The organism is Ralstonia sp. UNC404CL21Col, from assembly GCF_000620465.1.
Classification (GTDB): domain Bacteria; phylum Pseudomonadota; class Gammaproteobacteria; order Burkholderiales; family Burkholderiaceae; genus Ralstonia; species Ralstonia flatus.
Genome location: NZ_JIBE01000003.1, coordinates 454,685 through 1,359,106, shown reverse-complemented (window position 1 = coordinate 1,359,106; position 904,422 = coordinate 454,685). Strand labels below are relative to the sequence as shown.

Sequence of the window (904,422 nt, the reverse complement as noted above, 5' to 3'; positions counted from 1 at the left end):
GTTGCATCCAGCAGCGCACGGCCTGTCGTGCACTCCAACCGTGGCGCCCACTATCGCTGGCCAGGCTGATTGACGCGCATTGCCGATGCGAAGCTGGTGCGCTCCGTGTCGCGCAAGGGTTACTAACCTGACAATGCGGCATGCGAAGGATGCTTCGGCCGGCTCAAAACCGAACTGTTCTATCCTCGGAACTGGCAGTCCACAACCATCGAGCAGTTCATCCAGGCTCTGGACGCCTATATCCGCTGTAACAAAAAAAAAAGCGGATCAAGATTTCACTGGGCTCTCTGAGCCAGTCGAGTACCGCAGGAGCCTTGGAATCTTTGCGTAACCAGTTCAAGATTTCTGCCGCGCCCCCCAACAGCAAGGCACGGCGGGGCAGCCGATTGTAAGGGTCACGAGTTCAGGTGACCCTGGCGATTTTCTTTTCTTCGTCGGTCTCGGGCGATTTGAGGAAATGCACGGTCATTGCCTTCGGGACGCGCACCGTTGGGTTGGCGAAGTACTCGACCACCATCCGCGTGAAGTCGTCGAGCGACATGATGGCGCCGTACTCGTGTACGAACCGTCGATAGTCGGCTTCGATCTGGGCGGAGTAGCACATGCCCCGCTCCCGTCGGTGCTACTTCGTTGAGCCGTTCGAAGTTGTGGCGGCCACGATGCCCAGCCCAATGTAGATGACCCCCGTCACATATTTTCCAACGCTGCGCGTCCTGCGAGTGTTGGCGACCATCTTTCCAATCTTGCTGGCCGCTGCGGCGTAAAGGATGTCGCTGAGGCCGCCGATCACGATCAGGATGACGCCCAGAGAGAAGATTTGAAGGGGAATGTTTCGAGAGGCGGGGTCAACAAACTGGGGCAGGAAAGCGGCGATGAAAAGGGCAGTCTTTGGGTTCAGCAAATTGACGAGGAACCCCTTCTTGATGGATTCGCCCAGGCCGAGAGAGGTTTGACGAACGGCATCGGTATCGGTGACCGTTTTGGTGATCGACTTGACCCCCAAATAGATGAGGTAAGAGGCCCCGAGCAATTTGGTCACGCCTAAAAGGGTTGGTGACGCCATCAGCAGCGCGGTGATGCCTACTGCGGCAAAGGACACATGAACGAGTGTTCCCAGCATGATGCCGAAGCACGACGCAAGACCAAACTTGAAGCCCTGGCTGGCGCTTGCCGTCGACACATAGATGGTGTTGGGCCCGGGTATGGCGACAACCAGCGCCACCGTTAGCAAAAAGTAGGGCAAGACGGAAAAGTTAATCATTGCAGGGCTCCTATGGCGCGGCCGCGCGTCTTTATCACGCCGGCGTTCAGTTGCTGAGTTCTCGGGATTTGTGGGCGGTGTTAGGCATTGAAGCATAGACATGTGCAGCATTGCACCCGGTCTCCGCTCTAGGGAGCTGCTATACCGACATCCGAGGCATAAATAGATATGCTTGCGCACTCTGGCGCAAACCTGTCTCAACTGCGCCAAGGCGCAGGACTGAAGGCCTGTTTCGCGGCTTCAAGAAATACGCGTTGACGGATCGTTAGTCCTTGTCGCGTAGGTGTCAGCGCCATAACCGGGGCGGGCTCAAGGTGCCACGCCGGAAGTACCTTGACCAGTTTTCCCTCTGCGATGAGCCGTGCGCAATCCCATTCCGATCGCGCTACGACGCCGAGGCCGTTGACTGCCCAGTCCCTTACTACAGTGCCGTCGTTCGACGACAGCGCGCTGTTCAACCGAACCGTCACCGCTTTGCTTAGGCGTTTGCCCGCCGCATCGTGTTGAGTGAAGCGCAGGCGAGTCACGTCTTCGTCGTTCTCTCGCAATGTCAGATAGTCGTACCGTGTCAGTTCCGATGGATGCTTGAGCTTAGACAGACTGCGCGCCAGCGCAGGGCTAGCACAAAGAATACGGTCGTTGGGGGCCAGGAAGTGTCCCACCCAGGATGACCCCTTGACGTGCCCGATGGATACGACGGCATCGGCCCCGGACGCTGCTGCAAGCGGGCTTTCGACCAGGATCAGGGAGATCGCGAGGTTGGGATGCGAGCGGTGTAAGTCACGGACCAGCGGACCAATGTATTCGCGACCGAATCCGAACGGTGCCACGACGCGCAAATGGCCACTGACGCCGCTGGACTCTCCGGACACGCGTGACGGAATGGATTCGATCCTCTCGAGGATATCGATTGCCTCCTGAACAAGACGCTGGCCTTCATCCGTCAACGAAATGCCTCTCGCGGCCCGCGTGGCGAGGCGTAATGCCATGCGCTCTTCGATCCGCTGAAGGCGCACTGTGACCGCTGGCGGCGTCAGGTCCAGCAACCTCGCGGCCGCGGCAAGCGATTGTGACACTCCCAACGCGCGAAGCAACTGCATGTCTTCTAGTTGTAGCATTAAGACCTTATTAATGAAGTATTCATTGGATATTAAACACGACAAAAAGAAATTTTTCTATAGTTTGGCGCATGAGCTTGGCAGCAGCGCCCCATATCCAAGGCCCGGGGCGGCTTGGGGGCTGCAGTTCGACGGTTTTCAGGCGCGCCGCAAGTTAGCGACGGTCCCTCTACCTCTAGGGTTTCCATGGATCAGCAAGACACTGGCGCTCAAGCGCGTCGGACAGTAAATCCTTCCGGAATGGCATCTCCCGGCGGCCACTACAGCCATGTTTCGATTGCCAATGGGCTGGTGTTCGTGTCGGGCCAACTGCCGATCGACGCAGCGGGTACAAAGCTCACGGACAAGCCGTTTGAGGTCCAGGTTGAGCAGGTGCTGTCAAATTTGGCGGCTGCACTCTCAGGTGCCGGCAGCGATGTAACGAAGCTCGTCCAAGTCCGTGTCTATATCGTCGATATCGGGCAATGGGCGACCTTCAACGAGATTTACGCACGCTGGGCCGGCGATACCAGGCCCGCTCGCGCAGTCGTGCCGGTTCCGGCACTCCACTTCGGTCTGCAAGTAGAGGTCGAAGCCATCGCATTGGCATAGAAATTCTGGCTCGATCCACGCCCCGCGTATAGCGGCTGCGCTGACTGGCGAGGCATAACATGGGTAGGCTCAATGAAACAGGAATGCTTTGTAAGGGCACCTTCTTCCGCGACGACTCTTCGATATCGAGTGTTCGCACGGTCCGATATACCTGCGGCCCATGCGCTTTCAAAGGCGTTCGGCTGGGCACATAGGCCGGAAGATTGGCAATTTTCTGCAGACCGGGCGACAGGCGTCGTCGCGGAAGAAGGTGGTGTTGTCGTTGGTACAGCGTTGTGCTGGAAGTTCGGAACGGACCGCGCGTCTATCGGCAACGTCATCGTGTCCCCAAACCACCATGGCAGAGGCATTGGCCGCAAGTTGGTGGAGATGCTCCTCGGAGAGTTGGGATCACGAGAAGTTTTTTTGCATGCGACACAGGCGGGCCGACCACTCTACGAAAAGTTGGGTTTCACCGAGTGCGGTTCGCTGGAGCAGTATCAGGGGACCGTCGTCAATGCGACGCCTGTCGTTTTGCCCGACGGTGAGCGGATTCGGCTGGCAACGCCTGAGGACTTCCCTCATCTTGCCGACATGGCTTCACGCGCCTCCGGCCTGGAGCGCCGTGCGATTTTGTGCGCCTTGTTCAAGCTTGGGGACAGCGTAGTACTCCAACGTGGTGGAGAGATTATTGGATTCTCGGTGCTCCGCCGCTTTGGCCGGGGCTACGTCATTGGCCCCGTGGTCGCGCCGCATTCGAGTGAAGACGTTCGCGCCATGGCACTGATCAGTCATTGGCTTGCGGGACAAGCAGGGGAATTCATTCGTATCGACGTCCCTTCCGGAGCTACTTTTGGGGGCTGGCTCAGCGAACAAGGATTGAACCGAGTCGATGTTGTTCCAAAGATGGTCCGCAACGCGCCTGCCGATGCAACTAGTGGCCTACCCGATCGGGCTGGCCGGTATTACGCGGTTATCAGTCAAGCTATGTTTTAGGCTGGGTCCAATGAATCGTTGCGGGACACGGCTGCCGGTTATTGCGACGAGTTCTTTCCGCTTGCGTGCTTGAGGCTTGTGATGCATCTCCGTTCTTACTGGCTTGATACGTCGGAGTCGTTCGTTAGCCATTCCACTGAGCTACCAAGCGGGAACTGCGATGTGGTTGTGGTCGGTGGCGGTATCACAGGCACGGCGGCCGCGCTGGCGCTCAGCAAAAAAGGCGCACGCGTCGTTGTGTGCGAGGCGGGAACCGTAGGACAGGCCGCATCAGGGCGCAATGGTGGCATGTGCAACAACGGCTTCGCGCAGGACTACGCTTCGCTGTCGCAGCGTATTGGCACGGAGCTAGCCAACCGGTTGTATGTGGCGTTCGACGCGGGTGTCGACACGGTCGAGCGTCTGGTCAGGGAGGAATCGATTGATTGCGATTTCGCCCGCCACGGAAAGATCAAGCTCGCCGCCAAGCCAGAGCACTTCGACAAGCTCGCACGAAGCCAGGCGTTGCTGGCCGCGAGCGTTGACCCCGACACACGCATTGTGACGAAGGCCGAGCTTCGAGATGAGATCGGCTCAGACCGTTATCACGGCGGACTGATTTTCGAGAAGAGTGCCGGAATGCATGTCGGTCGCTACGTGCGAGGTCTTGCCAACGCCGCGCAAGCGCGCGGGGCACACGTTCTCGAGCATACGCCGGTCCTGGCTTTAGAAAAGACGTCAGGCACCGCATACGTGGTGCGCACCCCGCGCGGGCAAATTCGGGCGCAACAGGTATTGCTGGCCAGCGGGGTTTCTCAAGTCGGGCCATTCGGTTGGATTCGACGCCGGATTGTGCCTGTCGGCGCCTTCATCATCGTCACGGAGCCTCTGCCGTATGACCGACTGGCCCGGTTGATGCCGGCCCGGCGCATGGCAACCGACACCAAGAATTTCGTCAACTTCTTTCGTGTCACGCCCGACCATCGGCTGCTGTTTGGTGGCCGCGCGCGGTTCGCAACATCCAATCCGACGTCGGACGAGAAGAGCGGTCTGATCCTGCGCCAGCAGATGGCCACGGTGTTTCCCGAACTGGCCCGTGTGCGCATCGACTACTGCTGGGGCGGCATGGTCGATATGACGGCCAACCGGCTGCCGCGCGCTGGTCAGCGGGAAGGCGTGTACTACTCGATGGGATATAGCGGCCACGGCACCCACATGGCCACGCTGATGGGCACGCTGATGGCTGAAATCATGGAAGGACGTGCCGATCTGAATCCATGGAAGGACTTTGAGTGGCCTGCCATCCCTGGCCACTTTGGCAAGCCGTGGTTTTTGCCGTTCGTTGGCGCGTGGTACCGACTTATGGACACACTGAGATGAGTTCACCTGTACGTCACCTGGCGCAAGCCGGAAGGTTGGATCGGTTCTTTATTGGCGGCGAATGGGTTGTGCCGCAGGGCACTGATCGAATTGCTGTCATCTCGCCGTCTACCGAAACGGCGCTCTGCGAGATTCCGCTCGGCAGCGCGCATGATGTCGATCGGGCGGTGCACGCCGCCCGCATCGCGTTCCAGACGTGGTCGGCGACCTCGCCGCAGGCGCGCGCAGCGCTACTGAACAACGTTCATGCCTTGCTGCTGGAGCGGGCCGAACTGTTCGCCACAGCGCTCGCAGCGGAAATGGGTGCACCGATCAGCTACGCGCGCGCCGCGCACGTGCCGTTGGCGGCGGAACATATCAGGGTGGCGCGCGACAACCTCGCGAGTTATCCGTTCCGGACCCAGCGCGGAACCACAGCGATCACGCGCGAACCCATTGGCGTGTGCGGACTTATTACGCCCTGGAACTGGCCGATCTATCAGATCACGGCTAAGGTCGGCCCAGCATTGGCCGCCGGCTGTACCGTCGTCCTGAAGCCGAGTGAGCTGTCGCCACTGAGCGCCTTGCTTTTCGCAGAGGTCATCGCGGATGCTGGCATTCCTGCCGGCGTTTTTAACCTCGTGAGTGGCAGCGGCGCGGAAGTCGGCGCATCACTCGCTTCGCACCCTGAAGTCGACATGGTGTCGATCACAGGTTCGACGCGCGCTGGCGTGCTGGTCGCACAGGCCGCCGCGCCGACCGTCAAGCGAGTGGCGCAGGAGTTGGGCGGCAAATCACCCAACATTGTGCTGCCTGATGCCGATCTGCCGCGTGCCGTCTCAATGGGCGTGGCCGGGGCGTTCCGGAACATGGGGCAGTCTTGCAGTGCGCCGACCCGCATGATCGTGCCGCGCGCAGCCTTGCAACAGGTAGAGGCGCTGGCTGTTGCAGCAACGGAGCATATAGTCGTCGGAGACCCGTTCACCCAAGCCACGACGCATGGTCCGCTCGCCAATCGTGCCCAGTTTGACCGTGTGCAGCACATGATCGAAGCGGGCATCGACGAGCAGGCAAAGCTACTCACGGGCGGCCCGGGCAGGCCATCGGGATTCGGCGCGGGCTTCTATGCGCGACCTACGATCTTCTCCGAAGTTCGCACCGATATGACGATCGCCCAGCAGGAGATCTTTGGGCCCGTTCTTGCCATCCTTCCTTACGACACGGTCGAAGAAGCCATCACCATTGCGAACGACACGGTCTACGGACTGGGTGCGCATGTCCAAGGCACGGACAAGGAGGTGATGCGTGCAGTAGCCGCGCGCATCCGGTCGGGGCAGGTGCATCTGAACTATCCGGCGTGGGATCCGCAGGCGCCGTTCGGCGGCTACAAGCAATCGGGCAACGGCCGCGAGTATGGCGTCGAGGGCATGGAAGAGTACATGGAAGTCAAGTCGATCCTCGGCTTCTACGATTAGAACAGCGGCCACGCCTGACGCTGTGATGGCGCAGACGTGAAGCAGCTTGCATGACACAGGTGTTGAGATTGGAAACCCCTACAACCCTTGAGCCATTACTACGACAGCATCATTCGCACTGGGCGAAACTGCGACGCGACCTGCATGCCCATCCCGAGCTGCGCTTTGAAGAGCACCGAACGGCGGATGTCGTCGCGCGTGAGCTTGAGGATATCGGCTATAAGGTTGTGCGGGGCCTGGGTGGCACGGGCGTGGTAGCGAGCCTGCCGGGCGCTACACCGGAACGAGGAATCGTCCTGCGGGCAGATCTGGATGCGTTGCCCATTCGCGAGGCCAATGCCTTTGCTCATGCATCCGTCCAGGAAGGTGTCATGCATGCCTGCGGGCATGACGGCCATACCGTGATGTTGCTGGGGGCGGCTCGTATCCTGAAGGAAATGCGACAACTGCCCGGCACGGTTCATTTTGTGTTTCAGCCCGGAGAAGAAGGCGGCGCAGGCGCGCGGAAGATGATCGACGACGGGCTGTTCGAGCGATGCCCGACGGAAGCGGTCTTCGGCATGCACAATTGGCCTGGCTTGCCGGCCGGACAATTCGGATTGCGCACGGGCCCCATCATGGCCGCTGGCTCGCGATTCAGAATCACCGTCACGGGCAAGGGCGCCCACGCTGCACAACCGCACCTTGGCCTCGACCCAATACCGTTGGCGTGTTCCATGGTGCTGCAATGTCAGACCATCGCTGCGCGACACAAGGATCCTGCAGATCCGGCCGTCATCTCGGTCTGCATGTTCAACGCGGGCGACACGGACAACGTCATACCAAGCTGCGCCGAGTTGCGGGGCACGATTCGCACGCTGTCGTCGGACTTGCTGCAACGGCTGCAACGTGACATCGAGCAGATGTGCAATGGGCTGGCCGCTGCCTATGGTGCGCAGGTCGAAGTCACGTTCTTCCAGTACTACCCCGCCACCATCAACACGGCGACTGAGACAGCGCTTTGCGAGGCGGCCATACGCGAGACGTTTGGCGGGGCACGCCTGCACCGGGACGTGCCGCCCAACATGACGTCCGAAGACTTCGGTTTCATGCTCGAGGAGCGGCCTGGCACATACGTGCTGATCGGCAATGCCTCGACAGGATGCGCTGCGCCGGGTCTGCATCACCCGCAATACGACTTCAACGACGACATCATTCCTGCCGGTGTGCTGTATTGGGTTGCTCTGGCGCAGCGTTACTTCGGCACGCCGGGGCACCAAGGACTGCGCGAGGAATAGCGAAGGAAAACGTCCGTTCGCGACAGGACTGCTATGCACCGAAGCCCAGGTGCCCGGTGTCGCAAAAATTCGCCCGTGAAGGGGCATGCGTTTCCAGCAGGTCCCCTAGGGTATTTACAAAACCAATGCACCACATAGGAGGAACAACATGACCAGAGCAATCGTGCTGCACCGTGCCGGAGGCGCGCCTTTTTCCACGTCCTTCCACAAGGCAGCCTTTGGCGAAAATGACCCGTTCGCGCAGCAGCGCGAAATCGCGTGGAGCGGTGCCGATTCGATGGTCGTTGGCCGTATCGACTTTGTGGGCGAGCTGGATGTACAGAGCTTTCCTCACATTGAAACGATTGTTGTCGTAGAGGGGGAGCTGACGCTTGAGGTGGCTGGTGGTACCTCGCTGGTACTCGGTCCGCAAGGCGGGGCAGTCATCGGCGCAGGTACGGCGCTGCGCGTCAAGGCGCAGTCGCCTGCGCAGTTCGTATTCTGTGCGGCCGCCAGCAAGGGGCCAGCGCTGCCCGGTCTTTTTCCGCTTCGCGTCGATGCGGATTTCAAGCCGTCTTCGTCGCTACCAGCGGAGGTACTGCTTGGTTCCGCGCCGCAATGCCGCAGCGACAATGTCTTCACCGATGAGGGTATGGAGTACCGTGCGGGTACGTGGGATTCGACGCCGTACCATCGGATCATTCGTCCACATCGTCAGAACGAGTTCATGCAACTTCTTGCCGGTGGTGTGCGGTTTGCCTCGCCTGACGGCAGCGTTCTGTCGCTGAGCGCTGGCGACGCGCTGTTCGTGCCGCAAGGTGCAGCGATCGGGTGGGAAAGCAGCGATCGCGTGGCCAAGTTCTACGTGACACAGAACGTCCAGGCCTTAATCGAGCGAGCATAATCATGTCCCCTCCGCTGTGCTTCATAGAGTCTTCCCCTACGCTGCCGACAGCCGCAGATGTGGTCGTGATCGGCGGGGGCATCATCGGCGTCTTTGCTGCCTACTACATGGCCAAGCGAGGAGTCTCAGTCGCCTTGGTCGAAAAGGGACGCATCGGCGCCGAGCAGTCGAGTCGCAACTGGGGCTGGTGCCGGCAACAAAACCGCGATGCTCGCGAGTTGCCTCTGGCAAGCAAGAGTCTTGATCTGTGGGAACAGTTCTCCATCGAGTCTGGCGAAGACGCCGGGTTTCATCGCTGCGGGCTCCTGTATCTCAGCAACGATGACGACGAGTTGGCACGTTGGGCGAGTTGGGGTGAGTTTGCAAAGACCGCAGGCGTGACAACATACATGCTCGACGGCCGGCAGGCTGCTGAAAGGGGGCGAGCGACCGGCAAGTCCTGGAAAGGCGGGGTCTTCTCGCCTACCGACGGAACAGCCGACCCGGGGAAGGCTGCGCCCGCTGTGGCAACGGCACTCATGAAGCTCGGCGGCAGCGTCAATCAGCAGTGTGCGGCCCGTGGCATCGAACTGCAGGGCGGGCACGTTAGCGGGGTGGTTACGGAAGCGGGGGTCATCAAGACCAAAACCGTTGTGCTTGCAGGTGGCGCCTGGGCGTCGGCGTTCTGCCGGCAACTCGGTGTCCGTTTCCCTCAGGCATCGATTCGCCAGTCCATCCTGAGCGTATCTCCTGTGGACGATCCCTTACCGGACGCGCTGTTTACAGCGGGGATATCCGTTACACGCAGGAACGATGGCCGCTATGCCCTCGCCATCAGCGGCCGCGCGCGCGTGGACGTGACGCCGCAGTTTTTGCGGTTTGCACCCCAGTTCGTGCCGATGTTTGCCAAGCGGTGGCGGAGCCTTCTGCCCGGTGGGCTGGAAGGCGTCCGCGGCGGGCACGAGACGCTGAAGCGATGGCGGCTTGATGCGCCGACACCCATGGAGCAGGTGCGGATTCTTGATCCGAAGCCCGATCCGGCCACGATCCGGGAAACGCACCGGCGCGCTGTCAAGCTGCTACCCCAGCTTCGCGATGCGAAGGTCACTCATGCCTGGGCCGGTTTCGTCGATAGCACGCCCGATGGTGTTCCAGGCATTGGTGAAGTCCCCGGTATCCCGGGGTTGATTTTGGCAGCCGGATTCTCCGGTCACGGTTTTGGCATCGGTCCTGGCGCGGGTCACTTGGTTGCCGATCTTGCCACCGGTGCGAATCCGATCGTCGACCCGCGGCCGTATCAGCCCTCCAGATTCGGCAAATCCGCTTGGGGAAAGGTCGCCGATTTCTAAGCGATGCTTGCGCATTGAGCGCAGGCGTCATTCCGCAATAAAGGTACCCAGCGGTGAGCTTTCTCCCTCACCGTTGACGCCTCCAATTAGCGGCAGGATGTGCGGCTGGGTCTCGCGACTCGTCGTTCCTTCGCCGATGAGAGGCAAGTTCACGATTGATTGTTGAGGAACCCATGAGCGATTTTCGCAGTGACACCGTCACCCTGCCCACTCCTGCTATGAAGCAGGCAATGATGGAAGCGCCGCTCGGTGACGACGTAGTAGGGGAGGATCCGACTGTCAACCTCCTACAGGAAACTGCTGCTGCGATGCTTGGCTTCGAAGCGGCACTGTTCGCGCCCAGCGGCACGCAAACTAACCTGATCGCGATGATGACGCATTGCCAACGCGGCGACGAAGCCATCGTAGGCCAGCAGTGGCATACCAATCGCTGGGAAGCCGGCGGTATGGCGGTGCTCGGCTCCATTCAGCCGCAGCCACTGGAGCACCAGCCCGACGGCACCATCGCCCTGCACGACATCGAAGCCGCCATCAAGCCTGACGACCCGCATTTCGCTCGCACGCGCCTCGTCGTGGTTGAAAACACGTTTGGCGGCAGAGTACTGCCCATGCAGTACATGCACGACGTCGCTGCCTTGACGAAGCGTCACGGATTGCGCTCGCACATCGATGGGGCACGTCTCTGCAACGCCGCGGTGGCGCTCGCCGATGGCGGCGATCCGCTGCAGCGTGCGCGTGAACTCTGCGAAGGTTTCGACTCGGTATCGCTGTGCCTCTCAAAGGGACTCGGTGCGCCGGTGGGATCGCTGCTGCTGGGCTCGCACGATTTCGTCCGCCAGGCGACGCGCGTTCGCAAGATGCTGGGCGGCTCCATGCGTCAGGCCGGATTGCTCGCCGCAGCTGGCTTGCACGCGCTGCAGCACCACGTGCATCGCTTGGCCGACGACCATGCCAATGCGGCCATGCTGTCGCGCGGGCTGGCCCAAGCTGCAGAGGGCAATGCTCGATTGCGCGGCCGCTTCAGGGCGCATCCGGCGCAAACCAATATCCTGTTCACCGACATCGATCCGACTATCGCTGACGACTTTTTTGCTCATCTTGAAGCAAGCGACATCAAGGTGAAAAGCGGTGTCTATCGTGGTGAAGAAGGCGCCATGCGCCGCATCCGCTGGGTCACACACCTCGATGTGAGCAGCGCAGATGTCGAGCGCGCTATCAAGGCGACTGCATCGTTCTGATTGCGTCGCCAACATGGTTCCATCGGAAATAAACCGATGGAGCCAGGCATCTTCTCAAGTGGAGCAGAGCACCGCATCCGCTTGCCTGCGAATACAAAAAGGAAGCGCCGCCCTCTCGGCCTTTGTGCGAGAGGGCGGCGCAACGATCATGCCGATGCGTGGCTGTCAGAAGCGCGTGCGCATCCCCACTCCTACACCTGTCCGGTTGTTTGCCCCGCCAAACGTTCCCAGAGGACTGTTCGGGTCGGCGATGGACGCAGCGCTCAGCCGGCTGCAGTCCGCCTCAACATACACATCCGTGCGTTTGGACAAGCTGTACATCGCCACCAGGTAACCCGTCTGCACGATGCCCGAATTGCCCTGCGCCACGCCCTCAACGTTGTCACGCATGTACGTGGCGATGAACCGCATCGCAGGTGTTGCCTGATACGTCACGCCCACCGCACCGAGCCGATCGTGGCGACGCGACGTTTGCGTGTTGGCACCCAAGACGGTATTGGCATTGCTGCCAATGCTGGTGTTGGCAAGCGGCGTTGAGGTTCCGCCCGCACCGATGGCAAAGCCGGCATCACGGCGCGAGTCGATGTAGTAACCGTGCAGCGTGATGTTGCCGAACGTATACTTCGCACCGGCCGTCCAGAGCACCAGGTCATTGCCGTTCGCGTCACGAGACTGTTGGCCAGCGCCACCGATCTTCAGACCGCCAACGTCGTACGTTGCCGCCAACTGCATCGTCCGGCCGCGACTCGCGTTGCCCGCTTGCTCCCCAAGCGAGTATTGCCCGTTCACCTTGAAGCCACCCCACTGGTTCGAGTAGTCCAGCGTGTTGTCATAACGCAGACCGGTCAGTCCGCTCTCCCAGCTATCTTCCGAATAGTTGCCAACGCCGATCGGGTCCACATCGCTGACGAACGAGTAGGTCGCGCCGTATTGCCGCCCGAGCTTGAGGGTGCCCACGGTGCTGTTGGAAAGACCAACCCAGGCCTGTCGGCCAAACAACTGACCTTGTTGACCGCTCTTGCCCGTATCGCTGGCGAAGCCGCTTTCGAGCGTGAAAATGGCCTTGTTTCCGGAGCCGAGGTCTTCGGCGCCGCGCAGGCCCCATCGCGGTCCATTGAAGGCGCCGTCGCTCAGCGCGATCTGGCTCCTTGGCCCGTTCGCGCTAGGCTGGTTGGTCGTGTAACGAATGGAAGTGTCGATGACCCCATAAAGCGTGACGGAGCTCTGCGCCAGGCTGCTCCCGGCGGCGCAAAGCAGCGTCGATGCAATTGCACACTGCGTGATTCTCATTTTGTGGCCCTTAATAGTTGTGGAATACAACTGGAAAGCGTGGCCCCTTTTTGTGGAGGCTCTGATTTCAGGGTGCGTGCTGGCCGGGATGTCGCCCGGGCATGGAGACACACAACCTCGAGGAGAACGAAATGCAGGGTCGCGGCTGATTGAAATCAGCCGAAAGCTGATGTGCTGCTTGCCTACCGGCAACGTCCGCCGGCAATGGCTTCAGCCACCGGCGGATGGGCGAGGGCGTTTAGCGTAGGGACGTGACGTTGCGTGATGAGTGCCCCGTATCTGCCGGGCAACCGATGGTCGATGCTTGACCGACACATCGGCATCACGCAGTCACACCTTCGATATTGAAGATCGTATTGATCTGGGCTGACAGACGGCGATCGACAAACGCTTCCTGAAACAGGGCGCTGCCCACAGTGAAACCCCACGTGTTTGCTTGGATCATGGCCTTCACGCGGGCTTCGCGGTCGATACTGCCTGCGGCAATGACCGGTACGCCGACCGCCTGAACAACACGCTTGGTCAGTTCGGCCGGATCGCCTTCACCAGCAAAGCGATATGCGAGCAGGTCCAGGCCGTGTACGCCGGGCATTGATGCAATGCGGCGAGCGTCCTCGACGATCTCGTCCATCGTGCCGTGGAGCACGGTGGGATGGCCAACCGTGTGGCCGGCGAACGGAAAGTACTGAATTGCCGACCCGCGCAGCAGCGACAGCCCGTCTTCGACGTGCCGCCCACCCAGCAGGTAGTCCACGCCGATCTCGAGTGCGGCAGTAATCGATTCCAGCTCCGCCTCGCGGCTGGTTGCGACGACTTCCAGCATGACTTTGCGGCCATCCGCGCGGATTCGCTGCGCGAGTTCCTTCAGCGCAGTGATGGGCAAGCCGACGTCCTTGAAGCCAACGTAGTGTAGGGGGCTGTCGCGCAGGTTGTCGTACGTGGCAATCGCGTCGCTGACGGTTGCGTCGTTTTCGGTCAGCATCAGGATGAAGTGGGACACATCAGGCTCCGGTAGAAAAAGTGTGGCCCGCTTGCGGGCGAACGAACTGGTGAGCGGTGCGCAAGGCAAGTTGCAGGCTGGCCGGGTCGGCAATGCCCTTTCCTGCTATATCGAAAGCTGTGCCATGGTCTGGGCTCGTGCGCACGAAGGGCAGACCGACAGTGATGTTCACGCCGTCCTCGACACCTGCAAGCTTGACGGGAATCAGACCCTGGTCGTGATACTGCGCAACCACGATGTCGAAGCGCCCACGGCTGGCGTTCATGAATACGGTGTCGCCGGGCCACGGCCCGCTGGCATCAATGCCTTCGGCTTGTGCGAGCCGGATCGCGGGGGCGATGATGTCGAGGTCTTCGCGGCCGAACAGGCCGCCTTCGCCCGCATGCGGATTCAATCCGGCGACCGCCACGCGTGGGCGTTCGATACCGAGATCGCGCATGGCTCGGTGTGCGAGACGGATGATGCGCAGTTCACTCTCGACCGACAGTTTTGCGATGGCGTCCAGCATTGAGCAGTGGACCGTCACGAGGATCGTGCGCAGCGTCGGATTGACGAGCATCATTGCGTAATCGCGGGTGCCCGACAGGTCCGCCAGCATTTCGGTGTGTCCGGGATACGGCACGTGTGCCGCCCCAAGTGCTTCCTTGTGAATTGGGGCCGTACAGATGCCTGCGATGTCGCCCCGGACTGCCAGCTCGATGGCCATACGGATAGCATCGAATGCGGCCTGTCCTGCAGCGGCACTGACCTCGCCAACGGCAAGGTTCTCTGGCAGCGCGGCTGAGCCAGGCACCTGCAAGACTTCCAGCACGCCGGGCTCTGGTGCGACCTCTGCTACCGAATTGACCTCGCGTATGGTGAGTTGGACGTCAAGTGCGGCGGCCTGTCGGCGTAACACACCTGCATCGCCGATCACGAATGAGGGCTGCTCAACGCAGAGCGCCGCATTGGCAAACGTCTTGACGATGATTTCCGGCCCGATGCCGGCCGCATCGCCCATCGTGACGGCGATCAGTTTCTGCTTCATGACTTTGTCCCGGCCAGTAAGTGGATGCAGGTCAGCAGGGCTTCGTCGTCTCCGAAGCCCCCTGCCTTTGTGATCATGGGGAATGTGCGGTGAGCGGTTTGGACCAGGGCTAGGGGCACCCCAGGCATGACCTCGCGGCACACGTGCAACGATACGGCCGGCAACGCATCGATAATGCGGCGCGCGGTTTCGCCGCCGGTTACGACGAGCCCGTCGCATTGACCGCTGGTAATGCCATCCGCTACTTGCTGTACCAGCTCACGCAATGCAGCCTGTGGCGGAGTGCCGATAGGCAGACGGGCTTCGCTGGTTGTAAGCACGTGGACTTTGCACGCTGTTCGCGCGACGGCGAGTTGCCTGCGTGACCGCGGATTCATGCTTCCGACGACGAGCCACGGATGGCGTGCCGACGGCACATCTGACGCTCCTGCGGAGCTGCCGCTGTTGCGGCGATCGGCCGGTGTCCATCGCGAGTTGGGGAGGACGCGGGCAAGCCCGCGCAGCAAGCCTGTTGAACCGGCGAGGAGCACATCAGGTGCTCCCGCGAATCGAGCAACGATCGCATCCAGTTCCGCTTCAGTACGCGCATCCACGACCACAGCGTCATGCACGTCCAGCAGCGCCCGAGCATGCGCTGCGTCACGCGCGATCTGCACGTTGACGCCGTGCTCCCGGAACAGCGCAGGAATGCTGGACTCGCGTACCGGCAGGGTGGGATCACGCCCGAATGCGGTTTCGTGGACGGGCACACCGTCCACCAGCACCCGTCCTGCTTCGAGCGTGCGTCCAGCGGAGGGGAAGGCGGGCGCGAGCAGCAGCTTGCGCCTGCCGGAAGCGGCAAGTGCATTCACGCAGTCATGTGCCACCCGGCCCCGCAGCGTCGAGTCGAATTGCAGCGTCAGCACCTCGGCATCGCGCCATGCCGTTGCTGCGCGCGTGATGCTGTCGTGGTCGCTCGAAAGAGGTGATTCGCGCGAATCGGTGTCAAGACTGACGACCTCCGCACTATCGCAGCCGTCCGGTCGGACGAGGACTGCGGTGTTCCAGCCCCGCTCGGCAAAGCAAGCTGTTCCGTCCAGCGCGCTGGTGAAGTCGTCGGTAATGATGCGGATGCGCATGGCGATCCCGTGTTATCTTTGGTTCATCAATTCTGACGATTTACACAGAATTTTTAAGAACCAAAACCGGAACAATTTGGCGCGTTTATGGTTGCAAATCGCTCGTCGAGACAGCCGCTGCCTGCGCTGGTCGCCCTCGAACTGGATCGGGTTTCCGGTGGGCCTGTTTCCCGCCAGATTGCACGGCAACTGCGCGAAAAGATCGCCAGCCATGTGGTGCCGGCCGGCACCCGGCTACCCCCGAGCCGCGACCTCGCGACCCAGTTGACGGTGGCCCGCAACTGCGTTGTCGATGCATACGACGAACTAATCGCCGAGGGCATCCTGGAGGGGCGCGGACGTCACGGCACCTTCGTTGCGACAAGCGTGTCTTCTCTCCCTGCCACGGCGGTACAGCCGGCTTCGACTCCCCTACTGCTGGCACGAATAGGCGAGGTCCTGCGGGGGGAGCCTGAAGGGCCGGAGGGTTCCGGACATGACTGGCGGCCTGGACAGGCCAACGCGCGGACCCTGCCGCTTGAGGTATGGCGCAACGCCTGCCGTGAAGCCGGGCGCCATTTGCCGCCCCAGAGTTATGGCGATCCGCGCGGAGAACCGGGGCTCAGACGCGCGATCGCGGAATGGCTGGGCGAACACCGGTCCGTCAGCGTTGGGGCGGAACAGATTATCGTGACGCATGGCACAGGTCATGCCCTGCAGCTTGCGGCGCAGGCACTTCTCAAGCCGGGTGACCTGTGCGCGACTGAGGATCCGGGTTACGCCGGTTCGACTTCGGCCTTCCTTCGCTGCGGTGCATCGCTGCGCTACGTGCCAGTGGATGCTGAAGGCGTTCTGGTTGAGAGGATTGCGGGAGATGGCGCCGTGCCTGTCCTTGCCCACGTAACACCGGCGCATCAGTACCCGATGGGAGGGCGGCTGTCGGGGCCGAGGCGCAGAGCGCTCGTCGAACTTGCGCGCGCGCACCGGATGCTCATCCTGGAGAACGAATACGACTGCGAGTTCCATTACGCAGGAACAAACCATCCACCGATTTTCAGCCATGCGCCGGAAAGCACACTGTTGCTGAACACATTCGCCAAGGCGGTCAGCCCCTCGCTACGGCTGGGCTTCATCGTCGCGCCTCCCGCTGCCGCAGCAGCGCTGGCTGGGCTTGTCGAACGGGAGCGTGCACATGTGTCGTGGCCGGTGCAGAAGGTCGTTGAAACCCTGCTGGTGTCTGGAGAGCTAGATCGACACCTGCGCAGGGTGCGGCGGCACTATGGGGACATGCGGAATGCCATACGCGAGCGGCTGGCGCCCTACGCCGACGTGGTGACATTGGCTGGCGACGAGGGCGGGCTGCACGTGGTCATCTCGGGCCGAAACCCTGCGTGGGATCAGGACTTGCGAGCCGCATTGCGCTCCCATGGTGTCGTCTTCAATGATGTTCGGGATTTCACCGCGCGTAGGTCAGACCCCGGCGGCTTTCTGCTTGGATACGGGCATATGGATAGCCAGGCACTGACGCAGTCGCTGGACGTGCTCGAGGCGTGCATCCAGGGAATTGCACCCCTCAGACGTCGGCCGCGATGAGCACACCCGGCTCTTCATTCGAGATTGCCCTGGCACAGGTACTTGATCGACAGGTAATCATCGAGGCCGTACTTCGACCCTTCACGCCCGTAGCCGGACTCTTTCACACCGCCGAAGGGTGCCGCTTCGCTCGAAAGCACACCTTCGTTGATGCCGACCAGCCCCGCTTCCAGCAGACGAGCAATACGCTCTATACGGCGGAGATCCTGGCTGTAGAAATAGGTTGCCAGCCCGAACGGTGTGTCGTTGGCGGCGTGGATTGCCTGCGCTTCGTCATCGAAGCGGAACAGCGGAACCACCGGGCCGAAGGTTTCCTCGCAGCTCAACCGCATATTGGGCGTGGCGTCTGCTAGCACGGTGGGCGCGTAGTAGTTCTTGCCAAGCTCTGGTAACCGCTTGCCACCAGTGAGTACCCGGGCGCCGTGGTCTATTGCGTCCTTGACATGACTTTCGATCTTCTCGACGGCGCGCGCATTGATCATGGGCCCGATGAGTGCATTCGGATCAGTTGCTGGCGCAACCTTCAGCGCGGCAACGCGCGTTGCGAGGAGGTCGGCAAACTTCTCGTAGACCGGCGCTTGTACATAGACGCGATTGGGCGATACGCATGTCTGACCGCCGTTGCGGAACTTGGCCGCCATGAGCCCCGTCACCGCAGCTTCGAGGTCGGCATCCTCGAACACGATAAAAGGTGCATTGCCTCCCAGCTCGAGCGACAGCTTTTTTAACGTGCCAGCTGACTCCTGCGCGAGATATTTGCCCACCGGCGTCGAGCCGGTGAACGTGATCTTGCGTACGCGGCCGTCGTCCAACCACGCTTTGACCGAGCCGACTGCGTTGTCGCGCGACGCGCTGATGAGATTCAACACACCAGCAGGAACGCCGGCTTCGTGCGCCAGGAGCACCAACGCCAGCGCAGTGAGGGGAGTGTCTTCCGCGGGCTTGCCGACCACGGTGCAGCCGGCCGCGAGTGCCGGCGCGATCTTGCGCGCGATCATCGCGAGCGGAAAGTTCCACGGCGTGATTGCCGCGACAATCCCCACCGGCTCCTTGATGGCTGTCATGCGTTTGCCGCGCTGCTGCTGGGGGATGACGTCGCCGTAGATGCGCGTGGCCTCATCAGCGAACCAAGCGACGTAGGATGCACCGTACATGACCTCACCGCGACCTTCTGCGAGCGGTTTACCCTGCTCTAGCGAGATGAGCCGAGCCAGCGAATCAGTGTGCTCGAGGATGAGGGCGTACCAGCGACGCAAAACAGTGGCACGGTCCTTCGGCAAGGTATCTCGCCAGCCAGGGAAGGCGCGCGCGGCGGCGTCAGTTGCGGCGCGGGCATCATCGGGGCCGCTGTCCGCGACTTCTGTGATGACCTTGCCCGTTGCGGGATCGGTCACGGGAAAGCGCTTGCCGCTCGCTGCAGGAACCCACTGGCCGTCGATGAAATTATCGGCACGAATCAGATCGCGCAGTGAATATGATTTTGTCATGGGATCAACGTTGGTTTCGTGTCAAAAAAGGAGATGAACAGCGGTGAAGACACAACACACGGAAGAAATGCTCCGGATCGTGTGCGTGGAGTAGTGTCGATTCGCGGGGGAAATGCAGATCCATTAGGCGCGAAAGCCAGAATCGCAAGGCTGCCGCTCGGAGCACGGCAGGCAAGTGGCGATGCTCCTGTGGAGTCAACGGCCGAACCACTTCGTAAGCCTTGACGAAGGCGTTGGCCGCCGCCGGCAGCAGTGCTCCAGATGGATGATCGATGCACCAGTCGTTTAGACACACTGCTACGTCGAAGATGAATGTGTCGGTTCCAGCAAAGTAGAAATCAAAGAAACCCGACAGCGTCTGTGCGCCAGCTTTGTCGTTCGACTTAGATCCATCGGCGAACAACACGTTGTCGCGAAACAAGTCGCCGTGGACTGGGCCACGAGGCAAGTTCTGGTACAGGTGATCGTTGGCCAGGGTCTGCTGGAACCGCAACTCGTCAAGGAGCGTTTCGCGTTTGCTGCCGTCGAGAAACGGCAGGATCTGATCTGCGGCGTGAAACCACCAACCGTAGCCGCGCGTTGGGAACTGCTCCAGCCCAAAATCCCGACCAGCCAAGTGCATGCGTGCAAGCATTGCTCCGACTTGCGCGCAATGGTGCGGCGTCGGTGCCGGGCAATGCTGTCCCTCCAGCCTCGTCACAAGGCAAGCCGGTTTCCCGTTCAGTCTGAAGACAATCTGCCCGTTGCGATCGGTTTTGGGCTCCGGAACGGGTATTCCCTTTCCAGCTAGGTGGAGCATTAGCTTCAGGTAGAACGACAGTTCATCTTCGCGCAGCCGCTCGAAGAGGGTCAGCACGAATTCGCCAGCGGTGGTGGTAACGAAATAGTTGGTGTTTTCGATTCCGCTTGGTATGCCGCGCAGTGAGGTCAGCTTTCCCGGTGTCAGCGACGCGATGAAGCCGGCCGCTTGGTCCTCGGAGACAGGCGTAAACACAGCCATGATGAGTCTCCCTGCACGCTCAGGAATTGCAGTGCTGGGCGATGTATGCCATCACCTTGTCAGCGGAGGGCTCGATCACCCGGCAGCGCCGCGGGCGCTGCTCCAGGTCAGCCACCGAAGCAGGGCGCGGGGCATCCTGCCCCGTCGCTTGGCGCACGATCTCGTCAAACTTGAGCGGCAGCGCAGTCTCCAGCACGATGGTGCGAGTGCCGGGGCGCAGGTGCTCGCGCGCGACCTTGACGCCATCCGCGGTGTGCGGGTCGATCATCATGCGATGGCGTTCCCATGTATCGGAAATTATCTGCAACCGGTCTGCGTGAGTGCTCTTGCCTGAGACAAAGCCATAGCTGGCGATCTGGGCAAACGCGTGTTCCTCAAGCGTGAACCGGCCGTACCGTGGAAGCTCCGTACCAAACATCTGCGCCACGCGCTGCGCATCGCGGCCAAGCAGGTCGAAGACAAAACGCTCGAAGTTCGATGCCTTCGAGATATCCATCGACGGGCTGGAGGTAATCATGGTCTCGCGGCTGGTGCGCACACGGTACCGACCCGTCTTGAAGAACTCATTGAGAACATCGTTCTCATTGGTTGCCAGTACCAGGTTCTCGATCGGCAGCCCCATCATGCGGGCGACATGGCCGGCGCAGATGTTGCCGAAGTTGCCCGACGGAACGCAGAACGAGACGCGCTCGCTATTGTCAGTCGTCGCTTGGAAGTAGCCAGCGAAGTAATAAACCACCTGGGCCAGCAAACGTGCCCAGTTGATGGAGTTGACCGTGCCGATGCTGTATTGCCGCTTGAAACCCAGGTCAGCGGAGACAGCCTTGACGATGTCCTGACACGTGTCAAAGCTGCCTTCAACGGCAAGGTTGTGGATGTTTTCGTCCTGCAGGCTGAACATCTGTGCCTGCTGGAATGGACTCATGCGGCCATGCGGGCTCAACATGAAGACCTGGACATTCCGCTTGCCTCGCATGGCGTATTCTGCCGCACTGCCGGTATCGCCCGATGTGGCGCCAAGGATATTGAGCTGTAATCCCCTGCGCTCCAACTCCACTTCGAACAGATTGCCCAGGAGCTGCATGGCCATGTCCTTGAAGGCGAATGTGGGGCCATTGGACAGGTTGAGCAAACTGATCGAATCGTCGAGCTTTCTCAGTAGGGTAATCTGCGTCGATCCGAAGATTTCCGGCGTGTAGGTGTTCGCAATGATGGTGCGAAGCGCATCGGCAGGAATGTCGTCGATATACAGCGAGAGAATCTCGAACGCGAGCTCGGCGTACGATAGGCCGCGCCAGCGACGTAACGTAGCGTCATCGATCTTGGGATAGGCCGTGGGCACATACAGACCGCCGTCGGGCGCGAGTCCTTCCAGCAAAATCTCTGAGAACCGACGGTCGACACTGCCGCCCCGGGTCGAGACATATCTCATAAAAACACTCCTGCTCATGACTTTGAATGAGGTGGTACCCGTTCACAGCGGAACACCGTAGTCCATCGGTTGCGCCGCGCGACCGCGTCCGCTTTGCGGACCTCGACCTTGGGCAGTGCAGCGGACGCGAGGTGCGAGCTTCCGCTCAGACCACGCGCAGCAACATTGCTGTCACATCATTTCCGGGACTTTGACGGTGGTGCCGTCACTGAAACGGCCCAAGCGATACGGTGATATGTCCATCATGGGCTGTGCGCCCGTCACCATGTCTGCGACAAGCTCGCCGGCCGCCGGGCCCAACGCAAAGCCGTGGCCGCTGAATCCAGTCGCGACGTAGAACCCGGGAACTTGGGCGACATCAGAGATGATGGGAATGAGGTCCGGCGTCGTGTCGATTGCGCCGGCCCACGCGTGCACCACCTGCAGATCGGCCAACTGCGGAATCGCTCGTTTGACGTTCTCGAGGGCAACTTTGACGAAGTCGAGATCGGGGCGCGGGTCGAGCACACGGCACCGTTCGAATGGCGACACCTGATCGAATTGCCAGCTTGCCCCGGCCTCTGGACCTTCAAACCAGGGCGTTGAGAATCGGTACTTGAGTTTCTTTCCGATATCGTTTCGATAATTGCGGTAGTACCTCAAGGCGTGCTTCACACCAAGCGGGGCAAGGTCGATGCGCCCGAAACCAGGAACTGCCAACGTGTATGCACCGTCCAGGCGGCGGCGAAGCGCGAACCCGGGGCCGCTGAAGCAGCCGTTGATGGCGGCAGGAGCGACGGACGTACGCATCACGGTGCCTACGACATTGACCGCCGGGAGGTCAATGCCGTGACGGTTGCAAAAACGTGAACTCCACGCGCCGCCGGCGCAGACCACTGTGCTCGCTTTGATCAGGCCGCGCTCAGTCCACACACCACTCACGCGTCCAGCGCTGAACTCGAGGCCACGTACAGCGCAATTCTGGTAGAGCAGGGCGCCACGGCGCTTCGCGCCCTCCGCCAAGGCAGGTGCTGCGCGCGAAGGCTCAGCGCACCCATCGTCAGGAGACCAGACGCCCCCAGCATATTGTGGACCCCCAGCAGGGACACGACTGTTCACCTCCGCCGAAGTGAGCACGTGGCTGATGAACCCGATGTCGCGAGCACGCTTGCACCACGCCTCCCACCGGGCGATGCTCTTCGCGTCATTGGAGGCATACAGAATGCCGTCACGGCGAAAGCCCAGGTCGATCTGGAGTTCATCGCGCAATTCGCTCCAACGTCGAACGCTGCGCATGGCAAGCGGCAGTTCGAAGATGTCGCGGTTCTGCTGGCGGACCCAGCCCCAATTGCGCCCGGACTGCTCCGCGCCAACAATGCCTTTGTCGAGCAGAGCCACAGATACACCGCGCCGTGCTAATTCATAGGCCGCGGATGTCCCGATGATTCCCGCCCCAATCACGACAACATCCGCTTCACCCACAAATCCCGGCGTGTCGTATACCTCTTCAACTCTGAGCATTTCAAACTTCCATTGTTGGCTCGGAAAACAACCAAGACAGACTTAATAACCGCGGGACGTATCAACGACGCCCACCAATGCTTCTTTGGCGAAATGCCTTCGAAGGCTGGTCGCCACGAAGTCCGCACTGCCTTCGGCATCCGTAACGCTCGCGACGTGGGGCGTCAGAATGATTTTCGGGTGCGACCAAAACGGGTGATTAGCGGGCAGCGGTTCGGTAGACGTGACGTCCAGGATGGCGCAACGCAGCTTGTTCGATGCCAGGGCTCCAAGGAGATCTTTCTCAACTAGATGGCCTCCGCGGCCAACGTTGATCAAGCAGGAGTCGTTGGGCAGTGCGTCGAATGTCCTCGTATTGAGGATGCCGCGAGTATCTTCAGTTAGTGGGAGGAGGCAAACGAGGATGTCGGTCTGAGAGAGAAACCGCGCTAGTTCATCAGACCCGGTAAATGTTGTGACGCCTTCAATCTGCTTCGAAGAGCGGCTCCATCCGTGAAGCGTGAAGCCGAAGGGCTTCAGACTCTCGAGCAGTCCTGTTCCCAAGACGCCAAGGCCCATGACTCCAACCCTCCGATCCTTCGCCGCAACGGTGGGCAACTGCTTCCAAGCGCCAGCACGCTGAAGATCGAGGTAAGCAGGCAAATTCCGGTGTGCCGCCAATACAGCCAGCGTAGCGTATTCGTTCATCCCGGCCGCCAGACCTGGTTCGGTCATGCGCAATAGCTTCACACCTGGCGGAAGAAGGTTAAGGTCGATCTGATCTACACCTGCGCCGACGGAGAACACCAATTCAAGGTTTGGGAAAGCTTCACCCAGATCCGGCGGCGGAACCCAGCAGGCGATGTATTTGATTTCCGACGGATCGCCTACGTCTGGCCAAACACGGAAATCAAGGCTCGGGAACTCGCTCCGCAGGCGCTTGCGCCAAACCTCGCCCCGGCGAGTGTCAGACTTAAACAGGAATGCCATTGACGGACGCTCGCGTATTACGATGCGGGTTTCGCTCGACCTCGCCGCGCAGTAGGCGTTGGCGGATGATCCAAGTGAGGTTCCCAGCATCGAGTTCATTTTGGTCGTTCATGATTCTTTCTGGCGTATGCATCCCACAATCATGAATGGCTTCTTTAGCGTTCCGGTTTGCTACGCCCAGTGCTCGGAACGCCTTACCAGCCGTAGAAGCGTGGCCAGGTCTGTACGGTGCCGTCAGCGTCGACAGCTTGATAGGCGGGATGCTGCGCTCCTGTTGCACACGCATGGTTAGGCAGGATTCGCAGACGCGTTCCGATAGGAAGCCGTTGCTCGATCTCGTGGTCCGGTACGCCTGACCGTGAAATGATGCCGTGCTCCTGGTTCGCTGCACTCATCACGTACCCGTCCAGAACCTCGCCGCTCTCGCGGCAGACGATGCCGTAGCCGAAATCGTGTTTTTGGTTCTGTGTGCCGCGGTCGCGGCTCATTGCCATCCAGCCCGCGTCGACAATGGCCCAGCCTTTCTCTCTCTGGTGTCCGATCACGGTTGTCAGTACGCTCAACGCGATCTCCGAGATGTCATTGATGCCCACGTTGTGCATGACGAGATCGAACATGACGTAGACGCCCGCGCGAACTTCCGTGACGCCTTCCAGATGCTCGGCGGTCAGCGCAGTCGGCGTTGACCCGATGCTTACGGTCTCACACGGAAGCCCAGCGGAGCGCAGGCGTTCGGCCGCACGTACGCAGCCAGAGCGCTCCTGTTCGGCCACACGGACCAATGCATCGTGTGTGTCGTAGTCGTAGCTGGAGCCTGCATGCGCGAGCACGCCGCCCAGATGCATGCCGCCGTCAGCCAGCGTTCTTCCAACATCCAGCAGCACGTTGTCGTCAGGCGCGATGCCCGAGCGATGCCCGTCTACGTCGATCTCGATCCAAACCTCGAATCGTTCCTGGTGTTCGTTGCCAAAGGCAACGATGGCTTCGGCGCAGGCGATGCTGTCGGCGACGATCTTGAGGTCGCAGCCTTGTTGCCTGAGCGCCAATGCTTGCGGCAGCTTGGCCGGAGCCATGCCGACCGCATAGACGATGTCACGGGTTCCGCTTGCGAAGAACTGCTCGGCTTCCTTCAGCGTAGAGACCGTGATACCGCGAGCGCCTGCGGCAACCTGCGCCTTCACCACTTGTTCGCATTTCGTTGTCTTGACGTGCGGCCGAAACGTGACGCCAAGCGCGTTCATGCGGCGCTGCATCCGATCAATGTTGCGGTTCATGCGGGCGACATCGATTAATGCGGCCGGCGTGTTCAACGACTCCAAATTCATCTGCGGCTCCTTGCGGCACTTTGCGCGACCGGCCTTTTGTACCGTTCTTGCGCTTGAGGAAGCGCCACTATAGGAGTGAGCCGCGAACTTGTGCTTAATGGCCGATAAATTGATCGTTAAGCGCTATCGAATGCCTGGGCAACTTAATGGGTGACGCCCTTGAGCGCACCTGGCCGGTAAGGACGAATGCACCGACGCCGCGCCAAGTCAGACCGTATGCAGCTGATGCTGTCGTTATGGGTTCGCCGGGCTCAAAGCTGCTCCCGGATTGCCGCCGCAGGCGCTCTTGCTATCGGCAAGAGCGCTCACCATGCGGACTCCATTGCATTGATAGCCTGAGCATTAACTAGAATTTAACGAACAATTTATTGGATGTTAAGCACCAGAAAAACATTCTTCTCTATAGTTTGCCGCATGAGGTTATGCGACTTCGCTGCGTTCGAGTCTGGTGGAGGGCATTGCAGGCGGAGTAAAGATGATGAGAGCTTTGCGGTGTCGAAGAAGTTGTGATCGTCGTGGTTCTTCGGGCAGGGCTGTCTTCATGATGCGAACTACCGTCGACTGCCGGCGATGTGTTTCGCCGCTTTCTACAACCGATCCGGTTTGCACTTGTTTTGTTGTTGAGCAGGGCTGCTGTTGCCTGCTGATTCCCATCGCGGTTGGGGCTGATCAAGCATCGCCTGTGTGCTTTTTCCCGCGATTGTCTGAAGAACTTTCGTTAAGGATCTGTCATGTATCTCTATACGTCGCAACGGGGTGCCGGTACGCATGAAGGTTTCGCTAGGCGCATTCTTGTCACTGCTGCCGTTGCTCTCTCAATGGCTCTTGGCGCGAGCCATGTACGGGCAGACACCGTCAAGATTTCTGCGGGAACGACGCCTTCCAGTATCCCGAATGCATTTCTTGATCTGAAGACGCACGAAATACAGGGCGTCATGCCTGATGTGATCCGGGAAATCGGCAAGCGCGAAGGGTTCGACGTTTCTTTTAACGTCATCCCATTTTCGGCACTGATCCAGTCAGTGGTCTCGGACAAGATCGACCTTATCGTGGCCGGCATGACGCCCACACCCAAGCGGGCAGAAGTGATTGACTTCTCCCAACCCGTGGCGCAGTTCGGAAAAGGGATCATCGTCAACGCAACCGACAAGAACACCTATCGGACGATCGACGATCTGAAGGGCACCGTCGTGGGTGCGGGCGCTGGCGAAGAGACCTCGGACGAACTCGTCAAGCTCGGCATCTTTAAGGAAGTCAAGCTCTACAACAACGGCGCGGATATGGCTCGCGACGTTGCACTGGGCCGCATTACGGCAGCGTTCAACGACTACCCGGTCCTAAAGGCTCAGGAGGCCGCAGGACGATTGGATGGAGTTCGCGTCGTGGACGGTTTTCAGCCGCTGCGAAGGGTGCCGATTGCATTCGGTGTGAAGAAAGGGAACACCGCCTTGCTGTCCAAGATTAACAGCGGACTAGGCAAGATCAAGGCTGACGGCACGCTCGACAAGATACTCAAAAAGTGGAACTTCGGGGATTGAACGGGAGTGCCACGTGATGTATCGCAGGCACTTTTTTTTCTTGATGAGTGCGGGCCATCTTGAGTCGGTGGCCCGGCAGGGGAGGCGCGCAGATTAGTACGTGGGAGCTTTGGAGGCAGGCGAGTTGCAGAACGTGCGGGCGAGGGAGCGAGGTGGTCGATCCCGGTCACTCCGGCGCATGTTTTGAGCCGCTATGAATAGAACTATTATTAGAAGGTAGATCATGCGTTGGAGTGACGTAGTTGAATTTGTCCCGATATTGCTCAAAGGAGCAGGGATTAGCGTTTTCATCACGATCAGCTGTTTGCTGCTGAGTACGGCGCTGGGCCTCGTGTGGGCGCTTCTGAAGATGTCACGGTTTGCTGCGGTCCGGCGTGCTGTCGCAACGTTGATCAACGTTGTACGCGGCTTGCCGATGATCGTGCTTCTCTTCTATATCTATTTTGTTTTCCCGGATATTCACCTGCGGCTCGACGCCCTCGAGGCGAGCATCGTGGGCCTTGCGTTCGGCTATTCGACATACGTTGCCGAGATCATTCGATCGGGCATCGAGTCTGTCGACCCAGGTCAATACGAGGCGGCGCAATCGCTCGGAATGGGAAAGGTCAAGACGATGACGCGCGTCATCCTGCCCCAGGCCATCAAGGTTGCATTGCCACCGTATAGCAACACGTTGGTTTCCATGCTTAAGGATTCCTCTCTTGCATCCACCATTACCGTTGCGGAAATGACGCGCGAAGGTTCACTCATTGCCGCTGCGACTTTCCAGAATCTGACCGTCTACACGCTTGTGGCCATTGGCTATCTGGCATTGAGTCTCCCATTGATGGGATTGACCAGGCATCTCGAGAGACGCTTTGGAAAACACAAGGTGAAGTGAGGTTGTCATGATCGAAATTAAAGATCTGCATAAGAGCTTTGGCGGCGTGCGCGTGCTCAACGGTATTTCGCTGAATGTTCAGCAAGGCGAGGTGGTGTGCCTGATCGGCGCCTCTGGCTCGGGAAAGTCCACGCTTCTTCGATGTATCAACGCTCTCGAGTCGTACGACTCGGGGGAGATCAAGCTGCTCGATCAGCTCGTGGAACAGCGGTGCCGAAACATCAATCAGCTTCGTACCCAGGTCGGTATGGTGTTTCAGCGGTTTAATCTTTTCCCGCACCGGACGGCCCTGGAAAACGTGATGGAAGGCCCCGTGCACGTCAAACGAGAACCGCCCGATCAGGCGCGCACCGAGGCTATTGCCCTGCTCCATAAGGTCGGACTCGGCGAAAAGACGCATGCATATCCGCACCAGCTTTCGGGTGGGCAGCAACAGCGAGTCGCGATTGCCCGTTCGTTGGCAATGAAGCCGAAAGCCATTCTGTTCGATGAGCCAACTTCGGCACTCGATCCGGAACTCGTGGGCGAGGTGCTGAGCGTGATGCGCACGCTTGCGCGCGAAGGCATGACGATGCTGGTCGTCACGCATGAGATGGGCTTTGCCCGTGAAGTCGCAGATCGAGTGTGTTTCTTGCATGCGGGACGCATCATCGAGGAGGGCTGTGCGAAGGAGGTCCTCAGTGCCCCACGCGAGGCGCGGACGCGGGAGTTTCTGCGCCACGTGCTAACGCACCGTGTTGACGGCTCCGACCCGCTCACCGGCGGAGCAGGGGCGGTGGCATGACGCAACGATGCGGGCGTCCGGTGAAGGTGCGCCGATAAGAAGAGGGTTGGCCCTGATTTGGTGGGGCCTTTTTTTTGCAACAGCAGCGCAATCTCGCAAAGCGATTCAATTGACGCGGCCGTCCCGTGAAGGTCGGTGCCCCAGCGCGGACTTTGGATAGCGCTTCTACATGCGCGTCCGTACTCCTCACCCGGAACCGGTTCGCTGCATTCTGAGGTGGACTCGAATGCTCGCCACACACACCGCATAGGCAATACGATGCTGTCATCCATCCGCGCACGGGTCGTCTGCGCTTGCGTTTCGCTTGTAGCGTTCTCCGTCGTCTCAACCACCGTAGCGAACTACACGACTGCAAAGGCAAGTGCAGAAGCGGCAATCGACCACGATCTCACCACCTACGCCGACGACCATGCCAAAGCGATCGGCGATTGGATCGCTGCGAAGACTCTCATGGTGTCATCGCTGCAGGACGCTGTGCTGACAACGAACCCCGACCCCATGCTGAAGCAGATCGCCGTTGCAGGTGGGTTCTTTGACGTAGGCGTCGGCTACCCTGATCGCACAGCAAAATTCACTGACTGGCCAAACATTCCGGCGAGCTACGATCCAACCAGCCGCCCCTGGTACAAGGGAGCCGCGCAGGCCGGTAAATCTGTAGCCATTCCGTACGTGAGCACCAGCGGGCAATTGCTGGTTGCGCTAGCCGTTCCCGTGATACGCGATGGCGTTTTGAAGGCGGTGCTGGTGGGCGATGTGGCATTGGACAGCGTCGTTGAAAACGTCAAGTCGATTCATCCGACGCCGGCGAGTTTTGGTGTGCTGGTTGACCAAAGCGGCCGCGTGATCGCGCATCCCGATCCAAAGTTGCGATTTAAACCCGTTGCCGACATTGCGCCCGATTTTGCCAAGGTCGCCACGACATCGGGCAGTACAGGCAAGGTGCCGATGGAGCTAACGGTAGACGGCAAGGCCAAGCTCATGCGCGCGCAGGCCGTCGCGGGTACCGACTGGCATGTTGTGGTCAGCCTCGACAAATCAGAGGCCACGGCTGGAATCCGTTCGCTATTGACCGCTTCGCTTATATCCCTGTTCATCATCGTAGGTATCGCGACCGTCGTCTGCTTCGCTATCACCACGACGGTGTTTCGCCGCCTTGCTGAGGTCTGTCATGCAATGGCGGCGATCGGGTCGGGCACCGGCGACTTGACACAGCGCTTGCCGGAAGGCGGCAGGGATGAGGTGGCAGACATTGCGCGCTCTTTCAACCAATTCGTAGCTAAGCTGCAGAAGGTGATGTTGGAGATTCGTGGTGCGAGTGAATTGGTACATGCCGCCGCAAACGAGATTGCAGCGGCAAGTCTCGATCTGTCTTCCCGCACTGAATCGGCAGCGGCGAGCCTGCAACAGACGGCCGCATCCATGGACGAGATTTCTGGCACGGTCGTTCAGTCAGGCGCAGCTGCTCGCGAGGCCGATGCCCGATCGGTGACGGCGACGCAGACTGCATCGCAAGGCGGCGAAGCGATGTCGAACGTGATCGGCACAATGACAACGATTGAGGAGGCATCCGACCGAATCGGCACGATCATCGGCGTGATCGATGGCATTGCCTTCCAGACGAACATTCTCGCCTTGAACGCCGCTGTCGAAGCCGCGCGTGCCGGGGAGCAAGGTCGCGGTTTTGCAGTCGTTGCGCAGGAGGTCCGCGGCCTAGCGCACCGGAGCGCTCAAGCAGCGCGCGAAATTAAGCAGTTGGTGGAGTCTACTGTTGCAAGCGTCGCGGCCGGTGCTGCCCAAGTGCACCAAGCGGGCGACACGATGAGCGAGATCGTGACCAATGTCGCCCAGGTTCAATCAATCGTCTCGGATATCGCCCGTTCAGCAACGGAGCAGATGGCAGGCATCCAAGAAGTCAACCGTGCTGTTGCGCAGCTCGACGAGATGGTGCAGCAGAACGCTGCGCTTGTAGAAGAGTCTGCGGCCGCATCAAGCGCCTTACAAAACCAGGCTGATGCATTGGTATCGGCGATTGGGCAATTCAAAATTGACTAGTGGTCGCCCTCTGTCGGCACGAGTTGAAGGTATGGCGAGAAATGGCGCGCATTCGGCCGAACAGGCCAAGCGCATGTTGATTTGCACGAAATCCTGACCCAGCGGGGCAAGATTCGGTGCAAATCAACAACATGGGGCATACCGCCCCCAACAGTTCCTCGCCAATTCTGGCCACCGGCTCGAAAGCCATGAGTTGAGCTATTTCTGTTTCGCTGACCCATGGACGAAATCCCGTCGTGATGTCAATCCAGCATCCCGCATTGAGCCTGTACTGCAAAGCTGGTTTGCTTTGCGGTGTCGTTGGCGGGTGGTATCCATAGCCAGAAGCCTAGGCTTGCTGCTATGTGTGCGCTGCGATGATCAGTTGCGCCTCGCCGGCCAGCTTCGGAAACTGTCTATGCCCTAGCCCAGCTCGCGTAGCCATGCTGGTCAATGATAAGCGTCGTCCTTCGTTGATAAGCTCACTAGCTGCCCAATGCAGTTGCCGACGCGGAAGATCGCGATTGGCTACATCGATTGCATGTCGCAGCCGAGGGTATTGTCGAACTACAACTTCGACTTGGTGCAGTGACAGATCGGTCAGACCAGCGAGTCGCCTGCAGTCAATCGTTGGGGACGCCCCTCACGGGTCCCATCCTAGTTCATATGTGGATGAGAGGATCTTCGGGTAGTCTCGATTAACCGTCAGCTCTCTGAGGAAGCTTCTAGCATGATTTCGATTCCATTCAGGTACGCCCGCAGTCAGTGCTCGCAAGCTCATCTCGGCTAGAGGGGGTGAGATACCCGTCCTTGGCGACTCAGCGATACCAATCCTGGTACTGGATGAGGTGGATAGAATCGGCGCAGGTGACCAATGGCTTAGAGGGTGGACAAGCAACTGATCGACGATTAGCTCAACTTGATGGCACTCGGTTGCCGTGGCCATCCGACCAGAGGTGGGGCAAACATGTTTGTAACGCCCCACCGTGGATTGGGTCGAAACTGGTGCTTCAGGACAAACTTGCGTAATTATGGTGTCCGGCGTAACGCATTGATTCCGCTGCATTTCGTAGGGCAGACATAATTGCAACTAATCAACAGAAAAGGCCGTCCTTCGGGACGGCCTTTTTTCGTGGTGTGCGCTTCGCCAGACAAGCATTCGCTCCACCGTTGCCTCAAGTATACCGCGGCCCCCGGGGCTTGCGGGAAGCCCCGGCGGCCGCAGTAGCATCGCCACCCATCTTGAAACCGACCGAAAGGAGGGTGAGACATGCGTGTGATGCCATCGACGTTTGGAGCGCAGGGCAGGGCCGTGGTGATGCAAGCCGGAGGTGCGAAATGAGCGGGCATGCCGTGGTGATTGCCGGCGGTGGGCCGACGGGGCTCATGCTCGCGGCCGAGCTGGCCCTGGCCGGCATTGACGTCGCCATTGTCGAGCGCCGCGCTAACCAGGATGTGGTGGGTGTGCGTGCCCTGGGCTTGCACGCACGGTCGATCGAGGTGCTCGACCAGCGTGGCGTGGCCGAGCGGTTTGTCTCGCAGGGCAAGACCTATCCGGTCGTGCACTTCGGCGAGAACCCGCTGGACATCAGCGACTTCCCGACCCGGCACAACTATGTGCTCGGTCTGTGGCAGCACCACACCGAGCGCATCCTCGCGCAGTGGGTCGGCGAGCTGGGCGTGCCGTTCTATCGCGCGCGTCAAGTCACCGGCTTCTCGCAAGACGGCAGCGGCGTCGACGTCACGCTGTCCGACGGCGAGGTGCTGCGGGCGCAATACCTCGTGGGCTGCGATGGCGGCCGTAGCGCTGTCCGCAAGGCCGCCGGCATTGAGTTTGCAGGCTGGGACGCCACGACCAGCTGGCTCATCGCCGAGGTACACACCACGCAGCCGCCGCCCCCCTTTGGCTTCAAATACGACGCCATCGGCCGGCACGCTGTCGCGCCCATGGAAGATGGCAAGTGCGTCCGCGTGGTGCTGACCGAGCGACAACTCGGCACCGACAGTGCGCCCACGCTGGCCGACCTGAGCGAGGCGCTGATCGCCGTCTATGGCACCGACTTTGGTGCGCATCGGCCGAACTGGATCTCGCGGTTTTCCGATATGGCCCGCCAGGCCGTGGCCTACCGCGACAAACGTGTGCTCCTGGCAGGCGACGCCGCGCACGTGCATCCGCCCATGGGCGGGCAGGGCCTGAACATGGGCATGCAGGATGCCGTGAACCTGGGTTGGAAGCTGGCCGCCGTCATCAAACGGACGGCGCCCGAAAGCCTGCTCGACAGCTATCACGCCGAGCGCCATCCGGTGGCCGCGCGTACGTTGCGCAATACGCTGGCGCAGGTGGTGCTGCTTCGCCAGGACGAGCGGTCCAAGGCGCTGAGCGAGATCACCTCGGAGCTGTTTCGCATGGATGAACCGCGCCGGCGCCTGGTCGGGATGGTCTCGGCGCTCGATGTGCGCTACGACTTTGGCGAAGGGCATCCGCTGCTTGGCCGCCGCATGCCCGATCACGATCTGGACACCGCCGAGGGCCCGGTGCGCGTTTTCCAGCTGTTGCACGCGGCGGGCGCGGTGCTGATCAACTTCGGCCCGGCGGATGCCATCGACATCGCGCCATGGGCCGATCGCGTGCGGCGGGTGGACGCCCGCTACGCAGGCGCCTGGACGCTGCCCGTGGTGGGCACGGTGCCCGCGCCGTCCGCTGTGCTGGTCCGCCCGGACGGCCACGTGGCGTGGGTCGGTGACGGAACGACCGAGGGGCTGCAGGCGGCGTTGCAGCGGTGGTTCGGCACGGCGACGGCCTGACGCCGCCCGCCGGCAGAGACAGCCGGGTGGAGGGCGGCGTCTATCCAGGTGTTTGAAGCGGCCGGAGGGGCAACGGTGGCCGGTATGCTGCATGGCATCGGAATCACCGTCCCTCTGGAGTCCTGGCATGTTCAACGTCCTCAGCAAGATCGTCCTGCTCGCCGTGTATGGCCTCGCGCTGGCCAGCTATGCCACGCCCCTGCCGCTGTCGGCCGACGCCATCGGCTGGCTGCGCATCGTGGCGCTGGTGCTGCTGGCCGCCCACCTGCTGGAAGTGGTGCTGTGCTTTCGCAAGGTGGCGCTGCACAAGGGCCCGTTGTTCGACAGCGTGCTGCTGACGTTGCTGTTCGGTTTTCTGCACTGGAAGCCGCTGGCGGACGCCGCGCGGCAAGCTCGCTGATTGCTGCTGATCGCCGCTGATTCCGACTGACCGGCCCTACTAGCCGCAACGGCGGGGCAGACCTACTCTAGTTCCAGTCGTCCCTGGATTGACCAGTTGGGACTCCTTGCTGCAACGCGGCATCGATCATGGACAGAGTGGAACGAACGGCGTTTGTCTTTGCCGGTGGCGGCAGCCTCGGCGCCATCGAGGCCGGCATGCTGCGCGAGCTGGTGGCGTCCGGTGTGGTGCCCGACATGGTGGTGGGCGCTTCGGCTGGCGCCATCAACGCTGCCTTTTTTGCGTGCAATCCGCATGCGGCCGGCACGGCTCAGCTGGAGGCACTGTGGCGCAGCGTGCGGCGCGCCGACGTGATGCCGTGGTCCTGGCGCGCAATGTTCAGCATGCTGGGCATCCTGGGCGGCCGACGTGAGCACCTCGTCGATGCGTCCGGCCTGCAGCGCCTGCTGGCGCGGCATTTTGCGCAGACCCTGCTGGAGGCGGCCACGCTGCCGTTGCATGTGGTGGCCACCGACATGCGCACCGGCGCCGAGGTGGTGCTATCGTCTGGCGCCATCGTGCCGGCCGTGCTGGCCAGCGCCGCCATTCCAGGCGTGTTTCCGCCCGTGCGTATTGGCGACCGGCTCTTGATCGACGGTGGCGTCGCCAACAACACGCCGATCTCCGCGGCCATCCGGCTGGGCGCCACACGCGTCGTCGTACTGCCGGCAGGGTTTGCGTGTGCGGACCGCCGTGCCCCGCGCAGCGCCATCGAGCACGCGCTGAACGCCTTGTCGCTGCTGGTCGCGCGTCAGCTTGTGCAAGACCTGGAGCGATGGGCCGGGCAGGTGCCCATTACCGTCGTGCCGCCGCTGTGCCCGCTCGACGTGTCGCCCTACGACTACGCCCGCTGCGGCGAATTGATCGACCGCGCCGCTGCCGCCACGGCGGCATGGCTCGCAGCCGATGGTCTGGCGGCTACTGGCATCCCGGGCGCGCTGCGTGAGCACGACCACAGCGAAGATCACCCCAACTGCAACGCAGACCTCCACGGCGTGCACGCGGCTTGATGCGGCAGGGTGCGATTTTCTGTCCGGCGTTGAAACTGAATCTGCGCCGCGCGTCTGTTTCGCCTAGCGTTGCGCGCCCATGATGCGGCTATCCAATTCACTGGAATGTCCGCCATGAAAGCCGTTGCCTACTACCAAAGCCTGCCCATCGACCGCCCCGAGGCGCTGGTCGACCTGACCCTGCCCGAACCCACGCCAGGCCCGCGCGACTTGCTTGTGGAAGTGCGTGCCATCTCCGTCAACCCGGTCGATGTGAAGGTGCGCGCCGGCATGCCGCCGGTGGATGGTCATCCCCGCGTGCTGGGCTGGGATGCTGCCGGCGTGGTGCGCGCTGTCGGCGCCGAGGTGTCGCTCTTCAAGCCGGGCGATGCGGTGTGGTATGCCGGTGCCCTGCAGCGCCCGGGCACTAACAGCGAGCTGCATGTCGTGGACGAACGCGTGGTCGGCGCGATGCCCGCCACGCTCGGGTTTGCGCAGGCAGCGGCGCTGCCGCTCACCGCCATCACCGCCTGGGAATTGCTCTTCGACCGGCTGCAGGTGCCGGAATCTGCGGCGCCCAGCGGCAAGACGTTGTTGATCGTCGGTGCGGCAGGCGGTGTGGGGTCGGTGCTTGTACAGCTCGCCCGCCGGTTGACGGGCCTGACCGTGATCGGCACCGCCTCGCGCCCGGAGACGGCCGCCTGGGTGCGCGAGCTGGGCGCCCACCATGTGATCAACCATGCGCAGCCGCTGGCCGCGGAACTGCATCGCATTGGTGTGCCGGCGGTGGATTACGTCGCCAGCCTGAACCAGACCGAACACCACTTCGAGCAGATCGTCGAGGCGCTCAAGCCGCAAGGCCGCCTCGCGTTGATCGACGACCCCGCGCAGCTCGACGTGCGCAAGCTCAAGGCGAAGAGCCTGTCGCTGCACTGGGAGTTCATGTACACGCGCTCCATGTTCAGCACGGACGACCAGATCGAGCAGCACCGCCTGCTCAACCGCGTGGCCGCGCTCATCGACGAAGGCACGTTGCGTTCCACCATGAACGAGCACTTCGGCACGATCAATGCCGCCAACCTCAAGCGCGCGCATGCCTTGATCGAAAGCAATCAGGCGCGCGGCAAGATCGTGCTGGAAGGGTTTTGATTCAGGCGTCCGCCAGATAACCGGCAATGCGGTCTTGCAGGAAGTCGCGCAGCCGCATCAACGTGGGCGACAGCGTGAGGCGGTGCGTGCAGATCAAATGCAGCGGCGCCGCCTCGCCGTGCCAGTCGGTGAGCGCGGCTTGCAGCCGGCCGGCGCGCAGATCGGCCAAGACGTCCAGCCGCGACTTGTAAGCGATGCCATGCCCCGCAACGGCCCAGCGGCGCACGAGTTCGCCGTCGTCGGCAATGCGGTTGCCGGTGACGCGCACAACGTGCGCCTGACCGTCGCCGCTCGCACCGTGAAAGGTCCACTGGTCGTGCGTGGTGTCGGACAGGGCCAGCAACAAGCAATTGTGCTGACGCAGATCGTCCGGTGTCTTCGGCACGCCGTGGCGCGCAAAGTAGGCCGGCGCCGCGCACAGCACGCGGCGGTTGTCGGGCGCCAGCGGCAGCGCCACGAGGGACGAGTCCTCGGGCTCGCCATAGCGCACCGCGACATCGACGCGCTGCCGGAACATGTCGACCAGCCGGTCGCCGATGCGCACCTGAAGCGCCACCGCTGGGTGCTCGGTGAGGAAGTCGTCGAGCCAGCCGGTGAGCACGTTGCGGCCGAGGTCTGACGGGATCGACAGCGACACATCGCCGCCGATGGCTTGCCGCCCCAGCGCGAGCGCGTCCTGCCCGGCCTGCAGATCCGCCAGCGCACGGCGCGCATGTTGCAGGTAGCGCTCGCCTTCCTGCGTGAGCGCCAGGCTGCGCGTGGACCGCGCCAGCAGCCGCACGCCGAGTTCCGCCTCCAACCGCTTGATGGCCGCGCTTGCTGCCGCGGGGGCAATGTTCAATACACGCGCAGCCGCCGACAGGCTGCCGTTGTCCACGGCCAGCACGAGGATGGTGAGGTCGTCCAGGCGGATCATGGCGTGTGGTGTCGAGTGCGAAGGCGTCGAAGGATGGACGGCATCTTACCGAGCGCCTAGCCGGCGCGCACGGTGGCCCAATCCAGTCCGAACCGTGCGAGGTATTTGCGCAGCCGGTCGGCGTCATTCACCTTGGCCTTCTCGGTGCGCGACACGTCGAAGAGCCGGCGCCCGGCGTCCGACAGCGATGCCGATCCGCGGCACACGGCAATCACGTTTTCCAGCTGCATGCGGTCGAACAGGTCGATCGATGCCGCCGCGTCGCCGATCAAGTTGGCAAGGCGGTCGCCTTTGCCTGCCGGATCCGGTTCGGCCCACGTGCGTTGCAGACGGGCGATTTCGTCTGCGACATCGGCTTCGGTAATGCGTCCGCCCTCGGCCAGCGTTGCCAGCCGCGTGACGCTGGCCGACAGCTCGCGGAAGTTGCCCGTCCAGCGCGCCTGCGGCGAAGTGACGAACTTCAGATAGATGCGGCGCGCCTCGGTATGGAAGCGCACTTGCTCACCGTGCTCGCGTGCAAAACGGGCGAGTTCGAAATCGAGGTTCGGTTCCAGATCTTCGGGGCGATCGGCCAGGCCCGGCAGGTCGAAGGTCCACAGATTGATCCGCGCGTATAAGTCTTCGCGAAAGCGCCCCTCGGCCACCCACTGCCGCAGGTCGCGCACGGTGCCCGCGATGAGCTGGAAATCGCTTTCGACTTCGCGGTCGCTGCCGAACGGCAGGAAGCGCTTCTCTTCGATGGCCTTGAGCAGCATGGCTTGTTCGTCCAGGCCCAGTTCGCCAATCTCATCGAGAAACAGCAGGCCGCCATCCGCGCTGCGCAGCAGGCCCGCGCGTTCGGTCTGCGCGCCGGTGAAGGCGCCTTTCACGTGGCCGAAGAGCGCCGACATGGCGCTGTCGCCGCGCAGCGTGGCGCAGTTCACTTCGACAAAACGGCCTGCCAGCTGGTGCCGCGCTTTCTTCATCTCGTACACCCGGCGCGCGAGGAACGACTTGCCGGCGCCTGTCGGCCCGAACAGCAGCATCGGCGACTTGGAACGCGAAGCCACGCGCTCGATCTGCTCGATCATCCGGTTGAACGCCGGGTTGCGCGTGGCAATGCCGGACTTCAGCAGCGATACCGTGTCTTCGCGCTCGCGCGCAAAACGCGTGGCGATCTTGTCGTAGCGCGAGAGGTCCAGGTCGATGACGCTGTAGCTGCCGGACGTGTTGCCGAGTTCCTTCTTGCGCGGCGGCGCGGTCTGGATCAGCTGAGCCGGCAGATACCGCGCCTCGGCCAGCAGGAACCAGCAGATCTGCGCGACGTGCGTGCCGGTGGTGATGTGGATGAGGTAGTCCTCGGCCTCGGTGTCGAAGGCATAGCTGCGGGTGAAGTCGTGCAGCGTGCTGTAGACCTCTTCAAAGTCCCACGGGTCGCGCAGCGTGACTTCCACGCTGCGCACCTCGGTCTCGGGCGATACGGAGGCGATGTCCGCGCGCAGCCGTTCGAACAGGCCGCGGCTGCGGGCGTCGTGCAGCAGCTCCAGGCGGTGGATGACGAGGTCGTCCTGCTGGCACAGGCCGACGGTCGGCCGCCACCGTTCCCAGCGCTGCGCGCCCTTGCCCACGTAGTCGAGCGTGGTACCGACGAAACCGATGGCGACGTTTTTGCGCATCCCGCGTGTTTATCTAAAAAGATAAACCAATATATCAATAGATCGATATTTCGGGAAGTTTAGCGTGCCTGCATCTGCGTTGGATGCTTGTAAATCCAATGAAATCAAGGGGTTGCAAAGTTGGTCGCTCCATGGGAAGTGACCTGGCATACCCATTGCACTAGAGGATGTGTCCAACTCAGCAGGAGCGCAGCATGATCAGCGGTAAACAGAAGCGCGCCGCCATCATGGCGCGGCGCCACGAGCGGCGAGAACAGGCAAAGATTGCCTGCCTGCGGGCACCAGCGCCGGTGTCACCTCCACCTCCGCCTCCACCGCGAGGCAGCTTGCCGGTGGATGTGTCGCAACTGGCGCCGCACAACAGCTGGGGATCCGGTCTGCCCCGCTTCGCACAACACGGTTACTACGTCGATCAGTGGTACGCCTGCGTCGATTGCGGAAAGCACGAGGTCTGGACCGCCGCACAGCAGAAATGGTGGTATGAAACCGCCAAGGGCTATATCGACTCGATCGCCATCCGCTGCAAACCGTGCCGAGTGGCGCGACGCAGCGGCCGCACGATCAGCAAGAAGAACAACGACAACAACAAAGGAAGCAACGCATCATGAGCAGCTACAACACCCTCCACGTCGACAACGGCGCCGACATCAAGCTGTGGACCAACGGCGTGCCGGTAGAAGACGACGCCCGCAAGCAGTTGATGAACACGGCCAAGATGCCGTTCATCTTCAAGCACCTGGCGGTGATGCCGGACGTGCACCTGGGTAAGGGTTCGACCATCGGCAGCGTGATCCCCACGCAGGGCGCGATCATCCCGGCGGCCGTCGGCGTGGATATCGGCTGCGGCATGATGGCCGCGCGTACGACGCTCACGGCGGCCGATTTGCCGGACAACCTGCACGGTCTGCGCAGCGCCATTGAAGCGGCGGTGCCGCACGGCCGTACGCCGGGCCCGCGCGACAAGGGGGCCTGGAGCACGCCGCCGGAAACCGTGGATGCCATGTGGGGTGAACTGGCCGGTGGCTTCAAGCGCATCACCGACAAGTACCCGAAGTTGAAGAACACCAACAACTACAAGCACCTGGGAACGCTCGGTACGGGCAATCACTTCATCGAGGTCTGCCTGGATGAGGCGCAGCGCGTCTGGTTCATGCTGCACTCCGGTTCGCGCGGCGTGGGTAACGCCATCGGCAACCTGTTCATCGAACTGGCGCAGGCCGATATGCGACAGCACATCGCCAACCTGCCGGACCGCGACCTGGCGTACTTCGAAGAAGGCAGCGAGCACTTCAACGATTACGTTGAAGCCGTCGGTTGGGCGCAGGACTACGCGCGCCGCAACCGCGCCACGATGATGCAGAACGTGATTGCGGCCGCGCGCAAGGTCATCGCCAAGCCGTTTGCGGCCGACGTGGAAGCGGTGAACTGTCACCACAACTATGTGCAGCGTGAAACCCACTTCGGCCGCGAGGTGCTGGTGACGCGCAAGGGCGCCGTGTCGGCGCAGAAGGGGCAGCTTGGGATCATCCCGGGTTCGATGGGCGCAAAGAGCTTCATCGTACGCGGGCTCGGTAACGAAGACGCGTTCTGTTCGTGCAGCCACGGCGCAGGCCGCACCATGAGCCGCACGCAGGCCAAGAAGCGCTTTACGGTCGATGACCAGATCCGCGCCACGGCCCACGTGGAGTGCCGCAAGGACGCCGACGTGATCGACGAGATCCCGATGGCCTACAAGGACATCGACCACGTGATGGCCGCGCAGGCGGATCTGGTGGAGATCGTCCACACGCTGCGCCAGGTGGTGTGTGTGAAGGGTTAAGGCGAGCAAATATGCTGGAGAGCTTGGAAAACGATGAGATCGATGAGCTGCGGCAGCGCTTGAGTCAACGGGGGTGCGTGTTCGAGTTCACTCTCTGTCTTGCGGATGAGCACGAAGTGGTGGATTACGAGGTCCATCGTCATGCTCTTACGGTTCTGTTCGATCAAATCAACCGGCGACTGCAGAAGGAGAGGGCGGATTTGACTGCACAAGAGCCTGGCTTCGCGACGCTTCCATGGTTCGAGCTGGAAGTGCAGGTGGAGAAGGCGTATCCGCGGAGGTTGACTGCCATCGAGTCACGGGCACTGACGGAGCCGGGAGGAGTCCTGGAGGGAGCCTTCTTGAATCCGCCCCACGGTACGTCTTTGAGCGAGAAGGATTTTCGCGAGTGGCTAGAGGTGCTGCAGCTATTGCCAGACACAGAGTTGGAGGTCTTCGATTGGGTGGGTGATCCAAACGAAGAACCGCAACGAAGCAGTTGGAGTAACTACTTTGCCGATGGCCGGGAATGGTGGGGTGTTTGGTGCTTGACCGCATTCAATCCCGTACGTCGTACGCTGTGCGTGATGATTGCGAGCAGCACCGATTGAGCTGGGTTGCACAGCAAATGCAGCTCAGCGCTGTACCTGGCTCGAACATGGACAACAAGAACAACGAATCGCTATGACTTTCATCTATTCCCACCCCGTCTCGGACGAAATCCGCGAACGCGTGCTGGCGGAGCTGACGCACATCGAACAGCAGCACGATGTGCGTGTGCTCTTCGCATGCGAATCCGGCAGTCGTGGCTGGGGCTTTGCCTCGCCTGACAGCGACTACGACGTGCGCTTCGTCTACGTGCATCAGCCAGAGTGGTACTTGCGCGTTGAGCCGCAGCGCGACGTGATCGAACTGCCCATCAGCGACGAGCTGGACATCTCTGGCTGGGAGCTGCGCAAGGCGCTGCAACTGATGCACCGTTCCAACCCGACGCTGTTGGAGTGGCTGGCTTCCCCCGTGGTGTATCGCCAGGACGCGGCGCTTGCCGCCCGCATGCGCACGCTGGCCCCGACATTCTTTTCCGAGCGCAAGGGGCGTTGGCACTATGTGTCGATGGCGGCGAAGAACTTTCGCGGCTATCTGCAGGGCGAGACCGTGCGCATGAAGAAGTACCTGTACGTGTTGCGTCCGCTGCTCGCCGCACAGTGGATCGACGAAGGGCGGGGCATCCCGCCGATGCGTTTTGCCGATCTGGCCGACATGACGGTGAAAGATGCCGCGTTGCGTGACGAGATCAACCAACTGTTGGCGATCAAGATGGAGTCGGGCGAAGCCGAATATGGCGCACGCTTTCCGCGCATTCATGCCTTCATCGAACACGCGTTGGCGCAGGAAGAGGTGCCCACAGATTTCCGCCAAGCCACGGGCAACCCGGCCGCGCTGGATGCGTTTCTGCACGACACTGTGTTGACGCGCTCGCCCTGTACGACCTGACGCGCATTCCATGATGGGGTGCGCAGACCAACAAGAAGACAACAAGAAGAACAAACCATGAACACCCTATTACAACGACACGCACGGCACGCACAACGCGCGCAGGCCGATTGCATCGAACTGGACGGCGCACAAGGTGAAGGGGGCGGGCAGATCCTGCGCACGGCGCTCACGCTGTCCATGCTGACCGGCACGCCATTCCGGATCGAGAACATCCGCGCCAAGCGTTCGAAGCCGGGCTTGCTGCGCCAGCATCTGACGGCGGTGCAGGCTGCCGTGCAGATCAGCGGTGCGACGGTAGAGGGCGCAGAAGCAGGCTCGCAGACGCTGCGGTTTGCGCCGGGTGCCATCCGTGGCGGCGATTACCGCTTCGCCATCGGCACGGCCGGCAGTTGCACGCTCGTGTTGCAGACGATCCTCCCAGCGCTCTGGTTTGCCGACGCGCCGAGCACCGTGTCGGTCAGCGGCGGCACGCACAACCGCGCCGCACCGCCGGTCGATTTCCTCATCCGGGCATGGCTGCCGCTGGTGGCGCGCATGGGCGTGACGCAGACGCTCGCGCTCAAGCGCCACGGCTTCTATCCGGCGGGCGGCGGCGAGGTAGTCGCGACGGTAACGCCGTGCACGGGTGTGTTGACGCCGCTACACCTGACGGAGCGCGGTGCGCAACGGGCCCTGCGTGCCGAAGGCATCGTTGCCGGCGTGCGCGGCAGCGTGGCGCGGCGCGAGCTGGACACGTTGACGCGCCTCGTACCGGGCGTCGAAGGCACGGTCCGGGACCTCGGCAACGCGGAGGGCCCCGGCAATGCGCTCGTGCTCGACATCGAGCATGAGCACGTGACCGAAGTCTTCACGGGCTTTGGCGAGCGTGGCGTGACGGCGGAGACGATCGGCAAGGAAGTCGCCGGTGCCGCGCAGCGCTACCTGCAAAGCTCGGCAGCCGTCGACGAATACCTCGCCGATCAGTTGGTGCTGCCGATGGCGCTCGCAGGCGCCGGTGCTTTCACGGTGGTCACGGCGTCATCGCACCTGCTGACCAACATCGGCGTGATCGAGAAGTTCCTGCCGGTGGAGGTGGCGGTGCGCCCGCTGGAATCCGGCGCCGTGCACGTCGAGGTGGCCTGACTGCACCCACGCCACTTCCGTGTCACTCCTTGTCCTTGTGCACCGGGAACAGCGCCGACAGCACCTGCCGTGCTGTCCCGCGCAGCACGCCGCTCGCGTCCGGGTCGCCGTACGCCAGGGCCGTCGCAAAGTTGCGGGCCTGCTGCAGCGTGACGTGTGGCGGCAGCGGCGGCACATCGGGGTCGGTCTTTACTTCCAGCACCACGGGGCGGTCTGCGTCGAGCGCTTCATCCCACGCGCCGGCCAGCTGGTCGGGGTTGTCGACGTAGATGCCCTTCAGGCCGATCAACTCGGCAAAGCGGTGATACGGCACGTCCGGGATGTCCTGTGACGCCGGGAATTTCGGGTCGCCTTCCATCACGCGCTGCTCCCAGGTGACTTCGTTCAGATCCTGATTGTTGAGCACCATGCAGATCCACTTGGGAGACTTCCACCGCTTCCAGTATTTCGACACGGTGATGAGTTCCGCCATGTTGTTCATCTGCATGGCGCCGTCGCCCACGAGTGCGATGACAGGGCGATCGGGATGCGCAAACTTGGCGGCAATCGCGTAGGGCACCGCCGCCCCCATCGATGCCAAGCCGCCCGAGAGCGAGCCCATCATGCCGGGCTTGAACTTGAGATCGCGCGCATACCAGTTGGCGCAGGTGCCGGAATCGCTGGTGACGATCACGTTGCTCGGCAGCTTCGGTGACAACTCCCAGAACACGCGCTGCGGGTTGACGGGGTAGGCCGGCTGCAGCGCGCGGTCTTCCAGCGTCTTCCACCAGCTTTCATTCCAACGGGCAATGCGGTCCGGCCAGTAGCGATCGGTCTTGCGCTGCAGCAGCGGCAGCAGCGCACGCAGCGTCTGCGCACTGTCGCCCACGAGGTTGACCTCCATCGGATAGCGCAGCCCCAGCATGCCGGGGTCGAGGTCGATCTGCACACCGCGCGCTTGGCCTTCCTTGGGGAGAAATTCCGCATAGGGGAAGCCGGAGCCGACCATCAACAGCGTGTCGCAGTGGCTCATCAGCTCCCAGCTCGGCTCGGTGCCCAGCAAGCCGATGGCGCCTGTCACATAGGGCAACTCGTCGGGCAGGACGGCCTTGCCGAGCAGCGCCTTGGCCACGCCCGCCCCCAGCGTTTCCGCCACGGCCGCCACTTCTGCGCTGGCCCCGAGTGCGCCCGCGCCGACAAGCATCGCCACCCTGCGGCCGCTGTTGAGGATGTCCGCCGCGCGTTCCAGATCGGCCGCTTGCGGGATCACGCTTGGCGCGCTGTAGCCCACGCCCGAATGCACCGTGCCATGCGCGCGCGGCGGCTCGGTGTAGGGCATTTCCTGCAGATCGTTTGGCAGCACGAGCGCCGTCACCCGGCGCTGCCCGATGGCGATGCGCACCGCGCGATCCAGCAGATGCCGCACCTGCGCCGGCATGCTGGCCTGGTGGACAAACGCGCCGGCCACGTCACGGAACATCGCCGCCAGATCCACCTCCTGCTGGTAATGCCCGCCGACCGCCGTGCGGGCCTGCTGGCCGGTAATCGCCAGCACCGGCATGTGGTCGAGCCGCGCGTCGTACAGCCCCGTGATGAGGTGCGTGGCACCCGGCCCGGACGTCGCCATGCACACCCCTAGCTCGCCCGTGAACTTGGCGTGCGCCGAGGCCATGAAGGCGGCCATTTCTTCATGCCGCACCTGCACGAACTCGATCTTGCCGCCCGCGCGCTGCAGGGCCCCGAACATGCCGTTGATGCCATCGCCGGGGTAGCCAAAGATGCGCCGCACACCCCAGTCATACAGGCGCGCGACGAGGAAATCGGAGACGGTGGCTCGCATGGTGTCGGTCCGGTATCGGGTGATGGGGCGTCAGCTGGCGGTCTCGGCGAGCAATGCTTCCTTGCGCGCGGTCATGGGTTCCTGCAGCGGGGTGAGGTCCACGTGCTGGCGGATGAGCTTGGGAAAGAGTTCGGTCTCTTCCTCTTCAACGTGGTGCGAGACGTACTCGGCCAGCACGGTGAACTTGGCCGCAAACAGATCGTCGCCCGCCTGCATGCCGCTCAGCTGCTCGATCAGGTCCTTCGCGGTGGCGTGCTCGACCACGGCTTCGTCGACAAGGTCTTTGAATGCTTCGCCGCCGTTGTCGCGCACGAACGGGTAGAACACCTCTTCTTCAAGCTGCGTATGGACGGTCAACTTTTCACACGCTTCGCGCACGATTTGCTCGCCGGCGGCTTTGTCTTTTTCCTGCTGGAACGCCTTGAACAGTTTCTTCACCTCGCGGTGATCGTCCAGCAGCATCGACAGCACGGCGCGTTGCGCCACAGGGATTTCAGCTTTGTTCATGGGGCTCTCCGGTACGGGGTTGTTGTTTGAGTCCGCCAAACCGTCGAGCAAGCGGCATGCCGCACGCGCGCCGTTGCGGGCGATGTGCCGCAGGCAAGCTTCGTGCTGACACAGGTGGTTACGTGCGACAGACGCCGCGCAGATGCGTGGCCGCCGCACATCATCCTGAACGTCAACCGATTGATGGGAGGTAACTGCTATGCAAACCACGACAACGGGCACCACGCTGGGCACCGGTACGGCCACCGGTGTGGGAACCACCGCTGGCGTACGCATGCGCATCATCGGGCGTGCCGACTCCGATTCGGCGGGTCCGGGCCCGGAACTGATGGCCGCAGATACGCTGGAGGGCGACCGCGTCGTCAACCTCAATGGAGAGGACCTCGGCAAGATCACCGACATCATGCTCGACGTGCAGCGCGGCCGGATCGCCTATGCGGTGATGTCGGTGGGCGGCTTCCTGGGCATCGGCGACAAGCTGTTTGCCGTGCCGTGGAGCGCCATGTCGCTCGACGTTGACCGCAAGTGCTTCGTGCTCGACGCCAACAAGGACCGCCTTGAGGCAGCGCCGGGTTTCGACAAGGACAGCTGGCCCACGATGGCCGATCCGACCTGGGCGCAGTCCGTGCACGAGTACTACGGCTCGCGTCCGTACTGGGAAGAGTATTGAGCGCGCCCAGGCACGCTGTTCGCTTGCGTGTCCTCAACCACGCTTGAACCAGGAGGGCGCCATGGAGAAAGGTAAGAAAGAGAAGCATCCGCACGCAGAAAAGCGTGAGGAACTGGTGGAAAAGGCCGTGGAAGACACCTTCCCGGCCAGTGACCCGCCCGCCACGGGTGGCATCACACGCGTTGTCGAAAAGGACAAGAGCGGCAACGCACACCAGGACAAGCGCACCCACAACGGCAAGCACCGGTAGCTGTTAGCCGGCACTGCCGCGCCCGCATCGCCTTCGGCATGCGGGCTTTTTTTGATGCGTGCGGGCTAGCGGTGCGCGAGGATGTTGATCACGTTGCCGAACGGATCGCGCACATAAAAGCGGCGCACGCCCCACGGCTCATCGACGAGCGGGTAGACGATCTCCAGGCCCAACGAGACGGCCCGCGCATGCACGGCATCCACATCGTCCACCTCTACCGACAGCGCGGGCACCGGTGTACCGTTTCCACCTTCGCTGGCGATGCTGATTTGCGGCGCCATCGTGTTGGCCGTATCGGCAAAGGTGACGATCCAGCCGTGGTCCATCACTGCTTCCAGGTCGAGTAGTTCGGCATAGAACGCGCGGGCACGTGCCGGATCGGCAGCATGCAGGTTCGGGACGATGCGTCGGACAGCCATGCGGGGCTCCTTTTCGCCTATGCGGTGCCGGCATTTTAGTCATGGCTGTGACGCCCTGTTGGCATGCGCACGCGGCGCACATCACGTAAAGTGGCGGGCACTCGAACTACAGAGACACGCACGCCATGGAATTCCTGCAATCGCTGCTGGCACCCCGCCTGCAAAACGTTGAAACCTCCGCCATCCGCGAGTTGTTCAAGGTGCTCGGCAAGCCGGGCCTGATCTCGTTTGCCGGCGGTTTTCCGGACGCCGCCTTGTTTGACGTGGAAGGCCTGAAGGCCGCCGCCGACAGCGCACTCACCACCGACGCCGCCCGCGCGCTGCAATACGGCGCAACCGAGGGCTTCGAGCCGCTGCGTGAGGCCATCGTCACGCTGATGAAGTCGCGCGGCGCCAACGTTGCCAACACCGACATCCTCGTCACCACCGGTTCGCAGCAAGGGCTGGATCTGCTGGGCAAGGTGCTGATCGGCGAGGGCGACACGGTGCTGACCGAGGCGCCCACCTTCCTCGCCGCCATTCAGGCGTTCAAGCTGTACGGCGCCAAGGTGGCCGGCGTGCCGACCGATGGCGACGGCCTGGATGTCGACGCGCTGGAAAAGGTGCTTGCCACTGCGCATCCCAAATTCCTCTACGTGATTCCCAACTTCGGCAACCCGAGCGGCGCGCTGATGAGCCTGGAGCGTCGCAAGCGCCTGCTGGATGTAGCCGTGCGCCACAACCTGCTGATCGTGGAAGACGACCCGTACGGCGATCTGTATTTCGACGCGCCCCCGCCGCCGTCGCTGTACGCGCTGTCGCAACAGACGGAGGGCGCACAGGGGCGGGTGATCTACCTGGGCAGCCTGTCGAAGGTGGTAGCGCCGGGGCTGCGCGTGGGTTGGATGATCGCCTCGCAGCCGGTGCTGGGCAACGCGGTGATGGTCAAGCAGTTTGCCGATGCGCACACCTCCACGTTTGCGCAGGCCACGGCCGCTGCCTACCTGCGCAGCAATCGCCTGGACACCGTGCTGCCGCGCACGCGTGCGGCCTATGCCGAACGCGCCCACGCCATGGCCAACGGCCTGCGTGCGCTGTTGCCCGACACTGAACTGACCTTCAACCGCCCGCGCGGCGGCATGTTCCTGTGGTGCACCTTGCCGGGCCGCAATGCCGGCGATGTGGCCAAGGTGGCCATCGAGCGCGGTGTGGCGTTCGTGCCGGGCGCGGCGTTCTACCCGGTCGACCCGGATCGCTCGACGCTGCGTCTGTCGTACGCCACCTCGTCGCTGGCGCAGGTGGAAGAGGGTGTGCGCAAGCTCGCCCATGCCATCGGCGAGTTCAAGCTGGCCTGACCTCGCCAGGGCAGGCCGCGGTGGCACAGGCACACACCGACGCGCAGCAAGACCCCGCGCTGCTGCGCCGCCTGCTGCGCGCCAAAGACCGCATGGACGCCGCCTCGCACGAGGCATGGCCCGTCAAGCGGCTGGCCGAGGTGAGCGGCGTGTCGGCGGCGCATTTTGCGCGTTCGTTCAAACAGGCCTTCGGCATTCCGCCGCACCGCTACCTGCTCACGCGCCGCATTGAGCAGGCCACCACCCTGCTGCGCGACACCGACCTGCCCATCATCGAAATCGCCTACGCCACGGGCTGGGAAAGCCTCGGCACCTTCGGCCGCATCTTTCGCGACATCACCGGGCAGAGCCCGAGTGCGCTTCGCCGTCACGCACAGGCCACCGCACCGCAGCAACAACTCGACCGCGTGCCCGCCTGTGTGCTGAAGGCGGCGCAGCGGCCCGACCTCGTCACAGCAGTTTCGGAGAAGCGCCGCCAGCTGGCAGAGGGTACAAATCCGTCACCCACCAACAACAAGGAGCGGTGATGAGCCAAGGGATCAATGTCGTCGGGCTGTATGTGGATGATCAGGACGCGGCGCTGGCGTTCTATGTCGACAAGCTCGGGTTTCGCGTGCACACCGACGTGCGCAACGGCCCGTATCGGTGGCTGACGGTGCAGCATCCGGAGCAGCCGTCGTTTCAGCTCGGCCTGTTCCAGCCGGGCCCGCCCATTCACGACGAAGCCACCGCGCAGACCTTGCGCGCCATGGTGGCCAAGGGCGCGATGCCGCCGCTGGTGCTGACCGTCGCCGATTGCCGCGCCGCCTATGCGCAACTGCGCGAGCGCGGCGTGGAGTTCACGCAAGAGCCGATCGACCGCTTCGGCAGCGTCGACGCCGGCTTTCGTGACCCGGCCGGCAACGGCTGGAAGATGATCCAGGCCGCCGGAGGTGCCCAGTGAGCGCCCGCCACGCAATCCGCCAGTTTCACCGCTGGGTGTCGATGGCGTTCACGCTCACGGTCATCGCCAACTTTGTCGCCCTGGGGCTGGGCAAGGGTGCGCAGCCGCCGGCGTGGATCACCTACGCGCCGCTGCTGCCGCTGGCGCTGCTGCTGTTCACGGGGCTCTATATGTTCGCGCTGCCGTACCGGGATCGGCGTGGCGCGCGGCGCTCGACCGGCGAGCGGGACACGCCCACCGCGGCAGTCGGAGTGCGGCACGTGAGGCTCTGAGGCCCGATTGCGGGGCTCAGACAGTCGAGCGTGAGTGTCCGAGGCGCGTCCACCAGGCTCAACACCCGGAACATGACCGTTCGAGGTCGAAAAAATCGGGCTCAGAGGGCCGAGCGCGAGGGGTCGGAGGCCGGACGCCGAGCCTCTGAGGCTCAAGCGCCGACCTCAAAGCCCGGAGCGTGCGTGTTTGAGGTCGAAAATGTCGACCTCGAAGCGTGGCGCACGAGGGTTTGAGGGTCGAACGCCGGGGTCCAAGGTCGGAACGCGAGGGTTTGAGGCTCGATCGCCGCAGTCCAAGCTCGGAGCGCAAGGGTTTGACGTCCGTGCGTCGGGCTCCGGACCCAGCGCGTCGCGTTCCGCGCTCCGGCGTTCAGTGTGCGACCGACGTGGCTGCAGGTTCATCGGCCAGCGCCGCCTCATGTCGGCCGCCCCTGCGCCACAACACCACCGCCACCACATGGCACGCGGCGGCTGCCCACCCCAGCATGCCGGGTCCGCCATGCGCCAGGGCCAGGGCGCCAACGCTCGACCCCAGCGCGATCCCCACGTACACGGCCGACGCATGCAGCGACAGCGTGATCGGTGACACATCGGGCGCGAGGCGGATCAAGCGCGTCGCCTGCGCCGGGCCGAAGCCCCAGCCGGCCATGCCCCACAGCACGACCGCGCCGATGGCGACCGCGCCGGCCACCGTGCCGTGCAGCACTTGCGCTGACAGCGACAGCACCGAGAACGCCAGCACGATGCCCGCGCTGCTGACCGCCAGCACGCGTGCCACACCGGCGCGGTCGGTCATGTGGCCGCCCAGGCCCGTGCCGAGCGCCGCAAAGCTGCCGACCAGGAACAGCACGATGCCCACGTGCTGCGGCGCGAAGCCCAACCCCTGCACAAAGAACGGGGCGACGTAGGTGTAGAACGTAAAGCCGCCTGCGGCCCACAGCGTGGACACCGCCAGCGCGCCCAGCATGCCGGGCCGGCGCGCCACGGAGAGGCGCTGCGCCAGCGTGGTCACGCTGTGCGGCAGCGCACGCGGCAGGCCGAAGGCCAAGCCCGCCGTGGCCAGTGCCGACAGCACACCGCATGCGATGAACGTGGAGCGCCAGTCGCCCTGCGCCGCAATCCATGCGCCCAGCGGCACGCCGAGCGCCACTGCCACCGTGCCGCCGCCCGTGATGATGGCCAGCGCCGAGCCGCTGCGCGAGGCGGGCACCAGCGAGGTCGCCACCGCATTGGCCGTCGGCAGAAACACGCCGGCCGCCAGCGCCAGCAGCACGCGCGCCGCCATCAACTGCCCAAAGCCGTGCGCGGTGGCCGCCAGCAGGTTGCCTGCCGCAAAGATGGCCAGCGCGCCGATCAGCACGCGTCGCCGGTCGACATTGCCGAGCAGCGCCGCCATCACCGGCGAGCCCACGGCATACGTGACGGCAAACACGGTAACGAGCTGCCCCGCCGCCGGCACGCTCACACCCAGGTCTGCGGCGAGCACCGGCAGCAGGCCGGCGATCATGAAACCTTCAGTGCCGATGGCGAACGCGCCCAGGCACAACCACCACAGCGACGCCGGCATGGTCGGCTCCTGTCAGAAAACGAATGTGGAATGGAGGCGGAGCGCGGAGGCTCCGCGAGAATCAGCGCGCGGCGGTGCTGGCGGTCTGGCCGAACAACACGCTGCGCTCGTCGTCGGAGATGTCTTCGCGGCGGCGCGAGTAGGCGCGTTCCACCCCGGCATAGGCGCGCTGCGTGGCCGGCCGTGCGCCAACGGCTTCGAACCAGCGCTGCAGGTGCGGGAAGTCGTTCAGGTCCTGACCATGCCCGGCGTGCGGGACGATCCACGGATAGGCCGCGATATCGGCGATGGTGTAGTCGTTGCCGGCGATGTATGGGCGATCGGCTAGGCGGCGGTCGAGCACGCCGTACAGGCGGTTGGTCTCTTTGGTGTAGCGATCAATGGCGTAGGGCACGCGCTCGGGCGCATACACGTTGAAGTGGCCGATCTGCCCGGCCATCGGGCCCAGGCCGCCCACCTGCCAGAACAGCCACTTGAGTACTTCCATGCGGCCGTGCAGGTCGGTGGGCATCAGCTGGCCGGTCTTCTCGGCCAGGTAAAGCAGCATGGCGCCCGATTCGAACAGCACCACCGGCTCGGTCCCCTCGGCCGGGTCGTGATCGACCATGGCCGGGATCTTGTTGTTGGGCGAGATGGCCAGGAACTCGGGCTTGAACTGGTCACCCCGGCTGATATCGACGGGGATGACGCGGTGCGGCAAGCCGGTTTCGGCAAAGAACAGCGCCATCTTCAGGCCGTTGGGCGTGGCGCAGTAGTAGAGGTCGATCATGGCGGGGCCCTCGTGTTCTGTCATGTTGGTGGACAGAGTAGGCGCGCGAGTGGCCTTTTGTAATGTCCAGAAACTGGAATTTTCAGGTGACCACTCAGTGCCCGTGCGCTTGTGCCGGTTCGGCTGTCTCGCAGGAGCGTGCGTACCCCTCCCACGCCGCCGTGCCGCACAGCACGCCCGTCGCCAGCGCAGATACCGCCAGCGCCGGCCATTCGCCAGCCACCATCCAGGCGCCGCCCAGCGCCACCAGACCAACCACATGCGCTGGGCGCAACCGGCCGAAGATCGCCCACTTGAACAGCAGGTTGCCCAGCAGGTACAGCGCCGCGCTGCCCAGCACTGCCAGGGCCGTCCCCGCATGCGGGTGGCCCACCGGATGCGCCAGCACGAACTCATCGGCCACCGCCCCGACGATGATGCCGGCCACCAGCACCACGTGGATGTAGGTGTAGGCCAGCCGTGCAAGCCGGCCAGGATCGGCCGAATGCGACATGGTGTGTGCGCCGCGCTCGGCAATCGTGTCGAAGTACAGCCACCACATCGCCAGGCTGCCGATGAACGACAGCGCCATCGCCGCGATGTTCTGAGCGGTCCAGTCGAGCCCGGCAAACGTGGAGCCCGTGACGAGCACCGATTCGCCCAGCGCGATGATGATGAACAGCGAGCAGCGCTCGGCCATGTGGCCGCCTTCCACGTTCCAGTCGTTGGTGGTGGAGCGGCCCAGGCCCGGCGTGTAGAAGCCCATCGACGGCCCGACCCATTCGATGGCGAGCGCGACGATCCAGCAGGCCCAGCGCACGGAACCGTCCGACAGCCCGCCCGCCAGCCACAGCACCGCAGAGATGCCGAGCCACGTGGCGATGCGCTGGAAGTTGCGCCGCATGGGCAGCGCCTCGCCGCGCACGGCCCACAGGAAGAACACCGTGCGCCCGAACTGCATGAACACATAGGCCAGCGCAAACGCCAGCCCGCGCGAGCCGAACGCCTGCGGCAGCGACGCCGAGAGCAGCAGCCCGCCCGTCATCAGCACGAGCATCAGCATGCGGATGGCGAGCTTGTCCGGGTCGAGCCAGTTCGTCACCCACGACGTGAAGATCCACACCCACCACACCGCCAGCATCAGCAGCAGCGCCTGCGCGCCGCCTTGCAGCGTGAAGTTGCCGATCAGCAGGTGCGAGAGCTGCGTCACCGCAAACACGAACACCAGATCGAAGAACAGCTCGATGTTGGTGACGCGGTGGTGGCCGTGGGCCCCTTCGGGCGAGGGGCGGAGGTAACTGCGGGGCATCGGGTGTCCTCGGTGCGGCCTCGTGAACGGCGATCAGGCCGACTGCATGCCGAGCGTGAGCGTGCCTGCGCCCACCATCACCGCACCGCCCGTGTAGCCGAAGCGGCGCTGCGCGGCCACGCTGGTCAGACGCTTGGCGAGCAGCTTGGCGGCCAGCGCGTACATCGATGCGTTGGCGGCGGCCAGGATGACGAAGGTCGGCAGCAGGATCACGCTCTGCGACAGGAAGGTCTGCTCGGCCGACATGAACTGCGGCACGAAGGCGACGAAAAAGACGATGCTCTTGGGGTTCAGCGCGGTGACCGTCCAGGCGGAAAGGAAGCGGCGGCCGGCGGACTTCTGCTGCACCGGGATGCTGGCTTCCGGCGCATCGTCGCGCAGGCGGCGGGCGCTCAGGATGGACTTGATGCCCAGATAGACGAGGTATGAACCGCCGATGAGCTTGAGCGCCGTGAAGGCCGCCGCCGATGCGGCCAGCAGGGCGCCCGCACCGGCAAGGGACACGGCCATGGCGGTGGTGTCGCCTGCCGCCACGCCGGCAACGGTGCTCCACGCCGAGCGCCCACGGTTGGCCAGCGAATCACCAATCACCAAAAGGATGGTCGGGCCGGGGATGAGCAGGATGATGATGCTGGCGCCGATGAAGGCCAGCCAGGTTTGGAGGGTCATGGGGTGGCTCGCTGTGTTGTTGGGTGAGGGGAGACAGTTATCCATGAAAAAAATGAGGCGTCAAATGGGGGGGGGGTTGTTTTTGGTTTTTGGGTTGGTGGTCCGCCTTCCTTTCGTACCCTGCCGGGCACGACTCACTTTTCTTTGTCTTGCCAAAGAAAAGTAAGCAAAAGAAAGGCGCGCCCGAGATGGCGACTTCCCCTTGGATTTGTGTCGCGGGGAGGGAGGGGAGGCAAACTCGCTGCGCTCAGACAGCCTCCCCTCTTTTTCCTCCCCGCAACAAAAATCCAAGGCGCCATCAAGGGCTCAACGTCAAAAGAGAAAGGCCAACCCATCGCGCGGTTGGCCTTGTCGTTTGGGCCTGCGCATAGATGGTTTGGCCTTTGTCTTTCCTGCCCTTGATGGCGCCTTGAATTTTCGTAAGCGGGCGGAAAAAAGGTGGGGAACTGTCTGAGCGCAGCGAGTTTTCCCCACCTCCGCCCGGTTACGCAAATTCAAGGAATCTTTCGCCATCTCGGGCGCGCCTTTCTTTTGCTTACTTTTCTTTGGCAAGACAAAGAAAAGTGAGTCGTGCCCGGCAGGGTACGAAAGGGAGATGGACCACCAAGGCAAAAACCAAAACCCAAACCAAAAAATCAACACTCCACAATATTCACCGCCAACCCCCCCCGCGCCGTCTCCTTGTACTTGGTCTTCATATCCGCCCCCGTCTCGCGCATCGTCTTGATCACGGAGTCGAGCGACACATAATGCGTGCCATCCCCCCGCAACGCCATGCGCGCCGCATTCACCGCCTTCACCGACGCCATCGCATTGCGCTCAATACACGGAATCTGCACGAGCCCGCCAACCGGGTCGCACGTGAGCCCCAGGTTGTGCTCCATGCCGATCTCCGCTGCGTTTTCGACCTGCGCAGGCGTGCCGCCCAGCACCGCTGCCAGCGCACCCGCCGCCATCGAACACGCCACGCCGACTTCCCCCTGGCAGCCGACTTCCGCGCCCGAGATCGACGCGTTCATCTTGTAAAGCATGCCGATCGCGCCGGCGGTGAGCAGGAAATCCACGATGCCGTTGTCGTTCGCGGCAGGCACGAAGCGGTCGTAGTAATGCATCACGGCCGGGATGATGCCGGCTGCGCCATTGGTCGGCGCCGTGACGACGCGCCCGCCCGCGGCGTTTTCTTCGTTCACGGCAATCGCATACAGGTTCACCCAGTCGATGACCGACAGCGGATCGGACAGCGTGCGTTCGGCCTGCACCGTGAGCCGTGAATACAGCTCCGCCGCGCGGCGACGCACGTGGAACGGGCCCGGCAGTTCGCCCTCGGTGCGGCAGCCGCGCGCCACGCACGCCTGCATCACGTGCCAGATGTTGAGCAAGCCGGCGCGCACTTCGGCTTCGGTGCGCCACGTCAATTCGTTTTCGAGCATCAGGCGGGCGATGGACTTGCCCGTCGATTCGCACATCGCCAGCAATTCCTTGCCGCTGCGGAACGGATGCGGCAACTGGTCGTGCGCGGCCAGCACTTGCGTATTCGGCGCACCGGCCGTGACGACAAAGCCGCCGCCCACCGACAGGTAGCGCGCCTCGCGCAGCCGCTCGCCGGCCGCATCGAAGGCGTGGAACTTCATGCCGTTCGGGTGCTCGGCCATCGCCTCGCGGCGATAGAAGGCGATGTGCTCCTTCTCGGTAAAGCGCACCGCGTGACGGCCCAGCAGCGACAGCGACTGCGAGGCGCGCAGCGCCGCCAGCTTGTCTTCGATGGTGTCCGGGTCGATGGTGTCCGGCGCCTCGCCCATCAGGCCGAGGATGACGCCGCGATCGGTGCCGTGGCCCTTGCCGGTGGCGCCGAGCGAGCCATACAGCTCGACGCGCACGCTGGCGACTTGCGACATTAGGCCGTCGGCTTCGAGGCCGGAGGCGAACATCAGCGCGGCGCGCATCGGCCCGACGGTGTGCGAGCTGGACGGGCCGATGCCGATCTTGAAGAGGTCGAAAACAGAAACAGCCATGGGGTAAGGCTCCGGGGGGCGTTTTGCAAAAGGGGCGAGTCGGCTTGTGGCCGCCCGCGCTCGGGTTGTTCAGATGCAAACGGCCGCCCCGTGGTGCGAGGCGGCCGCCTGAGGCGCGGCGCGATGGCAATCGCGCTGGGTCGCCGGCTTTAGTCCTGTGCGTACTCGCTCATCGGCACGCAGGCGCAGAACAGGTTGCGGTCGCCGTAGACGTTGTCGGCGCGGCCAACCGGCGGCCAGTACTTGCGTGCGCGCAGCGATGCCACCGGGTAGGCGGCCTGCTCACGCGTGTACTTGTGCGACCAGTCATCGGCCATCACCACGGCTGCGGTGTGTGGCGCGTGCTTGAGCGGGTTGTCTTCGCGGTCGAATTCGCCCGAGATCACCTTGTCGACTTCGCCGCGGATGGCGATCATCGCGTCGATGAAGCGGTCGAGTTCCACCTTCGGCTCGCTTTCGGTCGGCTCGATCATCAGCGTGCCCGGCACCGGGAAGCTCATCGTCGGTGCGTGGAAGCCGAAGTCCATCAGGCGCTTGGCGATGTCTTCGTTGCTGATGCCCGATTCCTTCTGCAGCGGACGGATGTCGAGAATGCACTCGTGGGCCACCAGGCCGTGCGCGCCCGTGTACAGCACCGGGTAGTACGGCGCGAGACGCTTGGCCACGTAGTTGGCCGACAGGATGGCCGTCTCGGTGGCGGCGGTCAGGCCCGCGGCGCCCATCATCGCGATGTACATCCACGAGATCGGCAGGATCGACGCCGAGCCGAACGCCGACGCCGACACATTGCCGATGTTCTGGCTGGCATCTTCACCGGACGCCGCGCGCCCCGGGAGGAACGGCGCGAGGTGCGCACCCACGGCCACCGGACCAACGCCCGGGCCGCCGCCGCCATGCGGAATGCAGAACGTCTTGTGCAGGTTCAGGTGCGAGACGTCGCCGCCGAAGTGGCCCGGCGCGGCGGTGCCGACCATGGCGTTCATGTTGGCGCCGTCCACGTAGACCTGGCCGCCGTGGCTGTGCACGATTTCGCAGACGCGCTTCACGCCTTCCTCGAACACGCCGTGCGTGGAGGGGTAGGTGATCATGATCGCCGCGAGGTTCTTGCTGTGCTCGGCGGCCTTCTTTTCCAGATCGGCCAGATCGACGTTGCCGCGCTCATCGCAGGCCACGACGACCACCTGCATGCCGGCCATCTGCGCCGATGCGGGGTTCGTACCGTGTGCCGACGACGGGATCAGGCACACGTTGCGGTGCGCTTCGCCACGGCTGGCGTGGTAGGCGTGGATGATCAGCAGACCGGCGTATTCGCCCTGCGAGCCGGCATTCGGCTGCAGGCTCACGGCGGCGTAGCCGGTGGCGGCGCAGAGCATCTGCTCGAGCTGGTCGATCATCTCGCGGTAGCCGACGGTCTGGTCGGCCGGTGCGAACGGATGGATGTTCGAAAACTCGGGCCACGTCACCGGCAGCATTTCTGCGGTGGCGTTGAGCTTCATGGTGCACGAGCCCAGCGGGATCATCGTGCGGTCCAGCGCGAGATCCTTGTCGGCGAGACTGCGCAGGTAGCGCAGCATTTCATGTTCGGAGTGGTGCGCGTTGAACACCGGATGCGTCAGGTACGCGCTCTGGCGGATGAGCGAGGCAGGATACGCATCGGCGACGCCCGCTTCGGTCTGGTCGAAGTCCGGTGCGGCGGCGTGGGCGGCATGCGCGAAGACTTCCCACAGCGCCACGACATCGGCGCGCGTGACGGTCTCGTCCAGCGAGATGCCCAGTCGCGCGTCGTCGATCTGGCGCAGGTTGATGCCGTGCGCCTGCGCAGCGATGTGCAGGTTGGCGGTGCGCGGGCCGGTGGCAACGGTCAGCGTGTCGAAGAAGGCGTCGGCTTCCAGCGTGTAGCCGATCGCGCGGAGGCCGGCGGCCAGCGTGGCGGTCAGGCGGTGCACGCGCTGGGCGATGCGCTTCAGGCCTTGCGGGCCGTGATAGACGGCGTACATCGACGCCATCACGCCCAGCAGCACCTGCGCGGTACAGATGTTCGAGGTGGCCTTCTCGCGGCGGATGTGCTGCTCGCGCGTTTGCAGCGCGAGGCGGTAGGCCGGGTTGCCTTGCGCATCGATCGTCACGCCGACCAGTCGGCCGGGCATCGAGCGCTTGAACGCATCGCGCACGGCCATGTAGCCGGCGTGCGGGCCGCCGAAACCGAACGGCACACCAAAGCGCTGCGTGTTGCCGATCACGACGTCGGCGCCCCATTCGCCCGGCGCGGCCAGCAGCGTGAGCGCCAGCAGGTCGGCGGCGGCCACGACCAGACCGCCGGCGGCGTGCACGGCATCGGTCAGCGCCTGGTACGTCGCCAGATCGCCCAGCAGCGCACCGTTGGCGCCCGGGTATTGCAGCAGCACACCGAACGCGTCGTGCTTGGCAGCGTCGGCGGCAGGGCCGGTCACCACTTGCACGCCGATCGGCTCAGCGCGCGTGCGTACGACTTCCAGCGTTTGCGGCAGCACGTCGTCGGCCACGAAGAACACGGTCGACTTCGACTTGCCAATGCGCTGCAGCAGCGTCATGGCTTCAGCCGCGGCGGTCGCTTCGTCCAGCATCGACGCATTGGCGATGTCCATCGCCGTCAGGTCGATCACCATCTGCTGGAAATTCAGCATCGCTTCCAGACGGCCCTGCGAGATTTCCGGCTGATACGGAGTGTAGGCCGTGTACCAGGCGGGGTTTTCGAGGATGTTGCGCAGGATGACGCCCGGCGTGTGCGTGCCGTAGTAGCCCTGGCCGATCAGGCTCTTGACCACGCGGTTCTGCCCGGCGATGCCGCGCAGCTTGGCGAGCGCCGCTTCTTCGGTCAGCGGCTGCGTGAATTCGCCCAGCGGCATGCCGTCCTGGCGGCGGATGGCCGGCGGGATCACGGCGTCGATCAGCGCGGCGCGGCTGGTGTAGCCCAGCGTGCCGAGCATGGCGGTCTGCTCGTCGGCAGACGGGCCGATGTGGCGGTGCGCGAAGGCGTCGCGCGCCTCCAGGTCAGCCAACGTCGGGCGTTCGGCGGCAAGCGCCGAGGAAGCGGGGTGCGGAGCGTTCATGGCAAGGGCTCGAAATTCAGGCGATGCAAGCAATGGCCGATGCGCGGCGCAGGTCAGGGCGCGCGCACCGGCCGGAGGACCGGCTTAGCCGATCTTGGCTTCGTAATCAGCAGCCGACATCAGGGCGTTCACATCGTCGGCGTTGGTCGGCTTGATCTTGAACAGCCACGCCTCGTAGGCGCCTGCGTTCACGGATTCCGGCGCGCCGGCGGCATCGGCGTTGTTGGCGACGATTTCGCCGGCCACCGGGGCGAAGATGTCGGAAGCGGCCTTGACCGACTCCACCACGGCAATCGCTTCGTCCTTGGCGACGGCGCGGCCGGCTTCCGGCAGCTCCAGGAAGACGATGTCGCCGAGCTGTTCCTGCGCGAAGTCGGTAATGCCGATGGTCAGCGTGCCGTCGGCTTCAACGCGGATCCACTCGTCGTGTTCGGTGTACTTCAGATCGGCGGGGACGTTGCTCATGAAAGGTTTCTCCGGAAGATGAGTATTTGGGAATGCAGATTCGGTGTTCAGCTGACCAGCGCCTTGCCATTGCGCACGAACGGCAGTTTAACCACAGTCGCGGTCAACTTGCGGTCGCGAATTTCGACCTGTACGTCGGTGCCGATGGCCACGTCCTTGGGCAGGCGCGCCAGCGCGATGGAGAGCGACAGGCTCGGGCTGAACGTGCCGCTGGTGATCTCGCCGTCACCGGCGGTGGTGATGACCTTCTGGTGGGCGCGCAGCACGCCGCCCTTGTCGCGCAGGATCAGGCCGACGAACTGTTCGCGCTGGCCGCCGGCCTGCAGCGCGGCCTTGCCGTTGAAGTCGCGTTCGCTTTGCAGATCGACCGTCCAGGCGAGGCCGGCGTCGAGCGGCGAAACGTGCTCGTCCATGTCCTGGCCGTAGAGGTTCATGCCGGCTTCCAGGCGCAGCGTGTCGCGCGCGCCGAGGCCTGCCGGACGCACGCCGGCCTGCAGCAGGCGCTCCCAGACGCCCGCAATCTGCGCGGCCGGCACCACCAGTTCGAAACCGTCTTCACCGGTGTAGCCGGTGCGGGCCACCATGATCTCGCCCACGTTTTCCACGGTGACGAAGCCGGCGTTGAACGGCTTGAGCGCGTCGCCCACGGCCTGCGTGCCGGGCAGCGCGGCGTAGGTCTTGGCACGCGCGTTCGGGCCCTGCACGGCCAGGATGCCCAGCGGCTCGGCGCCTGCGTTGTTGTCGGAGCGGCGCGGCGTGATGGTCACGTCGGTGCCGGCGGCGGCGTTCTGCGCGACGATCCACTCCAGGTCCGTCGGGGCGGTGCCGGCGTTGACCACCAGGCGGAACCAGTCTTCGCGGAAGAAGTAGACGATCAGGTCGTCGATCACGCCGCCCTTGGGGTTCAGCATGCAGCTGTAGAGCGCCTTGCCGGGCGTCTGGAGCTTGTCGACGTTGTTGGCGAGCAGCCCACGCAGGAAATCGCGCACGCGCGCGCCGGTGAGGTCGACCACGCACATGTGCGAGACGTCGAAGACGCCTGCGTCCTGGCGCACGGCGTGGTGCTCTTCGATTTGGGAGCCGTAGTTGACGGGCATGTCCCAGCCGCCAAAGTCGACCATGCGGGCGCCCAGCGAGCGGTGGATGGCATTGAGCGGCGTGTGTTGGAGCGTCATGGAATCTCTCGGCTGAGTGCGCCGCCGTGGCCTGGGCGCGGCGCATGGATCGGGAACCAGAAAAGCAAAAAGGCCATCCGCGCAGCCTGATGCCTCATGGTGACGCCATGAAGATCTACAAGCTGCGCAGATGGCCCCTCTGTCCTTGGTACCTGAGAGATTGCGAAGCGGTGCGCATAGCGGTGCGCGCCGTTCGTGAGCCCCTTCGGTGGGCGCCCGCAGTGGTCGTGCGGCGCCAGCTCTCCAGAGTGCGGTCGGACGCATGTCCGCCGATCCGCCCGGTCCTGGATGCCTGAGAGTTTTCGGGTGCTACCCCTTCGGCGGCGCCTTGCCGTGTACGGCGGGCACGCTCTCCCGGATGGATGGGCGGAATTTACGGAAGGGGGATGGGATTGTCAATTGGGGTGGACTTGGCGGTTTCGGGTTGGGGGGGGAGGGCTGGATTTTTTGTGCTTGTGGTCCGTCCTCGTTTCGTTCCCTGCCGGGACCGACTTACTTTTCTTTGTCTTGCCAAAGAAAAGTAAGCAAAAGAAAGGCGCGCCCGAGATGGCGAAAGACTCCTTGAATTTATGTCGCAGGGAGGGGAAGGGAAAAACTCGCTTCGCTCAGACAGTTTCCCTTCCTTTTTCCTCCCTGCAACAGAAATTCAAGGCGCCATCTAGGGCAGGAACGTCAAAGGCCAAAGACAACGGCCACACCGTCGGGGCGCTGGCGGGAGCGCCTTGTGGTGTGGCCGGAGTGCGGGTGTGGCTGGTCTTGCTTTGACTTACTTGCCGATTTGGCGGCTGACCTGGTTTTCCTGCTGGTTCAGCGTGCGCTGTTCCTGTTTGGTGATGTGCCCACCGTTTTGGGCTGCCATGTCGCGCTCTTCCTGGCGAATCTGGCGGTCTTCCTTGTGCAGCTGGCGCGCCTGGCTCTTGGTGATTTCGCCTTCCTTCACTTCGTTGTGGATGCGCTTGTTCTGGTTGGCGAGGCGGTGGTTGACCTCGGCGCGGCGCGGGTGGTCCTTTTGCCATTGCGTCTGGGCGAAGGCGCCGGTGGTGGCAGACAGGGCGACGGCGCTGATGGCCAGGGCTTTGACGATGCGGTTCATGGTGCGTTCTCCGGTGGGCGGCCGACCGATTCAGCCGCTGTCCTGCCCATAACGGCGTGCCGCGCGGGGTCGCTTACGCCGTTCGTGTAACGGTGCGTAAGCGGTGTAACGCCCCTGCGAAAAGCGAGGGGCGCAAACGCGTGCGGTGCGGTATTGGGCACCTCCGCAGGCGCCCCGGCAACAGGCCTTTCGTCGGCTCAATCGATGCAAAGGCGCCGTGCTACCATCGCCCTCCGCTGTCGTTCCCGCCTGCTTTTTCTTCCGCCTGCTCCCATGTCTTCCGGTCTCGCCCACGGGCTCAATGCTGCCCAATCCGAAGGTGTGCATTACCTCGACGGCCCGTGCCTGGTGCTGGCCGGTGCGGGCTCGGGCAAGACGCGCGTGATCACGCAGAAGATCGCGCACCTGATCCTCGACAAGGGCTTCGAGCCCAAGCACATCGCCGCCGTTACGTTTACCAACAAGGCGGCCAAGGAAATGCAGGAGCGCGTGGCCAAGCTGATGGACGGCAAGACGCGCGAAGACGGCAAGCGCATTCCCATCAAGCAGTTGACGGTCTGTACGTTTCACTCGCTCGGCGTGCAGATCCTGCGGGCGGAAGCCGAGCATGTCGGCCTCAAGCCACGTTTCTCGATCATGGATTCCGACGATTGCTTCGGGATGATCCAGGAGCAGCTGGCGACCACCGACAAGCAGTTGATTCGCCGCGTGCAGAGCACGATCTCGCTGTGGAAGAACGGTCTCGTCGATCCGGACACCGCGATTGCCGAGGCGCTCGCCAACAACAACGTCGACGACCATCAGGCCGCGCTCGTCTACCGCAACTACGTGGCGACGCTGCATGCGTATCAGGCGGTGGATTTTGACGACCTGATCCGCATTCCCGCTGAGCTGTTCGCGCGCAATGAAGACGTGCGCCTGAAGTGGCAGAACCGCCTGCGCTACTTCCTCGTCGATGAATATCAGGACACCAACGCCTGCCAGTATCAGCTGCTGAAGCTGCTGGCGGGCGGCTCGCACCTGCGTGCGCCGGCCTTCACGGCCGTGGGCGACGACGACCAGGCCATCTACGGCTGGCGCGGCGCCACGCTCGACAACCTCAAGCTGCTGCAGACCGATTTTCCGAACCTGAAGGTGATCAAGCTGGAGCAGAACTACCGCTCCACGGTGCGCATCCTGAACGCCGCCAACGCGGTCATCGCGCAGAACCCGAAGCTGTTCGAGAAGACGCTGTGGAGCGAGCACGGCATGGGCGACCCCATCAACGTGACCAGCGCCAATGACGAAGAGCACGAAGCCGAGAGCGTCGTCTTCAAGCTGTCCGCCCACAAGTTCGAGCGTCGTGCGCAGTTTCGCGATTACGCGATCCTGTATCGCGGCAACTTCCAGGCGCGCCTGTTCGAGCAGATCCTGCGGCGCGAACGCATTCCGTATGTGCTCTCGGGCGGCCAGAGCTTTTTCGACAAGGCCGAGATCAAGGATCTGTGCGCCTATCTGCGGCTGATTGCCAATGCGGATGACGACCCCGCGTTCATCCGCGCCATCACCACGCCCAAGCGGGGCGTGGGCAATGCGACGCTGGAAGTGCTGGGCGCATTCGCGGGGCAGGCCAAGGTGTCGCTGTTCGAGGCGGCAATGATGGGCGGCATCGAAGCGCAACTCGCGCCGCGCCAACTGGAGCCGCTGCGGGTGTTCTGCGAATTCATCGTGCGGCTCTCGGACCGCGCCGCCAAGGAGCCCGCCGCCACGCTGCTCGACGAGATGATGGAAGGCATCCACTACGAGGCCTACCTGTACGACACCTACGACGAGCGCCAGGCGCAGAACAAGTGGACCAACGTGCTGGAGTTCCTCGACTGGCTCAAGCGCAAGGGCACCAAGCCGGAGAAGGATGACGACGAAGGTGACGACAAAGAGGCCACCGGTTTCGACAACGCGGATGGCCTGATGGACGCCGGTAAAAACCTGCTGGAACTCACGCAGACCATCGCGCTGATCAGCATGCTCGAAGGCAAGGAAGAGGATCCGGATGCGGTGCGCCTGTCAACGCTGCACGCGAGCAAGGGGCTGGAGTATCCGCACGTGTTTCTGGTGGGCGTGGAAGAGGGCATCCTGCCGCACTGCCGCGAAGACGACGATCTGACGGACGAGAAGATCGAAGAAGAGCGGCGGTTGATGTATGTGGGCATCACGCGGGCGCAGCGCAGCCTGCATATCAGCTGGTGCAAGAAACGCAAGCGGGCGCGGGAGACGGTGGTGTGTGAGCCGTCGCGCTATATCGCTGAGATGAAGCTTGGGGAGGATGCCGGGCCGACGCCTGAGGACACGATGCCGGCGATGTCGCCGAAGGATCGGTTGGGGGCGTTGAAGGGGTTGTTGGCGGCTAAGAAGACTGTGGTTTCGTGATTGGGTTTTTGGTTTTTGCGTTGGTGGTCCATCTCCCTTTCGTTCCCTGCCGGGACCGACTCACTTTTCTTTGTCTTGCCAAAGAAAAGTAAGCAAAAGAAAGGCGCGCCCGAGATGGCGACCCATCCCTTGAATTTGTGTGACCGTGCGGGGAAGGAGGCAAACTCGCTGCGCTCAGACAGCCTCCTTCCTTGATCCGCCCGCTCACAAAAATTCAAGGCGCCATCAAGGGCCTAACGTCAAAAGAAAAAGGCCAACCCATCGTGCGGTTGGCCTTTGTCGTTTGGGCTGGCGCCCCGAAGGTGTGGCTTTGTCCTTTGACTTTTCCTGCCCTAGATGGCGCCTTGAATTTCTGTTGCAGGGAGGAAAAAGGAAGGGAAACTGTCTGAGCGCAGCGAGTTTTTCCCTTCCCCTCCCTGCGACATAAATTCAAGGAGTCTTTCGCCATCTCGGGCGCGCCTTTCTTTGCTTACTTTCTTTGGGCAAGACCAAAGAAAGTGAGTCAGCCCCGGCAGGGGATGAAACAAGGGATGCACCAACAGCAAAAACCAAAAACCAAAAACCAAAAACCAAAAACCAAAAACCAAAAACCAAAACCCCCAAAACACCCGTCGAAGGCCATCCCTGTTGTGCCGCCGTGACGCCCCGCGTGCCGCACACAACGCTTTGAAACACGCATTGACCGACGTTGACACACATCAACCCGACACTCACCTCGCGGTTTTAGGATGACCTATCGCCCCCACTAGAACCGCCCCATGTTTCCGTTCGCCAAGCCGGCAGATCCTCCGTCCGCCGCCAACGACAGCGCTTTCCGCTGGTCGGCTCCCCAGGTGCGCGCGCTCGCGCAGCGTTTTGATACGCACGGCCCGCGCTATACCTCGTATCCAACGGCTGACCGCTTTCACAACCAGTTTGGTAACGCCGATTACCTCGACGCCTTGCACCGCCGCGCCGCGATCGCGCCTGCGCTGCATGCGCCGCTGTCGCTGTACATGCACCTGCCGTTCTGCGCGAACCTTTGCTACTACTGCGGCTGCAACAAGGTCGTCACGAAGGACCGCTCGCGCAGTGCACGTTATGTTGAAACGCTCGCGCGTGAGATGGCCATGGTGGCCAACCAGATCGGCCCACTGCGCCGCGTGACGCAATTGCACTGGGGCGGCGGCACGCCCACGTTTCTCGCGCACGACGAGATGCGTGCCGTGATGGCCGCGACGCGCGAGCATTTTGCGCTGACGGGCGACGCCGAAATCTCCGTCGAACTCGACCCGCGCCACGCCGACGACGCCACGCTCCAAGTCCTGGCCGAGATCGGCTTCAATCGCGCAAGCCTCGGCATTCAAGACTTCGACCCCGAGGTGCAGCGCGCTGTGCATCGCACGCAGAGCGTGGAAGAGACGCGCCGCGTGGTCGACACCGCGCGCCGGCTGGGCTTCGAGTCGATCAGCTTCGACCTGATCTACGGCTTGCCGCATCAACGCACCGAGACCTTCAACGCCACGCTCGATCGCGTGCTGGAGATGGCGCCCGACCGGCTGTCCGTCTACAGCTACGCGCATCTGCCGCACCTGTTCAAGCAGCAACGCCGCATCGATCTGCTCGCGCTGCCGACCGCCGACGAAAAACTCGATTTGCTGGCGATGACGGTGGAGCGCCTCGTCGCCGAGGGTTATGTCTACATCGGTATGGACCACTTCGCTCGGCCTGACGATGCGCTTGCCATCGCGCAGCGTGAAGGGCGGCTGCAGCGCAATTTCCAGGGCTATTCGACGCACGCCGATTGCGACATGCTGGCGTTTGGGGTGTCCGCCATCAGCCGCGTGGGCGATGTGTATGCGCAGAACGAAAAGGATCTCGACGCGTACTACGCCCGCATCGATGCCGGCGAACTGGCCGTGCTGCGCGGCATGTCGCTCACGCCGGACGACCATGTGCGCCGCGCGCTGATCGGCGAGCTGATGTGCGGATTTGAACTGAACATGCGCACCTTCGGCGCGCGCCACGGGCTGGACTTCAAGCGCAGTTTTGCGGACGAGCTGCGGGCGCTGGCGCCGCTGGAGGAAGCCGGGCTGGTGAGGGTGGGGGACGAACGCATCGTCATCACGCCGCAAGGGCGGCTGCTCGTGCGCCGCATCGCGATGGTCTTCGATTCGCACCTGCGCGAGGCCGGCACGGAGCGCGCGGTGGAAGCCGGGGGCAAGCCCGTCGGCTTCGTTCCGCGCTACTCCAAGGTGGTCTGACGCAGCGTCAGGCCGTCGCGGCTTCGAACTGCTCGGCGCGCGTTTCGGTCTGGGCGGTTGCCACGGTCTGCGGCCAGATTTCCGCCAGGCGCAGCAGGTTGGTCGAACCGGCCTGGCCGAACGGCATGCCCGCCGTGATGGCGATCTGGTCGCCCGACACGGCAAAGCCTTCACGCGCGGCGGCCCGGCACGCTGCGTCCACCATCTCGTCGACATTGCTCACATCGGGGCTGACCGTGCTGTGCACGCCCCACGCGATGGCCAGCCGGCGCGCCGTGTCCAGGCGCGGCGTGATGCTGACGATGGGCGCCAGTGGCCGCTCGCGTGCGGCGCGCAGGCTCGTCTTGCCGCTGGACGTGTAGGTGACGGTGGCCACTGCGCCCAGGATGTGCGTCACGTCGCGCAAGGCCGCGCAGATGGCGTCCTGGCGCGTGGGCAGCGGCGGTTGATGTTGCGCGTCGATCAGGTTGCGGTAGAGCGGGTCGCGTTCGGTCTCGGCAATGATGCGGTTCATGATGCTGACCGCCGCCACCGGGTGCTTGCCGCTGGCCGACTCGGCCGACAGCATCACGGCATCGGTGCCGTCGTACACGGCGCTGGCCACGTCGGAGGCTTCGGCGCGTGTCGGCACCGGCGCTTCGATCATCGATTCCAGCATCTGCGTGGCCACGACCACCGGCTTGCCGTGCTGGCGCGCCATGCGCAGGATGCGCTTCTGCACACCGGGCACGCGCTCGGGCGGCAGCTCCACACCCAGATCGCCGCGCGCCACCATCAGCGCGTCGGAGGCCTGCACGATGTCTTCCAGGTGCAGCAGCGCGGCGGGCTTTTCGATCTTCGAGAGCAGCCCAGCGCGGTCGCCAATGATCTCGCGTGCGGCGATCACGTCTTCGGCGCGCTGCACGAACGACAGCGCAATCCAGTCCACGCCCAATGACAGCGCGAAGTCCAGATCGCGCAGGTCTTTCTCGGTGAGCGCAGGGATGGGGATCACGGCGTCCGGCACGTTCACGCCCTTGCGGTCCGACAGCGGGCCGCCATCGACCACGCGCGTGACGATGGCCGTCGGGTCGGCGGCTTCCACGGCCAGGCGGATCTTGCCGTCGTCCAGCAACAGCGACTGGCCAGGCGCGGTAGCGGCGTACAGCTCCGGATGCGGCAGATGCACGCGCGTGACATCGCCTGGCGTCGGGTCACGGTCGAGCACAAAGCGATCCCCGTTCTTGAGCACGACGCGGCCGTCGGCGAACGTGCCGATGCGCAGCTTCGGACCTTGCATGTCAGCGAGGATGCCGATCGGGCGGCCGGTCTCGGCCTCCACCGCGCGCACGGTGTCGTAGCGCTTGCGGTGGTCTTCGTGCGAGCCGTGGCTGAAGTTCAGGCGGAAGACGTCCGCGCCGGCGTCGAAGAGGGCGCGGATGGTGTCTTTGTCGCTGCTGGCGGGGCCTAGGGTGGCGAGGATTTTGGTGTTGCGGAAGCGGCGCACTTTGTTGCTCCGGGTGGGGTTGTTTATTTGCTTGGTTGGGCCTTGGTGGTCCACTCCCTTTTCACCCCCTGCCGGGGGCGACTCACTTTCTTTGTCTTGCCAAAGAAAGTGAGCAAAGAAAGGCGCGCCCGAGATGGCGACCCCTTCCTTGAATTTGTGTAACCGGGCGGGGAAGGAGGCAAACTCGCTGCGCTCAAACAGCCTCCTTCCTTTTTCCGCCCGCTTACACAAATTCAAGGCGCCATCTAGGGCAGGGTACGGCCACACAATCTGTGTGCTGACCTAGGTGGCTCTTGTTTGTTGCGGTGTTGCTCGCTTTGCTTCGCGTTGTGCTGCCGATTCCTGCTGCACTCGTGACCGATGGTTTGGCCGTTGACTTTGTTGCCCTAGATGGCGCCTTGAATTTCTGTTGCAGGGAGGAAAAAGAGGGGAGGCCTGTCTGAGCGAAGCGAGTTTGCCTCCCCTCCCTCCCTGCGACATAAATTCAAGGAGTCTTTCGCCATCTCGGGCGCGCATTTCTTTGCTTACTTTCTTTGGGCAAGACCAAAGAAAGTGAGTCAGCCCCGGCAGGGGATGAAACAAGGGATGGACCACAAACATCAATCCATCCCTCGCCCAACCTCAAGCAGTAATCAAAATCGCCCGAAAATCATTCACATTAGTCCGCGTAGGCCCAGTCACAATCAAATCGCCCAACGCATCAAAAAACCCATACCCATCGTTGTTGTCGAGCAGCTGCTTCGGCTTCAACCCAAGCGCTTCAGCACGCGCCAGGCTATCCGGTGTCAGGATCGCTCCAGCGTTGTCTTCCGAGCCATCGATGCCATCGGTATCGCAAGCAATCGCATGCACACCCGGCAAACCATCCAACGCCACGCCCAGCGCCAGCAGGAACTCGGCATTGCGCCCGCCGCGCCCATTACCACGCACGGTCACCGTGGTTTCACCACCCGACAGAATCACGCACGGCTTGGTGAACGGCTGATTGCGCGCCACGATCTGCCGCACGATGCCGGCATGCACTTCGGCCACATCGCGCGCCTCGCCTTCAATGCTGTCCGACAGGATGTGCGCCTCGTAACCGAGCGCGCGTGCCTGCGCGGCAGCCGCTTCCAGCGCGTGCTGGGCCGTCGCGATGACGTGGCTGCGATGGCCTTCGAAACGTGCATCGCCGGGCTTGGGCGTTTCACCGGCACCGGTTTCCAGATGACGGCGCACCGCTTCGGGCACGTCGATGCCGTATTTGTCGATCACGGCCAGCGCATCTGCGCAGGTGGTGGCGTCGGGCAACGTCGGGCCGCTGGCGATGAGCGTCGGGTCGTCGCCGGGAATATCGGAGATCAGCAGCGTCTCGACGCGTGCAGGTGCGCACGCCAGCGCCAGACGCCCGCCCTTGATGGACGAGAGGTGCTTGCGCACGCAGTTCATCTCGCCGATGCTGGCGCCGCTTTTGAGCAGCGCGCGGTTGACGGACTGCTTGTCGGCCAGCGTCAGACCTTCGGCCGGAGCGGCCAGCAGGGCCGAGCCACCGCCCGAGATCAGGCACAGGACAAGGTCGTCTTCTGTCAGACCTTCGAGCAGGCCGACCATGCGTTGCGCAGCGTGTTGGCCCGCTGCATCGGGCACGGGGTGCGAGGCTTCAACCACTTCAATGCGGCCTTGTGTGCCGGGCGCGCGGCCATGTTCGTAACGCGTGACGACCAAGCCAGACAGCTCGCCCTTCCAGTGCTGCTCCACCGCCTCTGCCATCGCGGCTGCGCCCTTGCCGGCGCCGATGACGATGGTGCGGCCACGCGGCGGTTCGGGCAGGAATGCCGGCAAGCATTGCGCCGCGCTGACCGCAGCCACCGCGGTATCAAACAGGCCGTGCAGCAACGCGCGCGGCGACGGATTGGGCAAGGCAGCGCGCAGGGCGGCCTGGGCAGACTGGTCGTGGTGCATGGCAGAAAGCGGGGAGACAGCAAAAAGAACTGCCGCCGCCCGAAGGCTGCGACAGTGCACACAACTTAGGCAATATCGTGATTCGACATGATCTCGATCGCGCGGCACAGTGCCGAGTGGTCTTGCTTGCCCATGCCGTTGGCGGCGCAGGTGTTGAACAGCTCCTGCGCGGTGGCCGTGTTCGGCAGGGCCACGCCCAGCGTCTTGGCGCCCTGCAGGGCCAGGTTCAAGTCCTTCTGGTGCAGCTCGATGCGGAAGCCCGGGTCGAACGTACGCTTGACCATGCGCTCGCCGTGCACTTCAAGAATGCGCGAGGCCGCGAAGCCGCCCATCAGCGCCTGACGCACCTTCGCCGGGTCCGCGCCCGCCTTCGATGCGAACAGCAGCGCTTCCGACACGGCCTGGATGTTCAGCGCCACGATGATCTGGTTGGCCACCTTGGTGGTCTGGCCGTCGCCGTTGCCGCCGACCAGCGTGATGTTCTTGCCCATCAAGTTGAACAGCGGAGCAACGCGGTCGAACGCAGCCTGCTCACCGCCCACCATGATCGTCAGCGATGCAGCCTTCGCGCCCACTTCGCCACCCGACACCGGAGCGTCCAGGTATTGCGCGCCGGTCTTGTTGATGCGCGATGCGAAGTCCTTCGTCGCGATCGGCGAGATCGAGCTCATGTCGACGACGATCTTGCCGGCAGCAGCGTCCTTGCCTGCGTCCTTCAGCGCCTTGGCGACGCCCTTCTCGCTGAACAGCACGGCTTCAACGTGCGGGGTGTCCGGCACCATGATGAAGATAATGTCGGCGCGCTTGGCGACTTCTTCCGCGCTCGTGCAGACCGTCACGCCAGCTTCCACCAGTGCGGCGGGGGCCGGGTTGACGTCGTGCACGAACAGCGTGTGGCCTGCGGCGCGCAGGTGACCTGCCATGGGGGCGCCCATGATGCCGAGGCCGATGAAACCGAGGTTGAGGGTGGTTGCCATGGTGAGGGATCTCCTTGGTTTGGATGTTGGTGGTTGTTGGTTTGGACCTTGGTGGTCCACTCCCTTTTCACCCCCTGCCGGGGGCGACTCACTTTCTTTGTCTTGCCAAAGAAAGTAAGCAAAGAAAGGCGCGCCCGAGATGGCGACCCCTTCCTTGAATTTGTGTAACCGGGCGGGGAAGGAGGCACACTCGCTGCGCTCAAACAGCCTCCTTCCGTTTTCCGCCCGCTTACACAAATTCAAGGCGCCATCTAGGGCAAGGTACGGCCACACAATCTGTGTGCTGACCTAGGTGGCTCTTGTTTGTTGCTGTGTTGCTCGCTCTGCTTCGCGTTGTGTTGCTGGTTCCTGCTGCAGTCGTGTTCCGATGGTTTGGCCGTTGGAGCCCTAGATGGCGCCTTGAATTTCTGTTGCAGAGAGGAAAAAGAGGGCAGGCCTGTCTGAGCGAAGCGAGTTGCCTGCACTCCCTCTCTGCGACATAAATTCAAGGAATCTTTCGCCATCTCGGGCGCGCCTTTCTTTTGCTTACTTTTCTTTGGCAAGACAAAGAAAAGTGAGTCAGCCCCGGCAGGGGATGAAACAAGGGATGCACCACCGGAGCAAAACCAAACCGAACAAAATCTCAAGCAACGTTGTGAGCCGCCCGCCAGCCAAGACCTTCCACAGTCCCAGCCTTAGGCTTGTACTCACAACCAATCCAGCCTTGGTAGCCAATCTCATCCAACCAACGGAACAGGAACTGATAGTTGATTTCCCCAGTCCCCGGCTCATTGCGCCCAGGGTTATCCGCCAGCTGCACATGCTTGATCTTGTCCAGATGGCGCTTCAGCGTGCTAGCCACTTCGCCTTCCATCCGCTGCATGTGATAGATGTCGTACTGCACGTACAGGTTGGACGCGTCCACGTCGTTGATCAGGTCCAGCGCCTGCTGCGTGCGGTTCAGGTAAAAGCCCGGAATATCGAACGTGTTGATCGGCTCGATCAGCAGATCAATCTTCTCGGCCTTCAGTGCCTTCGCCGCAAACTTCAGGTTCTCCACCAGCGTCTTGCGCGCAGCGTCTTCGCTCACGCCTTCGGGGCGAATGCCCACCAGGCAGTTGAGCTGTTTCACGCCGAGCACCTTGGCGTATTTGATGGCTTCGCCCACGCCGTCTTGAAACTCGCTCACGCGGTCCGGCAGGATGGCGATACCGCGCTCGCCGCCGTCCCAGTTGCCGGCGGGCAGGTTGTGCAGGACCAGGTCCAGCTGGAAGCGGTTCAGGCGATCGGCAATCTGGTCGGCATGAAACGCGTAGGGAAACAGGAACTCCACCCCGCGAAAGCCCGCACGCGCGGCGGCTTCGAAGCGGTCGAGGAAGGCCTGCTCGTTGAACAGCATGGTCAGGTTGGCTGCCAGCTTGGTCATGGTTTCTCCTTGTATCGGACGGTGAGGGAATGGCGCGCCGTCTTTATGCGGTGACGCCTTCGGCTTCCGTGAGGGTGTCTTCCAGGTCGAGCACTTCTTCAAACTCGACCACGTTGTCGATCTCCGTACCCATCGCGATGTTGGTCACGCGCTCGAGAATCACTTCCACCATCACCGGCACCGAGAACTCCGCCATCAGCAGGCGAGCCTGCGCAAAGGCGGGTTCGATGTCTTCGGGCTTGAACACGCGGATCGCCTTGCAACCCAGGCCTTCCACCACCTTCACGTGGTCGACGCCGTAGCCGTTCAGCTCGGGTGCGTTGACGTTGTCGAAGGCGAGCTGGACGCAGTAGTCCATCTCGAAGTTGCGCTGCGCCTGGCGGATCAGGCCCAGGTACGAGTTGTTCACCACCACATGGATGTACGGCACCTTGAACTGCGCGGCCACCGCCATCTCTTCGATCATGAACTGGAAGTCGTAGTCACCCGAGATGGCCACCACGTCGCTGTTGGGCGAGGCCACCTTCACGCCGATGGCGGCGGGAATCGTCCAGCCCAGCGGGCCTGCCTGGCCGCAGTTGATCCAGTGGCGCGGCTGGTTGACCGACAGGAACTGCGCAGCGGCGATCTGCGACAGGCCGATCGTGCTCACGTAACGCACGTCGCGCGGGAAGTACTGGTTCATCTCGCGGTACACGCGCTGCGGCTTGATGGGCACGTTGTCGAAGTCGGAGCGACGCAGCATCGTGCGCTTGCGCTTCTGCACGTCGGCGTTCCAGCTCTTGCGGCACGGCAGCTTGCCGGCGGCCTTCAGCTCGCGGGCGACTTCAATGAACTTCTCCAGCGCCGCCTTGGCGTCCGAGACGATGCCCAGGTCCGGACCGAACACGCGGCCGATCTGGGTCGGTTCGATATCGACGTGCACGAACTTGCGGCCCTTGGTGTAGACGTCGACGCTGCCGGTGTGGCGGTTGGCCCAGCGGTTGCCGATGCCGAACACGAAGTCCGACGCCAGCAGCGTGGCGTTGCCGTAGCGGTGCGACGTTTGCAGGCCGACCATGCCGGCGTTGAGCGGGTGGTCGTCGGCCAGCACGCCCCAGCCCATCAGGGTCGGGACGACGGGCACATTCACCAGCTCGGCAAACTCGACCATCAGCTTGGCCGCATCGGCGTTGATCACGCCGCCGCCGCACACCAGCAGCGGGCGCTCGGCTTGGCACAGCATCTCGATGGCGCGCTCGGCCTGCGCACGCGTTGCCGCGGGCTTGTAGACCGGCAGCGGGCTATACGTGTCGGGATCGAATTCGATCTCGGCGACTTGCACGTCGAACGGCAGGTCGATCAGCACCGGGCCCGGGCGGCCCGAGCGCATCAGGTGGAACGCCTGCTGGAACACGCGCGGGACCAGCGCCGGCTCACGCACGGTGACGGCCCACTTCGTGACCGGCTTGGCGATCGACTCGATGTCGACGGCCTGGAAATCTTCCTTGTACAGGCGTGCGCGTGGCGCCTGGCCGGTGATGCAGAGGATGGGAATCGAATCTGCCCAGGCCGAGTACAGGCCGGTGATCATGTCGGTGCCGGCAGGGCCCGACGTGCCGATGCACACGCCGATGTTGCCCGGCTCGGCACGGGTGTAGCCCTCGGCCATATGCGAGGCGCCTTCAACGTGGCGCGCCAGCACGTGGTCGATGCTGCCAGCCTTGCGCAACGCCGAATACAACGGGTTGATAGCGGCACCGGGCACGCCGAAGGCCGTGGTGATGCCCTCTTTTTCCATCACCGCAACTGCGGCATCAATCGCTCTCATCTTCGGCATGGGTGTCTCCAGGAAGGGGAAGGTGGGAATACGTTGGAGCTGATCCTATTCCCGCATGCCGATATGGATAAACGCAGATTTCGTCAGTTGATTGCTAACTCTGCATATCGAATCGTTTTGCGTGCTGCACCAATCGTGCGGCCATCAAGAAGCTGAGAAACCGCACCATGAAGCGGTTTTCACGTGATTTGGTGCAGCGCAAAATATCGACGTGAGGCGTGTGCATCGATCACATCGTCCTTCGCCATTTTTGCCATTCGTCACAAGTGATATGCGCCAGAAAGCCGCAATCCGGGTACGGAATGCTCACTAAAATGGTCAGACATTGCGAACTGGAATGATGGAATGGACAAGCTCAAGCAGATCGAGGCGTTCATCGCCGTGGTGGAACACGGCAGCATGGCCGCCGCCGCGCTCACGCAGGACGTGACGCCCGTCATGATCGGCCGCCGCATCAACGCGCTGGAGGCCCGGCTGGGCGTGAAGCTGCTGCACCGGTCGACCCGCCGCATTGCGGTGACGGAGCAGGGCGCGGTCTTCATGGAACAGTGCAAGAAGGCACTGGGCGAGCTGGACCGCGCGGAGCTGCTCGTTGCCGAAGGCCGCCACAAGGCGACCGGCCACCTGATCGTCTCGGCGCCCGCAGCGTTCGGCCGCAAGCACGTCGCGCCGCATGCACCGGACTTTCTGCGTGCCAACCCCGACGTGCGCATCTCGTTCAACCTGACCGACCGCGTGGTCGACCTCGTGCGCGAAGGCTACGACGTGGGCATCCGCATTGGCGGCGCGATCGATCCGAACTTCGTGGCGATTCGCCTGGCGTCGAACAAGCGCGTGGTGTGCGGCACGCCTGCGTACTTCGCTAAGCACGGCGTGCCGCGCACGCTCGACGACCTCGCGCGCCACAACTGCCTCGCCTTCAACCTGCAGGGCGGTCAGCAGCGCGGCTGGTATTTCCAGCAGAACGGCAAGGCCGTCACCGTGAAGGTGAACGGCAACCTCGACTGCAACGACGGTGAACTGCTGCACCGCTGGATGGGCGAAGGCCTGGGCCTGGGCTGGCGCTCAACGTGGGAGATCCAGCCTGAGCTGGAATCCGGCGCGCTGATGACGGTGCTGGACGACTACGCGCTGCCCGACTACGACATCCTTGCCGTGTACCCGCAGCAGCGGCCGGTGCCGGCGAAGATCCGGTTCTTTATCGAGCACCTGAAGTCGGTGTATGGGCAGGCGGGGTATTGGTCGCGCACGCGTTAGTTGAGCGTGCGGAAATGGATGGCGGTTCCTAAACTGGTCATCAGACGCATCGCGACTGGCGCGCTCAATGCCGGAGACTGAAGATGCTACGCAGAACTGCAGTTGTCGGCGCGCTCATGCTCAGCAGCTCGGCCCTCGCGTGCGATCTGACCGGGCTTGAGCACCCGCTGGTGTTCTCGCCCGGCGAGTCTGCGCTGCCGACCGCCGAAATCCTGAAACTGGCCGAATGGGATTCGCAGCTCAAAGACGATTTTCGCAACGGCGGCAAGTACCGGGTGCGCTTGCAGGAGGCGACAGAGCCCGCTCCTGACCCAGAGCTGGCCGTGCTGCGTCTCAGAAGCCTGCAGGCCGTGCTGGGCGCCGTCGGTATCGAGGGCGACAAAGTCGAGTCGTCCGAAGCCGACACGCATCTACGTGCCGCGGAACGCGAGGGTGTCGCCCCAAAAATGCCGACAGCCGCGTACGTCGTTTTTCAACCGGACTGCCAGAACCCATGTTGCCTGGGCTCCGCGCCCGCCGCTCCGCTCGCTCCCCAGCGATAGGCGCTAGGTAATTGCCACACGCCCCTGCGTCAAATCCCGCAACGCGACCCGCGCCGCCGCCTCGTCCGTCACGGGCAGCCGCACCGCGAGCGTCACGCCCGCATCGTACGCAGCATCGAGGAGCGTGTAGCCGCCATCGTCGATCCAGCGGCGGATGCGCGCCTCATCGGCGTAATCGGTGGAGAGGGTAAGCGTGGCGCTGGCGATGCGCTCCACGCGTTCGGCCTGCATGAGCGCGGTGGCGATGGCGTCCGTGTAGGCGCGCACGAGGCCGCCCGCGCCGAGCTTGACGCCGCCGAAGTAACGCACCACGGCGCCCAGCGTGCCGTCCAAGTCGTGATGGCGCAGCACCTCCAGAATGGGGCGGCCCGCCGTGCCGGAGGGTTCCCCGTCGTCGGACATGCCGGACTGGCCGCCCGCCAGAAGCGCCCAGCAGACGTGCGTGGCAGCGGGGTGCTCGGCGCGCAGGCGTGCAATGACGTCCATGGCGGCCGCCCGGTCTTCCACCGGCACGGCCAATCCGATAAAGCGGCTTTTCTTGATTTCCAGCTCGGCCGAAACCGGCGCGCGAAGCGTATACGTCGGCACGCGCGGGTCAGGCGAGGAGGGCGGCTACGAGATCCGTCGCGCGGCCGCCCGGCGATTCAAACTTGAGCGACGCCTCGGTGTGCGCCATGTGCTCTTCCATCAGGGCGATGGCGCCGTCCACGTCGCCGCGCTTGGCGGCATCCAGCAGGGCCGTGTGCTCTTCCGACGAGCGCACGGCGTCGTAGGTCGACTGGTACATCATCGTGATGACCGAACTGCGCGCGGAAAGCTCGTACAGCATCTCCTTGAGCACGCTGTTGCCGACCACGTCGGCCATCAGAAGGTGGAAGTCGGCCATCAGGCGATTGCGGCGCGGCACGTCCGACAGGTCGCCGCTGGCTGCCACCTTGTGCTCTTCGGCCAGGTGCTTCTCCAGCCGCTTGTAATCGGCGGGCGTCGCTTTGGCGATGAACTCGCGCACCAGCGCAACCTCGAGCACGCGGCGCACTGCAAAGACCTCGCGCGCCTCGGTCTCGTCGGGTTTGGCGACGAACGCGCCGCGATCCGGCTCCATGCGGATCAGCTTGTCCTTGGCCAGCATCAGCAGCGCCGCGCGAATCTTGGTGCGGCTGACGTGGTAGACCCGCGCCAGCGCCTCTTCGCGCAGCTTGGTGCCCGGCGGCAGCCGATGCGCGACGATCGCCTGGGCGATGTCGTCGGCAATGCCTTCGGAGGAGATGTCGGCGGCGGTGGTTTCAGTCATGGCGCCGATTTTACCGCCGTCCGACAACAGCGCCGCTTCAGGCATGCGGCAGCGTATGGGCTGCAGGTGCCGCCACGCCAAGGCCGTGCGGAATCGCTTCGCCTTCCTCCGTGATGTCGATCTTGCCGTCGAGCACCGCATTGGCGCGCACGCGGTCGATGTCTTTCTCCCACGCGGCGATGACGACCGTGGCGACGCAGTTGCCGATCAGGTTGCCCAGCGCACGGGCAATGCCGATGAACCAGTCGACGGAGAGCACCAGCACCAGGCCGATCGCCGGAATGGCCGGAATGACCGACAGCGTGGCCGCCAGAATCACGATGGCCGAACCCGGAATGCCGTGCGCGCCCTTGGAGGTGACGAGCGCCACGCCCAGGATCAGCAGCAGATCCTGCAGCGCCAGCGGCGTGTTGGTCGCCTGCGCGATGAACACGGCGGCCAGCGTCAGGTAGATCGAAAACGCATCGAGGTTGAACGAGTAGCCCGTCGGGATGACGAGGCCCACCACCGAGCGCTTGATGCCCATCTTCTCCAGCTTGTTCATGATGGACGGCAGCACCGCGTCGGACGATGCCGTGCCCAGCACCACCAGCAGTTCGGCGCGCAGGAAGCGGATCAGCTTGAAGATGTTGAAGCCCGCCACGCGCAGGATGGTCCCGAGCACCACAAACACGAACAACGCCACGGCTGCATAGAACAGCAGCACCAGGAAGCCAAGCTGCTTGAGCGAGCCCGCGCCGTACTTGCCGACCGTGAACGCCACCGCGCCCAGCACGCCCAGCGGCGCCAGGCGGATGATCACGGCCATCATGCGGAACAGCACATGCGAGAGCTGATCGATCAGGTTGACCAGCGGCTTGGTCCGCTCACCCAGCAGCGACAGCGAGCAACCGAACAGGATCGACACCAGCAGCACCTGCAGGATGTCGCCCTTCACAAAGCCGCTGACAAACGTATCGGGAATGAGCTTGAGGAAGAACGCCGCAACGCCGGTCGATTCCACCTGCTTGGCGGTGGTCATGTACGACGCCATGGCCGCCGGATCGAGCGATTTCGGATCCACATTCATGCCGTGGCCCGGCCCGAACACATAGGCCAGCGCAATGCCCAGCGCCAGTGCGATCGTCGTGACGATCTCGAAGTAGATGACGGCCTTGCCGCCCACGCGCCCGACCTTCTTCAGCTCGCCGGCACCGCAGATCCCAACCACCACCACCGAGAAGACGATCGGCGCGATCAGCATCTTGATCAGCTTCAGAAAACCATCACCGAGCGGCTGCAGCTTCTGCGCAAATTCGGGCGCCCAGATGCCCAGCGCGATGCCCACCGCCAGGGCAATCAAAACCTGCCCGAACAACGGGCGCGTAAAGCGTTGCATGGTGAATCCTCCTTTGGATTACTGGTGTCTCAAGCCCCGCTCAATCGTCTGATTTGGTGTGCTGCGATTGTCGTCAGGGCTTTGTTTCGCTCACTGCAGTGCAACAAATTGTCGCGATGAATTGTTGAGCGTTGACGGCATCATAGGCGATCCAATTTTTGTATGCAATTTTTGAATTCACATGCTAGGATCGACCCATGCAGTCCCGCGAAGCCTTGTGCTTCCGCCATTTACGCTGCACTTCCGGCGTTCCCATCGCCAGAGTTTCGAGTGTTCTGACTCGCCGTTTTTGTTCGATGGGCTGGCCGTATAACATCCAGAGACAAACACCAAGGAGTTCCACATGGCGATGCCTACGCTCGATCCGAACGCGCCGGATTTCACGCGCCGATATCCGAACCTGGCGGACCGCCGCCTCGGCGCAGAGGCCACGTTCGCGACCGACGAATTCTTCGCGCCGAAAGACCGCATGCTCAACCCGGAGCCGGCGGTGTTCATTCCGGGCAAGTACGACGACCACGGCAAGTGGATGGATGGCTGGGAAACGCGCCGTCGCCGCAACGGCGGCTATGACCACTGCATCGTCCGCCTGGCCCGCCCGGGCGTCGTGAAGGGCGTCGATATCGACACGAGCCACTTCACCGGCAACTTTCCGCCGGCCGCCTCCATTGAAGCCGCCTATCTGCCGGATGGCGAGCCGACCGAGGCCACGCTGTGGACTGAAATCGTTCCGTCGACCACGCTGCAAGGCAACAGCCACGCCTACGTGGCCGTGACGAGCCCGCAAGCCTTCACGCACCTGCGCCTGAACATCTTCCCGGACGGCGGCATCGCGCGTTTGCGCGTGTACGGCCAGCCGCAAGTCGACTGGAAGGGCGCGGACCGCACCAAGCTGTTCGACCTGGCCGCCATGGAAAACGGCGCCTATGTGGTCGAAGCCAACAACGAACACTTCGGACCGGCCTCGCGCATGCTGATGCCGGGCCGTGGCGTGAACATGGGCGACGGCTGGGAAACGCGCCGCCGCCGCGAGCCGGGCAACGACTGGTGCGTGATCGCCCTGGCCAACCCGGGCCGCATCCGCAAGATCGAAGTCGACACCGCGCACTTCAAGGGCAACTTTGCTGACCGCGTTTCCATCCAGGCCGCGCGCGTGGTGGGCGGCACCGACAGCTCGCTGAAGACGCAAGCGATGTTCTGGCAAACGCTGCTGCCCGAGCAGAAGCTGCAGATGGATCTGCAGCACTACTACGAAGCGGAAATCGCCGACCTCGGCATCGTCACGCACGTGCGCTTCAACATGTTCCCGGACGGCGGCGTGTCGCGTCTGCGCCTGTGGGGGGTACTCGAATGAGCCAAGAGACCGCCGCACGCATTGCGCTGACCATCGAGCCGCTCACGCGCGAAGCCTTCGCGCCGTTCGGCGATGTGATCGAGCTGGAAGGGGCCAAGCAATTCCCCATCAACCAGGGCACGACCATCCGCTTTCATGACCTCGCCAACGTCGATGTGGGTGAGGGCGGCCGGGCGCTGATCAGCCTGTTCCGTGGCCAGCCGCGTACCCTGCCGTTCGAGGTGAAGATGCTGGAGCGCCACCCGCGTGGCAGCCAGGCCTTCATCCCGCAGAACGACAAGCCGTATCTGGTGGTCGTGGCCCCGGCCGGCGAGCTGGATCCGTCGAAGTTGCGCGCGTTTGTCTCGCGCGGCTGGCAAGGCGTGAACTACGCGCGCGGCGTGTGGCACCACCCGCTGCTGGCCCTGGGCGAGGTGAGCGATTTCATCGTCGTCGACCGTGGTGGCGAAGGCCACAACTGCGACGAGCAAGACCTGGCCGAATCGGTGTGGTTGACCGCCGAGGCCATGCAAGCCGCGCTGTAAGCATCGCGTCACCCGTGCCGATCCTGAGCCCCCGCACAAACGGGGGCTCAGTCACTTTCAATCTCCGTCCCACCACCGTCAGCGAGACATCGACATGACCCAGGCCCAACTCGCCACCCCCGGCATCGATGCGGACATCCGCGCATTTGTCGACGCTGCGCATGCGCAGCAGATTGATTTCCTGCGCGAGCTGGTGAAAGTGCCGTCGGACAACCCGTCCGGCGATTGCGCCCCGCATGCCGCGCGCGCCAAGGCGCTGCTGGAGGCGCTGGGCCTGACGGTGGAGGCGCACGCCGTGCCGCAGGCGCAGGTGCGTGCCGCCGGCATGGTCAGCGCCACCAACCTCATCGTGCGGCACACCTTCGGGAGCGGCGGCCCCACGGTCGCCATGAACGCGCACGGCGACGTCGTCCCGCCTGGCCTTGGCTGGACGCACGACCCATACGGCGGCGAGATCGTCGAGACCGAACACGGCCCGACCATGTTCGGCCGCGGCGTGGCGGTGTCCAAGTCCGACTTCGCCACCTACACGTGGGCGCTGCTTGCGCTGATCGAAGCGGAAAAGCGCGGCGCCAAGCTCAACGGCACGGTCGAACTGCACTTCACATACGACGAAGAAACCGGCGGCGACATCGGCCCCAAGTGGCTGCTGGATCAAGGCTTGAGCAAGCCCGATTACGCCATCTCCGCCGGCTTTGCGTACGGCATCACCTCGGCGCACAACGGCTGCCTGCACGTGCAGGTGACGGTGCGCGGCAGGCAGGCCCACGCCGCCATGCCGCACACGGGCATCGACGCCATCGAAGCGGCCACGCATATCCTGCGGGCGGTGTATGCCTATCGCGCAGAACTGGCTACGCGCAAATCCGCCGTAACGGGCATCGACCACGCAACGCTCAACGTCGGGTTGATCCAGGGCGGCATCAACACCAACGTCGTGCCTGATCTGGTGACGTTCCGCGTGGACCGCCGGATGATTCCTGAAGAAGCCGGGCGCGATGCCGAAGGCGAACTGCGTGCGGTGGTCGAGCGTGCGGCGGCAGAACGGCCGGGGATCGAGGTTTCGGTGGAACGCATTCTGTTGGCCGAGCCGCTTGCCGAACTGCCGGGCGTGGACGCGCTGATTGGCGCATTGCGACGGAATGCGTTGGCGGTGTTTGGGGGCGATGTGCCGGTGCATGGCGTGCCGCTGTATACCGATGCGCGGCATTACACGGCGCATGGTGTGCCGACGGTTCTGTATGGCGCGGGCCCGCGGACGTTGATGGAGGCGCGGGGGCACAACACGGATGAGAACCTGCGGTTGAATGATCTGCGGGGCGCGACTGTGGTGGTGGGGTGTGCTGTGGGGGAGTTGTTGGGCGGGTGATTTGGGGGTGTTTTGGTTTTTGCCTTGGTGGTCCATCCCTGTTTCGTTCCCTGCCGGGACCGACTTACTTTTCTTTGTCTTGCCAAAGAAAAGTAAGCAAAAGAAAGGCGCGCCCGAGATGGCGACTTCCCCTTGGATTTGTGTCGCGGGGAGGGAGGGGAGGCAAACTCGCTGCGCTCAGACAGCCTCCCCTCTTTTTCCTCCCCGCAACAAAAATCCAAGGCGCCATCAAGGGCTCAACGTCAAAAGAGAAAGGCCAACCCATCGCGCGGTTGGCCTTGTCGTTTGGGCTTGCGTTGAGATGGTTTGGCCTTTGACTTTCCTGCCCTTGATGGCGCCTTGAATTTTCGTAAGCGGGCGGAAAAAAGGTGGGGAACTGTCTGAGCGAAGCGAGTTTTCCCCACCTCCGCCCGGTTACGCAAATTCAAGGGATGGGTCGCCATCTCGGGCGCGCATTTCTTTGCTTACTTTCTTTGGGCAAGACCAAAGAAAGTGAGTCAGCCCCGGCAGGGGATGAAACAAGGGATGGACCACCAAGGCAAAAAACAACCCCAAAAAAACTACCCATGCCTCCGCGCCGCCAACCCCACCCCACTCACCAACAAAACCCCCGCCACCACCTCCAACCCATGCGGCAACCGACCCTCATAAACAAACCCATACACCAACGCAAACACCGTCTCAAACACGATCAACTGCCCCGACAGCGTCAACGGCAACTTGCGGCTGGCTGCATTCCACAGGCTGTTCCCGAGCACAGACGCCCCCAGCGCCACGCCCATATTCACCAGCCAGAACATCGCCCACGCCGATGCGGGCTGCGCAGACGCCGTTGCCATGCCGGGCAGCAAGAACGCCGGCACGGCCAGCGCCAGTGACAGCACCCCGGTCGCGACGCCCGTCAACAGCGACCATTCGCGGCTCGTGAACTGCGGCCGCACACGCAGGTACCGCGCATTGCACACCGCATACACGGTCCAGCAGGCCAGCGCGCCCGCTGCCATTAACAGCCCGATGAAATAGGTTCTGCCGCCGGCATCCGAATGCACGTGGGGCGCATCGAGGTAAATGCACACCACGCCGGCCACGGCCATCAGCAGCGGCACGGCAAGTTGCCGCAACGGCAGGCTGCCGCGTTCGGCCGCGCCGGCCAGGGTGACCGTCACGGGCAACAGCCCGACGATGAGCGACACCGGCGCCACGCCCGCGCGCTGTACGCCACCTGCCACGCACAGGTAGTACAGGATGTTGCCGGGCAGCGATAACAGCAGCAGCGCCGCCCAGTCGCGCCGATTCGTCTTGCGCCACAGCGTGCGCCACACCGGCAGGGCCAGCGCGAGCGAGAGCACGCCGTACAGCACGTACCGCGCGGCCGACAGCGCCAGCGGTGAAAACTGCGGCAGCATTTTCGGCGCGACGAAGATGACGCCCCACAGCGCGCCGGCCGCGACGCCGTAGCCGATGCCCGTGAGGTGGTCGCGCCGCGCGTCGTGCTGACCGTGATGCAGCTGCGTTGCAGTGGAGGTGTCGCCAACAGCCATGGAGCGCCTGTCCGAAAAAGATCATTCGAACCGGCACTCTGCGCGTGCGCGTGCCGCGTGTCTTGGCGAAGACGGCTGCGCTTTGGCAAAAACGGAAAAGGGCCCGGGCTAGCGGCGCACCGCGGCGGGCGTGATGCCGTGCGCGGCCTTGAGGTGGCGCGTGAGGGCGCTTTGGTCGTAGTAGCCGGTGCGTGCGGCAACTTCGGCGATGGGCAGGGCGGTGGTTTCCAGCAGCGTCAATGCATGCCGCAGCCGCACCTGGGCGAGATGCGCATGCAGCGTGGTGCCGTAGGCGGCACGGAACAGCGTGGCGAGGCGACGCGCACTGACGCCCGCTTCTGCGGCCAGCGCATCGACGGTGAGCGGCTCCGCGTAGCGGTGCTCGATGGCGTGCCATGCGCGCTCGGCACGCGCATCGGGGCGTGCGCGGATCTGCGTGGATTGATTGGCCGGATGCGCGGCCAGCGTTGCCAGCGCGAGTGACGACCACGCATTGGCCAGCACCGTGTCGACGATGGGGGCGTCCTGCAGCCATGTCGCCAGTGCGCGCAGGCCGGGCGTGAGCGGAAAGAACACGCGGTCGGCCAGGCCGCCCAGGCTGGGGGCGTCCACGGTTTGGCCGGGGATGTCGAAGACGATGAAGCGGTTGGCGCCGGTGGCTTCAAACGCATGCGTGGCGCCCGCCGGGATGAGCGCGGCGTGGTGCGTGTCGACACGGCCGCCGCGGCCGTCGACGTCCATCTCGAGGATGCCGCGTGCGGGCATCACGACTTGCATGAAGTCGTGCGAGTGCGGCGGCGCGGCGAGGCCGTAAGTGCGGAAGTCCAACATGGTGCCGCCGAGAATAGCACCGGCACTCGCCCAAAAAAATACCCGGCCACAGATCGTCTGCGCCGGGTCTCGGAACTTTCACGGAAAGAGGTTCCGTGAGAAGAGGAACAGGCGCATCGTGCGCCGCTTGCATGACAGCGGCATGACGGCAGCATGTCAGTTGCGCCTGCGCCCTCATTCCTCCTGGATCGTCACCTTGTTCGGATAGAACGCCAGATAGCCGGCCACTTCGCGTGCGACGGGCTTGGGCTGTTCGTACGTCCAGACGGCGTTGTCGGCGCGCACATCGCCGGCCACGATCGTGTAGTACGACGCATCGGCCTTGTACGGGCAATGGGTGTGATGCTGGGTGCGCTCCAGCAAGTTCATCTGCACGTCGTCGCGCGGGATGTACTGCACCGGCGGGTACGACGCCTCGCGCAGCGTGCGCGCCAGGTGCGTGCTGGCGATGGTGAAGCCGTTGAGCGTCACGGTTACGCGGCGCGGGTTCGACTCGACGGTGATCGGGTGATTCGGATCGATATCGGGCATGCGGCACTCCTGCAGTTGGGCGAGGGAAGACGCTTTCACTGTAGCAAGCGCCGCGCGCGCCTTCCCCTGACTGGCGGTTCCTGCTTACCAGTGCGTTTCCGATTCCGGCGTGGACGAGACGCGGTGGATGGCCAGGTCGGCGCCCATGAATTCGGCCTCGCGGTCCAGCCGCAGCCCGACGAGCTTGCGCAGCGTGCCGTACACCACCGTGCCGCCGATCAGCGCAATGGCGATGCCGCCGGCCGTGCCCGCCACCTGCGCCCAGAACGACACGCCGCCCAGGCCGCCGAGCGCCTTCAAACCGAAGATGCCGGCCGCGATGCCGCCCCACGCGCCGCACAGGCCATGCAGCGGCCACACGCCCAGCACGTCGTCGATGCGCCAGACGTTCTGCACGCGCGTAAACATCCACACAAACAGCACGCCTGCAATGCCGCCGACGGCCAGTGCGCCGAGCGGGTGCATCACGTCGGAGCCGGCGCACACGGCCACCAGGCCGGCCAGCGGCCCGTTGTACGAAAAGCCCGGGTCGTTCTTGCCCATCCACCACGCGGTGAGCGTGCCGCCCACCATCGCCATCAGCGAGTTGATGGCAACCAGGCCGCTCATCTTGTCGAGCGTCTGCGCGCTCATCACGTTGAAGCCGAACCAGCCGACCGCCAGCACCCAGGCGCCGGCCGCCAGGAACGGGATGTTCGACGGCGGATGCGCGGCGATGCGGCCGTCGTCCTTGTAGCGGCCGTGGCGCGCGCCCAGCAGCAGCACCGCCGGCAGCGCGATCCAGCCGCCCACTGCATGCACGACCACCGAGCCGGCAAAGTCGTGGAACTCCGCGCCTGTCACGCTCTGCAGCCAGTGCTGGATGCCGAAGCGCTGGTTCCAGGCGATGCCCTCGAAGAACGGGTAGACAAAGCCCACCAGCACGAAGGTCGCCGCCAGTTGCGGCTCGAAGCGCGAACGCTCTGCAATGCCGCCGGAGATGATGGCCGGGATGGCGGCCGCGAAGGTCAGCAGGAAGAAGAACTTCACCAGCTCGTAGCCGTTCTGCTGGGCGAGCACGTCGGCGCCGGTAAAGAAATTGACCCCGTACGCGATCGAATAGCCGATGAAGAAGTACGCGATGGTCGACACGGCAAAGTCGACCAGGATCTTGACCAGTGCATTGACCTGGTTCTTCTTGCGGACGGTGCCCAGCTCAAGGAACGCGAAGCCGGCATGCATGGCCAGCACCATGATCGCGCCCAGCAGGATGAAGAGCGCGTCGCCCCCGGTTTTGATGGAGTTCATTGCGGTTGTCGTGCGGGTTGAGGGTCAGCGCCATCCGGGTGCAGCGTGTGCCCACAAATGACGCAAAAAGCGCCGACAGATGCAAAAGTTGTTCCAACGGTGTGCAAAAAGGGGACATGGCGCACCAGGGCCGTGCGAAGGACATCGCCTTCGCGCTGCTCGCTGAGAGTGGCCCGAAATCGGTGCGTGTCCGCTTTGAATTGGTGCGGTTGGAGGGTGAGATGCGCCGTCGTGGTGCGTACGGCGTGGGCGGCGTTACGGCTTGGCGCCTGACACGCTGAACGATGTCGCCACGCCGTTCCACAGCGGCTCGTACCGCAGCCGCACGGCGCTGGCCTGCTCGGGCGACGTGGCGGGGGACTGCATGTGCAGCATCAGCAGCGCGCCATCGGTCGGCACCATGAAGACGCGGCCGACCAGCGTGTTGCCGGTGGCACGCGGGAAGTGCGGCCCGGGCGATTCGCCGATGTAGCTGGCCCACACGCCGGTGCGCCCACCGAACGATTGCGTGCCCCAGCCCAGCAGCCGGCAGGGGCCAGCCACCGCTTGCTTGACGGCATCGCGCATCCAGCGCGGTTCGCGATTGTCGGGAACGGCTTCAAGGTCGCCTTCGGTGGGGCGCACGATCAGTTCCATGCGCGAGAGCCCCGAGCCGCCCTGGTTGGCCCACGCGCCGATCGCCACGCGCGCCGGGTCGGGTTTGCGCGGCGGCGTGGGCGGCACGCGTTCCCACGAGAACGGCAGCCGCAGGTTGACGCTCGCGCCGCGCGCGTTCGGCCAGTCAGACAACGTCACGGCCTGCGTAAAGCGGCTGCTCAGCTCTTCGGCGGGCCGGTCGTCGTAGACCACCGCCAGCAGCGTTTGCAGCGTCGCACGGTCCTGGCTGCCTTGCGCGCGCGCCACCACGCGTTCGGCCAGCGAGTGGGCGGTCTGCGGCGTCTGCGTGGAAACGCCCACGCTCGGCTGGTGGAGGTCGAGTGCGCGCTCGATCAGCAGTTGGCGCTCGTCGTCGGAGAGCGGAATGCCGGCGATCAGGCGGCGTGTGCGGGCCAGCGCCTGCGGGAAGGTGTTGTCGAACTGGGTACGGGCGCGGATCAGCTCTTCACGCTGGCCGGGAAAGCGCTGGATGGCGCGGTCGAGCGCCTGCGATTGCACCGTCAGGAAGCCAAGCACGCTGATCAGCCCCGGGATGGCGCCGGGTGTGTAGTCCCACGCCAGGGCGTGGCCGGACCACGCCAGCAAGGCAATCAGACACCAGCGCATCGTCGTTGCGCGGCTTGGCATTGGAAGTTCCCCCTGTGGCCGGACCCGTTTCCGACCAAAATCCGACTCTAACGATTTGTATCGATTGTGTGCAAGCTGGGTGTTGCACCGAGATCGGACCGTTCTGGTCGTCTGCGATTTGCGCAAACCGGCCCGGGTGGCGACGTGCCTATTTGAGCGGAGGGCTCAACAGGCCAACGCCCGTGCGCCCCGTTGACGACCGCGCCAACCCCGAAAATACTGTCTGTTCGACCCGCCGACCGGCACGCGTCGCCTTGTGCGCCGTACAACACATCCAGCGCCGGCGCCCCACTTATCGAAGGTGGAGACATGACCGATCTTTCCGCTGTCCGCGCGGCCGATCCCACGCCTGCCAGCGCAGTCGCGCCGGTGCGCAACAAGGTGCGCTTCGTGACGGCCGCATCGTTGTTCGATGGGCATGACGCGTCGATCAACATCATGCGGCGCATCCTGCAGTCGATGGGCTGCGAGGTGATCCACCTCGGGCACAACCGCTCGGTGGACGAGGTGGTGAACGCGGCGCTGCAGGAAGACGTGCAGGGCATTGCCGTGTCCAGCTACCAGGGCGGCCACGTCGAATACTTCAAGTACATGATCGACGCACTGCGCGCACGCGGCGGCGAGCACATCCAGGTGTTCGGCGGCGGTGGCGGGGTGATCGTGCCGACGGAGATCCGCGAGTTGCAGGACTACGGCGTCGCGCGCATCTACAGCCCCGAAGACGGCCAGCGCATGGGCCTGGCCGGCATGATTGCCGACATGGTGCAGCGCTGCGACATCGATCTTTCCGTCTATGCGCCCACCACGCTGGAGCCCGTTTCCATCGGCGACCGCCGCGCCCTGGCGCAATTGATCACCGCACTGGAATCGGGCCGCATCGATCCGGCATTGCGCGACGCCGTACGCGCGGCTGCGGCAGCCACGCCGACGCCGGTGGTTGGCATTACCGGCACGGGCGGCGCAGGCAAGTCGTCGCTCACCGATGAGCTGATCCGCCGCTTCCGCCTTGACCAGCGAGACACGCTGCGCATCGCCGTCATCTCGATCGACCCATCGCGGCGCAAGTCGGGCGGCGCCCTGCTGGGCGACCGCATTCGCATGAACGCGATCAACCATCCGAACATCTTCGTGCGCTCGCTGGCGACGCGCGAAGCGAGCCGCGAGATCTCCGACGCGCTGCCCGACGTGATTGCCGCCTGCCGCGCGGGCGGGTTCGATCTCGTCATCGTCGAGACCTCCGGCATCGGGCAGGGCGACGCGGCGATCGTGCCGCATGTCGATCTGTCGCTGTATGTGATGACGCCCGAGTTTGGCGCCGCCAGCCAGCTGGAGAAGATCGACATGCTCGACTTTGCCGATCTGGTGGCGATCAACAAGTTCGACCGCAAGGGCGCGCAGGACGCCTGGCGCGACGTCGCCAAGCAGGTGCAGCGCAACCGCGAGCAATGGCTCGCCCGCCCCGAAGACATGCCGGTGTTCGGCACGCAGGCCTCGCACTTCAACGACGACGGCGTGACGGCGCTGTATCACGCGCTGGCCGATCGACTGACCGAGCGGGGCATGGCGCTGGCTGAACGCACGCTGCCGCGCCCGGCCGGCAAATGCTCCACCAGCCACGACGCCATCGTGCCGCCCGCGCGCGTGCGCTATTTGGCGGAGCTGGCCGATACCGTGCGCGGCTACCACCGCCGCGTCGACGCGCAAAGCCGCCTCGCACGCGAGCGCCAGCAACTGCGTGCCAGCCACCGCATGCTGGAGCAAGCGGGCGCCACGGTGCAGACGCTGTCCGCGCTCGACAAGCAGGCGGCCGAGCGCGACGCACAGCTCGGCGCCGCCGAGCGCAAGCTGCTCGCCATGTGGCCGGACCTGCGCCGCGCGTATTCCGGCGACGAATACGTCGTCAAGATTCGCGACAAGGAAATCCGCACGCAGCTCACGCACACCACGCTCTCGGGCACCACCATCCGCAAGGTCGTGCTGCCGCCCTATGAAGACGACGGCGAAGTGCTGCGCTGGCTGATGCGCGAAAACGTGCCGGGCAGCTTTCCGTACACCGCCGGCGTGTTCGCCTTCAAGCGCGAGAACGAAGACCCGACGCGCATGTTCGCGGGCGAGGGCGATGCCTTCCGCACCAATCGTCGCTTCAAGCTCGTCTCGGAAGGCATGGAGGCCAAGCGGCTCTCCACCGCGTTCGACTCCGTCACGCTCTACGGCGAAGACCCGGCGCTGCGCCCGGACATCTACGGCAAGGTCGGCAACTCCGGTGTGTCCATCGCCACGCTCGACGACATGGAGGTGCTGTACGACGGTTTTGACCTGACCAGCCCCGCCACGTCGGTGTCCATGACGATCAACGGGCCCGCGCCGACGATCCTGGCGATGTTCATGAATACCGCCATCGACCAGAACCTCGCCCGGTTCCGCGCTGACAACCAGCGCGAGCCGACGCAGGACGAAGAGGCAAAGATTCGCGCGTGGGTGCTGCAGAACGTGCGCGGCACGGTGCAGGCCGACATCCTGAAGGAAGACCAGGGGCAGAACACCTGCATCTTTTCGACCGAGTTTTCGCTCAAGGTGATGGGCGATATCCAGGAATATTTCGTGCACCACCAGGTGCGCAATTTCTACTCGGTGTCGATCTCTGGCTACCACATTGCCGAGGCGGGCGCGAACCCGATCTCGCAACTCGCCTTCACGCTCGCCAACGGTTTCACGTATGTGGAGGCGTATCTCGCGCGCGGCATGCACATCGATGACTTTGCGCCGAACCTGTCGTTCTTCTTCTCCAACGGCATGGACCCGGAATACAGCGTGCTCGGCCGCGTCGCGCGTCGCATCTGGGCGGTGACGCTGCGAGACAAGTACGGCGCGAACGAGCGCAGCCAGAAGCTGAAGTACCACGTGCAGACGTCGGGCCGGTCATTGCACGCGCAGGAGATTGCCTTCAACGATATCCGCACGACGCTGCAGGCGCTGATCGCCATCTACGACAACTGCAACAGCCTGCACACGAATGCCTACGACGAGGCGATCACCACGCCGACAGCCGAGTCGGTGCGGCGTGCGCTGGCCATCCAACTCATCATCAACCGCGAGTGGGGCCTCGCCAAGTGCGAGAACCCGAACCAGGGCAGCTTCGTCATCGATGAACTGACGGACCTTGTGGAAGAAGCCGTGCTGCAGGAGTTCGAGCGCATTGCCGAGCGCGGCGGGGTGCTCGGCGCGATGGAAACCGGCTACCAGCGCGGCAAGATCCAGGAGGAGTCGATGCTGTATGAGCAGCGCAAGCACGATGGCTCGCTGCCGATCATCGGTGTGAATACGTTCCGCAACCCCGACGCCGAGAGTGTGGTGCCGCCGCACATCGAACTGGCACGGTCCAGCGAGGAAGAGAAGCAGAGCCAACTCGCGCGCCTGGAAGCGTTTCATGCGCGGCATGCCCGGGAAGCGCCCGCCATGCTGCAGCGCCTGCAGCGCGCGGTGATTGACGATCAGAACGTGTTTGCCGTGCTGATGGATGCGGTGCGCGTCTGCTCGCTCGGGCAGATCACGCATGCGCTGTTCGAGGTGGGCGGGCAGTACCGGCGCAACATGTAGCCCGCACCCCGTTCAAGCGTGCGTGGCGGGCGCAATCCATGCCGGCAGCGCGCCATGCCCGCCGCGCGGCGCGTGCCAGACCTGGCGCGCGGCTGCGGTCACGCTGTCGATGAGCGGTACGGGAACGTGGGCTTGCAGCTTCTGCGCGAGGCCCGCCAGCCCGGCGCCGCCCAGCACGATCGCGTCCACGGGCTGGCGCCGCAGGACGGTCGTGCAGGCGCCGATCAAGATCTGTTCTGCCGCATCCGGCGCGGCGTATAGCGCGGCCCCGTCGAGTTCGACGGTATGGATGTCGCGCACGGTGTGGCCGCCCTCCAGCGTGGGCAGCAAACGCTCCAGGATCGGGCCCCACGCGTGGCCGCCCGTGATGACCGCGCAACTGCCGTAGGTTGCCGCTTCCATCAACGCGGCTTCCGCCAAGCCGGTGACGGGGCACGGCGCCACCTCGCGCAGCGCGAAGAGCCCCGGGTCGCCAAAGCAGCCGATGATGGCGGCGTCGATGGCTGGCTGCTCCGCCCGCGTCCATGCGTCGAGCGCGGCGTGCGCGGCCACCGCGTAGCCGACTTCGGTGGCGATGTACGGCGCGCCAAATCGGGCGGTGACGGATTCCACAACAACATCGCTGGGCAATGCGGCCTGCACGAAGCGTGTGATGGTCTGTGTGAGCGCGCTTGTGGTGTTCGGGTTGATCAACAGCAGCCGGCGCGGGCTGGAGGATTCGGTAGCGATGGTCATTGGCACGCGTTCAGTCGACACGCCCGGCGCTTTGGCGGCGGCGCAGTCGAACAATGGCCAGCATCGTCAGCCCCATCACGACGAACGACACCACGGTGGTGAGCGTGCCCAGCGCGTAGATGGACGGCGTCGTGACGGTGGTGGTCAAGCCTTGCAGCTCGAGCGGCAGCGTGTTGACATCGCCGATGGCCTGCGAGGTGCGCGCGATCTCGTCCCAGCTCAGCGTGAAACCGAACATGCCCACGCCGATGAGCGACGGCGCAATCAGCGGCAGCACGACGTGGCGGAAGGTCTGCCACGGCGTGGCGCCCAGGTCGCGCGCGGCTTCTTCGTAGGCCGGGTTGAAGCGGTTGAAGACGGCGAACATGATGAGCAGGCCGAACGGGAGCGTCCACGTGAGGTGCGCACCGAGGGCGGAGGTCCACAGGCCCAGCGACGATCCGAAGCTGTCGGCCTGATCGCTCATGCCCATCGCGGTGAGCAGCGCCTTGAGGCCCGTGTCGATGAGCCGGAACTGCAGGCCGATGCCGAGCGACACCACGATGGACGGCATGATCAGGCTGGCCACCGTCACATAGAACAGCACACCGCCGCCGCGCAGCCGCTTGCGAAACGCCAGCGCGGCCAGCAGCGAGAGCCCCATGGTCAGGGCCATCACGACCGCGCCGAGCGCCAGCGAGCGCCGGAACGCCGCGCCGATATCCACCACGCCCAGCCCGTCGGCTAGCTGGCGATACCAGTGCAGCGACAGCCCGTTCATCGGGAACGTCAACCCGCCGTCCGGGCCCTGGAAGCTGAGTGCGAAGATCGTCAGCATCGGCCCGTACAGGAACAGCACAAACAGCGCGAAGAGGCACGCCAGCGGCCAGAAGCCGGGGGCGCGTGGTTCACGAAAGCGCGCTTGCATGTCAAAGCTCCTTGCGGATGTCGACCACGCGGGTCAGGCCCCAGATGATCATCAGCACCGTCAGCAGCAGCACCACGGCATTGGCGGCTGCCAGCGGAAATTGCAGGTACGACGTCTGCACCTGGATCATCTTGCCGACCGAGGCAATCTGCTGGCCGCCCATCACGCCGACGGTGACGAAATCGCCCATCACGATGGTCAGGATGAAGATGGAGCCGATCAGGATGCCGCTGCGCGACAGCGGCACGATCACATGCCAGAGCGTCTGCCACGCGGTGGCGCCCGCATCGCGCGCGGCTTCGAGCAACGCGCGGTCGATACGCATCATCGAATTGAAGATCGGCACGATCATGAACATGGTGTAGAGGTGCACATAGGCAAGCACAACCGAAAAGTTCGAATACAGCAGCCAGTCCTGCGGCTGGTCGATCAGGTGCATGGCCTGCAGCGTCTGGTTGACGAGGCCGTTGCGGCCCAGCAGCGGAATCCAAGAAATCATGCGGATCACGTTGGACGTCCAGAACGGCACCGTGCAGATCACGAACAGCAGCGTCTGCACGGCAGCCGAGCGCACGTGGAACGCGAGGAAGTACGCCAGCGCAAAACCCAGCACCAGCGTGAGCGCCCAGGTGCCCAGCGCAAAGCGCAGCGTCGACAGATACGTCGACGCGGTCACGCACAGATCGCCGTATTCATTGAGGTGGCCGCAGCCTTCCCACAGCTTGGCGTAGTTGCGCAAGGTGAAGGTCGGCAGCAGCGCGTACTCGTTGAAATCCCAGAAGCTGACCATCGCGACCAGCCCGAGCGGGATGAGGAAGAACACCACGAACACCGCCGCAAACGGCAGCGCCTGCAAGCCCGGACCGACCGGGCGCCGGGCGGCAGCGGGTGCGTCGTTGGCCGGCGCCGACGCTGCCGACGGTTCTGACGATGTGGACGGTGCGGTGGTCGTCATGATCAGGCGGCGACGAACTCGTTCCACTTGCGGACCATGTACTCGTTCTCGTCCATGACCGCGTTCCAGCAGGCGATGCCGCCCATGCGCTGTTCGTAGCTGCCGCCGTCGCGCACGCTGCCGGCCTTGGCAAGCACATCGCCGTGCGGGCTCTTGATGTCCTTGGCGGCGGGCTTGCCTTCCATCCAGTAGGCCCACTCGTACGGCTCCATCTTGGCCTTGGCCGTGTCGAGCACGGCGCTGTAGTAGCCCTGGCGATTCAGGTAGGCACCGGCCCAGCCGTCGAGGAACCAGTTGATGAATTCATACGCCGCATCGAGCTTCTTGCCCGACACCGTCTTCGGAATGCCAAAGCCGGCAGCCCACGCGCGATAGCCTTCCTTCAGCGGCTGGAACGTGCAGTCGATGCCCTTGCTGCGCACGGCCGTCACCGCCGGGCTCCACATCGACTGGATCACCACCTCGCCCGAGGACATCAGGTTCACGCTTTCGTTGAAGTCCTTCCACAGCGCGCGGAACTGGCCGGCCTTCTTGGCTTCGATCAGCGTCTTGATGGTCAGGTCGATTTCGGCGCGGGTCATGTTGCCCTTGTCGGCGTACTTGTGCAGGCCCTTGGCTTCCACCACCATCGCCGCGTCCATGATGCCGATCGACGGAATGTTCAGGATCGACGCGCGCCCCTTGAACTCGGGGTTCAGCAGCTCGGCCCATGAGTTGATGGGGCGCTTGATGAGGTCGGGGCGAATGCCCAGCGTGTCGGCGTTGTACACGGTCGGGATCAGCGTCATGAACTGCGTGGGCGAGGTCGCGAACGTGGTCGCATTGGCGCCCGGCAGGTACATGACCTTCTTGGGCGCGGTGCCCTGGTCGCCCACCTTCTTGCCGGCCACCTCGCCTTTGGTGAACAGCGACGTGATCTTGTCGGCGTTCTTGATGCGCCGCGCGTCGATGCCCAGCAGGTTGCCGGTCGGCACGATCTTCTTGAGCGAGAAATACTCCGTGTCGATCAGGTCGAAGCTGCTCGGCGCGGTCACGGCGCGCTTGGTGATCTCATCGGTGGTGACGGCCACGTATTGCACGCGGATGCCCGTATCGGCTTCAAATTTTTCGGCGATCAGCTTGTCCTGGTTGACCGCCGTGCCGAGGTAGCGCAGCGTCAGCTTTTCTTGCGCGTGGATCGCGGGTACGACGCCGGTGGCCAGGATGGCGGCCATGCCCTTGAGTGCGGTGCGGCGGCCGGCCTTGAAGTCGTTGGAATCGTCAGACATGTTGCAACCCCTGATGTGAAGGTGAAGGCAGCGCCTGAAGCCGTCAGGCGGCGGATTGGAATGTCGGGTCTCGGGTGTCAGGCGGCGGAGCCGGCCGGCAGACGGTGCGCCTGCGCGGCATCCCACGAAGCCCAGATGGGTTGATGCAGCGTCAAGCGCGCGATGGCGGCGTCGGTCTCGGGCAGGCTCACCGTTACGCGTTGCGAGGGCGAGAGCGCCACGCCTTCCACGCTCACCAGCACGTGCGTGCCCTGGTATTCGATGTCGCAGATGCGGCCGTGCAGGCGGGGGCGGTCCCCGGCGGTGGCCTCATCGGCGTGCAGGGCCATGCGATCGATGCGCACCGCCACGGGCCCATGCGCGTCTTCCAGCAGGTTGTGTCCGCCGATGAAGGTCGCAACAAACGCGCTGGCCGGCTGGTTGTAGATCTCGCGCGGGCTGCCCGCCTGTTCGATGCGGCCGTGGTTCATCACCACCATCTGGTCGGCCAGCGCCATCGCTTCTTCCTGCGAGTGCGTGACATGCACGAACGTCAACCCCAGCTCCTGCTGCCAGCGCCGCAGCTCGGCACGCATCTGCGTGCGCAGGAACGGGTCCAGCGCAGAGAGGGGTTCGTCCAGCAGCAGCACGCGCGGCTCCATGATCAGCGCACGTGCCAGCGCCACGCGTTGCTGCTGGCCGCCCGACAACTCGCCCGGCCGGCGCTGCGCCAGGTGGCCCATCGCCACGCGTTCGAGCAACGCCTGCGCGCGTTGGCGGCGCTCGCGTGTGTTGATGCCGCGCATCTTCAGGCTGAAGGCCACGTTGTCGAGCGCGCTCAAATGCGGAAACAGCGCGTAGCTCTGGAACATCATGGCCGTGCCGCGCGACGCCGCGGGCAGGTTGGTGATGTTGCGGTGGCCCAGCAGGATGTCGCCGTCGCTCACATGCTCGTGGCCGGCAATCATGCGCAGCGTTGACGATTTGCCGCAGCCCGACGGGCCCAGCAGGCAGCAGTAGCTGCCGGCGGGCACGCGCAGGTTGATGGCATCGACCGCCACGGCGTCTTGCGCGTAACGCTTGGTCAGCGCAACGAGTTCGAGGGAGTCGGCAGCGGGAGCAGCGACGGCAGCGGGAGCGGTGGGGGCGCGGGTCATGTCGGGTTGGTGCAATAGGTGTGCCTGTCTGCGCGCGGCAAATTCGCGGCGTGCGCGCCGGGCATGCGTCGTTCTGGTGCGTGTGGCCGCATCTGCGGGCAGCCGCGCCACATACCGGGGCAGGCGGCGCGGCCGGCTTCGCGCGGGTCAGAAGGTGTGACGCACGCCCAGCGCCACCGAGGTCTGGCTCGTGCCCGGCACACCGCCGCCGATGGCGCCCGACGTGGTGTTGACCAGCGCTTCCGTCGCGCTCGACGAGTTCTTCAGATACGCCACGTTGGCCACCAGCGTGGTGCGCTTCGACAGGCTGTAGAGGCCCAGCAGCCGGTAGACCATCGAGCTGTTCGACAGCGTCGTGTTACGGCGGTACAGCACATCGGCCGAGCCGGTAAAGGCCGTGGTGAAGGCGTAGTCGACGCCGCCTTCCACCGCGTACGCCTTGCGCGCCGACATGCTGGGAATCGACTGGAACGCGCCCGCGCCGCCCACATCGGCGCGCGCCGCGCCCAGCCGCAGCTTGGTCGCCCCAAGCGTGTAGCTGCCGCCCACGGTGATCAGCTTGTAGAGCGAGCCGGTGCCGCTGCCATCGCGCTCCTGGTCGTAGCTGGCGGCCAGGTACAGCGGGCCGGCGCTATAGCGCCCCGCCAGGTTGAACAGCGAACCCTGCGAGATCGAGCCGGCGGCTTCGCCAAAGCCGTACATCGCGCCGAACTGCGCGCCGCCCAGGTCGGGCGACACGTACTTGACCGTGTTGTTGTAGATCTCGCTGACGGCGTCGAACTCGCTGAACTTGAAGATTGAGCCCGAGTTGTAGCCGCCCTTGAAGACGCTGCCCACCAGCCAGTCGTCGTTGAAGTTCCATTGCTTGCCGGCCGTGAGCGTGCCCGACGACGAACTCAGCCCGACATACGAATTGCGCGAGAACAGCGTCCCGTTGGACGACATGCGCCCGTTGCTCGGGTTGAAACCCGCCTGCAGGTTGAACAGCGCCTTCAGGCCGCCACCGAGGTCTTCCTTGCCGCTCAGGCCGAAGTTGGACACACCGAGAATGCTGTCCGACACGCCGGTCAGGCTTTGCGAGCCGTTGCCGGCATGGTTGGTCCAGCTCACGCCGGTATCGATGACGCCCGACAGCGTCACGCTCGACTGCGCCGCAGCGACGCCAGACAGCCCGAATGCCAGGGCGGCAGCGCCCAGCTTGGTGGTGGTGCTCATGACAGGTGATCCCCCTAAATGAATTGGCGCGACCGCGTGGCCGCCCCTGGCATTGCGTTCTATGTTGAGTACAAGCTTCGTTTGGATTGTGCACAATCACGGATGTCATCTATGCAGTAACCGTGCCATGCAAAATCGCGGGTTTTCGCATGCTTCTGGTGCAAAACCGCGTGGGAGGCGGGGAGATTTCTTGAGAATGGCGCACCAAGGTCGTCCGCATTGGCATCAGGGTTGTGCACAATCCAAGCGCGGTTTGCTCGATTAGAATGGCGAGATGCCAGCGCCTACGACCCCTCCGATCTCCCAGCCCCGCCGTAACAACGCCGAAATCGACGCCCGCATTTCCGATGCGGTGTACGAGGCGATCCTTGAGCAGAAGCTGCCGCCGGGCACGCGCCTGGTCGAGGCGCAGCTATGCAAGGCCTTTGGAATTACGCGGGGGACATTGCGCCGGGTGCTGGTCAAGCTGGCGCATGAGGGCGTGGTCGAACTGCAGCCCAATCGCGGCGCGACCATCGCCGTGCACGACGCGGCGGAAGCGCGACAGGTCTTTGGGGCGCGGCTGATTCTGGAAACCGGCTCGGTGCGGGAACTGGCCCAGCACGCCACCGCGGCGCAACTCGCCGAATTGCGCGCGCTGGCCGCTGCAGAACATGCCAGCCGGGAATCCGGCAACTGGCGCGAGTGGATCCGCCTGTCGGGCGATTTCCACATCCAGCTTGCCGAGGCCAACGGCAACCCCATCATCACGGCGATGCTGCGCACGCTGGTGGCGCGCACCTCGCTGCTGATCGGGCTTTATGAGTCTCCCGCACGGCCGAGCTGCGGCCACGACGAACACCTGGCCATTCTCGATGCGGTGGAGCGCCGCGAGGGCGAGCGTGCCGCGCGGCTGATGGGCGAACACCTGGGTGAATACATCGCTGCGCTGGAGCTGGAGCCCCGGCAGGTGGAGTCGATCGATTTCTCGACGCTCTTCCGCCGCGTCAAGCTCTGACCGCGCGGTGGCCTAGCGTTGCAGGATCGCCAGGGCCACGAGAATGCCCACGGGCGGCAACACGCACCAGAACGATAGCGTCGCAAACGCGAGCGCCCCCAGCACCGCCCCGATGGCAAAGCCGGCAAGCGGCGGCACCATCTTGCGCAACCGCGTGCGCGCAACGTCCTTCTGCGTAGCGCCTGGCGATAGCAGCTCCACCACGTCGATCACGATCTGCGTGGTGTTGCCCGTCATGATCGTCGTGGGGGCGTGTTCCGACAGCACGATGCGCGCCTTGGCGTTCTGCACGCCCATCGCCGCGACGCCGATCAGCCCGACAACGATGGTGGCCGGTGCATCGGGCGACTGAATCGGCAGCGCCAGCAGGCCCGCCGCCATGAAGGCCAGCAGCAGAACGGCCTGCACAAGCAGCAGCGGGCGCAGCGGCGCCACACCGCGCCGCGCGAGCGCCGTCACGGCGAGTTTGGTCGCCGCCACGGCCACCACGAACATCGGCAGCGCCAGCAGCTTGGCGAGCACGCCTTGGCCGGAGCCCGCCAGTTCCAGGCCGATCATCACGAAGTTGCCGGTGACATGCGCGGTGAACAGTCCGAACAACGCCGCAAAGCCGACCACATCCACGTAGCCCGCGACGAACGCCAGCAGCGTTCCCTGTGCGATCAGGAAACGCGCTGACGCCGGTGCGGCCGTTGCCGCCGTCGCCGCTTCAGAAGGCAAAGCACGAACACCCGAAGGCGCCCCAGAAGCCGCGGAAGTCGGTGGTCGGCACATTGGCCGTGCGCGCTTTCTGGTGAGCGTGGCCGTGCACCGAACACGAACCGACGCACTGATGCACCTGCTGCTGCATGGGCGCAGCCGGCCGCCAGTGCCCCGGCACGCGCGCCACGGGCGACCACTCCGGCAGCACCGGAATCGGCGGCGGGCCGAATTCGGCAAACTCCGCGGCGCCGTAGACGATGCGGCCGCCCACCACCGTCAGCACCGATTCGATGGTCTTGATATCGGCCTCGGGCACGCTGAAGAAATCCGCCGACAACGCCGCCAGATCAGCGAGTTGCCCGACCTTGATCTGCCCCTTGTTGCCCTGGTCTGCCGAGAACCAGGCGCTGCCGTGCGTGTACAGCTCGAGCGCCACCTCGCGCGGCAGCCCTTCCGGATACAGCGCCATGCCGCCCACGGTGCGCCCGCTCGCCAGCCAGTACAGCGACGTCCACGGGTTGTAGCTCGACACGCGCGTGGCGTCGGTGCCGGCGCCCACGGGCACGCCTTCGGCCAGCATGCGCTTGATGGGCGGCGTCTGTTCGGCAGCGGCTGCGCCGTAGCGGTCGACAAAGTATTCGCCCTGGAAGGCCATGCGGTCCTGGATGGCGATGCCGCCCCCGAGTGCGCGCACGCGCTCGATGTTCTTTGGCGAAATCGTCTCCGCATGGTCGAAGAACCACGGCAGGCCGTTGAAGGGAATGTCGCGGTTCACGCGCTCGAACACATCGAGCATGCGGGAGATCGATTCGTCGTAAGTGGCGTGCAGCCGGAACGGCCAGCGCTGCGCGACGAGGTGGCGCACCACGGTTTCCAGCTCCTGCTCCATCGTCTCGGGCAGGTCGGGGGGCGGTTGCAGGAAGTCTTCGAAATCAGCGGCGGAGAAGACCAGCATCTCGCCCGCGCCGTTGTGGCGGAAGAAGTCGTCGCCCTGGCGGTATTGCACGCTGCCGGTCCAGTTCTTGAAATCCGCCAGCTCTTCTTTCGGTTTCTGCGTGAAGAGGTTGTAGGCGATGCGGATGGTGAGCTGGTTCTGCGCCGACAGCTCGCGGATGACCTCGTAGTCTTCCGGGTAGTTCTGGAAGCCGCCGCCCGCGTCGATGGCGCTCGTCACGCCCAGGCGGTTCAGCTCGCGCATGAACTGGCGCGTGGAGTTGACCTGGTATTCGGGCGGCAGCTTCGGCCCCTTGGCGAGCGTCGCGTACAGGATCATCGCGTTGGGCCTGGCGATCAGCATGCCGGTGGGCTCGCCGGATGCGTCCCGCTGGATCTCGCCGCCGGGCGGGTTCGGCGTGTCCTTGGTGTAGCCGACCTGGCGCAGCGCCGCGCGGTTGAGCAGCGCGCGGTCGTACAGGTGCAGCACGAACACGGGCGTATCGGGCGCGGCCTGGTTCAGCTCTTCGAGCGTGGGCATGCGGCGCTCGGCAAACTGGAATTCCGACCAGCCGCCCACCACGCGCACCCATTGCGGCGACGGCGTGCGCGCGGCCTGCTCCTTGAGCATGCGCATCGCGTCGGCCAGCGAGGGCACGCCTTCCCAGCGCAGCTCGAGGTTGTAGTTCAGCCCGCCCCGGATCAAGTGCAGGTGTGAATCGTTCAGGCCCGGAATGACGGTGCGCCCGCGCAGGTCGATGACCTGAGTCGTGGCACCACGCTGTGCCATCACGGTGGCATCGTCGCCCACGGCAACGAAGCGGCCGTCACGCACGGCAACGGCGCTGGCGGTGGGGCGTTCGCGGTCGACCGTGTGGATGCGGCCGTTGTGCAGGATGAGGTCGGCGGTCATTGCGTCAGTATTTGGGGAAAATCGAAAAGCGTCCGGGTCCGGCAATCAGGACGGTGGTGAAGATGATCAGCAGCATCCACCCGAACTGTCCATCGGCAAGCGACCAGTCCGGATGCACCACCAGCATGGCCACGAGCAACGTGGCGATGATGGGCAGACACGCCAGGCGCGTCAGCACGCCAAGCGCAATCAACAGCGGGCACAGCGTTTCCGACAGGATGGCGAGCAGCAGCGTGGGTGCGGCGCCCATGTGGAATGGGTCTTCAATGCGCGTCAGTTCCTGGCTGTAGTGCAGCACCTTGGGCAGCCCATGCACGGCGATCAGCAGGGCGCTGCCGGTGACGCGCAGGAACAGCAGGCCGGCATGCGGGGCAACATTCGCCGCGGTGCCGGCGGGGGCGGCAGCTTGCGAGGGTTCGAGCGAGAGGCGTGTCATGGCATCAGCTTGGATTGCGCGGCGCGGTGCTGCCGGATTCGCCGGTGGCGGCCAGGTCCGTGGGTGACGCCTGGGGCGGCGCTTGGCTGGGCACTTGAGGCGGCGCACCCGTGATCTTCGGTACGCATTCGTGGCGGAACCACGCCATGGTGATCGGCTCGCCGGCCAGCAGGCGCTGCGCGGCCGGCACGATCTGTTCGCCGATCAGCATGCCGAGCAGCCCGACCAGCGCGATCGCCGGTGGCGCCGGTGAGCGGACGTGCAGCAGTGCATAGATGACGCCAACCAGCATGCCGACGGCAATGGAGATGAGGTAGGGCTTCACGAGGAGGGCTCCAGGATGCCAAGGGGCGGCGCGCGCAAACGGCGCCGCCCGTGCCGATCAGGTGCTGAGGAAGGCCAGCAGGTCCGCGTTGACCTTGTCCGCCTCGGTCACGCACATGCCGTGCGAGCCGCCCGGATAGACCTTCAGCGTCCCGTTCTTCACCAGTTCCACGCCCAGCTTGGCCGAATTGTCGATCGGCACGATCTGGTCGTCGTCGCCATGCAGGAACAGCACCGGCACGTCGATCTTCTTCAGGTCTTCGGTGTAGTCGACCTCCGAGAATTCCTTGATGCACAGATACTGGCCGTGAATGCCGCCGGTCATGCCCTGCGCCCAGAAGGCGTCGATGGTGCCCTGCGAGACCTTCGCGCCCGGCCGGTTGAAGCCGAAGAACGGCGTCGCGAGATCGCGGTAGAACTGCGAGCGGTTCTCGGACACGCCCTTGCGGATGCCGTCGAACACGTCCATCGGCAAGCCGTTCGGGTTGGCTGCCGTCTTCAGCATGATGGGCGGCACCGCGCCGATCAGCACCGCCCGGGCCACGCGCTTGGTGCCGTGGCGGCCGATGTAGTGTGCGACTTCGCCGCCGCCGGTGGAATGGCCGACCAGCGTGGCGCCCTGGATGTCGAGCGCGTCGAGCAGCGCTGCCAGGTCGTCGGCATAGGTGTCCATGTCGTTACCCTGCGACGGCTGGTCGGAGCGGCCGTGGCCGCGCCGGTCATGCGCGATGACACGAAAGCCCTTCTGCACGAGGAACAGCATCTGTGCGTCCCACGCGTCGGCATTGAGCGGCCAGCCGTGCGAGAAGACGACGGGCTTGCCGCTGCCCCAGTCCTTGTAAAAGATGCGCGTACCGTCTTGGGTGGTAATCGTTTGCATGGGAATGAGAGAGAGGGTGGAGGCTGGTTGAATGGACGACGGGGCGACGCATGCGGTTGCACATGCGTCGCCCGGTCGGAACAGCGTCTTCTTTTATAGTCGGCGGCGCGATCAGTTGGCAGCCACGGCAGCCAGCGCCTCGTGCGGCGTCGCGGTGCGTTGCGGGGCCTTGTGCACCATCGTGTAGGCGTAGTCCACGCCCATGCCGTAGGCGCCGGAGTGCTCCTTCACCAGCTTCATGACGGCGTCGTACGTGTCGCGGTGGGCCCAGTCACGCTGCCATTCCAGCAGCACCTGTTGCCACGTCACGGGCACCACGCCGGCCTGGACCATGCGCTGCATGGCGTAGTCGTGCGCGTCCTTTGACGTACCACCCGAAGCGTCGGCCACCATGTAGATCTCGTAGTCGGCATCGTGCATGGCCGACAGCGCGAAGGTGCAGTTGCACACCTCCGTCCACAGGCCCGAGACGACCACCTTCTTGCGGTTGTTCTTTGCCAGGGCATCGCGCACCTTCTGGTCGTCCCAGGAGTTCATCGAGGTGCGTTCCAGCAGTGGCTGATCCGGAAACACATCGAGCAGCTCCGGATAGGTGTAGCCCGAAAAGCTCTGCGACTCGACGGTCGTAATGGTGGTGGGGATGTTGAAGATCTTCGCGGCCTTGGCAAGGCCAACGGTGTTGTTCTTCAGAACCTGACGATCGATCGACTGCACGCCGAAGGCCATTTGCGGCTGGTGGTCGATGAAGATCAATTGACAGTTCTGGGGGGTAAGGACTTCCAGCTTGGGATTCATGGCCGTATCCAGTTTCCGATGGGGAAATACAAGAGGGGATGCTGCAGACCTGTCGCCGCATCGGCGCGGCGCGATCAACGGCCCATCCATGATAGGAAGTTGCGTTCGGGGCGCAACGCCTCAATCGGCGAGTGCAGTTTTTGCGTTTGCCGAACAATCGTCGCGACGTTCGGAAACATTCAGTCGGTACCCTGGACCCGCGCGCCGGTCGCGGGATTCGGTCTTGAGATTCGGCGCGCCTGGCCGTCAGCGACGTCAGCGAATCCAGCCGCGCTCGAGCAAGGGCTTGTCCCAAGCCAGCTCGCCGGCGTGGTGGCTGGCCAGGCAATCGATGAGCGCGCACACCTTGACCGCCTGCCGCTGCGTCGCCGGATACACGGCCGAGAAATGCAGCGGTGTCAGGTCGTAATCGGCCAGCACGGGCACGAGGCGGCCAGCGACCAGGTCGTCGCTGATGACGAGCGTGGGCAGGCAGGCGATGCCGGCGCTGGTCAGGGCGTAGTCGCGCAGCAGATGCACGGAGTTGGAGCGCACCTGCTCGGGCAGGTCCATCGCGGGGAGCGTTTCGCCGTTGCGCGAGAACTCCCAGCGCTTGCGTGTCGGATAACCGGAATACAGCGCCAGCGAATGCTGCAGCAGGTCGGCCGGCTGCTGCGGCAGGCCGTACTCTTCCACGTACGCCGGCGTGGCGCAGAACATGCGCCGCAGCGTGAACAGGCGCCGCTCGATCAGCGAATCGTTGATGGGCGGAAAGATCTGGAACACCACGTCGAATCCCTCCGCAATGGGGTCGACCACGCTGTCGTCCACCACCACGTCGAGCTGGATATCGGGGTACTGCGCACCGAACCGGGCCAGCGGTTCGGCAAAGTGGCTGAGCGCGTATCCGGGCAGCATGCGGATGCGTAGCTTGCCGGCCGGCGTGGCGCGCAGGCCGCGCATCTGGTCGGTGAGATCCGTCAGCATGCAGACGGCTTCGGCGCATTGCTTGTAATAGGTCTCGCCCACTTCGGACAGGCGCACATGCCGCGTGCTGCGGTGAAACAACGGCGCTTCGATAAAGCGCTCCAGCTGCTGCACGCGATTGGTGACCACCGAGTTGGTCACGCCCAACTGGCGGGCGGCCTCGGCAAAGCTGCGCGTTTCTGCCACGCGCACGAAGGCTTCGATACTGAGAAAACGGTCCATTTGCAGCGTCCTGGCGCCTGAGGTGAAAGGGTGGCGCGACGCCGGCCATCATACGGCGAACCGGTGAAATGTGACGGGAGCGTCAGCAAGGCTTTTCCGCCCGTCGTCGCGTCGTTTATCCTCTGCAATCTGTTTCATCCCGTCTTCCGTTCCAATACCAAGCAATACCAAGCGAGGAGCAGTTCATGGCAATTCAAGTCGTCGGCATCGTCGGTGCCGGAACAATGGGTAACGGCATTGCGCAAGCGTGCGCCGTGGTCGGGCTGGATGTGGTGATGGTGGATATCAGCGATGCCGCCGTGCAGAAGGGCATTGCCACCGTGGCCGGCAGCCTGGATCGCCTCATCAAGAAGGAAAAGCTGACCGAAGCCGACAAGGCCGCAGCGCTCGCCCGCATTCAGGGCTCCACGTCGTACGACGACCTCAAGCGCGCCGACCTCGTCATCGAAGCCGCCACCGAGAACTTCGACCTGAAGGTGAAGATCCTCAAGCAGCTGGAGGCTGCGGCTGCACCGCACGCAATCGTGGCGTCGAACACGTCGTCCATCTCGATCACCAAGCTGGCCGCCGTGCTCCAGGATGCCAGCCGCTTCATCGGCATGCATTTCTTCAACCCAGTGCCGATGATGGCGCTGGTGGAAGTCATCCGCGGCCTGCAGACGAGCGATGCCACGCACACGGCGGTGGAAGCGCTGGCCAAGCAGCTCGGCAAGACGCCCATCACGGTCAAGAACAGCCCGGGCTTTGTCGTCAACCGGATCCTGTGTCCGATGATCAACGAGGCGTTCTGCGTGCTGGGCGAGGGTCTGGCTTCGCCGGAGGAGATCGACGAAGGCATGAAGCTCGGCTGCAATCACCCGATCGGGCCGCTGGCGCTGGCCGACATGATTGGCCTGGACACCATGCTGGCCGTGATGGAAGTGCTGTACACCGAATTCGGTGATCCGAAATACCGCCCCGCCATGCTGATGCGCGAAATGGTGGCCGCCGGCTACCTGGGCCGCAAGACCGGCCGCGGCGTGTACGACTATCGCAAGTGAGCCAATCCCACACCGCATCGGAGCCGTCCATGTCGATCTATACGTATCAGGTGCTGTGGGCTGACCTGGACGGCAACCAGCACCTCAAAAACACGCGCTACATCGACTACGCGTCGCACAGCCGGTTTCGTTTTCTGACCGAGCAGGGCTTTGGCCCGAAGGCCTTCGCGCAGCACAAGCTCGGGCCGGTGGTGTTTGAAGACCGCGTCAGCTACCGCAAGGAACTGCGCCTCATGGATGCCTTTACCGTGAGCGTGGAGACCGCCGGCCGCAACGAGCGCGGTTCGCGTTTCATCATGGTCAACCGCATCCGCAATGAAGCGGGCGACCTGTGTGCGGAAATCACCAGCATGTGCGCGTGGTTTGACCTTGCCGAGCGCAAAGTTGCCGCGCCACCGCCGGCGCTGTTCGCCGTGATGGAACGCACGCCCCGTACGGACGACTACCGGCTGCTGTAACGGCTGTCCGCCAACTGTCAGGCCGGATTCGCGCAAACTGTCTGCAAGTGTGCATGGAGACGGTGTGGCGGTGCGTTGAAGATGACGCATCGCCACACCGTTTTTTCTTCCCCAACACTTCGGACGCCACCATGTCGCGCTACGCCTTCCGCCTGCTCAACGTCTTTGCCGAATCCACCTTTGGCGGCAACCAGCTCGCCGTGTTTGAAGACGGGCGCGGCCTGGACGACGCCACCATGCAAGCCATCGGACGCCAGTTCAACCTGTCGGAGATCACCTTCATCTTTCCCGACGCGGCCGATGGCGCCACGGCGCGCTTCCGCATCTTCACGCCCGATTACGAGATGCCGTTTGCCGGCCACCCGTCGCTGGGGACCGCGCAGGTGGTGCGCGAACTGTATGGCCCCGGCAATGAGCTGACGTTGCGTTGCCAGTCGGGCATCGTGTCGCTGACGGCGCAGGACGACGGGTGGTCGCTGGTGCCGCCGCGCTCCGGTGCCCTGAGCACGCGCGAGGCGGACCCGGCCATCGCCGGCATGCTGGGCTTGGATGCCGATGCGCTGGCAGGCCCGCCGCTGTGGGTGGATGCCGGTATCGAACAGTTGATGGTGCCCGTCAAGACACGCGCTGACGTCGACCGCGCCCGCCCCGATCTGTCGGTGTTCGACGCGTGGCCGCGCAGCCGCAATGACGGGCGCAACGCGTACGTCTTCACCATGCCGAAGCCCGGCAGCAATGATCCGGTGGTGTCGCGCTTCTTCTTCGAATACGGCACCGGCATGCTCGAAGACCCGGGCACCGGCTCGGCGTGTGCCAACCTCGGCGGCTGGCTGCGCGCGACCGGCCATGCGTTGCCGGCCAGTTACCGCATCGAGCAGGGCGCTGCGGTGGGACGACCCTGCCACCTCACGCTGCGGGTGGATGCCGACGGCACCATCCACGTCGGTGGCCGCGTGATCGAAATCGGCCGCGGCACGTTGACGATTTAATCGGCGGCGCTCAACTGCTTGCAGAAGAACGTCGTCCCGCAGAACGCGCCGTCGGGCATCAGCGCGTAGTTAGGCACCACGCCCACGCGCTGCCAGCCGGCGCGTGCGTACAGCCGCTCGGCGTCGCCGCCCGTTACGGTGTCGAGCACGAGCACCGTCTTGCCCTCGGCGCGCGCCTCGTCTTCGATGGCCGCCATCAACCGCTGCGCCAAGCCTTGCCGGCGCGCGCGGCGGTGCACGAGCATCTTGGCGACGTCGGCGCGGTGCGGCTGGTTTTCCGGCTGCGCGAGCACCAGTTGCACGGTGCCGTGGATGGCGCCCGCCGCATCTTCGGCAATCAGCAGGGCGCGCTCGCCCCTGGCCACGCCGTCGGCCACACCGCGCCAGAATGCCCGCGCCTTGTCTTGCGACAGCGGCGCCATGAAGCTGACCGACGCGCCGCCCTCCACGCAATCGATCAGCACATCGGCCAAGGCATCGACGCACGCGCTTGCCTCGTTGGCGCCCACGCGGCGGATGGTCAGGGTGTCGGTCATCAGGGCCTCCAGTGGGCAGCGGATACGGTTGTGAGTGCGACGAGGTAGCGGGCCGGCCGCCGTGTGGGGTTGTGATAGACGATCGGGCAGTCCAGCCGCATGGTCAGGCAATCGCCTGCATTGAGGCGCCAGTGCGCGTCGCCCACGGTCATTTCCATCGTGCCTTCGATGATCCACACCTGCTGGTGGATTTCCGCATCGCGCGCGCCGGTGTCATAGGCGACGCGCTCGCCGGGCGGAAAGTGCACCTCCACGAGCTGCAGCGGCGAACGCGCTGCCGGCGACAGGTTGCGCCGCACGTAGCCCGAGGCGGGGTCGGTCCACTCCGGCTGCTCCGCCGCGCGCGATACGGGCGAGGGCTCCGCGGCCGGCGCCGCACCGTCTTCGAACAGCGAGGCCAGCGTCACGCCCAGCGCGGAGCTGAGCCGATCGAGCACCGCAGCGGTCGGGCTGCTCTGGCCGCGCTCGATCAGGGAGATGGCCGATCGGCTGACCTGGCTGCGTTCGGCCAGCGCGTCGAGCGAGAGCCCCTGGGCGTCGCGCAATTCGCGCAGGCGCTGGGCGATACGTTGATGGATGTCCATGCATTCCAGTTTAATGGAATTCTGCATCTAGTAAACTGGAATACGAGGCGACGAATGATTAGCCTTGCTGAGGGTAGTGCCTTGCGCAACCGTCGGCTGAATCTTGCGATTGCTGCTAGATTGCCCAGCCACGCAAATTTTTTTCGCCGTTTTCTAGACGATTGGTCTACAGGAGCTTGCCATGCCGCAACGTGAAGCCGTCAATCGCCGCATCGTTCTCGCCAGCCGCCCCAGCGGCACGCCTTCGCTCGACAACTTCCGCATCGAAGAGACTGCCGTGCCCACGCCGCAGGACGGCCAGGTGCTGCTGCGTACGCTGTACCTGTCGCTCGATCCTTACATGCGCAATCTGATGGATGAAGTCGGCCCCGGTTACGCGCCGCCGGTGGAGGTGGGCGCGCCCATGGTGGGCGGTACTGTCAGCCGCGTGGTGGCATCGCGGGACGCGCGGTTTCGCGAGGGCGATGTGGTGCTCGGCGCGGCTGGCTGGCAGGACTATGCCGTTGCGGGCGGCGACGAGTTGACCGCGCTGGGCGATATGCCGGAGCCATCGCTGGCGCTGGGCGGGCTTGGCATGCCGGCGTTTGCCGCGTACGTTGGGCTGCTCGACATTGGCGAGCCCAAGCCCGGCGAAACCGTGGTGGTGGCCGCGGCCACGGGCGCGGTCGGTGCGGTGGTCGGACAGATTGCCAAGCTCAAGGGCGCGCGCGTGGTCGGCATTGCCGGTGGCGCGGACAAATGCCGCTACGCCGTCGACACGCTCGGCTTTGACGCTTGCCTGGACCGCCGCCAACCCGACCTCGCGAAGAGGCTGGCCCAGGCCTGCCCCGACGGCATCGACGTGTACTTCGAAAACGTGGGTGGCGAGGTGTTCGACGCGGTGTTGCCGCTGCTGAACATCGGCGCGCGTGTGCCGGTGTGCGGTTTCATTTCGCACTACAACGACGAGGCCGCCGCCGGGCCAGACCGCCTGCCCAAGGTCACCGCGACCGTGCTGCAGAAGCGCGTGCGCATGCAGGGCTTCATCATCCTCGACCACTACGCCAGTCGCTACGACGCGTTCCAGCGCGACATGGCCGCGTGGGTGGCGGCCGGCAAGGTGAAGGTGCGCGAAGACCGCGTCGACGGGCTGGAAAACGCCCCGGCCGCGTTCCTCGGCCTGCTCGAAGGACGCAACTTCGGCAAGCTCGTGGTGCGCGTGGCCGAGGCGTGATCGTCCGGGCGTTGTCGGTTCGTTATTGGGCTGCGGCGTCGCGGCGCTGTAACGTGGGCGGCAGCCACGAGCCGTCGAGCGCGGCCTCCTTCGGCCACGTCAGCTGCATGCGCAGCACGAACGGGCCGGTGGGCGGCGGCAGCCAGTTGTTGCGCATGCCTTTGGGCGGCGCACGCTGGATCAGAATGTCGAGCGAGCCGTCGCGGTTCAGGCGCGGGTGGTCGGCTTCGCTCAGCATGTTGCGCAGGCTCGGGCGCTCCGCAGCGCTGCGCGGTTGCCCGCCGGCGGACAACGCGGCGATGGCCCAACCGGCGTTCTCGGGCGGAAGCTGGTTGCGCTCGAAATGCAGGACATAGCGGTGCGTGCTGTCCAGCGCCATGCCGTTGGTGTCGGTCTTGGCGGTCGCGACGAGCATGTCCTGTGGCAGGTCGGTGCCGCCGCCGTTCCACGCGACGATGGCGCGCTGCGCGTAGTCCAGCCCATAGGCGCCGACCATGCGCGGGATGAACCAGCCGTTTTGCGTGATGGGCGGCTGCTTCACGGCCAGCGAGAGGGTCTCCCGCGCCGCCGCCACGCCGCCATCCATGACCTTCAGATTGGCGGCGCTCACGGCCTTGGCGTCGAACGGCGCACCGGGCACGATGCCCAGGTCGCGCAGCGATTGCAGCATCGTCGAATCGGCCGCGTGCGGTGGATTGTCCTTCAGCAGCTCGGCAAAGCGCGTGAAGTAACTGTTCGCATCCAGTGCGGTGACGCGGCGGCGCGCGGCCTCCATGCTGACGTCGAGGTCGGTGGCCTTGTCGGCGTTCACCTTGGTTTCGGCTTCGGCCTCACGCAGCGACGTTTTGCCGAAGGCGTCCAGCGGGGTGATGCGGTAGCGGTCCTGCACCCGGCGTGCGCCGGCCACATCGCGCGCGCCGGCGACTTGCGTGCGGGCGACGACCCACACCAGGCTGGTCGGCGCTGCGATCTGCTTGACGCCGGCCGGCAGCGTGCCTTCCCAGCCCGGCGGCGTGAGGGCGTAGTGCGCGGCCCGCGACCCCGTGGTGCGGTTGCCGAGTGACTCGAACACATCGCTCCACCCGTCGTGCAGCGCCACCCAGATGTGGCGGCGCCCCGTGTCGGGCAGGCTCAGGACGACCGGGCCGTTACGCAAATCGACGAAGGCGCTGCTCGCGAGCACGTCTACGCGGGCGCGCACGCCGGTCGGCAGGGTTTCGTCTTCCAGCGTGCGCTGATGCATGAACGTGCCGGCGGGCGCCAGCGCGGACGTGGTCTGCGCCAGCGCGTCGGTCATCATCAACGGAAACGCGTAGACGTAGGCCGAGCGCACGAGCGCCTCGTTCGGCTGCGGCAGACGTTGTTCGATGGGAGCCGTGGTCGCGGTGTTCTGGGTAGAGCAACCGGTCAGGCCCAGGGTGATCGCCGAGGCCACCACGCTCAGCGCCACGGCCAGCTTGGTCAGCGGGCGCGCGGGCGCAGGGCAGTGCGTCATCTTGTTCTCCTTTGTCGTCGGTGCGCGCAACAGGAAAGCAGACGCCTGTCGGTCATCCCCCCAAGGATGCTTGCGCATACGGTTGCGCGGTGGCCGATCCTGCAGCCCCGCGCATGTCGTGTCATGAATCTTTGGAATGTAGAAGCGCCGCCAGCGCAAGTCAATTGAAGTGCAGCGGGGCACGCACGCATGGCTTGGCGCAGGCGCGTTTCACAGGCGCAGGTGCAGCGCGAGACGCAACTTTGCAGCGTCGTACTCGGCTTTCATGCGCGCCACGATTTCGGCGGCGGGCGGCAGATCGGCAATCTGCCCGACACCCTGGCCGGCTCCCCAGATGTCTTTCCAGGCCTTGGCGCGCGAACTGCCGTCGCCAAAATTCATCTTCGATTTGTCAGCTTCGGGCAGGGCCGCCGGGTCCAGGCCGGCCAGTTCGATGCTTTCGCGGATGTAGTTGCCGTGCACGCCGGTAAAGAGGTTGGTGTAGACAATGTCCGACGCGGCCGCGCGCACGATGGCTTGCTTGTAGCTTTCGGCCGCGTGGGCTTCCTGGCTGGCGATGAAGCGCGTGCCGATATAGGCAAGGTCGGCGCCCATGGCCTGCGCAGCGAGGATGGCATCGCCCGTGGCGATTGCGCCCGACAGCGCGATCGGCCCGTCGAAGATGCGCCGCACCTCGCCAACGAGCGCGAACGGCGAGAGCGTTCCGGCATGCCCGCCCGCGCCGGCGGCGACCAGAATCAGGCCGTCGACGCCGGCTTCCAACGCCTTTTCGGCATGGCGCAGATTGATCACGTCGTGCAGCACGATGCCGCCGTAGCTGTGCACGGCATCGAGGATTTCCTTGACCGGCGCACGCAGCGACGTGATGAAGATCGGCACCTTGTGCTTGACGCACGTGGCCACGTCCTGCTCCAGCCGCGCGTTTGAGTGGTGCACGATTTGATTGACGGCGATCGGCCCCACCACCTTGTCCGGATGCGCGGTGCGGTACGCCGCCAGTTCCGCGTTCATCTGCGTGAGCCAGTCGTCCAGCACCTCCGCCGGGCGCGCATTGAGCGCTGGAAACGCCCCGACGATGCCGGCCTTGCATTGCGCCAACACCAGTTCCGGATAGCTGACGATGAACATCGGTGACCCGATCACGGGCAGCGTCAGGTGCTGCAGTGCGGGCGGCAGATGCTTGGCGGCGGGCATGGCGTCTCCTGGTTTGGCAAACCGGCACAACAGGGCAGAGCATGTCGTTCGATTATAGGAACGATCCCACACCCCGCCGTGCGCGGTCCACCCACCGGGCTCAGACGTGGGCGTGCTGCGCGAGCAGTTCGATGAAGGTGCGGTTGAAGGCGGGCAGGTCATCGGGTTTGCGGCTGCTGACCCAGTTGCGGTCGGTCACCACCTCACGGTCGACCCACAGGCCGCCGGCATTGCGGATGTCGTCCTGCAGCGTCGGCCAGCTCGTCAGCGTGCGCCCTCGCACCAGTCCGGCAGACACCATCAGCCACGGCCCGTGGCAGATCACGGCGATGGGCTTTTGCGCGCGCTCGAACGCTTTCACGAATGCCTGTGCGGCCGGCACGACGCGCAGTGCGTCGGCGTTGAAGACGCCGCCGGGCAGCACCAGGCCGTCGAAGTCGTCTGCCTTGGCCTGGTCCAGCGTCAGGTCCACTTTGAACGTATCGCCCTTGTCGGCGTGGTTCAGGCCCGTCACGCTGGGGCCTTTCGGCGCAATGATGCTGACCGTGGCACCGGCGCCTTCCAGCGCCTGCTTGGGGCTGGCCAGCTCGGCCTGCTCGAACAGGTCGTCGACGAGAATGGCGATGCGCATGTCATGCAATGGGGTCATGGCGAACTCCTTGTCAGGGGAAATCAAAAGAAGAAAACGGCAGTGGAGGGTTCCGCAACGCGCGTGCCCGCTCTGCGCTAGCATGCGGAGCATTCGCCACGCATCACTTCAACCACGACCGATCACCGGAGACCCGCATGACCACGCCGCTTTCCATCGATGCCGCCACCGCTGCCGCAGATGCCGCGCTGTTTCCCGGCTTTCGTCCGTTCCGCCAGATGGCCAACGGGGTGGAGATCGCGGGGGTGATCGGCGGGAGCGGCCCGCCGCTGCTGTTGCTGCATGGCCATCCGCAAAGCCATGTGATCTGGCATAAGGTGGCGCGCGAGCTGGCGCACGATTACACGGTCGTTGCGACCGATCTGCGCGGCTATGGCGCCTCGTCCAAACCGGCCGGAAGCGCCCGGCATGCGGAATACAGCAAGCGCACCATGGCGCAGGACCAGGTGGAGGTGATGCGCGCGCTCGGTTTTGGCCGCTTCCGGCTGTGTGCGCATGACCGCGGGGCGCGGGTGGCGCATCGCCTGTGTGTCGATCATCCCCTCCACGTCGAGCGCGCCATGCTGCTCGACATCGCCCCCACGCTGGCGATGTACGAAAACACCGACATGGCGTTTGCGTCTGCCTACTGGCATTGGTTCTTCCTGATCCAGCCGTCGCCGTTTCCAGAGACGCTGATCAACGCCACGCCCGATTTCTACATCGGCAAACTGATGGGCCTGCGCCACGCGGGGCTGGAACCGTTCGCACCCGAAGCGATGGCGACCTACGCCGCTGCCATGCGCGAACCGGCGTGCGTGCACGCCATGTGCGAGGACTACCGTGCCGCCGCCACCATCGACCTCGAACATGATCGCGCCGACCGCGACGCAGGCAAGCGCGTGAGCGTGCCGCTGCGTGTGCTGTGGGGCGAGCACGGCGTGATCCAACGGTGCTTCAAGCCGCTGGAGTTGTGGAAAGCCGTGGCGGACGACGTGAGCGGCGGCACGGTGCCATGCGGGCATTACGTGCCGGAAGAGGCGCCGGAAGCGCTGCTCAAGGAGATGCGCGCGTACTTCGCCTGAGGCGGCCTGAGGCGGCTGTCTACGCTTCAGCCCATTCGCGCAGCAGGTTGTGATACGTCCCCGTCAGCGCAATGACGGACGAATCGTCCTGCCCCAGCAACCCCATCAGCCGCTGCAGTTCCGTATCCATCTGGAACAGCAGCGTGCGATGCGCATCGCTGCGCACCATGCTCTGCAGCCAGAAGAACGAGCACACGCGCGCACCGCGCGTCACCGGCGTCACGCGGTGCAGGCTGCTGCTGGGGTAGAGCACCATGTCGCCGGCTGCGAGCTTGACGCGGTGTTCGCCGAATGTGTCGTCGATGATGAGTTCGCCGCCGTCGTAGTCTTCGGGCTCGCTCAGGAACAGCGTGCAGGAGAGGTCGCTGCGGATACGGAAATCCGTGCCGCGCAGATGCCGCACGGCGTTGTCGACGTGGTTGCCGAAGGTCTGGCCGCCCGCGTAGCGGTTGAACAGCGGCGGAAAGACCTTGAGCGGCAACGCGGCCGAAAAGAACAGCGTATTGGCAGACAGCGCATCCTGAATCAAGGTGCCGACCTTGCGCGCAGCCGGCGAGCCTTCGGGCAGCTGCATGTTGTGCTTCACCTGGCCGGACTGCGCGCCGGCCGTGACCTTGCCGTCTACCCACTCGGCAGCGTCGATCGTGGCGCGGCAGTGCGCGACCTGTTCCTTCGTGAGGACGGCGGGAATCTTCAGCAACATGGCGATGGGGTGTTCAGCACGCAGGCCAGCGCACGCAGACGCGCATCGGGATGGCCGGCGAGAAAGTCATGCGCCTTCGCGAGGAAGGCGGGTGTGGCGGTGCGCGGCACGGCTTGCATCCAGGTGAGGGCCTCGTCCGGGCGGTTGGCGAGTGCGAGCAGGCGCGCTGCGTTGAACTGGCCGCGGAAGTCGCCGCCCTCTGCGGCACGCACATAGCAGCGCAGGGCCATCGCGGGATCGGCCTCGACCTCCCAGCCGTCTTCATAGAAGCCGCCCAGCACGTTGATCGACTTGGCGTGCCCTTGCGCGGCCGCGGCCTGAAAGAGCGCAAACGCGCGGGCGCGGTCCGCCGGGATGCCGCGCCCGAGTTGCAACTGCGTCGCGTAGTTGTACTGACCCCAGTCGAGGCCGGCATCGGCGGCGCGGGCGTACCAGTGCGTGGCGGTCTTGTCGCAGGCGGGCGTGCCCCAGCCGTGCTCATAGCAGCGGCCCAGCATGTTGGCGGCCATCGCGTGGCCAGACAGGGCGGCTGTTTTGAACCAGAACAGCGCTTCGCCGGGGTTGCGTTTAACACCGCGGCCATCGAGCAGCCATTGGCCGAAGATGGCCTGCGCTTCCGTGTGCCCGCGCTGGGCGGCTGCCGCCAGCCAGCGCGCGGCGCGGTCGGCGGGGCCGGTCAGCACGGCGTGGATGGCATCGACCACCGCCGCGTCGGCTGTGGCGGCGACAGCGGCTGTGGCGGTTGCAGCGTCAGCCGGCATCAGTAGCGGATGCCCAGCGTCAGGATGGCCGTGCGGCCCGGTGCCAGCGATGCGTAGTGCGATGCATACGCCTGGTTGAAGTACACCTTGTCGAACACGTTCTGCACATTCAGCTGCAGGGTGGTGTGCTTGTCGATGCGGTACGCGGCCATGGCGTCAAAGCGCCAGTAGGCCGGCACCCACTTCGGGTTGGCGGGGTTGGCGCTGCCCCACACCTTCGAGACGTAGTACGCGCCGCCGCCCAGGGTGAGTTTCGGCATCGGCTGATACGTCGTCCACAGGCTGAAGCTGTTCTTCGGCGTGTTGGGGAAGGCCGTACCGTTGGTGCCGCCAAAGGCTGCGCCCGCGCCGCCGTTGTTGCGCAGCTCGCTCTTCAGATACGTGTAACCGCCGAACACCTGCCAGCGGTTGGTCAGCGCGCCCGACCAGCCCAGCTCGAAGCCATCGACGCGCTTGTTGCCCGCCATGGCGGCGGTGCCGTCCTGCTGCACGATGCGGGCGTTGGTCGTCTCGATCCGGAAGATCGCGGCCGTCAGTGCCAGCTTGCTGTCGAGCACGTGCCACTTGGTGCCGAGTTCGTAGGCGCGGTTCTTTTCCGGAGCGAGCACGTCGCCGCGATTGCCCGAGCGGTCCGGCGTGAGCGCGCTGGTATCGGCGCCCTGGCCCGCCACCGACCCCGATGGTGTCGACGATGTGCCGTACGCCAGATAGATGCTGCCGTTCTGCGCAGGCTTGAACACCAGGCCGAGCTGATAGTTCAGCAGGTTGTCATCGCGCGAGAAGCTCGAACGCACGCCTTGCGCATTCGCCGACGTGGTGGCCGATGCCGAATAGCGATCAAAGCGCAGCCCGCCGTTGACTTGCCACCGCGGCGACAGCTCGATCGTGTCGAACACATACGCCGATTGCGTGCGTACGGTCGTCTCTGCCGGATTGTTGCTGAGCTTGATGCTGCCGGCCCATGGGTCGTTCGGGTTTGGGTTGAAGAGATCCGCGCAGTTGTAGCCGCCCGCCGCGCCGATGCCGTTGGGGCAGCGGTTGCTGCCGGTGGCCACGTTGTAGGTGTCGTTGCGGCTGCGCTCGCGCGAGAACTCCAGGCCCGCCGCGTAGCTGTGCTTGAGGCCGCCGGTGTCGAACTTGCCGGTCGCTTCCGTCTGGTTGGCAACGGTGTTGGCCACCGAATAGCGCGAATTGGTGCGGCGCCAGACCATGCCGTAATAGATGTTGCCCTGGCTGTCGTCGGGCTGCGTCCAGAGGGTGTCCTGGCTGGTGCGGGCGACGCGCGTGGTGTTGCGCAGCTTCAACGCGCTCGACACATCGTGCTCCAGCGTGAAGGTGCCCATGTCGGCGCGGTCGCGGCGGAAGTCGCGCGACAGGCCGTAATAGACATTGCGGTCGACATTCACGGGCGCGCCGTCGCCGGCGGCGAACAGCTGCAGGCGGCCGTCGGTGCGGCGGTTGAACGTGCCGTTGTTGTACGGGATGCCGGTGTCCGGCGTGTCGTTCGATTGCAGGTGGTAGTACGACAGCGTCGCCCGCGTGGGCGTGCCCAGCCCAAAGGCGATGGACGGTGCGATGCCCCAGCGGCTGAAGCTCGTCACGTCGCGGCCGGCAACGGCGGCGTCGTGCGCCATCGCGTTCAGGCGGAACGCCGCGTGTTCGCCGATCTGGTAATTGCCGTCAGCTGTGACACGTTTGTACGCCGCGTTGCCGACTGACAGCGTGCCCTCGGTGAAGTGCTCCAGCTTCGGCGTCTTTGTGACGATGTTGACCGCGCCGCCCGCCGCGCCGCGGCCTTCATACGCGCCCGACGGCCCCTTGATGACTTCCACCGATTCCACGTTGAACATCTCGCGCGATTGCGCACCGATGTCGCGCAGCCCGTCGAGGAAGGTGCTGGCCTGCGCGTCGTAGCCGCGGATGAACGGGCGATCGCCGACGGGGTTGCCGCCTTCGCCGGCGCCAAACGCGATGCCCGGCACCGTGCGCAGCGCCTCGGTGAGCGTGACGGAGCCGGTGCCCTGCAACACCTCTGCGGGGATCACCGTGACGGACTTGGGCGTATCGAGCAGCGGCGCGGTGAATTTGCCGCCCGAGGCCGCATCCGCCTTGAAGCCGTTGGTGCCGGTCACGGTCTGCTCGGGCAGGGTGGCGGATACGGCGTCTTTCTTCGTGTCGGCCAGCGCCGGCGCTGAAGCCACGGCGAAGCTCATTGCGCCGGTCAGGTAACCCACCACCGAATGTTCGGTGCGCTTGCGTTCGATCTGTGCTGCGGACATGACGTGGTGACACTCCCCTGAAAGTTTTCGTCGCATGTTTGTTGTAAATGAGAATTGTTATCGTTTACATGTGAACGAGTCAACGCTCCAGCTGGCGAATGGCTTACGGCCGCAATGGGATCGTCATATAAATCATGGGGTTACGGCGCTCCGGCCGTGCTGTAGAAAATTGTTGAGCGCTGCGACACGCGAACGCTTCCATTTTTTCAATCAAATGATTTAGTATTGCCGGGCAGGTTGTCCAACCGAATTCCCTTTCAAGGCGAGCGTCGCGTGAGCATGGACCCGGAACTCCTCATCGAGCGGCGCGGCCAAGCGCTGTGGCTGACCATTCAGCGCGAAGACCGCCGCAACGCGATCAACGCCGCCGTGCTGCAAGCGCTGACTGCCGCGCTGGCCGACGCCGGCCGTGACGCCGCCGTGCGCGCCGTGGTGCTGACCGGCGCCGGTACGCGCGCCTTCTGTGCGGGGGCCGATCTGCAAAGCGGCCAATCGTTCCGCTTCGACTATTCCGAGCCGCACCAGGCGCTTGCCGATCTGTTTCGCGCGGCGCGTCGCTGCACCGTGCCGCTCGTCGCCCGCGTGAACGGCGCGTGCATGGCGGGCGGCATGGGCTTGCTGGCGATGTGCGATCTGGCGGTGGCCAGCCGCCGCGCCACGTTCGGGCTCCCGGAAGTGAAAGTCGGTCTGTTTCCGGCGCAGGTGCTGGCCGTGCTGCAGCACCAGTTGCCACGTCGCGTGCTCAATGAACTCTGCCTGACGGGCGAACCGATGAACGCAGACCGCGCGCTCGCAGTCGGCCTCGTCAACGAAGTCGCCGAGCCTGAAGCGCTGGATGCAGTAGTCGACGCATTGCTCGCGCGGCTGGTCGACAAATCGCCGTCGGCCATCCGGCGCGGCCTGTACACGCTCAAGCACGTCGAGCAGCTCAGCTTCGAACAGGCCATGGCCTTTACCGAAAGCCAGATCGGCCTGTTTGCACTGACCGAAGACGCGCAGGAAGGCCAGGCCGCCTTTCGCGAAAAGCGCACGCCCAGCTGGACGGGCCGCTGACATGCGCAAGGACACCATTGCCATCGGCGGGGCCAGCGGTTTCTGGGGCGACAGCGTGACCGGGCCGCTGCAGCTGGTGGCCTCCGGCCGCATCGACTTCCTCGTTTTCGATTACCTGGCCGAGCTGACCATGTCGCTGCTGGCCAGCGCCCGCATGAAAAACCCCGAGTTGGGTTACGCCACCGACTTTGTGAGCGTGGCGATGCGCGCGGTGCTCAAGGATGCGCTGGCGCAGAACATCCGCATCATCGCCAACGCGGGCGGCGTGAATCCGCGCGGATGCGCAGCGGCGCTGCAAGCGTTGGCCGCTGAGCTGGGCGTCAGCGTGCGCATTGCCGTTGTGGAGGGCGACGACGTCACGCCGCTGCTGCCCACGCTGCGCGACGAAGGCGTGCGCGAGCTGCAAAGCGGCCGCCCCATGCCCGACAAGGTGGTCAGCGCGAATGCGTATCTCGGCGCATTGCCGATCAAGGCAGCGCTGGATGCCGGCGCGCAGGTTGTCATCACGGGGCGGTGCGTCGACAGCGCCGTCACGCTCGGCGCGTTGATGCACCACTTCGGCTGGGCGATCGACGACTACGATCGACTCGCTGCTGGCAGCCTCGCCGGACACATCCTTGAATGCGGCTGCCAAGGCGCGGGCGGCCTGCACACCGATTGGGAAGCCGTGCCCGACTGGGCGCACAGCGGCTATCCGATCGCTGAATGCCGGGCCGACGGCAGCTTCATCGTCACCAAGCCCGAGGGCACGGGCGGGCTGGTGACGCCCGCGACCGTGGGCGAACAGCTGCTCTACGAAATCGGCGACCCCGCGCGCTATGTGCTGCCCGACGTCGTTTGTGATTTCACACACGTGACGATGACGCAGGCCGGCGAGCATCGCGTCGAAGTGCGCGGCGCACGCGGTCGCGCGCCGACGCCCGATTACAAGGTGAGCGCAACGTATGCCGACGGCTATCGCGCGACGGGTCAGCTCACCGTTGTCGGCATCGATGCCGATCGCAAGGCGCGCCGCACAGCCGAGGCGATTCTGGAGCGCACGCGTGGCCTGTTCCGCCAGCTCGGCCTGCCGGACTACAGCGCAACGCATATCGAGACGCTGGGTTCGGCATATCTGTTCGGGCCGCATCAGCCGGACGCGCCCCGCTTTGAATCGGTGATGTGGCTGGCGGTGACGCATCCGAACAAGGAGGCGTTGGAGTTGTTCGCGCGCGAAATCGCCCCGGCCGGCACGTCGTGGGCGCCCGGCACGACCGGCGCCGGCGGGCGGCCAGGCGTGGTGCCGGCCATCAAGCAATACGCCTTCCTGATCGACAGGGCGCGCGTGCAGCCGCGCGTGACGTTGCTGGGCGGGGAAGGCTTCGACATCGCCGTGCCGACGGGTGGCGCTGCGCTGGAAGCATCCGCTGTTGCGCCGGCATCGGTTGCATGGCCGGCCGGTCCGACGCGGGACGTGCCGCTCGTCGAACTCGCCTACGCGCGCAGCGGCGACAAGGGCGACACCTCCAACATTGGCGTCATCGCGCGTCGGCCTGAAGACCTGCCATTGCTGCGCGCGCAGCTGACCGCAGAGGCCGTCGCCGCGTACCTCGCGCACGTCGTGAAGGGGCGTGTGACGCGCTACGACCTGCCCGGCATCCACGCCCTCCATTTTGTGTGCGAGCAGGCGCTGGGCGGCGGCGGCATGGCGTCGCTGCGCAACGACCCGCTCGGCAAGGGCATGGCGCAGGTGCTGCTGACGATGCCGGTGCGCGTGCCGGTCGACCCCATTTGAACGACGAGGCGATCATGTTCCCAGGCCTGCTGCCGTCTGCGCGTTTCGGCGCCGATCACGATACGTTTCGCGAAACCGTGCGCCGCTTTGTCGACAAGGCCGTGCTGCCGCACATCGATGCATGGGAAGAGGCCGAGACGTTTCCGCGCGCGCTGTATCGCGAGGCGGCCGGCCTTGGCTTGCTCGGCATCGGTTTCCCCGAGGAATACGGCGGCACGCCGGGCGACCTGTTCCTTGAACTGGCGATGATTGAAGAGCTGACGCGCGCGGCCAGCGGTGGCCTGCTCGCTTCGCTGTTCAGTCACACGATCGGCGCGCCGCCCATCGTTGCAGGCGGATCGGCCGAGCTGAAGGCGCGCGTGTTGCCGGCGATTCTGTCGGGCGAGAAGATCAGCGCGCTCGCCATCACCGAACCCTCGGGCGGCTCGGACGTCGCCAACCTCACCACGCGCGCGGTGCGCGACGGCGATCACTACATCGTCAACGGCAGCAAGATCTTCATCACCTCCGGCATGCGCGCCGATTACATCACCGTGGCGGTGCGTACCGGCGCGGCGGGGGCAGGTGGCATCTCCGTGCTGCTGGTGGAGGGCAATACGCCGGGCCTGACGCGCACGCCGCTCAAGAAGATGGGCTGGTGGTGCTCCGACACCGCGCAACTGCATTTCGATGATTGCCGCGTGCCGGTCGGCAACCTGCTTGGCGCAGAAAACCGCGGCTTCGAGCTGGTCATGCGCAACTTCAACCACGAACGCCTTGCGCTCGCGATGCAGGCCTACGGCCTGGCGCGCACGTGCCTGACCGAAGCCGTGGAATGGGCCGCCCAGCGCGAAACCTTCGGCAAGCGCCTCGTTCAGCATCAGGTGGCGCGCCAGAAACTGGTGGCGATGGCCACGCGCATCGAAGCCACGCGCGCCTTGCTTGAAGACCTGATGCGGCGCATGCAAGCCGGCGATGCGCCGGTCGCACAGCTGTGCATGCTGAAGAACTTCGCCACGCAGAGCCTGCAGTTCTGCGCCGACACGGCCGTGCAACTGCTCGGCGGCATGGGCTTCATGCGCGGCACGAAGTCGGAGCGCATCTATCGTGAAGTGAAGGTCTACATGATCGGCGGCGGCGCGGAGGAAGTCCTCAGCGACCTTGCCGCACGCCAGCTCGGCTGGGCCTAAGGGCCTAAGGACCCAACGCGCGCATTCAGCATTCAGGGAGAGAACCATGTATCGCTCAGTCTTTCGACCGGGGCTGTTCCAGGGCCAAGTGGCCGTGGTGACGGGCGGCGGCAGCGGCATCGGCCGGTGCACCGCGCATGAGCTGGCATCGCTGGGCGCGGCCGTTGCGCTGGTGGGGCGCAATGCGGAGAAGCTCGCGGCGGTGCGCACGGAGATCGTCGAAGCCGGCGGCACCGCGCACGCCTACGTCTGCAACATCCGCGACGAGGGCGCCGTGCAAGCGACCGTCGCGCACATCTACGGCGAACACGGCCGCATCGACGCGCTGGTCAACAACGCGGGCGGGCAGTTTCCGGCGCCGCTCAAGGACATTTCGGCCAAGGGCTGGGAAGCCGTCGTGCAGACAAACCTGACGGGCGGCTTCCTGATGGCGCGCGAATGCCTCAACCAGGCGATGCAGCAGCGCGGCGGCGCCATCGTCAACATCGTGGCGGACATGTGGGGCGGCATGCCGAACATGGGTCACTCCGGCGCCGCGCGGGCAGGCATGGTGAACTTGACGGAAACGGCCGCATTCGAGTGGGCGCAGTACGGCGTGCGTGTGAACGCGGTGGCGCCCGGCTACGTGGCGTCGTCGGGCATGGATGCGTATCCGCCGTGGATGGCCGAGACCATCCGCAGCATGCCGTCGACGGTGCCGCTCGGGCGCTTTGCCACCGAGGCGGAAGTGTCCTCGGCGATCGTGTATCTGCTCTCGGAAGCCGCGGCGTTCATCACCGGCACGACGCTGCGCGTGGACGGCGGCCGGCCGAACGTGCGGCCAGGTTCACCGATGCCGGCGCCGCGCCATGGCGCCGAGCCGTTCAACGGTTTTCACCTGGCCGTGACGCCGCACGTGCTGCAAGGCGAGGAGGACCGCAATGCCGGCGCTTGAATCGCGCATCGTGCCGCAGAGCGACGCGTATCGGCAGAACCATGCCGCGCTCGCAGAGCGCGTCGACCAGTTGCGCACGCTGGAGAACCGCACGCGCGACAAGTCCGAAGCCTCGCGCGCGCGCTTCGAGCAACGCGGGCAACTGTTGCCGCGCGACCGGCTGGGCCGCCTGCTCGACGCCGGTGCGCCGTTTCTCGAGCTGTCGACGCTGGCGGGCTTCTGCCTCGATCACACCGACCCCGCGCGCTCCATTCCTGGCGGCGGCTTCATTGCGGGCATCGGCTGGGTGAGCGGCGTGCGCGCGATGATCATCGTCGACGACGCGGGCATCGACGCCGGGGCCGTGCAGCCGATGGGCATCGAGAAGTTCCAGCGCGCGCAGGCCATTGCGCTGGAGCAGAAGCTGCCGTTCATCCACCTCGTCGAATCGGCCGGCGCCAACCTGCTGACGTATCGCGTGGAGACCTTCATCCACGGCGGCAGCGGTTTCTATTGGCTCGCGCGGCTGTCGGCGGCAGGCATTCCGGTGATCAGCGTGGTGCATGGGTCGAGCACGGCCGGCGGCGCCTACATGCCGGGCCTGTCGGACTACGTGGTGATGGTGCGCGACCGGGCGCGCGCGTTCCTCGCCGGGCCGCCGTTGCTGAAAGCGGCCACCGGAGAGATCGCCACCGAAGAGGAACTGGGCGGCGCGGAGATGCACGCCACCACTTCGGGCCTGGCCGAATACCTGGCCGAAGACGATGCCGACGCGCTGCGCATCGCGCGCGAAGTTGTTGCTGCGCTCGACTGGAACCGCGATGTGCCAGCGCCGGACAGGCCATACGCGCCGCCGCGCTTTGATGCGGAAGAACTGCTTGGCATTGCGCTGACCGATCATCGCAAACCGCTCGACATGCGTGAGGTGATTGCACGCATTGCCGATGGGTCGGACTTCCTGGAGTTCAAGCCTGACTACGGCCCCGGCACCGTCACCGGGCACGCGGCCGTCTGCGGCATGCGCGTTGGGGTCATCACGAACAACGGGCCGCTGGACCCGGCGGGCGCCACCAAGGTGGTGCACTTCATCCAGGCGTGCTGCCAGTCGGGCACGCCGCTGCTGTACCTGCAAAACACCACCGGCTTCATCGTCGGCAAGGCGTCGGAGCAGGCCGGCATGATCAAGCATGGCTCGAAGATGATCCAGGCCATGGCCAATGCCACCGTGCCGCGCATCACCGTGCATTGCGGTGCGTCGTTCGGGGCGGGCAACTACGGCATGTCGGGGCGCGGTTTCTTTCCGGATTTCTGCTTCAGCTGGCCCAACGCCAAGACGGCCGTGATGGGCGCAGAGCAGGCCGCCGGCACGATGGCGACGGTGATGGCCGCGAGCATGCAACGCAAGACCCAGACCGTCGACCACGACGCCATCGAAGCGATGCGTGCCAAGGTCATCGACACGTTCGAGCGGCAGTCCGACGCGTTCACCATTTCGGGCCGGCTGCTGGACGACGGCGTGATCGACCCGCGCGATACGCGCAAGGTGCTCGCCTGCGTGCTGTCTGTCTGCGACGAGGCGCGCAGGCGAACGCTGCATCCGATCCAGTTTGGCGTTGCGCGCCCGTAGCGCCATTCCGAAATCCATACACGAAACAGCCCAGCACACCAGGACAACGGAGCGAGACACCATGCACTTCACGCACGAACACCAGGAACTGCAGCGCAACCTGAAACGCTTCATCGACAGCGACATCAACCCATACGTGGATGAATGGGAAGCGGCCGAGATGTTTCCTGCCAAGCAGCTCTTCAAGAAGATGGGCGAGCTGGGTTTTCTCGGCATCGCCAAGCCCACCGAATTCGGCGGCCTCGGGCTCGACTATTCGTATGCGATGGCGATGGCCGAGACGCTCGGGCACATCCACTGCGGCGGCGTGCCGATGGCGATTGGCGTGCAGACCGACATGGCAACGCCCGCGCTCGCACGCTTCGGTTCGGACGAACTGCGCGCACAGTTTCTCGCCCCCGCCATCAGCGGCGATGCGGTGGCCTGCGTTGGCGTATCGGAGCCGAGCGCCGGCTCCGACGTGGCGAGCATCAAGACCACCGCGCGCAAGGACGGCGGCGACTACATCATCAACGGCAGCAAGATGTGGATCACCAACAGCCTGCAGGCCGACTGGATGTGCCTGCTGGCCAACACGTCCGATGACCCGGCCCACCGCAACAAGTCGCTCATCATCGTGCCGATGAACACGAAGGGCGTGTCGGTCGGCAAGAAGATCCGCAAGATCGGCATGAATTCGTCGGACACGGGCCTCATCTACTTTGACGACGTGCGTGTGCCGCAGCGCTACCGCATCGGCGAGGAAGGCAAGGGCTTCACGTACCAGATGCTGCAGTTCCAGGAAGAGCGCCTGTGGGCCGCGGCCAGCAGCCTGGCGACGATGACGATGTGCATCGAGACCACCGCCGAGTACGCACGCGAGCGCAAGCTCTTCGGCGCCAGCCTGCTCGACAACCAGTGGGTGCACTTCAAGCTGGCCGAGCTGAAGACGGAGGTGGAAGCGCTGCGCGCGCTCACGTATCGCGCCTGTGACCTGTACATCAACGGGCAGGACGTGACGGAGCTGGCATCGATGGCCAAGCTCAAGGCCGGGCGCCTCGCGCGCATCGTACCCGATGCCTGCCTGCAGTTCTGGGGCGGCATGGGCTTCACGTGGGACAACCCGGTCTCGCGCTATTACCGCGACGGGCGCCTGGGCTCGATTGGCGGCGGCGCAGACGAGGTGATGCTTGGCATCATCTGCAAATACATGAACACGCTGCCGGGCAAGAAGGGCTGAACGATGGCCGCCCCGCATGCCGCCTTCCGCTCGGTTCTCATCGCCAACCGGGGCGAGATCGCCTTGCGCATCATGCGCACGGCGCGTCGCCTTGGCATGCGCACCGTTGCCGTGTATTCCGACGCTGACCGCGATGCGCCGCATTGCCCCGCCGCCGATCTCGCGTTGCCGATTGGCGCATCGCAACCGCAGGCTTCGTACCTGAACATTGCGGCGTTGCTGGAGGCGGCGCGCAAGTCGGGCGCACAGGCGGTCCATCCAGGCTATGGCTTCCTGGCCGAGAGCGATGCCTTTGCCGGCGCATGCGCAGATGCCGGCCTCGTCTTCATCGGGCCGCCCGCAGATGCCATCCGCGCAATGGGCAACAAGGCCGGCGCCAAGCGTCTCATGGAAGCCGCCGGCGTGCCGTGCGTGCCGGGCTATCAAGGCGAAGATCAATCCGCCGAACGCATGGCGGAGGAAGCCGCACGGATTGGCTACCCGGTGATGATCAAGGCGGCCGCTGGCGGCGGTGGACGCGGCATGCGGCGCGTGGATCGGGCAGAGGAGTTTGCGGCGGCGCTGCAGTCTGCGCGCTCGGAAGCGGAGAACGCGTTTGGCTCGGGCGAGTTGATCCTTGAAAAGGCCATCGTCGAGCCGCGCCACATCGAGATTCAAGTCTTTGCCGATACGCACGGCAACGTGGTCCACCTCGGGGAGCGCGATTGCTCGGTGCAGCGCCGGCATCAGAAGGTGATTGAGGAATCGCCGTCACCGGCCGTATCGCCCGAACTGCGCGCGCGCATGGGCGCGGTGTCGGTGGCGGCGGCACGCGCCATCGGCTATGTGGGTGCGGGCACGCTGGAATTCCTGCTCGCCCCCGACGGCGCGTTCTACTTCATGGAGATGAACACGCGCCTGCAGGTCGAGCATGCGGTGACTGAAGCGATCGTCGGCGTCGATCTCGTCGAGTGGCAGTTGCGCGTGGCGCTGGGCGAGCCGCTGCCGCTTGCGCAAGACGCCATCGATGCACGCCGCGCGCAAGGCGGGCACGCCATCGAAGTGCGGCTGTGCGCAGAAGACCCGCAGCAGAATTTCCTGCCGCAGAGTGGCACCGTCGCCCGCTGGCGTGCGCCCGAAGAGGTGCGCACAGACCATGCGTTGGCCGACGGGCTCGTCGTCTCGCCGTACTACGACTCGATGCTCGCCAAGATCGTCGCGCACGGCACCGACCGCGCCGATGCGTGCCGACGTCTTGCGCGCGCCCTGGATGATTGCCTGCTGCTTGGGCTGCCGACCAACCGGGCGTTTCTGCGCGACTGCGTGGCGCATCCGGCGTTTCTTGCCGGCGATGTGTCGACGGCGTTCATCGACCGCCATTTCCCCGCGGCGACGCGGCAGGCGGCCGTACCCGATGCAGCGGTCTGCCAGGCGGCTGCCGTGCTGCTCACCCACTTGCGTGAAAACACCGCACGCCGCTATCCCGCAGAACTGCATGGGTGGGCCTGCAGCCGCACCTATCCCACGCTGTGCCGTTTCACGCTCGACGGCGAAGCGATCGACATGCGCGTGCGTGCGCTCGGTGCGCAGCAATGGGAACTGGTCTGGGACGGCGGTGCCACGCAGGTGGCGCTTGTCTCTGAGGGCGAGGGTCGCATCACGCTGGCGCTGGGCGACACGTTCCACGCGGTGGATTACGCCGTCACGGCGGGCACTTGCCACTTCGTGCTGAATGGCATCGAGCACACCGCCATCGATACCACCTACGCCAAGGCCGAGCGCAGCGGCGCGCAAACCGGCAGCGGCCGCATCAGCGCCCCGATGAACGGCCGCGTGGTTGCCGTGCACGTGGCCGAAGGGGAGGCCGTCAGCGCCGGTCAGGTGCTGCTGGTGGTGGAGGCGATGAAGATGGAGCACAGCATTGCCGCGCCGCTCGCAGGCGAGGTGAGGGGGCTGTTCACCCAGGTCGGGGCACAGGTTGCGCCCGGTGGGTTGCTGATGGAGATTGCCGCGGCCTGACGGCTCCATCGTTTCGTCATGCAATTCGTGCAGTTCGTGCGGTCCATGCGGTCCATGCAGTCCACAGGAGACGTCCCATGTCCGAAGCCACGCCAGACACCACGCTCGAAGCCAACCTGCTGAACCGGGTGGCGCTGGGCGATACGTTGCATCGCAGTGCACGCAAGTTCAGCGCGAAGGTCGCGCTGGTGGACGGCCCGCGCCGCATGACGCATGGCGAACTCAATGCAGACAGCAATCGCTATGCGCACGCGCTGCTTGCAAGCGGCCTCAGGCCCGGCGACAAGGTCGCGATGGTGTGCGGGAACTCGGCGCAGTTCCTGGTGGCCGCATACGGCATTCTCAAGGCGGGGCTGGTGTGGGTGCCGATCAACGCGATGCTCGGGCCGGAGGATGTGCGCTACATCCTCGAACATGCCGAGGCGCGGCACGTGGTGATCGACGCGGCGCTGTACCCGACGCTGCGCGACACGCTGGCGGCGCTGGGGCTGCCGGCGCACCAATGCTTCGGTGAACCGGTTGCCGACGGGCCGCAAACGGTCGAGCAAGCGTTGCAAGGCCACGCCGATACGCTGCCCGCCGTGGTCATCGACGACCGCGATCTCGCGCTCATCATGTACACCAGCGGCACGACCGGGCGGCCCAAGGGGGCCATGCATTCGCACCGTTCGGTGCATGCCGCGCTGATGTCCAACGTCGCCGGCCTGAATCTGAACGAGACCGATGTGTTCTCGTGCCTGCTGCCGATGTTCCACTGCGCGCAGTTTGCGACGGCCGCGTCCGCGATGATGGTGGGCGCCACGCTCGTCATCCAGCGCGGCTTTGATCCGGCAGCGCTGCTCGACGCGATTGCGAACGAGCGCATCACGCAACTGTTCGGCCTGCCGCTCATGTACGCCGCGCTGCTGCACCATCCGCTGCGTGCGCAGCGGGATCTCTCCAGCCTGCGCCTGTGCCTTTATGCGATGGCGCCGATGGCCAAGCCGCTGCTCGAACGCCTGATTGCCGAGGTGTGCCCGAACTTTGCCCTCGGCTCCGGGCAGACCGAGATTTTCCCGATGACGATGTACTTCGCGCCCGACCAGCAACTGCAGCGCACCGGCAACTATTGGGGCCAGCCGTGCATGGTGAACGAAGCAGCGGTGATGGACGATCAAGGCAATCTGCTCGGCCCGAACCAGTTGGGCGAGATCGTGCACCGCGGCCCCAACGTCATGCTCGGCTACTACAAGGACCCGCAGGCCACGGCCAACGCGCGCCGCTTCGGCTGGCACCACACGGGCGACCTCGGCATGTGGGATGCCGACGGCCAGCTTCAGTTCAAGGACCGCATCAAGGACATGATCAAGACCGGCGGCGAGAACGTGCCTTCGGTCAAGGTGGAAGAAGTGTTGCTACGGCACCCGGCCGTGGCGAATGCGGCAGTGGTCGGCTTGCCGCACGCGCACTGGGTGGAAGCGGTGGCGGCGTTTGTCTGCCTCAAGCCCGATGCACAGGCCGATGCCGCCGCGCTGCAGGCGCATTGTCGGGCGCATCTCGGCAGCTTCGAGGTGCCCAAGCACATTGCCGTGGTCGACAAGCTGCCCATGACGGCGACGGGCAAGATCCAGAAGCACGTGCTGCGCAGCGCCAACCAGACGCTGTTCGAGGGCGAGGCCCGCTAAGGAGCGCTAGGCCGCCGGCTGAGGCGGCGTACGCAGGATGAACAGCACCGCCTGATCGGCGAGTGCATCGATGCTGATGCCAGCGCCGGCCTGATACCACTGCGCCGTCCAGTTCAGCGCACCGAACATCAGCAGCCGATCGACGGGCGTCGGCTGGGCCCATTCGCCGGAGGCGCGCAGTCGATCGATCACGCGCGTCCAGATGTCTTCGTACCGATCCTTGAGCGCGATGATGCGTTCCTGCGCCTGTGCATCGAGCGAGCGCCATTCGTACAGCATCACCGGAATGAAATCCTGGTTCGGCGCGAGCAGCGTGTAGAGGTGTGCGCGCACGAGCTGCCGCATTGCCTCGCGCGGCGGCAGGTGGTCGATATCGATGGCTTCGATGTCGGCCAGCGCCACGGTCAGGCCGTGTTCGATCACCGCCTGCAGGATGTCCTGCTTGGTCTTGAAGTAGTAGAACCAGCTGCCTGCATGCACGCCCGTGGCGGCGGCAATGTCGCGCACCGTGGTGTTGCCGTAGCCCTTCTCGCGGAACAGCCTGGCCGATTGCTCGATCAGCGCGCGGCGCAAGCCCTCGTTGGCATCCTGTGCGGGGCGGCCGCGCTTGCGGCGCGGTGCTTCGGCTTCAGTGGCCGCTTCAGAGGCGCCTTCGGTGGCAGATTCGGGCGGGTTCGGTGTGGCGGGTGTCGGCATGCCCTGGGGAGGAGAAGAGGCGTCGCTGCATTGTAGCGGGGCATCGCCACCGCGCGGCACGTCAATCGCGGTTCAGGATGCGGTCGTGTTCGACGGTGGCGGCGCCCGCCTTGACCAGCGCCGCAATCGCGGCATCCAGCAATGTCTCCATCGATTGGCTCGCGAAGAAGCGCGCTTGCAAGTGCGGCATCAGCGTGGTCTGCGTGAACCACGCGAACAGCGCATCGTGCGACAGCGCCTGCTGCTCCAGCAGCTTGAACTTCACCAGCACGCGGATGGCGTGCAGCGCGTTGCGCTCGGGGTCTGCGCGCAGATAGGCCAGCCGTCCGAGCGAAGCGTCAATCGCCGCGTTGACGTCGGTGAACGGACGGCCGTGTCCGGGAATCACCACGCGCGCGTCGAGCTGCGCGATGCGCTCAAGAATGGCCTGCTGTTCGGCAAAACCGCTTTCGCCTTCCAGCTCGGGAAAGATCACGCCAAAGCCGCGTTCCCACAGGGCGTCGGCCGAGATCAGCACGCGCGTGTCGGGGTTGAAGAGGATGACCGCGTGCGGATCGTGCCCGGGTGCGCTGATGACCTGCCAGTCGAAGCCGCCCAGTCGCGCGGTCATGCCGTCCGCCAGGGCCGCGTCGGCATCGTTGTCAGGCAGCGTGAAGCGCGCGCATTCCTGGCCGGTGGGGCCGTAGCTGAGGGCGTCGGTATCCCAGCGGCGCACGTCGTCGATCTGCGCGGCGGGCACGCGCGTGTGGCTGCCGTAGATGGCCTGCAGCGCTGCGTTGCCGCCGCAGTGGTCGGAATGCAGGTGCGTGTTCAGCAGACGGCGCAGCGGCTTGCCTTGCAGCGCGTGCTGCACCAGCGCGACGGTTTGCGGGGCGTGCGTCAGATAGCCGGTGTCGACCAGCGCGCAACCACCGTGCGCTTCGTCATCGAAGAACAGGATGTTGTTGGACGACAGCCAGCCGCGCTCGAACACGCGCATCGAATCCGGAAGGGTGACGATGTCGTGTTCGGCCATGGTGATCAGCGGTCAGGCGCAGGGCGCGTCGTTAAGCCAGGCGCAGGCGCGCTCGGGCAAGGTTTTCCACACGGCCAGACGAGCCGCGTCGTTCATGGTCGACCACGCGGCAATTTCGTCGATCGTGCGCATGCAGCCGATGCACAAGCCGCGCGCGTCGTCCATCTTGCAGACGCTGATGCACGGCGACGACACCGGTTGCGCACGCTCCGCCTGCTGGCGGCTGTTGCGCAACTTGCCGAGCGACAGCTTCAGTTGCGCGCGGGTGCAGGCGTCCATGCTTGGGCGATCAGTCGCGCTGGGCAATGTCGGCCACGGGCGCGCCGGTCATCGCTTCGAGTTCGGCAGGCGTCAGGTTGAACACGGCATGCGGGTGGCCGGCCGCGGCCCACACGCTGTCGTATTGGAACAGGTCTTGGTCGAGCAGCATCACGGGCTTGACCGCATGGCCGACCGGACACACGCCGCCGATGGCGTAACCGGTCTTCTCGCGCACGAACTTCGCATCGGCCTTGGCGAGCGCACCCACGTGCGCGGAAACCTTTGCCTCGTCGACACGATTGGTGCCGCTGGCGATCACCAGCACCGGCACGTCGTCTTCTGCGCGGCGGAAGATGATCGACTTGGCGATCTCGGCCACGGAGCAGCCCAGGCCGGCAGCCGCCTCGGCGGAGGTCTTGCCGGTGGCCGGCAGCATCACGATGGCTTTTTCGTAGCCGAGCGTGCGAAGGTGGTCGGCCACGCGTTGGGCGGATTCAGGCAGGGGGGCGTTCGTATCGGTAGCGGTCATCGTCGTGTTTCTGGATGGGGTTTCAGATACAGGCCTGGGCGATCTGGTCCTGCAGCTTGAGCAGCAGCGCGCGGCCCGCACGGGAGGCTGTCGGGCGGCCGATGGCCTGCGAGATGAAGTCACCCGCAAGCACGACCTTGTCGAGGTCGATGCCGGTGCGGATGCCCAGGCCGTGCAGCAGGTACAGCACATCTTCGGTGGCGACGTTGCCGGTCGCGCCCTTGGCATACGGGCAGCCGCCCAGCCCCGCCACCGAGGCGTGGAAGATCGCGATGCCGACTTCCAAGCTGGCGAGGATGTTGGCCAGCGCCTGGCCGTACGTGTCGTGGAAATGGCCCGAGAGGCGGTCGATCGGGAACGTCGCCGCGGCGGCTTCCATCACGGTTTTCACCTTCCCGGCCGTGCCCACGCCGATGGTGTCGGCAATGTCGATCTCGTCGCAGCCCAGATCGGCCATGCGCTTGATGACATCCAACACCGACGACACCGGCACCTCGCCCTGATACGGGCAGCCCAGCGAACACGAGATCGACCCACGCACGCGAATGCCTGCACCCTTGGCGGCCTTGGCCACCGGCACAAAGCGTTCGATCGACTCCGCAATCGAGCAGTTGATGTTCTTCTGCGCAAAGGCCTCGCTGGCGGCGCTGAAGATCACGATCTCATCCGCGCCCGCTGCGGCCGCGCCCTCGAAGCCCTTCATGTTGGGCGTGAGCACGGAGTACAGCGTGCCCGGCCGGCGCTGGATGCGTGCCATCACGTCGGCGCCGTCGGCCATCTGCGGCACCCATTTGGGCGACACGAACGAGGCGGCTTCCACGTTGACGAAGCCGGCGTCGGACAGCCGGTTCACCAGCTCGACCTTGGTGTCCGTCGAGACCGGCGACTTCTCGTTCTGCAGACCATCGCGCGGGCCGACCTCGACCACCTTCACAAAATTCGGCATGCTCATCTCAGTACCCTCGTTGCAGATCGACGATGCCGGCAATCGGCTCGCCCGCTTCCAGCGCGCGGATCTTGCGCGCGATCTGGGCAATGCTGACCTCGCGCAGCGTCAGCGCCGAAATGTGCGGCGTGATGTGGATGCGCGGTTCGGTCCAGAACGGGTGGTCGGCAGGCAGCGGCTCGGTGCGGAACACGTCGAGCGCGGCCCCGGCCACATGCCCGCTACGCACGGCGGCCAGCAGGTCGTCTTCCACCACATGCTTGCCGCGTGCCACGTTGACGACGAACGCGCCCGGCGCGAGCTGTGCGAGCAGCTTTGCGTCGATCACGTTTTCGGTGTCGGCGGTCAGCGGCAGCACGTTCACCAGCACCCGCGTGCCGGCGAGAAAATCCGGCAGGGCATCGCTGCCCGCGCGGCAATCGACGCCATCGACGTGCTTGGCGGAGCGGCTCCAGCCGCGCACCGGAAAGCCGAAGCCTGCCAGCGTCTTGGCGATGTGCGTGCCCAGCACGCCCAGGCCAAGCACGCCGACGACGAATTCGTCGCGGTTGAACGGCTTGAGGAATCGCCACATCTTCGCTTGCTGCTGACGCTCGTATTCGTCGAGCCGGCGGAAGAAGCGCAGCACGGCGTGCGTGACGTACTCGCCCATCTGCGCGGCCATGCCGGCGTCGTCCAGCCGGACGATCGGCAGGCCTTCGGGAATGGCGTCGGGCGATTGCGCGCGCAGGCCCAGGATCGCATCGACGCCCGCACCGAGGTTGAACACCGCGCGCAGGTCGCGGCGATCGCGCAGCATGTCGGCGGGCGGTTGCCACACCACGGCGTAGTCAGCATCCTGCGCCGCACCTTGCTCCCACACCGATAGCCGCGCCTCGGGCAGTGCCTGCGCAAAACCATCGAGCCAGGGTTGGGGCTTGCCGTCGGGCGTGTAGATCTGGATGTGCATGTGGGGCGACTTCAGTGCGGGTGATTGACGTATACGTCAAGCAGTGTAGCAGGGGCCGCCAACGCGTGTGGCGGCCCCGCTTGGGCCTCGTCCGGGCGTCATACAGCCGTTATTCGGCCGGCTTGAACGCCAGCAGTTGCACGCCTTCCGTTACCTGATCGCCCACGCCATACAGCACGGATTCGACGACGCCGTCGGCCGGTGCGGTGAGCGTGTGCTCCATCTTCATGGCTTCCATGACGACCAGCGGCGCGCCCTTCGTGACGGTCTGCCCGGGCGCGGCCAGCACGGCGATGACCTTGCCGGGCATCGGCGCCGTCAGCTTGCCGCCTTCGTCATCGGCTTCGCCGGCATGGGCGAGGGGGTCGTGACGCTCGAGCGTCCAGTGCGCGCCACCGGTGAAGACGTGGAAGGCATCGCCATCGGCGTGCACCTGGCCGGTCGCCTTGTGCGTGCCGAGCGTGACGGTGAAGGTCTCGGCGTGGCGCTGCGAGGTGAAGGGCGCTTCGCTGCCGCCAGCTTTCAGCCGCGAGCCGTCGCGGCCGTAGACGAGCGTGGCGTCGATCGACTGATCGCCATGCGTGAAACGCAGCGTGCGCTCAGCAGCACCGTTCAGCCGCCAGCCGCTGCCGCGTGCCCACGGCGAATGCGGATCGCGCGTGTCGGTGCGCAGGCTGCGCGCCTCGCGGGCGAGCAATGCTGCCACGGCCAGCGCGATGGCGTCTTGCGGCACGTCCGGTGCGGCGGGGAACAGCGTGTCGTGATTGCGCGCGATCAGGCCGGTATCCAGATCGGCGGTCGCAAACGGCTTCGATGCAACAAGCCGGCGCAGGAACGCCACGTTGGACGACAGCCCCACCAGGTGGAAGCTGCCCAGCGCCTGCAGCATGCGCGCGAGCGCTTCGTCACGGTCGCGGCCCCAGACGATCAGCTTGGCGATCATCGGGTCGTAGTACGGGCTGATGGCGTCGCCTTCGCGCACGCCAGCGTCGATGCGCACGGCGGCGGGTTCGCCATTGGCTTGTGCGCCCACGGTGAACTCCACCGCTGCCGGCGTGCGCAGCACCTTCAGCGTACCGATCGAGGGCAGGAAATCGCGGTCGGGATTTTCAGCGTAGATGCGCGCTTCGAGCGCGTGACCGTGAATGTGCAGGTCGTCCTGCGTGCGCGGCAGCGGCTCGCCGGAGGCCACGCGCAATTGCCATTCGACGAGGTCTTCCCCGGTGATCATTTCAGTGACCGGGTGCTCGACCTGCAGGCGCGTGTTCATCTCCATGAAGTAGAACGTGCCGTCTTCGTCGACGATGAACTCGACCGTGCCGGCGCCCACGTAGCCCACGGCGCGCGCGGCAGCCACGGCGGCTTCGCCCATCGCGCGGCGGCGCTCCAGTGTCATGCCCGGGGCGGGCGCTTCTTCCAGCACCTTTTGGTGGCGGCGCTGCACGGAGCAATCGCGCTCGAACAGGTAGACGGCATTGCCGAGGCTGTCGGCGAAGACCTGGATTTCAATGTGGCGCGGGCGCGTGAGGTACTTCTCGATCAGCACGCGGTCATCGCCAAAGCTGGAGGAGGCTTCGCGTTTGACTGAGGCGAGCGACGCTTCAAACGCGTCGCCCGATTCCACCACGCGCATGCCCTTGCCGCCGCCGCCCGCGCTCGCCTTGATCAGCACCGGATAGCCGATGCGATCGGCCTGCGTGCGCAGGAAGGCCGCGTCCTGGTTGTCGCCGTGGTAGCCCGGGACGAGCGGCACGCCCGCCGTTTCCATCAGCGCCTTGGCCGCGCTCTTGCTGCCCATCGCTTCGATGGCCGAGGCCGGCGGGCCGACGAAGATGATGCCGGCGTCTGCGCAGGCTTTGGCGAAGGCTTCGTTTTCCGAGAGGAAGCCGTAGCCGGGATGGACGGCTTGCGCGCCCGTGGCGCGTGCGGCTTCGAGGATGCGGTCGGCGCGGAGGTAGCTGTCGCGGGCGGCGGGCTCACCGATGTGGATGGCTTCGTCGCAGGCCGCGACGTGGCGGGCGTTGGCGTCGGCATCGGAGTAGACCGCGACCGTGCGGATGCCGAGCTTGCGGCAGGTGGCGGCGACCCGGCAGGCGATTTCGCCTCGGTTGGCGATGAGGAGCTTGGTGATCATGGTGTTGTTACGTCTCCTGGTTTTGGTTTTGCACTTGTGGTGCATTCCTTGTTTCATCCCCTGCCGGGGCGGGCGGTATTGGTCCATCCCTGTTTCGTACCCTGCCGGGCACGACCTACTTTTCTTTGTCTTGCCAAAGAAAAGTAGGCAAAAGAAAGGCGCGCCCGAGATGGCGACCCCTTCCTTGAATTTGTGTAACCGGGCGGAGAGGGAGGCAAACTCGCTTCGCTCAGACAAGCCTCCCTCTTTTTTCCGCCCGCTTACACAAATTCAAGGCGCCATCTAGGGCAGGAACGTCAACGGCCAAACCGCTGGTGTGCATGCGCTGTCAGGCTCTTGCTTGTTGCTGTGTGATGCTTTGCTTCGCTCGCCGTCTCCAACTGGTTTTGCTTGCTTCGCTCCGCGTCTTGCCGCGTACCCACTACTGCGTTTGCGTCTCGATGGTGGGGCCGTTGATGCCCTAGATGGCGCCTTGAATTTCTGTTGCAGAGAGGAAAAAGAGAGGAGGCTGTCTGAGCGAAGCGAGTTTGCCTCCTCTCCCTCTCTGCGACATAAATTCAAGGAATCCTTCGCCATCTCGGGCGCGCCTTTCTTTGCTTACTTTCTTTGGCAAGACAAAGAAAGTGAGTCGGCCCCGGCAGGGGACGAAAGGGGAGCAGACCACCAACAAAAAACCAAGACCCACCCCCACAACAAAGCATCAGTCCGCAGGCGTAATGTCGATATGGCAATGCGACGAATGCGCCCCAGCATGCGCTTCATGGTGCATGTGATCCTGCACCTCCACCCGCATCCCCAACCGCGCCAGCAGCTTCCGATCCGCATCCGCCTCCGGGTTATCCGTCGTCAGCAGCTTCTCGCCATAGAAGATCGAGTTGGCGCCCGCCATGAAGCACAGCGCCTGCAGCGCATCGTCCATCGCTTCGCGGCCAGCGGAGAGGCGCACCATCGCCTTGGGCATCGTGATGCGCGCCACGGCAATCGTGCGCACGAAATCAAACGGGTCCAGTTCTTCGTTGCCCGCCAGCGGTGTGCCTTCCACCTTCACCAGGTTGTTGATGGGCACCGAGTCCGGATACGGCTCCATGTTCGCCAGCTCGGCGATCAGGCCTGCACGCTCGTGCACCGATTCCCCCAATCCGACGATGCCGCCGCAGCACACGTTGATGCCCGCTTCACGCACGTGTTCGAGCGTGTCGAGCCGGTCTTGATACGTGCGCGTGGTGATGATCTCGCCGTAGAACTCGGGCGCGGTGTCGAGGTTGTGGTTGTAGTAGTCCAGGCCCGCTTCCTTCAACTGCGCGGCCTGTTCCTGCTTGAGCATGCCGAGCGTCACGCAAGTCTCCAGCCCCATCGCCTTCACGCCGCGCACCATGTCGGCCACGGCGTCGAGTTGATGCGGCTTGGGGTTGCGCCACGCCGCGCCCATGCAGAAGCGGCTGGCGCCGTTTTGCTTGGCGCGCGATGCCGCTTCCAGCACTGCGTCGATCGGCATCAGCTTTTCAGCCTCGACACCCGTGTCGTAGCGCGCCGATTGCGGGCAGTACGAGCAGTCTTCGGGGCAGCCGCCGGTCTTGATGGACAGCAGCGTCGACAGCTGAACCGCATTCGCATCAAAGTTGGCGCGGTGCACCTGCTGCGCCTGGAACAGCAGGTCGTTGAACGGCAGCGCGAACAGCGCTTCGATGGCTTCGCGGCTCCAGCGGGCGTTGGGATTCTGCCCGGGCGTGGGCGGCACCTTGGCGGCGTTCGGCACGAAGTTCAGTGGAGTGGATTGCATGAGGACTTCCTTCAAGTGATGCGTGGTTTCGTTGTTATGCGGGTCAGGCCGGCAGCAGCCAGTTCGGCTTGCGCTTGCCCAGGAAACTTTGCACGCCTTCGCGGCCTTCTTCCGAGGCGCGGATGGCGGCGATGCGCTCGGCGGTATCCGCCAGCAAGGCGTCGTTGACAGCGGCGCCAGAGACTTCACGCACGAGGCGCTTGCTCTCGCGAACGGCATTCGGGCTGTTGGCGACGAGCGCGGCGGTAATGTCGCCCACCTTGGCGTCAAGGGCGTCTGCGCTCACCAGCTCATGCACGAGGCCCAGGCGATGCGCCTCTGCGGCGGAGAAACGCTCTGCGGTGATGAAGTAGCGGCGCGATGCCTGCTCGCCCAGCGCGCGGATCACGTATGGGCTGATGGTGGCCGGAATCAAGCCAAGCTTCGCTTCCGACAGGCAGAAGTTGGCCGTGTCGACAGCGACGACGATGTCGCACGCGGCGACCAGGCCGACGCCGCCGGCATACGTGTCGCCCTGCACGCGCGCGATCACGGGCTTGGGGCAGGTGTAGATGGCGCGCAGCATTTCTGCCAGGCGCAGGGCGTCGGCGCGGTTCTCGTCATCGGAGTAGCCCGCCATCTTCTTCATCCAGTTGAGGTCGGCGCCCGCGCAGAAGGCGGGCCCGTTGCCGGACAGGACGATGGCGCGCACGCTGGGCTCATCGGCCAGCGCGCGGAACGCACCGGTCAGCTCGGCGATGACGGTCTCGTTGAAGGCGTTGCGCACGTCAGGCCGATTCAGCGTGAGTGTGGCGACGGCGCCGTTCTGTGCGAAGGCGAGGGTCTCGAAAGTGTTCATTCCGGCTCCTTGTTGGTGTCGGACTTGGGGTCGTCGGCGCCGGAGGCCTCTGCGGCTGTGGGGCTGGCTGGGCCGACCGGACCGACAGGGCCTGCGGGCAAGCCCAGTTCGCGCAGGAAGGCGTCGACCTGCGGCAGCCAGATGCTCAACCCCGCGTGGCTGGCGAACATGCCGTGCGAGTCGCCCCTGAAGGTGCCGAAATCCACCAGCCGGCCTTTGCCGCCCGCACTCGTGTAGGCCGCGAACATCTTCTCGGGCATCGGCTTGGGCCAGTAGCTGTCGTTGTCGCCGTAGAACCAGAGCGACGGGTAGCGTGACTGGCGGCCGTACGTTTCAAAGGCGCGCACGAGATTGCCTTCCCAATCGACGCAGGTGTCGTTGCGCAGGCCACCGGCAAAGTTCACCAGCCCACGCACGCCGGGGTAGGCGATGGTACCGAAGGCCAGCGTGGTCAAACCGCCGTGCGACTGGCCCATGACGACGATGCGGTTGCGGTCCACGTACGGCTGCGCGGTCATGTAGTCGAGTGCGGCCACCACGTCTTCTGCCTGGATGATGCCGTTGGCTTCGACGTTGCAGCCGCTGCCGATATACGCGCCGCCGGATTTCGAAAACCCCTGCCGCATCGGGATGGCAACCACGTAGCCGCGTGCGACCAGCGCCGCCGCCTGCTCGCTGTAACGGGCACGCGATTGGAATGCCGCCTTGCCGCGCGCCTTGCCGTGATTGAGCACGATGAGCGGGAAGGGCCCGTCGCCGGCCGGCTTGTAGACGGTCGTCTCCAGCTTGACGGTGAAGATGCCCGCAGACTTGGGCACCTCAACGATGGTCTCGCTGATGCCCGGCGGCGCCGTTTCACTCGCATGCGCGGCGGCAAGCAGCAGCGCGCAGCCAACGGCTGCCAAGGCGCTGCGCCACGTTCGCGCGGTGTTGCTGTTCACTGCAGATCCCTGTTCGATGGGCGGCCCGCTTACATGCGGAACACGCCGAAGTTCATGTCGCCGATCGGTGCGTTCAGGCTGGCCGACAGCCCCAGGCCCAGCACGCTGCGCGTGTCGGCGGGGTCGATCACGCCGTCGTCCCACAGGCGTGCGCTGGCGTAGTACGGATGGCCCTGGCGCTCGTATTGGTCGCGGATCGGCGCCTTGAAGGCGGCTTCTTCATCCGCGCTCCACTGGCCGCCCTTGGCCTCGATGCCGTCGCGGCGCACGGTGGCGAGCACGCTGGCCGCTTGCTCCCCGCCCATCACCGAGATGCGCGCGTTCGGCCACATCCACAGGAAGCGCGGCGAATAGGCGCGGCCGCACATGCCGTAGTTGCCCGCGCCAAACGAGCCACCGATGATGACCGTGAACTTCGGCACCTGCGCCGTCGCCACCGCCGTCACCATCTTCGCGCCGTTCTTGGCGATGCCTTCGTTTTCGTACTTGCGGCCGACCATGAAGCCGGTGATGTTCTGCAGGAACACCAGCGGGATCTTGCGCTGGCAGCACAGCTCGATGAAGTGCGCGCCCTTGAGCGCCGCCTCCGAAAACAGGATGCCGTTGTTGGCGATGATGCCCACCGGGTAGCCCCAGATGCGCGCAAAGCCGCAGACGAGCGTCGTGCCGTAGCGCGCCTTGAATTCGTCAAAGGCGGAATCGTCGACGATGCGGGCAATGACTTCGCGCACGTCGAACGGCTTGCGCGTGTCGGTCGGGATCACGCCGTAGAGTTCTTCGGCCGCGTAGCGCGGCTCGACCGGCGCATGAATCTGCACCTGCTCGGGCTTGCGGCGGTTCAGGTGCGCGACGATGCTGCGGGCTTGCGCCAGCGCGTGCGAATCGTTGTTGGCGAAGTAATCCGCCACGCCGGAGAGGCGCGTGTGCACATCGGCGCCACCGAGGTCTTCTGCGCTCACCACTTCGCCGGTCGCGGCCTTCACCAGCGGCGGGCCGGCCAGGAAGATCGTGCCCTGTTCCTTGACGATGATCGACTCGTCGCTCATGGCCGGCACATAGGCGCCGCCCGCCGTGCACGAACCCATCACGACCGCAATCTGCGGAATGCCCTTCGACGACAGGTTGGCCTGGTTGTAGAAGATGCGGCCGAAGTGGTCGCGGTCGGGAAACACGTCGTCCTGGTTCGGCAGGTTGGCGCCGCCCGAATCGACCAGGTAGACGCAGGGCAAGTGGTTCTGCTCGGCAATCTCCTGCGCGCGCAGGTGCTTCTTCACCGTCATCGGGTAATACGTGCCGCCCTTGACCGTGGCGTCGTTGCAGACGATCACGCATTCCTGCCCCGAGATGCGGCCGATGCCGGTGATGATGCCGGCGCCCGGTGCGGCGTCGTCGTACATGCCGTACGCGGCCAGCTGCGAGAACTCCAGGAACGGCGTGCCGGGGTCGAGCAGTTGCTGCACGCGGTCGCGCGGCAGCAGTTTGCCGCGGGCGAGGTGCTTGGCGCGGGCGTCGTCACCGCCGCCCTGGGCGATGCGCGCCACCTTGTCGCGCAGGTCGGCGACGAGCGTGCGCATGGCATCGGCGTTGGCCTTGAAGTCTTCAGCGCGGGGGTTCAGCTTGGTCTCTAGCGTCGGCATGGCAGCAGTGCGGGAAGGTCGGTGCGGTTCAGTCGGGGAAGGTGCCGTCGACGTACAGCCAACGGCCTTCGGCGGATTCAGCGCCGCTGGCGTCCAGGCGGACGAAGCGGCTGGTTTCATGCAGGCGATGCGCGCGGCCGCCCACCTTGTAGCGGGCGACGAATTCCACCGTCGCGTGCGTGGCGTCTTGCGGCGTGTGGCGCTTGACGTCCAGGCCGAGCCAGCGCGTGGCGGCGGCGTCTGCTTCGCTGGTCTCCAGGTCGGTGGGGCAGGTGGATGGATGCCACGTGCGCCGCAGGTACGCCGTATCGCCCAGCACATAGGCGCTGTAGCGCGAGCGCATCAATTGTTCAGCGGTGACCGGCACGGCGTCGCCTGCGTGGAACGGGCCGCAGCAGCGCGCGTAGGCGCCGTTGCCGCACGGGCAAGCGTCGGCTGGGCCGATGGACCGGGTTTGTGCAGCAGGCATCAGGCCAGCAACTCCGGCAGCTCCGGCAGCTCGCGCATGTCGGTAAACGCGCGCGTTGCACCGGCGGCGATCAACGGGCCGGGCGCGTTGCGGCCGGCGTACGCCAGCACCGTCATGCCGGCAGCGTGCCCGGCAGTGACGCCGGTTGGGCTGTCCTCGATCACCAGGCAGCGCGACGGCGATACGCCAAGGCTGCTGGCGGCCAGCAGATACACATCGGGCGCGGGCTTGCTGCGCGCGACTTCGGTGGCCGAAAAGATGCGCACGTCGGTCGGCCGGAAATGCTCGATCAGCCCGGTGCGGTTGAGCTGCAGTTCAACCTTCATGCGATCCGCGCCGGAAGCCACGGCCATCGGCAGCCCGAGCCTGGACAGCACATCGATGGCGTGCCCGATATGCGGTACGGCTTCCACTTCGGCTTCGAGCAGCGCGTTGCGTCGCGCCTGGAACGTCGACAGCCAGTTCGGCGGCAGCGGTGCACCGCGCATCTCGGCAATCGCATCGAGTTCTTCGCGGATGGCCTTGCCCAGGAAGCGCTGGATGGAATCTTCCAGGCTGATGCTGATGCCAAGCTCGGTCAGCATCTCCCAGATCAGCCGGTTGACGATGGGTTCGCTGTCGACCAGCACGCCGTCGCAATCGAAGAGGATCGCGTCAAAGCGCGGGTGGTTCGAAACAGGGGAAGTCACTGCAGTCATGCCTGGTGCGTTGAGAGTTGAGACCGCCTACGCCAGCGCGCGGGCGATCAGGATTTTCTGGATATCGCTCGTGCCCTCGTAGATCTGGCACACGCGCACGTCGCGGTAGATGCGCTCCACCGGAAAGTCGCTGACGTAGCCGTAACCGCCGAAGACCTGGATGGCATCGGAGCAGACGCGCTCGGCCATCTCGCTGGCGTTGAGCTTGGCCATGGCGGCCTCTTTCAGGCACGGCAGGCCGGCATCTTTCAGGCTGGCCGCATGCCAGACCATCTGCCGCGCCACATCGACGCGCGTCGCCATCTCGGCCAGGCGGAACTGCACGGCCTGGTGCGCAAACAGCGGCTGGCCGAAGCTCTCGCGCTCCTTGGCGTACGCCAGCGCGGCTTCAAAGGCTGCACGCGCCATGCCCACGCTCTGCGCGGCAATGCCGATGCGCCCGCCTTCCAGCCCGGACAGCGCCATCTTGTAGCCGGCGCCTTCTTCACCCAGCAGGCAATCGGCGGCGATACGGCAGTCTTCGAACACGATCTGCGCCGTGTCGGACGAGTGCTGGCCGAGCTTGTCTTCGAGCCGCGCGACGATGTAGCCCGGCGTGTTGGTCGGCACCAGGAACGCGCTGATGCCGCGCTTGCCTGCGGCCTTGTCGGTCACGGCCATGACGATCGCCACGTCGGCATGCTTGCCGCTGGTGATGAACTGCTTCACGCCGTTGAGGACCCAGTGGTCGCCATCGCGCACGGCCGTGGTGCGCAGCGCCGATGCGTCGGAGCCGACGTGCGGCTCGGTCAGGCAGAACGCGCCCAGCATCTCGCCGCGCGCCAGCGGCACGAGCCACTGCTGCTTCTGCGCATCGTTCGCAAACGCCATCAGCATGCTGCAGACGGGGCAGTTGTTCACGCTGATGACGGTGGAGGTGCCGCCGTCGCCCGCGGCAATCTCTTCCAGGATCAGCGCCAGCGACAGGTAGTCGAGCCCCGCACCGCCGAGTTCTTCCGGCACGGCCACGCCATAGGCGCCCAGCTCGCCGAGCTGGCGGTGCACGTCTTTCGGGAACGTCGCATCGCGGTCCCATGCGGCAGCGTGCGGGGTGATCGCCTCGCGCACGAAGGTGCGGATGGCGTCGCGAATCATCTCTTGCTCTTGGGTCAGCAGCATTGTTTCGGCCTCACCATGCAATGACGCTGCCATCGTAGTTGCGGAAGCCGCCGTTGTCGGCGCGCGTGGCGCCGGCAATCACGCGGCGGATGCCGGCCACGCTTTCCTGCGGCGTGATGGCCGCGCCTGCACCGCCCATGTCGGTCTGCACCCAGCCCGGGTGGAAGGTCAGGCACGTGGCGTTCTTGGTATCGAGCGACACGGCGCGCAGCACGGCATTCACCGCGGCCTTGCTCGCGCGATACAGCCAGCCGCCGTTGCTCTCCATCTCGCCGATGCTGCCCATGCGGCTGGAGATGACGGCAAGCACGCCGCCGGCCTCATCCGCACCATTGCGTCCGGCTTCCACCATGGGCAGCACGGCGGGCAGCACGCTCATCGGGCCCCACACGTTGGTGTGCATCACGGCATCGAAATCCGCCTGGCTGACGGGCGTGGCGCCCTGCGTGCGCGGGCCGTAGATGCCCGCCACGTAGATCGCCACGTCCAGCGCTTCGCCGTCGAGCTTCCATGCAAGGCCCGCGACGGCGTTGGGGTCGGTGAGGTCGAGCACGTGCGTTTCCGCGCCCAACGCCTGCAGCGCCTGCGCGGCTTCCTGCGTGCGCACGGTGGCGATCACGCGCCAGCCATCCGCGCGGTACTGCGTGACGGTTTCCAGGCCGATGCCGCGCGACGCGCCCAGGATGAGCGCGGTGCGCGTGCGGCGCGATGTTGCGTTCGTCATGCGCGCGCCTTAGTAGAGTTCGATGCCGACAGCCGTGGCCTCGCCGCCGCCAATGCACAGGCTGGCCACGCCGCGCTTGCCGCCGCGGTGTCGCAGGGCGCCCAGCAGCGTCGCGATCACACGTGCGCCCGAGGCGCCGATCGGATGGCCCAGCGCGCACGCGCCGCCGTTCACGTTCACCTTCTCGTGCGGGATGCGCAGGTCGTGCATCGCGGCCATCGGCACCACGGCAAATGCCTCGTTGATCTCGAACAGGTCGACGTTGCCCGAGTTCCAATCGAGCTTCTTGAAGAGCTTGTCGATGGCCGTGACCGGCGCCGTGGTGAACCAGCCGGGTTCTTGCGCGTGCGTGGTGTGGCCGAGCATCACCGCCAGCGGCGTGATGCCCAGCTGCTTGGCAGTCGACTCCCGCATCATCACCAGCGCAGCCGCACCATCGTTGATCGACGAAGACGATGCGGCCGTCACCGTGCCGTCCTTCTTGAACGCGGGCTTGAGCGAGGGGATCTTGTCGACCTTGATGCGGCGCGGGCCTTCATCGGTGTCGATGACGCTATCGTCACCCTTGCCGGCTTTGCCCGACACGGTGACGGGCGTGATCTCCCAGCGGAACGCGCCGGATTCGGTCGCTTCCTGCGCGCGGCGCACGGACGTCATCGCGAAGTGGTCCTGGGCTTCGCGCGTGAAGCCGTACTTCTCGGCGCAGTCCTCACCGAAGGTGCCCATGGCGCGGCCCTTTTCATAGGCGTCTTCCAGGCCGTCGAGCATCATGTGGTCGTAGATCATGCCGTGGCCGATGCGATAGCCGCCACGGCCTTTCGGGATCAGGTACGGCGCATTGGTCATGCTTTCCATGCCGCCCGCAACCACCACGTCGACCGAGCCCGCGAGCAGCGCGTCATACGCATTCATGGCCGCGCGCATGCCCGAACCGCACATCTTGTTGACCGTGGTGCAGCCGACCGATAGCGGCAGGCCCGCGCCCAGTGCGGCCTGGCGTGCCGGTGCCTGCCCCTGGCCCGCAGGCAGCACGCAGCCCATGATGACTTCTTCGATCTGTTCCGGTTTCAAGCCCGCACGTTCGACCGCAGCGCGAATGGCAGCGGCGCCGAGTTGCGGGGCAGTGAGGCTGGCGAGTTCGCCCTGGAAGGCGCCCATCGGGGTACGGGCTGCTGAGGCGATGACGATGCGGTCGGACATTGCTGCAATCTCCTGGAACTGTGCTTGGGACATGTTCTGCACTTGTGGTGCAGGGGTTGTGTGTCTCTTGCTTGTTGGGTGGGCCTTGTTGGTCCATCTCCGTTTCGTCCCCTGCCGGGGCCGACTCACTTTCTTTGTCTTGCCAAAGAAAGTAAGCAAAGAAAGGCGCGCCCGAGATGGCGACCCCTTCCTTGAATTTGTGTAACCGGGCGGAGAAGGACCGAAACTCGGCCCTAAAGGGCCTCAAACAGCGGTCCTTCTCTTTTTCCGCCCGCTTACACAAATTCAAGGCGCCATCTAGGGCAGGGTACGGCCACACAATCTGTGTGCTGTCCTGGGTGGCTCTTGTTTGTTGCTGTGTTGCTCGCTCCGCTTTGCGTTGTGCTGCCGATTTCTACTGCACTCGTGGTCGACGGTTTGGCCGTTGACGTTACTGCCCTAGATGGCGCCTTGAATTTCTGTTGCAGAGAGGAAAAAGAGGGGAGGCTTTTTTGGGGGAGGGGGTTTGCCTGTCCTCCCTCTCTGCGACATAAATTCAAGGAATCTTTCGCCATCTCGGGCGCGCCTTTCTTTTGCTTACTTTTCTTTGGCAAGACAAAGAAAAGTGAGTCGTGCCCGGCAGGGTACGAAAGGGGGATGAACCACCAACATCAAATCCATCCCTCAAAAAAGCAAAAGCTCAAAACCCCACCGGACTAGGCACACTCCCTTCCTTCCCATAGTTCAACCAAGCATCAGCAAGCTGCGCATGCAGTTCCTCATTCGAACTCGCCGCCATCCCCAGATTGCGCAGCATCCCGTCCTTCACGCCATAGATCCAGCCATGAACCGTCAGCGGCTGCCCGCGATCCCACGCGTCCTGCACGATCGTCGTGAGGCACACGTTGTTGACCTGATGGATCACGTTCAGCTCGCACAGCCGGTCGTGCTGATCCTGCTCGCGGACCACCGTGCCCAGATACGTTTCATGCTGCTCGGCCACATCCCGCACGTGACGAATCCAGTTGTCAGCCAGGCCGAAGCGTTGCTTCGTCAGCGCGGCCTTCACGCCTGAACAGCCGTAGTGGCCCACCACGGTGATGTGCCGGATCTTCAGCACTTCCACCGCAAACTGCAGCACCGACAGGCAATTCAAGTCGGAGTGCACGACGACGTTGGCGATGTTGCGGTGGACGAAAACCTCGCCCGGCGGCAAGCCGATGATCTGGTTGGCCGGCACGCGCGAATCCGAGCAGCCGATCCACAGGTATTCCGGGTTCTGCTGGTTGGCCAGATTCGAGAAGAACGCCGGGTCTTCAGCGTTGACCCGCTCGACCCATTTGCGGTTGTTCTCGAACAGCTCTTTGATGCGATGTGGCATGGTTTCCCGTCGTGGTGAGAGGGTTAAGCGGCGGCGCGCTGCAGTGTCGCGTTGTCTTGCGCTGCGTTGTCGGGCGCGCTCGCGCCGTAGCGATTGACGAAGCGCTCCGCTGCGTCATACGCGTAGAAATCGTGCATCTGCCCGGAGAGCAGGCGCTCCTTGTATCCCTGCCACATGGACGCTTCGAAGAAGTCCGCGTGGTGTTTGAGGAAGGCTTCACGCACGCGCGGATCGCCCAGCAGAAACGTGCGGTACGTCTCCGGAAAAATGTCGTGCGGGCCGACGTTGTACCAGACCTCGCCGGACATTTCCTCTTCTTCCGTGCGTGGTTCGGGCACGGTGCGGACGTTGCAGTCGGTGAGGTATTCGATCTCGTCGTAGTCGTAGAAGACCACGCGGCCGTGGCGCGTCACGCCAAAGTTCTTGTACAGCATGTCGCCCGGGAAGATGTTCGCGGCGATGAGTTCCTTGATGGCGTTGCCGTATTCGATGATGCCGTGCTCGACCTGCGCATCGGTGCCTTCCTGCAGCCAGATGTTCAGCGGCGTCATGCGGCGCTCGATGTAGACGTGCCGGATGACGATCTCTTCGCTGCCGTCTTCGCTGCGCTGGTATTCGACCATCGACGGCGCGTGCTTCTCCAGCTCCTTGATGAGGTCGTCGTCAAAGCGCGAGAGCGGGAAGGACACGTCGGAATACTCCAGCGTATCCGCCATGCGCCCGACGCGGTCGTGGCGCTTCACCAACTGATACTTGCTCTTGATCAGCTCGCGCGTGGTTTCCTTGGGCGGCGGGAAGTAGTCCTTGATGACTTTGAACACGTACGGGTACGACGGCAGCGTGAACACCAGCATCACGAGGCCCTTGATGCCCGGCGCGATGATGAATTTGTCCGACGAATGCTGCAGGTGATGCAGGAAGTCGCGATAGAAGAGGTTCTTGCCCTGCTTCTGCAGGCCCAGCGAGGTGTAGATCTCGGCGCGCGGCTTGCGCGGCATGAGGTCACGCAGGAACGTCACGTAGGCGGACGGAATCTCCATGTCCACCATGAAATACGAGTGCGTGAACGAAAACAGGATCAGCAGCTGTTCCTGCCGCAGCAGCACCGTGTCGAGCGAAAGCTGGCCCGCGGCATTGCGCAGGATCGGCACGGCCAGCGGGAACGTCTTGTCGCCGTTGATCACGCGCCCGATGATGTACGCGGCCTTGTTGCGGAAGAACAGCGACGACAGCACGTGAATCTGGAAATTCGGCGCGATGCGGAAATCGCCGAAGTGCTCGCCTACCGCGCGCACCACGTAACCAATGTCGCGCTCCAGGTCTTCAAACGGTGCGTTGAGCTGGAAGTTGTGGACGATGCGCTCGAAGCAGGCGCCCAGGCCGTCGCGCGTGCCGGGGTAGTACGCGCGGTACGTCGGCTTGGTGGGCGACTCTTCGTTCTCGATGTACTCCGTCGAGATGGCTGGCCGCACGAAGATGAAATCGTTGTTGAAGTACGAACGGTGCAGGATGCGCGTGCACACCGAGTTGAAGAAGGTCTCGGCCAGTTCCGGCTGGTGATGGTTGGTCAGCAGGCCGATGTAGTGCAGCTTGATCTGGCGCCAGATCTCGTCGTCGATGTTCTCGGCGTCGTATTCGTCTTCCAGGATGACCGAGGCTTCACGCACGCGCTCGTCGTAGTAGGCGATGCGGTCGCGCTGCAGTTGCTGCAGGCCGGCCCAGTCCCCGGTCTCGAACGCCGTCTTGGCCTGCACGCTGACTTCGCGAAACAAGCGGTAGTGCTTGTCGAAGCCGTCGAGCATCGTGCGGGCGACGTCAAAGGCGATCTGCGACGAGAGAAGCTTGGGAAAATGGGACATGGCGTGTGCGCGGGGAGGGCAGGGAAGCGGCAAAACCAGCAAACCAGGCAGACCTAGATTGTAGGGTCTTCGGTACCGTGTTCGCGTCCTGAAACCGTTGCGCCTCCTTATCCGTTTGGCTGATGGCCCCGTGCCCCAGCCCCGCTTGCACTCGCCAGTTACATTGTCTCTGCGTACAGCTCGCGGCCGATCAGCATGCGGCGGATTTCCGACGTGCCGGCGCCAATCTCGTACAGCTTGGCGTCGCGCCACAGGCGGCCGACCGGGAATTCGTTGATGTAGCCGTTGCCGCCCAGGATCTGGATGGCTTCGCCGGCCATCCAGGTGGCCTTCTCGGCGGTGTAGAGGATCACGCCGGCGCAGTCCTTGCGCACCTGGCGCACGTGGTCGCGGCCAAGCGAGTCGAGGTTCTTGCCCACCGTGTACAAGTACGCACGGCACGCCTGCAGCGTGGTGTACATGTCGGCCATCTTGCCCTGGATGAGCTGGAATTCGCCGATGCTCTGGCCGAACTGCTTGCGATCGTGGATATACGGCGTGACCACGTCCATGCAGGCCTGCATGATGCCGATCGGGCCGCCGGAGAGCACCGCGCGCTCGTAATCCAGGCCGCTCATCAGCACCTTGGTGCCGCCGTTTTCCTGGCCGAGGATGTTCTCCACCGGCACTTCCACATTCTCGAACACCAGTTCGCCCGTGTGCGAGCCGCGCATGCCGAGCTTGTCCAGCTTCTGCGCCACCGAGAAGCCCTTCATGCCCTTCTCGACGATGAACGCCGTCATGCCGCGCGCGCCCAGTTCGGGCTCCGTCTTGGCGTAGACGACCAGCACGTCGCAGTCCGGTCCGTTGGTGATCCACATCTTGGTGCCGTTGAGCACGTAGCGGTCGCCTTTCAGCTCTGCGCGCAGCTTCATGCTGACGACGTCCGACCCGGCATTCGGCTCGCTCATGGCTAGCGCGCCCACCCATTCACCGGAAACCAGCTTGGGCAGGTATTTGGCCTTCTGGGCCGCCGTGCCGTTGCGGTGGATCTGGTTCACGCACAGGTTCGAGTGCGCGCCATACGACAGGCCCACCGACGCCGATGCGCGGCTGATCTCTTCCATGGCGATCATGTGCGCCAGGTAGCCCATGTTGGCGCCGCCGTACTCCTCGGCCACCGTGATGCCCAGCACGCCCAGCTCGCCCATCTTGCGCCACGCATCCATCGGGAACTGATCGGTGCGGTCGATTTCGCCGGCACGCGGTGCCAGCTCGCCTTGCGCCCAATCGCGCACGGCCGAACGCAGCATCTCGATGTCTTCGCCCAAGTCGAATTTCAGGCCGGGCAGATCAATCATGGTGGTCTCCTTGGGCGCGGTTCAAGCCGCGTTGTCTCGGGTAAGTGGTCTGGCGCTGTGCGGTGCACACCGCTTATGGCGGGCACACCGGTGCCGGGAGGGTGCTGCGAGGTGTTGCGTATTGTATTGACGTTTACGTAAACGTCAATGACTTGGCGATTACGTAGATTTGCGGATCAGGCGGCCTTGCGTCGCTTGGGCGGCTTGCCCGTTCCGGCCTGCGCATCCTCCAGCAGCCGGCGGCATTGGCGTTCGTGCTGGTCGATCTCGGCCAGTTGCGCGTTCAGGTCTTCCAACTGCTGCGTGAGCACCGCGCGATGCTGCGCGAGCGACGCCAGAAAGCGCTCCAGCTGCGGCACCGTATCGCGCGGCGATTCATACAGATCCAGGATCTCCTTGATCTCGCCCAGCGACAGACCGAGCCGCTTGCCGCGCAAGGTCAGCTTCAGGCGTGTGCGTTCGCCGGCCGAATACACGCGTCGACGCCCGCCCGGGCCCTGGCGGTCCGGGGCGAGCAGGCCCTGATCCTCATAGAAGCGGATGGCGCGCGGCGTGATGTCGAACTCGCGTGCAAGGTCGGTGATGGTAAAGCTTGCGTCGGCAAGCGCGCCGGCATCGCCCGATTCAAGATCGGCGGCAAGCGCGGCGGCGGCAGACGGAGTAGAGGCAGACATACGGCGGGAACGGAGTAACGACAGAGGTGTGATGACACATGCACGCCGGCCAGCGACATTAAGTTTTCGCTTAAGATGGAAGACCGGCGGCGAATTGACGTTTACGTTAGCGTCAATGTCGCCAAACCGCAATCGCAGAGACCGCCGCACAGCAGCTCAAGGCGGCGACCGAGACCACATTCCCATGAACGCGCTCGAACACCAACTCGACTATCCCTTTGGCGACACGCTTCCCGAAGGCGGCACGCGGTTTGAAGTCGCCCCCGGCGTCTACTGGCTGCGCATGCCGCTGCCGTTTGCGCTCGATCACATCAACCTCTGGCTGCTGCGTGATCGGCAGGACGGACAAGATGGCTGGACGATCATCGATTGCGGCATCAACCACGAAGCGATCCGCGGGTATTGGGAAAGCATTTTCACGAACCACCTGGACGGCCTGCCGGTGCTGCGCGTGCTGGTCACGCACTGCCATCCGGACCACGTTGGCCTGTCGAGCTGGCTGTGCGAAGGCGGCGATGAGAAACGCTGGAACGTGCGCCTGTGGATGAGCCTGGGCGACTACGCCTTCGCGCGCATGCTGGTGGGCGGCACCGGCGCATCGAACGCCGGCGGCGAATTTGCCGCGCGCCATTTCGAGCGCCACGGCTTGACGGACCCGACCTCCATCGAAGGCATCCGCAACCGCAAGGATTACTACAGCACGCTCGTGCCCGGCGTGCCCAGCCAATACCGCCGCCTGATGGACGGCAACGTCGTCGCCATCGGCCAGCACCAGTGGCGTGTCATTACCGGCTTCGGCCATGCACCCGAGCACGTCGCGCTCTACAGTGAAGATGCCAACGTGCTGATTTCCGGCGACATGGTCCTGCCGCGCATTTCCACCAACGTGAGCGTGTTCGATCTGGAGCCTGAAGCGGATTCGCTCACGCTGTATCTGGATTCGCTGGGCAAATACGAGCCGCTGCCGGCGGACGTGCTGATCCTGCCGTCGCACGGGCGGCCGTTCCGCGGGCTGCATACGCGCATCCGGCAGTTGCGCGACCACCATGCGGACCGGCTGGCCGAAACGTTGGCTGCGTGCAGAGCCGCGCCGCAATCGGCCCGCGACATCGTCAACGTCATCTTCAAACGCCAGTTCGATGTGCATCAGATGACCTTCGCGATGGGCGAGGCGCTTGCCCACCTGCATGCGCTGTGGCATCAAGGCGAACTGGTGCGCGAAACCGGCGCGGACGGTATCGTTCGATTCCACGCAGCTGCATAAACCCAACAACCCGTGCCTTTCAACGGAGCCGCCCATGGCTGACCAGCATGACGTTCTCGACGACAGCGCCGTCGTCTTGCCGTTTCCCGCGCAAACGCCGACTGCGCCGTATTACGCCGTGATCTTCGCTTCCACCCGCACCGAGGGCGACAACGGCTACGGCGCCATGGCTGACCGTATGGTGGAGCTGGCCCGCAGCATGCCGGGCTTTCTCGGCATCGAATCCGTACGCGATGAGCTGGCCGGCGACCAAGGGAGGCCGGGCATCACTGTGTCGTATTGGTCGTCGCTGGAAGCCATTCGCGAATGGAAGAACCAGAGCGACCACCTTGCCGCGCAGAAGCTGGGGCGCGAGCAGTGGTATGCGTCGTACCACCTGCGCATTGCCAAGGTGGAGTACGACTATGGGTTTGTGCGATAACGCATCGCTCCGACCAACAAAAAACCCGCCAATTGGCGGGTTCTTTTTTTGTGGGCCGCTGGAAGGTCTAACGCAACGTCTTCGCAAATTGCCCCAGGTACCGCACACCCTCGATCGCGCGGCTGCCGTACCACGACACCATCTCGCCATCGACGAGATAGACCGGCTTGCCGATCTGCTTTTCCAGCGCGTCGACATGCTCTTCGGTAAAGCTGTAAGGCTCGGTGGAGAGCAGCACGCAGTCGATGTTGCGCACGACGTCATCGCTCCAGCGGAACGTCGGGTAGCGCGTGTCGGGGCGGTTGGGGCGGGCGCAATCGCCGCTCTTGTCGGTGCCGCATTGCACGGGCGCCGGATCGTCGGGCCAGGTGTGGCAGTTCACGAGTTTGAGCATGCGCGAGATGTACGTATCGCGCGACACCGTCATCCACGGGTCTTGCCAGATGGCGTACAGCACGCGATGCGGCAGGAAGTGGCGGCCGCGCAGCGCCTCCAGCTCCTGCGTCAGCGCATCGGATAACTTTTGCGCCTGCGCTTCGCGGCGAAAGATGCCGCCGAGCAGCTGGTACAGCGCGAGATTGTCTTCGGGCGAGCAAGGATGCGTGACGATGATGTGCGGGATGAACTCGCGCAGCTTGTCGACGGTCGGGCGCGTGTTCTCGTCAATGTTGACGATGACGTGCGTGGGGGCCAGCTCGCGCAACTTGTCGAGTTTGACGGTCTTGGTGCCGCCAACCTTGGGCACGTTGCGCACCGCTTCGCGCGGGTGGATGCAGAAGCCGGTGCGGGCGACGAGCTGATCGCCCAGGTCGAGCGAGAACAGCAGATCGGTAATCGAAGGCACCAGGCTGGCGATGCGCGGTGCGGTGTCGACGGGGGCGTGGGCAAGCCCAGCCGCATCGGTGTAAGTCATGACGAAATCTCGGGGTTGCGGGGTTTGCGCCCGGCGCGCGCAAACGCAAAGTCATAGAGCCCGCGCGGCAGCACGTGCAGCAGCTTGGCAACGATGCCCATCGGCCAAGGCAGCACCGTGAAGCGCACGCCGCGACGGATCGCATTCACGGCTTTTTGCGCGAAGCGGTCCACCGGCATCAGGAAGGGCATCGGATACGGGTTGTGTTCGGTCATCGGCGTGCGGATGTAGCCGGGGGCGATCGTCACGACGCGCAAGCCCAACGGGCTGAACTCCACGCGCAGGCTCTCCATCAGTTTGATGACCGCCGATTTGGACGCGCTGTAGGCCGCCGCACCGGGCAGGCCGCGCACGCCCGCCACGCTGGCAACGCCGACCAGCGTGCCGCCGGGCCGCCCAGGTTTGGCGCGTGCCAGCATCGGCGTGACGAACGGCTGGAACGTGTTGAGCACGCCCATCCAGTTGGTGTCCATTACCGCTGCAAAGGCTTTCAGGTCGCCCGGTTCGCGCAAGTCCGTACCGACCGAGATGCCGGCGTTGGCGATCACCACGTCGGGCACGCCGACCGTGGCGATGAATGCGCTGGCCACGTCGCGCATCGATTCGGCGCTGCGCACGTCGGCGGCGTAGCAATGGCAGCGGCTCTGGATGCCGGCCGGCAGCGTCTGGACAAATTCGTGCAGCACGTCGACACGCCGCGCGACCAGCCCGATCGTGGCGCCTTGCGCTGCGTATTGACGTGCCAAGGCTTGGCCGATGCCGCTGGAAGCGCCGGTGATGAAGACGGTCTCGCTCATGTCGATGTCCTGTTGGTGTGAAGAAGGCCGACGCACAAAAAACGCCCGCACAGGGGCGGGCGTCGATGGCGGTGTCACGCCCGGGCGGATGCCCGGAAACGCGGCAACCGGTCACATCTTGCGGTTGCGCACCTGGTCGACGAGGTAGTCGAGCGTCTGGGCGGCGCCCACGTTGCTGCCGGCATCTGCCGGCGACGTGGTGTACTTGCCCTGCACAACGACGGTCGGCACGCCTTCGATCTTGTACTGATCGGCCAGTTGCGCGGCGCGTTTGGTATTGGCGTTCACACTGAACGAGTTGTAGGTGTCGCGGAACTGCTTCTCGTCGACGCCGTTGGCGGCCATGAACTTTGCAATGTCATCCAGTTCGGACATCGAGCGGTAGTTCTTGTGCAGCTGGTCGAACACGCGGTCATGCAGCGTCTTGCCGCTGGCGTCCTTGGCGTCGAGCTTGCCGAGCGCTTCCAGCGTGTAATAGATGCGCGTATGCGGTTCCAGCTTGGCATTGAAGGCCACCGGCACGCGCTTGATCACGACGTCCTTGCCTTGCTTGGCGACCCACGCCGTCCAGGTGTTTTCAAAGTCGTAGCAGTGCGGGCAGCCGTACCAGAAGAACTCGGTCACTTCGATCTTGCCTGCGGGCACGGGCTGCGGCGTTTGCAGCACTTTGTATTCCTTGCCGGCGGTGGGCGCGGCGTTGGCCGGCGCGGTCATCAGGAAGCCGGCGCCAGTGGCGAGGGCGATCAGGAAAGCAGCGAGTTTTTTCATGGTGAATGGACGACGAATTAGACGACGAACTGGACGAAGCGACGGAAAAACCAGCGAAATCCAGCGCAGAACCGACAGACGCCGCTGTCAGCGTCACTGAGACTCAGGTTTCTGACCGATCACAGCCCGCCGGGTTCACAGCGGGCTGCACGACTTGACGTTACTGGCGAGCGAAGCGAATGACCGACGATTCCACGCCGGTCGACTGCAGGCGGCCGCGCACGGCGGTCATCTCATCGAGCGAATTGAACGGCCCCAGGCGCACGCGATACATCGTGGTGCCGTTCACCTCGCGCTGCGTCACCTTGGCTTCAAAGCCCTGCATGGCCAGATTGCCCTTCTGGCGCTCGGCATCTTCGGACGATTTGTAAGCGCCCACTTGCAGGAAGTAGCCCGTCTTGGCGGCATCTTGGCGGGCGATCTCGGCAATCGGGTCCGTCACCGGCTTTTCGTTGGAGGCGGTGACCGGCGGCTTGGCCGGCTTGGCGGCGGGCGCGCTTGCCACCTGCGGGGCCGAGCCAGGCTGGGCCGGATGGATGGTGATGCCCGGCGGCGGATTGTTCTGATCCGGGGCCTGATCGACCGGCTTGGCCGGCACGCGGCTCCACAACGGCGCGTTCGGGTCAGCGGCCTGCGGTGCGCTGGCTTGCGGCGCGGGCTGCACCGGCGTCGGCAGCGTGTTGACCACGTTGCCCGCTTCGCTCGGCTTGGGCTGCGCGCCGCCACGCGACACGAAGGGTACCGGCGCCTTGGTGATGTACACCGCCACCACCACGGCGATCGCCAAACCGACGATCAAGCCCAGCACCAGACCCAGAAACGTGCCGCCCCGTTGCGAGCGGGCACGGGAAGATTGCGTATTGCGTGCCATGTCGATCCTTCTAGAAGCGCCCGATTATAAGAGCGCCGTGTGATGCCAAATCGTGCGCGTTTACATCTTTTGCGGCGCCGACACGCCGATTACCGCCAGCCCGTTGCGCAGCACCTGACGCGTGGCAGCCAGCAGCGCCAGGCGGGCACGCTTGACGGCCTCGTCGTCGACCAGCACGCGATCGGCGTTGTAGAACGCGTGGAAATCGCCTGCCAGGTCGCGCAGGTAGAAGGCCACGGCGTGCGGGGCCAGCTCGCGCGCGGCGTCGGCCAGCATGTCGGGGAATGCGGCCAGGCGTTGCACCAGCGCCGTCGCCTGCGGACTGACATCCGGCCCCGTCACGGCAGCCAGATCAGCGCTGGTGAGCGAGGCGGCGTCAACGCCGGCGCGCTCGAACACCGAGCAGATGCGCGCGTGGGCGTACTGCACGTAGTACACCGGGTTTTCGTCGCTTTGCTTGAGCGCCAGATCGACGTCGAAGACGAATTCGGTATCGGCCTTGCGCGACAGCAGGAAGAAGCGCACGGCGTCGCGGCCACGCGTGAAGCGCGCCGGCCAGTTCGGCTCGCCGGCTTCCACGCAGGCGCGGATGGTGTCGACGCCGGATTCCGATTCAGCGTCGCCGTTGGACCATTCGATCAGGTCGCGCACGGTCACGTACGAGCCGGCGCGCTTGGAGATCTTCACCTCGGCGCCGTCCTTCATCACCGTGACCATCTTGTGCAGGACGTAGTCGGGGTAGCCCTTCGGGATGCCGATGTTCAGGCCCTGCAGGCCGGCGCGCACGCGCGCGATGGTGCCGTGGTGGTCGCTGCCCTGCACGTTGATGACCTGCTTGAAGCCGCGGCCCCACTTGGTCGTGTGGTAGGCCACGTCGGGCACGAAATAGGTGTAGGCGCCGTCGGACTTGCGCATGACGCGGTCCTTGTCGTCGCCGTCGTCGGTCGTGCGCAGCCACAGCGCGCCTTCCTGCTCGTACGTCTTGCCGGCGGCAATGAGCGCGTCCACCGTCTGCTGCACCTTGCCTTCGGTGTAGAGCGACGATTCCAGGTAGTAACGATCGAACTTCACGCCAAAGGCCTGCAGGTCGATGTCCTGCTCGTTACGCAGATACGTCACCGCAAAGCGGCGGATGGCTTCGAGGTTTTCCACATCGCGCTCGCCCGTCACGGGTTCGCCATCGGAGGCGCGTACGGTCTTGCCTGCCAGGTAATCGGCGGCGATGTCGGCGATGTAGTCGCCGTTGTAGGCGGCTTCGGGCCAGTTGGCGTCGCCGGGCTTGTAGCCGCGTGCGCGGGCCTGGACGGAGACGGCGAGGTTATGGATCTGGACGCCGGCGTCGTTGTAATAGAACTCGCGGTGGACCTTGTGGCCTTGCCAATCGAGCAGACTCGCCAGCGCATCGCCCAGCGCGGCCTGACGGCCGTGGCCGACGTGCAGCGGACCGGTCGGATTGGCCGAGACGAATTCCACCAGCACTGGAGCGCCGTCATGCGTGTTGGCGGCGCCGTAGCGGTCGCCTTCGGCAAACACGGCGGCGATCACGTCGGCACGCGCGGCGGCAGACAGGCGCAGGTTGATGAAACCCGGGCCGGCGATTTCCACGGCAGCCACCAGACGCTGGCCGCGGGCATCGGCGCGGATGGCATCGGCGATCTTGCCGGCCAGCTCGCGCGGGTTGGTGCCCAGCGGCTTGGCGAGCTGCAGCGCGACGTTGCAGGCGATGTCGCCGTGCGCGGCCTGCTTGGGGCGCTCCAGGACGATCTCCGGTCGGGCTTGGCCCTCGGGCAGCAGGGAGCCGACGGCGTCGGACAACAGTTGGGCGATCGTCTGTTTGTGGGAGGGCAGCATAAAGAAACCATGACGCCGGCAGTGCTGAAATGGATTGAAATCCAGTTGTGGCGCCGCCAGTTGCGTTGTTCGGGGAAAAGTACGAAATTTTATCAGGTGAGCCGCGGTCTCAGACGTATCCGCCCCCAGTCGTGGCAATCCGTGGCCCACCCAACCAAGGGAAACGAAGAAATCATGATCACCTTTACTTCGCACGCTTCGCAAAAATTCTCGATGCAGAAGGATCTCGCCATGGTGCTCCTGGGCGTGATCGGCAAGACGCTGGGCGAGCGTGGTGTCATCACGCCCGAAGAAATGCCCCACGCCATCGATCGTCTGAAGCGTGCCATCAAGGATGACACCCACCAGGCGCATATCAAGGTGGCAGAGCTGTCAGCGTCCGAACTGGACGAAAACGGCGAGGAAGAGCCGCCGCACCTGGGGCAGCGTGCGTACCCGTTGCTGCACATGCTGGAAGAGTCGCTGGTCGAACAATCCAGCGTGCTCTGGGGCGTCTGAGCGCCGCACGGGCCAAAAAAATGCCCGGCCGCCAAACGGGGCGGTCCGGGCATCCGGCCACAGGGGCCGGGAGCGGGGGAGGGGGGCTGGCGCTGGCCGGTGTCTCGTCTTATTGGTCGTGGAGCATGTCGGACAGCTCGTCCGCGTGTTCTTCTTCCACGGCCAGAATCTGCTCCAGCACGCGCCGCGTGGTGGGGTCCCGGTCGCCGATGTAGCGGATCATCTCCAGGTAGCTGTCGATCGCGATCCGCTCGGCCACCAGGTTTTCCTTGATCATGTCGACCAGGTTGTCGGCTTCGACGTATTCGGAATGGCTGCGTGTGGACAGCCCTTCGGGATTGAAATTGGGCTCCCCGCCCAGTTGCACGATGCGAGCGGCGATGCTGTCGGCGTGTCCCTGTTCCTCGTTGGCGTGCACCAGGAATTCTGCGGCGATCGGTTCTGCGTTGATGCCCTTGGCCATGAAATGGTGGCGCCGGTAGCGCAGCACGCAGATCAACTCCGTCGCCAGCGCCTCATTCAGCAGCCGCAGCACGGTCTCCCGGTCGGCTTTGTAATCTTCGGTCACCGCACCTTCTTCAATGTGCTTGCGGGCACGTTCGCGCAAGGTCTTGATGTCGGTGAGGAAGCCGCTTTCCGAGGGGGCGGCGACGTTGGTCAGACTCATGTGGTTGCTCCTGCGGTGATTGGCGTAGAGGTTATTCGCGGGCGTCGCGACGGCCGCTGCCGGCCAGCGCCACGACCAGGCCGATCGCCGCGCCAATCGCCACGGCCACGCCTACCGACTTGAACGGTGCCGCGGTAATGGTTTCTTCCGTGCGGCCGAGTGCCCAATCCATGCGTTCGCGGGCCTGGTGGGCACGGTCATTGGCGGCGCGGCGCAACTGGTCGGCGCGCGCGTGCAGCGTGCGGCTGGCGCGGTCGGCCTCTGCGCTGCCTTCGTCGGTCAACGTGTGGATGGCGTTTTCAAGCGAGCGCAGCAGGCTCTGGACGTCTTCCACGGCCGGGCGGGAGGCGCTGCGGGCGTGGTCGACGGCGTCGCTGGCGCTGTCCATGACGCGGCGCGCGCGGTCGTTGACATCATCGATTCGACTGCGGACGCGATGGTTGGCAAAAAGTGACATGGTGAGGTTCCTCATCGTGGCGCCGCCGGGAGGCACACACCTGCGGCGCGGTTGTCTTGAGTGCGCTTCGACTTTTGCGAAAGCGGGCCGCGTGTCAACGGTTTAGCAAGACACGGGCCGCGCTTCAGCCGGGTGGTAGCGCTAATCGACGGCCTTGAAGACCGTGACGCCCAACACCAGAAACAGCACGAACAGCACTACGAAGATGAAGAACAGGACCTTGGCGATACTCGCTGCGCCTGCGGCAATGCCGGTAAAGCCCAGCACGCCGGCCACCAGGGAAATGATGGCGAAGATGAGTGCCCATTTCAGCATGTTGTCGTCTCCGGTTCGGATGGATGGATGCAGGGCACTGCGCATTTCGTGAAGCGGGCGCCCCGCGGAGTACTCCCACGCACATTGCGTGCCTGACCGGGGTGCGCCCCAAGTGTCGCCCGGGGCGCCCACGCGGTATCATCCGAAGTGCCAAAAAAACACAAACGCAACGCGCGCCGCGTCGGGCGGTTTGACGCGTTTCCTATGGGTCTGCATGCCATGCGGTCATCCTTGCGCTCCACTCTGCTGCTCGCCGGCGGCATTCTGCTGACGCTCGGGGTGCTGATTGCCTCGGAGACGGGCAACATCCGCCTGAGCCAGGGCTATCGGCAGGTGATTCAGTCGCAGCAGGCTGAAACCGCCATCAACGAACTGCTCGCCGAGCTGGTCAACGCCGAGGCCGGCCAGCGCGGCTTCCTGCTCACGGGCAAGGACGAATACCTCGATCCGTACAACAAGGCCATCCCGCACATCCATGCGTTGATGGCGGAAATTCGCGATCACTACGCCAACGATCCGGACGCGCTCAAGCTGTTCTCGGAGACGGCGCTGCAGGTCAGCCGCAAGCTCACCGAGATGGAACTCACGCTCATCTACGGCAAGCGGGATCTGGAAGTGGCGCTCGACCTTGTGCGCACCGATTTCGGCAAGGCGTCGATGGAAGCGGTGCGGCAGGGGCTGGATCGATTGCGTCAGCGTGAGATCGCCACCGTGGCGCGCAGTCTCGAGCACGCCGAGCGCGATCTGGCGCTCTCGCGCTACGGCATTGCGCTCATCACGGCGGTCAACATCATCCTGCTGGTGGTGCTGGGCATGCAGCACGCCAAGCGTCTTGCCGTGACGGAGCGCGAGCGGGACATGGCCGAAGAGGAAAGCCAGAAGCTCGACCGCATGGTGCGTGAGCGTACGCGGCAGTTGAGTGACCTCGCCGCGCACTTGCAGCGCGTGACCGAAGACGAGAAGACACGCCTGGCCCGCGAGTTGCACGACGAATTGGGCGCCATCCTCACCGCCACGAAGATGGATCTGCACTGGCTGCGTTCACGCATTCACGCCAGCGAGCCCGCTGTCAGTGAAAAAATTACGCGCGTGATGGCCCACGTGGATCAGGGCATCCAGATCAAGCGCCGCCTGATCGAAGACCTGCGCCCGACGATCCTGCTGAACCTGGGTCTGGTGGAGGCGCTCTCGCAATTGACCGAGGACGTCGGCACGCGCAACGGCTGGCATACCGAAGTGAGCCTGCCCGACGACATGCCCAAGCTGACCGACGATGCGGCCATCGCGCTGTATCGCATCGTGCAGGAATCGCTGACCAATGCATCGAAATACGCGCATGCGACCACGGTGTCGGTGGCGCTCGATGTGGGTGAAGAGGGTGTGCGCTTGCGCGTGCGCGACAACGGCCGCGGCTTTCCCGCCGACATCGAGCGGCGCCGCATGGTCGGCCATCACGGCCTGCTCGGGATGGAGCAGCGTGCCATTGCGCTGGGCGGCACGCTGGTCATCGATTCAATGCCGGGCGGAGGCGTGACGATCATCGTCGAGTTGCCTCCGAACGATGCCGTCTTCGATCGGAGTGCCGCCAATGAACCGTCGGGCATGCAGGCGCTGACGGGCGGCATTGCGCCCGCGCCGGGCCGCGGCGGCGCGACGGTGTAAGCCGCCCGCCCTGGCGCATCGCCCAAACAAAAAGCCCCGCGATTGGGGCTTTTTGTTTTTGATGCCGGCGTCGCTGGCGCTGGCGTTACATCTTCTGCTTGGCGTTGTCGGCCGAGTTCTCCAGCTTCTGACCACCGGTCTGGATGTCCTTGCCGGCGCCGGCCATGGTGTTGCAGCCGGCCAGGAACATACACGTCACTGCAAGTGCGGCACACAAGGTCTTCATCGAACGCTCCTTGGGGTGAGAAATGGCGTGGCGCGCGCGGCGCGACGGCAGATGCTGCGCGCGCGAAGAATCTCAGGGGTGGAAATGCTGCGCGGGCTGCGGGCGCGGGCGGCCGACGCCGGCGCGCTCTTCGATGACCTCGAACACCTTGTCCAGCTCGAGCGACTTGTCGAAGAAATAGTTGGCGCCGGCTTCAAAGCAGCGCTGCCGGTAGGTCGGCACTTGCGCGTGGTTGGTGTAGACGATACGCACGCTGGGCGATGCTTGATCGCGCAACGTTTGGAGGACCTTGAAGCCGTTGCCCTGCCGCAATTGCAAGTCGACGATCACGACGTCGTAGTTGCCTTGTTCGAGGAGGCGCAACGCCAAATCTTCGGTGTCTGCCCATTCGACCGTCGCCACGAAGGCGGAGGCCTTGAGGTATTCCAGCACCATGCCGCGAAGCACAGGGGAGTCCTCGATCAGGAGGACACGCAGGCCACGGGCGGAGAGGGTGACGGCTTGATCCAGCATGGGTTGATGTTAGCCAGCGGGTTGCCGAGGTGGTATCAGGCGTTGTCCTACATACCCGTTGGGTTTGCGGCGCGCCGAGGGTTTCGGGCGCCCACGGGGGCTTACTCGACCAACCCGTTCTTGATGGCGTAATAAGTCAGATCGGCATTGGATTTCATGCCCATCTTTTCCAGAATCCGCGTGCGGTACGTGCTGACCGTCTTGACGCTCAGGAACAGCTCTTCCGCGATGATCGATACCGACTGTCCGCGGGCCAGCTTGCAGAAGATCTGGAACTCGCGCTTGGACAGCGTCTGGTGCAGCGGCTGGTCGGTCGGCTTTTCCAGGCCGCCAATCAGCAGTTCGGCCACGGTCGGGCTGACATAGCGACGGCCTTGCGACACGGTACGGATGGCCTTGACCAGCTCGTCCGGCGCGCTTTCCTTGGTCAGATAGCCCGAGGCGCCTGCACGGATCAGGTTGATGGCGTACTGGTCTTCCGGGAAGGTCGACAGGATCAGCACCGGCAGATCCGGATGGCGCTGGCGAGCCAGCTTGAGGGTGTCGATGCCGTTGCGATCGGGCATGGAAATGTCGAGCACCACGACGTCAAAGGCGCCGGTGCGCAGCTGCTCCATCACCTCTTCCCCACTGGCCGCTTCCCCCGCGACTTCGATGTCCCGCTCTTCGGACAGAAACTGTCGAAGGCCGGCGCGGACGATCTCATGGTCGTCCGCAATCAGGACGCGAATCATGCTGCTCCTTATGAGCGCGCTGGGCGGGTTGCCCGACTCCGTGCGCTGCGCTTGTTGGTTCGATACGACAGCAATTGTATCGGACTGTTGCGCCAAAACGGGGCCCCTCTTGCTGGCGGTTTGAGAGGGTGTTGTCTGCGTTTCCATAAGAGACCTCGGGAATGTGCATGAATCGCAACATGTCGATGCCTCCCGTTCAGCAATCTACGTGCCTGACCCAGTAGGCCCAAAGAAAACGGGGCGGATGAATTCCGCCCCGGTGATGGCCACGCCACGCCGGCCTGGCCGGCGCGATGCCGTATTGCTTACTTCGTCTGTGTCGTGGCACCGGCGTTGGCGCCCGCATCGGCGCTCAGGCCGGCGGCGGTATCAGCCTTTGCGGCCTTGCCCGACTTCTCTGCCGATTTTTCGGTCTTGCTGACCGACTTGCCGACCTTGTCGGCGGTCTTGTCGACGCCGGCTTCCGTCTTGGCCTTGTGTTCGTGTGCGGCCTTGGCGCCGTGCTCAGCCTTGGTGTTCAGTTGGCTCTTGGCGGACTCGGTGTCCAGCTTGGCGCCGCCGTCCGACTTCGCATCGGCCTTCAGGCCCACGCCGGCGTTGCCTTGCGCCGGTGCCACGGCCGCGGTGCCGTTGGTTTGCAGCGATGCGCCGGCCGACGGGGTTTGCGCGTTGGCGTAAGCCGAAGCAGCAGCGATGGCGATGGCGGACAGGGAGATCAGCAGCTTGTTCATGGAGAGACTCCTTTCATTCTGAACGGCCACGCGAGGGATTCGTCGCGGCATCACTCTGTGTGTGTTGAGTGAATGGGTTCAGTCTATGGAGCCCTTCCGGTTACGACTGTTAGGGGGTGTAAGCCTTTGTAATGTAAGGATCGCCCCTCTTGAAACCCCGGAAAAGCCAACGCCAGCAAGGGTTTGCGGACGTAAGACACAGTGCGGATCACACCATGTCTTAAACGTCTTGTCACAGAATCAGAGATTTGGGGCGAGGGCGCGCTCCACGAAGGCGCGGTCTTCGCCGCTGCGGGCGATCATGTCGTCCACCTGATCCTGGCCGATCTTGCCGAGCGTGAAGTACGTGCTGTCCGGATGCGACAGGTAGAAGCCCGAGACGGACGCGGCGGGCGTCATCGCCAGCGCCTCGGTCAGGCCCATGCCGATCTCCTGCGCGTCGAGCACGCGGAACATGTCGCGCTTGACGGTGTGCTCCGGGCAGGCCGGATAGCCGGGCGCGGGGCGAATGCCTTTGTACTCTTCGCGGATGAGCGCGTCGTTGTCGAGCGTTTCATTCGGGGCATAGCCCCACAGGTCGCGCCGTACGCGGGCGTGCAGGCATTCGGCAAAGGCTTCGGCAAAGCGGTCGGCCAGCGCCTTGAGCATGATCGCGCTGTAGTCGTCGTTGTCGGCTTCAAAAGCGGCTTCACGCTTTTGCACCCCGATGCCGCCGGTCACGGCAAACAGGCCGATGTAGTCGGCAATGCCGGTGCTCTTGGGTGCGATGAAATCGGCCAGGCAGCGGTTCGGGCGCATCACGCCGTCGATGATCGGGCGCTCGCTCTGCTGGCGGATGTTGCGCCAGGTCAGCGCGACTTCCGAGCGCGATTCGTCGGTGTAGATTTCGATGTCGTCGTCGTTGACGGTATTGGCCGGCAACAGCGCGATCACGCCGTTGGCCGTGAGCCAGCGCCCGGCGATCAGACGCGCGAGCATGCTCTTGCCGTCGGAGAACACCTTGCGGGCCGATTCGCCGACAATCTCGTCGTTGAGGATGTCGGGGAATTTGCCGGCCAGGTCCCACGTCTGGAAGAACGGGCCCCAGTCGATGTACTGCGCGAGTTCGTTCAGGTCGTAGTTGCGGAACACGCGGCGGCCGATGAACTTCGGCTTGGGCGGCGTGTAGTTGCTCCAGTCGATCTTCGTCTTGTTGGCGCGCGCGGCGGCCAGCGACACCATCGGCGTGGCCTTCTTGTTGGCGTGCTGGGTGCGGATGCGGTCGTAGTCGGCGTGCAGTTCTTCCACGTAACGTGCGGCGCCTTCGTCCGACAGCAGGCTCGACGCCACGCTCACCGAGCGCGAAGCGTCCGGCACGTAAACCACCGGCCCTTCGTAATTCGGGGCGATCTTCACGGCGGTATGCACGCGGCTCGTCGTCGCGCCACCGATCAGCAGCGGAATCTTCTTCACGCGGAAGTATTCGTCGCGCTGCATTTCCGACGCGACGTAGGCCATTTCCTCGAGCGACGGCGTAATCAGGCCCGACAGGCCGATGATGTCCGCGCCTTCCACCTTCGCCTTGGCCAGGATGTCGTTACACGGGACCATCACGCCCATGTTCACGACCTCGAAGTTGTTGCACTGGAGCACGACGGTGACGATGTTCTTGCCGATGTCGTGCACGTCGCCCTTGACCGTGGCGATGACGATCTTGCCGCGCGAGCGCACGTCGCCGCCTGCCGCCGCAATCTGGCGCTTTTCTTCCTCGATGAACGGAATCAGGTGCGCCACCGCCTGCTTCATCACGCGGGCGGATTTCACCACCTGCGGCAGGAACATCTTCCCGGCGCCGAAGAGGTCGCCCACGATGTTCATGCCGTCCATCAGCGGGCCTTCGATGACCTGGATCGGACGGCCACCGGCGGCAAAGATCTTCTGGCGGACTTCTTCAGTGTCTTCGACCACGTAGTCGGTGATGCCGTGCACGAGCGCGTGGGCCAGCCGCTTTTCCACCGGCTCCTGGCGCCAGGCGAGGTTTTCTTCGCGCTTTGTGCCGCCGCCCTTGTAGCGGTCTGCGATTTCCAGCAGGCGGTCGGTGGCGTCGGGGCGGCGGTTGAGCACCACGTCTTCCACGCGCTCGCGCAGCTCGGGGTCGAGGTTCTCGTACACGCCGAGCTGCCCGGCGTTGACGATGCCCATGTCCATGCCGGCCTGAATCGCGTAGTACAGGAACACGGTGTGGATCGCCTCGCGCACCACGTCGTTGCCGCGGAACGAGAACGACACGTTCGACACGCCACCGCTCACCTTCGCGTACGGCAGGTTCTGCTTGATCCAGCGCGTGGCTTCGATGAAGTCCACCGCATAGTTGTTGTGTTCTTCGATCCCAGTGGCCACCGCAAAGATGTTCGGGTCGAAGATGATGTCTTCCGGCGCGAAGCCGACCTTGTTGACCAGGAAGTCGTAGCTGCGCTTGCAGATCTCGGTCTTGCGGGCAAACGTGTCGGCCTGGCCTTGCTCGTCAAACGCCATCACCACGGCGGCCGCGCCATAGCGCTTGATGAGCTTGGCGTGGTGCGCGAACTGTTCTTCGCCCTCCTTGAGCGAGATCGAGTTGACGATCGCCTTGCCCTGCACGCACTTCAAGCCCGCCTCGATCACGTCCCATTTGGACGAGTCGATCATGATCGGCACGCGCGCGATATCGGGCTCCGAGGCGATCAGATTCAGGAAGCGCACCATCGCCGCCTTGGAATCGAGCATCGCCTCGTCCATGTTGATGTCGATGACCTGTGCGCCGTTTTCGACCTGCTGGCGCGCCACGGCCAGCGCCTCGTCGAACTGGCTGTTCAGGATCATGCGCGCAAACGCCTTGGACCCGGTGACGTTGGTGCGCTCGCCGACGTTGACGAACAGCGTGCTCTCGCCGATGTTGAACGGCTCGAGGCCGGAAAGGCGCATGGGGTGGTCGGTCATGATGGTGCGGGTTCGGTCAGGCGGGGGCGTATTCGCCCAGCTTCAACAGGTTGCCGTGCGGGTCGATCACGTAGAGTTCTTTCATACCCCACGGACGCACCGCCGGCGGCGCGAGCGCGAGGCCGCGCGCGGTGAATTCTTCAAACAGCGCCTGCGTGCTCGGCACACGCAGGTAGCAGGAGGTGTTCTCGGCAATGCGTCGGTCGTCGCACAGCCAGAAATGGATTTCAGTGCCATCGCGCTGCACGATCAGGTAGTCGTCTGCGACGAGTGCCTGCGTGAACCCGAGCCGCTCCGTGTAGAAGCGGGCCGATTCCTGCAGGTCCAGCGAGGCCAGCACCGGGATCGTGCTGTCGATGCGCGCCGTCATGTCAGGCGGCTTCGAGATACTGGCCGGGCCAAGCGCGCGGCTTGCGGTTGGCCACGCGATCGGCAATCGCCTTGATGTGCTCAGGCGTGGTGCCGCAGCAACCGCCCACCAGATTCACCAGGCCGGCCGAGGCAAACTCGTCGACCAAGCTGGAAGTGACGTCAGGCGTTTCATCGAAGCCCGTGTCGCTCATCGGGTTGGGCAGGCCGGCGTTGGGGTAGCACGAGACGGCCGTATCGCAGATCTTCGCCAGCTCGGCGATGTACGGACGCATCAGCGCAGCACCCAGCGCGCAGTTCAAACCGAAGGTGATCGGCTTGGCGTGGCGCAGGCTGTTCCAGAACGCCTCGACGGTCTGGCCCGAGAGAATGCGCCCCGAGGCGTCGGTCACCGTGCCGGAGATCATCACGGGCACGCGCTCGCCGGTGTCCTCAAACAGCTGGTCGATGGCGAACAGCGCCGCCTTGGCGTTGAGCGTGTCGAAGATGGTCTCGACGAGGAATACGTCCGCGCCGCCTTCGAGCAGCGCCTTGCCCTGCTCGTAATACGCGTCCCGCAGTTGGTCGAAGCTGACGTTGCGGGCGCCCGGGTCGTTCACGTCGGGCGAGATGCTGGCGGTCTTGGGCGTGGGGCCAAAGGCGCCCGCCACGAAGCGCGGCTTGTCGGGCGTGCTGTATTTGTCGCAGGCTTCCCGTGCGAGGCGGGCGGCTACGACGTTCATCTCGTAAGCCAGCTCCGCCATCTTGTAGTCTTCCTGCGCGATGGTCGTTGCGCCGAAGGTGTTCGTTTCGATCAGGTCCGCGCCGGCGGCCAGGTACTGTTCGTGGATTTCGCGGATGACGTCAGGGCGGGTGAGCAGCAGCAGCTCGTTGTTACCCTTCACGTCGATCGGATGGTCGGCAAATCGGTCGCCGCGGTATTGCGCCTCATTCAGCTTGTAGCGCTGGATCATGGTGCCCATCGCGCCGTCCAGGATCAGGATGCGCTCGCGCAGCAGCGCGGGCAGGTTGGCGGCACGGGTGTAGGGCAGGGGCGCGGTCATGGGAGGGACTCCGGGGTGCGGCGGCCGCCGAATCTTCAGAACTTGCGGCCAAAAACGAATTTTACCAGTCGCATCAATGACTTGCCGCCGTTGTGGGCAATGGCGCTTCTATAATCGACATCACGCCAATTGCTCCGCTCTGACGCCCGCCATGCAACTGCTCGACCCCACAGACGCCCACGCGTTCCTGCAGCGTACGCCCGCCGCCCTCTTTATCGACTGCCGCAGCGAAATGGAACACCTTTTCGTGGGGCATCCAGCCGGCGCGCACCACGTCTCGTGGAACGACGGCCCGCACTGGGAGGTCAATCCGGAGTTCGTGCCGACCGTGCGCAAATTGGCTGGCCACGGCATCGAGCGCCCGGTCGTGCTGATCTGCCGGAGCGGCAATCGCTCCGCGGCGGCGGCGCACGCCCTGGAAGAAGCGGGGTTCCGCGATGTCTACGTCGTCCGCCACGGCTTCGAGGGCGATCTGGACGGCACGCGCCATCGCAACACGCTCAACGGCTGGCGTCATGCCGGTCTGCCCTGGGAGCAGTGCTAGAAACTAACTATCGGCCCGATAGTCGATCGACCCATGAAAAAACGCCCGGCAGCGCCATGCTCCGGGCGTTTTTTACGGATTGTTCTGGCGGGCGGTCTTGCCCGCGGATGCCTCAGTGCATCGTGACGGGTTGCGTCATTACTGTGTCGAATTTGCCGAGGAAATCGTCGACTTCTTCAACGGTCGGTTCGCTGGCGATGAGCTTTTTCACGTCCTCGCGGAAATGCTCAGCCAACTCGCCACCGAGGAAGATCTCACGTTTGAGGTTCTTGTCCACGATCTCGTAGCCGCCTGCTGCCAGCATGGCGTGTTGGCCGTCTACACCGAACTCAACAACACAGTAGTTGTCGCTGTTGTAGATCATTTGCATGGTGCACCTCCGAGGCGTCAATTGTCTTGCTGTTGTGGGGACTGCTCTACTGCTGCACCGGGTAGATGGGGCCCACCATCATGACTTCAAGGGCCGATCAACTCCCGCCTCATGATCGTTCTGCCCCATCTGTTCCTTGGGCTTCATGATCGGTCACAAAGTTCGCAAACGCGAGGCGAAATGTGTGACGTGCGTTGTGATCGCGTAACAAGACCTTTCCGGGCCTGCACCGAAAGGAGCAAGCGGCCTTCCGCCATTCGGCCAGTGGACGACGGGCGGTGTGCGGGGCGCTTGCAACTATCGGCAAGGCAAGCAGGCCTCATGGCGTGTCACACTGGCTTCCGCATCCCGCGTGCCCGAGGAACTCATCCAGATCGGCGAGAAAGGCCTCCTCCTGTTCGATAGGGGCCAGGTGCGCTGCATGCGGAATCACTTTCAAACGTGCGTCGGGAATGTGCGAGGCGATCTCGCGCGCTGCTTCTACAGGCGCGCCGGTGTCCTGCTCGCCGGTCATGACAAGCGTCGGGCAGGCGATGCGCGCCAGCGCGCTGCGCGTGTCGAGCGCCTTGATGGCCAGGCACGCGCCGACATAGCCGTGAGGCGGCGTAGCGCGCAGCAACGCCCGGATGCGTTCAACCACGTCGGGATGGGCTTCACGAAACGGCGTGGTCAGCCAACGCTGCATGGTGGGTTCGACAATGCCGCTCATGCCGTGCGCTTCGACCTGGCCGATGCGTTCGTCCCACATCGGATGCGCGGACACAGGCGTGTAGCACACGGTGTCACATAGCGTGAGAGAAAGCAGCCGCTGCGGGTGCCGCACGCCCAGAACCTGCCCGACCATGCCGCCCATCGACAGCCCAACGAAATGCGCCCGTTCAATCGACAGCGCATCGAGCAGACCGGCCACATCGTCCGCCATCTGGAACAGCGTGTAGGGGCCGTGCGGGGCGCTGGTCTGGCCGTGGCCGCGTGCGTCGTAGCGGAGCACGCGATAGCGGCCGGCCAGGCGTTGAGCGGCGCTGTCCCATAGTTGGTGATCGACGCCCAGCGCGTGCGCGAGCACGACCCATGGGCCGTCTGCGCCGTCGGTGCGGTAGTGGATGTCGATGTCGTTGGCGCGCACCGTGCCGGAATTGGAGAGCGCGTTGGCGTCCATGTCAGCCTCCTTCCTGGGACTGGTAGACCAGATCGAACTGCATGCCGTTGGGCTCGGTCTGGCGCAGGCGTACCGGCAGCCAGCCGTGATCGGGGGACAGCCAGATCTCCACGCGGCGCTTGTCGTCGGCGCGGCGCGGCAGCCGTATGAAGTGCTGCGCACGAATCGTGCCGTTCGGCGTGTCGACGCTTTCCTCGCCGACGTGCTGGACGCGGGCGACTTCCACGCTGTCGGTATCGGCGATCGGGAATTCCAGCGTGAGGCCGGGGCTGGCGATGCGCTCGGGCCCGCCGCGCGCCAAGCCAGTCAATTGCAGGAAGACGCTGAAGCGGTCTTGTGTGCCCTCCGGCAACGGCAACACGGTTGGCGTGCGCGAGAAAGTGACCGTCGATGCGCTCTGCGTGCCGGACGCCGGCCCCTGCTCAGTGGCGTAATGAAAAGTCGTGACGTCGGGCTGTCTACGGCCACGCACTTCTTCGTAGCGTGTGGGGGTCAAGCCATATGCGCCGACGGTGCCCGCGCTGCGAAAGGCGAGCGTGCCGAAGAACAGCGGCAACGGAATTTCCACGGCCAGCGTGTAAGTTTTGCCGTCGGTGGCCCAGCGGATCACACCGTCCTCGTTACGGACGCCGTTGACGTACGTGGCGTATCGCAGCGTGGCCGACGGCGGGAGCGAGAAGCCGTCACCGCCGGCCGCAGGCGGCCCGGCAGGGCCATCGCCGCTCAGATCCCGGACGACGCCGGTATCGCCCGAGGCTTGTGCGCCGGCGCTGGTGAACTCGGAAGGGTCCATGCTGGCGAGATCGGGCGCGGGCGCAGGTGTCGGCGCCGGCGTCGGTGCGGCCTGCGGGCGCGGATGCGGTGCCGGCCGCTGCCGGGGCGTCGTCGAGGGCCGGGGAGGCGCTGGCGGCTGCACCGGCTCCGGGTGCAGCAGCAGCGCGGGGATGATCTGCTCCGGTGCGGGCGGCCACGTCACCTGACGGCTGCGCGCAACCCACACGACGGCAATGACATGCAGCACAAGCACGGCCAACAGCACGACCCCGAGACGGCCAAGCCGATGGAAACGGCGCCTGCGCGATGGCACGCCGTTGGTACTCAGTTCGTCAGGATTGCGGGGCGTTGGGGGCAACGTATCCAAGGTCGGCGGAAAGCTGTTGTGCGGCCAGCCGCAAGCGCCGCTCCAGCGGGCTGCTCCAGGTGGTGTCGAAGGTGCTTTGTGCGCCCAATGCGATCAGCACGAGACACAGTTGGCCGTTGGCGTCGAATACCGGCAGCGACATCGCGTTGATGCCCGGGAGTACGCCGCCGTGGATGCGCGAGGCGCCGTGCAAGCGCACGTCGGCGCAGATGGCGTCGTAGGCTTCGAGCGTTTGCGGCAGCTCCGGGTTCTCGGCGTCGGCTGACTCGCCTTTGGCCGCAATGCGATCGAGTTCGCGCTGGACGAACGAGCGCGTCTGCGCGCGCGGCAAGTACGCGCCGAACACGCGGCCGGTGGCGGAGTTCAGCATCGGCATCACATCCCCCAGGCGCAGGCTGACCGTCACGGGATGGCTGGCTTCTTCCCAGTGGACGATGGCCGGGCCCTGGTTGCCCCAGACGGCCAGGCCGATGGTGTGATCGATCTCGTCGCGCAGCGCGGCGGCGGCGGGCCGGGCGCGGCGCATCGGATCTTGCCGGTTCAGGCTCACCAAGCCCATTTCCAGCGCGAACGGGCCGAGGTCGTAACGGCCTTCGGGCGTTTGCGTGACGAGCCCCAGCCGCGCAAAGCTCACCAGATAACGGTGCGCCTTGGCGGGGTTCATGGGCGCAGCCCGCGCCAGGTCGCGCAGCATCATCGGGCCGTTGGTGTGCGTGAGCACTTCCAGCAGCCGGAAGCCGACTTCGATGGACTGGATGCCCGAGCGCGCGGGCGCATCCAATTCGCCATCGGCATCGGGCTCCAGGTCGAGATCGGTGTCGGCGGGCAGCGGTGGCATGGTCAGGGGCAATGGATCGGTTCGGGCCAGTTTAGCCGATGCTCGGTGTACCATCCGCGCAGCCTTTCTCCATACAACGCACATGAAACTCGCCACCCTCAAGGATGGCTCGCGCGACGGGCAGCTGGCCGTGGTCTCGCGCGACCTGAAGACCGCTCACTTCGCCACGCACATCGCCGGCACGCTGCAGCGCGCGCTGGACGACTGGGCCTTCCACGCGCCGCAGCTGCAGGATCTGTACGACCAGCTCAATGCGGGCCGCGCACGCCACCCGTTTGCGTTCGACGCCGCCAACTGCATGGCGCCGCTGCCGCGCGCGTACCAGTGGGCCGATGGCTCGGCCTATGTGAACCACGTTGAACTGGTGCGCAAGGCGCGCGGCGCCGAGATGCCCCCCGAGTTCTGGACCGACCCGCTGATGTATCAAGGCGGCTCGGATGACCTGGCCGGCGCGCACGACCCCATCGTCTGCCGCAGCGAAGCGTTCGGCATCGATTTCGAAGCCGAAGTCGCTGTCATCACCGGCGACGTGCCGATGGGCACCGAGCCGGCCGCCGCCGCCGAGGGCATCCGCCTGATCATGCTGGCCAACGATGTGTCGCTGCGCAATCTGATTCCGGCTGAGTTGAACAAGGGTTTCGGCTTCTTCCAGAGCAAGCCGGCAACGGCGTTTTCACCCGTGGCCGTCACGCCCGATGAATTGGGCGAGGCCTGGCGCGAACGCAAGGTGCATCTGCCGATGACGGTGCGCTGGAACAACAAGAAGGTTGGCCAGCCCGAGTGCGGCACCGACATGGTGTTCGACTTCGGCCAGCTGATCGCGCATATCTGCAAGACGCGCAACGTGCGCGCGGGCAGCATCGTCGGCTCCGGCACGATCTCGAACGTGGACCGCAGCAAGGGGTACGCGTGCATCGCCGAAAAGCGCATGCTGGAAACCATCGAATCCGGCGCGCCCGTCACCGAATACATGCGCTACGGCGACACCGTGAAGATCGAGATGTTCGACGCCAACGGCGTGTCGATTTTCGGGGCGATCGATCAGGAAGTGGTTGCGCCGGGCACGCAGGCGTAAGGCTTTGCCTTATGCGGATTCGGGTGCCGTCCTCGGACGGCGCCCCCGCTTTGGCGCAGCGGCACCGGCCGTCAGCGCCTGCCCGTGATACCCGAGGCGCAGCGATAGCGTCCGCCCGGCCTCGCGCAGCAGCCGCGACGCAGGCCCCTCCAGGCTCGAATCGAACACGCTGGACAAGCCCAGCGCCGTGATCGCCCCCGCCAGCTTGCCCTGTGAATCCAGCACCGGCACGGCCACCGAATCGATGCCGTGGACCAATGTCCCGCCGATGCGCGCCACGCCTTCCTGCCGCACCGCCTGCCAGCGTGCGCGGCAGTTCAGCCAGTCGGTCAGGCCCGCCTTGCCGGCCCCCGGCCCGCGCAATTCACGGTCGATGAGCGAGACGATCTGGATTTCGGGCACCCACGCGGCGCACGCCTGCCCCGTGGCCGAATTCAACAGCGGCATGACCGAGCCCACCCGCACATTGACCGCCACCGGCCGGCCGCTGTCTTCCCAGCGCACGATGACGGGGCCGCGCGCGGTCCAGATCGACAGAAACACGCTTTCGTTCAGCCGCTCGGCCAGCTTGGGGAGCAGGTTGCTGCCTTCGCGCACGAAATCCACGTCGGACAGTGCCGACAGCCCCACCTGCAACGCCTGCGCGCCCAGCCGGTAGCGGGCGGAAGCGGGGTCCTGCTCGACAAAACCCATGCGTTCCAGCGACACCAGATAGCGGTGCACCTTTGCGCGCGGCATGCCCAGCTGCCGGCCGAGTTCGGAGACGGCGTGGGCGCCGCCGGCATGCGCCATCGCCGAAAGCACGCTCAGCGCGATCTCGGCGGACTGGATGCCGGCGCTGGTGCGTTCAGGCGTGGCGTCTTCTGCGGGCAGTTCGTCGGGCGATGTGTCGGGCGGCAGCGGGTCGTCGATCGGCATCTTGATGTCTCGGGTGTCGCTTTATAAGATACGCGTTACGTAAAAAGATACAACCGGCGAGGCGGCCTGCGCGCTGGAAAAGACCTCGAACCCCGGGAGACGCCATGAAGCTGTCGATCTTTTCCGTGCAGGACCATTACCCCGACCGGCCCCGCAGTCTGCCGCAACTCTACGCAGACGTCATCGCCCAGGCGCGCCACGCCGAAGCGCTCGGCTACGACACCTTCTGGGTGGCCGAGCATCACTTTCACGAGTACGGCGCCGTTCCCAACCCCGCAGTCTTTCTGTCGCATCTCGCCGCGCAGACACAGCGGCTGCGCCTCGGCACGGCCATCTCGATCCTGACTTTCCACCATCCGGCCACGGTGGCCGAGAACTACGCGATGGTCGATGCGCTTTCGGGCGGGCGGCTGTCACTGGGCGTGGGCTCCGGCTACCTCAAGCACGAGTTCGAAGGCTACGACGTCGACCCCGCCATCAAGCGCGAGCGCTTTGACGAAGCGCTGATGCTTGTCGAGCGCTTGCTCGCCGGCGAGCGCGTGCACCACGCGGGCCAGTTCCACACGCTGCGCGACGTGCGCCTCAACGTTCTGCCGGTGCAGACGCGTGTGCCGATCCACGTGGCAATCCTGCGTCGCGAGGCGGCGTATCACATTGGCCGGCAGGGCCGGCGCATGCTGTTCGTGCCGTATGCCTCGGTTGAAAGTTTTGAGGACATCCGCATGTTGATGGACGAATACCGCCGTGGTCTGGCTGAAGCAAACATTGCCGACACGCGCGGCATGGCGGCCGTCGCGCTGCACACGCATGTGGGCCCGACCGAAGCCGCCGTGCGTGCAACGGCCGCCGACGCATTCGACCTGTACGTCGCCACGCGGCTCTACGCGCGCCGCCAGACGTACGACGATGTGCTCGCCAGCGGCCTGTCGTTGTTCGGCACGCCCCACGCGGTGGCCGAGAAGCTCGCGCAGCTGTCCGACATGGGCGTCGATCACGTGATGGCGCTGCACAACTTCGGGTTGATGCCGCAATCGGCCGTGCTCGAATCGATGCGCGCGTTGGTGGAGGATGCGCTGCCGCGTGCCGGTATCACGGCGCTCGCTGCCTGAACTGCCGAGCCTGGGCGACTCCGCATCGCCAAACCGCCGCAAAACCGCTACGCTCTTTGCCAAACCACGGGAGGAGACCCCCAATGCAGCGACCGAAGTGGCGGCACGCAGGCGTACTGGCTGGTTTGGCTTTGTTGTCTTCCGCCGCGCTGGCGGACATCCGCATCGGGGTCACGGTGTCGGCCACCGGGCCGCAGGCGTCGCTGGGGCAGCCCGAGAAGAACGCCACCACGCTGTGGCCGCGCGAGATCGGCGGGGAGCGCGTCGACGTGATCGTGCTCGACGATGCGTCGGACACCACGCGCGCGGTCACCAACACGCGCAAGCTGATGAGCGAGTCGAACGTGGACGTCATTGTCGGCTCGTCCACGACGCCGAATACGCTGGCGATGATCGACGCGGCGGCCGAAGGCAAGACGCCGGTGATCTCACTGGCCTCATCCGCCCGGTTGATCGAGCCGATGGATGCCAAGCGGCGCTGGATCTTCAAGACGCCGCATTCCGACTCGCACATGGCGTCGCTGATTGCCGAGCACGCGGCAGCGCACGGCGTGAAGACCATCGCCTACATCGGCTTTGCCAACGCGCTGGGCGAGGCCTTTCTCGCGGAGGTCCAGCGCTTTGCCGATCTCAAGCACATCCGCATCACCGATACCGAGCGTTTTTCGCCCACCGACAACAGCGTGACCGCGCAGGTGCTGCATCTGCTGGCCAACAAGCCTGATGCGGTGGTGATTGGCGGCTCCGGCACGCCCGCTGCACTGCCGGCCCGCGCGCTGGCCGAGCGCGGTTACACCGGCAAGATTTACTTCAACCACGGCGTATCCAACAACGATTTCGTCAAGCTGTGCGGCAAGGACTGCGAAGGCGCCTACGTGCCGACCGGCCCCGTGATGGTCGCCGCCGAATTGCCCGACGCCAATCCGGCCAAGAAGCAGGCGCTGGATTTTGCCCGTCGTTACGAGGCGGCCTTTGGCAAGGGCAGCGTCTCGATCTTCGCCGCCTACACGGGCGACATCGGCTTGCTGTTGCAGCGCGCGGTGCCCGTGGCGCTCAAGCGTGCCAAGCCGGGCACGCCGGCCTTTCGCGAGGCGCTGCGCGACGCACTGGAGCAGGGGCGCGATCTGCCGACCAGCACCGGCGTGGTCAACATGAGCCCGCAAGACCACGTCGGCCTGGACCAGCGTGCCCGCGTGATGGCGCAGATCCGCCGCGGCCAATGGCATCTGGCCGATGCCCCGAAGTGACAGTGACAGTGACGGTGACGATGGCGCACATCCCGCGTTGCGCGCGCGATCTCATCCGCTATGCTTGATCCATTACCTCAGACGCCATGACTTCGCTCGCTCCCCGCTTTGCCCGCTACCAGGCGCTGACGCTCGTCCAGCACGGCCCGATCCTCGAAATCGTGATGGGCGCGGCGCAGTCGGCCAACCGCAAGCTGTCCACCGCCGATGCCGGCCTGCACCGCGAGCTGGCGGAAATCTGGCGCGATGTGTCCGCCGAGCCGTCGGTGCGCGTCGCGCTCATCCGCGGTGAGGGCAAGGGCTTTTCGGCCGGCGGCGATCTGCACCTCGTCGAGCAGATGGCCGACGACTTCGAGGTGCGCACGCGCGTCTGGCACGAGGCGCGCGACCTCGTCTACAACGTCATCAACTGCGACAAGCCGATTGTCAGCGCCATGCACGGCCCGGCCGTGGGGGCAGGGCTCGTCGCCGGGTTGCTGGCCGATATTTCGATCGCCGCGAAGGATGCCCGCATCGTCGACGGCCACACGCGCCTGGGCGTGGCGGCGGGCGACCATGCCGCGATTGTCTGGCCACTGTTGTGCGGCATGGCCAAGGCCAAGTATTACCTGCTGCTGTGCGAGTCCATGACGGGCGAGGAGGCCGAGCGCATCGGGCTGGTTTCGCTCGCCGTGCCCGAATCGGAACTCGTCAACCGCGCATTCGAAGTCGCGGAGCGCTTGGCGGCCGGTTCGCAGACGGCCATCCGCTGGACCAAGTACGCGCTGAACAACTGGTTGCGCATGGCGGGCCCGAGTTTTGATACGTCGCTGGCGCTTGAATTCATGGGTTTTGCGGGCCCCGACGTGCGCGAGGGCATTGCGAGCCTGCGCCACAAGCGTCCGCCCACGTTCGACGGCGCCTGATTGAAGATGACGACTCGCAAGCGCGCCCGACCCCCGACCGATTTGTAGGAGACACCATGTTCACCCAGATGCCCAATTTCGCCGAAGGCGGTTTCGATTTCCTGCGCAAGCTGTGGGGCGGCGGCTTTGCCGGCATGGCCGGTGGCGGCATGCCCAACATGGCGAGCTTTGCCGCGCCGCCGATGGATCTTGAGGAAATCGACAAGCGCATCCACGACCTGCGCGCCGTGGAAAGCTGGCTGCAACTGAACGCCAGCCTGCTGCGCACGGCAATCCAGGGCCTGGAGGTGCAGCGCGCCACGCTGGTGGCGTTGCAGACGTTCGGCTCTGCACTGTCGCCGGAGGCCATGAAATCTGCGTTCGACGGGCTGACGCCGGACGCGTCTTCGTCTTCATCTTCATCGTCTTCTGATGAGGCATCCAAACCTGCGTGGCCCCACACCGCCGCCACAGCCAAGCCGGCTGACGACGAACCGCCGCCCGAAGACGAGGACGAGGCGGAGGAAGACACGGACGACGATCAGGCTGAAGCCCGCGCCGAGAATGCCAAGGCCCAGGCCCAGGCCGCTGCGCAGGCGCAAGCAGCCGCCCGCGCCGCCGCGGCCGCGCTGGACCCGTCACCGTGGTGGAACATGCTGCAGCAGCAGTTCAACCAGATCGCGAGTTCCGCAGCGGCCGCCATGCCGATGCCCCAGAACCTGATGCCGGGCTTCCCTGGCGGCTTCCCCGGGTTTGGCGGCGCCCCGGGCGCGGAAGGTCTGGATGCCGCGCCGGAAGATATCGAAGGTACGCAGGCGAAGTCCAAGCCCGCAGCCGCCAAGCCGGCGCAGAAACCGGCCGCCAAGACGCCTGCTGGCAAGACGGCCAAGCCCTCCGCCAAGAAGGCCGCTGCCAAGAAAGCGCCCGCGAAATCTGCACCTCGCAAGCCCACCAACGACACGCCCTGATCGATGTCGACAGACTGCACTGCACTGTTGATGATGGGCGGCGGCGCGCGTGCCGCCTATCAGGTCGGTGTGCTGCGCGGCATCGCAGGATTGGCGCGCGAGTATGCGCCGGGTGTGGCGCGCACGCCGTTCGATGTCATTTGCGGGACTTCTGCGGGCGCGATCAACAGTCTCGGCCTCGCCCGCGGCGCGCAGGATTTCACGCTCGCCACCGAGGCGCTCACCCAGCTCTGGGGCAGCCTGCATGCCGATCGTGTGTATCGCACGGACGTCGGCCGCGTGGGCTCCAGCGGCGCCCGGTGGTTGACCGCGTTGGCGTTCGGCTGGATGACCGGCCGAACGCCGCGCGCGCTGTTCGACAATACGCCGCTGCGTGAATTGCTTGAATCGCAACACGACGGTCAGCAGGTGCAGGCCGCCTTCGACGCCGGAGCGCTACGCGCACTGGCCATCACCGCGCTGTCTTACACCACGGGGCGTCACGTCACGTTCTATCAATCGCCGCACGTGGTGCTGCCGTGGCGGCGGTCGCAGCGGATTGCGGTGTCGGATCAGATCGGCGTGTCGCACATGCTCGCGTCGTCGAGCATTCCGTTCATCTTCCCGGCCGAGCCGGTGCCCCTGGAAGGGAACGACGAATGGTTCGGCGACGGCACGATGCGGCAGATGTCGCCGTTGAGCCCGGCCATTCATCTGGGTGCGAATCGCATTCTGGTGGTGGGTGCGGCGTCTCGCACGCAGCCTGGCTGGTACGACACGGTACCGGCGTCCGGCTATCCGTCGCTGGCGCAGATTGCGGGGCAGGCGCTGGCGAGCATCTTTCTCGACGGGCTTTCAGCTGACATCGAGCGGCTGCAGCACGTCAACGCCATGGTGGCGCGCAACCCCGAAATTGCCGACGCGCGCGACGGCTGGCGCAAGATCGAAGTGCTGGTCATGGCGCCTTCCGAGCGCATCGAGCTGATTGCCTCCCGCCACGTGCAGCGCCTGCCGGGCACGGTCCGCGCACTCCTCAAGCCGCTGGGCGGCACCGAAGCGCGCGGCGCGGCATTCGCCAGCTATCTGCTTTTTGAGCCGGAGTTCACGCAGGAACTGATCGACCTGGGCGAGCGCGATGTGCAGGCGCGCCGCGACGAGCTGGCGGCGTTCCTGTACGGCGCGATTCCGGACACGATGCGCGCAGCCTGATCAGCGCGACGAGCGTGTCGATGGATCAGCCAGCAGCGCGTCGATGCGCTTGATCAGCGCCGGGTCGCTCGGCTCGACGCTGCTCGGGAACACCGCCGCCACGCGGCCGGTGCGGTCCAGCAGGTATTTGTGGAAGTTCCACTTGGGCGGCTGGCCCGTCTGCGTCGCCAGCCACGCATAGAGAGGCGACGCGCTCGCGCCTACCACCGGCGTCTTCGAGAACATCGGAAATTTCACGCCGTACGTGTTGTAGCAAAAGTCGGCGATCTGCTTGCTGTTGCCGGGTTCCTGCTGGAAGTCGTTGGACGGAAAGCCCAGCACCGTCAGCCCCTTGTCACGGTACTTTGCGTACAGCGCTTCGAGCCCTTCGTACTGATGCGTGTAGCCGCAATAGCTCGCGGTGTTGACGACCAGCACGACGCGGCCGGAGTACTGGCACAGGTCTTGTGGCGCGTCGTCCTGCAGGCGCTTGACGCGAAAATTCAGGCTGGCAGGGCATGCGCCTGCGGCCACCGGCCCTTGCACGGTCGGTGCAACGCCAGCCGTGGCGGCATGTCCCGTGCGGGGCAGCAGCAATGCAATGACGGCAATGGCAATCGCAATGACGATCATCAGCACATGGTGCCGGCGCAGCGCACCCGACGCGTGCAATTGCAGGCGCGGACGTCGCGCGGAAACGGTGGCGGGAAACAACATGGGCACTCTCCAAAAGCGGACGCTCAGCCGGCGAACCGGAGTTTGTCTTCAGTCTAGGGTATAACGCCCCGGGGTCGCACCGGTTGGAATGTGCGGTATGCGTTGCCTGTCATTCGGCACACGGATTGCAGCGCTTCCTATACTGAAACCTCGCCGGGCGTCGTCCGGTCCGACACAAAAGACGACAGCCCGCGTGCTGTCGATCACATCGCGGCCTACCGCGAGACGACGCGCGACGGCATCGCGCGTGAGGGGGTCGCCGGGCCACGTTGCAACCGTGGCTGCGGCAGGCCTGTTGTGATGAGGAAACGGGCAGACCAAGAACTTTGCTCCGGCAACCATGAAAAACGGGGGCTGGTCAAGCATGTCTGCTAGAATCCGCCTGCAAATTCAAAGGCTTACCATGCTCTATCCCGAATTGTTCAAGTCGTTGGAAGCGGTCCGCTGGAATATGGAAAAGGATATTCCGTGGGACACGTTCGATGCGTCGCTGCTGACCGACGCGCAAGCGCAGACCATCAAGATGAATGCCATCACCGAGTGGTCAGCCCTGCCGGCCACCGAGATGTTCCTGCGTGACAATCGTCACGACTCCGATTTTTCGGCGTTCATGAGCGTGTGGTTCTTTGAAGAGCAGAAGCATTCGCTGGTGCTGATGGAATATCTGCGCCGCTTCCGTCCGGATCTCGTGCCGACCGAAGAAGAGCTGCACAACGTGCGCTTCGAGTTCGATCCGGCCCCGCCGCTGGAAACGCTGATGCTGCACTTCTGCGGCGAAATCCGCCTGAACCACTGGTACCGCCGTGCCTCCGAATGGCACACCGAGCCGGTCATCAAGGCGATCTACAAGCATCTGTCGCAGGACGAAGCCCGCCACGGCGGCGCCTACCTGCGCTACATGAAGAAATACCTCGGCCAGTTTGGCGACAGCGCGCGCAGCGCATTCGCCAAGATCGGCGTGCTGATGGCCTCGGCACGTCGCACCGAAAAGCCGCTCCACCCGACCAACCTGCATGTCAACAAGGCGCTGTTCCCGCAAGACACGGTGCAGTCGCGCCTGCCGAACCCGGATTGGCTGGAGCACTGGCTGGACGAGCAGATCAAGTTCGACGCCGGCTGGGAAAAGAAGGTCATCGAGCGCATCCTGCACAACATGGGCCTGCTGTTCGAGCGCACTTTCGAGACCGTGCAAGACCTGAACCGCTATCGCAAGGAACTGAACGCACGTCTGCTCGGCTCGACCGAACAAGCTGCCTGATCCTTGCCACTGGCAGCCAGCGGCCCATCGATTCGATGGGCCGTTTTGTTTTCCACTCCGATTCCGCTTTTGCCATGACCGCTCGCCAGCCCGCACCCGCCTTTGAACAGAAGATCTGCGACGCCGCCGATGTGGAAGCCCGCGTGCGCGCCTTGCCGCGCCCCTTGGTCTTCACCAACGGCGTGTTCGACATCCTGCATCGCGGTCACGCCACGTATCTGGCGCAGGCGCGTGCGTTGGGCGCGTCGCTCGTGGTGGGGGTGAACACCGATGCCTCGGTGCGAATGCTGGGCAAGGGCGACGACCGCCCGCTCAACACACAGGACGATCGCCTGGCCGTGCTGGCTGCGCTGGAAGCGGTGAGTCTGGTGGTGTTGTTTGCCGAGCGCACGCCGGTCGAACTCATCAAGCGCGTGCGCCCTGACATCTACGTGAAAGGCGGCGACTACGACATCGATGCGCTCGAAGAAACGCGCGTGGTGCGTAGCTGGGGCGGCACGGCGCTGGCGATTCCGTTCGAGCACGATCGCTCGACGACGGCCCTGCTCAAGCGCGTGCGCGCGACGTCCTGAAGGGTTAGCGCGATGCCGTGACCGCCGCGCAAGCGTGCAGGTCTTCGGCGCCCAGGGTTTTCTTCAGCGCGGCCAGTTGGGCTGCGACGCCCGAAGCCGCATCGGCGGTGGTGGTCACGCGCAGCGACGTCTGCGAGCCAAGCCGGCGCGTTTGCGTGACCACGGCCGTGCGCACGTCCTTGGCGCGCAGTTCATCGAGGCGCTGCTGCGCGCGCTCCTTGTCGCGGAACAGGCCCAGCGACACCACAAACGTATTGCCTTCCTGCACGATGGCTGAATCCGCCACGTTGCGGCGCTTGAGTTCAGAGACCTTGCGCTCGGCATCGTCGCGCGTGTCGCGGGCCGGCATGTGGACCCACCAGCGGTTGTCTTCCTGACGCGTGATGCGCTCAACCTGCACGCCCGCCAGCTGCTTCAGCTGATCGATGCCCCGCGTGGCCTGTGCTTCGGTCAGGCCGCCCAGCTCGGTGCAACTGCCGCCGCTTTCAGCGGTGCCGGCAGTGGTCAGCGCCGCAGGCTCGATGTTGGCTTGCGAGCCCGATGCGGCTGGTGCGGCGCCAGCCGGCGACGATTTGGGTACGGTTGCGGCCGGTGCAGAAGCGGGTGCCGGCTCGAGAATGCGGATCTCTTCGGTGCGGATCTGGCGACGCATGCGATCAGGCTCGCGCTCGCTTTCGAACCACGCCTTGGACACTTCGGGCCCGAACACGCCGGTATTGGCCGCGAGCAGAACGCCGTTGACGAGCAGCAGGAGCAGCAGGGCGAGGCGAAGCGTCATGGTGCGAACGGACGTGGATTCGGATGGTGGCTCGGAATGCAGAAACACAGCAGCAACAACGGTAAAACGTCAGGCGAACACAGCAGCCCGGCTTGGTGAGACTAAGCCAGCGTCGCGGCGCCTTCCCGGCTCGCACGCGCCAGCACCTGCAGGCCGAGCAGCACGAGATTATCGTGCATCTGGAACGGCATGCGCAGATGCGGCCCCAGCGCAGCGCGCGCGCCGCCGCTCAGCACGCAGCGTGCCGGCCCGGGATGTTGCTTCTGTAGTGCCATCCACGTCTGCGCAATGGCGCCCGCCTGCGCGATGACGCAGCCCAGCGCGATGGCGTCTTGCGTGTTGTCGGCCCAGGGTGGTGCCACGACGTCGCCCGCACTCAGGTAGCTGACATCCACTTCGGGCAACTGCGCGGTGTTGCGGGACAGTGCGCGCATCATCAACGTGAGGCCGGGCAGGATCAGGCCGCCGGCAAACAGGCCGTCGGGCGTGACGATGTCCAGCGTGGTGGCGGTGCCGGCCGTCACGAGCAGAAGGGCGGTGTCGGGCCACAGATGGCGGGCGCCGACCGCGCCGACCCATCGGTCAGTGCCGAGTTGCGTCGGGTCGCGATATCCGTTGCGCAGGCCGGCGGTGGCGTCTTCCGATGCCGCAATGCGTACGCGTGCCCCGTCGAACACGCGGGCGATGCGGGCGGTGAGTGCATCGCGCAGTGCCGGGCCGGCCACCGCGCTGATCCACACCTCGGGTGGGGCAACGCCGGAGGCGTGGCAATCGCGCCAGTCTTCCACCAATTCTGCCAATCGATCGTGGGCGCGGGCGCCGGCATGCTGCCAGGGCGTGCCGCCGGGTTCTTCGGGCAGGGCGAGTTCGGCATCGGCGCCGCCGGCAATCCACGCCCATTTGATGCGCGTATTTCCTGCGTCGATCAGCAACAGCGGACGGGCGGGGGCGGCGTGCGCGGCCGAGACCTTCTGACGTGTCATGGCTGCTCCGCGTCTGCGCTGCGCAAGGAGACCTCGCCGCTGTGGACCCACTGCACACGTCCGCCCGATTCAATCGCGAGGCGGCCTTGCGCGTCGATGCCATGCGCCACGCCTTCGAGCACCACGGTGCCGTCCTGCCACAGGCGCACGCGTTCGCCGGCAAAGGCATCACGGGCGGCAAACGGCGCAACGAACGGCGCCAGGCCCTGCGCGCCGAAACGCTGTAGATGTTCCCCCAGCGACGTGAGCATCGCCGAAAACACGGCGTTCGGTTCGGGCGCATCCACCAGTTCTTCCACGCCCGACAGGCCTCGGCCCAGGGCGGTCTCCAGCACGCGCGGCCGTTCCAGGTTTAGGCCGATGCCGATGACGGCCCAGGTCTGGCCCGGCTCCTTTCGCACGGTCTCGACCAGGATGCCGGCCAGCTTGCGCCCGGCGATCTGCACATCGTTGGGCCATTTGAGGCCGAGCGCCTGTCCGCTGCCGCCCCGCGCTTCCGCGTATCCAGCCACGGCGTCGGCCACGGCCACACCCACGGCCAGGCTCAGGCCGCCGAGTTGCGCAGGCTCACCGGCAAAGGCGCAGGCGACGGAGAAGGTCAGGCCGTGGTCGCCGCTCCAGGGGCGCCCCTGACGGCCGCGTCCTGCCGTCTGGCGCTGCGCGGCCAGCACCCGCGCGCCGAGCAGCGGCGCCGTGCCGGCAGGGGCGGGAGCCGCCGTGTTGGCAGGCCATGCGGCATCACGCACCGCGGCCATCAGGTCTGCGCTGGTGGAGCCGGTGGCTTCGACCACGTCGACAGGCCAGCCGGCGGCCGGGCCGCTGGGCTGGATACGCTCGCGCGCAAGGCGCCATCGCGCGGAGGGTTCGGCAAGAGACATAGAAAAACGGGCGATCAGGTTCGCGCTGAGAATGCGCGCATTGTACGAGCGGCGTTGCAAACATGGGCCCGGCGCTTGCTTCAAGCGACGCAAAGGCCTCACAGTGTGGGAGCCAGTGTGACAGTGTTCGGCGGCGCGTTGGCTACAATTCGACCGATATCCGGCATCACCGCTTACGGAGAACCGTTTGATCACCTGCCGTACACCGCAGCTTGAGGTGCGCGTCGTCGATGGACGCTCCGTCGCCTTCCTCTCTGGCGACTGGACGACGCTTGCCCTGGCCGAACGCGCCGGCGTGCGCAGCGCGCGCCAGCAGATCCGCGCCGGGCTGGACAACGCCAACGCGTGGTGCCTGACCGAAGTCGGCCGTATCGACCACTTTGGCGCGCAGCTGCTCTGGCGTGCCTGGGGCAACCAGTGGCCCGAACACCTTGACGCCCGGCCCGACCAGCGCCGCATGATCGACCGCGTGGCCAAGCTCGACCCCGGCGGCTGGAAACAACGCCTGGCGCCGCGCATGAACCCGGTGGCGATCCTCGGCGCAGGCATGCTCGACTTCTTTGATCACGCCCGTGACGGCATCGCCATGGTGGGGCAGCTCGTGTTCGACTTCGGCAGGTTTCTGGCCGCGCCGCATCGCGGGCCGTGGCGCGAGATTTCCGCCAACATCTACAGCACGGGCTACAAGGCGCTGGGCATCACGGCGCTGGTCGGCTTCCTGATCGGCATCGTGCTGAGCTACCTGTCGGCCAACCAGCTGCGCGTATTCGGGGCCAGCATCTTCATCGTCAATATTCTCGGGATGGCCATCATCCGGGAGCTTGGGCCGGTGCTGGCCGCGATTCTGGTGGCCGGGCGTTCGGGCTCGGCCATCACGGCGCAGATCGGCGTGATGCGGGTGACCGAAGAGCTGGATGCGATGCGCGTGATGGGCATCTCGCACGGCTTCCGGCTGATCCTGCCCAAGGTGATTGCGTTGGCGATCGCCATGCCGCTGCTCGTGGCGTGGACCGATCTGCTTGCGCTGGCGGGCGGTATTCTCGCGGCCAAGTTCCAACTCGATATCAGCCCGACGTATTTCATCACCTCGTTGCCCGATGCGGTGCCGGTGGCCAATCTGTGGCTCGGCATCGGCAAGGGCGTGGTGTTTGGCATGCTGATCGCGCTGGTGGCGTGCCACTTTGGTCTGCGCATCCAGCCCAACACGCAGAGCCTCGGCGAGGGCACGACGACGTCCGTCGTGGTATCGATCACCATCGTCATCCTGGCGGACGCGGTGTTCGCCATCCTTTTCAAGGACATCGGGATATGACGCGACCCCGTCATCCGCATATCGAGCACGCCGGGGCCGCACCCGAGGCCATCACGCCCGCGCGCGAACGCGTGATCGAGGTGCGCAGTGTCACCAAGCGCTACGGCAAGGTGACGGTGCTCGACAACATCAACCTGGACGTTTTTCGCGGCGAGGTGCTTTCCATCGTGGGCGGTTCGGGCAGCGGCAAGACGACGCTGCTGCGCCAGGTGGTGGGGCTGGAGAAACCCACCTCGGGCACGATCCACATCTTTGGCGAGGAGTTGACCTGCCAGGTCGGCAACGATCTGCAGTCGATGCGCAATCGCTGGGGCATGCAGTTCCAGCACGGCGCGCTGTTCTCTGCGTTGTCCGTGATCGACAACGTGGCGTTGCCGATGCGCGAATTGCGCACGCTGCCCGACGCGTTCATCCAGCGCGTGGCGATGCTGAAGCTGCAGATGGTGGGGCTCAAATCCACCGATGCCGACAAGATGCCGTCGGACCTGTCGGGCGGGATGATCAAGCGCGTGGCGCTGGCGAGGGCGTTGTCGCTGGAGCCGGAGCTGGTGTTTCTGGACGAGCCGACGGCTGGGCTGGACCCGCGCGCGTCGGACGACTACGTCGCGCTCATCCGCGAGTTGCGCCAAGAATTGGGCCTGACCGTGGTGATGGTGACGCACGATCTCGACACGCTGGTGGCACTGTCCGACCGCATTGCCGTGCTGGCGGATCGCAAGGTGCTGGCGGCCAAACCGCTGGACCAGATCATTCAGATCGATCATCCCTTCATCAAGGAATATTTCCTCGGTGAACGGGGCAAACGGGCCCTCATGGCGCTGGGCCCGCAGATGACGGAGGCGGTGGCCGCGGCCTCGCTTTCGACGCAGGAGGATTGATGGAAAACAAAGCCCACGCATTCCTGGCCGGGCTGTTTACGATCGGGCTGGTCATCTTCATCGGACTGGCAGTCATGTGGTTCAACCGCGACCAGACGGTGCGTGTGCCCTACGAAGTGGTCACCCGTTCCACTGTCAACGGGCTGAACCCGCAGGCTTCCGTGAAGTACCGCGGCCTGGATGTCGGCAAGGTCGACAGCATCCGTTTTGACGATAAGGTGCCCGGGCAGATCGTCGTGCGCGTGCTGGTCGACAAGGATGCGCCCATCACCACCACGACGTATGGGCGTCTGGCGTACCAGGGCGTGACGGGCCTCGCCTATGTGCAGCTCGACGATCGCGGTTTCGACAACAGCAAGCGTGCGCCGAGCCCCACGCACCTGGCCACGTCGGAGAAGAACCCCGCGCGCATCCGCATGGAAGCCGGCTTCCTGGACGAACTCGACAAGCGCGGCGACCAGATGCTTTCCAAACTCGATCAGACGCTCAGTTCGCTGTCGATCATGTTTGACGACGAGCATCGCCAGCAGGTCACTGCGTCGCTGCAATCGTTCCAGAAGACGATGGACGCCTACAGCACGCTCGCACAGCAGGCTGAACCGACCATGCGCCGCCTGCCGCAGATTGCCGACAACCTCGATTCCACGCTGGTGGCCACGCGCAAGCTCACGCAGTCGCTGTCGGATCCGAAGGGGCCGTTGATGACGACGCTTTCCGGTGCCGGCACCGATCTGACGGCGGCAACGCAGTCGATGCAATCCGCCGCCAATGTGCTGACGTACGAAACGCTGCCGCAGCTCAATGGCTTTGCGCGTGAGGCCCGCCAGGCCGTGCGCGGCTTCGATCATGCCGTGACCGACTTCAACGCCCGGCCGCAAAGCGTGCTGTTTGGCCCCGCACCCGGCGCGCCCGGCCCCGGTGAAACGGGCTTTACCGCCCCCGCCGCCCGCGCTTCGGTCCAGCCCTGAGGAGATTCCATGCCGATGTTGTCTGCTGTGTTCCGCCGCGCCTTTGCGCTGCCTGCGCTGCCTGCGCTGATGGCGCTGTCGCTCCTGGCAGCCTGCTCGAGCGCACCCGTGGCGCCCGCTGCCCTGTATGACTTTGGGCTCGCGCCGGCCGCAAGCGCTGGCGCGCGCCTGCCCACCGCCCTGCGCGTGGCCGACGTGGCCGGCCCGGGCTGGATGGACGGCAACGCCATCTATTACCGCCTCGCCTATGCGCAAAGCCAGCGCACCGACGTCTACGCCAACAGCCGCTGGGTGGAATCGCCGGTGAGTCTGTTCGATGCCCGTTTGCGCAATGCGGCGGCGGGGCGCGGCCAGGTGATCGGCTATCCCACGCCGGAAGTGCCGAGCCTGCGCGTCGAGCTGGTCGATTTTTCACAGGTGTTTGACAGGCCGGACGCCAGCCGCGGCGTGGTGCGGTTGCGGGCGACGGTGTCGCTGGCGCGCGGTGTGATCGACCAGCGTGTGGTGCAGGCCGACGCGCCGGCGCCCAGCGCAGATGCAGCAGGTGGCGTGGCGGCGCTCACACAGGCGTCGGACAAGGCCATTAGCGAGGTGCTCGACTGGGTGGCGGGCCTGCCGCTCGCGGCCTCGCCGTCCTCCGCGCCCGCGAGGTCCGCGGCTGCCTCTGGGATGCCCCGGCGCTGAGACCTCGACTTCTCCACCGGACGGAGGAACCATCCGTGATGCGCGGCATCGGACGCTATCATGGGCGGCTTCTTCCGGGCACGTCCGCCCCTCCTTCTAGATTGCAGCTTCTCCGGTGACGGACTTCCACTCGCAACCCGCCGCGCCCACCTCGCATCGTCACTCGCCGCTTGCGCGCGCCGGGCTGGGCTGGTTCGTATTGCTGGTCGTCTACGCAAGTCTGTATCCGTTTGCCGGCTGGACGGACACCGGTGTGTCGCCGTTCGCCTTCCTGAGCGCGCCGCTGCCGCGCTACAACACCGGCTTCGACATGCTCACCAACGTGTGGGGCTACATGCCGCTGGGCATGCTGACGGTGCTGGCGCTGCATCCGCGCATCACCGGCTGGCGTGCGGCGTTGCTGGCGTTGCTGGCGGGGCTGCTGCTTTCCGGCGCGATGGAGGCGATCCAGACCTATCTGCCCACGCGCGTGTCCTCCAATGTCGATCTGGCCACGAACACGCTGGGCGCCTTGCTGGGCGGCATCGTCATGCTGCCGTTTTCAGCGCGGCTCATCGACCGGGGCGGGTTGCGCCGCCTGCGCCGCCGGTGGTTCGAGCCGCATGCGACCTTCGCCATCCTGCTGATGCTGGTGTGGCCGTTCGCGCAGATCTTTCCGCAGGAATTCCTCTTCAGTATGGGCGGGGTGATCCGCAGCATCCTGCTCGATCCATCGCCGGATGCGTTTGTGGTCAATCTCCTCAACGGCTGGTTTCCGGAGCTGTTCGACTGGCAGGACAAGCTGACGGCACATCCGGAAGCACTGCAGCGCCAGGAGCTGCTCGAAGCGCTCATCACCGCCTGCAGCTGGATCGGCACCGGGTTGCTGGCCAGCGTGGCCATGCGCCGCGGTGCGCCGATGCTGCGCCTGCTGGCGGCGCTGCTCGCCGGGGCGCTGCTGGTGAAGGCGGGGGCGACGGTGCTGCAGTTTCCGCTGGGCGGCGCGTGGGATTGGCTTTCGTCCGGCGCACGTTTCGGGTTGGTCGTCGGCTCGCTGGTGTTGGTGCTGCTGGTGCGGTTGCCGCGCTGGCTGCGCGGCGCGCTGGCCATGACGCTGCTGATTGCGCTGATCATTCTGTCCAACGTGCTGCCGCCGAGCCCGTATTCGTGGGTGTCGGCGCAGAGCTGGCGGCTCGGGCGCTTCGTCCATTTCAACAGCCTGTCGCAATGGATCGGCTGGCTGTGGCCGTTTCTCGGCCTGGGCTATCTGGCCTGGCGCGCCGAGCAGACGCAGCTACAGCGGCGCGCCGGACGTCAGGCGCGTTGAGCGCGCGCTGCGGCCGCTGCCGCACGCGGTGACGCTGCGCGGCGTACCGCAATCAGTGCCAGCAGTGCCCCGAGGTACATCGCCGTCATGGCGACAAAACCCGCGCGCCACCCGAATACACCCGTCCCCTCCAGCGCAGACGCGCGGTGATGCCGGCGCGCGCCGTCTTCACGTAACCGACATGAATCCTTTCTACCTTAGCGCCTGATGAGCTGACGGCGCGCGCTGCCCCGTCCTGCTCGCGAATGTCATCAGGAGGTCATCTGTGTCTGCCAGCCAAAACGCCGGCGCTCGCCGTCGATTGCCCGTGGTGTCTGCGCTCGCGTTGAGCGGTGGCGATGCGGCTGATCCTCATGTGCCTCCCGTGATCCACACCGTCGACTGACTGCGTTCGCTCGCGCTTAGTCTGGCGTTGCCCCGTGTTGTCCCCGCAACTCCCCCCCACCCCCAACCCCAAACACACAGACATCAGGACGAGAACATGACCTCCAACAGTCGCCGTGGTTTTCTCCGTTCCGCTGCCCAGTTGGCTGCTGCATCTGCAGCCATGGGCGCGGTGCCCGAAGGCATTCGCCAAGCGCTGGCGATTCCCGCCCATAACGCGCACCGCACGATCGAAGACGTGCAGCACATCGTGATCCTCATGCAGGAAAACCGCTCGTTCGACCATTACTTCGGCACGCTGCGTGGCGTGCGCGGGTATGGCGATACGCGCACCGTCACGCTGCCGACCGGCAAGAGCGTGTGGCATCAGCCGATGGCCGGTGGCGTGGGCGAAGTGCTGCCGTTCCGCCCGAGCGCGCCCGATCTGGGCCTGCAGTTCCTGCAAGACCTGCCGCACGGCTGGAACGACACGCACCTTGCCGTCAACGGCGGCCGTTACGATGGCTGGGTCCCGCACAAGGGCACCACGACGATGGCGTACCTGACGCGCCAGGACATTCCGTTCCACTACGCGCTGGCCGACGCCTTCACCATCTGCGACGCCTATCACTGCGCGACACCCACGTCGACCGATCCGAACCGCTACTACATGTGGACCGGCTACGTCGGCAACGACAACGTCGGCGGCGGCCCCGTGATCGACAACGCAGAAGCGGGCTACGGCTGGTCGACGTATCCGGAGGTGCTGGAGGCCGCCGGCATCTCGTGGAAGATCTACCAGGACATCGGCACGGGCCTGGACGCCGCGGGCTCCTGGGGCTGGACGAGCGACGCCTACATCGGCAACTACGGCGACAACTCGCTGCTGTACTTCAAGCAATACCAGAATGCACAGCCCGGCAGCCCGCTGTACGACAAGGCGCGCACCGGCACCAACGCAGCAGCCGGCGACGGCTACTTCGACATCCTCAAGCGCGACGTGCAGTACGGCACGTTGCCGCAGGTGTCGTGGATTGCCGCGCCGGAAGCGTTCTCCGAGCATCCGAACTGGCCGGCCAACTATGGCGCCTGGTACATCGACCAAGTCCTGCAGATCCTGACTTCGAACCCCGAGGTGTGGAGCAAGACCGCGGTGTTCATCACCTACGACGAGAACGACGGTTTCTTCGACCACCTCGTCCCGCCGTTTGCATCGTCGGGCAGCAATGGCCTGTCGACGGTCGACACCAGCGGCGAATACTTTCCGGGCAACAGCACGTACGGCGCCGGCAGCTACGGCCTGGGCCAGCGCGTGCCGATGCTCGTGGTGTCGCCGTGGTCCAAGGGCGGCTTCGTGTGCTCGGAAACGTTCGACCACACGTCGATCATCCGTTTCATCGAACAGCGCTTCAAGCGCACGCACAACGTGCGCTCGCCCAACATCTCGAAGTGGCGTCGCGCCGTCTGCGGCGATCTGACGTCGGCGTTCAACTTCGCCACGCCCAACGAGGTGGTGCCCGCGCTGCCGAGCACCACCGCCTATGTGCCGAAAGACAAGCTGCGCCACGCCAGCTACGTACCGCTGCCGCCGCTGGTGCAGGCCGTACCCAAGCAGGAAGCCGGCGGGCGCCCATCGCGTGCGCTGCCGTACGAACTGTTCGTGCGCGGCCGCCAGGACGAAGCCGCCGGCAAGTTCCAACTGGAATTCGTGAACACCGGGGACTTGGGCGCCGCCTTCCTCGTCTACACCACCGGCAGCACGGACGCACCGCGCACCTACACCGTCGAGGCAGGCAAGCGCCTGTCGGACAAGCTGGCCGTCAACGCTGGCGGCGCGTATGACTTCACGGTGCATGGCCCCAACGGCTTCCTGCGCCGCTTTGTCGGCAAGCTCACGCTGTCGGGCCTGCTGCGTCCGCATGGTCGCGCGTTGGAAGTGAAGGAAGGCTACGACGTAGCCAACGGCAACCTGCAACTGCGTCTCATCAACCACGGCCGCGCGCCTACCGTCTTCACCATCAAGAGCGCCTACACGGGCGAGAGCGTGCAACGTGAAGTGCGCGGCGGTGACGATGCGGCGGTGTACCTGGACCTGCGCAGCCAGCACGCCTGGTACGACATGACCGTCACGGCCAGCAGCGATGCCGGCTTTGAGCGTCGCCTTGCTGGCCACGTTGAGACCGGCCGTGTCAGCGCGTCCGATCCGGCGCTGAGCGCATAAGCGACACCCCAGCAAAACGGCCCGCTGGCGTGACTTGCCAGCGGGCCGTTTTTTTCCTTGCGACGCCCAGCGTCAGAGTTGTTTCGTGTACGTGCGTGCCTGGTACAGCGCCAGCGCGCTCAGCCCGACGATCACCACGATCGCCAGGACATCGGCAAACGGATAGCCCCAATACTGCGTCATTGCGTGGTCTCCTTCGATTCGAGGTCGAGCAGGCCGGTGTCGGCCATGCGCTGACGGCCAAACTCGGTGATGGCGTAGCGGAAGTGCATCTTGTTGGTGGCGTCGTCGAGCTGGTCTTCGGAGGTTTGCACCAGGCCTCCGGAGTACAGGTCTGAGAGGATGGCGCGAACGCTGCCGGTCCAGTACTCGTCTTCGGGTTTGCCGTATTCGATGCAGGTGCGATGGGCGATTTCGCTGTCCCACAGCATGTCGCTGCCCGCGAGCAGTTGCAGGACGTAGCCCTTCATGTGCAGTTTCATGCGTGCGTCTCCGTGGTTGCAGGTGCCGTGCCGCCGCGGATGACTTCCAGGTTTTCCGCGCTTTCCGACACCATCACGAAGCCGCCGAAGATCACCAGCGCCAGCCCGATCAGGAAATACCACTCCGGAAACTGCAGCGTGAAGATGGCTGTGAAGAGGGTGGCGAACATTGCGTAGAACGCGCCCAGCGCCTGCCCGCGTCCCACGCCGATCAACGGGAACGACTTGTACCAGGCGACTGCGCAGAACGAGAAGGTGAGGCCGCCCACGACCAGCCACAGCAGCGCCTTGCTGTGGACGATGCCCGAGGCAATCTCCGTCACGGGCACCGGCACATGCACGAACAGCGCGATGGCCGGCAGGATGAAAACGACCCAGTAGATGGCCTCGGCGGTGTAGCGGATGGAGACCCCGCAGTCGGGATCTGTCACGTCCATGGCGCGTCCGACGATCGCGCCTTCCAGGCCCCAGCCGATGGCGGCCATGGCGCCACCCAGGTAGCCGATCCACTGATGGCTGCCGCTGTGCGATTCGGCCATCAGTGCCGGCGCGTAGATCGCCACCCCGCCCAGGATGATGATGGCGATGCCCACCGCCGCCCGTGCGCTGATGCGCTCGTTGTACCAAAGCTTGGCCACCGTCGCGCCCACCACCGGATACAGCAGCCCGGCGACGGCCGCAAACACGGCGCCCACATAGCCCATCGCGAGATACGAGCCGAAGTTGGCCATCAGCCCGCCCACGACCGCCGCAATGAAGTACCAGCGCGAGATCTTGCGGAATTGGCCGAGGGTGCGGAAGTAATCCCCCAGCTTGCCGAGCGAGCCGAGCCACACCCACTGGAAGACCGTCACCATGACGCTGTGGAACGCCGTGATGACCGCTGCGCAGACCAGGAACACGCGCGGGTCGGAAAGGTCCATCGCGGCGAATGGGGATTCATGCCAGACGGCCGTGCCGGGCACGTACCAAGCGCCCCAGAGGATGGCGGCCCATAAGGCCCAGCGGTAACCCCACTGCAGTGTGCGTTGATGATGGGCCGCGCGGGCGGCGGAGGAAGAAGCCAAACCGATCTCCTTGTTCTGTACGCGTCAGTCCCGAAAACCTGGGTGACGCTTTAGTTACTGGAGGTTGATAAATTAACTATGAGTTTTCTAGAGTCTATGCCGGCCCTCCAGGCATGCCGGAAAAAGTCGCAAGGGTTGACGGGATTGTCAGAAGTTGACGTCTGTGACGTCGGGGTGTGCTGGGCTACGAGGCTACGAGGCCCCCGCCTCGGGCACGGTGTCGACCACGGTAATCAGATGCAGCGGTGCGTCCGTAGCCGGATCGCGCGCCAAGGACGTGGTGATCCGCACCGGTACGGCAGAGCCATCCCCGCGTACCAACTGCAGCGATAGCGCATACGTTGGTACCGTGCCGGCGAGCAACTCACCGTACTGGCGCAGGTGGCGAGCGAGGTCGTTGCGGTGCGTGAGGTCGAGCAGCGTCCGCTGCTGCAGCGCTGTTTCCGACTGGCCCAGCAGCGTGCAAAGCCACGGGTTGGCGCGCAGGCAGCGGCCTTCCAGGCTGACCTGCGCGATGCCGACGGGCACCTGTTCGAACAACGTCCGCAGCTTGGCTTCGCTGTCGCGGAAGGCAGCTTGGGCTTCCACTTCAGCGGTGATGTCCTGCGCCGCGCCGATCATCGTGGGCGTGGCGGCCGATGGGTCCTGCGCTTCGCCTTCTTCACGAAGATGGCGGTGGGAACCGTCGGGCAGGGTGATGGTGTATTCAACGCGATACGGCTGGCGCGATGCCACGGCGCGGTCCAGCACGGCCTGCACGCGGGCGCGATCTGCGGGAACGATGGCCTCCAGATAGCGCGCCATCGTCACGGGCGTGGATTGCGGCGCCCAGCCGAAGATGCGGTAAGCCTCGTCCGTCCATCGGCAGGCATCGGTGCCCGGTTCCCAGAGCCAGCTGCCGAGGTGGGCGATCTGCTGCGCCTTGGCCAGCAACGCCTCCGAATCGCGCAACGCGGCTTCGGCGGTGTGGCGCTCCGTGGTGTCCAGGCTCAGGCCGATCATCTTGACCGGGCGGTCCTGCGCATCACGCACGAGCGTTGCCCGCGAGACGATCCAGCGCACCACGTCCGGCGCCGGCGCAATGCGGAATTCATGCTCGTAGACGCCGCCCGCGCTGAGGTTCTGCGAGACCGCGGCCTGCACGCCGGGCACGTCTTCGGGAAGCACGCATTGCCAAAAATCGTCCAGCGTGCGGATCGGCCGGCCAAAGAGGCGGGCGGCATTCGGTGAATACGCGACCGCGTCCGTCAACAGGTTCCACTCCCACGTGACCACGCCGGAAATCTCCTGCGCGAAGGTCATGCGCGCCTCGCTTTCCATGATGGCGGCGATGTGCTTCTGGCGGCCTTCGCGGGCGCGGACGTCGGTGGTCAGGCTGGCTTCCAGATCGGCGAGGGCGCGATCGCCGTAGCGCAGCCACAGCCAATTCACGTTCAGGAAGCGGGCCAATGCCAGCAGGTTGGCGTATTCGATCTCGCCGCCACGCGTCCATTTGTGGACCGCCGAGGGGGATACGCGCAGCGCCGCCGCCACCTGCTTGAGCTGGATGCGGCCGCGTGTCAGCACGCCTTTGAGGCGGCCGGCAAAGCTGTCGTCATCGATGGGGCCGTCGGGCGGCGGAAGTGCTGCGGCGGTCATGGGGCAGATTTACTGGCAGTGATTCCCGAGAGTATAACGCGTTAAAAATAGTGAAAATTTATCGAAATTTGGCACCGTTAGGCCATAACGATTGGCCTGACGCAACTAATTTTTCCTAGACTAGTCCAAAATTCTCCAAAGGTAAATAAAAACACCAACAGTGAATTTATGGGTCGCCACGCCGAATGTCGTCTGCCAAGACGCTACGGTGTCGGCATTTCGGGCGCCGTCTCTTTGTGCGCCAGCCATTCACCAGGGGTACTGGATATGACGCAAGCTTCCCTTTCCACCGAATTCCATTCCGCCACGCTGGCACCCCGTCTTGATCTCTATATCGACGGCCAGTGGGTGCAGCCCGAGGGCGGCGTGTACCGCGACATCGTCGATCCCGCCACCGAAAACGTCCTGACGCAGGCGGCCGATGCCTCCGTGGCCGATGTGCAGCGCGCCATTGCCGCCGCCCGCCGCGCGTTTGACGAAGGGCCGTGGCGCCAGACGGGCACCCGCGATCGCGCTCGCCTGCTCAACCGCATTGCCGACGCCATCGACGCAGACGCCGAGAACCTCGCGACGCTCGAATCGCTCAACACCGGCAAGACGATCACCGAAAGCCGCTGGGACATGGACGGCATTGCCGCGACGTTCCGCTATTTCGCGGGGTTGGTTGCCACGGAATCCGGTCTCATCAACGAGGCGCCCGACACGGTCATCAGCCGCACGCTGCGCGAGCCGGTGGGCGTATGCGGCCTCATCACGCCGTGGAACTACCCGCTGCTGCAAGCCGCCTGGAAAATCGCGCCGGCACTGGGCGCGGGCAACACCGTCATCGTCAAGCCGAGCAACCTGACGCCGCTGACCACGCACCGCTTTGCCGAACTGCTGATCGAGGTTGGCGTGCCGGCGGGCGTGTTCAACCTTGTCACCGGTGCGGGCGAGGCCGGGGCCGAGCTGTCGCGCAATCTGGACGTGGATCTCGTTTCGTTCACCGGTGGGGCGGTTGCCGGCGCGGCGGTCATGAATGCGGCCATCGGCAACTTCAAGAAAGTCGCCCTGGAGCTGGGCGGCAAGAACCCGAACATCATCTTCGACGACGCAGATTTCGATGCCGCCGTCGACTACGCAGTCAATGCGGCGTTCTTCCACGCGGGCCAGGTGTGCTCGGCCGGATCGCGCCTGATGCTGCAAGACGGCATTCACGACCGCTTTGTCGATGCGCTGGTCGAGCGCGTCAAGCGCATCCGTATCGGCAACGGCTTTGCCGAAGGCACGGAGATGGGCCCGGTGCAATCCGCATTCCAGCGCCAGAAGATCATCAACATGATCCAGGCCGGCGTGCAGGAAGGTGCGGTGCTGCGCTGTGGCGGCAAGGCGCCGGAGGGCGAGGCGTTCGAGCGCGGCTTCTGGCTGGAGCCGACCGTGCTCGCCAATGTGCGCGACGACATGAAGATCGCCACCGAAGAAATCTTCGGCCCGGCGCTGACCGTTGAGCGCTTCTCCACCGAAGAAGAAGCGGTGCGCCGCGCCAACGCCACGCCGTTCGGCTTGGCGGGCGCGGTGTGGACGGCCGACCTGAACCGCGCCAACCGGGTGACCCGCGCACTGCGTTTCGGCACCGTGTGGGCCAACGACTATCACCCGTACTTCCCTGAGGCGCCGTGGGGCGGCTACAAGGCCAGCGGCATCGGCCGCGAACTGGGCCGGGGCGGTCTCGACGAGTACACCGAACTGAAGCACAGCTACATCAACCTCGCACCGCAGCCGATGGGCTGGTTCGGCGCCGGTGCTGAGTAAGAACGGAGGGCATGTTTTGACCACAAACACCGTACAGGAGTACGACTACATCATCGTGGGCGCGGGCTCGGCTGGTTGCACGCTGGCTGCGCGCCTGACCGAAGACGCGGACGTGACCGTGCTGCTGCTGGAAGCCGGCGGCCCCGACCACCGCTGGGATTTCCGCACGCAGATGCCGGCGGCGCTGGCGTATCCGCTGCAAGGCACCACGTACAACTGGGCCTACGAAACCGAGCCCGAGCCGCACATGAACAACCGCCGTATGGCGCAAGGCCGCGGCAAGGGGCTGGGCGGGTCGTCGCTCATCAATGGCATGTGTTTCATTCGCGGCAACGCGATGGATTACGAGCGCTGGGCGAGCGATTTCAACTTGCCCGACTGGACGTATGCCGACTGCCTGCCGTACTTCCGCAAATCGGAAACGTATGACAAGGGCGCCAACGACTGGCACGGCGATTCGGGCCCGCTGCAGGTCAGCACGCCCAAGCACGACAACAGCCTGCTGTTCCACGCCTTTATCGAAGCCGGTGAGCAAGCCGGTATTCCGGCCACGGACGACCTGAACGGCTATCGCCAGGAGGGCCTGGGCCCGATGGATCGCACCGTCACCGCCAAGGGCCGCCGCGCCAGCACATCGCTGTGCTATCTCGACGAGGCGCGCAAGCGGTCCACGCTGACGGTGCTGCCGCGCGTGCTGGCCGATCGCGTGATCTTCGATGGCACGCGTGCGGTCGGCGTCGAGGCGCTGATGGACGGCAACCGCGAAACATGGCGCGCGCGCCGCGAGGTGATCGTCGCCAGTGGCGCTATCGCTTCGCCGCAGTTGCTGCAGCGCTCGGGCGTCGGCAATGCCGACGAGCTGCGCGCCCTGGGCATCCACTCGGTGGCGCATCTGCCCGGTGTGGGCGAGAACCTGCAGGACCATCTGGAGATGTACATCCAGTACGAGTGCCTGCGCCCGGTGTCGATCTACGAAAACACGCTTTGGTACAACAAGCCGAAGGTCGGGCTGGAGTGGTACATGCACGGCACCGGCCCCGGCGCCAGCAACCACTTCGAGGCGGGTGGGTTCATCCGCAGCGATGACAGCTTCGAATGGCCGAACATCCAGTACCACTTCCTGCCGCTGGCCGTGAACTACGACGGCAGCAACCCGGTGAAGATGCATGGGTTCCAGTGCCACGTGGGTTCGATGCGTTCGCCGTCCACCGGTTACGTGAAGCTCGCCTCGCGCGATCCGCGTGACAAGCCCCGCATCCTCTTCAACTACATGGCGCATGACGTGGATTGGCGTGAATTCCGCGCCGGTGTACGCATCACGCGCGACATCATCGCGCAGCGTGCGTTCGACCAATACCGCGGTCGTGAGATCAGCCCGGGCCCGAGCGTACAGACCGACGCCGAGATCGACGCCTTCGTGCGGCAACACGCCGAGACTGCGCTGCATCCGTCCTGCACCTGCAAGATGGGTTCGGCCGACGATCCGATGGCCGTGGTCGACAACGAAGGCCGTGTGCATGGCTTGCAGGGTCTGCGCGTGGTGGATGCGTCGATCATGCCGCGCATCATCACCGGCAACCTCAACGCGCCGACGATCATGATGGCCGAGAAGATCGCCGACCGGATTCGCGGTGTGGCGCCGCTCGCCCGCTCCGATGCGGCGTTCTATGTGCACGGCAAATCGCCGCTGCAGGCGCCGGTCAAGCCGCTGGTTGCCAGTGAACTGGTGGCGGCCTGATGCGCTGGCGCAAGGTCACCGCAATGCTGGGCGGGGCGGCGGCGTGTGCAGCTGCGCTGCCGGCATTGGCGGACGAGGTGCCGGCGGGCGATGACAGACGCTGGTCGGCCAATGCATCGGTTGTCTCGCAATACGTGTCGCGCGGCCTGCGCCAGACATGGGGAAAACCTGCGCTCCAAGCGGGCGTCGACTACACATCGCCGAGCGGTTTTTATGCCGGCGTGTGGGGCTCGCAGGTCAGCGACCACGTCATCGCCGGTGCGCATGCCGAAATCGACACCTACCTCGGCTATGCCACCACCGTCGCGCACGGCGTCGAACTGACCACCGGGCTCTATCGCTACTGGTATCCCGGTGCCCGCTACGACAAGGCCGCTGGCGGCGGCCCCGCCACCGGCTACGACTACACGGAATGGATGGTCGGGGCCGGCTGGCGCGGCGTGTCGGTCAGGTTATGGACGACGCTGTCGAACTACTTCGGCTTCGATGGCAATTCGCTGGCGGACGGCATCGACCGCGGCAGCCGCGGCTCCACTTACGCCGAAGCCAACTGGGCCGTGCCCTTGCCGAACAACTTCACACTCGGGCTGCACGTCGGCCACGAGCATGTGCGCAACCACAGCGCATTCAGCTTTACCGATTACCGCGTTGAACTCTCCCGACCCATCAACAAGTTCGTGACGCTGTCTGCCGCTTTGACCGGCGCGGACGCATCCGCCTATGCCCACCAACTCTCCACCCGCAACGGCATGGATCGCATGACGCTCGGCCGACGCACCGTCGCCCTCAAGCTGACGGCGAGGTACTGAGCGGCGGGCGACGGCGTTTTACCTGCAACCCTTTCTCCACAACCTCTGCTTTCAAAGCACACACCATGGCCTCCCTGGGTTTTACCGACGTTGTCGGTCTGGTCGGCGTCGCCGCGTACGTCTCTGCACACTTTGGCGTGCAGGTCCTGCATAAGCCCCCGACCGGCGCATTTGCCGTTCGCCTCAATCTCCTTGGACCGATTTGCATCCTGATTTCGTTGATGGGCGCGTTCAATCTTGCGTCGTTCCTCACCCAGTTCTTCTGGCTGGCGTTGACGCTGATGGGCTGGTGGCGCAACAAGCAGGCGGGGCGGCCAGTGGCCGAGGTTCCGGGCGCACCGCGTCCGGGTCACCCGGCGCAGCAGTAGGTTCGCCGAGCACGACCAAAACCGCGTCCACGTACGCGGTTTTTTTTGGGGTCTCTTATTGCCTCTACCCCGCGAATATGGTTCACAGGCCACTTTATGCAGAACATGGCCTGTCCTAATTGTTGATTTTTGGAGAACAGTATTTTCTTGGATTGGACATTTATTCATCAAGGGCAACGATCTATTCTGATCTCAAGCGCAACGAACTGAGCGCAACCGAATATCCAGACAGATCAGGAGCCCATCATGAACACCCGTCTCGCAACCGCTTTCTCCCGCAATACGCTGCTGGCCCTGGTGGCCACGCTTTCCGCTTCCGCTGCGCTGCTGTCGGCCCAGCCGGCCGCTGCCGCGGTGCAAGGTCGCGCCGATCAGTACACGCAAGGCGCTGTCGCCAAGGCTGACCCCTACACGCAGGGTGCTGCCGCCAAGTACGACGTCTATACCCAAGGTGCGGACCGTCAAGCTGATACCTACGGCTATCTGTCGTGGAAGAACGATCGCTTCGATCCGTACACCCAAGGTGCCGTGGGCAAGGCTGACCCGTACACCGATGGCGCCATCGCCAAGGTCGATCCGTACACCGACGGCGCCGCTGCCAAGTACGACGTCTACACGCAGGGTGCCGATCGTCAGGCCGACACTTACGGCTATCTGTCGTGGAACGGCGATGCCTCGTATCCGAAGGACGCCGCTTCGCAAGCCTGATCGAGCCGCACCAAAGCAAAAGGGCCTTGGGTTCTACCCCAAGGCCCTTTTTGTTTCTGCGGCGTTCCAGCGGTAATTAGACCACGCCGGCTTCGTGTGCCTGCTGATCCGCGTGGTACGAACTGCGCACCATGGCGCCCACGGCCGCGTGCGTAAAGCCCATCTCGTACGCCTTCTCTTCGAACATCTTGAAGGTGTCCGGGTGCACATAGCGCAGCACCGGCAGATGGTGGCCCGACGGCGCCAGATACTGGCCGATGGTGAGCATGTCGATGTCGTGCTCGCGCATGTCGCGCATGACTTCCAGGATTTCCTCATCCGTCTCGCCCAGGCCGACCATCAGGCCGGACTTGGTTGGCACGTTCGGGTTGCGGGCCTTGAAGTCCTTCAGCAGCTTGAGCGAGTGTGCGTAGTCCGCACCCGGGCGCGCCTGCTTGTACAGGCGGGGCACCGTTTCGAGGTTGTGGTTCATCACGTCGGGCGGGCATTCCTGGAGGATGTCCAGCGCCTTCTCCAGGCGGCCGCGGAAGTCCGGCACCAGCACTTCGATGCGCGTGGCCGGCGACAGGGCGCGCGTGCGCGAGATGCAATCGACGTAATGCTGGGCGCCGCCGTCACGCAGGTCGTCGCGGTCGACGCTCGTGATGACGACGTAGTTGAGCTTGAGTTCGGCGATCGTCTTGGCCAGGTTTTCCGGCTCGTTCACGTCGAGCGGGTCCGGGCGGCCGTGCCCGACATCGCAGAAGGGGCAGCGGCGCGTGCACTTGTCGCCCATGATCATGAACGTGGCCGTGCCCTTGCCGAAGCACTCGCCGATGTTCGGGCAGCTGGCCTCTTCGCACACCGTCACGAGATTGTTGGCGCGCAGGATGTCCTTGATCTCGTAGAAGCGCGAGTTGCCGGTAGCGGCGCGCACGCGAATCCAGTCCGGCTTCTTGAGCTTCTCGGCCGGCACGATCTTGATGGGGATGCGGGCGGTCTTGTCGAGCGACTTCTGCTTGGCCGTCGCGTCGTACGGCTTGTTCGACGGGGTGGCAGGGGTGGCGACTTCAGTGGCGCCGGCGGCGGAATCGGTCATCGTGTTCTCCGCACGGGCTTGCGGCTCGTGCATTTCCGGGCGCTATGCGGTAGCGGCCTCGGCGGGGTGCGCTTGCGCGCGTTGCTGCAATTGGGCGACCAGCGCATCGGCCAGGCCGCGGGAAACGGTTTGCCAGTCGTTCGCATCGACGGCGCGTCCGGACGCATCACGGGCGCCGGCGGTCACCATATCGACGGTTTCCAGGCCGGCATAGCCACACGGGTTGATCTGCGTGAAGGGCGACAGGTCCATCGCCAGGTTCAGGCTCACGCCGTGGTAGCTACAGCCGTTGCGGATCTTCAGGCCCAGCGCGGCAATCTTGGCGCCAGCGTGCGGCCCGCTCGACAGGTAGATGCCGGGGGCGCCAGCCTTGCGTTCGGAGGCGACATTATACGTGGCGAGCGTCTCGATGACGGCCGCCTCGATCGCGTCGACCAGCGCTTTCACGAACAGCCCGCGGCGGCGTAAATCCAGCAAAAGGTAGGCAACGACTTGGCCGGGGCCGTGATAAGTGATCTGGCCGCCACGGTCGACTTTCACCAGGGGGATGTTGCCGGGGGCCAACAGATGTGCCGGATCGCCCGCCAGGCCGAGCGTGAACACCGGCGGGTGTTCGACCAGCCAGATCGTGTCGGGCGTATCGGGGCCCCGCTGTGCGGTAAAGGTCTGCATTTCGTCGAAGCAGGTGGCGTAGTCCTGCAGGCCGCGTTCGACGATGTCAATCGGAATCATGCCCGCGAGTGTAGCGCAGGGCCGCCGATGTCGCCGTGCGCCTTTGCCCGCTTTGGTTGCAGGGTCGGGCAAAAAAATGCCGGCGCGATGGGAGGCATCGGCGCCGGCATCGGCTTCTGCGGCAGAGGCCGCAAAAGGAGGCTTGAAACAGGTTTCCGGGCTCAGGCGGCCACGATGGGCGTGTCGGCGTGCTCGTTCCAGCCGAGCGCCGCGAGCGTGTGGCGCCAGCCGTTCGCGACGTGCCATGGCTTGCGCGGCATGTGGCCGTCGGTGGCTTCCACGGCCAGTGCGACCGGGCCGAGGGCTTTCGGGTCTACCGAGACGACGATTTCTTCGCCGCGCTTCACGGCAACGCTGCCGCCCGCGCGCAGCCATTCGTCGCCGGCTTTGTTCTCGTGTGTGATCCATACGTCGCGCCCGGAGGCTTCTTCGACGCGCACATTCTGGTTGGCCGGCATGCGCAGTGCCACCACCTCGCCGGGCTGCAGAGTGAATACAATTTTTGTTAGTACAGCTTTCATGATCGGCTCCTTCACGGCAGTGGGATGGGGCCTTGCCGTTGAAGGAAGTCTAGGCGCTTGGTTGCCTTGTACCAAACGATATATATTGCGTTTCTTGATAGCACAGCTCACATAAAAACCACGCCGTGCTACGAAAACCCGGAGGGAACGATGACCGAAATCCGCGAACCGATGCGCTTGCCGTCACTTGGCGCCTTGCGGGTGTTCGAGGCGGCGGCGCGCTATGAGAGTTTTTCGCGTGCAGCGACGGAGCTGTTCGTCACGCATGGGGCTGTCAGCCACCAGATGCGCACCCTGGAAGACGAGCTGGGCGTGCCGCTGTTCGAGCGGCGCGGCAAGCGCGTCATGCTCACGCACGCGGGCCGCGCCTATGCCGATCGCGTGCGCGAGGCGCTCGACCAGATCGCGCAGGCCACGCATCAACTGCGCGCCGGCAATCGTGACAACCGCTTGGCGATCAGCACGATGCCGTCGTTCGCGGCGCGGTGGCTGACGCCGCATATCGGCACCTTCATCGAGCGCCATCCCGAGTTGGAGGTGGAACTGTTCTCCAGCCCCGCGCTGGTCGACTTTGCGCGCGAAGAGATGGACGTGGCGCTGCGCATGGGTTCGGGCAACTATCCGGGCCTGTACGTGGAAAAACTGCTCGACGATGTGTTCTTCCCGATCTGCAGCCCGTCGTTCAACGGCGGCCGCCTGCCGCGCACGCCCGCCGAGATGGCCGGCATGACCCTGCTGCGCAGCGAGGGCGAGGCATGGAAACCGTGGTTCGATGCAGCCGGCCTTGAGGGGTTTGTGGAGCCGCGCGGCGGGCTGATGTTCCAGGATTCGTCGTTGCTGCTGCAGGCGGCGGCAGCGGGGCAGGGTATTGCGCTGATCCGCCCGACGCTGGCTTTCAATGATTTGCTGACCGGTCGTGTGGTGCGCCTGTCCGAGACGACGATCCCGTGTCCGTGGAACTACTACTTCGTCTGTCCGCACAGCGCCCTGCAGACGCCCAAGATGCAGGCGTTTCGCGCCTGGCTGCTGCCCGAGATTGCCGCGTTCAAGCTCAAGCTGGCGGGGCTGATGAACGACAACGCGGTGTGCCTGGGGCACGTCTCGAAGGGCTGAGGCCCGGGCATCCAAAAGCGCTCCGATAAACGCAAAACGCCCCGGCATGACCGGGGCGTTTTTGCTTGCAGCGGGGGCCGCAGAGGCGCGTTACAGCACGATTTTTACCATCGGATGACTGGTCAGTGCCTGGTACAGCGCATCGAGCTGTTCGCGGCTCGTCGCGCGCACGGTCACGGTCAGGCCCAGATAGTTGCCGCTCGAAGACGGACGTTTTTCCAGGCGCCCTTCGTGGAATTCGGGGTCGTGCAGACGGACGACTTCGACGATGGTCCGGGCAAAATCGTCATGCATCGGCCCCATCACCTTGATGGGGAAATCGCTCGGGTACTCGATGAGCGACTGTTCGGGCGGAATGTGGCCCGGCGGGGGAGTGTGGGAGGAGGTCATGTCGAAGTAAATGGGGACGATTACTTCTTTTTAAACCACAGCTTGACCGCGTCGATAGTGCGGCCGATAAAGCCGGCTTCCGGCACCGCTTCGAGTGCCACCACCGGGAATTCCGACACCACGGTCGAGCCGTCCATCACCTTGACCGTGCCCAGTTGCTGGCCCTGGGCGATCGGGGCGATCAGCGGGTCCTTGCGCTCCAGCACCGGCTTCAGGCGCGCACCTGCGCCCTTGGGCACGGTGATCCACTTGTCTTCCGCCACGCCGAGTTTCACGCTCTTGGCCTGGCCCTTGTAGACGTCGGGCGTCTGCAGCGCTTCCTTGGCCTGGTACAGCCGCACCGTATCGAAGAACTGATAGCCGTAATTCAGGACCTTCAGGCTTTCCTGCGTGCGGATGGCGTCGCTCTTGGTGCCGACGATGACCGACAGCAGGCGGCGGCTTGCACCCGGCACATCCGGCAGCGGGCGGTTGGCCGATGTGACGAGGCAGTAGCCGGCCGACTTGGTGTGGCCCGTCTTGCCGCCGTCGACGGTCGGATCAAGCCACAGCAGGCGGTTGCGGTTGGACTGCTTGATGTTGTTATAGGTGAAATCCTTCTGCGAGTAGAACTTGTAGTCCTGCGGGAAATCCTTGATCAGCGCCGCGGTCAGGATCGAAAGATCACGTGCGGTGGAGTAGTGATTCGGGTCGGGCAGGCCGGCGGCATTCATGAAGTGCGTGTTCTTCATGCCCAGGCGCTCGGCTTCGCGGTTCATCAGCATCACGAAGTTGGTCTCGGTGCCGCCCACCGCCTCGGCCAGCACGAGGGCCGCATCGTTGCCCGACTGGATGATCAGACCTTGCGTCAGTTCACGCAGCGAGACGGGCTTGCCGGCTTCCAGGAACATGCGCGATTCGTCGGTCTTGACGGTGCGCACGGTCTCGGTGGGCGTGATCATCTGGTCGTACTTGAGCTTGCCGTCGCGCACGGCTTCGAAGACCAGGTAGGCCGTCATCAGCTTGGTGAGCGACGCGGGCTCGATGCGCTCGTCCATGTTGGCACCGCCGAGCACTTGGCCACTGGTCACGTCGGTCAGCATCCACGAGCGGGCCGCGACTTGCGGGGCCGGCACCGGCTGCGCCATGGCGGGCAACGCGGTAGCAAGCACGGCGGCGGCTACGGCGGTCGCTGCGGCGGAATGGAAGGCGGAGGGCGTGAAATGGGCGAAGCGGGTCTGCATGTCGGGTCCTGCGGTCTGCTTGGAATTCAATGGCGCCGCCTGCCAGAAAAACGGGGGGAGGCGCGGCGCCCGGAAAGTCAACGGGTGGGTGTTACGGTTTTGGCGCCCAGGCGCCGGTAATGAGCTGCCGGATCAGATGCAGCTTGCGGTGGAAGAAATGATCGGCGCCGGGGATGACGATCACGGGCAGCTCCTGCGGGCGCGCCCAGTTGAGCACGTCGATGAGCGGCACGGTGTCGTCTTGTTCGCCGTGGATGATGATGGTGTCGGCCGGCACCGGTGCCACATCCCAGCGCGAGGTGGCGGTGCCCACCAGCGCCAGGCGCTCGGCGGGTGTGCCGGCTTCGTTCAGGCGGCGCGCCACCTGAGAGACGACAAAGCTGCCGAACGAGAAACCGCCCAGTGCCAGCGGCAGCGTGGCCACATCGGCGGACCATTCGGTCTGTGTCCGCATCCAGTCGAGCACGGCCAGCATGTCGTCCTGCTCGCCGATGCCGTTGTCGTGCGTGCCTTCGGTCTTGCCCACACCGCGAAAATTCAGGCGCACCGTCGCGTAGCCGAGGCCGACGAAGGTGCGTGCCAGCGTCTGCGCGACCTTGTTGTCCTTGGTGCCGCCGAACAGCGGATGCGGATGGCCGATCAGCGCCAGGCCGCGCGGTGCGCCGTCCGGCTGGTCGATCGACAGGTCGATCTGCCCGACGGGGCCGGGAATCAGGCGTTCTTCGGTATGAACGTTCATGGAAGCTGGAGAAACAGATGCGGTAAAGCGCAGGCTCACGCGTTGGCAGGGCGGTCGACCATCAACCGTTCAACGGGTTTGCCTTCGATCAGATGGCTCTGGATGATCTCGTCGATGTCTTCCTTGTCGACGAAGGTGTACCAGACGGCCTCGGGGTAGACCACCATGACCGGACCGAGTTCGCAGCGGTCCAGGCAGCCGGCCTTGTTGATCCGCACGCGGCCTTCACCGTTGATGCCGAGTTCCTTGCAGCGCTTCTTGGCGTATTCCTGCATGGCCTTGGCGCCAAAGTCGGCGCAGCAGCGCGAGCCGTCCTCGCGTTCGTTCAGGCAAAAGAAAACGTGGTGCTGGTAGTGGCTGCTCATGGGCGGACCGAGAAGGCTGGGAGGGCTGCGTGACGGTACGCGCGGCAGGACTCAGCAGACTTTCCTGGCGTCGCGCACATATGTGGATTTGCGTAACGAGCCGGCATTATACGACCCCGGTGTCGCGCGTCCTTCCAACACGCGGGCTCCGCGCAACGCGCGATGCTGCGTCGCAACACGTTTTCCGGATGTCTGGACGCCCCTCTGCGCGGATTCCGGGATTGACGACGGCTGGGGCGGGTGCCATCGTAGTCACACCAAGCTGGTACAAGGGCTGGCGGGCCGCAGGCAGTGGAAATACGTGTTGGCATAGCCCTTGCAATAACGACCGACCTGCTGCGGGAAACGCCGGACACATCAGCGTATCGAGGCAGGAGAGAGACCACACCAGGGCGGGTCGGACCGGGCGAGCAGTTGAGCGCACGGCCGGTCTGTGACACTCGAGGAAGACATGAAAAAACCGTTCTACAAAATCCTGTACGTACAGGTGCTGGCGGCGATCGTCATCGGCGTTCTGCTTGGCCATTACTCGCCCGCGCTCGCCGTCAAGATGAAGCCGCTGGGCGATGGCTTCATCCAACTGATCAAGATGGTGATCGGGCCGATCATCTTCTGTACCGTCGTCTCCGGCATTGCCGGCATGCGCGACATGAAGAAGGTGGGCCGCGTGGGCGGCAAGGCGCTGATCTACTTTGAGATCGTCTCGACCTTCGCGCTGGTGATCGGTCTGGCCGCGGGCCACATCTTCAACCCGGGCTCGGGCTTCAACGTCGATGTGAACACTATCGACGCCAAGGCCGTGGCCCAGTACGCCGCCAAGGCGCAGTCGGCCAGCACGGTCGACTTCCTGCTCAACATCATCCCGAGCACGGTGGTGGATGCCTTCGCCAAGGGCGACATCCTGCAGATCCTGCTGATCGCGCTGCTGTTCGGCGGTGCGCTGTCGGCAATGGGCGATCGTGCACAGATGGTGACGGATTTCATCGACCAGATCGCGCATGTGTTCTTCCGCATCGTGCACGTCATCACGCGCGTGGCCCCGCTCGGTGCCTTCGGCGCAATGGCCTTCACCATCGGCAAGTACGGCGTGGTGTCGCTGGTGCCGCTGCTCAAGCTGATCGGCACGTTCTACCTGACGGCCATCATCTTCGTGGTGGTGGTGCTGGGCATCATCGCGCGTCTGACGGGTTTCAACATCTTCCGCTTCGTTGCGTACATCAAGGAAGAACTGCTGATCGTGCTCGGCACCAGCTCGTCGGAATCGGCGCTGCCGCACCTGATGGAAAAGATGGAGAAGCTGGGCTGCTCGAAGTCGGTGGTGGGCCTGGTGGTTCCGACCGGTTATTCGTTCAACCTGGACGGCACCAACATCTACATGACGATGGCGGTGATCTTCATTTCGCAGGCGCTGAACATCGAGCTGACCTGGACGCAGCAACTGACCATCCTGGCCGTTGCCATGCTGACGTCGAAGGGCGCATCGGGCATCACCGGCGCGGGCTTCATCACGCTGGCTGCAACGCTGGCCGTCGTGCCGGATATTCCGGTGGCGGGCATGGTGCTGATTCTCGGTATCGACCGTTTCATGAGCGAGTGCCGTGCCCTGACCAACATCACCGGCAACGGCGTGGCCTGCGTGGTGATCTCGGCCTGGGAGCGTGAACTGGATCGCGCCAAGCTGGCGCGCGTGCTGTCGGGCGACCGCAGCGACGAGGGCGTGCCGGCCACCCCGGCAGCTTGACCTGTGGGTTCTGGCTGGCGCCTGCGGGCGCCGGCGCCTGAAAGCGCAAAGCGTATGATTGCGGGGCCTGTCCTTCCAGACGGCCCCGCTTCTTTTTTGGGATGCACTCCGTGAAGCACCTCGGCGACATGCCGACTGCCGGCACGGCGTTGGAAGGCACGGCATCACCCTCCGCCGCCCAGCTCCAGCCGATGTCCGATCCCGATTTCTCCCTGACCAGCGCCTCCGGCCCGCGACGCGGCTTCTGGTGGCTGGTGGCGCTCGGGCTCGTGGTGGTAATGACCGTGGTGTGCGCGACCACCTTTGTGGTGGCGTGGAACCGGGGCCTCGCACAGGCCCAGCAGGCCGCCGGCGGTCGGGTCGATCGCTATGCCGCCAACCTCAAGAGCACGCTCGACCGCTACGAATACCTGCCGGCGCTGGTGGCGCTGCATCCGTTCATCCACGATCTGCTTGCCAATCCGACGCCTGCCAATGTCGACCGGGCGAACCGCTATCTGCGGGAAGTCAACGATCGCGCGCACGCGACCGCCACCTATGTGATCGCCCCCAGCGGCAAGGCGCTGGCCGCATCGAACTACAACCAGCCTGACAGCTTCGTCGGCGCCGAATATCTGTTCCGGCCGTACTTCCAGCAGGCGGCAGAAGGCCACGTCGGGCGCTTTTACGGCATTGGCATCACGCGTGAAGAGCCGGGCTATTACATCTCGCAGCCCGTCATGCAGGACGGCCGCGTGATCGGCGTCACGGTCGTCAAGCTCAACCTCGAATGGTTCGGCCGCGCCAGCCACGACGCGTCGGAGCCGGTGATGGTGGCCGACGAGAACGGCGTGATTTTCCTGTCATCCGTGCCCGCGTGGCAGTACCGCACGGTGGAACCTCTCACGTCGAAACTGCAGGCGCAGCTGGAGGCGACGCGCCAGTATTACCGCAAGCAGATCACGCCGCTGCCGTTGCAGCCCGAGGCGCCGGCCTTCCTGCGATTGACCGGAAGGTTGCCGGAAGGCGCAGAGCTGATCCGCGTGGGCGAGCGCACGAACGCCACGCGCTATCTGCAGGTTTCGCGTGACCTGGTCGAGCCCGACTGGACGCTGATGTATCTCACGCCGGTGGAGCCCGTGATGGGCGCCGCGCGCAGCGCGACCGTGGCGGCGGCGTTTGCCTTCGCGTTTGCGTGCCTGCTGCTCTTCTATTGGCGCCAGCGCCGCCTGCGCATGATGGAGATGCTGCGTAGCCGCCGCCTGCTGGAAGCCGCATACGACCAGCTCGAACGCCGTGTGGAAGACCGCACGGCCGACCTGATGGCCACCAACGAACAACTGCAGCACGAGATCGTCGACCGCACGCGTGCCGAGGCCGAACTGCGCGCCACGCAGGACGAACTCGTGCAGGCCAGCAAGCTTGCCGCGCTGGGCCAGATGGCCGCCGGCATCACGCACGAACTGAACCAGCCGCTGGCCGCGTTGCGCACGTTCTCCGACAACACGCGCATCCTGCTCGAACGCGGCCAGCACGGCGCCGCCACCGATAACCTGCAGGCGATTGCCGACCTCACCGAACGCATGGGCAAGATCACCGCGCAGCTCAAGCTGTTCGCGGGCCGCTCACGGCGCAAGGTGGTCGATGTGCAGGTGCGTGTGGCGCTCGATCACACGCTCGCGCTGCTGCGCCCGCGCCTGGGGGACGTGTTGGTCGAACTGCACTGGCGCATCCCCGAGACAGAGGCAGTCGTTCGCGCGGATGAACTGAAGCTGGAGCAAGTGCTGATCAATCTGGTTGGCAATGCGCTCGACGCCATCAACGCCAATGAGCCGGTACGCGCCGGCCGCATCGACATTATCATCGGCCCGATCGAAGGAGCGCAGGCGCCGTCGAATCAGCTGTCCATTGCCGTGCGCGACAACGGCCCCGGCATTCCGCCCGACGCCATGCCGCATCTGTTCGAGCCGTTCTTCACCACCAAGGAAATCGGCCAGGGACTGGGCCTGGGGCTGGCGATTTCCACCAGCATTGCGCGGGACTTTGGCGGCTCGCTGTCGGCTGCAAACGTGCCGGGCGGCGGCGCGCAATTTACGCTGACGCTGGTACGCGCCGACGTCACCTCCGCGGCTTCCCTCTGATCCGTTTTTCACACAGACACGAACCATGTCCGAAGGCTTGACCGTTCTTTTCATCGAAGACGACCCGCCTGTGCGCCAGGCCACCGCGCAGAGCCTGGAACTGGCGGGCTTCAACGTGCAGGCGTTCGGCAGCGCCGAAGAGGCCGTCGGCAAGATCGACGCGAACTTCCCCGGCGTCGTGGTGAGCGATCTGCGCCTGCCGGGCGCGAGCGGCCTGGACGTGCTCGCCCACTGCCAGTCGTTTGGCACGGGGATTCCCGTGGTGCTCGTCACCGGCCATGGCGACATCACGATGGCCGTGCAGGCGATGCGCGAAGGCGCGTTCGACTTCATCGAGAAGCCGTTTCCCGCCGAGCGCCTGACCGAGACCGTGCGCCGCGCCGTCGAACGCCGCGCGCTGGAGCTGGAGAACCGCGCACTGCGCCGTGAACTGGCAGGCCCGGCGGCCGGCACGCGCATCATCGGGCGCTCGCCTGCGATGGGCGCCGTGCGCGCGCTGATCGAAAACGTTGCGACCACCGATGCGCCGGTGCTCATCAACGGCGAGACCGGCACGGGCAAGGAACTGGTGGCGCGCAGTCTGCACATGCTGTCGCCGCGTCACGACAAGCCATTCATTGCGTTGAACTGCGGCGCGGTGCCCGAACAGATTTTCGAGAGCGAGATGTTCGGCCACGAAGCCGGCGCATTCACCGGCGCGGGCAAGCGCCGCATCGGCAAGCTCGAGCACGCTTCGGGCGGCACGCTGTTCCTTGACGAGATTGAGAGCATGCCGATCGCGCTGCAGGTCAAGCTGCTGCGCGTGCTGCAGGAGGGCGCGCTGGAGCGGCTCGGCTCGAATGCCTCGGTGCGCATCGACGTGCGCATCGTCGCGGCCGCCAAGGGCGATATGGAGGCGCTGATCGAGGCGGGCGGTTTCCGGCGCGATCTGTATTACCGCCTGAACGTTGTTGCCATCGATCTGCCGCCGCTGCGTGAACGTCGCGAAGACATCATCCCGCTGTTCGAACATTTCCTGCTCGAAGCCGCCGTGCGCTATCAGCGGCCGCTGCCGATGCTCGCGGAGCGTCAGCGCCACGAGCTGATGCAGTCGAACTGGCCCGGCAATGTGCGCGAACTGCGCAACGCGGCCGATCGTCTGGTGCTTGGCGTGGGCCGCACGCCGGTCGTGTCGGATGCATCGGAAGACGGCATGCCGCTCAAGGAACGCGTCGAGCGTTACGAGCGCACGGTGATTGCCGAAACGCTGGCACGCACCGGCGGCTCGGTGCATCAGGCGGCGGACATTCTGCAGGTCGGCCGCGCCACGCTGTATGACAAGATCAAGCGATACGGCCTTTGACCCGGCACGCTCGCACGCAACACGCCCGGCATCGACCGGGCGTTTTCTTTTTCTTTTCGCGCTCAACCCAGAATCGGATGCGCATTCGCCACCGGATATCCGCGGTTATCCGTCGGAATCCGCTGCGTCTGAAACGCGATCAGAAGCGCCTGGAATTTGCCGTCGATTTCCACGATGACAGCACCGTCCTGCCGTATACCGTTTTCGCGAGAATGGTCCTTCACACCTGGCGTATGCACCACCGGATTGCCCTGGTTCATGTGCGTTTCGTGCAGCCCGTTGTGCTGCGGCTCGAACAGGAAGCCGAAGCCGTAGACCGTCACGTCGGTGCGTGGCGGCCAGCCTTTGCGGTCGTCGTCGCCGGAACTGCCGTGATAGACGTAGTCGATGGGCGCGGCGGTTCGGTCGAGGTTGAGCATGTCGTCAACGAGCGCGTTGATGTCGTTGTGCTCCGTCGCGGTATCCAGCGCGATCGGCCGCATGTTGGGGAAGTCGACCAGCCCGGCGTCGCGCACGTAATCCAGGCGCGGGAAGCCGCTCTCGTGCAGGCCGGGGGCCAGCGCGGCGAGGTCGGCGGTGATCGGCAGCTGCAGATCCGTCGTCCACTGATACAGCACGTGATAACCCGCGGCGCCGGCGCCCGGCATGCTCGAGTCGGATTTCACGTTGGCCAGCACCACGAATTCCGACCCGTCCGGCGCTTCCACCACGATCGCGTAATGCGGATTGCCGTTGTAGCCCTCCAGATACGGCACACCGAATTTCAGCTTGCCCTTGAACATGCAGTAGTGATTGACCATGCGCGCTCCATCGAACCCGGGATTGACGGACCGCCATTGCAGCAGGCCCGCGTGAACCTAGTGTGGAACGTGCGTTGCCCGGAAACAAAAACGCCCGGCATTCACCGGGCGTTTCGTTTGAATTGAGGCGTGGACGCTCAGGCCTGCTTGCCGAGCGTCTGCTTGAGCAGCGCGTCGAACGATGACCATTCCGGTTCGCCCACGTAGCGCTTGAGGATGTGGCCGTCGCGGTCGACCAGGAACGTGGTCGGCGTGAGCTGCACGTCGCCGAAGGCCTTGGCGGCCGAGCCATCGGCATCCATCGCGACCTTGAAGGGCAATTGGCGCGTCTGGCTGAAGTTCATCACATACATTGGCGCGTCGTAGCTCATCGCCACAGCCACGTACTCTAGCCCCTCGCCTTTGTACTTGTTGTACGTCTGGACCATGTTGGGCATTTCCTTGACGCAGGTCGCGCAACTCGTGGCCCAGAAATTGACGAGATAGACCTTGCCCTTCAGGTCTTGCGTCGAAAGTTTTTGCCCATCCAGCAGCGTGAAGGTCGCCGCCGGGACCTGCTGCGACGGCGAAAACGCACGCCAGCCGAACCAGCCGGCCACGGCCAGCACCAGCACGATCACGGGAAGCAGCCAGCGGCGCCCGCCTGAGGTGGCGCCAGATGCCGGGGCTGCGGAGGAAGTCAGGGTCGAGGCCATGTCGGCAACGGGATCCGGAAAGAAATCAGACGCCTATTGTAGGCCCGCCGTGCCCCCGCCGCATGTGCGTCGCGTCAATCCGTCCGCAGTGCGATTCAGGAATCACTTTCCGTTGCCGAGGGCGGCTTCGTACAGGATCAAATCCGCAGCCGAGAAGCAGCAAAAGGTGATCGTCTCCAGACGGCTGCCATGCTCGCGGGCGGCACGTACTGCAATCGGCGCGGCCAATTGCGGCGGAAAGCCATACACGCCGGTGCTGATGCACGGAAACGCGATGCTGCGTACCTCGTATTTGCACGCCAGTTCCAGGCTGTTGCGGTAACACGCGGCCAGCAGCGCCGCCTCGTCCTGCCGGCCGCCGCGCCAGATCGGCCCGACCGTGTGGATGACGTAGCGCGCCGGCAGCGCGAAGCCCGGCGTGAGTTTGGCTTCACCGGTCCGGCAGCCATGGAGTGCGCGGCACGCCTCCAGCAATTCCGGCCCCGCCGCGCGGTGGATCGCGCCATCGACACCGCCCCCGCCCAGCAGCGAGCTGTTCGCAGCGTTGACGATGGCATCGCACTCGAGCGTGGTGATGTCGCCGCGCAGGGCACGCAGCGTGACGGACGAGGATGGCATGGCGCGGTCCTTGACGGGGAAGACGAGGGCGGGCGTCTCTGCTCGATAATAGGCGGCTCAGAATCGGACCGAAAACGGACGGGAGGCGACGTGGCAGTCAAAGCGAGGGCAGGCTGGCGGATGGGGTTGGGCGCGTTGGCGTGCGCGCTGCTGATGGCCTGTTCGCCCAAGTACGACTGGCGCACGGTCCATTCCAACGAAGGCGCCTACGCCGTGGATTACCCCGCCAAGCCCACCGCGGAAGCGCGCCCCATCGTCATCAACGGCCAGCGCATGCCGATGACCATGCAGGCCGCCAGCGTCGACGGCACGCTCTTCGCCGTCGGTGTGGTGGAACTGCCGGCGGATGATCCGGTCTGGCGTCAGCGCGCGGTGGAGGCGCTGCGCACCGGCTTGTCCGCCAACCTGAAGGGCCCCGTGACCGCACGCGACATCGCCGTGCAAACCGCCGCGCAGCCGCCGTTGTCATTGCCGGCGGTGGAGTTGATTGCGCAGGGTGCGGGCGGAGACGATCCCGCGCCGCGCCGGCTGACCGCCCGCGTCGTCGCCACGGGCAAGCACGCCTACCAGGCCGTCGTGCTGGAATCGGGCGATGCCGCTCGCGACGCGCGCCAGCAGGAACAGGTCGACCAGTTCCTCTCCAGCTTCCACCCGTATTAGGCCCTGAGCAGGACAAGCACATCGGCCGCAGCCGGTGCACAATCGGCGTCTTCCGCTGTATCGCAACACGCTACACGCTACACGCTACACGTCCACCACATCACGGGGAACCATCATGACGTTGCAAGTCTGGCTGGCCTTTTTTCTGGCCGCCTGGGTGATCGCCATCTCGCCGGGGTCCGGCGCCATTCTTTGCATGAGCCACGGCCTGACGCACGGCGTGCGCCGCACGTCGGTCACGATTGCCGGGCTGGAACTGGGCATTGTCGTCATCCTGTTCATTGCCGGCGCGGGGCTGGGCGCGCTGTTGATTGCATCCGAGCACGCCTTCATGGCCATCAAGATCATCGGCGCGATGTACCTCATCTACCTGGGCATCGTGCAATGGCGCACGCCCATCCAGATCAACAAGCCGGCTGAGGGCGAGCCCGTGAAGGTTTCGGGCAGCGGGGCGCGCCGCCGGTTCCTGGTCGGGTTGCTGACCAACCTGACGAACCCGAAGGGCATCCTGTTCATGGTGGCCGTGCTGCCGCAGTTCATCGATCCGGCCAAGCCGCTGCTTTCGCAGCTCGGCATCCTGGCGGCGACGATGGTGTTCGTCGACCTGATCGTCATGCACGGTTATGCGCTGCTGGCCTCGCGGGCGCAGCGCCTGTTCCGCAACCCGCGCGCGCTGCGCTGGCAGAGCCGTTTCTTCGGCGGCATGCTGATGAGCATTGGTGCGGCGCTGTTCTTCGTGAAGCGGCAGACCAACTGAGCCTTATCGCGCCAGCGGGGCGGGCTGCGTGCCGAGCCCCGCGCGCGCAATCAGCAGCGCCCCCACCGGCGCCGCCGCAAACAGGAGGAACAGCCAGCGCGACGCCACCCCCAGATCGGGCGACGGGCCGGCCGTGCCCAGCGTATTGAGCACGACGCCGCCCAGCGCTGCCCCCAACGCGGTCGCCACCAACTGCACCGTTACGATCGATGCTGACGCGCGATCGTGGTCTTCCGCCGGCACCGCCGTCATGATGCGATTGGCCAGGTGCGGCCACGCCACGCCCACGCCCAGCCCCACCAGCGTCAGCGCGACGATGATGAGCCCGGTCATCCACGCATCGCCCGCGCCCGTCGGCACGAGCATCGCCAGCACCAGCAGGCCCAGTGCACACGCCCACGGCGCCGCTCCGATCACGCGCGTGGCGGACGATTCTCGCAGCGTGGCGCTCAGGATGGCACCGAGCGTCCAGCCCGCCGAGGCCGTCGCCGCGATGTAGCCGGCAATCAATGGGCTTTGCCCATGCAGCCGCTGCAGGAAGAGCGGCACGAAGATCTCCGTGCAAGTGACCGTCACGGCCAGCAAGGCGGATACGCCGTAGAGTGCCGCGAGCGTGGTGCGGCCCGTGTACGCATCGGCCGGCAGGATGCGGCGCGATGAGCGCATCTCGACGTGGCGGATGGCCAGCATCGTGGCCGCTGCGGCGATCATCCCGAGGGCGCCGAGCCACGGCGTAGCGCTGACGCTGCTCCACGATGCTGCGACCACGGCGACCGCCAGCAGCACGAGCTGGCGCCCCGGCACGGGCGTCGGTTGCTCGGCGTGCCCAGACGTTGGCTTGAGCACCACCACGGCAGCCGCAGCCGCCAGGCCGATCAGCGCCACCAGAGACCAGAACGCCAACCGCCACGTTGCATACTGCGCAAACACGCCGCCCACGGCCGGCCCCAGCAGCGTGGCAATGCCCCACATGCCAGACAGCAGCGCCAGCGCGCGCGGCCACAGCGGCTCCGGCAGCACGGTGCGCATCAGCACATACGGCGCCGACAGCAGCACGCCACCACCGAGCCCCTGCAGTACGCGGCCAATCAGGAGCACCGGCATGGTGGGCGCCAGCGCGCACAGCGCCGAGCCGCCGCCGAACACCGCCGCCCCCAGCAGGTAGGCGCCGCGCGGCCCCGCATGCTGGATCACCTGGGCAGCCACCCCCGCCCCCGTGATCGGCGCGACGATGAACAGCGTCGTGTTCCACGCATAGAAGGCCACGCCGCCGATATCGTCGACCACGCTCGGCAGGATGGTCGTGGTCAGGTAGAGATTGATGGCGTGCAACGCCACGCCGGCAGCCAGCACCAGCACGCGCAGCGCGTTGGCGCCGCGAAACAGGTCAAGCCAAGAGGCTTCGTCTGCGTTGATCGAGGTTGGACTCATCTTGCGCTCCAGCAAAGAGGTTCAGTGCCATCTCGAAGACGCGCGGTGGTGCCACGTTGTGACAGCCCGCTTGCATCCGCCGAATCCGTATCGCACTATCTTGGCGTCAAGATAAAAACGAGTTATCTCGACGTCAAGATAACCACCGCTGGAGGAAGGGAGAATGGACCGCGCTGCCCAAGCCGTCGAACAATGGAATCGCGAGCGCCCGGATTTGGACGTCAGCTCGATGCTGCTGCTCGGGCGCCTGGGCGAAGCGGCGCTCGTCATCGCGCGTGAACGGCTGAATCCGCTGTTTGCGGAGTACGGGCTGCAGCCCGGCGAGTTCGACGTGCTCGCCACCCTGCGCCGCAGCGGCGCCCCGTATGCGCTCACGCCCACCGCGCTGTACGACGCGGCGATGATGTCCTCGGGCGGCATGACCAATCGCATTGATCGCCTGCAGCAGGCCGGCTGGGTTGAGCGTCGCCCGAACCCCGAAGACGGGCGCGGCACGCTCGTCGCGCTCACCAAGGCGGGGTTTGCGCTCATCGATGAGGTTGTTGGCGCGCATGTGGCGAACCAGCGCGCCGTGCTTTCCGTGCTGACCGAGACGGAGCAGCGGCAGCTGGCAAAGCTGTTGGGGAAGCTGATCGAAGGGCAGCGTGTCGACGGAGGCTGATCCGTCCGGCTGCGTTAATCCGCCTTCACCCCGCGCCGATACTGGATGGCCTCGCCCACATGCGCGGCATCGATCTGCTCGTCACCCGCCAAGTCGGCAATCGTGCGTGCAAGTTTCAGCACGCGCGCATAGGCGCGGGCCGACCACGAAAAGCGCGTCATCGCGTGGCGAAGCAAGCCATCGGCCGCATCGGTGCGGCTGCAATGCAGATCGATTTCATGGCCGCCCAGCAAGGCGTTGCGCTTGCCTTGTCGTGCGAGCTGTCGCGCGTGCGCGGCAGCGACACGCTGGGCCACGTTGACCGTCGGCTCACCTGGCGGCCCGTCGAGCAGTTCTTCCTGCGAGGGCGTCGGCACCTCGATCTGCACGTCGATGCGATCAAGTAGCGGTCCGGAGATGCGCGCCTGGTAACGCTCCACCTGATCCGGCGTGCAGCGGCACGCCCGCAGCGGATGGCCGCGATAGCCGCACGGGCACGGGTTCATTGCCGCGATCAGTTGGAAGCTGGCCGGAAAGTCGGTCTGATGCGCCGCACGCGAGATGGTGATGTGGCCGGTTTCCAGCGGCTCGCGCAGGACTTCGAGCACGCGGCGTTCGAACTCGGGAAGTTCATCGAGGAAAAGCACGCCCTGATGCGCCAGCGAGATTTCGCCCGGCCTTGGCGTATTGCCCCCGCCCACCATCGCCACAGCCGACGCCGTGTGGTGTGGCGAGCGGAACGGGCGCACCTTCCAGCGTCGCGCATCGAAGCCCCGCGTGGTCAGGCTCATCACGGCGGCGGCGGAGAGCGCTTCGTCGTCGCTCATGTCCGGCAGCAAGCCCGGAAACCGCTGGGCGAGCATCGACTTGCCGGTTCCGGGCGGCCCGATCATCAGCATGGAGTGACCACCCGCGGCCGCAACTTCCAGCGCCCGCCGCGCCTGCGGCTGGCCGCGCACGTCAGCCAGGTCGGGATAGCGGATGTCCACGTCGACCGGCGCGGGCAGGGCCGGCGCGAGCTTGCGATCCGGCGCGCTCAGGTGGTCGCACACCTCGATGAGCGTGCGCGCGGGCAGGACTTTGGTGCCGCTGACGAGCGCAGCTTCAGCGGCGTTCTCGGCGGGCAGCACGAAAGCCCGCGCGAGCGGTGCGTCGCCATCGGCCGAAGCGGGGTTGCGCGACAGCGCATACGCCATCGCCAGCGCACCGCGAATCGGCCGCAGGTCGCCGGAGAGCGACAACTCGCCCGCAAACTCGTGCGCATCAAGATGCGTGTGCGGAATCTGCCGGCTCGCAGCGAGGATGCCCAGCGCGATAGCGAGGTCGAACCGGCCGGATTCTTTCGGAAGATCGGCCGGAGCGAGGTTGACGGTGATGCGCCGCGCCGGAAACTCGAAGCGGCTGTTCTGGATCGCTGCACGCACGCGATCCTTGCTCTCCTTCACCTCGGTATCGGGCAGGCCGACGATGGTGAACGAGGGAAGGCCATTCGCCAGATGAACTTCCACCGAGACGGCCGGCGCGTCGATGCCCGAGAGTGCGCGCGAACGCAGTACGGCAAGGCTCATTGCGCTGCCCTCCGGGAAAACTCACGAGCAAGACGGAGGGCGGGGCATCGGTGCATGGCGACAGAGCGTGACGGTTGCGGAACCCTCCACTGTGCCAGCCGCGTTGCGCTGCCATGGCCACCGGCATCCAAATTTGACGATCGCGCCGGCATGAGAAACGGACAAAAAAAAACCGGAGCACTCGGCTCCGGCTTTGTTGTCGGCAGATCAGTTCAGGGGAAGGCTGGCATGGCCGTGTCTTCGCCGCTGAAGTGGCCTTCGGGATGCGTCTTCTGCAGCAGCGCGCGAATCTCGCTTACGCGCGAGCGCGGCACATCGACCATCAGCAGGATCTGCCCATCCTCCACTGCCTGCTTGAACGGTTTCAGGCGGCTGTTCGGCACCGAACTGCCAATCATGCTGGAAGCCCACGCGCCAAACAGCGCTCCCACCACGGTGGTAATGCCGACCATCCCCCACTGCGGCCCCTCGCCGATGACGGGGAAGATGGCCGCCACGATGCCGGCCAGCACACCCGCACCGCCGCCGATCACCAAGCCGTTCTGCGTGGCGTGGACGATGTCGGAGGTCTGGAGGATGTTGGCTTCGTGCAGGCCGGTGAGATCGATGCCGGGCTTGGAGACGAAGTGGATGTGGCGCTCGGTGATGCGCGCCAGCAGGAGGTCATTCATCACGCGCCGGGCGCTGACGACGTCCGGCATCAGGAAGTAGAGGCGATGCTGCATGATCTTCTCCTCAAGCGCGGCTGCGCGTGCGTCTTAAGGACGTTCTAGATCAGTTCGCCAGCCGCAACAAGGCGGCACATCGATCTTTTCGCTGTGCGCCGCAGCAGGGGTGCGGCGGTCTGCACAGCGGCCCGGCCGATGCGCTGCCGGCGCAACACCGGGCGGGCGGTTTACTGATCTGCGGGGGCGGCAGACTTGAGCTGCGCTTCCAGGGCGGCAACGCGGGTTTCCAGTTCTTCCAGACGCGCACGGGTACGCGCCAGGACCTGCGATTGCACGTCGAATTCCTCGCGCGTGACCAGATCGAGCTTGGAGAAGCCCTGGGTCATCATCGCGCGGACGTTCTTCTCGATATCGGCTGCCGGCGAGTTGCGCAGCGCTTCGCTCACGCGGTTTTGGAAGTCGGAAAAGAGGTCGGTCGGTTTCATGTTGTTTGCTCCGTGGGTCGTGCTGTCTGCGCCAGGCCGGTGCATGCACCGTAACCGTGCGCGTGAATTGCTGTGTCGTGGTGCGAACGCCTGCCTCAGGCGCGTGGTTTCGGTGCTGCTGGCCGCGATGGTACCGGCTGAGCGTCGTGAACGGCACACCTTCCGTCAAATCTCGCTGCGATGCGGCATTGGCGTCGCCATACAAACGGGGACAGAACGGGCCGCCGCAGCTTCCGCGCCGGGCCCCGCGCGCAATCGCATCGGGCTGAAATCACTCTATCACATGGTTTTTATCGCGCCATGACGGCGTGGGCAGCCAAGGGTGAACCCGCTTGCGGCAACCGTTGGCGGGCTGCCGGCGATGTCCCGCGTGACCCGTCCCCAATTTCCTCTGCTTTTGCGGTGTGGCGCAGCCCGCGCCGTAACCGAAGACGGCCTCCAGTCCGGCGACAACGACATGGCATGACAGTTGCAGAACTGGTGCGATTTTTTTTCCATTCCGTTGCGACTGTCTAAAGGGGGAGAGCCGTTATGAAGAAGTTTGCGTACGCAGCCAGCCTGGTACTGCTGACCGGTGCCGTTGCCGGTGTCAGCCAATCCGCCATCGCGCAGTCCGCACCCGCGGCTGATGCACCCGCCGCCGCACCGGCGCCCGCGCCGGCCGCACTCACGGCCAACGTCACGCTGGCCAGCCAATACCGCTACCGCGGCATCATGCAGACCAACAACAAGCCGGCCATCCAGGGCGGTTTCGACTACGCCATTCCCGGCGGTGTGCTGCCTGAAGGCTTCTACGTCGGTAACTGGAACTCCTCGATCAGCTGGCTGAGCGATTCCAACTCGAACGTCTCCGCGCCGATCGAGATGGACTTCTACGCCGGCTACAAGACCGAGATCATCAAGGACGTGCCGATCGACGTGGGCGTGCTCCAGTACTACTACCCGGGCAGCTACCCCGACGGCTTCACGCGTCCGCACACCACCGAAGGCTATGCGCAGATCGGCTACGGCCCGGTCACGTTCAAGTATTCGCACGCGTTCTCGAACCTGTTCGGCACGCCCGATTCGCATCACAGCCAGTACTTCGACCTGTCGGGCAACTTCGACACCGGCTTCTGGGGCCTGACGCTGAACCTGCATGCCGGCTATCAGCAAGTGCCGCACCAGGCCGTGCGCGCCTCGTATGCCGACTGGAAGGTTGGCGTGACGAAAGACTTCGGCAACGGCTGGGCGGCATCGCTGGCCTACATCGATACGAATGCTGCGCGCGCGTTCTACACGAACACGCGCGGCAACTACATGGGCAAGGCAACGGCCCTGCTGTCGATCACCAAGACTTTCCAATAACGATGCGCGGCGGTGCTTCGGCGCCGCCGACCGAGGAGCAACCAGCATGAAACTCATCATGGCCATCATCAAGCCGTTCAAGCTCGACGAGGTCCGCGAGGCGCTGTCCGAAGTGGGTGTGTCGGGCATTACGGTCACGGAAGTCAAAGGCTTCGGACGCCAGAAAGGTCATACCGAGCTTTACCGCGGCGCGGAGTACATCGTCGACTTCCTGCCTAAAGTAAAGATCGAAGTGGCCGTGCCCGACGATGTGGTCGAGCGCGCTGTCGAGGCCATCGAAAAATCCGCCCGCACCGGCAAGATTGGCGACGGCAAGATTTTCGTGGCCGAGGTCGAACAAGTCATCCGCATCCGCACCGGTGAGACCGGCGGCGACGCCCTATAAGCCCCAATCCGCCAAGGAAGAGGTCAAAACATGAAAACCTGGTTCACACGATTCCTGACGGCTGGGGCCGTCGCTGCCGTGCTCGCAGGCGCCGTGATGTCGGCGCCGGCCGTTGCACAGGACAAGCCGGCGGCTGAAGCTTCGGCGCCGGTTGCCGCGACTGCCGCTTCCGAGCCGGCCGCTGCCGCACCGGCTGCCGCGGCCCCGGCTGCAGCGCCTGCCGCCGCAGCTGCTCCGGCTGCCGCTGCGCCCGCCGCCGCCGCTACGCCCGTCCCCAACAAGGGCGATACGGCGTGGCTGCTGGTCTCCACCGCCTTCGTCATCCTGATGACGCTGCCGGGCCTGGCGCTGTTCTACGGCGGCCTGGTGCGCAAGAAGAACATGCTGTCGGTGCTGATGCAATGTACCGGCATCTTCTCGCTCATCATCATCCTGTGGGCCATCTACGGCTACAGCTTCGCGTTCACCGAGGGCAACGCCTTCTTCGGCGGCCTGGATCGCCTGTTCCTGAAGGGCCTGACGCCGGATTCGGTGGCGGTCACCTTCAGCAAGGGCGTGGTGGTGCCGGAATATGCGTACTTCGCTTTCCAGGGTGCATTTGCGGCGATTACCTGCGCGCTGATCATCGGCGCTTTCGCCGAGCGTGCGAAGTTCTCGGCCGTGCTGCTGTTCGTGGTGCTGTGGTTCACCTTCAGCTACCTGCCGATCGCGCACATGGTCTGGTTCTGGCCGGGTCCGGATGGCTTCACGGATGCCAAGGCTGCTGAAGCGATGACGGCCAAGTCTGGCTGGCTGTTCCAGAAGGGCGCGCTGGACTTTGCCGGCGGCACCGTCGTGCACATCAACGCCGCTGTGGCCGGTCTGGTGGGCGCATTCCTGTTCGGCAAACGCATCGGCTTTGGCCGCGAGGCGCTCAAGCCGCACAGCCTGACGCTGACGATGGTCGGTGCCTCGCTGCTGTGGTTCGGCTGGTTCGGCTTCAACGCCGGTTCGGCCCTGGAAGCCAACGGCAGCGCCGCGCTGGCCTTCGTCAACACGCTGCTGGCGACCGCCGCTGCCGTGCTGTCGTGGAGCTTCGGTGAGTGGATCGGCAAGAGCAAGCCGTCGATGCTGGGTGCTGCGTCGGGCGCCGTGGCTGGCCTGGTTGCCATCACCCCGGCTGCCGGCTTTGTCGGCCCGATGGGCTCGATCGTGCTCGGTATCCTCGCCGGCCTGCTGTGCCTGTGGGGCGTGAACGGCCTCAAGCGCATGCTGGGCATGGACGACACGCTGGACGTGTTCGGCGTGCACGGCGTGGGCGGTATCCTCGGCGCGCTGCTGACGGGCGTGCTGGCGTCGCCGAGCCTCGGCGGCACCGGTATCTACGACTATGTCGCCAACAAGGTTGCCGATGACTACTCGATCGGTGGCCAGCTGTGGATCCAGTTCCAGGGCGTGGCGACCACGGTCATCTGGTCCGGAGTGGTGGCGTTCATCTCGTACAAGATCGTCGACGCGATCGTCGGCCTGCGCGTGCCGGAAGAAGAGGAGCGCGAGGGTCTGGACATCACGTCCCACGGCGAAACCGCCTACGAAGACTGATCGTCTGCCTCGTCCTGCAAAAGACCCGGCTCAGCGCCGGGTTTTTTGTTACGCCGCTTCTGAGCCGGGCGTCCTTAAGTCCGATGTTAAAAACGTTCAATTGCCTCTCGTTATGCGGACGCTTACATTGCAGACGTGGTTTCCTCCACCTGCAGAACGCTCCCCGTATCTGTCAGGCTATTCCCCAAGCGCGGCAGCCCCGCGCTTTTTTTTTGTCCGTCAGTTTGTGTGGCCTGCTGCACTGCCGCACTTTGCCTCTTGCGAATCCTCTTTCCTAACCGCATATCGATAGTCCGCTATCGTCTGCAAGCTATTGCCTGTTCCTCTACAATCGGAGTCGGCGATAAATAACATCAATAGGAAGGGTATGGTTCCGCACTTGATCACCGCGCTGAACGGGCCGCTGCTGGAGCTCGAGCAGAAGATTCTTGACGCCACGCCCGCCATCGAACGCTGGTTCCGCCTGGAGTGGCAGGAACACACGCCGCCGTTCTACTGTTCCGTCGATTTGCGCAACGCCGGCTTCAAGCTGGCTCCCGTCGACACGAACCTGTTCCCCGGCGGCTTCAACAACCTGGCGCCCGAGATGCTGCCCCTGGCTGTGCAGGCCGCCATGGCCGCCATCGAGAAGATCTGTCCGGACGCCAAGAACCTCCTGCTGATCCCGGAGCGCCACACGCGCAACATGTTCTATCTGCAGAACGTCGCGCGCCTGTCGCAGATCATGCGTCAAGCCGGCTTGAATGTGCGCCTGGGATCGCTCTCCGAGGACATCACCGAGCCGACGCCGATCGATTTGCCGGATGGGCAGCGCCTCGTCGTCGAGCCGATCAAGCGCATCGGCACCAAGGGCCGTCGCCTGGGCATGGAAGACTTCGATCCGTGCTCGATCCTGCTGAACAACGATCTGTCAGCCGGCGTGCCGCCCATCCTCGAGAACATCAACGAACAATATCTGCTGCCGCCGCTCCATGCCGGCTGGTCACAGCGTCGCAAGACCCACCACTTTGCCGCCTACGACGAAGTGGCCAAGAAGTTTGCCAAGCTGATCGACATCGACCCGTGGATGGTCAACCCGTACTTCACCAAGTGCAGCGGGCTGGACTTCCATGAGCGCGCCGGCGAGGAAGAACTCGCGCACGCGGTGGAGACGGTGCTCAAGAAGACCGCCAAGAAATACAAGGAATACGGCGTGAACGAGACCCCGTACGTGGTGGTCAAGGCCGACGCCGGCACCTATGGCATGGGCGTGATGACGGTGCGCGATCCTTCCGAGGTCAAGGGCCTCAACCGGAAGGAGCGCAACAAGATGAGCGTGGTCAAGGAGGGCCTGGAGGTCTCCGAAGTGATCGTGCAGGAAGGCGTGCACACCTTCGAGAAGATCAACGAGGCGGTGGCCGAGCCGGTCGTCTATATGATCGACCGCTATGTGGTGGGCGGTTTCTACCGGGTTCACACCGGCCGCGGCGTGGACGAAAATCTGAATGCGCCGGGCATGCATTTCGTGCCGCTGCCGTTTGCCTCGAATTCGTTGCCGGACAGCCATGCCAAGCCGGGCGCCGGCGAGCCGAACCGCTTCTACATGTACGGCGTCGTGGCGCGCTTGGCACTGCTGGCTGCATCGCTCGAGCTTGAGAAGACCGACCCGAACCCGCTGATCTGATCGGCCATAAAACGCTGTAGAAGGAACCGCCATGCGCATCCTGTTCATCGTCGATCCGCTGTCGACGTTCAAGACCTACAAGGATTCCACCTTCGCGATGATGCGCGAGGCGGCGGCGCGCGGCTATGCCATCTACACGTGCCTGCAGTCGCAGCTCACGCTGGCGAACAACGTCGTCGAAACCGTTGCCACGCCAATCGCCCTGACCGGCGACGAGCACGACTGGTACCGCGCCGGCGATGCGCGCCTGCTGCCGCTGACAGGCTTTGACGCGGTCCTGATGCGCAAGGACCCTCCGTTCGACATGGAGTACGTCACCAGCACGTGGCTGCTGGAGATTGCCGAGCGCCAGGGCGCGCGGGTCTTCAACAAGCCGCAGGCGATTCGCGACCATTCGGAGAAGCTCGCCATCGCGCAGTTCCGCGAGTTCACCGTGCCGACCATCGTGTCGCGCGATGCCAAGCGCCTGCGTGAATTCCACGCCGAGCAAGGCGACGTCATCTTCAAGCCGCTCGACGGCATGGGCGGCGCCGGTATCTTCCGCGTGGGCCCGGACGGCATGAATCTCGGCGCAGTGATCGAGTCGCTGACCGACAACGGCGCCCGCACGATCATGGCTCAGCAGTACATCCCTGCCATCCGTGAAGGCGACAAACGCATCCTGCTCATCGGCGGTTCGCCGGTGCCGCATTCGCTGGCGCGCGTGCCGATGGCCGGTGAGGTCCGCGGCAATCTGGCTGCCGGTGGTACGGGCAAGGCGCAGCCGCTGTCGGAGCGCGACCATGTGATTGCACATGCACTTGCGCCGGTGCTGTGGCAACGCGGTCTGCTGCTCGTCGGCCTGGATGTCATTGGGGATTACCTCACCGAGGTCAACGTTACGAGTCCCACGTGCTTCCAGGAAATCACGCAGCAGACGGGCTTCAACGTGGCGGGGATGTTCATCGACGCGCTGGAGCGTGCCGCAGGCAAGACAAGCGGGCTGGGACGCAAGCCCGCCTAAAAGGGCGGCGTGGCCCCTCCGCCGAGGGTCCTCCACAAGGGGGAGATTCGGGGTACAGGCCGGCAATCGCGTCAAATGGCCCTGATACAATCGGCGTTACACCGATTCGCTTTTCGATCATGGCAGGGATTCTGATCATCGCTCATGCGCCGCTGGCCAGCGCACTGCGCGATTGCGCTGCACACGTCTATTGCGGTCAGCCCGAACGGCTGGGCGCAATCGATGTCCTGCCTGATGCCGAGCCGGCCGCCGTGCTGGCGCAGGCGCGCGACAAGCTCGCCGAACTCATTGAAGCCAACGGCGCGCTGGTGCTCACCGACATCTTCGGGGCGACGCCCGCCAATATCGCCTCGCGCTTGGCCGATCCGGGCCGCGTGCGCGTGCTGGCCGGCGTGAACCTGCCGATGCTCGTGCGCGCCATCTGCTATCGCTCCGAAAAACTCGAACAACTTGCCGCCAAGGCCCTGGCCGGCGGCGCGCAAGGCGTACTGCAGGTCGGCTCGACAGCCGTTCAGAACCAGGTTGCCAACCATCCGGACAAATATGCTGCAGAGGGATATCACCATCATCAATAAGCTCGGGCTGCATGCCCGCGCCTCCGCCAAACTCACGCAGCTCGCCAGCAAGTTCGACAGCCAGATCAAGATGTCGCGCAACGGCCGTCAGGTCGACGCCAAGAGCATCATGGGCGTGATGATGCTGGCTGCGGGCATCGGCTCCACCGTCACGCTGGAGATCGACGGGCCCGACGAGCACGACGCCATGGATGGTCTCGTCGCGCTCATCAACGATCGCTTCGGCGAAGGCGAATAACCCGCTCGACACACTCCACTTCAACGCCGCTCCGGCCAGCGTCTATGCCTTTTACCCTGCACGGTATTCCGGTCTCGCGCGGCATCTCCATCGGCCGCGCCCACATGCTGGCGCGTGCGGCGCTCGATGTGTCGCATTACCTCGTCGATGAAGACAAGCTCGACGCCGAGGTCGAGCGCCTGCGCAATGCCCGCGCGACCGTGCGTGCCGAACTGGCCGCACTCAAGCGTGACCTGCCTACCGACGTGCCCGAAGAGATGGGCGCCTTCCTCGATGTGCACGCGATGATTCTGGACGACGCGTTGCTCTCACAGGTGCCCGAGACGCTGATTCGCCAGCGACGCTACAACGCAGAGTGGGCGCTCACAACGCAGCTTGAAGAACTGATCCGCCAGTTTGGCGAAATCGAAGACGAATACCTGCGCGAGCGCAAGGCCGACATCGAGCAGGTGGTCGAACGCATTCTGAAGGTGCTCGCCGGTGCGCCCGCGCTGGCGCCCGCGCCGGTGGCGGTCGGCTGCGATCCGGACGCCGGCATGATCGTCGTCGCGCACGATATTGCGCCGGCCGACATGCTGCAGTTCCGCGGTCAGACCTTCGCCGGCTTTGTGACGGATCTCGGCGGTCGTACTTCACATACCGCCATCGTGGCGCGCAGCCTCGACATTCCGGCCGCCGTGGGCGTACACAACGCGAGCACGCTGATTCGTCAGGACGACATCGTCGTCATCGACGGCGACAACGGCATCGTCATTGTCGATCCGAACACATCCATCCTCGAGGAATACCGCCATCGCCGCAGCGAAGGCGAGCTGCAGAAGAAGCGCCTCGAACGCCTGCGCCATACGCCCACCGTCACGCTCGACGGTACGCAGATTGACCTTCAGGCAAACATCGAAATGCCGGAAGACGCGGCCGCCGCCGTCAAAGCCGGCGCCGTGGGCGTGGGCCTGTTCCGCTCCGAATTCCTCTTCATGAACCGTCGTGGCGCGCTGCCCGACGAGGAAGAGCAGTTCCGCGCGTACCGCACCGCCGTTGAATCGATGATGGGCTTGCCCGTCACGATCCGCACCATCGACATCGGCGCCGACAAGCCGCTGGACATCCGCGACGACGTGTTCGAGACCGCGCCCAATCCGGCGCTGGGTTTGCGTGCGATTCGCTGGTCGCTGTCGGAACCGGCGATGTTCCTGACGCAGTTGCGCGCGCTGCTGCGGGCGTCCGCATTTGGGCCGACCAAGATTCTCGTGCCGATGTTGGCGCACGCCCGCGAAATCGACCAGACGCTGGAATTGCTGGCGCGCGCCAAGGCTTCGCTCGACGCCGACGGGCTGGCCTATGATCCGGGCATCAAAGTCGGCGCCATGATCGAGATTCCGGCTGCGGTGCTGATCCTGCCGGTGTTCCTGCGCCGCATGGATTTTCTCTCGATCGGCACGAATGACCTGATCCAATACACGCTCGCCATCGACCGCGCTGACAACGCGGTCGCGCATCTGTACGACCCGCTGCATCCGGCGGTGCTGCAATTGATCGCGCGCACCATCCGAGAGGCGCATCAGGCCGGCAAACCGGTGTCGGTGTGCGGCGAGATGGCGGGCGATGCCTCCATGACGCGCCTGCTGCTCGGCATGGGCCTCACCGAGTTTTCGATGCATCCGTCGCAGTTGCTGAGCGTCAAGCAGCAGATTCTGCGCGCGGACCGGCCGCGTCTGATGCGCGAGGCCGACCGCCTGCTGCATGCCTGCGAACCGGCCGAAATCGAAGAGGCGCTCGACGCGCTGGCGCGAGCCTGACACGCGGTTTTCTCAAGCGTCGGCTGCACCGGGTGTCGCGCCGACGCGTCGCCTCCGTTGGCGGAGTTCCTCCCTAAGTGATTGAAATTGCACGTCTTTCTCTATAAAGACGGCTCGCGCGCACCTGCATGACCCTCCGTGCGGAATGGGGTCGAACAAGAATTGTTCTCATTTCCATTCTCTGTTATTCTGGTTTTACAGCGCGTTCTGAGCGCTGCGGAGGAATCCCGTGTACGTCTGTATCTGCAACCAAGTGACCGACCGCGAAATCCATGGCGCCGCCCGTCTGGGCGTGTCGACAATGGACGAACTTGCCGAAACGCTCGGCGTGGGCACGTGCTGCGGACAATGCCGGGACTGCGCCAAGCAGGTGCTTGCCGAAGCGGTGAGCTGCATCCCCGTCGATCAAATCTTGGGCCGTGCCAGCACGCATGCCATAATCGAACGTCGCGACGAGCCCGTTGCCAATGATCAGGCCATTGCGCCCGGAGCGTTGGCTGCCTGATTCCCCGTTTTTTCCTGTCGCCGCGAATTGCCGCCCAGGCGTTGAGCCTCGGTGGCATTTGTTGCTTTCTGGTCAGGCACTGGGCTCGCCTTGAGCGGACGCGTGCGTGCGTCCATCACCGCAGTTGCACTTTGCTGGAGCCCCAAGAATGAAAGGCGATAAGAAGGTCATCCAATATCTGAACGCCCAGCTCAAGAACGAGCTGACCGCCATCAACCAGTACTTCCTCCACGCCCGCATGTACGGCCACTGGGGGCTCAAGCGCATTGGGGACCACGAATACAAGGAGTCGATCGGCGAGATGAAGCATGCCGATCGCCTGATCGAGCGCATCCTGATGCTCGACGGCCTGCCCAACCTGCAGGATCTCGGCAAGATCTTCATCGGCCAGGACACGAAAGAGATCATCGAGTGCGACTTGAAGCTGGAGCGCGCCGCACACGGCACCGTGGTCGAGGGCATCGCCTATTGCGAATCCGTGAAGGACTACGTCAGCCGCGAAATTCTGGTCGACATCCTGGACGACACCGAAGAGCACATCGACTGGCTGGAAACGCAGCTCGAGCTGATCGACAAGATCGGCATCCAGAACTACCTGCAATCGCAGATGGAGCCCGAGGGCGAGTAAGTCTCGTCAGGCGGCGAAAAAAAGAAGGAGGCCTCGGCCTCCTTTTTTGTTGCGCGGTTTCGGACCTCTCAGTGCGCTTCGCCACAGACCGGGCACGACGGCTGACGCGTGATGCGCATCGTCGTCCATTCCATCGAGAGGCCATCGAGCATCAGCAGGCGACCAGCAAGAGACTGGCCGACGCGCGCGATCAGCTTCAGCGCCTCGGCAGCCTGCACCGTACCCACCATGCCCACCAGCGGCGAGAACACGCCCATCGTTGCGCATGCGACGTCGGGTGCGGGCTCGTCAGGCGGGAACAGGCACGCGTAGCAGGGGCCGCCGGCGCGGCTGTCAAATACGCTGATCTGCCCGTCAAAACGGATGGCGGCGCCCGACACCAGCGGCACCCCAGCCCGCACGCAGGCAAGGTTGGTGGCCTGGCGGGTGCCGAAGTTATCGGAGCAGTCCAGCACCACGCTCACGCCTTGTAGGAGCGCGCCAATGGCGTCGGCATCGAGCCGGCGCTGTAAGGCATTCACGCGCACGTCCGCATTCAGTCGGGCAATGGCCGCCTGGGCCGATGCCACCTTCGGTTGTCCGACCGATTCCGTGGTGTGGATGATCTGGCGCTGCAGATTGGTCAAGTCCACTGTGTCGTCGTCGACGATGGTGAGCGTGCCCACGCCGGCCGCAGCCAGATAGGGCAGGGCCGCGGCGCCAAGCCCGCCCGCACCGATGACGAGTACATGGCTCTCAAGCAGGCGCGTTTGCCCTTCGATGCCGATTTCGTCGAGCAGGATATGGCGGGAGTACCGCAGCAGTTGATTGTCGTTCATGGCGGAACAATGAAAAAGGCCGTGCGGTGCACGGCCTCGTAAGTTTGCCAGTGTTTGCCGGCGGGTGTCTTAACGGGCGCCGGTCGGTTCCGGGGCAGGCTGCACGCCGCTCGCAGGAACATTGGGCTTCGGTGCGGCCGGCTCGGAAGCCGGCGCGGCCTTACCCTTGGGCAACTTGGCCGGGGCGCTGGATTCCTTGGCCGCCGGCGACTTCACCGCCTTGTCCGGCACCGCGGCCGCCGCAGCTTCCAGCACCGACTTCGAGCGCTTGACTGGCTGACCCTTCAAGTCGGCGATGGCCTGTTGCAGCATGAAGTCTTCGGCCGAACCGAACTCGATCGGCTTCTTGTTGCGCTCCTTCTCGCGTTGCTCGGGCGTCTTCTTGGCGTTTTCTTCTTCCAGGCGACGCAGCTCTTCAACGCGGCGCTTTTCGCGCTCGGTCATCTCGGCTTCTTCCGATTCCTGCTTGTTGTGCAGGTGGCGTTCGGTGTCGATCTCGCGCGTGATCAGCGCATCGTCCGGGTCGCCGTCCGGGTTCTGATCAACCGGAATATCCGGGCGGATGCCCTTGGCCTGGATCGATTTGCCCGACGGCGTGTAGTAGTACGCGATGGTCAGCTTGATGCCGGTGTCGTTCGACAGCGGACGCACCGTTTGCACCGAACCCTTGCCGAAAGTCGTCTTGCCCATCGTCTTGGCGCGGTGATGATCCTGCAGGGCGCCAGCCACGATCTCCGACGCCGACGCCGTGTAGGCGTTGGTCAGCACGATGATCGGCACGGTCTTGAACTCGGGGTCCAGGTTGGCCAGCGGATCGGAATCGAAGTTGCTCAAGCGGTAGTTGGCGAAGGTCGCCTTGTACGTGCGCTTTGCATCCGGCACCTGGCCGTTGGTCGACACCACCGTCACGTCCGGCGGCAGGAAGGCAGCCGACACGCCAACCGCCGCCTGCAGCACGCCGCCGCCGTTGTTGCGCAGATCCAGAATCAGGCCCTTGAGGTGGGCGTCCTGCTTGGCCAGGTCATTGAGCTTCTTGGCCAGGTCCGGCACGGTGCGTTCCTGGAAGCTGGTGATGCGCACCCAGGCGATGCCGTTGTCGAGCATCTTGGCCTTGACCGACTGCACCTGGATCTCGGCGCGGGTGATGGTCAGCGGGAATGTGCGCTCTTCCTTCTTGCGATAGATCGTGAGCGTGACCTTGGTGCCCGGCGCGCCGCGCATGCGCTTGACGGCTTGCTCGAGCGGCATGCCACGCACAGGTTTGTCGTCGATGCGGGTGATCAGGTCGCCCGGTTGCACGCCAGCGCGGAAGGCGGGGGTGTCTTCGATCGGGTTGATGACCTTGACCAGGCCTTCTTCCTGCGAGATCTCGATGCCCAGACCGGCAAAGCGGCCCTGGGTCCCTTCCTGCAGTTCCTGGAAGTCCTTCTTGTCCAGGTAGGCGGAATGCGGGTCGAGGCTGGCGACCATGCCCTTGATGGCTTCGGTCAGCAGCTTGTCGTCGTCCACCGGCTCGACATACTCGCGCTTGATCTGGCCAAAGATGTCCGCCATGAGCCTGAGCTTCTCCAGCGGAAGCGGCCCGACCGTCGCGTTTTGCGCGGTGGCGGAGAGCTGGAGCGTCGCTAGCACCCCGGTGACGAGGCCGATGGCGATCAAGCTGATGTTCTTGAGCGAAGTTCGCATGTGTCGAGCGTGGACGTGGGAACAGTAGATAAACATGGCCCGGGACGGCTCGCGCACATCCCGGGCTACAGGCTTCGACAGTATAAAGGCGTTGGAGTGCCGCAGCGCCCGTTACGGTTTATTTCGACTTGCCTTGGCTGGCCACCGCCGCGAGCGAGGCGGCAATCGCTTCCTGGTCGCCCAGGTAGTAATGGCGGATCGGCCTGAGGTCGGCGTCCAGCTCATACACAAGCGGCGTGCCGTTGGGAATGTTCAGACCGACGATGTCCGCGTCGGAAATGCCGTCCAGGTACTTCACCAGCGCGCGGATGCTGTTGCCGTGCGCGGCGATCACCACGCGCTTGCCGCTCTTGATGGCCGGTGCAATCGATTCTTCCCACAGCGGCATCACGCGTGCGACGGTGTCCTTCAGGCATTCGGTCAGGGGCACTTGCTCGCGCGTGAGGCCCGCATAACGCGGGTTGCCGAAGGCGTCGTTGTCGGCCCCGGGTTCGAGCGCGGGCGGCGGCGTGTCGTAGCTGCGGCGCCAGACGAGGACTTGCTCGTCGCCATACTGCGCGGCGGTTTCGGCCTTGTTCAGGCCCGACAGCGCGCCGTAGTGGCGCTCGTTCAGGCGCCATTCGTTGCGGGTCGGGATCCACATCAGGTCCATTTCATCCTGCACATGCCACAGCGTGCGGATCGCGCGCTTGAGCACCGAGGTGTAGGCCAGATCGAACGTGAAGCCGGCTTCGCGCAGCAGTTTGCCGCCTTGGCGGGCCTGGGCGACGCCCGTGTCGGTCAGGTCGACATCGACCCAGCCGGTGAAACGGTTCTCCAGATTCCACGTCGATTCGCCGTGGCGGATGAGGACGAGCTTATGCATGACTGCCATGATGAGAAGTGAGAAAACCTGCGCGCGGCTTGCTGGGCGACGTGTCGTACGTCATCGTGCGGCCGCCGAAACCAGCTATTTTATAATGCCGCGGGCTTTGGGCCCCCGAACCGTTCGGCTGATGTTCGCCCATTAGACTTGCCCGACTCATCCCAGGAAACCGATACCGTGAAGTTCTTCGCCGATTACAACAACCTCGCACTGCTCGCTGTCGCCATCGTTTCGGGTCTGCTGCTGCTCTGGGCGCCCATCCAGCGCCGGATCGCGGGCGGCGGTGGCGCCAAGGTGAGTGCCTCCGTGGCCACACAGCTCATCAACCGCCGCAACGCCGTGGTGGTGGATGTGCGCGAAAGCGGCGAATACGCCGCAGGGCATCTGCCGCAAGCGAAGCACGCGCCGCTCGGCGAGCTTGAGGGCAAGGCTTCGAGCCTTGCAAAGAACAAAGAGACCCCCATCATCCTCGTATGCCAGACCGGCCAGCGCGCTGGGCGGGCCCAAGCAGTCCTGAAGCAGGCCGGTTACAGTGAGGTGTATTCGCTCGAGGGCGGATTGGCCGCCTGGCAACAAGCCGGCCTTCCGGTTGTGAAATAAAGATACGAGGTTGAAGTTATGGCGCACGTGGTCATGTACAGCACCACCGTCTGCCCCTATTGCGTGGCAGCGGAACGACTCCTGAAGCAGCGCGGTGTCGAGCAGATCGAGAAGATCCTGATCGATCGCGAACCCGGCAAGCGCGAAGAGATGATGACGCGCACGAACCGCCGCACGGTCCCGCAGATTTATATCGACGAGCGCCACATCGGCGGCTTCGACGATCTGTCTGCGCTCGACCGCGAAGGTGGCTTGGTTCCGTTGCTGGCTGCCTGATCCGGCGGCTCTGTCTCGCGCCTGTGCACCGCACGAAAACGCCCGGCTTAGCCCGGGCGTTGTACTTTTGGGCCGGCGCCCATAGCGGGCACCATTGGGTCATGTACCATACGCGTCTTGCGCGGCGGACGCTTCCGCCAAGCACTGACCACATTCCATTTGAAGGCGAGTCATGAGCGACCAGCAACAGCAGCAACCGGGCCAGGATGGCCAGCCGTTCTTCAACATCCAGCGCGTCTATCTGAAGGACCTGTCGCTGGAACAACCGAACTCGCCGCACATCTTCCTCGAGCAGGAACAGCCGTCCGTCGAAGTGCAGGTCGATGTGGCCGCATCGCAGCTGGCCGAAGGCGTATTTGAAGTGACCGTCATCGGTACCGTGACGACCAAGGTGCAAGAGAAGGTCGCCTTCCTGGTGGAAGCCAAGCAAGCGGGCATCTTCGATATCCGCAACGTGCCTGCCGAGCAGATGGACCCGCTGCTGGGCATCGCCTGCCCGACCATCGTGTACCCGTACCTGCGCTCGAACATTGCCGACACCATCGGCCGTGCCGGCTTCCAGCCGATCCACCTGGCTGAGATCAACTTCCAGGCGCTGTACGAACAACGCCTGGCCGCTGCCATGGAGCAGCAAGGCCAAGCCGGCGGTGCTGGTCTGGTGATGCCGGACGGCTCGCAGGCCACCCACTAAGTACGAGGCGCACTGCGCCAAAGGCCCGCGCCAGCCGCACGCTTGCGCGGGCTTTTTTTTTGCCCGACCTGTTGCTCGACCTTTGCCTGACCGATGTTGAACACGCGCATGCGAATTTCCGTTTTGGGTGCCGGTGCCTGGGGCACTGCCCTGGCCAGCCACGCGGCGCAATCGCACGACGTCGTGCTGTGGGGGCGTGACGCGAATCTCGTCACGCAGATGGCCGCCACGCACATCAACGCGCCGTATTTGCCGGGCATGACGCTGCAGGCGTCGTTGCGTTTTTCTGCTGATTTGCAAGCCGCCCTCGATCATGCGGCCGGCGACGACGGGCTCGCCGTCATCGCTTCGCCTGTGGCCGGGCTGGCTGACCTGACCCGCACGATTGCCGCGCACGGCGGCGTGCGCAATGTGATCTGGCTATGCAAGGGTTTCGACCCCGAGACCAGCGCACTGCCGCATGCCATCGTCGCCGATGTGCTGAAGATGTCGGGCCGTACCGACCTTGCTGTCGGCGTGCTGTCGGGCCCGAGTTTCGCCAAGGAAGTCGCGCAGGGTCTGCCGTGCGCCATGACGGTCGCCTCCACTAGCGAGGCGCTGTGCAAGCTCACGCAGCGCGGTTTTCACCATCACGCGATGCGCGTGTACGCCAGCGATGACCTCGTCGGCGTGGAAGTCGGCGGTGCCGTGAAGAACGTGCTGGCCATCGCGACAGGCGCCGCGGACGGCCTGGGGCTGGGGTTGAACGCGCGTGCCGCACTGGTGACGCGCGGGCTGGCCGAGATGACGCGCCTCGGCTTGGCGCTCGGGGGGCGACCGGAAACCTTCATGGGGCTGACCGGCATGGGCGATCTGCTGTTGACCGCCACCGGCGACTTGTCACGCAATCGCACGGTCGGGATGCAGCTCGCGCAGGGCCGCCCGCTGGACGATATCCTCCACAGCCTGGGTCACGTTGCAGAGGGCGTGCGTTGTGCGCGGGCGGTGGCGGCGCTTGCGCGTGCCAAGGGCGTGGATATGCCGATTACCTTTACCGTCTGCGAAGTCCTGTTCGAAGGGCTTCCTGCTGCGAAAGCGGTCGAGCGTCTGCTGCAGCGCGACGCCAAATCCGAATCGGCACGCTAGCCAGGCCGCAATCAGCGGGCGCGTCTGGATCAGGCGCCGCCCGCGAACCCGTTCTGCCGCCACGCTTCGAACACCACCACGGCCACCGTGTTCGATAGATTCAGGCTCCGGTTGTCCGGCCGCATCGGCAGGCGAATCCGCTGCGAAGCGGGAAACCACTCGCGCCGCTCTTCCGACAACCCACGCGTTTCCGACCCGAACACGAACCAGTCGCCCGGCTGAAACGCCATGCTGGCAAACGGCGTCGAGCCGCGCGTCGTGAGCGCGAACATGCGCGCGGGATCGGGCTGCGCATCGCGCAGAAAGGCGTCCCAATCGGCATGCACGCGCATCGTCGCGTACTCGTGGTAATCGAGGCCGGCGCGGCGCATGCGGGCATCCTCGAGCGGAAAACCCAGCGGTTCAATCAGATGCAGTTGCGCGCCCGTGTTGGCGCACAGGCGGATCACATTGCCGGTATTGGGCGGGATTTCGGGTTCGACAAGGACGACGTTGAACATGACCGGGCGGCAGGAGGAATTTCGGCGGCGAGCTTATCCACATTGGGAAGGGTTGTCACCCCGCCACAGCTTGGCACAGTTGGCGCGACACAATGTCGCATAAGCACGTGATCAAGGCGTGCGCAAGGCGACCACGTTGGTGACGCGGGTCGCGCCGGCGCGTTTGAGTTGTGTGGCGATCTCGCCGAGAGTCGTGCCGGTGGTCATCACATCGTCGACGATGCCGATGTGACGCCCCGCGATGCGCGCCGGCTCGGCAACGACAAATGCGCCGTGGAGGTTGGCCAGCCGCTCGGCGCGATCCAGCGTGGCCTGTGCGACGTTATCGCGCACACGATGCAGGGCGCCGGCGTGGGCCGGAATGTCCAACCGGCGGGCGATCCGGCGGGCAATCTCCCACGCCTGGTTGTAGCCGCGCGAGCGCAACCGGGCGGGTGACAGCGGCACTGGCAGCAGCAGGTCGGGCAAGTCGCCGGGCGCCGCCGCCAGTGCGTTAGCCAATTGGTCTGCCAGCCAATCCGCCAGTGGCAATTGCGCCCGAAACTTCAATCCGGTCACCAGGTGATCGAGCGGCCAGGCGTAGTCGGCGATGACGACGGTCGCGTCAAAGTCGGGCGCGCCGGCCAAACACGCGCGGCAATGCCGGGCGACGTGCCGGGCGTCCAGTGCAATGGCGCATTGGACGCAGCGCCGCCGGTGCAGGTGCGGGGCCAGGTCGCCCGTGCAGCCGTTGCACACCAAGTCGCCCTGGACCGCGCCGCAAAGCGCGCAGGCGCACGGCAGCAAATGGCGCAGTCCGGCCCGAAACCATGCCGATAACGTGTGTTTGTGCATGCAAAAAGCCGCTATCCAAGCCGATTTGCGGCTTCTGCGCTATCAGACGGCGCCTCAAACTGCGGGCCGGTATACTTGGCGACCGCAGTGTCCCGCCCCGCCTTGTCGATGTCCGATCCCGTCCTTGCCCGCCCTGCCGCCTTGCGGCGCGCCTTCGATCGCCGCGCCGCACGTTTCGCCGACGTGGATTTCTTGCTGCGCGAAGTGGGCAGTCGCATGCAGGACCGGCTGTCCTACATCAAGGCCATGCCCGCTCGGGCCCTGGACCTGGGCTGCGGCTTGGGACAAGGCTTGGCGGTGCTGCGCGCGCAATATCCGGATGCGCAGATCTGCGGGGTGGACTGGTCGTCCGCCATGCTGGCGCAAGCGCAGAAACTCGATCCGCAACGCACCGACGCGGGGTGGCTCGGCAGGCTGCTGAAGAAGCGCCCGGTCTTTGATTTCGCCCAGGCGGATTTCCGAGCGCTGCCCTTTGCCGGCGCGTCGTTCGACCTGCTGTGGTCGAACCTGGCGCTGCACTGGGACCCGGCGCCGCACGCGATCTTTCCCGAATGGCACCGCATCACCACGGAAGGTGGTCTGCTGATGTTCAGCCTGTTCGGCCCCGACACCTTGCGCGAGCTGCGCAGTGCCCTAGCCGGCATCGACGCGGGCATCCATACGCTGCGCTTTGTCGACATGCATGACATTGGCGACATGCTGGTGCATAGCCGCTGGTCCACGCCTGTCATGGACATGGAGCAGATCACGATCACCTACGAAACGCCGCAGGCGTTGCTGGCCGATGTGCATTTGCTGGGTGGCATGGCCGGCTTGACGGACGACGCCGGCCGCAGTCTCGCGGGCGCCGGCCTGCACACGCCCCGCTGGCGCCAGCGACTATTCGACGCACTCGATGCGCAGCGCAATCCCGACGGTGTGATCCCGCTCACCTTCGAAATCGTTTACGGCCATGCCTGGAAGCTTGCGCCGACCCAGCGGCAGGCGCTGGACGACCAGGGACGGGCGATGATCCCGATCGATCAGATCGGTCGCAAACCGCGCGCCTGAAGCGCTTTTAATGCGGCAAGGGCATTGACTGCACCTTGTCAAGCCGGGACTTGCATAAAGGCGCTTTGCCTTGTTTGGGGTCAATCGCGGCCATATAATGCGCCAGTTTGTCGCAGCAGCAGTCCCCCAAAGGCCTATCCCGTTTTTGCCACGGGCGAACCGTTCGGGTATGCATCCGAGGCAGGAGTGGTTCAATGCACGACATTGAAACCGCGCTCCACCCAGCATGCGGCGCCTCCACCATCTCGGAATCGCCGCGCGAGAACTGGCTCATGAAGCGAAACTGCTCGCTTTCAACCCGCCAGATTGGCTGGTTCACCCCCTTGGTCGTCATTCCCCCGTTCGTCATCGCTTGGTTTTCTGCTTGGCAAGGCGCGTTTGGTGCTGCCTGATGCGGGGGCTGGAGGTCGCGATTCTCGGATGGGCATTGCTGTACTATGCCCGCCACGCCTCCGATTACGGGCACGTCTGGCTGGAGAAGATGGCGCGCTCGCAGTCCAGCAGGTGAGCGTCTGGCGGCGCAAGCTTGTGGACGAGCTTTCCCGGTGTTTGAGACACGGGCAACCAACCCAGGTCTCATGAGCCGCGCACCGGGGCAGAGTGGAATCTGTCAATTGGGTAGATAAAAAATGAAAATGTTGAATAAGACATTGGCAAGTTTGCTGGCGGCAGGCTCTCTCCTCGCCCTCAGTCAAACGGCCCTGGCAGTGGAAGACATGCCGGGCGGCCCCGCAGTGCGGCAGCTCAATCTCGCGCCCCCGGTCACCAAGATCGCTGCCGAGATCCATTGGCTGCACTGGATGATGCTGATCATCTGTATCGTGATCTTCATCGGTGTTTTCGGGGTGATGTTCTACTCCATTTTCAAGCACCGTAAGTCGGTCGGCCACAAGCCTGCGACGTTCCACGAAAGCACCACGGTTGAAATCATCTGGACCATCGTGCCGTTCCTGATCGTGATCGGGATGGCGCTGCCGGCTACCAAGGCCGTGGTCGCCATGAAGGACACCACCAATTCCGACCTCACCATCAAGGCCACCGGCTACCAGTGGAAGTGGGGTTACGACTACCTGAAGGGCGAAGGCGAGGGCATCTCGTTCCTCTCCACGCTGACCACGCCCCGCGACCAGATCAACAACCAGGCGCCCAAGAGCACCACGTACCTGATCGAAGTCGACAACGAGCTGGTCGTGCCGGTCAACCGCAAGGTGCGCATCGTCACGACCGCCAACGACGTGATCCACTCGTGGATGATCCCGGCGTTTGGCGTGAAGCAGGATGCGATTCCGGGCTTCGTGCGCGACGCATGGTTCAAGGCAGAGAAGGTCGGCGTCTATCGCGGCCAGTGCGCTGAACTGTGCGGCAAGGAACACGCCTTCATGCCGATCGTCGTGCGCGTGCTCTCGCAGGATGACTACACCAAGTGGGTCGACGGCAAGAAGAAGGAAATGGCCGCCAAGGCCGATGACCCGAACAAGACCTACACGCTGGACGAGCTGAAGTCGCGCGGCGAGAAGGTCTATACCGCCAACTGCGCGGTCTGCCACCAGCCGAACGGCAAGGGCGGAGGCCCGTTCCCGGCGCTGGATGGCTCGAAGATCGCCAATGGCCCGCTGGCCGACCACGTTGGCATCGTGCTGCACGGCAAGGGCGCCATGCCGCCCTGGGCTTCGGCGCTGAACGATGTCGAAATCGCTGCCGTCGTCACTTACGAGCGCAACAACTGGGGCAACCATACCGGTGACCTGCTGCAGCCGACGCAAGTGAAGGATGCGCGCGGCGGCAAGATGCCTGAAGGCGGGGCCGCCAAGACTGCTGCAACTGAATCCGCCGGTAAGGTGGCGTCCAAACAAGCGAATGCGGCCGAAGACCGCAACGCTGGCTGATTGATCGTCTGCGTGACGAACCGAACCTAGGAGTTCCTCGATGAGCACCGCTGTTACGCACCCGCAAGATCACGCGCACGGTCATGGAGACGACCACGCGCACGACCATCCGCACGGCTGGCGCCGTTGGCTGTTCGCGACCAACCATAAGGACATCGGTACGCTGTACCTGCTGTTCTCTTTCATGATGCTGCTCTCGGGCGGCACGCTGGCCCTGCTGATCCGCCTTGAGCTGTTCCAGCCCGGCCTGCAGTTCTTCCACCCGGAGCTGTTCAACCAGTTCACCACGCTGCACGGCCTGATCATGGTGTTCGGCGCCATCATGCCGGCCTTCGTGGGCTTCGCGAACTGGATGATCCCGCTGCAGGTGGGGGCCTCCGACATGGCCTTCGCGCGGATGAACAACTTCAGCTTCTGGCTGCTGCCGCCTGCGGCACTGCTGCTGGTGGGCTCGTTCTTCGCACCGGGCGGTGCCACGGCGGCCGGCTGGACGCTCTACGCGCCGCTGTCGGTCCAGATGGGCCCCGGCATGGACATGGCGATCTTCGCAGTCCACATCATGGGCGCATCTTCCATCATGGGCGCGATCAACATCATCGTGACCATCCTGAACATGCGCGCGCCCGGCATGACGCTGATGAAGATGCCGATGTTCTGCTGGACGTGGCTGATCACGGCGTACCTGCTGATCGCCGTGATGCCGGTGCTGGCAGGCGCGATCACCATGGTGCTGACCGACCGCCACTTCGGCACGAGCTTCTTCTCTGCAGCCGGCGGCGGCGACCCGGTGATGTACCAGCACATCTTCTGGTTCTTCGGGCACCCCGAGGTGTACATCATGATCTTGCCGGCGTTCGGTATCGTCAGCCAGATCGTGCCGGCCTTCGCGCGCAAGCCGCTGTTCGGCTACAGCTCGATGGTGTACGCCACCGCGTCGATCGCCATCCTGTCGTTCATCGTGTGGGCGCACCACATGTTCACGACGGGCATGCCTGTGACGGGCCAGCTGTTCTTCATGTACGCGACGATGCTGATCGCGGTGCCGACCGGCGTGAAGATCTTCAACTGGGTGGCCACGATGTGGCGCGGCTCGATGACGTTCGAGACGCCGATGCTGTTCGCGATCGGCTTCATCTTCGTGTTCACGGTGGGCGGCTTCACGGGCCTGATCCTGGCCGTAGCGCCGATCGACATCCAGCTGCAGGACACCTACTACGTGGTGGCGCACTTCCACTACGTTCTGGTGGCCGGTTCGCTGTTCGCGCTGTTCGCGGGCTTCTACTACTGGGGTCCGAAGTGGTCGGGCTACATGTACAGCGAAACGCGCGGCAAGATCCACTTCTGGGGTTCGATGATCACCTTCAACCTCACGTTCTTCCCGATGCACTTCCTGGGCCTGGCGGGCATGCCGCGCCGCTATGCGGATTACCCGCAGCAGTTCGCTGATTTCAACGCGATCGCGTCGATTGGCGCGCTGGGTTTCGGCCTGATGCAGGTGTATTTCTTCTTCTTCGTGGTGCTGCCGTCGTACCGTGGTGGCGAGAAGGCCGCCGACAAGCCGTGGGATGGCGCGGAAGGCCTGGAGTGGACCGTGCCCTCGCCGGCGCCGTTCCACACCTTTGAAGAACCGCCGCTCGTGAAGTAATGCAGGTGTCGCGGGGCAGGCGAGTGCCGGCCCCGCGGTCCTCCGGACAACGATGTCGAATCCAGAAAAAAGCCCAACGCCCGAGCAACGCGCAGCCAACCGTCGCCTGGGGGTCATCCTTGGCACGATCGCGTTGGTCTTCTTTCTGGGTGTGATTTTCAAGCGCGTGGTGTTCGGCGGCTAGCCGGGCAAGCGATGCGCTGGTCGCTGAACCGAGATTTCGCGAGACCTCTATGAGCCAGACACCGGCGCAGCCGGATCCGACCCAAAACGACAAAGCGCTGGAGCGCGGCCTGAACCGCTCGATGCTCGGCAAGCTGGCCGTCGTGGTCGTGATCATGTTTGGCTTCGGCTACGCGATGGTGCCGCTGTACAAGAAGATCTGCGAGATCACGAACATCAACGTGCTCAACACGCGTGATGAAGACGGCGGCGCGCTGCGCAACTCGCAGGTCGACAAGACCCGCACGATCACGGTGGAATTCGATTCGAACAGCCAAGGGCCGTTCCGCTTCCGCCCGGTCAAGAACAGCATGGATGTACACCCCGGCGAGATCAGCCAGATCGTCTACGAGGTGGTGAACAAGGAGGGGCGTACGGTGGAGGCGCAGGCCATCCCGAGTTACGCGCCCAAGCAGGCAACCGAGTTCTTCAAGAAGATCGAGTGTTTCTGTTTCAAGCAGCAGACGCTGACGGCCAACGAATCGCGCGAGATGCCGGTGGTGTTTGTGATTGATCCGGATCTTCCCAAGGACGTGAAGACGATCACCTTGTCCTACACTTTCTTTGAAATCCACGCGCCGTCGGTCATTGCGCCGGCGATGCCGAACAAGGGAACGTGAGGACATGGAAGAACTGAAGGAAGCGACCAAGCGACGCGCATCATTCGCACAGACGATGAAGGCGGTGTTCTGGTCCTTCTTCGGTGTGCGCAAAGGCCGCGATCACGACCGTGACATGGCGCAGTTGAATCCCGTCCACGTGATCATTGCGGGCGTTCTGGCGGCGGTCATGTTTGTCGTTGTGCTGTTGCTGATCGTGCGAGCTGTGGTCGGTTGACGGTTGAGAAGGTTGAGGAGACGGCTCTGCAGCGCGGGCCGGGCAACATCGAGTGGATTCTTAAAAAAATAGAGCTGGAGAAAAAGAGATGAGTGCGAATCGAGCGAACGCTCCGTACTACTTCGTGCCCGGACCGTCGCGGCATCCGATTACGGCAAGCCTCGGCCTGCTGATCGTGCTGCTGAGTTCTGCGGCATGGGTGAATGCGCAGCCCTGGGCCCCCTGGACATTCCTGGTCGGCCTGCTGTGGTTCCTCTTTGTGCTGCGCGCGTGGTTTGCCGACGCCATCTCCGAATCCGAGACGGGCAAGTACGGCGACCGCGTGGATGCCTCGTTCCGCTGGTCGATGAGCTGGTTCATCTTCTCGGAAGTGATGTTCTTCGCGGCGTTCTTCGGCGCGCTGTTCTATGCCCGCACGATCGCCATGCCGTGGCTGGGCGATCTGAACAACAAGCTGCTGTGGCCCGACTTCAACGCGATGTGGCCGAACGCGGGCCCGGCCGGCACGGTCTCGCCGTTCACGACGATGGGCCCATGGCCGATCCCGACGATCAACACGGCGCTGCTGCTGACCTCCGGGGTGACGCTCACCTGGGCGCACCATGCGCTGCGTGAGGGCAAGCGTGCCCAGGTCATCCAGGGCCTGCTGCTGACGATCCTTCTGGGCTTCACGTTCATGGGCTTCCAGGCGTTCGAATACATCCACGCCTATCACGAACTGAACCTGAAGCTGACCTCGGGCATCTACGGTTCGACATTCTTCCTGCTGACGGGCTTCCACGGCTTCCACGTGACCATGGGCGCGATCATGCTGTCGGTGGTGCTGGGGCGTGTGATCAAGGGCCACTTCACGCCGGAGCATCACTTCGCATTCGAAGGCGCTGCGTGGTACTGGCACTTTGTGGACGTGGTGTGGCTGGGCCTGTACGTGGTGGTGTACTGGCTGTAAGACAGCATCGGATTGGGGCGGCGCAGCGTCGCTCCATGACCTGGCCAACGGCCGGCGAAGACAATGCCGCAGACGGGACACCGCTGCGGCGTTTTCGCTTTTCTGGCCTGACTGATTTGACGTGGGCTATTGGCCGAAGCGGATGCCGGTACTGTGAATCCACCCCAGCCGGTTCGCGACGAGGATGAAGATGAACAGCGCGATCGAGAAACCGACGCGGAACATCAACGAGCGAACGGTGCGGTTGCTGTGGCCCTTGTCGCGCATCAGGAAGAACAGCGCGGAGGCAAGGCTGCCGAGGATCAGCAGAAACGCAATGGCAACAACGATGCGCATGGAGGGCTGCCGGTTGGGCAATGACAGGTTGGAAATGACTGCCGAGCATTATCGCACCGGGGCTGAGCGATGACCGTGCGCGTGCCGATGCGGCAGTGGTTTGCGCCTGTGCCGATGTTGGCCGGCGTGGCGCTGATCGCGCTGACGTGCTCCCTCGGGCGTTGGCAGCTTTCGCGTGCGCACGAGCGCATCGAGCGCCAGGCCCGCATCATGGCGCTGGAAAATGCACCCGCCCAGCGCATCACCGCGCAGCCCGTGACAGCAGAGTCGGTGATGTACCGGCCGGTGCTGCTGCGTGGAACGTTCGACGTGGCGCACACGGTGCTGCTTGAGAACCGTCCGCACGTCACCAACGACGTATCGCGCCCGGGTTTCGAGGTGCTCATTCCGCTGAGGCTGGAAGGCGCCGGCGGGCGCGCCGTGTTGGTCGACCGGGGCTGGTTGCCGCGCGATCCGGCCGACCGCACGCGCATTGCGCAGTACACCACGCCGGCGGGCGAAGTGCAGGTCGAGGGGATGGCGGTGCCGCATGCCAGCCGGGTCTTTAGTCTGGGCAGCAAGGACGGCGCTGATGAAGTCGGCCAGCGACTTAGGCAGAATATCGACCTCGACGCCTTCTCGCGCGAAATCGGCGTGCCGCTCCAACCGTTCGTGGTGCAGCAGCAATCCGACGTGGAGGACGGCCTGTTGCGCGATTGGCCGCGCGCAGACCTGGGCGCTGAGCGCAATTACGGCTACGCATTCCAATGGTTTGCGATGGCGGCGGCAGTGTTTGGGCTGATGGTCTTCTACAGCGTGCGGCGTTATCGCCGCTTGGTGGGCACCTCCGAGCCCGCCTGAACACGAACTCGCGTTGCGGCTTAGTGCCGCAGCGGAATGTATTGGGAATCACATGGTGAATCAGGAATCCGCACCCGGCGCGCCGGGCACACTCGGGGCGTCCGAAGACCCGCGCATCGACGCGCGCACGCGCCGGGGCCGCTGGATGATGCTGTTGCTGCTGCTGGTGTGTGCCTCTCCGGTGATCGCGTCGTACCTTGCGTATTACGTGTTCACCCCGGCCGGCGGCAAGGCGGCATACGGCGCGCTGGTCGATCCGCAGCGTCCCATTCCGAGCGGCCTGATGGTGCAGGACGAGCACGGCGCTGAAGTGCCGCTCGCCAGCCTCAAGGGCAAATGGCTGATGGTCTCGGTGGATGGCAGCGCCTGTGACGACAACTGCGCGCGCAAGCTGTTCACCATGCGCCAGCTGCGCATCGGCCAGGGCCCGGACCGCGACCGCATCGTCCCCGTCTGGCTGGTGACCGACCGCGGTGAAATCGACCCGCGCCTCATCAAGGCCTACAACGACGATTACGGTGCCGTGCGCTTCTTGCGCGCGCCCGACCTGCCGAAGAACTGGCTTGCCGACGGCAAGACGCCGCCGACGGATCACCTCTTCCTGATCGATCCGCTTGGCAACCTGATGATGCAGTTCCCGAAAGATCCGGACCCGAAGAAGGTGCGTGGAGACATGACGCGACTCTTGAAGTATTCGCGCATCGGATAAGCCATGCTGCTGCAACTTGCTTCCATCGGCATCCTGATCGCGCTGATCCCCCTGTGCTACGTGCTGGTCAAGGGGGATCGCAACAAGTACCGCAAGCTGGTGTGGATCACCGCTTTCCTCACGCTCGACCTGATCATGTTCGGCAGCTTCACGCGTCTGACGGATTCAGGCCTCGGTTGCCCGGATTGGCCGGGCTGCTACGGCACCTCCAACCCGTTCCACGCCCGTGACGACATCCATGCCGCACAGGCCGCCATGCCGAGTGGCCCGGTCACGTGGATGAAGGCGTGGATCGAGATGACGCACCGCTACTTCGCGCTCGCGCTGGGCGTGCTGATCATCACGCTGGTGGTGCTGGCGTGGGTCAAGCGCAAGGAGCTGAAGCAATCGCCTTGGTATGCGACGGCCGTGCTGGCGTTGGTATGTGTGCAGGGCGCCTTTGGCGCGTGGACGGTCACGCTCAAGCTGCAGCCGGCCATCGTGGTGACGCACTTGCTGCTCGGCATGTCGTTGCTGGCCGCGCTGATCTGGCTCGGCTGCAAGAACGACGTGCCGCGTGTGGTGGATGAGCGTGGTGCCTCGTTGCGCATGGCGGCGGCCATCGGGCTCGCGCTGCTCGTTGTGCAGATTGCGCTGGGCGGCTGGGTCAGCACGAACTACGCTGTGCTGGCCTGTACCGATTTCCCGCTGTGCAATGGCCAGTGGGTGCCGCCGATGGACTTTGCACACGGCTTCACGTTCTGGCGCCAACTTGGCAAGACTGCCGGCGGCGATTTCATTTCGCACGACGCGCTGGTCGCCATCCATTGGACGCACCGCGTGTTTGCGGTCGTCGTGCTGAGCTACCTGGCATGGCTCGGCGTGCGCGCACGTCGCATCGACGGCATTGGCCGTGTCGCGACGGTGCTGCTCGTCGTGCTGGCCGTGCAATTGGCGACCGGACTGTCGAACATCGTGCTGGGGTGGCCGCTGCTGGCCGCTGTGGCGCACAACGGCGGCGCGGCCGTGCTGCTGTTGTTGATGGTGCGTCTGCATTACCTGATCGGGCTCGCGCAAGCGCGGGCGCCGATGCCCGTGGCGGCTGCCGTCGTCTGAATGCCGTCTGAACGTTTTTTATGAATACCGTGGCAACCCCAACAACTTCCACTCAACTTCCTGGCTGGCGAACGACCGCATCGCAGTATGCGGCGCTGACCAAGCCGCGCGTCACGCAGCTTGCCGTGTTCTGCGCCGTGATCGGCATGTTCCTGGCCACGCCGGGCATGGTGCCGTGGCCGGTGCTGATCGGCGGGGCGGTTGGCATCTGGCTGTTCGCCGGTGCTGCCTTCGCCATCAACTGCCTGGTCGAGCGCAAGATCGACGCGATGATGCGTCGTACGGCCTGGCGCCCGTCGGCCAGCGGCGAGCTGGGCACGCGGCAGATCCTGGTGTTCTCGGTGGTGCTGGGCGGCGCAGGCATGTGGACGCTGCACGTGTTCGCCAACGACCTCACGATGTGGCTCACGTTCGCGACCTTCATCGGTTACGCGATCATCTACACGCTGCTGCTCAAGCCGGCCACACCGCAGAACATCGTGATCGGCGGTCTCTCGGGGGCGATGCCGCCGGCGCTGGGCTGGGCGGCCGTCGCCAACAGCGTGCCGGCCGAGGCGTGGATTCTGGTGCTGATCATCTTTACCTGGACGCCGCCGCACTTCTGGGCGCTCGCGCTATACCGCCGGGCCGACTACGCCAAGTCAGGTCTACCGATGCTGCCGATCACGCACGGCGAGAAATACACGCTGCTGCACATCCTGCTGTACACGCTCATCATGATTGCCGCGACCATCCTGCCGTTCGTCTACGGCATGAGCGGCTATATCTACCTGGCGACAGCGCTGGTGCTGGGCTTCGGCTTCCTCTCGTATGCGTGGCGCATGTACCGCAAGTATTCCGACGCGCTGGCGCAGAAGACTTTCCGCTACTCGATCATCTACCTGTCGATCCTGTTTGCCGCGCTGCTGGTCGACCACTACTTCAAGTTCGGCCCGGCGCTTACGCAAAGCGCGGCACTGTGACGCGCAAGGGCGCCAGCAGGCATGTGCCGTTGGCGCTACGCTAGTCGGTCCGCTTCCAACACGATGACCATGCTCTCTTTCCGACACCTCCGCGCCGCGCTGTTCGCCATGCTGGCCGTCGCCATGCTGGCGCTCGCGGCGTGCAGCGACAAGCCCGCCTTCAAGAACCTCGACATCACCGGATCCAAGAGCTTCGGCACCGATTTCTCGCTGACCGACCACACCGGCAAGCGCCGCACGCTCGAAGATTTCCGCGGCAAAGTCGTCGTCATGTTCTTCGGCTACACGCATTGCCCCGATGTCTGCCCGACCACGCTGGCTGAGCTGCGCGCCGTGATGGACACCCTCGGCAAAGACGCGGACCGGGTCCAGGTGCTGTTCGTCACCGTCGACCCGGAGCGCGATACGCAAGACCTGCTGGCCAAGTACGTGCCCGCGTTCGATCCGCGCTTCATCGGCCTGCGTCCGGCCAACGAGACTGAACTGAAGAAGGTCGCGTCCGACTTCAAGGTGTTCTACAGCAAGGTGCCGGGCAGCTCGCCCGACAACTACACCATGGATCACACCGCCGGCAGCTACATGTTCGATCCGAAGGGCAACCTGCGCCTGTTCATCAAGCACGGCCAGGGCCCGGAGCCGATCGCGCACGACATCAAGCAACTCCTGGCCGACTGATCTTCCGCCACTGCCCAAAGAAAGAGCCCGCCGATCTGGCGGGCTTTTCATTGCGAGGCGGGCAGCTTAGGCGAAGGCTTGCAGTGCACCCTTCATCTTCTTCATCGCGGCCGATTCGATCTGGCGAATGCGCTCGGCCGACACGCCAAACTCGTCTGCCAGTTCGTGCAGCGTCGAGCCGCCCGATCCGTCGTCGTTCACGTTCAGCCAGCGGGCCTCGATGATGCGGCGGCTGCGATCGTCAAGCTTGGCCAGGGCGGCTTCGATGCCCTCGCTTTGCATGCGGTCGTTGCTACGCGCTTCGATCACGCGAGTCGGCTCGTTGTGCGTATCGGCCAGGTAGGCGATCGGGGCGAACGACTCCTCGCCGTCGTCCATCTGGCCTTCCAGCGCAATGTCGCCGCCGGACAGCCGCGTTTCCATCTCGCGCACTTCCGTGCCCTTGACGTTGAGTTCGGCCGCCACGGCGTCGATTTCGTCCGACGTGAAAGTCGCCTGCGCATCCTGCTTGTGGCTGCGCAGGTTGAAGAACAGCTTGCGCTGCGCCTTGGTGGTGGCCACCTTGACCATGCGCCAGTTCTTCAGGATGTACTCGTGCATCTCGGCCTTGATCCAGTGCATCGCGTACGAGACGAGACGCACGCCCTGATCCGGGTCGAAGCGCTTGACGGCCTTCATCAGGCCGATGTTGCCTTCCTGGATCAGGTCGGCGTGCGGCAGACCGTAGCCCAGGTAGCCGCGTGCAATCGACACGACCAGGCGCAGGTGCGAGAGCACTAGGCGGCGGGCGGCATCGAGATTGTCGTTGTCGCGATATTCGCGGGCCAGGCGTTGTTCTTCTTCAGCCGACAGCATCGGCACACGGTTGACGCTCTGGATATAGGCGTCGATGTTGCCCAGGTTGCCGGGGAACGCCAGCGCCCATCCATTACCGGCGTTGCCGGACGGCTGGGTGGCGATTGCGGAAACGGTATTCACGGGGATGACTGCGTTCACTCAGGACTCCTGTCGAAATCCAGTGGAGGTTTGGACAGGCATCTTAGCACTCCGACCGGAAGAGTGCTAATAGGACATTTTTGCCTGCTTGATAGTTCCCGTAAATCAGAGAATTTGTCTTGATAGTGTGATGTTTGCGCCGCAGCAATATAGGCGGCGCACCCAGTCATAGACCGTCGCCGACGGCATCGGTTCTCGGCTAGGCCGCAGTGTTACGGCCGCGGGACTTGGCCCAATAAAGTGCGCGATCGGCTTCCCGTAGAGCGGCGTCGGGCTCACGGACCTCAGGGCCGGGGCACGCCACGCCGATGCTCGTGGTGACGTGCAGGATCGTGTCGCCGGGCAGGATGATGGGCGGGCGGATTGCGCCGACGATCTTCTGGGCGGTGTGCAGCGCATCATCCGGGGCGTCGATGGGATCCAGCAGGATGATGAATTCGTCACCTGCGAGGCGCGCGACGGTATCAGTGCGACGCACGGCGCGCTGGAGTCGGTGCGCGACCTCCACCAGCACGGCATCGCCGGCGGCGTGGCCGTAGGTGTCGTTGATGTGCTTGAAGTGGTCGACGTCCAGGTACAGCACGCCCAGCGGGGCGGGCAGCCGCTGACGGCGCTCCAGCGCGCCGCGCAGGCGCTCGTAGAGTTCGTAGCGGTTGGGCAGGCCGGTGAGGGCGTCAAAGCGCGCCATGCGCGAAAGCTCCATCTCGCTGCGCTTGGCTTCGGTCACGTCCTGCACAAAGGCATAGAAACCGCAACGGCCGTCCTGCGCTTCGCCGGCATCGGGGACGAGCTGGCCCCGGAAGTGTCGCGAGCGGCTGCGCAGACCGCTGGCAGACGGTTTTTCGTACCACGGCGCGGTGATCTCGAACTGGACCGACTCTCCTCGCTGCGCGCGCGCGAGATACGGCGCAAGGAGGGCGTACGTGCCGGGCGTGAAGACGTGTTCCGGCGTCTGGCCGCAGACGTCCTCTGGAGTGCGCTGCAGCCAACGTGCGTGCGTGACGTTGCAGAACGTGAAGACGCCGTCTGGGTTGATGTGCGAGACCAGCAGCGGCGCGTTGTCGAGCACCAGCTTGAGCGCGCGTTCACTGCGCGCCAGGGCCAGCTCGGCGGCGGTGCGGGCCGTCAGATCCTGCAGCACCGAGAAATAGCCCCGCAGCGTGCCGCGATCGTCGTAGTCAGGAAAGTAATGGCCGCTCAGGTAGCGGGGCACGCCCGTGCGCATCGACTGGATCTCGAACTGCACCGGGTACCCGGCCAGCACCTCGGTCATGTAGGGCAGCAGCGCGCGATAGTCCTCGGGGGCATAGATGTCGCGCACGTGGCGATCGAGCATCTCGTCTTCGCGGCGGCCGAAGGCTTCGAGCAGCGTACGGCTGGCAAAGCGGACGATGCCGTCGGGGTCGACGTAGCTCAGCTGCGCGGGCACGTTGTCGGCCACGAGGCGCAGTTGTTCGCGGCTGGCGCGCAGGGCGTCCCGGCGGCGCTCGAGGCTCTCGTTGGCGGTGCGCAGCGCACGTTCGGACGCGGCCAGCCGGTTGGCAAACGGACGCACTGTCAGGCGGATGACCAGCACGCTGCCGATCATCAGGCACAGCATGAAGGCGGCGAGTCGCTCAAACTGCACGCGCATCGGGGCGTACAGCTCGGCGCAGGCGATCTTGCTGATCAGCGCCAGGCCCGTGTGGCCGATCGGCGTGTAGCTGAACGAGGTCGGCATGCCGTGGATGTCCTGCCATTGGCCGTAGCCTGCCTCGCCGGCCAGCGCCAAGCGCGACGGCAGCGGCCGGCGGTCGAGCGTCAGCGCCGGCAGCTCGAACACGTACGCATCGAAGCGCTGCGGAAACGACATGGCGCGGCCGCGCGCATCCAAGCCCGCCATCGCCAGCGTTTCGGTCTTTCCGATGCCGCGTTCGGTGGCGTAGCGTGCGGTCATGTGGGCGAGCGGTTGCTCGGCGACCAGCCAGCCGATCTGCATGCCGTCTGCCATGACGGGCGTTTCCGTGCGCATGGCAAATCCGTGTACCCATTGCAGCGTGACGCGCTCGGGCGGGAGGCCGGCGTGCAGCGGAATCGACAGCTCAGGCTTAGGCGTCTGCGTGCCGAGACTGACGATGCCCTCGCCCGCCAGCGTACGCAGTTGCAGGTAGGAGTAGCCCTGTTCGCGATAGGCCTGCAGCGCGCTCTCGCTGCGCAGGCGCGCTGCGTTGTCGGCCGGATGCCGGAGCACTTCCTGGATGTGCGTGGCAGCGGCCACCAGCCGCGGGCTCTCCGCGCGCATGGCCAGCAGCTGATCGAACTCTTCTGCGTAGCTGGAGAGCGCCCGCGTCCGCGTGGTGCCGAACGTCTGGCTGACGCTGTCCACCTGGATGATGAACGCCGTGATGGTGGCGCCCAGGCCCGCCAGCACCACGCAGCCGCCGCTGATCCACACGATGGTGTCTTCCGGCGACAAGCGCAGGCGCAGCATGCCCGGCTGCCGGATCACCGCGAGGCACAGCACGCCCGTGACCACCAGCAGCGTGCAGATGGCGGCCACGTCCGAGGCGCGCCACACCAACCACGTCGGGTACAGATATTCGAGCGCCATGGCGCGGCCGAGCAGGTCGCCGGCGCAGAGCAGCATCGCCAGGCCGACCAGGCCCCAGAACCACCGCGCGCGGTGCGGTTTGCGCAACGTCGGCACAAGGCTCAGGGCCGTTGCCGATGCGGCCATCGCCAGCGCGTGGCTGGGGTGCATGCCGCCGATCCATCCGGTCACCCATTGGCGGTCAAGCCATGTGTGTACGGCGGGAAAATCCAGCCCGATCGGCCAACCCGTGATCATCTCGGCCATCCGCAGCGTGGACAGCACAGCCACCACGCCGCCGAGCCCCCGGGCCACCGGATCCGCCCAGCGCACATTCGGCCGCACCGTCCCGACCAGCAGCGCCGTCAGCCCCACGCCAAGCAGGGTCAGGTTGATGCCGGTAGCGAACACGATCAGCAGCCGATCGGTGCCGACCTTCACTGCCCACGGCCAATGCCGCAGCCAGCCGACCATCACGGTCAGCCCGACAAGGACGAGGAGAAAGCCGATGCCGCCGGCGATGGCGACAAGCGGCCGGCGAGGAACCATGCAGGTAATGCGTAAGCGGGGCGGTTTCTGGGCGGATGTCTTCTAACCGGAAGATCGGCGGAAAACCGCGCCGCTTGAGCGTTTCCACCTAAATGGGTGGGCAGAATTGTCATGTCTGCAATGTCGGGTGATCGCGGCGCCGGCCAATGCGATGCACGCGGCACTTTGTGTCAGCTCCCGTGGCGTCACGCAAGTTGGCTACACTGCCCAGACATTGCAGAAACCGTTACAGGAGCCGTCATGACGATCGTCGTCAGCAAGGACACCGAAGGCCTTTTCCGCCACAAGGTGACGTTCCCCGAAGGCGTCACTTATACCGATGTGCCCAAGCCGACAGGCGAAGGCAGCGCGCCCGACCCCCACGCCTACTTTGACGCGGCCCTGGCCAGCTGCAAGGCGCTGACCGTCACGCTGTATGCGCGCCAGCGCAAGTACCCGCTCGATTCCATCGACGTGGCCGTCGAGCACGACGGCACCCAGGAGCGCCAGGGCCGCTACAAGCTGCGCACGGTGCTGACCCTGCACGGCGACCTGAGCGACGAGCAGCGCGCCGACCTGCTGCGCGTGGCCGGTAAATGCCCCATTCACAAGCTGATGACGGAAGTCGAGATCAGCGTCGACACCGAGCTGGCCGAGCGCGCCTGAGGAGCTTTCCACCATGACGTCCATTCAGCACATCATTGGCCCGCACGTGCGGGATCTCGGCGGTTTCTCGGTCAAGCGCGTGCTGCCCTCGGCGGCGCGCCAGACGGTCGGGCCGTTCATCTTCTTCGACCACATGGGCCCCGTGGATTTCGCGCCGGGCGAGGGCATCGACGTGCGCCCGCACCCGCACATCGGGCTGGCCACCGTCACGTACCTGTTTGACGGCAGCATGGTCCATCGCGACAGCCTCGGCAGCGTGCAGACCATCACGCCCGGCGACGTGAATTGGATGACGGCCGGCAACGGCATCGTCCACTCCGAGCGTTCCTCGCCCGAGGGACGCGAAAAGGGCGCGCGCGTGCACGGCATTCAGACCTGGGTAGCGCTGCCGAAGGATCAGGAAAAGGTGGACGCCAGCTTCGCCCATCACGCCGCCGACACGCTGCCCAAGCTGGAATGCCCGGGCGTGCAGGGCGTTGTCATTGCGGGGGATGCCTTTGGGCTGACGTCGCCGGTGAAGGTGAGTTCGCGCACGCTGTATGTGGCGCTGGAACTGGCGGCCGGTGCATCGCTGGTGATTCCGCCCGAGCATGCAGACCGCGGCCTGTATCTGGTCGAGGGCGCTGTCACCATCGACGGCGAGGCGCTCGACCCGCACCACCTTGCCGTGCTGGAACCGGGCGGCGACGTGACGCTCACCGCGCAGGTGTCGTCGCGCGTGATGCTGCTGGGCGGTGACCCGACCGACGGCCACCGCCACATCTACTGGAACTTCGTCGCCAGCGACAAGGCCGACATTGAAGACGCCAAGCAGCGCTGGGAGGCCGACACCTTCGCCCACGTGCCGGGCGAGACGGAGCGCATCCCGCTGCCGTCCAAGTAAGACCGGCGATCGCTCAGGCAGCCTGCGCCGGTCGTGCACATCGCACGATCGCGCGGACCTGCTTGGCGATCGGCTCCGGCACCGGCTGCTTGCCGTCGAGCACCGCTTCAATCCACCGCGCCGTTGCCGCCACGTCCGTTCCCGCGGGCAGCTCAGGCGGTGCGTCGCTCGAACCTTCCACCGCTTCGATCACCGTTTCATGCGCGCCGTCGTGCAGCCACTCCACCGCACTGCCGCGCCGCGCATCGGCCACCGCCTCGCCCTCGGTGCCGCGTGCCAGCAGCACATTGGCCGGGTGGCGCAGAAAGTAATCGGTGAGCGTGTCGCGGTATTCCGGGTGCGTGTAGCTGACCAGCCGTAACGCCTCGTGCGGCGCGTGCCCGCCAATGGGCTGCAGCATCTTCACCACCGTGTGGGCCGAATTGCGCAGGCCGACGATCTCGCGCTTGTCCAGCAACGATGTCAGCTGGGGAGAGAGCACGTCGATTGGCACGAATGCCAGTCGATCGCGTTCCAGGCGCTGACGTGCGTCGTCCATGTGTTCGCAGACCGGCCAGCCGAGCGCTTCGAACAACGCCGCCGTGGTGATGCGGCCGTCGAAGCGGCGGATGCCATGCACCAGCACGGGCACACCTTCGCGCGCCAGCAGCTTGGCCAGCAGCGGCACGAGGTTCGGCTGGCGGCGGGCGCCGTTGTAGCTCGGGATGACGACCGGCAGCGCATGCTCTGGCGTGTCGGGCGCCGGCAGCGGCCGGCAATGCGCATGCGTGGCCTCCAGCATGCCGTCGAGTTCTTCCGGCGTCTCGCCCTTGATGCGATAGGCCATGAGGATGGCGCCGAGCTGCACGTCGGAGATGCGGCCTTCCAGCATGGCGGTGAAGAGCGCACGGGCGTCGTGCTTGACCAGGGCGCGGGCGCCGTCTGCGCCGCGGCCGATTTCCTTGATGAACCGGGCGGCGGGGAAGGGGCCGTTAGCGAAGGCGTCTTCAGTAGCGGTGGCGGGGAGGATGGGGGGAGCGGGCATCAGGAAGCTGGGCGGGTTTTTGTGTGGGTTTGATCATAGCGCTGGGGTTTGCGCTGGCGCTAGCGTGGGGCGTGGGGTGTTCTTTGTTGGTGGTGCATCTCTTGTTTCATCCCTTGCCGGGGCTGAGTCACTTTCTTTGTCTTGCCAAAGAAAGTAACCAAAGAAAGGCGCGCCCGAGATGGCGACCCCCTCCTTGGATTTTTGTCGCGGGGAGGGAGGGGAGCCAAACTCGCTGCGCTCAGACAAGGCTCCCCTCTTTATCCTCCCCGCAACAAAAATCCAAGGCGCCATCTAGGGCAGGAAAGTCAAAGGCCACACCGGCGCGGTGGGCCGGGCGTGGCGATGTGTCTGTCGTGCCTTGGCGCTTGGCGTCACGAACTGATCGCGGCGGGATCCATCCAGATGGCTTCCCAGATGTGGCCGTCCAGGTCGGCCAGGGCGCGGCCGTACATGAATCCCAGGTCCTGCTTGGGGTTGATGTCGGCTGTGCCGCCGCACTTCACGGCGGCATCGTTCATGTGGTCGACGGCGTCTTTGCTGTCGCAGGTGAGGGCGAGCATCACTTCGCTCGATCCGCTTTGCGGGAGCGGGCGGCTGGTGAACGTGTGCCACTTTGCGTGCGTGAGCAGCATCACGAAGATCGACTCGCTCCACACCATGCAGGCGGCGGTGTCGTCGGTAAATTGCGGGTTGTTCGTGAAGCCCAGGGCTTCGTAGAAGGCTTTGGATTTCGGCAGGTCTGCGACCGGCAGGTTGATGAAGATCGACTTGGTCATGACAGGTCTCCTTGGTTGAGGGCGAGCACCGCGCTTGCCTGACCGAACGATACGGGCGCGGACACCCTTGGCGCATTGACTATTGGTAAGACGCCATCCCGCTCATCCCACACCCAAGGCAATCGCTTTGCGCAGGCGGCTCAGGCTTTCCGGTGTGATGCCCAGCCAAGCGGCGATGTGATGCTGCTTCAGGCGCCTGTGCAGATCGGGCTCGCTGCTGATGAAGTTGCGATAGCGCTTCATCGCGCTGTCGTGGCGGAAGGCGATCTCGACTGGCTCTTTCTCGATGATCCAGTGGCGCTCCATGTAATGGATGTAGAACGCCGCGATATCCGGGAAGCGCGCCATCAACGACCGAAATGCCGCGAATTCGTACTCCAGGACACTGCAGTCTTCGATAGCGGTGATCGTAAATTGGCTCGGTTTGCCAAGCAGCGTCGCACTGACCGAGCCGGCAATCCGGCCCTCCGGAAAGAAGTACTTGATGACCATGTCCCCCTCCGGGCCGACATAGTGCTGGAAGAACAGGCCCTCCAGAACAAAGGCGAACCGCGTCGGCACGTCCCCCGCCACGACAAGCGACTCGTCTCTCCGGTACTGCCGCGGTTGAAGCAGAGCAGCCCACGCCCGCTCCGCCGCCTCCGAGATTTCCGCATAGGTCCGGACCTTCCTGAAGAACGCTTCGGTATCCACTCGATCACTCTCCTGGCTTGGCACAGCGAACCGCCCTGGAGAGAAACGCAGCAGGGCCAAAGCTCGCCCCGCATTTGTACCAGAAGGGTCGGCTGCCACCCAGCCAGGGAAAGCAACACCACATACGAAGCGTCCAGCGCCCCCAAGCAGGGAGCGAAGCGAACCGCCCACCCACAACCCACGCTTGAGCCCACGCCAACGCCCAAATCACGCCGGTTTGGCCGTTGAAGTTCCTGCCCTAGATGGCGCCTTGAATTTCTGGAAGCGGGCGGAAAAAGGAAGGAGGCCTGTCTGAGCGAAGCGAGTTTGCCTCCTTCCCCGCCCGGTTACAGAAATTCAAGGAGTGGGTCGCCATCTCGGGCGCGCCTTTCTTTGCTTACTTTCTTTGGCAGGACAAAGAAAGTGAGTCAGCCCCGGCAGGGGATGAAACAGGGGATGGACCACCAAGTCAAAACAACAAAACCATCCCCCAAGCAATCAGGCAGCCTCCGCCACCGGATGCCTTTGCTTCCGATAAAGAAAATCCAACACCGCCGTCCGGCAAGCGTGATAAGCCGCATCCTCCGCCAACGCCATCCGATCCCGCGGCCGCGGCAAATCCACCGTCAACACTTCGCCAATCGTCGCAGCCGGCCCATTCGTCATCATCACGATGCGATCCGCCAGCAGCACCGCTTCATCCACATCGTGGGTCACCATCACCACCGTGCTGCCGGTCGCCGCCACGATCTTCAGCAGCTCGTCCTGCAGATGGGCCCGCGTGAGCGCATCCAGCGCGCCAAACGGCTCATCCATCAGCAACACCTTCGGCTCCATGGACAACGCTCGCGCAATGCCCACGCGCTGCTTCATCCCGCCCGAGATTTCATGCGGATGCTTCTGCTCGGCATGCGACAAGCCCACCAGCGCCAGCGCCGCATGCGTGCGCTCACGCAGTTGCGCCTTGGTCTCGGTCTTGTCGAAGACCCGCTCGACGGCGAGATACACGTTGTCAAAGCACGTGAGCCACGGCAGCAGCGAGTGGTTCTGAAACACCACCGCGCGATCCGGCCCGGGCCCGGCAATCTCGCGCTCGGCGAGGATCAATCCACCCGTGGTCGGCCGCGTGAGGCCGGCAATGAGATTGAGCAACGTCGACTTACCGCACCCCGAGTGCCCGATGAGCGCGATGCACTCACCGCGCGCCACCGTCAGGTCGATGTCGCGCAGGGCGACGAACGGGCCGCGCTTGGTCTTGAACGTCTGCCCGACGTTTTCAATGCGCAGGAATTTGTCTGTCATGGCGCTCCCCCAATGTCCTCAAACCGCGTCGTACGAGAAGCGCCGCGCAATCGCCAGCAGCGCGTGCTCGAGCAGCAAGCCCACCACACCAATCACGAAGATGGCGATGACGATGTGCTCGACCTTCAGATTGTTCCACTCATCCCACAGCCAGAAGCCGATGCCGACACCGCCGGTCAGCATCTCCGCCGCTACGATCACCAGCCACGCCGTGCCGATCGACAGCCGCACGCCCGTCAGCATGTACGGCAGCACCGCCGGAAACAGTACGCGCGTGAACACTTTCCATTCAGACAGGTTCAGCACACGCGCCACGTTCAGGTAGTCCTGCGGCACGCGCGTCACGCCCACGGCGGTGTTGATGACCATCGGCCAGATCGAGCAGATGAAGATCGCCCAGATGGCCGCCGGGTTGGCCGACTTGAACAGCAGCAGCCCGATCGGCAGCCACGCCAGCGGCGACACCGGCCGCAGCAGGCTGATGATGGGCGAGGCCATCGCATTCAGAAACGCAAAGCGCCCGATGAGGAAGCCCGCAGGAATGCCGATGACCGCCGCCATGCCGAAGCCCGCGCCCACGCGCGCCAGCGATGCGAGCACGTTCCAACCCACGCCCTGGTCATTTGGGCCATTGCGATAGAACGGATCGGCAAACAGCGCGACCGCTGCTTTCCACGTCACCGCTGGTGTCGGCAATGCGGAGATGGCCGTGGCAATGCCCTGCCACGCCAGCACAAACAGAACCAAGCCCAGCACCGGCGGAAAGCCGCGCACCACGGCAGCGACAAACCAGTCGCGCGCAACGAACCGGCGACGTTCAGGGGCGGCGTCGGACTGCACGCCGGACAACGTTTTGACGAGCGTGTTCATGTCGGGCTCCATCGAGGTGAGGGACCGCAATCAGAAATTCGGAAGGCCGGAGGCGTCAGGCTTTCAGCTTGAAGCCGTCCGCATAGGCGGCGGGGTTCTTCGCATCCCACACCACGCCGTCGATCAGCTTGGCCGTGCGCATGTCGCTCTTGGGCAGCGGCGTGCCGGTGGCGGTTGCCGCCTGCTTGAAGATGTCGATGCGGTTGACCTGCTTGGCGACGGCCAGGTAATCCGGATGCGCCTTCAGCAACCCCCAGCGCTTGTGCTGCGTGAGGAACCACATGCCGTCCGACAGGTACGGGAAGTTGACTGCCCCATCGTGATAGAAGCGCATCGGGTCCGGGTCGTCCCAGGTCTTGCCCAGGCCGTTCGAGTAGCGCCCCAGCATGCGGTCGAGAATGATGTCCATGTCGGTGTTGACGTAGGACTTGGCGGCGATGGTCTCGGCCGTCTTGCGACGGTTTGATGCCGACGCATCGATGAACTTGCTTGCCTCCAGCACCGCGGCCGTGAGCGCACGCGCCGTGTTCGGATACTTCTGCACGAACTCTGCCGTGGTGCCCAGCACCTTCTCCGGGTGGTCTTTCCAGATGGCCTGTGTGGTCTCGGCGGTAAAGCCGATGTTGTCTGCGATCGCGCGGGCACCCCACGGCTCGCCCACGCAATAGCCATCCATGTTGCCCACGCGCATGTTTGCGACCATCTGCGGCGGCGGCACGGTGATCGCCTTCGCTTCCTGCAGCGGGTGGATGCCGTGCGCGGCCAGCCAGTAATACAGCCACATCGCATGCGTGCCGGTCGGGAAGGTCTGCGCGAACACATATTCGCGCTTGTCTTTCGCCATGACGGCCTTCAACGACGCGCCATCCTTGACGCCCGCGTCCTTGAGCTTGGACGACAGCGTGATCGCCTGGCCGTTGTTGTTGAGCGTCATCAGCACGGCCATGTCTTTCTTTGGGCCGCCAATGCCGAGCTGCACGCCATAGATCAGGCCGTACAGCACGTGCGCCGCATCCAGGTCGCCCGATACCAGCTTGTCGCGCACGCCCGCCCACGAGGCTTCTTTCGACGGCGTGATCTTGATGCCGTACTTCTTGTCGATGCCGAGCGTGGACGCCATGACCACCGAGGCGCAGTCCGTGAGGGGGATGAAGCCCACTTTCAGCTCCGTCTTCTCGGGCGCATCGGAACCGGCGGCCCAGGCCCCGGCACGCACCAGCGGATCGATCAATGCCACGGCACTGCCTCCTGCAATCGTCGCCGCGGCTTTCATGATGCTGCGGCGCTTCGGGTTGATCGGGTTGACGAGAGCGTCGGTCTTGTCTGGCGCGGCCATCCATGGCTCCAAAGAAAAAGCGTCCCGACGCGCGACCGCCGCCCATCCGGAAGAGGGGCGCGCTGCCGTGCATCGGGACGCCGTTGTCCCGTGCCGGTACCCACGTTGGCACCGGCTTCGCAGCGACACTTGCAAGGGGTATGCCAACTTTGAGCGATGCATGCTGGCGTTCCGAGTCCCGATCTTCGCGCGCCGAGCTTTTTTCTCGGCGTTCCGAGTTCAGAACTCGGCGCGTGAGGCTTTTAGCTCGGCGGTTGAGGCTCGGAACTCGGCGCGTGAGGCTTTTTGCTCGGCGGTTGAGGCTCGGAACTCGGCGCGCGAGGCTTTTAGCTCGGCGATTGAGGTTCGGAACTCGGCGCGCGAGGCTTTTAGCTCGGCGGTTGAGGCTCGGAACTCGGCGCGCGAGGCTTTTAGCTCGGCGATTGAGGTTCGGAACTCGGCGCGCGAGGCTTTTAGCTCGGCGATTGAGGTTCGGAACTCGGCGCGCGAGGCTTTTAGCTCGGCGGTTGAGGCTCGGAACTCGGCGCGTGAGGCTTTTAGCTCGGCGGTTGAGGTTCGGAACGCCACGTGTGGGGTTCGGAACGCCGCGCGCGACTGGTGCGTTTCCAGCGCCGGAGTTGTGCGACGCACCAAAACTGGGCGGTGGTCTGACCGCTCAACCGGCCATCACGTCGATCACGCGTTGGGCGGCTTCCACCAGTTTGATGTTGCGATCCATCGCCATCTTGCGCAGGCGCTTGAAGGCGTCGTCTTCCGACAGGTTCATCTGCTTCATCAGCAGGCCCTTGGCGCGCTCAAGCACCTTGCGCTCGGCGAGTTGCGTCTTGGCGGTGTCCAGCTCGGCCCGCAATTCACGCTCGTGTTCGAAGCGGGCATAGGCAACGTCCAGCACGGCCTTCACACGCGTGGGCTTGATGCCGTCGACGATGTAGGCGGTGATGCCGGCGGCAAACGCCGTCTTGATGCGCGTGGCGTCGTCGTTGTCGGTGAAGAGCACGATCGGGCGGGGCGCATGCTGCGTGGCCACGCAGACGTGCTCGATGGTGTCCCGCGCGGCCGATTCGGACGCAACGATCACCATGTCGGGCTGTGTCTCGGCAATGCGCTCGGGCAGCGTCAGGTCGGCGTCCGCCAGGCCGACGTCCACAAAGCCAGCCTCCGCCAGCCCGGCGCGAATCAGCTCGAGATTGATCTGTTCAGCGTCGAGCGGATCACGCACCAGCAGCACGCGCATGGGCGCTGCGGCGGGTGGGGCGGTGGGAATGGGCGGCTTCGTTTGCATGGTGCAAAGTGGGGCAGGGTGCACGCTGCTCATGCAAGAACCGCGCCGGCCCGGTGCGGGTGTATCCTCGCAAACTCGTCGGTCGCCGGGGGGCGGTGGCCGCAGTTTCCCACCTGTTCCAATCCGCTTAGTCAGAGGAGACCCGCATGACCGATTTCGTCGTCACCCCGCCCGCCGTCAATGGCATTCCCGTGCGTGGCGGGCAAGGCCAGTTTCCGGTGCGCCGTGTGTATTGCGTCGGCCGCAACTACGCCGCTCATGCACGCGAGATGGGTTCCGACCCCGACCGCGAACCGCCGTTCTTCTTCTGCAAGCCGGCCGACGCCGTGCGCTACATCGCAGACGGCGAGACCGGCCAGTTCGTCTACCCGACTGAAACGAAGGATTGCCACTACGAGATCGAACTCGTGGTCGCCATCGGCACGGGCGGGCGCGACATCGCCGTGGAAACGGCAGCCAACCATATCTACGGTTACGCCATCGGCCTGGACATGACGCGCCGCGACCTGCAGAACGCGGCAAAGAAGGGCGGCCGCCCCTGGGAGACCGGCAAGGCTTTCGACGGCTCGGCGCCCATCGGCCCGATCGTGCCGGCCAAGGATGTGGCGCATCCGGACAAGGGCGCCATCACGCTGTCGGTCAACGGCCGCGAACACCAGCGCGGTGACCTGTCGGACCTGATCTGGTCGGTGCCGGAAACCATTGCGTATCTGTCGCGCCTGTTCGAACTGCGCCCCGGCGACCTGATCTACACCGGCACGCCCGAAGGCGTCGGCCCGGTGGTCGTCGGCGACCTGATGGTCGGCAAGATCGACGGCGTGGGCGAACTGCACGTCAAGGTCATTTGATAGACGCGACAGAAGAGTCAGAAGCCATGTCGATCAAGCTGTACAACTACTTCCGCAGTTCGGCGTCGTTCCGTGTGCGCATCGCCCTGGAGATCAAGGGCCTGCCGTACGACTACGCGCCGGTGCACCTGCTCAAGGGCGAGCAACTGGCGCCCGACTTCGTCAAGCTGAACCCCGATGCGCTGGTGCCCGTGCTGTGCGACGGCAACGACGTGCTGAACCAGTCGTTGGCGATCGTCGAATACCTGGAAGAGACGCATCCCGAGCCCACGCTGCTGCCGGGCTCGCCCAGCAATCGCGCGCACATCCGCGCGATTGCCCTGGCGATTGCCTGCGAGATCCATCCGCTGAACAATCCGCGCGTGCTGAAGTATCTGAAGAACACGTTCAACGTGGAAGAAGAGGCGCGCAACGACTGGTATCGCCACTGGGTGAAGCTGGGGTTCGCGGCGTTGGAAACGCGGCTGTCACAGTCGCCGCTGACCGGCGCCTACTGTGTTGGCGACACGCCGACGCTGGCCGACGTGTGCCTCGTGCCGCAGGTGTTCAACGGCAAGCGGTTTGATGTGGCGGTGGAGGATTACCCCACGCTTGCGCGCATCTTTGAGCACTGTATGGCGCAGGAGGCGTTTCAGCGGGCGGCGCCTGGGGTGCAGCCGGATGCGGCGTGATTGAGATGTGGGGCGTCGCGGTGGCGGCGCCTTTTTTTTCCATCGGACATCCAACCCTAGGAACAAAAGTCGGTTCGCTAGTTGTTGATGGAGATGATCTTGATCGTCGGCTTACTTCGGCCTTGTTCCGTGATGCCGCTGATCCAAACCTGGCCGTTCCCGATCATGATGCCCCGGTAGCTCACGAACACATCCTCGAATCGTTGTGCTTCGATTGCGTCCTTCACGCGTTGGTTGAAGATCGACGGGTACTCCTTTCTAAATGCTGCCGGCGTCGCGATGGTGCTTGCTCGGTCTAGAGCATGGACGCGCAAGGGGTATTGGACGAGCCGACTGAGGGCATTCTTGTCATCGCGCTTGGTCGCGTCCTTCAAGCAGTCAAAGAATAGTTTTGCCTCGTCAAAGTCCAAGCCAGCTTGTTCATTCAATGCTCTACGAAACACATTTTCTGCCGAACGCGATCGAGTAGAGAGTGAGGTTTCAGCTTGATAGCTCGGCTTGCCGGTGAGCACGTGCTGGCAGTTGGCGTACGTTGTGCCGGGTGGCATTGCAGAAGACAGCGCTGTGATTGCTTGCAAATAGAGCAAGGGATGGGTGCGCAGAACCATAGCCATGTTTGGAGGGGCGTCGTCGTTTCCTTCTGTGCCGCCGCCCGTCTGTCGAAAAGTTGAAAGTCACCAATCGGCGGGTACGTTGGTGGGATCTCTGGACCATTCGGCGTACCCGACCGGCGACGTGCTCGTATGGATTCGGCGTAGCACGATGCGTTGAGATTGAATGGCGCTCTCCGCGTCATAACCGCTTCGATGTACGAGGCGACCTTTTACAGCGCTGGTGCCAATCGTGCCGGCAAACTCGAATAGATCTCGTCATGGGCGCCCTTGCGGACCTGAGCTTGGGCTGAACTCAGTGCCGGTCGACAACTTTGCCCGAAATCTGATGGCGCTTGTCGAAGGGATGATCTGAGCGTTATCGATGATGCCGCACGGCGTTTCGATCCCGGTCGACACGCACAGCTTTCCGAAGATCCGTTTCCCCTCACGGTAAAGATCAAGGCTATACCCCTCAGTATGTGGGTCGTCGGTACTCCCTACAGTGCGCTGGTTAGAGAAGGAACCAAGATGCTGAGTGATCGTCGGCGCTGCTGCTGAAGATGCGCCCATGAAAAAGATCGGGGCAAGTAGAAGCCAGCGCATTCAGAATCAATCCGTTGTCGACGACGTGGAGTGCTGCTCAGCCCCAGATCTGATACGGGCTAGCTGGATATCAAAATTCTGCCTGTCGATGATCCAGCCACGCCCCTTCTTGCACTGAATCTCGGTGTGGAGATAGACCTTCATGGCCACGCTGCGCAGTGGGGTGCATGTGTCGCCGGGCACCAAGGTGAACAAGACCCTGTCTTCGGTGTCCTCTTCTGAGGCATAGACGGAGGTACTTTGCTTCGCTGTCCACACTGCAGCTGCATGTTCTCTTGAGCATGCGGTGGCTACCAGGGCATTCAGTAGAAGCATTGGGACAGAGATCCTCATGGACTCTCCTTGGCGTAAAACCGTTTTTTCTTGACCCGCTTCCGCATTGAGGACAGCCAAGCTCGCTTATCTCTTGATAGGCATGTCGCCGTCAGAGCAGCACGGGTTGGGGCACGCAGGCAAGATCGAAATTTCGACTCGCCGTCCGTTTCCTACATCATCTGACCGGTAGACGCCGTAGTGTTCATCCACCGGCACTTGGTTGAAGTGTTGGGTTTTCAGGATGGACACGACGGCTTGTAAGCGTGCTTTTGCCAGCGCACGCGCGTTACGCTCATGGTCTTCTGCCCGCCCATCGACCTGAAGCACCTCTTGCGTCGGATACTTGATGCGCTGATCTACCAACCAATTCGCTAAGCGAAGTATTTCCGACGAAGATACCGCAGCGGAATCCGAAGAAAAGTACACATCAAAATTCTGACCTGGCATGCAGGCATACGTGACGCCGGCACTCAAGAGCAGAAACGCCGCCAGCGTATTTCTAATCTTCATAGATGACATAACCGGCGATGCTATCGGCGTTCTGAAGCGTGATCTCCGGGTTGGATTTCGCAAGGTCTCGGCACTTCCTCATGAAGTAAACAGCATCTCCGGTGTTCATGGTGTCGTGGAAGTGCGATACCTCATGTATTAGCGTAGATACCTGCGAGTCCATGCTGTAGGCGAAGTCTCGTAGCTCGCAGAAATCCAAATGAATGGCGATCGTATGCGTTGCCGTATCGGGTGCGCATACCTCTGCGACAACCCCGAGTTTTCTCTTTGAGTCTGAAACGCAGCCGACATGCGCCATGGCCGCCCCAGAATAGCGAACAAAATTGTTTGGAGTTAGCCCGGCGAGTATATGGCGTATGCGGGCAAGTCCACCGGCGAGATAGTCCCGCGTTACAACGTCGCTATTACCGAACCACTGAGCGACGCGAACCCGGGCGGCGGTAGACCATCCTGCTAATTCGGTTAGGCGCTTATCGATAAGCGACACAGCTTTGTCTCGTCGTTGCATGACCATCTGAGCGAACTCCGCGTTGCTCATGTTGGGGCAGATCAATTGGGGATCGTCTTCAAGCGTCGATTTCTGATCTGTCTCTTTGAGCGACGATGAGGGCAACGGCACCCGGTTATGGCCTCCCAGCGGCGCGGTGAAGGCTGATTTCGCACTCACCGAAACGGGCATTCCACTGCCAGCTCGATTCACCGCAACCCGAAACTTATCCGTCGAAGCAATGGCGCGAGGGGGATTGGCGCATTTGCAGAAGATCCACGCACCTTGAATGGCGAGCTGGCGACCGCTCGGAAGCCCGAACGCTGGGTAGGCATCATTGACGAGGTAGCCCACGGATTTGCAGGCTGGGCAAGTTGCCAGATCCCCTTCCGCAGCCACCTCTTTGCCGTGGAACCGCATCCTGCCGGTGGCAGTTATGACGCCACCCGTCGTAGTTAAGTCACCATGCCTAAGGCCGGGGCGCATGTCTTCCATGATCGGGCCCCTCAGATCAAGCTGTCGGTCGCCGGCTCCGGACGGTACGCCGGGTCAAGCAGGCCGATGATGGGCGCGCCCGCCGGTTCATCGAAAGTTAGGGCCGTGATTGGCGACGAAACAATGGTGTCGCCGTTGCTCAGTGGGCTGCCAATGATTGCAACGGGACGATCGTCGTCCATCATCGCCATGCCCGCGCCCGCGGTAATGGCAGCCACGCTGCCGTCTGGGTAGACAGCTTCATCGCCCACAAGCAGGAGCGTGTGCCCGCTATCTCCGATGCTGCTGGAGCCCTGAATGATCTCGCCGCCGTTGGCTGTCTTCGCGCCGTTGAACGCCGCAACGTAGACCTTGCCGGATGTGTCTTGCATCTGCCATCTCCACATGAGAGCACTTCGCTGAAGTGCTCCATTGGAGCAGCGCCATGCGCTGAATCTCAATCAGACGATTCCAATTCGGTGGGTACTTGAAATTAGCGTAGGGGGCATGCTGATCGGAGGGCTACTGGTTGAGCCTTAACGCATGTGATGTGCTGGTAAATGCGGAGCGCGATAAGTTCGACCGCAAATAGAAACGCCCTGAACAATTCAGGGCGTTTCTGTGCAACAAGGTTTCGCAGGACGTTATCCCAACAACGCATCCGCAAATTCGCGCGCGGAAAACGGCTGCAGATCCTCCACCTGCTCGCCCACGCCGATGAAGTACACCGGCACCGGACGCTGCCGCGCGATGGCGGCTAGGATGCCGCCCTTGGCCGTGCCATCCAGCTTGGTGACGATCAGGCCCGTGAGGCCGAGCGCTTCGTCAAACGCTTTGACTTGCGCGAGGGCGTTCTGCCCCGTGTTGCCGTCGATCACCAGCAGCGTTTCGTGCGGCGCCGTGGCCATCGCCTTGGCGGTCACGCGGCGCACCTTCTTGAGTTCTTCCATCAGGTGCAGCTGCGTCGGCAGACGGCCGGCGGTGTCCGCCATGACGATGTCGATGCCGCGTGCGCGCGCTGCGTTCACTGCATCGAAGATCACGGCGGCCGGGTCGCCCGATTCCTGCGCCACGACCGTGACGTTGTTGCGCTGACCCCAGATCACGAGTTGCTCGCGCGCGGCGGCGCGGAACGTGTCGCCCGCCGCCAGCAGCACCGATTGACCGTAGGTCTGGAAGTGCTTGCAGAGCTTGCCGATGCTGGTCGTCTTACCGGCGCCGTTCACGCCCGCGATCATGATCACCATCGGTTGCTCGCGGCCGAGCACCATGGTTTTTTCCAGCGGGTGCAGCAGTTCGACCAGCAGGTCGCGCAGGGCGGTCTTCACGCCTTCGGCCGTTTCGATGCGCTGTGCCTTGACGCGGCGGCGCAGTTCGCCCAGCAGGTATTCGGTGGCGTCGACACCGGCATCGGCCATGAGCAGCGCGGTTTCCAACTCTTCGAACAGCGCTTCGTCCACCTTCACGCCGACGAAGAGCGTGGTCAGGCCTTTGCTCGTCTTCGACAGTCCGGAGCGCAGGCGTGACATCCAGCCCTTGCGGGCCTGTTCGATCACGGCGGGCGTGGGCACGGTTTCGATGTCGTCGGCTTGCACGTCGAGCGCAGGCTGCTCGGCAGGTGCGTCAGGCACGGCAACGTGGGCCGGCGCCGCGACAGGTGCGGGCGCGGGAGCCGGTGCAGCGACGGGCTGGGGGGCTGCAACCGGTGCGGGTATGGGGGCGGGGGCGGCGCCAGGGATGGCAGCCGGGGCAGGCGCCTGCGCGGCTTCGGGTGCCGCTGCGGGCGTGGGTTCGGCGGCCGGTTGGGGCTCTGCCTTGCGCTTCTTCCAGAAACTAAACATCGTAAAAGGCAGTCTATTTCGCCGTTAGAATCAAGCGTCGAATTTTATCAGACAGCCCTTATGCGCTCTTCCATGCGAATCGTTTCAAACCGGGCTCGGTCGCGAGTCTGGCAATTGGCCGCGACGGCCCTGGCGGCGGGCCTGCTGGCCGGCCATGTTGGCGCGCAGGAGCTGGCCGCTGCACCGGGGCATCCGACCGCCACCATCACCGGTGGCAAGGTGGGCGCCAGCCAGTCCGACACGCACGAATACAAGCTGCCCAATGGGCTGCGGTTGATCGTCAAGGAAGACCACCGCGCCCCTACCGTGGCGCACATGGTGTGGTATCGCGCCGGCAGCATCGACGAGCACAACGGCACCACGGGTGTCGCCCACATGCTCGAACACATGATGTTCAAGGGTACCAAGGCAGTCGGCCCGGGCGAGTTCTCCCGCCGCGTGGCGGCCCTGGGCGGCCGTGAAAACGCCATGACCACGCGCGACTTCACGATGTACTTCCAGCAGATCGAGAAATCGCACCTGGCCGATGTGATGGGGCTCGAAGCCGATCGCATGGCCAATCTCCAGCTCACCGACAAGGAGTTCAAGCCGGAGATGAACGTGGTGAAGGAAGAGCGCCGCATGCGCATCGACGACTCCGCCCGTTCCACCGTGTATGAGCAGATGCTCGCCACGCTGTTCAATGCCGCGCCGTATCGCAACCCGACCATCGGCTGGCCGGGCGATCTCGACACGATGACGGTGCAGGACGCGCAGAACTGGTATCACGCCTGGTACACGCCCAACAACGTCACCGTGATCGTCGCGGGCGATGTGAAACCCGACGAAGTCTTTCGCCTTGCGCAGCGCACCTACGGCAAGCTCAAGCCGCATGCGCTGCCGCGTCGCTATGCGCAGGAAGAGCCCAAGCAGATCGGCGTCAAACGCATCTGGGTGAAGGCGCCGGCCGAAAACCCGTACGTTGTGCTGGCCTACAAGGTGCCGCGCCTGAGCGATGTGGAGAAAGACGTCGATCCGTATGCGCTGGAGGTCTTGTCCGCCGTGCTCGATGGCTATGACAACGCGCGCCTGTCCAGCCAACTCGTCAAGGGCGAAAAGCGCATCGCCGACGACGTCAATGCCGGCTACGACGGCCTGAACCGCGGCCCGTCGATCTTCCTGATGGACGGCACGCCTGCCGACGGCCACACCACCGCCGAGATCGAACAGGCGCTGCGCGCGCAGATCGAGCGCATCGCCAAGGAAGGCGTGACCGATGCAGAACTGAAGCGCGTGAAGGCACAGGTTGTGGCCGCGCAGATCTACAAGCGGGACTCGGTGTTCGGCCAGGGCATGGAGATCGGCATGAACGAGATGAGCGGCCTGTCGTGGCGCTCCATCGATCGCCAGCTCGAGAAGATCAAGGCCGTGACGTCGGCGCAGATCCAGCACGTGGCGCAGACCTACTTCAGCGAAGACAACCTCGTCGTCGCCACGCTGCTGCCGCAACCGATCGATCCCAACAAACCGGCGCGCAAGCCTGTTCCCGGCATGCGCGATGAAGGAGGGCTGCGTTGATGCGCGCCATGTCTCTGACCCTGAAGACGGCGCTGGTCGCCATTGTTGCAGCGGCGGCGCAGAGTGCCTTGGCCGCGCTGCCCATCGAACACTGGACGGCGCCGACCGGCGCACGCGTGTTCTTCGTGCCGAGCCCGTCGATTCCGATGCTCGATATCAATCTCGACGTGGATGCGGGTTCGCGTTATGAGCCGGCTGCCAAGGTGGGCCTCGCGTCGCTCACAGCGGGCATGCTCGACAAGGGCGTCGCGGCGCAGGGTAATGCGCCAGCGCGCGATGAAGCGGCGATTGCAGACGCGTTTGCCGATGTGGGCGCGAGCTTTGGCGGCGGTGCCGGTGGCGACCGCACGAGCCTGCGCCTGCGCACGCTGTCCGACCCCGTTGAGCGCGGCCCGGCCATCGCGCTGATGACGCAGATCATTTCGGCGCCGACCTTTCCCGATGCCGTGCTCGCACGCGACAAGCAGCGCCTGGTGGCTGCGATCCGCGAATCGTTGACCAAACCGTCGGTGCTGGCAGAGCGCGCATTCGGCAAGGCCATCTACGGCACGCATCCGTACGGGCAGACCGCTTCGCCGGAAACGGTGGAAAGCATCACGCGCGACGACATCGTGCGCTACTACCAGGCCAACTACACGGCCAAGCGCGCGGTGGTGACGCTGATCGGCGCGATCAGCCGCCAGGAAGCCGAGGCCATCGCCGAGCAAATTACGCGCGGCTTGCCCGCTGACGGCGCCACGCCGCCGGCGCTGCCTGACGTCAAGATGCCGCTGCCGAAGGCGGAGACGATCCGCATTCCGCACCCGGCGCAGCAGGCGACCATCATCCTGGGGCAACCGGGCATCGCGCGTGGCGACAAGGACTACTTCCCGCTGCTGGTCGGCAATTACGTGTTGGGCGGGGGCGGCTTCAGCGCGCGTCTGACCAATGAAGTGCGCGAGAAGCGCGGCCTGACGTACAGCATCGGCAGCTACTTCGCGCCTGCTGCACAGCCGGGTCCGTTCGAACTGGCGCTGCAGACGCGCAAGGACCAGACCGAGGAAGCGCTGGGCGTGGTGCGTGACACCGTCGCCAAGTTCGTCGCCGATGGCCCGACCGACGCGGAGCTGAAGGCGGCCAAGGACAACCTCGTCAACGGCTTCCCCCTGCGCCTGGACAGCAACCGCAAGCTGCTGGACAACGTGGCCAACATCGGCTGGTACAACCTGCCGCTCGACTACCTGGATACGTGGACGCAGCGCATCGCGGCTGTCACGCGTGAGCAGGTGCGCACGGCATTCCAGCGCGTGCTGCAACCGCAGGCCATGGCGACGATCGTAGTGGGCGGTCCGGAAAAAGCCGCCGCGAACTGACGTACCGCGTCTTGATCCGAAAAAACCGGCGGCATTTCCCGCCGGTTTTTGTTTGCGCTCGTTTTATGAGGCAACAGCCCCTAAAATCGCGCCCATGGCACCTCGTACCTCCAGCTCCAAAGGCCCCAAGGCCAAGACCGCCACGTCGCACGCGCGCGCACCGCAGCAGGTGCGCATCATCGGCGGGCAATACAAGCGCACGCCGCTTCCGGTGGTCGACGCAGACGGCCTTCGCCCGACCAGCGACCGCGTCCGCGAAACCGTCTTCAACTGGCTCGGTCAGGACCTGACCGGCTGGCGCTGCGCGGACATCTTTGCCGGCACCGGCGCGCTCGGCTTTGAGGCCGCTTCGCGCGGCGCCGCCCACGTGACGCTCATCGAAAACCACGCCCCGGCCGTGCGCGCGTTGCACGCCATCCGCGACAAGCTGGGCGCGCGCATGGTCGACATCGTCTCCGGCGACGCCTTTGCCTGGCTCGCTCGGCAGCCCGATGCTGCGCTCGATGCGGTGTTCATCGACCCGCCGTTTGCGCAGGACTGGACGCTGCGCGCGTTGGAAGCCGCGACGCGGGTGGTCAAGCCGGGAGGCGTGATCTACGTTGAAGCAGCGCAGCCGCTGGTGGATGTGAGTGCTGATTCACATGATGCCGAGCCGGCTGCCGGCCTCGCGTTGCCCGCCGATCTGGTGCTTCACAAACACCTGCGCGCCGGTGCGGTGCATGCACATTTGCTGCTGCGCAAAAACGGTTAAACTACGCCGCTCGCAACCGGTGCATGAGCATCGGGCGGCACCTGCAAGGCGGGTGCGCTCGGTCGATATCGGTGGCACAGGCGGCAGGCTCGGGACCTGCCGCGCTCGATAACGCAACGGCGTCCGAATGCAGTACCGGCGCGGCCATGTCCCACGCCGACGCTTGCGGATGCTCTTTTCCCCTTGGTGGAGGAACCATGGTGATCGCGGTTTATCCCGGCACTTTCGATCCGTTCACGCGCGGCCACGAAGACCTCGTGCGACGCGCATCCAACATCTTCGATGAGCTGATCGTCGGGGTGGCGCAGAGCCCGAACAAGCGGCCCTTTTTTGCGCTGGAAGAGCGCATCGAAATCGCCCGTGAAGTGCTCGGCCATTACCCCAACGTGCGGGTCGAGGGGTTTTCCGGTCTCTTGAAGGATTTCGTACGCAAGAACGGCGCACGCGTCATCGTGCGGGGCCTGCGTGCGGTGTCGGACTTTGAGTACGAATTCCAGATGGCCGGCATGAACCGCTATCTGCTGCCGGACGTGGAAACGATGTTCCTGACGCCGTCGGATCAATACCAGTTCATCTCCGGCACGTTCGTGCGCGAAATCGCCGTGCTGGGCGGTGACGTCAGCAAATTCGTGTTCCCGTCGGTCGAAAAATGGCTCAAGGAAAAGACCGGCAAGTCGGAAGGGTCAGGCAAATCGGAATAAAATGACGCTTTGGCGAGCGCTGGCTCGCCGGCCATTTCAAGGAAGGCATCATGGCGCTCATAATCACCGATGAGTGCATCAATTGCGACGTCTGCGAGCCTGAGTGCCCCAACGGCGCGATTTCGATGGGCCCGGAGATCTACGTGATCGACCCGGGCAAATGTACCGAATGCGTCGGCCACTTTGACGAGCCTCAGTGCCAGCAGGTCTGTCCGGTGGACTGTATCCCCAAGGACCCGGCCCATGAGGAAACGCACGAGCAGTTGATGCACAAGTACGTTCAACTCACCTCCGCACCACCACGCGCGGCGTGAGCACAAAAAAAGAGACGGCTTTGGCCGTCTCTTTGCATTGGTGCCTACCGTTTCGCTCGCAGTGCGCTTACTGGATCGGCAACAAATCTTCCGGCCCTTCGTACGCATAGCCGGGCTCGCAGACGATGCGGTAGTGTGGGTAATGCGGACGCGGGGGACGTGGCACGATCGGTGTGGGCGCCGCGGGCGCTTGCGCGAACGGCTTCGCGCCGTTGCCAGGTTGGCGCAGCGCGCCCGCTGCCGGCGCGGGAGGCTGGCTGATCACCGGCATCGGCGTCGGATAGGGCTGCGGGTAGGGCACCGGCCCCACGTAGACGCGATGGCAGTAGCGAACGCCTTCCTGCGCAACCACCACTTTTTGCCGTTGCTCGCGGCGCGCCTGTTCGGCCGCTTGCGCTGCGATCTGGGCCTGGCGGGCGTCTTCCGCCGCCTGCGCTTTGCGGCGCGCGGTTTCCATCTGCTGGACTTCGGCCGCCTCGGCGGTGGCGCGCTCGCGGGCGGCCTTCTGGTCGGCGGCCGTGGGCGTGTTGTCGATCATCGGTACGGGCTTCGCGCGCGTACCGCAGGGATGGTCGGAGTAGGTCGTCTGGCCATTCTCGCTGCAGCGGTACACCTGCGCGTGCGCCGGCAGGCTGAGGGCTGCCAAGCCGAGCGCCAGACCCGCCAGCACGGCGGCGCGTGAGGTCAGTATGGCGATCGGTGTCATGGCGGTGTCCTCTGTATTGGTGGATCAGCGTGCGGTATGCAGGCGCATCATGGCTTTTTCGGCGTTGCCGGCAATCAGCTCCGGCAGTGCATCCAGGCTCTGATCGATGGCGCGGTCGATGAGGTCCTGTTCTTCCTTGCGAGGCGCTTTGAGCACGAAGTTCGCGACGTCATGCTGGCCGGACGCAGGCGACCCCGGCGGCAGCAGGTTGCGCGGGTGGCCGATGCCCAGCCGCAGCCTCCAGAACTGTTGTGTGGTCAGATGCGCTGCAATGTCCTTCAGGCCGTTGTGGCCTCCGGAACCGCCACCGAGCTTGAGCTTGACCGTGCCGGGCGGCAAATCCAATTCGTCATGCACGACCAGGATTTCATCGGGCATCACCTTATAGAAGCGGGCCAGTGCGACGGTAGCCAGGCCGGAGCGGTTCATGAAGGTTTGCGGCTCGAGCAGCCACACCTCGTTGCCCCAGAGGTTGGCGCGCGCTGCATAGCCGTGAAAGCGCGTCTCGTTGCGCAGCGTCACGTTGCCCATGCGAGCGAGCTGGTCGACCAGCCAGAAGCCGGCGTTATGTCGTGTCGCCGCATATTCGGCGCCCGGATTGCCGAGGCCGACGATGAGTTTGATCATGCGATTGGTATCAGGTTGAGGTGCAGGGGGCGCCCCTTGATCGTACAAGCATAGCTGCTTTCCGCAGCCTGGAGGCGGTGCGGTCCGCGCCGCTCAGGCGGAAAAAAAGCCCGGCGAGACAGGCTCGGCGGGCTTTTTTTCGCTCGCACCGAAGTGCGAGGTGCGGCAACTTAGGCTGCCGGCTTGTCTTCGCCTGCAGCAGCAGCGCCTTCTTCGGCGGCAGCGGACTTCTCGCCAGCCGGCACGCTGATGTTGGCAACAGCCGGGTTCTCATCGCCACCGTGGGTGAGGATGGTCACGCCCTTCGGCAGCTTGAGGTCAGCGATGTGCAGGGTCTGGCCGATTTCCAGCGAACCCAGATCCACTTCGATGAACTCCGGCAGGTCGGCCGGCAGGCACGACACTTCAACGTCGTTCAGGATGTGGTTCACGATGCCGTGGCCCAGCTTCACGCCCGGCGCGGTTTCCTGGTTCAGGAAGTGCAGCGGCACCTTGACGTGGATCTTTTCCTTGGCCGACACGCGTTGGAAGTCGACGTGCAGAACCAGTTGCTTGAACGGGTGCAGTTGGAAGTCACGCAGCAGCGCCTTTTCCACCTTGCCTGCCACTTCGATGTCGAGGATCGACGAGTGGAAGGCTTCCTTCTTCAGCGCGTGGTACAGCGCGTTGTGATCGAGTTCGATCAACTTCGGGGTGGCTTCGCCGCCGTAGATGATGCCCGGGGTCTTGCCGGCGTTGCGCAGGCGGCGGCTCGCACCAGTGCCCTGAACGCTACGCTCGAAAGCGACAACTTTCATGATTGCTCCAAACGAAAAAGACGACTCGCGACCAAGCCGTCTGGTGAACGGGGCGCCATATTGCGCCCCGCAGACATCGCAGAAGTGCCGTCTAGTCGACGTTTTCTGCGGTAAAGCCTTGAATTATAACAGTAAGCCGCCCAGGTGCCGAATTATTCAGCAAACAGCGACATGATCGAGTCACCGCGCACGATGCGGGTGAAGGTCTCGGCCAGCAGCGGCGCGGTCGAGAGCTGGCGGATCTTGCCGCATTTGATCGCATCTTCGCGCAGCGGGATGGTGTCGGTCACGACGACTTCGTCCAGAGCCGAGTCTGCAATGCGGGCAGCTGCGCCGCCCGACAGCACCGGGTGCGTGCAATACGAGAACACTTGCTTGGCGCCGCGCTCCTTGAGCACCTGCGCGGCTTTGCACAGCGTGCCGCCGGTGTCGATCATGTCGTCCATGATCACGCAGTTGCGGCCGTCGACTTCACCGATGATGTTCATCACTTCGGCCACGTTGGCCTTCGGGCGACGCTTGTCGATGATCGCCAGGTCCACGCCGAGCTGCTTGGCGAGCGCACGTGCGCGCACCACGCCGCCGACGTCGGGCGATACCACCAGCAGGTCTTCGTAGTTCTTCTTGCGCAGGTCTTCGAGCAGGATCGGCGACGCGTAGATGTTGTCGACCGGGATATCGAAGAAGCCTTGGATTTGGTCAGCGTGGAGGTCCATCGTCAGCACGCGCTCGACGCCGGCGACTTCCAGCATGTTGGCCACGACCTTGGCCGTGATGGCCACACGCGCCGAACGGGGGCGACGATCCTGGCGGGCATAGCCGAAGTAGGGGATGGCGGCCGTGATGCGGCGGGCAGACGCGCGCTTGAGCGCATCGACCATCACCATCAATTCCATCAGGTTGTCGTTCGTCGGCGCGCAGGTGGATTGCAGGATGAACACGTGCTTGCCGCGCACGTTTTCCTGGATCTCGACCTGGACCTCACCATCGGAGAATCGGCCGACGAGGGCCTTGCCTAGCGGAATGCCTAGATGCTTGACGACAGCTTCTGCGAGTTTGGGGTTGGCATTGCCGGTAAAAACCATCAAGCCTTCGCTGCTCATCGGGGCACCTGTTTTGACTTCAGACGCGCCGGCTGGCTGAAGCCAACCGGGCTATTGCTGGGAACATAAGGAAGAAAATGGCAGGGGCGGAAGGATTCGAACCTACGCATGCCGGAATCAAAATCCGGTGCCTTAACCAGCTTGGCGACGCCCCTACACAACCGATCGGTTACTGCTTCCATTGCAGAAGCAATAACTGCAAACCTTACACAGCAAATCTTGCGAGCGGGTGATGCGACAGACCTGCCGCACACCAACCTTCCCATTCGGAAGGCACCTGATCCGCTACCGCTTGCGCCTGCTCAACGTTGTCGAACGGAGCAAATACGCAGGCGCCGGATCCGGTCATTCTTGCCAGAGGGCTGAACTGACGCAGCCAGACAAGTGCTCGGGCGATTTCGCCGTATTTCCTTTCCGCCACCGCTTGCAGGTCGTTGCGACCGTAAGCGAAAACAATTTGTTGGTCAGGAAAGTCCGTAATTATGGTGAGTGGCGTATCGCGTGTCAACCCTTCATCGGAAAAAATTGCAGGGGTGGGCACATGCACGCGTGGGTGGATCACCACGAAGGCCGCCGGCGGCAGCGCGACGGGCGTCAGTTCTTCGCCGATTCCTTCGGCGAAGGCGTTCTGGCCGAACACGAAGAAGGGCACGTCGGCACCGAGCTTCATGCCGATCGCCATCAGTTGCGTGCGCGGCAGATCAAGGCCCCAGAGACGATTGAGCGCAAGCAGCGTGGTGGCGGCATCAGAGGAGCCGCCGCCAATGCCACCGCCCATCGGCAGGCGTTTCTCGATGGCGATGTCGACGCCGTAGGTGCAGCCCGTTTCTGCTTGCAGCAGGCGCGCAGCGCGGATGATGAGGTCGTCATCGGCAGGCACGCCCGGGATATCCGTGGTGCGAACCAGGCGGCCGTCGGAGCGGCGCGCGAAATGCAGCGTGTCGCTCCAGTCGATCAATTGGAAGACGGTTTGCAGCAGGTGGTAGCCGTCAGGCCGGCGGCCGACCACGTGCAGGAAGAGGTTGAGCTTGGCGGGCGCGGGGCAGTCACGCAGCTCGACGGGGGCGGAGGACATGGCGAAGCGAGGCGTTACTGGTCGAGCACGAGTCGCACCGAGAGCGGGCCGTTGGCGCCGTGCTGACGATCGAGATCGAGCCGGCGGATGCTCGCCTTGGCGCCGTCGGCGTTGTTGCCGTTGTCGGCCCACGCGACGTAGCGGACGGTCCAGCCATTCTGCTCGATGGTTTCGGGGCGCGATTGCGCGTCGCGTGCCACGCGTGCCGGCGTGCCCGGAGCGGGGCGCGCGCGCAGCCAGTCGCGCAGGCCGGAAACCGGCAGCGAAAAGCCCAGCGCATCCTGCATCAGCGTGTCGACTTCGGGTGCGCGGCGCGGCGGCTGGTTCGGCAGTTCGAGCGTGGCGCCCTGGTTGCTCTGGCTGACGATGGCCAGCGTCTGGCCCAGCGGCGACATCAATTCAAGCTGCACGTCGGCGCCGCGTTCACGCCAGAGGAAACTGCCGACGGCGCTTTGCTCGGTGTTGTTCTGCGTGTAGCGGGCCGAGAAGCGCCCTTGATAACGCGTGATGGTGGCATCGGCGTCTTGCGTGCCGGCGAAGAGATCGTTGGCTGGCCGCAGGCTTGCGCACCCGCTGAACAGCACGCAGCCGGCGCCGAGCATCAGCGCGCCGAGCGCGCGCGTGAACCGCATCGCCATCAATTTGCGCTCACGGGAGCATTGGGCACCGGCTGGCCGAAGCGGCGCAGCGTGTCACGCAGGGTGGTGTCGTTTACGTCGAGCTTGGACGCTTCGGTCCAGATCTGACGCGCGTCGTCCTGCTTGCCCGATTGCCACAGCACCTCGCCCAGGTGCGCGCCGATTTCGGCTTGCGGCGCGGCTGTCCACGCCTTGCGCAGGATGTCGGTGGCGGCGGGCAGGTCGCCGCGACGGTATTTGACCCAGCCGAGGCTGTCGGCGATGTAGGGATCATCCGGTGCCAGCGACACGGCTTTCTCCAGCAGCTCCTGCGCTTCCTGCAGGCGCACGTTGCGGTCGGCCAGCGAGTAGCCGAGCGCGTTGTAGCCGATGGCCTGGGCGGGGCGCAGGTCGATCACCTTGCGCAGCAGCGTTTCCATGTTGTCGTAATGGCCGTCGTGCTCTTCGAGCATCGCCAGTTGGTACGAATATTCGACGTTGTCCGGGTCGCTCTGGAGCAGTTCGTTGACGCGGGCGCGGGCGCGGCCGTAAGCCTTGGCGTCCATCAGCATGCCGATTTCGGCCTGGCGGATACCGTCCATCAGCGCCTGGCGGCGCGGGCCGTCCGGCACGTCTTCGGAATCGGCGACGAGTTCGTCGAAGGTCTGTTGTGCCTCGTCGATGCGGCGCAGCTTGCCGAGCAACTGGCCACGCTTGATGCCGGCTGCCAGCGCGGTCTGGCCGTCGGCGTCGCCGTTGGCGGAACCGGTGATCTTGTCGACCCAGCCGAGCGCGCCGGCGTAGTCGCGCTTTTCTTCGGCCAGCTGGGCGAGGCCCTGATAGCCGGGCTCGGGGCTCAGCGTGGGCGACTTGGCGGTGGCGGCCACGTATTCCTTCAGGTAGCGCTCGGCGTCGTCGTACTGGCGCTGCTGCAGGTTCAACAGACCCAATGCAAGCGTGATGCGCGCATCGTTGGGCGCGATCTTCTTGAGCGTTTCGAATTCGGCGCGCGCCTTGTCCTGCTGATTGCGCACGAGGTACATGCGGGCGAGCGCCAGGTGGCCATCGATGGACGCGGGTGCGGCTTTCAGGAAGCTGCGCAGGCCGGCGATGGCGGCATCGGGGTCGCCGTCGGCACGCAGTTCGGCGGCGAGGATGGCGGCATCTTCATACCCGGGACGCAGCTTGAGCGCCGTGTCGAGTTCCGTCAGCGCGCCGGTGGTGTCCTTGGCGGCGACCTTGGCGCGGGCCAGGGCCAGATGCGTTTCGGGGCGCTGCATGTCATGCGAGGCGATGCGCTGCAGCGCGTCTACGGCGCCCACCGGATCGCTGCTCTTGGACATCTGCTGCTGCAATTGCAGCAGGGCATCGGCACGCTGGCCGGGCGAGACCTTGTTCAACTGCGCCTGCAGCATCGGTTCGACTTCCGACCACTGGCCCGTGGCCACCAGCAGGAGCTGCTGCACCTGGCGCGCCGGCATGGACGTTGGCGACAGTTCCACCCACAGGCGGGCGGCAGTCAGCGCCTGCGCGGGGGAGCGCGTCAGAAACGCGATCTCGGTGGCGCGCTGGGCAAAGCGGGGGTCGCGTGTGTCTTGCGCGAGCGCCAGGTAGGTGCGGTACGCCGGTTCAACCAGCCCGCGCTGCAGCGACACTTCCGATGCCAGCACGCGGTACATGATGTCTTCATTGAGCGCGACACGCGGCAGATCGGTGCGCTCCGAACTCAGCAGGCCGGTGCGCGGGCGCGAGCGTTCAATCTGGACGGCCGCGCGACCACCCGTGCCGCCTTCCTGTGCAGCTTGGGCGATCAGCGGAGCGGCGATGGTCGACTGCGACGACCATGCCGGCAGGCTCGTCAGCCCTCCCGCCACCAGCGCGGCCAGCAGGGCCGTTCTGCTGCGCGGGAATCGCCGCGGGCGTTGCGTCGCGGGCGAACGGGAGAGGGCGTGAGGCATGGTCTCGAAGCTCCGGATAGGGGTTCGGGGCATTGTAGCCTGACCGCTACAATCGCCCGCATCGTAAAAAAGGTTGGAGCAGCACATGGGATGGAGGTTCGATGCCTGAGTTGCCGGAGGTCGAGGTCACGCGTCTGGGTTTGCTACCGCATGTTACGGAGCGACGTATCGTGCGCGTCGTGGTACGCCACCACGGCTTGCGCTGGCCGATCGATCCGGCGCTGCCGGAGTTGCTCGCTGGCCTGACCGTCACGCGCCTGCTGCGCCGGGGCAAATACCTGCTCATCGAATGCGTGCCCGCGGTGGGGCAGTCCGGCCACCCCGCCGATACCGCAGGCGGCTGGCTGCTCATCCATCTTGGGATGACGGGTACCTTGCGCGTGCTGGAAACGCCCGTGCCGCCCGGCCCGCACGATCACGTCGATATCGAACTCGCCGACGCAACTGGCGTACCCATCACACTGCGCTATCGGGATCCGCGCCGCTTTGGTGCCGTGCTTTGGCATGCGGGCGACGAAGCCGGCCTGGCCGAACATCCGTTGCTCCGCAATCTCGGCATCGAGCCGTTCGACGCCCCATTCGACGGAGACTGGATGTTTGCCCGCACGCGCGGGCGCCGGGTCGCCATCAAGTCGGCGCTCTTGGCAGGCGACATCGTGGTCGGCGTGGGCAATATCTATTGTTCGGAAAGCCTGTTTCGCGCAGGAATCCGGCCCACCACCGCGGCGGGTCGCATCAGCCGGCCCCGCTATGCGGCACTGGCCGAGGCCATTCGCGCCACGCTCGCAGATGCCATCGCACGGGGCGGCAGCACGCTGCGTGACTTTGTCGGCTCGGACGGACAAAGCGGCTACTTCCAGCTCGATGCCTTCGTGTACGACCGCGCCGGTCTGCCGTGCCGGGTGTGCGGCACGCCGATCCGCCAGATCGTGCAGGGCCAGCGCTCGACGTTTTACTGTCCGACCTGTCAACGCTGATCGACCGCGTCGCGCCACCCGAAGCCGCTGGAAAAGGCCGTGCTGGAGCGATCTAGACGCCATTTCGCAAGGTTTTTGAAGTGGGGTGCGGGGCCTCCGATGGCATCCCGCAACACTTGTCTGCCCGGGCTGGAGAACCTTGCGGAAAGTTCGCCCGGAAGCCGGCGGTTCGCTGTATCGTTCCACCTAAATTTGTGCATTTCTGTGCCGTAATTGGGCGGTATCAGCGATGTCGAGGGGCGCGCGCATTTTTTTGGCGGTCGGGTCGCGCACACAAAATAAGACAGAACGATGAACAACACACTGAGCACACAGTTCGAGCAGTACAGCGCCTGGCGCGCTTCGGTACTGCAGTCGGTGGGGGAATTCCAGGACTGGCTGCAAGCGCAGGAGCTGTACGACGCCCAGGCCGACATGCGCGCGCAGCGCATCCGGGGCGTGCTGCGCAGCGACAAGCTCAAGGTCGCTTTCATTGCCGAGTTCTCTCGTGGCAAGAGCGAGCTGATCAACGCCATCTTCTTTGCGGACTTTGGCCGCCGCATCCTGCCGTCGTCGGCGGGCCGGACCACGATGTGTCCGACCGAGCTGATGTACGACGAAAGCTATCCGCCGTCGATCCGTCTGCTGCCGATCGAGACGCGCCTGCACGATGCGTCGACCGCTGACTTTCGCGATGCCGAAAGCCACTGGCTGTCGGTGCCGCTCGATCCGTCGTCGCCCGAGGGCATGCTGGAAGCGTTCCGCCACGTGGTGGAAACCGTGCGCGTGCCCAAGGAAGAAGCCGAGCAGCTTGGCCTCTATAACGACGCCGATCCCGACGCCGCGTTTTCGGTGGATGCCGCGGGCACGGTCGAGGTGTCGAAGTGGCGGCACGCGATCATCAATTTCCCGCATCCGATGCTCAAGCAGGGGCTGGTGATCCTGGATACGCCGGGCCTGAACGCCATCGGTACCGAGCCGGAACTGACGCTGCGCCTGATTCCGGATGCGCATGTCGTCGTGTTCGTGCTTGCAGCGGACGCCGGTGTGACCAAGAGCGACCTGGAACTGTGGCGCTCGCATGTGGGCGGTGGTCAGCGCAAGGGCTGCATCGCGGTGCTCAACAAGGTCGATGGCCTGTGGGATCCGCTCAAGTCTGAAGAAGAAGTCGAGAGCGAAGTCAGCCGCCAGATCATGACGACGGCGCAGGTGCTGGATATCGATGTCGAGCGCGTGTATCCGGTGTCGGCGCAGAAGGGCTTGCTGGCGAAGGTCAGCCACGATCACGAACTGCTGGCCAAGAGCCGGCTGCCGGAGCTGGAGTCGGTGCTGTCGGATCAGCTGATTCCGCAGCGTCGCGAGATCGTTACCGAGCAGGTTCAGCTGGCGGTGAAGGACATGGCCGCCGGTGCGCAGCAACTGCTGCAGATGCGCCGCCGTGACATCGTCGAGCAGCTGTTCGAACTGCGCGGCCTGCGTGGCAAGAACCACACGATGGTCAAGCACATGCTGATGCGCGTGCAAGGCGAGAAGGAAGAGTTCGAGCAGAGCATTGCCAAATTCCAGGCGCTGCGCACGGTGTTCGGCCGCCACAGCGCGGAGATCATTAAGAGCGTGCAGCTCAAGCAGATCCGTTCGACCATGCGCGAAGCGCGCGAGAAGATGAAGGAGCGCGTGTTCTCGCGCGGCCTGCGCGACGACATGGACAAGCTGTTCGGCCACCTGACCGGCCTGGTGCGCGACGCGGCCAACCGCATCGACCAACTGCACCAGATGGTTGACGGCATGTACAAGAAGTTCAACGCCGAGCACGGCTTCACGCTGTCGCCACCGCTGCGCTTTTTGGGCACGCGCTACGACGCCGATCTGAAAGAGACGCTGATGCTCGCGCACAACCACTTTGGCGCGTTCAGCTTCCTGACGCGTCCGAAACCGCAACTCGTGCACGGTGCATTCTCGACGGTGGCCAGCCGCGTGCTGGACACCTTCCAGGACATGAACCGCGACATCGAGATCTGGCTGAAGTCGGTCATGACGCCGCTCGAAGCGCAGGTGCGCGATCACCAGAAACAACTGCGCAAGCGTGTCGATTCGATCGAGCGCATTCACGAGGCCACCGATACGCTGGAAGCGCGCATCACCGAACTCGAAGCGCTGCTCAACACGCTCGATGAGCGCAGCGGCACGATCGCGCAGTACACCGATCGCATTCTCGCGGCCGGGACGATTCTGGAGCGGCAGTCGTTCGCAGCCTGACGCGCATCGTTCGTTACGGAGAAGGCGCCTGCGGGCGCTTTTTTCGTTCTGGTAGGATCGCCGCCAGCGCGCACGTTCCGTCCGCCGCTTTTCCATCACACGCATGACCGCCAGCCCCCGCCGCACGCGCCGCGTTGCTCAGCCCGTTCCCGTATTGCCGCCGCTTCCTGACGATTTCGCCACGCGCGTGATCGCCTGGCAGCAGCGTCATGGCCGTCACCATCTGCCGTGGCAGAACACCGGCGACGCGTATCGCACATGGCTCTCCGAGATCATGCTGCAGCAGACGCAAGTGAGTGCGGTGCTGGGCTACTACGCACGCTTCATCGAACGCTTCCCGACCGTGCAGGCGCTGGCCGCTGCCCCGGCAGACGACGTGATGGCTGCGTGGGCGGGCCTCGGCTATTACACGCGCGCACGCAACCTGCATCGCTGCGCGCAGATCGTGGTGGCGGAGCACGGCGGCATCTTCCCGCGTGATCCCGACGTATTGGCGACGCTGCCGGGCATCGGCCGGTCGACCGCGGCTGCCATCGCTGCGTTTTCGTATGGCGTGCGCGCGGCCATTCTCGATGGCAACGTCAAGCGCGTCTTCGCGCGTGTGTTCGGCATCGATGGCTTTCCTGGTGACAAGCGCGTCGAAGGCACCATGTGGCGCATCGCCGAAGCCGTACTGCCGCCGGCCGAGGGCATTCAACCGTACACGCAGGGTTTGATGGATCTCGGTGCCACGGTGTGCACGCGCGGCAAGCCCGCATGCCTGACTGGCGAGCGGCCTTGTCCGCTCGAATCGCTATGCGAAGCACGCAGTAGCGGTCGCGTGATGGAGCTGCCCGTGCCGCGCCCGCGCAAGGCGATCCCCGAGCGCGCCGCCACCCTTGTCATCGCGCTGCACGCCGACGCGGTGTTGCTGCAGCGTCGCCCGCAACGCGGTATCTGGGGCGGCTTGTGGTCGTTGCCGCTGGTGGGCGAGATGGACGACGCGCTCGATGCGCATCCGTTGGATGTGGGCACCGTGCGTGGTGCCGCCCAGGCCTATGGCGACGTCTCCACAGTGGAGATGGCCGGCGCGCTCACGCACACCTTCACGCACTTCCGTCTGCACATGCATCTGCTACGCGCGGAGATCGCTACACCCGCCGCGCTCGACGACAACTGGCGCTGGGTACCGCTGGCGAAACTCAATTCAGTGGGGTTGCCTGCGCCGGTGAAATTGGCGCTGGAGACGCTGGTACAGCCAAGCCTGATCTAACCACCCCGGGCAGGCCGGGCCGAGTTGGCATCACAGAATGTGATGCTGCTTCATGTAGCGATGGACGATCTCGATGCGCATGCCGGCGTCCATCAACTCCATCAACTTCTGTTTGGCCTTGAGCGGCACCGGCAGCAGTTCACACAGCCGATTTGCGACCCAGCTTGGGCTGTTCCATTCGTAGGGTTCGACCATCGGAACGTTGCCGTCTTCGCGTGAGCCGAGCGTCGTGATGATGCGGCGCAGGGCGCCCACGCAATCGTCGAAGAGTTCGCCCTTGCAGTCTTCCACGTCCGCGCCGATGGGTTCGACCGTGCCGCGCATGAGCCCGTTGGGCGTCGTCTCGAACGACAGCACCTTGAAGCGCTGCGTACCACGCACCTTGATCATCAGCAGGCCCAACTGCTCCATATCGCATTCGGTGATGTGGGCAATGCAGCCCACGTCGACCGGCACGGTCGGGTTGTCGGTGGTGCCGACTTCGTTGCCGCGCTCGATCAGGCAGACGCCGAACGGCGTCTTGTCGCGCAGGCACGTGCGCACCATGTCCATGTAGCGGGCTTCGAAAATGCGCAGCGGGAGAAGGCCGCCCGGAAACAGTACCGTGTGCAACGGAAACAGCGGCAACTCAGTGGGCAGCGGCGGCAGCGGCGAGAACGGTGAGAGAGCGATGTCTTCTTGCATGGACGAGCTTTTGGCAGGCGGCGGGCAAGACTTCCACGCGGCGCCGCGCAAGAAGCCGCATCCAAATCGGGCTGGCCGGCGCGCCTGGATGTATCGGGCGCGCGGTCAGCCGTCTACGGCCAATTCGCGGTGGCGGACCAACACATTACCATGGGCCCGGAAGTACGTGGCAAGCCGTTCCGCGATGTACACGGAACGATGCTGGCCACCCGTACAGCCGATCGCGACGGTCAGGTAGCTGCGGTTGTCGGCGATGAAACTCGGCAGCCACTTTTCCACGTAAGCGCGAATGTCTTCCGCCATCGCAAGCACCATCGGCTGGCTTTGCAGGAAATCGATGACGGGTTGATCGCGGCCCGTGAGCGGACGCAATTGCGTGTCGTAGTACGGGTTGGGCAGCGAACGCACATCGAAGACGAGATCGGCGTCGGTGGGCACGCCATGCTTGAAGCCGAACGATTCGAACATCAACGTGATGTCGTGCGGTTCGTCGCTGATGAATTCTTTGATGTATGCGCGCAGGGCGTTGGTGCGCAGCGTGCTGGTGTCGATGCGATGTGCCGGATCGGCGAGCGGGCTGAGCAGCTCGCGTTCCATCTCGATCGCTTCGATGAGCGAGGTGTCGAGGCCCTTGGCGGCGGCCTGTACGTTGGCGGCGGTATCGGGGCGGCCGTTACGGATCGACAGCGGATGCCGGCGGCGCGTCTCGGAATAGCGCTGCACCAGCGCGTTCGTGCTCGCCGTCAAAAACAGCATGCGCACGTCGTGTTCCTTGCGCAGCACGGTGACCGTCTCGGGCACCTTGCGCAGCGATTCACGGCTGCGGATGTCAGTGGCCACGCCCAGATGCGTATAACCCTGGTCCGCCAGATAGCGCGCCAGTTCGGGGATGAACTGCGCGGGCAGATTGTCGACGCAGTAGTAACCTGCGTCTTCGAGCACGTTCAGGGCGACCGATTTCCCTGAACCCGACATACCGGTGATGAGAATGATCCGCATGCCGCGAGGATAGCATCCCTGTGTTGCAAAGCAGCGACCAACAAAAAAGGCGACCGATCCGGCCGCCTTTTTCCGAGCGAGGTTAAGGGACTGCTCAGCCCTTCGAGAGGCACGCTTTCTGGGCGTTCTTGTACTCGTCGCCCTTCTTGCCCTTGTTGGCCTTGGAGCAGGCTGCCATCTTTTCCTGCTGCGTCATCGGCTTGGCGGCCGCAGCCGGTTTGTCCGACAGGCAGCCTTTCATGAAAGCCTTGCGCTCGTCGCCCTTCTTGCCGGCGGCGTCCATGTTGCATTGCTTCATCTTGTCTTGCTGCGAATTCTTGGCTGCCGGGGCGGCAGCAGGTGCGGCCGGCGCGGCTGCGGGTGCGCTGCCTTGGGCGAAAGCCTGGCCGGCCAGGAACGGGAGCGCCAGGGCGCAAGCGGCAATCAGTTGTTTCATCGTCGTATTCTCCTTGGTACCGTCAGAAGAGCGGGCGAAAACAAGCCGCCGCGCTCGCGATGAACGCCGCCGCGTTGTGTGCTCGGCGCATTCCCTCCCACAACGGGGCGGCCGCACGTCGGGTTGACGTTTCGCAGCGAAAACTAGGGTAAACCGGTCTGAATACGAAACTTTGTGGCGGCCTTGTTAAAGCAGACGGCCCTGGGGCGAGTGCGATGCGGCTTCTGCCTGCATGGCGGCGCGCTGGCGGTCCATGAAGTCGCGCAACGTATCAATGCCGCGCAGACGCAGGATGGTATTGCGCACGGCGGCTTCGACCAGCACGGCCAAGTTGCGGCCGGCCGCCACCTGGATCTTCACCATGTGGATCGGCAACCCGAGCACATCGAGGTATTGCGAATCGAGCGGCAGGCGTTCGAACTCGCCATCGTTGCGGCGCACGAGCTGCACGATCAGCTTGATCTTCATCTTCCGGCGCACTGCCGTTTCACCGAAGATCGTCTTGATGTCGAGCAGGCCCAGGCCGCGCACTTCCAGCAGGTTCTGCAGCAGCGGCGGGCAGCGACCTTCAATGAAGTCCGGACCCAGCCGCACGAAGTCGACTGCGTCGTCGGCAACGAGGCCGTGGCCGCGCGAGATCAGTTCCAGGCCCAACTCGCTCTTGCCCAGACCCGAATCGCCCATGATCAGGACGCCCATGCCGAGGATGTCGAGAAACACCCCGTGCATCGTCACGCGCGGTGCGGAGATGCGCGACAGGTACAAGCGCAGGTGATCGATGACGGCAGCCGAGGAAATCGGCGACGTGAACAGCGGCGTAGACGAACGCGTGCAGCGCAGCTCCAGGTCCGGGGGCGGATCCACACCATCGGCCACGACCAGGAAGGGCGGCTCCAGCAAGATCAGCTCGCCCATCTGTCGCTTGCGGTTTTCTTCCGACAGGCGCTGATAGTAGGTGATCTCGGGCTTGCCGAGCACCTGGATGCGATTCGGATGGATGAGGTTCAAGTGCCCGACCAAGTCCGCTGCGGAGGTCGCTTCCTTGGCGAAGTCCACGTCGAACGCGCGGTCCGCGCCCTCCAGGCCGGCGACCCACGACAGCTTCAGATCGGCTGCGTTGTCGTCAAAGATCGATTGGGCGATGACGCCGGTCAGTTCCATAGCAGGGCACGGTGGTGCCGACGGGGCATAGCGCGTTCGCAATCGGTTGCGCTTGCCCCCGATTGCGCTGCGATCAGGGCCGCCAGTCGGTCAGTAGCTGGTGAATCGCCTCGGGCGACGGCAGGGTGGCGAGGCCTTCGCGCATGTCACGGTCGGACAGCAGCTGGGCGATTTCAGACAGGATTTCCAGATGCTGCTGGGTGGCCTGTTCAGGCACCAGCAGGAAGATCAGTAGCGAGACCGGTTTGCCGTCGGGTGATTCAAAGGGCACCGGTTCGGACAGGCGCATGAAAGCGGCCAGCGGTTGCTTGAGCCCCTTGATGCGCCCGTGCGGGATCGCCACGCCGGCGCCCAGGCCTGTGGAGCCCAGCGATTCGCGCGCGAACAGGTTGTCGGTGACGACTGCGCGCGTCACGCCGTGGTTGTTCTCGAACAGCAGGCCGGCCTGTTCAAATACCCGCTTTTTGCTGGTTACGCTGACGTCGAGGGCAATGTTCCCGGGCGGCAGCAGTTTGGCCAAGCGATTCATGTGCAATGCGTGAAATGAGCGGCGTCCTTCTGCACCAAGATGGCGCGCGGACAATGGGGTCATTATAGACCACGTGCCGCGCGGCTTTGTGCGGCGCACCAGCGGTGCACCGCGCAGGGCAGAGAAGCGAATCCCCCAGGGCTGCGATCAGCCGGTGCCGGCACTGTGCGCCCGGCATCGACCCTGTTTTTGCCAGCATCGCGCCAAAAGCCGCGCCACGCCAGCATTCATACTTTCGTCAGATTTTAGCCCGACTTAAATCCGTTGCAATCGGATTCGTCACGAATGCACCACGGCATAAAAAAACCGCGCCAACTCGGGGCGCGGTTTTTGCGGTGCCGTCCTGCTATTGCTGCATCTGCACGGCCTGGAAGGCTTGGTGCTTCATGCTGTCGCGATCGTGCCCTTGCACGCGGTCCTTGTACTTGATCACTTGCCTGTCCAGTTTGTCGACGAGTAGGTCAATGGCCGCATAAAGATCTTCATGGTGTGATTCGACGAAGACGTCCTTACCTTTGAGGTGCAGGTTGATTTCCGCGTACTGACGCCGATCCTTCTCCTTGTGGTTATCGACCGATAGCAACACGCTGACGCCAATCACCTGATCGAAGTGCCTGATCACACGCTCCAGTTTCGTTTCCACGTACTCACGCAAAGCAGGCGTGATGTCCAGGTGGTGTCCACTGAGTTTGAAGTTCATAGCGGTTCTCCTTCTCAAGATGAGCCGCACCGGAACTGCCCGCGATGCGGCTATAAAGACTTGCGCAAATTCACTGCAGGGATCTTGAGGGCTTCGCGGTATTTGGCCACCGTCCGACGGGCCACCACGAATCCTTGTTCGCCTAACAGTTCGGCAATTCTGCTATCGGACAGAGGATTCTTCGGGTCTTCGGCTCCTACAAGTTGCTTGATGAGCGCGCGTATCGCGGTAGATGACGCGGCCCCGCCGGTTTCCGTCGATACATGGCTGCCGAAGAAGTACTTCAACTCGAACGTCCCCATCGGGGTCGCCATGTATTTGTTCGTTGTCACACGGGAGATCGTGGACTCGTGTAGACCCAGTGTATCGGCTATTTCCCGCAAAACCAAGGGGCGCATGGCGATTTCGCCGTGCGTGAAGAAGCTCTTTTGACGCTCGACAATCGCTTGCGAGACACGCAGGATCGTATCGAAGCGCTGCTGAATGTTCTTGATCAGCCAACGTGCTTCCTGCAGCTTCTGCTGCAGATTGGCGGCGCCTGATTCACCGCGACTGCTGCGCAGGATTTGCGCGTACATGTCGTTGATGCGCAGTCGCGGCATGACGTCGGGGTTCAGCTGCGCCATCCAGCCTGCGCTTGTCTTGCGCACGACCACGTCGGGCACCACGAAGTCCGCTTCGGCGCGACCGAACGCGTGACCCGGAAACGGCGCCAGTGAACGAATCAGCTCATGCGCGGCTTTGAGTGCAGGCTCATCGACCGAGAGTGCCTTCTTCAGGCGCGTGTAATCGCGCGCGGCAAGCAGTTCAAGATGCTGATTGACGATGATGAGTGCCAGCGCTTTCGCGGGCGAGTCGAGCCGATGCAGTTGCAATGACAGGCATTCGGCCGCCGAGCGTGCGCCGATGCCGGGCGGATCAAAGCTCTGCAGCATGCGCAGCGCGGCTTGCAGTTCGTCAAGTTCGACTTCGAGTTCGGCCGGCAGATCTGCGAGGATTTCGTCGAGCGTGCCCGAAAGATAACCTTCGTCGTCGAGCGACTCGATCAGGAAGATGACGAGACCCTTGTCGCGCATCGAGAGCTTGAGCGGCGCGAGTTGTTCCATGAGGAATTCGCGCAGGCTTTGCTCGGCTTCGCGCAATTGCAGTGGCGCGCGATCGTCTTCGTCGGATTGCGGCTTGCGGGCGAAGTCGTCTAGGCTCCAGTCGGAGCGGTCGGAGCCGTAATCGCTGTCGAAATCGGCGCCGCTGTCGTGGCCGTTCTCGTAGCTGTTGTCGGCGCTGTCGCTGTTGTCGCCACCGTTGGGTGCAGGCGAAGGCGATTCTGTGGGCAGGGGTGTGGCGCTGTTGCTTTGCAGCGCGCTCACGGAGCCGTCTGCGCCAATGCGCGCGGAAGTGTCGAGCCACTCGTTTTCCCGCTCCAGCAGCGGGTTTTCGGTCAGGGCTTGCTCAACTTCCTGCTGCAGTTCAATGGTCGACAGTTGCAGCAATCGAATTGATTGCTGCAACTGCGGCGTGAGCGCGAGGTGCTGAGAGAGGCGGAGCTGGAGCGACTGTTTCATGCGGGCTATTCTATGCCCAACACTTCGCCGATGGAACGGATTTTGCTTTAAGGTGCGGCTTTGCCACGTCCTTAAGGCGTAAGCGTGCAGCGCGGCTTACATCCGGAAGTTATCGCCCAGATAGACCTTGCGTACATCCTCGTTTTCGATGATCTGCTCCGGCATGCCCGCGGCGAGCACGGTGCCTTCGCTGATGATGTAGGCGTGATCGCAGATGCCCAGCGTTTCGCGCACGTTGTGATCGGTGATCAGCACGCCGATGTTGCGGTCTTTCAGGAAGCTGACGATGCGTTGGATTTCACCGACCGCGATCGGGTCGACGCCGGCAAACGGTTCATCGAGCAGGATGAAACGCGGCGACGAGGCGAGTGCGCGCGCGATTTCCACGCGGCGACGCTCACCGCCCGAGAGCGACAGCGCCGGGTTGTCGCGCAGGTGAGCGATCTGCAAGTCGTCGAGCAAGCCGTCGAGGCGGCGATTGACTTCGTCTTGCGACAGCTTCTTGCCGTTCTGCTCCTGCAGCTCGAGCACCGCGCGGATGTTTTCCTGCACGTTGAGCTTGCGGAACACCGACGCTTCCTGCGGCAAATACGACAGGCCCATGCGCGCCCGCTGATGGATCGGCAGGCGGCTGATGTGCTCGCCGTCGAGCACGATGTCGCCGGCGTCCAGCGCCACCAGGCCGACGATCATGTAGAACGAGGTCGTCTTACCCGCGCCGTTGGGGCCAAGCAGACCCACCACTTCGCCGCTTTTCACGTCGAGCGATACGTCCTTGACCACCGTGCGCGTGCCGTAGCGCTTCTTCAGATGGCGGACGACCAGCGTGCTGGAAGTCGTGGCCTGCGGCGCTGCAGTTTTCGGGGCGAGAGTGGTGGCGGACATAAGCGAAGCAGAAAAGACAGGCGATACGGATCAGGGCTTGGCGGCTGGGGCAGGTGCCGGCGCGGCAGGCGTGCTCGTGCGCGGCGCGAGAACGGCGCGCACGCGGCCCGACGGGTTGGCGGCGGTGGCGTTTTCAGCGCCGCCCGAGGCCGTGTAGAACTCCTTCTGGCCGTCGTATGTGATGACCGCGCCGCGGATCTCGTCGAGCTGCGTCGCGCCTTGCAGGCGCTCCATGCGGGCACGGGTGATCAGCTTGGAAATCTCTTGCTTGCCGTCGTATTCGATGCGCTCGCCCCAACCCTGAATGTACTCGTCGACGTTGTCGCGCTTCTGGCGAATGAAGGCGAGATTGCCGGGCTTGGAGGTGGCGACGGCGTAGTTGTAGCCCTCGGGGTCGGTCCGCAGATCGGCCTGGTCGGAGCGCAGCACCATGGTGCCCTTGGTCAGCACCACGTTGCCGGTCAGGTGATAGACCTGCTTCAGATCGTCGTAGCTGGCGTTGTCGGCTTCGAGCACGAGCGGCTTGTCGCGATCGGCGCGCTCGGCGTGCGCGGGCAGGGCCGGAAGCAGCAGCGCAGCGGCGATGGCGAGGCCGGCAGCACGGAGGGAATCAGTCATGGGGATCACGTCGGAGAAGGGCGCGGTCGGTGGGCGTTGTCAGGTGTCGGGGGCAGAGTTTACTGCTTCGGCGCCCCCAGCCCTTCGATTCGGCCGCGCACGTTGCCCAGCAATTGTACTTGGCGCGTCACGTTGTTGAAGATGAGGCCGTTGGCGTTCATGATCGACGGCCCGCGATGCAGCTCGACCGGCTTGTCGGTGCGCACGATGTCGTCGTTGAGCAGCACCTGGAAGTAGGTCGAGTCGGCCGTCATCAGTGGGTCCTGGCGGGCGTCGGGCCCTTGTGCGCGGATGACCTTGGCGTTGTTGTACAGATCGATGATGGAGCCGTCGCCGTTCATCTTGCCGAGATCCGCGCGGGCGGTGACCTGCGGCCGATCGGGCGCATAGACGCGCAGCGCCGGATAGGTGACGTCGTAGGTCAGGTCGTCCTCATAGTGATTCATGTGGACGCCGGTAAAGCGGTATTTGGTCGTGCCGGTCTCGTCGAGCGCCGTGGCCGAGATGCCGTCCATGGTGTAGTCGGGGATGTGGCGCTTGGGTTGCGTGGCGGCTTCGTCGGTTTGCGGTGTGTTGACCTGCACGAGCAGGAACGTGACGCCGCAGACGATCGCCATCAGCAGGATCGGCAGCCCGCGCAGCATGATCTGCAGCACGGAGGAGACGAGGCGTTGGGAGCGTTCGCTGGCCATGGAGTCAGGAAGGTTGCGGGGCGTGCAGCAGTTGCGCGAGCAGGGCGTCGTAGGCGCCTTGTGCCTTGAGGATCAGGTCGGCCACCTCGCGCACGGCGCCGCGTCCGCCCGTGGCTTGCGCGACATAGTGAGCGCGGCCGCGCAGTTCGACATGGGCCTGAGCGGGGCAGGCGGCAAAGCCCACCATCGTCATCACCGGCAGGTCGGGCCAGTCGTCGCCCATGTAGCCGGCGTCGGCCGCTTGAAGTTGCGTGGCGGCCAGCAGGTGGGCAAACGCCTCGCGCTTGTCGGCTACGCCTTGGTACAGATGTTCGATGCCGAGTTCCCCGGCGCGCCAGGCGACGATTTCGGATTGCCGCCCGGTAATGATGGCCGACGTGACACCGGCCTGTGCCAGCAGCTTGATGCCGTGGCCGTCGAGCGTGTCGAATGCCTTGCTGATTTCTCCCTCGGGCCCCACGAGCAGGCGGCCGTCGGTCAGCACGCCATCGACGTCGAACACCATCAGGCGCACGCGCGCGGCGCGTTCCATTGCCTGCGGAAAGCGTGCGTCGATGTTGCTGTGGACGCTGTCGGCGGGAAACAGGGCCGGAGTGATCATCAGCGGCGTGGGCGGTCAGATGACCTTGGCCCGCGTCAGGTCGTGGATGTGCAGCGCGCCCACCAGCAGGCCGGCGGCATCCACCACCAGCAACTGGTTGATCCGGTGCGTTTCCATGACTTCGACGGCTTCAACGGCGAGCTGGTCGGGACCGACCGAGCGCGGGTTGCGGTGCATGACCTCGTGGATGGGCACCGTGCGCCAGTCGCGCGGGGTTTCGAGCAGGCGGCGCAGGTCGCCGTCAGTGAACACGCCCACGGCATGGCCATCGGCATCGACCACGGCGGTCATCGCCATGCCCTTGCGGGTGATTTCCATCAGCGCTTGCGACAGCGGCGTGTCTTCATTCACGCGCGGGATGGCGTCGCCGGCGCGCATGACGTCACGCACGTGCGTCAGCAGCTTGCGGCCGAGCGATCCACCCGGATGCGAGCGGGCGAAATCTTCGGCACCGAAGCCACGCGCGTCGAGCACGGCCACGGCCAGCGCATCGCCCAGCGCAATCTGCGCGGTGGTGCTGGCGGTGGGCGCAAGGTTCAGCGGGCAGGCTTCGACATCGACGTGGGAGTTGAGCACCACGTCGGCGTGCTTGCCGAGCGAGGACTCCGGGTTGCCCGTGACGGCGATCAGCTTGGCGCCGAGCCGCTTGACGAGCGGCAGGATGACGTTCAGCTCCGAGACTTCGCCGGAATTGGAAAAGCCGATGAAAACGTCGTCGCGCGTGACCATGCCGAGGTCGCCATGGCTGGCTTCGGCGGGGTGCACGAAGAACGCCGGCGTGCCGGTCGAGGCGAGCGTCGCGGCAATCTTGCGCGCCACATGGCCCGATTTGCCCATGCCGGACACGACGACGCGCCCGGTGCAGCCGAGCACCATTTCGACCGCACGCGCAAAGTCGGCGGACACCTGGGTTTTGAGACCGAGGACGGCTTGCGCTTCGATGTCGAAGGTTTGCTGCGCCAGCGCAAGTGCTCGATCCGGATTGAAATTCGCTATCATGGCGGCGAAGTATAACAACGATTGACACTGTTCTCGGCCGCGGGTGGCGCGTCGGGGCTTGACTTGCGGGGAGTGGCGGAGCGGGCGCTCCGTTTTGCTGCGCCGCGGCAATCGGCTTTCAAATCACTTTTCTTCCCGTCGCCACGCCGTCATTTTTTGCTGTGCGGCGTCTCGCGTATCGCGTTCTTCGTTTATACCCTGGCATCGGTCTTGCAGCGCCTGCGTGCTCGTTTGTGCACGCACCGTCCTGATGCGCGGGTGCTGGCCCTCCTGTCCAACCCCTTTCGATCGGTTTTTCGCGTCGCATGCATTCGCCGCTGGAACTCACCCTTGTGTTGTTGGCCGCTGCCGTCATCGGCGTGGTGCTGTTCCGCATGCTGCAATTGCCGCCGATGCTGGCCTACCTCGTGGTGGGCGTGCTCATTGGGCCGAAGGCGACGGGGCTGGAGTCCGATTCTGCCCAGACGCGCTATCTGGCCGAGTTCGGGGTGGTGTTCCTGATGTTTTCGATCGGGCTGGAGTTCAACCTCTCCAAGCTTCGTTCGATGCGACGGCTGGTGCTGGGGCTCGGGGCGTCACAGGTGGTGCTGACCATGCTGCTGACGATTCCTGTGTCGATGCTGCTGTCGCACTGGTATCCGCTGTCGTGGCAGGCCGGGCTGGCGCTGGGCGGCGCGTTGGCGATGTCGTCCACGGCCATCGTCTCGAAGATGCTGGCCGAGCGCTTGCAGCTGGAAACCGAGCACGGCCGCAACATCATCAGCGTGCTGTTGTTCCAGGATCTGGCGGTGGTGCTGCTGCTGATCGTCATCCCGTCGCTGGGCAAGAACCCGACCGACCTAGCGCTGGCGCTTTCGGTGGCAGCCCTGAAGATCACCGTTGCGCTGGTGCTGATCCTGTTCCTGGGGCAGAAGCTCTTGTCGCGCTGGTTCCACCTGGTGGCGGCACGGCGCTCGCAAGAACTCTTCATGCTGAACCTGCTGCTGGTCACGCTGGGCATGGCCGCGCTGACGGAGCGGCTGGGCCTGTCGATGGCGCTGGGCGCGTTCCTGGCGGGCATGCTGGTGTCGGAAACACCGTACAAGCTGCAGGTGGAAGAAGACATCAAGCCCTTCCGCGACGTGCTGCTGGGGCTGTTCTTCGTGACGGTCGGCATGCTGCTGGACCCGCGCGTGGTCTTCGAGCATTGGGCGCTGGTGCTGGGCCTGGTCATGGCGCCGGTGCTGTTCAAGTTCGTGCTGATTGCGCTGCTGGCGCGGGCCTTCGGTTCCGGTGGCGGTGCGGCGATCCGTACGGCCCTGGGGCTGGCGCAGGCCGGTGAGTTCGGCTTCGTGCTGCTCAACCAGATTGACGGCATGAAGCTCATCGACCCGCTGCTCGGCCAGGCGATCCTGGCGGCGATGCTGCTGTCGATGCTGCTGGCGCCGTTCCTGATCCAGTACAGCGATGTGATCGCGATGCGGCTGTCGCGCACGGATTGGCTGATGCAGTCGCTGGCCATGACCAAGATCGCCGCGCAGAGCATCGCCACCGAGCGCCACGTCATCATCTGCGGCTACGGGCGAAGCGGCCAGAACCTGGCGCACATGGTGGAGCAGGAAGGCATCGGCTACGTCGCGCTGGATCTGGACCCCGACCGCGTGCGCGAGGCCGCAGCCGCGGGCGAGCATGTCGTCTATGGCGATGCGGCGCGGCGCGAGTCGCTGGTGGCCGCCGGTATCCACCGCGCAGCGGCGGTCGCCATTACCTACGCCGACACGGCGTCTGCATTGAAGGTGCTGCACCACGTGCAGGCCCTGGAGCCGACCCTGCCCGTGATCGTGCGCACCATCGACGATGCGGACCTCGACCGCCTGCAGCAAGCCGGCGCCACGGAGGTCGTCCCCGAGATCATCGAAGGGAGCCTGATGTTGGCCTCGCACGCGCTGGTGCTGCTGGGCGTGCCCTTGCGCCGCGTGGTGCGCCGTGCGCAGGAAATGCGCGACGCGCGCTACAGCCTGCTGCGCGGCTACTTCCACGGCCAGGATGACGAGGAAGACATGCTCGAGCGCGACGCCGTGCGTCTGCATTCGGTGCCGCTGGCCAAGGGGTCGCCCGCCATCGGCCACAAGCTCGGGACGATGGGGCTGGAGACCTTCAAGACGTCGGTCACGGCGATCCGGCGCCAGGGTATTCGTGCGCTCGATCCCGATCCGGACACCGTGCTGGAACTGGGCGATATCGTCGTGCTGCGCGGCACGCCCGAGGGGCTGCAGATGGCGGAGGAGCGGCTCTCGCCGCGTTGATGCGCGGGCTTACTTGACGAGCGCTTCGAGCAGCGGCCCCCGCGAGCGGCGCGGCGGCGGGGTATCGGCCAAGTTGGGCGGCAGGCCATCGAGCACCGCTGCGGCGTCGAGCGAACTGATCGACACCCGTGTATCGGCGGGAATGCGCCCGTCCTGCTGCAGCATCAGATAGCGCAGGCAGCAGACGCGCAGGAACGACGCGAAATTCGCCACCTCGCCGCGTCGCTCCAACAGCTCGTCATAGAGTTTGCTGATGAGCTGGTTGACCGTCAGGCCGTCGCGCTGGCCGATCTCTTCGAGCACCTCCCAGAACAGGCATTCCAGCCGCACGCTGGTCGCCACGCCGTGCAGGCGGAGCGAGCGCGCGAGGCTGTCGTACGAATGGGGATTGGCGCGGATGAAGATTTCGCACATGGCCGGGCTCCTGGAGTGCCCGGCGTGCGGGCAACCGAGTCAGTGTAGAACCCGCGTGCCCAGGACTTCAAGAAACTGCGCCAACCAGGCCGGATGTGCCGGCCACGCGGGCGCCGTGACGAGCTTGCCGTCGGTGTGCGCCTGGTCGACGGGGATGTCCTTGAACGTGCCGCCTGCGGCCGTGACTTCCGGGCCACATGCCGGATAGGCGGAACACGTCTTGCCTTCCAGCACGCCCGCCGCCGACAGCAACTGGGCACCGTGGCAGATCGCGGCGACGGGCTTGTCCGCCTGGAAGAAGTGACGCACGACCTCCAGCACGCGGGCAGTCAGCCGCAGGTATTCGGGCGCCCGACCCCCGGGCACGACGAGTGCGTCGTACGTGGCCGGGTCGACGTCGGCAAACGTGGCGTTGAGGGTGAAGCGATGGCCGGGTTTTTCGGAGTACGTCTGTGCGTCTTCGAAATCGTGGACGGCGGTCGCCACGGAATCGCCGGCGCGCTTGTCCGGGCAGACAGCGTGCACCGTGTGGCCGACCATCAGCAGCGCCTGGAAAGGCACCATGACCTCGTAGTCCTCGACGTAGTCGCCAACCAGCATCAGAATTTTCTTTGCCATCGCCGTGTCTCCTGTATGGTTGCGGTTTCCCCATTGTGGTTTGGCGCCAATCGGCCCGGGTGGTAGCCCATTACCGCAGACCACGTTTCCTGCTTTCCTGTTTTTGCCATGAGCCAAGTCCCTCATCACCAGGCGGCGCTGCTGACGCCGTCGTCCGTTCCCGCGTCCACCGAACTGGGCGATGTGTCGCGCTACCTGCGTGACCGGATCCGCACGGTGCCGGATTGGCCGCAGGCCGGGGTGATGTTTCGCGACATCACGCCGCTGCTGCAGGACCCAAAGAGCCTGCGCGTGCTGGTGGACGTGTTCGTCCATCGCTACATGGGGCAGGGGCTGAACCTGGTGGCGGGCATCGATGCGCGCGGGTTCATCCTCGGCTCGATCGTGGCGTACGAGCTGAACCTGGGCTTCGTGCCGATCCGCAAGAAAGGCAAGCTGCCGTTCAACACGGTGGCCGAGGAGTACATGCTCGAATACGGCAGCGCGACGGTGGAAATCCATGCCGATGCCTGCAAGCCCGGCGACCGCGTCTTGTTGATCGACGATCTCATCGCCACCGGCGGCACCATGATGGCCGGCAAGCGCCTGCTGGAGCGACTCGGCGCGACGGTGGTGGAGGGCGCCGCGATTGTCGACCTGCCCGAACTGGGCGGCTCGCAATTGCTGATCGAAGGCGGTCTGCCGCTCTTCACGGTCTGCCGCTTCGACGGTCACTGAGCGGCCGGCAACGACGTGGCGTGATGCGCTAGCCGCATACATTCATGTGACAAAAATATGACGTTCTACTGCCGCGCGCAGTAGCATGAGCCTTTCCATTTTCGGCGCACACCGGGAGACGTCGATGCCACACGTAGTGCTGTTTCTGCTGACCTCGATCGCGATCACCGTGATGCCGGGGCCGGACAACCTTCAGGTCATCGCGCGCGGTGCCAGCCAGGGTCGCAAGGCCGGGTTGTCGGCTGCGGCTGGCTTTGCGTCAGGGTGCCTCTTTCATACGACGCTGGCGGCGCTCGGGCTGGCCGCCGTGCTGCAGTCGTCCCCGGTGGCGTTCCAGGCGATTCGTTGGCTGGGCGCCGCGTACCTGATCTGGCTGGGCGTCCAGGCACTGCGCAGCAAGGGCGGCGTCGGCCTGAATCCTGCTGGACCGCAGGCGGCACCCGACCTGTGGCGCGTGTATCGCCAGAGCGTCTTCGCCAATCTGCTCAACCCGAAGGTGACGTTGTTCTTCGTGGTGTTCCTGCCGCAGTTTGTTGATGCGCAGGCGGGCCACGCAGCGCTGCAGATGTTGCTGCTGGGCGGCGTGTTCATGGCGCAGACCATCGTCGTGTTCAGCATCTACGGCTGGTGCGCGGCGGCGCTGGGCGGTTGGATGCGCCGCACGCCACGCGCGTCGCTGTGGCTCGACCGGGTGAGCGGCTGTATTTTCATCGGGCTGGGCCTGCGCGTGGCCCTGACCAAATAAGCAAGACAGAACGGCATCGATGATCACCCTGCTTAAGCTGCTTTCCGGCGTCGCCCTGTTGGTGTGGGGCACGCAGACCGTCAAGGTCGGCATGTTGCGCCTCTATGGCGCGGACTTGCGTCGCCTGCTGTCGCGCAGCGTCTCGAACCGGTTCTCTGCGCTGCTGGCCGGCATCGGCGTGACGTGCCTTGTGCAGAGCAGTAATGCGACGGCCACCATCGTCGGGGCGTTTGTTGCGCAGGGGCTGATGGGCGTGTCGTCGGCGCTGGCGATTTTGCTGGGCGCCAACGTGGGCACGGCCATCATGGCGCAGGTGTTTGCGCTGGACCTGTCGTGGCTGTCGCCGTTGCTGATCTTCTTTGGCGTGATCCTGCATCTGTCGCGCAAGGGCAGCGCGGTGGGGCACTTTGGGCGGGTGCTGATCGGCCTGGGGCTGATCATGATGGCGCTGGAGCTGATCTCGATCGCGTCGAGCCCGATGGTGGAAGCCAATGCGCTGCGCGTGCTGTTGGGTTCCATCTCGTCAGACACCGGTCTGAACATGCTGATTGGCGCGGTGCTCACGCTGCTGTGCTATTCGAGTCTGGCCGTCGTGCTGTTCTGCGCGACGCTGGCGGCATCGGCCGCGGTGTCGGTCAAGGTGGCCTTTGCGATTGTGCTGGGCGCAAACATCGGCAGTGCCGTGGCCGCGTTGGCGACCACACCGTCATCGAGCCAGGCCGCGCGCCGCGCAACACTGGGCAACTTGCTGTCGCGCATGCTGGGCGCGGCGCTGGCGCTGCCGTTCCTGGACACACTGGCAGCGTGGGCGCCGCACGCGGGCGTGGCGCCGCAGCACGTGGTCGTGGCGTTTCATGTTGTGTTCAACGTCGCGCTGGCGGTGCTGCTGATCGGCTTTACCGAAGCGATGGCGCGACTGTGCGCCCGCATCCTGCCGGGCGGTGCGCATATCGACGATCTGGTTGCGCCGCGCTATCTCGATCCCTCTGCGCTGGCTACGCCAACGTTGGCGCTGGGCAACGCGGCGCGCGAGGTGCTGCGCATCGGCGATCGCGTTGAACACATGCTCGACAACACCCTGCGCGTGCTCAAGACCAACGATGTGCGCCTGCTGCAGACCACCCGTGCGATCGACGACGAGGTCGATGCGCTCTACACCGCCATCAAGCTCTATCTCACGCAGCTGAGCCACGAAGCGCTGGACGCGCGCGAGGGCAAGCGCTGGGCCGACATCATTTCGCTGACCATCAACCTCGAGCACGCCGGCGACATTCTCGACCGCATGCTCCAGGACGTGCGCGAGAAGAAGATCGCACACAAGCTGGCCTTTTCCGAGGCCGGCATGGAAGAGCTGGAAGACATGCACGGGCGCCTGGTCACGAACCTCAAGCTGGCGCTGTCGGTGTTTCTCACGGGCGACCTGCGCAGCGCGCAGAAGCTGATGCTGGAAAAGGCGCACTTCCGCGATCTGGAGAAACGCTACTCGCGCAGTCACCTGACGCGGATCTCTGCGCAGACGGCCGAGAGCATCGAGACCAGTTCGCTGCATCTGGACATCATCAGCGATTTCAAGCGATTGAATTCGTTGTTCTGCGCAGCCGCGTATCCGGTCCTGGATGAGGCCGGCGCGTTGAATCGCAGTCGCATGAAGGATGCGGACGAGGTGGGCACCGAGGCGGCGCCTGCCGGCCACTGAGGGGCAGCGTCGCCCCAACAGAAAGCGCAGCCGAAGCTGCGCTTTTTTGTTGCCGAAAAGGAGGTCGCTTACTTCCGCTTCAGCAGCGGCGCGAGGTACTTGCCGGTAAAGCTCGCCTTGCTCTTGGCCACATCCTCGGGCGTGCCTTTGGCAATGATCTGTCCGCCGCCCGCGCCGCCTTCGGGGCCCAGGTCGAGCAGCCAGTCCGCCGTTTTGATCACGTCGAGGTTGTGCTCGATGATCACGATCGTATTGCCGTGGTCGCGCAGCTTGTAGATGACCTTCAGCAGCAGCTCGATATCGTGGAAGTGCAGGCCGGTGGTCGGCTCGTCCAGGATGTACAGGGTGCGGCCCGTGTCGCGTTTCGACAGCTCGAGCGACAGCTTCACGCGCTGCGCTTCACCGCCCGACAGCGTCGTCGCGGATTGCCCCAGGCGGATGTAGCCCAGGCCCACATCCAGCAGCGTCTGCAGCTTGCGGCGCACCACCGGCACCGGCGCAAAGAACTCGTGCGCCTGCTCCACCGTCATCTCCAGCACTTCGGTGATGTTCTTGCCCTTGTAGAGCACTTCCAGCGTTTCGCGGTTGTAGCGCTTGCCGTGGCACACGTCGCACGGCACGTACACGTCGGGCAGGAAGTGCATCTCGACCTTCAGCACGCCGTCGCCCTGGCATGCTTCGCAGCGGCCGCCCTTGACGTTGAACGAGAAGCGGCCCGGGTCATACCCGCGCTCCTTGGCCGACGGCACGCCGGCAAACAGCTCGCGGATCGGCGTGAACAGGCCCGTGTAGGTGGCCGGGTTCGAGCGCGGCGTGCGGCCAATCGGCGATTGGTCGACGTTGATGACCTTGTCGAAATGCTCGAGCCCGTCGATGCGATCGTGCGCTGCCGGCTCCGGCGTCGAGCCATACAGATGGCGCGCCACCGCGTGGTACAGCGTGTCGTTGATGAGCGTCGACTTGCCCGAGCCGGACACGCCCGTGATGCACGTCAGCAGCCCGATCGGAATATCGGCCGACACGTTCTTCAGGTTATTGCCGCTGGCGTTGATGATGCGCAGCCAGCGCTCCTCGTCCGGCGCTGTGCGCTGCTTGGGCACCTCGATGCGGCGCTTGCCCGACAAGTAGTCGCCCGTCAGCGACGCCGGCGATTGCTCGACCTGCTTGGGCGTGCCCTCGGCGATGATCTGACCCCCGTGCACGCCAGCGCCGGGGCCGATGTCCACCACATAGTCCGACGCGCGGATCATGTCTTCATCGTGCTCCACCACCAGCACCGAATTACCGAGATCGCGCAGGTGCTTGAGCGTGCCGATCAGCCGATCGTTGTCGCGTTGGTGCAGGCCGATGGATGGCTCGTCCAGCACGTACATCACGCCGGTCAGCCCCGAGCCGATCTGCGACGCCAACCGGATGCGCTGCGCCTCGCCGCCCGAAAGCGTATCGGCGCTGCGCTCCAGCGACAGGTAATCGAGCCCGACGTTGTTCAGGAAGTTCAGCCGCGCGGTGATTTCCTTGACGATCTTGTCGGCAATCTCGCGCTTGGCGCCGTGCATGTTCAGCGTCAGGAAATACGTGAGCGCATCGCGCAGCGGCCAGCCGTTGATTTCGTAGATGCCGCGCGCCTGGTCGGCCTCGCCGATCTTGACGAAGCGGGCCTCGCGGCGCAGGCGGGTGCCGTGGCACTCGGGGCAGGGCTGGTTGTTCTGGTACTTGGCCAGCTCCTCGCGCACGGCGATGGAGTCTGTCTCTTTGTAGCGCCGCTCCAGGTTGGGAATGATCCCCTCGAACGCGTGTTCGCGCACCGTGGTCTTGCCGCGCTCGTTGATGTATGTGAACGGAATCTGCTGCTTGCCCGAGCCGTGCAGCACGATCTGCTGGATTTCGGCCGGCAGGTCTTCAAACGCAACATCGATGTCGACGTCGTAGAACGCCGCCAGGCTCTGCAGCATCTGGAAATAGAACTGATTGCGGCGGTCCCAGCCCTTGATCGCACCCGAGGCCAGCGACAGATTCGGAAATGCCACCACGCGCTTCGGATCGAAGAACGTGATCTGGCCCAGGCCGTCGCAGTGCGGGCACGCGCCCATCGGGTTGTTGAACGAGAACAGCCGCGGCTCCAGCTCCTGCAGCGAATACGAGCAGATCGGGCAGGCGAACTTGGAGCTGAAGCCGTGCTCCTTGCCTGTATCCATCTCCAGCGCGATGGCGCGGCCATCGGCCAGGCGCAGCGCGGTTTCGAACGATTCGGCCAGACGCTGCTTGAGTTCCGGGTTGACCTTCACGCGGTCGACCACGACCTCGATCGAGTGCTTGTCGTTCTTCTTGAGCTTGGGCAGGTTGTCGACTTCGTAGACCTTGGCCTCGGCCTCGTGCGCCGTGCCGCCCCCCGAGCGGATGCGAAAGCGCACGAAACCCTGCGCCTGCATCGCCTCAAACAGGTCAACGTGCTCGCCCTTGCGGTTGGCCACCACGGGCGCCAGGATCATCAGCTTGGTGTCGGCCGGCAGCGCCAGCACGGCATCCACCATTTGCGACACGCTTTGCGCTTCGAGCGGCTGGCCGTGATCGGGGCAGTAAGGCGTACCGGCGCGCGCATACAGCAGGCGCAGGTAGTCGTGGATTTCGGTGACGGTGCCCACCGTCGAGCGCGGGTTGTGGCTGGTGGCCTTCTGCTCGATGGAAATGGCCGGCGACAGACCTTCGATCAGGTCGACGTCGGGCTTTTCCATCAGTTGCAGAAACTGCCGGGCATACGCCGACAGCGATTCCACGTAGCGCCGCTGCCCCTCCGCATACAGCGTGTCGAACGCGAGCGACGACTTGCCCGACCCCGAAAGCCCGGTGATCACGATCAGCTGGTTGCGCGGCAGATCGAGGTTGATGTTCTTCAGGTTGTGGGTACGGGCCCCACGAATCTTGATTTCGTCCATGTGCGGCTGAGTGCAGCTGAATGCGGCGTCGGGGTGCGGACCGCCTGCGGCAATCGGCGGAGGGGTGGAAAAGGGTAAGCCTGCTAATATACCGAACTTCGGTTTTGCTGGTATCTGCTCCCAGATGGGGCAATCTGCAGAGTCGTTCAAGTGTTCTTGTCGCCGCTTTTCTTCCGGGTTTTCGCGGCGGTTTCCGCACCATGTCTTCCGCTTCCCCATCCATGACTTCCGCCTCCGGCCGCATGAACGGCCTTGAGCTGCGTGCGGCCGCCTCGCTGGCCGGCATCTTCGCGCTGCGCATGTTGGGTTTGTTCATGATCATGCCGGTCTTCGCGGTGTTCGCGAAAACGCTGCCCGACGGCAACAACACTCAGCTCGTCGCTTTCGCCATCGGCGTGTACGGCCTCACGCAGGCGGTGCTCTATATCCCGTACGGCTGGCTGTCGGATCGCTTCGGACGCAAGCCCGTCATCGTGACGGGGCTGGTGATTTTTGCGGTGGGCAGCCTGGTGGCGGCGTTTTCGCACAGCGTCGCGGGCATCGCGGTGGGGCGGGCTATCCAGGGTGCGGGCGCGATCTCGTCGGCGGTGATCGCCTTCGTGGCCGACCTCACGCGCGAGGAGCATCGCACCAAGGCCATGGCCATGATCGGCGGCAGCATCGGCCTGTCGTTTGCCGTGGCCATCGTGAGTGCGCCGGTCATCTTCCGCTGGGTCGGTATGCCGGGCATGTTCACGGCGATTGGCGTGCTGGCCATCGTCGCCATCGGCGTGGTGCTGTGGGTGGTGCCCAACCCGCCGCGTCCGCCGGAGCATGTGAAAGCGCCGTTCCGAGAAGTCCTGCGCAACCCTGAACTGCTGCGCCTGAACTTTGGCGTGTTCGCCCTGCACGCCACGCAGACGGCGTTGTTCGTCGTGCTGCCGCATATGCTGGAAGCCGCCGGCCTGCCCGTCGATTCGCACTGGAAGATCTACCTGCCGGTGATGGGCGTGTCGTTCGTGCTGATGGTGCCGGCCATCATTGCCGCCGAGAAGCGCGGCAAGATGAAGGTGGTGCTGCTGTCTGCCGTGGCGCTGGTGATGGTGGCGCAGCTGGCACTGGGCGAAGTGAATCCGACGCTCGCCGCGCTGGCGATTGCGCTGCTCGTCTACTTCCTCGGCTTCAACGTGCTGGAGGCGTCGCAACCGTCGCTGGTGTCGAAGTACGCGCCGGGCGTGCGCAAGGGCGCGGCCATGGGCGTGTACAACACGACGCAGGCGCTGGGCCTGTTTGCGGGCGGTGCGGGCGGCGGCTGGATTCTGCTGCACGCGGGGCAGCATGCGGTATTTTTGACCTGTGCCGCACTGGCTTTTGCGTGGCTTATAATCGCCAGCCCCATGCAGATGCCGGCGTTGCGTCGGCACTAGGGTCGGCATTCAGCGCTACACTTTCAGTCGGCTTTTTTTCGTTAGCCCTTTACGGCGGCATCCCTTCAATTACCTTCGGAAACTCATCATGGCGTCCGTCAACAAAGTCATCATCGTCGGCAATCTCGGTGCCGATCCGGAAACGCGTTACATGCCCAGCGGCGACGCGGTCACCAACATCCGCGTGGCCACCACCGACCGCTACAAGGACAAGGCCAGCGGCGAAATGAAGGAAGCCACCGAGTGGCACCGCATCGCCTTCTTCGGCCGTCTGGCCGAAATTGCGGGCGAATACCTGAAGAAGGGTTCGTCGGTCTACATCGAAGGGCGCCTCAAGACCCGTCAATGGGAAAAGGACGGCCAGAAGCAATACAGCACCGAGATCGTCGCAGACCAGATGCAGATGCTCGGCGCCCGCGGTGGTGAGGGCGGCGGCAGCGGGGGTGGCGGTGGCGGCTACTCGCGTGGCGGTGAAGGCGGCGGTGGCGGTGGTTACGGCGGTGGTCGCAGCCAAGGTCAAGGCCAAGCCGGTGGCTACTCGCGCGGCGGCGAAGGCGGCGGCCAGGGCGGCGGTGCACGTCGTCAGCCGGCACCGTCGAATGGCTTCGAGGATATGGACGACGATATTCCGTTCTAATTTCCACCTCTATTGTTTTTGTAAAAAATTACTCACAAGCCCGCGTCCTGCGGGCTTGTGTACTTTTGTCTACGTCAGATTTACTTGAAATCTGGTGGTTTATTTGCCACCGTAGAGAACCGTTACGTTTGCAAGGGGCAGCCAATGTCCGAAGCGAGCGAGGTTCCACGCCAGCTGTTACGAACACGCATCGTAACTTTCGCGGATGGCGAGCGATTTCCGTTGCTGTTGGGGAAAGATGGTGTGCCCCATGCGATGGCCACGCTTTTCGTGACAACACAGATACGGAATGCAAGCAAGGCACCGAACACGATGCTCGCGGCCCTGGGTGCTATACGTGGCTTGCTGGTTTGGGCAGAAGTAAGGCATGTTGATCTGGAACAGCGTTTTCTGACTCGGCTATTCCTCACGGGAGCCGAGATCGAGTCGCTACGTGTCACGACCCAACTTCGACATGATGCTCGGGAATACTCGGTCGCTCATGCTGCAGTCATTCCCCCAACTTATCCCAAGGTCCCCGGGACGTCGCGAAGAACGGAGAGTGTGCGCGCCGTTAGCTCGAAGGCTAGCGGTACTGTTGGTCTGAGCACGCAGTACATCAAGCTTAGCTACATTGCTCAATACTTGCGGTGGCTTGGCAACCACCTCCTAGAGTCTTCACCACAGTCGGAGTCGACAGGCAAACGTACCTTCGAGCAGATGATCGGGTGCTTGCTTGGTAGTCGCCCGCAACCTCGTCGTCGCTGCCCTTCGCTGGCACGTCATGGACTGGATTCGGCAAGTCAGATGGCGCTGGCAGAGCTGATCAGGCCCACGGCTTCAATTAATCCTTTCTCTGAAACCGTTCAAAACAGGAATGCGTTGATTGTTCGTATTTTGGGCGAATTGGGTATCCGGGCAGGGGAGCTGTTGGCCTTAAAGGTGAGTGATTTTGATTTCCAATGCAATGAAGTGGTGATTGCTCGGCGCCATGGCGATCCTACGGATCCCCGTGCCAACCAACCTGTCGCGAAGACATTGGATCGTCGTCTGCCGGTTAGCGAGTCCCTCGCGCGGCAAATTTTTGAGTATGTACTCAACGAGCGACGTCACTATAGAGCAGCAAAGCGCCACGCATTTCTACTAGTTACGCATCGGCCGGGGCCATATTGTGGACAACCCCTTTCGGCGAAGGGGCTGGCAAAGATATTCGGGACCTTGCGTTGTGCCGACCCCGCACATCTTGCGTTTATATCGCCACATATTCTACGCCATACAGTTAATGATCGATTCTCAGAGTTGATGGATGCTCGGCGCATCAGGGATCCGAACGAGGAGAAAATGCGTTCCTATTTTATGGGTTGGAGAGAGGGGTCTGGCTCAGCAGCAACCTATATGCGGAGACACATCGAGGGTAAGGCGAGGGAGGCGGCTCTAAAGCTGCAAGAGGACATCCTTTGCGGAGAGGTTCGGCGTGGCGAGCATTAGTTCTCAAAAACCGAAGAACGCCAAATTTTTGATGGCTTCACGCGATGGCTACACCTTTGATCCTAGCGTTGATCGATGGAGGCTTTCGCGAGATGTCAGCGTTGGCCTTGATTTCATCTTCGGGCTGCTGCAGGAGCCCGCACGCAGCAGTTTTCGCAAAGTCCTTGAGTACTACGCGGTAACTGCCTCGGCAGCACACACAGCGAATATAGTTGGCCGATTCAAAGTGTTTGCTCATCACGCTAGCGGAGTGTTCCCGCTCAAGAGAGTTTTGCCAGAGCACATCTTGTCCTACCGGGCAACTCTAGATGAGGCGCACGAATGGCACTTGGGGGTAGTAAGAGGGTTACTAAGAACTTGGAATCGACTGGGATATCCCGGCGTCGACGACGACACAATTTCAGTTTTGAATGAAATTAAGCTGCGGGGGAACAAGAAAGGTGAGGCCGTGCGGCTTCGCTGTTCTCTCAGAGGTGCGCTGTCAGATCTCGAGTATGAGAGCGTCGCCGCCGGCGTGGTTAATGCCTTCGAAAAGAAAATAATTTGTTTGGCGGAGTTTGTTTTCGTTCTTCTCTTTCTTGCAACAGGGCGTCGACCTCAACAAATAGGAGATTTGAAGGCGGGTGATCTATTTCGCATTGATTCGTCTGATGGTGCGCGAAGCTACGTAATAAAAATTCCTCGAAGAAAGCAGAGAGGCCAGCTTTGGAGGGATGAATTTAAGCCTGTGGCACTCAATTCAGATATTGGTGATGCGCTGAGGCTTCTAATTGAGGAAAACAGAAGGCTGGTAGAGGGGCTGTTTCCAAACTGCGTGATGAATGAAGAGATTTCCGCTCTCATCCCTATTTTCCCAAGATGGCATCGGTTGGTGAGGAGTCGCACTTTGTCTGAGGCGGATTTCAACAGTTGCATGAGAAGAGATTTCTTCCACTTGGGGACGGAGGTGCTCAGGAAATGCCTTGTGACGATTGTTCAGACAGTGAATGTCATGTCCGAACGCACTGGTGGACAACTGAGGATTTTTCCAACGAGATTGAGAAGAACCTTTGCCACGAGGGCGGCGAGAGCGGGGTACGGCGAGTTGGTTATCGCGGAGCTTCTAGACCACAGCGATATCCAGAATGCCCGTGTCTACGTCGAGGACGTTCCGGAGCATGTAGACGCGATCAATGCAGCCGTAGCTTTGCAGCTCGCGCCACTTGCCCAAGCGTTCGCTGGAGTTTTGGTCGATTGTGAGAGCGATGCCATTCGTGGCAATACTATTGCGAGCCGAGTTCGAACCGATACAGGGAGCAGCTTGGGGACATGCGGGCACTATGGTTTTTGTGGTGCATTGGCCCCGATTGCTTGCTACACCTGCCGTCATTTCCAGCCGTGGGTGGATGGCCCTCATCGAGAGGTGCTTGATCTACTCCAGGAGGACAAGGAAAGAATCAGTGCGCTGGTGGAAGATGAGCAAATAAGCGCGATCAATGATCGCACCATGCTGGCGGTGGCTCAGGTCATCAGGCTGTGCGAGGCTCGGAGAGGGCAGTCGGGTGCTCGGAGGCGTCTTGGCTGAGATCATCTACTTCGCTCCCCGGCATACGCGTAACGTCGAAGCGAACTTGAGGGCGTTCATCAAGTACTGTCGCCACAGTATCGCAGTCTATGGGGGCGACCTGAATTGGGAGCAGAACTGTTGGCGAGGGACCGGTTTCACCTTCGGAAACATAGAGCACCGTGGACGTGTGCTGTGCTCAGAGTTGGTGATGCGGCAACCGTTCCTTGACTTCGCTAAGGCCTACTGTCGCTATCAAGAGGGACTCTACCCACGCTCTGGGGTGCGCAAGATTATCGCTCTGCGCTGCGTAGAAAGAGCACTTGTTATGAGGGGGAACGCACCGTCTGTCACGGATATCAGTGGCAGAGTGCTGGATCATGCGGTCACACTGGGACGCGAAGCATACTCCGCGGGCGTCGCTTACGCCGTAGGCCGGGAGCTTGCTCTGCTCGCATCCTTTCTAAGAGAGAAAGGACTGACAAAGGCACATTTGGATTGGAAGAATCCGGTTGCAAGGCCGAACAGTGTTGTTCGTACTGGAGCTGCAGCGAGACAGCGTCAACTTAGCAAATTGCCGAGCGACACGGTGCTAGAGGCCCTGGCCGCGATTTTTGCGTCGCGCCCGACGGAGGCTCGCGACATCTTCACCTCTTCTGTCGCAGCCATGTTGTTGTGCGCGCCTTGTCGGATATCGGAACTTCTATCGTTGCCAGCGGACTGCGAAGTGTGGGAAGCAAGACGAGATGGCAAACGCGCCTACGGCTGGCGATTTCAACCAGGAAAGGGTGGTGTATCGGGTATCAAGTGGATACCCAGCTCAATGGAGTCGCTTGCAATTGAGGCGATCGCGCGTGTGCGTCGAGTTACTGAAGATGCTCGTCGTTTGGCCGGTTGGCTGGAAGATGCGCCGCAGCTGTTCTATAGGCATTTAGATTGCCCGGCTGTCTCGGAAGAGACGCTGCTTGGCGCAGAAGAAATTGCTGCTGCGCTCGATCTCAGTGGTGACCGGCGTGTTGCGAAAGGTCAACTTAATGGAAGAGGGCTGTCGCAGAGCCCTTATAGCTACACCCTGTCGGATCTTAATCGGTGGGCACGTACCTATCTTCCCCGACAGTTTCCGTGGTTTGACGTTCGGCGAAGGTTGCGCTATCGCGACGCGCTTTTTGCTTTTCTCAGGGGGCAACTAAGAACCGATGTCATATTCCCATGCCCAGTGCGTCTCGAGCGCCCCACCGTGAACGTCTTCAACACAGACCTAAGGCGCAAAGCGGATGGCAAAGGAAAATCGATTTTCATGCGCCACGGTTGGGATGCATCACTGAAGGTGTCGTCCCACCAATTTCGACACTATTTGAATACACTGGCGCAGCGAGGGGGACTCAGCCAAGCAGAGCTGGCTCGTTGGTCAGGCCGAACAGACGTTCGGCAAAACCGCGCATACGATCACATGTCCGAATTTGAACTCGTGGACATGTTGCGATCGCGGGATCCTGCACTCTCTTTTGATCGACCGATGCAGGAAATTGCGCAGCGGCTTGCGGAGCGCATCCCTATGACACAGCAGGAGTTCAACGGACTGGCAGCGCCGACTGCTCACGTCACCGAATTCGGTTTCTGTGTCCATGATTTCGTCATGTCACCTTGCCAACGCTTTCGGGATTGCCTCAACTGTACGGAGCAGGTCTGTATCAAGGGGGACCAAAGGCTAGAGCGCCTCAAGCATCGTCTTGAGCAGGTATCGAACCTATGTAAACGAGCTTCAATCGAAATCGCAAACGGGACTGCGGGCGCCGACCGATGGTATGACATACATGCAAAGACCGAAACACGGTTGCGGCAGTTGATCGCGATTCTCGAGGAACCCTCAGTTCCCGACGGAACGATCGTACGGCTCCATGATCCGGACGAGTTCAGCCCCATTCGTAGAGCGCTCGGTGGCACTGTGCAGCCACGCGCAATCAAGTCATCAGCTAGGGCGCGGCCGGTTGGGGTAAGAAAGGAAATCGATCGTGGCTAGGCATCTGACCGACGATGACATCCTTAGGATTGTTCAGTTGCTGGACGGCTGGCAAGGGAAACTTACCTGGGATGCATTGAGTCAGGCATGCGCGCCGATCATCGGCTTATCTCCGACCAGGCAGACGCTCTATCACTGTGCTCGAGTGCAGCAAGCTTTTGCTGGCTGCAAAGAGAGGCTCAAGTCAGGTGTGTCGGAGAGCCTCGCCAGCCCAGGCTCAATTCGCATCGCTGCTGAGCGTATTGCGAGGCTCGAAAATGAAAACGCACGGCTTCGACGTGAGAACAGCGCACTGCTACAGCAGTTCGTTGTCTGGCAGTACAACGCCTATGCGATGGGTATCCTGGATCGTGACCTAAATCGCGCGCTGCCAAAGATAGACCGCGGTACGACCGAATAGATACATGAACGATCAACTTCGGCGAGCCCCGTGCGACTTTGCAAAGGGGCTGCCATCGCCAATGGCGTTCGACGTATGGTACGCCAGGATGTGGGCACAGCCTACGAAAGAGCAACTGGTGGGGCTAAGAGCCACTTGGTTGCGACGAGTCTTCGTCAAAGAGAGCTGCGATTGGAAGCTCAAATGCAGCAGCTACGCGCTCAATGCTATCCAGCGAGGCGTTACGCGCGCATCGCTCTACATGCGCCAAAAAAGAACGGTCCAGTCCGGATCGAAAAGACAACTCTTCTTGTGACCAACCGCGTTCCGCCCGCAGTCGCCGCATGTTGTCAGCCAACACCTGGCGAGGGTCCGGTCTGACGGGGCGAGGCGGGTGGATCGACATGCCCGCATAGTGCTAATACCAAACTTTGATGTCAGTGGGTTTTGAGTCACAATAGAGATTCTGTAACCTACTTCTTCGATATGAGCACTCGTCGCAAAGGGCGTAACGCTGTACGGAATGGAAGCAGACCTACCGAAGCAGAATTGCGAATTGCCACCGCTGCTGACCAAGTTTGTTTTCGTATGCCCACGCTTGGTTTCGACTTGAAGCTTGAACAGTCGGATGTGGTCGGAGCCGTCTTTGTCGAAGAGACAGAGAGCTTGGAGATATCTCTGCTGCGAGGAAGCGTGATAACTCTTCAGTGCACTTTGGACGACGCCATGATTCTTGCAGTCCGACTCTTACCTGAGGAAAGGGATGGCGATTTCCTGTATCAGTCAAAAGACGGAACACGGTACTGCGCTTGGGATGATTTGCGCTAGCTACCACCGTATGTAGGCAACGGAGATTCTAAGTTGATCCTGTTCCTGGACTACGACGGAGTTCTGCATCCGGACGCCGTATACCTAGTCCATGGGCGGCCAGTCTTGCGGGCCGACGGCGAGCTCTTTATGTGGACGCCTATACTCACAGCGACTTTGGAGCGGTGCCCCGACTTGCGGATTGTGCTATCGACGTCTTGGGTTCGTGTCTTGGGATTCAGCAGGGCGCGTGACTTTCTTCCCGATTCACTGCGACGGAGGGTTATCGGTGCGACTTGGCATTCCGCAATGGGGCGCCACCACGAAGGACATCACCGGCTAGACGACAACTGGTTTGTGAGGGCCTCGCGCTACGAGCAGATCAAGAGATACCTCTCTAGGACCTCATCTGATGTAGCGAGAGAATGGATCGCCATAGATGACGATGATGAGGGGTGGGATGAGTCAGATCGATATCACCTTGTGAGGACAAGCGGCTGGACCGGTCTCTCGAGCCCTGAGTCACAGCTTGATCTCCAGGCAAAACTCAACCAATAGAGGTTCACTAGGACGGACGAGAGGACTCACATCAGGTGTCGACACCTGGCTTAGAGTAAGCCGATTAGGGTTGGAGCGGTTTGGCACGTGTTCCGCTTTTTGCCTAGCCCACATGAGTAAAGCCCCGTTCGAAGCGGGGCTTCATTTTTTGGAGTGTCCGTACTTCGCTTGTGGTTTTTCATTACTCTGCGCAGCGAGATGAAGGTGATATCGATGGGAATGGCGGCCTGGAACGGCCAAAGCTCGTCGCTCACTCACGTGTCACAAAACATCTAAAAAAACCGCCAAGCTGAGGGGGTAATATTTTTACTCCCCCTCAAATTATCTGTTTAGGGGATGGAAAGAGAGGACAAATGGTCGCCTAATCTCTCGAAGAGCCTTTAGCCGATTGTTCTAGCGCAAGTGGCCTTGAATTATGGGCGCAAGACCGGCTTATAAGTTAACGTGAGTCGCCGTTACAGTGCAGTGTTGCAGGCTGGCTCGGTCTGCAACCGCCCGCTCCACTCTCGTAGCCTTAGCCGGCGTGGGAAATGTGTAAGCCAGTCGTCTCGACCACCACCCAAAAGACGAAAGGTGCATTCAGCATTCAGGATAGCCGTACGAACCGGGAAAATAATAGATGTGGCACGACATTGAGGCTGAGGTTGACCTACTCAACTTCGGTTTGATAGCGAACGCGGCAGCCAATCTGATAAAGGACGCGGGGGACACGCCGGTCACTATCGGAATATCCGGTGGCTGGGGGGCTGGAAAATCGACCCTCGTAAAACTTGTTCAGGCTCAGCTGGAACAAGGGACGAAGAATGAGGGAAAGAACCCGCCATACATCCTCATGGAGTTTAACGCGTGGCTTTACCAGGGCTACGAAGACGCGCGTCAGGCACTACTTCAAGCGGTTTCAGACCGCCTTGTCGAGGAAGCAACGAAACGGAAAACGTTTGTCGACAAAGCGGTGGATTTCGCCAAGCGTGTGAAGCTGCTCAAGCTTGGCCGAATCGTCGCGCCCGCGATTGCGCACGTCGCCGTGGGAACCGTCGCTGCGGGCCCTCTCGGGACGCTGTTCGGCGCAGTCAGCGGTTTGATACAAGGTTTCTCCGATGAAGAAAAACGTGCGGAAGGCCTGAACGCGGTTCGGGAAGCCTATGCCGAGCTCTCCCCTGAGCTGAAGGACATCATTGGGGACAAGACGGAAGCGTCCCTGCCGAAGGAAATTGAGGGCCTGCGTCGAGCATTTGCTGAGCTACTAGAAAAACTCGATGTTCGCCTTGTGGTGTTTGTAGATGACCTCGATCGGTGTCTACCCACGACCGCCATTGGAACATTGGAGGCGATGCGGCTGCTGCTTCACGTCAAGCGAACCGCCTTCTTGATAGCTGCGGATGAAAGCATGATTCGGGGGGCGGTCCGAGCTCATTTCAAAGGTGTCGACATTGAAGAAGGGCTTGTCACCAGCTACTTCGATAAGCTCATCCAAATTCCGTTGCGTGTTCCTCGCTTGGGCATCAACGAGGTCAAGGCTTACCTTGCGCTCCTTTTGACGGAACTTGCTGCACGAAAGGACCGGCTCTCCTCGCAAGTTCAGTCGAGTGGCCAAGCTTCGGTTCTTGCGCTGCTCAAGAAGTCGTGGGCAACGGGAATCTCGCGCGAGCTTCTCGACGAAGCCTTCAAGCCCGAGAAGGCGCGCGTGGCCAAAGAATTGGACATTGCTGACCAATTGGCGCCATTACTCGTTACCTCGGCTGAAATTGCGGGCAATCCTCGACTCATCAAGCGATTCCTCAACAATCTCATGATTCGGCAAACCATTGCCGAAGAGATGGGCATGCCGCTTGCCTTGGAAGAGCTTGTCAAGATTCAACTCTTCGAGCGCTGCGCATCGAGTGCCGCCTTCGAATTCCTAACCAAGGCGGTAGCCTCGGACGCAAACGGCAAGGCCGAGTTCTTGGACTCCGTTGAGACTGCGGCACAAAAGGCAGAGAAGTACGAACCGCCTCACGCGTCGTGGACCGGCCCGTTTTATGAGCAATGGGTCAAGCTGGCTCCACGCTTGGCAGACAAGGATCTGCGGCCAATCCTGCACCTGAGCCGCGACCGCAGCTTAGGCCTTGCCGCCTACGATGAGTTGTCCGCTGAAGCGAAGAAGGTCCTTGAGGCAACCATGGAGGCGACTGAGCTTTCGAAAATTTTGGTCCAACAGCTTACAGCCCTTGGGGAGGGAGACGTCTCACGAATTCTCAACCGAGCGATACGCAAGGCCCGAGAAAGTCAGTGGGAGCTCGACGACATCATTCGATGCCTCAATTGCACTGACGCCCATCCTTCTCTAGGGCTTCAACTTGCGCCGGCACTCTTCGAGGTTCCTGGAAACAAGCGCAACGTGGCGCTCCTCCCCCTGCTTAAATCGCGCGCCTGGGCCGGCGACCTATTGCGGGACTGGAAGGATGACCCTGAGACCGACGAAAAGTCGCGCCGTTACCTGCAGAAGAAGGGTTCTAAGTAATGGGTACTTCTACCTCCAGCACGGGACCGAACAGTGGAGTAAGCCTCGATCCGCCTTGGCTTGATGATGTTGTTGGCGACATTGGCAAGGGCAGCGCGATTTCCCCTGGTGACGGGGAGCCTCCGAATTCTCCCGCAGGCCCAACTGGCAATGCCCCGTCCGCTCGCTATGGGGAGGCTCGCCGAGAGTTCGGAAAGTTCGCCAAAACCGGGAACACGCAGCATCTTCGAAACGCGGTCGGGCACTACTCGCGTCGGGGTAGTGGTGGCGCGAGTGCCGCAGCCAGCCGCATGCGCGCATCGACCAGCGCTGGCGCTGCGTTGTTCTCATTTCTCAACGCTCTCAGCCAAGGGACGTCAGCCGAGGCTCGCCAATGGGTTGATGCCCTGCGCGCAACCAATCCTTCGGCGGAAGACGTGGTGGGCGCCATCGTGCGAGAGCTGGCCCCCCCGGGTGGCAGTGCAGACGAAGAATCGTTCCGTGATGCAATGGACTTTGCCTTGTCAGAGCTCATTAAGGACGACCCAGCCGTTGACCCGTTGAGCATGGGAATCGATGAAATCTGGGAGTTGATGAAAGGCTATCTGGCGACCGAGGCAGCCAACCGGCTTTGCTTTGACTTGGGCCCGATCTTCGAAAGCTCGCAGCTTGACCCAAGAACCGCGGTCATACGGGAAAGGGAGATGCGGCGCTTTCTCAAGAACGAAATTGGGGCGCATGTCGACTTGCTTCGAATTAATAGCGCCAATCCAACACGGTCGCAATTGGACGGCATTCTGCAGGAGTCATTGAAGATGACCTTCGAACTCTTCGAGACTGATCTATGACGAAGGTTTTCGGTGCACCCAAAGACCTGATTCCGGACTCCCGTCGGGCCGACACCACGTATGTCTCGATGTACGCACACGATGGACTACCTGACGTTAGCACCGTAGGGACATCCCTCATCGACGAAATTCGGCGAGCAGGTCTTGCCCCGGGTATATCCAGCTGGGACTTCCTATCGTTCGCACTTGCGGTCAACGCAGCCGACCATGCGGTAGAGCGAGGCGTCTCAGCCGACGGTTGGACCAGAATTATCGAGTTGGAAGTAGCCTTGTATGAGCCTCAGCCCTTCGAGCAGTTGAAGCGCGAAATCGAGCAGGCACTACGCTTCTTGACGGGCGACTTCTGGCACCTGCGCTTCATCGATGGTGGATACCCCCCACCGATTCCCCGACAACGCGTAGTGCACGATGCGGACTGCGTAGCCCTTTTGTCAGGTGGTCTCGACAGTCTGATTGGTGCACTGGACCTCACGGCTCAAGGGCGGCGCCCCCTCTTTGTTTCGCATATTGCGAAGGGCGATTCGGAGACCCAAGTGCTGTACGCGAACGCACTTGGAGCCGGAGAGCGTCATTTGCAATGGAACCAGAACATATGGTTGAAGCCGCAGCGAGACGGCGAGGGCTCCACACGGGGTCGATCCATCGTGTTTTTTGCTTTTGCGGCACTTGCTGCCCACAGCCACGCAACTGCGACCGATGCTGGATCTGTGGAGGTGTTCGTGCCGGAGAACGGTCTCATCAGCTTGAATGTGCCGTTGAACGCTGGCCGAGTAGGTAGCTTGAGCACGAAGACCACCCACCCGGTGTTCATGCAGCGTTTGCAAGCTCTCTGGACTCAACTCGGGATACCCGCGACCTTGCGGCTCCCATACGCTGCCCGTACCAAAGGGGAGATGATGGCTGAGTGCCTTGACCAAGCCCAATTGGCAGATCTGGCCGGCATGTCAACGAGCTGTGGCCGTTTCGCTGTGTTCGGACTGCGGCACTGTGGTCGGTGCGTGCCTTGCATGGTCCGCCGTTCAGCTTTTCTTCGGTCCGGCATCACCGATACCACTGCAATCTACGTTCACAACGATCTGAAAGCCGCGCAGCCGGATAAGGGACCGAACGACGTGGCCGCAGTCGCGACTGCTGTGGTGAAAGTCGATGACGATGGCATTCGTGCCTTCACTGCGGGGCAGTTTGCCTTTGCGGAGCCGTCTAGCCGCGTTGCGTTTGAGGGCGTGGTCGAGCGCGGACTGCAAGAATTGGGTGTCCTACTGCGCTCGCACGGTGTCCTGTGATTGACTTCCACTCACATCTTGACCTCTATCCCGACGGCCTAACACTGGCACACAAGGTCAATCGCCGCAACGAGTTTACCCTCGTCGTCACGACCAGCCCACGCGCCTTTCATGCAACCTCGCGAGTATTTTGTGGGTTGCGAAACATCCACGTTGGCCTTGGCCTTCATCCCGAAGTTGCGGAGGCAAAGGCTAGTGAGCTGGACGCTTTGGTTGCAGGAGTCAAGGACGCAAGATTTATCGGTGAAGTTGGACTCGATGGCTCACGAAGATTTCAAAAATCCATTGAGCTACAGGAGCACATTTTTCAAGCAGTCCTCGCTGAATGTGGTCGACAAGGCGGCAGAATCGTCAGTATCCACTCCCGCGGAGCTGTGCAGCGAACTATCGAAACGTTGGCTAGAGCACATGACGTAGGCTATCCAGTTCTGCACTGGTTTTCCGGAGGAGTCACCGAGCTTCGAATGGCCGCACGCCTCGGCTGCTGGTTCAGCGTCGGGCCTGCCATGCTCGCCGGTGAGAAGGGCCGCAGTTTATTGAGCCACATGCCATTGGACCGCGTCCTTCCGGAGACTGATGGACCATTTGCTACGGAGGGAGGCGTTCCCCTGAAACCCTGGGATGCGTGGAAAGTGTGCGCCACGCTTTCAGAGGTGTGGGCGCTGCCTCGCAGCGCTGTTGAAGAACAACTGAGAACCAATCTTAACCGTCTACTTGGCTGTCAAACCTGACGTGAAAGGGGTGGTTGACGGGATCTTCTGGCGTTGGTCGGATTCGATGTTAGAGTGATTCCGGCACCGTTTCGGGAGCGCGCTATGCCTTACAACAAAGGTCCGGACAGGCTTGGTGCTGCCTGGGCTGTTGATGTGCAGGCCCATTTGCCTGAGAGGCGCCTGGCGGAAGCAGGCCGCTTGATGGCTTGGGCGCGTGAGCGCAAAACCGGTGCCCCACGCTACATCCTTGAGCTCGACGAAAATCACCGTGGCGCCTACTGCGACTGCGAGTGTGTGAGTTGTGGCGGTGCGCTAATCGCCGTAAATGCCGCTCGCGAAACCTACTTGCGGCGGCCGCACTTCCGCCATACCGCTGGCACCGAAAAGCATTCGTGCCTTGTGCTGGCGGCGCGCGCTGCCTTTCTGGCAACACTAGGGAGCACAGGCTACCTGGACCTACCGAGCCGCCGGCGCACGGCGCGCATTACCGGCCTCTCTGGCAGTTTTTATGACGCATGGATTGATGCGCCGGCCGAGCGAGTGCACATCTCGTCTTGCTCGTTTTCAGATGAGGCCGCGGCGATCGTCACGCTCGACGATGGCCGGGAGCTGTACGTCGTTCTCGTAGGCGGCCACGCCGGCGGTACGGACGGTGTGCAGCATGCTGCGATCGAGGTGCGGGTCGACGATGTGGCGCTGGCTGCGATGAGTCCTGAGGAATTGCGCAACCGTACGCGACTGCTCGTGAGCAGGGCGCAGTGGTGTGGCCACTGGCAAGACAATGTCCTACTTGATTCTGCGATGAATCAAGCACGCGCGCGTGCTGCAGATGCATTCGACCTGGTTGACGGAGAGATTGGCTTGCACGACGCGGCAACGACACAAGAGATTCGTGAAACGCTGCTGCACAGGAAGGCCAAGGAGATCCTCGAGCGCGAAAAGCGTCTTATGGTTCCGCAGATGAGCGTGACCGAGCGCTCGCAGCAATGGCCGCAGGAAGCAACTACCTGCAAGTGCCGCGATGCGCAGGCGCTTGAGCTTCAGTCAGTCGCACTTGAACAGCGCATGGGTCGGATCATCCCGGATGTTACCGCCGTCACCCTGCCAGCTCTCGGATGGCCCGCCGAGAAGCTGCTTATCGAAATCACCGTGACGAACAGGATGGATGCTGTGCGCCTCGCGCGGATCCGCGAGACTAATCTTCCGACACTTGAGATCGACCTATCCCGCCTGGGTGGCAAGGTAACCGAGTCTGAGTTCACGCGGTTGATTGTCGACGAGGTAGCGGGAAAGCGGTGGCTGCATCATCCGGCAATCGAAGCGGAGCGCGGCCGCCTTCATGCCGAACGGACGACGGCTGGGCCGGCGCGTCCCGTTCCGGCACCGCGACGTGAACGCTCCTCTGGCAGTGTAACTGGCGAACGTCGCTATCCGTCGCAACGCTACACCGGGCGAGAGGAAACAGACTTATGGCTCAAAGGCGAGGCGCTCGAGCGGTGGAAAAGAGAGAACCCTGAGTCGGCAGCGATTTGGTTTCCTGAAAAGGACTAAGACCATAGCGGGAGAGGATCGCGGGTACCCGTCATTCACATTGTCGTGTGCTGATATTTCCTAGTTGCTCTTGCGAGCATCGGAACTCGGGGAATATGCTTCTCGCCGCGCGAGAATCAGAACGTTAATGGCTAGGGCGAAAGCATTCATGGACGAGAAAATCAACAATCAAATCCTCGCTGGTGATATCACCGCGCTGACCATTGACACGTCGATCTTCGAGAAGAATGGTCTCGCTCTGGAAAGTGGGCTGCTCGCTCAACTCGAGCAGTTTCGCGAAAGCGAGTTTGAACTCGTCATAGCGAACACGGTAGCTAACGAGGTGAAGCGGCATCTTGCAAAGAACGCGACGGATGCCACGAAGGCGCTACGCACTGCACTGACGCATACCGCCAAGCATAGAGCGTTGAGCTCTGAGCATCAGGAGGAACTGACAGCACTAAGCGCTCTCGCGATAGCGGATGATGATGTGCGCGCCCGGAAGCGGTTCGATGATTGGGCGCAGCGTGTGGGGGCAGAGGTCATTCTTGAGAATGAGTTTGCCTCGATTGGTGAGGTTATGCGCCGCTACGAGGCAGGTGAGCCGCCGTTCGCGGAAACTGGTGAGAAAAAGCAAGAATTTCCTGATGCAGTCGCGTTGTCGACCCTGGAAGGCTGGGCCGAGGATCGCGACACGCGAATTCTGGCCGTCGCACATGACAAGGACTGGCAACGCTACGGTGCCCAGTCAAAGCGCCTCGTTGTGGTCGACGATCTCGCTGCTGCACTGTCTACCATTCAAGGGCTGGGAGCGGCCCGCGAGCCCGCCGTACGCCTCGCTGCGCTGTTTGTAGCCGGAGATGCTGTAGGACTTCATGCTGCCGTACTCGAGGCCATACGGCATCAGGTGGACAAGTTCGAGTTTCGTGTCGAGGCCGACTCTCAGTTCGCCGTTGAGGAGGAGGGCGTTGAGGCAACAGTTGAGGATGTTAGCCTCGACATTCCCGATGCGACCGGTACCACGCTAGACACCATATCGCGCGACGGTGGGCAGGCCGTGATTAAGGTCGGTGGAGTCGCCATGTTGGGCGTCCACGTACACTTTAGTTTTGAAAAGTTTGACAGCGTTGATCGCGATTACATGAGCATGGGTAGCGCCACAATTCCTGTCGACGTCGAAATTGAGTTCGAGGCGCTGGTGACGGTCCAGATCGATGCTGATGGGTTGACGCTAGATAGCGTCGAACTGTTGCCGGTAACGCACCACATGTATTTCAACGATATCGAACCGGACTGGATGAGCGACCCCGATAACTACGACACTTACGATCGGGACTAAGGTAAGCCACGCCTTCGGATGATCTCTGTCGCCTTGCCCCGGAGACTGTGTGACCAAGGTATTGAGTTGCCGTGTAATCGGCAACGACAGAATGCCGGCGAAGGCCGAGTCGTGCCGAAAAACATGGCTGATCGGACACCGGCCAATGCTTGAGACCGTACTCAATGGTCCACCGCGATCGTCAGGCTTTATCGAACACGGCGTCGTGTTCCTCAAGCCAGGCGCGCTGTCGCCGCAGCTTCGCTAGCTGCAGTCTACCTCTACCCAATCGGGGCAGCCGTGCGATAGGGGAGTAGCACGCGTGCGTTCGGCGTGCAGGTCCAGCACAGATTTTCCGAATTCATCCATCACGAAATGCGGACCCCCATCTGTGCTGCCGCATGAAGTTCGCACGCGGTCTGTTCCACACTGATTTGCCCCGCAGTCGATTTCTTACTGGTGCGCACGCTCATCGCGTCGTCATGCAATTTAGGGGCGCCAGGAAGTAAATCCCCATTGCGCGATAGCACGGTGGTGACCGACGACGGGTTCTTGTCGAGTGTCAATGAGCCTTCACTCCCCCTGCTTGGAGGGACGCAGTTCGCTTGCTCTAATGCTAACTTGGACTCCTAGTGTCGCTTCAGCAGAGACACTCCGTGACCATGTGGGCATGGGTTCAGTCGAACTATCGAGGGGAGAATGTCGGACAAGACGTTGGAGCTCTTGTTACAAGAGCGCGAGATTAGAAAATTGCTGGATGAGCACCTGAGGATCACGGTTGAGAGGGTGGAGGCAATCGCCGGAAAAATCGAGAATCGCTCGGATGAGTCGCTCGCGGCGGTCGATCAAGCCAAGCAGGATCTGATTGAAGCGAAGGCGGCTATCGCAACGGAGTTGGCGAACGCGAAGAAGGACATTGGCGAACTGGCGGTCCAGCGTACGCTGTCTGTCTTCTCCGAAGCGCGAAACGTCGTGCTACTAGTTGGGGGGCTGGCAATTCCGTTGATCGTGGGGTCGGGATTCATCGGCTATAGCTCTTTGAAAAGTAGCTCGATAGCCTTCATCGATGCCAAAGTTCGAGAGTGGATGTCGGTTTCGATGCCGAATTCTCCGGTGAAGGAAACGCTGGAGAAGTTTCGCAATCGCGCCGTGGTAGACGCGCTCTCCATTCGACTAGCACGGCAAACGTACGATCGTCAGCCGATGTTCTCGCGTGTGGAGCTTTCGGCGGATGAAAAAAACAGACTCTGCCAAGTGATGCTGGACTTGGATACCAGCGATAGCACTTTCATGGATGCTGCACGATTGATTGAAGCGGCGAAGGGGATCGTCGCCGGGTACGACGACGACGTGCAACTGAAGGAAGTAATCAACACCGTGCTAGGGGATGGGAAGTACTCCCAGCGCAAGCGAGACATTATTTTTGAAACGCTGTGGCGTGAGAAAAGTCTGCTTAATGCAAGTCTGACTGTTCTCGACAAGTCGGACGTCCCCAATCCTTGGGCACTTTTTGCCTTCAAGAACGTCGCCCGTCACGCGCCTCGGAACGCAGAGCAGTATGCGGTCAAGATGTTAGGCAGCTCCAGTTTTGGGAACCAACGAGCGGCGGCGGATTTCTTGGCGATGCAGAAACCGCTGGACGCATCTCTTAGAAAATGGCTGGCTGACCTGCAAGCCAAGCAAAGCCCAGACTATCCGGTGATCGCCGCCTCCATTGCTACACAGATGGTGGCGTCCCGAAACAGTAGCTTCGTTTCCGCATCGGATTTGCCCAACCCGGCGTCAACTCCGGCGGTACAAGCAGCCGCTGCTTCTCTGCTCTACAACGCCATTCAGAGCGGGGCGAAGTTGAGATTGTCGAGGTTTGGTTCAGATCCGGAGGCTCTCTTGTGGGAGCGCACGATTGAAAACCAAACTCGAATGGCGCAGCTAGATCGACTCAGAGCCTACTTTGAGAACGAAGACTTGCTGACTGCTGTGTTGTCCAAGAACGTCGGCGACGTAGCAGCGCTTGCTAACGCGATCTCCGCACTGGAGGTGCCCGATGGGCAAAGTTATTTTGCGTCAATTCAATTGACCCTCTCGAACTCGGGTTGGCTTCAAGTTGAGGGTGGAACGCGGCTTGATGCGCGTGCTCTGGTGGGGACCATTCGATTGAGCAAGATATCAGATGGACTAATGGCGTTCTGGCGTACGCCGAGTGGTCAGTTTATATCGGGAAAGGTGTCGGCCGGTTCGAACCTTTCCGGCGCTCGGTTTACGTATCTTGCCGATCAAATCCGACTTGGCCAGTTGGAAATGCATAGCATGGAAAGAACGGAATTCTAGCGAGGTACGGGCTTCTGAGTTGGGGCGGTTAAGGCTGTCGAAATCTGCCTCTGTCTGTGTCGAAAGGCGGACCGTCCCAATAAGCTCGAGCCCAATCCGGTAGTGGAAACGTCCGCTATGTTTGGCAAAAATTCGCAGCGCTGCTATGCGTGGGAGAGTGCATGTACATCTCAGAAATTAAGATCGAGAATTTTCGCTTGTTCGGTTCTGGTGAGCATGCCTTTGCTCTCAGTCTCAAGCCAGGGCTGACCGCCCTTATCGGAGAAAACGACGCCGGGAAGACTGCATTGATTGACGCCATTCGGCTCGTTCTCGGCACAAGAGACCAGGAAATGTTGCGAGTCGATGCCACTGATTTCCACCAGTCAGTGGCAGGAGCCGGTCGAGCCGATCAGATCATCATCAGGCTACAGTTTCGCGACCTGACAGCAGCTGATCGAGGTGCTTTCGCCGAGTTTTTGACCTACGAAACTATCGACGGGAAGGTTGAGACAACGCTGATCATTACGTGGGTGGCGAAGCGCAATAACAATGAGAGCACCTCTAGGCGCCTGCTTGCACCGGAGTGGAGAACTGGTGCAAACGGTGACGGGCCAGTGCTCGACTTCGGCGCTCGATCGCTACTCACGGCAACGTATTTGCGACCGCTGCGTGACGCCGAGCGGGCGATGAGTGCTGGGCGTGGGTCGCGGCTGTCCCAAATTCTTCAACATACCAAGGAAATCAAAGGAAGCGGTGTTGGGTTCGACAGCGCAGCGAACCCCAACCCGGACCCTAAGACGCTGAGCATCCTAGGTCTTGGCGACTATGCCAGCTATCTTTTCGGGGAGAGCGACGGCATCAAGCAGGCGAGTAAGCGCCTCAACGACGAGTATCTCGAACCGCTGTCTTTTGCGAATGACTTGTTGAAGGCGAGCATCGGCGTGAATGGGTCGCGAGAAGATGCGATTCGTCTAAGACAGTTGCTCGAGAAGCTCGAACTGGTGCTAACCGGCGGAAAAAATGAGGGTAGTACGCACGGGCGCGGGCTCGGGTCCAACAACCTCCTCTTTATGGCCTGCGAGTTGCTATTGCTAGCAACGGAGAGTGATGGCTTCCCGCTATTGCTAATCGAGGAACCTGAAGCGCATCTCCACCCTCAACGTCAACTCCGCCTCATGTCGTTTCTTCAGGACCAGGTGGACAAGATTCGGCAGGATGGCCAGAAGATTCAGATCATCGTCTCGACACATAGCCCCAATTTGGCCTCAGAGCTGAGGCTCGATAACCTTGCCTTGATCAAAGGCGCGCGGGCATTTCCGCTGTGTGAGGGGCGAACGAAGTTAAGTAAGTCCGACTATCGCTTCCTCGAGCGGTTTCTTGATGTAACAAAAGCCAACCTTTTCTTCGCGCGCGCTGTACTAGTTGTCGAAGGCGACGCCGAGAGCATTCTGCTGCCCGTGCTGGCGAAGCTACTGGGCCGGGATTTCCATTTCTATGGGGTCTCGGTCGTCAATGTCGGTGGTGTCGGACTTGGTCGCTATGCTCGCATCTTTATGCGAGAGGAGCCTGAGACAGACGGCCTTGTGAACATTCCCGTTGCATGCGTCACCGACATGGACGTCATGCCGAACGATGCCCCTTGGATTGTCGGAAAGCTCAAGGAAGGTGAGGCGATACCCTCACGGCCACCATCGAAGCGGCAATGGCGTGTGAAGCAGGATTTCCCGGGGGACACGCTTGAGCAGCGGCGCGAGGAGCGTCGTGCAAAGGCGTCTGGCCAGCGGGTTGAAACGTTCGTCGCCAACGAATGGACGCTGGAGTTTGATCTCGCGTATTTTGGCTTAGAGAAGCTTGTGTGGGGCTCGGCCGCGCTCGCGCTCGGTGATGACGGCATACAAGCCGGTAGCCTGAAGCAAGCCGATGTGATCAACGCAGCAGAGACTGAGTTCAAGCTACTGGTTGATCAGAAGCTCGACAAGGCAACTCTAGCGTCGCATGTGTACGCCAAGTTCGAAATAGAAAAAGCGTCTAAGGCGATCGCTGCTCAGTATCTCGCAGAGAGTCTCGAGGCTCTGATGTCAGAGAAAAAAATGACATGTGATCAGCTACGCGATCGGCTGCCTCCCTATGTGATCGCTGCGATCGAGTATGTGACGGCACCGTTCGACGCAAATCTTGCTCCGGGAAAGAGCGGGGATGCCGGGGGAGCGCTGGGATGATTGACCCTCTGGCCAATTTTATACAGGAAGACGATGCCCGTTGGGCATCGCAGTTGATGGGCTTGGGGCCTGATGCCTTCAGCTCAGTGGAGGGAGACGATAGCCGCTTGCGAGCTATGTTGAGCCTCGAGACAGCGGATTTTGAGGCGTGCCCGGGAAGTGGTAAGACAACTCTGCTAGTGGCGAAGCTCGCGGTTCTCGCAAAGCGTTGGCCTTATCGTCAGCGCGGCATTTGCGTACTGTCCCATACCAATGCTGCACGCAACGAGATCGGGGAGCGGCTCAGCAACTCTGCGGCCGGGATTTCGTTGCTCCGCTACCCACATTTCGTTGGCACCATCCATTCCTTCGTGAATGAGTATCTCGCAATTCCCTGGCTGCGTTCCAAGGGCAATCCAGTGCAGATGATAGATACGCAAGTCGCGCTTTCGAGGCGGATGAAATCACTCGAGTGGAAATGGCGTTTCGTGTTAGAAAAGCGGCAGCTCAGCGAGTATGCGTTGATGTATGCGGCGACTGACTATACCGGCGGCGATAAGGGAAAGCTGGGCCGAGACTCAGACCTCTACAAGAGACTGGTCGAGGCGGCACGTAGCTCAAGCGAACAAGGCTACTTTTGTTTTGACGAGATGTTCGTTTGGGCGAATGAGCTGCTCGACAAACGGCCCGAAGTTGCGTACGACTTGCGCGCACGTTTCCCTCTTCTTTTCATTGACGAGGCACAAGACAATAGCGAGGAGCAATCGGCCTTGCTGCATCGAATCTTCTGTGCCGGCGACTCGCCTTCGCGCCGCCAGCGGTTCGGAGATTCGAATCAAGCCATCTACGCTCACAGTGGCCAGGAAGGTGCTGCAACGGATCGCTTCCCTTCTGGATCAAAACACGATATCCCGCGTAGCTACCGTTTTTGCCAGGCTATGGCGGACGAAGTCAAAGGCTTCGGCGTCGCGCCGCAAATGCTCATTGGCGCTGGACCTACAAGCACCAAGATTGCCGCTGGACCGAAGGCGCCAGTGCTCTTCCTCTTCGACGACGAATCAGTGCGCGAAGTGCTACCCCGCTATGGGGCGCATCTCGTCTCCTGTTTTGGTGAGCGGGACCTTGCCAATGGAACCTACGTCGCCGTTGCCGGTGTTCACGAACTTGACAAGGAAGATCCCATACCACGCGCGATGGGACACTACCAACCGAGCTATGACCCTGCGTGCGCGAAAAAGGAGTCGGCACCCGGTAGTCTCATCCAATATCTCGCAAGGGCGAGGGTCGGGATAGTCAAAGCCGGGAACACGCACGTGGCGGTTGATGCGTTGGCATCCGCTCTATTGGCGGTTAGCGATCTCCTTGGGAAGCCGCATCCTGGCTTTAATCACAGGTCAGCACACAGGAGATTGCTTGATGTTCTGCTTGATGCGTCCGCGCGTGAAGCGTATCTGAAGCTCGTTGATATGGTGATCACCGAGCAAGCAGCCTTTGACGCGGCAGCTTGGAACGCTAAGGTACTTCCGCTGGTGCATGCAGTTGTTGGGGGATTGAGCAATGACGCGGTGCTGACGGACGATGCTAAAGCCTTTCTTGAGTGGTCGCCCGCCACTATTAAGGAGGAGAGGGAGGATGTGCCCGGTTCTCCGACCAGCAATCATTTTGGTTACCCACGAGATGTGCCGAAAGTAGAGATCAGGCTTGGCTCCATCCACTCGGTGAAGGGGGAAACCCACACTGCGACGTTGGTGCTAGACAGCTTCTACCATAAACATCACTTGAGCGAACTGAAGCCGTGGCTGCTTGGGACACGGGTTGGCGGCTCCAGCGCAGGAAAGAACGGCAAGGTTGTAATGGAAGGTGTGCGCATGCTCGGTCGACTCAAACTCCACTACGTCGCGATGACTCGACCATCGCACCTACTTTGTCTTGCGATGCGAAAAGATGCTTTCGTGGAGGAAGAGCTCGGAATTCTGACGGCGCGAGGATGGCAGATCGTTGATTGCAGTGCACCGGCGGAGAATGGATAGGGCGGTCGTAGGGAAATGTGAGGTTTGCGCGCGAGTTGACGTGGAAATTTCCACAAAAATCTTTACATTTCTGTGGGGGTACGTACGGGCTACATGCCAGAGGTTCCCGTCACACAACGTTCTAGCTAAGGTGAGCCGTTGCCGCTAGTTCTTGAGAGGTGCTAAGAACCGTTTTAAGTCCCTCTCGGCACTCAACAAAAAACCCGGCAGTCCGCCAAGGACGCCGGGTTTTTTGTTGGCCTTCAGTCTGCAGGGTTGCAGCGTTCTAGTCGCTCTCGCAAGGCTTCTTGAAGAGATGCTTCACGCCGCATTTGGTCGCATGCGCCGCATTCTTCACGCCATGCCCAACCGTGCGCGCGGCATTGGCCGTCGCATGCCCGGCTTCCTTCGCGGCATGCCCGGTCTTGCGAGCGGCTTCCTTCGTGCCCTGCTTGATGTTTTCCTTGGTCTCGGACAAGTCGGCATGGGCGAGGGGACTGAGCAGCGCCAACAGCAGCGCAGGGATCAAAAGCAGAGGGCCTTTCACAGCGGAATCCTCACAAACAGGTTCATGCAACGGACGCGTCGAGCACCACGGCGGCGCGGCCGGTCAACAGGATGCGCGCGCCACTGCGCACGGTGAATCGGTACAGGACGTTGTTGCCGTCGCCGCCGATGCGTTCAGCTTCGACGTCGAGCGGTGCGTCGATGGTGTCGAGGCGCGGGACGTGGGCTTCAACGTTGCGCACGCTGGCAAGAAAGCCGGCGCGCGGGCGCGCTTGCGCAGCATCGCACAGGGCGCCATGCACGGCCATCGCCTGAGCGGCGTATTCGATGCCGCAGACGGCAGCCAGTTGACCGTGCGAGCGCAGCGGGTTGGCAGCGTCACGATGGCTCGTGGCGCTGCAATGGATGTGTGCTTCGTCCCAGGCGACAACGGTGTCGAGCAGACACATCGCGCCGCTGTGCGGAATGCGTGCCGCGATCCAGTTGCGGTCAAGCGGCGGAGCCGGCTGCGCGCTTGACGTCATGGCGTGCTGAAGGTGATGTCGACCTGCACGCGGGTCTCGGGCAAATACTCGAGCACCACGCGGCCTGCACGCCGTGCGGCCAACGCTTCCAGCAATGGCAGCGCGCGGGCTGCGGCGTTGCCGTGCCACAGGGTTTCCAGGCTAGTGTGTGCCAACGCCGTCGGGGGCGCGTCCGTCAGCGCGACGTCAATGCGCGCGAGCGTGCGCGGGCCGGCTTCGGGCGCGAGTACCAGCGCCACCGCAAACGTATCGGGCACGGGCCGCACCGCATTCAGCGGCTCCGGATAATCGCCGTCATAGGCGATCAGCAGCGTGGGTGTGGCGTCAATTGCGACCTGGCAAAGGCTGTCCAGCAGGCCGGCGGCAAAGCTGCCGTCGTACGCGCACAGCACGTTGGACGGCGCCATCGCGTGCGTGGCGATGCTCCAGTAGCCGGCCGGCGCGTTGTGCACGGAGTTGTGGAAGCGCGTGGGCGACAGTTTGCGATCGTCGCCTGCCAGGGTCTCGCAGATGGCGTTGCAGTTATGGCCGTCGCCGCCAGACGAGCTGAAGACCGTGGCCAGCGTGGCGGCATCGCGTCCGCTCGCTGCAACGGCTTCGTGGCCGACTGCCAGCGCGAGTTTGACTACCGGCCCCGTCCGACGACGTTCCACCGACGGCAGGCCGGCTGGCGGCGGCAATTCCGTCGGCGCGTGTGCGTAGGGTGCGCGGCCTGCGAGCACGTCAGCCGTGTGCGGCCAATCCTGCAGGCCGGGGCCCAGCACGCCGATGCTTTCGATGAAGACGCTCAGGCCGGTCATGACGACACCCCCACATCGCCTGCGCGGGCAAAGACCAGGCTGCAATTCGTGCCGCCAAAGCCAAACGCGTTGCTCAGTGCCGCGCGAACAGGCGCGTCGCGGCTGGTTGTCAGGTAGTTGACGTTCAACGCCGGGTCGGGCTGCGTGGTGTTGATGCCGGCGGGCAGAAATTGATGGCGTAGCGCCAGCGCTGTAATCACGGCTTCCAACGCTCCCGCCGCGCCCAGCGTGTGGCCGGTCGCGCCCTTGGTGGAACTGCACGCCGTGCCGTCGAACAGCGCCTGGATGGCCCGCGCCTCCGCAGCGTCATTGCTGGGCGTGCCGGTGCCGTGCAGGTTGATGTAGTCGATGTCCGTTGCGCTCAGGCCGCTGGTGGCGAGCGCTTGCGCCATGGCCGCGCGGGCGCCCAATCCTTCGGGATGCGGCGACGACATGTGATGCGCATCGCTCGATTCGCCAATGCCGAGCAGCAGGATGGCGCCGTCGTCCAGCGCGTCGTTGGCGGCGGGGGCGCGCTCCAGCAGCGCAAAGGCCGCTGCCTCGCCGATGGAGATACCGTCGCGCGCCGCGTCGTACGGCCGGCATGGTTGCCGCGACAGCAGCTCAAGCGAGTTGAAGCCGTACAGGGCGGTCAGGCACAGCGAATCGACGCCGCCGACCACCGCCGCATCGATGAGCCCCGCAGCCAGCATGCGCCGCGCCGAGGCAAAAACCTTGGCCCCCGACGAGCACGCCGACGAAATCACCATGGCCGGGCCGCTCAGCCCAAAGTACGCACGCACAAACGCGGCGGGCGAATAGATGTTGTGCGTCTGCGCGTAGTGAAAACTCCCCGGCAACGCGCCTGTTTGCGGATCGCGCTGCTGATAGGCGCGCTCGGTTTCGAGAATGCCCGACGTGCTGGTGCCGATGAATACGCCGACGCGCGCGGCGCCATGGCGCGCCTTGGCGGCTTCAACGCCTTCGGCAAAACCGTCCTGTGTGAGGCCGATCTGGGCGAGCCTGTTGTTGCGGCAATCGAAATCGGCCAGGTCTGCACGCACGGGCGCCGCGTCGGCCCCGGGCACTTCGCCGATCCAGGTGTCGAGATCAGCGCGCGGGAAGGTGCACGGCGTGAGGCCGCCACGTTGGCCGCGCAACGCGTCGAGCGTGGCGTCAAGGCCACGTCCGAGGCAGCTCGTGGCGGTGAAATGCGTGAGCAGGACGGGCTTCACGGGCAGGATGTCGCGGCGATGGTGGGGTGGGATGGTTCGGCAGACTGGCGCGCCGATTCTTAACAAATTTTATCAAATGGCCATTTGCGGACGCGTGCTCTGCGCCGGCTGGGCGGGAAGGGCAGCGCGCAACGTCGTCCACTGCAATTGCGCGCGGGCGGCGGCTTCCAGCATCTTCGGCAACACGGCCAGCAGCACAGGCGCCCCGTGTGCATCGCGCGCCGCGTGGCCGTCGTGCAGTAGCAGGATGTCCCGTGGGGCGAGACCGTGCAGCAGGCGATGGGCAATGGCTTCGGCGTTGCGCGAGCGGGTGTCGAAGCCGCGGCGCGTCCAGCTCGCCAGTTGCAGGCCAAGCCGACACAGCACGGGCTCCAGAAACGGATTGCGCAGGCCGGCCGGCGCGCGGAAGAACAGCGGGCGCGTGCCGGTGATCTGCGTGAGCGTGTCTTGCGCGGCAGCAATCTCGCGTCGCAACGCGCCCGGCCCCTGCAGCGAAAACGTATGCCGATGGCGCTGACTGTGGTTTTCCACCGCATGCCCGCGCGCGACGATGGCCTCGACGCAGCGCGGGTGCCGCTGCGCCAAGTCGCCGATGCAGAAGAAGGTGGCCTTGGCGCCGTATTGGTCAAGCATGTCCAGCACGCGCGGCGTGACATCGGGGTCAGGGCCGTCGTCGATGGTCAACGCGATCTGCTGACCCGCCGTGGCGGGCAGATGCGTCCAGTTCGGGCCGAGCCAGCGGCTGCGCGGCCACAGACCGCCGGCCATCAGCACGAGATGCGAAGCGATGACGCTGCCGCCCGCCCACGGCCACGTCGATGGATCGGCTGCGACGGCAACGGCCGCACCGGCGTGCAGTGCCAGGGCGCCGTTGATCAGGGGGCTCGGCTTCCAGCGGCGGGCTGTGCCAAGCGGTGAGGTGGTCGGTGCGTTCATGCGGCGGCGTGCTGATCGTGATGGGCGCGTGGCGCCAGGATGGCGGCAAACACCAGCGCAAGCATGGCGCCCGGGCCGACGGTCAGCCCGAAGGTTTCGAGCATCGGCACGCGGGAAAACGCCAGGAGGCCGAAGCCGGCCACCGTCGCCAGGTTGGCCACCAGCAGTGACACCAGCGTCTGCGGCGCAATGGCCTGCGTGCGTTGATTGAAGAACAGCGCGTAGTTCGAGCCCACGGCCACGATCAGCAGCATGCCGACCAGATGCAGGATGGTCAGCGGCACGCGTGCCACCGCAAAGCCGGCCGTCACCACCAGCACCGCCGCCACCAGGGGCGCCAACGCGCGGAGCGTCCGCTGCGGTGAGCGCAGCGCCACAAGCAGCAGCAACGCGATCGCCGCAAAACCCGCGAGCGAGAGGCGCAGGTCTTCCCGCACGTAATCCACGTACAGCCGATCGGCTTCGGCCTTCATGTCGACGAAGAGCGCGCCGGGCACGTTCGCTTGTGCGACGGCGGAGCGAATCGGGGCGGCGTCCAGGCTGGGACGATTTGTGGCGTTATTTGCAGTGGCCGGCGCGGCCGCTGGTGCACGCAGTGGCAGCATGGCGCTCCATTGCCCGGCGCGCTCGGTCAGCAGCGCGTCCACCGCCAATGCCATCGACGTGCCCTTCAGGTCTGCACGCCGCAAAAGGGGCTGCGTGCGTGCCGCCTCCACATCGGCGATGAACGGGGCGAAGAGATCGGGCTTCACGCGGATCGGCTGATCTTCAACGGCGCTGCGCATGCGGGCGGCCAGCGCATCGGCGGGGGGCAGGCTTGCAAGGCGCGCTTGCTGCGTGGCATCGCTCGGCAGATAACGCGCGGGATTTTCGAAGCCGGCGAGCACGCCGTTGTCCACCAGCGGCTGCAGTTGCGCGGCGATCTTCTCGGCGCCTTCCAGCGCGGCCTGTTCCGTTGCGGCCGGGATCACCACCAGATAGCGCACATCGGGTGCGCCCACGTCTGCGCGCAGGCTGGCGTCGAGCGCCTGGCTCTTTGCGGGGACGGGGCTCAGCGCGGCGAGTTCGCGGCTCCACAAGCCATCGCGATGCAGCGCAAGTGTCGTGCATGCACCGATGAGCACCGCCGCCAACAGCCAGCGCAGGCGCGGTGCGGCAGACGTCGCCCGCGCCAGCCACGCGCCCACGCGTGACACATCGCGCGTTGCCCCTTCTGCACCCCGCAGATGCGGCAGCACATAGCGCGTCACCAGCGCGGCCGTCACCAATCCGACGATTGAATACAGCCCCAGCTGCACCAGCCCCGGAAAGCCCGAGAACAGCATCGACGCAAAGCCGCACACCGAGGTCAGCACACCCAGGCGGATGGTCGGCCAGTACGTGGCAATCCATGCGCGCAGGCTGTCATTGGCGGTGGCGCCGCGCAAGCGGGCGGATTGCACAAACAGGTAGATCGAATAGTCGACCGCCTCGCCGATGAGCGTGGTGCCGAACCCGAGCGTGAGCCCATGCACCGCGCCGAACGTCAGGCTGACGGCCGCCACGCCCGCCGCCACACCCGACAGCACCGGCAGCAATCCCAGCGCCACGGTACGCGGCGAGCGGTACACCGTCAGCAGCAGTGCCACCACCAGCACGAGGCTGACGGCGGAAAGCCGCTCGACGTCGTGCTTGATGGTGTCGCGCGAATCGACGGAGAACACGCCCGGGCCCGTCATCACGATGCGCGTTGACGTCGCGTTCGGCACGGTGCGGGCGGCCGCCTCGAATGCGCGGCGCACGGTATCGATGGCCTGCGCCTGCGCATCGGTGTCGGAGCCGGCAGCCGTTGTCTGCACGACCAGGACGGCGCGCTGGCCATCGCGCGATGCCCACACGCCATGCATCGACGACGGTAGCGCCGTGTTGTCGAGCTGGCCGACGAGCGCCGCCACCTCGCCCGTCGGATCGCGCGGCAGCATGGTCTTGGCGACGAGCCCGGCCGATGAACTCAGCAGATCCAGACTTTCGCCCAGCGCCGCGTGCAGCCCTTCGGTGGAAAAGCGCTGTGGCGTGACCGCGGGGCTGAGCACATAGCGGTGGTCGAAGACGAACTGCCGGTCGCGCGCCTCGCTCACGGGCTCGCCGTTATTGACGGCACTGAACCGTGCGTCGGCACGCAGCGTGGCGGCCAGCTGCTTTGACAGCGTTGCGCGGGTGGCCGCGTCGCCGCCCTCAATGCCGACGAGGATGAGCCGCGACACCAGCCCCTCGCGCAACTGGTCGACCAGCACACGCTGCTCCGCACTCGGCGATCGCGGCAGGAACGCCGACAAGTCCGCCGTAAAGCGGGTACGCCCGATCACGACCGCGCACAGCAGCAGGCCGGTCAACCAGACCAGCACCGCAGGCCGACGCAGGGCGTGCAAGCGTTTCATGTGCGCGCCGTCCTCAGTTGCCGGGCACGCGTTGCAGGCGCATCAGCGAATGATCGCCGTCGGCCTGGCGGATGGCGACGCTGCGCAGTACATCGCGCGTGCCTTCCAGCGTGATGGTGCTGACGACCTTCTGCATGCGTGCGTCGAGCGGCGAAAGCGTGAGCGTCCAGTCATCGCCGTGGCCCGCGATGGCGACTTTGTAGATCGCCTCGAGCGCGTAGCGGTTACCCGCCAGCGTCGCGCGGATGCTCTCGATAAAGGCGCCCAGCTCGGGGTACTGCGACAGCGGCATCGTGAACTTGCGCTGATTGCGCTCCACGGTCAGCTTGTCGCCGTCAATCACGAGGTGCTCGGGCTTCGGCGCCAGGGTGCGCTTTTCCAGATGATCGGGCGCGACGAACACCAGCTCGCCAGAGGATTCGATGGGCTGCGCCGCGATTGAGAGCGTCTTTGTTTCCGTGAACGTCGCGCGTCCCGACTTGTTGCGTGCGAGCGTCGACATCAGTTGGTCGAGCGTCCAGGCGGTATCTGCGGCGTGGGCGGTCGCAGCCAACAGGCTGGCTGCGAGCATGGCCAGAAAGGCGCGGAGGAATAGGCGCGTTGCAGTCATGGCGTTGGGGTGGTCTGGCGCTCGGCGGGGGCGTGATCCTGCGCATCGGCTGTGTCGGCATCCTGCCAGAAGTCGAAGTAGTTGAACCAGTTGCAGGGCGCGACGCGGCAGTAGTGCTCAACGCGTTCCACATAGCGGGCGAGGGCGGCTTGCACGGCGGCGGCGCGATCTTCGCGGCGCACATCGGTGAAGTCCGCCAACGGATCGAAGTGTACGGCGTAGCGATTGCCACCGAGGTGCAGCCCCGTCATGAACAGCACGGGGCGCTTCAACATGGCCGCCATGTGCAACGGCCCCAGCGGAAACGCTGCAGGGCTGCCCAGAAAATCCATCTGCTGAACGGACGGCCCCGCATCGCGCAACAGCGTGCGATCGGCCAGCATGCCGACGAGGCGGTTGTCGTCCAGCGCTTCGCGCACTTGCAGCATGGCGTCTACGCGGCCCAGCGGAATGACCTCCGGCGCCGCCGCCGGGTTGATGGCGGCAACCGCAGCGTTGATGTTGCGTGCGTTCTCTTCGTACATGGCGACGGCCACGCGTAGGTCGGGCACTGTGCGGCCGAGCGCGCGCACCACCTCGAAGCTGCCCAGGTGCGCGCCCAGCAGGAACGCACCGCGCCCCTGCGCCAGCACGTCGTGCACGTGGTGCTGGCCCTGCAAATGGATGTCGAACAGATCGAAGCGACCGCTGATCAGGTAGATGCGGTCATGGATGGTCGTGGCGAAGGTGAACATGTGGCCGAACACCTCACGCAGCGTTGCGGGCCGGCCGAGTGCGCGTTGCAGATAGTCACGCGAAGCACGCCGCGCCGCAGGCGACGCCGCGACGAAATACACCGCAATCAGCCGCAACAGGACACGGCCGAACGGCCGCCCCAGCCGCAGCGACAGCCACGTCATCAGGCGCAGTAGCGCGAGGTTGCTGCGCTCCGGACGCTCGGCCCAGTCGGGGCGCTTCATGCGGCAACGCCCTCCGACGCGGATGCGGACAGCACGCCGCTGGCCACTTCACGCGCGCCTGCGCGGATGGTGAAGCGCACGGCATTGCTGGCTGTCGTCTCGAATGCGAGGTCGAGCCATTCCCCGGGTGCCGCAGGACTGAGAAACTTGGCCGAGCTGATTTTGCAGGCATCCAACGAGCGGCCCAGTGCCGCACCGATCGTGTGGAGCGCATGGTCGAGCAGCACCACGCCCGGGACGATCGGGTGACCGGGAAAGTGCCCCGGCAGCGCCGGGTGATCCGCAGCGATGGTGAAACGCATGGCGGGCTTGTCTGGGCTGCGATTCGAATGCTGTGCGACGAGCGCGGCCAGCACATCGCGGGGCAGTTTGCCGGTCTCGTTGCGTGGCAGCGCGTCCACCAGCAGCAGCGGGCGCGGCAGAAATGCTGCATCGATGCGGTCGTGCAGGGCGCGCAGCACGTCCGCCGCGCTCAGGCCCGGCGCCACAACCAGCGCCACGAGGCGCGTGACCGCCGCGCTGCCGTGCGCGTGCGGCGCCGCGGGCGCATCGTCCGGCATGTAGAAGACACCATCCTCCACGCCCGCAATCGCATTGAGCTGGTGGTTCAGATACGCCAGCGACGACCGCTTGCCGGCAATGTTGATCAGGTCAGCCTTGCGCCCGTGCAGCAGAAAATGTGTCTCGTCGATCAGCTCGATCACATCTCCCATCGGCACCGCGGCTTCGACGTGTCCGCCGTAGACCCACACCGTCGGGCCGTCGTCTTGCGGCGTGCCGGGGCGCGACTCCATGCGGACATCGGGGTACAGGTGCCACGCGGTTTCCTGCGCGGTGCGGCGCGTCGCAACCTGGCCGGTTTCGGTGCTGCCGTAAATCTCCAGGAGCGGCGCGGACAGGCGCGTCTCGGCCTCCCGCGCCAGCGCTTCCGACAGCGGCGCAGTCGCCGACAGCACGAGCGATGCGCTCGGCAACGCGGGCTCCGATGCCAACAGCGCCCGCAGATGCACCGGCGAGGTCACCAGCACGCGCGGCTGCGGTACGGCGTCCAGCGCCTCGCGAATGTCCGCCGGATAGAACGGCTGCCGGTTGCTGAACGCCAGGCCGCCTTGCAGCGCCAGCAGCACCGTCACCTCAAAGCCGTACATGTGCTGCGCCGGCACGGTGCCGACCAGCGTGAACGCGCGCCCGTCGCCCAGGCCGAGATGGTCGACGGCCGTGCGCATGCAGCGCACCAGCGCGCCCCACGTCTTGCGATGCGGCACTGGCGTGCCCGTCGAGCCGGACGTGAACAGCACCGCCATGATTTGCGAGGCGTCGATCTGCGGCACGTCGATGGGCGCGGTGTCGGCATCCAACGCATCGGGATAACGAAAGCCCGGCAGGTCGACGGGGCAGGCCGCCGCGTCGTGCAGGCAGAACACGTCCGGCGCGAATGCCGAAAGCTGCCGCACCATCTGCGGCGTCTGCATGGGCGGCAGCAGGCTGATCTTGCCGGCCACCAGCGTCGCGCACAGGCCGACGGCAAAGCGGTAACGGTCTGCGCAGGCATTGAATACGTGGGCGCCGGGCGGCAGCATTGGGGCCAGCGCCATCACATCGGCCAGGAACGCACGTGCAGAGACGGGCGCGCCGTCACGCCAGGCGAGCGTGCGGTCGAGTGTTGAATGGGAGACCAGCGGGTAAGTCGGCATGAAGTGAATCTTGGAGCGAGTGGGTTCAGCGGGGGCGCTCTGTGGCGATGGGCGCTGCGTGCCCGGATTGTTCCGATTGTCGATACGCGCGCACCGCATCGAACAGGCTGGAGCGCGGCTCGCCGCGCAGCACGATGCGGCGGCAGAGGTATTCCGCCACGAACATCACGCCCACCAACGGCAGCGAAAGATAGTTCGCAAACGTCGACCACGTGACGGTCGATGCCGTGGCAAACAGCAGCGTGGATACGGCGGCGGTCGCCAGGAAAAACAGGGTCCACGCCAGAGTGATGCGCCGCGAGTAACGCGCAATGCGCGGCGTCAGCGTGCCGTGCACCATGTGGGCAAAGCGCGTGCACAGCGGCTCGCGCCCCGCCGCCAGCGTGCGGCCGAACACGTAGGCCATCATCAGGTTGAAGCTTGCGTGTTCGAGATACAGCCCCCAGTCAAAATGCGCGGCCAGCGGTGCGCGCGCCATCCACAGTGCGCCGCACACGAGCAGCCAAAGCGGCAACAGCTTTGCACGATGCCGGGAACGCGTGGCCGCCACCAGCGCAATTGCCAACGGCGGCACCAGGGCCATCGCCAGGCCCAAGCCGTGCGCACCCGGCGTGGCCGCTGCGTAATGCGCGCCAACCTGATACGCCACCACGGCGCCCACGCCCGCAGCGCCGCGCGCAAAGGCGGTCAATCGGTGCATGGCAGAAGGCGTTGGAAGAGGCCGCGGTGCATTGTGGTCGTCGGGGGCGGGCAGTTTCCTCATAGGGCGGCCACATTCTAGGGCTCCAGGCGTGTCTCGCCCGCGCCGGGCGCCGCGTGTTTGTAACCGGATGTACGCGCCGGGCTGGCCCTGCTGTGCCGAGCCTTGCCGGTTTACGGCGCCACACCAGCCGTTGAATCGTTTGCGTCACTTCTGCACACGCCGCGATATGCAGTCTTTGTCACGGTTTCGCGCTATACGGGGTGTAACCCTTCGTCTAGAATCCGCGTAGCTTAAACGACCCCCTTCACAGGCTGGGCTGGACAAGGCAGGGGCTTCGCGCAAGGAAACGTCGTTGGCTCTGGCCGCAATCCCCGCTACATGCCGCCTGTGGTTGCAAGACCGATGAACGACCTGGAAAAAGAGCTCGCCGCGCTCATGATCGGCGAACTGAATCTCGAAGACATTCAACTCGATGCCCTGACGGCGGACACACCGCTGTATGGCGAGGGCTTTGGGCTCGACTCCATCGATATCCTCGAAGTTGCGCTGCTGATCTCCAAGAAATACGGCTTTGAGCTGCGCTCGGGCAATCCCGACAACCAGAAGATCTTCGCCTCGCTGGGCTCACTCGCAGCCTACGTGGCAGAGCACCGCACGCGATAGGCTCGCGCCCGCGCCCGACGCATTCCGCTTTCAACGTATCGCCGGACCGACGCCATGCCGATGACCGGCGCTTCCACCACGCATCTCGTTCTGATTCCGAGCTACAACCCGGGCCCCAAGGTTGACGACACCGTGCGCAGCGCGCGTGCGCAGTGGAACCCGGTCTGGGTGGTGGCCGACGGCAGCACCGACGGCAGCACCGAACGGCTGCAGGCCATGGCCGCGCAAGACCCGGGGCTGCGCGTGATCGTGCTGCCCCGCAATCGCGGCAAAGGCGTGGCCGTGCTGGCCGGGCTGGAAGCTGCTGCCGCGGCAGGCTTTTCCTACGTGCTGACCATGGACGCCGATGGCCAGCATCCCGCAGACCTCATCCCCGAGTTCATGGCCGCCTCGCAGGCTGCGCCCGACGCGATGATCCTCGGCCAACCGGTGTTCGACGCGTCGGCGCCGCAGGTGCGCGTGCAGGGTCGGCGCCTGTCCAACGGCTGCGCAGACATCGAAACGCTGTGGGCCGGCATTGGCGATACGTTGTTCGGCTTTCGCGTCTATCCGATTGCACCGCTGGCCGAGATCATGCGCCGGCAGGCATGGATGCGCGGTTTCGATTTCGATCCGGAAGCGGCGGTGCGCCTATGTTGGGCGGGCGTGCGCCCGATCCGGCTGGCGGCGCCGGTGCGCTACTTCCGCGCGCACGAGGGCGGCGTCTCGCATTTCCGGTATCTGCGCGACAACATCCTGCTGTTCGGGATGCATCTGCGCCTGACGGCGGAGGGCATGCTGCGGTTGCCGTCGATGATTGCACGGCGGGTGCAGCGCCGTTGGTAGCCCGTGGCGGGCTCGTTCAGACCGCTTCCGCGGTGGCCTTGGCCTGGTTCAGCAGGGTTTCGGCGGCGTGCCAGGCTTGCGACGCGACGGATGGATCGCCGATGGCGCGGGCGTCGGCCGTGGCGCCCGACAGCAGCATCACGTAGACCCCCGCAAGTTGCCGTGCCGTATTGGCGGGCACCACATCCTTGAGCAGCGTTTCCATCATGGCGAGCAGGTCGTCGCGGTAGCGCACCGCCACGTCGGTCACCTTGGGGCAGGTGGAGCCGAACTCCGCCAGCGCGCGTTCGAACAGGCAACCCGCAAACTCCGGGGTGCGGAACCACGCGCCGTACCAGTCGAAGATGCCCTTCAGGCGGGCGGTAGCGTCGGGCAGGGGGCTGAGCTTCTCGGCGATGCTGCCCATGACGTACGTATAGCGCTGCTCCAGCACTTCCTTGATCAGATCATCCTTACCGGAAAAGTGGCGGTACAGCGTCATACGGGCGACGCCGGACTCGTCGATGATCCAATCGACGCCTACGGGATGGAAGCCGTGCTGGGAAAACAGCTCGCCGGCCTTGTCCACCACCTGTTGGCGCTTGCTTGCGCGCATTGCCACCTCTCCTGTTTGCTGTGCCGCATCTTAGCACCGGCCTCTTTTTGCGGCCTGTGGATTTGGCCCGCGCGCCGTGCGCTGCAGAGTGTTGTTGCCGCGTCAGCTTTACGCTTTGGTAACACAACTGCACACGGTTCCGGCTAAAGTAGACCGATCTATATCATCAGCCCGCACATCCTACCGGAGCGGGGAAGAGAAAGCGTTGTGCAGCCGATGCGGCGGCGCCGGTTTTGCGAACGGGATCGCAAAAAACGACCGGCACCTGCCAGGCCGTCAACGGAGTTTCTCTCGATCAACAGCAACAATAAAAAAGGGGTCAGGCGAATGCGGAATCGTTTGCTGATGTTGGGGGTCGTGTCGATGCTGGCCGCGTGTGCCCAGCCGCAGCCGCCCAGCGATGTGGTGAGGGTGTGCGACGACCGCGGCTGTGCCGATCGGCCAAAGGCCCAGGTGGCGTTCGATCAGGCGAATATCCCCGACGAAGATCCACGCATCGTTGCCCTCAAGGAAGTTGCCAAGCGAGAACCCAAGGCTGCCTACGACCTGGGCCTGCGCTATTTCCGCGGCGACGGCGTCCGCCAGGACAGCTACCAGGCACTGAACTGGATGCGCGAGGCGGCCGAGCACGGCAACCTGCAGGCGCAGAAGGCCCTCGGCGCGTTCTACCTGTTCGGGCTGGAAGAGATGGGCTCCGACCCGCGCGAAGCTGAAAAATGGCTCTCGATTGCCGTGAGCCGCGGCGACAAGGAATCGAAGAAGCTGCTCGAGCAAGCCCGCGCCGCCAAGAAATCCGACGAAGACGACTACAAGTGGCGCGCGCAATGGCGCAGCACCTACTACGGCTATTGGTATTCGGGGTATCCGTACCTTGGCGTCTGGCGCCAGACGAGCTGGTACTGGTACTGAGCAGGCACCGCAGTCATCCGTTTCAAAGCGTTTCAAGGCAGTTCGGGGAGGGGGGAAAGCCTGTTGCACACCTCGCACGCCTGATCAAGGGGGGCTTATTGAGTCGCAGGACGCATAAGCCGAACATCGACTCAATGTGAGCCACACAACAATATGAACACCAATCTTCTCAGCCGCACTGCCAAGGCCGCAGGCGTAGCACTGATCACCGCTTCCCTGGCCGCCTGCGCTGGCGGCGGCGTCGTGACCCCGGGCGGACAAAACGCCGGCGTGAGCGGCGCTGCGGCCGGCGGCTCCAGCGTGGGCGCAGATCCGACGCTCGAGCGCTGCGCCTCGCCGCTGGGCACCATCGCCATGGACGACGGCCGCAACGCCGACTGGTACGGCCAGTTCGGCAGCGCCACCAAGGTGACGACGATCGATCCGCTGCTGCGCATGGCCGTGCAGCAATCGAACTGCTTCGTGATCACGTCGATCGGCAACCAGAAGACGGATGCACGCCTGTCGCGCATCACCGATCTGCAGCGCAACTCCGGCGAATACCGCGCCGGCTCCAAGCAGCAGAAGGGCCAGCGCGTGGCGGCTGACTACTACATGGAGCCGCAGATCATCATCAACGACTCGCCGATCGGCGGGGTGGCGGGTGCCGTGGGCGGCCTGCTCGGCAACAGCGCCATTGCCGCGCTGGCCGGCAGCGTGAAGTCGAAGGCTTCGGTCGTGACGCTGACCCTGTTCGACGTGCGCTCGGCCGTGCAGATCGCGGCCGCCGAAGGCAGCTCGACCGCGACGAACTACGGCGCCGTGCTGGCCGGTTTTGGCGGTGGTGTGGGCGGTGGCCTGGCAGGCTTCTCGGCGACGCCGGAAGGCAAGGCTACGGTGGTTGCCTTTATCGACGCGTGGAATAAGATGGTCGTCGCGCTGCGCAGCTACAAGGCGCAAGACGTCAAAGGCGGCCTGGGCCGCGGTGGTCAGCTCAAGGTCAACTGATCAGGATTGAACGGGGAAAGCACTGGGAGGGCGTTCAGCGCCCGGAAGTGCGAAAGCAAAAAGCCTGCGGCGGTTGCGTCGCAGGCTTTTTGTTTTTGAATCGGGCGGCGCTCAGCGCGCGTCTTTCGGCTTGTCACCCTTGGGCCAGTCCTTGGCGCGCGCGGCATAGTCGGGGCGGGGCTGCTGGGTAAAGAAGGCTGCCACGTCCACGGCCTCCTGCGCGGTCAGCGTGCCGCCTTGACCAAGCGGCATGTTGTGCTTCACGAAGGCCGCGGCGGTGTACATGCGCGCCATGCCTGCGCCCACATTGAACGAGTCCTTGCCCCACAGCGGCGGCATCAGGTAACCGCCTTGCGGGTTGGGCAGCCCCTGGCCCTCGACGCCATGGCAGGCGGCGCAGCGCTGGGCGTAGACGGCTTTGCCGTTGTCGCGGTTGGGCGCGAGCGCGGTGTCGATCTTTTCAAAGCCGCGCCCCGTCACGTTGGTGCCTACAGGTACACCGCTGGAGAGCCATTTCATGTAGGCGAGGATGGCGTTCATGTCTTCGCCGTCGAAGGCGATGGGCTTGCCGTTCATCGACCGCTGGAAGCAATCATTCACGCGCTGCTGCAGCGAGATGACTGCACCGCTGCGAGAGCGGTACTCCGGAAACGCGGCAGTCAGCCCCACCCATGGTGATGCGTAGGGCGTCGTGCCGCCATTGAGGTGGCAGCTCGTGCAGTTCAGGCCGTTGCCGACGTTGTGCGGCAGCTGGCGCTTGGTGTCGGTGAGGATCAGCTTGCCGCGCTTGATGGCGTCGCCCACAGGCCCGGCGGGGATGGTGGCTTCGTCTGGCACCGGCAGCGTCACCGGCGTTGTTTGTGCGAATGCGGATGTGCCGATGGCCAGCGCCAATGCGGCACCGAGTTTGCACAGCGTCATGTTGTCTCTCGTGGGGTTGGTTATCGGTTTATATGCGGTGGCGACTGGCTAGCGCTTGCGTTCCAGCACGCTAAAGACGGCCATGCCCGCCAGCATGGCGGCGACAAAGCCTACAGCCTTGGGCACGCCCGCGCCCAGCGCCACCAATGCCGGCCCGGGGCAGAAACCGGCCAGTCCCCAGCCGATGCCGAATACGGCGCTGCCCAGCACGAGCCGTGCGGTCACGCCCGTGGCTGACGGCAACTGGATCAGCGTGCCCAGCCACGAGCGGCCGCGCCGCCGCGCCACGAAGAAGGCGACCACGCCCACGGCAATCGCCCCCGCCATCACGAACGCCAGTGATGGGTCCCATTGACCGAACAGATCGAGAAAGCCGAGCACCTTGGCCGGATTGGCCATGCCCGACACGATGAGCCCCGCGCCAAACAGCAGGCCTGCAACGAGTGCGATCACGATGGCCATGTCAGCCTCCCACCACGTGGCGCACAACGAACACGGTGACGATGCCCGACGCCATGAACGTCAGCGTTGCCACCAGCGAGCGAACCGAGCCGCGCGACAACCCGCAGACGCCGTGGCCGCTCGTGCAGCCGCCTGCGTAGCGTGTGCCGATGCCGACCAGGAAACCTGCAGCCAGCACCTCGCCCCAGCCGGCGGCGATGTCCGGCACCACGGGGTGGCCAAGCCACGCCGCAATGAGCGGTGCCGCCACCAGGCCGATCAGAAACGCGACGCGCCAACCCATATCCCCCTGCGGGCGCTGCAGCAGGCCGCCAACGATGCCGCTGATGCCGGCAATGCGGCCGCTGCCCAGCACCAGCACGGCCGCCGCCAGCCCAATGACAAGGCCGCCAGCGAGCGCCGCGCCTGGAGTGAAGTGTGCGAAGTCAATCGACATGAAAAAACGGGAGAGGGGCAGAGAACAATCTAGATTCCAATAATATATAAATTTATAGATTGTTTGTCATGTGCCGAAACAAGCAAGCGCCAAGGTTGACCTTGGCGCGATGAAGGGAGCGCCTCAAAGCTGGATGATGTATCCCTCGCGCGGATGTGTGCGGCCCGCATGCAAGGCCGCAATGCGCGCCTGGGCGGCCGGCATGCCGTGCTCTTCGATCAGCGTGAGCCAGCCGTGCCGGGGTTCACGTACGTGGTCGATGAAGCGTCGCTGCGCGGCGTTGAACTTTTCGGTGACGACCGCGGGGCCCCAGTCTGCGTTGCGCTTGCGGATTTGTACGGGCGCGAAATAGAACTGCGGCGCGGGGCCTGGCAAGTCCGCGGCCTGGATGAAATCGGTGTTTTGCGCCGATCCCGCAAAGCAGTCGTAGACCAGCGCGCCGCCGAAGTGTTCGTGCACGCGCCTGCGCAAGTCCTCATCGCCGGAGAAGTCGACGTAGAGCGTGGGAACGTTGGTGGCGAGCGTGTCGAGTGTGTCGTACGTGACGCTGTTGTGGTAGCAGCCCAGGCCATCGACAAAGGCCCGGTTGCCGCCCGACGTGAGGGCGGTGAGCGTAATCCCCGGCGTGTCCTGCAGGCAGAACGCGGTGCCGTATGCCGTTTTGCTCGATGCGCTGGAAAACACCAGGCGCCGGGCACCGAAGAATGCGTTGTCCGCCAGAAAATCCGCCAGCATGAACGACGTGATGAACAGCGGACGATAGAGAATCTGGTAGTTCTCCAGCGCAGCGTCGTAAGCGGCGTCCTGCGACACGCGCGTGTATTGGTTGTAGGCGGAGACGAGCGCCTGTCGATGTGCCGCGCCATCGTAGAAGCCACGCGGCGTGACGCGTTCGGGCAGCATGCGCAGATGCGTGGCGATCGGGAAGTAGCCGTAGAAACGCTCGCCGACGTTGACCCCTTCTACGGTGGAGCTGACCACATCGGCAAAGCCCCACACGGGCATGTGGCCCCAGCCGTCGTGGCCGGTGGGGAAAAACGACCAGTACTGCATGGCATCGCCAAAGGCCGCGTAGGTGATGTTGTTCGTGGTGAGGGCAAAGCGGTCCAGGCGCAGCACGACTTCGCCGGGCGCCGCGGCCGGCGCGGTGTCAGCGGTTTCCAGGCGGCTTTCGTTTAGGGCATCCTTGCGCGTCAAGAGCCGCTGGTACGGGGCGTTCATGGTGTCTTCTCCATTCTTGGGATTGATGGCGGATGGCTTCACTCTATCGTCGGCCGGCGGGCGCCGGGTTCGGAAACGGGCAGGCCGAAAGCGCCCGCGCCAAACCGCTGAAGCGGCCGTCGCAGCGCCGCGCCAAGTTCACGGTGCAGGCCATCTACGAGGCATTTGTTCGGATTTGGCAGCGCGGCGGCGCACAAGCTGCGACCACGCGCGCGGTGGCACTGGAAGCCGGCTGCTCGGTCGGCACGCTGTACGAATATTTCCCGAACAAGGAGGCGCTGCTTTCGGGTTACGTGCGGCACACCATCGAAGTATTGCTGGCGCGCATCCAGAGCGAGGTGACCAACCGTGTCGACACCCCGTGGGCAGACCGCGTGCGTCATCTCGTGAGGCTCAGTTGCGGCGATCCGGCGCTCGATCCGCCGTACTTTGATCACGCCATGCTGATGCGCGAAGACCGCATCGCCGAACCCAAACACCACTCGCGCTTCTTCGATGAGTTGGGCGCCGCCTGGCGCCGGGCGCTGGACGCTTGCCCCGATCTGCCTGCCAAGCCAAGCGACGCGCTGGTACAAACGCTGCTACAGGCCATCTGGGGCGCACGTCGCTATCGCCTGTTGCTGCAGGACGGGCCGCTCCCGACCGAGGTGTGGATCGCCGAGATGGAACAGCTGTGCCTGCGCGCCCTGGGTGCCAGGCCGAATGCGGCTTGATGCGGCGCTATTTGGAGGCGGCGTTGCCTGATCGGAACACTCGAGCGAAGGCAGGGTGCGAACCGATTGTCTGGGCAGCGCATCCTCGCTAGGCTGGGACTTTGCGGCGGAGGGCTGCGCGATGAGCTGGCAGAACTGGGTTGTCTCGAGGATGGTGCGCAACCAGGTCAAGAAGCCGACCGAGCGGGAGCCCTTCGACCCCATCGCCACGCGCCTGCATGCCGAGAAGCGCAAGATGCCTTTGCCGGTGGAGCTGCCGCCGGATTGGCGCATCGTGCCGACGCTTGGGGCCCACGGCGATGGCCTCACCGGCGAATGGATCGAACCTGCCGATCCGGACCTGCATGACGACGCGCCCGTCGTGCTTTACCTGCATGGCGGCGGCTACTTTTTCTGCAGCCCGCGCACCCATCGCCCGATCACCATTGGCCTCGCCACGCATGCGCGGGCGCGTGTATGCGTGCCCGACTACCGGTTGGCACCCGAGCATCCGTTTCCAGCGCCGGTTGAAGATGCGCTGTTGACGTATCGCACGCTGCTGGCGCAAGGCGTGGCGCCATCGCGCATTGTCGTGGCGGGCGATTCCGCAGGCGGCGGACTGGCGTTGGCGTTGCTCGTGGCCTTGCGCGATGCGGCGGACCCGCTGCCGGCGGGCGCGGTGCTGTATTCGCCGTGGACCGATCTTGCCGCCACCGGCCAAAGCCTGATCGACAACGATGAATCCGACGTGATGTTTCGCGGCGCGTGGATGGCGCACGGTGCCGCGTTGTACCTCGGCGACTCGGGCGCACCGACGGACCATCCGCTCGCCTCGCCGCTGTATGCCGATTTCACGGGCTTGCCCACGCTGCACTGCTACGTCAGCACCAGCGAGGTGCTGCGCGACGACACCCTCCGAATGGCCGAGCGCGCGCGGGCGGCCGGGGTATCCGTTTCGGTAGAAATGGGGCGGCGGCTTCCGCACGTGTGGCCGATCTTCTATCCTTTCCTTCCAGAGGCGCGTGTAGCGCTCAAACGATCGGGCGAGCAGATCAGACGATTGGTTGCGGCCCGGCACGAGAACCGAGAACCGGTGGCACTGACGCCGGCATGACCCGACCGGCGCCCCTGCGCAGCCGCTTCGGGATGCGCAAACGGGGAGCCCAGCATGCGTCGGGTGGTGGTATTGGGTGTGGTGCTGGCCGTGGCGGCCGGTGCCTGGCAGTGGAGTCGGCTGCATCGGCTGAGGCTGGCCGATGTGCGCTTTGCGCCAATCGAGAACGTTGCTGCTGCAACGGGCGGCGCGGGCGCTCCTGTGCTCAATGCCAACAAATCGCACTGGCTCAAGGCGTGCGACCAGGCGCTGGGCCCGATGCGCGTAGAGGTGCGCGCCACCGAAACGCCGCTGTCCTTTTCCAACGACCGCTCGGTCGAGCAGCTCACCGCCGAGGCGCCGCCCTACGATCGCTCTGCGCGCGTGCTGGGCAAGACGTATGCGACGCTGGTGGCGCGCTTCGACGTGAACAGCCGCTACATGGCCATCGCCACGCAGCCGGCCACCACCTGCCTGCGGCCGTCCATTTCGGTGGAGCTGGTGCTGAACAATTTTCGGGTGACCGTCGCGCGCGAATTTGCGCCGGGCACTTGCGCGTACAACGCCATCCGCGAGCACGAATTGCGGCACGTCGCCGTGAACCGCGCGGTGCTGCCGCACGCCGCCGAGGTGATCCGCAAGGAAATCGAGAGCGAATACGGCGGCCGGCTTTACTTCGGAGATCCGGACCGCATTGCCGCCGATTTACAGGTGGCGCTGACCCGCCATTGGCTGCCGCGCGCGCAATCGCTGATCGAACTCGGCTTGCAGGCGCACGAGCAGATCGATACGCCGCGTGAGCAGGAGCGCATGAGCCGCGTGTGCAACGGCGAGGTGCAGGCCGTGTTGCAACAGCGCATGCGCAGCTAGCGCTGATCGGGCAGGTTCAGGCTGCCGGGCGGTGCGCGGCGCGGGCCTGCAGTTGGGCGACCGCTTCGTCGACGATGGCTTCAGGCGGCAGCGCGATGTCGACGATGACGGCGTCGGTCGGCTCTTCCAGCGCGTCGAACTGGCTGCGCAGGAGGCTCGGGTTGAAGAAGTGGTCTTTTCGTGCGGCAAGGCGGCCTTGCAGCAGATCGAAATCGCCCTTCAGATAGACGAATTCAGCGTTGCCGGCGGGACCGCGCAGTACGTCGCGGTAGCGCTGCTTCAGCGCGGAGCACGCCACCACCAGCGACTGCCCGTTGCTTGTCTTCTCGTCCATGTAGGCGCGGATCGATTCGAGCCAGGGTTTGCGGTCGTCGTCGTTCAGGGGAATGCCGGCGTGCATCTTGGCGCGGTTGGCCTCGGAGTGGAACTCGTCGCCGTCACGGAAAGCGCAGCCCAGCCGCTCGGCGATCTTCTGGCCCACCGTGGATTTGCCGCAACCCGAAACACCCATCACTACTACGATCATCGTCGATCCCTACGTGCAAGAAAGCCCAAAACATCAGGCCGGCATGTTAGCGCGTTGGCGAGGGCGGCCGCCGACTTTTGCTGCTGCAGCGCAGCAATTGTTCCGCGTCATTGTTCGTCCGAGAACGGATTGCCAAATGCGTCAAGCTGCGTCAAATTGCGATCGACGCAGTGGTTACAAATCATTCAGAACAAGGCCCCAAAAAGGCCAACGTTGATTGGAGGAGACATCCATGGCTGGTGAGGTTTTCGACGCGCGACCGCGCAACGGTGCGTCGTATGTGGTGGGCGATACGTCGGTGCCGCTGGCACACGTCACGGTCTCGGCGTTGCTGGCGGATACCGTGCGTCGCTGTCCCGACGACGAGGCGGTCGTATTCCGCGAGCAGAACGTGCGCTGGACGTGGCGCGCCTTTGCCGAGCAGGTCGATGCGCTGGCCGCCGGCCTGCACGCGCTGGGGCTCGAGCGGGGCGACCGCATCGGCATCTGGTCGCCCAACCGCGTCGAATGGGTGCTCACGCAGTTCGCGACGGCGCGCCTGGGGCTCATCCTCGTCAACATCAACCCTGCGTATCGGCTTTCAGAGCTGGAATACGCGCTCAACAAGGTCGGCTGTAAGGCCATCGTGGCGGCCGAAGCCTTCAAGACCTCGCGCTACCTGGAAATGCTGCAGACGCTCGCGCCCGAACTGGCGACCGCGCAGCCTGGAGCATTGAACGCGGCCAAGCTGCCGGCGCTGCGCTGGGTCATCCGGATGGGCGAAGCCAATACGCCGGGCATGCTCAACTTTGCCGAGGTGATTGCGCGCGGAAAAAGCGTACCCGTTGATGCGCTGGATGCCATCACGGCCACGCTGTCGCCCGACGACGCCATCAACATCCAGTTCACCAGCGGCACGACCGGCGCGCCCAAGGGCGCCACGCTCACGCACGTCAACGTCGTCAACAACGCGCGCTTCGTTGCCATGGCGATGAACCTGCGGGGCGGCGATCGGCTGTGCATTCCGGTGCCGCTGTATCACTGCTTCGGCATGGTCATGTCGGTGCTCACCTGCACGGCCACGGGCGCGTGCATGGTGTTTCCCGGCGAGGCGTTCGATCCGCTGGCCACGCTGCGCACGGTGGCGGAAGAGCGCTGCACGCAGCTGCACGGCGTGCCGACCATGTTCATCGCGCAGCTCGATCATCCGGACTTCAAGAGCTTTGACGTATCGACCTTGCGCGGCGGCATCATGGCCGGATCGCCGTGCCCCATCGAGGTGATGAAGCGCGTGGTGTCGGAGCTGAACCTGCGCGAAGTCACCATCGCGTATGGCATGACGGAAACGAGCCCCGTGTCCTTCCAGAGCGCCGTGACGGACCCGCTCGACAAGCGCGTGACCACGGTCGGCCGCATCCAGCCACATCTGCAGGTCAAGCTCGTGGACGGTGCGGGCGAGGTGGTGCCCGTGGGCGAAAAGGGCGAGCTGTGCACCAAGGGCTATTCGGTCATGCTCGGCTATTGGGACGACGAGGCCAAGACCGCCGACTCCATTGACGACGGCTGGATGCGCACGGGCGATCTGGCAACGTTCGATGCCGAGGGCTACTGCAACATCGTCGGCCGCGTGAAGGACATGCTGATCCGCGGTGGCGAGAACGTCTACCCGCGCGAGATTGAAGAATTCCTCTTCCGCCATCCGAAGGTGCAGGCCGTCAACGTGTTCGGCGTGCCCGACCCGAAGTACGGCGAGGAGGTCTGCGCGTGGATCGTCCTCAAGCCTGGCCAGCAAGCCACCGAAGAGGAAATTCGCACGTTCTGCCAGGGCCAGATCGCGCACTACAAAATTCCGCGCTACATCCGCTTTGTCACCGAGATGCCGATGACGGTCACGGGCAAGGTGCAGAAGTTCGTCATGCGCGATCGCATGATCGAAGAACTCAAGCTGACGGTGGCCGCCACGGCCTGAAGGAGCTTGCAGTTTCGCAGTTGAAATGCGAACCGGTTGCGCGCGGCTTTTCGTTGCCATGACGATGCTTGCCGCGCGCAATTTTGTTCGCCTGCCTGGGCAACCCCTGAGGTAAAAACCGAGACTCGTTTCCCGCATGCGTCTTGCCGATAGGGGGCGCTCGCAGTCAAGCGGCCGCGCAAGGCGTCAACCCTGCGGTGCGCACGACATCGAGGCGCGTCGCGCAACGCGACGTGCGCCACGGGATGCTCGCCCGCCGCGCCCCACCGCTCACGCAATGTGAGCGCCGATGCGCCGATGTATCACGGCTGAAACATCCAACCAATCGCTCGTCTCAAACAGCGCCGCCGTGCGCATGCCTGCGCGTGCTTTGCGTCTTGCCGCGAAGGTCATGCATGCCGTGGCGGCCATGCGCGCCAGGGCGGTGTATCAGCGCTGCAACCGAAGGCGCGCAAACCGGCCTCCAAAAGTTGCATGTCCCGACACGATTGCGTGGCTCGACGTGCGCTTGTGTACGAGCGTGCCGGTGAATCTTTTGCGTTTTCAAACGCTTAGAACAGCCGTGTAAAGCGTGCGCGGAAGGTGGCACCGATTATGCAAACGAGCCGCCCCGGGGTGGGTCATGTTGTTCCCACAGGCAGAGCGCGCCGGCCTGACTGGCTGCGTTTCCAGCCGTCCCTCTCACCTTTATGGAGTGCGTTATGAAGAAGACCTTACTGGCCACCGCGATCGCCATGGGATTGGGGGTCTCTGGCGTTGCATTGGCCGATATCGGGAATACGGCGTCCGGCGCGGGTGACAAGACCCAGACCAACACGTCGACCATCACCAGAACCAATACCAGCACAGACACGACAACGAGCACGGCAACGACCACAACCACCACGGCAACCGACAACTCGAATCAGCACAACAACCAAAGCCAGGGCAGCAACCGCGACAACAGCGGCTGGGCCAATGCCGATGGCTATGGCACCGCTGCAGCCAACAACGGCGGCACGGCAACGGCAACGTTCACCAACTCCTTCAACACAAGCAAGGCGATTGCGGTTTCCAAGCTGGACGGCACCGTCACCAACATCAGCGTGTCTGGCATCGGCAATGTCGCCACCAACAATGGCGGCACGGCGAATGGCGGCAGCGGCGGGCGTGGCGGATACGGCTACGGCGGCACAGGCTCTGGCGGTAATGGCGGCGCGGGCGGCGCGGGCGGCAGCGGCGGCGCTGGTGGCAGTTCGGGCAGCGTGACGCATGGCAGCGCAACCAACGGCGGGGCCGTGGCCGGTAACGGCGGCAACGGCGGAGCCGCCGGCGGCGATGCGGGCGGTGGCGGTAACGGCGGCAGCTCCGGCACGCTGTCCGCGAGCCTGGGCGCGGGCCTGGGCGGTGCAGCGGGCAGCACGAGCGCAGCGGGCGGTGGCGGCGGCGGGGCTGGCGGCACGTCCAGCGCCAGCGGCGGCGATGCGAACCGTCATCGCGGCAGCGGCTCGGCCACCGGCGGCGGCAGTGCCTCGGCAGGCGGGGCAGGCGGCGCCGGCGGCGCTACCACTAGCGGCACGTCGACGGCATCGGCCGGTGCAGGCACGGGCACGAGCGCTGCCACGGGCACGAGCACGGGCGGGGCCGGAGCTGCTGGCGGCGCAGCGACCAACGTGGCCGGCAACGGCGGCGCAGGCGGCAGCGCGACCAACGGCAGCGCAACCAACGGCGCGGCGTCGTCCACGGCCGGCAATGGCGCTGTGGGTGCAGTCGGTGCGGCCGGCGGCGCAGGCGGCGTTGGCAACGGCGGCGTCGGCAATGGCGCGGTGGGCGGCACGGGCGGCGCCGGCGGCACGGTCGTGGTGGATGCAGGCACGTTCAACATGTCCAACGCCATGACCAGCGTCGGGCAGTCTGCGGCAGGCGTGATGGTGGCGAACCAGAACAGCGGCTTCGCTTCCCTCATCCAGCAAAGCATCAACGTGCAGGCCAACCTGAATGTGGGCAAGTAGCCCGGTCTCGGGCACGAGCGGGGAAGTGCCGCGGCGCGTAGCGATGAAGCTTCGCGCATGACGGTGGATGGGGTCGGACTGCATCGGCGGTCCGGCCCGCAGTTGGAGCGTAGAGGAGACATTCGATGCGATCCGACAGAAGAAGAACCACAGCAGGATGGGCGGCATGGTGGCTGGCATGCGGCCTGGCAGTGTGGCCAGCGGCAGCAACGATGGCGTCGGACGATGTGCCGATCGCAGACGGTGCGCAGGTCGCCAACACGGAAGCGGCGCGTCCCCCGGTCGCCGCAGCCGTGTCGGTGCCTGGGTTCGGTCATGCGGTGGGCGCCGATCGGCTCGACAGCTATCGCGGCGGCACGCAGGATCTCTACCAGACCGTCAATGACGCGCGCCTGTCGGGCACTGTGAGCGACAACGCCGCCGTCAACGTGGCGACGGGGTCGAACATCGTGCGCGACGGCTCGTTTGCCAATGCCAGCGGGATCCCCACGGTCATCCAGAACAGCGGAGCGAACGTGCTGATCCAGAACGCCACCATCGTCAACGTGCAGTTCCGGCCTTGAGCTTGTGAAGGACGGAATGATGCATAAGACGTCGGGTGCGGTGCTGATGGCGCTGGCGTGCGGGCCTGCGTGGGCGGGCGCGATCGACATGCTCGGCACGGGCGGCGGCACCTATGCCGTGCCAGTGACGAGCATGAAGGCCGCGCGCTACCTGCGCACCGTCCACCAGCGTTTCGACTTCAGTTGCGGGTCGGCCGCGGTGGCGACGCTGCTCACGTATCAGTACGGCTACCCGGTGAGCGAGCAGACCGTGTTCCAGGCCATGTACGAGCATGGCAACCAGGAGAAGATCCGGCGAGAAGGCTTTTCGCTGCTCGACATCAAACGCTATCTGGCCTCTCTGGGCTTTGAGGCGGATGGTTTCGAGCAGCCGCTGGATGCATTGAAGGACGCCCACTTGCCGGCCATCGTGCTGTTGACCGAGAACGGCTATCACCACTTCGTGGTGGTCAAGGGCGTGCAGGAAGGGCGCGTGCTCGTGGGCGATCCGGCCATGGGCACGCGTGCGATTCCGCGTGCGAGCTTCGAGAGCATGTGGGACAACCATTTGCTGTTCGTCGTCCACAACCGCGAGGCGGGGGCGACGTTCAACGCTTCATCGGACTGGCGCGTGGCACCGCGTGCGCCGCTGGAGGAAGGCATGGACCGCAGCGGCCTGGGCAACATCGTCGTTCCCAAGCATGGTCCGTCCGACTTTTGAGCGTCGTTTGCGGGTGGCCATTCGCTGGTCGGGCAGGAGGGCATCATGAAGCGGTTTGGCAAGGTGGCGCGGGCTGCGGGATGTGCAGGATGGCTTGCGCTGGCTGCGGCCGGGCATGCGTATGCGGCCGGCGTGGACAGCATGGACAACAATCCGGTCCGTGCCTGGCACGCCGTGTCCGAAGACAAGCTCGACGACATGCGCGGCGGCTTCGATGTGCCCGCGCTTGCAGGGCTGCACATCTCGTTCGGCATCGACCGTGCGGTCTACATCAACGGCGATCTGGTGGCGAGCGCATCGGTCAACATCCCCGATGTGGCACGCATGACGGCCAGCCAGGCGCAGCAACTGGCCTCGGTGGTCAACACCGTCAACCTTGTGCAGAACGGGCCCAACAATGTCGCGCCGCCCGATGTGGCCGCCGGCGCGGCTGCAGCGGCCACGGTCATCCAGAACAGTCTGAACAACCAGACGCTGCAAGCCGTGACGACCATCAACGCAGCGGTCAACAGCCTGCCGCAGTTCCGTCAACTGAATCTTTCCAACGTGCTGCAAGGCGCGTTGGCCAACGTCGTCACCCTGCTGCACTGAGCTAGAACTGGATCGGCAGACGCAGCGTGACGGTCAGGTCCGGCGTGTCGCGCGTCAGGCCTGCGCCCACCGACAGGTTCAGCGTCATCTTGGGCGAGAGCCGGTACGAATAGCCGACCAGCAACGTGCCGAGAATGGTTCGCACCGAGCCCGGCACGCGCTGGCCGTTCTGCTTGGTCGGCGCGATGATGCTCTGGTCGTAGCCGATGGAGAACGACGCCTTCTCGTTCAGCGCCAACCCCATGCCGAAGTTCAGGCCGATGATGTCGCCGGCCTTCACGTCGCCCAGGAACTGCTTCGAGCCGTCCACCAGGTTCAGGCTGACATCCTTGCGCTCGAAGTTGTGCAGGTAGCTGATGCTGCCGAAGAACACGGCGGGGTCCGTCGGGAACAGCCACGTCAGCCCCGGCTGTACCGCAAAGAAGCCCGAGCCCGTCGGCTGCTGCAGCGGCAGGCCGGTGCCCGTGGTATTGCTCACGCAGCGCGTCACGCAATCGGTGGTGACTTCAAACGGATCCTTGCCGGTGCGCGTCTTGAAACGCAGCCAGCCGATGTAGAACGGCTTGTCGACACCGCCCGCATTGATCTGGTACCGCGCGGTCAACTCCACATCGCCGATGCCGCGGCCGTGCGAGCTGAAAGCGTTGTCCGTCGCTGTGCCGGTGAATAGTTCGCGGCTGACGGTGTCGCTCGCGCTGTAGACATAAGGCACGCGCGCTTCCAGTTCCCAGCGTCGTGCCAGGCCGTAGCGCACCGCCACCGTGCCGGTCAGCGTGGTGGTCTTCACCTGCCGCACGTCGATCAGCCCGATCAGCAGCGCAGGGATGATGGTGTAGCCCACCAGCGCCACGCGGTCCGACGACGAATACGCCATCTGCAATGACGGCTCGACGACCACCTTGCCCGGTGGTGTCAGCGCGCTGGGCTCGTCGAAGATCTGCGCGATGCGTGGCGGCCGGTCAGGCGGCTCCGGCGGTTTGCCGACTGGCGTGGTGCCGGGCTCGTCGTTCTGCGCAATTTGCGATGCATCGCCCGCCGCGCCGGGAGCACCGGCACCGCGCACGGTATCGAGTCGGCCCTCGCTCATGCCGAGCGCGCGCCGCATGCGCCGAAGATGCGCTTCCTGTTGCTGGATCGAGCGTTTGAGTTCCTGCAGGCGTGCCTGCGTATCGGCAAGCTCGCGCTGCAGCGCTTCCAGGCTGGGTGGCTTGTCGTCCACCGGCTCGTTGGTCTGTGCAAGGACCGGCCCGCCGCATAGCAGCAGGCATGCGCACGTAACCGCGTGGGTTGACCCCCCTTGCGGCTTCCATGGCGTTTTCGTCATGGCATGTCCCCCGTCGAGAGTGCCCGGCCCGCTTGCGCGGACGGACCCTTCACGATTCCCCCGGGTGGCGTACTGCGGATACCACTATAGGCGAGCGAACGTGAAACGACAGGGCGTTGGCGTCCACAAAATGGACGAGGGGCGCATGCCCGTTTGGCGGATCGCCCAGGCAAGAAAAAAGGCGCCCGAAGGCGCCTCGTGTGTCTTGCGCAGCGTCAGCGCTTACTGACGAGCGTTGCGCAGGTTATCCGGCCACGGCGTGTTGTAGTTTGTGCGGAACGGGTTGATGTCCAGCCCGCCGCGCCGCGTATAGCGCGCATAGACGGCCAGTTTGACCGGCCGGCACTGGCGCAGGATGTCCGTAAAGATCCGCTCCACGCATTGCTCGTGAAACTCGTTGTGCTCGCGGAACGAGATCAGATACTTGAGCAGCGCCTCCTGGTTGATCGGCGCACCCACGTAGCGGATCTGCACGCTGCCCCAGTCCGGCTGACCCGTCACCAGGCAGTTGGACTTCAGCAGGTGCGACACCAGCGTTTCTTCGACCGGGCTTTCTTCCTCGTCGGCATGCAGCAGCTCGGGCGTGGGCTGATAGACGTCCGTTTCGATGTCCAGCCGATCGAGCAGCAGGCCGTCGAGTTCGCCCATGCGTTGCCGGGCAAACTCTTCGTGCGTGACGATGCGGACCTGCACCGGCGCGCCGCACGCCTCCGACAGATCGTGGTGGATCAGCTGCTGCAGCGCTTCGTGCGATGCCACCTTCGTCTGGTTGAACGAATTCAGATACAGCTTGAACGACTTCGATTCAACGATGTTGGGCGAATCGGCCGGCACGATCACGGTGCCCAGCGCCACCTGCGGCTTGCCGCGCAGGTTCAGCCACGACAGCTCGTACAGGTTCCAGAGGTCCACGCCGAAGAAGGGCAGGGCCGTGCCGGCGGCCAGGCCGATTTCGTCGCGCTTGCCCTGGCGCGGAATCGGAAACAGCAGGCTCGGGTCGTATTCCGTCTTGTAGGCGGACGTCTTGCCCAGCGGCGAATGTTCGGGTTGGTTGCTCATCACAAAAACAGGCTGTAGACGGGGTTCTCGCTTTCGTCCCAATAGGTATAGCCCAGCGTTGCGAGGAACGCCTTGAACTCGCGCTTCTCGTTCTTCGGTACCTGGATGCCGACGAGGATGTTGCTCGAATCCGCGCCCTGATTACGGTAGTGGAACAGGCTGATGTTCCAGTTCGGGCTCATGCTCGAGAGGAACTTCATCAGCGCGCCCGGCCGCTCTGGAAACTCGAAGCGGTAGAGATGCTCGTTTTCCGCCAGCGGCGAGCGGCCGCCCACCATGTAGCGGATGTGCTGCTTGGCCAGTTCGTCGTTCGACAGGTCCAGCGTCGGGAAACCGTGCTTGCGGAAGTTCTCGGCAATCTTGTCGCCCTCTGCGCGCGACGCAATTTGCACGCCCACAAAGATATGCGCGGCGTCCTTGCTGGCAATGCGATAGTTGAACTCCGTCACGTTGCGCGACCAGCCGACCAGTTCGCAGAAGCGCTTGAAGCTGCCGCGCTCTTCGGGAATCGTCACGGCAAACACGGCTTCGCGCGCCTCGCCCACTTCGGCGCGCTCGGCCACGAAGCGCAGGCGGTCGAAGTTCATGTTCGCGCCGCTGGCCACGGCCACGAGCGATTCGTTCTTCAGCTTGTGCGTCTCGGCATACTGCTTGAGGCCGGCCAGCGCCAGCGCGCCCGACGGCTCCAGCAGGCTGCGCGTGTCCTGGAACACGTCCTTGAGCGCCGCGCAGATGGCATCCGTATCCACGGTGATGATCTCGTCGACGAGTTCGCGCGTGAGGCGGAACGTCTCCTTGCCGACCAGCTTGACCGCCGTGCCGTCCGCAAACAGGCCGACTTCCTTCAGTTCGACGCGCTTGCCGGCGGCCACCGAGCGCGCCATCGCGTCGGAATCCACGCTTTGCACGCCGATGACCTTGACGTCCGGCCGCACGGCCTTCACGTAGGCCGCAATGCCCGAGATCAGCCCGCCGCCGCCGATCGAGCAGAAGATCGCATGGATCGGCTGCGGATGCTGGCGCAGGATTTCCATGGCGATCGTGCCCTGGCCGGCAATCACTTCCGGGTCGTCGAACGGGTGGACGAAGGTGTAGCCGTGCTTCTCTTGCAGCTTGGCGGCGTGGTTGTAGGCGTCGGAATAGCTTTCACCGTGCAGCACGACCTCGACCCAATCGCCGCCGCGCGAGCGCACGCCGTCAATCTTCAACTGCGGCGTCGTCACCGGCATGCAGATCACGGCCTTGCATTCCATGCGCGCCGCACTGAACGCCACGCCCTGCGCGTGGTTGCCCGCCGATGCCGTAATCACCCCGCGCTTGCGCTCGGCCGGCGTGAGCGAGGCCATCTTGTTGTAGGCGCCGCGCAGCTTGAACGAGAACACCGGCTGGTCATCCTCGCGCTTGAGGTAGACGCGGTTGCCGGTGCGCGCCGACAGATTCGGCGCGAACTTCAGCTCGGTTTCCACCGCGACGTCATAGACCTTCGCAGTCAGGATTTTCTTGAGGTAATCGATGGCCATGGTGCGGACCGGGGTTGGACGTGAACAGAGCCCGTAAGCCTATCACGCGGCGCCTGGCCCGCCTTGCCGGACTGGCGTGCCGGTCGGTACACTGCCCCGGCCGTGTCCGGGCGGGCGCGGCGCATCATCGGCGAGAGGCCTCCATGAACACCCCGTCGTCTTCCTCCGAGCGTGCCGGACGCGCGCGCCGCGGCCGCAAAGTCTGGTCCGGAACGCAGCACGTCATCGCCTACGGCATGCCGCCGCTGGGCTGGCGCGACGTTTATCACCATGCGCTGGAGGTCAACTGGCCGACCTTCTTCGCGCTGCTGGCGACGATGTTCCTGGCCCTGAATGCGGTATTCGCGGGGCTGTATTCGCTCGGCGACGGCGCGATCGCGAATCAGTCGCCGCCCGGCTTCGTCGGGGCCTTCTTCTTCAGCGTCGAGACGCTGGCCACGGTCGGCTACGGCGACATGCACCCGCAAACGCTCTACGCCCACGTCATCGCCACGCTGGAGATCTTCATCGGCATGTCGGGCATCGCCATGGCGACGGGGTTGGTGTTTGCGCGGTTCTCACGCCCGCGCGCCAAGATCATGTTTGCCCGCAACGTTGTCGTACGGCCGCTCAACGGCAAGTCCACGCTGATGCTGCGCGCCGCCAATGCGCGCCAGAACGTCATCGCCGAGGCCACGGCCCGGCTGCGCCTGATGCAGGATGAGGTCTCGCCCGAGGGCTACTCGATCTACAAGATTCACGACCTGAAGCTGGAGCGCAGCGAGCACCCGATCTTCCTGCTGGGCTGGGTGATGATGCACGTCATCGACGAGACCAGCCCGCTGCATGGCGCCACCGCGGAGTCGCTCGCCGCGGGTGATGCCTTGCTGCTGCTGACCATCGAGGGCGCCGACGAGACCGCCGCGCAGACCGTGCAGGCCCGCTATTCCTGGCGGCACGACGAGATCCGCTGGAACTATCGCTATGCCGACCTCATCCGCGACGAGGGCGGCGTCACGTCGGTCGACTACGACAACTTCCACCTGATCCACCCGATCGAGACGCCCCCGCAGGCACAATGAGCGGCTTGTCCGATTCCAACGCGCAACCCCCGTGGCCCTGAACCTCGTCTGGCTCGCCTTCTTTCTCGTCGCCTTCGTCACCGCCTGCGTGCAGGTGGTGCAGGGCGACATGGAAGTCTTCTCGCGCATGTTGACCGGCATGTTCGATGCTGCCCGCACCGGCTTCGAAATCGCCATCGGCCTGACCGGCATGATGGCGTTGTGGCTGGGCATCATGCGCGTGGGCGAGCGCGCCGGCGTGGTCGATCTGTTCGCGCGGCTCGTGAACCCGGTGATGCGGCACTTGTTTCCCTCCGTGCCGGCCGGCCACCCCGCCAACGGCGCGATGATGATGAACGTGTCGGCCAACGTGCTCGGTCTGGACAACGCCGCCACGCCGCTCGGCCTGCAGGCCATGCGCGAACTGCAGCAGATCAATCCGCAGCCGCAGCGCGCCAGCGATGCGCAGCTGATGTTTGTGGTGCTCAACACCGCGGGGGTGACGCTGGTACCGACGTCCGTCATCGCCATCCGCCAGGCCATGGCCGTCAAGCAGGGGCTGGTGGGTTTCAACGCGGCGGACATTTTCCTGCCGACCTTGCTGTCCACGTTCATCGGCTTCTGCGCGGGTATTGCGGCGGTAGCGTGGTATCAGCGCATCAACCTGTTCAAGCCGGCGCTGCTAGCGTATTTCGGCGGCTTTGTCGCGGCGATGGGGCTGCTGTTTGCGTGGCTGCGCCAGTTTCCGCCGCAGCAGATGGCGGCGTGGATCGGCCTGATCGGCGCGGGCGCCATCCTCACCATCGTCGTGGCGTTCCTGGTCTGTGGGGCATTTCGTCGCATCAACGTGTACGAAACCTTCGTCGATGGCGCCAAGGACGGCTTTCAGGTCGCCATCGGCATCGTTCCGTACCTCGTCGCGGTGCTGGTGGGCATTGCCGTGTTTCGCGCGGCGGGGTGCATGGATGTCCTGATGCAGGGGCTTTCTGCGCTGTTCACGCACCTGGGCATCGATACGCGTTTTGTGCCGGCGCTGCCCGTGGGGCTGATGAAGACGTTGTCGGGCGCCGGCGCGCGCGGCCTGATGGTCGACGTGATGACCACTTACGGCGTCGATTCCTTCCAGGGCAAGCTGGCCGCCATCATCCAGGGCTCGACGGAGACGACGTTTTACGTGCTGGCCGTGTATTTCGGCAGCGTCGGCATCAAGGACACGCGTTACGCGCTGGCCTGCGGGTTGTGGGCCGACCTGATCGGGCTCGTCGGCGCCGTGCTTGTCGCCTACCTGTTCTTCGCCTGACCGGCTAGGGCGGCCCCCAAGCGACGCCGCGGCCGCCCGCCCTCTACAATCGATCGCATGGAACAGTGGATCGACACGCTTTTTGCCACGCTCGCCCTGCCCAAGGTCGGGCTGCCTGCCATCTTCGTCGTCAGTTTCATTTCGGCGACGCTCCTGCCGCTGGGCTCCGAGCCGGCGGTCTTTGCGTACATCAAGCTCAATCCGGATATGTTCTGGCCGGCCATCGTCGTGGCCACGCTCGGCAACACGCTGGGCGGCATGGTCGACTGGTGGATGGGCTATGCGGCCAAGCTGGCGCTGGTGCGCTACCACCTGGCGCGCCGTCGCCGGCAGCACAACGCCGAGCACGCCCAGCACGTGCCGCACCCCAAGCGCCACCGCGAGCCCCCGCTCGACAAGAAATACTTCCGCTGGATGCGCCGCATCGGCCCGGTGTCCCTGCTGGTGTCGTGGCTGCCCGGCATCGGCGACCCGCTCTGCACGCTGGCCGGCTGGCTGCGCCTGAAGTTCTGGCCCAGCGTCATGTACATGGCCATCGGCAAATTCCTGCGCTATCTGGCGATGACCGCGGCGCTCATGACCTTGCCCGACGGCTTCTGGCACGGCATCTTTGGCTGGATCAAGGCTGTAATGATCTGACGTTTGCGTGGCGTTGGGCGCACTCGCAGGCCTCCGCGCTTTTCGCAAGCCATTGAAAACGCGACGCTTTTCCCGCCCATATCAGCCGCAGGGATACCGTTGCTGCAACGCATCAACGGCGCACGTTGCAGTACAATCGCCCTTTAAAGACCGCGCGGCTCTTGTCCTCCTTGCCGCGACCTCCTCCCCAGCGGCACGCCATGAATGCCCCACTTCTGATCGACGCCAAACTCACGGCGCAGGACGCTGCGCCCCGGCTGCGCGAGATTCCCTACAACTACACCTCGTTCTCGGATCGGGAAATCGTCATCCGTCTGCTGGGCGAGTCTGCGTGGCAGATCCTGGACGAACTGCGCGCCGAGCGCCGCACCGGCCGATCGGCACGCATGCTGTACGAAGTGCTGGGCGACATCTGGGTGGTGCGTCGCAACCCGTATCTGCAGGACGACCTGCTCGACAACCCGAAGCGCCGGCAGATGCTGATCGACGCACTCAATCACCGCCTGGCGGAGATCGAGAAGCGCCGTGTGGCCGACCACGATTCGCATCACGACCCCGTGGGCGACGAGCGCGCCACCAAGGTCGAGCAACTGGTCGTGCATGCCCGCCGCGCCGTCAAGGCATTCCAGGAAGAGTTCGCCCAGGTGTATGACCTGCGCCGCCGCGCCCAGAAGGTGCTCGGCCGCGTGACCGCGAAGGACAACATCAAGTTCGACGGCCTGTCGCGCGTGTCGCACGTGACCGACGCCACCGACTGGCGTGTCGAATATCCGTTCGTCGTGCTCACGCCCGATACGGAAGAAGAGATCGCCGGTATCGTCAAGGGCTGCTTCGAGCTGGGTCTGACCATCATTCCGCGCGGAGGCGGTACCGGCTACACCGGCGGCGCGGTGCCGCTTACGCCGTTCTCGGCCGTCATCAATACGGAAAAGCTGGAGCGTCTGGATGCGGTCGAGATGACCGACCTGCCGGGCGTCGACCACCCCGTGGCGACCATCTATTCGGGCGCCGGCGTGGTGACGCGTCGCGTGGCGGATGCGGCGGACAAGGCCGGCCTCGTCTTCGCTGTGGACCCGACTTCGATCGACGCGTCGTGCATCGGCGGCAACGTCGCCATGAACGCGGGCGGCAAGAAGGCCGTGCTGTGGGGCACCGCGCTGGACAACCTCGCCTGGTGGCGCATGGTTGACCCGGACGGCAACTGGCTCGAAGTCCAGCGCCTGAATCACAACCTCGGCAAGATTCACGATGCGCCGGTCGTCACCTTCGAGCTGAAGTGGTTCGACGGCAATGCGCCGGTCGGCGCCAAGCTGCTGCGCACCGAGACGCTCACCATCGAAGGCCGCAAGTTCCGCAAGGAAGGCCTCGGCAAGGACGTCACCGACAAGTTCCTGGCCGGTCTGCCCGGCGTGCAGAAGGAAGGCTGCGACGGCATCATCACCAGCGCGCGCTGGATCCTGCACCGCATGCCGAAGTCGATCCGCACTGTGTGCCTGGAGTTCTTCGGCCAGGCGCGCGACGCAATCCCGAGCATCGTCGAGATCAAGGACTACCTCGACGCCGAGACCAAGAAGCCCGGCGGCGCGATCCTCGCGGGCCTGGAACACCTGGACGAGCGCTACCTGCGCGCGGTCGGCTACGCCACCAAGAGCAAGCGCAACGCGTTCCCGAAGATGGTGCTGATCGGCGACATTGTTGGCGACGACGATGACGCCGTGGCGCGCGCCACCTCGGAAGTGATCCGCCTGGCCAATGGCAAGAGCGGCGAAGGTTTCGTGGCCGTGAGCCCCGAGGCCCGCAAGAAGTTCTGGCTGGACCGCTCGCGCACGGCCGCGATTGCGAAGCACACCAACGCCTTCAAAATCAACGAAGACGTGGTGATCCCGCTCAATCGCATGGGCGAGTACACCGACGGCATCGAGCGCATCAACATCGAGCTGTCGATCAAGAGCAAGCTCAAGCTGACCGACGCGCTGCTCGATTTCTTTGCCGGCAGCAACCTGCCGCTGGGCCGCACCGACGACGCCAACGAAATCCCCAGCGCTGAACTGCTGGAAGACCGCGTGCAACAGGCGCAGCAACTGCTGCGTGCCACGCGCGCACGTTGGCAATATCTGCTGGACCATCTCGACACGCCGGTCACCACGGCGCGCGCGAGCCTCATCGGTCTGGGCCTGGGCTACCTTGCGCAGACCATCGACGACCGTCTGGTGAATCAGCCTGACGCCAACCTGTTCCACCTGCTGCAGGATCGGACGATCCGCGTGTCGTGGAAGGCGGAGATTCGCGCCGAGCTGCGCAAGATCTTCAACGGCGGCGAGTTCAAGCCGATCCTCGACGAGGCCCAGGCGATCCACAAGAAGGTGCTGCGCGGCCGCGTGTTCGTGGCGCTGCACATGCACGCCGGTGACGGCAACGTGCACACCAACATCCCCGTCAACTCGGATGACTACGACATGCTGCAGGACGCCCACAAGGCGGTGGCCCGCATCATGACGCTGGCGCGTTCGCTGGACGGTGTGATTTCGGGCGAGCACGGCATCGGCATCACCAAGCTGGAATTTCTGACCGACGAAGAGATCGCCGATTTCGCTGCCTACAAGCGCCGCGTCGATCCGAACGGCCGCTTCAACAAGGGCAAGCTGCTGCGCGACATCAACGACCCGCAAGGCTTGCCCGCTGATCTGCGCAACGCCTATACGCCGTCGTTCGGCCTGATGGGGCACGAGTCGATCATCATGCAGCAGAGCGACATCGGCGCCATTTCGGAGTCGATCAAGGACTGCCTGCGCTGCGGCAAGTGCAAGCCGGTGTGCGCCACGCACGTGCCGCGCGCGAACCTGCTGTACAGCCCGCGCAACAAGATCCTCGCTACGTCGCTGCTCATCGAGGCGTTCCTGTACGAAGAACAGACGCGCCGCGGCGTGTCGATCAAGCACTGGGAAGAGTTCGCCGATGTGGGCGACCACTGCACCGTGTGCCACAAGTGCGTGACGCCTTGCCCGGTCAAGATCGACTTCGGCGATGTGTCGATGAACATGCGCAACCTGCTGCGCAAGATGGGGCAGAAGAAATTCAACCCCGGCACCGCAGCAGCGATGTTCTACCTGAACGCGACCAACCCCGAGACGATCAACCTCACCCGCAAGGTGATGTTCGACTGGGGCTACAAGGCGCAGCGTCTGGGCAATGACATCCTGAAGAAGTTCGCCAAGAAGCAGACTGCTCATCCGCCCGCCACGGTGGGCAGGCCGCCGGTGCGCGAGCAGGTGATCCACTTCATCAACAAGAAGATGCCGGGCAACCTGCCCAAGAAGACGGCCCGCGCGTTGCTGGACATCGAGGACAACGAGATCGTCCCGATCATCCGCAACCCGAAGGTCACCACGCCGGATAGCGAGGCGGTCTTCTACTTCCCGGGTTGCGGCTCGGAGCGCCTGTTCTCGCAGGTGGGGCTGGCCACGCAGGCAATGCTGTGGCACGCCGGTGTGCAGACGGTGCTGCCGCCGGGCTACCTGTGCTGCGGTTATCCGCAGCGCGGCACGGGCCAGTTCGACAAGGCCGAGAAGATCGTCACCGACAACCGTGTGCTGTTCCACCGCGTGGCCAATACGCTCAATTACCTCGACATCAAGACGGTGGTGGTGAGCTGCGGCACGTGCTACGACCAGCTCGCGGGGTATGAATTCGACAAGATCTTCCCGGGCTGCCGGATCATCGACATTCACGAATACCTGCTGGAGAAGGGCGTGAAGATCGACGGTGTGCAAGGCACGCGGTACATGTACCACGACCCCTGCCACACCCCGATCAAGACGATGGACCCGACCAAGCTGGTCAACCAGTTGATGGGCGGCAACATCGGCGCCGATGGCCAGACCCGCGCGATCGAGAAGAACGACCGCTGCTGCGGTGAGTCGGGCACGCTGGCGATCTCGCGCCCCGACATTTCCACGCAGGTCCGCTTCCGCAAGGAAGAAGAGATGCAGAAGGGCGCCGACAAGCTGCGCAGTCTCGGCCAGACCAGCGGCCAGGGCGGCGAGGCGTTCAACGGCGACGTGAAGATCCTCACGAGCTGCCCGGCATGTCTGCAGGGCCTGTCGCGCTACACCGAAGATGTTTCGGTGCAGGCCGACTACATCGTGGTCGAGATGGCGCGTCACGTGCTCGGCGAAACCTGGCTGCAGGACTACGTCGCGCAGGCCAACGCCGGCGGCATCGAGCGGGTTCTCGTGTGACGACTGCGACGACCGGCGAGCGGGCGCCCGGCTGCGCGCTGTGCGAGACGGACGGCGGCGAGCCCGTCTGGCGCAATGGCCGCGCGCGCGTGGTGCTGGTCGAGCACGCGCGCTTTCCGGGCTTTTGCCGCGTCATCTGGAACGACCACGTGGCCGAGCAGACCGACTTGTCCGACGCAGATCGCCATTGGCTGATGGAGGTCGTCGCCCGTGTTGAGCGCGTGCTGCGCACCGAACTGGCGCCCGACAAGATCAATCTCGCCAGCTTCGGCAATTTTGTGCCGCATCTGCATTGGCACGTCATCCCGCGCTATCGGTGGGATACGCATTTTCCGGAAGCCGTGTGGGGCTCCGAGCAACGCGCGCCCGATACCGCGCGCATGGCCGAGATCACGGCCAAGTTGCCGGCGCTGTCGTACGCGCTGCAGGCCGCGCTTGCGGATGTCTGACCGGTAACCACCGGTAACGCATCCCCGCGGCCTGTGCGGAACCCACGTGGCGCATCGGCCGTCTGATTCTCTTTTCTGTCGTGACCAAGCCCTCGCCATGACGACACCGCGCACCGCCGCCACGCCCGATTCCCACAAGGATTCCATCTCCGAACTGACCGTCCACCATGGGCGGCTGAATCTCTCGGAAACCTGGCAACTGATTCGCCCGTACTGGTTTTCGGAAGATCGCCGCAAGGCCTGGGGGCTGCTTGCGCTGGTGATTGGCCTGAACCTGTTCTTGGTGTTCATGAACGTGCTGTTCACCGATTGGAACCGGCTCTTCTACAACGCGCTCGAGCAGAAAAACTACGGCGAGTTCTGGGCGCAGTTGCTGCGTTTCTCCTGGATTGCCGCACTGCTGATCATTGGCTCGATCCTGCGGCTGTACTACTCGATGATGCTACAGATGCGCTGGCGGACGTGGATCACCGGCAGCTTCCTCGATGACTGGCTCGGCAAGCAGGCGTTCTACCGCCTGGAGCAAACGCACAGCGCTGACAACCCCGACCAGCGGATTGCCGACGACCTGCGCACGTTTACCGATGCAACGCTCACCTTGGCGCTGGGTTTCCTGAATTCGGCTGTGACGCTGGTGTCGTTCTTCGGGATTCTGTGGGCAGTGTCGGGGCCGCTGGCGTTCAGCCTGGGTGGCCACGACTTTGTGATTCCCGGCTACATGGTGTGGTTTGCGCTGCTGTACTCGATCGTGGGCTCGGTCATCATCCACTTCGTGGGGCGGCCGCTGATCGGGCTGTCGTTCCAGCAGGAGCGGTACGAGGCGTACTTCCGTTTCCTGCTTGTGCGTGTGCGCGAGAACAGCGAGAGCATTGCCCTGTACCGGGGCGAGCCGACCGAGAAAGCCATCCTGCGCGGCCGCTTCGAGCGCATCCGCACCAACTGGAACCAGTTGATGGACTACACGCGGCGCCTGACCTTTGCCAGTTCCGGCTATGGGCAGTTCGCCATCATCTTCCCGTTTCTGGTGTCGGCGCCGCGCTACTTTGGCGGCACGCTGACGCTGGGCGGGATGATGCAGGTCGCCACCGCGTTCGGCCAGGTGCAGGACGCGATGTCGTGGTTTGTCACGAACTACCGCACGCTGGTGACCTGGAAAGCCTCCACCAACCGTCTGATCGAATTCCAGCGCGCCATCCGTGCAGCCGAGCGTGAAGAAGAGCACCGCGCCGGCGTCCGCGATGTCGAAGTCGAAACCGCGGCCGTACCCGCCATCGAAGCCCACGGTCTCGCGCTGAACCTGCCGAACCGCAAACCCGAAGACGTGCTGGTCGAGCCCTTCGATATGACGCTCGCACGCGGTGAGCGGGTGCTTGTCACCGGTCCGTCCGGCTGCGGCAAAAGCACGCTGGTGCGCGCCGTGGCCGGTATCTGGCCCTATGGCAGCGGCCGCATCGAAGTCCCGCAGGACGCCCGCGTGCTGTTCCTGCCGCAGCGCAGCTATCTGCCATCCGGCACGCTGGCTGACGCACTTTCGTATCCGGATTTGGCCACCCAATACACCGCGGAGCGTCTGACCCAGGTGCTGATCGCCTGTCGCTTGCCGGCGCTGGCCGGCCTCCTGGACGAGGTGAGCAACTGGAGCCTGCGCCTGTCGCCCGGCGAGCAGCAGCGCCTGGCTTTTGCCCGGGCTTTGCTGCAGCGCCCCGATTACCTCTTCCTCGACGAGGCCACCAGCGCACTCGACGAAGACACCGAAGCGTTCATGTACAGCCTGATGCTCGAATCGATGCCCGATGTGACCATCGTCAGCGTGGCGCACCGCAGCACCGTGGCACGATTCCACCATCGCCGCCTGCGCTACGTCCCCGAAGGCGACCCGTTGACTGCGGTAAGCTATCGGGTGGTGGAAGAGCCCGCGCATGTTGCGCTGGCAGCTTCCTGAAACACCGTTTTTCTGACTCGACGAGACGTTTTCATGGCCGGACTTTCCGCCGACACTCCGCACCCGACCGGCATCACCGTCCACACGCAATCGCGCGTGCTGGAGATCGCCTTTGCCGATGGCAAACAGTTCAGCCTGCCGTTCGAATATCTGCGCGTGCTGTCGCCGTCGGCTGAAGTGCAGGGGCACGGGCCCGGCCAGGAAGTGCTGCAGACCGGCAAGCGCGAGGTCGGCATCATCGGCGTCGAGCCGGTGGGCAATTACGCGATCCGGCCGCTGTTCTCCGACGGCCACGATTCCGGCATCTTCGACTGGGCCTACCTGTACCGCCTCGGCGTTGAGCAGGCCACGCTCTGGCAGGCGTATCTCGATCGCCTGGCCGCTGCTGGCGTCGACCGCGACGCCCCGATGGCAGAGAACGCTGGCCACGCCTGCGGCCACAGCCACTGATTCCCGATTCACTTTGCGGCGCCTGTGCGCTGCATCCGCATCCTTTTCTGTCATGAGCCAAACCCACTTCGGATTCCAGCAGGTTGATGAGCAGGAGAAGGCCGGCAAGGTCGCCGGCGTTTTCCATTCCGTCGCGAGCAAGTACGACGTGATGAACGACCTGATGTCCGGCGGCCTGCACCGCGTGTGGAAGATGTTCACCATCGCCCAGGCAGCGGTGCGCCCTGGCTACAAGGTGCTCGACATCGCCGGCGGCACGGGTGACCTGGCCAAGGCCTTCGCGCGCCAGGCCGGCCCCACCGGCGAGGTGTGGCTGACCGACATCAACGAGTCGATGCTGCGCGTCGGCCGTGATCGCCTGCTCGATGCCGGCGTGCTGACCCCCACCGCACTGTGCGACGCCGAGCACATTCCCTTTCCGAATGCTTACTTCGACGTGGTGACAGTGGCATTCGGCTTGCGCAACATGACGCACAAGGATCGCGCGCTTGCTGAAATGCGTCGCGTGGTGAAGCCAGGCGGGAAGGTCATGGTGCTGGAGTTCTCCAAGGTGTGGCAGCCGCTGGAGAAGGCCTACGACCTGTACTCGTTCAAGGTGCTGCCGTGGTTGGGCAGCAAAGTGGCGGGCGACCCCGAGAGCTACCGCTACCTGGCCGAGTCCATCCGCATGCACCCGGATCAGGAAACGCTCAAGCAGATGATGGAACAGGCCGGATTGGACTCGGTCGAATACTTCAATCTGACAGCGGGTGTCGTGGCTCTGCACGTCGGCCGTCGCCTTTAAGTGTTTCCGTCGTTCCGCCGGATGGGCGATGTAGCGCGCTGCGGCGATATGCCACGATCCTTCACATTGAATTTCGGCATTGACGTCTTCATCTAATGGCGTCACCTGCCACTGGAGAGAAGACAGCGATGAGTTTGCATTGGGGTGGAAAATTGATGGCGGGCGCGCTGGTCGCGACGCTCGCACTGGGCACGGCAATCGACGCCAACGCCAAGCGCATGGGTGGCAGCCGCAGCATCGGCAAGCAGTCGTCCACCGTGACGCAACGCCAACAGACGCCACCGGCCACGACGCCGTCGCCGACGCAGCAGGCCGCGCCTGCCGCACAACCTTCGCCGGCTGCTCCGGCGCCTGCCGCGCCTGCCGCAAAGCCAGGCCGTAACTGGGGTGGCATGCTCGGCGGCCTCGCTGCCGGTCTGGGCATCGGTTATCTGCTGTCGAAATTCGGTCTTGGCGCGGGCCTGGCCTCGTTGCTGTCCAACCTGATCCTGATCGCGCTCGTCGCCTTCGTGGTGATGTGGATCATCCGCAAGGTGCGCGGCAGCCGTCCGCAAGGTCCGGCCTACGCCACGGGTGGTCCGTCGCTGGGCGGCGACCGCGAGCCATACGTGCCGCAACCTGCCGCACCGGCTCCGCAGGCTTCTGCGCCGGCGGCCGCATCGCTCAACACCGGCAACACGTCGGGGCTGGGTGCAGGCGCCGCAACCGCTGCACAGTCGTGGAACCTGGGTGGTCCGGCCGCCTCGACCGCGCAGGCTGTCAACGCTCAACCGGCCGCGGCCGCGCCGCAGCAACCGTGGGGCGTGCCGGCAGATTTCGACACGCAAGCGTTCCTGCGCAACGCCAAGGTCTACTTCATCCGCCTGCAGGCCGCCTGGGATGCCGGCAATCTCAACGACATCCGCGAGTTCACCACGCCCGAGATGTTCGCCGAGATCAAGATGGACCTGGCTGACCGTGGCACTTCGCCCAACAAGACCGACGTGGTCTCGGTCGAAGCCGAAATGCTGGGTATCGAAACGCAGGCCGCCGAGTACCTTGCCAGCGTGCGCTTCTCGGGCATGATCCGCGAAGAAGCCAACGCGCCCGCCCAGCCGTTTGCCGAGGTTTGGAACCTGACCAAGCCGACGCAGGGGGCCGGCGGCTGGGTGTTGGCGGGTATTCAGCAGTTGCAGTGATGTCGTAACAACTTGAAGCGGCGCAGAACGGCCGTTTCAACATTCCCCGTAAAATAGGGCCCGACCGTCTGGTGCGGGCCCTTTTTGTTGCCCGCGGCTAGCCCGCTTCTTGCTGCTTTCCTGCTGTTTTTGCGCACCATCACCGCATGTCTTCGACAGCCACTTCGTCTCCATTTCCGCTTGTGCTGATGCAGCCGCTGCTGCTCGCGCTCAACCATCTGCTGCGCCAGGAGCCCTGGGCGCAGGAGACGCTGCGCCCGTTTGCGGGCCGCGTGGCGCGCTTTGACCTGGCGCCCATGTCGATGACGTTGCAGGTGGACGCCGCCGGCCTGGTGACCGCTCCCGACCCTGACGTGGAACCGGCCGTGACCGTTGTCGTGCCGCTTGCGGCCGCCGCTGCCGATTACGCCGCAGGCGGGCAGGCCGCCGTGCTGAAGCACGTGCGCATCGAGGGCGAGGCCGAGTTTGCCAACGTGCTGTCGACGCTGCTGCGCAACCTGCGCTGGGATGCCGCGGAAGACCTCTCGCGCGTGTTTGGCGATGTGATCGCGCAGCGCATGGTGAGCGGTGCGCAGGCTGCTCGCACCGAAGCCACGCGCGTGGGCCGTTTGCTGGCGGAATCGGTGGCGTCTTACCTGACCGATGAGCAACCGACGCTTGTGCGCCACGCGCGCCTTGCGCAGTTCGCCGCCGACGTGGCGGCGCTGCGAGATGCCGAAGCGCGTCTGGTCAAGCGGCTGGAGCGGCTCGAAAAACGCCCGCAGCCGGCGATCCGGAGCGCACGTCAGGGTGAATCGGCATGACGCGCTTCTTCCGGCTGGGCAAGATCGTTTTCGTCATCCTCTATTACGGGCTGGATCAGCTCGCCTTGTCGGGCTTCAAGAGCCGCCGCATTCGCGCGCTGGTCTGGCTGCTGACGCTGGGCCGCAAGCCGAAGCTGCCCCGCGGGGTGCGCCTGCGCCTGGCCCTGGAGCAGCTTGGGCCCATCTTCGTGAAGTTCGGGCAGGTGCTGTCGACGCGCCGCGATCTGCTGCCGCCCGATGTGGCCGACGAACTCGCCAAGCTGCAGGACCGCGTGCCGCCGTTCGATCCGAAGGTGGCGGCGGCCATCGTGGAGAAGTCGCTCGGCAAGCCGCTCTCGGCGCTGTTCCATCGTTTCGATCATCACCCCGTGGCGAGCGCGTCGATTGCCCAGGTGCATTTCGCCACGTTGCGCGGCGGCCCCTACGATGGTCGCGAGGTGGCCGTCAAGGTCTTGCGCCCGGGCATGCTGCCCGTGATCGACAGCGACCTCGCGCTCATGCGGGACCTCGCGACGTGGATGGAAAAGCTGTGGGCGGACGCCAAGCGCCTGAAGCCGCGGGAGGTCGTCGCCGAGTTCGATAAGTACCTGCACGACGAGCTGGACCTGATGCGCGAGGCGGCCAATGCCAGCCAGCTGCGCCGCAATTTTGCCAAGTCCGACCTGCTGCTGGTGCCCGAAGTGTTCTGGGATTGGTGCACGTCTGAAGTGTTCGTGATGGAGCGCATGCACGGCATGCGGATCTCGCACACCGAAGAGTTGCGCGCTGCCGGCGTCGACATGCACAAACTCGCGCGCGACGGTGTGGAGATCTTCTTCACGCAGGTCTTTCGCGACGGCTTTTTCCATGCCGACATGCACCCGGGCAACATTCTCGTGAGCGTGGCGCCCGAGACGCTGGGCCGTTATATCGCGCTGGATTTCGGCATCGTCGGGGCGCTGTCGGAGTTCGACAAGAATTACCTCGCGCAAAACTTCCTGGCGTTCTTCCAGCGCGACTACCACCGTGTGGCGGTGCTGCATATCGAGTCCGGCTGGGCGCCCGAAGAGACGCGCGTCGAAGAGCTGGAAGGCGCCATCCGCGCGTGCTGCGAGCCTTATTTCGATCGGCCGCTGGGTGAAATCTCGCTCGGCCTCGTGCTGATGCGGCTGTTCCAGACCTCGCGCCGCTTCAACGTGGAAGTGCAGCCGCAGCTGGTGCTGCTGCAGAAGACGTTGCTCAACGTGGAAGGTCTTGGCCGGCAGCTCGATCCGGATCTGGACTTGTGGAAGACGGCCAAGCCGTTCCTCGAACGCTGGATGCACGAGCAGATCGGCTGGCGCGGTTTTGTCGAGCGCCTGAAGGTCGAGGCGCCGCAATGGGCCAACAAGCTGCCGGACTTCCCGCGCCTGATGCACCAGATTCTGGATCGCCACTCCCGCGAGGACGGCAATGCGCAGACCGCGGCACTCACCGCGCTGCTTGCCGAGCAGAAGCGCACGAACCGGCTGCTCTCTGCCGCTTTGCTGTTCGTCGGCGGCTTCGCTGTCGGCATCATCGCGACGCATGTGCTGGCCTGGATGTCCCGCTACTGATCCGTATTGACCTGCTGAGCGCCATGGCCGAACCGCCCGTCTTCCAATCCCGCGACGCCGCCGATCCCGCCTTCTGGGACGAGCGCTTCACCCGCGAGCACACCCCGTGGGACGCGGCCGGTGTGCCCGTTGCCTTCCGGCAATTTTGCGAAGCGCAGCCTGCGCCGCTTTCCACGCTGATCCCCGGTTGCGGAAACGCTTACGAAGCCGGCTGGCTTGCCGAGCGCGGCTGGCCTGTCACGGCCATCGACTTTGCGCCGAGTGCCGTGGCGTCGGCCAAGGCCGTGCTGGGCGCGCACGGCGATGTGGTGCAACTGGCGGATTTTTTCCGCTTTTCGCCCCCTCGGCCGGTGCAATGGGTCTACGAACGCGCATTCCTTTGCGCAATGCCGCCCCGCCTTTGGCCTGACTACGCCGCGCAAGTGGGGAGGCTGCTCCCGCCGGGCGGGTTGCTGGCCGGCTTCTTTGCCGTGGTGGAAGGCCGCGAGGCGGTGCCCAAGGGGCCGCCGTTCGAGACCACGCAGCCCGAGCTGGATGCACTGCTGTTGCCGGCGTTCGAGCGCCTCGCCGATATCCCCATTGCCGAGGCGGATTCCATTCCGGTGTTCGCCGGGCGCGAACGCTGGCAAGTCTGGCGCCGCCGCGCCGACTGATCGTCGTCCGGGCCAGTGTTGGTGCGAAGCAACATGGGTCATGGTCAACGAAAAGCCTGCCGACGCCCGTTGCGGGCCGCTGCGCAAAAATCTGGCAAACAGGGCGGGATTCGTGGTGGCACCGATGCCCCGGCGCCCGGTCCCATCGCTATAATCCGGCCACTTTGCCCGGCGCCCCTGGGCCCGACGTCGGGTCGACATGGGGTTTTCCAGCTTCTTTCCGCGCTGCCATGCTGATCTGGTTTGTCATTGTTTACTGGGTGATTTCGGTCGGGATCGGCCTGTGGGCGGCACTGCGCGTGCGCAATACCGCCGATTTCGCCGTGGCTGGCCGCAGCCTGCCGTTCTACGTCGTGACCGCCACGGTGTTCGCCACCTGGTTCGGTTCCGAGGCGGTGCTCGGGATTCCCGCGGAATTTCTCAAGGATGGCCTGCACGGTGTGGTGGCCGATCCGTTCGGTTCGTCGCTGTGCCTGGTGTTGGTGGGTCTGTTCTTCGCCAAGCCGCTGTACCGGATGAACCTGCTCACCATTGGTGACTTCTATCGCAACCGCTTTGGCCGCGTGGCCGAAACGCTCACCACCCTGTGCATCGTCGTGTCCTACCTGGGCTGGGTGGCCGCGCAGATCAAGGCGCTGGGGCTGGTGTTCTACACCGTGTCTGACGGCGCGGTTTCTCAGGATCTCGGGATGATGATCGGCGCGGGCAGCGTGCTCGTCTACACGCTGTTCGGCGGCATGTGGTCGGTGGCGGTGACGGACTTCATCCAGATGATCATCATCGTGATCGGCATGCTCTACATCGGCTGGGAAGTGTCGGGGCAGGCCGGCGGCGTCGGCACGGTGGTGGCGCACGCGGCGGCTTCGGGCAAGTTCTCGTTTTGGCCGGCGTTCAATCCGATCGAAATCATTGGCTTCGTGACGGCCTGGATCACCATGATGCTCGGCTCGATCCCGCAGCAGGACGTGTTCCAGCGGGTGACGTCGTCGCGCACCGAGCGCATCGCCGGCACGGCTTCGGTGCTGGGCGGCGTGCTGTACTTCATGTTCGCGTTCGTGCCGATGTTCCTGGCGTATTCCGCCACGCTCATCGACCCGCAGATGGTGGCAAAGTACATCGATACAGATTCGCAGATGATTCTGCCGAACCTGGTGCTGCAGCATGCGCCGATCTTCGCGCAGGTGATGTTCTTCGGTGCGCTGCTTTCCGCCATCAAGAGCTGCGCGAGCGCAACGCTGCTGGCGCCCTCCGTGACGTTTGCTGAAAACGTGCTGCGTCCGTTGCTGCCCAACATGGACGACAAGCGTTTCCTGCGCGTGATGCAGGCCGTGGTGCTGACGTTCACGGTCTTGGTGACGCTGTTTGCGCTGAACTCGCATCTGTCGATCTTCCACATGGTCGAAAGCGCCTACAAGGTGACGCTGGTGGCGGCGTTTGTGCCGCTGGCCTTCGGCCTGTTCTGGAAGCGCGCGACGAAGCAGGGCGGTCTGCTGGCCATCATCTTCGGTCTGGCGGCGTGGATCTGGTGCGAGGTCTTCCTGTCGGGTGCGATGCTTCCGCCACAATTGGTTGGTCTCCTGGCCAGCTTTGGCGCCATGGTCCTGGGCTCGCTCGGCCCGCAGTGGATCGAGAACCGCGCGCCGACCACGAAGGCGGCTACGCAAGCCTGAGCGTCTTGTGAGGGCGTGCGCGGTGTGCCACTTTGTCGCGCATCACCATCGGTCGCCCCGAATCTGCGGTCGGGAATTCCCTCAAAAGGGTTTATAATTCAAGGCTTTGCGCGCCAGCACTTGTACGGCGCGCAGTTGCCCCAATCTTTCGTGAGCCTGTCGTGCGCGTTTCTCGCACCGCGTTCGCGGCCTGCGCGGGCAATCCATCGCTTTCTTGTCATTTGTTTGTTCCAGGGTGAGGACACCATGCCGATCTATGCTTATCGATGCGACGCCTGCGGCCACGCCAAAGATGTGCTGCAGAAGATGAGCGACGCCCCGCTGACGGATTGCCCCGCATGCGGCGCGCCGGCGTTCAAGAAGCAGCTCACTGCTGCCGGCTTCCAGCTCAAGGGTTCGGGCTGGTACGTGACGGACTTCCGTGGCGGCTCGGGTGGCGCATCGGTTGCCGGGGCCGGAACCGGTACGGCGGCCAAGGCAGATGCCGCAGCACCGGCCGCTGCTGCACCGGCCGCGTCGTCGGATAGTGCGTCGTCCAGCGCCAGCACCCCGGCGGCGTCCGGTGGTTGCGGCACGTCGTGCGCTTGCCACTGATCGCATCGCTCACCTTTCGGCCCATCGCCTCATGAAACAGAAAACCAGCGCACTCAAGACATGGTTCCTGACCGGTCTTCTGGTGCTTGTCCCACTCGCGATCACGCTGTGGGTGCTGTCGCTCATCATCGGCACGATGGACCAGAGTCTGGCGCTGCTGCCCTCCGCGTGGCAGCCGGATCAGCTGTTTGGCCGGCGCATTCCTGGCGTGGGCGCGATTCTCACGCTGGCGTTCATCCTGATCGTCGGCGTTCTGGCGCACAACTTCATCGGCCAGAAGCTGGTGCTGTGGTGGGAAGCGCTCGTGGGCCGCATTCCCGTGGTCGGCCCGATCTATTCGAGCGTGAAGCAGGTGTCGGACACGCTGCTGTCGTCCAACGGCAATGCATTCCGCAAGGCGCTGCTGGTGCAGTATCCGCGTGAAGGCTCCTGGACGATCGCCTTCCTGACCGGCCGCCCTGGCGGTGATGTCGAGAACCACCTGCAAGGCGAGTACGTCAGTGTGTACGTGCCGACCACGCCCAACCCGACGTCGGGTTTCTTCCTGATGATGCCCAAGGCCGACACCATCGAGCTGGACATGACGGTGGACGCGGCGCTCAAGTACATCGTGTCGATGGGTGTGGTGGCGCCTGAAGCGCTGCCGCGCCGCATGGACCCGCCTGATGCATCGCCAGAGATGGAGGACCGGTCGCCGGCAGTATCGCCGCGCGACCCCTCGAATCCGACCGCGCTGCCCGACGCTGGCGGCGCCGTATCAGCCCCTTGAGCCGGTAGCGCGAACCACCCTCCGGCCCTCACTCAACTTTCTTGCGCGACGCCCTGTTGGCGGCGCGCTTCGCGGAAAACCACAACATGCAAATGCGTACTCAATACTGCGGTCAGGTCACCGAACAACTGCTCGGCCAGAGCGTTACGCTGTCGGGCTGGGCCCATCGTCGTCGTGACCACGGTGGCGTGATCTTCATCGACCTGCGCGACCGTGAAGGCCTGGTGCAGGTCGTCTGCGACCCGGACCGCCCGGAGATGTTCAAGGTGGCCGAAGGCGTGCGCAACGAGTTCTGCCTGCAGGTGAAGGGCGTTGTGCGCGCCCGTCCGGAAGGCACTACCAACGCCAACCTGACCAGCGGCAAGGTCGAAGTGCTGTGCCATGAACTGACCGTGCTCAACGCCTCCGTCACGCCGCCGTTCCAGCTGGACGACGACAACCTGTCGGAAACCACGCGTCTGACGCACCGCGTGCTCGACCTGCGCCGCCCGCAGATGCAGTACAACCTGCGCCTGCGCTACAAGGTCGCGATGGAAGTGCGCAAGTACCTGGACGACAAGGGCTTCATCGACATCGAAACGCCGATGCTCACCAAGAGCACACCGGAAGGTGCACGCGACTACCTGGTGCCGTCGCGCGTGAACGCCGGCCAGTTCTTCGCGCTGCCGCAGTCGCCGCAGCTCTTCAAGCAGATGCTGATGGTGTCGGGCTTCGACCGTTACTACCAGATCACCAAGTGCTTCCGCGACGAAGACCTGCGTGCTGACCGCCAGCCCGAATTCACCCAGATCGACTGCGAAACGTCGTTCCTGAGCGAGCAGGAAATCCGCGACCTGTTTGAAGAAATGATCCGCACGGTGTTCAAGAACACCATGTCGGTCGAGCTGGATGCCAAGTTCCCGGTGATGGAGTTCCGCGAAGCGATGGCCCGTTTCGGCTCGGACAAGCCGGACCTGCGCGTCAAGCTGGAATTCACCGAGCTGACCGACGCCATGAAGGACGTCGACTTCAAGGTGTTCTCGGGCCCGGCCAACGCTGAAGGCGGCCGCGTGGTTGCACTGCGTGTGCCGGGCGGTGCTTCGCTGTCGCGCGGCGATATCGACGCGTACACGAAGTTCGTCGAAATCTACGGCGCCAAGGGCCTGGCCTGGATCAAGGTCAACGAAGTCGCCAAGGGCCGCGACGGCCTGCAATCGCCGATCGTGAAGAACCTGCACGACGCGGCCATCGCCGAGATCCTCAAGCGCAGCGGCGCACAGGATGGTGACATCCTGTTCTTCGGTGCCGACCGTGCCAAGGTGGTTAACGACGCGATGGGCGCGCTGCGCCTGAAGGTCGGCCATTCGGACTTCGCCAAGAGCACCGGTCTGTTCGAAGACGCCTGGAAGCCGCTGTGGGTGATCGACTTCCCGATGTTCGAGTACGACGAGGAAGACGCGCGCTGGGTGGCCATGCACCACCCGTTCACGAGCCCGAAGGACGAGCACCTGGAATACCTGGAAACCGACCCAGGCAAGTGCATCGCCAAGGCTTACGACATGGTGCTCAACGGCTGGGAAATCGGCGGCGGCTCGGTGCGGATCTACCGCGAAGAAGTACAGAGCAAGGTGTTCCGCGCGCTGAAGATCAACGATGAGGAAGCGCGTGCCAAGTTCGGCTTCCTGCTCGACGCACTGCAGTACGGCGCGCCCCCGCACGGCGGTATCGCGTTCGGCCTGGACCGCGTTGTCACGATGATGGCCGGTGCCGATTCGATCCGCGACGTGATCGCCTTCCCGAAGACGCAGCGTGCGCAGGATCTGCTGACGCAGGCACCGAGCCCGGTCGACGAAAAGCAATTGCGCGAGCTGCACATCCGCCTGCGCGCTGCCGAGGCAAAGGTTGCCGCACCGACGGCTGCCACTACCGCCTGAGCGCCCGCGCTGACGCTCCGCAACAAACCGCGCCGCCTGATTTAGGGCGGCGCGTTTTTTTTTGAGCGCCTTCCATTGGGAACATTGCGTGCTAAACCGGATCTTTCGTTTCTGTCACGTCGTGTGACAACGAAGGAGGAGTGTTTAGATGGACTACATCGACTTTGCGCGCACATGGGTCGTCGCCCACGCGGAGTTTCTGCTGACGTGGTTGATCGCCGCGCTGGTGGTGATAGTGCTGGCGTGGATCGAAATCCGCCGCGCCACCCGGCGCGCCGCCATGGCGATGACGGAGGCCGTGGCCACCACGGTGGCAGCGTGCGTGCCCGAAATTGCCGCGGCGGCGCAGAGCGCACATCCCGCCGCACCCGTATCGGCGGCGTCTGCCGGTTTGGCGGAGGCGATGCGCGCACTGGGCCACCTCGCGGCGGAGCGGATGCAATGGCTGCATGCGGTCGCCAACCTGCGTTTGCCCGACGCGGCACTCCCGCCAGCCGCACCGGGCGTGCCGGTGCATCCGCTCGTCTACGACACGCCGCGTCCGTTGGCCGAAGCCCACTTGGCGGCAGAACGCCGTTTTGCCGATCACGCGCGCGTTCTGCAGGCGGAACGCCGCGCCCTCCAAGCGCTGGAAACTGCCGAGCGTGAGGGCACCAGCGAATTGCATCGCATCGAGCGTGAGACCTCGGCCATTGTCGAGCGCTTCGACCAGGCCAACGCGCAATCCGAGCAGACCGATGTGCAGCGCTTTCTCATCCAGAAATTCAACACGCTTGGCAATCGCGAACGCGAGTTGACCGCGCAACTCGCTGCGCTGCGCCAACAACTCGCCGAGCGTACGGAAGCGTTGTGGGCGCAATCGCAACGCGCGGCCGACGACTATGCTGCGATGCTTGATCCGCTGCTGGCGGTGGCTCGCCGAGAGCTGGGTCACGAAACGGCGACCGACGAGACGGCACTGTGGCTCGCCCGCACCCGCGCCGGACAAGGGCCGTTGCGCGCGGCCTGATTGCTGTCGCGGCAGCGCAGCGAGCGTCACGGTGGCACGCTTCTGGCTGCGGTAAGCTATTGCCTTGCAGCGCGATCGCGCCGCCCATTGAAGCACGCACCCATGCCGCACAAGATTCCCGTCTCCGTTCTCGTCGTCATTCACACGCCCGATTTGCATGTGTTGGTGATGGAGCGGGCCGATCATCCGGGCTTTTGGCAATCCGTGACCGGCAGCTGCGACACACTCGACGAGCCCCTGGCCGATACGGCCCGCCGCGAGGCGCTGGAAGAAACCGGTATCGACGCGGCCCAGCATCATCTGATCGACTGGGGCCACCACATCGAATACGAAATCTACCCGCGCTGGCGCCATCGCTACGCGCCGGGTGTCACGCGCAACACGGAGCATTGGTTCGGCCTGCTGGTCAGCGGCAAGGTGCCGGTGCGGATGTCCCCGCGCGAGCATGTGCAGGCCGAATGGCTGCCCTACCAAGAGGCCGCCGCGCGGTGCTTCTCGCGCAGCAACGCCGAGGCCATTCTGCAGTTGCCCGAACGCCTTGCTGCCTATCACGCGCGTCAAGCGGCACTGACAAAGGACCAGGCCTGACATGCTCCGTTTGCGCGTTGCCACCTACAACATCCACAAGGGCGTGACCGGCATTGCGCGGCGCGTGCGCGTGCATGATGTGCGGCAGGGTCTGCACACCATGGACGCCGACATCGTCTTCCTGCAGGAGGTGCAGGACCGCAACGACCGCCTCGTCGCCGCAGAACTGTTCGACCCGAATTACACGCAGCTGCGCTATCTCGCGACGGACGTCTATCCGCACACGGTCTATGGCCGCAACGCCGTCTACGAGCACGGCCATCACGGCAATGCCATCCTGTCGCGGTTTCCGATCCTGCTGTCGGAAAATCTCGATATCTCCGACCACCGTTTCGAGCAGCGGGGCCTGCTGCACGCCGTGACCGATCTTGGTTTTGGCGAGGTGCATTTGCTGTGCGCGCACTTCGGCTTGTTTGCACGCAGCCGGCAGCGCCAAGCGGAGGCGCTCGTCGATCGCGTGCGTTCCGTCGTGCCACCCGATGCGCCGCTCGTGGTGGCGGGCGACTTCAACGATTGGAACAACCGCCTCGATCGCATGATTTGCCAGGCGCTGGGTGCGACCGAAGTGGCCGACAAGGCTGCCGATGCGCGCCCGGTCCGCACGTTCCCCAGCCATATGCCGTGGCTGCGGCTGGATCGCATCTATGTGCGCGGTTTCGATATCGAACGTGCGCACGCGCTGACCGGCCGCGAGTGGGCACAGCGCTCCGACCACGTGCCCTTGCTGGCTGAACTGGCGCATCCATGAAGGTCGCGCGCGATGCGGGCCCGCTGCGCTCCGAATGGCGGCGGGGTAAGCCCCTGCCGGGCAACGACGTCGACCTGCTGTGCGGTGGCGCCGAGTTCTTCCCCGCATTGATCGAAGCCATCGACGCCGCGCAACGCCGCGTCGCACTCGAAACCTACATCTACACCGACGACGTCACCGCCCACAGCGTGACGGAAGCGCTTGCCCGCGCGGCACAGCGCGGCGTGGATGTCCACCTGACCATTGACGGTTTTGGCACGGGCCTGCTGCCAGCCAACATCGCCGCGATGCTGGAAGCGGCGGGTGTGCGTCTGCGCATCTATCGTCCGTTGCGGGGTTTCCGCCTGCAACGCCGCCATTTGCGACGGCTGCATCGCAAGATCGCCGTCATTGATGACGATGTGGCGTTCGTGGGCGGCATCAACATCATCGACGACATGAACCACGCGCCGTTTAACGACACCGCGCTGGGGCCGCGCTACGACTTTGCCGTGCGAGTGCGCGGGCCCCTGGTCGCGCAGATTGCGCTGACGGTCGACCGGCTCTGGTGGCAGATGGGCGTACGTGCCGGCATGCGCGAGGTGGGCGTCACGGGCGTCGCCGCCGAGTTTCCGGTGATGACGGATACGCCGCGGCCCCGACATCGCGGAGCGTCGGGACGAGAAAGTGAGCGTGCGCCGGGCACCGTGTTGGCCTCGCTGGTGCTGCGCGACAACGTCCGCAACCGGCGTGCGATCGAACGCGAATATCTGCGCGCGCTGGGCGCAGCACGACAAGAGGTGATCATCGCCAATGCGTACTTCTTGCCGGGCGTGCGTTTCATGCGCGCACTGGCCGCATGCAGACGGCGCGGTGTGCGCGTGCGCCTGTTGCTGCAAGGGCAGGTCGAATACCGGCTGCAGCACTACGCGACACGTTCGCTGTATCACATGCTGCTGCGCGACAACGTCGAGATCCACGAATACACCGCCAGCTTCCTGCACGCCAAGGTGGCCGTGGTGGATGACCGCTGGGCGACGGTCGGCTCCAGCAACATCGACCCATTCAGCCTGTTGCTCGCACGTGAAGCGAACGTGGTGGTGTGGGACGCGACCGTGGCCAACGAACTGCGTGGCGCGTTGGAAGATGCCATCGCCCATCACGCACGCCGCGTGCTGGCCGACGCGCACGCCGCACGCCGCTGGTGGTCGCGCTTGGCGGATTGGTGCGCCTATCGCCTCGTGCGCCTTGGCGTGGTCATCAGCGGGCGCGCAGCACAGTACTAGCGGTAGCGCTACAGACCTACAAGACAAAACAAGACACAACAAGACGGAGGAGACATGCAAGTCATCACAGCGGATGCGGCCGCGCGCTTGGTGCAGCCACGGTGGACGGTGGCATGCGCAGGGTTTGTCGGCGCAGGCCATGCAGAGGCCGTCACGCACGCGCTGGAGCGCCGGTTTCTGACCACGGGCGAGCCGCGCGATCTGACGCTTGTCTACTCGGCCGGACAGGGCGATCGCGCCACGCGCGGCGTCAACCACTTCGGCAATCCCGGGATGACGCGCTGTGTTGTCGGTGGGCATTGGCGCTCCGCCACGCGGCTCGCGGACATGGCGCTCGCCGAGCAGTGCGATGCATTCAATTTGCCGCAGGGCGTGCTCACGCATCTGTACCGCGCCATCGCAGGCGGCAAGCCCGGTGTGCTGACGAAGATGGGTCTGCACACCTTCGTCGACCCACGCACGGAGCTTGACCCGCGCTACCACGGTGGCGCGATCAATCAGCGCGCCAAGGCAGCGCGTGCGGCCGGTCAGGCGTCGTGGGTTGAGTACGAGCGCTTTCGCGGCGAAGACTATCTCTTTTACCCGAGCTTCCCGCTGCACTGCGTCTTCCTGCGCGGCACCGCTGCCGACCCGCGCGGCAACATCAGCACGCACGAAGAAGCCTTTCATCACGAGCTGCTGGCCATGGCGCAGGCCGCCCGCAACTCGGGCGGCATCGTCATCGCGCAGGTGCGCCGGCTCGTTGATCGGCATGACAACCTGCAGGCGATCCACGTGCCGGGCATCCTCGTCGATTACGTGGTCGTTGCCGACGATGAAGCCGAACACCAGATGACCTTCGGGGAAGCGTTCAACCCGACCTACATTCGCCCCTGGCAAGGCGAGGCGATCCAGCTCAAGCAAGACGTCATCGAAGCGAGCGAGCCGCTGGAGGCGAATCAGCACGGCGCGCTCGACGCTCGCACGCTGGTGCAACGCCGCGCCGTGCTGGAACTGATCGCGCAGCAACCACGCGTCGTGAACCTCGGCGTGGGCATGCCCGCGGCCGTCGGCGCCCTCGCTGAACAGGAGGGCGCGCGCGGCTTCACTCTTACCGTGGAGGCAGGGCCGATTGGCGGCACCCCGGCAGATGGCCTCAGCTTTGGCGCGTCGGCCTATCCCGAAGCAGTCGTCGATCAACCCGCGCAGTTTGACTTCTACGAAGGTGGCGGCATCGATCTCGCCATCCTCGGCCTGGCAGAACTGGATGGGGCCGGCAACGTCAACGTCAGCCTGTTCGGCGAGGGCGGCGACACCATCGTCGCGGGCGTCGGCGGCTTCATCAACATCACGCAGAGCGCGCGTTCGGTCGTGTTCATGGGCACGCTCACCGCCGGCGGCCTGCAGGTCGAAGCCGAAGGCGGCAAGCTGCGCATCGTGCGCGAAGGACGGCTCAAGAAGATCGTGCCGGCTGTGTCGCACCTCACGTTCAACGGTGAATATGCGGCGCGATCAGGCATTCCCGTGCGCTATGTGACCGAGCGCGCCGTTTTTGAGATGCGCGACGATGGCCGCGGCGGCCGGCGCCTCACGCTCACGGAAATCGCGCCCGGCATCGATCTGCAGCGGGACGTATTGGATCAATGCGCCGCGGACGTTGCCGTGGCAGCCGACCTGCGTGAAATGGACGCGCGCATCTTTCGCCGCGGCGCCATGTATGCCGGCATCACGCCGGCCTAATTTTTCCGTCTGTTTATTTACTGATGGGTAGCACTAGAAAATCCGTCGGATATGCTGCGCCAGGCCCGTCTTATGGGTGCGGCGCACACCCCGCAAAGCCTTTGCTCTAAAGGGTTTACGGGATTCGCGCTGCGCCGCGCAAGGTGACGATTCAATGTCGCCATTTAGATGGCGCTTTCTAATAAAACACTTGCCGCTCAAAGGCCCCCTGTAAATAATTGAACGACCGTTCGATTTTGGGCTAGAGTGTTTGCGCAGGCTGGTTTACAGTCCTGCCCGGCACGCAAAAGGCGCCCTGCAGCAAGCCAATTTTCTCGCGTGTCACGCCCCAGAAAAGAACGGAGAGAAATCATCATGCGTCACCCGACCGCTCGTCTCGAATCGAATCACGCAGCAGCTACGCCGATGCGCAAGGGCGAGCTGACACGTGCAGCGATTCTCGATGCCGCGCTGGAACTGGCCTCGCGCGACGGACTGGAAGGATTGACGATCGGTGTGCTCGCGGAGCGCATGCAGATGAGCAAGAGCGGGGTGTTTGCACACTTCGGCTCGCGTGAGGATCTGCAGGTGGAAGTGGTTCGCGAGTATCACAAACGGTTCGAGCAGGAAGTCTTCTACCCGAGCTTGACGGAACCGCGCGGTCTGCCGCGCCTGTGGAGCATGGTGCGACGCTGGATGGAGCGCCGCATTCAAGAGGTGACCACGGGCTGCATCTATATCAGCGGCGCGGTGGAGTACGACGATCGTGCCGAAAGCCCGGTGCGCGACGAACTCGTCAAGAGCGTGACGATCTGGCGTGCAGCTTTGGCCCGCGCGATCGCACAGGCGAAGGAAGAAGGCCATCTGCGTGCAGAAGCGGACCCGCAATTGATGCTCTTCGAGATGTACAGCCTGGAGCTGGGTCTGCATCACGATGCGCGTTTCCTGCGGTTGCCGAACAGTGCCGAACTGGCCATGGTGGCGCTCAACAAACTCATTCAGTCTTACCGAACCTGACGCGGCATCGCACACCTAGCGGTCGCGCAGTACACACCAAGGAGTTGCAAGATGGGTCAATACACCGCACCGCTGCGTGACATGCAGTTTGTTCTCCACGAGCTTCTCGGCGTGGAGAACCACCTGAAGGAGATGCCGCAGCACGCGGAGATCGATGCCGACACCATCAACCAGGTGATCGAGGAAGCCGGCAAGTTCTGCTCCGAAGTCATCTTCCCGCTCAACCAGTCTGGCGATCGCGAAGGCTGCACGTACCACGGCGACGGCGTGGTGACCGCTCCGAAGGGCTTCAAGGAAGCGTATCGACAGTATGTCGAGGCCGGCTGGCCTTCGCTGGGCTGCGATCCGGAGTACGGCGGTCAGGGCCTGCCCATCCTGATCAACAACGCGCTGTACGAGATGCTGAACTCGGCCAACCAAGCCTGGACGATGTATCCGGGCCTGTCGCACGGCGCATACGAAGCCCTGCACGCACACGGCACCGACGAGCTCAAGCAGCGTTACCTGCCGAAGCTGGTGTCGGGCGTGTGGACCGGCACGATGTGTCTGACCGAGCCGCATTGCGGCACCGACCTGGGCATCCTGCGCACCAAGGCTGAGCCGCTGGCGGATGGCTCGTATGCCATCACCGGCACGAAGATCTTCATCTCGGCAGGCGAACACGACCTGGCCGAGAACATCATTCACCTGGTGCTGGCACGTCTGCCGGACGCGCCGGGCGGCACGAAGGGCATCTCGCTGTTCGTGGTGCCGAAGTTCATCCCCGATGCCAACGGCAACCCGGGCGAGCGCAACGGCGTGAAGTGCGGCTCCATCGAACACAAGATGGGCATCCACGGTAACGCCACCTGCGTGATCAACCTGGATGGCGCAAAGGGCTGGATGGTCGGCGAGCCCAACAAGGGCCTGAACGCCATGTTCGTGATGATGAACGCGGCGCGTCTGGGCGTCGGCATGCAGAGCCTGGGCCTGACCGAAGTCGCTTACCAAAACTCCGCTGCCTACGCCAAGGAACGCCTGCAGATGCGCAGCCTCTCGGGCCCGAAGGCACCGGACAAGCCGGCTGACCCGATCATCGTGCACCCGGACGTACGTCGCATGCTGCTGACCCAGCGTGCCTTTGCCGAAGGTGGCCGCGCATTCAGCTATTGGATCGCCCTCCAGATTGACCGCGAGCTGTCGCACGAAGACGAGTCCGTGCGCAAGGACGCGGCGGATCTGGTCGCGTTGCTCACCCCGATCGCCAAGGCCTTCCTGAGCGACAACGCATTCATCGCCACCAACGAAGGCATGCAGGTGTTCGGTGGCCACGGCTACATCGCCGAGTGGGGCATGGAGCAATACGTGCGCGACGCCCGCATCAACATGATCTACGAAGGCACGAACACCGTGCAGTCGCTGGACCTGTTGGGCCGCAAGATCCTGGGCGACATGGGCGCCAAGATGAAGAAGTTCGGCAAGCTGGTCCAGGACTTTGTGGAAGCCGAAGGCACCAACGAAGCCATGCAGGAATTCATCAACCCGCTGGCCGACATTGGCGACAAGGTCCAGAAGCTGACCATGGAAATCGGCATGAAGGCCATGGCCAACCCGGACGAAGTCGGCGCCGCCGCTGTGCCGTACCTGCGCGTGGTCGGCCACCTGGTGTTTTCGTACTTCTGGGCCCGCATGGCCAAGATCGCCCTGGAAAAGCAAGACAGCGGCGACTCCTTCTACAAGGTCAAGCTCGCAACGGCGCGCTTCTACTTTGCCAAGCTGCTGCCTGAGACGGCTTCGCAGATCCGCATGGCACGTGCCGGCGGCGCGACGCTGATGGCACTCGAAGCCGACCTGTTCTAAGGAAACCTGCCCACGATCCTACTGCGCGGTCCGATCTTGGCACTGCGATGCTCGCCGTACCCATGTACGGCTGCGCTTCTCCCGCCAACCTCGAACCGCTCGCTACGGATCGCGAGCAGGTTTCAACGCCTCTTTTTGTTGCTCCCGCTTGTGCGGGGGTGACGACTCCTCTTCTTTCCGCGAGGACACCATGACCCGCACTGAACTCCCCACCAGCGCGCAGCCGCAGGCCGGCCAGCGTTCCAACTTCCTCGTCCGGCGCGTTGCAGTGCTGGGCGCCGGCGTGATGGGTGCGCAGATTGCCGCGCACCTGATCAACGCCAAGGTTCCTGTCACGCTATTCGACCTGCCTGCCAAGGAAGGCCCGAAGAGCGGCATCGCGCTCAAGGCCATCGAAAACCTGAAGAAGCTGTCGCCGGCACCGCTCGGCATCAAGGATGACGCGAACCTCATCCAGGCTGCGAACTACGAAGACGACATCGAGAAGCTGCGCGACTGCGATCTCGTCATCGAAGCGATTGCCGAGCGCATGGACTGGAAGCACGATCTGTACAAGAAGGTCGCGCCGCACATTGCTGCGCACGCGATCTTCGCGTCGAACACGTCGGGTCTGTCGATCACCGAACTGTCGGACGGTTTTGACGCCGAGCTGAAGTCGCGCTTCTGCGGCGTGCACTTCTTCAACCCGCCGCGCTACATGCACCTGGTCGAGCTGATCCCGACTGCCCACACACGCGGCGACATTCTCGACAAGCTGGAAACGTTCCTCACCTCCGCACTCGGCAAGGGCGTCGTGCGCGCGAAGGACACGCCCAACTTCATCGCCAACCGCGTCGGCATCTTCTCGATCCTGGCGGTGTTTGCGGAGTCGGCCAAGTACGGCATTCCGTTTGACGTGGTGGATGATCTGACGGGCTCGAAGCTGGGCCGCGCCAAGTCGGCGACGTTCCGCACGGCGGACGTGGTGGGCCTGGACACGATGGCGCACGTCATCAAGACGATGCAGGACAACCTGAAGGACGATCCGTTCGCGCCGGTCTACGCCACGCCGCCCGTGCTGGCCAAGCTGGTGGAGGCGGGCGCCCTGGGCCAGAAGACTGGCGCCGGTTTCTACAAGAAGGAAGGCAAGGAAATCAAGGTGCTGGATCCGCAAAGCGGCCAGTACGGCCCGAGCGGCAAGAAGGCCGACGACATCGTTGTGCGCATCCTGAAGAAGGAGCCGGCCGAGCGTCTGAAGCTGCTGCGCGAATCGACCAACCCGCAGGCGCAATTCCTGTGGGCTGTGTTCCGCGATGTGTTCCATTACATCGCGGTGTACCTGGAGCAGATTGCCGATTCGGCTGCGGAAGTCGATCTGGCGATCCGCTGGGGCTTCGGCTGGAACAGCGGCCCGTTCGAAGACTGGCAAGAGGCCGGTTGGAAGCAGGTGGCCGAGTGGGTGAAGGAGGACATCGAAGCCGGCAAGGCGCTGTCGAACACAGCCCTGCCGCAGTGGGTGTTCTCCGGTCCGGTCGCAGACAACGGCGGTGTGCATTCGGCACAGGGTTCGTGGTCGGCCAAGCAGGGCACGTTCCTGCAACGCAGCACGCTGCCGGTGTACGGCCGCCAGGTGTTCCGTGCACCGATCAAGGGTGCGACCGCGGTGAACCCGCTCACGTATGGCAAGACGATCGAAGAGACCGACGCTGTGCGCATCTGGGTGGACGACGCGGCCGGCCAGGACGACGTGCTGATCGTCTCGTTCAAGAGCAAGATGAACACGATCGGACCGAGCGTCATCGACGGTCTGACGCGCGCGGTTGATCTGGCGGAAGCCGGCTACAAGGGTCTGGTGGTGTGGCAGCCGACGTCGCTCAAGCTGGGCGCACCGGGTGGTCCGTTCTCGGCCGGTGCAAACCTGGAAGAAGCCATGCCGGCCTTCATGATGGGGGGCGCCAAGGGCATCGAGCCGTTCGTCAAGAAGTTCCAGGACGGCATGATGCGCGTGAAGTACGCCGGCGTGCCGGTTGTGTCCGCCGCATCGGGCATCGCACTGGGCGGCGGCTGCGAGCTGCTGCTGCACTCGGCCAAGCGTGTGGCTGCGCTGGAAACGTACATCGGCCTGGTGGAAGTGGGCGTGGGCCTCGTGCCGGCAGGTGGTGGCCTGAAGGAGGCGGCTCTGGCGGCAGCCAAGGCTGCGCAGGCAGCCGGCAGCACGAACATCCTGCAGTTCCTGACCAACCGTTTCCAGGCGGCGGCCATGGCCAAGGTGTCCTCTTCCGCGCTGGACGCGCAGAAGATCGGCTACCTGCAACCGACCGACACCATTGTCTTCAACGTGCATGAGCTGCTGCACGTTGCACGCAACGAAGTGCGTGCGCTGTCCGATTCGGGCTATCGCGCGCCGCTGCGCCCGGTGGGCATTCCGGTGGCGGGCCGTTCGGGCATCGCCACGATCAAGGCGTCGCTGGTGAACATGCGTGACGGCGGGTTCATCTCGCAGCACGACTTCACGATCGCCTCGCGCATTGCAGAAACCGTGTGCGGCGGTGATGTCGAAGCGGGTGCGCTGGTGGACGAAGAATGGCTGCTGGCGCTGGAGCGCAAGGCCTTCGTGGATCTGCTCGGCAGCTCCAAGACCCAGGAACGCATCATGGGCATGCTGCAGACCGGCAAGCCGGTGCGCAACTAATTGCTGCGACGACAGAGAGACAGGAGTTTCATCATGACCAAGCAACTGCAAGACGCCTACATCGTCGCCGCGACGCGTTCCCCGATCGGCAAGGCGCCGAAGGGCACGCTCAAGAACCTGCGCCCGGACGACCTGCTGGCGACCATCCTCAAGAGCGCTGTCGCCCAGGTGCCCAACCTGGATCCGGCGCTGATCGAAGACGCCATCGTCGGCTGCGCGATTCCCGAAGCGCAGCAGGGCCTGAACGTGGCGCGTATCGGTGCGCTGCTGGCCGGCCTGCCCAACACCGTGGGCGGCGTCACCGTCAACCGCTTCTGCGCCTCGGGCCTGACCGCCGTGGCAATGGCTGCTGACCGCATCCGCGTGGGCGAATCCGACGTGATGATCGCCGCCGGTGTCGAATCGATGAGCATGGTGCCGATGATGGGCAACTCGCCGTCGATGTCGCCGGACATCTTCACGCGTGACGAGAATGTCGGCATCGCCTACGGCATGGGCCTGACCGCCGAGAAGGTCGCCCAGCAGTGGAAGATTTCGCGCGAGGCGCAGGATGCTTTCTCGCTCGCGTCGCATCAGAAGGCGCTCGCTGCGCAGCAAGCCGGCGAATTCAAGGACGAGATCACCCCGATCGAGATCATCGAGAAGTTCCCGAACCTGGGCACCGGGGCCATCGACATCAAGACCCGCACGATGTCGCTGGATGAAGGCCCGCGTGCCGATACGTCGGTCGAAGGCCTGGGCAAGCTGCGCGCCGTATTCGCCAACAAGGGCAGCGTGACGGCCGGCAACAGCTCGCAGACGTCGGACGGTTCGGGCGCGTTGATCCTGGTGTCGGAAAAGATCCTCAAGCAGTTCAACCTGGTGCCGCTGGCGCGCTTTGTGTCGTTTGCGGTGCGCGGTGTGCCGCCGGAAATCATGGGGATCGGTCCGAAGGAAGCGATTCCTGCCGCGCTGAAGGCCGGTGGCCTGACGCAGGATCAGATCGACTGGATCGAACTGAACGAGGCGTTTGCCGCGCAGTCGCTCGCCGTGATCCAGGACCTGGGCCTGGACACCAGCAAGATCAACCCGCTGGGCGGCGCGATCGCGCTGGGCCACCCGCTGGGCGCCACGGGTGCCATTCGTGCGGCCACGGTGGTGCACGGCCTGCGCCGTCGCAACCAGAAGTACGGCATGGTGACGATGTGCGTCGGCACCGGCATGGGCGCCGCGGGCATTTTCGAACGCATGTGACCCCACGTCAGGGGGAAGGATTAAGTTCTTCCCCCTGCTTGTAAATCGCCCGTCTCAGCACGCATGATTGCGCAGGCGCGCGCAGTACTACATCAACAAGCGCGCCGAAGAACGCAGCCGGCACCTGGCCGGCATCGCGACAGAAGCGGAACCATGATTCCGCGACAGAGGAGACACACCACCGGGTCACCGGCGGTGCACCAAGAGGAGGGCGCGCGATGGGCAACACTATCGGCGACACAATCGTATTGACCGACGCGGCATGCGACATGCCACGCTCGATGATCGATCAGCTGGGGTTGGGCGTGGTGCCGTTCCGCATTCGTGCGGGCGAATTGTTTGTTGAAGACCGCCGCGACGAGGCGGCGCTGCCGCAGCTCTATCGCAAGTACCTCGTCGACAAGCAGGATCACTATGCCGAATCGATTCCGCTGCTCGAACGCGAGATCGAAGACTTCCTGCTCAAGCACGTGGTCACGCAGCACGACCGCGCCTTGCTCCTGACGATTGCCAGCTCGCGCAGCCATTTCTACAGCCACGCCACCGGCGCGGTGGTGGGCACCACGGCCAAGAGCTTCAAGCCACGCAAGGATGCCGGCCGCTCAGGCCTGTTTGAGTTGACGGTGGTGGACACCGGCGCCATTGGCCCCGGCCAGGCGCTGATGGTGCACGAGGCCGCCCGCATGCTGCGCGAAGGCGCGGAGGTGCGCGACGTGGTGCACGTGATCGAAAACCGCCTGCGCGATGCCTCGCACGTCTACCTCGTCCCCGACGAGTTGCTGTACATGTACACGCGCGCCAAGCAGAAGGGCGAGAAGAGCATCACATGGAGCCGCTACATGATGGGCACGGCGTTCAACGTGCGTCCGCTCATCCATATGCATCGTGGCGAGACGGAAGCCATCGCCAAGGTGCGGGGCTCCGAGGAAGGCATTCGCCGCCTGCTTGCGCATACCGAAACCATGATCGCCGAGGAGCGTCTGGCCACGCCCGTGGTGGCGATCACGTATTCCGGTGCGCTCGACACCGTGCGGCGCATGGAGCCTGTGCAGGCGTTGATGCGAACCGCACAGGACCACGGCGTGGAAGTGCTGCTCGCGCCGATGAGCCTGACCGTGGCGTTGAACGTGGGCGCCAACGCGTTCTCCGTCGGTTATCTATCTGACTCGCCTGTGCCGATTTAGCGGCGCAGATTTCACCTGGAGTTTTCATGTCGATTCGTACCGAGACCGCAGACGGCGTCCTGACGCTCACGTTTGACCGCCTGGACCGCAAGAACGCCATCACGGCCGCGATGTATCAAACGTTGGCCGATGCCCTGGTGGCCGCCGAGACCGATCCCGCCATCCGCGTGATCGTGCTGGCCGGCCACGAGAGCGTATTCACGGCGGGCAACGATCTCGAAGACTTCATGAAGAATCCGCCCAAGGACGAAAGCGCCCCCGTGCACCAGTTCCTGAAGGCGATCAGCTCGGCGACCAAGCCGCTGATCGCTTCGGTGAGCGGCGCGGCGGTGGGTGTAGGCACGACGATGCTGCTGCATTGCGACCTCGTCTATGCGTCCGACACCGCCAAGCTGTCGATGCCGTTCGCGCAGCTGGGGCTCTGTCCGGAAGCCGCATCGAGCCTGTTGCTGCCGCAGCTGGCCGGCTATCACCGCGCGGCGGACAAGTTGCTCTTCGGCGAGCCGTTCGACGCGAACGAAGCGCGCGAGCTGGGCCTGGTCAATCGCGTGCTGCCCGCCGGGGAGCTGGAGGCTTTCGTGCGGACGCAGGCGCGCAAGCTGACGCTGCTGCCGCCCGCGTCGCTGCGCGCCACCAAGCGCCTGATGAAGGAGGGCGCTACGCCGCAGATCGCCGAGCGCATGTCGGTGGAAGGCAAGCAATTCGGCGAAATGCTGCGTGCTCCGGAAGCGCGCGAAGCGTTCACGGCGTTCTTCGAAAAGCGCCGCCCGGATTTCTCCAAGTTCAACTGAGCCAATCGTTCCCCTGCAAAAGAAAACCCGGCGCGAAGCCGGGTTTTGTTGGGCGTGGCCGTTCAGAGCGGCGGCAGCACGCGCGGCTTGCGGGTCTCGTCGGTCGCCACGTAGGTGAGGGTGGCTTCCGTCACCTTGACGGTGGCGTGCCGGCCGTTGGCGTGCATGCGTTGCGCATAGACCTCCACGTCCACGGTGATCGACGTACGGCCCGTCTTGACCACGTTGGCGTAGAAGCTCACCAGATCGCCCACGTACACCGGTTGCTTGAAGACGAACGAGTTGACGGCGATCGTGGCCACGCGGCCGTTGGCACGCACCACTGCAGGGATCGACCCGGCGATGTCCACCTGCGACATGATCCAGCCGCCAAACACATCGCCGTGGACGTTGGCGTCGGACGGCATCGGCATCACACGCACGGCGGGCTGCTTGTCGGCGGGCAGCGTGACGGTTTCAGTGGTGGCTTGGGTATCGGACATGATGATGCAGGGCAGCATTGAAGCGGAGGGAGGGCCCACCAGCGGGGCCAGGGCGCGCGCAGGTGATCGGTGGGAGAATACACAATCCGCCATTTTATTGCACCGCACATGCGTCGCTTTCCCGCCTCTTCCGAACCGCCTCCGCCGGGGGCTGCCCGCGGCGACTGGCGCACCATCAAGAGCCTGCTGCCGTATCTGATGGCCTACAAGTGGCGTGTGGCGCTGGCGCTGTCGTTCCTGATCGCAGCCAAGGTGGCAAACCTTGGGGTGCCGATGGTCATGAAACGGCTGATCGATTCCATGAACGTGTCGCCGTCCGACCCCCGCGCGCTGCTGGTTGTGCCGGTGGGCATCATCATCGGCTACGGGCTGCTGCGGCTGTCGACGTCGCTGTTTTCGGAGCTGCGCGAAATCCTGTTCGCGAAGGTCACGGAGAGTTCGGTGCGCACGCTCGCACTGCAGGTGTTCCGCCATCTGCATGCGCTGTCACTGCGTTTTCACCTTGAGCGCCAGACCGGCGGCATGAGCCGCGATATCGAACGCGGCACGCGCGGCATCCAGTCGCTCATCTCCTATTCGCTGTACAGCATCCTGCCGACGCTGGTGGAAGTCGGCCTTGTCATCACGTATTTCTTCGTGAAGTACGACGTGTGGTTCGCGCTCATCACGTTCTGCGCGCTGGTCAGCTACATCGTCTTTACGGTGACCGTGACGAACTGGCGCACGCACTTCCGTCGCAAGATGAACGAGCTGGATTCGCGCGCGAACCAGAAGGCGATCGATTCGCTGCTCAACTTCGAAACGGTCAAGTACTTCGGCAACGAAGACTACGAAGCGCGTCGCTACGACGAGAACCTGAAGCACTACCGCGCCGCGGCCATCCGCTCGCAGAACTCGTTGTCGGTGCTGAACTTCGGCCAGCAGTTCATCGTCGCTACGGCGCTCATCCTGATTCTGTATCGCGCCACGCAGGGTGTCGCGGCGGGGCACATGACGCTGGGCGACCTCGTGCTCGTCAACACGCTGATGCTGCAGATCTACATTCCGCTCAATTTCCTGGGCGTGATCTACCGCGAGCTGAAGCAGGCGGTGACCGACATGGACCGCATGTTCAACCTGCTGCAGACCAACCGCGAAGTGGCCGACAAGCCCGACGCCAAACCGCTGGCGGTGCACGCGGGCGAAGTGCGCTTCGCGCATGTCGACTTCGGCTACGAGGCCAATCGCCAGATCCTGTTCGATGTGGATTTCACGATTCCGGCTGGCACGACCACGGCGGTGGTGGGACAGAGCGGCTCGGGCAAGTCGACGCTGGCGCGCCTGCTGTTCCGCTTCTATGACGTGAAGTCCGGCGCCATCCAGATCGACGGACAGGACTTGCGCGATGTCACGCAATCCAGCGTGCGCGCCGCGATCGGCATCGTTCCGCAGGACACGGTGCTCTTCAACGACAGCATCTATTACAACATTGCCTACGGCCGCCCCGATGCAAGCCGCGAAGAGGTGATCGAAGCCGCCCGCGCGGCGCAGATCCACCATTTTGTCGAGTCGCTGCCGGACGGCTACGAGACGCAAGTCGGCGAGCGCGGCCTCAAACTCTCGGGCGGCGAAAAGCAGCGCGTGGCAATTGCGCGCACGCTGCTCAAGCGTCCGCCGATTCTCGTCTTCGATGAAGCGACATCGGCGCTGGACTCGCGCACCGAGCACGCCATCCAGGAAGAACTGATGCGCCTGGCGCAGAACCACACCACGCTGGTCATCGCACACCGCTTGTCGACCATCGTGCGTGCGCACCAGATTCTGGTGATGGAGCACGGTCGCATCATCGAGCGCGGCACGCATGAATCGCTGTTGCGCGCGGAAGGCCGCTACGCGCAAATGTGGCGCATGCAGGCGCGCGAGCCGGAGCGCGTGGCCGAAGAAACAGAAGAAGACGCCCGGGCAGGTTGAGGGGGAGACAACACGATGGAACTGAAATGGCTGGAAGACTTCATCAGCCTGGCCGAAACGCGCAGCTTTTCGCGCTCGGCCGAATTGCGGCACGTGACGCAGCCGGCGTTTTCGAGGCGCATTCAATCCCTTGAGGCGTGGCTCGGCAACGAACTGATCGACCGATCAAGCTACCCCACACGCCTCACGCCCGCCGGCGAAGTGTTCTACGAACAGGCGTTGGCGATGCTCGCCCAAGTGAGTGAGACGCGCGCGCTGATGCGCGGCCAGCGTCCTGCCAGCGCATCGACGATCGACTTTGCGGTGCCCCATACGCTGTCGCTGACGTTCTTCCCGGGGTGGCTCGCGCAGGTGGAAGAAAAGATCGGCAAGCTGCAATGCCGGCTGCGCGCGCTCAACGTGCACGATGCTGTGATGACGCTGGTGGAGGGCGGCTGCGATCTCGTGATGGTGTATCACCACGCGCGGCAGATGATCCAGCTCGACCCCACGCGCTACGACATGCTGGTGCTGGGCACCGAGCGGCTCTCGCCGTTTTCCAAGCCCGACGCGAGCGGGCGGCCGATTTATCGGCTCGTTCCGACCGCACGCAAGCCCATCGCCTACCTGAGCTATACGCCCAACGCCTTTCTCGGGCGCATGGTCGATGTGCTGCTGGAAAACTCGCCGGTGGCGCCGCTGCTCGACAAGTGCTACGAAACCGACATGGCGGAGGCGCTCAAGGTGATGGCGCTGGCGGGCCATGGCGTGGCCTTCCTGCCCGAGAGTGCGGTGCGCGAGGACGTCGCAGCCGGGCGCCTCGTGCGCGCGGAAGGCAAGGGCGGCGGCACGTTGTCGATCGAGATGGAAATCCGGCTTTACCGCGAGCACCCGCAGAGCGGCGCCCATGACCGTCGGCACCCCCAGTCCAAGCGCAAACGCGAGCTGATCGACACGTTATGGAGCGCGCTGGCGGACTGAACGGACTACCGTATTCGAGTAGAGGGTTATGCGCCAGATGCATAACCCGATGTAAAAACGGCATTGGATTTCGTTCTGGCCGGTCCCTAAGCTGGCGGGCATTTTGTGGGACTTGAAGGACCTTACCGAGGTCCAAAAAAGGAAGACAGCCATGTCCAATGTCGCATCTCCGTCGACACTCCAGCACGCCATCCCGTCCTATCTGCCGGCCGACAACCTCGGCCCGTGGGGCATCTATCTGCAGCAGGTCGACCGGGTCACCCCCTACCTCGGCTCGCTCGCACGTTGGGTTGAAACGCTCAAGCGCCCCAAGCGCGCGCTGATCGTCGACGTGCCCATCCAGATGGACGACGGCCGCATCGCCCACTTTGAGGGCTATCGCGTGCAGCACAACACGTCGCGCGGTCCGGGCAAGGGCGGCGTGCGTTTCCACCAGGACGTGACGCTGTCGGAAGTGATGGCGCTGTCGGCGTGGATGTCGGTGAAGAACGCGGCCGTGAACGTGCCGTACGGCGGTGCCAAGGGCGGTATCCGTGTCGATCCGCGCAAGCTGTCTTCCGGTGAACTCGAACGCCTGACCCGCCGCTACACCAGCGAGATCGGCATCATCATCGGGCCGAACAAGGACATTCCGGCTCCGGACGTGAACACCAACGCGCAGATCATGGCGTGGATGATGGACACGTACTCCATGAACGAAGGCTCCACCGCCACCGGCGTGGTGACCGGCAAGCCGATCGCGCTGGGCGGCAGCCTGGGCCGTCGCGAAGCCACGGGCCGCGGCGTGTTCGTGGTCGGCAGCGAAGCTGCGCGCAACCTTGGCATCGACGTCAAGGGCGCGCGCGTGGTGGTGCAGGGCTTCGGCAACGTCGGCAGCGTGGCCGCCAAGCTGTTCCACGACGCCGGCGCCAAGGTCATTGCCGTGCAAGACCACAAGGGCATCGTGTTCAACGGCAACGGCCTGGATGTCGACGCGCTGATCCAGCACGTCGACCACAACGGCAGCGTGGCCGGTTTTGCGGCAGAGACCGTCTCGCAAGACGATTTCTGGGCGCTGGACTGCGAATTCCTGATCCCGGCCGCGCTGGAAGGCCAGATCACCGTCAAGAACGCGCCCCATATCAAGGCAAAGATTGTCGTGGAAGGTGCAAACGGCCCCACGACGCCCGAGGCAGACGACATCCTGCGCGACCGAGGCATCCTGGTCTGCCCGGACGTGATCGCCAACGCCGGCGGCGTGACGGTCAGCTACTTCGAGTGGGTGCAGGATTTCTCGAGCTTCTTCTGGACCGAAGACGAGATCAACCAGCGCCTGGTACGGATCATGCAAGATGCCTTCCGTGGCGTCTGGCAAGTGGCGCAGGACAACAAGGTTACTCTGCGTACGGCGGCGTTCATCATCGCCTGTACGCGGATTCTGCAGGCCCGCCAAGAGCGCGGTCTGTACCCCTGATCGGCAACGCGCTGGTCAATACCGGCGCGGTGCTCCAACAGGGTGCCGCACCGGTCTATCGCGTTGCTGCCGATCAGGCGGCCATGCGCGACGGTTGAAGAAAGCCGGTGCTCATGGGACGAACCATAACGTTCCGGAGCGTCGCACCATGAGAAGGGCGATGGCAGCATCGTCGTCCTTCCCATCCTCAAGTCGGGTTCGTTAAGCGACAGAGAGCGCACATCGGGCGGGCTTTATTTCCCCTGGTTTTTCCTTAGCAATTGGCGGTCATTCCGCTCAAGCAACCGTGCCTGCGTGCCGATGTTGCAGAGCGTTGCCATGTCTGGCCCTGCGCGTCTTTTCCGGTTTTCCGGAAAAGCACAACGTAAGGTATCCGGTTGCTCGGAAAATGCGATTGCGGCAGGGTCCGCGCCAGAGGAAAAACTCCGTTGGATTCAACGATTTAGTGGCAACACCAATACTGTCACCAAACGTTTTTTGGTACAGTCCCGTCTTTCTCTTTCATGGTCAAAAGGAGACTTTCATGAACCTCGCCAAGCTGGCAACCGTGGTTGCAGCCGTTGGTGTCGCCGTTGGTACGTTCGGCAGCGCTGCCCACGCAGAAGAGCTGACTGGTACGCTCAAGAAGATCAAAGACACCGGCACCATCACGCTGGGCGTGCGCGATTCGTCGATTCCGTTCAGCTACAACGTCGGCGGTGTCCGCACGATCGGCTATTCGTACGACGTCGCCACCAAGATTGCCGAGGACGTGAAGAAGCAACTCGGCCTGAAGGATCTGAAGATCAACGAGATTCCGGTCACGTCGCAGAACCGCATCACGCTGCTGCAGAACGGCACCATCGATCTCGAGTGCGGCTCGACCACGAACAACCTCGAGCGCCAGAAGCAGGCATCGTTCACGAACACCATCTTCATCATCGGCACCCGCATCATGGTGAAGAAGGATTCGGGCATCAAGGACTGGGCTGACCTGAAGGGCAAGAACGTCGTGACCACCGCCGGTACGACGTCGGAACGCCTGCTGCGCAAGATGAACGACGAGAAGCAGCTCGGCATGAACATCATCAGCACGAAAGACCACGGCCAGTCGTTCCTGACGCTGGAATCGGGCCGCGCTGTCGCGTTCATGATGGACGACGCCCTGCTGTACGGCGAGCGCGCCAAGGCCAAGAACCCGGCCGACTGGGTGGTCGTTGCCAAGCCGCAATCGCGTGAATCCTACGGCTGCATGGTCCGCAAGGATGATGCTCCGTTCAAGGCACTGGCTGACAAGACCATTGCCGGCATGATGAAGGACGGCACGATCAACGCCGAATACAAGAAGTGGTTCGAGCAGCCGGTTCCGCCCAAGGGCGTGAACATGGAGTTCCCGCTGTCGGACGACATGAAGGCGCTGATCAAGAACCCGAACGACAAGGCTCTTGACTGATCGGCTCCCTCAACGGGCCTGATACAAGCGTCACCGAAACGGAAGGCAAAGGCCGGTTAACAGGTCTTCTCCCTTCCGTTTCTTTTTGAGGGAACCATCATGAATTACCACTGGAACTGGGGCGTCTTCTTCACGGAAGCCGCCCAGAATCAGACCTACCTGGACTGGCTGCTCGCGGGGTTGAAGACCACTGTCGTGCTCGGCCTGTCGTCCTGGATCATCGCGCTCGTCATCGGCTCCGTGCTCGGCGTGCTGCGAACGGTGCCGAACAAGTGGCTGTCGGGCCTTGCCGCAGCGTATGTGGAACTGTTCCGCAACATTCCGCTGATCGTGCAGCTGTTCATCTGGTATTTCGTCGTGCCTGAACTCGTGCCGGGCGGCGACTACATCAAGCAGATGAACCCCAATACGTCGATGTTCCTGTGCGCCATGCTGTGTCTCGGTACCTTTACCGCGGCGCGTGTGTGCGAACAGGTGCGTTCGGGTATCAACTCGCTGCCCCGCGGTCAACGCAATGCGGGCCTGGCGATGGGCTTCACGTTGGCGCAGACGTATCGCTATGTGATGCTGCCGATGTCGTTCCGCATCATCGTGCCGCCGCTCACGTCGGAGTTTCTGAACATCTTCAAGAACTCGGCCGTGGCGTCGACGATCGGTTTGCTGGAGCTGGCCGCACAAGGCCGCCAACTGGTGGACTACACCGCTCAGCCGTACGAATCGTTCATCGCCGTGACGCTGATGTACATGCTGATCAACCTGACCGTTATGGGCCTGATGCGCTGGGTGGAAGCACGTTCCCGGCTGCCTGGCTTCATCGGCGGCAAGTAATCGAGGCGAGGACTCTTCATGGCTTATCACTTCGATTTCTCGTCCATCAACGCCGACAACATGCGCGTGCTCGGCGAGGGCATGCTCCTTTCGCTCGAGATCACCGGCACGGCCATTCTGGTCGGCATCGTCTGGGGCACCCTGCTGGCGATGATGCGCCTGTCGGGCATCAAACCGCTGCAGTGGTTTGGGCAGGGGTACGTGAACCTCTTCCGTTCCATCCCGCTGGTGATGGTGCTGTTGTGGTTCTTCCTGATCGTGCCGCAGGTGCTGCAGAGAATCTTCAACCTGTCGCCGGCCACCGACATGCGCATGACGTCCGCGCTTGTCGCCTTTGCGCTGTTTGAAGCGGCGTATTACTCCGAGATCATCCGCGCCGGTATCCAGAGCGTGTCGCGCGGGCAGATGTTCGCGGCCTATGCGATGGGTATGACGTACGGCCAGGCCATGCGCCTGGTGATCCTGCCGCAGGCATTCCGCAACATGATTCCGCTGCTGCTCACGCAGGCCATCGTCCTGTTCCAGGATACGTCGCTGGTGTATGTGAGCGCGCTGTCGGACTTCTTTACGCAGGCATACAACATTGGTGAGCGCGACGGCCGTATCGTCGAGCTGCTGCTGTTTGCCGGCCTGTGCTATTTCGTGATCTGCTTCGGCGCCTCCGTGCTGGTGAAGCGACTTCAGAAGAAGGTGACCCAATGATCGAGATCAAGAACGTTTCCAAGTGGTACGGCAGCTTCCAGGTGCTGACCGACTGCACCACCAGCGTGAAGAAGAGCGAGGTGGTGGTGGTGTGCGGCCCGTCGGGTTCGGGCAAATCCACGCTCATCAAGACCGTGAACGCGCTCGAGCCGTTCCAGAAGGGCGAGATCCTCGTCGACGGCACCTCGGTGGGCGGCAAGGGCACCAACCTGCCGAAGCTGCGTTCGCGCGTGGGCATGGTGTTCCAGAACTTCGAGCTGTTCCCGCACCTGTCGATCACCGAGAACCTGACGATCGCACAGCAAAAGGTGCTGGGCCGGTCCAAGGAAGAGGCAACTGCCAAGGGCTTGAAGTACCTGGAGCGTGTGGGCCTGAAGGCGCACGCCGCCAAATACCCGGGCCAGCTGTCGGGTGGTCAGCAGCAGCGTGTGGCAATTGCCCGCGCGCTGTCGATGGACCCGATCTGCATGCTGTTCGACGAGCCGACCTCCGCGCTGGATCCGGAAATGGTCAACGAAGTGCTCGACGTGATGGTGGAACTGGCCAAGGAAGGCATGACCATGATGTGCGTGACCCACGAAATGGGCTTCGCCCGGAAGGTCGCCAACCGCGTCATCTTCATGGACCAAGGCCGCATCGTTGAAGACTGCGAGAAGGAAGAGTTCTTCGGCAACATCGACGCTCGTTCCGATCGCGCCAAGCAGTTCCTGTCGAAGATCCTGTCGCACTAAGCGACGTTTCCCGGCAATAAAAAGCCGCTCCGGGTGTAGTCCACTCGGAGCGGCTTTTTTTATGGGCGATGCGGCCTCAGGTGCAGGCGGTGTTCGCTGCGTTCGCGATCTGCACGGCTTCCGGAATCGGCACCTTGGTCGCCATCGTCGCCTGGCCCGATTCGAACATCAGCAGTTCGCCCGGCACGAATTGCGTCCAGACTTCGTTGTCGGTGAGCGGCGCGGTGGCGATGACGGCTACGCGATCGGCCGGCGTGGTGTATTTGGCGAAGTCGATCGTCATGTCGGCGTCGATCAAATGCGCCGTCGAGAACGGCCATTGCCGCACGATGTAATACAGCCGCGTGGAGCAATGGGCGAACTGCGCCTGCCCGTTGCACAGCAGGAAATTGAACACGCCGTAGCGGGTGATTTCCTTGGTGATATCGGACAGCGCGTAGAACAGCTCATTGAGCGGCGGCTGCGAACCCGGAAAGCGCTTGCGGAGTGCCTGCATGATGAAGCAGAAGGCGAGTTCGCTGTCGGTATCGCCCACGGGCTGGTAGACGCCCGAAAGGAACGGCGAGAAGTTCTTCAGATCGCCGTTGTGGGCAAAGATCCAGTGCCGGCCCCACAGCTCGCGCATGAAGGGGTGGCAGTTTTCCAGCCGCACCGTGCCTTGCGTCGCCTTGCGGATGTGCGAGATGACGTTCTTGGACTTGATCGGGTAGCGCTTGACCAGCTCCGCCACCGGCGAGGTGCCGGCCGACTGATTGTCGATGAACAGGCGGCACGCCTTGTCTTCGAAGAAGGCGACACCGAAGCCGTCGGCATGGTGGTCGGTTACGCCACCGCGCGCGGCGAACCCGGTGAACGAGAACGTCACATCGGTCGGTTCGGCGCAGTTCATGCCCAGCAGCTGGCACATGGTGGGGGAAAAGTCGGATGCAATAAAATAGACATTATCCAGCCGGCCGCCGGGGGTGCCAAGCGCCTTCGTCTTCACGGCGCCGCACTCGCCTGCAAGCCGTTGCGCACACGCTGCACGCCGCCCGTCGCGGTGCGTCCCAACTGCCTTAACCGGAAGCCCTTCCCATGAAGCTTGATCGCACCGCCGCCCGTGCCCTCCTGCTGGAGAGCTACGCCGCCGCCGTGGGCGCGGCCGACCCGCTGAAGATCGTCGCTGACTTCCTCCCCCCGCCGCATGCCGGGGGCAAGACGCTCGTGGTCGGCACCGGCAAGGCGGCTGCGTCGATGGCGCTGGCGGTCGAACAGGCCTATGCCGGCCGCGCACAGATCGAAGGCCTGGTCGTCACGCGTTATGCGCATGGCCTGCCGACCGAGCACATCCGGGTTATCGAAGCCGGACATCCGGTGCCAGACGAGGCGGGTGAGCAGGCCGCGCAGGAAATCCTGGATCGCGTCTGTGCGCTGACCGAGAGTGACCGCCTGATCGTGCTCGTTTCAGGTGGCGGCTCGAGCCTGCTGTCCCTGCCCGCCGAGGGCATCCCGATGGCCGACCTGAAAGCCGTGACGCGCGAGTTGCTGCGCTGCGGTGCGCCGATCACCGACATGAATATCGTGCGCAAGCATCTGTCGCGCATTCAGGGCGGGCGGCTTGCCGCCGCATCGCGCGCGCCGGTCACGACGCTCATCGTCTCGGACGTGGCGGGCGACGACCCGAGCGCCATTGCCAGCGGCCCGACCGTGCCGGATGCGAGCACCTACGCAGATGCACTGGCCATCCTCAAGCGCTGGGGCGCCCAGATACCCGATACCGTGCGCGCGCATCTCGAACGCGGCGCACGCGGCGAGATTGCCGAAACACCCAAGCCCGGCGACGCCTGCTTTACACGCGTGGCCAATCACGTTATCGCCACTGCGCAACAAAGCCTCCAAGCCGGCGCGCAGGTATTTGCGACGCGCGGCATCCGAACGGCCATCCTCGGCGATACGGTGACCGGCGAGGCGCGCGAGGTCGCCCAGGTATACGGCGCGCTGGCGCGGCAGGTCCGCCAGCACGGCACGCCGTTTGTGGCGCCGGTGGCGCTCATCTCCGGCGGCGAATGCACAGTGACGATTCCGCCAGGCTGGACCGGTGGCCGTGGCGGGCGCTGCGCTGAGTTCCTGCTCTCGCTCGGCGTCACGCTCGAAGACATGGGCAACGTCTATGCGCTCGCCGCCGATACAGACGGCATCGACGGATCGGAGGACAATGCGGGTGCGCTGCTCGACCCCGAATCCATCGCCCGGGCTGCGGTCAAGGGTGTCGGCGCCCGCGCCGCGCTCGACGCACACGACGCCTACGGTTTCTTTGCCGCCGCCGATGACCTGATCGTCACCGGCCCGACGCGCACCAATGTCAACGACTACCGCGTCATCCTCATTCTCTGATTCACGTTTTTGCTGACCGCTTCCGCACGCACCATGACCGACACTCTTACGATCGTCCGCCCCGATGACTGGCACCTGCACCTGCGCGACGGCGATGCGCTTGCCGATGTGGTGGGCGACACCGCGCGCCAGTTCGGCCGGGCGATCATCATGCCCAACCTCAAGCCGCCGGTGACGACCACCGCCCAGGCACGCGCCTACCGCGAGCGCATTCTCGCCGCGCTGCCGGCCGGCACGCAGTTTGAGCCGCTGATGACGCTGTACCTGACCGACAACACGTCGCCGGAAGTCATCCGCGAGGCCCGCGCCAGCGGTTTCATTCATGGCGTGAAGCTGTATCCGGCCGGCGCCACCACCAACAGCGATGCCGGCGTGACGGACCTGCGCCGCTGCGCCAAGACGCTCGAAGCCATGCAGGAAGTCGGCATGCCGCTGCTCGTGCACGGCGAGGTGACCGACCCGACCGTCGACATCTTCGATCGCGAGGCCGTCTTCATCGACACCGTGATGCTGCCGCTGCGCCGCGACTTCCCTGCGCTGAAGGTCGTGTTCGAGCACATCACCACCAAGCACGCGGCCGAATACGTGCGCGATGCGGAAGGCCCGGTCGGTGCGACCATCACCGCGCATCATCTGCTGTACAACCGCAACGCCCTGTTTGTCGGCGGCATCCGCCCGCATTACTACTGCCTGCCGGTGCTCAAGCGCGAAACACACCGCTTGGCGCTGGTGGCCGCGGCCACCTCGGGCCACCCGCGCTTCTTCCTCGGTACCGACAGCGCGCCGCACGCCAAGGGCGTCAAGGAACACGCCTGCGGTTGCGCCGGCTGCTACACCGCGCTGCACGCCATGGAGCTGTACGCCGAGGCCTTTGAAGACGCCAACGCACTCGACAAGCTCGAAGGTTTCGCGAGCCTCCACGGGCCGGATTTCTATGGCCTGCCGCGCAATGCTGGCACGCTGACGCTCACGCGCTCGCAATGGCAGCTTCCCGCCGAAGTCCCGTTCGGCGAGCAGACGCTGGTGCCGTTGCGCGGCGGCGAGATGCTGCGCTGGAAGTCTGTCTGAGTTGCTGGCCGCTGATCTCGGTGCGATCGACTGGGGCCATCCGGCGTTCGCACCGCTCGCTGCAATCGGCGCGCCGCTTGCAGACGCAATCTCACGGGGCGCCGATCTTCGCGACGCGCTGAACGCGCAGCCGGCGGCACAAGCCATCTGCACGTGCAGCGGTCATGCGCTGCGCTTCGTCCCGCAAGATGCACTGCCGGCCGGCGCCGCTTACGAAGCACACATCGCCGCCACCGGCGGGGTGCCGACGCGGGACAATCTCCACGACTTTTTCAACGCCCTGATCTGGCTGCATTGGCCGCGTGCGAAGGCAGCGCTCAACGCGCGCCAAGCGCGGGCGATTACGCAGGACGGGATTGGCGCGGCACGCGGCACCGTTCGCGATGCCGCCACGCTGTTCGACGAAAACGCCCTGATCTTCGTGCACACCGAAGACGCGCCGGAGCGCTGCCTGACCGCGTTCGACTGGCGCGGCCTGTTCGTTGAGGGCAGGGCAGCGTGGGGCGCCACGTGCGCGGTTCTGCCGTTCGGCCATGCAGTCTTGGAGAAGCTGGTCGCGCCTTACAAGTCGATCACTGCGCATGCGTGGCCGGTGCAGGTGGCCGCGTTGCCGGCGGACCACTCTTCGCTCGACGCTCTGCTGGCCGAGACGCTGCTGCACGCCGATCTCGCGCCGCACCATTTCCGCCCGTTGCCGGTCATGGGCATCCCGGGTTGGTGCGATGCCAACGAAGACGCCGGCTTCTATCTGGACACGACAGTCTTTCGCCCGGGCCGGCGGCGCGTCGTACCTGAACAGTGCTAGACTCGCGCCTCGCGAAGCGGACCAGACAACCGCTGCTTCCGCCGCCTCGTGCGAGCGGAAGGGGAGGAAAGTCCGGACTCCATAGAGCAGGGTGATGGCTAACGACCATCCACGGTGACGTGCGGAATAGGGCCACAGAGACGAGTCTTCGCCCAGGCTTCGGCCAGGGCGAAGGGTGAAACGCGGTAACCTCCACCCGGAGCAATCCCAAGTAAGCAGGCGATGAAGCGGCTCGCTGAGTCTGCGGGTAGGGAGCTTGAGCCGGCTGGCAACAGCCGGTCTAGAGGAATGGTTGTCACGCCGCTGGTTTCGGCCACGCGGCGCACAGAATCCGGCTTATCGGTCCGCTTCGCTTCTTATTCCGATGCCGTCGGCTGGTTGGCCAGGTCCACCAGTTCCAATGAGTGTGTGATCTCGGCCGTCTTGGCCAGCATGATCGACGCCGAGCAATACTTCTCGTGCGAGAGCTGCACGGCGCGCTCCACCGTTTCCCGCTTCAGGTTGCGCCCCGTCACCGTGAAGGTGAAGTGGATGCGCGTGAAGACCTTCGGGTCGGTGTCGGCGCGGTCGGCGTGCAGCTTGACGCTGCAGCCCTGTACGTCCTGGCGACCGCGTTTGAGGATCAGCACCACGTCATAAGCGGTGCAGCCGCCGGTGCCCAGCAAGACCATTTCCATCGGGCGCGGTGCCAGATTGCGGCCGCCGCCGTCTGGCGCGCCATCCATCGTGACGAGATGGCCGCTGCCGGTTTCCGCCAAAAACGCCATGCCGTCCGGGCCGGTCCAGCTCACTGTGCAGTCCATGTCCAATCCTTGTGCAGAACGTCGGCCAGCGCCGACGAAAAGCCACATTGTAGCCACCGGCCCGCGCCCGCGTTGCCATCCTAGGGTGAACGCGGCTTGACAGTGATACCCGCGTGAAAAGGTGCAACCCGCCTTTTCTGCACCCAAATCGCGCGAGAATTCGAGGGATGTCTCTAGCGCGCACCAGATCGGTGGATCTGAATTTTTCGCAAGGTATTGATTTTAAATGAAAATATCCGCTTATCGGTCATGCGATTCATATTCCGCATTACGAAATGCGATTTCGTAGTGCAAATTCCCTTGCGCGTGCCCCAGAACTGGGTATAATTTGCACCATTGGATCGGCTGATGCGGTGCAACCCACCAAGTCAACGATCAGCAGGTGTCTCCTCCACCCTCCTCCTTTGGTGGATTCAAACCCAAGCTTGATGGCTTGGGTTTTTTTTCGCCCCGTGGCCTCAGGCGCGCCATTTTTCTTGTGTCAAGGGGTCTCTGCGGGGTACAATCGAAATCTTTTCCGGATTGCCCGCGGAAAAGAAATCCAGAGAGCCCGCACCAACAAGCGGGAAGGCGGGCCGGCGATGACCTCGCATGAGGTTGCGCAGGCGTCCGCAAGACGATCCGTTCGTGAGCAGTCTGAACGCAAGTTCTCAGCACGATACGGGTCCACTCGGGCACTGACTCAATATTTGGAAAAATCATGAAGACCTTTTCCGCAAAGCCCCATGAGGTGAAGCGCGATTGGTACGTGATTGACGCGACGGACAAGGTCCTCGGGCGTGTCGCCAGCGAAGTGGCACACCGACTGCGCGGCAAGCACAAGCCCGAATTCACTCCGCACGTCGATACCGGCGATTTCATCATCGTTATCAACGCAGCCAAGCTGCGTGTGACGGGCGCCAAGACGACCGACAAGAAGTACTATCGCCACTCGGGTTACCCGGGCGGTATCTACGAAACGACGTTTGGCAAGATGCAGCAGCGTTTCCCGGGCCGCGCCCTGGAGAAGGCTGTGAAGGGCATGCTGCCGAAGGGTCCGCTGGGCTACGCGATGATCAAGAAGCTGAAGGTTTACGCCGAAGGCTCGCATCCGCACGAAGCTCAGCAGCCGAAAGCGCTGGAAATCTAAGGGGCCTAATCCATGATCGGAAACTGGAACTATGGCACAGGCCGCCGCAAGAGCGCTGTGGCACGTGTCTTCATCAAGTCCGGCAAGGGCGACATCATCGTCAACGGCAAGGCCATCAACGAGTACTTTGCTCGTGAAACCTCGCTGATGATCGTGCGTCAGCCGCTGGAACTGACCAACCACGCAGCTACGTTCGACATCAAGGTGAACGTGGTTGGCGGCGGTGAAACCGGCCAAGCCGGTGCCGTGCGTCACGGTATCACCCGCGCCCTGATCGACTACGATGCAACGCTCAAGCCCGCCCTGTCGAAGGCCGGTCTGGTGACGCGCGATGCACGGGAAGTCGAGCGTAAGAAGGTTGGTCTGCGCAAGGCCCGCCGCGCCAAGCAGTTCTCGAAGCGTTAATCTGCTTCCTGCTGCTTCAGCAAAGAACCACACCCTCGGGTGTGGTTTTTTGTTTTGGAGCGTTCGAACCAAACGGTGTGATGTTTTCAGCGCCTTGCTTACCCTTTGCAACAGCTCCGACATGTCGGCGGGACTACAATTCACATTTCGTTAGCGTTCAGTCCGTATGATGCAATCCGCTGTTTCTCCTAATCCGATTCTGATTCGCAACGCGAGTCAGGAGGCGGGCGCATGAAGGCGCGTCGCTTGTTGCGTCGCGCTTCCGTGCTTGCCCCGAACGTCACTGTACGTTCGCGCCTGCCTTGGCCCGTCACGGTGTTGCTGATTGCGGTGGTATTTGGGCTCGCGGCGGCTGCCGCGCTGTGGGCCTTTGAAGAAGGGCGCCGCCTGACTGGTCCGCACGATGCCGATTTGCGCGCCATGAACCGCGAGCTGACCGCCAAGTTGGCCGCCGTGCAGGCCGAGCGAGACAAGCTCGCTGCATCTGCCGGCACGGTGGATGCCCGTCTGGGTATCGCCGAAGGCGCCCAGGCGCAGATGGCCGAGCAACTCAAGGCGCTGGAGACTGAAAACGCACAGTTGAAGGAGGATCTGGCCTTCTTTGACAGTCTCTTGCCTGCGCCCACCAATTCCGCCGGGATTTACGTGCGCAGCTTCCGCATCGCACCGGACGAGGCGCAACCGACGCGCATGCGCTTCCGGGTTCTGCTGATGCAGGGCGGCGGCAAGGCCTTCGCACCGGTCTCAGAATTCGAGGGGCAATTGGCGCTCACGCTGAACGTGGTGCAAGGTGGCAAACCTGCTACGATCGATTTCCCGGGTTCAGCGGCCAGCGGATCACCCGCCGCCAGTGCCCGCGTCAAACTCACGCACTACCAGCGCCTCGAAGGCTGGGTGGACGTGCCTCCCGGTACCACGGTGCAATCGGTGATGGTGAAGGTGCTGCAGAACGGCAAGATCAAAGCGAGCCAGAGTTTTTCCATCTGACGGGCGCTGTCCTGTCGAGGATCCGTACACAGAGGAGTCGACGATGCTGTTTGGCAAAAAGAAAGGGCTGGCGATTGAAACGCTACTTGGCGCCCGCACCAAGCTGGAGGGGGATTTGCGCTTCTCGGGCGGTCTGCGGATCGACGGCGAGATCAAAGGCAACATCTACGGCGATCCGGACAAGCCGAGCATGTTGGTGATTACCGACAGCGCACGCGTGGAAGGTGAAGTCCACGTCGGGCACCTGATCTTGAACGGCACGGTGGTCGGCCCCGTGCATGTTGCGGAGTTGCTCGAGTTGCAGCCGAAGGCGCGCATCGAGGGCAACGTCCAATATGCGGCGCTGGAAATGCACCAGGGTGCCGTCGTCATGGGCACGCTGACGCACGCAGCGCCCGGCGATGTGAAGTTGCTGCCCAACCTCAAGCTGGCATCCAATCAGGATTGATCACATCCCGCGCTGGCCGTTGCTGGCGCACCGCACAATGCCCACTTGAAACGCGGGGCTTCGGCACGATTTGCAGCTTGCGCTTAAAATACAGGCAAGTTTCAGACGTTCCCACAGGAGATTTTCATGAACGCAGTCGCGCAGGCAGCCACGCCCGATGTGAACGAGGTTCCGGCTCCGCTGGTCTTTACCGACAGCGCTGCGGACAAGGTCAAGCAACTGATTGAAGAAGAAGGCAACCCGGAGTTGAAGCTGCGCGTGTTCGTGCAAGGCGGCGGGTGCTCGGGCTTCCAGTACGGCTTCACCTTTGACGAAGAGACCAACGAAGACGATACGACCATGACCAAGAATGGCGTGTCGCTCTTGATCGACTCGATGAGCTACCAGTACTTGGTGGGTGCCGAGATCGACTACAAGGAAGACATCAACGGCGCACAGTTCGTCATCAAGAACCCGAATGCGTCGACCACGTGTGGTTGCGGCTCGTCGTTCTCGGTCTGACGCCGCATCGCTGTAAAAGAAAAAGCGCACTTCGGTGCGCTTTTTTGTTGCCTGCAGGGGTGCTCAGGCCGCGTAGATCGCGCCGAGGATGCGGCCACCCGATGCGCCGGTCGCGGTGTGCAGGTTGCCGTGGGCGCGTAGCACGCACTGTCGCGCGAGCCAAGCGAAGGCCAATGCCTCGACCTGATGCGCGGGCACGCCGAAGTCATCGGTCGGCGCGACCCGCACGCGTGGCAATTGCTGCGCGATACGTGCCATCAGAGCGCCATTGCGAGCACCGCCGCCGCAGATCAACAGCGATTCCGCCTGTGGCGCATGGGCACGTACGGCATCGGTGATGGTGTCAGCGGTGAGTGCGAGCAGCGTGGCTTGAACATCTTCGGGGCGGGCGGCGCTCAACGCATCGCCGAGGGTTTGTTGCAGCCACGCCGGGTTGAACAGGTCGCGGCCGGTGCTTTTGGGCGGTGGCGCCGCAAAAAACGGCTCGGCCTTCAGACGCGTGAGCAGGGTTTCGTCGATGCGTCCGGTGCGGGCCCAGGCGCCGTCGGCGTCGTAGCGGGTGTCGCGGTGCGTATGGACCCAATAGTCCATCAGCGCGTTACCCGGGCCGCAATCGAAGCCGAGCACGGCGTCGCGCGTGTCCAAAGCCTGCGGCGGCAAGACGGTGAGATTGGCGATGCCGCCAATGTTGCACACCACGCGCCATGCATCCGGCAGACCGAACAGCGCGCGATGCACCGCCGGTACGAGCGGCGCCCCTTGGCCCCCGGCGGCGATGTCGCGGCTGCGGAAATCGGCAACGACGTCGATGCCGGTGCGTTCGGCCAACACCGCAGGGTGCTGGCTCTGGCGGGTGTAGCCGATGCCGTCATGCGCGCCGGGCTGATGACGGATCGTCTGTCCGTGCGCGCCGATGGCCTGCACGTCGCGCGCGACCAGGCCGGCGGCGACAAGCAGCTTGGCAACGCATTCGGCATAGACGTCGGCCAGCGCGTTGGCGGCCAGCGCTTCGCGATGGATTTCGTCGTGGCCGGCGTGTTGCAGGTCCAGAAAGCGCTGGCGGAGTTCGGGCGAGAAAGGCACGTAGGCGTCGGCGAGGACGACCGGGTGTTCGCCGGAAAAGTCCGCCAGCACGCCGTCGACGCCGTCCAGACTGGTGCCCGACATCAGGCCGATGTAGCGATCGGCGGGGAGTGCGGTGTGGTTGGGATGGCTCATGCGCGACAGCTTACCAGCGCAATGCCGGGCCAAATGGACACATCACGGTAAAATCGCGGGATTGCGCGGCCGGCACGCCTGAATCGATGTCGGTCATCGCGCACGCACCGTTTCCCTGATTGTTGATCCGTTCGCGCCGTTTTCCATGTGCGGCGCGGTGACCTTTCCTTTTGCCATGACTGCATCTGCCACTTCCGCCGCTTCCGACAACGCCACGCCGGGCAAACCCAAGTATCCGGTCACCCCGGAGGTGGCGCACGCGATGGAAGTGTCGCTGCGCGGCTGCGACGAACTGCTGATCGCGGCCGAGTGGGAGCAGAAGCTGGCCAAGAGCGCTGCCACCGGCGTACCGCTGCGCATCAAGCTGGGCCTGGACCCGACGGCGCCCGATATCCACATCGGCCACACCGTGGTGCTCAACAAGATGCGCCAGCTGCAGGATCTGGGGCATCAGGTGATTTTCCTGATCGGCGATTTCACCTCGACGATTGGCGACCCGTCCGGCCGCAACGCCACGCGCCCGCCGCTGACGCGCGAGCAGATCGAGGCCAACGCGCAGACGTACTACCGCCAGGCCAGCATGGTGCTGGACCCGAGCAAGACCGAGATCCGCTACAACAGCGAATGGTGCGACCCGCTGGGCGCGCGCGGCATTATCCAGCTCGCCGCCAAGTACACCGTCGCCCGCATGATGGAGCGCGACGATTTCACCAAGCGCTACAAGGCCGGCGTGCCGATCTCGGTGCACGAATTTCTCTACCCGCTGATGCAGGGCTACGACTCGGTCGCGCTCAAATCGGATCTGGAGCTGGGCGGCACCGACCAGAAGTTCAACTTGCTGGTCGGCCGCGAACTGCAGAAGGAATACGGCCAGGAGCCGCAGTGCATCCTGACGATGCCGCTGCTGGTGGGCATAGACGGCGTCGAGAAGATGTCCAAGTCCAAGGGCAACTACGTCGGCATCAGCGAGGCGCCGAACGAAATGTTCGGCAAGCTGATGAGCATTTCCGACGACCTGATGTGGACGTACTACACGCTGCTGTCATTCCGCCCGCTGGCCGAGATCGATCTGATGAAGCAAGAGATCGCCCTGGGCCGCAACCCGCGCGATTGCAAGGTGATGCTGGCGCAGGAGATCGTTGCCCGCTTCCACAGCCAGGCCGATGCCGAGCGCGCATTGGAAGATTTCAACCACCGCGCACGCGGCGGTGTGCCGGACGACATTCCGCAGATCGAGCTGTCGGGCGCACCACTGGGTATTGCACAACTGCTGAAGCAGGCTGGGCTCTGCCCGTCCACGTCGGACGCCAACCGCAACATCGAGCAGGGCGGCGTGAAGATCGACGGCACTGTCATCAGCGATAAGGCCCTGAAGATCGACGCCGGCACGTTCGTGATGCAGGTCGGCAAGCGTCGCTTTGCGCGCGTGGTGCTGAAGTGATCGGGCTGATCCAGCGTGTGTCCGAGGCGGCGGTCCGTGTGGACGGCCGCGTCGTCGGCGAGATCGGCCCGGGTTTGCTCGCACTGGTCTGTGCCGAACGCGGGGACACCGCCGCCGAGGCCGATCGTCTGCTCGAGAAGCTGCTGAACTATCGCGTGTTCTCCGACGCGCAAGGCAAGATGAACCTGCCCGTGCGCAACATCGACGGCAACGGGCAGGCGGGCGGATTGCTGGTCGTATCGCAGTTCACGCTGGCGGCCGATACCAAGTCCGGCACGCGGCCGAGTTTTACGCCTGCCGCCGCGCCGGAAGATGGCCGCCGCCTGTACGAACACTTCGTGGCGCGCGCGCGTGCCCAGCATCCCATCGTGGCGACGGGCGAGTTTGGCGCCGACATGAAGGTGTCGCTCGTCAACGATGGTCCGGTCACGTTCTGGCTGCAGATTGCGCCGCAAGCCGCTGCAGCTGTTGCCAAAACTGCCACGCCGGAAGCGGCCAAATCTGTCTGATCCGTCCAGGAACCCTGAGATGCCACGCGCCGCCGCCATCCCCCTGCCGATGCCGCAGATCACGCACATCGTGCTCATCCGCCACGGCGAGACCGACTGGAACCGTGAGCGCCGGCTGCAAGGCCAGCTCGACGTGCCGCTGAACACACAGGGGCTGGAGCAGGCTGCGCAGTTGGGCAAGGCACTCGCGCGCGAGCAGTTCGATGCGGTCTATGCGAGCGATCTGTCGCGCGCCAGGCAGACGGCGCAGGCGCTTGCAGATGAAGTGGGTGTGACGGTGCGGGATGACGCGGGCTTGCGCGAGCGCTGCTACGGCGAATTCGAAGGCCTGACGTACGCTGAAGTTGCCGCCCAGCATCCGGCGGAGTTTGATGCCTGGCAAAACCGCGTGCCGGAATTTGCGCCGCCCGGCGGCGAGACGCTCACTGCATTCCATGAACGCGCTGTCGAGACTGCGTTGCGCCTGATTCGCCGTCACCCCGGTGAGCGCATCGCGCTGGTCAGCCACGGCGGCGTGCTGGATTGCCTGTATCGCCACGCCAACGCCATGACGCTCACGGAGCCACGCCGGCATGAGCTGCGCAACGCGAGCATCAACCGGCTTTCATCCGACGGTCATCAGTTGACCGTGCTGCAGTGGGGCGATGTCGCGCACCTCGATTTGCTGGTGCTCGACGAGGTGGACCGCCGCGTTCCCTGAACGCGCTACACCTTCAGCCGGAACGGCGTGAAGTCGGTATCGCGGTCGTAGTAATCCTCGTTCTCGGCGCGCTTCAGGAACGCGACGACGCGGTAGGTGAGTGGCGTTGCGACGATTTCCCAGCCGGTCTTGAGGATGTACTGCGCGATGGCCACGCGCAGCACCTGTTCGTGCGGCCAGATGCCGTAGAAGGCGATCACGTAGAACAGCGACGAATCGACTGCCTCGCCCACCACCGTGGACCCGACGATGCGCGTCCACAGCCATTTCCCTTCCGTCGCGATCTTCATCTTCGCCAGCGTGTAGCTGTTGGCAAAGCTGCCGCACCAGAATGCGATGAGCGACCCCGCCACGATGCGCGGCGTGTTGCCGAACACGTCGTTCAGGCTCTTCTGATAACCGGCCATGAACGGCGCCACCGGTAGCGCTAGCACCACCAGCGACATGAAGGACGCGAAGATGAGCGCAGCAAAACCCGCCCACACCACGCGCCGGTCGCGTCCGTAGCCGTACACCTCGGTGAGGATGTCGCCAAAGATGTACGAGATCGGGAAGAACAGCACGCCCGCGCCAAACGTCACCGGCCCAATGATCGGCAGCGTGACCTGCGCCGCCTTGGCCGCACCGATCAGGTTCGAGCACAGCAGCACCGTGACGAAGGCGGCCATGACGAAGTCGTAGTAGCGGAAGTTGCGCGGCGGACTTTGGACGGTCATGGCGGCGGCTCGTCAGTTGTTGTTGTCGTCCCAGAGGTCCGGGACCGGGCCGCTCTTGGGTGCGCCCAGCCCGAAGTGCTGGTACGCAGAAGCCGTGGCCACCCGCCCGCGCGGCGTGCGCTGCAGGTAGCCCTGCTGGATCAGGTAGGGCTCAAGCACGTCTTCAATCGTGTCGCGCTCTTCGCCGATGGCTGCCGCCAGGTTGTCGATACCGACCGGCCCGCCGTTGAACTTGTGCAGGATCGCTTCGAGCAGCTTGCGATCCATCAGGTCGAAGCCGACGGCATCCACATCGAGCATCGCCAGCGCGGCATCGGCGACTTCGCGCGTGATGACGCCGTCGGCCTTGACCTCGGCGTAGTCGCGCACGCGGCGCAGCAGGCGGTTGGCGATACGCGGCGTGCCGCGCGAGCGCTTGGCGATTTCCAGCGCACCTTCGTCGACGATATGGGCGTTCAGCAGGCCCGACGAGCGCGTGACGATCTTCGCCAGTTCGGCCGGCGTATAGAACTCCAGCCGCGCGACGATCCCGAAGCGGTCGCGCAACGGGTTGGTCAGCATGCCGGCCCGCGTGGTGGCCCCCACCAGTGTGAACGGCTGCAGATCGAGCTTGACCGAGCGCGCCGCCGGGCCCTCGCCGATCATGATGTCGATCTGGTAGTCCTCCAGCGCCGGGTACAGGATTTCTTCCACCACGGGCGAGAGCCGATGAATCTCGTCGATGAAGAGGACGTCGTTGGCTTCGAGATTCGTCAGCAGCGCGGCCAGGTCGCCCGGGCGCTCCAGCACGGGGCCGGAAGTCTGGCGCAGGTTGACGCCCATTTCGCGCGCGATGATGTGCGCCAGCGTCGTCTTGCCGAGACCCGGCGGGCCGAACAGCAGCACATGGTCCAGCGCTTCGCTGCGGTTCTTGGCCGCGGTCATGAAGATGTCGAGCTGGCCGCGCACCTTTTCCTGGCCGACATATTCGTCGAGCAGCTTGGGGCGCAGCGCGCGCTCGAACGCCTCCTCGTTGGGGGAGGCGGGGGAGGCTGAGATGATGCGCTCAGCAGAGACAGCCTTGGCGGCGAGCTTGTCGGTTTCGATCATGACGGGCAGACGGCGCCGGGAAGGCGCGAGCAGGCCATTCTACCGTCTTGCCGCGCCGAGGCGTCAGCCCTTGGACAGCGCCTTGAGCGCCAGCTTGATCCCCTCGGATACGCCCGTGCCGGCCGGCACCTGCTTGATGGCGAACGCCGCTTCCTTGTCGGAATACCCCAGCGCCAGCAAGGCGTTGAGCACGTCGACCGCGTCGTCCGAGACGGCCGGGCCGCCCGGCACGGCACCGAGGTCGGCGCCCAGCTTGCCCTTGAGTTCGAGCAGCAGGCGCTCGGCCGTCTTCTTGCCGATCCCCGGGATGCGCGTCAGCCGCCCGGCTTCCTGCAGCGTGACGGCCTGCGCGAGTTCGGCTACCGACATACCCGACAGCACCGCCAGCGCAATGCGCGCGCCGATGCCGGAAATCTTGATGAGCTGGCGGAAGGTTTCACGCTCGGCGGCGGTGCCGAATCCGTAGAGCAGATGGGCGTCCTCACGCACGATCTGCTGGGTCAGCAGCACGACCTTTTCGCCGGTGGCGGGCAGGTTGTAGAACGTGCTCATCGGCACGTCGATCTCGTAGCCGACGCCGTGGCAATCGACCAGCAGGTGCGGCGGGTTCTTTTCGATCAGCGTCCCGGCGATGCGTCCGATCATGGGTGGGGTTCCTCCTCCAAAACGGGACGCAGTGTAGCCGAAACCTACCGCGCGGCCGATCCAGGGGCAGCCGCGCGCTACGGTTCCGATGCGCAACAACTAGCGCTTGAAGGTTGACACGGCTTGCCGTCCCACCGCCGGATCATCGGTAAAGAAGCCATCGACGCCCGCGCGCAGGAATGTCTGGATCTCCGCGATCGAGCCGTTGACGTTGCGCGTGTTATCGGCACCGCTGCGCAGCGACGGCGGCAGGAAGGTGTTCTCCGGGCGGAAGGTGTACGGATGAACGACCAGCCCAGCGTTGTGCGCGTTGCGGATCAAGTCGGTCGGATCGGTCAGCTTGCCGTTCGCGTCGAGGCCCATGATGCTGCTCTTGTCCGGGCCGACGCCGTTGGCGTACGCGGCGATGTCGCGCATGCCCTGGCTCGTCATCATGTCGCCGAAGGTGCGGCGGTCTTTGGCAACCACAAAGTCGTAGGGCTGTCGTGCGGATGTGCCCATCAGCTGCACGAGCTTCCAGTTCGGCTGGCTGTTGCCGATCTTGTTGCGGATCGCCTTGAGATTGGCCACCTCGAACGACTGGATGTAGACCGTCGTCCGGCTGGCCGTGAAGGCGTCGCGGCGCAGGCCGTCGATCAGCCTGTCTTCGAGCGGCAGACCGATCGACTGGAAGTACGTCGGATGTTTCGTCTCGGGATAGATGCCGATGTTGCGGCCGAGCCTGGCGGATTGGTCCCGGGCCAGCGCGATGATCTCGTCGAGCGTTGGGATGTCGAACTGGTCGTTGTAGGCGACGTTGTCGGGGCGGATGCTGGGGATGCGCTCGCGTGCGCGCAGCGTTTTCAATTCACCAAGCGTGAAGTCCTCGGTGAACCAGCCGGTGACGCTCTGGCCGTCGATCGTCTTGGTGGTCTTGCGGCCGGCAAATGCTGCCACGTCGGCCACGTTCGTCGTGCCGGAGATTTCGTTCTCGTGGCGCGCAACCAGCACGCCGTCTTTGGTGGAGACTAGATCCGGCTCGATGATGTCGGCGCCGTCGTCGATGGCTTTCTGGTAAGAGGCCAGCGTGTGCTCCGGCCGCAATGCGGAGGCACCGCGATGGCCGATCACCTGCACCGTGGCGATAGGCGTCGTGTTGCCACCGCCGTTGCCGCCACCGTGGTGGTATTCCAGCCGGCAGGCCGACAAGGCCAGGGAGGCACTCAAAACGAACGGGCTCAGCAGGATGAGACGGCACAGCATCGGAGGCTCCTGAAGACGGATATCCCGCATGGTAGTCGCCGTGTGTTCAAGCAGCTACCGGCCGTCTTTAAGAATCCTGTCAGCCGACGAGGCGCCCGCGTCGCACGCGTAGGCCCTTTTGCGTAAGCTGCGGCGCCAGCCCGGCCATGGCGGCCAGCGTTTCGCCGCCGTGCGCATGGCAGATCGCCACGCCCAGCGCGTCGGACGCATCGGCGCCCGGCTTGCCTTCGAGGTTGAGCAGGCGTACGACCATCTCCTGCACCTGGTCCTTGTTGGCGCGGCCGTAGCCGACCACCGCCTGCTTCAGTTGCAGCGCGGTGTATTCGAACACGGGCAGGTTGCCGCTCATCAGGCCGCAGATCACCGCGCCGCGGGCCTGGCCGAGCAGCAGCGTCGACTGCGGGTTGACGTTGACGAACACCTTTTCGATGGAAGCGCAGTCCGGCCGGTAGGTGCTCACCAGTTCGGAGACGCCGTCATATAGCGTCTTCAGACGGCTGGGCAGGTCGGCATTGCCGTTGCTCTTGATCGTGCCCGAGGCCACGTAGACGAGCTTGTGGCCGTGCCGTTCGAGCACGCCGAAGCCCGTGGTGCGAAGGCCGGGATCGATGCCGAGGATGCGCATGAAATGGAGCGGAGCAGAAAAGAAAAACGGGGCAGGCGCCAGTCTACGCCTTGCCCCGCTGATCGGTCGAACGACCGTGCCGATTAGTGGCGGAAGTGGCGGGTGCCGGTGAAGATCATCGCCACGTTGCGCTCGTCGGCGGCGGCGATCACTTCATCGTCGCGCACCGAGCCGCCCGGCTGGATCACGCACGAGGCGCCAGCGTCGACCACCACATCCAGGCCATCGCGGAACGGGAAGAACGCATCCGACGCCACAGCCGAACCGGCCAGCGTCAGGCCGGCGTTCTGCGCCTTGATGCTCGCGATCCGGGCCGAGTCCACACGGCTCATCTGGCCGGCGCCCACGCCTAGCGTCATGCCGCTGCCGCAGAACACGATGGCGTTCGACTTGACGAACTTGGCGACGCGCCAGGCGAACATCAGGTCGTCCATTTCCTTCGGGGTCGGGTGGCGCTTGGTCACCACGCGCAGCTCGCTCGGCTGCACGTTCTTGGCGTCCGGACTTTGCACCAGCAGGCCGCCGCCCACGCGCTTGAAGTCGTACGCATTTACGCCCTTGCCTAGCGGAATCTCCAGCACGCGCACGTTCTGCTTGGCGGCGAACACCGCCCGTGCGCCTTCCGAGAAGCCCGGGGCGATCAGCACTTCCACGAACTGCTTGGCCACCACCTGTGCAGCCGCTTCATCCAGCGGCACGTTGAAGGCGATGATGCCGCCGAAGGCCGAGGTCGAGTCGGTCTTGAAGGCCTTCTCATACGCTTCCTGCGCGGTGCCGCCAATGGCCACGCCGCAGGGGTTGGCGTGCTTGATGATGACGCACGCGGCGCCCTTGGCCGGGTCGAACGACTTCACGCATTCCCACGCGGCATCAGCGTCGGCGATGTTGTTGTACGACAGCTCCTTGCCTTGCAGTTGCGTGTAGTTGGCGAGCGCGCCGTCGACGGCCTTCAGGTCGCGGTAGAACGCGGCGGACTGGTGCGGGTTCTCGCCGTAACGCATCTCCTGCACCTTGTCGAAGGCCAGGTTCAGCGTTTGCGGATAGGCGCTGCGCGTGCTGTGCGACTTGTCGGCGCCGAGGCTCGTCAGGTAATTCGTGATGGCGCCGTCGTACTGCGCGGTGTGCGCGAACACCTTCTTGGCCAGCATGAAGTTGGTTTCGTAGCCGACCGTGTTGTTGTTGGCCTGCATTTCGGCCAGCACGGTGGCGTAGTCGGCCGGGTCAACGATGACCGTCACGTCGCGATGGTTCTTGGCCGCCGAGCGCAGCATGGTCGGGCCGCCGATGTCGATGTTCTCGATGGCGTCGGCCAGTGTGCATTCGTCCTTGGCCACCGTCTGCTGGAACGGGTACAGGTTCACCACCAGCAGGTCGATGGTCGGGATGCTGTGTTCGGACAGCGCGGCCATGTGCTCAGGCAGGTCGCGGCGGGCCAGGATGCCGCCGTGCACCTTGGGGTGCAGCGTCTTGACGCGGCCGTCGAGCATTTCCGGAAAGCCGGTGTAGTCCGCCACTTCCGTCACGGGCAGGCCGGACTCGGCGAGCAGCTTGGCGGTGCCGCCGGTGGAGAGGAGCTTGACGCCGCGCTCGTGCAGGGCACGGGCAAAGTCGACGATGCCGGTCTTGTCGGAAACGGAAAGCAGGGCTTGCTGGATCATGGTGGAAACGCCGGTGGGCGGGTGTGGCGCTGGGTTTGCCGAACTGGCAGGAGGCGCCGTCAGAAAGGAAATCGGTTCAAAGGCCGGCCCGCAACCTCAGATGAGGCCGTGCTGCTGCAACTTCTTGCGCAGCGTGTTGCGGTTGATGCCGAGGTAGTCGGCCGCCTGCGACTGGTTGTTGGAAGCCCATTCCATCACGGTTTCCAGCAGCGGCCGTTCAATGGCCTGCAGCACCATGTCGTAGACGTTGGACGGGTTCTCGCCGTCCAGGTCACGGTAATACGCATCCAGGCTGTCGCGGATGCAACGTTCGATCGGGTTGCGGCTCATGCGGCAAGCAGTTCCTTGTTGTTGTCGTTGTTGCCCGTCGTGGGGTGGTCGCCACCGGTCGCCTGGTCTTCGTAGACCAGACGGTCGGACAGCGCACGCTGCTCGTCGAAGAACGCATTGACAGCGGCCAGCTGGGCCGCGGTGTCCTCGATGGTGTTCATGCGGTGGCGGAACAGGTTGGCCCCCGCCAACCCGCGCGTGTACCAGGCGATGTGCTTGCGCGCGGTGCGCACGCCGGTGTATTCGCCATAGAACGCGTAGTGCTCTTCCAGATGCGCGTTCATGATGCCGCGAATCTCTTCCACTTCCGGCGCGGGCAGCAGCGTGCCGGTCTGCAGGAAGTGGGAAATCTCGCGGAACAGCCACGGGCGCCCCTGCGCCGCGCGGCCGATCATGATGGCGTCGGCGCCGGTCACGGCCAGCACGTGCTTGGCCTTGGCCGGCGTGGTGATATCGCCGTTGGCCACCACCGGAATGCGCACCGACGCCTTGACCGCGGCGATGGTGTCGTATTCCGCTTCACCGTGATACAGGTCGGCGCGCGTACGGCCGTGCACGGTCAGCATGCTGATGCCCGCGTCCTGTGCAATGCGCGCCACGCTTAATGCGTTGCGGTGTTCGCGGTCCCAACCGGTGCGGATTTTCAGCGTCACCGGCACGCGATCGCCAACTGCGCCGACCACGGCCTCGACAATGCGCTGGACCAGCGGCTCGTTCTGCAGCAGGGCAGAACCGGCAGCCACGTTGCACACCTTCTTGGCCGGGCAGCCCATGTTGATGTCGATGATCTGCGCGCCGCGATCGACGTTGTAGCGTGCGGCTTCGGCCATCATCATCGGCTCGGCGCCGGCAATCTGCACCGCAATCGGTTCGACCTCGCCCGTGTGGTTGGCGCGCCGCATGGTCTTCTCGCTCTTCCAGAGCTGCGCGTTGGACGCGACCATCTCGGACACCGCATAGCCCGCGCCCAGCCGCTTGCAGAGCTGGCGGAACGGGCGGTCCGTCACACCCGCCATGGGGGCGACGAACAGGTTGTTGCGAAGGGTATGCGGTCCGATCTGCAAGGCTGGCGAGGAAGAAGCGGCTGAAAGAAACGAAAAATCACCCCTTCCGCCCAGCGTCGGATGACGATCGGGCGGAGCGACGGGAGTGAAAAATGCGAGGACGGGATTTTACCGCCAAACCGCCGGATTGCCTAAATGTTGTGCACAAACTATGCGGCAGTGCGATCGGCGGCCAGGTTCTTGCCTTGGCTGGCGCTAGCGGAACCGTTGCAGGCCGTAAGGGCGGGCGTCGATGAAAGGCGTGCGCTCGCTGAGCAGATCGGCCATGAGTCGGGCGGTGCCGGGCGCGCCCGTCATGCCCAGATGGCCGTGCCCGAACGCGAAGAACACGTTGCGGTAGCGCTCCGAGCGGTCGATGACGGGCAGGCTGTCGGGCAACGAGGGGCGATGGCCCATCCATTGGCTGTCATCCGAGAATCTGAGGGCCGGGAAGAGCTGCTGGCCCTGTTGCATGAGGATGCGGGCGCGGCGGTAGTCGGGCGGCGCGTCCAACCCGCCGATCTCCACGGTGCCGGCAATGCGCAAGCCGCCTTCCATGGGCGTGGCGATGAACTTGCGCTCGCAATCCATGATCGGCCGGGAGGGCTGGATGGTAGGGGCGCGCAGCGTGGCGTGATAGCCGCGTTCGGTGTCTAGCGGAATGCGGATGCTGGTGAGTTTCGCGCCCAGCCGCATCGACCACGCGCCGGCGCACAGCACCAGTTTCGACACCGGCAGCGTGCCGCAATCGCTGTGCAGCCGCGTCGGGCCGCCGTAGTCGCTGCGGCCGAACTCCACGTCCAGCACCTTGCGGCGCAGGAAGGTGCCACCCGCGGCCATGAAGTTGGCTGCCAGCGTTTTGACGAGCCGTTCCGGGTTGATCGTGAAGCCGTTGTCGGGCAGCAGCAGACCGGACTGGATGTCGGCGGCCAGTGCAGGCTCCAGTTCGCGTGCTTCACCGCCGCTCAGGGCTTGCGAGCGCACGCCCGTCGCATCGCGAATGGATTGCGCCAGCACATCGCCCGACGAACGCGCCAGCGTGCGCCACACATACAAGTGGCCCGTCTGGCGGATCAGGTCGTCATATTGCGCGGCGTCGAGCAGGTTGCGATAGCCGGGGAAGGTCGCGCTGAAGAGACTCGCCAGCGGCTGCGCCGTCGCACGGGCCTGCGCTTCGTTGCCCGCAAGCACCCATTGCAGCAGCCACGGCAGCGCGCGCGGCAGATAGGGCCAGCGGACCGTCAGCGGGCCCATCGGATCGGCCAGCCATTTGGGCACCTGCTTCAGCATGCCCGGCAGCGCCATCGGCACGACCGACGCCACGCTCAGGCAGCCGGCGTTGCCGAACGAGCAGCCTTCGCCAATGCCCGCCTGATCGAGCAGCGTGACGTGGTGGCCCTCCCGCTGCAACTGCAGCGCACAGGCCGTGCCGACAATGCCGGCGCCCACCACGGTGATCTGCTGGCGATCGCCTGCAGCGCTGACTTCGGCAAGCGCCATCCGTCAGCCTCGCTGCCCGAACATCATCTGCCGGGCCAGGCCGTGCTTGAGCGGCGGCAGGCATTCCAGCAGCGTGAGCGCGGCGCCGCGCAGGTGGCCAAAGGGCCGGCCGGGCACGGCAAACGCACGTGGCAGCAAATCGGTCAGGCCGATGGTGACGGCGCGGTCAAACGCGCGTTCGCGGGCGAAACGGGCGAGGGTGGCCGCCGTTGCCCCATCCCGGAGCGCGCGCGCCATTTCGAACGCATCGCGCAGGCCGAGGTTGAAGCCCTGGCCCGCCACGGGGTGGATCGTCTGCGCCGCATTGCCGATGGCAGCGACGCGGCGGTCGACCGGAATGCGCTGTGCGTGCAGCCCGAGCGCGAACGTGTGGCGCGGGCTGGCGTGCGTGAAGCGGCCCATGCGCTCGCCAAAGGCAGCGCCCAGTTCGGCGAGGAAGGCGTCGTCTGGCAACGCTGCGCGTCGGCGCGCTTCGTGGGGCGCACAGCACCAGACGAGCGCGTAGCCAGGACCTTGCGCGTCATCCTGCGGCAGCAAGGCGAGCGGGCCTTCGGGCGTGAAACGCTCCCATGCCCAGCCGTCCAGCGGGGCGCTGCAGCGCACGTGCGCGACGATGGCGGTCTGGCCGTAATCGCGCCGGCGCGCCTGGGCGATGCTGCGTTGCTGCTTGCGTGCGTCGTCGAACAACCCGCCTTCGGCCTGGATGACGACTTCGGTTTCGACGGCCAGCGGATGACGCCCTTCGCGTAGCGCGCGTACCCGTGCCGGGGCGACCGTACCGTCGGCGCGCGGCAGTTGTTCGACGCGCTCCACGGGCGTGTGGTCGTAGCGGGTGAGGCGGTTCGGGTAACGCGCCATCAGCGTGGCGAGTGCGGCGTTGAGCGCGGCGCTCAGGTCGCCGTATTGGACGACGTGGCCGAGCGCGGGGACGTCGTAGTCTTCGCGGCGGATATGCGCCTGCCCGAAGTGGCCGCGCTGCGAGACGTGGATGTGCGTGATGGGCGTGGCGCGCGTGGGCCAGCCGCCAATCTCCTGCAGCAGCACGCGCGAGCCGTGCGACAGGGCCAGCGCGCGCGGGTCGCGCGCGGCGGCTTCGGCATCGCGCGCATCGAACAGGGCGATGCGCCAGTCGGTGTCGCGCAGCAGCCAGTTCGCCAGCGCCAGCCCGACAGGCCCCGCGCCGACGATGGCGACGTCGAAGTCCGGCGCCGCGCTGTTCGCTGTGAGGCTGTCGGTCATGCCTGGCTCCGCATCACCAGTTCGATTTCGTCCGGGGCCACGGGCACGTCGCGCGTGATGATTTCGCAGCCTTGCGGCGTGACGATGGCGTCGTCTTCGATGCGGATGCCGATGTGCCAATACTGTTCCGGCACGCCGGGCGCGGGGCGCACGTAGATGCCGGGTTCGACGGTCAGCACCATGCCGGCTTCCAGCGGGCGCCACGGGCGTTCGCCTTCGGCCGGGGCGGCGGTGCCGGGCGTGCGGTATTCGCCCACGTCGTGCACGTCCATGCCGAGCCAGTGGCCGGTGCGGTGCATGTAGAACTGACGGTATTGGCCGCCGGCGATCACGTCATCGAGGGTGCCGACCTTGTTGGCGTCGAGCAGGCCGGCGTCGAGCATGCCTTGCGCCAGCACGCGCGTGGCAGCATCGTGCGGTACGTTGTAAGGCACGCCCGGGCGCGTTTCGGCAAGGGCCGCTTCCTGCGCCGCAACCACAAGCTCATACAGTTCGCGTTGCGGGCCGGTAAAGCGGCCATTGACGGGGAAGGTGCGCGTGATGTCCGACGCGTAGCCGTCCAGCTCGCAGCCGGCATCGATCAGGCAGAGATCGCCATCGCGCAGTTCGGCGTTGCCGGCGCGGTAGTGCAGCACGCAGGCGTTCGGGCCCGTGGCGACGATGGAGTTGTAGGCGACGCTTTGCGCGCCATGGCGGCGGAATTCGTACAGCAGTTCGGCTTCGAGATGGTATTCACGCAAGCCGGCACGCGAGGCCTGCATGGCGCGCACGTGCGCTCCGGCGGAGATGCGGCCGGCGCGACGCATGATGTCGAGTTCGCTCGGGTCCTTGAACAGCCGCATCTCGTCAAGGATGGCGCGCACGTCCAACGCCTGGTGCGGCGACGACACCCCCGCGCGGCCTTGCATGCGCACCGCATCGAGCCAGCGGCGCATGCGGCGGTCGAAGGCGCTGCTCTCGGCCAGCGGATACGCCATGGCACCGGCGTTGGCGAGCAGCTTCGGCAGCGTCGCGTCGATGTCTTCCACGGAGTGCCCCTCGTCCAGCCCGAAGGCGTCCTTCGCGGCTTCCGGGCCGAAGCGGAAGCCGTCCCAGATTTCGCGTTCTTCATGCTTGGGGCGGCAGAACAGCACGCTGCGCGCCGGCGCGTTGCCCGCGGGTACCACGATGGCGAGCACCGCTTCGGGCTCGGTAAAGCCGGTCAGGTAATAGAAGTAGCTGTCGTGCCGGTAGGGGTAGTCGCTGTCGCGGTTGCGCATCGCTTCGGGTGCGGTCGGCACGATGGCGACCCCGCCACTACCGCCCGATGCCGTGCGCAGCCACTGCGCGACGCGCTCACGGCGCTGGCGATAGGTCTGGAGGAAAGCGAGTTCGGTGGCGGACATGGCGTGTTTTCCAGCAGCAGAAAGGATGCGTCGATTGTAACGCCGCGCCTGACGGGGATTCGGGGAGGGGCATGGCCACACCCAAAAGGAGACTTGTGCGGTGCGGACGGCCTCTCCTAAAGTCTCGGGCGGCCGCCGCCGTTAATACGGAGCTGTTTGCATCCCGGTTGCGACCTCCGCCTGCAGTGGATTGGCCGCATTGGATCGGCCTGCCCAGGAGAACCGATGCTCGCCACCAGTTACAACCCTCTTCTCGTCCTGCTTTCCCTGTTCGTGGCCATTCTGGCGTCCTATACGGCGCTGGATATGGCAGGACGTGTCGTTACCGCACAAGGCCGAGCGGCCTTGTGGTGGCTCATTGGCGGCGCCTCGGCCATGGGGCTGGGCATCTGGTCGATGCACTTTGTCGGCATGCTGGCGCTGAGCCTGCCGATCCCGGTCGGATATGACGTCGGAATCACGCTGACCTCGCTCGCCATCGGCATCGGGGCGTCGATGTTTGCGTTGTGGCTCGTCAGTCGGCGCGAATTGCCTTGGCCACGCCTAGTGGGCGGCGCCCTTTTGATGGGTGCGGGCGTGGCGGGTATGCACTACACCGGCATGGCGGCTTTGCGCATGAACCCGGGCATTCAATACGACCCCGCCAGGTTTGCGTTGTCGATCGTGATTGCCGTGCTGGCCTCGGGCGTGGCGTTGTGGATTGCGTTTCGCCTGCGGCGGCAGTCGCGACGCGTTCGTGCGCTGCGTGCCGGTTCGGCGGTGGTGATGGGCGTGGCCATCGTCGGCATGCACTACACGGGGATGGCCGCAGCGGCGTTTCCATTTGGCAGCGTGTGTGGCGCTGCGCACACCGGCGCGAGCGCCGAATGGCTGGCGCTGGTCATCATCATCGTCACGCTGGCGGTGCTGGCTATCGCGCTCATCATCTCGGTGCTCGACCTGCGCATGGAAGCCCGCACCGCCTTGCTGGCCAACTCGCTGGCCGCGGCCAACAAGGAGCTGGCCTACCTTGCGCTGCACGACAACCTCACCAAGCTTTCGAACCGCGTGCTGCTCGAAGACCGCCTGGCGCAGGCGATCCGCACGGCTGACCGCGAGAAGCGCCGCTTCGCGCTCATGTTCATGGACCTCGACGGCTTCAAGGCCGTCAACGATGTCTATGGCCACCACGTGGGCGATCTGCTACTGATCGATGTCGCGCAGCGCATCGGCGCGCGGGTGCGGCAGCAAGACACCGTGGCGCGTGTCGGCGGCGACGAATTCGTCGTGCTCGCCTACGTGGACGATCCGGAAGATGCCGGCACCCTGGCCGACGCGCTGCTGGAAGTCGTGCGCGAGCCGTTCATGGCCGGCGGTCACGAGCTGCGCGTGTCGACCAGCATCGGCATCGCGGTCTACCCCGGCGACGGCGGCAACCAGCACGATCTGCTGACCAATGCCGATGCGGCGATGTACCACGCGAAGGGCCTGGGCCGGAATGCCTACAGCTTCTTCGAGCCCTCGATGAACGCCAACGTACATCAGCAGTTGCAGCTCGTGCAGGACTTGCGCCGCGCGGTCGAGCGGCACGAACTCGTGCTGCATTACCAGCCGAAATTCAACGCGCCCAACGGGCCGATCATGGGCGTCGAGGCGCTGGTGCGCTGGCAGCATCCGCAACGCGGCTTGGTGCCCGCCGATGAATTCATCCCGCTGGCTGAAAAGACCGGCCTCATCGTGCCGCTGGGCGCCTGGGTGCTGGACGAAGCCTGCCGCCAGATGGCGCAATGGCACCGCGAGGGGCACGCCGGCTGGACCGTCGCCGTGAATCTCTCCGCGCTGCAATTCAGCCACGCCGCACTCATCGACACCGTGCGCGATACGCTCGCGCGCCACGCGCTGCACCCGCGCAGCCTGACGCTGGAGATCACGGAATCGACCGCCATGCGCGACGTCGATGCCAGCCTGCACATCCTGCAGCAGCTCGACGCGATGGGCGTGCGGATTTCAATCGACGATTTCGGGACCGGCTATTCGAGTCTGCTGTATCTCAAGCGTTTGCCTGCCAGCGAGCTGAAGATCGACCGCGGTTTCGTGCGCGACCTGGCGCACGACACGGAAGATGCAGCCATCGTCTCGGCCATCGTGGCGCTGGGCCAGACGCTGAACCTGCGCATCGTTGCAGAAGGTGTGGAGACGGCCGAGCAGCAGGCCTTTCTGACGCGGCTCGGCTGTCACTCGCTGCAGGGCTACCTGCTGGGCCGCCCAATGACGGCGGAATCGTTGTCCGCCGCGATGGCGTAAGCGCCTAGCGCACCGCGAGTTCTGCGTCGAGTGCGGCCAGCTGGGCCGGCGTCCCGACGTTTTCCCAGCGACCGTCGAAGCGCTCGCCCGTAGCGCGGCCTTCGGCGATGGCCTGGTGGTACAGCGGCGTCATCGCCAGCCGCGTGCCGGGCGTGATGCCGGCAAACAGGCGCGTGTCGTACAAGCCGATGTTGCCGAACGTGAGGCGCTCGGCGCCGTCAGCGTGGAGCAGGCCTTCGTTATCCAGTGCGAAATCGCCGCGCAGGTGGTAAGGCGGGTTCGGCACCATCACCAGGTGCATGGTGGGCGCCGCTTGCGCGGCCATTGCGGGCGCCCGGTCGCGCAGCAAGGCGTAGTCGTAATCGCAGAACACATCGCCGCTGACGGCGATGAATACGCTGTGGCCCTCGCCGGCATGCAGCAGTGACATGGCCTGCGCGACCCCGCCTGCCGTTTCCAGTGCCTGCCCTTCCGGCGAATACGCGAGGCGCACGCCCCACGCACTGCCATCTCCCAGCGCGGTTTCGATCTGCGCGCCCAGCCATGCGTGATTGATGACGATGTCGCGCACGCCAGCCGCAGCCAGGCGCTCGATCTGCCAGACGATCAGCGGTTTGCCGCCCACAGCGAGCAGGGGCTTGGGCGTGTGATCGGTCAGCGGGCGCATGCGGTCGCCGCGGCCCGCCGCAAAAATCATGGCGCGCGTGGTCGAATTCAAGCCATCACCTTCATGAGAATCAGCAGCACAGCCATGCCGCCGACGATGGTCCACATCGCGCTCTTCGTCACCCGTGCGATGACGATGGCGACGATGCCGGCAAGCAGGCGCGGGTTGTCGATCGACACCGCGAGCGCGCCGTCGCGCATCAGCAGGTCGGGCGCGATGAGCGCGGTCAGCATCGCGGCCGGCACGTAGGGCAGGGCGTTGCGGAACCACGTCGGCAGGTTCATGCGCCCTTCCAGCGCGATGAACGATAGGCGGATCAGGTAGGTCGCCGCGCCGGCAATCAGCAGCACGCCGAAGAGGATCAGGGCTTTCATGCGGCAGCCCCCTTGTCGGACGGTCGGGCAACCAAGCGCTCAACCAGCGCACCGACGGCAATGCCCACGCACGCCGCGCTCATCAGCCCGAGCTTGTGCGGCCAGCCCGTCCACGCCACGGCCAGCGCGGCGCCGGCCAATGCTGCAGCGAGTTGTGCGCGCGTGCGCAGCGCCGGCACCACGATGGCGATGAACGTCAGCGGCAGGAAGAAATCGAGCGGCCACGAGGTCGGCACCTGCGCGCCCAGCACCACGCCGACGATCGTCGATGCCTGCCAGCTCGACCACAGCGCCACGCCAGCGCCGAGGAAATACCAATGGCGGTAGGCCGCTTCCGCGCTGCCGGGTTGCGCGGTGACAACGCGGCGGTTCATGGCGGCGAAGGCCTCGTCGGTCAGCAGATAGGCGATCAGCCATTTCCAGCGGCGCGGCAGGTGCGCCAGCGCGGGCGCAATGCTGGCCGAATACAGCGCGTGCCGCAGATTCACCATCGAGACCGTCGCCGCAATCACCAGCGCGGGCGCGCCGCCGGCCCACAACTGCACGAGGATCATCTGCGAGGCGCCACCGAAAACGATGGCGCTCATCGCCACGGCAAGCCACGCGGGCATGCCGGCCGACGTGGCGAGCACGCCGTAGATCATGCCGAACGGCACCACGCCCAGCAGCATGGGCGCGAGCGCCAGCATGCCGGCGCGAAACTCAACGGCGCGGGGGGAGGCCATCAGAACGTGTAGCCGATCTGCTGCGCGCGATCTTCGAGTTGATCGAGCAGGCGGGCCAGCGGCGCCAGCGCGTTGTAGCGGCTGCACACACGGCGCAGGTAGGCGATGAAGCGCGGGGTGTCTTCCACGTAGCCGGTCTTGCCGTCGCGGTAGCACAGGCGCGCGAAGATGCCGGCCACCTTCAGATGGCGTTGCGCCCCCATCCATTCGAGCGCGCGGTAGAACTCGCCGAAATCTTCGTCGACCGGCAGCTTGGCGGCGCGCGCGGCTTCCCAGTAGCGCACGGCCCAATCCAGCTCCTGCTCTTCGTCCCACGACAGGAAGGCGTCGCGCAGCAGCGAGGCGGCGTCGTAGGTGATCGGCCCGTAGACGGCGTCCTGGAAGTCCAGCACGCCGGGCTGCGACGGGTCGGCCGCGTTGATCATCAGGTTGCGCGGCATGTAGTCACGGTGGACATACACGCGCGGCTGGGCCAAGGCGCTGTCGACCAGCAGCTTGAACACCTTGTCGAGCGATTCGCGCTGCGTGGCGTCCAACGGGCGTTGCAGGTGGCGGTCGACATACCAGTCGGGAAACAACGACAGCTCGCGGCGCAGCAGCGCTTCGTCGTACGGCGGCAGTTCGCCTTCGCGCGATGCCGACTGCCAGCGCACCAGGGTATGGATGGCCGGGCGGAACAGCGTATTGGCGTAGGCGAGGTCGAAATTGCGCTCGCGCAGCGATTGCAGATACGTTTGCGGGCCCAGATCGGTCAGCAGCAGGAAGCCCTGCGCGAGATCCTGCTCCAGCACCTGCGGCGCACGCACGCCCGCACCGTTGAGCAGGCCCGCCACATGGACGAACGGGCGGCAGTCCTCCTGCGGCGGCGGGGCGTCCATGACGATCAGCGTGCCGTTGGAGCTGTCCAGACGGAAATAGCGGCGGAAGCTGGCATCGGCCGAGGCAGGTTGCAGCGTGTCGATGCGCAGGCCGTGGGCGGCGGGCAATGTGCCGAGCCAGTCGCGCAATTGGCTGAGGCGTGCGTCGGTTGCGCCTGCTGCGGCGCCAGGGGTCGAAGCCATGCTGAGAGAATGCTGGAATGAGGCTGGAAGGAAGCCCCGTATAATACCCGACCGAGTTTCGCCGCGAGCGAGCGCCGGCCTTGTCCAGGCCGCGTCCGGCGGCGGGATTGACCGCAGTACTGACTGATTTTGTGCCCGTGCGTGCCGTTGCGCGCGCGGCCCTGTTCCCGATCTGCATGACCGAACCGAACCGAGCCAGGAAAAACCGGCAGCGCGCTGCTGTTGCCGCGCCCGATCAGCGGCCCGCCAACCGGCGTGGCACGCTGGCATTGCGCCCGCTGGTATTTGCGGTGGCCGGTGTCTGGACGGCGACGTCCGCGGCGCAGAGCGCGGGCACCGTACAAGCGACGGCGCCTGCTGTCACCCCGGCCTCGTCGGTGACGGCGCTGGCGACGTCCGGCCCGACCACGCCCGGCGGCAGCCCGCTGGTGCCCAAGATGGCCGAGCCCGTCCAGCGCCCGGACAACACCGTCCCTACATTTACCGCGGCCGACAAGATGGACGGCCGCACCAACGAAGACATCCACCTGCGCGGTAATGGCGAACTGCGCCGCAACGGCTCGGTGCTGAAGGGCGACACGCTTGATTACAACCAGGACACCGACGTTGCCACCGCCACCGGCAACGTGCGTCTGTTCAAGGGCGGCACGCTCGTCACCGGCCCGGACGCCAAGCTGAAGGTCACCGCCAACGAAGGCACCATCAGCACGCCCACGTACGAGTTCCACTCGACCGGCGGCCATGGCACCGCGGAGCGCATCGATTTCATCGACAAGGACAACAGCCGCATCACGCGCGGCACGTACACCACGTGCTCGCCCGACAACGTCGACTGGTACTTCAGCGCGAGCCGCATCGACATCGACAGCGACCGCCAGGTCGGCACCGGCCGCAACGGCGTGCTGCACTTCTTCGGCGTGCCGGTGTTTGCCGCGCCGGTCATGGATTTTCCGCTCAATGACGATCGGCGCAGCGGTTTCCTGGCGCCGGTGTTCGGCTACAACAGCCGCAGCGGGGCCGATGTCACGCTGCCGTACTACTTCAACATCGCGCCGAACCGCGATCTCACGTTGTATCCGCGTCTGCTGAGCCAGCGCGGCTTGCAGCTCGGCGCCGAATACCGCTATCTCGATGCGTCGTACAGCGGCGTTCTGCGTGGCGAATTCCTGCCCGATGATCGTGAGGCGGGCCGCAACCGCTGGTCGATTTCGGCAGTACACACACAGCGCCTGGCGCCGGGCCTGACCGGCTACATCAACTACAACAAGGTTTCCGATAACACCTACCCGGATGACCTTGGCCGCAGCATCGTCACGGCGACGCAGCGCCAGTATGTGCAGGAAGGTGGCGTCACGTACTCGATCGGCGACTGGGTTGCGCTGGCGCGCGTGCAGAAGTTCCAGACGCTGTCGACCGCCACTACGCCCCTGGCAGCGCCCTACGAGCGTTTGCCGCAGTTGAGCCTGACGTATAACCGGTACGACGTTGGTGGCTTTGACATCAATTTCCTGACCGACTACACGCGATTCTCGATCCCGACGGCCAATACCGTGCAGGGCGAGCGCCTGTTCATGCAGCCGACGATCAGCTACCCGATCGTCCGCCCCGGCTGGTACGTCACGCCGAAGTTCATCCTGAACACCACCGCATACCGCCTGGACCGCCCAGCGGGCGATACGCAGGACACGCAGATCAATCGCACGCTTCCGACGTTCTCGCTCGATTCAGGCATGACCTTCGAGCGCGATGCGCCGCTGGTCTCCAAATTGTTCGGCGTGAGCTACATCCAGACGCTGGAGCCGCGCGTGTTCTACGTGTACACGCCGTATCGCGACCAGTCGCAGATTCCGCTGTTCGATACCGGCCAGTCCGATTACAACCTCGGCCAGATCTTTACCGAGAACCCGTACACCGGTTACGACCGCATTGCGGACAACAACAAGGTGACGGCAGGTGTGACGACACGTCTTATCGAGGCCGAATCGGGCGTCGAACGCCTGCGTGCCACGATCGCCCAGCGCATCGATCTCGACGGCCAGCGCGTGACGCTGGCGGGTGCGGCGCCGACGTCGGTGCGCCGCTATTCGGACCTTCTGGGCGCGACCACGATCCAGATGTTCCGCGGCATCTTTTTCGATACGAACCTTCAGTACAATCAGGACATCGACCGCATCATGCGCTCGACGGTCGCGTTCAGCTGGAAGCCCGAAGCCAACAAGGTGATCAACCTCGGCTACCGCTATTACCGGCAAGATGCCAATACGGGTCAGCTGCCGCTGGAGCAGGCCGATATCTCAACGCAGTGGCCGATTACGCGCCGTCTCTACGGCCTGGGTCGCATTGGTTACGACCTGGATGCGCGCAAGCCGTCGGATATGCTGCTTGGCCTCGAATATGTGGCGGACTGCTGGGTCGGTCGACTGGCGGTGCAGCGCTACAGCAATGCGGTTTCGGGCTATACGACGCATATCTTTGCCCAGATCGAATTCAAGGGTTTGTCGAAGGTGGGGAACAATCCGATCGACGTGATTCGTCTGAACGTGCCCGGCTATCAGCCGGTGACCGCGCAGCCGATCACGCCGTCCGTGCTGGATCAATATGAATAACGACATCATGGCTTTCCAATCGACCGCTTTCGCCACGCGTGTGGCTCCTCTGGGCCGCTTGCGGGTTGCCACTGGCGTGCTGGTTGCGCTGCTGGCAGGGACCACGCTGTCGACCGCCGTCCACGCGCAGCAGGCGCCATCGGCAAAGAAGACCGCACCGGTGCGCGGCATCTTCGCCAACCCGGGTTCGTCGCCGAGCCAGCCGTTGCTGCAGGGCACGCTGCCCGAGCCGACGGCGCCGGGCGCACCGCGTAGCCAACTCGTCGACGAGGTGGTGGCCGTGGTTAACACCGACGTCATCACTCGCCGCGAATTGCTCAATCGCGCCGACTTGGTCGAACGCACGTTCCGTGTGCAGAACCGTCCGCTGCCGCCGCGTGCGGATCTGCTCGGTGAAGTGCTGGAGCAGCTGATCCTGGAACGTGTGCAGGCGCAGACCGCCAAGGAGAGCGGCATCCGCGTGTCCGACGCCGATGTGGACCGCGCGGTGGAAAGCGTGGCCCAGCGCAACAACCTGTCGGTGCCGCAGCTCAAGAGCAAGCTGAAGGACGCCGGCATGACGTACGACAAGTACCGCGACGACCTGCGTCAGGAAATCCTCCTGGCGCGCCTGCGTGAGCGCGAGGTCGACTCCAAGGTGCAGGTCTACGACGGCGAGATCGACAACTATCTGGCGCAGCAGGGCGGCGGCGCGGCTCCGGCCGGCGAGCAGCAATACAACGTCGCGCAGATTCTCGTGCCGGTGGCCGAAGGTGCCTCGGACGCCGAGAAGGCCGCAGCGCGCAGCAAGGCCGAAAGCCTCCTCAAGCAAGCGCAGGGCGGCGCCGATTTCGCCAAGCTGGCGCGTGACAATTCGGGCGCGCAGGATGCATCGCAAGGCGGCGAGCTTGGGCTGCGTCCGATCGGTCGCCTGCCGGCGGTGTTTGCCAACGCCGTGGTCGACATGAAGGCCGGCCAGGTGGCGAGCCAAGTGGTGGAAAGCCCGGCCGGTTATCACGTGATCAAGCTGCTGGAGAAGCGCGCACCGGGCACCGCGATTGCCGCCAAGGTGCAGCAGACGCAAGTGCGTCACATCCTGATCAAGACCGGTCCGACGATGTCTGCGGACGACGCGCGCCGCCAGCTGACGGGCCTGCGTGATCGCATCGTTCACGGCTACGACTTTGGCGATGCGGCACGCCGGTATTCGCAAGACGGCTCGGCCGGTGCGGGTGGCGAGCTGGGCTGGGTGTCGCCCGGCCAGCTGGTGCCGGAATTCGAGCAGGCGATGAACCAGCTCAAACCGGGCGATGTGTCGCAGCCGGTGCAGAGCCAGTTCGGTGTGCACCTGATCCAGGTGGAAGGCCGCCGCGAAGCCGAGGTGTCCGGCGACCGCCAGCGCGACTACGCACGCTCGGTGATTCGCGAGCAGAAGGTCCAGGCCGCCTATGAAGACTGGCTGCGTGAGCTGCGCGATTCGGCACACGTCGAATACCGCGTGAACCGTCAGCAGTAAGCTACGGAAATCCGCATCGCTCACGGCCGCCTGCGGGCGGCCGTGGCGTTTCTAGATCGCCTCGAAAACCATCGCAGGAAAGCGCTGCATGCTGAACATTGCCATCACCACCGGCGAACCTGCCGGTATCGGCCCCGACATCACCGTGGCTGCGCTGCTGCATCTGGCGCGCCAGGCGTCGCCGCGTTACGCCGATGTGCAGTGGCATGTGATGGGCGATGCGGCATTGCTGCAGGCGCGCGCTGATGCGATCGGGCAGGGCGATTTCTGGCGCGTTGTCTCTACGGCGCTGACTGTCGTGGCGCGCCCGCTGGGTGCGCCCGTGCGCGCCGGCGTGCTTGATGCCGCCAACGGCCGCTATGTGCTGGACCTGCTCGACGCGGCCATCGACGGGTGCCTGATCGGCACGGCAGACGGCATCCGTTACGACGCGATGGTCACGGCGCCGGTGCAGAAGAGCACGATCAACGACGCCGGGGTGCCGTTTACCGGCCACACCGAGTATCTGGCCGAGCGCAGCCACACGCCGCGCGTGGTCATGATGCTGGCTGGCCCTCAACCGGCGCACGACAACGCCATGCTGCGCGTGGCGCTGGCGACGACGCATTTGCCGCTGCGCGAGGTGCCGGACGCCATCACGCCCACGGTGCTCGACGAGACGCTCGACATCGTGCAGCGTGATTTGCGCGCACGCTTTGGGCTGAAGGCACCGCGTATTCTCGTGACCGGTTTGAATCCGCATGCGGGCGAATCCGGCCACCTCGGCCGCGAAGAGATCGAAGTGATCGAGCCTGCCATCGCGCGTGCGCGCACGCGTGGGATCGATGCACGCGGTCCGTATCCGGCCGATACGCTGTTCCAGCCGCGCCTGTTGGCCGATGCCGATTGCGTGCTCGCGATGTACCACGACCAGGGTTTGGCGCCGCTCAAGTACGGCACGTTCGGCCATGGCGTGAACATCACGCTGGGCTTGCCGTTCGTGCGCACGTCGGTGGATCACGGTACGGCGCTGGACCTGGCGGGCACGGGCCGCGCCGAGTTCGGCAGCATGATCGAGGCGATCGATACCGCCATCGCCATGGCGCGGCACACGGCGCGTTCCTGAGTTTCTTCACCTTTTCGATTTCGAGTTCGCAATGGCACGATCCACGACCGGCGTTCACCAGGGGCACCAGGCCCGCAAGCGCTTCGGCCAGAACTTCCTGGTCGATGACGGCGTGATCCACGCCATCGTTTCCGCCATCGACCCAAAGCCCGACGATGTGCTCGTCGAGATCGGCCCGGGTCTGGGCGCGCTCACGGTGCCGCTGATGGAGCGCGTGCGCACGTTGCAGGTGGTCGAGCTGGATCGTGACCTTGTCGCACGCTTGCAGAAGCGTTTTGGCGATCGGCTCATCGTGCATGCAGGCGATGCGCTGGCGTTCGATTTCGGTTCGCTGCTGGAGGCGGATCGGCCGCTGCGCATCGTCGGCAACCTGCCGTACAACATCTCGAGTCCGCTGCTGTTCCATCTGGCCACGTTTGCCGACCGCGTGCGGGATCAGCATTTCATGCTCCAGAAAGAAGTGGTCGACCGCATGGTGGCCGCGCCGGGCAGCAAGGCATTCAGCCGGCTCTCGGTGATGCTGCAGGTGCGCTATTACATGGAGCTGGTGCTGGATGTGCCGCCGGGCTCGTTCAACCCGCCGCCCAAGGTGGATTCGGCGGTGGTGCGGATGATTCCGTGGCCGGCTGAGAAGTCGCCGTATGCGCCGGTCGACATGCGCGCGCTGGGCACGGTGGTGACGATGGCGTTTTCGCAGCGGCGCAAGGTGCTGCGTAACACCCTCGGCGCACTGCGCGATGTGATCGATTTTGAAGCGCTTGGCTTTGACCTGGGCCGCCGCGCAGAAGAAGTGCCGGTGGAAGACTTCGTGGCCGTGGCGAACGCGCTGCCGGCCAACCGCATTGCCGGCAGCGTTTCCGACCTTAGCGAAGATTGACGAGCAGGATGCCCGACAGCACGAGCGTTGCCGCCAGCGCAAACCGCAGGCCCACCGGCTCGTGCAACAGCAGCACGCCAAACGCCACGCCAAACAGCGGCGTCAGGAACGAGAACACGGACAACCGCGACGCCAGGTAGCGGCGCAGCAGCCAGAACCACGTCAGGTAACTGGCAAATGCAATCAGCACGGACTGGTAGGCGAGGCTGGCCAGCGCGGTCGGTGTGAGGTTCGCGGTAAAGGCCTGGCCAGTGCCCGCGGCCATCAACAGCAGTAGCACGGCCGAGACGGCCAGTTGGTACAGCAACGTCTTCGCCGCCGGTGCTTCGGAAAGCTTGCTTGCCCGCACGACGATGGTCGTCGCGCCCCACAGCGCGCCGGCCACCACGCCCAGCGCGTCGCCCAATGACGTTGATGGCCCGGCCGCCGGGTGCAGGACGCCGTCGGCGAACGCCAGCACGATCCCCGCAAACGCAATGCCGATTCCGGCCCACTGGCGCGGGCGCAGGTGCTCACCGGGCACAAAGAAGTGCAGGCCGAGCGCCGTGAAGATCGGCGCGGTGTAGAGAAACACCGCCATGCGCGAGGCGGTCGTGTAGCCCAGCCCGATGAAGATGCACAGGAACTCGACGCCGAACAGCACGCCGGCCATCAGGCCACCAGCCAGCGTGCCGTCGCGCAACGACAGGCACGTGCCGCGCCACAGCGCAAACGCGAACACCAGGACCGACGCGATGGCCGAACGCACACCGGCCTGCATGACGGGGCCCACGTCGTGCGCGGCCACCTTGATGGCGACCTGCTGAAAGCCCCAGCACATGCACAGTACCACCATCAGCCCGATGGCGGTGCCGTCCAGCGGCCGGCGGACCGCGTCAGTGGCGGTTGCCATCGGGCATCGAGCGTGCCTGGATCAGCTCGATCTTGTAGCCGTCCGGATCTTCCACAAACGCGATGATGGTGCTGCCGCCCTTGACCGGGCCAGCCTCACGCGTGACCTTGCCGCCGGCGTTGCGGATCTGGTCGCAGGCCTGCGCGGCATTGTCGACCTCGATGGCCAGGTGCCCGAATGCCGTGCCGAGTTCGTATTCGCTCACGCCGTAGTTGTAGGTCAGTTCGATGACCGTGTTGCCGGCTTCCGGGCCGTAGCCGACGAATGCCAGCGAGTACTTGTATTCGGGGTTGTCGCTCGTGCGCAGCAGCTGCATGCCGAGCACGTTCGTGTAGAAGTCGATCGAGCGCTGCAAGTCGCCAACGCGCAGCATGGTATGGAGCATTCGCATGGGGGTTTCCTTCCTGGAGAACTGCGGGAAGGCAATATTGTAGGGGGGTGTGGCGGAGCCTGCAGGGCAGGCATGTTCTGCCGCCGACGCATCCGTCGCGGCGGCGTCGGCGGGGCGAATCAGAACGCCGGCAAGTATTCCGGCGGATGCGAGCGCAGTTGCTCCCGCGCCTCGCGAAACTCAGGAAAGATCGACTCCACCGTGTCCCAGAAGCGCGGGCTGTGGTTCATCTCCTTGAGATGCGCCAGCTCGTGCGCGACCACGTAGTCGATCAAGCTCAGCGGGAAATGCACGAGGCGCCAGTTCAGGCGGATCTTGCCGTCGGCGGTGCAGCTTCCCCAGCGCGTGGCGGCGGAGGACAGCGCATACGCGCTATGCCGCACGCCCAGGCGCTCGGCATACACCTCAAGGCGCTCGCCGAAAAGCCGTCGAGCCTGCGTCTGCAGCCAGCCTTGCACGCGGTCCTTGATCTGCTGCTCCGTGGTGGTGGGCGGCAGGCCCAGGTGGAGCACGCTGGTGTCGGCATCAAACATCAATGCGCCGATGGGCGATTCCAGCTTGAGCGTGATCGTCTTACCGAGGAAGGGCAGCGCGGCGCCGTCCTGCCACTCCATCGGCGGCAGCATGCGGCGTGCGGCGCTCGTGCGCCACTCGGCCAGCTTGGCGAAGATCCACTTCTGCTTTTCGGCGATGGCGTGTTCGATCTCGGCGAGCGTCACCCAGCGCGGAGCCGTGATCGACAAGCCGCGGTCATCGATGACAAAGCCGATGGTGCGCCGCGACGAACGCTTGAGGTTATAGATCAGCGCGCGCTCGCCCAGCGTCAGCCGGCGCTGGTTGGGGCCGAGCGGTGCGGTGGAAAAATCGAGTGCGGGCGGAGCGAGGAGGGACGCGTCAGGCGGCTGCGATGGCGACGCGGCTTCGGGCGCGAGCAGCGGCAGCTCGAGCTGGACGCTGTCGGCGGTGGTGGGCGAAGTCGGTGGGCGCAGCAGTTTCATGCGTGCTCGCGGTAGCTATCGGCGTCGATTCTACGCATTTCTGCTTCGATCCACGCTTCGACTTCGCGATTGAGTTCGTCGCTGGTCTTGCCGGCCGTCGAGATGGCCGGACCGACCGACAGCGTAATCAGGCCAGGATGCTTCAGGAACGAGTTACGCGGCCACACGCGGCCGGAGTTGTGGGCGATGGGGATGACCCATGCGCCGGTATCCACGGCAAACCGCGCACCGCCGCTCTTGTAGCGCGGCTTCGGGTCGCCCGAGCGCGTGCGGGTGCCTTCCGGAAACATGATGACCCATGCGCCTTCGGCCATGCGTTCCTTGCCCTGGCGGGCGACCGAGGCAAATGCGTTGGCGCCGTCCTTGCGGTTGATGTGCACCATTTTGAGCATGCCCAGCGCCCAGCCGAAGAAGGGTACATACAGCAGCTCGCGCTTGAATACGTAGCACAGCGGCCTCGGCATGGTCGCTACAAAGGCCATGGTTTCCCACGCCGACTGATGCTTGGAGAGCAGCACCACGCGCTTGTTGGTGGCGACGGCTTCTTCGATGTGCTCCCAGCCCTGGTATTGCCAGCGGATGCCGAGCAGCCAGCGCGCCATCCAGATGGCGGACTTGGTCCAGCCCGACACCATCCAGAACCGGCGGGCCGGGTTCATGAACGGAAACACGATAAAGCAGGCCACCGCATAGATCGGCGTCCAGACGATCAGGAAAACCAGGTACAGCAGCGAACGGATAAAAGTCATTGGGGGCGAATTCAAGGGGCGCGCGTGGGCGTGCCCTGAGGCGCGGGAGACAGCAGCGCACGCGCGAACGCACGCAGGTCCTTGTGAATCTGGGTGCCCGGGGGCAAGTTGCCGGCATCGCGGGTCTTGGCGCCCTTGCCGGTCAATACGAGGTGCGGCACGGCACCGACTTCCACGCCCGCCTGCAAGTCGCGCAGCGAGTCTCCCACGACCGGCACGCCCGTGAGGTCCACGTCGAAGCGGCGTGCAATCTCGCGCAGCATGCCGGACTTGGGTTTGCGGCAGTCGCAGGCATCGGCGGCGGTGTGCGGGCAGAAGAAGACGGCATCGACGCGTCCGCCGTAGGTGGCGAGCGCCTTGTACATCTTCTCGTGCATGGCGTTGAGTGCCGCAGCCTCGAACAGGCCGCGTCCGATGCCCGACTGGTTGGTGGCCACGATCACCTGGTAGCCGGCCTGGTTCAGTTCGGCAATGGCTTCCAGGCTGCCGTCGAGGGCGATCCACTCGTCAGGCGACTTGATGAACTGGTCGCTGTCGTGGTTGATGACGCCATCGCGGTCGAGAATCACCAGTTTGGGAACATGGGGCATGGTGGGCTCCGAACGGTGCTTGGGTTGCCGATCAGGCGGCCAGCTTGGAGATGTCCGCCACGCGGTTCATCAGTCCGTGCAGTTCAGCCAGCAGCGCCAGGCGGTTGTCGCGCAGCGCGGTGTCGTCGGCCATCACCATCACGCCGTCGAAGAACGTATCGACCGCTTCGCGCAGGCCGGCCAACGTCTTGAGCGCGGTGGTGAAATCACCGCGTGCGAAGGCATCGTGCACCTGCGGCTCCGACGAGGCCACGGCCTGATGCAGCGCGCGCTCGGCGTCTTCCTTGAGCAGTTGCGGCTGCACGGCGCCAATCGCTGCGTCCGTCTTCTTCAGGATGTTGGTGATGCGCTTGTTGGCGGCGGCCAACGCTTCGGCTTGCGGCAGGGCCGCGAAGGCGCGCACGGCGTCGAGGCGCGCAACGATGTCGTCCAGGCGCTGCGGGCGCTGGCTGACCACGGCTTCCACCTCGTTGGTGCTGTAGCCCTTGTCCTTCAGGTAGCCGCGCAGGCGGTCGTAGAGGAAGTCGGAGATGGCAGCCAGGTCCGGCTTGACGGCGGCGATGCCATCGAAGCTGGCAGCGGCAATCTGCAGCGCATCATCAATCGTGAGCGCAAGCGGCTTCTCGATCAGCATGCGCAGGATGCCGAGCGCGTGGCGGCGCAGCGCGAACGGATCTTTCTCACCCGTGGGTTGCAGACCGATGCCCCAGATACCGACCAGCGTTTCCAGCTTGTCGGCCAGCGCCACCACGGTACCGGTGGCGGTGCTGGGCAGCGCGTCGCCGGCAAAGCGCGGTTGGTAGTGCTCGGAGCAGGCCAGCGCCACGTCGTCGGGTTCGCCGTCGTGGCGGGCGTAGTAGGTGCCCATCGTGCCTTGCAGCTCCGGAAACTCGCCCACCATGTCGGTCAGCAGATCGGCCTTGGCCAGCAGAGCGCCGCGCGAGGCGTGCGCGACATCCGCGCCGAGCTTCTCGGCCAGTTGGCCCGCGATGGCCTGCAGGCGCGACACACGCTCAAGCTGCGTGCCGATCTTGTTGTGATACACCACGCGCGAGAGCAGCGGCACGCGGTCGGCCAGCGGCTTTTTCTTGTCCTGCTCGAAGAAGAAGCGGGCGTCGGCCAGGCGCGGGCGCACCACGCGCTCATTGCCTTGAATGATCGCCTCGGGCGTGCTCGTGGCGATGTTCGAGACGATCAGGAAGCGGTTGCGCAGATGGCCCTGTGCATCGGTCAGCGCAAAGTACTTCTGGTTCGTCTGCATGGTCAGGATCAGGCACTCCTGCGGCACGGCGAGGAACGCTTCCTCGAAATGGCAGGGGTAGACCACGGGCCACTCCACCAGCGCGTTCACCTCGTCGAGCAGCGCTTCGGGCATGACCACCGTATCGGCGCCGGCCGTCTTGAGCAGCTCGGCGCGGATGGCTTCGCGGCGCTTGCCGTAGCCGGCGATGACCTTGCCCTGCGACTCCAGCGTGCTGGCATACGACGTAGCGTCTTGGATGACGATCTCACCAGCCGACAGGAAACGGTGGCCCAGCGTCACGTTGCCCGCTTGCAGGCCGAATGCGCTGACGGGGATGACTTCGCTGTCGAGCAGGGCGATCAGCTTGTGCGCCGGGCGTACGAACTGCACGTTATCGCCGTTCGGGCGCTGATACGTCATCACCTTCGGAATCGGCAGACTGGCGATGGTCTGCGTCAGTGCAGTCTGCAGGCCGTCGGCCAGCACGGCGCCGCGCGCGGTATAGCGATAGAACAGCGCTTCGGCCTTGCCGTCGGGTGCGCGCTCGAGCGATTCGGGGGCGATGGCGTCCACGCCTACGGTCTTGGCCAGCGCGGCCAGCTTCTTGACGAGCGGCGCGGCGGGCTTGCCCTCGGCATCGAAGGCGATGGTCACGGGCAGCACCTTCTCGCGCAATTCACGATCGGGCGCGGTGCGGCGCACGCCGGTGATCGATGCAGCCAGGCGGCGCGGCGTGGCAAAACCTTCCACGGCGGCGCCCTCTTCGAGCAGGCCTTGCGCCGACAGACCGTCAAACAGGCCGCGCGCAAACGCCTCGCCCAGGCGGGCCAGCGCCTTGGGCGGCAGTTCTTCGGTCAGCAGTTCGATCAGGAGGGTGGACATAGCGTTTGAATCGGTGACGTCGTTGTTCTGCGCCGCGCGGTATTCAGATCAGGTGCGGCGGTACGTTGTGGGGTTCGGTTCAGTGATCAGCAGGGCGAGCCGGGCACGGGTTCCACGCCCGAGAGCAGCCACACGCCGTTCTGCTGCTGAAACTGCAATTGCGTGCCGGCGCACTGGCCCGGCGGCGGAGGCGGTGCAATCGGGGCAGGCGTGGTGCCCGGCGCGGCCGCATCACGGCGCAGGAACCGCGCAGACAACAAGCCGCGTCGCGCGTCGTAGCGCACCTCTTGCAGCGTGCCCGACACGTTGAATTCCAAGCGGCTCGGCAACTGCCCGGCCGAGCGGAACACGCGCGCACGGCGCTGTGCCTTGGCGCCGGTGCCTTGCCACTCCACCCACGTGAGCGGGAAGCGCAGGGCCGTCGCATAGGTGCGCAGCGGCACGCGATGCCAGCCGAGGTCACGCGCGCCGGACAGGTCGCAGGCCATCGTGCGCACGAGGCTCGTCCATTGATCGAGCGACGGCGGAGGCGGCGTCCAGGCCGTGCTCAGCGCTTGCTGGAGCGGCTTGGAATCGGCCACGCAAAGCTGCGTCAAAGTGTTGGGCACGACAAAAACCTTCTCCGTCGATGCGGCCTTGGACGTGCGATGCCGTGCCGCTTGCGCAACGCCGGCCGGTAGCGCCAGCGCGGCGATGGACGCTGCCGTCAGCAGCGCCAGGCCACGCCGTGCTCGGTTGGCCGTCATGCGGCCTCCGTCGTCTTGGCGGCTGCAGCGGCCGTGCCGCACATCGGGAAGCCCAGGCGCTCGCGCGAATCGTAGTAGGCCTGTGCGACGAGGCGCGACAGGTTGCGGATGCGGCCGATGTAGGCCGCGCGCTCCGTCACCGAAATGGCGCCGCGAGCGTCCAGCAGGTTGAAGGTGTGGCCGGCCTTGAGCACTTGCTCGTAGGCGGGCAGGGCCAGTTGCACGACAGGTGCGTCGCCCTCGGCCGCGGCTTCGCCTTCTGCGCGCACGCCCATCAGGCGCTTGGCTTCGGCTTCGTGCTCGGCAAAGCGGCGGAACAGGACAGTCGTGTCGGCCTGCTCGAAGTTGTAGGTCGATTGCTCGACTTCGTTCTGGTGATAGACGTCGCCATAGGTCAGGCGGCGCTTCACGGGGCCGTTCGGGCCCGGCTCTTCCCACTCGGTCCAGACCAGGTCGTAGATGTTTTCGACCTGCTGCAGGTACATCGCCAGGCGCTCGATGCCGTAGGTGATCTCACCGGTCACGGGTTTGCAGTCCAGGCCACCGACTTGCTGGAAGTAGGTGAATTGCGTCACTTCCATGCCGTTGAGCCAGACCTCCCAGCCCAGGCCCCAGGCGCCGAGCGTGGGGTTCTCCCAGTCGTCTTCCACAAAGCGGACGTCGTTCTGCTTCAGGTCCAGGCCCAGCGCTTCCAGCGACCCGAGGTACAGGTCGAGGATGTTTTCCGGCGCCGGCTTGAGCACCACCTGGTATTGGTAGTAATGCTGCAGGCGGTTCGGGTTCTCGCCGTAGCGGCCGTCCTTGGGGCGGCGCGACGGTTGCACGTAGGCGGCACGCCACGGCTCGGGGCCGATCGCGCGCAGGAAGGTGTGCACATGCGACGTGCCGGCGCCGACTTCAAGGTCGATCGGTTGCAGCAGGGCGCAGCCCTGGGCGTCCCAGTACGACTGCAGCTTGAGGATGAGTTGCTGGAAGGTGAGCATGGTGGTACCCGTTGGTCCGCGGCGGCACGGAACGATGCGTTGCGCCGCGCGACGGTGGAATGCAGCGGCGGGCACGGGAAGCGCCTGGCTCCCTGCCCGCCGTAAAACGTTGAATTTTAGCGTTTTTTGTCAGCGACTCCGGAAAGTGGCTCGAAAGCCCTCCGGGCGCTGAACGATCAATCCGCCGAAGCCCGGCGCCGGCGCACAAATGCCACCAGCAGAACCAGCGCGCCCACGCCCAGCGCGGGCGCATTGCCGGCCCGCACGAAGGGCGTCAGGCCTTGCGTGCCTTGCACGTCAGCCTGCAGCGTGCCCAGCGTAAAGACCGGCAGGCGCGCCTGAACGCTGCCGTCCGGCCGCACCACGGCGGTCGCGCCCGTGTTGGTGGCACGCAGCATCGGCCGGCCCGTTTCGAGCGCCCGCATGCGTGAGATCTGCAGGTGCTGGTCCAGCGCGATCGTGTCGCCAAACCATGCCAGGTTCGTCACGTTGGCGAGCATCGTCGCGGGCTGGTCTGCGTGCCGCAGCGATGCGGCAATTTCTTCGCCAAACAAATCCTCGTAGCAGATGTTGGGCGCGACACGCTGGTCGGCCACCGCCATGGCCGGCTGCACGGGCAGGCCGCGCCGGAAGTCGCCCAGCGGCATGTTCATCATGTTGACGAACCAGTGGAAACCGAAGGGGATGAACTCGCCGAAGGGCACGAGATGGTGCTTGTTGTAGCGGTACACGCCCTGGAATTGCGGGCCGACGCCGAACACGCTGTTGGTGTAGTCGACGCGCGAGTCCTCGCTGGCGGCGCCAAACAGCACGCTGGAACCCGTGGTATCCACATAGGTGCGGATGGCCAGCGCGATCTCCTGCGGCATCTCTTGGATCATGATCGGGAAGGCCGTCTCGGGCGTAACCACGAGTTGCGCGGGCTTCTCGGTGACCATCTTGGTGTACAGCTCCAGCGAGCGCTCGATGCCGGTCTGCTGGAACTTCACGTCCTGCGGCACATTGCCCTGCAGAAGGCGCACGGAGATCGGCTTGCCCACCGCCTGCGTCCACGCAATGCCGTGCAGCGGCCAGCCGGCCACCAGCACAAGCGCACCGGCGACGCCCGACAGCCAATGCAGCCGGCGCTCGGCCGCGACGCACAGCAGGCCGGCCAGCACGGCGGCGATCAGCACGATGCCGTAGACGCCCACCAGCGGCGCGTAGCCGGCCAGCGGGCCATCGGTATGCGCGTAGCCGCCGTTGATCCAGGGGAAGCCCGTCCAGACCGTGCCGCGTAGCCATTCCGTAACGGCCCATGCCGCGCCGAATACCAGCGCGGATGCGGTACCGGACCACCGCCCGCGTCTCGTGAGCCACTGCCATGCCCACACCGCCAGCGCCGGATGCAGCGCCAGGTAGCCGGCAAACAGCAGCACTGCCAGCGCGGCCATCCATGCCGGCATGTCGCCGTAGACGTGCATGCTGATATAGAGCCACCAGACGCCCGACAGGAACCAGCCGAGCCCGAAGGCGTAGCCAACGTACGCCGCATCACGCAGGCGCGGCGCGCGCTGTACGAGCGCAGCCAGCCCCGTCAGCGAGAGGATCTGCAGCCACCACCAGTGGTTCGGCGCGAACGACAGCGTATGCATGACGCCGAGCAATGCCGCCAGCGGCATCGCAAAACGCAACCGCGCGAGCGGCACAGCTTGGGCATCCTGCCGACGGGACGGTGCGGCAGGGGAAGAGAACTGAGCGGGCACGGAGGGATCAGGCGGGGTGAGAACCAGAGGTGTCGGCCGTGGCATTGCCGCCGGCCGGCGCGGTGAGGCGGCGCACGAGCAGCACCTGCACCTGGCGCGCATCGGCGCGCAGCACGTCGAATTGCAGCGTGCCCATGACGATCTTCTCGCCGCGGTGCGGCACGCGGCCCAGGTGGTTGGACAACAGCCCGCCCACGGTATCGACGTCTTCGTCGGAGAAATGTGTGCCGAAGGCTTCGTTGAACTGGCTGATTTCGGTCAGCCCGCGCACGCGCATGTGGCCATCGGCGGTCGGCAGGATGTTGTCTTCTTCCTGGTCGAAGTCGTATTCGTCTTCGATGTCGCCGACGATCTGCTCCAGCACGTCTTCGATGGTGATGAGCCCCGCCACGCCGCCGTATTCGTCAACGACGATGGCGATGTGGTTGCGGTTGACGCGGAAGTCGCGCAACAGCACGTTCAGTCGCTTGGATTCGGGGATGAACACGGCCGGGCGCAGCATGTCGCGCACGTCGAAGCCTTCGTCGGTGTAGAAGCGCAGCAGATCCTTGGCGAGCAGGATGCCGATGATGTTGTCGCGGCTGCCTTCGTAGACGGGGAAGCGCGAATGCGCGGCTTCCTGCACAAACGGGATGAATTCTGATGGCGCGTCGGCGATGTTCAGCGCATCCATCTGCGCGCGCGGGATCATGATGTCGCGCGCACACAGGTCTGAGACCTGGAAGACGCCTTCGATCATCGACAGGGAGTCGGCGTCAATCAGGCTGCGCGCATGGGCGTCTTGGAGGATTTCGAGCAGCTCGGCCCGCGATTCGGGCTCGGGCGAGATGAGGTCGGTCAGGCGTTCCAGCAGCGAGCGGGGTTTGTCGGCTGGCTTCGGACTGGGATACGGATCATTCATGGCGCGGTCGCGCGTCGTTAAACATCGGGCCAGCATACACCAAAAGCCCTGCCGTCCCGATGACGTGGGGTGGCCGCCCAGCCTCCAGAAGTGGCTTCTATTTCACATCTGGAGGCCGGGTTCGGGCGCGTTGAGACGGACGATCTGCCGAGGGGGAAGCGGTCAGTCGTGTCCGCCTTCGCCGCCGCGTTGCTGGCCGTTGCCGTGCGCGTTGCTGCCTTCGTTGCCTGGGTGATTGTCGTTCTGACTTGGGTTGGCGTCGCCCTGATCATGATGCTGACCATGCCCGCCCGAGTCGTCGCCCTCGCCGCCGCGATCGTGATCCGCTCCCGGGTTGCCGCTACCGTGGCCCTCGCCGTAGTGATGGCCGTTGTTGCTGTGGTTGTCATCGCCGCCGTGGTGGCCATGATCGCCCTGGCCGTGATGCTTGCCATGGTCGTGATTACCCCCGTGGTCATGATCGCCACCGTGGTGTCCGTCGCCGCCGTGGTCATGATCGCCACCGTGGTTTCCGCCGCCGCCGTGGTCGTGATCGCCGCCGTGGTGGCCGTCACCGCCGTGGTCGTGATCGCCACCGTGGTTTCCGTCACCTCCGTGATCGTGATCGCCGCCGTGGTGGCCGTCACCGCCGTGGTCGTGATCGCCGCCGTGGTCGTGATCGCCGCCGTGGTGTCCGTCGCCGCCGTGGTCGTGATCGCCGCCGTGGTTTCCGCCGCCGCCGTGGTCGTGATCGCCACCGTGGTTTCCGTCACCTCCGTGATCGTGATCGCCACCGTGGTGTCCGTCACCGCCGTGGTCGTGATCGCCACCGTGATGTCCGCCGCCGCCGTGGTCGTGATCGCCACCGTGGTTTCCGCCGCCTCCGTGATCATGATCCCCACCGTGATGCCCGCCGTGGTCATGATCGTGGTCGTGATCATGGTGGTGCCCGTGGTGGTGACCGCCTCCGTGGCAGCTTCCGCACGGCGACGGGACGGGCGATGGGCTCGGCGTCGGCGTTGGCGTCGGGGCGGGTGTCGGCGTTGGGCTTGGAGTCGGGCTCGGCGATGGAGTCGGCGACGGGCTGGGCCCAGGGCTCGGTGTAGGTGCCGGCGTGGGGCCAGGGCTGGGCGACGCACCGGGTGCGGGGGCCGGCGTCGGGCTGGGCTTGGACGGCGGCGTGTTGTTCCCGCTCGGTGGCGGCACCTCGTTGTTGCTGGTCGGCGTGGTTGCCGCCGGTGCCGGGTCTGCGGGACGCGAATTGCTGTGATACCGGCCCAGCGTGCTCGCGCCGCCGTAGGCCGTCCAGCGTCCGGCGATTTCCATATCGACACCGGCGAGCCAGTGGTCGCCTGTGGCGCCGACGCCCACCAGTGCCTTGCTGCTCGCAAAGTCGTAACCGCCGCCAATGAGCGCCTGCACGCTCGTGCTGCCGACGACTGCCTGCACGCGCGGCCGGATGGTGCCTTGCGCGATCATCAGGTTCACCTCGGCGCCGACCACGTTGTTGCTGTCGGAGATGTTGACGGTCCGGCAGCCGACCACCGCGCCCGGATGCCATGCACCGTCGAACACGACGACGATGCCGGCATAGCACGACTGCTTGTGATCAGCGTGCGCAATGCGCGGCGTGACCGCGAGCGCCGTGCCGACACCCACGCCAACCAGCAGCGTGGCCCACGGAATGCTGTCCATGAAGCGTTGACGCATGATGACCTCCCCGCGGTGGCCTTGCCCGTCTGTGCGCGGGCTGGCCAATGGCGCTCGTTTGCGCCGATTTTGTGAAGCGCGCTCGAGCGGCGGCTTATGCGTGGAGGATAGAAATCGCTACGGCAAAACCCATGCGCCATACGGAGAGCGGCGGGGGTGCCGGATGGCGGACGGCCTGTGCGATGTGCATGCGCGGTTCGAACAGCGCGGGCCTGCGCCGAATGGCGGAGGGAAACCCGTAAACCGTTGTCAGGACTGGGTTTGCGTCAATGCGGGTTGATTCATCGTTGAAACAGCATGCTGCACGCATGGAACATGCAAAAGCAAAACGCCGGCGCGAGGCCGGCGTTTGAGCAGCAAGTGCGTTGCGCTTTAACGATCTGCGTACGGATCGGCAAAACCGAGGTCGCCGAGGATCTCCGTTTCGATGCCTTCCATTTCCTTCGCATCGGCCGGGTCTTCGTGGTCGTAGCCCTGGGCGTGCAGCGCGCCGTGCACGATCAGATGCGCGTAGTGGGCGAGCAGCGGCTTCTTCTGTTCCTTCGCTTCCTTTTCCACCACCGCGCAGCACAGCACGATGTCGGCCGAGACCGGGTCTTCCGCGCTCTCGGCGTAGGAGAAGGTCAGCACGTTGGTGGCGTAGTCCTTGCCGCGGTAGGTGCGGTTAAGCGTGCGGCCTTCTTCTTCGCCGACAAAGCGCACGTTGAGCTGCGCGTCGGCAAACAGTGCGGGCGCAATCCACGCTTCGATGTCGCGTTCTTTCGGCAGCGCCTTGCGAGCGGCAGCCTTCAGTTCATCGCCGTACTGCACGGTCAGGTCGAGCGTGAGCATCTCGGCGCCGGCAGTGTCGTCGTCGAAGGCTTCTTCCGTGGAGTCGGCCAACTCGGCGGGCTGGGTTTCGATGCGCAACGTGATGCTGTCGTGGTGCTCGGGGCGCAGCGAGAGCATGGCGTGCATGTCGGCGTCGGCGTGTTCGGCAACCAGGGTGATCGCGCCATCGACGGTATTCGGCAGGCCCAGGATCAGGCTGCGGCCATCGGCAAAGGCAATGCGCAGGGCGCTTGCATCGACCGTCTTGGGTTTGCCCTGGGCGTCGAATACGTCGACGCGCGGACCGAGCGACTCGGCGGCTGCGGCCTGGGTCTTTTTGGTTTTTGCTTTGGTTTGGGTTTTTGCTTTAGCCACGTTCAGGCGTCCTTATGCATCTTTATGCTGGGCATGGAATTCGTCATAGGCCTCGACGATGCGGGCCACCAGCGGGTGCCGCACCACGTCGACGCTGGTGAAGCGCGTCATCGCCACGCCGCGCACGTCACGCAGCACGTGCTGCGCTTCGATCAGGCCGCTCTTCTGGCCGCGCGGCAAATCGATCTGCGTGGTGTCGCCGGTGATCACCGCCTTGGAGCCGAAGCCGATCCGCGTAAGGAACATCTTCATCTGTTCCGGCGTGGTGTTCTGGGCTTCGTCCAGGATGATGAACGCGTGATTGAGCGTGCGTCCGCGCATGTAGGCCAGCGGCGCGATCTCGATCATCTGGCGCTCGAACATCTTCTGCGTCTTGTCGAAGCCAAGCAGGTCGTACAGCGCGTCGTACAGCGGACGCAGGTATGGGTCGACTTTCTGGGCGAGATCGCCGGGCAGGAAGCCCAGGCGTTCACCGGCTTCCACGGCAGGGCGCGTCAGCACGATGCGCTTGATGGCGTCGCGCTCGAGCGCGTCCACCGCGCAGGCCACGGCCAGATACGTCTTGCCCGTCCCGGCGGGGCCAATGCCGAACGACAAATCGTGAGACAGGATGTTGCGCAGATACGCCCGCTGCATCGGCGTGCGGCCATGCAGATCGGTGCGCCGCGTATGCAGCACGGGCGACAGATCATTGCCGTCCGGCACGTCCGCGCTCGATTCCGGCAGATACGCGCCGTGTGCAGCCACCTGGCGCGTTTCCACCAGGCCGAGCTGGATGTCGTCCACCGACAGCGGGTCGCGCGCGGCGTTATAGAACGTCTCCAATGCGTTGGCCGCGCCCTGCGCGTTGGCGCCGCGCACGGTGAACTTGCTGCCGCGGCGGTTGATGGTCACGTCCAGCGCCTGCTCGATCTGGCGCAGGTTTTCATCCAGCGGACCGCACAGGTTCTGCAGGCGCGTGTTGTCGTTCTTGGGCGCCGTGAATTCTGCGATGGTGGGTTTCATCAAATCGGGTCGTGTTGATGATCAGTGAGTCGTGCTGGCCGTGCGCTGTTCCGCCACTTCGCCACGCAGCGAATGCGGGAAGGCGTGCACGATGCGCACGTCCAGCATCTGGCCGATCAGCTGGTCGCGGCGCGCCTGCGGCAGATCGGGCAGCGCGAAGTTGACGACGCGGTTGTTCTCGGTGCGGCCGTGCAGTTCCGTCGGATCCTTGCGCGACGGGCCTTCCACCAGAATGCGCTGCACGCTGCCGACCATGCCTTGGCTGATGCGCGCCACGTTTTCTTCGATGGTGGCCTGCAAATGTTTCAGGCGTTCGAGCTTGACCGCCTGCGGCGTATCGTCGGGCAGGTTGGCGGCCGGCGTGCCGGGGCGCGGGCTATAGATGAAGCTGAACGACGTGTCATAGCCGATCTCGTGGATCAGATCCATCGTCTTGGCGAAGTCGGCATCCGTCTCGCCCGGGAAACCGACGATGAAATCGGTGGCGATCGAGATGTTCGGCCGGATCGCGCGCAGCTTGCGGATGCTGCTCTTGTATTCGAGCACCGTGTAGCCGCGCTTCATCGCCATCAGGATGCGGTCGGAGCCGTGCTGCACGGGCAGGTGCAGGTGGTCGACGAGCTTCGGGTTGGTGGCATAGGCCTCGATCAGGCGCGAGCTGAATTCCTTCGGGTGACTGGTCGTGTAGCGGATGCGCTCGATGCCCGGAATCTCGGCCACGTATTCGAGCAGCAGTGCGAAGTCCGCCCGCTCGCTCGTGTCGCCCATCTTGCCGATGTACGCGTTGACGTTTTGGCCGAGCAGCGTGACTTCGCGCACGCCCTGTTCGGCCAGGCCGGCCACTTCGGCCAGCACGTCGTCGAACGGGCGCGAGACCTCTTCGCCGCGCGTGTAGGGCACCACGCAGTAGCTGCAGTATTTCGAGCAGCCTTCCATGATCGATACGAAGGCGCTGGCGCCGTCCACGCGCGCGGGCGGCAGGTGGTCGAACTTCTCGATCTCGGGGAAGGACACGTCGACCTGCGAGCGGCCCGTGCGGCGGCGCGCGGCGATCAGGTCGGGCAGGCGGTGCAGCGTCTGCGGGCCGAACACGACATCCACGTAAGGAGCGCGCGCCACGATGGATGCGCCTTCCTGGCTGGCCACGCAGCCCCCCACGCCGACCACGAGGTCAGGCTTGAGCGCCTTGAGCGCCTTCACACGGCCGAGTTCGGAGAACACTTTCTCCTGCGCCTTCTCGCGCACGGAGCAGGTGTTGAAGAGGATCACGTCCGCATCTTCGGGCGTGTCGGTGGGGACGAGGCCTTCGGCTGCGTTGAGCACGTCGGACATCTTGTCCGAGTCGTACTCGTTCATCTGGCAGCCGTAGGTTTTGATGAAGACTTTTTTCATGTGCCGTTCACAGTGGTTGACCTGGGGGCACGTGCTTCGTGGGGTGTTCTGACTACTGTGACTGCGCTTGCGCCTGACTTTGTGCGGCCACCGCAGCCTTGTAGTCGTCATCGCTGACAACCCAGGCTGTCAGCAACTGCTGATACAGGTCGAGCTGATAGCGCACCTTGAACGTCTGGCCGACCACCGAACCCGGCGGCAGCAGCCGCCCGTCCAGCGACAGGATCCGCACGCCCGGGGCAAAGCGGATATCGGCGCTGCTGCTTCCGAAGCCCAGCAGCAGGATGCGGACGATGCCGGTGCTGCCGGTACTCAGCGTGCCGGTATTGGCCGAATTGACGGTCAATTGGGCCGCCGGGGCCGTCGCCGGAATGTTGCGCAGGACTTGCGCATGAGACAGCAACGGCGCCGATGCCGCAGCAACGGCAGCAAAGGCTAGGGCGAGGACTTGGCGTCGGGTGCGCATGGCGTCGTCAGGAGAAAGCCACCGCCGGGTGAGCGACCCGGCACACGAAACACGAGACAACCCGATATTGTAACGTTCCGGGCCGAACTCTTATAGCGCTTCGGCAATCTTGGCGGCCAGCGCAACACCGCTGAGGAACGCGGCTTCCACGCGCGGGCCTTCGCACCAATCACCGCAGGCGCCCAGGCGGTCGGCCGCGTCCCAGTGGCAGGGCATGCCGGCAGACTGCTCGACCAGCGCATGCGGCCACAGGTGCGCGGCCATCAGATCGGGCTCCGGCGTCCCCGGGAATGCCTCCGCAAAGCGGGCGTGCATGGCATGGAGCGCCTGCTCGGGGGGGTCGTGGGCATGGGCGGCTGACCAGTCCGGCGATGCATGCACGACCCACGATTCATCGACCATGACGCGGCCGGGCTTGGTGTTGTCGCGTGCAGCCCAGGCCAGCATGTCGTCGTCAATCCGGATGCCGTCATACGGCAAGCTAAGCGGTTGCGCAAAACCCATCATCAAGGCCCAGCAGGGGGCGTAACGCACCGGGGCAATGGTTTCCTGCAGCGAAGCCGGCGTCGCGCCATGAAACAGCGCCGGCAGTTCGGGTGCGGGCAGCGCCAGGGCGAGGATGTCGGCGTGGGCGGCGTCCGTGCCGCTGCGCTCGATCGTCCAGCGCCGGCCGTCGTGCGCGACGCGCGTGACGGCGTGGCCGAAGCGCACATCCAGCGGTGCTGCCAGGCTGCGCACCAGCGCGCCCATGCCGGGCAGGCCGACATAGCGGGCTTCATCGCGCGAGTCGGCTTCCAGCGCGTCGGCCGTGCGATGGCCCCAACGCGCGGGCCACGGCAACACCGAGCCCTGACGGCCAGCGGCGTCCACCGCGCGGCGGAAGGCCTCGCTGCGCACGTTGAACGACTGCGCTCCATGATCGAACGCATACGCCGGGGCGGCCTCGGGCAATACCGTAGTCGCCAGCCTGCCGCCCACGCCTGCGGCCTGCTCATAGACCGTGGTGGCGATGCCTTCGGCGGCAAGCGCGTTGGCACAGGCAACGCCGGCAATGCCGGCTCCGACGATGGCGATGGAAGGCTGGGTCATGGATGTGGCGTGGGTGCGGGCAGGAATCCGGAAATCGGCGCGGTGATCGGCGGGTAACAGTCCGCCATGATATCGGGTCGCGCCCCAATGAAAAACGCCACCCGAAGGTGGCGTTTTGCGATGGAGCAATTCCGCGGCTTAGAACTTGTAACCCACTGCCAGCCCGAAGACGATCGGGTCGACCTTGATGTCGGTCTTGTTGACTGCCAGCACTTGGCCTTGCTGGCTGCGGATCGTGATGGTGGAGGTCGTCTTCAGCGGCAGGTACGACACCGTGCCGATGGCGGTCCAGTTCTTGGCGAACTCATACGACACCCCCACGTTGGCGACGGGCGTCCAGGAGCTGGACGTCTCCGCCGTCACCTTGGCCGGGCCCGTCGGCACCTGTCCCATGCCCAGCTGCAGCACCTGCCCGAGGTTTTGCAGCGCGTTCACGAAGTTTGAGTTCAGGCGCAGATTGGTGAAGAAGTTGTAGCTGACGCCAGCGCCGAGGAACGGGCGCAGCTTGCTTTCCTTGGTGCCGAAGTAGTACTGCGCGACGATCGCCGGGCTCCATTCACGCACGGTGGCAACCGGGTTGTTTTGCGGCAGGCCCAGGTTGATGAGCGTCAGCGGCCCGACCACCGGCACCGGGGCGATCACATTGCCGCTGCCATACAGGTTGAATTTGGGCGGAACACCACCCACGAACGTGCCGGCGATGTTGTCGTTAAAGAAGTGCGTGAACGTGAGCGACAGCGTATTCGCGTTACTGACTTTCACGTCAGTTCCCGGCGACTGATAGGTGCCAAGGCCGAGCGCGCTGGTGGTGGTCGTCAGCGGCGTGGCGGAATCCATCGGGCGGATGTAGAACCAGCCCACCGCCATGACGTTGCGGCCCCAGACGTAGTTGTCCATGAAGCCGCTGAAGCCGCCGCCGGTGCTACTGCCGCTGCTGGCGCTTGCGGCCACGTTGGCCTCTGCGGTGGATTGGGCTTGGGCGAGGGGGGCAGCAAGGGTGCTGGCGGCAGCGCAGGCAAGGGCTGCAGCAAAGCGGCGGGCAGTGCGGTTCATGTGGTTGTCTCTCTGGATTGGATTGTTATCACGCCTTGGTGTGGCGATTTGTGTTTCGGCAGCATAACGCAGCGCTTTTGTTCGGTTGCGCTGCGATGACCGAAGTTTTCCTCTAGCGTGTACGCACGCAACAAGGGGTTTCCCCTAGTCTCGTTTCATACTCTCCACCGGTCGGCGGAGCCTTGGCCCACAACGGTCTGCGGGCGGCACTCTAAAATTTGTATTCCGGATTCTTGGGGTTGAAAGTCTGGTCGTTCCAGGTCTTGCGCGTCACGCTTTCAATGACGATTTTCTCGAGCTGATTGCCCGATTCGTCCCACGCTTCTTCAATGCGTACCCACGGGTTTTTCAGGTCGAAATACAGGCGCACGCGCTTGGCGTAGAACGTGGGCGGGCCGCTTGGCGCGTCCCAGGTCAGCCGCAGCATGCGCTCGCCGTCTTCGGTCACCATCTTGGCTTCGTTGAACTTGCCGCTGCCGCCGGCTGCCACGTGGGCGCGTCCGTCGCGCTCGACCGTGTCGACGATGAACTGCAGCCCCAGCTCACGCGCCGTGTGGTTTGACTGCGATCTGGCCAGCGAGCCATCCAACGCGCTCCAGATCGCGACGAAACCGACGAGCCCGCCAAGGTGGCCGTACATCTCGTCTTTGCGCACGGTTTCGTCGTAGATGATTTCCTGGCCGGCGTGCGCACCGCCCTTGAGCCAGCGCGCGTAGACCTGGCGTGGTGCGTTGCGATAGCGGATCAGCATGAGCGCCGGTTGGCTTTGCCACTGGTCTTTCACGCGTTCCTGGCGGCGCATGCGGTATTCATACTCGGGCAGCTTGGCGACTTCGGCCTTGAGCCAACGCACCAGCGTTTCGGGCTTCATGGCCTGCGCCATGGCCAGGACGTCTTCGTCGGACCAGGCCGCAAACGCGTTGGCGTTGACCTGGCTGGTGAGCCACGCCGTCTGCCTGGCGATGTCCATGGCGGCAAAGCTGCCGATGGCCGCCGATTGCGGTGCGGTGGTCGGTGCGGTGGTCTGTGCGGCCGCGGCAGGCGCGGAAGCCTCCGGTGCTGCAGGCTGGGCCCAGGCGTGTGCGGCGCCGGCCAGCACCGTGGCCAGGGCGAGGGTACGCAATTGCATACAGGTCTCCGGTGTTGGCGTTATTGCTGCCCCTGCGCACGGGCGCGCTTGATGTCGGGGTCGGCATCGCGCAGCTCGCGGCGCAGGATCTTGCCCACCGTCGACTTGGGCAGTTCTTCGTGGCGGAACTCGACGATGCGCGGCATCTTGTAGCCGGTCAGATGAGCGCGGCAGTGTTCGAGCAGCGCGGCCTCGGTCAGCGCGCCGGTGCGCGGCACCACGATAATCTTCACGCGCTCGCCGGCCACCGGATCGGGCACGCCAATGGCCGCCACCTCCAGCACCTCAGGATGCAGGGCCACCACGTCTTCGATCTCGTTCGGGTACACGTTGAAACCCGAGACCAGGATCATGTCTTTCTTGCGGTCGATCAGGCGGATGTAGCCGTTGGCGTCCATCACCCCGATATCGCCGGTGGAGAACCACCCTTCGGCGTCGATGGATTTGGCGGTTTCATCGGGGCGCTGCCAGTAGCCGCGCATGACCTGCGGCCCACGCACCTGCAGTTCGCCGGGTTCGCCCAGCGGCGCGATGGTGCCGTCGTCGCGCTTGAATCGCACTTCGGTGGACGGCGCGGGCAGCCCGATCGTGCCGCTGAATTCGGTCACGTGCGGCGGATTCATCGACACGACGGGCGAGCATTCGGTCAGCCCGTAGCCTTCAACGATGGTGTGGCCCGTGACTTCTTTCCAGCGCTGCGCAATCGCCCGCTGCACCGCCATGCCGCCACCGATGGTGATCTTCATGGCCGAGAAATCGCGCTTGGCGAAGTCCGGATCTTCCAGCAGCGCGTTGAACAGCGTGTTGACGCCGGCAATGCCCGAGAAACGCTCGTTGCGCAGGATGAAGATCACGCGCTTGGTGTCGCGCGGATTGGCGATCAGGATATTGCGCCCGCCCAGCGTCATGAACATCAGCAGGTTCACCGTGAGCGAGAAGATGTGATACAGCGGCAGCAGCGTGACGTTGGTTTCCACGCCGCCGTTGAGCATGCTTTTCGACCACTCCTCCGCCTGCAGCAGGTTGGCGATGATGTTGCGGTGCGTGAGCATCGCGCCCTTGGCCACGCCCGTGGTGCCGCCGGTGTATTGGAGGAAGGCGATGTCTTCCGGCGCCAGCTGCACCGGTTGCAGCGCTCGTGAGCCTCCGGCGGCCAGCGCATCGCGCAGCCACACCGGCGAGGGCAACTTGTACGGCGGCACCTGCTTCTGCACGTGGCGCATCACGAAATTCAGCGCGCGGCCCTTGAGGTTGAGCGCACCGCCCATCAGGTCGCCGATGCCGGTGATGACGATGTTGCGCACCTGGCTGCCGGGCAAAGCCTGCTCCAGCGTGCGCGCGAAGTTCTCCAGCACGACGATCGTTTGTGCGCCGGAATCGCGCAACTGATGGGCCAGCTCCGGCACCGTGTACAGCGGGTTGACGTTGACGACGATGGCGCCGGCCAGCAGCGTGCCGAACAGGCACACGGGGTACTGCAGGCTGTTGGGCAGCATGATCGCCACGCGATCGCCCTTCTTCACGCCGCGCGACTGCAGCCACGCCGCAAACTGCTTGGCCTGGCGCTCGCACTCGCCGTACGTCATTTCGGTGCCGACACTCACGTAGGCAACGCGGGTGCGGTACTTCTCCACCGATTCGCGAAACACCTCGACCAGCGAGTGATAGCGGTCGGGGTTGATTTCGGCGGGCACGCCTTCGGGGTATGACTTCAGCCAGATGCGATCGGTCAGATTGCTACGGTCGGCAACGGTGTTCATGGTGTCTCCGTCCATGAAAGACGCGGCGTGGTTTTGTTATGTGCCGCGCGGGTTGGATGAGCGGGCCGTTCCCGTAGGCCCGTCGGTTCAATGCGACATGTTTTCGGGGCGCTCCAGGATGGCGACCACGCCTTGGCCGCCTGCCGCGCAGATCGACACCAGACCGCGTCCGCTGCCGCGCTGCGCCAGCATCTTGGCCAGCGTCGCGACAATGCGCCCGCCCGTGGCGGCAAACGGATGGCCCGTGCCAAGCGAGCTGCCATTTACGTTCAGCTTGCTGCGGTCGATGCTGCCCATGGGGGCGCTGCGGCCGAGCTTTTCACGGCAGTATTCCGGCGACTCCCACGCCGCCAGCGTGCACAGGACTTGTGCGGCAAAGGCTTCGTGGATCTCGTAGTAGTCGAAGTCCTGCAGCGTGAGCCCCGCGCGTTGCAGCATGCGCGACACGGCATAGGCCGGCGCCATCAGCAGCCCTTCGTTTTGCTGGGGCGTGCCGCTGAAGAAATCGACGGCAGCCGTATCCGCGCAGGTCATGTAGGCGAGGACGGGCAGGTTGTGCGCGCGTGCCCAGTCTTCGCTGGCGAGCAGCACGCACGATGCGCCATCCGTGAGCGGCGTGGAGTTGCCGGCCGTCATGGTGCCGGCCGCGCTGCGATCGAAGACCGGCTGCAGCTTCGCCAGTTGCTCGAGGGTCAGGTTGCTGCGCAGGTTGTTGTCGCGATCGAGCCCCAGGTGCGCGGTCATCAGATCGGTGAAGAAGCCGCGCTCGTAGGCGGCCGTGAGGTTGTGGTGGCTGCGCAGGGCCAGCGCGTCCTGATCTTCGCGGCGGATGCCCCAGCGCTTGGCCATCAGTTCGCAGTGTTCGCCCATCGACAGGCCGGTGCGCGGTTCGCTGTTGCGCGGCAGGAGCGGGCGCACGAACATCGACGGCCGCAGCCCGGCCAGCGCCTTGACACGTGCACCGGTGGATTTGGCGCGGTTGGCCTCCAGCAGGATCTTGCGCATCTTCTCGTTCAGGCCGACGGGCGCATCGGAGGTGGTATCCGTGCCGCCGGCAATGCCCACGTCGATCTGCCCCAGCGCGATCTTGTTGGCGACGAGGATGGCGGCTTCCAGCCCCGTGCCGCATGCCTGCTGGATGTCGTAGGCGGGCGTCTGCTTGGCGAGCGTGGTGGAGAGCACCGTTTCGCGCGTCAGGTTGAAATCGCGCGCATGCTTGATGACCGCGCCGGCCACGACTTCGTCCAGGCGCTGGCCGTGCAGGTTGAAGCGGTCGATCAGGCCCTGTAGCGCGGCGGTCAGCATCTGCTGGTTCGACGCCGTGGCGTAGGCCGTGTTCGAGCGGGCAAACGGAATGCGGTTACCGCCGAGGATGGCGACGCGGCGCAGCTGCGCGTTGACGAGCATGAATTCAGTCTCCCGAGTTTTCTTGTTGTGCCTGCGGCAACGTCAGCATGCCGCGCAGATAGGGTTTGTCGCCCGCGGCGTTGCGCACTTCAAATGCGCGGCCGGGCGCGGCCTCGTGGGCCTGCCACAGCGTCGCCGCCCCGGGCAGCGACAGCGGCGTCTTGAATTCGGCCACCACTTCGCCTTGCGTGAGCGGTGCGGCGGGCAGCAGCGCGGCCAACGCACGCGCCTTCGTCCACATGCCGTGGGCGATGGGATGCGCAAAGCCGAACAGCTTCGCGCCGATGCCGGACACGTGGATGGGGTTCCAGTCGCCCGACACACCGGCGTAGCGCCGGCCGGTATCGGCGGGCACATCCCATTGGCCGTCGGGCGACAAGTTGTGCGCACCGGGCAGCGCGATCAACGGCGCCCCCTGCGGAGACGGCACGCCCACGCGCAGATAGGTCGACAGCGATTCCCACACCACCGCGCCGGCCTTGACGATCGCGGTTTCGATGGCGAACGCCTGCCCGCGTGCATGCTGGAACAGCCGGCGGGGGCGCACTTCCACGCGCACGCGCTCGCCAGCCTGCAAACGTTGATGTTGGCGGATCGTATTGCACAGATGCACCAGGCCGATCACCGGATAGGGAAACGCCGATTCCGTCATCAGCATGAGCTGCAGCGGAAAGCCGAGCAGGTGCGGATACGTCATCGGTACGCCATGCGCGGGCGAGAACCCGCACACCGCCGCGTACTGGGCGATGTGTTCCGCTTCGAGCGGCACTTCCTGCCGCACCAGGGTGTGGCGCGGCAGCGGGCCCCCGCGCCTGCCTTTGCGTTGCGACAGCAGCGCGCGCCAGGCCAGCGTCCCCGGCGATGGCGGCTCGGTCACCAGCGTCTGCGTCGCGGTCATCGGACAGGACAGGGCCAACGTGCGCATGGTCGTCTCAGGCTCCGAGCAGGCTTTGCCCGCACACGCGCACGATGTTGCCCGTCACGCCATTCGACGCGGGGTTGGCGAACCAGGCGATCGTCTCGGCCACGTCGACGGGCTGGCCGCCCTGGCTCATCGCATTCATGCGGCGGCCGGCTTCGCGGATGGCAAACGGCACGGCCGCGGTCATCTGCGTCTCGATAAAGCCCGGCGCAACAGCGTTGAGGGTGATGCCGCGCTCGGCCAGCAGCGGCGCGCCTGCCTGCACGAGCCCGATCACGCCGGCCTTGGACGTCGCGTAGTTGGTCTGCCCGAGGTTGCCCGCAATGCCGCTGATGGACGACACGCACACGATGGCGCCCCCCGCAAGCAGCGCATTGGCGGCAAGCAGCGCGTCGTTGATGCGCAACTGCGCGGCGAGGTTGATATCGAGCACGCTACGCCACGCGGGTTCAGTCATGCGGGCGATGGTCTTGTCGCGCGTGATGCCGGCGTTGTGCACGAGGATGTCGATGCCGCCCAAGGCAGCAAGTTGCTGCGCGAGCAAAGCGGGCGTCTCGGGCGCGGCAATGTCGTAGGCCATGGCCTCACCGCCGATTTCCTGCGCGACCGCGTTCAGCGCTTCCTGCGCGGCGGGCACATCCAGGCACAGCACCCGCGCACCGTCACGTGCCAGCACGTGTGCAATGGCCGCACCGATGCCGCGCGACGCGCCGGTCACCAGCGCGGTGCGCCCGGCCAGCGGCTTCTGCCAGTCCACCGAAACCGCTGGCGCCCGATGCACGCGCACCACCTGCCCCGAGACATACGCGGAGCGCGCCGACAGCAGAAAGCGCAGCGTTGATGCGGCGACGTTTTCCGCCCCCTCGGCCACGTAGACGAGCTGCGCCGTGCAGCCGCGCCGGACTTCCTTGCCGAGCGATCGCGTCAGTCCTTCCAGCGCGCGCTGCGCGATCGCCGCCTCGGGCGTCTTGCAGCCCTCCGGCGGACGGCCGATCACGACCACGCGCCCACAACGGCCGATGGCCCGGACGCCATCGTGGAACACGTGATACAGCGCATCGAGGCCGTCGACCGTCGCAATGCCCGTGGCGTCGAAGACGATGCCGCCAATGCGATCAAACGCTTCGCCTTCTTTGCCGGTGGGAGCGACAAAGCGGCCCGTGATCTGCCCGTGCCGGTTGGCGGCGCCAAGCCATTCCGGATCGCTTTCATGAAAGCGCGTGGGAACGCCCGTCTCGGCAAACAGCGCGGCGAGCGTCTCGCGCATGGAGCCGCCCGGCGCCGCGCCCACCAGGAACGGCCCGACAAATTCCGGTTCGCCGGGCACATAACGGCGCAACGGCACCGGCTGCGGCAGGCCGAGGTTGGCCGACAGCCACTTGCCGAAACCGGAGCCGACGAAATCGAGATACTTGTCTTGCATCGTTGTTGTTGTCGTTGGTCAGGCCGGACCTTCAGGCTGCGCGGCGCTCGGCGGCCTGCAGGGCATCGAGCGCATCCTTGCGGCGCTGCAGGTCGGCCATCAGGTTGAAGTCGGGCGGGAAGTCATCCACGGCGACCGCGTGTTCGCCGTAGCGCGCGTAGTCGCACAGCTGCTTGCGTTCGCCTTCGTCGATGAGGTTTTGTGCCACGGCTTGCTCAGTCCAGGCTTCGAAGTCGGGCAGGCTTTGCGGCACGGGCGGCAGCTTGCCTGCGCGGATGGCCGGTTTCAAGCGTTGCTCGATTGCATCCACCGCCGGCTGCAGGCGGAAAGCCGCTTCGCCATAGGCGATCGGGTCGACCTCGGGCGTCGGACAGTACGAGTCGGCCAGCAGGCGATCGCGCACGGCGCCCGGTGTCTGCATCAGCTCGGCAACCTGCGCGGCCAGCGCATCGGACGGCTTGCGATACGGCGTACCGAACGGGAAGATCAGCGCACGCAGCAGCGCCGCGATGCCCGCCTTCGGGAAGTTTGCCAGCACGCCGTCGAGCGCATCGTGTGCCTTCACCAGCGCGTCCTGCACGGACCAATGCACGAGCGGCGCGTCCTCTGCAGGGCGGCCTTCATCTTCAAAGCGTTTGAGCGTGGACGAAATCAGGTACATCTGCGAGAGGATGTCGCCCAGCCGCCCGGTGATGCTTTCGCGGCGCTTGAGCGTGCCGCCCAGCGTGAACATCGACACATCCGACAGCAGTGCCAGCGCCGTCGAGAAGCGGTTCACGGCGCGGTAATAGCGCTGCATTTCCGGTGCGGCATTGCCCGGCGCGCTTGCCACGCGCCCGCCGGTGACCGCATGCAGGAAGGCGCGCACCAGGTTGCCCGCGATGAACGCGCCGTGGCCGAACAGCGCCGCGTCGAACGCGCGCAGCGTCTCGGGTGAATCGGTGCCTTGCGCGGCCGTCATCTCGCGCAGCACATACGGATGGCAGCGGATCACGCCCTGCCCGAAGATGATCAGGCAGCGCGTCATGATGTTCGCGCCTTCCACCGTGATGGCGATCGGCACCTGCTGATACGCGCGCGCCAGGAAGTTGTTCGGGCCCATGCAGATGCCCTTGCCGCCGACGATGTCCATCGCATCAGTGACCACGTCGCGCGCACGTTCGGTGACGTGGTACTTGGCAATGGCGGAGATGACCGAAGGTTTCTCGCCCAGGTCCACGGCCAGCGCAGACAAACGCCGCGCCGCATCCATCATGTACAGGTTGCCGCCCATGCGGCCCAGCGCTTCCTGGATCCCTTCGAACTTGCCGATGGGCGTACGGAACTGGCGTCGCACGGCGGCATAGGCGCCGGTGCTGCGCACGGCCAGCTTGGCCATGCCCACATTGGACGATGGCAGCGAGATCGCGCGGCCGGCTGCCAGGCACTCCATCAGCATGCGCCAGCCGCGGCCGACCTGCGCCTGGCCGCCGATCACCCAGTCGATGGGGATGAACACGTCCTTGCCGGAGTTCGGGCCGTTCTGGAACACCGCGTTGAGCGGCCAATGGCGGCGTCCGATGTTCACGCCCGGATGCTTCGTCGGGATGAGCGCGCAGGTGATGCCGGGCTCCTTGTCGCCGCCGAGCAAGCCATCCGGATCGATTGCGCGAAACGCCAGCCCCAGCACCGTGGCGATGGGGCCGAGCGTGATGTAGCGCTTGCTCCATGTCACGCGAAAGCCGAGCGTCTCGCGGCCTTCGTGCATGCCGCGGCAGACCACGCCCACATCGGGAATGGCGGCGGCATCGGAGCCGGCATACGCGTTGGTCAGCGCGAAGCAGGGGATTTCTTCCCCGCGTGCGAGGCGCGGCAGGTAATGGTTTTTCTGCGCTTCGGTGCCGTAGTGCAGCAGCAGCTCGGCCGGGCCGAGCGAGTTGGGCACCATGACCGACACGGCCGCCGCAGAGCAGCGCGTCGACAGCTTCATGATGACCTGCGAATGCGCGTATGCCGAGAACCCTTTGCCGCCGTATTCCTTCGGGATGATCATGCCGAGGAAGCCGGCGCGCTTCGCATAGTCCCAAGCCTCGGGCGACAGGTCTTGCCAGATCTGCGTGCTTTCCCAATCGTTGGCAAGGTCGCAGAGTTTTTCGGTCTCGACGTCGAGGAAGGATTGCTCTTCCGCCGACAGCCGCGGCGGCGGCGAAGACAGCAGCCGCGACCAATTGGGCCGGCCCGAGAACAGCTCCGCATCCCACCAGACCGTGCCCGCTTCAATGGCGTCGCGCTCCGTTTGCGACATCTCCGGCATGATCTTGCGGAACATCGCCAGCACGGGGCGCGTGATGATCGCCCGGCGCAGCGGCTTGAGCGCCAGCACCAGCGCGGGCAGCACAAAGACGATGGCGAGCACCGTGGTCATCACCGGCCCAACAAGGCCGAGCCAGGCACCGGCCACAAGCCACACAGCGGTTGCGACGAGCCAGGCGAATGCCGAGGCTTCCATGCTGGCGAGGGCGAGCCCGCCGATGCAAAGCAGGACGATCCAGATCGTCGTCATGAGGGTCTCCATTCGATGCGTTGATGTGCCGAATGTCTCGAACATGCGGCGGCAACTGCCGAATGCCGGAGCGACTCCCGTGCCTGCACACGGGAGCGCCGCGCGGCGCCTGCGTTGTCAGGCGCTGGGGCTGCGCCAGGGGCGCATCGGGTTGGCCGGGAAGATGGCGCGTGCTGCGTTGCTCCGGCGAATGGCCAATGCCCGGGTGCGCGCAGACGGCGCGGGGCCGTCGCTATCGCTGTCGGCGCCGTGGTGATCGTCGTGCTCGTCGGCGCTGAGGTCGTCGTGGTCGTCCGCGGCATCGTCTGCGCTGGCCCGAGAACCCGGCGTGCGGCCGAACAAGTCACCGGCAAAGGGCGAGGCCGTGGCAGGCGTCGCGCTCCGTTCGGTGCTGCGGCCGTTGCCGTGCCCGGCGTGGCGACCCGAGCCGCCGTGGCCGCTGTCGTTGCCGCTGGGCGCGTCGTCCGCCACGGCCACGGGTGTGGGCACCTGTGCTTCGGCCAGTTCGACCACTTGGTCGAGCGCGCCGGCCTCGCCGGGCAGCGGGGCATTGAGCGTGGCCACCACCAGCGCCGTCAGGCGCGCCAGCAGCGAGGCATCGTTCATCGTCTTGCCCTGCGTGAACAGCGGCAGCAGGTTGTTGAGGTCGTCGCCAGCCAGCACGCCGGCGAGCGCCTTGAGCGCAAAGTGCAGGCGCCAGCCGAGTTCAGCGCGCGGCAGGTGCGGCAGCGCTCGCGAGAAGGCTTCGAAGAAGCGATCGAACACCAGCGCGTAGTGGCCGAGCAGATAGTTCTGCACGAACGGCGAGGTGTCGGAATACACGCGCCCCATCAACCGCAGGAACGCGGGGCCGCCGGTGTCGGGGTTGCGCGCCATCTGCAGCGCCGGCACAAACAGCGCGCCGAGCACGTGATCGCAGGTCAGCTGCTCCTTCGTCCAGCGTTCTTCGCACGCGGTCAGCAGCGCCAGCCGGCGCGTGTTGAGCGGGTCGAGCCGCCGGCCCAGCACCGACTGCATCAACGCTTCCTTGCTGCCGAAGTGATAGTTGACCGCTGCCAGATTGACCTTGGCGCGCGCCGTGATCTGCCGCAACGACATCGCCTCGTAGCCGAACTCGATGAACAGCAGTTCGGTGGCTTCCAGAATGCGGCCCTTGGTGTCTCCTGCTCCAGGACGTCCCATGTCTCCTACCTCGTTTTTTTAGGCCTGATATCGGGCTCGATTGCTGCGGTGCAGCGCTCGAACGTACGATTCAAACATGTGTATGGGGTTGCCCGGGCATGTTAGGAACAGACGTTTGAAAACGCCAAGTGCCCAATTCGAGCAACGACTCTAGAGACGGGGAGGTTGCCCCGGCAGCGTATAAAACGCCGGGGCTCAGAGGTGAGTGGGCGCAAACATCCACCAGGCTGAAGGGAGGTTTGCGCCGGGGGGCGGAGTCAGCCTGCCGGCTGATGGGGCGTCTTCAAGCCGCCGAAGAATGCGGCAGCGTTTTGTGCAAGGGTGGGGAGGTGATAGCCGCCTTCCTGGACGACCAGCGTCGGCAGGCCGATCGCGCCGACGGCCTGGCCAAGCCGGCCGAAGCCCTGCGTCGAAACGTCCACCTGCGATTGCGGATCTTCGCGATAGATGTCGAAGCCGAGCGACAGCACCAGCGCGTCGGGCTGAAACCTTTCGAGTGCGGCAATCGCATCCACGAGCTTGTCGAAGAACACCGATTCCGGCGAGCGGTGCGGCATCGGCAGGTTCACGTTCAGCCCGAGGCCGTCGCCCGTGCCGCGCTCGTCGTCAAAGCCGGCAACCACCGGATAGAAATTGGTCGGATCGCCATGAATGGAGATGTACAGCACGTCGGCACGGTCGTAGAAGATTTCCTGGATGCCCTGGCCGTGATGCATGTCGGTGTCGAGGATGGCGACGCGCTTGAATTTGCGCCGCAGCGCCTGCGCGGCCACGGCGGCGTTGTTCAGGTAGCAGAAGCCGCCGGCTGCTTCGCGGCGCGCGTGATGGCCGGGCGGGCGGCACAGCGCGTAGGCCATGCGCTCGCCATTGAGGATGGCTTGCGCGCCGGCCGCCGCGCTTTGCGCCGACCAATACGCCGATCGCCATGTGTTCTCGCCGACGGGGCAACTGCCGTCTGCCAGATAGCGCGCGGCCTGGGCCAGCACGCCGCGCAGCGCATTCGGTTCGCGCACGAAGATGTTGGACATGACCTCGTCGCCCCAGTCTTCTGGCAGGCGTTGCCACTGGGCATGGGCGTCCTGCAGGAAGCGCAGATAGGGCTCGCCGTGCACGGCGGTGAGCGGCGCAATGCCGTGGTCTTCGGGCCGCGCAATGGTGAAGCCGAGATCGCGCGCCGCCTGCAGCAAATTCAGCGCGCGCTCGGGCACTTCCTGCGGCGTGCGCATCTTGCCGCGCGAGTAGTAGCTCTGCGGATGGTGCAGAAGCTGTTCAGGATGAAAGAACGTCAGCATGGGTGAAACAGGGTGGGGAAAACCGTTATGCGCCGACGGTGTCGCCGGCCGTTGCGCGACCGCGTTGGCGCCCATCGATGGCCGCGATGCACAGCAGCGAGATACCGGCGAGCAGCGTGTAGAACACCGCCAGCGGCCACCATTCGCCATGGAAGCGCTGCGCGAGGATGGTGCCGACCAGCGGCGTCAGCCCGCCCGCCACCGCGCCGCAGACCTGGTATGACAGCGAGATCGCCGAGTACCGCACGCGCGTCTCGAACACGCCCGACACGAAGCCCGCAATCACCGAATAGAAGCTCGCCATGCACACCACGGCCAGCGCAATGCCCAGCACCATCAGCGGAGCCTGGCGCGTCTGCACTAGCAGGAACATCGGGTAGGGCGATGCCATCGCCATCAACGCCATCAGCTTGAGGAAGCGTGCGCCGCCAAGCTTCTCAGCCAGCCATGCCGCCAGCGGCTGCGCGAGAAACTGGATGAACGCCACCACGAAGAGGCAATCGAGAATCAGCGTTTTGGACAGCGACAGATACTGCGTCGTGTACGCGATCATGAACGTGTTGGTGAAGTACACGCCCGCAATGCCGATGGTGTTGGCGCCAATGCACAGCAACACCGGCACGCGCGCCGTGCGCCAGACTTCGGCGATCGGCAGCTTGGCCGTCTTGCGCTGCGCCTGCACCTGCGCAAACTCGGGCGACTCGTTCACACCCAGGCGAATCGCCACGCCCACGAGCAGCAGCACCGCGCTGGCAAGGAACGGCAGACGCCAGCCCCACTCCATGAAAGCGTCTTTCTCCATCGACGTGACGAGCCGGAAAGCCAGCAGCGAGAGAATCAAGCCAGCCGGGCTGCCGAGTTGCGCGAACGACGCGAAGAACGTGCGACGACCCTTGGGCGCGTGTTCGCCCGCCATCAGCACCGCGCCGCCCCATTCGCCGCCGACCGCAACGCCCTGCACCACACGCAGCAGCACCAGCAGCACGGGCGCAAGCGCACCCGCGGTGGCATACGTCGGCAGCAGGCCGATGCCGATCGTCGCCAGGCCCATCATCGTGAGCGTGATCATCAGCGCCTTCTTGCGGCCGATGCGGTCGCCCCAGTGGCCGAACACGATGCCGCCCAGCGGCCGCGCGAAAAAGCCGACGGCAAACGTGCCGAACGAAGCGAGCGTGCTCAAGAACGGATCGCCACCCGGAAAGAAGAGCGGCCCGAACACGAGCGCAGCGGCGGTGGCGTAGATGTAGAAGTCGTACCACTCGATCATGGTGCCGACAAAGGCGGCGGTGGCCGCACGCGCAGGCTGGCGCCCGCCGGGTTGAGACGGTTGCATGGTGTAGCTCCTCACAGGTTTTTTTAGCCCGCCGCTTCAAGGCGACGATGCGTGTTTATTGCCGGTTGACGGGTATTAGTCAAATTCTGAATACTTATTGTTTGTATAAGTTGGACTCATATTCCCCGCCATGGACCCGTCCGCTCTTGATCCCGCCCTCGTCAGCGACCGGCTTGACTGGAACCTGCTGCGCACCTTTCTCACCATCGTCCACGAGCGCAGCATCAGCCGTGCGGCGGTGCGGCTGCACATCACGCAGCCGGCGGTCAGCCTCGCGCTGCGGCGGCTCGAAGATCAGCTTGGCCACACGCTCATCGAGCGGCGTGGCTCTCACTTTCGCCTCACGCGCGTCGGCGAAGACGTATTGCGCATCGCCACCGACGTCTACGGCAATGTCGCGCGGCTCGGCTCGGAGCTTGGCGAACCGCAAGACGATGTGAGCGGCGTGCTGCATCTGCTGACCGTCAGCCGCATCCAATCGGGCGTCTACGACGAATGCCTGGCGGCGTTTCACCGACATCACCCGCGCGTGGATCTGCAGGTGGAAGTCATGCGCAGCACGGACATCCTCGATGCACTCGCGCAAAAGCGCGCCGGCATTGGGCTCAGCCTGTGCCGCACGCCGAGCGAAAAGCTTGAGCGGCAACTGTTCCTGCGCCAGCGCTACGCCGTGTTCTGCGGGCGGCACCATCGGTTGTTCGGGCGGACGGGCTTGTCGATCAGTGACTTGCTCGGCGAAAACTTTGTCTCGTTCATGAGCGACCAATTGGGCGATGCGCTGTCGCCGCTCGCGGTGTTTCGCGATCAGCAGGGATTCACCGGCCGCATCGTCGCTACGTCGGCGAGCCTGGACGAGATCAAGCGGCTCGTGTTTGCGGGCTATGGGATCGGCTGCCTGCCGGAGCACATCGTGGCGGACGATTTGGCCCAGCAGCGCTTGTGGCGGCTGCCGCCAGAAGAGGGCGTTGCCGACATCGACCTGTACCTGATGTGGCACAGGGAGCGCCGTCTGGCGCCGGCAGAAGAAGCGTTCCTGGCGCATTTTCGGCGCTATATGGCGCGGTATTCGCTGGCGGAACGGTTGGGCGATGTGGTGAATGCGCCCTTGGCGGCATTGCGGGCACCGGTGGGGTAAACACCATCACCTGTTAAACTAGCGCCCTTCTTGCAGTCCCCGGGGTCCAGTCGCCCCGTCACCTACCCAGGCTTTGTCCACGATTGGCGCACGAACGAATGCGCGGGACACGCCGGTCCAATCGCTTTTCCATGTCGTTTTCCGAACTCGGCTTGTCAGACAAGCTGGTACGTGCCGTGGCCGAACTCGGCTACGCAGAACCCACTCCGATTCAACGCCAGGCCATCCCCGCCATCCTCAAGGGCGGTGACCTGCTCGCCGGTGCACAGACCGGCACCGGCAAGACCGCCGGTTTCACGCTGCCGTTGCTGCACCGCCTGTCTGCATCGCAGCCCAACAAGGTGCAGACGCCGCAGGGCATGCGCTTCCCGATCCGTGCGCTCGTGCTGACGCCCACGCGTGAGCTTGCCGCGCAGGTGGAAGAAAGCGTGCGCGCTTATGGCAAATACCTGCCGCTGAAGTCGATGGTGATGTTCGGCGGCGTCGGCATCAACCCGCAGATCGATGCGCTCAAGCGCGGTGTCGATATCGTCGTGGCCACGCCTGGCCGTCTGCTCGACCACGTCGGCCAGCGCACCATCGACCTGTCGCACATTGAACTGCTGGTGCTGGACGAAGCCGATCGCATGCTGGACATGGGCTTCATCCACGACATCCGCAAGATCCTCAACATCCTGCCGCCGAAGCGTCAGAACCTGCTGTTCTCGGCAACGTTCTCCGACGACATTCGCGAACTGGCCGACCGTCTGCTCGACAAGCCGGCGCTGATTGAAGTCGCGCGCCGCAACACGACGGCCGAGACGGTCGAACAACGCATCTATCCGGTCGACCGCGAGCGCAAGCGCGAACTGCTCGCCAAGCTCGTGCGCGACAACGACTGGCACCAGGTGCTGGTCTTCACGCGCACCAAGCACGGCGCGAACCGCCTGGCCGAGCAGCTCACCCGCGACGGCATCCCCGCGCTGGCCATTCACGGTAACAAGAGCCAATCGGCGCGCACGCGCGCGCTGACGGAGTTCAAGGCCGGGACGCTGCGCGTGCTGGTCGCCACCGATATTGCAGCGCGCGGCATCGACATCGACCAACTGCCGCACGTGGTGAACTTCGACTTGCCGAACGTGCCGGAAGACTACGTGCACCGTATCGGCCGCACGGGCCGCGCGGGTGCGCAGGGCGAGGCGATCTCGCTGGTCTGCGTCGATGAGCATGGCCTGCTGCGCGACATTGAGCGCCTCATCAAGCGCGAACTGCCGCGTACCGTGCTGGAAGGTTTCGAGCCGGACCCGACCATCGCGGCGGAGCCGATTCCGAACGGGCGCAATTCGGCGGGCCGTGGTGGTAACGCGCGCGGTGGCCGTCCGGGTGGTGGCCGCAGCCAGCAGCCACGCCAGGCCAGCGGCAACGCTGCCCCGCGCGAGCCGCGTGCTCCGCGTGAGCCTCGCGAACCGCGTCGCGAGTCGAGCGGCAACGGCCAGGGGCAGGGGCAGAATCAAGGCCAAGGCCAGGGTCGAAATGGTGGCGGCAGCCGCCAGCGCCAGGCGCAAGGCCAACGCGACGGCCAAGCCGCGCCGAAGCCGCGCAATGGCCACGGTGCCGGCAACGGCCAATCGCAAGCGCGCGGCCAGCGCCAGGGCAACGGTCAAGGCCAGGGCCAAGGCAAGGGCAATGGACAAGGCGGACAGGGCGGTCAACAACGCCGTGCATCGAACACGCAAGCCGCGCAGCCGGCCCACAAGGGACAGCCGGCCAAGCAGCCGTTCAATGGTTTGTTCGCCAAGGCGGCTGCGTTGCTCGGCGGTCGTAAAGCCTGACGTTCATGCACGACGACGGCCCACCCGCATCAGCTGACGCGCCCTACGACGGCCTGACGCCAGACAGCATCCTGGATGCGCTGGCGGAGGTCGGGCTGATGCCGGACGGCCGCATGTTCGCGCTCAACAGCTACGAAAACCGCGTGTACCAGGTCGGCGTGGAAGACAGCGCGCCGGTGGTGGCCAAGTTCTACCGCCCCGGCCGCTGGACCGACACGCAGATCGTCGAAGAGCACACCTTTACGACGGAACTGGCAGCGGCGGAAATCCCCGTGATTGCGCCGCTCGAAATCGAGGGCCGCACGCTGCATGCGTTCGAACGTTGGCACTTCGCGGTCTTCCCGCGTTGCGCAGGCCGCGTGCCCGCCATCGACCAGGACGACACGCTCGAATGGATGGGCCGCTTCCTTGGTCGCATCCACGCCGTCGGCGCGCAGCGGCCGTTCATGGCCCGTCCGGCGCTCGACATCGACACGTTCGGCGTGCAATCGCGCGACTGGCTGCTCGAACACGATTTCATTCCGCCCGATTTGTTGCCGGCGTGGCGCAGCGTGGCCGACGCCGCACTTGATGGCGTGCGCCGCTGCTACGACCGCGCGGGCGACGTTTCGCTGCTGCGCCTGCACGGCGATTGCCACGCCTCGAACGTGCTGTGGATCGAAGAGGCCGACGCTAGGCAGGGCGATCCGCTGCAGAAGGGGGATTCGCTGCGCTCGGCCGGCCCGCATTTCGTCGATTTTGACGACAGCCGCACCGGCCCTGCCGTGCAAGACCTGTGGATGCTGCTCTCGGGTGATCGCGCATCGATGCAATCGCAGCTCGCCAGCCTGCTCGCCGGCTATGAGGACTTCTGCGAATTCGACACGCGCGAGCTGTATCTGGTGGAAGCGCTGCGCACGCTGCGCTTGCTGCACTACAGCGCGTGGTTGGCGCGCCGGTGGAATGATCCGGCGTTTCCTTTCGCGTTTCCGTGGTTCAACACGCAACGCTACTGGCAGGACCGGGTGTTGGAATTGCGCGAGCAGATCGCGCTGTTGGACGAACCGCCGCTCTGGTGAAACCGAGCGGCGGTTTTTCTTTGAGGCTTGGGTTTAGGCGAACTTGCCGGCCTGGAAGTCACGCACGGCCTGGAAGATTTCTTCCTGCGTGTTCATCACGAACGGGCCGTATTGCGCGATCGACTCGTTCAGCGGTTTGCCGGCCACCAGCAGCACGCGCGCCTCAGCATCGCGTGCACGGATGACCACACCATCGCTGCCTTCCGTGTTGGCGAGGATGGCCATCTGCTTGTCTTCCACGCGCTGCAGCCCGGCGTTGCCGACCGTTTCGGCGTCGCCCACCAGCGCACTGCCACGGAACACATAGACGAATGCGTTGTGTCCGGCCGGCAGTACCTGCGCAAATGACGCGCCCGCCGGCAGCGTGATGTCGAGGTACAGCGGCTGCGTCGCTTCCCGCGTCATCGCGCCTTGCACACCGTGCGATTCACCGGCGATCACGCGCACGGCCACGCCGTCTTCCGTCGTGAACTCGGGGATCTCGTTCGACGGAATGTCGCGGTACCACGGCGTCGTCATCTTGTCGCGGGCGGGCAGGTTCAGCCAAAGCTGGAAGCCTTCCATCACACCGTCTTCCTGTTCCGGCATTTCCGAGTGCACGACGCCGCTGCCGGCCGTCATCCACTGCACGCCGCCGTGTTGCAGCAAGCCTTCGTGGCCGGCGCTGTCGCGGTGGCGCATGCGGCCCGCGATCATGTACGTCACCGTTTCAAAGCCGCGGTGCGGATGGTCGGGAAAACCGGCCAGATAGTCGTTGGGGTCGTCACTGCGGAATGCGTCCAGCATCAGGAACGGATCGAGCCGGCGTTGCAGATTGTTCGTCAGCACGCGGGTGAGCTTCACGCCCGCGCCGTCCGAGGTGGGACGGCCGGTGATGATGCGTTCCACGCGGCGGCCACGTTGCACAGGCTGCACTTGCGGTTGCACGAGGGTTTCCATGTTGTTCTCCTGAAATTCGGCATTTGTCATACGCCAAATGTAGGGTAGTTGCCTCGTTTGCACTAGTCGGTTATTGTGGGAAAAAATGTTGCTCCTGGCGAGACAATAACCATTCCGGCCAGCGCGCATCACGATAAGAGGAGGAAACCATGGATCTGAACCAATTAGCGCTGTTCGTGCGCGTGGTCGAAGCGGGGAGCTTCACGGCAGCGGCAACGCGGCTCGATTTGCCGAAATCGTCCGTCAGCCGCGGCATTGCCGCGCTTGAACAGGATTTGAACGTGCGACTGTTACAGCGCACCACGCGCACGCTCCATCTGACGGACGCGGGTCAGAGCCTGTACCAGGTGGCGTCGCATGCACTGGAAGACATTGAACGCGCTACGACCTGCGCGGGTGAACTCCAGGACTTGCCGCGCGGCAAGGTTCGGATCACGTCTTCCGAAGACGTCGGCCGTCTGCTGGTAGCGCCGGTGGCGGCGCGCTTCATGCAGCAGTATCCAGAGATCGATCTGGACGTCGTGCTGACGCCGCGCAATGTCGATCTCGTGCAGGAAGGGTTTGACCTCGCTGTCCGCGTCGGACGCTTGGCCGACAGTTCGCTGGTGGCGCGGTCGCTGGGCGTGTTGCGCATCGGCCTGTTCGCCTCGCCCGATTACCTGCAGCGCCGCGGTGCGCCCGACTCCGTGCAAGGGCTGGCCGACCATTGCTGCCTCGATTTTCGCGGCACCGGCCGCGGCGAAACGCAATGGCGCCTCGTCGGCCCCGATGGCCTGAAAACCGTGGCCGTGCGCGCCCGGCTGAATGCCGACAGCCTGATCTACCTGGAAACGTTGATTGCGTCGGGCGCCGGCATCGGTCCGCTGCCGCTGTACGCGAGTGCCGTCGCGCGTGCCAACGCGCCGCTGCCCCGCTTGGTGCGCGTGCTGCCCGACTATGCGACCAGCGGAGAGCCGATCAACCTTGTCACACCCTCCGCTCGGTTCGTTCCCAAACGTGTTCGCCTGCTGATCGACATGCTCACCGAATCGATTCGGCAAGAGCTGGAAAACGCCGATCCGACCTGAACTGTGGCGGCAAAGAAGCTGGGCACGTTAAATGTTGTCACGACTGCGCCCGTTGCACGTATCGCACGGCATCATGCGCTCCACGTGTGCCGGACCAGTACGTCTGACCCTCCATGACGTCACCCCCGTAAGCGTTGCAGTGCTTCCCCCCGGTGCGCTGCGATGTGTCTGGCACATGAGACCCTTGGGTGTTTCTGATCCCGTCACACTGTTGTGGGAAGCACCGCCGCCCGGACCTCGTTGTCCGGGCTTTTTTTTTCCTGTCTCATGAACGTGTCGCATCCGTGCTTCAACGGCCTTCACAAATTAGGACTCTTCTCATGGTTCGTAGCACACCTCGCCATGAAAATTGCAGCCACGTAACACATGCAACGGAACGCGCTCAACGCGCCTGAATAAGCGCCATCAATTCCGGCACCCGCCCGCGACGCATGTGCGAATTTTCATGGAGCCGAACATGCGTATCGCCTTGCTTGAAGACGATCCCTTCCAAAGCGAAGTCATCGTCCAGATCCTGTCTCAGTCCGGCCACGACGTGGTGACCTACACCGACGGTGCCACCTTGCTGCGCATGCTGGGTCGATCGTCGTACGACATGCTGATCCTCGACTGGCATACGCCTGGCATGCTCGGTATCGACGTGCTGAGCGTCGTGCGCAGCCGCCATAAGGAAGTGTTGCCGGTGCTGTTCGTCACGGCCGAAGAAGGCGAGAAAAGCCTCGTGCGCGCGCTCACGCACGGCGCGGATGACTACATCGCGAAGCCGTTCCGCATTGCCGAGCTGCGGGCGCGCGTCGACGCGCTGCTGCGCCGTGCATATCCCATTCCGTATGGACGCCTGCCATTCGCGGTCGGGCCTTATCACTTCAATCCCCAGCGCCAGCAGGTCACCCTGCACGGCGAGCCAGTGACGCTGACGGGCATCGAGTTCCAACTGGCGCTGCTGTTGTTTTCGAATGTGGGACGCACGCTGTCGCGCGACCACATCTTCGGGCAGGTGTGGGGCCGCAACTCGTCGGAGTACACCCGCACGATCGACAGTCACGTATCGCGCATCCGCATGAAGCTGAATGTCGAACCGGAGAACGAGGTGCGCCTGGTGGCGGTGTACAAGCACGGCTATCGGGTCGACCACCTGAAGCCTGCGGACGACATGGGAAGTCTGTCCGAGATGGAACTCGCGTCGTACGACCTATAACACGCACTGACCCGCGTGCAGAAAGAGCGCTACCGTGGAAACGCGGCAGCGCTCTTTTTTTGGGATCATCGGCTGGTATGCTCAACGCTTCTCAATCTTTGGGCGAGGCTGGTGTGCCGCTTGTCAATCTCAATGCAGAGGCCGAAGCGCTGCCGCGCGCGTGGTCGTCTCGCGTGCTGGAGCGGTTTGGTGGCGGCAACTTCAAGGTGCTGCGCATGGATGGCACGTCGTATCCCAACGAGGTGCACGACTATGCCGAAGGGCTGCTGGTCATCGATGGGCAGCTGCGGTTGCGCATCGGCGACGAAGCGGTGAAGGTCTCGCGTGGCGAGTTGTACGTGGTGCCTGCCGGCGTGCCGCACAGCGTGGACGCCGGCAGCGCCGGCACGCTGGTCATTCTGGACGTCTAAGCGGAGCGTCGTCTGCCTCCGCAACCTGCTTGATCCGCTGCAGCATCATCCGGCGGATCAGCCCGCTTGGCACGCGGATCAGTATCCAGTAAGGCGTGAAGCGGCGGCGCGCCGTGGTGCTGGAGCAATGCACGCACGTGCGCGTGGTCAGCAGCGTGCCGGCGCCTTCGGGCTCAGCGACGAACGTCATGACCAGCTTGGCGATATCGGGTGCGGAGAACGTGCGAAATGCGCTGGCTTCAACGTGGATGAGCCCCCCGGCCGATTCCCAGAAGCGGCCGACCAGGCCGAGCGCGAATTCGTGATCTCCATTTCTGCCGAGAACGGTGAAATCGTGCAGGCCGAATCCGGCGTCGATCCGTCGTGCACTGGGCCTGCCCAGCGCGGCGGCAATGCGCGCCGGGATGCCACGCAGATGCAGGAACAGCCGGGCCACCGGGAAATCCGTGACGTCAAGTTGCGAAGCCATGTCGAGCACGCGCGCGGGCGATGCATTGACCCGTATGTGGTGCTGCTCGCTGAACTGATGCTCAGGAAGGAAGGTGTGCAACAGGCTCATGCGGATGGAGGTGTGGTGTCATGCCTGGGGCTTTTCGCTCGCAGCCGTGGAAGCCGCAGCCGGGGCGAATGCAGCATCGCGAGCGGGCGGTTCTGCCAGGCTGCGTTTCATCAGCCATGCGACACCGGGCACGCGCAAGCCGGTGGCAAACACCACGTCACGCATCCAACCGCCGTATTGCGCCTGGAAGCACGGCGTGAGCGCGCGACTCAGTGTCTGGTAGGCCTGCACGGTACGCAGACGACGGGCGTGGTAGGCGAGCGCGCCATCGGCGGCCCCATGGACTTGCACGCAGGCCGCCAGAGCGAGCGCATCTTGCGCGGCCAGCGTGGTCCCCAGGCCGAGTTGCGGGCTCATGGCATGCGCGGCATCGCCGATGACGCAGTAGGGCGGTTTGGCCAACGCGCGCGGCCACGTGTGGCGATAGACGGCAAAAGGCATATCGTCGTGCGAGCCGATCTGCTCGACCATGGGCGCGGCTTGCGGCCACAGGCTGAGCACATGCGCCTTCCACTGTGTGATGTCGGTCTGGCGCCAGGCGTCGACGGCATCGCCGGGCAGGCTCCAGAACATCGACAGGCGCGTGCGGTTGCCATCCACGTCGGTGGGCAGCAGGCCCATCATCTCGCGCGTGCCGCGAAAGCGCTGCTGCAGCACACGCGGGTTCCAGCCATCCACCCATCCTTGAAACCACAGCGTGCCCCATCGGTAGGTGCTTGACGGGCCGGCCAGGCCTGCGGGCTCACGCAGCGCAGAGGCCGCGCCATCGGCAATCACAAACAGGTCGAAGATGGATTCGCCCTGCGCGTGCACGACCCGCGCGCGCGGGCCATCACCAAGCAATTGCTGGATCGCGCAACCAAAGTGGAATACTGCGCCCGCGTGCAAGGCGGCGTCGTACAGCATGGACGACAGCGCATGCCGCGTGACGGCGCGGCCGGGCGTCTCGGCGTAGTCGATGTCGAGCAGACGCCAGCCACGATGGCTCAGACCGATCAGCCGATCGATCGGCGCGCCGATGCCCTCAAGCTCGCGGCCCACGCCGAGCGCCTCCAGCGCGCGGATGCCCTGCGGCTGGATCAGCAGGCCCGCGCCCATGGCGGTCAGCTGCGGGTGCTTTTCGAAAACGTGCACGTCGTGCCCCTGGCGGGCAAACGCGATGGCGGCGGCGAGGCCGGCGTTACCGGCGCCGGCAATGCCGATGGACAGCGGACGAGGTGCGGACATGAAGGCGTGGCGGATCGTTTGCTCAAGATGATAACGATACGGCACGCACGTTAAGGCTGTTCGCGCAGGCTGCGGAGATAATGCGCAGACCTCCCGCCCACCCCACAAGACCGGACGCGCCATGCAGATCAAATGGCTGGAAGACTTCAAGGAACTGGCCAAGACGCGCAGCTTCAGCCGCGCCGCCGAGAACCGCAACGTCACGCACCCCGCATTCGGCCGGCGGATCAAGGCGCTGGAAGAATGGGTGGGCACCGCGCTGGTCGAGCGCCGCGAACATCCGGTCACGCTCACGGCGGCGGGACGCCTGTTTCTGGATGCAGCGGCCAATGCCGTCGACGGCCTGAACGATGCGCGCTTGCTGCTGCGGGAGGCGCAACTGCCCGTGGCGCTCAAGATCGGCACGGGGCGCACGCTGGCGCGCACGTTTGTCCCCGGCTGGTACGAAACGCTTGCACGCCAGCGCGGCGTGTTTCCGCTCAGCGTGACGACGGGCGGCACGCAGGAAGGCGTGCTGGCACTTGCCGATGGCACCGTCGATTTGCTGATCGCCTACGCCAGCCCACAGGCCGATGCGCTGCTCGATCCGCGCAAGTACGACCACTGCCTGCTGGGCAGCGAGACGCTGGTGCCGGTGAGCGTCCCCGACAAGCGCGGCCGCCCGCGCTTCACGCTGCCGGGTTCGGCCGCCGCACCGCTGCCGTGGCTGGCCTTTGCGCGGGGGCTGACGTTGCGGCAGATGCTGGACAGCCATCTGGCCGCCGCCGATCGCAAGGCGCATCTGCAGCCCGTGTTCCAGGCGGATTTTTACGAAGCGGTGGAAGAGATGGCCTTGCGTGGATTCGGCATGGCGTGGCTGCCGTATCGCCTGGCCAGGTCGCACCTGAACGCGGGTGAACTGCGCCCCGCCGGCGACGACGCCTGGCACATCCACGTCAACATCCGCATGATGCGCGTGCGCAGCAACCAGAGCGCGCTGCTTGACGAGGTGTGGCAACGGGCTGTCGATAACGCCAATGCCAACGCCCGCGCCGATCTCGCCTGACGCGCATCGCAAAAAGCCCAACCTTGTGCCGAAACGGCACAAGCCGCCTCGGCGCGGCACCTAGACTCCTCCGCAACCTTCGCCCGCCAGCGCCGTTCGGCAAAACAGGCGGATCGGCACAGACCACGGGGAGACAACCATGCCAGCCCACACCCTCAACGCGAGCGGCGCAGCAGCGCGCGCCGCCGACACCCATCGACACCCCGCGCCCTGGCGTGCCGTTCTGGCTGCCAGCGTCGGCAACGCGCTCGAATACTACGATCTGCTGATCTACGGCTATTTCGCCATCACCATCGGCAAGCTGTTCTTCCCGACGGGCGATGCGTGGAGTTCGCTGATGCTCTCTGTCGGCACGTTTGGCGTGTCGTTCATCATGCGGCCGCTCGGCTCGATGGTGCTCGGCAGCTATGCCGACCGCGTGGGGCGCAAGGCCGCGCTGACGTGGTCGATCCTGCTGATGATGCTGGGCACGGCGATGATCGCGTTCGCGCCGACCTATGCGTCGATCGGCCTGTGGTCGCCGGCCATCGTGATCGTGGCGCGATTGCTGCAGGGCTTTTCGGCCGGCGGTGAATTCGGCTCGGCCACGGCGTTCATGATCGAGCACGCCAACGGCAAGCGTATGGGCTACAACGCGAGCTGGCAGGCCGCCACGCAGGGTCTCGCCACCTTGCTTGCCGCAGGGTTGAGCGCATGGATCACCTACGCGCTGACCACCGCGCAGGTGGAGTCATGGGGCTGGCGCGTGGCGTTCCTCTTCGGCTTGCTGATCGGGCCGATTGGGGTCTATATCCGCCGCCATACGCCGGAAACGCCGGAGTTCGTCGCCATGCAGGCGGAAGCGCCGGCCGCGCTGCAAGCGCGCTCGCCGCTGCGCGACACGCTCACGCAGGGTTTGCCCGGGCTGCTGCTGGGCGCGGGCGTAGTCGTGGCCGTCACCGCATTCAACTACGTGCAGAAGGTCTACATGCCGACCTATGCCATCAATCAACTCCACATCGCGACCAGTGCATCGCTGGTCTGCACGATGATCACGGGCGCGATGCTGATGATCATGGCGCCGGCGTTCGGCCTGCTGGCAGATCGTTTCGGCAGCATCCGCGTGGTGTCGATTGCGATGGTGGTGATTGCGCTGTCGACGTATCCGATGTTTGCCACGCTGGTCGCACAGCCGACGTTCTGGACGCTGCTGGTCATGCAGGCCATCGTTGGTGTATTGCTCGCGGCCATCCTTGCGCCGCTGCCTGCGTTGCTCGCCGACATTTTCCCGACGCGTACACGCGGCACGGGCCTGGCGCTGAGCTACAACCTGTCGGTAACGATCTTCGGCGGGTTCTCGCCGCTGATCGTCACGTGGCTGATCGGTGTCACGCACATCAAGACGTCGCCGAGTTTCTATGTGTTTGTGACCACGCTGATCAGCCTGGCCTCGCTGTGGATGCTGCGCGGGCGCGCTCGTGCCGCTCGCAACTGAACAGACTTCTCGTCACACCGAAGGATTTCGCATGATGACCCTGGAGGCGCTGCGCGCCACGCTGCCGGTCTACCCGATCGAGTTGCACAAGCCTGATATCCGCCGTTGGAAAACCGGCACGCACGGCATCGATTACGTCCATACGTTCGACAGCGGAACGCCCGGCCCGCACGTCATGATCAATGCGCTCACGCATGGCAACGAGCTGTGCGGTGCGATTGCCGTGGATGCGCTGCTGGGCGCCGGCGTGCGTCCGGCACGTGGCAGGCTTACGCTGTCATTCGCCAACGTCGAGGCGTATGAGCGCTTCGATATTAACGACCCCGATGCCACGCGCTTCATCGACGAAGACCTGAATCGCGTGTGGTCAGCCGACAAGCTGGATGGCCCGGGCAACACGCTGGAACTGCGCCGCGCGCGCGAGTTGCGCCCAGTGATCGACACGGTCGATTCCCTGCTCGATATCCACTCGATGCACGAGAAGGCCGAGCCCCTGATGCTGACCGGTCCGCATCCGAAAGGCGTCGCATTGGGCCGCCAGGTCGGTGCGCCTTCGCATCTGATGATCGATGCCGGCCATGCCGCAGGCCGCCGCCTGCGCGACTACGGCGGCTTTGGCGATGCCGCCAGTCCCAAGAACGCGTTGCTGATCGAATGCGGTCAGCACTTCGAGCGCGTGAGCCGCGACGTGGCGCTGGATGCGTGCGCGCGCTTCCTGGTGGCGCTGGGCACCGTCGATGCATCTACGGTATCGGAATGGCTGGGCGTGGCGCCCGCGCTGGACGTGCGCTGCATTCGCGTGACCGATCCGGTCGTCGCCAACTCCACGGCGTTCCGCTTTGTGGACGACTATCGCGGCATGGAGACCATCGCGCGCGCCGGCACCGTCATCGCCACCGATGGCGAATCGAACATCGTCACGCCATACGACAACTGCGTGCTGCTGCAGCCGTCGCTGCGGCACCTGGCGCCCGGCGTGACCGTGGTCCGGCTGGGCAAACCGGAAGGCGGGGCTTAAGCGTCGAGCATGGCGCGCAACGTGCCGAGCACGACCTGGCGGCAGTTGCGCACCATCTTCTCTTCGGGGTCTCGATAGCCGGTCAGAAGCCACGCTGCACCGACGTTGGTCAAGGCGCCCACCAGCGCCAGGCCGATGATGCGTTGGTCGGCGCGCAGCTCGGCGTCGTCGTCATTGTGGGCGCCGGGCAGTTGGGCATTCGCCATGATCTGCCTGCCAAACTCCAGCAGGTTGCGCTGGTAGGTCGCATCCGTTTCGGGGCTCACGCCCATCACTTCCAGCAGCAGCACGCGCGCCGCGCACGGGTCACGCAAGAACGCGAAAAACGCGTGCAGGCCAGCGTCGACGCGCGCTTCCAGCGTGTTGCTGACAGCGGCGGTGGCGTCCGACACCTGTGTGCGCAAGTCTTCGGCATGTTGCTGGTAGGTCGCACGCAGCAGGGCTTCGGTGCTGTCGAACGCGGCGTAAAAGTACCGGTCATTGAGCTTCGCTTCCTGGCAGATCGCGCGTACGGTGGCCTTGCGAAAGCCCACCGTGCCGAACACGCGCGTGCCAGCGCGGATCAACGCATCGCGGCGCTCAGCTGCGCGTGCTTCCGGCGCCACACCGCCATACGGGCGGCCTTTTCTGACGGGTGCGTCGGCTGTTTCAAGTGTTTTCTCCATTTCGCTATTTGACGTCAGGACGCCCGAAAATTAAAGTGGTGACGAATCACACCACATTTAAGGCGAAATTTGCCACGCCCGCAGCCGGGCCGCGAACAGGAGACCGCATGGACACGACGATGGAGCACAGCGCCAGCCGGGCCGCGCCCCGCAACCGGGCAGCCGCGCCGGATACCGACCTCGACGTGCTCATCGTCGGCGCGGGCCTTTCGGGTATTGGCGCGGCGTATCACCTGCGCGAGCGCTGCCCGTCGGCGCGTTTCACCATCCTTGAGGGGCGCGAAACCATCGGCGGCACATGGGACTTGTTCCGCTATCCGGGCATCCGCTCGGACTCCGACATGTTCACGCTCGGCTACAGCTTCCGGCCGTGGCACAGCAACAAGGCCATCTCCGATGGTCAGACGATTCTCGATTACATCCGCGACACCGCGCGCGTGTTCGGCATCGACAAGTCGATCCGCTTCCGCCACAAGGTGACGGGCGCGAGCTGGGATTCCACCGCCGCGCGCTGGACCGTGCAGGCGCTGCGCAGCGATGGCACGCGCGAGGAACCGGTGCAGTTCACCTGCAAGTTCCTCTACATGTGCAGCGGCTACTACGATTACGAAGAGGGCCACGCGCCGACGTGGCCCGAGATGGACGCGTTCCAGGGCCGCATCGTCCATCCGCAGCACTGGCCGAGCGATCTGTCGTACGCGGGCAAGCGCGTGGTGGTGATCGGCAGCGGCGCCACGGCCGTCACGCTGGTGCCCGCGATGGCCGGCACCGCCCAGCACGTGACGATGCTGCAGCGCTCGCCCACGTACATCGTCTCGCGGCCCGAGCAGGATGCCGTGGCCAACACGTTGCGCCGCTGGTTGCCGTCGGGCCTCGCTCACCGGCTGGTGCGCACGAAGAACGTGCTGCTGACGATGTACTTCTACAGCCTGGCGCGTCGCAAGCCGAAGGCATTCAAAGATTTCATCATCCGCATGGCCGGCAAGCAGATCGGCCCCGGCTTCGACGTGCGCAAACACCTGACCCCGCGCTACAACCCCTGGGACCAGCGCCTGTGTCTCGTGCCGGATGGCGATCTGTTCAAGACGATCCGCGCGGGCAAGGCCTCGATTGCGACCGACGAAATCGCACGCTTCACGCCGACCGGTCTGCAGCTCAAGAGCGGTGAACATCTCGACGCCGACGTGATCGTCACGGCCACGGGGCTCAAGCTGAAGGTGCTGGGCGGGGCGGCCATCACCGTCGACGGACGTGCCGTGAATCTGGCCGAGACGGTGTCGTACAAGGGCATGATGTACAGCGGCGTGCCGAACCTGGCGTCGTCGTTCGGCTATACGAACGCGTCGTGGACGTTGAAGGCCGAGTTGATCGCGCAGTACGTCTGCCGGCTGCTCAACCACATGCAGGCCAACGGTTTCGATACCTGCGTGCCGCGTCTTGATGACGAAGCCATGAGCCGCGAGCCCGCCGTCGATCTGACGTCCGGCTACATCCAGCGCGCGGCGGCCATCCTGCCCAAACAGGGTGACAAGCAGCCGTGGAAGTCGTATCAGAACTACGCGCGCGATCTGATGATGCTGAAGTTCGGCACACTGGCCGACAGCGCCATGCAGTTCGAGCGTCGCGCTCAGCCGATCGGCGCGGCACAGCCCGCCTAACCGCCTCCCGCTTTGGGGACACTATGACCAGCATCGTTCTTGGCGTCATCGCGCTTGCCGTGCTTGCGCCTGTTGGGTTCACGTTTTTCATCGCTCGCCGCGTCACCAAGGGTTTTCCGCCCGAAGGCAAGTTCCTCGATGTCGGCGCAGATCGCGTGCATTACACCGATCGGGGCAAGGGGCCGGCCATCGTGTTCGTGCATGGCCTGTGCGGGAATCTGCGCAACTTTGCCTACCTGGATATGGAACGGCTGGCGCGCTCACACCGCGTGATCGTGATCGACCGTCCAGGGGCAGGGCGATCCGTGCGCGGTGCGGATTCGCCGGCCAATATCTACGCGCAGGCGCGCATGGTCGCGCAGTGCATCGAGAAGCTCGGGCTCGACAAGCCGGTGCTGGTGGGGCATTCGCTTGGCGGGGCGATTTCACTGGCGGTGGGGCTGAACCATCCGCAAGTCATTCGCCGGCTCGCGTTGATCGCGCCGCTCACGCATGCAGAGAGCGCGCCTCCGGGTGCGTTCGGGGGCCTGGTGTTGCCGTCGCCGCTGGTGCGCAGGCTGGTGTCATGGACGCTGGCGATTCCCCTGTCGATCATCAACTCCCGCAAGGCCATCGCTGCGGTGTTCGCGCCCGAGGCCATGCCGAAGGATTTCCCGTTCAAGGGCGGCGGTCTGCTGGGGCTGCGTCCGCACGTGTTCTATGCGGCATCGTCGGATCTGGTCGCTGCCCCGGAAGATCTGCCCGACATGGAGCGCCGCTATGCCTCGATGACGGTGCCTGTCGACGTGTTGTACGGCCGCGGGGACCGCATCCTGAACGTCAAGCGCCAGGGCGAAGCGCTCAAGCAGAAGCTGGATCGTGTGAACCTGCGCATCATCGACGGCGGCCATATGCTGCCCGTGACGCAACCGGCGTTGACGACGGATTGGGTGTTGGCGGTGGCCGCCGAGGCGCCTGTGCAAGCCGAGGCGCTTGCGTAATGTGATGACCCCGGCGGTGGCGGGGGATGCAGCAGAAAAGCAAAAAGCCCTGCCGAAGCAGGGCTTTTTGGTATTTGGTGGCGAATCAGGGACTCGAACCCCGGACCTGCGGATTATGATTCCGTCGCTCTAACCGACTGAGCTAATTCGCCGAAGAAGCGGGATTCTACCGTCTTCGGCGAATATGTCAACCCCCTGCGTCAGTCGTTGCGATAAATATCCACATCCTTGGTTTCGCGCACGAACAGCACCCCGATCACGAAGGTGATGGCCGCGATCCAGATCGGATACCACAGACCGTGATAGATATTGCCGTTCTGGGCCACCAGGGCGAACGAGATGGTCGGCAGCAGGCCCCCGAACCAGCCGTTGCCGATGTGATACGGCAGCGACATCGACGAGTACCGGATGCGCGTCGGGAACATCTCCACCAGCATTGCCGCGATCGGGCCGTAGACCATGGTCACGTAGATCACCAGGATCACCAGGATCACCAGCACCATGACCGTGTTCATCTGGGCGGGATCGGCCTTGGCGGGGTAGTTGGCCGCCTTGAGCGACTCGCTCACCTGCTTCTTGAAGTCGGCGATCTTCGTCTTGCTGTCGGCGTCGAAACTCTGACCGTCTGCCGTGCGCGTGGCGTTGAGCGAGCTGATCTGCTTACCCGCGATCGACACCGAGGCCACCGTGCCGGCCGGGCCTTCGACCGTCTCGTAGCTGGCCGACGCTTGCGCCAGCGTACGCTTGGCGATGTCGCACGACGAGCGGAAGTCCACCTCGCGGGCGATCGGGCTGCCCTGGAACGAGCACTCCTTCGGATCGACCGTGATGGTGATCTGCGCGGTCTGCTGGGCACGCTCCAGCGCCGGGTTGGCGTAGTGCGTGAGCGCCTTGAACAGCGGGAAGTAGGTCAGCACCGCCAGCAGGCAGCCGGCCATGATGATCTTCTTGCGACCGATGCGGTCCGACAGCGAGCCGAAGAACACGAAGAACGGCGTGCCGATGGCGAGCGCCACGGCAATCAGCACGTTGGCCGTGAAGGCGTCGACCTTCAGCACCTGCGTGAGGAAGAACAGCGCGTAGAACTGGCCCGTGTACCAGACCACAGCCTGACCGGCGGTCAGGCCGATCAGCGCCAGGATCACGATCTTCAGGTTGCGCCATTGGCCGAACGCTTCCGTCAGCGGAGCCTTGGAGGTCTTGCCCTCGGCCTTCATCTTCTGGAATGCCGGCGATTCGCTCATCGACAGGCGGATGTACACCGACGTGGCGAGCAGCAGGATCGAGACCAGGAACGGGATACGCCAGCCCCAGTCGTCGAACGCCTTGCCGGTCAGCTCGCGCACGGCCAGGATGACGACCAGCGACAGGAACAGGCCCAGCGTGGCCGTCGTCTGGATCCACGACGTGTACGCGCCGCGGCGGCCGTGCGGGGCATGCTCGGCGACATACGTGGCAGCGCCGCCGTACTCACCGCCCAGCGCCAGGCCTTGCAGCATGCGCAGCGCGATCAGGATGATCGGCGCGGTGACGCCAATCGTGCCGTATGACGGAAGCAGGCCGACGATGAACGTCGACGTACCCATGATGACGATGGTGACCAGGAACGTGTACTTGCGCCCGATCATGTCGCCCAGACGGCCGAACACCAGCGCGCCGAACGGGCGCACCAGGAAGCCGGCGGCAAACGCCAGCAGCGCAAAGATGAAGCCCGCCGTGGGGTCCAGCCCCGAGAAGAACTGCTTGGCGATGATGGCCGCCAACGAGCCGTAGAGATAAAAGTCGTACCACTCGAACACCGTTCCCAGCGACGAGGCGAAGATGACCTTCTTCTCCTCCTTCGTCATGGGCGCGGGCTGCACGCGCCCGGCGGGCGCGTTCGGTGCACTTTGCACGGTTGCCATGTTGTCTCCTGTTCTTTTCGTAGGTCGTCCCGCTGGGCACTGACATGACAACGCAAACGCTTTTCGCCCGCGGAAGTGTCAAGGATTGTGGGAGCCGAAACTTACGGCGTTCTGACAAGCATGTGCCTTTCGATGCACCGGATCGGCCGTTGGGATCCCAAAGAAATCAAGCACTTGGTTGTCGGAGTGGAAGGACGGTGCATCGATCTGCCCCTTCGCCTGGATGCGTGCGCTGCATCATCCGACAGCCGGTGGGAGCGTGCCGCGCCAAACGGTGTGCGCACCTGCAGCGAATGTGCAAACGCACAAGTTGCGGGCGCTCGCCAACTCGCCTGGGCGAATGGGAGCCGCCTCGCTCCCCGTTTGCCACTGAACCTCGCCTCCGTTCCTTACGTTGTTTTGCTGCGCTAGGGAAAACCACTATCGCAGTAAAACCGCCCCTGAGAGGGTGAGTAAGAGTTCAGTCAGTTTCACTATCCAGAATCGCCGCACACATTCCAAGAGCAAACCAGGAGACAGGCGATGCAGGATGGATTGGTAGGAAAAATCGAGGCGCATCCGAAATATGCGCAGCTCAAACAGCGGCGCAACAGGCTCGGCCTGGTTCTGACAGTGCTGATGCTGGCCGTGTATTACGGCTACATCGCGCTGATCGCATTCGATAAGCCGTTTCTCGCCAAGCCCGTGGGCGCCGGCGTGATGAGCGTGGGCGTGCCCGTCGGTATGGCGGTCATCATTTTCACCGTCGTCATCACCGGCATCTACGTGCGCCGGGCCAACAGCGAATACGATCAACTGACGCAGGACATCCTGAAGGACGTCGCCAAATGAAGAAGATGCTTTCGATCTTGCTGGCGGCGTTACTGGCCGCAGGCGCCTGCGGAGCGGCCTTCGCTGCGGGCGGTGATGTCGGACAGACCGCCAAGCAGGAAACCAACACCACGGCCATCGTGCTCTTTGCACTGTTTGTGGCCGGCACGCTCTGGATCACGAAGTGGGCGGCCAAGCGTACGCGCTCCGCGGCCGATTTCTATACGGCCGGCGGCGGCATTACCGGTTTCCAGAATGGCCTGGCCATCTCGGGCGACTACATGTCGGCGGCGTCCTTCCTCGGCATTTCCGCCGCCGTGATGACCTCCGGCTACGACGGCCTGATCTATTCGATCGGCTTTCTGGTCGGCTGGCCGATCATCACGTTTCTGATGGCCGAACGGCTGCGCAACCTCGGCAAGTTCACCTTTGCAGACGTGGCGGGCTACCGGTTTGAGCAAGGGCCCATCCGCAGCTTTGCCGCCGTTGGCACGCTGGTGGTGGTGGCGTTCTACCTGATCGCTCAGATGGTGGGCGCAGGACAGCTCATCAAATTGCTGTTCGGGCTGGATTACTGGATTGCGGTGGTGATCGTCGGCGCATTGATGATGGTCTACGTGCTCTTCGGCGGCATGACCGCAACCACCTGGGTGCAGATCATCAAGGCGTGCCTGCTGCTGGCCGGCGTGACGTTCATGGCCATCATGGTGCTGGCCCAGTACGGCTTCAGCCTGGAGGTGCTGTTCGCCAAGGCTGTCCAAGTCAAGACGGCCATTGCGGCCAATGCCGGCAAATCGCCCGACGAGGCCGCCAAGATCGGTCTGGCGGTGATGGCGCCGGGTGGCTTCATCAAGGACCCGATCTCGGCCATCTCGTTCGGCATGGCACTGATGTTCGGCACCGCCGGTCTGCCGCACATCCTGATGCGTTTCTTCACGGTGCCCGATGCCAAGGAGGCGCGTAAATCGGTCTTCTGGGCAACCACCTGGATCGGCTACTTCTACATCCTGATCTTCGTCATCGGCTTTGGCGCCATCACGCTGGTGCTGACCAACCCGGAACTGTCCGACGTGGCCAAGGGCGTCATCAAGGGCGGTGCCGGCACGGCCAATATGGCTGCGGTGCTGGTGGCCAAGACGGTGGGCGGCGATGTGTTCTACGGCTTCATCTCGGCCGTGGCCTTCGCCACGATTCTGGCGGTGGTGGCGGGGCTCACGCTGTCGGGTGCGTCGGCGGTGTCGCATGATCTCTACGCCACGGTCTTCAAGAACGGCAAGGCCAACAGCGCAGACGAACTCAAGGTGTCGCGCATCACCACGCTGGTACTGGGCGTGATTGCCGTGCTGCTGGGCATTGCGTTTGAGAAGCAGAACATCGCGTTCATGGTGTCGCTGGCGTTTGCGGTGGCGGCATCGGCCAACTTCCCGGTGCTGTTCCTCTCGATGCTGTGGAAGGGCTGCACCACGCGTGGCGCCGTCATTGGCGGGTTCCTTGGCTTGATCTCGTCGGTGGGTCTGACGATCGTGTCGCCGTCGGTGTGGGAAGCCACGCTCGGGTATCCGAAGGGCTCGGCGTGGTTCCCGTACACGTCGCCGGCGCTGTTCTCGATGACGATCGGCTTCGTGGGCGTGTGGCTGTTCTCGGTGCTGGACAGCAGCGTTCGCGCCAAGAACGAGAAGGCGTCGTTCGCCGCGCAGCAGGTTCGCTCGGAAACCGGCCTCGGTGCGGCTGGCGCATCGGGTCACTGATCGGCCACTGGCCACGCTGATCGGAGGCGGGTGACGCGTTGCTTCGCCCGCCTTCAAGGCAACCATGCCCAGCGCTTTCAACTTCAACGTCTGGCCGTTCGACTGCCTCGACCAGGACGAGCAGCGCCTGGTGCGCGATGCCGTCGACATCGGCTATTACCCGGAAGGGCAGACCCTCCTCGATACGGGTGCCGCACCGCTGCACCTGTTCCTGATCATCAAAGGCCACGTCGCCCAGTACGACGGCGACGAGCTGATCGCCACCTATGGCCCCGACGATTGTTTTGACGGCCGAGCGCTGGTGGCCGGCAAGGCAAGCAGCCGCTTCGTCGCGGCTGAAGAAGTGGTGGTCTACCAGATTGCGCGCCAGGCAGTGCGTGACCTCATTGCCGCCAACGCCACTTTTGGTGCGCTGCTTTTTTCCGATCTCGGCAGCAAGCTCAGCGCCATCGCGCAGCGGCAAAACATGGAGACGATGCAGTCGTTGGCCGTCTCGCACGTGAGCGACGCCTTCATCCGGCCCGCCCATTTCGTTGATGCCGACACAGACGTAGTCTCCGTCGTCAAGCTGTTCCAGGCACACAACACCTCGAATGTGCTCGTGCGTGATGGCACGGGCAGCCCGCCGCGCGTGGGCATCTTCACACGCAGCTCCTTGCAGCGCGCCGTCCTGCAGGGCACACCGCTGGATCGTCTGCCGGTGGGGCAGATGAGCCAGTTCTCGCTCATCACCGTGCCCGCCTCCGCGCACATCGGCGACGCCCTGACGCTGATGCTGCGCCATCGCGTTCATCGCCTGGTCGTTACGCATGGAGATGAGATTCTCGGCTTGCTTGAATCGCTGGATGTGTTCAGCTTCCTGGCCAACCATTCGTATCTGCTGACCGTGCAGATCAACCTGGCCCAGGATCTGGACGCGCTCGCGCAGGCGGCCGCGAAGATCACGCGGATGGTCGCGCTGCTCACGCGTGGCGGCTCGCGCATTGACCACGTTGCCAGCCTCGTACGCGAAATCAACGCGCGCCTGTTTGAGCGTGCCTGGCAGATGATCGCGCCACCGGAGCTGGTGGAAAACAGTTGCCTCTTCGTCATGGGCAGCGAGGGGCGTGGCGAGCAACTGCTCAAGACCGATCAGGACAACGCGCTGGTGCTGCGCGATGGCTATGTACCTCCGGCTGATCTGCAGCGCATCGTCACGCGCTTCTCCGATGCGTTGGCTGCATTCGGCTACCCGCCTTGCCCCGGCGGCATCATGCTCAGCCGGCCCGAGTGGTGCATGGCCGCGAGTGACTTCGCGCGGCGCATTCGCGAATGGCTGATCCTGCCAAGCCCCGAGGGTCTGATGCGTCTCGCCATCTTTTTCGATGCCCACGCCGTATGTGGCGATGCAGCCTTGCTCAGACAATTGCGGCGGACCTTGCTGGAACTCACGATCGACAATGACGCCGTGCTGGGTCGATTTGCCGCCGCCGTTGAAGCCTTCAGTGTCGCGCCGGGCTGGCGCGATCGCCTGCTCGGGTTTGGCGATTCCGATCCGGTCATCGACGTAAAGAAGGAGGGCATTTTCCCGATCGTCCATGGGGTGCGCAGTCTTGCGCTCGCCCACCAGATACTCGACGAGACCGGCACCGTGCCGCGCCTGGAAGCGCTTGTGCGCGCCGAAGCGGTCGACGCCCACATGGCCGCCGAGCTGAGCGACAGCTTGCACTTCCTAATGTCGCTGCGGCTCAAGGCCGGGCTGGCGGAGGTCGATGCGCGTCAACCGCTGTCGTGCGACGTGCATCTGGCGCGCCTGTCGTCGCTGGAGCGTGACTTGCTCAAGGACGCGCTGGGCGCGGTCAAGCGGTTCAAGGCGCTGCTGCAGCAGCGCTGGCGGACGGAGTGGATGTGATCATCGGCGGCGGTTTTTCTGCCTGGCTGCAGGCACTGCGCAAGCGGCGCCTGCTGCGCAGGTTGCGCGATCCGGCGTTCCGCTTCCTGTTCGACGCTCCGCCCTCAGACGAGTGGGTCGCGCTCGATTGCGAGACCACCGGCCTGAACGTGCGCACCGACGAGATCATCTCCATCGCCGCCGTCCGTATCGTCGGCAATCGCATCCTGACCAGCGAATGCCTGGAGTTGCTGATCCGGCCGCAAGGCGAGATGCGCCCAGAAAGCATCTGCGTGCATCGTCTGCGCAATCGCGACCTGGACAGCGGGATGTCAATCGAGCAGGCCGCCCACACACTGCTGCATTTCATCGGCAGCAGACCTTTGGTGGGCTACTACCTTGAGTTCGATGTGGCGATGCTCAATCGGGTGGTGGCGCCTATGCTGGGCATCGGCCTGCCGCAGCCCAAGATCGAAGTCTCTGCCCTCTATTACGACCATCAATTCCAGCAGTTGCCGCCGTATCGGCAGCAGGGCGATCCCGACCTCGACCTGCGCTTCGCCACCGTGATGAAGGAACTGGACTTGCCGACGTGGGACGCACACGACGCGCTGAACGACGCGGTAATGGCCGCGTTGGCCTTTGTGAAGCTGCGCCATCTGGGAGCAACGTAACGCGCGGTGTCAGATGGACGGCGGTTGGGCGGGTTCCGACGCGTTGCGCTGCACCGCTTCGTCGTGTTCGGCGGCCGCATCTGCAGCGCGGTTGGTGCGCCATGCATACAGTACGGTAATCAGCACATAGACGATGGGCGCACCCTGCGCGCCGACCCAGTACGCGAAGGTCCAGTCCGAGTTGAAGACGTGCATCGACAGGTCGCGCGCAAAAAACGCGATCACGAACGTCACCACAAACCACACCGCGAGCAGCGCCGCGATCCAGCGCATGTTGGCAATCCACCGGCGGCGCGCCGGCGTTCCGGGCGTGATGCTCATGCGGTGGCCTCCTCCCCAGAGGAGGCGCGGTGCAGGGTGATGCGAAAGCGCGCTCCCGCCAGCCGCGGCGACGCCTGATACACGTTGTCGAGCACCTCGATGTCGCCGCCGTGCTGCTGCACGATTTCGCGCACGATGGCCAGGCCCAGCCCACTGCCTTCGGCCTGGGTGCCGAGGATGCGGTAAAAGCGCTGCATCACCCGTTCGCGCTCCGCCACGGGGATGCCGGGGCCGGTGTCGTCCACGTCGATGAAGACGAACGGCTCGAACGGCGCGGTGGTCACGCGCACGGTGACATGTCCGCCGTCCGGCGTGTAGCGGATCGCGTTGTCGAGCAGGTTGTTGAGCATCTCAGCGAGCATCGTCGCATTGCCCGAAATCGTGACGGGCGGCCCAGGCTCTTCGAAGCCGAGGTCGATCTGCTTGGCCCACGCCTTGGGCAGCCAGTCGGCCACCACCTGGCGCGACAGCGCGCAGATATCCAGCGGCACCATACCGTCGGTGGTGCCCATGTTTTCCATGCGCGCGAGCGAAAGCAGTTGCTTGACGAGGTGCGCGGTGCGATCCGAACTGTCGGCGATGTGCGCGAGCGTGCGGCGCAGTTCGTCGGGCGACTGCTCGCGCTGTGCCAGCTCGGCCTGCATGCGCAGCCCGGCCAGCGGTGTCTTCATCTGATGCGCGGCATCTGCAATGAAACGCTTCTGCGTATGCACCGATTGCTCCAGGCGCCCGAGCAGATCATTAAATGACGCCACGAGCGGCGTCAGTTCCTGCGGCGCGGCACCTTCGTCGATGGGGCTGGTGTCGCCTGGGTTGCGCGCGCGAATGCGTTCCTGAATCGCGTTGAGCGGCGCTAGCCCGCGCGTCAGTCCAAACCACACCAGGATCACCGCCAACGGCAGGATCACGAACTGCGGCAGGATCACGCCCTTGATGATTTCGTTCGCCAGTTGCGCGCGCTTGTCGAGCGTCTCCGCCACCTGCACCAGCGCGGGCTTGTCGCCCGAGCCCGGTCGCTGCACGAAGGTATATGCGACCCGAATCTCTGTGCCGTGGATGTGGTCGTCGCGCAGCTGCACGAGGCCGCCCGCGTTGGCGTCTTCTTCGGGCGGCAGCGGGAGGTCACGGTCCCCGGAGACAAACTCGCCGTTGGTGCCGAGCACCTGGTAGTAGATATTGTCGGTTTCGTCCGCACGCAAAATCTCACGCGCCGAGATCGGAAGCTGCAGCGTCACGCGTCCGTTGACTTCGCGCAGTTGCTGGCTGAGCACGATCGCGCTCGATTCCAGCGCGCGGTCATATGGCGCATTCGCAATCGACTTGGCCACCAGGTAGGTCACCGCAATGCTCATCGGCCACAGCAACAGCAGCGGCGCAAGCATCCAGTCGAGAATTTCGCCGAAGAGCGATCGGGCGACGGGCCGCGTGGCGTCGTCTTCGAGGTGGGGGAGGGTGTCGGTGAGGCTGCCGCCGCCATCGCCTCCGTCATCGTGGCCGTCTGCCCCTGGCGCCGTGCCGGCACGTTCGCGCAGCGATCCGCGATGCCGACGCCACGGCCAGGCCAGCCGATCACCCATGGGCGGCGGTTGCGGTGGTGGTCGTTGGCGTGGCCATGCGTTCCAGGCAATAGCCCAGCCCGCGCACGGTCGCGATACGGATGCCTTCCACTTCGATCTTCTTGCGCAGCCGGTGGATGTAGACCTCGATGGCGTTGTTGCTGACTTCCTCGCCCCAGCCGCAGAGGTGGTCGACCAGCTGTTCTTTCGACACCAGGCGGCCGACGCGCGCCAGCAGAATCTCCAGCAGCCCGATCTCGCGCGCCGAGAGTTCCACCACCTGGTCATGGATATAGGCAATGCGCCCGACCTGGTCGAATGCCAGCGGCCCGTGGCGCACGAGTGTGGCGCCGCCGCCCGTGCCGCGTCGCACCAGCGCACGCACGCGGGCCTCCAGCTCGGACAGCGCGAACGGTTTGGCCATGTAATCGTCGGCGCCCAGGTCCAGGCCCTTGACGCGTTCTTCCACGCTGTCGGCGGCGGTCAGGATCAGTACCGGCAGCATGGCCCCGCGCGAACGCAGGCGCTTGAGGACCTCCAGCCCCGACATACGGGGCAGGCCCACGTCGAGAATCAGCAGGTCATAGGTCTGCGCCGTCTGCGCGGACAGCGCCGCGTCGGCAGTCGCCCCGTCGAAGGCTTGGTCGACGGCATAGCCCGCCTGGCGCAGCGAGCGTGTGAGCCCGTCCGCCAGCGTGGCGTCGTCTTCGGCAATCAGGATGCGCATGCGTGTCTCCCCGCGATGCCGGGCAAGATGTCTTGCCCATCCCGCCCGCTACATTGTTTTCGCGCGACAACTGATCTGGAGACTTGTCAAAACCACTGGTTTTTTATACAGTACTCCGAATTCGCGGTGCTGTAGTCTTGGCGGCGCTAAAGTCATGGAATGGGTCGCGTCGGGGCAATCAGCCAGCGGCCCGTTGTTGCAGGCAACCGCTGGAATCGCAAGCCCTTGCGGCCCATTTATACACCAATTTGCACGAAGGACGACCATGGAAGACGGTAAGAAGGCAGCCGCGATGAGCGCAGAAAAGCAGAAGGCGCTGGCTGCCGCGCTCGCGCAGATCGAAAAGCAGTTCGGCAAGGGCTCCATCATGAAGATGGGCGACGCCGAGGTCGAGCCGGTCCAGGTCGTGTCGACGGGTTCGCTCGGGTTGGACGTGGCGCTGGGCGTTGGCGGCCTGCCGCGCGGCCGTGTCATTGAAATCTACGGTCCGGAATCGTCGGGTAAGACCACGCTGACACTGCAAGTGGTTGCCGAGATGCAGAAGCTGGGCGGCACTTGTGCTTTCATCGACGCAGAACATGCTCTTGACGTCACTTATGCCGACAAGATTGGCGTCAGCGTGCCGGACCTGCTGATCTCCCAGCCGGACACGGGTGAGCAGGCTCTGGAAATTGCCGACGCGCTGGTGCGCTCGGGCTCGGTTGACCTGATCGTCATTGACTCGGTGGCCGCGCTGGTGCCGAAGGCTGAAATTGAAGGCGAAATGGGCGACGCGTTGCCCGGCCTGCAGGCCCGTCTGATGAGCCAGGCGCTGCGCAAGCTGACCGGCACCATCAAGAAGACCAATTGCATGGTCATCTTCATCAACCAGATCCGCATGAAGATCGGTGTGATGTTCGGTTCGCCGGAAACGACCACGGGTGGTAACGCACTGAAGTTCTACGCTTCGGTGCGTCTGGACATCCGCCGTATCGGCTCGATCAAGAAGGGCGACGATGTGGTCGGCAACGAAACCAAGGTCAAGGTCGTCAAGAACAAGGTGGCGCCGCCGTTCCGCGAAGCCATTTTCGACATCCTCTATGGCCAGGGTGTGTCGCGCGAAGGAGAAATCATCGACCTCGGTGTGGAAGCCAAGATCGTTGAAAAGTCCGGCGCCTGGTACAGCTACGGTGGCGAGCGCATCGGCCAAGGCCGCGACAACTGCCGTGAATACCTGCGCGAGAACCCCGACCTCGCCCGTGATATCGAGAACAAGGTCCGCGAAGCACTGGGCGTGACGCCGATGGGCGCCGTCGCAGTGGCCGAGGAAATCGGAGAAGAGTAATTGGGTTGGCCGTCGGCGCAGATCGACGGCTCTATCGAGCTTCATACGCCTGCCGTCCCCCAACGGTGGGCGTTTTCTTTTGAGCCTGGAATCTATGCCGCTGCCGCGCCCACCGTTATCGCTGAAGGCTCGTGCGCTGGGCTATCTATCTCGGCGCGAGCATAGTCGTGTCGAATTGCGCCGTAAGTTGGTGCCGCACGCCGAGTCCGTCGAAGAGGTCGACGCGCTGCTGGATTGGCTGGAGAGCCAAAACTGGCTGTCCAATACGCGCTTTGCCGAGAGCATGGTGCACCGCCGCGCGAGCCGCTACGGTACGGCTCGCCTGATGCAGGAGCTGAAAACCCATCAGCTTGGCGCAGAGACGCTGGGCGAGGTCAAGGCGCAACTGCAAAGTACGGAGGCGGCGCGAGCCAAAGCCTTGTGGGAAAAGCGCTTCGGCCGCCCGCCGGCCGACCTGGCCGAACGCGCCAAGCAGGTGCGATACATGATGGCGCGCGGTTTCTCCCGTTCCGTCGTGTCGCGCATCATCGCTGGGGCCGATGAACTGTTGGAAGATGGCGACGAGTCGGCCTGAATGCCGTCGATCTCCCAACAATTCGCTTGGACAATTCGGCTGCGCATGAATCGCGTTGGTTGCACCTCACGCGGTTGTCGCAACCGCTTTCACACTGCATTGCAGCAGGCGACCGGCTTGGTCGTGACGACGTGTTAAAATACTGGTCTTTGATACCGCCCCGAACCTCAATTCTGGTTGCAGGGCGGTATGTTCGTGTGTGGCGGCTGATGCGCTGTCGCATACGTCCCGTAGGCGATGCGCGCGATCCGCGTGTGCCGCCTCCATCGGTCCTATCGGTCTGTCTGGTCCATGCCTCTGTCTGCCCCCGTCCCGCGCGTCATGCGCCACCGCCGTGCCATCACGGTGGAGGCCTATTTGCGGGAAGACGGCCTGTGGGACATTGAAGCGCGCCTGACCGACACCAAGCCTCGCGATATCCCCCTGGCCAGCGGCGGCGTGCGCCCCGAAGGCCAGCCGCTGCATGACCTGTGGCTGCGCGTGACCATCGATACCCGCATGAATGTCGTGGATGCCGAAGCGTGTTCCGATTGGGTGCCGTACCCCACACATTGCGACACGATCGGCCCGGCCTACCGCAAACTCATCGGCCTGAACCTGATGAAGGGTTTTCGAAAGGCCTCGCGTGAGAGACTTGGCGGTGTGGCGGGCTGTACGCATCTGACCGAGCTGTGTGGCGTGCTGCCGACCGCCGCCATCCAGGCCTTCGCCGGCGACGTCTTTCCGGTGCGCGATAACTCCAACGACCTGCGTCCGATCGAGCCTGGCGAAAAGCCGCCTTACCAACTCCACGGCTGCCACGCCCTGCATCTTGGAGGCGAGGTGGTCCGCAAGCATTACCCGCGCTGGTTTGCATACCAGCCCGAAGCCAAGATCCAACCGCCACCCACCGAACTCGCGCCTGAGCCCTCGTCCTGAAGGGCACCGCGCCGTTCGCGTTTTCAATACTCATCACACTTACTCTGCCTAGCAAAGGAAACACGCATGAATATCCATGAGTACCAAGGCAAGGAAATCCTGCGCAAATACAATGTGCCGGTTCCGCGCGGCATTCCGGCCTTCTCGGTCGACGAGGCCATCAAGGCTGCTGAAACCCTGGGCGGCCCGGTGTGGGTCGTGAAGGCACAGATTCATGCGGGTGGCCGTGGCAAGGGCGGCGGCGTGAAGGTTGCCAAGAGCATGGAGCAGGTCAAGGAATACGCCAGCAGCATCCTGGGCATGACGCTGGTGACGCACCAGACCGGTCCGGAAGGCAAGAAGGTCAACCGCCTGCTGATCGAAGAAGGCGCGGACATCAAGAAGGAACTGTACGTTTCGCTGGTGGTGGACCGCGTGTCGCAGCAAGTGGCGCTGATGGCGTCGAGCGAAGGCGGCATGGACATCGAAGAAGTCGCCGAATCGCACCCGGAAAAGATCCACACGCTGCTGATCGATCCGCAAGCGGGTCTGCAAGACGCGCAGGCTGACGACATCGCCCGCAAGATCGGCGTGCCGGATGCTTCGATCGCACAAGCTCGCCAAGCCCTGCAAGGCCTGTACAAGGCGTTCTGGGAAACCGACGCTTCGCAAGCTGAAATCAACCCGCTGATCCTGACCGGCGACGGCAAGGTCATCGCACTGGACGCCAAGTTCAACTTCGACTCGAACGCGCTGTTCCGTCACCCGGAAATCGTCGCTTACCGCGATCTGGATGAAGAAGACGCCAACGAAATCGAAGCCTCGAAGTTCGACCTGGCCTACATCTCGCTCGACGGCAACATCGGCTGCCTGGTGAACGGCGCCGGTCTGGCCATGGCCACGATGGACACCATCAAGCTGTTCGGCGGCGAGCCGGCCAACTTCCTGGACGTGGGTGGCGGTGCCACCACCGAGAAGGTGACCGAAGCCTTCAAGCTGATGCTGAAGAACCCGAACGTGCAGGCCATTCTGGTCAACATCTTCGGCGGCATCATGCGTTGCGACGTGATCGCCGAAGGCGTGATCGCTGCGTCGAAGGCTGTGTCGCTGTCGGTGCCGCTGGTTGTGCGCATGAAGGGTACCAACGAAGACCTCGGCAAGAAGATGCTGGCCGAGTCGGGCCTGCCCATCATCGCCGCAGACACGATGGCAGAGGCCGCCGAGAAGGTCGTGGCCGCAGCCGCCGGCAAGTAAGCCGCCCGCTGACCCAACCATACGCGAACGCGGGCGGCGCCTCGAAGTACGCAACCGTACGACGGCGCGGCTCGCTGCATAAAAGGATTACAGCATGTCGATTCTGATCAACAAAGACACCAAGGTCATCACCCAGGGGATTACCGGCAAGACCGGCCAGTTCCACACCCGCGGCTGCCGCGACTACGCCAACGGCAAGAACTGCTTCGTCGCCGGCGTGAACCCGAAGAAGGCCGGCGAAGACTTCGAAGGCATTCCCATCTACGCGACCGTCAAGGACGCGAAGGCACAGACCGGCGCAACCGTGTCGGTGATCTACGTGCCGCCCGCAGGCGCAGCCGATGCGATCTGGGAAGCTGTTGAAGCTGAACTGGACCTGGTGGTTTGCATCACCGAAGGCATCCCCGTGCGCGACATGATGATGGTCAAGGACAAGATGCGTAAGGCCGGCAGCAAGACGCTGCTGCTGGGCCCGAACTGCCCGGGCCTGATCACGCCGGACGAAATCAAGATCGGCATCATGCCGGGTCACATCCACCGCAAGGGCCGCATCGGCGTGGTGTCGCGCTCGGGCACGCTGACGTACGAAGCCGTGGGCCAGCTGACCGCGCTGGGCCTGGGCCAATCGTCGGCAGTCGGTATCGGCGGCGACCCGATCAACGGCCTGAAGCACATCGACGTGATGAAGATGTTCAACGACGATCCGGAAACGGACGCCGTGGTCATGATCGGTGAGATCGGTGGTCCGGACGAAGCCAACGCGGCTTACTGGATCAAGGACAACATGAAGAAGCCGGTGGTTGGCTTCATCGCTGGCGTGACCGCGCCTCCGGGCAAGCGCATGGGCCACGCCGGCGCGCTGATCTCGGGCGGTGCCGACACCGCGCAAGCCAAGCTCGACATCATGGAAGAATGCGGCATCAAGACCACCAAGAACCCGTCGGAAATGGCACGTCTGCTCAAGGCGATGCTGTAATCGACAAGGTTTGAGGTTGTGCGAGAACGGGGGCTTCGGCTCCCGTTTTTGTTTGATCGCGATGCAGCATGCGATCCGGGCACGACATGTGTATAAGCACACAAGACGCTGCAAACCGATTTCCCGCCAACCCGCAAGGACATCTTCGAGAACACTATGGCGCTCACCTCCAGCGCATTCTGGTTCGCACTTGGCTCCATCATCCTGACCAACATCGTGCTGTCGGGCGACAACGCGGTGGTCATCGCGCTGGCCGCGCGCAACTTGCCCAAGCGTCAGCAGAAGCAGGCCATTTTCTGGGGCAGCGCCGGCGCCATTGTGCTGCGCGTGGTGTTGACCGTGCTGGCCGTCAAGCTGCTTGCGTTGCCATACCTGAAAACGATTGGCGCGGTGCTGCTGGTCTACATCGGTGTGAAGCTGCTGGCGGAAGCCGACGAGGAGGCCGCCGATCGCCATCAGCGTGCCGGCCTATGGGCGGCCATCCAGACCATCCTCATCGCCGACTTTGTGATGTCGCTCGATAACGTCGTCGCTGTGGCCGCCGCGGCCGAGAAGGGGCCGCCAGGCACGACGTTTCTGCTGCTGGTGCTGGGGCTTGGACTCTCGGTACCGCTGATCGTGTTCGGCAGCACGTTGCTGGTGGGCGTCATGGCGCGCTTTCCCGTCATCATCACGCTCGGGGCGGCGCTGCTCGGCTATCTGGCTGGCGACATGCTCGTCACCGATCCGATCGATGCGGCGTGGTTTGAGCGCGCGGTGCCGTATGCGGACGTGGTGGTGGGGTGCGTGGGGGCGCTGCTCGTCGTCAGCGTAGGCAGGTGGCTCAGCCGGCGAACGTTGCGCCAGGCCTAGTCCGAACGAATCCCCTCGAAAGTAGGTGATGACGGGTTCTGTCCGGAATTCTGTCAAGAACGGTCAGATTTGCGCCGCAAATTTGGACAAAGCGCGCCAGTTCTTTCCCCGAAATATGGTGTGTGCCTTGGCATAGTCCATGCACGGTGGCCTCCCAACAACAAAATGCCTTTTGGGGAGAGGTCATGACATTCAAGCACAGCAAGGGAACAAGGCGTCGGGCGGGCGGCTTTACGCTGATCGAACTGATGATCGTGGTGGCGATTGTGGGGATTCTGGCGGCATTGGCGATTCCGGCGTATCAAGACTATACGATTCGGTCGCGGGTGACTGAGGGGCTAATCATCGCTGTGCAGGCGAAGGCGTTGGTGGTCGAGAACGCTGCAAACGCACAAAGCAGCCTATCGCTGGGCGCCGCCTCGCTACCAGCTACACGCAATGTGGCCTCGTTAGATATTGATGGTGGCTCCGGCGAAATTTCCATCGGGTTCACCTCTAGCGTGGCAGGAGCCGGCAGCAACACGCTAATCCTCACGCCCTACTCGGGCACTGCGTCGTCTACTTACGCGAATCTCAGGGCGGGGTCGGCTCCTCCAGCAGTCGTCATGTGGGCATGCTCGGCGAACGGCAAGCAAATGCCACCGAACGTAAACCGCATCGGGACGCCAACTCTGGACGCTCGATATGCTCCGGCGGAGTGCAGATAGCGATCCTTGTGCTCAGTCGAGGCGTCTACACGCGTCGTTTTCGTGTAAGCCGCCGGCCACTGATGACTTTGTGCCAGCTCCACAGAAATTGACGATCCACGTCACGGCATGTCAAAAACTGTCACTTCATGCCCAAGCAGTAGAGCGAATAGCGACAGTTTTGACACACAAGTTCACGAAATCAAGTTGGCACGGTCCCTGCTCAAATAGCCTCGCATCATCCTTAACCAAATTTTTCCGGGGGAAAATTCAATGAAAACGATGCGTCGTCTGAACAAGCGTGTCCAGAAGGGCTTCACGCTGATCGAACTGATGATCGTGGTCGCGATCGTCGGCATTTTGGCTGCTATCGCCATTCCGGCTTACCAGGACTACACGATTCGCGCTCGCGTGACGGAAGGTCTGGCACTGGCCGCTCAAGCCAAGGTCCTCGTGGCAGAAAACGCCGCGAACGCTCAAACTCGTCTCGACGCTGGTTCGTCGGCTTTTGTGGCGACTAAGAACGTGTCCGGGATGGTCATTGATGGTACGACAGGCGAAATCCAACTCACGTATCAACCCGTGGCGAGCGGCGGCACCCTCGTGCTGAAGCCCGCAGCAGGGGGCGCAGCGTTGTCGGCAGGTAGTGTTCCGACTAGTCAAATTCAGTGGGGTTGCTTTGCTTCGGGCAAGGTCGCCACGTCGCAGGTGCCGGCTCCGACCGCGTACGCCAACCCATCTTTGCAGGCGAAGTACGCTCCGGCAGAGTGCCGCTAAGCTATAAGCTAGCTTATTGGCAAGAGCGCCTTCGGGCGCTCTTTTTGTTTGGTGTCTGTTCTTCTATCCCCTGATGCCCCGTTCTCCAGCCTTGTTGATACCACTGTCGCTTGCTGTTGCAGCGTGTTGGTCAATTCCATTTCTAGTTGCGCCACACACATACCCCATCCCAACCTTCTATGGCGAATTTGCCAGTGCGGTTTGTTGGGCAGTGTTGGCTGTGGTGGCACTTGGTGCGACATGGCGGGAGAAAGTAGTGTTTCCCGTTGCAGCACTGGCGCCCGTCGCGTTGGTGCTCGTTCTTATTGTTCAACTGGACGTCGCGACGCCAATCAACCCCTTCTATTCGTTCGCGGCTATTGTGTTCCTACTCGCAGCAGCGGCTGCCACCGGAATTGGTGCGCGGTGCCGTGAGATTCCAGGAGTGCTACGGGCCATTGCTGTTGGCGTTCTAATTGGTGCGCTATTGACTGTGGCTATCGAGCTTCTGCAGTTGTTTCGCGTGCAGGGGTTACCGGAGTCACTGGTTTCGCCAGCCTCTACTGCTTTAGATCGCCGGATGTGGGGCAATCTGAATCAACCAAATCACGTCGCGTCCTATCTGAGTTTTGGCTTGGCAGCCTGTGTCTATCTTGCAAATGGAAGCAAGCTAGTGCGGGCGTTCCTAGTCGGGTGTGCATTGATGTTTCTGGTGGGCATGGCGCTGACGTTCTCTCGTACAGCGTGGATTCATACTGGCATCGTCGGTGTTCTGACTGGCTTACTGTTCTGGAAGCAGCGGGGGGGCCACAAAGGTTGGGCTATTGCGACTCCTCTGCTACTGCTGCTCGTTTTTGAGTTGTGCAACTGGTTGGTGAGCTACGCCAACATGTTGTGGGCCTTAGGGCTGCCAACGTCTTTGGCGACCCGCATGGAACACGGCGCCTCCGATCGCATGCCGATGTGGCATCACGCGTGGCATATGTTCGTGACCAACTTCTGGTTAGGTGGCGGTTGGGGGGACTACGCCTGGAATCAGTATGTGCAAACCGATCTGCTTGGGCCCGTCACGATGTCCTTGAATGCGCACAATGCCGTCTTGGATATCCTAGCGAAGGTTGGTATCTTTGGTTTGCTAGCAGTAGTCCTGCCGTTGGCTGGATTGGTGCGGGTCGCCATACGATCATCGTTCACCTCCGCCAGCGTGTTTCTCTACACCGTTGTTCTGGTACTGGCAGCACATTCGATGCTTGAGTATCCGCTGCAGTATCTTTACTTTCTATTGCCCTTTGCATTTGTATTGGGTTACGCCGACGATCGACCCCTGCGTTTCCCATCTGCTAGCATGGCTTGGGTATTGACTGGAATCATTGTGGTTTGCTGCATTGCTCTGACGGGTCGTATGTGGATCGACTACAAGCCGATTGAGCAACTTTACTACCAACAGGGAGGCGCGCAAGCGGCGCTTCGGCAGTATCAGGAAAGCAAGCAATTGTTGCTAGCACCGTACGCAAACCTGACTATTGCCAATAATGCTGGTATGACTTACGAGCTCGCGCCAGTCTTAGCTGCAATCGAACGGCAAGCCGTGCAGTTCTATCCCAGTGCTGGTCCGGTACAGCGTTGGGCCGTGGCTCTGGCATTCCAAGGTAAAACTGATGAGGCTGTACTTCAGGTTAGGCGCCTGCGTGATCTGAACTCTGAAGATTACGTAGGAGCTTCACTATTGATCGCGCATGTCTGCAAGGAAAAAATGGTCGGTTCGAAGGAATTTTGCACGCGCTTGAAAGCTAAAAATCTATTGACGGGCGTGGACTAATTTACGCCGTTTTATGAAGAGCCTCAGCTTGAAGATTTTTAATTTTTGAGCTGCATGCGTTAAAATTTGTTGCGGCATATCGCTCGATTCACGTCCTCGCTTAGTCTTCTCATCACTTGCAATGACTGCGGTTTTAGTTGCCGTGTCGAGCAATTACCAAGTGATGAGGAGAAATCAATGCAATTGAAGAGAAAGCCAGCGCACCTACAGTCCGGTTTCACGCTGATTGAGTTGATGGTTGTCGTTGCCATTGTGGGTATCTTGGCCGCGATCGCTGTGCCAGCGTATCAAGACTACACCATCCGTGCGAAGGTTACCGAAGGTCTAACAATCGCCGCACAAACCAAGACTCTGGTTGCGGAAAACGCTATTGCAGGCCAGAGCGATTTGTCCAAAGGAATGTCGACATTCACGACAACCAAGAATGTTTCGGCGCTGACTGTTGATAAAGACACCGGTGAAGTGGTTGTAACCTACGACTCGAAAATAGTGCCAGTCGACAAGAGTAAGTTGGTTCTGACGCCGTATTCGGATAGTGCCAACCTACAAGCTGGCAGTGTGCCTATGGCTGCAATTCAATGGGTTTGCGCAGCAGGCGGAAAAATTCTGCCCGAGGGTAACGTGAAACTGAGCACTACTCCCACGTTGGATGCTAAATATGCTCCACCTGAGTGCCGCTGACTTCCCTCCGCCGTAAGCAAAAAAGAGCGTCAGAAAGACGCTCTTTTTTTGTCGGGCAGACGATTATCCCGCCGCCCACTCCCCCGACTTCCCCCCATGCTTTTCTAGCAGCCGCACATCCCCAATCACCATCCCCCGATCCACAGCCTTGCACATGTCGTAGATCGTCAGCAGCCCCACCTGCACCGCTGTCAGGGCCTCCATTTCGACGCCGGTCTGCCCTCGGGTTTCTGCACGTACATTGCAGCGCACGCTGTGCTCGGCCTCGCTCAGTTGAAACTCAACCGCTACCTTCGTCAATGCCAACGGATGGCAGAGCGGGATCAAGTCCGAAGTCCGCTTGGACCCCTGAATCGCCGCAATTCGCGCGATGCCCAGCACATCGCCTTTCTTGGCATTGCCATCGCGCACCAGCGCAAACGTCTCGGGCAGCATGCGGATCGTACCGGTGGCGACGGCCACGCGGTGCGTGACGGCCTTGTCGCCGACATCAACCATATGGGCTTGTCCGGCGGAATCGAAGTGGGTGAGTTGCGACATGAGTGACAGCGCGTTTTGCGGGGCAGGGTGCGAAGCGTTTTATGATAGCAAGCACCCGGCTTGCGGCGATGTGGCCGCGCTGATTCCGCTCTCCGTGCTTTCCGTATGACGCTTTCACTTTTTCGGCCGCGCGCCCGCAAGCTGACGGCTGCTGTGTTGTTGTCGACGTGGCTTGCGCCCCTGCCGCTGCCCGTGCTGGCGCAGGCGGTGGCGTCCGCGCCGGCGGCCTCGGTCAACCCGGGGTTGGGTTCCGCCGCGGCGGCCGATCAGGTGCAGAGCAACCTGAATCGCAGCGTGCAGATCGGACGGCAGTCGCCGTACTTGCCGAAGGAGCCGACTGTCATTGATGCGCCGACGTACGAGTTGCCCGATATGGGCGATCCGTCGACGGCGTCGTTGTCGCCCGAGATGGAGCGTCGCCTGGGCGACCGTGTGATGCGCCAGATACGCCGCGATCCGGACTTCGTGCCCGACCCGCTGATTACCGACTACCTCAACACCATCGGCTACAAGCTCATCGAAGCGGCGCGCCGTCAGCACGTGGCGGGCAGTACGTCGGCGTCGAGCTTTGAGCTGTTTGCGGTGCGCGATCCCGGCATCAATGCATTTGCATTGCCGGGCGGCTACATCGGCGTGAACACGGGCACGTTGGTCGCGACCGAGAGCGAATCGGAGCTGGCGTCGGTGCTAGGCCACGAAATCGGTCACGTGCTGCAGCGGCATATTGCGCGCGGCATTGATAAATCCGGCGAGTCGATGTGGATTGCGCTGGCCTCGATTCTGCTGGCCGGTCTTGCGGCCACCAAGAGCGGGGACGCCGCGCAGGCCCTCGCGATGGGCGGGCAGGCGGCGGCGGTGTCGAACCAGCTCGCGTTCTCGCGCGGCGCGGAGCGCGAGGCCGATCGCGTCGGTTTTACGCTGCTCACGGGCGCGGGCTACAACCCGGACGGCATGCCGGACTTCTTCCGTCGCCTGCAGCGCGTCACGAACATTGCTGATACGGGCGTGATTCCCGGCTATGCGCGCACCCACCCGCTGACCGGCGAGCGCATCGCCGACATGGAGGACCGCGCGCGTGGCTTGCCGCATCCGCGCCAACCGCGTCGCCCGGAATTTGGTTTTGCGAAGGTGCGTGCGCGCGTGCTGCAGGAAACGTCGACGAGCGGCTATATCGACGTGCGCAATGCGATGCGCTCGCAATTGTCGTCAGCGCCGGATGCGCCGGTCGAGAAGCGCGCAGCCTTGTGGTACGGCGTGGCAGTTGCCAATCAGATGGCGGGGCGGCTGGATGACGCTGAACAAGCGCTGCAGGAAGCGCGACGTCTGTACGGCAACATTCCCGGCATCACGTCGGGCAGCGTCGAGTTGGATGTCACCGCCATCGAACTGGCACGCGCGCGTAACCGTGCGCCCGAGGCGCTGACGTTGGCACGCGCGGCGCTGGCTGCGTATCCGCTGTCGCGCGCGGTGGGCATCACCTATGCGCAAACGCTGCTCTCGGCCGGCCGGACCGATGACGCGATTCCGTATCTGAAAGACAAGACCCGCGAAGACACTGCCCAGCCGATCTGGTGGGACATGCTCGCCCGGGCCTATGCCGACAAGGGCAAGCGCGTTGAGCAGCATCGCGCGCTGGCGGAGAAATACGCGCGGGATGGGGCGTGGGGATCGGCTGTGGAGCAACTGAAGCTCGCCCGCGATGCGGGGGATGCGGATTTCTACACGTTATCCGAAGTCGATGCGCGCTTGCACCAGATGGAGCGGCAATACCGGGAAGAGAAGGCGGAAGACAAGGCGCTGCCGAAGTAGAGCCGGTGGGCCTATCGCGGCTATTCCGCTGGCCGCGCAACGAAGCCATAGCGCTTTGCGACTTCCGCGCGCGCAATCGGCTCAATGTCGAATGTCCGGTCACCCAGCGTCAGCGTTCCGAGCGCCGCTCCGCACGCCTCTCCGTGCCAGTTGGCCAACGAAGAAAACGGCTCCAAGTCATGATCGTGCAGCAGGGCGACGGTTTCCTCTGCGTCGTATCCGCCCACGTAACCGGGCAGCAGCACGCTGCCTTGTTCGTCGACAAAGCAGCCGGTCGGCGAGAACGCAGCGCTTGTGGTCGTCGTGAACGCTGGCGGCGCGCCATCGGCCGACAGCCGCGCCACCCAGGGCGTGTAATCGAGTTCGACAAACACGCGCTGTGGCCCGTTCTGGAAGAACCAGCGTCCGGCATCGTCATGCGCGTAGTTGCGCACGATGAAGTCGATGAGCGCCGTGTGGCGAATCGGCTCGCCGGACAGTTTGTTGGCCTGCGCATATTCGTTGCGCATGCGCCATTGGCCGCGCCGATCCAGCGCCAGCCAGCCAAAGCAATTCGGCACGTTCGGCCACTTGGCCATGGCCTGGCGGACGATGTCATCCATGAGCATCCTCCGCGTTGGCTTGGCGGCCCAGTACATCATCGAAAAAGCGCAGGACGCGTGCAGGCATCCAATCGACGCGGCCCGTCTTGCCATGGCGCAGCAGGAAGCCGACGTGGCCGCCGTGCAGCGGCTGGTCCAGCGTGATGTCGGGTGACACGTCGGCCACGCCCGGCAGATGCTGTCCGGGCAGGAACGGATCGTTGCGTGCGTTCAGCACCAGCGCCGGCACACGCACGTCGCGCAGCACGGGCTTCGACGACGCGCGCGTCCAGTAGTCGAGCACGTCGCGAAAACCGTGCAGCGGCGCGGTGACGACGTTGTCGAACTGCCCCAACGTGCGCGTGGCCATCATGGCGTCGCGGTCGTACAGGCCGGGGTGCTGGTCGAGCTTCGCATTGGCCTTGGCTTTGAGCGTGCGCAGAAACATGCGCGTGTAGACCATGTTGAAGCCTTTGGACAGCGCTGCGCCGCCGGCGCGCATGTCCAGCGGTGCGGAAACCGTCGCAGCCGCGGTCACGTAGCGGGCATCGGCGCCGTGTTCGCCCAGGTAGCGCAGCAGCGCGTTGCCGCCTAGCGAGATGCCGACAACCAGCAGCTTGCGGCCCTGCGGCTGGCAAACCGTCCGATATAGGCGTTCGAGGATCCACGCGATCTCGGCGCCATCGCCGCAGTGGTACATGCGCGGCGCGAGGTTCACCTCGCCCGAGCACCCGCGAAAGTGCGGAATGACGCCGGGCCAGCGGCGCGCGCGCAGCGCGTCCATCAGCAGCCGCGCGTAATGGCTGCGTGAATCGCCCTCCAGGCCGTGGAACATGACGACGAGCGGCGCGTGCGCGTCGGTCTCGTGCGTGGTCCAGTCGAGGTCGATGAAGTCGTGGTCGGGCGTGTCCCAGCGTTCGCGCCGATACGCAATCCGCGGAAAGCGCCACAGGCGCGCGGGCACGATCGTCTGCGCATTGCCGCCGATCAGCCACCACGGCGAGCGGAACGCGTGCGGCTCGAACGGCCCTGCCAGCAGGGCGCTCAGATTCAGTTCAAGAGGAGTGGCGTGGCGAGACGGATGGGTCATCGAAAGAGACGGCGGCCACGCCGAGCGCGGCAGCTTAGTGCAGAGAGTGCGTGACGCTGGCGATGGACGCAGCCACGCGTTCTTCGGCGGCCTGGCTGGAATGCACATGGGCGATGCGCCAGCCTTCGTGGTTCTGCATCAGCACGTAGGTCGTGTGCACGTACAGATCGGCCTCGGTGGCGGTGGCCGAGAAGCGCAGCGCTTCGGTGGCTTCGAAGATCGACACGCCCAGGGACGAATGCACCTGCTGCGAGAGGCATTCGATCCAGACCGGGTTCTTCTCGACCAGCGCATCGAGGCAGCCGCGCAGTTGCTCGTGGCCGTGCAGGCGCTGCCCGTCGGGCAGGATGAAGCTCACCGAATCCTCGTCGAGCCACAGCTTGAGCGCGCCATCGGCATCGCGGCGCTTGAGTGCATCGCGATAGGCTTCGAGGATGTCCTCGGCGGCTTCGAACAGGCGGGCAAATCGTGGCATGGCGATGAAAGTTGAGGAGAGCGTGTTACTGCGGCTGCAGCAGCCGGCGCAATTCATGAAACACCATCTCGGGGCCGATGTCGCGCAGGCAGCGCAAGTGGCCCAGCGGGCATTCGCGCGCAAAGCACGGGCTGCACTCCAGATGGAGCCACATGATACTCGCAGCGGGCGACAGCGGCGGCGTGTGGCGGGGGTCGCTGGAGCCGAATACGGCCACCTGTGGGCGTCCCAGGGCAGCCGTCACGTGCATCAGGCCGGAGTCGTTGCAGATGGCGGCTTCGGCGCGGGCAAGCAGTTCGATCGCCTCGTCGAGCGAGGTCTCGCCGCACAGGTTGCGCACGAACGGCGCGCGCTCGACGATGGCGTTGGCCATGTCGCGGTCCTTGCCTGAACCGAGCGCAACGATCTGCGCGTACGGGAACGAGCGGCGCAGCATCTGCGCCAGCTCCGCGAAATGCTCGGCCGGCCAGCGCTTGGCCGGGCCGTATTCCGCGCCGGGGCAGAAGGCAATCAGCCGCGCGTTGCCCGGAATGCCGAACTTGGCGGACGTGGCGGCCACGCGCTGCACATCGACGTCCAGCTTCGGATCGGGCAGCGTGTCGGGCAGCTTGGCGTGCGGCTTGAAAGCCAGCGCGGCGTAGTGCTGCACCATCGGCGGACGCGCGTTCTTGGGCGGATTCGGGTAGCGCACGTTCAGCACGCCCAGGCGCGACTCGCCCTTGTAGCCGATGCGCAGCGGAATGCCGGCCAGCCACGGGATCAGCGCGCTCTTGAACGAATTCGGCAGCACGTACGCTGCATCGAAGGTTTCGCCCTTGAGCTGCTGGGCGAACATCGTACGGCTGCCGAGCTGCAGCTTGCCGTGGGCGAGTTCGGTCGGCAGCACGCGCGCGATTTCCGGCATGCGCGCGAGCACGGGCGCCACCCATTTCGGGGCGATCGCGTGGATCTGCGCGCGCGGGTGCCGCGCCTTGAGTTGCGCGAACAGCGGCTGCGCCATCAGCGCATCACCGATCCAGTTGGGGGCGACGACGAGAATCTTGCGCATCATCGAATCGCCAGGCGAGTGCCGCGACCGGTGTACTGCAGGTGAATCGGGCTCAATGGTGGCCCTTCAGTTCAACGCCGGGGGCCAGCTTGTAGACGGTGCCGCAGTACGGGCACTTGGCTTCGCCGGTGTCGGCGATGTCGAGGAACACGCGCGGGTGGTAGTTCCAGGCCGGCGTTTTGGCGGTCGGGCAGTGCAGCGGCAGGTCGTCTGCGCCGATTTCGATCGTGGGTGCGGTTTGCGTGGTCATGGTGAGTGAGGAATGCCGGCGCGGTCTGAGCAGGTCAGCCACGCCGTGATATGGGCCGCAGGTTCAAGAACCGACAAAGGCGAAATTGTAAGGGGTGGGCGCAGGCGCGCCAACGCCGATTGTTGCAGTGCGTGGCGCCCGGCATGAATCGTTCCATTGGTCGGACGCGCGCTTTGCCGTTAAGCGGATGCTTAACATCAAAAGTATAATTGTGTGTTTCCTACGAGCCACCCATGTCGCCCCCGACGTTCCTGCGCGCCCGCGCTGCCGGCTGCCCCTGCCCGGCTCATCAAAAAGAGTCTGATTCGCCACTTTTGGGGGCGCCATGGCGCTAGTCCGCTGGGCAGCGGCATTGCAGCGCCGCTGGGAGGCCATTGATCCAGCAGAACGCGCGGGCTTCTTTGCCGGCGTGCGCGCCTATATGCCGTCGATGCCGCCGGTGCTGACCTGGGGGCTGGTGACTGGCGTGGCGATGAGCAAGTCGGTGCTCACCATCCCGCAGGCCATCGGCATGACGATCTTCGTGTATGCCGGGTCGTCGCAGCTGGCGGTGCTGCCGCTGTTGGCGGCGGGGTTGCCGATCTGGACGGCGCTGCTGACGGCCTTCATCGTGAACGTGCGCTTCATCATCTTCAGCGCCGGGCTGATGCAGCATTTCGGGCATCTGCCGTTCATGCGGCGCGTGGTTCTGGGTGTGTTCAACGGCGATCTGCCGTTCGTGCTGTTCACTCAGCGGTACCCCTCGGCCGCGCCTCAGGCGGGCAAGGAGGGCTATTACTGGGGCATGGTCCTGCTGAGCTTCGTGGGCTGGCAGGTGTCGTCCATCCTGGGCATCGTCGCGGCGAGCCTGTTCCCTGATGCGTGGGGCCTGGCGCTGGCCGGGACGCTTGCGCTCATTCCTGTCATGGTGTCGACCATTCGTAGCCGTGCCACGCTCATGGCGGTGGCTGTGGCGGCGGTGCTGGCGCTGGTTGCCTTCAAGCTGCCGTATCGATTGAGCCTCGTGATTGCCGTCACCGGCGCGATGGCCGCCGGCCTGGCGGCAGACGAAGCGGCCGCGCGCCTGCAATGGCAGCGCCGACGGGCCGCGCAGGCGACAGCTGACGAGGACGACGCATGAGCGCGCTGGAAATCTGGCTGGTCATTGCCGGCATGACCGTGGTGACCATCGTCACGCGTTCCCTGTTCCTGATCGTGGGCAACCGCATGACCCTGCCTACCCGCGTGCAGCACGCGCTGCGCTTTGCGCCGGCTGCCGCGCTTGTCGCCATCGTGCTGCCCGACCTCCTCTGGAACCAGGGGCACTTCGACGCGAGCTGGACCAACCCGCGCCTGATGGCCGGCGTTGCCGCCACCGCGTTCTACGTTGCCACGCGGCGCATGCTCGGCATGATCTTCGTCGGCATGGGCGTTTTTACCGTGCTGCGTCTCTGGGGATGAACATGTCGGCTTCCAATCGCAACGGCGTGATCTTCGCGTTTCTGGCCTACACGATGTGGGGCCTGTTTCCGCTGTACTTCAAGCTGCTCAAGGCGGTGTCGCCGGTCGAGATTCTTTCGCACCGGGTGATCTGGTCATTGGCGGTGATGGTGGTGATCCTGCTCGTGAAGCGGCACGGCGCTTGGTTGTGGGCGTTGCGCAAGCAACCGCGGGTGGTGGGGCGCTACGCCGCCAGCACCAGCCTGTTGGCCACCAACTGGCTGACCTACATCTGGGCGGTCAACCACGACCATGTGCTGGAAGCCAGCCTCGGATATTTCATCAACCCCCTCGTGGTGGTGATGCTGGCCGCACTGGTGCTCGGCGAGCGGCTGCGGCCGGTGCAGTGGGTCTCGGTGGCGCTGGCCGCCGCGGGCGTGGCATGGCTGACGTGGCAGGCTGGCACGCTGCCGTGGATCGCCCTGGCGCTGGCGTTTTCGTTTGGGTTCTACGGTTTGCTGCGCAAGACTTCGCCGCTGGGTGCGCTCGAAGGGCTGACGCTGGAAACGCTGCTGTTGTTTCCGCTGGCGTTGGCCTACCTCGGTTGGCTGGCTTCGCAGCATCAGAACGCCTTCCTGGCCGCATCGCCGGGCACGCAGCTGCTCCTGGCGCTGGCTGGCCCGCTGACGGCGCTGCCACTGCTGCTGTTTGGTGCCGGCGCCCGGCGTATTCCGTTGTCACTGCTCGGTTTGCTGCAGTACGTGAGCCCGACGCTGCAGCTGCTGCTGGGCGTCTGGCTCTATAACGAGCCGTTTGCGGGCCCCAAGGTGGCCGGCTATGTGCTGATCTGGGCAGGTCTGGCCGTGTATTCGGCCGAAAGCTGGATGCAACTGCGCCGCCGCACGCCGCTGCCGGCGTAGTCCCCGCCAATCGGCCTCGGCAAGACGGCCGAGCCCGGAGGACTCCGCCGAGAAACGCACGTTTTGACCAGGCGCATCGGGTAAAATCGCTGTTTTCCGCGATTTCTTCCGAAGCTGCCATGCCTCACGTCCTGCGTCTGTCCGATCTCATCTCCGAAGGAAAGCTTGCCGGTAAGCGCGTGTTCATCCGCGCCGACCTCAACGTGCCGCAAGACGATGCCGGCAACATCACCGAAGACACGCGCATCCGTGCTTCCGTGCCGGCCGTCAAAGCCGCGCTGGACGCCGGTGCCGCCGTCATGGTGACCTCGCACCTGGGCCGCCCGACCGAGGGCGAATTCAAGCCGGAAGATTCGCTGGCACCGGTTGCGAAGCGCCTGTCCGAACTGCTCGGCCGTGACGTGAAGCTCGTCCAGAACTGGGTGGATGGCGTGGAGGTCGCGCCCGGCCAAGTCGTGCTGCTGGAAAACTGCCGCGTGAACAAGGGCGAGAAGAAGAACAGCGACGAACTGGCCCAGAAGATGGCCAAGCTGTGCGACGTGTACGTCAACGACGCCTTCGGCACCGCCCACCGCGCGGAAGCCACCACGCACGGCATCGCCAAGTTCGCTCCCGTCGCTTGCGCGGGCCCGCTGCTGGCTGCCGAGCTGGACGCGCTGGGCAAGGCGCTGGGCCAGCCGGCCCGTCCTCTGGTGGCCATCGTGGCTGGCTCGAAGGTGTCGACCAAGCTGACCATCCTGAAATCGCTGGCCGACAAGGTCGACAACCTGATCGTGGGCGGTGGTATTGCCAACACGTTCATGCTGGCCGCCGGCCTGAAGATCGGCAAATCGCTGGCGGAAGCCGACCTCGTGGGCGATGCCAAGGCCATCATCGAGATGCTGGCGGCGCGCGGCGCGTCGGTACCCATTCCCGTTGACGTGGTGTGCGCCAAGGAATTCAGCGCCACCGCGGCCGCTACCGTCAAGGACGTGGCCGATGTGGCCGACGACGACATGATCCTCGACATCGGCCCGAAGACGGCCGCGCAACTGGCCGAACAACTGAAGAGCGCCGGCACCATCGTCTGGAACGGCCCGGTCGGCGTGTTCGAATTCGACCAGTTCGGCAATGGCACCAAGGTGCTGGCCGAGGCGATTGCTGCCTCGTCGGGTTTCTCGATTGCCGGCGGCGGCGACACGCTGGCGGCCATCGCCAAGTACAACATTGCCGACAAGGTGGGCTATATCTCCACCGGCGGCGGTGCGTTCCTCGAGTTCCTGGAAGGCAAGACGCTGCCGGCCGTCGAAATCCTGGAGCAACGCGCGCAAAACCAGGCCGCTGTGGCCTGACGCAAACGCCGCCACATCCCCACCACAACAACGAGACACCGCCGCCCATGACCCGCGCTACCAAGATCGTCGCAACGCTCGGCCCCGCGTCCAGCACGCAGGAAGTCTTGACCCGCATGATCGCTGCGGGGGTCGACGTGGTGCGGCTGAACTTCTCGCACGGCGCGGCGCAAGACCACATCGATCGCGCGCAGCTGGTGCGCGAAGTGGCGCGCTCGGTGGGCCGCGAGGTGGCCATCATGGCCGACCTGCAGGGCCCCAAGATCCGTGTCGGCAAGTTCGAGAACGGCAAGATCACGCTGGAGCCGGGCGATCGCTTCACGCTCGACGCCCGCTGCGAGCTGGGCAACCAGGAGCGCGTCGGCCTCGACTACAAGGAACTGCCGCGCGACGTGGGCCCCGGTGATCTGCTGCTGCTCAACGACGGCCTGATCGTGCTGCAAGTCGAGCGCGTGGTGGGCGAAGAGATCGAGACCATCGTCAAGATCGGCGGCGATCTGTCCAACAACAAGGGCATCAACCGCCAGGGCGGCGGGCTGTCGGCGCCGGCGCTGACCGCCAAGGACATGGAAGACATCAAGACCGCGATGGCGCTGGGCGCCGATTACGTCGCGGTCAGCTTCCCCAAGAACGCGACCGACATGGAAATGGCGCGCCAACTGGCCGCTGTGGCCGGCGCGCCGCATAACCACAAGACCCGCATGATCGCCAAGATCGAGCGTGCCGAGGCCATTCGCCCCGGCGTGCTCGAAGAGATCCTGGCCGCCTCCGACGGCATCATGGTCGCGCGTGGCGACCTGGCCGTGGAAGTCGGCAACGCGGCCGTGCCGGCGCTGCAGAAGCGCATGATCAAGCTGGCCCGTGAAACCAACAAGCTGGCCATCACCGCCACGCAGATGATGGAATCGATGATCGTCAACCCGGTGCCGACGCGCGCCGAGGTGTCGGATGTCGCCAACGCCGTGCTCGACGGCACCGACGCCGTGATGCTGTCGGCGGAAACGGCGGCCGGCCGCTACCCGGTCGAGACCATCGAAGCCATGGCTGCCATCTGCGTGGAAGCCGAGAAGTCGCAAACCGTGCATCTGGATGCGGACTTCCTCGACCAGACCTTCAGCCGCATCGACCAGTCGATCGCCATGGGCGCGCTGTTCACGGCGCACCACCTGCAGGTCAAGGCGATTGCCGCGCTCACCGATTCGGGCGCCACGGCGCTCTGGATGAGCCGCCACGGCATCAACATTCCCATTTATGCGATGACGCCCAACGTGGCATCGCAGCGCAAGATGGCCCTGTACCGCAACGTGCAGTCGCTCCCGCTGGCCAACAGCACCGATCGCGACGAAGCGCTGCACCAGGCCGAAGAACTGCTGGTCGCGCGCGGCGTCGTGCAGCGCGGCGACTTCATCGTCCTGACCGTCGGCGAGCCGATGGGCCAGGCCGGCGGCACCAACACGCTCAAGATTGTTCGCGTCGGCATGCACTGACGCCCACGACGGAACGCCGTTTGCTACGTCTTTCAGATGCCCACGCGTTCCAGAGACCGAATACAGATCGATCCATAGGAGAAAACCATGCCACTCGTCTCGATGCGCCAACTGCTGGACCACGCCGCTGAAAACGGCTACGGCCTGCCGGCATTCAACGTGAACAACCTGGAGCAAGTCCAGGCCGTGATGGAAGCCGCCAAGGAAGCCGGTGCACCCGTCATCCTGCAAGCCAGCGCAGGCGCCCGCAAATACGCCGGCGAATCGTTCATCAAGCACCTGATCCAGGCCGCTGTCGAGGCTTATCCGGAGATCCCGCTGGTCATGCATCAGGATCACGGCCAAAGCCCGGCCATCTGCCAGGGCGCCATCGACCTGGGCTTCGGCTCGGTCATGATGGACGGCTCGCTGCGCGAAGACGGCAAGACGCCCGCCGATTTCGACTACAACGTCGACGTGACGCGCCGCGTGGTCGAGATGGCCCACAAGGTCGGCGTGACCGTGGAAGGCGAACTCGGCTGCCTGGGCTCGCTCGAGACCGGCATGGCCGGCGAGGAAGATGGGATCGGCGCCGAGGGCAAGCTCGACCACTCGGCCCTGCTGACCGATCCGGAAGAAGCGGCGCAGTTCGTCAAGGCGACGCAGCTCGACGCGCTGGCCATCGCCATCGGTACCAGCCACGGCGCCTACAAGTTCTCGCGCAAGCCCACCGGCGACATCCTGGCGATCAGCCGCGTGAAGGAAATCCACGCGCGCATCCCTAACACCCACCTGGTGATGCACGGCTCGTCGAGCGTGCCGCAAGAGCTGCTGGCCATCATCAACCAGTACGGTGGCAAGATGAAGGAAACCTACGGCGTGCCCGTCGAGGAAATCCAGGAAGCCATCAAGTACGGCGTGCGCAAGATCAACATCGACACCGACATCCGCCTGGCAATGACGGGCGCGGTGCGCAAGTTCCTGGCCGAAAACCCGGACAAGTTCGACGCCCGCGAATGGCTCAAGCCGGCGCGCGAAGCCGCCAAGCAAATCTGCAAGGCACGCTATATCCAGTTCGGCTGCGAAGGTCAGGCCGGCAAGATCAAGCCGATCGGCCTGTCGGTGATGGCGCAGAAGTACCAAAGCGGCGATCTGGCGCAAGTGGTGCAATAAGCATTTCGCGTCACATTTAGCAAACGGCTGGCACTGCGCCAGCCGTTTTGCATTGCATGGGCCACCCCATGGGCCACGTATAATGCTGGCCTTCCACGTTTTCTTATCTTCTCCGGGTTCCGCCGTGTCCGCCGCATCTAACAACCCCGCTGCATCCTCCGCCCTTTACGAATCGTCGATCACCAGCCTGCCGTTGCTCGGCCGTGGCAAAGTGCGCGAGAACTACGCTGTCGGCGACGACAAGCTGCTGATGGTCACCACCGACCGCCTCTCGGCGTTTGACGTGATTCTCGGCCAGCCGATTCCGGACAAGGGCCGTGTGCTCGCGCAGATGTCGGATTTCTGGTTCAACAAGCTGCGCCACATCGTGCCGACGCACGAGACCGGCATCGCCCCGGAAACCGTGGTGGCCCCGAATGAAGTCGACCAGGTGCGCGGCCGCGCCATCGTGGTCAAGCGCCTGAAGCCGATCCTGGTGGAAGCCGTGGTGCGCGGCTACCTGGCCGGCAGCGGCTGGAAGGATTACCAAGCGACCGGCGCCGTCTGCGGCGTGCATCTGGCCCCTGGCCTGCAGAACGCGCAGAAGCTGCCGGAGCCGATCTTCACCCCCGCCGCCAAGGCGGAGATGGGCGAGCACGACGAGAACATCTCCTTCGACGAAGTCGAACGCCGCATCGGCCCGGACCTCGCCGCGCAGATCCGCGATGTGAGCATCCGCCTGTACAAGGAAGCCTCCGACTTTGCCGCCACGCGCGGCATCATCATCGCCGACACCAAGTTCGAGTTCGGCCTGGACGAAAACGGCACGCTCACGCTGATGGACGAGGCGCTGACCGCAGACTCGTCGCGCTTCTGGCCGGCCGATTCGTACCAGGTCGGCACGAACCCGCCGTCGTTCGACAAGCAGTTCGTGCGCGACTGGCTCGAAGCCGTGCGCATTGATGGCAAGCCCTGGCCGAAGACCGCGCCGGCGCCGCAGCTGCCTGCCGACGTGATCGAAAAAACCGCTGACAAATACCGCGAAGCGCTGACCCGCCTGACCGGTGAATCCCTGCGTTAAACCGGAGCGATGACAATGACCGCACAGCAATCCGCTCCGCTCGTTGGCGTGGTGATGGGCTCCAGCTCCGACTGGGAAGTGATGCGCCACGCTGTCGACATGCTCACGCAGTTCGGCATTCCGTTCGAGGCGCAGGTCGTCTCGGCGCACCGCATGCCGGACGACATGTTCCGTTACGCCGAAGCCGCACGCGGCCGCGGTTTGCGCGCCATCATCGCCGGTGCTGGCGGGGCAGCGCACCTGCCGGGCATGATCGCCGCGAAGACGATCGTGCCGGTGTTCGGCGTGCCGGTGCCGTCCAAGTACCTGCGCGGCGAAGACTCGCTGCTCTCCATCGTGCAGATGCCCAAGGGCATTCCGGTGTCGACATTCGCGATTGGCGAAGCCGGTGCGGCCAACGCAGCGCTGGCCGCCATCGCCACCATCGCCACCACCGACTCGGCCCTGGCCGACAAGCTCGAAGCCTTCCGCGCGCAGCAGACCGAAGTCGCACGCGGCATGACGCTCCCTGTGCACGGCGCCTAAGCAACCTACGACCCGATTCATGGCCGACGACCTGAACCCGCGCCTGGCGCAAGCCCACACCGCGGAATCCCGCGCGCTGAACGTTCCCAACGCGATCCTGCCCGATGCCTGGCTTGGCATGCTCGGCGGTGGCCAGCTCGGCCGCATGTTCGCGCACGCCGCGCAGGCCATGGGCTACAAGGTCTGCGTGCTCGATCCGGACCCGAACAGCCCGGCCGGCACCATCGCCGAGCGCCACCTGTGCGCCGGCTATACCGATGAAGCCGCATTGGCCGAGATGGCTGCACTGTGTCCGGCCGTCACGACCGAATTCGAGAACGTGCCGGCCATGGCGCTCGACCGCCTGGAGCAGCTCGGCGCGTTCGTTGCGCCGCGTGCCAACTGCGTCTCGATCGCGCAGAACCGCATCGCCGAGAAAAAATTCTTCGCGCTGTGCGCCGCGCGCACCGGCATCCATCCCGCACCGAGCTGGGTGATCGAGCACGAAGCCGACATCGAACAACTGCCCGCCGACCTGTTGCCCGGCATTCTGAAGATTGCGCGCATGGGCTACGACGGCAAGGGCCAGGCGCGCGTCTCGACGGTGGAAGAGCTGCGCGCAGCCTGGGCCGCCATGCAGCACGTGCCGTGCGTGCTGGAAAAGATGCTGCCGCTGGCCTACGAAGTGTCTGTATTGGCCGCGCGCGGCGCCGATGGCAGCACGGCCACGTGGCCGCTGGCAGAGAACGCGCACCGTGACGGCATCCTGTTTTCGACGATCATGCCGTCGCGCAGCGTGTCGGACGACATTGCCACGCGCACCCGCGCCGCCGCCGCGATGATTGCCGAGGAAATGGGCTACGTCGGCGTGCTGTGCATCGAGTTCTTCGTGCTGCAGGACGGCTCGCTGGTCGCCAACGAAATGGCGCCGCGTCCGCACAACTCCGGCCACATCACCATGGATGTGTGCGAGACGAGCCAGTTCGAGCAGCAGGTGCGTGCCATGGCCCGCCTGCCGCTGGGCAGCACGCGGCAGCATTCACCGGGGCGTATGCTGAATGTGCTGGGCGATGTGTGGTTCGAATACGGCCTGGAACGTACGCCCGCGTGGCACGAAGTGATGGGCCACAGCGGTGCGAAGGTGCACCTGTATGGCAAGGCCGATGCGCGCCCGGGCCGCAAGATGGGCCACGTGAACTGCGTCGGCACCTCGCCGGAAGTGGTGGACGAAGCGTTCCGCCACGCCGCGCACGTGCTCGGTTTGCAGCCGGACTGATTGCGAGCGTCATCATGCACAAGTCGACCACTCCCTACGTCATGCCATCGCGCGAACGCCTCGAAGAGGCCGCGCGCAGGCTGGAGGCGGGCGAGCTGGTCGCCTTCCCGACCGAGACCGTATACGGACTCGGCGCCGATGCCGAAAGCCCGCAGGCCATCGCCAAGATCTATGCGGCCAAGGGCCGGCCGTCCAATCACCCCGTCATCGTGCACGTGGTGGATGGTGCCGATATTTCGTACTGGACCGACGATGTGCCCGGCATCGCGCTGCAGCTCATCGAAGCCTTCTGGCCAGGGCCGCTGACGCTGATCCTGAAGCGTGCGCCGCACATCCCGGCCGCCGTGGCAGGCGGGCAGGACAGCATCGGGCTGCGTTGCCCCTCGCACCCGGTGGCGCAGGCGTTGCTGTCGCGCTTCAAGCGTGGGCGCGGCGGCATTGCGGCGCCGTCGGCCAACAAGTTCGGCCAGGTCAGCCCGACCACCGCGCAGCATGTGCGCGATGAATTCGGCGATGCCGTCTTCGTGCTCGAAGGTGACGGCGTGGACGTGGGCATCGAATCGACCATCATCGATCTGTCGCGGCTGGATCAGGGCATCGGCCCCGTGCTGCTGCGCCCGGGCGCCATCACGCCTGAAGACATCGAGCGTGTGACCGGCGAATTGCCGGCCCTTCCTGATGCCGCTGCGCCGCGTGCTTCCGGCACGTTGAAGGCGCACTACGCGCCGCGCACGCCGTTGTATTTGCTGTCGGCCGCCGAGGTGCCCGCGCGCCTCGCTGCACTGCCCGCGGACAAGCGCGTCGTGTGGCTCGGTGCCCCAGTGGTACTGCGTGACGGCTGCGACCAGCGCGTTGCCCCCGCCACACCCGCCGCCTATGCCAACGCGCTCTATGCGCTGTTGCGCGAACTCGATCGCGGCGGTTACGACGCCATCTGGGTGGAAACCCTAGCCGACACGCCCGCCTGGGCTGCGGTCAATGATCGCCTGCGTCGCGCGGCCGCCGCGTTCACCGCGTAGTTCGAGTCGGACCTCTAATTCTTACGGGCCGCACGTTCGCCGTGCGCCCGGCAACCTCGCTACACTTGGGCGTTGTGTCGTTCCGCGTGCTTCAAACGCGCACGGCGAGGTTACGCACCGCGGCACCACAAACCATAAAAATTCCACACGGAGACAGACATCATGAAGTTGCGTCAATGGATGGGCGTCGTCGCATCGGCGACCCTGGCCTTGAGCCTGGCCGCTTGCGGCGGCGGTGAAAGCGATCAGAGCGGCAACCCCAACGTCGCCAAAGTGCAGCGCATGGTGGTGTTCGGTGACAGCCTGAGCGACGCTGGGACCTACACGCCGGCAGCGGCTGCCGTGGGAGGCGGCAAGTTCACCACCAACCCCGGCCCGGTCTGGGCGGAAACGGTGGCGGCGCAACTCGGTGTGGCGCTCACACCGGCCGTGATGGGTTATGCCAACTCGGTGCAGAGCTGCCCGAAACCCGGTTGCTTCGACTACGCGCAAGGCGGTTCGCGCGTGACCGACCCGAACGGTATCGGTCACAACGGTGGCGCCGGGGCGCTCACGTATCCGGTCAAACAGCAACTCGCCAACTTCTACACGGCCAGCAACAACACGTTCAACGGCGACAACGACGTCGTGTTCGTGTTCGGTGGCAACAACGACATCTTCTACTGGGCTGCCGCCGTGGCGACACCCAATTCGGGTGTGACGCCCGCCATCGCCACCGCACAGGTGCAGCAGGCCGCGACTGAGCTGGTCGGTTACGTCAAGGACATGATCAGCAAGAACGCGACGCAGCTCTACGTGTTCAACCTGCCCGACAGCAGCCTGACGCCGCAGGGCGTGGCGGGCGGTGCGGCAGGCCAGGCGTTGCTGCATGCGCTGGTGGGCGCGTTCAACACCACGCTGCAAGCTGGCCTTGCCGGTACCGGTGCTCGCGTGATCGATTTCAATTCGCAATTGACCGCCGTGATTCAGAACGGTGCGACGTTTGGTTTCAGCAATACCAGCGTGCCGGCTTGCGATGCGACCAAGATCAACACGCTCGTCCCGGGCGCAGGCGGCAGCTCGCTGTTCTGCTCCGCCAACACGCTGGTGACTGCAGGTGCAGACACGTCTTACCTGTTCGCTGACGGCGTGCACCCCACCACCGGCGGCCATCGTCTGATCTCCAGCAACGTGCTGCAACGCCTGCTGGCCGACGGCGTTACGCACTGATCGAGCACCACCGAGCAAAACGCCCGCGCGAAGCGGGCGTTTTTGTTATGGCGAGGCACAAAAAAAACCGCGCCAAGCAGCGCGGCCGATAGACGGGACTACATCTTGTTGAGAGGGGGCTGGCGAAAACTAGGTCGCCCCATCATAGCCAAGCTGCCTCGCCCGGAGGTTAAGAGCGCTTCATATGGCCGCGGTGGCGAGTTGCTGTACGGCAAATCTATAGACCGCATCGATGTCGTTCAAATCCAGTACGGTCACGCCTTCCGGGGGTTGTACGGCATCGGGGCCATCGGTTGCGACAGCGACGACGCCGCCAATTTCCGGCCACAGCGGCGGGCGACCAAGCGAAGGACGGAAGACTTCGATTTTCGGAAAGGTACTGCGCTTGTAGCCTTCAACGATGACGAGGTCGGTGGCGGGTGACAGCAGCGCCAGCACGTCGTCGAGTTCAGGTTCCAGCGCGTTGGCGTATTCGCGCATCAGCACGAGTCGTTCACCCCCCACGAGCACGACTTCGGCGCTGCCGGCTTCGCGCATGCGGTGCGAATCCTTGCCGGGCGAATCGAGATCGAAGCCGTGATGCGTGTGCTTGATGGCGGCCACCCGGCGCCCGTCGCGTACGAAGCGCGAGATGAGCTGCTCGACGAGCGTGGTCTTGCCGCTGCCCGACGTGCCGGTGATGCCAAGCAATGCCTTGCGTGAAATCATCGCTGTGCGCCCTGATAAATCCATTGCAGCAGTGCATCGTGTGCGGCCTGGCCGCCGCTGGCGTTCGGATGGTTGATCATGCTGACCACCACGAAGCGCTGGCCGCCTTCGCCTTCCACGTACCCGGCGATGGCGCGTACGTCGTTGAGCGTGCCGGTCTTGATCTCGGCATTGCCGGCAACGCCTGCACGCGTGAGGCGGTTCCGCATGGTGCCGTCCACGCCGACAACGGGCAGCGCGTCGCGCAGCACGCCGCCGTTCGGGTTGGCGTCAGCCTGCTGCAGCAGGCGCCCCATGTTGCGTGCGCTGATGCGCTCCACACGCGACAGGCCCGAGCCGTTTTCCAGCACCAGCTCCGGCATCGTCAGGTTCTGTTTGGCGAGCCAGCGGTTGATGACCTCGGTCGACTGCCGCACCGATGCCGGCTTGCGGCCGATTTCCGCGCCGATGGTCAGGAAGAGCTGCCGCGCCATCACGTTGTTCGAATACTTGTCGATGTCGTGCACGACTTCCGACAGCGGCGGGCCGTAGTGCGTGGCCAGCAGAACGGCCTGACGCGGCACCTTGCCTTCGCGCAGGCCCGGCGTGAAACGCGTCTTGCCACCGGCCTGCTGCCACAGCGCGAGGAAGCCGCCCCAGATGAAGTCGGCATGCGTGAGCGCGGCGATATTGAAAACGCGTTCGCCGCACGCGGCGGCATAGCGGCCATCGAAGCTGGCGAGCACGTGGCCGTCGGTCTGCGTGGAGATATTGGCGCCGGAGGAGGTCTTCCAGTCGCCGCAGCCGCCGCGCGTCGTGCGCAGCTGGTTGTCAATCTGCAATTGCGCCAGCGGCGGAGAGACATCGATGTTGACCGCGCCATTGCCGGCATCCGGCGACAGGGTGAACGTCAGTGTCTTGAAGGAATACAGCAGCGCGTCGGGCGCAACGTTGTAGGCACGCGCGCTGTCGCCGTCCAGCGGCGGCGCTTCCGACAGACCGCCCTCGAAGTAGGTGCGATCCAGCACGATGTTGCCGGCCAGTTCGTCCACGCCGGCGCGGCGCACGTCCGTCACCAGCTTGACGAGTTCTTCGGGAATCAGCTTCGGATCGCCTTGGCCACGCAGGTACAGGTTGCCGTTGAGCGTGCCGTTGACGGGAGCGCTGTCGGCATAGGCCGTGGTCTTCCAGCGAAAATCCGGGCCGAGCAGGTCCAGCCCCGCGAAGGTGGTCAGCAGTTTCATGGTCGACGCCGGGTTCATTCCGGCGTCGGCATTCCATTGCAGGATGGGCGTGGCGGTGCCGGTGCGGATCACGAACACGCTCACCGCATCCAGCGGGATATGCGCGCGCGCAAAGGCCAGCGCCACGTTGGCAGGCAACCCGGCAGGGTTGTGCGCCGCCTGGCGTGCCTGCGCAGCGCTGGCGCGCGGGGCCGCGTTGGCCTTAGCCTTCTTGGCATGCGCCAGCGGCGAGGCCGCAATGGCGAGGAGCACCGCGCAGGCAAGCGCGCTGCGCGACAGGTTGAACAAACGGGTCGGACGAATTCGGGCCATCGGCGGGGGGCAGAGTGGGGCGCACACGCGTGCGCCAAGTGCAGACGCAGGCATGTTAACGCAGCGACCCCACACTTCGGCCGACAAGCAATGGGGCGTTCACCGCCCAATTCTTTGGGGATCCCGCAGGTGTGACGGCTCAGTCATTGGCGCCGATGCGCTTGCGCATGTCGGCCGTCACCGATTGGCGCGTGCCGGCATAGTCGGCCCACGGGTCGCCCTTGAGCTTGGCGAGCCGATCCGGCAGCGTGCGCAGCGTCCACTGGGCAGACGACTGCAGCCCTTCGAGTTCGTCATGCCGGATCGGCACCGACACCGGCAACCCCGTCCGCGCGCGCACCGAATAGGCAGCCACCGTGCTCGCGCCGCGGTTGTTACGCAGGTAGTCGATGAAGATTTTTCCCACGCGGTTTTGTGGGCCCATCTTGGCGACAAAGCGGTCGGGGAAGGTCGCGGCCATGTGCTGCACTACGGCTTGTGCGAACGTCTTGAGCGTGTCCCAGCCCGAAGCCTCGCGGCGGGTGAGTGGCACCACCACGTGCATGCCGTGGCCGCCGCTGGTTTTCAGGAAAGCCTTCAGGCCGAGTTCATCCAGCATGGCCAGCATGAGTTGCGTGGCCTCGATCACGCGTGCGAAAGGCAGCGCCGGGTCCGGGTCGATATCGAAGACGATGCGGTCGGGCTGTTCGATGCGGTCGGCCAGCGCATTCCACGTGTGGAACTCCACCGTGCCCATCTGCACTGCGCCGACCAGCGCCTCCGCCGAGTTGATCGCCAGCAGCGACGGATGCCCCGGATCAAGCGACGGGTCCAGCTGCGTGATGCCCTGCAGCTTGAGCGCCGCGGAATGTTTTTGAAAGAAGCGCTCGCCGTCGATGCCATCGGGCGCGCGCACCAGCGACGTCGGCCGGTTGTGCAGATGCGGCAGCATCCACTCCGCCACGCTGGCGTAATAGCGCGCCAGGTCGGCCTTGGTGGTGCCGCTGGCTTTCTCGATCACGCGATCCGGATGCGTGACGTCCACATCGGCGATGCGTTCGGCACCGGGGCGCACCTTGCGTTCGGCAGCATTCACGGCGCGGGTCTCCTTGCGAGCGGCAGCGCTGGGCGGCTTGGCTTGTTCACGCACGATGTTGCGCGCAGGTTTGTCGTCGCGCAAACCTTGGAACACGGCTTGCCGCACGATGCCTTCGCGCGTCCATTCGGCAAAGGCGATTTCGGCTACGCGCTCGGGCTTGACCCATTGCACGTCGCGCGCATCGCTGCCGGTGGGCGGGTTCGCAAAGGGCGGCGTATCGATGGTCAGCCCCGTCAATTCATGATGCAAAGCGTGCAGGCTTGTCTCGTTGAAGCCGGTGCCGACGCGCCCCGCATAGCGCAGCTTGCCCGCGTCGTCATAAACGCCGAGCAGCAACGCGCCGAAGCCGCTGCGGCTGCCCTTGGGTGCGCTGTAGCCGCCGATGACGAACTCCTGCCGCTGCCCGCATTTGAGCTTGATCCACGCCGGGCTGCGGCCAGCGCGGTACGGCGCATCGGCGCGCTTGCCGATCACGCCTTCGAGCGACATGCTGCACGCGGAAGACAGCAAGTCTTCGGGCGCCGCGTTGAACGTGCCTGAGAACAGCACCGCATCGCGGTCGAGATCGCCCGGGGCGGCCTCGAAAATGCGTTGCAGCAGCGCCCGCCGCTCGCGCAACGGCACACCGCGCAAGTCCATGCCGTTGCAGAACGGGATGTCGAACAGGTAGTAGGCAATGTGTTCGGCATGTGCGGTTTCGAAGGCGTTCTGCAGCGCCTGGAAGTCGGGCACGCCACGCTCGCCCATCACTACGACTTCGCCGTCGAGCCACGCCTCTCGCAGGCCCAGCGCCGGCAGCGTGCGCGCCTGACGGGGCAGCTTCGCCGTCCAGTCGCGGCCGTTGCGGCTGAACAGACGCACGGTGTTGCCGTCGATGCGCGCGAGGATGCGGTAGCCGTCGAACTTCACTTCGTAGTCCCACTCGCCCTGCGTGGGCGGCCCATCGACGAGCGTGGCGAGTTGGGGCTCCAGCGTTCTGGGCAACGTGGCGGGCACGGCGCCGGCGGGCGGTTGGACTTGCGCCGGTTTGGAGTGCTCGGCCTTGCCTCCATCGGCTTTGGCCCTTCCTTTGGCCTTGGGTTTCGCGCCGACGTTCTCTCCCGTGATCACGCTCGCGGGCAAGGCCTGCGTCACGTCGTAGTCGCTGGATGGGCGAACCTGATCGTCGCGCTCCTTGATCAGCAGCCACTGTTCTTTCGGATGTCTGCCGGTGCCATGCAAGTGCGTGCGCACCAGCGCCCACGCGCCGTGCAGTTTTTCGCCGTCGAGGTCGAATTTGAGCTTGCCGTCTCGGTACGCCTTGCGCGGATCGCCATGCGGATGCCACGTGCCGCGGTCCCACACGATCACATCGCCACCGCCGTATTGGCCTTCCGGGATGTGGCCTTCGAAATCGGCGTAGTCCAGCGGGTGGTCTTCAACATGCACGGCGAGGCGCTTGTCGGCGGGGTCCAGGCTCGGGCCTTTGGGGACAGCCCAGCTCTTGAGCGTACCGTCGAGTTCGAGCCGGAAGTCGTAATGCAGCCGCGTGGCGTCGTGCTTCTGGATCACGAAGTGCAGGGCGTCGTTGTCACGCCGCTCATCGGCTTTGCGGCGCGCGCCGGCCGGTTCCTGGGTCTGCGTGAAATCGCGCTTGCGGCGGTAGTCGGCGAGATGGCGTGGCATGGCGTCGGCTCCGTCGTGTTATGCGCGCTTGCGTGTGGCGGTCTTGCGCGCCGTCTTGGCGGCGGCCTTGCGCGGTGCACGCTTGCGCGGGGCAGGTTCGTCTTCCGCTTCGTCGTTTGACGCGGCTTTACCCTTGCCGCGCTTGGCAAGGCTCTGGCGCAGCAGGTCGGTCAGGTCGATCACGTTGCCGGAGCGCGGTGCGGCGGTTTCGGCTTCCATCGGCTCGACGGACTCCGTGCGGCCTTCGCGCACCTTGCGATCGACCAGCGTGAGAATGTCGTCGCGGAAGGTGTCGTGATACTCGGCAGGGTCCCACTTGCCGCTCATGTCGTCGATCAGCTTTTCGGCCATGTCGATTTCCTTGGCCGTGAGCTTGGTCGCCTTGGCACCTTCTTCCGGCAAGTCGAGTTCGGACCAGTCGCGCACTTCGTTGGACCATCGCAGCGTATGCAGCACGAGCACGGGCCCCATTGGGATCAGCGCAGCCAGATGCTGCTTGGTGTGCAGCACGACGTTGGCGACACCGATCTTCTGCGAGCGTGTCAACGCCTCGCGCAGCAGCGCGTAGACCTTTTCGCCGCGCCGGTCGGGCGCGAGAAAGTACGGCGTATCGAGATAGAGGAACGGAATCTCCGCCGCATCTACGAAGGTCAGCAAATCGACCGTTTGCGTCGAGACCGGGTTCGCGGCGCGAATGTCCTCGTCGGTGAGGATCACATAGCGGTCTTTCTCGTAGGCATAGCCGCGCACGATCTGCTCGCGCGGCACCTCTTTGCCAGTGGTCTTGTTGATGCGCTTGTAGCCGACGCGGTCCATGGTGCGACGGTCGAGCCAGTCGAAGTCGAGGTCGTCGCTGCGGGTGGCCGGATACAGCGCAACGGGAATATGGACGAGGCCGAAGCTCACGGCGCCCTTCCAGATCACGCGGGGCATGGCAGGTCTCCCGATGCGGTGGATTCGAGCGTGGTGACGCAAGCCGCATACCTGCATGGCGCGGGGCGGCGTCATACGTTCATCAGCAGAGCGCGGTAGCATGAGGCCTTTGCGGCGCGACCCGCTCGCGCTGCGCGCTTTTCCCAGCTGTCCTTCATGTCTTCCGAATACGTTCAATCTGCCGGCGCGCTGCGGCCCCGCCGGCTTCCCCTGTCGGCCCGCGCGGCGACGATGGCTCTCTTTTTCGCCAACGGTGCAACGTTTGCGACGTGGGGCATTCACATTCCGACGGTGAAGGCGCGCTTCGGGCTGTCCGAGGCGTCGCTGTCGTTGGCGATGTTCATGGTGGCGGCCGGCGCCATCGTCGCGATGAAGTTTGCGGGGCAGTGGGCAGCGCGCGTCGGGACGCGGCGCGCGAGCGTGCAGGGCGGCGTGGCATTTGGTGTCATGACCGCGCTCATCATGCTGATGCCGACCTACCCGGCACTGCTGGCGGTGCTGCTGCTGTTTGGCATCACCAACGCCGGCTTCGATGTCGCCATGAATGCGCAAGCGGCCACGGTCGAGGCGAATCATCACAAGCCGATCATTTCCTCGCTGCACGGCATGTTCAGCCTGGGCGGCATGGTGGGTGCGGCGGTGGGTGGCGTGCTGCTGGAACTGGGCGTGCCGCCGGCCGTGCATTGCGGCGGCATGGCGCTCGTCACCATGGCGGCCGCGCTGTGCGCCGGGCCGTTCATGCTGCCGGACCACGTGCATGCTGAAGGCGAATCCGCACATCCGACCACGGGCCGCACACTGTTCGTGCTGGGCGTGCTGGCGTTCTTCGGGCTGGTCGGCGAAGGCGCGATGTACGACTGGACGACCGTGTACATGCGCGAGATCGCACAATCGCCCGAAGCCGTTGCCAGCGCGGGATACGCAGCGTTTTCAGGTGGAATGGCGTTGGCGCGTTTCGGCGGCGACTTTGCACGGGGGCGCTGGGGCAACATGCGTGTGCTCGGCGCCAGTGGCGTGCTGGCCACGGGCGGAATTCTGCTTGCGCTGTTGTGGCCCACACCGATGGCTGTCCTGACAGGCTTTGCGCTGATGGGCGTGGGCGCCGCCAACATGGTGCCCATCTTCTTCATTACCGCGTCGCGCCTCCCCGGTGTGCCGGCCGCCGAAGGCATTGCCGCCGTGGCACGCTTTGCCTACGTGGGCTTGCTGATCGGTCCGGTCATCATCGGCTTGATCGCGCATCGCTCAGACCTGCGCTGGGGCCTGTCGGTGGTGGCGCTCACCATGGCGTTGATTGCGGTGGCTGGGCCCCGGGCGATCCGCCCGCCGGAACGTCGCTGATTGCCCCGCGCTGCAGCACGCATCTGCCCAAAAAATATGCAGTTCCTGTGCGTTGACTTTCCTGTGCGCTTGCCATAGCGTACGACGAGGAGAGGGGGTTTCCCGGCGCCGGCGCCAACGTGCCAGTTGCGCACGGCATCGGGATGCGTTCAAAACGAGGCTGCACCATTGATTTGATCAGCCCAAACGACCCATAGGAAAGGAGCTTCAGATGCCGTACAAACGTCTTACCCTCGTGGCAGCGGTCGCTGTCGTAGCCGCCGTCGGCACCGCGGCCCACGCGCAGACCGACCAAAAGAAGTTCGACCCCTATAGCCAAGGCGCAAAAGTCGGCGATAAGTTTGATCCGTACCAACAGGGTGCGAAGGCCGGCGACAAGTTCGATCCGTATTCGCAAGGCGCCAACAAGAACGACAGCACCGCCAGCGCGCTCAACCCCGGCGCTCAGCCGGCCAATGTGGAGAAGGGCAAGTACGACACGTACACCCAGGGCGCCAAGGCCGGCGAGAAGTTCGATCCGTATAGCCAGGGTGCCAAGGCTGGCGGCAAGTTCGACCCGTACAGCGAGGGCGCCAACAAGAAGGACGCGCCCAAGCAGTAAGCCCGTGCCGATCGGGTTCATGAAGACGCTGATGCATCGCCGGATGCATCGGCGTTTTTCTTTGTGGAACGCCGCCGCGGCTGTGGCGGCGTTTGCGCTGGCGCTACCCGCGCATGCGGCGGGGCTGTGCTCCGCGCCGTGGGTGCATGACGGCAGCCGCGTGCGCCTGGACGGCAACGGCAAGACGCCGATGATCGTCGAGTTCACGCTGCACGATGTCAATCGCGACATGCAGGACGGCTGCGAAATCGGCCTGCACATCTACGCCAAATCGGGCCTCGTGGCGCTGGGCGGCCGCCCCATCGAGACGGTCCAGGAGCACCAACTGCTGGTGGACGAAGCCGGCGTGGTCACGCGCATTGTCAGCATCAATGGCCGCGTATTTGCGCAAAGCGAACATGCCGATCTGGTCGGCACCGTCAGCACCGCCATCTCGGGCATGTTCCTGTACGGCGCGGGTCTGGCGCCCGAAGCGCAGATGCTGCCCGGCGATACGTACGAATCCAGTTTCGATTTCGATGTGGTGTCGCCGCGGCTTGGGATTTCGGTCGGGCGGATGCGGGCCGAGCGCGCCAAGGTGGAGGTGTCGGAGCGCGAGGTCGGGCCCCCGCAGCCGATGAACACCGTGGTTGGACAGTTGCAGTGCCGGCCGATCCGCTACACGCGCACGGCCCGCCTCGGGGTGCTGCGGCTGGGCAATGAAACGCTCGAGCCCGATCCCACCGTGGCGCACATCACCGACTGGTATTGCCCCGAAGCGGCGGTCGTGATGCGCCAGGAGGTTGAGCAGCACGGCCAGACGCAGGTGATCGACGTGGTCGAACTCAAGCGTTAGGTGTGCCCTGCGCAGTGCCGAAGTCTTCCGTGCTGCCGTCAAACCGGTACACACGCGCCACGTTGAACGGCGCTTCCGGCGCAGCCTGCGCAAACAATGCAATGTGGTCGACCGGCATGGCGGCGGGCAGCACCACGCGCGTGGCCTCCAGCGCCCGATAGCAGGCAAGCTGCTCGGCAGGGTCGAGTCGGCCCGTCAGCGTGATGTGGAACGTGAACGTGCCAAACACATACGGATAGCCCCAGCGCTGCAGGTGACGCTCCTGCGCATCCGACAAGCCGACGCGACGGCGGCGCGCGAGTTCTGCGGGCGGTGGCGGTGCGCGGAAGCCGTCGAATTCGCTGACGCACGCATCGGCGAATGCGTGGAGCGTGTCGCGGGCAGGATCGCCATGACGCAGCCGCCAGGCCAGGAAGCCGCGCAGTGTCTGCAGGGCCGGCTCGATGGTGAAGGCGTGCTGCTGCAGTGCAAAACGGCGCAGCGCGGTGTCCAGTTCATCGACCGTGCGATCGCCCGCCAAGCGGAACGGCGGTTTGAACGTAGCGTGCAGGCCGTACTGGCGCGGCGCTTCCGTCCAGCGGTCGAGCGTGGCAAGGTCGATGCCGGCTTCGCGCACAAATGCCTCGCGCTGATCCGCTGAGATGGCGGTGTTGGTGCGCGCGCAGCGGCCGAGCCAGCGTGTGCCGAGCCCGTACCAGGGCTCGGGCGGCAGCAGGTAGAGCGCGTATCGCCAGGCGGGCGGTGTAGACGACGATAAGGGTGCCGGCGCCTGCTCCATGGCGTGGCTCAGCCGATCAGCGGCAACTGTCCGGCGGCATGGCGTAGCCGGCCGCCGACCACGGCCGCGACCACGCGCGGCAGGCCTGGGCGGCGATCATCCACCACGATGGCGTCGGCGCGCAGGCCGGTCGCGAGCGTGCCGCGATCCGTCAGGCCCGCGGCCTCGGCGGGATTGGCTGCCACCAGCGCCCAGGCCTCGTGCAGCGGCACCACGCCGCGCTCGGCCAGCTTGAACGGCGCGGCCAGCAGCGCCGGGTAGTAATAGTCCGAAGCCAGCACGGTACCCAGACCCGCCGCCACCATGGCCGCCGCATTGGGTGCGCCGTTGTGGCTGCCGCCGCGCACCACGTTGGGCGCTCCGAAGACGGTATGTCCGCCATGCGCGCGCGCTGCCCGCGCAACCTCCTCGGTCAACGGAAATTCCGTGACGGTGCAGCCGTGCGCGTGGAACGTGTTGCGCGTGGCGATGTCGGGTTCATCGTGTGAAGCCATGCAGATGCCGCGTTGCTGCGCCGCACGCGCGAGCGTGCCAGTCACCTCGGCGAGCTTCGTCGCGTTGGCCGCGGCCCCATTCAAACGCGCGAGGAATGTGTCGATGTCGCACTCGGCGCGATCGGCGTACTGTGCGAGCTTGCGCGCGTCGCCCAGCTTTTCGCGCATCATCGGCAGGTGATCGTTGAACGACAGGAAGTGCACGCGGCCGGCGTCCATCCAGGCCAGCGCGTCGGCAACGCCATCGGCGTGGTGCAGTTCGAAGCGCAGATGCATCAGGTGCTGCGCGCCCAGGTGCGGGCGCATCGCATCAAGGGTGTCCAGCATGCGCAGCGCATAGGCGCGGCCGCGCAGGCCGCCTTCCCACGAATACGTCACGCCGTGGAACTCGGTGGTGATGCCGTTGGCAAGCAATTGGCCGTCAACATCGGCCAGGGCGGTCTCGTAGGGAAAGGCCACACCGGGGCGCGGCATGACGGCGCGTTCGAAGGCGTCGCCGTGCAGGTCGACGATGCCGGGCAGGACGAGCAGGTCTCCGCAGTCGATCATGCTGGGCGTCGGGTTGGCGTCACACGCGTCGATATGCCCGTCGCGAAATTGCACGGCGGCTTCCGCCAGCCCATCGGCCAGAAGGGTACGTCGCGAAAACAGGCCAGCCACGTGGCCGACGGAAGACGAAAACGATTGCATAAGGCAAAGGTGCGAACAGTTGCGCAAGAACGCCGTGCGGGCATTGTGCCGCAACTGGCGTGCCGCTTATCCGCACATCGGCCATTTGCCCCACCCTGAAGTGGGGAAAGGCAGCCAAACGCCTTAACTTTCCCGACACGTTGGTCGATATCTTGAAAAACAACCCAGATATGGACGCCACCTCTGCTGAGCGGCCTGACCGTCCCGAACCGGAAGTAATCGACCAGGACAGCCCCAGGCCGTTGCCGCTCGCTGATGACCGTTACGAGGCACTTGTCCGGCAAATGCCGGACGCGCTGTACATCGTGGCGGACGACATTATCGTTTTCGTCAACGAGGCGGGCGTTCGGCTGTTTGGGGCGCAGTCCGCGCGCGATATCGTCGGCCACGAGCTGGACGAGTTCGTGCACGACAACTCGATGCACCTCGCGCGGCAGCGCCGCGAGTGGATGGTCGCGCACGGAGCAGGCTTGCCGCCCGTCGAGCAGACCTTGCTGCGTTGCGATGGCACGCCCGTGGAAGTCGAGGTGCTTTCCGCCCCGGTGCAGCTTGGCTGGCGCACCGCCATCCAGGTGGTGGCACGCGACATCACCCAGCGCAAGCAGGCCGAACAGGCCCTGCGCGAATCCGAAGCCAATTACCGGGCGCTGGCCGCTGAAACCGCGCGCGCCAAGGAACTGCTGCGCTGCGAAAAGACCGTGCTCGAACTCAGTTCGCGCAACGTCCCGCTGCCGGACTTGCTGGCCGAGGTCTGCCGGCTCGTCGAGGCACTGCTCGACGACGGCGCCATGTGCTCGGTCCTGCTGAGCAGCGATGGCGAACACATTACGCAGGCCGTGGCGCCGTCGCTGCCCTTCATGCTCTCGCAGGTGCTGGTGGGAATCGCGATCGGCCCTGCGGTCGGTTCGTGCGGCACGGCCATGTTCCTGAACAAGACCGTGGTGGTGGAAGACATCGACGCCGACCCGCTCTGGGACGGCTACCGCGACATCGTCGCGCCGCTGGGCCTGCGCGCGTGCTGGTCGACGCCCATCCGTGGCGACAACGCGCAGATGATCGGCGCGATGGGCATCTACTACGACACCCCGCGTGCGCCCACGCGCGACGCCATGGGGCTGCTCGACGGCATTACCGACATCATCGGCGTGGCGGTGCAGAAGGCCCATATCGCGCGCGATCTGCAGGAGAGCGAAGAGCGCTACCGCCTGGCCGTCGACAACCTGACCGAAGGCATCGTCGTGCAGGCGGCCGACGGCACCATCCTCGCGTGCAACCCGAGCGCGCGGCGCATTCTCCGGGCAGGCAACCTGTCGCCCGTGGGCACCAGCCACCTGGCGCTGATGCGGCGCTCGTTGCGCGAAGACGGCAGCGAGATCCCGCTCAACGAGCGCCCCACGCGCGTGGTGTTGACGACCGGCCGTCCGCTGCTTGGCTTGACCGTCGGCCTGGAACTGGTGGACGGCGATGTGGTGTGGGTGCATGAGAACGTGCTGCCCATCGTGCGCCCCGGCGACGATGCGCCCTCCGCCGTGCTGATCTCGTTCAACGACATCGGGCCGGCACGTGCTGCACAGCAGCAGCTCACGTTCCTTGCGCAGCGTGATGCGCTCACCGGGTTGTACAACCGCGCGTATTTCTCGCAGCGCATGCAGGCGGTGATGGAGCAGGCCGCCAGCCAGGCCGGCGAGGCACGCCAGGTCGCTGTTTTGTTCCTGGACCTGGACGGCTTCAAGAAAGTGAACGACACGGCCGGCCACGAAGCGGGTGACCACCTGCTGCGCATCGTCGCGCAACGCCTGTCGGCCTGCGTGCGCCAGAGCGATACGCTGGCACGCCTCGGCGGCGACGAGTTCGTCGTGCTGCTCGACAACGTGCGCTCGTTGGGCGAGGCGGAGCGCCTGGCCAAGCGCATCGTCCATTCGATCGCGCAGCCGTTTTCGACGGGCGGCACCGAGTACTACCTGGGCGCGTCGATCGGCATTGCGGTGTACCCGGAACACGGCAACGACGCCGCCACGCTGCTGCGCTGTGCCGATGCCGCCATGTACAACGCCAAGCAGAACGGTCGCAACCAGCATCGCGTGTACACCGCGCGCCTGTCGCAGCGCGCGCAGCGGCGCTTCCAGCTGGAGTACCACCTGCGCCGTGCCCTGGCGGCGGGCGAGCTGTCGCTGCGCTTCCAGCCCATCGTCGACGCCACATCGATGGACATCGTAGGTGCTGAAGTGCTGCTGCGCTGGCACAGCACCGAGCTGGGCGAGGTGTCGCCCGCCGAGTTCATCCCGGTGGCAGAAGACGCCGGGCTCATCGGCGACATTGGTGAATGGGTGCTGGCGCAGGCGTGTCATCAGGCCGCGCACTGGCGCGCCACGTGCATGCCGGATTTCTTCGTCGCCGTGAACCTGTCGCCGCGCCAGTTTGGCGAGGGGTTGGTGCCGACCATCTCGCGCTGCCTGGCCGAGGCCGGTCTGCCCGCGAGCGCGCTGGAGATGGAGATTACCGAAGGCTTGCTCATGCGCGACACCGCTGCGGTGATGCCGGTGCTCGATGCGCTCACGGCACTGGGCATCCGCATCTCGATCGATGATTTCGGCACGGGGTATTCGTCGCTGTCGTACCTGCAGCGCTTCCCGATCGACAACCTGAAAGTGGATCGCTCGTTCGTCTCGGGCATTCCGCGCCACCGCGATTCGGTGGTGATTTCGCGCGCCATCGTCGCCATGGCCGCATCGCTCGACATGACGGTCACCGCCGAGGGTGTCGAGACGCTGGAGCAGGCCGAGTTCCTGCAGGCCGCCGGGTGCGACAAGTTGCAGGGCTTCCTGTTTGGCCCGCCCATGACGGCCGGCGCCTACGAGGCGCGGCTGCGCCGCAACCGCCCCGCGCAGGCCTAGGCCTCGGCCTCGTGGCGCGCAAAGCGCCTGTAATGCCTGCGTAAGTCAGTGCGGTTAGCGTCGCTCAAGCGCGCATTCACCCGTGCCGATACACCCCGTAGAGGGCCGCTTCGCCATTCGTGCGAAGGCGCACACACCAACGACAACCGGAGACAACCGCACGTGAAGCCATTCGCCTGGGGCCGCGGCCCGAAAGCCTCCCCCGACCTTGTTGCCCGCATTGCCGAAGAGGCTGGCCGCGTCGGCATGGGCATCTGTGAAGTCTCCGGCAACGTGGAAGACGTCGCCGTGCGCCTGCGCCGGCAGGCCAGCGTGTTCGACCAGTTGCGCAACGCCGCCGATGTGACCATGCGTGGCAACCACGACATCGCTGTCGCCGCGCGGCATGCGCGCGAAGTCGCATCGCATGCCAGCGAAGAGGTGAGCGGGTCGCGCGCAACGGTCGACGCATCGCTGCGCGACATTCGCGAGCTGGCCGTGGGCGTGGCGAGCATGGAGCAGCAGATTGCTGCACTGCGTGAAGCGCTGATCCAGGTGGCGCAGGCGTCCGAACAGATTTCGCAGATTGCCAAGCAGACCAATCTGCTGGCGATCAACGCGGCCATTGAAGCTGCCCGTGCGGGGGAATCGGGTCGCAGCTTTGCCGTGGTGGCGGGTGCGGTGAAGCAGCTCGCCGGGCAGACCGCCGAAGCGACGCAGCGGATCGAAACCACCTTGGCCGATTTGTCCGGCCAGACCGACAAGCTGATCGGCGACAGCAGCGCCAACGTGGCGCGCGCGCAGCGCGTGGATGCCGGCACACAGGCGATTGGTGCGGTGATTGGCGTGGCGGGCGAGGCGATCGCGCGCTTCGATGTCGAGGCGACGAGCATTGCGGAATCCACTGCGGCCATCGAAGACGAATGTGCCTCGCTTGCGCGTGAGGTGGATGCCATGGCCGAGGGCGTGAAGCAATCGAGCCTCAACATCGACAACGCACAGCGGCAGCTCTCGGGGTTGCTGGGCGCGTCGGAAACGTTGATCCGGTTGACGGCTTCAACCGGTGTGCAGAGTGCCGATACGCCGTTCATCGAAGCGGTGCAAGCGGCGGCCGGCAAGATCAGCGCGTTGTTCGAATCGGCGCTGGCGCGCGGCGATATCAGCGAAGGCGATTTGTTTGATCGCGCCTATGTGCCCGTGCCGAATACCGACCCGCCGCAGCATATGGCGCGGTTCACGGCGTTCACGGACCGTGTGTTGCCTGCGGTGCAGGAACCGCTGCTCCAGTTGGATCCGCGCGTGGTGTTCTGTGCGGCGGTCGATACCAATGGCTATCTGCCGACGCACAACCTGAAGTTCTCGCAGCCGCAGGGCAGCGACCCGGTCTGGAATGCGGCCAACAGCCGGAACCGCCGGCTGTTCACCGATCGCACGGGGCTGGGGGCGGCGCGCAATACCGAGGCGTTCCTGTTGCAGACCTATCGTCGCGATATGGGGAACGGGACGTTCGCGATGATGAAGGATGTGTCGGCGCCGATTTACGTCAGGGGCCGCCACTGGGGTGGGTTCCGGATGGGCTACAAGGTGGCCGGTTAAGGTTCGTGACGGTGGGGGTGGGGTTTGGGACCTTGCTGGCGGGGTTTTTTTGTTGATGGTGCATCCCTGGTTTCGTCCCCTGGCGGGGCCGACTTACTTTCTTTGTCTTGCCAAAGAAAGGTAAGCAAAGAAAAGCGCGCCCGAGATGGCGAACCACTCCTTGAATTTCTGTAACCGGGCGGAGACGGGGAAAACTCGCTTCGCTCAGACAGTTCCCCGTCTTTTTTCCGCCCGCTTACAGAAATTCAAGGCGCCATCTAGGGCAGGGTACGGCCAAACCATCGCGGCGCTGGGGTTGGCGCTGCGATGGTTCGTCTGCGTGCTTAGTGTTTGCGTGTGCCCAGGATGACCAGGACGGCGGCGCCCAGCTCCAACGCGGCCACGAAGTAGAGGCCAGCGGAGAGGCGGCCCGTGCTCGTTTTCAGCCAGCCGATCATGTACGGCGCGACGAAGCCGGCCAGGTTGCCGATGGAGTTGATGAGGGCGATGCCGCCTGCGGCTGCAGTGCCGGCCAGGAAGACAGCGGGAATCGACCAGAACACCGGGAACGCGGCGAGGATGCCGATGGCGGCGACGGTGAGCGAGATCAGCGCGAGCGCCGGCGAGCCGAGCAGTGCGCCTGTTGCGACCAGGCCGGCGGCTGCGATGACGGCGGCGATGGCGCAGTGCATGCGGCGCTCGCCCGTGCGATCGGAATGCGCGCCGTTCCAGACCATCGCAATCGTGCCGGCGATGAACGGAATGGCCGCGATCAGGCCGATCTGGAAATTGCCCTGCACGCCCAGCTCCTTGATGATCGACGGCGTCCAGAACGCGATGGTGGCGTTGCCGCTGACCACGCAGAAGTAGATGGCTGCGCAGATCCACACGCGGGCGTTGGCCAGTGCGGCGCCAAACGAGGCGTGCTTGGCGGGGTCGCGGTTCTCGACTTCAACGGCGCGCACGACGGCGTCTTGCTCGGCAGCGGAGAGCCACTTCGCCTGACGCGGTGTTTCGGGCAGCCACGCAAGCACGGCAAAGCCGGCCAGCACGGACGGAATGCCCTCGAGCAGGAACAGCCATTGCCAGTTGGCGAGGTGGCCCACGCCTTCCATGCGGCTCATGATGAAACCGGCAATCGGGCCGCCCACCACGCCCGCAATCGCAAACGAGGTCATGAACAGGCCGTTGATGCGCGCGCGGTGTGCGGAGGGAAACCAGTACGTCAGGTACAGCACCACGCCCGGGAAGAAGCCGGCTTCAAAGATGCCCAGCAGAAAGCGCATCACGTAGAACGAGGTCGGCGTCTTCACGTAGATCATCGCCATCGACGCCAGGCCCCACAGGATGGTGATGCGCGCGAGCGTCTTGCGTGCGCCGATCTTTTCGAGCAGCAGGTTGCTCGGCACTTCGAACAGGAAGTAGCCGATGAAGAAGATGCCGGCGCCCAGGCCGTACACCGCTTCGCTGAACTGCAGATCCTGCAGCATCGACAGCTTGGCGAAACCGACATTGACGCGGTCGATCCACGCGAGAATGAACAGCACCACCAGGAACGGCACCAGGCGATACGCAATGCGGCGGTAGGTGGCATCCAGCTCGGTGCTGGGAAGCGGGCGACTGGCCGGGTCGGTCGGGTTGGCCGGCAAGGCTTGGGTTTGCGACATGGTTTCCTCCAATAGCGTGTGAGGGCGCCGGCGCTTCGTGTGCTGCTGTGTTTTACGAAACGCAGGCATGCGTTGGGCCTGGCGCGTCTACAGCACGCCTTTTCTTTTTTCGGCTTGGCTTGGGGAACCGCCTGCGTGGCCCGGACGCCGGCGGCGAATGTTCTGGCTAATCGATCAACGCAGGGCAGCCTCCACCGCCCGGCCGACGCGCAGGATGCGCGCGTCGTCGTTGGCGAGACCGCAGAGCGACAGGCCGACCGGCAGTTCTCCGGCAGCGTGTACCGGCAGCGTCAACGCGCAGCCGTCCAGGAAATTGATCACGCTCGGATTGCGCAGCGCGAGGGCGTTGACGCGGAAGAACGCTGCGTCGTCAGCTTCAAGCGGTGCGACTTCGGGCGGCACGATGGCCACCGTCGGCATCAGCCATGCATCGAAGTTGCCCAGCCGCTTGCGCGCGGCGGCAATCATGCGCACGCGTGCGTTGATCACGTCGATGTAGGCGGCTGCGCTCATCTGTTCGCCACGGCGGATGCGCGTGGCGACGCGCGGGTCGTACTGCGCTTCGGCACGCGCGAGCAGCGCGCGATGCCATGCCCAGGATTCCGCTGCCGAAAAGCCGCCGCCGCTGTTGATGTCCGGCAGTTGCAGCAGCTCGGGAAATTCGAAACGCACGATGTGCGCGCCGGCACGTTCCAGCCGCTCGACAGCGCGCTCGAACGCAACGGCGACTGTGTTGTCGAGATCCGCGCCGACAAAGTCCTGCGTGATGCCGAAGCGCAATCCGGCCAGCGGTACTGCGGTGGTGTCGAACGCATCGTTGCCGGACTGGCCGCTCAACACGGCATCGACGATGGCGCAGCAGTCAACCGAGTTGGCGAGCGGGCCGCCGGAATCGAGCGAGGTGGACAGCGGCACGCCGCCCGTCATCGGCACACGGCGCGCGGTGGGCTTGAAGCCCGTCAGATTGCAGAACGCCGAGGGAATGCGGATCGAGCCGCCGGTGTCCGTGCCCAATGCCGCCACGGCCATGCCGCCTGCCACGGTGACGGCACCGCCCGACGTGGAGCCGCCTGCCGCGCGCGCGCCATCGGCCGGCGTGCGCGGTGTGCCGTAATGCGGATTCAGGCCCAGACCGGAGAACGCAAATTCGCTCATGTTGGTGCGGCCGAGCAGCACGGCGCCGGCTGCACGCAGGCGCGCCACGGCGGCGGCATCGGTAGTGGCGGGCGGCTGGTCGGCCAGGGCGCGCGAACCGGCAGACGTCACTTGGCCGGCCACATCGAACAGATCCTTGATCGACACCGGCAGCCCCGCCAGCAGCGAGGGCACGTTGCCTGCCTCACGCGCGGCGTCGGCGGCGCGCGCCATGGCCAGCGCGGCTTGCTCGTCGAGGCTCACGTAGGCGGCACCGCCGGCGGCGCGGTGCGCTGCGGCGTGCTCCAGGGCGGCCTCTGTCAGCGCGACGCTGGTGGTGCGGCCGGCAGCCAGGTCAGCGGCCAGCGCGCGGATCATGTTCGGGCGGGGCGTCATCATGCGGTGGTCTCCGTGAGGTGGGGCGCTTCAGCCTTCAACAGGCAGCGTGTCGACAGCATAGCGATGGCGCAACTCGGTGCCCGACACCGGGTCGATCAGGGCCATGTCGAAGGCCTCGCCAAAACCGAGTTCGCCGATGATGGGCTGCGTGCCGCAGAACATAGCGGTGCCGACCGGGAGCGTGTCGTTGCCGGTGTAGCGGCGGATGAGGTCGCGCGGGTCGAGCATGCGCGTGACGCCGCCTTCCTGGTACAGCGCGGTCTGGCCGTCGCGGGTGCGCCAGGTTTTCATCTGCAGGCTGTCCCAGTGGTCGGCCAGCGCTTCGAAGCGCCACACATCGCGGCTGACGGGCTTGGCGCACATCTGCTTGGAAACCGTCACGCCATAGGCTTCGACCTTGCGGTCGGTGTGGTCGGAACCAATGCCGACCAGCAGGCCCATCGGCGTCGAATACAGCACGAACTCCGCTTCGCCGGAGGAGTCGGCGCCGGGAATCTCCACGGTGGCATCGGTGGTCAGCAGCGAGGCCGACACGCGGTAGAAGCACGGCACACGCGCCGGACGCGCCACGCCGATCGCTTCAAGCTCAGCAATGTGGTGTTCGACGGCGTCGGCATCGCGGCCGGTCCAGCCGGCAATGACAAGGTGGTCCACGGTCACGTCGATGGGGCCGTGGCCGATCAGGTTCAGGTGCAGCGTGGTCATGCGGAATCCGGAAGAGGCGGGAAAGCGAACGGGGGGAAATCAGGATCAGAGCGTGCGGATGATCGTCCGGCGGAACTCGTCGATGTGCTCGCGAATGGCCTCGCGCGCTGCGGGCACATCGCGGCGCTCCAGCGCATCGAGCACGGCGAGGTGTTCGTCGTACACGTTCTGCAGGTGTTGCGGCTCTGACAGCGAGAGGAACCAGAAGCGCGCCTGCTTCTCGTGCAGGCCGCGCAGCAATTCGGCCAGCACGCGGTTGCGCGACGCGGCGGAAATGGCGAGGTGGAACTTGAGGTCCAGCGCGGCCAGCGCGGCAATGTCGCGGTGTTCGATCAGCGCGGGCGATGCATCGACGATGGCGCGCATGGCTTCGAAATCCGCCGGGTGGGCACGCTCGGCGGCCAGCGTCACGCACAGGATCTCGTTGGTGGCGCGCACCTCGATCATGTCGAGCACGTCGTTGAGCGACAGCGGCGTCACCAGCACGCCCTTGCGCGGCAGGATCTGCACCAGCCCTTCCACCTCCAGCCGATGCAGCGCCTGGTGGATGGGCGTGCGGCCCAATCCCAGGATCGTGCCGAGCTGTGCTTCGTTGAGCGGCTCGCCGGGGCGGAATTCGCACGCCATGATGCGGCGTTTGATCTCGCTGTAGGCGAGTTCACGCATGGCGGCGCCTTTGGGCGCATGCGCTGCGGGCTCAACGGCAAATGGTGCAGGGGCGGGCTTGGCGGCGCCGGAAACAAGCTTGATGGGACGCGACATGGGGCGGCCTCGAATCTCGTAAAAGTCGAGTGATGGTATTGTGATATCTCACAGAGCGTCAAGCGGTCAACGCGCCGCATTCAGCCCCCATCGTCTAGGTATTTGCCCTGATATGCCCCCGGCGGGAGGGCCTCGCGATTCGTTATAGACTGCAACAAATTTCAGGGAGACAGCCATGAAGATCGCCATCATCGGGGCGGGCATCGGCGGCTTGACGCTCGCGTTGATGGCCGAGCGCCAAGGCTTTGAGGTCGAAGTGTGGGAGGCCGTGCAGACGCTGCGGCCGCTGGGTGTCGGCATCAATTTGCTGCCGCACGCCGCGCGCCAGTTGTGCGAACTGGGGCTGGAAGACACGTTGAGCGCGCTGGCGATTCGTACTTCCGCGCTGGCGTACTACAACCGTTTCGGCCAGCCGATCTGGCACGAGCCGCGCGGGTTGGCCGCCGGGTACGACTGGCCGCAGTTCTCCATCCATCGCGGCGAATTCCAGATGGCCCTGGCCGATGCCGTGATTGAGCGGCTCGGTGCGGACTGCATCCGCCTGGGTCACAGCTTCGAAGCGGTCCAGTCGACGGGGGAGAAGGGCGGCCCCGTGCGCTTCACCCTGCGTGATCGTGCCAACGACACTGTGGTCGAATCCTCGGCCGACGTGCTGATCGGCGCGGATGGCATCCACTCTGCCGTGCGCCGGCACTTCTACCCGACGGGCGATGCTCCGCGCTTTGCGGGCCGCATGCTGTGGCGCGCCGTCACCGAGGCCGCGCCGTATCTCGATGGCCGCACCATGTTCATGGCCGGCCATCAGGACCAGAAGTTCGTCGCCTATCCGATCTCCGAACCGCTGCGCCAGCAGGGCCGCTCACGCATCAACTGGATTGCCGAACTGCGCGTCCCCGACGAGGCGCCGCCGCGCAGCGACTGGAACCGCGAGGTCGACCGCGCGATCTTCCGCAGCGCCTTCGCCGACTGGAAATGGGACTGGATCGACATTCCCGCCTTGATCGACGGCGCCCAGGCCGTGTACGAATTCCCGCTCGTCGACAAAGATCCGCTGCCGCGCTGGACTTTCAGCCGCGTCACGCTGTTGGGCGATGCGGCGCACCCGATGTATCCGATCGGTTCGAACGGCAGCGCCCAGGCGATTCTCGATGCGCGCGCGTTGGTCGACTGCCTGCTCGCCACACGCGACACCGGCGTCGCCCTGCGCGAGTACGAGGCCGATCGCCTGCCGCGCACCGCGGGCATCGTGCTGCGCAACCGCCTCAATGGGCCGGAGCAGGTCATGCAGCTCGCGCATGAGCGCGCGCCGCAAGGCTTTTCGCGCATCGACGACGTGATCCCGCGCGCCGAGCTGGAAGGGATTGCGATGCGCTATAAAAAACTGGCCGGCTTCGATCCGCAGTCGCTGCGCGATCAGCCGTCCATGCCGGGCCGCGCCTGAAGCACCTGTACGTTCAAACGCCAAAAAAAAGAGGGGACCCATGACCATCCGCCGCACCATCTGCGCCGCTGCTGCGCTGTTGCTTGCCACCGCCGCCCATGCCGACATCGTCGTGGGTGTGAGCCTGTCAACGACAGGGCCGTCGGCGTCGCTCGGCATCACGCAGAAGAATTCGCTGGCGTTCTATCCGGATGCCATCGGCGGCGAAAAGCTGCGCCTCGTGGTGGTGGATGACGCCTCCGACCCGAGCACCGGCACGCGCCTGGCGCGCAAGCTTGTCACGGAAGACCACGTCGACATCATCGTGGGCTCATCGGCCGTGGCACCGTCGATTGCGATTGCCGAAGTCGCCACCGAATCGCACACGCCGCAACTGGCGCTGGCGCCGGTGGAGCTGAAGCCGGGCAAGGGCGATTGGACTTACCGGCTTGCGCAGCCCATCTCGCTGATGGCCGAGGCGATTGCTACGCGCATGGCGGCGTCCGGCGTCAAGAACGTCGGCTTCATCGGCTTTTCGGATGCGTACGGCGAGAGCTGGCTGAAGGACTTCACTGCTGCCACCACGCCGCGCGGCATCAACATCGTCGACGTGGAACGCTATGCCCGCGCAGATACCAGCGTGACGGGGCAGGTCGCCAAGCTGGTCAGCATCAAGCCCGATGCGATCTTGGTGGCCGGTGCGGGCACCGGCGCAGCGCTGCCGCACACCGCATTGCGCGATCGCGGTTATGCAGGCCCGATCTACCAGACGCACGGTGCGGCCACGAAAGACCTGATCCGCATCGGCGGCAAGACGGTCGACGGGGCCATCCTGCCGGCCGGCCCCGTGATCGTGGCCGAGCAATTGCCTGACAGCCACCCGAGCAAGAAGACCGCGCTTGAATACGTGACGCGCTATGAGAAAGCCAACGGCACCGACACGCGCACGCAGTTCGGTGCCCACACGTGGGATGCGCTGCAGGTGCTCCAGCGCATCGTGCCGGTGGCGCTCAAGAAGGCCAAGCCGGGCACGCCGGAGTTCCGCCAGGCGCTGAAGAACGCGCTGGAATCGGAGCGCGACATCGTCGTTTCGCATGGCGTGCTCAACTACACGGCCGCGGATCATTTCGGCTTTGACGCGCGCGGCCGCGTGCTGCTGACCATCGACCACGGCAAGTGGAAATTGTTGAACTGAAACGCGCGCGCGCGTGGCCGGCGGGCGCATCGCCGACGATAATCGAGGGGTCTTTCACCATCGACACCGCCATGCCGCGCACGCCCAAAGCCGACGACCTGTATCCCGCCGTGGCCCCCTCGGGGCACTTCAACCCGCATCTGGCGGACGTGGAGTATGGCGCGCTTGACGGCCTCGTCGGCTATGCGGTGCGCCGGGCGCAGCTGCACATCTACGAAGATTTCGTGCGGTCTCTGCAGGCGTGGAACATCACGCCGCCGCGCTTCTCGGCCATGACCGTGATCGCGCACAACCCGAACCTCAAGCTGACCGAACTGGCCAACATCCTCGGCGTGGCGCGCTCCGGCGCGGTCTTGCTGGTCGATACGCTGGAAGACATGGGCATGGTCGAACGGCAGCCGTCGCCCAAGGACAAGCGCGCGTTCCGGCTCGTGCTGACGGCCAAGGGCGCCACCACCCTCGACGAAATCACCCGCGCCGTCACCGCGCACGATGCCCGCGTGACAGCGCATCTTTCGGCGGACGAGCGGCACACGCTGCTGGCGCTGCTCAACAAGCTGGCATCGGGGCCGGATTCTGCTGCCTGACCGGCTGACTGCGCGTGCAAATGACAAGCGGCCCGAGGGTGGGCCGCTTTGCTTTGGTGGAGGTGCCGGCGCGTCAGCGCTTGTTGGCGTCGATGGCCTTCTGCCAGAGGTCCTTATCCGGCGGATACAGCGAGTCGAAGTATTCGCGCAGCGTGCAGATTTCCTGGACGATCTCGAACGGAAATCCCTGGCGGCCGCCCCGGTCGTCGATCTGCAGGCTGTTCAGGTAGCGCCGGCAGCCGATGAAATCCGCCCACTTGGCGGCGATCGTGTTGATGATGCGCGGAAACTTCCGGCCGAGTTCGATCGGCCGCACCTCGTCGGGCAGGGACGCCAGCCAGCGGATGGCGTCGCGGTTGAGCGCGAAGTCATCGGCGTTCTGCTGCTTGCGTTGAGAGGTGGGATCTTGGGTCATATCGGATGCGCATCCTTGAGGTCTAGTGTACCCCTCCCGCGCCGGGCCGCCAGCCCGACCGGCGAGGGTCTTGACGCACCACCTGTTTGATTCGACCGCTGCCACAGCCGGTGTCCCGCCGTTTGCTTGCCTCGGCTGCGGTACGCCGCGCGCCGCCCAATCCACATCCGCCTCAAGTTTTGCGCAGGCTTGCCGATAAGCCAAGCGCGGTTTGGCGCGCTGAAGGACCAGAGCATCCAGCAGCTTAAAACGCCTAGACTGCGAAACACGAGCCAGTGTCGGCTGGCACGCCGCTCCCCTAATTCAATCAAAAAACCGGACGTTGAGCCGAGGTAGGCAGGGTATGAAGCGAATCGATGCGAGCCAATTGCGTGTCGGCATGTTTGTGATGAAGCTGGGCGGGTCCTGGCTCAAGCATCCGTTCTGGCGTGCGCAATTCCAGTTGTCGCACCAGGGCCAGATCGACGACATCCGCAAAGCGGGTATCACCGAGATCTGGATCGACCCCGAGCGCGGCGAAGACGTCATGTCCGAGACCCTGATGCCCACGCCGGCTCCGGCGCCCGCCCCCGAGCCGCTCACGCGCGAGACCGTGGCCGCGCGGCCGCCGATCACGCCGACGTCGCTCAAGGAAGAGTGGAAGCACGCCCAGCAGCTGATGCAGAACGGCAAGGCGACGCTCGGCCACATGTTTTCCGAAGCGCGCATGGGCCGCGCGCTGGAAACCGAAAAGGCGCTGCTGCTGGTGGACGACGTGTCCAACTCGCTGGCACGCAACTCCTATGCGCTGATTGCCTTGGCGCGGCTGAAGAACAAGGACGACTACACCTACCTGCATTCGTTTGCCGTGTGTGCGCTGATGGTGGCGCTGGCCAAGACGCTGGGCCTGCCTGAAGACGAGATCCGCGAATGCGGGCTGGGTGGGCTGGTGCACGACATCGGCAAATCGGCCATGCCGCGCACGCTGCTCGACAAGAGCACGGCGCTGACCAAGGACGAACTGGCGCTGCTGCAGACGCACGCGGTGGGCGGCCATCATCTGCTGCAGGGCACCGGCCAGTTCAGCGAGATCGCGCGCGAAATCTGCCTGCACCACCACGAGCGCATCGACGGCAGCGGCTACCCTGACGCCCAGAAGGCGGACGGCATCAGCCTGTGGGCCAAGATGGGCGCCATTTGCGACGTGTACGACACGCTCACGTCGAGCAGCCCCTACCACCATGCGTGGTCTCCGGCGCAGGCGCTGAAATACATGATGGCGCGCACCGACACGCAGTTCGATCGCACAGTCTTCCAGGCCTTTACGCGCAGCGTGGGCATCTACCCCGTCGGCACGCTGGTCAAGCTGCGGACCAACCGGTTGGCCGTGGTCGTTCACCAGAACGAGGCGTCTGCGCTGAAGCCGGACGTGGTGGTTTTCTATTCGGGCAACACGAAGACGCGGGTGCGCCCCGAGCGCATCAGCCTGGGCAAGTCCGACGATTCGATCGTCACCGTGGAAGACGCCACCACGTGGGGTTTGTCGGACGAGGAAGTGTCCGACATGTGCCTGGTCTGAGGCGGCGGCCCAGCGTCAGACGACGTCAGAAGTCTTCCACGGGCGGCTCTTTCTGCTCCGCCGGGTCCGGGCGGGTGTCGCGTGGCACCGCTTCACCGGGCTTGCGCTGTGCGGGCTGTGGCTGCGCTTTTGGGCTTTCGGGCTGCGTCGTATCGGTTTCGGAACGGTCTGGCTGGGTGGACATCGCGGTCTCCTGATCAGCAGATGCCTCTCTTCCAGCATGCGGCGCGCCCGGGCAAGCCCCTACGTTTCATGTGTATTTTTCTTAACACGGAGTTCAACAAACTTCATGGCACACCCCTCTAAAGTGGGGTACGTTTGAGTCGTTGGTTTTTACATTGCTGAACAATCGCCACACATTCAGAGCGACGTCGGCAATCCGCAAACAAACGATTCAGTCTTCCGGGGGGTGACATGAACGTTTCCAATCTACTGCATGCGGCGTCGAACTGGGTCGTCCAGTCGCGCGCCTTCAATGTCACGCAATCGGTTGCACACCATCGCACGCCCAGCGATGCGTTGTCGCACTGGAAACTCGATATCTGGCACAAGAGCGTGCCGTTCCTGCTCGAGGGCGGCTTGGCCGAACCCGCGCACCAGCTGTTTCCGAAGCATCTTGCGCATGCCGACTGGGTGGACGAGCTGCACCACCATCTCAGCCAGCTGGTGGGCGTGCGCCGCGAGCACTGCAAGATCGATATCCGCGCGGTGACAGGGCTGGCGCAGTCGCCGTGCTCGGTGCACTCGTTTCCGAGCATGCTGGTATTCGCGCATCAGCATTGCCGCCGCATTCCGCACAGCACGGACGCCGACTTTGCCGCCAACCGGCGCCACGTCTTCCGTTACGCAGATCAGGCGAACGTGTTCCGTGCCTACGACTTTGCCGGCGGCGAGCTGTTCTACATGAACGAGTGGGGCGCGCACCATTTCGCCGCGCTGGCGTTGCAGGCGCGTACGCAGAACCGAGAGCTGCTGGTCGATGCCGAGGTGCGCCACGCGCGTTCTGCGCTGGGGCTGCGGCGGTTGCTTGACGGCTTCTACGTGATCGGGGCGCGGCGCCAAGGGCAGCAGCGCTATGGCACGCGCTTGTCGGAAGCGCTGGCCAGCCACCAGGTGCCGCACCGCTGGATGCATGGTCGCCGCGAGGCCGAAGGCTTCGAGCTGTGCTTCCTGCCCAAGTCCGATCGCTTTGCCAACTGCGTGGGCGAACAGCTCGTGCGCGACGGCTGGTTCGACTATGGCGCCTGGCTGGCCAGCTTGCACGATGCCACCGAGGTGGGCGCTCCCGCCCAACGCGCCGAGGCCGCCCGCAAGACGCGGTCGAACTGGAAGCGTGTGCCGGTGCCAGCCCTGGGCGTGCCGACCGGTCTCATGCCGGGTTTTGCGCACACGCGCTTGTAATACAAGCGCGCTACGCTCGAGGGCTGTTCTGCCCCTCCACCTAACGGATTGCTGAATCAGGCGGCTGGTGTCAGAATTCGCAACTTAGTTGCATTGGGGCGCACAATGTCAGGGGATATTGTGCGCCGGCACCTGCGCCCGACCTTGCGTTCCTTCCGCTCCTCCTTCCTCCATCCGCGTTGGCTGGCTTGCCTGCTGACCGTGTTCCTGCTGTTCGGTCAGCAGGGCGCGCTGCGGCATGCGCTCTCGCATTGGAGTGAATTCAGCGAAGCGACCGGCGTCGAGTTCAACGCCGCCGCCACGGCCAAGCCGGCCAGTGCCGAGCGCAGTCAGCCCGCGCAGGAGCACGCTGCGTGCTTGCAGTGCGCAGCCTACGCCGCGCTGGCGGCGGCCTTGCCGATGCTGGTGTCGCTGCGCCTGGCGCAGACGCGGCGCTGGCACTTTCCGCGCATCGGCTTTCATGCGGGCGCACCGGTGTTTCCGGTGGCTGTGTGTTCGCGCGATCCTCCAATTTGCTTTTGATTCCTGCCTTGCCCGTGGGCGCGCGCGTTGTGGTGACGCATGCGCGTGCCGCTGTTTAACGCATCCGCTCGATTCAAAGGTTTTTCCATGATTCCGTTCCAGCCCCGCAAGCTGGTGATGGCGCTTGCCGCCGTCCTGCCGTCCGTCGCCTCGGTTTCCGCCCTGGCTCAGGAGGCCACACCGCCGGCCGCCACGCCTTCCACGCCCGCCACGACGGCACCCGCCACCAACGTGCGCGACCTCAGCGAAACCCGCGTCACGGCCAAGCGCCTGGATGCCGCACGCAATGCGCTGTCGCCGGACACCGGCAGCTCCGTCTACAAGTTCGACACCGATGACATTGCCCGCCTGCCGCTGGGCGATGCCACGCCGCTGAACCAGGTGCTGCTGCAGGCGCCGGGCGTGGTGCAAGATTCCTACGGGCAACTGCACGTGCGCGGAGACCACTCCAACCTGCAATACCGCATCAATGGCGTGATCGTCCCCGAGCCGATCAGCGGTTTTGGGCAGATGCTGGATACGCGCTTCGCCAACCAGATCAACGTGCTGACCGGCGCGCTGCCGGCGCAATACGGCTACCGCACCGCCGGGATTGTCGACATCACCACCAAGGGCGCGTCTGCCGACGAGGACGGCGAGCCGAAGGCCTTCGGCGGCGAGATCGGCACGGTGCTGGGCAGCAATGCCACGCACGAGGTCAATGCGCAGATTCAGGGCACGAAAGACCGCTTCAGCTATTACCTGTCGGGCGTGTTCCTGGAAAACAACCTCGGCATTGAAAACCCGACGGGCAACCGCAACGCCACGCACGACCACACCACGCAAAACAAGTCGTTCGGCATGCTCTCGTACCTGCTCGACAACGACAGCCGCGTGAGCTTCATGTTCGGCACGTCAAACGGCCGTTTCCAGATTCCGACGCGCCCGGGCCTGACGCCGCAGTTCACGCTCGATGGCGCGGTGCCGCCGGCGTCGGAGGCGCTCAACGCCAATCAGCGCGAAAAGACCGACTTCCAGATCCTGACGTATCAGCAGAAGGTGTCGCCCAAGCTCGACTACCAGGTGTCGGTGTTCCGCCGCGCAAGCCGCATCGACTACATGCCGGATCCGATCGGGGACTTGGTCTACAACGGCGTGGCCGCCGACATTACGCGCCGCAACGAGGCTTACGGCCTGCAGGGCGATGCGAGCTACAAGCTGACCGACAAGCACACGCTGCGTGCCGGCGTGTTCGTCCAGCGCGAGCGCTATGTGGCCAACAACACTTCCAGCGTGTTTGCCGCCGACGACTCCGGTGCCCAGACCAGCAACACGCCGTTCACCATCGTCGACAACCACAGCGGCAGCGGCACGACGCTGGGCGTCTACCTGCAGGACGAGTGGAAGCCCACCGACAAGCTCACCGTCAACTACGGCGCACGCTACGACCGCGTCAACACCATCGTCAGCGAGCAGCAACTCAGCCCGCGCCTTGGGCTGACGTACGACCTGACGCCGCGCACCCGCGTGCATGCCGGCTACGCGCGCTACTTCACGCCGCCGCCCACGGAGAAGTTCGACACCACGTCGGTGCAGGCCTTTGCCGGCACGACCAACGCGTTGCCGTCGGATGCCAACACGGCTGTCAAGTCGGAGCGCTCGAACTACTTTGATCTCGGGATTTCGCACCAGCTCACGCCGCATCTGACGTTGGGTCTGGATGCGTATTACCGCGACGTGCGTCACCTGCAGGACGAAGGGCAGTTCGGCAACGCGCTGCTGTACTCGGCGTTCAACTACGAGCGTGGCCGCATCTACGGCCTGGAAGGCAGCGCGAACTATCGCAACGGCAACTTCGGGGCCTACCTGAACCTGGCGGTGTCGCGCGCGCAGGGCAAGGGCATCGAGACCGGCCAGTTCAACTTTGGTGCCGACGAGCTGGCCTACATCAACAACCATTGGGTCAACCTCGATCACGACCAGCGCCTGACCGCGTCGGCTGGCGTGTCGTATCGGTATTCCGGCACGACGTATACGAGCGATGTGCTGTTCGGAACGGGCCTGCGCAACGGCTTTGTCAACTCCGACCACCTGCCGGCCTACTGGCAGATGAATGTCGGTGCTGCCCGCGACTTCAACGTGCCGACGCTGGGCAAGTTCAAGACGCGGCTGACCGTGCTGAACATCTTCGATCGCAGCTACCAGCTGCGCGATGGCACTGGCATTGGCGTGGGTGCGCCGCAGTTTGCGCCGCGCCGTACGTTCCTGTTGTCGGTCAGCAAGCCGTTCTAAGCAAATCGGGCCAGCATATGTAGCTGGCCCGATCTTGCATCGATTACATCGCCATCACATCGGCGGGACCATCCCGTCCTTGCCGACCAGCACGCGTTGTGCAACCAGCGTGCCCTGCGCATCGGCGCGCACGAACATGACGACGTGCGCGCCGGCTTTCAGGTCATCGCGCCGACCCGGCTCGAAGGTGACGATCGGCACTTGCGGCGGCACCACGATGCGCTGCTCTCCATCCTTGTATTTGACCGACAGCGTGCGGCCCTGCGCACCGGTGACGGCGCCTGCCTGTTCGACCGTGCCGTTCGTCATGCTGCTGTTCGGCCCCAGGTCGTAAGGGCGGTGGCCGTCGCCGGTGCCGCGCATGGCTTCCGGAAACACATGCACTTCCAGCGCACGCAGCGTCCCGTCCGGCTCCTTGACCGCGGCCGTGCCGATATAGCTGCCGGCGCGAATGGCCGACGGCTCGATCGGCGCCACTTGCGTGACGCTGAGGTCCACCGGCAGCGTCACCGTGGCCTTGTTGCCGGACGTGTCGGTCACGTCGACAGCGGTGCTGTGGACCGCATTGATGGTGGCCCGCACGCGCGTGGGCGCAGCGGTACTTTGCGCGGACGCGGCGAGTGGAAGGACCGCAGTCACAAGAGCGACGGCTGCGGCAGTACGGGCGGAAAAGCGTAGACGTGTCATTGAGCAAGCGTGTGAGATTCACCCAAACGTGGGCGCGGCGGGCCAGCACGCGCGCGTCTCTGCGCCGCGCTGGGCAGCCGCCAGTCTAGACGGGACCGCGCTGACGTGCAGGCGCGGTCCGCATGCATCCGACCCCGCTCAGCTGCGATGCTGGCCCGGCACGCGCTTGCCCTTGTACGTCGGGCGGCTGCGGCGCATGTTGTCAGACCAGTCCGTGCCGCCGCCGGTGGGCGATTGCACCGGCACATCACGGCTGCCGGGTTGCGGGTCGATCGGCGCTTCGTCCAGCTCGACGGCGTCGGGGGCATCCGCGTCGTCGTTTTCACCGGCCAGGCCTGTGGCGTGCTCGAAGTTCTCGTCGTCGATCGGAGTGTCGACTCCCGGGTCATGCAGGTCGCGTATGGCGTCGGGCATCAGGTCGCCGCCTTCGCGTATGACGGGTTCGTGCCCGGCCGCGCGGCGCTCGCCCGTGCCGGTCGAGTCGGTGTCGCTGTCGAGATTGACGTCGCCAAGGTCCGCGCCGGCTGTGCGGTTGGCCGCGTTGCCGTGCGGGTGGACCGCGGGATCGTCGTCAAAGCGATCTTCAACGTCGCTGCCCAGGCCCGGTCCGCCGACCACGTCGCTGCCCGAGTCCGAACTGTCGGAGGGGCCGAGGGCGTCGGTGCCGTGGCCCTTGCCGGTTTGTGCGGGTGCTTCGCCGGTGCGATACAGGTTGCTCGTTGCCATGTGGATTCTCCATGCGTGCTTGTGCGCCAAGGCGCGACACAGCGAATGCAGCAAGGCGGATACCTGCGCGCGCGCATTGGTTTGCGGCACGCTCGTTGCGACCCCCTTCGACGCGGGCGAGCCGCCCGTAACCGAAATCAGGAGGCTGACGATGAAGCAACACGCACAGCAACCGCACAAGCCCGCTGCACAGGCGGGAGAAAAAGCGGGGGAACGAAAGAGCGAAAGCAAAAAGGGCGAGCACAACGCGCAGGCGCAGCAAGGGCGTGGCGGCAATAGGGAGCGCGCTGAATCCGACCGCGCCGAGCGCACTTCCATGCAGCACGGCACCGACCAGTCGGCCAAGCGCCCGATGCCGGTGCCGGCCGAAGATGGCCGTGCCGCCGCACAGGAAGGGCAGATGCCGCAAAACCAGCAGCGCCTGGGGCAGCACCAGAACAGCCGGAAACAGCCATGAGCGGCACCCATTCACCCCGGGATAACGACAAAGCCAAGGCGCCTTCGGGCGACGCCGCCCGGCCCGTTGCACCGGCCATCCCGAGCGAAAGCGGCGTAGGCGAGGAGGACCCGGGCGACTTCGAAAACGCTTCGATCCGCCCCGACGACGGGAAACGCCCCGGCGCGCCGAGCCCAAAGCCGGGCGAGCGTGGCTGACGGTTCCGCCGTGGATTCAGCCGCGCGATGTCTGGCGCGGCTGAATCCAGTGGGCCAGCCACCGCCACATTCCCGGCCACGCGCTGCGTTGTGTCCGAAGCGCCGGCACGACGATGCGCAGGTGTGCGTTGACGCCGGCATCGGCATGCAGGTGCCACCACCCTGAGGTTTCCACCACATGCGCGTGGCCAGCGGTCAGGGTATAGCGCACAGCGGCGCCCCAACGCGACGGCGGCTCGAGGCGCAAGGTACCTTCCAATGCCACAAGCGTGGTGCCGACGGCCAGCCATTGCAGGCCCCTCTGGCCGCGGCTCAGGGCCAGCCATTCGGGTTCGGATGCGGGTGTCGTCGCAGTCATGTCGATCTCCTGAACATGGCTTCAGCGTAGGCATCTCACGCCCGCGCCAACAGACACAGAGCAACGCAACTTCAGCCGCAACACCCTTGCGCTCGTGACAATCTGTTGCGGTACAGTTTGGCGTTGTCTGTATCTGTTGCGGTCGCGGTCTTGCCGGCATGATGTGCTGGACACGTTTCCTTGCCGCTTGTTGCCGCCCTCCGCCGCCCCTCGCCGCCATGTCCGTCACCGAGTTGACTCCACCGCCCGCGCAGCCGCTGTATCGGACGCTTGCCGATCATTACCTCGGCGCGATCCGCAGCGGGGTCTTGGCGCCGGGCGAGCGCATGCCGTCCGTGCGCACGTTGATGCGCACGCACGCCGTCAGCCTGTCGACCGCGCTGCAGGTATGCCGGCATCTGGAGACGGAAGGCTGGCTTGAAGCGCGCGAACGTTCTGGCTACTTTGTGCGGCAACCGCGCCGGGCCTTGCTGGCGCCAGTGAAGGAACCCGAGGTGTCGACGCCGGATCCGGCGGCCTATGTGGGCGTGCATGCGCGCGTGTCGGCCATCGTGGCGCGCGGGCAGCAAGCCACGGTGCATGTCGATCTATCCGGCGCAAGCGGGGCGGCTGCGTTGTATCCGGCAGCGGCGCTCAATCGGATCGCGTCGCAGGTGTTGCGGCGGTATCCGTTGCTGCTGACGCAGGCCGTCATCCCGAACGGTCATCCTGAGTTGCAGACCGCCGTGGCGCGGCGTGCGCTCGACATGGGCGTGCAGGTCGCGCCGGACGACGTGATTGTCACCCACGGCTGTATCGAGGCCGTGAACCTGGCATTGCGCGCCGTGGCCCAGCCGGGCGATACGGTGGCGGTGGAATCGCCGACCTACTACGGGCTGCTGCAGGTGCTGGAAAGCCTGGGCATGCGCGCGGTGGAAATTCCTACCAGCCCGCGCACCGGCATGTCGCTGGAAGCGCTGGAGATGGCGGTGCAGGCCTACGGCAACATCCGCGCCGTGGTGGTGGTGCCCAATCTGCAGAATCCGCTCGGCAGCATCATGCCCGACGCCGCCAAGCGCCGGATGGCCGCCTTTTGTGACGCCAACCGCATCGCGCTGATTGAAGACGATACGTATAGCGCCCTGGGCGACAGCCCCACGCCGCTCAAGGCGCTCAAGGCATGGGACCGCACGGGCAACGTCATCTATTGCGCGTCGTTGAGCAAGGTGCTGGCGCCCGGCCTGCGCCTGGGCTGGATGGCCGCAGGCCGCTGGCAGGGGCGCGTGCAGATGCTGAAGTTTGCGCAGTCGCGGCCGAACGATTCGTGGTCGCAGGTGCTGGCGGGGCGCTTTATCGCGTCCGGCGCGTACGACCGTCACCTGCGCACGCTGCGTCAGACGCTGCGCGAACAGCGCGAACGCATGGCTGAGTCGATTGCGGGGTGTTTTCCCGCCGGCACGCGGTTGTCGGTGCCGTCAGGCGGGTTGGCGATGTGGGTGGAGTTGCCCGCGAACGTGTCGTCGATGGAACTGTTCGATGCGGCGCTGGCCCAGGGCATCCGCATTGCGCCGGGCACGATGTTCTCGAACCTGAATCGCTTCGATCATTTCTTCCGCATCTGCTTCGGGCTGCCGCCTTCGGCGAACCTTGAAGCTGCGCTGGCCACGCTCGGCCGGCTCACGCAGGAACTGGCCGAGCGCTGACGCATCGCCTCACCTCACCGGCACCACGCCGGCACCGCGGAAGGGGTTTCCAGACCCTGCACGCTTTGCGCAATCTGTTGCGACCACTGCTGCACGAGGCGTTGCGTGGATGACACCACCGCGTTCACGCCAGCCTCTGAATCCGCACCCGCGGCTTGCCCATTGACCGGCAGGGCCAGCGTCGTCTGGCAGGTGAGGGCTGCGGGCGCCGCCCCTTGATTTGCCGCATCGCGCGATACGCGCCACGTCACCAGCGCCGTCACGCCTTGTCCGGGCCGCGCGTCATAGCTGCGCATCTCCGCACCGATCCGGTAGAGCGGTACGCCTGCCGGCGGGGCAGCACTCCCGACGTCCACCGCCGACAGCGCCGTCGCCAGGTTCGCAGACAGCGCATCGCGCAGTTCCGAACCGAACGGCGCGGCCCAGCGCTGCTGTTCAAGCGCCACCACTTCGCTATCGGACGTACGCAAAACGATCTGCGGCTTGTCCAGGCGATCGGGCACCCGCACGCCCGAGAGGCGGAAGGCGCGCTGGAAGCGGCCGGTGTCCGTGCTTTCGGGCCGCACCGACAGCGTATGCAACGTCGGCTCGGGCGAAGCGCAGGCTGCAAGCAGCACAGCAACGGCAGCGGCGCTCGCCAGGGGAAGAGAGGAAGACTGCATCGTCGTTTGCATCGGCATCATTGCGCGTCCTTTGCCTTGCCGCGGATCAGCGCTTCCGGGTGGCGGTCCAGATAGTCGGTCAGCACGCGCACGGACGCGGCGGCCTTGGCCACCTGTTCCAGCGTATCGCGCGCATTGCGTTGCAGCGGGGCATCGTCAGAGAAGACCTGGCGCGCAGAATCCAACGTGCGGCGGGCCTCGGCCAGCGTTTCCTTCATCTGCGGAGCGAGGTCGCTGTTGACGGTCTTGGCCAGCTGCTCGGTCTGCTTGAGCGTGGCGTCGAGCGTGGTCAGCGTGCGGTGGACATCCTGTCCGATCTGCTCGAAGGGCACCTTGTTGAGCTTCTTGGCGATGCCGGCAATCTGCGCCTCGATGTCGTCGGTCGGGTTGTCGGCCGTCGGGAAGACGTACGCACCGTCACGATCGCGCATGCCGAAGCGCGGCGGGGTCTTGTCGCGGTCGGCCGCGTCGATGAAGTCGAGGTTCACGAACTGCTGGCCCGTCAGCAGGCTCGCGCTCTTCAGCTGCGCGCGCATGCCGTTCTTCACCAGCACGTCGAACTGCGTGCGGACGTCTTCGGCGGCGTGCTGCGGATTGTCGTCGCGGATGTCCATGCCGAAGCGGGTCGGGTACAGCGTCGCCGTCACGGGCAGCACGAACTCGTGGCGCTTCTTGCTGTAGTGGATGCCGATCGATTTGATCTCGCCCACGTTGATGCCCTTGAACTCCACCGGTGCCCCCACGTTGAGGCCGCGCAGCGAGCGGTGGAAGTACATCACCACGGTCTGCGACAGGTGTTCCGGATCCTTCAACGCTGCAGTTTCGTTGCGCACGAGCTGGAACTGCGCGTCGGACGCAGCCGGTTCGTGATCGGCTTCTTCGGGCGTCTGGAACGCGATGCCGCCGAGCGCCACGGTCAGCAGCGATTGCGTATCGACCTTCAGCCCATTGGCGTCGAGCTTGAGGTCGATGCCGCTGGCGTTCCAGAACCGCGTGCCGCGTGCCACAAACTTGTCGAACGGCGCGTTGACGAAGATGTGCAACGTCACGCCCTTGCCGTCGGCGTCGATGTCGTAAGCCGTCACCTGGCCCACGCGCACGCGACGGAAATACACCGGCGCACCGATGTCGAGCGAGCCCAGGTCGGGTGCGTGCAGCGTGAATTGTTTGCCGGGCGCGTCGGCCGAGATGGCCGGCGGTGTGTCCAGGCCCCTGAAGACGGATTTCTTCTCTTGCGAGCGGCCGCCGTCCACGCCGATATAGGCGCCGGAGAGCAACGTGCCGAGCCCCGAAATGCTGCCCGCAGCCACGCGCGGGCGCACCACCCAGAAGCGCGTGTCTGATGCAGCAAACGCCTTGCCGTCATGCGTCAGTTCGATCAGCACCACGGCGCCAGAGCGGTCGTCGGTCAGCCCGACCGCCTTGACCACGCCGATATCGACGCTCTTGTATTTGACGCGCGTCTTGCCGGCCTCGATGCCCTCGGCCGAGCTGAACGTGACGGTGACCTGCGCGCCGCGCGCCAGGATCACCCGCGCCATGAGTGTGGCGCCCACCACGAGCGCCACGATCGGCACCAGCCAGATCAGCGAGGGTAGCCAGCGCTTGCGCTTCGTGCGGCGCGGCGCGGGAATGTTTTCGTTATCGACGGGGTCGGTCATACATCGGTCTCTTCGGGATCGGGCTCGTCGATGACGTCCCAGATCAGGCGGGGATCAAAACAGCGGGCGGCGAACATGGTCAGCACCACCACGGCGGCAAACGGGCCGACACCAGGGCCGGGCTTGATGATGGCCAGCGTCGACAGGTGCACAAGACCTGCGAGCAGCGTCACCACAAACACATCGAGCATCGACCACCGGCCGATGATCTCGACCAGCGCATACAGGCGCGTGCGCAATCGCGGGTTCCAGTGCCAGCGTTGCTGCACCGAAAGGCACAGCACCGCGAGGATGCCGAGCTTGGCCAGCGGCACCAGGAAGCTTGCGATGAACACGATGATGGCCAGGTGCCACGAGCCCGACGTCCAGAGGTAGACGATCCCGCTCATGATGGTGTCCTGCTGCGTGCCGAGGAGGGTGTCGGTAATCATCACCGGCAGCAGGTTGGCCGGCAGGTACATGGCGGCCGCCGCAATCAGCAGCGCCCAGCAGCGCGCCAGGCTGTCGGGCTTGCGCACGTGCAGGGGCGACATGCAGCGCGGGCAGACTGGCGCTGGGGCGGTTTCGTCGGGCGCGTCTTCGTGGGTCAGCACCGCTCGCGTGGCGGCCTCTGATTCGGGCATGCGCGCCAGCAGGCCGCAGCGCTCGCATGTCACCAGGCCATGCGCGGCGGCGCGCAGCGGGCGGGCTTGTTGCGCCGGCTGTGCAGAGGCAGGCGTGGTGGCGCTGCTCATGAGCGCTTCTCCCCAGGCCGGGCGGCGGCATCTACGCCCGTGGGCGCGTCCACTTGCGAGCCCGGCGGCAGCGTCAGGCCGATCTCGCGCCAGAACGGCCGCAGGTCGATCGACAACGCCACCGTCAGGAACACGGTCAGCGCGGCAAACGCCCACAGGCCCGCATCGGCTTCCAGCGACACCATGCGCGCGACTTTGATGAGCGCCACCACCACGCCCAGCATGAAGATCTCGACCATCGCCCACGGGCGAATCAACGCTGCCGCGCGCAGCACCAGCGCGGCGGCCGGATGTTGCCGCCCGCGCCATCGCGCGATGAGCAGCGGCGCCAGCACCGACATGTACATCAGCGGGAAAAACACCGTGGTGAGCGCCACCAGCACGGCAGCGAACAGCATGTCGTAGTCATACAGCGCCACGATGGCACCCCACAGCGTGGTGGCGTGCCGGTTGCCGCCGCCGTTCATCTCGGCAATCGGAAAGATGTTCGCGACGATGTAGACGATGAGGCCCGTCACCACCAGCGGCAGCAGCACCGACAGCCGCTCGCTCTGGTTGCGGTACAGCTTCACGCCGCAGCGCGTGCAGTGCGCCTCTTCATCGAGCGCAATGACTTCGTGGCGATGCAGGGTGTCGCAATGCTCGCAGGCGATCCAGGCATCCGGGTCGCCCGGCAGCGGTTGCGCGACCGGGGCGGCCTTGGCGTCGAGGGCATCGCCCGCTGCGCGCCATGATCGCGGCAGCGGGAAGGGGAATTTCACGGTTAACAGCTCCATCGTCGGGCTGAAGGCGCAGCGGCAGCGTTGAATTCACGCGGGACGGCGCACCGACAGTTGGGCAGGCGATTATACATACAGGGTTGAATGTATAGCTGAGTGCCGGCTTCCGCATTTTGACGCACGGTCACAAGCAAATATCCCGCCAATCAGCGCGTTCGACGATGGCGCCGGGTGATGGCGGAACGGCCCTTGCTGAGTTGGAGGGGCACATCCTCAACCTCAAAGGAGCCATTCATGACGTATCTCCGTGCATCTTCTCTTGTAGTCGCGCTGGCGCTGGCAGGCGGTACCGCGGCGGCGTATGCCCAGACGGGGTCGGCCCAATCCAACAGCACGGCCGGGGGCAGCACCATGTCGCCGGCCGGCGGTACCAGCACCGACGCAACGGCCACGGGCACGGGGGGCACCGCCGTCAATGGCGGCTCGACGGGCAGCGGCCGGGACGCCACCCGTAATCGCAATGCCACCGGCAAGCAAGGGCGCTCCGGCAATACATCGTCGCGCTCCGGTTCCAGCGGCGGCTATGGCGGCAGTGCGAACGATTCGACCGGCAGCACGACCGGCGGCGGTTCGGGCGGGGTCGGGGTCGGCGCCCCTGGTACCGGCGGCTCGATGGGCGCGCCGGGCGGGGGTAATGGCGGCGGTAATGGCGGCGGTGCTGCCGGCTCGGGCGGTGTCGGTGGCGGCGTCGGTGGCGGAGCAGGCAGCGGGGGCGCCGGCGGGGCCGCGGGCGGCAGCGGCGGTGGGAGCGGCCGCTAACCGCCCGCTAACCTGCTGCTAACGCAGTTGCGCTGCGTGATGCAGCAGGTGATCTTCGATGAAGGTCTCGATGAAGTAGTAGCCGTGGTCGTAGCCGGGGTGGCGGCGCAGTTGCAGCGGCTGCCCGGCTGCGGCACACGCGGCGGCAAAGTCTTCCGGATACAACTGCTCGGCGAGAAATTTGTCGGCCTCGCCTTGATCGATCAGGATGCCGCCCGGAAACGGGCATGAGGCCAGCCGCATCAATTGCGTGGCGTCGTGCGCCGCCCAGGCGGCGCGGTCCTCCCCGAGATACCCGGTGAAGGCCTTGATGCCCCACGGGCATACCGACGGATGTGCGATGGGTGCAAACGCCGACACCGAAGCAAAGCGCTCCCGATGCCGCAGGGCCAGCGTCAACGCGCCGTGGCCGCCCATCGAATGCCCAAAGATTCCGATGCGTCCGGCTGCCACGGGAAACGCTACGCGCGCGATGTGGTGCAGCTCGTCGGCAATGTAGCTTTCCATGCGGTAGTGCTCGCGCCACGGGGCCTGCGTCGCGTCCAGATAAAAACCGGCGGCGACGCCGAAATCCCAGTGGTCCGCTTCCCCGGGGACGTTTGCGCCGCGCGGGCTGGTGTCGGGCCCGATCAGGATAAGCCCCTCGCGGGCGGCCACGCGTTGCGCGCCGGCCTTGATGGCGAACGTCTCTTCCGTAGACGTCAGCCCGGCCAGATAGAACAGCGCAGGGCACCGCGTGCCGGCCAGCGCCTGCGGCGGCAGGTAGACCGAGAAGCGCATCGGCAGTCCGATCGCCGTCGAGGCATGCCGATAAAAGCGCTGCACGCCGCCAAAGCAGGCATGCTCGGAAAGCAGTTCAAGTGCGGGTACCGGGATTGTCATCGCTGGGCTCCGTCTTCAACGCTCAGTACAGCACGACCGAACGGATCGACTCACCGCGCTTCATCAGGTCGAAGCCTTCGTTGATGCGCTCCAGCGGCAGCGTGTGCGTGATCAGGTCGTCGATGTTGAGCTTGCCTTCCATGTACCAGTCGACGATCTTCGGCACGTCCGTGCGGCCGCGCGCGCCGCCGAATGCGGAACCCTTCCACTCACGCCCCGTCACGAGCTGGAACGGGCGTGTGCTGATCTCTGCGCCGGCCTCGGCCACGCCGATAATGATCGACTGGCCCCAGCCCTTGTGCGTGCACTCCAGCGCCTGGCGCATGACCTTTGTGTTGCCGATGCATTCGAACGAGTAATCCGCGCCGCCGTCGGTGAGTTGGACGATGTGGTCCACCACGTTTTCCACATCGTTGGGGTTGATGAAATGCGTCATGCCGAACTTGCGTGCCATCGCCTCGCGCGCGGGGTTCAGGTCCACGCCGATGATCTTGTCGGCCCCCACCATCTTGGCGCCCTGGATCACGTTCAGGCCGATGCCGCCCAGGCCGAACACGACCACGTTGGCGCCGGCTTCCACCTTGGCCGTGTAGACCACCGCGCCCACGCCCGTCGTCACGCCGCAGCCGATGTAGCAGACCTTGTCGAACGGTGCGTCGGGGCGGATCTTCGCCAGCGCAATCTCGGGCACCACGATGTGATTCGCAAACGTTGACGTGCCCATGTAGTGGAACAGTGGCTTGCCATCGAGCGAGAAGCGCGACGTGCCGTCCGGCATCAGGCCCTTGCCCTGCGTGGCGCGAATCGCCTGACACAGGTTCGTCTTGCGCGACAGGCAGAACTTGCACTGGCGGCATTCCGGTGTGTAAAGCGGAATCACGTGGTCGCCCGCTTTCAATGACGTCACGCCCGCGCCCACCTCTAGCACCACGCCCGCGCCTTCATGGCCGAGGATCGCCGGGAAGATGCCTTCCGGGTCGGCGCCCGAGAGCGTGTAGTAATCGGTATGGCAGATGCCGGTCGCCTTGATCTCGACGAGCACCTCGCCGGCACGTGGGCCTTGCAGGTCGACTTCTTCCACGGTGAGCGGAGCACCGGCTTTCCAGGCGATGGCGGCTTTCGTTTTCATGCGCATTCCTTTTCTTGAAGTGGAGCCTGCCCGACCTGGGCAGCGTAGGGAGGGCGATTGTAGAACGTTGGCTGCTCGGGCAACGTGACAGCCACGTCATGTTCCACACATCAGACTTCAGATTTTCTTACGACGGCCGTTTCTTGTGCGACGGCAGGCCGACAGGGCCGCGTGCCGCATGCCTTACATGGCGGAACCCCCGCCATGGGCTTCGTAGGAAACCATACCGTGCTTGCATCCATCCGTACTCGCATTTTGCTGACCTGCGTTGCCATCGTGGTCGGCGCATTGACCTTCGCTGGCGGTCTCAACTATCTCGTGACTCGTTCGTACAACGAAGAGTCCATTCGCCAGAACCTCCAGTCCGTCGCACGTGGCCACATTGCGGGCATCGACGACTGGGTGGCTTCCAAGACACAGATGATGGTGTCGCTGCAGGACGTGGCGGTGTCCGCCGATCCGATTCCGGTCTTCAAGGCCGTGCACAAGGCGGGCGGCTTCATCAACGTCTACGTCGGCTATCCCGACAAGTCGTACAAATTCTCCAACCCCGAAGGCATTCCGCCGACGTACGATCCGACCGCCCGCCCCTGGTACAAGCAAGCCGTGGATGCGGGCAAGCCCGTGGTGACGCCGCCGTACGTGAGCGCCAGCACCGGCCAGCTCGTGGTGACCTTCGCCGTGCCCATCCTGGAAGGCAGCACGCTCAAGGGCGTGATCGGCGGCGACGTGGCAATGGACAGCGTGATCGCCAACGTCAAGGCCATTCATCCGACGCAGGCCAGCTTCGGCTTCCTGGTCAATGCGGCCGGCAAGATCGTGGCGCATCCGAATGACAAGCTGACCCTCAAGCCGGCGACCGATCTGTCGGCCGGACTGAACGAAGCCACGCTGGCATCGCTGGCGCAGGCAGAGAAGCCGGTGGAAGTGTCGGTGGATGGCGCGCCCAAGCTGCTCTACCGCCAGGGCGTGAAGGGCACCGACTGGGGCCTGGTCGTGGCCCTGGACAAGTCTGACGCCACGGCCGGCATGCGCTCGCTGGTGATGACGTCGATTGGCGCGCTGGTGGGTGTGGCCATCGTTGCGGCACTCATCGTGGGCGCGATGACGGCACGCGCGTTCCGCCGCCTGTCGATGATCCGCGATGCCATGGACGACATCGGCTCGGGCAGCGGCGACCTCACCAAGCGTTTGCCGTCCGACGGCGAAGACGAAGTCGCCCAGATCGCGCGTTCGTTCAATACCTTCGCTGACAAGCTCACCGCGGTGATGCAGCAGATCCGCCTGGGCAGCGATTCGGTGCGCTCGGCCGCGCAGGAAATTGCCGCCGGCAACGCAGACCTCTCGCAGCGTACGGAAGAGCAAGCCAGCTCGCTGGAAGAAACCGCATCGAGCATGGAAGAGCTGACGAGCATCGTGAAGCAGAACGCCGACAACGCGCGTCAGGCCAGCCAGCTTGCCGTGACGGCGTCGGACGTTGCCACGCGCGGCGGCGATGTGGTCGGCCAGGTCGTGCAGACCATGGGCGGCATCAACGAGAGCAGCAAGAAGATTGCCGACATCATCGGCGTGATCGAAAGCATCGCGTTCCAGACCAACATCCTGGCGCTGAACGCCGCGGTGGAAGCGGCACGTGCCGGCGAGCAAGGCCGGGGCTTTGCGGTGGTGGCCAGCGAAGTGCGCAGCCTTGCCCAGCGTTCAGCCGGTGCCGCGAAAGAGATCAAGGCACTGATCAGCGACTCGGTGGATCGCGTCTCCAACGGCACAGCACTTGTCGACCAGGCGGGTGTGACGATGGCCGAGATTGTCGATGCGGTGAAGCGCGTGACCGACATCATGGGCGAGATTTCGTCGGCGTCGGAAGAGCAGAGCAGCGGCATCGAACAGGTCAACCAGGCCGTCAACCAGATGGACCAGGTGACGCAGCAGAACGCCGCGCTGGTGGAGCAGGCCGCTGCCGCTGCGGAGTCGCTCGAGGAACAAGCCCACAACCTGAACGAGGCAGTGGGGCAGTTCCGCCTCTCGCACTAAAGCACAGTCGTTCAGTCACGCAGTACGCTAGAAGTACGTAGTTGCGCGTCAAGAGTCCGGGGCGGCGTTTGTTGCCTCGGCCTTTGCTTTGTCCTGCGCTTCGGCAAGCGCAAGGTCGGCGGCTTGCGCGCGCGTCATGGCGGGCCGCGCCATGACGCGGTCAATGTAGCCACGCACCAGCGGCGTCTCTGGGATGAGCTTGAACATCGTGGTCCAGCCGAGCGCCGCTGCCCACAGCACATCCGCCGCGGTAAAGCGTTCGCCCAGCAGGTAGGGCCCTTTCTCCAGTTGCGCCGTGAGCGTGCCGAGCATGGCGTCGAAGTTGCCATACGGCGACATCGAGTACGCGGCCGGCTCGCGCTTCATCGAGCGATCCACAATGGCCGGCTCGAAGCACGCACCATAAAACGCCATCCAGCGCAGGTACGCGCCGCGCAGCGGATCGCCCACCGCCGGTGACAGCCCGGCTTCCGGATACAGCTCCGCCGCATACAGATACACCGCCACCTGCTCGGTGATGACTTCATCGCCGTGGCGCAGTGTCGGCACCTTGCCCAGCGGGTTGATGGCGAGAAACGCCGGGCTCTTGTGCTCGCCGGTGGTCAGGTCGAAGGCATGCACCTCGTAGTCGGCGCCGAGTTCTTCGAGCAGCATGCGCGCGCCCCGCGAGCGGCTGCGTGGCGAGTGGTAGAGGATCAGGTGGCGGTCTTGCGGCATCGTCGGCTCCGGTGTGCGGTCAATGGGTGGATGACAGCTTGCCACTCTAGGCGGTGGAGCCGCGTCCGTCTTGGAAATCCGCTGCGGCGGTGCATCATCGCGGCAGGGTTTCTGACGCGGAACAATCGCCAGCCGGGTGCCGCGCTGGCCATGTCGTCCCGATGGGGCCTGGCGGCCCCTCGCATCAATCGGCCGCGACTGTCAGGTCTGACGATCCGGGCGGGCGATCTGTCATCACGCAGTTGCGTCCCGCCAGCTTGGCGGCATAGAGCAGGTGGTCTGCCCGCCGCAGCAGCGATGCCAGTTTGGGGCCATCGGCGGCGGGCGCGACCGCCACGCCAAAGCTGGCCGTCATGCGGCACGGCATATCGGTGCCGGTGGGCACCGTTACCTCGGCAATGCGATGACGCAGGTGGTCGGCCACTGCGCGCGCCTGTGGAAGGCTATCCGCCCACACCATCACCGCAAATTCCTCGCCGCCGATACGCGCCACCATGTCGGCGGACGGGCCCTCGGCGCGGCACAGGCCGGCAACAGTGCGCAGCGCCTCGTCGCCCACGGCATGGCCGTAGGTATCGTTGATGCGCTTGAAGTGGTCGATGTCGAACATGACGAGCGCCACGAGCCGCGCCTTCGGATGCGGGGCATTGCACATCGCGCTGGCGCGGTCTTCAAACGCGCGGCGGTTGAGCAGTTGGGTGAGCGGATCGGTCTCGGCCATGCGCGCGAGTTCCTGCATCAGGTGCGCGCGTTCCACCTCCAGCCTGCGGCGCTCGATGCTGTTGATGCGCAGCACGCGGATCGCTTCAAACATCGCGCGGATTTCTCGCCGCGCAAAGCTGGTCGGGATGTGCACGCTCAGATTGCCGCGCGCAATCCCGTCGATGAGCCGCGTAGCGTTGACGAACGGCCCCACCACGTCGCGGCGGAACGAGAGCGTCATCCAGACCAGCGCGCCCAGGACCGACACCACCGCGCCCGCCGAGCCCAGGAGCACCAGCAGCATTTCGCGCCGGTGTTCGCGGATGTCGTCGTCCGCCAGACCCAGCACGATGTCGCGGAAATCCGTGATGGCGCGCATCGTGGGCACGTAGCGCTCGGCGAATGCCGCGGGCGTGATATCGACGCCGCCGGCCTGGCTGGCCTTGGCGCGCACGGCGGCCACGTAGCGCAGCCCATCGCCGAAGTACTGCGCCCCGAGCGTGGCGACGGCACGCTCGTTCAAGGTAGACGGCGCTGCCACGCGGGTCTCGATCATGCTGCGCAGCTGGTCGATGCGGCCCTGCGTGCGTTCGATGGCGAGCTGCTCTTCAAACGTGAGCGCGCGGTGCATGGCCAGCGCACCGGTAAAGCGCGAGCCGAGCTGGCCCGCGTATTCGCGCAGATCGGCCGCCAGCCGAGCGAGCGTCAGGCAGTTGAGCACATCTGGGTCGCCGCGTGTGATGTTGGCCGTGCGCGCGTTGACGATGGGCAGGAATTCCGGGATCACGGCGATCATGCGGCCGACGCCGTCGGCCAGCGCGTCGCTGCTGCGGGAGCGCAGGGGCAGGGCGGTCAGGCGGTCGATGTTGGCGCGGGCAGTGGCCAGCAGCGTTTGGGCGCGCCGCGCTGCGTTGATGTCGGCCTCACAGCCGGGGCAATGTTCAGGGCCCAGCGCGTCGAGCAGCCGGGCGACGTGTTGGTCGCTGGCGGCGCGCATGCGTTGCAGGGCCGCGCTGCGCTCGGGCGGCAGCGGTAGGTCTTCGCCCAGTACGCCGTTGGTCGGGCCGCGCTCGGCCGACACCTTCTCCATGGCCAGCAACGCCAGGCGCAACGCCTGGACGCTGCGCGCCGCATCGTCGGCGCGGCCGTAACCGAGCCATGCATAGCCCAACAGCCAGCACGACAACGACAGCACCGGAACGAGGACGATGGCGACGCAGGCACCAAAGCGCCGGTCCATCGACGTTTCTGAAGACATGAACGGAGGGGTGGAGCGTCTTGGCGGGCAGTTGTGAATGGATTACACACGCGCCCACGCACGTTGCCGCGCGCAGCACGCATGTCTGGCTAACGGCAGCATCGGGCGCATCTTTACCGCGCCATTGGACCCTCGCCCACGGGGCAGACTGCAAACAAATGCAAAAGGATTCTTACGGGATGTTCAGGCCGCAGTACCGAAACGAGACCGGGCAGTTCGGTTGCCTCGGCATGGGCGGAATGGGGATGCGCTCGGCGAGCGCAGCGCATCCCGCGCGCCGGTTGAGACTCGATGATCTTTGGGGGCGATTACTTGACGGCCACCTCGGAGTGCACGACTTCCGGCGCCTTGGCAAAGAACGGCCCCACCAGCTTGCGCCATTCCTGGAAGTCGTCGGATTCGCGAAAATCGACCATGTGGTCTTCCACGGTGTTCCAGCGCACCAGCAGCACGTAGCTGGTGTCTCGCTCGACGATGTGGTGCAGCTCGGCGCCGTGGCAGCCCTTGGCGCGCGCAAACAGCGGCAGGGCTTGCTGGACAGCGGCTTCAAACTCGCGCTGCTTGCCGGCGAGAATGTCGATGTGGGCCATTTCGAATACCACGTTGTGCTCCGGTTCGGTTGGATGGGTGAGCAGACTATAGCCGGCAATCGGTTTCGCCATCACCTGGCCTGCATTGGGGTTGTTTGACGCGCGGGCGCCCACGTTCGGTTGGCTTCCAAACGTCTGTCTGCCCGCCTGCGGCCCCTATGACAACAGCGGCCGGGGCGGGCATACTCGGATTTCATTGCCTTGGCCCGGATCCTGCTCGGGCTCTTCAGACGTCACCTTCAAGCGAAAGCAATCCATGGATAGCGGAAACGGCCACCAGAAATTCTTCTCCCTCTTGCTGTTTGTCGTCACGCTCGGGCTCTGCTGGATCCTCTCGCCGTTCTTTGGCGCGGTGTTCTGGGGTGTCATCCTGGCGATCCTGTTTCAGCCCGTGCAGCGCGCGCTCGTCGCCCGGATGGGCAAGCGGCGCAACCTGGCCGCGCTCGCCACGCTCACGCTGATCATCCTCATCGTGATCCTGCCCGTGATCTTTGTGGCGGCGACCATCGTGCAGGAAATTGGCGTCGCCTATCAGGAGGTCCAGAGCGCGCAGCCGAACTACTCCAGATACCTGTCCGAAGCGGTGCATGCGTTGCCGACGTGGGTGCAGCAGCTGCTTGCCAAAGCGGGCCTGACGAACATTGCCGGCATCCAGAAAAAGCTCGCCGACGGCGCTGCGCAGATCAGCCAGTTTGCCGCCACGAAGGCGCTGAGCATCGGGCAGAACACGTTCCAGTTCGTGGTGGGTTTTGGCGTGATGCTGTACATGGTGTTCTTCCTGCTGCGCGATGGCACGGAGATCGGCCGCCGCGTGCGCCGCGCGCTGCCGATGGACGAAGAGCACAAGCGCCTGCTGCTGAGCAAGTTCACGACCGTCGTGCGCGCCACCGTCAAAGGCAACATTGCCGTGGCGCTGGTGCAGGGCGCGCTCGGCGGGCTGATCTTCTGGATCCTTGGCATTGACGGCGTGGTGCTGTGGGGCGCGCTGATGGCGTTCCTGTCGCTGCTGCCGGCGATTGGCGCGAGCCTCGTGTGGATTCCGGTCGCGGTCTACTTTCTGATGGTGGGGGCGATCTGGAAATGCGTGATCCTCGTCGCGTTCTGCGGCGGCGTGATCGGCCTGGTCGACAACCTGCTGCGCCCGCTGCTGGTCGGCAAGGACACCAAGATGCCCGACTGGGTCGTGTTGATCTCCACCCTGGGCGGAATGGAGCTGTTCGGCATCACCGGCTTCGTGATCGGGCCGCTGGTCGCCGCATTGTTCATGGCCAGCTGGGACATCTTTGCGCGCGGGCAGAACGAATGAGGCTTCGGCCGGATGGGCGGCGCGTCCCGCTCATATGCGCTCGAACCGCAAACCTGCGTGGCGCGTCAGGCGCTCGATGAAGCGTTCGTCGAACATGGTGGCCGGCGTCCAGAAGCCGCCTGGTCGCCCCGTCTTGATGCCGTCCTTCACGTGGTCCAGCGCGAGGCTCGCAGCGGCCTGACCGAGCATCTTGCCGGTCGAGCCATAGCCCGGGTCGCGATCGCCTGTCACCTTCACGCGCAAGGTGTTGCCTTCATCGGTTCGGCCGAACAGCCGCAGGTCGTAGCGGCCAGCCAATTGCGCCGCCGGCGTGGGGCCCTCGCCGGGTTTGGGCAACAAAAAGCGCTGCATCACGATGCGAGCGGGCTTGATGACAATGCCCAGCATGAATGCACCCAGGCCGGCCACCATCGTCACGGCTTTCATGCGGCCGCTCAGGCCGTGCCCGGTAATCACCGCTTCGTCATAGAGGAAACGATTGCCGTAGGCGTTGCCGGACAAGGCGTTGGAGCGGTGCACCACGCGCTCGTTGATGGCCGCCATGACAAACGGCGCAATCCACGCATCGAAATCGGCATCGAACGCCGCGCCCCGGACAGAGCGCTGGCGCGCCGTGAAGCCGTGGCCCTTGGGGCAGAGCGCGTAGGGATCGGCCAGCTCCTTGCGCAAGGCGGCGTCGGCTGCGGCTTCCTGCACGACGTTGATCAGGCTGGCGATCGTGCCGCCCGATGCGCCGCCCTTTAGCGTCTTGACGCGCAACTTCACCTGCGTGGCCGGCGTCCCCCATTGCTGCATGGCGTGTTGCTGCAGGAAGTAGACGCCCATGTCTGACGGCACGGAGTCGAACCCGCAGCAATGCACGATGCGCGCGCCGGACTGCTGCGCCGTCGCTTCATATTTGCCGATCATGCGCTTGATCCACTGCGTCTCGCCGGTGAGGTCGCAGTAGTCCGTCCCGCTCTCGGCGCAGACCTTGATCAACGGCTCGCCATATAGGGCATAGGGGCCGACCGTGGAGACCACCACCCGCGTCTGCGCACACAGGGCCTGCAACTGCGCTTCGTTGGCGGCATCTGCCACGATGATCGGCACGGACCCGCCCGCCGCACCCAGCGAACGTTTGAGCTCCTGGAGCTTCGCTTCGGATCGTCCGGCGATGGCCCAGCGCAGCGTTTCCGCATCCCCCGAAAAGTGTTCGGCCAGGTAGCGGGCCAGGATCTGACCGACAAAGCTGGTAGCGCCAAAGACGACGACGTCATAGTCCGGAGCGGGCATGGAGTTTTCCTTTTTCTTTGGGCGGATGAGGGCTCACCGCTCAGCATCGCCGAACCCTTTCAGCGGCGTGGGCAGATGCAGCACCAGTTGCGCGTCTTTCACCACGTCCAGGCGAACAATAGTGGAAGGGCCCAGCCCGTCAAGCAACTGGCTCAATGGGCCGCCATGGCGCACCAGCTTGACGTTGCGCGGAAGCAGGCGTTGAGCGAACGACAAGGTGTTGCTCTGCACCGAACTTTGATGCCATGCGCCATCGACCTTGTTGATCATGGTCGTCGTTCCCATACGGGACTGTGGCGCAACGTTCCGCAAAGCAGGAAGCGGCGCATGCAAGGTCAGGTCGGGCTGCCTTCCGGGCGCGCCGGCGCTGGCGCTCACCGCTGCGCCGATGTTCACGTTGATGTCCGCAAGCCACTTGGGCAGCTGATAGCCGTGCACACCGCGCACGCGCGCGATTTCCGTGGTGACGGGCAGCGCCAACACGTGGGCGAAGAAGCTGCGGCGGCGTATGGCATCCAGCAGTTCCAGCGCATGCGGCCCACGTGCGCTGGGCCGGCGAATCACCACGGCGACGGACACCTCGTCATACGGGTCGTTGTCGCACACCGCATATGAGAAAAAGGTGAGGGCGACCAAGCCGTAGCCCGGGAGTGCACGCAGCGGCTCCAGCGGCTGGGGCAATGTCGCCCGCAAGCGCGCGAGCGGCGCGAGAAACAACAACTGAATGCTGCTCGAGCGGTAATAAAAATTGGGCGCCCAGGTGGGGCCGACTCTCGACGCGACCAGGTGCTTGGGAATCCGGCGGAAGAAATCGATGTTTCCCGCGGCGGGGTCTTGTGCCACTTCATCCAGGTTCGGATTCATCCGGTAACGGTCGTAGTAGCCGCCCGCCAGCACGTCGACCTTGTGCGGTCCGAATTCGACCTGGGTAAATCGCGTCTCCATGTTCATAACCTTTCCGATGCGTTGACCTTGCGGCCGGTAGCGAAAACTCTAAGGTTGAACTTGACTTGAAGGTCAAGCGCTCATCGGCGAGCCAAGAAGACGCTTGACGTTAAAGCTCACTTCAAAGTTAGGCTCCTGTCGATCAACAGAAGAGGCAACTCAGAAAGGTGGACCGGATGCAGACGATATTGGGAGCGAATGGCCAGATCGCGATGGAGCTGGCGCGTGAACTACAGCGCAATTACACGGGCGACGTGCGACTCGTGAGCCGCAATCCGCGCAAGGTGAACGACACCGACAGCGTGGTGTCCGCCAATCTGCTCGACGCTAAGCAGACCGCAGCGGCGGTCAAGGGAAGCCACGTGGTGTATTTCACCGCCGGCCTGCCGCCAGACACGCAACTCTGGGAAGCGCAATTTCCCGTCATGCTCGAGAACGCCCTTGATGCCTGCCGCGCCGAGGGCGCCAAGTTTGCCTACTTCGACAACACCTATATGTATCCGCAAGACGCCCGGCTGCAGACCGAGGCCACGCCGTTTGCGCCGGTGGGGCGCAAGGGCAGGGTGCGCGCGGCGATGGCGTCCATGGTGCAGGACGAAATGGCGCGCGGCGAGATTCCCGTGTTGATTGGTCGGGCACCCGAGTTCTATGGCCCGGGGAAGACGCAAAGCTTCACCAACGCGCTGGTCATCGAACGCCTGGAAGCCGGCGAGAAACCCCGCGTGCCGGTGCGCGACGACACGCGCCGTACCCTCATCTGGACACCCGACGCGAGCCGCGCGCTGGCAGCGCTTGGCAACGCGCCCGATGCGTTCGGCCAGACCTGGCATCTGCCATGCGATGACGATCGGCCGACGTACAAGCAGTTTGTCGCCCTGGCCAGCGAGGTGTTTGGCCGGGAGGCGTCTTACACGGTCATCGGCAAATGGGCCATGACCGCCGCGGGGCTCTTTTCAAAGCCGGTGCGCGAAATCCGCGAGCTGCTGCCGCGCTACGAGCAGGACAACCTGTTCGACTCCGCCAAGTTCAAGCGTCGGTTTCCCGAGTTCAACGTGACGACGTATCGGGAAGGGCTGGAGCGGATCCGGCAGGAGTGGGTGGGCGATTAGGAAGTGCGGAGGGCGTTGCGCCGATCGCTGAAAGCGCGTTCCACATTACGAAATCCACGCGGAATTTTCCCCGCGCGCGCTTCCCGTTTGCTGAAAAACCATTCCGCATCGCAAAATAAGTGGTCTATCTCATTGATAAATAAAGAAAAACTAACTCTTATGTCTTATATAAGACCTTGCTGCGACGCGTCAAAGCCGACCTACAATAAATCCATGCTGCTCGCTTCGAAATCCGTAGCTGCACACGCAACCGATTCTTCTCAAACGCGCTTTATTTCCAGGAAATTGACATGGCCCAGTATCAAGACGACATCAAGGCAGTTGCCGGTCTGAAAGAAACCCACGGCAGCGCATGGAATGCGATCAACCCCGAGTACGCGGCCCGCATGCGTGCCCAGAACAAGTTCAAGACGGGTCTGGACATCGCCAAGTACACCGCCAAGATCATGCGTGCCGACATGGCCGCCTACGACGCCGATCCGTCGAAGTACACGCAGTCGCTCGGTTGCTGGCACGGCTTCATTGGCCAGCAGAAGATGATCTCCATCAAGAAGCACTTCAAGAGCACCGAACGCCGCTACCTGTACCTGTCGGGCTGGATGGTCGCTGCGCTGCGCTCGGAGTTCGGCCCGCTGCCGGACCAATCGATGCACGAGAAGACTTCGGTCAGCGCGCTGATCCGCGAGCTGTACACCTTCCTGCGTCAGGCCGATGCCCGTGAACTGGGCGGCCTGTTCCGCGAGCTGGACGCCGCCAAGGACGCCGCTGCCAAGGCCGCCATCCAGGAAAAGATCGACAACCACGTCACGCACGTCGTGCCCATCATTGCCGACATCGACGCTGGTTTCGGCAACGCAGAAGCCACGTACCTGCTGGCCAAGCAGTTCATCGAAGCGGGCGCCTGCTGCATCCAGATCGAAAACCAGGTGTCGGACGAGAAGCAGTGCGGCCACCAGGATGGCAAGGTCACCGTGCCGCACGAGGACTTCCTCGCCAAGATCCGCGCGATCCGCTACGCGTTCCTGGAGCTGGGCGTGGACGACGGCATCATCGTGGCCCGTACCGATTCGCTGGGCGCCGGCCTGACCAAGCAGATCGCCGTGACGAACACGCCGGGCGACCTGGGCGACCAGTACAACTCGTTCCTCGACTGCGAAGAGCTGTCGGCCGACCAACTCGGCAACGGTGACGTCGTCATCAAGCGCGACGGCAAGCTGCTGCGTCCGAAGCGCCTGCCGAGCAACCTGTTCCAGTTCCGCGCCGGCACGGGCGAAGCGCGTTGCGTGCTCGACTGCATCACCTCGCTGCAGAACGGTGCCGACCTGCTGTGGATCGAAACCGAAAAGCCGCACATCGGCCAGATCGGCGGCATGGTCAAGGAAATCCGCAAGGTCATCCCGAACGCCAAGCTGGTGTACAACAACAGCCCGTCGTTCAACTGGACGCTGAACTTCCGCCAGCAGGTGTATGACGCGATGAAGGAAGCGGGCAAGGACGTGTCGGCTTACGAGCGCGGCCAGCTGATGAGCGCCGAGTACGACGACAGCGAACTGGCGAAGCTCGCCGACGAGAAGATCCGCACGTTCCAGGCCGATGCATCGCGCGAAGCCGGCATCTTCCATCACCTGATCACGCTGCCGACGTACCACACCGCCGCGCTGTCGACCGACAACCTGGCCAAGGAATACTTCGGCGACCAGGGCATGCTCGGCTACGTGGCTGGCGTGCAGCGCAAGGAAATCCGCCAAGGCATCGCCTGCGTCAAGCACCAGAACATGTCGGGCTCGGACATCGGCGACGACCACAAGGAATACTTCAGCGGCGAAGCAGCGCTGAAGGCGGCAGGTAAAGACAACACCATGAACCAGTTCCACTGATTCACGGCCAAGGTCCTACCCAAAGCACAACGCCAACCCATTGCGGGTTGGCGTTTTTTTTTGCAATTCCGACGCAATGGTTTGCTTGAACTTGTCGTTTCGCCTACACCGCCGCCCGATGAGGCGGCGATAACGGGCCGATTCGGGGCGGAAAGTATTGATAACCAAAGCACATCAATTCTTCCGAAAATTGCACTTCTCGTATACCGGTCTCCCGGCCAACATTGCCAGACGACAAAACGCCGTTCAACGGCGTATTCTTTTTTGGCTTCCAGGAGACACCTCGATGCACCCCCCGTCCAGCCTGTCGACCGGGCAATCCAAGGCCGCTGCGGTCTTCCGCGTGACCGCCGGGAATTTCCTGGAGCAGTTCGACTTCTTCCTGTTCGGCTTCTACGCCACGCAGATCGCCAACGTCTTTTTTCCGACCGAAAGCGAGTTCGGCTCGCTGATGATGACGTTCGCAGTTTTTGGCGCCGGCTTTCTGATGCGGCCGCTGGGCGCGATCGTGCTCGGCGCCTACATTGACGACGTTGGCCGCCGCAAGGGGCTCATCGTCACGCTGTCCATCATGGCAAGCGGGACGGTGCTGATCGCGTTCGTTCCCGGCTACGCCACGATTGGTCTCTTGGCGCCGGCGCTCGTGTTGCTCGGGCGTCTCCTGCAGGGCTTCTCGGCTGGTGCGGAGCTGGGCGGCGTATCGGTCTATCTGGCCGAGATGGCCACGCCGGGCCGCAAGGGCTTTTTCACGAGCTGGCAGTCCGCCAGCCAGCAGGTCGCCATCGTCGTGGCGGCAGGTCTCGGTTTCGCGCTGAACCAATGGCTCAGTGCACCGGCCATCGCCGCATGGGGATGGCGTGTGCCGTTCTTCGTCGGTTGCATGATCGTGCCGTTCATCTTCGTGCTGCGCCGCAATCTTGAAGAAACGCAGGAGTTCAAGGCGCGCAAGCATCGTCCGAGCATGAAGGAGGTGTTCGGCACGCTGCTGCAAAACTGGGGCGTCGTGCTCGCCGGGATGATGCTGGTGGCAATGACCACGACGAGCTTCTACCTCATCACCGTCTACGCGCCGACGTTCGGCAAAACCGTCTTGCATCTGAGTACGGCCGACAGCCTGCTCGTGACGCTGTGCGTTGGGGTGTCGAACTTCGTGTGGCTGCCGATTGGCGGTGCGCTTTCCGACAGGATCGGCCGTCGACCCCTGCTGATCGGCATGACGATGCTGACCATCGCCACGGCATACCCGGCGCTTTCGTTCCTCGCGCACGCGCCCAGCTTCATGAACATGCTGCTTGTGCTGCTGTGGCTGTCGTTCATGTACGGCCTCTACAACGGCGCGATGGTCGTTGCGCTTACGGAAGTGATGCCCGTGCAGGTGCGCGTTGCCGGGTTCTCGCTCGCCTACAGCCTCGCCACGGCAGTGTTCGGCGGCTTTACACCGGCCATCTCGACAGCGGCCATCCATATGACCGGCGACAAGGCCGCTCCCGGCTACTGGATGAGCCTTGCCGCCACGTGCGCACTCCTGGCAACGTTGACGCTCTATCGCCGCCGTGCAGTGACGCTGGCGCCGGCGCATTGACGCCCAGCGCATCCCGCATCCTGCGTTCCGCATATTCATAAACACGTACGACCTGGCATGAGCCTCACCATGAAGACTCTGTTTCGGAACCTGTGCGCAGCCGCGCTCGTCGCAACCTCGTCGGTGGCAGCCACCGTCCACGCTGCTGAACTGCACGTCATGAGTTCCGGTGGCTTTACGGCCGCCTATAAGCTGCTTGGGCCCAAGTTCGCCGCGCAGACGGGCAACACGCTCGACACTGCACTCGGCCCGTCGATGGGCAAGTCGCCCGAAGCCATACCGAATCGGCTCGCACGCGGCGAACCTGCCGATGCCGTGATCATGGTCGGCTACGCACTCGACGATCTGATCAAGCAAGGCAAGGTCATCCCGGATTCGCGCGTGGAACTGGCCGACTCGCGCATCGGCATGGTGGTGCGCGAAGGTGCAGCCAAGCCCGATATCAGCTCACCCGAGGCCCTCAAGCAAGTGCTGCTGCATGCCAAGTCGATCGCTTACTCGGACAGCGCAAGCGGCGTCTATATCGAGCGCGAGCTGTTCAAGAAGCTGGGCATTGAAGAGCAGGTCAAGGCAAAGGCGAAGATGATTCCGCGTATTCCGGTGGCGTCGGTGGTGGCGACGGGCGACTACGAAGTCGGCTTCCAGCAAGTGAGCGAACTGCTGCCGGTGCCGGGGGCAACCTTCGTCGGAAAGATTCCCGAGTCGCTGCAGTCGGTGACGCGCTTTGCTGCGGGCATCCCCGTTGGTGCACAGCATCCGAAGGAAGCCAAGGCGCTTCTTGACTATCTCGCTTCGCCCGCCGTGCAGGCGGACGTGAAATCGACCGGGCTGGATTCTGTGCCGGCGCATTGAGATGGCGCGCCCGCGCGGCGCGTCAAGCCAAGCGCGTTTGTTTGTTCTTCATGCATCGCCTGTCGTCACGCCGCCGCGCTTCGCTTCAATGATCATCTGGTGAAACGCTTCTGCGGCGGGCGTCAATGCCCGGCCGCGCCGCTTCACGATGCCCACGCGCCGTTTCACGACAGGCTCCACCAGCGGCACGCTTGTCAGGATCGGATGGTCATGCCCCGGCATGGCCATCGACGGCACCGCAGCCACACCCAGCCCCGCTTCAACCAACCCGAGCATGGTCGTGACGTGCCGCGTCTCACAGACGCTTGGCGCACGCGGTGCCACGGCCGACAGCGCCTGATCGAGCAGCAGCCGGTTGCCGGAGGTCTTGTCCACTGACACGTATTCGTGTTCGTAAAGCTCGTTCCACGTCACGCGCTTCTTCCGGGCGAGCGGATGATCGCGCCGGCAGGCGGCAACAAATCGCTCCTGCAGCAGCATCTTGAATTCGATCTCCGGCTCCTGGCTGCCCATGAAGCTCAGGCCAAAGTCTGCTTCGCCGCTGATGACGGCCCCCAGTACTTCGTTCGCGCTCGCATCCACCAGCTTGACCCGAATGCGCGGAAAGCGGCGGTGATAGCGCGCAATCAGGTTCGGCAGAAAGTAGTAGGCCACCGACGGCACACACGCGATGGTCACTTGCCCCAGGCGGCTCGATGAAACGTCACGAATGCCGAGCAGGGCGACGTCGAGATCGTCGAGCAGTTGTTCAGCACTGCGGGCGAACACGCGGCCGACGGTGGTGAGCGTGACGCTGCGTGTGGTGCGCTCAAACAGGGGCACGCCGAGCGCGCTTTCGAGCTTGTCGATCCGACGGCTCAACGCGGGCTGGGAAATGCTGATCGCCTCGGCGGCCTTGCGGAAGTTGCCCAACTCCACCACCGCGCGAAACGCCTGCAAGTCCGTCAAATCGAAATTGATGCCCACCGGCGAGCCTCCACATCCCAGATGCGCAGCATTTTGCGCGATTTATCACGGGGGTGACACGTCTCCAGCAGCACGCGGCAGGGGTTGCCCAGTTGAATGCTGTGCACCCACACAGGGCGCAGAGTCCAAGAGGCCGCGTGCGACAGCGCTCAAGCGCTTTATCAAAAAAGCTCATCAAACCCGCCAATGCGTTGAAATGCGCCGACGCTTCGTGTCACATGTCGCACCAAGGCATGTCACCCCTCTTTCGTAGGGGGTGTGGCACGGTTCGTGCAGCCTTGCACACGGTTTGACGACAACAAAAAAGTTGGGAGGGTGTATGCGCAACAAGCAGGTGTCCGGGGCACCGCTGTTGGAAGAGGCTTGCCAGCTGGGGAGCATGGTCAACGTCTCGCACCGATGCTTCGAAGCGCGAAGGCCCTGTCGAAGACTCCACATCTATCGCGGCGCATTCAGCGCTGCACAGATGGCGTCGCGCACGGCGAATTGAATGCCGCGGGCTCGATGGAGGGCCCAGCAACCAGATACCAGATGCATCTCTTCTTTCAAGGATTTCTTTGATGATCGTGTTTTCTCAACGATGGATTGCCGTCGCAGCGATTGCGTTTGCGCTGGCGGGCTGTGGTGGCGGATCCGATAGCACGCAGGCCAGCAGCACCAGCGGTGGCACGGGGACGCAAGGGGGCACCAACGGGGGGACCAACGGAGGCACGCCCGGCGGTCAGACTGGTGGGAACGGCGGTGGAGGCACCGGCGGCAGTACATCGACCCTGTCGGCCAGCGCCGCGCTCGTCCAGAAATTGGGCAAGCCTTCGCGTGTGCTCGTCGGCCTGGGTTCGGGCCAATCGATTTCGGATATGCAGAGCCAGGGCATTCGGCCTGACATCATCGACGTCTACCTCGTGGGGGCCGGGCCGGGTTCGTGGCTCTACTGGAACAGCCCTGACGGCGCGTACATCACGTATGCCGCGCAAGCTGCCCAGACCTATGGCGCCACCCCGATGTTCACCTTCTACCAGATGGCGCAGAACGGTGACGGCAACCTGAGCGGCATCACCGATGCGACGTTCATGAACACGTACTGGAGCCAGGCGCGATTGATGTATCAACGCATTGCTGCGTTGAATGCGCCCGTGCTGATCAATCTGGAGCCCGACTTCTGGGGCTACGTGTGGGCGCAGGCCCCGAGCCATGATCCAACGCAGATGGCGGCGGTGGTGAACAGCCAGCCGGAATGCAGCAGCCTGCCCAACACGGCCGCCGGCATCGGGCAGTGCCTGGTGCAGATGGCCCGCCAGATTGCACCCAAGGCGCTGATCGGATTCCCGCCCGCGTTCTGGTCGGGATCGCCGACTGCGGTTGCGGGGGAAATGCGCGCTGCGGCCGCGCACCAGGCTGACTTCATCGTCGCCCAGACCAGCGACCGTGACGCCGGCTGCCTGGAAGCTGCCGCCGTGTCGGAGTGCACGGGCCGCGGCGGTACGTTCTACTGGGATGAGAACAACGTCAACACGCCCAATTTCCATCAGTCGCAAACCAGTTACCTGGACTATCGGACTGCGTTGGGGAATGGGCTGCCCATTCTGTGGTGGCAGACGCCGCTGGGCGTGCCGTCCAGCACGCCGGGCGGCACCAATCAGCACTACCGCGACAACCGCGTCGACTACATGCTGCGCAACACGCAGGAATACGGCACCGGCCATACCTTTGCCATCGTCTTTGGCTCGGGCGGCACGTACCAGACGACGATCAACACCGATGGCGGCCAGTTCGCGCGGCTGCTCGGTCTGTATCTCGGCGGGGGCGGCGCCACCCTGCAATAACCGGCGGGCGGTGCTGATGCGAGGCTAGGCAGCCGTGGCGTAGTCAACGCGGTTGCGGCCTTTGCGCTTGGCCTCGTAGAGCGCATCGTCCGCAGCCTTGGTCAATGCGGTCAGCGACGGGAAGCTCGAGCGCCGCGCGGTCGCGCAACCGACGCTCACGGTGAAAGGGGCCAGGCCTGTGTTGCCCACGGACGCGCCTGTGCCTTCCACTTCGGCACGGATGGCTTCGGCGATCCGCGTGGCGCCCGCCTCGCCCGTATCGGGCAACAGCACCACGAATTCTTCTCCGCCATATCGGGCCGCGAGATCGCCGCGTCGTCGCGCATGCTTGGAGATGCACTGGGCGAGGTACTGGAGCGCGATGTCGCCCTGAGCATGGCCGTGCTCGTCGTTATAGCGTTTGAAGTGATCGGCATCGACAAAGAGCACGGAGAGCCGACTGTCATTGCGTTGCAGGCGATCCCACTCGTTTTCCAGCGCGACATCCAGGGCGCGCCTGTTCTTCAGGCCGGTGAGCGGATCGGTTTGCGTAAGCTCGCGCAGGTGGGCTTCCGCCATCACGCGGCCCCGCAGCGCAAAAGCCAGGAGCCAGACACCAGCGCAGAACGCAAGACTCACCGACAGCGACGACAGCCCGACGATCCATGACAGCCGCCGCCAGGCTGCAAGCGCATCGCTCATGGCCGGCGCGACCACGGCGATGAACGGTGTGCCCGGCACGCGCTGGAACGTATAGAGGCGGAGCACGCCGTCGCTGGCCGACGGCGCCACATAAAAGCCGGACTCCTGGTTGACCATGCGCGGGAACGTCAGCGATTTGTTGAAATTGAGCGCGCGGGCTGCGCTGGGCGGCGGATTTCTCGCCACCAGCGTTCCGTCGGTGCGGACGATGGCCGTGACGCCGCGCGGCCCGACATCGAGCTTTTCAAGAAGCTGCCGGAAGTAGTCGAGGTCGATCGCCACCAGCGCGGTGCCGGCAAACGTGCCATCCCGTCGGTTCATCCTTCGGCTCAGGGCGATGGCCTCCACCCCTGCGCGTGACCGGGCCTTGTAGACGGCGGACACGTAGAGGCCAACGTTTGCGTGGTCGCGATGGACGATGAAGTAGTCGCGGTCGCTGAAATCCCACCGGTGCGTGAGGGAGCAGCAACCGTCGACGAGCTGGCCCTTGTCGTCGGTCACGCCCATGCCCGTGACATACCGGGCAGAGGCCGTCGGGCTGAACAGCAGATCGTGCCGGACGCCCGGATCGAGGTTGCGGATGCCGGGTTTGTCGAGCGCGGCGATCAGCGTCTGCAGCGATTGATCTGCCGATTCAACGGTGCGCGAGATGTGGCTGGCCAGAACGGCAGCGACGTTCTTCGAGGTGTCGTGTGCGTGCTCGATGGCCGTTTCACGGTTGGCCCACAGGGTCAGCACACTGATTGCCAGGACAATGAATGTCAGCAACGTTCCGAGTGCACCAACGATCAAGGGATGGTGGCCTGCCGATGTGGCCAGCCGTTGGGCAAGGGGGCGAAGGGACATGTCGTGGTCTTGGGCGACGACAAACCGCAACGCTGCCGGTTCGACGGGGCATCGTACGGTCGATCTTATGGACGGTATTGATAGGTGTAGGGCACGCCGTCACCGCTGGTTATCGGCACAAGACAGCAAAACTGCAGTCCAGCGAGCGGTTTCTGTTGCAAGCCCCGCCCGCCGGACACAAGCCCGGAGGCGGGGGGCATCCGCCGCTTCGCCAGTCGGCCTCGGCCCGCCCGTACCCGCGCGGCTCAGCTTGCGAGCGCCGCTGCGAAATCGCGATACGAGCGCAGCGGGCGGCCCAGGAGGGCGGTCAGACGCTCGACATCGCCCGCCTGCGGAACCATGCCGTCGCTGACATACCGTTCGGCCATCAGGCGCATCTCATAAGCCATCCATTTGGGCAGGAAGTTCGTCAGGTTGTGCTCGAATCCGGTCGGGTCGTCGCCGCCGTAGGCCACGGGGCGGCCGAGTGTTTCTGACCAGATCGAGGCCAGCTCGGGGCCCGTCAGCGTATCGGGGCCCACGAGGTTGATGGTCTCGATCGGCAGCTTGCCAGGCGCCGCATCGCGGCGGATCAACTCGATGGCCGCGACTTCCGCGATGTCGCGCGTGTCGACCATCGCAACGCCCTTGCTGCCGATCGGCATCGGGTAGACGCCATGGTTGACGATGACGTCCTTGACCATGTGTTCGTTGTCCATGAAGTAGGCCGGACGCAGGATGGTGGCGCTGAAGCCCATCTGCTCGATCATGCGTTCCGCGCCGGACTTCACTGCAAAGTGCGGCACGTTTACGAAGCGCTCGGCGTGCATGACCGACAGATAGACGACGCGCTCAACGCCGGATTCGCGCGCCACGTTCAGCGCAAGCAAGGCCTGCGTGAATTCGTCGCCTGCGACCGCATTGAGCAGGAACAGGGTCCGGACACCGACAAAGGCACGCCGCAGCGAGTCCAGATCCAGCATGTCGCCCTGCACGACGTTCACGCTGGCCGGGAAGTCGGCTTTTGCAGGGTCGCGAACCAGCGCGCGCACGTCCGCACCGCGGTTGGCAAGTTGATGGACGACTTGGCGGCCGACGCGGCCGGTAGCACCAGTAACGAGGATGGTCATGATGTTCACTCCTTGAGTGGGTTGGGTTCCCAGCTAAGGTAGGTGATCCATCTGTGGTCCGGAAGATGCTATAAATAGACAGGGTGTCTCAACGGTGGAACATATGGATTGGCTGGCGCTTGCGGATTTCAACCTCGTTGCCCGACATGGAAGCTTTGGCGAGGCCGCCCGGGCGACGGGGCGGCCGAAGGCGACGCTTTCTCGTCGGGTCTCGGAGCTGGAGGGCAGTCTCGATCTTCGGCTGTTCGAGCGCGGTTCGCGCGGGCTCAAGCTCACCCAGGAGGGCCATGCGCTGTACGAGCGTACGGGCACGCTGCTCGCCGAGATCGCGGAAACCGCCGCTGCAATTGCATCAGGCAGCGAACGGCCGCGTGGACGTCTGCGCATCAGCGCGCCCATGCTGTTTTCGCAGGTCGCCATGGGCAAGCTGGTGGCCACGTTTGCGCTGAAATATCCCGAGGTGCAGTTGGAGGTGACCACCGAAGACCGCGGCGTCGACATGATCGAAGAGGGCTATGACCTCGTCATCCGCGTCAACCCGGCCCCGGACGAAAGCCTGATCGGACGCGTGTTTCTGCGTGATCGCCTGGTCGTCGTGGCAGGGCCCGGACTGGAGCGGCCGTCGGGTCAAGCTGTGACGCCAGCCGTTCTTCGTGGCCCCGGCAATGGGGCCGCAGCTTGGGATATCACTGGGCCGGGGGGCAAGTCGCGTATCGGCATCAGGCCGGTCGCGCAGCTGTCGTCGCTCATCATGGTGCGCGACACCGTCCGTCTTGGCGTGGGCGCCGCCTGCCTGCCGGTGTCGCTCGTGGCGCAGGATCTGGAGGCCGGCACGCTGGTGCATTGGGGCGATCTGGAGGGGCCAGATATCTCGGTCTGGGCGCTGTATCCGTCCAGACGGTTGCTGAGCCCCCGCGTTTCCGCTTTTCTCGAGCATCTCAAAGACGCTTTTCCGACGGGCGAGCCGCAAGAGCTGGCGGCCTTTATCCGTTCTTCGCCTTAAAACGCAGGTGGCAAGCTGCCACGGCAGTTCCGGGAGATGGGGCCTTGAATGCGAAATGGGTGACGGGCTTCCTGTTCGCTGCGCCAGTGTTTAAGCGTGGAACGCGAGGCTTGGACCGTGGGGTTCGAGTGTTTGAGGGTGAAGCGTCACTGTTTGAGAGTGAAGCTCCAGTGTCTGAGGGTGAAGCTCCAGTGTCTGAGGGTGAAGCTTCAGTGTTTGAGGGTGAAGCTTCAGTGTTTGAGGGTGAAGCTCCAGTGTTTGAGGGTGAAGCTCCAGTGTTTGAGGGTGGAGTGTCAGTATTTGAGGGTGGAGCTTCACTGTTTGGGAGTGAAGCTGCCCACCGTCGTCACAACATGCGCTGGTCGCCCTCTCAGAGCGGCCACACTCGGACAAGGCCGTAGCCCTCGCGAAACTCAGAGTCCCAGGTCGGACAAACCGGGATGATCCTCCGGGCGGCGCCCGAGGGGCCAGAAGAACTTCCTGTCGGCTTCCTTGATAGGGAGGTCATTGATGCTCGCATGGCGATGCGTCATCAGGCCTTGTTCGTCGAATTCCCAGTTCTCATTGCCATAGCTGCGGTACCACTGGCCAGCGTCGTCGTGCCACTCGTAGGCGAACCGCACGGCGATGCGGTTTCCCTCGAACGCCCACAATTCCTTGATCAGGCGGTAGTCCAGTTCGCGTTTCCACTTTCGCTCCAGAAGTGCCTGCGCTTGTTCTCGACCGACAGGAAACTCCGTACGGTTACGCCAGCGGGTATCCGCGCTGTATGCCAGGACGATGCGGGCGGGTTCACGTGTATTCCACGCGTCTTCTGCCAGCCGAACCTTTTGAATGGCGGTTTCGCGAGTGAATGGGGGGAGGGGCGGGCGGGCTTCCATGGCAACTCCATGTGGTTGTTGGTCAGTGTAGACAGATCTGTCTATGCGCAACGGTAATGCATAGAGACAGATCTGTCTACGTTAATTTTGCGTCCACACGATCAAGGCAGACAAACTTGTCTACAATGCCCCCTATGACCTCTGAAGCCCGTGCCCCCAGCGATTTCTCTGCCCGTGAGCGCATCCTGTTGACTGCGCACGACCTCTTCTATCGTGAAGGCATTCGTGCAACCGGTATTGACCGTGTCATTGAGGCGTCCCAGGTTGCGAAGGCGACGTTTTATCGGCACTACCCGAGCAAGAGCGACCTCATTACGGCTTACCTGAATTTCCGCCACGACAACTGGGTGCAGTGGCTTCGGGCAACGTTGGAGCGACATCTCAGTGCGGGAAGCGCCCCGCTCGATGCCCTGCTGGCGACTTTCAATGAGTGGTGGCGTCACCCGGACTTTCGCGGTTGCGCGTTCATCAACGCCGCCGTCGAGCTTCCTGAAGCGGTTGAACTGGCGAGGCGCCACAAAGAGGAAATGACCACGGCCTTCGAGACGCTTCTGCTACATGGAGCAGGACGATCGGCTCGGGCGAGAGCGCTGAGTTTGGCCGTGGATGGCGCCATCGTCCACGCTCAGATGGGGCAGCCTTTGCGTACCGTTCTGGATGCACTCAAGCAACTTGCCGAGCCGCTTCTCAAGGGGAAAGCCTAGGCGTAGGTGTGTGTCGTCAGCTTCAGGCGGCTAGAAGAGACCGCCAGCAGAGTGCAAGCGGCTCAACGGGGGACGAGAGCCGTGTAGCGCCGAAAGCCATCGGAGATTCAAACACCGCGGAGCTGTGCAATCGCCACCAGAATCACTGCCGCGTTGGCCGGCTGCTGGAAATGTGAATAGACCGCCCGTGCATGGCCGGCACGGGTGCGCAGCACGTCCGCGAAGAAATCCGACGCGCCGTCGATGACGGCGGGCTGCTGCAACCAGCCTTCGGCACTTGTCACATGGCCTTCCAGCCGCACGATGTGATCCAGTTGTTCGAAGCCGCCTAGATGGGCATGGATCTGCGCCAGCACATTCAACGCCGCAAGCTCGGCCGCGCGTCGGCCTTCATCCAGGGTCAGATGGTTGCCGACTTGGCCTTGCCAGACGACCTTGCCCTCGACCAGCGGCAATTGCCCAGAAATGAACAGCAGATCGCCTGCCTGGTTGACGGCCGTGTAACTGCCCAACGGCTTGGGCGGATCGGGCAAGGTCAGCCCGCGCGCTGCCAGCCGTTGCTGTACGGACGACTCAAAAGCGGTTGCGTTGCTCATGACGCGACTCCTTGTTGATCGGGGCCGCCGCGATACCTTCACGGCAGTCCCCGGTCTTCAGTCAGTGGTAGGTGCAAGGACTCAGCGGCCGGCGCTGAAACCACCGTCCACGGGCAGCACGGTGCCCGACACGAACTCTGCGTTGACGAGGTAGAGCACGGCTGCGCTGACCTCATCGATGCGTGCGATGCGGCCCAGTGGGTGCATGCTGCCGAGTGCGGCATGTGTATCGGCCGGATGCATCGGCGTGTCTGTCACGCCAGGGGCCACCGCATTCACAGTCACGCCGAATGGCGCCAACTCAAGCGCCAAGGCACGGGTTGCCTGGTTGATGCCGCCCTTCAGGGCCACCGCCAGCAGTGCCGGCACGCTACCGTGCGGCTGCATGGCCAGCGAGGCGGTGATGTTGATGATCTTGCCGTGCTTGCGCTCGCTCATGTGCTTGGCGGCTTCCTGCGACGCGTACAACGTGCCCTTCAGGTTGGTGGAGATCTGCTCCTCGATTTCTTCGGGCGTGAACTGCACGAAGGGCTTGGCGGCGAAGATGCCGGCGTTGTTCACCAGCACATCGACCTGCCCGAAGTGGGCGATGGCCTGAGCAAAAAGCTCGCGCGCAGATTCAGGCTTGCCGACATCGCCGGCCACACCCAGGAAGCGATCGCCGGCGTTCAGGCGGGCGGCAGCAGATTGCAGACGTTGCGCAGAGCGGCCGGAGCCGACGACGTTGTAACCCTCGTTGAGAAAAGCCTCGGCCAGACCGAGGCCGATGCCGCTTGTCGCGCCAGTGATGATGGCGGTGGGATGCGCGTTGCTCATGATGAATCTCCAGTGCATAGGGGGTGGGGCCGGCGCCGTGTTGGAAGAGCGCCCGCCGGTGGAATGCACTGTATTGCGGACTTGGAAAGCAAAAAATGGGGTCGGCTACACTTGTCCTATTACATGGGGTAACAAATATGCACCGGCAATTCGACGACATCCTGCTTGGCAGCATCGAGCTGTTCTGCCTGGCCGCCGAGGCCGGCAGCTTTACTGCGGCGGCCAATACCGCGGGGGTGACGCCCGCAGCGGTGAGCCGCTCCATCGCACGTTTGGAGAAACGCCTTGGTGTACGCCTGTTCGTACGCTCGACACGCAGCCTCCGTCTGACCGAAGGCGGCAGAGACTATTTCGAGCAATGCCGCGCCGCGCTCAACCAGTTGATCGAGGCAGAGCGCAAGGTGACAGGCGAACAGGTGCAGCCCTCGGGCACCCTGCGCATCAGTGCGCCGACCACGTATGGGCACTACCGGCTCCTACCGCTGTTGCCCGCGCTGCGAGAGGCATTTCCGCTGCTCAAGTTCGAACTCCACATCGGCAACCGCAATATCGACTTTCATGAGGAAAATTTTGACGTGGCGATCCGGTTTCGCACGCAACCGGATTCGACGATGGTCTCGCGCCATCTGGAGGACGCTGAACTCGTCGTGGTTGGCAGTCCTGCCTACCTTCAGCGAGCCGGGCGCCCTCACACGCTTGAGGACCTGAAGCAGCACGAGTGCATCCAGTTCGATCTGCCCAGCAGCGGGCGGCCGATCGCGTGGTTGTTTTCGGATGAAGGCAGGGATCGAGAAGTGCTGCCCACCGAAGGCCACTACCTGTGTGCTGAAGACGTATTGGCCGGCGTGACCCTGGCCAGGGCCGGCGCGGGGCTGTTCCAGACCTATCGCTTCATCGTCGAGAAAGACCTGGCCGATGGCACGCTGGTAGAAGTGTTGCAGGCGTATGCAGGCAGGTCACGGCCCGTCAGTCTGGTGTACCCGCATGGCCGTTTGTTGCCCTTGCGCGTGCGGGTGTTTGTGGAATTTCTGGTGGAGCGGGCTGCAGGGCTGGCCAAACCGGGTGCGGCTGCGGCGCGGGTTCGAAGCAAAGGGAAATAGAGGCCTTGCTCGTGCCAAGGGTGCTTGCATCCCATCGCTTGTTTTGGGCATGCCTATACGCTAATACACGAGCAAGACGCGAGCCGCCCTACCACGATCCGACACTAGAACATCGCGACGATCAACTCCAGCCCAGCGCTGGTAGACGAGGAAGCAAACATGGACGGCAGCGGAGAGGCCCGGCCCAATTTGTATCGCGTTCTGCGCGCGCGCTTGAACGCGCATCCGTTGTCGCATGTCGGGCCCGGGCTGATCACGGGCGTCGCCGACGACGACCCGAGCGGGATCGCGACCTATTCGCAGGCTGGGGCGCAGTTTGGCCTGGAGATGCTATGGACGATGCCGCTTACGTTTCCGTTGATGGCGGCCATGCAGTCGATGTGCGCAAACATGGGACGCGTCACGGGCAAGGGACTTGCGGCCAACATCAAGGACGTCTTCCCGCCGATTGTGTTGCGTACCGTCGTGTTGCTGTTGCTGATCGCAAATACGTTGAATATTGCCGCTGACGTTGCGGCGATGGGCGAGGTCGCGGAACTCGTTTCCGGCATCGACCGGCATGTCATGACGGCGTTGGTGGTGTTCGGCACCCTGGCACTGCAGATATTCGTTCCTTACCACCGATACGTTTTCTTTCTGAAGTGGCTGACGGCGTCTCTGCTGGCGTATGCCGCAGTCTTGTTTACCGTGCACGTGCCGTGGAGCCGCGTGGCGCTGCACACGGTGTGGCCCAGTGTGAGACTCGATGCCAGTGCCGCATCGATGGTGGTTGCCGTGTTCGGTACCACCATCAGCCCCTACCTCTTCTTTTGGCAGGCTTCCGAAGAGGTCGAGGACATGCGGGCGCACCCCTCGTTGAAAGCCGATGGAGCCAAGGCCCGCACCGAGCTGCGGCGCATTCGCTGGGACACGTGGAGCGGCATGCTCTACTCCAACGTGACCGCCTACTTCATCATCCTCGCCACGGGGGTGACTTTGCATGTTTCTGGCGTGACCGACATCACGACCGCGGCCCAGGCGGCCAGTGCCTTGCGGCCGCTTGCTGGAGACTTTGCGTACGTGCTGTTCACCGTCGGGATCCTGGGGGTGGGGCTGATCGGCGTGCCAGTGCTGGCAGGCTCAGGCGCCTATGCCCTCTCCGAAGCCATGGGCTGGAAGGAGGGTCTGGAGCGCAAGGTGAGCGACGCCCGTGGGTTCTACAGCATCATCGCCTTGAGCGTACTCGCAGGGCTGGCAATCCAGTACTCGCCGATCCGTCCGATGAAGGCGCTTTTCTGGAGCGCGGTCATCAATGGTGTGGTGGCGGTCCCGCTGATGGCGGTCATCATCCTGCTCGTGTCGAAGCCCGCAGTGATGGGCCCCTATACCGCAAGCCGGCCATTGATCGTCCTGGGTTGGTCGGCTACGGCGATCATGGGGGTTGCGGCCATGGCGATGTTTCTACTGTAGGCATGGGCACGCAGGCAGAGTGCCTGCATGCCGATGTTGACGTCATGCAACGGGACGGCGGCGTAGCCCCCTCGGATGGCTCCACCCCCTCTCCCTCACCCAGCGAGTTCAGCGCATTGTTGCCCCAGGAGTATCCCGGCGCTGAATGCCAGGCCGGAGGAAACGAACCCCTCCGATACGGCAGCCGGTTCCCAGCCGGTGCCCCCTCCATCACTGGACGTGAAGCGATACTCTGAAAACCATCGCCGGTCACTACGTTGCAGTGTTCGGATTTCAAGCGTTCCGTTTGGGAGGTCAAGCGAATTGATCATAGATACCCTTCGTACGGTGACCTCGGTATGTCGGAAAGTGCCGATTCACTGTTATTTGAGACTGCAGCGTAAGGTCGGAGCGAAACGTCGTCGGCCCGGTACCGTACAGAACTCGGTCCGCCGCTTGACCTCAGCGGTTGCCCACCTGGACAGGTGACGCCTGCGTCTGCCACCGTACCGACACACTTCGCGCGAGCGAGGATGCTGTTTGTCGAGAAGTCCGCGCGACACTCACGCTCACGTGTTGACGCAGGGATGCCCCGATGGGCTGTACGCCGCTTGTGGTCCGTACAGAAAACTCAAGTCCTGGATTTGCGTTCTCCGCAACAGCACGCGGTGGCCTGCGATCGGGGTGGAGGTGCACAAAATGCGTGGCAATCGGATAGCACAACTGTGCGGCGCGATGCTGGTGGTCGTGACGCTTGCGGGCGGGTGTGCCGGGATGTCCCGGCGAGGTACGGACACTGCAATCGGCGCCGGTGTCGGTGGTGTGGCAGGCGCTGTCCTGACAGGCGGTAGCGCGGTAGGGACAGTGGGCGGTGCAGTCGTCGGGGGTGTCGTCGGCAATCAGGTCGGCAAATGATTGCAGCCCAGGAAGTCGAAGCGGCATGCCCACACTAGTGGTGGCATGCCGCTTTCCAACCCGTTCTCATGAATCAAAGGTGGTTGGCTTAAGCGGCGGCCGCAGCCGCAGCCGACTTGAGCGGCAAGACAGCGCTGGTTTGCTCCGAGCTGCCGGAAACGCCAAAGGCCACCGCAACGGGATTCATGCTGTCGACCATGGAGGTCGGCATCAGGATCGTGGCGCCCCGCTCTTTGGTGGTCTCGTAGATGATGTTCATGGCACGCAGTTGCAGCGCCTGCGGATGGCCTTCGTACATGCCTGCAGCCTCAACGAACTTGGCGGCGATGGCCGCTTCTGCAGAACCCAGGATGACGCGCGCCTGTTTCTCGCGTTCAGCCTGCGCCTGCCGGGACATTGCGTCCTGCAGCGCTACGGGGATGGCCACGTCGCGCACTTCGACTGACGATACGGTCACGCCCCATGCCGCAGTCTTCTCGCCGATCTCGGCGCGCAGCTGCTCGTCCGCCGCCTTCCTGTCCGATAGCAGTGCCGAAAGCATGGAGGCGCCGATCATTTCACGCAACGATGTCTGGGCGACGCGGTCGATGGCCTGACGGTAGTCGGTAATGGCCAGCGCGGCCTTCTGCGCATCGTGAACGTGCCAGAAGATGATCGCGTCGACATTGACCGGCACCGTGTCTTTCGTCAATGCCTGCTCGGCATTGAATCCGGTTGTTTGAATGCGCTCGTCGATCACAGCGGTGACGCTGTCGACGATCGGCAGGATCATGAACAGCCCGGGCCCTTTCACGCTTTGCAGCTTGCCTGCACGCAGGATGACGAACTTCTGCCAGGCGTTTGCCATCTTGAGTGTTGACGCGACGAGGATTGCCGCAATCCAGAACACGGGCGCCAGCAGAACCGAGCCGAACATGCCCGCAGCGGCCCCCACAGCCAAGAGAAGGACAACGATGAATGCGGTGATGGGATTCATATGGCGCCTCGCCGGCAAGTGGTACTGCAAACCATGAGAAACGGGGCCAGGGTTCTGGAGACGGTCGCTCGCAATGTCTGCGTGATGTCTTTACCCGAAGACGTGGGAGCGGATGTCGTCTTCAAAATCGACTGTCCAGTCAGGGCCATGAGCACCGTCGTATTCGCGCATGGTCTTGCCCATCCGGACGATGACGCTACGGTCCAGCGCCTCGGATGGGGCATCGGTGGAGAAATGTTCGGTGGAGGACACCTCAAAGCCGTCGGGTGCGAGGCCGTGGCGCAGGCACACCTCGCGAAATGCGTCGCGCTCCATATCTGGAAACTGGAGAATGGTTTGATCGAGCATCACGTTCGCCTCTTTCTCGTAGTGTGCTGCCGCCTGTGCTTCGAGTGCCGTGGGGCGTATCGGATCGTCGGCTTTAAAGTCGCCCCATGAGCAAGAGGACGAGAACGATGAGCAGACCCACGCCGAGCGCACCGCTTGGCGCGTAGCCCCACCCGTTGCTGTAGGACCACCTTGGGAATGCCCCAACCAGCAAAACGGCTAAGACAATGAGAAGTACGAGTCCGAGAGACATGATGCCCTCCTTGTTTTGTAGATTCCCCCCACTCCGTGTGCACGAGCCAGGTAAGAAGCGCTCCACGGTTGGTTCTTCATGAGGTTGACGCGCGAAGTTTTCCGGGCATTGCCCGAGCGAATTCAGCGTATCTCACCGTCTTGAAGGATAGGGCAGCGCGAGATCGAAAACGGTTCGGTAGCGTACGCGCCAGCGTGTCAGTTGCGTGTCGTGCGCATGCTTGCCCGTCACGGCCTCATGGCGTGCTGCATGCGCACCGCTCGCGGTCTTTCTTGTCGACTTCCGTACAGACAGCACTGCATCTGCGGAGAAATCATGTGGTTTCGTCGGGCAAGGTCTTGTCTAGGTATGCGCATCGCCGGGTAATGAAATGGCCCGCGCGCAGCGCCTCAAGGCACGGCATCCCCCACGACCAACTGAGCGCCGAAAGCGCAGGAGCATTGCCATGAATAAGGATCAAGTGAAGGGCCGTCTTGAGGAAGCGAAGGGCAAGTTGACTGAAGCCGTTGGCAAGGTCACCGGAAAGGACGCCACCGCAGCGAAAGGAAAGGTCGAACAGATTGCCGGGAAGTCGCAGGCGGCGTATGGCGATGCCAAGGAAGCGTTCAAGAAGCAGCTGAAGCCTTGATGCCCGCGGCCTGCGCAGCGCGTCAATGCAACACGGGAGCAATCATGCACAAAGTCACTACCACCGCACAGCACAGAAAGTCGGAGCCTGTTGCTTGCGGATGCATGCCTGCCGCGGATGAAGGGCACACCTATCAATCTGCTGTGGACGCATCGCTTGAGATGACCTTTCCGGCGAGCGACCCAATCTCGCCGGGCGCGGCCATGTATGCGGAGCGTCAGCTCAGTACCTCGCTCGACAAGACAGATTGGAGCCTGGCTGTCGGTAGCAAGAGGCAGGCTTCCCGCGTCGAGCCCACTCAACGGCACAAGGGGAAACGCCGTGCGCATTGACGTATCCCCCCGCTGGCGCAGTCGCCGGTTCAATGGCTAATCACCTTATCTGGAGTCACACCATGAACATCAACGAATTGGACCACCAAAGCAGCGGACCGCGCGCTGCCATCGTCGGCAACGGTCAGCTGAAGGGCGCCGGCCCCGGCCCCGTCATCATGGCTGCCGACACACTCAACGGCGATCCGGTTCTTGGCCCGAGCGGTGAGAAGCTCGGCAAGATCGATCACATCATGCTGGATGTTCCCCGCGGGCAAATCGCCTATGCGGTGCTGTCATTCGGAGGTTTTCTAGGTGTCGGCACGAAGCTGTTCGCGGTGCCATGGTCTGCTTTGACGCTCGACACTGTACGCAAGTGCTTCGTGCTGGGCATCGACAAGAAGCAGTTGGAAGCCGCGCCGGGTTTTGATCAGAATCACTGGCCTAGCATGGCGGATACGCAATGGGCCACCAGCATCCATCAATACTATGGATCGCCCCCGTATTGGGAGGGGAGCCGGAAAGAGGTCAAACTGGATTCCTGATGAAGTCGGCGTATTGCTGGTCAGAGCGCCTCGAGGTCAGGAAGCAGGCGATCGAACTCGCGCTTGACCACGGCATAGCATTCGCAGACGCGACGCTCGAGGCCGGGGCGGTCGAGGACTTCGATGGTTCCGTGGCTGTAACGGATCAACCCGGCGGTCTGCAGCTTCAAAGCGGCTTCAGTGACGCCGGACCTGCGCACGCCCAGCATGTTGGCGATCAGCTCCTGGGTCATGCGCAGCTCGTTGGAGGGCAGGCGGTCCAGGCTCAGGAGGAGCCAGCGACACAGTTGCTGGTCGATCGAGTGGTGCCGATTGCAGACAGCGGTTTGCGCCATCTGGGTAATGAGTGCCTGGGTATAGCGCAACAACAGACGCTGCATGGCCCCGGCGCGGGCGAACTCTTGCTTGAGAATGCGGGCACTGAGGCGGTAAGCGCCGCCCGCACTCTGAACGACGGCGCGGCTGGGGGTGGTTTCTCCGCCCATGAAGATGGCGATGCCCACCATGCCCTCGTTGCCGACGATCGCGATCTCGCCCGAAGAGCCGTTCTCCATGACATAGAGCAGAGAGACGATGGACGTGACGGGAAAGTAGACGTATTCGGGGCGATCGCCCGATTCATAAATGACGTGCCCGAGCGGCATGTCGATCCAGACCAGCTGGGGCGCGATTTTCTCCAATTCTGCTGGCGGCAGCACAGACAGCAGATGGTTCAGCTTCGGATTCGGTAGAGCCTTCATGGCCGCTTCCCTTCCAGTGGTGGCGTGGTATCCCGGTCGTCATTTTTCAAAACGTACATCAGCGCGCCTCGCGGCCAGGGCCCTGCGCGGCCCAGGCGCGCGACAGCACAATCTTCAGCGCGGCGATGACGGGCACCGACAGGAAAATGCCCGCCACACCGCCCAACTGCTCGCCTGCAAGCAACCCCACGATGACGAGGAGCGGACTGACCTTGACCCCTTCGCTCATCAGGTAGGGATTCAGCACGTAGTCCTGGAACAGACGGTAGACCACGATGAACCCGATCAGCCCGAACAAGTGCGGATACCCGCTGAACACGGCGACGGTGACGATCGCCACCACGGCGGCCAATGGCCCGGCAAACGGAATGAACTCCAACACCGCAGCCGTGGTTGCCAGCAACAGTGCATATGGCACGCCCAGCAGGTAAAAGGCGATGCTGTAGAAAAGCAAGGTGGCCAGGGACAGTAGCAGCAGTGCACGCACATAGCGTGACAGGAGCATGTCCAGATCATCGATGATGTTTCCCCAGAGGCGCTTATCCGAGGATCGAATCCATGACAGCAGCGCAGCGTGGATGGAAGGCGCTTCATTGATCATCAGAAAACTCATGATGGGGATGAGCACAAGGTAGACGAGATTGCTGGCTGCGTGCATGACACCCAGGCCGATGTTTCGAACCAGAGGCGTAGCTTGGTCGGAGGTTGTCGAGAGCTGCTCGCGGAGGAACTCCAGAATGCGCGCGCGCAGCGGCTCCAGAAAGCTCGGGAGGGCAAGGCGATCTGCCATGGTGCTGGTATCGAGCAGCTTCGGGAGTTGATCGGCAAGCCTGCCCGCTTCCTCCTGCACCGTCACGCCAAACACCGAGCCCGCCACGATGACCACCAACACGACGAGGATGAACACGATGCTGATCGATACGCTGCGCGGCGCCTGTCTCGGCATGCGCCGTTCCAATTGTTCGATCAGCGGGTACAGCAGGTAGCTGAAGAAGACGGCAAATAGCGTGACCAGCAGCACGGATGCGATCTTGTAGATGATCAATACGGCCAGCGCAAAGAGAAAAACGGTCCAGACAATTCGCCCGGTGCGTGGGTCAAATCCGAGCATGACGATCCTCCTCGTCGGAGTGATGGCACGGCGAGCCCCAGATGACTAGATCTGGCTCACGTGTGCCGCGATGCTTTTACTGGTCTTGGTGATTGCCGCCTGGACGCTCTCCAAGGTCTCGAAGAATTCGCTGAAATGAGTGGCGTCCATACCGTGATGCGTGGCAATTGCGTTGGCCAGTTGCTCTCTGAACTGACGGATGCTGGCGAGCAACGCAATGACATCGCGCACCAGTTCAGGGGTGCTGAGGTTGTGCAGTTGAATGGCCGCGATCGCGGCCTCCAGCTCATCGATTGCGCGAATGTCGAAAGGCTTTTCTCCTGCAGCGATTGCACTCACGGCTTGCTTGTCGGGTAGCTCGCTCATAACGCTTCGTACAAGCGCCTCTGCCGCCATGGCAATTTCGCTCACCGCTTTGGCCACCGTGCGCCTCTCCGTGCGCCGTTCGCTGCGCTGAAGCAACCAGCCTGCCAGCCACGTTCCCGCAATCGCAACAATGATTGCGGCCGCCTGTACCCACGCAGCCAAGGCGGGGTGTTTTTCGATCCAATCCAGAAGGCTGCTCATGAGAGATGTCTACCCAATGGAGCGGCTCCCCGTTCTTGTGGTTATTCAGCGGCGCTTGCTCAAGTTATCTAACATCCTGCGCCTGTTTGCACCCTTTATATGGCATTCGTCGAGCCGACTCAGCGTCTTGTGGAGGCGGTCTAGCCAAGGGGAACGCAATAACCACTCCAGTGTGATGGGGGCGCTTTGCAACGATGAGTTCAATCGGGCTGCGCAATAGGGTTTGGCAGCCTCCACGGCGCAGGGCGGAGCAATCAGAGTTCCGGCATCAACCCGTTGTCTATGATTCAGCCGCTGCCGCATCAACGGCGGCGGGGTGTAACGCCTTGTTCCACGCAGTACCTCTGGACGGCAATTGCTTCGCAGTTCGCCGGCAGGTATTGGCAGCAACGCTGCCATATATACGCCGTTTCCGGTAAGGGGCCACGAGGAAAACCAGACCTCCGCTGAGCAGAAGCGGAACTCATCGTGAAAACCAATTGATCGGTTGCCGATGAAACCGGTACTTGTGTTGGCGTGGGAGAGCAACGCCGGCTTTCGCGCTTATTTCGCTAAAGTGAGGTGAGGTGCGCGGCAAGAATTTCGCCGGCGTGTCGGTGCGGGACTTGAGTGTGGACTCGGGGTGTCCCTGTGAAGCCTGCCGACTGCAGGGAGTGGGGAATCGGATCACTCCGGAACGAGTGGAGGTTCCATAGTGACACTTCAAGACTGTCAAAAAAAGTGATCTAAAGCACACTAAGTGCGACGCGGAACTGGGCGTGTCCCGCAACTGCGCTGATTACCGCAATTTTTTGCCGGGCCTGCATCTGCGGGTCCCTTTCCTTTGGGCAGGGTGGCATGAGAGCGGCGCGTATTTGCTACCTGCAGGCCCCGAGCGCCGAGATCCACGTTGGAATGTAACTGATTGAAATATAAGACTTTTCTCACCTCTGGTAGAGCCGTGTGTGTCTACGGGTTCCAAATTGAGTGACCAAAGTTCAAGATTGAGTGAATCTCGACAACTTCCGCGACGCCCGTTCTTGAAATCGTAATACCTCGTCCCTATAATTAGCACTCGCCGGACAGGAGTGCTAACAATGTCTCCAGTCCCCGATGCTTTCCCGATGCGCCGCGTTCTGCGGCGCGTTTTGTGAATAAACACTCACTTTGCATTGAGGAGTTGTGTATGAACCTGCGTCCTTTGCACGACCGCGTGATCGTGAAGCGCCTGGACAACGAAACCAAGACCGCTTCGGGCATCGTCATTCCTGACGCCGCCGCTGAAAAGCCGGATCAAGGCGAAGTGCTGGCCGTCGGCCCGGGCAAGAAAGACGACAAGGGCAATGCGATTGCGCTGGACGTGAAGGTCGGCGACCGCGTGCTGTTCGGCAAGTACGCCGGCCAGGGCGTCAAGGTGGATGGTCAGGAAGTCCTGGTCATGCGCGAAGAAGACATCATGGCCGTGGTGCAAAAGTAAGCACGCGCTCTGCCGCATCGCTTACCCGTAACCCAATCCTCATTGCCGGCGCCGCTGACTGAGCGCGCGGGCAACATCCAAAGATCTCGGAGATTCTCAAGATGGCAGCTAAAGACGTAGTGTTCGGCGACGCCGCACGTGCCAAGATGGTCGAAGGCGTGAACATTCTCGCCAACGCAGTGAAGGTGACCCTGGGCCCGAAGGGCCGCAACGTGGTGCTGGAGCGCAGCTTCGGTGGCCCGACCGTGACCAAGGACGGTGTGTCGGTCGCCAAGGAAATCGAGCTGAAGGACAAGCTGCAGAACATGGGCGCGCAAATGGTCAAGGAAGTCGCTTCCAAGACCAGCGACAACGCCGGTGACGGCACCACCACCGCAACGGTGCTGGCCCAGTCGATCGTGCGCGAAGGCATGAAGTACGTTGCCGCCGGCATGAACCCGATGGACCTGAAGCGCGGCATCGACAAGGCTGTGACGGCCGCCGTCGAAGAGCTGAAGAAGATCAGCAAGCCGACGACCACCAGCAAGGAAATCGCTCAAGTTGGCGCCATCTCGGCCAACAGCGACGAGTCCATCGGCCAGCGCATCGCTGAAGCCATGGACAAGGTCGGCAAGGAAGGCGTGATCACCGTGGAAGACGGCAAGTCGCTGGCCGACGAGCTGGACGTCGTGGAAGGCATGCAGTTCGACCGCGGCTACCTGTCGCCGTACTTCATCAACAACCCGGAAAAGCAAGTTGTCCAGCTGGACAACCCGTTCGTGCTGCTGTTCGACAAGAAGATCAGCAACATCCGCGACCTGCTGCCGGTGCTGGAGCAAGTGGCCAAGGCTGGCCGTCCGCTGCTGATCATCGCTGAAGACGTCGAAGGCGAAGCCCTGGCAACGCTGGTGGTGAACAACATCCGCGGCATCCTGAAGACCGCTGCTGTGAAGGCCCCGGGCTTCGGCGACCGCCGCAAGGCCATGCTGGAAGACATCGCCATCCTGACGGGCGGCCAAGTCATCGCTGAAGAAGTCGGCCTGACCCTGGAAAAGGCAACCCTGAACGACCTGGGCCAAGCCAAGCGCGTTGAAATCGGCAAGGAAAACACCACGATCATCGACGGCGCAGGCGATGCCCGCAACATCGAAGCCCGCGTGAAGCAAGTGCGTGCCCAGATCGAAGAAGCGACCTCGGACTACGACCGTGAGAAGCTGCAAGAGCGCGTGGCCAAGCTGGCCGGCGGTGTTGCCGTGATCAAGGTTGGCGCTGCCACCGAAGTCGAAATGAAGGAAAAGAAGGCCCGCGTGGAAGATGCTCTGCACGCAACGCGCGCTGCCGTGGAAGAAGGCATCGTGGCTGGTGGCGGTGTTGCACTGCTGCGTGCCCGTGCGCTGATCTCCGGCCTGAAGGGTGCCAACGCTGACCAAGACGCCGGTATCAAGATCGTGCTGCGCGCCATGGAAGAGCCGCTGCGCCAGATCGTCACCAACGCCGGCGACGAGGCTTCGGTTGTGGTGTCGAAGGTCATCGAAGGCAAGGGCAACTACGGCTACAACGCCGCCACCGGCGAGTACGGTGACCTGGTGGAAATGGGCGTGCTGGACCCGACCAAGGTGACCCGCACCGCGCTGCAGAACGCCGCTTCGGTCGCTTCGCTGATGCTGACGACGGATTGCGCAGTTGCAGAACTGCCGAAGGACGATGCAGCTCCGGCAATGCCGGGCGGCATGGGTGGCATGGGCGGCATGGACGGCATGATGTAATTTGCCGTACCGGCCCTGGCCCGGCCATCCTTCGGGATGGCTGTTCCAAACAAAGAACCCCGTGGGTGCGAGCCCGCGGGGTTTTTTGTTGGTCGCTTTGTTAAGACGGTGTTAACGCTGCAAGGCACTCGGCTTCGCTACAATCGGCCCACCCGCGAGCCTCGGCGTCCTCAAGTCTCAATGATCTCGATGATCTCGATGATCTCGATGAGCGTCCTGAAGCGGGGCACGACAACAACTCAGGGAAGGGAATACAGATGAACGACATCGCACGCGAGTCCGTCCTGGGCAGCGCCCCGGGTGGCCCCCCCGCAGCTGCATCGCAACCCTTGCGACTGCGCTTTATCGGCAGCGGCTCGGAGTACTTCCGCATCTGGATCGTCAACCTGCTGCTGACCATCGTCACGCTGGGCATCTACTCGGCCTGGGCGAAGGTGCGCACGCTGCAGTATTTCTATCGCAACACGCAACTGGCAGGGTCGAGCTTCGATTACCACGGCAGCCCGATCGCCATTCTCAAGGGCCGCGCGATCATCTTCGTGCTGGCGTTTGCGTTCAACCTGCTCGGTCATTCGTCGCCGCTGCTGGGACTGGCGTTGCTGATCGTGATGGCTGCGGCGTTTCCGTGGCTGCTTGTACGCTCGCTGCGTTTCCGCATGGCCAATTCCAGCTACCGCGGCCTGCGCTTTGCCTTTACGGGCAAGGATGCCGAGGGCTACATGGTGTTCCTGGTGTGGCCGATCTTGAGCGTGCTGTCGCTGTACCTGCTCGCACCGCTGGCGCACCAGCGCTTCAAGCGCTTCCAGCACAAGAACACGCGCTTTGGTACCGCGCAGTTCGATTTTTCCGGCACGCCGGGCAACTTCTATGGCGTGTATCTGCGCACCTTCGGGCTGGCGATACTGGCGTTCGTGGTGGCCTCGTGCCTCGCGCTGCTCCTGGGCGTGTCGTTGCACCGCGCGCCGGGCGTGGGTCAGATCTTCGGCTTCATCGTCATCGGCCTGTTCATGTATGCCGCGATGCTGTTCCTGACGCCGTATTTCCTGTCGCGCCTGCAGAACGTGGTGTGGAACCACACCACGCTGGGCGCGCATCGCTTCCAGAGCCAGGTGGGTGCGGGCAAGCTGTTCTGGATCTTCGTGTCGAATGCGGTGCTGATCCTGATCACCATCGGCCTGTTCACGCCGTTTGCACGTGTGCGCACGGCACGCTACAAGCTCGACTCGGTGACCATGATCGCGGCCGGTTCGCTCGATACCTTCGTTGCCGGTGAAACCACCAACGTGGGCGCCCTGGGCGACGCGACGGTGGACTGGTACGACATCGATATCGCGCTGTAAACGCGCGGCAAGGCAAGGGCACCCGCTGTGATTCTCGCGACCTACTTCGACGGCCGTACTTCGCGCGCGCAACCCGTGCGCCTTGCCGTCGAGGCGGGCGAGGCGGTGCTGTTCGAGCCTGAAGGCACGGTGCTGCGCCGCGCGCCGCTCTCTACGCTGCGGGTGTCGGAGCGCGTCAAGCATGCACCGCGCTTGATCACCTTCGAAGACGGCGCGTTTTGCGAGATCAACGACCCGGCGGAGCAGACCTCGCTGAATGCGCTGCTGCATCGCACCGGCTATCGCGAGGGCTGGGTCGTGCTGGCGCAGAACAGCTGGAAGCTGGCGCTGGGCTCGCTGCTGGCCATGGTGGTGGTGCTGGCGCTGGGGTATCGCTACGGTTTGCCGTGGGGTGCGAAGGTCGTGGCCAATATGGTGCCGCAGCGCGCCGAGGCTCAGCTCGGGCGCAGCACGCTCAAAGCCATGGATGAGCGCTGGCTCCGGCCGAGCAAGCTGCCCGTTGCGCAGCAGGACCGCATCCGCGCACGCTTTGCCGCGCTGCACCGGCCGCCGCAGGCCACGCACACGTATCACATCGTGTTTCGGGATGCCGACATCGGCGCGAATGCCTTTGCGCTGCCCGGCGGCGACATCGTCGTGACCGACGCGCTGGTCAAGCTGGTGGGCGAGGGCGACGGCCTGACGGGTGTGCTGGCGCACGAGGCGGGTCACGTTGAATATCGCCACGGGTTGCGGCAGGTGATTCAGTCGTCGGCCATTGGGGCAACGGCGGCGCTGCTGTTTGGCGATGTCTCGACGATCCTGTCAGGCGTGCCGGCGGCGCTGCTGACGCTGCGCTATTCGCGTGACTACGAGCGCGACGCCGACCGCTATGCCGCGCTGCTGTTGCAGGAGAACGGCCTGTCTGTCGGCGCGTTTGCCGATGTGCTGCAGGCGCTGGAAGACACGCATGGCGGCACGCGCAAGGCAGAGGCTGCGAAGAAGCCCGAGGCTGCCAGCGATGACGATGCCTCGGCATTCTTTTCGTCACACCCGCTCACGCGCGAGCGCATCGACACGCTGCGCCGCTTCGACCGCACGCACGGCGGCAGCGACAGCGGCGACGCCGACTGACCCGGAGCACGTAGCTGCGTCAGCGGAACGTCCAGAACCGGTGCAGCACAAAGGTCAGCGGTGGCACCGTCGACAGGATGCCCGCCAGTCCAGTCCAATAGCTCAAGCCCAGCGTCTGCGCGCACCACGAAATTGCCAGCGTCAGCGCCAGGCCCAGCAGCGAGACGGCGTAGAAACGCAGAAAGTTGGCGCGCGCCGGCTTGGCCGAAAAACTCCACAGGGCATTGAGCAGGTACGAGCACACATTGGCGCACACAAACGCCGCGCCGTTGGCGGTGACCTGCGTTGCGGAGACGCCGCTGATGAGCGCCGTGGCAATCGCCACATGCACGCCGGTGGCGACGACCCCAGACACCCCAAAGCGGAACACGCGGATCAGCAACATGCGATCCGGCAGCGGCAGCACGCCGGCCAAGGTGTTCATGACGCTCGATTCTGCGTGTCGCATGATGCGTCTCCGGTTGGCATCAACGCCGTGCGGCGTGGCTGCGCTGGCGTTCTCCTTGCGGCTGGCGCGGGCGAGCGCTGGCAATCGGGATCACTTGCCGGTTGTTGATGCTCGGTACGCGGGTGCGCGGGCGACGCTCCTGGTAGCGGCGCTTGACCAGGTAGATGGGGCGGCCCTTCGCTTCGTCATAGATGCGGCCGACGTATTCGCCGATCATTCCCAGGCCGATCATCTGCAGCCCGCCGAAGAACAGCATCAGCGATAGCTCCGAGGCGTAGCCCGGCACCACCACGCCGAAGATCATCGTGCGCAGGATGATGAACGCGCCATAGCAGAACGCCAGCGCAGCAACGAGCGCACCGAGATACGTCCAGCTACGCAACGGCAGCGTGCTGAAACTCGTGATGCCTTCCAGCGCGAAGTTCCAAAGCCGCCAGCCAGAAAACTTTGACGTGCCCGCGCTGCGTTTCTCACGCTCGTACTGCACGATGACCGTGCTGAAACCGACCCAGGCAAACAGGCCCTTCATGAAGCGGTGCCGCTCGGGCAGTTGCTTGAGCGCGTTGACCACGGCGCGGTCCATCAGCCGGAAGTCGCCCACGTTCTCAGGCAGCTTCAGGTCGGACAGGCGATTGTGGATGCGGTAATAAGCGGCGGCTGTCACGCGCTTGAGGAACGAATCGCAGGCGCGGTTGGCGCGCTGCGCCAGCACGACTTCGGCGCCTTTGCGCCAGTGCGCGACCAGCGTGGGGATCAGCTCCGGCGGATCCTGCAGGTCCGCATCGATGGGGATGACGGCATCGCCCTGCGCGTCGTCCAGGCCGGCGGTCAGTGCCGCTTCCTTGCCGAAATTGCGGGTCAGGTCCACCACCCGCACGCGGGGGTCAGCATGCGACACGGCGACGAGCTTGGCGAGCGTGTCGTCTGCACTGCCATCGTTCACGCACACGATCTCGAACTGCATGCTGTCGATCGATTCCAGGATCGGCACCACGCGGGCGAAGAACAGGTGCAGCGCATCGCCTTCGTTGTAGAACGGTACGACGAGGGAAAGCAGTGGCGCGTCGTGTGGGTCTTGATGATTCGGTTGCATGACTTCCCCCAAAACTTTGATGACGATATGCAGACCTATGACTGGTCTGTCGATACTTATGCGGTGGTGCGTGCGCTCGCCGCTGCCGGCATGGTTGTCGTAGCCGGCAGGCCGGACTTGGCGCTGGTGGCGGTGTGCACGCGTGCGTGCGTGAGCGTTCGGTGCACGGTCATCGCCATCATCGCCACCAGGAAGAACGGCCCGACCTGCGGTAGCTGGAACAGCGGATTGGTGAATTCGAATACCGGCAGCAGCCATGCCGCAACCAGCAGCCCGCGCTCCATGCCCGACAGACCGAAGCGAATGCCATGGCTGACGTAGCCTGCGATCGCCACGACGAGCCACGTCAGTTCATACGCCCGCACATAAGGCGAGATGAGCAGCGTGGCGGTTGCCAGCGCAGCAACACGCAGCCCGGTATCGCTCGTGCGGCGCCACACGATGGCGGTGGCAAGCGTTGCCAGTACGGCCACCGACATTTGAATCGCATAGGCCAGCTTGATACCGATGCCGGCTGCGCGCGCCGCCGCCAGGAAAGTCGGCATGACATACCACGCGGTGCCGCCGTGCTCGACGAGGTTGGTCTCGGCCCAGTGCGCGCTCTGGATGAAGGCGGGCACGGTGTCCCAGCCGCAGACGGCAATGCTGATGGCGGCGAACAGCACGGCGGTGACTGCCGCGCTGGCCATCGTCTTCCATGCGCGGATGACCAGCAGTACCACCGGAAACAGCAGCGCCAGTTGCGGCTTGATGGCGAGCAGGCCAATAGCGATGCCGGCCAGCACGGGCCGCTTGTCGAGCCATGCCACGGCCGTAGCGGCCAGCCCCGCGGTGAGCATCGAGTTCTGTCCCATCAGCACCGTCACGAACACGGCCGGCGAGCTGACCACCGACATCCACGCGTGCTGGCGCGCATCCACCTTGTCACCAAGCAGCCGGGTTGTGGCCTTCACATAGAGGCCGCCGCTGGCCAGCATGAACAGCAGATAGCTCGGCCACAGCGGCAACAGCGACAACGGCAGCACCACCAGCAGGAAGGTCGGCGGATAGAGCCACGGCAGGATGCGCTCGCTGCCCGCTTCCAGCGTGCCGAACTGGTTGATTACCACCATGATCTTGTCGATGTCGTAGGCGTCGAGCGGGTGACCATGGAGGGCGATGTGCGATGCGCCCCAGAAGACCGAGAAGTCCGACGCGGGCCCAGTGATGCGCGTATCCGTGAAGCCGTTCGTCACCCACGCACCCAGCGCGAAGATCAGCAGGAAGACAGCGAGCGCCAGCTTGCTGCCTTTGCGCACGGTGTCGGCGTTGATCCAATGACGATCGGCGACCGGCTGCGCGTGTTGCTGTTGATTCGACTGGACCATGGCGCTTTCCCCGTGAATGGTCTGTGAGCCTAGTTCGCGAGGCGCGGCGGCACATAGGCGCCGTAGTTTGTGCCGGAACCGCCGCCGCTGACTTTCGTGTTCGTGGTGAAGTTGCCCTCGATGTACGAGTGCGTGCCGTTGGTGGAGACCTTTGTGATCGTGAAGCCGGCAAATGCCACCACAGGCGAACTCGACCCGGGCACAACGTTGGCTACCACCGGCATCGTGACGGTGTAGGGCAGCGCGGGGATCGCGTTATAGACGCTGGTCTTCACGCCGGTGGAGATGTTGATGGTGTCGCCAATACTCACGGTGGTCGGGTTGCCGCTTGCGACCAGGCCTTTTTCGGTGTTGGCGTCGGTGGCGCCGCCAAAGCCCGTCCACTCGCCGCTGGCGCAGGTGTTGCTGCCGGGCGGGTAGCTGGCATCAATGTCGATTACGTATGGCTTGCCGGTCGACGGATCATTCAGCGGCTGATTGGTGGTGTAGTTCCAGTACAGATCGAACAGGCACTTGTTGAGCGCCACCGGAAACAGCGCCCCCGGGTTGGCCGTGCCCGGCGCGGCAATGACAGCGACCGCCGTGGCGCGGATGTCCGCTGTGCCGCCGCCAAACACCCACGTCAACCAGCCTTTGACGGCGCCACCGTTGACGCCCGATGCGCGCGTAATGGTGACTTGCACGCCTGGCACGTCGTTCGTTCCCGGTGTGATGGTTTGCGCCTGCATGCCGGCAGGGGTGCCGGTCAGGTTCCAGTAGCCGGCCGTGACCGTGCCGGTGGCGAGCTTTGTGCCATCAGAAGCATTGAGCGTGACGGCGTTGGTGCCCTTGGTGACGGCGTTGCTCCACTGCGGCGTGGGGCTGATCGGGTTGAGCCCCGCCGCGCCTGCCAGCGCCGCCGCGTCCGCCGCGTTCTGCAGCTCATTGCGCACCACATACAGGTGCGCCACGTCGACGGCGATGGCACCGACGGACAGGAAGACAACCAGCAACATCGGGGCAATCATTCCAACCGCGCCGCGTTGCCGTAGAGAGAGGGCTTGCTGGGTCATGGCACACCTCGCACAGTGCAGGAGCTGCGGGTTACTCGCAGAGCATGGTGGTCTGCGCGCTCATCGCCAGCGACCCCGTGAAGGGTGCCAGGTGGCCCAGGACCAACCCGGTGAACGTGTACGACACCGTAACCGTGAGTGGATTGCCGGTGGCCGAGCAGGTCGTCACCGCCCCGACCGTGCAGTTGGCCGCCGCGCCGAATGTCACCAGGCGGTTCTGGCAGTAGTTGGTCGCCACGCTCTGGATCTTGGTGCTGGTCGGCACTGGCGAGCTGAAGACCACGCCCGCGCGCGCGGCCTCGCGGCTCGCATTGGTGATGACGGCCTTGTCGTACCACGCCGCACCAAATTCGACGATGCCGAACACCACCAGCAGCAGGATCGGAAAGACCAGGGCGAACTCGACGCCGGCCGCGCCGCGCATCTTGCGGGTGCGGGCAGGGCGGTGCGCGGTACGTTGGGAGGCACGGGAGCGCATGATGGTCTCCTTGAAGCGATGGCGGGTCGACTGTTTGACTTCGATTTACTGCTGGGCCGCGACCGAGCGCAGTGCGCCAATCACCTGGATGGCAGCGGGGCCCAGCAGCACGACAAACAGTGACGGGAAGATGCAGAAGATCAGCGGGAAGAGGATCTTGGTGCCGATCTTGGCGGCGCGTTCTTCAGCCAGCATGTGGCGCTTGGTGCGCAGCATGTCCGAATGCACGCGCAGCGAATCCGCCACACTGGTGCCGAAGCGGTCGGCCTGGATCAGCATGGCCACCAGCATGCTGACGTCTTCCACGCCGGTGCGGGCCGCCAGGTTGCGCAGGGCTTTTTCCCGTGCTAGGCCGGCCCGCAGCTCGAGTGTCAGCAGTTCGTACTCTTCGGCCAACGCGGGGCGCGCGGTGCGCATTTCTTCCACCACGCGCAGCACGGCGGCATCCAGCCCGAGGCCCGCTTCCACGCACACCATGATGAGGTCCAGGCTGTCGGGAAACGCTTCGAAGATGTCGCGTTGGCGGCGGCGGATCTTTGCGCGCAGCACGATGTTCGGCAGATAGAAGCCGAGCAGCGCGGCACCGAACAGCACACTCAGAAGCTCATTCTGGTGGGTGGCATCAAAGCGGCCAATGAGCGCCCCAGACAGCAGCAGCGGCAGGCCGACCGCCAGCACCGTCTTGATGGCGAAGTAGATGGCCGGGGCTTCCGGAGAGCGCCATCCGGCATGCACGAAGCGCGTGCGCAGGTTCGAGGCATCCCAGCCGTCTTTGGGCAGCGACGCCTTGGCCAGCGGCTTGGCAATCTGGCCGATCTTGTGAAGCCAGTCGTTGGAGGGATCGTGCGGCACGAGGCTGGGTGCTTCGCGATCGATTTGCCCGAGACGACGCTGCAGCACGCTCGGCCGCAGGACGTTGAGCGCAACCAGCACTGCGCCGAAGACGATGATGAACGTACCGCCAAGCAAGACTGTCTGTGCGATCTGCATGTCCGTTCAGGGCTGCCCCTGCCTCCGAATTCTGTTCTTTTCCTACGGCGCTTTAGATGTGGATGCGCACGATCTGCCGAATCCACAGCACGCCCACACACGTCATCACAATGGCGGACCACATCATGTGAATGCCGCTCGGGTCTTTCCACAGCACCGACATCAGCTCGGGGTTCAACTGGTAGACCACGATTGCCATGCCTGGCGGCAGCGCCGTCAGGATCCAGCCGCCGAGCCGACCCTCCGCCGAGAGCACGCGCACCTTGTCGAGCAATTGCAGGCGCTTGCGAATGAGCGAGCCCACGTTGTCCAGGATCTCGGCCAGGTTGCCGCCGGATTCGCGCTGGATGAGGATGGCGATCACCAGGTAGCGCAGGTCGTCCACCGGCACGCGGTCGATCAGGCCGGCGAGTGCGTCGTTCAACGAGACGCCGTAGTTGATCTGGCTGAACACCATCGCCAGCTCGGCGCCGATCGGCTGCGGCAGTTCATCGCCCGCCATCTCGAGCGCGCTCGGCAGCGAGTGGCCGGCCCGCAACGCGCGGCTGATCAGGTCGGTGGCTTCCGGCAGTTGCGCTTCGAGCTTCATCAGCCGGCGCGTGCGTCGATGCAGCACGTAGAATAGCGGCAACGAGGCGCCCGCAGCGGCCAATGCAAGCGATGCGACCAACGGTGGATTGAGCGGCGAGATGCCGATGAACACCACCACGGGCACCACAAGCGTCAGCGCCAGAAAGCGGGCGACGGACCAGTCCAGCCCCGATTGCAGCAACAGCAGGTCGAGCCGATTGACGCGTGGCAACCGGCCCAGCAGTGCCGCCACTTCGGGCGATTCCGCCAGCACGCGCTGCTTGAGGATGCTCTCGTCTGCGCCGTGCCGTGCGCTGCTGAGCAGCGCCATCTTCAGCCGCTGGCTCAGGCGCTTGGCGGTCTGGCTGTGGCGGCTGTCCCACCACAGATACGCAGCGGATACGCCCAGCACAATGGCCACGAAAACCGAGAGCGTGAAACCGATCACCATGGTGTCCATGTCGGTTCTCCTTTAGACCTCGTATTGCACTGAGGGGTCGTACAGCGTCTCGGGCAGATGGATGCCGAAGGCCTGCAGACGCTCCGAAAACTTGGGCCGCACGCCCGTCGCGCAGAAGTGGCCCTTGATGCGGCCGTCCGCGTCGATGCCCTTGCGGCGGAAGGTGAAGATCTCCTGCATGTTCACGACGTCGCCTTCCATGCCGGTGATCTCCTGCACGCTGACCAGCTTGCGATTGCCGTCGGTCAGGCGGGTGACCTGCACCACCACGGTCAGTGCCGAGGTGATCTGCTGGCGCATCGTCTTGGTCGGCAGTTGCAGGCCCGCCATGCTGACCATGTTCTCGAGCCGCGTGAGCGCATCGCGCGGTGTGTTCGCGTGAATGGTGGCGAGCGACCCTTCGTGCCCGGTGTTCATCGCATGCAGCATGTCGAGCGCTTCAGCGCCGCGCACTTCGCCGAGGATGATGCGATCGGGCCGCATCCGCAGGGCGTTCTTCACGAGCGAGCGTTGCGTGATCTCGCCGCGGCCTTCGATGTTGGCGGGGCGCGTTTCCAGGCGCAGCACATGGTTCTGGCGCAGTTGCAGTTCGGCCGCATCTTCAATGGTGACGATGCGTTCGTTTGCCGGGATGTAGCCCGACAGGATGTTCAGCAACGTGGTCTTGCCGCTGCCCGTGCCGCCCGAGATCAGGATGTTCAGCTTGGCCTTGACCATCGCGTCGAGCAGTTGCGCCATTTCCGGCGTCATCGTGCGGAAGTTGACCAGGTCCTGGATCGTCAGCGGGTTGACGGAAAAACGCCGGATCGACAGCAGCGGCCCATCGATCGCCGAAGGCGGGATGATCGCGTTGATGCGGGAGCCATCGGGCAGCCGCGCATCGACCATCGGGCTCGATTCATCGATGCGGCGGCCAACGCGCGACACCATCTTTTCAATCACGCGCATCAGGTGTGCGTCGTCGTGGAAGGTCACGCTGGTCAGCTCGAGCTTGCCGCGGCGTTCGACGTACACATACTTGTGCGTGTTGACGAGGATGTCGGAGACGGTCGGGTCGGCCAGCAGCGGTTCGAGCGGGCCGTAGCCGAGCATCTCGTCCTGCACGTCGGAGACGAGGCGGCGGCGCTCGCTTTCATTGAGCTGGTGCTTGCCTTCGTCGACGATGCGTTCGACCAGTTGCGCCAGTTCGCGCTTGATCTGCTCGGGCGTGAGCTGCTGCAGGCGGCTCAGTTCCACGCGGTCGATGATGATCTGGTGCACGTCCTGCGCCACTTGCTGATAGGCCGCGCTGGTGTGACCGGTTGAGCCATTGGCGTACGCGACGCGTTGCGGTAGCGCTTCGCCGGCTTGCTGAAAGAGTTGTTCTCGCAATGACATGATGGGCTCCACGCGATCGATCGATGGGTTAGGCACGCGTCAGGCGCGCACGGGCGCCGGCACTTGGTTTGCATGGCCGAACAGCTTGCGCAGCAGGCCGTCACGCTGCGGCTGCGTGGCAGGGAAGAGCTGCCGCGCCATGTCCGTCAGCGCGCGGCTGATCGGGCTGTTCTCGGCCACATCGAGCACGGGGCGCCCCTGGTTGACGGAGTCGCGCACGGTAGCCGGGTCATACGGCAGCACATGCGAGACCGGCATCCCGAAGGCGCTTTCCAGGGTGTTCTGCGTGAACGACACGCGCTTGTCGTACTGATTGACGATGAGCTTCAGCCGTTCTGCGCGATAACCGAGCGAGTGGCAGATCTCCATCAGGCGGCGGCCGGCACGCAGGTAGGCGAGATTCAGTTGCAGCACGGCGTAAATCGCGCTGCTGTGGTCCAGCACCAGGATCGACGCCGGGTTGATGTCCTGCCCCAGGTCGAACACGACCACGTCGTACATCGATGCAGCGAGAGTCAGCAGGCGTTCCAGATGCATCGCCTTGATCTCGCCGGCCTTGATCGGGTCACCCGCGCCGGCCAGGACGTCGAAGTCGGGGCCGACATGCGTGACGCAGGTATCGAGCAGGGCGGCATCGAGCCGGTCAATCTGGTTGCAGACATTGGCCAGCGTTGCCGGCGGGGTCTGGTCCGTCACCAGGAAGGCGGCGTCGCCGTATTGCTGGCAGAGATCGACGAGCAGCACGTGCTTGCCATGCCGTGCGCTGAGCACATGCGCAAAGTTGGCGGCGGTGAAGGTGGTACCGCTGCCGCCCTTGCACGACAGGAACGACAGCACCTGGCCCTCGTTGCGCGAGCCGGACAGCGCGTGGCTCGTGCAGCGCTGCAGCTCGTCGCGAAACTCGTGCGCGTCGGGCGGCCACGGCAGCACGCACTGCACGCCCGCGCGCATGGCCCGCATCAGCAGGTCGGCAGACGGGTTTTCCGTCAGCAGCATGCAGAGCGTGTCGGGGCGGTCCGTCGTCAGGCGGCGCAGCTGCTGGATGTCGTCGGCGCTGAAGGTGGCGGCTTCCAGGATCAGCAGATCGGCGCCCTGCGCGAGCCCTGGCTGGCCGAGTGCCTTGGCCGGGGCGGCGCACGTGCGCTGAACGACGTGGCTGGTGGCCTGCGCAATCAGCCCCGCGAGGTATTGCAGGTGCGATTCGTCGGCGGATACGAGAGCGATCTTGGCCATGGCCGGGCTCCTGTGAGCGTCTGGTGACGCGCCGCGGGCGGCGGCGCGTTTTCCTCTTTCAGCGTTCTTGCAGCGTTCGTGCGTGGTGCGATCTACCGGTCTTGCGAACTCAGGCTGCTGCCCGATCCCACACCCACCGTGAAGGCACTGACATCGGCCGACGGCTTGACGAACTGGGTGTTGTAGCGATCCATGGCGGCGGTGGCGGCACGGCCGTCGACGCCCGTGACCGGGTTGGTGTTGGCCGATGCATTCGGGTTGAGCGTCTGCATGGCCTGCACCGAGCGGACGGCCTCACCGAAGTGCTTGTCGTACTCCGGGGTGGTCGTCATGCAGCCAGCCAGGGTGAGGGCGATTGCGCTGCAGAGTCCGGCCCGCGCCAGCTTCGAAGTGATGTTCATGATCGTCTCCTTGAAGGTTGCGGTCGGGTCAATCGTGGAAGGGCTGTTCGCCCATCGACACAAAGCGGCGTGCGTTCGGTGCCGGCGCCATGGGAGCCGGCGCGGGCGGCGTGCCGTTGTCGGCCGGTGCAGCAGGTACCGTGGCGGCTGCGGGGGCTTGCGCTTCGGCTGCGGTGTCGGCTGCAGCCGGTGCGTTCGCGGTGGGGGCTGGCGCTTGAACAGGTTGGGCTGCGGGCGCTGCGGCCGCTGCAGGTGCAGCTTCAGTGGCCTTTGGTGCCGGCAGCGCGGAAGCCGGGGCGGCCATCGCGGCCGGTGCCTTGACCGGCTTGGCCTTGTGCCCTTCCATGTTGCCGTTGAGCAGGATCTCGCCCGTGTTGACCTGACCGAACGTATCCGTCGGCAGCGGGTAATCGGCGGGCAGCGGCTTGACCAGGCGCGGCGTGACCACGAACACCAGCTCCGTCTGGTCCTGCTGGAAGCTTGTGCTGCGCGCCAGGGCGCCGATCACCGGCAACTCGCCGACACCGGGGATGGCCTTGAGGCTGCCCGTGATGTTGTTCTTGATCAGCCCGCCGATGGCAAAGCTCTGGCCGTCATGCACCTGCAGCGTGGTGGAGGCACGCCGCGTGGTGATCAGCGGCAGGATCTGCGTGTTGTTGGTGCTGGGCGAGGTGACCGATACACCGGTCGGGGACAGCTCCGAAACTTCAGGCGAAACCTTCAGGTTGATGCGGCCGTTTTCCATCACCGTGGGCGTAAAGCGCAGGCCCACGCCGAACGTTTCTTCCTGCAGCACGATGGTGGAGACACCGCCCACGGAGCCCCCTTGCGCGACAGGAATGAAGATCTTGCCGCCGGCAAGGAAGCTCGCTTCCTGCCCGCTGATGGCCATCAGGCTCGGCTCCGCCAACACCTTGACGAGCCCGTCCCCCTTCTGCGCATCCAGGGCGAACTTCAGCGGCAGGCGGTTGTTCTTGCTGAAGTTGACGATGTCGTTGGAGCCCGACAGGAAGTTGGCGAGCGCGCCGACCGACCAGCTGCCAAAGGCACCGGCCACATTGAGCGCCGAGCCCATCTGGTCGATCAGGGTCTTGGAGACTTCCGCCACCTTCACTTCCAGCATCACTTGTTGCGGGGCTTCGACCGCCATCATGTTGATGATGCGCGGACTGCGCAGCGGTGCGCCGTTCTGCCCGCCGGCATTCATCTGGCCGGTGGCTTGTTGACCACCGCCGCCTTCTTCGCGCACGGGGCCGCGCGACTGACGCGTGACAAACGCATTGGCGATGTCGACGATCTTCTGCGCCTGCACCGAGTCGCTCACCGTGCCGCCCAGCACGATGCTGTCGGCGGCGGCAGAGACTTCGACGTTCTTCGCGCCCGGCACCAGGCGGCGCAGTGCGGCTTGCAGGCCGGCCGGGTCTGCGCCCACCGACACGTCGATCACCGTGCAGGATCCGCTGCGGCCCTGCACGATCATGTTCGTGGAGCCGACTTCCAGCCCCAGCACGTACAGCGTCTGCGGCGACACCAGCATCGCCTGCACCACGCGCGGGTTGCCGACGGTGCGGCTGCGTACGGCTTCCGGCAGCTGCACCATCGTCGACTTGCCGATGGGGACGGTCACCTCGCTGTGTTCGCGCATGGCGCCGGTGCAGTTCGGCCCCTTGGGTGCCGAATCGCGGCTGGCTTCAGCGTTGCTTGCGCTGCCGATGGTCAGCTGGATCGGCCCGCTGGCCGACATGCGCATCGGCTTGGCGGGCGCCGCCGCGTTATTGGTCAGGATGGCGGATTCCACACCGACCTGCGCGTGCGCCGCACCTGCCCAAAGCCCCCCCAACATGGCCACTGCGGCTGCAGTCGCCTTCATGTACGTCCCCATGCAGCGTGTCTCGCCGCGTTGCGTGATGAGTCGGTTCATGGTGATCCCCCAGATTGGTTGTTCTGCAAGACAAGGCCGGTTATGTGTTGCCTGTGACCGTGCCGGAGCCCTCTTCCTGGGGCCTTTGGTCTGTTCTTCCTGTTGTGTTGTTGATCGTTGCCCGTGAGTTTTGAGTGATGCGCTTCGCTTCAGAAGCACTCGGCGCCGTGATCCACGCCGGCAATCACGCCGATGCAGTTGCCGGGTGCGCGCTGCGCAGCAGCCACGCGGCGTACCACCTGCACCGTCTTGACCACCGGCACCGCCACGGCCGCCGTGATCTTGGGCTCCTTGAGCAGCGTGCTCTTGGTCGCGCCACTGGTATCGGCGGGTTGCGGGTCGACCTGGTTGCGCAGCACCAGCGAGAGCGTGCCCACGCTGCGTGCGAGGTCGAGCTTCTCGGCTTGTTCCGGTGTGACTTCCAGCGTGACGGCGTTCACGACCTTGGGCTTGGTGTCGTCGCGGTTGACCTCTTGCGCGACGGCCAGCACCAGGATCTTTTCCAGCACGATCTTCGAGATCGACTGATCGGAGCGATCGCTCGCCGCTGCCTTGCCGTCTTTGTTGTCTTGCAGCGTGTTGACGATGATGTCGACGTAGCTGCCCGGCAGCGCGAAGCCCGCCACGCCCACCACGTCATTCACCCGTACGGTGATGGCGCGTTTGCCGTCGGCAATGACGGCCGACAAACCGCCCGCGGTGCCTTGCGGCGTGAGCTTCGATTCCAGTACCGGCTCGCCGCGCGTCAGGCTGGCGCGCACGACGCGGCCGCTGAGCGCTTGCGTGTCGGAGATGGCGCCCGGCGGCAGGCTGGCGGTCGGCCAGTCCACCACCTTGATGAAGTCGGGCGACAGGCGCTGGCCGAGGTCAATGTCGGCGGCGGCCACGGCCACCTTGGTGATGCCGCTGCTGCTTTGCTGCGTGAGCCAGCGCGAGGCGAAGACCACCGCCGCAAGGCCGGCGATCGTGGCAATCAGCAACATGGAGAGAATGCGCAGGTTTTTCATTTCCCAACCCCACTCAGATGGTTCTCAATCCCACCGCCACTTGGTCCGAAGACACGTAGCGGGCATGCACGGCCGGCCAAGGCGCCGGTCAGCCGAAGAAGAGGGGGAGGCGGGCGGTGCGTGCCAGGATGGACGCGGTCCACAGGCGTGGCGATGGGGTGCCGCGCAGGTCCTGGCTTGCCCGATGGTGCGACTGGATTGACGCATGTCACTTCTCCCCGGTCCTGGACCGTTCTTGCGTGGTCCTTGATGCCTTGTGTGTCTGGCGCGTGCCTGGTGGCGTTCATTCCGTCAGGCTGACTGCGGCGACGCCGTGTGCTTGTCTTGCACCGCATCGGCACGCGTCAGGTGTTTCCCCCTCGGCTACAACACTCCCCACTTCACCAGTAACGTGCCTGCGGCAAACGCCACCGCGTACGGCAACTGGATCGTTCCGCTGCGCTTGCCCCCGCTGTCCGGCGAAGGCACGGCCTTGCCACCGAACGGCAGCGACATCAGCAGCGTTGAAACTCCTGCAAACGAGCGTTGCGCGTCACGGCGCAGCAACACCATGGCAAGCGCGAGCACCCCGCCTGCCAGAAAACTCACGAAGGCAATGTGGAAGGCGCCGAAGGGCCCCATGAAGGCGCCGATCGCGCCCATCAGCTTCACGTCGCCGGCGCCCATTCCACCGAGCAGATAGACGCCGATGCACAGGCCCATGCCCACCGCTGCGCCACCGAGCCAGGCGAGCGCGCCAGCGGTGAAGCCCTGTGTGAGGCATTGCGCGAGAAGCGCTGCCACGAGACCCGATGCCACCAGCCAGTTCGGGATGCGGCGCGAGCGCACGTCGCTCGCTGCGGCCATCACGATGAGCACGATCAGGCTGAGGTTCGCCAGGGCGCTCAGGCTTGTCAGGGTGGTCATCTCGGGTTCCTCTCGGGCGATTGTTCTGGCTGTCCGCGCGGCATCGGGTGCCGCGGGCCAGCGTGTATTCGGCCGGATCAGGCCCGGGGCTGCCGGACCTGACCTGGGCGCACTGGCACTGCTCAGGCGGCGGCCGTCGACAGCTGGGTTGCGATCGAATTCCAGATGGCGCCGACCGCGGTCTTGACGGTGGTCCCGTAGGTCACCATCACCAGAGCCACAAAGGCCAGCAGCAGTGCGTATTCCACGCCGGCTGCACCGTCTTCTTCGCGCACGAAACGCTTGATCATGGCTTTCATTTCAATCTCCTCACGTCATGGTTCAAGGAAAGGCGCACCGCTGAAGATCGGGCGCTGGGTTCTGGCCAGACAAGCCGGCCAAGGCCAAACCAGGGGTTCCGGAGATCGTGTGCGCACACCGGTGCCACACCGGCGCGAAGGCCAGCATGTTCCGGAGCACGACAACACCAAGAGGCTCCCCCGACTTCACCAGTTCTCAGGGCTCGCACCGGCGTGGCCGCTGGTGGTCGCTCGCCCGGACATCGCCGCAAATCGCAGCAGGTGTCCACTGGGCGCCGTGGGCTGGTCCACCATTCCTCCAGGGACCGGCTCACGCCTGAAAGTGCAACAACTTCCGTGTTCACCGCAGACGCTCCCGGCGGGTTGCCGGTCCCTGCAGCCGGCTGGCCTCTTTGTGCCAGCGCGTTCACAACTTCCCCGTACGTCTTCTGTTCTGTTCGCTGCGCTGCTCGTCTGGCATGCGCTGTGTGCTACCGGCCCGTGGTGCGATTGCGCGCTACCCAGGCCTTGGAATATCAACCACCCGAACCACCGCCCTGCGAACCCGATGATCCGAACCCGCCGGGTGTCATCAACACCGATGCCGCGTTGCTCCAGAAATCGCCCACGCTGGTTTCGACGCTCGCCATGACGGCAATCAGCACCAAGGCCACCATCACCAGCAGCAGCGCGTATTCCACGCTGGCTGCACCGGTCTGGCGACGCTTGATGTGTTGGTCTTTGGTTTCCACGTCCCACCCCCTCAGGTGTGCGTCGGTTCTGTCTTGTCTTTCCGAAACACCGTGCTGCTATGTCGGCGGGAGCAACAGAGCGACGAACGTGCCATTGCCGCTAAGTCCTTGATTTTCAATGGCTGGGCAGGCGAGCCCGTGTCCAGCCCAGGCAACTGGCCAGCGCGTGTATCCCGGGCGTTACGCGCACTTTGTGCCGCCTGCGATACAGCAAACGATGCCTATGGAAGGTTTTGCGCAAATACCAAACGTGAAAGTGATGCATGCGATTTGTGCGCCGCAAAAACCCGCGGGTAAGCCCCCATCGGTGCCAAGCGCCGCAATGCGTGCATTGATGAAACATCGGGCCTTTGCCAAGACAAGATGCGATGCATCGGCGACGTCCAGCACGGTGTGGCCGCGAGGCGTGTTATGGGCGTGCTGCAGGAAAAAAGGCGTGCTGTATCGGAGAGGTGGCCTACGGCAAAGCCTTGGCCTGAGCTTGACGCCCGATGCGCCGCTGGTCATTCCCTCGTATGGAAGGATTAAGCGCGCGGCCGACAGGCGTGATGCGGCCCGATGTGTCAAAACCGTTTCACTTCTGAAACATGACCGGGCACGGCAGAGGAAGGAGAGAAGGAAACGAACGAAGCGCGGGGCCGTTACAGCACGACTGGCCGGTCGCTCAGCTCATTGGTGCGCGGCGTGCCATCGGAAGGCACGTGTGCGGCGAGGAGGTCGTTGATCTGCGCCAGCGCATCGAGCACCGGCGCCATGGCCACGCGCTGCGCAAAGCCGCGTGTGATGGTCTCGCAGATGGTGCACCAGGCGTGAGCGTCCACTTTGGCGGCGATACCGTGGTCGGCCAGGATCTCAACCGCGTGATCGGCCAGGTTGATGTAGAGCAGCACGCCAACGTGCTCGCGCGTGTTCCACACCTCCAGCAGCCCGAACAGCATGCGGGCGCGGTGACGCGGCGACACACCGGCCCACGCGTCGCGCACCGGCAGCGAGCTTTCGATGACGACACGCACTTCGCCGCGATGGCGTTGTTCGCCTTCTCGCACGGCGGCTTCGAGCTTTTGCAGATCGGCCGGCGGAAACGCGCGCCTGGCATGCGACGAAGTCGTCAGCAGGTGGGTGAGGGCACGGCGCGCGCCGTGGTGGTGTCGGGTCTTGGAAGCCATGGATGCCGTTACCTGCTGCCTGTTACCAGTTGCCGGAGGCGCCACCGCCACCGAAATCGCCACCGCCGCCGCCGCCAAAGCCGCCGCCACCGCCACTGCCGCCGCCGAAATCACCGCCGCCGCGTCCCCAGCCACCGCCGAGGCCGCCGCCCAATCCGCCACCCAGGCCGCCGATGGTGCCGGGGCCCCAGCCGCGGTTGCCCATCACCACGCGCGATCCGGGCCGGCCGGGCAGGCTGCCCGTGACGCGCCCGCCCGAGCGCATGGCCGCGCTCAGCACGAAGAACACGATGATCGCCAGCGGAAACAGCACCGGCAGCCAATCGCCGATGCCGCCGCCAGATTGCTGACGCTTCGCCCGCTCGGCCGGCGGCAGGCTTTCTTGGGCAATCACGGTCTGGATGGCCGAGATACCCGCCGACAGCCCGCCGTAGAAATCGCCCTGGCGGAAGTGCGGCGCCATCACGTCCTGCAGGACACGCTTGGATTGCGCGTCCGTCAGCGCACCTTCCAGGCCGCGCCCCACCTCGATACGCATCTTGCGCAGCGAGGCCGGGTTGTCCTTGGCGATGAGGATGATCGCGCCGTCGTCCACGCCCTTGCGGCCGGCCTTCCACGCATCGGCCACGCGAATGCCATACGCCTCGATGGGTTCCGGCGCGGTGGACGGCACCATCAGCACAAAGATCTGGCTGCCGCGCTGCTGCTCGTAATCGGCCAGCACCTGTTCGAGCGCGCTCTTCTGCTCGGCGCTGAGCGTGCCGGTCAGGTCGGTCACGCGCGCGGCCAGCGGCGGCACGGCCACCATGTCGCTTTGCGCGTGCGCAGACAGCGCGGCAGCCAGCCACAGGGCTGCAGTCAGCAAGAAGGCGAAGCAGGCACGCGCGCGCATCGACATGGTCATCAGCTCGTCAGAACTTCACTGCCGGGGCGGTGGAAATCCCCTTCTCGTTCTCGACCGTGAAGTTCGGCTTGACTTGGTAGCCCATCACCTTGGCCGTCAGGTTGGTCGGGAAGCTACGGGCCAGCACGTTGTAGTCCTGCACCGATTTGATGTAACGCTGACGCGCCACCGTAATGCGGTTCTCGGTGCCTTCGAGCTGCGATTGCAGATCACGGAACGACTGGTCAGCCTTGAGCTGCGGGTAGTTTTCCGACACGGCCATCAGGCGCGACAGCGCGCTCGAAAGCTCGCCCTGCACCTGCTGGAATTTCTGGAAGGCCGCCGGGTCGTTCAGCACCTCCGGCGTGATCTGGAAGCTGGTGGCCGCGGCGCGGGCCTTGGTCACGGCTTCCAGCGTGTCCTTCTCGTGCGAGGCATAGCCCTTGACCGTGTTGACGAGGTTCGGAATCAGGTCGGCACGGCGCTGGTATTGGTTGACCACCTCGGCCCAGGCCGCTTTGGTGGCTTCGTCCTTCGCCTGGAAATCGTTGTAGCCGCACGCAGACAAAAACGGTGCGGCGAGCACGGCCAACGACAGTGCCAGCCAGCGCAGCACCGAAAAACGCGTCGAGCGGAAGGTCAGGGCAGGGGTCATGAAATCCTCTAGATCTTGAATCCGAAAAGAATGTGGCATGAGACTGACAGCGCCTCACGACGTTCCAGCGCACTTTAGCTTATGCGCTTGACGCCCCAGTCACACATCAGTACGGTATGGGGACTTTTTTGACAATTTCCATGCGCGCGATTTCCCCTTTCTCGTCGATTAGCACGGCACCGGCATTCAGCCTGTCGGCCATGTCGACGCTCGCGCGCGCCAAAAAAGCCACCAAACAGCCGCTCGTCTGACCGGAGCGCTGTTCCGTCAGATGGGCGACGGAACAGCGGTTGACCGATACGTTGGACACGGTTGCCTCTCACCCGCATCTCGCGGGGCCGCATTCCCGAAGCGCTTCTGACGGTTCTTTGACCGGTCGTTGATTCGTCCAGGAGTGTTGTCGTGCTTGAAAATGCATCCACCCATCTGTCCACCCGCGAATGCCCGTCTTATGCGGGCATCTGGGTGCCCATCGTGACGCCGTTTGCCGATGACGCGGCACGGTCAGTCGACTACGGCGCCCTGTATACATTAGTGGTGCGGTACCGCGCGCTGGGCGTTGCCGGTTTCGTGGCGTGTGGCAGTACCGGCGAAGCCGCAGCGCTGACGGATCAGGAACAGGCCGACGTGCTGGATACGGTACGTGCCGCCGCCGACGGTTTGCCCGTGGTGATGGGCGTCTCGGGCAGCGCCCTCGCATCTGTACGCGAGCGAATGCTGCGCCTCGCCGAACATCGGCCGGCAGCGTTTCTGATTCCGGCGCCTTCCTACATTCGCCCGTCGCAGCGCGGGATCATCGAATACTTCACCGCACTGGCCGATGCCTCGCCCGTGCCGGTGCTGCTGTACGACATTCCGTATCGCACCGGCGCAAACATCGACACCGACACGCTGCTCGCGCTGGCGGCGCATCCCAACATCCACGGCATCAAGGATTGCGGTGGCGACGCGGACAAGACGCAGCGCCTCATCGCCGACGGGCGGTTGCAGGTGCTGGCCGGGGAAGATGCGCAGGTGTTCGGCACGCTGTGCGCCGGCGGTGTCGGGGCGATCATTGCTGCCGCGCATGTCCGCACGGAGCTGTTTGTCGAGATGGCCAGGGCGGTGCAGGAGCAGCGGTTGAACGATGCACGGCGGTTGCATCATGCGCTGGCACCGGTGATTCGGTTGCTGTTTGCCGAGACGAACCCTGGGCCTTTGAAGGCTTGGCTGGCTGCCGAGGGGTTGATTCGGAATGTGTTGCGGGCGCCGATGATGGGGGTTTCTGAGGGGGTGGGGAGGGAGTTGGTGGAGGTGGTTGGGCGGGTTTGATTTTGTTGTTGGTGGTCCACCTGCTTTTCGTACCCTGCCGGGCACGACCTACTTTTCTTTGTCTTGCCAAAGAAAAGTAGGCAAAAGAAAGGCGCGCCCGAGATGGCGACTTCCCCTTGGATTTGTGTCGCGGGAAGGGAGGGGAGGCAAACTCGCTGCGCTCAGACAGGCCTCCCCTCTTTATCCTTCCCGCAACAAAAATCCAAGGCGCCATCTAGGGCTCAACGTCAAAAGAAAAAGACCAACCCGTCGCGAGGTTGGCCTTTTCGTTTGGGCTTGCGCCCCGAGGGTGTGGCTTTGTCCTTTGACTTTCCTGCCCTAGATGGCGCCTTGAATTTCTGTTGCAGGGAGGAAAAAGAGGGGAGGCTGTCTGAGCGCAGCGAGTTTGCCTCCCCTCCCTCCCTGCGACATAAATTCAAGGAATCCTTCGCCATCTCGGGCGCGCATTTCTTTGCTTACTTTCTTTGGGCAAGACCAAAGAAAGTGAGTCAGCCCCGGCAGGGGATGAAACAAGGGATGCACCACTAGCGCTCAAACAGCCCTAAACGCCTTCCGAGCCGCCTCAAACGTCGCCTCCAAAATCCCATCATCATGCGTCGCAGACACAAACCCAGCCTCAAACGCAGACGGCGCCAGATACACGCCCTGATCCAACATCGCATGGAAGAACGCATTGAAGCGTCCAACATCGCTCTTGGTCACTTCAGCAAAGCTCGTCGGTACGCCTTCGCGGAAGTAGATGCCGAACATTCCGCCCACGCTGTCCGCGGCAAACGGCACGCCAACTTCACGTGCGATATCGGCCAGCCCATCCACCAGCTTGCGTGTTTGCGCGGCCAGTCGATCATGGAAACCCTCCGCCGCAATCAGCCGCAACGTGGTGAGCCCGGCTGCCACGGCCAGCGGATTTCCTGACAGCGTCCCGGCCTGGTACACGTTGCCCAGCGGCGCCAGGAATCCCATGATGTCGCGGCGGCCGCCAAACGCAGCGGCCGGCATGCCCCCGCCGATGACCTTGCCCAGGCACGTCAGGTCCGGCTTGATGCCGTACAGCTCCTGCGCGCAACCGAGCGCGACGCGAAAGCCGGTCATCACCTCGTCAAAGATCAGCACGGCGCCGTGCTCGGTACACAGCGAACGCATGGCCTGGTGGAATTCGTTGCTGCCACGCACGAGGTTCATGTTGCCGGCCACCGGCTCGACGATCACGGCGGCGATTTCCTTGCCGTGGCGGGCAAAGGCCTCACGCAGCGCGGCGACGTCGTTGTACGGCAGCACCATCGTGTGCTTGACCACGTCTTCCGGCACGCCGGCGGAAGACGGCGCGTTCTGCGTCGTATCGGCAAACGTCAGCAGGCCCGAACCGGCCTTGACCAGCAGGCTGTCGGCGTGACCGTGATAGCAGCCTTCGAACTTGACGATCAGGTCGCGCCCGGTAAAGCCGCGCGCCAGGCGCAGGGCGCTCATGGTCGCTTCGGTGCCCGACGACACGAGCCGCACTTGCTCGATCGACGGCACGAGCTTGCAGATTTCCTCGGCCATGACGACTTCGGCCTCGGTGGGCGCGCCAAACGAGAAGCTGTCGGCCGCGACGTCCTGCACGGCACGCACGACTTCGGGATGCGCGTGCCCGACGATCATCGGACCCCACGAACCGACGTAGTCGATATAGCGGGTGCCGTCCGCGTCCCACAGGTACGGGCCGGCTGCCTTGGCAATGAAGCGCGGGGTGCCGCCCACCGAGCGGAAGGCGCGTACCGGCGAGTTCACCCCGCCGGGGATGGTCTTCTGGGCACGTTCAAACAGGGCGGCGCTGCGGGAGGGAGTCGACATGGAGGGTGTTGGAAGAGAGCGTGGCGCCGAGCAGAGCGGCGCTGCGGTACGGTTTAAAGGCGGTTCGAGGCGATTATGCGGTGGTTTGCCGCAGATCCGGGTTGGATGCAGTCAAACACCGTGTCTGCCCGGCGCCTGTTCTGGCGTAGCCGGGCGTGATTCGGTACCATCTGGCCTGCCATTTTAATAGACGGAACCCACCGAAGCTTTGCCCTATGGAACAACAGATTGAATACAAGACGTGGATGTGCCTGATTTGCGGCTGGATCTACGACGAAGAACAAGGCGCCCCGGACGACGGCATTGCGCCCGGCACGAAGTGGGAAGACGTGCCCATCAACTGGACGTGCCCGGAATGCGGCGCGCGCAAGGAAGATTTCGAAATGGTGCAGATCTGATCCGGATCTGACCTGTCTCCCGTCAGCAAGTGAGTGTTTGCCCTCTTGCTGACAGCCAAGTATCAGGAAGTGACGGTTCGATGAATCGGCTCGTCGCTTCCATGCCACAAGCGCTCGGCGGACGGCCGGCGCCATTGACGGCGAATAGGTGACTTGTCACACTTCGTCAAATTCTGAGCTTCACACTTCATAAGCGGGCCGGGGGGCGTAGTTTTGAAGTCGTCGCCAGCGTGGGCCCTTTCCGTTTGGAGGGCACGCTGCGCGGCGATTTGCCGCGATCCATCCGGTCAGAATGTCGTGGCGACCCGTGGTCGCGCACTGCGAGAACATGATGCAATCCGCGCGGGTGGAACAACTGGCTGACTCTCAACCGCTGGCGAACTCTCCGCTGGCGCATTCCCTGACAGGCTGCAAAGTGCTGGTAATCGACGATTCCAGCACCATCCGCCGTACCGCGCAGATTTTCCTCACCCAGGCCGGGTGCCAGGTCGTGCTGGCCGAAGACGGCTTCGACGCACTGGCCAAGGTGGGTGACCTGAAGCCCGATCTCGTGTTCTGCGACATCCTGATGCCGAATCTCGACGGCTACCAGACCTGCTCGCTGATCAAGAAAAGCCCAAAGTTTCATGCCACGCCTGTGATCATGCTGTCTTCGCGCGACGGAATTTTCGACCGCGCGCGCGGCAAGTCGGTCGGGGCGGTGGACCATCTCGCCAAGCCGTTCTCGAAGGAAGCGCTGCTGGAGGCGGTCCAGACGCATTTGCCGGTGGCGCAAGCTGCCGCGCAGTGACGGCATCTCTCTTAATGAAGGACTGTTTGTATGGCAATCAAGAAAGTGTTGGTGGTCGATGATTCTCCGACCGAAGCGCTGCATCTGTCGGAGATTCTCGGCAAGAACGGTTTCAAGGTGACGGTCGCGGCCGATAGCGAGCAGGCCATGACCAAGCTCGAAGCCGAAACCTTCGACCTGATCCTGATGGATGTGGTGATGCCGGGCCAGAACGGCTACCAGGCGACCCGCGCCATCAAGAAGGACGAGCGCTTCCAGGGCATCCCCGTGATCATGTGCACGACCAAGGGCCTGGAGACCGACCGCGTGTGGGGCATGCGCCAGGGCGCATCGGACTACATCGTCAAGCCGGTCAAGGCCGAAGAGCTGCTCGAGAAGATCGCCAAGCTGGCGCAGTGATCCTGCGGCAGTTCGTTTAAAAGCGCGACATCAAGACCGCGCGCAGCAAAGAACCAGCACCGGACATGAGCCAGACGTGAACGAACAGCGCACCAACCTGACCTCCCGCCAGCGCCTGCACGAATACCAGGCGATGCTGGCCCGCCGCCTGCAGGAGGCGCGCGCCAAGTCGTCGACGGAAGGCTTTCTGGGCGTGCAGATCGGCGAGCACCACTGGCTGCTGTCGCTGACCGAAACCGGCGAGGTGCTGGACTACCAGCCGCCCGCACGCGTGCCGCTCACGCAGCCGTGGTACCTCGGTCTCGTGAATGCGCGCGGCAACCTGCTCGGCGTGATCGATTTCGGCCTGTTCTGCGGTGAAGCGCCGACGGGCAGTGGCAGCGGCGCCAAGATCGTGGTGCTGTCCAAAGACCCGCAGCGTGCGTGCGCGATTGTCGTGCCGCGCGTGGCCGGCCTGCGCAGCCTGAGCGATCTGCAGCCCGCGGAAGCCACGGTGGAAGAAGGGCGTCCGTGGTTGGGCCGCGCCTGGCGCGACGCCCAGGGCACGCAATGGCGCGAACTGGATGTGCGGCAGTTGCTGGCCGATCCGGCGTTTCTGCAGGTTGGCCGCAGCCGCACGTAAAGCGATTGGGCAATCAGGCCGTAGAGCCTTAGAGCCAGCAAGAACGATTGGGCACGCCGCAACGGGAGCGGGGTGTGCAGGGGCAAGAGGCGGTGCGCGGCGCGTGCAACAGGGCGCGCCAGGTGGCCAAGTGTATTCACAGGCACCGCCGAAGGTGCGTACCACGCCAGGTGGAACAAGGCGCGGACGCGGACGGGAAATCCATGCGGCTGATCTCGACAGAACGGGACGGCAGCATCGACAAGAAAAGAGGGTCCTATGGGGTTCAAGTGGTTCAACGCAGGTCGCCGTGCCGGTCAGGCAGGGGCGCCGGAGGTTGCAGCGGAGGGCGCATCAGCGGCTTCCGTGCAGTTGGCGCAGTTGGACAATGCGCCCCATGCGGATGACGACAATCCCGCTGGCCCGCCCACGCAGCTGGGCCGCTCGCCCATGGATGCCGTGGTCGGCTGGATGGAGCGCGTGCCGTTTGCCGCGCAGCAGCGCGTGTTCACGATCGGCCTGGTGGTTGGTCTGCTGGCCCTGCTGATCTCGGTGTACCTGGATAACCGCCAGGCCAACAACGGTTCGGTGCAGATTGAAATTGCCGGTGACACGCTGATGCACTCGCAGCGTCTGGCCAAGGCGGTGCCGGTGGCGCTGCTGGGTAACACCAACGCATTCGCGCAGCTCAAGGAAAGCCGCGCGCGTCTGCAGGAAAACCTCGATGCGCTGAAGAACGGCAATTCCGAGCGCGGCGTGCGCGCCTCGGGCGGCGAAGCCGAAGCGCTGCTCGACAAGTCGATCGAAGAGTGGAAGCGCAGCGACAAGAGCGCGCAGGCCATTCTGGCGCAGGAAAAGACGCTGGTGGCGGTGGGTAAGACGCTGAACGTGTTCAACGCGTCGAACCCCGAACTGCTGGAAGAAGCCGAGCAGATCTCGTCGATGAAGCTGCAGACCAACGCGCCGGCCCGTGAAGTGGCCGCCTCGTCGCAGCTGGTGATGTTGACGCAGCGTCTGGGTAAGAACATGAACGAGTTCCTGGCCGGCGAAGGCGTGAACCCGGAAACGGCGTTCCTGCTCGGTAAGGACACCAACACCTTCCGCGAAACCCTGAACGGCCTGCTCAACGGCTCGGAAGCGCTGCGCCTGTCGGCTGCCACCGATGCCGAGACGAAGGGCTACCTGCAAGAGCTGTCGACCCGCTTCGACAACGTGCAGAAGACCACGCAGATCATTCTGGAAAACCTGCCGGGCCTGATCGCCGCCAAGCGCGCCCAGCAGCAGATCTTCAACGACAACGAAAAGCTGCGTGCCGACCTGTCGGACCTGCAGTCCGCCTATGCCGGCAGCGTGCGCAGTCGTCCGGTGACGCTCGGTGCGGTGGTGCTGTCGGCCATCCTGACCGTGGTCTGCCTGGCCGGCCTGGCCGCCCTGTACCTGCGCGATTCGCGCGTGCGTACGATGGAAGCAGAAGCCCGTCAGCGCGAAGCTGAAGAGCGCCGGATGGTGGAAAAGCGCAACAACGATTCCACCCAGGCTGCAATTCTGCGTCTGATGAACGAGCTGCAGGACATTGCAGACGGTGACTTGACCAAGCAGGCCACCGTGTCGGAAGACATTACCGGCGCCATCGCCGACTCGGTGAACTACACCGTGGAAGAACTGCGCGAGCTGGTCGGCCGGGTGCAGCAGACGGCCGAGCAGGTGACGCAGGCATCGTCGGCGGTGCAGACCACGTCGGAAAGCCTCGTGGCCGCATCGGAAGAACAGTCGCGCCAGATTCGCCAGACCGGTCAGTCGGTGGTGGAGATGGCGGACCGCATTACGCAGGTCTCGCGCGGCGCAGCCGAATCGGCCAACGTTGCACGCGCCTCGCTGGCCGCTGCAGAGCAAGGTCAGCAGGCCGTGCAGAACGCCATCACGGGCATGAACGACATCCGTGACCAGATTCAGGAAACCTCGAAGCGGATCAAGCGCCTGGGTGAATCGTCGCAGGAGATCGGTGAAATCGTGGAGCTGATCTCGGACATTACCGAGCAGACCAACGTGCTGGCACTGAACGCTGCCATCCAGGCGGCATCCGCTGGTGAAGCCGGCCGCGGCTTCTCGGTGGTGGCAGAAGAAGTGCAGCGCCTGGCAGAACGTTCCGCCGAGGCAGCCAAGCAGATCGGCGCGCTGATCCGCACGATTCAGACCGACACGCAAGACGCGGTGCACGCCATGGAGCGCAGCACGGCGGGTGTGGTGGAAGGGGCGAAGCTGTCCGATAACGCCGGTGCCGCACTGGTGGAGATCGGTCGTGTGTCACGCCAGCTTGCCGAACTGATCGAGAGCATTTCGCAGACGACGTCGCACGAAGCGACGCTGGCTTCGGACGTTGCGCAGAACATCGAACAGATCCTGCACATCACGGAACAGACGTCGACCGGTACGCGCCAGACCGCGCAGTCGGTGCGCCAGCTCACGCAGCTTGCCGAAGAACTGCGTGACTCGGTGGCGCGGTTCCGCATCGCCTGATCTCGTCACCTCTGGATTTCGGGCGGGAACGCCGAAGGGGCCACCCCGGGGCAATCGCGGCAACCGCCACCTGCTTTTTGGAAGCACACATGCGTCATCAATCTTCCGCCCAGCCCGAATCCGCCTCTGTCGAGGCGGTGGGAGCCCCAGCCGGGCGTCAGAAGTCCGTCCCGAAGCCTGCCGTGCCCGCGCGTGATCTTTCCGCGCTGGCGTGGGTGGCGCCCAACATGCGCGCCGCGTTGGACGATGCCGTGCGCGAGTTCGGCGAATATGCGGCCGATGTGATCGCCGATCCGGAAGTCATCGGTGCGCGCGATACGACGTCGCTGCGCCTGGCCGGCCAGTATCTGCACCAGGCCGCCGGCGCGCTGCTGATCGTCGGCCTGCGTGGTGTCGACGTGTATTGCCAGGCCGCCAAGCGCCTGCTCGAGGCGGTGGATACCGGCAGCGTCGCCGCCGACGCCCAGACGCTGGACGTGTTCTCGCGCGCCGTGCAGGCGCTGCAGGAATACGTCTCCGACCTGATGGCCGGCATGGCCGAAGAGCCGCTGCGCCTGTTCCAGCCGTATCAAGCCGTGCTCGCCCGCCTGGGCGAAGAACGCATTCACCCGGCCGACCTGTGGGCCGATGAGCTGCGCCACCTGCCGGCGCTGCTGCTGCCCTCGCGCGATCTGCCGGGGCTGGCACGCCTGCGTCGCAAGTTCGAACTCGCATTGCTGACTGCGCTGCGTGCGCCGGCCTCCAACGCCGACGGTGCGGTGGTGGATCCGGCTGCCGCCGCAGCGGCCTACGCGCCGCTGGAAGATTTGCTGCATGGCATCCGCGCGCTGGAGCGTGAACCGCGCCGCGCCGGGGACGATCTGCAGCGCGATCTGTGGCTCGTGCTGGCCCTGACCTTTGGTGCCCTCCGTGCTGGCCTGGTACCGGCCGACATGACGGCCAAGCGCCTGGCCGCACGCGTCAACCTGCTGCTGCGCCAGTATTCGCACAACAACGTCCACCTACCGCAAGGCCTGCTGACCGACGCGCTGTATTTGCTGGCCGGCATGGCGTACAGCAACGCACCGGCTGTGCCCGTGGGCGACGACACGCTGGGCCCGGACATCGTGGCCTGCGTGCAGGCCTTTGCGATTCCGCCCACGCACGCGCCTGCCGGCGCACTGCACACACGCCAGTACTACGCATTGCTGCCGACCGACGCCAGCGACACGCTGCAACGCGTCGGCCGCTCGCTCGAAACGCTGAGCCAACAACCCGCGCCTGCTGCCGACGAGCTCGACGCTGCACTCCAGACGCTGGCGCTGCATGCCGATGCGTTGGGCCAGCCGGCTTTGTCCGACCTGTCGAACCGCCTGACCGAAGCTGCCGGGCAGGACGTTGCGCCCACGCTGCAATTTCTCTCGCGCATGCTCGCGCGCCCCTGGGCGCTGCATGGCGAATCCGGCGACTTGCGCAGCGCGTGGTTTGCCGCCCGCTGCAGCGAGCTGGCCGAACACGCCCGCGCCACGCAAGACGGTCACGCCGTGCCGGCGCCGGCATGGCTCACGCTGCTGGCCGAGCAGGCTGCTGAACGCCGCTCGCGTGCCGATCAGGTTCGTGCGCTGCAAACGCTGCTGGCCTCTGCCGAAACGCACCTCGACGCCTTCGAGCGCGAAGGTGCAGAAAGCGGCGGGCTGCAGGAAGCCGCCCGCCTGTTCGGCGAGATGCAGAGTGCCTTTGCTGCGCTCGACGCCTATGAGGCGGTCCACGCCACCGAAGCGGCGCAATCGACCATCGACGCGCTGCAAGCCGCGGGCGAGGGCGCGACCGCCGATCGCGAACGCTACCTCGCTGCGCTGGCCGCCAATGTCAGCGGCCTGCAGGCCCTGCTCGACGCCCTGTCAGCCAGCACCGAGCTGACGGGCGGGCAGGTCGATGAGATCGTCATCGAAGGCCAGCTGACGCCGACAGAGCGCGAAACCGCGTGGCGCGAGTTCGCCTTCGATACGGAAGCCGGCATGCTGGCCCGCCGCGAGCCGCAGTCCGAAGCGCAGGCCGGTGCAGACATCGCCAATGCCGATGCCGCATCGCCGCTGCAATCGTTGCTGGATCGGCTGCTGGCCAAACAACCGGTCGACCCGACCGACCCGCTCGCCGCGGAGTTGCGTACGGCGCTGCAGGAAGCGCGCGACGCCGCCGCCATCGACGATGATCCGGCTCGCCGCCGTCGCCTGGAAGAGGCGCTGGCCCAGTTCGACGCATGGCAGGTTGGCAGCGCCGGCGCGCTTGAGCGCATGCAGGCCGCATTGGCGGCACCGGCTGCCGTGCCTGCGGCCGCCGCGCCTGCGCCCGCTGCCGCGCGGGATACCCAATCCATTGATGCCGAGCTGCTCGACATCTTCCTGTCCGAAGCCGAAGAAGTGCTGGCCGGCGTGCGCGCCGACCTGCAGGGCCTGCAGGCCGCTGCCGACATGGGTACGGGCGGCCTGGCTGCCGGCTCGGACCTGGACCTGCTCACGCAGCTGCGCCGTGCGTTCCACACGCTCAAGGGCTCGGGCCGCATGGTCGGCCTCACACGCTATGGCGAAGCCGCCTGGGCCATCGAGCAGGTGATGAATGTCTGGCTGGCGGAGAGCCGCGTGCCGACGCACGACCTTGCCGCGCTGCTGACGCGCGCCGAGTCGGAACTGTCGACGTGGGCTGCTGCCATTGCCCAGTCGCCGCAAGCCGATCACGCCATCGAACCGCTGGTCGCCGCCGCAGAGCGCGTGCGCCACGGCGGTCCGTTCGTGTGGCTGGAGGCCGTGCCGGCGTCCGAAGCGTCTGAGCCGGCCGAAGTCGCTCCGGCTGCTGAATACGCGGAGCCGCAACCGGTGGAAGCGCCGGTGGCTGACACCGCATCGCACGACGCAGTCGCTGAACCATCGTTGGAACTGGCCGCGCCGGATGCCCCCGTTGCTGAAACCGAAACCGAAGCCGAGGACGCGGTCGCGCTCACGTGGGATGACGAACCTGCGCTGCCTGAAGTCGAGGCGCCGATGCCCGAGGCGACCGCACCGCTGGTCGAGCATGAGGCCGCCGAGCCGGTTGCGGAACACGTCGAAGAGACGATTCAGGAAGCGGCCGCTGAACCGGTGGCTGCCGATGCCGATGCCGACGCCAAGGTGATCCCGTTCCCGTTCGCGCAGACCGGCGAGCCCGAAGAAGCACCGCACGACGATGGCGTGAAGGAGATTGGTCCGGTCCGCATCAGCGTGGCGCTGTACAACGTCTACCTGCAGGAAGCCGATGATCTGATCCGCCGCCTGGGCGTGGATTTCTCGGAGTGGCGCCACGAAGGCCGCACGCCGCCGAGCGAGCTGGCCCTGCGCGCCGCGCACACGCTGCAAGGCAGCTCCGCCGTAGTTGAACTGGAACCCGTGCGCCAGTTGGCTGCCGCGCTGGAGCAGGTGCTGCTGAACCTGAACAGCCGTCCGGTGGCGATGCATCCGGGCGACTTCCGCCTGCTCGATCAAGCCGTCGAGCGCATGCGCGGCATGCTGCATCAATTTGCCGCCAGCCTCTGGCCGGAGACCGACGAGCCGCTGCGCCGCAGCCTGGACGAACTGTGCGAGCGGCTGCTCGTGCGTCCGCGCCTGCCGCTGGAGCCGGCGCCTGCCGCCTTTACCGAAGCCGAACAAGCCGAGAACGAAACCGCGGGCCTGGCTGGCGAGCCCGACTTTGAACCGGCACAGGTGACGTCGACGTTCGTGCCCGCGCACGAGTCGCCGGTGGCCGAGCCCGCTGTGGGCGAACTGGTCCGCCAGGCGCCGACCGACGCGCTCGACCCGGCGCTGCTCGAGATTTTCCTGGAGGAAGCGCACGTTGCGCTGCCCGAGTTGGGCCAGCATCTGCGTGCGTGGGAAGCCGCGCCGCAGGACCGCAATGCCGCTGGCCTGCTGCTGCGCAATCTGCACACCGTCAAGGGCAGTGCGCGCATGGCGGGCGCCATGACGCTGGGCCAGGCCGCGCACGAAATGGAGAGCGCCATTGAAGGCGGCTTGCGCCAGAACCGCGTGGACGACGCGCTGTTCCGCAAGCTCTACGTCTGGTTCGACCGCATTCAGGCGCACGTCGATGCGCTGGGCGCGGGCAACCTGCTGCCGCTCGACGCCGGCCTTGCCGATGCCGCCGATGTGCAGCAAACCGCCGATGCGCAGGCATCGTCCTCCGCGTCGATGCTGCCGGCGGTTGCAGTGTCGACGAGCGTGGATCTGACCGGTACGCGCAGCCCCGAAGCCGAGGCGCTGGAAGTGGCCGAACGCCAGCGGGCGATGGTGCGGGTGCAGGCGCGTGCGCTCGATTCGCTCATCAACGATGCGGGTGAAGTCGGTGCGGCGCGTGCGCGCCTTGAGTCGGAAGTCGATGCGCTGAAGACCTATCTGTCGGAACTGAACGACAACGTGGCGCGTTTGCGCTCGCAGGTGCGCGAGATCGAAATCCAGGCCGAAACGCAGATGGAGTCGCGCATTGCCGATGCGGCAGCACACTCCGAAGCGTTCGACCCCCTGGAGTTCGACCGCTTCACGCGCTTGCAGGAACTCACGCGAATGATGGCCGAGTCCGTCAACGACGTGGCGACGGTGCAGCAGAACTTGTTCCGCGGTTTCGATCAGGCATCGCTCGATCTGGAAACGCAGGCGCGCCTCACGCGCGGTCTGCAGCGCAGCCTGATGCGCGCGCGCATGGTGCAGTTCGATACCGTGGCCGACCGTCTGTATCGCGTGGCGCGCCAGGCCGCAGCGGAAACCGGCAAGGAAGTCCGGCTGTTCATCAAGGGCGGTACGGTGGAACTGGATCGCAGCGTGCTGGACCGCATGGGCGGTCCGCTCGAGCACATGATCCGCAACGCGGTGGCGCACGGCATTGAATCCGCCGACGAGCGCCGCGCCAAGGGCAAGGCCCCCGCCGGTGAACTCACGCTGGAAGTGCAGCAAGAGGGTAACGAAGTCGTGCTGCACTTCGTCGACGACGGTGCCGGGCTGAATCTCGACCGCATCCGCGCCCGAGCATTGGAGCGTCAACTGCTGGCCGCCGACGAAGAAGCCAGCGACGCGCGCCTCACCGAGATGATCTTCACGCCGGGTTTCTCCACTGCCGATCAGGTGTCGGAACTGGCCGGCCGCGGCGTGGGCATGGACGTGGTGCGTGCGGAAACCGTCGCCCTGGGCGGCCGGATCTCGCTGCAGACCACGCCGGAAGTCGGCACGCGCTTCACCATCCACCTGCCGCTGACGACTGCGATTACGCAGGTGCTGCTGGTGCGTGTGAGCGAGCGTGTGTACGCGATTCCGTCGGGCATGATCGACCACGTGCAGCAACTGCGCCCGCAGGCGCTGGCCGAGGCGTACAACGCGGCTGCGCTGCAATTGCCGACCGGGCCGGTGCCGTTCCACTACTTTGGCGCGCTGCTTGAAGAAGCAACGTCTGTCACGGGCGGACGCAAGTACTCGCCGGCTGTGGTGGTGCGCAACGGTGCTGACCGTGCCGCCGTGCACGTCGACGAAGTGATCGGCAACCGCGAAGTGGTGGTCAAGCACATTGGCCCGCACCTCGCGCGTCTGGAAGGCATTGCCGGTGCAACGACGCTGGGCGACGGCGAAATCGTGCTCATCTACAACCCCGTGGTGCTCACGCAGCGCTTCGAGCGCGAAGCGGTTGCGCGCAGCCTGTCAGACCCGGAAGCCACGGGCGCCGTGGCCGAGCTGCAGCGCGACGGCAGCACCGACGCCGTGCCGGGCCTCGCCACACAGCCGATCGTCATGGTGGTCGACGATTCGCTGACGGTGCGCAAGGTCACGCAGCGTCTGCTCACGCGCTCCGGCTACCAGGCCGTGCTCGCACGCGACGGTGTGGATGCGCTGCGTCAGTTGCAGGAGATCACGCCTGACGCAATGCTCGTCGACATCGAGATGCCGCACATGGACGGCTTCGACCTCACGCGCAACGTACGTGCGGACGAACGCATCGGCGCCACGCCGATCATCATGATCACCTCGCGTACGGCGGACAAACACCGCCGTTACGCAGCGGAGATCGGCGTGAACGTCTACCTCGGTAAGCCGTACAACGAAGAGGAACTGCTGCAGCATCTGCGCAACCTCATCGGCGAGCGTGCGCCGGCGGCCAACGCCGGCTGACGAGGCGCCTCGCAGAAACAACAACGGGCCGGTAACACACCGGCCCGTTGTTTTTGGCGCGTGGCGATCTTCAATCGTCGGCGCTGGCCTTGCTGAGCGCCGCGGCCTCAGCGCCCGATGTGCGATGTGCCTTGGTGACGGCGTAGCGGTCGAGCGTTGCTGCGCGCGCGGTCGCGTGATCGACGATGGGCAGCGGATACGTCTCGCCCAGCACGATGCCGGCTTCCTTCAGTACATTGGCGGGCGCGGTCCATGGCGCATGGATGTACTTGTCGGGCAGCTTCGCCAGTTGCGGCAGGTACTTGCGGATGAAGCGGCCCTGCGGGTCGAACTTCTCCGACTGCGTGACCGGGTTGAAGATGCGGAACCACGGTTGCGCGTCGCACCCGCTGGACGCCGCCCACTGCCAGCCGCCGTTGTTGGCGGAAAAGTCGAAATCGTTGAGCACGTCGGCAAAATACTGCTCGCCGCGCCGCCAGTCGATACCAAGATCCTTGATGAGAAAACTGGCCGCCACCATGCGCAGGCGGTTGTGCATGTAGCCGCTCTGGAAGATCTGCAGCATGGCCGCATCGACGAGTGGATAACCGGTACGCGCGGCCTTCCATGCTTCAAAGCGCGCGTCGCCAGTGTCGCCGTCCACCCAGCGGATGCGATCGAATTCCGGATGGAAGGCGGCGCCGTCTGCCAGGTCCGGGCGGTGATGCAGGATCATGAAATAGAAATCCCGCCAGACCAGCTCCGACAGCCACGTCGCCGCGCCCCGGCTGCCGCGCAGCATGGCGGCGTGGGCACGCGCGGCCAGCGTGCGGATCGACACGGTGCCAAAGCGCAAATGCGTTGACAGATAGCTGGGCCCGCGCACGGCGGGAAAGTCGCGGCGCGCATGGTAGTCGTCCATGCGCTCTTCAAACTCGTCGAGCAGGGTTTGCCCGCCCGACATGCCGCTGGGCAGGGCGATTTCCGACAGGTTGGTGCGTGCGAAGCCCATCGCTTCCAGCGCGGGCGTAGGCTGCGTGAGCGCCTGCGGTGGCTTGGCCAGGGCGCCGAAGTAGGGCTCCGTGGGGTACGCACGCAAGTCAAACGGCGTCAGCGCGGCCAACCAGGCATTCTTGTAAGGCGTGAAGACGCCGTACGGTTTGCCTTGCCCGTTCAGGATTTCGTCGCGCTCGAAGATCACCTGATCCTTGAAGTCGAACCAGGCGCACGGCTGCTGGGCGAGCACTTTGCGCACCGCTTCATCGCGGGCCTGCGCGGAAGGTTCTTCGTCATGGTTGGCGAAGACGGCTTCGATGTTCAACTTGCGGGCGAGCTCGGGAATGGCTTGGCGAGGGTGGTCATGCACGACGATGAGGTCGCCGCCTGCCTCGCGCAACGCGCTGCGCAGTTCCTCGATGGACGCGCGGATGAACTCGATGCGGCGGTCGGCCTTGAGCCCGCGCGCGAGCAGCGCGTCGAGGATGTCGCGGTCGAACACGAACACGCAATAGACCTCGCGGCAGTGCCGCAGGGCATAATGCAGCGCCGCGTGGTCGAAGTGCCGCAGATCGCGCCGGAACCACACCAGACCTCGCTGGAAGTGCGCTCCGATGTTGTATGGCTGGCGGTTTGGGGCGGTGGAGGGCATCGGATGGAATCGGTTGCTCTTTAGACTGGCGGAGCGTATCGCAAAAATCGCCCCTTTTTGTCTTGTTCACGTTGTTGTCATGGCTGATTCTTCTCGTCTTCCGCTGTATCGCATCCTGCAATCCCAGGGCTTCGGCACGCGCCGCTATTGCAAGGACCTCGTACTCGCGGGTCTCGTATTCATCAACGGCGTCGAGATGGAAAGCCCGGATGCGCTGGTCGATACCGCCGGCCTGGTGCTCGAGGTCGACGGCGAGCGCTGGGCATACCACGCCCGCGCCTATCTGATGCTCAACAAGCCGGCTGGCGTCGAGTGCTCGCAAAAGCCGAAACATCATCCGAGCGTGTACACGCTGCTGCCGGTGCCGCTGCGCGAGCGCGCCGTGCAGTGCGTCGGGCGGCTCGACCAGGACACCACGGGGTTGCTGCTGCTGACCGACGACGGCCAGTTCGTCCACACCATCACCAGCCCGCGCCACCAAGTGCCCAAGGTGTATGAAATCACCACCGCCGAGCCCGTGACCGATGCGCAGATCGCCCAGCTGTGCGCCGGCGTGCTGCTGGCCGACGAAAATGAAAACGTTGCCGCCGCCTGGGCCGAGCGCGTAGACACGCATCACCTGCGCATGGCGCTCACGCAGGGCAAATACCACCAGGTGAAACGCATGGTGGCCGCCGCCGGCAACCACGTGGCCGGATTGCATCGCAGCGCCATCGGAGGCTTGTCGCTCGGCGATCTGGCGCCCGGCGAGTGGCGCTGGCTGGAAGCCGCCGATCTGGAAGCGCTGAACACCACGCCGCCCCACGCCAGTGGGTCAAGTGCCTGAAGCGGCACAATGCGCAAGCCCAAAAAAGCTTGCGCCGAGAGCCGATTCCTCCAAATGAGAGGGGCAGCGGCCGGGGGCTTTTGGTAAACTCCCCCTTATGGCCTCGCCTGACGCACTCATCAATCTCACGAATCAGTTCCTGATCGCTATGCCCGGCATGGCGGATTCGACGTTTTCGGGCACGGTCGTGTACATGTGCGAGCACAACGAGCGCGGCGCGCTCGGGCTCGTGATCAACCGGCCTATCGACATCGACTTGGCGACGCTGTTCGACAAGATCGACCTCAAGCTCGAAATCCATCCCCTCGCAGAACAATCTGTGTACTACGGCGGTCCGGTGCAGACCGAGCGCGGCTTTGTGCTGCACGACGCCACAGGCGCGTATTCGTCGTCACTGGCGGTGCCGGGCGGGCTGGAAATGACCACCTCCAAGGATGTGCTGGAAGCCGTTGCCCAAGGCGGCGGCCCACACCGCTTCATCCTGACGCTCGGGTATGCCGGCTGGAGCGCCGGTCAACTGGAAGACGAAATCAGCCGCAACGGCTGGCTGACCGTCCAGGCCGATCCCGAGATCATCTTCAACGTGCCTCCCGAAGCGCGGTTTGCCGCGGCGCTGAACCTGCTCGGCATTAACCCCGCCATGTTGTCGGGTGAGGCCGGGCATGCTTGAGCCGGCGCGTCCGGCCTCCGCTTCCATGCCCGCAGAAGGCACCTTGCTGGCATTCGATTACGGCGAAAAGCGCATTGGCGTGGCGCTCGGCAATTCCATCACGCGCTCGGCCCGGGCGCTCGAAACCATTCCGAACCGCTCGGTCGATTTCCGCTTCGCGCAGATCAGCCGGCTGGTCGGCGAATGGCAGCCTGTGGGCTTCGTGGTCGGCATGCCCGTCCATCCCGACGGCGAAGAGCAGCCGATGATCAAACTCGCCAAGCGCTTCGGCAATCAATTGCATGGCCGCTATGGCCTGCCGGTCACCTGGGTGGACGAGCGCTATTCGTCCATCGCCGCACAGGACGCCGGTGCTTCCGACGATGTGCTCGACGCAGAAGCCGCGCGCATCATCCTCCAACAGTTTTTCGACGAACACGCATGACATCGCAACAGATCGATGCCGAGGCGCTGTACCAGAGCCTCGTTGCACAACTGCGCACGCGGCTGGCCGACGGCCACACTTGGTCGGTGGCCGGCATTGTCAGCGGCGGCGCCTGGATCGCCAGGCGGCTGGCGCATGACCTTGGCCTGCCGGAATACGGCGTCGTCAATGTTGCGATGCACCGCGACGACTACGCCAAGAAAGGCCTGCACGCCAAGGCGCAACCCACCACGCTGCCGTTCGACGTGAACGAGCGCCGCATCCTGCTGGTGGACGACGTGCTGGCCAGCGGCCGCACCATCCGCGCGGCCATCAATGAACTGTTCGACTACGGCCGCCCGGCGGCGGTGGAGCTGGCCGTGCTGGTCGACCGCGGTGAACGCCAACTGCCTGTTGCGCCGGATTACATCGGAGAACGCATCACGCTGCCCGCCGATGAATCGCTCGTGCTGAGCGAAGCCGGCGAGGGCGCTGCTGCGCGCTTCACCTTCACGCGCGAGCCCAAGGGCACCTGACTTCAAGCGCGCACCGCACCTGCTTTGACCTGACCTGTACTGACCTCGTCGCCTTTCGTTTCTCCATGCCCAAGACTTTTGCCAACCCGCAGCTCACGAAAAACGGCGAGCTTAAGCACCTGCTGTCGATCGAGGGACTGTCGCGCGACATCCTCACGCACGTGCTGGACACCGCGCAGCAGTTCGTGTCCGTATCGGATTCCGACCGCGAGGTGAAGAAGGTGCCGCTGCTGCGCGGCAAGAGCGTGTTCAACCTGTTCTTCGAGAACTCCACGCGCACGCGCACGACGTTCGAGATCGCGGCCAAGCGGCTGTCAGCGGACGTGATCAACCTGAACATCAATGCGTCGTCCACGAGCAAGGGCGAGTCGCTACTCGACACGATCAACAACCTGTCGGCGATGCAGGCGGACATGTTTGTCGTGCGGCATGCCAGTTCCGGGGCGCCGTACCTGATCGCCGAGCACGTCGCGCCGCACGTGCACGTGATCAATGCAGGCGATGGCCGTCATGCGCACCCCACGCAGGGGCTGCTCGACATGTTCACCATCCGCCACTACAAGAAGGATTTCTCCAACCTGACGGTGGCCATCGTCGGTGACATCCTGCACTCGCGCGTGGCGCGTTCCGACATTCACGCGTTGACGACGCTGGGCTGCGCCGAAGTGCGTGCCATCGGCCCGCGCACGCTGCTGCCGGGCGGCCTGGAGCACATGGGCGTGCGTGTCTTCCACAACATGGAAGAGGGCCTCAAGGGCGTGGACGTGGTCATCATGCTGCGCCTGCAGAACGAGCGCATGAGCGGTGCGCTGTTGCCGTCCGCGCAGGAGTACTTCAAGGCCTACGGCCTCACGCAGGAGCGCCTGGCGCTGGCCAAGCCGGATGCCATCGTCATGCACCCCGGCCCGATGAACCGCGGCGTGGAAATCGATTCCGCCGTGGCCGACGGCGTGCAATCGGTGATCCTGAATCAGGTGACGTTCGGCATCGCCGTGCGCATGGCGGTCATGGGCATTGTGGCTGGCAACAACGACTAAGAAAAGCAATGAAACTGCATATCAAAGGCGGTCGCCTGATCGACCCGGCCAACGGCATCGATGCCCAACAGGATCTGTACATTGCGGCGAGCAAGGTGGTCGGTGTCGGCCATGCGCCGGCGGATTTCCACGCCAACAAGACACTCGACGCGACTGGCCTGGTGGTGTGTCCGGGCCTGATTGACCTGTCCGCCCGCCTGCGCGAGCCGGGCTTCGAATACAAGGCCACGCTCGAATCGGAAATGGCTGCGGCGATGGCCGGCGGCGTGACTTCGCTGGTGTGCCCGCCGGACACCGATCCGGTGCTGGACGAACCCGGCCTGGTTGAGATGCTGAAGTTCCGTGCGCGCAACCTGAACCAGGCGCATGTGTATCCGCTCGGCGCACTGACGGTGGGTCTCAAAGGCGCGGTGCTGACCGAGATGGCCGAGCTGACCGAATCGGGCTGCGTGGGCTTCTCGCAGGCCGACTCGCCGATCATCGATACGCAGGTCCTGATGCGTGCGATGCAGTACGCGCAGACCTTCGGCTTTACCGTCTGGCTGCGCCCTGAGGATCCGTATCTGGGCAAGGGCGGCGTGGCAGCAAGCGGGCCGCTGGCTTCGCGCCTGGGCCTGTCCGGTGTGCCGGTGATGGCCGAGACCGTGCGCCTGCATACCATTTTTGAGCTGATGCGCAGCACGGGTGCCCGCGTGCATCTTTGCCGCCTGTCGTCTGCTGCCGGCATCGACCTCGTGCGTCGCGCCAAGGCCGAAGGCCTGCCGGTGACGTGCGACGTGAACGTCCATCACATCTCGCTGACTGACGTCGACATCGGCTACTTCAATTCGCAGATGCGCTTCGTGCCGCCGCTGCGCTCCGGCCGTGATCGTGACGGCATCGTGCGCGCGCTCGCCGACGGCACCATCGACGCAATCTGCTCGGACCACACGCCCGTGGACGACGACGAGAAGCTGCTGCCGTTTGCCGAAGCCACGCCCGGTGCAACCGGCCTCGAGACCCTGCTGCCGCTCACGCTGCGCTGGGCAGCCGAGCACAAGGTCGAGCTGCCGAAGGCGCTGGCCCGCATCACGAGCGAGCCCGCCCGTGTGCTGGGTCTGCATGCGGGCTCGCTGGAGGTGGGTGCGATGGCCGACGTGTGCGTGTTCGATCCGGATGCAACGTGGAAACTCGAGCCGCGAACCCTGCGCAGCCAGGGCAAGAACTCGCCGTATCTGGGCTTTGAGCTGGCCGGCCGCGTACGTGCCACGATGGTTGCCGGGCATCTTGCCTATGACGGGCATTGATCAGCGCGTGACAAGCGCGCCCACCGAGATGCGCACGCCACAGCGCAAGCATGTGCTGCGCAAGCTCCGGTTGCTCGTGCATCTGGCAGAAGGCCTGATCACGTGCGCGCTGCTGTTCTGGTGGATCAAGCCGCAGACCAAGCACGCGCTGATCCAACGCTGGTCGCGCAAGTTGCTGGCGCTGTTCCGCGTTTCGCTCGTGGTGCATGGCGAGCATGTCGCGGGCCAGGAACTGGCGGGATCCATGCTGGTGTCCAACCACGTATCGTGGATCGACATCTACGCGATCAACAGTTGGTATCCGCCGCGCTTCGTCGCCAAATCGGAGATTCGCAGCTGGCCGGTAATTGGCTGGCTGTGCGCGCAGACCGGCGTGCTGTTCGTCGAGCGCGCCCGCAAACGCGACGCGCATCGCATCATGCACGTCATTGCAGACGCGATGCGCTCTGGCGATGCCATTTGCGTGTTTCCTGAAGGGACGACGTCGGACGGGTTGCAGCTGCTGCCGTTCCACGCCAACCTGTTCCAGGCGCCCGTCAGCGCTGGCGCTCCGATCCGCCCACTGGCGCTGCGCTATCGCGTCGCCGCCACGGGCGAATTGACGACCATTCCGGCGTACATCGGCGATCTGTCGATGATGGACACGATCAATGCGATCCTGAACGGGCCGCCGTTGGTGGTGGAAGTGTTGGTGGGGCCGGCCCTGGCCCCCGAGATGGACCGTCGGGCCTTGGCAGCCCATAGCCAGGAAGCCGTGGCCGCGCTGATCAACCGCGCGGGCTGAGGCCTCAAGGCTACTTCTTCTTGTGCGCGAGGGGGTCTTGCGCCTGCTCGCACTCCACCTGCACCACGTCGCGCCCGGCCGGCGCCAGCGACAGCTTGGCCGCCGTCAGCTTGCCGCCCCACACGCAGCCTGTATCCAGGCCCATCACGTCGTCGCGCATCACCAGCCCGCGCGTGGACCAATGCCCGAACACGATCGGCGTGCCACGCGTACGGCGGCCCGGCACGTCGAACCAGGGCATGTGGCCATCCGGAGCACCATCGGCATCCGTCGTTTCGAACTCCATCGTGCCGTCGGGCTTGCAGAAGCGCAGGCGTGTCAGCGCGTTGATGGTCAGGCGCAGGCGGTCCATACCGACGAGATCGTTGCTCCACTTGTCCGGATGGTTACCGAAGGCGTCCGCCAGGAACGTTTTCCAATGTGGGCTGCGCAATTCACGCTCGACCGCACCGGCCAGCTCCAGTACGTCGCCCGTCGTCCACTGCGGCAGGACGCCGGCGTGCACCATCAGGAAGCCGTTTTCGAAGATGGCCAGTGGCTGTTGACGCAGCCATGTGATGAGCTGGTCGCTATCGGGCGCGGAGAGGATGTCGGCGATCGTGTCGCGCTTGCCGGGTTTTCGGACGCCTGCAGCGACCGCTAGCAGGTGGATGTCGTGGTTACCCAGGACGGTGCGTGCGCGGCCGGCCTCGCACAGTGCGATGACTTGGCGTAGCGTGGCGAGCGACTCGGGGCCGCGGTTGATGAGGTCGCCGACGAAGCGCAGCGGGGCGTTGGCGGGGAGGGCGGCCAGCAGCGACTGGAGGGGGGAGCAGCAGCCTTGGAGGTCGCCGATGGCGTGGGGGGAAATGGACACGGAAGTTATATGAAGCGTGCCGCGTGCAAAGGGCGCCCGACTTTTCTATGTTGATCGCGTTACAGCTCGCTACAAAAAGGTGACATCCTGCGGCAGGGCATACCTTGGGGTCGGATAGAATACGACACTTCTAATCGAACGTAATATTTCGTGCCCTCCGGCGGGGGATTGCGCGGAATCGCAAGGCGCGTGGCTGGGCCCGCAGCAAGGAGCATTAAGTTTTGTCTCACATTCTCGTTACCGGCGGCGCCGGTTTCATCGGCGGCAACTTTGTTCTCAACTGGTTGGCTGACTCAGACGCTGATGGCGTTGTGAACGTCGACAAGCTGACCTATGCCGGCAATCGCAAAACACTTGCGCCGGTTGAGGGCGATCCGCGCCATATTTTTTCCCAGACGGATATTTGTGATCGCACTGCACTGGACGGCTTGTTTGCCAAATACAGGCCCCGCGCCGTGGTGCACTTTGCCGCAGAAAGCCATGTCGATCGGTCGATCCATGGCCCGGGCGAATTTGTGCAGACGAATATCGTTGGTACGTTCACCCTGCTTGAAGCTGCGCGAGCCTACTGGGAAGGGCTCGATGCTAACGCCAAGGCGGCATTCCGATTCCTGCACGTTTCGACCGATGAGGTGTTTGGCTCGTTAGGCCCCAGCGATCCGCAGTTCTCAGAAACCACGCCGTATGCGCCGAATAGCCCGTACTCAGCATCTAAGGCCGCATCGGACCATCTCGTCCGCGCATATCACCATACGTATGGTTTGCCGGTCCTGACGACCAATTGCTCGAATAACTACGGTCCGTATCATTTCCCGGAAAAGCTGATTCCGCTGATGATCGCGAACGCGCTCAACGGGAAGCAGCTCCCGGTTTACGGTGATGGGCAGAACGTGCGGGACTGGCTTTATGTGGGGGACCACTGCGCGGCAATTCGCGAAGTGCTCGCGCGTGGACGTTTGGGTGAAACGTACAACGTCGGTGGCTGGAATGAGAAGACCAACCTCGATGTCGTCTACACATTGTGTGATCTGCTCGATGAGCTGAAGCCGAAGGCCACGGGTTCGTACCGCGACCAGATTACGTTTGTGAAGGACCGCCCGGGACACGACCGTCGTTATGCGATTGATGCGCGCAAGCTGGAGCGCGAGCTTGGTTGGAAACCTGCAGAGACCTTCGAGACGGGTCTTCGCAAGACGGTTCTGTGGTACTTGGAAAACCAAGCTTGGGTGCAAGACGTGATGTCCGGCGAGTATCGGAACTGGGTGGCTACCCAATATGCTGTATAGCAGAGCAGAGTCTCCAACCTTTCTGGTGACCGGCTGCAGCGGTCAACTTGGGTTTGAGTTGTGCCGCAGCCTGGCGCCGCTCGGTCGCGTCATCGCACCAGATCGTAGGGAATGCGATTTTCGGAATCCAGAAACCATTCGACGCACGGTGCGAACACATCGCCCCTCAGTGATCGTCAATGCAGCGGCGTATACGGCAGTGGACCGCGCTGAAAGTGAAGTTGACATGGTGTTCGCTGTGAATGCGAAGGCGCCGCAGGTGCTGGCGGAAGAGGTGGCGACACTCGGCGGTCTCCTCGTGCACTATTCGACTGACTATGTGTTCGATGGCGGTAAGCCGTCTGCGTACGTGGAGACGGACGTGGCCCGCCCGCTTTCAGTCTATGGAAGTAGTAAATTGGCCGGCGAGCGAGCTATTGCCGAGGCTGGCACAGCTGCGCTGATATTGCGTACCAGCTGGATGGCTGGGGCACACGGGGAGAATTTTGCCAAGACGATTCTGGCGCTGGCGCATGAGCGTGAGTTCTTGGAAGTGGTGGCGGATCAGTACGGCGCGCCAACCACCGCGTCTCTTGTTGCCGATGTCACAGCCCAGATCATTGCGCGCCATTGGTTGTTTGGCAATCGAACTGAATTTCCCTTTGGCCTCTATCACCTTTGTGCATCGGGCGAAGCGACATGGCACAGCTATGCCGTCGAGGTGCTCCACTATGCGAAATCGAGAGGGTGTGTTTTGAGGGCGGAACCTATTTCTGTCAGCGCAATTCCCGTCGCAGCACGTCCTTCGTTGGCGCGGCGCCCGTCCAATTCGCGCCTCGACACTCGCAAGCTGCGAGAGACATTTGGTATTCATCTACCCGATTGGCGAGAAGGTGTGCGGCACCTGCTCGACCAGGTTCTTTCCTGACCCAACGACACTATGCGCAGAGGCATTATTTTGGCCGGCGGCTCCGGTACGCGGTTGTATCCCATTACACGCGCAATTTCCAAGCAGCTGCTGCCCGTCTATGACAAGCCCATGATTTACTATCCCCTATCCACGCTCATGTTGGCCGGGATACGGGATATTTTGGTGATCTCTACGCCGGAAGATACTTCGCGGTTTGCGGAAATGCTCGGAGACGGCAGCAAGTGGGGTATCAACCTGCAGTATGCTGTGCAGCCCAAGCCGGAAGGCTTGGCCCAGGCGTTCATTATTGGAGAGGATTTCGTCGGTAATGGGCCAAGTGCACTGGTGTTGGGTGACAATATTTTTTATGGGCACGGCTTCCAGTCGCTCTTGACGCAGGCGGATCATCAGCCGACAGGCGCAACCGTGTTCGCCTATCACGTACAGGATCCAGAGCGATACGGCGTTGTCGAGTTCGATCGAAGTGGCAAGGTCAGCAGTATTGAAGAAAAGCCCAAAACGCCAAAAAGCCACTTCGCTGTAACGGGCCTCTATTTTTATGACAACCAAGTGGTCGATATTGCCAAGTCCGTCAAGCCGAGTGAGCGGGGGGAATTGGAGATCACAGCTGTCAACCACGCTTATCTCGAGCGCGGGCAACTGAGCGTGCAAATTATGCGTCGAGGCTATGCTTGGCTCGATACCGGCACGCATGACAGCCTCCTTGAAGCCAGTCAATTCATCGCGACGCTCGAGAGCCGACAGGGTCTAAAGATTTCCTGCCCGGAGGAGATTGCCTGGCGCCAGGGCTTTATTACTGCAGAGCAGGTTGAACAACTTGCACAGCCGCTGGCAAAAAACGGCTATGGGCAGTATCTGCTTCGATTGTTGCGGGATGGGTGATCCATGAAGGTCACCATGACAGCCATCCCAGACGTATTGGTAATTGAGCCCTGCGTTTTTACGGATGCACGTGGCCTCCTCTACGAGAGCTACAACAAGACCACGTTTCTTAATGCCACTGGGCTCGATGTAGCGTTTGTGCAGGACAACCATACCCGCGGAAAAAAAGGGGTGCTGCGAGGGCTTCATTTTCAATTGGACCAACCACAGGGAAAGCTTGTGCGTGTGGCCAAGGGCGCGGTATTCGACGTAGCTATCGATCTGAGGCAGGGGTCGGCCACGTTTGGAAGATGGGTCGGCGAAGAACTAACCGAAGACAACCTGAAACAGGTCTGGATTCCCCCCGGGTTCGCGCATGGTTTTTTGGTGCTAAGCGAGTCGGCTGATTTTCTGTACAAGGTCACGGACTACTATGCGCCCGAGCACGAGCGGTGTATTGCGTGGAATGATCCTGATCTTGGTATTGAGTGGCCGTTGCACGGCGGTGCTCCCTTGCTTTCGGCGAAGGATGCTGGTGCTCCCGGCATAAAGAATATTGGAATTGGTTGGTAACGTGTCCAGAAGCACAAGAATGTAAAGGCGGAAATGGATTTCTATCTATCAAAGATCGACGAAGAACGATTTGGCTATGTGATTGCAAAGGCAAAGCTCGAGTCCGGCGACGATGTGGACGCGTTGCTGTCCGCCGCGCGAGAGGGTAAGGCCGAAATGGTTATCGTCCGACTTCCCACAAGCGAACTTGCGCTGGCGCAGGAGTTGGAGCGTAGAGGTGGGATTCTTTCAGATACGTTGGTCTACTACCAAAAGAAGAGGATAGAGCAGTATTCGGATGACCTGCCCGATGGTTACCGAGCCTGTCTGGTTGAAGCCAGCGACATCGATGCCGTTGGCCACATTGCAGCGGAATCATTCAAAGGATATTTCGGCCACTATCATGCCGACCCTCGTTTGGATCGGGGCGCTTGTGATGCAGTGTATTCGTCATGGGCCCTGAATTCTTGCCGCAAAGGAGATTTGGCAGACGACGTTATTTTGATTAAGGCTGGCCAACAGATTGCTGCTTTTGCGACTTTAAAAATAATAAATTCATCGACATTTGAAGGCGTGTTGTTTGGGGTTGCTCCCGAGCATCAGGGTAAAGGGCTCTATCTCGATCTGATGAAATTGTCGCAAAATTGGGGGGTTGAGCGTAAATTCGGACGAATGGTCGTGTCAACGCAAATTACCAATGTGGTAGTTCAAAAAAACTGGTGCCGGGTTGGCATGGAACCCCTCAACAGTTTTTACACGTTTCATGTGTGGGTGAACGATGATTCCGTTTAATAAGCCATACCTCCACGGTCGTGAGTTGGTCTACATCGCGCAGGCTGTTGCGTCTGGCAAGATATCTGGTGACGGGATGTTTACCAGGAAGTGCCATGATTTCTTTGAGCGCAGCTTCGGTTTCGGTAAGGCGCTTCTGACAACATCGTGCACTGATGCGCTGGAGATGTCGGCACTGTTGTTGGATATCAAACCAGGTGACGAGGTTATTGTTCCTTCGTTTACCTTTGTCTCGAGTGCCAATGCCTTTGCGTTGCGGGGTGCCAGCCTGGTTTTTGCTGACAGTGAACCGATTAACCCGAACATCGATGTTGAGCAGCTTGAGTTATTGATTACCCCAAGAACGCGCGCCATCGTTGTGGTTCATTATGCGGGTGTCGCGTGTGATATGGATAAGGTCATGTCTATTGCAAATCGGCATGGCATCGCGGTTGTGGAAGACGCGGCCCAAGCGATTGATTCATACTACAAAGGTACCCCGCTGGGTGCTATAGGGCAATTTGGCGCATTCTCCTTTCACGAAACGAAGAACGTTATAGCGGGCGAGGGCGGCCTGCTTACCGTCAACGTGCCATCGTTCGTGCCGCGGGCGGAAATCATTCGCGAGAAGGGGACCAATCGTTCGGCATTCTTTCGCGGTGAGGTTGACAAGTATGGATGGGTGGACGTTGGTTCCTCGTTCTTGCCATCGGATATCGTCGCGGCCTACCTGTTTGCACAGCTGGAAAATCTCGAGCTGATTCAGGCGCGGCGAAAGGCTATTTGGCAACGCTATTGGAATCACTTTGCTGCCGAGCTTCCAGGGCGGGGCATCTCGCTGCCCGTGATCCCAGAGTATGCGACCAACAACGCGCATATGTTTTATCTGGTATGCGGTGACTTGGCGCAGCGCAGTGCATTGATTTCAAGTCTCAAAGAGCAGCAGATTCACGCAGTGTTTCATTACCTCTCGTTGCACGGGAGCCCATATTTCACACAGCAGCATGATGGTCGTCCATTGCCGAACAGCGACCGATTCTCCGATTGTCTGGTGCGGCTTCCGCTTTACTTCGAGATGAGTGATAGCGACGTCGATCTTGTCGCTGACGCAGTCATCGCCGCTTGCTGACGTCGGATGTCGCCTCGTATGGTTCGTACAGGTAGATTGCCATCGCTCATGTTGGCGTCGCCAGCCGTCGCCGCGGTTACCGCGCAAGGTTTGCGGATGGCCGTGAATCTGCTCGTCGTCAAGATGATTGCTGTGTTCATCGGTCCGCCAGGCATGGGTGTCCTAGGGCACTTTATGAGCTTGACAACAATGGTCTCTGTATTTGCTGGCGGCGGTATCGGTAACGGTATTACAAAGTATGTTGCAGAGTATCGAGGCAAGCCAGTTCGGTCGCTGCGCTTCATTGGTGCCGCAGCGGCATATGGTTTGATTTTCTCCCTGTTGATTCTCTGCGTGAGCGTGGTCTTCAGGGCGGCGATTTCTACAGCGCTTTTTGGTGACCAGCGTTATGCGTGGTTGCTGCCAGCTCTGGGGGTAGCACAGCTATTCTGTTTTGTCGGTACCGCGGTGATTGCCATTGCGAACGGGCAGCAGAAGAGTGCGTTGTTCGCAATCATCTCGATAGTTGGTTACGTGGGCTCGCTCCCCGTTGTTTACCTGCTAATCACGTGCTGCGGCATCCAAGGCGCAGCGCTGGCACTGATGTTGGTGATCTCGTGTACGGGCATTCCTGCTCTGTGGGTAGCGGCGCGCTCTCCTGTCACTCGCCTGATGCCGCTTCGAATCCGAGCGTCGGACGTCCGGAAACTTGGTCGCTTCAGCGTCATGTTGATAGTCTCAGCTAGCGTGTTCCCGATGACAGAGATTGCCATCCGCAATCACCTGATCCAGCTACTAGGCATCGAAGCAGCAGGACTCTGGCAGGCCATGACCCGATTGTCAGGAGCCTATCTAGGATTTTTTTCTGTGTTTCTGGCGACGAACTTCATGCCTCGACTGTCAGGCTTGTTCGACACCGATGCTGTGGTGCGTGAAGTTAGGACCATGCTCCTGCGCATTGGGCTTGCTTTTGTAGTGTTCGCCTGCGTGCTCTACTTCCTGCAAGGATTTGTTATCAAGCTGTTGTTTTCCGACGCGTTTTCCGGCATGTCGGCATTGTTTGGCTGGCAACTGGTCGGTGATTTCTGTCGAGTTCTTGCCTATGTGATCGGATTCCTCGGTGTCGCAAAAGCGGCCGTTGGTCTGTACATCGGAGCAGAGGTCTTGCAGGCAGGACTTTATGGAACATTGACCTATCTTGTATTGAACCACGGAGGCGGTTTGCAGCAAGTTGCGCAAGTCTACGCACTGACTTATTTCGTATACCTCTGTATAGCCATTGTTGGCCTCGCGCTTTACCAACGAGGTGGTAGATGATCTTTGTTGCCAATGTGCTGGCAATGAATGGCGGCACCACGTTTCTGATTCGAACCTGCCGTGAATTGGCAAAGCGCGGTCAGCGTAGTGCCGTCCTAGTGTTGCGCCGCCACTTTGAACCAGCGTTGCTGGCAGAACTTGAAGGCTACGCGACAGTATTTTGGCTCGACGATTTCTTGCTGGACAAAGGAAAGCTGTTTCGCTCGTATTTCGGAACGTTCGGTCTCGTGGCTTGGCGGAGGCTCAATTCGGCGTTGTTTGGATTCGGCGAGCAGTTGCATGCAATGGGCGTGTTCAGCCTTATCTTTGCGCTCCGCCTTGCTGGGTGGCGTAAACGTAGTCGAGTAACCGTGGGTATTTACCACCAGAACGAATTCATTTTTGCGGAAATTCCCTTTTATTTTGCGAGAGCAACGCAACGCCTTTTTGCTCGATTGCCGACCAGCAATGTTGTTTTTTTTAACGAGAGTACGCGCGATAATTACGGAGACTTTTTTAATCTCGACTATAGCGGCTCAACCACGGTACCAATCGGAATTGATCTCTCGCGTATTGAAGTCACCAAGAAGTCGTCCGACACCAACCGTATTGTCTCCATTGGCAATCTAGAGGCTTTCAAGACGTACAACGCACACATGATCGGAGTGGTTGCCAAGCTCGCGGGAAAGTATCCGGGTCTTCGATATGAAATCTATGGGGCGGGCAAGGAGGAATCAACGCTACATGCATTGATAGCTCGACTGAAAATCGAGCAACATGTGCGGTTGCTTGGACCGTTGCCCTACGCCAACCTGGTCGAGACTATTGAAACGGCAACGTTGTTTGTCGGCAGCGGAACCGCATTGATCGAGGCTGCAGCGCTGGGTGTGCCTGCCATCATTGGCATTGAGTCGATTCCCACCCCGGAAACCTACGGACTACTTTCAGATGTCAGCGGGTTGTCTTACAACGAGGACAACCTGCCAATTCCGAAGATATCGATGCAGGATCTTGTTGATCGACTCCTGGCGGATACTGAATATCGGCTCGCAATGGGCCGAGCTTGTCGGGCGAAATCTCACATGTTTTCGGTGGCGGCTACGGTTGACGGGCTGTTGTTGCTTGATCAAACGGCAAGCATGAAAACGCCTCGCTTGGGTTCGTGTGAACTGGTCCGTCTCGCTATCTCTTTGGCTGCTATGGCCTTGGCGCACAGGCTTGGCGTGTCGTCCGCCTTTGCGGAGAGACGCAACCAGTCTTTTTAAGCAGCTATGACTAGAAGAATGATGCCGTTTGCGATCATGGCGTCGGCGATGATGCCCTACCTGTTCAGCGGTCTGCGGCCCGAGCATATCGTCGTGCCTGTTCTCGCTGGGCTGGCGCTGGTCATGTCTGGCAAGGATGTCCGGTTGAATTCTAATTCTCGCGTACTGTTGTTTCTTGCCGTATTTGTGCTATGGGTTGGTTTGGGTGGGGTGGTGCTTGGCAGCATGTTTTCTGATATCACGGGTTTTGATGCGCGACCTGAGGCAATGTTTTTGCGGCTGTGCATGCCGGTACTAATGCTATTTAGCTTTGTAATTCTGCTGTCGCGTGTGCCTGAAGCGCTTGAAACGACATCCAGGGCCATTGTCTGGATTGCTATCCCTGCAGGCTTGTGTGCTGTCCTGAGTGCGCTAATCGACTTGTCAAGTCTTCTCGCGCCATGGGTGCAGCAGGACTCCGGCTCGGTCTGGGAGAATTCAGTCGCGATCGGAAGGTACCCGGGCTTGTTCAACCAGCCGCTGGAGGCAGGAATTTTCTACAGCGTTGCGCTGTTGGCGCAGGTCTATCTGATCAAGTACGCCCGACGCGGCATTGTCGTGACCGCACTTGGCTTGGTGGTGATCGTTGCGGGCGGGATGATTTCCTTCTCAAAGAACTTCTCTCTCCTGGGCGTTGTCACGGCGCTGTTGTTTGCCACGTGGATCAACCTAGTTGGACTCTGGGCTGTTCTGCTCATGCTGGTTGGCGGCGTGATCGCGATTCCTGTGGTGATTTCGGGGCTTAATCCAGCCTACTTCGACTCCCTCGCAGATCTGTACCGCGAAGGCGGAATTCTCATGGCGATTTCAGCAGGAAGATTGGGTTCCAGCGAAACGGGGGTCTCTCAGTTGTTTGCTGATCTCTGGGATCGCGATAGATGGATTCTTGGTCGCGGATTGGGATCTCACTTGCCGCTGGATAGCGGTTACTTAGAGTACTTCTATCAAGGTGGCGTATTGGCCATCATGGGCTATCTGGCGTTTCTTGTGGTGCTCGCAATAGCGGCGATTCGCTATCGAGCGACTGCAGGGGGTAAACTAATCGGTTGTCTGCTAGTTCTGGCGGTTGCGGGCTCGATAGGCGGCCCCGTAATAACGGCTAGCCGTGCTTCTGTCGCGTTCATGCTTCTGCTCGCTGCAGCGTTTGTATCGATCGGCACGTGCTCCACAAATCAAATCAAGGGATCACTCCAGTGAAGGGAATTCTAACGATTACCGGTGGTACCGGCTCCTTCGGCAATGCTGTCCTCAAGCGGTTCCTCGACAGCGAGATTGACGAGATTCGCGTCTTCAGCCGAGACGAGAAAAAGCAGGACGACATGCGTAAGCGGTATGCCAGCCCTAAGCTCAAGTTCTACATCGGCGACGTCAGGGATCGGTGCAGTGTAGATGCAGTCATGCGCGGGGTGGACTACGTCTATCACGCAGCGGCGCTCAAGCAAGTGCCATCCTGCGAGTTCCACCCGATGGAAGCAGTGCGCACGAACGTACTGGGGACCGAGAACGTTCTGAATGCCGCTGTGGATGCGGGGGTGAAACGTGTGGTGTGCCTGAGCACCGACAAGGCCGTTTATCCCATCAACGCAATGGGCATCAGCAAAGCGCTGATGGAAAAGGTCATGGTGGCTGCCAGCCGTAACCTAGAAGGCACCAATACCGTCATCTGCGGCACCCGCTACGGCAATGTGATGGCCTCGCGCGGCTCGGTTATCCCGCTGTTCGTCGACCAGGTCCTCGCTGGAAACCCGATTACGGTGACAGACCCGACGATGACGCGCTTCATGATGACGTTGGCTGATGCGGTGGATCTCGTGCTCTATGCCTTCGAACACGGCAACAACGGCGACATTTTTGTGCAGAAGGCGCCGGCGGCGACCGTCGATGTCTTGACCAAAGCCATCCTGGAACTGATGCGTAAGCCTGAGCATCCCGTACATGTTATCGGCACGCGTCATGGGGAAAAACTCTACGAGGCGCTTCTCAGTCGCGAGGAAATGGCGTGCGCGGAAGATATGGGCGACTACTTCCGTGTGCCGCCTGATGGCCGCGACCTCAACTACGCAAAGTTTGTGGAAGAAGGGGAGCAACGCCTGACGCAGAGCGCGCATGGTGAAGACTACAACTCTCACAACACCACGCGTCTGGATGTGGAGGGCATGAAGAAGCTGCTCCTGAAGCTTGATTTCATGCAACGCATTGCGCGCGGAGAGCACGCAGTGGCGGAGGACTAACTGCATGAACGTATTGATTACCGGAGCCGATGGTTTTATCGGCAAGAATCTGCGGCTGTTCCTGTCCGAGCGGAAGGACGTCCAAGTGCACTGTTTCACGCGCGCCGATGAGATTGAGCATTTGCCGACACTGCTGCGTGAGGCGGATTTTGTTTTCCACTTAGCGGGAGTCAATCGGCCACAGGATCCTCAAGAGTTCGCAAGCGGCAATGCTGGGCTCACCCAGGCGCTATGCCAGGCGCTGTGCAATGAGGCCGACGCAACTGGACGCAGAATTCCGGTCATCTATACATCGTCTACGCAGGCAAACCACGATAATGCCTACGGACATAGCAAGCGAGGTGCAGAGGATGCCTTGTTTGCTGCCCGCGACAGTCATCGGATCCCCGTCCATGTGTTTCGGTTACCAAATGTGTTCGGCAAGTGGTGCAAACCCAGCTACAACTCGGCGGTTGCCACGTTTTGCTACAACGTGGCACGCGGCCTTCCTATTCAGGTGAATGATCCGGCAGCACCGGTGACGCTTGTGTATGTGGACGACGTCATCGATCGCTTCGTGCAATTGATGGATGGCGCCGACGCTCAGGTCGATGCGGATGGCTTTGCCGTAGTGTCGCCGCAATACACCGCCACGGTGGGCGAACTGGCAGCGTACATACAATCGTTCCGCAACAGTCGTGAATCCTTGGTGATCGACCGTGTCGGCACCGGCTTGGTTCGCGCGTTGTATGCAACCTACGTGAGCTATCTGCCCGTCGATTCTTTTGCCTATACGGTGCCTCAGTATGGTGATCCGCGCGGGGTTTTTGTCGAGATGCTGAAGACGCCGGATTGCGGGCAGTTTTCGTTTTTTACGGCCCATCCGGGCATCACCCGTGGCGGGCATTATCACCATACCAAGACCGAGAAGTTCCTAGTGATCAAGGGGCAGGCCCGCTTCAAGTTCCGCCATATGCATACCGGTGAGACGCATGAGCTGGTTACCAGTGGTGAGAAGGCAGAGATTGTGGAAACAGTGCCTGGGTGGACGCATGACATCACCAACATCGGCGAAGACGAGATGATCGTGATGCTGTGGGCCAATGAAATTTTTGATCGGACTCGCCCGGACACTTATGCTTGCCCGCTGTAAAGCGGAGGCCATCGACTCCATACATAGCTACTGATGAAAAAGCTCAAAGTCATGACCGTGGTCGGTACGCGGCCAGAGATCATCCGTTTGTCCCGCGTGATGGCACGCTTGGATGAGCATTGTGAACATGTGCTGGTGCATACCGGCCAAAACTACGACTACGAACTCAACCAGATTTTCTTTGATGACTTGGGCATCCGCAAACCGGATCACTTTCTGAACGCCGCCGGCGGCGGTGCCGCCGAAACCATCGGCAAGATCATCATCGCCATGGACGAGCTGCTGGGTCGCGAGAAGCCCGAGGCCCTGCTTGTACTTGGCGATACTAATAGCTGCCTCTCCGTTATTCCGGCCAAGCGTCGCAAGATTCCCATCTTTCATATGGAGGCAGGTAACCGGTGCTTTGACCTGCGCGTTCCCGAAGAGACGAATCGCCGTATCGTGGACCACACTGCCGACATCAATTTGACCTATAGCTCGATCGCGCGTGAGTACCTGTTGCGCGAAGGATTGCCGCCGGACATGGTCATCAAGACCGGCAGCCCGATGGCTGAAGTGTTGGCCCACTATCTGCCGGGCATTGGAAAGTCAGATGTGCTTGTGCGCCTCGGGCTGGACGCTGGCAAATTCTTTGTGGTGAGCGCACATCGCGAAGAGAACATCGATTCGGACGCCAATTTCGGGAAGTTGGTTAGCGTTCTTAATACAGTGGCGGAGCACTACGGCTTGCCCGTGATCGTGTCGACCCATCCTCGCACCCAGAAGCGGGTGGACGCGATGGGTGCAAAGTTCCATGCGAACGTGCAACTCCTCAAGCCCTTGGGCTTTACGGACTACAACAAGCTCCAGCTTTCGGCCAAGGCAGTCTTATCGGACAGTGGCACGATCAATGAAGAGTCGTCGATCATGAACTTCCCCGCGCTGAATCTTCGTGAAGCACATGAGCGCCCCGAAGGCATGGAGGAAGCGGCTGTAATGATGGTTGGGCTGGAATCTGATCGCGTTATGCAAGGTCTAGCAATTCTTGATAGCCAGCCGCGCGGCGGCGAGCGGTTGTTGCGGCAGGTCGCCGACTACAGCATGCCCAACGTGTCGGACAAGGTGCTGCGTATCATCCATAGCTATACCGACTACGTAAACCGCGTGGTTTGGAAAAAGTACTGACTCATGGGCGTACGTGTATTGCTGTTGACCCAATGGTTCGATCCCGAGCCGACCTTCAAGGGCATGGTTTTCGCCCGTGAACTGGTGCGCCAGGGTTTTGAGGTTGAGGTTCTGACGGGTTTCCCGAACTATCCAGGCGGTAGGCTTTATCCGGGCTACCGGATGCGATGGCTGCAACGTGAAACGATTGATGGTGTACACGTCACCCGTGTGCCGCTTTATCCCAGTCACGACCAGTCTGCGCTACGGCGCGTCTTAAACTACGTCAGTTTCGCGGCATTCGCTCTACTTCATGGGCTTTTCTCGGTACGCCGCTGCGATGTGATTTATGCATATCACCCTCCCTTGACGGTAGGTTTGGCGGCAAGCTTTATCCGCTTGTTTCGCAGAATTCCCGTGGTGTACGACATTCAAGATATGTGGCCCGATACGCTGCGGGCAACCGGCATGATCGGCAATCCCACCGCGCTAGATGTAGTCGAAAAAGTGTGTCGCTGGGTTTACCGGCGGGTAGACCACATCGTCGTTCTATCACCGGGATTCAAGCGTTTGCTCGGACAACGGGGCGTCCCTGAGGAAAAAATCGACATCATCTGTAATTGGGCTGATGAGGCTTCGTTGGCAGCGCCAGTGGGTGCGTTGCCCACGAACTTTCCTGGGCCGGATCGTTTTCGCGTGGTTTTTGCTGGAAATATGGGAAAGGCCCAGGCATTGGGGACTGTGTTGCATGGAGCAGCCTTGCTTCAGCAGCGTGGATCGAAGGTCAGCTTCGTGTTCGTCGGTGGGGGCGTGGACGTGGACACGCTCAAAGCACAAGCCGCCAAACTTGCGTTGGATAACGTCGTGTTCATTCCACCCGTCCCAATGTCAGAGGTAGGTACGCTATTGAACGAGGCAGATGCATTGCTCGTGCATTTGCGTAGGGATCCACTGTTCCAGATCACAATTCCCTCAAAGACGCAGGCATACATGGCAGTAGGCAAGCCGTTGCTGATGGCCGTCGATGGTGATGCGGCGGACCTTGTGCGCCAGTCTGGCGGAGGAATCGTGGCAACTTCCGAGGATGCGCAGTCTATTGCCAACGCCGCTCAGTCGTTGGCCATGCTGGCCCCCGATGACTTGGCGGCGATGGGGCGTCGTGCCCAGGAGTATTATCGTGAGCAGTTGGCTCTACGCGTCGGCGTCTCGAGGTTTGGCGCCATCTTTAGCAAGCTGGCGGTGAGTCGTTCAAGATGAAGCGCTGTTTCGACGTTTGCGTGGCCGCTGTAGCGCTGGTTCTTCTCGCGATCCCTTTGCTGCTGTTGGCGTTGCTGGTGCGGGTCAAGCTGGGCAAACCGGTGCTGTTTTCCCAGGTGCGTCCGGGTATGCGCGGCAAGCCGTTCCGCATGATCAAGTTTCGGACAATGACCGACGCTCGGGGTCCGGATGGCGCTTTGTTGCCGGATGCGCAGCGCTTGACGTCTTTTGGGCGGTTTCTGCGGTCTACGAGCCTTGACGAGTTGCCTGAGCTGTGGAATGTCCTCAAAGGCGATATGAGTCTAGTAGGGCCGCGCCCATTGCTGATGGAGTACTTGCCGCTCTATACGCCGGAGCAGGCACGTCGCCACGAAGTTCGACCTGGTGTTACCGGGTGGGCGCAGGTCAACGGACGGAACGCGCTAAGTTGGGAAGAAAAGTTCGCACACGACGTTTGGTATGTCGACCACGCTTCGGTGCTGTTGGACATCAGGATCATATGGATGACGGTTCGTAAGGTCGTTGTGCGGGATGGCATTTCCGCCCCTGGCGATGCAACCATGCCCGTTTTCCAGGGAACAAAGAATTCTCAGGACAAAGATGAATAACGTGTTGCTTTTATCCGCAGGCCGGCGCGTGGAGCTTGTGGAAGCGTTCAAGATTGAGATGGCCAAGAGGAACCTAGAGGGTCATGTTTGCGCTACGGACTTACAGCCACGCCTGTCCGCCGCGTGCCAGATCGCTGACCGTGCTTTCAAGGCTCCTCGGATTACCGACCCCGGATATATTGATTTTCTGCTCGAAACCTGCCTTGCAGAAGGTATCCGCTTGGTCGTTCCTACCATCGATACGGAATTGTTACTCCTTGCCCACAACCAAAGCCGCTTCGCAGCAGCAGGCATACATCTCATCATCTCCGATGAATCGTTGGTTGCGTTGTGCCGCGATAAGCGGAAAACGTCCGATCTTTTCACCGAGCTTGGTATCGATACACCGCGAATCTATGAGCGCTCGGCAATCACGTTTCCATGCTTCGCGAAACCATACGATGGGAGTTGCAGTGTTGGTGCGGCGTTGCTCCCTCGTCCGGACGCGTTGACTTCGGCGATGCTTGAAGACGAGAAGATGATGTTCATGGAGTACATTGACTCGACTCATGTCGAGTATACGGTGGACGCCTATTACGACCGCATGGGCCGGCTGACATGTGCCGTACCTCGTCAGCGCATCGAAGTGCGTGGAGGTGAGGTCAGTAAAGGCGCGACTCGTCGGCATTTCGTCTATGAGTACCTGCTGCCTCGTCTCGCTAAGCTGCAAGGGGCGCGCGGCTGCATTACGGTTCAAGTATTTGCCAATGAGGCCACAGGCCGGTTTGCGGCGCTCGAAATCAATCCGCGTTTTGGCGGTGGTTATCCACTTTCATACAGCGCCGGCGCAAACTATCCAGGGTGGCTTATTGATGAATACCTCTTGGGGCACGACATCGAGTTCTTTGATCAATGGGAAAACAACCTGTTGATGCTGCGCTACGACGCCAAGGTGCTGGTGCGTGACGATATCTAAATCGGAAAAAGTTGTCGTTCTGGATCTGGACGACACACTATACAAAGAAGCGGATTATCGGCAATCTGGGTTTCGAGCCGTATGTAGAGAAATCGAGGTGCTGTACGGTAAATCATTGGCCCGCGATCTTGAAGAAGATCGAGGCGACGGAGATGTCCTTGAATTGCTGTGCCAGCGTGCAGGTTTGCCGTTGAGTGTCAAGGAATCCCTTCTCTGGATATACCGACTACATACACCGGACATCTTTTTGACGGAAGACGTGCAGCATGTACTCAAGCAGTTGGAACAAAAATATCCCATTATTGTATTGACAGATGGCCGCTCTGTGACGCAAAGGAAGAAGATCCTTGCGCTCGGGTTGCAGCGATTGCCTGTTTATATTTCTGAGGATCATTGTTCGGCAAAGCCGGATTCTCTTCGATTTGAGATAATCATGAAGGATTATACTGCTCGCGAGTATGTTTACGTGGCAGATAATCCAATGAAGGACTTCATTGCGCCGAATAGGCTGCGCTGGAGGACAATCGGCTTAAGGGGGGATGAGCGGAATATTCACTCGCAGGTCTGCGAGGGACTGGTTTCCGAAATGCTTCCGAACCAATGGATTGATACGCTAACTGAACTGCCTGACATTCTATGTTGAACACCCCATTCTCTCCGTGGCCAAGCTTTACGCAAGAAGAGGCTGATGCAGTCCAGAGCGTGCTGCTCTCCAACAAGGTCAACTACTGGACCGGCACGGAATGTCGAGAGTTTGAAAAAGAATTTGCCCAATGGGCAGGCACCCGCTACGCCGTGGTATTGGCTAACGGCACGCTAGCATTGGATGTTGCCCTCAAGGCCCTCGGCGTCGGCGTCGGCGATGAAGTCATCGTGACGCCCCGCACCTTCATCGCCAGTATCTCCTGCGTAGTGAATGCGGGCGCAACCCCGGTGTTTGCCGATGTCGATCCGGACAGCGGCAACTTGTCGGCAGAGACGATCGCTCGGGTTGTTACGCCACGCACCAAAGCCGTCATCTGCGTCCATCTTGCGGGATGGCCGTGCGATATGGACCCCATCATGGCGTTGGCTGACACCCATGGTTTCAAGGTCATTGAGGACTGCGCGCAGGCCCATGGCGCGCGATATCGGGGTCGTAGCGTCGGCTCCATTGGCCATGTTGGCGCATGGAGCTTTTGCCAGGATAAGATCATGACGACTGGCGGTGAGGGCGGCATGGTGACCACGAACAACGAGGCACTGTGGCGCGCTATGTGGTCGTTCAAGGATCACGGCAAGAGCTATGAGGCTGTGTATGAGCGGCAGCATCCTCCCGGCTTCCGATGGCTGCATGAAAGCTTTGGCACCAACTGGCGGATGCTGGAGATGCAGGCCGCGATTGGGCGGATTCAACTGCGCCGCATGCCCGACTGGACAGCGCGCCGCACGGCGCACGCAGAGGCAATTTGGGCTGTGTGTCGAGAACACGCTGTCGTAAAGGTACCGGCTGTGCCAGCAGATAACGTGCACGGTCACTACAAGTGCTACGTTTACGTTCAGCCGCAGCACCTAGCGGATGGCTGGACCCGCGATCGCATCATCAATGAGATCAACGCCGCAGGGGTACCCAGCTATCAAGGTTCGTGTTCGGAGGTCTATCTTGAACGGGCCTTTGATCGAACGGGTTGGCGTCCCGCTGACCCGCTACCCGTGGCCCGTTCGCTGGGTGAGACAAGCATCATGTTCTTGGTGCACCCGACCTTGACCGATACTGAGATTGCTAAGACCTGTGCCGTACTCGCGGACGTATTGGGACGGGCCTCTCGGTGAACAAGCTTACGATTCCCCTGCTGGCACTTCCCCGCCCCGTCAAGCGCGCCCTAGTGGTCCTGCTGGATTTGGTACTGTCTCTCGTTTCGGTTTGGATTGCGTTCTACCTGCGAATCGATCAAGCAGGATTACCTCAGTTGCAGCAGAAGTGCGTTTACCTGCTTGCTCCGCTGCTTGCGTTTCCCCTGTTTGTACGTTTCGGTCTATACCGGGCGATTTTTCGCTACACCGGTATGTCCGCTTTGGCGAGCACTGCCAAGGCGGTGGGCTTGTATGGCGTAGTGTTCTTTCTTGCTATCCTTGCGTTCAAGTGGGATGGCGTGCCAAGAAGCATCGGGTTGATACAACCTATCCTGTTCCTGTTGTTAGTCAGTGGTAGTCGGGCGACGGCGCGGTTTTGGCTGGCTGGCCAGTTGGGCAAGGGACACCATCACGGTGTCGGCCGGCTGCTGATTTACGGTGCGGGTGAGGCGGGCGTGCAGACGGCTTTGGCGCTCACCGTAGTGCGTGAATTTGTGCTGCTGGGCTATATCGACGATGACAGCTCAAAGGTCGGCCGCACCATTAATGGGTTGGACATCATCGGGCCGGAGGATGTGGCTGAGGCGGTGGAGCGGATGGGTATTACCGATATCTTGCTCGCTGTGCCATCGCTTGGGCGGGCCCGACGTAATGCAATCATTGCGAAACTGCGAGAGCTACCGGTCCACGTTCGTACATTGCCAGGCATGGTCGATCTGGCATCAGGCCGCGTCACGGTGCGTGACATCCAAGAGCTGGACATCGAAGATCTCTTGGGACGTGCTCCTGTGCCTCCCGATGAAGCGCTGTTGGCGCGTAATCTCGCCAACAAGACGGTTCTTGTAACCGGTGCCGGCGGCAGTATCGGCAGCGAGCTGTGTCGCCAGATATTACTCGAGCGGCCGCACAAGCTGGTACTTGTGGAACATAGCGAGTTCGGGTTGTACAGCATTCACCGCGAGTTGGAAGGGCTGCGGGCCGAACATCGACTGTCTGTTGAAATCGTGCCGTTGTTGGCCAGCGTGGCGAATCTTGACCGTTTGCGCGAGGTCTGTCGCGCCCATCAGCCGCAAACGGTCTATCACGCGGCGGCGTATAAACATGTTCCGCTTGTGGAGTGCAATCCATCTGAGGGCGTGCTGAATAACATCTTTGGTACGCTTAATATGGCGCGTGCGGCCATGGAAAGCGATGCAAAGTACTTCGTCCTCGTTTCGACCGATAAGGCTGTCCGCCCGACAAATATCATGGGCGCAACGAAGCGAATGGCGGAGTTGGTATTGCAAGCGCTTGCGGCCAGTGATGCCATCGATTTCGGCCTGCTGCACGGTCGTTCGCGCGACGTCGTTCAAAATCACACCGTGTTTGCGATGGTGCGTTTTGGCAACGTGTTGGGCAGCAGTGGTAGCGTTGTTCCACTGTTCCGCCGACAGCTACAAGAGGGTGGTCCGTTGACTGTGACGCACCCAGAGGTGACGCGCTACTTCATGACAATTCCCGAGGCAGCACAGCTGGTGCTGCAAGCAGGAGCAATGGCGCATGGTGGAGAAGTGTTCGTGCTCGATATGGGACAACCTGTCAAGATCATGGATCTGGCCCGACGCATGGTGCAACTCTCCGGTCTAGCAGTTCGTGATGTTGATCATCCTGCTGGAGATATTGAAATCAAAGTCACTGGACTGCGCCCAGGCGAAAAATTGTATGAAGAGTTACTTATTGGAGATAATCCTGAAGGTACCGTTCACGAGCGTATCATGAAAGCGCGCGAACACTACGTACCGTGGCCCCAGTTCGCTCCCGTCCTAGCGAGGATGCGCGTCGCCGCCGAAGAAGGCGATGAGCCGTCAATCAAAGAGATATTGAAGGAGCGCGTACACGGCTATGAGCCGCAGTGCACGACTACCGCGTGCGCTGTATAAAGTACCCGTTTGATTTGGATAGGAATCAAAGAATCCATATTGGTATCTCTTACCATGGTGCGCTTCTAATTGACCAAGGTGCACCTGCGATTTGGAGCTGAGGGAGGCCACGGGAGTTACAGGATTTCCGTGTTCAAGTCGGGGTTGAGATTCACGCGGGCGATTGAACGAAACTATCCGCGTAGAGGATAGTGAGTGGGTTCGTCGCCTGCTTCCAGTCGTGAGCAGCCCAACTCCAACCCGCCGCGATGTTGCGCTGTGCCAGCCAGATGAGCTTCGTCGCAGACTCCTCGGTCGGGAAGTGGCCTCGGGTCTTGATGATCTTGCGTAGCTGGGCGTTGATGTTTTCGATGGCATTCGTCATGTAGATCACCTTGCGCGCCGTCGGCGGGAATGCAAAGAACGCAATCGCGTGATCCTAGGCGTTGTGCCAAGCGGCGCTGGCCGCCGGGTATTGCTATCCCCCGCGGGCCCTCAGCAAGCGGCATGGAACCCCGCTTGCGCGGCCTTTGCTCTTGGCGCCGTGTAAGTCGGCCGGATCGCGGCAGCCAACTCAACACCAGCCTTCCAACTCGCATATTCCAAGCCGTTGTGGGCGAGGTGAACGATGCCGGTCTGCGCGAGGTAGTCGCGAACACAGACCCCAGCGCTTCAGGCATGCCCTTGAGGCCGTTAGTCACGGCGACCAGGACGTCATGGACCCCGCGCGTCTTTAGATCGTTGAATACCGTCATCCCGAACGGCCTCCTCGGTGTTCTTGATCCACAGGCCCTCGGATGTCACGTTTGCTGTCGGGCAGCACTTCCAGCGCCAGATAGACGACCGGCCTTGTTGCGCACCACGGCGTCTTTCCGGATCTTGACGCGCAGCGCGCCGAAGAACACCACCGCGTACAGGGGATCGAGTGGCTGGCTTGCCAGGCGGTGACTTTGGCCATCACCTCGTCGGTCACAGAGCTGATGAGCTCGGGCGAGACCTCGGGACCGTGTTACCTCAGCAGGAAGCCTCGGGCGGCTCGGGCCAGCCTCGCTCGGAACCGTCTAGGTGCCTGTGCCATTGTGTTGTTTGGTCACTGTGGCCGGTTGGTGGCGCCCACTCGATAGAGCCTTCCTGAGGGACGGCGTCGCGACATTAATTGCTTTGACGGGGATTGCCGGCAAAGTTTGCCGGCTTGGTCTGCGGTTTGCGAGGCATAACGTCTCCTTGAGAGCATGTTATGCCTTGAACACGAAATTACTGACAAAAACCAGAGACCATACCAATATCCTCGGCACACAGCTACGATTCGAACCACGTAGCGCACTCAGTGTCTCTTTTCTCAGCTGCTGCCTGCATAATTAAATCGGCGTGACGGATTTGTCCTGGCCTGTCACTTGAAAATCCATCAGAGGAGATAATCGGATTGCCGGCAGCACACTGGGCTCGTGCGCGTATCATCGGGTAAATCGACTAAATCTGTCCCTTGTTGTCTTCCCACTCTTGGTCACACGGTGATGGAGTTCGAGGTTCGAAGTAATGCGCAGGCCATGGCTGCAAACATCCCTAATACGGCGCCAATTGCCGTCAGCGTAAGCCGGCCCGGGGTACTGGGCGAAATCGGCGCGTAAATGTCACCGACCATGCGAGTCGGGTAAGTCCGCAAGGGTTCAAGCGCTTCACGGTAACCTCTAAGGCTCTGACGCAGCTCGAGGATCTGTGCGTTGATGAGTGTGGCCATGTTAGTTACCAGAACGTTGCGCGTCTGATCTGAGGCCGCCGCCCCCGCCGCTATCCCGGTTTTCAGCGCTTGAGTGGCAAGCTGATATTCTCGCTCGGCGGCCACCAACTTTACCTCTGTTTCCTGGAGGTCACGTTTCATCCCGCTAACAGCTAACTCGTACTGTTTTTGATGTTCCGCTGAAAATGCTTTCATTGCTGCGGCCAACACGGCGCTCGCAGCTTCTCTAGAATAAGCGGACACTTGGACATTAACTAGATCGGGGCTTTTGGCTGCGGTTGCGTGCAATGAGTCAAACACCAGATTGGCCGTGCGATTGCCTGCATCCGGGCCAGGTAACCCCAAGGCTCGCAAGACGCTCAAACGGGAGCTGGGCAAATTATAACGGTCGCTGGCGGTCAGCTGATTTTCAATCATGCGACTGGAAATCCCCTTAGGGTCCCACGTGGAAATTTGCCCGATCTGCACAGTCATTTTCGCTGTCCACCGAGCCTGCATTGCCAGCGAGACGGCCAGCCCGAGGATCGCGCCGATTGTCATGCCTATCACGACGAACGTGATCGAACGGCGTAGGAGACTCGCAAGGTCCCTATTGGATTGGGCGGCATTCGCGAGCGGGAGTGGCATGAAGCTTGTTAGGTCTTTTTAGGTAGGCCCGGCATTATACCGTGCATGGAGAAAGTGCTTTTGGTGAAAGGCAGTCCGGTGTATGGCAGAGCCTCGGCTTGAGGGACGTTGAGGTTCCTCCCGATGCCGATGCGGCGGTGCGCAACGTCAACGTTTACAATTGCGGTTCGCTTTCCTTTCTCACTAGGGCTCGCATGTCCACCATCAACCCCACCATCTTCAAAGCCTACGACATCCGCGGCATCGTCGGAAAAACCGTCGATGCCGAAACCGCACGCCTGATCGGCCGTGCCTTCGGCTCGGCAGCACGCGCCAAGGGTGAATCCGCCGTTGTCATCGGCCGCGATGGCCGCCTATCGGGCCCTGAGTTGCTGGCGGCGTTGGCGGACGGTCTGCGCGCGAGCGGCGTCGATGTGATCGATCTGGGTCTTGTGGCCACGCCGATGGTCTACTTCGGCACGAACATCGAATTGGCTGGCCGTCGCGCCACGTCGGGCGTGATGGTCACGGGCAGTCACAACCCGCCCGACTACAACGGCTTCAAGATGGTGCTGGCGGGCCAGGCCATCTACGGCGAACAGATCCAAGCATTGCGCACGCGTATCGAGCAGGCCGACTTCACTGAAGGCGCCGGCGATTACGTACAGGTGGACATCCGCCAACAGTACATCGACCGAATCGTCTCGGACGTCAAGGTGAGCCGCCCGATGAAGATTGCCGTGGACTGCGGCAACGGTGTGGCAGGCGCCTTTGCGCCGGAGCTGTTCCGTGCGATGGGCTGCGAGGTGACGGAGTTGTTCTGCGAGGTGGATGGCCATTTCCCGAACCACCATCCGGACCCGGCGCACGTCGAGAACCTGCAGGACCTCGTGCGCACGCTGCAGACCACGGACTGCGAACTCGGCCTGGCGTTCGATGGCGACGGCGACCGCCTGGGCGTGGTGACCAAGGACGGCCAGGTCATCTTCCCCGACCGCCAGTTGATGCTGTTCGCGCAGGAAGTCCTGTCGCGTAACCCGGGCGGCGAAATCATCTTCGACGTGAAGTGCACGGGCAAGTTGGCGCCGTTCATTCGTGAGCACGGCGGCAAGGCCACGATGTGGAAGACGGGCCATTCGCTCGTCAAGGCCAAGCTCAAGGAAACGGGCGCTCCGCTGGCCGGCGAGATGAGCGGCCACATTTTCTTCAAGGACCGTTGGTATGGTTTCGACGACGGTCTGTACACGGGCGCGCGCCTGCTGGAAATTGTCTCGCGCCTGGCCGATCCGAGCGCTACGCTCAACGCGCTGCCGAACTCGCACTGCACGCCTGAGCTGCAACTGAAATGCGCCGAGGGCGAATCCTTCGAGTTGCTCGACAAGATCAAGGCCAACGCCACCTTTGCCGGCGCGAAGGAAGTCAACCGCATCGACGGCGTGCGCGTGGAATACGAAGACGGCTTCGGCCTGGCGCGTCCGTCCAACACCACGCCGGTGGTGGTGATGCGCTTCGAGGCTGACAACGATGCCGCGATGGCGCGCATCCAAGGTGAATTCCGCCGCGTGATCCTGGCCGAGAAGCCGGACGCGCAACTGCCGTTCTGATCGCACGGTCTGCACTCATGAAGTTGGGGGAAAGGGTGACGGCATGCGTGTGCTGATCGTCAAGGTATCGTCGCTTGGCGATGTGGTGCATTGCACGCCGGTGGTGGCCGATATCCTGCGTGCGTATCCGGATGCTGAGATCGACTGGGTGGTCGAGGAGGGTTTCGCCGGCATCGTCCGCATTGTGCGTGGTGTGCAGGGCGTGATTCCGTTTGCGCTGCGGCGGTGGCGCAAGTCACTCGGCTCCGGCAGGACCTTGGGCGAGGTGGCGGCGTTCCGTCGCGCGTTGCGATCCAAGTCGTACGACGCGGTGCTCGACACGCAAGGTCTCATCAAGACGGCGCTGGTGGCTGCGCAGGCCAAGCTGGCGCCGGGTGGTTTCGTGGCGGGCTTCGGCAATCGGACGGAAGGCGCCGGCTATGAGCCGCTTGCGAAGCTGTTCTACCAACGCAAGGTCGAAATGGAACCGCACATCCACGTGGTCGAGCGCTCGCGCCGCATGGTGGCGGAGGCGCTCGGTTACGCGCTGCCCGACACCATCGACTTCGGTTTGCAGCCGCCCGCCGACTTGCCGTTCAATCTGCCACGTCCGTACGTGGCACTGGTGCATGCGACTTCGCGCGCCGACAAAGGTTGGCCGCTCGAGGCGTGGGTGGATGTTGCACGCGCGCTGCTTGCACGCGACTACGCCATCGCCTTGCCGTGGGGCAGCGAGACCGAGCGACGCACGAGTGAATCCATCCGCGAAGCCATCGTCGCGGCGGTGCCGGGTACGGTCGGACGCGTGGTGATTCCGCCGCGCATGTCGCTGCCCGATGTGACGGCGTTTCTCGATCAAGCGACGGCGGTGGTGGGCGTGGACACCGGACTCGTGCACATTGCGGCCGCACTGTGCAAGCCGACCGTCGCGCTTTACAACTTCACCACGTCGTGGCGTACCGGTGGTTATTGGACGCCTAACGTGCACGACATCGGCAACGCCGATGCCCATCCCACCAGCGCGCAGGCGCTCGATGCGCTGCGTGCGCTGGGTGTGCTCTGATGCTGCGCCTTCTGTATCGCTGGTTGTGGCGCATCGCGCTGCCGTTCGCATTGCTGCGCCTGTGGTGGCGCGGTCGCAAGGAGCCCGGTTATCGCGAGCACGTCGGCGAGCGGCTGGGTTTCTACCCGCCGCGCCCGAATCCGGATCGTCCGTTGCTGTGGGTGCATGCCGTGTCCGTTGGCGAGACACGCGCCGCACAGCCGCTCATCGATGCGCTGTTGGCGCGCTTTCCGCACCACGCTGTCCTGCTGACCCACATGACGCCGACGGGTCGCCGCACAGGGGCCGAATTCGCGGCGCAACGCAGCGGGCGCGTTATCCAGGCGTATCTTCCGTACGATTTGCCGAGCGCAGTCGATCGGTTTCTGCGCCATTTCCAACCGCGCCTTGGGCTGCTGATGGAGACCGAGATCTGGCCGGTGCTGATCGAGCGCGCCTATGCGGCCGGTGTGCCGATGGTGCTCGTCAACGGGCGCCTGTCTGCGCGCAGTCACCGGCGCACCGCGCGCCTCGGCGACGCCGCGCGCCAGACGTACGCGCAGCTCGCTGCCGTGCTGGCCCAGACGCCTGACGATGCCGACCGCTACCGCTCGCTCGGCGTGCCGCGCGTGCGCGTGACCGGCAACCTCAAGTTCGACATCACACCGCATGTGGACCAGATCATGGCCGGACGTGTGCTGCACGATGCGCTGCGTGGCCGATCGGCATGGGTGGCCGCCAGCACGCGCGAGGGCGAAGAGGCGTTGCTGCTCGACGCGTGGCAGGCGCATCGCGCGCAGCATGTGGGGCGGCGGCATGCCTTGCTGATTCTCGTGCCGCGTCACCCGCAGCGTTTTGATGAAGTGGCGCAGGGAGCTGAACGCGCAGGCTTGCGTGTCGTGCGTCGCAGCGCGTTGTCGGTGTCTGCCGCAGGTGTGACGGAGGCCGATCAACTTGCCGACGCCGACGTCTTGCTCGGGGACTCGATGGGCGAGATGGCACTGTATTACGCGGCAGGCGAAGTGGCGTTCATCGGCGGTAGCCTGCTCCCGCTCGGGGGGCAGAATTTGATCGAGGCCTGCGCGGTCGGCACGCCTGTGGTCATCGGCCCGCATACATTCAACTTTGCGCAGGCGACACGCGATGCGGTGGCCGCGGGCGCGTGCGAGCAGGTTGCGGATGCGGCTGCGGCGATACGTGTGATCGACGCGTGGCTGTCGGATGCCGATACGCGCGAAGCCGCGTCGCGCGCCGCGCTGGCCTTTGCCGCCACGCACGGCGGTGCGACGGCACGCACGGTGGAGGCGGTGGCGTCCCTGGTGTTGCCGACGCTGTAACGCTGTCTACGTCCGGCACGAAACGTGCGAACTCATGGCGAGCCGGACAGACTAATGGCTCTTCGTGTAGTTTGCATTCCGTCACCGTTCACGATCCGTTCATGTCCCAATCGAATCGACCCAAGCCGAGCCTTCTGCAAACGCCGCGCCGGGTGGTGCTGACCGCCGCGGCGCTGGCTGCCGTGACCGCCGCCACCATCATCGGTGCCGGCTGCATGACCCCGACGCCGTCATCTGCGCCTGCCGCCGCCGCCCCCGCTGCCGCATCAGCGCCGGTCGCTGAAACCAAACAGACGCCCGCCAACGCAACGCCCAATCCGGGCCAGGCGACGCTCGCCCAAGCGCAGGGCGAAGGCCGCTCACGCTTCGTGCTGGTGCGTTGGCAGGAGTCGGGTGCCGCGCCTAAGGAATTGCCTTCCGCGGAAGGCGACGACGCTGATCCGGCTACGCAGCCGATCTCGATCGAATTCAGTGCCGGCCTGGAGGCGGCCAACGGCGTAGTGTCGGGCTATTCGGGCTGCAATCGCTTCTCGGGGCCGTATGAGAAGCTCGCCTCGGGCATGCGCTTCGGCAATCTGGTGTCGACGCGCATGGCGTGCGACCCGGCGCGCATGGAGTTGGAAACCGCGTTCCTGGAGGCGCTCAAGTCGCCGTTGGCGACCGTCGGCATGCAGCCGTCGGCCAACGGCAAGCAGGGCCGCCAGGTCATCTGGAAAACGACCAGCGGCGCGCTGCTGCAATTTGCCGAGCGGCCTCTGCCGCCGCGCGGCCAGACACACTAATCAGCGTTTGGCGGATTTGCCGGCCGGTTTCGCCGATTCAGGTTTGGCGCTTGCCGGCGGCAACGCGGTGATATCGCTCGAGCCGTTGGCCGTGAGCAGCGTGTTCACCTGGATCACGTCTGCCTCGGTCAGCGAGCCGGCGGCGGACTTCAGCCGCAGCCCGTTGACGATGGTGTCGTAACGCGCGCGGGCCAGATCGCGGCGTGCCTGAAAGAGCTGCGCCTGCGAATTCAGCACATCGGTGCCGATACGGACGCCCACACCGTAGGCGAGCTGATTGGAGTCGTACGCCGTGCGCGCCGACAGCTCGGCCGCTTCCAGCGCTTTCACCTGCGCAAGTCCGGCAATGACGCCGATATAGGCTTGCCGCGCGCCTTGTTCGGCAGAACGGCGGGCGAACTCAAGATCGTTTGCGGCCTTGGTTTCCAGCGCGATGTTTTCACGCACGCGCGACTGGATCGCACCGCCCGCAAAGATCGGGATCGACACCTGCACGCCAATCTGTGAACTGTCGAAGCGTGCGCCGCCCGGCAGCGACGGCAGGTATTGGTTGCCGCTGGCATTGGTGTGGCCGGTCTGCGCCACGAGGTCGACCGAAGGCAGGTGGCCCGCGGTGGCCTTCTTCACATCGCGCTCTGCACTTTGCAGGTTGTATTGCGCCAGTGCCACCTGCAGGTTGCAGCTGCGCGCCTGGTCCACCCAAGGTTCTGCTGAAGCAGGCTCCGGCAGGGGGATCGTGACGCCTGGGCGCACGCCGGCCAGCGTGCCAACGGGTTCGCCGATGATCTGCTTGAGCGCCGACTGCTTGATCTCGAAGTCGCTGCGTGCGGCGATGACGCTGGCGTCGATTGCGTCGCGGCGTGCCTGCGCGTCGTTCGCGTCGGTGATGTTGGCGTTGCCGACGTCGAAGTTGCGGCGCGCCTGTTCGTATTGCTGCTGGATCGCATCGCGCTGCGCGGTGGCGAGCTGCAGCGTGTCCTGGGCGTTGAGCACGTCAAAGTAGGCCTGCGCCGTGCGCGTGATCAGGTCGAGCTGCGCCTGCGCCAGCGAAGCCTCGGCGGCTTGCGCGGCAATCTCGCCTTGCTTGTAGGTTTCCCAGCGGTCCCAGCGGAAGAGCGGTTGCGACAGCGACAGCGTCCAGCCCGTCGACGAGAACGTCTTGTTGAATTCCGCCGGGGCGGTTTGATCGAAGATGATGCGCGTGGAACTCCAGGCGCCGCCGATTTGCGGCAGCAAACCAGCGCGGCCCTGCGTGAGCTTTTCGCGTTGCGCCAGCGACTGCGCACGCGCCGATGCGAATTGCGGATCGTTGGCCAGCGCGGCGCGGTAGGCGGAGAGGAGGTCGGTTGCAGCGGCCGTGTTCGGTTGGGACTGCGCCCACGCGAACATCGGCATCATCGAACAGCACAGCACAACAAGCGAACCGCGCGCGGCCATCCGCGTACGGCTACTGCGAGCAACAGTCATAAAGCCCCCGAGCGAGGAGGAAACGTTCGCGTTCGGAAGGCAGCGCGGGCGCGTCAGACCCTGTTCAGTGCCTGTGGAGCGTGAACAGGGCTTTGCCCGGCGGCGGCTTCCCCAATCAGTACGTCGCCATCTGCGGGTCCACCTGGTTAGCCCAGGCATGGACGCCGCCTTGCAGGTTGTAGACGCGCGCAGCATCAAAGCCGGCACGTTGAATCAGAAACTGCGCAACCTGCGCGCTGCGCCCGCCGTGGTGGCAGATGCAGACGATGTCTTGGTCAGCATTCAGCTCGCTGGCACGCGCCGGGATCTGGTCCATCGGGATGTGCGTGATGCCGGGAATGGCACAGATTTCCACCTCCTCCGTCCAGCGCACGTCGAGCAGGACGGGCTTCGCGCGCGATGCGTCGGCGAGCCATTGGGCGAGGGCGGTGGGAGCGAGCTGCTGCATGGTGATTGGGGAGCCGAAAGGAATCAGAAGCGGAAGGCCGACGGTGCGGGAACGCCTACCAGCGGCGTCACATACGTCTCGAACAGGTTGCGCGTCTGATATTCGGTGTTGGAGATGCGCGTGATGAGCTGTGCTTCCATGACCGGCGCGCCGCCCACGAAGATCGAGAGGCGGCCTCCAACCTTGAGTTGCTTGAGCAGGGCTTCCGGCACGGCGGGCACCGAGCCCGACACGCAGATGACGTCGTAGACGCCGTCGCCCCAGCCTTGGGCGCCGCTGGCCTCGACCACGTCGACGTTGGTGACGCCGTTGCGCGAGAGATTGTCGCGGGCGAAGGCGACGAGTTCCGGCACGATGTCGAGCGTGGTGACCTGGCGGCCGCGATGGGCCAGCAGGGCGGCCATGTAGCCGGAGCCAGCGCCGACTTCCAGCACGTCTTCGTGCTTGCGCACGGCCAGCTCTTGCAGCACGCGAGCTTCAACGCGCGGCGCCAGCATGTTCTGGCCGCCGGCCAGCGGGATTTCCATGTCGACGAAGGCCAGCGCGCGGTAGGCCTCGGGCACGTAGTGTTCGCGCTTGACGACGCTGAGCAGGTCGAGAACGTCGGTATCGAGCACGTCCCAAGGACGGATTTGCTGCTCGATCATGTTGAACCGGGATTTTTCGATGTCCATGGGCATGCCTTCCACGCGGAGCGAGTGATGCAAATGAGGGTTTGACGACAAACCCGGCATTTTAGCAAGTCCGGAGGACATTCCGGCAGACGTTGTCATGACGACGCGCCTTCGTCGGGGTTGTTGGCGCGCTCTGGGAGCGTGCGCCACGGCTGTGCGGTGAGGGCGGGTGGAGGCGGAATCACAGCGCCCGTCGCCGGATTGCGCAGCACGCCATGCAGCAGCAGCGATACGACGTGGGCGATGAACGCCTTGGGTTCCAGCTCTCGGTGCGAGCAGGGGCCGAACGAATGCTTCCACATCATCAGGAAGATCATCGGCGCGACCATGGTCAGCGTGGTGAGATCGACGTTGACGTCGCGGAATTCGCCGCGGGCCATGCCGCGTTCGAGGATGCGCGCGAACAGGCGGTCGCAGCGGTCGATGACTTCTTCGTGGTAGTACTGCGCCAGGTCGGGAAAGTTGCCCGACTCGGCCATCAGCAGCTTGGTGAGACCCGAAGCCGGCGATTCGCCGATGAGTTCCCACCAGCCCATCAGAATCTCGTGCAGCAGCGCTTCGCTGGTGCCGTCAAAACTGTCGATCAGGGCCTCGCCCTCGGCCAGCGCGGGCACCAGGTTTTCCTGCACCACGGCCTTGAACAGCTCTTCCTTGTTGGCGAAGTACAGGTAGACCGTGCCCTTGGACACGCCGGCCGCCGACGCCACGTCTTCCAGCCGCGTGGCCGCATAGCCGCGCGCCACGAACAGGTTCAGCGCGGCGGCGACCAGTTCTTGGGGGCGGGCCTCTTTGCGGCGCGTCCAGCGTTTGGAGGAGGAGTCGGAATCTTGATCGGTCACGGCGGTAGGCGTCAGCCAGCGCACGAGGTCACTGACTCACAGATAACTTACTTTTCGGTCATTAATGTACGCATGCGGCAGGGGTGGGTCAAGCGGCTTCGGCACTGTCAATCGGACTGGGCCTCGATTGTGCTGGTGCACAATAGCGCTTTCCGCCCTGTTTTCACGCACTCGGAAAGCATGGACTGTCGACCTCATTGCGGCGCGTGCTGCATCGCGCCTTCCATTTCCAGCCCCATTCCTGGCATGCCGAACGGCAAGCCGGCCGGCGTGCGCTGTGCGCAACTGGATGAGACCAACGGCTGTCGTATCTTCGGCCAGCCGGAACGTCCGGCGGTCTGCAGCAGCTTGCAGCCCGAACCCGACATGTGCGGAGGCTCGGCCACGCACGCCATGCAGTTTTTGACCCGACTTGAAATCGCTACCGCAGCGCGTTGATTTGTCATGACCGATTCCACGAAACCTGCTGCCCGCTCCAACCGAATCCGCTGGTGGGCGGGTGCGGCCGCCGTTGCCGTGGCCATTGCCGTCACGCTGGTGGCTTGCATGCCGACCGGCTGGTCCGGCGACGGCTACACCTTTTCGCGCAGCCAGATGCAGGATGCGCTGGCGCGCAAGTTCCCGTTCCAGCGGCGCTTTCTCGGCTTCTTCGACGTGACGCTGTCGAACCCCCAGGTGTCGCTCGACCCGGCGCGAAATCGCATCGCGATCCAGGCAGATGCCGTGGTGCAGAGCGGGCTGTTCCGCCAGCCGCTGACGGGGCCGTTGGCGGTGTCCAGCGGCCTGCATTACGACGCCCCCACGCATTCGATTCGCCTGGATCAGCCGACTGTCGATCGCTTCGACCTGCAGAACGTGCCCGGCGGTATCGGCCCGCAAATCAGCTCGATCGGTTCGCTGATTGCCGGCCAGTTGCTCAACGACTACGCCGTCTACACGTTCAAGCCCGAACAGTTGAAAGTGGCTGGCATTGCCGTAGAGCCCGGTACAATCACGGTTTTGCCCGAAGGCGTGCACGTCCAGGCCAAGCGGCCCTGAGTTCTGCTGCACGCCCAGCGCTTCGTTTTCTTTTTCCCTCTTTGCTTACTGCATGGATATCGCACTCGCCATCAAAGCGCTGATTCTCGGCATCGTCGAAGGCCTGACCGAGTTCCTTCCCATTTCCAGTACCGGCCATCTGATCCTCGCTGGCCAGCTGCTCGACTTCAATGACGAAAAGGGCAAGATCTTCGAGATCGTGATCCAGTTCGGCGCCATCCTGGCGGTGTGCTGGGAATTCCGTCACAAGATCATCGACGTGATCAAGGGTCTGCCGAATGATCCGCGTCAGCAGCGCTTTGCGATCAACGTGATCGTGGCGACGATCCCCGCAATCACGCTTGCGCTGATTTTCGGCAAGGCGATCAAGGCGCATCTGTTCAACCCGATCGTGGTGGCGTCGGCGTTCATCCTCGGGGGCTTCGTGATCCTGTGGGCCGAATGGCGTGAGCGTCATCGCGGCGAGACGCATGACCCGCGCGCCAACGCGCTGCTCGAAGCCGCCAAGGCTGGCGCGCCGCGCATTGAAACGCTCGATGACCTGCGCATCTCCGACGCCATCAAGGTGGGCTTCGCGCAGTGCTTCGCGCTGATTCCGGGTACGTCGCGTTCGGGCTCGACCATCATCGGCGGCCTGCTGTTCGGCCTGTCGCGCAAGGTGGCGACGGAGTTCTCGTTCTTCCTGGCGATCCCCGTGATTTTTGGCGCGACGGTGTACGAGCTGTACAAGTCGCGCGCGCTGCTGTCGGCGGACGATCTGTCGATCTTCGCGGTGGGTTTTGTGGCCGCGTTCATCTCGGCGTTCTTCTGTGTGCGCTGGCTGCTGAAGTTCATCGCCACGCATGATTTCCGCGGCTTTGCGTGGTACCGGATCATCTTCGGCATCATCGTCCTGGTGACGGCCTATACGCACCTCATCGCCTGGCAGGCCTAAGCCACCGGCGAGCATTTCCCTTCCTCGGTGCGAGGCTTTCGCACCGTCTGCACGATCGGGCGGATTCGGACACACTGGCGGTTTCTTCCGTCAGCCGCTGACTGCCGAATCTCCCGATCATGAGTGCTCTCTTCCAGCCTTTCTCCCTGCGCGGTCTCACGCTTGAGAACCGCATCGTCATCTCGCCGATGTGCCAGTACTCGGCCGACAACGGCCAAGCCACGGCCTGGCATCACACGCATCTGGGCAGCCTGTCGCTGTCGGGTGCCGGGTTGCTGATGATCGAGGCGACCGCGGTGTCGCCGGAAGGTCGCATCACCAACGGCTGCCTGGGTTTGTGGGACGACGCGACCGAAGCTGCGCTTGAGCGCACGCTGGCTGCCATTCGGCAGAACGCGCTGGTGCCGATCGGCATGCAGATCGCGCACGCGGGCCGCAAGGCTTCGAGCGCTCGGCCTTGGGAAGGCGGCGCGTTGCTGGCGCTCGATGCTGGCGGCTGGGAAACGATCGGTCCGTCCGCGTTGCCGCAGCGCCCCGAAGAGCGCGCGCCCCGCGAAATGACCGATGCAGACCTGGCCCGCGTGCGCGATCAGTTCGTCGAGACTGCGCGCCGTGCTGTGCGCCTGGGGCTGTCCGCCATCGAACTGCACGCCGCACACGGTTATCTGCTGCACGAATTCCTGTCGCCGATTGCCAATCAGCGCACCGATGCCTACGGCGGTTCGCGTGAGAACCGCATGCGCTATCCGCTGGAGATTTTTGATGCGGTGCGCGCCGTCGTGCCGGACAACATCCCGGTGGGCGTGCGCGTGTCGGCCACCGATTGGGTCGAGGGCGGCTGGACGCCGGAAGATTCGGTGGTCTTTGCGCAGGCGCTGCGTGCGCGCGGCTGCGATTGGATCGATGCGTCGTCGGGCGGTGTGTCGCCGCTGCAGCAGATTCCGTTATCGACCGGCTACCAGGTGCCGTTTGCCGAGAAGATCCGAAACGAGGCTGACATCCCGACCATCGCCGTCGGCCTCATCAACGAGGCGCATGAGGCGGCGGCCATCGTCGCGCAAGGGCGTGCGGACTTGGTCGCTGTCGGCCGGGCGTTCCTCTACAACCCGCACTGGGCTTGGGCCGCCGCCGCTGAGCTGGGCGCGACGGTCAAGGCGCCGCCGCAATACTGGCGCGCCTTCCCGCGCCACGCCAAGAACCTCTTCGGCGATACGCATTTCGGCGCACGCTGACGCGCGCCAGCGTGCGCGGACGTGGTCAGGCCCGCTTGCGGAAGACCACGTCCCACACGCCGTGCCCGAGGCGCAGGCCACGCTTCTCGAACTTGGTGACGGGGCGATAGTCCGGGCGCGGCGCGAAGCCGTCGGCCGTGTTTTCCAGCGTCGGTTCGGCGGACAGCACTTCCAGCATCTGGTGGGCGTATTCCTCCCAGTCCGTCGCGCAATGCAGATAGCCGCCCGGCTTGAGGTGCGCGGCCAGGCGAGCGACGAATGGGCTCTGGATCAGGCGCCGCTTGTTGTGGCGCTTCTTGTGCCACGGGTCCGGGAAGAACACATGGATGCCATCGAGCGTGCCTTCCGGAATCATGTGGGCCAGCACTTCCACGGCATCGTGCGAAACGATGCGGATGTTGCCGATCTCGCGTTCGCCGATGAGCTTGAGCAGCGCACCGACGCCCGGCTCATGCACTTCCACGCCGAGGAAATCGTCGTCCGGACGCAATTGCGCGATGTGGGCCGTGGTCTCGCCCATGCCGAAGCCAATCTCGAAGATGCGCTTGGCGCCGGCGCGGCCGAAGGCGGCGTCCCAATCCAAGGGCTCGGCAGCGTAAGGCAGCAGGAAGCGCGGGCCGAGTTCGTCGATGGCGCGCTGCTGACCGGTAGACGTGCGGCCAGCGCGGCGGACGAACGAGCGGATGCGGCGCGGGTGGCCGGTTTCCGCGCCCGTCTCGGCGCCCTCCGCAGTATGGGTGTCTTGCGATTCCGGCGTGATGTCGTCGGGGCCGGTGCCCGGCTGTTCGATGGGCTGCATGGAGATCCCGTGCCGGTTGCTCGTCGATGGAGCGACGGGCGCGCAGGCAACAAAAAAGCCGCCGAGGGCGGCTTCAGACAGTTCGGTGGAGCGGGCGATGGGAATCGAACCCACGGCTCTAGCTTGGGAAGCTAGGGTATTACCATTATACGACGCCCGCGTAGCCCGACATTTTATGCGGGGTTGTGGCGGTTGGGCAAGCGAGCGGCAAAAGCGGGCGTGAAAAGTGCCACTACCGCCGCATTCGCTGCTATTGCGATGAACTCGCTTGGCGGGTTGCTGCGATGAATGCCTTGGTTGCTCCAAGCAGCTCTTCTGTCGTGATCTTGTCCAGGGCATTAATGGCTTTGGGAAGGTCCTGCTTCAAGCCGGCGTAGGTGGGATAGCTGGATTCATCGAAGGTCTTCCAGTATCGGATGCCTTTTCGGAAGATCGGCTTGAGCGAGGCGCTGTCGAAGACAGTGATCGAACCGATGACTTCTCGTCGGTACGAGTTCAGCGGGCCTGGTGCTTTGTAACCGGGTTGTAGCGCGATCACCATGATTGCGTCGGCGCCACGGTAAGGGTTGCCAGTCATGATCGGCAGATAACCATCAAGCTTCAGCTTGGGCGCCCCATCCTGAGCTAGGTCCACTTCAGAGACGGAAAAGCTGCCGTTGCTCAACTCTGTCTTGACGGTATCGAGTGCATCTTGTGATGGCAGTCTTCCTCCGCGGCTTTCGATGGCGAGCTTGTTGAATTCGTCAGTACTATTTTTTGCGCCAGAGTTCAGCGTGCCTGAAACCGCACCGCTAGCGATATTTGCGATCGCTCCTGCGCCAGGAAACAAGACCGTCGGGGCCGCGCCAGTCGTCGTGTAGTAGGAGACGTTAAGCGGCGTGGCAATGGCGATGGTCTTCACGGAGCGCAGCCTGTCGGCATTTGCCGGGCCGACGCCGGAGGAGGTAGGCGCGGCGCATCCCGAGAAAAGCGCTGTGGTCCCAATGACGGTCAGGAGAGTTCTTAGCATTGTGCGTGGACATGTTCTTCTAGTGAATACTCGAAGATGCTTTCGGCGTTGCCATATCAATCTTGAGCGTTTCCCCACCAGAGTAGGGCCTAGTCACCGTGTTCCATGCGGGAGGGCACGTCGACCCTTGCAATTGCGCGCCGCAACACGGCACGTGCAAGGGAGCGGCATCATAGGCGTTTGACCGGGAGGCGGATTGTCTGCTTGGCCCTCGCGGTTACTGCCGTATCGCTGCATACCCCGCTCAAGCTGTTGAGCTTGGAGATTTTCCACGCCGCCGCACCGAACTCCTTTTGTTCTCATCCCACGCCGGAAACACCGTCGACCGCTTGACCACGCCATACGCAAAGCTCGTGTCGATGGCGGCGATGCCCGGGATGGCATGCAATTGCCCACGCACGAACTGCTCGTAGTCCTGCAGGCTTTCCACCAGCACGCGCAGCAGGTAATCCGCCTCGCCGGTCAGCACGTAGCAATCGAGGATCGCGTCGATGGCGCGGATGCGGTTCTCGAACGTCGAGACCACCTCCCGCGAGTGCTGCTGCAGACGAATATGCACGAATGCCGTCACCGGCAGCCCGTATGCCTCTTCATCGACGATGGCCGTGTAGCCGCGGATGATGCCTGCCTCTTCCAGCAACCGCAGCCGGCGCAGGCACGGTGAGGGCGACAGGTTCACCCGCTCCGACAGCTCCTGGTTGGTCAAGCGGCCTTCCTTCTGAAGGGCGGCAATGATTTGCCTGTCTTTCTTATCCATGTGATTTTTCCAGAGGGGCAGGTTCTGCCAAATTGACTATCAGCATTGGTGGAAATAGCAAGATACTACTTTTCATACTGCGGCATTCTGTCTCCATTCTGAAATCGAGGGTGGCAGCATGCGTGGTTCGACATGGGCAGTGGGCGTGGGCGCGCAGGCGGGGCGACATGCCTTCCAGGCCAACCCGCTGATCGGGTATGCGGCGATGGTGCTGACGGTGCTGATCTGGGCCGGGTTTGCGCTGTCGATCCGGGCAATTGGCGCGTCGCCGTTGGCGCCTGCCGACGTGGCGCTCATCCGATTCGGCCTGCCGACCTTGTTGCTGTTGCCGTTCCTGCCCTCCCGCTGGCCGATGCTGCGGCGGGTGAAGCCGCTCAGCGCGCTGATGGTGTTGGTGGGCGGCGGTGTGCCGTTCTTCTTCATGGCTTCAGCCGGCGGCAAGGTGACATCGGCCGCCCACGTGGCTGCGTTGATTGCGGGTACGACGCCGCTGTCGGTGGCGCTGATCGCGTATGTGGTGGACCGCCAGCGCATCGCGGCGGCACGCGGGCGCGCCATCGCGATCATCCTCGCTGGCGTGCTGCTCCTGTTGGTCTCGCAATCGCACGTCTCGCATGGCGCGTTTGTGGCCGGCGCCGGATTGCTGTTGCTGGCGAGTCTGCTCTGGGGCAGCTACACGCTGGGGCTGCGCCGGGCGGGGCTCGATGCCATCGGCTGCGCATTGCTGCTGAGCGTGCCGTCCTTCTTGCTGACGGCGCTGCTGGTGGGCCTGGGCGTGGTCGACAGCCATGCCGGGCATTTCACCGTGGCCAACGCCATGCCTTTCCTGCTGGCCCAGGGCTTGGGGGTTGGCGTGGTTTCCAGCCTGTCCTACGCGCTGGCGATTCGTCATCTGGATACGCCGCGCTGTTCCGCCATTGGCTCGCTGGCGCCTGCGCTGGCCTGCCTCGGGGCGGTGCCGTTGCTCGGTGAATCGCTGACGCTGACCGTTGCCTGCGGCATTGCCGTGATCACCGCTGGCGTGATCCTCGCAAACCGCGCGTAGACCATCGCATTGTTCTTCCGGAGACCACACCATGCTCGCAAGCCTCGCCACCGTTGCCCCGGACCCGCTGTGGGGCCTGACCGCTGCTTTCCGTGCGGACCCTCGGCCCGACAAGGTCGATCTTGTCGTGGGTGTCTACCGCGATGACGCCGGGCAGACGCCGGTCATGTCTGCGGTGAAGGCTGCGGAGGAGCGCCTGGCCGCTGCCGGTGCCTCCAAGGCCTACCGCGGCTTGGCCGGCAATACCGAGTTCAATGCCGCGTTGGCGACGCTGCTGCTTGGCAACGACGCGGGGCGCCTGGCGCGCCAGCACACCATGCAGACCGTGGGCGGGACGGGCGCGCTCCGGTTGCTCGCCGACTTCATCGCCGTGGCTTCACCCGGCGCTCGCGTCTGGGTGTCCGACCCCGGCTACGTCAACCACGTGCCCATCATGCGCGCGGCGGGGCTTGCGGTAGACCGCTACCGCTGGCGTGCCGAGGGCGGGGTGCTTGATGCGGATGCCATGTTCGCAGACCTGTGGGCCGCGCGTGCGGGCGACGTTGTGCTGCTGCATGGTTGCTGCCACAACCCGACCGGCATCGACATGGATATCGAGGTCTGGCAAAGCGTGGCGGAGCGCTGCGCGAAGCAGGGTCTGATCCCGCTCGTCGACATGGCGTATCTGGGCCTGGCCGATGGTCTGGTGCAGGACACCGCGGGCCTGCGGTTGGTGGCCGATGCGCTCGACACGGTGCTCGTCGCGGCAAGCTGCTCGAAGAGCATGGGCCTGTACTGCGAACGCACCGGCGCCGCCATGGTGATCGGCAAGAACGCGGTAGCCCTGCAGCCGGTTGGCGGCGTGCTGGAGCGCATCACGCGAAGCAACTATTCGATGCCGCCCGACCACGGCGCTGCCATCGTGGCGGCCATCCTTGGCGATGCCGCATTGACGGCCTGCTGGCGGGACGAGCTGGAGCACATGCGTCAGCGTATCGTTGGCAACCGACGGCGCCTTGATGACGCACTGGCGGGTCTCGGCGCCCCCGTTGCGCTTCAGAATCTGTCGCGGCACAAGGGCATGTTCTCGATGCTGCCGTTGGGCGCCGATGCCATGGAGCGCTTGCGCACAGACCACGCCATCTATGGCACCCAGGGTGGTCGGATCAATATTGCCGGGCTCGCACCGGCGCAGATTGACCGCGTGGCCGGCGCGCTCGTCGCCGTGGCTTCCGACATGGCCTGTGCATTGGCCTGAACGACCTGGGACTTCGCTTTGAACCCGGGCAGCGCGCTCTGCACTGTCCGGAAGCAGGCCACGCTTACATCGGCGCCGTTGCCTAACGCCGCAGCGCCATCGCCTGCATGGCTGCATCCACGAACTTCGCAGCGGCGCGTTCGCCGGCCGTCGGGGCCGCGGCTTTGGCGCACGCGGCAACCACGTCGCACAGCGATTGCGGATCTTCCTTGCAGGCGCGCAGCAGCGGCATGGCGGCGCCGGCAGCCGAGCCAAAGTGCTGCACCGCCAACCGCATCAACTCGACCTTGACCACATTGGGCAACACGTCGGCCAACTCCGGCGGCACGGCCGGCTGCGGGGCGGAAGACGCCTGGACGGGCGCCACTTGCGGCAGCATGGCGTCGTTGGCTGCAGGCTCGTCGATGGGCGCTGCAGCCGTTTGCAGGCCGAGCGTCATGCCCGTCAGCGGCGGCAGTTCGTCGTAGATGAGCGACAGGGCGGCAGGGACGCTGTCGCTGTCATCGTCCAGCAAGGGACGGTTGAAGTGTGCGATGGGGTCGAAGGGGGCGGCACCGGCTGCGTTTTCATGTGAGAGGCCCGGAAGCACGTCGACCATGCCGGCCCGTTGCAGCCCCAGCAGCAGTTCGTCGAGGTCCGACCAGTCGCTCAGCAGTTGATGCAGTTGCCCGACCGTGCGGGCACCGTCGATGAGGATCAGCAGATGGCGCTGGCGCATCTGCATGTCGTGGCGGCGCTGGGCCAAGGCCTCGCGGCCGTCCTCCGTCTTGATCAGGACGTTCGTCGTTACAAGCATGGTGACTCCCCGTTAAGCAACTCGCCCGGCATCTTGATGTGCCGGTGCAAGCTGTACGTTAGTCATCACATCCGAGCCTTGCCATCGTTCGATTGGCGGAGATTGTGAAACCTGGGACGAACGATCGGTCTAGCTCCGCCACGATTCCAATGCGGGCGCGGTCTCGCCGTGCGCGCCGCCTTGCCGAACCAGCGACCCGGCGTAGTTCGCATACCACGCCAGCACGTCCGGATTGGCCATCGCATCAGGGTTTGCGACGCGCTCGACTGGGGCGCCAAGCAGCAGTTTCTTGATGGGGACTTCCATCTTCTTGCCCGACAGCGTGCGCGGCACGCCCGGCGCCTGTACGACCACGTTAGGCACATGCCGGGCCGACAGGCCCGCCTTGATGCGTGCATTGATCGTGCTGCGCAGCGTATCGTCGAGCGTCACGCCTTCGCGCAGCACGACGAACAGCGGCATGAACGATTCACGGCCAAGGAATTCCAGATCGACGACGAGGCTATCAAGCACTTCCGGCAGATCTTCGACCACGCGGTACAGCTCGGCTGTGCCCATGCGGATGCCGTGGCGATTGATGGTCGCGTCGGACCGGCCGTAGATGATGGCGCCGCCGCGCAGGGTGATCTTGATCCAGTCGCCGTGGCGCCACTGGCCCGGGTACATGTCGAAGTAGCTGTCGCGGTAGCGGCTGCCGTCGGTATCGCCCCAGAAGAAAAGCGGCATCGACGGAATGGGCGCGGTGCAGACCAGCTCGCCCACCGCATCGATCAGCGGCTGGCCAGCCTCGTCCAGCGCTTCCACGCGCGAGCCGAGGTTGCGGCATTGCATCTCACCCGCATAGACGGGCAGTGTGGCGACGCCGCCTACGAAGCAGCCTGCGAAGTCCGTGCCGCCGGAAATCGGATTGAGCCAGACGTCGGCTTTGACGTGGCGGTAGATCCAGTCGTACGCCTCGGCGGAGAGCGGCGAACCGGTCGAGCCGACCGCACGCAGCTTCGACAGGTCGAAATCGCGACCGGGCTCGATGCCGGCCTTCAGGCAATTGGCGAAGAATGCCGCGCCGGCGCCAAAGAAGGTCACGCCCGCATCCTGCGCGAAACGCCACAGCCTATTGAGATCGGGCGTACCGGGGTTGCCGTCGTAGATGGCGAGCGTGACGCCGCCGAGCAGGCCGCTCGCCTGCGAATTCCACATGACCCAGCCGGTGCTGCTGTACCAGTGGTAGACGTCGTCGGGGCCGAGGTCGAGATGCAGCGCGCCCATCATCGTCTGCACGAGCAGCAAGCCGCCGTGGCCGTGCACGATCGGCTTGGGCATGCCGGTGGTGCCGGACGAATAGAGAATCCACAGCGGGTGGTCGGCGGCGACGGGCGTGACGACGAGTGGTACGTCGTTCGCTGTGAGGTCGCGCCAGTCGCGGGCTTGCGGGAAGCGCGCGCGGTTGACCTCGCCAAGCAACTGCGGCACGACGACGAGATGTTCGACGGTTGGCAGCGCGGCGACCATCTCTTCGACCACGTCGGTGCGGTCGAATGCGCGGCCGCCATAGTGATAGCCGTCCACCGCGATCAGCACCTTGGGCTCGATCTGCCGGAAGCGGTCGGTCACGGCCACCTGGCCCATGTCGGGCGCGCAGACGGACCAGATGGCTCCGACGCTGGCGGTGGCGAGAAACGCCACAATCGCGTCCGGCGTATTCGACAGATACGCGGCCACGCGGTCGCCCGGCACCACGCCCATCTTGCGCAGCGCATCCGCCAGCGAGGCAACGCGTTGGCGCAGTTCGCGCCATGACAGGTCGGCCAGCGGTTTGGTCTCGCTGGCGTAGCGGATGGCGGTGCGGTCGGGGCTGCCGCCTTCCTCCACATGACGCATGACCTGATCGACGTAGTTCAGCTTGGCGCCGACCAGCCATTGCGCACCCGGCATGGTGCGGTCGCCCAGCATCTGCGTGAACGGTGTCGAGGCGCGCAGGTCGAGGTAGTCCCAGACGGACGTCCAGAACGCCTCCAGCTCAGTGGTGGACCAGTCCCAGAGTTGCGCGTAGCCCCCGGGCGTGGTGGCCGAGAAGCGCAGCCCGCGTTCGCGCGCAAGCCAGTCGAGGTAATGCGTCAGGCGCGCGCGTGCGATGAAGTCAGCTGATGGCGTCCACAGCAGGGCGCCTTCCTGGATGGTGCTCATGTGTCTCCTCCGCCGGTCAGGCAAGGGGGAAGGCCGCCCGCTCTATCGATGTGGCAGGTCGGCCAAGGGGGGATGGCGTTTCAGATGCCGCCCATGCACAGATACTTGAGTTCGAGATACTCGTCGATGCCGTAGACCGAACCTTCGCGGCCCAGGCCCGATTGCTTGATGCCGCCAAACGGCGCGACCTCGTTCGAGATCAGCCCCGTGTTGATGCCGACCATGCCGTATTCGAGCTGCTCGGCCACGCGCCAGATGCGGCCGATGTCGCGGCTGAAGAAGTACGACGCCAGGCCAAATTCGGTGTCGTTGGCCAGGCGCACGACTTCCGCTTCGTCCTGGAACTTGAAGATCGCGGAGACTGGGCCGAAGGTTTCTTCGCGCGCGATCAGCATGTCGGGCGTGGCGTCCGCCAGCACCGTGGGCTCGACAAAACGCTGCGAACCGAAGCCCTGCATCAGCTTGCCGCCGGCGGTCAGGCGTGCGCCTTTCTGCGTCGCGTCGTCAATGTGGCGCTGCACTTTCTCCACGGCCTGATCGTCGATCAGCGGGCCTTGCACCACGCCCGACTCGAAGCCGTTGCCGACCTTGATGCCGCGCACCTTGGCCGAGAGCTTCTCGACAAACGTGTCGTACACCGAGGCATGCACGTAGAAGCGGTTCGTACACACGCACGTCTGGCCGGCGTTGCGGTACTTCGACTGCACCGCGCCCTCCACGGCGGCATCGATATCGGCGTCGTCGAACACGATGAACGGCGCATGGCCGCCCAGCTCCAGCGCCACCTTCTTCACCGTCGGCGAGCACTGCTGCATCAGGATGCGGCCCACCGGCGTCGAGCCCGTGAACGACAGATGCCGCACGATCGGCGATTCGCACAAGGCCTTGCCGATGGCGATCGAGCGATCCGCGTCACCCGTCACGACGTTGACGACGCCCTTCGGAATGCCCGCGCGGTGCGCCAGTTCGGCCATCGCGAGCGCGGACAGCGGCGTTTGCTCGGCCGGCTTGATGACGATGGTGCAGCCTGCCGCCATGGCCGGTGCGACCTTGCGGGTGATCATCGCCAGCGGGAAGTTCCACGGCGTGATGGACGCGCACACGCCCACCGGCTGCTTCAACACGACCATGCGCTTGTCGCGCCAGGTGCTGGCCATCACGTCGCCGGAGACCCGCTTGGCCTCTTCGGCAAACCATTCGATGAACGACGCGCCGTAGACAATTTCGCCCTTGGCTTCGGCCAGCGGCTTGCCTTGTTCAGCGGTCATCAGCGCGGCGAGGTCGTCGGCGTTGGCGATCAGCAGGTCGAACCAGCGGCGCATCAGGCCAGCGCGCTCTTTGCCGGTCAGCTCCCGCCATGCGGGCCACGCCGCATTGGCCGCGTCGATGGCGCGCAGCGTTTCTGCGTGGCCGAGATTGGCAACATCGGTCAGGTGTGCGTTGGTGGCAGGGTCGTAGACGGGGAAGGTCGCGCCGTCTGCCGCGCCCACCCAGGCCCCGTCGACATAGGACTGCGTTTTGACGAGAGTGCGGTCTGTGATGCGCTCCAGCGCGTTGGCGGCGGTGCGGGATGCGTCGAGTGCTTCGGCCATGGCGTTCTCCATAAGGAAGGCGGGCCCAGTAGACAAAGAGGGCCCGCCTTTTAGATGCAGCAGTCGCTTAACTCGCTAAGAATAACCGAACGATCGTTCGCTCGCAGGCCAGGCCGCCAAGCCTTGTGGTTATTGGAAGAGCGTGTCCCACATGGCGTCGACGCGGGCTTTGACAGCGGTATCCATGACGATGGGCTGGCCCCATTCGCGCGTGGTTTCGCCGGGCCATTTGTTGGTGGCGTCGATGCCCATCTTGGAGCCCAGGCCTGACACCGGGGACGCGAAATCGAGGTAGTCGATCGGCGTGTTCTCGACCATGACCGTGTCGCGCGCCGGATCCACGCGCGTGGTGATTGCCCAGATCACTTCCTTCCAGTCGCGCAGGTTCACGTCGTCGTCCACCACCACGATGAACTTCGTATACATGAACTGCCGCAGGAAGCTCCACACGCCAAACATCACGCGCTTGGCGTGGCCGGCGTATTGCTTCTTCATGCTGACCAGCGCCATGCGATAGCTGCAGCCTTCGGGTGGCAGGTAGAAATCGGCAATCTCCGGAAACTGCTTCTGCAGCAGCGGCACGAACACTTCATTGAGCGCCACGCCCAGCACGGCCGGCTCATCGGGCGGCTTGCCTGTATACGTCGAGTGATAGATCGGGTCGCGGCGCATCGTGATGCGCTCGACCGTGAACACGGGGAACCAGTCCTGCTCGTTGTAATAGCCGGTGTGATCGCCGAAGGGGCCTTCGAGCGCGTGCTGGTAGCCGCTCGGGTGCGTTGGATCCGGCTGGATGTGGCCTTCGAGGATGATCTCAGCGCCGGCCGGCACCTGCAGTTGTGCCTGCGCCAGCGAAGGCGTCAGACAGGTCGCAAGCTCGGTCCGGCTGCCGCGCAGCAGCCCCGCAAACTGGTACTCAGATAGCGTATCCGGCACCGGGGTCACCGCGCCGAGAATAGTAGCCGGGTCGGCGCCCAGCGCCACCGCAATCGGAAACGGCTGGCCCGGATTCGCGATGGCGTGCTCGCGGAAATCCAGCGCGCCGCCCCGGTGCGCCAGCCAACGCATGATGACCTGGTTGCGACTGATGACCTGCTGCCGGTAGATACCCAGGTTCTGCCGCTTCTTGTGCGGCCCGCGCGTGATGACCAGCCCCCATGTGACGAGCGGCGCCGCATCGCCGGGCCAGCACGTCTGTACGGGAATGCGCGAGAGATCAACGTCATTCCCTTCCCACACGATCTCCTGGCACGCCGGCGACGACACCTTGCGCGGTGCCATATCCCACACGGCCTTGGCCATCGTCCACAACTTGCCGGCTTCACGCAGCCCGCGCGGCGGTTCGGGCTCCTTCAACGCCGAGAGCAGGCGACCGACGTCCCGCAGTTCATCGAGCGACTCCGCGCCCATGCCAAGCGCCACGCGACGGGTGGTGCCAAACAGGTTAGCCAGCACCGGCATGTCGTACTTCTGCGCGCCGTCCACTGGTTGCTCAAAGACGACCGCCGGGCCTTCGGAGCGCAGCAGGCGGTCACAGACTTCGGTCATTTCCAGGCGCGGCGACACCGGCTGGCGCACGCGGCGCAGTTCGCCCGTGCGCTCGAGCTGGGCGAGAAAGTCACGTAAGTCCCTGTATTGCATGGAGATTTTGTAACCAAAGGTAAGGTGGATCGCCTATCACGCCGAGGGTCTGGCCCGCCGAATGGTCGTCGGGGCGACATTTTTTTGGTGTAGGCAGGGTGGCCGCGATTGTACGGCCAAAACCCCATGGCCCCCTGATGACAGAACGCATCGCAGGTCAGCTAGTCCCAACAACGGACGCCTTATCATAACTTTTTGATATGAAAACTTACTTCTTTATGATTGACTTGGCATAACGCGCTTCCTACAATCCAATCCGATCTGGTAATTGTTGCAACGCAACATGTTTTCGGCTAATGCCTTCGCCCGCTCTCAAACATATGAGGGGCGACACCAGAGCACATCAGCATCGCTGCGGGACGTGACCTCCCCAAGGACACGCCCCGCATTTCTCTGGGCACTAGGGGAGTGCCCCCAACAGATGCCGGCTGACTGCAACAGCGCGGCATCCTTACTAAAAACCGTTGCGATTCGAAACGCACGGCGCCAGGCAAAAGAAAGGCGTCTACCGGATCTGCGCAGCGGACGGAGGTAAGTATGAACGGTTGGAAAACCCTTCATTCTTCCGGGATCGGATCGGCGCTGCAACGCCGGCTCGTCGCCCCGGTTGGCCGCCGCCTCGCGCGTGCAGGCCAAGTCGCGCTGCCTCGTAAGCTGCGCATGGAGTTGAACGCAGGGGGCGCCGCCGCGTCCCGCAATGAGTTGCATCCTGGCGTACTGCTGGTGTTCCGCAGCGGGCATGTCGTGCTCAATAGCATCGGCTTGCTGGCGGTGGCCGCCGCAGTTGCACTCTCGCTCAACAGCGAGTGGCGTGCCACGGTCGCTCAACGCGTGCTGCATTTCACGCCCGGCGTCGACACCAGTGTCGCCTCGGCCAATCCGTCGCCCGCGATTGCGGCTGGCGTGCAGCCGGTGGCTTTTGCACCGACAGCGCCGTCTGCCGGTACGGGTGCCGCTCAAGCTGTAGCGCCTGCTGCGGCGCAAGGTGGCACGGTCGCGGCCGCAGGTTGGGACACGCTTTCGAAGGTGCCGTCCGTGGCCGAGTTGGCTGCGCAGATTCCGAACACGCAAGTCGTCCGCGACGCGCGTGAGTCGGCAACCGCCGGTACCCCGCGAGAGCAGGCTGCCGTGGCGGAATACATTGCCCGCAAGTACCGCGTGGCGGCCACAGCTACCGGTCAGTTGGTGAAGGCTGCGTATCAAACCGGCAAGGAAGTCGGTCTCGATCCGTTGCTGATCCTGGGCGTGATGGCGATCGAGTCCAGCTTCAACCCGTTCGCTGAAAGCGGCATGGGTGCGCAGGGCCTGATGCAGGTCATGACCAAGGTCCACCAGGACAAGTACGAAGTGATGGGTGGCGTCGGTGCCGCGCTCAACCCGTACGCCAACATCAAGGTCGGTGCGCTGGTGCTGAAGGATTGCATCGCGCGTGCAGGTTCGATCGAAGGCGGCCTGAAGCTGTATGTCGGGGCGGTGACCCAGGGCGATGGCGGCTACGGCGGCAAGGTGCTGCAGGAACGCTCGCGTCTGCGCATGGTGGCGACGGGTCATCGTTCGCCGATGACGGCGGCGTCCGAACGCGAACCGGTGAAGCCGGTTGCAACGGCAACCCCCGTGACGCAAGCCGACGTGAAGACGCAAGCCGCCAAGCCGGCCGACAAGCAACCCGCTGCGGCAGGTCAACAGGAAGAGGCACGTCTGGACAATAAGTCGCAGGGCCAAGCCTGATCGACCTGATTCGCTGCGCTATATAAGAAAGGCCGTCCCCCGGACGGCCTTTTCTGTTTGGGCCACGGTAGTGTTTTACCGGCTGAAGAGCTTGCCAAGCCGTGCGACCGCTTCTTCCAGATGCGCCATCGATGTGGCGTACGACAGCCGGATGTAGTGCTGCGCCGTGTGCGGACCAAAATCCAGGCCCGGCACGAGGACCACCCCCGCGTCATGCAGCATCGACTGGGTGAGGGCATCTGCGTTGCCGGCATGCGGATGGTTCACGCCACGGCAATCGGCGTAGACATAGAACGCGCCGTCCGGCTTGACGGGTACCTTGAAGCCAAGCGACTCCAGCGCCGGCACGATGAAATCACGGCGGCGGCGGAATTCGGCCTTGCGTTGTTCGTAGATCGCCAACGCTTCCGGCTCAAAGCAGGCAAGCGCCGCGTATTGCGCCACCGCCGACGCGCAGATGAACAGGTTCTGCGCAACCTTCTCGAACTCCGGCACCAGTTCGGCGGGCGCCACCAGCCAGCCAAGTCGCCAGCCGGTCATGTTGAAGTACTTCGAAAAGCTGTTGATCGTGACGACATCGTCGCCGAACGACAGTGCGGAGACCGGGGCCTGATCGTATGACAAGCCTTGGTAGATTTCGTCGACGATCGAGAATCCGCCTCGCGTGCGTACCGTCTGCACAATACGCTGCAGCTCATCCGGCAGGATCGACGTGCCCGTCGGGTTGGAAGGGGAGGCCAGCAGCACACCCTGCGTGCGTTCGCTCCAGTGGGCTTCAACCTGCGCGGCCGTCAACTGAAAGCGTTCTTCCGGCCCCGACGGCACCAGCTTCGCCTCGCCATTGAAGGCGGCCACGAAGTGGCGGTTGCACGGATAGCTCGGATCGGGCATCAGGACTTCGCCGCCGATCTCCACCAGAACCGCACACGCCAGCAGCAATGCTGCCGACGCGCCCGCCGTCACGATGATGCGCTCGGGAGCGATGTCGAGGCCGTAAACGGTGTGGTAGTAGCGGGCGATTGCCTGGCGCAGCGGGCGAATGCCCAAGGCCCCGGTGTACTGCGTGACGCCGCGCCGCATGGCGTCGGCCGCGGCTTGCACGACGGGCTCGGCGGCGGTGAAGTCCGGCTCGCCGATGCCCATGTGGATGATGCTGCGTCCCGCCAGTTCCAGTTCGCGGGCCTGCTTGGCCAGCTCCATCACGTGAAAGGCGCGGATATTGGCGAGCCGGGCGGCTGTCTGCAGGCGGTGGGCGTCCATCTTGGAGCGAAGCAAAAAGGTAAAGCGAACCACAGACGCCGAATTACCGGCGGGCAGCGACCTCGACAGCGCGCACTTGCGCAGCCAGCTTGTCCAGCACGCCGTTGACGTACTTGTAGCCTTCGACGCCGCCAAAGGTCTTGGTCAGTTCAACCGCCTCGTTGATCACGACCTTGTACGGGATGTCCACGCAGTGCACCAACTCGTACGCGCCGACCAGCAGGGCGGCACGCTCGACGGGCGACAGCTCGGCAACCGGGCGATCCAGATACGGCGTGAACGCCTCGGTCAGCGTGGTTTCTTCGCGGATCGCACCGTGCAGCAGCGCGTCGAAGTGCGCGCGGTCGGCCTTGTTGAAGCCTTGCGCGTCCTGCAGATGCGCCTCGACCACGCCCGGGTCGTTGCGATTGAGCAGCCATTGATACAGACCCTGCAGCGCCAGTTCGCGCGCACGGCGGCGCGCGCTCTTGGCGGGGGCCTTGGTCTTGGCTTGGGAATTGTCTTGCGTCATGGGAAAAGCCTTTGCGCGAGGAAGCGCTTATTCATTCTCGCCGTCGTCGTCCTGGCCGTGATCCTGCAGACCGTCGAGGTCGTTGGTCAGGTTGGCCATTTCGACAGCGGTGCGGGCGCAGTCGCGACCCTTTTCGCGGGTGCGGGCGTGGGCCTGTGCGTCGGTGTCGGTGGTCAGGATGCCGTTGGCGATGGCGATGTTGAAGTCCAGGCCCACGCGCGTGATGCCGGCGCCCGATTCGTTGGACACCAGCTCGAAGTGGTAAGTCTCGCCGCGGATGACTGCGCCCAAGGCGATCAGCGCGTCGAACTGGCCCGATTCGGCCATCTTCTGCAGGGCCAGCGGGACTTCCAGCGCGCCCGGCACGGTCACCAGCAGCACGTCTTCGCCGGCCACGCCGAGTTGTTCGAGTTCAGCGACGCACGCTTCGCGCAGCGCTTCGCACACGGGCTCGTTGAAACGCGCCTGGACGATGCCGATGCGCAGGCCTTCGCCGTTGAGATTGGTCGGGTAGAAGCCGTGGTCCATGGTGTATTCCGGTTGGGGTTGCCTGAGGTTGTCTATCTGGCAACGTCAGAAAAAGAAAGCCGGCGCGGCAGTTTAGCTATCGCGCGAAATTCAATGTGTGGTGGCGGACGAAGCCGAAGTGACGTCAGGCGCATCTGCCATCGACTGATACGCCGTCACTTCCAGATCGTAGCCGACCATGCTGGGCAGCTTGAGCGGCGACGCCAGCACACGCATCTTGCCGACGCCCACGTCCTTGAGAATCTGCGCGCCGATGCCGTAAATGCGCGGATCGGGTTTCGTGCGCGGGCGTTCGTGCGGCGCGTCCAGTGCGGTGAACTGAGTGAAGAGGCGGTCCGCCGAATCGCCGCAATTGAGGAGAACGACCACGCCGGTCGGGGCGGCCTGCACAGCGCGCAGGGCGGCGGGTACGCTCCACGAATGCGTCGTGCGCTGGCACTCCAGCAGGTCAAGCACCGACAGGGGCTCGTGCACGCGCACCAGCGTTTCGGTGTCCGGCGTTGGCGTGCCCTTGACCAGCGCCAGATGGGCGCGCCCGGCCGCGCGGTCGCGGAAGGCGACGGCATGGAACGTGCCGAACTGCGTCTCCATCGTGCGCTCGCCGACCCGCTCGACGATGCTCTCGGTGCGGCTGCGGTATTGGATCAAGTCGGCAATCGTGCCGATCTTCAAGCCATGTTTCTTTGCGAATTCCACCAGGTCCGGCAAGCGTGCCATGGTGCCGTCGTCCTTCAGGATCTCGCAGATCACGGCGGCGGGCGTCAAGCCAGCCATTGCGGTCAGGTCGCAACCGGCTTCGGTGTGGCCAGCGCGCATGAGCACGCCACCCTTCTGGGCCCGCAGCGGGAAGATGTGGCCCGGATTCACCAGGTCAGACGGTTTGGCGTTCTTGGCCGCCGCCACCTGGATGGTGCGTGCGCGGTCGGCCGCGGAAATACCGGTGGTCACGCCTTCCGCCGCTTCGATCGATACGGTGAAATTGGTGCCGAACTGCGTGCCGTTGCGGCTCGCCATCATGGGAAGGTCGAGCTGGTCGCAATGCTCTTCGGTGAGCGTCAGGCACACCAGGCCACGCGCGTGCGTGACCATGAAGTTGATGGCTTCTGGCGTGACGAAATCGCTCGCCAGGATCAGGTCGCCTTCGTTCTCACGGTCTTCCTCGTCGACCAGGATGACCATCCGGCCGGCGCGGATTTCGGCAATGATTTCTTCGACTGTGGCGATCGACATGGCGTAGCAGGGGTGCGCGCCGCCGGCCCACTCCCGTAAATCGATGATTTCGGGGGCCGTGCGACTGCGTAAATGAGAAGCCCGCTATTGTACGCCAAGGCGGCCCCAAGCCAGTGGGGCCAGAGGTTCAAACGGCTGCCAGCGACTGGGTGCCCACGGGCAGGCCAATGGCGGCGTGGGTCAGCATGCGTTCCACGTAGCGGGCGATCAGGTCGATCTCCAGGTTGACCTGGCTGCCAGCCTTCAAGTGCTTCAGCGTGGTGACCGCCACCGTGTGCGGGATCAGGTTGATCGAGAACTCGCAGCCGTCGGCATCGTCACGGACGGTATTGACCGTCAGCGACACGCCGTTGACCACCACGGAGCCCTTGTAGGCCAGATATTTGCCCAACTCTGCCGGCGCCCGCACCCGCAGTTCGTGCGATTCGTTGACCGGCGCGAAATGCGTGACGGTGCCCAGGCCGTCCACGTGGCCCGACACGAGGTGCCCCCCGATGTGGTCGGCCAGGCGCAGCGCCTTCTCCAGATTCACCTCGCCCGGGTGTTCCAGCCCGACCGTCTTGGAGAGCGATTCGCGTGACACATCGACCTCGAAACGGGTGTCGGTCTTGGCGACGACCGTCATGCAGGCGCCCTGGATGGCGATCGAATCGCCCAAAGCCACGTCCGCGAGCGGCAGGCCGCCGGAATCGATGGACAGGCGCACGCCGGCATCGGCGTTGTCGCCCAGCGGCGAGACGGTTTCAATACGGCCAACTGCGGCGACGATTCCGGTAAACATAAGCAATCAATCCGTCGGGTTGCGGCGCGCCAGGATGCGGAGGTCGCCCCCAATGCGCGAGATATCGTGAAAGAAGAATTCGGCCGCGCCTTCCAGCGTCTGCAGCGGCCCCATATTGAACATGCCCTGACCCGAGCCGAGCACCTTGGGCGCTAGATAAACGAGGACCTCGTCAACGAGCCCTTCGCGCAGCAGCGAGCCGTTGAGCTTGAAACCGGCCTCAACATGCAGCTCGTTGATCTCGCGGCGGCCCAGTTCGCGCAGGACCGCGGCCAGATCGACCTTTCCGGCTGCGTTGGGCAGCAGGATGACCTCTGCGCCGCGCTCGCTCAACGCACGCATGCGGCCGGCTTCGGGGTGAGCGGCAAAAATCAGCGTCGGCTCGTGGTGGCCATCTGCAGTCAGGATGTGCGCATCGAGCGGCACGTCCAGCGCCGAGTCGATCAGCACACGCCGCGGCTGGCGCGGTGTGTTGACGGCGCGCACGGTCAGTCGCGGGTTGTCTTCGCGCACCGTGCCGATGCCGGTGAGGATGGCGCAGGCACGCGCGCGCCAGCGGTGGCCGTCGTTGCGGGCTTCGGTTTCGGTGATCCACTGGCTGATGCCGTTGTCCAGCGCGGTGCGGCCATCCAGCGATGCGCCGACCTTCACGCGCACCCAGGGTGTGCCGCGCATCATGCGCGAGACGAAACCGATGTTCAGCTCCCGCGCCTCGCGTTCCAGGAGGCCGCAGCGCACGTCGACGCCGGCGTCTCGCAGCTTCTGCAAGCCACGTCCGGAAACGGCGGGGTTCGGATCTTCCATGGCCGCCACCACGCGCGCAATACCAGCTTCAACCAGGCGATCAGCGCAGGGTGGCGTGCGGCCAAAGTGGCTGCAGGGCTCCAGCGTCACATAGGCAGTGGCGCCGCGCACATCGTGGCCGCGAGACTGCGCATCCTTGATGGCCTGGATTTCAGCATGGTCTTGGCCGGCGGGTTGTGTGTAGCCCTCGCCGATGACGGTGTCGTCACGCACGATCACGCAGCCCACGCGCGGGTTCGGCGTGGTGGTAAACAAGCCCTTCTCGGCCAGCGCCAGGGCGCGCTGCATCATGGCGTGGTCGAAGTCGGAGAACATGGGTGTAAAGCCAGAATGATTTGAGGGGAGTTGATGGTTCTAACTAGCAGTCGCCGTTCAGATTTGGCTTGCAGACGCGTGCCCGGCCAGCAGCGCTGATCACTACGTTACGTCTATGCCGGCCGCTGGAAATGGTCATCGTGGCGCCGGCTATCCGTGAGTATCCCATAGGCTCGTAGGAAAGCGCGTCGGCCGGTTGATTCGAATACAGCTGCACCATAGGCGCCGTGGGCAAAGGCTCTGACAATAGCGTTCTCGCTCCCGACACAGGGCCCGTGCCAGCATCCGGCGCGAACTCCAGCAATTGCCAGCCGCTGCCCCAGCCACGGGAAGCGTCGCGCGGGGTGAGCAGTGTCCGGACCCGCCGATGCTGTGCGGTCTTCTGGGCCAAGGACAGCGCACTGGCCAGGCGATCGGCTAGCAGGATGACCGTCTCTCTCTGCCAATAATCGATAACTGGCGGGACTGCCGCTGTCGCAAGTATCCCTACGATCGCCGTCACGATGATCAATTCGATGAGCGTCACGCCGGCTTGCTGCGGCCGTCGTTTCGATTTGTTTATGGCCAACATGCGGAATCTTCGGGCCAGCGCTCGCCCGTGCTGCGGAGGACCAACATGCCGCACGCAGGGTCTTCACGCTCTGGGATTGCAATGACTTGGATGCATTGGGCTGGTGGCAGCTCCGTGCCCTCCACGCCGGAGCAAGGCTGGCTGCGGATACTGTACCCATCGACATATAGCTTCGGGCGGGGCACGCCGTCGTCATACCTTCCTGTGCGCGCATGGCGTACTTCCAGCTGTACTAAAGCGGCGACCAGCGCGGCGGCGCCTGCGGCACGTCGCGTTCGCTCCCAGTACGTCATCCATGCCGACTGCGCAGCAAACGCCAGCACGCCGCCAACGACTAGCACGACCATCAACTCGACGAGCGTGAATCCATGTCGCGGCCGCATTAGCGTGTACTCGTCTCAGTCATCTCTCGCCAGCTCAGCCGGCCGAGTTGACGGGTGTAGCGACGCGTTTCGAGTTGACGAATGCGCCCGCCTTCAACATGCCACAGCGTTGTATTGACGGCTTGCGTGGGTTGCCCGCCAGCGGTTGCGCCCAATGCGTCCGTTTGCACGGTGATGAGCGGCGCGCTGGCGAGTATGTGACCGGTGTGGCCGTCCTTGCGCGGTGGCAGTCCGGTCAGTGTGTCTAGCAAGTAAGCTCGGTCACGCCCTGCAATATCCCGTGTGGTGAGCAGGAGGCTATGCGAGCCGGCCGCGCTGAGGTCGTCCGGCAACTGCCCGCCGGGCAAGTCGATGCGCCAGCCGTTTTGCGAGCTGTGCGCATTGGGTTCGATGACGACACCATCAGCCACGTCCGTAGCGCCCAGGCCCGTCAAACTGTCGCGCGAAAGGCGGCGTGAACCACCGTCTGCCACCCCATAGAGCGTGGCATTGCCCTCATCATCAACGGCGGTGAAGACCAGTAGCGGACCACCGGCCGTTGCGGCAAGCAGAATCGGCGCGAGAATTCGCTGAATCGATCCGGAACGCGATGTGGCCGTAAAAAATGGAAGACGGCGATCGGCCTCGTTGTTGCCCAGCGCGTTCGACCACGGCGGGGCGCCTGTCAGATCAAAGCGCCAGATTTGGCCTTGAGCGTCGCCGGCGTAGGCCACAGTGGCAGTGCCTTTTAGCCCGAGGGCTACGGCGGCCGGCCCCAGGCCGCCACGACTGGCGTCCGTCGGTATCGTGACCGCATAGGCTGTGCGGTCCGGAAGCCAGGAGGCCGATCGCTGCTGTTCGACTGACAGCAACAAGAGCTTGCTCGGCGCGCCCGCTTTGCCGCGGCCATTGCCGCTGATGGCAAACCAGCGTGGTGTGGAATCGCCGCCGTCGGGCACGGCCACCACGGGGGCAGGGCCTTCCATCTCACCAACATCGTGATCGTCGCTGCCGTCGTAAGCCAGCATGGGCGGCGGAGAGGAAGAAGATACCGACTCGGTGACGTCGACGAGGAAGAGGCCGGGCGCCATCGATCCGTTGGTGCATGCAAGTATCGAACGCCATTCCATACCAGTCCATGCATCGGCAGCGAATGGGCGTGGGCAGACGGGCCGTGGCACAGGCTGCCCTGGTGAAGCATTCTTGGCCGCCGTTGCAAGAACGGCGTCAGGCATTACGGCGAAACGTTCCGCCCCAGTGAGAGCGTCAAATCCGTGAAGCATGCCGTCGTTGGCGCCGATGTAGACCATCCAAGGCCGTCGCGCATGTTGCTCGCGGAAACGGATATGACGCGGGTCGAGTACAAAGCCGGGAGGGCCAAGCAGTTGCACGCGCGCGCCGCGCATGGCACCAAGCAGTCCGGTCCGCGGCCGCAAGGCCGGTTTGCCTTGTTCATGTCGCCGGATGCCGCGAAGATAGTTGACGCGCTCCGCGCCGAATTCGTCTGTCGCATGGATCGCCGCTTGCTGCATGGGCGACAGGGCTTCCCACAGGAGGGGAGCTGGGGCGTGCTGTGTGGAATCACTGTCGCGGAACGTCCAGAGATGCCGCGCATCCACTGGCATTGCGTTGAGAATCGCGCCGGCTTCCCAGAGATCAATCGGCGCAGGCGCATCAAGGGGTCCCAGCGTAGGCAGAAAGCGGAGCGCACGCAGTCGGCCGGCCCACGCATCGTCGCCACGCGCAACAATGACGTGTGTCGGTAGACGTCCAGCGGGGTGGTCGCTCGCTGCTACAGCCATAGAGGCCTTCAGGGTGGCCATCAGCAAGATGGTGACGAGCCTCGACTTCACTGCTCGGTACCTCGAGGTCGATAGACCGTTTGCAGCTTCACGTGGACGGCTTCGTCGGTGCCGAAACCTACTGCCGTGATGCGGAAGAGTACAGGGGCCCGGGACGCGTTTGCGTGAATCCATTGACCAGGTAGAGCATCGCGGATCGGCTCTATGACATAGCGCGCCCGATGTGCTGGCTGACGCCAATTGTCATCGGCGGGAGGAGGAAGCGGTATCGCATTGCGCTCGTCGAGCAGCAGCCCGGAAAGCGTCTCGACGGAATCGCCTTCCTCTGGCCAGCACAGGCCGCGGCGCGCAGAATTCTGCCCGCATTGCTGTGGAACGAAGCCAGCCAAAGTGAGAGGATCGAGGGCTGCAATACGCGCGGTGCCTATCTCGGCGTGGCAGTCATCAATACCGGGCGTGCCTGTGGCGATGCCAAGCTCGCATTCGGCGGCGGTCAATGCCCTTTCCGCTTCATGCATCGCGAGCGCATGGTCGGCGGACAGGGCGGCGCGACGATTGTGGTCCAGAACCAGATGCAACGCGCCGACCATAAGTAACCCAATGACGATCAATGCGCTGGTGACGGCAATCATTGAGAAGCCGCTGGTCCGTTCACGGCGGTCTAGCATGCATCGGCCCCGCAGCGCAGCGGGTTGCGCACAGCAAAGGTCGCTGCGAAATGGGCACGGTTGCGGCGCGGATCCGCCGGTCGGAATTGGAGGTCTTCGGCGAGCGCGTTTGGCACTGCGGCCAGATCTGGGAATAGGGAGATCGTGTCCGCGGTTGGCGCCTGGACGGCGAGGTGATCGCCCTGCACAACGATCCCTACGTGAACGAGCCGTACGCGAAACCAGTCTTCGTCTTGCATCGAGCGCGCCGACTTAATAGTGGCGGGTGACGTCGTGTCCGAACCAACGGTGTAAAGCAACTGGAGAGTCTCCACACCGCGGATGACGGCATCGGATGATCCGTCGGCCGGAGCGTCGACATTTCGTTGGAACGCACGACACACGAGTTGCGGCACATTGGCGGTGCCGCTGTGGGTGACATAGAGCATAAGACCACCCAACCGTGGGTCGCCATGGGTTGCTTGACGCTCCGGCACGCCGTACCCGAGGCAGTCCCGCATAGCGCCGTCGCCATTTTTTGCACCTCGGCCAGAAAAGCGCACGAGTAGGGCGTCACTTGCGGCTTCACCACGGCGGTCGCAGTTGAAGGTGGGAGTCATGTGCGGTCTGCCGCAGTTGTCTTGGCCGAGCAACGATGAAGGGGCATTCGCGCCCGGCCAGCGTCGGACAGACGACACGACTGGCGTATCGGTGATCCAGCCTGCCTGGCGTATCACCTTGCCAACGAACTCGATGGCCTCCATGCCGCGATCCTGGATCAGCGCATCGTCGGCCATCCGCCAGTAGTGGGCTCGTGCGACCAGGATCAGTTGCAGCGCGATACCCAACACGATCAATGCGATGACCATGCCAACCAGCAGTTCGACCAGCGACACGCCGCGCGCAGGCGGGGCGAGCGGGGAAGGCATCTCAGCGGACTTCCGTTCGGCCGAGTTGAGCGCGTGTGTCTACGCCAAGTTGGTTGGCGGCATGGCTGATGGCTCGCAGGTTATCGAATGCACGGAACATGGCCGCCGCGCCCAGCGAGAGAATGGCCAGGGCGATGAGCGATTCGATCAGGATGGCGCCGTGCTGGCGCCGCGCGGTGCGGGGGACTTGATGGTGGTACTTAGGCATGGTCGGCAAAGGCGCATTGGGCGCCACAAGAACCGACCTACCTTAGGAGATATGCGGGGGTTTGACTGTTACGTTTGGTGGCAATCGCTACTGTGTTGCCGTGGGCACGCAGGTGCTATCAACCGCGGGGTCACAGGTTCGGGCGCGACCCAGTGCATTGATGATGACGCCGCGTGAAGGCGGTTTGCCGTCGACAAACTTCACTATAAACGTAGCGTTGACCTGGGCGACTTTGCCTGGCGTGGTCACGGTGTAGCCGACCGGTGAGTAAGTCAGTGAGGTCTGGCTGGAGGTCGAACTCGCGATGTTGGCGGTGCTCTTGAACGCCACAGTCATGCCGGTGGGCATTGCGTCGTACTGGCCAAGCAATTTGTCTGCGGTGGCGCTATATGTGCCATTTGGGCTCTGGCCTTCTGAGAAGACGCGCACGCCGCTATTCCAGCTGGTGCCATCTACAGGCGCGATGGTGACGTAGCTGTTCGTCGCGATCGCGATGGAGCGCGCCTGACCGATCGCAGAAGTGATCGAATCGACGGCGGTAATGACGCGCTGCTTGCGCATGAAGTCATTCAGGCTGGGACCGGCCAGCATCAGGATGACAGCTGCCACCGTGATGGTGGCCATCAGCTCCAGTAGCGTGAAGCCACGAGAGCCCCGGCCGTTCGAGCGATGTATGAGAACGCCACGCATAGTTTCACCAGCACCCGGTCGTGGGGGGAATGGTGGGAGACGAGCCGCCGGGGAGCAAATTGCCCTTTTCGCCAGTGCTCCGATAGACCAGCGATCCGCACGTCGTGTCGGCCTTGCCTGTCACAGGCGTGGCGGTCAGCTCAACGCACTGGTCTGCTTGGGCGCCGACCGGGCTGCCCGCGCAGAGCGCTGCACCGATGGTGTAGTTTGAGCTGCTCGGCGAGTCGCCAGAATAAGTGTTGAACCCCGTCCATGCTGATGTGCCGCCCGGCGCCGATGCATAGCTGTTGACCTGCGCGAAGTGACGCTCGAACAGTTGCATGGTTGACAGGAGCGCCGCCTTTGCCTCCGCCCGTCGCCCTTTCTGAACGAATTGGGTATAGCTGGGGTAGCCGATGATGGCCAGGATGGCGACGATCGCGACCACGATCATCAGTTCTACCAGCGTGAAGCCACGCTGGCGGAAAACGGAGGAGCGTTGGAGTTGCATGTTGGCGCCTTCCATCAGTTCAGCGTGAAGTTGCGGACTTCGCGCCAGCCGGCACGGCCGCGTCGCTGGGTAATCTGCGAGACTGAACCGCCCGATCCACCTGAGCCATTCGAGTTGCCCACCGTCAGGCCTTGAGTGCCCGGCGACAGCACGATCTTCGTCTTGGTTTCCACCGTGCCACCCACCGAGTCACGCGAACCGTTGGCGATGGAGATGACAATCAGCGAAGGTGCGCCGAGCAGCCCTGTCGACGATTGGTACCCCGTGGTCGTGCCGCCCAGCGGCATGCCGGTCAGCACGTTCAGCGCATAGCTGCGGCTGCTGCCGTTATTACCGCACGCGTCGCCGCCGGTGAGCGAGTTGAAGTAGACCACTCCGTCGGACGCCACCGCTGCCGTCACCTGCTTTTCCGTGCTGTCAGGGAAATCAAGCACCCAGCCAGGCTTACGGGGGCTGGCGTAGCCAACCGCAGCGGCACCTGTCGCGTAGGCAATGCTGTATGACTTGCCATCGGACGAGGCCGTCGCCGTCAGCTTGTTAAGTTTGCTGCGGTCCGTGATGTAGTTGGTGCTACCACCGTCGTCATAGATGCCGTAGAAGCTGTTGTATTGCGTCGGTGTTCCGGTATCGGATGTTTCGTAGTACTTGCCGGTGCCAAACAGGATCATGTAACCGCCAGGCGCATAGACGATCTGGGGTGCCATGGTGATCGGCTGGTTCCGGCCGGGCGTGCTGTAGTTGTCGGTTGCGGCAAACAGCGGTTTCTTTGTCGTGCCGCCTCCGTAGGCGGGCAGGGCGGTGGAGGTCTCGTTCCAGGTCGTGCTGTCGCCCGAGAGTACGAACTTCCACAGGTTGCCCTGCAGGTCGCCTGCGTAGGCGGCCATGGCACGACCATTGACGGCCGGCACGATGGCTGGCGTGGAAAGACCATTGGCTGTCGTGTATGGCGGCGTACCACCCGGAATCGGGGTGACGATCTTGAAGTAGTTGGTGTTGCGCTGCCAGGGCGTCCCTGCGGGTTTGTCCAGCGACAGCAGAAACAGAGCCGCCGGCGCGTTGGCGTTGTAGCTGCCATCGACCGCGTTGGAGTTCAGGCCGTTGCCGACCATCACGAACCACTTGTAGATCGGCACATTCGGAGTCTTCGACGTGTCCGTACCAGTCTGCAGTTTGACGATGAGCGGAGTGCCCATCACGTTGCCCATGTCGGCGTCGTCCTTGTCGGTGAACTCCCACAGCACGTTGGAGGCGGTGAAAGAACCTCCCTTCGAGCCTGTCGGGTCGGTCACGTCGAGTGCGTACACGCCTTGAGCCCCGCCGCCGAAACCGCCCGTCAGAACTGTTCGCCAGTTGCCGTTGACTTGCGCTTCCGCAGCGACGGGTGTGGCATCCACGAAAAGCCGGTGGGCGTAAGCGGTGGATGTCAGCTGGTTCAGGCCCGAGAAGACTGCGTTCGGTACGTAGCCAAAGACTTCCGCGCCGGTGTTCGCGTTGAAGCCGTGCACCATGCCATCGTTGGCGCCCACGTAGATCATGGGCGTACGGCCGTTGTACGTGCCGGTGAACGTCGTGTATCCCGTATCCGTGATCGCGCCAGATGGGTCGCTCACATAGGTCGGCGCAGAGCCGATGATGTCGCCCAGGATGCTGTTGCGCGCGCGGAAGATACCGCTCGAGTTGACCGAGCTGTTTTCCTTGCTTTGGTCGCCCAGCAAGTAGTTGAGTCGATTTTGCCCGTTGCCATCGTTGGTGCCGCTGCTAGGACTCGTGTTGAGCAACGTTTGCTGACTTTGCGAGATGTTCGCCCAGGCGAAGGTCACGCCCTTTCCGGTGTCCGAGTTCGTGGTGAACACTGAGCGGCCGGTGTATTTGGTACCCGACGTACCGCCGTATGCCGTGGTCAGCAACGCGCCAGCTTCCCACGCGGCCTGTGAACTGACCTGCACGTTGGTGCCGTTCAGCGTGAGCTGATAAGCCGCAAGGCGGCCGTTCCACTTTTGGTCAAAGCCAGGGGCGTACACATAGGTATTGTTTCCGGAGCCGCCGGTGATGCGCGCACTCGACAGGGCAACGCCCGACAGCGTGCCGGCGTACGAGACGATCTGCGCGAAGATGTTCTTGATAGCGGCGATCATCGTGGCAGGTTGGCCACCCAAGAACCAGTTGTACGGAATGTTCGAGCCAGTCGGAGCCGCTTCCCATTCGGTGTTGTTGTTGACCACCGTGATGCCGTCCGGACCAAACGTCTTGAACGGATTGCCGTCGTTGTTGTTGTCCTGGAAACCGCCGTACTTAGCGGCGAGAAAGAACTGGCTCTGGCGTTGCGTTGCTCCCACCGTACCGTTGCCGTTTTCGTTCACGTCGATCACGAACGTCGTGACGCGGGCTGTCGGCATGTCGGGGCGGAAGCCATAGGTGTGCGCCCAGTACGCGACGCCCGCGAGGTAATACGAAGCCCAATGCGACGTCGCGTGATTGATGTCGCCGAGGTTGGTAAACGACGAGCTGAGCGGGTTGCTGTTGCCGGCGGCCGGTGTATTGGTCTCCAGTGCGCCAACCTTGTTGGTCCAGGCGCGAACGTCAAAGTTGTCGTAGGAACTGACCGTACGAGCGGGGTCGCCCTGGCCGGTGACCTGGTTGCCGGGGATGTAGTGATCCTCGTGGGTATTGATATCTCCGATCAGGAACGCGTAGTTGCGTTGGCAACCGCTCAACATCGGATCGGTGTCCCAGGTGCTGTAGACCGGGAAGTTGTCCGAATACGTCGAGTTGGGCAAGCCTGCGACCGCTTCCGGCGTGGGGCCTTGCTTGAATTGCAAGTAACGGATGCTCTCGTAGAACATTTCGCTCACCGGGTCAAACGTCTTGTAGTTGCCGGTGGGGTTGTCGGTCGGGCCACCCAGATAGCCCATCGGCTGACCGGAGAGCTGGGCGCTGGTGCGGCCGAACTTGTTCAGGTAATTGATGACACCGCTGGTGCCTTCGGCCGCATTGAGGGGGTTGGCAGCGAAGATGCCCGTTACTGGGTCGAACTCCGGCGCAGGGTTGGTAATCGCATTCAGGCTGGTGTCGACAGCGGTTGACCCGACGTACTTCATTGGCGCGCGCAACACACCGCCGTAGCGTTCGTCCTGATCCAACGTTGTATCGTTCGTGCTGTCGTTCAGATATCCAAAGGCAGCAAAGCGCATGCGATCGGCATTGAGCTGCATCTGGCCGACCGGCTTGTAGTTGCCGTTGTAATTGAGACAGAGATCGGTGCGTGTTGAGCCTTCGTTGCTATCGCAGACTTGTACTTGAGCCCGGAATGAGCGGCGCTCTATCAGGTTGCCCTTGCGGTCGTACTGGTCGCCGTACCCTCCGGGGTTGCTGCAACTCGTGCTGCTGTAGTCCTGATCCGCAAAGAAAATGTGGTTGCCGCACGAGACGATGTACAGCGTCGAATAGCTGAATGGCGTGACCTTGTTCGGCGCACTCACGTTGCCCGAGCCGTTGATGCTCTTGACCGGAAAGTACGAGCCGCTGCGGAAGAAGTCCGAGCGCAGCACGGCACGCTGTAGCACGGTCTGAGTCGATGTATCGATGACGCGATCGCCGCCCGTCAGCGCCATGCGGAACTCGTCGATGGCCGAAGAGGCGGCCCAGTTCATGAAATTGCCCGAGAAATTTCCCGAACACTCGAATGACGAGTTGGCCGCACCGGAGATCACGAAGTAGCCGTTCGTGGCATCGTAGTTGTAGCACTTCGTAGCGTTGAAATAACCCAGGTATGTCTGGGTCTTGTCGTAGGCGCCACGATACGCTGCGCCCGTCGTCGGAAATTCCACCGACAGCGAGAGCATCAGGTTCGGGTGCACGTTCTGGCTGCGCCCGTACAGCGGGACAGTGGAGATCGCCACGGTCGGCACGCTGTTGGCCGCGCCCATGACCGAGACCCAGCCCATTGCAAAAACGGCCAGCAAGCCGCGAATGATTTTCATGGTGTTCAGCCCCCCGAAAAGGCTTTGTTTTTTTGCCATGTTTGTCGTGTCGCCCTATGCTGGTCAGCCCGGTGCATCGGTCTTGCGATAGACCGACTGCAGCATGACCTGTGCCCCTAGATTGGGCCCCCAACCGACTGCTGTGATGCGATAGAGGAAAGTGGCAGGCCCCTGCACATTCCCGCCGATTGTTCTGTCCGGCAGGATCTCAATGATGTAGCGCGGTTTCTGTGCGGGCAGCAGGCCCGTGCCCGTGGGGAAGGTCCGGCCGGTAAAGTCGCCGAAACCCACGGTCTGCGGCGTGCCTGATGCACTCCAGCTCACCGTATTCCAGACACCGGTGGCGCCATCAGGGGCCGGTTGGCATAGTCCCTGATAGGGCGTTGCTGTGCCGGGGCCGCCGGTGTTGCAACCGCTGCCAGGAAAGCCAGTGGCTTTGGTCGGGTCGAAGATTGCCGATCGCGTGTTGGTGGCCGTACCGTTGCCGGCCGATGCGTTCTGGATGTCGTATTCAGCGTCGCGCAAGGCCGCCTCGGCCGCCTGGAAAGCGATGTCCGTGTCGCGCTGGTTTCGACTCATCCGCTTGGAGTCGATGGCCAGCCGCGCGCCGCCGATTGCCAAAAGGGTGATGACGAGCAGCATCACCAGTGCAGTGATCAACGCGAAGCCCGTCGAACGCCCTCGAGTGCGAGTGGAGATCATCAGCATGACGGATCCCCCGAGAAGCAGGTCATGTAGTTGCGCGTTTGAACCGTGGCGGTAAAGAGCCGCCGCGCCATCTGCGTGTTTGCCGTGGCTTGGTAGGTGCCGTCGCCGTAGGTGTATTGCTTACCGAACAAGGTGAACTTCTGTGCGCCGCTGCCAACGTCTGCACTGGCGTTGTCGGCACGTACTACCAGCGCCACCTTGACGGCGTAGACGTTCTGCCAGTCGGTCGTCGACATGTCGGTGGCGCGTTTGAACACGTCCGGCACCGCGTCGCCGTCTACCGATACGCCATACAGAAACTGCAGCGACTCCACGCCCGGCACCAGTTGCTGGGTGGCGAACGTTGCCGTAGCGGCGCCTGTGCTGTCGCGCTGTCGGAACTTGCAGGCGAGGTATGGACCAGTGCTGTCGGTCTGAACGAAGAACATCGACAGGCCACGCTGGCTCGCTGCCAGGTCAATGCTGGTGGGGGAGGCGACGCCTTGGCCGGAGCAGTCGACCATCGAATTGTCCGGCACGGTTGGATTCGCAGCGGTGCCGGAGCCGAAAAAGCGGACCTCCAGGGCATCGTTGTTCTTGTCCACCATGGTGTTCTTGCACGATGCCGTTACCGTTTGCGAAAGCGATTCCACATCGCCTGGGTTATCGCAACCGTCCACCCCGCTGATCATGGGCGGGTCGCTTTGAGCAAGCTGGATCATTCCACCGCCGGACGTATTCGGCGGCGAAAACGCCGTTTGCCGAAGGGCTCGTGTGATGACGCCGAGGGCGAATTGTCCGCGCTCCTCCAGGTTCGAGCTGTCGTCGATGGTCGTGTAGGTCGAGCGCGTCATCAGATAGAACGACACGGTCGCCACCAGCACCAGCAGCGAGATCACCAGGGCGACCATCAGCTCGATGAGCGAGAAGCCGCGTGCATGAGCGATCGAGCGAACGAGAGGGCGACGCATCACTGGCCTCCCGTATCCACGACGACGACCATCTGCGGATTTGGCGCCACCGAACTGGCTGCATCTGCTGCGTTCGCCGCTGCGGCGCTGGCTGACAAGTCCTTGTTGGAGAAGCGTGAGACCCAGCCCATCTTGATCACGACCGGCGACGTGGCCGCTTTATCGCAGTTCCATCCGCTGAAACCCCCGGTAGTCGAGTAGGTTACGGTGTCACGGCAAACGACTGCGCGGCCGCCCGGCAGAGCGCCCTGAACGGCGCTTGCCCATTCGATGATGTCGAACTGGGCGGCGGCAGCGGCGCATACGGCGCTCCCCGACGTGCATCCACAGTTGGTTGCGCCGGTCACGCAACTCTGCGCATAAAAATTGATGGCAGACGTTCCGCTGGCGCTCTGGGTATCGATGAAGTAAGGCGAGCTGGCGGTGCCGAGCGTGCTCGAATTGGCCCGCATCCGATCCGCCATATTCGACGCCAATTGCAGGGCCAGCGTGTCATACGCTCCCTGCTGCGTGAACCGATACGACTTGATTAAAAGATTGGCGACACTCAGCACGCCGACGGCCAAAATCAGCACGGCGATCAATGCTTCGAGCATGGTGAAGCCAAGCGCTTTCCCCGGCAAAGCGTGGCGCATGGTGACTCCCGCAGATTGTTCCGACCAACTATTTTTTTAATGCTTCTTTCGTCACTTATCCGGGCATGGTACGCCAAGATTGTGACAAAGTGCTACTTCTTTGCTTTGACAGCGGATTTAACCGAAATTTTGGTCGGAACGCTAGCTGGAGCAGTGGGGGAGAACGGCGTCTATTGGCGGAATTCGTCGAGCATGTCGCGAAATTCCGACACATCCTCAAAACTCCGATACACCGACGCAAAGCGGATGTACCCGATCTTGTCCAGCCGCTTGAGTTCGCGCATCACCAGTTCGCCGACGCGGTCGCTGCCGATTTCCTTTTCGCCGTGGCTGAGGAGTTTTTCTTCGATGCGGGCGATGGCCTCGTCGATGGCCTCGGCGGATACGGGGCGCTTGCGCAGCGCCAGCCGCATGGAATCCTTGACCTTGTTGCGGTCGTAGTCGACGCGGCTGCCGTTCTTTTTGACGACGGCCGGAAAGAACAGCTCGATGCGTTCGTAGGTCGTGAATCGGCGGTCGCAGGATTCGCAGCGACGGCGGCGGCGCACAGTGTCGCCTTCTTCCGACATGCGGGTATCAATCACCTGGGTGGCCGCGTGGCCGCAAAAGGGGCATTTCATGCCGGTGGTCTCCTCGGCAACCTCAAAGAACGCACTGCGCTAAAAGAACAACGCCGCGATGGCCCCTCATTCAATTCGGGGCACATCGCGGCAGGGTACTACGTGGCCGGAAGATCCGGCCATCGGCGGATGCCTCAGGCGTAGACCGGGAACTGCTTGGTCAGCTCGGCCACCTTGGCGCGCACGGCGGCGATGTTCGCTTCGTCGTGCGGATTGTCCAGCACATCGGCGATCAGGTGTGCGACCTTAACGGCCTCCGCTTCCTTGAAGCCACGCGTGGTCATGGCCGGCGAACCCAGGCGCACGCCCGACGTCACGAACGGCTTTTCCGGGTCATTCGGAATGGCGTTCTTGTTGACAGTGATGTGTGCGTCACCCAGCACCTTCTCCGCTTCCTTGCCGGTGATCTTCTTGGCGCGCAGGTCGACCAGCATCACGTGGCTTTCAGTGCGGCCCGACACGATGCGCAGGCCACGGGCCATCAGCGTTTCGGCCATGGCTGCCGCGTTTTTCACGACCTGTTGCTGGTACGCCTTGAATTCCGGCGACAGCGCTTCCTTGAACGCCACTGCCTTGCCGGCGATCACGTGCATCAGCGGGCCGCCCTGGATACCCGGGAAGATCGCGGAGTTGATGGCCTTTTCGTGTTCGGCCTTCATCAGGATCACGCCACCGCGCGGGCCGCGCAGGCTCTTGTGCGTGGTCGTCGTGACGAAGTCGGCGTGCGGCACCGGATTCGGGTACACGCCAGCGGCGATCAGGCCGGCGTAGTGCGCCATGTCCACCATGAAATACGCGCCGATCGACTTGGCGATCTTGCCGATGCGCTCGAAATCGATGCGCAGCGCAAATGCCGATGCGCCGGCGATGATCAGCTTCGGCTTCTTCTCTTGCGCCAGGGCTTCGAGCGCGTCGTAATCGATGTCTTCCTGCGCGTTCAGGCCGTAGCTGACCACGTTGAACCACTTGCCGCTCATGTTGAGCGCCATACCGTGCGTCAGGTGGCCGCCTTCGGCCAGGCTCATGCCCATGATCGTGTCGCCCGGCTTGAGCACGGCGAAGAACACGCCCTGGTTGGCTTGCGAGCCCGAGTTCGGCTGCACGTTGGCGGCTTCGGCGCCGAAGAGCTGCTTCACGCGGTCGATGGCGAGCTGTTCCACCACGTCCACGTATTCGCAACCGCCGTAGTAACGCTTGCCGGGATAACCCTCGGCGTACTTGTTGGTCAGTTGGGAGCCCTGCGCGGCCATCACGGCGGGGGACGTGTAGTTCTCGGAGGCAATCAGCTCGATGTGGTCTTCCTGACGCTGATTTTCCTTCTGGATGGCGGCAAAGATTTCGGGATCGATCTGGTCGATCGTATAGCGGCTGCGTTCGAACATGGCGAGTGTCTGGTCTGAAACGAAACGGAAATGGCGGAGATCGGGCGAGGCGTGGGGAAACATGCGCGCGGCTTGAACGACTGCGCTCGGGGTTGGCCGATTGCAGCGGGTGTCCAAGTCACCCTGTGCTTCCCATTCGCTGCCCAGGCGAGCGGCAGGCGCCGTTGTGCATGACGCCAGAAACCTTGCGCTTCCTCGTGGTCGCTGCCCACATGTCGAAGCCGCTCAAAGCAGCTTCAGGATTCGCCAGTCGCGCAAGGTGGAATGGTTGCCCGCGAGTGTACGACAGCCCCATGGCCGCTGCAAGAAGCGGGCGTGCAGACGCGCACATTGCGGTGCAATACCGCGCAACGCTTCAGGTAAACTCTGACCTTTCGTTTTTTCAGGCCCGGAGACACTTCCATGATCGTATTCGTGACCGGCGCAACGGCCGGGTTCGGCGCGGCCATCGCGCGGCGTTTCGTGCGAGAAGGCCATCGTGTGATTGCGGCAGGCCGCCGCCAGGACCGCCTTGATGCGCTCAAGGCTGAATTGGGTGACGCCGTGCTGCCATTCGTGCTGGACGTGCTGGACGTCGATGCCGTTGCTGCGCTGCCGGGTACGCTGCCCGAGGGCTGGCGCGAAGTCGACGTGCTGGTCAACAACGCCGGTCTGGCGCTGGGCCTCGAACCCGCGCAGCGTGCTGACCTGACCGATTGGGACCGCATGATCGGCACCAACTGCTCGGGACTGGTGCATATGACGCGTGCGTTACTTCCGGCCATGGTCGAGCGCAATCGTGGTCACATCATCAATATTGGCTCGATTGCCGGGACGTACCCGTATCCGGGCGGCAACGTGTATGGCGCCACCAAGGCGTTTGTCCGCCAGTTTTCGTTGAACTTGCGGGCGGACCTGACCGGCACGCGCGTACGCGTATCGAACGTCGAGCCAGGCCTTTGCTCCGGCACGGAGTTTTCCAACGTGCGTTTCAAGGGCGACGATGCCCGTGTGGAGAAGGTCTACGAAGGCACCGAGGCGCTCACCGCCGACGATATCGCCGAGGCCGTCTACTGGATGGCGGCGCTCCCGGCGCACTTCAATGTCAACGCGATGGAACTGATGCCCGTTTGCCAGTCATTCTCGGCCACCAGCGTGACGCGAGGCATGGCCTGAATTCGAGCGCAAGCCCTCGGCCGGTCGGTGGATGGCTGGCCGTCACTTGCGTCTTGGTAAAATTACCCGATGGCTTCTTTTGACTGGAACCTGCGCGTGTATTGGGAAGATACCGACGCAGGCGGCGTGGTGTTTTACGCCAACTATTTGAAATTTTTTGAGCGCGCCCGCACCGAGTGGCTGCGCGCCCTCGGGGTCGATCAGCAGGCGCTGGCCGACACGACCGGGGCCATTTTCGTGGTCCGCAGCACCGCCGTGGATTACCGCGCGCCGGCCCGCTTGGACGACCTGCTGCAGATCCGTTCGCGTATGGAACGGGTCGGCCCCGCGTCAGTCCAATTCGCCCAGGAAGGCTGGCGCGGCGACGTTTTGCTCGCATCAGGCACGATTCGTGTTGGATGTGTCGACCGGCTCACTTTCCGGCCGACCCCGATTCCCGCTCCCGTACTCGCAACCATCAAAGCCGCCGCATGAATCCCGTCGAGGTCACACAAGATCTGTCGATCGTCTCGCTGGTGCTGCACGCCAGCCTCCTGGTCCAATTTGTCATGGGCCTGCTGCTGGTGATGTCGCTGTTCTCCTGGACGTACATCTTCCGCAAAGCGTTTGCGCTGCGCGCCGCGCGCAGCCAGACCGAATCGTTCGAGCGCGATTTCTGGGCCGGTGGCGACCTGCAGGCGCTGTACCAGAGCGCTGCCAACAACCGCCACACCACCGGCGCGCTGGAACGCATCTTTGAAGCCGGCATGCGCGAATACCTCAAGGCGCGCGAGCTGCAGCGCGGCGGCGGCGATCCGAGCGCCATTCTCGATGCCTCCCGCCGTGCTATGCGTGCGGCTTACCAGCGCGAGATGGATTCGCTCGAATCGCACCTGCCATTCCTGGCATCGGTCGGCTCGGTCAGCCCGTACATCGGCCTGTTCGGCACGGTGTGGGGGATCATGAACGCCTTCCGCGGCCTGTCCAACGTGCAACAGGCGACGCTGTCGGCGGTGGCTCCTGGCATTGCCGAAGCGCTGGTCGCCACGGCCATCGGTTTGTTTGCGGCCATTCCGGCGGTGATCGCCTACAACCGCTACGCCACGGAGATGGACCGCCTGGCCAACCGTTTCGAGAGCTTCATGGAAGAGTTCTCGAACATCCTCCAGCGCCAGACGCGCTAAGGAGCCGCGCTCATGGCTACCATCCAGCGAACGCGCCGCGCCCGACGGGCCAAGGCTGACATCAACGTCGTTCCGTACATCGACGTGATGCTGGTGCTGCTGGTCATCTTCATGGTGGCGGCACCCGTGGTGAACCCGGGCGTGGTCAATCTGCCCTCGGTGGCCAACGCCACGCCGCAGCAGACCCAGCCGCCTATCGTCGTGACGATCAAGGGCGACGGCACGATCCTTGCTCGCATCAAGACGGGTTCCGGCGCCACCGAGCAGAAGCTCGCCAACAACAACGAGCTGCGCGCATTTGTGAAGCAGCGCACGGACGAAAACCCCGATCAGCCCGTCGTGATTGCCGCCGACAAGTCGGTGCAGTACGACCGCGTGCTGACCGTGATGAGCGTGCTCAAGGGCGATGGCGTGAAGCGCGTCGGCCTGATGGTGAAATCGTCATGAGCACGTTGAAGAATCCGGGCGAGGCAACCTGAACGTCATGGCTACGACGTCGTTGCACCGTTACGAGCCTGTTCGCGAGCGCGGCACGCTGCGCGCGTTCGGGTTGGCGGTCCTGACACACATTCTGCTGTTGATCTTTCTGTACTTTGGCGTGCAGTGGCAGAGCAGCACCCCGCGTGGCGAAGAAGCCGAGCTGTGGGACGAGGCGGCGGTTCAGCAGGCCGTGCAGCAGGCCGCGCCGGTGCCGGACGTCAAGCCGGAACCGGTGATCAAGGCGCCGCCGGCCAAGGTGGAAGAAGAAGCGGACATCGCGCTGGAGCAGCAGAAGCGCAAGCGCGAACAGGAGGCTGCTGCCGCCCGTGAGGCCGAACTCGCGCGCCGCGCCGCCGAAGCGCGCGCGGAAGCCCAGCGACAAGCCCGTCTGAAGGAAGAGCAACAGGCGCGTCAGGCGGAACTCCAACGCAAGGCCTTGGCCGAACAGCAGGCCAAGGAAAAGGCCGCTGAGAAGGCTGCCGCGGACGCAGCGCAGGCCCGCAAGAATGCGCAGCTGCAAGCCCAGGCCGAAGCGAAGGCCAAGGCGGAAGCTGATGCGAAGCAGAAGGAATTGAAGGCCAAGGCCGCCGCAGAGGCCAAAGCCAAGGCTGACGCCGAGCGTAAGGCGAGTGAATCGCGTGCCAATGCACAACGCCAGGCGCAGCTGGATCGGCTGCGCGCGATGGCCGGTGCGGGCGCGACGGGCACGGTGGCGGGCTCCGGCGGCGGTGTCGGCAATGCCCAGGGCACGGGCGGCACGGCGTCGGCGGGGTATGCCGAGCGTGTGCGGGCCAAGGTCAAGCCGAACATCCTGTTCGATCCTTCGGCGGTCAATGGCAACCCGTCGGCGGTCGTGTCGGTGCAGATGGCGCCGGATGGTTCGATCCTGTCGAAGCGCCTGACGAAATCGAGCGGCAACGGCGCCTATGACGAAGCCGTGATGCGCGCGGTCGAACGCTCGGATCCGCTGCCGCGCGATACCAACGGCAAAGCGCCGTCGAGCGTCATCCTGACGTTCCGGCCGAAGGAATAACGGGCTGGCGCTCCTCAAAGTTGCGCCGGCCAGCGTACTCAGATTCCGGATTTGATAGTAGGGAAGATGAACATGATGCGAACGATGTGGATCCCGATGTTTCGACGCGCGGCGCAGGCGCTGCTGCTGACTGCGGCAAGCGTCGGCGTGGCCCATGCCCAGCTCAACGTGGAGATCTCGGGGGTCGGCGCCAGCCAGTACCCGATCGCGATCGCCAATTTCCAGGGCGAGGCACAGGCTCCGCAAAACCTCTCGGCGATCGTCCGGGCAGACCTGGTGCGCAGCGGCCGCTTCTCAAACGTCGATGTGGCCGGGGCGGTCGTGCCGGAAAGCCCGGCGCCTGACCTGGGCGCCTGGAAGTCCAAGGGCGCAGCAGCCTTCGTGGGCGGCACCGTGACCCGCAACGGCGACCGCTATGAAATCCGCTTCCGTTTGTACGACACCGCCAAGGGCGAAAGCCTGGGCGGCCTGTCGCTCACGCGCGGCCCCGGCCAATTGCGCTTGGCCGCACACGAAATTGCCGATTACATCTACCAGAAGCTGATCGGCGAGCGCGGCGTTTTTGCGACGCGCCTCTCGTACGTGTCCAAGGTCGGCCGCCGGTTCCAGCTGCAGGTTTCCGACTCGGACGGCGCCAATCCGCAGATCGCGTTGACGAGCAATGAGCCGATCATTTCGCCGTCGTGGTCGCCGGACGGCACCAAGGTCGCGTATGTGTCGTTCGAGAGCAAGAAGCCGGTGGTGTATGTGCATGACCTGGTGGCAGGCCGCCGCACGGTCATTTCGAACCAGAAGGGCAACAACTCGGCGCCGGCCTGGTCGCCGGATGGTCGTCACGTGGCGGTGTCGCTCTCGCGCGATGGCAATACGCAGGTCTACCTGGTCAACGCCGATGGCTCGGGCCTGCGCCGCCTGAGCCGCAGCAGCGCGATCGATACCGAGCCGTCGTTCTCGCCGGATGGCCGTTATATCTACTTTACGAGCGACCGTGGTGGTGCTCCGCAGATCTATCGCATGTCGGTTGACGGAGAAGAGTCGGGCGGTGCGCAACGCGTGACGTTCAAGGGCAGCTACAACACCAGCCCGCGTGTGTCGCCGGACGGCAAGCTGCTGGCGTACATCTCGCGCGTGGGCGGCGCCTTCCGCCTGTATACGCAGGACTTGTCCAACGGCGATGTGAACGCGCTGACGGACACCTCGAACGACGAATCGCCGAGCTTTGCGGCCAACGGCAAGTTCATCCTGTATGCCACGCGCGTTGGCGGCAAATCGGTGTTGGCCGCGGTGTCGACCGATGGCCGTACGCGTCAGGTTCTTTCCCTCCAGGCCGGCGAAGTTCGTGAGCCGGCGTGGGGTCCTTTCATGCAATAACGAAGCTGTTCCACTAGGAGAAATCGGACATGTCGAAGTCCCAAACCATGATCAAACTCGCAGCCATTGCCGCGCTGCTGGCCCTGGGCGCTTGCAGCTCGGGCGTGAAGCTCGACGATACGGCCAAGAACGGTACGGGTGCTGCCGATGGCACGGGCGCTGATGCCCGCACGGTGACGCCGGTGGACGTGGGCCGTGACGAACTGACCGACCCGAACAGCCCGCTGGCCAAGCGCAGCATCTACTTCGATTTCGACAGCTACTCGGTCAAGTCGGAGTACCAAGGCCTGCTGGGCCAGCACTCGCGCTACCTGCAATCGCACAACCAGCGCAAGGTCCTGATCCAGGGCAACACCGACGAGCGCGGCACCAGCGAGTACAACCTCGCACTGGGCCAGAAGCGTGCCGAGGCCGTGCGTCGCGCCCTGTCGTCGATGGGCGTGCCCGACAGCCAGATGGAAGCCGTGAGCCTGGGCAAGGAAAAGCCGCAAGCGACCGGCCACGACGAAGACTCGTGGGCACAGAACCGCCGCGCCGACATCGTCTACTGATCGGTACGGTTTGAAGTGGAACGCGCCGGCTGCGAGGTTGCGGCCGGCGTTCTTACGTTGGCAATCACATGAATACGATGATGAAACAGCGCGCTTATGGGGCCATGCGTCAGGCCATCCTGATGGCGACGCTCGTCGCGGGTGGCGCCCTCACCATGGCCGGCCCGGCGGCAGCGGGGGTGTTTGACGACGATGAGGCGCGCCGCGCCATCATCGACATGCGCGACAAGTTCAACAACTTCCAGTCGACGGCGGCACAACGCATCGATCAGAACAGCAAGAACCTGATCGACGCGCAAAACCAGATCGAGACACTCAAATCCGAAGTGGCGCGCCTGCGCGGGCAGAACGAAGTCCTGCAGAACAGCGTCGATACGCTGACCAAGCAGCAGAAGGATTACTACGCCGACCTCGATGCGCGCCTGAAGAAGTTCGAGCCGCAGCAAGCGACGGTGGACGGCCGCGAGGGCATGGTCCAGCCGAACGAGAAGCCGGAATACGATGCTGCGCTCAAGGCGTTCCAGGGCGGCGACTTCAAGGGCGCGGGCAATCAGTTCTCGGCGTTCGTGAAGAAGTATCCGCAAAGCCCGTATCTGCCGCTGGCGCAGTTCTGGCTGGGCAACGCGCTCTATGCGCAGCGCGACTACAAGGGCTCAAGCTACGTGCTGGAGAACATGGCGCGCACTAATCCGCAGCATCCGAAGGCGCCCGATGCGCTGCTGCAGGTGGCGACCAACCAGGGCGAGTCAGGCCAGAAGGCGGCTGCACGCAAGACGCTCGAAACCGTGGCCTCGCAGTATCCCGGTACCGAGCAGGCCAAGACCGCCCAAAGCCGTCTGAAGACGATGCGCTGATCGGCAAACCGCACAGCATGTGGACCAACGCCCGCCCGTGGCTGCACCGGCGGGCGTTTTTCATGGGGCGCCAAATGGCGGACATATGGGGCAGCGGGGGCGCGCCGGGCGGTGGCACGCTAAAATGCGGGCCTTCCCGAATCGCTTTGCAAGGCTTCGCCCATGAAAAAACGCGCCATCGTCCTGCTTTCCGGCGGGTTGGACTCTGCCACCGTGCTCGCCATGGCCAATGCCGATGGCTTTGAGACCTACGCGCTGTCGATGCGCTACGGCCAGCGGCACTCGTCCGAATTGGAGGCGGCCAAGAAAGTGGCGGCGGCGCTCGGCGCAGTGCGCCATGAAATCGTCGATCTGGACCTGCGCAAGTTCGGTGGCTCCGCGTTGACCGACGACACGCTCGACGTGCCGACCGACGGCGCGCAATCGGGCATTCCGATCACGTATGTGCCGGCGCGCAACACGATCATGCTGTCGCTGGCGCTCGGCTGGGCCGAGGCGGTTGGCGCACGTGACCTGTTCTTTGGCGCGAATGCCGTGGACTACTCCGGCTATCCGGATTGCCGTCCCGAATACGTGGCCGCTTACGAAACGCTCGCCAACCTGGCGACGAAGGCCGGCGTGGAAGGCGAGCGCATCCGTGTGAACGCGCCCATCATCGACATGACCAAGGCGGAGATCATCCAGGCCGGCGTGCGGCTGGGCGTGGACTACGGCCTGACCGTGTCGTGCTACAAGGCCGACGACGCCGGCCGCGCTTGCGGCGTGTGCGATTCGTGCCGCATCCGCAAGGCCGGCTTCGAAGCCGCAGGCGTGCCCGACCCCACCCGCTACGTCTGAGGCGCCATGCCCGAAATCGACCTCAACGCGTTGTCCCACACGGTGCTGTGGGGCACGTTTGCGCTGACGTTCGTGTTTGGCGCCATCCTTCAGCGCACGCACTTCTGCACGATGGGCGCGGTGTCCGACGTCGTCAACATCGGCGACTGGAACCGGCTGCGCATGTGGGCGCTGGCCATCGGCGTGGCCATGATCGGCACGGGGTGCCTGAGCTGGCTTGGCCTGATCGATACAAGCAAAACGATCTACACGGCCAGCAAGCTGCTGTGGCTGTCGTCGCTGGTGGGCGGGCTGCTGTTCGGATTTGGCATGGTGCTGGGCTCGGGATGCGGCAGCAAGACACTCGTGCGTATCGGCGGCGGCAACCTCAAGTCGGTGGTGGTGTTCGTGTTCCTGGGGCTGGCGGCGTACATGACGCTCAAGGGCGTGTTTGGCGTGGTGCGTGTGGCAACGGTGGACAGCGTTGCCATTGCGCTGCCGACGTCGCAGGATTTGCCGAGTGTGCTGGGGCACGCGTTTCCCGCCGATGCGCGCGTGCTGCGTCTGGCGCTGGCGCTGATGATCGGCGGGGCGCTGTCGCTGTGGGCGCTGCTGGGGCGCGATTTCCGCACGGGTGACAACCTGCTGGGCGGCATCGGCGTTGGCCTCATCATCGTCGGCATGTGGTACGTCTCGGGGCATCTCGGCTATGTGCAGGAAGATCCGAACACGCTGCAGGAAGCGTTCGTGGCGACCAACAGCGGCCGCATGGAAGCGCTGAGTTTCGTGGCGCCGGTGTCGTACACGCTGGAGTGGCTGATGTTCTTCAGTGATACATCGAAGGTGCTGACGGTCGGTATCGTCAGCGTGCTCGGTGTGATTGCCGGCTCGGCGGCGGTGGCGCTGGTCACGCGTACGTTCCGCTGGGAAGGCTTTGCCAATGCGGAGGACACGGGCAACCACATCATCGGTGGCATCCTCATGGGCATCGGCGGCGTCACGGCGCTGGGTTGCACGATCGGGCAAGGGCTGTCCGGCGTATCGACGTTGGCGATCGGTTCGTTCATCGCGCTGGCGGGCATCGTGATTGGTGCGGTGCTGGCGTTCCGCTACCAGATGTGGCGAATGGAACGTCTCGTTTGATGGGGCGGACCGTTGACAGAATCGCGGGTATCTCCCTATAATCGCGGTCTTTGGGGTCTTTAGCTCAGTCGGTAGAGCAGTAGACTTTTAATCTATTGGTCGCGGGTTCGAATCCCGCAGGACCCACCAAAATTCGAAGGGCTGACAGGCGACTGTCGGCCCTTTTTGTTTGGCTGTTTTTTTGCACGCCTGGCGCTTCTCTGCTCTGCGCGTGGCCTTGCTTCCACATCGAAAGCGCGGGCACTCCCTCCTTGCCGATAGCCCTATCCCCGATTCGCCGAACACATGCGCGGCGCGTCGCATTTTGCCGCCGCCGCTAGGGATTTCCTCTATAGCGTCGCCGATCTCCAGCCGCGACCATATCCCCTAATGGAACCGGTTCCATACGGAGAAAAGCGCACAAATGGCAGATATCGTGATCGTGGCGAGCGCGTTCGGCGCCGCGCAGGTGCTTGAGCAGGGGCATCACGCCTATGTTCCCCTCGCCGCGTCGGTCGGCGCTGCCGGCTTCGAGGTGCGGCGCGAATTGTTGCCCGCTGGGCTGGACGGCACGGTATCGGCAGATGTCCTGGCGGCGCTGGGTCGCCTGATGGCCGCATACGGCTTGTGGGCGGTCTACTCGACGCCTGCCACGCTGTACTCCCACGACGGCACGTTGGACACGGTCGCCATTCGCGGTGCGCTGGTGGAAGCGCAGACCTTGGGCGCGCGCATCGTGAAGTTCCAGCTCGGCGGGTTTGCCGGCGATGCGTCGCCGGAGGCGCTGGCCCAACTGTTGCAAGGGTGGCGCGCACGGGTGCTCGTTGAGAACGGTCAGCAGGCGGTGGGCGGGTCGCTGTCGCAGTTCCAAGGCTTGTTCGGCGCATTGGAAGCCGCGGGCGCGGCCGACATGCTCGGCATGACGTTCGACGTTGGCAACTGGGAGTGGGCTGGCGAAACGCCGCTTGCATGCGCGCAGGCGCTGGCCCCGTACGTCGAATACATCCATTGCAAGAGCGTCGCGGGCGAGGGCGCGCGTCGCTTTGCCGTCGCGCCTGCGGGCAACGATGCGCGATTCGCCGCTGTGCTGGCCGCGCTGCCCGGCGATGTACCGCGCGGCATCGAATTTCCGTTTAACGCGGTCGATCCCGCCGCGGACGCCCATCAACATGTCATGTGGCTCAAGGCCGCCTGACGGTGACTCGACATCGAAGGAGCTTACGCATGTCGCATACGTTGGATGTCATCACCTATGGCGAAGCCATGGCGATGTTCGTGGCGACGGCGCCCGGGCCGCTCGCGCAGGCCACGCAGTTCACCAAGCGCATCGCCGGTGCCGATCTGAACGTCGCTGTCGGCTTGAGCCGCCTCGGTTTTCGCGTCGGCTATGTGAGCCGGGTGGGGCAGGATTCGTTCGGCGAATATGTGCTGGAGACGCTGGCACGCGAACGGATCGACGCCTCGTGTGTAGCGGTGGACCCGCAGTATCCGACGGGCTTCCAGCTGAAGTCGCGCGCCGACGATGGCAGCGACCCGCGTGTCGAATACTTCCGTAAAGGCTCGGCCGCCAGCCGCCTCTCCCGCGCCGACTATGTCGCCGACTATGTGCTCAGCGCGCGCCATCTGCATCTGACCGGCGTGGCCCCTGCCATTTCTGCGTCGTCGTGTGAACTTGCGTTCCACCTCGCGAGGGAGATGCGTGCGGCCGGTCGCTCGATTTCCTTTGACCCGAACCTGCGCCCAACGCTGTGGCCTTCCGCAACGGAGATGGTGAGCACGCTCAACGCGCTGGCGTCGCTTTCCGATTGGGTGCTGCCCGGCTTGGCCGAGGGGCAGCAACTGACCGGCTATGACACTCCGGCTGACATCGCGCGTTTCTATCTGGACCGAGGCGCGCGCGGCGTTGCCATCAAGCTGGGCGCTGCCGGCGCCTACTACCAGACCGCAGATGGCGCGGAAGGCGTTGCCGACGGCGTGCGCGTGGAGCGCGTTGTCGACACAGTCGGCGCGGGCGACGGCTTTGCGGTGGGCGTAGTCAGCGCGCTGCTTGAAGGGCTGTCTGCCGAGCAGGCCGTTGCGCGCGGCAACCGGATTGGCGCGCTGGCGATCCAGGTGATCGGCGATTCCGAGGGCCTGCCGACCCGCGCCGCGCTCGAGGTCCTTGAACAAACGGCCCGCCCGGGGTGCGAGCCGGAATCCATTCCCAGCGTCTAACGCAGCGCTTCGACTGCAGCCCTCGCGGGCAACGCACACTATCAAAGGAGACACGAACATGGCAACGCAACTTGCTGCGCGGCGCTGGTGGATGATCATGCCGATCGTCTTTATCACCTACAGCCTCGCCTACCTCGACCGCGCGAACTATGGCTTCGCGGCGGCGGCCGGCATCAATCACGATCTGGGGATCAGCCAGGGGCTGTCGTCGTTGATCGGTGCGCTGTTCTTCCTCGGCTATTTCTTCTTCCAGATTCCGGGCGCCATCTATGCCGAGCGCCGGAGCGTGAAGAAGCTCGTGTTCATCAGCCTCGTGTTGTGGGGCTTGTGCGCCGCGCTGACGGGTGTCGTGAGTGACATTCCGTCGCTGCTGGCGATCCGGTTTGTGCTGGGCGTGGTCGAGGCGGCCGTCATGCCGGCCATGCTGATCTACATCAGCAACTGGTTTACCAAGCAAGAACGCTCGCGCGCGAATACGTTTCTGATTCTCGGCAATCCCGTGACGGTGCTGTGGATGTCGGTGGTATCGGGCTACCTCGTGCGCGAGTTTGGCTGGCGCCATATGTTCATCGCGGAGGGCGTGCCCGCCATCATCTGGGCCGTGTGCTGGTGGTGTCTGGTGCAGGACAAGCCCGCGCAGGCACCCTGGCTGAGCCCCCAGGAAAAACGCGATCTCGAACAAGCGTTGGCGGCGGAGCAGGCGACCATCAAGCCGATGCGCAACTATGGCGAGGCCTTCCGCTCGCCCGCCGTCATCAAGCTGTGTGCGCAGTACTTCTGCTGGAGCATCGGGGTCTATGGCTTCGTGCTGTGGCTGCCGTCCATCGTCAAGAACGGCTCGTCGCTCGGCATGGTCGAGACGGGCTGGCTGTCGGCACTGCCGTATCTGGCGGCCACTATCGCGATGCTCGCGGCGTCGTGGGCATCCGACAAGGTGGGGTCGCGGCGCGGTTTCGTCTGGCCGTTCCTGCTGGTGGGGGCCGCAGCGTTTGCCGCATCGTTTGCCCTCGGCTCAACGCATTTCTGGATGTCGTATGTGCTGCTCGTGATTGCCGGTGCGGCGATGTATGCGCCGTATGGTCCGTTCTTCGCGATCGTGCCGGAGTTGCTGCCGAAGAACGTGGCCGGTGGCGCGATGGCGTTAATCAACAGCATGGGTGCTCTCGGTTCGTTTGTCGGCTCGTACTTCGTTGGCTACTTGAACGGTGCCACGGGCTCTCCGCTGGCGTCGTACGCATTCATGAGCGCGGCGCTGTTGGCCGCCGTGGTGCTCACGCTCTGCGTCAAGCCGCAACCGCGTGACGCTTATCCGCTTGCCAATCCTGTCCCTGGAAAATGAACCGATGAAACCGCTTGTTGTTGCCTACAAGCCGCTGCCGGACGATGTCGTGGCCCAGTTGCGCGAGCATGTCGAACTCGTGCAGGTTGACGGTGCCGAGGCGTTGACCGAGGCGCTTGCCAACGCCGAAGGCGCGATCGGTGCGAGCCTGAAGATCACGCCTCGGATGCTCGACAGCGCGCCCAGGCTCAGGGCATGGTCCACGATCTCTGTCGGCTATGACAATTTCGACGTGCCCGATCTCACGCGTCGCGGCATTGCGCTTGCGCACACGCCGGATGTGTTGACCGAGTCGACCGCCGATACCGTGTTTTCGCTGATCCTCACCTCGGCGCGTCGCGTGGTGGAGTTGGCCGAGTGGGTCAGGGCCGGCAACTGGCAGCGCAGCATCGGGCCGGAGCTTTACGGCACGGATGTCCAGGGCAAGACGATCGGCATCGTCGGGCTGGGTCGGATCGGCGCGGCGTTGGCCCGCCGTGCGGCGCTGGGGTTCCGGATGCGTGTGCTCTACACGAACCGGCATCCGCATCCCGAGGCTGAAGCGCAGTACGGCGCGCGCCGCGTGACGCTCGACACATTGCTGGCCGAATCGGATTTTGTGTGCTTGCAGGTGCCGCTGACGCCCGAAACGCACCACCTCATCGGCGCGACGGAACTGGCAAAGATGAAGCGCAGCGCGATCCTGATCAACGCATCGCGTGGCCCCGTCGTCGACGAAGCGGCGCTCATCCATGCATTGCGCGACGGTACGATCCGCGGCGCGGGGCTCGATGTGTTCGAGCACGAGCCGCTGCCGGCCGACTCGCCGCTGCTGGCAATGAAGAACGTGGTGGCCTTGCCCCATATCGGCTCCGCAACGCACGAGACGCGGCACGCCATGGCCCGCTGCGCGGCCGACAACCTGATCAGGGCACTGGGCGGTACGTTGCGTGAGAACCTGGTCAATCCACAGGTGTTGAAGCACGCGCGCACCTCGTGAGCCGCGTGCCGGGATTGCGCTATGATCCTCGCACCCTGGCGCCGGCCCCCCGCGCCGACGGCCCGTTCTGAAGCGCATCGTGACTGATTTCCCATCCTCTTCCTCGCGCCCTGCGACCATCACCGACGTGGCCCGCGAAGCGGGAACCGGCAAGACCAGCGTGTCGCGCTACCTGAACGGCGAGATGCAGGTCCTTTCCGAAGATTTGCGACAGCGCATCGAAGCCGCCATCCAGCGGTTGAACTACCGGCCCAACCAGATGGCGCGTGGTCTCAAGCGCGGCCGCAATCGGCTGCTCGGCATGCTGGTGGCCGACCTGACCAATCCTTACACGATCGAAGTCCTGCAGGGCGTTGAAGCAGCCTGCCACGCGTTGGGCTACATGCCGCTCATCTGCCACGCCGCAAACGAGATCGAGATGGAGCGCCGGTTCGTGCAGTTGCTGACGACGTATCGGGTCGAAGGCCTGATCGTCAATGCGCTCGGCGCGGAAGAGGCCGTGTTGCGGCCGCTGCGGGGCGGCGGCATTCCCGCTGTGCTGGTGGATCGCACGGTAGAAGGGTTCGACGCCGACCTCGTGGGGCTCGATAACGGCGACGCCGTCAGCTTGGGCGTGCAGCATTTGCTCGATCAAGGTTTCGATGCCATCCAGTTCATCGTGCAGCCGTTTCAGCAAGTCAGCTCGCGGCGCGAGCGTGAACGTGCGTTCCGAGAGGCGATGGCAGCGCGAGGGCGGCCAGCGGAGCCAGCCGTTGTGCTTGACCCGAATGACGCCGCCTCGGCTGAACGTGCGCTGGCCGAGATCGCTGCACGCATTGATGCAGTGCACCGCCGGGGCGGAAAGCGACTGGCGCTGTTTGTTGCCAATGCGCCGGTGGCGCTCATCGTGGCGCGGCATCTGCGCACGCAGTTCGGCGCGGCGTGGCAGGAGCGTGCGGCGCTGTTGTCGATCGACGATCCGGAATGGGCGGAATTGATCGGCATCACGACGATCCGGCAACCGACGTACGACATCGGTTACAAGGCCGTCGAATTTGTGCATGAACGCATCGAGGGCGTGACCGGCGATGCCCGTGTCGTGTTGCTGCCCGGTACGCTCGTCGAGCGTGCTTCGACGGTGCATGTTGTCGAGGCTGCGTCATGACGTTGCGTCTCTACCTGGCCGGGCCGGATGTTTTCCGTCCCGAGCCGGTCGTGCACGGCGAAGCCCTTAAAACGCTGTGCGCGCAGTTCGGCTTCATCGGTCTGTATCCGCTCGATAACGCGATCGCCCCGCAGGCCGACGGCCCTGCGACCGCTGCGGAGATCTATCGCCAGAACATCGCGCTGATCGATTCGGCTGACGCCGTGCTCGCCAACGTAGTTGACTTCCGTGGCCACGAGCCCGATTCCGGCACGTGCTTCGAAATCGGCTACGCCATCGCCCGCGGCAAAGACGTGTGGTGCTATCACGTGCCCGCCGCGCCGCTCCTGGCGCAGGTGCCGAATACAAACGGCAACGATGCCGACGGCTGGGCCGTGGAAGATTTCGGCCTGCCGCGCAACCTCATGATCGCGTGCAGTTGTCACCTCGTCGCGGGCGATGTGCGCGCGTGTCTGGAGCGCATGCGCGTGCACTACGCATAGTCGCGCGCTGGATATGCGTATGCGGATTGCTTCCTTCAAGGCGGTAGGCGCCGTCCGTATAGTGCCTGCACCGGATGGCGTCTCCGACGCGAGGCAAACGCATGAAGCTCGACGATCTGCATCAACTTCCCGACCTTACGCATCTGCTGGCTGAGTTGGCGGCAACGGCTGCGCAGCGTGACCAGCACGGCGGCCATGCCGCGCACGAGAAAGCCGCGATTGCGCGAGCGGGCCTGCTGCCCCTGGTGATCCCCTCGCAATACGGCGGAAGCGGCGTCAGTTGGGCCGATGCCTTTGCCGCAGTGCGCGCCATCGCCGCAGTTGACAGCTCCCTTGGGCACTTGCTGGCTTTCCAGTATCTGCAGACCGCGACCGTGTATCTGTACGGCTCCGACGCGCAGCGCGAACGCTTCCTGCGTCCGACCGCCGAGCTGGGGTGGTGGTGGGGCAACGCCGTCAATCCGCTCGACCATCGCCTGCGTGCGCAGCGCTCGGGCAGCGGCTGGCTGCTCGATGGCGAAAAGGGTTTCTGTTCCGGCACGCTCGGCTCCGACGTGATGGTCGTGTCTGCCCACGACGCGGCCAGCGGCAACCCCGTTGTGGCGGTCGTGCCGACAGCGCGCTACGGCATCACGGTGCGGGATGACTGGCATCCGATCGGGCAGCGCCAGACCGACAGCGCCTCAGTGCAATTCCGGCATGTGCAGGTCAGCGAAGACGAAGTGCTGGTGCGCCCCGAGGTCGTCCTCACGCCATATCAAACCTTGCGTTCCTGCATCGCGCAGAACGTACTGGTCAATCTCTACACCGGCATTGCGGCAGGCGCGCTGGACGAGGCGCGCAAGCACACGCTGCAGTCGTCACGGCCGTGGATCACATCAGGGGTGGAGCGCGCTGCGGACGATCCGTACCAAATTCACCGCTTTGGCGAGATGCGCGTGCAATGGCTGGCTGCGGAAGCGCTGGCCGATCGCGCCATCCAGCGGTTGGACCGCGCATGGCGCAAAGGCGCCGCGCTCAGCGCTGAGGAGCGTGCCGAAGTGTCGCTCGCTACGGCCGAAGCCAAGGTATTGGCACATCGCGCCGCATTGTTCGTCGCCCAGGAATTGTTCGAGGCGACGGGCGCACGCTCGACCAAGGCCGCGCTCGCGCTGGACCGCTTCTGGCGCAACGCGCGCACGCATACGCTGCACGACCCGCTCGACTACAAGCTGCGCGCCATCGGCCGCTACGCGCTGGAAGGCATCCTGCCCGACGCCACCATCTACGGCTAAGCGCCTATCGATCTGCACATTCCTTCGTTGGCACGCGGAGGGGGCGAGCGGTGTAATGTGAAATTCGTCTATTGCCGCGCGCTTACATCATGTCCGACGCCGTTGTTGCCGCCGTTGCCACGGATGCTCCTGCCGTTCACACGGCCCGATTCCACATTCGCCGCCTGCCCGACGCGCCGCTGGGCGCAGAGGTTCTGGGCCTGGGCGATGCAGCCGATTTGTCCGACGCAGACATCGCCGCCATCCGCCACGCCTGGCTCGCGCATGACGGCCTGCTCGTTTTCCGTGACGTCGAATTCACGCCGCAGGCGCAAGTGGCCTTCAGCCGCCGCTTCGGCCCGCAGCAGGTGCATGTGCTGAATCAGTTCCATCTGAGCGGCTATCCGGAAATCCTGGTTGTCTCCAACGTGGTCGAGAACGGCAAGCCGATCGGCCTGGGCGATGCAGGGCGGGATTGGCATTCAGACCTGTCGTACAAGCCGCTGCCGAGCCTCGGTTCGATGCTGCTCACGCGCGAGTTGCCGGAAGAGGGCGGCGACACGCTATTCGCCAACATGGTGCGCGCCTACGAAACCCTGCCAGCTGATCTCAAGCGCGTCATCGAAGGCCGCCGTGCCGTGCATTCGTATGTGTACCGCTATGAGCGACTGCGCGCGCTGTCGACCTGGCGTCCGCCGCTCACGCAAGCGCAGCGCGACGCCGTGCCGCTGGTCGATCACCCCGTTGTGCGCACGCATCCGGAGACGGGCAAGCGTGCGCTCTTCGTCAACGAAGGCTTCACGTCGCACATCCTGGGTTTGCCGGAAGACGAGAGCACCAGCGTGCTGGAGCAACTCTTCGCCCACAGCGTCCGCGCCGACAACGTCTACACGCACCAGTGGCGCCCCGGCGACATGCTGTTCTGGGACAACCGCTCCACCATCCACTTCGCGCCGGGCTGCCCAGACAAGTATCGGCGCACGCTGCATCGCACGACCATCGAAGGCGACGTGCCGGTTTAGGCGCGCTTCGTCTACAGCCCGGCCTCGGCGAGGCGGGCATCGATGCTCGCCAGCGTCAACGTCTGTGCAAACAGCCGCGCGAGCGATTGGCTCGCATACTTCGGTACCTCGTCCGCCGTAGCCCAGCGGTATGCGTCCATCTCGGGGATGAGCCGGCCGGTGTGGTAGCTGTTGAACATCGACGTGCAGGTCAGCGTGTCGAGTGCGACTTCGGCGCGTCGCAGGCGTGAGGCGAACAGGTGCAGCTCCTTGTCGCGGCGATACGGAAACCGGCCGAGTTCGATCAGGGCGTGGCTGTCGAGCACGAGGCCGGTCTCCTCGCGCGTCTCGCGCAGGGCGGTGTCGCGGTGGTCCTCGCCGGGGTCCGGTGCACCTTTGGGGATGTCCCAGTGGCGTGTCTCGGTGGCGTGCGCGAGGAGCACGTCGCCATCTTCATTGAGCAGCACGAGGCCGCAGGATAGGGCGATGGGCATGCTATTTCGCTCCGCCGCGTTGCGTGATGCGTGCACTGAGCAGTTGATGATTTGGACTGAACAGCCTGCGATAGGCCAGCAGCACCGCCGCAACCGTCCCCAGCCCAGAAGACGCCGCCAGCAGGAACATGATGACGATCTGGTAGCGCACGGCCTCCAGCGGAGACTGCCCTCCCAGGACCTGGCCCGTCATCATGCCGGGCAAGCTCACCACGCCCACGACGGTCATCTGGTTGATGATCGGTGTCATGCCGGCGCGTACGGCCGTGCGTGCTGCATTGCGCGCGGCTTCCCAGCGCGTACCGCCGAGCGCGAGAACCGTCTCCACCTGGTCGCGCGTGGCAGTCAGCTCGCCGGTCATGCGCTCCAGCGCCAGGCCCACGCCCGTGAGCGTGTTCCCCAGAATCATCCCCATGATCGGGATGGCGTATTGCGGCTCGTACCACGGGCGCGCATGCAGCACGATCACCAGCCCGATTGCGCCGATCAGCCACGTGCTCCCGAAGACCGACAACGTGCCGTCCAGCCGCAAGCCCGCATAGCCGCGCGCGCCGCGGCTGCCAGTGGCATGTCCGGCAATCAGTGTCATGACGGCCACGATGCCCAGTACCACCGCCCAATGCGCATGAGCGAAGACCCATTCGAGCACGAAGCCCACAGCCAACAATTGCACGACGGTGCGCACGGCCGCCCACGCCAGGCGTCGCTCGAGCCCCAGGCCCAGCCCGATCGATAGCGCGCCGTTCACGAGGATCAGAGCGGCCGCAATGCCGACCTGCCAGGCCGAAAGCGAGAGGTCTTGCCCATTCATCGCGCTGGCTCCGTATCGAGATGCCCAGCCGCCATGCGCCACTGCCGATGGCCGATGCGTTCTGCCTGCGCCGGATCGTGGGTCACCCATATCCAGGCATGCCGATCGGGCGCCTGCGCAAACCAATGCTGCAAGAGCGACTCAACCGCGCGCGCAGACGCAGGGTCGAGCGCCGCCGTCGGCTCATCGAGCAGCAACACAGTCGGCCTGGTCTGCAGCGTGCGGACCAGCGCGGCGATCTGCGCTTCACCGCCGGAAAGATCGGCGGCGTTCTTGTCGAGAAAGCTAGCGTCGCGCTGCGCACCTGCGAGCAGGGCGATGGCAGCGTCGCGATCAAATCCGGCGCGGTGGCGCCGTGCATGCAGGTAATACGGCATTTGCAGATTGTCTTGCACCGTGCCGGGCAGCAGCGCCGCGCGCTGACGCACGTATGCGACGTGACAGCGATACGCCGGCACCGCGTTCAGGCGGATCGCCTGGCCTTGCCACGTCACCTGCCCGCCGTCGACGGGATCGAGCAGCGCCAGCGCGCGTAGCAGCACGCTCTTGCCCGCACCGGAGGGTCCGGTCAGCGCAATGCGATCGCCTGGCCCTACCGCAAGCGTGGCAGGTTGCAGCAGCGTGACACCGGAGCGTGCATCGCGGCGTTGAAGGTCGGTGGCGGCCAGCATGTCGGGACGAGTGTGTTGCGAACGGTACGGCATCAATGCGCCGGATTTATGCATTATGCATATGAGCCTGCGTGGGGCGCCTCCACCGTAATCGTCTACACGCGGGCTCAGGCGCCATGCTGTCGCCGCGTCGTTACGCCATCCGCATGCCATGGGGAGTGGTCCCTAGCCCGAATGGATCAGCCGAATACGTTTGCTGGTGGCCGATGTCGGACGAATCCGACATGCCATTCAGCGGCGGGCGGGTCGCCATTTGCGCAGACGAAGCATAGGATCAAAGCGTCACTAGAAGATCACTAGAAAAAAGCGATGGAGGGCGCCATGGAGACCGACAAAGTACAAGTTGCCCACCCTTGGTGGCAGCCGGGAGTCTTTGCTTCTGCCCCGGCGATCTTTTTGTGGATTTGCGCGGAACTGCCTCCCGATATGCTTGGCGCGATCTTCCACGCGGGCACGTCGCCCGATTCGCTCAGCCATGTCGGCGATACGCTGTTCGTGATCGGCTGGACGGCGAGCGGGGTGCTGATGTGGCACGGCCGGCGCCGCGTCGCGCGTGACGCTGATGTGACAACGCAGGCAGCGCAGGCCGACACCGGCAATGCTTCTCCGCCGCACGGGTTGACGGCATTGCGCCAGAGCATGGCCCGGCGCTGGGAGCGGATGCGTCATCCGATTCCGTTGCACTGATCGTGCGGTGCCGCAAACAAGAAAGGCCGGATTGCTCCGGCCTTTTTGCTGGGCGCTCGCCTTCAGGAGGTGCTTCCCGGGATGATCTCTTCCGCGTCGACCCCAGGCACCGGCGCGGGCGCGCTGGCGTCATGCCCTTGGGCCTCCTGCCATTTCTTGTAGCCCCACCAGGCCGCTCCGGCCACGATTCCCACCTTGCCGAGCTTGCGCGTGATCCGACCGATGACGGTGCGGCGCAACCCCGCATACGCCAAAGACAACGCGGTGCCCACCAGCGGATATTCGCGTGCAATGCCCAGCGTCCGCATCAGGCTGTTCGGACGGGCCAAAGGCCGAAGCAGGCTTGGCAGCAACGCCCCGAAGCCCCCCAGGCTGAAGGTGCGGTTGGTGGCGCGATGCACATCGTTGCGGGCCTGGGCGTAGTCGTAGCGCTCCAGGGCGGCGCGGGTCAGCAGCAATTCCTTGCGAACGCTCAGCGGGAGGCGTGTTTCTGCGCTTCGGCGTGACGGCCGTACGTGATGACGCGCGCTCGATGCGGGTTCGTTCATGGAAGTGCCGAAGGTGCCGGGCGACGGCGCGTGTTCGGTTGGATCAGTCATCGGCGCAGGATCTCCCGGTCTTTGTCGAGTTCGGCCAGGGTGGCCTCGAACAGCGGCGGTGCATTGCGGAGCAGCGAGCGCACCTTCCACAGGCAGGCTGCCGCGCCGAGCGCGTAAAGCGCCGCCATCACGGCCAAAGACTGCCAGCGGTACGTATCCCAGCACAGGATCACCACCAGCGCCGTCAGCGTCATGATGGACAGGGCGATCAGGCTCACCGCCAGCATGCCCAGGAAGGCCGTGCCAAGCAGCCGTTCTTTTTCTTCAGCCAGTTCGACGCTCGCCAGTTCGAGCCGCGTCTGCAGCATCGAGACGACCGTGCCGGCCAGTTTCTTCAAGGAAGCGAACAGCTTTGGGCTGGTGTCGTCGGTCATGAGGTGAGGAGAGGGTGCAAGGCGATGGACGTCGTCCCAGACACAGCACGCGCCATGCCCGGAACGGAGCCGCCAAAATGCAACTGGCCGATGGCGCGATCCAAAGGGCGCGCCATCGGCCAGAAAGGGTGCGGCGGGTTACTTGCGGTTGAGCAGCAGGCCGATCAGCAGCCCCACGCCGGCTGCCACGCCCACGGCTTGCCACGGGTGATCGTGAACGTAGTCATCAGTGGCGCGGGCGGCGGCCTTGCTCTTGTGGACGACCGCGTCTTGCAGGTCCTGCGCCTTTTCCTTGGCTTGGCGGAGCATGCCCATGCCGCGCTCGCGCAGTTCAGCGGCCTTTTCGCCGCTGCTGGACGCAGCTTGCTTCAGCAGGGTTTCAGCGTCGGACAGTACAGTCTTCACGTCGGTCATCAGTTTCTCCTTATTGACGGAATCGGCCAGGTTGGGGGAAGTGTTCGTCATGGTCGGGTCCTCGGTATCGGGTAGTTCAATCGTCAATATGTCGGCGTGCTTATTCGCTAGCATATGTGTGGGCGCCGCGAAACTTCAAGCGCTCGCGTCGCGCATGCTGCGATGGATCAAGACCTCGGTCATTGTCCGGCAATGTGCGCATGCCTTCCACCCTGTTGTCAGCAAATGCCGCGCCTAATGACGAAAAGTGATGTTGTTGTGAATTTATAGTCGTTTTGGTTGGATGGCAATCTGGCTATAGTGGTTCCCAATCTGTGTATGGAGGACACGATGTCTTTACGTTTGGGCGATATCGCCCCTGATTTCGAGCAGGATTCAAGCGAAGGCCGCATCAAGTTTCATGAGTGGCTGGGCAACAGCTGGGGCGTGCTTTTCTCGCACCCGGCCGACTACACGCCCGTTTGCACCACCGAACTGGGCCTGACCGCCAAGCTGAAGGACGAATTTGCCAAGCGCAATGTCAAGGCGATTGCGCTGTCGGTCGATTCGGTCGAGTCCCACAAGGGCTGGATCAACGATATCAACGAGACCCAGAACACCAGCGTCAACTTCCCGATCATTGCCGACCCCGATCGCAAGGTCTCGCAGCTGTACGACATGATTCATCCGAATGCGAGCGAGACGTTCACCGTGCGTTCGTTGTTCGTGATCGATCCGAACAAGAAGATTCGCCTGACGATTACGTATCCGGCATCGACGGGCCGTAATTTCAATGAAGTGCTGCGCGTGATCGACTCGCTGCAGTTGACCGAGTACCACAGCGTGGCCACGCCGGGTAACTGGCAGGACGGCGATGACGTGGTCATCGTGCCGTCTCTGAAGGATGAGGAAGTCATCAAGCAGAAATTTCCGAAGGGCTACAAGGCGTTGCGTCCGTATCTGCGCCTGACGCCGCAGCCCAATAAGTAACCGTCTCCTTGGTAGTGTGATTGCCGCCCGGCCTTGTGCCGGGCGTTTTTTGCGTTGGAACCGGCTCAGGATCCTGCTGCGCGGGCCCTGAACCGGTTCTCAGGCAAAACAAAACCGGCCAGCCCTTTCGGGTCTGGCCGGTTTGTCTTTTGTGAAGACGGTTCCGTGTGCGATCAGATCGCCCAGCCGCCTACGTAGAACGCCACCAGCGCAGCCGCGATCGCCACGGTGCCGATGTTCAGCTTGCGCCATTCGCCGGCCACCACGCGGCCGATCACCAGTGTGCTGAAGCCCAGCATGATGCCGGTGACGATGTTGCAGGTCAGCACGATGAAGACGGCGCAGACGAGGCCCGACAGTGCGTCGACCATGTCGTCCATGTGCAGCTTGCTCACGCTGGAGAGCATCAGCAGGCCGACATACATCAGCGCCGGGGCCGTTGCGTAGGACGGCACCAGACCCGCGAGCGGTGAGAAGAACATCACGGCCAGGAACATCACGCCGACCACGACAGCCGTCAGGCCCGTCTTGCCGCCGGCTGCCACGCCAACCGTCGACTCGATGTAGGCGGCCGCCGGGGCACCGCCGAAGAACGCCGAGAAGATCGAGCTGATCGAATCGGCCGTCAGAGCGCGGCCACCGTTGATGATGTGGCCCTTGTCGTTGAGCAGTCCGGCCTGGCCGGCGACCGCGCGGATCGTGCCGGTGGCATCAAACACAGCGGTCATCACCAGCGCCAGCACGCTGGGCAGCACGGCGGCCGTGAGTGCGCCGCGAATATCCATCGCGCCAATCAGCGAGGCGTGACCAGCACTGGCCAGCGAGGGCAGCGCGAACACGCCGGTGAACTTCACGGCCGGGTCAAAGATCAGTCCCAGGACCGAGATGGCGACGATCACGATGAGGATGCCGCCCGGCACGCGACGGCGCTCCATGCCGAAGATGGCGGCCAGGCCCAGCACCGACATCATCACCGGGAAGGCGGTAACGTGGCCCAGTGCAACGGGCAGGCCCGCACCGGCGTTCTTGACGACCAGCCCCACATCGTTGGACGCGATCAGCAGCAGGAACAGCCCGATGCCGATGCCCGTTCCGTGCGCCACGCCCGAAGGCAGATTGCGCAGGATCCATGAGCGCACGCCCGTGGCCGAGATGGCGGTGAAGACCACGCCCATCAGGAACACGGCGCCGAGCGCGATTTCCGGCGTCAGCTTTTGCCCCAGCACCAGGCCGAAAGCCATGAATGCCGTCAGCGAGATTGCGCAGCCAATGGCGATCGGCAGCTTGGCCCACAAGCCCATCAGCAGCGAGCCGAAGGCGGTGGTCAGACACACCGCGACGAACACGGCGCTGGTGTCAAAGCCGGCCTTGCCCAGCATGCCGGGCACGACGAACACCGCGTAGACCATCGCCATGAAGGTGGTGATGCCGGCCACGACCTCGCGTTTGTGCGTGCTGCCGCGTGCAGAAATCTGGAAATAGCGATCGATGGCACGCGCATCGGCGATGCCGGCGGCGCCAAGTTCCGTCGACGACGGAATGGACTGTTCAGCCATGGTGGGTTTGTCTCCTGGCAGGACTCCGCGCCGGCCGATCTGGGTCGTCCGCGTAAGGTGCCCTGTTCTGGTTTTGATATCGGTACGGGTGCCTGCGTACGCGCGCCGGCATTCTCCAGACCGTTGTCTCGCGATTGGTTTTGTCGCGTGGCGCTGCACTCTGCGTGTGGATTGCGCGCTCGTTTTATCGGTGTGAGGGCGTGCGGCCCAACGATCCGCCGACACTTGGACCGAAGCATAGACGCGCGCTACTGCCGATTCATCCGGCGCGGCGTATCCCGGTCATTTGCAAATTGGTATATCGCGAGGGGAGGAGAACAACGGTGCCCAGGACGGGCGAGAGATGCGGCCACCGGTGTGGCGAGTGGTGCACGAGTGTGCCCCAACTCGCCGGAAAAGCAAAGCGCAATCAGAAGAAAGCCTGAATGCCGGTTTGTGCGCGGCCGAGGATCAGCGCGTGGATGTCGTGCGTGCCTTCGTACGTGTTCACCACTTCGAGGTTCACCACGTGGCGGATCACGCCAAACTCATCCGAGATGCCGTTGCCGCCCAGCATGTCGCGCGCCAAGCGGGCGATGTCGAGGGACTTGCCGCACGAGTTGCGCTTCATGATCGACGTGATTTCCACTGCGGCCGTGCCTTCGTCTTTCATGCGGCCCAGGCGCAGGCAGCCTTGCAGGCCGAGCGTGATTTCGGTCTGCATGTCGGCCAGCTTTTTCTGCACCAGCTGGTTGGCGGCGAGCGGGCGGCCGAACTGCTTGCGATCCAGCACGTACTGGCGTGCGATGTGCCAGCAGGCTTCGGCTGCGCCCAGCGCGCCCCACGCGATGCCGTAGCGCGCCGAGTTCAGGCACGTGAACGGACCCTTTAGGCCGCGCACGCCCGGCATCAGGTTTTCTTCGGGCACGAACACTTCGTCCAGCACGATTTCACCGGTGATCGACGTACGCAGGCCGACCTTGCCGTGGATAGCGGGCGCCGTCAGTCCCTTCCACCCTTTCTCCAGGATGAAGCCGCGGATTTCATCCTCGCCGTTGTCGTTGGGCAGCTTGCCCCAGACGACAAACACGTCGGCGATGGGCGAATTGGTGATCCACATCTTGGCGCCCGACAGCGAGTAGCCGCCGTCGACTTTCTTGGCGCGCGTGATCATCGAGGCCGGGTCGGAACCGTGGTTCGGTTCGGTCAGGCCAAAGCAGCCGATCCATTCGCCCGTGGCCAGCTTCGGCAGGTACTTCTGCTTTTGCGCCTCGCTGCCGAATTCGTAGATCGGCACCATCACCAGCGACGACTGCACGCTCATCATCGAGCGATAGCCCGAATCCACCCGTTCGACTTCCCGCGCGATCAGGCCATAGCTGACGTAGTTCAGGCCCGGGCCGCCGTACTGCTCTGGAATCGTCGGGCCGAGCAGGCCCAGCTCGCCCATCTCGCGAAAGATCGACGCATCGGTCTTCTCATGCCGGAACGACTCCAGCACGCGGGGCATCAGCTTGTCCTGGCAGTACGACGCGGCGGCGTCGCGCACCATGCGCTCGTCGTCGGTCAGTTGTTGGTCGAGCAGCAGGGGGTCAGCCCAATTGAAGGCGTTGCGAGCAGTCACAGCGGTAGTCTCCGAGTCTTTGTTGTTCCGATATACGGAACACAGTTTCGAAATTTAGGGCTATCATAGCGCAACCACCGACGATTTCCAGGGCTTTTTTGCCATGAGCACGACCCGTCTCCCCGATCCCGAATTCGATACCGCGCCCGCCGAGTCGAGCGATCCGAATTTCGTCACGGCACTCGCCCGCGGGCTGGAACTGCTGCGCGCATTCCGCCCTGGCGACACGTTGCTCGGCAATCAGGAATTCGTCCGGCGCACGGGCTTTCCCAAAGCTACGGTGAGCCGGCTGGCTGGCACGCTGGTGTCGCTCGGTTACCTGCGTTATGACGACGCGCTCGGCAAATACGGGCTCGACGCCGGTGTGCTTGCACTCGGATTTGCCTATCTGGCGTCGAGCGATGTGATCCAGCTCGCGCGGCCACACATGAGCGCGTTTGCACAGCGCTTTGGCGTGTCGATCTCACTCGGCAAGCGCGATCGGCTGGACATGGTTTATCTGGAGACGATCCGTCACGACAGCCCGTCGATGAGCGGTTCATCTGGCTTGGGCGTGGGCTCGCGGCTGTCGCTGCTGTCGAGTTCGATGGGACGGGCGTATCTGGCTTCGTTGCCCGTAGCGCGGCGTGAGCGCTTGTACGAAGCATTGCGCACGCAGCAGCCCGCACAGTGGGCAGCGGAAGGCGCTGCCGCAGACGACGCAGTCAAAGCCGGCGTACGCAATGGCTACGCCGTATCGCTGCGCGACTGGCATCCCGCCATCCACGCATGCGCAGTCGCGTTCTTCGCGCCAAGCCAGCGCGAGCCGTATGTCGTGAGTTGCAGCGCGCCATACACGTCCGCCGATGCAGAGCGCATCCGCGACGAACTGGCCCCCGCGCTGCGGGAGTTCGCAGCACGGCTAGGCCAAGTGGTCGAGCCCGCCGCGTAGGCCGCTCAGAGATCCCCCAGAAACTGTTTTGCCACCAGCGCTGGCGTCCAGACGGGTTTGGCCGTTGATGCCCTAGATGGCGCCTTGAATTTCTGTTGCAGAGAGGAAAAAGAGAGGAGGCTGTTTGAGCGAAGCGAGTTTGCCTCCTCTCCCTCTCTGCGACATAAATTCAAGGAATCCTTCGCCATCTCGGGCGCGCCTTTCTTTGCTTACTTTCTTTGGCAAGACAAAGAAAGTGAGTCAGCCGCGGCAGGGGATGAAAACAGAGATCGACCAATAGCAAAAGTCACAAGTCAGTCCGCAACTTCCAAAGCTCCGGAAACAACACTACATCCAGCATCTTCCGCAGGTAGCCGACACCTTCGGTCCCACCAGTGCCACGCTTGAAGCCAATCACGCGCTCCACCGTGGTCACATGCCGGAAGCGCCATTGCCGGAACGCGTCTTCCAGATCGACGAACTTCTCAGCCAGTTCGTACAGTTCCCAGTGGTGCGTCGGGTCCCGATAGACCTCGAGCCACGCCGCTTCCACCGAGGCGTTGTAAGTCACAGGCCGCGACCAGTCGCGCTCGATGCAATCGGCGTCGAATGCAAAGCCGTGACGCGCCATGTAGCGCACCGCCTCGTCATACAGCGACGGCGTTTCCAGCGCAGCCTTGACCTGTTCGTAATGCTCGGTGCGATGTGCGTGCGGCTTGAGCATCGCCGCGTTCTTGTTACCGAGGATGAATTCGATCTCGCGGTACTGATACGACTGAAAGCCCGACGATTGCCCCAAGTGCGGACGCATGGCGGAGTATTCCGGCGGCGTCATCGTGGCGAGCACGTTCCACGCCTGCACCAGCTGATCCATGATGCGCGACACACGCGCCAGCATCTTGAACGCAGGCGGCAGGTTGTCATTGCGCACACAATCCCGCGCGGCGCGCAGCTCGTGCAACATCAGCTTCATCCACAGCTCGGTGGTCTGATGCTGGACGATGAAGAGCATCTCGTTGTGATCCGGCGAGCGCGGGTGTTGCGCGTTCAGGATCTGGTCGAGCGCGAGGTAGTCGCCATAGCTCATCGATTTCGAAAAATCGAGCTGGGCATCGTGCCAGCCTTCGCCCTGGGCGGCATGCATGGGGCAGCCCGATGCTGCGGGTTGGTTCGGGTTCGACATCTCAGGTCACCAGCGTACGTTCGTTGAATTGGGCCGATTGCCATGCGCCGGTTTCGAGCACATCGCGCAGAATTTCCACGGCATCCCACACATCGGCAAAGCTCGTGTAGAGCGGCGTGAAGCCGAAGCGCATGATGCGCGGCTCGCGGTAGTCGCCGATCACGCCGCGCGCAATCAGCGCCTGCACCACCGCATAGCCGTTGGGGTGTTCGTAGCTGACGTGGCTGCCGCGGATGGCGTGGTCGCGCGGCGTGACGAGCGTGAGCGGAAAGCCTGCGCAGCGCGTTTCCACCAGCGTGATGAAGAGGTCGGTGAGCGCCAGCGACTTGGCACGCAGCGCAGCCATCGACGTCTGCGCGAAGATGTCGAGCCCGCATTCGACCATCGCCATCGACGTGATCGGCTGCGTGCCGCACAGGAAGCGGCCGATGCCGGCGTCGGCGTCGTAGCGCGACTCCATCGCGAACGGCCGCGCGTGGCCCCACCAGCCCGACAGCGGCTGCCAGAAGCGCTCGCGCAGCGCGGGCGCCACCCACACGAAGGCCGGCGAGCCAGGGCCGCCATTCAGGTATTTGTAGGTGCAGCCGATGGCGTAATCCGCGCCGCCAGCGTGCAGGTCGACGGGCACGGCGCCGGCCGAATGCGCCAGATCCCAGATGGCCAGCGCGCCGTGCTTGTGCGCCAGCGCCGAGACGGCGGCCATGTCGTACATGTGCCCGCTCTTGTAGTTCACGTGCGTCAGCATCGTGACGGCGACGTCGTCGCCCAGCGCGCCTTCCAGTTCTTCCGGCGAGTCGATCAGGCGCAGTTTGTAGCCGTCGCGCAGCAGGTCGGCCAGCCCTTCAGCGATGTACAGATCGGTCGGAAAGTTATGCGTTTCCGACACGATGATCTTGCGGGCGGGTGCGTCTTCGCGCTGCACGCGAATCGCGGCGGCCAGCACCTTGAAGAGATTGATCGATGTGGTGTCGGTGACGACGACTTCGTCTTCGCGTGCACCAATCAGCGGGGCAAGCTTGTTGCCCAGGCGGCGCGGCAGCTCAAACCAGCCGGCCTGGTTCCAGCTGCGGATCAGTCCATCGCCCCATTCGTTGGCGACGACTTCCTGCGCGCGGGCGAGCGCGGCTTTCGGGCGGGCGCCCAGCGAGTTGCCGTCGAGATAAATCACGCCCTCGGGCAGCGCAAAGGCGTCGCGCAGCGCGGCGATCGGGTCGGCCGCGTCGCGTTCGACGCAGGCGTTTCGAGTGATGGTCATGTGAATGCCGGGTGAAAAAGGGTGGGTGTTCTGTCGTTTGTGTCGATCAGGGGAGGCTGCGCAGCACGGCGCGCACTGGGCTCGCATCGAGCGTGGCGAACTTCAGTGGCAGGGCGATCAGTTCGTAATCGCCGGCGGGCACGTCGTCGAGCACGAGCCCTTCGAGGATGGCGAGGCCGTGTTTGCCCACGGCGTGGTGCGCGTCCATGGTCTTGGAGGTCTGCGGGTCGAGCGAGGCGGTGTCGACGCCGATGAGCTTGACGCCGTGCGCGGCCAGCAACGCGATGGTCTCGGGCGCAACGGCGGCAAAGTCGTCGTCCCACGCGGTCTGCGGCATCTGTGCGTACGTGCGCAGCAACACGCGCGGCGGTACGTCGGTCAACGCATCACGCACGTGTTCTGGCTCGACGCGCACCACGCCCATGCAGTGGATAACGCGGCACGGGCCCAGGTAGGCGCCCAGCGGCACCTGGCCAATGGCAGCGCCGTCCGCGCGGTAGTGCAGCGGCGCATCGGCATGGGCACCCGTGTGCGGCGAGAGCGTGATGCGCCCGACGTTGACCGGGCAGTCACCTTCGAGCTTCCACGCAATTTCGTGCGAAAACGGCGTGTCGCCGGGCCACGTCGGTGTGGCAGGGGAAAGGGCGGGGCTGATGTCCCACAAAGTGCGTTCCAAGGCGGCTCCAGGGCAGAAAAATCGGGCAATCCGTGCCGAAATGATAGGGAAATCCGCGCGCAATGGGTTTGCATAATCGTGCGTGCCATCTCGGTGGATTCGCATAAAATGCAAAGCAACGACAAGATGGCGCAAGGAAACGCGAAGGATGCAACTCGATACCACCGATCTGCGCATTCTGCAGGTCTTGCAGGATGATGGGCGCATCAGCAACCAGGATTTGGCGGAACGCGTCGCGCTGTCACCGTCGGCTTGCCTGCGGCGTGTGCGGATGCTGGAAGAGGGCGGCGCCATCACCGGTTATCGGGCGCAACTGGGCCGTGCCGCGCTCGGGCTGGAACTGGAAGCGATCGTGCAGGTGTCGATGCGCCAGGACGTGACGGGCTGGCACGAGACGTTCATGGCCGCCGTGCAGAGTTGGCCCGAGATCGTGGCCGCTTACATCATCACCGGGGATTGCAACTACATCCTGCGCGTGCAGGCGCCCAACCTTCAGCACTACTCCGAATTCATCATCGAGCGGCTGTACAAGACGCCCGGCGTGATGGATATCCGCTCGAATATCGTCTTGCGCACCATCAAGGACCGCGAGGGCGGTCTCGCGCTGCTGATGGACGCGCGTGGCGTGCGCCCGCTGGAAGGCGGCGCGACGGACAAGCGCGGGAAGGGCTAACTAGCGCTCCGCCTGCTGGCGTGGGGCAATGTCCCGCTGCAAGCATGCGCGGATAGTGGATAGTGGATAGTGGATAGTGGCCCGTGTCTTGTCGACTGAAGCGGGCCATGGCAGGACGTTACCGCCGCATGACGGCGACTCAGTCGCCGAGGCGGGTGAGCGACGAAAACGCGCCGCGATGAAACACCAGCGGCGCACCCTCCGCGTCGACGACGCCGCAGCGCTCGACTTCGCCCACGAAGATGACGTGATCGCCCTCGTCGTATCGGCTGCGGTTATGGCATTCGAACCAGGCCAATGATTGCGCGAGGATCGGCAGGCCGGTCGGGCTGAGGCGGTAGTCGATGTTGGCAAAGCGGTCGCCCTTGAGCGTGGCGAAGCGCTTGCACAGGTCCAGCTGCTCGGCGGCCAGAATATTGATGACGTAGTGCGAGCCGGCGTGGAACAGCGGGAATGAATTCGCCTGCATGCCCAGACTCCACAGCACCAGCGGCGGGTCCAGCGACACCGAATTGAACGAGCTGGCCGTCACACCGACAAACGCCGGCGTTCCTGGCCGGCCTTCGGAGCGCGTGGTGACCACCGTCACGCCAGTCGCAAACTGGGACAGGGCATGCCGGAAATGCGCGGCATCGAAGTCGGGCGGGGTGGCGCGGCCATGTGGGCGTCGATGTGACGACGCCTCGCGCGCGGAAGATTCCCTGTCGCGCGCATCCATGGGAATGGCTCCGTGTTGGTCCATGAAAACTACCGAAAGTAATGCGCAATTGTAACGGACGACCGATAGGCCGCCCGGACGTAGGGCTTTGCGTGATGCTGCGTCCACATGATGGCGACTGTGTCAGGATTGGCGTCTTCGGCCGACCAATGGCAGCCCAATCAATGCAGGAGAAACCGAATGACTGAACAACGCGCCCTTGAAACCGCCGTCCTGGGCGGAGGCTGCTTCTGGTGCCTGGAAGCCGTGTTCCAGCAGGTGCAAGGCGTGCAGAGCGTGGTGTCCGGCTATGCCGGCGGCCATGTCGATCGCCCGAGCTACCGCGCCGTTTGCAACGGCAATACCGGCCATGCTGAAGTGGTCGCCGTGAAGTTCGACCCGGCCGTGATTCCGTATCGCGAGATTCTGGACATCTTCTTCGCCATTCACGATCCGACCACGGTCGACCGCCAGGGCAACGATGTCGGCCCGCAATACCGCTCGGCCATCTTTGCGCAAACGCCCGAGCAGTTGGCGACGGCGCGCACGGCCATTGCCGAACTGGGCGCCAGCGACATTTTTGAAGCGCCCATTGTGACGGAGCTGGTGGATGCCGCTGACGGCAAGGTGACGTTCTGGCGTGCCGAGGACGAGCACCAGAACTACTTCCGCGACCACCCGGCCCAGGGCTATTGCGCGTTCGTCATCTCGCCCAAGGTGGCGAAGTTCCGCAAGCAGTTCGCGCACCGCTTGCAGGGCTGAGAAAGAGCGCCGAGGCTACGCCGCGTCCGCCGGTAGACGCGCGGCAATGGCCTCGGCCAGCTTGATGCACGACAGCGGTGACGATCCTTCCGCCTTGTTGCTCACCAGGATCGTCACCTTGCGCCCGGCCGCCAGCGCGGCGACGGCCATGTCGGCCAGCGTCTCGCGCGAGAACGGGTCTTCATCGACGAGCTTGTTGAACGGTTTGTACGCCGCTTCGGCCTGTGCGTAGCGATAGCGGCTGTTGAGGTTCCAGCGCACCACCAGCGGGCCGCCCGCGCCTTCATCCAGCAACGCCACGGCGGCGGCTTGCCGGTCCACCGCCGGCATCCGCTCATGCAGCCCGACGCAATAACGCACGCCTGCTGCGCGCAGCATCTTGATGAAGCGCGGCGTGAGCAGCGTGGCGTCGCGCAATTCCACCGTGTAGACGGCGTCGGGATTGCGTTGCGGATCGAGTCGCGGCAACGCGGCCAGGAACGCCTCGAGCCGTTCCACAAAGCCGGCCGCATCTTCGGCCAGCGCCCCCAATGGCGAGAGCTGAAACACCAGCGGCCCGCACCGCGTTCCCAGCCCGCGAGTGGCGGGCTCGACAAAATCGCGGATGGCAAATTCAGCATTCAGGAAGGCGGGATTGGCCATGCGGCCGCGCCCGTCCGATTCCCGAATCCATGCGTCGCATACCGCGGAGGTCGCCTTGACCGCAAAGCGGAAGTCTTCCGGCACGCTGGCCGCATAGGCGACGTAGTCCGCCAGCGGGATCGGCGAATAGAACCCGCGATCGATGCTGACCGTGCGCAGCAGCGGGTGCTGGGCATACGCAGCCAGGCCTTTGCGCGCGAGCATCGAATCGGAGTACTCGCCCGCATACACGAGCCCGTCCCATCCCGGATACGACCACGACGAAGTGCCGATGCGCAGGGCGCGTGGCAACCGCTGCGCGAGTGCCGCCACATCGGGCGCCATCACGGCAGGCTGCACGCCCTGTCGCGCGGGCGAGCGTTTGGCTTTCGGAGCGGAGGTGCCGGGTTCGGCGGTCGCGTTGTCGCTGGCGGCGGGCGGCGCGCCGAACAGATCGTCGATGGGGGAACTGGCGGTCAAATGGTTACGCGTAGATATAGCGGCGCGACCACGGGATCGACGTCGCCGACTTGCCGGCCTTCTGCAGCACGGTCTGGAAGATCGAGATTTCGTCGGCGTCGAAAGCGTGTGCGCAGCCGGCCAGGTAGACGCGCCAGATGCGGTATTTCTTCTCGCCCACCATCGCGCGGATGGTTTCGCCGTTGGTCTCGAAGCGCTCCGCCCAGTGCTCGAGCGTGCGCGCATAGTGGCGGCGCAGGCTTTCGACGTCAAGCGCTTCCAGGCCGCCATCCTGCGCGGCGCTCAGTGCCAACGAGATGTGCGGCAGCTCGCCTTGCGGAAAGACGTAGCGGTCGATGAAATCGCCGCCGCCCATCGAGCTTTCGCCGCCGGCCGGATCGGACGACGTGATGCCGTGGTTCATGGCGATGCCGTCGTCGGCCAGCAGGTCGTGCATGCGGCGGAAATACCCCGGCAAGTTCTTGCGGCCGACGTGCTCGAACATGCCGACGCTTGTGATGCGATCGAACTGGCCGGTGAGGTCGCGGTAGTCCTGGATACGGATTTCGATCTGGTCTTGCAGGCCGGCCGCACGCACGCGTTCGGTGGCCAGGTCGTACTGGTTTTGCGACAGCGTCACGCCCAGGCAGCGCGCGCCGTACTTTTGCGCGGCACGCAGCACCAGCGCGCCCCAGCCGCAGCCGATATCGAGCAGCGTTTGCCCGGGCTCCAGGCGGATCTTCGTGAGAATGTGGTCGATCTTCTTGAGCTGCGCCTCGTCGAGCGTTTCATCGCCGTTCTCGAAGTAGGCGCAGGAGTAGACCATGTTCTGGTCCAGCCACAGCTTGTAGAAATCGTTGGAAACGTCGTAGTGGTACTGGATCGATTCCTTGTCGCCTTCTTTGGTGTGGGCAAAGTGACGCACCACGCGGGCCAGCGCATTGCCGCTGCTGACTGCCGCCGCAGAGGCCAAGCTGTAACCCACGTTGATGATGTCGGCCAACTTGCCGTCCAGGTCGATCTTCTCCTGAACGTAGGCTTCGCCGAGATTGTTGAGGGTCGGGGAAAGCAGCAGCGGCAGGGCGCTCGCTTCGCGCACGGTGAGCGTGACGCGGGGCTGCTCGAAGCGGCCCAATTCGTATTGGTCACCGTTCCATAACCGCAGGCGTACAGGAAGGTTGGCAGACTCGCGGATGTCGTGGATCCACTGCTCGAGCTTGCGGTCAATCGCCTGTTGGAAAAACATGTCGACGCCTCCCTGATCAGTAAAAGTTCGGGACGGCCATCGGATTGCGGCCCGAACGGATCACATTAGCTTACGACAAACTTTCCCATTGTGCTGTGCGGGTCTTAGGGGGCGCGTGCCGGGCCGATCCTTTGGCAGCAAGCGCCGTGCCGGCATGACGCGATGCGCAATAACGTATTGCGCATCCGCCCTCTACGGGGCGAGTCGGACGATCGTCCAGCTGCCGTCAGCCTGTTTCCGGTACTCCAGCCGGTCGTGCAGGCGCGAGGGGCGGCCTTGCCAGAATTCCAGCCGCTCGGGCAGCAGACGGTAGCCGCCCCAGTGGGGCGGGCGCGGCGGAGCGTCGCCAAAGCGCTGGCGATATTCGGCTTCGCGGGCCTCCAGCGTGGCGCGGTCGGGCACTTCGCTGCTTTGTTCCGATGCCCACGCCCCCAGGCGGGAGCCCAGCGGGCGCGAGTGGTAATAGGCGTCGCTCTCTGCGTCGCTCACTTTTTCGACGATGCCCTGGATGCGCACTTGCCGCTCCAGCCCGATCCAGTGGAACAGCAGCGCTGCGCGGGGGTTGGCGGCCAGTTCTTCGCCCTTGTGGCTGGCGTAGTTCGTGAAGAAGGTGAAGCCCCGTTCGTCCAGGTTCTTGAGCAGGACGATGCGGGCCGACGGCTGGCCATGCGGGTCGACGGTGGCGAGCGTCATGGCGTTGACTTCAGCGATCTCGGCCTTCAGGGCCTCGTCGAACCAGCGGCGGAACTGGCGCAGGGGGTTGGCGTCGACGTCGGCGATGTCGAGCGAAGCGCGGGCGTAATCGGTGCGGATATCGGCAATGGAGGTCATGGGCGTGGCGAATGCGGCATGCGAACGGGCCGAGTATAGACAAACACCGCCTGCCGTTATTTGCTCGCGCGCAAAGGAGGCTGGCACGGTTTGCGCTTGCCGCCGGGGGCTGGCGATCCGTTCTGCGCCGCCTATATTGGCTAGTCAAGGGCATCAGGCCGCGGCGCTTGCCATGTCTGCCACAAAAATTTCAACAGGATGTCGAAATGGTCCCCCGTTCCCATGTTCCCGACACCGCCGCTGGCCTGACGCGCCGCCAGTGGCTGCAGGGCACGCTCGCGTTGGCTGCGGCCGGGCTGGCGGGCTCGCAGGTGCTGCGTGCGGTCGCCCAGGCCCCGACTGAATCGCTCGATGCATTCATGGCGTTGTCACAGGCGCTGACGGCACGGCCCGCGCTGGATCGCGGCGTGGGCACGCGGTTGCTGGCCGCGCTGGGCAAATCCAGCGCCGACTTTGCCGCGCAATTGCGGCCGCTGGCGCAGGCACTGGCAGCGGGCTCGCTGTCCGACGCACAGCAGAAGACGGCGCTGCAGATTCTGGAAGCGTGGTACCTGGGTGTGGTCGACGGCAATGTCGTTACGTACGAGCAGGCGCTGATGTACAGCGTGGTCTCCGACACGCTCGTCATCCGCACGTATTGCCCGAACCAGCCCGGCTTCTGGGCCGAGCCTCCTGTCGAGAGGCAAGCCTGATGGCCGATACCCAACAAGCCGATATCGTGGTCGTGGGCTCCGGCGTGGCCGGGGCGCTGGTGGCGTACGAGCTGGCCCGCGCGGGCAAGTCGGTTCTGATGCTCGAAGCCGGCCCGCGCCTGCCGCGCTGGGAGATCGTCGAGCGCTTTCGCAACCAGGCCGACAAGATGGACTTCATGGCGCCATATCCGTCGACGCCATGGGCGCCGCATCCGGAATATGGCCCGCCCAACAACTACCTCGTGCTCAAGGGCGAGCATCAGTTCAACTCGCAATACATTCGCGCGGTAGGCGGCACGACGTGGCACTGGGCCGCATCGACGTGGCGCTTTTTGCCGAACGACTTCAAGCTGCGCAGCGTGTACGGCATCGCGCGCGACTGGCCGATCCAGTATCAGGATCTTGAGCGCTATTACGGCCTGGCTGAGGAGGCCCTCGGCGTATGGGGCCCGAACGACGAAGACCTCGGCTCGCCGCGCAGCCAGCCGTATCCCATGGCGCCGCTTCCGCTGTCATTCAGTGAACGCACGATCAAGGATGCACTCAACGCGCACGACGCGAGCTTCCACGTGGTGACCGAACCCGTGGCGCGCAACAGCCGCCCGTACGACGGCCGCCCGACCTGCTGCGGCAACAACAACTGCATGCCGATCTGCCCGATCGGTGCGATGTACAACGGCATCGTCCACGTGGAGAAAGCCGAGCAGGCCGGCGCGCGGCTGATCGAGAACGCCGTGGTCTTCAAGCTCGAGGTGGGCCCCAACAAGCGCATCGTCGCTGCGCGCTACAAAGACGCGAAAGGCGCCGAGCACCGCGTGGAAGGCAAATGGTTTGTGCTGGCCGCCAACGGCATCGAAACGCCCAAACTGATGCTGATGTCGACCAGCCAGGATTTTCCGAAGGGCGTTGGCAACAGTTCTGACATGGTGGGGCGCAACCTGATGGACCACCCCGGCACCGGCGTGAGCTTCTATGCCGACCGCAAGTTGTGGCCGGGCCGCGGGCCGCAGGAAATGACCTCGCTGATCGGCTTTCGTGACGGGCCGTTCCGCGCCACGCAGGCCGGCAAGAAGCTGCACCTGTCGAACATCTCGCGCATCGAGCAGGAGACGCAGCGCATCTTCAAGGAAGGCAAGCTGATCAAGCCCGCCGAACTGGATGCGCGCATCCGCGACCAAGCCGCGCGCTACGTGCAGTTCGACAGTTTCCACGAGATCCTGCCGCTGCCGGAAAACCGCATCGTGCCGAGCACGACGGAGGTCGACGCCATTGGCATTCCGCGCCCGGAGATCACGTACCACATCGACGACTACGTCAAACGCAGTGCCGTGCATACACGCGAGGTCTACGCAACGGCGGCGCAGGTGATGGGCGGCACCAATGTCGAGTTTCACGACGACTTCGCGCCCAACAATCACATCACCGGCGCCACGATCATGGGTGCCGATCCGAAAGACTCCGTGGTCGACAAGGATTGCCGGACGTTTGACCACCCGAACCTGTTCATCAGCAGCAGTTCCACCATGCCGACGGTGGGCACCGTCAACGTGACGCTGACCATCGCGGCGCTGGCGTTGCGGATCGCCGATCAACTGAAGAAGGAGGCGTGAGATGAAAACGATCGCTTCTTTTTCGCTGCTGTTGCTGACCGGCCTGGTGGCCAATGCCTGGGCGAAGGACACCCCGGCCGACACCGCACAGATCAAACGCGGCGAATACCTCGCCATTGCGGCGGACTGCGCGGCCTGCCATACGGCGCCCGGCGGCAAGCCGTTTGCCGGCGGCCTGCCGATGCAGATTCCGATGCTGGGCACCATTTACAGCAGCAATATCACGCCCGATGAGAAGACCGGCATCGGCAAATGGACCTACGAAGAATTCGAGCGCGCCGTGCGCAAAGGCGTGGACGACGACGGCAACAACCTGTATCCGGCCATGCCGTATCCGTCGTACGCAAAGATCAGCGATGCGGACATGCGCGATCTTTATGCGTACTTCCGCAACGGTGTGACGGCCGTGCAGAACGACCCGCCACAAAGCACGATCCGCTGGCCGCTGAACATGCGCTGGCCGCTCAAGCTGTGGAACCTCATCTTCCTCAAGAGCGAGCCGTACGTTCCGAAGGCCGACAAGTCGCCGACGTGGAATCGCGGTGCGTACCTCACGCAGGGCCTGGCGCATTGCGGCACGTGCCATACACCGCGCGGTTTTGCCATGCAGGAGAAGGCGCTGGACGAGCGCGGCAGCGGCTATCTGGCGGGCTCGACGCTGGCCGGCTGGACGGCGTTCAACATCACCTCGGACCCAACGAGCGGCATTGGCGCATGGAAGCCCGAACAGCTTGTGCAATACCTGCGCACCGGCAGCGTGCCCGGGGTGGCGCAGGCCGCAGGGCCGATGGGCGAAGCGGTGCAGCACAGCTTTTCGAAGATGACGATGCAGGACGTCCAGGCCATCGCCGAATATCTGCGGACGGTGCCTGCGGTGAGCAACAACCTCGAACGCGCACGGCAGGATTGGGGCAAGCCTGCCACCGATGTGACGACGCTGCGCGGCAAGCCCATCGAGACCACCATCGACGCCGCCCGCCTGTATCTCGGCAATTGCGCTACATGTCACCAGGCCGATGGACGCGGCACGCCCGATGGTTACTACCCGCCGCTGCTGCACAACTCCACGGTCGGCACGCGGGATACGACCAACCTCGTGCAGGTCATTCTGTTCGGCATTGACCGCAAGGCGGGCGACCGGCACATCGGCATGCCCGCATTTGGACGCGAGCTATCGAACGAACAGCTGGCTGCGTTGACGAACTACGTTACGCGCCAGTTTGGCGACCCCGCCACACCGGCGGTGACCGCGGAAGCCATCGCCAAGCGGCGTTCAGCCAAGTAGCGCCACCATGCCGGCGGCAGGTCAGCCGCCGGTGGTCAGCGGATCGCGCGACGCGGGTGCGGCGGGGCGGGGTGCAGGACGCTGGGGCGCCCCAGTCTTGCCTGCGTCGGGTTGTGTCGATTTCAACTCGCCTTCCGGCGTGCGCCCCGGCTTCTTGCTGTGATACGTCTGGCCGGGCGGCGGCGCGGTGGGGCGCTGGCGAACATCGGCGAGCAGCTTGCCGCAGGCGCTCTCCGGCGCCGGCTTCAGTTCCAGCACCGGCAATACCGCCGCCACCGGCGCCGTCAGCGCCAGCGCCACTGCACCGCCTGCTCGCAGCGCCACGACGGCCGGATTGACGGACACATCCGGGTGCTTGTACGTGCCTTTCACATACAGCGGCGTGCGCAGCGAAAACACGCGCAGCCCCTTCGAATCCGGGTGGATCGTAAAGTCCAGCGCTTCCTGCTTGAAGCTCGTCGCGCCGGTCACATCGATGACGGCATCCTGCGTATCCACCACGAACGTGCGCGCCTGCGCCAAGCCGTTGCTCACGGCAAAGTCCCCGGCCGCGCAGTTGATGGTGACCTGCTTGTCGCCGAAGAGCTTGGTCAGGATCACGTTGCCGACGTTCAGCCCCATGGCTTCCAGGATGAACTTGCTGATGGTGCCTTGCTCCACCAGGATCTTCACCTCGCCGTTGGACGAACCGAGCAGCGCCGCCACCGAGTTGCCCGTCGCCGAGAGCCGAGCGTCGCCGTTGATTTCGCCAACGCTGGCGCGCACGGATTCGATTTTCGGAAACAGTTGCTTGATCTTGAAGTGTCGTGCCGCCAGCGCCGCGCGCGCCTGCATCGGCGTGGCGTGTCCGTCGAGCTGGATGTTGGACGTGAGCGTGCCGCCCGCAATGCCGAAGTTGAGCGGATCCAGCGTGAGCACCGCGTCCTGCAGCTTGATGTGCGTAACGAGGTGGTTGATCGGCAGGTCGGCAGTCTGGACGATGCGCTCGCCGGTGAACTTCACGTCCGCGTCGATGGCGTTCCAGCGATCGGTGCGGAAGGGCTCGACCGGCAAGACCTTGTCGGCGGGCTGGCGCACGGTTTTGCTGTCGTCGGGGTCGGCGCTCGGGTCGGCACGCTTGGCCTTGCTGGCGTTGGAGTCGGCACCGATGATGGGGGCCAGGTCAGCAAACAGCAATTGATGCGAGACCAGTTCGCCGGTCAGTTGCGGACGCGGCTCGCGCATCGCATAAGTGAGCGTGCCGCCCAGATCGGAACCGCCCACGCGCCCCGTGAATTTCTCGTAGCGCCACGTCGAGCCTTGCTTGCGCAGTTCGCCGATCAGGCGGCCGCGCGTGTCAAACGGCGGCGTGTCAGGCAGCACCACGCCGGTCAGCGGATACAACTGCGCCATGCTTGCGCCCGATAAGTGCAGACGCAAATCGAGCGCCGTCAGGCTGGCAGGATTGGTGAGCGTGCCAGCCAGGTCGATGCGCGTCTTGCCCACTGTCACATCGGCCTGCAGCGGGTAAGGACGTTGGGCGTCCTGCAAACGCAGCACGCCGCCGGCCTTGCCGGTGCCGTTGATGGTGGCGTTGTTGTAGGTGCCCTTGACCGTCCACGCGATGCCATACGGCTGCTGCAGATCCGGCGCGACTGGCGTCTGCGCTGCAGTGTCGGAAGATGCTGCGCCCGAAGCAGCCGGCACCCTGGCGGGCTGGTCCGCGCTCTTGACGACGGTGCCGTTGGCCGCGGTGTACAGCGCCTGGTTGTCGACGGTGTCGATGGTCGCGGTCAGGTGGATGCGCTTGATGTCATCGTCTAGCGCGAGCGAGCCCTTGCTGAATGCGATCTCGCGTAGGTCCAGTTTCCAGTCCGACGGCTTCTTGTCGTCGCCCTCGCTGCCCGCCAGGTTGAATGTCCAGTTGTTGCGGTTCTGCTTGTCGCGCTCCAGCGCAATGGCGGGCGTGTCGAGCGTCACGCTGGGGATAACGATGCGATGCGCCAGCAGCGGCAGCGCCTCCAGCACAAACGTGAGTTGATGGATGGTGGCGACGTGCGGCTGCTTGGCCCAGTCCGGGTTGCCGACCGTGATGTCGTTGGCAATCAATCGCGGCCAGGGCACATACGCGCGCCAGCCGGATTCGCCTTGAGGCTTCTTCCACGAGAGGATCAGGTCGCCGTTGATGGCAAAGGGGCGCCCGATGGCTTGCGAAACGCGGTCATTCAGATAGGGCCTGGCGCGGTTCCAGTCGAACGTCAGCACAAAGATGACCGCCGCTGCCACGATGACGACGGGTGTGATGACCAGTCCGAGGGCGAGTTTGCCGGATGTACGCATCGTGTTTTTGTTGGTATTGGCACAAAAATGCGACTGCGCGCGTTGATATATAGTTCGGCGCAACCACGATTCAATTGTGTCATGAGCCAAGTAGCAATCAGCGCGCCCGCGCACCCGCCCGTCCTCGATGATGAATACGCACGCCGATTTGGCGGCGTTGCCCGGCTGTACGGCCCGCAGGCCCTCGAGCGCTTTGCGGCGGCGCACGTGTGCGTGATCGGCATCGGCGGCGTGGGGTCGTGGGTGGCTGAGGCGGTGGCGCGTTGCGGTGTCGGCAAGTTCACGCTGATCGACCTCGATCACATTGCCGTGTCCAACACCAACCGCCAGATCCACGCACTGGGCGACGCGTATGGCATGGCCAAGGTCGATGCGATGGCTGAGCGCATCCTCCAGATCAATCCGCGCGCAGAAATCAGCCGCATCGACGACTTCGTGACCGTCGAAAACGTCGAGGCATTGCTCGGGCACCCGTTCGATTACGTGATCGACGCCATCGATGCTGTGAAGGTGAAGACGGCGATCATCGCGTTCTGCAAACGCACCGGCAAGCGCGTCGTGACGTGCGGCGCCGCGGGCGGGCAACTGGACCCGACACGCATTCGCGTGACCGATCTCTCGCGCACGATTCAAGACCCGCTGCTGGCCAAGGTGCGCGGCAACCTGCGTCGCCAGCACGGCTTTTCGAAGAACCCGAAGTCGCGTTTCGGTATCGACGCGGTGTTCTCCGACGAGCCGCTGCGCTACCCCGAACCTGAGCAGCAGGCATGCGCCGTCGAGTTGCCGGTCGAGTCGAGCCACGCCGGCATCGACGACCTTGCAGCGGCGGGCGACATTGCCGTGGTCAACGCACCGCCCGCGCCACAGCCTGCGCAGGGGCCGCAAGGCCTGGCATGCGCGGGCTTTGGTTCGTCCGTATGTGTGACGGCGGTGTTCGGGATGGTGGCCGCGTCAACGGCGCTGCGCGCGATCGCCGGTGTGTGACGGCGTGCGGCCTTATCGCGGGATGACCTGATCCAGCTTCTCGCGGATGGTGTCGGCGTACACGCCCGACCATCCGTCTCGCGGCTGGCTGTTGGCAAAGACGACAAAACCCGGCATGACCGACACGCCGTATCGATCGGCGGTGTGCTGGTTTTCGTCGAAGTCCATGGTGACGAAGGTGGCGCGTCCGGCGTAGCTCGATTCCATCTGTTCAAGGCTGGCCACGGCGGACTGGCTGGGGTGGCTCCACTCTGCGGCAAAGCACACCACCACCGGGTTGCGTTGCGAGGCGTCGATCACATCGGATTGAAACGAGGCATCGTTGACGGTCTTCATGGGCGCTCCCAGGGTGGAGTGGACGCCCGCGCAACGAAGGCCTGCGGGCAGGGCCACTCTGACTCTAGGCAGCAGACCGCCGGTCGACAACCTGTGTTCAGGCGACGGGCTCGATATTGCGCAGCGGGCTGCCCATTTGCGCGAGATACGTCGTCATCATGCGGTCCATCACGTCGACATGTTGGGCAAACCAGGCCGGCAATTCCGCCACCAGCCGACGGCCCAATTCCATCTCGCCGGCCGCAGCGCGCTTGCGCACTTCGCGGCACAGCGCCAGCACGTTGTCGTGTTCGCCGCGATGGCAGTGACGTGGGGGAAAGTCGGCCGCGTCCATCCAGGCGTTTTCTTCAGCGAAGTGATGCTCGGTGTGGTTGATGAAGGCGTCGAGTGCGTGGATGAATTCGGCGTCCGACGCATCTGCAACGGCATTGAGCAGCGCGCAGAACTCGACGTGGTTGGCGTCGGTGGCGGCGTCTCCGAGTTGGAGCGCTTCCGACCATTCGATCACGGGCATGGCAGGCTGGGAAATTGGATGGGCGAGGCGATCAGCTTAAGCGAGGCACACCGCGCCGCAGTTTGACGACGGGCAAACCTGTTAGCCGGCGTCCGGGGCGGGGTGCTGCTGCAGCACTTCCACCGCCCGCGCATAGAGCGCCACCGATGGCGCATAGCCACGCCCGATCTGGTACAGCGTGCCGCCTTGTTCGGCCAGCAGGCTCGGGAAGCCATTGATGCCCCAGCGGCGCGAGAGTCGGAAGTCTTCGCGTGTTTCATCGCGCAGCGCATCCGTATCGAACACGGCATCGAAGTGTTCCGCCTCAACGCCATGGGCGAGCGCAACGTCGCGCAGCACATCGGCTTGTGTGGTGTCGCGCCCTTCGGCGTAGAAGGCGTGCTGGATGGCGTGAAAGACGGTGAGCACGCGTTCGTCGTCCTCGGCCCAGTGTTCGCGCGCCATGACGACGGCGCGGCAGGCGGGTTCGGTGTCGTAGACAAAGCCGTCGCGACGCATGGCCACCTGGGGCGACTGATCGAACGGCACGCCGCTGCGTTCGGCCACGGCATGCCAGTGGTGGAGGATTTCGTCGCGCTTGTCGGCGGCCATCGGCTCGCGCTGGCCGGGGCGCAGGCCCCCCGTGATGACCGTAAGAGGCACCGGCGCACCCAGCGTGTCCGCCAGCCGCTTGCGCAGGTCAGCCAATTGCGGGCCGAAGCCGTAGCACCACGAACACATCGGATCGGCCACGTAGATCAATCGCATGATGGCTGCCTCAATTCAATTTGGACGCGAGCTGCCGGCGCCAGTGTGATACCGCCTGGGGCGCGTCGCGCATCATGTCGAATACCGACACCATCGTCTTGCGCGCAATGTCGTCGCGGAAGGCGCGATCCCGCTCGACGATGGCGAGCAATTGCTCCAGGGCCGCTTCGTAATCCTGCCCGGCGATGTACTGCTGCGCCAGGTCGAGCCGCGCCTGCAGGTTGTCCGGTTGCGCTTCCACGACCGTGCGCAGGGCACCGGCATCGGGCAGCGTATCGGCCCGTTCGGTGGCCCTCAGGCGCGTTTCCAGCGGGGCATAGCGCTCGTCCTGGGGCGCCTTTGGCGAGAGCAATGCGAATTCGTCCTGCGCGGCATGTGCATCGCCGGAGTCGAGCAGTAGGTTCACCAGCGCAAAGCGCGCGGCGTCGAAGCCGGGGTCGAAGGCCAGGGCGTTCTGGAATGCTTCGCGCGCGTGGGCGGTTTCGCCGGCCTGGCTCGCGGCCAGCCCTTCGCGATAGGCGACTTCAGCGGGTTGCGGGATCACGCGGTCAAGGAACGCACGCAATTGCGCTTCCGGCAAAACGCCGACGAACTGGTCGACCGGCTTGCCATCCACGAACGCCACCACGTACGGGATGCTGCGGACGTGGAACTGGGCGGAAAGCTCGGGGTTTTCGTCCGAGTTGATCTTGGCGAGCTTCCATTTGCCGGCGTATTCGGCTTCCAGCTTTTCCAGCATCGGACCCGATGTGCGGCAGGGGCCGCACCACGGCGCCCAAAAATCGACCAGCACCGGGATCTGGCGAGAGGTCTCGATCACTTCTTGCGCGAAATTCTGCGAGGTGATGTCGCTCATCGTCGGGGTTCTCCTGAGGGGCAATGGCGCCGGCGCATACACCGGCGAGAGGTATCAGGCATTTTACTTGTGGGTGGACCGGGCCGTTTCGAGGCCGTCTGCCGTCCGTCTGCCCGCCGCAATAACGTATGTCAGAGCAACGGTTGAAAATAGAACGATCGTTCGGATACCATCCGGTAAAAACAACACACAGATTCACGGAGACATGGCATGACACGACCGCACTTCCAGTTCTGGCCCCGCCGTTTGCCGCACAACATCAGCTCGCCGCAAACGAGCCTTTGGTACAACCTGGAAGTGTCTGCCCGACGCTATCCGGACAAGGATGCCGTCATCTTTTACGGTCGGCACACGACATTCCAGGAACTGCACGACGATGCCGTGGCCGTAGCCGGCTGGCTGCAACAGGTGGCGGGCGTGCAGAAGGGCGATCGCGTGCTGCTGTACATGCAGAACTGCCCGCAGTTCATGGCCGCGTACTACGGCATCCTGCGCGCCGATGCGGTGGTCGTGCCGGTCAACCCGATGAACCGGCCCGAAGAGTTCAAGCACTACGTGACCGATGCCGGCGCTGCAACGGTCATCTGCAGCGCAGATCTGGCCGCCAACGTGACCACGGCCAACGCCGAGCTGCCGGAAGCGCAGCGCACAAGGCACCTGCTGGTCACGTCGTACGCCGATGCGCTGCCGGCCACCTACGACTATCCCGAAGACGCGCCCCCCGCATGGATCACCGCCCAGCATCCGGCGCAGCCTGGCGCCGTTGCATGGAACGACGTGCTCGCGCAGCGCCTCGTGCCCGGCCCGCACACCGCTGGACCCGACGACCTGGCCGTGATGCCATACACGTCGGGCACGACGGGTTTTCCGAAGGGCTGCATGCACCCGCACCGCACGGTGATGCACAACATCGTCGGCGGTTCGATGTGGTCGAACGGGACGAAGGAAGGCGTGAGCCTGTCGATCATCCCGTTGTTCCATGTGACCGGCATGCAGTACGGCATGAATGCGCCGATCTACATGGGCTCGACGGTCGTGATGCTGCCGCGCTGGGATCGCGAGGTGGCGGGGCGGCTGATCTCGCGCTACAAGATCACGCATTGGACGAACATCCCGACCATGGTGATCGACTTCCTGGCGAGCCCCCAACTGGCCGAGTTCGACCTGTCGAGCCTCGCCTACATCGGTGGCGGCGGCGCGGCGATGCCGCAGGCCGTGGCCGAGCGCCTGCTGAAGGATTTCAACCTGGCGTACCAGGAAGGCTACGGCCTGTCGGAGACCATCGCGCCGACGCACAGCAATCCGGCCGATCGCGCCAAGCAGCAGTGCCTCGGCATTCCCGTGTTCAACACCGATGCGCGCATCGTCGATCCGCAGACGCTCAAGGAGTTGCCCCCGGGCGAGGTGGGCGAAATCATTGTCAGCGGCCCGCAGGTGTTCCTGGGCTACTGGGGCAAGCCTCAGGCCACCGCCGAGGTCTTCATTGAATTCGAAGGCAAGAAGTTCTTCCGCACGGGCGATCTCGGCAAGATGGACGAAGAGGGCTATTTCTTCCTCACCGACCGGCTGAAACGCATGATCAACGCGTCGGGCTTCAAGGTGTGGCCGGCCGAGGTGGAGAGCCTGCTGTACAAGCATCCCGACGTGCAGGAGGCGTGCATCATCGGCACGCGCGACGCGTATCGCGGCGAGTCGGTCAAGGCCGTGGTGGTGCTCAAGGCCCACGCCAAGGGCAAGACCACCGAAGACGACATCATCAACTGGGCGCGCGACAACATGGCGGCCTACAAGTACCCGCGCGTGGTCGAGTTTGTGGATGCGCTGCCCAAGTCCGGCACGGGCAAGGTGATGTGGCGCACGCTGCAGGAGCAGGAAAACGCAAGGAATGAAGCAGCCGAGAAACCGGCCGCTGCTTAAAGAGCGCAGTAAGAGAAAGGGGCCTGAGTGGCCCCTTTTTCAATGTCCGCGCGCCTTGAAGAGCAGTGCGCCGATGCCGTGGAAACCACGCTGACGCGCATGCCGCATCGGCGTGACGCCGCCGCGGTCGGCGAGGTTCGGGTCCGCTCCGCCGTCAAGCAGCAGTTGCACGGTCTTCTCGTATTTGTCGCTGCCGTCGCCCAGGGCCACGGCTTCGATCAGCGCGGTCAGGCCCAGGTTGTTGGTGGCATCGGGCGGAACGCCGGCCTTCACGAGTTCATTGACGACTTCGACATAGCCGCGGCGTGCAGCCGGGATGAGCGCGGTGTCGCCGTCACCGTTGGTGGCACGCAGGTTGGCGCCGTGCGAGAGCGCCAGGCGCACCGTTTCCGCATCGCCCTGGCTGGCAGCGAGCAGGAAGGCGCTGTTCTGCGTGTTGTCCTGCACGTTGACGTCGGCGCCGGCCTGGATGAGCAGGCGTGCTGCCGCGCCCATATGCGCCATGACGGCGGCGATGAGCGCCGTGCGGCCATCGGCGTCGCGCGCCTTGAGGCTGGCGCCTTCGGCCAGCAACGTCTGGATGGCCATCGTGTTGCCGGCCTGTGCGGCGAGGATCAGGTCGCGATCACGCGTGGCCGGGTCGCTGCGGCGGGGGGGACGTGCGTCGGGCGTACGTGTCGTGCTGGGCGCAACCTTCGCACCGGCGCTGGCCGCCACATGCAGGATGGGCAGATGCTGCTCCTGCCAGGCGTTGGCCATGTCGCCCACAGCCAGTGCCATCCCCAGCATGACGCCGATAAGCTGGTTGAGCGCGGGATGCGGGGCGATGAGCATGGCGGGCGGTTCAGGCGCTGAGATAGGGATCGGGCAGCGGCGCGGTGTCGGTTGCGTCCGTTGCATCGGTCGTGGCGCAGGGGCCGTTTGCCGCGTCGGTCGCCTGCAGGCGCGACCACAGGCGGTCCAGATACGGATCGTGCAGCCCGTTGCTGGCCAGGCCGATCAGCGTGCGCTGCAGGTATTCGCGTGCCGGGCCGTACAGCCCGACCGCGTTCCGCAGGCAGCCGACCACGCGCTCGTCGGGCAGGCGGCCGGCATACGCTTCGTGGGCGCGGTTCATGACAAAGGCCAGCGCCAGGACGCGTTTGCCGTTGATTTCGGTCGGCAGCCAGCGAGGGAGGTACGCGCCGGTCAGCATTTCGCGGCGCCACAGCACGCGGAATTCATGCTCGGCATGGTCGCGCGGTACGCGAAACGCCACGCCCCGGCAGCTGCCGCCCCGGTCGAGGCCGAGTACGAGCCCCGGGTTGTCCCAGGTGCCGCGGTTGATGCGGGAGTAGAGATAGAAGCCGCGGTGATAACCGTGCACCGTGGCGCGGGCGGCCTCGGTGTGAAAGATCATCGGGTTCCAGATCAGCGAGCCGTACCCGAACACCCAGGCGTCCTGGCATTCGCCGGGCGCAGCCGACAACCGCGCGAGCGTCGATGCAAGCGACGCTTCCAGCGCAGCCTCGGTCAGCAGCGACGACGCGACGGGCGAATCACCCAGGGCGGCGCGCAACCGGTTCTGTTCGAGATCCTCTCGGGTGACGGCCATGTCGCAAGCATAGAGCAATCGTCAAGAGTGGTCACGCGGGCGGACGGCCGATGGCCGGGAAACAGGGCGTTGCGCGTGTAGGCGGAGGCTTGACTATGGCGCGGCCGCAACGGTGAAGCGTGTGCAGCCGGAAAACTGGAGGCGGGGGATCGGAATTGAACCGTCTTATACGGCTTTGCAAGCCGCAGCATTGACCACTCTGCCACCCCGCCGGGGGAGGCGGCTTGTGATGCGCCATGTGACGCATCGCAAGCCGGGGCGGATTCTAGCGCAGGATCAGACTTCCAGCAGGTCGACTTCAAAAAGCAACGTTGCGTTCGGGGGGATCACACCGCCCGCGCCGCGCGCGCCGTAGCCCAGGGCCGCCGGGATGATCAGCTTGCGCGTGCCGCCAACCTTCATGCCTTGCACGCCTTCGTCCCAGCCCTTGATGACCATGCCGCCGCCCAGGTGGAAGGCGAAGGGGTCGTTACGGTCTTTGCTGGAATCGAACTTCTTGCCGGCCTGGCCGTTTTCGTAGAGCCAGCCGGTGTAGTGCACGGTGACGTATTTGCCGGCCGTGGCTTCAGCGCCGTCGCCGACGACGACATCTTCGTATTGCAGGCCGCTTGCGGTGGTTTCGATGGTCATGATGAGCCTCGTGGAGTGGCGTGGGTGATAAGGGAACAGGCTCAGGCAGCGGTTGCGGCCTTGAGGGTTTCGAGCTGGACGTGGACATTGTCCGCGTCGTTGGCGACCCAGATGTCGCCGTCCTGGATGGTGACCTGCAGACGCATGGTGCGTTCCACCATGGCGGCCAGCGCAGCCACGGTGTCGGCGGCGACTTCGTACACCGACACGTTGGCAAAGCGCGTGATCTTGCTTTCGGTCTGCTGCCACCACACGCGGCTGGCATTGCCGCTATATGTATAGACGGCGACCTGCTCCGCACGGTTGCTGGCCTTGCGGATGCGCGTGTCGTCGGGGTTGCCGAGGTCGATCCACAGCTCGATGGCGTCGGTCAGGTCGCGCTGCCAGAGTTCGGGCTCGTCGGGCTCCGACAGACCGCGTGTGAAGGCGAGCGTTTCGCTGGCGTGGCGGGCGAAGGCGAGCACGCGCACCATCATGCGTTCGTCGTTCTCGCTCGGGTGGCGGGCGACGGTCAGCGCGTGGTTGGCGTAGTAGTGCCGATCCATGTCGGCGATCTGCAGATCGACCTTGTAGATCGTGGATTTCAGGGCCATGCGGGTGGTCGGCGGATGGGCCGTTTTTGGCAAAGCGCGCATTGTCGCACGGGCCGATGAAGCTGACGGCATCGGCCGGGCGCATTCCCAACGGCGGCTGTTTGCGGTATACGAGCGGTGCGTGCGCTAGTCGGCGCATGTTTTTCCTATCCAAACCAGGACAATCAGAACGATGCGTTGGATATTCGGAATCGTGGGTCTGTTGCTCGGAGGCCTGTCGGGGGGCGTCGTCGGGGCGTTCTTTGGGGCGTTGATCGGTCTGGGACTGGCATCGCTGATCTTGTACATGGACAAGCGCGCCAGCGCGCAGTGGGCCAATCCGCCCGACGGCGCGGGCGCAACGGGCGCGGCGCCGAGCCATGCGGCTACGCAGACAGCCGTGTCGCCGCCGCCCGCGACGCTGCAGGAGCGTGTGGCCCGGCTCGAGCACGAGGTTTCGCTCCTGCGCCGGCAACTGGCTGAAATCAAAGGCGGAACCTTCATCGCGCCTACCGATGTGGAGCAAGCAGCCGCAGAGGCGCCACCGGCCGTGGCCGAGGCATTGCCGCCCGTAGAGGCGCCTGCGGTGTCTGTGCCCGTGCCCGTGCCTGCGTCCGCGTCCGTGCCTGCGCCGCAGGTTGCGGTTCCGCAGCCGATGCCTCAACCTGCTGCGCAACCCGCGCCCGTCTTGGCACCGCACGAGCCCGATTGGGTGGAGCGCGCCGTCGGCGCCGCGCGCGACTGGCTGCTGGGCGGCAACAGCGTGGTGCGGGTGGGGATCCTGATCCTGTTCTTCGGCGTGGCGTTCCTGCTCAAGTACGCGGCGGATAACAGCCTGCTGCCGGTTGAATTCCGGCTGGCCGGTGTGGCGGTCGGGGCGATCGCGTTGCTGGGCATCGGCTGGCGCCTGCGCGAGAAGCGCCCGGGCTATGCGCTGGTGCTGCAGGGTGGCGGGGTCGGCGTGCTGTATCTGACGGTGTTTGCAGCCACACGCGTCGTGCCGCTGCTCAGCCCGGGGATGGCGTTTCCGCTGCTGGTGCTGATCTGCGCGCTGGCCGCCGGGCTGGCGGTCAAGCAGAACGCGCCGGCGCTGGCTTTCACGGGCAGTGCAGGCGGCTTCCTGGCGCCGATTCTGATCTCGACGGGCCAAGGCAGCCACGTGGCGCTGTTCAGCTATTACGCGCTGCTGAACGCGGGCATTTTCGCCATTGCGTGGTTCCGGGCGTGGCGGGCGCTGAATCTGCTCGGCTTCGTCTTTACGTTCGGCATTGCCACGGCGTGGGGCGTGCTGCGCTATCAGCCATCGTTGCTGGCGAGCACCGAGCCGTTCCTGATCCTCTTCTTCCTGATGTATGTGGGCATTGCGCTGCTGACCGCGCTGCGCCGCCATGTCAGCCTCAAACACTACGTTGACGGCACGCTGGTGTTCGGCACGCCGCTGGTGGCGATGGGGTTGCAGGCTGGGCTGGTGCACCACATTCCGTTTGCGATGGCGTGGAGCGCCACCGCCCTGGCCGCGTTCTATCTGGCGATTGCGGGCTGGCTGGCGCCCAAACGAGCGAATCTCGGCCTGCTGTACGAAGCGATGTTTGCGTTGGGCGTGATCTTCATCACGCTGGCAATCCCGCTGGCTTTCGATGGACGCACGACCAGTGCGGTATGGGCCCTGGAAGGTGCCGCCGTGGTGTGGCTGGGCGTGCGTCAGCAGCGGCGGCTGGCGCTGGCAGCAGGGCTGCTTCTGCAACTCGCGGCCGGCGCCGCCTTCGCCGTGGATGCCGTGTTCGACTGGGCGCCGCAGCACAGCTGGGCCGTGCTCAACAGCCGTTATATCGGCGGGGTGTTGATTGCGCTGGCGGGCGTCTTCAGCGGCTGGCGACTGCACGGCAAGGCGGAGGCGCGTGGGTGGCTGAAGGCGGCGCCGGTGCTCGGCATTGCTGCGTCGGCGTGGGGCTTGCTGTGGTGGCTCGGCAGCGGCAGCAACGAGATCGACCGCTGGGCCTGGCGCATCGCCACCAAGACCGTCGACCGGCCGGACATTCCGCTGTACGCCGCCTTTGCCGTGCTGACGGCGTGGGCTGCACACGGCCTGCGCCGCAAGCTCGATTGGGCACTGGCCGAGTGGCCTGCGCTGGCGTTGTCCCCGGCGCTGGCGCTGATTTCGCTGGCTGCGATCGAACACTGGGCGCCGTCACCGCTGGCCGGCTGGGGCGGACCGGTGTGGATTGCCGCCGTGGTGCTCGCCTTCGTGCTGCTGCGCCGCCAGGAGCGCGACGTGAAAGACAATCTCCTCGCGCCGCTGCATACCGTGCTGTTCTGGTTGATCTGCGGCGTACTGGCCACGGAAGGCTACTGGCGCCTCGACGCCTACGTGCCTGAGGGCACGTGGAGCTTCGCCGCCTGGGCCTATGCCTACGGCGCGTTGCTCGCCCTGCTGGCAGGCGCAGGCTGGCGCATCCGCTGGCCGATCGCCCGATTCGAGCGCGCCTATCTGCTGTGGGGCGCCGCACCGCTGGCTGGCCTGCTGTGGCTGTGGAGCTTCGCGAGCGCCGCCAGCGACGGCAATGCCGCGCCGCTGTTCTACCTGCCGATTCTCAACCCGCTGGACGTGGCGCAACTGCTGGTGTTCCTTGCCATCGCGCTGTGGATGCGCCGCGTAGCGCTGCAGAAGCTTGTGCCCGAGCCGATGGTGATCGGCTACGCCATCGGCGCGACGCTTTTTATCTGGGCCAACGCGGTGCTGCTGCGCACGCTGCACCATTGGGCGCATGTGCCGTACACACTGGACGATCTCGGTGCCTCGATGCTGGTGCAGGCGTCGCTGTCGATGTTCTGGACGGTGCTGGCGTTGGCGGTGATGGTGTTTGCCACGCGGCGCGCCAGCCGCGCGCTGTGGTTCACCGGCGGGGCGCTGCTGGGCGTGACGGTGGTCAAGCTGTTCCTGTTCGATCTGTCGCGCGTGACAGGTGTTGAGCGCATCGTGTCGTTTATCGGGATTGGCGTGCTGCTGTTGCTGATCGGCTATCTGTCGCCGTTGCCGCCAAAGCCCAAAACCAGCGCCCAAGCTGAAACCGGGGAGGTCCTGTGAAGAAGGTTGCTTTTGCGATGGCCGTGGCGTCGCTGTTGTCTGCGCCGGCCTGGGCCGAGCGCTTTGCGTTGACCGGCACGCCCGGTGCCCCGTACTACGCCGTCACGCTGAGCGAAGACGTCTATGCCCATGCGCGCGAGGCCAATCTGGCCGACCTGCGCATCCTCAATGGCGACGGCGAGCCCGTGCCGTTCACTGTCGACATCCCGCGTGATCCGGCGCCGCAGGCACGCACGCTGCACGACGTGCACTGGTTTGCCACGCCCATCGATGATGCGCAGACACCTGGCGCCGCCGGCGTCGTGCTCGGCACCGACGGCGTGCTGCGTGCGACGGGCGTGCAGCCATCACAGGCGTCTGTGCGCGCGTGGGTCGTCGACCTCAGCCAGCTTCGGGACACGGTGACCGCGCTGGTCGTGGCGCTGCCCGCTGCGGAATTCCAGAGCGGCGTGAGCGTGCAGGCGAGCGATGACTTGCAGCACTGGAGCCCGGTCGCCCAGGCCACGCTGTTCCGCCTCTCCAACCAGGGCAGCACGCTGGTGCAGGATCGCATCGAGTTCACCGGGCTACGGGCGAAATATCTGCGTCTGACCTGGCAGGGCAAGCCGCCTGCGCCGGATGCCGTCCGCGCGGAGGTGGCTGTCGGCGCGCCGGTCGCGTTGGCGGACAGCGCCATTCAGTGGCGCTCGGGTCTGGCGCCGGTGCAGACGCCCGCTGCCGGCGATTACCAGTTCGATACCGGCGGCGTGTTCCCGGTCGAACGCGTGAAGATCCATCTGCCGCAGGCCAACACCGTCGCGCAGGCCACGCTGTACGCGCGTGCCGATGCCCAGGCGCCCTGGCGACCCGTGACGTCTGCGCGTCTGTTCCGGCTGGCTGGAGCGGACGGGAAGGGCGAGCAGGAGAACGCGGCCATCACCGTGCCTGCCACGGGCGAGCGCTACTGGCGCCTGCAGGTCGACACACGCAGCGGTGGCCTGGGTGCCGGCGCGCCGCAATTGGCAATCGGCTGGCGTCCGGCCACGGTCACGTATGCGGCGCGCGGCAATGTGCCGTTCACGCTGGCGGTGGCGGAAGTGGCACGCGGCAACCCGGTCGCACGCGCGGATTTGCTGGCAGGTGCGTCGCCCGCCATTGCGCAGGCACAGCTTGGCGCGATGAGCGATTCCCCCGCCGATGCGCTCAAGGCCGAGCCGCCGGGTGGCCGCCAGCGTCAGTGGGTGCTGTGGGGCGCGCTGTTGGCCGCGGTGGCGGTGCTGGGCGGCATGGCGTGGCGGTTGTTCCGCGCGCCGGCCGTGCCGCCGGATGCGTCAACGTAATCCCCATCGCTCAAAGAAAACGGCGCCACCTGGGCGCCGTTTTTTTTGGCAGAGCGGCCGCTCAGTGCACGAAGGCCGGTTGGACAAACAGCGCAACGCACAAGGCAAAGCCTGCAAACCACATCAGCGAACGCAGCGGCGCCCAGCTCGCGAGATAGCACACCGTGTACAGCACGCGCACCACGATGAACGCGATGGCCAGCAGGTTGATGCGGTCGATCACGCCGCCGCCCAGGATGGCCACCAGCACGGCCACCGCAAAGAACGGGAACGCTTCAAAGTGGTTCTGCTGTGCGGCTGCGGCACGGCCCGCGACGCCGGTTTGCTGCGCGAGCCACGCGCGCGGATTGCGATTGTCGTACCGCGGGCCTTTGGCCTTGGCGATGCCGACGCACACGATCGGCAACACTGCAGCGACCAGAACGCACCAGAGGGCGATCGGCATGGTCAGTCTCCTGGATGGGGATGGGTGTGAAGGTGCCGCACCGTAGCACACGGTGCGTTTTCAAACACCTGAGGCGTGAGTCGATGGGTTAGTCGATGCCCTGCACGGCAATGCGCACATCACCGAGCATGACCACCTGGCCGGCGCGAATCTTGGCGGTCTTGCGCAGCTCCGGCTGGCCGTCGACCGTGACCGCTCCGTCGGCGACAACTGCCTTGCCGGCGCCGCCGCTGTCGACCACGCCGGTGAGCTTGAGCAGCTTGTGCAGCTCGATGTATTCGGTGGTCAGGGCGAAATCGATATTGGGCATGGATGGATTGCGAGGTTTATTGAGGCGTGGCTTCCACGCTGATGTCGATGTCGACGCGGTCGCCCACATCGGGCAGGAAGCGCGTCATGCCGAAGGCGCTGCGGGCAATGGCGAGGTGGAAATCACCGCCGCAAACGTGGCGCGTGCTGCCGGGCATCTTTTCGTCGCCGCAACTGAAGCGGCGCACGTCTAGCCGCACAGGCTGCGTCACACCGTGCAGCGTCAGATTGGCCTCAATGGCGATGAGCTTGCCACCCTCCACGACAAAGCGGTCGCTGCGCAGGCGGATGACCGGAAACTTCACAGCGTCGAGAAACTGCTCCGATTTCAGCACGCCGTCCAGCACGCGCAGGCGCGTGTTGATGGAGTCGGCGTCGACGGTGAAATCGAAGCCGCCCTGGTGGGTGGCTTCATCGAAGTTGACGGCGCCGTCGATCTTGTCGAAACGGCCGCGCATCGTGCTGCGATCGAAATGCGATGCGCCAAAGTAGACCGACGTGTGCGCCAGGTCCGGCGCGAATGAGGCGGCGAGGGCGGGAGCACAAAGCAGCCCCGCCAGCAATACGATCCATGCACGCATGATGCCTCCGCTGTCAGAGGCCCATGGCGTGCATGGGCCCGTGCTTACTTGCCCCAGCTGTCCTTCAGGCCGACCACGCGGTTGAACACGGGCTTGCCCGGTTGCGAATCGATGCGGTCTGCCACGAAGTAGCCATGGCGCTCGAACTGGAAGCGGTCTTCCGGCTTGGCCGTTGTGAGCGTCGGCTCCAGGTAGGCCGTGACGATCTTCTTGGAGTGCGGGTTGAGCGCATCCAGGAAGTTCTTGTCGCCCGAATCCGGCTGCGGGTCGCTGAAGAGGCGGTCGTACAGGCGCACCTCGGCTTCCAGCGCATGTGCGGCACTCACCCAGTGGATGTTGCCCTTCACCTTGACGCTGTCAGCACCCGGCGTGCCACTCTTCGTGTCCGGAATGATGTTGGCGTGCACGGCGGTGATGTTGCCGGCGGCATCCTTGTCGCAGCCGGTGCATTCGATCACATAGCCGTAGCGCAGGCGCACCTTGTTGCCCGGGAAGAGGCGGAAGTAGCCCTTGGGCGGCGTCTCGGTAAAGTCCTCGCGCTCGATCCACAGCTCACGCGTGAGGGGGAATTCGCGGCGGCCGAGTTCAGGCTGCTTGGGGTGCACGGGCGCCGAGCACGGCTCGTTGAAATCCGCCGGCACGTTGTCGAGCACGAGCTTGACCGGGTCCAGTACGGCCACCGAGCGCGGCGCACGCGCATCGAGGTCGTCGCGCACGGCGCCTTCCAGGATGCTCATGTCGATCCAGCTGTCGGCCTTCGACACGCCCACGCGTTCGCAGAAGAGCTGGATCGATTCCGGCGTATAGCCGCGGCGGCGGATGCCAACGAGCGTCGGCATGCGCGGGTCGTCCCAGCCGTCGACGCGCTTTTCCGTCACCAGTTGCAGCAGCTTGCGCTTGCTGGTGATGGCGTAGGTCAGGTGCAGACGTGCGAATTCGTATTGATGCGGCAGGGGTGCAGACAGCACGCCGGCGTCGCGCAGGTGGTCGAGCACCCAGTCGTACAGCGGGCGGTTGTTCTCGAACTCCAGCGTGCAGAGCGAATGCGTGATGTTCTCCAACGCATCGGAAATGCAATGCGTGAAGTCGTACATCGGGTAGATGCACCATGCGTCGCCGGTGCGATGGTGATGCGCATGGCGGATGCGGTACAGCACCGGGTCGCGCATCACGATGTTCGGCGCGGCCATGTCGATCTTGGCGCGCAGCACGTGCTCGCCGTCCTTGTACTTGCCGGCGCGCATGTCGCGGAACAGCGCGAGGTTCTCGTCGACCGAGCGGTCACGGAACGGCGACGGCGTGCCCGGCTTGGTGAAATCGCCCCGGTTGGCAGCGATCTGCTCGGCGCTCTGGCTGTCGACGTAGGCCACGCCGCGCTGGATCAGCACCTCGGCAAAGCCGTAGAGCTGCTCGAAGTAGTCGCTGGCGTAGTACAGGTGTTCGCCACCGGCGTCGCTCCACGAATAGCCGAGCCAGTGCACCGCGTCGATGATGGAATCGACGTATTCGGTGTCTTCCTTGACGGGGTTCGTGTCATCAAAGCGCAGGTGGCAGCGGCCGTTGTAATCGCGGGCCATGCCGAAGTTCACCCAGATGCTCTTGGCGTGGCCGATGTGCAGGTAGCCGTTGGGCTCCGGCGGGAAGCGTGTGACCACCGGCGGGATCGGCTGGCCGGTGGCGTCCTTGCGATTGGCGTAGGTGCCTTGCGTGAGGTCGCCGTCAATGATCTGGCGCAGGAAATTGGACGTGGGGGCGGCAGCGGTCGACCCGTTGGCGTTGGCGTTGTCTTGGCTCATGGGAGTGCGTGATTCGGCAATCCCGCGATTTTACCGTGCCCGGCGGTTTACGCCCCCGGACGCTATTTGCGCTGGGCCAGGCCGTCGAGCGCCTGTGCGCGCAACAGCTCATTCGAGGCGGTGAAGGTCTGCTGGCGCAGTTGCGCGATTTGCGCGGCCCGATCGGCGTCCGACAGGCCGGCAAAGGCGTTGATGCGATCGCGTTCCCGGGTGTAGGCGTCGTAGCGGTTGCGCCAGTCGGCTTCTTCGCGGTTGCCCTGGATGAGGCGGTCGGCCACGAGGCTGTCCACGCCGCGGGCGGACAGGCGCTGGCGCATCTCGGCTTCGCTCATGCCCTGCTTGGTCCACGTTTCCATGTCGCTGGCGAGCTTGAGCGGGGCGGAGGCGTCCCGGCGCGCCTGCTGTACCGATGGCGGGAGATTGGCGTCGATGGCGGCGATCCTGGCCGCGCGCTGTTCCGGCGTGAGCGACGGGTCGGCCATCACAGCGAGGCGGTCGAGCGCGGCGGCGTCCATGGCGTCGTCGTCGCCATACCAGGCTTGGGCGACGTCTGCGCCAAGGTATTGGCGGCGCAGCGCGGTGCGGTCGCTCAACTGCTGGCGCAGCGTGGCGATCAGCTCGGGGCGCTGCTGGACCTGTTCGAGGCTCGGCTTGTTGCGGCTGGTGGCGCCGCTTTGAGCCGCCGCCTTGCGATAGGCCAGGTAGTGCTGCAGCAGCGATTGCGCCTCCGCCAGCGCCGGCGTGACCAGCTTGGCGCGCAGATGCGCCTCGGCCATCGACACACGCTGCGCCTCGGGCAGCGAGGCGGGCACGTCGAGGAAGTAGTCCAACACCGCGCGATTGGCGGCTTCGACGATGAGGTGGCCGCGCGTATCCACATGCAGGCCGTCCGGCGCCTGTGTATCGGCCAGCTCCGGTGCAGGCGCGGCCTGTGCCGAAGGTTCGGCGCCGACACTGCCGATGAAGGCGCCCTTGGTCGCCTGCGGCTGCGCCATGGGCACGTCAGGCGCCTCCGACGCATGCCACCAGTAAACCCCGCCCGCCATCGACACCGCCACCAACACGGCGACAACAAACGTCATGGGCTGTATCGAGGGCGATTGGGGCTTCATGGTGGCGAATGCGTTGGATGGTCGGGTGGTCGGGTGGTCGAATGGCCGGCTGGTCAGAGACCGGCCGTCTTCAGTCGATTGGCTTGGGTGCGGATCACCGCAACCGGGTCGGCCGCGCCCCAGCCGATCAGGCCGAGCAGCTGGTTGACCTCATCGAGGTGATTCCATGCGTAATCCGTCGACAAGACCTGCCCAAACTTCGCGCTGCACACGGAGACGAGCCCGTCGTTGGTTCCCGAGCCACGCGCCTGCATGACGCCGCCGCTGAAAACGAGCACCGGATCAAACAGGTCGAGCACGTTGGTGGCGGTGGAGCGGCCCGTCCACGAATACAGCTTCTGCACGTTGGCGTTGCGCACGTCGGTAGCGCTGCCGGTGTTGCAACCGCTGGCAAGGCCCGCGCTGGGGAACGCCTTGTTGAAATCGGCCGCGCCCGACGTCGACAGAATATGCAGTGCCGCAAAGCCATTCTGTGGATTGCTGTTGCCGTTGAACCAGCCGAGCACCGAGCCGAATACATCAGCGCCGAGGTTCACGAGCGCTTGAAACGGGGCCGGTGTCGACTCCACGAAGTCCGCAAACTCCGAACCCTTGTGAGGCGTGCCGATGGTGGTGACCGAGGCCACGAGGTTCGGCACGACGGCCGCGGCGTAGCGCGACGTCAGCCCGCCCTGGCTGTGCCCGATCAGGTTGACCTTGGCGGCGCCCGTGGTGGCAAGCACGCTGCGGATCTGGCTGACGAGCTGTTCGCCGCGCACGGTTTCATCGTTGAAGGCGGAAACATCGGCCACGTAGACGTTGGCACCGTTGGCGCGCAGGTCTTCCGGAATCTGATACCAGTAGTCGACCACGCCGAGGAACTTGCTGGTGCCTGAAAGCCCATGCACCAGCACGATCGGGTACTTGGTTGCGGCATAGGTGCCGGCCGCCTGCGCCGGTGCGGCGGTACCGAGTGTGAGGGCGGATGTGACCAAAACGGCGGCTGCAGCGTGCGTGCGCAGGAAGCCGCGCACTGATCCATACACAGCATGGAGCAGGGAAGTCTGTGACATTCGGTTGTCTCCTGGACATTGGATAGGTGGTCGACCTCTATGGGCCGATCGCCCTCCGTTATCCGAAGCGCCGTGTCCGACGTCAACTGAAGTGGAGGTTTGGCTCTAATGCTGCGCTGCCGCGTGCGCAAACAAAAACCGGAGGGTGAGCCTCCGGTTGAGTAGGGTGCGATGCAGCAACGTGCCGTTCTTATTCCTATTCCTCTTGAAACGCTTCCTCGCGTTTTCTGTTGATGGCGGGCAGCGCCACCAGCAAGACGAGGATGCCTGCCGCAATCAGCAGCCCAAGCGACAGCGGTCGCGTCACAAACGTAGAGAAATCCCCGCGCGAGAGCAGCAGCGCGCGGCGGAAGTTCTCTTCCATCATCGGCCCCAGCACGAAGCCGAGCAGCATGGGCGCCGGTTCGCAGCGAAGCTTGACGAACATGTAGCCGATCAAGCCGAAGAGCGCCGTCTGGAAGATATCGAACGTCGTGTTCGACACCGAATACACGCCGATGCAGCAGAACACCAGAATGGCCGGATACAGGAAGCGATACGGCACCTTCAGCAGGCGCACCCACACGCCGATCATCGGCAGGTTCAGCACGATCAGCATCAGGTTGCCGATCCACATCGAGGCGATGAGGCCCCAGAACAGCGCGGGGTTGCTGGTCATGACCTGCGGGCCGGGCTGGATATTGTGGATCGTCATCGCGCCGACCATCAGAGCCATCACGGCGTTGGGCGGAATGCCGAGCGTGAGCAGCGGAATGAACGACGTCTGCGCCGCGGCGTTGTTGGCTGATTCGGGGCCGGCTACGCCCTCGATGGCGCCCTTGCCGAATTCGCTCGAATACTTCGAGGTCTTCTTCTCCAGCGAGTACGACGCGAACGACGCCAGCGTCGCGCCGCCGCCCGGCAGGATGCCCAGCACCGAGCCGAGCGCCGTGCCGCGCAGCACCGCCGGGATCATCCGCTTGAAGTCTTCGCGGCTGGGCCACAGGTTGCGGACGTGCTCGACGAAGGTTTCGCGGTGTTCCTTCTGTTCGAGGTTGGCGATGATCTCGGCAAAGCCGAACACGCCCATCGCCACCGACACGAAGTTCAGCCCGTCAGCCAGCTCCGGCACGTCAAACGAATACCGCGCGGTGCCCGAGTTCACATCGGTGCCGACGAGGCCGAGCAGCAGGCCCAGCACGATCATCGCAATCGCCTTGACGAGCGAGCCCGACGCCAGCACGACCGCGCCGATCAGGCCCAGCACCATCAACGAGAAATATTCCGCCGGCCCGAAGTTGAACGCGAATTCGGACAGCGGCGTGGCAAATGCGGCCAGCACCAGCGTGGCCACGCAGCCCGCGAAGAACGAGCCGAGGCCGGCGGTGGCCAGCGCCACGCCCGCGCGTCCGCGCCGGGCCATCTGGTAGCCGTCGATGGTGGTCACCACCGAGGAGGATTCGCCCGGCAGATTGACGAGGATGGCCGTGGTGGAGCCGCCGTACTGCGCGCCGTAGTAAATGCCGGCCAGCATGATGAGCGCGGCCACCGGCGGTAGCGCGTACGTGGCCGGCAGCAGCATCGCAATCGTCGCGATGGGGCCCAGGCCCGGCAGTACGCCGATCAACGTACCGAGCACGCAGCCGATGAACGCGTAGATCAGGTTCTGGATGGAAAGCGCTGTGGAGAAGCCCAGCGCGAGATTGGCAAAGAGGTCCATGGTGTCGTGCGCCTCTCGCTCAATTGCCGATGAAGGCCGGCCACACCGGGAACTGCAGCTTGAGCCCGTATATGAAGGCCGCGAGGCTCATCACCACCATCACGATGGCGGTGCCGGCTGCGCCCTTGAGCGTGAACTCGTGACTGGCCATGCTGGAGACGAAGACGAGCACCACCAGCGACAGCACCAGCCCCAGTGGTTGCAGCAGAAGCCCGAACAGCACCACGGAACCGAGAATCCACAGCAGCGTCTTGACGTCCCAACGCGGAATGCGGTCGACCACGCCCTTGCGCGACAGCGATTGCACGAGCACCACCACGCCCAGCAGCACGAGCACCACGCCCAGCCAGAACGGGAAATAGCCCGGGCCCATGCTGCCGGCCGTGCCCATGCGGTAGCTGCGCGCCAGAATGGCAAACGCCGCGCCGGCGACGATGAACATGATGCCGGATGCAAAGTCCTGGTGACTGCGGATCACCGGACGACCTTGTGGATCGTTCTGCAAGTCTGGTCTCCTCGGGGGTGGCGTACCGCGCCGCGTATGGCGGGCCGCCTTGTACCTGGTAAGGCGACCAAGTTTGCACGCTAAGCAGACCGGCTTTCAAGCACCTTGCGGAGGGGATGTCGGGCCGCGTCGTGAGCCGGCGCGGCGCCCGGGCAACCGATTCAGGGTTTGTCCCTAGCGTTGCATTACATGCCGATACCGCGCGCCATCAGCACGGCGGCCAGCGGAATGAAGATGATCAGGTGCGACTCGATCATGACCCAGCGGCGCGTCTTGGCGATCTCCGACGGTGTGGGCACGAAGTCGGGCAACGTCTTGCCTTGCTTGTTCCAGCGCAGGATGTTGATGGTCGGAACGATCGACAGCAGCCCCACGAGAATGAACAGGCCCACCTTGATGTGGAAGATCGGGTTGTGCACGTAAAACGCGTAGCCCTTGGCTCCGTAAAGCACACGCAGCCCGCCAGTGATCAGCACCGCGACGGCCGCAACGCCGTACACAGCGTCATACCGTCCCAGGCGTTTGCGAATCTCGGGCGTCATGCCCGGGCGCAGCACCACGGCCTCGGCGGTGAGAAAGACGATCAGCGTGAAGATCGAGATGTAATGCAGGTAAGCCAGCAACGCATCAAGCCACATGTTGACCTCGTCAGGGTGGGGAAAGGGTTGGCGCGCAATGCCACGGCTCAGATCACGCCGCGTCCGCGCAGGGTTTCGATCTGATCCGCGTTCAGATTCAGCACGTCGCGCAGCACGGCCTCGGTGTGTTCGCCCAGCAGCGGCGGATGGCTTGTAGCCTTGGGCGGCGTGGCGCTCATCTTGACCGGGCTGCCCACCAGCTTGACGGCGCCGGCGCTCGGGTGAGGCAGGTCGACGCGCAGGCCGCGCGCCTGCACTTGCTCGTTGTCGAACACCTCGTCGAGCGAATTGATCGGGCCACACGGCACGCCGGCGGCTTCGAGCTTGTCGATCCATTCGCCTTTGCTCAGGCGCTTGACCATCTCGGCCAGGATCGGCACCAGCACGTCGCGGTTGGCCACGCGCTGCGGGTTGGTGGCAAAGCGCGGGTTGTCGGCCAGCTCGGGCATGCCGCCCGCATCCACAAAGCGCCGGAACTGGCCGTCGTTGCCGACCGCTACGATGATCCAGCCATTGGCGGCCTGGAACGTCTGATACGGCACGATATTCGGATGCGCATTGCCCCAGCGCTTGGGCGCCTGGCCGCTGGCGAGGTAGTTGGTGTTCATGTTGGCCAGCATGGCGACCTGCACGTCGAGTAGCGCCATGTCGATGTACTGGCCCTCGCCGGTGCGGTCGCGGTGCGCAAGCGCAGCCAGCACGGCGACGGTGGCGTACATGCCGGTCATCAAATCGGAGATGGCCACGCCGGCCTTTTGCGGGCCGCCGCCGGGCAGGTCGTCGCGCTCGCCGGTCAGGCTCATGAAGCCGCCCATGCCCTGCACGATGAAGTCGTAGCCAGCGCGGGCGGCGTAAGGGCCGGTCTGGCCGAAGCCCGTGATGGAGCAGTAGACGAGGTCAGGCTTCACCGCCTTGAGCGATGCGTAGTCGAGCCCGTATTTCTTGAGCTGGCCGACCTTGTAGTTCTCGAGCACCACATCGGCGTGCGCGGCGAGCTTGCGCACGATGTCCTGGCCCTCGGGCGTGCTGATGTCGACCGTGATGGAGCGCTTGTTTCGATTGGCGGCGAGGTAATAGGCGGCTTCGGCGGTGTTGTTGCCCGCCTCGTCCTGGAGCCAAGGCGGGCCCCATGTGCGCGTGTCGTCGCCGGCGCCGGGGCGCTCCACTTTGATGACGTCCGCCCCAAAATCGGCAAGGTTCTGCGCGCACCAGGGGCCGGCAAGCACGCGGGTCAGGTCGAGAACACGAAGATGGCTCAGAGCGCCCATGGATTGACAAATCGACACGATTGGATCGGGTGCACTCTACACCACGCCCCGGTGGCGTCGCAGCCCCTTGCGACCAAGCGCGGAAAATGCGGCGCAGAATGGACGCGACCCGGGCGCGAACCCCGTATAATCAACGGTTTGCACTAATCCAAGGCGCTCAGGAGCGGGATGCTCCAAGGCGCAATGCTGACTCGGCACCCCGCGACATGAAAGCCTCCGATATCCGCCAAAAATTCCTGACGTTCTTCGAGACGAAGGGCCACACCGTGGTGCGCTCCTCGCCGCTGGTGCCGGGCAACGACCCGACGCTGCTGTTCACCAACTCCGGCATGGTGCAGTTCAAGGACGTCTTTCTCGGTACCGACAAGCGCCCGTACGTGCGCGCGGCGTCCGTGCAGCGCTGCCTGCGCGCCGGCGGCAAGCACAACGACCTGGAAAACGTCGGCTACACCGCGCGTCACCACACGTTCTTCGAAATGCTCGGCAACTGGTCGTTCGGCGACTACTTCAAGCGCGACGCACTCGTGTGGGCGTGGGAGCTGTTGACGCAGGAATACAAGCTGCCGGCCGAGAAGCTGTGGGCCACCGTCTACCAGACCGACGACGAGGCCTACGACATCTGGACCAAGGTCATCGGCCTGCCGCCCGAGCGCGTCGTGCGCATCGGCGACAACAAGGGCGCGCCGTATGCCTCCGACAACTTCTGGCAGATGGCCGAAACCGGCCCGTGCGGCCCGTGCTCGGAAATCTTCTACGACCACGGCCCGGACGTGTGGGGCGGCCCCCCGGGAAGCCCGGAAGCCGACGGCGACCGCTACATCGAAATCTGGAACAACGTGTTCATGCAGTTCGATCGCCAGCTGGATCCGGCGACCGGCGAATACACGCTGACCCCGCTGCCCGCACCGTGCGTCGACACCGGCATGGGCATGGAGCGTCTGGCTGCGATCCTGCAGCACGTGCACAGCAACTACGAGATCGACCTGTTCCAGGCGCTCATCGCCGCTGCCGCGCGCGAGACGAACACCAAGGATCTGGCCAACAACTCGCTGCGCGTGATTGCCGACCACATCCGCGCATGCTCGTTCCTGATCGTCGACGGCGTGATCCCGGGCAATGAAGGCCGCGGCTATGTGCTGCGCCGCATCATCCGCCGCGCCATCCGCCACGGTTACAAGCTCGGCTGCCGCGCAGCGTTCTTCCACAAGCTGGTGGACGACCTCGTTGCGCAGATGGGCGACGCCTATCCGGAACTGCGTGAGGCGCGCGACCGCGTGGTCGAAGTGCTGCGCACGGAAGAAGCCCGCTTCTTCGAGACCATCGAGCACGGCATGTCGATTCTGGACGCCGCGCTGGGCGAGCTGAAAACCTCGGGTGCCAAGATGCTCGACGGCGAACTGGCCTTCAAGCTGCATGACACCTACGGCTTCCCGCTGGACCTGACGCAAGACGTCTGCCGCGAGAACGACGTGATCGTCGACGAAGCGGCCTTTGACGCCGCCATGAACCGCCAGCGCGAGCAGGCACGCGCGGCCGGCAAGTTCAAGATGGCCGCCGGCACGCTCGACTACACCGGCGACAAGACCACGTTCCACGGCTACGACCAGCTGGTGCGCGAAACCGCGCGGGTGACGGCGCTGTTTGTGGATGGCGCATCGGTGCAGGAAATGCACCCGGGCCAGACCGGCGTGGTGGTGCTGGATCACACCCCGTTCTATGCGGAATCGGGCGGGCAGGTTGGTGACCAGGGCACGCTCAAGGCCGCGACCGTCTGGTTTGACGTGGCGGACACGCTGAAGGTGCAGCCGGAAGTGTTCGGCCACCACGGCGAGCTGCGCACCGGCGTGCTGAAGGTGGGCGATGCCGTGTCGGCCGAAGTCGACGCGGTGCGCCGCGCGCGCACCATGCGCAACCACTCGGCGACGCACCTGATGCACAAGGCGCTGCGCGAAGTGCTGGGCAGCCACGTGCAGCAGAAGGGCTCGCTGGTCGATGCGGAAAAGACGCGCTTCGACTTCTCGCACAACGCACCGATGACGCCGCTGCAAATCCGCGAAGTGGAAGCGCGCGTCAACGCAGAAATTTTCGCCAACGCGGCCACGAGCGCGCAGCTCATGGGCTTTGACGACGCGGTCAAGAATGGCGCGATGGCGCTCTTCGGCGAGAAGTACGGCGACGAAGTGCGCGTGCTCTCGATCGGTTCGTCGAAGGAACTGTGTGGCGGCACGCACGTGGCGCGCACGGGCGATATCGGCCTGTTCAAGATCGTGAGCGAGTCGGGCGTGGCAGCGGGCATCCGCCGCGTGGAAGCCATCACCGGCGACAACGTGCTGCACTACCTGCAGACGCTCGATACGCGCATCAACGAAGCGGCCGCCGCGCTGCGTGCGCAGCCGTCGGAATTGACGCAGCGCATCGTGCAGGTGCAAGACCAGGTCAAGACGCTCGAGAAGGAACTGGAGCGCCTGAAATCGAAGCTGGCCGCAAGCCAGGGCGACGAACTCGTGAGCCAGGCCGTGGACGTGGCCGGCATCAAGGTGCTGGCTGCCAAGCTGGACGGCGCCGATGCCAAGACGCTGCGCGAGACCATGGACAAGCTCAAGGACAAGCTGCAGACGGCAGCCATCGTGCTGGGCAGCGTGAGCGACGGCAAGGTCGCGCTGATTGCCGGCGTGACGGCTGACGCCACGGCCAAGGTCAAGGCCGGCGAGCTGGTCAACTTTGTCGCCCAGCAGGTCGGCGGCAAGGGCGGCGGCCGCCCGGACATGGCCCAGGCCGGCGGCACGGAGCCGGACAACCTGCCGCAGGCGCTGGCCGGTGTGGCAGCGTGGGTCCAGCAGAAGGTCTGATGTAACGCCTTCGCACCGCATGCGCTGAACGGCGCGCGTTCCTGACAACGGGGCGCGCGCCGTTTTGTTTTGGGGCGATCAGGGCGGCGGTGCGGTTTCCCGCTGGAAGACGCGCAGGCGCTCATTTCGGTCGCCATGGCGGGCGCCCGACCAGAACAGGGTCCACTCCATTCCGGGCGTTCGCGCGTGCGTATGGCTGTCCTGGACGATCAGCCATCGGCAATGCTGTGCGGTGGATTGTCCAACGGGCTGGTGCAGGATGCCGGTGAAGTAGCGCAGCATGGGCGCCTCCGATTCGCCCAGATGCAGGCTCGCCATGCAGTCATCCATGCGCCAGGCGGGGGCCAGCTTGACGCCGAGGCTGTCGAACACGGAGCGATAGCTTTTGGCTTCGTCCAGCCACGGCAGGAGCAGCGTGCCGATCAAGCCCCAGCCGACCAAGGCACCGGCCGCCCATGACATTGCCCCGCGCCATACGCCGGCCGCTTTCAGGCGCGGCAGCAGCCAGAGCCATCCCACTGTGAGGGCCAGCGCCGCGGCCACGAGCGTTGGCTGGATCGGCAAGATCCAATCGACCGGCAACCAGCGGTCGAGCCAGCGCAGACCTGCATGCGATGTGCTTTCCGTCATGACGGCCCACAGCAGCCACGCAAGCAGCACGAGACCGCCGAACAGCGCCCGACTGAGGTAATCCCACGCGATGTGCACGCGCATCGGCAGCCGCGACATGGCGCGCTGTCCCAGCATTGCCAACGGCACGATGAACGGCAGCAGGTACAACGGACGGGCCGTCGCCGAGACTTGGAGCGCCAGCAGCCCCACCGCCGCGAACACGAGCGGCAGCGCCACGTGCGGTGTGCGCCAGTCTCGCCATGCGCCGCGGGCCAGCGCGACGAGCGCAAGCGGGCCGGCGGGAAACCCGATGGTCAGCAGCGAATGCCAGACGTAGAACGGATCGTCATTCTCCGCGCCCAGCACCGGCACGGAGAAGCCCAGGAAGCGTCCGATGTTGTTGTCCCAGAACCAGACCTGAAAGAGGTCCGGCGCACGCAAATAGAAAAGCGTTGGCCAGATCGTGGCGAACGGAAGGAAGACGAGCGCCGCCGTGCCGAGTTGTCGTGCGAATACGCGACTACGGCAGGCCGGCAGCAATACGCCAGCGCCGGCGATCGTGATGCAGAACACCAGCGGAATGAATACGCCCTTGGCCAGCAGCGCCATCCCCATGCCAAGGCCGAGCAGCCATGCCGAGCCGCGAGCACGCGTTGCCGGCTGCACGCATTCGAACAAGCCGCAGAAACCGATGGCGGTGCCTGCCAGCAATGCCACGTCGGTAATCATCTCGTGGGCGTGCTTGACGACGATCAGCGAGCCTGCGGACAGCGCCACCGTGCCGAGCACGCGCGCATCCGTCCATGAAGCTGCGCCTGTGGCGGCCCGTGCGAGCCGCGCCGTAAAGGCAAGCGCCAGTCCGGCAAACAGTGCGCTCGCGAGCCGCGCGGCGTCGTGCGCGGGCAGCACGTCTGCCAGCAGCCAGACCAGCGTGCTGGCCACCCACGCATAAAGCGGCGGCTTTTCGACAAAGGGTTGGCCTGCGTTGACCGGCACGATTGGGTCTCCGGTTGCCACCATGTGCTGGACGATGCCGAACGTGTAGGTTTCGTCCTGCTTCCACGGGTCGTGGCCGAGCGTGCCGGGTAACAGGTAGGCGCAGGCGACCAGTGCGACGAGAAGCCATTTGCGCAACACACGCCAGGGCCATGCGCGCACGGATGGCGCTGCCGGCGTGATCACCCCGCCTGTGGCAAGCAGGGCAGGATGGGCGGTGAAGTCACGCGCGTGCGTGGTCGCGGCGGGCGCGTGTGCGCTCCGCCGTCCAGGGCGTGTGGGTTCCTGCATGGTGCGAGGGTTTCCGGTTGGCCGGATGCGGCCCGGAAGAAGGTTGGCCGATCGGCTTGGATGTCAGACAGAACGCCCCGACCCGGTCTGGCGGGGCGTTGTGGAGTACATCACGCGCAACTTACGGAGACCCTGAGCGGCGCGTCAGAAAGCTGAGCAACGGATTTCAGCGGGCGCGCCGAGCGGCTTTCAGGGCAGGGGGCGCCCCGCGGTGGGGCTTGTCTGCATCGCAAGGACAAGCTCGGGAACGGTGCCCGGCTGGAGACAGGCGCCGCCATGGCCTATACCGGAACACGTTGCCGATTGCGTAGAGATTGTGTGCCCCCTGGCAGGCAATTTGCATCGGTGGCGCGCGCTGTTCCCCACAGCGCGGGTTGACCCCATCCCTATCCCCAAAATCCGAGGAGAACCATGAGCGTCCTATCTGACAAGGTTGACGCCCCGCCACCGCAGCCGCCGCACCGGCTGCTCGGGCGCAAAGGCAAACGATTGGCGCGTGCCGTCGCGGTTGGCGCATTGCTCGCGGCGGGCGTTGGCGCGTCGACGCAGCCGGGTGCGCAACTCGCACCGGAATCGCATGCGCGCAAGGTCAAGGTGCTGATCATCAGCATGTTCGCGCCCGAGGCGCAGCCGTGGATCGACAAGCTTGGCCTCACGCAGGATGTGCCGGTGCCGGGCCTGTCCATCGACTATCCGAACGTGCATTGCAACGCCAGCGACGTCTGCCAGCTCACCACCGGCATGGGCAAGGCGAATGCCGCGTCGTCGGTGTCGGCGCTGATCTACAGCGGCAAGTTTGATCTGCAGCGCACGTACTTCCTCGTGGCGGGCATTGCGGGGATCGACCCGTCGCAGGGCACGCTCGGCAGCGCCGCGTGGGCGCGCTTCCTGGTCGACAGCGACATCGCGTGGGAGATCGATGCGCGCGAGGTGCCCGCCAGCTGGCCGAACGGTTTCATCGGCATCAACACGCAAGGCCCCGGGCAGAAGCCGCCGCTGGATTACAAGACCGAAGTCTTTCGCGTGAACGAGGCGCTGCTGCAGAAGGCGCTGGCGCTCTCCAAGGGCGCGGTGCTGGATGACAACGCCACCGCGCGGGCTTATCGCGCCAACTATCCGAGCGCACCGGCCAACCAGCCGCCCTCTGTCGTGCAATGCGACACCGCTGCCGGCAACACGTACTGGCACGGCGCCAAGCTGGGCGAGCGTGAAGCTGCGTGGGTCAAGCTGCTGACGGACGGGCAGGGCACCTACTGCACCACGCAGCAGGAAGACAACGCCACGTTCGAGGCGCTCACGCGCGGTGCGAAGGCGGGCCTGCTCGATCTGCAGCGCGTGGCCGTGCTGCGCACCGCATCCAACTTCGATCGGCCGTATCCGGGGCAGACGCCGTACGACTCGCTGGTCAACAGCAACTCGGGCGGGTTCGTGCCGTCGCTCAACAACCTGTACCTGGCGGGCGGTCCGCTGGTCAACGAGATCGTCACGCGCTGGAGCGTGTGGAAACACGGAGTGCCCTCGCCATGATCGATTCCCGACTCAAGATGCCCATGCCGCGTTTGCGTACGATCGCGAAGCTCTGCGCCGTCGGTGCCGCAGCGCTGACCTTGAACAGCTGCGCGTATGACGGAGTGAAGGTCATCGTCATCAACATGTTCCAGGGCGAAGCCCAACCCTTTATCGACCGCTACGACCTGAAGGAGAAGGTCTATATCTCCGGCCTGTCGCCCGATGCGCCGAACATGCTGTGCAACTACGACGGCATCTGCCAGGTCACTACGGGCATGGGCTATGCGAATGCCGCGTCGACGATTTCCGCGCTGCTCTATCGCAGCAAGCTGGACCTCTCGCACACGTACTTTGTGATTGCCGGCATTGCGGGCATCGATCCGGGGCAGGGGACGGTCGGCTCGGCGGCGTGGGCGCGGTATGCGGTTGATTACGGCCTGTCGCACGAGATCGATGCGCGCGAGATGCCGGCCGGCTGGCCGTACGGCTACTTCGGCATCGGCACCAAGGGCCCCGGCCAGAAGCCGCCGATGGACTACCGCACCGAGGTGTTCCAGCTCAACGAGACGCTGCTGCAGAAGGCGTACACGCTGTCGAAATCGGCGACGCTGGAAGACAGCCCCGAGGCTATCGCCTTCCGTAAGAACTACGCGTATGCGCCGGCCAACCAGCCGCCTGCCGTCATCCAGTGCGACGTGGCTTCCGCCGACACATGGTGGGCCGGCCGCAACTTGGGCCAGCGGGCGCGTGACTGGGTGAAGACGATGACCGACAACAAGGGCACCTACTGCACGACGGCGCAAGAAGACAACGCCACGCTGGAAGTCCTGACGCGCGGCGCCCGTGCCGGCAAGGTCGACTTCAGCCGTGTGGCATTGCTGCGCGCCGGGTCCGACTTTGATCGTCCATACGACGGCCAGAGCGCCTCCGACGGGCTCATCAACTATGCGCAGCAGGGCGGTTTCGTGCCGGCCACGCACAATCTCGTCAATGCGGCCAAGCCGTTGTTGGACGACATCGTGCAGCACTGGCCCCAGTGGAAACAGGGGGTGCCGGCGAATTAACAGTTGCTGACATCACATTTCAATCTATATAATGCGAATCATTCTCATTTGATGGAAGGCCACGGGCGAATGCCCACCCGCTGACCATCGCTCCAGCCGGGCGAGCCAGCGGGTTTCCACCTGCCAGCCAACAGACCGACGCGCCGCGTGATGTTTTGCGGCGCGTTTTCTCTTCTCTCAGCGCATTGCCGCGCGTCCGGTTTCGCCAATCCTGATCGACTCTGTTGCCTGCGATGAACCGTCATCTCACGGCCCGCGCTTTCTCCTGCGCGCTGGCCGCCATTCCTCTTGCCGTTTCCACATTGGCGCATGCCGAAGCAGGCCAGCCGGCCGCAGGCAGCGCCACGGTGGACCTCAACGAGACGACCATCACGGCAGGCAGCCAGCGGGGCTTTGCGGCCAGTACGGCGCAGGTTGGGGCGTTCCGCGGCATGGCGTTGCGCGACATTCCTGCCACCGTGAACGTGGTCACGCGCGAGGCGCTCGACGCGCAGCAAGACACCTCGCTGTACGACGCGCTGCGCAATACGGCGGGCGTGACGCGCCAGCAGTTGTCGGGCGAAACGTTCGACAACCTCGCCATCCGCGGCGTGACGCTGGAGAACCGGACCAATTTCCGCTTCAACGGCTCGATGCCGATGGCAGCACTCACGGCGATCCCGCTGGAAGACAAGGAACGCGTGGAGGTGCTGAAAGGCGTGTCGGCGCTGTATTACGGCTACACGACGCCGGGCGGCGTGGTGAATCTCGTCACCAAGCGGGCGGGCAACACGCCGGTGACCACGCTCGGCATGCAGTTCGACAGCAACGGCACCGCTGTGGGCACGCTCGACGTCGGGCGCCGCTTCGGTGAAGACAATCAGTACGGCATTCGCTTCAACGCCGCGGGTGGCTCGTTGCAGTCGCCTACCAGCGGCATTGACGGCACGCGCCAGCTTGCCGCCGTGGCCTTCGACTGGAAGGTCAACAGCCGCCTGAGCCTGAAAGCCGACGTGGAATATTCGCGCAAGGTCATCACCGAGCAGTCGGTGGTGACGCTGCCCGCCGCGAAAAACGGGGTGATCACCTTGCCAGCCATGCCCGACCCGAGCAAACGCATTTCGCCGGGCTGGGCCGACTTTGATGGCAACAACACCAACGCGTTGCTGCGTGCCGATTACGCGCTCGCCGATGCGTGGCTGCTGACGGTGGAAGGCGGCATGTCGGAGACGGCGCGCACGCGGGCGTTTTCCGAATTTAAGCTGACCAACGCGCTGACGGGCGCCGGCACGCTGTCCGGCCAGCGCCAGAGCGGTCGCTGGAACACCAGCCACGTGCGCGCCGACGTTTCCGGTACGGAGAAGACGGGTTGGATCACGCATGACCTGACCTTCGGCGTTGCGCGTTCCGACATGCGCCAGGCGGCGGTGTACTCCGACCGCTTTTCTGGTGCACAGAATCTGTACAACCCTGTCGACCTCGGCTGGCTGCCGACCACCGGCACCGGTTTTACGGCCGAGCAGCGCGCCGTGGACACGGGCGTCTACGCGCTGGATCGCATGACGCTATCGGAGCACTGGCAAGTCATCGCCGGCCTGCGCTACACGCGCTACACCAGCGAGCAGGCGCCCAACCGCTACGAGGCCAGCAAGACCACGCCGCTGGGGGCCGTCATCTACAAGTTCACGCCTGCACTGTCGGCGTATGCGTCGTACGCGCAGGGCCTTGAAGCCGGAGCGCGGGCTCCGAACACGGCCGCCAATGCCAACGTGGCCATGCCGCCTGCGCTGTCCGAGCAGAAGGAAGTGGGCGTGCGCTACGAAACGCCGGCCGGCACGCAACTCGCCGCCGCTGTGTACGACATCGACCGCGCGGCGAGCTACACCAACGACGCGAACATCTTCGTGCAGGACGGCCGCGAGCGGATTCGGGGTGTCGAGCTGACCGCGCAGGGCCGCGTCACCAAGGACTTGTCGCTGCTGGCCTCGGCCGGCTGGACGGACGCGAAGTTCCGCGGTGTCGGCAACGGTCTCGACGGAAAAACGCCGGAAAACACGCCGCGCAGCACCGCCAGCGTTTTTGCCGAATACACATTGCCGATGCTGCGTTCTGTCTCGTTCAATGCGGGGGCGTACTACCTCGGCCCGCGCCCCGTGAACGACGCCAACCAGGCAGAGCTGGGCGGCACGACGCTCTTCAGTGCCGGCGTGCGCTACGTGACGCGCATCTCCGGCAAGCGGGCGACGCTGCAATTCAATGTCGACAACCTGACCGACAAGCGCTACTGGGCGGGCGCCGGCAACAACCGTCTGTCGATGGGCGCGCCGCGGCTCTTCAAGCTGGGCATGAAGATCGATCTGTGACCCGACCTCAGGCACCAGTGGCTTTTTTCACCGCCCCGAGTACTTCCATCGGCAGCGGGAAGACGATCGTCGAACTCTTGTCGCCCGCGATCTGCGTGAGCGTCTGCAGATAGCGCAGCTGAATCGCTTCCGGTTGCTGGGCCAGCATGCGTGCGGCTTCCAGTAGCTTTTCCGACGCCTGCAGTTCGCCTTCCGCGTGGATGACCTTGGCACGGCGTTCGCGTTCGGCCTCGGCCTGCCGGGCAATGGCGCGGATCATCGATTCGTTCAGATCGACGTGCTTGATCTCCACGTTCGCGATCTTGATGCCCCACGGGTCGGTCTGGATGTCGAGCACCTTCTGGATGTCGAGGTTGAGCTTTTCGCGCTCGGCCAGCATCTCGTCCAGTTCATGCTTGCCCAGGATGGCGCGCAGCGTGGTCTGTGCAAGCTGGCTCGTGGCTTCCAGGAAATTGGCAACGTGGATGATGGCGCGCTCCGGGTCGACCACGCGGAAATACACCACCGCATTGACCTTGACCGATACGTTGTCGCGCGAGATCACGTCTTGCGGCGGAACGTCCATCACCACGGTGCGCAGGTCTACGCGCACCATCTGTTGCACGGCGGGTATCAGCAGCACCAGCCCCGGCCCCTTCACGCGCCAGAAGCGGCCCAGCATGAACACCACGCCGCGTTCGTACTCGCGCAGTACCCGGAACGATGAGATCACCAGCAGCACAGCCACGAAGATCAGGCCGCCCGCGCTGAAGAATCCATAGATCATGTCCTTCTCCTCAGGATGAAGCTGGTACCACGCGGAGCGTCAGGCCGTGGCGCGCGGTCACGCGGACACGGTCGCCGCGCGCCATGGGGCCGTCGCAGTGCACGCGCCAGCGCTCGCCGCGCACCTGCGCCCAACCGGCGGCGGGGTCGCCAGCGTCGGTCGAGTCGAGTTCGAGCAATTCACCCGTCATGCCGATGATGGTGTCGCCGCCGCTCACATGGGGCCGGCGCCGCGCCCGCACCGCCATGCTGGAGAGCAGCAGGATCACCACGAGGCTCACGAGCGCCATCGACAGGATCAGCGGCAGCGGCACGCCGAAGCCCGGTGTCTGCGTATCGATCAGCATTACCGCGCCGAGGACGAAGGCCACGATACCGCCCACCCCAAGTGCCCCGAAGGTCGGCAGGAACGCTTCGGCCACCATGCAGCAAAGCCCAAGGGCGATCAGCGCAAGACCGGCGTAGCTGATCGGCAGCATCTGCAGCCCGTAGAGCGCGACCACGATGCAAACGGCACCGAGGATGCCCGGCACGACCATGCCCGGCGTCGAGAATTCGAAGATCAACGCATAGACACCCACCGTCAGCAGCAACAGCGCCAGGCTCGGGTCGGTAATGATGCCGAGGAAGCGATTGCGCCAGTCGGGCTCTAGCGTCACGGTGGGTGCGTCCGCGGTGTGCAGCGTGACCGTCCCCGCCGAGGTACGCAGCGCGCGGCCGTCCACCTGCCTGCGCAGGTCGGAAAGGCTGGCGGCGACCAGGTCGATCACATGCTGGCTGGCGGCCTCGGGGGCATCGAGGCTCACCGCCTCGCGCACAGCGCGCTCCGCCCATTCGGCGTTGCGACCGCGCAGTTGAGCAAGGCCGCGGATATACGCCGCCGCGTCGTGCATCTGCTTGCGGGCGAGGGTGTCTTCGTTGCTGGAAGGAGAGGCCGGCGCGCTGGCCGGCTTGGCGCCCTCGCCCGGCCCGGGGGCGTGGCCGCCCATGCCGATCGCCACGGGCGATGCCGCGCCCAGGTTGGTGGCCGGGGCCATCGCCGCAACATGACACGCATAGAGGATGTAGGTGCCCGCGCTGGCCGCCCGTGCACCGCCGGGGGCCACGTAGCCCGCCACCGGCACGGGCGACGCCAGGATGGCCTGGATGATCTGCCGCATGGACGCATCGAGCCCACCGGGTGTATCCATCTGCAGCACGACGAGCTGCGCACCCTGTTCGCGCGCCTGTTGCAACCCGCGGATCACGTAGGCGGCGCTGGCCGGCCCGATGGCACCGGTCACCGGCAACACGACGACCGGCGCGGCTGCCACGGCAAGGGTGGTCCAGACCGCGGCAACCGCCGCTGCCAACCATCCCATCCAATGCCGCATCCGCAACGACGGTCGCATCAGCGCCTCCGTCCGTGACTGCCGCCCTGTTTGCCCGATCAGACCTGCGGCACGGTCCCGATACCTGCTTTCAGTTTAGGCAGCAATGGCCTCGCGTGCGGGAAGGACCGCGCCCGCGTGCGGCTCGCCGAGCACCTGCACCAGCGCCTGCAGGGCAGGTCCGGCCATGTCGCGGTGCCACGCAAGCAGCGTGTCGACCCGCCCGGGCGTGCCCAGCGCGTGGACGCTGATTTCGGGGGCGTTTGTATACAGCTCCAGCACCGAGCGGGGCACTAGCGCCACGCCAATGCCGGCCGCCGCGCAAGCGATGATGGCGTGGTACGAGCCAAGCTCGAGCACGCGAGCCGGCACCACGCCGTCGGCCGCGAACCAGTCTTCGATCAACTGCCGATAGGCGCAGCCGGGCTCGAAGGCGAGCAGACCTGTGGTCTGTAAATCTGCGGCGCGCCGGATGGGCGGATGGGCGCGGTGTGCGATCAGCACCAATTCTTCGGCAAAGGCGGGCAGGGTGGTCATCGCAGCGCGGGTGTTGCTCAGACACGCTGTCTCGGCCACGAACGCGCAATCGACCTCGAAGTTCGATAGCGCCTGAATGGACTGGCGCGTGGTCATCGTCACGAGTTCGAGCTGTACGCGCGGCCAACGCTGATGCAGTGTGGCGAGGAGGGCGGGAAGGCGGCTCGCCGCTGTGCTTTCCATTGATGCAATACGCAAGCGTCCATGCGGTTCCTGCGGCTGCACGGCCTGGCGGGCCTCGGCGGCCAGGCGAAGGATGTCGTCGGCGTAGGTCAGCAGGGTCTGGCCAGCGGGGGTCACCACCATGCGCTTGCTCTCACGCACGAACAACTGCACACCCAGCGACGCTTCGAGCTGCCGGATGCGGGTCGTCACATTCGACTGCACGCGATTCAGTTGCTGCGCCGCCCGCGTGACACCGCCTTCGCGCACGACCGTCCGGAAGATCTCGAGCGAGGACAGATCCATGATGTATCTCAAAAGCTAATGGGTTCGTTCAATATAATTCATTTTTCAGGATGATCGGCCTTGCGTACGATGAAGTGCCGATTTCCTCATCCGGGCCTTCCATGGAGCACACGCTGTTGTCCTCGTCCGCTTTGTCCGCCGCGCATTCGAAGCGGGTCACCGCATGGCGCGTGGCGATTGCCGGTATGGTGGCGCTGTCCGTGGCAATGGGCATCGGCCGCTTCGCCTTTACGCCGATCCTGCCGATGATGCTGCACGACGGGAGCGTGACGCTCGCGCAGGGTAGCTGGCTGGCCGCCGGAAATTACCTTGGTTATTTCGTGGGCGCGCTGGCCTGCATGGCGGTGCGCGGCGACGCGGCGCGGCTCATCCGCACCGGCTTGATTGCAACGGTGCTGTTGACCGCTGGGATGGGCATGCTGCAAGGCCAGCCGGTCTGGTTCGTGCTGCGCTTTGCGGCAGGCATGGCCAGCGCTCTGGTGTTCGTCTTTACGGCGGGCTGGTGCCTGCATCGGCTGACCGAGCTTGGGCACGCAGCACTTGGCGGCATCATCTTCTGCGGGCCCGGCCTGGGCATCGCCATTCCGGGGCTGGCCGCCAGCGGCATGGTGGCGCTGGGTTGGCACGCAATGTCGGCATGGATGGCGTTTGGTGTGCTGTCGGCGCTTCTCTCAGCGGCCGTGTGGTCGACCATCCGGCCGGAAGCCCACGCGCATGCCGCTCCGGCGCCGGCGGCTTCGGGCACGACGCCCGGCCTGGATGCGCCCACCAGCGCGCTCACGATCGCCTACGGCCTGGCAGGCTTCGGCTACATCATCACCGCCACGTTTTTGCCGGTGATCGCCCGTAAGGTGCTGCCTGCGGGTTCAGTGTGGCCCGATCTGTTCTGGCCCATGTTCGGCGCGGGCGTCGCCCTCGGTGCGTTCCTCTCGACCCGGATCAGCTTGGCGCGCGATAACCGCTCGCTGCTGGCCAGCGCATACGCAATGCAGGCCGTTGCCGTGGGTATCAGCATCGTGTGGCCAACCGTGGCGGGGTTGGCGCTTTCCAGCACGCTGCTCGGCCTGCCGTTCACGGCGATCACGCTATTCGCCATGCGCGAGGCGCGCCGGCTCTGGCCGCATGCGGCGCCCCGTCTGATGGGGCTGATGACGGCCGCGTACGGCATCGGCCAGATCGCAGGGCCGCCGCTGGCAAACCGCCTGTTTGCCGCCACGGGCGGCTTCAATGCGTCGCTGGCAGTGGCGGCGGTGTCGCTGGTGGCGGGCGTGGTGATCTTCGTTGCGGTCAGGCGTGCGTCGCCCGCGCGTGCGTGATGCGCGGCATGTGAAGGCGCGCACCACGCAGTCGACGCGCCCGTTCTAGAATGCCTCCTCCATTGGAGGAGCCTCATGTCTTTTGCCTTGCGCCCCGATGCCGTTGTGCCCGGCGGCGAGATCAGCCAGGCCGAGCGCGCCGTGCGGGTCGACCTTGCGGCCGCGTACCGACTGGCCGCGCTCAACGGTTGGGACGACCTTGTCTACACCCATCTGTCGGCCACCGTGCCCGGCGAGCCCGATCACTTCCTGATCAACGCGTTCGGCCTCGCGTTCGACGAGATCACCGCATCCAACCTGGTCAAGATCAATGGCCGCGGCCAACTCGTCGGCGACTGGCCCGATGCGGCAGCACGCCCGTCCGTCAACGTGACGGGTTTTGCGTTGCACGCTGCCGTGCATGCCGCGCGGCCCGACGCGCAGTGTGTGATCCATCTGCATAACACGGCGGGCATTGCCGTGTCCGCGCAGAAGCACGGGCTGCTGCCGTTGTCTCAGCATGCGCTGCGGTTTCACCGGCGCCTCGCGTATCACGATTACGAAGGTCTTGCCTTTACGCCGGAAGAGGGCGCGCGCCTCACCGCGTCGCTCGGCCATCATTTCGCCATGCTGCTGCGCAATCACGGCACCCTCACCATCGGCCGGACCGTGGCAGAGGCGCACGTGCTGATGGTCACGCTCATCAAGGCATGCGAGATCCAGATCCAGGCGCTTGCCGGCGGCGAGGTCGTCGCGCCCGCGCCGGAAGTGGCAGAGCGTGCGGCAGAGCAGCTCGAAGATGGCGGCGCCATCGAAGGCGTGATCGAGTGGCCGGCGCTGTTGCGCAAACTGGATAAAATCGACGCTTCATATCGCGACTGACGCGACTGGCACAACCGCCGCGACTGTCAAAGCGACTCACCAAACAGGAGACACCATGCCGACTTTCCATATCGAGATGTTCGAGGGCCGCAGCGTTGAGCAGAAAAGGAAGCTCGTCGAAGAGGTGACGCGCGTCACGTGTGAATCGCTGGGCTGCGCGCCGGGCGCAGTCGACATCATCATCACCGACATCAAGCGCGAAAACTGGGCCACCGGCGGCGTGCTGTGGTCCGAACAGAAGTAAGTCGTCCTCTTCCACTCCCATTTGCCGGTCCGCCATGCAGCCCATGCAGCATTTCGCCTCAGACAACTACGCGGGCTTCTGCCCGGAGTCGCTGAAGTATTTCCTGGAGGCCAACGGCAGCGGCCACGAGCCGGCCTATGGCGATGATTCCTGGACGCAGCGCGTGTGCGACCGCATCCGCGACCTGTTCGAGACCGACTGCGAAGTCTTCTTCGTCTTCAACGGCACGGCGGCCAATTCGCTGGCGCTGTCGTCGCTGTGCCAGTCGTATCACTCCGTGATCTGCCACGAGCTGGCGCACATCGAAACTGACGAATGCGGCGGCCCGGAGTTCTTCTCCAACGGCTCCAAGCTGCTGACCGCCAAAGGCGAGAACGGCAAGCTCACGCCGGATGCGGTCGAAGCGCTCGTCACGCGGCGCTCCGATATCCACTATCCCAAACCCAAAGTCGTTTCGCTGACGCAGTCGACGGAAGTCGGCACCGTCTACACCGTCGACGAGGTGCGCGCGATTGCCGCGATTGCCAAGCGCCGGCAACTGCGTGTGCACATGGACGGCGCGCGTTTTGCGAATGCGGTGGCGTCGCTCGGCGTGCATCCGTCGGAGATCACCTGGCGCGCCGGCGTGGATGTGCTGTGCTTTGGCGGCACGAAGAACGGTCTGCCCGTCGGCGAGGCCGTGGTCTTTTTCGACCGCCGCCTGGCGGAAGACTTCGCCTATCGCGTCAAGCAGGCGGGCCAACTGGCCTCGAAGATGCGCTTCATCTCGGCGCCGTGGATGGGTCTGCTTGAAAACGATGTGTGGCTGCGCAACGCGCGTCACGGCAACGCGATGGCGCAGCTGCTGCACGCGCGCATTGCCGACGTGCCGGGCGTGCGTATCATGTTCCCAACCGAATCGAACGCCGTGTTCGCCGAGCTGCCGCTACCCGCCATCGAGACGCTGCGCGCGCGCGGCTGGCGCTTCTACACGTTCATTGGCGCGGGCGGTTGCCGCCTGATGTGCTCGTGGGACGTGCAACCCGAGACGGTGGAAGCCTTCGCCGCCGATATTCGCGCAGCCTGCGCGCAGGCCGTTTGATCGATCTGATTGCCATGAGCTTCGACTACCGTTTCTGTCCGCAATGTGCCACGCCGCTCGTCGAGCAGCACAACGCCGGCCGCTTGCGCATCGCGTGCCCGGCGCAGGACTGCGGCTTCGTGCACTGGAACAATCCGCTGCCCGTCCTGGCGGCGGTTGTCGAATATCGCGGGCAGATGTTCCTGGCGCGCAATGCACTGTGGCCGGAGGGCATGTTCGCGCTCGTCACGGGCTTTCTCGAACGCGACGAGACGCCCGAAGCGGGCATCGCGCGCGAACTGAAGGAAGAGACGAACCTCGACGCACAATCGATCTCGCTGATCGGCGTGTATGAGTTCATCCGCAAGAATGAACTCATCATTGCGTACCACGTGGTGGCCGATGGCGAGATCGCGTTGTCGGAAGAGTTGGTCGAATACCGCTTGAAGCCGTTTGACAAAGTCCGTCCGTGGACGGCCGGCACGGGCTATGCCGTCGCGGATTTCCTGACCGCGCGCGGCCTGCCCGTCAGCTACATCGACATCCGTACCGGTGAACCGGCCGAGCCGCCGCCGCGCCAGTGGCAACCCACACGGCTCGTTACAATTCCGGAATGACTGATGCAAGCGGCACTGCGCCGCTTGCCCGTACCACTGAGGAAGACATGGAGTTTCAAAAGGAAATCGATGCACGCGGCCTGAATTGCCCGCTGCCCATTCTGCGCACGAAGAAGGCGCTTGCCGACATGCAAAGCGGCGACGTGCTCAAGATTCTTGCCACCGACCCCGGCGCCACGCGGGACTTTCAGGCCTTCGCCAAGCAGACCGGCAACGAGCTGCTGGAGCACAGCGAGCACGACAAGGTGTTCACGTTCTATATGCGCCGTCGCTGATCTGGCAGCGCGTTCAAAGAAAACGGGGCGATCCGGTTTGGCTGGATCGCCCCGTTTTCATTCGGCGGCAGATATGTTGATCGACCGTGTGTGGCTACTTGCGCGCTTCCATCGCCATGCGCAGCGCCAGGCTCGTCAGCACAGTGCCCATCAGGTAGCGCTGCACTGACAGCCAGCTCGGCTTGCGCGAGAGAAACGCGGCGATGCTGCCCGCCGTCGCGGCGATCATCGAATTGACGGTCACGCTGACGCAGATTTGCGTCACGCCCAGGCACACCGACTGCACCAGCACGCTGCCATGCGCCGGCTCGATGAACTGCGGCAGCAGCGACAGATACAGCACCGCCACTTTCGGGTTGAGCAGGCTGGTCAGCAAGCCCATCGTGTAGAGCTTGCGCGGGCTGTCCATCGGCAGTTCGCGCACCTGGAACGGTGCCCGGCCGCCCGGCCGCACCGCCTGCCAGGCGAGGTACAGCAGATAGATCGCCCCGCCAAAGCGCAGCGCATCGTAGGCAAACGGCACGGCCATCAGCAAGGCGGTGATGCCGAATGCGGCGCACAGCATGTAGAAGACGAAACCCGTGGCGATGCCCGCCAGCGACACGAGCCCCGCGTTGCGCCCTTGGCAGATCGAGCGCGAGATCAGGTAGATCATGTTCGGGCCCGGCGTCAGCACCATGCCGAGCGCAACCAGGGCAAAGGTCAGCAGATTGGTGAGGGTGGGCATGGCGGATGCGCAATTGGCGGCAAAGGTGAGAAGCTTGCAGGCTAGCACCCGCTATCGAAGGCCTGACAGGTACAGAACATCACAAAATTCGCCGATTCTGTATCGGTCGCTCGAATGCTTACGCGGCGCACGAGGCACTCGAAAATCCACTGTTACATCCTTAACGTGCTTCGTCACAGCCTGGAGCGGAGGGGCGGCATAGAGTGGAAACAAGGTCCGGCATGTCCGGACGCTTCAAGGAGCCAATCCATGCAAAAGACCAAGTTGCTGATGTCATTGATGCTGGCCGTCTCTGCGCTCGCACCGCTGGCCAGCCATGCGCAAGAGCGCGATCACCGCTGGGACCGCGACCGCCACGAAGAACGTGTCGATATGGATCGTCGAGCCGATCGCGAGATGGCTCATCGGTGGCACCGCGGTGAGCGCATTCCACCCGAATACCGTGATCGCCAATACATCATCGACGACTGGCGCGAGCATCGTCTTTCGCCCCCGCCGCGCGGTTACCACTGGGTCGGTGTGGACGGCGGCTACTACCTGGTGAGACCCGATGGCCTCGTCTTCAATGTGACGATCGGCGGCTAACAAAGCGATCCGCTGCGTGAGCAACCCGCGAGTGCGAAAGCGTCGCGGGTTTTTCATTTTTTGGTGAGGGCAGGCTGCCCGGAAGGCCCGGCTTACAGAATGCTGAACGATCGGCGACGGCGCGCCATGCGTGCGTCATCGGCGTTGTTGAAGGTATGCCGAGACCATTCCTCCCCCCATCCCCTGATCCCCATGCGCCTGCATTTCCTTCTTCCCGTCGTGCTCTTCACGGCGTTGCCTGCTCATGCCGAGCTTCTTATCAGCGAGTACGTAGAAGGCAGCTCGAACAACAAAGCCATCGAAATCTACAACCCGGACGGCATCGAGGCCGATCTGGGGGTCTACAAGATCGAGCAGTACAACAATGGCGCCAGCACGCCCACCGCTTCGTTTTCGCTCTCGGGCAAGCTGGCGCCCGGGGCTGTTCACGTGATGGCCCACAGCACGCTGGCAAGCGCGCTCGGCACGCGCGTCAACCAGACCGCGGCGTTCTCGTTCAACGGCGACAACGCGCTTACGCTCACACGCTCCGGCGTCGTTGTCGATCGCATCGGCCAGGTCGGCTATCAGCCGCCGTCCGGCTTTTGGGGCACAGCCAGCGATGGCACGAAAGACCACACGTTGCGCCGCAAAGGCACGGTGAAGATGGGCGACGCGAACATCACGGCGGCCTTTGACCCATCTCCGCAATGGGACGCGTTCAACATCGACGACTTTTCCGATCTTGGCCTGTACAACGGGCAGGGCACCGTCACGCCACCTCTTGCCACGGCCGTCTGCGGGGCGCCGGCAACACACCTTGCAGACGTGCAGGGCGCCGGCGCGACTTCGCCGCTGGCCGGTCAGAACGTTGAGATCGAAGCGGTCGTGACCGCCGACTACAGCGGCACGAACGGCTTCAACGGTTTCTTCGTGCAACAACCCGACGCACAGCGCCGCAGATTGCCCGGCGTGTCGGAAGGGCTGTTCGTCTATGCGCCTGGGGTCAGCGCGCGCGCTGGTGACCTCGTCCACCTCGTCGGCAAGGTCGAGGAAAAGTACGGCCAAACGCAACTGACGCTGGCCACGAATGGCATCGCAAGCTGCGCCAGCGGCCACAGCGTGACGCCCGTCGATGTGACCTTGCCCGTGGCCGATGCCAAGGCACTGGCGGCATATGAAGGGATGCTCGTGCGCCTGCCGCAAACGCTGACGGTGAGCGAAACGTACGAGTTGGGGCGCTATGGCAGCGTGCTGCTCAGCAACGGGCGCCTGCCGCTGCCCACAAACGTGGCGCCTCCCGCGAATGGGGCGGCAGCGCAGGCCGCGGCCAATGCGCTGAACCGCATCGTGCTCGACGATGGCTCCAATCAGCAGAATCCGGGCACCGTGCGCTATCCCGCGCCGGGCTTGTCGGCCGCGAACCCCGTGCGCGCCGGCTACACGGTGAGCGGCGTGCAGGGCGTGTTGGAAATGCGCTATAACGCCTGGCGCCTGCAGCCCGTGCCGGGCGCCGCCGCACCGGCTTTCAACGCTGCCGCGAACCCGCGTGCCGGCGCACCTGCACGCCACGCCCAGGCCGATGTGCGCGTGGCGTCGTTCAACGTGCTGAACTACTTCAACGGTGACGGCAAAGGTGCCGGCTTCGACGATCCGGCCAATCGAGGGGCCAAGACACAAGCCGAGTTCGAACGCCAGGAAGCCAAGATCGTTGCCGCCATCCGCGCCATCGACGCCGACGTGGTCGGCCTGATGGAAATCGAGAACGACGGCTACGGCAGCCTCAGCGCCATCCGCCGCCTGACGAGCCAGCTTGGCGCCGACTGGCGCTACGTCGAACCGGGCGTGCCGAAGCTCGGCGGCGATGCGATCACGGTGGCGATCATCTACAACGGCCGGACCGTCGAGCCGGTCGGCGTGCCGGCCACCCTGGCCATCGACGACAAGAATCGCCAGCCGCTCGCACGCAGCTTCCGACGCATCGGTGGCACGCAAAACTTCACTGTCGTCGTCAATCATCTGAAGTCGAAGGGCTGCTCCGGCGCGACCGGCAAGGACGCCGACCAGGGCGATGGCCAAAGCTGCTGGAACTCCACCCGCGTCCGCGCTGCCGGCCTGATCGCCGACTGGCTGGCGACGTCGCCCACCGGCGTGGCAGACATCGGCAAGCTCCTGATCGGTGACCTCAACAGCTATGCCAAGGAAGACCCGGTTGTGCTGCTTGCCAACAAGGGATATGCCGACATGGTGGAGAAGTTCGTCGGCAAGGACGCCTACAGCTATGTCTACGGCGGCGAATCCGGCTACATCGACCATGCGCTTGCCACCTCCGGCCTGGCCGAGCGTGTGCGCGCCGTCCACGAGTGGCATATCAACGCCGACGAACCGATCGCGCTGGAATACTCCTTCGCATACAAGAGCGCGGAGCAGCAACAGACGTTCTACGCGCCGGACGCCTACCGCTCGTCGGACCACGATCCGGTGCTGGTCGATCTCGCGCTCAATACGCAAAACGCAGGTGGCGGCACGAGTCCGGAAGGCGATGCTGCGACGGGTGGCGCCACGGGCAGCGCAGGGGCGGGGGGTGCCGGTGCGGTGGACCCGATCCTTGGGCTCGCACTGACCGCAGCTGCGGTAGCCCAGGCGCGGCGTCGTGCGCGTCGGTCCTGAGCGTCCACGTTCTTCCTCGGGCGACGCGCGGCAGCTCCATCACCAGTCGAGTCGTATCCGTGTGTTCGCTGACCGTTCGACACGGCCTTAAGGCAGTTTCCGGCCATCCGGCTCGGGACTGAATTAAGCTTGTGGACTGGCAAGATCGGCAACATCGCGAACGCGACGTGCCGATGCAATCGACTCCGATATGGCGACTGGGGATGCTGTGAACAATGTAGCGGCGATGGTGCGCGCGCTGATCCTGCCCTTATGGCTGGGCTTGATGTCCGCCAGTGGCCATGCGGCCGCGCCTTCGTTATACACACCGGAAGAGCATGCGTGGATTGCTGCGCATCCGGTAGTGCGTACGTGCGTCGACGCGCACTGGCGACCGTTCGAGTTTGTCAAAGGGGGCAAGGTAGCCGGCATGGTTCCATCGTTCCTCGACGCGGTTGCACAGTTGAGTGGGTTGCGTTTCGAGTATGTCGACGGAGCATGCTGGAACGGCTCCCTGGCTGCCCTGAAGCGGGGGCAGGTTGACATGCTCCCTGACTGGAGCAAGGACGAAGCCGAAGCACCTTACCGGGAGGGCTTCATCGCGAGTACGCCGTACTATGTCGGGACAATCGCCATCGTGACGGCGGAGCAGGAAAACCTATTCGCAAGTTTCTCGCAATTGTCCGGCAAACGGCTTGCGATCAAGGGCGGCGGCGGTCTTGAACTCGCCATCCGCCGCAGCTCCGTACCGGTGAAGTTGCTGACGTTTCAAAACGAGTCCGACGCGTTGGAGGCGGTTGTTGACGGCGATGCCGACGCCGCGCTCGGAACAGACGCGTCGATCGTTCCGCAACTGCACCGGCAGTTCAAGGGGCGGCTGTTCCTCTCGGGCAGCCTCTGGGACCGGCCCTATGCGTTGACGATGGTCACGCGCGATGACAATCCCGTACTCGCGTCGATTCTCGATAAGTCGCTGACGGCCATTTCGGCATCGGACGCAGACGCGATCCGGCAGCGGTGGCAGGAAACGACCGACTACGGCGCGCCGTCGCTCGCATCGATCCTGCATTACCGCTGGCAGCAAGTCGCTCTTGTTGCGGCCATTGTTCTGGCGTTCGCGGTGTTGGCGTATGTGCTATGGCGTGCGCGTGTTGCCGCCGTCCGCAGTGAGCGCGACAAGGCGATGTTCCTGGCGTTCATCAGCCACGAAATCCGCACGCCGATGCACACCATTCTCGCTTCGCTGGAGCTGCTGCAGCGCTCGCAGTTGACCGGCCAGCAGGCCAGCCGTGCGGACGCCGCCGTCTCGGCATCGGAAACGCTCTTGGCGCTGCTCGACGATGTCCTTGAGTACTCACGCCTGGAGTCCCGCAGCGTGACACTCGCGCTCCGGCCAACGATGATCGGACCCTGGGCGGAGCAGACGCTTGGCATGGTGCGTTGGCGCGCCGAAGACCAGGCGCTGGCACTGTCACTCGATCTCGCCTGTGCACCAGACTTCAGTGTGGACATCGATGCCATGCGCGTGCGGCAGATCGCTTTGAATCTGTTGGTGAACGCGATCAAATTCACCTCGGCCGGCAAGGTTGTTTTCCGCGTCGACTATCTGCCCCGAAAACGGCGCGGCACCGGAACGCTCGTACTCGAGGTAAGGGACACGGGCATGGGCATTCCTCCAGAGCGCCAGCGGAACATTTTCGAGCCTTATGCGCGTGTGGAGAGCCCGGGCAATCGCGGTGCCAGCGGCAGTGGGCTGGGCTTGTCGATCTGCCGCGAGTTGGTCGAGCTGATGGAGGGTGTGATCACCGTCAGCAGCAGCCCGGAGGTCGGCACGGTGTTCACCGTCATGTTGCCGACGCGCGAGGCGCACACAGAGGCGGCATTGCCGAAGGCTGGGGAAGAGTCGTCAGGGGCCGTGCCTCAGGGGATATCGCCTCCTCAACCGCAAAAACCGCAGTCGCCGGAATCGAAGCAAGGTCCACTCGTCCTGGTGGTCGATGACCATGAAGCGGTGCAACACGCGATCCAGCATCAGCTTGACGCACTGGCTTGCCGGTCTGCCATTGCCGGCACCGGCGAAGCGGCGCTCGAACAGTTTGCGTCAGCAGCGTTTGACATGGTGCTGCTCGACTGCAACCTGCCAGGCATTGACGGCTATACCGTCGCGCAACGCATGCGAGAAATCGAGCACCAGCGCGGGGGCGAGCGCACGCCGATTGTCGCCATCTCCGCTGCGACAGACGACGCGCACCGTGTGCGGTGTTTCGATAGCGGCATGGACGGTGTTCTGGGCAAGCCATTACGTCTGGCTGCGTTACGGGAACTGATCGAGCTCTGGTGTGCTCACGGCGATTCCGGCTCCAACGCGGAGTCAATCGAACACGACATGGCGCCGGCGGTTGACGTGCTTGCGATCTATCGACAGACCATGAAGACCGATCTCGAGATGCTTGCTCAGGGCCTCGCTAATCGCAACATTGAGCAGGCACGTCGAGCGGCTCATCGAATTTCCGGCGCTGCCGCCGTTGTGGACGATCTGCATACGCGCGGCTTGGCAAGTGAGCTGGAGCGGCGGCTTTCTCAATCGTTCGGCGACATCACCGCAGACATGCAGGCCCTCTTGGCTGAAATCCAATCCTTGCACGGGGCGGATACACCCAACGCTTGATCTCCCTCCCTGGGGGCGTGCAGGCTCGTCCTGATCCCACGCCCCACACGCGCTGCCCGACTGCCTTGCGGCAGCGTGGCGCCTTGTCCTGCCACAGGGTCTCCATCTCGACGGCTTGGCTTGTTATCCGCGGTGTTCACGGCGAGATGGCCTCTGCACGTCAGATGCCCAAGGCGGAGGACGCGCGAAACATCTGCGTCCATCTCGCACCGCTTTTCAGAGCAGTCTGATATTGCGCTGCCAATCGCGCTGGAATACTTGCGCCTGCCTTCTTCGATAGGCATTTGTTCTCGACCAAATCCCGCACGTTCGTGCCGTGGATTCAATCTAAGGGTAAGTCAATGAAAGCAAAACTGTTCCTGGCTGGCGTCGCCATGTCTGCTCTTTCCTCTGCCGCAATGGCGCAAACGACGCCCACCTCGGTGGATGGCGTCATCAATTTCCAAGGCACGATCCTGAGCGACACCTGCAAGGTGTCTTCGCTGACCGGCGATGCGGGCACCATCAACGTGGACATGGGCAAGATCGCTGCTGACGATATTGGTACCGTTGCTGCGCCCAAGCGCCTGACAAGCGGTGCCGGTTCTGCCAACTTTGACGTGGTCTGCAAGACCGGCGCCAAGGTCAGCATGAAGTTCGCAGGCAAAGCGGCCGACCTGAGCGCCGACAAGAAGACGCTACGCGTGAACAGCGGCAATACCGCCGCCGGTTTTGCTCAGGGCGTGGGCATTGCTGTGTACGAAGGTACGGGTGCTGGCGCAAACGCGTACGACCTCAGCAGCGGCAACCTGCTGGCACAGACGACCGTGCCGGCGACCGGTGGCGCAGTCAATGTGCGTTTCGCCGCGGCCTATGTGGCCGCAGACCCGACGAAGATCAAGCCGGGTATCGCCAACGCCAGCCTGCCGTTCACGCTCACCTACGAGTAAGCACAGCGCCAGCCATTTCCGGCTGGCTTCAACCGGCAGCGGCCGCTCCCCGCCGCTGCCGTCTCTTTTTTCAAAGGCAATTCCGGATATGAAAGCAAAACGATGCGCCGCTGGCGCGGCGTTAGCGTGCGCGTTGGCTGCGTCCGCGAGTCACGCCAGCATTTCCCTTAGCACCACGCGGCTGATCTTTGAAGGCAAAAACAAGGAAACGTCCGTGGTCGTCAACAACGATGGCGCGGATGCATTGATTCAGGCGTGGCTCGATCCGCTGGATGACGGCACAAGCGAGCAGTTGCCGTTTGCCATTACCCCGCCTCTGGCGAAGTTGGCAGCTAAGCAGCAGCAACTGCTGCGCGTTCTGTACCAAGGGGTGGGTATGCCGACAGACCGGGAGTCGGCGTTCTGGTTGAACGTGCAGGAGGTGCCGCAAGCTGCCTCTAATGACAACGTGTTGCAGCTCGCTGTTCGCCAGCGCATCAAGGTGTTCTACCGGCCTGCCGGTTTGACTGCGGATCCGGTGAAAGCTCCCTCCAGCCTGCAGTGGCAACTCAATCAGGATGGCGGCAAGGCGATGCTGCGATTGAGCAATCCGAGCCTGTTTCACGTCACCGTGGTGGACGCAAAGATGCATGCGGGCAGTGCAGAAGAGCCCGTCGTCGACGCGAAGATGGTTGCGCCAAGTTCAACCGCGGTCTTGCCAGTCAAGTTGCCGGCCGCTGGCGCCACCCCGCTCGAGCTCCGTTACGACGTTATCAACGACTACGGCGGCCGCCAAAGTTACCGCGTCACTCTGCACGGTAGTCAGCCCAGCACACCGGTATCCACCGGTAACTGATCGGGCCGGCTGTCAGGCCGGTTCCCCGTGTTAGCCCCAGGCAGGCTGGCTTAGCCCGCACCTACCGTAGCGGAGCTTGCCGATGTAACCCCCCCCGATTCACTCAGCCAGAAGCGAGCATTGCGATGTCTACATGCCGGACTCCCAAAGCGTTCTCCAGAAAGACCCATGGAAAAACGACTGCTGCACGCCCGAGCGCGACGCCGCTGTATCTTGCCGTGTGTGTGGCGATGATGAGCAGCGCGCGCGCCGCCGAAGGGGAGACGCTCGTTGCGCAAGCCGATTCATCGCTTCTTGCTTACAACACGAGCTTCCTGCACGGCCAAGGGCGCCCGGCCGATTTGAGTGCCGTGCTCAGTTCCGGGAGCAGCGTGCCGCCCGGCACCTACCGTGTAGAGGTGGAGGTCAACGGCAATCTGGTCGGCCGCCGCGACATCGACTTCTATCAAGACGCCGATAAAGCCAAACTGCGGCCATGTCTCACCGCCAAGATGTTGCAGGTTTTCGGCGTCAATCTCACCGCGATCACGCCGCCACTGGACGTCAACAGTGAGGCTTGCCTTGATCTGCCTCACCTGCTGGATCAGGCTTCGGTCGATTTCGATGCCGGCCGCTTGAAGCTCAATCTGAGCATTCCCCAGGCATTTCTCTCCCGTGCAGCGCGCGGCTATGTAGACCCTGCGCTGTGGGACGAAGGGGTCACGGCGGGTTACGTCAACTACCAGTTCAGCGGCAACTACGGCCACGGCCGTGTGGGCAACGATAGCAGCAGCTATTTCATCGGCCTGCAGAACGGCGTCAATATTGGTCGTTGGCGACTGCGGAATGAGTCCACGGTGAGTGGAAGCAACAGCGGGCAGACACGCTTCAAGAGCAACCGCACACTGGTTCAGCGCGACATCGATGCAATCAAGGGACAACTGACCCTTGGGGAGCAGTACTCCGACGCAACGTTGTTTGACAGTGTGCGGTTTCGCGGCGTGCAGGTCGGCTCCGACGACGCCATGCTGCCTGACAGCGAACGTGGCTACGCACCGATCGTGCGCGGGCAAGCGGCCACCAACGCGGTCGTCGAGGTGCGGCAGAGTGGGTACGTGCTGTATCGCGCCAACGTGCCGCCCGGCCCGTTTCAGTTGACCGACATTTTCCCGTCCGGCTCGAACGGTGACCTGGAAATCACCGTCATTGAAGCGGACGGCAGCAAGCGCGTCACGCACCAAGCGTTCTCGAGCCTGCCGTTGATGCAGCGAAAGGGTCGTCTCAAGTACAACTTTGCTGCAGGCAAGTACGACGGCGACGAAGGTCCTGCACCGAATCTCGTCACAGGTTCGTTGGTCTACGGCCTGACCGACAACAGCACCGTAGCAGGCGGCATCCAGATCTCGAAAGACTTCCAGGCCATGAACGTGGGGGTCGGTACGAATACGCCTGTCGGCGCGCTGTCCGTTGACCTGACGCAATCGAGCAGCCGCGTGCGCGGCAAGCGGGACACCGGGCAGAGCGTGCGGGTGCTGTATGCCAAGACGTTCACCCGAACCAACACCAACTTCACGCTGGCCGCCTATCGGTACTCGACGTCGGGCTATCGCACCTTCAATGACCACGTCAACGACCTGAGCTACAACTCCGGCAGCAACGTCAGCAACGGGTGGGCCAATGCCGCGGGTTTCCAGTCCGGCCGTAGCCGATCACGCATCGACCTGACCACCAGTCAGGATCTGGGTGGAATCGAGCGACGATACGGCAGCGTCTACCTGAATCTGAGCCAGCAGACCTTCTGGAATCGACCGGGCTCGAGCCGCAGTATTAGCGTCGGCTACGGCAACAACTGGAAGCAGTTGAGCTACAACCTGAGCCTGAGCCAGACAAAAGACACGCGCTTCAGCGGAAACGGCGACAGCACGCAGATCATGCTGACAATGTCCATTCCGCTGGGTGGCAAGGTCCGGTCTGCGCGCGCCTATACCAACATCAGCAACACTAATCATGGCGGCACCACCGTTCAAAGCGGCCTGAGCGGCTTCGTGAACGAGAACACGTCGTATGCCATGCAGGCCGGGTACACCGGCAGCGGACGCGGCGCTACCGGGGGGGCAAGCATTACGCGCGATACCGACGTCGGCCAGCTCAACGCCAACGTGAACGCTTCACGCGACTATCAGTCAGCCAGCGTTGGGGCCACAGGTTCCGTGGTGGTCCATCGGGGCGGGGTCAATTTCAGCCGTACCGTGGGCGATACCTTTGCGCTGATGAAGGTGGAAGGGCTCAAGGGCGTGGACGTCAAGACCGACACAGGCACCTCCGTCGGCCGCAATGGCTATGCGGTGGTCACTTATGCACAGCCGTATCGTCTGAACGCTCTGAGCCCGGAGACCCATAACCTCGGTGCGGATGTGGAACTCGAAGATGCCGTCAAGCAAGTGGTGCCTCGCCGCGGCGCCATCGTGCAGGCTACGTTCAAAGGCTATAGCGGCCAGCGCGCCCAATTCGCACTCCAACGAGCCGACGGGGCGCCAGTGCCGTTTGGGGCCAGTGTGGAAGATGCGCAAACGGGAAGACACCTCGGCATTGCAGACCCGACCGGCAACGCTTTCGTACTTCTCCAGCAGGAGAAGGGCACGTTGAGGGTGAAGTGGAAGGAAGGCAGCTGCCAGGCGTCTTATGCGTTATCGCCTGCGCAGCCGGGGCAGAACTACCAGCGTCAGACTTTGCGCTGCCGATGAGCCTGCAGTCCTCATTCGAGGGCCAAGCGGAAGAATGCAAGATCGCACAATGAAATCGCAAGGAAATAACCCCTGGGTAAGTTTTTTTTTAAAAAAATCGAATCTCGTTCTAGGCGGCTTGAAAGTACTGGCGATGATTTTTGTGATGCGGTTTTCGGTCACACAGGTGCATGCTGCGAATTGCACGTATTACCCCGGCCACTCGGCCAAGACTGTGTCGTTCGCAATGCCCGCCGAGCTCACCGTGCCGCGTGATGCGCCGGTTGGCGCAGTTGTTTGGGAAAGCCCCGTCTACCTATTTGAAAGCCCTGCTAATTCTTATAGATGCACCGCGACGTATAAAGTCGGAGTAAAAAACATGGTCGGTAATTTAGGTGCGGCTAACACCGATTTTCTAATCGGTGATACTGGGCTTGCGTGGAATCTGAAGAGGGTGGATCTTGGCATGCTCTACTCTGACATATCTCAAGGGTGGGAGCGTGCAGCGGGCGGCTATGGCTTTAACGGGACCAGCTACCAGATCACCATCAAGAAGATTGGCCAGGTTTCGGCGGGCGCCAGTGTCCCGGCGGGCGTCATTGGCTATATGTCCATCAACAACGAAGTTTTTCCTGTCGCGTTCTTCATGAGCAACGAGGCCAGAGTCGGCACGCTCACTTGTAAGACGCCAGATGTGACCGTGAAGATGGGCGACCAGAATCGGATCGGGCAATTCAAAGGTGTTGGTACTGCATTGGCGCCCGTCAATTTTTCGATTGGCCTGAAACAGTGTCCCGAGGGCATCAGCAAGATCTCTTATTTGCTGAAACCCAATACAAATATCGTCGACGGTTCGCGTTCAGTCGTCGCTCTCGATGCTGCGTCGACCGCAAAGGGCGTTGGCTTGCAGATTCTCACTGAGAGCGGCAATCCAGCACCGTTCAACGAGCTGATCAGCTTCAGCGGCTACGACAAGGCCGGCGGCGATTTTAATATTCCGCTCAAGGCGGCCTACTACCAGACCTCTTCAGTGGTTGAACCCGGCACGGCGAATAGCTCAGTGACATTGATCATGAGCTACGACTAGTTCGGTGATGGGGCTGCTCCCTGGAGCGGCGCCCCCTGGATAGGGTGTGAATCCGAATCAGGTGTTTCAGTGGCGCAAGCTGGATCAGGACGGCAGCTGTCGGCAGTGTGGAAGAGGAAGTGGTGCCGGTGTCCGAGTCGGCCCAGGCGCTCAAGCAAATCCGAGAATTGCGGCGCATGCGTGTCCCTCCAGTTTCAGATTCCTTCAAACCTTGCAGCACCGCGCGATGCACCCGTTGGCACAGTGATATATGAAAGTCCGGTGGTTTTGGGCGAGGGGCAAAAAGCAGTTTCCTACGTTTGTACCGCCAGCCAGCGCTGGGGCGTAAACAATTCCGTGGGAGGGATTCCCACGGCCACGACGGGCGCCACCGCCCTCCCGATCGGAAATCGGGCTTGCTTGGAGTCTTGTCTACTCCATGGCTACAGTCGCCGCCAGTGGCAACTTCAGCATCACGCTTAATGCCGCTTACTGTCAGACCGCGCCTGACATCGTGCCGCGCACAGCCAACAGCGCGGTGACCTTCATAGTTAGCTACGATTAGAGGGCGCGCAACAGGCGGTCCGATGACGTGCCAGCGGAATCCATGTTTTTGACAGCGCGCGGTGGTGTTCAACAGCGGTGTAATCGCCAACAAAAAACCCCTGCGGAGCGCATAGCTCCACAGGGGTTTTTTGCCAAGCGTTGAAGCCGCTTGAAAGGTATTTGGTGGAGCCGGCGGGAATCGAACCCGCGTCCGCAAGCCCTCCACAGAGAGTTCTACATACTTAGTTCTGTCATTTGATTTAACCGCCGCATCGCGGACGAACACGCTCTACGACGGCGATTCACTAAGTTTTCGTCTCTAGGCCCGTGACTCACCTAGAGCTTATCTGACGTAAATGACCTCGCTAGTCTTGCGACCCTAGCCCGTCAGCGAGCCAGTGCGAGGACGGCGGCCCTTAGGCTGCCAGTGCGTAACGTTCGTCGTTAGCAGTTATTGCATTCCCATTGATTAACGAGGTGACGGGTCCTCGGTATGCCCTCCACTGCTTTGCAACCCACGTCGAAACCAGGTCGGCCCCAGTAAGGAAAGGTGAATTATCCCATAGATGGGCTACTTCAGCGAGAAATCAACCCGCGTCGTCTTGCCTTTGTCCTTGATGCCGTCCGCGTTCAGCTTGGGCGCCACCACAAAGAGACGTCCGGGATCCACACGTTCGGCCAGCGCCACATGCACGGCGTTGGCACGTCGCTGGGCGAGTTCGCGCAAGTCCGCATCCGTCACTTGCACGTTGGTTTCCATCAGCTTGCGCATCTCGTCGGGCGGCAACGATTTGGCAAGCCCGATCACGTTGCGTGGTTTCGGGAATTTGGCGGCTTTGTAGGCGCGTTCAAGGTACTTGGCCTCCTCTTCCGGCTTGACGCTGGTGTCTGCCTCCGCGGCGTCGCCCGCGTCCTTGAGCTTCTGTTCGCGAATCTGGCGGTTCACGGCTTCGCGGCGCAGGCCGTCGCGGTCGAATTCCGGATCGACGCGGCCGACGATGTCGACCTTCAGCGCCGGGCGATCTTTGAGCGCCGTGGCGAGCTTGTCCAGCTTCGCCACCGATGCCTGGCTGATGTTGGACGTGCCCGGATCGAACTCGATGTAGCCGAGTTCTTCGCCGCCGCTGCCGCCAAACGCACTAGCCAGCAGCGAGAAGGGCGCCGTCACGGCGCGTGCGATGAGGTTGACGAATGCACGCAGGATGACGCCGCCGATGCTGAACTGCGGGTCATCCAGCGAGCCGGATACCGGCACGCGCACATCGATCTCGCCGCGCGAATTCTTCAGCAGCGCCACTGCCAGCCGTACCGGCAGATTGGTCGCGTCCTTGCTTTCTACGCGGTCGCCGAAGGTCAGCTGGTCAATGAAGATGTGGTTGTCGGCGGTCAGCTTGCCCTGGTCGAGCAGGTAGTGCAGATCCATCGTCAGCTTGCCCTTGGTGATCGGGTAGCCGGCGTACTTGGCGGAGTAGGGCGTGAGGTTGGTCAGTTCCACGCCGTCGGCCTTGGCCGTCAGGTCGACGAAGGCCGTGGGGGCGAGCGGGTTGACCTTGCCGTGGATGTCCACAGGCGCCGTGCTGTCGACACTGCCGCGCAGCGTCACATCTGCGGGTGTCTGGTTGGCGGCCGTGCTGATGGTGCCGATCGAGCCGCCGATGGCGGTCAGGTTGGCGGTGTAATTTGGTTTGACGAAGTTGTCGGTAAAGCGAATGTTGCCGTCCTGCAGCGTGATGGCGTCAACGCGCAGGTCGGCGCCGCCGGCTTTGGGCGTGGGGCCGGTGGCTGTGACGGTGACCGCCGATGCAGGAGCCGCAGTCGGGGCCGAAGCCACCACGGGCGCCGCTGCGGGGGCGGACGCTGCGGCGCCCGATGCCGATGCAGGTTCGCTCTGGGTCAGCGAACGCCGCTCCTCGGTCGGCTGCACGCGGATGTCCTGCAGGTTCAGGCGTCCATTCGGATTGATGATGATCCGCGCGTAGAACGTCGACAGCGCGACCGCGCCCACCCGCACACGCGGCGTGGTGCCGTCGTAGTTGGCCTGGATGCGGTTGAGCGCGAGCGAACGCCAGCGCAGGAAGTCGTCCGAACTCACGCGGTCTTGCAAGCGCACGTTGCCCAGCGTCGCGTTGCCCTGGTAGTTGACCGTCAGCGCCTTGCCTTGGTTGAGTACGAGGCGTCCGTCCATCGAGAGCAGCGCGCTCGTAATCGCAGCATTCAGCGATTTGTCGAGATACGGGTCGAAACCCGCCAACGACACGTTTTGCGAGTTCACGCGCAGGTCGGCCTTCAGCGGCTGCGGCACCACCTCGCCGCGCACATCGAGCTTGCCCTTCGTGCCCAGCCCCGCACCGATCTGCACGTTGACCGGTTTACCGAGATCGGTGGAGGCGTTCTGCACGACCACGTTCAGCGGCTCGACACGCACCTTGACCGGACGCGAGTTCGATTGGTCTTCGAAGCCGACAGCGCTGTTGTCCAGCTTCAAGGTTTGCACGGTCACTGCCCACGGCTTTTCGGCCGGGGCATTCGACTTTGCGCTGGACTTGGCGGGCGCTGCCGACTTGCCGGTCGCTGGCTGCGGCCCATCGAGCAGCGTCAACGTGGTCGTACCGTCCTTCTTGCGCAGTGCGTCGATCTGCAGGCCGTCGGCGCGCACCTCGTTCAATGCGAGGGTGCGAGCGCTCAGGTCGAAGCTCTTTACATCCGCGCGCAGCAGCTTGGCACGCAGCGCGGTGTCCTTGCCCGAGGCCGGCGCCAGCGACAGATCGGTCAGGCTGGCGGTCAGCGGCTCGGCACGTACGTTGAATTTGTCCGGCCCGAAGTCGAGCGCCACCTTGCCGTCGGCCGACAGCGCGCCGTTCTGCAATTGCGGCGCACCGGCCTGGCGCAGATACGGGCCGATGCCAGCCAGCTTCACACCTTCCAGCTTCAGCTCCAGCTCGCCGGTGTTCTTCTCCAGCGACGTGTTGCCTTTGACGTTCAGCGTGCCGCCCTGCGCCAGCTTGGCACCCACATCGAGCGTGGTCAGGCCGCCCAGGGTGCGCACGCCAATGTCGCCGCGAAGGTCTTCCAGCGTCAGGTCGGCAGCCGGCTGCGTGGTTGCGTCATGCCAATGGACGGTGCTGTTGGCCAGTTGCAGCTTGCTGACCACCACATCTAACGGTTTCGGCTTGGCGGTTGGTGCGGGCTCGGGTTTGGCGGGCTTCGCTTCGGCATGCGAGGGCTTGCCGCCGAGTTGCGCGAAATTGATGGCGCCATCGGCACCCCGCGTGGCATCGACGCGCACGCCATCAAGCGTCAGTGCATCGAGGTGGAATACGTTGTCGAGCGGCCGCACGTCGGCAAGTGTTGCGCGCACCTGTTTGGCGGCCACAAGCGGCGCTTTCCTGGCGTCGACCACTTGCAGGTTGTCGAGGCCGGCAGTGCCATGCACCCGCAGCACCGGCGCGCCGCTTTTCGGTTTCTGGAAGTCGATCGTCAGGTCGGTCGTCAGCTTGCCCTGCGGCACCGCCACCGGCAGCGGGCCCGGCACGTAGCCTAGGTAGCGGGGCAGATCCAGACCGTCGATCTTGATGTTGAGGTTTGATTCGAGCGACTCGGCAAACGGCTTTGTCTTGCCCGCGAAATGCAGTGGCGCACCGTCGATGCGGGCGGCCAGCAGCGGCTGCACGAAGATGTCCACGTCAGCGGGCAGGCTCGCCAGGAAAGGCACGCCGATCTGCAATCCGTCCACCTTGTGCTGCGCACCAAGCGGCTGGTCGGCAAAATCGATCGTGCCGTTCGTCAACTGCAGGTTGGCGAAGGCGAAGCGCGCCGGTTCGTCCGACTTGGGTTTGGGCGGGTTGTCCGGCTGCGTCAGCTTGTCGACGATGTCGGAGAAGTTGAAGCGCTGCTCGGCGGTGCGCACGATACGCACGTGCGGCGCATCGATACTGAGTTCTTCGATGACGGGCGCCCGGCGGAAGATCGAACTCCACGACGCGTTCACATGCAGATGGCCCACGTCGACGAACGGGGTTTTGCCGTCGCGCTCGGCAATGTGGAGCTGGTCGACATCAAGCCGCAGTGTGTATGGGTTGATGCCGATCTTGCCGACCGAAACCGGCCGGTCCAGCAGCTTGCTGAGCTGTGTTTGCGCCAGGTGGCGCAGCAGCGGCGGCCCACCGAATGCGCCCAGCAACCCGAACACCACCAGAAAGATCAGCACGCCGATCCCGATGCGCTTCGTGCGACGCGATGTACCAACCTGCGCCGCGCGTTGCCAGCCGGCCGTACTGCGCACGCGATCAAGCCGCGCGCGCCAGCTGTTGGTATTCGATTGCAGGTCAGGACGCGAATCGGGGGAGGTGCTCATGCTGGTGTCGGTCCGGCCACGGCGTGGCCTACTTCGTCAGTCGGTCAACCGCCACGTCCCCGTGGGAGGCAGCGGTCCTGAAAGGTGCGGCGCCCAGGCATTCACCTGGGCATCGGGATCAAGCGCGTTGCGATTCCAGCAGCAGCGGAATCAGTTCAGCTGCGCTGGCGATCAGCGCATCGGCGCGCCATTCCACTGGCGACGGCCCATTACCACAATAGCCGTAACTGGCCGCAATGGTAGGCATGCCAGCAGCGCGGCCGGCTTCAATGTCACGCAGGTCGTCGCCCACGTAGACGATCTGCCGTGCGTCGACGCCGATGGATTCGGCTGCATGCAGCAGCGGGGCGGGGTGGGGTTTTGCGTGCGGGGTGGTGTCGCCCGCAACGACGCAGGCCGGCGGTACCGGAAACGGCAGCTGTGCAACCAGCGGCACCGTCAGGCGGCCCGACTTGTTGGTGACGATGCCCCAAGGAATGCCTGCGCGGCCGAGTTCGACCAGCACCTCAGCCATGCCCGGAAACAGTTGCGTTCGCACGCAGATTTCCGCCTCGTAGTTGGCGAGAAACGCCAGCCGTAGCGACTCGAATTCGGCATCCCCCGGCCCAACGCCGAAGGCCACGCCGATCAACCCCCGCGCGCCATGCGAGGCAACGGGGCGCAGCGCTTCATACTCCACCGGTTCGAGGCCCCGATCGGTGCGCACCTTGTTGGCTGCGGCGGCCAGATCGGGCGCCGTGTCCGCAAGCGTGCCATCCAGATCGAACAGCACCGCACCCAGCGGATCGGGAAAGCGGCTCATCGTCATGCTTCAGCCGGACGGCGTGTCGCCATCAGGTAGTTGACGCTGGTGTCACGCGTGAGGGCGTAGCGGCCGCTGATCGGGTTGTATTCCAGGCCGCGCATCTCTTGTGCTTGAAGTCCGGCACCACGGACGAACGCACTCAGCTCGGAGGGGCGGATGAACTTGGCGTAATCATGCGTGCCGCGCGGCAGCATGTTGAGTACGTATTCCGCGCCAATGACGGCCAGCAGGTACGCCTTGGCGTTTCGATGGATGGTCGAGAAAAACACGTATCCACCCGGTTTTACGAGCGTCGCACAAGCGCGCACAACGGAGGCCGGATCGGGCACATGTTCGAGCATCTCCATGCAAGTGACGACGTCGAAGCTGCCGGGCTCACGAGCGGCCAACGCTTCTGCGGCGATCTCCTCGTAATCCACGGTAACGCCCGCCTCGAGGCTATGCAGGTCCGCGACACGCAATGCTTTGCGAGACAGATCGATGCCTTTGACGCTGGCCCCGGCACGCGCCATGCTCTCAGAGAGAATGCCGCCGCCGCAGCCGACGTCGACGACGCGTTTGCCGGCCAGCGGCGCGATGGACTGGATCCAGTCAAGGCGCAGCGGGTTGATTTCGTGCAGGGGTTTGAACTCGCTGTTCGGGTCCCACCAGCGGTGGGCGAGTTCGCTGAATTTTTCGAGTTCGCCGGGATCGGCGTTCGCGTGAGTGGTCGTCATGTTGCGCTGCGCCAGGGCATATCGGCTAGGTGAGGAAATGTACCAAAAAGCGAGGCCCTGACCAAATCAAGGGTCTGCGAAAAGGTTTCACATTGAAACAGACGTGAACAAACGCGCATGCAATTCCTCCAACTGTCACCTTCGCTCAAGGAGAGATCAATGAAATCCAAACAAATTCTGATAGCAGCGGGTGTTGTGGGCCTGACGGTCCTGGCTGGATGCGCCGCGCCGGGTTACGGCGGTGGCTATAACGGCGGGTATGCTCAACAGCCTCCGGCGTACGGCCAGCAACCGGCTTATGGCGGGCAGCCGCAGCAAACGGGTGCACTTTATGGTCGAGTCGAATCGATTCAGCCGATGCAAGCCCCGGCAAATAGCCCAGGCATCTTGGGCACGATCATCGGCGGTGTGGCCGGCGGTATCCTGGGTCACCAAGTTGGCGGCGGTACGGGTAACACGGTCGCGACCATTGGCGGCGCAGCACTCGGCGCCTATGCAGGCAACCAGGTTGAGCAGCGCGCCGGTGCCGGTGGGCAAACCGTTTACCGCATCAGCGTGCGGCTGGACGATGGCCGTGTCGCGACCGTGACGCAGCGGAATCCGAACAACCTGCGTGTTGGCGATCGTGCCATGGTCGCCAACGATCAGGCGACACCTTCCTATCAGTAAGAAGGGCGGTTATGAGGCAGGGGCCTCCGGTGCCCCAAAACAAAAAAGCGATGGCGCGTTTGGCGTCATCGCTTTTTTTAATGCCTATTGCTTCAGTAGACCCATGCAGCGCGTCTACCGACGTATAGGCGAAAAAAAGCCCAGCTTTCGCTGGGCTTTTCCCGGTGTGAACCGAATTACTGAGCCTTGCGGGTGCCGACCACTTCGACGTCCACGCGGCGGTTCGGTTGCTGGCAGGCGATTTGTGCCTTGCGAGCGCCCTTGCACGACTTCGGATCAACCTTCAGCTGGCGCTTGCCCTTGCCTTCCGTGTAGACACGGTTGGCTTCGATGCCCTTGCTGACCAGGTAGCCCTTGACGGCTTCAGCACGACGGACCGACAGGCGGTCGTTGTACTTGTCCGAGCCGAACGAGTCGGTGTGGCCAACGGCGATCACGACTTCCAGGTTGATGCCATTCAGCTTCGAGACCAGGTCGTCCAGCTTGGCCTTGCCTTCCGGCTTCAGCACAGCCTTGTCGAAATCGAACAGGGTGTCAGCAGCGAACGTAACCTTTTCGCTCGACACAACCGGGGCAGCCGGAGCAGCCGGGGTAGCCGTCGGAGCAGCAGCCGGAGCCAGAGCGCCGTCGCACTGAGCGTTGGCGGTTGCCGGCGTCCAGAAGCCATTGCGCCAGCACAGTTCGTTCGTGCCGTTCTTCCAGACCCACTCGCTCGTGCCGTTACCCCAGTTGTCGTTGACGGCCTTCTTTTCGTAGGGCACCGACTGAGCGTAAGCGGACGCAGCCATGGCTACCGCAGCTGCAGCGAACGCGAGCTTGGCAAATTTTTTCATATTTCTCCTCTCAGGATGAGATCACCGCAGAAGACTGCGAGCAGATGGGACGAAAACAAGTCATACATTCTTCGGAGTATAACATTCTCGGTGTGGTGAAGGCTCCACTTCGAACAATGTCTGCCTCTTCGCTGGGGGATTGTGCCACAAGCACGCACTCCTAAAAAGCAAATATAAGCGATTCGAACGGGGCGCCATGGCCTTGTGGTGTGTACGCAACAAGGCAGGAAATGGCTCGCAAACCCTTATGGGGATTGGGTCGCCGGTTTTGCCCTCCCTCGCAGGGAACGTGCCCGGGGTTGACGATGCGTCGCTCGCGCGTATGAGGGGAGGGGGCTTGCGGCATGGTAAAATGTTCTGTTATTCGCGCAACCGCAGCGTCCTGTAGTGCGCATCACTACGCTCACTAGGGACCTCCCACCGTTCGCCCAATGGATCAATTCGCCAAAGAGACACTCCCGGTATCGCTCGAAGAAGAAATGCGCAGTTCGTACCTCGCTTACGCCATGAGCGTGATCGTGGGCCGCGCGCTTCCAGATGTGCGGGATGGTCTCAAGCCGGTGCATCGCCGTGCGCTTTATTCGATGCACGAGCTGAACAACGACTGGAATCGCCCCTATAAGAAGTCCGCCCGTATTGTCGGGGATGTGATCGGTAAGTATCACCCCCACGGCGACACCGCTGTATACGACACCATCGTGCGGATGGCGCAGAACTTCTCGCTGCGCTACATGCTCGTCGACGGCCAGGGCAACTTCGGCTCGGTCGACGGCGACAACGCCGCGGCGATGCGTTACACCGAAATCCGCCTGTCGAAGATTGCCCACGAACTGCTGGCCGACCTCGACAAGGAGACGGTGAATTTCGAGCCGAACTACGACGGCTCCGAAACTGAACCGTCCGTTTTGCCGGCGCGCATTCCCAACTTGCTGATCAACGGTTCGTCCGGGATTGCGGTGGGTATGGCGACGAACATTCCGCCGCACAACCTGAACGAAGTCGTCGATGGCTGCTTGCACTTGCTGCGCAACCCGGAAGCGACGGTCGACGAGCTGATCGAACTGATTCCGGCGCCGGACTTCCCGACGGCGGGCATCATCTACGGCATTTCGGGTGTCCGCGAGGGCTATCGCACCGGCCGCGGCCGCGTGGTGATGCGCGCCAAGACGCACTTCGAAGATATCGACCGCGGCCAGCGCCAGGCGATCATCGTCGACGAGCTGCCGTATCAAGTTAACAAGCGCACGCTGCTCGAGCGTATCGCCGAGCTGGTCACCGAAAAGCGGATCGAAGGCATTTCGGACATTCGCGACGAGTCGGACAAGTCCGGCATGCGCGTCGTGATCGAACTCAAGCGCGGCGAGGTGCCGGAGGTTGTGCTCAACAACCTCTATAAGAATACGCAGCTGCAGGACACGTTCGGCATGAACATGGTCGCGCTGGTCGACGGCCAGCCGCGCCTGCTGAACCTGCGCCAGATGCTGGAGTGCTTCCTGCTGCACCGCCGCGAGGTGGTAACGCGTCGCACCGTATTTGACTTGCGCAAGGCGCGCGAGCGTGGCCACATCCTCGAAGGTCTGGCTGTGGCGCTTGCGAACATCGATGAGTTCATCGCCATCATCAAGGCTGCGCCGACTCCGCCGGTCGCGAAGGCCGAGTTGATGAGCCGCAGCTGGGATTCGGGCCTCGTGCGCGACATGCTCGTGCGCGCCGAAAGCGAAACCTCGGGCGGCGGCGCAGCGTATCGCCCGGAAGGTCTGCTGCCTGCGTTTGGTATGCAGGCCGACGGCCTCTACAAGCTGTCGGACACGCAAGCGCAGGAAATTCTGCAGATGCGCCTGCAACGTCTCACTGGGCTGGAGCAAGACAAGATCGTCCAGGAATACCGCGAGGTGATGGCGCAGATCGCCGATCTGTTGGACATCCTGGCGCGGCCCGAACGCATTACCGCCATCATCGTCGAGGAACTCACCGCGATTCGCGCTGAATTCGGCGACGAGCGTCGTTCGCAGATTGAGCACAACGCGACGGAGTTGGATACAGAAGACCTCATTACGCCGCAGGATCTCGTGGTGACGCTGTCCCACAGTGGCTACATGAAGAGCCAGCCGATTTCCGAGTACCGGGCGCAAAAGCGTGGCGGGCGCGGCAAGCAGGCTGCTGCGACGAAGGAAGACGACTGGATCGACACGCTGTTTGTCGCCAACACGCACGACTACATCCTCTGCTTCTCCAACCGCGGCCGTCTGTACTGGCTGAAGGTGTGGGAGGTGCCGCAGGGCAGCCGCAACTCGCGCGGTCGTCCGATCGTCAATATGTTCCCGCTGTCGCCGGGCGAGAAGATCAACGTGATCCTTCCGGTGAAGCAGTTCGACGAGCAGCACTTCGTGTTCATGGCCACCTCGAAGGGGACGGTCAAGAAGACGGCGCTGACGGAATTCTCGAACCCCCGCAAGGCCGGGATCATTGCGGTGGATCTGGACGAGGGCGATTTCCTCATCGGCGCAGACATTACCGATGGTCAGCACGATGTGATGCTGTTCTCGGACGCCGGCAAGGCGGTGCGCTTCGATGAGAACGACGTGCGCCCGATGGGCCGCCAGGCCCGCGGTGTTCGCGGCATGAACCTCGAAGAGAACCAGCAGGTGATCGCCATGTTGGTGGCGCCGGCAGAAACCGCGGGCGAAGGGGCTCAATCCGGTGCGGGTAGCGTGCTGACGGCCACCGAAAACGGCTACGGCAAGCGCACCCCGATCTCGGAATACACCCGTCATGGCCGCGGCACGAAGGGCATGATCGCCATCCAGACCTCGGAGCGTAACGGCAAGGTGGTGGCTGCGGCGCTGGTGGCGCCTGAAGACGAGATCATGCTGATCACGACGGGCGGCGTGCTGATCCGTACGCGTGTGGACGAGATCCGCGAAATGGGGCGCGCTACGCAGGGCGTCACGCTCATCTCGGTGGGTGAGGGCAACAAGCTGTCCGGGCTGCAACGTGTGATGGAGTCCGATGCTGAAGGCGCGGATGCTGTTGAGGGCGCCGATGCGGCGGATGCCGCCCCGGGTGCCGATGCACAGTCGGATGACAGCAGCGAGACATAATTAGAAACATCTTTTGCTTGCCGTTAGGCGCAGTTCTGTCATGATGCCGGACCTGTGCGCGGCAAGGGCCTGGAACTTTTGCATCACACGCCCGGCCTAAACGCAACGCTTATCTCAAGGGAGCAACAATGCACAAGAGTCTCAAACTCAAACATCTGATCGTGGTGGCCGGTTTCGCTCCGCTGTTTGCATTCGCGCAGGCTGGCGACGCTGACAAGACGGCAGCCATCAAGGACCTGCTGACGACGATGAACGTCGACGCAGCCATCAAGGGTCAGGGTGAAGTGCTGGCCAACGGCGCAAAGCAGGAAGCCCCGCTGGTGCTGGAGCAGGCACTGGTCGAGAACAAGACTCTGAACGACAAGCAGAAGCAAGCGGCTGTCGACAAGCTGAAGAAGAATGGCGCTGTGCAGCGCATGACCGACGGCGCTGGCAAGGACTTCGACACGGAAGCCTTCCGCAAGGACGCCCTGCAAGCCCACTATGACTCGCTGGGCAAGTACTACTCGACCCAGGAAATCAAGGACCTGACCACGTTCCTGAAGACGCCGAGCGGCCAGAAGTTCATGGCCAACCAAGGCAAGGCTATGCAAGAAGTGTGGGGCAACGTGATGCAGAAGTACGGTCCGCAAGTCGGCAAGAAGATGCGCGACATGGCTGACAAGGAAGTTGCCGCTGCTGCGAAGTAATTGACCGGCATAGACAGACGATCGGGACACAATCCCCGTCGGGCTGTCAGTTGGTAGATAATGGCTGTTTGGGTTTGCGCCCAGACAGCCATTTTTCTTTTGCCCTTCGTCCTATGAACCAAGCGGATCGAGCCCTCCAAGCCAGCCAGGCGCGTGTGTACAACTTTTCGGCAGGGCCGGCAGTGCTGCCGCTCGAGGTGCTGGAACAGGCGAAGGAGGAGATGGTCTCCTGGCATGGCAGCGGCATGAGCGTGATGGAAATGAGCCATCGCGGCCGGGAATTCGAAAGCATTCTGGCGGCAGCGTTCAGCGATTTGCGGCAGCTGCTGGCGGTGCCGGACAATTACGAAATCCTCTTCCTGCAAGGGGGCGCCATCGCCGAAAACGCGATCGTGCCGCTGAACCTGATGCGCCGGCTTTCGGCCGATGCGCCGAAGGCGGATTATGTCGTCACCGGCACGTGGTCGGTCAAGTCGCAGCAGGAGGCGCGCAAATACGGCGAGGTGAACATCGCCGCCACGAGCGAGGCTGAGCGCTTCCATAAGATTCCGGATGTATCGACTTGGAAGCTGTCGTCGGATGCGGCCTACGTGCACCTGTGCACGAACGAAACCATTGTTGGCGTTGAATATCAGGAGACGCCCGACGTTGGCCAGGCGCACGGGCGTGTGGTGGTGTCCGACGTGTCTAGCCACATCCTCTCGCGGCCGATCGACTGGAACGGCTATCAGGTCCTGTATGGCGGCGCGCAGAAAAACATCGGCCCCGCCGGCCTGACGATTGCCATCGTGCGCAAGGATCTTCTGGGTCACGCACATCCGCTGTGCCCGTCGGCATTCAACTGGCGTCTCGTGGCCGAGAACGGCTCCATGTACAACACGCCGCCCACTTACGCTATCTACATCGCGGGGCTTGTGTTCCAGTGGATCAAGCGCCAGGGTGGTGTGGAGGCGCTGGAGACGCGCAACATCATCAAGTCGAAGATGCTGTACGACTTTATCGACGCCAGCAGCTTCTACCGCAACGAAATCCATCCGACGTGCCGGTCGCGCATGAACGTGCCGTTCTTCCTCAACGATGAATCCCGCAACGAGGCCTTCCTCGCGCAGGCGCGCGAGCGCGGGTTGGTGCAGCTCAAGGGCCACAAGTCCGTAGGCGGCATGCGAGCGAGCATCTACAACGCGATGCCGCTCGAAGGTGTTGAGGCGCTGGTCGACTTCATGCGTGACTTTGAAAGAGCGTCCGCATAACGCTGATCCTCGATCACGGCAGAACATTGCGCGAAGCGCCCGCTTCGCGCGGCAATTTGCAATCCGTTGCCGAACCCGATTCCTACAATGACCAGTCAGTCAGACGATACGAAGCAAAACAAGGACGCCGCATTGGCGGCCGAGCTTGCGCCGTTGCGCACGCAGATCGACGCCATCGACAACCAGCTGCTTGCACTGCTTTCCGACCGCGCCAAGGTGGCGCAGGAAGTGGGCGAGGTGAAGAAGCGCTATTCGTCGCCGGCATTCCGGCCGGATCGCGAACTGCAGGTCATTCGCAAGATGCAGTCGGGCAATCCGGGGCCGCTGCACGACGAGAGCATCGCCGCCATCTGGCGTGAGGTGATGTCGGCGTGCCGCGGCCTGGAACAGGCGCTGCGCATCGGTTACCTCGGCCCCGCAGGCACGTTTTCGGAGCAGGCGGTGATCGCGCATTTCGGCCACGAAATCCAGCCGATGCCGTGCCCGAGCATCGATGAAGTGTTTCGTGCGGCGGAGTCCGGCACGGTCGATTGCGGTGTGGTGCCGGTCGAAAATTCGACGGAAGGCGTGGTGTCGCGCACGCTCGACCTGTTCTTGCAGACGTCGCTGAAGATCAGCGGCGAGATTGCGCTGCGGGTGCATCACAACCTGCTGCACAAGACGGGCGACATGTCGCAAGTGAAGGTGGTGCGTGCGCATGCGCAGGCGCTGGCGCAGTGTCAACGGTGGTTGAACACGAACTATCCGAACTTGCCGCGCGAGGCCGTGTCGAGCAACGCCGAGGCTGCGCGCATGGCTGGCGAGGACGAAACGGTGGCCGCGCTGGCGAGCGTGCAGGCGGCCAACCGCTACGGGCTGCACGTGGTGCGTGCCAATGTGGAAGACGATCCGCACAACCGCACGCGCTTTGTCGTGATCGGCAATTACGAGACGGAGCCGAGCGGGCGCGATCAAACGTCGTTGATTTTGTCGGTGCCGAACGAGGCCGGCGCCGTCTACAAGTTGCTGGCCCCGTTGGCCGAGAACGGCGTGTCGATGTGCCGTTTCGAGTCGCGTCCGGCGCGCAGCGGCGCCTGGGAGTACTACTTCTACGTCGACGTGGAAGGCCATCAGCGCGACCCGCAAGTAGCGCGCGCGCTGGAAAAGCTGCGTCATGACGCGGCGTATTTCAAAGTGTTGGGGTCCTATCCCTCGGCACATTGAGGGATTCAAGGCGCTCTGCACGGGCAGAGCGTCGATAACGGAGGAGCACCCCATGTCTTTGCAGTTCGGCCCCGAGTATGTCCGCGCCATCGCCCCTTATGTGGCCGGCAAGCCGATTTCCGAAGTGGCACGCGAGTTCGGCCTGGATGCCGCGCGCATCGTCAAGCTGGCGTCCAACGAAAACCCGCTGGGCATGCCACAGTCAGCCAAGAACGCGATGGCTGCGGCCATTGACGAACTGGCGCGCTATCCGGATGCCAACGGTTTCAGCCTGAAAGCCGCGCTGCATGCCAAGTTTGGCGTGCCGGAAACATGGATCACGCTCGGCAACGGCAGCAATGACATTCTCGAGCTGGCCGCTCGCGCGCTGGTGTCGCCCGGGCAGGCCGTGATTTACGCCCAGCATTCGTTTGCCGTGTATGCGCTGGCGGCCCAGGAAGTGGGCGCGCGCGCCATCGAGGTGCCAGCCCGCGATTACGGTCATGACCTCGACGCGATGGCCGCTGCCATCACGCCGGACACGCGCCTGATCTACATCGCCAACCCGAACAATCCGACCGGCACGTTCCTGCCGGCCGATGCGATTGCGGCGTTCCTGGCAAAGGTGCCGCCGACGGTGGTCGTCGTGCTGGATGAGGCGTACAACGAATTCCTGAAGCCGGAGCAGCAGTACGATTCCACCGCGTGGGTGTGCCAATACCCGAACCTGCTGGTGTCGCGCACGTTCTCGAAGGCATACGGGCTGGCCGGCTTGCGTGTGGGCTACGGCATTGCGCAACCGCAGTTGACCGATCTGCTCAATCGCATCCGTCAGCCGTTCAACGTCAACAGCCTGGCGCAAGCGGCGGCGGTGGCGGCGCTCAACGACGCGGAGTTTCTGCGCCAATCGGCCGAACTGAACGCTGCCGGCTACGTGCAACTGACGGACGCCTTTGATCGGCTAGGTCTGCAGTACGTACCGTCCGCGGGCAATTTTGTGCTGGTTCGCGTGGGTGATGACACGAGCGCCGGTGCGCGCGTGAACGTTGCATTGCTCAAGCAAGGTGTGATCGTGCGTCCGGTCGGCAACTACGGCTTGCCGCAATGGCTGCGCATCAGCATCGGCTTGCCGGAAGAGAACGCCACATTCATCGCAGCCCTGGAGGCAGCGCTGGCGCAGGAAGAAGCGGCCGCGTAACTTCCGTCGCAACCGCCGTGGCGCCCCGTTTCAGGCATCGGGCGCCGAGCACATCGGGCTACAATGCCGCTTTGCTTTTTTCTGGCAGGGCGGTGTTGTGGCCTCTTCTTTTTCGAGTTCCCGGTTGGTGATTGTCGGCGTGGGCCTGATTGGCGGTTCGCTGGCGCTGGCCTTGCGTCGCGCGGGCGTGGTCCAGCATGTCGTGGGCGTCGGGCGATCGGCTGCGTCGCTTGAGGCGGCGATCCGACTCGGCGTGATCGACGAAGCCCTGCCGATGGAAGAGGCCGTGCGCGGCGCCGACATGGTCGTGCTGTGCGCGCCTGTCGCCCAGACGCTGCCGTTGCTGCTGGCCATGCAACCGCATCTGGGCCCGGACACCGTCGTCACGGACGCCGGCAGCACCAAGTCCGACGTCATCATGGCGGCCAAGACGGCGCTGGGCGACCAGGTCAGCCAGTTCGTGCCGGCCCATCCGATTGCCGGTCGAGAACTGAACGGCGTGGAGGCGGCCTTGGCCGATCTCTATGTCGGCAAAAAGACTGTGCTGTGCCCCCTGCAGGAGAACCGCCGTAGCGATATCGCCCGCGTGCAGGCGATGTGGGAAGCGGCGGGCGCCTATTGCCACATCATGTCGGCCGTGCAGCACGACGCCGTGTTCGCGGCCGTCAGCCACCTGCCGCACGTGCTGTCGTATGCGCTGGTCGCGCAGATCATCAATGCCGAAGATGCCTCGCTCAAGCTGGATTTTGCCGGCGGCGGTTTCCGCGATTTCACGCGCATTGCCGCATCGTCGCCGGAGATGTGGCGCGACATCTGCCTGTCGAATCGCGATGCGTTGCTGCGGGAACTCACGACGTATGAAGCCGTGATCGGGCGCTTGAAGACGATGATTGCGGAGCACGACGGCGCCTCGCTCGAGCGTGTGTTCCGCCGTGCCAGCGAGGCGCGTTTGGCGTGGCCGCAACGCGTGGCAGCGGCAAATGCCACCGGCCCGCAATCCGAATAACGTTTTGTTTTGAACTGAGTGGATTCATGGAACATCTCGACGTCGGCCCGCTGAAGACGGCGCGCGGCACCATCAAGCTGCCGGGCTCGAAGAGCATCTCCAATCGTGTGCTGTTGCTCGCCGCACTCGCGCAGGGCGAAACCGTGGTGCGCGACCTGCTCGACTCTGACGACACGCGTGTCATGCTTGATGCGCTGGGCAAGCTGGGCGTCGCGGTGGAAGGCCTGGGCGACAACGCATATCGCGTCACCGGCACCGCCGGCCGCTTCCCGAACAAGTCGGCCGATCTGTTCATGGGCAACGCTGGCACAGCCATCCGTCCGCTGACGGCCGCGCTGGCGCTGCAAGGTGGCGAGTACACGCTGCACGGTGTGCCGCGCATGCACGAACGGCCGATCGGCGACTTGGTCGATGGCCTGTGCCAAGTCGGTGCGCGCATCGACTACACGGGCAACGAGGGCTATCCGCCGCTGGCAATCCACGCCGCACCGGTCAAGATCGACGCGCCGATCCGTGTGCGCGGCGATGTGTCGAGCCAGTTTCTGACGGCATTGCTGATGGCATTGCCGCTGGTGGAGTCTGCCGGCAACGTCACCATCGAAGTGGTGGGTGAGTTGATTTCCAAGCCGTACATCGAGATCACGCTGAATCTGATGGCGCGCTTCGGCGTGCAGGTCGCGCGTGACGGCTGGGCGTCGTTCACGGTGCCGACCGGCGTGGCCTACAAGGCGCCGGGCGAGATCTTTGTGGAAGGGGATGCCTCGTCGGCGTCGTACTTCCTCGCGGCCGGCGCGCTGGGCGGCGGGCCGGTACGTGTGGAGGGCGTTGGCATGTCGAGCATCCAGGGCGATGTCCGCTTTGCCGACGCGCTGAACCGCATGGGCGCCAACGTGATGGCCGGCGACAACTGGATCGAAGTGCGCGGCGTCGAACGCGACGACGGCAAGCTGCACGCCGTTGAGTTGGATTGCAACCACATTCCGGATGCGGCAATGACCCTGGCCGTGGCAGCACTGTTTGCCGACGGCACGACCACGCTGACGAATATCGCGAGCTGGCGCGTCAAGGAAACCGACCGCCTGAGCGCCATGGCCACCGAACTGCGCAAGCTCGGCGCCGAGGTGGAAGAGGGCGCAGACTACATTCGCGTGACGCCTCCGTCGCAATGGACGCCGCCGGCCGGTGGCATCGACACCTACGATGACCATCGTATGGCGATGGCTTTCTCCTTGGCGGCGTTCGGCCCGGTGCCGGTGCGGATCAACGACCCGCGCTGCGTCGGCAAGACGTTCCCGGAATATTTCACGGCCTTCGGCGGCATCACCGCTTGAAGCGCAATTAACCGCCTGCATTTTCATCATGTCCGACACCGCTGCTTCCATGCCGTACCCGGTCATCACCATCGACGGCCCGACCGCATCCGGCAAGGGCACGGTCGCTCACCAAGTTGCTGATCTGCTTGGTTTCCACCTGCTGGACAGCGGGTCGCTGTACCGCCTGGTGGCCCTCGCCAGCATGCGGGAGAACATCGACGACCACGACGTCGATAGTCTCGTCCGCATTGCACGGAACCTGGATGTGCGCTTCAAGGCAGATCACATCTGGCTGAAGGGCGAAGATGTGAGCTTGGCGCTACGCCACGAATCGGTGGGCAACCAGGCCTCCGCCATCGCCGTGCATGGCGCGGTACGTGAGGCGCTTCACGCACGTCAGCGGGCCTTCTTGGAGGCCCCCGGTCTTGTGGCCGATGGCCGCGACATGGGCACGGTGGTTTTTCCGGAAGCGGTGCTCAAGGTGTTCCTGACGGCAAGTGTGCAAGCGCGCGCCGAGCGGCGCTATAAACAATTGATTGCAAAGGGTTTTTCTGCTACAGTTGAAAGTCTTTCGCAGGACTTGGAGGCGCGTGATTTGCGGGATCGCACCCGCAGTATCGCGCCGCTGCGCCCGGCGCAAGATGCGCGGCAACTGGATTCGTCCGACATGACGGTCGATGAAGTTGTCGCGCAGGTACTGGACTGGTACCGGCAGGTGCAGGGCGCCAACAAGGCAAACTGACTTGGCTGGACTGGTTCGATCGGTGCCGACGGCATGTTGCTGTCGGCGGTTGTTCAACTCATAACCCCGCATGCGTGTCTTCGCTCATTCTGTGCGAAAGCAATGCGAGGCATGTTCTGCGGATGTCTATTTTTTATGTCCCAAACTAACGAATCTTTTGCCGCCCTGTTCGAAGAGTCGATCGCCAAGTCCAATATGAAGGCTGGCGAAGTGATCTCTGCGGAAGTCGTGCGTATCGACCACAACTTCGTCGTGGTGAACGCGGGCCTGAAGTCTGAAGCTTTTGTTCCGGTCGAAGAATTCCTGAACGATCAGGGCGAGCTGGAAGTGCAAGTCGGCGACTACGTTTCGGTCGCGATCGACGCACTGGAAAACGGCTACGGCGACACCATCCTGTCGCGCGACAAGGCCAAGCGTCTGGCTTCGTGGCTGAACCTTGAGAAGGCACTGGAATCCGGCGAGATCATCTCCGGTACGGTGACTGGCAAGGTCAAGGGCGGCCTGACCGTCATGGTCAACGGTATTCGTGCATTCCTGCCGGGTTCGCTCGTCGACGTGCGTCCGATCAAGGACACCACGCCGTACGAAGGCAAGACCCTCGAATTCAAGGTCATCAAGCTGGACCGCAAGCGCAACAACGTTGTGCTGTCGCGCCGTGCCGTGGTGGAAGCCACGCTGGGCGAAGAGCGTCAGAAGCTGATGGAAACGCTCAAGGAAGGCGCAATCGTCAACGGTATCGTCAAGAACATCACCGACTACGGCGCGTTCGTGGATCTGGGTGGCATCGACGGTCTGCTGCACATCACCGACCTGGCATGGCGTCGTGTGCGTCACCCGAGCGAAGTGCTGTCGGTTGGCCAGGAAATCACCGCCAAGATCCTCAAGTTCGACCAAGAGAAGAACCGCGTCTCGCTGGGCGTCAAGCAACTGGGCGAAGATCCGTGGGTCGGCATCTCGCGCCGCTACCCGCAAGGCACCCGCCTGTTCGGCAAGGTGACCAACCTGACCGACTACGGCGCGTTCGTCGAGATCGAAGCCGGCATCGAAGGCCTGGTGCACGTGTCGGAAATGGACTGGACCAACAAGAACGTTGCTCCGTCCAAGGTTGTCCAGCTGGGCGACGAAGTGGAAGTCATGGTTCTGGACATCGACGAAGACAAGCGTCGTATCAGCCTGGGCATGAAGCAGTGCAAGGCCAACCCGTGGGACGATTTCGCTCGCAACCACAAGAAGGGCGACAAGCTGGCCGGCCAGATCAAGTCGATCACCGACTTCGGCGTGTTCATCGGCCTGCCGGGCGGCATCGACGGCCTGGTGCACCTGTCGGACCTGTCGTGGCAAGAGACTGGCGAAGAAGCCGTTCGCAAGTACAAGAAGGGCGACGAAGTCGAAGCTGTGGTTCTGGCCATCGACGTCGACAAGGAACGCATCTCGCTGGGTATCAAGCAACTGTCGGGCGACCCGTTCAACAACTTCATCTCGACCAACGACAAGGGTTCGATCGTGCAGGTCACGATCAAGGCCGTTGATCCGAAGGGCGCCGTGGTGCAGCTGGCTGACGACGTGGAAGGCTACCTGCGCGCCTCGGAAATCTCGAGCGACCGCGTGGAAGATGCCCGCAACGTGCTGAAGGAAGGCGAAACGATGACCGCGATGATCGTCAACATCGATCGCAAGTCGCGCAACATCAACGTTTCCATCAAGGCGAAGGACAGCGCCGACCAACAGGAAGCGATGCAGAAGTTCTCGGCGGATACCGGCGCAGCTGGTACCACGAACCTCGGCGCGCTGCTGAAGGCCAAGCTGAACGAAACCAACCAGTAAGCATCCACCGGGTCGACCCTAAAGAACGACGAGGACGCGCGCACGATGCCCATGACCAAGTCCGAACTCGTGGAAAAGCTGGCCGCCCGCTTCCCGCAGTTGCTGCTGCGGGACGCGGATATCGCGGTCAAGACGATCCTGGATGCGATGTCCGACGCCTTGGCGGACGGGCACCGCATCGAGATCCGCGGTTTCGGGAGTTTCGGTCTGAATCGTCGTCCGCCGCGCGTCGGTCGCAACCCCAAGTCTGGCGAGAAGGTGCTGGTACCCGAGAAACGGGTGCCGCACTTCAAGGCGGGCAAGGAATTGCGAGAAAGGGTTGACCGCAGCCTGGAGCGTCAAGGCGAGCCTTCTTCGGAGGGCGAGTCTGCCGTGTCGCTCGCGGCTGTAAAGGCTGGGCGACAGGCTGACAGCACCCGTCAGACTGCCGGGTTTCCGGTAGATGTGGCAGTGCCGCTGGCCATGTCGCGCTAAGCCCAGGTTGCACTTGGTAGTTTCAGGAACGCCCCGCTTGCCGGGGCGTTTTTTATTCCGGCAATGCTTGTGTGCGGCCAAGCCGAGCGTGGCTGGCCGCCATATGAATCCGCTACAATGCGGCACAACCCGGCAATCGTGCCGCCAATTGCGCCGCATCCTGCAGCCGCACCGCCGCCCGTTCTCGAATTCGCATGAAATTTCTCGTCTGGGTCATCCGCATCCTGTTGTTTGTGCTGCTCTTTGTGCTGGCACTGCACAACACAGCGGAAGTCTCGCTCGTGCTGCCGTTTGGTGTGGCTTGGCATGCACCATTGATCCTGATCGCCTTGGCGTTCTTTGTCGCCGGCATCTTGCTGGCCATGCTGGCGATGGCGCCGCGCGTGATGCGGCATCGCTTCACAGCAAGCCGTCTGCGTCGCCAGATCGGCCGCATGAAGAAGGACGAAGAGCGGGCCGAGGCGCCGCCGCCGGTTGTCGCCGATTCTCCGTATCACGTTCCCGGCCCCAAGGTCTGACGCATGGATTTTGATCTCTGGTGGCTGTTGGCCATCCCCCTGGTGTTTGGCTTGGGCTGGGTGGCTGCCCGGCTCGATGCCCGCCAGTTGCGTACTGAACAATCGTCGCTGCCGCGCTCGTATTTCAAGGGTCTGAATTTTCTGCTCAACGAGCAGCCGGACAAGGCCATCGACGCCTTCATTGAAGTGGCGCGGCTGGACCCGGAGACCACCGAACTTCACTTTGCGCTCGGCAGTCTGTTCCGTCGGCGCGGTGAAACCGAACGCGCCATCCGCGTTCACCAGAACCTCGTCAACCGCCCTGATCTGCCGCCCCACGAGCGCGATCACGCCCTGTTTGAACTGGGGCAGGATTTCCTTCGCGCGGGGCTGCTGGACCGTGCGGAGGAATCCCTGCGCATGCTGATGGAAGGCACGTTTGCCGAGCCGGCCAAGCGCGTGCTGCTCGAGCTATACGAAGTCGAGAAGGAATGGCGCAAGGCCATCGATGCGGCGCGTGAGTTGCAGAAGCTGCAAGGCAAGGATTACGCCGTGCAGATTGCGCAGTTCTGCTGCGAGGTCGCGCAGGAAGCGTTGCAGCGCAAGGATGTGCCGACCGCCGTCGAATGGCTTGAGCGTGCCCTGCAAGAGAACCCGAAAAACGTGCGCGCCACCATTCAATTGGGCGACGTTGCACAAGGGCAGGGCGATATCGAGGGCGCCATCAAGCGTTGGCGCAGCATCGAACAGCAGAACACCGCGTTCTTGCCGCTGGTGGCCGAGCGGCTGATGAAGGCGTACACGCAGCTCGGTCGCGCGGCCGAAGGGCTGGCCTGGCTGCGTTCAAAGATGGACGCCCGACTGGGCCCCGAACTGCTCGATACGGTCTACAAATACGAATTGGATGTGCACGGTATCGACGATGCCGTGGCGCTGATGCGCGACCAGATCCGCCGTCAGCCCTCGTTGATGGCGTTGACGCGGCTAGTGGAAGCCGAGGCGACCCGTGCGTCTGAGGCCGTTGGGCACGAAGCCCCTGCGACGGTCGATGTTGCTGAGAGTGCGCTGGCAGATCCGGTCGAAGCCGGCAGCAATGCTGATATTCAGCGTGCGCAGGATCTCGGCGCCATTCGCGATCTTCTGCAAAGTCGTACGCGCAATCTAGCCCGCTATACCTGTCAGGAGTGCGGTTTCCGTGCGCGTCTGTTCTATTGGCAATGCCCCGGCTGCAACCGCTGGGAGACGTATGCCCCGCGCCGCACCGAGACACTCGGCGGCAGCGGCGGCGCCAGCATGTAATTCAGTCCGGCGCGGTGCACCTGTGGCAGCCGCGCTGGCGCTTTTTTAATCTTCAAGTGTTCGTATGAAAATCACCATCATCGGTAGCGGTTATGTCGGTCTGGTCACCGGCGCGTGTCTGGCGGAGCTGGGCAACGATGTGTTCTGCCTCGACGTCGACCAGAAAAAGATCGACCTGCTCAACGCCGGCGGCGTGCCCATCTACGAACCGGGCCTGAAGGAGCTGATCGAGCGCAACCGCGCGGCCGGCCGCATCCAGTTTTCGACCGACGTGGCTGCCAGCGTGGCGCACGGCGACGTGCAATTCATCGCTGTAGGCACGCCGCCCGATGAAGATGGCTCGGCCGACCTGAAGTACGTGCTGGCTGCCGCCCGCAACATCGCCCAGCACATGACGGGCTTCAAGGTGATCGTCGACAAATCGACGGTGCCTGTGGGAACGGGCGACAAGGTGCGCGCCGCGGTTGGCGAAGTGCTGGCAACGCGTGGCAAGTCGGACATCGGCTTCTCCGTCGTGTCGAACCCGGAGTTCCTGAAAGAAGGCGCTGCGGTGGACGACTTCATGCGTCCGGATCGCATCGTGCTGGGCACCTATGGCGATGCCGATGGCCTGCGCGCCAAGGCCATCATGCGCACGCTTTACGCGCCGTTCAACCGCAACCACGAGCGCACCTTCTACATGGACGTGCGCTCTGCGGAGTTCACCAAATACGCCGCCAATTCGATGCTGGCCACGCGCATCTCGTTCATGAACGAGATGGCCAATCTGGCCGACAAGGTGGGCGCCGACATCGAACTCGTTCGCCTGGGCATCGGCTCCGACCCGCGTATCGGCTACAGCTTCCTCTACGCCGGCACCGGCTACGGCGGTTCGTGTTTCCCGAAGGACGTGCAGGCGCTGGTGCGTACGGCCCAGGAATACGGTCAGACGCTGCACGTGCTCGAAGCCGTTGAAGCCGTCAACGACAAGCAGAAGGAAGTGCTGGTCGAAAAGATCGAAGATCGTCTGGGTGCCGACCTGACGGGCCGCACGTTCGCCATTTGGGGCCTTGCGTTCAAGCCGAACACCGATGACATGCGCGAGGCTCCGAGCCGTATCCTCATTGCCGCGCTGCTGGCTCGTGGCGCACGGGTTCAAGTGTATGACCCGGTTGCGATGGAAGAAGCTCGCCATGCGCTGGCGCTTGATCTTTCTGCCGAACAACTGGAACGCGTGACGTTCTGCGCCGGTCAGATGGACGCGCTCAAGAATGCCGACGCGCTGGTCATTGTGACCGAGTGGAAGGCGTTCCGCAGCCCCGACTTCAACGCCGTGAAAGCCCTGTTGAAGACGCCGATGGTGTTCGACGGCCGCAACCTGTTCGAGCCGCAAGCCATGCGCGATGCGGGCTTTGAATACCAGGCCATCGGGCGCTCCACCCAATCGTAATCACCGAGACCCACCGGCCGCTGCCGACGCCCAGACACATGACCACGCTCGCTTCCGAACAGATTCACGCCGCCCGCATCCTGGTGGTCGGCGACATGATGCTCGACCGCTACTGGTTTGGAGACGTCGATCGGATTTCGCCGGAAGCGCCGGTGCCCGTCGTGCAGATCAAGCGCCAGGACGAACGCCTTGGCGGTGCCGCCAACGTGGCGCGCAACGTGGCGGCGCTCGGCGCGCAGGCTGCCATGCTCGGTGTGATTGGCGACGACGAGCCGGGCCGCAGCATCGAAACGCTGCTCGGCGAGAGCCACGTCACCGGTCACCTGCATCGTGATCCGGCGGTCAACACGACCATCAAGCTGCGCGTGCTGGCCCGCCAGCAACAATTGATTCGCGTCGATTTTGAGAACGCGCCCACGCACGAAGTGCTGATGTCGGTGCTCGACCGTTTTTCGACGCTGGTGCCGCAGCACGACGTGGTGGTGCTGTCGGACTACGGCAAGGGCGGTCTCACGCATGTCGGCAAGATGATCGAGACGTCGCGCCAGGCGGGCCGTCGCGTGCTGGTCGACCCGAAGGGCGACGACTATTCGCGCTACAGGGGCGCGACCATGATCACGCCGAACCGCGCTGAAATGCGCCAGGTGGTTGGCTCGTGGAAATCAGAGCAGGACCTCACCATTCGTGCCCAGAACTTGCGCCGGGAGCTGCAGCTCGAGGCGCTCCTCCTCACGCGCTCCGAAGAAGGCATGACGCTCTACACCGAACACGAGGTGCTGCACGTGTCGGCGCAGGCGCGCGAGGTGTTCGATGTTTCGGGCGCGGGCGATACCGTCATCGCCACGCTGGCCACGCTGCTGGGCGCCGGTGCCAACATCAAGGAAGCCGTGCAGTACGCGAATCGCGCCGGCGGCATCGTCGTCGGCAAGCTGGGCACGGCTGTCGTCACGCACGCAGAACTCTTTAACTGATCTTCTGATCAACGGATCATGACCATCATCGTCACCGGCGCTGCCGGCTTCATCGGCGCCAACATCGTCAAGGGCCTGAACGAGCGCGGCGAGACCGACATCATCGCCGTCGACAATCTCACCCGGGCCGACAAGTTCAAGAACATCGTCGACTGCCAGATCAGCGATTACCTGGACAAGACCGATTTTGTCGAACGCTTTGCGCGCGGCGAGTTCGGCAAGGTCCGCGCGATCTTCCATGAAGGCGCCTGCTCCGACACCATGGAGACCGATGGTCGCTACATGATGGACAACAACTACCGCTACTCGCTGGCGGTGATGCGCGCGTGCCTGGACCAAGGCGTGCAGTTCCTCTATGCGTCATCGGCCGCCACGTACGGCGCCTCGGAAACGTTTCGCGAAGCGCCCGAGTTCGAGCGGCCGCTGAACGTGTACGGCTATTCCAAGCTGCTGTTCGACCAGGTCGTGCGTCGTGTCATGCCGACCGCGCTGTCGCAGATCGTGGGCTTCCGTTACTTCAACGTCTACGGCCCGCGCGAGCAGCACAAGGGTCGCATGGCGTCGGTGGCGTTCCACAACTTCAACCAGTTCCGCGCCGAAGGTACGGTCAAGCTGTTCGGCGAGTACAACGGCTACCCGCAAGGCGGCCAGATGCGCGATTTTGTGTCGGTGGAAGATGTGGTGAAGGTCAACCTGTTCTTCTTCGACAATCCGGACAAGTCGGGCATCTTCAATCTCGGAACGGGCCGCGCGCAGCCGTTCAACGACATCGCGACGACGGTCGTGAACACGTTGCGCGGTGCAGAAGGCAAGCCCGCGCTTTCCACCGAGGAGTTGGCGCAGGAAGGCCTGATCGAGTACGTCAAATTTCCCGATGCATTGCGTGGCAAGTATCAGTGCTTCACGCAGGCTGATCAGTCGCGCCTGCGCGCGGCGGGCTACACGGCACCGTTCCTGACGGTGCAGGAAGGCGTGGAGCGCTACTGCCAGTGGTTGCTGAAGCAGCCAGCCTGATCGCACCCATCCCAAAATCAGACAGCGTGTGACTTTTTGTCCGCGCGCTGCAGCATCGTCACGATGCTCTTTAAGATGTGTCGAAACCGCCGCTCACGTGGCGGTTTTTTCATTCCCTATACCAAGGAGAAGCACATGTTGAAGAAGCTGTTGGTTACCGCGCTGATGTCGCTGTCGATGCTGTCGATGTCATGGGCGGCGGTAGACGTGAATACCGCAGATCACGCGGCGCTGGAGACGTTGTCCGGCATCGGCCCCAAGCGCTCCAAGTCGATCATTGAAGAGCGCACCAAGAACGGTCCGTACAAGGACGCTGCCGATTTCAAGGCGCGCGTGTCCGGCATTGGTGACAAGACGCTCACCAAGCTGGAAAACGAGGGCCTGACGTTCGGTACGCCGGCGCCTGCCCCCGTTCCAGCCAAGAAGGACGCCAAGGACGCGAAGAAAAAGTAAGCGCTTCCGGCCTGACTGTCGATAACGCCCCGTCCGAGCGGGGCGTTTCGCCATGTGTGGGGGAGGGATTTCGGCTGCATTACAATGCTTCGATTCCCGTCCCTCACGCATCATGGCCTACCTCACCATCGAAGACACCATCGGCAACACGCCGCTGGTTCAGCTCCAGCGCATTCCCGGCGAAGGCAACGCGCGTCGCGGCAATGTCATCCTCGGCAAACTCGAAGGCAATAACCCGGCCGGCTCGGTCAAGGATCGCCCTGCGCTGTCCATGATCAAGCGCGCCGAAGCGCGGGGCCGCATCAAGCCGGGCGATACGCTGATCGAGGCCACCTCGGGCAACACCGGCATTGCGCTGGCCATGGCCGCCGCGGTGCGAGGCTACAAGATGGTGCTCATCATGCCGGAAGACTTGTCGGTGGAGCGCCGCCAGAGCATGGCCGCTTACGGCGCCGAGATCATCCTCACCCCCGTCAAGGGCGGGATGGAATACGCCCGCGACTTGGCCGACGCGATGGAGAAGGAAGGCAAGGGCGTCATCCTCGATCAATTCGCCAACCCCGACAACCCGCTTGCGCACTACGAGACCACCGGCCCCGAGCTGTGGCGCGACACCGAAGGTCGCATCACGCATTTCGTCTCGGCGATGGGCACGACGGGCACCATCACGGGCGTCTCGCGTTTCCTGAAAGAAAAGAACGCCGATATCCAGATCGTGGGCGCACAGCCGGAAGAAGGCTCGCGTATTCCTGGCATTCGCAAGTGGCCCGAGGCGTACATGCCGAAGATTTACGATCCGCAGTACATCGATCGCACGGAGCCGGTGACCCAGTCCGACGCTGAGCACATGGCGCGACGCATGGCTCGTGAAGAAGGCATCTTCTGCGGGATCTCTGCGGCTGGGGCGTTGTGCGTGGCGCTGCGAGTGGCTGAGGAAGTCGAAAATGCGACGATCGTGTTCGTGGTGTGCGACCGGGGCGATCGCTACCTGTCGACGGGCGTCTTCCCCGCCTGACGGCACGCCGTATCGCCATGAAAAAAAAGCGTAGCCGAAGCTGCGCTTTTTTGTTGCGTGGACGGTGGGTCAACCCTGCATCGCCTGCCGCACGGCTTGGCCCAACTCGTACACCGCCGCCGCATAGAAGAAGCTGCGGTTGTAGCGCGTGAGCACATAGAAGTTACGCAGGCCGACACGGTATTCCGTCGGTTGGCCAGGCGTCGGCAGATCGATCATCAGCACTTCGGTTTCCTGTTCGCGCGCCGCATCGACGCCCGGTGTCAGCTTCAGCCCCGCACGTGTGAGCTTGGACAGCGTCATGCCCGGATAGGGTTGGCCGTCTGCGGCGGCGGCCGCAATGCCCTGGCTGTCGGGATCGCCAGCAATGTTCCACATCACGGGGCGGTTCGGCTCCCAGCCGTGCATTTGCAGGAAGCGGGCCACGCTGCCGATTGCGTCTATCGCGCTGTTGCGCAGATCGATGTGGCCGTCGCGGTCGTAATCGATGGCGTATTCGCGGATGCTAGTCGGCATGAATTGCGGAATGCCCACTGCGCCCGCGTACGAGCCCAGTACCGAGAATGTGTCCGTGCCCGTGTCACGGCACCAGAGCAGGAAGTCCTTCAACTGGTTGCGGAACATGGTGCTGCGGTCTTCGCGGTTGGGCGTGTCTGGGTAGTCGAAAGCCAGCGTGGATAGCGCGTCAATCACGCGGAAGTTGCCCATGTCGCGGCCGTAGATGGTCTCGACGCCGAGGATGCCCACGATCACGTCGGCCGGTACGCCGAATTCGTTTTCGGCGCGGCGCAGCGTATCGCCGTATTGCTGCCAGAAGCGCACGCCGGCGCCAATCCGGATGGGTTCGATGAAGCGGCCGCGATACGCCGTCCAGCTCCGACGCGACGGTGTGGCCGGCGGCAAGATCAGGCGCGCCACCGTGGCGGAGTAGGCCGTGCCCGCAAACAGCGTATCGAGCGACGTTCGGTCAAAGTTGTACTGCGCGACCAGCATGCCGATGAAGGCCTGCGTTTGTGGATTGTTGCGATAACGATCCGGGTCGATCTCTTCTTCATGCACTGCGACGCGTCGCTTGGGCGATTTGGCGGCCTTCTTGGCAGCCAGCGAAAGTGCCGGGAAAGAGAGCGCGGAGAGCGCTGCGCCAGCCACCAGGGCGCGCAATACGGGACGACGGGAAGAAGGCGATTGGCTCATGGGCAGGCTTCAAACGGGATCGGGGCATTGTAGCGGATGCGTCTGTTGGATCGCCCGGGGCGCGCGGCGTTGTCGCACAGCCGTGCTAACGTAGCGGCTGGAGACACTGAAGCACACCGGATCACAACAACATGGCGACCGGCCTCTACACGCATCCCGAATTCCTCCGGCACGAGATGGGACCGCATCATCCCGAATGCCCGGACCGCCTGCGCGCGATCGAAGACCAACTCATCGCCAGCCGCATCGAAGACCTGCTCGTCCCGTGCGAGGCGCCGCCTGCCACCGAGGCGCAGCTGTGTCGCGTGCATCGTGCCGAATACGTGCGCGAGCTAGTGGCCAGTGTGCCGATTGCCGGCTACATGCCGATCGATCCCGACACCTCAATGAACCCGCATACATACATGGCCGCAGTGTTGGCCGCGGGTGCCGCGGTGGACGCCACGGACAAGGTCATCGCCGGCGAGCTGGAAAATGCCTTCTGCAGCGTCCGCCCGCCTGGCCACCATGCCGAGCCCGGCCGCGCGATGGGCTTCTGCTTCTTCAACAACGTGGCCGTGGCCGCGCGGCACGCACTGGACTATCACGGCTTGCAGCGCGTGGCCATCGTCGACTTCGACGTGCATCACGGCAACGGCACCGAAGCCGCGTTTATCGGCGAGCCGCGCGTGCTGATGTGCAGCATCTTCCAGCACCCGTTCTATCCGTACTCCGGCACCGAGGCGGTGGCGGCCAACATGGTGAACATCCCGCTGCCGGCGTACACCAATGGCCTGACCGTACGCGAGGTGGTGGAAACGATCTGGCTGCCGCGCCTGGAAGCGTTCCAGCCGGAGATGCTGTTCATTTCTGCCGGCTTCGACGCGCACCGCGAAGACGATCTGGGCCAGATGGGGCTGGTCGAGGCGGACTACGCCTGGATCACGCAGCAGCTCATGCAGGTGGCCCGCACGCATGCCAAGGGCCGCATCGTCAGCTGCCTGGAAGGCGGTTACAACCTCAGCGCGCTGGGCCGAAGCGTGGTGGCGCACGTCAAGGCGCTCGCCGAGCTTTAAGCGGTCCACGATGAGGAATCGTCGATGTCATTTGAAAAAGTAATAAAGACATCGTTAAAGAATCGTTTCCCGCATGTAGGGCCTGCCTTACACTAGCGCCTCATTCAAACAAAAAAGAGACGGCAACGGCCTGGACACAGGGCGGTTGCCGTTTTTGTCTGTACGCATGATTGAACTCAAGGGGATATCGCAGCACTTTCGGGGAGCGGGCGGTCACGACGTCCACGCGCTGCGCGACGTCGACCTGACCATCGACCGGGGAGAGATTTTCGGCATCATCGGCCGAAGCGGGGCGGGCAAGAGCACGCTGGTTCGCGTGATCAATTTGCTGAATCGGCCCACTTCCGGCACCGTCACCGTGGCGAGGCAGGAACTTACCGCATTGAATGCCGACGGCCTGCGGCAGGCGCGCCGCAAGATCGGCATGATCTTCCAGCACTTCAATTTGCTGTCGTCGCGGACCGTGTACGACAACGTGGCGCTGCCCCTGGAGTTGGCCGGCACATCGCGCGAACGCATCCGCGAGATCGTGTTGCCGCTGCTGGAACTGGTGGGCCTGTCCGCACACAAGGATCGCTACCCCGCGCAGATTTCGGGTGGCCAGAAGCAACGCGTTGGCATTGCCCGCGCGCTGGCGAGCCAGCCCGATGTGCTGCTCTCCGATGAGGCGACTTCCGCGCTGGATCCGGAGACGACGCGCTCGATTCTCGACCTGCTGCGCAAGATCAACCGCGAACTCGGTCTGACCATCGTGCTGATCACGCACCAGATGGAAGTCATCAAGCAGGTGTGCGACCGGGTGGCGGTGCTGGACGCCGGCCGTGTGGTCGAACTCGGCCGCGTCATCGATGTGTTCCTCCAACCCAAGCATGACGTGACGCGCGCGCTCATCGGCGAGGTCATCTCGCAAGAGCTGCCGCCCACCGTTCTGGCGCGTGTCGAAAGCCGCCTCACGGCGCGTGAACAGGGCGGCCGCGACCACCTGTTCCGCCTCGCCTTTACCGGCGCGGGCGTGGACCAGCCCGTGCTGGCGCAGGCGATCCGCAACTACGGACTCGACTTCAACATCCTGCACGGCCATATCGACGAGATTCAAGGCCAGGCGTTTGGCTCGCTGGCGATCCTGGCATCGGGCGATACCGCTGACATCAACAACGCGATGAACTTCCTGCGCGAGCAGGGCGTGGTGGTCGAGGAGATCAATCATGTGGTCTGACCTGACCGATCTGTTTTTGCCCGCCTTCTGGGAAACGCTCGCCATGGTCGGCGTGTCGGGCGGTATTGGCGCGCTGTTCGGCGTCCCGCTGGGCGTGCTTCTGTATCTGACGACTGCCGGCGGCGTGTTGTCCGCACCGGCGTTCAATCGCGTGGCCGGCCTCGTCGTCAATGCCGTGCGCTCGGTGCCGTTCATCATCCTGCTGGTCGCGGTGATTCCGTTCACGCGCTTGCTGGCCGGCTCGTCCATCGGCACCGCCGCGGCCATCGTGCCGCTGACGATTGCTGCAATTCCGTTTGTTGCCCGGCTGGTCGAGACTGCGCTGCGCGAGGTCGACCGTGGCCTGATCGAAGCCGCGCAGTCGATGGGCGCGACGACCGGCCAGCTCGTCTACAAGGTGCTGTTGCCTGAAGCGATGCCGGGCATCCTCGCCGGCCTGACGATCACCTTCGTCAGCCTCGTCGGCTACTCGGCCATGGCCGGCACCATCGGCGGCGGCGGCCTGGGCGACCTGGGTATTCGCTACGGCTATCAGCGCTATGAATCGGACATCATGCTGGCGGTGGTCGTCATCCTGATCGTCTTTGTTCAGGCGGTGCAATCCACGGGCGATTGGCTCGTGCGCCGCCTCAGCCACCGTTAATCATTCAATCGACAGACAGAACGAGGAAACACAATGAATCGCCGTCAACTGCTGCAATGGTCCGCGAGCCTTGGCGCCGCATTGGCACTGGTCGCAGGCAGCGCGCTCGCGCAGGGCAAGCCGATCAAGATCGGCGTGACCGCTGGTCCGCACGCCGAGATCATGGAAGAGGTGAAGAAGGTTGCCGAGAAGGACGGCCTGAAGCTCCAGATCGTCGAATTCAACGATTACATCCAGCCGAACGCGGCCCTGGCTGCCGGTGACCTGGACGCCAACAGCTATCAGCACCAGCCGTATCTGGATGACCAGATTGCCACGCGCGGCTACAAGTTCGTGAGCGTCGGTCAGACCATCACCTTCCCGATGGGCATCTACTCCAAGAAGATCAAGTCGCTGAAGGAGTTGAAGGACGGTGCGCGTTTCGGTCTGCCGAACGATCCGACCAACGGCGGCCGCGCGCTCTTGCTGCTGCAATCGCAAGGCGTGATCAAGCTCAAGCCGAACGCCGGTTTCAAGGCTTCGCCGCGCGACGTGGCTGAAAACCCGAAGAAGCTGAAGTTCGTCGAGCTGGACGCCGCGCAACTGCCGCGCTCGCTGGATGATCTGGATGCCGCCGCCATCAACGGCAATTACGCTGAAAAGGCCGGCCTGGACCCGACCAAGGACGGCATCGCCATCGAAAACCCGAAGGGCCCGTATGCCAACGTGATCGCCGTCCGCGTGGCCGACAAGGATCAACCCTGGGTCGCCAAGCTCGTGAAGGCGTATCATTCCGACGCCGTGAAGTCCTTCGTCAAGACGAAGTACAAAGATGCGGTGATTGTGGCTTGGTAACCACTTCGTGATCCTTCGGTGATCCGGTAGAGGGTTCTACCAAACAGATTGCCGGACGTTTGACTGGCGTCCGGCAAATTTTCGCGGTTAAAATAGCACGACCGTTCGGAAAAATTACGCGAGCGACCAGCCCCCCTTATAATGGCCGGCGTTTTGCAAAATCGTCTTATCAATTAGTGGAGTGAGCGCATGAAAGTCCTGGTCGCAGTCAAGCGCGTGATCGATTACAACGTGAAGGTTCGCGTGAAGACGGACGGCAGCGGTGTCGATCTGGCCAACGTCAAGATGAGCATGAACCCGTTCGACGAGATCGCCGTGGAAGAGGCGGTTCGCCTGAAGGAAGCGGGCGTCGCTACCGAAGTGATCGCCGTTTCGTGCGGCGTGACGCAGTGCCAGGAAACCCTGCGCACCGCCATGGCCATCGGTGCCGATCGCGGCATTCTGGTCGAAACCACTGAAGAGCTGCAGCCGCTGGCAGTCGCCAAGCTGCTCAAGGCGCTGGTCGACAAAGAGCAGCCGCAGCTGATCATCCTGGGCAAGCAGGCGATTGACGACGATGCCAACCAGACCGGCCAGATGCTGGCTGCGCTGGCTGGCCTGCCGCAAGCCACGTTTGCCTCTAAGGTGCAGATTGCCGACGGCAAGGCTTCGGTCACGCGTGAAGTGGACGGCGGCCTGGAAACCCTGTCGGTCAAGCTGCCGGCCGTGGTCACCACCGACCTGCGCCTGAACGAGCCGCGTTACGTGACGCTGCCGAACATCATGAAGGCGAAGAAGAAGCAGCTCGACACGGTCAAGCCGGAAGACCTGGGCGTGGACGTTGCACCGCGCCTGAAGACGCTGAAGGTCGTTGAGCCCGCCAAGCGCAGCGCCGGCGTGATGGTGCCCGACGTGGCCACGCTGGTGTCCAAGCTCAAGACGGAAGCCAAGGTGCTGTAAGGCGCGGGTTTGTAACCTTCCCGCCACAGCACGCAACTTCAAGCACACCGAACAGGCAGATCAAGATGACCGCACTCGTTATTGCTGAACACGACAACCAATCCATCAAGGCCGCGACACTGAACACCGTGACGGCCGCCGCCCAATGCGGCGGTGATGTCCACGTGCTGGTGGCCGGCGCTGGCTGCGGCGCCGCCGCACAGGCTGCCGCGCAGATCGCCGGCGTGACCAAGGTGCTGGTGGCCGACGCGCCCCAGTTTGCCGATGGCCTGGCCGAGAACGTCGCCGAGCAGGCCCTGGCCGTTGCCGGTAACTACAGCCACATCCTGGCGCCCGCCACGGCCTACGGCAAGAACATCCTGCCGCGCGTGGCCGCCAAGCTGGACGTGGCCCAGCTGTCCGACATCACCAAGGTCGACGGCCCGGACACCTTCGAGCGCCCGATCTACGCCGGCAACGCGATTGCCACCGTGCAATCGGCCGACAAGGTGAAAGTGATCACCGTGCGCGGCACGGCATTCGACCCCGCTGCCGCCACCGGTGGCTCCGCTGCTACCGAAAACCTGACTGCCGTGGCTGATGCCGGCATCTCGCAATTCGTCTCGCGTGAAGTGACGAAGAGCGACCGCCCGGAACTGACCGCCGCGAAGATCATCGTGTCGGGCGGCCGCGGCGTGGGCTCGGGCGAGAACTACACCAAGGTGCTGACGCCGCTGGCCGACAAGCTGGGCGCAGCGTTGGGCGCCTCGCGTGCCGCAGTGGACGCCGGCTTTGTGCCGAACGACTACCAGGTCGGGCAGACCGGCAAGATCGTCGCGCCGCAGCTGTACATCGCCGTGGGTATCTCGGGCGCGATCCAGCACTTGGCTGGTATGAAGGATTCGAAGGTGATCGTGGCGATCAACAAGGATCCGGAAGCGCCGATCTTCCAGGTGGCGGACTACGGCCTCGTGGGCGACCTGAACGCCGTCGTGCCGGAGCTGGTGACCGCACTGGGCTGATTGCACTGTGCGGCGTGCCTTGGTTAAGGCGCGCTGCAATGCCCGACGCAAAGCCGTTTCCGACCTGTTTGGAAACGGCTTTTTTATACGCGAGCGCCATCAGGAGAGCGCGTCACGCATTCGATGCGGCACTGTCCTGATCGCGCTTAACGAGAGTTGGAGAGAGACATGACCTATCAAGCCCCCGTCAAGGACATGCTGTTCGTGATGAACGAACTGGCCGGCCTGGACAACGTCGCCAAGCTGCCCGGCTTTGAAGACGCCACCGCCGACACGGCGCAGGCCGTGCTGGAAGAAAGCGCGCGCTTTACCGGTGAGGTCGTTGCGCCGCTGAATGTGGAAGGCGACCGTAACCCGAGCAGCTGGAAGGACGGCGTCGTCACCGCCACCGCGGGTTTCAAGGAAGCGTTCGCGCAATTCGGCCAAGGCGGCTGGCAGGGCGTGCAGCATCCGGTGGAATACGGCGGCCAGGGCCTGCCGAAGCTGATTGCCACGGCGTGCATCGAAATGCTGAACGCGGCCAACCTGTCGTTCGCGCTGTGCCCGTTGCTCACGGATGGCGCCATCGAGGCGTTGTTGACGGCTGGCACCGAAGAGCAGAAACAGCTTTTCGTCCCCAAGCTCATCTCGGGCGAATGGACGGGCACGATGAACCTGACCGAGCCGCAGGCCGGCTCCGACCTGGCACTCGTGCGCACGCGGGCCGAGCCCGTGGGCGACGGCACCTTCAAGATCTTCGGCACGAAGATCTTCATCACCTGGGGCGAGCACGACATGGCCGAGAACATCGTCCACCTCGTGCTGGCGCGCACGCCAGGCGCACCGGAAGGCGTGAAAGGGATCTCGCTGTTCGTGGTGCCGAAGTTCATGGTCAATCCGGACGGCTCGCTGGGCGCGCGCAACGATGCGCACTGCGTGTCGATCGAACACAAGCTCGGCATCAAGGCGAGCCCGACGGCCGTGCTGCAATTTGGCGATAACGGCGGCGCGATCGGCACGCTGGTCGGCGAAGAAAATCGCGGCCTGGAATACATGTTCATCATGATGAATGCGGCGCGCTATGCGGTGGGCATGCAGGGCATTGGCGTGTCGGAGCGCGCGTACCAAAAGGCCGTGGCCTATGCGCGCGACCGTGTGCAGAGCCGCCCCGTGGATGGCTCCGCTGCCAAGGCCGTGCCCATCATTCACCACCCGGACGTCAAGCGCATGCTGCTGACGATGCGCGCCATGACCGAAGGCGCGCGTGCGCTGGCCTACGTGGCTGCCGCAGCCTGCGATGCCGGTCATCACGCTGCCGACGACGCTGCACGCAAGCAGAACGCAGCGCTGTACGAATTCCTGGTGCCGATCGTGAAGGGCTGGAGTACCGAGATGTCGATCGACGTGACGAGCCTGGGCGTACAGGTGCATGGCGGCATGGGCTTTATCGAAGAGACGGGCGCCGCGCAGTTCTATCGCGATGCGCGCATCCTGCCGATCTACGAAGGCACCACGGCCATCCAGGCCAACGACTTGGTCGGCCGCAAGACGGTGCGTGACGGTGGGGCGGTGGCGTTGGGCATCTGCGCGGAAATCGCCAAGGTGGAAGCGGCCCTGGCGGCGAAGGGCGGTGCGCATTGCGATGCGATGCGTGCACGTCTGGCGGCGGGCCGCGAGGCGCTGGAATCGGTGGTGCGGTTTGTGGTCGAGCAGACCAAGGCGCAGCCGAACGCCGTCTTTGCGGGCAGCGTGCCGTATCTGCGACTGTGCGGCATCGTGCTGTCGGGCTGGCAGATGGCGCGTGCGCTTCTGGTGGCGATCGACCGCGAAAGCGAAGATCCGAACTTCTACGGCGCGAAGATCGCCACGGCTCGCGTGTTTGCAGACGTGTTGCTCACGCAGGCGCCAGGTATCGCACAGTCGATCCTGACGGGCGGCGAGACGATCGGCGCGGTGCCGGAAGTGCAGTTCTAAGCGGCGTCAGCGGGACAAAAAAAGGGAGGCTTCGGCCTCCCTTTTTCATTGCATGCAGCGCAGGCGATCAGGCCAGCGCGGGCTTGGTTGCGGGCATCGGCGCGCCGCCCAGGTAGCGATACACCGACAGGTCATCGGAGCGGATGGCAGGCGAGCGCCCCGACACCAGATCCGACAGCAGCTTGCCCGAGCCGCATGCCATGGTCCAACCCAGCGTGCCGTGCCCCGTGTTGAGCCACAGGCCCCGCACGGGCGTCTGACCAACGATGGGCGTGCCGTCCGGCGTCATCGGGCGCAGGCCGGTCCAGAACGACGCGCGTGACACATCCCCCGCGCCGGGGAACAGATCGTTGACCACGAACTCGAGCGTCTTGCGCTTGCCCGGATCGAGGCGCTTGTCGTAGCCGACGATCTGCGCCATGCCGCCCACGCGGATGCGGTCGTCAAAGCGCGTCACGGCCACTTTGTAGGTCTCGTCCAGGATGGTGGACACGGGGCTCTTGTCCGCATCCGTCATCGGTACGGTGATCGAGAAACCCTTGAGCGGGTAGACCGGCACGTTCACCAGATTCTTCAGGAACGGCGTGCTGTAGCTGCCCAGCGCCACAACCACAAGGTCGGCGTCGATCGGCTGGCCGTCGACCAGCGCGCCGCGGACGGCATCGTTCTTGAAGATGAGGCTGTTGATCGTGCTGTTGAAACGGAAGCGCACGCCGAGCTTTTCCGCCATCGCGGCCAGGCGCGTGGTGAAGAGCTGGCAGTCGCCCGTTTCGTCATTGGGAAGGCGCAAGCCACCGGCCAGCTTGTGGCGGGTCGAGGCCAGGCCCGGTTCACTGCGCACGAGGTCTTCGCGCGAAAGCAGTTCGTACGGCACGCCGGCACGCTCGAGCACGGCGATGTCGTTCGCGGCGCCGTCGAGCTGTTGCTGGGTGCGGAAGATTTGCAGCGTGCCTTGCTGGCGGCCTTCGTAGGCGATGCCGGTATCGGCGCGCAGTTCGCGGATGCAGTCGCGGCTGTATTCGGCCAGGCGGACCATGCGCTCCTTGTTCTGCGCATAGCTGGCAGCGTCGCAGTTGCGCAGCATCTGCCACATCCATTTGAGCTGGAAGAGGGTGCCGTCGGGACGGATCGTCAGCGGTGCGTGCTGCTGGAACATCCACTTGATGGCTTTGAGCGGTACGCCGGGCGCGGCCCACGGCGACGCGTAGCCCGGCGAGATCTGGCCAGCGTTGGCGAAGCTCGTCTCCAGCGCCGGACCCGCTTCGCGGTCGACGACAGTGACTTCATGGCCCGCACGGGCCAGGTAATAGGCGCTCGTCACGCCGATCACGCCGCTGCCAAGAACGAGCACGCGCATGGTGATACTCCCCGGAGATGCATTTACGATAGATGTCGCTATCGTATTCGTACAACTCCAGTAATTGTTTCTGTATATTTATCGGAAACAGAAAAAATTTTGATTTTTGGGGTGTTTTAGGCCATGCGAACCCAGCGTAAGCCCGTCCGGGCACTCGACAAGCTCGACCGGCGCATTCTCGACCTGCTGCAAAAGGATGGGCGCCTGTCGATGAAGGAACTCTCGGAGGCGGTCGGCCTGACCATCACGCCGTGCATCGAGCGCGTCAAACGCCTGGAGCGCGAGGGCTTCATCCTCGGCTACTATGCGCGGCTCAATCCGGCCATGCTGGGCGCGTCGCTGCTGGTGTTTGTGGAGATCAGCCTCGGCAGCAAATCCGGCAACATGTTCGAGCAGTTTCGCCGCGAAGTGCTGCGCATTCCTGAAGTGCTGGAGTGCCACCTCGTCTCCGGTGATTTCGACTACCTCATCAAGGCGCGCATTCGCGAAATGAGCGAATACCGGCGCTTGCTGGGCGACATCCTGCTCCAGCTGCCCGGCGCAGTGCAGTCCAAGAGTTACATCGTGATGGAAGAGATCAAGGAGACGCTCGCCATCGACGTCACGGAAGAGGGCGCGTGACGTAGCTGGAAGAGATCAAGGAGACGCTCGCCATCGACGTCACGGAAGAGGGCGCGTGACGTAGCGTTGTCACGCAAACGCCTTACGCTGGCCGGCATCTTCATCACCGACACCGGAGCCCGCATGTCCGACCAGCCGATCTTCAAGCCGACCCGCCGTACGTTGATCAAGGGTCTTGTTTCCGCCAGCGGTACCGCGCTGCTGGGCTCCCGTATGGCCGAGGTGCTGGCCCAAGGCGCTGCACCGGCCGTGGTGACGTCCGAGCGCCTGCGTCCGCAAGTGCCGGGCGGCGTGATGAGCGGTGATATCACGGCTGACAGCGCCATCGTCTGGAGCCGCACCGACCGTCCGGCACGCATGATCGTCGAATACTCGACGGACGCCGCCTTCAAGACCGTCGCGCGTCGCGTTGGCCCAGCGGCGCTTGAAAGCAACGGCCTGACAGCCCGCGTCGATGTCACCGGCCTGCCTGCCGGCGCAGACCTGTTCTACCGCGTGCGCTTCCAGGACCTCGTGCACGACAAGGTCTTCAGCGAGCCGGTTGCCGGTCGCTTCCGCACGGCGCCCGTCCAGGCCAATCGCCCGATCTGCTTCGTCTTCTCCGGCGACGAGGCCGGCCAGGGCTGGGGCATCAACGAGCGTTTCGGCGGCTATCGTTTGTACGAAGCGATGCGCCGTGAATCGCCCGACTTTTTCATCCACTCCGGCGATCAGATCTATGCCGACGGCCCGATCCAGGCCGAGGTGAAACTGCCCGACGGCTCGCTGTGGACCAACCTCGTTACCGAGGCCAAGTCGCACGTTGCACAGACGCTCGACGACTACCGCGGCGCCTTTGCCTACAACCAGCTCGACAAGAAGAAGCGCGCGTTTTCCGCCGAGGTGCCGTTCCTCGTGCAGTGGGACGACCACGAGGTGCGCAACAACTGGTACCCCGGCCAGCAGATCGGCCCGGAAGAGAAGCGCTATCAGGAGCGCAGCGCATCGCTGCTGGCGGCCCGCGCGAAACAGGCGATGTTCGAGTACAACCCGTTCCGCTTCAATCCAATCGACCCAGAGCAGATCTACCGCGCGTTCCAGTACGGCCCGCTGCTCGACGTGTTCATGCTGGATGAGCGCAGCTATCGCGGGCGCAATTCGCCCAACCGCCAGACCCGGCTGGATGCCGATTCGGCCTTCCTCGGTCCGGCACAGGCGGCGTGGCTCAAGCAATCGCTCAAGCAGTCGAAGGCGACATGGAAGGTGATTGCCAGCGATATGCCGATCTCGCTGGTGGTGCCCGATCTGAACCCCGATGTGCCCAAGGGCACCTACGAAGCGTGGGCGAATGCGGATGACGGTGCGCCCTCGGGACGCGAACTGGAACTCGCCGAAATCCTGCGCTTCATCAAGCAGGAGAACATCCAGAACGTGGTGTGGGTGACGGCAGACGTGCACTACGCGCAAGCGACGTACTACCACCCGTCGCGCGCCAAATTCACCGAGTTCAAACCGTTCTGGGAGTTCGTCGGCGGGCCGATCAACGCGGGCACGTTCGGGCCGAATGAAGTGGACCAGACCTTTGGGCCGGACGTGCGCTACGTCAGCATTCCCAAGGACAATCCGCAGAACCAGTCGCCCGCGGCGCTGCAGCAGTACTACGGCCGCGCCAAGATCGACCCGGCCACGCGCACGATGCACGTATCGCTGCACGATCTCGACGGCAAATCGGTCTGGGAAGTGAAGCTCGATCCCGAGGCGTAGCCGGCGTCACCCACAGCGCGGTAGGAGCGGATGCGATAGGATCAGCAAGCCCCCGCATCCACTCTGTTCCGCTGTGTCCGATATGTCCGATCGCCACGTCCCCCGCAAGGGACGCGGCGCCACTTCCAATCTGCAAGGCCGCTTCGAGCGCGACGAACGCACGCGCGTCGATGACGGCTGGCAACCGCTTGTCGGGCATCTCGATCCGGATGAGGCGCCGCCGCGCATCGAGACCAGCGTCTCCATCGAGCGGGCGCGCTCGATCCTGAGCCACAACCAGTCGCCGGATATTCCGTTTGGGGTGTCGCTCAATCCGTATCGCGGCTGCGAGCATGGTTGCGTGTATTGCTTTGCGCGACCGACGCATGCGTATCTGGAGTTGTCGCCCGGGCTGGATTTCGAGACCAAGCTGTTCGCCAAGACCAATGCCGCCGAGGTGCTGCGCGAAACGCTGGCCAAGCCCAGCTACCGCTGCGAAGCGATTGCGCTGGGCGTAAACACCGATGCGTATCAGCCGATCGAGCGCGAACTGCGCATCACGCGCGATGTGCTGCAGGTGCTGCACGATTGCGATCACCCCGTGGGGCTCATCACCAAGTCGACATTGATTGAGCGCGACATCGATCTGCTCGCTCCGATGGCGGCGAAGAACCTTGTCGTAGCCGCGGTCACCATCACCACGCTCGACGCCGATCTCGCGCGCAAGCTGGAACCCCGGGCCGCCACGCCATCGCGCCGCCTGCGCACGATTCGCACACTGGCCGAGGCAGGTGTTCCGGTGGGTGTCAGCGTCGCTCCCATGATTCCGTTCGTGACCGACGACCACATGGAGCAGATTCTGGAAGCCGCGCGCGAGGCGGGCGCCACGTACGCGAGCTACATCGTGCTGCGCTTGCCAAATGAGCTGAGCGCGGTGTTTCAGGACTGGCTGATGGCGCATTTTCCCGACCGCGCGCAACGCGTGATGAACCGCGTCCGCGATCTGCACGGCGGGCAGGATTACAAAGCGGATTTCGCCACGCGCATGCGCGGCACCGGCATCTGGGCCGACTTGTTGCGGCAGCGTTTCTACAAGGCCGCCGACAGGCTCGGCTTCAGCTACCACCGCTACAACGAACGGGTGCTCGACACCTCGCAGTTCAAGCCGCCCACGCGTGCCATCAAACCGCGAAAGCCCGTCGACGAGCGCCAGGGCAGTTTGTTCTGACTACTGCGACAGCTCTTTCGCTGCCTGCACCTGCGTTTCGAAATAGGTCTGAAAGGTGATGGCGAGACCGGCCATGAGCAGGCCCGTGCCGATCATCAGCGTGAGGATGCTGAGCAGTACGACCGGCCAGCCCGAACGGGTAGGCGTGCCGTCGGCATTGAATTGCGCGTCCCATTTCTCGTCAGGGCGCAGGCCGTAGACGAGCGCCGAGAGATAGCCCGCGAGCACCGAAGATCCGCCGATCACCGCGCAGACCCAGCCCGGGACGCTTGCGCGCTGCGTCGACCACAGCAGCGCCACGCCCACCACACCGAGCACCGTGGCAAAGACCTGGGACCATGCCCAGAAATCGCGTCCGCCCTTGAGATAGAAACGATGCGCGCCCACGCTTCCGAATAGGAAGGCGAGCAGCACGGTCAGCAGCTTGGATTTTTTTTGAGGGGCGGTCGTAGGCATAGCGGGCGATGAACACACGGCAAGACAGCACAGCGCCGCGCATTCTACGCCCAACGTCGACCGCGGCGCAGCCAAACGGCGGCGCCGGGAGCGCGTCTTAAAGACGCATCAGCAACTTGGGGAATCGGCCGTCAGTTTGGCCGGAGGCGCGCAACGCTGCGTAGCGTTTGCGGCGGGGGAGACAGGGTCACTAAATCGGAACCGGACGCAGCGACGGCACGCTCATCGAAACCGTCGAATCTTGCTGCAGCCCAGGCGCTTGGTCGCGCACGCCGTAGAGCAGGTGAGCCAGCATCAGCATGAATGCCGTGGTCCAGACCAGACCGAGGATAAGCCGCACGTGGCGGTGGAGGGAGAATGACATTGAAGCACCTGTTGTCGTTGTGATTGGTGTGATGGCGCGGACGCATCAACCGCGCGTACGTGCCATCTAATCCGACTCAGGCGTCCCCGCCAAGTTCCGGGATGTGAAATGTGGGAGCGACGCGCCTCAACCGCGGCGGGAGCCGCGCCAGTTGCCTTGGTCGCCGTTTCCTCGTTCCTGACGCATGCGTTCCTGCTGCTGCCAGTCCCCGCGGCCGCCGCCGTCGCGGGGCTGAATCCGGCCGTTGAGGCGGTCGTCGGCCCGGGCGCGCGCTTCCATGCGTTCCATCTGCGCGCGGATGCGGGCGGCCTGCTCGCCCCGGCTGTCAGCGAAGAATTGCGCCACCAGCGGACGCTCCTGCGGCATGGTTTGTGCCGCTTGCGTCCATGCGGGCATCGTGGATTCTGCGAAGGCGACGGCGGTTTGACGCGCCGATGCGTTGGCAGCCACAGCGCCCGCAGAGGCGACGATCAGAACGCCTGCCGCCAGGGGGCGAAGCAATGCGCGGATCGGCATGGCTATCTCCTGTCGGGCAAGGATTCGAAAGCGCCACGCGCTGCGTGCTTTTGGCAGTTGCAAGAGAGATCGACAGCGCGTGTTCATGCCTGTCAATGTAAGGCTTCACTCAGCGGCCATCCACTGTCCGAACGTTACCCATGTAACGAGATGTTTCGTGCACGCTTTGCCTGGGCGTTAGGCGACGTAGAGGTCATTTCCCGGTGTAGTGGATGCGATACACCGCCCCGGCCAAGTCGTCGGAGACCAGCAGGCTGCCGTCGGGCGCCACGAGCACGTCCGCGGGGCGACCCCAGGCTTGTTCGCCTTGCAGCCAGCCGTGGGCGAATGGTTCCTGCCTCGTCACATTGCCCGCCGCGTCCAATACGACGCGCATGACGCGGTAGCCGACCTTCGCTGATCGGTTCCACGACCCGTGCTCGGCGATGAAGATGTTGTTCCGGTACGCCGACGGAAAGCTGCTGCCTGCATAAAATCGCATACCCAACGCGGCCACGTGGGCCCCAAGTTTTGCCGCGGGCGGCACGTAGTCGCCGCACGGATGCCCGGCGCCAAATTCCGGGTCCGGAATGTCGCCAGCGTGGCAGAACGGGTAGCCGAAGTGCGGATTGGGCTTGGTGATGCGGTTCAGTTCGTCGTCTGGCACGTCGTCACCCATGAGATCGCGGCCGTTGTCCGTGAACCACAACTCGTGCGTGCTCGGATGCCAGTCGAAGCCGACCGTGTTGCGGATGCCGCGCGCCACCAGTTCCAGTCTGCTGCCGTCTGCGTTCATGCGCATGAGGTTGGCGTACCGGTTTTCATCGGGGCGGCAGATGTTGCAGGGTGCGCCTACCGGCACATACAATCTGCCGTCCGGGCCGAACGCGATGAATTTCCACCCGTGATGGGTGTCCGCGGGCAGCTTGTCGGTGATGACAACGGGCTGTGGCGGATTGTCGAGCCGGTGGTCGATACCGTCGAGCCTCAGCACACGCGAAACGGCCGACACATAAAGATTGCCGTCACGCCATGCAACGCCGACGGGCAGTTGCAGGCCGGACGCCACCACGTGAACAGGCGCACCCGACGTCTGCAATGACATCGCGTAAACCTTGCCAGCGCGGCTGCCGACATAAAGAATGCCGGCCGGTGAGAGGGCCATTTCACGTGCCGCCGGCATCGCGTCGGTCAGCACTTCGACATGGAAGCCCGGCGGTACTTGCACCGACTCGACGGGCAGCCTGGCAAGCGCTGGAGCCCCAGCGACAAGCCAAGCGGCGAGCATAACCGCCGGCCTTAAGTATCGCCCGTGCCACGAGCGCCACCCGCTGCATCGTTTCGTCACGCCTAAGTGTTTGTTTGGTCGGAGAAATTGCGCTACACTTGCGTGTTTCTCTGTACGCATACCCAGTTTTTCAAGGAAAAGATCCATGGTCGTGATCCGTCTGGCCCGCGGTGGCTCCAAGAAGCGCCCGTTCTTCAATATCGTTGCGACCGACTCGCGTAACCGCCGTGATGGCCGTTTCATCGAGCGCGTCGGTTTCTACAACCCGCTCGCCGGTGAAGGCGAAGAAGGTCTGCGCATCGTGCAAGACCGCCTGACCTACTGGGAAGGCGTGGGCGCACAACTGTCGCCGACGGTTGCCCGCCTGGTGAAGCAAAGCGCCAAGAAGGCTGCTGCCTAAGTTTTAGCATGGGTCGATCGACGGTGCCGTCCGAGCACATCCTGCTGTGACGCGCGCTGGATCGACACGGCCCGGTCCCTTGGCTGTTGCAACGCAGGCAATCTCGCAAAAGGTTGCCGAGCGGCTGCAAGCCATGCGTCCGGGTACGGGCTCCAATCCGACGCTCCCCGACGATCTCATCGAGGTGGGCTATGTGGGTGGGGCCTACGGTATTCGTGGCTGGATCAAGGTCCAGTTGCATGGCGACGCCGATGCGCTGCTGAATGCCCGCACCTGGTGGCTCAAGCCTGCTTCCGGGCCAGCGACGTTGGCGGACTGGCGGGTGTTTCCCGTCGGCACGTCGCGTGAGCACAGCGGCACGGTGGTGGCGGGTTCGCCTGCCGCGCCGGATCGGAATGTCGCGGAAGCATTGCGCGGCTATACCGTGTGGGTCAGCCGGGCCGACTTTCCTGAGCCTGAAGATGACGAGTTTTACTGGGTCGATCTGATCGGCGCCACGGTCGTCAACGAGCAGCAGGAAACGCTTGGCACGGTGAGCGGCCTGATCGACAACGGTGCGCATCAAATTCTGCGTATCGTTGGTGAAGGCGAGGTCGAGCGGCTGGTGCCGTTTGTCGAGGTTTACGTGAAGTCGGTGGATGTGGCAGGCAAGCGCATCGTCGTCGACTGGGGTCTGGATTACTGAACATGCGGCCGGAGAATTCGGCGATGCAGTTCGACGTCGTCTCGCTGTTTCCGGACATGTTCCGGGCGCTGACGGACTGGGGTATCACCAGCCGCGCAGCCAAACAGCAGGTGTACACGTTGCGCACCTGGAACCCGCGCGATTTCACGACGGACAACTACCGCACCGTGGACGATCGCCCTTACGGCGGTGGCCCAGGCATGGTGATGTTGGCCAAGCCGCTGGAAGCTGCACTGGACGCGATTCATGAGGCGCAAGCCCCGGCGGCATCGCATGTGGTGCTGCTGTCGCCGCAGGGCAAGCCGCTCACGCACAAGCGTGTGATGGAGCTGGCGCAGTTGCCGGCGCTCACGTTGCTGTGCGGGCGCTACGAAGCGATTGATCAACGTTTGGTCGACCGTCGCGTAGATGAGGAAATCAGCCTTGGCGATTTCGTCCTGTCCGGCGGCGAGATTGCGGCAATGGCGATCATCGACGCCGTGGTGCGGCAGTTGCCAGGTGTGCTGGGCGATGCGCAGTCGGCGGTGCAGGACAGTTTCGTCAACGGTTTGCTCGACTGCCCGCATTACACGCGGCCCGAAGAGTACGAAGGTGTGCGTGTGCCCGACGTCTTGCTGGGTGGCCATCACGCCGAGATCGAAAAGTGGCGCCGCCAGCAGGCGCTGTTGAACACGATGCGCAAGCGGCCCGATCTGATCGAGGCGGCGCGCAAGCAGGGTTTGTTGTCCCGCAGCGATGAGGTTTTCCTCGCTGCCGCGGCGATAACGGCAAAGGGGTCAGAGGCTTCCAGTCCGGAAGGCTCGGCCAAGTGAAGTTCCCATCCTCTACCGGGGCCGCGGTCTACCGACTGGGCAAAACGCCGGCATGATGGTCAAGGAGAAAAAGATGAATCTCATCGAGCAAATCGAGCAGGAAGAAATCAAGCGCCTGACGGCCAACAAGACGATCCCTCCGTTCGCCCCTGGCGACACCGTGATTGTCAACGTGAACGTCGTTGAAGGCACCCGCAAGCGTGTGCAGGCGTATGAAGGCGTCGTGATTGCCAAGCGCAATCGTGGCCTGAACTCGTCCTTCATCGTTCGCAAGATCTCTTCGGGCGAAGGCGTGGAGCGTACGTTCCAGCTGTACTCGCCGCTGCTGGCCAGCATCGAAGTGAAGCGTCGCGGTGATGTGCGCCGTGCGAAGCTGTACTACCTGCGCGAACGCTCGGGCAAGTCGGCACGCATCAAGGAGAAGCTGACCTTCAAGCGCAAGGAAGCCGCTGCGGAGTAATCTGCGCGCGTTGCGAAAAGGCACCTTCGGGTGCCTTTTTTCTCTTTTGCGGCAGAAGATTGACCACATGTATGTCTTCCGCCCACAACCTTCATTCCCATCCGATGCGCCGTCCCGTGTTCGATCCTGAGCAGTTGCCGGTGGTGCCGACCGAGGCATCGTTGCCGGCGCTCGAGGGCTCGCGGCTGACGGCGGAGTTCGTGCGCGAGCGGTTGCAGAAGCAGCCGGACTGGCACCCGGAACAGACGGATGAATCCCGCCTGATCGATGCGTCGCTCAAGCTGCGCGAGGCGGCGGTGCTCGTACCGCTCGTGCAGCGCGAGGCGGGGCTCACGGTGCTGCTGACGCAGCGCAATGCGTCGCTTAGCCAACATGCCGGCCAGGTCAGCTTCCCGGGCGGCGGACGCGAAGAATTTGACCGCGACATGGTCGACACGGCGCTGCGCGAGACGATGGAAGAGGTTGGCATCAGTGCCGATCACATCGAAGTGATCGGTCGCTTGCCGGACTACATCACCGGAACGGGTTTTCACGTGAGCCCGATTGTCGGATTGCTCGCGCCCGATTTCACGCTGCAGCCGGACCCCAGTGAAGTCGCCGAAGTGTTTGAAGTGCCGCTGGCCTTTTTGATGGACCCGGCCAACCACCAAGTGCGCGAGCTGCGATGGGAAGACCGGGTGCGTCGTTTCTATGCGATGCCTTATCGACGGTCTGGGCAATCCGACCAGGCACCTGACGCCGGCCATCATTTCATCTGGGGTGCGACGGCCGGCATGCTGCGCAACCTCTATCACCTGCTGGCAGCGTAGCGTCGGCGCGAATATGGGCGCCCTGTGCGCTGTTGCGCGCACGCTGTGTGCTATCGTCTTGCACATCGCATTCACGGCGTGATCCGCGCCTTCGCAACGCCCTTCCAATGACTTTTTTCTCCGTACTCTGCGCGCTGATTCTCGAACAGTTCCGTGCGCTCAGCCGGGACAACCCGATCTACGACGTCGTGCGCGCACTGGCAGCACGGGCAGAAGAATGGTTCGATACGGGCCATCGTCGCGACGCCGTGCTTGCCTGGTGCGTGGTCACGCTGCCGGCTGTGGTGGTCGTGGCGCTGGTGCACTACCTGCTGTCTTCCATCAGCCTCGGTCTGGCGTTCCTGTGGAACGTGCTGATGGTGTATTTGACGCTCGGCTTCCGCCAGTTCAGCCACTACTTCACCGACATCCATGAGGCGTTGCGCAGCGATGACGTTGTCACCGCGCGCCTGTTGCTGAACGAGTGGTCGGGACGCGACACGACGGACATGCCGGTCAATGAGATCGTCCGTCACACGCTCGAATGCGCGATCGTGGCGGCGCATCGTCACGTGTTTGGCGTGTTCTTCTGGTTCTTGGTCCCGATTGGGCCGGCGGGTGTTGTGCTGTACCGCGGCGCTGAATACCTCGCTCGCCACTGGAGCGATACGTCGACGGAACGCAGCCCCGCGCTTGGTCTGTTCGCCCGTCAGGCGTTTTTCGTCATCGACTACATCCCCGCGCGCTTGACTGCGATCGGCTTCTCCATCGTCGGCAACTTTGAGGATGCTGTGTACGCGTGGCGCAACCGTGCGGCCAAGTGGAACGACGAAGTGAACGGCATCCTGCTGGCAGCGGGCGGTGGCGCGCTCGGCGTGCGTCTTGGCACGCCCATTCCGCAACGCGATTCGGCCGACAGCATTGCCGATGAGGACGGCGCTTATCCGATGGAAGTAGGGCAGGAGCCGAACGTGCGCACGCTGCAGTCAGCAGTGGGCTTGGTGTGGCGCGCGGTGGTGCTGTGGATGCTGCTGCTGGCAATGCTGTCGATTGCCGTCTGGCTCGGCTGATGGGGCACGACAGCTAGCCGCTGAAGAATCGATCAATCAGGCCGCGTTCTCGCGGTCTTTGCCGCAGCGCCAGCACTGGGCGAACTGCGGTTCATGACTCTCTCCACAATAGGCGCAACGCCATGCGGGGCCTGTCGGTGGGTGCTGTGCCTGATCGAGCAGCACACGGGCCTGCGCTTCCTGCGTCGGGTTCACCAGCCAGACCTGCGCCGCGCAATCCTGCGGCGGGACGTCACCCGCCACACTGCTCAAGTAGATGCTGCGCAGCTCGGTGCGAATGCCGGCGGCGGACAGCACGTTCTGCCAGTGCGCCGCCATGCCGAGCGATGGACTGCTGATCAGCAACTTCATCCCACCCTCCACGAGCGTATGACGAAGCCCTTACCAGGGCTTCTGCTGTTCCGATTCGTGCAGCAATTGCGCGTAAAGCTGGTGACGGCGTGGATCGATCTTGCCCTCGGCCATCGCACCGAGAATGCCACAGCCGGGTTCCTGCAGGTGCCGGCAGTTATAAAACCGGCACTCGGTCAGGCGCGGACGGAACTCCGGGAAGGCGCGTTCCAGCATCCCTTCGCTGAGGTGATGCAGGCCGAATTCCTGGAAGCCCGGCGAATCGATCAGCACGCCGCCCTGGCCCCATTCTGCGGGTAGGTGATAGAGCCGCGTGAACGTGGTGGTGTGCTTGCCGGAGTCGAGCTTTTCGGAGATCTCGCGCGTTTGCGCGTCCACGCCGGGAATCAGCAGATTCAGCAGCGAGGACTTGCCCATGCCCGATTGCCCGATCAGGATCGAAGCCCGCCCCGCCACGTGCGGTTCAAGCGCGGCATGCGCGGCTGCCGGCGCGCCGTGCACGGTCAGTTCCACGATGGTGTAGCCCAGGTCTCGATAGAGCGCCAGGCGTGAGCGAGCCGTCTCCAGTCGCGCGGTCAGGTCGATCTTGTTGAGCAGGATCAGCGGGGTGATGCCGAGGGATTCTGCGGCGACGAGCGCGCGGCCGAGCAGGTCTTCCGAAAAACTCGGCTCGGTGCCGAGCATGATGATGACCTGATCCAGATTCGCGGCCAGCACCTTCGATTTGAACTGATCGGAGCGATAGAGCAGGTTGCGGCGCTCGTCTACACGCACCACGACGCCTTGATCGACGGCGGTGGCTTCATAGACTACCCGATCGCCCACGGCACATTCGCTGCGTTTGCCCCGCGGGAAGCATTGCAGGAAACCGCCCCCTTCGCGTTCGACCAGGTAATGGCGCCCGTGCGCGGCGATGACGAGCCCGTGTTCGCCAGTGGCAGCCCGCTTATGGGCGCGGCCCGGTTTGCCGCGCGTCATGCCGCGCGAGCCTGCACGAGGCGCTCCACGCGCTGCGATGCAGTCGGGTGCGAATAGTAGAACGTTGAGTAGACCGGGTCCGGCGTGAGCGTCGATGCGTTGTCCTGGAACAGCTTGACCAGCGCCGAGACAAGTTGATTGGCGTCGGCGTGCTCGGCGGCAAAGGCGTCCGCTTCGTATTCGTCCTTGCGTGACGACAGGCTCGCCAGCGGCGAGATGAAGAATGTGAACACCGGCAGCACCAGGAAAAACAGCATCAGCGCCAGCGCATGGTTGTCGGAGAACAGGTTGGGCGCCACGCCCAGGCCGAGGTAGAACCACGTGCGCGTCATGAGCCAGCCGAGCAGCGCCAGCGCACCGAGGCTCAGCACGAAGGTCACGGCGATGCGCTTGGTGATGTGATGACGCTTGAAATGCCCAAGTTCATGGGCAAGCACGGCTTCCATCTCGGACGGATTCAGCCGGGCGAGCAGCGTGTCGAAGAAGACGATGCGCTTGGTTGCGCCAAAGCCGCTGAAGTAGGCGTTGCCGTGGGCGCTGCGGCGGCTGCCGTCCATCACGAAGAGGCCCTTGCTGGCGAAGCCGCAGCGCTTGAGCAGGCTTTCGATGCGCGATCGCATCTCTTCGTCCTGCAGCGGGGTGAACTTGTTGTAGAGCGGCGCGATCACGTTCGGGTAGATGGCCTGCACAAACAGCATGAACGCCATCCACACGACCCACGTGTACAGCCACCAGTGCGCGCCCATCTTGTCCATCAGCCAGAGCACTGCCAGCAGCAGCGGCAGACCCAGCACGGTACCGATGGCCAGGCCCTTGAGGTTGTCGGCCAGCCAGAGCTTGAACGTCATGCGGTTAAAGCCGAAGCGCTCTTCGACGACGAACTGCGCATACAGCGAAAACGGCAACTCGATCACGCTGCTGATCGCGATGACCGACGCGATGAGCGCCACGCCATACGCGTAGCCGGGGCCAAACACCCCCAACCAGGCCTGGTTGATCCAGTTCAGCCCGCCAAGCAGCGTCAACGCGATCAGGAGGGCTGCCTGAACCGGCACTTCCAGCATTGCCAGGCGCGTGCGGGCGATGGTGTAGTCGGCGGCCTTGCGGTGCATGTCCAGTGTGATCGACTCGGCAAACTGCGCGGGCACGGCATCACGGTGACGCGCGACGTGACGGACTTGCCGCGCGGCCAGCCACAGGCGCGTGGCGGACATCAGGACAAGAGCGATCAGGAAGACAGCGGTAAAGGCGGGCATATGGGGAAACACCTATCAGATATGCGAAAATTATAGCCTTCAGTCATTTTCTCAAGGCCCTTGAGTGAGCACCCCAGTGAGTACCCCTGTTTCCCCGTCCGCCGCATCCCCCTCGACCCCGAACCGTGTTGCCGCCAAGAGCGACAACAACCTGGTCTGGCTCGATATGGAGATGACCGGCCTGAGCCCTGAGAACGACCGCATCATCGAAGTGGCCGTGGTGGTGACGGATTCGGAGCTGAACATCCTGGCTGAAGGCCCCGTGCTGGTGATCCATCAATCCGACGAGCTGCTCGACGGCATGGACGCGTGGAACAAGGGCACGCATGGCCGCTCGGGCCTCATCGACAAGGTCAAGGCGTCGACCACGACCGAAGCGGAAGCGGAAGCGGAACTCCTGGCATTCCTCAAGAAGTGGGTGCCGAAGAGCAAGTCGCCGATGTGCGGTAACTCCATCTGCCAGGATCGCCGCTTCATGGCGCGCTACATGCCCAAGCTGGAGGAGTACTTCCATTACCGCAACCTGGACGTCTCCACGCTGAAGGAACTCTGCAAGCGCTGGCAGCCGGCCATTGCCAAGGGCTTTACGAAACACCAACGGCACACGGCGTTCGCAGACATCATCGAGTCGATCGAGGAGCTGCGCTATTACCGCGAGCACTTCATTCGCGATGTGCCGCAAACGCCGGACGCTGAGGCGCTGGCGTCTTCTGTCGCCCCGTAATCAGACCTGCAGCGGTTTTGCGCGCACAGCGTGCTTGGGGCGCCAGGCCTTGACCACGCTGTCGTGCGTCTCGACATACGGGCCACCGACCAGATCGATGCAGTAAGGCACGGCCGCAAAGATGCCCGGCACCGTGGCGCGGCCCTCCACATCCTTCAAGCCTTCGAGCGTTTCCTTGATGGCGCGCGGTTGACCCGGCAGGTTGATGATCAGCGCAGCGCGTGAGGGCGTCTCGCGGATCACCGCCACCTGACGCGACAAGATCGCCGTCGGAACGAAATGCAGGCTGATCTGGCGCATCTGCTCGCCAAAGCCCGGCATTTCCTTGGTGGCGACGGCCAGCGTGGCCTCGGGCGTCACATCGCGGCGCGTCGGGCCGGTGCCGCCCGTGGTGAGCACCAGATCGCAGCCCGCATGGTCGACGAGGTCGATCAATGTTTCGGCAATCGTGGCCTGGTCGTCCGGAATCAGGCGTTCTACCCCTTGCCACGGCGAAGACAGCGCGGCGCCAAACCAGTCGCGCAGCGCCGGAATCCCTTCATCCTGATACGTGCCGGCCGAGGCGCGGTCCGAAATCGACACAAAGCCGACGATCAGCTCGTCGGCGTGGCGGCGTGTGATCGGCGCGGAGGGGGCAGGGGCTGTCATGCTTCGTCGTCTTCGGCTTCGGGTTGATCGGCGTCGTCTACGTCGCGGTCGTTGCCGGACAGGGCCTGCTTGACCATCTGGAACAGTTCGCGCGACGACTTGGGCGGCTTGGCCAGCTGCGCTTCCTTGCGCGCATTGCGCACGAGCGTACGCAAGGCCTGCACGTCGGCGTCCGGGTGCGCTGCAATGAACTCGGTGATGGCGTCGTCGCTGGCAATCAGGCGATCGCGCCAACGTTCGATGGCATGCAGGCGTGCGGTCTCGGCCTTGGAGGCGCCGACGAAGGTGGCGAGGACGCGGCGGATGGCCTCGACTTCCTCGTCGGTCAGCGCGCGCATCAGCTTGCCGATGTACTGCATCTGGCGGCGCTTGCCTTCATGCGCGGTGGTGCGTTTGGCCTCGCGCAGGGCGTCGACCAGCTTTTCGGGCAGCGGCACCTTGGCGAGTTTGTCCTTGGGCAGCGCTTCCAGCGCCGCGCCCAGGTCTTGCAAGGCGTTGACCTCGCGCTTGCGCTGCGATTTGCTCTTGGGCGTATCCGGATCGTCCTCGTCACCGATGTCGGTGCGCACGACGGGTTGCAGATACGTGGGGTTATGTCGGGATGCTCGGCTCATGGCGCGCATTGTATCTTGCTATGATGGGCGTTTCCGCCAGTTCTTGCCCGCTTTTGGCAAAATCGCGGCACCCGTTTCTCCCCTCCATTGCCTATGTCTCAAACGCTCGATTCCAAGACCGCCCCAGTGTTTGCCTACCGCCGCGAACAACTCGAAGAGATGGCCACCGATGTGCTGCGCATTGCACGCGAACTCGGCGCCTCCGATGCCGCGACGGAAATCTCCGAAGGCCAGGGCCTGTCGGTCACAGTACGCAAGGGCGAGGTCGAGACCATCGAGCAGAACCGCGACAAGGTCGTTGGCGTGACGGTCATGCTGGGCAAGAAGCGCGGCAACGCCAGCACGTCGGATTTCTCGCCGGCGGCATTGCGATCCACCGTCGAGGCCGCCTACAACATCGCGCGTTTCACCGCCGACGATGACTGCGCCGGCTTGGCAGAAGAAGAACTGCTGGAGAAGCACCCGCAAGACCTGCAGCTGTATCACCCGTGGATGATCGATGCCGAGGCGGCCGTGGACATCGCACGCGCCGCTGAAGCCGCAGCCTTTGCCGTGAGCCCGAAAATCCGCAACAGCGATGGCTCGAGCATCTCGGCGCAGCATTCGCACTTCGTGCTGGCCACGTCGCGCGGTTTCATGGGCGGCTACCCATATTCGCGTCACTTCATTTTGGCCGCGCCGATCGCCGGTTCGGGTGCGCATATGCAGCGCGACGACTGGTACTCGTCGAAGCGCTCGCCGGACGATCTGGCTGCGCCGGAAGCGATTGGCAAGTACGCCGCGGAACGCGCGCTGGCACGTCTGGGCGCACGTCGACTGACCACGCGCAAGTGCCCGGTGTTGTTCGAGGCGCCGCTCGCCGCAGGTTTGCTGGGCGCGTTCGTGCAGGCAGTGTCGGGTGGCGCGTTGTACCGCAAGTCGACGTTCCTGCTCCATACGCTGGGCAAGGAAGTCTTCGCACCGCATGTGCAGATCAAGGAAGACCCGCATGTCCTCAACGGGATGGGTAGCGCGCCCTTCGACGAGGAAGGCGTACGTACGCAGCGCCGCGATGTGGTGAAGAACGGCGTGGTGGAAGGCTACTTCCTGTCGACGTATTCCGCGCGCAAGCTCGGCATGCAAACCACCGGCAACGCGGGCGGCTCGCACAACCTGACGCTGTTCTCTGACAAGACGACGCCCCAGGATGACTTTGCCGGCATGCTGCGCCGTATGGGTACCGGCCTGCTGGTGACCGAACTGATGGGCCAGGGCGTGAACTACGTGACCGGCGACTATTCGCGCGGTGCGTCGGGCTACTGGGTCGAGAACGGCGTGATCCAGTATCCGGTGGAGGAGATCACGATTGCCGGCAACCTGGGCGAGATGTTCCGCCAGATCGTCGCCATTGGCGCGGATGCGCTGGTGCGCGGTACGAAGGAAACGGGCTCGATCCTCATTGAACAGATGACGATTGCCGGCGAATAAATCGCCCCAGCCGAAATAAAAAAACGCGCTCGAAACTGAGCGCGTTTTTTATTGCCTGCTGCGGTTACTGCTCGTCCGACGGTGGGCGTTCATAGGTAACGAACGCGTAGTCGAAATCGTTGGGCGCTGCCGCGTGGTGCGTCTCGCGGGAGACTTCGCGCCAGACCTTGGGGTCCGGCGCGGGAAAATGCGCATCGCCTTCGAAATCGGCGTCGATCTCGGTCACGATCAGGCGATCCGCGCTCGGCAGGGCATCCGCATACAGTTGCGCGCCGCCGATCAGGAAAATCTGCTCGGCGCCCACACACAGGCGCTGCGCGTCTTCCATCGAATACGCGATTTCGCAGCCGGGCAGTTCGAGCTTGGCATTGCGCGTAACAACAATGTTGCGACGGCCCGGCAGCGGACGGCCGATCGAGTCGTACGTCTTGCGGCCCATCACGATGGGCGCGCCCATGGTTGTGCGCTTGAAGTGCGCAAGATCTTCGGGCAGGCGCCAGGGCAGGGTGTTGTTGCGGCCAATCACGCCATTGCGGGCGCGGGCGACGATGAGCGTCAGGATGGTCATACGGTTACACGGCCACCGGTGCTTTGATCGCGGGATGGCTCTGGTAGCCGACGATCTCGAAGTCTTCGTACTGATAATCGAAGATGCTCTCGGGCTTGCGCTTGATGATCAGTTTCGGTAGCGGCAGCGGTTCGCGCGCGAGTTGCGTCTCCACCTGTTCGAAGTGGTTGTTGTAGAGGTGGCAGTCGCCTCCGGTCCAGACGAAATCGCCCACATCGAGGCCGGTCTGCTGCGCAACCATGTGCACCAGCAGCGCGTAGCTTGCAATGTTGAATGGCACGCCGAGGAAGATATCGGCGCTGCGCTGGTAGAGCTGGCACGACAGCTTGCCGTCGGCCACATAGAACTGGAAGAACGCGTGGCAGGGCGGCAGCTTCATGCGCGGGATGTCCGCCACGTTCCAGGCGGAGACGATCAGCCGGCGCGAATCGGGGTTGCGCTTGATCTGCGCGATCAGCTCGGCGATCTGGTCGATGTGTTCGCCGTCGGGCGTCGGCCACGAGCGCCATTGCGAGCCGTAGACGGGGCCCAGTTCGCCGTCGGCGTCGGCCCATTCGTCCCAGATCGTTACGCCGTTGTCTTGCAGCCAGCGCACGTTGGTCGAGCCCTGGAGGAACCACAGCAGCTCATAGACGATGGACTTGATGTGCACCTTCTTGGTGGTGACCAGCGGAAAGCCGTCCTGAAGGTTGAAGCGCATCTGGTGGCCGAATACGGAGCGCGTGCCGGTGCCGGTGCGGTCGGCTTTGTCGGTGCCATGTTCGTAGACATGGCGCATCAGGTCGAGATAGGGCTTCATGCGAGCGCGGGCGAAGAGGCTGGGCGTCTGAAATCGGGTGAGCCGCATTGTAACGTGACCGGCGCGGCGTCGACTGTACCGGCAGTGTCCGGAAACTGGCCCGGTCGAATGGGCAGCACGGCTGGGCTGACAAAGCGCGGAATTGTCGATGTTGCCAGCCACGCGGGGCGGGCAAGATGGCGCCATCGCTTCAACTGTCAGCTGGAGAAACCATGTCGCTCACTGCTACCTCTGCGTCGCTGGACCGGGCCGCCGAATTGCGCCATCTGCGCGCGGCAGCCGGCGTGGTCCATGCGGTGATTTCGCCGACCCCGCAATATTGTTGGCCGTTGCTCTCGCAAGCCATGGGCGCAGCGGTGTGGGTGAAGCATGAGAACCACACCGAAGTGGGCGCGTTCAAGCTTCGGGGCGGGCTGACCTATCTGCGTGCCTTGCGCCAACGCGAGCCCCAGGTGCGCGGTGTGATCGCCGCGACGCGTGGCAATCATGGCCAGTCGATTGCATGGGCGGCGCGTCGCAACGGTGTCGCTGTCACCATCGTTGTGCCGCATGGCAATAGCGTGGAGAAAAACGCCGCCATGCGCGCGTTCGGCGCAGAGCTGATCGAAGCGGGCGACGACTTCCAGGCCAGCCGCGAGGCGGCCGATCAACTCGCCGCTGAACGCGGTTTGCACTTCGTGCCGTCGTATCACCCGGACTTGGTCGTCGGCGTAGCAAGCTACTGGCTGGAGTTCTTCGAGGCCACACCGCTGGATGTGGTCTACGTGCCAATCGGCATGGGTTCCGGGATTTGCGCGGCGGTACGGGCGCGCGATGCGCTGGGCCTGTCGACGCGCATTGTCGGCGTCGTGTCGGCACATGCACGATGCTACGAGCAGTCGTTCAAAAGCGGTACGGCGGTGTCGGCGCCCGTGTCGACGCTGCTGGCCGACGGGCTGGCGTGCCGCACGCCGGACGCGAACGCGCTTGACGTCATCCGCGCCGGTGTCGACGAGATCATTGCGGTGACGGATGACGAAGTGGCGGAGGCGATTCGCCTGTATTTCTCGACCACCCACAACGTGGCCGAGGGCGCTGCGGCCGCAGCCCTGGCGGGGGCATGGCAGCAGCGCGGGCAGATTGCCGGCCAGCGTGTCGGCCTGCCGCTGACCGGCGGAAACATCGACCGCGCCAAGCTGGCGCGCGTGCTTGCCGGTCAGCCGATCCTGCCTTAGGCGGGTTGCTGGCGGCGACGTTGCACCAGCCAACCGCCGCCCAGCACGATCAGAAACACCACCACATACACGGCCCACTTGAGCGGCGGCTGGGCAGCAAAGAACGCCTTGAGAACCGGTTCGGCCACGATCATGTGCGCCGCCGTATAAGCCAGCACCGCAGCGCCGCCATAGATGATGATCGGGAAACGCTCGATCAGGCGCAGTACCACACCGCTGCCCCACACCACGACCGGCACGCTGATCAGCAGGCCCAGCACCACCAGCAGGAAGCTGCCGTGCGACGCGCCGGCAATGGCGAGTACGTTGTCGATGCCCATGACCGCATCGGCGATGATGATGGTCTTCATGGCGCCCATCAGCGTGGTGCTGCCCGCGCCGTGTTCATCGCCGCCCTGGCCGTCGTCTGCCAGAAGCTTCCACGCAATCCACACCAGCGCCAGACCGCCGACGAGCATCAGGCCGGGAATCTTCAGCAGCCACACCACTGCCAGCGTCATCAAGGCGCGCACGACGATGGCGCCCGCGGCGCCCCACATGATGGCTTTCTTCTGCAGCTCGGGGGGCAAGTTGCGCGCAGCCAGCGCGATGAGGATGGCGTTATCGCCCGCAAGCACAAGGTCGATCACGATGATCGATGCCAGCGCGGCAGCAAACTGCATGGTGAAAATGTCAGACAACCATTCCATGGTGGCTCCAAGTCAAACAACAATAAAAATCGGTTGACCGAACTGCATGGAGTGCTGGGGCGAGACGCTTTGCAGACCATGAAATCCGGTTGCAAAGGTCTTGCTCGACACGCGCACAGGTTGGGAACCTGCTGGTGCCGGCACGACCGGAAGCGTGCGCTTCGTCATGACGATCGTGCCTGGGGCTGAAGAACCCCCGAGCTACTCCCCTTTGAGGAAGTCCGCATTATATCGCAGCAGGCCGATTGTGCGCTGCAAAAACGCAACATTGGCATGCGGGCGCGGTATGCGCGGTTTTTTCAGCGGCGTGGGTGATTTTTACGAACGGCGAGATGGTGCGTTGTGGCCGCCTCCGGCGAAAGAACGGTGGCGCTGTCACAAAGCGGCGTCTACGCTGCAATTTCATCCGCGCGCCACGGGCCTGCGGTGATGGCATAGGCACGATGGCACATTTCTCGCTCTCGATGGCCTTCATGACCATGCAGCACCGCTGCCGTTCCACCCACACCGGGAGACACCATGCAGGCCACCAAGCCGTCCGCCGATGCCTATGCCCGCCGCGCGCTGGCCCGTTTGATCCAGCCGCAGCCCACGGTCGACGCCGTTGGCGCGGGCTTGACCTTCTACCAGCTCTTTACGGAAGACGACGCTGCGCTGCGTGCCGAGGCTGAGGCGGGCCTGCTCGCATCTGCGGCCAGCATCAGCCCGAAGTTCTTCTACGACGCCCTCGGTTCGCGACTGTTCGAAGCGATTACCGATCTGCCCGAGTACTACCCGACGCGCACCGAAGCCGCCATCTTCAGTCTGCATGCGGCCGAGATCGCGCTGCGCGTGGGGCGCGGTGCCACGTTGATCGACCTAGGCGCCGGCAACTGCGAAAAGGCCGCGCGCCTGTTCCGCACGCTGGCACCGTCGCGGTATGTGGCGATCGATATCTCGGCAGATTTCCTCCGCGATACGCTGCGTGGGCTTGCGCGTCAGCATCCGCAATTGCCGATGGTCGGCATTGGCGCCGATCTGTGTGCGCCGCTGGTGCTGCCCGATGCCGTCGGCGACGGGCGCCGCGTGTGGTTTTACCCCGGTTCGAGCCTGGGCAACTTCACGCCGGAAGAGGCGGGGGCATTTCTGTCGCGCCTGCACGAAGCTTCGGCCCCCGGCGACAGCGTGCTGATCGGCATCGACCTCATCAAAGACGCCCAACGGCTCGAAGCCGCTTACGACGATCCGCTCGGCGTGACGGCGGCCTTCAACCTGAACGTGCTGCGCAACCTGAATCGCCTCCTGGGTGCGAATTTCGACGTGCGGGATTGGCGCCATGTCGCGCTGTACCGCGCAGAGGCGCACCGCGTTGAGATGCATCTGGAAGCGCGTCGCGACGTCACGGTGCGGTGGGGTAAGCACGCGCGCGCCTTCGCGGCGGGCGAACGCGTGCACACCGAGAACTCGGTCAAATACGACCTGCCGAGCCTGCAGGCGATGTTTGCCGACGCCGGCTTCGAAGACCTGCATGCCTGGACTGATGTCAGCGGCGACTTTGCCGTCTGCCACGCCAGCGTAGGCCGGTAGGCCGGGCGGCAGAACACCAGGCGGGCCGGTGCGATAATGGATCGATTCCCGCCCGAGGTGTGCCGCGATGGCTGAATTCTTCATGCTCCCCGATCCGACCTTCATCGGATCGCTTCCCGACTGGACCGACGGCCGGCGCCTGCCGCGCCAGGGCATCGCGCACAGCCTGGTCGACGCGCGCAATCGCACGCTGGCCTTGTTGTCCGCGTTTGGCGACACGCAGCGCGGCTGGCAGATCGAACGCGTGGAGCATCATGCCCCGCCCCTGTGGACGCTGGGCCAGCTCGCCTGGTTTGCCGAGTTCTGGTGCCTGCGCGAGCCGCGTCGCAACGGCAGCGACACCATCGAAGACGGCGCCGGAACGGAGTGGGACCTGGCGCGTTGGCAAGCCACGCTGCCGGCCGCGCTCGACGGTGCCGATACGTTCTTCGACATGGACCGCATGCCGCCGGAGGCCTGCTGGGAACTGACGCTGCCGGGCATCTCGGCGATCAAGCAGTACGCGCATGATGTGCTCGACCGCGTGCTACGTAAGCTCGCCACGCTCGGCACCGACGACGATGCGGCGCTGGAGCCGTTTCGCTGGGCGGTTTTCCACGAAGACCTGCGCGCCGAACATCTGCACGGCCTGCTGCAGGTGTTAGGCCTGCAACCCGCCGGGCAACCGCCGCTGGCCGCCGTGGCCGTGCCGGCTGCGCAGACATTGTCGTTGCCGGGTGGCCGCTTCCAGATGGGCTGGCCCGACGCCGACGGGTTCTTCTTCGACAACGAATGTCCGCCGTACCGCACCTATGTGCCCGCGTTCGAAATCGATGCCCAGCCCGTCACGAATGGCCAATACCTGGAGTTCATCGAAGACCGTGGTTACGACCATCCGCAGTGGTGGTCGCCCGCCGGCATGGAGTGGCTGATGATGCAAGAGCGTTCGGCGCCCCAAGGCTGGCAGCGGGATCCCGCCACGCGCACCTGGCAGGCACTGCGCTACGGTCAGGCGCGCACGATCAACCGAGATGAAGCCGTGCGCCATGTCAGCCTGTATGAAGCGCAGGCGTGGTGCCGCTGGGCGGGCCGTCGCTTACCGACGGAAGACGAATGGGAGATGGCGGCGGTGCAGGGGCGCGCCGGTTTCCATTGGGGGCAGGTCTGGGAGTGGACGTCATCGCCGTTCGAGCCGTATCCGGATTTCGTGCCGGGCATGCCGCGCGGCCGTGTGGCGAGCCTGTCGGCGCCGCACTTCCAGACGATGCAGACGGTGCGCGGTGCTGCCGCTCATACGCCGCAGCGCGCGCGTCATCCGCGTTTCCGGGGCTTCTTGCTGCCGGAGCGCGATGACGTCTTTGTTGGCTTCCGAACCTGTGCGCTTTGACGGAAGCTTGTTGGACAGGAGAGGCAAGTCGAATGCCCAAACAAAAACCCCACGCTGTTAGACGTGGGGTTTTTTGTTGGCGGTCTGCGGAGGCTATCCCGGTGGGATAGCCCTTCATCGATCAACGATCGAAGTCGCGCGAACGGCCCTTGCTGCCGTAGCTGTCACGGTTGCCGTCGCGGTTGCCGTAGCTGCGACGCTGCGCGCCGTTGCCACCGTCGCCGAAGCGGCTGCCGCCGTTGTTGTCGCCGAAGCGACGCGGGGCGCCTTCGCGGTTGCCGTAGCTTTCGCGGTTGCCGTCACGATTGCCATAACCCCCAGCGTTGCCGCCGGTGGTGTTGCCGTAGCCACGGCTGCCGTCTTGCGTACGGGCGGGGCGCTGTTGCCAATCGCCACGGTTTTGCTGGCCTTGGCCGTACGACTGACGCGGAGCGCGGTCGTCGCGGTTCCATTCACGTTGGCCACCTTGGTAGCCGCCGCCGTTACCGTTGCGATCGTCGCGGCGCGGGGCAAAGCCGTCGCGGTCGCCGCCGAAGCTGCGCTGGAAGCGGCCTTCGCTGTTGCCGCCATTGCCACCCTGGCGTGCGCCGTAGCCTTCGCGCTGGCCGCGATAACCGCCGCCATTGCCACCGTTTCCACGGTAGCCGCCACGGTCGCCACCGGCACGCGGGCCACCGGTACGCGGCTTGGGCGAGCGCTTCGGCTCCAGGCCTTCCACCACGGAAGCGTCGATGCGGCGATCAACGAAGCGCTCGATGCGGCGCCATTGGAACGTGTCGTTGTGGTTCACCAGGTTGATGGCGATACCGCTGCGACCGGCACGGCCCGTACGGCCGATGCGGTGCACGTAGTCTTCAGCTTGCTTGGGCAGGTCGAAGTTGACCACGTGCGTGATGTCCGGCACGTCGATGCCGCGGGCGGCCACGTCGGTGGCCACCAGCACGCGCAACTGGCCGCGGCGCAGTGCCGTCAGCGTGCGGTTACGCGCGCCTTGGTGCATGTCGCCGTGCAAGGCACCGGCGGAGAAACCGTGCTCGGTCAGGCGCTCGGCCAGCGAGTCGGCATCACGCTTGGTCGCCGTGAAGACGATGGCTTGCTTGAGCGATGCATCGCGCAGCAAGTGATCCAGCAGCTGCTGCTTGTGCGACATGTCGTCGGTAAAGTGCAGGCGCTCTTCGATGTTGCTTTGATCGATCTTCGCAGCGGCGATTTCGATGCGTTGCGGCTCGCGCATCATGCGCTCGGCCAGTTGCTCGATGCGGCGGTCCATCGTTGCCGAGAACATCAGCATCTGACGTGTGGCCGGCGTGGCGCCGACGATGGCTTCGATGTCATCCGAGAAGCCCATGTCCAGCATGCGGTCGGCTTCGTCAAAGACGAGCATGTCGAGTGCCGACAGGTCAATGCGGCCCGAGTCGATGTGGTCGAGCAGGCGGCCCGGCGTAGCGATGATGATGTCCGGCATGCGTGCCAGCATGTCGAGCTGCTTCGGGTAAGGCATGCCGCCCAGGATGCTCGCGCAGACGATGCGGCGCAGATGGCGGCCGTATTGTGCGGTGGCGGTGGTCACCTGGAGGGCCAGTTCACGCGTGGGCGTGAGCACCAGCAGCGACGGCTTGGCCGGCGCCGGGCGGGGGCGGCGACCTTTCATGCGTTGCGGCGGGCCGTCCATGCGCGGACGCTGCGGCTCAGGCTGCTCGCTGATGCGCTGGATGGCCGGCAGGATGAACGCGGCGGTCTTGCCCGAACCGGTCTGGCTCGTGACCAGCAGGTCGCGGCCCGACAGGCAGGCCGGAATGGCTTGGGCCTGCACCGGCGTCGGTGTGGTGTAGTTCACTTCGCCCAGCGCGCGGACGATGCGGTCGTCCAGGCCCAGTGCAGCAAAGGCGCTGGCACGGGTCGCGGCTTCGGCGATCAGGTTTTCGGTATTGGTGTTGATGGTTTCAGCGTGCGCAATGGCGCCGCTGCCGTCTTGAGGCTGCGTCATGTCGAATAGGTAGTAAGGCTGCCGCGCCGCTACATCAACGGATGCAGACGACGGAAATGGGATACGGCGACCGGTTAATCACGGGCGTCGGCGCCAATCGGATAAGGCCGGTTCGACAGACGGGCTGCAGAACGGACAAGGCGGGGGAGTGGGCCGGCCTCAAGCTGAACAGGTCAGCGAGGTGGGGCGGCGGTCCCTTCGGCGTGATGTGAATCCACGCGGGAGATCGGAGACGATGCCAAGCACAATGGCAATCGGCTGCGCATGCATGCAACGGGCGGGGATTCGGACGATGCGCGCTGGTCGGAACCAGCACATCGGCCAACCGCGGACCGAAAAATACGGCAGTAAGCAGCCAAGCCACGGACTATAGCACGAATTTTTGCAGTGCGCAAAAATTCCGCTGGCGCCGCGTGTGTCAGCGCCGCCGCTTGCCGGATCGAACCTGCGGCCTATACTCCAGAGACCGGCCACGCTCAGCCGGAAAGGGGCGGATGATGGAATTCCCGATGGCCTTCTCCAACCTATATCTGTTGCTCGCCGTTTGCGTTGCGGGCGTGATTGGACTGGCGTCTGCGCCACTGGTGATTCGAGGCGCGCGAGTAGGGATTCGCGTGCTGCTGACGATCATCGGGGTGTTGATCGGCCTGCTCGTGCTCGAAGCGCTGCCGGTGCTGACCTAGATGGCCCGGGGCCATCCGCAGCCATAGGCCCGCCCGCGTGTGGCGGGCCTCGTCGTTTTGTGCGGCTCAGAAATCAAAAGCCAGGCGTGCTGCCTAGCTTTGTCGTGTCTGCTGGTCCCGCCGACAGGAATCGAACCTGTATCTCACGCTTAGGAGGCGCGTGCACTATCCATTGTGCTACGGCGAGTGACCGACCCCCGGGTGAAGCCAACGGCCGCCCGAGCGAGCCGCGATTCTACGCAATTTGCGGGACCAAGACCAGAGAACCACGGGGCGGAGCGTCACACGCGCAGCCAATACCGACGCCATATGAAACGATGATGACGCCATGGTTTTTGTAGGTTGCCGCCCACAGTTCAAGCGCTCTTGTGATGAAGCAAACGCTAAAGCGAACGAACGATCGGTCAAAGAATCAGATTTAAGTATTACGAACTTTCCACGATTCTTCACGGAAGTTATGCTTCATCACCCCTTTTCAGAAACCCCTAGGCGACCAACATGCTGACATCCGAAGAACGGGACGATCCGTGGACGGTGGAGCCGTCGCTGGAAAGTCTGCTCCCCAAGCATCGGCCCGGAACGATCGATCGGCCGATCTATTTCCGTCACACCGATACGCCCGACGGCCACGTCATCAAGCAGTTTCCTGACGGCTCCCGCCAGCTCGTGCGCTTTGTCGGTCTGGAAGAACAGGTCGTCAAACACTTTCTCTGAATCCCCTTCCCCGGCCGGCAAGCACTTTTGGCACATCGCGCAAGACATAATGCGTTGTGTTTCGTGACGATGCACTGAAGTGGTGAGCGTCCTATCATTCGCAAGTCTTACGTAAGCGATTGATAAGTTCATGGGAAGTATGCAAGCGTTTTCGCCCGCCACGCCGGCGGCGCGCAACCACCATTCCGAAGAGCGAACCCTCGCGACGCCGCCAGCCATCGACATGGTTGTGCCGTGGCCGGTGTGCGACTGGTCACCCACGGTGAAGGCGGATGAGGCCGCCGCCATGCGGTGCGCGCTCGAGCGCGGTAATGTGCTGCATTTTCCAGCGCTCGTCTTTCCACTTGAGGCGCCTGAGCGGCGCTTTCTGGATGCGCGCTGGTCGGACGGCAAAACGAAGAACATCAATCTGCGGGCAAACGAGGCCAACGTGCGCGGCGCCGTCGGGCCGCTGGCCGATCTGCGCGATCTGACGGCGCTGATCCGGCGTTACGCCGATGCTGCCGAGCGTCTCGTGCTGACGCTGTTTCCCGACTATGCCCCGCACCTAAAGCGGGCCGGCACTTCGTTGCGGCCGGCCGAGATTGCCGGGCGGCCGGTCAGTTGGCGCAAGGACGACACGCGCCTGCACGTCGATGCATTTCCGTCGAACCCACTGCACGGCCAGCGCCTCTTGCGGGTGTTCCACAACGTCGATCCGGATGCCTCGCGCGTCTGGCGCATCGGAGAGCCCTTTGCCGACTTTGCCCAGCGGTTTGTGCCAAAAACGCGTGGCATGCTCCCGGGGCAATCGTGGCTGATGCACAAGCTGCATATCACCAAGCGCCCGCGCTCCGAATACGATCACCGCATGCTGCAGTTGCATGATCTCGCGAAAGCGGATCTGGTCTATCAGCGCCGGGCTCCACAGCAGACGTTCGAATTCGCGCCGGGGGCGACGTGGATCGTCTTCAGCGATCAAGCCCTGCATGCGGCGATGCGCGGCCGGGCGATGATGGAGCAGACTTTTTATCTTGATCCAACGGCCATTGCCGATCGCACCCATGCGCCCGAAGCCGTCCTGTCGCGCATGCTCAACAAGCCCATGCTGGGGCCGCAGCGCTGACTGCACAAACAAAAACGCCGCCGTGCATGACGGCGGCGCTGATGCTGCCCGCTGATCCGTTTAATCAGCGACCTTGTCGCTCGGATATTTGAACGAGTCGCGCAGCAAAAAGCTCATCGGGATATCGAGCTTGGCACTGTGCGGCGGAATCGGTTGCTGGAACCACTTCTTGTAGAGCTTCTCAGCGTCATAGTCGAGGATGATGTTCGTCATCGCGCGGTCTACCAGCCGCTTGAACTCGGCGTCGTCCTTGCTGAGCATGATCGCGTAGGGCTCCACCGTCAGCATGTCGCCGACGACGGCGTAATCGCTTGGGGTCTTGGTGTTGGCGCGGAAACCGTAGAGCAGCACGTCGTCCATTGCAAATGCGTCGGCCTTGCCGTTTTCGACCATCGCGAACGATTCGGCGTGGTCCTTGGCTTCCAGAAAGGTCATGTTCAAGACGCGGACATCGTTCATCTTGCGCAGTTCCGCCACGCTCGTGGTGCCCTTCGTGGTGACGACGGTCTTGCCGCGCAAATCGTCCCACTTGCGGATGCCCGACGAGGTCTTGACCAGCATGCGAATGCCCGCGATGTAGTGCGGGATCGTGAAGGCCACTTTCTCCCGGCGTTCGCGGTTGTTCGTGGTCGAGCCGCATTCGAGGTCCGCCTTGCCTTCCATGATGGCCGGCATCCGAGTTGAAGGCGTGACCATCACATATTGGACTTTCAGGTCCGGCCGCTTGAGATCGGCGCGCAGCTTGTCGACCACGCGCAGGCACAGGTCCATGGCGTAGCCCACGGGCTTTTTGTCGGCGTCGTAAAACGAGAAGGGCACGGAGCTTTCGCGATAGGCGACGCGGACGGCGCCGGTATCGCGGATGCGGTCAAGCACGGGCGTGGACGAGGCCAAGACCGTGCCCGGAACGAAACTGGACAGCGAAGCGAAGAGCAGCGCTGCAGCAGGCAGCGTGCGCGTGAAGAACGGCATGGTTGTATCCCCCGGAAAGAATCGGTGGCCCAGGTTATGGTTATGCCCGGCTCGTGACCGGAGGGCCTGCCGCATGATACGGCGCGGCGCTGCAACCTGCTGGCCCGCGCCTTTCCGGTGTTGTAAGCAGGCTGCACGACTCGATTTCGGCTTCTAAAAGACGGCGGGAGTGCGTGCCTTGCAGTGGTGCGTCGCGCACACCGGCCGTGCGTAACGCACCGCGCACACGGCTCGGCCGGTGCGGTGAACTTGTCTGCGGTGCATGCTTGACGCAGCATGCGTTGCTGCGGTGCGAAGCCGCACTGGGCTTGGCGTTACGCGTTTTTCCCTACCGGGTTTGTCCTGACTGCCCGAGACTGACGAGGGGCGCTATGCTGCGGCCATGTCTTGTTCGCAAGGCATCGAGGAGAGACTCTTCCGGCCCGCCGAAAGCGGGCCGTTTTCTTTGGCGCTCGCATGTTTCTGCGTGGATCAGTTCTGATTCGGCAGCACATTGCCCGGCTGAGACGCCTGCCGCGGCCAGTTTGAGAACGCGAAAATCCACAGCGCCACCAGGTTCACCACCGGCACCAGCACAAGCAGGGCCCACCACGGTGAGAATCCGGTCCGCAGCAAGATCTGCCGCACCGGAATGCCTGCCACGATCAAGATGATCAACACCCCGAAGAGTCCGCGCATCGTCATTCCCCCTTTCGTAACGGTATGGATGGCGCGGCCGGAAAAAGCGAGTCCGGCGGCACAAGCGTTATAGCACCGGCATCTGCAAGCGCAATGCCGCCGATAGGCGACGCGCGGGGCGACTACAATACGCGCCTTCCGGCCCGTACGCGGCCCGCACCTTTTTCACTCCAGCATGGCCCTGTTTTCCATTACCGATGCGCAACTGGCGTTCGGCCACGTGGCGCTGCTCGACCACACTGATTTCTCGCTGGAGGCCAGCGAGCGCGTTGGCCTGATCGGCCGCAACGGCACCGGCAAGTCGTCGCTGCTCAAGATCGTGGCTGGGACGACGTCCCCGGATGACGGCCTGATCGCCCGCCAGAGCGGCGTGACCTCAGCCTATGTGCCGCAAGAGCCCGAATTCGACCCCGAACAGACCGTGGCCGAAGCCGTGGCGATGGGTGTGCCGCACGCCGCCGGCCTCCTGGCTGAATACGAGGCGCTGATCACGTCGATGGGCGATTCCCACGATGAAGACGCGCTACACAGGCTGCAGGCGCTGCAATCCCAGTTGGAAGCGGCAGACGCGTGGCAGCTGCGCACGCGCGTCGAAACGACGATCGCCCAGCTGGGCCTGCAGCCCGGCGCGCGCATCGGTTCGCTCTCGGGTGGCCTGACCAAGCGTGTGGCGCTGGCCCAGGCGCTGGTGGGCGCGCCCGACATCCTGCTGCTGGACGAGCCGACCAACCACCTCGACTACGACTCCATCCGCTGGCTGGAAGACCTGCTGTTGGCTTTCCGCGGCAGCGTGTTGTTCATCACGCACGACCGGGCGTTTCTTGACCGTGTGGCTACGCGCATCATCGAACTCGATCGCGGCAAGCTTCGCTCGTACCCCGGCAACTTCACGGCGTATCAGACGCGCAAGGCGCAGGAACTGGAAGCCGAAGCGCTGGAAAACGCCCGCTTCGACAAGCTGCTCGCGCAGGAAGAAGTGTGGATCCGCAAGGGCGTGGAAGCGCGCCGCACACGCAGCGTCGGCCGCGTTGCGCGGCTGGAGCAGATGCGTGTGGAGCGCCAGGCGCGCCGCGACGTGCAGGGCAACGTGAAGCTGGAGGTTTCGCAGGGCGACCGCTCCGGCAAGATCGTCGCCGAGCTGATCGACGTGACGAAGCGCTATGGCGACAAGACCGTCGTCGACAACTTCACGGCCACCATCATGCGCGGCGACAAGGTTGGGATTCTCGGCGCCAACGGGGTCGGCAAGACCACGCTGCTGAAGTTGATTCTGGGCGAACTGGCCCCGGACTCGGGCACGGTGCGCAACGGCACCAACCTGCAGGTCGCTTACTTCGACCAGATGCGTGCGCAGTTGGACCTGAACCGGTCGCTCGCCGACACCATCAGCCCGGGCAGCGACTGGATCGAAGTCAATGGCCAGCGCAAGCACGTGATGAGCTACCTGGGCGATTTCCTCTTCCCGCCCGAGCGCGCGCGCTCGCCGGTGGCCTCGCTGTCGGGCGGCGAGCGCAACCGGCTGCTGCTGGCGCGCCTGTTTGCCCGTCCGGCCAACGTGCTGGTGCTCGATGAGCCCACCAACGATCTGGACATCGACACGCTCGAACTGCTGGAAGAACTGCTGCAGGAATATAGCGGTACCGTTTTCCTGGTTTCGCACGATCGCGCGTTTGTCGACAACGTCGTGACTTCGGTGATTGCGGCTGAGGGCGAGGGCCGCTGGCGTGAATATGTGGGCGGGTTCTCGGACTGGCAGACGCAATCGGCACGCGCGGCGCAGATGGCGCAAGCCGCCAAGCCTGTCGCCGAAGAAAAGAAGCCCGAGGCGGCCAAGCCGCGCGAGCGCGCCACGGTCAAGCTGAGCTACAAGGAACAGCGCGAATTGGACGCGCTGCCCGCCACCATCGAAGCGCTGGAGGCGGAACAGAAGCAGGTCGGCGGCGAACTGGAGGACGGCACGATCTACGGCCGCGACCCGGAGCGCGCGCAAAAACTGGCCGAGCGCCACGAAGCCATCGAACTGGAGCTGCTGGAAGCGCTGGAGCGTTGGGAAGCCCTCGAAGCCAAGCGCGCCGGCACGGTGTGACGCTGCAATAACCACGCAATATGTCAGCGGGATGTCGGGCGAATGTGAGTTTTCGCGCGCATCCCGACGCTGACGATCCCTCCGCATTGTTCAGGACAGCTTCCTTTACAATGCGCGCTGCATTCCCGGCGCTTGGGGACAGACCCAAGCCTGGTCAGTTTTTCCGCCTTCCATGAGCAAAACCTCCCAATACAGCGAATCGTCGATCAAGGTCCTCAAGGGCCTGGAACCGGTCAAGCAACGGCCGGGCATGTACACGCGCACCGACAATCCCCTGCACATCATGCAGGAGGTCATCGACAACTCCGCTGACGAAGCGTTGGGCGGCTACGGCAAGTTGATCGCCGTGACGCTGCACAAGGACGGCAGCATGAGCGTCGAAGACGATGCGCGCGGCATTCCTGTCGGCATCCACCCCGAAGAGGGCGTGCCGGTGGTCGAGATCGTCTACACGCGTCTGCATGCCGGCGGCAAGTTCGACAAGGGCCGCGGCGGCGCATACGCGTTCTCCGGCGGCTTGCACGGCGTGGGCGTGTCGGTCACGAACGCGCTGTCGACGCGGCTGGAAGTGACGGTCTGGCGTGACGGCAATGTGTCGACGCTCGCGTTCTCCGGCGGCGACGTGATCGAGCCCCTGACCACCCGCAAGGCCGAACGCGGCGAGAAGAAGAGCGGCACACGCGTGCGCGCGTGGCCGGACCCCAAGTATTTCGATTCCGAGAACATTCCGCAGGCCGAACTGCAGCGTCTGCTGCGCAGCAAGGCCGTGCTGCTGCCGGGCGTGAAGGTCACGCTCACGCTGGAAAAAACCGGCGAGACGCTCGAATGGCAATACGACCAGGGCCTGCGCGGCTATCTGATCGAATCGCTTGCGCAGGGCAGCGGTGCCGAGCCGGTGATCCCGCTGTTCGAAGGCGAGCATTTTGCCGATCCCGACAAGCCTGGCGAAGAAGGCTTTGCCTTCGGCGAAGGCGCATCGTGGGTGGTGGCCTGGACGGAAGAGGGCTCGCCGGTGCGCGAGTCGTACGTCAACCTGATCCCCACGCCCGCGGGCGGTACGCACGAATCCGGGTTGCGCGAAGGCCTGTTCCAGGCCGTGAAGAGCTTTGTCGAGATGCACGCGCTGCTGCCCAAGGGCGTCAAGCTGATGTCCGAAGACGTATTTGCGCGCGCTTCGTTCGTGCTGTCGGCCAAGGTGCTCGACCCGCAGTTCCAGGGGCAGATCAAGGAACGCCTGAACAGCCGTGATGCGGTGCGGCTGGTGTCCACCTTCAGCCGCCCGGCGCTGGAGCTGTGGCTGAACCAGCACGTCGATCACGGCAAGAAGCTGGCCGAACTCGTCATCAAGCAGGCGCAGGCGCGCACACGTGCCGCGCAGAAGGTGGAGAAGAAGAAGGGCTCCGGCGTGGCCGTGCTACCCGGCAAGCTCACCGACTGCGAATCCGACGACGTCACCCGCAACGAACTCTTTCTGGTGGAAGGCGACTCCGCCGGGGGCTCGGCCAAGATGGGCCGCGACAAGGAATTCCAGGCCATCCTGCCGTTGCGCGGCAAGGTGCTGAACACCTGGGAGACCGAGCGCGACCGCCTGTTCGCCAACAATGAAGTGCACGACATTGCAGTCGCCATCGGCGTGGACCCGCACGGTCCGAACGATACGGTCGACCTGTCGGGCCTGCGCTACGGCAAGATCTGCATCCTGTCCGATGCTGACGTGGACGGCGCGCACATCCAGGTGCTGCTGCTGACGTTGTTCTTCAAGCACTTCCCGCAATTGATCGATCGGGGGCACGTGTGCGTGGCCCGTCCGCCGCTGTATCGTGTCGATGCCCCGGCGCGCGGCAAGAAGCCCGCGCAGAAGCTCTACGCGCTGGACGACGGCGAGCTGGAAGCCATTGAAGACAAGCTGCGCAAGGACGGCGTGAAGGAAGGCGCCTGGCAGATCTCCCGCTTCAAGGGCCTGGGCGAAATGAGCGCCGAGCAGCTCTGGGAAACCACCATGAACCCCGACACGCGCCGCCTGCTGCCTGTGGCGCTGGGTGAACTCGGCCAAGACCAGACCATCAACATGATGAACATGCTGATGGGCAAGGGCGAAGCCGGTGCACGCCGCACGTGGCTGGAAGCGCGCGGCAACGAAGTCGAAGCCGATATCTGACCGCAAACCGACAACGATGAAGCTTTCCGTACGTTTCGCATTCGCATTGACGGCGCTGGCCCTGTTGGCCAGCCAGCCGGCGCGCGCGGACGTCTACGGCTACATCGATGAAAACGGTCTCGCGCATTTCGCTGCCGAACGGCTGGACGATCGCTACGTGCTGTTCATGAAGGGCGCGGCGGTGGCGAGCAAGGGCGACGACAAGGCCAAGGACGACAGCGCCATCGCCCTGCCAGCGACCGAGCTGCCCGACGCCGACGCCTATCTCAACGCCAGCAAGCGCGATGCACTCGACAATGCTGCCGGCATGCGCCAGCGCCTGGTGCGCGCGGTGCTGCAGCATCCGAACGTGCCGACGGTGGAACCGCTGATCCGCCAGGCCGCCAGCAAGCACGGTATCGACCCCGCGCTGGTGAAGGCCGTGATTGCCGCCGAATCCGGTTTCAACCCGCAGGCCGTGTCGCCCAAGGGGGCGATCGGGCTGATGCAGGTGATTCCGGACACCGGCGCGCGCTACGGCGTGACAGGCGACGCCCGCCGCTCGGCCGCCCAGAAGCTGGCCGACCCCAAGACCAACATCACCACCGGCGTGCGCTACCTGAGCGATCTGCTGCGCATGTTCTCGGGCAACCTGGAACTCGTGCTGGCCGCCTACAACGCGGGCGAGGGCGCGGTGCAGAAGCACGGCAATGACATTCCGCCGTACGCCGAGACACAGAACTACGTGAAGACGGTGCTGCAGTTCTATCGCTACTACAACCCGGTCGCGGCCGTGCCCGGGTTGATGAACGTGAGCGGCAACGGCGTCATCGCTACGCGCAAGCCGGGCCGCACGGGCCGGCCCGCACGCATCGAACTCGTATTGGACCCGGCCACCGGCGTGGCCACGAACGTACCCCAACATTGATCCCGGCGGCGCCGCCACGTTGAAGCGCGCCGCTTTCGCTTGAGCCTCCATGGAACAACAAGACATCCTCTTCGACCCCAGCGAGCCGGCCGAAGCGCTCACGCTTGGCGCCTATGCCGAGCGCGCTTACCTCGACTACGCCATCAGCGTGGTCAAGGGCCGCGCACTGCCCGAAGTGGCCGATGGCCAGAAGCCGGTGCAGCGCCGCATCCTGTTCGCAATGCACGAGATGGGCCTGCGCGCTGACGCCAAGCCCGTCAAATCGGCGCGTGTGGTGGGTGACGTGCTCGGTAAATATCACCCGCACGGCGATCAATCCGCCTACGACGCGCTGGTGCGCCTGGCGCAGGATTTCTCGTTGCGTTATCCGCTGATCGACGGCCAGGGCAACTTCGGCTCGCGCGACGGCGACGGCGCAGCGGCGATGCGCTACACCGAAGCGCGCCTCACGCCCATCTCGCGCCTGCTGCTCGAAGAGCTGGACCAGGGCACGGTCGACTTCATCCCGAACTACGACGGCTCGATGGAAGAGCCGAAGCTTCTGCCGGCGCGCCTGCCGTTCGTGCTGCTCAACGGCGCATCGGGCATTGCGGTGGGGATGGCCACGGAGATCCCGTCGCACAACCTGCGCGAAGTGGCGAATGCCACCGTGGCGCTCATTCGCGACGACAAGCTCACCAGCACCGACCTGATGCAGTACATGCCGGGTCCGGACTTCCCGGGCGGCGGCCAGATCATCTCGTCCGCAGCCGACATTGCGCAGGTGTACGAGAGCGGCCGCGGCAGCCTGAAGGTGCGCGCGCGCTGGAAGATCGAAGAACTCGCGCGCGGCCAGTGGCAACTGGTGGTGAACGAGTTGCCGCCCAACACCTCGTCGCAGAAGGTGCTGGAAGAGATTGAAGAGCTGACGAACCCGAAGGTGCGCACGGGCAAGAAGTCGCTGTCGCCGGATCAGCTCACCATGAAGCAGACCATGCTGGGCCTGCTCGATGCCGTGCGCGACGAGTCCGGCAAGGACGCCCCGGTGCGCCTCGTGTTCGAGCCCAAGAGCAAGAACATCGACCAGCAGGAATTTGCCAATGCGCTGCTGGCCCACACATCGCTGGAATCGGGCGCGGCCATCAACCTGGTGATGATCGGCACGGATGGCCGGCCGCGCCAGAAGGGCCTCGCTGAGATCCTGCGCGAATGGATCGCCTACCGCTTCGCCACGGTCACGCGCCGCACGCGCCATCGTCTGGGCAAGGTCGAAGACCGCATCCACATCCTCGAAGGCCGGCAGCTCGTGCTGCTGCGCATTGAGGACGTGATCCGCATCATCCGCGAGAGCGAGGAGCCCAAGGCCGCGCTGATCCAGGTCTTCAACCTGAGCGATCGTCAGGCCGAAGACATCCTGGAAATCCGCCTGCGCCAGTTGGCTCGCCTGGAAGCCATCAAGATCGAGCAGGAGCTGAAGAATCTGCGCGAAGAGCAGGGCGAGCTGGACGTGCTGCTGAAGTCGGAAACCATGATGCGCCGTCGCATCATCAAGGAGATCGAAACCGACGCGAAGCAATACGGCGACGACCGCCGCACCTTCATCCAGGAAGAGCGCCGCGCCGCTGCCGAAGTGAAGGTCGTCGACGAACCCGTCACGGTGATCGTCTCGCAGAAGGGCTGGGTGCGTACGCGCCAGGGCCACGGCCACGACGCCACGCAATTCGCCTTCAAGGCGGGCGACACGCTGTACGACACGTTTGAATGCCGCACCACCGATGCGCTGCTGATCTTCGGCACGCGCGACGACAAGGGCACGGGCCGCGTCTATTCCGTGGCCGTGGCGAACCTGCCGGGCGGCCGTGGCGACGGCGTGCCGCTGACGACGCTGATCGAACTCGCGCCGGGCACGCACATCGCCCACACCTTCGCGGGCCATGCCGAACAGAACCTGGTGATCTCCACGCGCGGCGGCAACGGCTTCCTCGCCAAGGTGGGCGACATGGTCGGCCGCCAGAAGGCCGGCAAGGCGTTCCTGACGCTGGACGAAGGCGATCAACCGAACAAACCGGCGCCGGTGCCGGCGGACGCTTACGGCGTGGCGTGCCTGTCCGAAGGCGGCCGCATGCTGCTGTTCCAGATCAGCGAGTTGAAGACGCTCGCCAGCGGTGGCCGTGGCGTGATCCTGATGGAGCTGGAGAAGAACGAAACGCTGCTCCAGGCGGTGGCCTTTGGCGCAGCGGGCTTTGTGCTCTCGGGCACTGGCCCGCGCGGCGGCAAGGCAGTCGAGCAGACCCTGACGACGCGCGCCCAAGAGCCGTACGCCGGCAAGCGCGCACGCAAGGGCAAGACGCTGGAGCCCAAGCTGCGCGATCCGAAGCTCTCGTTGCCCAAGCCCGCGCCGGACGCCGCCTGAACCCATGAGCGATCCGACCGCCGCGCCTGAAGCCAACATCGCAGCAAACATCCCGTCCTGCAGCAAGCTCTTCACCGAGTTTGCGCGGATGGGCCTGTCGGGCTTCGGCGGCGTGCTGCCCTTTGCGCGCGCCGGCATTGTCGATCGCAACCGGTGGCTCTCCAACACCGAGTTCGCCGAGCTGCTGAGCCTGGGCCAGGTGTTGCCGGGCCCGAATGTGGTCAACCTTTCGGTGATGCTCGGCTACCGCTTTCACGGGGTGCGCGGCGCCGCTGCCGCAATGGCCGGCCTGGTGCTGACGCCCGCGGTGGTGTTGCTGCTGATCGTCATGCTGTACGACCACTTCAGCGCGCTGTCGGTGGTGCAGAACCTGCTCAAGGGCATGGCGGCGGTGGCAGCGGGGCTGGTGCTGTCAACGGCCGTCAAGCTGGCGCAGGGCCAGTCGCGCACCTGGCGCGCGCTCGGCATCGGCCTGGCGGTTTTCCTCACCATTGGCGTGCTGCAGTGGCCGTTGCTGCCCGTGATGCTTGTGCTGATTCCGCTCGCGCTCGTGCTCGAATGGTGGGCAATGCGATGAGTTATCTCACCACCGTCTTCGACCTGTTCTGGCACTTTCTCGTGCTGTCTTTTCTCGCCATCGGCGGGGCCAGTTCGACGCTGCCTGACATGCACCGTTTCCTGGTCGACACGCGGCATTACATGACAAGCGAGCAGCTGAGCGCCATGTACGCCATCTCGCAGGCGGCGCCGGGCCCCAACGTGCTGTTCGTGGAGTTGTTCGGCTGGCAGGCGGCGGGTCTGGGCGGGGCGATTGCCTCGCTGGTGGGCATCTGCGGGCCGTCGTGCGTGATTGCTGCTGTTATCGCGCGGGTCATGGACCGCAAGCCCGACGCGCGCTGGAATGCGCTGGTCCGCCGTGGCCTCGCACCGCTCACGATCGGCCTGCTGTTCTCCACCGGCTGGGTGCTCGCACGCGGCGCAGACAGCAGCTTCAGCACCATCGCGCTGACCGTGGCGACGGTCGTGGCGTGCTCCTTCACCCGCGTCCACCCGCTGGTGCTTGTGGGGCTGGGGGCATTGGTCGGCGGCATGGGCTGGGTGTAGCGCCCCGGTCGCACGCCTGCAAAAACCAAGGCGGACGCATGTCCGCCTTTTTTGTTGGCCCGCTCGCCAACGAGATGGCGCCACGGCCCTCGGGAATACCCCAATGCCGTTCATGATGTATATACAACAACATATCGATCAAAGCGATGTTGTCTGTATGTGAATTCGGGTCCGCTCGACGCGTGCGTCCAGCCCGGCACCGCACCGACAGCCTCGCGGACATAAAGAGGAGACAGTTTGGAACACCTTCAACGCAACCTGCGCGCGCGGCATATCCGCTTTCTCGCGCTCGGTTCGGCCATCGGCACGGGCCTTTTCTACGGCTCTGCTTCTGCCATCCAGCTGGCCGGTCCGGCCGTGATCCTCGCGTACATCATCGGCGGCGCGGCCGTCTACATGGTCATGCGCGCGCTCGGCGAGATGGCGGTGCGCCAGCCGGTTTCCGGCTCCTTCGGGCGCTATGCGCGCGACAACCTCGGCCCGCTCGCCGGCTTTCTCACCGGCTGGACGTACATCCTCGAAATGGTGATCGTCTGCCTGGCCGACGTGACCGCCTTCGGCATCTACATGGGCTTCTGGTTTCCCGAGGTCCCGCAATGGATCTGGGTGCTCGGTATCGTCATGCTCATCTGCGGCCTGAACCTCTGCAACGTCAAGGTGTTCGGCGAGATGGAATTCTGGCTCGCGCTGATCAAGATCGTGGCGATCGGCGCCATGATCGTCGGCGGCACCGTCATCCTGTTCCTGGGCGTAAAGATGAACGGCGAGCATGCGTCGGGCCTGAGCAATCTCTGGTCGCACGGCGGTTTCCTGCCGCACGGCGTGGGCGGCCTCCTGGCGTCGTTTGCCGTGGTGATGTTTGCGTATGGCGGCGTCGAGATCATCGGTATCACCGGCGGCGAGGCGCAGAACCCCGACAAGGTCATCCCGAAGGCCATCAATGCCGTGCCGGCGCGCATCCTGTTGTTCTACGTGCTGACAATGTGCGTGCTGATGGCGATCTTCCCGTGGACGGGCATCGACGGCCAGGGCAGCCCGTTCGTGCAGATCTTCTCGGGGCTGGGCATCCAGTCTGCGGCGGCAATCCTGAACCTCATCGTCATTTCGGCTGCCATCTCGGCCATCAACAGCAACATCTTCGGCGCGGGCCGGATGATGTACGGCATGGCCGAGCAGGGCCAGGCGCCGCGCATCTTTGCAGCCACGTCGCGCCACGGTGTGCCCTGGGTGACGGTGCTGTTCATGGCTGGCGCGCTGCTGTGCGGCGTGGTGCTGAACTACCTGATTCCCGAGAACGTCTTCGTGATCATCGCGTCGATCGCCACGTTCGCCACCGTGTGGGTTTGGCTGATGATCCTGCTGTCGCAGGTTGCGATGCGCCGTCGCCTGTCGGCGGAAGAAGTGCGGGCGCTCAAGTTCAAGGTGCCGCTGTGGCCCGTGGGGCCGGCCCTTGCCATCGCGTTCATGCTCTTCGTGATCGGCGTGCTGGGCACGATGGAAGACACCCGCGTGGCGCTGTACGTGGGCGCAGGCTGGGTGCTGCTCATGTCGGCCGCATGGTATCTGCGCGTGAAGCCCAACGCAGCGGCCGTTCTGGCGGAAGAGGCCAGCGGGGCGTGAGCCCGGCCCGCCCCGCAAATAAAAAGACGAGTTTCGGAGACAACCCATGTCGAACCACACCTCTGCGCCGTCGTACGCCGGCCGCGCCGGCACACAGGCGACCGGCCACGCGCAACCGCTGTCACGCACGCGGGCCATTGCGGCCATCACCATCGGCAACGGCCTGGAGTTCTATGACTTCGTGGTCTACAGCTTCTTCGCCACGCTGATCGGCCGGCTGTACTTTCCCGTCGGCAACGCGACCGGCCAGTTGCTGATGTCGTTCGCCACCTTCGGCGTGGGTTTCCTGATGCGTCCGCTCGGCGGTCTGCTGATCGGCATGTACGCCGATCGCGCAGGCCGCAAGCCCGCCGTGGCGCTCACGTTGTGGCTGATGGGCCTGTCATCGCTCGTCTTTGTCGTCACGCCCACCTACGCCCAGATCGGCATCCTCGCGCCCATGCTCGTCGTGCTGGCGCGGCTGGTGCAGGGCTTTGCCATCGGCGGCGAGATGGGTGCTTCGACTGCGTTGCTGCTGGAATACGCCGACGACCGCTCGCGCGGCTTCTATACGAGCTGGCAGCCGTTCAGCCAGGGGCTGGCCGCACTGTTCGGCGCGCTGGTCGGCCTGCTGCTGAGCAACGTACTGGCGCCCGCGGCGCTGGAGTCGTGGGGCTGGCGCCTGGCGTTCGTCATCGGCATTCTCGTCATCCCGGTCGGCCTGATCATCCGCCGCCGTCTGGAGGAAACCGCCGCACCGCCCAGCACGCGCGAAGCCGACGCCACGCTGCCGTTGCTGCGCGAACACCGTCGTGCGCTGGTCGCCAGCATCCTGCTGATGATCGGCGTGGCGTCGTCCACGTACATCATCGTCTACTACCTCAGCAACTACGCTGTGAGCGTGCTGCACATGCCGCTGTCGCTGGGGATCTGGGCGGCGTGCATTGCGGCGCTGGTGCAGGTGGTGCTGTCGCCGTTCGCCGGCCGGCTGGCCGACCGCGTCGGGCGCCGCAAGGTCGTGCTGTGGTCGCGCGTTGCACTGCTCGCGATGATCTATCCGGCCTTCGCACTCATCAACGCAGACCCATCGCTCGCCCGCTTGCTGATCGTGGTCGGCTGCCTGTCGGTGCCGATGTCGATGACCTCGCCGGCGTCGATGGTGCTGGTGAGCGAGGTGCTGCCGCAGCGGCTGCGCGCCACGGGGCTGTCGATCGCCTACTGCGTAGCCATCGCCATCTTTGGCGGCTTCGCGCAGTTCTTCTCGACCGAGCTGATCCACCTCACGGGCAACGCCAACGCGCCGGCGTTCTACGTGATCGGCTGCGGCCTCGTCTCGCTGATCGGGCTGGCGATGGTGCCCGAGACGCTCGGCCGCCGCCTGTCGTAACGCTCAGTCCACCCCGACGAAACCGCCGGTCTGGTGCGCCCACAGCCGCGCATACAGGCCGCCGTGTTCCAGCAGCTCCGCGTGCGTGCCGCTCTCGACGATGCGCCCGCCATCGAGCACGACCAGCCGGTCCATGCGCGCGATGGTCGAGAGCCGGTGCGCGATGGCAATCACGGTCTTGCCCTGCATCAGCGTTTCCAGGCTTTCCTGGATGGCGGCTTCCACTTCCGAATCCAGCGCGGACGTGGCTTCGTCCAGGATCAGGATCGGCGCGTCCTTGAGCAGCACGCGCGCAATCGCGATGCGCTGCCGCTGACCGCCCGAGAGCTTCACCCCGCGTTCACCCACCAGCGCATCAAAGCCGCGTCGCCCTTGCACATCGGATAGCTGCGGGATGAACTCGTCGGCGCGCGCACGATGCACGGCCTGCATCAACTCGGCCTCGGTGCTGTCGGGTTTGCCGTAGCGCAGGTTGTCGCGAATGGAGCGGTGCAGCAGCGACGTGTCCTGCGTGACCATGCCGATCTGCTCGCGCAGGCTCTCTTGCGTCACCGCTGCAATGTCCTGACCGTCGACGAGAATCCGGCCGCGCTCCACGTCGTACAGGCGCAGCAGCAGATTCACCAGCGTCGATTTGCCCGCACCGGACGGGCCAACCAGGCCGATCCGTTCGCCGGGGCGCACCACGAGATCCAGCCCTTCGATCACGCCGCTGCCCTTGCCGTAGTGAAAGCCGACGTGCTCGAAGCGCACTTCGCCCCGCGTCACGTGCAGCGGCTTGGCATCGGGCTGGTCGATCACGGCGCGCGGCAGCGCGATGGTCTGCATGCCGTCCTGCACCTGCCCGACGTTTTCAAAGATGCCGTTCACTACCCACATGATCCAGCCCGACATGTTGTTGATGCGGATCACCAGCCCCGTGGTCAGCGCAATGGTGCCGGCGCTCACACGGCCCTCGCTCCACAGCCACAGCGCGAGCGCCGATGTGCCGACAATCAGCAGGCCGTTCATGGCCGTGATGGTGAAATCCATGCCGCTGATCATGCGGCCGGACAGGCGCGTCTTGTCCGTCTGCTCGGCCATGGCGTCGCGCGCATAGCTTTCTTCGTGCTGCGTATGCGCGAACAGCTTGAGGGTGGTGATGTTGGTGTAGCCGTCAACGATGCGGCCCATCAGCTTGGAACGCGACTCCGTGGCGATGACCGATCGCGCCTTCACGCGTGGCACGAAGTAGCTCAGGGCTGCGACGTAGCAGCCAATCCACACCAGCAGCGGTACCACGAGCCACCAGTCGGCCCTGGCGAACAGCACCATCGCGCTGATCGCGTAGATCACCACATGCCAGAGCGCGTCCACGGATTGCACGGCGGAATCGCGCAGTGAAAAACCGGTCTGCATGATGCGCTGGGCAATGCGGCCGGCAAAGTCGTTCTGGAAGAACGTCAGGCTCTGTTTGAGCACGTAGCGGTGGTTCTGCCAGCGGATCAGGTTCGACAGGTTGGGGTTGATGACCTGATGCACGAGCACGTCGTGCAGCCCAAAGATGACCGGCCGCGCGATCAACGCCACAAAGGCCATCCACAGCAGCTCGTTGCGGTGGCGGCCAAAGAACGCGGGGCCGGGTGTCGCCTGGATCATGTCGACGATGCGGCCCAGGAAGTCGAACAGCGCGACTTCAATCAGCGCACCCAGCAGCCCCACGACCAGCAGGAACGCAAAGACGCCGCGCACTTCGCGCAGGAAGTAGGCGTAGAAGCGCCAGACATTGGCCGGAGGCTGTGTGTCGGGCAGGGGACGGAACGGATCAATGAGCTTTTCCAGGCGGCGCAGCAGCATGTCGGGTCGGGGGGAAGAGGAGACCGACGCCCCAGGGCGGGACGTGCGCGGAAGAGCTGCCCATGATACGCGCGTGAAAGTGCCCATGTTGGCGGGGTGGCTTACGGCGTGCAGGACTCGGCGATCGGCGTTCAGAACGCCATGCGTGAGGTTTTGAACTCGACGATTGGGGTTCCGAACGCCACGCGTGGGGTTGTTGAACTCCGCGATTGGGGTTCAGAACGCGACGTGTGAGGTTTTGAACCCGGCGGTTGGCGTTCAGGACGCGACGCGTGAGGTTTTGGACCCGGCGGTTGGGGTTCGGAACGCGACGTGTGGGGTTGTCGAACCCGGCGATTGGGGTTCGAAACTCGACACGAGAGGTTTTGGACTCTGCTGCTGGAGTTCGGAACCCGGCGTGCGAGGCTTTTCGCTCGACGTGTCGGCTTCGCATGAAAAAAGCCGCTCGATTGAGCGGCTTTCGGGTTCTGTCGGGAGCGGGGGCTCAGTGCACCACCATCCGCGTGAACGGCTCCACATAGGCCTGCAGGGTAATCATCAGCCCCACCAGGAAGGCCAGGGCCAGCGAGTGGAAGAACACGTAGCGCAGGATGTCGCCCTCGTGGCCGTACCACTTGGTGGCGGTGGACGCCACGACGATGGACTGCGCGTCGATCATCTTGCCCATCACGCCGCCCGAGCTGTTGGCCGCCGACATGAGGATCGGCGACAGGCCAAGCTGCTCGGCCGTGGTCTTCTGCAGGCCCCCGAACAGCACGTTCGATGCCGTGTCCGAGCCGGTCAGCGCCACGCCCAGCCAGCCCAACATCGTGCCGAATAGCGGATACAGCACGCCCGTATGGGCGAAGGCCAGGCCTAGCGTTGCGTCCAAGCCGGAGTAGCGCGTCAGGTAGCCGATGCCGAACATCGCGCAGATCGTCAGCAGCGAATAGCGCGTCAGCTTGATGGTGTTCCAGTACTCCTTCGCCATGCGCGGCAGCGAGTAGCCCATCAGCAGGCCGCCCACGATGGCCGACACCAGGATGCCCGTGCCCGCCATCGACAGCACGTTGAAGTTGAACACCGCGCCTTCGGCAATCACCTTGGGCACCACCGGCGGGCCCTTGAGCACCATCTTGTCCAGGCCCGGGATGGCGAACTTGAATGCCCAGAGGCCGTCGGCAAATGCCTTGAATTGCGGTACGCCCCAGATGAAGACGAACACCGTCAGGATCACCCAGGGCAGCCATGCCTGCACGCGCGTGATCTTGCCGTTGGTGCCGGTGGTGGCTTCGCGCGCCTCGGCGGCGGCTTCGGGGTCGACGCGGGAGTTGTCCTCGCGGTTGCGCAGGGCGGTCGACGTCCAGATCGTCTTGGGCTTCCACACCTTCAGGAACAGCGTGAGTGTGCCCATCGACACCAACGCCGCAATCACGTCCACCAGCCACGGGCCGTGGAAGTTCGACACCAGGAACTGCGGAATCGCAAACGACACGCCCGCCACCAGGATCGCCGGCCAAATCTGCAGCATGCCGCGGAAACCCGCGAACGCCCAGATCAGCCAGAACGGCACCAGCACCGAGAAGAACGGCAGCTGGCGGCCGACCATGGCCGAGAGCTGCAGCAAGTCCAGCCCCGTAACGGAAGCCAGGCCGATCAGCGGAGCGCCCAGCGCGCCGTAGGCCACCGGCGCGGTGTTGGCAATCAGGGCCAGGCCCGACGCGGCCAGCGGCGAGAAGCCCAGGCCGATCAGGATGGCGCCCGTCACCGCCACCGGCGTGCCGAAGCCCGCCGCGCCTTCGAAGAACGCGCCAAAGCTGAACGCCACCAGCAGCAGTTGCAGGCGGCGGTCTTCGGTAATGCCGGAAATGGAACTCTGCAAGACCTTGAACGACCCGTTCAAGGTGGTGAGCCGATGCAGGAAGATGATGTTGAGGACAATCCAGCCGATCGGGAACAGGCCCGAGACGATGCCAAGGCCCGCAGCCTTGCCGGCCATTGTGGTCGGCATGCCGAACACGAACGAGGCGATGCCCACCCCGACAATCAGCGCCAGGCCGGCGGCCAGATGCGCCTGCATATGGAAGAACGCCAGCGAGCACAGCAGCACCGCCACCGGTATCCCGGCTGCGATGGTCGACCACACGGCGCTGCCGAGCGGGTCATAGACTTGATTCCACATCTTGATCTCCTCCTGTTTGGGCGTTTCAGTTCTTCTCGATACCGAACGTCTTCTGTTGCCCCTTTTTTAAGAGGCAACCGCGGATTGTAGGAACAAGCGTGTCCGGGTCCGGGCAATATTCTGTCACTTTCGCCCTGAAAAGTATTCATCGGCGCCCGTGCGTGAGTTGGCGCGGCGCAAGCAATTGCACCGGGTAAATCCGGGTTGTGGAATCATTGCGCCTGCAGCGCAGCCCACCCACCCCCGACCCACTCCAATTCGCCCTCCATTCATGGCTTTTCTGACGGCCTTCCTGTCTCGCCGCCGCGGCGCCCGATTGGCTGCCGCTGTGGTCACTGCGTTTGTGGCATTGGCGACGCTGTCGCCTGTCGTGCATGGCCAGACTGCGGCAGCCCCAACGCAGGCGAACACCGAATCGACGCGGCCGCGTATCGGCCTGGTGCTGTCGGGCGGCGGGGCGCGCGGCTATGCGCATATTGGCGTGCTGAAGATGCTGGAGCGCATGCGCGTTCCCGTGGATGTGATTGCCGCCACGAGCATGGGCGCCGTGGTGGGCGGCCTGTACGCCAGCGGCATGCGTGCGGACGCGCTGGAGCAGAAGCTCTCGCAGGTGGACCTGAGCGACATCGCCTTCGATCGCAACGATCGGGCCAAGCTGCCGCAGTCGCTGCGCGAAGATGACTTCCAGTATCCGATCGGCCTGTCCGCCGGCTATGGCGACGGCAGGCTCAAGCTGCCGGCCGGGCTGGTGCAGGGCAACCGCCTGCTGGCGCTGCTCAAGAACTGGACGGCGCAGTGGCCCGACAACATCGACTTCTCGCGCCTGCCGATTCCGTTCAAGGCCATGGCGACGGATCTGGCCACGGGCGACGGGGTGATTCTCGACCACGGCTCGCTGCCGCTGGCCATGCGCGCCAGCATGGCGGTGCCGGGCCTGTTTGCCCCCATCGAGGTGGGCGGGCGCACGCTGGTGGATGGCGGCCTGGTGAGCAACCTGCCTGTGCAGCTCGCGCGCGACATGGGCGCAGACATCATCATCGCCGTCAATATCGGGTCGGACTTGCAGCGGCCTGAAGACCTGGCCTCGCCGGCCGCGGTGACGCAGCAGATGATCACCATCCTCGTCGGCCAGAACGTGCGGGCGCAAAAGGCGCTGCTGCGCGGCAAGGATGTGCTGATCGAGCCGCAGCTCTCGGAGCTTTCGTTCACGGATTTCGCCAAGGGCCCGCAGGGGGTGCTGCAGGGGGAGCGCGCGGCGCAGGGCGTCGAGGCGAAGCTCGCGGCGTTGTCGCTGTCGCCGCAGGCGTATGCCGCGTACCGCACCGCCCATGAGCCGCAGGGCACGTTGGTGGCGGGCGCGCGCATCGACGCCATTGATGTGACCACCAGCGGCCGTGTACCGCCTGCGCGTGTGCGCCAGTTGGTCAAGGTGCGCGAAGGCGACGCGTATGACGCCGAGGCGCTGAATCGCGAACTGTCGGCGCTGGCCACCACGGGCGACTTCGAAACCGTCACGCAGCAGCTGGTGGAACAGAACGGCGTGCATACGTTGAAGATCGATGCGCATGAAAAGTCCTGGGGCAACCAGTTCTTCCTGTTCGGGCTGGGCATGTCGACCAACTTCGACGGGCGCGGCGCGTTCAACGTCAATCTCGGTCATCGGTATCCGTGGCTCACGCAGAGCGGGCTGGAATGGCGCAATGACATCGTGCTCGGCAGCAACCGGGCGAGCATCCATACCGAGCTGCGCCAGCCGCTGTGGCAGGCGCGCGGGTTCTACGTGGCGCCGTATGCCGAGTACTCGCGCCGCCGCTCCGATCTCTACTTTGACGACGAGGCGCCGACCAAGGACGCCAAGCCGTTCAACAGCATGACCATGGAAACCGCGCGTGCCGGCGTCGACCTCGGTATCCCGCTCGGCCGCAAGGGCGAACTGCGGCTGGGCGTGAACTACATGAGCAAGAGCGCGGCGTTCAACTATCTGGCGTTGACGGACGAAGGGGCGCTGGATCTGCCGACGCTTCGCGCCAAGCAGCCGGCCTTTCGCGCCCAGTTGACGCTGGACCAACTGGATGACCCGCTGTTTCCGCGCAGCGGCTATTACTTCTACAGCAGCGTGGAAGCGGGCTTCGGTTCGCTCGACAAGAAGTTCAACACGGCCCAGGCCAAGGGCCTGTGGGCGACGAGCTACGGCCGCCACACGTTCAATGTGGCATTGGAAGGGGCTGGCCAGTTTGGCGTCAACAGCCCGACGCGGGAGAACGGCGGCAACACGGGCAACGGCGCCAACGAAGGCTTTTTCCTCGGCGGCTTCCAGCACCTTTCGGCCTACGCGCAGGATCAGTTCAACGGTCAGTACATGCTGTACGGCCGCCTGACCTATCTGTACGACCTGCGCATCGACGATCTGCTCGGCCTGCGCGCGCCGGTGTTCGGCGCCAGCGCGGAGGCCGGCAACGTCTGGCAGCTGCGCAACAACTTCGGCACCGGCCCTTACCTGAAGAGCGGCAGCGTATTCGTCGGCGGCAACAGCCCGATCGGGCCGCTGTACTTCGGTTTTGCGGTGGCGCCGCAGGGCGTGTGGAACGTGTACCTGCAGCTGGGTCGCGTCTTCTGAGCTGACGTTCTGGAACGACATCGGGCGACTGCGGTCTTGCGCGCTTCGTAAGGTCTTGATCAGACTGGGAAATCAATCGGTCAGGTCGCGGCGGATGTGCGTGCTAGCCTTCCGCTTCGCTTCGTTCAAGACCTCGGGCGCGGTCGCGCCCAGCCCCCTTTCTCATGATGTTCTCCGTGTTGTTCCGTCGTTACCGTTCGTCCCGGTGGTTGTTGTGCGCGTGCGCCCTGGCTGTGTTGCAGGCGTGCGGCAAGCATGCGGATGAGGCCGCCAAGCCCGCTGGTCCGCCGGAGGTCGAGTTTGCCGTTGCACAGCGCTCCGATGCGCCGCTGGTGACCGAATTGCCGGGCCGGCTTGAACCGTATCGCACGGCGGAAGTGCGGGCGCGCGTCGACGGCATCGTCCTCAAGCGGGCCTACGAAGAAGGCCAGGTGGTCAAGGCCGGCCAGGTGCTGTTCCGCATCGACCCGGCGCCGCTCAAGGCGCAGGTGGACGCCGCGCAAGGCGCGCTTGCCCGCGCGCAGGCGCAACTCGCCATCGCCCGCGACAAGGCGGCGCGCTACAAGGGCCTGGCCGCCACGCGCGCCGTGAGCGAGCTGGAATATGCCGAAGCGCAAGCCGCGGAGCGCCAGGCCGCCGCAGACGTGGTCTCCAGCCGTGCCGCGCTGGAAACCGCGCAACTGCGCCTGGGCTATGCCACCGTCACGGCCCCGATTGCCGGGCGCTCGCGCCGCGCGCAGGTCACCGAAGGTGCGCTGGTCAAGGAAGACGCTGCCACGCCGCTCACCACCGTCGAGCAGATCGATCCGATCTACGTAGACTTTGCGCAGCCCGCTGCCGAAGTGCTGGCCTTGCAGCGCGCGCTCAAGAAGGGCCAGGCCGCTGCATTGAGCGGCCAGGACATCGGCGTGCAGGTCATCCTGAGCGACGGCGTGGCGTACGAGCGCCCGGGCAGGCTGCTGTTCTCCGACTTGGCGGTGGACCGCGCAACGGACAACGTTTTGATGCGCGCCGTGCTGCCCAACCCCGACGGCCTGCTGCTGCCTGGCATGTACGTGCGCGTGAAGCTTTCGCACGCCGTGCAGCAGGGCGCGGTGACGGTTCCGAAGGGCGCGTTGCAGCGCGACCGCCACGGGGCATCCGTGTTTGTGGTGCAGGCCGACAATACGCTGGCCGTGCGTTCCGTGGCTGCGCAAACGTTGGCCGGTGACCAATGGCTCGTGACGAGCGGGCTGTCCGGCGGAGAGCGCCTCGTCATTCCGGGCATGCAGACGCTGGAAGCGGGCATGGCGGTCAAGCCGGTACCCGCAGCACCGCGTGCTGACACCAAGCCGAAGAAGGGCTGACCATGGCGCGCTTCTTTATCGACCGCCCGGTCTTTGCCTGGGTGATTGCGCTGGCCATCATCCTGGCCGGCGTGCTCGCGCTGCCCAAACTGCCCGTGGCGCAGTACCCGAACATTGCCCCGCCCAATGTCAGCATCTCGGCCAACTATCCGGGCGCGTCGGCGCGCACGGTGGAGAGTGCCGTCACCGCCATCATCGAGCGCGAAATGAACGGCGCGCCGGGGCTGCTGTACATGTCGTCGTCGTCCGATGCGGCGGGCAACGTGTCGATCAACCTGTCGTTCACGCAGGGCACGAGCCCCGATCTTGCGGCGGTGGAGGTGCAGAACCGGCTGAAGATCGTCGAGGAACGTCTGCCTGAGGTCGTGCGCCGCAACGGCATCCGCATCGAGAAGGCGGCCGAGAACTACATGATGTATCTGTCGCTGACGGCCGAGCGTGGCCGCTTTGACGGCATCGACCTGGGCGACCTTGCTTCGTCAGATTTGATTCCGCAGTTGCGTCGCGTGCCGGGCGTTGGCACCGCGCAGTTGTTCGATGCGGAATACGCCATGCGCATCTGGCCCGATGCCGACAAGCTGACCGCATTGGGCCTGACCGCCGGCGACCTGAGCGACGCCGTGCGCCGCTACAACGCGCGCATCACCGTGGGCGAGATCGGCAGCGGCGCCGTGCCGGGCAGCGCACCCATCAACGCGAGCGTCACCGGTGACGATGGGCTGACTACGCCGGATGCATTCGGCCAGATTCCGCTGCGTGCGGACGCGCAGGGCCGCATGGTGTTGCTGCGCGATGTGGCGCGCGTGGAGCTGGGCGGCAGCGATTACCTCTACCTCTCGCGCATGAACGGCAAGCCGGCCACGACCATCGGCATCAAGCTTGCCCCTGGCGCCAACGCCGTGGGCGTGGCCAAGCGCGTGCGCGCGGTGCTGGACGAAGCGCAGGCGCATTTCCCGCCCGGCGTGCGCTACGAGGTGGCGTACGACAGCTCGCGCTTTGTCGGCATCGCCATCGAGCAGGTGGTCAAGACGCTGCTCGAAGCCGTGGTGCTGGTGTTCCTGGTGATGATGCTGTTCATGCAGAACCTGCGCGCGACGCTGATCCCGACGCTGGTGGTGCCGATCGCGCTGCTGGGCACGTTTGCGGTGATGCTGCCGATGGGTTTTTCCATCAACGTGCTGACGCTGTTTGGCCTGGTGCTGGCCATCGGCATCCTCGTCGACGATGCCATCGTGGTGGTGGAAAACGTCGAACGCGTGATGCACGAAGAGGGGCTCTCGCCGCGCGAGGCAACGGCCAAGGCGATGCGGCAGATCAGCGGGGCCATCGTCGGCATCTCGCTGGTGCTGACGGCGGTGTTCGTGCCGATGGCGTTCTTTGGTGGCGCGGTGGGCAATATCTACCGGCAGTTTTCGCTGTCGCTGGCGGTGTCGATGGTGTTTTCGGCCTTCCTGGCACTGACGCTTACGCCAGCGCTTTGCGCGACGCTGCTCAAGCCGGTGCAGGCTGGTCACGGTGCCGAGCGCAAGGGCTTCTTCGGCGCATTCAACCGGGGCTTTGCGCGGTTGACGGCGCGCTACCAAGGCGGCGTTGCCAAGCTGCTGAACCGCACGGGCCGCGCGCTGGTGGCGTACGGCGCCGTTATCGGCGTGGTGGTGCTGCTGTTCACGCAACTGCCGACGGCCTTTCTGCCGGAAGAAGACACCGGCGAGTTCATGACCGTCGTCATGCTGCCGACCGGCGCCACACAGGCGCAAACGCTCGACGTCGTGCGGCAAGCCGAGCAGCACTTCATGACGCAGGAGCCGGCGGTGGCATCCACGCTGGCCATCACGGGCTTCAGCCTGTACGGCAACGGGCAGAACGCGGCCATGCTCTTCCTGACGCTCAAGGACTGGAAGCAACGCAAGGGCGTTGACCAGCACGTCGACGCCGTGGTCGAGCGCGCCAACGCGGCGTTCGGCAAGATCAAGGGCGCGATGGTCATGGCGATGAACTCGCCCGCGCTGCCGGAGCTGGGCAGCAAGCCCGGCTTCGACCTGCGCCTGCAGGACCGCGGAGGCGCCGGCTACGAGCGCCTTGCGCAGGCACGCGACCGCATGCTGGCTGAGGCTGCGAAGCATCCCGCACTGTCGGAAGTCACGTTTGCGGGCCAGGGCGATGCACCGCAGGTGCTGATCGATGTGGACCGCAAGAAGGCGCTGTCGATGGGCGTGTCGATTGATGACATCAACCGCACGCTGGCCGTGATGTTCGGCTCCGATTACGCCGGCGATTTCGTCTACCGCAATCAGGTGCGCCGCGTGATCGTGCAGGCCGACGGCAAGCAGCGCGTCTCGGTCGAGCAGCTTGGCCGCATGCATGTGCGCAATGCGGCTGGGGCGATGGTGCCGCTCTCGGCGTTCACCACGACGAAGTGGATTGTGGGGCCCCTCAAGCTCGATCGCTACAACGGCTTTCCGGCCATGACGATCACCGGCTCGCCCGCGCCGGGTCACAGCTCCGGCGAGGCGATGGCGGCGATGGAGTCGATTGCGCGCGGCCTGCCCGAAGGCTTCGGCTACGAGTGGACGGGGCAGTCGTTCGAGGAGCGGCTGTCGGGTGCGCAGGCGCCGGCGCTGTTTGCGCTGTCGATCCTCGTCGTGTTCCTGTGCCTCGCAGCGCTGTACGAGAGCTGGTCGATTCCGCTGGCAGTCATGCTGGTGGTGCCGCTGGGGGTGCTGGGTGCGCTGCTGGGCGCCACGCTGCGCTTCCTGCCCAACGACATCTATTTCAAGGTCGGGCTTATTGCGACCATCGGCCTGTCGGCCAAGAACGCGATCCTGATCATCGAAGTGGCCAAGGATCTCGTGGCGCAGGGCATGGGCTTGATCGACGCCACGCTGGAGGCTGCGCGCCTGCGCTTCCGGCCGATCGTGATGACGTCGCTGGCGTTTGCCTTTGGCGTCGTGCCGCTGGCGATTGCGACCGGCGCGGCATCGGCCAGCCAGCGCGCCATCGGCACGGGTGTGCTGGGCGGGATCATCGCGGCGACGGTGCTGGCGGTGTTCCTGGTGCCGGTGTTCTTTGTGGTGGTGCGGCGCGTGTTCAAGGGCAGCGAGCGGCAGCGCCGGCTGGACGCGGCGCACGAGCACGAGACTGCGGGGCCGGCGGCCTGATCGGCGTCGTGATCAATCTGCGGCGGCTGGGCTCTTACGCCTGGCCGCTGCGGGGTCGAAACCGAAGAAGCCGAGGACCTCGGCGGCGACCTGATCGCGGTCGTTGTCCACACAGATCATGTGGTAGCTGTTTTCCAGCACCACGCTGCGCGCATGGGGCAGGGTGGCCTGCAGTGTTTGGGCCGAGCGCAGGCTGGTGAGTTCGTCTTCACGGGAATGGATCACCAGCGTCTGGCACTGCGTCTCGGGCGCGCCGGACAGCGCCCAGCGTCGCAGTCGGTCCACCTGCCGAATGCACGCCAGCGGCACCCACGGGTAGTGGAAGCTGTCGCCGCGTGCGAGCTTCGCCTTGATGATCCGACGCAACAGCGGGTTCTTGATGCCGAACGGCTCGTCTTCTTCCACGCGCATGCGCGCCGCCATGCCCGGGATGCGATAGACCAGGTAGCGCAGATCCCGATACCACGGCGTCGACCAGCCATCGATATGGATCGGCGTGGCGAGCAGCGCCAGCCTGTCCTGCGGGCGCGCAATGCCATGCCGAACCCGGTGCGCCAGCACCAGCGCCAGCAATGCGCCCATGCACATCCCAGCGATATGCACGGTGTCGTGCTCGGCGATGAGCTGCTCATACGTTTGCGTGAGCGTTTCAAGCCAGGCCTCGGCGAGCATGTGGATCAGGTCTTCGGGGCGCGTGCCGTGGCCAGGCAAGGTTGGCACGTGCGTGACCGCGCCGGCGTTGCGCAGCGCTTTTTGCAGCACGCCCACGTCGTAGGCCGTGCCGCCCAGACCATGGATCAGCAGCACAGCCGTGCTGCCGGACGCCGATGCGGTCACAGTGCGGTCTCGACCGACCAGGTACCGGTGACGAGCGCCATGTTGCCCACGGCATCCATCAGCGGGCCACCGGTATCCACCACGGTGTGCAGCGTGCCGTCGCGTGCGGTGATGCGCAGCGTCTGGCGGCGCGCGGGCATGGCGGCTCCGTCGTCCAGCGAGGTCTCTCCGAGCCAACGTGCACGCAGCGCGTCGCGATCATCCGGATGCACCAGTTGCAGTACGGTCGAGATCGACGCCATGCTCGCCGCGTCGTGTCCGAAGACGAGGACCACGTCGCCGCCCCAGTCGATGCGGCCGCTGGCCGGGTCGATGGTGTAGACGAGCTGGCCCGATGTTGCCAACGCCAGTTCCGCGCGGTTCTGCCATTGCGCGCTCTGCTCGTGCAGTTGTTCGCGCGTGGTTTTGAGCGCGCTCACCAGCAGCACCAGCAGCGCGGCAATGCCCAGGTACAGCTGCGCTTCCAGCAGCGACTGACCATAGTGGTGATCGAGCACGGCGAATGGGCCGTCGCCCTCGGCGGTTTGCGTCAGCGCCACCAGCGTGAGCAGCAGCACGGCCATGGAGCCGCCGCGGCCGCCCCACAGCAGGGCCACCACCACGGCAAAGAACAGGGGGACGTAGGTCAGCGCAAAGCCGATGCCGTCGCCAAACTTGGCATCGCTGTTGCCATCGAAGATGACGTACGCCGACAGCGCCAGCGCAATCGCGGCCGCCAGGCCCAGCAGGAAATCCGTGCGGTCCGTGCCGCCCGAGCGGAATGCGCGAAAGCGTGACCACGCCGCCAACACCGGCGTGACGATCAGCACGCCCAGGAAATCCGACGCCGCCCAGATGCGCAGCACGTGGCCGAACGCGCCGCCCTGCGACCACGCAAACCATGCCGCCCCGAACAGCGCCCCGAGCAGCGCGCTGACCGCGCCCGCCACCAGCATCGCGCGCACAAAGTACAAGCCTTCGAGCGGTACGCGCGCGAGCCTCACCAGCGCCACGGCCAGGGCCGCGCTCCCGGCTTCGTCGAGCACGAACAACATGGCGTGCGCCGGGTTGGTGTGTTCAATCGCGGCCAGCGCCAGCTGGGCCACGGCAAACGCCGCGCCCAGCCCCGGCCATTCGCGGTACGGCCGCAGCATGAACGCCGCCATGGTCACGCCTGCCGGCAGCCAGATGTATCCCGTCATGTCGACCGGCCCATTCAGCCGGTGCGACACGATGGCGGCAACCAGGTAAAGCGCGCCCCAGAGGATCGTGGCGACGGTGGTGGAAGGTCGGTTCAATGGCATCCGGGTTTCCCTCGGTGAAAACAAAAAACCGCGCCGGCTTGGGTGCCGTGCGCGGTTGGTGATGCTACCGCAACCGGTTTCGGGCGGGCTTAGACGACAGGCAGCGCCAGGACTTCCCGTGCGGCGCGGCGGTCGCGCAACTCGGCCATCCAGCGCTCGAGGTTCGGGCGCGCCGGGCGGTCCATCGGCAGGCCGAGCCAGCGGTGTGTGGCGCAGCCGCAGACGATGTCGGCCATGGTGAAGCGGCGGCCGGCCACGTAGGGCTGCTTGGCCAGCACGGCTTCGAGGACGGCGGTGCTGCGTTCCGCGGCCTGGCGCGAGCGTTCAATGCGCGCGGCGTCGCGCTGGTCTTCCGGCGTACGCACGAGCTGCATGAACGCATCCACCATCGACGGGCTGTACGACGTGGTCTGCCAGTCCATCCACCGGTCGGCATCGGCGCGCTCGTGAAGCTCCAGCGGGTAGAGGTTGCCCGGGCCGTAGCGTGCCGAGAGATAGCGCACGATGGCGTTGGACTCCCACAGCACGAAGCGCGTATCGCCGGCATCGTTCAGGCCGTCTTCGATGACGGGGATCATCCCGTTCGGGTTCATCGCCTTGAATTCCGGCGTGTCGACGCCGCCGAAGGCGCCGCCGACGTCGATGCGCTCATGGTCCAGCGACAGCTCGCGCGCGCACCAGACCACTTTCTGAACGTTGACCGAAGAGAGTCTTCCCCAGATCCGCAGCATCGACGACGGCTCCTTTCTCGAATGGATGAATGGACAGTTAGGTAATTTAGGCGGCCTTCGGCGTGAGCGCAGCGATTTCTGCGCGGATCAGCTCGCCCAGCACGGCGATGCCTTGCTCGATGCGCTCCGGTGCCACCGTCACGAACGCCAGGCGCAGGGTATTGCGACGCGGCGCATTGGCATAGAACGGTGCGCCCGGCACGAACGCCACGTTGCGCGCGACGGCCTTTTCCAGCAGCGACATCGTGTCGATGCCTTCCGGCACTTCCACCCAGATGAACATGCCGCCTTCCGGGCGGTTCCAGTGCACGCCGGCCGGCATGTGGCGCGTGAGCGAGTCGAGCATCGCTTCGCATTGCTTGCCGTAAAGGTTCCGGATGCTGGGGATGTGCGTGTCGAGCAGCCCGGTCTTCAGCACCTCATACGCCACGCGCTGCGTGAAGCTGGGCGTGTGCAGATCCGATGCCTGCTTGGCCTGCACGAGTTTGAAGTGGATATGTTCGGGCGCGATGATGTAGCCCAGGCGCATGCCCGGTGCCAGGATCTTCGAGAACGAGCCCATGTAGACCACGCCGTCCGGATTGAGCGAGCGCAGCGAGGGCAGGGCGTCGCCGGTGTAGCTCAGCTCGCCGTACGGGTCGTCTTCAACGAGGAGCACGCCGAGTTCCTTCGCGCGGGCCACCAGGGCCTGGCGACGGTCCAGCGGCAGGCGGCGGCCAGTCGGGTTCTGGAAGTTCGGGATCGTGTAGAAGAAGCGTGCGCCGGCCGCCAGCTCGGGCGTGAGCGCCTCGGGCAGCAGGCCCTTGTCGTCGGTGGCGATGGACGTATAGCTCGGCTCGAACAGCGAGAACGCCTGCAGCGCGCCGAGGTACGTCGGCGTTTCGACCAGCACCTTGCTTTGCGGGTCGATGAAGATCTTGCCGAGCAGGTCCAGCCCCTGTTGCGAGCCCGTGGTGATGAGCACGCGCGAGGCGGTGGTGCCATGACGCTGGGCGATCCACTCGCGCAGCACCGACAGGCCTTCGGTCGGGGTGTACTGCAGCGAGGCCTGCGGGTTGTCGGCAAACATGCGGGCGCACGCCGCCTGAATCGCTTCGACCGGGAAGGTGACCGGGGCGGGCAGGCCGCCGGCAAACGAAATGACCTCAGGACGTTCGGTGATCTTGAGGATTTCCCGGATCGCCGAGCTGGTGAGTTTCTGAGCGCGGCTGGAGAAGGTACAGGCGGTGTGGTCCATGGTGTGGTCCTAGTGTTGCGGCGCCCACCTCGTGAGCGAGCGCCGTGGGTGGGCAAGACGGTGAGAATAGCAGGCAACCGGCCCGTCTAACACTGGCCGGCTGCCGGTAACACAGCAGAAAAAAGCGTCGCTCAGGCGACTTCGGCAATCAGCTCGATCTCGACGCACGCACCAAACGGAATCTGTGCGACGCCGAAGGCGCTGCGGGCGTGCTTGCCGGCGTCACCAAACACCTCGACGAACAGTTCCGATGCGCCGTTGGTCACCAGGTGCTGCTCGGTGAACTCCTGGGTGGAGTTGACCAGGCTCATCACCTTGACGATGCGCTTGACGCGGCTGAGGTCACCGCCCAGGTGCGTGTTCAGCGTAGCGATCAGGTCGATGGCGATGGCGCGTGCGGCTGCCTTGCCTTGCTCGGTCGTCATGTCGGCGCCCAGCTTGCCAACCCACGGCTTGCCGTCTTTCTTGGCGATGTGGCCGGACAGGAAGACCTGATTGCCGGTTTGCGCGGCCATGACGTAGGCGGCAGCGGGGGCGCCGGCGGCGGGCAGTTCGATGCCGAGTTGCTTGAGCTTGGCCTGAGCGTCGTGCGAGGCGGTCATGAAGACTCCTTGGTAAGTGCGGTCAACAAAAGAGGGAAGACGTTGCTATCGGCGGACCGACGTGCGCCGGCCGATGCCGACCACGGCAATGACGGCCAGCGCAAACAGCACGGTCGGCGCATCGAGCGATTCGCCCAGCAGCAGCCAGCCGCCGATCAACGTCATGAAAGGTTGCAGCAATTGTATCTGGCCGACCCGCGCAACACCGCCCGCTGCCAGGCCGGAATACCAGAACAGGAAGCCGATGAACATGGAAAAGGCCGATACATAAGCCAGCCCCATCCACGCCCGGGACGACGCATGCGCCAGCGCCTCGGCCTGATGTGTGGACGGCAGCCATGCCAGCGCGCCCACCAGCGGCAGCAGCACCGGCAGGGAGACGACCAGCGCCCAGGCAATTGTCTGCATGCCGCCCAGCTCGCGCGCGAGCCTGCCGCCGGTGGCATAGCCGAGGGCGCCCGTCACCATGGCGGCGAAGAGGAGCCAATCGGCGCGGTGGAGGGCGCCCGCACCCTGCAGCAGCGCAAATGAGACGACGAGCACGCTGCCAATGACCGCGCACAGCCAGAACCCGGCGGACGGCCGCTCGCGCCCGAACCACGCGGCAAAGATGGCGGTCGCAAGCGGCAGCAGGCCCGTGATGATGGCGCCATGGGCGGCCGGCACATCGCGCATCGCCAGCGACGAGAACAGCGGAAAGCCGACCACCACGCCCATCGCCGTCACCGCCAGTTGCCAGCATTGATTGCCGCGCGGGCGCTTGCCGGCCGAGAACGCGCCCGTGGCCCCGAGCAGCACGAGCGCCAGAACGCTTGCCAGCACCGCGCGCGCCAGCGCCACGAAGGTGGCATCCAGTTCGGCGACGGCCATGCGCGTGAACGGCAGCGTCTGGCTGAAGATGGCCACGCCGATAAAGCCCAGCAGCAGCCCGCGGCGTTCAGCGTGGTCAATGTGTGGTGTGGGCAGGGTGACGGACTTGTTCATGGCGGCCGCTCAATCGGCAAACGCCACGGCGACGCGTCGGTTCTGGCGGCTTTTCTTTTCGATCTTGGTGACGACCACGCGGCCGATTTCACCGGTCGCCCGCACATGGGTGCCGCCGCACGGTTGGCGGTCGATGCCGTCAATGTGGATGATGCGGATGGCTGAGGCGCCTGCCGGCGGCGCTGCGCCGATGGTGCGCACGAGTTCGGGTTGCGCGGCCAGTTCTTCCGGCGTGATCAGGTCGATGCGCACCGGCGTGTTCCGGCCGATGAGTTCGTTCAGCTGCGTGGTCAGCGTGTCGCGGTCGAGCGTCGATTCCGGCAGGTCGAAATCGATGCGGCCGGCATCTGGCGAGATACCGCAACCCGTGACCGGCACCGGAATCAGCGAGCCCAGCAGGTGCAGGCACGTATGCAGCCGCATCAGGCGGTGCCGGCGCTCCCAGTCGATGGTGGCCGTGACCGGCGTGCCGGGCTTGAGCGGGGAGAGGTCTGCGCCGTCGGCAGGCACATGCAGAACGGTTTGGCGATCAGCGCTGTAGACGGTGTCGGCAATCGCAAGGGTGTGCCCATCGGCCAGGACCAGCGTGCCGGTGTCGCCCGCCTGGCCGCCGCTGCGGGCGTAGAACACCGTGGCGTCCAGTTCGATGCCTTCCGGATGCACGGCGACGATGGTGGCGTCGCAGGTGGCGCGGTAGGCGTCTTCATCAAAGCGTTTCAACGTTGGCATCGGGGGCGTCTCCGGGTTCGCTGGGGGCAGAATTCTGACCTTGATCCTACCGAACTGCGTCTGTACAGTACCTGTACACTTTGTCGTGGCGCTTTCTGTACAGTTTTCGGCCCGCTTCTGCCTACCTTGTCATGAATTCCACCTCCCACATCATCAGCCTGGATGCCCGCCGCGCGGCCGCCCGCCCGGCGGCGGAGCAGTTGCCCGACCCGATTCCGTCGGCGCAGATGACGCTGGTGGATCAGCTCACCGAATGGGCGCGCATGCGCATCGACGAGCGCGTGTTTCGTGCCGGGATGCGCATGCCGTCGATCCGGCAACTGGCGCAGGAGAAAAGCATTTCGCGCTTCACCGTGGTGGAGGCGTACGAGCGGCTGGTGGCGCAGGGGTATCTGGAATCGCGCCGCGGTTCGGGCTTCTACGTCAAGGAGCGCCAGGCGCCATTGCCCGAAGAGCCGGTCGCGCCGCCGCCCACCGCCGCGCGCAAGATCGACGTGACGTGGCTGCTGCGGAACATGTTCCATTCCGCCGAGCCACGCAAGGCGCCCGGCATCGGTTTTCTGCCCAACGGCTGGCTCGACGGCGAACTGATCGCCAACGCGCTGCGCACGCTCGGCCGGCAGAACGGCAACCAGTTTCTGGCGTGGGGATCGCCGCAGGGCTTCTTGCCGCTGCGCCAGCAGTTGCAGACGCGGTTGGCGGAGCTGGAGATCGGCGCGCGGCCGGACCAGATCGTCATGACGTCGGGCATCACCTCGTCGCTTGACCTGATCGCGCGCCAGTACGTGCAGCCCGGCGATACGGTGCTGGTGGGCGACCCGGCGTGGTTCCTGATGTTCGGCCGCTTTGCCGCGCAAGGGGCGCAGGTGATCGGCGTGCCCTACACCGCCGAGGGGCCCGACCTGGTGGCGCTGGAGGGGCTGGTGCAGGTGCGCCGGCCCAAGCTGCTGATCATCAACTCGATCCTGCATAACCCGACCGGCACGTCGCTGTCGGCGGCCAAGGCGTTTCAGTTGCTGCGGCTGGCCGAGCAGTACGGCTTCCTGATCGTCGAAGACGATATCTACGGCGATCTCGCCCCGCCCGGACATCCCGGGACACGGCTGGCCAGTCTGGACCAGCTGCGCCGCGTGATCTACCTGAGCAGCTTCTCCAAGACGCTCGCGGCCAACCTGCGTGTAGGGTTCATTGCCTGCCACCCCGAGCTGGCCAAGAACCTCGTCGACGGCAAATTGCTGACGGGCCTCGTCACGCCGGAGATCAACGAGCGCGTGCTCTACAAGATCCTGACCGAAGGCCATTACCGCAAGCATGTCGAACGCATACGCGCCCGTCTGGACCGCGCCCGCGACGGCGTGCAGCGCAGCCTGGAGCGCATGGGCCTGAAGCTGTTTGCGCAGCAGGGGGCCGGCATGTTTCTCTGGGCCGATACCGGTCAGGACACCAACGCCATTGCCCGCGCCGGGCACGAACAAGGCTATGTGTTTGCGCCCGGGAGCCTGTTTTCGCCGTCGCAGATGCCGTCGACGTGGATGCGCTTCAACATTGCCACCAGCGCCGATCCGGAGTTGCTGCGGTTTCTGGCCGAGCAGCTCGATCGCGGGGCTTGAAAAACGGCCGCCACGCCTTATCTAGCCTCACAAATTCATGCGGGCGCACGCGCAAGGTGTAGCCCGCTTCTCTTTCCACTTTCCAGACTTTTTATGCACACCATGAGCGCACCGCACGAGAAGATGGCTTTCCAGGCAGAAGTGAAGCAGCTTCTGCATCTGATGATCCACTCGCTGTACAGCAACAAGGAAATCTTCCTGCGGGAGCTGGTTTCCAATGCGTCGGATGCGGTCGACAAGCTGCGCTTCGAGGGCATCGCCGATCCGTCGCTGCTGGAAGGCGGCGGGGAGCTGGGTATCCGCATCGGCTTTGACGCTGCCGCGCGCACCATCACCATTGCCGACAATGGCATCGGCATGAGCCGCGACGAGGCGATCCGCAACCTCGGCACCATCGCCCGCTCGGGCACGCGCGAGTTCTTCAGCCAGCTGTCGGGCGACCAGCAGAAGGACGCCGCCCTCATCGGCCAGTTTGGCGTGGGCTTCTACTCGGCGTTCATCGTGGCCGACCGCGTAACGGTGGAATCGCGCCGCGCCGGCGTGCCGGCCGAAGAAGGCGTGCGCTGGGAAAGCACGGGCGACGGCGAATTTACCGTCGACACGATCGAACGCGCGGAGCGCGGCACCACCATCACGCTGCACCTGCGCGAAGGCGAGGACGATTTCCTCTCCGCCTGGCGCGTCAAGTCGGTGGTGCAGAAGTATTCGGACCATATCTCCCTGCCGATCCAGATGCGCAAGGAAGCATGGGACGAAGAGAAAAAAGCGATGGTCGCCCAGGACGAATGGGAAACCATCAACCAGGGCAGCGCCCTGTGGGCACGCCCGCGTGCTGACGTGACCGACGATCAGTACATCGCCTTCTACCAGCACATCGCGCACGAAAACGGCAAGCCGCTGGCCTGGACGCACAACCGCGTGGAAGGCCGCAGCGAATACACGCAGCTGCTGTACATCCCGACCAACGCGCCGTTCGACCTGTGGGATCGCGAGCGCCGCAGCGGCCTGAAGCTGTACGTCAAGCGCGTCTTCATCATGGATGACGCCGAGCAACTGCTGCCGGGCTACCTGCGCTTCGTGAAGGGCGTGATCGATTCGACGGACTTGCCGCTGAACGTGTCGCGCGAAATCCTGCAGGAAAGCCGCGACGTGAAGGCCATCCGCGAGGGTTCCACCAAGCGCGTGCTGGGCATGCTCGAATCGATGGCCGAGTCGGATGACGCCGCCGAGAAGGAAAAGTACGCCACGTTCTGGCAGAACTTCGGCCAGGTGCTCAAGGAAGGCATCGGCGAAGACCATGCCAATAAGGACCGTATTGCGAAGCTGCTGCGCTTTGCTTCCACGCACAACGAAGACAGCGCACAGACCGTTTCGCTGGCGGATTACATCGGCCGCATGAAGGAAGGTCAGGACAAGATCTACTACGTGACCGCCGAAAACTGGACGGCCGCCAAGTCGAGCCCGCATCTGGAAATCTTCCGCAAGAAGGGCGTGGAAGTGCTGCTCCTGACCGACCGCGTGGACGAGTGGATGCTCTCGTTCCTGCACGACTTCGAAGAGAAGGAACTGGTGTCGGTGGCGCGTGGCGATCTCGACCTGGGCGCCTTGGAAGACGAAGCCGAGAAGGCCGAGCACGCCAAGGTGGAAGGCGAGTTCAAGCCGTTGGTCGAGCGTGCCAAGGCGGTGCTGGGCGACAAGGCCAAGGACGTGCGGATCACGCATCGCCTGACCGATTCGCCGTCGTGCCTGGTGGCCGATGAAGGCGATATCAGCGGCACGCTGGCCCGTCTGCTGAAGCAGGCCGGCCAACAGGCGCCCGACAGCAAGCCGGTCCTGGAGCTGAACCCGACGCATCCGCTCGTGCGCAAGCTCGCGCTGCTGGAAACCGTGACCGGCAACGAAGCCGACCGCGCCGCGTTCGAGGATCGCATTCACGTGTTGTTCGATCAGGCGCTGCTGGCGGAAGGCGGCGCTTTGACCGACCCGGCGGCTTACGTCCAACGCGTGAACCGTCTGCTGGCCTGACGACGAGCGTGACGCTCAAGCGATGCTTTCCGCCTGTGGTCGACGCGCACACGCGCGTGCTGATCCTGGGCAGCCTGCCCGGCGAAGCATCGCTTGCGCAATCGCAGTACTACGCCTACAAGCACAACCAGTTCTGGCGCCTCGCCGGCGAGGTGATCGGCGAGGACTTGCCGGGCATGGAATACGCAGCGCGCTTGCAGGCGCTGCTCGCGCATCGCATCGGCTTGTGGGACGTGGTGGCTGAAGCCAAGCGCGAAGGCAGTCTCGACAGCAAGATTCGGGACCTTGCCGGGAATGACCTCGCGGGCTTGATCGCTTCGTTGCCGGAACTGGCGGTCATTGCCTTCAACGGCGGTACCGCCGCGCGCATCGGCATGAAGGCGCTGGGCGATATTGGCGATCGCCACACCATCCTCAAACTTCCTTCCAGCAGTCCTGCCTATGCAGCCGTGCCGTATGCCCAGAAGCTGGCGGCGTGGCAGGCGCTGCGTGAGTGGCTGTCGTAGCGCGCGACCTGGCCAGCCGCTGTACTGGATAGTCGCGTCAGGTGGCGTGCAGGCACGCCCTGCGCCGGCCGAATCGCTGGCCTACACTGTGCCCTGCGCGAGAAAGCGCGGCGCCGACGGATCGTTCGCTGCCACAACAACGGATACCAAGGAAATCAGCTCCATGACCACACCTTCGATGTACGAGTTTCTCGTCCCGACTGCCAACCGCATGCTTGGCAACCTGTCGGCGCTGCTCGACAAGGCGGCCGCCTACGCAGAAGCGAAGAAGTTCGACCCGGCCAACCTGATGACCGCGCGTCTTGCGCCGGACATGCATCCGTTCACGCGGCAGGTGCAGATTGCCTGCGATCAGGCCAAGGGCGGTGCGGCGCGTCTGTCGGGCAACGAGGTGCCGTCGTACCCGGATGAGGAGACGACCATTCCGGAGCTGAAGGCGCGCATTGTCAAGACGCTCGCGTTCGTCAACAGCATCGACCCCGCGGCGTTCGCCGGCAGTGAAGATCGCCAGATCACGCTCAAGAGCCCGACGCGCGAACTGCAGTTCACGGGCATCGATTACCTGCGCGGTTTCGTGCTGCCGAACCTGTATTTCCATGTCACCACGGCCTACGCGCTGCTGCGCCATAACGGCGTGGAAATCGGCAAGATGGATTTCCTCGGCCGCCCCTGAGAAGCGCTGCGCTGGAGAACCACGCCGGCCGCGTGATGACAGGCGCCGGCGTGCATTGTCGAACGAGCGGTCCAACCGCGGCTCCATGCGGATTCCGGGCCGTCAATGCGCAAACGTTAAGGGCCTGACACACCCGCCCCGCAGCGCATCTGTCACAATCGCGCCCGAGGCCGACGCGGGGGGGCGTCGGTGCATTTCACTACCGGGCCTTCACATGCCGTTTCTTGGAATCGGGTTTCACGTCATCGTCGCGCTGTTTTTTGCGGTGCACGTCGTGCGCAACAACCAGAACATGTACTGGTTGTTCATCCTGTTTGCGTTTCCGTTGCTGGGCAGCGTGGTGTATTTCTTCGCGATCTATCTGCCGGAGATGCGCCACTCGCGCGGCGCCCGCGTTGCCAGCCGCGCTGTGACGCAACTGATCGATCCGAACCGCGCCGTGCGCGAAGCCCGCAACGATTTCGACCGCGCGCCCACCGTGCAGCACCGCCTGCGTCTGGGCGAAGCACTGCTGGAAGCCGGCGATGCGAAGGAAGCGCGCCAGCACTTCGAGCAGGCAGCGACCGGCCCGTTTGCCGGCGACCCGGCCGTGCTGCTCGGCCTGGCGCGCGCGCAGTTCGCCACGGGCGAGGCGGCGCTCGCCAAGGACACGCTCGACAAGCTGTTCGAAGCGCATCGCGTGACACGCCAGCAGCCCGACCCCACATTGCTGTACGCACGTGCATTGGCCGCGACGAACGCGCCGAATACGCGTGAAGCGTTCGAGCAGGCCCTGACCTGCGCGAACGATGCCGCAGCCCGTTGCCTCTTCGGCGAATGGCTGCTCGCGCAGAACAACGATGCCGACAAGCAGCGCGCGCAGGCCCTGTTTGAAGAAATCCTGCGCGACGCCAAGCACTGGACGCGCTACGCCAAAGACCACAATCGTGAATGGCTGCAGCGTGCCGCGGCCGCTCAGTCTTCTTCCCGTTGATCCGCTTTATGACGCTGTTGAAACGTAAATCCATCGAGGCCGTCGCCTCGCGCCGTCCGGCCCGTGCCAAGCGCGAAGACCGCCAGAGCCACGATGACGAACCGAAGCGCATGGCCCCGCGCTTTGCGCCCGTCACGTTCTCTGAACTGGCGGGGGTCCGCTATCTGCACTTCGGTACCGAATGGGTGCAGGGCGCCATGCGGCTGTCCAAGCCCGATGCCATCGAGCTGGAATATGCGCAGCAGATGATGGCGTGGCTGCTGTTTCTCGACCCGGCTGCGCGAGCGGACTTCCGCGTCGTGCAACTGGGTCTCGGCGCTGCCGCGCTCACCAAGTTCTGCCACCGTCACCTTGCGCCCGCGCAGGTGACGGCGGTGGAGCTGAACCCGTCGGTGATCGTCGCGGCGCGCAGCATGTTCGGCCTGCCGTTTGACGACGCCCGGTTGAGCGTGCTCGAACAGGACGCCTACGACTGGGTGATGGACGCCAGCCACCACGGCACCGTCGATGCATTGCAGATCGACCTGTACGACGCCACCGCGCGCGGCCCCGTGCTCGATACGCCGGCGTTCTACAAGGCTTGCCGCCAGGTGCTGCGCTCGCCGGGTGTGATGACGATCAACCTGTTTGGCGACCACACCAGTTTCCCGCGCAATATCGAGCGCATCTGCGACGCGTTCGACAATCGCGTGCTGGTCTTTCCTGAAGTGCACGACGGCAATGTGATCGCGCTTGCGTTCAATGGGCCGCCGCTGCACGTCAGTTGGGAAGATGTGCAGGCGCGCGCCGCCGCGCTGCAGGCCTCGCTCAAGCTGCCGACCAAGGGTTGGGCTGACGGTTTGCGCAGTGCCAACGCCGGCCAGGAAGACGCGCTGTCCATCTGATCGCTGCCGCGTGCCGCCCATGCAAAACGCCCCGACTTTCGGGGCGTTTGCTTTTGTGCGGGGCGCTCAGGCGGCGTCGCCCATGCCTGGCATCTGGTCGATGAAGCCGGTCACCGTGTGCATGCGGTCGCCTTCGATGCGTACGAAATCGGTACCCTTGACCAGCGCCTGCCCCTCGGGGCCGAGCGTCCAGCGGAAGCGGATCGTGTCCTGCACGACATCCGCGCCGCCGTCGCGCGCAAAGCGGAAGCCGGGGAACTTCGCCTGCACGCCCGCAATGAGCGCCTCGATGTCGTCATGGCCGGCGCCCTGCATCAGCGGATCGACATACGTGGCGCTCTCCGTCCAGGTTTGCGCGACGAGGGCGCGGCGTTGTGCAGCGTCTGTTGCGTTCCACGCGGCGATGTAACGGTCGACCAGCGTATCGGCGAGCGTGTCGTTGGCGGCGAGTTGGGTGGCGGTCATGACGTTTCTCCGTTCGAAGTGGGAAGCTTGCCAGCGCGGTGATGGGGCATGCGCTGGATGGCTTCATCTTCGGCGGCAGCGTGGATGGTGTCGATTACGCGTCAGGTAATCACCGTGTCCACGCCCGGAGAAACGCTCGGAAGCGCGTTACTTCGATAGCAACCGCATCGCCGATTCCAACCCCGCAATCGTCACCGGATACATCCGCGTCTTCATGATCTGGTTGATGACCGAGATGGATTGGCGGTATTCCCACAGGCCTTCCGGCTCGGGGTTGAGCCAGACAAATTTCGGGAACTGTTCGATCAACCGCTTGAGCCACGTGGCGCCGGCTTCGGCGTTGTTGTATTCCACCGAGCCGCCGGCCTGCAGGATTTCATACGGGCTCATGGTCGCGTCGCCCACGAAGATCAGCTTGTAGTCGGGCGGGTATTTGCGGATGACGTCCCAGGTGGAGAAGCGTTCTGCGTGGCGGCGCCGGTTGTTCTTCCACAGCCATTCGTAGACGCAGTTGTGGAAGTAGTAATACTCGAGGTGCTTGAACTCGGTCTTGGCGGCGGAGAAAAGTTCTTCCACGCGCTTGATGTGGTCGTCCATCGAGCCGCCCACATCCATCAGCATCAGCACCTTGACGTTGTTGTGCCGCTCGGGGCGCATCTTGATGTCGAGCATGCCGGCGTTGGCGGCGGTGGAGTGGATGGTGTCGTCCAGGTCCAGCTCGATGTCGGCACCGTCACGCGCGAACTTGCGCAGGCGGCGCAGCGCCACCTTGATGTTGCGCGTGCCCAGTTCGACGGTGTCGTCGTAGTCTTTGTACGCGCGTGCTTCCCACACCTTGACCGCGGTGCGGTTGCCCTTCGATGGCCCGCCGATGCGGATGCCTTCCGGGTTGTAGCCGCCGTGCCCGAACGGCGACGTGCCACCCGTGCCGATCCATTTGTTGCCACCTTCGTGGCGCTCGTGCTGCTCGTTCAGCAGTTCTTTCAGCCGCTCCATCAGTTTGTCGAGGCCGCCCATGGCTTCGATCTTGGCCTTCTCCTCGGGCGAGAGTTCGCGCTCCAACTTCTTGGTGAGCCAATCCAGCGGAATGTCCGCGCGCCAATCGACCGCGCCTTCCACGCCCTTGAAGTAGGCGCCGAACGCTTGGTCAAACTTGTCGAAGTGCTTTTCGTCCTTCACCAGCGTCATGCGCGCGAGGAAGTAGAACTCGTCGAGCGACGGCGCGATGACCTGCTGCTTGAGCCCTTCCAGCAGCGTCAGGTATTCCTTGACCGAGACCGGCAGCTTGGCGTGCCGCAGCGTGAAGAAGAAATCGATGAGCATGGTGGTCCTCCGGCGCTCAGGCGCGCGGTTGCTCGAGCTTGTATTGCAGATGGCGTTTCACGGTCAGCCATTCCGATTCAATGATCGAAAACACGACCGTGTCGCGGAAGCTGCCATCCGGCATGCGTTGGTGGTTGCGCAGCACGCCGTCCTGCTTGGCGCCGAGCCTGGCGATGGCGGCTCGGCTCTGGTGATTCATCCAGTGCGTGCGGAATTCCACGGCAATGCAGCGCAGGGTTTCGAACGCATGCGTGAGCAGCAGCAACTTGCATTCCGTGTTGACGCCCGTGCGCTGTACCGATTTGGCGTACCACGTGTGGCCGATTTCGAGCCGGCGGTTGGCTTCGTCGACGTTGAAGAGGCGCGTCGCACCGACCACCTTGCCGGGCTGTCCGTCACGCATATCGCGCACGACAAACGGCATCGCGCCGAGGCGTTCGCGCATGTCCAGCGCAATGGCCAGCCACTCGCCGGTCTTGTCGGGCGACGGGACGGACGTGTACCAAAGCTTCCACAGCTCGCCCTCAGCGGCCGCGGCGCGCACTTCGTCCTCGTGTTCCGGGCCGAGCGGCTCCAGCCAGGCGTGCTGGCCGGACAGCGTGACGGGCTCGATCAGGCGCGGCATGGCGGGCTCGCTCAGCGATTGGCGCGGTTCATGAACACCAGGCGCTCGAACAGGTGCACATCCTGTTCGTTCTTGAGCAGCGCCCCGTGCAGCGGCGGAATCGCGGCGTTCTTGTCCTGGCTGCGCAGCGATTCCGGCGGAATGTCTTCGGCCAGCAGTAGCTTGAGCCAGTCGATCAGCTCGGACGTCGACGGCTTCTTCTTCAGCCCCGGCAGGTTGCGCATCTCGTAGAACGCATCCAGCGCAGCCTTGACCAGCGCCGGCTTGATCCCCGGATAGTGCACATCGACGATGGCCTGCATCGTCTCGGCATCGGGAAACTTGATGTAGTGGAAGAAGCAGCGGCGCAGGAACGCGTCGGGCAACTCCTTCTCGTTGTTCGACGTGATGATCACCAGCGGGCGATGCTTGGCGCGGATGGTTTCGCGCGTTTCGTACACGTAGAACTCCATGCGATCCAACTCGCGCAGCAGATCGTTCGGGAATTCGATGTCGGCCTTGTCGATCTCGTCGATCAGCAGCACGACGGGTTCATCCGCCTCAAAGGCCTGCCACAGCACGCCCTTGACGATGTAGTTGCGGATGTCGTGCACCTTGTCATCGCCGAGCTGGGAGTCGCGCAGGCGCGAGACGGCGTCGTATTCGTACAGGCCCTGCTGGGCCTTGGTGGTCGACTTCACGTGCCACTGCAGCAGCGGCATGCCCAGCGCGGCGGCCACTTCCTCAGCCAGCATGGTCTTGCCCGTGCCCGGCTCGCCCTTGATGAGCAGCGGACGCTGCAGCGTCATCGACGCATTGACGGCGAGCTTGAGGTCATCGGTGGCGACGTACTGGTCGGAACCTTCGAAGCGGGTGCGCTGGTCGGATGGGGCAGGCGAGGGGGTGGTGTTCATCGTGCAAGCCTACTGAGCGGTAAAAGATTTGGAAACGGCCAGTATAAGAGCATTTGGGTGTTTGACGCCGGGCGTGAGCTGGGCGGGTTGAGGGCGGCCGCGCCGTGCCATTCCTTGCTGTCAAGTCACGGGAGCCCTAACTGGACTGGCAAAAAAACGGTGCGGTACAATGCGCCGGTTTGACGCACCTCAAATGACCGTCTTCTGGCTTGTTGCCAACGGCGGGTGAATGCGCCCAGCGAGACAGCCGGCTGAGACGAGCCAAGCCGGCAGGGCGAGCAGGATTCTGAAACTCCACGCTTAAGAACGAGATGAAAAAGATCCTCACCATGGTGGCCGCCTTGGGCACTTTAGGCGCACTGGCCGCAGCCAACAGCGCCGCCGCTGCCGACGTTCAGGGCAACGCTGCCGCCGCCGAAAACAAGGTCGCCATGTGCATCGGCTGCCATGCCATCCCCGACTACAAGACGTCGTTCCCCGAGGTGTATCGCGTGCCCTATCTGGGCGGCCAAAACGCCAAGTACATCGAAAGCGCGCTGCATGCGTACCAGAAGGGTGACCGCAAGCACCCGACGATGCGCGCCATCGCCGGCTCGCTGACGGATCAGGACATCGCCAACCTGGCCGCCTACTACGCAGCGCAGACGCCTGCCACCCAAAACAATCCCCAGAAGTGACGAGGAAGAATATGAAGAAGATCTCGCTCGCAATCTCGTTCAATCTGGGCGCGCTGATGCTGGCTGCCGCCGTGTCGGCGCAGGCTGCTGATCTGGAAAAGGGCAAGCAACTGGTGGAGAAGGGCGCCTGCGCGGCCTGCCACGGTGCTGGCCTGAACGCACCGATTTCGCCGGACTATCCGAAGCTCGCCGGTCAGCACGGCGACTACATTTATCATGCGCTGCTGGCCTATCAGACCAGCAACAACCCGCTGGTGGGCCGCAGCAACGCCATCATGGCGGGCCAGGTCAACAGCAACCCTGCCACGATCGGTGCCGACGGCAAGCCGCGTCCGTTCACGCAGGCTGAGCTGAAGGACATTGCCGCGTACATCGAGTCGCTGCCGGGCTCGCTGGTGCTCAAGAAGTAATGCGGCATCGCCGGTAAATAAAAACCGCTCTTCGGAGCGGTTTTTTGTTGGCGTCAGAGCGTCAGGTTCAGCGGGCCGTGGCGCGTTTGCGCACGCATTCGATGTAGGCATCGCCGTCGGGCGGCAGGCCGGTGCGTTGCGCCGTCCACAGCATCTGGCCCAGGCATTCCATCACCTGATGCTGGGCTTCGTGCGGGGAGTCGAGCCGCTGCGCCAGTGCCTCATAAGCGGCGCGAATGCCGCGCGGTTGATCCACCGACACCTGCTCGCTGATCGACAGGTGCATCGACAAGTGAAGAAACGGGTTGCTCTGGCCGCTTTCCGGCGTGTAGTCGCGAGCGAGCGCTTCTTCGCCGGCTTCCAGGGTGTCGTGGTACTCGGGATGCTGCAGCATCCAGTCGAGCGCCATGGCTTCGAGCGGCGTGAGGATTTCTGCCAGGCGGTGCTTGCGCCACGCGCCGCAGAAGAATTGACGGACTTCGTCGCGGGAGGGATTGAACATGATCCCGGCATTGTACCGGCGCGCCTCGATGCCTGCCGGGCAGCTTCGCGAGACGGCAACGCTACAATGGCGCCCGCTCCCGCAGAGGTCGATTCCAACAAAAACGCCGCCCCTCATGAGACAAGCCGCCGATTCCCCCCTCGCAGCACGCGCCGCTGACAAGCTCCTCGGCGTGCTGCTGATCGCCGTGTCCGCCGCATCCTTCGGCGCGATGGCCATCTTCACGCATTACGCCTATGCGAGTGGCGCCAACGTGGTCGGTCTGCTGATCGTGCGCTTTGTGATCGCGGCCGCGGCGCTGATGGTCGTGATGCGTGTCCGCCGCATCGGCATACCGCCGTGGTCGCGCGTGGCCGGGCTGGCGGCAATGGGCGGCATTGGTTACGCCGGGCAGTCGTTCGCGTTTTTTACGGCGTTGAACTACGCACCGGCCAGCCTGGTGGCGCTGCTGCTGTATCTGTATCCGATGTTCGTGACGGTGCTGGCGGCGATTTTCCTGCGCGAGCGGCTGACCACCACGGCGATCATCGCGCTGGTGCTGTGCTCGGTCGGCGCGGGGCTGACGGTGGGCGGTGCGGGCCTGTCGGGCGGCAGCCTCCTCGGCATCGGGCTGGGTGTGGCCTCGGCGGTCATTTACTCGATCTACATCACGGTCGGTGCACGGGTTACGCGTGGGCTCGATCCACTCGCGTGCACGACCGTCATCTGTACCGCCGCGGCGGTCGTGTACACCGGGATGGCGTTGCTCGGTGCGCCGGCGCATCTGCCGGGCACGTTCAGCGGCTGGGCCGCGGCGCTGGCCATTGCCGGCTTGTCGACGGTGGTGGCCATCCTGACGTTCTTTGCTGGCTTGCAGAAGTTGGGGGCCGCGCAGGCGTCGATGCTGTCGACGCTGGAGCCGGTGGTGACCGTGCTGCTCGCGGCATTGCTGCTCGGCGAGTCGATCGCGCCCATGCAGATGACCGGCGGCGCATTGATTCTGGCGGGCGTGCTGTGGCTCACACGTGCAGATGCGAAACCCGCTGGGCACGGTGCAGACGACATGGCCTGAAGCCGAATCCACAGTCCAACCAACAAAAAACCGCCCAGCGTGAACTGGGCGGTTTTGCTTTCTGCCAGAGCCGATTACTTCTTCGGCCCGCCCGGCAGGCGTTGCAGGCTCTGCACCCGCATCAGGGCCGGACGATCGGCCATCACGCCATCGTAGAACGAAGCCAGGTCACTCTTGAGCGCGGTGCGCGACGCATCGTTCAGATAGATCATGTGGCCCGACGGGTAATTCTTGATCGTCAGGTTCTTCGCCTTCAGCGTCGGGTCGAGCGGCATTTGCGCCAGTGTCAGCTCGGTCTGGTGGAACGGCGTGACGGCGTCGAAATAGCCGCTGGCCTGCAGCACCTTCAGGTCGGGGTTCAGGCTCATCGTCGAGGCGAGGTCGCCAGCGGTGTACAGCGTGTTGCCGCCGCCCTTGTTGGCGCCCGTCGGGTCGATGTGGCTGAAGTCCCAGTTGTTGAACACGGCGTCGTTCAGGTCCACGAACGACGAGGTCGACGTGTACTTGAGCTGGGTGTTCAGGTAGCTGTTCCACAGCACCGTGTACGCGCCGCCGATGTTCGAGATCGACGGATCGTTGCTGCCCGAATTCGGCAGGATGAACGGCGCGATGCCCTGGCCCGTGTAGTTGGCGCGGCCGTCATACTGGCCGATCTGGATACCCGGGTTGAGCGTCAGGAAGAACGTGTACGGCGGGTTGTTGTTCTGCGACGGAACGTTGCCCAGCGCCGCCGGATTGCCGAACGTCTGGATCAGCGAGACCGGGTCGGTGCCGATGTACGAACCCATCGTCTGTGCCGTCGACAGGTTCAGGTTCAGGCGCACGTTGACGAAGCCGCCGTCTGCGGCGCTCGGGGCTTGCGCCAGCGGTGCGAGCGTGTTGTCGGCGTAGTTGCGGGCCTGGACCATGTAGCTGTCGAGGTCGGTCGGCGCGGGGTTGAGCGTCGTCTTCTTCCAGTAGAAGGCATCTGCGGCCAGCGTCGGGAAGGTTCCGACGGCCGACAGCGCATTCGCGTAGTCGAGGATCGACGATTGCAGCGTGATCCCGTTCAACTCGATGCCATCCTCATGCAGCACCCACGACAGCACCGCGCTGCGCGCCGTACCGTACGACTCGCCGTACAGGAACTTGGGCGAGTTCCAACGCGAGTTCTTCGTCAGATAACGCTGGATGAAGCGGTCGATGGAGCGCGCGTCCTGGTCGGTGCCCCAGAAGTCTTTGTTCTTGGCCGGTGCGATGGCCGCCGAGTATCCGGTGCCCACGGGGTTGATGAACACGAGATCGGAGCGGTCGAGCAGGCTGTCCGGGTTGTCGGGCAGTTTGTACGGTGCCGGCGGCGTGAAGTTCGGGAACGACGACTGCAGCCGCTTCGGCCCAAACGAGCCCAGCAGCAGGAACACCGACGACGAGCCTGGGCCGCCGTTATAGAAGAACGTCACCGGACGCGGTTTTGCCGGATCGGGGTTGTCCTGCGTGTACGCCACGTAGAACATCGTCGCGTTGGATTGGGACGTGACGGGGTCGATGGTCGTCAGGTGGCCGGCGGTGGCGGTGTAGGCGATGCTCTTGCCGCCGATCGTCACCGTGTGGTGCGTGATGGCCGCACTTTCGCCCGGATCGGCAGCAAGCGCGTCGTTGGGCCCGGTGCCGTAGACGTTCGGGTCGACGTAAGGCTGGTCGGGCGGCACGGCGGCCGTCACCGGTTGCGTGGTTGCGTTGCCGGCGTTGGTGGCAACGCCGCTCGGGTTAGCCGCGGCGGACGAGTCGCCACCGCCGCAACCTGCCAGCAGCACCGCGGATAGCGCTGCGGCCGCAAACGATACACCGAGGGTCCGGGACAATCCTGCAAAATCACTGGTCGATAACCTGGATTTTTTCATGGCGATAATGGCCTTTTTCAGGGTGACGAACGCCATCACTTAAAACGTGTGGTTTTAAGTGGGCTCCATATTCGATTTGCGTTTTGTAATTTCTCTGCGACGCGAAACGAATATTCTGATTTCCCGCCTTGTCTGCGGAAATGAATGCAATCGGTTTTTGTTTGGTAAAAGAAGCCCCTGAAATCCGATCGGATTTCAAAAATAGAACGGCTCTGGAGTCAAGCCCGCAGCGCGTTTGCGCAAAGTCTGCAACGTCCGTGCAAAAGCGTCGGGATGAATGCGGCTACGCGCCTGCTTTAACTCGGGCGCGAATCCGATACGTCCAACTCTGCGGGTAATGCAATGACGAACGAAAAAGTAGTTCGTAAGGAAACCGTTGTAAAGGGCTGTTTTTTATCGTACGCGATGCACTGTAAAAATAACCATGTTGATGCAGATGCATCGCGGCAGATGCGATTAAATACAAAGAAGGCATGCCGTTTCTTCTAAAGCCACCGGCCTGCCGATGGAAGGCAGGGCGCCCATCCGGAGCGTGCGGGTGTCCGGCGCGCGCGGATACGGCGCATTACAATGCGCTCCTCAACTTTTTCCGGAGCACCTTGCAATGCCGATGCTTGAACCGTCCGCGCTGGACCAACTGTTCCACGCAGCCCGTACGCATAACGTGTGGCTGGACAAGCCGGTCGATGACGAACTGCTGCACACGTTGTATGACACCGTAAAGTACGGCCCGACCGCCGCCAACAGCACGCCGGCCCGCTTCGTGTTCGTCAAGAGCGCTGCCGCCAAGGAACGCCTGATTCCGTGCATGTCGGCCGGCAATCAGGAAAAGACCCGTCAGGCGCCCGTGGCCGTGATCGTTGCGTATGACACGCAATTCCACGAGCAACTGCCCAAGCTGTTCCCGCACACCGACGCGCGCTCGTGGTACGCCGGTGACCAGGCCAAGATCAACGCAGCCGCGCTGATGAACGGCTCGCTGCAGGGGGGCTATCTGGTGCTTGCTGCCCGTGCGCTCGGCCTGGACTGCGGCCCGATGGCCGGCTTCGATGCCGACAAGGTGAACGAGACGTTCTTCCCCGATGGCCAGTGGAAGGTCAACTTCATCATGAACATCGGCTACGGTGACGCCGAGAAGCTGCACCCGCGCAACCCGCGTCTGTCGTTCGAAGAGGCGTGCAAGATCATTTAAGCCACGATCCGTCACGCAAGGAAAACGGGGACGCGCATCAGACGGTGCGGTCCCCGTTTTTCATTCCTTCGGCGCCGGTGTCTTCGGCCTGAATTCACACAGCGGCTCGATGGCGCAATGCCAACACTCGGGCTTGCGGGCCTTGCACACATAGCGCCCATGCAGGATCAGCCAGTGGTGCGCGTCCTGCCGAAACTCTTCCGGCACCACCTTCAGCAGCTTCAGCTCGACCTCAAGGACGTTCTTGCCCGGCGCCAGCCCCGTGCGATTGGCGACGCGAAAAATGTGCGTGTCGACCGCGATTGTCGGCTCACCGAAGGCCGTGTTCATGACCACGTTGGCCGTCTTGCGGCCCACGCCGGGCAGCTCTTCGAGCGCGGCGCGGTCACGCGGCACTTCGCCGCCGTAGTGGTCGAGCAGGATGCGGCACGTCTGCAGGATGTGCTTGCACTTGGTCCGATACAGCCCGATGGTCTTGATGAATTCGGTGATGCCTTCCTCGCCGAGCGCCAGCATCTTGGCGGGGGTATTGGCCACCGGAAACAGCTTGCGCGTCGCCTTGTTCACGCCCACGTCCGTTGCCTGTGCGGACAGCAGTACCGCAATCAGCAGCTCGAACGGCGTGGTGTATTCCAGCTCGGTGGTCGGCGTCGGGTTGTTTTCGCGCAGTGTCTCGAAGATGGCGCGGCGCTTGGCGGGATTCATCGTCGGGGCCGGGGTCAGGGTTTGTCTGCGTCGGGTTTGGCGCTGCGTTCGATCTGGCTCGCGATGCGCTTGCGGCGCGCTTCGGCCTCGTCGATCTGCGCTTGCACATCCGCCGACACGTTGGTCACGTTGCGCGGACCTAGCCCGCGCGCGGCCATCTCGGCCTGCTTCTGGCGCGCCCGTTCGATCGCAGCCTGGATGATCGCCTTCTTGCGCGCCTGCGCGGCGAGTTCAGCGTCATCGGCCGGTTGCTCGGCGCTCACCGCTGCGAGTTTGGCCGCGGCCTTGGCGGCGAGGCGCGCTTCGTTCTCGGCTTGTTCGCGCTTCAGGCGCGCGTTGCGGAAGACGTAGCGGTCTCGTGCGACATCGGCCTGTTGCTGGCTCCAGGCATCCCAGCCTGTGCGGTCGCCGGTGACGGGGCGCATGTCGATGCAGTCGACGGGGCAGGGCGGCACGCAGAGGTCGCAACCGGTGCACCAGTCTTCGAGCACCGTGTGCATTGCCTTGGGCGCACCCACGATGGCGTCGACCGGGCACGCCTGGATGCACAGCGTGCAGCCGATACAGCGTTCCGGGTCGATGACTGCGATGGCGCGGGGCTGTTCGATGCCGTTGGACGGGTCCAGCGGCAGCAGGTCGCCCGTGCGGCCAAGTGCGTCGGACAGCCGGCGAATACCTTCCGCGCCGCCGGGTGGGCAGCGGTTGGGGAGGGCCTCGCCGCTGGCCATGGCTTCAGCGTAGGGGCGGCAGCCGTTGTAGCCGCACTTGGTGCATTGCGTTTGCGGCAGGAGGTTTTCGAGCCGGTCGGCCAAGGTTGCGGCCACTGCGGGGACCAAGGAAACCACGATGGGACTGATCGTTTGAATAGCCTGCCATTATCGCCGATTTGCCGCCCGCGCAAGCGGTGCATGCCCTGACATGCCATACCGCGGGCATGTCTTAACCCTATGACATAATTCCTGCGTTCTAAACGGACCGAGGTGCCATGCCGTCTCACCCAGCCGCGCCGCTTGTCGACATCGAAGCCGATGCTCATGGCGAATCCGCCGCACCCCGCACGCGTCGCGACCCCGCCGGCACGCGCCGACGCATCCTTGCTGCTGCAATCGAGGAGTTTGCGCGCGGTGGATTTGCCGGCGCGCGCGTCGACGCCATCGCCCGTCGCGCCGAGACGAACGAGCGCATGCTGTATTACTACTACGGCAGCAAGGAAAAGCTCTTCCTCACCGTGCTCGAGCACATGTATTTCCGCTTCAAGGAGGCGGAAGAGCAGGTGCAGATCGAGTCGTCGGACCCGCGTGAAGCGGTCATCCAGCTTGCACGGTTCGTCTGGGATTTCTATTACGAGAACCCCGAGTTCATCCGTCTGCTCAACAGCGAAAATCTGCATGAGGCGCGGCATCTGAAGACGTCGCCGCACTTGGTCGAGTTGGTGAACCCGGTCATCGAGGTATTGCGTGGTGTCGTGGAGCGCGGCCAGCGCGCCGGCATCTTTCGCGATGACGTCGATGTGTCGCGTCTGTATCTGACGATCTCGGCGCTGGGCTATTACGTGCTGTCCAACCGGTACACGATCAGCGCCGTGGTAGGGCGCGACATTGCCTCCGCCGACGAGCATGAAGCCTTCGCGCAGCTGCATATCAAGATGCTGCTGGCGTACCTCGACCGGCCCAGGGGTTGATCGACCGCGCTCCGGCAGGGTCGTCGCCAAACAAAAAAGCCTCGCAGTTGCGAGGCTTTTTC

Annotated in this window: 840 protein-coding genes, 6 tRNA genes, 2 other RNA genes, 6 pseudogenes and 3 riboswitches (1 of these 857 running past the window's edge); of the genes and pseudogenes, 433 read left to right on the top strand and 421 right to left on the bottom strand. The window is 64.2% G+C overall.

The genetic code is table 11. The features are described from left to right. Positions 1 to 331, top strand: a pseudogene (locus N511_RS24795) (IS3 family transposase); its annotated part reaches 15 nt to the left of the window's first position; the annotation flags it as partial. Between the two features lie 72 nt (positions 332 to 403). On the opposite strand, the gene N511_RS0106480 reads toward N511_RS24795, so the two are convergent. The 3 genes from N511_RS0106480 to N511_RS0106470 all read right to left on the bottom strand — a co-directional run bounded on the left by N511_RS0106480 (position 404) and on the right by N511_RS0106470 (position 2,379). Further along, the gene (locus N511_RS0106480; protein ID WP_027678551.1) at positions 404 to 604 is read right to left on the bottom strand and encodes a hypothetical protein; all 201 of its coding nucleotides are present in this window, start codon (positions 602 to 604) and stop codon (positions 404 to 406) included. 18 nt (positions 605 to 622) lie between these two features. After that, positions 623 to 1,261: a LysE family translocator gene (locus tag N511_RS0106475; protein WP_027678550.1), complete on the bottom strand. Its 639-nt coding sequence runs from the start codon at positions 1,259 to 1,261 to the stop codon at positions 623 to 625. A gap of 197 nt (positions 1,262 to 1,458) precedes the next feature. Further along, positions 1,459 to 2,379: a LysR substrate-binding domain-containing protein gene (locus N511_RS0106470; protein ID WP_027678549.1), complete on the bottom strand. Its 921-nt coding sequence runs from the start codon at positions 2,377 to 2,379 to the stop codon at positions 1,459 to 1,461. A gap of 186 nt (positions 2,380 to 2,565) precedes the next feature. Between N511_RS0106470 and N511_RS0106465 the strand changes: the two genes are divergently transcribed. The 8 genes from N511_RS0106465 (at position 2,566) to ltaE (ending at position 11,484) form a co-directional block, all read left to right on the top strand. Then, a complete protein-coding gene (locus N511_RS0106465) occupies positions 2,566 to 2,970 on the top strand; it encodes a RidA family protein (RefSeq protein ID WP_027678548.1) in 405 nt (134 codons plus the stop codon). Positions 2,971 to 3,042: 72 nt separating this feature from the next. Next, a complete protein-coding gene (locus N511_RS0106460; protein ID WP_027678547.1) occupies positions 3,043 to 3,945 on the top strand; it encodes a GNAT family N-acetyltransferase in 903 nt (300 codons plus the stop codon). A gap of 81 nt (positions 3,946 to 4,026) precedes the next feature. Further along, positions 4,027 to 5,304: an NAD(P)/FAD-dependent oxidoreductase gene (locus N511_RS0106455; RefSeq protein ID WP_027678546.1), complete on the top strand. Its 1,278-nt coding sequence runs from the start codon at positions 4,027 to 4,029 to the stop codon at positions 5,302 to 5,304. Then, complete coding sequence (locus tag N511_RS0106450; protein WP_027678545.1) at positions 5,301 to 6,758, top strand: aldehyde dehydrogenase family protein; 1,458 nt, start codon at positions 5,301 to 5,303, stop codon at positions 6,756 to 6,758. The genes N511_RS0106455 and N511_RS0106450 overlap by 4 nt, the downstream gene beginning before the upstream one ends. 50 nt (positions 6,759 to 6,808) lie before the next feature. Continuing rightward, positions 6,809 to 8,035: a M20 aminoacylase family protein gene (locus N511_RS0106445; RefSeq protein ID WP_081785319.1), complete on the top strand. Its 1,227-nt coding sequence runs from the start codon at positions 6,809 to 6,811 to the stop codon at positions 8,033 to 8,035. 148 nt (positions 8,036 to 8,183) lie between these two features. Continuing rightward, on the top strand, positions 8,184 to 8,918 hold the full coding sequence (locus tag N511_RS0106440; protein ID WP_027678543.1) for a cupin domain-containing protein: 735 nt from the start codon (positions 8,184 to 8,186) through the stop codon (positions 8,916 to 8,918). A 2-nt stretch (positions 8,919 to 8,920) separates the two neighbouring features. Next, positions 8,921 to 10,246 carry an NAD(P)/FAD-dependent oxidoreductase gene (locus N511_RS0106435; protein ID WP_027678542.1) on the top strand — a complete coding sequence of 442 codons (1,326 nt, stop codon included), beginning with the start codon at positions 8,921 to 8,923 and terminating at the stop codon, positions 10,244 to 10,246. A gap of 173 nt (positions 10,247 to 10,419) precedes the next feature. After that, positions 10,420 to 11,484, top strand: coding sequence for a low-specificity L-threonine aldolase (gene ltaE / locus N511_RS0106430; protein WP_027678541.1), 1,065 nt, complete (start codon positions 10,420 to 10,422; stop codon positions 11,482 to 11,484). Between the two features lie 165 nt (positions 11,485 to 11,649). Here ltaE and N511_RS0106425 read toward each other — a convergent pair whose 3' ends face one another. The 4 genes from N511_RS0106425 to N511_RS0106410 form a co-directional block, all read right to left on the bottom strand. Further along, positions 11,650 to 12,804 (bottom strand): porin, encoded by a 1,155-nt coding sequence (locus N511_RS0106425; RefSeq protein WP_231479576.1) that lies wholly within the window; start codon positions 12,802 to 12,804, stop codon positions 11,650 to 11,652. A gap of 292 nt (positions 12,805 to 13,096) precedes the next feature. Continuing rightward, positions 13,097 to 13,756: a 4-hydroxythreonine-4-phosphate dehydrogenase gene (locus N511_RS25365; RefSeq protein WP_037026448.1), complete on the bottom strand. Its 660-nt coding sequence runs from the start codon at positions 13,754 to 13,756 to the stop codon at positions 13,097 to 13,099. 19 nt (positions 13,757 to 13,775) lie between these two features. Next, on the bottom strand, positions 13,776 to 14,801 hold the full coding sequence (pdxA, locus tag N511_RS25360) for a 4-hydroxythreonine-4-phosphate dehydrogenase PdxA (protein ID WP_037026325.1): 1,026 nt from the start codon (positions 14,799 to 14,801) through the stop codon (positions 13,776 to 13,778). Further along, complete coding sequence (locus N511_RS0106410) at positions 14,798 to 15,919, bottom strand: four-carbon acid sugar kinase family protein (RefSeq protein WP_027678538.1); 1,122 nt, start codon at positions 15,917 to 15,919, stop codon at positions 14,798 to 14,800. Before N511_RS0106410 ends, pdxA (N511_RS25360) begins: the two co-directional genes overlap by 4 nt. Positions 15,920 to 16,006: 87 nt before the next feature. Between N511_RS0106410 and pdxR the strand changes: the two genes are divergently transcribed. Then, the gene (gene pdxR, locus N511_RS0106405; protein ID WP_027678537.1) at positions 16,007 to 17,491 is read left to right on the top strand and encodes a MocR-like pyridoxine biosynthesis transcription factor PdxR; all 1,485 of its coding nucleotides are present in this window, start codon (positions 16,007 to 16,009) and stop codon (positions 17,489 to 17,491) included. A 14-nt stretch (positions 17,492 to 17,505) separates the two neighbouring features. Here pdxR and N511_RS0106400 read toward each other — a convergent pair whose 3' ends face one another. The 6 genes from N511_RS0106400 to N511_RS0106375 form a co-directional block, all read right to left on the bottom strand. Then, the gene (locus N511_RS0106400) at positions 17,506 to 18,978 is read right to left on the bottom strand and encodes an NAD-dependent succinate-semialdehyde dehydrogenase (protein ID WP_027678536.1); all 1,473 of its coding nucleotides are present in this window, start codon (positions 18,976 to 18,978) and stop codon (positions 17,506 to 17,508) included. A gap of 4 nt (positions 18,979 to 18,982) precedes the next feature. Further along, the gene (locus tag N511_RS0106395; RefSeq protein WP_027678535.1) at positions 18,983 to 19,978 is read right to left on the bottom strand and encodes a homoserine kinase; all 996 of its coding nucleotides are present in this window, start codon (positions 19,976 to 19,978) and stop codon (positions 18,983 to 18,985) included. Positions 19,979 to 19,997: 19 nt separating this feature from the next. Then, entirely contained in the window at positions 19,998 to 21,410 is a 1,413-nt protein-coding gene (thrC, locus tag N511_RS0106390) for a threonine synthase (protein ID WP_027678534.1), read from the bottom strand. Between the two features lie 171 nt (positions 21,411 to 21,581). Next, positions 21,582 to 22,910: an NAD(P)/FAD-dependent oxidoreductase gene (locus tag N511_RS0106385; protein ID WP_027678533.1), complete on the bottom strand. Its 1,329-nt coding sequence runs from the start codon at positions 22,908 to 22,910 to the stop codon at positions 21,582 to 21,584. Positions 22,911 to 22,952: 42 nt separating this feature from the next. Then, positions 22,953 to 23,879 (bottom strand): 2-hydroxyacid dehydrogenase, encoded by a 927-nt coding sequence (locus N511_RS0106380; RefSeq protein WP_027678532.1) that lies wholly within the window; start codon positions 23,877 to 23,879, stop codon positions 22,953 to 22,955. Between the two features lie 194 nt (positions 23,880 to 24,073). Continuing rightward, positions 24,074 to 25,204: a DSD1 family PLP-dependent enzyme gene (locus N511_RS0106375; RefSeq protein ID WP_027678531.1), complete on the bottom strand. Its 1,131-nt coding sequence runs from the start codon at positions 25,202 to 25,204 to the stop codon at positions 24,074 to 24,076. Between the two features lie 731 nt (positions 25,205 to 25,935). Between N511_RS0106375 and N511_RS0106370 the strand changes: the two genes are divergently transcribed. The 8 genes from N511_RS0106370 (at position 25,936) to N511_RS0106330 (ending at position 35,819) form a co-directional block, all read left to right on the top strand. Continuing rightward, on the top strand, positions 25,936 to 26,742 hold the full coding sequence (locus N511_RS0106370; protein ID WP_027678530.1) for an ABC transporter substrate-binding protein: 807 nt from the start codon (positions 25,936 to 25,938) through the stop codon (positions 26,740 to 26,742). Between the two features lie 223 nt (positions 26,743 to 26,965). Next, positions 26,966 to 27,622 (top strand): amino acid ABC transporter permease, encoded by a 657-nt coding sequence (locus N511_RS0106365; RefSeq protein WP_027678529.1) that lies wholly within the window; start codon positions 26,966 to 26,968, stop codon positions 27,620 to 27,622. 7 nt (positions 27,623 to 27,629) lie between these two features. After that, positions 27,630 to 28,406: an amino acid ABC transporter ATP-binding protein gene (locus N511_RS0106360; protein ID WP_027678528.1), complete on the top strand. Its 777-nt coding sequence runs from the start codon at positions 27,630 to 27,632 to the stop codon at positions 28,404 to 28,406. Between the two features lie 258 nt (positions 28,407 to 28,664). Then, entirely contained in the window at positions 28,665 to 30,458 is a 1,794-nt protein-coding gene (locus tag N511_RS0106355) for a methyl-accepting chemotaxis protein (protein ID WP_027678527.1), read from the top strand. 1,317 nt (positions 30,459 to 31,775) lie between these two features. Further along, positions 31,776 to 33,242, top strand: coding sequence for an FAD-dependent monooxygenase (locus N511_RS0106345; protein ID WP_027678526.1), 1,467 nt, complete (start codon positions 31,776 to 31,778; stop codon positions 33,240 to 33,242). 127 nt (positions 33,243 to 33,369) lie between these two features. Further along, entirely contained in the window at positions 33,370 to 33,642 is a 273-nt protein-coding gene (locus tag N511_RS0106340) for a DUF1145 domain-containing protein (RefSeq protein ID WP_027678525.1), read from the top strand. 128 nt (positions 33,643 to 33,770) lie between these two features. After that, positions 33,771 to 34,691 (top strand): patatin-like phospholipase family protein, encoded by a 921-nt coding sequence (locus N511_RS0106335; protein ID WP_027678524.1) that lies wholly within the window; start codon positions 33,771 to 33,773, stop codon positions 34,689 to 34,691. A gap of 114 nt (positions 34,692 to 34,805) precedes the next feature. Beyond that, positions 34,806 to 35,819, top strand: a complete 1,014-nt coding sequence (locus tag N511_RS0106330) for a zinc-binding alcohol dehydrogenase family protein (RefSeq protein ID WP_027678523.1) — start codon at positions 34,806 to 34,808, stop codon at positions 35,817 to 35,819. 1 nt (position 35,820) lies between these two features. On the opposite strand, the gene N511_RS0106325 is transcribed toward N511_RS0106330, so the two are convergent. After that, entirely contained in the window at positions 35,821 to 36,735 is a 915-nt protein-coding gene (locus tag N511_RS0106325; RefSeq protein WP_027678522.1) for a LysR family transcriptional regulator, read from the bottom strand. A 56-nt stretch (positions 36,736 to 36,791) separates the two neighbouring features. Next, on the bottom strand, positions 36,792 to 38,390 hold the full coding sequence (rtcR, locus tag N511_RS0106320) for an RNA repair transcriptional activator RtcR (RefSeq protein ID WP_027678521.1): 1,599 nt from the start codon (positions 38,388 to 38,390) through the stop codon (positions 36,792 to 36,794). A gap of 194 nt (positions 38,391 to 38,584) precedes the next feature. On the opposite strand from rtcR, the gene N511_RS0106315 reads away from it, so the two are divergent. From N511_RS0106315 to rtcA, 5 genes are all read left to right on the top strand, one after another. Then, the gene (locus tag N511_RS0106315) at positions 38,585 to 38,998 is read left to right on the top strand and encodes a zinc-ribbon domain-containing protein (protein WP_027678520.1); all 414 of its coding nucleotides are present in this window, start codon (positions 38,585 to 38,587) and stop codon (positions 38,996 to 38,998) included. Then, the gene (locus N511_RS0106310; protein WP_027678519.1) at positions 38,995 to 40,209 is read left to right on the top strand and encodes an RtcB family protein; all 1,215 of its coding nucleotides are present in this window, start codon (positions 38,995 to 38,997) and stop codon (positions 40,207 to 40,209) included. Before N511_RS0106315 ends, N511_RS0106310 begins: the two co-directional genes overlap by 4 nt. An 11-nt stretch (positions 40,210 to 40,220) precedes the next feature. After that, positions 40,221 to 40,799: a hypothetical protein gene (locus N511_RS0106305; protein WP_027678518.1), complete on the top strand. Its 579-nt coding sequence runs from the start codon at positions 40,221 to 40,223 to the stop codon at positions 40,797 to 40,799. A 73-nt stretch (positions 40,800 to 40,872) separates the two neighbouring features. Then, positions 40,873 to 41,682 (top strand): nucleotidyltransferase domain-containing protein, encoded by an 810-nt coding sequence (locus tag N511_RS0106300; RefSeq protein ID WP_027678517.1) that lies wholly within the window; start codon positions 40,873 to 40,875, stop codon positions 41,680 to 41,682. Positions 41,683 to 41,739: 57 nt separating this feature from the next. Continuing rightward, positions 41,740 to 42,807 carry an RNA 3'-terminal phosphate cyclase gene (gene rtcA, locus N511_RS0106295; RefSeq protein ID WP_051530831.1) on the top strand — a complete coding sequence of 356 codons (1,068 nt, stop codon included), beginning with the start codon at positions 41,740 to 41,742 and terminating at the stop codon, positions 42,805 to 42,807. 22 nt (positions 42,808 to 42,829) lie between these two features. Here rtcA and N511_RS0106290 read toward each other — a convergent pair whose 3' ends face one another. Together N511_RS0106290 and N511_RS0106285 are read right to left on the bottom strand one after the other, a co-directional pair. Continuing rightward, positions 42,830 to 44,626, bottom strand: a complete 1,797-nt coding sequence (locus N511_RS0106290) for a thiamine pyrophosphate-requiring protein (protein ID WP_027678515.1) — start codon at positions 44,624 to 44,626, stop codon at positions 42,830 to 42,832. A gap of 30 nt (positions 44,627 to 44,656) precedes the next feature. After that, a complete protein-coding gene (locus N511_RS0106285; protein WP_027678514.1) occupies positions 44,657 to 45,133 on the bottom strand; it encodes a hemerythrin domain-containing protein in 477 nt (158 codons plus the stop codon). Between the two features lie 199 nt (positions 45,134 to 45,332). Here N511_RS0106285 and N511_RS0106280 point away from each other — a divergent pair, with 199 nt between their 5' ends. Beyond that, positions 45,333 to 45,803 carry a PRC-barrel domain-containing protein gene (locus N511_RS0106280; RefSeq protein WP_027678513.1) on the top strand — a complete coding sequence of 157 codons (471 nt, stop codon included), beginning with the start codon at positions 45,333 to 45,335 and terminating at the stop codon, positions 45,801 to 45,803. 61 nt (positions 45,804 to 45,864) lie between these two features. Continuing rightward, positions 45,865 to 46,053, top strand: a complete 189-nt coding sequence (locus N511_RS0106275; RefSeq protein WP_027678512.1) for a hypothetical protein — start codon at positions 45,865 to 45,867, stop codon at positions 46,051 to 46,053. A gap of 65 nt (positions 46,054 to 46,118) precedes the next feature. Here N511_RS0106275 and N511_RS0106270 read toward each other — a convergent pair whose 3' ends face one another. Then, positions 46,119 to 46,472, bottom strand: coding sequence for a glyoxalase superfamily protein (locus N511_RS0106270; RefSeq protein ID WP_027678511.1), 354 nt, complete (start codon positions 46,470 to 46,472; stop codon positions 46,119 to 46,121). A gap of 125 nt (positions 46,473 to 46,597) precedes the next feature. Between N511_RS0106270 and N511_RS0106265 the strand changes: the two genes are divergently transcribed. Genes N511_RS0106265 through N511_RS0106250 form a run of 4 tightly spaced genes read left to right on the top strand, consistent with a single transcriptional unit; the run spans position 46,598 to position 49,021 of the window. Beyond that, a complete protein-coding gene (locus N511_RS0106265; protein ID WP_027678510.1) occupies positions 46,598 to 47,806 on the top strand; it encodes an aminotransferase-like domain-containing protein in 1,209 nt (402 codons plus the stop codon). 20 nt (positions 47,807 to 47,826) lie between these two features. Then, positions 47,827 to 48,333, top strand: coding sequence for a helix-turn-helix domain-containing protein (locus tag N511_RS0106260; protein ID WP_027678509.1), 507 nt, complete (start codon positions 47,827 to 47,829; stop codon positions 48,331 to 48,333). Further along, positions 48,333 to 48,749, top strand: a complete 417-nt coding sequence (locus tag N511_RS0106255) for a VOC family protein (RefSeq protein ID WP_004633594.1) — start codon at positions 48,333 to 48,335, stop codon at positions 48,747 to 48,749. The genes N511_RS0106260 and N511_RS0106255 overlap by 1 nt, the downstream gene beginning before the upstream one ends. Then, complete coding sequence (locus tag N511_RS0106250; RefSeq protein ID WP_027678508.1) at positions 48,746 to 49,021, top strand: hypothetical protein; 276 nt, start codon at positions 48,746 to 48,748, stop codon at positions 49,019 to 49,021. The genes N511_RS0106255 and N511_RS0106250 overlap by 4 nt, the downstream gene beginning before the upstream one ends. Positions 49,022 to 49,391: 370 nt before the next feature. On the opposite strand, the gene N511_RS0106245 is transcribed toward N511_RS0106250, so the two are convergent. The 9 genes from N511_RS0106245 to N511_RS0106205 all read right to left on the bottom strand — a co-directional run bounded on the left by N511_RS0106245 (position 49,392) and on the right by N511_RS0106205 (position 61,148). Further along, positions 49,392 to 50,588, bottom strand: a complete 1,197-nt coding sequence (locus tag N511_RS0106245) for an MFS transporter (protein WP_027678507.1) — start codon at positions 50,586 to 50,588, stop codon at positions 49,392 to 49,394. A gap of 61 nt (positions 50,589 to 50,649) precedes the next feature. Continuing rightward, positions 50,650 to 51,357, bottom strand: coding sequence for a glutathione binding-like protein (locus tag N511_RS0106240; RefSeq protein WP_027678506.1), 708 nt, complete (start codon positions 51,355 to 51,357; stop codon positions 50,650 to 50,652). Positions 51,358 to 51,451: 94 nt separating this feature from the next. After that, positions 51,452 to 52,645: a low temperature requirement protein A gene (locus N511_RS0106235; protein ID WP_027678505.1), complete on the bottom strand. Its 1,194-nt coding sequence runs from the start codon at positions 52,643 to 52,645 to the stop codon at positions 51,452 to 51,454. 33 nt (positions 52,646 to 52,678) lie between these two features. Continuing rightward, positions 52,679 to 53,314 carry a LysE family translocator gene (locus N511_RS0106230; protein ID WP_027678504.1) on the bottom strand — a complete coding sequence of 212 codons (636 nt, stop codon included), beginning with the start codon at positions 53,312 to 53,314 and terminating at the stop codon, positions 52,679 to 52,681. 635 nt (positions 53,315 to 53,949) lie between these two features. Continuing rightward, entirely contained in the window at positions 53,950 to 55,326 is a 1,377-nt protein-coding gene (locus N511_RS0106225; protein WP_027678503.1) for an L-serine ammonia-lyase, read from the bottom strand. 149 nt (positions 55,327 to 55,475) lie between these two features. After that, positions 55,476 to 58,415 carry an aminomethyl-transferring glycine dehydrogenase gene (gene gcvP, locus N511_RS0106220; protein WP_027678502.1) on the bottom strand — a complete coding sequence of 980 codons (2,940 nt, stop codon included), beginning with the start codon at positions 58,413 to 58,415 and terminating at the stop codon, positions 55,476 to 55,478. An 84-nt stretch (positions 58,416 to 58,499) separates the two neighbouring features. Continuing rightward, positions 58,500 to 58,880, bottom strand: coding sequence for a glycine cleavage system protein GcvH (gene gcvH / locus N511_RS0106215; RefSeq protein WP_009239583.1), 381 nt, complete (start codon positions 58,878 to 58,880; stop codon positions 58,500 to 58,502). 47 nt (positions 58,881 to 58,927) lie between these two features. Further along, complete coding sequence (gcvT, locus tag N511_RS0106210) at positions 58,928 to 60,055, bottom strand: glycine cleavage system aminomethyltransferase GcvT (protein WP_027678501.1); 1,128 nt, start codon at positions 60,053 to 60,055, stop codon at positions 58,928 to 58,930. 129 nt (positions 60,056 to 60,184) lie between these two features. After that, a riboswitch (glycine riboswitch) is annotated at positions 60,185 to 60,312 on the bottom strand. A gap of 12 nt (positions 60,313 to 60,324) precedes the next feature. Then, a riboswitch (glycine riboswitch) is annotated at positions 60,325 to 60,422 on the bottom strand. Between the two features lie 399 nt (positions 60,423 to 60,821). Further along, the gene (locus N511_RS0106205) at positions 60,822 to 61,148 is read right to left on the bottom strand and encodes a hypothetical protein (protein WP_027678500.1); all 327 of its coding nucleotides are present in this window, start codon (positions 61,146 to 61,148) and stop codon (positions 60,822 to 60,824) included. A 273-nt stretch (positions 61,149 to 61,421) separates the two neighbouring features. Between N511_RS0106205 and N511_RS0106200 the strand changes: the two genes are divergently transcribed. Both N511_RS0106200 and hemN read left to right on the top strand, forming a co-directional pair. Then, complete coding sequence (locus N511_RS0106200; RefSeq protein ID WP_027678499.1) at positions 61,422 to 63,554, top strand: UvrD-helicase domain-containing protein; 2,133 nt, start codon at positions 61,422 to 61,424, stop codon at positions 63,552 to 63,554. Positions 63,555 to 64,312: 758 nt separating this feature from the next. After that, positions 64,313 to 65,797: an oxygen-independent coproporphyrinogen III oxidase gene (hemN, locus tag N511_RS0106195; RefSeq protein WP_027678498.1), complete on the top strand. Its 1,485-nt coding sequence runs from the start codon at positions 64,313 to 64,315 to the stop codon at positions 65,795 to 65,797. A 7-nt stretch (positions 65,798 to 65,804) separates the two neighbouring features. Here the strand turns inward: hemN and pyk (N511_RS0106190) are convergent, their stop codons facing one another. The 5 genes from pyk (N511_RS0106190) to gcl form a co-directional block, all read right to left on the bottom strand. Continuing rightward, positions 65,805 to 67,283: a pyruvate kinase gene (pyk, locus tag N511_RS0106190; protein WP_027678497.1), complete on the bottom strand. Its 1,479-nt coding sequence runs from the start codon at positions 67,281 to 67,283 to the stop codon at positions 65,805 to 65,807. Positions 67,284 to 67,904: 621 nt separating this feature from the next. After that, on the bottom strand, positions 67,905 to 69,224 hold the full coding sequence (locus tag N511_RS0106185) for a glycerate kinase type-2 family protein (protein WP_027678496.1): 1,320 nt from the start codon (positions 69,222 to 69,224) through the stop codon (positions 67,905 to 67,907). A gap of 65 nt (positions 69,225 to 69,289) precedes the next feature. Further along, positions 69,290 to 70,201: a 2-hydroxy-3-oxopropionate reductase gene (glxR, locus tag N511_RS0106180; protein ID WP_027678495.1), complete on the bottom strand. Its 912-nt coding sequence runs from the start codon at positions 70,199 to 70,201 to the stop codon at positions 69,290 to 69,292. A gap of 622 nt (positions 70,202 to 70,823) precedes the next feature. Next, positions 70,824 to 71,606: a hydroxypyruvate isomerase gene (gene hyi, locus N511_RS0106175; RefSeq protein ID WP_024977272.1), complete on the bottom strand. Its 783-nt coding sequence runs from the start codon at positions 71,604 to 71,606 to the stop codon at positions 70,824 to 70,826. Positions 71,607 to 71,649: 43 nt separating this feature from the next. Then, positions 71,650 to 73,425: a glyoxylate carboligase gene (gcl, locus tag N511_RS0106170; protein ID WP_027678494.1), complete on the bottom strand. Its 1,776-nt coding sequence runs from the start codon at positions 73,423 to 73,425 to the stop codon at positions 71,650 to 71,652. Positions 73,426 to 73,770: 345 nt separating this feature from the next. Between gcl and N511_RS0106165 the strand changes: the two genes are divergently transcribed. Beyond that, entirely contained in the window at positions 73,771 to 74,682 is a 912-nt protein-coding gene (locus N511_RS0106165) for a LysR family transcriptional regulator (RefSeq protein ID WP_027678493.1), read from the top strand. A 116-nt stretch (positions 74,683 to 74,798) separates the two neighbouring features. Next, entirely contained in the window at positions 74,799 to 75,224 is a 426-nt protein-coding gene (locus tag N511_RS0106160) for a hypothetical protein (RefSeq protein WP_231479575.1), read from the top strand. 3 nt (positions 75,225 to 75,227) lie between these two features. On the opposite strand, the gene N511_RS0106155 is transcribed toward N511_RS0106160, so the two are convergent. Genes N511_RS0106155 through N511_RS0106145 form a run of 3 tightly spaced genes read right to left on the bottom strand, consistent with a single transcriptional unit; the run spans position 75,228 to position 77,893 of the window. Next, on the bottom strand, positions 75,228 to 75,812 hold the full coding sequence (locus N511_RS0106155) for an IMPACT family protein (protein WP_027678491.1): 585 nt from the start codon (positions 75,810 to 75,812) through the stop codon (positions 75,228 to 75,230). A gap of 7 nt (positions 75,813 to 75,819) precedes the next feature. Continuing rightward, positions 75,820 to 76,515: a GntR family transcriptional regulator gene (locus N511_RS0106150; protein WP_027678490.1), complete on the bottom strand. Its 696-nt coding sequence runs from the start codon at positions 76,513 to 76,515 to the stop codon at positions 75,820 to 75,822. Positions 76,516 to 76,552: 37 nt separating this feature from the next. Beyond that, complete coding sequence (locus tag N511_RS0106145) at positions 76,553 to 77,893, bottom strand: C4-dicarboxylate transporter DctA (protein WP_027678489.1); 1,341 nt, start codon at positions 77,891 to 77,893, stop codon at positions 76,553 to 76,555. Between the two features lie 343 nt (positions 77,894 to 78,236). On the opposite strand from N511_RS0106145, the gene alc reads away from it, so the two are divergent. From alc to N511_RS0106130, 3 genes are all read left to right on the top strand, one after another. Continuing rightward, a complete protein-coding gene (alc, locus tag N511_RS0106140; protein WP_027678488.1) occupies positions 78,237 to 79,247 on the top strand; it encodes an allantoicase in 1,011 nt (336 codons plus the stop codon). After that, positions 79,244 to 79,771, top strand: coding sequence for an ureidoglycolate lyase (locus N511_RS0106135; protein WP_027678487.1), 528 nt, complete (start codon positions 79,244 to 79,246; stop codon positions 79,769 to 79,771). Before alc ends, N511_RS0106135 begins: the two co-directional genes overlap by 4 nt. Positions 79,772 to 79,865: 94 nt before the next feature. Continuing rightward, entirely contained in the window at positions 79,866 to 81,140 is a 1,275-nt protein-coding gene (locus tag N511_RS0106130) for a M20/M25/M40 family metallo-hydrolase (protein ID WP_027678486.1), read from the top strand. Between the two features lie 560 nt (positions 81,141 to 81,700). Here the strand turns inward: N511_RS0106130 and N511_RS0106125 are convergent. The 5 genes from N511_RS0106125 to N511_RS0106100 form a co-directional block, all read right to left on the bottom strand. Further along, a complete protein-coding gene (locus N511_RS0106125; protein ID WP_027678485.1) occupies positions 81,701 to 82,681 on the bottom strand; it encodes a DMT family transporter in 981 nt (326 codons plus the stop codon). 108 nt (positions 82,682 to 82,789) lie between these two features. Then, entirely contained in the window at positions 82,790 to 83,512 is a 723-nt protein-coding gene (locus tag N511_RS0106120) for an AraC family transcriptional regulator (protein WP_027678484.1), read from the bottom strand. A gap of 174 nt (positions 83,513 to 83,686) precedes the next feature. Then, positions 83,687 to 84,043, bottom strand: coding sequence for a DUF427 domain-containing protein (locus N511_RS0106115; RefSeq protein WP_027678483.1), 357 nt, complete (start codon positions 84,041 to 84,043; stop codon positions 83,687 to 83,689). Between the two features lie 84 nt (positions 84,044 to 84,127). Then, complete coding sequence (locus N511_RS0106110; protein ID WP_027678482.1) at positions 84,128 to 85,330, bottom strand: ammonium transporter; 1,203 nt, start codon at positions 85,328 to 85,330, stop codon at positions 84,128 to 84,130. Between the two features lie 255 nt (positions 85,331 to 85,585). Beyond that, positions 85,586 to 86,614, bottom strand: coding sequence for a hypothetical protein (locus tag N511_RS0106100; RefSeq protein WP_027678481.1), 1,029 nt, complete (start codon positions 86,612 to 86,614; stop codon positions 85,586 to 85,588). Between the two features lie 309 nt (positions 86,615 to 86,923). Between N511_RS0106100 and icmF the strand changes: the two genes are divergently transcribed. Beyond that, the gene (gene icmF / locus N511_RS0106095; RefSeq protein ID WP_027678480.1) at positions 86,924 to 90,211 is read left to right on the top strand and encodes a fused isobutyryl-CoA mutase/GTPase IcmF; all 3,288 of its coding nucleotides are present in this window, start codon (positions 86,924 to 86,926) and stop codon (positions 90,209 to 90,211) included. A 12-nt stretch (positions 90,212 to 90,223) separates the two neighbouring features. Here icmF and N511_RS23740 read toward each other — a convergent pair whose 3' ends face one another. The 6 genes from N511_RS23740 to N511_RS0106065 form a co-directional block, all read right to left on the bottom strand. Continuing rightward, positions 90,224 to 90,946 carry an aspartate/glutamate racemase family protein gene (locus tag N511_RS23740; protein WP_037026315.1) on the bottom strand — a complete coding sequence of 241 codons (723 nt, stop codon included), beginning with the start codon at positions 90,944 to 90,946 and terminating at the stop codon, positions 90,224 to 90,226. 10 nt (positions 90,947 to 90,956) lie between these two features. After that, entirely contained in the window at positions 90,957 to 91,853 is an 897-nt protein-coding gene (locus tag N511_RS0106085; protein ID WP_027678479.1) for an ABC transporter permease, read from the bottom strand. Between the two features lies 1 nt (position 91,854). After that, positions 91,855 to 92,808, bottom strand: a complete 954-nt coding sequence (locus tag N511_RS0106080; RefSeq protein ID WP_027678478.1) for an ABC transporter permease — start codon at positions 92,806 to 92,808, stop codon at positions 91,855 to 91,857. A 2-nt stretch (positions 92,809 to 92,810) separates the two neighbouring features. Further along, a complete protein-coding gene (locus N511_RS0106075) occupies positions 92,811 to 94,076 on the bottom strand; it encodes an ABC transporter substrate-binding protein (protein WP_027678477.1) in 1,266 nt (421 codons plus the stop codon). 77 nt (positions 94,077 to 94,153) lie between these two features. Then, a complete protein-coding gene (locus N511_RS23735; protein WP_037026312.1) occupies positions 94,154 to 95,212 on the bottom strand; it encodes an ABC transporter ATP-binding protein in 1,059 nt (352 codons plus the stop codon). 147 nt (positions 95,213 to 95,359) lie between these two features. After that, entirely contained in the window at positions 95,360 to 96,427 is a 1,068-nt protein-coding gene (locus N511_RS0106065; protein WP_027678476.1) for a porin, read from the bottom strand. A gap of 274 nt (positions 96,428 to 96,701) precedes the next feature. Between N511_RS0106065 and N511_RS0106060 the strand changes: the two genes are divergently transcribed. Beyond that, positions 96,702 to 97,424: a GntR family transcriptional regulator gene (locus N511_RS0106060; RefSeq protein WP_051530830.1), complete on the top strand. Its 723-nt coding sequence runs from the start codon at positions 96,702 to 96,704 to the stop codon at positions 97,422 to 97,424. Between the two features lie 12 nt (positions 97,425 to 97,436). Here the strand turns inward: N511_RS0106060 and N511_RS0106055 are convergent, their stop codons facing one another. From N511_RS0106055 to N511_RS0106025, 7 genes are all read right to left on the bottom strand, one after another. Beyond that, the gene (locus N511_RS0106055; protein ID WP_027678474.1) at positions 97,437 to 98,144 is read right to left on the bottom strand and encodes a YoaK family protein; all 708 of its coding nucleotides are present in this window, start codon (positions 98,142 to 98,144) and stop codon (positions 97,437 to 97,439) included. Then, positions 98,134 to 99,972 carry an amidohydrolase gene (locus N511_RS0106050; protein ID WP_027678473.1) on the bottom strand — a complete coding sequence of 613 codons (1,839 nt, stop codon included), beginning with the start codon at positions 99,970 to 99,972 and terminating at the stop codon, positions 98,134 to 98,136. The genes N511_RS0106055 and N511_RS0106050 overlap by 11 nt, the downstream gene beginning before the upstream one ends. 4 nt (positions 99,973 to 99,976) lie before the next feature. Further along, positions 99,977 to 100,408 carry a DoxX family protein gene (locus N511_RS0106045; protein ID WP_027678472.1) on the bottom strand — a complete coding sequence of 144 codons (432 nt, stop codon included), beginning with the start codon at positions 100,406 to 100,408 and terminating at the stop codon, positions 99,977 to 99,979. Between the two features lie 4 nt (positions 100,409 to 100,412). Continuing rightward, the gene (locus tag N511_RS0106040; protein ID WP_027678471.1) at positions 100,413 to 100,733 is read right to left on the bottom strand and encodes a XapX domain-containing protein; all 321 of its coding nucleotides are present in this window, start codon (positions 100,731 to 100,733) and stop codon (positions 100,413 to 100,415) included. Positions 100,734 to 100,790: 57 nt separating this feature from the next. Beyond that, positions 100,791 to 101,612, bottom strand: coding sequence for an alpha/beta fold hydrolase (locus tag N511_RS0106035; RefSeq protein WP_027678470.1), 822 nt, complete (start codon positions 101,610 to 101,612; stop codon positions 100,791 to 100,793). A 111-nt stretch (positions 101,613 to 101,723) separates the two neighbouring features. Next, the gene (locus N511_RS0106030; protein ID WP_027678469.1) at positions 101,724 to 102,407 is read right to left on the bottom strand and encodes a hydrolase; all 684 of its coding nucleotides are present in this window, start codon (positions 102,405 to 102,407) and stop codon (positions 101,724 to 101,726) included. A gap of 255 nt (positions 102,408 to 102,662) precedes the next feature. Continuing rightward, entirely contained in the window at positions 102,663 to 103,595 is a 933-nt protein-coding gene (locus N511_RS0106025) for a LysR family transcriptional regulator (protein ID WP_027678468.1), read from the bottom strand. Positions 103,596 to 103,780: 185 nt separating this feature from the next. Here N511_RS0106025 and N511_RS0106020 point away from each other — a divergent pair, with 185 nt between their 5' ends. The 3 genes from N511_RS0106020 (at position 103,781) to N511_RS0106010 (ending at position 106,082) form a co-directional block, all read left to right on the top strand. Continuing rightward, positions 103,781 to 104,635, top strand: coding sequence for a 3-hydroxybutyryl-CoA dehydrogenase (locus N511_RS0106020; protein ID WP_027678467.1), 855 nt, complete (start codon positions 103,781 to 103,783; stop codon positions 104,633 to 104,635). 29 nt (positions 104,636 to 104,664) lie between these two features. Continuing rightward, the gene (locus tag N511_RS0106015; RefSeq protein ID WP_027678466.1) at positions 104,665 to 105,093 is read left to right on the top strand and encodes an acyl-CoA thioesterase; all 429 of its coding nucleotides are present in this window, start codon (positions 104,665 to 104,667) and stop codon (positions 105,091 to 105,093) included. 131 nt (positions 105,094 to 105,224) lie between these two features. After that, a complete protein-coding gene (locus N511_RS0106010; protein ID WP_027678465.1) occupies positions 105,225 to 106,082 on the top strand; it encodes a PhzF family phenazine biosynthesis protein in 858 nt (285 codons plus the stop codon). Here the strand turns inward: N511_RS0106010 and N511_RS0106005 are convergent. Both N511_RS0106005 and N511_RS0106000 read right to left on the bottom strand, forming a co-directional pair. Further along, positions 106,079 to 106,618: a GNAT family N-acetyltransferase gene (locus tag N511_RS0106005; protein WP_027678464.1), complete on the bottom strand. Its 540-nt coding sequence runs from the start codon at positions 106,616 to 106,618 to the stop codon at positions 106,079 to 106,081. The genes N511_RS0106010 and N511_RS0106005 overlap by 4 nt on opposite strands. Beyond that, entirely contained in the window at positions 106,618 to 107,202 is a 585-nt protein-coding gene (locus tag N511_RS0106000) for a helix-turn-helix domain-containing protein (RefSeq protein ID WP_027678463.1), read from the bottom strand. Before N511_RS0106000 ends, N511_RS0106005 begins: the two co-directional genes overlap by 1 nt. 181 nt (positions 107,203 to 107,383) lie before the next feature. On the opposite strand from N511_RS0106000, the gene N511_RS0105995 reads away from it, so the two are divergent. Beyond that, the gene (locus N511_RS0105995; RefSeq protein ID WP_027678462.1) at positions 107,384 to 108,415 is read left to right on the top strand and encodes an NADP-dependent oxidoreductase; all 1,032 of its coding nucleotides are present in this window, start codon (positions 107,384 to 107,386) and stop codon (positions 108,413 to 108,415) included. Positions 108,416 to 108,437: 22 nt separating this feature from the next. Here the strand turns inward: N511_RS0105995 and N511_RS0105990 are convergent, their stop codons facing one another. The 3 genes from N511_RS0105990 to N511_RS0105980 all read right to left on the bottom strand — a co-directional run bounded on the left by N511_RS0105990 (position 108,438) and on the right by N511_RS0105980 (position 111,753). Next, positions 108,438 to 109,910, bottom strand: a complete 1,473-nt coding sequence (locus N511_RS0105990; RefSeq protein WP_027678461.1) for a DUF1254 domain-containing protein — start codon at positions 109,908 to 109,910, stop codon at positions 108,438 to 108,440. Between the two features lie 210 nt (positions 109,911 to 110,120). After that, entirely contained in the window at positions 110,121 to 111,104 is a 984-nt protein-coding gene (locus N511_RS0105985; RefSeq protein WP_027678460.1) for an NAD(P)H-dependent flavin oxidoreductase, read from the bottom strand. 100 nt (positions 111,105 to 111,204) lie between these two features. Then, complete coding sequence (locus N511_RS0105980) at positions 111,205 to 111,753, bottom strand: type 1 glutamine amidotransferase domain-containing protein (RefSeq protein WP_027678459.1); 549 nt, start codon at positions 111,751 to 111,753, stop codon at positions 111,205 to 111,207. A 137-nt stretch (positions 111,754 to 111,890) separates the two neighbouring features. Between N511_RS0105980 and N511_RS0105975 the strand changes: the two genes are divergently transcribed. Next, positions 111,891 to 112,817, top strand: coding sequence for an alpha/beta fold hydrolase (locus N511_RS0105975; protein WP_027678458.1), 927 nt, complete (start codon positions 111,891 to 111,893; stop codon positions 112,815 to 112,817). A gap of 19 nt (positions 112,818 to 112,836) precedes the next feature. Here N511_RS0105975 and N511_RS0105970 read toward each other — a convergent pair whose 3' ends face one another. The 3 genes from N511_RS0105970 to N511_RS0105960 are packed head-to-tail and all read right to left on the bottom strand — an operon-like array spanning position 112,837 to position 116,560. Continuing rightward, positions 112,837 to 113,520, bottom strand: coding sequence for a Fe2+-dependent dioxygenase (locus tag N511_RS0105970; RefSeq protein WP_027678457.1), 684 nt, complete (start codon positions 113,518 to 113,520; stop codon positions 112,837 to 112,839). Beyond that, complete coding sequence (locus N511_RS0105965; protein WP_027678456.1) at positions 113,511 to 114,281, bottom strand: tetratricopeptide repeat protein; 771 nt, start codon at positions 114,279 to 114,281, stop codon at positions 113,511 to 113,513. The genes N511_RS0105970 and N511_RS0105965 overlap by 10 nt, the downstream gene beginning before the upstream one ends. Further along, entirely contained in the window at positions 114,281 to 116,560 is a 2,280-nt protein-coding gene (locus N511_RS0105960) for a TonB-dependent receptor (protein WP_027678455.1), read from the bottom strand. The genes N511_RS0105965 and N511_RS0105960 overlap by 1 nt, the downstream gene beginning before the upstream one ends. Positions 116,561 to 116,839: 279 nt before the next feature. Between N511_RS0105960 and N511_RS0105955 the strand changes: the two genes are divergently transcribed. From N511_RS0105955 to N511_RS0105920, 8 genes are all read left to right on the top strand, one after another. Beyond that, positions 116,840 to 117,613 carry an enoyl-CoA hydratase/isomerase family protein gene (locus N511_RS0105955; protein WP_197032036.1) on the top strand — a complete coding sequence of 258 codons (774 nt, stop codon included), beginning with the start codon at positions 116,840 to 116,842 and terminating at the stop codon, positions 117,611 to 117,613. 1 nt (position 117,614) lies between these two features. Then, entirely contained in the window at positions 117,615 to 119,387 is a 1,773-nt protein-coding gene (locus N511_RS0105950; RefSeq protein ID WP_027678453.1) for an acyclic terpene utilization AtuA family protein, read from the top strand. 14 nt (positions 119,388 to 119,401) lie between these two features. Next, positions 119,402 to 120,556 (top strand): acyl-CoA dehydrogenase family protein, encoded by a 1,155-nt coding sequence (locus N511_RS0105945; RefSeq protein ID WP_027678452.1) that lies wholly within the window; start codon positions 119,402 to 119,404, stop codon positions 120,554 to 120,556. A 46-nt stretch (positions 120,557 to 120,602) separates the two neighbouring features. Beyond that, complete coding sequence (locus tag N511_RS0105940; RefSeq protein WP_027678451.1) at positions 120,603 to 121,490, top strand: SDR family oxidoreductase; 888 nt, start codon at positions 120,603 to 120,605, stop codon at positions 121,488 to 121,490. Beyond that, the gene (locus N511_RS0105935; RefSeq protein ID WP_027678450.1) at positions 121,477 to 123,096 is read left to right on the top strand and encodes an acyl-CoA carboxylase subunit beta; all 1,620 of its coding nucleotides are present in this window, start codon (positions 121,477 to 121,479) and stop codon (positions 123,094 to 123,096) included. The genes N511_RS0105940 and N511_RS0105935 overlap by 14 nt, the downstream gene beginning before the upstream one ends. 61 nt (positions 123,097 to 123,157) lie before the next feature. After that, a complete protein-coding gene (locus N511_RS0105930; protein ID WP_027678449.1) occupies positions 123,158 to 124,315 on the top strand; it encodes an acyl-CoA dehydrogenase family protein in 1,158 nt (385 codons plus the stop codon). Between the two features lie 3 nt (positions 124,316 to 124,318). Continuing rightward, positions 124,319 to 126,313 (top strand): acetyl/propionyl/methylcrotonyl-CoA carboxylase subunit alpha, encoded by a 1,995-nt coding sequence (locus N511_RS0105925; RefSeq protein WP_027678448.1) that lies wholly within the window; start codon positions 124,319 to 124,321, stop codon positions 126,311 to 126,313. Between the two features lie 77 nt (positions 126,314 to 126,390). Next, positions 126,391 to 127,977, top strand: coding sequence for an AMP-binding protein (locus tag N511_RS0105920; RefSeq protein WP_027678447.1), 1,587 nt, complete (start codon positions 126,391 to 126,393; stop codon positions 127,975 to 127,977). 6 nt (positions 127,978 to 127,983) lie between these two features. Here N511_RS0105920 and N511_RS0105915 read toward each other — a convergent pair whose 3' ends face one another. From N511_RS0105915 to N511_RS0105820, 20 genes are all read right to left on the bottom strand, one after another. Next, entirely contained in the window at positions 127,984 to 128,673 is a 690-nt protein-coding gene (locus tag N511_RS0105915; protein ID WP_027678446.1) for a TetR/AcrR family transcriptional regulator, read from the bottom strand. A gap of 61 nt (positions 128,674 to 128,734) precedes the next feature. Next, the gene (locus tag N511_RS0105910) at positions 128,735 to 129,688 is read right to left on the bottom strand and encodes an MBL fold metallo-hydrolase (protein ID WP_027678445.1); all 954 of its coding nucleotides are present in this window, start codon (positions 129,686 to 129,688) and stop codon (positions 128,735 to 128,737) included. A gap of 12 nt (positions 129,689 to 129,700) precedes the next feature. Then, positions 129,701 to 129,967, bottom strand: coding sequence for a DUF1289 domain-containing protein (locus N511_RS0105905; RefSeq protein WP_027678444.1), 267 nt, complete (start codon positions 129,965 to 129,967; stop codon positions 129,701 to 129,703). 10 nt (positions 129,968 to 129,977) lie between these two features. Then, a complete protein-coding gene (locus N511_RS0105900; protein WP_027678443.1) occupies positions 129,978 to 130,478 on the bottom strand; it encodes a YbaK/EbsC family protein in 501 nt (166 codons plus the stop codon). Positions 130,479 to 130,500: 22 nt separating this feature from the next. Then, entirely contained in the window at positions 130,501 to 131,430 is a 930-nt protein-coding gene (locus tag N511_RS0105895) for a hydroxymethylglutaryl-CoA lyase (protein WP_027678442.1), read from the bottom strand. 1 nt (position 131,431) lies between these two features. Continuing rightward, a complete protein-coding gene (locus N511_RS0105890; RefSeq protein WP_027678441.1) occupies positions 131,432 to 132,373 on the bottom strand; it encodes a 2-hydroxyacid dehydrogenase in 942 nt (313 codons plus the stop codon). 109 nt (positions 132,374 to 132,482) lie between these two features. Next, positions 132,483 to 134,507 (bottom strand): acetyl/propionyl/methylcrotonyl-CoA carboxylase subunit alpha, encoded by a 2,025-nt coding sequence (locus N511_RS0105885; protein WP_027678440.1) that lies wholly within the window; start codon positions 134,505 to 134,507, stop codon positions 132,483 to 132,485. A 700-nt stretch (positions 134,508 to 135,207) separates the two neighbouring features. Beyond that, positions 135,208 to 136,287, bottom strand: a complete 1,080-nt coding sequence (bioB, locus tag N511_RS0105880) for a biotin synthase BioB (protein ID WP_027678439.1) — start codon at positions 136,285 to 136,287, stop codon at positions 135,208 to 135,210. Positions 136,288 to 136,330: 43 nt separating this feature from the next. Beyond that, positions 136,331 to 137,125, bottom strand: coding sequence for an enoyl-CoA hydratase/isomerase family protein (locus N511_RS0105875; RefSeq protein WP_027678438.1), 795 nt, complete (start codon positions 137,123 to 137,125; stop codon positions 136,331 to 136,333). Then, positions 137,122 to 138,066 carry a dienelactone hydrolase family protein gene (locus N511_RS0105870; RefSeq protein WP_027678437.1) on the bottom strand — a complete coding sequence of 315 codons (945 nt, stop codon included), beginning with the start codon at positions 138,064 to 138,066 and terminating at the stop codon, positions 137,122 to 137,124. Before N511_RS0105870 ends, N511_RS0105875 begins: the two co-directional genes overlap by 4 nt. Before the next feature lie 29 nt (positions 138,067 to 138,095). Continuing rightward, positions 138,096 to 139,703, bottom strand: coding sequence for a carboxyl transferase domain-containing protein (locus N511_RS0105865; RefSeq protein WP_027678436.1), 1,608 nt, complete (start codon positions 139,701 to 139,703; stop codon positions 138,096 to 138,098). 28 nt (positions 139,704 to 139,731) lie between these two features. After that, a complete protein-coding gene (locus N511_RS0105860; RefSeq protein ID WP_027678435.1) occupies positions 139,732 to 140,172 on the bottom strand; it encodes a YchJ family protein in 441 nt (146 codons plus the stop codon). Continuing rightward, on the bottom strand, positions 140,172 to 140,870 hold the full coding sequence (locus tag N511_RS0105855; RefSeq protein WP_027678434.1) for an HAD family hydrolase: 699 nt from the start codon (positions 140,868 to 140,870) through the stop codon (positions 140,172 to 140,174). The genes N511_RS0105860 and N511_RS0105855 overlap by 1 nt, the downstream gene beginning before the upstream one ends. A 27-nt stretch (positions 140,871 to 140,897) precedes the next feature. Then, a complete protein-coding gene (locus N511_RS0105850) occupies positions 140,898 to 142,028 on the bottom strand; it encodes an acyl-CoA dehydrogenase family protein (protein ID WP_027678433.1) in 1,131 nt (376 codons plus the stop codon). 10 nt (positions 142,029 to 142,038) lie between these two features. Then, positions 142,039 to 142,752: an SDR family oxidoreductase gene (locus tag N511_RS0105845; protein ID WP_027678432.1), complete on the bottom strand. Its 714-nt coding sequence runs from the start codon at positions 142,750 to 142,752 to the stop codon at positions 142,039 to 142,041. Between the two features lie 9 nt (positions 142,753 to 142,761). Beyond that, positions 142,762 to 143,952, bottom strand: a complete 1,191-nt coding sequence (locus N511_RS0105840; RefSeq protein WP_027678431.1) for an acetyl-CoA C-acetyltransferase — start codon at positions 143,950 to 143,952, stop codon at positions 142,762 to 142,764. 679 nt (positions 143,953 to 144,631) lie between these two features. Beyond that, positions 144,632 to 145,312, bottom strand: a complete 681-nt coding sequence (gene can / locus N511_RS0105835; RefSeq protein WP_027678430.1) for a carbonate dehydratase — start codon at positions 145,310 to 145,312, stop codon at positions 144,632 to 144,634. Positions 145,313 to 145,335: 23 nt separating this feature from the next. Then, a complete protein-coding gene (aceK, locus tag N511_RS0105830) occupies positions 145,336 to 147,171 on the bottom strand; it encodes a bifunctional isocitrate dehydrogenase kinase/phosphatase (protein WP_027678429.1) in 1,836 nt (611 codons plus the stop codon). 158 nt (positions 147,172 to 147,329) lie between these two features. Next, complete coding sequence (locus tag N511_RS0105825) at positions 147,330 to 148,511, bottom strand: isovaleryl-CoA dehydrogenase (RefSeq protein ID WP_004633702.1); 1,182 nt, start codon at positions 148,509 to 148,511, stop codon at positions 147,330 to 147,332. Positions 148,512 to 148,687: 176 nt separating this feature from the next. Beyond that, complete coding sequence (locus N511_RS0105820; RefSeq protein ID WP_027678428.1) at positions 148,688 to 149,185, bottom strand: MerR family transcriptional regulator; 498 nt, start codon at positions 149,183 to 149,185, stop codon at positions 148,688 to 148,690. A 184-nt stretch (positions 149,186 to 149,369) separates the two neighbouring features. Here N511_RS0105820 and N511_RS0105815 point away from each other — a divergent pair, with 184 nt between their 5' ends. Both N511_RS0105815 and N511_RS0105810 read left to right on the top strand, forming a co-directional pair. Further along, positions 149,370 to 150,449, top strand: a complete 1,080-nt coding sequence (locus N511_RS0105815) for an MBL fold metallo-hydrolase (RefSeq protein ID WP_027678427.1) — start codon at positions 149,370 to 149,372, stop codon at positions 150,447 to 150,449. 34 nt (positions 150,450 to 150,483) lie between these two features. Next, a complete protein-coding gene (locus N511_RS0105810) occupies positions 150,484 to 150,870 on the top strand; it encodes an antibiotic biosynthesis monooxygenase family protein (RefSeq protein ID WP_027678426.1) in 387 nt (128 codons plus the stop codon). A gap of 67 nt (positions 150,871 to 150,937) precedes the next feature. Here N511_RS0105810 and N511_RS0105805 read toward each other — a convergent pair whose 3' ends face one another. The 5 genes from N511_RS0105805 to argS all read right to left on the bottom strand — a co-directional run bounded on the left by N511_RS0105805 (position 150,938) and on the right by argS (position 156,070). Next, a complete protein-coding gene (locus N511_RS0105805) occupies positions 150,938 to 151,783 on the bottom strand; it encodes a helical backbone metal receptor (protein ID WP_027678425.1) in 846 nt (281 codons plus the stop codon). Beyond that, complete coding sequence (locus N511_RS0105800) at positions 151,780 to 152,580, bottom strand: SDR family oxidoreductase (RefSeq protein ID WP_027678424.1); 801 nt, start codon at positions 152,578 to 152,580, stop codon at positions 151,780 to 151,782. The genes N511_RS0105805 and N511_RS0105800 overlap by 4 nt, the downstream gene beginning before the upstream one ends. 111 nt (positions 152,581 to 152,691) lie before the next feature. Then, entirely contained in the window at positions 152,692 to 153,348 is a 657-nt protein-coding gene (locus N511_RS0105795; protein ID WP_004633713.1) for a thiol:disulfide interchange protein DsbA/DsbL, read from the bottom strand. Positions 153,349 to 153,508: 160 nt separating this feature from the next. Further along, the gene (locus N511_RS0105790; RefSeq protein ID WP_027678423.1) at positions 153,509 to 154,219 is read right to left on the bottom strand and encodes an SPOR domain-containing protein; all 711 of its coding nucleotides are present in this window, start codon (positions 154,217 to 154,219) and stop codon (positions 153,509 to 153,511) included. Positions 154,220 to 154,279: 60 nt separating this feature from the next. After that, positions 154,280 to 156,070, bottom strand: a complete 1,791-nt coding sequence (gene argS, locus N511_RS0105785) for an arginine--tRNA ligase (RefSeq protein WP_027678422.1) — start codon at positions 156,068 to 156,070, stop codon at positions 154,280 to 154,282. Between the two features lie 174 nt (positions 156,071 to 156,244). Between argS and N511_RS0105780 the strand changes: the two genes are divergently transcribed. Further along, the gene (locus tag N511_RS0105780) at positions 156,245 to 156,568 is read left to right on the top strand and encodes a DUF1840 domain-containing protein (RefSeq protein ID WP_012760972.1); all 324 of its coding nucleotides are present in this window, start codon (positions 156,245 to 156,247) and stop codon (positions 156,566 to 156,568) included. A gap of 109 nt (positions 156,569 to 156,677) precedes the next feature. Here N511_RS0105780 and N511_RS0105775 read toward each other — a convergent pair whose 3' ends face one another. The 3 genes from N511_RS0105775 to N511_RS24730 all read right to left on the bottom strand — a co-directional run bounded on the left by N511_RS0105775 (position 156,678) and on the right by N511_RS24730 (position 158,007). Beyond that, a complete protein-coding gene (locus N511_RS0105775; protein WP_027678421.1) occupies positions 156,678 to 157,235 on the bottom strand; it encodes a ferritin-like domain-containing protein in 558 nt (185 codons plus the stop codon). Between the two features lie 31 nt (positions 157,236 to 157,266). Continuing rightward, a complete protein-coding gene (locus tag N511_RS0105770) occupies positions 157,267 to 157,692 on the bottom strand; it encodes a DUF883 family protein (RefSeq protein ID WP_027678420.1) in 426 nt (141 codons plus the stop codon). A 141-nt stretch (positions 157,693 to 157,833) separates the two neighbouring features. Continuing rightward, positions 157,834 to 158,007 carry a DUF1328 family protein gene (locus N511_RS24730; RefSeq protein ID WP_004633727.1) on the bottom strand — a complete coding sequence of 58 codons (174 nt, stop codon included), beginning with the start codon at positions 158,005 to 158,007 and terminating at the stop codon, positions 157,834 to 157,836. 219 nt (positions 158,008 to 158,226) lie between these two features. Between N511_RS24730 and N511_RS0105760 the strand changes: the two genes are divergently transcribed. Beyond that, positions 158,227 to 159,669: a sensor histidine kinase gene (locus N511_RS0105760; RefSeq protein WP_027678419.1), complete on the top strand. Its 1,443-nt coding sequence runs from the start codon at positions 158,227 to 158,229 to the stop codon at positions 159,667 to 159,669. Between the two features lie 85 nt (positions 159,670 to 159,754). Here N511_RS0105760 and N511_RS0105755 read toward each other — a convergent pair whose 3' ends face one another. The 7 genes from N511_RS0105755 to N511_RS0105725 form a co-directional block, all read right to left on the bottom strand. Next, positions 159,755 to 159,895, bottom strand: a complete 141-nt coding sequence (locus N511_RS0105755; protein WP_004633731.1) for an entericidin A/B family lipoprotein — start codon at positions 159,893 to 159,895, stop codon at positions 159,755 to 159,757. Between the two features lie 72 nt (positions 159,896 to 159,967). Next, on the bottom strand, positions 159,968 to 160,408 hold the full coding sequence (locus tag N511_RS0105750) for a response regulator (RefSeq protein ID WP_027678418.1): 441 nt from the start codon (positions 160,406 to 160,408) through the stop codon (positions 159,968 to 159,970). Between the two features lie 101 nt (positions 160,409 to 160,509). Then, the gene (locus tag N511_RS0105745) at positions 160,510 to 161,142 is read right to left on the bottom strand and encodes a response regulator (protein WP_009277190.1); all 633 of its coding nucleotides are present in this window, start codon (positions 161,140 to 161,142) and stop codon (positions 160,510 to 160,512) included. A 305-nt stretch (positions 161,143 to 161,447) separates the two neighbouring features. After that, positions 161,448 to 161,873 carry a hypothetical protein gene (locus tag N511_RS0105740; protein WP_027678417.1) on the bottom strand — a complete coding sequence of 142 codons (426 nt, stop codon included), beginning with the start codon at positions 161,871 to 161,873 and terminating at the stop codon, positions 161,448 to 161,450. A 240-nt stretch (positions 161,874 to 162,113) separates the two neighbouring features. Then, complete coding sequence (gene metH, locus N511_RS0105735; RefSeq protein ID WP_027678416.1) at positions 162,114 to 164,831, bottom strand: methionine synthase; 2,718 nt, start codon at positions 164,829 to 164,831, stop codon at positions 162,114 to 162,116. A gap of 16 nt (positions 164,832 to 164,847) precedes the next feature. Further along, the gene (locus N511_RS0105730) at positions 164,848 to 165,201 is read right to left on the bottom strand and encodes a bleomycin resistance protein (protein ID WP_027678415.1); all 354 of its coding nucleotides are present in this window, start codon (positions 165,199 to 165,201) and stop codon (positions 164,848 to 164,850) included. Position 165,202: 1 nt separating this feature from the next. Continuing rightward, positions 165,203 to 166,243: a homocysteine S-methyltransferase family protein gene (locus N511_RS0105725; protein WP_027678414.1), complete on the bottom strand. Its 1,041-nt coding sequence runs from the start codon at positions 166,241 to 166,243 to the stop codon at positions 165,203 to 165,205. 151 nt (positions 166,244 to 166,394) lie between these two features. Between N511_RS0105725 and N511_RS0105720 the strand changes: the two genes are divergently transcribed. Next, the gene (locus N511_RS0105720) at positions 166,395 to 166,787 is read left to right on the top strand and encodes a rhodanese-like domain-containing protein (RefSeq protein WP_027678413.1); all 393 of its coding nucleotides are present in this window, start codon (positions 166,395 to 166,397) and stop codon (positions 166,785 to 166,787) included. A 112-nt stretch (positions 166,788 to 166,899) separates the two neighbouring features. Here N511_RS0105720 and N511_RS0105715 read toward each other — a convergent pair whose 3' ends face one another. From N511_RS0105715 to N511_RS0105700, 4 genes are all read right to left on the bottom strand, one after another. After that, positions 166,900 to 167,157 (bottom strand): BTH_I0359 family protein, encoded by a 258-nt coding sequence (locus N511_RS0105715; protein ID WP_012760982.1) that lies wholly within the window; start codon positions 167,155 to 167,157, stop codon positions 166,900 to 166,902. A 319-nt stretch (positions 167,158 to 167,476) separates the two neighbouring features. After that, positions 167,477 to 168,316 carry a 3-oxoadipate enol-lactonase gene (gene pcaD, locus N511_RS0105710; protein WP_027678412.1) on the bottom strand — a complete coding sequence of 280 codons (840 nt, stop codon included), beginning with the start codon at positions 168,314 to 168,316 and terminating at the stop codon, positions 167,477 to 167,479. 1 nt (position 168,317) lies between these two features. Further along, complete coding sequence (locus N511_RS0105705; protein WP_027678411.1) at positions 168,318 to 169,457, bottom strand: DUF3108 domain-containing protein; 1,140 nt, start codon at positions 169,455 to 169,457, stop codon at positions 168,318 to 168,320. Continuing rightward, positions 169,423 to 170,295, bottom strand: coding sequence for an IclR family transcriptional regulator (locus N511_RS0105700; protein ID WP_037026302.1), 873 nt, complete (start codon positions 170,293 to 170,295; stop codon positions 169,423 to 169,425). The genes N511_RS0105705 and N511_RS0105700 overlap by 35 nt, the downstream gene beginning before the upstream one ends. 82 nt (positions 170,296 to 170,377) lie before the next feature. Here N511_RS0105700 and N511_RS0105695 point away from each other — a divergent pair, with 82 nt between their 5' ends. Beyond that, positions 170,378 to 171,370: a fumarylacetoacetate hydrolase family protein gene (locus N511_RS0105695; RefSeq protein ID WP_027678409.1), complete on the top strand. Its 993-nt coding sequence runs from the start codon at positions 170,378 to 170,380 to the stop codon at positions 171,368 to 171,370. 9 nt (positions 171,371 to 171,379) lie between these two features. Here the strand turns inward: N511_RS0105695 and N511_RS0105690 are convergent, their stop codons facing one another. Next, a complete protein-coding gene (locus N511_RS0105690) occupies positions 171,380 to 172,288 on the bottom strand; it encodes an IclR family transcriptional regulator (RefSeq protein ID WP_027678408.1) in 909 nt (302 codons plus the stop codon). 104 nt (positions 172,289 to 172,392) lie between these two features. Between N511_RS0105690 and N511_RS0105685 the strand changes: the two genes are divergently transcribed. From N511_RS0105685 to N511_RS0105660, 5 genes are all read left to right on the top strand, one after another. Beyond that, complete coding sequence (locus N511_RS0105685) at positions 172,393 to 173,397, top strand: LLM class flavin-dependent oxidoreductase (protein ID WP_027678407.1); 1,005 nt, start codon at positions 172,393 to 172,395, stop codon at positions 173,395 to 173,397. Between the two features lie 83 nt (positions 173,398 to 173,480). Then, positions 173,481 to 174,644, top strand: a complete 1,164-nt coding sequence (locus tag N511_RS0105680; protein WP_027678406.1) for an ABC transporter substrate-binding protein — start codon at positions 173,481 to 173,483, stop codon at positions 174,642 to 174,644. A gap of 86 nt (positions 174,645 to 174,730) precedes the next feature. Then, complete coding sequence (locus tag N511_RS0105670; protein WP_027678405.1) at positions 174,731 to 175,549, top strand: enoyl-CoA hydratase/isomerase family protein; 819 nt, start codon at positions 174,731 to 174,733, stop codon at positions 175,547 to 175,549. 56 nt (positions 175,550 to 175,605) lie between these two features. Continuing rightward, a complete protein-coding gene (locus N511_RS0105665) occupies positions 175,606 to 176,496 on the top strand; it encodes a PhaM family polyhydroxyalkanoate granule multifunctional regulatory protein (RefSeq protein WP_027678404.1) in 891 nt (296 codons plus the stop codon). A 3-nt stretch (positions 176,497 to 176,499) separates the two neighbouring features. Continuing rightward, entirely contained in the window at positions 176,500 to 177,684 is a 1,185-nt protein-coding gene (locus tag N511_RS0105660) for a patatin-like phospholipase family protein (RefSeq protein ID WP_197032030.1), read from the top strand. On the opposite strand, the gene N511_RS0105655 is transcribed toward N511_RS0105660, so the two are convergent. Then, complete coding sequence (locus tag N511_RS0105655; protein WP_027678402.1) at positions 177,685 to 178,380, bottom strand: glutathione peroxidase; 696 nt, start codon at positions 178,378 to 178,380, stop codon at positions 177,685 to 177,687. Between the two features lie 403 nt (positions 178,381 to 178,783). On the opposite strand from N511_RS0105655, the gene N511_RS0105650 reads away from it, so the two are divergent. Beyond that, a complete protein-coding gene (locus tag N511_RS0105650; RefSeq protein ID WP_027678401.1) occupies positions 178,784 to 179,638 on the top strand; it encodes a ferritin in 855 nt (284 codons plus the stop codon). Positions 179,639 to 179,712: 74 nt separating this feature from the next. Beyond that, complete coding sequence (rfaE2, locus tag N511_RS0105645; RefSeq protein WP_027678400.1) at positions 179,713 to 180,210, top strand: D-glycero-beta-D-manno-heptose 1-phosphate adenylyltransferase; 498 nt, start codon at positions 179,713 to 179,715, stop codon at positions 180,208 to 180,210. A 4-nt stretch (positions 180,211 to 180,214) separates the two neighbouring features. Here rfaE2 and N511_RS0105640 read toward each other — a convergent pair whose 3' ends face one another. From N511_RS0105640 to N511_RS0105630, 3 genes are all read right to left on the bottom strand, one after another. Then, a complete protein-coding gene (locus tag N511_RS0105640; RefSeq protein ID WP_027678399.1) occupies positions 180,215 to 180,988 on the bottom strand; it encodes an SPOR domain-containing protein in 774 nt (257 codons plus the stop codon). A gap of 101 nt (positions 180,989 to 181,089) precedes the next feature. Then, positions 181,090 to 181,971, bottom strand: coding sequence for a type III pantothenate kinase (locus N511_RS0105635; protein ID WP_027678398.1), 882 nt, complete (start codon positions 181,969 to 181,971; stop codon positions 181,090 to 181,092). Next, positions 181,968 to 182,849, bottom strand: a complete 882-nt coding sequence (locus tag N511_RS0105630) for a biotin--[acetyl-CoA-carboxylase] ligase (protein ID WP_027678397.1) — start codon at positions 182,847 to 182,849, stop codon at positions 181,968 to 181,970. Before N511_RS0105630 ends, N511_RS0105635 begins: the two co-directional genes overlap by 4 nt. A gap of 187 nt (positions 182,850 to 183,036) precedes the next feature. Between N511_RS0105630 and N511_RS0105625 the strand changes: the two genes are divergently transcribed. From N511_RS0105625 to N511_RS0105600, 6 genes are all read left to right on the top strand, one after another. Further along, a complete protein-coding gene (locus N511_RS0105625) occupies positions 183,037 to 184,161 on the top strand; it encodes an MlaE family ABC transporter permease (RefSeq protein WP_027678396.1) in 1,125 nt (374 codons plus the stop codon). Beyond that, positions 184,158 to 185,039, top strand: a complete 882-nt coding sequence (locus N511_RS0105620) for an ABC transporter ATP-binding protein (protein ID WP_027678395.1) — start codon at positions 184,158 to 184,160, stop codon at positions 185,037 to 185,039. Before N511_RS0105625 ends, N511_RS0105620 begins: the two co-directional genes overlap by 4 nt. Beyond that, on the top strand, positions 185,039 to 186,007 hold the full coding sequence (locus N511_RS0105615; RefSeq protein ID WP_027678394.1) for an MlaD family protein: 969 nt from the start codon (positions 185,039 to 185,041) through the stop codon (positions 186,005 to 186,007). Before N511_RS0105620 ends, N511_RS0105615 begins: the two co-directional genes overlap by 1 nt. A gap of 9 nt (positions 186,008 to 186,016) precedes the next feature. Continuing rightward, the gene (locus N511_RS0105610; RefSeq protein WP_027678393.1) at positions 186,017 to 186,691 is read left to right on the top strand and encodes an ABC-type transport auxiliary lipoprotein family protein; all 675 of its coding nucleotides are present in this window, start codon (positions 186,017 to 186,019) and stop codon (positions 186,689 to 186,691) included. A gap of 115 nt (positions 186,692 to 186,806) precedes the next feature. Beyond that, positions 186,807 to 187,997, top strand: coding sequence for a VanZ family protein (locus N511_RS0105605; protein WP_197032029.1), 1,191 nt, complete (start codon positions 186,807 to 186,809; stop codon positions 187,995 to 187,997). Between the two features lie 481 nt (positions 187,998 to 188,478). After that, complete coding sequence (locus N511_RS0105600) at positions 188,479 to 190,581, top strand: phosphocholine-specific phospholipase C (RefSeq protein WP_027678391.1); 2,103 nt, start codon at positions 188,479 to 188,481, stop codon at positions 190,579 to 190,581. Between the two features lie 179 nt (positions 190,582 to 190,760). Here the strand turns inward: N511_RS0105600 and N511_RS0105590 are convergent, their stop codons facing one another. The 3 genes from N511_RS0105590 to N511_RS23730 all read right to left on the bottom strand — a co-directional run bounded on the left by N511_RS0105590 (position 190,761) and on the right by N511_RS23730 (position 193,768). Then, positions 190,761 to 191,063, bottom strand: a complete 303-nt coding sequence (locus N511_RS0105590; protein ID WP_027678390.1) for a hypothetical protein — start codon at positions 191,061 to 191,063, stop codon at positions 190,761 to 190,763. Next, positions 191,060 to 192,130 (bottom strand): DMT family transporter, encoded by a 1,071-nt coding sequence (locus N511_RS0105585; protein WP_027678389.1) that lies wholly within the window; start codon positions 192,128 to 192,130, stop codon positions 191,060 to 191,062. Before N511_RS0105585 ends, N511_RS0105590 begins: the two co-directional genes overlap by 4 nt. A 192-nt stretch (positions 192,131 to 192,322) precedes the next feature. Next, on the bottom strand, positions 192,323 to 193,768 hold the full coding sequence (locus N511_RS23730; protein WP_081785318.1) for a helix-turn-helix domain-containing protein: 1,446 nt from the start codon (positions 193,766 to 193,768) through the stop codon (positions 192,323 to 192,325). Between the two features lie 267 nt (positions 193,769 to 194,035). Here N511_RS23730 and N511_RS0105575 point away from each other — a divergent pair, with 267 nt between their 5' ends. The 5 genes from N511_RS0105575 (at position 194,036) to N511_RS0105555 (ending at position 199,182) form a co-directional block, all read left to right on the top strand. After that, a complete protein-coding gene (locus tag N511_RS0105575; RefSeq protein WP_051530829.1) occupies positions 194,036 to 195,559 on the top strand; it encodes an aldehyde dehydrogenase family protein in 1,524 nt (507 codons plus the stop codon). Positions 195,560 to 195,575: 16 nt separating this feature from the next. Then, entirely contained in the window at positions 195,576 to 197,297 is a 1,722-nt protein-coding gene (gene betA, locus N511_RS0105570; RefSeq protein ID WP_027678387.1) for a choline dehydrogenase, read from the top strand. After that, positions 197,297 to 198,106, top strand: coding sequence for a TorF family putative porin (locus tag N511_RS23725; RefSeq protein ID WP_051530828.1), 810 nt, complete (start codon positions 197,297 to 197,299; stop codon positions 198,104 to 198,106). The genes betA and N511_RS23725 overlap by 1 nt, the downstream gene beginning before the upstream one ends. 65 nt (positions 198,107 to 198,171) lie before the next feature. Beyond that, positions 198,172 to 198,474, top strand: coding sequence for a CBU_0592 family membrane protein (locus tag N511_RS0105560; RefSeq protein WP_027678386.1), 303 nt, complete (start codon positions 198,172 to 198,174; stop codon positions 198,472 to 198,474). A gap of 246 nt (positions 198,475 to 198,720) precedes the next feature. After that, positions 198,721 to 199,182, top strand: a complete 462-nt coding sequence (locus tag N511_RS0105555; protein ID WP_027678385.1) for a hypothetical protein — start codon at positions 198,721 to 198,723, stop codon at positions 199,180 to 199,182. A gap of 76 nt (positions 199,183 to 199,258) precedes the next feature. On the opposite strand, the gene lipA is transcribed toward N511_RS0105555, so the two are convergent. From lipA to N511_RS0105540, 3 genes are all read right to left on the bottom strand, one after another. Next, on the bottom strand, positions 199,259 to 200,260 hold the full coding sequence (gene lipA / locus N511_RS0105550) for a lipoyl synthase (protein WP_004633801.1): 1,002 nt from the start codon (positions 200,258 to 200,260) through the stop codon (positions 199,259 to 199,261). Positions 200,261 to 200,302: 42 nt separating this feature from the next. Further along, positions 200,303 to 200,992 carry a lipoyl(octanoyl) transferase LipB gene (gene lipB / locus N511_RS0105545; RefSeq protein ID WP_027678384.1) on the bottom strand — a complete coding sequence of 230 codons (690 nt, stop codon included), beginning with the start codon at positions 200,990 to 200,992 and terminating at the stop codon, positions 200,303 to 200,305. Positions 200,993 to 201,153: 161 nt separating this feature from the next. After that, on the bottom strand, positions 201,154 to 201,513 hold the full coding sequence (locus N511_RS0105540) for a DUF2917 domain-containing protein (protein ID WP_027678383.1): 360 nt from the start codon (positions 201,511 to 201,513) through the stop codon (positions 201,154 to 201,156). Between the two features lie 150 nt (positions 201,514 to 201,663). Between N511_RS0105540 and N511_RS0105535 the strand changes: the two genes are divergently transcribed. Further along, on the top strand, positions 201,664 to 202,626 hold the full coding sequence (locus tag N511_RS0105535) for a transcriptional regulator GcvA (RefSeq protein ID WP_027678382.1): 963 nt from the start codon (positions 201,664 to 201,666) through the stop codon (positions 202,624 to 202,626). A gap of 90 nt (positions 202,627 to 202,716) precedes the next feature. Here the strand turns inward: N511_RS0105535 and N511_RS0105530 are convergent, their stop codons facing one another. The 4 genes from N511_RS0105530 to N511_RS0105515 all read right to left on the bottom strand — a co-directional run bounded on the left by N511_RS0105530 (position 202,717) and on the right by N511_RS0105515 (position 205,343). Further along, positions 202,717 to 203,016 carry a YbeD family protein gene (locus N511_RS0105530; RefSeq protein WP_027678381.1) on the bottom strand — a complete coding sequence of 100 codons (300 nt, stop codon included), beginning with the start codon at positions 203,014 to 203,016 and terminating at the stop codon, positions 202,717 to 202,719. Between the two features lie 20 nt (positions 203,017 to 203,036). Further along, the gene (locus N511_RS0105525) at positions 203,037 to 204,239 is read right to left on the bottom strand and encodes a D-alanyl-D-alanine carboxypeptidase family protein (RefSeq protein WP_027678380.1); all 1,203 of its coding nucleotides are present in this window, start codon (positions 204,237 to 204,239) and stop codon (positions 203,037 to 203,039) included. Positions 204,240 to 204,330: 91 nt separating this feature from the next. Then, a complete protein-coding gene (locus N511_RS0105520; RefSeq protein WP_027678379.1) occupies positions 204,331 to 204,978 on the bottom strand; it encodes an alpha/beta hydrolase in 648 nt (215 codons plus the stop codon). 35 nt (positions 204,979 to 205,013) lie between these two features. Next, positions 205,014 to 205,343, bottom strand: coding sequence for a (2Fe-2S) ferredoxin domain-containing protein (locus N511_RS0105515; RefSeq protein ID WP_027678378.1), 330 nt, complete (start codon positions 205,341 to 205,343; stop codon positions 205,014 to 205,016). 451 nt (positions 205,344 to 205,794) lie between these two features. On the opposite strand from N511_RS0105515, the gene N511_RS0105510 reads away from it, so the two are divergent. From N511_RS0105510 to N511_RS0105500, 3 genes are all read left to right on the top strand, one after another. After that, the gene (locus N511_RS0105510) at positions 205,795 to 207,084 is read left to right on the top strand and encodes a dicarboxylate/amino acid:cation symporter (RefSeq protein WP_027678377.1); all 1,290 of its coding nucleotides are present in this window, start codon (positions 205,795 to 205,797) and stop codon (positions 207,082 to 207,084) included. A 101-nt stretch (positions 207,085 to 207,185) separates the two neighbouring features. Beyond that, positions 207,186 to 209,204 (top strand): sensor histidine kinase, encoded by a 2,019-nt coding sequence (locus N511_RS0105505; RefSeq protein ID WP_037026296.1) that lies wholly within the window; start codon positions 207,186 to 207,188, stop codon positions 209,202 to 209,204. A 25-nt stretch (positions 209,205 to 209,229) separates the two neighbouring features. Beyond that, a complete protein-coding gene (locus tag N511_RS0105500) occupies positions 209,230 to 210,546 on the top strand; it encodes a sigma-54-dependent transcriptional regulator (protein ID WP_027678375.1) in 1,317 nt (438 codons plus the stop codon). Between the two features lie 62 nt (positions 210,547 to 210,608). Here the strand turns inward: N511_RS0105500 and N511_RS0105495 are convergent, their stop codons facing one another. From N511_RS0105495 to N511_RS0105485, 3 genes are all read right to left on the bottom strand, one after another. Then, entirely contained in the window at positions 210,609 to 211,346 is a 738-nt protein-coding gene (locus N511_RS0105495) for a DUF2278 family protein (protein WP_027678374.1), read from the bottom strand. Between the two features lie 137 nt (positions 211,347 to 211,483). Beyond that, positions 211,484 to 212,041, bottom strand: coding sequence for a TlpA disulfide reductase family protein (locus N511_RS0105490; protein ID WP_027678373.1), 558 nt, complete (start codon positions 212,039 to 212,041; stop codon positions 211,484 to 211,486). Positions 212,042 to 212,143: 102 nt separating this feature from the next. Beyond that, on the bottom strand, positions 212,144 to 212,659 hold the full coding sequence (locus tag N511_RS0105485) for an O-acetyl-ADP-ribose deacetylase (RefSeq protein ID WP_027678372.1): 516 nt from the start codon (positions 212,657 to 212,659) through the stop codon (positions 212,144 to 212,146). Between the two features lie 90 nt (positions 212,660 to 212,749). Between N511_RS0105485 and N511_RS0105480 the strand changes: the two genes are divergently transcribed. Beyond that, positions 212,750 to 213,319 (top strand): hypothetical protein, encoded by a 570-nt coding sequence (locus N511_RS0105480; RefSeq protein WP_027678371.1) that lies wholly within the window; start codon positions 212,750 to 212,752, stop codon positions 213,317 to 213,319. Between the two features lie 115 nt (positions 213,320 to 213,434). After that, on the top strand, positions 213,435 to 214,076 hold the full coding sequence (locus N511_RS0105475) for a LysE family transporter (RefSeq protein WP_027678370.1): 642 nt from the start codon (positions 213,435 to 213,437) through the stop codon (positions 214,074 to 214,076). A gap of 3 nt (positions 214,077 to 214,079) precedes the next feature. Here the strand turns inward: N511_RS0105475 and N511_RS0105470 are convergent, their stop codons facing one another. Beyond that, entirely contained in the window at positions 214,080 to 215,507 is a 1,428-nt protein-coding gene (locus N511_RS0105470) for an MFS transporter (protein WP_027678369.1), read from the bottom strand. 163 nt (positions 215,508 to 215,670) lie between these two features. On the opposite strand from N511_RS0105470, the gene N511_RS0105465 reads away from it, so the two are divergent. Then, complete coding sequence (locus N511_RS0105465) at positions 215,671 to 216,168, top strand: MarR family winged helix-turn-helix transcriptional regulator (protein WP_027678368.1); 498 nt, start codon at positions 215,671 to 215,673, stop codon at positions 216,166 to 216,168. A gap of 14 nt (positions 216,169 to 216,182) precedes the next feature. Here N511_RS0105465 and N511_RS0105460 read toward each other — a convergent pair whose 3' ends face one another. From N511_RS0105460 to N511_RS0105445, 3 genes are all read right to left on the bottom strand, one after another. After that, positions 216,183 to 217,715 (bottom strand): YifB family Mg chelatase-like AAA ATPase, encoded by a 1,533-nt coding sequence (locus tag N511_RS0105460; RefSeq protein ID WP_027678367.1) that lies wholly within the window; start codon positions 217,713 to 217,715, stop codon positions 216,183 to 216,185. A gap of 212 nt (positions 217,716 to 217,927) precedes the next feature. Further along, positions 217,928 to 218,440: a hypothetical protein gene (locus N511_RS0105450; protein ID WP_027678366.1), complete on the bottom strand. Its 513-nt coding sequence runs from the start codon at positions 218,438 to 218,440 to the stop codon at positions 217,928 to 217,930. A 170-nt stretch (positions 218,441 to 218,610) separates the two neighbouring features. Continuing rightward, the gene (locus N511_RS0105445) at positions 218,611 to 218,868 is read right to left on the bottom strand and encodes an accessory factor UbiK family protein (RefSeq protein WP_004637064.1); all 258 of its coding nucleotides are present in this window, start codon (positions 218,866 to 218,868) and stop codon (positions 218,611 to 218,613) included. A gap of 531 nt (positions 218,869 to 219,399) precedes the next feature. On the opposite strand from N511_RS0105445, the gene N511_RS0105440 reads away from it, so the two are divergent. From N511_RS0105440 to bfr, 10 genes are all read left to right on the top strand, one after another. After that, the gene (locus N511_RS0105440) at positions 219,400 to 220,215 is read left to right on the top strand and encodes a TorF family putative porin (protein WP_027678365.1); all 816 of its coding nucleotides are present in this window, start codon (positions 219,400 to 219,402) and stop codon (positions 220,213 to 220,215) included. Positions 220,216 to 220,261: 46 nt separating this feature from the next. Beyond that, the gene (locus N511_RS0105435) at positions 220,262 to 220,600 is read left to right on the top strand and encodes a P-II family nitrogen regulator (protein WP_027678364.1); all 339 of its coding nucleotides are present in this window, start codon (positions 220,262 to 220,264) and stop codon (positions 220,598 to 220,600) included. Between the two features lie 30 nt (positions 220,601 to 220,630). Then, positions 220,631 to 222,181 carry an ammonium transporter gene (locus N511_RS0105430; RefSeq protein WP_027678363.1) on the top strand — a complete coding sequence of 517 codons (1,551 nt, stop codon included), beginning with the start codon at positions 220,631 to 220,633 and terminating at the stop codon, positions 222,179 to 222,181. A gap of 367 nt (positions 222,182 to 222,548) precedes the next feature. After that, positions 222,549 to 223,844, top strand: coding sequence for a glutamate--cysteine ligase (gshA, locus tag N511_RS0105425; RefSeq protein WP_027678362.1), 1,296 nt, complete (start codon positions 222,549 to 222,551; stop codon positions 223,842 to 223,844). 31 nt (positions 223,845 to 223,875) lie between these two features. Further along, positions 223,876 to 224,847: a glutathione synthase gene (gene gshB, locus N511_RS0105420; protein WP_027678361.1), complete on the top strand. Its 972-nt coding sequence runs from the start codon at positions 223,876 to 223,878 to the stop codon at positions 224,845 to 224,847. A 119-nt stretch (positions 224,848 to 224,966) separates the two neighbouring features. After that, positions 224,967 to 225,422: a PTS sugar transporter subunit IIA gene (locus N511_RS0105415; RefSeq protein ID WP_027678360.1), complete on the top strand. Its 456-nt coding sequence runs from the start codon at positions 224,967 to 224,969 to the stop codon at positions 225,420 to 225,422. After that, positions 225,391 to 225,660 carry an HPr family phosphocarrier protein gene (locus N511_RS0105410; RefSeq protein WP_004637085.1) on the top strand — a complete coding sequence of 90 codons (270 nt, stop codon included), beginning with the start codon at positions 225,391 to 225,393 and terminating at the stop codon, positions 225,658 to 225,660. The genes N511_RS0105415 and N511_RS0105410 overlap by 32 nt, the downstream gene beginning before the upstream one ends. A gap of 44 nt (positions 225,661 to 225,704) precedes the next feature. Continuing rightward, on the top strand, positions 225,705 to 227,456 hold the full coding sequence (ptsP, locus tag N511_RS0105405; protein WP_027678359.1) for a phosphoenolpyruvate--protein phosphotransferase: 1,752 nt from the start codon (positions 225,705 to 225,707) through the stop codon (positions 227,454 to 227,456). A 229-nt stretch (positions 227,457 to 227,685) separates the two neighbouring features. Then, positions 227,686 to 227,961 (top strand): (2Fe-2S)-binding protein, encoded by a 276-nt coding sequence (locus N511_RS0105400; protein WP_027678358.1) that lies wholly within the window; start codon positions 227,686 to 227,688, stop codon positions 227,959 to 227,961. 148 nt (positions 227,962 to 228,109) lie between these two features. Next, complete coding sequence (gene bfr, locus N511_RS0105395; protein ID WP_027678357.1) at positions 228,110 to 228,589, top strand: bacterioferritin; 480 nt, start codon at positions 228,110 to 228,112, stop codon at positions 228,587 to 228,589. A 68-nt stretch (positions 228,590 to 228,657) separates the two neighbouring features. Here bfr and N511_RS0105390 read toward each other — a convergent pair whose 3' ends face one another. From N511_RS0105390 to gpmA, 3 genes are all read right to left on the bottom strand, one after another. Beyond that, positions 228,658 to 229,407 (bottom strand): HesA/MoeB/ThiF family protein, encoded by a 750-nt coding sequence (locus N511_RS0105390; protein ID WP_027678356.1) that lies wholly within the window; start codon positions 229,405 to 229,407, stop codon positions 228,658 to 228,660. Between the two features lie 69 nt (positions 229,408 to 229,476). Continuing rightward, on the bottom strand, positions 229,477 to 231,093 hold the full coding sequence (locus N511_RS0105385; protein WP_027678355.1) for a S41 family peptidase: 1,617 nt from the start codon (positions 231,091 to 231,093) through the stop codon (positions 229,477 to 229,479). Between the two features lie 118 nt (positions 231,094 to 231,211). Continuing rightward, positions 231,212 to 231,958, bottom strand: a complete 747-nt coding sequence (gpmA, locus tag N511_RS0105380; RefSeq protein WP_027678354.1) for a 2,3-diphosphoglycerate-dependent phosphoglycerate mutase — start codon at positions 231,956 to 231,958, stop codon at positions 231,212 to 231,214. 177 nt (positions 231,959 to 232,135) lie between these two features. Here gpmA and N511_RS0105375 point away from each other — a divergent pair, with 177 nt between their 5' ends. From N511_RS0105375 to N511_RS0105360, 4 genes are all read left to right on the top strand, one after another. Next, the gene (locus N511_RS0105375; RefSeq protein ID WP_027678353.1) at positions 232,136 to 232,558 is read left to right on the top strand and encodes a rhodanese-like domain-containing protein; all 423 of its coding nucleotides are present in this window, start codon (positions 232,136 to 232,138) and stop codon (positions 232,556 to 232,558) included. A gap of 18 nt (positions 232,559 to 232,576) precedes the next feature. Then, on the top strand, positions 232,577 to 232,834 hold the full coding sequence (grxC, locus tag N511_RS0105370) for a glutaredoxin 3 (protein WP_004633497.1): 258 nt from the start codon (positions 232,577 to 232,579) through the stop codon (positions 232,832 to 232,834). Positions 232,835 to 233,006: 172 nt separating this feature from the next. Then, positions 233,007 to 233,525 (top strand): protein-export chaperone SecB, encoded by a 519-nt coding sequence (gene secB / locus N511_RS0105365; protein ID WP_027678352.1) that lies wholly within the window; start codon positions 233,007 to 233,009, stop codon positions 233,523 to 233,525. A gap of 108 nt (positions 233,526 to 233,633) precedes the next feature. Next, complete coding sequence (locus N511_RS0105360) at positions 233,634 to 234,650, top strand: NAD(P)H-dependent glycerol-3-phosphate dehydrogenase (RefSeq protein ID WP_027678351.1); 1,017 nt, start codon at positions 233,634 to 233,636, stop codon at positions 234,648 to 234,650. A gap of 29 nt (positions 234,651 to 234,679) precedes the next feature. Here the strand turns inward: N511_RS0105360 and trmL are convergent, their stop codons facing one another. Further along, a complete protein-coding gene (trmL, locus tag N511_RS0105355) occupies positions 234,680 to 235,150 on the bottom strand; it encodes a tRNA (uridine(34)/cytosine(34)/5-carboxymethylaminomethyluridine(34)-2'-O)-methyltransferase TrmL (RefSeq protein WP_027678350.1) in 471 nt (156 codons plus the stop codon). A 111-nt stretch (positions 235,151 to 235,261) separates the two neighbouring features. Continuing rightward, positions 235,262 to 235,984: a phosphoribosyltransferase family protein gene (locus tag N511_RS0105350; RefSeq protein ID WP_027678349.1), complete on the bottom strand. Its 723-nt coding sequence runs from the start codon at positions 235,982 to 235,984 to the stop codon at positions 235,262 to 235,264. 108 nt (positions 235,985 to 236,092) lie between these two features. On the opposite strand from N511_RS0105350, the gene N511_RS0105345 reads away from it, so the two are divergent. The 8 genes from N511_RS0105345 to N511_RS0105305 all read left to right on the top strand — a co-directional run bounded on the left by N511_RS0105345 (position 236,093) and on the right by N511_RS0105305 (position 242,573). Continuing rightward, positions 236,093 to 237,034 (top strand): methyltransferase domain-containing protein, encoded by a 942-nt coding sequence (locus N511_RS0105345; protein WP_027678348.1) that lies wholly within the window; start codon positions 236,093 to 236,095, stop codon positions 237,032 to 237,034. Between the two features lie 194 nt (positions 237,035 to 237,228). Then, positions 237,229 to 237,426 (top strand): hypothetical protein, encoded by a 198-nt coding sequence (locus tag N511_RS0105340; RefSeq protein WP_027678347.1) that lies wholly within the window; start codon positions 237,229 to 237,231, stop codon positions 237,424 to 237,426. 237 nt (positions 237,427 to 237,663) lie between these two features. Further along, positions 237,664 to 238,920, top strand: a complete 1,257-nt coding sequence (coxB, locus tag N511_RS0105330) for a cytochrome c oxidase subunit II (protein WP_027678346.1) — start codon at positions 237,664 to 237,666, stop codon at positions 238,918 to 238,920. Between the two features lie 40 nt (positions 238,921 to 238,960). Further along, entirely contained in the window at positions 238,961 to 240,565 is a 1,605-nt protein-coding gene (gene ctaD, locus N511_RS0105325; protein WP_027678345.1) for a cytochrome c oxidase subunit I, read from the top strand. A 52-nt stretch (positions 240,566 to 240,617) separates the two neighbouring features. Next, a complete protein-coding gene (locus N511_RS25445) occupies positions 240,618 to 240,749 on the top strand; it encodes a cytochrome oxidase small assembly protein (RefSeq protein WP_231479573.1) in 132 nt (43 codons plus the stop codon). 49 nt (positions 240,750 to 240,798) lie between these two features. Next, a complete protein-coding gene (locus tag N511_RS0105315) occupies positions 240,799 to 241,407 on the top strand; it encodes a cytochrome c oxidase assembly protein (RefSeq protein WP_027678344.1) in 609 nt (202 codons plus the stop codon). Between the two features lie 4 nt (positions 241,408 to 241,411). Next, positions 241,412 to 241,624 carry a DUF2970 domain-containing protein gene (locus N511_RS0105310; RefSeq protein WP_027678343.1) on the top strand — a complete coding sequence of 71 codons (213 nt, stop codon included), beginning with the start codon at positions 241,412 to 241,414 and terminating at the stop codon, positions 241,622 to 241,624. An 88-nt stretch (positions 241,625 to 241,712) separates the two neighbouring features. Then, on the top strand, positions 241,713 to 242,573 hold the full coding sequence (locus N511_RS0105305) for a cytochrome c oxidase subunit 3 (protein ID WP_027678342.1): 861 nt from the start codon (positions 241,713 to 241,715) through the stop codon (positions 242,571 to 242,573). A 126-nt stretch (positions 242,574 to 242,699) separates the two neighbouring features. Here N511_RS0105305 and N511_RS0105300 read toward each other — a convergent pair whose 3' ends face one another. Continuing rightward, complete coding sequence (locus N511_RS0105300) at positions 242,700 to 242,909, bottom strand: twin transmembrane helix small protein (protein ID WP_024976747.1); 210 nt, start codon at positions 242,907 to 242,909, stop codon at positions 242,700 to 242,702. Positions 242,910 to 242,978: 69 nt separating this feature from the next. On the opposite strand from N511_RS0105300, the gene N511_RS0105295 reads away from it, so the two are divergent. From N511_RS0105295 to N511_RS0105275, 5 genes are all read left to right on the top strand, one after another. Next, positions 242,979 to 243,749, top strand: a complete 771-nt coding sequence (locus N511_RS0105295) for an SURF1 family protein (RefSeq protein WP_027678341.1) — start codon at positions 242,979 to 242,981, stop codon at positions 243,747 to 243,749. Between the two features lie 52 nt (positions 243,750 to 243,801). Further along, positions 243,802 to 244,458 (top strand): SCO family protein, encoded by a 657-nt coding sequence (locus tag N511_RS0105290; protein WP_027678340.1) that lies wholly within the window; start codon positions 243,802 to 243,804, stop codon positions 244,456 to 244,458. Positions 244,459 to 244,461: 3 nt separating this feature from the next. Continuing rightward, on the top strand, positions 244,462 to 245,553 hold the full coding sequence (locus N511_RS0105285) for a COX15/CtaA family protein (RefSeq protein ID WP_027678339.1): 1,092 nt from the start codon (positions 244,462 to 244,464) through the stop codon (positions 245,551 to 245,553). 20 nt (positions 245,554 to 245,573) lie between these two features. Then, positions 245,574 to 246,515 carry a heme o synthase gene (cyoE, locus tag N511_RS0105280; protein WP_027678338.1) on the top strand — a complete coding sequence of 314 codons (942 nt, stop codon included), beginning with the start codon at positions 245,574 to 245,576 and terminating at the stop codon, positions 246,513 to 246,515. 69 nt (positions 246,516 to 246,584) lie between these two features. Further along, positions 246,585 to 247,190, top strand: coding sequence for an SCO family protein (locus tag N511_RS0105275; protein ID WP_027678337.1), 606 nt, complete (start codon positions 246,585 to 246,587; stop codon positions 247,188 to 247,190). A gap of 66 nt (positions 247,191 to 247,256) precedes the next feature. On the opposite strand, the gene rpoH is transcribed toward N511_RS0105275, so the two are convergent. Both rpoH and N511_RS0105265 read right to left on the bottom strand, forming a co-directional pair. Next, complete coding sequence (gene rpoH / locus N511_RS0105270; protein WP_374220491.1) at positions 247,257 to 248,150, bottom strand: RNA polymerase sigma factor RpoH; 894 nt, start codon at positions 248,148 to 248,150, stop codon at positions 247,257 to 247,259. A gap of 235 nt (positions 248,151 to 248,385) precedes the next feature. Continuing rightward, positions 248,386 to 251,304 carry a diguanylate cyclase domain-containing protein gene (locus N511_RS0105265; RefSeq protein ID WP_027678336.1) on the bottom strand — a complete coding sequence of 973 codons (2,919 nt, stop codon included), beginning with the start codon at positions 251,302 to 251,304 and terminating at the stop codon, positions 248,386 to 248,388. A gap of 240 nt (positions 251,305 to 251,544) precedes the next feature. Between N511_RS0105265 and N511_RS0105260 the strand changes: the two genes are divergently transcribed. Together N511_RS0105260 and N511_RS0105255 are read left to right on the top strand one after the other, a co-directional pair. Then, entirely contained in the window at positions 251,545 to 251,949 is a 405-nt protein-coding gene (locus N511_RS0105260) for an OsmC family protein (RefSeq protein WP_027678335.1), read from the top strand. Between the two features lie 13 nt (positions 251,950 to 251,962). Next, a complete protein-coding gene (locus tag N511_RS0105255) occupies positions 251,963 to 252,832 on the top strand; it encodes a pirin family protein (RefSeq protein ID WP_027678334.1) in 870 nt (289 codons plus the stop codon). A gap of 13 nt (positions 252,833 to 252,845) precedes the next feature. Here the strand turns inward: N511_RS0105255 and ybiB are convergent, their stop codons facing one another. The 8 genes from ybiB to N511_RS0105215 all read right to left on the bottom strand — a co-directional run bounded on the left by ybiB (position 252,846) and on the right by N511_RS0105215 (position 260,094). Beyond that, positions 252,846 to 253,856, bottom strand: coding sequence for a DNA-binding protein YbiB (gene ybiB / locus N511_RS0105250; protein ID WP_027678333.1), 1,011 nt, complete (start codon positions 253,854 to 253,856; stop codon positions 252,846 to 252,848). 371 nt (positions 253,857 to 254,227) lie between these two features. Beyond that, on the bottom strand, positions 254,228 to 254,632 hold the full coding sequence (locus tag N511_RS0105245; RefSeq protein WP_027678332.1) for a VOC family protein: 405 nt from the start codon (positions 254,630 to 254,632) through the stop codon (positions 254,228 to 254,230). A 102-nt stretch (positions 254,633 to 254,734) separates the two neighbouring features. After that, complete coding sequence (locus N511_RS0105240) at positions 254,735 to 255,325, bottom strand: Crp/Fnr family transcriptional regulator (protein ID WP_027678331.1); 591 nt, start codon at positions 255,323 to 255,325, stop codon at positions 254,735 to 254,737. A 477-nt stretch (positions 255,326 to 255,802) separates the two neighbouring features. After that, complete coding sequence (locus N511_RS0105235) at positions 255,803 to 256,606, bottom strand: ABC transporter ATP-binding protein (RefSeq protein ID WP_027678330.1); 804 nt, start codon at positions 256,604 to 256,606, stop codon at positions 255,803 to 255,805. Positions 256,607 to 256,624: 18 nt separating this feature from the next. Then, positions 256,625 to 257,476, bottom strand: a complete 852-nt coding sequence (ntrB, locus tag N511_RS0105230) for a nitrate ABC transporter permease (RefSeq protein ID WP_027678329.1) — start codon at positions 257,474 to 257,476, stop codon at positions 256,625 to 256,627. A 55-nt stretch (positions 257,477 to 257,531) separates the two neighbouring features. Further along, positions 257,532 to 258,812 (bottom strand): CmpA/NrtA family ABC transporter substrate-binding protein, encoded by a 1,281-nt coding sequence (locus N511_RS0105225; RefSeq protein WP_027678328.1) that lies wholly within the window; start codon positions 258,810 to 258,812, stop codon positions 257,532 to 257,534. A 219-nt stretch (positions 258,813 to 259,031) separates the two neighbouring features. After that, entirely contained in the window at positions 259,032 to 259,379 is a 348-nt protein-coding gene (locus N511_RS23720; protein WP_155954020.1) for a hypothetical protein, read from the bottom strand. 88 nt (positions 259,380 to 259,467) lie between these two features. Continuing rightward, on the bottom strand, positions 259,468 to 260,094 hold the full coding sequence (locus N511_RS0105215) for an ANTAR domain-containing response regulator (RefSeq protein ID WP_027678327.1): 627 nt from the start codon (positions 260,092 to 260,094) through the stop codon (positions 259,468 to 259,470). Between the two features lie 146 nt (positions 260,095 to 260,240). Between N511_RS0105215 and N511_RS0105210 the strand changes: the two genes are divergently transcribed. Next, positions 260,241 to 260,942 carry a fumarylacetoacetate hydrolase family protein gene (locus tag N511_RS0105210; RefSeq protein ID WP_027678326.1) on the top strand — a complete coding sequence of 234 codons (702 nt, stop codon included), beginning with the start codon at positions 260,241 to 260,243 and terminating at the stop codon, positions 260,940 to 260,942. Between the two features lie 26 nt (positions 260,943 to 260,968). Continuing rightward, positions 260,969 to 261,613: a maleylacetoacetate isomerase gene (gene maiA, locus N511_RS0105205; protein WP_037026290.1), complete on the top strand. Its 645-nt coding sequence runs from the start codon at positions 260,969 to 260,971 to the stop codon at positions 261,611 to 261,613. Between the two features lie 77 nt (positions 261,614 to 261,690). Here maiA and N511_RS25195 read toward each other — a convergent pair whose 3' ends face one another. The 5 genes from N511_RS25195 to ftsY form a co-directional block, all read right to left on the bottom strand. Next, positions 261,691 to 262,227, bottom strand: coding sequence for a hypothetical protein (locus tag N511_RS25195; protein ID WP_155954019.1), 537 nt, complete (start codon positions 262,225 to 262,227; stop codon positions 261,691 to 261,693). A gap of 981 nt (positions 262,228 to 263,208) precedes the next feature. Further along, the gene (locus N511_RS25190; RefSeq protein WP_155954018.1) at positions 263,209 to 263,643 is read right to left on the bottom strand and encodes a hypothetical protein; all 435 of its coding nucleotides are present in this window, start codon (positions 263,641 to 263,643) and stop codon (positions 263,209 to 263,211) included. Continuing rightward, positions 263,624 to 264,616, bottom strand: coding sequence for a M35 family metallo-endopeptidase (locus N511_RS0105190; protein ID WP_231479572.1), 993 nt, complete (start codon positions 264,614 to 264,616; stop codon positions 263,624 to 263,626). The genes N511_RS25190 and N511_RS0105190 overlap by 20 nt, the downstream gene beginning before the upstream one ends. A gap of 11 nt (positions 264,617 to 264,627) precedes the next feature. Then, positions 264,628 to 264,987, bottom strand: a complete 360-nt coding sequence (locus tag N511_RS0105185) for a PAAR domain-containing protein (RefSeq protein ID WP_027678321.1) — start codon at positions 264,985 to 264,987, stop codon at positions 264,628 to 264,630. Positions 264,988 to 265,239: 252 nt separating this feature from the next. After that, a complete protein-coding gene (ftsY, locus tag N511_RS0105180; protein ID WP_027678320.1) occupies positions 265,240 to 266,436 on the bottom strand; it encodes a signal recognition particle-docking protein FtsY in 1,197 nt (398 codons plus the stop codon). Positions 266,437 to 266,496: 60 nt separating this feature from the next. On the opposite strand from ftsY, the gene N511_RS0105175 reads away from it, so the two are divergent. The 5 genes from N511_RS0105175 (at position 266,497) to N511_RS0105155 (ending at position 271,111) form a co-directional block, all read left to right on the top strand. After that, positions 266,497 to 267,993, top strand: a complete 1,497-nt coding sequence (locus N511_RS0105175) for a M16 family metallopeptidase (RefSeq protein ID WP_027678319.1) — start codon at positions 266,497 to 266,499, stop codon at positions 267,991 to 267,993. After that, positions 267,993 to 269,345, top strand: a complete 1,353-nt coding sequence (locus N511_RS0105170) for a M16 family metallopeptidase (protein WP_027678318.1) — start codon at positions 267,993 to 267,995, stop codon at positions 269,343 to 269,345. Before N511_RS0105175 ends, N511_RS0105170 begins: the two co-directional genes overlap by 1 nt. A 94-nt stretch (positions 269,346 to 269,439) precedes the next feature. Then, entirely contained in the window at positions 269,440 to 270,096 is a 657-nt protein-coding gene (rsmD, locus tag N511_RS0105165) for a 16S rRNA (guanine(966)-N(2))-methyltransferase RsmD (protein ID WP_027678317.1), read from the top strand. A 197-nt stretch (positions 270,097 to 270,293) separates the two neighbouring features. After that, the gene (gene coaD, locus N511_RS0105160) at positions 270,294 to 270,797 is read left to right on the top strand and encodes a pantetheine-phosphate adenylyltransferase (protein ID WP_027678316.1); all 504 of its coding nucleotides are present in this window, start codon (positions 270,294 to 270,296) and stop codon (positions 270,795 to 270,797) included. A gap of 50 nt (positions 270,798 to 270,847) precedes the next feature. Next, positions 270,848 to 271,111, top strand: coding sequence for a YfhL family 4Fe-4S dicluster ferredoxin (locus N511_RS0105155; RefSeq protein ID WP_027678315.1), 264 nt, complete (start codon positions 270,848 to 270,850; stop codon positions 271,109 to 271,111). A gap of 67 nt (positions 271,112 to 271,178) precedes the next feature. Here N511_RS0105155 and N511_RS0105150 read toward each other — a convergent pair whose 3' ends face one another. From N511_RS0105150 to N511_RS0105115, 8 genes are all read right to left on the bottom strand, one after another. Further along, positions 271,179 to 271,817 carry a DUF4124 domain-containing protein gene (locus tag N511_RS0105150; protein ID WP_027678314.1) on the bottom strand — a complete coding sequence of 213 codons (639 nt, stop codon included), beginning with the start codon at positions 271,815 to 271,817 and terminating at the stop codon, positions 271,179 to 271,181. A gap of 24 nt (positions 271,818 to 271,841) precedes the next feature. Then, the gene (gene pth, locus N511_RS0105145; RefSeq protein WP_027678313.1) at positions 271,842 to 272,444 is read right to left on the bottom strand and encodes an aminoacyl-tRNA hydrolase; all 603 of its coding nucleotides are present in this window, start codon (positions 272,442 to 272,444) and stop codon (positions 271,842 to 271,844) included. Between the two features lie 170 nt (positions 272,445 to 272,614). Then, the gene (locus tag N511_RS0105140; RefSeq protein WP_027678312.1) at positions 272,615 to 273,241 is read right to left on the bottom strand and encodes a 50S ribosomal protein L25/general stress protein Ctc; all 627 of its coding nucleotides are present in this window, start codon (positions 273,239 to 273,241) and stop codon (positions 272,615 to 272,617) included. Between the two features lie 152 nt (positions 273,242 to 273,393). Then, entirely contained in the window at positions 273,394 to 274,344 is a 951-nt protein-coding gene (locus N511_RS0105135; protein ID WP_004633415.1) for a ribose-phosphate pyrophosphokinase, read from the bottom strand. Between the two features lie 78 nt (positions 274,345 to 274,422). After that, positions 274,423 to 274,499 (bottom strand) — tRNA-Gln (locus N511_RS0105130). Positions 274,500 to 274,549: 50 nt separating this feature from the next. Next, positions 274,550 to 275,419 (bottom strand): 4-(cytidine 5'-diphospho)-2-C-methyl-D-erythritol kinase, encoded by an 870-nt coding sequence (gene ispE, locus N511_RS0105125; RefSeq protein WP_027678311.1) that lies wholly within the window; start codon positions 275,417 to 275,419, stop codon positions 274,550 to 274,552. A 14-nt stretch (positions 275,420 to 275,433) separates the two neighbouring features. Further along, on the bottom strand, positions 275,434 to 276,057 hold the full coding sequence (lolB, locus tag N511_RS0105120) for a lipoprotein insertase outer membrane protein LolB (protein ID WP_027678310.1): 624 nt from the start codon (positions 276,055 to 276,057) through the stop codon (positions 275,434 to 275,436). Then, positions 276,057 to 277,994, bottom strand: coding sequence for a tetratricopeptide repeat protein (locus N511_RS0105115; RefSeq protein ID WP_027678309.1), 1,938 nt, complete (start codon positions 277,992 to 277,994; stop codon positions 276,057 to 276,059). Before N511_RS0105115 ends, lolB begins: the two co-directional genes overlap by 1 nt. A 101-nt stretch (positions 277,995 to 278,095) precedes the next feature. On the opposite strand from N511_RS0105115, the gene mutM reads away from it, so the two are divergent. The 3 genes from mutM (at position 278,096) to mutY (ending at position 282,458) form a co-directional block, all read left to right on the top strand. Next, complete coding sequence (gene mutM / locus N511_RS0105110) at positions 278,096 to 278,971, top strand: bifunctional DNA-formamidopyrimidine glycosylase/DNA-(apurinic or apyrimidinic site) lyase (RefSeq protein ID WP_027678308.1); 876 nt, start codon at positions 278,096 to 278,098, stop codon at positions 278,969 to 278,971. A 291-nt stretch (positions 278,972 to 279,262) separates the two neighbouring features. Further along, complete coding sequence (locus N511_RS0105105; RefSeq protein WP_027678307.1) at positions 279,263 to 281,206, top strand: dynamin-like GTPase family protein; 1,944 nt, start codon at positions 279,263 to 279,265, stop codon at positions 281,204 to 281,206. 103 nt (positions 281,207 to 281,309) lie between these two features. Further along, on the top strand, positions 281,310 to 282,458 hold the full coding sequence (gene mutY / locus N511_RS0105100) for an A/G-specific adenine glycosylase (protein ID WP_027678306.1): 1,149 nt from the start codon (positions 281,310 to 281,312) through the stop codon (positions 282,456 to 282,458). A gap of 30 nt (positions 282,459 to 282,488) precedes the next feature. On the opposite strand, the gene N511_RS0105095 is transcribed toward mutY, so the two are convergent. The 12 genes from N511_RS0105095 to N511_RS0105040 form a co-directional block, all read right to left on the bottom strand. Further along, positions 282,489 to 283,142: an LON peptidase substrate-binding domain-containing protein gene (locus N511_RS0105095; protein ID WP_027678305.1), complete on the bottom strand. Its 654-nt coding sequence runs from the start codon at positions 283,140 to 283,142 to the stop codon at positions 282,489 to 282,491. A gap of 105 nt (positions 283,143 to 283,247) precedes the next feature. Further along, positions 283,248 to 284,141 (bottom strand): RNase adapter RapZ, encoded by an 894-nt coding sequence (rapZ, locus tag N511_RS0105090; protein WP_027678304.1) that lies wholly within the window; start codon positions 284,139 to 284,141, stop codon positions 283,248 to 283,250. Positions 284,142 to 284,235: 94 nt separating this feature from the next. After that, a complete protein-coding gene (locus N511_RS0105085; RefSeq protein WP_027678303.1) occupies positions 284,236 to 284,577 on the bottom strand; it encodes a PsiF family protein in 342 nt (113 codons plus the stop codon). Positions 284,578 to 284,763: 186 nt separating this feature from the next. Continuing rightward, a complete protein-coding gene (gene hprK, locus N511_RS0105080) occupies positions 284,764 to 285,738 on the bottom strand; it encodes an HPr(Ser) kinase/phosphatase (RefSeq protein ID WP_004633393.1) in 975 nt (324 codons plus the stop codon). 73 nt (positions 285,739 to 285,811) lie between these two features. After that, positions 285,812 to 286,267 (bottom strand): PTS IIA-like nitrogen regulatory protein PtsN, encoded by a 456-nt coding sequence (gene ptsN / locus N511_RS0105075; RefSeq protein ID WP_012761097.1) that lies wholly within the window; start codon positions 286,265 to 286,267, stop codon positions 285,812 to 285,814. Positions 286,268 to 286,613: 346 nt separating this feature from the next. Beyond that, positions 286,614 to 286,967, bottom strand: a complete 354-nt coding sequence (gene hpf / locus N511_RS0105070) for a ribosome hibernation-promoting factor, HPF/YfiA family (RefSeq protein ID WP_004633388.1) — start codon at positions 286,965 to 286,967, stop codon at positions 286,614 to 286,616. A gap of 50 nt (positions 286,968 to 287,017) precedes the next feature. Next, positions 287,018 to 288,529: an RNA polymerase factor sigma-54 gene (locus N511_RS0105065; RefSeq protein ID WP_027678302.1), complete on the bottom strand. Its 1,512-nt coding sequence runs from the start codon at positions 288,527 to 288,529 to the stop codon at positions 287,018 to 287,020. A gap of 96 nt (positions 288,530 to 288,625) precedes the next feature. Next, a complete protein-coding gene (gene lptB, locus N511_RS0105060; protein WP_004633384.1) occupies positions 288,626 to 289,414 on the bottom strand; it encodes an LPS export ABC transporter ATP-binding protein in 789 nt (262 codons plus the stop codon). 30 nt (positions 289,415 to 289,444) lie between these two features. After that, a complete protein-coding gene (lptA, locus tag N511_RS0105055; RefSeq protein WP_027678301.1) occupies positions 289,445 to 290,032 on the bottom strand; it encodes a lipopolysaccharide transport periplasmic protein LptA in 588 nt (195 codons plus the stop codon). A 59-nt stretch (positions 290,033 to 290,091) separates the two neighbouring features. Continuing rightward, positions 290,092 to 290,724 (bottom strand): LPS export ABC transporter periplasmic protein LptC, encoded by a 633-nt coding sequence (gene lptC / locus N511_RS0105050; RefSeq protein ID WP_027678300.1) that lies wholly within the window; start codon positions 290,722 to 290,724, stop codon positions 290,092 to 290,094. A gap of 4 nt (positions 290,725 to 290,728) precedes the next feature. Beyond that, a complete protein-coding gene (locus tag N511_RS0105045; protein ID WP_027678299.1) occupies positions 290,729 to 291,325 on the bottom strand; it encodes a KdsC family phosphatase in 597 nt (198 codons plus the stop codon). Positions 291,326 to 291,340: 15 nt separating this feature from the next. Beyond that, positions 291,341 to 292,324: a KpsF/GutQ family sugar-phosphate isomerase gene (locus tag N511_RS0105040; RefSeq protein WP_027678298.1), complete on the bottom strand. Its 984-nt coding sequence runs from the start codon at positions 292,322 to 292,324 to the stop codon at positions 291,341 to 291,343. Between the two features lie 305 nt (positions 292,325 to 292,629). Here N511_RS0105040 and N511_RS0105035 point away from each other — a divergent pair, with 305 nt between their 5' ends. Continuing rightward, positions 292,630 to 294,609, top strand: a complete 1,980-nt coding sequence (locus tag N511_RS0105035; RefSeq protein WP_027678297.1) for a monovalent cation:proton antiporter family protein — start codon at positions 292,630 to 292,632, stop codon at positions 294,607 to 294,609. 9 nt (positions 294,610 to 294,618) lie between these two features. Here N511_RS0105035 and N511_RS0105030 read toward each other — a convergent pair whose 3' ends face one another. Both N511_RS0105030 and N511_RS0105025 read right to left on the bottom strand, forming a co-directional pair. Then, the gene (locus N511_RS0105030; RefSeq protein ID WP_027678296.1) at positions 294,619 to 295,023 is read right to left on the bottom strand and encodes a ribbon-helix-helix domain-containing protein; all 405 of its coding nucleotides are present in this window, start codon (positions 295,021 to 295,023) and stop codon (positions 294,619 to 294,621) included. 39 nt (positions 295,024 to 295,062) lie between these two features. Further along, a complete protein-coding gene (locus N511_RS0105025; protein WP_027678295.1) occupies positions 295,063 to 295,641 on the bottom strand; it encodes a DJ-1/PfpI family protein in 579 nt (192 codons plus the stop codon). 108 nt (positions 295,642 to 295,749) lie between these two features. Here N511_RS0105025 and N511_RS0105020 point away from each other — a divergent pair, with 108 nt between their 5' ends. From N511_RS0105020 to N511_RS0105010, 3 genes are all read left to right on the top strand, one after another. Next, positions 295,750 to 296,358, top strand: coding sequence for an adenine phosphoribosyltransferase (locus N511_RS0105020; RefSeq protein WP_051530827.1), 609 nt, complete (start codon positions 295,750 to 295,752; stop codon positions 296,356 to 296,358). A gap of 124 nt (positions 296,359 to 296,482) precedes the next feature. Beyond that, the gene (locus tag N511_RS0105015) at positions 296,483 to 297,103 is read left to right on the top strand and encodes a LysE family translocator (RefSeq protein WP_027678293.1); all 621 of its coding nucleotides are present in this window, start codon (positions 296,483 to 296,485) and stop codon (positions 297,101 to 297,103) included. A gap of 19 nt (positions 297,104 to 297,122) precedes the next feature. Further along, complete coding sequence (locus tag N511_RS0105010) at positions 297,123 to 298,799, top strand: Na/Pi cotransporter family protein (protein WP_027678292.1); 1,677 nt, start codon at positions 297,123 to 297,125, stop codon at positions 298,797 to 298,799. 68 nt (positions 298,800 to 298,867) lie between these two features. Here the strand turns inward: N511_RS0105010 and uvrA are convergent, their stop codons facing one another. Continuing rightward, a complete protein-coding gene (uvrA, locus tag N511_RS0105005; protein ID WP_027678291.1) occupies positions 298,868 to 301,732 on the bottom strand; it encodes an excinuclease ABC subunit UvrA in 2,865 nt (954 codons plus the stop codon). Between the two features lie 242 nt (positions 301,733 to 301,974). On the opposite strand from uvrA, the gene N511_RS0105000 reads away from it, so the two are divergent. The 6 genes from N511_RS0105000 (at position 301,975) to N511_RS0104980 (ending at position 309,205) form a co-directional block, all read left to right on the top strand. Further along, positions 301,975 to 303,138 (top strand): MFS transporter, encoded by a 1,164-nt coding sequence (locus N511_RS0105000; protein ID WP_027678290.1) that lies wholly within the window; start codon positions 301,975 to 301,977, stop codon positions 303,136 to 303,138. Between the two features lie 88 nt (positions 303,139 to 303,226). Beyond that, a complete protein-coding gene (locus tag N511_RS0104995) occupies positions 303,227 to 303,775 on the top strand; it encodes a single-stranded DNA-binding protein (protein WP_027678289.1) in 549 nt (182 codons plus the stop codon). Between the two features lie 144 nt (positions 303,776 to 303,919). Further along, the gene (locus tag N511_RS24720) at positions 303,920 to 305,242 is read left to right on the top strand and encodes a site-specific integrase (RefSeq protein WP_081785316.1); all 1,323 of its coding nucleotides are present in this window, start codon (positions 303,920 to 303,922) and stop codon (positions 305,240 to 305,242) included. Beyond that, positions 305,229 to 306,806, top strand: a complete 1,578-nt coding sequence (locus N511_RS24715) for a site-specific integrase (RefSeq protein ID WP_081785315.1) — start codon at positions 305,229 to 305,231, stop codon at positions 306,804 to 306,806. The genes N511_RS24720 and N511_RS24715 overlap by 14 nt, the downstream gene beginning before the upstream one ends. A gap of 802 nt (positions 306,807 to 307,608) precedes the next feature. After that, on the top strand, positions 307,609 to 308,805 hold the full coding sequence (locus N511_RS25185; RefSeq protein ID WP_155954017.1) for a hypothetical protein: 1,197 nt from the start codon (positions 307,609 to 307,611) through the stop codon (positions 308,803 to 308,805). Further along, positions 308,798 to 309,205: a hypothetical protein gene (locus N511_RS0104980; protein ID WP_027678286.1), complete on the top strand. Its 408-nt coding sequence runs from the start codon at positions 308,798 to 308,800 to the stop codon at positions 309,203 to 309,205. Before N511_RS25185 ends, N511_RS0104980 begins: the two co-directional genes overlap by 8 nt. 124 nt (positions 309,206 to 309,329) lie before the next feature. On the opposite strand, the gene N511_RS24710 is transcribed toward N511_RS0104980, so the two are convergent. Beyond that, positions 309,330 to 309,530, bottom strand: coding sequence for a helix-turn-helix domain-containing protein (locus tag N511_RS24710; RefSeq protein WP_231479594.1), 201 nt, complete (start codon positions 309,528 to 309,530; stop codon positions 309,330 to 309,332). Positions 309,531 to 310,045: 515 nt separating this feature from the next. Between N511_RS24710 and N511_RS25355 the strand changes: the two genes are divergently transcribed. From N511_RS25355 to N511_RS0104925, 10 genes and pseudogenes are all read left to right on the top strand, one after another. Beyond that, a complete protein-coding gene (locus N511_RS25355; protein ID WP_037026279.1) occupies positions 310,046 to 310,549 on the top strand; it encodes an HAD domain-containing protein in 504 nt (167 codons plus the stop codon). A gap of 619 nt (positions 310,550 to 311,168) precedes the next feature. Next, positions 311,169 to 313,049 carry a KAP family P-loop NTPase fold protein gene (locus N511_RS0104965; RefSeq protein WP_027678284.1) on the top strand — a complete coding sequence of 627 codons (1,881 nt, stop codon included), beginning with the start codon at positions 311,169 to 311,171 and terminating at the stop codon, positions 313,047 to 313,049. Beyond that, positions 313,049 to 313,876: a Qat anti-phage system associated protein QatB gene (gene qatB / locus N511_RS25630; protein WP_027678283.1), complete on the top strand. Its 828-nt coding sequence runs from the start codon at positions 313,049 to 313,051 to the stop codon at positions 313,874 to 313,876. Before N511_RS0104965 ends, qatB begins: the two co-directional genes overlap by 1 nt. Next, entirely contained in the window at positions 313,873 to 315,159 is a 1,287-nt protein-coding gene (qatC, locus tag N511_RS0104955) for a Qat anti-phage system QueC-like protein QatC (protein WP_027678282.1), read from the top strand. The genes qatB and qatC overlap by 4 nt, the downstream gene beginning before the upstream one ends. Further along, complete coding sequence (qatD, locus tag N511_RS24705; RefSeq protein WP_081785313.1) at positions 315,156 to 315,890, top strand: Qat anti-phage system TatD family nuclease QatD; 735 nt, start codon at positions 315,156 to 315,158, stop codon at positions 315,888 to 315,890. Before qatC ends, qatD begins: the two co-directional genes overlap by 4 nt. 84 nt (positions 315,891 to 315,974) lie before the next feature. Continuing rightward, positions 315,975 to 317,423 (top strand): hypothetical protein, encoded by a 1,449-nt coding sequence (locus tag N511_RS0104945; RefSeq protein ID WP_027678280.1) that lies wholly within the window; start codon positions 315,975 to 315,977, stop codon positions 317,421 to 317,423. Between the two features lie 127 nt (positions 317,424 to 317,550). Next, positions 317,551 to 318,072, top strand: a pseudogene (locus tag N511_RS25675) (PIN domain-containing protein); the annotation flags it as partial. Positions 318,073 to 319,419: 1,347 nt separating this feature from the next. Beyond that, on the top strand, positions 319,420 to 321,048 hold the full coding sequence (locus N511_RS0104935) for a hypothetical protein (RefSeq protein ID WP_027678278.1): 1,629 nt from the start codon (positions 319,420 to 319,422) through the stop codon (positions 321,046 to 321,048). Positions 321,049 to 321,209: 161 nt separating this feature from the next. Continuing rightward, the gene (locus tag N511_RS23705) at positions 321,210 to 323,249 is read left to right on the top strand and encodes an ATP-dependent nuclease (protein ID WP_051530825.1); all 2,040 of its coding nucleotides are present in this window, start codon (positions 321,210 to 321,212) and stop codon (positions 323,247 to 323,249) included. Then, positions 323,246 to 325,258, top strand: a complete 2,013-nt coding sequence (locus N511_RS0104925; protein WP_027678277.1) for a UvrD-helicase domain-containing protein — start codon at positions 323,246 to 323,248, stop codon at positions 325,256 to 325,258. Before N511_RS23705 ends, N511_RS0104925 begins: the two co-directional genes overlap by 4 nt. A gap of 265 nt (positions 325,259 to 325,523) precedes the next feature. Here the strand turns inward: N511_RS0104925 and N511_RS0104920 are convergent, their stop codons facing one another. The 10 genes from N511_RS0104920 to N511_RS0104875 all read right to left on the bottom strand — a co-directional run bounded on the left by N511_RS0104920 (position 325,524) and on the right by N511_RS0104875 (position 335,598). Continuing rightward, on the bottom strand, positions 325,524 to 325,784 hold the full coding sequence (locus tag N511_RS0104920) for a hypothetical protein (RefSeq protein ID WP_027678276.1): 261 nt from the start codon (positions 325,782 to 325,784) through the stop codon (positions 325,524 to 325,526). A gap of 22 nt (positions 325,785 to 325,806) precedes the next feature. Then, entirely contained in the window at positions 325,807 to 326,268 is a 462-nt protein-coding gene (locus N511_RS0104915) for a hotdog family protein (protein ID WP_027678275.1), read from the bottom strand. Then, positions 326,265 to 327,068 carry a beta-ketoacyl synthase chain length factor gene (locus N511_RS0104910; protein ID WP_027678274.1) on the bottom strand — a complete coding sequence of 268 codons (804 nt, stop codon included), beginning with the start codon at positions 327,066 to 327,068 and terminating at the stop codon, positions 326,265 to 326,267. The genes N511_RS0104915 and N511_RS0104910 overlap by 4 nt, the downstream gene beginning before the upstream one ends. Then, a complete protein-coding gene (locus N511_RS0104905; protein WP_027678273.1) occupies positions 327,065 to 328,282 on the bottom strand; it encodes a beta-ketoacyl-[acyl-carrier-protein] synthase family protein in 1,218 nt (405 codons plus the stop codon). The genes N511_RS0104910 and N511_RS0104905 overlap by 4 nt, the downstream gene beginning before the upstream one ends. 72 nt (positions 328,283 to 328,354) lie before the next feature. Next, entirely contained in the window at positions 328,355 to 329,218 is an 864-nt protein-coding gene (locus N511_RS0104900; protein WP_027678272.1) for a polysaccharide deacetylase family protein, read from the bottom strand. Beyond that, a complete protein-coding gene (locus N511_RS0104895) occupies positions 329,215 to 331,635 on the bottom strand; it encodes an MMPL family transporter (RefSeq protein ID WP_027678271.1) in 2,421 nt (806 codons plus the stop codon). Before N511_RS0104895 ends, N511_RS0104900 begins: the two co-directional genes overlap by 4 nt. A gap of 13 nt (positions 331,636 to 331,648) precedes the next feature. Next, positions 331,649 to 332,245, bottom strand: coding sequence for a LolA-related protein (locus N511_RS0104890; protein WP_027678270.1), 597 nt, complete (start codon positions 332,243 to 332,245; stop codon positions 331,649 to 331,651). After that, a complete protein-coding gene (locus tag N511_RS0104885; RefSeq protein ID WP_027678269.1) occupies positions 332,242 to 333,204 on the bottom strand; it encodes an LpxL/LpxP family acyltransferase in 963 nt (320 codons plus the stop codon). Before N511_RS0104885 ends, N511_RS0104890 begins: the two co-directional genes overlap by 4 nt. Beyond that, entirely contained in the window at positions 333,201 to 334,898 is a 1,698-nt protein-coding gene (locus N511_RS0104880) for an AMP-binding protein (protein ID WP_027678268.1), read from the bottom strand. Before N511_RS0104880 ends, N511_RS0104885 begins: the two co-directional genes overlap by 4 nt. A 25-nt stretch (positions 334,899 to 334,923) precedes the next feature. Then, the gene (locus N511_RS0104875; RefSeq protein ID WP_027678267.1) at positions 334,924 to 335,598 is read right to left on the bottom strand and encodes a membrane protein; all 675 of its coding nucleotides are present in this window, start codon (positions 335,596 to 335,598) and stop codon (positions 334,924 to 334,926) included. Positions 335,599 to 336,003: 405 nt separating this feature from the next. Between N511_RS0104875 and N511_RS0104870 the strand changes: the two genes are divergently transcribed. Together N511_RS0104870 and N511_RS0104865 are read left to right on the top strand one after the other, a co-directional pair. Further along, positions 336,004 to 336,264: a phosphopantetheine-binding protein gene (locus N511_RS0104870; protein ID WP_027678266.1), complete on the top strand. Its 261-nt coding sequence runs from the start codon at positions 336,004 to 336,006 to the stop codon at positions 336,262 to 336,264. Between the two features lie 54 nt (positions 336,265 to 336,318). After that, positions 336,319 to 337,089, top strand: coding sequence for a glycosyltransferase family 2 protein (locus N511_RS0104865; RefSeq protein WP_027678265.1), 771 nt, complete (start codon positions 336,319 to 336,321; stop codon positions 337,087 to 337,089). Between the two features lie 16 nt (positions 337,090 to 337,105). On the opposite strand, the gene N511_RS0104860 is transcribed toward N511_RS0104865, so the two are convergent. After that, complete coding sequence (locus tag N511_RS0104860; protein ID WP_027678264.1) at positions 337,106 to 337,684, bottom strand: TetR/AcrR family transcriptional regulator; 579 nt, start codon at positions 337,682 to 337,684, stop codon at positions 337,106 to 337,108. 327 nt (positions 337,685 to 338,011) lie between these two features. Between N511_RS0104860 and N511_RS0104855 the strand changes: the two genes are divergently transcribed. Both N511_RS0104855 and N511_RS0104850 read left to right on the top strand, forming a co-directional pair. Then, entirely contained in the window at positions 338,012 to 338,593 is a 582-nt protein-coding gene (locus N511_RS0104855) for a tetratricopeptide repeat protein (RefSeq protein WP_027678263.1), read from the top strand. A 153-nt stretch (positions 338,594 to 338,746) separates the two neighbouring features. After that, the gene (locus tag N511_RS0104850; RefSeq protein WP_027678262.1) at positions 338,747 to 339,580 is read left to right on the top strand and encodes a hypothetical protein; all 834 of its coding nucleotides are present in this window, start codon (positions 338,747 to 338,749) and stop codon (positions 339,578 to 339,580) included. A gap of 111 nt (positions 339,581 to 339,691) precedes the next feature. On the opposite strand, the gene N511_RS0104845 is transcribed toward N511_RS0104850, so the two are convergent. From N511_RS0104845 to N511_RS0104830, 4 genes are all read right to left on the bottom strand, one after another. After that, the gene (locus N511_RS0104845) at positions 339,692 to 340,501 is read right to left on the bottom strand and encodes a c-type cytochrome (RefSeq protein WP_027678261.1); all 810 of its coding nucleotides are present in this window, start codon (positions 340,499 to 340,501) and stop codon (positions 339,692 to 339,694) included. A 48-nt stretch (positions 340,502 to 340,549) separates the two neighbouring features. After that, positions 340,550 to 340,963, bottom strand: coding sequence for a DUF6691 family protein (locus N511_RS0104840; protein ID WP_027678260.1), 414 nt, complete (start codon positions 340,961 to 340,963; stop codon positions 340,550 to 340,552). Position 340,964: 1 nt separating this feature from the next. After that, complete coding sequence (locus N511_RS0104835; protein ID WP_027678259.1) at positions 340,965 to 341,399, bottom strand: YeeE/YedE family protein; 435 nt, start codon at positions 341,397 to 341,399, stop codon at positions 340,965 to 340,967. Positions 341,400 to 341,522: 123 nt separating this feature from the next. Continuing rightward, entirely contained in the window at positions 341,523 to 342,620 is a 1,098-nt protein-coding gene (locus N511_RS0104830; RefSeq protein WP_027678258.1) for a DUF2855 family protein, read from the bottom strand. Positions 342,621 to 342,652: 32 nt separating this feature from the next. Between N511_RS0104830 and N511_RS0104825 the strand changes: the two genes are divergently transcribed. From N511_RS0104825 to N511_RS0104815, 3 genes are all read left to right on the top strand, one after another. Further along, the gene (locus N511_RS0104825) at positions 342,653 to 343,333 is read left to right on the top strand and encodes a TetR/AcrR family transcriptional regulator (protein WP_027678257.1); all 681 of its coding nucleotides are present in this window, start codon (positions 342,653 to 342,655) and stop codon (positions 343,331 to 343,333) included. Positions 343,334 to 343,454: 121 nt separating this feature from the next. Next, positions 343,455 to 344,426 carry an alpha/beta hydrolase gene (locus tag N511_RS0104820; RefSeq protein ID WP_027678256.1) on the top strand — a complete coding sequence of 324 codons (972 nt, stop codon included), beginning with the start codon at positions 343,455 to 343,457 and terminating at the stop codon, positions 344,424 to 344,426. A gap of 54 nt (positions 344,427 to 344,480) precedes the next feature. Then, a complete protein-coding gene (locus N511_RS0104815) occupies positions 344,481 to 345,275 on the top strand; it encodes a hypothetical protein (RefSeq protein ID WP_027678255.1) in 795 nt (264 codons plus the stop codon). Between the two features lie 16 nt (positions 345,276 to 345,291). On the opposite strand, the gene N511_RS0104810 is transcribed toward N511_RS0104815, so the two are convergent. Next, the gene (locus tag N511_RS0104810) at positions 345,292 to 345,801 is read right to left on the bottom strand and encodes a gluconokinase (RefSeq protein WP_027678254.1); all 510 of its coding nucleotides are present in this window, start codon (positions 345,799 to 345,801) and stop codon (positions 345,292 to 345,294) included. 232 nt (positions 345,802 to 346,033) lie between these two features. Between N511_RS0104810 and N511_RS0104805 the strand changes: the two genes are divergently transcribed. From N511_RS0104805 to N511_RS0104785, 5 genes are all read left to right on the top strand, one after another. Further along, entirely contained in the window at positions 346,034 to 347,749 is a 1,716-nt protein-coding gene (locus tag N511_RS0104805) for an AMP-binding protein (protein ID WP_027678253.1), read from the top strand. 701 nt (positions 347,750 to 348,450) lie between these two features. After that, complete coding sequence (locus tag N511_RS0104800) at positions 348,451 to 349,740, top strand: hypothetical protein (RefSeq protein WP_027678252.1); 1,290 nt, start codon at positions 348,451 to 348,453, stop codon at positions 349,738 to 349,740. A gap of 125 nt (positions 349,741 to 349,865) precedes the next feature. Then, positions 349,866 to 350,303 (top strand): hypothetical protein, encoded by a 438-nt coding sequence (locus N511_RS0104795; RefSeq protein WP_027678251.1) that lies wholly within the window; start codon positions 349,866 to 349,868, stop codon positions 350,301 to 350,303. Positions 350,304 to 350,319: 16 nt separating this feature from the next. Beyond that, complete coding sequence (locus tag N511_RS0104790) at positions 350,320 to 351,003, top strand: C39 family peptidase (RefSeq protein WP_027678250.1); 684 nt, start codon at positions 350,320 to 350,322, stop codon at positions 351,001 to 351,003. A 45-nt stretch (positions 351,004 to 351,048) separates the two neighbouring features. Next, the gene (locus N511_RS0104785) at positions 351,049 to 351,594 is read left to right on the top strand and encodes a hypothetical protein (protein WP_027678249.1); all 546 of its coding nucleotides are present in this window, start codon (positions 351,049 to 351,051) and stop codon (positions 351,592 to 351,594) included. 1 nt (position 351,595) lies between these two features. Here N511_RS0104785 and N511_RS0104780 read toward each other — a convergent pair whose 3' ends face one another. The 3 genes from N511_RS0104780 to ilvA all read right to left on the bottom strand — a co-directional run bounded on the left by N511_RS0104780 (position 351,596) and on the right by ilvA (position 355,497). Continuing rightward, entirely contained in the window at positions 351,596 to 352,918 is a 1,323-nt protein-coding gene (locus N511_RS0104780; RefSeq protein ID WP_027678248.1) for a transporter, read from the bottom strand. Positions 352,919 to 353,140: 222 nt separating this feature from the next. Continuing rightward, positions 353,141 to 353,977: an NADPH-dependent 7-cyano-7-deazaguanine reductase QueF gene (queF, locus tag N511_RS0104775; protein ID WP_027678247.1), complete on the bottom strand. Its 837-nt coding sequence runs from the start codon at positions 353,975 to 353,977 to the stop codon at positions 353,141 to 353,143. After that, positions 353,977 to 355,497, bottom strand: coding sequence for a threonine ammonia-lyase, biosynthetic (gene ilvA / locus N511_RS0104770; protein ID WP_027678246.1), 1,521 nt, complete (start codon positions 355,495 to 355,497; stop codon positions 353,977 to 353,979). The genes queF and ilvA overlap by 1 nt, the downstream gene beginning before the upstream one ends. A 143-nt stretch (positions 355,498 to 355,640) precedes the next feature. Here ilvA and N511_RS0104765 point away from each other — a divergent pair, with 143 nt between their 5' ends. The 27 genes from N511_RS0104765 to N511_RS0104630 all read left to right on the top strand — a co-directional run bounded on the left by N511_RS0104765 (position 355,641) and on the right by N511_RS0104630 (position 389,536). Further along, positions 355,641 to 356,558, top strand: coding sequence for an ion channel (locus tag N511_RS0104765; RefSeq protein WP_027678245.1), 918 nt, complete (start codon positions 355,641 to 355,643; stop codon positions 356,556 to 356,558). A gap of 31 nt (positions 356,559 to 356,589) precedes the next feature. Beyond that, a complete protein-coding gene (locus tag N511_RS0104760) occupies positions 356,590 to 357,837 on the top strand; it encodes a nucleoside recognition domain-containing protein (RefSeq protein ID WP_027678244.1) in 1,248 nt (415 codons plus the stop codon). 57 nt (positions 357,838 to 357,894) lie between these two features. After that, entirely contained in the window at positions 357,895 to 358,476 is a 582-nt protein-coding gene (locus N511_RS0104755) for a YqaA family protein (RefSeq protein ID WP_027678243.1), read from the top strand. Positions 358,477 to 358,676: 200 nt separating this feature from the next. Next, positions 358,677 to 362,714 (top strand): DUF3683 domain-containing protein, encoded by a 4,038-nt coding sequence (locus N511_RS0104750; RefSeq protein ID WP_027678242.1) that lies wholly within the window; start codon positions 358,677 to 358,679, stop codon positions 362,712 to 362,714. Beyond that, positions 362,711 to 363,163, top strand: a complete 453-nt coding sequence (locus N511_RS0104745; protein ID WP_027678241.1) for an HIT family protein — start codon at positions 362,711 to 362,713, stop codon at positions 363,161 to 363,163. Before N511_RS0104750 ends, N511_RS0104745 begins: the two co-directional genes overlap by 4 nt. A 97-nt stretch (positions 363,164 to 363,260) precedes the next feature. Beyond that, positions 363,261 to 365,105, top strand: a complete 1,845-nt coding sequence (locus tag N511_RS0104740) for an ABC transporter ATP-binding protein/permease (protein WP_027678240.1) — start codon at positions 363,261 to 363,263, stop codon at positions 365,103 to 365,105. Positions 365,106 to 365,138: 33 nt separating this feature from the next. Next, positions 365,139 to 365,555, top strand: a complete 417-nt coding sequence (locus N511_RS0104735; protein WP_027678239.1) for a gamma-butyrobetaine hydroxylase-like domain-containing protein — start codon at positions 365,139 to 365,141, stop codon at positions 365,553 to 365,555. A gap of 52 nt (positions 365,556 to 365,607) precedes the next feature. Next, positions 365,608 to 366,339, top strand: a complete 732-nt coding sequence (gene ubiE, locus N511_RS0104730; protein ID WP_012761151.1) for a bifunctional demethylmenaquinone methyltransferase/2-methoxy-6-polyprenyl-1,4-benzoquinol methylase UbiE — start codon at positions 365,608 to 365,610, stop codon at positions 366,337 to 366,339. 128 nt (positions 366,340 to 366,467) lie between these two features. Next, positions 366,468 to 367,517, top strand: coding sequence for a Tim44 domain-containing protein (locus N511_RS0104725; protein ID WP_027678238.1), 1,050 nt, complete (start codon positions 366,468 to 366,470; stop codon positions 367,515 to 367,517). Positions 367,518 to 367,663: 146 nt separating this feature from the next. Next, positions 367,664 to 368,320, top strand: coding sequence for a ubiquinone biosynthesis accessory factor UbiJ (locus N511_RS0104720; protein ID WP_027678237.1), 657 nt, complete (start codon positions 367,664 to 367,666; stop codon positions 368,318 to 368,320). Beyond that, positions 368,317 to 369,894: a ubiquinone biosynthesis regulatory protein kinase UbiB gene (ubiB, locus tag N511_RS0104715; RefSeq protein WP_027678236.1), complete on the top strand. Its 1,578-nt coding sequence runs from the start codon at positions 368,317 to 368,319 to the stop codon at positions 369,892 to 369,894. Before N511_RS0104720 ends, ubiB begins: the two co-directional genes overlap by 4 nt. 23 nt (positions 369,895 to 369,917) lie before the next feature. Next, the gene (locus N511_RS0104710) at positions 369,918 to 370,547 is read left to right on the top strand and encodes a methyltransferase domain-containing protein (RefSeq protein WP_027678235.1); all 630 of its coding nucleotides are present in this window, start codon (positions 369,918 to 369,920) and stop codon (positions 370,545 to 370,547) included. 230 nt (positions 370,548 to 370,777) lie between these two features. After that, entirely contained in the window at positions 370,778 to 372,217 is a 1,440-nt protein-coding gene (locus tag N511_RS0104705) for a sodium:solute symporter family protein (protein WP_027678234.1), read from the top strand. Between the two features lie 246 nt (positions 372,218 to 372,463). Further along, the gene (locus N511_RS0104700) at positions 372,464 to 372,811 is read left to right on the top strand and encodes an FmdB family zinc ribbon protein (protein ID WP_027678233.1); all 348 of its coding nucleotides are present in this window, start codon (positions 372,464 to 372,466) and stop codon (positions 372,809 to 372,811) included. A gap of 31 nt (positions 372,812 to 372,842) precedes the next feature. Further along, positions 372,843 to 373,580, top strand: a complete 738-nt coding sequence (locus tag N511_RS0104695; RefSeq protein ID WP_027678232.1) for a DUF502 domain-containing protein — start codon at positions 372,843 to 372,845, stop codon at positions 373,578 to 373,580. An 86-nt stretch (positions 373,581 to 373,666) separates the two neighbouring features. Continuing rightward, positions 373,667 to 375,493, top strand: coding sequence for an aspartate--tRNA ligase (gene aspS, locus N511_RS0104690; protein ID WP_051530849.1), 1,827 nt, complete (start codon positions 373,667 to 373,669; stop codon positions 375,491 to 375,493). A gap of 148 nt (positions 375,494 to 375,641) precedes the next feature. Continuing rightward, positions 375,642 to 376,502: a hypothetical protein gene (locus N511_RS0104685; RefSeq protein ID WP_027678230.1), complete on the top strand. Its 861-nt coding sequence runs from the start codon at positions 375,642 to 375,644 to the stop codon at positions 376,500 to 376,502. 102 nt (positions 376,503 to 376,604) lie between these two features. Then, positions 376,605 to 377,090 carry a dihydroneopterin triphosphate diphosphatase gene (gene nudB, locus N511_RS0104680; protein WP_027678229.1) on the top strand — a complete coding sequence of 162 codons (486 nt, stop codon included), beginning with the start codon at positions 376,605 to 376,607 and terminating at the stop codon, positions 377,088 to 377,090. Position 377,091: 1 nt separating this feature from the next. Continuing rightward, on the top strand, positions 377,092 to 377,838 hold the full coding sequence (locus tag N511_RS0104675; RefSeq protein ID WP_027678228.1) for an endonuclease/exonuclease/phosphatase family protein: 747 nt from the start codon (positions 377,092 to 377,094) through the stop codon (positions 377,836 to 377,838). After that, a complete protein-coding gene (clsB, locus tag N511_RS0104670; RefSeq protein WP_027678227.1) occupies positions 377,835 to 379,103 on the top strand; it encodes a cardiolipin synthase ClsB in 1,269 nt (422 codons plus the stop codon). The genes N511_RS0104675 and clsB overlap by 4 nt, the downstream gene beginning before the upstream one ends. A gap of 54 nt (positions 379,104 to 379,157) precedes the next feature. Next, positions 379,158 to 380,822: an acyl CoA:acetate/3-ketoacid CoA transferase gene (locus tag N511_RS0104665; RefSeq protein WP_027678226.1), complete on the top strand. Its 1,665-nt coding sequence runs from the start codon at positions 379,158 to 379,160 to the stop codon at positions 380,820 to 380,822. 405 nt (positions 380,823 to 381,227) lie between these two features. Then, positions 381,228 to 381,818, top strand: coding sequence for a TetR/AcrR family transcriptional regulator (locus N511_RS0104660; RefSeq protein ID WP_021196492.1), 591 nt, complete (start codon positions 381,228 to 381,230; stop codon positions 381,816 to 381,818). 51 nt (positions 381,819 to 381,869) lie between these two features. Continuing rightward, on the top strand, positions 381,870 to 383,657 hold the full coding sequence (locus N511_RS0104655) for an acyl-CoA dehydrogenase C-terminal domain-containing protein (RefSeq protein ID WP_027678225.1): 1,788 nt from the start codon (positions 381,870 to 381,872) through the stop codon (positions 383,655 to 383,657). A gap of 190 nt (positions 383,658 to 383,847) precedes the next feature. After that, complete coding sequence (locus N511_RS0104650) at positions 383,848 to 386,328, top strand: 3-hydroxyacyl-CoA dehydrogenase/enoyl-CoA hydratase family protein (RefSeq protein WP_027678224.1); 2,481 nt, start codon at positions 383,848 to 383,850, stop codon at positions 386,326 to 386,328. A 33-nt stretch (positions 386,329 to 386,361) separates the two neighbouring features. Further along, positions 386,362 to 387,561: an acetyl-CoA C-acyltransferase gene (locus N511_RS0104645; RefSeq protein ID WP_012761166.1), complete on the top strand. Its 1,200-nt coding sequence runs from the start codon at positions 386,362 to 386,364 to the stop codon at positions 387,559 to 387,561. Between the two features lie 218 nt (positions 387,562 to 387,779). Beyond that, positions 387,780 to 388,745 (top strand): DegV family protein, encoded by a 966-nt coding sequence (locus N511_RS0104635; RefSeq protein WP_037026267.1) that lies wholly within the window; start codon positions 387,780 to 387,782, stop codon positions 388,743 to 388,745. Between the two features lie 26 nt (positions 388,746 to 388,771). Beyond that, positions 388,772 to 389,536: an enoyl-CoA hydratase gene (locus N511_RS0104630; protein ID WP_027678222.1), complete on the top strand. Its 765-nt coding sequence runs from the start codon at positions 388,772 to 388,774 to the stop codon at positions 389,534 to 389,536. Positions 389,537 to 389,598: 62 nt separating this feature from the next. Here the strand turns inward: N511_RS0104630 and N511_RS0104625 are convergent, their stop codons facing one another. Further along, positions 389,599 to 390,036, bottom strand: coding sequence for an acyl-CoA thioesterase (locus N511_RS0104625; protein ID WP_037026264.1), 438 nt, complete (start codon positions 390,034 to 390,036; stop codon positions 389,599 to 389,601). Between the two features lie 90 nt (positions 390,037 to 390,126). Here N511_RS0104625 and N511_RS0104620 point away from each other — a divergent pair, with 90 nt between their 5' ends. From N511_RS0104620 to N511_RS0104590, 7 genes are all read left to right on the top strand, one after another. Further along, positions 390,127 to 391,968: an ABCB family ABC transporter ATP-binding protein/permease gene (locus N511_RS0104620; protein ID WP_027678220.1), complete on the top strand. Its 1,842-nt coding sequence runs from the start codon at positions 390,127 to 390,129 to the stop codon at positions 391,966 to 391,968. Between the two features lie 15 nt (positions 391,969 to 391,983). Continuing rightward, positions 391,984 to 392,928, top strand: coding sequence for a LysR substrate-binding domain-containing protein (locus tag N511_RS0104615; RefSeq protein WP_027678219.1), 945 nt, complete (start codon positions 391,984 to 391,986; stop codon positions 392,926 to 392,928). A 151-nt stretch (positions 392,929 to 393,079) separates the two neighbouring features. After that, positions 393,080 to 394,381, top strand: coding sequence for a Glu/Leu/Phe/Val family dehydrogenase (locus N511_RS0104610; RefSeq protein WP_027678218.1), 1,302 nt, complete (start codon positions 393,080 to 393,082; stop codon positions 394,379 to 394,381). Between the two features lie 523 nt (positions 394,382 to 394,904). Next, positions 394,905 to 395,813: a glutamate/aspartate ABC transporter substrate-binding protein gene (locus N511_RS0104605; RefSeq protein ID WP_027678217.1), complete on the top strand. Its 909-nt coding sequence runs from the start codon at positions 394,905 to 394,907 to the stop codon at positions 395,811 to 395,813. Positions 395,814 to 395,912: 99 nt separating this feature from the next. Next, a complete protein-coding gene (locus N511_RS0104600; protein ID WP_027678216.1) occupies positions 395,913 to 396,641 on the top strand; it encodes an amino acid ABC transporter permease in 729 nt (242 codons plus the stop codon). Positions 396,642 to 396,659: 18 nt separating this feature from the next. After that, on the top strand, positions 396,660 to 397,343 hold the full coding sequence (gene gltK, locus N511_RS0104595) for a glutamate/aspartate ABC transporter permease GltK (RefSeq protein ID WP_027678215.1): 684 nt from the start codon (positions 396,660 to 396,662) through the stop codon (positions 397,341 to 397,343). Next, positions 397,340 to 398,074 carry an amino acid ABC transporter ATP-binding protein gene (locus N511_RS0104590; protein ID WP_027678214.1) on the top strand — a complete coding sequence of 245 codons (735 nt, stop codon included), beginning with the start codon at positions 397,340 to 397,342 and terminating at the stop codon, positions 398,072 to 398,074. Before gltK ends, N511_RS0104590 begins: the two co-directional genes overlap by 4 nt. A gap of 76 nt (positions 398,075 to 398,150) precedes the next feature. On the opposite strand, the gene N511_RS0104585 is transcribed toward N511_RS0104590, so the two are convergent. After that, positions 398,151 to 398,981, bottom strand: a complete 831-nt coding sequence (locus tag N511_RS0104585) for a class II glutamine amidotransferase (protein WP_024976643.1) — start codon at positions 398,979 to 398,981, stop codon at positions 398,151 to 398,153. Between the two features lie 167 nt (positions 398,982 to 399,148). On the opposite strand from N511_RS0104585, the gene N511_RS0104580 reads away from it, so the two are divergent. The 4 genes from N511_RS0104580 to rnpB all read left to right on the top strand — a co-directional run bounded on the left by N511_RS0104580 (position 399,149) and on the right by rnpB (position 402,675). Further along, the gene (locus N511_RS0104580; RefSeq protein WP_027678213.1) at positions 399,149 to 400,447 is read left to right on the top strand and encodes a glycerate kinase type-2 family protein; all 1,299 of its coding nucleotides are present in this window, start codon (positions 399,149 to 399,151) and stop codon (positions 400,445 to 400,447) included. A 33-nt stretch (positions 400,448 to 400,480) separates the two neighbouring features. Then, positions 400,481 to 401,515 (top strand): dihydroorotase, encoded by a 1,035-nt coding sequence (pyrC, locus tag N511_RS0104575; protein WP_004633200.1) that lies wholly within the window; start codon positions 400,481 to 400,483, stop codon positions 401,513 to 401,515. 4 nt (positions 401,516 to 401,519) lie between these two features. Beyond that, on the top strand, positions 401,520 to 402,320 hold the full coding sequence (locus N511_RS0104570) for a DUF3025 domain-containing protein (protein WP_027678212.1): 801 nt from the start codon (positions 401,520 to 401,522) through the stop codon (positions 402,318 to 402,320). Between the two features lie 13 nt (positions 402,321 to 402,333). Further along, positions 402,334 to 402,675: RNase P RNA component class A (gene rnpB, locus N511_RS24550), an RNA gene on the top strand. 1 nt (position 402,676) lies between these two features. Here rnpB and N511_RS0104565 read toward each other — a convergent pair. Beyond that, positions 402,677 to 403,123, bottom strand: coding sequence for an OsmC family protein (locus N511_RS0104565; RefSeq protein ID WP_027678211.1), 447 nt, complete (start codon positions 403,121 to 403,123; stop codon positions 402,677 to 402,679). Positions 403,124 to 403,823: 700 nt separating this feature from the next. Here N511_RS0104565 and rplM point away from each other — a divergent pair. The 5 genes from rplM (at position 403,824) to erpA (ending at position 406,593) form a co-directional block, all read left to right on the top strand. Further along, positions 403,824 to 404,252: a 50S ribosomal protein L13 gene (gene rplM / locus N511_RS0104560; RefSeq protein WP_009239122.1), complete on the top strand. Its 429-nt coding sequence runs from the start codon at positions 403,824 to 403,826 to the stop codon at positions 404,250 to 404,252. A 12-nt stretch (positions 404,253 to 404,264) separates the two neighbouring features. After that, positions 404,265 to 404,657, top strand: coding sequence for a 30S ribosomal protein S9 (rpsI, locus tag N511_RS0104555; protein ID WP_004633190.1), 393 nt, complete (start codon positions 404,265 to 404,267; stop codon positions 404,655 to 404,657). Positions 404,658 to 404,888: 231 nt separating this feature from the next. Then, positions 404,889 to 405,644 carry a DUF6776 family protein gene (locus N511_RS0104550; protein ID WP_027678210.1) on the top strand — a complete coding sequence of 252 codons (756 nt, stop codon included), beginning with the start codon at positions 404,889 to 404,891 and terminating at the stop codon, positions 405,642 to 405,644. 43 nt (positions 405,645 to 405,687) lie between these two features. Then, positions 405,688 to 406,092, top strand: a complete 405-nt coding sequence (locus tag N511_RS0104545; protein ID WP_012761179.1) for a bactofilin family protein — start codon at positions 405,688 to 405,690, stop codon at positions 406,090 to 406,092. A gap of 126 nt (positions 406,093 to 406,218) precedes the next feature. After that, positions 406,219 to 406,593 (top strand): iron-sulfur cluster insertion protein ErpA, encoded by a 375-nt coding sequence (gene erpA / locus N511_RS0104540; protein WP_004633183.1) that lies wholly within the window; start codon positions 406,219 to 406,221, stop codon positions 406,591 to 406,593. 63 nt (positions 406,594 to 406,656) lie between these two features. On the opposite strand, the gene N511_RS0104535 is transcribed toward erpA, so the two are convergent. After that, positions 406,657 to 407,811 carry an anhydro-N-acetylmuramic acid kinase gene (locus N511_RS0104535; protein WP_027678209.1) on the bottom strand — a complete coding sequence of 385 codons (1,155 nt, stop codon included), beginning with the start codon at positions 407,809 to 407,811 and terminating at the stop codon, positions 406,657 to 406,659. 175 nt (positions 407,812 to 407,986) lie between these two features. Here N511_RS0104535 and tyrS point away from each other — a divergent pair, with 175 nt between their 5' ends. From tyrS to N511_RS0104520, 3 genes are read left to right on the top strand one after another with little or no spacing between them, the layout of a single operon-like run. Beyond that, positions 407,987 to 409,252 (top strand): tyrosine--tRNA ligase, encoded by a 1,266-nt coding sequence (tyrS, locus tag N511_RS0104530; protein ID WP_027678208.1) that lies wholly within the window; start codon positions 407,987 to 407,989, stop codon positions 409,250 to 409,252. After that, entirely contained in the window at positions 409,249 to 409,761 is a 513-nt protein-coding gene (gene dtd / locus N511_RS0104525; RefSeq protein WP_027678207.1) for a D-aminoacyl-tRNA deacylase, read from the top strand. Before tyrS ends, dtd begins: the two co-directional genes overlap by 4 nt. Before the next feature lie 19 nt (positions 409,762 to 409,780). Further along, positions 409,781 to 410,461, top strand: coding sequence for a histidine phosphatase family protein (locus N511_RS0104520; protein ID WP_027678206.1), 681 nt, complete (start codon positions 409,781 to 409,783; stop codon positions 410,459 to 410,461). A gap of 5 nt (positions 410,462 to 410,466) precedes the next feature. On the opposite strand, the gene N511_RS0104515 is transcribed toward N511_RS0104520, so the two are convergent. The 11 genes from N511_RS0104515 to N511_RS0104465 form a co-directional block, all read right to left on the bottom strand. Further along, a complete protein-coding gene (locus N511_RS0104515) occupies positions 410,467 to 411,177 on the bottom strand; it encodes a queuosine precursor transporter (protein ID WP_027678205.1) in 711 nt (236 codons plus the stop codon). Between the two features lie 12 nt (positions 411,178 to 411,189). Then, entirely contained in the window at positions 411,190 to 412,266 is a 1,077-nt protein-coding gene (gene ruvB / locus N511_RS0104510; RefSeq protein WP_027678204.1) for a Holliday junction branch migration DNA helicase RuvB, read from the bottom strand. Positions 412,267 to 412,329: 63 nt separating this feature from the next. Further along, on the bottom strand, positions 412,330 to 412,911 hold the full coding sequence (ruvA, locus tag N511_RS0104505; protein WP_027678203.1) for a Holliday junction branch migration protein RuvA: 582 nt from the start codon (positions 412,909 to 412,911) through the stop codon (positions 412,330 to 412,332). 99 nt (positions 412,912 to 413,010) lie between these two features. After that, entirely contained in the window at positions 413,011 to 414,153 is a 1,143-nt protein-coding gene (locus N511_RS0104500) for a glycerophosphodiester phosphodiesterase (protein WP_027678202.1), read from the bottom strand. A gap of 79 nt (positions 414,154 to 414,232) precedes the next feature. Beyond that, positions 414,233 to 414,778: a crossover junction endodeoxyribonuclease RuvC gene (gene ruvC, locus N511_RS0104495; protein ID WP_027678201.1), complete on the bottom strand. Its 546-nt coding sequence runs from the start codon at positions 414,776 to 414,778 to the stop codon at positions 414,233 to 414,235. An 83-nt stretch (positions 414,779 to 414,861) separates the two neighbouring features. Continuing rightward, positions 414,862 to 416,436: a bifunctional phosphoribosylaminoimidazolecarboxamide formyltransferase/IMP cyclohydrolase gene (purH, locus tag N511_RS0104490; protein WP_027678200.1), complete on the bottom strand. Its 1,575-nt coding sequence runs from the start codon at positions 416,434 to 416,436 to the stop codon at positions 414,862 to 414,864. Positions 416,437 to 416,532: 96 nt separating this feature from the next. Continuing rightward, positions 416,533 to 416,766 carry a Fis family transcriptional regulator gene (locus N511_RS0104485; protein ID WP_004635563.1) on the bottom strand — a complete coding sequence of 78 codons (234 nt, stop codon included), beginning with the start codon at positions 416,764 to 416,766 and terminating at the stop codon, positions 416,533 to 416,535. After that, positions 416,763 to 417,830: a tRNA dihydrouridine synthase DusB gene (gene dusB, locus N511_RS0104480; protein ID WP_027678199.1), complete on the bottom strand. Its 1,068-nt coding sequence runs from the start codon at positions 417,828 to 417,830 to the stop codon at positions 416,763 to 416,765. The genes N511_RS0104485 and dusB overlap by 4 nt, the downstream gene beginning before the upstream one ends. 195 nt (positions 417,831 to 418,025) lie before the next feature. Next, positions 418,026 to 419,309: an NAD(P)/FAD-dependent oxidoreductase gene (locus tag N511_RS0104475; RefSeq protein ID WP_027678198.1), complete on the bottom strand. Its 1,284-nt coding sequence runs from the start codon at positions 419,307 to 419,309 to the stop codon at positions 418,026 to 418,028. A gap of 3 nt (positions 419,310 to 419,312) precedes the next feature. Next, on the bottom strand, positions 419,313 to 420,548 hold the full coding sequence (locus N511_RS0104470; protein WP_027678197.1) for a UbiH/UbiF/VisC/COQ6 family ubiquinone biosynthesis hydroxylase: 1,236 nt from the start codon (positions 420,546 to 420,548) through the stop codon (positions 419,313 to 419,315). Next, positions 420,545 to 421,933 carry an aminopeptidase P N-terminal domain-containing protein gene (locus N511_RS0104465; protein ID WP_027678196.1) on the bottom strand — a complete coding sequence of 463 codons (1,389 nt, stop codon included), beginning with the start codon at positions 421,931 to 421,933 and terminating at the stop codon, positions 420,545 to 420,547. The genes N511_RS0104470 and N511_RS0104465 overlap by 4 nt, the downstream gene beginning before the upstream one ends. Positions 421,934 to 422,158: 225 nt before the next feature. Here N511_RS0104465 and N511_RS0104460 point away from each other — a divergent pair, with 225 nt between their 5' ends. After that, positions 422,159 to 424,216, top strand: coding sequence for a putative bifunctional diguanylate cyclase/phosphodiesterase (locus tag N511_RS0104460; RefSeq protein WP_027678195.1), 2,058 nt, complete (start codon positions 422,159 to 422,161; stop codon positions 424,214 to 424,216). A gap of 4 nt (positions 424,217 to 424,220) precedes the next feature. Here N511_RS0104460 and murU read toward each other — a convergent pair whose 3' ends face one another. From murU to N511_RS0104440, 4 genes are read right to left on the bottom strand one after another with little or no spacing between them, the layout of a single operon-like run. After that, on the bottom strand, positions 424,221 to 424,913 hold the full coding sequence (murU, locus tag N511_RS0104455) for an N-acetylmuramate alpha-1-phosphate uridylyltransferase MurU (RefSeq protein WP_027678194.1): 693 nt from the start codon (positions 424,911 to 424,913) through the stop codon (positions 424,221 to 424,223). 17 nt (positions 424,914 to 424,930) lie between these two features. Further along, positions 424,931 to 425,257 (bottom strand): AzlD domain-containing protein, encoded by a 327-nt coding sequence (locus N511_RS0104450; RefSeq protein ID WP_027678193.1) that lies wholly within the window; start codon positions 425,255 to 425,257, stop codon positions 424,931 to 424,933. Then, positions 425,254 to 425,982: an AzlC family ABC transporter permease gene (locus N511_RS0104445; protein ID WP_027678192.1), complete on the bottom strand. Its 729-nt coding sequence runs from the start codon at positions 425,980 to 425,982 to the stop codon at positions 425,254 to 425,256. Before N511_RS0104445 ends, N511_RS0104450 begins: the two co-directional genes overlap by 4 nt. Next, on the bottom strand, positions 425,982 to 427,043 hold the full coding sequence (locus N511_RS0104440; RefSeq protein ID WP_027678191.1) for an aminoglycoside phosphotransferase family protein: 1,062 nt from the start codon (positions 427,041 to 427,043) through the stop codon (positions 425,982 to 425,984). The genes N511_RS0104445 and N511_RS0104440 overlap by 1 nt, the downstream gene beginning before the upstream one ends. A gap of 176 nt (positions 427,044 to 427,219) precedes the next feature. Between N511_RS0104440 and N511_RS0104435 the strand changes: the two genes are divergently transcribed. The 4 genes from N511_RS0104435 (at position 427,220) to rsmA (ending at position 433,126) form a co-directional block, all read left to right on the top strand. Then, a complete protein-coding gene (locus N511_RS0104435; RefSeq protein ID WP_027678190.1) occupies positions 427,220 to 429,649 on the top strand; it encodes an LPS-assembly protein LptD in 2,430 nt (809 codons plus the stop codon). Further along, positions 429,642 to 431,144, top strand: coding sequence for a peptidylprolyl isomerase (locus tag N511_RS0104430; protein WP_037026258.1), 1,503 nt, complete (start codon positions 429,642 to 429,644; stop codon positions 431,142 to 431,144). Before N511_RS0104435 ends, N511_RS0104430 begins: the two co-directional genes overlap by 8 nt. An 88-nt stretch (positions 431,145 to 431,232) precedes the next feature. After that, the gene (gene pdxA, locus N511_RS0104425) at positions 431,233 to 432,249 is read left to right on the top strand and encodes a 4-hydroxythreonine-4-phosphate dehydrogenase PdxA (RefSeq protein ID WP_027678188.1); all 1,017 of its coding nucleotides are present in this window, start codon (positions 431,233 to 431,235) and stop codon (positions 432,247 to 432,249) included. 31 nt (positions 432,250 to 432,280) lie between these two features. Next, the gene (gene rsmA, locus N511_RS0104420) at positions 432,281 to 433,126 is read left to right on the top strand and encodes a 16S rRNA (adenine(1518)-N(6)/adenine(1519)-N(6))-dimethyltransferase RsmA (RefSeq protein ID WP_027678187.1); all 846 of its coding nucleotides are present in this window, start codon (positions 432,281 to 432,283) and stop codon (positions 433,124 to 433,126) included. Here rsmA and N511_RS0104415 read toward each other — a convergent pair. From N511_RS0104415 to N511_RS0104275, 26 genes are all read right to left on the bottom strand, one after another. Further along, a complete protein-coding gene (locus tag N511_RS0104415; protein WP_027678186.1) occupies positions 433,113 to 434,018 on the bottom strand; it encodes a DMT family transporter in 906 nt (301 codons plus the stop codon). The genes rsmA and N511_RS0104415 overlap by 14 nt on opposite strands. Then, a complete protein-coding gene (gene gloA / locus N511_RS0104410; RefSeq protein WP_027678185.1) occupies positions 434,002 to 434,409 on the bottom strand; it encodes a lactoylglutathione lyase in 408 nt (135 codons plus the stop codon). The genes N511_RS0104415 and gloA overlap by 17 nt, the downstream gene beginning before the upstream one ends. A gap of 119 nt (positions 434,410 to 434,528) precedes the next feature. Further along, entirely contained in the window at positions 434,529 to 435,407 is an 879-nt protein-coding gene (locus tag N511_RS0104405) for a M48 family metallopeptidase (protein WP_027678184.1), read from the bottom strand. Then, entirely contained in the window at positions 435,404 to 436,156 is a 753-nt protein-coding gene (locus N511_RS0104400; RefSeq protein ID WP_027678183.1) for a lysophospholipid acyltransferase family protein, read from the bottom strand. The genes N511_RS0104405 and N511_RS0104400 overlap by 4 nt, the downstream gene beginning before the upstream one ends. A gap of 11 nt (positions 436,157 to 436,167) precedes the next feature. Further along, on the bottom strand, positions 436,168 to 436,746 hold the full coding sequence (gene gmhB / locus N511_RS0104395) for a D-glycero-beta-D-manno-heptose 1,7-bisphosphate 7-phosphatase (RefSeq protein ID WP_027678182.1): 579 nt from the start codon (positions 436,744 to 436,746) through the stop codon (positions 436,168 to 436,170). 31 nt (positions 436,747 to 436,777) lie between these two features. Continuing rightward, positions 436,778 to 438,871: a glycine--tRNA ligase subunit beta gene (gene glyS, locus N511_RS0104390; RefSeq protein WP_027678181.1), complete on the bottom strand. Its 2,094-nt coding sequence runs from the start codon at positions 438,869 to 438,871 to the stop codon at positions 436,778 to 436,780. An 86-nt stretch (positions 438,872 to 438,957) separates the two neighbouring features. Further along, complete coding sequence (locus N511_RS0104385; RefSeq protein ID WP_027678180.1) at positions 438,958 to 439,617, bottom strand: hypothetical protein; 660 nt, start codon at positions 439,615 to 439,617, stop codon at positions 438,958 to 438,960. Further along, complete coding sequence (glyQ, locus tag N511_RS0104380; protein WP_027678179.1) at positions 439,614 to 440,600, bottom strand: glycine--tRNA ligase subunit alpha; 987 nt, start codon at positions 440,598 to 440,600, stop codon at positions 439,614 to 439,616. Before glyQ ends, N511_RS0104385 begins: the two co-directional genes overlap by 4 nt. Before the next feature lie 176 nt (positions 440,601 to 440,776). Further along, complete coding sequence (gene lnt / locus N511_RS0104375) at positions 440,777 to 442,288, bottom strand: apolipoprotein N-acyltransferase (RefSeq protein WP_027678178.1); 1,512 nt, start codon at positions 442,286 to 442,288, stop codon at positions 440,777 to 440,779. A 64-nt stretch (positions 442,289 to 442,352) separates the two neighbouring features. Continuing rightward, the gene (locus N511_RS0104370; RefSeq protein WP_027678177.1) at positions 442,353 to 443,246 is read right to left on the bottom strand and encodes an HlyC/CorC family transporter; all 894 of its coding nucleotides are present in this window, start codon (positions 443,244 to 443,246) and stop codon (positions 442,353 to 442,355) included. Positions 443,247 to 443,408: 162 nt separating this feature from the next. Beyond that, complete coding sequence (locus N511_RS24700) at positions 443,409 to 444,935, bottom strand: hypothetical protein (protein ID WP_231479570.1); 1,527 nt, start codon at positions 444,933 to 444,935, stop codon at positions 443,409 to 443,411. A 372-nt stretch (positions 444,936 to 445,307) separates the two neighbouring features. After that, positions 445,308 to 446,120: an rRNA maturation RNase YbeY gene (gene ybeY / locus N511_RS0104345; RefSeq protein WP_027678174.1), complete on the bottom strand. Its 813-nt coding sequence runs from the start codon at positions 446,118 to 446,120 to the stop codon at positions 445,308 to 445,310. Positions 446,121 to 446,132: 12 nt separating this feature from the next. Then, the gene (locus N511_RS0104340; protein WP_027678173.1) at positions 446,133 to 447,125 is read right to left on the bottom strand and encodes a PhoH family protein; all 993 of its coding nucleotides are present in this window, start codon (positions 447,123 to 447,125) and stop codon (positions 446,133 to 446,135) included. A gap of 21 nt (positions 447,126 to 447,146) precedes the next feature. Continuing rightward, positions 447,147 to 448,517 carry a tRNA (N6-isopentenyl adenosine(37)-C2)-methylthiotransferase MiaB gene (miaB, locus tag N511_RS0104335; RefSeq protein WP_027678172.1) on the bottom strand — a complete coding sequence of 457 codons (1,371 nt, stop codon included), beginning with the start codon at positions 448,515 to 448,517 and terminating at the stop codon, positions 447,147 to 447,149. Positions 448,518 to 448,569: 52 nt separating this feature from the next. Next, entirely contained in the window at positions 448,570 to 448,983 is a 414-nt protein-coding gene (locus N511_RS0104330; protein ID WP_012761215.1) for a hypothetical protein, read from the bottom strand. Between the two features lie 90 nt (positions 448,984 to 449,073). Then, a complete protein-coding gene (locus N511_RS0104325) occupies positions 449,074 to 450,072 on the bottom strand; it encodes an NAD(P)/FAD-dependent oxidoreductase (RefSeq protein WP_027678171.1) in 999 nt (332 codons plus the stop codon). Positions 450,073 to 450,210: 138 nt separating this feature from the next. Continuing rightward, the gene (locus N511_RS0104320) at positions 450,211 to 451,125 is read right to left on the bottom strand and encodes an OmpW/AlkL family protein (protein WP_027678170.1); all 915 of its coding nucleotides are present in this window, start codon (positions 451,123 to 451,125) and stop codon (positions 450,211 to 450,213) included. A gap of 211 nt (positions 451,126 to 451,336) precedes the next feature. Beyond that, positions 451,337 to 452,254, bottom strand: coding sequence for a DUF1571 domain-containing protein (locus N511_RS0104315; protein ID WP_027678169.1), 918 nt, complete (start codon positions 452,252 to 452,254; stop codon positions 451,337 to 451,339). 20 nt (positions 452,255 to 452,274) lie between these two features. Beyond that, a complete protein-coding gene (locus N511_RS0104310; protein ID WP_027678168.1) occupies positions 452,275 to 454,014 on the bottom strand; it encodes an AMP-binding protein in 1,740 nt (579 codons plus the stop codon). An 87-nt stretch (positions 454,015 to 454,101) separates the two neighbouring features. Beyond that, complete coding sequence (locus N511_RS0104305; RefSeq protein ID WP_027678167.1) at positions 454,102 to 455,421, bottom strand: acetyl-CoA C-acetyltransferase; 1,320 nt, start codon at positions 455,419 to 455,421, stop codon at positions 454,102 to 454,104. A gap of 4 nt (positions 455,422 to 455,425) precedes the next feature. Next, positions 455,426 to 456,346: a MaoC/PaaZ C-terminal domain-containing protein gene (locus N511_RS0104300; RefSeq protein WP_037026255.1), complete on the bottom strand. Its 921-nt coding sequence runs from the start codon at positions 456,344 to 456,346 to the stop codon at positions 455,426 to 455,428. Between the two features lie 7 nt (positions 456,347 to 456,353). Beyond that, entirely contained in the window at positions 456,354 to 457,766 is a 1,413-nt protein-coding gene (locus tag N511_RS0104295) for a 3-oxoacyl-ACP reductase (RefSeq protein WP_027678165.1), read from the bottom strand. A gap of 31 nt (positions 457,767 to 457,797) precedes the next feature. Then, the gene (locus N511_RS0104290; RefSeq protein WP_027678164.1) at positions 457,798 to 460,308 is read right to left on the bottom strand and encodes an acyl-CoA dehydrogenase; all 2,511 of its coding nucleotides are present in this window, start codon (positions 460,306 to 460,308) and stop codon (positions 457,798 to 457,800) included. A 117-nt stretch (positions 460,309 to 460,425) separates the two neighbouring features. After that, complete coding sequence (locus tag N511_RS0104285) at positions 460,426 to 461,490, bottom strand: TetR/AcrR family transcriptional regulator (protein WP_027678163.1); 1,065 nt, start codon at positions 461,488 to 461,490, stop codon at positions 460,426 to 460,428. 257 nt (positions 461,491 to 461,747) lie between these two features. Continuing rightward, positions 461,748 to 462,782 (bottom strand): histone deacetylase family protein, encoded by a 1,035-nt coding sequence (locus tag N511_RS0104280; protein ID WP_027678162.1) that lies wholly within the window; start codon positions 462,780 to 462,782, stop codon positions 461,748 to 461,750. 25 nt (positions 462,783 to 462,807) lie between these two features. Beyond that, positions 462,808 to 464,115 carry an MFS transporter gene (locus N511_RS0104275; protein ID WP_027678161.1) on the bottom strand — a complete coding sequence of 436 codons (1,308 nt, stop codon included), beginning with the start codon at positions 464,113 to 464,115 and terminating at the stop codon, positions 462,808 to 462,810. 130 nt (positions 464,116 to 464,245) lie between these two features. Here N511_RS0104275 and N511_RS0104270 point away from each other — a divergent pair, with 130 nt between their 5' ends. From N511_RS0104270 to N511_RS0104260, 3 genes are all read left to right on the top strand, one after another. Next, complete coding sequence (locus N511_RS0104270) at positions 464,246 to 465,250, top strand: LysR family transcriptional regulator (RefSeq protein ID WP_027678160.1); 1,005 nt, start codon at positions 464,246 to 464,248, stop codon at positions 465,248 to 465,250. Between the two features lie 131 nt (positions 465,251 to 465,381). After that, the gene (locus N511_RS0104265) at positions 465,382 to 467,061 is read left to right on the top strand and encodes a DEAD/DEAH box helicase (protein ID WP_027678159.1); all 1,680 of its coding nucleotides are present in this window, start codon (positions 465,382 to 465,384) and stop codon (positions 467,059 to 467,061) included. A 5-nt stretch (positions 467,062 to 467,066) separates the two neighbouring features. Then, entirely contained in the window at positions 467,067 to 468,119 is a 1,053-nt protein-coding gene (locus N511_RS0104260) for a serine/threonine protein kinase (RefSeq protein WP_027678158.1), read from the top strand. A 33-nt stretch (positions 468,120 to 468,152) separates the two neighbouring features. Here N511_RS0104260 and N511_RS0104255 read toward each other — a convergent pair whose 3' ends face one another. Further along, on the bottom strand, positions 468,153 to 469,058 hold the full coding sequence (locus N511_RS0104255; RefSeq protein WP_027678157.1) for a pirin family protein: 906 nt from the start codon (positions 469,056 to 469,058) through the stop codon (positions 468,153 to 468,155). A gap of 149 nt (positions 469,059 to 469,207) precedes the next feature. On the opposite strand from N511_RS0104255, the gene N511_RS0104250 reads away from it, so the two are divergent. The 3 genes from N511_RS0104250 (at position 469,208) to N511_RS0104240 (ending at position 471,733) form a co-directional block, all read left to right on the top strand. Then, a complete protein-coding gene (locus tag N511_RS0104250; protein ID WP_027678156.1) occupies positions 469,208 to 470,125 on the top strand; it encodes a LysR family transcriptional regulator in 918 nt (305 codons plus the stop codon). Positions 470,126 to 470,582: 457 nt separating this feature from the next. After that, positions 470,583 to 471,323 (top strand): response regulator transcription factor, encoded by a 741-nt coding sequence (locus N511_RS0104245; protein WP_027678155.1) that lies wholly within the window; start codon positions 470,583 to 470,585, stop codon positions 471,321 to 471,323. 77 nt (positions 471,324 to 471,400) lie between these two features. Next, entirely contained in the window at positions 471,401 to 471,733 is a 333-nt protein-coding gene (locus N511_RS0104240; RefSeq protein ID WP_051530824.1) for a cupin domain-containing protein, read from the top strand. On the opposite strand, the gene N511_RS0104235 is transcribed toward N511_RS0104240, so the two are convergent. Both N511_RS0104235 and N511_RS0104230 read right to left on the bottom strand, forming a co-directional pair. Next, positions 471,717 to 472,292 carry a hypothetical protein gene (locus N511_RS0104235; RefSeq protein WP_027678153.1) on the bottom strand — a complete coding sequence of 192 codons (576 nt, stop codon included), beginning with the start codon at positions 472,290 to 472,292 and terminating at the stop codon, positions 471,717 to 471,719. The two genes, N511_RS0104240 and N511_RS0104235, sit on opposite strands and share 17 nt — an antisense overlap. Before the next feature lie 18 nt (positions 472,293 to 472,310). Further along, positions 472,311 to 473,519, bottom strand: coding sequence for an FAD-dependent oxidoreductase (locus N511_RS0104230; protein ID WP_027678152.1), 1,209 nt, complete (start codon positions 473,517 to 473,519; stop codon positions 472,311 to 472,313). A 121-nt stretch (positions 473,520 to 473,640) separates the two neighbouring features. On the opposite strand from N511_RS0104230, the gene N511_RS0104225 reads away from it, so the two are divergent. From N511_RS0104225 to N511_RS0104215, 3 genes are all read left to right on the top strand, one after another. Continuing rightward, entirely contained in the window at positions 473,641 to 474,564 is a 924-nt protein-coding gene (locus N511_RS0104225) for a LysR family transcriptional regulator (protein ID WP_027678151.1), read from the top strand. Between the two features lie 139 nt (positions 474,565 to 474,703). Beyond that, positions 474,704 to 476,038, top strand: coding sequence for an MFS transporter (locus tag N511_RS0104220; RefSeq protein ID WP_027678150.1), 1,335 nt, complete (start codon positions 474,704 to 474,706; stop codon positions 476,036 to 476,038). A gap of 31 nt (positions 476,039 to 476,069) precedes the next feature. Further along, a complete protein-coding gene (locus N511_RS0104215) occupies positions 476,070 to 477,056 on the top strand; it encodes a M14 family metallopeptidase (RefSeq protein WP_027678149.1) in 987 nt (328 codons plus the stop codon). Here the strand turns inward: N511_RS0104215 and N511_RS0104210 are convergent. Continuing rightward, entirely contained in the window at positions 477,053 to 477,721 is a 669-nt protein-coding gene (locus tag N511_RS0104210; protein ID WP_027678148.1) for a TetR/AcrR family transcriptional regulator, read from the bottom strand. The two genes, N511_RS0104215 and N511_RS0104210, sit on opposite strands and share 4 nt — an antisense overlap. 107 nt (positions 477,722 to 477,828) lie before the next feature. Between N511_RS0104210 and N511_RS0104205 the strand changes: the two genes are divergently transcribed. Then, positions 477,829 to 479,379 carry a flavin-containing monooxygenase gene (locus N511_RS0104205; RefSeq protein ID WP_027678147.1) on the top strand — a complete coding sequence of 517 codons (1,551 nt, stop codon included), beginning with the start codon at positions 477,829 to 477,831 and terminating at the stop codon, positions 479,377 to 479,379. 23 nt (positions 479,380 to 479,402) lie between these two features. Then, positions 479,403 to 480,359 (top strand): alpha/beta fold hydrolase, encoded by a 957-nt coding sequence (locus N511_RS0104200; protein WP_027678146.1) that lies wholly within the window; start codon positions 479,403 to 479,405, stop codon positions 480,357 to 480,359. A 75-nt stretch (positions 480,360 to 480,434) separates the two neighbouring features. Here N511_RS0104200 and N511_RS0104195 read toward each other — a convergent pair. Beyond that, positions 480,435 to 480,511 (bottom strand) — tRNA-Met (locus tag N511_RS0104195). Positions 480,512 to 480,559: 48 nt separating this feature from the next. Next, a complete protein-coding gene (locus N511_RS0104190; protein ID WP_027678145.1) occupies positions 480,560 to 482,263 on the bottom strand; it encodes an MFS transporter in 1,704 nt (567 codons plus the stop codon). A 522-nt stretch (positions 482,264 to 482,785) separates the two neighbouring features. On the opposite strand from N511_RS0104190, the gene N511_RS0104185 reads away from it, so the two are divergent. The 4 genes from N511_RS0104185 (at position 482,786) to N511_RS0104170 (ending at position 487,365) form a co-directional block, all read left to right on the top strand. Next, positions 482,786 to 483,094, top strand: a complete 309-nt coding sequence (locus N511_RS0104185; protein WP_027678144.1) for a DUF485 domain-containing protein — start codon at positions 482,786 to 482,788, stop codon at positions 483,092 to 483,094. Next, complete coding sequence (locus N511_RS0104180) at positions 483,091 to 484,821, top strand: cation acetate symporter (RefSeq protein ID WP_027678143.1); 1,731 nt, start codon at positions 483,091 to 483,093, stop codon at positions 484,819 to 484,821. Before N511_RS0104185 ends, N511_RS0104180 begins: the two co-directional genes overlap by 4 nt. 64 nt (positions 484,822 to 484,885) lie before the next feature. Then, on the top strand, positions 484,886 to 486,712 hold the full coding sequence (locus tag N511_RS0104175) for a DUF294 nucleotidyltransferase-like domain-containing protein (protein ID WP_027678142.1): 1,827 nt from the start codon (positions 484,886 to 484,888) through the stop codon (positions 486,710 to 486,712). Further along, positions 486,712 to 487,365, top strand: coding sequence for a 3'-5' exonuclease (locus N511_RS0104170; protein ID WP_442965433.1), 654 nt, complete (start codon positions 486,712 to 486,714; stop codon positions 487,363 to 487,365). The genes N511_RS0104175 and N511_RS0104170 overlap by 1 nt, the downstream gene beginning before the upstream one ends. A gap of 9 nt (positions 487,366 to 487,374) precedes the next feature. On the opposite strand, the gene N511_RS0104165 is transcribed toward N511_RS0104170, so the two are convergent. From N511_RS0104165 to N511_RS0104155, 3 genes are read right to left on the bottom strand one after another with little or no spacing between them, the layout of a single operon-like run. Then, complete coding sequence (locus N511_RS0104165; RefSeq protein ID WP_027678140.1) at positions 487,375 to 487,686, bottom strand: DUF4212 domain-containing protein; 312 nt, start codon at positions 487,684 to 487,686, stop codon at positions 487,375 to 487,377. Continuing rightward, positions 487,683 to 489,263, bottom strand: a complete 1,581-nt coding sequence (locus N511_RS0104160; protein WP_027678139.1) for a sensor histidine kinase — start codon at positions 489,261 to 489,263, stop codon at positions 487,683 to 487,685. Before N511_RS0104160 ends, N511_RS0104165 begins: the two co-directional genes overlap by 4 nt. Beyond that, positions 489,256 to 489,969: a response regulator gene (locus N511_RS0104155; RefSeq protein ID WP_027678138.1), complete on the bottom strand. Its 714-nt coding sequence runs from the start codon at positions 489,967 to 489,969 to the stop codon at positions 489,256 to 489,258. The genes N511_RS0104160 and N511_RS0104155 overlap by 8 nt, the downstream gene beginning before the upstream one ends. Positions 489,970 to 490,234: 265 nt before the next feature. Between N511_RS0104155 and recA the strand changes: the two genes are divergently transcribed. The 10 genes from recA (at position 490,235) to N511_RS0104105 (ending at position 499,788) form a co-directional block, all read left to right on the top strand. Further along, positions 490,235 to 491,293 (top strand): recombinase RecA, encoded by a 1,059-nt coding sequence (recA, locus tag N511_RS0104150; RefSeq protein WP_027678137.1) that lies wholly within the window; start codon positions 490,235 to 490,237, stop codon positions 491,291 to 491,293. A gap of 94 nt (positions 491,294 to 491,387) precedes the next feature. After that, positions 491,388 to 491,867, top strand: a complete 480-nt coding sequence (recX, locus tag N511_RS0104145) for a recombination regulator RecX (RefSeq protein WP_027678136.1) — start codon at positions 491,388 to 491,390, stop codon at positions 491,865 to 491,867. Between the two features lie 291 nt (positions 491,868 to 492,158). Then, positions 492,159 to 492,785 (top strand): DUF2889 domain-containing protein, encoded by a 627-nt coding sequence (locus N511_RS0104140; RefSeq protein WP_027678135.1) that lies wholly within the window; start codon positions 492,159 to 492,161, stop codon positions 492,783 to 492,785. 66 nt (positions 492,786 to 492,851) lie between these two features. Then, entirely contained in the window at positions 492,852 to 494,018 is a 1,167-nt protein-coding gene (sucC, locus tag N511_RS0104135; protein WP_027678134.1) for an ADP-forming succinate--CoA ligase subunit beta, read from the top strand. Positions 494,019 to 494,112: 94 nt separating this feature from the next. After that, entirely contained in the window at positions 494,113 to 494,994 is an 882-nt protein-coding gene (sucD, locus tag N511_RS0104130) for a succinate--CoA ligase subunit alpha (RefSeq protein WP_009239052.1), read from the top strand. Between the two features lie 156 nt (positions 494,995 to 495,150). Continuing rightward, positions 495,151 to 495,846, top strand: coding sequence for a TerC family protein (locus N511_RS0104125; protein ID WP_027678133.1), 696 nt, complete (start codon positions 495,151 to 495,153; stop codon positions 495,844 to 495,846). A 185-nt stretch (positions 495,847 to 496,031) separates the two neighbouring features. After that, on the top strand, positions 496,032 to 496,553 hold the full coding sequence (locus N511_RS0104120) for a pilin (protein WP_027678132.1): 522 nt from the start codon (positions 496,032 to 496,034) through the stop codon (positions 496,551 to 496,553). A 252-nt stretch (positions 496,554 to 496,805) separates the two neighbouring features. Continuing rightward, complete coding sequence (locus N511_RS0104115; protein ID WP_027678131.1) at positions 496,806 to 497,309, top strand: pilin; 504 nt, start codon at positions 496,806 to 496,808, stop codon at positions 497,307 to 497,309. 73 nt (positions 497,310 to 497,382) lie between these two features. Next, complete coding sequence (locus N511_RS0104110) at positions 497,383 to 499,107, top strand: PglL family O-oligosaccharyltransferase (protein ID WP_027678130.1); 1,725 nt, start codon at positions 497,383 to 497,385, stop codon at positions 499,105 to 499,107. A 177-nt stretch (positions 499,108 to 499,284) separates the two neighbouring features. Further along, complete coding sequence (locus N511_RS0104105; protein ID WP_027678129.1) at positions 499,285 to 499,788, top strand: pilin; 504 nt, start codon at positions 499,285 to 499,287, stop codon at positions 499,786 to 499,788. 63 nt (positions 499,789 to 499,851) lie between these two features. On the opposite strand, the gene moaC is transcribed toward N511_RS0104105, so the two are convergent. Then, a complete protein-coding gene (gene moaC, locus N511_RS0104100; RefSeq protein WP_027678128.1) occupies positions 499,852 to 500,328 on the bottom strand; it encodes a cyclic pyranopterin monophosphate synthase MoaC in 477 nt (158 codons plus the stop codon). Between the two features lie 105 nt (positions 500,329 to 500,433). On the opposite strand from moaC, the gene N511_RS0104095 reads away from it, so the two are divergent. Continuing rightward, entirely contained in the window at positions 500,434 to 502,137 is a 1,704-nt protein-coding gene (locus tag N511_RS0104095) for a beta-barrel assembly-enhancing protease (RefSeq protein ID WP_027678127.1), read from the top strand. A 20-nt stretch (positions 502,138 to 502,157) separates the two neighbouring features. Here N511_RS0104095 and N511_RS0104090 read toward each other — a convergent pair whose 3' ends face one another. The 5 genes from N511_RS0104090 to N511_RS0104070 are packed head-to-tail and all read right to left on the bottom strand — an operon-like array spanning position 502,158 to position 505,581. Further along, positions 502,158 to 502,739: a DUF2946 family protein gene (locus N511_RS0104090; RefSeq protein ID WP_027678126.1), complete on the bottom strand. Its 582-nt coding sequence runs from the start codon at positions 502,737 to 502,739 to the stop codon at positions 502,158 to 502,160. Then, positions 502,732 to 503,808, bottom strand: coding sequence for a YheT family hydrolase (locus N511_RS0104085; RefSeq protein WP_027678125.1), 1,077 nt, complete (start codon positions 503,806 to 503,808; stop codon positions 502,732 to 502,734). Before N511_RS0104085 ends, N511_RS0104090 begins: the two co-directional genes overlap by 8 nt. Positions 503,809 to 503,842: 34 nt before the next feature. Beyond that, positions 503,843 to 504,283 carry a YybH family protein gene (locus N511_RS0104080; protein ID WP_009239042.1) on the bottom strand — a complete coding sequence of 147 codons (441 nt, stop codon included), beginning with the start codon at positions 504,281 to 504,283 and terminating at the stop codon, positions 503,843 to 503,845. A 25-nt stretch (positions 504,284 to 504,308) separates the two neighbouring features. After that, complete coding sequence (gene waaF / locus N511_RS0104075; RefSeq protein ID WP_027678124.1) at positions 504,309 to 505,334, bottom strand: lipopolysaccharide heptosyltransferase II; 1,026 nt, start codon at positions 505,332 to 505,334, stop codon at positions 504,309 to 504,311. A gap of 49 nt (positions 505,335 to 505,383) precedes the next feature. After that, positions 505,384 to 505,581 (bottom strand): zinc-finger domain-containing protein, encoded by a 198-nt coding sequence (locus N511_RS0104070; RefSeq protein ID WP_004636130.1) that lies wholly within the window; start codon positions 505,579 to 505,581, stop codon positions 505,384 to 505,386. Positions 505,582 to 505,906: 325 nt separating this feature from the next. Here N511_RS0104070 and N511_RS0104065 point away from each other — a divergent pair, with 325 nt between their 5' ends. The 11 genes from N511_RS0104065 to N511_RS0104015 all read left to right on the top strand — a co-directional run bounded on the left by N511_RS0104065 (position 505,907) and on the right by N511_RS0104015 (position 516,958). Continuing rightward, positions 505,907 to 506,701 carry an AzlC family ABC transporter permease gene (locus tag N511_RS0104065; RefSeq protein WP_027678123.1) on the top strand — a complete coding sequence of 265 codons (795 nt, stop codon included), beginning with the start codon at positions 505,907 to 505,909 and terminating at the stop codon, positions 506,699 to 506,701. Continuing rightward, positions 506,698 to 507,021, top strand: a complete 324-nt coding sequence (locus tag N511_RS0104060; protein ID WP_024976546.1) for an AzlD domain-containing protein — start codon at positions 506,698 to 506,700, stop codon at positions 507,019 to 507,021. The genes N511_RS0104065 and N511_RS0104060 overlap by 4 nt, the downstream gene beginning before the upstream one ends. Positions 507,022 to 507,023: 2 nt before the next feature. Next, the gene (rarD, locus tag N511_RS0104055; protein WP_027678122.1) at positions 507,024 to 507,920 is read left to right on the top strand and encodes an EamA family transporter RarD; all 897 of its coding nucleotides are present in this window, start codon (positions 507,024 to 507,026) and stop codon (positions 507,918 to 507,920) included. Between the two features lie 119 nt (positions 507,921 to 508,039). Further along, positions 508,040 to 509,251: a phosphoglycerate kinase gene (locus N511_RS0104050; RefSeq protein WP_027678121.1), complete on the top strand. Its 1,212-nt coding sequence runs from the start codon at positions 508,040 to 508,042 to the stop codon at positions 509,249 to 509,251. Positions 509,252 to 509,298: 47 nt separating this feature from the next. Continuing rightward, on the top strand, positions 509,299 to 510,738 hold the full coding sequence (gene pyk / locus N511_RS0104045) for a pyruvate kinase (RefSeq protein WP_027678120.1): 1,440 nt from the start codon (positions 509,299 to 509,301) through the stop codon (positions 510,736 to 510,738). 87 nt (positions 510,739 to 510,825) lie between these two features. Beyond that, positions 510,826 to 511,890: a class II fructose-bisphosphate aldolase gene (fba, locus tag N511_RS0104040; RefSeq protein WP_027678119.1), complete on the top strand. Its 1,065-nt coding sequence runs from the start codon at positions 510,826 to 510,828 to the stop codon at positions 511,888 to 511,890. An 82-nt stretch (positions 511,891 to 511,972) separates the two neighbouring features. Continuing rightward, positions 511,973 to 512,950, top strand: coding sequence for a phosphoribosylaminoimidazolesuccinocarboxamide synthase (locus N511_RS0104035; RefSeq protein ID WP_231479569.1), 978 nt, complete (start codon positions 511,973 to 511,975; stop codon positions 512,948 to 512,950). A 15-nt stretch (positions 512,951 to 512,965) separates the two neighbouring features. Further along, positions 512,966 to 513,475 carry a 5-(carboxyamino)imidazole ribonucleotide mutase gene (gene purE, locus N511_RS0104030; protein ID WP_012761264.1) on the top strand — a complete coding sequence of 170 codons (510 nt, stop codon included), beginning with the start codon at positions 512,966 to 512,968 and terminating at the stop codon, positions 513,473 to 513,475. A gap of 19 nt (positions 513,476 to 513,494) precedes the next feature. Beyond that, positions 513,495 to 514,730: a 5-(carboxyamino)imidazole ribonucleotide synthase gene (locus tag N511_RS0104025; protein ID WP_027678117.1), complete on the top strand. Its 1,236-nt coding sequence runs from the start codon at positions 513,495 to 513,497 to the stop codon at positions 514,728 to 514,730. 14 nt (positions 514,731 to 514,744) lie between these two features. Beyond that, a complete protein-coding gene (locus N511_RS0104020; protein ID WP_027678116.1) occupies positions 514,745 to 515,749 on the top strand; it encodes an L-threonylcarbamoyladenylate synthase in 1,005 nt (334 codons plus the stop codon). Between the two features lie 162 nt (positions 515,750 to 515,911). Next, positions 515,912 to 516,958, top strand: a complete 1,047-nt coding sequence (locus N511_RS0104015; protein WP_027678115.1) for an SGNH/GDSL hydrolase family protein — start codon at positions 515,912 to 515,914, stop codon at positions 516,956 to 516,958. 180 nt (positions 516,959 to 517,138) lie between these two features. Here the strand turns inward: N511_RS0104015 and mobB are convergent, their stop codons facing one another. The 4 genes from mobB to ku form a co-directional block, all read right to left on the bottom strand. Next, the gene (gene mobB, locus N511_RS0104010) at positions 517,139 to 517,666 is read right to left on the bottom strand and encodes a molybdopterin-guanine dinucleotide biosynthesis protein B (RefSeq protein WP_027678114.1); all 528 of its coding nucleotides are present in this window, start codon (positions 517,664 to 517,666) and stop codon (positions 517,139 to 517,141) included. Beyond that, a complete protein-coding gene (dacB, locus tag N511_RS0104005; RefSeq protein WP_027678113.1) occupies positions 517,663 to 519,201 on the bottom strand; it encodes a D-alanyl-D-alanine carboxypeptidase/D-alanyl-D-alanine endopeptidase in 1,539 nt (512 codons plus the stop codon). Before dacB ends, mobB begins: the two co-directional genes overlap by 4 nt. A 139-nt stretch (positions 519,202 to 519,340) precedes the next feature. Beyond that, positions 519,341 to 521,944 carry a DNA ligase D gene (gene ligD, locus N511_RS0104000; protein WP_027678112.1) on the bottom strand — a complete coding sequence of 868 codons (2,604 nt, stop codon included), beginning with the start codon at positions 521,942 to 521,944 and terminating at the stop codon, positions 519,341 to 519,343. Between the two features lie 18 nt (positions 521,945 to 521,962). Then, complete coding sequence (gene ku / locus N511_RS0103995) at positions 521,963 to 522,877, bottom strand: non-homologous end joining protein Ku (protein WP_027678111.1); 915 nt, start codon at positions 522,875 to 522,877, stop codon at positions 521,963 to 521,965. 156 nt (positions 522,878 to 523,033) lie between these two features. Between ku and N511_RS0103990 the strand changes: the two genes are divergently transcribed. From N511_RS0103990 to N511_RS0103980, 3 genes are all read left to right on the top strand, one after another. Continuing rightward, the gene (locus tag N511_RS0103990) at positions 523,034 to 524,218 is read left to right on the top strand and encodes an MFS transporter (RefSeq protein WP_027678110.1); all 1,185 of its coding nucleotides are present in this window, start codon (positions 523,034 to 523,036) and stop codon (positions 524,216 to 524,218) included. A gap of 211 nt (positions 524,219 to 524,429) precedes the next feature. Continuing rightward, positions 524,430 to 524,819, top strand: coding sequence for a hypothetical protein (locus N511_RS0103985; RefSeq protein ID WP_027678109.1), 390 nt, complete (start codon positions 524,430 to 524,432; stop codon positions 524,817 to 524,819). Positions 524,820 to 524,838: 19 nt separating this feature from the next. After that, a complete protein-coding gene (locus tag N511_RS0103980) occupies positions 524,839 to 525,654 on the top strand; it encodes a hypothetical protein (protein ID WP_027678108.1) in 816 nt (271 codons plus the stop codon). Here N511_RS0103980 and N511_RS0103975 read toward each other — a convergent pair. Beyond that, the gene (locus tag N511_RS0103975; protein WP_027678107.1) at positions 525,644 to 526,432 is read right to left on the bottom strand and encodes a DUF1045 domain-containing protein; all 789 of its coding nucleotides are present in this window, start codon (positions 526,430 to 526,432) and stop codon (positions 525,644 to 525,646) included. The two genes, N511_RS0103980 and N511_RS0103975, sit on opposite strands and share 11 nt — an antisense overlap. An 8-nt stretch (positions 526,433 to 526,440) precedes the next feature. Next, entirely contained in the window at positions 526,441 to 527,616 is a 1,176-nt protein-coding gene (locus N511_RS0103970) for an alpha-D-ribose 1-methylphosphonate 5-triphosphate diphosphatase (RefSeq protein ID WP_027678106.1), read from the bottom strand. A gap of 170 nt (positions 527,617 to 527,786) precedes the next feature. Here N511_RS0103970 and N511_RS0103965 point away from each other — a divergent pair, with 170 nt between their 5' ends. Continuing rightward, entirely contained in the window at positions 527,787 to 530,510 is a 2,724-nt protein-coding gene (locus N511_RS0103965) for a sensor domain-containing protein (RefSeq protein WP_027678105.1), read from the top strand. Between the two features lie 162 nt (positions 530,511 to 530,672). Then, a complete protein-coding gene (locus N511_RS0103960; RefSeq protein WP_027678104.1) occupies positions 530,673 to 532,085 on the top strand; it encodes a methyl-accepting chemotaxis protein in 1,413 nt (470 codons plus the stop codon). 323 nt (positions 532,086 to 532,408) lie between these two features. Here the strand turns inward: N511_RS0103960 and N511_RS0103955 are convergent, their stop codons facing one another. The 4 genes from N511_RS0103955 to N511_RS0103940 form a co-directional block, all read right to left on the bottom strand. Beyond that, positions 532,409 to 533,731 (bottom strand): MFS transporter, encoded by a 1,323-nt coding sequence (locus tag N511_RS0103955; RefSeq protein WP_027678103.1) that lies wholly within the window; start codon positions 533,729 to 533,731, stop codon positions 532,409 to 532,411. 174 nt (positions 533,732 to 533,905) lie between these two features. Continuing rightward, complete coding sequence (locus N511_RS0103950) at positions 533,906 to 535,264, bottom strand: amidase (RefSeq protein ID WP_027678102.1); 1,359 nt, start codon at positions 535,262 to 535,264, stop codon at positions 533,906 to 533,908. 27 nt (positions 535,265 to 535,291) lie between these two features. Then, a complete protein-coding gene (locus N511_RS0103945; RefSeq protein WP_027678101.1) occupies positions 535,292 to 535,969 on the bottom strand; it encodes a DUF2848 domain-containing protein in 678 nt (225 codons plus the stop codon). A 45-nt stretch (positions 535,970 to 536,014) separates the two neighbouring features. Next, on the bottom strand, positions 536,015 to 536,731 hold the full coding sequence (locus N511_RS0103940; protein WP_027678100.1) for a GntR family transcriptional regulator: 717 nt from the start codon (positions 536,729 to 536,731) through the stop codon (positions 536,015 to 536,017). 175 nt (positions 536,732 to 536,906) lie between these two features. Here N511_RS0103940 and N511_RS0103935 point away from each other — a divergent pair, with 175 nt between their 5' ends. The 3 genes from N511_RS0103935 to N511_RS0103925 all read left to right on the top strand — a co-directional run bounded on the left by N511_RS0103935 (position 536,907) and on the right by N511_RS0103925 (position 539,933). Continuing rightward, a complete protein-coding gene (locus N511_RS0103935; RefSeq protein WP_027678099.1) occupies positions 536,907 to 538,172 on the top strand; it encodes a flavin-dependent oxidoreductase in 1,266 nt (421 codons plus the stop codon). 40 nt (positions 538,173 to 538,212) lie between these two features. Continuing rightward, positions 538,213 to 539,346, top strand: a complete 1,134-nt coding sequence (locus N511_RS0103930; protein WP_027678098.1) for an ABC transporter substrate-binding protein — start codon at positions 538,213 to 538,215, stop codon at positions 539,344 to 539,346. A gap of 71 nt (positions 539,347 to 539,417) precedes the next feature. Beyond that, positions 539,418 to 539,933 carry a MarR family winged helix-turn-helix transcriptional regulator gene (locus N511_RS0103925; protein ID WP_027678097.1) on the top strand — a complete coding sequence of 172 codons (516 nt, stop codon included), beginning with the start codon at positions 539,418 to 539,420 and terminating at the stop codon, positions 539,931 to 539,933. Between the two features lie 73 nt (positions 539,934 to 540,006). Here N511_RS0103925 and N511_RS0103920 read toward each other — a convergent pair whose 3' ends face one another. Then, on the bottom strand, positions 540,007 to 540,348 hold the full coding sequence (locus tag N511_RS0103920; protein WP_027678096.1) for a hypothetical protein: 342 nt from the start codon (positions 540,346 to 540,348) through the stop codon (positions 540,007 to 540,009). A 343-nt stretch (positions 540,349 to 540,691) separates the two neighbouring features. On the opposite strand from N511_RS0103920, the gene N511_RS0103915 reads away from it, so the two are divergent. Continuing rightward, entirely contained in the window at positions 540,692 to 541,906 is a 1,215-nt protein-coding gene (locus N511_RS0103915) for an HD-GYP domain-containing protein (RefSeq protein ID WP_027678095.1), read from the top strand. Positions 541,907 to 541,931: 25 nt separating this feature from the next. On the opposite strand, the gene N511_RS25350 is transcribed toward N511_RS0103915, so the two are convergent. Then, on the bottom strand, positions 541,932 to 542,090 hold the full coding sequence (locus N511_RS25350; protein ID WP_197032028.1) for a hypothetical protein: 159 nt from the start codon (positions 542,088 to 542,090) through the stop codon (positions 541,932 to 541,934). Positions 542,091 to 542,320: 230 nt separating this feature from the next. Between N511_RS25350 and N511_RS0103905 the strand changes: the two genes are divergently transcribed. The 3 genes from N511_RS0103905 (at position 542,321) to N511_RS0103895 (ending at position 546,100) form a co-directional block, all read left to right on the top strand. Then, complete coding sequence (locus N511_RS0103905) at positions 542,321 to 543,307, top strand: DUF6685 family protein (RefSeq protein WP_027678094.1); 987 nt, start codon at positions 542,321 to 542,323, stop codon at positions 543,305 to 543,307. Positions 543,308 to 543,412: 105 nt separating this feature from the next. Further along, positions 543,413 to 543,829: a hypothetical protein gene (locus tag N511_RS0103900; RefSeq protein WP_037026246.1), complete on the top strand. Its 417-nt coding sequence runs from the start codon at positions 543,413 to 543,415 to the stop codon at positions 543,827 to 543,829. A gap of 87 nt (positions 543,830 to 543,916) precedes the next feature. After that, positions 543,917 to 546,100 (top strand): TonB-dependent receptor, encoded by a 2,184-nt coding sequence (locus N511_RS0103895; RefSeq protein WP_027678092.1) that lies wholly within the window; start codon positions 543,917 to 543,919, stop codon positions 546,098 to 546,100. A 54-nt stretch (positions 546,101 to 546,154) separates the two neighbouring features. On the opposite strand, the gene N511_RS0103890 is transcribed toward N511_RS0103895, so the two are convergent. Both N511_RS0103890 and N511_RS0103885 read right to left on the bottom strand, forming a co-directional pair. Next, positions 546,155 to 546,787: a hypothetical protein gene (locus N511_RS0103890; RefSeq protein WP_027678091.1), complete on the bottom strand. Its 633-nt coding sequence runs from the start codon at positions 546,785 to 546,787 to the stop codon at positions 546,155 to 546,157. Between the two features lie 138 nt (positions 546,788 to 546,925). Beyond that, positions 546,926 to 547,513: a hypothetical protein gene (locus tag N511_RS0103885; RefSeq protein ID WP_027678090.1), complete on the bottom strand. Its 588-nt coding sequence runs from the start codon at positions 547,511 to 547,513 to the stop codon at positions 546,926 to 546,928. Between N511_RS0103885 and N511_RS0103880 the strand changes: the two genes are divergently transcribed. Further along, positions 547,512 to 547,970 (top strand): hypothetical protein, encoded by a 459-nt coding sequence (locus N511_RS0103880; RefSeq protein WP_231479568.1) that lies wholly within the window; start codon positions 547,512 to 547,514, stop codon positions 547,968 to 547,970. The genes N511_RS0103885 and N511_RS0103880 overlap by 2 nt on opposite strands. Continuing rightward, a complete protein-coding gene (locus N511_RS0103875; RefSeq protein WP_027678088.1) occupies positions 547,967 to 548,167 on the top strand; it encodes a hypothetical protein in 201 nt (66 codons plus the stop codon). Before N511_RS0103880 ends, N511_RS0103875 begins: the two co-directional genes overlap by 4 nt. Before the next feature lie 16 nt (positions 548,168 to 548,183). Here N511_RS0103875 and N511_RS0103870 read toward each other — a convergent pair whose 3' ends face one another. Beyond that, positions 548,184 to 548,525: a hypothetical protein gene (locus tag N511_RS0103870; protein WP_027678087.1), complete on the bottom strand. Its 342-nt coding sequence runs from the start codon at positions 548,523 to 548,525 to the stop codon at positions 548,184 to 548,186. A 218-nt stretch (positions 548,526 to 548,743) separates the two neighbouring features. Between N511_RS0103870 and N511_RS0103865 the strand changes: the two genes are divergently transcribed. Continuing rightward, entirely contained in the window at positions 548,744 to 550,207 is a 1,464-nt protein-coding gene (locus N511_RS0103865) for an aminotransferase-like domain-containing protein (RefSeq protein ID WP_027678086.1), read from the top strand. A 14-nt stretch (positions 550,208 to 550,221) separates the two neighbouring features. On the opposite strand, the gene N511_RS0103860 is transcribed toward N511_RS0103865, so the two are convergent. Genes N511_RS0103860 through N511_RS0103845 form a run of 4 tightly spaced genes read right to left on the bottom strand, consistent with a single transcriptional unit; the run spans position 550,222 to position 554,040 of the window. Continuing rightward, entirely contained in the window at positions 550,222 to 550,890 is a 669-nt protein-coding gene (locus tag N511_RS0103860; RefSeq protein WP_027678085.1) for a PqiC family protein, read from the bottom strand. Next, a complete protein-coding gene (locus tag N511_RS0103855; protein WP_027678084.1) occupies positions 550,887 to 552,530 on the bottom strand; it encodes a PqiB family protein in 1,644 nt (547 codons plus the stop codon). The genes N511_RS0103860 and N511_RS0103855 overlap by 4 nt, the downstream gene beginning before the upstream one ends. Continuing rightward, positions 552,527 to 553,264, bottom strand: a complete 738-nt coding sequence (locus tag N511_RS0103850) for a paraquat-inducible protein A (protein WP_027678083.1) — start codon at positions 553,262 to 553,264, stop codon at positions 552,527 to 552,529. The genes N511_RS0103855 and N511_RS0103850 overlap by 4 nt, the downstream gene beginning before the upstream one ends. Then, complete coding sequence (locus N511_RS0103845; RefSeq protein WP_027678082.1) at positions 553,261 to 554,040, bottom strand: paraquat-inducible protein A; 780 nt, start codon at positions 554,038 to 554,040, stop codon at positions 553,261 to 553,263. Before N511_RS0103845 ends, N511_RS0103850 begins: the two co-directional genes overlap by 4 nt. Positions 554,041 to 554,277: 237 nt before the next feature. Here N511_RS0103845 and N511_RS0103840 point away from each other — a divergent pair, with 237 nt between their 5' ends. Further along, positions 554,278 to 554,802, top strand: a complete 525-nt coding sequence (locus tag N511_RS0103840) for a hypothetical protein (RefSeq protein ID WP_027678081.1) — start codon at positions 554,278 to 554,280, stop codon at positions 554,800 to 554,802. A gap of 18 nt (positions 554,803 to 554,820) precedes the next feature. On the opposite strand, the gene fghA is transcribed toward N511_RS0103840, so the two are convergent. Continuing rightward, positions 554,821 to 555,684: an S-formylglutathione hydrolase gene (fghA, locus tag N511_RS0103835; RefSeq protein WP_027678080.1), complete on the bottom strand. Its 864-nt coding sequence runs from the start codon at positions 555,682 to 555,684 to the stop codon at positions 554,821 to 554,823. Positions 555,685 to 555,706: 22 nt separating this feature from the next. Next, positions 555,707 to 556,813 (bottom strand): S-(hydroxymethyl)glutathione dehydrogenase/class III alcohol dehydrogenase, encoded by a 1,107-nt coding sequence (locus tag N511_RS0103830; protein WP_027678079.1) that lies wholly within the window; start codon positions 556,811 to 556,813, stop codon positions 555,707 to 555,709. A 228-nt stretch (positions 556,814 to 557,041) separates the two neighbouring features. Here N511_RS0103830 and N511_RS0103825 point away from each other — a divergent pair, with 228 nt between their 5' ends. Beyond that, positions 557,042 to 558,844 (top strand): methyl-accepting chemotaxis protein, encoded by a 1,803-nt coding sequence (locus N511_RS0103825; RefSeq protein WP_027678078.1) that lies wholly within the window; start codon positions 557,042 to 557,044, stop codon positions 558,842 to 558,844. 48 nt (positions 558,845 to 558,892) lie between these two features. Here the strand turns inward: N511_RS0103825 and N511_RS0103820 are convergent, their stop codons facing one another. From N511_RS0103820 to N511_RS0103810, 3 genes are all read right to left on the bottom strand, one after another. Beyond that, positions 558,893 to 559,561, bottom strand: coding sequence for a glutathione S-transferase family protein (locus N511_RS0103820; protein WP_027678077.1), 669 nt, complete (start codon positions 559,559 to 559,561; stop codon positions 558,893 to 558,895). Positions 559,562 to 559,745: 184 nt separating this feature from the next. Next, positions 559,746 to 561,503 (bottom strand): diguanylate cyclase, encoded by a 1,758-nt coding sequence (locus N511_RS0103815; protein WP_027678076.1) that lies wholly within the window; start codon positions 561,501 to 561,503, stop codon positions 559,746 to 559,748. Between the two features lie 326 nt (positions 561,504 to 561,829). Further along, entirely contained in the window at positions 561,830 to 562,111 is a 282-nt protein-coding gene (locus tag N511_RS0103810) for an antibiotic biosynthesis monooxygenase family protein (RefSeq protein WP_037026419.1), read from the bottom strand. Between the two features lie 256 nt (positions 562,112 to 562,367). Here N511_RS0103810 and N511_RS0103805 point away from each other — a divergent pair, with 256 nt between their 5' ends. After that, complete coding sequence (locus tag N511_RS0103805) at positions 562,368 to 563,417, top strand: AI-2E family transporter (RefSeq protein ID WP_027678074.1); 1,050 nt, start codon at positions 562,368 to 562,370, stop codon at positions 563,415 to 563,417. 30 nt (positions 563,418 to 563,447) lie between these two features. On the opposite strand, the gene N511_RS0103800 is transcribed toward N511_RS0103805, so the two are convergent. Beyond that, on the bottom strand, positions 563,448 to 564,692 hold the full coding sequence (locus N511_RS0103800) for a saccharopine dehydrogenase family protein (RefSeq protein WP_027678073.1): 1,245 nt from the start codon (positions 564,690 to 564,692) through the stop codon (positions 563,448 to 563,450). A gap of 33 nt (positions 564,693 to 564,725) precedes the next feature. After that, positions 564,726 to 565,637 (bottom strand): hypothetical protein, encoded by a 912-nt coding sequence (locus tag N511_RS0103795; protein ID WP_027678072.1) that lies wholly within the window; start codon positions 565,635 to 565,637, stop codon positions 564,726 to 564,728. A 176-nt stretch (positions 565,638 to 565,813) separates the two neighbouring features. Between N511_RS0103795 and N511_RS0103790 the strand changes: the two genes are divergently transcribed. The 4 genes from N511_RS0103790 to N511_RS0103775 all read left to right on the top strand — a co-directional run bounded on the left by N511_RS0103790 (position 565,814) and on the right by N511_RS0103775 (position 571,057). Further along, entirely contained in the window at positions 565,814 to 566,746 is a 933-nt protein-coding gene (locus N511_RS0103790) for an SDR family oxidoreductase (RefSeq protein ID WP_027678071.1), read from the top strand. Between the two features lie 290 nt (positions 566,747 to 567,036). Then, a complete protein-coding gene (locus N511_RS0103785) occupies positions 567,037 to 568,623 on the top strand; it encodes an isocitrate lyase (protein ID WP_027678070.1) in 1,587 nt (528 codons plus the stop codon). A gap of 286 nt (positions 568,624 to 568,909) precedes the next feature. After that, the gene (locus N511_RS0103780; RefSeq protein ID WP_027678069.1) at positions 568,910 to 570,205 is read left to right on the top strand and encodes an MFS transporter; all 1,296 of its coding nucleotides are present in this window, start codon (positions 568,910 to 568,912) and stop codon (positions 570,203 to 570,205) included. A gap of 69 nt (positions 570,206 to 570,274) precedes the next feature. After that, positions 570,275 to 571,057 carry a substrate-binding domain-containing protein gene (locus tag N511_RS0103775; protein ID WP_027678068.1) on the top strand — a complete coding sequence of 261 codons (783 nt, stop codon included), beginning with the start codon at positions 570,275 to 570,277 and terminating at the stop codon, positions 571,055 to 571,057. A 48-nt stretch (positions 571,058 to 571,105) separates the two neighbouring features. On the opposite strand, the gene N511_RS0103770 is transcribed toward N511_RS0103775, so the two are convergent. Continuing rightward, positions 571,106 to 572,023, bottom strand: coding sequence for a LysR family transcriptional regulator (locus tag N511_RS0103770; protein WP_027678067.1), 918 nt, complete (start codon positions 572,021 to 572,023; stop codon positions 571,106 to 571,108). Positions 572,024 to 572,583: 560 nt separating this feature from the next. Between N511_RS0103770 and N511_RS0103765 the strand changes: the two genes are divergently transcribed. Continuing rightward, a complete protein-coding gene (locus tag N511_RS0103765) occupies positions 572,584 to 573,846 on the top strand; it encodes a hypothetical protein (RefSeq protein WP_051530823.1) in 1,263 nt (420 codons plus the stop codon). Positions 573,847 to 573,870: 24 nt separating this feature from the next. On the opposite strand, the gene N511_RS0103760 is transcribed toward N511_RS0103765, so the two are convergent. After that, a complete protein-coding gene (locus N511_RS0103760; RefSeq protein ID WP_051530848.1) occupies positions 573,871 to 575,373 on the bottom strand; it encodes a GGDEF domain-containing protein in 1,503 nt (500 codons plus the stop codon). Positions 575,374 to 575,618: 245 nt separating this feature from the next. Next, complete coding sequence (locus N511_RS0103755; RefSeq protein WP_027678064.1) at positions 575,619 to 576,482, bottom strand: SDR family oxidoreductase; 864 nt, start codon at positions 576,480 to 576,482, stop codon at positions 575,619 to 575,621. Positions 576,483 to 576,585: 103 nt separating this feature from the next. On the opposite strand from N511_RS0103755, the gene N511_RS0103750 reads away from it, so the two are divergent. After that, on the top strand, positions 576,586 to 577,485 hold the full coding sequence (locus tag N511_RS0103750) for a LysR family transcriptional regulator (protein ID WP_027678063.1): 900 nt from the start codon (positions 576,586 to 576,588) through the stop codon (positions 577,483 to 577,485). Between the two features lie 413 nt (positions 577,486 to 577,898). Here the strand turns inward: N511_RS0103750 and N511_RS0103745 are convergent, their stop codons facing one another. Next, on the bottom strand, positions 577,899 to 578,366 hold the full coding sequence (locus tag N511_RS0103745; protein WP_027678062.1) for a nuclear transport factor 2 family protein: 468 nt from the start codon (positions 578,364 to 578,366) through the stop codon (positions 577,899 to 577,901). A gap of 134 nt (positions 578,367 to 578,500) precedes the next feature. On the opposite strand from N511_RS0103745, the gene N511_RS0103740 reads away from it, so the two are divergent. Next, on the top strand, positions 578,501 to 579,070 hold the full coding sequence (locus tag N511_RS0103740) for a TetR/AcrR family transcriptional regulator (protein ID WP_051530847.1): 570 nt from the start codon (positions 578,501 to 578,503) through the stop codon (positions 579,068 to 579,070). Between the two features lie 107 nt (positions 579,071 to 579,177). On the opposite strand, the gene N511_RS0103735 is transcribed toward N511_RS0103740, so the two are convergent. Together N511_RS0103735 and N511_RS0103730 are read right to left on the bottom strand one after the other, a co-directional pair. Beyond that, on the bottom strand, positions 579,178 to 579,666 hold the full coding sequence (locus N511_RS0103735) for a RidA family protein (RefSeq protein ID WP_027678060.1): 489 nt from the start codon (positions 579,664 to 579,666) through the stop codon (positions 579,178 to 579,180). An 81-nt stretch (positions 579,667 to 579,747) separates the two neighbouring features. Continuing rightward, the gene (locus N511_RS0103730) at positions 579,748 to 580,482 is read right to left on the bottom strand and encodes an SDR family NAD(P)-dependent oxidoreductase (RefSeq protein WP_027678059.1); all 735 of its coding nucleotides are present in this window, start codon (positions 580,480 to 580,482) and stop codon (positions 579,748 to 579,750) included. 137 nt (positions 580,483 to 580,619) lie between these two features. On the opposite strand from N511_RS0103730, the gene N511_RS0103725 reads away from it, so the two are divergent. From N511_RS0103725 to N511_RS24695, 3 genes are all read left to right on the top strand, one after another. Next, positions 580,620 to 581,582 (top strand): LysR family transcriptional regulator, encoded by a 963-nt coding sequence (locus N511_RS0103725; RefSeq protein ID WP_027678058.1) that lies wholly within the window; start codon positions 580,620 to 580,622, stop codon positions 581,580 to 581,582. A gap of 159 nt (positions 581,583 to 581,741) precedes the next feature. Then, the gene (locus tag N511_RS0103720; RefSeq protein ID WP_027678057.1) at positions 581,742 to 583,031 is read left to right on the top strand and encodes an NRAMP family divalent metal transporter; all 1,290 of its coding nucleotides are present in this window, start codon (positions 581,742 to 581,744) and stop codon (positions 583,029 to 583,031) included. A gap of 678 nt (positions 583,032 to 583,709) precedes the next feature. Next, a complete protein-coding gene (locus tag N511_RS24695) occupies positions 583,710 to 583,925 on the top strand; it encodes a glycine zipper 2TM domain-containing protein (RefSeq protein WP_080981236.1) in 216 nt (71 codons plus the stop codon). A gap of 88 nt (positions 583,926 to 584,013) precedes the next feature. On the opposite strand, the gene N511_RS0103715 is transcribed toward N511_RS24695, so the two are convergent. The 3 genes from N511_RS0103715 to N511_RS24690 all read right to left on the bottom strand — a co-directional run bounded on the left by N511_RS0103715 (position 584,014) and on the right by N511_RS24690 (position 585,481). Continuing rightward, the gene (locus tag N511_RS0103715) at positions 584,014 to 584,901 is read right to left on the bottom strand and encodes a slipin family protein (protein ID WP_021197623.1); all 888 of its coding nucleotides are present in this window, start codon (positions 584,899 to 584,901) and stop codon (positions 584,014 to 584,016) included. Positions 584,902 to 584,991: 90 nt separating this feature from the next. Then, positions 584,992 to 585,249 carry a hypothetical protein gene (locus N511_RS0103710; protein ID WP_027678056.1) on the bottom strand — a complete coding sequence of 86 codons (258 nt, stop codon included), beginning with the start codon at positions 585,247 to 585,249 and terminating at the stop codon, positions 584,992 to 584,994. Between the two features lie 73 nt (positions 585,250 to 585,322). Beyond that, positions 585,323 to 585,481, bottom strand: coding sequence for a DUF3309 family protein (locus N511_RS24690; protein WP_037026237.1), 159 nt, complete (start codon positions 585,479 to 585,481; stop codon positions 585,323 to 585,325). Between the two features lie 445 nt (positions 585,482 to 585,926). On the opposite strand from N511_RS24690, the gene N511_RS0103700 reads away from it, so the two are divergent. Next, a complete protein-coding gene (locus tag N511_RS0103700) occupies positions 585,927 to 586,109 on the top strand; it encodes a CsbD family protein (protein WP_027678055.1) in 183 nt (60 codons plus the stop codon). Between the two features lie 394 nt (positions 586,110 to 586,503). Then, the gene (locus N511_RS0103690) at positions 586,504 to 586,965 is read left to right on the top strand and encodes a PRC-barrel domain-containing protein (protein WP_027678054.1); all 462 of its coding nucleotides are present in this window, start codon (positions 586,504 to 586,506) and stop codon (positions 586,963 to 586,965) included. A 20-nt stretch (positions 586,966 to 586,985) separates the two neighbouring features. On the opposite strand, the gene N511_RS0103685 is transcribed toward N511_RS0103690, so the two are convergent. From N511_RS0103685 to N511_RS0103675, 3 genes are read right to left on the bottom strand one after another with little or no spacing between them, the layout of a single operon-like run. Beyond that, positions 586,986 to 587,705, bottom strand: a complete 720-nt coding sequence (locus N511_RS0103685; RefSeq protein WP_027678053.1) for a Crp/Fnr family transcriptional regulator — start codon at positions 587,703 to 587,705, stop codon at positions 586,986 to 586,988. A gap of 58 nt (positions 587,706 to 587,763) precedes the next feature. Next, a complete protein-coding gene (locus N511_RS0103680) occupies positions 587,764 to 588,816 on the bottom strand; it encodes an AI-2E family transporter (protein WP_027678052.1) in 1,053 nt (350 codons plus the stop codon). Between the two features lie 45 nt (positions 588,817 to 588,861). Beyond that, positions 588,862 to 589,383: a hypothetical protein gene (locus tag N511_RS0103675; protein WP_027678051.1), complete on the bottom strand. Its 522-nt coding sequence runs from the start codon at positions 589,381 to 589,383 to the stop codon at positions 588,862 to 588,864. A gap of 1,165 nt (positions 589,384 to 590,548) precedes the next feature. On the opposite strand from N511_RS0103675, the gene groES reads away from it, so the two are divergent. The 4 genes from groES to N511_RS0103655 all read left to right on the top strand — a co-directional run bounded on the left by groES (position 590,549) and on the right by N511_RS0103655 (position 595,037). Then, the gene (groES, locus tag N511_RS0103670) at positions 590,549 to 590,839 is read left to right on the top strand and encodes a co-chaperone GroES (protein ID WP_009238929.1); all 291 of its coding nucleotides are present in this window, start codon (positions 590,549 to 590,551) and stop codon (positions 590,837 to 590,839) included. A 101-nt stretch (positions 590,840 to 590,940) separates the two neighbouring features. Continuing rightward, positions 590,941 to 592,584, top strand: coding sequence for a chaperonin GroEL (gene groL, locus N511_RS0103665; protein ID WP_009238928.1), 1,644 nt, complete (start codon positions 590,941 to 590,943; stop codon positions 592,582 to 592,584). 257 nt (positions 592,585 to 592,841) lie between these two features. Then, positions 592,842 to 593,924 (top strand): YjgN family protein, encoded by a 1,083-nt coding sequence (locus N511_RS0103660; protein ID WP_027678050.1) that lies wholly within the window; start codon positions 592,842 to 592,844, stop codon positions 593,922 to 593,924. Positions 593,925 to 593,951: 27 nt separating this feature from the next. Beyond that, entirely contained in the window at positions 593,952 to 595,037 is a 1,086-nt protein-coding gene (locus N511_RS0103655) for a M48 family metallopeptidase (protein ID WP_027678049.1), read from the top strand. A 19-nt stretch (positions 595,038 to 595,056) separates the two neighbouring features. On the opposite strand, the gene N511_RS0103650 is transcribed toward N511_RS0103655, so the two are convergent. The 19 genes from N511_RS0103650 to N511_RS0103560 form a co-directional block, all read right to left on the bottom strand. After that, positions 595,057 to 595,485 (bottom strand): GtrA family protein, encoded by a 429-nt coding sequence (locus N511_RS0103650; RefSeq protein WP_027678048.1) that lies wholly within the window; start codon positions 595,483 to 595,485, stop codon positions 595,057 to 595,059. A gap of 19 nt (positions 595,486 to 595,504) precedes the next feature. After that, positions 595,505 to 596,578, bottom strand: a complete 1,074-nt coding sequence (locus N511_RS0103645) for a glycosyltransferase family 2 protein (RefSeq protein WP_027678047.1) — start codon at positions 596,576 to 596,578, stop codon at positions 595,505 to 595,507. Positions 596,579 to 596,634: 56 nt separating this feature from the next. Further along, complete coding sequence (locus tag N511_RS0103640; protein ID WP_027678046.1) at positions 596,635 to 597,945, bottom strand: glycosyltransferase family 87 protein; 1,311 nt, start codon at positions 597,943 to 597,945, stop codon at positions 596,635 to 596,637. 29 nt (positions 597,946 to 597,974) lie between these two features. Continuing rightward, a complete protein-coding gene (locus N511_RS0103635; protein ID WP_027678045.1) occupies positions 597,975 to 598,997 on the bottom strand; it encodes a TadG family pilus assembly protein in 1,023 nt (340 codons plus the stop codon). A 31-nt stretch (positions 598,998 to 599,028) separates the two neighbouring features. Next, positions 599,029 to 599,475 (bottom strand): TadE/TadG family type IV pilus assembly protein, encoded by a 447-nt coding sequence (locus N511_RS0103630; RefSeq protein ID WP_027678044.1) that lies wholly within the window; start codon positions 599,473 to 599,475, stop codon positions 599,029 to 599,031. Positions 599,476 to 599,520: 45 nt separating this feature from the next. Further along, entirely contained in the window at positions 599,521 to 600,465 is a 945-nt protein-coding gene (locus N511_RS0103625; protein ID WP_027678043.1) for a type II secretion system F family protein, read from the bottom strand. A gap of 52 nt (positions 600,466 to 600,517) precedes the next feature. Continuing rightward, positions 600,518 to 601,495, bottom strand: a complete 978-nt coding sequence (locus N511_RS0103620) for a type II secretion system F family protein (RefSeq protein ID WP_027678042.1) — start codon at positions 601,493 to 601,495, stop codon at positions 600,518 to 600,520. Positions 601,496 to 601,507: 12 nt separating this feature from the next. Beyond that, positions 601,508 to 602,872, bottom strand: coding sequence for a CpaF family protein (locus N511_RS0103615; protein WP_027678041.1), 1,365 nt, complete (start codon positions 602,870 to 602,872; stop codon positions 601,508 to 601,510). Between the two features lie 39 nt (positions 602,873 to 602,911). After that, positions 602,912 to 604,105 (bottom strand): AAA family ATPase, encoded by a 1,194-nt coding sequence (locus tag N511_RS0103610; RefSeq protein WP_027678040.1) that lies wholly within the window; start codon positions 604,103 to 604,105, stop codon positions 602,912 to 602,914. 92 nt (positions 604,106 to 604,197) lie between these two features. Continuing rightward, positions 604,198 to 604,506 carry a hypothetical protein gene (locus tag N511_RS0103605; protein ID WP_027678039.1) on the bottom strand — a complete coding sequence of 103 codons (309 nt, stop codon included), beginning with the start codon at positions 604,504 to 604,506 and terminating at the stop codon, positions 604,198 to 604,200. A 28-nt stretch (positions 604,507 to 604,534) separates the two neighbouring features. After that, positions 604,535 to 606,427, bottom strand: a complete 1,893-nt coding sequence (locus tag N511_RS0103600) for a type II and III secretion system protein family protein (protein WP_027678038.1) — start codon at positions 606,425 to 606,427, stop codon at positions 604,535 to 604,537. A 149-nt stretch (positions 606,428 to 606,576) separates the two neighbouring features. After that, the gene (gene cpaB / locus N511_RS0103595; RefSeq protein WP_027678037.1) at positions 606,577 to 607,434 is read right to left on the bottom strand and encodes a Flp pilus assembly protein CpaB; all 858 of its coding nucleotides are present in this window, start codon (positions 607,432 to 607,434) and stop codon (positions 606,577 to 606,579) included. 363 nt (positions 607,435 to 607,797) lie between these two features. Beyond that, positions 607,798 to 608,340 carry a prepilin peptidase gene (locus tag N511_RS0103590; RefSeq protein WP_051530821.1) on the bottom strand — a complete coding sequence of 181 codons (543 nt, stop codon included), beginning with the start codon at positions 608,338 to 608,340 and terminating at the stop codon, positions 607,798 to 607,800. 122 nt (positions 608,341 to 608,462) lie between these two features. Continuing rightward, entirely contained in the window at positions 608,463 to 608,639 is a 177-nt protein-coding gene (locus N511_RS0103585; RefSeq protein ID WP_027678035.1) for a Flp family type IVb pilin, read from the bottom strand. 515 nt (positions 608,640 to 609,154) lie between these two features. Further along, the gene (locus N511_RS23685; protein ID WP_051530820.1) at positions 609,155 to 609,370 is read right to left on the bottom strand and encodes a Flp family type IVb pilin; all 216 of its coding nucleotides are present in this window, start codon (positions 609,368 to 609,370) and stop codon (positions 609,155 to 609,157) included. A gap of 641 nt (positions 609,371 to 610,011) precedes the next feature. Further along, complete coding sequence (locus N511_RS0103575) at positions 610,012 to 610,536, bottom strand: TPM domain-containing protein (RefSeq protein WP_027678034.1); 525 nt, start codon at positions 610,534 to 610,536, stop codon at positions 610,012 to 610,014. Positions 610,537 to 610,558: 22 nt separating this feature from the next. Continuing rightward, positions 610,559 to 611,434, bottom strand: coding sequence for a TPM domain-containing protein (locus N511_RS0103570; protein WP_027678033.1), 876 nt, complete (start codon positions 611,432 to 611,434; stop codon positions 610,559 to 610,561). A gap of 13 nt (positions 611,435 to 611,447) precedes the next feature. Beyond that, complete coding sequence (locus N511_RS0103565) at positions 611,448 to 612,074, bottom strand: LemA family protein (RefSeq protein ID WP_012761321.1); 627 nt, start codon at positions 612,072 to 612,074, stop codon at positions 611,448 to 611,450. A gap of 106 nt (positions 612,075 to 612,180) precedes the next feature. Beyond that, complete coding sequence (locus tag N511_RS0103560; protein ID WP_027678032.1) at positions 612,181 to 612,384, bottom strand: hypothetical protein; 204 nt, start codon at positions 612,382 to 612,384, stop codon at positions 612,181 to 612,183. Between the two features lie 92 nt (positions 612,385 to 612,476). Between N511_RS0103560 and dapA the strand changes: the two genes are divergently transcribed. Further along, positions 612,477 to 613,385, top strand: coding sequence for a 4-hydroxy-tetrahydrodipicolinate synthase (gene dapA / locus N511_RS0103555; protein ID WP_027678031.1), 909 nt, complete (start codon positions 612,477 to 612,479; stop codon positions 613,383 to 613,385). Between the two features lie 531 nt (positions 613,386 to 613,916). On the opposite strand, the gene hemL is transcribed toward dapA, so the two are convergent. Further along, positions 613,917 to 615,218, bottom strand: a complete 1,302-nt coding sequence (hemL, locus tag N511_RS0103550; protein WP_027678030.1) for a glutamate-1-semialdehyde 2,1-aminomutase — start codon at positions 615,216 to 615,218, stop codon at positions 613,917 to 613,919. Positions 615,219 to 615,433: 215 nt separating this feature from the next. Between hemL and N511_RS0103545 the strand changes: the two genes are divergently transcribed. The 6 genes from N511_RS0103545 (at position 615,434) to N511_RS0103520 (ending at position 626,081) form a co-directional block, all read left to right on the top strand. After that, positions 615,434 to 615,616: a rubredoxin gene (locus tag N511_RS0103545; RefSeq protein WP_003261842.1), complete on the top strand. Its 183-nt coding sequence runs from the start codon at positions 615,434 to 615,436 to the stop codon at positions 615,614 to 615,616. Between the two features lie 292 nt (positions 615,617 to 615,908). Further along, the gene (locus tag N511_RS0103540) at positions 615,909 to 616,406 is read left to right on the top strand and encodes a response regulator (protein ID WP_009238904.1); all 498 of its coding nucleotides are present in this window, start codon (positions 615,909 to 615,911) and stop codon (positions 616,404 to 616,406) included. Positions 616,407 to 616,436: 30 nt separating this feature from the next. Beyond that, on the top strand, positions 616,437 to 616,805 hold the full coding sequence (locus tag N511_RS0103535; RefSeq protein ID WP_004629647.1) for a response regulator: 369 nt from the start codon (positions 616,437 to 616,439) through the stop codon (positions 616,803 to 616,805). Between the two features lie 76 nt (positions 616,806 to 616,881). Then, entirely contained in the window at positions 616,882 to 617,427 is a 546-nt protein-coding gene (locus tag N511_RS0103530) for a chemotaxis protein CheW (RefSeq protein WP_027678029.1), read from the top strand. 258 nt (positions 617,428 to 617,685) lie between these two features. After that, on the top strand, positions 617,686 to 619,923 hold the full coding sequence (locus tag N511_RS0103525) for a methyl-accepting chemotaxis protein (RefSeq protein WP_027678028.1): 2,238 nt from the start codon (positions 617,686 to 617,688) through the stop codon (positions 619,921 to 619,923). 89 nt (positions 619,924 to 620,012) lie between these two features. Next, positions 620,013 to 626,081: a hybrid sensor histidine kinase/response regulator gene (locus N511_RS0103520; protein ID WP_027678027.1), complete on the top strand. Its 6,069-nt coding sequence runs from the start codon at positions 620,013 to 620,015 to the stop codon at positions 626,079 to 626,081. 70 nt (positions 626,082 to 626,151) lie between these two features. Here the strand turns inward: N511_RS0103520 and N511_RS0103515 are convergent, their stop codons facing one another. Continuing rightward, on the bottom strand, positions 626,152 to 627,708 hold the full coding sequence (locus N511_RS0103515; RefSeq protein WP_027678026.1) for a cryptochrome/photolyase family protein: 1,557 nt from the start codon (positions 627,706 to 627,708) through the stop codon (positions 626,152 to 626,154). 79 nt (positions 627,709 to 627,787) lie between these two features. Between N511_RS0103515 and N511_RS0103510 the strand changes: the two genes are divergently transcribed. The 7 genes from N511_RS0103510 to N511_RS0103480 all read left to right on the top strand — a co-directional run bounded on the left by N511_RS0103510 (position 627,788) and on the right by N511_RS0103480 (position 633,250). Further along, a complete protein-coding gene (locus tag N511_RS0103510; protein ID WP_027678025.1) occupies positions 627,788 to 628,534 on the top strand; it encodes a pseudouridine synthase in 747 nt (248 codons plus the stop codon). 97 nt (positions 628,535 to 628,631) lie between these two features. Continuing rightward, positions 628,632 to 629,204, top strand: coding sequence for a YqgE/AlgH family protein (locus tag N511_RS0103505; protein WP_009238898.1), 573 nt, complete (start codon positions 628,632 to 628,634; stop codon positions 629,202 to 629,204). Next, positions 629,197 to 629,628: a Holliday junction resolvase RuvX gene (gene ruvX, locus N511_RS0103500; RefSeq protein WP_027678024.1), complete on the top strand. Its 432-nt coding sequence runs from the start codon at positions 629,197 to 629,199 to the stop codon at positions 629,626 to 629,628. The genes N511_RS0103505 and ruvX overlap by 8 nt, the downstream gene beginning before the upstream one ends. Then, positions 629,625 to 630,143 (top strand): bifunctional pyr operon transcriptional regulator/uracil phosphoribosyltransferase PyrR, encoded by a 519-nt coding sequence (gene pyrR / locus N511_RS0103495; protein WP_027678023.1) that lies wholly within the window; start codon positions 629,625 to 629,627, stop codon positions 630,141 to 630,143. Before ruvX ends, pyrR begins: the two co-directional genes overlap by 4 nt. Before the next feature lie 65 nt (positions 630,144 to 630,208). After that, positions 630,209 to 631,180, top strand: coding sequence for an aspartate carbamoyltransferase catalytic subunit (locus N511_RS0103490; protein ID WP_027678022.1), 972 nt, complete (start codon positions 630,209 to 630,211; stop codon positions 631,178 to 631,180). Positions 631,181 to 631,188: 8 nt separating this feature from the next. Then, entirely contained in the window at positions 631,189 to 632,466 is a 1,278-nt protein-coding gene (locus tag N511_RS0103485; protein WP_027678021.1) for a dihydroorotase, read from the top strand. Beyond that, on the top strand, positions 632,453 to 633,250 hold the full coding sequence (locus N511_RS0103480) for a lysophospholipid acyltransferase family protein (RefSeq protein ID WP_027678020.1): 798 nt from the start codon (positions 632,453 to 632,455) through the stop codon (positions 633,248 to 633,250). The genes N511_RS0103485 and N511_RS0103480 overlap by 14 nt, the downstream gene beginning before the upstream one ends. 10 nt (positions 633,251 to 633,260) lie before the next feature. On the opposite strand, the gene N511_RS0103475 is transcribed toward N511_RS0103480, so the two are convergent. After that, positions 633,261 to 634,115 (bottom strand): symmetrical bis(5'-nucleosyl)-tetraphosphatase, encoded by an 855-nt coding sequence (locus N511_RS0103475; protein WP_027678019.1) that lies wholly within the window; start codon positions 634,113 to 634,115, stop codon positions 633,261 to 633,263. Positions 634,116 to 634,327: 212 nt separating this feature from the next. Between N511_RS0103475 and rfbB the strand changes: the two genes are divergently transcribed. From rfbB to N511_RS0103385, 18 genes are read left to right on the top strand one after another with little or no spacing between them, the layout of a single operon-like run. After that, a complete protein-coding gene (gene rfbB, locus N511_RS0103470; RefSeq protein ID WP_027678018.1) occupies positions 634,328 to 635,392 on the top strand; it encodes a dTDP-glucose 4,6-dehydratase in 1,065 nt (354 codons plus the stop codon). Then, complete coding sequence (gene rfbD / locus N511_RS0103465; protein WP_027678017.1) at positions 635,382 to 636,299, top strand: dTDP-4-dehydrorhamnose reductase; 918 nt, start codon at positions 635,382 to 635,384, stop codon at positions 636,297 to 636,299. The genes rfbB and rfbD overlap by 11 nt, the downstream gene beginning before the upstream one ends. A 12-nt stretch (positions 636,300 to 636,311) precedes the next feature. Continuing rightward, entirely contained in the window at positions 636,312 to 637,184 is an 873-nt protein-coding gene (gene rfbA / locus N511_RS0103460; RefSeq protein ID WP_027678016.1) for a glucose-1-phosphate thymidylyltransferase RfbA, read from the top strand. Between the two features lie 3 nt (positions 637,185 to 637,187). Beyond that, a complete protein-coding gene (gene rfbC / locus N511_RS0103455; RefSeq protein ID WP_027678015.1) occupies positions 637,188 to 637,736 on the top strand; it encodes a dTDP-4-dehydrorhamnose 3,5-epimerase in 549 nt (182 codons plus the stop codon). A gap of 33 nt (positions 637,737 to 637,769) precedes the next feature. After that, positions 637,770 to 638,507 carry a GNAT family N-acetyltransferase gene (locus tag N511_RS0103450; RefSeq protein WP_027678014.1) on the top strand — a complete coding sequence of 246 codons (738 nt, stop codon included), beginning with the start codon at positions 637,770 to 637,772 and terminating at the stop codon, positions 638,505 to 638,507. Continuing rightward, positions 638,494 to 639,615 (top strand): dTDP-4-amino-4,6-dideoxygalactose transaminase, encoded by a 1,122-nt coding sequence (gene rffA / locus N511_RS0103445; RefSeq protein ID WP_027678013.1) that lies wholly within the window; start codon positions 638,494 to 638,496, stop codon positions 639,613 to 639,615. The genes N511_RS0103450 and rffA overlap by 14 nt, the downstream gene beginning before the upstream one ends. Positions 639,616 to 639,621: 6 nt before the next feature. Then, the gene (locus N511_RS0103440) at positions 639,622 to 640,911 is read left to right on the top strand and encodes an O-antigen translocase (RefSeq protein ID WP_081785312.1); all 1,290 of its coding nucleotides are present in this window, start codon (positions 639,622 to 639,624) and stop codon (positions 640,909 to 640,911) included. Further along, a complete protein-coding gene (locus tag N511_RS23680) occupies positions 640,908 to 642,155 on the top strand; it encodes a glycosyltransferase (protein WP_051530819.1) in 1,248 nt (415 codons plus the stop codon). The genes N511_RS0103440 and N511_RS23680 overlap by 4 nt, the downstream gene beginning before the upstream one ends. A gap of 18 nt (positions 642,156 to 642,173) precedes the next feature. Beyond that, positions 642,174 to 643,391, top strand: a complete 1,218-nt coding sequence (locus N511_RS0103430) for a hypothetical protein (RefSeq protein ID WP_027678011.1) — start codon at positions 642,174 to 642,176, stop codon at positions 643,389 to 643,391. Next, positions 643,388 to 644,425, top strand: coding sequence for a polysaccharide biosynthesis protein (locus tag N511_RS0103425; protein ID WP_037026228.1), 1,038 nt, complete (start codon positions 643,388 to 643,390; stop codon positions 644,423 to 644,425). Before N511_RS0103430 ends, N511_RS0103425 begins: the two co-directional genes overlap by 4 nt. Before the next feature lie 4 nt (positions 644,426 to 644,429). Next, a complete protein-coding gene (gene wbjC / locus N511_RS0103420) occupies positions 644,430 to 645,557 on the top strand; it encodes a UDP-2-acetamido-2,6-beta-L-arabino-hexul-4-ose reductase (protein ID WP_027678009.1) in 1,128 nt (375 codons plus the stop codon). A 33-nt stretch (positions 645,558 to 645,590) separates the two neighbouring features. Further along, positions 645,591 to 646,721: a non-hydrolyzing UDP-N-acetylglucosamine 2-epimerase gene (gene wecB, locus N511_RS0103415; protein ID WP_027678008.1), complete on the top strand. Its 1,131-nt coding sequence runs from the start codon at positions 645,591 to 645,593 to the stop codon at positions 646,719 to 646,721. A gap of 3 nt (positions 646,722 to 646,724) precedes the next feature. After that, the gene (locus N511_RS0103410) at positions 646,725 to 647,957 is read left to right on the top strand and encodes a glycosyltransferase family 4 protein (RefSeq protein WP_027678007.1); all 1,233 of its coding nucleotides are present in this window, start codon (positions 646,725 to 646,727) and stop codon (positions 647,955 to 647,957) included. Further along, on the top strand, positions 647,954 to 648,565 hold the full coding sequence (locus N511_RS0103405) for a sugar transferase (protein WP_027678006.1): 612 nt from the start codon (positions 647,954 to 647,956) through the stop codon (positions 648,563 to 648,565). The genes N511_RS0103410 and N511_RS0103405 overlap by 4 nt, the downstream gene beginning before the upstream one ends. Next, positions 648,558 to 649,520, top strand: a complete 963-nt coding sequence (locus tag N511_RS0103400) for an ATP-grasp domain-containing protein (protein ID WP_037026227.1) — start codon at positions 648,558 to 648,560, stop codon at positions 649,518 to 649,520. Before N511_RS0103405 ends, N511_RS0103400 begins: the two co-directional genes overlap by 8 nt. After that, on the top strand, positions 649,507 to 650,163 hold the full coding sequence (locus N511_RS0103395) for an HAD family hydrolase (RefSeq protein ID WP_027678004.1): 657 nt from the start codon (positions 649,507 to 649,509) through the stop codon (positions 650,161 to 650,163). The genes N511_RS0103400 and N511_RS0103395 overlap by 14 nt, the downstream gene beginning before the upstream one ends. Further along, a complete protein-coding gene (locus tag N511_RS0103390) occupies positions 650,157 to 651,332 on the top strand; it encodes a DegT/DnrJ/EryC1/StrS family aminotransferase (RefSeq protein ID WP_027678003.1) in 1,176 nt (391 codons plus the stop codon). The genes N511_RS0103395 and N511_RS0103390 overlap by 7 nt, the downstream gene beginning before the upstream one ends. Further along, positions 651,329 to 653,272, top strand: coding sequence for a polysaccharide biosynthesis protein (locus N511_RS0103385; protein WP_155954015.1), 1,944 nt, complete (start codon positions 651,329 to 651,331; stop codon positions 653,270 to 653,272). Before N511_RS0103390 ends, N511_RS0103385 begins: the two co-directional genes overlap by 4 nt. 151 nt (positions 653,273 to 653,423) lie before the next feature. Here N511_RS0103385 and N511_RS23675 read toward each other — a convergent pair. Together N511_RS23675 and N511_RS0103375 are read right to left on the bottom strand one after the other, a co-directional pair. Beyond that, positions 653,424 to 654,466 (bottom strand): annotated as a pseudogene (locus N511_RS23675) (IS256 family transposase). 289 nt (positions 654,467 to 654,755) lie between these two features. Continuing rightward, the gene (locus tag N511_RS0103375; protein ID WP_155954014.1) at positions 654,756 to 655,529 is read right to left on the bottom strand and encodes a hypothetical protein; all 774 of its coding nucleotides are present in this window, start codon (positions 655,527 to 655,529) and stop codon (positions 654,756 to 654,758) included. 281 nt (positions 655,530 to 655,810) lie between these two features. Between N511_RS0103375 and N511_RS0103370 the strand changes: the two genes are divergently transcribed. The 4 genes from N511_RS0103370 to N511_RS0103355 all read left to right on the top strand — a co-directional run bounded on the left by N511_RS0103370 (position 655,811) and on the right by N511_RS0103355 (position 660,339). After that, positions 655,811 to 657,199 carry a phosphomannomutase/phosphoglucomutase gene (locus tag N511_RS0103370; RefSeq protein WP_027677999.1) on the top strand — a complete coding sequence of 463 codons (1,389 nt, stop codon included), beginning with the start codon at positions 655,811 to 655,813 and terminating at the stop codon, positions 657,197 to 657,199. A 43-nt stretch (positions 657,200 to 657,242) separates the two neighbouring features. Continuing rightward, positions 657,243 to 658,241, top strand: coding sequence for a lipopolysaccharide heptosyltransferase I (waaC, locus tag N511_RS0103365; RefSeq protein ID WP_027677998.1), 999 nt, complete (start codon positions 657,243 to 657,245; stop codon positions 658,239 to 658,241). After that, complete coding sequence (gene waaA, locus N511_RS0103360) at positions 658,241 to 659,557, top strand: lipid IV(A) 3-deoxy-D-manno-octulosonic acid transferase (RefSeq protein ID WP_027677997.1); 1,317 nt, start codon at positions 658,241 to 658,243, stop codon at positions 659,555 to 659,557. Before waaC ends, waaA begins: the two co-directional genes overlap by 1 nt. Before the next feature lie 101 nt (positions 659,558 to 659,658). Next, positions 659,659 to 660,339 (top strand): META domain-containing protein, encoded by a 681-nt coding sequence (locus tag N511_RS0103355; protein WP_027677996.1) that lies wholly within the window; start codon positions 659,659 to 659,661, stop codon positions 660,337 to 660,339. On the opposite strand, the gene N511_RS0103350 is transcribed toward N511_RS0103355, so the two are convergent. The 4 genes from N511_RS0103350 to N511_RS0103335 form a co-directional block, all read right to left on the bottom strand. Continuing rightward, positions 660,340 to 661,776, bottom strand: coding sequence for a TolC family outer membrane protein (locus N511_RS0103350; RefSeq protein ID WP_027677995.1), 1,437 nt, complete (start codon positions 661,774 to 661,776; stop codon positions 660,340 to 660,342). A 145-nt stretch (positions 661,777 to 661,921) separates the two neighbouring features. Then, positions 661,922 to 662,254, bottom strand: coding sequence for a rhodanese-like domain-containing protein (locus N511_RS0103345; RefSeq protein WP_027677994.1), 333 nt, complete (start codon positions 662,252 to 662,254; stop codon positions 661,922 to 661,924). A gap of 23 nt (positions 662,255 to 662,277) precedes the next feature. After that, the gene (locus N511_RS0103340; protein ID WP_027677993.1) at positions 662,278 to 662,928 is read right to left on the bottom strand and encodes a protein-L-isoaspartate O-methyltransferase family protein; all 651 of its coding nucleotides are present in this window, start codon (positions 662,926 to 662,928) and stop codon (positions 662,278 to 662,280) included. A gap of 95 nt (positions 662,929 to 663,023) precedes the next feature. After that, a complete protein-coding gene (locus N511_RS0103335) occupies positions 663,024 to 663,791 on the bottom strand; it encodes a TetR/AcrR family transcriptional regulator (RefSeq protein WP_027677992.1) in 768 nt (255 codons plus the stop codon). 156 nt (positions 663,792 to 663,947) lie between these two features. Between N511_RS0103335 and N511_RS0103330 the strand changes: the two genes are divergently transcribed. From N511_RS0103330 to N511_RS0103315, 4 genes are all read left to right on the top strand, one after another. Beyond that, positions 663,948 to 664,205, top strand: coding sequence for a YkgJ family cysteine cluster protein (locus N511_RS0103330; protein ID WP_081785310.1), 258 nt, complete (start codon positions 663,948 to 663,950; stop codon positions 664,203 to 664,205). A 6-nt stretch (positions 664,206 to 664,211) separates the two neighbouring features. Beyond that, positions 664,212 to 664,805 carry a DUF1439 domain-containing protein gene (locus N511_RS0103325; RefSeq protein ID WP_027677990.1) on the top strand — a complete coding sequence of 198 codons (594 nt, stop codon included), beginning with the start codon at positions 664,212 to 664,214 and terminating at the stop codon, positions 664,803 to 664,805. Positions 664,806 to 664,857: 52 nt separating this feature from the next. After that, positions 664,858 to 665,739 carry an undecaprenyl-diphosphate phosphatase gene (locus N511_RS0103320; protein WP_027677989.1) on the top strand — a complete coding sequence of 294 codons (882 nt, stop codon included), beginning with the start codon at positions 664,858 to 664,860 and terminating at the stop codon, positions 665,737 to 665,739. Positions 665,740 to 665,858: 119 nt separating this feature from the next. Further along, positions 665,859 to 666,971: an NADH:flavin oxidoreductase/NADH oxidase gene (locus N511_RS0103315; RefSeq protein WP_027677988.1), complete on the top strand. Its 1,113-nt coding sequence runs from the start codon at positions 665,859 to 665,861 to the stop codon at positions 666,969 to 666,971. A gap of 25 nt (positions 666,972 to 666,996) precedes the next feature. On the opposite strand, the gene trmB is transcribed toward N511_RS0103315, so the two are convergent. The 4 genes from trmB to N511_RS23670 all read right to left on the bottom strand — a co-directional run bounded on the left by trmB (position 666,997) and on the right by N511_RS23670 (position 669,536). Beyond that, complete coding sequence (trmB, locus tag N511_RS0103310; protein ID WP_027677987.1) at positions 666,997 to 667,770, bottom strand: tRNA (guanosine(46)-N7)-methyltransferase TrmB; 774 nt, start codon at positions 667,768 to 667,770, stop codon at positions 666,997 to 666,999. 86 nt (positions 667,771 to 667,856) lie between these two features. Next, positions 667,857 to 667,930, bottom strand: a tRNA-Gly gene (locus N511_RS0103305). A 90-nt stretch (positions 667,931 to 668,020) separates the two neighbouring features. Continuing rightward, positions 668,021 to 668,671 (bottom strand): hypothetical protein, encoded by a 651-nt coding sequence (locus tag N511_RS25180; RefSeq protein WP_155954013.1) that lies wholly within the window; start codon positions 668,669 to 668,671, stop codon positions 668,021 to 668,023. A 352-nt stretch (positions 668,672 to 669,023) separates the two neighbouring features. After that, positions 669,024 to 669,536: an Lrp/AsnC family transcriptional regulator gene (locus N511_RS23670; RefSeq protein ID WP_081785309.1), complete on the bottom strand. Its 513-nt coding sequence runs from the start codon at positions 669,534 to 669,536 to the stop codon at positions 669,024 to 669,026. Between the two features lie 118 nt (positions 669,537 to 669,654). Here N511_RS23670 and N511_RS0103290 point away from each other — a divergent pair, with 118 nt between their 5' ends. Together N511_RS0103290 and N511_RS0103285 are read left to right on the top strand one after the other, a co-directional pair. Next, positions 669,655 to 670,581 (top strand): DMT family transporter, encoded by a 927-nt coding sequence (locus tag N511_RS0103290; protein ID WP_081785308.1) that lies wholly within the window; start codon positions 669,655 to 669,657, stop codon positions 670,579 to 670,581. 31 nt (positions 670,582 to 670,612) lie between these two features. Further along, on the top strand, positions 670,613 to 671,818 hold the full coding sequence (locus tag N511_RS0103285) for an amino acid aminotransferase (protein WP_027677984.1): 1,206 nt from the start codon (positions 670,613 to 670,615) through the stop codon (positions 671,816 to 671,818). 82 nt (positions 671,819 to 671,900) lie between these two features. Here N511_RS0103285 and N511_RS0103280 read toward each other — a convergent pair whose 3' ends face one another. The 4 genes from N511_RS0103280 to ubiD all read right to left on the bottom strand — a co-directional run bounded on the left by N511_RS0103280 (position 671,901) and on the right by ubiD (position 678,031). After that, entirely contained in the window at positions 671,901 to 672,614 is a 714-nt protein-coding gene (locus tag N511_RS0103280) for a hypothetical protein (RefSeq protein WP_027677983.1), read from the bottom strand. A gap of 129 nt (positions 672,615 to 672,743) precedes the next feature. Then, complete coding sequence (locus N511_RS0103275) at positions 672,744 to 674,798, bottom strand: acetoacetate--CoA ligase (protein WP_027677982.1); 2,055 nt, start codon at positions 674,796 to 674,798, stop codon at positions 672,744 to 672,746. 80 nt (positions 674,799 to 674,878) lie between these two features. Next, positions 674,879 to 676,390, bottom strand: a complete 1,512-nt coding sequence (locus N511_RS0103270; RefSeq protein ID WP_027677981.1) for an NAD-dependent succinate-semialdehyde dehydrogenase — start codon at positions 676,388 to 676,390, stop codon at positions 674,879 to 674,881. 129 nt (positions 676,391 to 676,519) lie between these two features. Beyond that, a complete protein-coding gene (ubiD, locus tag N511_RS0103265) occupies positions 676,520 to 678,031 on the bottom strand; it encodes a 4-hydroxy-3-polyprenylbenzoate decarboxylase (protein WP_027677980.1) in 1,512 nt (503 codons plus the stop codon). Between the two features lie 537 nt (positions 678,032 to 678,568). On the opposite strand from ubiD, the gene N511_RS0103260 reads away from it, so the two are divergent. Further along, a complete protein-coding gene (locus N511_RS0103260) occupies positions 678,569 to 679,759 on the top strand; it encodes a lytic transglycosylase domain-containing protein (protein WP_027677979.1) in 1,191 nt (396 codons plus the stop codon). A gap of 75 nt (positions 679,760 to 679,834) precedes the next feature. Here N511_RS0103260 and N511_RS0103255 read toward each other — a convergent pair whose 3' ends face one another. The 20 genes from N511_RS0103255 to glyA form a co-directional block, all read right to left on the bottom strand. Next, the gene (locus N511_RS0103255) at positions 679,835 to 681,019 is read right to left on the bottom strand and encodes a pyridoxal phosphate-dependent aminotransferase (protein ID WP_027677978.1); all 1,185 of its coding nucleotides are present in this window, start codon (positions 681,017 to 681,019) and stop codon (positions 679,835 to 679,837) included. A gap of 43 nt (positions 681,020 to 681,062) precedes the next feature. Further along, positions 681,063 to 681,530: a transcription antitermination factor NusB gene (nusB, locus tag N511_RS0103250; protein ID WP_012761449.1), complete on the bottom strand. Its 468-nt coding sequence runs from the start codon at positions 681,528 to 681,530 to the stop codon at positions 681,063 to 681,065. A 27-nt stretch (positions 681,531 to 681,557) separates the two neighbouring features. Then, on the bottom strand, positions 681,558 to 682,058 hold the full coding sequence (gene ribH / locus N511_RS0103245; RefSeq protein WP_004629552.1) for a 6,7-dimethyl-8-ribityllumazine synthase: 501 nt from the start codon (positions 682,056 to 682,058) through the stop codon (positions 681,558 to 681,560). A 90-nt stretch (positions 682,059 to 682,148) separates the two neighbouring features. Then, entirely contained in the window at positions 682,149 to 683,288 is a 1,140-nt protein-coding gene (gene ribBA, locus N511_RS0103240; RefSeq protein WP_027677977.1) for a bifunctional 3,4-dihydroxy-2-butanone-4-phosphate synthase/GTP cyclohydrolase II, read from the bottom strand. A 127-nt stretch (positions 683,289 to 683,415) separates the two neighbouring features. Further along, positions 683,416 to 684,069, bottom strand: coding sequence for a riboflavin synthase (locus N511_RS0103235; RefSeq protein ID WP_027677976.1), 654 nt, complete (start codon positions 684,067 to 684,069; stop codon positions 683,416 to 683,418). Between the two features lie 6 nt (positions 684,070 to 684,075). Further along, entirely contained in the window at positions 684,076 to 685,188 is a 1,113-nt protein-coding gene (gene ribD / locus N511_RS0103230) for a bifunctional diaminohydroxyphosphoribosylaminopyrimidine deaminase/5-amino-6-(5-phosphoribosylamino)uracil reductase RibD (protein WP_027677975.1), read from the bottom strand. 43 nt (positions 685,189 to 685,231) lie between these two features. Beyond that, positions 685,232 to 685,759 carry a GspH/FimT family pseudopilin gene (locus tag N511_RS0103225; protein WP_037026224.1) on the bottom strand — a complete coding sequence of 176 codons (528 nt, stop codon included), beginning with the start codon at positions 685,757 to 685,759 and terminating at the stop codon, positions 685,232 to 685,234. Continuing rightward, the gene (locus N511_RS25670; protein ID WP_027677973.1) at positions 685,747 to 686,142 is read right to left on the bottom strand and encodes a prepilin-type N-terminal cleavage/methylation domain-containing protein; all 396 of its coding nucleotides are present in this window, start codon (positions 686,140 to 686,142) and stop codon (positions 685,747 to 685,749) included. The genes N511_RS0103225 and N511_RS25670 overlap by 13 nt, the downstream gene beginning before the upstream one ends. Further along, positions 686,142 to 687,944, bottom strand: a complete 1,803-nt coding sequence (locus N511_RS0103215) for a pilus assembly protein (protein WP_037026397.1) — start codon at positions 687,942 to 687,944, stop codon at positions 686,142 to 686,144. Before N511_RS0103215 ends, N511_RS25670 begins: the two co-directional genes overlap by 1 nt. A gap of 26 nt (positions 687,945 to 687,970) precedes the next feature. Then, a complete protein-coding gene (locus tag N511_RS24680; protein ID WP_231479565.1) occupies positions 687,971 to 688,555 on the bottom strand; it encodes a pilus assembly PilX family protein in 585 nt (194 codons plus the stop codon). Positions 688,556 to 688,584: 29 nt separating this feature from the next. After that, positions 688,585 to 689,499, bottom strand: coding sequence for a PilW family protein (locus tag N511_RS0103205; RefSeq protein WP_027677970.1), 915 nt, complete (start codon positions 689,497 to 689,499; stop codon positions 688,585 to 688,587). A gap of 1 nt (position 689,500) precedes the next feature. Continuing rightward, positions 689,501 to 689,707, bottom strand: a complete 207-nt coding sequence (locus tag N511_RS23660) for a type IV pilus modification PilV family protein (RefSeq protein ID WP_037026219.1) — start codon at positions 689,705 to 689,707, stop codon at positions 689,501 to 689,503. A gap of 87 nt (positions 689,708 to 689,794) precedes the next feature. Then, a complete protein-coding gene (locus N511_RS0103195) occupies positions 689,795 to 690,397 on the bottom strand; it encodes a pilus assembly FimT family protein (protein ID WP_037026217.1) in 603 nt (200 codons plus the stop codon). Positions 690,398 to 690,401: 4 nt separating this feature from the next. Beyond that, entirely contained in the window at positions 690,402 to 690,887 is a 486-nt protein-coding gene (locus N511_RS0103190; protein ID WP_027677968.1) for a type IV pilin protein, read from the bottom strand. A 14-nt stretch (positions 690,888 to 690,901) separates the two neighbouring features. Then, positions 690,902 to 694,867: a pilus assembly protein gene (locus tag N511_RS0103185; protein ID WP_027677967.1), complete on the bottom strand. Its 3,966-nt coding sequence runs from the start codon at positions 694,865 to 694,867 to the stop codon at positions 690,902 to 690,904. A gap of 63 nt (positions 694,868 to 694,930) precedes the next feature. After that, the gene (locus tag N511_RS0103180) at positions 694,931 to 695,575 is read right to left on the bottom strand and encodes a pilus assembly PilX family protein (RefSeq protein WP_027677966.1); all 645 of its coding nucleotides are present in this window, start codon (positions 695,573 to 695,575) and stop codon (positions 694,931 to 694,933) included. Then, entirely contained in the window at positions 695,569 to 696,525 is a 957-nt protein-coding gene (locus N511_RS0103175) for a PilW family protein (RefSeq protein ID WP_027677965.1), read from the bottom strand. The genes N511_RS0103180 and N511_RS0103175 overlap by 7 nt, the downstream gene beginning before the upstream one ends. Further along, entirely contained in the window at positions 696,525 to 697,160 is a 636-nt protein-coding gene (gene pilV, locus N511_RS0103170) for a type IV pilus modification protein PilV (RefSeq protein ID WP_027677964.1), read from the bottom strand. The genes N511_RS0103175 and pilV overlap by 1 nt, the downstream gene beginning before the upstream one ends. A 170-nt stretch (positions 697,161 to 697,330) precedes the next feature. Next, positions 697,331 to 697,780, bottom strand: a complete 450-nt coding sequence (gene nrdR, locus N511_RS0103165; protein WP_027677963.1) for a transcriptional regulator NrdR — start codon at positions 697,778 to 697,780, stop codon at positions 697,331 to 697,333. A 134-nt stretch (positions 697,781 to 697,914) separates the two neighbouring features. Continuing rightward, the gene (gene glyA / locus N511_RS0103160) at positions 697,915 to 699,162 is read right to left on the bottom strand and encodes a serine hydroxymethyltransferase (protein WP_027677962.1); all 1,248 of its coding nucleotides are present in this window, start codon (positions 699,160 to 699,162) and stop codon (positions 697,915 to 697,917) included. A gap of 134 nt (positions 699,163 to 699,296) precedes the next feature. Next, positions 699,297 to 699,426: riboswitch (ZMP/ZTP riboswitch) on the bottom strand. 138 nt (positions 699,427 to 699,564) lie between these two features. Here glyA and ydfG point away from each other — a divergent pair. The 19 genes from ydfG (at position 699,565) to N511_RS0103065 (ending at position 716,140) form a co-directional block, all read left to right on the top strand. Beyond that, positions 699,565 to 700,317, top strand: coding sequence for a bifunctional NADP-dependent 3-hydroxy acid dehydrogenase/3-hydroxypropionate dehydrogenase YdfG (ydfG, locus tag N511_RS0103155; RefSeq protein WP_027677961.1), 753 nt, complete (start codon positions 699,565 to 699,567; stop codon positions 700,315 to 700,317). 69 nt (positions 700,318 to 700,386) lie between these two features. After that, positions 700,387 to 700,791, top strand: coding sequence for a tol-pal system-associated acyl-CoA thioesterase (ybgC, locus tag N511_RS0103150; RefSeq protein WP_004629519.1), 405 nt, complete (start codon positions 700,387 to 700,389; stop codon positions 700,789 to 700,791). Further along, positions 700,788 to 701,480 carry a protein TolQ gene (gene tolQ / locus N511_RS0103145; RefSeq protein WP_004629517.1) on the top strand — a complete coding sequence of 231 codons (693 nt, stop codon included), beginning with the start codon at positions 700,788 to 700,790 and terminating at the stop codon, positions 701,478 to 701,480. Before ybgC ends, tolQ begins: the two co-directional genes overlap by 4 nt. A gap of 12 nt (positions 701,481 to 701,492) precedes the next feature. After that, a complete protein-coding gene (gene tolR, locus N511_RS0103140) occupies positions 701,493 to 701,927 on the top strand; it encodes a protein TolR (RefSeq protein WP_004629515.1) in 435 nt (144 codons plus the stop codon). A gap of 37 nt (positions 701,928 to 701,964) precedes the next feature. Then, a complete protein-coding gene (tolA, locus tag N511_RS0103135; protein ID WP_027677960.1) occupies positions 701,965 to 702,993 on the top strand; it encodes a cell envelope integrity protein TolA in 1,029 nt (342 codons plus the stop codon). Positions 702,994 to 703,059: 66 nt separating this feature from the next. Continuing rightward, positions 703,060 to 704,364 carry a Tol-Pal system beta propeller repeat protein TolB gene (gene tolB / locus N511_RS0103130; RefSeq protein WP_027677959.1) on the top strand — a complete coding sequence of 435 codons (1,305 nt, stop codon included), beginning with the start codon at positions 703,060 to 703,062 and terminating at the stop codon, positions 704,362 to 704,364. 29 nt (positions 704,365 to 704,393) lie between these two features. Beyond that, positions 704,394 to 704,915, top strand: coding sequence for a peptidoglycan-associated lipoprotein Pal (gene pal / locus N511_RS0103125; protein ID WP_027677958.1), 522 nt, complete (start codon positions 704,394 to 704,396; stop codon positions 704,913 to 704,915). Positions 704,916 to 704,983: 68 nt separating this feature from the next. Beyond that, on the top strand, positions 704,984 to 705,769 hold the full coding sequence (ybgF, locus tag N511_RS0103120; protein ID WP_027677957.1) for a tol-pal system protein YbgF: 786 nt from the start codon (positions 704,984 to 704,986) through the stop codon (positions 705,767 to 705,769). A gap of 162 nt (positions 705,770 to 705,931) precedes the next feature. Further along, the gene (gene queC, locus N511_RS0103115) at positions 705,932 to 706,606 is read left to right on the top strand and encodes a 7-cyano-7-deazaguanine synthase QueC (protein ID WP_027677956.1); all 675 of its coding nucleotides are present in this window, start codon (positions 705,932 to 705,934) and stop codon (positions 706,604 to 706,606) included. 6 nt (positions 706,607 to 706,612) lie between these two features. After that, positions 706,613 to 707,728: a YeeE/YedE family protein gene (locus N511_RS0103110; protein ID WP_027677955.1), complete on the top strand. Its 1,116-nt coding sequence runs from the start codon at positions 706,613 to 706,615 to the stop codon at positions 707,726 to 707,728. Between the two features lie 53 nt (positions 707,729 to 707,781). Then, positions 707,782 to 707,857, top strand: a tRNA-Lys gene (locus tag N511_RS0103105). 274 nt (positions 707,858 to 708,131) lie between these two features. Then, on the top strand, positions 708,132 to 708,902 hold the full coding sequence (locus tag N511_RS0103100; RefSeq protein WP_027677954.1) for a sugar phosphate isomerase/epimerase family protein: 771 nt from the start codon (positions 708,132 to 708,134) through the stop codon (positions 708,900 to 708,902). A 29-nt stretch (positions 708,903 to 708,931) separates the two neighbouring features. Continuing rightward, the gene (locus N511_RS0103095; RefSeq protein ID WP_027677953.1) at positions 708,932 to 709,921 is read left to right on the top strand and encodes a sugar kinase; all 990 of its coding nucleotides are present in this window, start codon (positions 708,932 to 708,934) and stop codon (positions 709,919 to 709,921) included. A gap of 58 nt (positions 709,922 to 709,979) precedes the next feature. Beyond that, entirely contained in the window at positions 709,980 to 711,260 is a 1,281-nt protein-coding gene (locus tag N511_RS0103090; RefSeq protein ID WP_027677952.1) for an MFS transporter, read from the top strand. A 4-nt stretch (positions 711,261 to 711,264) separates the two neighbouring features. Next, the gene (locus N511_RS0103085; RefSeq protein WP_027677951.1) at positions 711,265 to 712,239 is read left to right on the top strand and encodes an NAD(P)-dependent oxidoreductase; all 975 of its coding nucleotides are present in this window, start codon (positions 711,265 to 711,267) and stop codon (positions 712,237 to 712,239) included. Positions 712,240 to 712,318: 79 nt separating this feature from the next. Further along, entirely contained in the window at positions 712,319 to 713,383 is a 1,065-nt protein-coding gene (locus N511_RS0103080) for a LacI family DNA-binding transcriptional regulator (protein ID WP_027677950.1), read from the top strand. Continuing rightward, a complete protein-coding gene (locus N511_RS0103075) occupies positions 713,380 to 713,865 on the top strand; it encodes a nucleoside 2-deoxyribosyltransferase (RefSeq protein ID WP_027677949.1) in 486 nt (161 codons plus the stop codon). Before N511_RS0103080 ends, N511_RS0103075 begins: the two co-directional genes overlap by 4 nt. A 101-nt stretch (positions 713,866 to 713,966) precedes the next feature. Then, on the top strand, positions 713,967 to 715,139 hold the full coding sequence (locus N511_RS0103070; protein WP_037026214.1) for an acyl-CoA dehydrogenase family protein: 1,173 nt from the start codon (positions 713,967 to 713,969) through the stop codon (positions 715,137 to 715,139). Between the two features lie 89 nt (positions 715,140 to 715,228). Next, positions 715,229 to 716,140: a TauD/TfdA dioxygenase family protein gene (locus tag N511_RS0103065; protein ID WP_027677947.1), complete on the top strand. Its 912-nt coding sequence runs from the start codon at positions 715,229 to 715,231 to the stop codon at positions 716,138 to 716,140. A gap of 11 nt (positions 716,141 to 716,151) precedes the next feature. Here the strand turns inward: N511_RS0103065 and N511_RS0103060 are convergent, their stop codons facing one another. The 3 genes from N511_RS0103060 to N511_RS0103050 are packed head-to-tail and all read right to left on the bottom strand — an operon-like array spanning position 716,152 to position 718,095. Continuing rightward, positions 716,152 to 716,613 carry an NUDIX domain-containing protein gene (locus N511_RS0103060; protein WP_027677946.1) on the bottom strand — a complete coding sequence of 154 codons (462 nt, stop codon included), beginning with the start codon at positions 716,611 to 716,613 and terminating at the stop codon, positions 716,152 to 716,154. Position 716,614: 1 nt separating this feature from the next. After that, positions 716,615 to 717,424: an ABC transporter permease gene (locus N511_RS0103055; RefSeq protein WP_027677945.1), complete on the bottom strand. Its 810-nt coding sequence runs from the start codon at positions 717,422 to 717,424 to the stop codon at positions 716,615 to 716,617. Further along, the gene (locus N511_RS0103050; RefSeq protein WP_027677944.1) at positions 717,421 to 718,095 is read right to left on the bottom strand and encodes an ABC transporter ATP-binding protein; all 675 of its coding nucleotides are present in this window, start codon (positions 718,093 to 718,095) and stop codon (positions 717,421 to 717,423) included. Before N511_RS0103050 ends, N511_RS0103055 begins: the two co-directional genes overlap by 4 nt. Before the next feature lie 321 nt (positions 718,096 to 718,416). Between N511_RS0103050 and N511_RS0103045 the strand changes: the two genes are divergently transcribed. Further along, on the top strand, positions 718,417 to 718,782 hold the full coding sequence (locus N511_RS0103045; RefSeq protein ID WP_027677943.1) for a hypothetical protein: 366 nt from the start codon (positions 718,417 to 718,419) through the stop codon (positions 718,780 to 718,782). Between the two features lie 62 nt (positions 718,783 to 718,844). Here the strand turns inward: N511_RS0103045 and N511_RS0103040 are convergent, their stop codons facing one another. The 3 genes from N511_RS0103040 to N511_RS0103030 all read right to left on the bottom strand — a co-directional run bounded on the left by N511_RS0103040 (position 718,845) and on the right by N511_RS0103030 (position 720,220). Further along, a complete protein-coding gene (locus tag N511_RS0103040) occupies positions 718,845 to 719,381 on the bottom strand; it encodes a DUF3318 domain-containing protein (RefSeq protein WP_051530816.1) in 537 nt (178 codons plus the stop codon). Continuing rightward, on the bottom strand, positions 719,378 to 719,755 hold the full coding sequence (locus tag N511_RS0103035) for a phage holin family protein (protein ID WP_027677941.1): 378 nt from the start codon (positions 719,753 to 719,755) through the stop codon (positions 719,378 to 719,380). Before N511_RS0103035 ends, N511_RS0103040 begins: the two co-directional genes overlap by 4 nt. A gap of 138 nt (positions 719,756 to 719,893) precedes the next feature. Beyond that, on the bottom strand, positions 719,894 to 720,220 hold the full coding sequence (locus N511_RS0103030; protein WP_009238780.1) for a DUF883 family protein: 327 nt from the start codon (positions 720,218 to 720,220) through the stop codon (positions 719,894 to 719,896). A 279-nt stretch (positions 720,221 to 720,499) separates the two neighbouring features. Here N511_RS0103030 and N511_RS0103025 point away from each other — a divergent pair, with 279 nt between their 5' ends. After that, positions 720,500 to 721,138, top strand: a complete 639-nt coding sequence (locus tag N511_RS0103025) for a peroxiredoxin (RefSeq protein ID WP_004629475.1) — start codon at positions 720,500 to 720,502, stop codon at positions 721,136 to 721,138. Between the two features lie 173 nt (positions 721,139 to 721,311). Here the strand turns inward: N511_RS0103025 and N511_RS0103020 are convergent, their stop codons facing one another. Then, positions 721,312 to 722,694, bottom strand: coding sequence for an NCS2 family permease (locus N511_RS0103020; protein WP_027677940.1), 1,383 nt, complete (start codon positions 722,692 to 722,694; stop codon positions 721,312 to 721,314). Positions 722,695 to 723,103: 409 nt separating this feature from the next. After that, complete coding sequence (locus N511_RS0103015; RefSeq protein WP_027677939.1) at positions 723,104 to 724,297, bottom strand: acyl-CoA dehydrogenase; 1,194 nt, start codon at positions 724,295 to 724,297, stop codon at positions 723,104 to 723,106. A gap of 103 nt (positions 724,298 to 724,400) precedes the next feature. Between N511_RS0103015 and N511_RS0103010 the strand changes: the two genes are divergently transcribed. Further along, positions 724,401 to 725,228 (top strand): IclR family transcriptional regulator, encoded by an 828-nt coding sequence (locus N511_RS0103010; RefSeq protein ID WP_027677938.1) that lies wholly within the window; start codon positions 724,401 to 724,403, stop codon positions 725,226 to 725,228. 286 nt (positions 725,229 to 725,514) lie between these two features. Here N511_RS0103010 and kynA read toward each other — a convergent pair whose 3' ends face one another. From kynA to kynB, 3 genes are read right to left on the bottom strand one after another with little or no spacing between them, the layout of a single operon-like run. Then, positions 725,515 to 726,351 (bottom strand): tryptophan 2,3-dioxygenase, encoded by an 837-nt coding sequence (gene kynA / locus N511_RS0103005; protein ID WP_004629469.1) that lies wholly within the window; start codon positions 726,349 to 726,351, stop codon positions 725,515 to 725,517. Between the two features lie 40 nt (positions 726,352 to 726,391). After that, on the bottom strand, positions 726,392 to 727,645 hold the full coding sequence (gene kynU, locus N511_RS0103000) for a kynureninase (protein ID WP_027677937.1): 1,254 nt from the start codon (positions 727,643 to 727,645) through the stop codon (positions 726,392 to 726,394). Positions 727,646 to 727,691: 46 nt separating this feature from the next. Next, on the bottom strand, positions 727,692 to 728,321 hold the full coding sequence (gene kynB / locus N511_RS0102995) for an arylformamidase (RefSeq protein ID WP_027677936.1): 630 nt from the start codon (positions 728,319 to 728,321) through the stop codon (positions 727,692 to 727,694). A gap of 148 nt (positions 728,322 to 728,469) precedes the next feature. On the opposite strand from kynB, the gene N511_RS0102990 reads away from it, so the two are divergent. Beyond that, entirely contained in the window at positions 728,470 to 728,994 is a 525-nt protein-coding gene (locus N511_RS0102990; RefSeq protein ID WP_027677935.1) for an Lrp/AsnC family transcriptional regulator, read from the top strand. Positions 728,995 to 729,133: 139 nt separating this feature from the next. Here the strand turns inward: N511_RS0102990 and N511_RS0102985 are convergent, their stop codons facing one another. Further along, positions 729,134 to 729,712: a flavin reductase family protein gene (locus tag N511_RS0102985; RefSeq protein WP_027677934.1), complete on the bottom strand. Its 579-nt coding sequence runs from the start codon at positions 729,710 to 729,712 to the stop codon at positions 729,134 to 729,136. Between the two features lie 180 nt (positions 729,713 to 729,892). Here N511_RS0102985 and msrA point away from each other — a divergent pair, with 180 nt between their 5' ends. Then, a complete protein-coding gene (gene msrA, locus N511_RS0102980) occupies positions 729,893 to 730,453 on the top strand; it encodes a peptide-methionine (S)-S-oxide reductase MsrA (RefSeq protein WP_009238772.1) in 561 nt (186 codons plus the stop codon). A gap of 15 nt (positions 730,454 to 730,468) precedes the next feature. Here msrA and N511_RS0102975 read toward each other — a convergent pair whose 3' ends face one another. From N511_RS0102975 to pdxH, 3 genes are all read right to left on the bottom strand, one after another. Continuing rightward, positions 730,469 to 731,554 carry a DUF72 domain-containing protein gene (locus N511_RS0102975; protein ID WP_027677933.1) on the bottom strand — a complete coding sequence of 362 codons (1,086 nt, stop codon included), beginning with the start codon at positions 731,552 to 731,554 and terminating at the stop codon, positions 730,469 to 730,471. Between the two features lie 4 nt (positions 731,555 to 731,558). Continuing rightward, on the bottom strand, positions 731,559 to 732,779 hold the full coding sequence (locus N511_RS0102970) for an SAM-dependent methyltransferase (RefSeq protein ID WP_027677932.1): 1,221 nt from the start codon (positions 732,777 to 732,779) through the stop codon (positions 731,559 to 731,561). A gap of 192 nt (positions 732,780 to 732,971) precedes the next feature. After that, the gene (gene pdxH / locus N511_RS0102965; RefSeq protein ID WP_027677931.1) at positions 732,972 to 733,610 is read right to left on the bottom strand and encodes a pyridoxamine 5'-phosphate oxidase; all 639 of its coding nucleotides are present in this window, start codon (positions 733,608 to 733,610) and stop codon (positions 732,972 to 732,974) included. 206 nt (positions 733,611 to 733,816) lie between these two features. Between pdxH and N511_RS0102960 the strand changes: the two genes are divergently transcribed. The 3 genes from N511_RS0102960 to N511_RS0102950 are packed head-to-tail and all read left to right on the top strand — an operon-like array spanning position 733,817 to position 737,197. Next, on the top strand, positions 733,817 to 734,302 hold the full coding sequence (locus N511_RS0102960; RefSeq protein ID WP_027677930.1) for a sugar dehydrogenase complex small subunit: 486 nt from the start codon (positions 733,817 to 733,819) through the stop codon (positions 734,300 to 734,302). Continuing rightward, positions 734,302 to 735,912, top strand: a complete 1,611-nt coding sequence (locus N511_RS0102955; protein ID WP_027677929.1) for a GMC family oxidoreductase — start codon at positions 734,302 to 734,304, stop codon at positions 735,910 to 735,912. Before N511_RS0102960 ends, N511_RS0102955 begins: the two co-directional genes overlap by 1 nt. 1 nt (position 735,913) lies before the next feature. Beyond that, positions 735,914 to 737,197 (top strand): cytochrome c, encoded by a 1,284-nt coding sequence (locus N511_RS0102950; RefSeq protein ID WP_027677928.1) that lies wholly within the window; start codon positions 735,914 to 735,916, stop codon positions 737,195 to 737,197. Positions 737,198 to 737,218: 21 nt separating this feature from the next. On the opposite strand, the gene N511_RS0102945 is transcribed toward N511_RS0102950, so the two are convergent. Next, positions 737,219 to 739,516, bottom strand: coding sequence for an AsmA family protein (locus N511_RS0102945; RefSeq protein ID WP_027677927.1), 2,298 nt, complete (start codon positions 739,514 to 739,516; stop codon positions 737,219 to 737,221). A gap of 81 nt (positions 739,517 to 739,597) precedes the next feature. On the opposite strand from N511_RS0102945, the gene tcdA reads away from it, so the two are divergent. Then, positions 739,598 to 740,500, top strand: a complete 903-nt coding sequence (tcdA, locus tag N511_RS0102940; protein WP_027677926.1) for a tRNA cyclic N6-threonylcarbamoyladenosine(37) synthase TcdA — start codon at positions 739,598 to 739,600, stop codon at positions 740,498 to 740,500. A 12-nt stretch (positions 740,501 to 740,512) separates the two neighbouring features. Here the strand turns inward: tcdA and N511_RS0102935 are convergent, their stop codons facing one another. From N511_RS0102935 to trxA, 4 genes are all read right to left on the bottom strand, one after another. Continuing rightward, the gene (locus tag N511_RS0102935) at positions 740,513 to 740,836 is read right to left on the bottom strand and encodes a thioredoxin family protein (RefSeq protein WP_004629440.1); all 324 of its coding nucleotides are present in this window, start codon (positions 740,834 to 740,836) and stop codon (positions 740,513 to 740,515) included. Positions 740,837 to 740,933: 97 nt separating this feature from the next. Further along, the gene (locus tag N511_RS0102930; protein WP_027677925.1) at positions 740,934 to 741,350 is read right to left on the bottom strand and encodes a bacteriohemerythrin; all 417 of its coding nucleotides are present in this window, start codon (positions 741,348 to 741,350) and stop codon (positions 740,934 to 740,936) included. 81 nt (positions 741,351 to 741,431) lie between these two features. Continuing rightward, the gene (locus N511_RS0102925; RefSeq protein WP_027677924.1) at positions 741,432 to 742,097 is read right to left on the bottom strand and encodes a DsbA family protein; all 666 of its coding nucleotides are present in this window, start codon (positions 742,095 to 742,097) and stop codon (positions 741,432 to 741,434) included. Positions 742,098 to 742,107: 10 nt separating this feature from the next. After that, positions 742,108 to 742,953 (bottom strand): thioredoxin, encoded by an 846-nt coding sequence (gene trxA, locus N511_RS0102920; protein WP_027677923.1) that lies wholly within the window; start codon positions 742,951 to 742,953, stop codon positions 742,108 to 742,110. A gap of 210 nt (positions 742,954 to 743,163) precedes the next feature. On the opposite strand from trxA, the gene N511_RS0102915 reads away from it, so the two are divergent. Continuing rightward, complete coding sequence (locus N511_RS0102915; protein ID WP_027677922.1) at positions 743,164 to 744,870, top strand: long-chain fatty acid--CoA ligase; 1,707 nt, start codon at positions 743,164 to 743,166, stop codon at positions 744,868 to 744,870. 39 nt (positions 744,871 to 744,909) lie between these two features. On the opposite strand, the gene N511_RS23655 is transcribed toward N511_RS0102915, so the two are convergent. The 5 genes from N511_RS23655 to N511_RS0102890 form a co-directional block, all read right to left on the bottom strand. Continuing rightward, positions 744,910 to 745,704, bottom strand: coding sequence for an ankyrin repeat domain-containing protein (locus tag N511_RS23655; protein ID WP_051530815.1), 795 nt, complete (start codon positions 745,702 to 745,704; stop codon positions 744,910 to 744,912). A gap of 10 nt (positions 745,705 to 745,714) precedes the next feature. Continuing rightward, entirely contained in the window at positions 745,715 to 746,464 is a 750-nt protein-coding gene (locus N511_RS0102905; protein ID WP_027677921.1) for a gamma-glutamylcyclotransferase, read from the bottom strand. A 136-nt stretch (positions 746,465 to 746,600) separates the two neighbouring features. Further along, positions 746,601 to 746,676, bottom strand: a tRNA-Cys gene (locus N511_RS0102900). A gap of 64 nt (positions 746,677 to 746,740) precedes the next feature. Further along, entirely contained in the window at positions 746,741 to 747,094 is a 354-nt protein-coding gene (locus N511_RS0102895) for an FKBP-type peptidyl-prolyl cis-trans isomerase (protein WP_012761517.1), read from the bottom strand. Positions 747,095 to 747,135: 41 nt separating this feature from the next. After that, on the bottom strand, positions 747,136 to 747,687 hold the full coding sequence (locus tag N511_RS0102890; RefSeq protein WP_027677920.1) for a YaeQ family protein: 552 nt from the start codon (positions 747,685 to 747,687) through the stop codon (positions 747,136 to 747,138). A gap of 172 nt (positions 747,688 to 747,859) precedes the next feature. Here N511_RS0102890 and N511_RS0102880 point away from each other — a divergent pair, with 172 nt between their 5' ends. Next, positions 747,860 to 750,751 carry a DUF2339 domain-containing protein gene (locus N511_RS0102880; RefSeq protein WP_027677919.1) on the top strand — a complete coding sequence of 964 codons (2,892 nt, stop codon included), beginning with the start codon at positions 747,860 to 747,862 and terminating at the stop codon, positions 750,749 to 750,751. Further along, complete coding sequence (locus N511_RS0102875) at positions 750,748 to 752,070, top strand: DUF3999 domain-containing protein (RefSeq protein WP_027677918.1); 1,323 nt, start codon at positions 750,748 to 750,750, stop codon at positions 752,068 to 752,070. Before N511_RS0102880 ends, N511_RS0102875 begins: the two co-directional genes overlap by 4 nt. 61 nt (positions 752,071 to 752,131) lie before the next feature. Here the strand turns inward: N511_RS0102875 and N511_RS0102870 are convergent, their stop codons facing one another. From N511_RS0102870 to N511_RS0102825, 10 genes are all read right to left on the bottom strand, one after another. Next, the gene (locus tag N511_RS0102870; RefSeq protein WP_027677917.1) at positions 752,132 to 752,515 is read right to left on the bottom strand and encodes an MAPEG family protein; all 384 of its coding nucleotides are present in this window, start codon (positions 752,513 to 752,515) and stop codon (positions 752,132 to 752,134) included. A gap of 88 nt (positions 752,516 to 752,603) precedes the next feature. After that, on the bottom strand, positions 752,604 to 752,825 hold the full coding sequence (locus tag N511_RS0102865; protein WP_012435106.1) for an RNA-binding S4 domain-containing protein: 222 nt from the start codon (positions 752,823 to 752,825) through the stop codon (positions 752,604 to 752,606). Between the two features lie 16 nt (positions 752,826 to 752,841). After that, on the bottom strand, positions 752,842 to 753,405 hold the full coding sequence (locus N511_RS0102860) for a YceI family protein (protein WP_027677916.1): 564 nt from the start codon (positions 753,403 to 753,405) through the stop codon (positions 752,842 to 752,844). A 44-nt stretch (positions 753,406 to 753,449) separates the two neighbouring features. Continuing rightward, a complete protein-coding gene (locus N511_RS0102855) occupies positions 753,450 to 755,201 on the bottom strand; it encodes a glutamine--tRNA ligase/YqeY domain fusion protein (protein WP_027677915.1) in 1,752 nt (583 codons plus the stop codon). 62 nt (positions 755,202 to 755,263) lie between these two features. Beyond that, positions 755,264 to 756,283, bottom strand: a complete 1,020-nt coding sequence (locus tag N511_RS0102850) for a lipase secretion chaperone (RefSeq protein WP_231479563.1) — start codon at positions 756,281 to 756,283, stop codon at positions 755,264 to 755,266. Positions 756,284 to 756,366: 83 nt separating this feature from the next. After that, positions 756,367 to 757,365 (bottom strand): lipase family alpha/beta hydrolase, encoded by a 999-nt coding sequence (locus tag N511_RS0102845; RefSeq protein WP_027677913.1) that lies wholly within the window; start codon positions 757,363 to 757,365, stop codon positions 756,367 to 756,369. A gap of 196 nt (positions 757,366 to 757,561) precedes the next feature. Beyond that, complete coding sequence (locus N511_RS0102840; RefSeq protein ID WP_027677912.1) at positions 757,562 to 759,064, bottom strand: tripartite tricarboxylate transporter permease; 1,503 nt, start codon at positions 759,062 to 759,064, stop codon at positions 757,562 to 757,564. Positions 759,065 to 759,083: 19 nt separating this feature from the next. Continuing rightward, positions 759,084 to 759,506 carry a tripartite tricarboxylate transporter TctB family protein gene (locus tag N511_RS0102835; protein WP_231479592.1) on the bottom strand — a complete coding sequence of 141 codons (423 nt, stop codon included), beginning with the start codon at positions 759,504 to 759,506 and terminating at the stop codon, positions 759,084 to 759,086. A gap of 248 nt (positions 759,507 to 759,754) precedes the next feature. Further along, positions 759,755 to 760,207: a DUF2214 family protein gene (locus tag N511_RS0102830; protein ID WP_027677910.1), complete on the bottom strand. Its 453-nt coding sequence runs from the start codon at positions 760,205 to 760,207 to the stop codon at positions 759,755 to 759,757. 47 nt (positions 760,208 to 760,254) lie between these two features. Next, on the bottom strand, positions 760,255 to 761,475 hold the full coding sequence (locus N511_RS0102825) for a CaiB/BaiF CoA transferase family protein (RefSeq protein ID WP_027677909.1): 1,221 nt from the start codon (positions 761,473 to 761,475) through the stop codon (positions 760,255 to 760,257). 206 nt (positions 761,476 to 761,681) lie between these two features. Here N511_RS0102825 and alaS point away from each other — a divergent pair, with 206 nt between their 5' ends. Continuing rightward, positions 761,682 to 764,324 (top strand): alanine--tRNA ligase, encoded by a 2,643-nt coding sequence (gene alaS, locus N511_RS0102820; protein ID WP_027677908.1) that lies wholly within the window; start codon positions 761,682 to 761,684, stop codon positions 764,322 to 764,324. Between the two features lie 78 nt (positions 764,325 to 764,402). Here alaS and N511_RS0102815 read toward each other — a convergent pair whose 3' ends face one another. Continuing rightward, complete coding sequence (locus N511_RS0102815) at positions 764,403 to 766,223, bottom strand: ArnT family glycosyltransferase (RefSeq protein WP_027677907.1); 1,821 nt, start codon at positions 766,221 to 766,223, stop codon at positions 764,403 to 764,405. Positions 766,224 to 766,634: 411 nt separating this feature from the next. On the opposite strand from N511_RS0102815, the gene N511_RS0102810 reads away from it, so the two are divergent. The 3 genes from N511_RS0102810 to N511_RS0102800 all read left to right on the top strand — a co-directional run bounded on the left by N511_RS0102810 (position 766,635) and on the right by N511_RS0102800 (position 771,138). Then, entirely contained in the window at positions 766,635 to 767,750 is a 1,116-nt protein-coding gene (locus N511_RS0102810) for a purine-nucleoside phosphorylase (protein ID WP_009238742.1), read from the top strand. Next, positions 767,747 to 768,796: a purine-nucleoside phosphorylase gene (locus N511_RS0102805; RefSeq protein ID WP_051530814.1), complete on the top strand. Its 1,050-nt coding sequence runs from the start codon at positions 767,747 to 767,749 to the stop codon at positions 768,794 to 768,796. Before N511_RS0102810 ends, N511_RS0102805 begins: the two co-directional genes overlap by 4 nt. A 233-nt stretch (positions 768,797 to 769,029) precedes the next feature. Next, complete coding sequence (locus N511_RS0102800) at positions 769,030 to 771,138, top strand: TonB-dependent siderophore receptor (RefSeq protein ID WP_027677905.1); 2,109 nt, start codon at positions 769,030 to 769,032, stop codon at positions 771,136 to 771,138. A 7-nt stretch (positions 771,139 to 771,145) separates the two neighbouring features. On the opposite strand, the gene N511_RS0102795 is transcribed toward N511_RS0102800, so the two are convergent. The 3 genes from N511_RS0102795 to N511_RS0102785 form a co-directional block, all read right to left on the bottom strand. After that, positions 771,146 to 771,904, bottom strand: coding sequence for a slipin family protein (locus tag N511_RS0102795; RefSeq protein WP_027677904.1), 759 nt, complete (start codon positions 771,902 to 771,904; stop codon positions 771,146 to 771,148). A gap of 10 nt (positions 771,905 to 771,914) precedes the next feature. Further along, a complete protein-coding gene (locus tag N511_RS0102790) occupies positions 771,915 to 773,294 on the bottom strand; it encodes an NfeD family protein (protein ID WP_027677903.1) in 1,380 nt (459 codons plus the stop codon). Between the two features lie 75 nt (positions 773,295 to 773,369). Further along, entirely contained in the window at positions 773,370 to 774,278 is a 909-nt protein-coding gene (locus tag N511_RS0102785; protein WP_027677902.1) for a LysR family transcriptional regulator, read from the bottom strand. A gap of 101 nt (positions 774,279 to 774,379) precedes the next feature. On the opposite strand from N511_RS0102785, the gene N511_RS0102780 reads away from it, so the two are divergent. The 6 genes from N511_RS0102780 (at position 774,380) to N511_RS0102755 (ending at position 778,651) form a co-directional block, all read left to right on the top strand. Further along, positions 774,380 to 775,594, top strand: a complete 1,215-nt coding sequence (locus tag N511_RS0102780; protein WP_027677901.1) for a YbfB/YjiJ family MFS transporter — start codon at positions 774,380 to 774,382, stop codon at positions 775,592 to 775,594. Between the two features lie 75 nt (positions 775,595 to 775,669). Then, a complete protein-coding gene (locus N511_RS0102775) occupies positions 775,670 to 776,455 on the top strand; it encodes a class II aldolase/adducin family protein (RefSeq protein WP_027677900.1) in 786 nt (261 codons plus the stop codon). A gap of 55 nt (positions 776,456 to 776,510) precedes the next feature. Next, a complete protein-coding gene (locus N511_RS0102770; protein ID WP_004629375.1) occupies positions 776,511 to 776,699 on the top strand; it encodes a 4-oxalocrotonate tautomerase in 189 nt (62 codons plus the stop codon). Between the two features lie 43 nt (positions 776,700 to 776,742). Further along, positions 776,743 to 777,780, top strand: coding sequence for a threonine aldolase family protein (locus N511_RS0102765; protein WP_027677899.1), 1,038 nt, complete (start codon positions 776,743 to 776,745; stop codon positions 777,778 to 777,780). 14 nt (positions 777,781 to 777,794) lie between these two features. Next, positions 777,795 to 778,376, top strand: a complete 582-nt coding sequence (locus N511_RS0102760; RefSeq protein WP_027677898.1) for an NUDIX hydrolase — start codon at positions 777,795 to 777,797, stop codon at positions 778,374 to 778,376. 47 nt (positions 778,377 to 778,423) lie between these two features. Then, complete coding sequence (locus N511_RS0102755; RefSeq protein WP_004629370.1) at positions 778,424 to 778,651, top strand: sulfurtransferase TusA family protein; 228 nt, start codon at positions 778,424 to 778,426, stop codon at positions 778,649 to 778,651. 94 nt (positions 778,652 to 778,745) lie between these two features. Here the strand turns inward: N511_RS0102755 and N511_RS0102750 are convergent, their stop codons facing one another. After that, positions 778,746 to 779,378, bottom strand: coding sequence for a LysE family translocator (locus tag N511_RS0102750; protein ID WP_027677897.1), 633 nt, complete (start codon positions 779,376 to 779,378; stop codon positions 778,746 to 778,748). 249 nt (positions 779,379 to 779,627) lie between these two features. Between N511_RS0102750 and N511_RS0102745 the strand changes: the two genes are divergently transcribed. The 8 genes and pseudogenes from N511_RS0102745 to N511_RS25175 all read left to right on the top strand — a co-directional run. Beyond that, entirely contained in the window at positions 779,628 to 779,963 is a 336-nt protein-coding gene (locus tag N511_RS0102745; RefSeq protein ID WP_027677896.1) for an RcnB family protein, read from the top strand. Between the two features lie 192 nt (positions 779,964 to 780,155). Continuing rightward, positions 780,156 to 782,612, top strand: a complete 2,457-nt coding sequence (locus N511_RS0102740) for an ExeM/NucH family extracellular endonuclease (RefSeq protein WP_027677895.1) — start codon at positions 780,156 to 780,158, stop codon at positions 782,610 to 782,612. 190 nt (positions 782,613 to 782,802) lie between these two features. Further along, a complete protein-coding gene (locus tag N511_RS0102735) occupies positions 782,803 to 785,259 on the top strand; it encodes an ATP-binding protein (protein ID WP_197032026.1) in 2,457 nt (818 codons plus the stop codon). A 374-nt stretch (positions 785,260 to 785,633) separates the two neighbouring features. Next, positions 785,634 to 786,188, top strand: coding sequence for a fimbrial protein (locus N511_RS0102730; protein ID WP_231479562.1), 555 nt, complete (start codon positions 785,634 to 785,636; stop codon positions 786,186 to 786,188). An 88-nt stretch (positions 786,189 to 786,276) separates the two neighbouring features. Continuing rightward, positions 786,277 to 787,023 carry a fimbrial biogenesis chaperone gene (locus N511_RS0102725; protein WP_027677892.1) on the top strand — a complete coding sequence of 249 codons (747 nt, stop codon included), beginning with the start codon at positions 786,277 to 786,279 and terminating at the stop codon, positions 787,021 to 787,023. Positions 787,024 to 787,253: 230 nt separating this feature from the next. Beyond that, positions 787,254 to 789,746 (top strand): fimbria/pilus outer membrane usher protein, encoded by a 2,493-nt coding sequence (locus N511_RS0102720; RefSeq protein WP_231479591.1) that lies wholly within the window; start codon positions 787,254 to 787,256, stop codon positions 789,744 to 789,746. 49 nt (positions 789,747 to 789,795) lie between these two features. Then, positions 789,796 to 790,812, top strand: a complete 1,017-nt coding sequence (locus N511_RS25435) for a fimbrial protein (protein WP_231479561.1) — start codon at positions 789,796 to 789,798, stop codon at positions 790,810 to 790,812. Positions 790,813 to 790,855: 43 nt separating this feature from the next. Beyond that, positions 790,856 to 790,991, top strand: a pseudogene (locus tag N511_RS25175) (IS3 family transposase); the annotation flags it as partial. A 527-nt stretch (positions 790,992 to 791,518) separates the two neighbouring features. Here N511_RS25175 and ssrA read toward each other — a convergent pair. From ssrA to ubiG, 4 genes are all read right to left on the bottom strand, one after another. Next, positions 791,519 to 791,876, bottom strand: a transfer-messenger RNA (tmRNA) gene (ssrA, locus tag N511_RS24675). Between the two features lie 32 nt (positions 791,877 to 791,908). After that, a complete protein-coding gene (locus N511_RS0102705) occupies positions 791,909 to 795,691 on the bottom strand; it encodes a DUF748 domain-containing protein (RefSeq protein WP_027677889.1) in 3,783 nt (1,260 codons plus the stop codon). 118 nt (positions 795,692 to 795,809) lie between these two features. Beyond that, positions 795,810 to 796,499, bottom strand: coding sequence for an HAD-IA family hydrolase (locus tag N511_RS0102700; RefSeq protein WP_027677888.1), 690 nt, complete (start codon positions 796,497 to 796,499; stop codon positions 795,810 to 795,812). After that, positions 796,496 to 797,212 (bottom strand): bifunctional 2-polyprenyl-6-hydroxyphenol methylase/3-demethylubiquinol 3-O-methyltransferase UbiG, encoded by a 717-nt coding sequence (gene ubiG, locus N511_RS0102695; protein WP_027677887.1) that lies wholly within the window; start codon positions 797,210 to 797,212, stop codon positions 796,496 to 796,498. The genes N511_RS0102700 and ubiG overlap by 4 nt, the downstream gene beginning before the upstream one ends. Positions 797,213 to 797,371: 159 nt before the next feature. On the opposite strand from ubiG, the gene N511_RS0102690 reads away from it, so the two are divergent. Beyond that, positions 797,372 to 797,881, top strand: a complete 510-nt coding sequence (locus tag N511_RS0102690; protein WP_027677886.1) for a glycine zipper 2TM domain-containing protein — start codon at positions 797,372 to 797,374, stop codon at positions 797,879 to 797,881. Positions 797,882 to 798,057: 176 nt separating this feature from the next. Here the strand turns inward: N511_RS0102690 and ompA are convergent, their stop codons facing one another. After that, positions 798,058 to 798,714, bottom strand: a complete 657-nt coding sequence (gene ompA, locus N511_RS0102685; RefSeq protein WP_027677885.1) for an outer membrane protein OmpA — start codon at positions 798,712 to 798,714, stop codon at positions 798,058 to 798,060. Between the two features lie 431 nt (positions 798,715 to 799,145). On the opposite strand from ompA, the gene gyrA reads away from it, so the two are divergent. The 17 genes from gyrA (at position 799,146) to cysM (ending at position 818,171) form a co-directional block, all read left to right on the top strand. Then, the gene (gyrA, locus tag N511_RS0102680; protein WP_027677884.1) at positions 799,146 to 801,815 is read left to right on the top strand and encodes a DNA gyrase subunit A; all 2,670 of its coding nucleotides are present in this window, start codon (positions 799,146 to 799,148) and stop codon (positions 801,813 to 801,815) included. Between the two features lie 128 nt (positions 801,816 to 801,943). Beyond that, entirely contained in the window at positions 801,944 to 802,504 is a 561-nt protein-coding gene (locus N511_RS0102670) for a DUF2059 domain-containing protein (protein ID WP_012761551.1), read from the top strand. Positions 802,505 to 802,617: 113 nt separating this feature from the next. After that, on the top strand, positions 802,618 to 803,754 hold the full coding sequence (serC, locus tag N511_RS0102665) for a 3-phosphoserine/phosphohydroxythreonine transaminase (RefSeq protein WP_027677883.1): 1,137 nt from the start codon (positions 802,618 to 802,620) through the stop codon (positions 803,752 to 803,754). Between the two features lie 87 nt (positions 803,755 to 803,841). After that, positions 803,842 to 804,957, top strand: a complete 1,116-nt coding sequence (gene pheA, locus N511_RS0102660; RefSeq protein ID WP_027677882.1) for a prephenate dehydratase — start codon at positions 803,842 to 803,844, stop codon at positions 804,955 to 804,957. A gap of 52 nt (positions 804,958 to 805,009) precedes the next feature. Further along, on the top strand, positions 805,010 to 806,134 hold the full coding sequence (gene hisC, locus N511_RS0102655; protein WP_027677881.1) for a histidinol-phosphate transaminase: 1,125 nt from the start codon (positions 805,010 to 805,012) through the stop codon (positions 806,132 to 806,134). A 97-nt stretch (positions 806,135 to 806,231) separates the two neighbouring features. Then, on the top strand, positions 806,232 to 807,140 hold the full coding sequence (locus N511_RS0102650; protein WP_027677880.1) for a prephenate dehydrogenase: 909 nt from the start codon (positions 806,232 to 806,234) through the stop codon (positions 807,138 to 807,140). A 26-nt stretch (positions 807,141 to 807,166) separates the two neighbouring features. Beyond that, a complete protein-coding gene (gene aroA / locus N511_RS0102645) occupies positions 807,167 to 808,471 on the top strand; it encodes a 3-phosphoshikimate 1-carboxyvinyltransferase (RefSeq protein ID WP_027677879.1) in 1,305 nt (434 codons plus the stop codon). Positions 808,472 to 808,499: 28 nt separating this feature from the next. Beyond that, entirely contained in the window at positions 808,500 to 809,195 is a 696-nt protein-coding gene (gene cmk, locus N511_RS0102640) for a (d)CMP kinase (protein ID WP_027677878.1), read from the top strand. 135 nt (positions 809,196 to 809,330) lie between these two features. Further along, positions 809,331 to 811,019 (top strand): 30S ribosomal protein S1, encoded by a 1,689-nt coding sequence (gene rpsA / locus N511_RS0102635; protein WP_027677877.1) that lies wholly within the window; start codon positions 809,331 to 809,333, stop codon positions 811,017 to 811,019. A gap of 45 nt (positions 811,020 to 811,064) precedes the next feature. Continuing rightward, positions 811,065 to 811,493 carry an integration host factor subunit beta gene (locus tag N511_RS0102630; protein WP_027677876.1) on the top strand — a complete coding sequence of 143 codons (429 nt, stop codon included), beginning with the start codon at positions 811,065 to 811,067 and terminating at the stop codon, positions 811,491 to 811,493. A gap of 194 nt (positions 811,494 to 811,687) precedes the next feature. After that, positions 811,688 to 812,011, top strand: a complete 324-nt coding sequence (locus tag N511_RS0102625; RefSeq protein WP_027677875.1) for a LapA family protein — start codon at positions 811,688 to 811,690, stop codon at positions 812,009 to 812,011. A 3-nt stretch (positions 812,012 to 812,014) separates the two neighbouring features. Continuing rightward, entirely contained in the window at positions 812,015 to 813,289 is a 1,275-nt protein-coding gene (lapB, locus tag N511_RS0102620) for a lipopolysaccharide assembly protein LapB (protein ID WP_027677874.1), read from the top strand. Between the two features lie 64 nt (positions 813,290 to 813,353). Further along, positions 813,354 to 814,718: a UDP-glucose dehydrogenase family protein gene (locus N511_RS0102615; RefSeq protein ID WP_027677873.1), complete on the top strand. Its 1,365-nt coding sequence runs from the start codon at positions 813,354 to 813,356 to the stop codon at positions 814,716 to 814,718. Between the two features lie 38 nt (positions 814,719 to 814,756). Further along, positions 814,757 to 815,689: a D-glycero-beta-D-manno-heptose-7-phosphate kinase gene (rfaE1, locus tag N511_RS23650; protein WP_051530813.1), complete on the top strand. Its 933-nt coding sequence runs from the start codon at positions 814,757 to 814,759 to the stop codon at positions 815,687 to 815,689. Positions 815,690 to 815,707: 18 nt separating this feature from the next. Next, positions 815,708 to 816,703: an ADP-glyceromanno-heptose 6-epimerase gene (gene rfaD / locus N511_RS0102605; RefSeq protein WP_027677872.1), complete on the top strand. Its 996-nt coding sequence runs from the start codon at positions 815,708 to 815,710 to the stop codon at positions 816,701 to 816,703. Positions 816,704 to 816,838: 135 nt separating this feature from the next. After that, positions 816,839 to 817,156: a ComEA family DNA-binding protein gene (locus N511_RS0102600; protein WP_027677871.1), complete on the top strand. Its 318-nt coding sequence runs from the start codon at positions 816,839 to 816,841 to the stop codon at positions 817,154 to 817,156. A 112-nt stretch (positions 817,157 to 817,268) separates the two neighbouring features. After that, on the top strand, positions 817,269 to 818,171 hold the full coding sequence (gene cysM / locus N511_RS0102595) for a cysteine synthase CysM (RefSeq protein WP_027677870.1): 903 nt from the start codon (positions 817,269 to 817,271) through the stop codon (positions 818,169 to 818,171). Between the two features lie 69 nt (positions 818,172 to 818,240). Here the strand turns inward: cysM and mltB are convergent, their stop codons facing one another. Further along, on the bottom strand, positions 818,241 to 819,365 hold the full coding sequence (mltB, locus tag N511_RS0102590) for a lytic murein transglycosylase B (RefSeq protein ID WP_027677869.1): 1,125 nt from the start codon (positions 819,363 to 819,365) through the stop codon (positions 818,241 to 818,243). A gap of 131 nt (positions 819,366 to 819,496) precedes the next feature. Here mltB and N511_RS0102585 point away from each other — a divergent pair, with 131 nt between their 5' ends. The 7 genes from N511_RS0102585 (at position 819,497) to N511_RS0102555 (ending at position 827,006) form a co-directional block, all read left to right on the top strand. Next, positions 819,497 to 820,420 (top strand): histone deacetylase family protein, encoded by a 924-nt coding sequence (locus N511_RS0102585; RefSeq protein ID WP_027677868.1) that lies wholly within the window; start codon positions 819,497 to 819,499, stop codon positions 820,418 to 820,420. 166 nt (positions 820,421 to 820,586) lie between these two features. Next, positions 820,587 to 821,636: a methionine ABC transporter ATP-binding protein gene (locus N511_RS0102580; protein WP_027677867.1), complete on the top strand. Its 1,050-nt coding sequence runs from the start codon at positions 820,587 to 820,589 to the stop codon at positions 821,634 to 821,636. Beyond that, complete coding sequence (locus N511_RS0102575; RefSeq protein WP_027677866.1) at positions 821,626 to 822,279, top strand: methionine ABC transporter permease; 654 nt, start codon at positions 821,626 to 821,628, stop codon at positions 822,277 to 822,279. Before N511_RS0102580 ends, N511_RS0102575 begins: the two co-directional genes overlap by 11 nt. Before the next feature lie 33 nt (positions 822,280 to 822,312). Continuing rightward, on the top strand, positions 822,313 to 823,113 hold the full coding sequence (locus tag N511_RS0102570; protein WP_027677865.1) for a MetQ/NlpA family ABC transporter substrate-binding protein: 801 nt from the start codon (positions 822,313 to 822,315) through the stop codon (positions 823,111 to 823,113). A gap of 189 nt (positions 823,114 to 823,302) precedes the next feature. Next, positions 823,303 to 824,052 (top strand): electron transfer flavoprotein subunit beta/FixA family protein, encoded by a 750-nt coding sequence (locus tag N511_RS0102565; protein WP_027677864.1) that lies wholly within the window; start codon positions 823,303 to 823,305, stop codon positions 824,050 to 824,052. Between the two features lie 65 nt (positions 824,053 to 824,117). Next, entirely contained in the window at positions 824,118 to 825,053 is a 936-nt protein-coding gene (locus N511_RS0102560; RefSeq protein WP_027677863.1) for an electron transfer flavoprotein subunit alpha/FixB family protein, read from the top strand. 168 nt (positions 825,054 to 825,221) lie between these two features. Continuing rightward, complete coding sequence (locus N511_RS0102555) at positions 825,222 to 827,006, top strand: acyl-CoA dehydrogenase (RefSeq protein ID WP_027677862.1); 1,785 nt, start codon at positions 825,222 to 825,224, stop codon at positions 827,004 to 827,006. 67 nt (positions 827,007 to 827,073) lie between these two features. On the opposite strand, the gene N511_RS0102550 is transcribed toward N511_RS0102555, so the two are convergent. Beyond that, positions 827,074 to 828,363, bottom strand: coding sequence for a D-amino acid dehydrogenase (locus N511_RS0102550; RefSeq protein ID WP_027677861.1), 1,290 nt, complete (start codon positions 828,361 to 828,363; stop codon positions 827,074 to 827,076). Between the two features lie 123 nt (positions 828,364 to 828,486). Between N511_RS0102550 and N511_RS0102545 the strand changes: the two genes are divergently transcribed. The 3 genes from N511_RS0102545 to N511_RS0102535 all read left to right on the top strand — a co-directional run bounded on the left by N511_RS0102545 (position 828,487) and on the right by N511_RS0102535 (position 831,934). Next, positions 828,487 to 828,984, top strand: a complete 498-nt coding sequence (locus tag N511_RS0102545; protein WP_027677860.1) for an Lrp/AsnC ligand binding domain-containing protein — start codon at positions 828,487 to 828,489, stop codon at positions 828,982 to 828,984. A 123-nt stretch (positions 828,985 to 829,107) separates the two neighbouring features. Next, positions 829,108 to 830,727, top strand: coding sequence for an alkaline phosphatase D family protein (locus tag N511_RS0102540; RefSeq protein WP_027677859.1), 1,620 nt, complete (start codon positions 829,108 to 829,110; stop codon positions 830,725 to 830,727). An 82-nt stretch (positions 830,728 to 830,809) separates the two neighbouring features. Further along, a complete protein-coding gene (locus N511_RS0102535; RefSeq protein WP_037026205.1) occupies positions 830,810 to 831,934 on the top strand; it encodes a PA0069 family radical SAM protein in 1,125 nt (374 codons plus the stop codon). Here N511_RS0102535 and N511_RS0102530 read toward each other — a convergent pair whose 3' ends face one another. From N511_RS0102530 to N511_RS0102515, 4 genes are all read right to left on the bottom strand, one after another. Further along, positions 831,935 to 832,390, bottom strand: a complete 456-nt coding sequence (locus N511_RS0102530; protein ID WP_027677857.1) for an NINE protein — start codon at positions 832,388 to 832,390, stop codon at positions 831,935 to 831,937. A 190-nt stretch (positions 832,391 to 832,580) separates the two neighbouring features. After that, positions 832,581 to 832,754, bottom strand: a complete 174-nt coding sequence (locus tag N511_RS25345; RefSeq protein WP_027677856.1) for a hypothetical protein — start codon at positions 832,752 to 832,754, stop codon at positions 832,581 to 832,583. Positions 832,755 to 832,880: 126 nt separating this feature from the next. Continuing rightward, positions 832,881 to 833,270, bottom strand: coding sequence for a hypothetical protein (locus tag N511_RS0102520; RefSeq protein WP_024973149.1), 390 nt, complete (start codon positions 833,268 to 833,270; stop codon positions 832,881 to 832,883). 193 nt (positions 833,271 to 833,463) lie between these two features. Next, positions 833,464 to 834,537 carry a PQQ-dependent sugar dehydrogenase gene (locus N511_RS0102515; protein ID WP_027677855.1) on the bottom strand — a complete coding sequence of 358 codons (1,074 nt, stop codon included), beginning with the start codon at positions 834,535 to 834,537 and terminating at the stop codon, positions 833,464 to 833,466. A 145-nt stretch (positions 834,538 to 834,682) separates the two neighbouring features. On the opposite strand from N511_RS0102515, the gene rpsP reads away from it, so the two are divergent. The 6 genes from rpsP (at position 834,683) to N511_RS0102485 (ending at position 838,752) form a co-directional block, all read left to right on the top strand. Beyond that, on the top strand, positions 834,683 to 834,937 hold the full coding sequence (rpsP, locus tag N511_RS0102510; RefSeq protein WP_012761578.1) for a 30S ribosomal protein S16: 255 nt from the start codon (positions 834,683 to 834,685) through the stop codon (positions 834,935 to 834,937). Between the two features lie 133 nt (positions 834,938 to 835,070). Then, the gene (gene rimM / locus N511_RS0102505) at positions 835,071 to 835,622 is read left to right on the top strand and encodes a ribosome maturation factor RimM (RefSeq protein WP_027677854.1); all 552 of its coding nucleotides are present in this window, start codon (positions 835,071 to 835,073) and stop codon (positions 835,620 to 835,622) included. Positions 835,623 to 835,645: 23 nt separating this feature from the next. Continuing rightward, positions 835,646 to 836,434, top strand: coding sequence for a tRNA (guanosine(37)-N1)-methyltransferase TrmD (gene trmD / locus N511_RS0102500; protein WP_027677853.1), 789 nt, complete (start codon positions 835,646 to 835,648; stop codon positions 836,432 to 836,434). A gap of 73 nt (positions 836,435 to 836,507) precedes the next feature. Next, on the top strand, positions 836,508 to 836,894 hold the full coding sequence (gene rplS, locus N511_RS0102495) for a 50S ribosomal protein L19 (RefSeq protein WP_012761581.1): 387 nt from the start codon (positions 836,508 to 836,510) through the stop codon (positions 836,892 to 836,894). A gap of 104 nt (positions 836,895 to 836,998) precedes the next feature. Beyond that, positions 836,999 to 837,703, top strand: a complete 705-nt coding sequence (locus N511_RS0102490; RefSeq protein ID WP_027677852.1) for a CoA pyrophosphatase — start codon at positions 836,999 to 837,001, stop codon at positions 837,701 to 837,703. Between the two features lie 107 nt (positions 837,704 to 837,810). Next, entirely contained in the window at positions 837,811 to 838,752 is a 942-nt protein-coding gene (locus N511_RS0102485; RefSeq protein WP_027677851.1) for a CobD/CbiB family protein, read from the top strand. 36 nt (positions 838,753 to 838,788) lie between these two features. Here N511_RS0102485 and N511_RS0102480 read toward each other — a convergent pair whose 3' ends face one another. Genes N511_RS0102480 through N511_RS0102470 form a run of 3 tightly spaced genes read right to left on the bottom strand, consistent with a single transcriptional unit; the run spans position 838,789 to position 841,337 of the window. Next, positions 838,789 to 839,103: a hypothetical protein gene (locus tag N511_RS0102480; RefSeq protein ID WP_027677850.1), complete on the bottom strand. Its 315-nt coding sequence runs from the start codon at positions 839,101 to 839,103 to the stop codon at positions 838,789 to 838,791. Positions 839,104 to 839,133: 30 nt separating this feature from the next. Next, positions 839,134 to 840,081, bottom strand: a complete 948-nt coding sequence (gene rsgA, locus N511_RS0102475; RefSeq protein WP_027677849.1) for a ribosome small subunit-dependent GTPase A — start codon at positions 840,079 to 840,081, stop codon at positions 839,134 to 839,136. Beyond that, a complete protein-coding gene (locus N511_RS0102470) occupies positions 840,078 to 841,337 on the bottom strand; it encodes a M48 family metallopeptidase (protein WP_027677848.1) in 1,260 nt (419 codons plus the stop codon). The genes rsgA and N511_RS0102470 overlap by 4 nt, the downstream gene beginning before the upstream one ends. 76 nt (positions 841,338 to 841,413) lie before the next feature. On the opposite strand from N511_RS0102470, the gene orn reads away from it, so the two are divergent. Then, the gene (gene orn, locus N511_RS0102465) at positions 841,414 to 842,061 is read left to right on the top strand and encodes an oligoribonuclease (protein ID WP_374220483.1); all 648 of its coding nucleotides are present in this window, start codon (positions 841,414 to 841,416) and stop codon (positions 842,059 to 842,061) included. Here the strand turns inward: orn and mog are convergent, their stop codons facing one another. Then, positions 842,062 to 842,709, bottom strand: a complete 648-nt coding sequence (mog, locus tag N511_RS0102460; protein ID WP_051530812.1) for a molybdopterin adenylyltransferase — start codon at positions 842,707 to 842,709, stop codon at positions 842,062 to 842,064. It lies immediately after the preceding gene. Beyond that, complete coding sequence (gene yjgA, locus N511_RS0102455; RefSeq protein ID WP_331280469.1) at positions 842,706 to 843,323, bottom strand: ribosome biogenesis factor YjgA; 618 nt, start codon at positions 843,321 to 843,323, stop codon at positions 842,706 to 842,708. Before yjgA ends, mog begins: the two co-directional genes overlap by 4 nt. Before the next feature lie 93 nt (positions 843,324 to 843,416). On the opposite strand from yjgA, the gene pmbA reads away from it, so the two are divergent. Beyond that, the gene (gene pmbA, locus N511_RS0102450; protein WP_027677844.1) at positions 843,417 to 844,790 is read left to right on the top strand and encodes a metalloprotease PmbA; all 1,374 of its coding nucleotides are present in this window, start codon (positions 843,417 to 843,419) and stop codon (positions 844,788 to 844,790) included. Positions 844,791 to 844,854: 64 nt separating this feature from the next. Here pmbA and N511_RS0102445 read toward each other — a convergent pair whose 3' ends face one another. Both N511_RS0102445 and N511_RS0102440 read right to left on the bottom strand, forming a co-directional pair. After that, positions 844,855 to 845,358: a dihydrofolate reductase gene (locus tag N511_RS0102445; RefSeq protein WP_027677843.1), complete on the bottom strand. Its 504-nt coding sequence runs from the start codon at positions 845,356 to 845,358 to the stop codon at positions 844,855 to 844,857. A gap of 4 nt (positions 845,359 to 845,362) precedes the next feature. Then, positions 845,363 to 846,157 (bottom strand): thymidylate synthase, encoded by a 795-nt coding sequence (locus tag N511_RS0102440; protein WP_027677842.1) that lies wholly within the window; start codon positions 846,155 to 846,157, stop codon positions 845,363 to 845,365. A gap of 212 nt (positions 846,158 to 846,369) precedes the next feature. Between N511_RS0102440 and N511_RS0102435 the strand changes: the two genes are divergently transcribed. Next, a complete protein-coding gene (locus N511_RS0102435; RefSeq protein WP_027677841.1) occupies positions 846,370 to 847,371 on the top strand; it encodes a threonine dehydratase in 1,002 nt (333 codons plus the stop codon). Here the strand turns inward: N511_RS0102435 and N511_RS0102430 are convergent. Further along, positions 847,368 to 848,060, bottom strand: a complete 693-nt coding sequence (locus N511_RS0102430) for a TerC family protein (RefSeq protein ID WP_027677840.1) — start codon at positions 848,058 to 848,060, stop codon at positions 847,368 to 847,370. The two genes, N511_RS0102435 and N511_RS0102430, sit on opposite strands and share 4 nt — an antisense overlap. A 12-nt stretch (positions 848,061 to 848,072) precedes the next feature. Next, positions 848,073 to 848,228: a hypothetical protein gene (locus tag N511_RS25170; RefSeq protein ID WP_155954012.1), complete on the bottom strand. Its 156-nt coding sequence runs from the start codon at positions 848,226 to 848,228 to the stop codon at positions 848,073 to 848,075. A 351-nt stretch (positions 848,229 to 848,579) separates the two neighbouring features. On the opposite strand from N511_RS25170, the gene egtD reads away from it, so the two are divergent. Both egtD and N511_RS0102420 read left to right on the top strand, forming a co-directional pair. Next, a complete protein-coding gene (gene egtD / locus N511_RS0102425) occupies positions 848,580 to 849,626 on the top strand; it encodes an L-histidine N(alpha)-methyltransferase (RefSeq protein WP_027677839.1) in 1,047 nt (348 codons plus the stop codon). 67 nt (positions 849,627 to 849,693) lie between these two features. Continuing rightward, positions 849,694 to 850,992, top strand: a complete 1,299-nt coding sequence (locus N511_RS0102420) for an ergothioneine biosynthesis protein EgtB (protein ID WP_027677838.1) — start codon at positions 849,694 to 849,696, stop codon at positions 850,990 to 850,992. Between the two features lie 121 nt (positions 850,993 to 851,113). On the opposite strand, the gene N511_RS0102415 is transcribed toward N511_RS0102420, so the two are convergent. Beyond that, positions 851,114 to 852,979, bottom strand: a complete 1,866-nt coding sequence (locus tag N511_RS0102415) for a DEAD/DEAH box helicase (protein WP_027677837.1) — start codon at positions 852,977 to 852,979, stop codon at positions 851,114 to 851,116. A gap of 494 nt (positions 852,980 to 853,473) precedes the next feature. Here N511_RS0102415 and N511_RS0102405 point away from each other — a divergent pair, with 494 nt between their 5' ends. Continuing rightward, entirely contained in the window at positions 853,474 to 853,662 is a 189-nt protein-coding gene (locus N511_RS0102405; protein ID WP_012435166.1) for a hypothetical protein, read from the top strand. A gap of 112 nt (positions 853,663 to 853,774) precedes the next feature. On the opposite strand, the gene N511_RS0102400 is transcribed toward N511_RS0102405, so the two are convergent. Further along, positions 853,775 to 853,849, bottom strand: a tRNA-Arg gene (locus tag N511_RS0102400). A 311-nt stretch (positions 853,850 to 854,160) separates the two neighbouring features. Between N511_RS0102400 and N511_RS0102395 the strand changes: the two genes are divergently transcribed. Together N511_RS0102395 and N511_RS0102390 are read left to right on the top strand one after the other, a co-directional pair. Then, positions 854,161 to 854,376, top strand: a complete 216-nt coding sequence (locus N511_RS0102395) for a hypothetical protein (protein WP_024976225.1) — start codon at positions 854,161 to 854,163, stop codon at positions 854,374 to 854,376. A 130-nt stretch (positions 854,377 to 854,506) separates the two neighbouring features. Beyond that, a complete protein-coding gene (locus tag N511_RS0102390) occupies positions 854,507 to 855,481 on the top strand; it encodes a Kdo hydroxylase family protein (RefSeq protein ID WP_027677836.1) in 975 nt (324 codons plus the stop codon). A 60-nt stretch (positions 855,482 to 855,541) separates the two neighbouring features. On the opposite strand, the gene N511_RS0102385 is transcribed toward N511_RS0102390, so the two are convergent. Together N511_RS0102385 and N511_RS0102380 are read right to left on the bottom strand one after the other, a co-directional pair. Next, positions 855,542 to 856,453, bottom strand: coding sequence for an amino acid ABC transporter substrate-binding protein (locus N511_RS0102385; protein WP_027677835.1), 912 nt, complete (start codon positions 856,451 to 856,453; stop codon positions 855,542 to 855,544). Between the two features lie 471 nt (positions 856,454 to 856,924). Continuing rightward, positions 856,925 to 857,131, bottom strand: coding sequence for a hypothetical protein (locus N511_RS0102380; RefSeq protein WP_027677834.1), 207 nt, complete (start codon positions 857,129 to 857,131; stop codon positions 856,925 to 856,927). A gap of 175 nt (positions 857,132 to 857,306) precedes the next feature. Here N511_RS0102380 and N511_RS25665 point away from each other — a divergent pair. The 10 genes and pseudogenes from N511_RS25665 to N511_RS0102340 all read left to right on the top strand — a co-directional run. Next, positions 857,307 to 858,140: pseudogene (locus N511_RS25665) on the top strand (ABC-F family ATP-binding cassette domain-containing protein); the annotation flags it as partial. 201 nt (positions 858,141 to 858,341) lie between these two features. Next, a pseudogene (locus N511_RS25660) lies at positions 858,342 to 858,653 on the top strand (ATP-binding cassette domain-containing protein); the annotation flags it as partial. Between the two features lie 258 nt (positions 858,654 to 858,911). Further along, positions 858,912 to 859,217 carry a hypothetical protein gene (locus N511_RS25655; protein ID WP_410003868.1) on the top strand — a complete coding sequence of 102 codons (306 nt, stop codon included), beginning with the start codon at positions 858,912 to 858,914 and terminating at the stop codon, positions 859,215 to 859,217. Positions 859,218 to 859,389: 172 nt separating this feature from the next. Then, positions 859,390 to 861,375, top strand: a complete 1,986-nt coding sequence (locus tag N511_RS0102370) for a DNA topoisomerase IV subunit B (RefSeq protein WP_027677832.1) — start codon at positions 859,390 to 859,392, stop codon at positions 861,373 to 861,375. A gap of 16 nt (positions 861,376 to 861,391) precedes the next feature. Next, positions 861,392 to 862,282: a lytic transglycosylase domain-containing protein gene (locus N511_RS0102365; RefSeq protein WP_027677831.1), complete on the top strand. Its 891-nt coding sequence runs from the start codon at positions 861,392 to 861,394 to the stop codon at positions 862,280 to 862,282. A gap of 49 nt (positions 862,283 to 862,331) precedes the next feature. After that, positions 862,332 to 864,674 carry a DNA topoisomerase IV subunit A gene (gene parC / locus N511_RS0102360; protein ID WP_027677830.1) on the top strand — a complete coding sequence of 781 codons (2,343 nt, stop codon included), beginning with the start codon at positions 862,332 to 862,334 and terminating at the stop codon, positions 864,672 to 864,674. 4 nt (positions 864,675 to 864,678) lie between these two features. Continuing rightward, positions 864,679 to 865,251: a chromate transporter gene (locus N511_RS0102355; protein WP_027677829.1), complete on the top strand. Its 573-nt coding sequence runs from the start codon at positions 864,679 to 864,681 to the stop codon at positions 865,249 to 865,251. Then, positions 865,233 to 865,778 carry a chromate transporter gene (locus N511_RS0102350; protein ID WP_197032025.1) on the top strand — a complete coding sequence of 182 codons (546 nt, stop codon included), beginning with the start codon at positions 865,233 to 865,235 and terminating at the stop codon, positions 865,776 to 865,778. The genes N511_RS0102355 and N511_RS0102350 overlap by 19 nt, the downstream gene beginning before the upstream one ends. Before the next feature lie 237 nt (positions 865,779 to 866,015). Next, on the top strand, positions 866,016 to 867,398 hold the full coding sequence (locus N511_RS0102345; protein ID WP_027677827.1) for an amino acid permease: 1,383 nt from the start codon (positions 866,016 to 866,018) through the stop codon (positions 867,396 to 867,398). A gap of 46 nt (positions 867,399 to 867,444) precedes the next feature. Continuing rightward, a complete protein-coding gene (locus N511_RS0102340) occupies positions 867,445 to 868,764 on the top strand; it encodes an MFS transporter (protein WP_027677826.1) in 1,320 nt (439 codons plus the stop codon). A 3-nt stretch (positions 868,765 to 868,767) separates the two neighbouring features. Here N511_RS0102340 and N511_RS0102335 read toward each other — a convergent pair whose 3' ends face one another. Beyond that, the gene (locus tag N511_RS0102335; RefSeq protein ID WP_027677825.1) at positions 868,768 to 870,600 is read right to left on the bottom strand and encodes an ABC transporter ATP-binding protein; all 1,833 of its coding nucleotides are present in this window, start codon (positions 870,598 to 870,600) and stop codon (positions 868,768 to 868,770) included. Positions 870,601 to 871,084: 484 nt separating this feature from the next. Beyond that, positions 871,085 to 872,761, bottom strand: coding sequence for an L-lactate permease (locus N511_RS0102330; protein WP_027677824.1), 1,677 nt, complete (start codon positions 872,759 to 872,761; stop codon positions 871,085 to 871,087). Between the two features lie 271 nt (positions 872,762 to 873,032). Between N511_RS0102330 and N511_RS0102325 the strand changes: the two genes are divergently transcribed. The 3 genes from N511_RS0102325 (at position 873,033) to N511_RS0102315 (ending at position 879,882) form a co-directional block, all read left to right on the top strand. After that, positions 873,033 to 875,378: a patatin-like phospholipase family protein gene (locus tag N511_RS0102325; protein WP_027677823.1), complete on the top strand. Its 2,346-nt coding sequence runs from the start codon at positions 873,033 to 873,035 to the stop codon at positions 875,376 to 875,378. Between the two features lie 164 nt (positions 875,379 to 875,542). Beyond that, positions 875,543 to 876,724: an efflux RND transporter periplasmic adaptor subunit gene (locus N511_RS0102320; RefSeq protein ID WP_027677822.1), complete on the top strand. Its 1,182-nt coding sequence runs from the start codon at positions 875,543 to 875,545 to the stop codon at positions 876,722 to 876,724. A gap of 2 nt (positions 876,725 to 876,726) precedes the next feature. After that, positions 876,727 to 879,882, top strand: coding sequence for an efflux RND transporter permease subunit (locus N511_RS0102315; RefSeq protein WP_027677821.1), 3,156 nt, complete (start codon positions 876,727 to 876,729; stop codon positions 879,880 to 879,882). Positions 879,883 to 879,894: 12 nt separating this feature from the next. Here N511_RS0102315 and N511_RS0102310 read toward each other — a convergent pair whose 3' ends face one another. The 7 genes from N511_RS0102310 to N511_RS0102280 form a co-directional block, all read right to left on the bottom strand. Continuing rightward, a complete protein-coding gene (locus N511_RS0102310; protein WP_027677820.1) occupies positions 879,895 to 880,719 on the bottom strand; it encodes an alpha/beta hydrolase in 825 nt (274 codons plus the stop codon). Beyond that, entirely contained in the window at positions 880,716 to 882,002 is a 1,287-nt protein-coding gene (locus N511_RS0102305; protein ID WP_027677819.1) for an MASE1 domain-containing protein, read from the bottom strand. Before N511_RS0102305 ends, N511_RS0102310 begins: the two co-directional genes overlap by 4 nt. Before the next feature lie 89 nt (positions 882,003 to 882,091). Next, on the bottom strand, positions 882,092 to 882,733 hold the full coding sequence (locus tag N511_RS0102300; protein ID WP_027677818.1) for a glutathione S-transferase family protein: 642 nt from the start codon (positions 882,731 to 882,733) through the stop codon (positions 882,092 to 882,094). 46 nt (positions 882,734 to 882,779) lie between these two features. Then, the gene (locus N511_RS0102295) at positions 882,780 to 883,970 is read right to left on the bottom strand and encodes an aminotransferase-like domain-containing protein (protein WP_027677817.1); all 1,191 of its coding nucleotides are present in this window, start codon (positions 883,968 to 883,970) and stop codon (positions 882,780 to 882,782) included. Positions 883,971 to 884,101: 131 nt separating this feature from the next. After that, positions 884,102 to 884,572, bottom strand: coding sequence for a RidA family protein (locus N511_RS0102290; RefSeq protein ID WP_009238591.1), 471 nt, complete (start codon positions 884,570 to 884,572; stop codon positions 884,102 to 884,104). 45 nt (positions 884,573 to 884,617) lie between these two features. Next, positions 884,618 to 885,556 carry a DMT family transporter gene (locus tag N511_RS0102285; protein ID WP_027677816.1) on the bottom strand — a complete coding sequence of 313 codons (939 nt, stop codon included), beginning with the start codon at positions 885,554 to 885,556 and terminating at the stop codon, positions 884,618 to 884,620. Positions 885,557 to 885,565: 9 nt separating this feature from the next. Then, positions 885,566 to 886,285 carry an alanyl-tRNA editing protein gene (locus N511_RS0102280; protein WP_027677815.1) on the bottom strand — a complete coding sequence of 240 codons (720 nt, stop codon included), beginning with the start codon at positions 886,283 to 886,285 and terminating at the stop codon, positions 885,566 to 885,568. Positions 886,286 to 886,416: 131 nt separating this feature from the next. On the opposite strand from N511_RS0102280, the gene N511_RS0102275 reads away from it, so the two are divergent. From N511_RS0102275 to N511_RS0102250, 6 genes are all read left to right on the top strand, one after another. Continuing rightward, on the top strand, positions 886,417 to 887,895 hold the full coding sequence (locus N511_RS0102275) for an aminotransferase-like domain-containing protein (protein ID WP_027677814.1): 1,479 nt from the start codon (positions 886,417 to 886,419) through the stop codon (positions 887,893 to 887,895). Positions 887,896 to 887,997: 102 nt separating this feature from the next. Next, positions 887,998 to 889,920: a molecular chaperone HtpG gene (htpG, locus tag N511_RS0102270; RefSeq protein ID WP_027677813.1), complete on the top strand. Its 1,923-nt coding sequence runs from the start codon at positions 887,998 to 888,000 to the stop codon at positions 889,918 to 889,920. An 8-nt stretch (positions 889,921 to 889,928) separates the two neighbouring features. Next, positions 889,929 to 890,426 (top strand): DNA-deoxyinosine glycosylase, encoded by a 498-nt coding sequence (locus N511_RS0102265; RefSeq protein WP_027677812.1) that lies wholly within the window; start codon positions 889,929 to 889,931, stop codon positions 890,424 to 890,426. Positions 890,427 to 890,589: 163 nt separating this feature from the next. Next, on the top strand, positions 890,590 to 891,099 hold the full coding sequence (locus tag N511_RS0102260; protein ID WP_027677811.1) for a DUF1993 domain-containing protein: 510 nt from the start codon (positions 890,590 to 890,592) through the stop codon (positions 891,097 to 891,099). A gap of 214 nt (positions 891,100 to 891,313) precedes the next feature. Then, positions 891,314 to 892,072, top strand: coding sequence for a tetratricopeptide repeat protein (locus N511_RS0102255; protein WP_027677810.1), 759 nt, complete (start codon positions 891,314 to 891,316; stop codon positions 892,070 to 892,072). An 8-nt stretch (positions 892,073 to 892,080) separates the two neighbouring features. Then, a complete protein-coding gene (locus N511_RS0102250) occupies positions 892,081 to 892,956 on the top strand; it encodes a spermidine synthase (RefSeq protein WP_027677809.1) in 876 nt (291 codons plus the stop codon). A 66-nt stretch (positions 892,957 to 893,022) separates the two neighbouring features. On the opposite strand, the gene N511_RS0102245 is transcribed toward N511_RS0102250, so the two are convergent. The 4 genes from N511_RS0102245 to N511_RS0102230 form a co-directional block, all read right to left on the bottom strand. Further along, positions 893,023 to 893,421, bottom strand: a complete 399-nt coding sequence (locus N511_RS0102245; RefSeq protein ID WP_027677808.1) for a nuclear transport factor 2 family protein — start codon at positions 893,419 to 893,421, stop codon at positions 893,023 to 893,025. A 147-nt stretch (positions 893,422 to 893,568) separates the two neighbouring features. After that, positions 893,569 to 894,744: a vWA domain-containing protein gene (locus tag N511_RS0102240; protein ID WP_012761614.1), complete on the bottom strand. Its 1,176-nt coding sequence runs from the start codon at positions 894,742 to 894,744 to the stop codon at positions 893,569 to 893,571. A gap of 16 nt (positions 894,745 to 894,760) precedes the next feature. After that, a complete protein-coding gene (locus N511_RS0102235; protein WP_027677807.1) occupies positions 894,761 to 895,369 on the bottom strand; it encodes a GNAT family N-acetyltransferase in 609 nt (202 codons plus the stop codon). 11 nt (positions 895,370 to 895,380) lie between these two features. After that, positions 895,381 to 896,262 (bottom strand): AAA family ATPase, encoded by an 882-nt coding sequence (locus N511_RS0102230; protein ID WP_027677806.1) that lies wholly within the window; start codon positions 896,260 to 896,262, stop codon positions 895,381 to 895,383. A 311-nt stretch (positions 896,263 to 896,573) separates the two neighbouring features. Here N511_RS0102230 and N511_RS0102225 point away from each other — a divergent pair, with 311 nt between their 5' ends. Next, positions 896,574 to 896,939 (top strand): c-type cytochrome, encoded by a 366-nt coding sequence (locus tag N511_RS0102225; protein WP_027677805.1) that lies wholly within the window; start codon positions 896,574 to 896,576, stop codon positions 896,937 to 896,939. Positions 896,940 to 896,950: 11 nt separating this feature from the next. Continuing rightward, positions 896,951 to 897,349 carry a c-type cytochrome gene (locus N511_RS0102220; protein WP_027677804.1) on the top strand — a complete coding sequence of 133 codons (399 nt, stop codon included), beginning with the start codon at positions 896,951 to 896,953 and terminating at the stop codon, positions 897,347 to 897,349. Between the two features lie 67 nt (positions 897,350 to 897,416). Here N511_RS0102220 and N511_RS0102215 read toward each other — a convergent pair whose 3' ends face one another. Beyond that, positions 897,417 to 897,851: a DUF1841 family protein gene (locus N511_RS0102215; RefSeq protein ID WP_027677803.1), complete on the bottom strand. Its 435-nt coding sequence runs from the start codon at positions 897,849 to 897,851 to the stop codon at positions 897,417 to 897,419. A 115-nt stretch (positions 897,852 to 897,966) separates the two neighbouring features. On the opposite strand from N511_RS0102215, the gene N511_RS0102210 reads away from it, so the two are divergent. Next, the gene (locus N511_RS0102210; RefSeq protein ID WP_027677802.1) at positions 897,967 to 898,902 is read left to right on the top strand and encodes a DMT family transporter; all 936 of its coding nucleotides are present in this window, start codon (positions 897,967 to 897,969) and stop codon (positions 898,900 to 898,902) included. Between the two features lie 74 nt (positions 898,903 to 898,976). Here N511_RS0102210 and N511_RS0102205 read toward each other — a convergent pair whose 3' ends face one another. After that, positions 898,977 to 900,782, bottom strand: coding sequence for a S10 family peptidase (locus N511_RS0102205; RefSeq protein WP_197032024.1), 1,806 nt, complete (start codon positions 900,780 to 900,782; stop codon positions 898,977 to 898,979). A gap of 604 nt (positions 900,783 to 901,386) precedes the next feature. On the opposite strand from N511_RS0102205, the gene N511_RS0102200 reads away from it, so the two are divergent. Next, positions 901,387 to 901,974: a malonic semialdehyde reductase gene (locus N511_RS0102200; RefSeq protein ID WP_027677800.1), complete on the top strand. Its 588-nt coding sequence runs from the start codon at positions 901,387 to 901,389 to the stop codon at positions 901,972 to 901,974. 60 nt (positions 901,975 to 902,034) lie between these two features. Here the strand turns inward: N511_RS0102200 and nth are convergent, their stop codons facing one another. Then, positions 902,035 to 902,679, bottom strand: a complete 645-nt coding sequence (gene nth, locus N511_RS0102195) for an endonuclease III (protein WP_027677799.1) — start codon at positions 902,677 to 902,679, stop codon at positions 902,035 to 902,037. Between the two features lie 14 nt (positions 902,680 to 902,693). Then, positions 902,694 to 903,524: an electron transport complex subunit RsxB gene (gene rsxB / locus N511_RS0102190; RefSeq protein ID WP_027677798.1), complete on the bottom strand. Its 831-nt coding sequence runs from the start codon at positions 903,522 to 903,524 to the stop codon at positions 902,694 to 902,696. Between the two features lie 140 nt (positions 903,525 to 903,664). Here rsxB and N511_RS0102185 point away from each other — a divergent pair, with 140 nt between their 5' ends. Then, positions 903,665 to 904,360 (top strand): TetR/AcrR family transcriptional regulator, encoded by a 696-nt coding sequence (locus N511_RS0102185; protein ID WP_027677797.1) that lies wholly within the window; start codon positions 903,665 to 903,667, stop codon positions 904,358 to 904,360. Positions 904,361 to 904,422 lie beyond the last annotated feature (62 nt).

What these genes read in the sequence shown, in the direction of transcription:
- egtD (WP_027677839.1), top strand. Translation starts at nt 848,580, where the DNA reads ATGCAGGCCACCAAGCCGTCCGCCGATGCCTATGCCCGCCGCGCGCTG.
- N511_RS0103955 (WP_027678103.1), bottom strand. Translation starts at nt 533,731, where the DNA reads ATGTCGCAAACCCAAGCCTTGCCGGCCAACCCGACCGACCCGGCCAGT.
- N511_RS0103685 (WP_027678053.1), bottom strand. Translation starts at nt 587,705, where the DNA reads ATGAAGGCTCTACCGAATCCGAAGCTGAACCATCTGCTGTCTGTGCTG.
- N511_RS0102960 (WP_027677930.1), top strand. Translation starts at nt 733,817, where the DNA reads ATGGTCCCCCGTTCCCATGTTCCCGACACCGCCGCTGGCCTGACGCGC.
- trmD (WP_027677853.1), top strand. Translation starts at nt 835,646, where the DNA reads ATGCAGTTCGACGTCGTCTCGCTGTTTCCGGACATGTTCCGGGCGCTG.
- N511_RS0105685 (WP_027678407.1), top strand. Translation starts at nt 172,393, where the DNA reads ATGAAGCTGTCGATCTTTTCCGTGCAGGACCATTACCCCGACCGGCCC.
- hprK (WP_004633393.1), bottom strand. Translation starts at nt 285,738, where the DNA reads ATGGAACTGACCGGCGTCATCGCCCAATCGATCTTTGACGACAACGCA.
- N511_RS0102255 (WP_027677810.1), top strand. Translation starts at nt 891,314, where the DNA reads ATGCCGTTTCTTGGAATCGGGTTTCACGTCATCGTCGCGCTGTTTTTT.
- N511_RS0105720 (WP_027678413.1), top strand. Translation starts at nt 166,395, where the DNA reads ATGCAACTGCTCGACCCCACAGACGCCCACGCGTTCCTGCAGCGTACG.
- N511_RS0104485 (WP_004635563.1), bottom strand. Translation starts at nt 416,766, where the DNA reads ATGAGCCGCAACCCGATCGAACGTTGCATCCGCGACAGCCTGGATGCG.
- N511_RS0105890 (WP_027678441.1), bottom strand. Translation starts at nt 132,373, where the DNA reads ATGCACATCCAGATCTACACGCCCGACGGCAAGCCCCAACCCTGGCTC.
- rfaD (WP_027677872.1), top strand. Translation starts at nt 815,708, where the DNA reads ATGACCATCATCGTCACCGGCGCTGCCGGCTTCATCGGCGCCAACATC.
- N511_RS0104810 (WP_027678254.1), bottom strand. Translation starts at nt 345,801, where the DNA reads ATGATCGTAGTAGTGATGGGTGTTTCGGGTTGCGGCAAATCCACGGTG.
- N511_RS0102780 (WP_027677901.1), top strand. Translation starts at nt 774,380, where the DNA reads ATGGAGCACACGCTGTTGTCCTCGTCCGCTTTGTCCGCCGCGCATTCG.
- rtcA (WP_051530831.1), top strand. Translation starts at nt 41,740, where the DNA reads ATGAACACCCTATTACAACGACACGCACGGCACGCACAACGCGCGCAG.
- N511_RS0105495 (WP_027678374.1), bottom strand. Translation starts at nt 211,346, where the DNA reads ATGGTCAATCACTACTGCATGTTCAAGGGCAAGCTGAAATTCGGTGTG.
- N511_RS0102545 (WP_027677860.1), top strand. Translation starts at nt 828,487, where the DNA reads ATGCGAACCCAGCGTAAGCCCGTCCGGGCACTCGACAAGCTCGACCGG.
- recA (WP_027678137.1), top strand. Translation starts at nt 490,235, where the DNA reads ATGGAAGACGGTAAGAAGGCAGCCGCGATGAGCGCAGAAAAGCAGAAG.
- N511_RS0106460 (WP_027678547.1), top strand. Translation starts at nt 3,043, where the DNA reads ATGAAACAGGAATGCTTTGTAAGGGCACCTTCTTCCGCGACGACTCTT.
- N511_RS0103545 (WP_003261842.1), top strand. Translation starts at nt 615,434, where the DNA reads ATGGAACAACAGATTGAATACAAGACGTGGATGTGCCTGATTTGCGGC.
- N511_RS0103980 (WP_027678108.1), top strand. Translation starts at nt 524,839, where the DNA reads ATGAAGACGCTGATGCATCGCCGGATGCATCGGCGTTTTTCTTTGTGG.
- N511_RS0102805 (WP_051530814.1), top strand. Translation starts at nt 767,747, where the DNA reads ATGATCGATTCCCGACTCAAGATGCCCATGCCGCGTTTGCGTACGATC.
- N511_RS0105695 (WP_027678409.1), top strand. Translation starts at nt 170,378, where the DNA reads ATGAAACTCGCCACCCTCAAGGATGGCTCGCGCGACGGGCAGCTGGCC.
- N511_RS0102340 (WP_027677826.1), top strand. Translation starts at nt 867,445, where the DNA reads ATGTCGAACCACACCTCTGCGCCGTCGTACGCCGGCCGCGCCGGCACA.
- N511_RS0106115 (WP_027678483.1), bottom strand. Translation starts at nt 84,043, where the DNA reads ATGCCCGATATCGATCCGAATCACCCGATCACCGTCGAGTCGAACCCG.
- N511_RS0102815 (WP_027677907.1), bottom strand. Translation starts at nt 766,223, where the DNA reads ATGCAGGAACCCACACGCCCTGGACGGCGGAGCGCACACGCGCCCGCC.
- N511_RS25365 (WP_037026448.1), bottom strand. Translation starts at nt 13,756, where the DNA reads ATGCTGACCGAAAACGACGCAACCGTCAGCGACGCGATTGCCACGTAC.
- N511_RS0102730 (WP_231479562.1), top strand. Translation starts at nt 785,634, where the DNA reads ATGTCTGCTCTTTCCTCTGCCGCAATGGCGCAAACGACGCCCACCTCG.
- N511_RS0105030 (WP_027678296.1), bottom strand. Translation starts at nt 295,023, where the DNA reads ATGTGCGAAATCTTCATCCGCGCCAATCCCCATTCGTACGACAGCCTC.
- N511_RS0106035 (WP_027678470.1), bottom strand. Translation starts at nt 101,612, where the DNA reads ATGCAAACGATTACCACCCAAGACGGTACGCGCATCTTTTACAAGGAC.
- N511_RS0105955 (WP_197032036.1), top strand. Translation starts at nt 116,840, where the DNA reads ATGGACCCGGAACTCCTCATCGAGCGGCGCGGCCAAGCGCTGTGGCTG.
- recX (WP_027678136.1), top strand. Translation starts at nt 491,388, where the DNA reads ATGCCGCTGCCGCGCCCACCGTTATCGCTGAAGGCTCGTGCGCTGGGC.
- ruvX (WP_027678024.1), top strand. Translation starts at nt 629,197, where the DNA reads ATGCTTGAGCCGGCGCGTCCGGCCTCCGCTTCCATGCCCGCAGAAGGC.
- N511_RS0104140 (WP_027678135.1), top strand. Translation starts at nt 492,159, where the DNA reads ATGCCTCTGTCTGCCCCCGTCCCGCGCGTCATGCGCCACCGCCGTGCC.
- N511_RS0106100 (WP_027678481.1), bottom strand. Translation starts at nt 86,614, where the DNA reads ATGCCAAGCCGCGCAACGACGATGCGCTGGTGTCTGATTGCCTTGCTG.
- N511_RS0105045 (WP_027678299.1), bottom strand. Translation starts at nt 291,325, where the DNA reads ATGATCACTCCGGCCCTGTTTCCCGCCGACAGCGTCCACAGCAACATC.
- N511_RS0103725 (WP_027678058.1), top strand. Translation starts at nt 580,620, where the DNA reads ATGCACCGGCAATTCGACGACATCCTGCTTGGCAGCATCGAGCTGTTC.
- N511_RS0104080 (WP_009239042.1), bottom strand. Translation starts at nt 504,283, where the DNA reads ATGCCACGATTTGCCCGCCTGTTCGAAGCCGCCGAGGACATCCTCGAA.
- N511_RS0103615 (WP_027678041.1), bottom strand. Translation starts at nt 602,872, where the DNA reads ATGTCATTGCGAGAACAACTCTTTCAGCAAGCCGGCGAAGCGCTACCG.
- N511_RS0102530 (WP_027677857.1), bottom strand. Translation starts at nt 832,390, where the DNA reads ATGCCTACGACCGCCCCTCAAAAAAAATCCAAGCTGCTGACCGTGCTG.
- N511_RS0105530 (WP_027678381.1), bottom strand. Translation starts at nt 203,016, where the DNA reads ATGACCTCCTCCCACACTCCCCCGCCGGGCCACATTCCGCCCGAACAG.
- N511_RS0102955 (WP_027677929.1), top strand. Translation starts at nt 734,302, where the DNA reads ATGGCCGATACCCAACAAGCCGATATCGTGGTCGTGGGCTCCGGCGTG.
- N511_RS0105445 (WP_004637064.1), bottom strand. Translation starts at nt 218,868, where the DNA reads ATGAAACCGACCGACCTCTTTTCCGACTTCCAAAACCGCGTGAGCGAA.
- N511_RS0105670 (WP_027678405.1), top strand. Translation starts at nt 174,731, where the DNA reads ATGACTTCGCTCGCTCCCCGCTTTGCCCGCTACCAGGCGCTGACGCTC.
- N511_RS0106400 (WP_027678536.1), bottom strand. Translation starts at nt 18,978, where the DNA reads ATGACAAAATCATATTCACTGCGCGATCTGATTCGTGCCGATAATTTC.
- rpsI (WP_004633190.1), top strand. Translation starts at nt 404,265, where the DNA reads ATGATCGGAAACTGGAACTATGGCACAGGCCGCCGCAAGAGCGCTGTG.
- N511_RS25190 (WP_155954018.1), bottom strand. Translation starts at nt 263,643, where the DNA reads ATGTCATCTATGAAGATTAGAAATACGCTGGCGGCGTTTCTGCTCTTG.
- N511_RS0104790 (WP_027678250.1), top strand. Translation starts at nt 350,320, where the DNA reads ATGATGCATAAGACGTCGGGTGCGGTGCTGATGGCGCTGGCGTGCGGG.
- N511_RS0103025 (WP_004629475.1), top strand. Translation starts at nt 720,500, where the DNA reads ATGTCTTTACGTTTGGGCGATATCGCCCCTGATTTCGAGCAGGATTCA.
- N511_RS0105345 (WP_027678348.1), top strand. Translation starts at nt 236,093, where the DNA reads ATGTCCGATCCCGTCCTTGCCCGCCCTGCCGCCTTGCGGCGCGCCTTC.
- N511_RS0104320 (WP_027678170.1), bottom strand. Translation starts at nt 451,125, where the DNA reads ATGAACCGCACTGCCCGCCGCTTTGCTGCAGCCCTTGCCTGCGCTGCC.
- N511_RS0106245 (WP_027678507.1), bottom strand. Translation starts at nt 50,588, where the DNA reads ATGCCGGCGTCGCTGTGGTGGTTGTGCCTGGGCGCGTTCGCCATCGGC.
- N511_RS0106075 (WP_027678477.1), bottom strand. Translation starts at nt 94,076, where the DNA reads ATGTCTGACGATTCCAACGACTTCAAGGCCGGCCGCCGCACCGCACTC.
- N511_RS0103640 (WP_027678046.1), bottom strand. Translation starts at nt 597,945, where the DNA reads ATGGTCCAGTCGAATCAACAGCAACACGCGCAGCCGGTCGCCGATCGT.
- N511_RS0104665 (WP_027678226.1), top strand. Translation starts at nt 379,158, where the DNA reads ATGCAAGTCATCACAGCGGATGCGGCCGCGCGCTTGGTGCAGCCACGG.
- N511_RS0105290 (WP_027678340.1), top strand. Translation starts at nt 243,802, where the DNA reads ATGGTGAATCAGGAATCCGCACCCGGCGCGCCGGGCACACTCGGGGCG.
- N511_RS0105470 (WP_027678369.1), bottom strand. Translation starts at nt 215,507, where the DNA reads ATGAGTCCAACCTCGATCAACGCAGACGAAGCCTCTTGGCTTGACCTG.
- ubiE (WP_012761151.1), top strand. Translation starts at nt 365,608, where the DNA reads ATGAGCCAAACCCACTTCGGATTCCAGCAGGTTGATGAGCAGGAGAAG.
- N511_RS0104120 (WP_027678132.1), top strand. Translation starts at nt 496,032, where the DNA reads ATGACATTCAAGCACAGCAAGGGAACAAGGCGTCGGGCGGGCGGCTTT.
- N511_RS0105295 (WP_027678341.1), top strand. Translation starts at nt 242,979, where the DNA reads ATGACCGTGCGCGTGCCGATGCGGCAGTGGTTTGCGCCTGTGCCGATG.
- N511_RS0103735 (WP_027678060.1), bottom strand. Translation starts at nt 579,666, where the DNA reads ATGAGCAACGCAACCGCTTTTGAGTCGTCCGTACAGCAACGGCTGGCA.
- gmhB (WP_027678182.1), bottom strand. Translation starts at nt 436,746, where the DNA reads ATGCCCCATGTTCCCAAACTGGTGATTCTCGACCGCGATGGCGTCATC.
- N511_RS0104095 (WP_027678127.1), top strand. Translation starts at nt 500,434, where the DNA reads ATGACGCTTTCACTTTTTCGGCCGCGCGCCCGCAAGCTGACGGCTGCT.
- N511_RS0104445 (WP_027678192.1), bottom strand. Translation starts at nt 425,982, where the DNA reads ATGGCCTCCCCCCGCGCCGTTGAGTTTCGCGCCGGCATGCTGGCGCTC.
- N511_RS0103900 (WP_037026246.1), top strand. Translation starts at nt 543,413, where the DNA reads ATGTCAGGGGATATTGTGCGCCGGCACCTGCGCCCGACCTTGCGTTCC.
- N511_RS0102935 (WP_004629440.1), bottom strand. Translation starts at nt 740,836, where the DNA reads ATGAAGACCGTCAACGATGCCTCGTTTCAATCCGATGTGATCGACGCC.
- glyQ (WP_027678179.1), bottom strand. Translation starts at nt 440,600, where the DNA reads ATGCTCACCTTCCAGCAACTCATCCTCAAGCTGCAGTCGTACTGGGAC.
- N511_RS0102825 (WP_027677909.1), bottom strand. Translation starts at nt 761,475, where the DNA reads ATGGGCGCTCTGAGCCATCTTCGTGTTCTCGACCTGACCCGCGTGCTT.
- N511_RS0105500 (WP_027678375.1), top strand. Translation starts at nt 209,230, where the DNA reads ATGTCCGAAGGCTTGACCGTTCTTTTCATCGAAGACGACCCGCCTGTG.
- N511_RS0105300 (WP_024976747.1), bottom strand. Translation starts at nt 242,909, where the DNA reads ATGCGCATCGTTGTTGCCATTGCGTTTCTGCTGATCCTCGGCAGCCTT.
- N511_RS23740 (WP_037026315.1), bottom strand. Translation starts at nt 90,946, where the DNA reads ATGACCATCGCTACCGAATCCTCCAGCCCGCGCCGGCTGCTGTTGATC.
- N511_RS0106470 (WP_027678549.1), bottom strand. Translation starts at nt 2,379, where the DNA reads ATGCTACAACTAGAAGACATGCAGTTGCTTCGCGCGTTGGGAGTGTCA.
- pdxR (WP_027678537.1), top strand. Translation starts at nt 16,007, where the DNA reads ATGGTTGCAAATCGCTCGTCGAGACAGCCGCTGCCTGCGCTGGTCGCC.
- N511_RS0103340 (WP_027677993.1), bottom strand. Translation starts at nt 662,928, where the DNA reads ATGGACATCGAAAAATCCCGGTTCAACATGATCGAGCAGCAAATCCGT.
- N511_RS0103690 (WP_027678054.1), top strand. Translation starts at nt 586,504, where the DNA reads ATGAACATCAACGAATTGGACCACCAAAGCAGCGGACCGCGCGCTGCC.
- N511_RS0104160 (WP_027678139.1), bottom strand. Translation starts at nt 489,263, where the DNA reads ATGGGTGATCGGCTGGCCTGGCCGTGGCGTCGGCATCGCGGATCGCTG.
- qatC (WP_027678282.1), top strand. Translation starts at nt 313,873, where the DNA reads ATGACGAAGGTTTTCGGTGCACCCAAAGACCTGATTCCGGACTCCCGT.
- N511_RS0104630 (WP_027678222.1), top strand. Translation starts at nt 388,772, where the DNA reads ATGTCGATTCGTACCGAGACCGCAGACGGCGTCCTGACGCTCACGTTT.
- N511_RS0102765 (WP_027677899.1), top strand. Translation starts at nt 776,743, where the DNA reads ATGCAGCATTTCGCCTCAGACAACTACGCGGGCTTCTGCCCGGAGTCG.
- rffA (WP_027678013.1), top strand. Translation starts at nt 638,494, where the DNA reads ATGATTCCGTTTAATAAGCCATACCTCCACGGTCGTGAGTTGGTCTAC.
- N511_RS0106445 (WP_081785319.1), top strand. Translation starts at nt 6,809, where the DNA reads ATGACACAGGTGTTGAGATTGGAAACCCCTACAACCCTTGAGCCATTA.
- N511_RS0104070 (WP_004636130.1), bottom strand. Translation starts at nt 505,581, where the DNA reads ATGACCACGCAAACCGCACCCACGATCGAAATCGGCGCAGACGACCTG.
- N511_RS0106125 (WP_027678485.1), bottom strand. Translation starts at nt 82,681, where the DNA reads ATGGCTGTTGGCGACACCTCCACTGCAACGCAGCTGCATCACGGTCAG.
- ispE (WP_027678311.1), bottom strand. Translation starts at nt 275,419, where the DNA reads ATGTCCTCCGCCCCCGTCGAGCTGCGTGACTGCCCCGCGCCCGCCAAG.
- N511_RS0106255 (WP_004633594.1), top strand. Translation starts at nt 48,333, where the DNA reads ATGAGCCAAGGGATCAATGTCGTCGGGCTGTATGTGGATGATCAGGAC.
- ybiB (WP_027678333.1), bottom strand. Translation starts at nt 253,856, where the DNA reads ATGCCCGCTCCCCCCATCCTCCCCGCCACCGCTACTGAAGACGCCTTC.
- N511_RS0106065 (WP_027678476.1), bottom strand. Translation starts at nt 96,427, where the DNA reads ATGAGCACCACCACCAAGCTGGGCGCTGCCGCCCTGGCATTCGGGCTG.
- N511_RS0104625 (WP_037026264.1), bottom strand. Translation starts at nt 390,036, where the DNA reads ATGCTGCCCTGCATCATCATGTCCGATACCCAAGCCACCACTGAAACC.
- N511_RS0105235 (WP_027678330.1), bottom strand. Translation starts at nt 256,606, where the DNA reads ATGACAGACAAATTCCTGCGCATTGAAAACGTCGGGCAGACGTTCAAG.
- N511_RS0105170 (WP_027678318.1), top strand. Translation starts at nt 267,993, where the DNA reads ATGCGCGCCATGTCTCTGACCCTGAAGACGGCGCTGGTCGCCATTGTT.
- N511_RS0104850 (WP_027678262.1), top strand. Translation starts at nt 338,747, where the DNA reads ATGAACACCAATCTTCTCAGCCGCACTGCCAAGGCCGCAGGCGTAGCA.
- N511_RS0103610 (WP_027678040.1), bottom strand. Translation starts at nt 604,105, where the DNA reads ATGGCCAAGATCGCTCTCGTATCCGCCGACGAATCGCACCTGCAATAC.
- N511_RS0103850 (WP_027678083.1), bottom strand. Translation starts at nt 553,264, where the DNA reads ATGAGCAGCGCCACCACGCCTGCCTCTGCACAGCCGGCGCAACAAGCC.
- ntrB (WP_027678329.1), bottom strand. Translation starts at nt 257,476, where the DNA reads ATGAACACGCTCGTCAAAACGTTGTCCGGCGTGCAGTCCGACGCCGCC.
- N511_RS0103810 (WP_037026419.1), bottom strand. Translation starts at nt 562,111, where the DNA reads ATGGCCCACATCGACATTCTCGCCGGCAAGCAGCGCGAGTTTGAAGCC.
- N511_RS0104590 (WP_027678214.1), top strand. Translation starts at nt 397,340, where the DNA reads ATGATCGAGATCAAGAACGTTTCCAAGTGGTACGGCAGCTTCCAGGTG.
- N511_RS0102385 (WP_027677835.1), bottom strand. Translation starts at nt 856,453, where the DNA reads ATGCCGTTCTTCACGCGCACGCTGCCTGCTGCAGCGCTGCTCTTCGCT.
- N511_RS0102390 (WP_027677836.1), top strand. Translation starts at nt 854,507, where the DNA reads ATGGGAAGTATGCAAGCGTTTTCGCCCGCCACGCCGGCGGCGCGCAAC.
- cyoE (WP_027678338.1), top strand. Translation starts at nt 245,574, where the DNA reads ATGAATACCGTGGCAACCCCAACAACTTCCACTCAACTTCCTGGCTGG.
- N511_RS0103110 (WP_027677955.1), top strand. Translation starts at nt 706,613, where the DNA reads ATGCCCGAAATCGACCTCAACGCGTTGTCCCACACGGTGCTGTGGGGC.
- N511_RS0104090 (WP_027678126.1), bottom strand. Translation starts at nt 502,739, where the DNA reads ATGGATGACATCGTCCGCCAGGCCATGGCCAAGTGGCCGAACGTGCCG.
- N511_RS0104325 (WP_027678171.1), bottom strand. Translation starts at nt 450,072, where the DNA reads ATGACCCAGCCTTCCATCGCCATCGTCGGAGCCGGCATTGCCGGCGTT.
- N511_RS0105340 (WP_027678347.1), top strand. Translation starts at nt 237,229, where the DNA reads ATGCACGACATTGAAACCGCGCTCCACCCAGCATGCGGCGCCTCCACC.
- lapB (WP_027677874.1), top strand. Translation starts at nt 812,015, where the DNA reads ATGGATTTTGATCTCTGGTGGCTGTTGGCCATCCCCCTGGTGTTTGGC.
- N511_RS0106285 (WP_027678514.1), bottom strand. Translation starts at nt 45,133, where the DNA reads ATGAACAAAGCTGAAATCCCTGTGGCGCAACGCGCCGTGCTGTCGATG.
- N511_RS0103645 (WP_027678047.1), bottom strand. Translation starts at nt 596,578, where the DNA reads ATGCAACCGAATCATCAAGACCCACACGACGCGCCACTGCTTTCCCTC.
- N511_RS0103175 (WP_027677965.1), bottom strand. Translation starts at nt 696,525, where the DNA reads ATGCGTCGCCCTCTCGTTCGCTCGATCGCTCATGCACGCGGCTTCTCG.
- N511_RS0103185 (WP_027677967.1), bottom strand. Translation starts at nt 694,867, where the DNA reads ATGAAAATCATTCGCGGCTTGCTGGCCGTTTTTGCAATGGGCTGGGTC.
- N511_RS0104580 (WP_027678213.1), top strand. Translation starts at nt 399,149, where the DNA reads ATGAAGCTTGATCGCACCGCCGCCCGTGCCCTCCTGCTGGAGAGCTAC.
- N511_RS0103870 (WP_027678087.1), bottom strand. Translation starts at nt 548,525, where the DNA reads ATGACTGCGACGACACCCGCATCCGAACCCGAATGGCTGGCCCTGAGC.
- N511_RS0105875 (WP_027678438.1), bottom strand. Translation starts at nt 137,125, where the DNA reads ATGAACACTTTCGAGACCCTCGCCTTCGCACAGAACGGCGCCGTCGCC.
- N511_RS0104225 (WP_027678151.1), top strand. Translation starts at nt 473,641, where the DNA reads ATGCAGATCAAATGGCTGGAAGACTTCAAGGAACTGGCCAAGACGCGC.
- N511_RS0103990 (WP_027678110.1), top strand. Translation starts at nt 523,034, where the DNA reads ATGTCTTCCGAATACGTTCAATCTGCCGGCGCGCTGCGGCCCCGCCGG.
- N511_RS0104205 (WP_027678147.1), top strand. Translation starts at nt 477,829, where the DNA reads ATGGACACGACGATGGAGCACAGCGCCAGCCGGGCCGCGCCCCGCAAC.
- lipA (WP_004633801.1), bottom strand. Translation starts at nt 200,260, where the DNA reads ATGACCGATTCCGCCGCCGGCGCCACTGAAGTCGCCACCCCTGCCACC.
- N511_RS0103860 (WP_027678085.1), bottom strand. Translation starts at nt 550,890, where the DNA reads ATGATGCCGATGCAAACGACGATGCAGTCTTCCTCTCTTCCCCTGGCG.
- N511_RS0105245 (WP_027678332.1), bottom strand. Translation starts at nt 254,632, where the DNA reads ATGACCAAGTCGATCTTCATCAACCTGCCGGTCGCAGACCTGCCGAAA.
- N511_RS0106330 (WP_027678523.1), top strand. Translation starts at nt 34,806, where the DNA reads ATGAAAGCCGTTGCCTACTACCAAAGCCTGCCCATCGACCGCCCCGAG.
- N511_RS24710 (WP_231479594.1), bottom strand. Translation starts at nt 309,530, where the DNA reads ATGCGGCGACTGCGGGCGGAACGCGGTTGGTCACAAGAAGAGTTGTCT.
- N511_RS25445 (WP_231479573.1), top strand. Translation starts at nt 240,618, where the DNA reads ATGTCGAATCCAGAAAAAAGCCCAACGCCCGAGCAACGCGCAGCCAAC.
- N511_RS0104465 (WP_027678196.1), bottom strand. Translation starts at nt 421,933, where the DNA reads ATGTCCGCCACCGAACTCGCTTTCCTCCAGACCTATCGCCAGCGCCGT.
- rplS (WP_012761581.1), top strand. Translation starts at nt 836,508, where the DNA reads ATGAATCTCATCGAGCAAATCGAGCAGGAAGAAATCAAGCGCCTGACG.
- N511_RS0103965 (WP_027678105.1), top strand. Translation starts at nt 527,787, where the DNA reads ATGGACGCCACCTCTGCTGAGCGGCCTGACCGTCCCGAACCGGAAGTA.
- can (WP_027678430.1), bottom strand. Translation starts at nt 145,312, where the DNA reads ATGCCACATCGCATCAAAGAGCTGTTCGAGAACAACCGCAAATGGGTC.
- N511_RS0104215 (WP_027678149.1), top strand. Translation starts at nt 476,070, where the DNA reads ATGATGACCCTGGAGGCGCTGCGCGCCACGCTGCCGGTCTACCCGATC.
- N511_RS0106165 (WP_027678493.1), top strand. Translation starts at nt 73,771, where the DNA reads ATGGACAAGCTCAAGCAGATCGAGGCGTTCATCGCCGTGGTGGAACAC.
- argS (WP_027678422.1), bottom strand. Translation starts at nt 156,070, where the DNA reads ATGCTGCCCTCCCACAAACAGACGATCGCCCAACTGTTGTCCGACGCC.
- ptsN (WP_012761097.1), bottom strand. Translation starts at nt 286,267, where the DNA reads ATGAATCGCTTGGCCAAACTGCTGCCGCCCGGGAACATTGCCCTCGAC.
- icmF (WP_027678480.1), top strand. Translation starts at nt 86,924, where the DNA reads ATGACCGATCTTTCCGCTGTCCGCGCGGCCGATCCCACGCCTGCCAGC.
- N511_RS0104965 (WP_027678284.1), top strand. Translation starts at nt 311,169, where the DNA reads ATGTGGCACGACATTGAGGCTGAGGTTGACCTACTCAACTTCGGTTTG.
- N511_RS0103585 (WP_027678035.1), bottom strand. Translation starts at nt 608,639, where the DNA reads ATGAAAGCCATGATCAAGCGTTTCGTGCGCGAAGAAGACGGTGCAGCC.
- N511_RS0105600 (WP_027678391.1), top strand. Translation starts at nt 188,479, where the DNA reads ATGACCTCCAACAGTCGCCGTGGTTTTCTCCGTTCCGCTGCCCAGTTG.
- N511_RS0105920 (WP_027678447.1), top strand. Translation starts at nt 126,391, where the DNA reads ATGTCCGAAGCCACGCCAGACACCACGCTCGAAGCCAACCTGCTGAAC.
- N511_RS0104645 (WP_012761166.1), top strand. Translation starts at nt 386,362, where the DNA reads ATGACCAAGCAACTGCAAGACGCCTACATCGTCGCCGCGACGCGTTCC.
- N511_RS0102845 (WP_027677913.1), bottom strand. Translation starts at nt 757,365, where the DNA reads ATGTCACAGACTTCCCTGCTCCATGCTGTGTATGGATCAGTGCGCGGC.
- N511_RS0105855 (WP_027678434.1), bottom strand. Translation starts at nt 140,870, where the DNA reads ATGACTGCAGTGACTTCCCCTGTTTCGAACCACCCGCGCTTTGACGCG.
- rsmA (WP_027678187.1), top strand. Translation starts at nt 432,281, where the DNA reads ATGGCACGATCCACGACCGGCGTTCACCAGGGGCACCAGGCCCGCAAG.
- N511_RS25435 (WP_231479561.1), top strand. Translation starts at nt 789,796, where the DNA reads ATGAAATCGCAAGGAAATAACCCCTGGGTAAGTTTTTTTTTAAAAAAA.
- N511_RS0103620 (WP_027678042.1), bottom strand. Translation starts at nt 601,495, where the DNA reads ATGGACACCATGGTGATCGGTTTCACGCTCTCGGTTTTCGTGGCCATT.
- N511_RS0103205 (WP_027677970.1), bottom strand. Translation starts at nt 689,499, where the DNA reads ATGCCTTCCCCGCTCGCCCCGCCTGCGCGCGGCGTGTCGCTGGTCGAA.
- N511_RS0103090 (WP_027677952.1), top strand. Translation starts at nt 709,980, where the DNA reads ATGGCAACGCAACTTGCTGCGCGGCGCTGGTGGATGATCATGCCGATC.
- lipB (WP_027678384.1), bottom strand. Translation starts at nt 200,992, where the DNA reads ATGATTCCGATTGACATCGTCGAACGCGGCCTGCAGGACTACGCCACC.
- pheA (WP_027677882.1), top strand. Translation starts at nt 803,842, where the DNA reads ATGACCAGTCAGTCAGACGATACGAAGCAAAACAAGGACGCCGCATTG.
- htpG (WP_027677813.1), top strand. Translation starts at nt 887,998, where the DNA reads ATGAGCGCACCGCACGAGAAGATGGCTTTCCAGGCAGAAGTGAAGCAG.
- pal (WP_027677958.1), top strand. Translation starts at nt 704,394, where the DNA reads ATGTCGAAGTCCCAAACCATGATCAAACTCGCAGCCATTGCCGCGCTG.
- aceK (WP_027678429.1), bottom strand. Translation starts at nt 147,171, where the DNA reads ATGTCCCATTTTCCCAAGCTTCTCTCGTCGCAGATCGCCTTTGACGTC.
- N511_RS24720 (WP_081785316.1), top strand. Translation starts at nt 303,920, where the DNA reads ATGTCCGAAGCGAGCGAGGTTCCACGCCAGCTGTTACGAACACGCATC.
- N511_RS25195 (WP_155954019.1), bottom strand. Translation starts at nt 262,227, where the DNA reads ATGGCTATGGTTCTGCGCACCCATCCCTTGCTCTATTTGCAAGCAATC.
- N511_RS0106300 (WP_027678517.1), top strand. Translation starts at nt 40,873, where the DNA reads ATGACTTTCATCTATTCCCACCCCGTCTCGGACGAAATCCGCGAACGC.
- N511_RS0104995 (WP_027678289.1), top strand. Translation starts at nt 303,227, where the DNA reads ATGGCGTCCGTCAACAAAGTCATCATCGTCGGCAATCTCGGTGCCGAT.
- N511_RS25655 (WP_410003868.1), top strand. Translation starts at nt 858,912, where the DNA reads ATGGCGCAAGCCGCCAAGCCTGTCGCCGAAGAAAAGAAGCCCGAGGCG.
- alc (WP_027678488.1), top strand. Translation starts at nt 78,237, where the DNA reads ATGGCGATGCCTACGCTCGATCCGAACGCGCCGGATTTCACGCGCCGA.
- bfr (WP_027678357.1), top strand. Translation starts at nt 228,110, where the DNA reads ATGAAAGGCGATAAGAAGGTCATCCAATATCTGAACGCCCAGCTCAAG.
- N511_RS0105815 (WP_027678427.1), top strand. Translation starts at nt 149,370, where the DNA reads ATGAACGCGCTCGAACACCAACTCGACTATCCCTTTGGCGACACGCTT.
- secB (WP_027678352.1), top strand. Translation starts at nt 233,007, where the DNA reads ATGAGCGACCAGCAACAGCAGCAACCGGGCCAGGATGGCCAGCCGTTC.
- N511_RS0105610 (WP_027678393.1), top strand. Translation starts at nt 186,017, where the DNA reads ATGCCGATGTTGTCTGCTGTGTTCCGCCGCGCCTTTGCGCTGCCTGCG.
- N511_RS0105905 (WP_027678444.1), bottom strand. Translation starts at nt 129,967, where the DNA reads ATGGACGCCTGCACCCGCGCGCAACTGAAGCTGTCGCTCGGCAAGTTG.
- N511_RS0103575 (WP_027678034.1), bottom strand. Translation starts at nt 610,536, where the DNA reads ATGGCTTCCAAGACCCGACACCACCACGGCGCGCGCCGTGCCCTCACC.
- N511_RS0104820 (WP_027678256.1), top strand. Translation starts at nt 343,455, where the DNA reads ATGAGCTGGCAGAACTGGGTTGTCTCGAGGATGGTGCGCAACCAGGTC.
- N511_RS0106060 (WP_051530830.1), top strand. Translation starts at nt 96,702, where the DNA reads ATGCCAGCGCCTACGACCCCTCCGATCTCCCAGCCCCGCCGTAACAAC.
- aroA (WP_027677879.1), top strand. Translation starts at nt 807,167, where the DNA reads ATGGAACATCTCGACGTCGGCCCGCTGAAGACGGCGCGCGGCACCATC.
- N511_RS0104800 (WP_027678252.1), top strand. Translation starts at nt 348,451, where the DNA reads ATGAAGAAGACCTTACTGGCCACCGCGATCGCCATGGGATTGGGGGTC.
- N511_RS0106450 (WP_027678545.1), top strand. Translation starts at nt 5,301, where the DNA reads ATGAGTTCACCTGTACGTCACCTGGCGCAAGCCGGAAGGTTGGATCGG.
- N511_RS0103285 (WP_027677984.1), top strand. Translation starts at nt 670,613, where the DNA reads ATGCTCGCAAGCCTCGCCACCGTTGCCCCGGACCCGCTGTGGGGCCTG.
- N511_RS0104845 (WP_027678261.1), bottom strand. Translation starts at nt 340,501, where the DNA reads ATGACGCTGTGCAAACTCGGTGCCGCATTGGCGCTGGCCATCGGCACA.
- N511_RS0104675 (WP_027678228.1), top strand. Translation starts at nt 377,092, where the DNA reads ATGCTCCGTTTGCGCGTTGCCACCTACAACATCCACAAGGGCGTGACC.
- N511_RS0103840 (WP_027678081.1), top strand. Translation starts at nt 554,278, where the DNA reads ATGACGTATCTCCGTGCATCTTCTCTTGTAGTCGCGCTGGCGCTGGCA.
- lptC (WP_027678300.1), bottom strand. Translation starts at nt 290,724, where the DNA reads ATGGCCAGCGAACGCTCCCAACGCCTCGTCTCCTCCGTGCTGCAGATC.
- fghA (WP_027678080.1), bottom strand. Translation starts at nt 555,684, where the DNA reads ATGACAATCCCGGTACCCGCACTTGAACTGCTTTCCGAGCATGCCTGC.
- N511_RS0103315 (WP_027677988.1), top strand. Translation starts at nt 665,859, where the DNA reads ATGAGTGCTCTCTTCCAGCCTTTCTCCCTGCGCGGTCTCACGCTTGAG.
- N511_RS0102335 (WP_027677825.1), bottom strand. Translation starts at nt 870,600, where the DNA reads ATGCTGCTGCGCCGCCTGGAAAAGCTCATTGATCCGTTCCGTCCCCTG.
- N511_RS0103215 (WP_037026397.1), bottom strand. Translation starts at nt 687,944, where the DNA reads ATGGCCACCCTGAAGGCCTCTATGGCTGTAGCAGCGAGCGACCACCCC.
- N511_RS0103625 (WP_027678043.1), bottom strand. Translation starts at nt 600,465, where the DNA reads ATGCAGATCGCACAGACAGTCTTGCTTGGCGGTACGTTCATCATCGTC.
- N511_RS0105620 (WP_027678395.1), top strand. Translation starts at nt 184,158, where the DNA reads ATGACGCGACCCCGTCATCCGCATATCGAGCACGCCGGGGCCGCACCC.
- N511_RS0104065 (WP_027678123.1), top strand. Translation starts at nt 505,907, where the DNA reads ATGGCGCTAGTCCGCTGGGCAGCGGCATTGCAGCGCCGCTGGGAGGCC.
- N511_RS0105150 (WP_027678314.1), bottom strand. Translation starts at nt 271,817, where the DNA reads ATGACACCGATCGCCATACTGACCTCACGCGCCGCCGTGCTGGCGGGT.
- N511_RS0103355 (WP_027677996.1), top strand. Translation starts at nt 659,659, where the DNA reads ATGTCCCAATCGAATCGACCCAAGCCGAGCCTTCTGCAAACGCCGCGC.
- moaC (WP_027678128.1), bottom strand. Translation starts at nt 500,328, where the DNA reads ATGTCGCAACTCACCCACTTCGATTCCGCCGGACAAGCCCATATGGTT.
- N511_RS0102585 (WP_027677868.1), top strand. Translation starts at nt 819,497, where the DNA reads ATGGCGACCGGCCTCTACACGCATCCCGAATTCCTCCGGCACGAGATG.
- N511_RS0104635 (WP_037026267.1), top strand. Translation starts at nt 387,780, where the DNA reads ATGGGCAACACTATCGGCGACACAATCGTATTGACCGACGCGGCATGC.
- N511_RS0104200 (WP_027678146.1), top strand. Translation starts at nt 479,403, where the DNA reads ATGACCAGCATCGTTCTTGGCGTCATCGCGCTTGCCGTGCTTGCGCCT.
- msrA (WP_009238772.1), top strand. Translation starts at nt 729,893, where the DNA reads ATGACTGAACAACGCGCCCTTGAAACCGCCGTCCTGGGCGGAGGCTGC.
- N511_RS0102865 (WP_012435106.1), bottom strand. Translation starts at nt 752,825, where the DNA reads ATGCCCAATATCGATTTCGCCCTGACCACCGAATACATCGAGCTGCAC.
- N511_RS0105800 (WP_027678424.1), bottom strand. Translation starts at nt 152,580, where the DNA reads ATGAGCGAGACCGTCTTCATCACCGGCGCTTCCAGCGGCATCGGCCAA.
- N511_RS0105755 (WP_004633731.1), bottom strand. Translation starts at nt 159,895, where the DNA reads ATGAAGACCTTGTGTGCCGCACTTGCAGTGACGTGTATGTTCCTGGCC.
- tolB (WP_027677959.1), top strand. Translation starts at nt 703,060, where the DNA reads ATGAACATGATGCGAACGATGTGGATCCCGATGTTTCGACGCGCGGCG.
- N511_RS0103405 (WP_027678006.1), top strand. Translation starts at nt 647,954, where the DNA reads ATGAAGCGCTGTTTCGACGTTTGCGTGGCCGCTGTAGCGCTGGTTCTT.
- N511_RS0106230 (WP_027678504.1), bottom strand. Translation starts at nt 53,314, where the DNA reads ATGACCCTCCAAACCTGGCTGGCCTTCATCGGCGCCAGCATCATCATC.
- N511_RS0102300 (WP_027677818.1), bottom strand. Translation starts at nt 882,733, where the DNA reads ATGCTGCGGATCTGGGGAAGACTCTCTTCGGTCAACGTTCAGAAAGTG.
- N511_RS23680 (WP_051530819.1), top strand. Translation starts at nt 640,908, where the DNA reads ATGATCTTTGTTGCCAATGTGCTGGCAATGAATGGCGGCACCACGTTT.
- N511_RS0105155 (WP_027678315.1), top strand. Translation starts at nt 270,848, where the DNA reads ATGGCGCTCATAATCACCGATGAGTGCATCAATTGCGACGTCTGCGAG.
- N511_RS0105730 (WP_027678415.1), bottom strand. Translation starts at nt 165,201, where the DNA reads ATGACGGCGCGCATCGACAGCACGATCCCGGTGCTGGCCTCGCTGGAC.
- uvrA (WP_027678291.1), bottom strand. Translation starts at nt 301,732, where the DNA reads ATGGACGAAATCAAGATTCGTGGGGCCCGTACCCACAACCTGAAGAAC.
- N511_RS0105860 (WP_027678435.1), bottom strand. Translation starts at nt 140,172, where the DNA reads ATGCCTGCTGCACAAACCCGGTCCATCGGCCCAGCCGACGCTTGCCCG.
- gcl (WP_027678494.1), bottom strand. Translation starts at nt 73,425, where the DNA reads ATGCCGAAGATGAGAGCGATTGATGCCGCAGTTGCGGTGATGGAAAAA.
- N511_RS0104695 (WP_027678232.1), top strand. Translation starts at nt 372,843, where the DNA reads ATGAAACAGAAAACCAGCGCACTCAAGACATGGTTCCTGACCGGTCTT.
- N511_RS25170 (WP_155954012.1), bottom strand. Translation starts at nt 848,228, where the DNA reads ATGACGAAGCGCACGCTTCCGGTCGTGCCGGCACCAGCAGGTTCCCAA.
- N511_RS0106150 (WP_027678490.1), bottom strand. Translation starts at nt 76,515, where the DNA reads ATGACTGAAACCACCGCCGCCGACATCTCCTCCGAAGGCATTGCCGAC.
- N511_RS0102295 (WP_027677817.1), bottom strand. Translation starts at nt 883,970, where the DNA reads ATGGACCACACCGCCTGTACCTTCTCCAGCCGCGCTCAGAAACTCACC.
- N511_RS0104285 (WP_027678163.1), bottom strand. Translation starts at nt 461,490, where the DNA reads ATGGGACGTCCTGGAGCAGGAGACACCAAGGGCCGCATTCTGGAAGCC.
- hemL (WP_027678030.1), bottom strand. Translation starts at nt 615,218, where the DNA reads ATGTCGACTCCCTCCCGCAGCGCCGCCCTGTTTGAACGTGCCCAGAAG.
- N511_RS0105885 (WP_027678440.1), bottom strand. Translation starts at nt 134,507, where the DNA reads ATGATCACCAAGCTCCTCATCGCCAACCGAGGCGAAATCGCCTGCCGG.
- N511_RS0102945 (WP_027677927.1), bottom strand. Translation starts at nt 739,516, where the DNA reads ATGCGTACATCCGGCAAACTCGCCCTCGGACTGGTCATCACACCCGTC.
- N511_RS0102405 (WP_012435166.1), top strand. Translation starts at nt 853,474, where the DNA reads ATGATGGAATTCCCGATGGCCTTCTCCAACCTATATCTGTTGCTCGCC.
- N511_RS0104795 (WP_027678251.1), top strand. Translation starts at nt 349,866, where the DNA reads ATGCGATCCGACAGAAGAAGAACCACAGCAGGATGGGCGGCATGGTGG.
- N511_RS0102365 (WP_027677831.1), top strand. Translation starts at nt 861,392, where the DNA reads ATGAAGCTTTCCGTACGTTTCGCATTCGCATTGACGGCGCTGGCCCTG.
- glxR (WP_027678495.1), bottom strand. Translation starts at nt 70,201, where the DNA reads ATGGCAACCACCCTCAACCTCGGTTTCATCGGCCTCGGCATCATGGGC.
- miaB (WP_027678172.1), bottom strand. Translation starts at nt 448,517, where the DNA reads ATGAAAAAAGTCTTCATCAAAACCTACGGCTGCCAGATGAACGAGTAC.
- N511_RS0105935 (WP_027678450.1), top strand. Translation starts at nt 121,477, where the DNA reads ATGCCGGCGCTTGAATCGCGCATCGTGCCGCAGAGCGACGCGTATCGG.
- N511_RS0103535 (WP_004629647.1), top strand. Translation starts at nt 616,437, where the DNA reads ATGGCAATCAAGAAAGTGTTGGTGGTCGATGATTCTCCGACCGAAGCG.
- N511_RS0102235 (WP_027677807.1), bottom strand. Translation starts at nt 895,369, where the DNA reads ATGCCGCGCCTGATCGAGCCCGTCACGCTGTCCGGCCAGCACGCCTGG.
- N511_RS0105140 (WP_027678312.1), bottom strand. Translation starts at nt 273,241, where the DNA reads ATGAAAGTTGTCGCTTTCGAGCGTAGCGTTCAGGGCACTGGTGCGAGC.
- N511_RS0103905 (WP_027678094.1), top strand. Translation starts at nt 542,321, where the DNA reads ATGAACGTTTCCAATCTACTGCATGCGGCGTCGAACTGGGTCGTCCAG.
- N511_RS0103040 (WP_051530816.1), bottom strand. Translation starts at nt 719,381, where the DNA reads ATGACTGATCCAACCGAACACGCGCCGTCGCCCGGCACCTTCGGCACT.
- N511_RS0103520 (WP_027678027.1), top strand. Translation starts at nt 620,013, where the DNA reads ATGCGTCATCAATCTTCCGCCCAGCCCGAATCCGCCTCTGTCGAGGCG.
- N511_RS0103650 (WP_027678048.1), bottom strand. Translation starts at nt 595,485, where the DNA reads ATGCGACACGCAGAATCGAGCGTCATGAACACCTTGGCCGGCGTGCTG.
- N511_RS0103635 (WP_027678045.1), bottom strand. Translation starts at nt 598,997, where the DNA reads ATGACCCAGCAAGCCCTCTCTCTACGGCAACGCGGCGCGGTTGGAATG.
- wecB (WP_027678008.1), top strand. Translation starts at nt 645,591, where the DNA reads ATGAAAAAGCTCAAAGTCATGACCGTGGTCGGTACGCGGCCAGAGATC.
- N511_RS0106395 (WP_027678535.1), bottom strand. Translation starts at nt 19,978, where the DNA reads ATGGCTGTGTTTACGCCTGTCTCCGAGGACCAAGCGGCCGGCTTCATC.
- N511_RS0103780 (WP_027678069.1), top strand. Translation starts at nt 568,910, where the DNA reads ATGCACCCCCCGTCCAGCCTGTCGACCGGGCAATCCAAGGCCGCTGCG.
- N511_RS0104935 (WP_027678278.1), top strand. Translation starts at nt 319,420, where the DNA reads ATGTCGGACAAGACGTTGGAGCTCTTGTTACAAGAGCGCGAGATTAGA.
- N511_RS0102275 (WP_027677814.1), top strand. Translation starts at nt 886,417, where the DNA reads ATGAATTCCACCTCCCACATCATCAGCCTGGATGCCCGCCGCGCGGCC.
- N511_RS0105845 (WP_027678432.1), bottom strand. Translation starts at nt 142,752, where the DNA reads ATGACGAACGCAACATCGCGCCGCACGCGCACCGCGCTCATCCTGGGC.
- N511_RS0103750 (WP_027678063.1), top strand. Translation starts at nt 576,586, where the DNA reads ATGGATTGGCTGGCGCTTGCGGATTTCAACCTCGTTGCCCGACATGGA.
- N511_RS0105740 (WP_027678417.1), bottom strand. Translation starts at nt 161,873, where the DNA reads ATGAACAAGCTGCTGATCTCCCTGTCCGCCATCGCCATCGCTGCTGCT.
- N511_RS0104815 (WP_027678255.1), top strand. Translation starts at nt 344,481, where the DNA reads ATGCGTCGGGTGGTGGTATTGGGTGTGGTGCTGGCCGTGGCGGCCGGT.
- N511_RS0106440 (WP_027678543.1), top strand. Translation starts at nt 8,184, where the DNA reads ATGACCAGAGCAATCGTGCTGCACCGTGCCGGAGGCGCGCCTTTTTCC.
- N511_RS0104725 (WP_027678238.1), top strand. Translation starts at nt 366,468, where the DNA reads ATGAGTTTGCATTGGGGTGGAAAATTGATGGCGGGCGCGCTGGTCGCG.
- N511_RS25670 (WP_027677973.1), bottom strand. Translation starts at nt 686,142, where the DNA reads ATGCGGCCGCGACATGGATTCACGCTCGTCGAGTTGATGGTCGTGCTA.
- N511_RS0104865 (WP_027678265.1), top strand. Translation starts at nt 336,319, where the DNA reads ATGCCGATGACCGGCGCTTCCACCACGCATCTCGTTCTGATTCCGAGC.
- ctaD (WP_027678345.1), top strand. Translation starts at nt 238,961, where the DNA reads ATGAGCACCGCTGTTACGCACCCGCAAGATCACGCGCACGGTCATGGA.
- pdxA (WP_027678188.1), top strand. Translation starts at nt 431,233, where the DNA reads ATGCTGAACATTGCCATCACCACCGGCGAACCTGCCGGTATCGGCCCC.
- N511_RS0104230 (WP_027678152.1), bottom strand. Translation starts at nt 473,519, where the DNA reads ATGTCCGCACCTCGTCCGCTGTCCATCGGCATTGCCGGCGCCGGTAAC.
- N511_RS0102200 (WP_027677800.1), top strand. Translation starts at nt 901,387, where the DNA reads ATGCCGATGCTTGAACCGTCCGCGCTGGACCAACTGTTCCACGCAGCC.
- N511_RS0106325 (WP_027678522.1), bottom strand. Translation starts at nt 36,735, where the DNA reads ATGATCCGCCTGGACGACCTCACCATCCTCGTGCTGGCCGTGGACAAC.
- rpsP (WP_012761578.1), top strand. Translation starts at nt 834,683, where the DNA reads ATGGTCGTGATCCGTCTGGCCCGCGGTGGCTCCAAGAAGCGCCCGTTC.
- N511_RS0103565 (WP_012761321.1), bottom strand. Translation starts at nt 612,074, where the DNA reads ATGACCCCTGCCCTGACCTTCCGCTCGACGCGTTTTTCGGTGCTGCGC.
- N511_RS0105485 (WP_027678372.1), bottom strand. Translation starts at nt 212,659, where the DNA reads ATGCCATCCTCGTCCGTCACGCTGCGTGCCCTGCGCGGCGACATCACC.
- queF (WP_027678247.1), bottom strand. Translation starts at nt 353,977, where the DNA reads ATGAGCAACCAACCCGAACATTCGCCGCTGGGCAAGACGTCCGCCTAC.
- N511_RS0102720 (WP_231479591.1), top strand. Translation starts at nt 787,254, where the DNA reads ATGATGAGCAGCGCGCGCGCCGCCGAAGGGGAGACGCTCGTTGCGCAA.
- N511_RS0104855 (WP_027678263.1), top strand. Translation starts at nt 338,012, where the DNA reads ATGCGGAATCGTTTGCTGATGTTGGGGGTCGTGTCGATGCTGGCCGCG.
- N511_RS0104185 (WP_027678144.1), top strand. Translation starts at nt 482,786, where the DNA reads ATGCAGGATGGATTGGTAGGAAAAATCGAGGCGCATCCGAAATATGCG.
- N511_RS0102615 (WP_027677873.1), top strand. Translation starts at nt 813,354, where the DNA reads ATGAAAATCACCATCATCGGTAGCGGTTATGTCGGTCTGGTCACCGGC.
- N511_RS0104435 (WP_027678190.1), top strand. Translation starts at nt 427,220, where the DNA reads ATGACCGAACCGAACCGAGCCAGGAAAAACCGGCAGCGCGCTGCTGTT.
- N511_RS0106130 (WP_027678486.1), top strand. Translation starts at nt 79,866, where the DNA reads ATGACCCAGGCCCAACTCGCCACCCCCGGCATCGATGCGGACATCCGC.
- N511_RS0102325 (WP_027677823.1), top strand. Translation starts at nt 873,033, where the DNA reads ATGGCTTTTCTGACGGCCTTCCTGTCTCGCCGCCGCGGCGCCCGATTG.
- N511_RS0103035 (WP_027677941.1), bottom strand. Translation starts at nt 719,755, where the DNA reads ATGACCGACGACACCAGCCCAAAGCTGTTCGCTTCCTTGAAGAAACTG.
- N511_RS0104475 (WP_027678198.1), bottom strand. Translation starts at nt 419,309, where the DNA reads ATGGCGCTTGCCGAAGTCAGCGCTGCAGGCGATCGCCAGCAGATCACC.
- N511_RS0103440 (WP_081785312.1), top strand. Translation starts at nt 639,622, where the DNA reads ATGTCGCCTCGTATGGTTCGTACAGGTAGATTGCCATCGCTCATGTTG.
- N511_RS0104110 (WP_027678130.1), top strand. Translation starts at nt 497,383, where the DNA reads ATGCCCCGTTCTCCAGCCTTGTTGATACCACTGTCGCTTGCTGTTGCA.
- N511_RS0103330 (WP_081785310.1), top strand. Translation starts at nt 663,948, where the DNA reads ATGGACTGTCGACCTCATTGCGGCGCGTGCTGCATCGCGCCTTCCATT.
- ribH (WP_004629552.1), bottom strand. Translation starts at nt 682,058, where the DNA reads ATGGACCACGGCTTCTACCCGACCAATCTCAACGGCGAAGGCCTGCGC.
- N511_RS0105010 (WP_027678292.1), top strand. Translation starts at nt 297,123, where the DNA reads ATGATCACCCTGCTTAAGCTGCTTTCCGGCGTCGCCCTGTTGGTGTGG.
- N511_RS0104895 (WP_027678271.1), bottom strand. Translation starts at nt 331,635, where the DNA reads ATGAAACGCTTGCACGCCCTGCGTCGGCCTGCGGTGCTGGTCTGGTTG.
- N511_RS0104500 (WP_027678202.1), bottom strand. Translation starts at nt 414,153, where the DNA reads ATGCTGTGCCGTCTCATCCTGCTGAGCCCGTTCGTTTTGAGTGCCTCC.
- N511_RS0102220 (WP_027677804.1), top strand. Translation starts at nt 896,951, where the DNA reads ATGAAGAAGATCTCGCTCGCAATCTCGTTCAATCTGGGCGCGCTGATG.
- N511_RS0102490 (WP_027677852.1), top strand. Translation starts at nt 836,999, where the DNA reads ATGCGCCGTCCCGTGTTCGATCCTGAGCAGTTGCCGGTGGTGCCGACC.
- N511_RS0102480 (WP_027677850.1), bottom strand. Translation starts at nt 839,103, where the DNA reads ATGAAGTTGCTGATCAGCAGTCCATCGCTCGGCATGGCGGCGCACTGG.
- N511_RS0105715 (WP_012760982.1), bottom strand. Translation starts at nt 167,157, where the DNA reads ATGCAAATGATCTACAACAGCGACAACTACTGTGTTGTTGAGTTCGGT.
- N511_RS0105555 (WP_027678385.1), top strand. Translation starts at nt 198,721, where the DNA reads ATGAACACCCGTCTCGCAACCGCTTTCTCCCGCAATACGCTGCTGGCC.
- N511_RS0105790 (WP_027678423.1), bottom strand. Translation starts at nt 154,219, where the DNA reads ATGGCACGCAATACGCAATCTTCCCGTGCCCGCTCGCAACGGGGCGGC.
- trmB (WP_027677987.1), bottom strand. Translation starts at nt 667,770, where the DNA reads ATGCAGCCCATCGAACAGCCGGGCACCGGCCCCGACGACATCACGCCG.
- rfaE1 (WP_051530813.1), top strand. Translation starts at nt 814,757, where the DNA reads ATGACCACGCTCGCTTCCGAACAGATTCACGCCGCCCGCATCCTGGTG.
- N511_RS0106025 (WP_027678468.1), bottom strand. Translation starts at nt 103,595, where the DNA reads ATGGACCGTTTTCTCAGTATCGAAGCCTTCGTGCGCGTGGCAGAAACG.
- N511_RS0105085 (WP_027678303.1), bottom strand. Translation starts at nt 284,577, where the DNA reads ATGAAACAACTGATTGCCGCTTGCGCCCTGGCGCTCCCGTTCCTGGCC.
- N511_RS23725 (WP_051530828.1), top strand. Translation starts at nt 197,297, where the DNA reads ATGCGCTGGCGCAAGGTCACCGCAATGCTGGGCGGGGCGGCGGCGTGT.
- N511_RS0102870 (WP_027677917.1), bottom strand. Translation starts at nt 752,515, where the DNA reads ATGCCGATCGCCCTCTGGTGCGTTCTGGTCGCTGCAGTGTTGCCGATC.
- N511_RS0105865 (WP_027678436.1), bottom strand. Translation starts at nt 139,703, where the DNA reads ATGCCGACGCTAGAGACCAAGCTGAACCCCCGCGCTGAAGACTTCAAG.
- N511_RS0102800 (WP_027677905.1), top strand. Translation starts at nt 769,030, where the DNA reads ATGAACCGTCATCTCACGGCCCGCGCTTTCTCCTGCGCGCTGGCCGCC.
- coxB (WP_027678346.1), top strand. Translation starts at nt 237,664, where the DNA reads ATGAAAATGTTGAATAAGACATTGGCAAGTTTGCTGGCGGCAGGCTCT.
- ftsY (WP_027678320.1), bottom strand. Translation starts at nt 266,436, where the DNA reads ATGTTTAGTTTCTGGAAGAAGCGCAAGGCAGAGCCCCAACCGGCCGCC.
- N511_RS0105265 (WP_027678336.1), bottom strand. Translation starts at nt 251,304, where the DNA reads ATGGTTCCTCGCCGGCCGCTTGTCGCCATCGCCGGCGGCATCGGCTTT.
- waaA (WP_027677997.1), top strand. Translation starts at nt 658,241, where the DNA reads ATGCTGCGCCTTCTGTATCGCTGGTTGTGGCGCATCGCGCTGCCGTTC.
- N511_RS0106045 (WP_027678472.1), bottom strand. Translation starts at nt 100,408, where the DNA reads ATGACACGCCTCTCGCTCGAACCCTCGCAAGCTGCCGCCCCCGCCGGC.
- N511_RS0102950 (WP_027677928.1), top strand. Translation starts at nt 735,914, where the DNA reads ATGAAAACGATCGCTTCTTTTTCGCTGCTGTTGCTGACCGGCCTGGTG.
- N511_RS0105260 (WP_027678335.1), top strand. Translation starts at nt 251,545, where the DNA reads ATGACGATCGTCGTCAGCAAGGACACCGAAGGCCTTTTCCGCCACAAG.
- N511_RS0103820 (WP_027678077.1), bottom strand. Translation starts at nt 559,561, where the DNA reads ATGCCGCAAGACCGCCACCTGATCCTCTACCACTCGCCACGCAGCCGC.
- N511_RS0102750 (WP_027677897.1), bottom strand. Translation starts at nt 779,378, where the DNA reads ATGCCCACCCTCACCAATCTGCTGACCTTTGCCCTGGTTGCGCTCGGC.
- N511_RS0105590 (WP_027678390.1), bottom strand. Translation starts at nt 191,063, where the DNA reads ATGAAACTGCACATGAAGGGCTACGTCCTGCAACTGCTCGCGGGCAGC.
- N511_RS0103195 (WP_037026217.1), bottom strand. Translation starts at nt 690,397, where the DNA reads ATGCGTGGCGTTCTCATACATCGCTCGAACGGCCGGGGCTCTCGTGGC.
- N511_RS0105390 (WP_027678356.1), bottom strand. Translation starts at nt 229,407, where the DNA reads ATGAACGACAATCAACTGCTGCGGTACTCCCGCCATATCCTGCTCGAC.
- N511_RS0102855 (WP_027677915.1), bottom strand. Translation starts at nt 755,201, where the DNA reads ATGAGCCAAGACAACGCCAACGCCAACGGGTCGACCGCTGCCGCCCCC.
- N511_RS0103915 (WP_027678095.1), top strand. Translation starts at nt 540,692, where the DNA reads ATGAAGCGAATCGATGCGAGCCAATTGCGTGTCGGCATGTTTGTGATG.
- N511_RS0104600 (WP_027678216.1), top strand. Translation starts at nt 395,913, where the DNA reads ATGAATTACCACTGGAACTGGGGCGTCTTCTTCACGGAAGCCGCCCAG.
- N511_RS0104105 (WP_027678129.1), top strand. Translation starts at nt 499,285, where the DNA reads ATGCAATTGAAGAGAAAGCCAGCGCACCTACAGTCCGGTTTCACGCTG.
- N511_RS0102435 (WP_027677841.1), top strand. Translation starts at nt 846,370, where the DNA reads ATGTCGCTCACTGCTACCTCTGCGTCGCTGGACCGGGCCGCCGAATTG.
- N511_RS0102915 (WP_027677922.1), top strand. Translation starts at nt 743,164, where the DNA reads ATGACACGACCGCACTTCCAGTTCTGGCCCCGCCGTTTGCCGCACAAC.
- parC (WP_027677830.1), top strand. Translation starts at nt 862,332, where the DNA reads ATGGAACAACAAGACATCCTCTTCGACCCCAGCGAGCCGGCCGAAGCG.
- N511_RS0104735 (WP_027678239.1), top strand. Translation starts at nt 365,139, where the DNA reads ATGGCCGGACTTTCCGCCGACACTCCGCACCCGACCGGCATCACCGTC.
- ybgC (WP_004629519.1), top strand. Translation starts at nt 700,387, where the DNA reads ATGGCTTCTTTTGACTGGAACCTGCGCGTGTATTGGGAAGATACCGAC.
- trmL (WP_027678350.1), bottom strand. Translation starts at nt 235,150, where the DNA reads ATGTTCAACGTCGTCCTTGTCGAACCCGAAATCCCGCCCAATACCGGC.
- clsB (WP_027678227.1), top strand. Translation starts at nt 377,835, where the DNA reads ATGAAGGTCGCGCGCGATGCGGGCCCGCTGCGCTCCGAATGGCGGCGG.
- N511_RS23705 (WP_051530825.1), top strand. Translation starts at nt 321,210, where the DNA reads ATGTACATCTCAGAAATTAAGATCGAGAATTTTCGCTTGTTCGGTTCT.
- N511_RS0106200 (WP_027678499.1), top strand. Translation starts at nt 61,422, where the DNA reads ATGTCTTCCGGTCTCGCCCACGGGCTCAATGCTGCCCAATCCGAAGGT.
- N511_RS0103760 (WP_051530848.1), bottom strand. Translation starts at nt 575,373, where the DNA reads ATGTCCCTTCGCCCCCTTGCCCAACGGCTGGCCACATCGGCAGGCCAC.
- N511_RS0106185 (WP_027678496.1), bottom strand. Translation starts at nt 69,224, where the DNA reads ATGCACCACGACCAGTCTGCCCAGGCCGCCCTGCGCGCTGCCTTGCCC.
- N511_RS0104785 (WP_027678249.1), top strand. Translation starts at nt 351,049, where the DNA reads ATGAAGCGGTTTGGCAAGGTGGCGCGGGCTGCGGGATGTGCAGGATGG.
- N511_RS0105810 (WP_027678426.1), top strand. Translation starts at nt 150,484, where the DNA reads ATGGCTGACCAGCATGACGTTCTCGACGACAGCGCCGTCGTCTTGCCG.
- N511_RS0102890 (WP_027677920.1), bottom strand. Translation starts at nt 747,687, where the DNA reads ATGGCCCTGAAATCCACGATCTACAAGGTCGATCTGCAGATCGCCGAC.
- N511_RS0106235 (WP_027678505.1), bottom strand. Translation starts at nt 52,645, where the DNA reads ATGCCCCGCAGTTACCTCCGCCCCTCGCCCGAAGGGGCCCACGGCCAC.
- N511_RS0105975 (WP_027678458.1), top strand. Translation starts at nt 111,891, where the DNA reads ATGACCACGCCGCTTTCCATCGATGCCGCCACCGCTGCCGCAGATGCC.
- N511_RS23730 (WP_081785318.1), bottom strand. Translation starts at nt 193,768, where the DNA reads ATGACCGCCGCAGCACTTCCGCCGCCCGACGGCCCCATCGATGACGAC.
- N511_RS0103075 (WP_027677949.1), top strand. Translation starts at nt 713,380, where the DNA reads ATGACGTTGCGTCTCTACCTGGCCGGGCCGGATGTTTTCCGTCCCGAG.
- N511_RS0102725 (WP_027677892.1), top strand. Translation starts at nt 786,277, where the DNA reads ATGAAAGCAAAACGATGCGCCGCTGGCGCGGCGTTAGCGTGCGCGTTG.
- N511_RS23670 (WP_081785309.1), bottom strand. Translation starts at nt 669,536, where the DNA reads ATGGATAAGAAAGACAGGCAAATCATTGCCGCCCTTCAGAAGGAAGGC.
- N511_RS0103050 (WP_027677944.1), bottom strand. Translation starts at nt 718,095, where the DNA reads ATGCTGGCCGCCACCGACCTTCAACGCCGCGATGCACGCTCCGGTGTC.
- N511_RS0102355 (WP_027677829.1), top strand. Translation starts at nt 864,679, where the DNA reads ATGAGCGATCCGACCGCCGCGCCTGAAGCCAACATCGCAGCAAACATC.
- N511_RS0104300 (WP_037026255.1), bottom strand. Translation starts at nt 456,346, where the DNA reads ATGCGCACGTTGGCCCTGTCCTGTCCGATGACCGCGACGCAGACGCTG.
- N511_RS0104385 (WP_027678180.1), bottom strand. Translation starts at nt 439,617, where the DNA reads ATGACGGCCAACCGAGCACGGCGTGGCCTGGCGCTGCTGACGGCAGCG.
- hisC (WP_027677881.1), top strand. Translation starts at nt 805,010, where the DNA reads ATGTCTTTGCAGTTCGGCCCCGAGTATGTCCGCGCCATCGCCCCTTAT.
- cpaB (WP_027678037.1), bottom strand. Translation starts at nt 607,434, where the DNA reads ATGAAAAACCTGCGCATTCTCTCCATGTTGCTGATTGCCACGATCGCC.
- N511_RS0103010 (WP_027677938.1), top strand. Translation starts at nt 724,401, where the DNA reads ATGAGCACGACCCGTCTCCCCGATCCCGAATTCGATACCGCGCCCGCC.
- N511_RS0104270 (WP_027678160.1), top strand. Translation starts at nt 464,246, where the DNA reads ATGGACCCGTCCGCTCTTGATCCCGCCCTCGTCAGCGACCGGCTTGAC.
- N511_RS0104015 (WP_027678115.1), top strand. Translation starts at nt 515,912, where the DNA reads ATGAAGTTGCGTCAATGGATGGGCGTCGTCGCATCGGCGACCCTGGCC.
- N511_RS0104750 (WP_027678242.1), top strand. Translation starts at nt 358,677, where the DNA reads ATGAATGCCCCACTTCTGATCGACGCCAAACTCACGGCGCAGGACGCT.
- N511_RS0105275 (WP_027678337.1), top strand. Translation starts at nt 246,585, where the DNA reads ATGCTCTCTTTCCGACACCTCCGCGCCGCGCTGTTCGCCATGCTGGCC.
- N511_RS0106120 (WP_027678484.1), bottom strand. Translation starts at nt 83,512, where the DNA reads ATGTTGGACTTCCGCACTTACGGCCTCGCCGCGCCGCCGCACTCGCAC.
- gloA (WP_027678185.1), bottom strand. Translation starts at nt 434,409, where the DNA reads ATGCGAATGCTCCATACCATGCTGCGCGTTGGCGACTTGCAGCGCTCG.
- N511_RS0102570 (WP_027677865.1), top strand. Translation starts at nt 822,313, where the DNA reads ATGAATCGCCGTCAACTGCTGCAATGGTCCGCGAGCCTTGGCGCCGCA.
- N511_RS0105415 (WP_027678360.1), top strand. Translation starts at nt 224,967, where the DNA reads ATGGCAGGGATTCTGATCATCGCTCATGCGCCGCTGGCCAGCGCACTG.
- tolA (WP_027677960.1), top strand. Translation starts at nt 701,965, where the DNA reads ATGGCTACGACGTCGTTGCACCGTTACGAGCCTGTTCGCGAGCGCGGC.
- N511_RS0104620 (WP_027678220.1), top strand. Translation starts at nt 390,127, where the DNA reads ATGCGTCGCTTTCCCGCCTCTTCCGAACCGCCTCCGCCGGGGGCTGCC.
- mobB (WP_027678114.1), bottom strand. Translation starts at nt 517,666, where the DNA reads ATGATTTCACGCAAGGCATTGCTTGGCATCACCGGCACGTCGGGCAGC.
- ubiB (WP_027678236.1), top strand. Translation starts at nt 368,317, where the DNA reads ATGACGCGCTTCTTCCGGCTGGGCAAGATCGTTTTCGTCATCCTCTAT.
- N511_RS0105970 (WP_027678457.1), bottom strand. Translation starts at nt 113,520, where the DNA reads ATGTTGCTGAAGATTCCCGCCGTCCTCACGAAGGAACAGGTCGCGCAC.
- thrC (WP_027678534.1), bottom strand. Translation starts at nt 21,410, where the DNA reads ATGAGATATGTCTCGACCCGGGGCGGCAGTGTCGACCGTCGGTTCTCA.
- N511_RS0104260 (WP_027678158.1), top strand. Translation starts at nt 467,067, where the DNA reads ATGCACGACGACGGCCCACCCGCATCAGCTGACGCGCCCTACGACGGC.
- N511_RS0102895 (WP_012761517.1), bottom strand. Translation starts at nt 747,094, where the DNA reads ATGACCATCGAAACCACCGCAAGCGGCCTGCAATACGAAGATGTCGTC.
- N511_RS0105015 (WP_027678293.1), top strand. Translation starts at nt 296,483, where the DNA reads ATGCCACACGTAGTGCTGTTTCTGCTGACCTCGATCGCGATCACCGTG.
- N511_RS0106455 (WP_027678546.1), top strand. Translation starts at nt 4,027, where the DNA reads ATGCATCTCCGTTCTTACTGGCTTGATACGTCGGAGTCGTTCGTTAGC.
- rfbC (WP_027678015.1), top strand. Translation starts at nt 637,188, where the DNA reads ATGAAGGTCACCATGACAGCCATCCCAGACGTATTGGTAATTGAGCCC.
- N511_RS0106385 (WP_027678533.1), bottom strand. Translation starts at nt 22,910, where the DNA reads ATGCTCAGAGTTGAAGAGGTATACGACACGCCGGGATTTGTGGGTGAA.
- N511_RS0103745 (WP_027678062.1), bottom strand. Translation starts at nt 578,366, where the DNA reads ATGGAAGCCCGCCCGCCCCTCCCCCCATTCACTCGCGAAACCGCCATT.
- N511_RS0103540 (WP_009238904.1), top strand. Translation starts at nt 615,909, where the DNA reads ATGTCGTGGCGACCCGTGGTCGCGCACTGCGAGAACATGATGCAATCC.
- N511_RS0105960 (WP_027678455.1), bottom strand. Translation starts at nt 116,560, where the DNA reads ATGTCCGCAGCACAGATCGAACGCAAGCGCACCGAACATTCGGTGGTG.
- N511_RS0104155 (WP_027678138.1), bottom strand. Translation starts at nt 489,969, where the DNA reads ATGCGCATCCTGATTGCCGAAGACGACGCCACGCTGGCGGACGGGCTC.
- ku (WP_027678111.1), bottom strand. Translation starts at nt 522,877, where the DNA reads ATGCCCCGCGTGATCTGGAAGGGCGCCGTGAGCTTCGGCCTCGTCCAT.
- N511_RS0105440 (WP_027678365.1), top strand. Translation starts at nt 219,400, where the DNA reads ATGAAGAAGTTTGCGTACGCAGCCAGCCTGGTACTGCTGACCGGTGCC.
- N511_RS0102630 (WP_027677876.1), top strand. Translation starts at nt 811,065, where the DNA reads ATGCCCATGACCAAGTCCGAACTCGTGGAAAAGCTGGCCGCCCGCTTC.
- N511_RS0105965 (WP_027678456.1), bottom strand. Translation starts at nt 114,281, where the DNA reads ATGCCGGCTGACGCTGCAACCGCCACAGCCGCTGTCGCCGCCACAGCC.
- queC (WP_027677956.1), top strand. Translation starts at nt 705,932, where the DNA reads ATGAAAAAACGCGCCATCGTCCTGCTTTCCGGCGGGTTGGACTCTGCC.
- N511_RS0104370 (WP_027678177.1), bottom strand. Translation starts at nt 443,246, where the DNA reads ATGAATGATCCGTATCCCAGTCCGAAGCCAGCCGACAAACCCCGCTCG.
- maiA (WP_037026290.1), top strand. Translation starts at nt 260,969, where the DNA reads ATGTCGATCAAGCTGTACAACTACTTCCGCAGTTCGGCGTCGTTCCGT.
- N511_RS0104910 (WP_027678274.1), bottom strand. Translation starts at nt 327,068, where the DNA reads ATGACCGGCCTGAGCGTCTTCATCGAAAGCATCGGCGTGCTGGGCCCC.
- N511_RS0103875 (WP_027678088.1), top strand. Translation starts at nt 547,967, where the DNA reads ATGAGCGGCACCCATTCACCCCGGGATAACGACAAAGCCAAGGCGCCT.
- N511_RS0106160 (WP_231479575.1), top strand. Translation starts at nt 74,799, where the DNA reads ATGCTCAGCAGCTCGGCCCTCGCGTGCGATCTGACCGGGCTTGAGCAC.
- N511_RS0105560 (WP_027678386.1), top strand. Translation starts at nt 198,172, where the DNA reads ATGGCCTCCCTGGGTTTTACCGACGTTGTCGGTCTGGTCGGCGTCGCC.
- N511_RS0104740 (WP_027678240.1), top strand. Translation starts at nt 363,261, where the DNA reads ATGACGACACCGCGCACCGCCGCCACGCCCGATTCCCACAAGGATTCC.
- sucD (WP_009239052.1), top strand. Translation starts at nt 494,113, where the DNA reads ATGTCGATTCTGATCAACAAAGACACCAAGGTCATCACCCAGGGGATT.
- N511_RS0103605 (WP_027678039.1), bottom strand. Translation starts at nt 604,506, where the DNA reads ATGAACATCACTTCGAAGCTGGCGCGGGCCGGACTCTGCAGCGCAATC.
- N511_RS0102415 (WP_027677837.1), bottom strand. Translation starts at nt 852,979, where the DNA reads ATGACGCAGCCTCAAGACGGCAGCGGCGCCATTGCGCACGCTGAAACC.
- N511_RS0104405 (WP_027678184.1), bottom strand. Translation starts at nt 435,407, where the DNA reads ATGAAACTGCTGCGCCCACCGACTTCGCCCACCACCGCCGACAGCGTC.
- N511_RS0102350 (WP_197032025.1), top strand. Translation starts at nt 865,233, where the DNA reads ATGGTGGGCAATGCGATGAGTTATCTCACCACCGTCTTCGACCTGTTC.
- N511_RS0102905 (WP_027677921.1), bottom strand. Translation starts at nt 746,464, where the DNA reads ATGGCCGTCACCCGAGAGGATCTCGAACAGAACCGGTTGCGCGCCGCC.
- qatB (WP_027678283.1), top strand. Translation starts at nt 313,049, where the DNA reads ATGGGTACTTCTACCTCCAGCACGGGACCGAACAGTGGAGTAAGCCTC.
- N511_RS0102740 (WP_027677895.1), top strand. Translation starts at nt 780,156, where the DNA reads ATGCGCCTGCATTTCCTTCTTCCCGTCGTGCTCTTCACGGCGTTGCCT.
- N511_RS0105795 (WP_004633713.1), bottom strand. Translation starts at nt 153,348, where the DNA reads ATGAAAAAACTCGCTGCTTTCCTGATCGCCCTCGCCACTGGCGCCGGC.
- N511_RS0102830 (WP_027677910.1), bottom strand. Translation starts at nt 760,207, where the DNA reads ATGTGGCTTGATGCGTTGCTGGCTTACCTGCATTACATCTCGATCTTC.
- N511_RS0103270 (WP_027677981.1), bottom strand. Translation starts at nt 676,390, where the DNA reads ATGGCCGAAGCACTCGACGCATCCCGCACCGCCGCCAACGCGCTGGAG.
- N511_RS0105490 (WP_027678373.1), bottom strand. Translation starts at nt 212,041, where the DNA reads ATGGCCTCGACCCTGACTTCCTCCGCAGCCCCGGCATCTGGCGCCACC.
- N511_RS0103950 (WP_027678102.1), bottom strand. Translation starts at nt 535,264, where the DNA reads ATGATGACGCCCCGCCCGAACATGATCCGCGCGCTGGCCGCTGACCTG.
- N511_RS0105615 (WP_027678394.1), top strand. Translation starts at nt 185,039, where the DNA reads ATGGAAAACAAAGCCCACGCATTCCTGGCCGGGCTGTTTACGATCGGG.
- N511_RS0105980 (WP_027678459.1), bottom strand. Translation starts at nt 111,753, where the DNA reads ATGACCCCATTGCATGACATGCGCATCGCCATTCTCGTCGACGACCTG.
- alaS (WP_027677908.1), top strand. Translation starts at nt 761,682, where the DNA reads ATGAAAGCCTCCGATATCCGCCAAAAATTCCTGACGTTCTTCGAGACG.
- rapZ (WP_027678304.1), bottom strand. Translation starts at nt 284,141, where the DNA reads ATGCGGATCATTCTCATCACCGGTATGTCGGGTTCAGGGAAATCGGTC.
- N511_RS0105520 (WP_027678379.1), bottom strand. Translation starts at nt 204,978, where the DNA reads ATGAACGTTCATACCGAAGAACGCCTGATTCCCGGCCCCGTCGGGCAG.
- hemN (WP_027678498.1), top strand. Translation starts at nt 64,313, where the DNA reads ATGTTTCCGTTCGCCAAGCCGGCAGATCCTCCGTCCGCCGCCAACGAC.
- N511_RS0104280 (WP_027678162.1), bottom strand. Translation starts at nt 462,782, where the DNA reads ATGCTGACGTTCTTTCATCCTGAACAGCTTCTGCACCATCCGCAGAGC.
- N511_RS0105700 (WP_037026302.1), bottom strand. Translation starts at nt 170,295, where the DNA reads ATGCCACCGCTGCCCGCCGACACCGATCTCGACCTGGAGCCCGATGCC.
- N511_RS0102540 (WP_027677859.1), top strand. Translation starts at nt 829,108, where the DNA reads ATGTCCGACCAGCCGATCTTCAAGCCGACCCGCCGTACGTTGATCAAG.
- serC (WP_027677883.1), top strand. Translation starts at nt 802,618, where the DNA reads ATGAACCAAGCGGATCGAGCCCTCCAAGCCAGCCAGGCGCGTGTGTAC.
- ribD (WP_027677975.1), bottom strand. Translation starts at nt 685,188, where the DNA reads ATGTTCTCCGACTTCGACCACGCCATGATGCAGCGCGCCCTGGCGCTG.
- rtcR (WP_027678521.1), bottom strand. Translation starts at nt 38,390, where the DNA reads ATGCGCAAAAACGTCGCCATCGGTTTCGTCGGTACCACGCTCGACTAC.
- N511_RS0102380 (WP_027677834.1), bottom strand. Translation starts at nt 857,131, where the DNA reads ATGCGCGGACTCTTCGGGGTGTTGATCATCTTGATCGTGGCAGGCATT.
- N511_RS0103505 (WP_009238898.1), top strand. Translation starts at nt 628,632, where the DNA reads ATGGCCTCGCCTGACGCACTCATCAATCTCACGAATCAGTTCCTGATC.
- N511_RS0103180 (WP_027677966.1), bottom strand. Translation starts at nt 695,575, where the DNA reads ATGCTGATGATCTCCACTCGCACTCGAGGGCGTTCGACGGGCTTCGCG.
- N511_RS0103045 (WP_027677943.1), top strand. Translation starts at nt 718,417, where the DNA reads ATGGAGACCGACAAAGTACAAGTTGCCCACCCTTGGTGGCAGCCGGGA.
- N511_RS0102185 (WP_027677797.1), top strand. Translation starts at nt 903,665, where the DNA reads ATGCCGTCTCACCCAGCCGCGCCGCTTGTCGACATCGAAGCCGATGCT.
- N511_RS0105985 (WP_027678460.1), bottom strand. Translation starts at nt 111,104, where the DNA reads ATGCCCGCCGCCAAGCATCTGCCGCCCGCACTGCAGCACCTGACGCTG.
- N511_RS0106225 (WP_027678503.1), bottom strand. Translation starts at nt 55,326, where the DNA reads ATGGCTGTTTCTGTTTTCGACCTCTTCAAGATCGGCATCGGCCCGTCC.
- N511_RS0105650 (WP_027678401.1), top strand. Translation starts at nt 178,784, where the DNA reads ATGCTCTATCCCGAATTGTTCAAGTCGTTGGAAGCGGTCCGCTGGAAT.
- mutY (WP_027678306.1), top strand. Translation starts at nt 281,310, where the DNA reads ATGACCGCCAGCCCCCGCCGCACGCGCCGCGTTGCTCAGCCCGTTCCC.
- N511_RS0104710 (WP_027678235.1), top strand. Translation starts at nt 369,918, where the DNA reads ATGGCCGAACCGCCCGTCTTCCAATCCCGCGACGCCGCCGATCCCGCC.
- N511_RS0105410 (WP_004637085.1), top strand. Translation starts at nt 225,391, where the DNA reads ATGCTGCAGAGGGATATCACCATCATCAATAAGCTCGGGCTGCATGCC.
- N511_RS0102925 (WP_027677924.1), bottom strand. Translation starts at nt 742,097, where the DNA reads ATGCGATTGATCTACGTGGCCGATCCGATGTGTTCGTGGTGCTACGGC.
- N511_RS0104085 (WP_027678125.1), bottom strand. Translation starts at nt 503,808, where the DNA reads ATGACCCATCCGTCTCGCCACGCCACTCCTCTTGAACTGAATCTGAGC.
- N511_RS0102565 (WP_027677864.1), top strand. Translation starts at nt 823,303, where the DNA reads ATGAAAGTCCTGGTCGCAGTCAAGCGCGTGATCGATTACAACGTGAAG.
- N511_RS23660 (WP_037026219.1), bottom strand. Translation starts at nt 689,707, where the DNA reads ATGCCTAAGTACCACCATCAAGTCCCCCGCACCGCGCGGCGCCAGCAC.
- N511_RS0102555 (WP_027677862.1), top strand. Translation starts at nt 825,222, where the DNA reads ATGACCTATCAAGCCCCCGTCAAGGACATGCTGTTCGTGATGAACGAA.
- N511_RS0102420 (WP_027677838.1), top strand. Translation starts at nt 849,694, where the DNA reads ATGGCTGAATTCTTCATGCTCCCCGATCCGACCTTCATCGGATCGCTT.
- N511_RS0106290 (WP_027678515.1), bottom strand. Translation starts at nt 44,626, where the DNA reads ATGCGAGCCACCGTCTCCGATTTCCTCGTCGCGCGCCTGTATGACTGG.
- N511_RS0103020 (WP_027677940.1), bottom strand. Translation starts at nt 722,694, where the DNA reads ATGGCTGAACAGTCCATTCCGTCGTCGACGGAACTTGGCGCCGCCGGC.
- N511_RS0104840 (WP_027678260.1), bottom strand. Translation starts at nt 340,963, where the DNA reads ATGGCCATCGTGATCGCACTCGTTGCAGGCCTGCTGTTTGGCGCGGGG.
- glyA (WP_027677962.1), bottom strand. Translation starts at nt 699,162, where the DNA reads ATGTTCGAACGCAGCCGCTATACGATCGACCAGATCGATCCCGAAATC.
- pdxH (WP_027677931.1), bottom strand. Translation starts at nt 733,610, where the DNA reads ATGACCTCCATTGCCGATATCCGCACCGATTACGCCCGCGCTTCGCTC.
- N511_RS0103600 (WP_027678038.1), bottom strand. Translation starts at nt 606,427, where the DNA reads ATGAACCGACTCATCACGCAACGCGGCGAGACACGCTGCATGGGGACG.
- kynU (WP_027677937.1), bottom strand. Translation starts at nt 727,645, where the DNA reads ATGACCATCACTCGAAACGCCTGCGTCGAACGCGACGCGGCCGACCCG.
- N511_RS0105225 (WP_027678328.1), bottom strand. Translation starts at nt 258,812, where the DNA reads ATGGCCGCGCCAGACAAGACCGACGCTCTCGTCAACCCGATCAACCCG.
- N511_RS0104255 (WP_027678157.1), bottom strand. Translation starts at nt 469,058, where the DNA reads ATGGAAACCCTCGTGCAACCGCAAGTGCAGCCTGTGCAACGTGGCCGC.
- ruvC (WP_027678201.1), bottom strand. Translation starts at nt 414,778, where the DNA reads ATGCGCATCCTCGGCATCGATCCCGGCCTTCGCACCACGGGCTTCGGC.
- N511_RS0105315 (WP_027678344.1), top strand. Translation starts at nt 240,799, where the DNA reads ATGAGCCAGACACCGGCGCAGCCGGATCCGACCCAAAACGACAAAGCG.
- N511_RS0103830 (WP_027678079.1), bottom strand. Translation starts at nt 556,813, where the DNA reads ATGAAAACGAAAGCCGCCATCGCCTGGAAAGCCGGTGCTCCGCTCACC.
- N511_RS0104235 (WP_027678153.1), bottom strand. Translation starts at nt 472,292, where the DNA reads ATGAGCCTGTTGCACACCTTCCTTCCTGAGCATCAGTTCAGCGAGCAG.
- tcdA (WP_027677926.1), top strand. Translation starts at nt 739,598, where the DNA reads ATGAGCCAAGTAGCAATCAGCGCGCCCGCGCACCCGCCCGTCCTCGAT.
- N511_RS0102990 (WP_027677935.1), top strand. Translation starts at nt 728,470, where the DNA reads ATGCAACTCGATACCACCGATCTGCGCATTCTGCAGGTCTTGCAGGAT.
- N511_RS0102850 (WP_231479563.1), bottom strand. Translation starts at nt 756,283, where the DNA reads ATGACGTTTGTTGTCGCCGTGTTGGTGGCGGTGTCGATGGCGGGCGGG.
- N511_RS0103070 (WP_037026214.1), top strand. Translation starts at nt 713,967, where the DNA reads ATGAAGCTCGACGATCTGCATCAACTTCCCGACCTTACGCATCTGCTG.
- N511_RS0103945 (WP_027678101.1), bottom strand. Translation starts at nt 535,969, where the DNA reads ATGACCACGCTGCACCTGAACCTGATCGGCCACGGCCCCATCGACGTG.
- N511_RS0105510 (WP_027678377.1), top strand. Translation starts at nt 205,795, where the DNA reads ATGAAAAAACCGTTCTACAAAATCCTGTACGTACAGGTGCTGGCGGCG.
- N511_RS0104830 (WP_027678258.1), bottom strand. Translation starts at nt 342,620, where the DNA reads ATGAACGCCCCGTACCAGCGGCTCTTGACGCGCAAGGATGCCCTAAAC.
- ilvA (WP_027678246.1), bottom strand. Translation starts at nt 355,497, where the DNA reads ATGGCCATCGATTACCTCAAGAAAATCCTGACTGCGAAGGTCTATGAC.
- ptsP (WP_027678359.1), top strand. Translation starts at nt 225,705, where the DNA reads ATGCCTTTTACCCTGCACGGTATTCCGGTCTCGCGCGGCATCTCCATC.
- N511_RS0102760 (WP_027677898.1), top strand. Translation starts at nt 777,795, where the DNA reads ATGAGCTTCGACTACCGTTTCTGTCCGCAATGTGCCACGCCGCTCGTC.
- N511_RS0105035 (WP_027678297.1), top strand. Translation starts at nt 292,630, where the DNA reads ATGCATTCGCCGCTGGAACTCACCCTTGTGTTGTTGGCCGCTGCCGTC.
- N511_RS0103765 (WP_051530823.1), top strand. Translation starts at nt 572,584, where the DNA reads ATGATCGTGTTTTCTCAACGATGGATTGCCGTCGCAGCGATTGCGTTT.
- groL (WP_009238928.1), top strand. Translation starts at nt 590,941, where the DNA reads ATGGCAGCTAAAGACGTAGTGTTCGGCGACGCCGCACGTGCCAAGATG.
- N511_RS0105900 (WP_027678443.1), bottom strand. Translation starts at nt 130,478, where the DNA reads ATGACCGCTACCGATACGAACGCCCCCCTGCCTGAATCCGCCCAACGC.
- N511_RS0105135 (WP_004633415.1), bottom strand. Translation starts at nt 274,344, where the DNA reads ATGAGCAGCGAAGGCTTGATGGTTTTTACCGGCAATGCCAACCCCAAA.
- N511_RS0104020 (WP_027678116.1), top strand. Translation starts at nt 514,745, where the DNA reads ATGCACAAGTCGACCACTCCCTACGTCATGCCATCGCGCGAACGCCTC.
- N511_RS0105930 (WP_027678449.1), top strand. Translation starts at nt 123,158, where the DNA reads ATGCACTTCACGCACGAACACCAGGAACTGCAGCGCAACCTGAAACGC.
- N511_RS0105950 (WP_027678453.1), top strand. Translation starts at nt 117,615, where the DNA reads ATGCGCAAGGACACCATTGCCATCGGCGGGGCCAGCGGTTTCTGGGGC.
- lptA (WP_027678301.1), bottom strand. Translation starts at nt 290,032, where the DNA reads ATGACTGATTCCCTCCGTGCTGCCGGCCTCGCCATCGCCGCTGCGCTG.
- gshA (WP_027678362.1), top strand. Translation starts at nt 222,549, where the DNA reads ATGGTTCCGCACTTGATCACCGCGCTGAACGGGCCGCTGCTGGAGCTC.
- N511_RS0103320 (WP_027677989.1), top strand. Translation starts at nt 664,858, where the DNA reads ATGGATATCGCACTCGCCATCAAAGCGCTGATTCTCGGCATCGTCGAA.
- N511_RS0105360 (WP_027678351.1), top strand. Translation starts at nt 233,634, where the DNA reads ATGCGAATTTCCGTTTTGGGTGCCGGTGCCTGGGGCACTGCCCTGGCC.
- N511_RS0102280 (WP_027677815.1), bottom strand. Translation starts at nt 886,285, where the DNA reads ATGCCAACGTTGAAACGCTTTGATGAAGACGCCTACCGCGCCACCTGC.
- N511_RS0105635 (WP_027678398.1), bottom strand. Translation starts at nt 181,971, where the DNA reads ATGACACGTCAGAAGGTCTCGGCCGCGCACGCCGCCCCCGCCCGTCCG.
- pyrR (WP_027678023.1), top strand. Translation starts at nt 629,625, where the DNA reads ATGACATCGCAACAGATCGATGCCGAGGCGCTGTACCAGAGCCTCGTT.
- N511_RS0105805 (WP_027678425.1), bottom strand. Translation starts at nt 151,783, where the DNA reads ATGACTTACACCGATGCGGCTGGGCTTGCCCACGCCCCCGTCGACACC.
- waaC (WP_027677998.1), top strand. Translation starts at nt 657,243, where the DNA reads ATGCGTGTGCTGATCGTCAAGGTATCGTCGCTTGGCGATGTGGTGCAT.
- gltK (WP_027678215.1), top strand. Translation starts at nt 396,660, where the DNA reads ATGGCTTATCACTTCGATTTCTCGTCCATCAACGCCGACAACATGCGC.
- N511_RS0102290 (WP_009238591.1), bottom strand. Translation starts at nt 884,572, where the DNA reads ATGACCGCCTCGCACGACGCTCAGGCCAAGCTCAAGCAACTCGGCATC.
- N511_RS0104290 (WP_027678164.1), bottom strand. Translation starts at nt 460,308, where the DNA reads ATGACGACGATCTGGATCGTCCTGCTTTGCATCGGCGGGCTCGCCCTC.
- N511_RS0102285 (WP_027677816.1), bottom strand. Translation starts at nt 885,556, where the DNA reads ATGAACAAGTCCGTCACCCTGCCCACACCACACATTGACCACGCTGAA.
- N511_RS0103450 (WP_027678014.1), top strand. Translation starts at nt 637,770, where the DNA reads ATGGATTTCTATCTATCAAAGATCGACGAAGAACGATTTGGCTATGTG.
- N511_RS0106000 (WP_027678463.1), bottom strand. Translation starts at nt 107,202, where the DNA reads ATGGACATCCATCAACGTATCGCCCAGCGCCTGCGCGAATTGCGCGAC.
- ruvA (WP_027678203.1), bottom strand. Translation starts at nt 412,911, where the DNA reads ATGATCGGACGCATCGCCGGGACGCTGATCGAAAAGAACCCGCCGCAC.
- N511_RS0105115 (WP_027678309.1), bottom strand. Translation starts at nt 277,994, where the DNA reads ATGCCTCACGCCCTCTCCCGTTCGCCCGCGACGCAACGCCCGCGGCGA.
- N511_RS0105660 (WP_197032030.1), top strand. Translation starts at nt 176,500, where the DNA reads ATGTCGACAGACTGCACTGCACTGTTGATGATGGGCGGCGGCGCGCGT.
- N511_RS0103740 (WP_051530847.1), top strand. Translation starts at nt 578,501, where the DNA reads ATGACCTCTGAAGCCCGTGCCCCCAGCGATTTCTCTGCCCGTGAGCGC.
- N511_RS0106475 (WP_027678550.1), bottom strand. Translation starts at nt 1,261, where the DNA reads ATGATTAACTTTTCCGTCTTGCCCTACTTTTTGCTAACGGTGGCGCTG.
- N511_RS0104765 (WP_027678245.1), top strand. Translation starts at nt 355,641, where the DNA reads ATGAACACCCCGTCGTCTTCCTCCGAGCGTGCCGGACGCGCGCGCCGC.
- N511_RS0104295 (WP_027678165.1), bottom strand. Translation starts at nt 457,766, where the DNA reads ATGCAAGACAAGTATCTCGATTTCGTCGGCTCCGGTTTCGGCAAGTGG.
- N511_RS0104035 (WP_231479569.1), top strand. Translation starts at nt 511,973, where the DNA reads ATGCTGGCCTTCCACGTTTTCTTATCTTCTCCGGGTTCCGCCGTGTCC.
- N511_RS24690 (WP_037026237.1), bottom strand. Translation starts at nt 585,481, where the DNA reads ATGTCTCTCGGACTCGTACTTCTCATTGTCTTAGCCGTTTTGCTGGTT.
- glyS (WP_027678181.1), bottom strand. Translation starts at nt 438,871, where the DNA reads ATGTCCACCCTCCTGATCGAACTGCTGACCGAAGAACTGCCGCCCAAG.
- N511_RS0106110 (WP_027678482.1), bottom strand. Translation starts at nt 85,330, where the DNA reads ATGAACTCCATCAAAACCGGGGGCGACGCGCTCTTCATCCTGCTGGGC.
- N511_RS0105630 (WP_027678397.1), bottom strand. Translation starts at nt 182,849, where the DNA reads ATGTCTCTTGCCGAACCCTCCGCGCGATGGCGCCTTGCGCGCGAGCGT.
- N511_RS23735 (WP_037026312.1), bottom strand. Translation starts at nt 95,212, where the DNA reads ATGACCCGCGCCCCCACCGCTCCCGCTGCCGTCGCTGCTCCCGCTGCC.
- nrdR (WP_027677963.1), bottom strand. Translation starts at nt 697,780, where the DNA reads ATGAAATGCCCCTTTTGCGGCCACGCGGCCACCCAGGTGATTGATACC.
- N511_RS0102440 (WP_027677842.1), bottom strand. Translation starts at nt 846,157, where the DNA reads ATGAAGCCCTATCTCGACCTGATGCGCCATGTCTACGAACATGGCACC.
- N511_RS0106280 (WP_027678513.1), top strand. Translation starts at nt 45,333, where the DNA reads ATGCAAACCACGACAACGGGCACCACGCTGGGCACCGGTACGGCCACC.
- N511_RS0103590 (WP_051530821.1), bottom strand. Translation starts at nt 608,340, where the DNA reads ATGACCACCCTGACAAGCCTGAGCGCCCTGGCGAACCTCAGCCTGATC.
- N511_RS0105910 (WP_027678445.1), bottom strand. Translation starts at nt 129,688, where the DNA reads ATGGCCGAACACGACATCGTCACCCTTCCGGATTCGATGCGCGTGTTC.
- N511_RS0103710 (WP_027678056.1), bottom strand. Translation starts at nt 585,249, where the DNA reads ATGCTCGATCAAACCATTCTCCAGTTTCCAGATATGGAGCGCGACGCA.
- N511_RS0106240 (WP_027678506.1), bottom strand. Translation starts at nt 51,357, where the DNA reads ATGATCGACCTCTACTACTGCGCCACGCCCAACGGCCTGAAGATGGCG.
- N511_RS0104650 (WP_027678224.1), top strand. Translation starts at nt 383,848, where the DNA reads ATGACCCGCACTGAACTCCCCACCAGCGCGCAGCCGCAGGCCGGCCAG.
- N511_RS0105895 (WP_027678442.1), bottom strand. Translation starts at nt 131,430, where the DNA reads ATGAGCATGCCGAATTTTGTGAAGGTGGTCGAGGTCGGCCCGCGCGAT.
- N511_RS0103095 (WP_027677953.1), top strand. Translation starts at nt 708,932, where the DNA reads ATGTCGCATACGTTGGATGTCATCACCTATGGCGAAGCCATGGCGATG.
- N511_RS0104315 (WP_027678169.1), bottom strand. Translation starts at nt 452,254, where the DNA reads ATGCAATTGCGTACCCTCGCCCTGGCCACGGTGCTGGCCGGCGCCGCA.
- N511_RS0102260 (WP_027677811.1), top strand. Translation starts at nt 890,590, where the DNA reads ATGACCACACCTTCGATGTACGAGTTTCTCGTCCCGACTGCCAACCGC.
- N511_RS0103930 (WP_027678098.1), top strand. Translation starts at nt 538,213, where the DNA reads ATGACCATCCGCCGCACCATCTGCGCCGCTGCTGCGCTGTTGCTTGCC.
- N511_RS0103430 (WP_027678011.1), top strand. Translation starts at nt 642,174, where the DNA reads ATGATGCCGTTTGCGATCATGGCGTCGGCGATGATGCCCTACCTGTTC.
- N511_RS0103410 (WP_027678007.1), top strand. Translation starts at nt 646,725, where the DNA reads ATGGGCGTACGTGTATTGCTGTTGACCCAATGGTTCGATCCCGAGCCG.
- mltB (WP_027677869.1), bottom strand. Translation starts at nt 819,365, where the DNA reads ATGAGCCAATCGCCTTCTTCCCGTCGTCCCGTATTGCGCGCCCTGGTG.
- N511_RS0104210 (WP_027678148.1), bottom strand. Translation starts at nt 477,721, where the DNA reads ATGGAGAAAACACTTGAAACAGCCGACGCACCCGTCAGAAAAGGCCGC.
- N511_RS0105105 (WP_027678307.1), top strand. Translation starts at nt 279,263, where the DNA reads ATGAACAACACACTGAGCACACAGTTCGAGCAGTACAGCGCCTGGCGC.
- tolR (WP_004629515.1), top strand. Translation starts at nt 701,493, where the DNA reads ATGGCTACCATCCAGCGAACGCGCCGCGCCCGACGGGCCAAGGCTGAC.
- N511_RS0102575 (WP_027677866.1), top strand. Translation starts at nt 821,626, where the DNA reads ATGTGGTCTGACCTGACCGATCTGTTTTTGCCCGCCTTCTGGGAAACG.
- N511_RS0104875 (WP_027678267.1), bottom strand. Translation starts at nt 335,598, where the DNA reads ATGCACCGATTGACCGCCTTTGCGCGCGGCGCTGCGGGCGTGGGCGCC.
- N511_RS0103985 (WP_027678109.1), top strand. Translation starts at nt 524,430, where the DNA reads ATGCCGTACAAACGTCTTACCCTCGTGGCAGCGGTCGCTGTCGTAGCC.
- rsgA (WP_027677849.1), bottom strand. Translation starts at nt 840,081, where the DNA reads ATGACGCGCGGCAAACCGGGCCGCGCCCATAAGCGGGCTGCCACTGGC.
- rfbA (WP_027678016.1), top strand. Translation starts at nt 636,312, where the DNA reads ATGCGCAGAGGCATTATTTTGGCCGGCGGCTCCGGTACGCGGTTGTAT.
- N511_RS0102535 (WP_037026205.1), top strand. Translation starts at nt 830,810, where the DNA reads ATGTCCGATCGCCACGTCCCCCGCAAGGGACGCGGCGCCACTTCCAAT.
- N511_RS0104565 (WP_027678211.1), bottom strand. Translation starts at nt 403,123, where the DNA reads ATGGACTGCACAGTGAGCTGGACCGGCCCGGACGGCATGGCGTTTTTG.
- groES (WP_009238929.1), top strand. Translation starts at nt 590,549, where the DNA reads ATGAACCTGCGTCCTTTGCACGACCGCGTGATCGTGAAGCGCCTGGAC.
- N511_RS0105540 (WP_027678383.1), bottom strand. Translation starts at nt 201,513, where the DNA reads ATGAAAGCTGTACTAACAAAAATTGTATTCACTCTGCAGCCCGGCGAG.
- N511_RS0102930 (WP_027677925.1), bottom strand. Translation starts at nt 741,350, where the DNA reads ATGCCCGTGATCGAATGGTCGGAAGCGCTCCAACTCGGAGACGCCGCC.
- N511_RS0105350 (WP_027678349.1), bottom strand. Translation starts at nt 235,984, where the DNA reads ATGCACAAACACACGTTATCGGCATGGTTTCGGGCCGGACTGCGCCAT.
- N511_RS0104705 (WP_027678234.1), top strand. Translation starts at nt 370,778, where the DNA reads ATGCTGATCTGGTTTGTCATTGTTTACTGGGTGATTTCGGTCGGGATC.
- cmk (WP_027677878.1), top strand. Translation starts at nt 808,500, where the DNA reads ATGTCCGACACCGCTGCTTCCATGCCGTACCCGGTCATCACCATCGAC.
- N511_RS0102430 (WP_027677840.1), bottom strand. Translation starts at nt 848,060, where the DNA reads ATGGAATGGTTGTCTGACATTTTCACCATGCAGTTTGCTGCCGCGCTG.
- N511_RS0103755 (WP_027678064.1), bottom strand. Translation starts at nt 576,482, where the DNA reads ATGACCATCCTCGTTACTGGTGCTACCGGCCGCGTCGGCCGCCAAGTC.
- N511_RS0104550 (WP_027678210.1), top strand. Translation starts at nt 404,889, where the DNA reads ATGAAGGCGCGTCGCTTGTTGCGTCGCGCTTCCGTGCTTGCCCCGAAC.
- N511_RS0103795 (WP_027678072.1), bottom strand. Translation starts at nt 565,637, where the DNA reads ATGGAGACGCGATTTACCCAGGTCGAATTCGGACCGCACAAGGTCGAC.
- N511_RS0102485 (WP_027677851.1), top strand. Translation starts at nt 837,811, where the DNA reads ATGACTTTTTTCTCCGTACTCTGCGCGCTGATTCTCGAACAGTTCCGT.
- N511_RS0102330 (WP_027677824.1), bottom strand. Translation starts at nt 872,761, where the DNA reads ATGTGGAATCAAGTCTATGACCCGCTCGGCAGCGCCGTGTGGTCGACC.
- N511_RS0105025 (WP_027678295.1), bottom strand. Translation starts at nt 295,641, where the DNA reads ATGGCAAAGAAAATTCTGATGCTGGTTGGCGACTACGTCGAGGACTAC.
- N511_RS0103790 (WP_027678071.1), top strand. Translation starts at nt 565,814, where the DNA reads ATGCAGACGATATTGGGAGCGAATGGCCAGATCGCGATGGAGCTGGCG.
- mutM (WP_027678308.1), top strand. Translation starts at nt 278,096, where the DNA reads ATGCCTGAGTTGCCGGAGGTCGAGGTCACGCGTCTGGGTTTGCTACCG.
- N511_RS0105215 (WP_027678327.1), bottom strand. Translation starts at nt 260,094, where the DNA reads ATGCAAACGAAGCCGCCCATTCCCACCGCCCCACCCGCCGCAGCGCCC.
- N511_RS0104450 (WP_027678193.1), bottom strand. Translation starts at nt 425,257, where the DNA reads ATGAAAGCCCTGATCCTCTTCGGCGTGCTGCTGATTGCCGGCGCGGCG.
- mog (WP_051530812.1), bottom strand. Translation starts at nt 842,709, where the DNA reads ATGACAGCCCCTGCCCCCTCCGCGCCGATCACACGCCGCCACGCCGAC.
- N511_RS0102810 (WP_009238742.1), top strand. Translation starts at nt 766,635, where the DNA reads ATGAGCGTCCTATCTGACAAGGTTGACGCCCCGCCACCGCAGCCGCCG.
- yjgA (WP_331280469.1), bottom strand. Translation starts at nt 843,323, where the DNA reads ATGAGCCGAGCATCCCGACATAACCCCACGTATCTGCAACCCGTCGTG.
- N511_RS0104520 (WP_027678206.1), top strand. Translation starts at nt 409,781, where the DNA reads ATGCCACGCGCCGCCGCCATCCCCCTGCCGATGCCGCAGATCACGCAC.
- N511_RS0104440 (WP_027678191.1), bottom strand. Translation starts at nt 427,043, where the DNA reads ATGGCTTCGACCCCTGGCGCCGCAGCAGGCGCAACCGACGCACGCCTC.
- N511_RS0102520 (WP_024973149.1), bottom strand. Translation starts at nt 833,270, where the DNA reads ATGCCGATCCGCGCATTGCTTCGCCCCCTGGCGGCAGGCGTTCTGATC.
- N511_RS0106010 (WP_027678465.1), top strand. Translation starts at nt 105,225, where the DNA reads ATGTCGCGCTACGCCTTCCGCCTGCTCAACGTCTTTGCCGAATCCACC.
- N511_RS0106030 (WP_027678469.1), bottom strand. Translation starts at nt 102,407, where the DNA reads ATGAATCCCAAGCTGGAAGTCCTTACCCCCCAGAACTGTCAATTGATC.
- N511_RS0103255 (WP_027677978.1), bottom strand. Translation starts at nt 681,019, where the DNA reads ATGGACGCCCACCGCCTGCAGACAGCCGCCCGGCTCGCCAATATCCGC.
- N511_RS0102795 (WP_027677904.1), bottom strand. Translation starts at nt 771,904, where the DNA reads ATGATCTATGGATTCTTCAGCGCGGGCGGCCTGATCTTCGTGGCTGTG.
- N511_RS0103030 (WP_009238780.1), bottom strand. Translation starts at nt 720,220, where the DNA reads ATGACGAACACTTCCCCCAACCTGGCCGATTCCGTCAATAAGGAGAAA.
- N511_RS0105435 (WP_027678364.1), top strand. Translation starts at nt 220,262, where the DNA reads ATGAAACTCATCATGGCCATCATCAAGCCGTTCAAGCTCGACGAGGTC.
- coaD (WP_027678316.1), top strand. Translation starts at nt 270,294, where the DNA reads ATGGTGATCGCGGTTTATCCCGGCACTTTCGATCCGTTCACGCGCGGC.
- N511_RS0105430 (WP_027678363.1), top strand. Translation starts at nt 220,631, where the DNA reads ATGAAAACCTGGTTCACACGATTCCTGACGGCTGGGGCCGTCGCTGCC.
- N511_RS0103390 (WP_027678003.1), top strand. Translation starts at nt 650,157, where the DNA reads ATGTTGAACACCCCATTCTCTCCGTGGCCAAGCTTTACGCAAGAAGAG.
- N511_RS0105665 (WP_027678404.1), top strand. Translation starts at nt 175,606, where the DNA reads ATGTTCACCCAGATGCCCAATTTCGCCGAAGGCGGTTTCGATTTCCTG.
- N511_RS0103375 (WP_155954014.1), bottom strand. Translation starts at nt 655,529, where the DNA reads ATGACAATCGGCGCGATCCTCGGGCTGGCCGTCTCGCTGGCAATGCAG.
- N511_RS0105450 (WP_027678366.1), bottom strand. Translation starts at nt 218,440, where the DNA reads ATGCAGCATCGCCTCTACTTCCTGATGCCGGACGTCGTCAGCGCCCGG.
- N511_RS0106335 (WP_027678524.1), top strand. Translation starts at nt 33,771, where the DNA reads ATGGACAGAGTGGAACGAACGGCGTTTGTCTTTGCCGGTGGCGGCAGC.
- N511_RS0104945 (WP_027678280.1), top strand. Translation starts at nt 315,975, where the DNA reads ATGCCTTACAACAAAGGTCCGGACAGGCTTGGTGCTGCCTGGGCTGTT.
- pyk (WP_027678120.1), top strand. Translation starts at nt 509,299, where the DNA reads ATGACCCGCGCTACCAAGATCGTCGCAACGCTCGGCCCCGCGTCCAGC.
- N511_RS0103925 (WP_027678097.1), top strand. Translation starts at nt 539,418, where the DNA reads ATGCCGCGCACGCCCAAAGCCGACGACCTGTATCCCGCCGTGGCCCCC.
- gyrA (WP_027677884.1), top strand. Translation starts at nt 799,146, where the DNA reads ATGGATCAATTCGCCAAAGAGACACTCCCGGTATCGCTCGAAGAAGAA.
- N511_RS0105825 (WP_004633702.1), bottom strand. Translation starts at nt 148,511, where the DNA reads ATGATTGATCTGCCCGGCCTGAAATTCGACTTGGGCGAAGACATCGAG.
- grxC (WP_004633497.1), top strand. Translation starts at nt 232,577, where the DNA reads ATGGCGCACGTGGTCATGTACAGCACCACCGTCTGCCCCTATTGCGTG.
- N511_RS0102735 (WP_197032026.1), top strand. Translation starts at nt 782,803, where the DNA reads ATGGCGACTGGGGATGCTGTGAACAATGTAGCGGCGATGGTGCGCGCG.
- N511_RS0103630 (WP_027678044.1), bottom strand. Translation starts at nt 599,475, where the DNA reads ATGCGCTCCCGTGCCTCCCAACGTACCGCGCACCGCCCTGCCCGCACC.
- N511_RS0106275 (WP_027678512.1), top strand. Translation starts at nt 45,865, where the DNA reads ATGGAGAAAGGTAAGAAAGAGAAGCATCCGCACGCAGAAAAGCGTGAG.
- N511_RS0105990 (WP_027678461.1), bottom strand. Translation starts at nt 109,910, where the DNA reads ATGACGCACTGCCCTGCGCCCGCGCGCCCGCTGACCAAGCTGGCCGTG.
- N511_RS0103785 (WP_027678070.1), top strand. Translation starts at nt 567,037, where the DNA reads ATGGCCCAGTATCAAGACGACATCAAGGCAGTTGCCGGTCTGAAAGAA.
- N511_RS0104220 (WP_027678150.1), top strand. Translation starts at nt 474,704, where the DNA reads ATGCCAGCCCACACCCTCAACGCGAGCGGCGCAGCAGCGCGCGCCGCC.
- N511_RS0105575 (WP_051530829.1), top strand. Translation starts at nt 194,036, where the DNA reads ATGACGCAAGCTTCCCTTTCCACCGAATTCCATTCCGCCACGCTGGCA.
- N511_RS0102700 (WP_027677888.1), bottom strand. Translation starts at nt 796,499, where the DNA reads ATGACGATGAGCCGCTTTCCCGATCCGCTGGGTGCGGTGCTGTTCGAT.
- sucC (WP_027678134.1), top strand. Translation starts at nt 492,852, where the DNA reads ATGAATATCCATGAGTACCAAGGCAAGGAAATCCTGCGCAAATACAAT.
- N511_RS0104605 (WP_027678217.1), top strand. Translation starts at nt 394,905, where the DNA reads ATGAACCTCGCCAAGCTGGCAACCGTGGTTGCAGCCGTTGGTGTCGCC.
- bioB (WP_027678439.1), bottom strand. Translation starts at nt 136,287, where the DNA reads ATGCAATCCACTCCACTGAACTTCGTGCCGAACGCCGCCAAGGTGCCG.
- gcvP (WP_027678502.1), bottom strand. Translation starts at nt 58,415, where the DNA reads ATGAACGCTCCGCACCCCGCTTCCTCGGCGCTTGCCGCCGAACGCCCG.
- N511_RS0102580 (WP_027677867.1), top strand. Translation starts at nt 820,587, where the DNA reads ATGATTGAACTCAAGGGGATATCGCAGCACTTTCGGGGAGCGGGCGGT.
- N511_RS0103085 (WP_027677951.1), top strand. Translation starts at nt 711,265, where the DNA reads ATGAAACCGCTTGTTGTTGCCTACAAGCCGCTGCCGGACGATGTCGTG.
- N511_RS0106310 (WP_027678519.1), top strand. Translation starts at nt 38,995, where the DNA reads ATGAGCAGCTACAACACCCTCCACGTCGACAACGGCGCCGACATCAAG.
- ltaE (WP_027678541.1), top strand. Translation starts at nt 10,420, where the DNA reads ATGAGCGATTTTCGCAGTGACACCGTCACCCTGCCCACTCCTGCTATG.
- N511_RS0106305 (WP_027678518.1), top strand. Translation starts at nt 40,221, where the DNA reads ATGCTGGAGAGCTTGGAAAACGATGAGATCGATGAGCTGCGGCAGCGC.
- ubiG (WP_027677887.1), bottom strand. Translation starts at nt 797,212, where the DNA reads ATGACGACCACTCACGCGAACGCCGATCCCGGCGAACTCGAAAAATTC.
- N511_RS0105385 (WP_027678355.1), bottom strand. Translation starts at nt 231,093, where the DNA reads ATGCGAACTTCGCTCAAGAACATCAGCTTGATCGCCATCGGCCTCGTC.
- N511_RS0105745 (WP_009277190.1), bottom strand. Translation starts at nt 161,142, where the DNA reads ATGATTCGCGTCCTGATTGCGGACGACCATGAGATCGTCCGCGCCGGC.
- N511_RS0104115 (WP_027678131.1), top strand. Translation starts at nt 496,806, where the DNA reads ATGAAAACGATGCGTCGTCTGAACAAGCGTGTCCAGAAGGGCTTCACG.
- N511_RS0104165 (WP_027678140.1), bottom strand. Translation starts at nt 487,686, where the DNA reads ATGAGCATCACGCCCGGAACGCCGGCGCGCCGCCGGTGGATTGCCAAC.
- N511_RS0105945 (WP_027678452.1), top strand. Translation starts at nt 119,402, where the DNA reads ATGTTCCCAGGCCTGCTGCCGTCTGCGCGTTTCGGCGCCGATCACGAT.
- N511_RS0102755 (WP_004629370.1), top strand. Translation starts at nt 778,424, where the DNA reads ATGGAGTTTCAAAAGGAAATCGATGCACGCGGCCTGAATTGCCCGCTG.
- N511_RS0106340 (WP_027678525.1), top strand. Translation starts at nt 33,370, where the DNA reads ATGTTCAACGTCCTCAGCAAGATCGTCCTGCTCGCCGTGTATGGCCTC.
- N511_RS0102600 (WP_027677871.1), top strand. Translation starts at nt 816,839, where the DNA reads ATGTTGAAGAAGCTGTTGGTTACCGCGCTGATGTCGCTGTCGATGCTG.
- N511_RS0106375 (WP_027678531.1), bottom strand. Translation starts at nt 25,204, where the DNA reads ATGAATTTGGAGTCGTTGAACACGCCGGCCGCATTAATCGATGTCGCC.
- N511_RS0103510 (WP_027678025.1), top strand. Translation starts at nt 627,788, where the DNA reads ATGGCTGATTCTTCTCGTCTTCCGCTGTATCGCATCCTGCAATCCCAG.
- N511_RS0103935 (WP_027678099.1), top strand. Translation starts at nt 536,907, where the DNA reads ATGAAGATCGCCATCATCGGGGCGGGCATCGGCGGCTTGACGCTCGCG.
- N511_RS0106205 (WP_027678500.1), bottom strand. Translation starts at nt 61,148, where the DNA reads ATGAACCGCATCGTCAAAGCCCTGGCCATCAGCGCCGTCGCCCTGTCT.
- N511_RS0103720 (WP_027678057.1), top strand. Translation starts at nt 581,742, where the DNA reads ATGGACGGCAGCGGAGAGGCCCGGCCCAATTTGTATCGCGTTCTGCGC.
- pdxA (WP_037026325.1), bottom strand. Translation starts at nt 14,801, where the DNA reads ATGAAGCAGAAACTGATCGCCGTCACGATGGGCGATGCGGCCGGCATC.
- N511_RS0103970 (WP_027678106.1), bottom strand. Translation starts at nt 527,616, where the DNA reads ATGCAATCGTTTTCGTCTTCCGTCGGCCACGTGGCTGGCCTGTTTTCG.
- N511_RS0106145 (WP_027678489.1), bottom strand. Translation starts at nt 77,893, where the DNA reads ATGCAACGCTTTACGCGCCCGTTGTTCGGGCAGGTTTTGATTGCCCTG.
- N511_RS0102770 (WP_004629375.1), top strand. Translation starts at nt 776,511, where the DNA reads ATGCCGACTTTCCATATCGAGATGTTCGAGGGCCGCAGCGTTGAGCAG.
- N511_RS0106365 (WP_027678529.1), top strand. Translation starts at nt 26,966, where the DNA reads ATGCGTTGGAGTGACGTAGTTGAATTTGTCCCGATATTGCTCAAAGGA.
- pyrC (WP_004633200.1), top strand. Translation starts at nt 400,481, where the DNA reads ATGACCGACACTCTTACGATCGTCCGCCCCGATGACTGGCACCTGCAC.
- N511_RS0103920 (WP_027678096.1), bottom strand. Translation starts at nt 540,348, where the DNA reads ATGACCCAAGATCCCACCTCTCAACGCAAGCAGCAGAACGCCGATGAC.
- N511_RS24695 (WP_080981236.1), top strand. Translation starts at nt 583,710, where the DNA reads ATGCGTGGCAATCGGATAGCACAACTGTGCGGCGCGATGCTGGTGGTC.
- ybgF (WP_027677957.1), top strand. Translation starts at nt 704,984, where the DNA reads ATGAATACGATGATGAAACAGCGCGCTTATGGGGCCATGCGTCAGGCC.
- tolQ (WP_004629517.1), top strand. Translation starts at nt 700,788, where the DNA reads ATGAATCCCGTCGAGGTCACACAAGATCTGTCGATCGTCTCGCTGGTG.
- N511_RS0105535 (WP_027678382.1), top strand. Translation starts at nt 201,664, where the DNA reads ATGACCGAAATCCGCGAACCGATGCGCTTGCCGTCACTTGGCGCCTTG.
- N511_RS0102215 (WP_027677803.1), bottom strand. Translation starts at nt 897,851, where the DNA reads ATGTTCAATCCCTCCCGCGACGAAGTCCGTCAATTCTTCTGCGGCGCG.
- gcvT (WP_027678501.1), bottom strand. Translation starts at nt 60,055, where the DNA reads ATGACGCTCCAACACACGCCGCTCAATGCCATCCACCGCTCGCTGGGC.
- N511_RS0104880 (WP_027678268.1), bottom strand. Translation starts at nt 334,898, where the DNA reads ATGCCGACTTACCCGCTGGTCTCCCATTCAACACTCGACCGCACGCTC.
- N511_RS0103660 (WP_027678050.1), top strand. Translation starts at nt 592,842, where the DNA reads ATGAACGACATCGCACGCGAGTCCGTCCTGGGCAGCGCCCCGGGTGGC.
- N511_RS0104430 (WP_037026258.1), top strand. Translation starts at nt 429,642, where the DNA reads ATGAATAACGACATCATGGCTTTCCAATCGACCGCTTTCGCCACGCGT.
- N511_RS0102205 (WP_197032024.1), bottom strand. Translation starts at nt 900,782, where the DNA reads ATGAAAAAATCCAGGTTATCGACCAGTGATTTTGCAGGATTGTCCCGG.
- N511_RS0102245 (WP_027677808.1), bottom strand. Translation starts at nt 893,421, where the DNA reads ATGACCGCCACCCAACTCGCCGCCAACGACACGCTCGCCGATACGCTG.
- N511_RS0102745 (WP_027677896.1), top strand. Translation starts at nt 779,628, where the DNA reads ATGCAAAAGACCAAGTTGCTGATGTCATTGATGCTGGCCGTCTCTGCG.
- N511_RS0102240 (WP_012761614.1), bottom strand. Translation starts at nt 894,744, where the DNA reads ATGCTCATCGATTTCTTCTTCACGCTGCGGCACGCCAAGCTGCCGGTC.
- ruvB (WP_027678204.1), bottom strand. Translation starts at nt 412,266, where the DNA reads ATGATCGAAACCGACAAGCTCGCCGCCAAGGCTGTCTCTGCTGAGCGC.
- N511_RS0102515 (WP_027677855.1), bottom strand. Translation starts at nt 834,537, where the DNA reads ATGCTCGCCGCTTGGCTTGTCGCTGGGGCTCCAGCGCTTGCCAGGCTG.
- N511_RS0104900 (WP_027678272.1), bottom strand. Translation starts at nt 329,218, where the DNA reads ATGAACGCACCGACCACCTCACCGCTTGGCACAGCCCGCCGCTGGAAG.
- wbjC (WP_027678009.1), top strand. Translation starts at nt 644,430, where the DNA reads ATGAACGTATTGATTACCGGAGCCGATGGTTTTATCGGCAAGAATCTG.
- N511_RS0105305 (WP_027678342.1), top strand. Translation starts at nt 241,713, where the DNA reads ATGAGTGCGAATCGAGCGAACGCTCCGTACTACTTCGTGCCCGGACCG.
- N511_RS0105640 (WP_027678399.1), bottom strand. Translation starts at nt 180,988, where the DNA reads ATGACGCTTCGCCTCGCCCTGCTGCTCCTGCTGCTCGTCAACGGCGTT.
- N511_RS0105465 (WP_027678368.1), top strand. Translation starts at nt 215,671, where the DNA reads ATGGACCGCGCTGCCCAAGCCGTCGAACAATGGAATCGCGAGCGCCCG.
- N511_RS0103895 (WP_027678092.1), top strand. Translation starts at nt 543,917, where the DNA reads ATGATTCCGTTCCAGCCCCGCAAGCTGGTGATGGCGCTTGCCGCCGTC.
- fba (WP_027678119.1), top strand. Translation starts at nt 510,826, where the DNA reads ATGCCACTCGTCTCGATGCGCCAACTGCTGGACCACGCCGCTGAAAAC.
- N511_RS0102835 (WP_231479592.1), bottom strand. Translation starts at nt 759,506, where the DNA reads ATGTTCATCGTCGCCGGCGCGGCGTTTGCCATTCTGGCGCGCAGCTAC.
- N511_RS0104025 (WP_027678117.1), top strand. Translation starts at nt 513,495, where the DNA reads ATGGCCGACGACCTGAACCCGCGCCTGGCGCAAGCCCACACCGCGGAA.
- N511_RS0105515 (WP_027678378.1), bottom strand. Translation starts at nt 205,343, where the DNA reads ATGAGCAGCCACTACCAGCACCACGTTTTCTTTTGCCTGAACGAACGC.
- N511_RS0105175 (WP_027678319.1), top strand. Translation starts at nt 266,497, where the DNA reads ATGCGCTCTTCCATGCGAATCGTTTCAAACCGGGCTCGGTCGCGAGTC.
- erpA (WP_004633183.1), top strand. Translation starts at nt 406,219, where the DNA reads ATGAACGCAGTCGCGCAGGCAGCCACGCCCGATGTGAACGAGGTTCCG.
- N511_RS0105185 (WP_027678321.1), bottom strand. Translation starts at nt 264,987, where the DNA reads ATGCAAGACACATCCGGCAAGGTCTACGTTGCGGCGTTCAACGGCGCG.
- N511_RS0105775 (WP_027678421.1), bottom strand. Translation starts at nt 157,235, where the DNA reads ATGAGTCTGACCAACGTCGCCGCCCCCTCGGAAAGCGGCTTCCTCACC.
- N511_RS0105095 (WP_027678305.1), bottom strand. Translation starts at nt 283,142, where the DNA reads ATGCAAGAAGACATCGCTCTCTCACCGTTCTCGCCGCTGCCGCCGCTG.
- N511_RS0106265 (WP_027678510.1), top strand. Translation starts at nt 46,598, where the DNA reads ATGGAATTCCTGCAATCGCTGCTGGCACCCCGCCTGCAAAACGTTGAA.
- N511_RS0104245 (WP_027678155.1), top strand. Translation starts at nt 470,583, where the DNA reads ATGCGTATCGCCTTGCTTGAAGACGATCCCTTCCAAAGCGAAGTCATC.
- N511_RS0103100 (WP_027677954.1), top strand. Translation starts at nt 708,132, where the DNA reads ATGGCAGATATCGTGATCGTGGCGAGCGCGTTCGGCGCCGCGCAGGTG.
- N511_RS0104835 (WP_027678259.1), bottom strand. Translation starts at nt 341,399, where the DNA reads ATGTCGATTGACTTCGCACACTTCACTCCAGGCGCGGCGCTCGCTGGC.
- N511_RS0104470 (WP_027678197.1), bottom strand. Translation starts at nt 420,548, where the DNA reads ATGACCGACAGCCTCACAGCGAACAGCGCGGCGCCGGACTTCGACGTC.
- N511_RS0103485 (WP_027678021.1), top strand. Translation starts at nt 631,189, where the DNA reads ATGAAACTGCATATCAAAGGCGGTCGCCTGATCGACCCGGCCAACGGC.
- N511_RS0106380 (WP_027678532.1), bottom strand. Translation starts at nt 23,879, where the DNA reads ATGGCATTCCTGTTTAAGTCTGACACTCGCCGGGGCGAGGTTTGGCGC.
- hpf (WP_004633388.1), bottom strand. Translation starts at nt 286,967, where the DNA reads ATGAACTTCAAACTCAGTGGACACCACCTGGACATCACGCCTGCTTTG.
- N511_RS0102970 (WP_027677932.1), bottom strand. Translation starts at nt 732,779, where the DNA reads ATGTTTTTCCAACAGGCGATTGACCGCAAGCTCGAGCAGTGGATCCAC.
- N511_RS0102250 (WP_027677809.1), top strand. Translation starts at nt 892,081, where the DNA reads ATGACGCTGTTGAAACGTAAATCCATCGAGGCCGTCGCCTCGCGCCGT.
- N511_RS0102860 (WP_027677916.1), bottom strand. Translation starts at nt 753,405, where the DNA reads ATGCGTGCATGGATCGTATTGCTGGCGGGGCTGCTTTGTGCTCCCGCC.
- N511_RS0102320 (WP_027677822.1), top strand. Translation starts at nt 875,543, where the DNA reads ATGATGTTCTCCGTGTTGTTCCGTCGTTACCGTTCGTCCCGGTGGTTG.
- nusB (WP_012761449.1), bottom strand. Translation starts at nt 681,530, where the DNA reads ATGACGCAAGACAATTCCCAAGCCAAGACCAAGGCCCCCGCCAAGAGC.
- N511_RS0104585 (WP_024976643.1), bottom strand. Translation starts at nt 398,981, where the DNA reads ATGTGCCAGCTGCTGGGCATGAACTGCGCCGAACCGACCGATGTGACG.
- N511_RS0105190 (WP_231479572.1), bottom strand. Translation starts at nt 264,616, where the DNA reads ATGGAAGACATGCGCCCCGGCCTTAGGCATGGTGACTTAACTACGACG.
- N511_RS0105925 (WP_027678448.1), top strand. Translation starts at nt 124,319, where the DNA reads ATGGCCGCCCCGCATGCCGCCTTCCGCTCGGTTCTCATCGCCAACCGG.
- rsmD (WP_027678317.1), top strand. Translation starts at nt 269,440, where the DNA reads ATGGCACCTCGTACCTCCAGCTCCAAAGGCCCCAAGGCCAAGACCGCC.
- N511_RS0102880 (WP_027677919.1), top strand. Translation starts at nt 747,860, where the DNA reads ATGCGTTGGATATTCGGAATCGTGGGTCTGTTGCTCGGAGGCCTGTCG.
- N511_RS0103880 (WP_231479568.1), top strand. Translation starts at nt 547,512, where the DNA reads ATGTGGATTCTCCATGCGTGCTTGTGCGCCAAGGCGCGACACAGCGAA.
- N511_RS0103225 (WP_037026224.1), bottom strand. Translation starts at nt 685,759, where the DNA reads ATGTTGGCCATAAACAAATCGAAACGACGGCCGCAGCAAGCCGGCGTG.
- rarD (WP_027678122.1), top strand. Translation starts at nt 507,024, where the DNA reads ATGTCGGCTTCCAATCGCAACGGCGTGATCTTCGCGTTTCTGGCCTAC.
- gcvH (WP_009239583.1), bottom strand. Translation starts at nt 58,880, where the DNA reads ATGAGCAACGTCCCCGCCGATCTGAAGTACACCGAACACGACGAGTGG.
- N511_RS0105505 (WP_037026296.1), top strand. Translation starts at nt 207,186, where the DNA reads ATGCACTCCGTGAAGCACCTCGGCGACATGCCGACTGCCGGCACGGCG.
- N511_RS0105525 (WP_027678380.1), bottom strand. Translation starts at nt 204,239, where the DNA reads ATGCAGACCCGCTTCGCCCATTTCACGCCCTCCGCCTTCCATTCCGCC.
- N511_RS0105020 (WP_051530827.1), top strand. Translation starts at nt 295,750, where the DNA reads ATGAGCCAAGTCCCTCATCACCAGGCGGCGCTGCTGACGCCGTCGTCC.
- N511_RS0103275 (WP_027677982.1), bottom strand. Translation starts at nt 674,798, where the DNA reads ATGAGCACCATCCAGGAAGGCGCCCTGCTGTGGACGCCATCAGCTGAC.
- N511_RS0105210 (WP_027678326.1), top strand. Translation starts at nt 260,241, where the DNA reads ATGACCGATTTCGTCGTCACCCCGCCCGCCGTCAATGGCATTCCCGTG.
- N511_RS0103675 (WP_027678051.1), bottom strand. Translation starts at nt 589,383, where the DNA reads ATGAGCAGCCTTCTGGATTGGATCGAAAAACACCCCGCCTTGGCTGCG.
- N511_RS0102395 (WP_024976225.1), top strand. Translation starts at nt 854,161, where the DNA reads ATGCTGACATCCGAAGAACGGGACGATCCGTGGACGGTGGAGCCGTCG.
- N511_RS0106410 (WP_027678538.1), bottom strand. Translation starts at nt 15,919, where the DNA reads ATGCGCATCCGCATCATTACCGACGACTTCACCAGCGCGCTGGACGGA.
- N511_RS0106050 (WP_027678473.1), bottom strand. Translation starts at nt 99,972, where the DNA reads ATGACCGCCGACCTCATCCTGCACAACGGCCGCATCCACACGGTCGAC.
- nudB (WP_027678229.1), top strand. Translation starts at nt 376,605, where the DNA reads ATGCCGCACAAGATTCCCGTCTCCGTTCTCGTCGTCATTCACACGCCC.
- N511_RS0104755 (WP_027678243.1), top strand. Translation starts at nt 357,895, where the DNA reads ATGGAACAGTGGATCGACACGCTTTTTGCCACGCTCGCCCTGCCCAAG.
- N511_RS0106355 (WP_027678527.1), top strand. Translation starts at nt 28,665, where the DNA reads ATGCTGTCATCCATCCGCGCACGGGTCGTCTGCGCTTGCGTTTCGCTT.
- N511_RS0103700 (WP_027678055.1), top strand. Translation starts at nt 585,927, where the DNA reads ATGAATAAGGATCAAGTGAAGGGCCGTCTTGAGGAAGCGAAGGGCAAG.
- N511_RS0102775 (WP_027677900.1), top strand. Translation starts at nt 775,670, where the DNA reads ATGTCTTTTGCCTTGCGCCCCGATGCCGTTGTGCCCGGCGGCGAGATC.
- N511_RS0104265 (WP_027678159.1), top strand. Translation starts at nt 465,382, where the DNA reads ATGTCGTTTTCCGAACTCGGCTTGTCAGACAAGCTGGTACGTGCCGTG.
- pcaD (WP_027678412.1), bottom strand. Translation starts at nt 168,316, where the DNA reads ATGGACGCCAACGCGCTCTCCAATTCCGGCACGGTGCGCGCCAACGAC.
- N511_RS0105995 (WP_027678462.1), top strand. Translation starts at nt 107,384, where the DNA reads ATGCCGCAACGTGAAGCCGTCAATCGCCGCATCGTTCTCGCCAGCCGC.
- ompA (WP_027677885.1), bottom strand. Translation starts at nt 798,714, where the DNA reads ATGAAAAAATTTGCCAAGCTCGCGTTCGCTGCAGCTGCGGTAGCCATG.
- N511_RS0103325 (WP_027677990.1), top strand. Translation starts at nt 664,212, where the DNA reads ATGACCGATTCCACGAAACCTGCTGCCCGCTCCAACCGAATCCGCTGG.
- N511_RS0102470 (WP_027677848.1), bottom strand. Translation starts at nt 841,337, where the DNA reads ATGCCCGCCTTTACCGCTGTCTTCCTGATCGCTCTTGTCCTGATGTCC.
- N511_RS0104720 (WP_027678237.1), top strand. Translation starts at nt 367,664, where the DNA reads ATGTCTTCGACAGCCACTTCGTCTCCATTTCCGCTTGTGCTGATGCAG.
- N511_RS0103890 (WP_027678091.1), bottom strand. Translation starts at nt 546,787, where the DNA reads ATGACACGTCTACGCTTTTCCGCCCGTACTGCCGCAGCCGTCGCTCTT.
- N511_RS0104400 (WP_027678183.1), bottom strand. Translation starts at nt 436,156, where the DNA reads ATGACTTTTATCCGTTCGCTGCTGTACCTGGTTTTCCTGATCGTCTGG.
- N511_RS0104685 (WP_027678230.1), top strand. Translation starts at nt 375,642, where the DNA reads ATGGACTACATCGACTTTGCGCGCACATGGGTCGTCGCCCACGCGGAG.
- N511_RS0102305 (WP_027677819.1), bottom strand. Translation starts at nt 882,002, where the DNA reads ATGCCATTGAACCGACCTTCCACCACCGTCGCCACGATCCTCTGGGGC.
- N511_RS0103865 (WP_027678086.1), top strand. Translation starts at nt 548,744, where the DNA reads ATGTCCGTCACCGAGTTGACTCCACCGCCCGCGCAGCCGCTGTATCGG.
- N511_RS0103680 (WP_027678052.1), bottom strand. Translation starts at nt 588,816, where the DNA reads ATGCTCGGATTTGACCCACGCACCGGGCGAATTGTCTGGACCGTTTTT.
- nth (WP_027677799.1), bottom strand. Translation starts at nt 902,679, where the DNA reads ATGAATCCCGCCAAGCGCCGCGCCATCTTCGAGACACTGCGCGAAAAC.
- N511_RS0102445 (WP_027677843.1), bottom strand. Translation starts at nt 845,358, where the DNA reads ATGACCATCCTGACGCTCATCGTCGCCCGCGCCCGCAATGGCGTGATT.
- N511_RS0104340 (WP_027678173.1), bottom strand. Translation starts at nt 447,125, where the DNA reads ATGAAACCCACCATCGCAGAATTCACGGCGCCCAAGAACGACAACACG.
- N511_RS0104240 (WP_051530824.1), top strand. Translation starts at nt 471,401, where the DNA reads ATGCTCAACGCTTCTCAATCTTTGGGCGAGGCTGGTGTGCCGCTTGTC.
- N511_RS0103280 (WP_027677983.1), bottom strand. Translation starts at nt 672,614, where the DNA reads ATGCTTGTAACGACGAACGTCCTGATCAAGACGGAGGACGGCCGCGAG.
- N511_RS23655 (WP_051530815.1), bottom strand. Translation starts at nt 745,704, where the DNA reads ATGCTCATCGCCCCGCATCCCGCGCTCAACCAGCTTATCGGCGTCATG.
- N511_RS0106080 (WP_027678478.1), bottom strand. Translation starts at nt 92,808, where the DNA reads ATGACGACCACCGCACCGTCCACATCGTCAGAACCGTCGGCAGCGTCG.
- N511_RS0106020 (WP_027678467.1), top strand. Translation starts at nt 103,781, where the DNA reads ATGGCAATTCAAGTCGTCGGCATCGTCGGTGCCGGAACAATGGGTAAC.
- N511_RS0105750 (WP_027678418.1), bottom strand. Translation starts at nt 160,408, where the DNA reads ATGCTGGATCAAGCCGTCACCCTCTCCGCCCGTGGCCTGCGTGTCCTC.
- N511_RS0103715 (WP_021197623.1), bottom strand. Translation starts at nt 584,901, where the DNA reads ATGAATCCCATCACCGCATTCATCGTTGTCCTTCTCTTGGCTGTGGGG.
- N511_RS0102550 (WP_027677861.1), bottom strand. Translation starts at nt 828,363, where the DNA reads ATGCGCGTGCTCGTTCTTGGCAGCGGCGTGATCGGCGTGACGAGCGCC.
- N511_RS0102785 (WP_027677902.1), bottom strand. Translation starts at nt 774,278, where the DNA reads ATGGATCTGTCCTCGCTCGAGATCTTCCGGACGGTCGTGCGCGAAGGC.
- N511_RS0106465 (WP_027678548.1), top strand. Translation starts at nt 2,566, where the DNA reads ATGGATCAGCAAGACACTGGCGCTCAAGCGCGTCGGACAGTAAATCCT.
- N511_RS0104125 (WP_027678133.1), top strand. Translation starts at nt 495,151, where the DNA reads ATGGCGCTCACCTCCAGCGCATTCTGGTTCGCACTTGGCTCCATCATC.
- N511_RS0104515 (WP_027678205.1), bottom strand. Translation starts at nt 411,177, where the DNA reads ATGACCGTCCAAAGTCCGCCGCGCAACTTCCGCTACTACGACTTCGTC.
- N511_RS0105255 (WP_027678334.1), top strand. Translation starts at nt 251,963, where the DNA reads ATGACGTCCATTCAGCACATCATTGGCCCGCACGTGCGGGATCTCGGC.
- ydfG (WP_027677961.1), top strand. Translation starts at nt 699,565, where the DNA reads ATGATCGTATTCGTGACCGGCGCAACGGCCGGGTTCGGCGCGGCCATC.
- N511_RS0104415 (WP_027678186.1), bottom strand. Translation starts at nt 434,018, where the DNA reads ATGGCAACCGCCACTGACGCGGTCCGCCGGCCGCTGGACGGCACCGCC.
- N511_RS0104330 (WP_012761215.1), bottom strand. Translation starts at nt 448,983, where the DNA reads ATGCGCACCCGACGCCAAGTCCTCGCCCTAGCCTTTGCTGCCGTTGCT.
- N511_RS0105310 (WP_027678343.1), top strand. Translation starts at nt 241,412, where the DNA reads ATGGAAGAACTGAAGGAAGCGACCAAGCGACGCGCATCATTCGCACAG.
- N511_RS0103525 (WP_027678028.1), top strand. Translation starts at nt 617,686, where the DNA reads ATGGGGTTCAAGTGGTTCAACGCAGGTCGCCGTGCCGGTCAGGCAGGG.
- N511_RS0102670 (WP_012761551.1), top strand. Translation starts at nt 801,944, where the DNA reads ATGCACAAGAGTCTCAAACTCAAACATCTGATCGTGGTGGCCGGTTTC.
- N511_RS0102210 (WP_027677802.1), top strand. Translation starts at nt 897,967, where the DNA reads ATGAGACAAGCCGCCGATTCCCCCCTCGCAGCACGCGCCGCTGACAAG.
- N511_RS0104870 (WP_027678266.1), top strand. Translation starts at nt 336,004, where the DNA reads ATGAACGACCTGGAAAAAGAGCTCGCCGCGCTCATGATCGGCGAACTG.
- N511_RS0103490 (WP_027678022.1), top strand. Translation starts at nt 630,209, where the DNA reads ATGCCCAAGACTTTTGCCAACCCGCAGCTCACGAAAAACGGCGAGCTT.
- N511_RS0106480 (WP_027678551.1), bottom strand. Translation starts at nt 604, where the DNA reads ATGTGCTACTCCGCCCAGATCGAAGCCGACTATCGACGGTTCGTACAC.
- N511_RS0106435 (WP_027678542.1), top strand. Translation starts at nt 8,921, where the DNA reads ATGTCCCCTCCGCTGTGCTTCATAGAGTCTTCCCCTACGCTGCCGACA.
- lolB (WP_027678310.1), bottom strand. Translation starts at nt 276,057, where the DNA reads ATGGCGATGCGGTTCACGCGCGCGCTCGGCGCGCTGATGCTCGGCGCC.
- N511_RS0105780 (WP_012760972.1), top strand. Translation starts at nt 156,245, where the DNA reads ATGATCACCTTTACTTCGCACGCTTCGCAAAAATTCTCGATGCAGAAG.
- rpsA (WP_027677877.1), top strand. Translation starts at nt 809,331, where the DNA reads ATGTCCCAAACTAACGAATCTTTTGCCGCCCTGTTCGAAGAGTCGATC.
- rfaE2 (WP_027678400.1), top strand. Translation starts at nt 179,713, where the DNA reads ATGACCGCTCGCCAGCCCGCACCCGCCTTTGAACAGAAGATCTGCGAC.
- cysM (WP_027677870.1), top strand. Translation starts at nt 817,269, where the DNA reads ATGGCCTACCTCACCATCGAAGACACCATCGGCAACACGCCGCTGGTT.
- gpmA (WP_027678354.1), bottom strand. Translation starts at nt 231,958, where the DNA reads ATGCATAAGCTCGTCCTCATCCGCCACGGCGAATCGACGTGGAATCTG.
- N511_RS0105475 (WP_027678370.1), top strand. Translation starts at nt 213,435, where the DNA reads ATGACGTTGCAAGTCTGGCTGGCCTTTTTTCTGGCCGCCTGGGTGATC.
- N511_RS24700 (WP_231479570.1), bottom strand. Translation starts at nt 444,935, where the DNA reads ATGCGTCAACGCTTCATGGACAGCATTCCGTGGGCCACGCTGCTGGTT.
- rimM (WP_027677854.1), top strand. Translation starts at nt 835,071, where the DNA reads ATGCGTCCGGGTACGGGCTCCAATCCGACGCTCCCCGACGATCTCATC.
- waaF (WP_027678124.1), bottom strand. Translation starts at nt 505,334, where the DNA reads ATGATGCGCAAGATTCTCGTCGTCGCCCCCAACTGGATCGGTGATGCG.
- N511_RS0104175 (WP_027678142.1), top strand. Translation starts at nt 484,886, where the DNA reads ATGCCCAGCGCTTTCAACTTCAACGTCTGGCCGTTCGACTGCCTCGAC.
- N511_RS25350 (WP_197032028.1), bottom strand. Translation starts at nt 542,090, where the DNA reads ATGTCCACCCAGCCAGACCGTTCCGAAACCGATACGACGCAGCCCGAA.
- N511_RS0105690 (WP_027678408.1), bottom strand. Translation starts at nt 172,288, where the DNA reads ATGCCGATCGACGACCCGCTGCCGCCCGACACATCGCCCGACGAACTG.
- N511_RS0103855 (WP_027678084.1), bottom strand. Translation starts at nt 552,530, where the DNA reads ATGACCGACCCCGTCGATAACGAAAACATTCCCGCGCCGCGCCGCACG.
- N511_RS0104890 (WP_027678270.1), bottom strand. Translation starts at nt 332,245, where the DNA reads ATGACTGCAACGCGCCTATTCCTCCGCGCCTTTCTGGCCATGCTCGCA.
- N511_RS0102370 (WP_027677832.1), top strand. Translation starts at nt 859,390, where the DNA reads ATGAGCAAAACCTCCCAATACAGCGAATCGTCGATCAAGGTCCTCAAG.
- N511_RS0103885 (WP_027678090.1), bottom strand. Translation starts at nt 547,513, where the DNA reads ATGGCAACGAGCAACCTGTATCGCACCGGCGAAGCACCCGCACAAACC.
- N511_RS0105040 (WP_027678298.1), bottom strand. Translation starts at nt 292,324, where the DNA reads ATGATAGCGAATTTCAATCCGGATCGAGCACTTGCGCTGGCGCAGCAA.
- N511_RS0103190 (WP_027677968.1), bottom strand. Translation starts at nt 690,887, where the DNA reads ATGCAACTCCAACGCTCCTCCGTTTTCCGCCAGCGTGGCTTCACGCTG.
- N511_RS0106015 (WP_027678466.1), top strand. Translation starts at nt 104,665, where the DNA reads ATGTCGATCTATACGTATCAGGTGCTGTGGGCTGACCTGGACGGCAAC.
- N511_RS0106345 (WP_027678526.1), top strand. Translation starts at nt 31,776, where the DNA reads ATGAGCGGGCATGCCGTGGTGATTGCCGGCGGTGGGCCGACGGGGCTC.
- N511_RS0104060 (WP_024976546.1), top strand. Translation starts at nt 506,698, where the DNA reads ATGAGCGCGCTGGAAATCTGGCTGGTCATTGCCGGCATGACCGTGGTG.
- N511_RS0104545 (WP_012761179.1), top strand. Translation starts at nt 405,688, where the DNA reads ATGCTGTTTGGCAAAAAGAAAGGGCTGGCGATTGAAACGCTACTTGGC.
- N511_RS25345 (WP_027677856.1), bottom strand. Translation starts at nt 832,754, where the DNA reads ATGTCATTCTCCCTCCACCGCCACGTGCGGCTTATCCTCGGTCTGGTC.
- ubiD (WP_027677980.1), bottom strand. Translation starts at nt 678,031, where the DNA reads ATGCAATACAGGGACTTACGTGACTTTCTCGCCCAGCTCGAGCGCACG.
- aspS (WP_051530849.1), top strand. Translation starts at nt 373,667, where the DNA reads ATGCAAATGCGTACTCAATACTGCGGTCAGGTCACCGAACAACTGCTC.
- N511_RS0103815 (WP_027678076.1), bottom strand. Translation starts at nt 561,503, where the DNA reads ATGGACCGGCGCTTTGGTGCCTGCGTCGCCATCGTCCTCGTTCCGGTG.
- N511_RS0102840 (WP_027677912.1), bottom strand. Translation starts at nt 759,064, where the DNA reads ATGGACCTCTTTGCCAATCTCGCGCTGGGCTTCTCCACAGCGCTTTCC.
- N511_RS24730 (WP_004633727.1), bottom strand. Translation starts at nt 158,007, where the DNA reads ATGCTGAAATGGGCACTCATCTTCGCCATCATTTCCCTGGTGGCCGGC.
- N511_RS0105680 (WP_027678406.1), top strand. Translation starts at nt 173,481, where the DNA reads ATGCAGCGACCGAAGTGGCGGCACGCAGGCGTACTGGCTGGTTTGGCT.
- N511_RS0102705 (WP_027677889.1), bottom strand. Translation starts at nt 795,691, where the DNA reads ATGAGCACCTCCCCCGATTCGCGTCCTGACCTGCAATCGAATACCAAC.
- N511_RS0105725 (WP_027678414.1), bottom strand. Translation starts at nt 166,243, where the DNA reads ATGACCGCGCCCCTGCCCTACACCCGTGCCGCCAACCTGCCCGCGCTG.
- N511_RS0104180 (WP_027678143.1), top strand. Translation starts at nt 483,091, where the DNA reads ATGAAGAAGATGCTTTCGATCTTGCTGGCGGCGTTACTGGCCGCAGGC.
- N511_RS0103730 (WP_027678059.1), bottom strand. Translation starts at nt 580,482, where the DNA reads ATGAGCAACGCGCATCCCACCGCCATCATCACTGGCGCGACAAGCGGC.
- N511_RS0105065 (WP_027678302.1), bottom strand. Translation starts at nt 288,529, where the DNA reads ATGAAACAGTCGCTCCAGCTCCGCCTCTCTCAGCACCTCGCGCTCACG.
- pmbA (WP_027677844.1), top strand. Translation starts at nt 843,417, where the DNA reads ATGTCTCAAACGCTCGATTCCAAGACCGCCCCAGTGTTTGCCTACCGC.
- N511_RS0104305 (WP_027678167.1), bottom strand. Translation starts at nt 455,421, where the DNA reads ATGCTCGTCAACGCGCAGCTGCGCCGCGTCGCCATCCTCGGCGGTAAC.
- N511_RS0102625 (WP_027677875.1), top strand. Translation starts at nt 811,688, where the DNA reads ATGAAATTTCTCGTCTGGGTCATCCGCATCCTGTTGTTTGTGCTGCTC.
- N511_RS0106370 (WP_027678530.1), top strand. Translation starts at nt 25,936, where the DNA reads ATGTATCTCTATACGTCGCAACGGGGTGCCGGTACGCATGAAGGTTTC.
- N511_RS0106270 (WP_027678511.1), bottom strand. Translation starts at nt 46,472, where the DNA reads ATGGCTGTCCGACGCATCGTCCCGAACCTGCATGCTGCCGATCCGGCA.
- N511_RS0103350 (WP_027677995.1), bottom strand. Translation starts at nt 661,776, where the DNA reads ATGGCCGCGCGCGGTTCGCTTGTTGTGCTGTGCTGTTCGATGATGCCG.
- N511_RS0105000 (WP_027678290.1), top strand. Translation starts at nt 301,975, where the DNA reads ATGAACGGCCTTGAGCTGCGTGCGGCCGCCTCGCTGGCCGGCATCTTC.
- N511_RS25185 (WP_155954017.1), top strand. Translation starts at nt 307,609, where the DNA reads ATGGAGTCGCTTGCAATTGAGGCGATCGCGCGTGTGCGTCGAGTTACT.
- N511_RS0106135 (WP_027678487.1), top strand. Translation starts at nt 79,244, where the DNA reads ATGAGCCAAGAGACCGCCGCACGCATTGCGCTGACCATCGAGCCGCTC.
- N511_RS0106085 (WP_027678479.1), bottom strand. Translation starts at nt 91,853, where the DNA reads ATGCAAGCGCGCTTTCGTGAACCACGCGCCCCCGGCTTCTGGCCGCTG.
- N511_RS0104885 (WP_027678269.1), bottom strand. Translation starts at nt 333,204, where the DNA reads ATGAAGCGCCCCGACTGGGCCGAGCGTCCGGAGCGCAGCAACCTCGCG.
- N511_RS0104250 (WP_027678156.1), top strand. Translation starts at nt 469,208, where the DNA reads ATGGATCTGAACCAATTAGCGCTGTTCGTGCGCGTGGTCGAAGCGGGG.
- pilV (WP_027677964.1), bottom strand. Translation starts at nt 697,160, where the DNA reads ATGCGCCACGCTTTGCCGGGGAAAGCGCTTGGCTTCACCATGCTCGAA.
- N511_RS0103260 (WP_027677979.1), top strand. Translation starts at nt 678,569, where the DNA reads ATGAACGGTTGGAAAACCCTTCATTCTTCCGGGATCGGATCGGCGCTG.
- N511_RS0103060 (WP_027677946.1), bottom strand. Translation starts at nt 716,613, where the DNA reads ATGCCCATCGCCCTATCCTGCGGCCTCGTGCTGCTCAATGAAGATGGC.
- rfbD (WP_027678017.1), top strand. Translation starts at nt 635,382, where the DNA reads ATGCTGTATAGCAGAGCAGAGTCTCCAACCTTTCTGGTGACCGGCTGC.
- N511_RS0102690 (WP_027677886.1), top strand. Translation starts at nt 797,372, where the DNA reads ATGAAATCCAAACAAATTCTGATAGCAGCGGGTGTTGTGGGCCTGACG.
- rplM (WP_009239122.1), top strand. Translation starts at nt 403,824, where the DNA reads ATGAAGACCTTTTCCGCAAAGCCCCATGAGGTGAAGCGCGATTGGTAC.
- N511_RS0104310 (WP_027678168.1), bottom strand. Translation starts at nt 454,014, where the DNA reads ATGAACACCGTTGCCGACCGTAGCAATCTGACCGATCGCATCTGGCTG.
- N511_RS0104610 (WP_027678218.1), top strand. Translation starts at nt 393,080, where the DNA reads ATGTCCAATGTCGCATCTCCGTCGACACTCCAGCACGCCATCCCGTCC.
- N511_RS0104700 (WP_027678233.1), top strand. Translation starts at nt 372,464, where the DNA reads ATGCCGATCTATGCTTATCGATGCGACGCCTGCGGCCACGCCAAAGAT.
- N511_RS0103370 (WP_027677999.1), top strand. Translation starts at nt 655,811, where the DNA reads ATGTCCACCATCAACCCCACCATCTTCAAAGCCTACGACATCCGCGGC.
- N511_RS0102790 (WP_027677903.1), bottom strand. Translation starts at nt 773,294, where the DNA reads ATGCGACCGTCGTTGCGGATGCGGCATTGGATGGGATGGTTGGCAGCG.
- N511_RS0104275 (WP_027678161.1), bottom strand. Translation starts at nt 464,115, where the DNA reads ATGCAACCGTCTCAACCCGGCGGGCGCCAGCCTGCGCGTGCGGCCACC.
- N511_RS0104825 (WP_027678257.1), top strand. Translation starts at nt 342,653, where the DNA reads ATGGCTTCACTCTATCGTCGGCCGGCGGGCGCCGGGTTCGGAAACGGG.
- N511_RS0106005 (WP_027678464.1), bottom strand. Translation starts at nt 106,618, where the DNA reads ATGACCGACACCCTGACCATCCGCCGCGTGGGCGCCAACGAGGCAAGC.
- N511_RS0102225 (WP_027677805.1), top strand. Translation starts at nt 896,574, where the DNA reads ATGAAAAAGATCCTCACCATGGTGGCCGCCTTGGGCACTTTAGGCGCA.
- N511_RS0103480 (WP_027678020.1), top strand. Translation starts at nt 632,453, where the DNA reads ATGACGGGCATTGATCAGCGCGTGACAAGCGCGCCCACCGAGATGCGC.
- ligD (WP_027678112.1), bottom strand. Translation starts at nt 521,944, where the DNA reads ATGCCACGCCATCTCGCCGACTACCGCCGCAAGCGCGATTTCACGCAG.
- N511_RS0103975 (WP_027678107.1), bottom strand. Translation starts at nt 526,432, where the DNA reads ATGGAGCAGGCGCCGGCACCCTTATCGTCGTCTACACCGCCCGCCTGG.
- N511_RS0105915 (WP_027678446.1), bottom strand. Translation starts at nt 128,673, where the DNA reads ATGCCGACACCCGCCACACCGAACCCGCCCGAATCTGCCACCGAAGGC.
- N511_RS0104915 (WP_027678275.1), bottom strand. Translation starts at nt 326,268, where the DNA reads ATGACGTCAAGCGCGCAGCCGGCTCCGCCGCTTGACCGCAACTGGATC.
- N511_RS0105460 (WP_027678367.1), bottom strand. Translation starts at nt 217,715, where the DNA reads ATGAGCCTTGCCGTACTGCGTTCGCGCGCACTCTCGGGCATCGACGCG.
- N511_RS0103940 (WP_027678100.1), bottom strand. Translation starts at nt 536,731, where the DNA reads ATGTCGCGTCCCATCAAGCTTGTTTCCGGCGCCGCCAAGCCCGCCCCT.
- N511_RS0103805 (WP_027678074.1), top strand. Translation starts at nt 562,368, where the DNA reads ATGGATAGCGGAAACGGCCACCAGAAATTCTTCTCCCTCTTGCTGTTT.
- murU (WP_027678194.1), bottom strand. Translation starts at nt 424,913, where the DNA reads ATGATTTTTGCGGCGGGCCGCGGCGACCGCATGCGCCCGCTGACCGAT.
- kynA (WP_004629469.1), bottom strand. Translation starts at nt 726,351, where the DNA reads ATGCATGCCGCCCAGGGCGAAGGCTGGCACGATGCCCAGCTCGATTTT.
- N511_RS0104860 (WP_027678264.1), bottom strand. Translation starts at nt 337,684, where the DNA reads ATGCGCGCAAGCAAGCGCCAACAGGTGGTGGACAAGGCCGGCGAGCTG.
- lptB (WP_004633384.1), bottom strand. Translation starts at nt 289,414, where the DNA reads ATGTCCGCCACCACTCTCGCCCCGAAAACTGCAGCGCCGCAGGCCACG.
- N511_RS0104050 (WP_027678121.1), top strand. Translation starts at nt 508,040, where the DNA reads ATGCCTCACGTCCTGCGTCTGTCCGATCTCATCTCCGAAGGAAAGCTT.
- N511_RS0105760 (WP_027678419.1), top strand. Translation starts at nt 158,227, where the DNA reads ATGCGGTCATCCTTGCGCTCCACTCTGCTGCTCGCCGGCGGCATTCTG.
- N511_RS0105940 (WP_027678451.1), top strand. Translation starts at nt 120,603, where the DNA reads ATGTATCGCTCAGTCTTTCGACCGGGGCTGTTCCAGGGCCAAGTGGCC.
- purH (WP_027678200.1), bottom strand. Translation starts at nt 416,436, where the DNA reads ATGATCCAGCAAGCCCTGCTTTCCGTTTCCGACAAGACCGGCATCGTC.
- N511_RS0105840 (WP_027678431.1), bottom strand. Translation starts at nt 143,952, where the DNA reads ATGTCCGACCGCATCGTCATCGCCTCAGCAGCCCGTACCCCGATGGGC.
- N511_RS0105820 (WP_027678428.1), bottom strand. Translation starts at nt 149,185, where the DNA reads ATGTCTGCCTCTACTCCGTCTGCCGCCGCCGCGCTTGCCGCCGATCTT.
- N511_RS0105770 (WP_027678420.1), bottom strand. Translation starts at nt 157,692, where the DNA reads ATGTCACTTTTTGCCAACCATCGCGTCCGCAGTCGAATCGATGATGTC.
- N511_RS0103235 (WP_027677976.1), bottom strand. Translation starts at nt 684,069, where the DNA reads ATGTTTACCGGAATCGTCGCCGCAGTTGGCCGTATTGAAACCGTCTCG.
- N511_RS24680 (WP_231479565.1), bottom strand. Translation starts at nt 688,555, where the DNA reads ATGATTGCCGTCACCAGCGCATTGATCGTCATTGGGTTACTTATGGTC.
- N511_RS0102985 (WP_027677934.1), bottom strand. Translation starts at nt 729,712, where the DNA reads ATGGATGCGCGCGACAGGGAATCTTCCGCGCGCGAGGCGTCGTCACAT.
- N511_RS0104460 (WP_027678195.1), top strand. Translation starts at nt 422,159, where the DNA reads ATGCTCGCCACCAGTTACAACCCTCTTCTCGTCCTGCTTTCCCTGTTC.
- N511_RS0103800 (WP_027678073.1), bottom strand. Translation starts at nt 564,692, where the DNA reads ATGCCCGCTCCGGACTATGACGTCGTCGTCTTTGGCGCTACCAGCTTT.
- N511_RS0106360 (WP_027678528.1), top strand. Translation starts at nt 27,630, where the DNA reads ATGATCGAAATTAAAGATCTGCATAAGAGCTTTGGCGGCGTGCGCGTG.
- dacB (WP_027678113.1), bottom strand. Translation starts at nt 519,201, where the DNA reads ATGGCCCGAATTCGTCCGACCCGTTTGTTCAACCTGTCGCGCAGCGCG.
- purE (WP_012761264.1), top strand. Translation starts at nt 512,966, where the DNA reads ATGACCGCACAGCAATCCGCTCCGCTCGTTGGCGTGGTGATGGGCTCC.
- N511_RS0103400 (WP_037026227.1), top strand. Translation starts at nt 648,558, where the DNA reads ATGAATAACGTGTTGCTTTTATCCGCAGGCCGGCGCGTGGAGCTTGTG.
- N511_RS0104615 (WP_027678219.1), top strand. Translation starts at nt 391,984, where the DNA reads ATGGAACTGAAATGGCTGGAAGACTTCATCAGCCTGGCCGAAACGCGC.
- N511_RS0103065 (WP_027677947.1), top strand. Translation starts at nt 715,229, where the DNA reads ATGTCCGACGCCGTTGTTGCCGCCGTTGCCACGGATGCTCCTGCCGTT.
- N511_RS0105655 (WP_027678402.1), bottom strand. Translation starts at nt 178,380, where the DNA reads ATGTTGTTTCCCGCCACCGTTTCCGCGCGACGTCCGCGCCTGCAATTG.
- N511_RS0104655 (WP_027678225.1), top strand. Translation starts at nt 381,870, where the DNA reads ATGGGTCAATACACCGCACCGCTGCGTGACATGCAGTTTGTTCTCCAC.
- N511_RS0106315 (WP_027678520.1), top strand. Translation starts at nt 38,585, where the DNA reads ATGATCAGCGGTAAACAGAAGCGCGCCGCCATCATGGCGCGGCGCCAC.
- N511_RS0104660 (WP_021196492.1), top strand. Translation starts at nt 381,228, where the DNA reads ATGCGCAAGGGCGAGCTGACACGTGCAGCGATTCTCGATGCCGCGCTG.
- N511_RS0105285 (WP_027678339.1), top strand. Translation starts at nt 244,462, where the DNA reads ATGCTGCTGCAACTTGCTTCCATCGGCATCCTGATCGCGCTGATCCCC.
- N511_RS0103345 (WP_027677994.1), bottom strand. Translation starts at nt 662,254, where the DNA reads ATGCAGCAGCTCGCTCCCACCGCCCTCGCCCAATGGCTCGCCGACGCA.
- N511_RS0104925 (WP_027678277.1), top strand. Translation starts at nt 323,246, where the DNA reads ATGATTGACCCTCTGGCCAATTTTATACAGGAAGACGATGCCCGTTGG.
- N511_RS0103290 (WP_081785308.1), top strand. Translation starts at nt 669,655, where the DNA reads ATGCGTGGTTCGACATGGGCAGTGGGCGTGGGCGCGCAGGCGGGGCGA.
- N511_RS0102315 (WP_027677821.1), top strand. Translation starts at nt 876,727, where the DNA reads ATGGCGCGCTTCTTTATCGACCGCCCGGTCTTTGCCTGGGTGATTGCG.
- N511_RS0103570 (WP_027678033.1), bottom strand. Translation starts at nt 611,434, where the DNA reads ATGTCGATGCGCGCGCGTGCCTGCTTCGCCTTCTTGCTGACTGCAGCC.
- hyi (WP_024977272.1), bottom strand. Translation starts at nt 71,606, where the DNA reads ATGACCAAGCTGGCAGCCAACCTGACCATGCTGTTCAACGAGCAGGCC.
- N511_RS0104190 (WP_027678145.1), bottom strand. Translation starts at nt 482,263, where the DNA reads ATGGCAACCGTGCAAAGTGCACCGAACGCGCCCGCCGGGCGCGTGCAG.
- pth (WP_027678313.1), bottom strand. Translation starts at nt 272,444, where the DNA reads ATGATCAAACTCATCGTCGGCCTCGGCAATCCGGGCGCCGAATATGCG.
- tyrS (WP_027678208.1), top strand. Translation starts at nt 407,987, where the DNA reads ATGACTGCATCTGCCACTTCCGCCGCTTCCGACAACGCCACGCCGGGC.
- ribBA (WP_027677977.1), bottom strand. Translation starts at nt 683,288, where the DNA reads ATGTCGATCGCCACAGTCGAAGAAATCATTGCCGAAATCCGCGCCGGC.
- N511_RS0105850 (WP_027678433.1), bottom strand. Translation starts at nt 142,028, where the DNA reads ATGCTGCTGACCCAAGAGCAAGAGATGATTCGCGACGCCATCCGCACC.
- N511_RS0103055 (WP_027677945.1), bottom strand. Translation starts at nt 717,424, where the DNA reads ATGAATGGGCAAGACCTCTCGCTTTCGGCCTGGCAGGTCGGCATTGCG.
- N511_RS0104780 (WP_027678248.1), bottom strand. Translation starts at nt 352,918, where the DNA reads ATGACGAAAACGCCATGGAAGCCGCAAGGGGGGTCAACCCACGCGGTT.
- N511_RS0104535 (WP_027678209.1), bottom strand. Translation starts at nt 407,811, where the DNA reads ATGAGCCATCCCAACCACACCGCACTCCCCGCCGATCGCTACATCGGC.
- N511_RS0103845 (WP_027678082.1), bottom strand. Translation starts at nt 554,040, where the DNA reads ATGGAGCTGTTAACCGTGAAATTCCCCTTCCCGCTGCCGCGATCATGG.
- N511_RS0102560 (WP_027677863.1), top strand. Translation starts at nt 824,118, where the DNA reads ATGACCGCACTCGTTATTGCTGAACACGACAACCAATCCATCAAGGCC.
- N511_RS0103775 (WP_027678068.1), top strand. Translation starts at nt 570,275, where the DNA reads ATGAAGACTCTGTTTCGGAACCTGTGCGCAGCCGCGCTCGTCGCAACC.
- N511_RS0102230 (WP_027677806.1), bottom strand. Translation starts at nt 896,262, where the DNA reads ATGAACACCACCCCCTCGCCTGCCCCATCCGACCAGCGCACCCGCTTC.
- N511_RS0104805 (WP_027678253.1), top strand. Translation starts at nt 346,034, where the DNA reads ATGGCTGGTGAGGTTTTCGACGCGCGACCGCGCAACGGTGCGTCGTAT.
- metH (WP_027678416.1), bottom strand. Translation starts at nt 164,831, where the DNA reads ATGACCGACCACCCCATGCGCCTTTCCGGCCTCGAGCCGTTCAACATC.
- gshB (WP_027678361.1), top strand. Translation starts at nt 223,876, where the DNA reads ATGCGCATCCTGTTCATCGTCGATCCGCTGTCGACGTTCAAGACCTAC.
- trxA (WP_027677923.1), bottom strand. Translation starts at nt 742,953, where the DNA reads ATGAGCGACATCACCTCGCAGAATTTCGCGCAAGAAGTGATCGAGACC.
- N511_RS0103515 (WP_027678026.1), bottom strand. Translation starts at nt 627,708, where the DNA reads ATGCCCTCCACCGCCCCAAACCGCCAGCCATACAACATCGGAGCGCAC.